Here is a 738,832-nt window from a genome sequence, read left to right on the forward strand (position 1 = left end):
TCGACGGTTACCGTGTCGCGGGACGCGGCCGGACGCTGGTTCGTGTCGATGCTGGTCGAAGACCAGGCCGTCAGGCCGCTCCCGGCCGCGGACACGGCCGTCGGCATCGATGTCGGCCTGGATCATCTGCTGACCCTCTCGAGTGGTGAGAAGATCGCCAATCCCCGGCATGAACGCAAGGACCGTGTCCGGCTGGCGAGAGCGCAGCGTGTCCTTGCCCGTAAGGAGAAGGGCGGCCGGAACCGGGCGAAGGCCCGGCGCAAGGTCGCCAGGGTCCATGCTCGTATCGCCGACCGCAGGCGGGACGCCCTGCACAAGCTGACCACTCGACTCGTGCGTGAGAACCAAACGCTCGTGATCGAGGATCTGACCGTGCGTAACATGGTCCAGAACCACACCCTGGCCCGCGCCATCAGTGATGCCGCGTGGTCGGACTTCCGGAACATGCTGGAGTACAAAGCGAGCTGGTACGGGCGGAACGTGGTCGCGGTCGACCGCTTCTTCCCGTCCTCCAGACTGTGTTCGGACTGTGGCGCTTTGCAGAACAAGATGCCCTTGAACGTCCGTACCTGGACGTGCGACTGCGGCACAACCCATGACCGGGATGTGAACGCGGCGAAGAACTTGCTGGCCGTCGGACTGACGGTGTCGGCCTGTGGAGCCGGTGTAAGACCTCAACGGAGCACTCCGGGCGGGCAGTCGGCGATGAAGCAGGAAACCCTGCGGCGCGAGCCGTAGGAATCCCCCTCGTTCACCGAGGGGGGGAAGTCAAGACCGAACCGTAGACAGCCGCCGCCCGACCGGCCACGGGTTATCGCGGCAGTACCGCGTACGCCTCGATCTCCATCAGGAACTCCGGCCGCACCAGCGACGCCACCTGCACCGCCGACGCGGCGGGCAGCCGGTCCTCCGGTATGTGCGCGGCGCGGGCCGCGCGGATCGCGGGCATGTACGCCATGTCCGTGACGAAGAAGGTCAGTTTGACCACGTCGTCGAACGTCGCCCCGGCGGCGGCCAGGCAGCGGCGCAGGTTCTCGAAGACCTGGCGGGCCTGGGCCGCCGGGTCGCCCTCGCCGACGAGTTTGCCGTCCTCGTCCAGCGCGAGTTGGCCGGAGACCGCGACGAAGCGGCCGGTGCCCATGACGACATGCGTGTACGCGGCGGCGGGGGCGACCCCATCGGGGGCCGTGATCCTGGTCAGTTCGCTCATGCGTCCATCATGGAGCACGGGTTTGACCACGCGGATACGAGGCCCCCGACAGGGGCGGCGGGCGGGCTCAGCCGTGGTGGCCGAGCAACCCGTGCAGCGTCGAACCGGAGGAAGGAACGGGCGCCGCCTTGGTGGGCAACGGCTTGGGATCGGGCCGCCGTTCGCACACCGCGTCGGCATCGCCCTTGCCGCGCGGCACCTTGCCGTTCGCCAGATACGCGGTCAAGTACCGGTCCAGACAGGCGTTTCCGCTGAGTGTGACGCCGTGGTTGCCGCCGCCCCGCTCGACCACCAGACGGGAACCGCGCAGCAGATGATGGACGCGCACACCGCCCTGGTACGGAGTGGCGGCGTCCTCCGTCGCCTGGAACAGCAGCGTCGGCGGCAGCGCGTCGTTCGCCACGTCCACCGGTCGCAGCGGCGCCGTCCGCCAGAAGGCACAGGGCGCGTTGTACCAGGTGTTGCTCCAGGCCATGAACGGCGCCTTCGCGTACACCGCCCAGGTGTCCCCGCGCCACCGCGCCCAGTCGCGCGGCCAGGCGGTGTCCCGGCACTGCACGGCGGTGTAGACGCTGTAGCTGTTGTCGCCCGCGGCGTCGACCTTGCCGACCTTGTCGTACGCCGTGACCAGCGGACCGGGGTCATGACGGTTCACATAGGCGGCGAACGCGACGGCGAGGTTCGGCCAGTAGCCGTTGAAGTAGCCGCCCGGGACGAAGATGTCCTCCAACTCCGCGGCGCCCACCTTCTTCCCGGCCGGGTGCTTCGCCAACGCCCGCCGCATCGCGTACCACTTGGACTCGACCACGGCCGGGTCCGTGCCGAGGTGATACGTCGAGTGGTACTTGGCGACCCAGGCGAGGAACGCCCGGTGGCGGTCGTTGAACGCGTAGTCCTGCTCGATGTTGTCGTCGTACCAGACGCCACCGGGGTCGACGATCGAGTCGAGCACCAGACGGCGTACCCGCTGCGGGAAGAGCTTCGCGTACACCGCGCCCAGGTAGGTGCCGTACGAGTACCCGAAGTAGTTGATCCTCCGGGCGCCGAGCGCCTGCCGGATCGCGTCCATGTCCCGCACGGCGCTCACCGTGTCGATGTACGGCAGCACGCTCGCGTACTTGGCGGCGCACGCCTTGGCGAAGGAGGCGGCGCGGGAGACACCGGCCCGCTCCAGGGCGGGTGTGCTGGGCACCGAGTCCGGGCGGACCGGCTTGGAGCGGCCGGGCGCGCAGGTGAGGGCGGGCTTGCTCTTGCCCACGCCCCGCGGGTCGAAGCCGATGACGTCGTACTGCGCCGCCACCTTCTTGGGCAGGGTCGCGGCGACGAACCCGGCGAGCGTCAGACCGCTGCCACCGGGCCCGCCCGGATTGACCAGCAGCGGCCCCTGATAGGTCTTCGCGGTGTGCGGGACGCGCGACAGCGCCAGGCTGATCTGCCGCCCCCGCGGGTTCGCGTGATCGAGCGGCACCGTGACGGACGCGCACTGGAGCGTCCGATAGCGGGCGGTGCCGCACTTCTTCCAGGTGGGCCGGGCCGCCTTGGCGATGTCCACACCGGGCGCGGCGCTCGCCTCGGCCGGGACGGCGGTGAGCGTCCCCGCCACCACCACGGCGGCAGCGCACAGCGCGGCTGCGCGTTCTCTCATGTAAGGGCTCCCTCGACGGAGGAGGACGGACCGTATATGTCAGGTCCTCGCCGCATCGTCCCGGAAAGTCCGGCGGTATGAACGTGTTCAGGTAGCACTTGACCCGATCGGGTCGCGCGAAGCGCTCGGATGCGCCGCGCGTTCCCTCACAGGAGGGAGAACTGATGTCCCGTCAACGCCTTCACGTACGGCGCGCGTTCTCCGGGGCGGCGGCCGGGGCGGCGCTCGCGCGGATGCCCGTCACGGAGCGTGGCCCGAGGTGTGATGGGATGGCGCCACTCCACCCCACGGACAGAAAGAGGTAGTCATGGCGCAGGTCGAGGCCACGACGGAGCGGACCATCGCGGCGGACGCGGAGACGGTGTTCGACGCGCTCGCCGACTACCTGGACACCCGCCCGAAGCTGTTGACCGAGCAGTTCAGCGAGTACGAGGTGCGCGAGGGCGGCGACGGCGAGGGCACCCTCGTGCACTGGAAGCTCCAGGCCACCAGCAAGCGCGTCCGTGACTGCCTCCTCGAGGTGAGCGAGCCGACCTCCGGCGAACTCGTCGAGCAGGACCGCAACTCCTCCATGGTCACCACCTGGCGGGTCACCCCGGCCGGCGAGGGCCGCTCGCGCGTCGCCGTCACCACCACCTGGAAGGGGGCCGGCGGCATCGGCGGCTTCTTCGAGCGGACCTTCGCCCCCAAGGGTCTCGCCCGCATCTACGACGCGATGCTCGCCAAGCTCGCCACCGAGGTGGAGAAGTAACACCGGTACGGCACGGCCGACGGGGCACGCCACCACAGGCGCCGCCCCCTCTCCCCGCGCGCGACGGGGGCGCGGATCCCGCGATCCGAGCCCCCGGAGCGCAGTGCGTCAGTCATCCGGCTGAATATCACGCTCACCGTTTCGAGTGGTTTTCAGCGCAGTCCGGTCGTCCACCGCAGGGCTCCGACCGGCGGATACCCGGACGAGGCCCGCCCCGAGGCCGACTCATCCCGCTCGAACGCGTCGCGCGGTGCGAGAAATTGGACCGCGCAATCGCGACGAGGGGAGCGGTCCGTGGGCGTGACGACGGTGGTGGACGTGGACGGCGAGCGGGTCATGCCGCCCGCCGTCCCGAGGACGCCCCAGGGGCCCATCGCCACCGAACAGCCGACGGCGCTCGGCCCGCGCCGAGTGCGCCTGGTCTTCTTCGGGCTGATGCTCGCGCTGCTGCTCGCCGCGCTCGACCAGATGATCGTGGCCACCGCGCTCCCGAAGATCGTCGGTGAACTGCACGGTCTGGAGCGGATGTCCTGGGCGATCACCGCCTATCTGCTGACCTCCACCGTGGGCCTGCCGGTCTACGGCAAGTGCGGCGACCTCTTCGGCCGCAAGGGCGTCTTCCAGTTCGCGATCGCCGTCTTCGTCATCGGCTCCGCGCTCGCCGGGCGCGCGCAGAGCATGGACCAGTTGATCGCCTTCCGCGCTCTCCAGGGCGTCGGCGCGGGTGGCCTCATGATCGGCGTACAGGCGATCATCGCGGACATCGTCCCGCCCCGCGAACGCGGTCGCTACATGGGCCTGATCGGCGCCTCCTTCGGCCTCGCCTCCGTGGCCGGGCCCCTCCTCGGCGGCTACTTCACCGACCATCTCTCCTGGCGCTGGTGCTTCTACATCAACGTGCCCTTCGGCCTGATCACCCTCGCCGTCGTCGCCGTCGTGCTGAAGCTGCCGAAGCCCGCCGTGAAGGTCCGCCTCGACGTGCTCGGCACGATCCTGCTGGCCGCCGCCTCAACCTGTCTGGTGCTGCTGACCAGTTGGGGCGGCATCGAGTACGCCTGGGACTCGCGCGTCATCCTGGGGCTGGGCGCGGGCGCGGTCCTCGCGAGCGTCCTCTTCCTGATCGCCGAGGGGTTCGCCGCCGAACCCCTCATCCCGCTACGGCTGTTCAGGGACTCGATCTTCAACGTCACCGCACTGGTGGGGCTCGTCGTCGGCATCGCCCTGTTCGGAGCGGCCAGTTACCTGCCCACCTTCCTCCAGATGGTCGACGGGGCGAGCGCCACCGAGTCCGGGCTGCTGATGCTGCCGATGATGGCCGGGGTCGTCGGCGCCTCGGTCGTCTGCGGCCAACTCGTCAGCACGACCGGCCACTACCGGATCTATCCCGTCCTCGGCAGCGCCGTGTCCGCCGTCGGCATGTGGCTGCTGTCCCGGCTCGACGTGGACACCTCGCGGCTGGAGTACAGCGTCTGGATGGCCGTGCTCGGCACCGGGATCGGCATGGTGATGCCCATTCTGATCCTCGCCGTGCAGAACTCCGCGCGCCCCGCCGACCTCGGCTCGGCGACCAGCGCCAACAACTACTTCCGGCAGATCGGCGGCAGCGTCGGGGCCGCCGTCTTCGGCACCCTGTTCGCGAACCGGCTCTCCGACGCCCTGCGGGACCGGCTGCCCTCCGGCGCCGAACTGCCCGACGCCCAGTCGATCACCCCGCAGTTGGTCCACACACTGCCCCCGGCCCTGCGCGCCGCGTACATCGACGCCTACGCGGACGCCATGCCACGGATCTTCCTCTACCTCGTGCCGGTGCTCGTCCTCGGCCTGCTCATCGCCTTCTTCCTCAAGGAGAAACCACTGGTGTCCCACCACACCTCCGCCGAGTCGCCGCTCACCGTCACCCCCGGCGAGCCGACCCCGCTCACGGCCCAGGTCCCGCACGCGCGCACGCCCTACGCCGCCGGAGTCCCCGTGTGCGGCACGGTCCAGCACCCCGACGGCACCGTCGTCCCGCGCGCCGCCCTCACGCTCATCGACGTGGCGGGACAGCAGATCGGACGGGGCGCGAGCGGCGAGGACGGACGGTACGCGCTGTCCACGCCCGGCTCCGGGGCGTACGTCCTGATCGCCGCGGCCGGTGGCCACCAGCCCCAGGCCGTCTCGGTGACCGTCGGGGAGCGCGCGGTCGAACTGGACGTCGTGCTCGGCGGCGCCGGACGGCTCGCGGGAAGCGTGCTCACGGCCGACGGCACCCCGGTGCGCGATGCCGCCGTCACGCTCACCAACGTGCACGGCGAGGTGGTCGCGAGCACCCGCAGCGGGCGCGAAGGCGGCTATGTCATCGGCGAGTTGGTGGCCGGGGAGTACACCCTCGCGGCCAGCGCGCCCGCGTTCCGCCCGGCCGCGCTGCCCGTCTCCGTACAGGCCTCGCGCGAGACCCGGCAGGACGTCGAACTCGCGGGCGGCGCGGTGCTGCGCGGCACCGTGCGCGCCGGGGACGGGCGGCCCGTCGAGGACGCGCGCGTGACGCTCCTCGACGCCGCGGGCAACGTCGTCGACACGCTCACCACGGGCGCCGACGGGACGTTCCGGTTCGTCGACCTGTCGTCCGGCGAGTACACCGTGATCGCGGCCGGATACCCGCCGGTGGCGACGGTGCTCCAGGTCGCCGGAGGGGGCCGCACGGAACGGGACCTGCAGCTCGGACACGAGGACTGAGGAGGGGAGACCGTCCGCTTCGCCTGAGGGCTGTCCGCAGGGCCACCGGCCAGTGTGCGGCATCGGCGTCCCCCCGTGTGGGGTAATTCGCGTAATGCCACACATCGCGACCTGCCGGGGCCGTACCGTGGTGGTGCGGTACGGATCTTGCGAACGCGGGGAGATAGGGGCCTGGGCCATGGACGATGGCACCATGACGGGCGCGCTCCCCGGTCTCTCGGCCGACGACGGCGCGGCGGAAGGCGCCACGTCCGGGCGTATACCGCTGGCCGTGGTCGTGGTGGACCGCGAGGGCCTGGTCTCCCACTGGAGCCGGGGCGCACGGCAGTTGTTCGGCATCGCCCGGCAGGACGCGGTCGGTCTGCCCGCGACAGACCTGCTGCCCGTCTCCGGCGCCCTGCCCGAGGAGGACGAGGACGGGCCCTACGGGGCGCACGACGGCCTCGGCCCCGGTCTGGAGCCCTCGCTGGAAGGGGAGTTGTCCTATCCGGCCGCGGGTCGCGCCCGCCTCTCGTCGCCGGACGGGACGGACCTCCCGCCGTCCGGGGCGCGGGGCAGGGTCGAAGTGCTGTGGTGGGCCTACCCGTTGGTGGGGCCGGGCCCGGAGCGGCTGCTGGTGCTGGCCGCCGCCGCGGACGCGCCGCACCCCCGGGACGACGGCGCCCCGGTCGAGCGCGTCGCCCCCGGCTTCGCCCGGCACACCGACTTCCCCGGCGCCGATGAACTCGCCCACCGGTTGCCCGAGATCCTGCCCAGCATGAGCGTCGGCGAGAGCGCCCGCATCGTCGCGCAGGTCCTCGAACTGGGCTATCCCGTCCTGGAGTTCAGCCGGAACGACCGGGTGCCGGTCACCCCTGACTGGGGTGTGCCCCGGCGCGTGGAACGCCGGGCGCGCCGGGAGCGGGCGGCGCGCGCCGCGGCGGCGGGCCTGGCGCTGCCGCAGGACACCGAGGACGAGGGCGAGGACCTCGAGTACGCCGCGGTGCGCGAGCGCCTGGAGTTCCTCAACGAGGTCAGCGGCCGGATCGGCACCTCCCTCGATCTGGCGCGGACCGTCATCGAGGTCAGCAGGGCCGTCGTGCCCCGCTTCACCGACGTGGCCGGTACGTATCTGCGCGAACAGGTCCTCGCCGGTGAGGGGTTCCCCGAAGGCGTCCCCGACACGACCACCCTGTGGCACCGCGTCGCCGTCGAGCACACCGACGAACCGGGCCGCTGGGACGATGTCGTACCGGTCGGCGAGGCCATGCCGTTCCCCGCGCACACACCCTTCTTCCAGTGCATGACCAGCGGTGACCCCGTCCTCGTACCGCGCATCAGCGAGGAGATGGGGCACGCGATCGCCGCGCAGTTCGAGAAGCGTGACATCCGGCCGCTCATCAACAACCGCTCCATGCTGGTCGTGCCCTTGAAGGCGCGCGACGTGGTGCTCGGGTTCATGATCCTGCTGCGCCACCCCGAGCGCGTCGAGTTCAACGACATGGACCGGGTCACCGGCGCCGAACTCGCTGCCCGCGCGGGCCTCGTGCTCGACAACGCGCGCATGTACACCTACCAGGAGAACGTCGCGGAGACGCTCCAGGACAGCATGCTGCCGCGGATCGAGCCCCGGATGGCCGGCTGTGAGATCGCCACCCGCTATCTGCCGGGCACCCTGCTCGGCCGGGTCGGCGGCGACTGGTTCGACTCCGTGCGACTGTCCGGCGCCCGTACCGCCCTGGTCGTCGGCGACGTCATGGGGCACGGACTCAACTCCGCAGCGATGATGGGCCAGTTGCGCACGGCCGTACGCACCATGGCGGCCCTCGACCTGCCGCCCGCCCAACTCCTGCGCAGCCTCGACGACTTGGCGCAGCGCCTCGGCGACACCTATCTCGCGACCTGCCTCTACGCCGTCTACGACCCGATCGCGGGCGAACTCCACCTCGCCAACGCGGGCCATATCCCGCCGGTGATCGTGCGCGCCGAGGACGGGCGCAGCGAACTCCTCGATCTGCCCACGGGAGCGCCGATCGGCGTCGGCGGTGTGCCCTTCGAGGCGGTACGCGTGCCCGTCGCGCCCGGTGACCGGCTGGTGATGTGCACCGACGGGCTGGTCGAGATGCGGGGCGAGGACATCGGCGTGGGGCTGGCCACGCTGTGCGAGTCCGCCGCCCACCCCGCGGCCTCCATGGACGACGCCTGCGACACGATCATCCGCGCCCTCAACACCCGTGGTGGCCGCAAGGACGATGTGGCCCTGCTGATGGCCCGGTTGAGCGGCATCGAGCCCGAGGACGTCGCGGTGTGGCGGCTCGCGCCGGACGCCGTCGAGGTGGGCCGGGCCCGTGCGGCGGTACGGGAACAGCTCCACACCTGGGGACTCGGCGCACTCGTCGCCCATGCCGAGCTGCTGGTGAGCGAGTTGGTCACCAACGCCGTGACGCACACCCACAGCCGTCAGATCGAACTGCGCCTGGTGCGCTGCGACACGCTGCTCTGCGAGGTCGAGGACGACGACCAGACCCTGCCCACGCTGCTCGACGCGCGCCCGGACGACGAGTACGGGCGCGGGCTGCGCGTGGTGAGCACGCTGGCCCGCGAGTGGGGGACCAGCCGTACGGGCGGCGGCAAGACGGTGTGGTGCGCGCTGACCCTGCCCCGCGTCGCACCTCGGGGGAGTCGGGCATGAGCGTGACGAGTCAGTACCGGCAGGCCTGGGAGAGCTTCTGGCACGAGGCGCCCGACGAGCCGGGGTCCGTCATCTGGGACGCCGAGCCGAAGCTGACCTCGGCGGTTCATCTCGCCCTGTTCGAGCCGCTGTTGACCGATCCGGGCCTGCCGTTCCTGGACCTGGGGTGCGGGAACGGCACACAGACCCGCTTCCTGGCCGACCGCTTCCCCCGTGTCCTCGGCGCCGACCTGTCCTCGGCGGCCCTGGACCACGCCCGGCGCGCCGACCCCGCGGGCCGGGCCGGATACCGCCTGATGGACGCGGCCGAGCAGAGCGAGGCGGCAGCGCTGCACGCCGAACTCGGCGACGTCAACGTCTATATGCGTGGCGTCCTCCACCAGTGCGAACCGGCTGACCGGCAGCCGCTCGCCGACGGCCTCGCGACCCTGGTGGGGGAGCGCGGCCGGGTCTTCCTCGTCGAACTCGCCGAGGAGGCCGGGCGGATGCTCAAGGAACTGGCGCGGCGCCCGGAGGGCCCACCGGCCAAGCTCGCCCCGGTCTTCCGGCACGGCATCGCCCCCGGCGAGGTGGCGGACGCGGCGGTGCCGGAGTATCTGCGCGCGGCGGGTCTCACGGTCCTGGCGCGGGGTGAACTGCCGCTGGTGCTCACGGAGTACCTGGCCGACGGCACCCGTATCGATCTGCCGTCGAAGTGGATCGTCGCGGGCGCACCCCGCCGTTCTCAGGCCACCACCGCGTGATCATCCGGGGGTACGCTCTGCGGCATGACGAGGCTGGAGCGGCTGCGGGCCGACCATGAACCCGCCCTGTTGGCCTTCGAGCGCGAGAACCGGGAGTACTTCGCACGGTCCGTGCCCGATCGCGGGGACGCGTACTTCGCCGAGTTCGCCTCGCTGCTCCGCGCCCGGCTCGCTGAACAGGACGCGGGCCTGTGCCACTTCCATGTGGTCCTCGACGACCGGGGCGTGTTGATCGGCCGCGTCAACATCGTGGACGTCGTGGCGGGACGCGCTGAACTCGGTTACCGGATCGGCGAGCGCGCCGCCGGACGGGGCGTGGCGACGGCCATGGTGGGGGAGGTCTGCCGGGTCGCCGCCACGGAGTACGGCCTCCTGGAGCTGACAGCGATGGTCGCGCGCGCCAACCCGGCCTCCGCGGCCGTGCTCCTGCGCAACGCGTTCACCGCCGTGGAGGAGACCTCGGTCGGAGGGCAGCCCGGCGTGCGCTACCGGCGTCGGCTCACCGCCCCGGAACCGACGTAGCCTCAGAGCAGTCCGACCGCGGTGTCCACGGCGGTCGCCACGCTGCCCTCGGCGGGGTACAGCAGCGCCCGGCCCGCCACCATTCCCTGCACGGTGGGCAGTTGCAGCGCCGTACGCCACTTCTCGTAGACACCCTGCTGATCCCCGCGGGCCTCGCCGCCGAGGAGCACGGCGGGCAGGGTCGAGGCCTTCAGCGCCTCGGCCATGTCGTCGGGGTCGTCGGTGACGGGCAGCTTGAGCCAGGTGTAGGCGGACGTGCCGCCCAGGCCCGAGGCGATGGCGATGGACCGGGCGACGGCCTCGGCGCTCAGATCGTTGCGCACCCCGCCGTCGACGCGCCGCACTATGAACGGCTCGATGAACAGCGGCAGTCGGCGCGCGGCCATCTCGTTGACGGCCCGCGCCGCCGACTCCAGGGTGCGCAGGGAGCCCGGGTTGTCGTAGTCGATCCGCAGCAGCAGCTTCCCGGCGTCGAAGCGCAGCCGCTCGATGTCCTCGGCGCGCAGACCGGTGAAGCGGTCGTCCAGTTCGAAGGACGCTCCGGCGAGGCCACCGCGGTTCATGGACCCGAGGACGACCTTGCCGTCCAGCATGCCGAGGAGCAGCAGGTCCTCCAGGATGTCGGCGGTGGCGAGGACACCGTCCACGCCGGGCCGGGACAGCGCGACACACAGGCGTTCCAGGAGGTCGGCGCGGTCGGCCATGGCCAGTCGGCGGTCGCCGACGGCGAGCGCGCCGCGCGCGGGATGGTCGGCGGCCACGATCATGAGGCGTCCGCCGGTACCGATCAGCGGGCGGCGGACGCGCCGGGCGGCGGCTTCGGCGATGGCCTGCGGCGTACGGGCGCGCAGGGTGACGAGGTCGCGGATGCTGATGCTCAAGACAGGCTCCGTTCACGGGATGGCAGGGGTCGCCCGCGTGGGAGGGGCCGGGCACCCGGTGCCTGCCGGGGCACGGGACGGGCCGGTCAAGCGCGTGCCAGGAGGGCGGCGATCTCCGACTCGGTCGGCATCGCGGTGGAGCAGGCGAGACGGGAGGCGACGAGCGCGCCCGCCGCGTTGGCGTGCCGCATGATCTGCTCCAACGGCCGCTCGGCGAGCAGCCCGTGGCAGAGCGAGCCGCCGAACGCGTCTCCGGCGCCGAGTCCGTTGACGACGTCCACGGGCAGCGGCGGCACCTCGGCGGTCGTACCGTCGCGGTGCAGGGCGAGCACCCCGTGGGGGCCCTGCTTGACGACCGCGAGGTCCACGCCCGCCGCCAGCAACGCCTCGGCGCAGGCGCGGGGTTCGCGGACGCCGGTGGCGATCTCGCACTCGGCGAGGTTGCCCACGGCCACGGTGGCGTGGCGCAGCGCCTCGGCGTAGTACGCGGGCGCGGTCGCGGGGTCCTGCCAGAACATCGGGCGCCAGTCGAGGTCGAACACGGTGATGCCGGACCTGTCCCGGGCCGCGAGGGCGGCGAGCGTGGCCGAGCGGCTGGGCTCGTCGCTCAGGCCGGTGCCCGTGACCCAGAAGACGCGGGCGGAGCGGATGGCGTGGAGGTCCAACTCCTCGGTGTGGATCTCGAGATCGGGGGCCTTGGGCAGTCGGTAGAAGTACAGCGGGAAGTCGTCCGGCGGGAAGATCTCGCAGAACGTGATCGGGGTCGGGAAGGCGTCCACGGGCGTGACGAACCGGTCGTCCACCCCGAACTCCTTGAGCGCTCCGTGGAGATACACGCCGAAGGGGTCGTTCCCGGTCCGGCTGATCAGCGCGGTGGTCCGGCCGAGGCGCGCGGCGGCCACCGCGACATTGGCGGCCGAGCCGCCGAGGAACTTCCCGAACGACTCGACCTGGGGGAGCGGTACGCCGGTCTGCAAGGGGTAGAGGTCCACTCCGAGGCGTCCCATGGTGATGAGGTCGAACCGTTCGGCGGGCTCAGGCATGCGCGTCGCTCCTCGTGCGGGATACGGGCCGACGGCCGCCCGGAGGACCGGTGTCCGGGCCCGGATGCCTCACAGGTGTAGGCCGCGGGGCGCTTCCCTGTCAAGGGTATGTACTTACATTCGGACCTGGTCGCGCGGTGCGCGTGCACGCGAACGGTGCCCGCGAGGCCGGATCCTCGGGGCACCGTCGTCTGTCTCTTGTGCGGGGCGTGGCCGGTATCGGGCCGTCGCTCACGCGGGGCGGGTGGCGCAGACGGCGTAGGCGACGGTGACACCGCCGGGCGTGCTGATGGCCTGCCAGCCGGTGGTGCTGCTGCCCTGGGTGCCGGGCAGGGGGCGGCTCGACAGGATGTCGGCGAACCCGGCGACTTCGCGGAATCCGCCGCCGACGGCCACATCGCCGGGGTTGCAGTTCGCGACCGACTGCGTGCCCTGAGGCCCGACCACGGTGTACACGCTGGTGATCCCGCCCGCACCCTGCACACCCTGCGACCCCTGGACACCTTGCAGCCCCTGGGGCCCCTGCGGACCCAGCGACCCCTGGACGCCCTGCGGTCCCTGGGGACCCTGCGCGCCCTGCGGTCCCTGGTTGCCCTTGTGGCCATGGTCCTTGTCGTGGCCGCCGCCCCCGCCGGGGAGGCTCACGGCCCCTTTCGGACCGGGCAGTGCCACGGCGCTGTCGGCGCCCGACCGGTGGATCGCGTCGGCGACGGCTGTCGTGCTCGGGACCACGTTGAGTGCTACGGCAACCGCGCCCGCCGACACCAGGGTGGCGGACCTCACGCGTGAACTGCGGATCGTTCTATGGCTCACCAGAGAACCTTTCTCGCGAACTCGGAGTGATCACGGACAGACTCAGTGACCACGGACAGGGCCCATTGTTGACATAGCGTAAGTAAATAGTATGAAACGACTCATTCCCCGCGGGAGGATCACCCGGTCGGTCTCCGGGGTAACGAGCCATCAGCCGCCGCCCGCTTCGTGCGAGACTCGGCGGGCGTGCGGGCACCCATGGCGGCATCCACCGAAGGGACCTCCTGACATGAGCACTGTCCTGGACCGCATTCGGGTCGGCTCGGCCCCGGACTCCTGGGGCGTCTGGTTCGCCGACGACGCGCGACAGGTGCCCTGGGAACGCTTCCTGGACGAGGTCGCCGAGGCCGGCTACTCCTGGATCGAGCTGGGCCCGTACGGCTACCTCCCGACCGATCCGGCGCGGCTCGCCGACGAGGTGGCCCGGCGGAACCTGAAGGTGTCGGCGGGCACGGTCTTCACCGCGCTGCACCGCGGACCGGCGGTGTGGGAGTCCACCTGGGAGCAGGTCGGCCGGGTCGCCTCGCTCGCCCAGGCCATGGGTGCCGGACACCTCGTGGTCATCCCCTCCTTCTGGCGGGACGACAAGACCGCCGAGATCATCGAGCCCCCGGAGCTGACCACCGAGCAGTGGAAGCGGCTCACCCAGGGCATGGAACGGCTCGGGCGGGCCGTCAGGGAGACGTACGGGCTCGACATCGTCGTCCACCCGCACGCCGACACCCATATCGACACCGAGAAGCACGTCGAACGCTTCCTCGACGCGACGGACTCCGACCTGGTCGGCCTCTGTCTGGACACCGGTCACTACGCCTACTGCGGGGGCGACAGCGTCAAGCTCATCGAGACCTACGGCGAGCGCATCGGCTATCTGCACCTCAAGCAGGTCGACCCCGAGATCCTCGCCGACGTCGTCGCGAACGGGGTGCCGTTCGGCCCCGCCGTGCGACGCGGCGTGATGTGCGAGCCCCCGACCGGCGTGCCCGCGCTGGAGCCGGTTCTCGCCGCCGCGCAGGGCCTCGGCGTCGATCTGTTCGCCATCGTCGAGCAGGACATGTACCCCTGCCCGCCGGGCAAGCCGCTGCCGATCGCCGTCCGTACCCGCGCGTTCCTCCGTTCCTGCGGAGCCTGAGCGACTCCTGCGGAGCCTGAGCGACGCGCGGGCCCTCTTGGGTGTTTGCGCAGGTCAGAGGGGGTGTTAACGGAGATGACAACGGTCACCGATGCAGTCTTTGGTGATTCCCCGGTCGATGGGTTTCACTGCCGTTCAGACACCCGACCCAAGGGGGCAGCGGACGATGACGAGCGACCACGCGCATGGGCACGGCCATGAGCATGGGCATGGTGGCCACACCCACGGGGTGTCGGCCGACGCCGACCGTCGCTGGCTGGGGATCGCGCTCGCGCTGATCACGGCGTTCATGGCGGTCGAGGTGTTCGTCGGTGTCGTCGCCGGCTCCCTGGCGTTGATCTCCGACGCCGCGCACATGCTCACCGACGCCGCCGCCATCGTGCTGGCGCTGATCGCGATGCGGCTCGCCGAGCGCCCGGCCGCCGGGGGCTTCACCTACGGGCTCAAGCGCGCGGAGATCCTCTCGGCCCAGGTCAACGGCCTCACCCTGCTCCTGCTCGGCGCCTGGCTGGCCGTCGAGGCCGTGGAGCGCCTCATCTCACCGCCGCAGGTCCAGGGCGGACTGATGCTGGTGACCGCGCTGGTCGGCATCGTCGTCAACGTGGCCGCCGCCGCGTGCATCGCGCGGGCCAACCGCACCTCCCTGAACATCGAGGGCGCCTACCAGCACATCCTGACCGACCTGTTCGCCTTCATCGGCACCGCCGTCGCCGCGCTCATCATCGTCCTGACGGGCTTCCAGCGCGCCGACGCCATCGCCACGCTCGTCGTGGTCGCGCTGATGGTGAAGGCCGCCTACGGACTGCTGCGCGACTCGGGCCGTATCTTCCTGGAGGCCGCGCCCGCCGACCTGGACCCCGAGGCGCTGGGGGACCGGCTCGTCGCCCAGCCGGACATCGTCGAGGTGCACGACCTGCACGTCTGGCAGATCACCTCCGGGCAGGCCGCCCTGTCGGCCCACGTCCTGGTCGAAGCGGACGGCGACTGCCACTCCGTACGCCGCCATCTGGAGCGAGTCCTGCGCGACGACTACGGCATCACCCACACCACCCTCCAGGTCGACCATGTCGGCGAGGACACCGAGGCCGGGGACCTGCTCCAGACCGCCGTCCCGATGGCCGGGCCCGCAGAACACTGCGACGACGCCCACGGCCCCGTCTACCGGCCGACGGACCGCTGACTCCTGACCTCCGGACCCGCTCCCGGCAACGCCTTCAGGGACAGGAAGGCGTTGCCGAGAACAGGGGAACTGATGTCAACTACTCCTGTCGGCGGGCCACCTCGGGCTCTTCGACCCGAGAGGACGGAGCCGCATGAAGATCCTCATCAGCGCCGACATGGAGGGCGCCACCGGAGTCACCTGGCCGGCCGACGTGATGCCCGGGAGACCCGAGTGGGAGCGGTGCCGGACGATGTTCACCTCGGACGTGAACGCCGCCGTGCTCGGGTTCTTCGACGGCGGCGCCGACGAGGTGCTGATCAACGAGGCCCACTCGACCATGCGCAATCTGCTCCTGGAGGACCTGGACGAGCGGGCGCAGATGATCACCGGCCGCCACAAGTCCCTCTCCATGGTCGAGGGCGTGCAGCACGGCGACGTGGACGGCATCGCGTTCGTCGGCTACCACGCGGGCGCCGGTATGGAAGGCGTCCTCGCGCACACCTACCTCGCCAACTCCATCACCGGGGTGTGGGTCAACGACACACGCGCGAGCGAGGGCCTGCTGAATGCGCGAGTCGTCGCCGAGTACGGAGTCCCCGTCGTCCTCGTCACGGGCGACGACGTGGCCTGCGAGGACGCGCTCGGATACGCGCCCGAGGCGCTCAAGGTCGCCGTCAAGGACCATGTCTCCCGGTACGCGGCCGTGTGCCGCACCCCGGCCAGGACCGCCGCCGACATCCGCGCCGCCGCCAAGGAGGCCGCCGCCCTCGCGGTACGTCAAGAGCCCCTGGACGGCGGCCCGTTCACCGTGGCGGTGGAGTTCGACGCCGAGCATCTGGCGATGGCCGCCACCGTGGTGCCGGGTGTGCACCGCGTCGGCGAGCGGAAGGTGGCGTACACGCACGCGACCATGTACGAGGGCATCCGCACCTTCAAGGCGGTCACCACGATCGCCTCGGCCGCGCTGGAGGAGCAGTATGGCTGACCAGCAGGCCCTGGACGAGGTCGTCCGGTTCACCTCCGACCTCATCCGTATCGACACCACCAACCGCGGGGGCGGCGACTGCCGGGAGCGCCCCGCCGCCGAGTACGCCGCCGAGCGACTGGCCGGGGCGGGCCTCGAACCCACGCTGCTCGAACGCACCACCGGGCGGACCAACGTCGTCGCCCGTATCGAGGGCACCGACCCCTCCGCCGACGCGCTGCTCGTCCACGGCCACCTCGACGTGGTGCCCGCGCAGGCCGCGGACTGGAGCGTGCACCCCTTCTCCGGTGAGATCCGCGACGGGGTCGTCTGGGGCCGGGGCGCGATCGACATGAAGAACATGGACGCGATGATCCTCGCGGTCGTCCGGCACTGGGCGCGCGCGGGCCTGCGGCCACGGCGCGACGTCGTCGTCGCGTTCACCGCCGACGAGGAGGCCAGCGCGGAGGACGGTTCCGGCTTCCTCGCCGACCGGCACGCGGACCTCTTCGAGGGCTGCACGGAAGGCGTCAGCGAGTCCGGGGCGTTCACCTTCCACGACGGAGACGGCCGACAGATCTACCCGATCGCGGCGGGTGAGCGCGGCACCGGCTGGCTCAAGCTCACCGCGCACGGCCGGGCCGGACACGGCTCCAAGGTCAACCACGCCAACGCGGTCACCCGGCTTGCCGCGGCCGTCGCCCGGATCGGCGCCCACGAGTGGCCGGTCCGGCTCACCCCGACCGTGCGCGCCGCGCTCACCGAACTCGCCGCGCTGTACGGCCTCGACGCCGACCTCGACGACATCGACGGCCTGCTGCGCAAGCTCGGCCCGGCCGCCGCGCTCGTCCGGCCCGTGGTCCGCAACAGCGCCAACCCGACGATGCTGAGCGCCGGTTACAAGGTCAACGTCATTCCGGGGGAGGCCGTCGCGTATGTCGACGGACGCTATCTGCCCGGCGGCGAGGACGAGTTCACCACGACCCTGGACGAACTCACCGGACCCGACGTGGACTGGGAGTTCGACCATCGCGAGCCGGCTCTCCAGGCTCCCGTCGACTCACCGACGTATGCCAGGATGCGTGCGGCCGTGGAGGAGTTCGCGCCCGAGGGACATGTGGTGCCGTACTGCATGTCCGGCGGCACGGACGCCAAGCAGTTCTCGCGCCTCGGGATCACCGGGTACGGGTTCGCCCCGCTGAAGCTCCCGGAGGGCTTCGACTACCAGGCGCTCTTCCACGGTGTGGACGAACGCGTCCCGGTCGAGGCGCTGCACTTCGGCGTCCGCGTCCTCGACCGCTTTCTGCGCACCGCCTGATGCGCACGACCTGATGCACGACCTGATGCGCACGGCCTGAGAAGAGGAGTGGGGGAGTTGGAGCAGACCCTGGAGTACGGGGCATGGCCTTCGCCGATCGACGCGGCGCTCGCCGCCGCACACGACGGGCAGCCGGAGTGGGTGGGCTTCGTCGGGGACGAGGCCTGGTGGACCGAGCCGCGTCCCACCGAGGGCGGGCGCCGCGCGCTCGTACGACGCGCGGCGGACGGCACACCGCGGCCGGTGCTGCCCGCGCCGTGGAACGTGCGCAGCCGCGTCATGGAGTACGGCGGCCTGCCCTGGGCCGGGGTGATGCGCCCCGAGGGACCGCTCGTGGTGTTCGCGCACTTCACGGACGGGCGGCTGTACGCGTACGAGCCCGACGCGCCCGGCGCCGAGCCGCGCCCGCTCACCCCGCTCTCGTCGGTGGGCGGCGGACTGCGCTGGGTCGACCCGCAGTTGTACCTGGAGCGGGGTGAAGTGTGGTGCGTGCTGGAGGAGTTCACCGGGGACAAGCCCGGTGACGTACGGCGCGTGGCCGTCTCCGTACCGCTGGACGGCTCGGCGGCCGAGGACCGCGCGGCCCTGCGCGAACTGACCGAGGCCCGCCACCGGTTCGTCACCGGACCCCGGCTCTCGCCGGACGGCCGACGTGCCGCCTGGATCGCCTGGGACCACCCCCGCATGCCGTGGGACGGTACCGAGTTGATCGTCGCCGAGGTGGCCGACGACGGGACGTTCCGCGAGCCGCGCACGGTCGCCGGAGGCCCCGACGAGTCCGTCCCCCAGGTCGAATGGGCCCCGGACGGCGGCCTGTTGTACGTCAGTGACCGCACCGGCTGGTGGAACCTCTACCGCGACGGTGTGCCGCTGTGCCCCCGCGAGGAGGAGTTCGGCGGGCCCCTGTGGCGGGTCGGGCAGCGCTGGTTCGCGCCGCTGGAGAACGGGCTGATCGCCGTCGTGCACGGCAAGGGCGCCGGCCGTCTCGGGGTGTTCTGCCCGGACCGCGGCGAGGTCGTCGACACCGCCGGGCCCTGGACCGAGTTCGCGGCCACGCTCGCCGTGCACGGCAGCCGGATCCTCGGTGTCGGCGCCGGCGCGCACAGCGCGTACGAAGTGGTCGAACTCGACTCCCGCACCGGGCGCGCCCGGGTGATCGGCGCCGCGCACCAGGACCCGGTGGACCCCGCGTACTACCCGCAGCCGCGCATCCGTACCTTCACCGGTCCCGAGGGCCGTGAGATCCACGCGCACATCTACCCGCCGCGCCACCCCGACCACACCGCGCCCGAGGGCGAGTTGCCGCCGTACGTGGTGTGGGCCCACGGCGGCCCCACCAGCCGCTCCCCGCTCGTCCTCGACCTGGAGATCGCCTACTTCACCTCGCGCGGCATCGGCGTCGCCGAGGTGAACTACGGGGGCTCGACCGGGTACGGACGGGAGTACCGCAACCGGCTGCGCGAACAGTGGGGCGTGGTCGACGTCGAGGACTGCGCGGCCGCCGCGCTCGCCCTCGCCGACGAGGGCACCGCCGACCGCGACCGGCTCGCCGTCCGCGGCGGCAGCGCGGGCGGCTGGACCACCGCGGCGTCCCTGACGACGACCGACGTCTACGCCTGCGGCACGATCATCTACCCCGTGCTCGACCTGGCCAACTGGGGCGCGGAGGAGACCCACGACTTCGAGTCGCACTATCTGGAGAGCCTCGTCGGACCGCACGCCGAGGTCCCCGAGCGGTACGTCGAACGATCGCCCCTGGAGCAGGCGGACCGCATCACCGCGCCCTTCCTGCTGTTGCAGGGACTCGACGACCCCATCTGCCCGCCCGCCCAGTGCGAGCGGTTCCTGGCCCGGCTCGACGGGCGCGGGGTCCCGCACGCGTACCTCGCCTTCGAGGGCGAGGGGCACGGCTTCCGCCGCGCCGACACGATGGTGCGCGCGCTGGAGGCCGAACTCTCCCTGTACGCCCAGACGTTCGGCCTGAACCCGCCCGGCGTCCCCACGCTGGAGCTGAGCGAGTGAGACCGCTCACCAGGCCGCCCCGGCTCGTGCCCGGCGCCCGTGTGGCCGTCGTCGCGCCCAGTGGGCCCATACCCGAGGAGCGTCTCGCCGCCGGGCTCGACATCCTGCGCGGCTGGGACCTGGACCCCGTCGTGGCGCCGCATGTCCTCGACCCGCACCCCGGCCTGGACTATCTCGCCGGGGAGGACGCCGACCGGGCCGCCGACCTCCAGGCCGCCTGGTGCGACCCGGACGTGTCCGCGGTGCTGTGCGCCCGGGGCGGTTACGGCGTCCAGCGCATGGTGGACCTGCTCGACTGGGACGCGCTGCGGGCCGCCGGGCCGAAGGTGCTGGTCGGCTTCAGCGACATCACCACACTGCACGAGGCGTTTGCGACCCGCCTCGGTCTGGTCACCCTGCACGGGCCGATGGCGGCAGGCGCCGACTTCCTCAAGAGCACACGGGCTCAAGAGCACCTGCGCGCAACGCTGTTCGCGCCGGAGTCGGTACGCACCATCACCTCCTCCAGTGCCATGACGCTCGTGCCCGGCCGCGCCCGGGGTGTCACCCTCGGCGGCTGTCTGAGCCTGCTCGCGTCCGAACTGGGCACCCCGCACGCCCGGTCCGGCGCTCGGGGCGGGCTGTTGATGATCGAGGACGTCGGTGAGGAGCCGTACCGGATCGACCGGCTCCTCACCCAACTCCTGCGGTCCGGATGGCCGACGGGAGTCGCCGGGATCGCGCTGGGCTCCTGGGAGGGATGCGGGCCCTACGAGCGACTGCGTCCCGTCCTCATGGACCGCCTCGACGGTCTGGGCGTACCGGTCGTGGAGGAGTTCGGGTTCGGGCACGCCCAGGACACGCTGACGATCCCGTTCGGTGTCGCGGCCGAACTGGACACGGAGGCAGGCACGTTGACCCTGGAGGTACCGGCGCTGGTGTGAGGGGACCTTGAGCGCTCCTGCCGGGGTCGGATTCGCCCTCGCGTGTGTGCGCTGGCGGAGGGAACTGCGGGCGACGAGGTGAGTGAAGTCCGGGTGTTTCTCGGCCACTTCAAGTGAGTGCCCGGCCGAGGAACTCACGGATGTGCCCGGTGATCTCCTCCCCGTGGCTCTCCAGGGCGAAGTGCCCGGACTCGACGAGATGGACCTCGGCGTCGGGCAGGTCCTGGCGGAAGGCGCGGGCGCCGTCGGGGCCGAAGATCTCGTCGTTCGCTCCCCATACGGCCAGCAGGGGGACATGGGAGTCGCGGAAGTACTGGTGGACGGCCGGGTAGAGGTCCACGTTGGTGGGATAGTCGCGGAAGAGCTTGAGCTGGATCTCGTCGTTGCCGGGACGGTCGAGCAGCGCCTGGTCGTGCACCCAGTTGTCGGGGCTGACCAGGGTGGGGTCGGCTACGCCGTTGAGGTACTGCCAGCGGGTGACCTCGGGGGTCAGCGCGCGGCGCACCGGTGCTTCGGTCTCCGGGCCGGGGGATCGCGCGTAGGCGAACAGGCCGTCCCAGAAGGGCTTGACGAAGCCCTCGGTGTAGGCGTTCCCGTTCTGCGTGACGATGGCCGTGACCCGCCGCGGGTCCTGGAGCGCGAGCCGCCAGCCGATCGGGGCGCCGTAGTCGTGCACGTACAGGGCGCACCGGTCGACCCCCAGACGGGCCAACAGCCCGGCGGTGATCTCCGTGAGGGCGTCGAAGGTGTAGGGGAACGCGTCCAGGCCCGGCATCGCCGACTGGCCGAAGCCGATGTGGTCCGGGGCGATGACCCGGTAGCGGTCCGCGAGGGCAGGGACCAGGTTCCGGAACATGTGCGAGCTGGTCGGGAAGCCGTGCAGCAGGACCACGACGGGCGCCCCCGGGTCACCGGCCTCCCGGTGGAACACGTCCAGGCCGTCAACGGCGACGGTGCGGTGGTGCACGGCGTAGGCCATCACTCGAGCCCCTTCGTTCGGCACGACAGGGAAGCCGTCCGGCGCGACAGGGAAGCCGTCCGGCATGGCAGGGAAGTCGGCCGACACCATCATCGACGAGCACCGCGAGCCGCGCCATCGGCGGGTACGCGGTCGGGGGCGGGCGAAACCGTGTGGACCCACGGTTCGCGGCCGTGATCGACTGAGGGCATGAGTCTGTGCGTGGACGTGTACGTCGTCGGCGAGGACGACCAGATGCGCGTGCTCGATGTCCCGGCGAGCGCGTCCGACCTCGCGGGCTTCGAGAGCTGGCGTACCACCGTGTGGGGCTCCGACGCCGTGCGCGCGCTGGGCGCGAGGTTTCTCCCGGCCCTGGCCACCGGCGAGTTGGTCGCGGTGGCACCGGACGAGGTGGACGAGTTCCTCAGCGAATGCGCGCTGATCCGCCGCAACCTCGAACACGTGACCCCGACCGCGGACGCGACACAGTCACACGCGACGCACGTCCAGCAGATCTCACAACGCCTGAAGAACATCGAGGACGCCGCCGAACGAGCGAAGGCCGTCGCGGGCGGCGTACTGATCTGGTAGCCCGGGTCCGACCGCGGCCTATGCGCTGCGCGGACACAGGCAGCATGGCAGGTCGGCCAGAAGCCTTTCCCCGGTGGGTAGTTGGCGGCATGCTTTCGGGATGGTCGGCGATGTGTCACCCGTGTACGAGGCGCGGTACGGCTGGGATCGTAAGACCAGGTGGGTCGTCGCGGTCAGTGCCTTCTTCACTGTGGTCCTGTTGCTTCCGGGTGTTCCGTTGTTCCTGCGGGTCCTGGGGCTGGCTCTGTTCGGTGGGGGCGGGGCCCTCATGGCGTACACGGCCATGAGTCACAAGGTCGCGTTCCGGGTGGACGGGACGGGTGTGCTTCTCGGCGGGAATGCCGCTCGGTACCGGGCCACCACCGTCCATGTGCCCTGGGGTGACATCACGGGCTTCGTGCTCTGGAGTCAGAGCACGGGTGTCGCCACCCTGCCCTGTGTGGGGCTCATCCGGCGCGAGGGGGCTCCCGCGCTGCCCGGGGACGGTCCGAAGGCCCGTGCTGTCGTGAGGCGACTCGTGTCGGTGCCCGAGGACGTGGCGTTCACCTCGCGGACCGTGTCCGGGTGGCGTCTGGACAAGGAACGGCTGGTCGCGGCCGTCGCCCACTACGCGCCCGGCATCCCCGTACGGGAGCATCCCTCGGCGTGAGGGCGGCTGCTCACCCGTCCGGCCCCCGCCGGTCGGGCGGCGGCCCCGGTGGCCGTCCATGCTGGGCGTATGAGAGCGAGGACCCCCAGCGGTGAAGCACGCCAGGGGCGGTTGCCGTGGGTGACGCCGCGCAGGATCGTCGGGCTGGCGCTGGCCGCGCTCGTGCTGGCCTTCGTCTTCGAGAACACCCAGCAGACCCGGATCCGGCTGCTCGTGGCCATGGTCACCATGCCGCTGTGGCTGGCGCTGCTGGGCACGGGGGTGATCGGGGCGCTGTGCGGGGCGTTGGTGATGAGTCGGCGGGGCTGACCTCGGTTCACGTACGGTGGCCGGGTGCTCGAGACTCATGGATATCTCACCGAGGGGCCCCGCGTGGGCGTCCGTCCCTTCACGTACGAGGACGAAGCCGAGTTCGTCGCGCGGGTGCGGGAGAGCGAGGATCTGCACCGTCCGTGGCTGTTCCCGCCCGCCGACTCCCAGGCCTACGCCGCGTACACCAGGCGGCTCATCGAGGATCCGGCGAAGGTCGGGTTCCTGGTGTGCGAGAAGGACAGCGGTGCCCTCGCCGGGTTCATCAACATCAACAACATCGTGGAGGGCGGCTTCCGTTGCGGGGCCCTCGCCTACGCCGCCTTCGCGCACGCCGTGGGGCGCGGGCTGATGTCCGAGGCGCTCGATCTCGTGATGCGGTACGCCTTCGGGCCGATGGGGCTGCACCGGCTGGAGATCAACGTGCAGCCCGGCAACACCGCCTCGATCGCCCTGGCCCGCCGCGGCGGGTTCCGGCTGGAGGGGTTCTCGCCGGACATGATCTTCATCGACGGTGCGTGGCGGGACCACGAACGGTGGGCCATCACCGCCGAGATGGTCGGGGAGCAAGGGGAGCAAGAGGGGTGAGGGGACGTGGGGGACGTACGCCGGTTTGCCTCCTTTGCGGAATCCTGACGTGGCGGCCCCTGGTCGGCTCGGCACGGGCCCGGTTGCATGGCGATCGTGACGACGATCCGACGTGACGTACTGACCCTGCCCACCGCGGAGTTGGGACCAGACAACCCGCTGCCCCCGCTGCGTCCGCTCGCCGAGACGCACCGCGTCGAGGACCGGGACAAGGACGACCTGCCGGGCGACATGGCCCGGCAGATCGGATACGCGCCTCTGCGCAGCCTGCTGCCCGTCCGCGTCCGGGACGGCTACGGCAGAACGCGTGCGCCGCGTGACATCGACACCCTGGTGATCGAGAACGACCGGCTGCGCGCCACCGTCCTGCCCGGTCTCGGCGGGCGCGTCGCGTCGCTGTTCCACAAGCCGACCGGCCGCGAACTGCTATACCGCAACCCGGTGTTGCAGCCCGCCTGCTTCGCGCTCAACGGCGCCTGGTTCTCCGGCGGCATCGAGTGGAACATCGGCGCCACGGGTCACAGCACCCTCTCCTGCGCGCCCCTGCACGCGGCCCGTGTCACCGCGCCCGACGGGGGAGAGATGCTGCGCCTGTGGGAGTGGGAGCGCCTGCGCGATCTGCCCTTCCAGGTCGACCTCTGGCTTCCGGAGGGCTCCGACTTCCTGTACGTCGGCGTCCGCGTCCGCAATCCGCAGGAGCGGCCCGTGCCCGTGTACTGGTGGTCCAGCATCGCGGTGCCCGAGGAGTGCCGGGTCCTGGCGCCCGCCGAGGAGGCGTACCACTTCGGGTACGAGCGGCGGCTGCGCCGGGTGCCGGTGCCGTCGTACGACGCCGTGGACCACACCTACCCCCTCAACAGCACTTACCCGGCCGACTACTTCTACGACGTACCCGACGGGCGGCGCCGCTGGATCGCCGCGCTCGACCACGACGGCCAGGGGCTGGCGCAGACCTCGACCGATGTGCTGCGCGGGCGGAAGCTGTTCGTGTGGGGCACGGGGGCCGGTGGGCGCCGCTGGCAGGAGTGGCTCACCGAACCGGGCACCGGTGGCTACTGCGAGATCCAGGCCGGGCTCGCCCGCACCCAGTTGGAGCATGTACGGCTGGACGCCGAGAGCGAGATGTCCTGGCTGGAGGCCTACGGGCCGCTGAGCGCCGGACGCGAGGGGGAGTGGGCGACCGTCGTACGCGGGGCCGAGGCGCGGCTCGACTCCGTCCTGCCGCGCGGCGAGGTCGACGCCGCCTACGCGGCGTGGCGGTCGTGCGCCGATACGGAACCCGGCGAGACGCTCGCCGTGGGCTCCGGCTGGGGCGCGCTCGAAGTACTGCGTACCGGGGGCAAGTTGCCGGGCACGCCGTTCGAGGAGTCCACGCTCGGCGAGGCGCAGGAGCCGTGGCTCCGGCTGCTGCGGTCAGGGGCGTTCCCCGAGCCGGGGCGGGTCGTTCCGCCCGGTGAGACGCTCGTCGCGCCGCACTGGCGGGACATGCTGGAGAGCGCCCCCGCCGAGCCGTTGACGGAGTATCACCTGGGTGTCGCCCAGTGGCATGCGGGCGATCGGGCGCAGGCGGTGCGGAGTTGGGAGCGAGGCCTTCAACTGGGCTGTGCGCGTTGGCCGTTGCTGCGCTGCCTGGCCGTGGCGGACCAGGAGGCCGACCACCCCGAACGCGCCGCCGACCGGTACGCGGAGGCCTTCGACGACCTCTGCCGAGGGCGGCACGACGACGGCGAGGAGAGCTGGACGGCCGCCACGGCGGCGCTCGGCCACGAGGCGATCGAGGCGCTGCTCACGACGGGCCGCGCCACGGCCGCGCGCACCGTGTGGCAGCGCCTCGATCCCACGACACGGCACCGCGGCCGATTCCGGCTGCTCGAGGCCCGCCTGCTGCTCGCGGAGGGCGAGCGTGCGGCGGCACGGGCCGTCTTCGACGAGGGCTTCGAGGTAGCGGACCTGAGGGAGGGCGCGGAGACGCTCGCCGACCTGTGGTCCCGCCTCACCGACGACCCACTCCCGGCACACTACGACTTCCGGATGCGCCCGGACCGGGAGGGATGAACCACGCGCGCCGCACAGCGCGGGTCGGCCGGTGCCCGTGAAGCCTCGGTCGCGGTGCGTCGGCGCTGTTCGTTGCCCGTCGCCCCGGCGTCGCTACCCTGTCGGTCCGCGGTCCGCGTACTCGTATACCGAACCGTCCGGGTGCAGTGCGATCAGGTTGCGGCCGGCCGGTGTTGCCATCGGGCCCGCCAGGACGCGGGCGCCCGAGTCGGTCAGGACGCGGTGGGTCTCCTCGACGTCCTTCACCGCGATCGTCGCTGTGACCTTGCGCAGGACCTCGATCTCCGCCTCGGGGCCGCTCATCAGCAGGAAGCAGCCGACCGCGGCGACCGAGACGCCGCCCCGCTCGAAGCGCTCGGCACGGCCGCCCGCCAGTCTCTCGTAGAACGCGACCGAAGCCTCCAGGTCGTCGACGCAGATCCGTAGCGTGGCTCCCAGAATTTCCATACGGGAGAGCCTAGTTGGGGCCCGCCGCGGACGTGATCGTTTCGGCCGGATCCCGGCCCGGCACAGGGTGCCGCGCGAGGCCGCGGGCGCGGTGTTACGGCGACCGCGGCCTGGGTACCCGGCGGCCAGGACACCCGTGCGTCACCTGGCACATCCGGCCCGCGGCGCGGGACATCCGCCGCCCCCGGCGACGGCCGACCGGTACGGAGGAACGCAGATGAAGACCCGTCAGCTCACCGAACTGGCCCAGCAGTTGCGCGTGGACAGTGTCCGCGTCGCCGACGCGGCCGGGTCCGGGCACCCCACGTCCTCGATGTCCGCCGCGGACCTCATGGCCGTCCTGCTGGCCCACCACCTCCGCTACGACTTCGAACGCCCCGCCCACCCCGCGAACGACCGGTTCATCCTGTCCAAGGGGCACGCCTCCCCCCTGCTCTACGCCGCCTACAAGGCCGCCGGGGCGATCAACGAGACCGAGCTGCTCACCTACCGCAAGCTCGGCAGCCGCCTCGAGGGGCACCCCACGCCCCGCCGGCTGCCCTGGGTGGAGACGGCCACCGGATCGCTCGGTCAGGGCCTGCCCGTCGGCGTCGGCGTCGCCCTGGCCGGACAGCGGCTCGACCGCACCGGCTACCGCGTCTGGGTGCTGTGCGGCGACAGCGAACTGGCCGAGGGCTCCGTCTGGGAGGCCGCCGAGCACGCCGGGCACGAGCACCTCGACAACCTGATCGCGATCGTCGACGTCAACCGGCTCGGCCAGCGCGGCCCCACCCGCCACGGCCACGACCTCGACGCGTACGCACGGCGCTTCCGGGCCTTCGACTGGCACACCGTCGAGGTCGACGGACACGACGTGGAGGCCGTCGACCGTGCCTGCGCCGAGGCCGAGGCCACCACCGGAGCGCCTACCGTGATCCTCGCCCGCACCCTCAAGGGCAAGGGCGTCCGCGCCGTCCAGGACCACGAGGGACTGCACGGCAAGCCCCTGCCGGACCCGGCGGAGGCGATCGCGGAGCTCGGCGGCGTACGGGACCTGCGCGTCGAGGTCCGGCCACCGCCCGCCGCCCGCACGCTGCACCCGGTGCACAGCGGCCACCTGGATCTGCCGCGCTACGCGGTCGGTGACGAGGTCCCCACCCGCGACGCCTACGGACAGGCGCTCGCCGCGCTCGGCAGCGCCCGCGGTGACATCGTCGCCCTCGACGGCGAGGTCGGCGACTCCACGCGCGCCGAGTACTTCGGCAAGGAGCACCCCGACCGCTACTTCCAGTGCTACATCGCCGAACAGTTGATGGTCGCCGCCGCCGTCGGCATGGCGACGCGCGGCTGGGTGCCCTACGCCTCGACGTTCGCCGCGTTCCTCACCCGCGCCCATGACTTCGTCCGTATGGCCTCGATCAGCGGCGCCGGTATCAACCTCGTCGGCTCGCACGCCGGATGCGCCATCGGCCAGGACGGCCCGTCCCAGATGGGTCTCGAAGACCTCGCGATGCTGCGCGCGGTGCACGGCTCGACCGTGCTGTACCCGTGCGACGCCAACCAGACCGCCAAGCTCGTGGCCGAGATGGCCGACCAGGACGGCATCCGCTATCTGCGCACCACGCGCGGGAAGACACCGGTCGTCTACGGGCCCACCGAGGAGTTCCCGGTCGGCGGCAGCAAGGTGCTGCGCGCCTCCTTCGAGGACCGGCTGACGATCGTCGCGGCCGGGGTCACCGTCCACGAGGCGCTGGCCGCGGCCGACGCCCTCGCCGACGAGGGCCTGCGGGTGCGGGTCATCGACCTCTACTCGGTCAAGCCCGTCGACCGTGCCACCCTGCGCGAGGCCGCCGCCCGCACCGGCGCCCTCCTCACGGTGGAGGACCACCATGAGGAGGGCGGTCTCGGTGACGCGGTCCTCGACGCCTTCATCGACGGGCGCTCCGTACCCCGCTTGGCACGCCTCGCCGTGCGAACGATGCCGGGCTCCGCGACCCCCGCCGAGCAGGTGCACGCGGCGGGCATCGACGCCGAGGCGATCATGGCCGCCGCACGGCTGCTGGTGGAGCACGCCGTGCTGGTCTGACCGATGGTCCGGCCGAAGGGCGCTGGGGGCGCTGGGGACGCTGAGGACGCGTCACCCGGTCGTCGGCCGTATCATCCCCGCGCTCCGTGGCGGTGGTGATGATGATGCGGGAACAGCTTGTGGCGGAACAGGAAGCCCAGCAGCCAGATCACGATCAGCGCGAGGGCGATCCACCACAGTACTTTCACCACGAATCCGATGGCGAAGAAGACCACGGCCGCCACCAGAATTGCCAGCAGGATCGGAACCATGACATGTACCTCCTGCTCGGCCGGGTTTCCCGAAACGCGCGAGTCAGACGTCCTTCCGGCAAAGGATCTCCGCGTGCAGGACGGAGAACCAGCCGTCCTCCTGCCGCCCCCATTCCCGCCAGGCCTCCGCCACGGCCCGCAACCGCGCGACGCTCGCGTGACCGCCCTCGGTGGCCCGGTCCGCGTACGTGGCTGAGAGCGTACGGTCCGCCCACAGCCCGCTCCACCAGGCCCGCTCCTCGGCGGTGGCGAAGGTCCAGGTGCTGGAGGTGGCTGCGATGTCGCGGATACCGGCCCGCCGCGCCCAGGACACGAGGCGCCGACCCGCGTCCGGCTCACCGCCGTTGGCACGGGCGACCCGCTCGTACAGATCCAGCCAGTCGTCCATGCCCTCGGACGACGGATACCAGGCCATCGCCGCGTAGTCCGCGTCGCGCACGGCGACGAGACCGCCCGGCCTGGTGACCCGGTACATCTCACGCAGCGCCCCCACCGGGTCGCCCACGTGCTGGAGCACTTGGTGGGCGTGGACCACACAGAACGAGTCGTCCGGGTACGGGAGCGCGTGCACGTCGGCGACCGCGAAGTCGACGTTCGTGACGCCGCGCGCGGCGGCCGTGGCGCGGGCCTGGTCCAGGATCGACGGCGCCCGGTCGACCCCGGTCACCCGGCCGTCGGGGACGAGGGCGGCCAGGTCCGCGGTGATGGTGCCCGGACCGCAGCCGATGTCCAGGATCCTCATGTGCGGCTTCAGCGAGCCGAGCAGGTACGCCGCCGAGTTGGCGGCCGTCCGCCACGTGTGCGAGCGCAGTACGGACTCATGGTGGCCGTGCGTGTAGACGGCCGTCTCCTCCGGCATGACCTGCCCCTTCCCGTCGTACGGACCCCCGCGTCAGGACGGGCTGGCCGTACGCCTCACCGTACGCGCCCATGCCGGATGGTGAGACCCCCGTATCGCGATATGGACTGGCGCGTGCTGGACTTGCCTCGTACGGCCCCGGTCCTGCCGCGGGATCGATAATCGTTTGCCGGGACTTCGGGCGCCGTCCAGAATGCGCCTCATGGGACACCTCGAAGCCGCGCACCTCGAGTACCACCTCCCGGACGGCAGGGCGTTGCTCGGCGACGTGTCCTTCCGGGTCGGGGAGGGCGCCGTCGTCGCGCTCGTCGGGCCCAACGGAGCCGGGAAGACAACGCTGTTGCGCATCATCTCCGGTGAACTGAAGCCGCACGGCGGGACGGTCACCACCAGCGGCGGGCTCGGTGTCATGCGGCAGTTCGTGGGGTCGGTGCGGGACGAGACGACCGTACGCGACCTCCTCGTCTCCGTCGCCCCACCGCGCATCCGCGAGGCCGCCCGCGCCGTCGACGCCGCCGAGCACGCCGTCATGACCGTCGACGACGAGGCCGCCCAACTGCGGTACGCGCAGGCCCTCGCCGACTGGGCCGAGGCCCGCGGCTACGAGGCCGAGACCCTGTGGGACATCTGCACCACGGCCGCGTTCGGCGTCCCCTACGAGCGGGCCCAGTGGCGCCACGTGCGCACCCTCTCCGGTGGTGAGCAGAAGCGGCTGGTCCTCGAAGCGCTGCTGCGCGGCCCCGACGAGGTCCTGCTCCTCGACGAGCCCGACAACTACCTTGACGTACCCGGGAAACGCTGGCTGGAGGAGCGGCTCGCGGAGACTCGCAAGACCGTGCTGTTCGTCTCCCACGACCGGGAGCTGCTCGCCCGCGCCGCCGAGCGGATCGTCAGCGTCGAGCCGGGACCGGCCGGCGCCGACGCCTGGGTGCACGGCGGAAGTTTCGCCACGTACCACGAGGCCCGCCGCGAACGGTTCGCGCGGTTCGAGGAACTGCGCCGCCGCTGGGACGAGAAGCACGCCCAGTTGAAGAAGCTCGTCCTGACGCTGCGTCAGGCCGCCGCGAACAGCGACGACATGGCCTCGCGCTACCGCGCCGCGCAGACCCGGCTGCGCAGGTTCGAGGAGGCGGGCCCCCCGCCCGAGCCGCCGCGCGAGCAGGACATCACCATGCGGCTCCAGGGCGGCCGTACGGGAGTCCGGGCGGTCACCTGCGAAGGGCTCGAACTCACCGGTCTGATGCGCCCGTTCGACCTGGAGGTGTTCTACGGCGAACGCGTCGCCGTCCTCGGCTCCAACGGCTCGGGCAAGTCGCACTTCCTGCGCCTCCTGGCCGGTGACGAGGTCGCCCACACCGGGCGGTGGAAGCTCGGCGCGCGCGTCGTTCCCGGTCACTTCGCCCAGACGCATGCCCACCCCGAGCTGGAGGGCCGTACGCTCCTGGACATCCTGTGGAAGGAGCACGCGCAGGACCGCGGCGCCGCCATGTCCCGGCTGCGGCGCTACGAGCTGACCGGCCAGGCCGAGCAGACCTTCGAGCGGCTCTCCGGCGGCCAGCAGGCCCGCTTCCAGATCCTGCTCCTGGAGCTGGAGGGCGTGACCGCGCTGCTGCTCGACGAGCCGACCGACAACCTCGACCTGGAGTCCGCCGAGGCGCTCCAGGAGGGCCTCGACGCCTTCGCCGGTACGGTCCTCGCCGTCACGCACGACCGTTGGTTCGCCCGCTCCTTCGACCGCTACCTCGTCTTCGGCTCCGACGGCCGGGTCCGGGAGTCGACGGAGCCGGTGTGGGACGAGCGGAGGGTGGAGCGCGCCCGGTAGCGCTCGTGGGCCGCCCAGGATGTTCGTACAGTGGAGTGAGCACCGTCGAGCGACGAGCGGGGTACACCATGAGCGGAGTCGACCCGGGGCACCTCAGCGACCAGCAACTCATGAAGGAGCTGGAGACGATCCACCGCACGCGTCACGACACCCTGCTCCACGGTTCCAACGACGCGCTGCGCGCCCACAACGACCGTATGGCGCAACTGGAGGGCGAGTACCTGCGCCGCCACCCGCGCCGCCTGATCGTCGCGAGCCGGACGCGCGACGGGGCGCGGGAGCGGGGGACGGCCGAGGCGTGACCGCCCGGTACGAGCACCGGTACGAGCGGTAGCCGTCACCGGCCGCGCTGTCACTGGCTGTCCGGGCCCGGGAACTCCGCCAGGATCGCCTCGTCGAACGCCTTCAGATCGTCCGGCTTGCGGCTGGTGATCAGCTTGTTGGGACCCTGGTCGAGCCGCACCTGCTCGTCCACCCACGTACCGCCCGCGTTGGTGATGTCCGTGCGCAGACTCGGCCATGACGTCAGGACCCGGCCCCGCACCACGTCCGCCTCGACCAGCGTCCACGGGGCATGGCAGATCGCGGCGACCGGACGGCCCTGCTCGAAGAAGGCGTGAACGAACGAGACGGCCTTCTCGTCCATGCGCAGGAAGTCCGGATTGGCCACGCCGCCCGGCAGGACGAGCCCGTCGAAGGACTCCGCCTCCGCCTGCCCGACGACCGCGTCCACCGGGAAGGTGTCCGCCTTGTCGAGGTGATGGAACGCCCGCACATGCCCCGGCTTCGTCGACACCAGGACCGGTTCGTGGCCGGCGTCGGCCAGCGCGCTCCAGGGGTCGGTGAGTTCGACCTGCTCGACGCCCTCGGGTGCCATCAGGAACGCGATACGCATGTCTGCTCACTGTCCTCTCTGTGCCTGCGTGGCGTGTCTGTGCCTAGGCGTGGCGTGCGACGCCTTCCGCCTGGACGACCGCCTCGGCGAGTTCATGGGCGGTGGCGTAGCGCGTCGAGCGCGGCAGCCGCTTCAGCGGTTCGACCAGGGCGTCCGGTGCGTTCCTGGCGCGCAGCGTGCCGATCAGGTCGTCCCTGCGCGCCGGGAACGCCGTACGCCCGAGGATCCGCGCCATCTCGTAGCGCATGTCGGCCACGGAGTGCGCGCTGTCCGGGGCCATGGGCCCGGCCCAGGCCGCGGGGTCGTCGTCGGCGGTCGGCTCGGGGTCGTGCCACTCCTCGGTCCGCGTCGGGTGGCCGGACCGCAGCAGCTCCTGTAGCTCGTGCTTCATCTCGTCGTCGCGGTGGACACTCAGCCGGTCACTGCCTCGCTGCATGACTCTCTCCAGAACATCGGGGTGGTCCCCAGGTACCCGGTGCGCGCCGTTCGAATCGGTGCGCGCCGTCGTCACCCGCCCGGGGGTGCGGTTACCGCGAATGGTGTCCGGCCGCGCGCGGGCCGTGGCCGCGCGGGCTGTCATGGGCTTTCGAGGGCACGACGTCCGTGCCCCGGAGGAACCGGCCGAAGGAGCCCCTTCATGCACCGCAGTGCCCGCGTCCTGTCCGCCGCCACCGTGGCCGGTGCCGCACTGAGCGCCGTCGCGTCGCCGGCCTTCGCGGAACCCGCCGCCGACATCACCCCGCGCGCGGTGGCACCCGGCGGCACGGTCACCGTCTCGGTGTCCTGTGACGCGATCAGTGGCACCGAACCCGACTCCGTGGAGGCCACCTCCGAGGGCTTCGAGGGAGGCACGGTGCGGTTGAAGCGGGTCGAGGGCGCGCCGACCGGGAGCCAGGGCACGACCCGCGTGGTGTACCGCGGTACGGCCCGTATCCCGCCCTCCGTGCAGGGCCTCGGGGTGAGCCTGGCCCACCGGTACACGGAACTGGGCATCGAGGGCCGGTGCCCGAACGAGCCGGGGGAGTCGGAGAGTCGGTGGTCCGAGTCGCTGGACGTGAGCGGGGAGGGACGGGCGGCGACGCCACAAGGGCAGGGGCAGCCGGGGACGCAGGGGCAGGCAGGGCAGCCAGGGACGCAACGCGGGGGAGGCCCGGCGAATCGGCAGGGGGCGAACCCGGCGGGGCCGTCGGAGGACGGTCGGCAGGGGCAGCAGGGGCAGCAGGGGCAGCAGGGGCAGCAGGGGCAGGGGCAGGAGTCGGTCCAGCCCGAGCAGGGCGTGCAGGACGAGGGCCAGGCCCAGAGCCAAGGCAGCGAGGGACAGGCCCAGAGCCAAGGCGATGGTCAGGCATGGCCGCAGAGTGAAGGGCAAGGGCAGCAGCGTCAGGGCCGTCAGGGCTGGGGGCAGGTCACGCCGCAGGGCGCGGGCCAGGGGTGGCAGCCGGGGCAGGGCCTGGGAGGCAGTCCGGGCCAGGCGTCCGGTCAGGAGCAAGACAGGTCGCGGGGCGATGGCCAGGGCCGGCAGCAGGACGAGGGCCAGGGTCAGGGATGGCAGCAGGCCGAGGGAGGCCAGGGGAGGTCCCAGGGCGACGGCCAGGAGTGGCAACAGGGGAAGGAACAGGGCGGAAGCCAGGGTTGGGGCCAGGGCGGAAGCCAGGGCTGGGGGCAAGGGAAGGAGCAGGGCGGGGGCCAAGGGTGGGGCCAGAACGGCCAGAACGGCCAGAACAAGGAGCAGGGGTGGGGGCAGGGCGGGGATCAGAGCTGGGGGCAGGGCAAGGAGCAAGGCGGGGATCAGGGCCAGGGCAAGGAGCGGGGCGGGAACCAGGGCTGGGGCCAAGGCAAGAAGCACGGCGACGGAAGCCAGGGCTGGGAGCAGGGCGGGAACCAGAGCTGGGGTCAAGGCAAGGAGCACGGTGGCGGGAACCAGGGCTGGGGTCAGGAAGGTCGGCACGGCGCGGCCCAGGGCGGAGAGCAGGGGCGGCAGCACGGCGAGGGCTCGGGCAAGGAGCACGGGAAGCAGGGCGGCGGCCGGGACGAGGGCCGGGGGGAGCACGAGAACGGGCGGTCACCCGCGCGGCACGGGGTGAACGCGGGAGCGGGCGGCGCCTTCCACGAGTCCCGGCCCCTGCTCGCTCTCGGCGGCCTGCTGATCGCGTGCGCGCTCGGCGGCGCGGTGCACCGGGCGTGGCGGCGCGGACCGTCCCGCACCTGCTGATCCCGTGACCCGACAGCGGTGACGGACAGCTTGGAGGCAGGCATGCGGCGGACGGATCCGGAAGGGCACGGCCCCGTCCGCTACGGCCCGCCCCTGCCCGACCACGGACTGCCGGTCCTCCCGGGCCTCGTCGCCGTGCTCACCGCCGCCGCGGAGTACGACGGCGCCGAGCCCGGCGGCGCGCCGGCCCTCCTCGACTCCGCCTGCGGCTACTTCGCCAGACGCGGACTGCCCACCGAACGCGACCGGGCGACCGCGGCCCCCGGTGCCCCCGCCCTGCTGGTCGCGGTCACCGCCGCGCTCGGCGGCGACGTCCTCGTGCCGCGGCCGTGCGCCGCGTGGTGGGCACCCCAGGTCCGGGCGCTCGGCCGAGCCGTGTTCCCCGTGGCCACGCCCGCCGAGTGCGGTGGCGTCCCGGATCCCTGCGCCCTGCTGGAGACCGTCCGCCGGGTCCGCGCGGAAGGCGGCGATCCGCGGCTGCTCGTGCTGTCGGTCGCCGACGACCCCACGGCCACCGTGGCGCCGCCCGAGGTGGTGCACCAGACCGTGGAAGCCGCCGCCGTCGAGGGTCTCCACCTCGTCAGCGACGAGACCTGGCGCGACACCGTGCACCGGCCGCGCGACACCGTGCTGTTCAGCCCTGCCGAGATGCTCCCGGACCGGGTCACCGTCGTCACCGACCTGGCCGGTCCCTTCCTCCCGCCGGGCTGGCCCGCGGCCGTCGCCCGCTTCCCGGCCACCGCCGACGGCGCCCGGCTGCGCGCCCGCGCCCTCGACGTACTGACCGCGCTCGGTGCCCGTATCGCCGCCCCGGTCGCCGCCGCCGCGACCTACGCCCTCGCCGAGCCCGACGACATCACGCGGCGCCTGGCCGCCGACACCGCGCTGCACGCGCGCGTGGCCGCCGCGCTCCACCGCGTCGTCGTCGCCGCGGGCGCCCTCGCCCGGCCCCCGCAGGCGGGGCGCCACCTCTACGCCGACCTCGCGCCGCTGCGCACCGCACTCGACCGGCAGGGCGTCGGCGACGCACAGGAGTTGGAGGACTTCCTCTCCGCCCGGCTCGCCATGCCCGCGCCCGGCGGCCACCGCTTCGGCGACGACCTCGGGGCGCTCCGCGTCCGCCTGACCACCGCACCCCTGCTCGGCGCGACCCCCGAGGAACGAGCCCGCTGCCTCGCCGCGCCCGTGCCCTTGGAACTGCCGCACGTGCACGGTGCGTTGACCCGTCTGGAATCGGTCTTCGACGATCTACGCGACGACGCTCAGCGATGGGAGTCTCCTCGATGACGCAGCAGTCCGAGCCGACCACGAGCACCCTCTCCGTACAACCGGCCGCCACGGAACCGGCGTCCGCCTCCGTACTGACCCGGAACCCCGCGCCGCCGACCTCGTACCCGCCGCTCGCCGAACCCCGTCCGCTCGGTGAACGGCGCCTGTGGCCACGGTCGTTCATGGACCGGCTCACCGCGCCGCTGCCCGGCCTCAAGGCCTTCGCCCGCCTAGCCCGTGAGGGCGCGCTACGGCCCGCGCCCGAACAGCTCAGAGACGTACCGCTGTTGCCCTACGAGCCGGGACCGCTGCCACGGGTCGACGCGCGCTCGATCGCCGTCTCCTGGGCGGGGCACGCGAGTTGGGTGGTGCGCATCGGCGGGCTGAGCGTCCTCACCGACCCGGTCTGGTCCCGCCGTATCCTCGGCACACCGTCCAGGATCACGCCCGTCGGTATCGCCTGGAGCGCCCTGCCCGCCATCGACGCGGTCGTCGTCAGCCACAACCACTACGACCATCTCGACGTCCCGACGCTGCGCCGACTCCCGTACGACACACCGGTGTTCGCCCCGGCGGGCCTCGCCCGCTGGTTCCGGCGGCGGAAGTTCACCCGCGTCACCGAGCTGGACTGGTGGGAGGGCGCCGAACTGGACGGCGTCCGCTTCGACTTCGTGCCCGCCCACCACTGGTCCAAGCGCACCCTGACCGACACCTGTACGACGCTGTGGGGCGGCTGGGTGCTGACGGCGTCCGACGGACAGCGCGTGTACTTCGCCGGGGACACGGGATACGGCCACTGGTTCGAGCGGATCGGCCGCCGCTATCCGGGTATCGATCTGGCGCTCATGCCGATCGGCGCGTACGACCCGCGCTGGTGGCTCAGCGATGTCCACTGCGACCCGGAGGAGGCGGTCCGTGCGGTCGCGGACCTCGGCGCCCGGCGGATGGCCCCCATGCACTGGGGCACGTTCGTCCTGTCGACGGAGCCGGTCCTCGAACCGCTGACGCGGGTACGGGCGGCCTGGGAGCGAGCGGGACTGCCCCGCGAGAACCTGTGGGACCTGCCGGTGGGGGCATCCCGGGTACTGGAGTGACCCCGCACGGGCGCTCCGGCCTCAGGACGCGGCGGGCCCGCGCATCCGGCGCCACACACCAGGCACCGAACTGATCGCCAGCGTCAGCACCACCGCCGCCACCACGCCCTCCCACGGCTTCGGGAACAGGGAGCCGCCGAGGATGCCGATCAGTTGGTAGGTCGCGGCCCAGGCGAGGCAGGCCGGGGCGTCGCCGCGGGCGAAGTCCCGCAGCGGCATCCGGGCCATCAGACAGGCGAGCATCACCGGTATCCGGCCCGCCGGGAGCAGCCGGGAGAGGGTGAGCACCGCCACCCCGTGGTCGTCGAGCTTCTGCTGCGCCTGGGCCAGCCGGTCCTCGGGGGCGCGGTCGCGGATCCGCGCGAGCCACCGGGAGCCGCTCCGCGACCGCATGCCGCGCTGCCCGAGCCAGTACAGCGCGACATCCCCGAGGAACGCCGCGAGCGCCCCGACGACGAAGACCAGCGCGAGCGCGAACGGCGCGGTCTGGTGGAAGGCGACGACGGCCGCGGAGCTGACCAGCGCCCCCGTCGGCACGACGGGCACGAGCGCGCCGACCAGCACGAGCAGGAACAGCGACGGATAGCCGATCGCCTGCTGGGTGGACTCCAAGGGCAGGGTGGTGGTACTCGCGGCGGCGAGGGATATCACGAGGCGGCCTCCGGGCGGACGCTCTCGCCATGGGCCAGGAGATGGACCGCCGCCTGGGGCGCGTGCTCGGCGGCAAGGCGCGCGAACTCATCGCCCGGCGCGTGGAACTCATGGGGGCGCACGGCGTCCATGCCGATCGGCCAGTAGGTGCCGTAGTGCATCGGCACCGCGCTGCGGGGCATCAGCCGGGCCAGCGCCTCGGCCGCCCGCCCCGCGTCCAGATGCCCCTCCCCGAGGTTCGGTCCCCAGCCGCCGACCGGCAGCAGCGCCACGTCGACCGGCCCGACCTCCTCCGCCATGGACGGGTACAGCCCGGTGTCCCCGGCGAAGTACGTGTGCGCCTCGCCCTCGACGACGAAGCCGAGCGCGGGGCAGCGGGGCCGCCCGAACGGCAGCCGACGCCCGTCGTGATGGGCGGGGACGACGCGTACGACCACATCACCGAGCTGGACCCGGTCGCCGGGCGCCACCTCCGTGACGCGCAGCCGGTCGAGCCTGCGCAGCCCCGGCACCTGGGCGGGAGCACCGCGCGGTACCAGCAGCCGGGTGCCCGGGGCGAGCCGGGCCAGCGACGGTACGTGCAGATGGTCGGCGTGCAGATGGGAGACGAGCACCACATCCGCGATCGCGGCCTCGGGCGGCGGCGGAGCACCCCGGCGGCGTCGCAGATGCGCGAGACGGCGCGCGAACAGCGGGTCTGTGAGCACCCGCACCCCGGAGTCCTCGACCGTGCACGTGGCATGGCCCCACCACGTGATCTCCACCGACACGTCGCCGCCTCCTTCCGTCCGTCCGTCTTCCCCCATGCTGTCCGAAGCCTACGGGCAGCGGAACCGGAGCCGTGTGACAAGGTGGAGGGCGGCCCGGGATCCGACCGTGCGGGCCGGGACGTGAGGTGTGGAGTGGGTCACGGGCCCCTGCGACGTGTGCTCAGTGGAGTGTGGCGAAGCATCGCCGTATGGGCCGCGTCGAGTGTCACCCTGCTCGTCCTCGCCGCGTCCCTCCCCGACTTCCGGCTGGAGTCCGCGGGCGGCGACAGCTTCACCCGCGTCGCTCTCACCGCCGCCGCGGGCGCCGGTGTCTTCGGCCTGCTGTCCTCTCTGGTGTGGCCCCTGCTGGTGCGGCTGCTGCTGCTCGTGCCCGCCCTCGTCCTCGGGCTGCTCGTCTTCTTCCTCAACGGCTCCCTGCTGCTGCTCGCCCTGCGCCTGAACCCCTCCGGCCACGGCCAGGCCGCCCTGGAGACCGCGGTGGTCGTCGCCGCCGCGATGTCGGCCGTGGCCTCGGCCACCGGCGGCGCCCTCGCCGTACGGGACGACGACGCGTACCGCAGACGGCTCTCCCGGCTCGCCGACCGGCGGCACGGACGACGACGCGACGGCGGACAGGCCGGGCCCGCCACCCCGGGCGTCGTCTTCGTCCAGCTCGACGGCGTCGGACACGAGGTGCTCCGGACGGCCGTCGACAAGGGGATCATGTCCACCGTCGCCTCCTGGCTCGGCCCCCGCGACGGCCAGGGCCCCACCCACCGCCTCACCCCTTGGCGCACCGACTGGTCCAGCCAGACCGGCGCCAGCCAACTGGGCATCCTGCACGGCTCCAACCACGACATCCCGGCCTTCCGGTGGTACGAGAAGGACCGGCACGAGGTCATGGTCTCCAACCGGCCGACGAGCGCCGCCGAACTCCAGCGCCGTGCCGTCGCACGGACCGGCGACGGCGGGCTCCTCAGCACCGACGGCGCGAGCCGCGGCAATCTGTTCAGCGGCGGCGCCGGTCAACTCGCCCTCGTCCTGTCCGTGTCCGCGAGACGCGGCAAGGAGAACCGGTCCCGCGCCGGGTACTTCGCCTACTTCCGCGACCCCGCCAACGCGGTCCGCACCGCCATGTCCTTCGTCGCCGAGGTCGGCCGCGAGCTGGGCCAGTCGCTCCGCGCGCGCTGCGCGAAGCAGCGGCCCCGGGTCAGCAGGGGCGGCCTGTACCCCCTCGTCCGCGCCTTCGCCACCGTCGTCGAACGGGACGTCGTCGTCGCCGCGGTGATCGGGGACATGCTCGCGGGCCGCACCGCGGTCTACGCCGACCTGGTGGCGTACGACGAGGTGGCCCATCACTCCGGCCCGCACAGCCGCGACGCCGAGAAGGTCCTCCAGAAGCTGGACCGATCGCTCGCGCTGCTCGCCCAGGTCGCCGAGCACGCCCCGCGCCCGTACCGGATCGTCGTCCTGTCCGACCACGGCCAGAGCCCGGGGGAGACCTTCCAGGCGCGGTACGGACTGAGCCTCGGCAACCTGGTCCGGGCGGGCTGCGGTCTGCCCGTGCCCCGCAAGGCGGAGAGCACGCACAGCGGGACCGAGGCGCGGGCGGCGGTACGGGCCGCGCTGCGGCGGCCGGTCGAGGAGGGCGGCGAGAAGCACCGGCCCGCGCGTCGCCGCTCCGAGCCGCTCGTGCTGGCCTCCGGCAACCTCGGTCTCGTCTCCTTCCCGGACGTGCCGCACCGGATGAGCAAGGAGGAGATCGACCGCCGCCATCCCGCGCTGCTGTCCACGATCGCCCACCACCCCGGTATCGGCTTCCTCCTCGTCCGCAGCGAGGAGCACGGCGGGGTGGTGCTGGGGGCGCACGGGGCGGAGGTCCCGGTCGACCGGCTCGTGGACGAGACCGGTCCGCTCACCGGCTTCGGCCCCGGCGCCGCCGACGCCGTGCGCCGCACGCACTCCTTCCCGCACACCGCCGACATCATGGTCAACTCCTGGTACGACCCCGTCGAGGGCGAGGTCCTCGCCTTCGAGGAGCAGATCGGCTCGCACGGCGGACTCGGCGGCGCCCAGGGCCGCCCCTTCCTGCTGTCACCGACGACGCTGTCCGCCCCGGCGCGGGACGGCACCGAACTCGTCGGCGCCGAGCGGGTCCATCACGTCTTCCGCCGCTGGCTGCGCGAGTGCGCCGCACCCGGGACGCCGCTGACCGCGAGCGTGGCCGAGCCGGAGACCGCGCCCGTGGCCCCGGAGAACGAACGCGCCGCCTGACCCCGCCGCCCGAACGCGCCGCACCGTTCACCCGGTGCGCGGCCTCCGTGTGTGATCGGATGTGCCTGACGGAACCCGGCAACGGGCCCAAACCGAAAGGAAGAACCGTGGCAACCACGCGCAGCGCACACACGGTCTGGGAAGGCAATCTGCTCGAGGGCAACGGCGTCGTCACCTTCGACTCCTCCGGCATCGGTGAGCAGCCGGTGTCGTGGCCGTCGCGCGCGGAGAAGGCGAACGGCAAGACCAGCCCCGAGGAACTGATCGCCGCCGCCCACTCGAGCTGCTTCTCCATGGCCCTGGCGCACGGTCTGGCGGGCGCCGGTACCCCGCCCACCAAGCTCACCACCTCGGCCGACGTCACGTTCCAGCCGGGAGAGGGCATCACCGGTATCCATCTCACCGTCGAGGGGACGGTCCCCGGCCTCGACGCCGACGCCTTCAGCGCCGCCGCAGAGGGCGCCAAGCAGAATTGCCCGGTCAGCCAGGCCCTGGCCGGTACGACGATCACGCTCACGGCCAAGCTCACCTGACACCGGTCGCGTTCGAGGTGCCGCGCTCCCTTCGCGGGGGCGCGGCACCGTCGTGTCCGGCTCGCTCAGCGCTTGCGCGCGACCCTGGCGTACACCGGCACGACGCCCTCCGCCGTCGCCGCCAGGTCCTCCTCCTCCGGACGCCACTCGGAGACCGGGAGCACACCGGGCTCCAGCAGTTCCATGCCGTCGAAGAAGCGCGAGAACTCGGCGCGCGAGCGCGGATGCATCGGGGTTCCGCTGCGGCGGAACAGCGTGGCCGCCCGCTCCATGGCGGCCGGGTCCAGGTCCGGGGTGACCTGGGAGAGGACCAGATGACTGCCGGGGGCGAGCGCGTCGACGTACCGCTTCAGCAGCCCGTACACATCGTCGGCCGCGGGGTCCTCGCTCAGGTAGTGGGTGATCGCGATCAGCGACAGCGCCACCGGCTCGGTGAAGTCCAGGGTCTTCGAGGCCAGCGAGAGGATCGCGTCCACGTCGCGGACGTCCGCGTGGACGTAGTCGGTGGCACCCTCGTCGGTCCCCTGCAACAGCGCCTCGGCGTGCCGCAGCACGATCGGGTCGTTGTCGGCGTACACCACGCGCGCCGCGGGGACGATCTCCTGCGCGACCTGGTGGAGATTGGGGGAGGTGGGAATGCCCGTGCCGACGTCGAGGAACTGGCGCACCCCCGCGTGCGCCAGGGCCCGCGTGGCCTTCGGGGATGACGTACTCGGAGATGACGTGCCGTCAGAAGGTGTCGCGGTACTCCCGCAGGATGTCCCGCGTGCGCTGCACGGAGGCCGCCTTCGCGGACATGTGGTCCAACACCTCCAGGTGCATGGCCACTTCGGTGCGCGAGTCGAGATAGAGGGCGCCGGTCAGGTACTCGCTGTAGACCATGTCGGGCAGTTCCGGCTCCGCGAAGCGGAACAGCACGAACGGGGTGTACGTCCCCGGGTGCGGGCCGACGGCGTACTCCGCGACCTGCAAGGTGATCCCGGGGTTCTCGCTGATCTCGAGGAGCCGGTCGAGCTGGTCGCGCATCACCGCGGAGCGGTTGCTGACCGGGCGGCGCAGCACCGTCTCGTCCATGATCACCCAGAGGTGGGGCGAGTTCTCGCGCGCGAGCAGCTTCTGCCGGGCCAGCCGCAGCGCCACATGCCGCTCGATGTCCTGCGGGCGGACCTGCCCGACGGTCCCGGCCTCCAGCACGGCGCGCGCGTAGTCCTCGGTCTGGAGCAGTCCGGGCACGAAGTGGGGCTCGTACGAGCGGATGATGCGGGCGGCGCCCTCCAGGCTCACATGCAGGCTGAACCAGTCGGGCAGGACGTCGTGGTAACGCTGCCACCAGCCGGGCTCGTTGGCCTCTTCGGCGAGCCGGACGAAGGCGGTGACCTCCTCGTCGGGCACGCCGTACGTCGAGAGCAGCACCTGTACGTACGGGATCTTCAGCGAGACTTCGGCCATCTCCATGCGCCGTACGGTCGCCGGGGCGACGCGCAGGACCCGCGCCGCCTCCTCCCGCTTGAGCCCGGCGCTCTCCCGCAGCTCCTGCAGTCGACGCCCGAGGACCACCTGCCCCACTGTGGGCGCAGCCCGCCGCTCGCTCACGCGACGCCTCCCTAGTCGCCGAAGTACGCGAGCAGTGTGCCACGTTCACGCGCTACGCACACGAGGGCGGACGCGTCGTGATCTCTTCGGGGCCGAATCCGCCACCCGCTTGACGTCCTGTCACATATCCGCGGTCTGGAGGTACTTCACCGTCGCCGAGTCCGCGGGGAGGAACGTCTCGATGGCCAGTTCCGCGACGGTCACGTCCATCGGGGTGTTGAAGGTGGAGATGGACGAGATGAAGGACAGGACGTGACCGTCGTGCGCGATGCGCATCGGGAGCGCGAAGTAGGCGACAGGCCCGTCCAGTTCGGCATCCGTACCGTCGGCGTCGGGGACCGGATACGCCGCCACCTCCTCGTACAGCGCGCGCAGCTCGGACGAGCGCTGCAGGGCGATCTGCCGGTCCATCTGTGCCAGCAGGTGGTGGCGCCACTCGCGCAGGTTCAGGATGCGCGGCGCCAGGCCCTGCGGATGCAGCGACAGCCGCATCACGTTCAGGGGCGCGGCGAGCATGTGCTTCGGGACGCCCTCCAGGAACATCATGATGCCCCGGTTCGCCGCCACCACGTTGTACAACGCGTCGACCACCAGCGCCGGATACGGCTCGTAGCCCTTGATCAGCCGTTCCATGGCCGTACGCAGCGTCCCCATCGACGGGTCGGTCAGCGGGGTCTCCGAGTAGTGCGGGGCGTAACCCGCGCTCAGCAGCAGCGCGTTGCGGTCGCGGACCGGCACGTCCAGATGCTCCGCCAGGCGCAGCACCATCTCCTCGCTCGGGCGCGAGCGGCCCGTCTCGATGAAGCTGATGTGCCGTGCCGAGGAGTCGGCGCGCAGGGCCAACTCCAGTTGGCTGAGGCGTCGTTGCTCACGCCAGCGGCGCAACAGCGGGCCGATGGCCGGTTCGGAAGACCCTGGTGACAACGCGATGGCGTCGGACGCGACAATGGTCATGGCACGACCCTAGTCGAGGAGTGGAACTATGGACGACCGGAATGCCCCGCCCTGGGAGGCCGCGGCGGTCTACCGGGCCCGCGTGCGCGGCTGCCTCCTCGGCGGCGCCATCGGTGACGCCCTCGGCTGTCCCGTCGAGTTCCTCTCCCTGGACCGCATCCAGGACCGGCACGGCGCGCGGGGCGTCAGAGGGCTCATACCCGACGCCCAGGGCGTCATCGGCCGGGTCACCGACGACACCCAGATGACCCTCTTCACCGTCGAAGGACTCCACCGGGCCCACGAGCGCGAACGGCACAAGGGCCTGGGAGGCGGCTGGTCCCTGCTGGTCCGGGAGGCGTACGGCCGCTGGCTCGACACGCAGCGCCTGCCCCGCCCGCCCGCGGATGCCGACCACGGCCTGGCCGCGCAGCACTGGCTGTACGCGCGACGCGCGCCCGGCAACGCCTGCCTCTCCGGCCTCGCCCATGACTTCGTGCCGGACCCGGCGACCGAGCTGGGCCCGCCCGGCCCCGTCAACTCCGACTCCAAGGGCTGCGGCGCGGTCATGCGCTCCGCCCCCTTCGGGCTCGCCCGCGCCTCCGCCAAGACAGCCTTCGTCATGGCCGCGCGCTGCGCCCAGACCACCCACGGCCATCCCACCGGCTACTACGCCGCGGGGGCCTTCGCCGCGATCGTCACCCACCTCGTCGAGGGTGACTCCCTGGAAGGGGCCGTGCTGCGCGGCATGCGGCTGCTCGCCCGGTACCCCGGACACGAGGAGACCACGAACGCGCTGCGTCAGGCCCTGGACCTGGCGGCCGAAGGAGCGCCGACCGCGCGGAAGGCCGAGACGCTCGGCGGGGGCTGGATCGGGGAGGAGGCGCTCGCCATCGCCGTGTACTGCGCGCTCGCCGAGCCGGACGTACGCCACGCACTCCTGCTGTCCGTCAACCACTCCGGCGACAGTGACTCCACGGGCGCGATCTGCGGCAACCTCCTCGGCGCCCACCACGGCGACCACCGCCTGCCGCACGACTGGCTGACGCGGGTCGAGGCACGCGCCGAGATCACCGTCCTGGCGGACGACTTCGCCGCGGAGTGCCTACGGCGTTGAGGGCACGGCCGCGCGTACGGGGCCGTGGACGGGCGATATGACAGGGTGGGCGGACCTCCAGGGAAGGGACACATGTCATGGCCGTCGAACCGCTGCCGCAGAAGGAGATCGAGGACCGGCTGGCCCACCTGCCCGGCTGGTCCCTGGACGGCGACCGGCTCGCCCGCTCCTACCGGCTCGGCTCCCACTTCGCCGCCGCCGCGTTGGTCGTCCATATCGCCCAGGTGCAGGACGAACTCGACCACCACGCCGACCTCACCCTCAGCTACCACACGGTCTCCCTCACCGTGAACACCCACAGCGTGGGCGGTGCGGTCACCGAACTCGACTTCCAACTGGCCCGCAGCGTCGAGGAGTTGGCGCCCACGCACGGCGTCCGTGGCTAAACTGCCGCCCATGCTCGACTACGAACGCGAGGCGGACGTCTACGACGCCACCCGCGGGGGCGAGCCCCGCGCCGAGGCGGCGGCCGACGCCCTCCTCGGCCTGCTGCCCGAGGACACCGGACGGCTGCTCGACGTGGCCTGCGGCACGGGCAGCGTGACCCGGCGGCTCGCGGCCGGGCGACCGGGGCTCAGGGTGACGGGCGCGGACCTGGCCGACGCGATGACGCGCTTCTCCGCCGCCCGGCTGCCGGGCGCCGTCGTCCGCGCGGACAGCCGCCGACTGCCCTTCCCGGACGGGGCGTTCGACGCCGTCACCAGCGTGTGGCTGCTGCATCTCATCGACGACCCCGACGGCGTCCGGGCCGTCCTGAGCGAGTGCGCCCGCGTTCTGCGCCCCGGCGGGATGTACCTCACCACGGTCGACAAGGCCGAGGCCCATGACGTGGGCAGTGACATCGACGCCGTCCTCGTCCCCCGCCCCCGCCATCCGGCCTCCGACGCCTCGGAGACGGTCGTGGCGCACGCCGCCGCGTACGGCCTGGTCCCCGCCGGACAGGCCCGCTTCCCCGGCGTCGGCCAGGGGCGCAGCCCCCGCGGCACGGTCGCGGATCTGCGACGCGGCTGGTTCACCACACTGACCCCTGGCTCCCCGCTGGCCGAACAACTCGCCGCGGACCTCGGCGCCCTGCCCGATCAGGACCGGCCGCGCCCGGACCCGGTGTTCACCCTCCAGGCCTTCCGCAAGTGCTGACCGGGGGCGGCGGATATCCGGTGTCGCCGGGAGCCGGGTCACCCCTACTGTTCGGCCCCATGGACGACACCAGCGCACCGCCACGGCTGACCCGCCTCACCTTCCACGGCCCGCTCTCCGAGGAGCGGGCCGACAGAATGATCCGTCGGCTCACCGACCGTCTCGCTCCGGACACCCCGGCCACCGTGCTCGATCTCGGGTGTGGCTGGGGCGAGTTCATGCTCCGTCTGCTCGCGGCGACGCCCGGTTCGACCGGCGTCGGCCTCGATCTCAACAAGGACGACCTCGCCCGCGGGCGCGCGAACGCCGAGGCCCGTGGGCTGGGCGAGCGCGTGCGCTTCGTCCAGGAGTCCGCCGTCGACACCGGTCACGGCCCGGCCGACATCGTGCTCTGCCTCGGCGCCAGCCACGCGCTCAGCGACGCCCAGCCGCCGGAGCACACCGTGGCGGCCCTGCGTGCCCTGCGCCGTCTGGTCGCCCCGGGCGGCCGCGTCCTGCTCGGCGAGGCCTTCTGGCAACGCCCGCCTACGGAGACGGAGGTGGCGGCCATGTGGCCGGACGCGTCCGCCACGGAGTTCAGCGCCCTCGCCGACCTTGTCGACCTCGCCGTCGACGCGGGCTTCCGTCCCGCCTGGACCGAGACCGCGAGCCTCGACGAATGGGAGGCGTTCGAGTCCGCGTACCAGGCGGATGTCGAGGAGTGGCTCGCGGCCCACCCCGACCACCCGCTGGCGAAGGAGACCCGCGACCGCGTGGACGGCCACCGTGGCACGTGGCTCCGGGGCTATCGCGGGGTCATGGGCCTGGCCTACCTGACCCTTGTGCCGGTGAGCTGAGCGGACGGGCGACGAGCGGGGCGGGCCACGAGCGGGCGGGCCACGCCCGGGTTGCCGTTCCGGCAACGGAACTGGCCCGTTCGCCGTCTGCCGGTGCACGCTGGGCGCATCGACAGGAGAGGCTGATCCCATGGCACAGGAACACCAGGACCACCACCACGGCGCACGCGGCCACCGGCATCACCATGACGGCCACGGCAGCACCGACATGGACTGGGCCGTGCTGGGCCCGCTGCTGGAGTCCCAGGCCGAACTGTTCGCGCCCCTGTACCGGCAGGTCATGGCCTGGCTGTCCGAGCAGGCGTCCGCCCCCGGGCTGATCGTCGACACGGGCAGTGGGCCGGGAGTGGTCTCCTGCCTGTTCGCGGAGGCCTTCCCGGGCGCGCGGGTCGTCGCGGCGGACGGCTCCGCGCCGCTCCTCGAACGGGCCCGCGCCCGCGCCACGCGCCTCGGCCTCGCCGACCGGCTCACCACCATCACCGGCGAACTCCCGGACGTACTCGGAGAGTTGGAGCGTCCGGCCGACCTGCTGTGGGCCAGCAACAGCCTGCACCACCTGGGCGACCAGCGCGCCGCCCTGACCGAGTTCGCCACGCACCTCGCTCCCGGCGGCACCCTCGCCCTCCTCGAAGGCGGTCTGCCCGGCCGCTTCCTGCCGCGGGACATCGGCATCGGCCGCCCCGGTCTCCAGGCCCGCCTCGACGCGGTGGAGGCCGACTGGTTCACGCGTATGCGGGAGGAGCTGCCCGGTTCCGTCGCCGAGACCGAGGACTGGCCCGCCCTGCTGACCGCCGCCGGTCTGAAGCCCACCGGCACCCGCAGCTTCCTCCTCGACCTGCCCGCCCCGCTCTCCGCCTCGGCCCGCGCCGACGTCGTCGCCTCGCTCACCCGCACACGCGAAGCACTGGCCGACGACCTCACCGACACGGACCGCGCCACCCTGGACCGCCTCCTCGACCCCGAGGACGAGGCGAGCGTGCATCATCGGCCGGACGTCTTCTTCCTGAAGGCGTACACCGTGCACACGGCCGTACGTACGGCCTGAACTCCCGCCGCTGCGCAGGAGGTTGACTTCGAGTGCTCTCCAAGTGATTGACTCCCCGGCATCTCACCGATCACCAGGGGGCAACCATGACGGACGCTCACGTCACACTCATCACCGGCGGCGGCAGCGGCATCGGCGCCGCGGTGGCCCGGCACCTGCTCGACGCCGGGCATCGCGTCGCCGTCACCGGGCGGAGCGAACGGCGGCTGCGTGACTTCGCGGCCGGACTCGGTGACCCTGAGGACCTGTTGACGATCCCGGGGAACGCCGCCGACTACGAGCAGGTGAAGGAGGCCGTCGAGACCACGGTGCGGCGGTTCGGCCGGCTCGACACCGTCGTCGCCAACGCCGGGTTCGCCACCGACTCCACGGTCGCCGAGGGCGATCCGGCCGGGTGGACCGAGATGGTGCTGACCAACGTCCTCGGTCCGGCGCTGCTCGTCCGGGCCTCCATCGACGCCCTCAAGGAGACGCGCGGCCGGATCGTGCTCGTCGGCAGCGTCGCCGGGTTCGTGCCCACGCCCGGCAATGTCTACGGCGCGACCAAGTGGGCGGTCACCGCGCTCGCCGAGAACACCCGCCGCCAGGTCACCGCATGGGGCGTGGGCGTGACCCTGATCGCCCCCGGCCGAGTGGAGACCCCGTTCTGGGACGAACTGGGCGGCCTGCCGCCGGGCCGCCTGCTGACCGCCGACCAGATCGCCGACTCGATCGTCTGGGCCGTTCGGCAGCCCGAGGGCGTGGACGTCAACACGGTGGTCATCCGCCCGATCGGACAGCCGAACTGAAGCCGAGCCCCGGTCTCACACCACGTCGAACGCGGCCGGGTCGGGGCCGATGCGGCGGTCCTCGTTGAGCGCGCTGATCGCCGCCATGTCCTCCGTGTCCAGCGAGAAGTCGAACACGTCGATGTTCTCCTTGATCCGGGACGGCGTCACGGACTTCGGGATCACGACGGTGCCGAGCTGGAGGTGCCAGCGCAGCACGATCTGGGCCGGGGAACGGCCGTGCTTCTGGGCGATGGCGACGATCGCCGGGACCTCCAGCAGCCCCTTGCCCTGGCCGAGCGGCGACCAGGCCTCGGTGGCGATGCCCTGCGCCGCGTGGAAGTCGCGCGCCGCGTGCTGCTGGAGATGCGGGTGCAGCTCGATCTGGTTGACCGCCGGGATGACGGACGTCGCCTCGATCAGCGTCTCCAGGTGCTGCGGAAGGAAGTTGGAGACACCGATCGCCTTGGCGCGACCGTCCGCGTGGATCTTCTCGAAGGCCTTGTACGTGTCGACGAACGTGCCCCGGGACGGCAGCGGCCAGTGGATCAGATACAGATCCACGTACTCGAGGCCGAGCTTCTCCAGCGACGTGTCGAAGGCGCGCAGCGTGGCGTCGTATCCCTGGTCGCCGTTCCAGAGCTTGGTGGTGATGAAGAGGTCCTCGCGGGGGAGCCCCGAGGCCGCGACCGCCCGGCCGACGCCCTCTTCGTTGCCGTAGATCGCCGCAGTGTCGATGCTGCGGTACCCGGCCTCCAGTGCGGTGGCGACGGCGCTCTGCGCCTCGTCGTCGGGCACCTGCCAGACGCCGAAGCCGAGCTGGGGCATCTCGACGCCGTTGTTCAGGATGATCGGGGGGACCTTGCTGCTCACGAGCTCTTGATCCTTAGGTCGACGGTGGGACGGGTGATACGCGTGGTACTTCCATCGTCAACGATCACGGCCCGACGTGCATTCCTGAACGGCGGATTCCCGCCGGAATCGCGCCGGGAAGCACAGACTGGCCGGAAACGGGCCCCGGAACCCCGGACCCCGGAACCCTGGACCTCGATCTTGTGCCGGACGCGGCTCACGTCGTGTACGTCGTGTACAAGGCCTCCACCTCCGTCGCGTAGGCGTTCTCGATCGCCTTGCGCTTCAGCTTCAGCGACGGGGTGAGCAGGCCCTGCTCCTCCGTGAACCGGTGCGCGAGGACGCGGAACGTGCGGATCGACTCGGCCTTCGAGACCAGGGTGTTCGCGGCGACCACCGCGCGCCGCACCTCCGTCTCCAGGTCGGGGTCGCGCACCAGTTGCTCCGGGGGCAGCCCCGGCTTGCCGCGCATCTGCGACCAGTGCTCCACCGCGTCGGCGTCGAGCGTGATCAGCGCGGCCACATAGGGGCGGTCGTTGCCGACGACGATGCACTGCGCGACCAGCGGATGCTCCCGTACCCGCTCCTCCAGCGGCCCCGGGGACACACTCTTGCCGCCGGAGGTCACCAGGATCTCCTTCTTGCGCCCGGTGATCGTCAGATAGCCGTCCGCGTCGAGCGAGCCCAGATCACCGGTGGCGAGCCAGCCGTCGTGCAGGGCCTCGGCGGTGGCCACGGGGTTGTTGAGATAGCCCTGGAAGACATGGTCGCCGCGCAGCCATACCTCGCCGTCCTCCGCGATGTGCACGGTCGTGCCGGGGATGGCCTGGCCGACCGTGCCGTACCGGGTGCGCTCGGGCGGGTTCGCGGTCGCCGCCGCCGTCGACTCCGTCAGCCCGTACCCCTCGTAGATCTGCACACCCGCGCCCGCGAAGAACAGCCCGAGACGGCGGTCCATCGCCGAGCCGCCCGACATCGCCTGCCGCACCCGGCCGCCCATCGCGGCGCGGAGCTTGGCGTACACGACCTTGTCGAAGAACTGGTGCTGCATGCGCAGCGCCGCCGACGGGCCGGGGCCCGTGCCCCAGGCCTTCGCCTCGAGGGCCTCCGCGTAGGCGACGGCGACCTCGACCGCCTTCTCGAACGGCCCGGAGCGGCCCTCCTTCTCGGCCTTGCGGCGGGCCGCGTCGAAGACCTTCTCGAAGATGTACGGCACCGCGAGGAAGAACGTCGGCCGGAACGCGGCCAGGTCGGGCAGCAGCGCCTCCGCGTTGAGCTGCGGCTGATGGCCGACTCTGACCCCGCCGCGGATCGCCGCGACCTGCACCATCCGCCCGAAGACATGGGCCAGCGGCAGGAACAGCAGGGTGGCCGCCTCGTCGCCCTTCCTGGAGTGGAAGACCGGCTTCCAGCGCTCGATGACCGTGTCGGTCTCGAACATGAAGTTGCCGTGGGAGAACACACAGCCCTTGGGGCGGCCGGTGGTGCCGGAGGTGTAGATGACCGTCGCCGTCGAGTCGGGGGTGACCGCGCGGCGGTGCCGGTGCACCACCTCGTCGTCGATGCGCGTACCCGTCTCGTACAGCTCCTGGAGGGCGCCCGCGTCCAACTGCCACAACCGGCGCAGGTGCGGCAGCCGGTCGATGACCGTGGCGATGGTCATCGCATGGTCCTCGTGCTCCACCATCGCGGCCGTCGCCTGCGCGTCGTGCAGCATCCAGGAGACCTGCTCGGCCGACGAGGTGGGATAGACGGGCACCACCTGGGCGCCGATCGTCCACAGCGCGTAGTCGAAGAGGGTCCACTCGTAGCGCGTACGGCACATGATGGCGACCCGGTCGCCGAACCGTACCCCGTCCGCCAGCAGCCCCTTCGCGAGCGCCAGGACCTCGTCACGGAACTCGGCGGCGGTCACCTCGCGCCAGACCCCCTCCTCGTCCTTGCGGCCGAGGGCGACCCGGTGCGGATCCTCCCGCGCATGGTCGAAGACGGCATCGGCCAGACCGCCCACCGGCGGCGCCGACGTCGACGGAGGGTTGGTGAACTCGCGCAATCCCCGCTCCTAGGGTGATGCTCCGCACAGCGCGGTGAAAGCTACCCCACCGTAGGGCCGGGCGGGAGGGGGTGGAATCCCGTTGGCCGGTCCGTGAACGCACAGGTCAGCGGGGAAATGCGCGCACATGGGAAAGGGGCGGACAGAACTCCTCGGGGTCCCGTACGAGCGGGCCCGCAATCTCCACCGAATCTGTACGGCGCGATTACCGCGGGTCAGGGGCCGCATGCCGGTGCGAGGGCTGGGTTTCGCAACAGGCCCTAATGGCGGTGAAGCCGGTCCCCGCTCGCCAGGATCGCCGCCGCGAGCGCTCGGGCCGCGCCCTGTGCCTGACCCGGGCGGTGGCCATGGGCCAGGACGAAGTCGACCTCGCCCAGCTCGGGCAGGCCCGCGCGCTCCGGGACCCGTACCAGGCCGGGCGGGATCAGGCCCCGGGAGTGGGGCATCACGCCGAGACCCGCGCGGGCCGCGGCGAGCAGGCCGTTGAGGCTCCCGCTGGTGCACACGATGTGCCAGGCGCGGCCCTGTTCCTCCAGGGCCTCCAGGGCACGGGCGCGGGTGATGCCCGGCGGTGGATAGACGATCAGCGGCACCGGGCGGTCGGGGTCGAGCCGCAGCCGCTGCGCGCCGATCCAGACCAGCCGGTCGTGCCAGACCAGTTCGCCGCGCGGGTCCCGCGGGCGCCGCTTGGCCAGCACCAGGTCGAGCCGCCCCTCGGCGAGCCGCTCGTGCAGGATGCCGGACAGCTCGACCGTCAGCTCCAGGTCCACCTCGGGGTGGTCATGGCGGAAGCCCTCCAGGATCTCCGGCAGCCGGGTCAGGACGAAGTCCTCCGACGCGCCGAAGCGCAGTCTGCCGCGCAGCCGGGTCCCGGTGAAGAACGCCGTCGCCTGCTCGTGCACCTGAAGGATCCGCCGGGCGAAGCCGAGCATGGCCTCGCCGTCCTCCGTCAGCTCGACGGAGTGGGTGTCCCGCTGGAAGAGCTGCCGTCCGGTCGCGTCCTCCAGGCGTCGCACATGCTGGCTGACGGTCGACTGGCGCAGCCCGAGCCGCCGGGCGGCCTGCGTGAAGCTGAGCGTCTGGGCCACCGCGAGGAACGTACGCAGGTGGGAGGGGTCGTACATGCCCTCAGGCTATCGAGGTTCGTGATGACAGTCAGAGGGGTGTACGGGATTCCCGATCGCTCACGACGGGAGACGATGAGGGGACATGACGACCCCGAGGATGTGGAGCACAGTGAACCGCCTGCGATGGCCGCGTTGGATGCCCGTGGATCCGTACATCCTCCTGCTGCTCGGGACCGTGGGGCTCGCGGCCCTGCTTCCGGCGCGCGGCACGGCCGCCGACGTGGCCTCCGGTGCCTCCACGGCCGGAATCGCCCTCCTCTTCTTCCTGTACGGAGCCCGGCTCTCCACCCATGAGGCACTGGCCGGGCTCAGGCACTGGAGACTCCATGTCACCGTGCTGGCCTGCACGTTCGTGGCCTTCCCCGTGCTGGGCCTCGCGGCCCGCGGCCTGGTGCCGGTGTTCCTGACGCACGACCTCTACACCGGGCTCCTCTTCCTCACCCTGGTCCCGTCGACCATCCAGTCCTCGATCGCCTTCACCTCGATCGCCCGCGGTAACGTCCCCGCCGCGATCTGCGCCGGCTCCTTCTCCTCCCTCATCGGCATCGTCATCACGCCACTGCTCGCGGCGGTGCTGCTCGGCAACAGCGGCGGCGGGTTCTCCGCGGACTCGCTCGTCAAGATCGTGCTGCAACTGCTGGTGCCGTTCCTGGCGGGGCAGGCGCTGCGGCGGTGGATCGGCGGGTTCATCACCCGGCACCGGAAGATCGTCGGGCTCGTCGACCGCGGCTCGATCCTGATGGTCGTCTACACCGCGTTCAGCGAGGGCATGGTGCAGGGCATCTGGCACCAGGTGAGCCTGCCGCGGCTCGGCGGCCTCGTCGTCACCGAAGCGGCGCTGCTCGCCGCGATGCTCGGCCTGACCTGGTACGGCGCTCGGGCCCTGGGGTTCGACCGGGGGGACCGGATCGCGATCCAGTTCGCCGGGTCGAAGAAGTCCCTCGCCTCCGGACTGCCCATGGCGGGCGTTCTGTTCGGCACGCACACCGCGCTCGCCGTGCTTCCCCTGATGCTCTTCCACCAGATGCAGCTCATGGTCTGCGCGGTGATCGCCAAGCGCCGCTCCCACGACCGGGAGCCGGAAGAGCCCGGCTCAGGGGCACAGCACCACCTTCCCCAGATTGCGCCGTGACGCGATGGCGTCGTGCGCCCTCGCCGCCTCCTCCAGCGCGAACCTCGCATGGACGACGGGCCTGAGCGCGCCCTCGGCGAACAGCTCCCAAAGCCGGTCAGCTCTGGGGAGCCGTGGTCGGCGTCCGCAGGGCGATGCGGTGGTCGCCCGTGTACACGTTCATGGAGCTGCCGCGCAGGAAGCCCACCAGGGTCAGGCCCGTCTCGGCGGCCAGGTCCACCGCCAGGGAGGACGGCGCGGAGACCGCGGCCAGCAGCGGGATGCCCGCCATCACCGCCTTCTGCGCCAGCTCGAAGGAGGCCCGGCCCGAGACCAGCAGGATCGCGCGGGACAGCGGCAACGCGCCGCCGCGCACGGCGCGGCCGACCAGCTTGTCGACCGCGTTGTGCCGGCCCACGTCCTCGCGGATGTCGAGCAGCTCCCCGTCCTCGGTGAACAGGGCCGCCGCGTGCAGACCCCCGGTCCGGTCGAACACCCGCTGGGCCGCGCGCAGCCGGTCGGGAAGGCTCGCGAGCAGCTCCGGCTCCACCCGCAGCGGGGGAGTGTCCGCGATCGGCCACCGCGCCGTCGTGCGGACCGCGTCCAGGCTCGCCTTGCCGCACAGGCCGCAGGAGGACGTGGTGTAGACGTTCCGCTCCAACGTGATGTCCGGGATCACCACTTCGGGCGCGGTCCTCACGTCGACCACGTTGTAGGTGTTGACCCCGTCCGCGGTGGCGCCCGCGCAGTACACGATGTTCCGCACGTCCGAGGCGGCGCCCAGGACGCCCTCGCTCACCAGGAAGCCCGCCGCCAGCGCGAAGTCGTCCCCGGGGGTGCGCATGGTGATCGCGAGCGGCTTGCCGTTCAGCCGGATCTCCAACGGCTCCTCGGCGACCAGTGTGTCCGGGCGCGACGAGACGGCTCCGTCCCTGATGCGGATCACCTTGCGTCGTTCCGTGACTCGTCCCATCGCCCCATTGTCCTGCACCTGTCCCGCACCTGGTGAGACCCCGGCCTCGGCCCGGTCGGCCGCCGTCGGCTGTGCGGGAAGCCGACAACACGTAGGGCCCAATCCTGTCGATGGTCATGCCTTCGTACCCATGAGTCACTGATCAGACTGATGGCGCCGGACACCTGCCAACGAGGGGGACCACCCATGAACGGCTCGCGCATCACCGCCGTCGGCCACTATCAGCCCGCCAAGGTGCTCACCAACGAGGACCTGGCGGGCATCGTCGACACCAGCGACGAGTGGATCACCAGCCGGGTGGGCATCCGCACGCGCCACATCGCCGGGCCCGACGAGCCCGTGGACGAGCTGGCCGCGTACGCCGCCGCCAAGGCGCTCGCCGCGGGTGGGCTCACGCCCCAGGACATCGACCTGGTCATGGTCGCCACCAGCACGGCCGTCGACCGCTCCCCGAACATGGCCGCCCGTGTCGCCGCCCGGCTCGGCATCCCCCAGCCCGCCGCCATGGACATCAACGTCGTCTGCGCCGGGTTCACGCACGCGCTCGCCACCGCCGACCACGCGGTGCGCGCGGGCGCGGTGACGCGGGCGCTCGTCATCGGCGCGGACAAGATGTGCGACATCGTGGACTGGAGCGACCGTACGACGTGCGTGCTGGTCGGGGACGGTGCCGGGGCCGCCGTGGTCGAGGCGTGCCCGCCCGGTGCGGAGCCCGGCATCGGTCCCGTGCTGTGGGGCTCGGTACCGGAGATGGGGCGCGCGGTACGCATCGAGGGCACGCCCTCGCGGTTCGCGCAGGAGGGGCAGAGCGTGTACCGGTGGGCGACGACCCAATTGCCGCCCCTCGCACGCCGGGTCTGCGAGCGGGCCGGGATCACGCCCGAGGACCTCGACGCGGTGGTGCTGCACCAGGCGAACCTGCGGATCATCGAGCCGCTCGCCCAGAAGCTCGGTGCCGTGAACGCGGTCGTCGCCCGCGATGTGATCGAGTCCGGGAACACCTCGGCCGCGAGCATCCCGCTCGCGCTCTCCAAGCTCGTGGAGCGCGGCGACATCTCGTCCGGCGACCGGGTGCTGCTCTTCGGGTTCGGCGGCAACCTGTCGTACGCGGGACAGGTCGTCCGCTGCCCGTAGCCTTCGTCCCGCACAAGACGCCGTAGCCTTCGTCCCGCGCAAGGCGCCGTGCCCATCGTCCCGCGCAACGCGCCACGGTCTTTGTCCTGTGAGAGGCGAAAGCTCGCGGCAATTCGCGCACGACTTCTTCCCACTCCCGGCGACCACTGCTACGTTCCCCTCCAAAGCGCGGCACCGACAGCCGAATTGAGGCGGGGAGGGGTTCGTGAGACGCATGACGGCACGACCCGCGAACGCCCATCAGGCCCGGCTGCTGCGTCTGTTGCGTGACAGCGGCCCCAACTCCCGTGCCCAACTGGGCGACCAGGTCGACCTGTCCCGGTCCAAGCTGGCCGTGGAGGTGGACCGGCTGCTGGAGACGGGGCTGGTCGTGGCCGACGGTCTCGCCGCCTCGCGGGGCGGCCGTCGTTCCCACAACGTCCGGCTGGCCCCTGGCCTGCGCTTCCTCGGCGTCGACATCGGCGCGACCTCGGTCGACGTCGCCGTCACCAACGCCGAACTGGAGGTGCTCGGACACCTCAACCAGCCCATGGACGTGCGCGAGGGGCCCGTCCCGGTCTTCGAGCAAGTCCTCACCATGGCGGCGAAGTTGAAGGCCTCCGGGCTCGCTGAGCACTTCGACGGCGCGGGCATCGGCGTACCGGGTCCGGTCCGCTTCCCCGAAGGCGTACCGGTCGCGCCGCCGATCATGCCGGGCTGGGACGGCTTCCCGGTACGGGAGGCGCTCAGTCAGGAACTCGGCTGCCCGGTCATGGTCGACAACGACGTGAACCTGATGGCCCTGGGCGAGCAGCACGCGGGCGTCGCCCGCACGGTGAGCGACTTCCTCTGCGTCAAGATCGGCACCGGTATCGGCTGCGGCATCGTCGTCGGCGGTGAGGTCCACCGCGGTACGACGGGCAGCGCGGGCGACATCGGGCACATCCAGGCCGTGCCCGAGGGACGCCCGTGCGCCTGCGGCAACCGGGGATGTCTGGAGGCCTACTTCAGCGGGGCGGCCCTCGCCCGCGACGCACAGGAGGCGGCCCAGCAGGGACTCTCGCCGGAACTGGCGAGGCGACGTGGGGCAGACGGCACGCTCAGCGCTGTCGATGTCGCCGCCGCTGCCGCCGCGGGCGACACCACCTCGCTCGCCCTCATCCGGGAGGGCGGCACCCGCACCGGCCAGGTCATCGCAGGCCTGGTCAGCTTCTTCAACCCCGGCCTGGTGGTGATCGGCGGCGGGGTGACCGGCCTCGGCCACACCCTGCTCGCCGCCATCCGCACCCAGGTCTACCGCCAGTCGCTGCCCCTGGCGACCGGCAACCTGCCCATCGTGCTCGGGGAGTTGGGACCCGCCGCCGGAGTCATCGGCGCGGCCCGGCTCATCAGCGACCACCTCTTCTCACCCGCGTGACCGGCTCGCCGCACCACTCACCGGCCCGCCGGTAGCCCCCCAGTACAGCGCCCTGCTCTGCTCTGCCCCGAAATCGCCTGCCCGGCAAGCGGTTTCGCCCTGACACCGGCCGTAACGCCCGCCGAGGGGAACTCACATGGCATCAGAACCACCGCTGCTCACCATGTCCGGCATCACCAAGGCGTTCCCCGGCGTCCGCGCCCTCGACGGCGTCGACCTCGACGTCCACGACGGCGAAGTGCACTGTCTGCTCGGCCAGAACGGGGCCGGGAAGTCCACCCTCATCAAGGTCCTGGCCGGTGCCCACCAGCCCGACACCGGCACGATCCGCTGGCGGGGCGAGCCCGTCACGCTCCGCTCGCCCAGCGCCGCCATGCGCCTCGGCATCGCCACCATCTACCAGGAACTCGACCTGGTGGAACACCTGTCGGTGGCCGAGAACGTCCACCTCGGCCATGAACCGACCACGGCGGGCTTCATCGTCCAGGGCAAGGCGGCGCGCGCGTCGACAGCCCGACTGCTGAAGCGACTCGGCCATCCCGAGATCGACCCGGCCCGCCGTGTCGGTCAACTGTCCGCCGCCCAGCAGCAGATCGTGTCCATGGCACGGGCGCTCTCGCACGACGTACGGCTCATCGTGATGGACGAACCCTCCGCCGCCCTCGACCCGGACGAGGTCGACAACCTCTTCCGTATCGTCGGCGACCTCACCGCCGACGGCGTCGCCGTCGTCTACATCTCCCACCGACTGGAGGAGATCCGCCGCATCGGCGACCGGGTGACCGTCCTCAAGGACGGCCGGGCGGTCGCGGGCGGCCTCCCGGCCAAGGAGACACCGACGCGCGAGGTCGTCGCGCTGATGACGGGGCGCAACGTCGAGTATGTCTTCCCGCCGCGCCCCGCCGAGACTCCCGTAGGCCAACCGGTCCTGGAAGTACGGCGATTGGCACGCAAGGGCGAGTTCGAGCCCCTCGACCTCACGGTCGGCCCCGGCGAGATCGTCGGCCTCGCGGGACTCGTCGGCTCCGGTCGCTCCGAGATCCTGGAGACGATCTACGGAGCGCGCAGACCCACCGCCGGTCAAGTCCTGGTCGACGGCCGCCCGTTGCGTACCGGGAACGTACGCGCGGCGGTGCGTGCCGGGATCGGGCTCGCCCCCGAGGAGCGCAAGGCACAGGCCCTGCTCATGCTGGAGTCCGTCACGCACAACGTGTCGGTCTCCTCCCTGTCCCGCTTCGCGCACGCGGGCTGGATCGACCGGGGCGCCGAACGCGCCGCGGCGCACGCGGCGACCCGCGAACTGTCGCTGCGCCCCGACAACCCGTCCGTACGCGTCCGTACGCTGTCCGGCGGCAATCAGCAGAAGGCGGTCCTGGCCCGCTGGTTGCTGCGCGGCTGCCGGGTGCTGCTGCTCGACGAGCCGACCCGCGGCGTCGACGTCGGCGCGCGCGCCGAGTTGTACGCGGTGGTCCGGCGCCTCGCCGCCGAGGGCGTCGCCGTGCTGCTGGTCTCCAGCGAACTGCCCGAGGTGCTCGGGCTCGCCTACCGCGTCCTGGTGCTGCGCGAAGGCCGGGTCGTCCACGAGGCGCCCGCCCGGGAGTTGGACGAGCGACGCGTGCTCGACCTGGTGATGGCAGACAGCCCCGTGGCGAGCGAAGGGAGCCCGGCGTCATGACACAGCACATGTCCCCGCCCCGCGACGGCACCGGCGAGGCGACACCGACGGGCCAACTCCCCGCCTGGCGCGGTCTGATGACCCACCTCGACGTCCGCACCCTCTCGCTCCTCGGCGTACTCGCCGCGCTGGTCGTCATCGGCGGCGTCACCAAGCCGGACGAGTTCCTCGACACCCGCAACCTCCAACTCGTGCTCACCCAGGCCTCGGTGATCGGTGTGGTCACCGTCGGAATGACCTTCGTCATCACCTCCGGCGGCATCGATCTGTCGGTCGGCGCGATCGTCGCGCTCGCCTCGGTATGGGCGACCACGGTCGCCACCCAGGACTACGGCTTCGCGGGCATCCTCTTCACCGCGGTCGCCGTCGGCGTGGGCTGCGGCCTGGTCAACGGCCTGCTCGTGGCGTACGGCGGCATGGTCCCGTTCATCGCCACGCTCGCCATGCTGGCCTCGGCGCGCGGCCTCGCACTCCAGATCACCGACGGCAGAACCCAGATCGTCACCGTCGACCACGTCCTCAGGCTCGGCGAGCGCGACGCGTATGTGCTCGGCATCCCGCCGCTGGTCATGGTGTTCGCGGTGGTGACGGTCATCGGCTGGCTGGTGCTCAACCGCACCACGTTCGGGCGCCGCACGGTCGCCGTCGGCGGCAACGCGGAGGCGGCCCGGCTCGCCGGCATCGACGTACGCCGCCAGCGGCTCTACCTCTATCTGCTGTCCGGGCTGTGCTGCGGCATCGCCGCCTTCCTGCTGATCATCCTGTCCGGCTCCGGCCAGAACACCAACGGCAACCTCTACGAACTGGACGCCATCGCCGCCGCGATCATCGGCGGGACGCTGCTCAGCGGGGGCCGCGGCACCATCACCGGTTCCGTGCTCGGCGTCCTGATCTTCACCACGATCACCGACATCTTCGCCCTGAACAACCTGCAGAGCGACGTCCAGCAGATCGCCAAGGGCGCGATCATCGTCGCCGCCGTGCTGGTCCAGCGCCGTACCGCGAGCACGACTTGAGGGAAGGGTTCACCATGTCAGAACGGATGTCCTTCACGAGCCGAAGAGGCATGCTCTTCGGGACCGCCGCCGTCTCCGCCGGTGCCTTCCTCACCGGGTGCACGAGCAACGACGACAAGGACGACAAGGGCGTGAAGCCCGCGGGCGACGGCCAGTCGGCCGCCGACAACACGCCCGGCAAGCACGTCACCATCGGCTTCGCCGGACCGCAGGCCGACCACGGCTGGCTCAACGCGATCAACGACAACGCCAAGAGCCGTGCCAAGAAGTACCCGGACATCTCCCTGGAGATCACCGAGGGGTCCAACGACACCGCCGCGCAGATCGGTCAGATCGAGACGCTCATCAACAAGAAGGTCGACGTGCTGGTGATCCTGCCCGCCGACGGCAAGGCACTCACCCAGGTCGGGCTGAAGGCGATGCGCGCGGGCATTCCGGTCGTCAACCTCGACCGGATCTTCAACACCCCTCAGGCGTACCGCTGTTGGATCGGCGGCGACAACTACGGCATGGGTCTCAACGCCGGTCGCTACATCGGCGAGAAGCTCAAGGGGACATCGGACGCCCGCGTCGTCGAGCTGGCCGGGCTCGACAACCTCGAACTGACCAAGCAGCGCACCCAGGGTTTCGACGACGCGCTGAAGAACTACCCGAACATCACGAAGGTGGCCCGCCAGGCCGCCGACTTCACGGTCGAGTCAGGACAGGCCAAGATGGCCCAACTCCTGCAAGCGCAATCGAAGTTCGACGCCCTGTGGAACCACGACGACGACCAGGGCGTGGGCGCGCTGCGCGCCATCGAGCAGGCGGGCCGAAGCGACTTCATGATGGTCGGCGGCGCGGGCGCGCTGGCCGCGTTCCAGGCCATCAAGCAGGACAAGGGCGTCCTGAAGGCGACGGTCCTCTACCCGCCGACCATGGCCGCCTCCGCGATCGACCTCGCCCGCGCCCTCGGCCAGGGCAAGGGCGTCGGCGGTCTCGCCGAGTACGAGATCCCCGCCTCGCTCACGCTCTACTCGGCCGTCGTGGACAAGGACAACGTCGATCAGTACATGTCCACCGGCTTCAAGTGACGACTCTCGCCCCCACCCCCCACGGCGCCATCACGACGAGGACGAGGAGGACCCTCCCATGGGAGAGCCGCAGCGGTCGGAGAGCGCGGAGGCCGCGAAGTCCGGGACGGTGATGTCCGGGACGGCGATGTCCGGGGCCGCGAAGCCCGAGGGCGCCGAGCCGCGCGCCGCCGAAGCCGGGTCCGGGTCACCGGACCGAGCACCGGCCGCGACCACCAGGGGCACCAAGCCGCCCCTGCGCGTCGGCATGGTCGGCTACGCCTTCATGGGCGCCGCACACTCCCAGGGCTGGCGCACCGTCGGCCGCGTCTTCGACCTGCCGCTGCGCCCCGTCCTGACGGCGATCTGCGGCCGGGACGAGACGGCCGTGCGCGCGGCGGCGGACCGGCACGGCTGGGCGACGGCCGAGACCGACTGGCGTGCCCTCATCGCCCGGGACGACATCGACCTTGTCGACATCTGCACACCCGGCGACAGCCACGCCGAGATCGCCCTCGCCGCGCTGGCCGCGGGCAAGCACGTGCTGTGCGAGAAGCCGCTCGCCAACACCGTCGCGGAGGCCGAAGCGATGGCATCGGCCGCCGAAGTCGCCTCCGGGCGAGGCCAGTTGGCGATGGTCGGCTTCAACTACCGTCGGGTGCCCGCCACCGCGCTGGCCCGGCGCATGGTCGCCGAGGGACGGCTCGGCGCCCTGCGGCACGTACGGGTGACGTACCTTCAGGACTGGCTGGTGGACCCGGACTTCCCCCTGACCTGGCGGCTGCGCAGGGAACAGGCCGGATCCGGCGCGCTCGGCGACCTCGGGGCACACATCGTGGACCTCGCCCAGCACCTGGCCGGAGAGCCACTGGCCGGGGTCTCCGCGCTCACCGAGACCTTCGTACGGCACCGCCCGCTGCCCGGCGGCCCCACCAGCGGCCTGTCCGCCGTGACGGCCGACGGCACCGGACAGGTGACGGTGGACGACGCCGCCCTGTTCACCGCCCGCTTCCCCTCCGGCGCCCTCGCCTCGTTCGAGGCCACCCGGTACGCCACCGGACGCAAGAACGCCCTGCGGATCGAACTCAACGGTGAACGCGGCTCGCTGGCCTTCGACCTGGAGCGCCTCAACGAGCTGTCGTACCACGACAGGACCGAGCCGGGCAGCTACGCGGGCTTCCGTCGCATCCTCGTCACCGAACCCGATCACCCCTATCTGGACGCCTGGTGGCCGCCGGGCCATGGCCTCGGGTACGAGCACACCTTCGTCCACCAGGCCCGCGACCTCGTCCGCGCGATCGCCGAGGGCACGAGGCCCGTTCCCTCCTTCGCGGACGGGCTCCAGGTCCAGCGGGTGCTCGCGGCGGTGGAGGAGAGCGCGGGGAAGAACTCCGTCTACACCCCGATAGCGATCTGAGGAGGCCAAGCGAGATGCCGCGCACCTTCACGCTCTTCACCGGCCAGTGGGCCGACCTCCCGCTCGAAGAGGTCTGCCGACTCGCCCGCGACTTCGGCTACGACGGCCTCGAACTCGCCTGCTGGGGCGACCACTTCGAGGTCGACAAGGCCCTCACGGACCCGGCGTACCTCGCCTCTCGGCGGCAACTCCTCGACAAGTACGGCCTCGCGTGCCATGCCGTCTCCAACCACCTGGTGGGGCAGGCCGTCTGCGACGCCATCATCGACGAGCGCCACCGGGCCATCCTGCCCGCGCGTATCTGGGGCGACGGCGAGGCGGAGGGTGTACGCCGACGGGCGGCCACCGAGATCGCCGACACCGCGCGCGCCGCCGCCGCCTTCGGCGTGGACACCGTCATCGGCTTCACGGGCTCCGCCATCTGGCACCTGGTCGCCATGTTCCCGCCCGTGCCCGACGCGATGATCGCCCGCGGATACCAGGACTTCGCCGAGCGCTGGAACCCGGTCCTCGATGTCTTCGACGCCGAGGGGGTGCGCTTCGCCCACGAGGTCCACCCCGGCGAGATCGCGTACGACTACTGGACAACTCAACGTGCACTCAAGGCCGTTGACCACCGTCCCGCCTTCGGTCTGAACTTCGACCCCTCCCATTTCGTATGGCAGGACCTCGACCCGGTCGGCTTCCTGTGGGACTTCCGCGACCGGATCTACCACGTCGACTGCAAGGAGGCCCGCACGCGCCTCGACGGCCGCAACGGCCGCCTCGGCTCCCATCTGCCCTGGGGCGACCCGCGCCGAGGCTGGGACTTCGTGTCCGCCGGGCACGGCGACGTCCCCTGGGAGGACGTCTTCCGGATGCTGCGCTCCATCGACTACCGAGGCCCCGTCTCGGTCGAATGGGAGGACGCCGGAATGGACCGGCTCCAGGGCGCCCCCGAGGCCCTCGACCGCCTCCGGGCCTACGACTTCGAGCCCCCGTCGGCCTCCTTCGACGCGGCGTTCGGCCACTGACCTCTCCACCCCGTCCGGGATGACGGCGCATCCCGGCCTACCGCACCCGCCCCGTACAACAGGCCCCTTCCTGGGAGGCACACGTGCACGGGAACGACCGCACCACCCACACCGGAAGAACCGCCACGCACAGACGGCGCCCCCGACTGCGCAGAACCCTGGCCCTGTTGAGCGGCATCCTGCTCGCGGGCGCCACACTCACCCTCACCACACCCCAGGCCGGCGCGACCGCCGCCGATGCGCATTCGGCGGCGGCCGAGGAGTTCCAACAGGTCATGCTGGCCAAGGGCGCGGCGGAAGTCGGCGAGCCCATGTCGCTCGCCGTCCTCCCGGACCGCTCGGTCCTGCACACCTCACGCGACGGCGTCCTGCGCATCACCGACGCGGCGGGCAACACCCGGCAGGCCGGCGCGCTCAACGTCTACAACCACGACGAAGAGGGCCTCCAAGGCGTCGGCGTGGACCCCGACTTCACCGACAACCGCTTCATCTACCTCTACTACGCACCGCCGTTGGACACCCCGGACGGTGACGCCCCCGAGACCGGAACCGCCGCCGACTTCGCCCCCTTCGACGGCGTGAACCGCCTCTCCCGCTTCGTCCTGAAGACCGACGGCACTCTCGACACGGCCAGCGAGAAGAACATCCTGGAGGTCCAGACCTCGCGCGGTATCTGCTGTCACGTCGGCGGGGACATCGACTTCGACAAGGACGGCAACCTCTATCTGTCGACCGGGGACGACTCCAACCCCTTCCAGTCGGACGGCTTCGCGCCCCTGGACGACCGCGCCGACCGCAACCCCGCCTTCGATTCCCGGCGTTCGGCGGGCAACACCAACGACCTGCGCGGCAAGATCCTGCGCATCAAGGTGAACGCCGACGGCTCGTACTCCATCCCGGACGGCAACCTCTTCCCGCCCGGAACGGACAGGACGCGGCCCGAGATCTACGCGATGGGCTTCCGCAATCCGTTCCGCTTCAGCGTCGACAAGGAGACCGGCATCCTCTACGTCGGTGACTACGGTCCCGACGCGGGCGCCGCCGACCCACAGCGCGGACCCTCCGGACAGGTCGAGTTCGACCGCGTCACCGGCCCCGGCAACTACGGGTGGCCGCTCTGCATCGGCGCCAACGAGCCCTACAGGGAGTACGACTTCGCGACCAAGACGTCCGGCGCCCCCTTCGACTGCGCCGCCCCGAAGAACACCTCGCGCCACAACACCGGCCTGACCGACCTGCCCCCGGCCCACGCCGCCTGGATCCCCTACGACGGCCCGTCCGTACCGGAGTTCGGCGACGGCTCGGAGTCCCCGATGGGCGGCCCGGTCTACCACTACGACGCCACGCTCGACTCACCCGTGAAGTTCCCGCAGAGCTACGACGGCGACTTCTTCGCCGGGGAGTTCGGCCGACGCTGGATCAAGCGGATCGTCAGCGACGGCGACGGAACCGTACAGTCGATCAACCCTGTGCCCTGGACCGGCACCCAGGTGATGGACATGGCGTTCGGGCCCGACGGGGCGCTGTACGTCCTCGACTACGGCACCGGCTGGTTCGGCGGCGACGACAACTCGGGCCTGTACCGCATCGAGAACGTCACCGACGGCCACGCTCCGGTGGCGCGGGCCGCCGCGAACCGCACCTCGGGAACCACACCGCTCAAGGTGTCCTTCTCCTCCGCGGGCACCGGCGACCAGGACGGCGACGCACTCACCTACCACTGGGACTTCGGCGACGGCGCCACCTCCACCGCCACCGACCCGACGCACAAGTACACCAAGAACGGCACCTACACGGCGACCCTGACCGTCAAGGACCCGAAGGGGTACACCGGAAGCGCGAGCGTGCCGATCGTGGTCGGCAACACCGCGCCCAAGGTGACGCTGCAACTCCCGGACGACGGACGGCTGTTCTCCTTCGGGGACGCGGTGCCGTTCAAGGTGAGGGTCAGCGACCCCGAGGACAAGAGGATCGACTGCTCCAAGGTGAAGGTCACCTTCGTCCTCGGCCATGACACCCACGGTCACCCGCTGACCTCCGCCAACGGCTGCTCCGGCACCATCCAGACCAGCGCCGACGGCGGCCATGACGAGAACGCCAACATCTTCGGGGTGTTCGACGCCGAGTACACCGACGGCGGGGGCGGCGGCCAGGCCCCGCTCACCACCCACGACAGTAATGTCACCCAGCCCCGCCACCGCCAGGCAGAGCACTTCGGCGACTCGGCCGGCGTCTCCACGTTCAACAAGGACACCGCGCACGGCGGCAAGACGGTCGGGGACATCCACGACGGCGACTGGATCTCCTTCACCCCCTACATCCTGAGCGACGCCAAGACGTTCACGGCACGCATCTCCTCCGGCGGCGTGGGTGGCACCCTGGAGGTCCGCGCGGGCTCCCCGACAGGCACGCTGCTCGGCCAGGCCACCGTGCCGGTGACCGGCGGCTGGGAGACCTTCCAGGACGTCAGCACGAACCTGTCCAAGGCGCCGAAGGCCACGACCTCGCTCTACCTGGTCTTCAAGGGCGGCTCCGGAGCCCTCTTCGACGTGGACGACTTCACCTTCACCACCGGCTGAGGGGAGGACGCCATGCGGACGACCGGCCGACTGACGACCACCGTCGTGGGAGCCGCGCTGGTACTGGGCTGTGCGGTACAACCGGCGGTGTCCCAGGCCTCGGAAGGGCAAGTCAAGGAAGAGAAGCGGGTGTTGGTCTTCTCCAGGACCGCCGGGTTCCGCCACGACTCGATCCCGGCGGGCATCGAGGCGGTGAGGCGGCTCGGCGAGAAGGGCGGCTTCACGGTCGACGCCACGGAGGACGCGCGGACCTTCACCCCCGGACACCTGAAGCGCTACGACGCGGTGGTGTTCCTGTCGACGACGGGAGATGTGCTCGACTCCGCACAGCAGAAGGCCTTCGAGGGCTACATCCGCGAGGGCGGCGGATATGTGGGCGTGCACGCCGCCGCCGACACCGAGTACGACTGGGAGTTCTACGGCGGTCTCGCCGGGGCCTACTTCGCGTCGCACCCGGAGATCCAACCGGCACGCGTCGACGTGGAGGACCGCGCCCACCCGGCGACCTCGGGGCTCGTGCGGACCTGGGACCGTACGGACGAGTGGTACAACTACCGCTCAGATCCCCGGGATCGGGCCCATGTCCTCGCCTCGCTCGACGAGTCGTCGTACTCGGGCGGCACCATGAACGGCGATCATCCGATCGCCTGGTGCCAGACCTACCAGGGCGGGCGCGCCTTCTACACCGGAGGCGGCCACACCACGGAGTCCTACACCGAACCGGCCTTCCTCCAGCACCTGCTGGGCGGAATCCGCTGGAGCATCGGCGACGCGCAGGCGGACTGCCGCCCGGAGAACGGCTACCGCCCGCTCTTCGACGGCACGGCCGACTCGCTGTCCGACTGGACACAGGCGGGGCCGGGCTCCTTCACCCTGGACGACGACGGCAGCCTGACGTCATCGGGCGGCATGGGCCTGCTCTGGTACGCCGACCGGAGCTTCGGCTCGTACTCGCTGAAGCTGGACTGGAAGATGACCGGTGACGCCAACTCCGGGGTGTTCGTGGGCTTCCCGCCCTCGGACGACCCGTGGTCAGCCGTGGACAACGGCTACGAGATCCAGATCGACGCCACCGACGTGCCCGAGAAGACCACCGGGGCCGTCTACGGCTTCCACTCCGCCGACCTGGCGAAGCGCGACCGCGCGCTGAACCCGCCGGGGGAGTGGAACACGTACGAGATCCGCGTGGAGGGCGAACGCCTCCGCGTCTGGCTCAACGGCGTGCGGATCAACGACTTCACCAACACCGATCCGGCCCGCAGCCTCACCGACGGACACCTCGGCATCCAGAACCACTCGGCCGACGACCAGGTGTCCTTCCGCGACATCCGGATCAAGGAACTGCCCGCGCGGGGCAACTGAGCGACGACGGGCGGGGGACGCCGAACCCCCGCCCGCCGTCTCCCCACCGCACGCCCTGACAAGGAGGCCCGCCCATGCCCCTGCCTGCGCCCCGCCCCCGCACAACGGCACAGCCGCCCCCCGAGCCCGTCCGGCACACCGACCGGGGAGTGCCGAGGGAGCCCCGATGACCCGAAGAACCCCGACGACCCCCGGACTGCGCGCCTGGGCCGAACTCCTGCGCCTCCCCGCCCTGTTCACCGTCCCCGGTGACGCGCTGGCAGGGGCGGCGGCGGTTGCCGCGCGGCCCTCCTCCCGTACCCTGCTCGCCATCGGTGCCTCCCTGTGTCTGTACGAAGCGGGTATGGCCCTCAACGACTGGGCCGACCGTGACGAGGACGCCGCCGAACGCCCCCACCGCCCGCTGCCGTCCGGCCGTATCCGCCCCACCGCGGCGCTCACCGCGGCCTGCGTCGGCACAGCGGCGGGCCTCGCCCTGGCTCACTGCGCGGGTCGCCCCGCGCTCGCCGTCGCGGCACCCCTCGCCGCCACCGTCTGGGCCTACGACCTCGGCCTGAAGCACACCCCGGCCGGCCCGGCCGCGATGGCGACGGCCCGCGGCCTGGACCTGCTTCTCGGCGCCGCGGCCACCACAGGCCGCATCCGCCCGGCACTGCGCCCGGCCACGCTCCTCAGCGGTCACACCCTCGCCGTCACCACCGTCTCCCGTCACGAGACCCTCGGCGGCTCGACGCTCGCCCCGCTGACCGCGTTGGCCGCGACGGGGGCGGTCACCAGCCGCTTGCTCAGCGTTGGAGCGACCACCGCCAGTACCCCGGCCACTCGCACCGCTCGGCCCCGTACCCGACCGACCGCCAAGGACGCCCTGCGCGCAGCCCTCGCCGCCGTCTACGCCACCACCGCGACCCGTGGCTACGCCCATGCCGCGCTCAACCCCTCACCCCCGCTCACCCAACGAGCCGTCGGCGGCGGCATCCGCGCCACGATCCCGCTCCAGGCCGCCCTCTCCGCCCGCTCCGGAACACCGGTGCCCGCACTGCTCACCGCGGCCCTGGCCCCGGTCGCTGCGACCTTCGCGAAGAAGGTGAGCGTCACATGACCTCCTTTCCCACCCCCGAAGACGGCACTCGCCCCGATCACACCCCACCGGACGAACTGCACGCCTCTCTCGACCCTGCCGCCCGCACCTGGCTCGCCGGAGCACTCGACACGGCCGCCACTGGCTCCGGACCCCACGAGCCGCACCCCGCCTGGGAGTTGCACTTCGCCGAGGCCGGACGCCGCTGCGGCCCCGCACACGCCGACGCCGTCCGCGTCCTCATCCTCCGCGCCGCGCGCGCCGACGCCACGGCCCTGACCCGGGTGTACCACCACGGCACCGCCGACGAGCGCCGGGCCGTCCTGCAAGCCCTGCCCCACCTCGTCCCGGGCCCCGACGCCGTCCCCCTGGTCGAGGACGCACTGCGCACCAACGACACCCGGCTGCTGACCGCCGCCGTCGGCCCCTATGCCGCCCGCTACCTGAGCGCCCACGCCTGGCGGCACGCGGTGCTGAAGTGCCTGTTCACCGCCGTCCCCGTCGACAGCGTGGCAGACCTGGCCCGGCGCGCCCGCGGTGACACCGAACTCGCCCGCATGCTCGGCGACTACGCCACCGAACGCACCGCCGCGGACCGTCCCGTACCCGAGGACCTGTACCGCGTACTGGCCCTGACCGAAACGGAACCCGTGTCCGAGTCCGCGTCCGAGTCCGAACCCGCGTCCGCCCGGCACACCCCCGTGGCCGACCTCCCCGGCAAGGAGTCCCGATGCGCATCTTCGACCCCCACATCCATATGACGTCACGCACCACCGACGACTACGAGGCCATGCACGCGGCGGGCGTCCGCGCCGTGGTCGAACCCGCCTTCTGGCTGGGCCAGCCCCGTACCTCTCCCGCCTCCTTCCTCGACTACTTCGACTCCCTGCTCGGCTGGGAGCCGTTCCGCGCCGCCCAGTACGGCATCGCCCACCACTGCACCCTCGCGCTCAACCCCAAGGAGGCCAACGACCCCCGCTGTGTGCCCGTCCTCGACGAACTGCCCCGGTATCTCGTCAAGGACCAGGTCGTGGCCGTCGGCGAGATCGGCTATGACTCGATGACCCCCGCCGAGGACATCGCCCTGGCCACCCAGCTCCAACTCGCCGCGGACCACGCGCTGCCCGTGCTCGTCCACACCCCGCACCGCGACAAGCTCGCGGGCCTGCGCCGCACCCTGGACGTGGTCCAGGAGTCCGCGCTGCCCCCGGAACGCGTCCTGATCGACCACTTGAACGAACCCACCGTGAAGGAGGCCAAGAACAGCGGCTGTTGGCTGGGCTTCTCCGTCTATCCGGACACCAAGATGGACGAGAAGCGCATGGTCGCCATCCTCCGCGCCTACGGGCCGGAGCGCGTCCTGGTGAACTCCGCCGCCGACTGGGGCAGAAGCGACCCGCTCAAGACCCGCCGGGTCGGCGACCTGATGCTCACCGAGGGCTTCACCGAGGACGACGTCGACCGCGTCCTGTGGCGCAACCCCGTCGAGTTCTACGGGCTGAGCGGCCGGCTGAACCCCGCCGTCAGGGTCACGGAAGCGACCCACGAGGGCAACTCCGTCCTGCGCGGCGGGGGGTGAGCGATGCGCTTCCGCCACCCCGACGGCACCACGGTCCACCTCGCCTACTGCACCAACGTCCACCCGGCCGAGACCCTCGACGGCGTCCTCACCCAACTGCGCGACCACTGCGAGCCCGTGCGCCGCCGCCTCGGACGCGACCGCCTCGGTATCGGCCTGTGGCTGGCCAGGGACGCCGCCCACGCCCTCAGCACCGACCCGTCCGCCCTGCGCGGCCTGCGCACCGAACTCGACCACCGGGGCCTCGAGGTCGTCACCCTCAACGGCTTCCCGTACGAAGGCTTCGGCACCGAACAGGTCAAGTACCGCGTCTATCAGCCGGACTGGGCCGACCCGGAACGCCTGCGCCACACCATCGCCCTCGCCCGCATCCTCACGTCCCTGCTCCCCGACGACGTCACCGAGGGCACCATCTCCACCCTGCCGCTCGCCTGGCGCACCCCCGAGGACGAGCGGCGCGCGACAACAGCCCGCACCGCCCTGCGCACCCTCGGCCGACGCCTCGACGCCCTGGCCGAGTTGACCGGCCGGTCCGTCCGTGTCGGCCTGGAGCCGGAACCCGGCTGTTTGATCGAGACCACCGGCGACGCCATCGCCCCGCTGACCTCGATCGCCCATGACCGCATCGGCATCTGCGTCGACACCTGCCACCTCGCCACCTCCTTCGAAGATCCGCACACCGCCCTGGACACACTCGCGCGGGCCCGTGTCCCCCTCGTCAAGACCCAGCTCTCCGCCGCACTGCACGCCGAACACCCCCACCTCCCCGAGACCCGCGAAGCCCTCGCCGCCTTCGACGAACCCCGCTTCCTGCACCAGACCCGCACCGTCACACCGACCGGCCTGCGCGGCACCGACGACCTCGGCGAAGCCCTGCGAGGGGACGTCCTGCCCGACGGGTCTGCCTGGCGCGCCCACTTCCACGTCCCGCTGCACGCGGCCCCCGCCGCGCCCCTCACCTCCACGCTGCCCGTACTGAAGGCCGCACTGACCCGGCTCGTCGGCGGCCCGCACCCGCTCACCCACCACCTCGAAGTCGAGACCTACACCTGGCAGTCCCTCCCGCCCGAGCTGCGGCCCCGCGCCCGAGGCCGCCTCGCCGACGGCATCGCCGCCGAACTCACCCTCGCCCGCGACCTGTTGACCGACCTCGGTCTGAAGGAACTCCCATGAGCGCCCCCCGGACCACTCAAGGCCCCACTCCGCTCCTCGTCCTGGACGTCGTCGGCCTCACCCCCCGCCTGCTCGACCACATGCCCCACCTCAAGGCCCTCGCACAGTCCGGCTCCCGGGCGCCGCTCGGCACCGTGCTGCCCGCCGTCACCTGCGCCGCCCAGTCCACCTTCCTCACCGGCACGATGCCGTCCGAGCACGGCATCGTCGGCAACGGCTGGTACTTCCGGGAACTCGGCGACGTACTCCTGTGGCGGCAGCACAACGGCCTGGTCGCCGGGGACAAGCTGTGGGACGCCGCCCGGCGCTCGCACCCCGGCTACACGGTCGCCAATATCTGCTGGTGGTACGCCATGGGCGCCGACACCGACATCACCGTCACCCCTCGTCCGGTCTACTACTCCGACGGCCGCAAGGAACCCGACTGCTACACCAGGCCCCCGGCCCTGCACGACGAACTCACCCAGAAATTCGGCACGTTCCCGCTGTTCCACTTCTGGGGCCCCGGCGCCGACCTGGTCTCCAGCCAGTGGATCATCGACGCCACCCGCCACATCATGCGGACCAGGAACCCCGACCTGACCCTCTGCTACCTCCCGCACCTCGACTACGACCTTCAGCGCTACGGCCCGGACGACCCGCGCGCCGTGAGAGCGGCCGGCGACCTGGACGCCGCGCTGGCGCCGCTCCTCAGGGACGCCCGCGCCACCGGACGCACGGTCGTCGCGCTGTCCGAGTACGGCATCACCCGCGTGAACCGCCCCGTCGACATCAACCGCGCCCTGCGCCGCGCCGGTCTCCTCGAGGTGCACACGCAGGACGGCATGGAGTACCTCGACCCGATGGCCTCCCGCGCCTTCGCGGTCGCCGACCACCAGATCGCCCATGTCTACGTACGCCGCCCCGAGGACCTCGACGCCACCCGGGCCGCACTCATCGACCTGCCCGGCGTCGAGCAACTCCTCGACGACGAGGGCAAGAAGACCCAGCAACTCGACCATCCACGCTCCGGCGAACTGGTCGCCCTCGCGGAACCGGATGCCTGGTTCACGTACTACTACTGGCTCGACGACGCCCACGCGCCCGACTTCACGCGACTGGTCGAGATCCACCGCAAACCCGGATACGACCCGGTCGAACTCTTCATGGATCCGCTCGACCCCTACGTCAAGGTCAGGGCAGCCACCGCCCTGGCCCGCAAGAAGCTCGGCATGCGCTACCGGATGGCGGTCGTGCCCCTCGACCCGTCACCTATTCGCGGCAGCCATGGCCGCCTGCCGCTGAGCGATGACGACGGTCCGCTCCTCATCTGCTCCACCCCCCGAGCCGTCGGCGACCGTGTCGCGGCCACCGATGTGAAGTCACTCCTGCTCCAACTCGCCGGTCTCACCGATCCGACTGGTCACCAGTGAAGCACTCACCACTGACAACGCCCTTCGACAGCGAGGAGTTCCAGGCATGAGCCGCATCTCCCGGCCCGACCCCGAACTGACCCACCGCCTCAGCAGACGAGGCATGCTCGGGGTGGCCGCGGGCACCACCGCCGCCGCCCTGCTGGGCGCCGTCGCCCCCTCCGCCAGCGCGGCCACCGGGAAGGCGGCGACCCCCGCCCCCGTTCCCGCCGCGGGCGGCGGCCGTCCCGTACTGCCGCCCGGACGGCTCGGCGTCCAGCTCTACAGCCTGCGTGACAAGGTCGCCACGCTCGGCTTCGCCCCTGTCTTCGACGAGCTGGAGAAGTACGGCTACGACGAGATCGAATTCGCCGGCTACACACAGGACGCCGTCGGCCCCATCACCCTCGCCCGGCTCAGGCGCCTGGCGAAGAACCACGGTCTGACCCCGATCGGCAGCCATGTCACCTACTACTCCAGCGACCCGAACGCGTACACCTTCGCCCAGAACCTCACCCGGGTCCTCGACGACGCCGAAGCCCTCGGCCTCAAGCACATCGGCACCGCGTCGAGCCCGTTCCGCTACGGCTCGACGGTGGACGCCTGGAAACGGGCCGCCGAGGAGTTCAACGCCTACGGCGCGGCGGCCAAGGCGCGCGGCATGAAGTTCTACCAGCACAACCACTCCGACGAGTTCTCCTTCGCGAGCGACGACCCCCAGGTCCGCCTCTACGACGTCCTGCTCGCCGAGACCGACCCCGACCTCGTGTACCTGGAGATGGACATCTACTGGGCGTACGCGGGCCAGTTCCGCTTCTCCCGGCGGCCCGACGGCACCCCCGCGCCCTTCGAACCCCTCGACTACGCCCTCGAGCACTCCCACCGCTACCCGCTCTTCCACGTGAAGGACGGGGTGAGCGACCCCTCGAACCAGTACGGCTACCGCATGGTGGACGTCGGCGACGGCGACATCGACTACGAGCGCTTCCTGTCGGCCGTGACCCGCCTCCGCGGCGAGCGCCTGGCCCACCACTGGCAGACCGAACACGACAGCCCGCCGGACCCCTTCACCTTCGCCCGCCGCTCCAGCACGTACCTGCACTCCCTGCGCGAACGCCACTGACCACGATCGGTGACGGCCGAATCCCGACGCCCACGCTCGCCACCGACGCCCTGGCAGCGAAGCCAGAAGACCCCGCTGACGTGAGGCTTCACACGGATCGTAGCCACTCGGTAGCGGTAAGTAGCACCTCGGCCCCTGTCTCGTCCTCACTCATCCCCGCACGGATATGCAGGTGAATGCCACTCCGAAACCTTGGTATTGTTGTCCATGTCGCCGCGGGGAAGCCCCCGAGGCGACAGACACCTAGTCCGGGTGGCGGAATGGCAGACGCGCTAGCTTGAGGTGCTAGTGCCCTTTATCGGGCGTGGGGGTTCAAGTCCCCCCTCGGACACAACGGTTGGCGCTACGAAGACGAGGGCCACGACCTTTACGGTCGTGGCCCTCGTTGCGTTTTCGTAGGTGATTCGATCCCGAGGGCTTCGCGGGGCCGTTCGCAGGTCCGCCCCTCAGGCTACCGTGCTTTGCAAGGTCGACACGCTGACTGACCCTTCTATTTTAAACCAGGGCCCTGCATGGTCTATGTCACTCGATGCCTCATTGCCTTTGGTTCCTATTGGAGGGGCAATGTCCACTTGTGGTGATCTAGACGCTGTCATGGTCACGCCTTTACCATCCCGTGTGCGATCTGTGGAAGATCGTTCACGTTGCGTCAGAGTCTGGGAAGACCCTGTGGGGAAGGTCTGTCATGCCTGTGGGTGGGCGGCTGCGTGCTGTCGGGGTGGTGAGGAGTTCCTTGATGAGCTGTTCAGAGTTTCTTTACTTGATCAAGGGCGTCCCGCTGACGCGGGCCGCCGCGCGCCGGCGGTCGGTGACCGCCGCCCGCTCCTGTCTGCCGCCCCGCTGGCGACGGCCGCCGACCACTCGGCGCGCAGAGCCCGGGAGCGTAGCCGGACCATCAGCCGGAAGCCCCGGCCCCGACCACTCAGCAGCAGTGGTGGCCGGGCACCTGAGAGGCTGCCCGGCGGGCTCGCGCCGTCCCGTACGCCCATGGTTGCTGCCTGGCTGGGGGCCGTGACGATAGAGATAACTGGGCTGATGCCGGTGCGGGGTTGAGTGAGACACACATGGCGGGTGATCGGTCGGCGCGCTCGCCGTCGTGGCTGACTTTCTGTGGCAGAAGCCAGAACTCCCACAGCCATGGGCTCGGCACGCACGTGAGGGCCCGTCCCTGCCGGGGCTGACGAGTGCGGGGGAGCCTCGATCGGCTGCGCCCGGCAGGGACGGGAGTCGGGTAGGTCAGCGCGGTGCGGCGCCTGGGCGAGGAGAGTGGTTCACGTCTGGCGCCAGGTCCGCCAGGGGCGGGTGATGATCTCCCGGTAGGTGTGGTGGGACGGGTTCTTGCCGCAGTGCCGCAGCACCCAGTTCTGCGGTTCGGCGAAGTCCTCACTTGTCGGCGAGGTCTCTCCGTCCACGACGCACTGCATCGCGTACAGGACCGGCTCCGCGTCTGGCTCGCGGTCGGGCTGGAGCGTCCAGGTCTCGTACCGTAGGACCGAGCGAGGGGTCACCGTCCCCACCTCCGGTTGGCCACGGCCACCTTCGCGCTCACTCCTCCGCCGGAGTCGGCGTACGTACGTCCTCGGGCGGCACGTCCCACTCCAGTCCACCGCGCGGTGGGCGAAGCTGCACGTACGGCCCTACATGCCCCATCACCACGCCCACCTTGCTGCTCCGCCGGTCGACCACCAGGGCGCCGGGATCGGGCGAGACGGTGTGGCCGCCGGTATTAGGAATGGGGGACGTCATCATGACCACCCCGGCGAGGCGGCGCACGACCGGGCGTCCAGTCGCAGGGCGGGAACACATGGGGTGGTGCTCATTCGGCGGTGACGCTCCTCGGCAGCGTTGATGCGTGCCCCTGGGCCTGTTGGTGCCGCAGGGTCGGCACCGATCCTCACGCCGGTCACCGGGACGAAGGAACCTCCACCAAAACCCATTTCGGGACGTCCCGCACCCTGTAGAACGTCCCTAGTGCCGTCCTGAGACGAAGGGGGAGACTCGTGCCGAACGAGAGACTACGAGCCGTCATGGCGGCAGGAGGCTGGACGTACGCCACACTCGCTCAACAGGTCGAGGTCGACCCCAAGTCGGTCGAGCGCTGGGTGAACCTCGGGCGTATCCCACGTCGTGCCACCGCCCTCCAGGCGGCCAAAGCCCTGGGAGAAGACGTGCACGCACTCTGGCCGGCGCTCCGCCAGGCCCGCCCCGCCCGCGCCATCAGCCCCGAACTGGTCGCGCTCTACGAGCAGCGGGCCGACCTCCCCGTTTCGACGTTCACCGACCTGATGGCCCAGGCCCGGGAACGGATCGACATCCTCGTCTACGCGGCCGTCTTCCTCCACGAGGCGTACCCGCGGCTGAACGAACTCCTCACCGAACGCGCCGCCGAAGGCTGCACCGTCCGTATCGCGATCGGGGACGCCGACAGCGACTCCGTCCAAGCCCGCGGCCAGGAGGAGCGGTTCGGCCACGGCATCGAATCACGCTGCCGCCTCGCCCTCATGCACTACAGACCCCTCGCCAGCATCCCGGGCGTCGAAGTCCGCACCCACGAAACCACGCTCTACAACTCCCTCTACCGCGTTGACGACCAGCAACTCGTCAACGCTCATGTCTGGGGCGTCAACGCGTACGCCGCTCCCTTGTGGCATCTTCGCCGACACGAGGCAGGCGGCATGTTCGACACCTACGCCGAGAGCTTCGGCGCCGTGTGGACGACAGCAACCCCAGTACGAGAGGAAGGCTGACCGTGGCCCGCACCGAGTACTACGACGACCCGAACGCGCCCAAGCCGAACAGCATGGTCGTCGCCGCATCCGCCGTCGTCACCGACGATCACGGGCGCATCCTCCTCCAGCGCCGCCGCGACAACGACCTATGGGCTCTGCCCGGAGGCGGCATGGACCTTGCCGACTCCCTGCCAGGCACGGCCGTCCGCGAGGTCAAGGAAGAGACCGGCCTTGACGTAGAGATCACCGGCCTGGTCGGCACTTACACCGACCCGAAACACATCATCGCCTACACCGACGGCGAGGTCCGCCGTCAGTTCAACGTCTGCTTCACCGCCCGCATCACCGGCGGCCAACTGGAGATCTCCGATGAGTCCACCGAACTCCGGTTCGTGCCGCCGGAAGAGATCGAGCAGCTGCCGATGCACCACACCCAACGACTCAGGCTCCAGCACTTCCTGGAACAGCGCGAGAAGCCGTACCTGGGCTGAACCGCCTGACGGCAGTAGCGACGGCAACAACCCCGCACAACCACGGACATCCACGCACGTCAACGGACCAGCAAACCGTACTTGACCTGCGAAAGAGCAGGTCGAAGGCTTCGCGTAGCACACGTACTATGTGGTGGCGGGGGCTACGCCGGTTCTGGTTCACAACTGCAATGGTGTCTCTATTTATAGGACGCCGAAAGTTGATGACATGGCGCATGAGTTGGAGCGTGGCCCCAACCCGGCATCGCATCAAGATGGCGATGCTTCGGTCTACCTCGGGGAGAAGAGCGTGGCGAAGGAATACCAGAATCGCGGCTCCTATGCGAATGGGTCAATTCGTTACGACATGCACGAGGACTTCCTAAAGGAATTCTCGGACACCGCGTTCCGATATGACCGTAAGGGGCCTGGAGGTTCCGCGAGAATCGAGTTCGTGATCCCAGTTGGGCGACTTGATCGATTCAACGAGCTCACGGTGCGTAGAGTGTGGGAGCTTGGGAATGGGTGACGGCGTGGTGCGGGTTGACGAAGAGCTGGAAGTGGTCGTGTCTTCGACTACGGCATGGGGGGTCAAGGTGACCACTCGGGATGGAGTGGAAGGGTTTATCGATAACCTTAAAATTCCGTCATGGCTAGCTCGGGAGGAACTGCCAGTGAGCGGAACATCTCTGCTCGTTGTGGTTCTTGACGATGTCCGCAGCCCGTTTAGAGGCAGCTTGCTCGATGAGGACATTGAACTCGCTCGCAACGCGCGCAGGCGAACATAAGTGACTTCGGTTGCAAGTTCCTAGCGCAAACCTGAACCCCCGTCAGATGGGTCCCGACGACGGGGGTTCTGGTCGCTGTGACGGCAGTAGTTGACGGCAACGTCAGCGGACGAGGGCCGGGTAGGGTGGTGGTTCGTCGCCGCCGGAGTGTGTCGTCTTGTCGTTCTCCAGGCTGCCGAGCGCATTGCTGAGAGTGTCGATGGCGTCGCGCTGGAGGCGTAGACGGTGGCGGTGACGCCGATGTGGGCGTGGCCGAGGAGTTCCTTGATCGCGACGAGTTCGACGCCCTGCTCCAGCAGGAGGGTGGCGGTGGAGTGTCTGAGGTCGTGGAAGCGGATGCGGCGGAGGCCGGCCTTGCGGAGGAGCGTGGTGAAGGCGCGGGTGAGGTTGGTCGGGTCGATCGGTCTGCCCTGCGGGTGGTGAACACGTGCCCGTCCTGCTGCCGCGCCGCGCCTGCGCCCTCGCGCTCGTGCTGTTGCTGCTCGTGGTGGAGCTTCAGCGACTGGAGGCAGCGGGTGGGGATGGCGATGCGGCGTTCGGAGGCCCGGGTCTTGGTGGGCAGTTTGGTGAGCCCGCCCGTGCTGGTGCGCTGGAGGGTTCGGCGGATTGCGGCGGTGCCGGCGTCGAGGTCGAGATCTTCCCAGCGCAGGCCGAGGAGTTCGCCCTTGCGGAGTCCGGTGTGGAGGGCGAGTTCGAACAGCGCGTGCAACCGGTGTCCGCGTGTGGCCGCGAGGAACTCGCGGGCTTCCTCGGCGGTGAGGGGTTCGAAGCGGCGGGGCCGGGGTGTGCCGGTGCGGACGTTGCGGGCGACGTTGCGCGGGATCTCCTCCTCGCGGACGGCGTGCTCCAGGGCGGACTTGAGCACGGAGTGGATGTAGGTCAGCGTCAGTGGGGACAGCAGCGTGCGGCAGCAGGCTCCCGTGGTGCAGCAGCGGGGTCTGATCACGCCGGGCGTCGATGCCGCGCGTCGCAGCACTGACAGGCGGAGCTGGGAGATAGCGGTTGACGCAGGCGGTGTAGCGGGTGCGGGTGTTCTCATGCAGGTGGTGGATGGCGAAGGCTTCACGCTGCGGCATCTGGACCGCTATTCGGGGCCTCGAAGTCGGCCGCCGACCGCATCGTCGACCACCTTGGACCCTCGATCGCGCTCCAGCCGCGTAAGCGGTTCCGCAAGGACACCGCACTGATCGTGTACGGCACCTTCTTCCCTGCCCGCGACCACGGCGTTGCCGAGCAGCCGGAGCACCACCGCTGTCGCCAGCCCTACGCAAGTACCGATTCGAGTGTCCGGGCTTGAGAACCTGCCCGACATCGCGAGGGCGAGCAGGGTGGCGAGTTTGCCGCCCCACGATGGTTGGCGGATGAAGACGTCGCCCCGCTCGCAGTCAGAGTCGCCCTTGCGCCACCATGACCGTATCGTTAGTGATCAACTCCCCCCTCGGACACAACGATTGGCGTTACGGAGGCGAGGGCCACGACCTATACGGTCGTGGCCCTCGTTGCGTGTCCGCAGGTGATTTCGATACCGAGGGCTTCGTGGAGCGGTCTTGGTGTGGCGGCGGGTGGCTGTCATGGTCATAGATCACACACGGGAGGGTAAAGCCGTGTGGCACCGATGCCTTCCGGCTGCTGGACTGCACCCGGGGCGCAGGGACTACTGTGGCCCCGCTCCGATCACGGTGCACTTCCTCGTCGACGCCCACGGTCGGCCGCGCGGGTCCTCACGTTCCCACTGCCGCCGCCCTACCGGCCGAGCTTCAGCACCTGCGCGTCCACCACCGAGAGTGGCACCACCGCCTCCTCCAGTTCAGGGGTATCGAAGTGGTTGGTCGTAGTCGTGAGCAGCGACATCAGTTCCGTCCCCTGTCGGACGAACACCACTGATGTCTTGACCCGTTTGTCGCCGTCTCCCCAGGTCGCCGCCCAGGCACGACCGGCGTCGCCCGTTGCCGTCCGGGTCTCGATCGGCTCGACCCGACTGATCTGCGCCCTGCGTGTGTCGGCGCCGAACGGGGTGGCGACGAACCCGCCGGCGCAGGCACGCGCCGACTTCTCGACCGCCTCGTAGGCGTGAATGGCTCCCTCACCGTCGTACGACCCGAGCGTGATGCGCGTCGACATCTCCGCGAAGGTATTGTCGCTCTCCTGCCAGCCATGGGGATCGATCACCCTCACCCCGCGGGCCGCTTCCGATCGCGGGGTACCCGCCGAACCGCCGGCCAACAAGCGCGCGAACGGCTCACACTCTGCTTTCACCACACCCACCAGCGGATCACCGGCCCGTGTGTTGCGCCGGGCGTACTTCGAGCTGAAGTCATAAGACTGGTTCGGGCCGTACCTCTTCGCATCCTGCTCCGTGATCAGCTTCCACTCAAGCTGCCCCTGCCCCAGCGCTCTGACCTCCCGCGTCGCAGTCGCCGAGGGAGACCGCTCTCCTGTCGACCGAGCTGACTCGTTCCCGGCTTCTCCACCGCACCCCGCGACAAGCCCGATCAGCATCACGACTGTCGCCGCCGATGCGGCAGCCTTGCCCCTTCGCATCCCCAACCCACTCACATCTCACGCACAGTTCCGTCACTGGTCGGCGGGAATGTACACCTCCGCATCCATGTCGAGCCAGGGAAGAATTCCGGCAATCCGTATCTGACTCCGTCCAAGTCTGGTGAGCTTGAGCACCTTTGGACGGGTTGTGCGCCGAAGATCGACAATTCGACCACGGCGGACGCCCAGCTCGACGGATGCCAGAGCCTCTCCTCGTAGTCAGAGTCGCCCTTGCGCGACATGGCCGTATCGGCAGCAGTCAACTCCCCCCTCGGACACAACGATTGAAGTCACGGAGCGAGGGCCTCGGTCTTGTGGGTGAGGTCCTCGCTCCGTGGTCCTTGTGTTCCCGGTTGCTGCCTCAGGTTGTTGCTACTCGGCCCGCGTATCTCTGGGTCCAGCCTGTTTCCGTGGTGGTGATCACCATGTCGTAGTAGCCCCGGTCGGTCGGCCAGTTGATGGTCAGGGGCTTGCCGTGGGGCACGGTGTAGTGGTGGGTGCCGCCTGTGTAGTCGTTTGCTGTCAGGGTGTAGCGGATCGGGTGTCTGGTGTCGTTGTGCAGGGTCAGGCGGAGCTTGGCGGTGGGGCCGGGGAGGAGATGCGCGTCGACGCGGGGGAGCGCGGTGTCGGGGGTGAGCTGGCCGGCGAAGGAGCGTAGGAAGCCGTCGGGGCCGTAGACGGAGAAGGCGTACTTTCCGTTGGTCTCGTTCGTGTTCCAGGTGTATTGGCGAGGATGCGCGGCCGAGACGGTGAACGGGGTGTTCGAGAAGTCCAGGTACTTGTCCGGGAAGACCTGGAGGCTCACGGCCTTGCCGGCCGGGCCGCCGGTCAGTGTCATCGACAGGGTCACCATGCCGGTGGCGCGGTTCTCGGTGAGGGTGGCGTGCGGGTGGAAGGAGAGGCCGCGTGGCCTCAGCCCGCCCTCCGGGAGCGTCGGCGGGGTTCCGTCGACCGGGTCGGCGATCTCCACGGGACCCGGCCGGGGGTGGGCGAAGTCGAGCGCGCTGGTCAGGTCACCGGCGATCGAGCGGCGCCAGTCCGTGATGTTCGGGCAGGTGAACGGCTTGCCCAGATGCGCGGCCCAGGTCTCGAGGAACCGGATGACCGACGTGTGGTCGAACACCTCCGAGGCGACATGGCCGCCGCGCGTCCAGGGCGAGACCAGCAGCATCGGCACCCGCGGACCGAAGCCGTACGGGGTGGTGCCGGAGAACTCGCCCGCCGTGCCCGGCTCGGGGCGCGGCGGCAGCACATGGTCGAACTTCCCGTCGTTCTCGTCGTAGGTGATGATCACCAGGGTGTGGTTCCAGATGCGCGGGTTGCTCTGCAACGTCCGGAGCACCTTGTTCATGTAACGCTCGCCGTGCACGGTGTCGAAGTTGGGGTGCTCGCTCCACGCCGCCGGCATGACGACCCATGAGACGTCAGGGAGCGGGTGCTCGGCGCCCGGCGCGCAGGCCGCGATGAAGTCCTTGAGTACCGCGTCGAGGTTCTCCTCGGAATCGTCGTCGGGCATGGTCGCGCCCGCGTAGACGAAGGAGTTGGCCTTCCAGATCTTGCCGGTGCCCGGGGCGAGGTCCGCCTCGCTCGCGATCCGCGGGTCGAACGCCCGGAAGCTGTTCGTCACGTTGCAGCCGTACTCGCCGACGAATCCGCTCTGCAGGCTGCCGCCGACGCCATGGCCGCTGTTGTCCGAGTAGACACGCCAGTTGATGCCCGCCTGCTCCAGTTGCTCGGGCACCGTTCGCCAGGTCCGGGTGTAGTTGTTCTGCCCGGCGTTGGTGGTCTCGCCGTCCGCCGTGCCGGACATCAGGTAGTAGCGGTTCGGGATGGTCGGACCGTGCAGCGAGCAGAAGTTCATGTCGCAGACGGTGTACTGGGACGCGAGCGAGTACATCCAGGGCATGTGGTCCGGTGTGTAGTACCACATGCAGTGGTCGCCCTTGTCCTTCACCCAGGTGTTCCAGCGGCCACCGTTGGCGCTGTAGAAGTTGTGGTTGTCACCCCAGGTGGCGGTCGAGACGGCCGGTGTCACGATGGTGCCTTCGGCGTTCCGCTGCTGGAACACGTCGGTGCCGTCCTGGAACTTCAGTACCTGCTTGTCGTGATGCCCTCGTACGCCCGGCAGTTGGCCGAGGTAGTGGTCGAAGGAGCGGTTCTCCTGCATCAGGACCACCACGTGCTTCAGATCGGACATGTCGCCCTTGAAGCCGTCCGGCAGGACGTCGTCGGCGGCGTGCGCGGTCGTGGTGGCGGCAAGGTCGGCGACGGCGCCGACGGCCAGTGCGCCTAGGGCTCCCGCGGCAGTCTGGAGCGCTCTGCGCCGCGTGACGCGGCGTTCACCGCGAGGACTCTCGGGGGATGTGGATGTGGACGCGGGCTCGGTGAGGGTGGGCTTCATCAGTGGGACCTCCGGGGAGAGAACGCTGAGAAGGGGCGAGGCGCGTCGCGGGGGAGGGCGGGGTCAGGGAGTGGTAACGCGGACACACCGTCAGCCATGGGAGGAACCGTAACTTCCGAGTGGCCGGACCGGGTATCGCCCGTTGCCATGTGGTCGAGGAAACCCTGGTCGAGGAATCCCTGGTCGAGGAATCCCTGGTCGAGGAAATCGTGGTCGAGAAAATCTTGGGTGAAGAACTCGTCAGTGCGGGGCCAAGATGTGACGGCGCTCCTTCCGGGAAGGGAGGAGCGCCGTCGGACCTGCCGATGGTGTGGTGCGTCGGGTCAGATGTCCAACATCCCCGACGTGTCGATGACTTGACGGATCGCCCTGCCCGACGCCAGTTCCTCCATCGCCGAGTTGATGTCGGTCAACGGCAGGGTGGCCGTGTGCATCCGTTCCACCGGCATGAGGCCCGCTCGCCACAGGTCCAGGAACCGGGGGATGTCGCGGCGCGGTACGGCGTCGCCCATGTACGAGCCCAGCAGGGACTTGCCCTCGCCCGCGAACGCCAGCGCCGGGACCTCCAGCACCCGGTCGGGGGCGGGCAGGCCCACCGACACGACCGTGCCGCCCCGGGCCACGGCCGTCAGACACTCGGCCATCACCTTCGGGCTGCCCACCGCCTCGACCGCCAACTCCGCTCCACCGGAGGTGAGTTCACGGATCGCCTCGACCGCCTCGCCGGGGGCGAACGCATGGGTGGCGCCCAGGCGGAGGGCCAACTCGCGCTTCTCCAGCACCGGATCGACCGCGATGACCGGGTACGCCCCCGCCGCGCGGGCACCCAGCACCGCGGACAGGCCCACGCCGCCCAGGCCGTAGACCACCGTGGACTGACCGGGGCGCAGCCCCGCCGTGTTGATGACGGCACCGGCACCGGTCAGGACCGCGCAGCCGAACAACGACGCCACCGTGAACGGGATGTCCTTCGGGATCGGCACCACCGACTCCTGGGCCAGCACCGCGTGTTCGGAGAACGCGGAGACACCGAGCTGATGGTGGACCGGGGCGCCGGAGGCGTCGGTCAGCAGCGACGGGCCGTGCAGCAGCGCCCCTGAACCGTTCGCCGCGGCGGCCCGCGCGCACAGGGCGGGCCGCCCCGCCGCGCAGTCGGCGCAGAAGCCGCAGCTCGGCACGAAGACCAGGGCCACATGGTCACCGGGACGGACCCGGCTCACGCCCGGTCCGGTCTCCCGTACGATGCCCACCGCCTCGTGCCCCAGCGCCATCGGCAGCGGGCGGACCCGGTCGCCGTTGACCACCGACAGGTCCGAGTGGCAGAGCGAGGCGGCGGCGATCCGGACGAGCACCTCGCCCTCGCGCGGGGCGCCCAGCTCCAGCTCCTCCACCTCGACGGGGCGGGTCTCGCCGTAGGGGCGGGCGGTCGAGACGGCGCGCAGCACCACCGCACGGGTCTTCACGCCCGTACCTCGGGACGCGGGGTGCAGCGCAGCACCTCACGGGTCTCCAGCAGCGGGACGACCCTGCCGAGCACGATGTCCTGGAAGTGCGGGGTGGCGCAGTGCGCGGTGAAGTCGGCTTCGGAGACGTACTCCTCGTACAGCACGATCGCCCGCGGGTCCTCGGTGCCCTGGTGGACGCGGTAGGCGAGGTTGCCCGGCTCCTGACGGGACGCGGTGGCCATGGTGTCGAGCAGCGGGAGGACGGTGTGCTCCGCGCCTTCCTTGGTGCGGTAACGGGCGACGACGACGTATGACATGGGGTCTTACTCCTGGGACGGTGCGGGAGGCCTCTTCAGAGCGGCGGGCGGAACCGGCGGGAGCTGGTCCCGGCGCAGATGCCAGAGGCGAGGGTCGGACGTGGCGGCGGCGACGGCCCCGAGGGCCAGCGCCAGCGCCACGTCCGCGGGGCTCTCCACGAAGCCCGCGGCGACCGACGGGGACATCGCGCGCTGTGCCTGCTCGCTCATCCGGGCCACGATCGGGGCGGGCATGATCTCGACCAGGTCCGGCGCCCCGCGGGAGACCGCGTCCGTGGAACGGCGCAGGTTGGACCGGTCGGTGACGAACACCTTCATCATCGTCAGCAGGCCGAGCGGGCGGCCCTTCTCTATCAGCGAGAGCCGGGTACTGACCACGCCCTGCGCGCCCATGTTCTTGATGAACTCCAGCGCGCCCCGGTCCTGGGCCAGTCCGGGGCTGCTGTCCACGTTCACGAACACGGTCTTCCCCGCCCGCGCCAGTGTCGGCACGACCTGGGGCAACTGCCCCACCGTGAGCGACGCGGCGATGCACACCTTGGCCGGTGCGCCCAGGAACTGCCGTAGCGGCTGGGGTCCGACGACCGACGCGATGACCGGGACCTCGGCCAGCGCGGCGACCAGCCGGGCGTCGAGTGCGGCAGTGGAGCGGGACGGGAGAGGACTCATGGCGGGGGCCTACCTGGGGATGAGGGGTCCGTGGCTGCTGAGGTCAGTTCAGCGGAGACGTACCGAAACGGCTGGGAAGGCCCAGCTTGCCAGGGTTGAGGATGCCCGCCGGGTCCAGGGACCGCTTCACCGCGACGAACGTGGCGAAGGCGGCCCCGAGGGATTCCTCCAGGTAGGGGCCGCGCAGCAGACCGCAGCCGTGGTGGTGGCTGAGCGCCGCGGCGTGCTTGACGAGGACGGCGTTGGCCGCGTCCCACACCGCGCGGTACCAGGCGCGGCGCGCCTCGGGCGCCACGTCCCCGCGGAGCGAGAAGTAGACACAGGCGCCGTCGGTGTACGCGTGGGACTGGTGGGCCGAGGCGGCCAGCGTGCCGTCCACCGCCTCGATCGCGGCGACGACCTCCTCGTAGATCACCGGGAGGTCGGCCCAGGACGCGGCCATCTCCAGGGTGTCGGCGACGAAGCCCGGCCCCGGGGTGAAGCCCTCGGCGGACTTGCCGACCAGCATCCGCTCGTCCAGCCAGCGCTCGAAGACGGCCTGGCTGTCCAGCTCGGGGCCGTACTCCGCGCAGACCTCCCTGGCCACCTTGATCGATGCGTCGACGATGGCCGGGTCACCCTCGTCGGCGATGAGCAGGAGGTTGGTCTCCGGGTGGCCGAAGTGGGTGCCCGACTCCAGGGCGTCGTACAGGCGCAGGACGGCCGGGGCGGCACCGCGCTGCATGATCCTGCGGCAGGCGTCCAGGCCCTGCGCGAACGTCGTGAAGCCGTACGCCACGGCGCTCGCGTACTCCGGCAGCGGGTGGACCCGCAGGCGGGCCGAGACGATGACGCCGAGCGTGCCCTCGGAGCCGACGAACAACTGGCGCAGGTCGGGGCCGACCGCGGCGCGCGCGTAGTCGCCGTACGTGGCACGGGTGCCGTCCGCGTGCACGACGTCGACGCCGACGACCATGTCCTCGATCTTGCCGTACCGGGTCGAGAGCTGACCGGCGCCGCGGCAGGCGATCCAGCCACCGACGGTGGAGACGGCGAACGCGGACGGCCAGTGGCCGGTGGTGACGCCGTACTCCTCCTGGAGCTGCTTCTCGAAGAGGTCGCCGAACATGCCGGCCTGGACGTCCACGACGTTCGACTCGGCGTCGAAGCCGGTGATCCGGTTCAGCCCGCAGACGTCCAGGACGACGCCGCCGAAGACGGGCAGCGCGGCGCCGGTGACGTTGGAGCGGCCCGCGGACGGGGTGACCGGGATCCCGGCCTCGTGGCAGATCCGCAGCACGGCCGCGACCTGGTCGGCGTCGGCGGCCTCGACGATCACGGCGTTCGGCGTCGCGGGGCGGCCCTCGGTCTCGCCGATCATCGAACCGGCCCACCAGTCACGGGTCCGGGTGACGACCTCGTCGCGGGAGGTGTGCACCGCGTGCGCGGCCTCGCGCAGCGCCTCGACCACGGACGCGGGGACCTCGACCGGGTCCACCTGGAGCGCGGCCTCGCCGTCGCCGATCGGCGTCCGCTGCGCCCACTTGGCGAAGCTGGGGGCCCCGACGGTGTAGTCGCCCCGGTTGAACGGGTGGGTGATGGTCTGACGGCTGATCATGCTGCTGCCCCTTCGAGGAGTACGGACTTCTCATGACGGACGGCCGCGAGGTACTCGGCGACCGAGCGCTCGACCTCCGCGTCCGTGAGGTTCAGTTCCCGGCCGAGGATCGCGCCGACGGCCGCGGCGGCCTCGGCGGAGGCGTCCCGGGCGAACAGCCGGGCACGCGTGCGGCGGGAGAGGACGTCGTCGACGGACCGGGCCAGTTCGGCGCGGGCCGCGTACACGACCTCCGCCTTCGTGTACGGGAGTCCCGCGACGATCGGCTCGGCCAGCGATGGGTCGTCATGGACGAGGTCGCCGACGAACCGGGCTTCGGTGCCGAAGCGCTCGCCCAGGTGCGCGGCGATGCCGCCGGACGCGGCGACGGCCTCGGAGTCGTAACCGGCGCCGCCGAGGAGCGGGAGGTCGGTGGTGCGGCTCCGGCCCTTGCGGCCGAGGACCGTCATCACCTTGTCGATGACCAGCTCGCCCATGTGCCGGCTCGTGGTGAGCTTCCCGCCCGTCACGGTCACCATGCCGGTGCGGCCGACGGTGATGTGGTGGTCGCGGCGCATGTCGAGGGTGGCGCCCTCCTTGCCACCGACCAGCGGGCGCAGACCGCCGATGGAGCCGACCACGTCGTCCGGGGTGAGCTTCCCCTCGAAGGCGGTGTTGGCGCCCTCCAGCAGGAACTCCATCTCCTGGCGGGTGCAGTGCACGTCGTCCAGGGAGCCCTGGTAGTCCTCGTCGGTGGTGCCCAGGACGACGTTGTTGCCCCAGCGGGTGCAGGTCGCGCGGCGGGCCCGGCCCGGAATCGGCACGGTGACCGTGCAGTTGATGCGCACCTTGTCCCAAGGCACCACGATGTGCACGCCCTTGGCGGGCCGGACCTGCGGTGTGTGACCGTCGTCCGCCTTCGCGTCCAGTTCGTCGGTCCACACCCCGGTGGCGTTGACGACGGCCCGCGCGCGGATGTCGATGCTGTCGCCGTCCGCCAGGACCCGCGCACCGGACACCCGGCCCGCCTGCGTCAACAGCCCTTCCGCCTTGGCCCCGTTGAGGACCGTCGCACCGAGCGCGGCGGCGGTACGGACGATGGTGAGGACGAGGCGCGCGTCATCGGTACGGGCGTCGAAGTACATCAGCCCGCCCTTGAGGTTCTCGGCGCGCAGCGTCGGCGCCTGAGCGAGCACCTCGGGCACCGTGAGCCGCTGGTGGAGCTTGCCGATACGCCACCCGCCGACCAGGTCGTACGTCCACAGCAGACCCTCGAAGCCCTTGGCGAGACGGGCGTCGAAGACACCCTCCTTCTCCAGGATCGGGAAGAGGAACGGCAGCCGGTGCACCAGATGCGGGGCGTTCTTCCGGAAGCGGTGACGCTCCAGCAGCGAGTGCCGGACCAGATTGACGTTGCCCTGCTCGATGTAGCGCAGGCCGCCGTGCACCATCTTCGACGACTTCGACGAGGTGCCGGAGGCGAAGTCGTCCTTCTCGACCAGGGCCGCGCGCAGACCGCGCGAGGCGGCGTCGAGCACGGCGTACGCCCCGGTGATGCCACCACCGATGACGAGGACGTCGTACGTGTCGTCGGCCAGCCGGCGCTTGATGGCGGCCCGGTCGAGCAGCAGCGGCGTCCGGCGGGTCGCCCCGGCGTTGCGCCGCGGTTTCCGGGCGGGCATGGTGATCACAACATCAACTCCTGGTGTTTCGGTTCGGCGGCCCCGTCGGGTGCGGGCCGCCGGTGCGACGACCCGGGGCCGTCAGTGGGGGGTGTGCGGTTCGGGCGTGTCCCGCGGGGGGAGCAGCGCGGGGTCGTTCAGATGGGCGATCAGCACGTCGCGCCAGGCGCCCCGCGAATCGGTGCGCTCGGCCTCCGGGATCGACGGTTCGAAGACGCGGCCCCGCTCCTGCGCCTCGACGACCTCCTCGAGCGAGGACCACAGACCTTGGGCGACCCCGGCCAGATACGCGGTGCCGCGCAGGCTCGCGGTGGCGGAGTCGGCGACCCGTTCCAGCGGCAGGCCGGTCAGATCGGCCTGGATCTGCATCAGCGGGTCGCTGCCGGACACACCACCGCCGACCCGGAGCCGGGTGAACGGTGTGCCCATGGTGTCGGAGACCCCGTCGATCAGATCGCACACCGAGTGCGCGATCCCGTCGAGGGCGGCGCGGGCGAGGTCGGCGCGTGTGGTGGCGAGGGTGAGCCCGGTGAGGGACGCCGTGGCCTCCGGGTGCCAGACCGGCGTACGGATCCCGGCGAACGCCGGGACGAGACAGGGGGTGCGGCCCGGTCGGCGGGGGACCCGGCCCGCTTCCTCACCGAGTTCCTTCGGCGAGGCGAACAGCCCCAGATCGTCGCAGAGCCAGCGCAGCGCGGACCCCACGGTGGAGGCGTACGCCTCCAGGCTGTAGTGGCTGACATCGCCCTGCCGTCGGCCGGGATGGGCGAGTACTCCGGTGATGTCCGGCCGGGGCAGGGCGGGGGTGGTGCCGGTCGCCGCGTCGACGAACGCGCCGGTCCCGTACACGCACATGCCCTGCCCGGCCGCGAGACCGCCGAGCGCGATCAGCGCGGCGTGCTGGTCGCCCATGGAGGCCGCCAGCGGGACGGCGATGCCGAGCGCGGCCGGGTCGGTCGTACCGAAACCGGCGTCGTCGGAACGGAGTTGGGGCAGGAGGTCGAGGGGGAAGCCGAGATGGGCGATCCACGCCTCGTCCCAGGCGTGTCGCTCCAGCAGATAGCCCCCGGTGGACGCGGCGTTGGTCGGAGTGGTGGCGTGCACGGCGCCACCGGTGAGGCGCCAGATCAGCCAGGTGTCGACGGTGCCGAAGAGCAGCCGCCCCGCCCGGTGCGCCTCGGCCACCTCCGGGTGGGCGGTGATCTGCTGGGCGGCCCAGAGGAAGGGGGAGCGGGCGCCGACCGGGCGGCCCTGCCGGGCCAGCAGAACGGCGTCCCACTCCGCCTCGTAGGCGGTGAGTTCGTGCGCGTTGCGCCGGTCCTGCCACACCACCGCGGGCAGCAGCGGTCGCCCGGTGACCCGGTCCCACAGCATCGCCGTGGCCCGCTGGGTCGACAGCGCGACCGAGGTGATCTCGATGCCGTCCTCACGCGCCCGGCCGACGGCCCGGCGCGCCACCTCGAGGGTGGCGCTCCAGATCTCCATCGGGTCCTGCTCGACCGAGAGGTCGTCCGGGTGGCTGACCTTGATCGACCGATAGAACACCTCGTGGGTGGCGCCCGAGTCGAGCACGATCCCGGCCCGGGTGCCCGTGGTGCCTTCGTCGATGGACAGCACACCGCGCCGTGGGGAGGCGCCGGGGAACGTCTGCGTCATGGCAGCCCTTTCAATCGAGCGATCCGAGTGACCCGAGTGACCCGAGCGATCGGGCATCGCGAGCGAAGCGAGTCGTGCGGGGGAGGGAGGGGGAGAGGGGCGGGGCGGGGAACCGGTGTGTGGTGTGCCAGGTCGCGGCGGGCGGGTCAGCGCGCGGTCGCGGAGACCGTGGCCGCGGTGTCGCGGTCCTGCCCGGCCGTCTCGTCGGGCGAGGCGGCCTTCGTCGGGTCCCACTTGATCAGTACGCAGGTGATCAGGCCGAGCAGCGGTACGACGGACAGCACAAGGAAGGTGTCGGCGAGTCCGAGCGAGTCCTTGATCTGCGGAAACACATACAGGCCGGCGACGCTGCCGAAGCTTCCGACCATTCCGGTGACCCCGGTGCCCAGGGCGCGTACGTCACTGCTGTAGGAGAGCGCGGCGATGGACTTGCCGTTGGCGCCGGGGCCCGCCGAGTGGCAGAGGATGAACAGCACCGGCAGTAGGAACGCCACGGCCGTGGGCACCTTCTCGAAGGTCAGCCCCATCGCCACCAGGGCCACGAAGACCCCGGCGAAACCGGCGGCGGAGCTGAGCCGCAGCCCGAGACGGCGGCCGAAGTACGCGGACAGCAGCCCGCCCGCGATACCGAAGGCGTTGAACACCATCGAGCCGACGGTGGCCTTCTCGAAGCTCTCGCCGAAGATCGTCAGGCTGATCAGCGGGAGGTACCAGCCGACCGCGAAGTACTGCATCGACTGCCCGAGCGAGATCACCGAGGAGAGGACCGTACGCGGCAGGTACTCGCCCTTGAACAGGATCCCGGCCTGGCGGAACCCGATCGCGGGTGCCTCGGCCGCGCTGCGGGTCGCCGCGTCGGGCGTACCGGCGACGGCCTTGATGCCGTAGATCCGGTCCAGGTTGGCGACGGACTCGTCCAGTCGGCCCTTGCTGGCCAGCCAGGTCGGGCTCTCCTTGAGCAGCAGCGCCTGGCCCAGCAGCAGCGCGACGGCGACAACCGAGGCCGAGCCGACCGACCAGCGCCAGATGTCGGGGCCGACGTCCAGGTTGAAGAAGACCAGGGCCAGGGCGAGGTTGCTGGTGGTGGCGACGTACCAGACGGCCTGCCACAGGTTGAGCCGGCCGCCGAGCTTCGCGGGCGTGTACTCGGCGAGCAGCGCCATGGCCACCGCGAAGTCGATGCCGTACGCGATACCGACCAGCACCCGGCCGAGCCAGACGACGGTGAAGTCACCGGCGAACGCGGCGAGCAGGGCACCCGCGATCGCGAACACCTTGGCGATGAGCAGCGGGGGAACGCGGCCGATGCGGGTGGCGAGCCAGCCGCCGAGGGGGTTGAAGATGATCGCCAGGGCCGGAGCGGTGGCCGTGAGGATCGAGACCTGGGTGCTGGTCAGCTCCATCTGGGACGTCATCGGCCCCAGACCGGCGCTCAGCGCCGCGTTCGAGTAGGCGTCGAGGAACAGCCCGCCGAACACGAGGAACCAGAGGATCTGGGCCCGGCCGGTGATCTTGCCCAGCCCATCGATGAGCGCAACGACGTCTGCGACGCCTCTGACGCTCGGACGTTGTGCCATGAATCCCGCCTTCGAGGAAGACCTGACGGCGGCATAGGGGGGCACGGAAACAGGCACGACTAAGCCACCGACAGGTGGTCTATGTCTGTGCCTGCCAAAACACTGCGGAAAGCGCCGCAGCACGTGAACTGCTGGAACTGCTGATTACGCGGTTCAGTGAGGTTAAGAACGAGCGACGAGGAACGTCAAGGGTTTCGGCCAGGTTACCGAAACGTGACGGGTGCCCAGCGGCCTCGGCATCACTCACAAGGTCTCCGCCCGGTGAACCGAGCCGGAGCCCGGTGCCGATCACCTGGGGCGCCTCCTTCGTCCCGTCGCGGCGAAGGCGCGTCAGTCGGGCCCTTGGAAGGGACATGGCCGTGGATACCTGCACATGACACTGCGGCACCCGTACGAGAACGGACTGGCCGCCTTCGACCGCCACCCCCACCCGTACAACTCGACCGCACTGGTGCTGTTCCAGGAACTGCTCGGCTTCCTGGCGACGCAGCGGCCCCGGACGGCGGGTGCGATACGCGAGGCGGTGAGCAAGGCCCGTCAAGTGTGATGACCTGGACGGCTCTCGTCGAACGCGTGGCGGACGACCGGTTGTGTGGTTTCCGAGGCCGCTGACAGGTGGTAGACACTGCGGGGCCACAGTTCCTGTCCGCCAACAGGAGGGTTACCCATGTCCGAGACCAGGTCCGACAGCACGCCCGAGAACGGCCGCACGGCGAACCGACGTCAGGTACTCGCGCGCTCCGGTGCCGTGGGGTTGGGCATCGCGTTCAGCGGAGCCCTCTCAGAGCTGTTCGCGGGTACGGCGAGCGCGCTCGGCCGCTCCGGCTACGGACCTCTCGTCCCCGATCCGAACGGCCTGCTCGACCTGCCGAAGGGGTTCCGCTACCAGGTGCTCTCCCGCGAGGGTGACCGACTCCGCTCCGGCGAAGGTACCGTTCCCAGCAACCACGACGGTATGTCGGCCTTCGCGGGCAAGGGCGGCGGCGTGCACCTCGTACGCAACCACGAGAACCGCGTCACGGCACGGTTCGCCGTCCCGACCGTCGAGGGCATCACCTACGACCCCCAAGGCAAGGGCGGGTGCACGGCGTTGACCCTGGACCACCGGGGCACCGTGGTGTCCGAGCGGGTCGCGATCGCCGGTACGGCCGTCAACTGTGCGGGCGGGCCGACGCCTTGGGGTACCTGGCTCACCTGTGAGGAGACCGAGGACAGAGCCGGTACCAACGGCTACACCAAGGACCACGGCTTCGTCTTCGAGGTCGATCCGGTCGACCCCCACCGCACCGGGGCCGTACCCCTCACGGCCATGGGCCGCTTCCAGCACGAAGCGATCGCGATCGACCCCAGGCAGGGCATCGTCTACGAGACCGAGGACGCCTTCGAGAAGCCCTTCGGCCTCTTCTACCGGTTCCTGCCCGACCACCCGCGCGGCGGCGTCGGTTCACTGCGCGCGGGCGGTCGGCTTCAGGCGATGCGCGTGCCCGGCGTACCGGACCTCTCCACCGTCCAGGAGACGGGCGCCTCGTTCGACGGCATCGAATGGGTGGATGTCCCGGACCCGCTCGCCACCCAAACCCCTGTCCGCCTCCAGGACTTCGGGCCGAAGGGCATCACCCACGCCCAGAAGCTGGAGGGTTGCTACTGGGGCGGCACGTGCGTGTACTTCGTGTCGTCCTTCGCGCACAGCGCGGAAGGCTCCGCCGCGGACCACTTCGGGCAGATCTGGCGGTACGACCCCGCGGCACGCCGCCTCACGCTCGTCATCGTCTTCGGCCCGGACACGGAGGTGCAGTTGCCCGGCGAGTCACCGGACAACATCTGCCTCGCCCCCGGTGGCGGCCTCATGGTCTGCGAGGACGGCAACGGCGCGCAGCATGTGTTCGGCGTGAGCCGCCGCGGCGAGGTGTACGCCATGGCCCGCAACCGCCAGAACATCGGCACCCCCGAGGCCCCTGAGTGGGGCGAGTTCGCGGGCGTCACGTTCGCCCCGAACGGACGGACGATGTACGTCAATTGCTACACCCCCGGCACGACGTTCGCGGTGACGGGGCCGTTCCACGGGTAGTCACAGTGTCGGTGTCCGTAGTCGCTCCGTGATCTCGTCCGCCTTGAGTACGAGCGCGAATCCCTTGCGCAGCACGGCCAGTTCGGGTTCCTGACGGGACTCGTCGTCGGTGGCTGTGACGTCCGCGCCGAACACGACGTGGTAGCCGCGCTCGTACGCCTGGCGCGCGGTGGTGCCACAGCAGTAGTTGGTGAGCGTTCCCGTGACGATGACCGTGTCCCGGCCGAGGTTGCGCAGGATCGTGTCCAGCGGGGTGTCGTAGAACGCGCCGTAGGACGGCTTGTGGATCAGCACCTCGTCGGGGCGGTGGCCCATCTCGGCCCAGACGTGGGCGGGTTCGGGTCTGCGCCAGTCGGTGTCGGCGTGCGGCAGGTGGCGCAGGGCGTGCGGGCGGTCGAGGCCGAGGTGGGTGTCGTCGAAGATGGTCCAGATCACCGGGACATCAACGTCCCGGCAGTGGCGGACGAGGCGGCGCAGGCGCGGAGCCATCCGGGTCGCCGCGGGGACCCAGTACGGACTCCAGCCGGGGCGGACGAACTCGTCCTGCATGTCGACGACCAGCAGTGCCGATCGCTCGGGACGGATCTCGAAGGTCGCCTGCCCCTGTTCGTAGGCGGTCCGGGCCCGAGCGGTCACCCATTCCTCGGTGTAGGTCATGACGTGTTCCTCCCCATGGCGCTTCGCGTCGAGGCGCCTGGACGTGAGCTACTGAGGTACCTCGTTTCGAGGTATGTCGGTTCGATGTGCGACGATAGCAGCATGCTGGAGCTGGCGATCCTGGGATTCCTGGCCGAACGGCCGTTGCACGGCTACGAGTTGCGCCGTCGGATCGCGGCGCTGTCCGGGCATGCTCGCCCCGTCAGTGACGGGAGCCTCTATCCGGCGATCAACCGCCTGCTCAAGGCGGGCATGCTGGAGCAGCACGCCGAGTCCGGTACGTCGGCCGCCCGGCGGAACGTGCTGAGCCTGACCGAGGACGGCCGTGGTGAGCTGCATCGGCGGCTGCGGACACCGACGGACCACGACATCAGCGACAGCACCCGGTACTTCACCGTCCTGGCGTTCCTCTCACAGCTCCCGGACATCAGCGCGCAGCACGCGGTCCTGCGTCGGCGGCTGGAGTTCCTGGAGCAGCCGGCCGGGTTCTTCTACGAGGGTGATCAGCCCCTGCGCGCGGAGGACATGGACGATCCGTATCGCCGGGGCATGCTGGTGATGGCCCGTGCCACCAGCCGTGCCGAGCGTGCCTGGCTGCGCGAGACCCTGGCCTGATCTCCTGCCTATAGTGGGCCGCATGAGCCGTTGGACGGATTTGACCGGGAACGCGTCCGGAGAGGACTACGCCGCGCGGTTCGCCGCCCTGGCCCGGAGCGGGAAGGACGTGCACGGGGAGGCGCGGTTCTGCGCGGCTCTCGTGCCGGTCGGGGCGCGGGTGCTGGACGCCGGGTGCGGGACCGGGCGGGTCATGATCCGGCTCGCGGAGCTGGGGTACGACTGCGTCGGGGTGGACCTCGACGCGTCGATGCTCGCGGTGGCGCGGCAGCAGGCTCCCGAACTGCCGTGGTTCCAGGCCGACTTGACCGAGTTCGAGCCCGGTGCGCTCGGTGTCGCGGCGGACTTCGATCTCGTGCTCGCCGCCGGTAACGTCCTCCCGCTGGTCGCTACGGGCACCGAGGCCGCGGTGGTCGGACGTCTGACCGCGGCCCTGCGGCCGGGCGGTCTGCTGGTCGCGGGCTTCGGCCTGGACGCGGCCCATCTGCCCGTGCCGCCGAGCATCACGTTGGCGGAGTACGACGAGTACTGCGCCGCGGCGGGCCTCACGTTCATCGACCGCTTCGCCACATGGGACGCCGATCCGTACGACGGTGGTGGGTATGCCGTGAGCGTCCATCGTCGGTGAACCCGCCCGCCGCGCCGGGCAGACATGCGCGCACCGTGTACGTCTACTGACCCTGCGGAGCCGGTACGAGGCCGTCCGCGACCAAGCCCGTGAGGACCGCTTCGCCGAGGGCCCGGACAGCGGACTGAGGCCGGACCATGACCGTGATCTCCTTGATCAGGCCGTCGCCGTCGAAGTGCAGCAGGTCCATGCCGTGGATCTCCTTACCGGCCACCGTGGCACGGAAGATCAGTACCGCCGAGGGCGCGGACGCGTCGTCGGAGCTGGTCTGTGAGGTACCGGTGTGATCGCCGATGTAGCGGAAGTCCTCGAACGTGCGCAGCAGGACCTGGAAGAGGGCCATCACCATCGGCTTGCCCTCGAAGGGGGTGAACTTCACCGGGCTGTAGAGGCGGATGTCCTCGGTGAACAGCTCGCCCAGCGCCGCGAGGTCACGGCGGTCCACGGCGGCGCGGAATCGGTCGGCAGTCGACATGATCAGCTCCTTGGATGTGAGTCGAACAGTGCGTGCGCCTGTGAGCCCCGGGCCGACGGGCCGGGCCGTCGCGCGACGGCCTCGGCCCGGTCGCCCCGTACGGCCGGGGCCGTCACGGCTTGCGTGCCACCCCGGCGTACCCCGCGCTGATGACGTCCTCCTGCCCCGGCACCGGCTGCGCCAGCTCCGGGTGCCATGCCTCCGAGGCCACCACGCCCGGCTCGACCAGGTCCAGGCCGTCGAAGAACCGGGTGAACTCCGTACGGCTGCGCAGCGCGAGTGTGAGTCCGTTCGCGGAGTACATGTCCATGGCCCGCTTGGCCTCCTCCGGCGGGTGGAAGTCCGCGGTGGTGTGGGAGAGCACCACGTAACTCCCGGGCGCCAGAACGCTCTTGAACCTGTCGACCAGCTCGTACGCCCCGGCCTCGTCGCTGACGAAGTGAAGCAGCGCGATCAGCGACAGGGCGACCGGCCGGTCGAAGTCCAGGGTCTTCCCGGCCTGTTCGAGGATGGCCTGCGGGTCACGGGCATCGGCCTGTACGTAGTCGATGGCACCCTCGGCGCTGCCCCGCAGCAGTGCCTCCGCGTGGGCCAGCACGATCGGGTCGTGGTCGCAGTAGACAACGCGCGTCTCGGGGGCGACCTGTTGGGCGACCTGGTGGAGGTTGGGCTCCGTGGGTATGCCGGTCCCGACATCGAGGAACTGCCGAACCCCCTGCCCCGCGAGCCACTTGGTGGCCCGGTGCATGAACGCGCGGTTGATCTTCGCCATCATCGGGGCGTTCGGCTCGATGGCCATGAGCTGTCGGCCCATCGCCTCGTCCACCGGGTAGTTGTCCTTGCCGCCGAGGAACCAGTCGTACATCCGCGCAGGGTGCGGGCGGCTGGTGTCGATCAACGGGTTGGTGCTGTGGTCCGCTTGGGACATCCGGCCTCCCAGGGCCTGTCACAGTCGACGAGTGGGCGCTCATCCTAGCCTGCGGCCCTTTCGACTTCGCGTTCCCCTCAACAGAGTTGACGGACCGTCAGAAGGTGCGCGCCAGCAGCATGATGCCCATCGCCAGCATGGTGGCCGCGACCAGCGAGTCCAGTACGCGCCAGGCGGCAGGGCGGGCCAGGACGCCGCTGAGGAGTCGGGCCCCGTAGCCGAGGCCGGTGAACCAGGTCAGGCTCGCCAGCATCGCGCCGAGGCCGAAGGCCCAGCGCAGCGAGCCGCGGTCGGCCGCGACCGAGCCGAGCAGCAGCACGGTGTCCAGGTAGACATGCGGGTTGAGCCAGGTCAGGGCCAGGCAGGTGAGGACCGCGGTGCGGACCGAGCCCGCCGAGGTGCCCCGCGTCGTGAGTCCCGCCGCCGCGGCGGGGCGCAGCGCACGGCGGGCGGCCAGGACGCCGTAGCAGGTGAGGAAGCCACCACCGGCCAGACCGACCACCGTCAGTGCGGTGGGCCACGCGGTGACCACGGCGCCGAGCCCGGCCACACCGAGCGCGATCAGCACCGCGTCGGACGCGGCGCAGATGCCGACCACCGCGAGAACAGCGTGCCGACGAGCCCCCTGGCGCAGGACGAACGCGTTCTGTGCGCCGATGGCGACGATGAGGGACAGGGCTGTGCTGAACCCGGCGACGGCCGCCGGGAGGATTCCGCTGTTCATGACATGTGACGCTAAGGACCAGCGAGTCATCAGTACAGCTAAAGTTTCTTAGCTAGCATTAGCAGATGTGATGAACGAGCTGCCCTTCGACCAGGTACGTACGCTGCTCGCCGTCGTCGACGAGGGCACCTTCGACGCCGCTGCCGCCGCCCTGCATGTGACCCCCTCCGCCGTCAGCCAGCGGATCAAGACGCTGGAGCAGCGCACGGGGCGGGTGCTGCTCATGCGGACGAAGCCGGTCCGGCCGACGGAGTCGGGCGAGGTGGTGGTGCGGTTCGCACGCCAACTGGCCGCCCTGGAACGGGACATGCACAGCGAACTGGGCATCGCGGCCGAAGCGGGTCCGGTCCGGGTGCCCATCGCGGTGAACGCGGACTCCCTGGCCACCTGGTTCCTGCCGGCCCTGACCCGTGTGCCGCAGGACCCGCCGATCTGCTTCGATCTCCACCGCGAGGACGAGGCGCACACCGCGGCGCTGCTGCGCGAGGGGCGGGTGATGGCGGCGGTGACGTCGTCGGCGGAGCCCGTGGTCGGCTGCACGGTACGTCCGCTGGGCCGGGCGCGGTATCTGCCGGTGGCGAGTCCGCGGTTCGCCGCGCGCCATCTGTCGGCCGGACCGCTGGAGCGCTGTCTGCCCGACGCGCCGGTGATCGTCTTCGACCGGCGTGACGAGATCCAGGACCGGTTCGTGCGCTCCCTCACCTCTCAGGCGACGGGCGCCGGTCGGCTCCGGCACTACGTCCCCACGTCCGAGGGGTTCTGCGACGCCGTGGCCGCGGGGCTCGGCTGGGGCCTGGTCCCGGAGCCGCAGGCGGCTCCCCTGCTGCGGTCGGGCGCCCTCAGGGAACTGGTGCCGGGGCGGCGGGTGGACGTACCGCTGTACTGGCAGCAGTGGAAGCTGGACGTCCCGGCACTCGCCCTCGTGGCGGAGACGGTTGCCGAGGTGGCGGCCGAGTCCCTGCACGGCCGGGACTGAGCGAGTCACAGCGGCCGCGGGCCCGTCCGCGCCATGGTGGCGTGGACGGGCCCGGTCCGTCGAGGCGGCTGGATCACACCACGCCGCTCTCCCACCACCACGAGCCCGAGCCGTAAGAGGCGTACTGCACACGGCTGTCGACGTGCTGCCACGAGTGCGAGTACGCCTCGAGACCGGAGAAGCCGCAGGTCTCGGCGATCTTGTAGGTCTGAAGGGTGCTGTGTCCCGAGACGACGATGTCCGCGGCGACACCGTAGAGGTGCATGCTGTTGGACGCGCCGCCCGACGCGGCGTTGTGCGCGATGCTGCGGAAGCCGGAGTTGATGGTGATCGCGCTGTTGCCGGCCTTCTTGCGCACGGCCTCCAGCTTGTACATCAGCCGCCGTACGTTCTCCTTGACCGTCGCCGCCCCGACCTTGCCGTTGTTGAAGGCGGCGCCGTCCTTGGAGTAGAACTCGCTGAAATTGAAGTGCGCGGTCGAACCGTCGCTCGCCTCAAGGCTGTTGAGCGCGCTCTGGGTCGCCGGGCCGACGACGCCGTCCGCGCTCAGGCCGTACGCGGACTGGAAGCGCTGGACGGCGGCGGCCGTGGCCGGGCCGAAGGCGCCGTCCCAGGCGACATACGTCTTCTGGGCGCTGCCGGCGGCCCAACCGCCCACGCGGATCTGCAACTCCACCACGTCGGCGCCGGACGCGCCCTGCTGAAGGGTGCGGCTCCAGCCGTAGGCCGAGGCGCTGCCCGCCGTCGCGAGACCGGCCGTCGCCGCCAGGCCGAGCGTGGCCGTGAACCCCGCCGCGCCACGGAACAGGGTGCGGCGGTCGATCCCGCGCGCGAAGTGTCGTGCCGTAGTCATGGAAGTCTCCTCCTCGGGTGATGACGCGCCGAAGGTCAAGCGACCAGGGCCTGCCAGGTGTTGGAGCCGACGATGCCGTCCACGGTGAGGCCGTGTGCGGACTGGAACGAGCGCACGGCGGTGTCGGTCGCGGGTCCGAACGAGCCGTCCACGGTCAACGCGGCACCGTGTGCGTTGAGTTGGCGCTGCACCGCTTGCACGGCGGGTCCCGACGACCCCTGTCGTACGGTGACGACGAGCGCCTGCCAGGTGTCGGGGCCGACCACACCGTCGACGGTGAGGCCGTGCGCCGACTGGAACGAGCGCACCGCGGTGACGGTCGCGGGCCCGAACGAGCCGTCCACGCTCAACGCGGAGCCCTGCGCGTTGAGCAGATACTGCACGGTCTTGACCCGCTCACCGCTCGCCCCCTGCTGCACGGTGGGCCAACCGGCCGTCGGCGGCGGGTTGTAGCCGCCTCCCTTGGCGAAGGCCTGGAGGTCGGTGAGCGTGCCGTTGAAGGTGTCCTGGTCGCCGGGGAAGGTGCCCGAGTCGGCGTACTGCCAGATCGTCTGGGCGGACCAGCCCGCGGGCAGCGTGCCGGGGCCGCTGGCGTAACGGGCGATCCACAGTGGGTTGGTGGCCCCGAAGCCGCTGTTGTTGCCCGTGCACGTCGTCCACCAGTTCGTGGTGGTGTAGATCGTCGGGTAGCGGCCGACCTTGGCGCGCACCTCGTTGCTGAAGTCCCGGATCCAGGACACCATCGCGCTCTGGCTCAGCCCGTAACAGGTGTCCCCGTAGGGGTTGTACTCGATGTCCAGCGCGGGCGGCAGCGTCTTGCCGTCGGCGCTCCAGCCGCCGCCATGGCTGACGAACCAGTCGGCCTGTACGGCACCGCTCGAATTGCCGGGCAGGGCGAAGTGGTAGGCGCCGCGGATCAGTCCGGCGTTGTACGCGCCGTCGTACTGCTGGGAGAAGGAGGGACTCGTGTACGTCGTCCCCTCGGTGGCCTTGACGTAGGCGAAGGCGGCGCCCTTGCTCTTGATGGACGCCCAGTCGACGTTGCCCTGGTAGCCGCTGACGTCGAGGCCCGCGGGGCCGGTGTTGACGGCGGCCGTCGTCGCGGCCGACAGCGAGCGCGGGGTCAGGCGCTGGAGCCCGGATCCGGCATGGTCCTGCTCCGGGTGCGTCATGCGCACCGGGGTGCCCTGCTCGGGGGTGCCATGGTCGGAGGTGTTCGCCGCCGAGGCACTGCCGGGCGCGAGCAGCACGGTGAGGGCGGCGGCCAGAAGTGCGGCGGCACCGGCGAGCGTTCGGCGGGAACCGGTACCTGTGTTACCGGATCTGCGGCGCGTGAGAGTGGCTGCGGGCATGGTGCTCCCAGGTGTGTGGAGGGATACCGCGACGTGCTCGGGCCGAGGCGGCCGTGGCACGTCCTTCGACGGTCGGTGGGGGCGTCGGAGCCGGGTGGGGTGGGGTGTCAGTGGGTCACGCGCGTGTCGTCAACACCGCTGTGGGTGAGGTGAGTTGACGCGCGTAAACGTAAGGGATGGATTGACATGACCGCAACATGCTGGTGGTGGCGAACAGGTGAACCCGGGCCGGAAGGCCCCTCGTGGAGCCTGGTGGTGAGATCGCGCCGCGTGACGGCCGGGGGTGGGTGTCCGGGGTCCGGGTGTTCCCGCGTGCGATCATCGTGGCCGATTCGGCCCGACTGCTGAACTGGGAGAAGTGATGGCGGAGTTCGACGCGGTGGCCTTCGACTGCGACGGTGTGCTCGCCGACACCGACGACGCGTGGGCCGCGGCCGAGCGGGCGCTGGTGGAGAACCACGGCGGCGCGATGACCGAGGAGCTTCGCGACGCCACGCACGGTCTGTCCCTGGCATCCGCGGTCGGTGTACTGGCCAGGGCGATACCCGGCAGCGTGGACCACGAGGCATTGCGGGTCGAACTGCTGGCCGACGCGGCGCGGCGGCTGCGGGAGGCGCCGAAGGCGATCCCCGGCGCGGTCGAGGCGGTGGCGACCGCCGCCCGCCGTGGCCCGGTGGCCGTGGTGTCCAACACCCCCTCGGCCCTGCTGCATCCGCTGCTGGCTGCACTCGGCGTGTGCGAGCATCTCGCGGCCGTGGTCGCGGGCGACGACGTGCCCCGGCCCAAGCCCGCGCCGGACCCCTACCTGAGGGCGGCCGAGTTGCTCGGGGTGGACCCGGTGCGGCTGCTCGTCGTGGAGGATTCCGCGACCGGTGTGTCCGCCGCTCGGGCCGCGGGCGCGTCGGTGATCGCGGTGCGTGCGGAAGGGCGCGGCACGTTGGACGGGCCGCTCGCGACCCTTCCGGACATGTGGGCGGTGGGGCACCGGCTCGCGGACGGTCGCCTACTCCGGTAACCGTCTCATGGAGCATCCTGTGCGACGCGCTCGGCGATCACCAGGTCGAGCAGGCCGGGGAACGCCGCGTCGAACTCCTCGCGGCGCAGGCGGTTGAGGCGGCGTGGGCCCTCGTCGCGTTGCTCGATGATCCCGGCCGCGCGCAGCACCGCGAAGTGATGGCTCCGGGTGGCCTTGGTGACCGGCAGGTCGAAGGTGCCGCACGCCTTCGTCCAGTCCGGCAGTCCGGCCAACTCCCTGACTGGCCGCGCTGGAGACGTCCTGCTTCTCCTTCAACCACCGTGATCTCGACGTCTTCTCGCAGGTGTGGACCGGCGCGAGTCACCGTCACCTTCGGCGACGTGGTCGCGTACGCCGACGACACCCACGCCGTGTTCGCCGGACGCGAGAGTGGGGAGTACGCGGTGAACGGCGGCGAGGCCGTACCGCTGTCCATCCGTACCAGCCGCTACTTCCGCTACGACAACGGCCGTTGGAGCCAGTTCCACCACCACGGCAGCATCGACGACGCGGCGGCTCTGGCGGCGTACCAGGCCGCGATCCGGGGCTGAGAGGTTCCCGCGAGCGGTAGCCTTCCGGACACTGGGCGGTCCGTCCGGAAGGGGCGAGGAACAACGATGCGGTACATCGTCATCGGAGCCGGTGCGGTCGGCGGATCCATCGGCGGGCGGCTGCACGAGAGCGGCCGGGACGTCGTGCTGGTGGCCCGCGGCGCCCACGGCGCGGTCCTGCGCGAGGACGGGCTGCGGTTCACCACCCCGGAAGGCACGCGGCAGGTGCGCGTGCCGGTGGCGGGCGGGCCCGAGGACGTCGAACTGCGCCCCGACGACGTCCTGGTGCTGGCCGTCAAGACGCAACACACGGCCGACGCGCTGACCCGGTGGGCGGGTCGGCCCGTCGCGGGCGGCGGCACGGCGGGTGAGTCACTGCCGCTGGTCTGCGCGCAGAACGGGGTGGAGAACGAGCGGCTGGCACTGCGCCTCTTCCGCCGGGTGTACGGCGTGTGCGTGGTGCTGCCCGCCTCGTTCCTGCGTCCGGGCGCGGTCACCGCGGCCTGCGGCCCGTACACCGGGGTGCTGGTGCTGGGCCGCTACCCGGACGGCACGGACGACACCACCCACCGTATCGCCGCGGACCTGGAGGACTCGGTGTTCCGCGCCCCGGTGGTGCCCGACGTCATGCGGTTCAAGTACGCCAAACTGCTGGGCAACCTGGCCCAGACGGTGGAGGCCCTGTGCGGTCCCGTGACACCCGGGAGCCCCGCGGCCGAGCTGGCCGAACGGGCTCGGGCTGAGGGTACGGCGGTGTTGAAGGCGGCCGGTGTCGACTGCGCGGACACCGCCGAGTTGGCCGCGCTGCGCGAAGGCGCCGTGGAGGTGCGGCCGATGCCGGAGGGCGAGCGCGCGCTGGGATCGACGTGGCAGAGTCTGGCGCGCGGCGCCGGTTCCGTCGAAGTGGACTATCTCAACGGGGAGTTCCTGCTCCTGGGCCGGATGCACGGGGTGCCGACGCCCGTCAACGAGACGCTGCTGAGACTCGCCAACGCCTCGGCGGCGCAAGGGTGGGAGCCCGGCGCCACGGCGGCTGCCGACATCCTCGCGCTGCTGAGGTCCGTCCCGTAATCCCTTGCGGGCGCGGCCCGTTCAGCTCAGGCGGCGTACCGGTTCGCCCGCGAGGAACGCCTGGATGTCCTCCACGGCATGGCCGTAGTACGTCGCGTAGTTGGCCTGTGAGACGTAGCCGAGGTGCGGAGTGGCGAGCAACCGCGGTGCGGTGCGCAGCGGATGGCCGGCGGGGAGCGGCTCGATGTCGAAGACATCGATGCCCGCCCCGGCGAACCGGCCCTCGCGCAGGGCGGCGAGCAGCGCGTCCTGGTCGACCAGGGCCGCGCGCGAGGTGTTGATCAGGTAGGCGGTGGGCTTGAGCAGGGCGAGTTCGGCCGCGCCGAGCAGGCCACGGGTGCGGTCGCCGAGCGCGAGATGGATCGAGACGAAGTCACTGTCGCGCAGCAACTCCTCCTTGGAGGCGGCCAGTTCGACACCGACCTCCTCGGCGCGCTCCTTGCTCAGATGCTGACTCCAGGCGCTCACCCGCATCCCGAAGGCCAGCCCCACCTGCGCCACCCGGCTGCCGATCTTGCCCAGGCCCAGCAGACCGAGTCGGCGGCCGTGCAGATCCGCACCGACGGTGGACTGCCAACGGCCGCCCGCACGCAGCCCGTTGCTCTCGGCCACGAGGTTGCGGGCCAGCCCGAGCAGCAGCGCCCAGGTCAGCTCGACGGGCGGGGTGGAGGAGCTGGCCGTACCGCACACCGTCACCCCGCCCCGCTCCGCCGCCGCGTAGTCGATGACCGAGTTGCGCATACCGGAGGCGACGAGCAACCGCAGTCGGGGCAGGCGGTCCAGCAGCGTGGCCGGGAACGGCACTCGCTCGCGCAGAGTGACGACGATGTCGAAGTCGGCGAGCAGCGAGGCGAGTTCGTCCTCGTCGGTGATGTGTTCGTTGAAGGTGACGACCTCGACGCGGTCCTCCAGCACGCTCCAGTCGGCCGAGCCGAGGGCGGCGTTCTGGAAGTCGTCGAGGACGGCGCAGCGCAGTCGCATGTCGATGGTTCTCCCTGAGTCTGTGCGAGTTCGATCACGGCCGACGAACGCACAGTACTGTCGACGACGGACGGCGGGGCCACCGGGGAGCGGGAGTCGGGCGATCCGGAGCAGCGGGACGCGGCCGGGCGTCCGTAGCCGGAGCGACGAGGAAGAGGAACAGGGGAGCCATGGCAGACGTCAACGAAGCCGCAGCCGCCGTCGAGTGGGCGGGCATCCCGACGACCACTCTCGCCGATGTCCTGGGTCGCGCACAGGTCATGGACATCGGCATCCGTCCGTTGTGGCAGCCGGTTCCCCGCGTCGCCGGGCCCGCGTTCACCGTGCGGTGCCCGCCGGGCGACAACCTCATGCTGCACGCCGCCATCCACCGGGCCGAGCCGGGTACGGTCATCGTCGTGGAGTCCGGCGATCTCGACTACGCGCTGGCCGGGGGCAATGTCTGTGCCGTCGCCCGACGCCGGGGTGTCGTCGCCTTCGTGGCGGACGGGCTGATCCGCGATCTCGCGGAGGTGCGCGCGATGGGCTTCCCCGTCTTCGCTCGCGGGGTCATCCCGATCCCCGGCGGCAAGCAGGCCGTTGAGCCGTTGAACGTCGAAGTGCGGTGCGGTGGGGTGTCGGTGAACGCGGGTGACATCGTGGTGGCCGACGAAGAGGGCGTCGTGGTCGTCCCGTTCGCTCGCCGGGACGAGGTGATGGCCGCGGCCCGCGCCAGACTGGCCAAGGAGGCGGGCGAATCACTCGACGCGTGGGAGAAGACTCATCGCACCCGCATCGACAAGATCCTTCGGGATCAGGGGTTCGAGGGCTGACGCCGAGCGGCAGGGTGCCGCCTCCCTCAGCGTGGAGGCGGCACCCTCAAGAACTCACTCAGACGAGCCAGCCCACGAAGTGGAGGACGCCGGCGAGCAAGTTGGTCAGAACGTTCATTACTGATTCTCCATGTGTGTGCAGTCGCGTGCGTGGGACTACGCACGCTTCACGTGCCGGGCACGTGAGGGACATGCGCGAGGATTCGGTCTGCAGCCCGTTTCCCGCGCACCACAAGAGTCGTTGAACAACAGGGCTCTCCGCAGGCACATGTGTACCGTGCACCCGTTCTGGGGAGTGTCTGCCCGCCTGTTCGAATCTTGGACCGTGACTCCTGGACCTCGGCGCGTGAGGTTCACCGGATGCGGTGGCTCTCCCAGAAGGAGGTCAGGTCCTTGTCGGTCATGGACTGCGCCGTCTTCTTGAAGTCGGCGGTGGTGGAGATGCCGTACCAGTGGTCGGCGGCGTAGCGCTTCATGAGTCGTGCCATGGTGGCGCTGCCGAGCGTGCGTTCCAGGTCGAACAGGGCGCACGGGCCGGACGTGTAGATGAGGTGGTACCAGCCCGGCTGCCGCGACCAGTAGGACATCGAGCTGGTGAGCGCGGCGTCCTCGTCGGGCCAGTCGTCCGGGTCCCAGCAGCCGACGGTGTCCTCGCCGTAGAAGCGGTAGTTGGCGTACTGGGCGAAGCTCTCGTCCAGCCAGGGCGCACCGTACTCGTCGTTGCCGACGATGCCGTACCACCACTGATGGGCCACCTCGTGGACGACGGCGTTGCCCTCCTCGGTGGTGCCGAGCAGCACCAGGCCGGGGTACTCCATCCCGCCGCCGAACCGCGGTGTCATCACCAAGTCGATTTCGCCGTACGGGTAGTCGCCGAACTCCTCGCTGAACCGGTCGACGGCGGCGGCACCTTCCTGGCGGCCCAGGCGCACACCCTCGGCGGGTGTGTCGGGTGACCAGTACGACCTGACCCGCACCCCACGCGGCGTGGTCTCCTCGGCGGTACGGAACGGGCCCGCAGCCCACGCGAAGTCCCGTACGCGGTGCGCGACGCTGTGCGTGCGGGTGCGTCCCGGTGTGCCGGGGCCGCTGCTGGTGCGGCCGGTCGCCGGGACCCGGAGGGTCGACGGGTGGTCGAGCGTGACCCGGAAGTCACCGGCCACGGCGTAGAAGCTCTCGCCGGTCGCCACGTACGGGTCGAGGTGCCAGCCCGCGGCGTCGTGCACGGCCAGGACGGGCAGGGCGTTGCCGAGGAAGCGGAACGCGCCTTCGCTGCCGAAGCGGTCGTCGCGGCCGGGCACGGTGAGGGACACGTCGAAGGAGACGGCCGTGCGCTGACCGCGTCCGAGCGGCGTGGGCAGGGTGATACGCAGCGCGGTGCAGCCCACGTCGAGCGGGCCCGCCGTACCGCCGCGCACGCGGGAGACGGCGACGGGGGAGGGGCTGCCCGACGTGCCGCAGCCGTCCGTGCCGTTGCCCCACAGCCGCAGATACACCTCGCGCAAGGGCTGATCGGAGGCGTTGCGGAACGACACGCGCTCCTGGCCCGTCCAGTGGGTTCCGTCGGCGTCCGCGCGCAACGTCACGTCGTAGCGCGGGAGATCGGGTGTCGCGGCGGCCGTGGACTCCGGGGCGGCCTCGGCGACACCGGTCCCGGCAACGCCGGTTCCGGCCGCGAGGAGCACCGTGGCCAGAGCAACCGGCAAGCCGCGACGGGCAGTTGACAGCCATGTGGGTAAGAACGACATGGCAGCCGATCGTGCCACAGCGCCTCCGGCACGGGCCCCCGTGTACCAGAAGCGAACAGGCTGCTTCCGATTGCCGATTGCCGATTGCCGATTGCCGATTGCCGACTGCCGATCGCCGGTTGTCCTGGCCGCCCGGTCACAGGGGCAGCGTGATCCAGATGCTCTTGCCGCCGCCGTCCGCGTCGCCCCGTAGCACCGCGGTGCCGCCCAGTGACTGGGTCAGCTCGATGACCGTGCCCAGACCGGTGCCCGGGGCCGCGGCGTGTGCCCCGTACAGGGTCGGCTGGTGGGGGTGGCGGTCATGGACGGCGAACGCGAACGTGTCCTTGCTCGCCGCGTAGATGACGGTGACCGTCTCGGACAGCGCGGCGGCGTGCCGCACGCTGTTGGTGACCAGCTCGGACAGGATGAGCAGCGCCGGGTCCACGCTCGGATGCCGAGCGGGGACCCCCCACTCCGTGAGCACCATCTCCGCCGTCTCCCGGGCCAGGCGTACGGCCGAGCCCATGGTGGGGAGCGTCAGGACGTGCCGCAGTGGCAGCCCCGCCGCCTGGGCGGCCATCATCGGATGGCCACCCCGGCGGCGGGTTCGGGTACGGCCCGCAGCAGTCCGGCGCCCTCGAGATACGCGCGGGCCCCCTCGATGGCCTCGGGCGTGGTCGCGTACTCCCGGCCCTCCAGCCGCAGCAGGTCCAGCGCGCCCACCGAGTCCAGCACCTGCCGCTGACCGGGCCGTATGCCCGAGCCCATGACGACGATGCCGCGCCGGTTGAGCTTGTCGACGGCGTCCTTGAGGACCAGGGCGCCGGTGGCGTCGATGGTCGAGACCCGCGACATCCGCAGGATGACGACGCGGACGTCGGCGACCTCCGACAGTTCCAGCAGGAAGCGGTGCGCGGCGGCGAAGAACAGCGGTCCGTCGATGCGGTAGGCGACGATGTGCTGCGCGAGCAGCGCGTGCTCCTCCTCGCTGTGCTCGCCGGGCAGATCGGGGCGGAAGTCGACCTGGTCGAGCCGGGCCTGGGACGCGACCGCGCGCAGCGCCAGCGCCCCGGCGACCACGAGGCCGATGATCACCGCGTAGACCAGGTCCAGCGCGAGGGTCGCGACGGCGGTCAGGACGAGGACGACCGCGTCCGCGCGGGTGGCCTTGGCCATCGCGCGCAGCGAGCCGACCTCGACCATCCGGATCGCGGTCGCGATCAGCACCCCGGCCAGCGCGGCGAGGGGGATCTTCGCGACCAGCGGGGCCATGGCGAACACGATGACCGCGAGGACGGCGGCGTGGACGAGGGCGGCCAGCCGCGAGGAGGCACCGGTGCGCACGTTGACCGCGGTACGGGCTATCGCGCCGGTCGCCGGGACGCCGCCGAACAGCGGGGCGGCGATGTTCGCCAGGCCCTGGCCGAACAGCTCCTTGTCCGGGTCGTGCTTCTGCCCGACGGTCATGCCGTCGGCGACCTGCGCGGACAGCAGCGACTCCAGCGCCGCGAGGGCGGCCACCGCGACGGCCGGGGCGAGCAGCGACGGGAACAGGGAGAGATCGACGAAGCCGAGGGACGGGGCGGGCAGCCCCGAGGGGAGGTCGCCGATCGGCGCGGCGTCGTCGAGGTGGCAGATCTGCGCCACGAGCGTGGCGGCGATCACGGCGATGATCGAGAACGGGATCGTCGGCCGCCACCGCGCGCCCAGCAGCATGATGAGCGCCACCGCCGCGGCGAGCCCGACGGCGGTCCAGTTCGGCGCCTTGGCGAACGCCTCCAGGGCGTGCCACGTCACCACCAGGACCTTGTCGCCCTCCGGCTTGGCCACGCCCAGCGCGTTCGGGACCTGCTGGAGACCGATCACCAGCGCGATGCCGAGCGTGAAGCCCTCGACCACCGAGGCCGGGATGTACGCCATGTAGCGCCCCGCTCTCAGCAGGGCCAGGCCGACCAGCAGGACGCCCGCGATCAGGCCCACCATGAGGACGCCGCCGGCGCCGTGCTGGGCGACGATCGGCACCAGCACCACGGTCATGGCGCCGGTCGGCCCGGAGACCTGGAGGTTCGATCCGCCGAACAGGGCCGCGAGGGCGCCCGCGACCACGGCGGTCGCGAGGCCCGCCTCGGCGCCGAGACCGGAGGAGACGCCGAAGCCGAGCGCGAGCGGAAGCGCGACGATCGCCACGGTCAGACCGGCCAGCAGGTCCCGCTTGGGGTTGCGGCCCATCACCGCCCAGTCGGCGCGGGTGGGCAGCAGGGAACGGACCCGGGCGAGGGCCGGGGACACCAAGGAACTCACCGGTTCGTGACCTCGGCTTCCCGCAGCGAGTCCAGCAGCTCGCTCTGTCCCGCGAGCATCTCGGTCAGGATCCGGCGGGCCGCGCGCATCAGCTCCGCGACGTCGCCGCCGGCGAGCTGGTAGATGACCGTGGAGCCCTCACGGGCGGACGTCACGATCCCCGAGCGGCGCAGCACCGCGAGCTGCTGGGACAGGGCGGCGGGCTCTATCTCGAGCGCGGCGAGCAGGTCACGTACCGCCTTGGGGCCGTCCTGCAACAGCTCCAGCACTCTGATCCGTACCGGGTGCCCCAGCATCCGGAAGAAGTCCGCCTTCGCTTGGTACAGCGGAACCGGCATTGCTTGGTCTCCTCCTCGATGACGACGCTGCCGTGCTTCCTGCGGGATGGGGGGTACGGGGTACAGGGCAGTACGGCGTACGGAGCACCGGTGGCGGGTACGGCAGACCGTCTATCATGTTCCAAATTGCAAAACTTTGCAATTCGTCAAGCCGAGGGGTGGTGGCGTGCTCGAAGCCCGCGCCGCCGCTGCCGCCGAGCGGCGGTGACTCCGGGCGTCGCCGGGGCGCCGTGGATCCCGCCATGCGGAATGCGTGCCACCGGGGACCCGGCGCGAAGGCGCGCGGCCGACCGGACGGCGGACGCCGCGTCGGCTCATGGGTTGCCGGGCATGTCAGAACCGGGGCGCCGCAACGCCCCGACGCTGTCTGTGCAGATCCTGTGCGCCTGCTGTCAAGGGTCCGCGGATGTGATGAATGAATTCCAGGATTTGACCTTCACCAAAGAATCCTTTGGGGTGACCGAAAGGCGCCTTGTTCGCTCAACTCCCGGCGCAGGAAGGTGAGTCGCGTACCTGAGCATCAGGAGTCACAAGCGTTGCCCGACTCGGACGGCCGACCGTCCGGCGCTGACGGGGGAACTGATGCGGTGCACTCGTCCACCGTCGACCGACCGGTCATGTGGACCCGTCGACCGCACCGAACCTGAACACCTCTCCGCCGCCTGCCTCTTGGTGCCTTCGTCCGGTGCCCGCAACAGGGACAGGAGGGGGAAAGCCGATGAGCGCGGTGAGCGCCGCCAGGCCGACGTATCCCGGCGTGTACGTCGAAGAGCTTCCCAGCAGCACCCGCACCATCTCGACCCTGACCACCTCGGTGACGGCCTTCGTGGGCCACACCCGGCGCGGTCCGATCGACGAGCCGGTGCGTGTCACCAGCTTCGCGGAGTTCGAACGCCGCTTCGGCGGCCTCAGCGCGCGCAGTGCCGTCGGCTACGCGGTCCACCAGTTCTTCGGCAACGGCGGCACCACCGCCGTCGTCGTGCGCGTCACCAGGGCGGGCAGCGGACAGGCCGCCCACGTCACCCTCAAGTCCACCGAGGGCCACAGCGACTGCGACGTCCTCGAGGTGCGCGCCAAGGAACCGGGTGTGTGGGGCAACGGCCTGCGCGTGGCCGTCGACCACGGCACACTCTGTCCCGACGACACCTTCGACCTGCGCGTCCTCGACGCCCGGGGCCGGGCCCGGGAGAGCTTCACCGCCCTGTCCATGGACGCGGACAGTGACCGCTACGCACCCGCCGTCGTCGGCGCCGGCTCCCGGCTGATCCGCGTCGAAGCGGTCGGCGAGGGCCGCCCCGACCCGTCCGGCACCGTCTCCAAGCCGTTCGGCCACCACCTGCCGGGCCTCGCCGTCGACCTCACCGTCAAGATCGGCGACGTGGAGCGCGAGTTCACGCTCTACGACCCCTACTGCGACGGCGAAGTACCCTGCTCCGTCGCCGAGTTGGCCCTGCTGCTCGAACGCAAGCTGCGCGCCCTGCCCGACGCCCACGGCCGACACGCCTTCGCGGGCACCGAGGTCACTGCCTTCGGCCGCCGGCTCCGAGTGATCGCCGGATCCACCGACCCCGGGGACATCGTCCGCTTCCTCGGCGAGTGCGCCAACGACCTCGGCCTGGAGGCCTCCGTCAACCCGCCCGTCTTCCCGCTGACCGGCGGCACGGACGGCGAGGCCCCGGGCCCCCGCGACCTGATCGGCTCCGAGGCCGACAAGACCGGTATCCAGGCGCTGCGCCAGGTCGCCGACGTCAACCTCCTCGTCCTGCCCGAACTCGCGGCGTACGAGAAGACCGAGGACGCGCTCACCGTCGTCTCCGCCGCCCAACTCCTGTGCCAGGAACGGCGGATCTTCCTGCTCGTCGACGCCCCCGGCAAGTGGACCGGCGTCGACGCGGCGCGCGCCGGTATCGCCGCCTTCGACGCCGTACGCGGCAACCACGCGGGCCTGTACTTCCCGCATCTGCACCTCACCGACCCGCTCACCGGACGGCTGCGCGCCTTCCCGCCCTCCGGCGCGATCGCGGGCGTCATCGCGCGCACCGACGCCGAGCGCGGCGTATGGAAGGCACCGGCCGGAACCGAGGCACGGCTCGCGGGCGTGCACTCCCTCACCGTCGACCTGACCGACCGCGAGACCGGACTGCTCAACCCGCTCGGCGTCAACTGCCTGCGCAGCCTCCCGCTGACCGGCCCGGTCGTCTGGGGCGCCCGCACCCTGGAAGGCGCCGACGCCCTCGACAGCGAGTGGGCGTACGTCCCCGTACGCCGACTCGCCCTGCACATCGAGGAGAGTCTCCAACGCGGTCTGCAATGGGTGGTGTTCGAGCCCAACGACGAGAACCTGTGGCAGCAGATCCGCCTCGTCGCGTCCTCGTATCTGCACACGCTCTTCCGGCAGGGCGCCTTCAAGGGCAGCACCCCGCGCGAGGCCTACTTCGTCAAGTGCGACAGCGACACCACGACCGACGAGGACATCGCGAACGGCGTCGTGAACGTCCTGGTCGGTATCGCACCGGTCCGCCCCGCGGAGTTCGTGATCGTCAACATCCAGCAGACGTCCGGCCAGTTCAGCCAGTCGGGCCGGTTCGCCCAGTTCGAGCTGTAGTCCCGCGGGAATCTTGGAGAGCTGAAGGAATCCGATGGCAGAGTTCACCGTCAACGCCCATCGTTTCGACCCCTACAAGAACTTCAAGTTCCTTGTCCTGTGGGACGGTCGGACGGTCGCCGGTATCAGCAAGGTCAGTCCGCTCAAGCGCACCACCGAGGTCGTCAAGCACCGGCACGGCGGCGACCCCAGCTCCCCGCGCAAGTCGCCGGGACGCTCCGAGTTCGAGGGCATCACGCTGGAGCGCGGTGTCACCCACGACCCCGAGTTCGACCGCTGGGCCAACAAGGTCTGGCAGGTCGGCGCGGGACTCGGCGCCGAGGTCTCCCTCGCCGACTTCCGCAAGGACATCGTCATCCAGGTCCTCAACGAGGCCGGGCAGGTCGCCGTCTCGCACAAGCTGTACCGGACCTGGCCCAGCGAGTACCAGGTTCTCGGCGAACTCGACGCCAACGCCAACGCGGTGGCCATCCAGTCGCTGAAGCTCGAATGCGAGGGCTGGGAGCGGGACTACGAGGTTCCCGAGCCCGAAGAGCCCTCCTTCCTGAACCCGGCCTGATCCCAACCCGGCCTTGGGCGACGCGAGATGAGGACACCAGGAGAAGGCATGGCGAACACCGGGGCGGCCGAGCTGCTGGCCACCTGGGAGGCGGGGCTCGCCGAGACGCCCGCCGGGCGCGCCCTGCTGCTGCACGGCACGGCACGCCCGGACCTCGACGCCGCGGCGCTGCCCGCGGTACCGCTGGGCGAACGCGAGGCCGACCTGTTCGCCCTGCGCCGCGCCCTGTTCGGGGAGCGGATGCAGGTACGGCTGGACTGCCGAGTGTGCGGCGCGGACATGGAGTTCGAGCTGGACGCGGGTGAGTTCGCCCGCTCCCTCGCCCGACCTGGGCAGTCGGTCGTACGGCTGACAGAGGACGGTTGGGAGGTCACCTTCCGGCTGCCCGCCGCGGCCGACCTCGCGACCGCGGCCCGGTCCGCCGACCCGCGCGCCACGCTGCTCGCCCGCTGTCTCGTCTCGGCGGTCCACGACGGCGCGCCGCACCCTGCCGACGCTCTTCCGGGGCCGGTGCAGCGGCGGATCGCCGAGGCCGTCGAGACCGCCGACCCGGGCGCCGAGGTGACCCTGAACATCAACTGCCCCGAGTGCGACACGGCCACCCGAGCCGACCTCGACATCGCCTCCTACCTGTGGAGCGAACTCGACGCCTGGGCCCGGGACATGCTCCTCGACGTCCATCTGCTCGCCACCGCCTACGGCTGGAGCGAACCGGAGATCCTGGCGCTCAGCCCGCTGCGGCGCCGCTACTACCTGGAGCTGTGTGCGGATGCCTGACTCCCGAGTGCCCGACCCGTCCTCGCGGGCGCCCGCGCCGGAACCCGACTTCCTGGACCGGCTGCTCGCCCGGCACACCGGCACGGCACCGGACACCGCCCGGCCACGGCCGCGGCTGCCCGGCCCGTTCGAACGCGTCGAAGCCGTACGGGCCCGCGCGGCGGAACCGGATGCCGCCGAGGTCGCGGCCGGGCCACCGTCCGCCACCTTCGCGGTCCTGCCCGACCGGGACGGCCCACGGCCCCCGGCCGAGATCCGACGGCACACGGAACACGAACGGACCGTCGTCCACACCGAACATCCCCTCGCGGCACCGGAGTCGGCGCGACCCGCCCCGGCCGCCGCCCTGCCCGAAGCACCGCTGCTGCGCCCCGCCGCGTCCCTCGCGGCCGGGCCGCTCCCGGTGCCCCGGGCCACTCCGCGCGGCACCGGGCGTTCCGGCCCGGACGCCGGCGCGGACCGAGTCGCGGCGTCCGCCTCCACCCCCCTGGGCGCGGACGCCGCTCCCGCCGCCGTCGTGTCCACGGCACCGCACCCCAGCCCCGCGGACACGACGGCGGCCCGCACCGCCGCACGACAGGCCGCCGCACGCCGACCCGGGCGGACGCCCGAGCAGGTGGTGCATGTACAGATCGGCCGCCTGGAAGTGACGAGCCGTCAGAAGCCTTCCCAGGATGGTCAGGTACGGCAGGGCCCGGCCCAGCGGCCGGGCACCACTCTCAGCTTGGCGGAGTACCTGGCCCGGGGGCGCGAGTGAACCACGTCGCGGTGGCAGGGGCACGAGTGGCCGTACGAGCGACACGACAGACAGGGACCGGGGAACTGACGCCATGAGCAACGCACTTGCCATCGCCCATGTGAGCCAGGCCCTCGCCCTGCTGATCGAGTCCCACCTTCAGCCGGAGATCGACATGGCCGTCAAGGTGGAGCCGCGCAAGCCGCCCGCCGAGCCGCCGACGGACCCCACGATCTCCGTCTTCCTCTTCCAGGTCACCCCCAACACCTCGCGGCGCAACGACGATCTGCCGACCCGCGCGGCGGACGGCACGCTGGTACGCCGGGCCGCCGCGGCACTCGACCTGCACTACGTGATCAGCGCGTACGGCGACGAGACCGAACTGGTCGGGCAGCGGCTTCTCGGCTCCGTGGTACGCACGCTGCACGAGATACCGGTCCTGCCGCAGGACGTCATCGAACTCGCGGGCGAGAAGCCCTACTTGGCGGACAGCGATCTCGTGGAAGCGGCGCAGCGGGTGCGGTTCACACCGATGGTGATGGACATCGACGAGACGTCGAAGCTCTGGGGGATGCTCTACCAGACCCCGTACGCCCTGTCCGTCGTCTACCAGGCGTCCCTCGTCTTCATCGACGGTCTGGAGACGCCGGTGGCGGCCAGGCCGGTGGAGCGGCCCGAGGTACGGGTGCTGCCGTTCGGGGCGGAGGGGGCGCCGGAGCGGCCGGGGGCCGATACGGCCGAGGGGGCCACGGAGGCCGCGGCGGAGAAGCCCGGCGCGGAGATCACGGACATCGCGGAGACCACGGACATCGCGGAGACCACGGCGAACTGATCCGGCACGGGCGACACGACGGGGGCAGGTGAGCACATGGGCACGTACGAGGAGAGCGCGACCGACTCCGGCGCCGAGGACATGGCGCTGACCGCCGGGATCCGGCGTGTCCTGGCCCGCGTCGACGCGCACGTGGCCCGTGCGAGGGAAGAGCGCACCACCGGACAGCAGGTCACCGAACAGCAGTTCACAGCCTCCACCCCACCCACCGCCGTCGTGCCCGTACCCGAATCCCCCACCCCGCTGGACGCGTTGGTCACCCTCTTCGGACTCACCTCCTTCGAGCGCGACGTGGTCCTGCTCACCGCGGCCGATGAACTCGACTCGACCACCGCCGCCCGGTGCGCGGCCGCCGCGGGTGATCCGCGACGGACGTACCCCACCTTCTCGCTCGCCCTCGCCGCGCTCGACGCACCGCACTGGAGCGCGCTCACCCCCGTAGCACCGCTGAGACGTTGGCGCGTAGTGGAGTTGGAGGACGAGACCCGGCTGACCGTCTCCCGGCTCCGCCTGGACGAGCGCGTCCTGCACTTCCTGCTCGGCTCGCCCTACCTCGACGCCCGGCTGCACGGCCGCCTGCGCCGCACCACGGCACCGGACGCGCTCCCGTCGTCCTACGACCTGGCGGCGAGCCGTCTGGCCGAGGGCTGGACCGACGAGGGCCGCGGCCCCGACGCGCCGCTGCTGGTCGAGGTGACCGGCGGCGACCCGCGCAGCCGCGCCGAGCTGGCCGCCACCGCTGCCGCCCGCTGCGGACTCGGCCTCTACGCCATGAGCGCGGAGGACGTGCCGACCGACCCCGTCGAACGCGACCGGCTGGCGCGGCTGTGGCAGCGGGAGGCGATCTTGCTGCCCGCCGCCCTGCTGGTGGAGGCCGGGGACCTGGACCGCGACCAGCGCGCGGCGACCGAGGCGTTCCTGAGAGGGGCCGCCGTACCGGTGGTCGTCTCCAGCGAGAACCCGCTGCGCACCGGACGCCCGCACGGCACGCGCGTATCCGTACCGCGCCTGAACGACGAAGAGCAACTGGCCCTGTGGGGCGACGCGTTCAAGAACGTGGCAGACCTGGAGGACAACGAACTACGCACCCTGGTCGCACAGTTCCAGTTCCCACCGCACGTCGTCCGCACGGCCGCCGCGGCGGTGGCTCGGCAACTGCATCGAGAGGACGAGGCGGACATCGCCGAACTCGCGTGGCGCGCGGGGCTGGACGAGGCCCGCCTCGGCATGGACGAACTGGGCCGCCGGATCGAACCGCAGGCGGGCTGGGGCGACTTGGTCCTGCACGAGCGCCAGACGGCCGTACTGCGGGAGATCGTCGCGCACGTACGACAGCGGCCGACGGTCCACCAGGAGTGGGGCTTCGCCGCGACCCTGCGCCGAGGGCTCGGCGTCACCGCTCTGTTCGCGGGCGGATCCGGTACGGGCAAGACGCTGGCCGCCGAGGTCATGGCGAAGGAACTGGGCCTGGACCTGTTCGTCGTGGACCTCTCGCAGGTGGTCAGCAAGTACATCGGTGAGACCGAGAAGAACCTGCGCCAGGTCTTCGACGCGGCCGAACGCGGCGGCGCGCTCCTGCTGTTCGACGAGGCCGACGCGCTGTTCGGCAAGCGCAGCGAGGTCAAGGACAGTCACGACCGGTATGCCAACCTGGAGGTCAGCTATCTGCTGATGCGCATGGAGGCCTACCGGGGCCTCGCCATCCTCACCACCAACATGAAGCAGGCCCTCGACACGGCGTTCCTGCGCCGTATCCGCTTCGTGGTCGACTTCCCCTTCCCGGCGGAGCACGAACGCGCCGAGATATGGCGCCGGGTGCTGCCACCGCAGGCCCCCGTCAAGGACATCGATCCCGATCTGCTGGCCCGGTTGACCGTCGCGGGCGGGTCGATCCGCAACATCGCCCTGTCCGGTGCCTTCCTCGCCGCCGAGGAGGGCGACCGGTTGCAGATGCGGCACATGCTCGCCGCGGCCCGCACCGAGTACCTCAAGTTGGAGCGCTCACTGACACCCGCGGAGGTGCGCGGATGGGTGTGAACAGGCGACAGCCCTCGGCGATCCGCGTCGAGATCGGCGAGTTGGTACTGGACGGCTTCCGGGCGGACCCGGCACGTGTCTCGGCGGCGTTCGAGAGCGAACTGACGCGGCTGGTAAGGCTGCACGGAGTCCCCCTGGCGGCGAACGGCACACTGACCGCCGACGCGCTGACCGGACTCCCACCCCTGCCCCCGGGCTTGTCGGCACGCCGCCTCGGGCAGGAGTTGGCGCGCGCGGTACACGAGGGGCTCAGCGGCCACGGGGAGGTGACCCGATGAGTTCCCGCACCCAGGACGCCGTCGCGGAACAGTCCGCCGACCGACGCCGCCGCAAGCGCAAGGAACGAGCCGCCAAGTCCCGCACCCCGGAACCGAAGAACATCGTCAGCGGCGCGGGGCAGCCTCTCGATCCGGGCGTACGGCGGGAGTTGGAGGAGCGACTCGGCCACGACCTGAGCCGCGTACGCCTGCACACCGGTCGCGACGCGGGGCAGTTGACGGAGCTGCTGGGCGCGGACGCGGTCGCCGTCGGCCAGGACATCCTCTTCCGCGAGGGCACGTTCAAGCCGGGCACGGACGAGGGCCGCCGCCTGCTCGCCCATGAACTGCTGCACACGGTGCAGAACCCGCACGGGCTGGGCGCGTTGCGGGCCGGTCGCGAACCGGGCGCGGTGAGCTTGCCGCAGCAGACGATCGAGCGGGAGGCCGAGGGGGCTGCCCGGAGTCTCGTACGACCCGACCAGGAGCAGTCCGCCCCCGAGGTACGGGAGGGGCAGGCCACACCTGGCTGGCTGCGGTACGCCACGGTCGACGCCGACCGCAACCGCGCGGAGGCGATCGACCCGGCGACCCTGCTCGACCGCCTCGCCAACTCGGTCGTCCGCTCGCTGCGCGGCGACCCGGAGGACCTGTCCCGGCGAACGCGCGGGCAACTCGCCCGACTTCCCGAGGAGTTGCTCGAAGGCGTCCTCGTCCGCCTGGAGAACCGGCTGTCGGCCCCGGAACACGACCGGGTGCTCGACCTCGTGGACGAGATCGAGGCGTACGACGACGGGGCCCAGGACCTCGAACTCAACGCACATGACGCCCCGGAGATCGATCCGGACCTGGCGGAGGAGTTACGCACCGAGCGCGAGAACGCCCTGCGGACGACGGAAGAGCGCCGCGCGGAGGAGGAGCGGCTGGACGCGGCGCCGGGCCCGGAGAAGGAGCGTTCCGACGAGGAGGGCGCGGCCGGGAGCACGCCGCAGAACGGCTGGATGCGGGAGCACGTGAGCACCCCGCAGGGCGGGGGCGCGCCGCACAAGGGGCAGCAGAAGGCGCGGGAGCCGCAGGGGCCCGAGGCCGTACAGAAGGCGGGGGCACCGCGGAAGCAGCCGACTTCCGCCGCTGCCTCCGGTGGGCTGCCGGACAAGGGGCAGCGCGGTGGTGCGAAGGAGGAAGACCGAGGAAGCGGGGATTCCACCGAGCGGCAGGCCACCCCGGTCGCGAGCAAGGAGGAGTCGGCGGCGCGGAACCGTGCGGAGGCTGTCGAAGCGGCTGCGGTCGGCGGCCGGACCGACCGGGTGGACCCGAACGGCCAGGCGCAGCCCAAGGGTTCTCCGGTCGTCACGGGCAAGGACATGCAGTTGCCCGGCGCGCTCAGCGCGCTCGACGGCGTACGCAACCAGGACGTGGAGGGGCTGCGGGAGCAGTCAGCGGACGACCCGTCCGGTTCCGGCAGTGCGGCGGAGGCCGAGGCCGCCGAGGAACCCAGCGCCTGGGACATCGAGTTGCAGCCCGGAGACTTCCTTCCGCAGCAGGACCTCGACCTGTCCTCCGTACCGGCCGCCGAACAGCTGGACCCGTCGTCGGACGCCCAGGTCACCCCCTCCTTCCCCGCGTCACCCACGACCAAGGCGGAGCGCGTCCGCTCGGACAGGGAGGCGGAGGACGCCGAGGAGGCGGAGGCCGAGGAGGACAGCGCACGAGAACCCGTCGAACCCGAGCCGTCGATCGAGACCGAGGGCAGTCAGCGCGGCGCAACCTCCTTGAGCGGTACGGGACTTGTTCAGGCGGCGACTCCGTCCGCCTACGCCACGCGCGACCCCAAGAACGGTGACGATCCGAAGGCCGGACCCGTGACGGCGCAGACCACGGTCCAAGAGGCTTCGGGAGACACCGAGAGCACGTCCGAGGGCGACAGCCGGGAGAAGGAGTCGGCGGCCAAGGAGGAGCGGGGTACCGAGTCCGGCGGAGACAGGGCATCGACCGCTCCGGAGAAGGAGTCTCAACAGGCCACCGGTGGCCGGGCGGCGCAGTCCGATGCCGGGGTACGGGAGCCGACGGACGGTACGGGCGCGGGTGGGACCGGTGGCGTCGGGGCCCTTGCGGGATCAGGTACGACCGGGGCTTCCGGGCCGGCTTCCGCTCCTGGCGCCCTGGTTCCGGCCGAGGTGAGGGAACCGTCTCGGGCACCAGCTCGTACGAACGCGCGTACGACGGGACCCGCCCCGGCGCCGACGTCCGTACCCGTGGCCGCGCGACCCGCCGCGACCGCGCAAGCCGAGTCCGGGGCCACGGACGTACCGGAGACCGCGCCCAAGGCGGCCGCCGCGCAGGGCTCCCCGCGCGACGGCGGAGGGGGAGGCGGTGCGCCTTCCCCCGGACGTGCCAAGAAGAACTCCGCGCCGGTTCCGAACCTCTCCGGTGCCAGCCCCGAAGCGGGCCTGACCACCGCTTCGAAGCTCAAGCCGCACACGGCACTTCAGGCCATGGACGGCGTGGGCGGCGCGGTGGACCGCGCGGTCGGCGACGAGCACAGGACGCTCGCCGCCGCGCCTCCCGCCATGCAGCGCCCGGCGGGCGCCCCGCGGACCCTTCAGGGCAGACCGCGGACGGACGCTCCGGCTCAGTACGCACAGGATCCGGCCCAGCAGTCCCAGGCGCCGGAGGCGAAGGACGCGAAGGTCACCGGCGAGCAGGAGCCCGAAGGCCAGATCGACGCGGAGAAGGCCGAGGAGCCGGGCGGCTGGGACACCTTCAAGATGGCCCTGGGCTTCGGCCTGGGCAAGGTGGCAAGCTGGCTCGGCTTCAAGGTCGACGCACAGGAACTCGCCGCGAAGTTCGCCGGGTTGCCGACGAAGGACGAGGCACTCAAGCAGGCCCAGGCGGGCAACGCTCCGGGCGTACGCATGGGGGAAGCCGCCGACCGGACGGCCGGTGAGCAGGACGGCCATGTCGACGCCAAGGGACAGGAGACCGTCGCGACGGCCCGCGACGACGCATCCCGAAGGATGGGCGAGGACCAGGTCTACCCCGACGCGCCCAAGGAGCGGTTGACCGCGCAGGTGCCGGGGCAGCAGGGCGGTCGGCAGACAGCCGTAGGGGGCGGCGGGCCGACCGGTGCCGTACCTCCGGAGGCCGCTTCCGAGGTCGCCGAACACGACCGCGGACCGCAGTTCCAGGCCGCGTTCTCGGACGGACGCACGAGCATGTCCGAGGGGCGGCGGACCAAGGACCAGGGCTTCCGGAGCGCTCAGGACGAGCACAAGCACAAGGTGGACGCCGAGATCGCGGCGAACACCGAGAAGCAGGCCGGAGAACGCGACAAGGCGATGGCGGAGGTCACCGCACAGCGCGAGGACTGGCGCAAGTCGCAGGACAACGAGCTGAAGACGCTCGGTGACAAGAAGACCGAGCGGCACGACAAGATCCGCAAGGACGTCGACGACGAGGAGACGAAGACAGACGACGACGTCGAGAAGGAGAAGGGGAACAGCGACAAGAAGATCAAGGACGAGAGCGACCGGGCGGAGCGCGATGCCCAGCGGCAGCGCGACGGAGCCGTCCAGGACTCCGGCAACTGGATCACGAAGGCCTTCGACTGGATCAAACAGAAGGTCGTCGAGATCAAGAACGCGATCGTCCGGGTGATCCGGGCGGCGCGAGACGCCGTCACAGGGTTCATCCGCGACTTCAGGACCACGGTCGAACGCTGGATCAACGAGGCCCGCAAGAACATCGTCGACGCGATCAAGAACTTCATCAAGGACCTGATCGAGTTCGCCAAGGCGATGGTCCGGGCGGTGATCGAACTCGCCGACCGGGTCCGGAAGTTGATCACGAGCCTGGTCGCAGCGGCGATCGCCCTCGTCAACCGCCTCGCCCACGCCCTGAAGCAGGCCGTCACCGAGTTGCTGAACGCCATCGGCAAGCTCCTCAGCGGCATCCTCGACGTGCTGAAGAAGATGCTCCAGGCCGCGGTGAAGGCGGTCGTGGACGCGGTGAAGGCGGTCCTGGACTTCGCGTCGAAGCTGCTGAGCGCGTTGGGCGCGTGGATGCTGATCGCCGTCGACTTCCTGACGGACCCGGGCGGTTGGCTGAACGGCGCGAAGAACTCAGCGGTGGACGGCGCGAAACACCATCTGTTCCGCGAGGTGTCCGCGGCGGTCAAGACGTGGTTCCAGGAGAAGATCCAGGAGATCATCGGCGTCCCGAAGGCCATCATCGACCAACTCGTCAAGGGCGGCTTCACCCTCGACAAGATCGTCAAAGAGGCGTGGGACGCGGTCGTTCCGCAACTTCCGCTGATCATCGGCGAGTTGGTCATCACCAAGGTCGTCGCGAAGCTGATCCCGGGTGCGGGCTGGGTCATGGCGGTCATCGACGCCATCCGTACCGCCTGGGGTGCGCTGAGCGCCATCCTGGCCTCCCTGGGCGCTGTCCTCGGCTGGCTCAAGGTGGTCCGCATGGGCGGCGCCGGCCTCCTCTTCGCGAAAGCGGTCGCGGCGGGCGTCGTGGCGCTGCTGGAGGTCCTCTACCAGGCCCTCATGAACGGGATCGGCAAGTACGTCGCCAAGGTCGGCCGACGCCTGAAGGGCGTGGCGGCGAAGCTGGCCGGACGGGGCGGCGGCCGAAAGCCACGGGCCGGGGGCGCCGACGAACCGGGGGGCAGGCCGAAGACGGACAGCCGACGTGACGAGCCGAGCGCGGGGGCGACGCCGAAGGCCCCGGCCAGGCCCCGGCCCGGCACCGACCGGCCGGGCCCGACCCGCCCGGCCTCCGGGCGACCCCCCGCGGGGCCGGGCCGCCCCGGCTCCCGTCGCTCCGAGCCCGACCGCCCGGCCACACCGGCGACCAGCCGTCGCCACCCGGACCCGGCGGAGCGCCCACGGCCGGACCGGGAGACCCCCGTACGACCGAAGGACGACCCCTCGAACCCGAACCGCCCGAGGGAACAGGACCCGGCCAAGCCCAGAACGGACGGGGACGGCTCCGGCAGACCGAAGAACCCCAAGGACGGAGAGGGCTCCGGCAAGCCGAAGGACCACAAGGACGGCGACGGTCACAAGCCGAAGGACGGCAACGAGGACCCCCGCAAGCCGAAGCACGACAGGGACGAGGACGGCAGGCGGCCCAGGGACGGGGGCCGGAAGCCGCGACGGCCCGAAGACGGCAGGCCCGGCCGGAAGCCGAAGGACAGGGACCCGGAGCGGAAGAAGGAGAAGCGGGACCAGCGCAAGAAGGACGAGGACTCGAAGGAATCGAAGGAAGCGCGGCTGCGGAAGATCGTGGCACGCATCCGCCCCCGTATCGACGGCATGTTGCGGCGCGGCACCGGGCGCCCGATCCTGCGCGCGGCCCTGGCGGCGATGCGCGCCTGGTACCGGCTCACCGAACTCAGCGCGGGGGAGACCGAGCGCTTCGGGATCGAGGCGGTACTCAACCCCGAGGAGCAGGTCGCGACCGGCCTGAAGATGGACACCATCGAACTCGCCGACGCCGTCGACGCGATGGTCAACCATGTGCTGAGGTCGGACCACGTGATCGCCGAGTCACAGCGCATCGGCATCGGGGGTCCGCCCCGCGACCCCGACGGCGCTCCCACGGCCGCCCGCACCCGTACCGTTCCCGCGGATGTCGGCATCGCGCCGATGCTGCGTCACACGTTGGACAACCCGCTGCCGCACAAGAGCGACGAGATGCTCCAGGTCGAGGCCGGTGATCCCCAGTACAACTCCCGCCTGTACCTGAAGCATACGGAGAACGGCGGTGGCGGTACGACACTCGCGCCCGAGGGCGTCGACAAGAACTTCACCTACGCTGAGGAGGCCAAGGCGCTCCTGGACGCGGAGCCGAACGGGACCCTCATGGGCGGGCGGATGCTCGAATCCCTGGCCGGAGAACGGGACAAGTGGCAGGGAAGTCAACTCCCCAGCGTCAACACCATGGAACAGGCGGTGTTCACCGCGACTCTCATAGGTCTGATCGAGACAGGGCGCACGCCGTTCGTCATGGTCCCGAACCTGGCCGCGGTCATGGCCTCCGAGGCGGGTGGGCCGCACATCGCGAATCTTCTCCCGGAGCTTCCGCTGTCCGGGCGTGCGGCGATCAACAACAAGGAAGCGATGAAGGGGAAGTTCGGGGAGTTCAGCTATCAGGTGATCGGTGGCCAGGCGGCCGGTCGGCAGACCGAGTGGCTGCTCGCCGCACGCCGGATGTCCGGGCTTCCCACGTACTGGGACGACGTGAGCAGCGGGGCATCGGTATCGGAATCGGTGGGGACGGGCTTCCTGAATCCCCCGAAGCCCAAGGGGAAGAAGCATCTCGCCCCCGAGATCCACACGCTGATGCAGAGGTTCAAGGAAGTCAGCGGTCATATGGTGCAGAACGCCTACGGCATCGGCGGGGACAAGATGAGAGCGGCCAAACCGCTGTGGGAGAGAGTGGCGGAGGAAATCAGGAACAAGACCCCCCTTCAGCCGCCTACCGCGGCGTCGGAAGAGGTTCTTCGTCGTACCGCCGTCAACCTGAAGATCTGGGCGGACGCCAAGGGACTTGTCTACTCTCCCAAGGACCCCAAAGCCAAGGGGAAGTTCCTGGTGGAGATCTATCGGGAACTCGTCGGAATCGTGGGAATGCCGGCGGACAGCGCATTCGAAAGCAAATTGGAACGAGGCTACCATGGCTGAGATCGGCTACACCGAGATTCACCTGCCCCTGCGGAAGTTGCCCGGGTGGGGCTCCGTGGACGCCATCACACGCAGCGCCGACTGGCAGGTCGTGGACTCCAACGCGGAACGCGGCGACGCGAACTACAAGAAGACCGTCACCTGGGGCGTGGCCGCGGAACTCTGGGTGATGTATGTCGAGGACCTCATCACTCAGGTCTCGGTCGTCATCGTGTTCGGTGCGGACCGGGCTGCCGTCGAAACGCTCGCCCATCGGATCTCCGCGCTGCTGACGCCCTATTCACGCCAAGACGTCCTCGCGGCAGCCGATGAGGGCATGTCGAAGGCGGACACGGCGCGCCACCTCGTCCGTCTCGCGCTCTTCGCGCCGAAGGAATTCGACGGCGAGATCTTCGAGATGCTCCGGACGGCCGCTGAAGACCGTGATCCGGAGATCCGCAATGCCGCTGCCTGGGCGACCGTCTACCTCGCGTGGCCGGAATGCGAGGCCCTGTTGCGGCGGCTGGCGGAGAACGACCCGGACGAACGGGTCCGGGCGGGCTCCAAGGTCCTGCTCGAGAGTCTGAAGGACGGTTGACCGTGACCCGCTACCCCGACATCCCCCGACCCGTCCGCTCCGGCCTCGTCGTGGTCGACCCCGACACCGGCACCCCCCAGCGCGTCATCGTCCTCCAGTTCAACCCGGACACCCTGGAGCGCAGCATCGCGCCCCAGTCCGCCGGGGACAGCGGCGACGCCGGAGGGGGTGGAACCGGTGGCGGGGATCGGAACGAGGCGCTCCGGCTCAAGGGCCCCGCCCAGGAGACCTGGAAGTTCACCGCCGAGATCGACGCCACCGACCAGCTCGACGTTGCCGCGCCCGATGGGATACATCCGCAGCTCGCCACCCTGGAGATGCTCGTGCAGCCCACCACCGCGCAGTTACGGGCCGCGAGCCGGTTGACGAAGAAGGGGGCCATCGAGATCAGTCCGATCGAGATGCCGCTCACCCTGTTCACCTGGGGGAGCAAGCGGGTCATGCCCGTACGGCTCACCGAACTCTCCGTCAACGAGTCCGCGTTCGATGTGAACCTCAATCCGATCCGGGCCTCGCTCAGTGTCGGGATGAAGATCCTCACCGTCAGTGATCTGCCCGCCGGGCATCGCGGTGCCGATCTGTACCTGGCGCACCTGGCGCAGAAGGAGCGGCTCGCCGCCGCGGCCCGGGGCGGTGGTCTCGGGGCCCTCGGGCTCGGCGGCGCCGACCTTCTCACCGGCACCGGAAGGGGATGACCCGCACGTCATGGCCGACACCGAGTCCGACGAGAGCGCCCTGGATTCCCTACCGGGCTCCCATCCCTACCCGCGCACGAGCCGGTACCACGACGCCGAGATCGGTGTGCATCGGCGGAGCGACGGCACCGAAGTCCGTTACATCAAACGGCGGTTGCTCCCTCCGCTCGGTGCGGAGACCGAGGCGCACACAGTCGGTGCGGGGGAGCGGGCCGATCTGCTCGCGCAGCGCTACCTCGGCGACCCCGGGCAGTGGTGGCGCATCGCCGACGCCAATCCCCTCCTCGATCCTCGTGAGTTGACGGACGAGGCGGGGCGCGTCATCGGTATCCCGCTCGCCGGAGGGTTCCCGCGAGGAGAGCGGCGTGTCTGAACAGCCCGTGGGGCAGGGGCCCGTCCATGTCCAGCTCCTCATGGGGCCCACGCTCACCCGCCCCGTTCCCGCCGAGGTCGCCGAGGCGTTGCTGTCCGCTCAGATCACCGCCACCGCGGGTGAGCGCAGCGGCTTCCAGTTCGCCTTCGACCTCACCAAGAACGGGTTGATCAACCAACGGCTGCTGCCGGAGGGGTTCTTCGACCCGAAGACCCGCGTCATCCTGACCGTCAGCGTCCGCGGCACCCCCGAGGTGCTGTTCGACGGGCTGATCGTGCGGCAGGAGGTCGGCGCCAGCAACATCCCCGGGCACTCCACCCTCACCGTCACCGGCGAGGATCTGACGTTGCTCATGGACCTGGAGGAGCGCACCGCCCGCTACCCCAATCTGCCGCCGTCCGAGCGCGTCCTCGCCATCCTGCGCCGGTACTCCGCGTACGGCATCCGGCCGGACGTCTACACCGAGAAGGTGGCCCAGCCCCCGCACCAGGACCTCCGCGTCCACTACCAGACGGGGACGGATCTTCAGTACGTCACCGAACTCGCCCGCGCCAACGGCTATACCTTCTACCTCGAACCCGGCCCCGACCCCGGCCGGTCATCGGCCCGTTGGGGGCCCGAGGTCCGGCTCGGGCTCCGTCAGCACGCCCTCGACGTCAACATGGACGCGGCCTCCACCGTCGACCAACTGACCTTCGCGTACGACGGTACGGCGCGGGAGGAGCCGCAGGCGCGCTGGCAGGACCCGGGCACCCGGCAGTCGACCCTGCTGCCCCAGCCGCCGATCAGCCCGCTGCGCCCCGCCCTCGGCAGGCGGCCGACCCCCGCGCTCAAGCGCAAGACCCTTGCCGGTACCGCGAAGCAGCAGCGTGAGCAGGCCGAGGCCGAACTCCTCGCCCGCGCCGCGGTGTCCGCCGACGTCATCTCGGGCTCCGGCTCGCTCGATGTCATCCGGCACGGCTACCTCCTCCAGCCGCGCCGACTCGTCGGCGTGCGCGGGGCGGGACGGGCCTACGACGGTGACTACTTCGTCAAGTCCGTGACCCACAACCTGCGTCCGGGGTCGTTCCAGCAGAACTTCACCCTCTCCCGGGAGGGACTGGAGGCCCGTAGCGACCACGTCCGGCCATGAACCACAGCCCGTGACCCGCGAATCGTGACCCCCGCTCACCCACCGACCAGGAGTACCTCCACCATGGCGGCACCCAGCAATCGTCACCTCGGCAAGTTCCGTGGCCGGGTGGTCAGCAACGACGACCCGTTGCGCCTCGGCCGGATCACGGCCGAGGTCCCGGACGTCCTCGGTGGCGAGCCGTCCACCTGGGCGCTGCCCTGCCTGCCGTTCACCGGGCCGCAGTCGGGGCAGTTCGTGGTGCCGCCGCCCGGTGCGGGCGTGTGGGTGGAGTTCGAGCAGGGGGACCCCAGCTTCCCGGTGTGGACCGGGTGTTGGTACGGCGACGCCGACGAACTGCCGCCCGACGCGCGCCGGGAGCTGCGGGCGGGCGCCGCGAGCAAGCCGGTCGTCGTGCAGACCCCGCAGGCGCACAAGATCGTGCTCAACGACACCGCCGGGGCCGAGCAGGGGATCCTCCTCCAGGCCCAGGACGGCGCGTCCATCCGTATCACCCAGGACGCCGTGGTCATCGCCACCGGGGCGGGCGCCGAGATCGTGCTTCGGGGCGGCGAAGTCACCGTGAACCAAGGCCAGTTGACCGTGAACTCCAAGCGATAGCCGACGGGGGAGAGAAGTTGTCCGGGAGTCTGTTGGAAGCCGGAGCCGTGATCGGCTGCCCGCACGGTGGCCGCGTCGCGCCCGCCACCCCACCCCCCGATGGCGTACGGATCGGGGGAGTCGCCGTGGTCACGAGCGACCACCCCTACGCCGTCACCGGCTGCCCGCACACCGTCGACGGCGTGTCCTCGCCGTGCACCACGGTCCGTTGGACCGCCGCGGACACCGGCGTCACGGTCGACGGCGCGCCCGTCCTGCTCGACACCTCCGCCGCCCAGTGCTTCAGCGCGGCCCTCGTCCCGCAGGGGCCGGCCGTCGTCCAGGCCGCGCAGCGAAAGGTATCCGTCCGATGAGGCCGACGAGTCAACACACCCGTCTGTGCGCCGACATGGCGTTCCCCTTCCACCCCGACCGGCGGGGACGTACCGCCCACGCCCGCCCCGCCGAGCACGTCCACGACCTGATCGAGCAACTGCTGTTCACCAGCCCCGGCGAGCGCGTGATGCGCCCCGACTTCGGCTGCGGGCTGCTCGATCTGGTCTTCGCCCCGAACAGCCCCGAACTGGTCAGCACCCTCGAACTCGCCGTCCAGGCCGCGCTCCAGCGCTGGCTCGGCGACCTGGTCGAGGTGCTGGCCCTCGACATCGAGTGCGGAGACGACGTCGTACGGGTCCGGCTCTCGTACGTCGTCCGCGCCACCGGGGCGGTACGGGAGGAAGTCTTCGAGGGGAGGGCGGCATGAGCGCGGGAACCACCCGGCGGGCCAAGGTACGCGCCGCACGGCTCAACGGAGTTGACGCCGTCGAGGTCAGCGACGACGGGCTGCTGCTCACCGTCACCTTCCTCGGCAAGGCCCCGCACGGCCTCGCCCTCGAGAACGTCCGCGTCGACGGCGGCCGACGCGTCACCGACATCCGCGCGGTCGACGTCAGCGTCGAACGCGAGGAGGACCCCGAACTGGACGACCGGCTCTACGTCACCCTCGACCGGGCCGGTGACACCTCCCGCTACCGGATGTCGCTGGTGGAGTCCGACCCGTACGGACGGCCCGGCAGCACGCCCTACCGAGGCTTCGATCAGCGGTACCACAGCGCGGAGTTCACGTTCCGGCCGGACCGCCCGACCCCCTTCGACCGCGTGGAGGAGACCGAGGAGAGTGCCCTCCTCCCGTCCGCGCCCGTCATCGACTACACGGCCCGCGACTACGACACCATCCGCGGGCTGCTGCTCGACCGGCTCGCGCTGACCACCCCGGACTGGGCAGAGCGCAACCCCGCCGACCTCGGTACGACCCTTGTGGAGCTGCTCGCGTACACGGGCGACCAGATCAGCTACCAGCAGGACGCGGTCGCCACCGAGACCTACCTCGACACCGCGCGCCGCCGCGTCTCCGTACGCCGCCACGTCCGGCTCATCGACCACGCCCTGCACGACGGCTGCAACGCCCGCACCTACGTGACCGTCGAGACCGCCGCCGACCACACCCTGGCGCCGGGCTCCTTCCGCTTCGCCTCGGTCGACATCCGTCACCTCGACCCGCACGACCGGCCGCCGCCCGGCCCGGTCATCGACGAGAACGACCTCGGCGACCTGGACGAACGCGGCTCCGTGGAGGTCTTCGAATCGGTCGTCGTCACCGAGCCGCTCCACCTGCGGGTCGCGCACAACGCGATCCGGCTGTGGACCTGGGGCGGAGAGGTGTGCGCGCTGCCCATGGGGGCCACCGCCGCCACCCTGCGCGACGAGTGGACGGAACCCGAGACCTGCCGGGAGCGCAGGCTCGATCTGAAGCCGGGCGACGTGTTGATCCTGGAGGAGGTCAAGGGCCCGCGCACCGGCACCCCGGGCGACGCCGACCCCCGTCACCGCCAGGCCGTACGCCTCACCTCCGTCACCCCCGGCCTGGACCGCATCGAGGACCAGCCCGTTCTGGAGGTCACCTGGGCCACCGAGGACGCCCTGCGCTTCCCGCTCCGCCTGACCACGCGCGGCGGGCGGAACTGCCTGCCCGTGGAGGACGTGACCCTCGCTCGCGGCAACGCGGTTCTGGTCGACCACGGCCGCTCCGGCCACGACGGGACGGTCACCGTGCCGTCCGTCCCGGCGGTCGTAGCGCCTTGTGGGCCAAGGGAGTTCGGGTGTGACGACCGCCGGGAGGGCAATTCCCCGGCACGGCTCATCACGTCGCTGACGGATCGAGCGGAGAGCGGTCGGGCCCTGTCCCCGGACGATGTGCGCGAACTGTTCGACGTCGTGGGGGAGCGGGCCGTCGTACGCGCCGGGCTCGGCCTGGAGCGGGCCGGACAGCCGCACGAGTGTGTGGTGCCGGGCACCGCGTACGCGCAGACCGCGGCCCTGCGGACCCTGCTCGCCCAGTCCGTGTACCCGAGCATCCGGCCGCGCTTCCGTCCCGTCCTCGGTCGCGCGCCCGTCACCCAGGCCGTGCCGTACCCCGACCCGGCGACCGTCGCCGCCGGACAGGCCGAGCGGATCGCCGCCATCCCCGGTCGGATCCGGCAACGGCTGGTCGACCTGTGGCGCAGCGCCCACGACCGCGACGGGCTCAGCGGGGACGAGATCGGCGAACTCGCCGTGATCTTCGGGCTGAAGGTGCTGGAACGGCTGGAGCTGCGCGGCCGTCCCGTCCGTGCGCTGCGTGAACTGCTGCACCGCAGTGACGAGTTGCTGGCCGTCAAGCTGCGGCGCGTCGAGATCCTCACCGCTCGGGCCCGCGCGGGCACCGTGCTGGACGACCACATCGCCTGGGAGATCACGCACAGTTGGGGCTCCACGTACGCGGACGGGCTCCACCCCGAGGAACCGGCCCTGCGTGGTTCGGCGACCGCCGCACTCGCCCAGGACCCGCGCCGCGCCCTGCCCGCCGTACGCCTCCGCGACGGCGACGCGAGGTGGGAGCCGCGCCGCGATCTGCTCGACAGCGGCCCCCGCGACCGGCACTTCGTCGGCGAACCGGAGGACGACGGACGCCTCGCCCTGCGCTTCGGCGACGGACGGTACGGCGCCGAGCCGACACCGGGAGCACGCCTGGCGGTGCGCTGTCGCCTGGGCGGCGGCATCGCGGGCAACGTCGGTGCGGAAGCCATCAACCACCTTGTCGTCGCGGCCGGTGCCTTCGCGACCGACGCCGTCCTGGCCGAAGACCTGGGCGGGCCGGTTCCGGCGGCCAGAGTCCGCAACCCGCTGCCCGCAACCGGCGGCACCGAGCCCGAACCCCTGGAGCAGGCGCGCCGGTTGGCGCCACTGGACCTGCGTCGCACCCGCCTGCGCGCGGTCACCGCCGAGGACTACGCGGCCCTCGCCTCCGCCCTGCCCGGCGTCCAGCGGGCCGCCGCAGAGATCCGCTGGACCGGCAGCCTCCTGGAGGCCCACGTCGCGATCGACGCGTACGGCGGCGAGACCCCGCCGGAGGGGCTGCTCGACTCGGTGACACAGGCACTGGAGGCGTACCGGCGCATCGGGCACGATCTGGTCGTCGTCCCCGCCCAACTCGTGCCGCTGGACATCGCGTTCACGGTCTGTGCGCGGCCCGGTCATCAGCACGGGCAGATCCTGGCCGACCTGTACCGCGTCCTCGGCAGCGGCCGACTGCCCGGTGGACGGCTCGGCTTCTTCCACCCCGACGCGCTGACCTTCGGCGAACCCGTCCGGCTCAGCCGTCTGGTGGCCGCCGCGGCGGCCGTACCCGGAGTGGAGAGCGTCGAAGTCACCTGCCTGCGACGGCTGTTCGAGCAGGACCGAGGAGAGCGGGAGGACGGCGTGCTGCGGCTCGGCCCGCTGGAGATCGCCACCTGCGCCAACGACCCCGACCGGCCCGAACACGGGCGGCTGGCGATCACTCTGGGAGGCACCCGATGAGCCAGGCCTGCTCCTGCGGCGGCGCGTGCGGCGGCCAGGACGAGCGCCTCGCCCCCGCCCCGCTCCACAACCCGCCCGGCCGCACCGCGCTCGACTACCGCGTCGGTGAGTACGGTTCGTTCCTCGCCGCTCTCCTCGACCGGCTCGCCTCGCCCGCGTACCCGGCTCTCGCGAGCCTGACCGTCCGTACGCCCGACGACCCGGCGATCGGTCTGCTCGACGCCGCCGCCGTCCTCGGTGACCTGCTCACCTTCCACTCCGAGCGGATCGCCGACGAGGCCTACCTCCGCACGGCCGACGAACACCGCTCGCTGGTGCAGCTGGGCCGGCTCGTCGGGCACCGGCCCCGACCCGGAGTGGCGGCCGGTACCCACCTCGCGTACACCCTCGAACGCGACCCGCGTGCCGAGGCGTTGCCCGTACTGATCCCGGGCGGCGCGCGCAGCCACAGCGTGCCCGCCTCCGCCGACGAGCGGTCGCTGACCTTCGAGACCGCGCGGGACCTCACCGCCCGCTGGGACTGGAACGAGCTGACCGTACGGCGCCGCCGCCCCTCCCTCCTCACCCCCGAGGACCTCGACCGCCGCTCCGAACTGTTCGTGGAGGGCACCGCGAACTCACTTCAGACCGGCGACCAGCTCCTTTTCGTCTTCGGTGAACAGGCGGGTGGCGAACGCAAGTTGCTGACCATCGCCGGTGTCCGTGTCGACCGCGAGGACGGGATCACCGCGATCACGCTGCCCAAGTCGGCCCCGCCCACGCTCTCGGAGCTGGTGGACGCGGTACGACGCTGGATCGCCGCCCCTGCCGGGCCCGGTGAGCCGGGGGACGAGCCGCCGACCCCCGAGGTCCCCGATCCGCGCCCGGTGAGCCGCCTGATCGACGACTTCGACGCCCAGGTCCTCGCCCCGTTGCGCGCGGACCTGGACGGCATCACGACACCGGAGAGTCTGGCGGCCCGTCTCGGCGAGCCCATCGCGCGGTTACGCGAGGCCGAGGTGCTGGCCGAGTCGTACGACGATGTGGCGGCGTGGTTCGAGCGGTTGGAAGCGGAGCTCGCGGAACTGACCGAGCGCGCACGGGAATTGGCCCCCGCACAACCGGTGGAGCCCGTCGCCGCACACGAGACCGCTCACCCACATCAGACTGCCCACCCCGACCTTCGCCAGGCCGCCCACCTTGATCCCCGTCGTGCCGCCCTCCATGCCCTGAGCGCCGTCCTCCCCGCCCTGCGCGCCACCGCCCCCACCCCCCGACAAGGGACCCCCGGCACCGACACCGCCCGCCTTCTCACGGCGCTCACCCCGGGCCTCGGCAGTCTCTACCCGGCCTGGCGCGCCGCCGCCGCTCCGGGCACCGGACCCCTCCTGCGCGAGCTGCTCGCGATGCGGGTCACCGCGGCCCCCTTCGGCGCCACTGCCCCGCTCAAGCCCGTCCAGGACGAGCGCGGCCGGGTCATCCGCACCGCCGACTGGCCGCTGACCGGCGCGGTGCTCGCGAGCATGCGCGTGGTCCATGACCCGGCGGGCAAGGTGCCGGTGCGCGCCGAGTTCCAGTACGTCGAGGGGAGCGGCTCCGACCAGCGGGCCGAGAACCTGCCCGTCGCCGAGCAGGTCACGTTCGCTCTGGGGCCCGGCCAGGTCGACCTGTCGGCCGGGGCCGACCGGGGCCGCAAGCCGATACGGCAGGAGGACGGCGTCATCGCCCGCCTCCACAACGGCCTGCCCGAGCGCACCCTGTCCGTCTCCCGTCCGGAGGACGACGGCACGGTACGGATCGCCGTCCACAACGGCGCCACCGAGGAGTTCTCCCTGAAGCCCGGCGACAGCAGGCAGTTCACCCAGGGCGAGTACCAGGTGAGTGCCACGTACACGGTCGGCACCACCGAGCCGAACGTGGAGATCGTCATCGCGAGCGAGCCCGCGCCGCTCAACCGCCGTGTCCTGCGACTGGACAGCGTCCAGGACGGCATCACCGTCGGCAGTCGGGTGGCGATCCAGCGCCCCTCGAAGGGCGGCGCGGTCCCCGGCGACGCCAAGCTCGCCTTCGTCACCACCCAGGTCGCGGCCGTCCGTACGGTGGCGTACTCCAACTACGGCATCACCGGACGCGGTACCGAACTCACCCTCACCGACCCGTGGTTGGACGAGCACGATGTCCTGCTCTCCCATATCCGCGACACCACCGTGCACGCGGCGGGCGAACCACTGCGTCCGGCCGACGAGCCGCTCGGCGAGGACGTGCACGGCAACGAGATCGAACTCGCCGAGCTGTACGACGGGTTGGGGCCGGGCCGTGCGCTCGTCGTCAGCGGCGCGCGGACCGACGTACCCGGCACGATCGGTGTCACGGCCAGTGAGGTGGTCGTGATCGCCTCCGCCGACCCGGTCGTGGACCCGCGACTCCCGGGCGACCATGTCCACACCCGCCTCACCCTCACCACTGACCTGGCCCACCGCTACCACCGGGCAACCGTCCGGGTCCTCGGCAACGTCGTCGAGGCCACCCACGGCGAGAGCCGCGAAGAGGCCATCGGCAGCGGTGACTTCGACCGCGTCCACCAGACCTTCGCACTCTGGCAGACCCCGCTGACCTGGCTCGCCGCCGACAACCCCCTGGGTGCCGTACCGGTGTTGGAGATCCGGGTGGACGGGGTGCTCTGGCACCGGGTCGACAGTCTCGCCGGGCGCGGCCCGACCGAGCGCGTGTACGTCACCGGCACCGCCTCCGACGGCCGGACCACCGTGACCTTCGGCGACGGCGTCCATGGCGCACGGCTGCCCAGCGGCCATGAGAACGTCCGCGCCCGCTACCGCTTCGGCACCGGCCAGGCGGCCGACGTGCCCGCCGACCGGATCACCCAGCCCCTCACCCGCCCGCTGGGCGTCACGGGGGTCACCAACCCGCTGCCCGCGACCGGCGGCGCGGACGCGGACGGGCCCGCGCTCGCCCGCCGCACGATCCCGCTCGCCGTCTCCGCGCTCGACCGGCTGGTCTCCCCGGCCGACTACGAGGACTTCGCCCGCTCCCGCGCCGGTGTCGGTCGGGCCTCGGCTCGCGAACTCTTCGACGGACGACGGCGCTTGCTGCATGTGACCGTCGCCGGTACGGATGACGTACCACTCACCGACGATGCTCTGCGGCCCCTGCGCGGGGCCCTGACCGAGTATGGCGACCCCGTGCTGCCGGTCCGCGTGGACGCACGCGAACTCGTCCTGCTGCTGATCGCCGCCAAGGTGAAGCTCGCCCCCGACCACGCCTGGGAGAGCGTCGAACCCCGGTTTCGGCAGGCCTTGCTGCGCGAACTCGGCTTCGAGGGACGTGAGTTGGGCCAGCCTGCCCGGCTCTCCGACGTCCTCGCCACCGCGCACACCGTGCCCGGAGTCGACTACGTGGACGTCGACGTCTTCACCGGCGTCCCCGCCTCCGCGGGGCCGGACCAACTAGCCGCCCTGCTCGCGGACCCCGGCCTCCCGAGGGCGTCGGTCCCCGCGCGCCCGGCGGCGTACGAGGAGCGGACCCACACGGTCACCGACCCGAACGGCGAGACGCTCACGTCCGTCTGCGCCCGCTACGGCGTCCCCCTCGCCGAACTCCTGCGCCTCAACCCCGACATCACCGACACCCGGCGCCTGCCCAAGGGCCGGACGGTGTTCGTCTTCCGCGGCATCCGCCCGGCTCAACTCGCCCTGCTGTCGGCGCGGGCCACGGACACCCTGATTCTGACGGAGGCCAAGTGATGTCCTCAGACGCCGAGTTGGAGATGTCGGCCGCCCGGCCGTCCCGCGATCCCGACGGGCTCGCCGCTCTGCTGCCCCGCCGGCACCGACTGCGCGACGCCGAGGAGGGCGAACCGCTGCGGGCCCTGCTCGCCGTCATCGCCGAACAGTTGAACCGGGTCCGTGACGGCGTCCAGCAAGGCTACGAGGACCTGTTCGTGGAGACCGCCGTGCCCTGGGTGCTGCCCTACCTCGGCGACCTGGTCGGCTACCGCATGCTGCCCGGCTATGAGCGGGTCCTCACCACCGGTCTGCACCGCGGCGGCCGGGACGCGCTCGCCGAGGCCGTCGCCCCGCGCCGGGATGTGGCGGGCACGGTGGCCAACCGGCGCCGCAAGGGCACCCTGCACCTGCTGGAGGAACTCTCCGAGCAGGTCGCCGACTGGCCCGCGCGCGCCGTCGAGTTGTCCCGCCACGTGGCCCACACCCAGCCGGTCAAGCTGCACGGCACCGGTCGGCGCGGCGAGCGCGGGCGGCTGGTGGACCTGCGGGACGGGGCGGCGCTCGCCCTCGCGGGCGGCCCGTTCGAGGAGACGGCCAGGATGGCCGATGTGCGACGTGCCAACTCCACCAGGACACAAGGCGGTTGGACACCGGCCGGGGTGGGGCTCTTCGTCTGGCGGCTGAAGCCGTACTCCCTGACCTCGTCCCCCGCCTACTGCGTCGACCGCGCCCGCAACCTCTACACCTTCTCCCTCCTGGGCAACGACACCCCGCTGGTCACCCGGCCCGTCCCCGAACCCTCGCCCGCGCACATCGCGGCGGTCGACAACGTGCCCGCGTTCCTCACCCGCCGACTGCTGCGCGACCGGCTCGCCGACTACTACGGCCCCGGCAAGAGCCTGGTCATCCGGCGCGACGGCGAGGACCGGCCCGTACCGCTCGCCGACATCGTCGTAGCCGACCTGTCCGACTGGCGTTACCGGCCGGGGCGCGGACAGGTCGCCCTCGACCCGGAGTCGGGACGCATCGCGTTCGGTGCCCGCTCCGCGCCCCGGCAGGGTGTGTGGGTCGACTACCACTACGCGTTCGGTGCCGACATGGGCGGCGGTGAGTACGCGCGCCCCGACCGCACGCCTCACACAGGCGCCGACGCCGACGTCTACCGGGTTGGCCCCGGACAGCCCCACCGGCGCATCATGGACGCCTACCGGGCCTGGCAGCACCAGCACACCCCGGAGCGCACCGGCATCATCGAGATCACCCACAGCGGCGCCTATCAGGAGCAGTTGGACTTCGACCTCGACCTCGGTGACCGTCTCGAACTGCGCGCCGCCGACGGCGCCCGGCCGGTGATCCGGCTCCTGGACTGGTACAGCAACCGCCCCGACGCCCTCAACATCCGTGCCGTGGACGCGCATTGCGCGTCGCACGAGCGGCCGAGGGTCGTCCTGGACGGACTGCTCGTCGCCGGTCGCGGGATCAACGTCACCGGTCCGATGGGCGCCGTCGTCGTCCGGCACTCCACGCTCGTACCCGGCTGGTCACTGGAGCCAGAGTGCGCGCCGCACTCGCCCGACGAACCCAGCATCGTCCTCGAACGCACCACCGCCTGCCTCCAGATCGAGCACAGCGTCCTCGGCTCCATCGAGGTCATCGGCGACGAGGTCACCGAGGAACCCCTCGACATCCATCTGCGCGACAGTGTCCTGGACGCCACGGGTGACGACCGCGAGGCACTCTCCGCCCCCGACTGCCGTCACGCCCACGCCGTGCTGCGGCTGCACCGTACGACCGTCATCGGCGAAGTACACGCCCATGCCGTGGAGTTGGCGGAGAACTCCGTCTTCACCGGCAGGCTCCACGTGGCCCGGCGCGGCATCGGCTGCCTGCGGTACTGCTTCGTCCCGCCCGGCTCACGCACTCCTCGCCGCCACCGCTGCCTTCCCGACCTCGTCGGCGCCGAACGTGCCGGTCATGTACGACCGTTGTTCGCATCGAAGCGATATGGGACGCCTTGGTACGGTCAGTTGGCCGACCGGTGTGCCGAGGGGATCCGGCGTGGCGCGGACGACGGCGGTGAACTCGGCGCCTTCCACGACCTGTACCGGCCGCAGCGGGAGGACGGCCTCAGGGCGCGGCTCGCGGAGTACACGCCCGCGGGCACGGACGCCGGGATCTTCTTCGTGACGTGAGCAGCGCCGCCGTACGGACCACCCGCAGCCTTCCGAACCAGGGGGACTCCTCTATGCACGCTGATCTCTCGCGCTCCACCTTCCGCCCGGAGCGGCACTACTCCGCGGTCGTCGCCCAGCAGGGCCGGGTCCAACTGGACGCGGACCTCAACGAACAGACCGCGATACAGCTCCACCAGGCCCGTACCCTCGCCGCCGACCTCATCGGACGGCACGGCGGACCCAGCGGCGCCACCGGCTTCCGTATCGAGTACCGGGGCGGCACGCACGACCTCGACACCCTGCGGATCCACGGCGGCCGGTACTACGTCGACGGCATCCTGTGCGACGCGGACCGCCCGGCGCCGGGCACCCCCGTGCCGGACGACGACGCCGAGGAGCCGCCCGTCCCCGAGGCGGACGACTTCTGGGACTACTGGAACCAGCCCGACGGCTTCCGTGACCCGGAGCGGCCCGGCGACCGGCTGCCCTCGCCCGCGCAGTCGCCGTTCGTCGTCTGCCTCACGGTGTGGGAGCGGGCGGTCTGCGCGGCCGAGGACCCGGCGCTGCGCGAGGTCGCTCTTGGCGCCGCGCTGCCCGACACCGCCGTCCGTACCAAGGTGGTCTGGCAGGTGCTGCCGGTGACCCTGTCCGCGCTGGGCGTCGAGGACGCGAAGCCGTCACCGCGGGCCGTCCGTGACGCGTTCGAGGGGTGGGCGCGGGCTGAGTCGGCGCCCACCGCCCATCTGGCCGCCCGCGGTGAGCGGCCCGAACACGCCGACGGCGACCCCTGCTTGGTCCACCCCGACGCCCATTACCGAGGCCCGGAGAACCAGTTGTACCGGGTGGAGGTCCACGCGGACGGCGGGGCGGAGGACGCCACCTTCAAGTGGTCCCGGGAGAACGGCTCGGTGGTGTTCCCGGTCGACGAACTCGACGGTACCTGGGCGCAGTTGGCGAGTCTCGGCCTGGACTCCAAGCTCGATCTGGAGGTCGGCGACCGGGTCGAGTTCACCGACACCGCCCACGCCTCGCGGCTGGAGGCCCAGCCGCTGCTGCGCGTCGAGGAGTTGGACCTGCCCGGCCGCCGGGTCCGGCTGTCCGCCGAGCCGGAGCAGCGCGTCGGACGGCTTCCGCATCTGCACCCGTTGCTGCGCCGCTGGGACCACCACGACGGGCCCCGGCGCCAGGGTCGCACGACGGCGCTGAAGGGCGGCGCGGTGCCCGTTACCGAGGGGGAGTGGATCCCGTTGGAAGACGGTGTCGAGATCTACTTCGCCGAGGGCGGCGCCTACCGGACCGGCGACCACTGGCTGGTCCCCGCCCGTACCGCCACGGGCGGCGTCGAGTGGGCCACCGATGCCGCACGCCGCCCGCTGCTTCAGACCCCCGCGGGCATCGCCCGGCACTTCGCCCCGCTGGCCCTGATCACGGGCGAGGGCGACACCGTCGACCTGCGGTACGCCTTCGGCCCGCTGGCCGCAGAGCTACACCCGGTCGAGCAGGCACCCAAGTCGGCTGCTCCGCGCGGCCGTTCACGGACCAAGGCAGCGGCGAGGACCGCTGAGGAAGGAGACAAGTGATGGCTACGCCGATGAGCGCGTCGAAGCTGCTGGAGGTCCTGCGCGCCGAGGGGCTGACCGTCCACGAGGTACGCGACTGGCGCCACCACAACCGCAACTCCAAGGGAGCCTGGGGGCCCGTGAACGGAGTGATGATCCATCACACCGTCACCTCGGGCACCGACAGCTCCGTGAACCTCTGCTACGACGGCTACTCCGGCCTGCCCGGTCCCCTGTGCCACGGGGTGATCGACAAGCAGGGCCAGGTCCACCTCGTCGGCAACGGCCGCGCCAACCACGCGGGGCTCGGCGACAACGACGTACTGCGGGCGGTCATCAACGAGACGAAGCTGCCGACCGACAACCAGGCCAACGTCGACGGCAACCCGCACTTCTACGGCTTCGAGTGCATCAACCTCGGTGACGGCAAGGACCCTTGGCCGGAAGCGCAGAAGGAGGCCATCGAGAAGGTCTCCGCCGCGATCTGCCGCCACCACGGCTGGACGCAGCGCTCCGTCATCGGACACCTGGAGTGGCAGCCGGGCAAGCAGGACCCGCGCGGCTTCACCATGGACTCGATGCGGCAGCGCATCGCCGACCGGCTGGCCGGGAAGGGCGGCGGCAAGGACCCGGGCACGCCCGCGCCCAAGCCGAAGTACGCGCCGTTCCCCGGCAGTTCCTTCTTCCACGTCGGGCAGAAGTCGCCTCTCGTCACCGCCATGGGCCGCAGGCTCGTCGCCGAGGGCTGCGGCCGCTACACGAAGGGGCCCGGCCCCGAGTGGACCGAGGCCGACCGTACGTCCTACGCCGCCTGGCAGCGCAAGCTCGGCTACTCGGGCAAGGACGCGGACGGCATCCCGGGCAAGAAGAGCTGGGACAAGTTGAAGGTTCCGGCGAGCGGTTGAGAGCGCCGCGCCCCGGTGTCGCTCGCGTACGTGGTCAACTGGCGCCGCCGGGGCGCTCGTTCAGCGGTTCGTCGCCTGCTCGCCCGGGTGGTCGGCGTGACTCGCGTGCGTCTCCAGGCTCACGGCCAGGTGGATGGACGCGTCCACCCACGCGGGGACGGCCGCGACGGCTCCCTCGCGTCGGAGCAACGCGTCCACCTCGCGCAGGCGTTGTGCGGCGGTGTGCAGGCCGATGCGGTGCAGTCGGTCGGCGCTGTCCGTCAGGACGGTGCGGGCGGGGGCGGACAGGCGGCGCAGGCCCTGGTGGGCCGCGTCGGCCAGGGTGGCCAGTGCGGACTCCAGTGCCGCCGTGATCGGATCGGCCGGGCGGGGCGAGGTCGTGGCGAGCGCGGTGGTGCCGTCCCCGGGGGCGAGGTCGGGGACGACCACACCGGAGGAGGTCAGCACGGCCAGCGGCTCCAGTACGACGCGGCCGTGGGCGCGGGTCAGCATGCCGCTGACGCAGCGGACGTCCTCGTCGCCGAGCGCGGCGGCGAGCGCGTCCAGACCGCCCGGACACAGCGGGTTGTACGCGGCCCGGACCAGCACCTCGTTGCCCGCCGGATCGTGGAGCACCGCTTCCAGTACCTGTCCGGCGGGGTCGTAGCCGATCGACCCCACGACGGCGACCGCGACCACCCGTACGGACTCCGCCGCCACGCGCGGGCGGATGAGCTGCGGCGGCCGGTCGCCGATGGCCCGCAGATGCGCCGCCACGTCCCGGACCAGCAGGGTGGCGGGCAGCTCCGTCCAGGCGGAGCCGACCGGGGTGACGCTGGTGGCGGCGATCCGGCCTCGCGAGATGGTGACCGTACGGTCCGCGGCGCGGGACGTGTGCTCGCTCACGACGTTCGCCGTGGCGAGCGCGCGCAGCGGGGAGTTGAGCAGACGGCGCGCGGACAGGTCGTGTCCGGTGAGGTCCTGACCCTCCGTCAACTCCCAGCGCTTGCGCAGGACCAGGGTGACTCCGGCGTCGGCGTGGGCGAAGAAGGTCTCGGCGGTACGGTCCTGGGCGGTGCCGCTGACCCGGCAGCCGAGCGCCACCAGACGGACCCGGCGCAGCGGGGTCGTCGGGGCCTCCTTGGTGCCGAGGACACCGACCGGGTCGCGTTCGGCGGCGCGGTGGCGGGCGTGGAGTTCGGTGAGCAGCAGGGCGAAGCGCGCCGGGTCGTAGTGGGCGCTGCGCGCGGCGTGCGCGTCGACCTGCTCGCGTAGCTCGGCCACCGCCCCGGCGGGCCAGTGCCGGGAGGCGGCGGTCAGCGCCTTGTGGCAGCGACGGAGGGAGGCGGCGAAGACGGGGCCCGCCTGTTGGACGCCGTCCAGGAGGAGGTCGTCGGTGAGGGCGAGGGCGGCGCGCAGCGCGTCGTCGCCGCGGGCGTCGGTGGGCGTGGTGGCTGTGGCTGTGGCGGCGGTTGGGCCGCCGACGGTCACGTATGTGGTCTGCTCGGTGTCTGCCGTATTTCCCGCGTCTGCCGTGCGGAAGGCCCAGACCGCCAGGGCCACGACCTCGCCGCGCAGCGCACCGACCGCGTCGGTGAGGGCGTAGCCCAGCTCGTGGGGGACCGGGAAGCTGACGGTGCAGGTGGGCAGTTCGACCCGGGGGATCGGGTCCTCGGGGTGGGCGCGGTGCAGTCGGGCGGTGTAGCCGCGGTCCAGGACCCGCCGCGCGGCGGTCAGCGCGGGTCGGCCCAGGGACGCGGTGAGCGTCTCGTCGTCGAACTCACCGGGGGACCAGTCGACGAACACGCGCTCGGCGGCGGCCGGTTGGACCGATGCGGGCGGTCCGTCGGGTTCATTGGCGACGGTGGTGGTGCTGGGCCTGCGCTGGTAGGCGAGCACCAGCGCGAGGCGGTGGCGGCACACCCCCGCCGCGCCGCAGGAGCAGTCGGCGGCGTCCAGGCCCACGCCCGCGGGCAGTACGGTCGTGGTGCCGTCGGGGAAGACGCCGTGCACCGCGCCGTCGGCGGCGGTGGTCACCTCCGGGCCGGAGCCCGCCGCGAGGTCCTTCTCGGCGCGCTTGACGAGGCCCCGGTTGGCGAGGGCGGCGAGGGTCTCGGGCGTCAGCGCCCGCAGGTCGGCGCGGGTCATCGGCCCTGCCCCGTCCCGCCGACCTTCTCGGCGACGAACTCGGCGAGATGCCCCGGTGTCATCGCCCCCACATGCGCCCCGGCCCGCGCGAGCCGTCCCGCGAGGTCCCGGTCGTAGACGGGATCGGCCTCCTCGTCCAGCGCGGCCAGACACAGCACGGTGCTCCCTTGCTCGACCAGGCCGCGCACGGTGCGGACCAGGCGATAGGGGTCCCCGCCCTCGTAGAAGTCGGAGATCACGGCGACGACGGCACGCCGGGGGTTCTCGACCAGTCCGGCACCGTAGTCGACGGCGCGCGCGATGTCGGTGCCGCCGCCGAGCTGGACCTTCATCAGCAGGTCCACCGGGTCGGTCACGTCGCTCGTCAGGTCCACGACCTCGGTGTCGAACGCGATGAGGTGGGTCTTCAGACCCGGCAGGTTCCACAGACAGGCGGCGGTCACGGCGGAGTGGATGACCGATCCGACCATGGACCCCGACTGGTCCACCAGCAGCACCAGTTGCCACTGTTCGAGGTGGCGGCGGGTACGGGAGTGGAAGTGCGGTCGCTGGATCAGGATGCGGCGTTCCGCCGGCTGGTAGTGGGAGAGGTTCGCCCGGACGGTGCTCTTGAAGTCGAAGTCGCGGGCCAGGGGCAGTCGGCTGGGGCGCCGGGAGCGGGAGCCGGTGAAGGCCCGGCGGACCTCCGGGCGCAGGCGCTCCAGGAGTTGGTTCACCACCGTCTCGACGATGCGCCGGGCCAGCGCCAGTACGTCGGGGTTCATCAGGTGCTTGGTGCGCAGGACGGCGCGGAGCAGGGTCTGGTTGGGCTCGACACGGGCGAGGACGTCCGGATCGGTGACGATCTCGTGGATCTCGTACCGCTCGACGGCATCGCGCTCCAGCCGCTCCACGGTCTCCTTGGGGAAGAGCCGATGGATGTCGTCGAGCCAGTCCACCGGGGTCAGTTGCGAGGGCCCGGTACCACCCTGACGCGCATCGCCCACCGCCCCACGACGCACCCCACGACGCCGCTGATCCTCGTCACGACCGTACAGCCACTCCAGTGCGACATCACGAGCGAGCGCGGCCCCCTGAAGCGAGCCGGTACAACGCTCGGCAGCGGACCCGAGGATCAACCGCCAGCGCTCCAGGGTGGGGTCGGGGGTGAGGTGCGGGTCGGGGCCCGGCGTCGGGTTCGGGGTAGGGGAGGGGGAGCTCACCGTGGCGTCCTCAGTTCGTGACGGTCGAGGAGGCGGGTCACGTTCTCCTCCAGGGCCCTGGCGCGGGCCAGTAGCAGTGGGTCGGCGGTCGTGCGGAGCAGGGTGCGTGCCGATCCCTGTCTGCCGCGCCGCTCCAGCAGGCGTTCCGCGATGCGCTCCCGTTCGCGGGGCGGGAAGAAGGCGAAGGCCTGTCGGAGCGCGGGCAGACCGGTGAGGAAGTCGTCCTCGGGCAGTACCGAGACGATGCCGTCCACCACGTCGACCAGGGACCCCTCGCCGTGCGCCACCTCGTCCCGGGCCAGTGCGAACAGTCCGGCCAGCCAGTCACCGAGGGTGTCCGAAGGGGCGGAGGCGAGGGCCCGCGCGGTCGCCGCCGGGTCGTCCGGGGCGCCGAGCGCCCAGCGCAGTCCGACGGCGGCACCCCGCAGATCCGCAGGGGCGCGGAGGTCCCGGCCGATACGGGTTGCGGCCTCGGTGGCGGACTGCCGGGTGACCGACAGCAGTTCCGGCGCGTGCAGCAGGGCGTCCCGGGCGGCCACCAGCGCGCGCAGCCGTGCGAAGTCCACCCCGGATCCGCCGTGCACCCCCTCCACCAGCCAGAACACCCGCTCCACCGCACCCGACACCACGGCGCCCAGCAGCCGATCGCGGGCCACGCCGAAGATCCGGTCATGGCGCCACAGGCCCAGCGCCGCCCCCAACACCTCGCCCACCGGCCCCAGTTCCGGCACCTGCCCCACCTGAGCCGCCAGGGTCCCCAGCAACTCCTCGCAGAGCGGGCCCACTCCGCACAGCACCGTGTCGAACAGCAGCCCGGCCAGCGGCCCTGCCTCCGTACCCGCCGCGCGCAGCCGTTCGCCGAGCGCCACCGACGCCGCCTCGTCCAACCGCGCCCCGTACGCACCGGCCTCGATGAGCGCGGCCTCACGACCGCTCACCGGTCCGGGCTCCCAGCGTTCGCTGAACACCGGATCGGCACCGTCGGCCGGGCCCGAGACCCGGGTGACGCCGGGTATGCCCAACACCCTTAGCCGGTGAAGAGTCTGACTGATCGTCAGGTCGTTCGCCGAAGTGAGGTCCAGAGTCACCGGATCGTCGCCCACTCCCAGGCGGGCGAGCAGCTCCGTCACCTCGTGCACCAGCGGTGGCAGCGGTGTATCGGGGTGCAGCAGGCCCTCCGCCGCACCGGAGCACGCGGCGATCATCTCCACCACGACCGGATGGCTGCCCGCGTCGAGCGTGCCGCGCGTGGTCCAGGGCAGTGGACAGTCCAGGTCGTCGCTGATCAACGCACCGGCGAGGCCGTCCAGGACGTCCACCCGGGTCTCGCGGGGATGGCCGCGCAGGAGGGCCAGCCCCTGGGCCAGACCGCGCGCGGCGATCAGGTCGGCCGTGGACACCGGGATCCCGCGGGCCCGCAGTCGCTCGGCGACCGAGCGCAGCAGCCCCTGGGCCGCCGCCCGCGGCCCCGCTTCCCACAGGTGCTGGTAGTAGCCGGGCGAGGGCATACCGGAGCGGTACCCGGCGAAGGCGTCCAACTGCCGGAAGGAGTACGGGACCAGGAAGCTGCCGCCGAGCGCACCCTCGGGTGGCCGCGGCACCGACGGCCAGTCCGACGGGCCCTCCCGGCGCCACAGGGTGCGCAGGGCGGGCTGGTGGAAGCCGCCGGTCACCACCAGCACCGGGCGGCCCCCGGCATGCGCCGCCGCGGCGCGTACCCAGGACGCCATGTACTCCTCGCGCACCCGGTCCCCCGCATCCGCCTCGGCGTCCCCGCGCACCAACGCGAAGTACGCGTCAAGGCGTTCGGCGATTCCACCCGGTCCAGAGGTACCGCCCGGTTCGGTGGCCCCGTCAGGTTCGGTGACCTCGAACAGCCCGTCCCACAGCGCGTCCACCGACTCCACGCCGAAGTGCTCGCACAGCCGCGCCGTCGCCTCCGCGTACCGGGCCTCGGCGTCGGCATAGCGATTGGCGTACCGGTCGGCGCGCTCGGTGAACGCCGGATGCCAGGCCGGCAGGTCGATGAACCGCACCTCGGCACCGTGGGCGCGGCCCTCCCGCACAGCGATCCACTCGGGGGAGTAGTCGCACAGCGGAGCCCACGAGGTGGCGACCCGGCTCTCGTCCCGGTAGTGACTGAACACGGCGATCGGCAGCCGGTGTCCGAGCAGCAGCTCGTCCAGCCGGTCGTTCATGTCCGCCGGTCCCTCCACCAGGACGTACGCGGGCCGCAGCGTCTCGATGGTGCGGGCGACCAGACGGCCGCAGGCGGGCGAGTGGTGACGTACGCCGAGGAGGACGACGGAGTCGGCGGCGGCGGGAGACATCAGTCGGCCAGCAGATGGCGCGCGTCGTGCAGGGCCCGCCACTGGGGTCCCGGTCGGCGCGCCACCTCCTGCTCCAGGAAGCGGCGCAGCCGGGCGAGATCCTCCGGGCTGTCCTTGGCGGCGGTCCCCGCGAGGCTCGCGACCACGTCGGCGGCGTCGCCCGGCTCCCCGCGCAGGAACCAGCCGCGCACCCCCACCGCGTGCGCGACGGACACCGCCTCGGCGGTGCTCATCACGGTGTTCATCCGCTCGCTCTGTCCCTGTCGCTGCCCCGCCGCGCGCAGCTCGCGGAAGGTGCCGACCAGGACCTCCAACACGTCCCGGCGCGGCGCCGGTTCGACCCCGGACTGCCGCAGCAGCGCCGTGGCCTCGACCTCGACCAGGGCAAGCTCGGTGTCGAAGTCGGGGATGGGGAAGACCGTCTCGAAGTTGAAGCGCCGTTTGAGCGCGGCGCTCATCTCGTTGACGCCCCGGTCACGGGTGTTGGCGGTGGCGATGACGTTGAACCCCTGACGGGCGAAGACCATGCCCTGCGGCCCGTCCAGCTCGGGGACGGCGATGACCCGGTCGGACAGCAGGGACAGCAGGCAGTCCTGCACCTCCAGCGGGCAGCGGGTGATCTCCTCGAAGCGCACGATCCGCCCCTCGGCCATCCCGCGCAGCATGGGCGCGGGCACCAGCGAGCGGGTGGAGGGCCCTTCGGAGACCAACAGGGCGTAGTTCCACCCGTACTTGATCTGGTCCTCGGTGGTGGCCGCGCCGCCCTGCACGGTGAGCGCGGAACTGCCGCTGACGGCCGCCGCGATCAGCTCCGACAGCAGCGACTTGGCCGTGCCCGGCTCGCCTACGAGCATCAGGCCGCGATGGGTGGCCAGGGTCACCAGGGCCCGCTCCACCAGAGAGACGTTGCCGACGAACTTGCGGCTGATCCCGGCGCGTTCGTCACCGACGACGAAGCGGCGGGCGGCACGCAGACTGAGCTGCCAGCCCGGCGGCCGGGGGTCCTCGTCCGCCGCGCGCAGGGCGGCGAGTTCGTCGGCGTGACGGACCTCGGCGGGCGGGCGTTGCAGCAGTTCCTCACGGGCACCGGGTTCGGCGACGGCGGGCGCGGTCACTTGGCGGTCACCTCGGTGAGATCGACGAGCAGCTCGGAGGCCATGACCGGATCGAGGTCACCGAGGCGCAGCGCGTACTCGCGGCTCTGCCAGTAGTCGCCCGGCGCGGTGTCGAGCCAGACGGTCTCGAAGGTCTGGTCGGGGAACATGTCGACCGCGCCGACGGCGATGCCTTCGTCCAGCCCGATGACGAGGTAGCGGTTCTCGTCGATCGGCCGGTGGAACCAGCACTCCACGCCCGCGTCCTGCGGTGCGCCGCGCTGCCAGCCGCGCTTGGTGAGGCCGAGCAGCTTGCCGACGGGCACGGTGGCACCCTCGAACCGGGTCAGCCGATGCCCCGCCGCTTCCTCCTCGGTGAGCGTGAACACCGGGCGGCCGAGCTGCGGGAACGGCTGGAGGATCTCGTAGTCGGCGAACAGCTCCGACCAGGCGTCCAGCTCCTGGCCCAAGTGCAGCGCGTGCGCCACGCGGACACTCGCCGTATCGGGGATCTTCAGCTCGTCGTCGTCGACATCGGCGAACGTACGGTCCTCCGCCACCCGGAACGCCGTCACCTCACCGTCCACCTCGCTGAGCCAGACCAGACGGCGGACCAGATGCCACAGCAGCGGATGGGACACGAACAGTTCCCGGAACTCGCCCATGCTCCAAGCGCGCCCGGCCACCATCGCCGCTTCGAGGCGCCGCACCTGGTCGGCGGCGATGGTGCGAACGTCCTTCTTCAGCGCGGCGAACCGCTTGCGCTCGGCCGGTGCCAGCTCCGGGTCGTCCTTGACGCCGGGGGTCGGCAGGGCCTTGCGGCGCTTGCCGGTGTCGTCCAGGACGTAGGGGCGCAGTTGCTCGTCGAAGCCGACGGTGAAGCGGCGGGAGCCGTAGTCGATGACCGTGCTGCCACTCGCGTCGAGACCGAGGTCGGGGACGAGACGGTCGCCCAACTGCTCGCTGGTGAGCCCCAGTTGCTCCGCGACTTCGGCGATCTTCTCCTGGGCGCGGACCTTCAGGGCCTTGAACGGCACCCGCTGGGCTATGCCGTGCAGATGCATCAGCGCCACGTCCGTACCGATCGCCGCGAGGACGTTCAGGCCTTCCACGGCGCGGTGGTGCGCCGCCTCGCCGGGCCAGGCGCGCACCAACGGAGTGAGACGGCGCACGGTCTCGTCGTCACCGAACCGACCGAGGGCGTGCAGCGCCCAACTGTCCTTGGCGGGCATACCGGCGAGCCGCCACTGCTCGAACAGCCCCCAGGCGAACGTGGCGAGGGAGTCACGGGTGCAGTGCGCGGTCAGTACGTCCAGACCGGGGTAGGCCTCGCCGGGCTTGGACAACGCCAGCATGGTGAGCACATGGCGTACCGCGTCGTCGGGCAGCGCACCGCCCTCTTCGAGGAGGATCTGCGGCAGCAGCGCGGGGACCGCCCAGGCGCCGACGGTCGGCATACGGGCCGGAAGGGCGCTCTCCAGCGGGTCGGTGGCCAGCAGCTCCGCGATGATGTCGGACGCCTCCTGCCCGCATCCGGTGGCGGCCCGCAGTACCGCCTCGTCGCCATGGGCGGTCGCCAGGATCCGCAGTGCCCTCTCGGCACCGCGGCGCGCCGTACCGACCGGACCCACCGCATGCGGGACGAGGGCGGGGACGGCCGCCAGGCCGTGCCGCGCCAGCCAGGCACGGGCCGTGGCGTCCATGGACTTCAGACGCGCCAGCCAGTCGCACAACTGCCCGGCGACCCCGGCGTCCACATACGGCAGGAGCAGCGGCCCCAGCGTGGCGGGGTGCCGGGGAGCCGTGCGCAGCAGCAGCGGGAGCGCGTCCACCCCGAACCGCGCCGCCACCGGCTTGAGCGCGTTCTCGCCGTCCCAGCAGTCCTTCGGATCGCAGGCGGCGAGCAGCGGACGTACGACCTCCTCGTCACCGACGACGAACAGCCGGACCTCCCGGATGTCCCTCAGCTTCCCGCCCTGCTGAAGCGACTTGATCTCGTTGGCCCAGCCGTAGCCACTGCGCCACCTGCTGTACCAGGACTCCGCGGTCGCCCAGGCCTCCTGCTCGCCCGGCTTCCAGATCACCTGCGAGGGCACGGTCCCCGGCGCCACATCCGCGACGCGGGCCTTGCGGGACGTGCGCTTCTTCGTCCACGGCGGGCTGACCAGCAGCGCGGGAAGCGCCTCGGCCGGGGCCTCCGGCAGCCGGTCGGCGCGGGAGAGCAACGGCTCGACGAGGGCGGTGAGTTCGGCCGGAAGGCCGGGCAGCGTGGCCGCCGCGAGGTCGGGGCGGGCCAGGACATGCGAGGCCAGCAACCGCTCGGCCGTCGCGGCGTACGGGGCGTCGCCGACCGCCGCCGCGCCCAGCAGCCGCAGGCCGCGGACGGGGTAGCGGCGCATCGCCTCCAGCAGATACGGGCGTACGTGCTTGTCCTCGACGCGGTCCAGCAGGATCCGGAAGGCGTCGTCCGTCGGCAACTCCACCAGGGCGCCGGCCATGGCCTTGACCCGGTCGGAGCCGTAGACGCGGTCGATGGCCTCCTCCAGCAGGGGCGCACAGGCCTTGCCCACGCCCTCGGCGAGCGTGGCGATCAGCGACAGCGTCCAGGTGTTCGCGTGCAGGTCGATCCGGCCGCCGAAACACGCGATCTGGTCCGGGGAGTCGAGCGAACCCAGCAGCATGACGCGGAGCGTGGGGTCGTCCGGGACCGGGTGCGCGCAGACCTCGGCGAGCCAGTCCCGCTCAGCGGGGACCAGACAGGACACGAGGATCCGGCGGCGCACGCTGTCCCGGCATCGCGCCAGCGCGGCGACCGTCTCCCGGTAGGCGTCCTCGTCCGCCACCGACAGCAGGGCACGCATCCGGTCGGCGAACGCGACCGCCCAGTAGTGGTCCACATGGTCACTCTGGGCCAGCGTCCCGAGCCAGGGATCCTCCCGCCGTCCCCCGTACTGCAGGTAGTGGGCCACGGTCTCGAAGTACTCCACCACCGCCCGCGCCGCGAACGCCATGCCGTGGGCGCGGACCCAGGCGTCCACGAAGATGCCGTCGGGAAGCTGATAGTGCATCGTCAGATGCGCCAGGGCAGCCGCGCCCAGCGGATCCGGAGCGCCGTTCAGATGCGCGCGCGTGGCCTCCACGATCCGCGGGTCGCTCTGCGGAGCGGAGAGCATCGCCTCGACCCAGCCCCGCTCCTCCGCCAACCGCCCCGCCACCAGGCCCTCGGCCTCGGCGCTCGGCCCGCTGACGTTCCGCCGGATCCCGCCGCGCCTCGGCTGGACCAACTGCCGCCACGCGGACGGCATCTCGAACGTGTCCTCGTCGGGGAACACCACGCCCTCGGACGCGTCCCGCACCGAGCCGTCACCGGCCGACTCCCAGCGCTCCACAGCCCCTCCTCCGCCGACTCCGTGGCCGGATCGAACCCTTGAAGATCAGTTGGCTGTCACAGTAAACGGGCCCACTGACAACGCCTCCGTGCCGCCGGTCGAGGGGGCATCATGGGTTCCGCATCGACCGGGAGGAGCGGGGGAACGATGGGTGACTTCTTCGAGCGGATCGTCGACCTCGAGGTGACCGCGGAGGAGGCCGGGCCGCTCGCGGAACGGATGGTGGACTGGATGGTCGCCGAGGGTGTGATCACGCGCGAGATGTCCGGTGACGCGATGTACAGCCTGAGCGTGGACGAGGGCCATGTGCCGGGCCCGAACTGGGCGCGCGCCACCGGGAATCCGGCCGACCTGGGCTGGTGGCCGGGCCCCGTGGCCGTCGTCGTCGGGCGGGACTCCCACGTCGGGGGCCAGGGCATGGCCGAGGCGGAGTACGCCGTCTGCCCGCGCTGCGACACCAGGACCGTCGTCATCGACTACCCCGAGAGGTTCGAGGCGGACAGGGCGGTCTGGCAGCCGTTCGGCGACGGCATCACCGCCTGGAAGGAGACGGGCGAGGGCAGCGCCCCCTGTGCCACGTGCGGTGCCTCGGTCCCGGTCACCGAGTGGGAGTGGGACACCAACTTCGCGCTGGGCGCGCTCGCCTTCGACTTCTGGGGCTGGCCGCCGCTCTCCGCCGAGTTCCAGGCGGAGTTCGGCCACCGGTTGGGGCACCGCACGGAGGAACAGATGGGCAAGTTCTGACCGCGCGTCGCTCCACGGCCCGGCTCGCCCGCCCCGATCAGGCCGGTGTCGCGAGGTCCCCCCAGGTGGGATGGAACTCCACGATCCGCGCCTCGGCCGCGCCCGCGAGGACGAACGGGTCGGACGCCACCGCGGCCTCGACCGCCTCGCGTGACCCTTCGGCGATGACCAGGCCCCCGGTGCGTGGTTCCATGCGTCCGGCCAGGCGGACCATTCCTTGTCCGAACAGCCCGGCCGGGTTCGTGTAGTGCTCGTCCTTGAGCTTGTCGATGGTCGCCAGCGGCGCACGGTATGTGAACGTGATGAGGAACATGGACTCATCCAACAGACCCGAAGGCGGGTGTGGCCAAGACCCATGTGCGGCGACCCCATAGGCTGATCCCTATATCCGCATGTGGAGGGCGCCGTGAGCCGTGCCGTGAACCGATTCCCGGAGATAGAGCTCCGGCACCTGCGCTATGCCGCCGCGATCGCCGAGGCGGGCACCGTCACCGGGGCGGCGCGCCGCCTCCATATCGCGCAGCCGAGCCTGAGCCAGCAGCTCGCCGCGCTCGAACGCCGGGTCGGTACGCGGCTGTTCGAGCGCACCGCGCAGGGCATGCGGCTCACCGCGGCCGGCCGTGTCCTGCTCGACAGCTTCGACCGGGCCACCGACGAGCTGCGCGCGGGCCTCGCCCTGGCCCGTGAGCAACCCCTGCCGACCCGCGTGGGGTTGTGCCGCGGCGTGTCCCGGTCCGTACTCGCCCGCGTCGAGGAGCTGGCCACCGCGGGCCGCCCGCTCGACCTCGCCTACGAGCCCGTCGACTCGTACCGGCAGGCCGAGTTGCTGCGCACCGGCCGACTGGACCTCGGTGTGCTGCGTCCTCCGGTCGACGCCGGTGGTCTGACCACGTACGTCCTGAGCGACGAACCACTGGGCATCGTGCTGGACCGACGGCACCCCCTCGCCGAACGCCCCACCCTCGCCTGGGCCGACCTGACCGACCTGCGGCTGCTGTGGTTCTCCCGGAACCGCGCCCCCGGCTACGCCGCCGCCGTGCTCGCGCATCTGCGTACCCACGGCTGGACCCCCTCGATCACCGTGGACGACCACGCCGGCCACACCCTGTTCCGGCACGCCCTGCTCACCCACCCCGACCTGGTCGCCCTGCGCCCCCGTGCGCTGGTCGCGGACGACAGCGATCTGGCGTGGCGGGCCATAGCCCCTGACCCGCCGCACGAAGTCCTGGCCCTGGCCGCCCGTACGGGCACCCTGTGGGAACGCCTGCTCCCGACACCAGCCCAGCCTCACTCCTCCTGAGCCACGAGGACCTCCACCCCCTTGGCGAACCGCGCCGGGTCACCGGCCCAGCTCGCCGGCGCCAAGCAACGGCCGGTGCACGACCCGGCGCGGTTCGCCAAGGTCGTAAGGGACGGGCATCTGGCGGTCCTCACCGGCTGCCCCGAGACCAACGTACGCCGCCTCGTGGCGCTCATCGAGCTGCTCGCGTCGACCCGATCAAGCACCTTGCTCCTCGAACGGTTCCTGTCCCTGGAGCGGGCCGAGACCCCGGACATCGACATCGACTTCGAGAACGTCCGCCGCGAGGAGGTCATCCAGTACGGTACGAGCGCTGGGGTGCCGCAGCCACGCCGCCCAGGTCGCCGACATCATCACGTACCGCCCCCCGGCTCGCCGTCCGCGACTCCGCCCGCGCGCTTCACTGTCCGACCGGCCAGATCGACGAGATGACCCGGCACATCCAGCACCACGAGCCCCCGGGCGAGGACGCCGACATACCCGCCGACGTACGCGAAAGGCCCTAGCCGGGTTGCCCCGCCATCTCGGCGTGCAGTCCGGCGGCATGGTCCTCACCTGCCGTCCGATCGGCGAGGTGATGCCTGTAGTGGACCACCGCCGAGGACCGCAGCGTGCTGCAGGGTGACAAGGAGGACGTGGAGGAGGCGGGCCTCGTCAAGATCGACCTGCTCGGCCGCGGCATGCTTTCCGCCCTGCACATGGCCTGCGACCTGATCGCCGAACACCACGGCGTCCTACGACCTGGCCGAGGAGCTTGCCACCTTGGATCGCGGACCGTCAGTCCCGCCGACACCAGGCTTTGAAGGTCGGTAGTCACCACTGCCTCTTTCTGGGTTTGCCCCGGAAACCCAGAAAGAAGTAGATCCACCAGGCGGGGTTGATGAAGTTGATCCAGTTCCTTCTGTTCTTGAGATGACGTTCCCAGTAGACGTCCTGCTCTTCCACGGAGCCAACAAGCCTGGCCGGGCAGCGGCCAAATGTCGGAACCAGGTCGCGAGTCGTCGACGGAAGCCACATGTGCAGAACGTAGACCATCCATCCGCCATGTGATTTAGAAAGACCTGATGGCCTGACATCAACTCGCGCGCCATTGCAGCAGATAGTCACCCCTTTCGGAGCCAGCTCCACCCGAATGGATCGCAGCGCCTCGAAAATGTTGTCCCCGCTGGCCGCAGCCTCGACTCCATCAGGTGACTCCAGTCGCAGGTGCCAGGGGCCTTCGCCCTCGACCACCATCTTCCATTCGGCTTCCTGGTTGTCCAGTTGGACGTAAACTGGAATATCCTCATTCATTGCCTGTATTCCGGATTCTCGATGATCTCGCCGGTGGGCCTTGCGTAGCGCCATCTTTCCGCGCGGACGATATTACTCGGGTCGATGTTCCGGTAAATCACTTCTCGTTCGGTCGGGAATCCGGTCCCGCGTATCCAGGATCGTATGGCTCCACCCAATGACCGGTTTACGTCGACGCCATATCCGTTCCCGCGGATCTCGTACACCCATGTCCCACGACCTCGGGCCGACTGTGGGAAGTTGCTAGCCTGCATGGCGCTCTTGCTCGTACCTACCCAGTTCGACGGCGTGTCGTGGAGCGCGTACTGGCCGATATCTTCATTGGCCCCCTTCGGGTGGAAGCCGTTCTTGAAAATCTTCTCGGGAAGTCGCGTATCTCCGCGGAACACGCGTCCCGGATTGATCACGGCTCTGCGTCGGACGTTGAAGCTGTCCGCCACGTCTTGCCGACAGGGTGCAAGTCCCTCCGGGTCAGTCGCCGCCAGCGGGTTGTGGACGTAGGTGAGGGGGTTGGGGGCCGGCGAGAGGCCGAGAGGGTCGGGGCTGGTGTATCGGGCGGTGGTGGGGTCATAGTGGCGACGGTAGTTATAGTGGAGGGCAGTTTCCGCGTCGGCATACTGGCCGGGGAACCGAAGCGGGGTGTAGGCCGTGGCGTCGCTGTTCCAGGTGGTGGAGCCCCACAGAGTGGTCTGCGTGTGCCAGGCGATGTCTCCGTGCTCATCGACGAGTTCGGTGGGGGTTCCGACGAGGTCGGTGACGATCGCGTAGAAGCGAGCGTCGACCTCTTCCTGCGGGCAGGACGGCATGAGCTTGCGCTCGAGCTGAGCCAGGGGGCGATAGCCCTCGTGGTCCCAGGTGAGGACGATTCCGGTGGCAGGGTCGTGCTGTTCGGCCAGGACGGAGCCGTCCCAGGAGAAGTAGAGGGACTCGCTGAGGGTTTGGCCGTCGTCTGCCATGCGGTGCTTGGCCGTGCGGCGGCCCAGGGGGTCATAGGTATAGGTCCATACCGTGCCGTCTGGGGTAGTGCAGGATGTCAGGCGGTCTTCCGTATCCCAGGTGTAGCGCCATACATCTGTGGCGCGAGACAGGCGTGCCTTGCGACGGCATGTCATTCGACCTGCGGCGTCGTGTTCGTAGTGGATCTGCCCGGCTGAGCGGAGGCGGGTGCCGACGTAAGTGCGTTCACCGCGCGCCTCGGCGTCGAGTGAGCGGGTCGACCAGTGCGCTTGGGTCTGGTTGCCGGCGCTGTCGTATGCGTAGGTCTCGCTCCAGCCGTCCGCAGTGACCTCAATTGGGCGCCCCACCGGGTCGACGTTGAAGCGCCGTGCTGTACCGGTGAGTTGGTCGGTGATCTGGGCGAGGTGGCCGTCCGCGCGGTAGTCGTAGGAGCGCTGGCGGAGGGTGCCCTGAGCAGTGGTGAGGGCGCGGCTGGTGAGGCGGCCCAGTTGGTCCCAGGCGGAGGCGAGGGTCACGTGGCCGGAGACCGTGCTCAGGGCGCGTTCGCGTTCGCGGCCGATCTCGTCGTGGGTGAAGGCGAGTGTGCGGCCGTGTATGGCCAGTTCGGTGCGGTTTCCTGCCGCGTCGTAGGACAGATGTGTGACAGCACCAGAGGGGGTGGTGCGCGAGACACGCTGCCCCAGGGCGTCATAGGTGTAGCCAGTGGAGCGACCGTCCACCGTCTCGGAGAGTACTTGGCCCAGGAGGTCGTACTCTCGCGTCAGCGTCGAGGACGGGGATGTCGCGGCGGTCAGAAGACCTGCCGCGTCGTACTCGAACCGGGTCGTGGTGCCATTGGTGGTCTTGGCTGTGAGATTGCCGAGTGCGTCGTAGGTATGGGTGATTCTGTCGCCCAGTGGCGTGGTTCGCGCGACCAGTTGGCCGACGGCGTCCAGTTCGTAATGCTGTTCCCTGCCGTCGAAATCAGACTCAGCAACGAGCCGGCCTGCGGCGTCATAGGTGTAGTTCCAGGTCAGGCCCTGAGGGTTGGTGACCTGGGTGACATGCAGTTCGGTGTCATGAGTGAATTCGTAGCGTGCTCCGTCTGGACCAGTGCGGGCGGAGAGCAGGTCGAAGTGGGTGTACTCGAAGCGGGAGACCGCACCGGTAGCGTCGGTGTGGCTGGTGCAGTTTCCTTCGCCGTCGTAGGTCCACGACTCGGTGGCGCCGTCCGGGGAGACGCGGCGAGCCAGGTGGCCTTCGGCAGTCCACTCCTGACAGATCGTTGCTCCGGTGGCGTCGGTGATCGCGGTTGGCCTGCCGAAGGTGTCCCGCTCGTAGCGGGTCTCCGCTCCCAACGGGTCAGTGATCGAGATCGGAAGCCCTGCTGCGTCGCAGTGAATCGTCGTGGTGTTACCCAGTGGGTCGATCACCGCAGTGGGGAGGCCGTTCACGTCGTAGGTGAAACGGGTCCACTGCCCAGCCGGGTCGATGATCGCCGTACGATTGCCGCGCTCGTCACATTCCTGACGCCAGACGGCGCCTGTAGGACCGTGTACCGCTATGGGCAGGCCGAGGCCGTTGTACTCCGTCCGCTCCTCGCGCCCATCCGCTCGCAGGATCGACACGAGGTGCCCGTTCTCGTCGTAGGAGAAGCGGGTGATCTGGCCGAGCGGATCAGTGACGGCAACCAGCCGGTGCTTGTCGTTCCATTCCTGATGTACGGACTGCCCGTGAGGATTCGTCTCGCGTATGAGACGGCTGGCCTCGTTGTGCTCGTAGCGGGTCCGGTTGCCCAGAGAGTCGGTGACCGTGGTGGTTCGCGTCGTGTCGTCGTAGGCGAGGGTGCCGGTGAGAAAGCCGTCGCTGCCTTCCGTGTGGACGACCCTGCCCTGGTCATCGTAGGTGTAGTGGTAGGAAGTGTTGTTGCGGTCGGTCCAGGAAGTGATGCGGCCGACTTCGTCGTAGGTGAAACGCAGCGGAATCCCGGAGGAGTTGGTGACCTCGGCGAGGTGGCCCTCGTCGTTGTAACCGTAGGAGACCAACGGCGTGCCCGTGCTGTCCCAGGGCTGGTCCGGGCCGAGTAGTCGCACAGCGCTGATCCGCGGCAGATCGGGGTGGCAGTCGAGCTTGAGTCGGTAGCCGCCGCTGTGGACGAGCCCAACGGGAGTGCCATCGAACTCGTAGTGGATGGTCATCCGTTGGCCGTTGCGGTCCACAATGGCCTGCAGAGGTAGGTCGACCGCTTCCCCATCCGTCGTGGGGCGCGGTGTGTGGAATACGTATACGAGCCCGGATGCCGGGTCAGTGATGCGCAGCGCGCCCTCAACCTCGGTGTCCCAAGTGAGCGGCAGTCGCTCCCCGGTTTCGGGGAGAACTGGTCCGTCCGTGTCCGGGTTCAGTCTCGGGTAGATCAGGCGGGCGCCATCGGGTGCGGCGTAGACGAAGCCCTCGTCGTCGGCCTGCAGGCGCTGGTCGAGGGTCGAGGCCCACGAAGAGCCGAACCAGCCGCCCCACCGGTAGGAGGAGATGTGGGTGCGTTCCAGGATCAGCGGCAGGGCAGCCGGGAACTCGACATCGGTCTGCGGCAGCAGCATGTCGCCGGTGGCCACGTCGATCGGGTCGAGCTTGACCTTCTTGAGCGCGGTCCTGATGGAGGCAGGTAGCTTCTCCCACTCCGAGGGGCGCAGTTTGAGCCGTGACAGGCCAGAGCCGTCCAGCTTCAATGCTTTGCCAAGCTTGGCGAGTTCGCTGGGCTTGAGCTTACCCAACCCCTTACCCAGGGCCTTGCCCAGGACGCCTGCGCCGACTCCGAAGGCTGCACCGGTGGCCAGCAACTCCGCCAATTTCCCGGGGTCCTTGAAGGCGCCGGGGTCGCGCAGCGCCGCGTCGAAGGCGGAGAACTTCATGCCCTCGCCCGCGAGTTTGCCCGCCTTGGCGATCGTCTTGATCTCTCCGAGGGCTTTCAGTGCTCGCTCCAGGCCGCGGATGGCCTCCATGACGGTGCGGATGACCCGGGCCATGCGGGTCCCGGACTTCTCGATCCGGGCGATCAGCGCGACGACCTTCGCCGCCCGTGCGCCGGCCGCGAGGCTGCCGGCGATTGTGGACAGGCCGCCGGTGAGCACCGACAGGGCCAGGCCCGCGATCTCGAACTCGGCGATCTCCGCGAGGATCACGCCGATCTCACTGAGGAGTTCGTGGGCTTCGTCGGCGAAGTCGTCCAGGGCCTTAGCGCCCGTGCGCAGCGAGTCGGCCATGTCGGTGGCCTGTGCGCGGGCGGTCTTGGCCCGCTTGTGGAGGGCCTTGGCGGCCTTGCCCTCCCACTCCAGGTCCTTGAGTGCCGTCTCGGCATCGCGGGCCGCGGCGTCGAGGCCCTTGGCCAGGGCCCGCCACTGCTTGGCGATCTCGCGGATGCCGTCCGGGTCGACGGCCGGGTCGGTGATGCCGAGGAACTCCAGACCGCTGGCGAGGGTGTCGCCGAAGGCATGGTTGGCCTTGTTGATCCAGTGCAGCGGGTTGAGGTCGCCAACGTCGAGGTCGCCGGGGATGATGTCGAAGTCCATGTACGGCTCAGCCCTTCTTGGCGCGGGCCGCAGCGGTCAGCAGGACGTCCAGCAGGTCGAAGGCGTCGGAGACATCGCCCAGGAACTTGGCCTCGGTCTCCCACTCCTTGTGAAGGTTCTTGGTGAGCCTGGCGATGGTGTCCATGCCGTCCTGGATGTCGTCCTTGGCGCTCATCAGCGAACCCAGCACGCCGAAGGCGGACAGGTCGTGCGAGGCCGCCTTGAAGTCGTGCAGTGGCTTGCGGGTGCGGTCATCCACCTTGCCCAGCGCGGCGGCCGCCTTGTGCAGGGATTCCGCATCCTTCTTCAGGTCCGACATACGTGTCCGCCCCGTGGATGTTGAGATGGTTTTGCGTGTAGTGTCGACCGGTCGACGAGTCCGTAAGCCCTGGTCAGCGGTTGATGGACTGGATCTCCTGGACATTGATGTCCTGGGTGGACTCGAACGTGCCGTTGGGCAGCCTGCCCTTGGCATCGCCGGTGCCCTTCCAGGAGATCTCCCACGTGACGGAGGCCTTCATCTGGTACGGCTCGCCGCCCGTGGCGCGGATGTAGGAGATACCGCACGGCGGATCCTCCTTGGACGCGCCCTTGGTGTACGGGGCGCCGATAGAGCCGTCCTCGTTGACCGGACAGTCACCGGAGGCAGGGAAGGTCTTCGCATCCTCGGTGCCCGGCTCCAGGTGCAGGGCCACCGGCTTCGCGGTCGTCACCGCGTACAGCGGGGTTTCGGGGAGTTCGGCGCGGACCGTGACGTCCTTGAAGACGGCCTTGTCCAGCCAGATCCAGGTGGGCAGGTTCACCGTCGACGTGCCCTGCGGCTTCAGCTCGACCTCGGTGTCCGGGACGCGGATCTTGTCGTAGGCGTAGGCGGCCAGTACCTCGGGGGTGGGGGCGTTCGGGTCGTCGGGGACGGTGCCGGCCTTCTGCCAGAACAAGTTCTTGGAGCAGTCCAGGATTTCGGGGTCGTTCGCCCGGTCCATGCGGGCCACCGCACGCCAGAACATGCCCTTCTTGCCCACGTTGTAGTTCTTGGCCGGGGTATCGGTGAAGGTGGCATCGCCCTTGCCGAACGCGTCGACGAGCAGGTCCTTGCCCCAGCGGCGGCCGAAGTTGACGGAGAACAGGTCGCCCTTCTTCATCTTCTCCGTCGCGTCCTTGAGCTGCTGCGGCGTTGCGAGCGGCTCGTACCAGCAGGCCGGGGGTTTCCAGTTCGGGTCGACAGAGGTCAGCCCGCCGGAGGACGGCTTGGCCGTGCCGCCGCCGGACTGCGTGACGACAATGCGGGTGCGGGTGACCTCGGCCCCCAATTCCGATCCGCTGGCCGTGCCCTGGGCGCTGTCCTCGGCGGGTGGTACAGCCCCCTCTCCCGGGTCCGTTCCCCAGGCGAAGGCGGTCGCCGGGGTCAGCAGAGTGGCCGACAAGGACGCGACGGTCAGTAGCACTGCGGCGCGGGGCTGCTTCCTCACTGACAGGCTCCCCGCTCGGTCTGGACCATCGTGGTCTTCCAGATGCCTTCCTTGGTCTTGCGCAGCTTCGTGCGGTACAGCACGAGGGCGTCATCGGCAGGCGTGGCGGTGACCTTGCCGGTCTTGGTGTCCTTGGTGGATCCCTTGCCCTCGTCCACGCAGTAGAAGAGCGTTCCGGAGCCGTCCGGGCTGATGCGGGGCTGCGGCTTGAAGACCCGGCCCTTGCCGATCAGGACCAGGTTCTTGTCCGTGAATCCCTTGATCCACTCGGTGCCGGTCCGCAGCGCGTCGCTCTCGCTGTAGAAGCTGAAGGCGTCGTGCTGCGGGTCCTTGTTGATGATTGCGGCGTAGGAGGCGCGGAGGCGCTCCTTGCCGTCGTCCAGGATGGCCTGCAGCTTCGGATCGCTGTTCGTCCAGCCGTCGAAGGCGACCTGGAAGGACTTGGGCAGCGCGATCTCCGGCCGCTTGGCCCCGTCCGGCTCCGCCGACGGGCCGGCGGACGCCGAGGCGTCCTTTTCCTGTCCAGCGCCCTTGATCTTGTCGGACGATTCATCGTCACCCCCGGATCCACAGCCGGTCAGCAAGAGCACGGTACTTGCGGCGATCGCGACCGCAACGGGCGGGAAACGGCGGTTCACTTCTGGCTCCAGACGGGACTAACGACGGTGTCTCAGGGTAATGGACAAATACTCAAGGTGCAGATGCTTCCATGCGAACGATCCACCTTGGCTCGTGGGGCGAAGAGTTGGCCGATATCGCACGCCCGAAAGCCCGTAATCTGGATATCGTCTGCTTGATCGGCGCAGCCATCACGGGTGTCACCCACCGTGAGAACGTGCCGAGCTCGCCGTGCTGCGCAAGGAGAACGCCCAGCTCGAGCGCGCGAACGAAGTCCTGCGGACGGCCTCGGCGTTTTTCGCGGCGCAACTCGACCCGACCCGGCCAGGTGACAGGGCTCATCGACGAGCACCCGCACCTGGGAGTCGAGTGCGTCCTGCGGGAAATGCACATCCCCACCTCCACCTACTACCGATGGCGCCAGGCCGCCCTCTCCGGCATCAGCCCACGCCGCACCACCACCTTGCCCCTGACCTGGTGCAACGCGACTTCACCGCGAGCGGGCCGAACTGGCTGTGGGTCACCAACCTCACCCACATCCCCGCCCTGGAGGGACCGCTGTGGCTCTCCGCCATCCGCGATGCCTTCTCCCGCAGAGTGGTGGCCTGGGAAACCTCCGTCCACGCGGACGCCGACCTGGTCCTCACCACGCTCGAGTACGCCCTCGCCAGCCGTGAGGTCGCTCCGGGCGAGCTGATCCATCTGGCCGACCACGGCTGCCAAGCTCGCTCGGTTTGTCCCGCACTTCCCGCAGGAGCATGGCACACCGATGTTCGCCCGTGCCAGGTGAGCGAACAAGCACGCTGAGCGAACGAGCAGGCCTTCGTGTTCAGTTCTCGGCATCTGTTGACATTCCCAACTCCGCCGAGTTTCTTGTGCGTTACGTCACACGACCCCGGTCGGTGGCCATCGGTCTCGGATCAAGGAGCGGAACATGAGGAAACTGGTCAGTGGTGCCCTCATAGGCGTCCTCGCCTTCGGCACCCTCACCGCCTGCGCGGAGGAACCGACGTCCAAGTCCGCCAAGGGGGACGGCACATCCGGCAAGGTCGCCTTCCTGATGCCCGACCTCGCCTCCACCCGCTACGAGCAGTACGACGCGCCGCTGTTCAAGAAGCGTATGGGCGAGCTGTGTTCGTCCTGCGAGGTCATCTACCAGAACGCCGACAGCGATGCCGCCCGGCAGCAACAGCAGGCCAACTCCGCGCTGGCGCAGGGCGCCAAGGTCCTGGTGATCGACCCGGTGGACTCAGCCGCGGCGGCCACCATCGTGCAGACCGCGCAGTCGCAGGGCGCCAAGGTCGTGGCCTACGACCGGCCCATCCCCAAGAAGCCCGTCGACTTCTACGTGTCGTTCGACAACGAGGCGATCGGCAAGTCCATCGCCCAGTCGCTGGTGCGGCACTTGAAGGAGAGCGGCGCCAAGGGCGGTCTGCTGGAGGTCAACGGCTCACCCACCGACGCCGCCGCCGGACTCATCAAGAAGGGCATCCACAGCGGGATCGAGGAAGGCGACTTCAAGCGGCTCGCCGAGTACGACACCCCGGACTGGTCCCCGGAGAAGGCCCAGCAGTGGGTGAGCGGGCAGATCGCGCAGTACCACGGTGACATCGCCGGTGTGGTGGCGGCCAACGACGGTACCGGCGGGGGAGCGATCGCGGCGTTCAAGGCCGCCGGTGTGAAGGTGCCGCCGGTCACCGGCAACGACGCGGAACTCGCGGCGATCCAACGCGTCGTCGCGGGCAGCCAGTACAACACCATCTCCAAGCCGCTCAAGATCGTCGCCGAGGCGGCGGCCGAGGTGGCCCATCAGTTGATGAAGGGCGACAAGCCGAAGGCCACCACCACGCTCTTCGACACCCCCTCGCAGTTGTTCAAGCCGACCGTGGTCACCCAGGAGAACCTCAAGCAGGTCGTCTTCGGCCCCGAGGGAGTGCTGAAGCCCAAGGACGTGTGCACCCGCCCGTACGCCGCCGACTGCCGCCGCCTGGGCATCCAGTGACGATCCCTTCCGACGGAGGTGACAGGGAGGGGCGAACATGAGCGAAGCCACCGCGGTTCCCGGCGCGGCCACGGACACCGTGCTGTCGCTGAGGGGCATCTGCAAGCACTTCGGCGCGGTCGCCGCGCTGACCGACGTAGATCTCGATGTGGCGGCCGGTGAGGTCGTGGCCGTCGTCGGGGACAACGGCGCCGGCAAGTCGACGCTGGTGAAGGTCCTTTCAGGGGTGTACACACCGGACGCCGGAAGCATCGTCCTGCGCGGCGAGCCGGTGTCCCTCGACTCACCGGCCCTGGCCCACGCGCGGGGCATCGCCACGGTCTTCCAGGACCTGGCCCTGTGCGAGAACCTCGACGTCAAGGCGAATCTCTTCCTGGGACAGGAACTTCGGCCCTGGATGCTCGACGACGTCGCCATGGAGAAGCGCTCCTGGCAACTGCTGCGGGAGCTGTCCGCCAAGATCCCCACCCTCGACGTGCCGGTGGCGGCCCTCTCGGGCGGTCAGCGTCAGACGGTCGCGATCGCCCGCTCACTGCTGAGCGACCCGCAGATCGTCCTGCTGGACGAGCCGACGGCCGCGTTGGGTGTCGCGCAGACGGCCGAAGTGCTCAACCTCGTCGAGCGGCTCAAGCACAAGGGGCTCGGCGTGGTGATGATCAGCCACAACATGGAGGACGTACGGGCCGTCGCCGACCGTGTCGCCGTCCTCCGACTGGGCCGGAACAACGGCGTGTTCGACGCCGCGAGCGTCTCCGCCGAGGAGATCGTCGCCGCCATCACCGGCTCGACCGACAACGTGGTGGCGCGCCGCGCCGCCCGCCGTGCGACCTCCCCGCAAGCGGAGAAGGGAGAGCTGTGACATCCCTCGGCACCTCCGTGGCGACGGCCACCGACCTCCAGGACGAGCGCCTCGCCACACCTCAGGGCATCACCGACAACCTTCGGGCCGCGATCCGCCGCGTACGCGACGGTGACCTGGGCTCGCTGCCGGTCATCGGCGGCATCGTGGTGATCTGGACGATCTTCCAGTCACTGAACGCGACCTTCCTCTCCAGCACCAACCTGGTGAACCTGTCCTTCGACATGGTCCCGGTGGGGGTTCTCGCGCTGGGCATCGTCTGTGTGCTGATGGTCGGTCAGATCGACCTGTCCGTAGGGTCGGTGAGCGGTGTCTCGGCCGCGATCACCGCCGTCGTCATGGTCAAGCACGAGCAGCCGATGGCCCTCGCGGTCCTGGCGGCCATAGCCGCCGGCTGTCTGATCGGGTGGGTCTACGGCCAGGTGTTCAACCGCGTCGGCGTCCCCAGCTTCGTCGTCACCCTGGGCGGACTGCTGGCCTTCCTCGGCGTCCAACTGTGGCTGCTGCGCGGCCAGAACGCGATCAACCTCCCCTATGACTCCACGCTGGTGCGCTTCGCCCAACTGTGGTTCGTGCCGCACTGGTTGGCGTACGCGCTGGCGGTGGCGGCGGCCGGTGGGTTCCTGGCGACGGGGTGGGTCCGTGCCCGTACCCGCCGCCGCGCGGAGTTGTCGTCCTCGTCGCTCCAGTGGCTGGTCACGCAGTCACTCCTGCTGCTCGCGGCGCTGCTGTTCGCCGTCTCCTATCTGAACCGGACGCGCGGCGTCGCCTGGATGTTCGTGTTCTTCGTCGCGCTGGTGCTGGTGATGAACTACGTGTTCACGCGCACCAAGTTCGGACGCTCGCTCTGCGCGGTCGGCGGCAACGCCGAGGCCTCCCGACGGGCCGGGATCAACGTACGGGGCGTGTACACCGCGGCGTTCGTCCTGTGTTCCGGCCTGGCCGCGACCGGCGGCATCCTGGCCGCGTCGAGGCTGGCCGCGGCGAACCAGAGCACCGGCACCGGAGACGTCAACCTCAACGCCATCGCCGCGGCGGTGATCGGCGGCACCAGCCTCTTCGGCGGCCGCGGTTCGGCCTTCGCCGCCCTGCTCGGCGTCCTCGTCATCCAGTCGATCTCCAGCGGGCTCACGCTCCTCAACCTCGACTCCTCCTACCGGTTCGTGATCACCGGTGCGGTTCTGCTCATCGCCGTCGGTCTGGACTCAGTGGCCCGCCGCTCCCGGCAGGCCCACGGAAGGGGGTGACAAGGTGACTGCGCTGGCCATCGACGCGGGCACCACCACCATCAAGGTCGTCGGATACGGCGACGACGGGCGGGAGTTGACGCTGAGCCGCCGCCCCACCCAGGTGACCCGCCCCCGGCCGGGATGGGCCGAACAGGACATGAACGAGGTGTGGGCGGCGGTCGTCGCCTGCGTCGCCGAGGTCGTGGCCGCGCTGCCCGCCCCACCCGACATGGTCGCGCTGACCGCCCAGGGTGACGGCGCCTGGCTGGTCGACGACCAGGCCCGTCCCACCGGACCCGCCGCGCTGTGGAACGACGGCCGGGCCACCGCGCACATCGAGCGGTGGGAGCGCACCGGGGTGGCCCAGGAGGCCTTCGGGATCTGTGGCTCCCGGCTGTCCACCGGCATGCCCCACGCCGTACTGGCCTGGCTGCGGGAGCACGACCCCGACCGGGTGGCACGTTCGACTCACCTGCTGACCTGCGGCGGCTGGCTCCATCTGAAGCTGACGGGGGAGCCCGCCGTGGACGAGTCGGACGCGTCGGCGCCGTTCCTGGACATCCGTCAACGCGCGTGGTCCGACCGGCTGTTCGACCTCTACGACATGGAGTGGGCCCGGCGGCTGCTGCCCGAGCTGCGCGACGACGACCACCGGATCACCCCCCTCAGCACGGCGGCGGCCACCGAGACCGGCCTGCCCGCGGGTATCCCGGTGGTGATGGCCCCGTACGACATCTGCGCCACCGCCATCGGCGCCGGAGCGGTGACGAGCGGGCAGGCCTGCTGCATCCTCGGCACCACCCTGGCCACGGAGGTCGTCACCGACACGGTGGTCACCGACGAGCCGGTGGGCATCACCGTGACGCTCGGCGTACCGGGCCGCTATCTGCGGGCCTTCCCCACCATGAGCGGCGGCGACGTCCTGGACTGGGCGACCCGCATGCTCGGACTGGCCTCCGCCGCGGACCTGATGAGCCTGGCGGCGCGGGGCCGCGACGACGCGGCGGGGATACGGTTCGTCCCGTACCTCTCGCCCGCCGGAGAGCGAGCCCCGTTCTTCGACCCCACCGCGCGCGGCTCCCTGTCCGGCCTGTCCCTGGAGGCGAGCCGGGAGGACCTGGCCCGCGCGCTGGTGGAGGGAGTCACCATGACCATCCGCGACTGCCTGACCGCCGCCCCGGGAGCGCCGGACCGACTGGCCCTCTGCGGCGGCGGCACCCGAAGCGACTTCTGGATGCGGCTGATCGCCGACATGACCGGCGTCCCCGTCACGATCCCCGCCGACACCGAGGTCGGCGCGCGCGGCGCCTGGCTGACCGGCCTGGTCGCCACCGGCCGCGAAACCGGCTTCCAGGCCGCGGCGGACCGGTATGTGCGGGTGGCCGCCACCTACGACCCCGACCGGGCGAAGTCCGAGGAGTTCAGCGACCGTTACGCCCACTTCCTGCGGCTGCGGGAGCTGAACCGGCCCGTCTGGACACTCGGCCGCACCCCGGCGGCTCCGGCCACGGGAGCCGGGGCATGACCGCCGCCGGAGGGGACGCCTGGCTGGGGATCGACCTGGGGACCCAAGGGGTCCGCGTGGTCGTCGCCGCGTCCGACGGCCGACTGCTGGGCGAGGGATCGTGCCCGCTCACCAGCCGCCGGGAGGGGGAGCGCCATGAGCAGGACCCCGAGGAGTGGTGGCGCGCGGTGTGCACGGCGATCGGGCAGGCCCGTGCGGCCGGTGCCGATCTGCGCCGGGTCCAGGGGGTGGCCGTCGACGCGACCTCCGGCACGATCACCCTGCTCGACCGGCGCGGGCGGCCCATGACTCCGGGGCTGATGTACGACGACGGTCGCGCGGCGGCGGAGGTGGAACGCGTCAACGCCGCAGGGGAGCGGCAGTGGACGAAGGCCGGTTACCGGCGGATGCAGCGCTCCTGGGCCCTGCCCAAGCTTCGCTGGCTGCTCGACCGGTACCCGCGCGCCGCGCAGGACGGCTGGCGCCTCGCGCACCAGAACGACATCGTCAACCGCAGGCTCGTCGGGCACGACGTCCCCACCGACACGAGCAACGCCCTCAAGACCGGCGCCGACGCCGCCGAGGTGACCTGGCCCGAGCAGGTCCTCGCCGCGCTGGAGATCCCGCGCGCGATCCTGCCCGAACTGGTGCTGCCCGGCACGGTCATCGGGCAGGTCGGCGCCGAGGCAGCCGCCGAGACCGGGCTCACCGAGGGCACCGCCGTCGTCGCCGGGACGACCGACGGCTGCGCGGCACAGCTCGGCTCCGGCGCGACCGCCGTCGGAAGCTGGAACTCGGTCATGGGAACCACCCTCGTCCTCAAGGGAGTTACCAAGGACCTCGTCCACGACCCGCACGGCGTCGTCTACTCCCACCGGTCACCGTCCGGGCACTGGCTGCTCGGAGGCGCCTCCAGCGTCGGAGCGGGCCTGGTGGCACGGGAGTTCGCGGACCGCGACCTGGACCGGCTCACCCGTGAGGCCGCCACGCTGCTGCCCACGGACCTGCTGCGCTACCCCCTGGTCTCGCCGGGCGAGCGCTTCCCCTTCGTCGCCCCGGACGCCCGCGCCTTCCGTACCCGCGAACCCGCCGCGCCCGCCGAGGACTTCGCCGCGCTCCTCCAAGGCGCCGCCTACGTCGAACGGCTCTGCTTCGACTACGTGGACCACCTCGGCGCCCCCACCGACGGCGCGCTCGTCCTCACCGGAGGCGCCACCCGAAACCCCCTGTGGAACCAACTGCGCGCCGACGTACTGCACCGCCCGGTGACCCTGCCCCGCAACGCCCAACCGGCCCTCGGCATGGCCGTGTTGGCCGCCTCGACCCACGAACCGCTGGACAGCGCGGCAGCCGCGATGGTGCGGCTCGACCGGACCCTGGAACCACGGAGCGCCGAGGGGGACCGGCACGAGGAGGGCTACCTCCGGCTGCTCGATCTGCTGGTCCAGCGCGGCTGGCTCCCCGGCGCCGTCGCATCCCACGCACGAGAGAGGAGGTCGCGATGAGCACCCATGTCATCCTCGTCCGCCACGGCGAGACCGTATGGCACGCCGAGAACAGGTACGCGGGCGGCACCGACGTCGCGCTCACCGCGCGCGGCCACGCCCAGGCGGAAGCGCTCGCCGACTGGGCCGAGCAGGCGGAACTTGCCGCCATCTGGGCTTCCCCGCTGACCCGTTCACGCGAGACCGCACAGCCGGGTGCGGCGCGCACCGGGCTGCCGGTACGGGTGGACCGGCGCCTGCGCGAACTCGACTTCGGCGTCGCCGAGGGACTCACCCGCGCCGAGATGCGCCGACGCTTCCCCGACGACCTGGCGGCCTTCCAGCGCGACCCCGTCGCCCACCACTTCCCCGAGGGAGAGAACCCCGTCGACGCCGGGGACCGCTATCTGGCGTTCCTCGCCGACCTCAGGGCACACCACCCCGACGGCCGCGTCCTGGTCGTCGGCCACTCCACGGCGATCCGGCTCGCGCTGTGCCGCCTGCTCGGCCTGCCCCCGCGCGAGTACCGCCGGATCTTCCCGTACCTGGACAACTGCGCCTTGACCGAAGTCGTCCTGCGCGACGGTGTGTCCTCGCTGCTGACGCTGAACCGCCCCGTGACCCCAGGAGCCCTCAAGTGACCACCATTCTCACCGCCGGTGACCACTTCGTCCTCAACTCCCTGCTCACCGACAGCCTTCGGGCCGTCGCCCCCGATGCCACGTTCCGCGAGATCACCCTCCCCTGGCCGGTCGAACCCTTCGGAGCCGTCGCCGAAGTACGCGAGGCGTCGGGTACCGAGGAGCAACTCATCGAGGCCCTCGAGGGAGTTGACATCTGCGTCACCCAGATGGCGCCGCTCACCGAACGGGTCCTGAAGGCCAGCCCCGGCCTTCGCCTGTTCTGCGTCAGCCGCGGCGGCCCGGTCAACGCCAACCTGGAGGCGGCCACCCGGCACGGCGTCGCCGTCTCCTTCGCTCCCGGCCGCAACGCCACCGCCACCGCCGAGCACACGGTCGCGCTCATGATGGCCGCCGCCCGACGTGTCCCGGCCACCCATGCCGACCTCACCGGTGGCACCTGGCGGGGCGACTACTACATGTTCGAGAAGGTCGGACCCGAACTGGCGGGCAGTACCGTCGGCATCGTGGGATACGGCGCCGTAGGGTCCCAAGTGGCCAGGATCCTCCGGGGATTCGGAGCACATGTCCTCGTCTGCGACCCCTTCGTCAGCGCGGACGACGCGGCACCCGCCGAGGTCACCGACCTGGCCGACCTCATGCGGCGCTCCCTGTTCGTCACCGTTCACGCCCGAGCGAGCGCGCAGACCGAGGGCCTGATCTCCCGGCGGATGATCGACCTGATGCCCCCGGGCGGCGTGCTCGTCAACTGCGCCCGAGGGTCCCTGGTGGACTACGACGCCGTGTGCGACGCGCTCGACGCCGAACGGCTCTTCGGCGCCGCCTTCGACGTCTTCCCGCAGGAGCCGATCCCGGCGGGCGCACGGTTGCTGACGACCCGTCATGTCGTGATGACGCCGCATCTGGCCGGTGCCAGCAAGCAGACCGCTCTCAACGCCGCGTCCATCACCGCCTCGGAGGTCGCCCGCTTCCTGGCGGGCACCCCGCTCGCCCACTGCGCGAACCCGGAGGTCCAGGCCTTCGAACGCCGATAGCCGGTCGTTCCGGCCGCGCGCCACGCCCGGCCGGAACGCCCCGGTCACCGCTGCCGGACGAGCTGTTCGACCCGGGCGTGGAGGTGTTCCACGTGGTGCTCCGCCTCCGGCTTCATCAGGACGCTGCGCAGGACACGGGCGCCGTCCGCGTCCGCGGCGACCTTCGGGTGGCGGGCCGTGAACGCCTCGCGGTCGGCCCTGAGGGTGCTCAGGAACACCGGGTCCGGGCCGGTCATCCCGTCGGTGAGGACCCGCGCGGAGACCGCGTCGATGGTGGACAGAGCGGCGGGATCCACCGTCGGGAAGTAGCTGACGATGTCCAACTCCGGCCGCTGGTACAGCTCCAGGACCTCGGACCCGTCGATGAGTTCCGCCCACCGCAGCGCGGCCCGGCGCCCCGCCGCGAGGACGGTGCCGAGACCGTCGGGCGTGGGCGGGAGGAGCTGGAAGGTGAGCCACAGGGCGGCGGCCGAGGCGCCCGCGCGGGAACACTCCAGGCTGATTTCCCCGAGGTGCAGCTCGTCGGAGGTGAAGTAGGTGTAGGGCGAGTCGTGCAGATAGAAGCGCCCCACCTCGGGGTCGCGGAAGAGGACGGCGCCGCACCCGTAGGGCTGGAGGCCGTGCTTGTGGGGGTCCACGACGACCGAGTCGCACAGGGCGATCGCCCGCCACGGCTCGGCCGGCAGCCCCGCGGGGCCGTCGGCGCCCGCGAGCAGCGTGAAGAAGCCGCCGTACGCCGCGTCCACATGGACACGGACGCCGTGGCGCCGCGCGAGCGGGACGGCGTCGTGGATCGGGTCGACGGCCCCGAGCCCGGTCGTCCCGGCGGTCAGGACGACCGTGCCCACCCGTCCGGTGCGCAGCAGGTCCTCCAGGGCGCCGAGGTCGATACGGCCCCGGTCGTCGGTGGGCACGGGATGGCCCTCCACACCGAGGACGCGGCACATCCGGCCATGGGTGTAGTGGGCGTCCTGGCTGTAGGCGATGCCCCGCCCGGGATGAAGCTCCCGGGCGACGAAGAGCGCCTCCAGGTTGGCGATGGTGCCACTGGTGGTCAGATGGCCGAGGTGGGTGTCGTAGCCGAACATCGTGGCCAGCCGCGCGACAACCTCCCGCTCCATCCGGGCCGTTGCCGGACCGCCGTCCAGGGCATGGTTGTTGGGGTTGATCAGCATCGCGGTGAGATAGCCGACCACGGCGGCGGGGTGCGGGGGCTTGAGCATCTGGCCCACGTAAGTGGGGTGGAAGAAGGGGTAGTTGTCCCGCAGTCGGCCGGTGAACTCCTCGAACGCCGCGGCGAAGCGGTCCTCGTCGACATGGAGCGACGGGTGCGGCTCGTAGGGGCCGAAGGTGTCGGCCCACCGCTGTATCGCGTGCGTGGCTCGGCCGAGCCAGTGCTCCAGTTCCACTGCTCTCCCTCTCTCGGCGGGTACGGGTGTGGCGGGTACGGGGTGGGCACACCATAGAACTTCGCTGACTGCTCAGCAATTGATTGCTCAGTAATTGATCAGTCGGTAGGTGATGCGGCAGTAGAATCACCGGGCAGCGCAGGTGATCCGGAGCGCGGGCAGACGCAGGGCGGCGAGAGGACATACGCAGGTGGATGCCGCGAATCCGCGGGCCGATCAGGCCGCCCGCGCCGCCAACAGCCGACTCGTGCGCGACTTCGGGCTGCTGATCAAGGCCGCCACCCGGCTGGAACAGCGCATCGACACCGCCCTGCGGCAGGACTGCGGCATCGGACACACGATGTTCGAGGTTCTCATCCGGCTCTGCCGCGACACGGACGAGCAGGTCTCGCAACGCGCGCTCGCCGACGACCTCACCCTCACCAGCGGTGGCATCACCCGTCTGATCGACCGGATGGAGGAGGCCGGTCTGGTCCACCGCGTGCCGTCCCGCGCGGACCGCAGAAGCGTCCTCGTGGAACCGACCGACCAGGGCCGTGCCGTGTTCCTTCGCGCTGCCGATGTCCACGCGCGCGTCGTCGAGCGGTACTTCGTCACCCCGGTGCCCCACGACGACTACACCCGGCTGACCGGCGCACTGCACGAGATCCACCGGGCCCTGCGCGACGGCACCGACTGACCACGCCGTACCGCTTGCCGCGCGGGGAGCGTAAGAGATCATGGGTGCGGAACGCCGACCGCGACCGTCCGACCCGACCCGCAGCCGTCCGACCCGTCCCACGACAGCCCGTCCCGTCCGAGGAGCCCCGCGCATGACCTACCGCGTCGAGCCGATCACCCGCGAACAGCACCTGGCGTACATCGCCTCCCGGCCGTCCGCGAGCCATATGCAGGTGCCGTCGTGGGGCGGGGTGAAGCCCGACTGGAGGGCGGAGAGCCTCGGATGGTTCGATGCGCAGGGCCAGTTGGTGGGTGCGGGGCTCGTGCTCTACCGGCCGGTGCCCAAGCTCAAGCGGTACCTCGCCTATCTGCCCGAAGGCCCGGTCATCGACTGGTCCGCGCCCGATCTGGAGGAGTGGCTGAGCCCGCTGCTCGACCGTCTCAAGGCACAGGGCGCGTTCTCGGTGAAGATGGGTCCGCCGGTCGTCGTACGGCGCTGGGACGCGGACGCCGTCAAGGTCGCCATCGCCGACCCGGCCGCCCGCCGCCTGCGGGACGTGGAGGCCACCGCGTACGAGCCGCGCGCCTTCGACATCGCCGACCGGCTGCGCCGCCTGGGCTGGCAGCAGGCCGAGGCGGAGGGCGAGGACGGCTTCGCCGCCGGGCAGCCGCGCTACTGCTTCCAAGTGCCGCTCGCCGGGCGCTCGTTGGACGAGGTGCACCGCAATCTCAACCAGCAGTGGCGGCGCAACATCAAGAAGGCGGAGAAGGCCGGCGTCAAGGTCGTACGCGGTGGCCTCGAGGATCTGCCCGCCTTCTACACGCTGTACGTCGAGACCGCCGAGCGCGACCGGTTCATCCCGCGCCCGCTCGCCTACTTCCAGCGGATGTGGCAGGCGCTGGCCGCCGAGGACCCGGACCGGATGCGGCTCTACCTCGCCCACCACGACGGGGAGGTCCTGTCCGCCGCCACCATGCTCATCGTGGGCGAGCACGTCTGGTACTCGTACGGCGCCTCCACCAGCCGCAAGCGCGAGGTGCAGCCGAACAACGCCATCCAGTGGCGGATGCTGTCGGACGCCCATCAACTCGGCGCGTCCGTCTATGACTTGCGGGGGATCACCGACACGCTGGAGGACTCCAACCACCTGTTGGGGCTGCTCCGCTTCAAGGTCGGCACCGGGGGTCAGGCCGTCGAGTACCTCGGTGAGTGGGACTACCCCCTCAACCGCGTCCTGCACAAGGCGCTCGACTTCTACATGGCGCGCCGCTGAGCACGGTGGGGAGCCGTTCCGGTCAGGCGAGGTCCGTCAGATCGTCCGCGTACACCTGCGACAGCGGCTGCGGCCCCACGTACCGCTGGCAGTTGCACTGACCGGCCTCGTAGCGCAGGGGCTTCTTGTTCTCGTCCCAGGCCGTCGGCACCTCGACGCGCTCGTGGCACCGGCCCTGCTTGTCGTGCTTGGCGAGATGGTGCGTACAACCGCACACGGGCTCCGGCGGCTTGTTCGCGGCCTCGACCGCCAGCCGGTCCTGCTTCTCCGCCTCCATCATCTGCATCTTGCGCTCGTGCCGATTGCGCAGCGCGGTGCGGATGTTGTCGGCCGCCCAAGCGAAGCCACCCGTCCAGAAGAGGACGGCGATTACCCAGACCCAGCCCATGATCCCGTTCCTTCCCCCGGTCCCGCCGTGACCAGCATAGAGGGCCCCGCCACCGCCCGGACCCCCGGCACAGCGCCACCGGGGGCGCCCGGGATGCGGCCACCCGGGTGAGATGGAAGCCTGGTAGGGGCCGTGCCGTCACTCGCCCGGCCCATACGTCCGCCCAGGACCAGCACTCACTGTTCGCGATGCCCTTCCCGATCGAGGTGGTACCCGTGGATCTGAGGATGTCGGTGCAAGACCGGGAGGCGTTCCTCGCCGGTCTTCATGTGGGAGTCCTGGGGGTGGACGACCCACGTCACGACGGCGGGCCGTTGCTGGTGCCGCTCTGGTACTCCTACGAGCCCGGCGGGCTGGTGGCGATCGAGACCGGGCGCAAGACGCAGAAGGCCCGTCTCATCCGTGAGGCCGGACGGTTCAGCCTCTGTGTGCAGGACGAGAGGGCACCGTACCGCTATGTGAGCGTGGAGGGTCCGGTGGTGGGCATCGAGGATCCGCTGCCCCCGGCCGAGCGCGAGGCGCTGGCCCACCGGTACCTGGAGGCCGAGAACGCGGCGGCGTATCTGGCGGCCAACCATCAGCAACTGGCCGACGACATCCTCGTACGCATGCGGCCGCAGAGGTGGCGGACGGCCGACTTCTCCGCCTTCGCCGCGGAGTTCGACACCTGAGCCCCGCGCGTGGCGGGTCCACGTGCGGGACGGACGGGATATCCCGATGGTCACTGACATGGTGATGCCTTCGGAGGCGGCCTGGAACGCGGGGACGGTGCCGTATCCGCGTGATCGCTGTCTGCATGAGCTGTTCGACGTCCAGGCGCGGCTCCGGCCGCGCGCGACCGCCTCCCTCCAGCACGGCCGCAGCATCAGCTATGGCGAGCTGAAGGCCCGGTCCGACGCGTTGGCCGCACGCCTGTTCGAATCCGGGGTGCGGCCCGGCGACGGGGTCGGCGTCTGCGGCGGCCGGTCGCTGGAAGCGCTGGTCGCGTTCCTCGGCATCCTCAAGGCCGGTGCGGCGTACGTCCCCCTCGACGACGCCTCACCGCCGGGCCGGCTCCAGGCGATGGCCGAGGACGCCGGGGTGCAGACCGTGGTGACGCTGCCGGGCAGCGTCTGCCGCATCCGGCGCGTACGCACCCGTATCGACCTGGGAGCCGCCCTGCCGACCGCGCCCGTCACGGTCCCGCGGGCCGGGGTGCTCCCCGACGACTGCGCCTACGTGATGTTCACCTCCGGCTCGACCGGCCGTCCCAAGCCCGTGGCGATCCCGCACTGCGGTGTCGTACGGCTGGCCGCCTCCGATCTGGTGTGGCAGCGACCGCGGCCCGGGGAGCGGGTGCTGCACGCGTACGGGCTGTCCTCGGACGCGTCCACGATCGAGATCTGGTCCTCGCTGCTCGCCGGTGCCTGTGTGGTGATCGCGGATCAGGAGGAGCTGCTGTCACCGGCCGCGCTGGAGTCCCGGCTGCTGGCCGAGCGGGTCAGCGTGGCCTATCTGACCACCGGGGTGTTCCACCACATCGGCCGCACCAGGCCGTCGGCCCTGCGCTCGCTGCGGTTCGCCTCGGCCGGTGGTGAGGCCATGGACCCGGAGCTGGCCCGCGCGATCCTGGCGGCCTGCCCGGACACCACTGTGGTCAACTTCTACGGTCCGACCGAGAACAGTGTGGTCTCCACCGCGCATCTGGTGCACGATCTGCCGCCCGAGGCGACGGCGGTGCCGATCGGCCGCCCGCTGGAGAACTCCACGTGCTACGTGGTGCGTACGGACGGCACCCTCGCGGACACCGGCGAGGAGGGCGAACTCCTCGTCGGCGGCGACGGGCTCGCCCTCGGCTATCTCGGCGACCCCGAGCTGACCGCCGAGCGCTTCGTGGACGACCTCTTCGAACCCGGTACGCGGCTGTATCGCACAGGTGATCGAGTGGTGCGCCGTGCGGACGGGGTCCTGGAGTACCGGGCCCGGGTGGACCGCCAGCTCAAGCTGCGCGGCTATCGCATCGAACCCGACGAGATCGAGGCGCGGCTCCGCGCGGACGACACGGTCGGCGAAGCCGTGGTCGAACTTCAGGACGGCAGCCTGATCGGATACGTGACACCCGCGCGGCCCGGTCAGGAGCTGCCCGTGGACCGCATCCGCGACAGCCTCGCCGCCTGGCTGCCGCCCGCCGCGGTCCCCACGCGGCTGGTGGAGGTCGCGCGGTTCCCGGTGACCGCGGCGGGCAAGGTCGACCGCGCCCGGCTGCGCGGTCTGACCGCCACCGAGACGGAGGCGGAGACGGTCACGGTGCCCGAGAACGAGAAGCCCCCGGCACCCGGCCCCGAGGACGTGCTCGCGCAGGTGTGGCAGACCGTGCTGGGCGTGCGTCCGGCCCCCGATGACGGCTTCTTCGACATCGGCGGCGACTCCCTGCTGGCCGCCGAGGTCGTCACCCGCACCCTGACCGCCTTCGACCTCGACGCCCGCTACGGCCGCACCCTGATCCACGGCCTGCTGCGCTCGCCCACCCTGGAGGACTTCACCGCCGCCGTCGCCGCCCTCACCGCCGTCAAGGGCCAACAGCCCGACACGGACGCCGACTTGGGTGCCACCGACTTCCGCGCCGAGGCACGGCTGGGCTTCACCCTGGCCCCGCCCCACGGCCCGGAGCCGGACTGGCGGCATCCGCACGACGTCCTGCTGACCGGTGCGTCCGGGTTCGTCGGCGCCTTCCTCCTGGACCGCCTGCTGCGCCGTACCGACGCGCGCGTGCACTGCCCGGTGCGCAGCCGCGACGACGCGCACGCCCAGCAGAAGGTGATGCGGAACCTGGCCCGCTTCGGCCTCGCCGACGCGGCGACCCCCGACCGCGTCGTGTGCTTCCCCGGAGACCTCGCCGAGCCCGGACTCGGCCTCGATCCGGGCCGCGCCGAGGAACTCGCCGACACCCTCGACCTGGCGATCCACTCGGCCGCGCAGGTCAACTTCCTCTATCCGTACGAGGCGTTGCGCCGCGCCAACGTGGAGGGCACCCGGCAGCTCGTCCGGCTGGCGGCCGGGCGCGGCGTGCCCGTGCACTTCCTCTCCACCATCGCGGTGCTGGCCGGATTCGGCACCGCCGGTGTGCGGCACGTGGACGAGGACCTGCCGCTGGACCACGCCGATCAGCTCACCATGGGCTACGCCGAGAGCAAGTGGGTGGCCGAGGAGGTGCTGCGCGACGCCGCCGAGCAGGGGCTGCCGGTGGCGGTCTACCGGCCGTACGAGATCACCGGCGACCGGCAGTCCGGCGCGTGCAACACGGACACCGCGATCTGCTCGTTGTTCCGGACGATCGCCGAGACCGGGCTGGCCCCCGACATCCCGCTGCCGCTGGACTTCGTACCGGTGGACTTCCTCACCGAAGCGGTGGTGCACATCGCCACCGGGCATCGCACCGACCACCGTACGTACCACCTGACCAACCCCCGCCCGGCGAGCCTGACCGACATGCTCGACCGGATGGACACCCACGGCCACCGCATCGAGCGGCTCCCCTACGAGGAGTGGGTCGGCGAACTCGTCCGTCATGTCGCCCAGCACCCCACGAGCCCCACCGCCCCGTTCGTCTCCCTGTGCGTGGACCGCTGCAAGCAGGCGGACATGTCCGTCAAGGAGATGTACTTCGAGGGCACCTTCCCGACCGTGGGACGGGCCAACGTCGAACGGGACCTGGCCACGACGGGCCTGCACTGCCCGCCGGTCGACGCCGAACTGCTCGACCGCTACCTGGAGTACTTCTACGCCACCGGCTACATAGAGCGCCCGTGACGGATCGCCCGTGCGTGATCGGCACGGCAGCCACGGATCGCCCGTGACCAGCAAGGCGTCCTCGCCTTGCCCGTGCGTGAGGCGAGGCCCCTTCGGAAGGGAGCGAGTATGACCCCACAGCCCCCCGGCGCGTCCGCGTCCGGTCCCGAGGCCGAGGCGGACGTCCTGGACTTCCCGCTCCCGCCGCCCGGCACCATGGGACCGCCCGAGAAGTGCGCCCAGTTGCGCGCGAGTTGCCCCATGGCCCGGGTCAGACTGCCGATGGATGCGACGGCTTGGTACGCCACCCGCTACGAGGACGTACGCGCGCTGCTCGCCGACCCGCGGCTCATCAGGCCGACCATCAACGACTGGCCGCCCCGCCCCGGACAGGCCGTCGACGAGGGGCCACGTCTGATCACCATGGCGGAACTGGAAGGCCCCCGGCACGCCGTGCTGCGCAAGGCCATCGCCTCCGCGTTCAGCTCCGGAGCCGTCCGCGACCATGTGCCGCGCATCCGGGACATCGCCGAGCGGTTGCTGGACGAGTTCGAGGCGGGCGGACCCCCCGGCGACCTGGTGGCCGGGTTCACCGATCCGTTCCCGCTGCTCGTGCTGTGCGACCTGGTGGGCATCCCCGCCGAGGACCGGGAGTGGTTCCTGCCGGTCCTGGACGCGGCGCTCGGCGGCATGGTGACCTCCGAGGAAGGGCAGCGGGTCACGGGCCAACTGCGGTCGTACGTCTCCGACTTGATCGCACAGAAGCGGAAGCGGCCCGGCGACGACGTCCTGACGCGGCTGGTCCACCAGTGCACGGACGGGCCGCTGACCGAGGACGAGGTCATGGCCTTCGGGCTGTCCATGCTCACGGTCGGCTTCGGCATCAGCAGCTTCTTCCTGGCCAACACCGTGCACACCCTGCTCCAACGCCCGGACCGCTGGGCCCGGTTGCGCGACCATCGCGACCTCCTGCCCGGCGCGGTGGAGGAACTCCTGCGCTACATGCCGGTGATGAACGGCACGGTGCTGCTGCTGGCCACCGAGGACATCGAGGCGGGCGGGCGGACCCTGCGCAAGGGCGACGCCGTCATCCCCGTACTGGCCTCCGCCAACCGCGACACGGACGTGTTCGCCGACGCCGCTCACTTCGACCCGGACCGCACGGACAACCCCCACCTCAGCTTCGGCCGGGGCACCCACAACTGCGTCGGCTCCCACCTGGCGCGCGCCGAACTGACCATGGGGCTCGGGATGTTGTTCGACCGCTTCCCCGGTCTGCGCCCGGCGGACGGCCAAGAGCCCGCCTGGGACGACGAATCCGTCACCAAGTCGCCACTGACCCTCCCGGTCAGTTGGTGAACCGGCCCGACGTACCCCGACGTACACAGACCGACGGCCGAGCCGTCCTCCACGGTTGCCCACGACCAGGGGAGGTCCACCCGTGAACACCACACCCGAACCTGTCGTCGAGGACCCCGTCATCGACATGCCTCTCCCGCCGCCGGGCACCATGGGGCCGCCCGAGGAGTACGGCCGACTGCGCGAGGAGTGCCCGCTGGCCCGGGTCCGGCTGCCGATCGGCGCCACCGCCTGGTACGTCACCCGGTACGAGGACGTCAAGGAACTGGTCGCCGACTCCCGGCTGGTCAGGCCGAGCATCACCGACTGGCCGCCCCGCCCCGGCCACGCCCCCGGTGACGAGCCGGGCCTGATCACCATGATGGAACTGGAGGGCCCCGAGCACGCCGCCCTGCGCAGGGCGTTGAGCGAGCCGTTCAGCGTCCGGTCCATCCGGAACCGGCTGCCGCGGATCCGGCGCGCGGCCGACCGGCTGCTCGATCCGTTCGTCAGCGGTGATCAACCCGGCGATCTGGTCGTCCGGTTCATCGAGCCGTTCCCCGTCATGGTGATGTGCGATCTGGTGGGCATCCCCTACGAGGACAGCGAGTACTTCCTGCCCAAGGCGGACGCCGCGCTCGGCGCCATCCTCACGTTGCGGGAGGGCCGCGAGGCCACCGCCCAACTGCGCGAGTACATCGTCGCGTTGCTCGACCGCAAGCGGCGCGAACCCGGCGACGACATGCTCACCCACCTGGTCCGCGCACGCGAACAGGGCGCGGTGGACGAGGAGAGCGCGGTGAGCTTCGGGCTCTCCATGCTGGTCGCCGGCTATCGCACGAGCACGATGTTCCTGGCCGACGCCGTCCTCACCCTGCTGAGCCGACCCGGCGCGTACGCGCACCTGCGCGACCACCGCCAGCTCCTGCCCGGCGCGGTGGAGGAACTCCTGCGCTACATCCCGGTGATGAACGGCGTCGTGGTCCTCCAGGCCGTCGAGGACATCGAGTTGCACGGCCGCACGATCCACGCGGGCGACGCGGTACTGCCCGTCCTGGCCTCGGCCAACCGCGATGGAAACGTGTTCGCCGACGGCGACGGGCTCGACCTGTGCCGCACCGACAACCCCCATCTCACCTTCGGCCGCGGGGCGCACAACTGCATCGGCTCCCATCTGGCACGGGCCCAGATGACCGTCTGCCTGGAGGCGCTCTTCGACCGCCTCCCGGAGCTGCGTCTGGCCGAGGGCCACGACCCCATCTGGGAGGACGAGTCCCCGAGCAAGTCCCCGCTCACGCTGCCCGTCAACTGGTGACCGACTCCCTCCACGCGTCGCGGATATCCTGCGCCGCATGACAACCAACTCACGTGTGACGCTTGACGATTGCGAGGTCGCGACAGCGGCGGCGGAGGCGGGCGCGGCCGTGGTGCGCGCCCTGTACGGCGGACGGCTGACCCGGTTCGACAAGGGCGGCGGGGACTTCGCCACCACCGCCGACGTGGATGCCGAGAAGGCGATCCTCGACGTCCTCCACACCGCCCGCCCCGCTGACGCCGTGCTCGGCGAGGAGGGCGGGCGCCAGGGTGCCGCCGAGGCCGCGCGCGAGTGGCTGGTGGACCCCCTGTGCGGCACGCTGAACTACGCGGTCGGCAACCTGCTGGTGGCGGTCAACGTGGCGTTGCGAGACGGCGCGGCGGCGGTGGCCGACCCGTTCAGCGGCGAGACCTTCTTCACCGACGGCCGGTCGGCCCGCGTACGCCAGGACGGTACCGACACCCCGCTGACCCCCACGTCCGCCACCCACCTCGTGGACGTCAACCTGGACCCGCCGTTCCCGAGCGCCCCCGGCTTCCGGGCCGTGGATCTCCTGGCCCGGCCCGCGTTCGTCGCACGCTTCCGACCCCGGGTGGTGTCGACGACGCTGGCGCTGGCCTGGGTCGCCGCGGGCAAGCGCGCCGCGTACGTCACCGACGGCGGTGACCTGACCGGCAGCGTGCACTTCGCCGCGGGCATCGCCCTGTGCCGGGCCGCCGGTTGCGTGGTCACCGGGATCGACGGCGCCCCGCTCGGCCCGTCGGGCCGCGGCCTCGTCGCAGCCGCGGACCCCGAGACCCATCACATGCTGATGTCGATGATCCGCGGCTGAAGCCGGTGGTGCCGGGACCGGCCGTACGAGTTGCCGAGTCGCCGTCAGACGGGCACTTCGTCGCGCTCGGGTGTCCCGGCCGACGGCTTCTCGGCGTGCGCGAGAGGGAACCGCCGCCAGAACGCGGCCAGCGGGCGCGGCGCCCACCAGGCCCAGCGGCCGAGCAGCCGCATGGTCGCGGGGCGTCGGAGGTGCGGCTCAGGGGTGCGGTTTGGGGGCACGGCGGTGTCAGGGGTGTGGCTCAGGGGCACGGCTCAGGGTGTCTCGGGGTTCGGTCAGGGTGATCACCGATGGGCTACGGCGGCTGTGCGCGGCAGAGTTGATGTCGTCGCCACAGCCCGTCCGCTCCCGTTCGGAGAGTCTCGATGCGCAGCCGCCTCGCCGTCACCACCCTCGCCCTGGCCACCGCTCTCACGGTCGGCGCGGCGTTACCCGCCACCGCCACCGCCACCGCCACCGCCACCGCCACCGCCACCGCCACCGCCACCGCCGCTCCCGCTTCCCACGCTGCGGCTTCCGCGCGTCCCACCGTCCAGGACATCCTCGATCACCTGCCCGACGACGTCGTGGCGGGCGCGCTGATCAGACGGGACGGCGTGGGGGCCGCCGCCGGCCCGGTCACCCCGGACGCCTATCTGCGGATCGGCAGTACCACCAAGGTGTTCACCAACACGGTGGTTCTTCAACTCGTCGCCGAGCACCGGATCGACGTGGACGCGCCGGCCCACCGGTATGTCCCCGGCCTGATGCCCGCGGCTTACGACGCCGTCACCGTACGTCAGCTCATGAACCACACGAGCGGTCTGCCCAAACCCGCCGCGGCTCCCGGCCCGGACGACGGTCCCGGATGGTGGCTCAAGTCCGTGACCCCCGAGGACGCCCTGCGTGACTCGTTCGCCGCGGCTCCTGACACCCCGCCCGCCCCCGGCCACGAGCAGCAGTACAACGGGCTCAACTCCTTGGTGCTCGGCCTGATCGTCGAGCGGGTCACCGGCCACACCTTCACCCATGAACTGGAGCACCGGATCCTCGGGCCGCTGCGTCTGCACCACACCAGCCTGCCCGCCGCCGACGACCCGACGATTCCCTCGCCCCATGCGACGGTCCACGTGGGCGGGGACGATGTGACCGAGCAGAGCCCGTACCCGTGGGCCGAGGGCGGCATGATCTCCACCGCCGCCGACCTGGACCGCTTCCTGACAGCGCTCCTGCGAGGCCGCCTGCTCCCGCCCGCCCAGCAGAAGCTGGTGTTCGACGTGCCCAGGGTCGACAACGCGGAATCCAACACGAACTGCCTTGACGGGAAAGCCTGCTACAGCGTGGGCGGACTCATGCGCCACCGGCTTCCGAACGGCATATACGCATGGGGCAAGACGGGGTCCCGCCCCGGCTGGGACAACGGCTTCTTCGCCACGCGCGACCTCAGGCACCGCGTGGTGTACTCGCTGAACCCGACGGGTGCGGGCTCCGACTTCCCCCACATCAAGGCGATCATCGAGGGCGCGCTCACCGACTGACTGATCACTGGGACTGACCACTGGGACTGACCAATGGGACTGATCACCCGGACTGGTCACTGGGACTGGTCACCGGGACTGATCACCCGGACCGGTCACCGGGCCGACTCCGGGCGGTAGTCGGCCCAGGTGCGTCCCTCACGCCTTGAAGCCGACCGCTCCGACCGCGTGGCCCTGGTCGAGGCCGACCTCCGGGGAGTCGGGTTCCGGGCGCCAGTCGGCGGACCTGACCAGACCCGGCTCCACCAGCCGCAGATCCTGGAAGAAGCTCCCGATGAACTCGGGGGAGCGCAGGTGGTACGAGTTGGCGGACTGCGCGTTGTACGCCGCGATGGCGGTCTTCAGCTTCTCGCTGGTGTCCGTGCCGTCGCTCAGGGCCACGTAACTGCCCTTCGGCAGCGCCTCGATCAGCTCGGCGACGATCCGCTCGGGCTGCTCCTCGTCGGAGACCTGGCCGATGATGCCGAGCAGGATCAGGGCGATGGGCTGGTCGAAGTCCAGCGTGCGGGCCGCCTGTTCGAGGATCTTCTTCGGGTCGCGCACATCGGCGTCGAGGTAGGCGCACTCGCCCTCGGGGGTGCTGCGCAGCAACGCGTCGGCGTGGGCCAGGACGATGGGGTCGTTGTCCACATAGACGACCTTGCTGTCGGGCGCGATGGACTGGGCGACCTCGTGGGTGTTGTTGGCGGTGGGCAGCCCGGTGCCGACGTCGAGGTACTGGCGGATCCCGGCCTCACGCGCCAGGAACCGTACCGATCGCACCAGGAAGCTCCGCTGCTGGCGCGCGATGGCCGCGATCTCGGGGAACGTGTGGAGGATCGCGTCGCCGGTCTCGCTGTCCACGGGGTAGTGGTCCTTCCCGCCGAGCAGGTAGTTCCACACACGTGCCGAGTGAGGGCGATCCGTCTGAAGTCTGCTGTGCCAGTCGCTTCGATCAGTCATGGGTAGAGCATTGCATACAGCAATCAGCCAGTTGATCAACGGCTGTGGCTCAAAACGGTGTTGGGGTCAGCGCTCCTCCGGGTAACGCTCCCGGCCGTTCGGCAGTTCGCCCGACGTCGACTCCTCGAGCAGCGCGGTGTACTTCCGTGGCAGCTCGTCATATCGCTCGTCCGGCCCGTCCCGTCGGCGCTTGTTGCGCTTCAGGACGTACAGGGCGATGGGCCCGGCGATCATCGAGACGACCGGGATCAGCGGCCACCACGGCATGGATCCTCCCCTGGGGAACGCGGCGTTCCGGGGGTGCCGCGGCGCCCCCGTCGCAGAGTATGCCCTGGCGATCCGATCGCCAACGCCTCATGCATCCGTAACCTTTGCCCGGCTCACGCGTTGCCGAACGTTTCGCTCCAACCTCTGGACGAGACACCTCACTCGAATCTAAGTTCCCTCATCGGCAGTGGTCTTGCCCACGATCCGCAGGTCGGACGTGAGCAACACCCTTTTCCAGCCGACCCGTTGCACCACCCCACCCTGGCGATGTGAGAGAGGCAGTGGAGAAGACCGGTGCCCCCGCGCCGCCCGGCGGCGCGCTCCCCGAGCGGCTCGACGCCGCCCCGGCCCCGGGCCGTCCCCGGTTCCTGGTGCTCGGCCTGCTGGCCATCACCGACGGCCGCGAGACGGTCGTGTTACAGCCCTCCCGTCCGGCGTCCCTGCTGGCCGCGCTGCTGCTCCACCCCGGTGCTGTCGTCGCCTCCGACTTCCTCCAGCGCGTGGTCTGGGGCAGCCGGCCCCCGGCGGGCGGCAAGTCCGCGCTGCACACCTGCGTGCTGCGGCTGCGCCGGCTGTTCGCCAAGTACGGCGTCGCCGACCAGGCCATCGAGGCCGTCCCCGGCGGCTATCGGCTCCAGGCCGACGCCGACACCCTCGACCTGCTCCACTTCCGCGCCCTGCTCGCCCAGGCCTACGCCAGTGACGACCCGGAGTCGGCGCTCGCCCTGGCCCGTGCCGCGCTGCGGCTGTGGAAGGAACCCCTGCTCGGCAACGTCCACTCCGACGAGCTGCACCGCGACCAGGTCCCGCGTCTCGCCGAGGAGCGACTCCTCGCCGTGGAGCGGGTCTTCGACGGCGAACTGCGCCTCGGCCGCCACCGCGAGATGATCATGGAGGCCCGGCAGGCCGTCCAGGCCCACCCCGGCCACGAGGGGCTCTCCGCCCTGCTCATCGAGGCGTTGTACCGCTCCGGGCGGCGCGCCGAGGCGCTCACCGAGTATCGCAGGATCCACACCCACCTCGCCGAGGAACTGGGCGTGGAACCCGGACCGGCGCTGCGCGGACTCCAACTCGCCGTCCTGCGCGGCGAACCCCCCGGCGGCCCGCCCGCCGCACCCCTGGCCGGCACCCCGCCCGCAGCGCTCACCGAGGCGCCGCCCGGCCTCGGGCGCGCCTCTCCCAGCGCCCCCGGCGCCCTGGTCCTGCGCTCGCTCGTCGAAGCCGGACTGATCGAGGAAGGGCCGCCCGGCCGCTACCGCGTCCACGACCTGCTGCGCCTCTTCGTCCAGGCGGCCGGATCCACCCTCCCGGCCACCGCCCCGCACGACCCGACGGACCTCCCCCCGTCGGCCCTCGGCTGACCGCCCCGTCCCCGGAGGTTTCGCACCCCATGGCCCACACCCCCACGTCCGACGAGGAGATCGCGCAGTCGCGCCCCCGTATCCGCCGGGACGTCCTCTTCACCCGGACCCCGACCGGCGTGCTCTTCCACAACGCCCACGGCGGGTTCAACGTCGCCACCCAGTCCGCCTACCGCTTCGCCTCGCTGATCGTGCCCCACCTCGACGGCGAGCGCCGCGTCGAGGAACTGTGCGCCGGTCTGGGGGACAAGCAGCGCGACATGGTGGTCAAACTCGTGCGCGCACTCTACGCGCGTGGCTTCGCCAGGGCCGCCGCGCCCAGACCCTCGGCGGACGTGCTGTCGCCGCAGGTCGCCGAGCGTTTCGCCCAACAGATCGATTACCTCGACCACTACGCGGACGACGCGCCCGGCCGGTTCCTGCGCTTCCGCGCGACCTCCGTCGCCGTCCTCGGCGACGACGCCCTGGCCCGCTGGGCCGCGCTCGGTCTGCTCCGCAACGGCTGCGAGGCCGTCGCCGTCACCGAACAGGACGCCGCGCACGCGGTCCTGCGCCGCGAACTGCACGGCGTGGACGGCGGCGAACTCGACGCCGAGGTTGCCGCCCTCGCCGAGGCGGGCTGCGCGCCGCGCCTCACCCGGCTGCCCGCGCCCGCCGCGGGAACGTACGGCTGGGCCGACCTCGACGACTGGGACACGGTCCTGGTCACCGGGGCGGCCGGGCACCGCCAGATGCTGCGGCTGCTCACCGAGGGCGTACCGACCGGCCGACGGCTGCTCGGTGCCTGGACGTTCGGCAACCGCGCCGTCGTCGGCCCGGTGATGACCCCCGGCACCTCCGGCTGCTGGTGCTGCGCCGCCCTGCGGCTCGGCGCGGGCGCGGATGCCGCCGACAGCGCCGACCTGTGGGCCGCCGTCGGCCCCGCCGCACCGCTCGGCGCCCCCGCGCCCGTCCTCGGCGGCCCGCTCGCCGGGATGCTCGGCAACCTCCTCGCCTTCGAGGTCTTCCGCCTGGTCACCGAGGCGCTGCCCGCCGAGACCCGCAACCAGATCGTCGTCCAGGACCTCGACTCCCTCGACGTACTGACCGAACCGCTGCTGCCGCACCCCCGCTGCCCGTACTGCGCCACCGCCACCACCGAAGGGGCCGAAGTCAGCGCGCTCACCGGCGACTTGCTGCGCACCCCGCACGCGGACGACGAACCCGCCGCCCTGCCCGCCGACGGTGCCGCGGACGAGGACGCGGCCAAGGCCGTCCTCGCCACGCTGGCGGAGCGTGACGTCCTCGTCCACGAACGGGCGGGCGTCTTCAGCGAGTTCGCCGACGACGACTGGGAGCAGACCCCGCTCAAGGTCTCCACCGTCCGCCTGGGCATCCAGCCCGGCCGGGTGCGCCGGATATCCGCCGCCGACGTCCACCATGTCGCCGGGGCCCGCCTCACCACCCTCTTCCGCGCCGCCGAGGTCTACGCCGAACACGTCGTCCCGCCCCGCGTGCTCGACGCCGCCGTACTGGAGGCCGCCGCGGGCAAGTGGACCCGTATCGCCCCGGCCCAACTCGCCGTCTCCAGCGGCCTCGACGTGCCCGCCGACCGGATCGCCCACTGGAGCGAGGCCACCTCGCTGCTCGACGGACGCACCGTGCTGGTGCCCACCGGGGCCGTCCGCACGCTCGGCGACTGGAACGACGTCGGCCTGTTCGAGCGGACCTCGGCCGGTACGGGAGCCGCGGGCAGCCCGCGTGCCGCGCTCGCCCGCGCCCTGCGGACCGCGCTCGCCCAGGACGCGCTGCGCGGCGCCGTCCGCCGTACCGCCCCGGTGCACGCCGTCGACCCGGCGTCCCTCACCGACGACCCCGAACTCCTCTTCCTGCTCCGCTCGGCGGAGAACCTCGAGGTCACCGCCGAGGTCCTCGACCTCACCGCCGCGGGCGGCCACACCCTGCCCGTCGCCCTGGCCCGCCTCACCGACCCGGCGACCGGCGCCGTGCGCTGGGCCGTCGGCAGCGGTCTGCGGCTGCGCGAGGCCGTCCTGGAGGCGCTGCGCGACCTCCTCGGCGCCGAGCAACTGCGCCGCGCCGCGGGCCTGCCCGACCTCGGCGACCCGCTGTGGGCCGACCTGGACGCCACCACCCTCGTCGCGGAGGCCTCCGTACCGGCCTCGGAGACTACGGAGACCACCTGGGGCGCCGTACTGGACAGCCTCGCCGCCGCCGGGCGGGACGCGTTCGTGGTGCCGGTGGCCGCCCCCGACCTCGCCGCCGGGCAGGTCCACGCGGTGCGCGCCCTGCTGACCCGCGGGGAGCACCGTGCCCACTGAGACCGTCGCGGCGCCGCGCGCCGAGGCCGGGCCCGCCGACGCCACCGGGCTGTGGGACGCGGTGTGCGCCGACCTCACGGCGGACCTGGCCGACCGCGCCGGGCGCCGTCCGGGTACACCCCGGGCCGTGGTGTACCCGTTCGGCGTACGGGATGAACTCGCCGCCGATCCAAGGGAGTTCTCCCCCGGCACCGTCCCGGTCGGCCTGTACGGTCACCACGTCGTGGTCGGCCCCGTCGCCCCGGACGACGGCACCCCGGGCTGTCCGGGGTGCCTGGCCCGCCGCTGGCAGGCGGTGCGGGCCGGGTTCCTGCGGGACGCCCTGGAGCGCGGCGGCGAACCCCGCGTCAGCGGCACCCCGCCCTGGCGGGCCCCCTTCGCGGTGGACGCCCTCGCCGGGCTCGTCGCGGCGGCGGCCCGGCAGCCGCGCCCCGCCCGCCACCCCTGGGTCTGGCTGCTGGACCTGGAGACCCTGCACATCTCACGGTTCCCGCTGGTGCCCGACGGCGAGTGTCCCTCCTGCGGGACCCGCCCCGACGACACCGCCGACGCCGCCCGGATCACCCTGGAGCCCGCGCCCAAGCACGCCCCGGACAGCTTCCGGCTGCGCCCACCGACCGCCTACGGCCTGGCACTCGAGGCGTTCGCCAACCCGGTCACCGGGATGCTCGGCCCGTCCGTCGCCCCCGATCTGACGTCCGCCTCGACCTCCTCGGCGGTCGGCGCGTTCACCACCCGCTCCGGGAACTACCTGCGGGAGTGCTACTGGGGCGGCCACACCGGCGCCTACGGCAGCAGCGTCCGCGTCGGCCTGCTGGAAGGGCTGGAGCGGTTCGCCGGGATGCGGGCCCGCGCCAAGCGGACCACGGTGACCGCGTCCCTCGTCGAACTCGGTGACACGGCGATCGACCCGCGCACCACCGGCCTGTACTCCGACGCCTTCCACGCCGCCGAGCCGGAGGTGCCCCGCTTCGCCCCCGACCGCCCGGTGGAGTGGGTGTGGGGCTGGTCGCTGCGCGACGCCCGCCCCGTCCTCGTACCGGAAGTGGTGGCGTACTACCACGCCCCCGGCGGCATCCGGCGGCGCTTCGTCCAGGAGAGCTCCAACGGCTGTGCCTCCGGCGGCGCTCTGACCGAGGCCGTCTACCACGGGCTGATGGAGACCATCGAGCGCGACGCCTTCCTGCTGGCCTGGTTCGGCCGCGCCCGGCTGCCCGAGATCGACCCGTCGAGCAGCACGCGGCCCGCGACCCGCGCCATGGTCGACCGGCTGGCGATGTACGGCTACCGGGCCCGGTTCTTCGACACCCGGATCACCTTCCCGGTACCGGTGGTGACGGCCGTCGCCGAACGCGTCGACGGGGGAGAGGGGTTGCTCTGCTTCGGCGCGGGCGCCTCCCTCGACCCCGAGGACGCGCTCGCCGCCGGACTGTGCGAGATCGCGACCGACTCCGTCAACCTCCGTCGCCGCACCGCGCGCGAGGGGCGCCGACTGCGGCGTATGGCCGCGGACTTCGGCGAGGTGCACGTCCTGCACGACCATCCGTTGCTCTACGGGCTGCCGGAGATGGGCCGGTTCACCGACTTCCTGCTGCGCGGCCGGGACGACGACGAGCGGGTACCGCTCGCCTCGCTCGCCACCGGCCCCGGCGCCCTCGGTCCCGCCGCCGACCTGCGCGAGGACGTGGAGGCCTGCGTCGCGGCCGTGAGCGCACAGGGCTTCGATGTGGTGGTGGTCGACCAGACCGCCCCGGAACAGCGGGACCTGGGCCTGTACACCGCCAAGGTCCTGGTGCCCGGACTGATCCCGATCGACTTCGGCACCGCCCGCCAGCGCGGCCCCCTGATGCCCCGTGTCCGCATCGCCCTGCGCGAGGCCGGACTGCGGAAGGACGATCTGACGCCGGACGACCTCAACCCGGCGCCGCATCCCTTCCCTTGACCGACCGCACCACCCCCACCCACCCCGGCGCCCGGCCCCCGGACCGCCGACACCCCACCACAGACCAGCAGAAGAGGGAGTGACCATGGGATACGCCCATGAGTACGCGACCGCGGTGATGCGGCGGGCCAGGATCCCCATGGAACCGGCCGACTTCGTCCCCGACTGGGCCGACCGCCCCCGCAAGGGCAAGTTCTTCCCCGACGCCCCGTCCTTCCCGCTGCCCGACGGCGGCTGCGTGGACGAAGCCACCCTGGACCGGGGCCTGTTCGGGCAGCGCGGCACCGGAGCGTTCACCCTGCCGCTGCTCGGCGCGATGCTCCGCGACTCCTACGGCCTCACCGGCCGCCGCCTCGCCGTGCAGGCCAACAGCGACCTCGGCTCGCTGCCGTTCCACACCCACGCCAACTGGTCCCGCGGCACCTCCTCCGGCGGCGGCCTCTACCCCATCGGCATCCACTGGATCAGCGGCGCGAGCGGCCCCCTCACCCCCGGTGTCTACTACTACGACACCCCCCACCACCGGCTCACCCGGCTGCTGTCGGGCGACGTCACGGGCGAAGTCCGGGACACGCTCGGCGACTTGACGGAGGCCGCCGGTACCGACCAGTTCCTCGTCCTCGGCGTGACGTTCTGGCAGAACGCCTTCAAGTACAACAGCTTCTGCTACCACGCCATCACCATGGACATCGGTGCCCTGCTGGGGACCTGGGGCATGTGGGCCCGCGCCCACGGCCTCCACCTCGGCAACGCCCTGTGGTTCGACGAGCCCCGCCTCGGCCGGCTGCTCGGGCTGGCCCCCGAGGAGGACGGCGTGTTCGCCGTGGTCCCGCTGCGCTGGGACGGCGCCGCCCCGGCCGAGCCCGCCCCGCCGACCCCGGACGCCCGCGTGGACCTCGTACCCCACGAGCGGTCCCGCCGCGTGCTGACCTTCCCGACCCTGCGCCGTATCCACGAGGCCACGGCCGAAGGCGCCGCGGACCGGCCCGCCCCCGGCACCCTGGACGCCGCCCTCGCGGAGCGGGACGCCCCCGCGGGACTCGACCGCCCCGCCGAGCGGATACCGCTGCCCGCGCCCGCGCCGCTGGACACCCCCGTGCGCCGGGCGCTGCGTCAACGCCGCAGCAGCTTCGGCCGGTTCACCGGGCTGCGGCCGCTCGACCCCGCGCTGCTCTCCGCCTCCCTCGCCGCCGCCGTCGCCGCGAGCACCCTGGACAGCGACGGCGAGACCCCCGGCGGCACGCCGATCACCCGGTTCTACGTCTTCGTCAACCACGTCAGCGGCGTGCCCGCCGGTCTCTACGCCTACGACCAGGACACTCGCGAGCTGGCGCTGATGAAGGCCGGGGACTTCGGGGCCTTCCTCCAGGACAACTACTTCCTCGCCAACTACAACCTGGAGCAGGCCGCCGCCGTCCTCGTACCCGTGGCCCCCACCCACGCCGTCCTGGACGCCGTCGGAGACCGCGGCTACCGCCTCGTCAACGCCGTGATCGGCGCCACCGCCCAGGCCGTCTACACCGCAGCCTCCGCCGCCGACATCGCCTGCGGCGTCGCCCTCGGCTTCGACTGCGTCTCCTACGCGGAGGAGATCGGGCTGACCGAACGGGGCGAGATCCCGCTGCTGATCATGATGATCGGCAACGAGCGGCTCCGCCCCGCCGACTACCGCTACGACATCGTCGCCCCGTGACCCGCAGCCCCCGCCCCGGACCGGGTCACCGAAGAGATCGGCGACCCGGCCCCGGGCGGCAGCACTTCCCAGACGAAAGGGGGAGGGCGTGAGCCCGACCGCCACCACCCCGGCCCAGGACACCTCCGCCGTCGGCGGGCCCGCGGCCCTGCACCGCCGCTTCATGCTGCGCGTCGCGGGCCTCCCGGCCGACACCGTGCTCGCCCTGCGCGCCCCCGAGGCCGCCGACTGGGCCGCCCGCACCGCCGCGGAGGAGGAGCGGCTGCGCACCCTCGGCGCCCGGCTCAGCGATCCGCTCTCCGCGGCGGTCGGTGCCACCGACGACACCGTGGCGCGCCGCCGCCTGCTCGCCCTGCGCCGCCAGGTCTTCAACAACCGCCTGCCCGGCGACCTCGACGCGGCCCGCGCCCTCGCCGCCGGGCTCGACGGCACCACCGCGGCCGACCTCGCGGCCTGGCTCGACGCCCGCGTCCGCTTCGAGGAGCTGCGTGCCGAGGGCGACACCGTCCTCACGGGTGCGCTCGCCCGCACCCGTACCGCCCTGCGCCGACTGGCCCAGGACGACCGGCTGCGGCGCGGCCTGCTGCTCGCCTCGCCCACGCTGGAGGAACGCCTCGACGCGTTCGCCGCCGACCCGGCGCCCCGACCGGGCAAGCGGGCCCGCAAGATGGAGCGCTCCCTGCTCTCCTACGTCTACCGCACCGCCTGCAAGACCAGCCCGTTCAGCACGCTCACGGGCGTCGCGGTCGGCGACTTCGACACCACCGAGGACGGCGCCGCCACCCAGGTCGGCGGCGACTGGACGGGCCACCCCCGGCTCAACGTCGTCGCCCTGACCCGCCTCGCCGAACTCGTCGCCGCCGACCCGGAGCGCCGCGCCGACCTCCCGGTGAGCCTCGCCTCCGGCTGGAAGCTCGACCAGGACCGCGTCCGCTATGTCCAACGCGCCGTCACCGCGGGCGACGACAGCGCCCTGGTCAGCTTCGACGCCGCCCAGGACCGCCTGTTCTTCCTCCGCCGACAGGGCACCCTCGACGGCATGCTGGCCCTGCTACGGGACCACGACGGCACCCTCCGCCACGGCGACCTGGCACGCTGGCTCGCGGACACCACCGGCGCCGACGACGAGGAGGCCGGGCACTACCTCACCGCCCTGCGCGACCTCGGCATGCTCCAACTCCCCAGCCTCGCCACGGGCGTTCACGGCGGCGACCCGCTGCGCGCCTTCCAACGGTCCCTGCGCGCCCTCGAACGGCCCTGGGCCGACGCGCTCGCCGCCCGCCTGGACGGACCGGCGGACATGATCGCCCGCTACCCCGAAGCGGACGTCCCCACCCGCCGCGCCCTGCTGCGCGCCCTGCGCACCGACCTCCTCGCGCTCCAGGCCGACCTCGGCGCCGAACGCCCCGCCCTCCCGCAGACGTTGCTCTACGAGGACGTGTCCGCGGGCACCACCACCGCCGACCTCGCCGAGTGGGCCGAGCTGGCCGCCACCCCGCTGCGCTCCCTGGGGCGCATCCTGCCCGCCTTCGACGTCGCCCTGCCCCAACGGCTCACCCTCAAGGGCTTCTTCCTCGCCCGCTTCGGACAAGGCGGCCGCTGTGAAGACCTGTTGAAGCTGGTCCACGACTTCCACGAGGACATCTTCCGGCAGTACCTCCAGTTCAACTCCACCAAGGAGGACTTCCTCCCGGACGGCAGCCACGCCCCCGAGGAGAACTGGCTCGGCATGCCGGAGATCACGGCCGTCGACGCGGCCCGCGCGGCACTCACCGCCCGTATCCGCGACCACTGGACCGAACTCCCGGAGGAAGCCGAGGAGTTCGTCCTCGACGACACCACCGTGGACGAGGTGGCCACCGCCCTCGACACCGCCGCGCCCGCCTTCCAGCCACAGAGCCACTTCCTCCAACTGGCCCGCCGCGACGGCGAATCCCTCGTCGTCCTCAACAACTCCTACGGCGGCCTCTGCTTCCCCTTCACCCGCTTCACCCACTGCTTCGACGGCGAGGACGGGCCGGGCCTGACCGCCGCGCTGCGCGAGCACCTGCGTCAACTGCTGCCGCCCGGCGCGGTCTTCGCGGAGGTCACCGCCGGGGCCGCCACCACCAACCTCAACCTCCACGGCCGCCTCACCGACTACGAGATCGTCTGCCCCGGCGAGCACAGCACCGCCCCCGAAGAGGCCCGCCTCCACCTGGACGACCTCTACGCCGTGCACGACGCCGACACCGACCGGATCGTCCTGCGCTCCCGCCGTCTGGACCGCGAGGTCGTCCCGCTCTACCTCGGCTACCTCGTCCCCATGGTGCTGCCCGAGATCCCGCGCACCCTCCTGCTGTTCTCCCCGACCGCCCGCTCCGTGGTGGATATCTGGCGCGGCGTCCCGGCCGGGCCGGAGCACGAGGGCGTCACCCGCCGCCCCAGGGTCCGCCACCACTCCGTCGTCCTCCAGCGCCGCTCCTGGACGGCCGCCCCCGGCAGCCTCCCGCAGCGCGCCCCCGGCACGTCCGACGCCGACTGGTACCTCACGTGGCATCGCTGGCGCACCCGCCACGGGCTGCCCGCCCGTGTCTTCGCCACCGTCCGCGAGGAGGCCGCCGAGGGGGAGGGCGGCGCCTGGTTCGGCTCCACCAAGCCCCAGTACGTCGACTTCGACAGCCCCCTCTCGCTCACCGCCCTCGAAGGCCTCCTCACCGGCCCGCGGGTCCGCGCCGTCTTCGAGGAGATGCTCCCCGGCGAGAACGACCTCCACGTCACCTCCCCGCGCGGCCGGCACGTCGCCGAACTCGCCCTGGAGATCCTGCCCGGCCCGGCCGACCTGCCCGAAGAGGACACGACCCGATGACAGCACAGCCCGCAACCCCCGCATCCGCCGCTGCCACCGAGGGGACCCCCGGCGACTGGTTCGCCATCCATGTCTTCTACGCGGCCAGCCCCCGCCCGCTGTTCCTGCAATGCGTCAAGCCCCTGGTGGACACCCTCACCGAAGAGGGCCTGCTCGCCGGGTACTTCTTCATCAACTACTGGCTGGAGGGCCCCCATCTGCGGCTGCGCCTCAAGCCCGCGCGGGAGGCGGACACCGCCGTCGTCCGCGCACGCGCCCACGCCGCGCTCGACGCCTTCCTGCGCGAACGCCCCGCGCTCTACGAGGTCAAGGCCGGGTTCCTCGCCGAGCTGTACGAGACCCTGTTCAAGCTGGAGTACAGCGAGGAGCAGCGCGCCGAGTACATCGGCCCCGACGGGCGGATGACGCTGCGGCCCAACAACTCCTTCGAGGACCGCCCTTACGAGCCCGAGTACGGCAAGTACGGCGGCCCCGCCGGGATCGAGCTGGCCGAATGGCACTTCCAGCACTCCAGTGACCTGGTCATCGAGGCCGCGCGGACCATGAACCTCCATCTGCGCACGGTGTCCCTCGGCCTCTCCGCGCAGTTGATGATGGTCATGTCCGGCACGTTCCTCACCGACGACGAGCCACTGCTGACCTTCCTCGACCGCTATCACACGTTCTGGAACCAGGCGTTCAGCGGGACCAACTACACCGCCGACAAGGGCTACGACCGTGCGTACACATCCATGGGCGCCCGCCTGCCCGAGCGCTTCCGGCACATCCGGGACGCGGTGGCGCAGGGCGCGTTCGACCGGCTCCCGGCGTTCCTGCGCGGCTGGGCCGCCCACTGCGCCGAACTCCGCGACCGCGCCACGGACCTGGCCGTACGCGGCGAACTGACCTTCCGCTCCTGGGACGGCACCCGCGACCTGCACCCCACCGACCCCGCACAGGTCCTGCCCATGCTGGCCTCGCCGTATATGCACATGACCAACAACCGGCTCAGCATGACCGTCCGCGACGAGGCGTTCCTCTCGTACGTCCTCGCCCGCGCCCTGCGCGAAGGCGACTCCGCGGCCGATGGCGCCCCAGAGGCCGATGGCGTCCCCGAGGCCGAAGGCGCCCCGGAGGGCGGGAAGTGACCACCGACGCCACCGACGCCTTCCTCGCCGCCCGGCCCCGGGTCCGCCCCGAGATCGTCCTCGGCCCCAGCCTCGTACGCGGCCCGGCCCGCATCCATCTGCTGAAGGACCCGCGCACCGGGCGGCGTATGGAGGTCGGCCCCAAGGAACACTTCCTCATCGCCCGGCTCGACGGCACCCGCAGCCTCGCCGAGATCGGCGAGGAGTACACGGGCGCGTTCGGCACCCGCCTCGGCGACGCCCAGTGGGGACAACTGCTCCGCCTGCTGCACGGCCGCGGCCTGCTCGACGGCAGCCTCGTCCCCAGCGCACCGCCCGCCGCCGAACCCACCGACCGGCGGCCCAACGGCATCCTCGCCGGACGCACCAAGATGGTCGCCGACGCGCCCGCCCTCATGGACCGGCTGCACCAGGTCACCGCGCCCGCCCGGCGGCCCGCCGCCCTGACCGTGCTCACCGTCCTCGCGGTCGCCGTGCTCGTCGCGGTCGTCGTCCAGGCCGACACCCTGTGGCGGCAGACCGAGGAGGCCGCCCGGCAGCCCGTCCTGCTGATGGCCATCGGCTGCGTCCTGTGGTGCGGCCTCGGCCTGCACGAGCTGGCGCACGGCCTGTTCGCGCGCGCCTGGAACGGCCGCGTCACCGAGATCGGGCTGCGCTGGATCTGCGGCGCCACCTATCTCTACTGCCAGGTCGAGGACGTCCAGTTCCTCGGCAGCCGCGCCCGCAAGGTCGCCACCGCCTGCGCCGGGGTGTTCGCCAACCTCCTGTTCCTGGTGCCCTTCTACGCCGTGTGGGCCCTGCTGCCGTCCGGCGCCGAGGCCCGGCCCGCGCTCGGCGCGCTGCTGCTGCTCGGCGTCGTCCTGGCCGTCGCCAATCTGCTGCCGCTGCCGCCTCTCGACGGCTACAAGGCCCTCGGCCACGCCCTCGGCGTCTCCGGTCTCGCCGAAGGCAGCCGTACCTATGTGGCCCTCGCCGCCCGCGCGTTGCTGCGCCGCGGCCCCGGCACCGGCGCCTACCCGACCCGACTGCGCCTGCTGTACGGCGGCTTCGCCCTGCTCACCGTCGTCCAGAGCGCCGCGCTCCTCGTCCTGTGCGGGGCGCTGCTGCGTACCGTCCTGCCGGACGAACTGGCCCTCCTCGCCTGGTGGTTGCCGCCCGGTCTGCTCGCCGCCGTCCTGCTGCTGTGGGCCCTCGGCCTGCTCGGCCGCACCCTGCGCGCCCGCCGCGCCCCACAGCCCTCCGAGGCACCAACGGCCCCTGCCAAGACAGCAGTTGGGCCGGAACCCCGGGCGGCCGTACCCTCCAACCACCCGTCGCGGCACACCGCCGCGGCGGGGGCGGGCACCGGGCGCGCCCCGGACCCGTCGGACCATGCAAGGAAAGGCGAGATGAGCGGACCCGAGAGCGCGACCGAGGCCGCCCGCGGCGGCACCAGCACCGAGAAGGTCGTCACCCTCAGCGGTGTCACCAAGCGGTACGGGGAGGTGACGGCCCTCGACGGTGTCTCCTTCGACGTGAAGCACGGCGAGTTCTTCGGCATCCTCGGCCCCAACGGCGCGGGCAAGACCACCCTGGTGGAGATCGTCGAGGGGATGCGCGAGCCCGACTCCGGGACCGTCACCGTCCTCGGCGCGAGTCCCTGGCCGCGCGACACCGCGCTGCTCGCCCGGATCGGCGTACAGACCCAGGCGTCGGCGTTCTTCGCCCGCCTCACCGCGGGCGAGCATCTGCGCACCGTCGCCTCCCTCTACGGGATGGACCCGGGCACGGCGCGTACCGCGCTGGAACGCGTCGGCCTCACCGAGAAGGAGAACGCCCGGGTCGACAACCTCTCCGGCGGCCAGCGGCAGCGCCTCGCCGTCGCCACCGCCCTGCTCCACGAACCCGAGCTGATCTTCCTGGACGAGCCGACCGCCGCCCTCGACCCCGAGGCCCGGCGCGAACTGTGGGACCTGCTGCGGTCGTTGCGCTCCGAGGGCCGCACCATCATCTGCACCACCCACTACCTCGACGAGGCCGAGGCCCTGTGCGACCGGGTGGCGATCATCTCCGGTGGCCGGCTCATCGCGCTCGACAGCCCCCGCAACCTCATCCGCTCCCTCGCCGCGCCCGCCCGACTGCTGCTGCCCGCCGGGGAGTTGTCGCCGGAGGCCGCCCTCGGTGTGGAGGGCGTGGACCGGGCCACCGTCGAGGGCGACGAACTCGTCCTGGAGACCACGGTCGTCAACCGTGTCCTGCCCGCCCTCGGCGACCTGGTGGACATCGACACGGTCACCGTGCGCACCGCCACCCTCGAGGACGCCTACCTCACGCTGACCGGAACGGAGCACCACCGTTGAGCGCGTACGCCGCACTGACCAGGGCCACTTACGTCGCGAGTGTGCGCGACAAGACGACCCTCTTCTTCACCTTCGCCTTCCCGCTCGCCTTCCTGGTCCTCTTCGGCCTCATCTTCCAGGGCCAGCAGGTCGAGGGCGGGCTGGCCTCCATCAACTACATCGCTCCGGGCGTGCTGTCGTGGGGTGTCGGCAACGCCGCCGTGTTCTCCGTCGCGTTCGCCCTCATGCAGTGGCGCCGTGACGATCTGCTTCGCCTCATCTGGCGTACGCCCACCCCGCTGCGCGTCCTCATCGCCTCCCGCTGGACGGTGGCGCTGTTCGTCGCGTTCGCGCAGACGCTGCTGTTCACCACCGTCGCCCTGCTGCCGTTCTTCGGGCTGCGGCTGAACGGGCCCTGGTGGGCGGGGCTTCCGCTGCTCGTGCTCGGCACCACCGCGTTCCTCGCCATGGGCCTGGTCGTCGGCAGTATCGCCGACACCCCGGAGGCGGTCGCGGCCATCGCCAACCTCGTGATGGTACCGATGGCCTTCCTCTCCGGCTCCTTCTTCCCCGACGACCTCATGCCGAGCTGGCTGCGCACGGCCGCCAAGGTACTGCCGCTGCACTACCTCAACGACGGTCTCACCGACGCCATGGGCGGTCGCGGAGACCTCGGCGACATCGCCGTGGACTGCGCGGGACTCGTCGTCTTCGCCCTGATCTTCGGGCTGATCGCCACCCGGATCTTCCGCTGGAGCAACCGGACATGACGACCCTCACCGCCCCGGCGGCGGCCACCCCGCCCCTCGAGGCCGCCCGCGCCGACCTCCAGGCCCGCCTCGCCGAACGCGCCGCGGCGGCCGGGCTGCCCGCCCCCGCCGTCTCCCGTATCGGCGACGCCAACATCCTCGGCGAGACGCCCGACCAGGCCGTGTACGCGCACCCGGCGACCGTCCATCTCACCGCCCAGGCCGTGCTGTTGGGCCCCTGGGGCGGCGCCCCCGACGCCGAACCGGCCTGCGGCACCTGTCTGGCCATGCGCCGCCAGCGGCTGCGTACCCGTACCGAACGCGACGCGCTGGAAACAGGGTTGGAGACCACCGCCGTCGGCCGCTGGCCCGCGCTGCCGGACCACCTGGTCGACGCCGTCTGGTCCCTGCACCGCCTCATCGCCTCCGGCGCCGCGCGCCACACCCCGAGCGGCGAGGACGCCGCGCTGCCCCAGGTCACCGAACTCGACCTGGAGACCCTGCGGGTGCGCACCTTCCCCCTGGTGCCCGAGCCGACGTGCCCGCACTGCCGCCCCCTTACCGACGAGGCCGTCCAACAAGCCGCTGGGCAAGCCGCGTTGGCGCCCCTGACCGCCCGCCCCAAACCGCACCCGGACGCCTACCGGCTGCGGCGCCCCGCCGACTACCCGCTGCCGGTGAAGGGCCTGGCCAACCCGGTGTGCGGGGTGCTCGGCGGCGGCACCTGGATCGACGTCACCTCACCCACCACCGCGCCCGTCGCGGGCAGCGTCTTCATGCGGGGCTACGCGGGACTGACCGACGTCACCTGGAGCGGCCAGGCCAACTCCTTCGCTCGCAGCCGCGATCTGGCCTTCCTGGAGGGCCTGGAACGCTACGCGGGCACCCACCGCCGCCACCGTGCCCCCGTCCTCACCGCGTCCTTCGACGAGTTGGGCGACCGCGCCCTGGACCCGCGCACCTGCGGCCTCTACGGCCCGCGTACCTACGCCGAGGACCCGATGGTCGAGCCGTTCGACCCGGCCCGCCCGCTGCCGTGGGTCACCGGCTGGTCGCTGCGCGACGAACAGCCGGTACTCGTCCCGGCCCGGCTCGTGTACTACAGCGCGGGCACCCGAGAGGACAACTTCGTCTTCGAGTGCTCCAACGGCTGCGCCACCGGCGGCACGGCCGAAGAGGCCATCCTCTTCGGCCTGTTGGAACTGATCGAACGGGACGCCTTCCTGCTCGGCTGGTACGGCGGTCTGCCCCTGCCCGAGATCGACCTGGAGTCGGTGCGCGACCCGCGGATCCGGGCGATGCTGGCACGGGCCGAACTCCAGGGCTACGACGTCCATGTCTTCGACAACCGGGTGGACCTGCCGCTGCCCGTCGTCACCGGCCTCGCCGTCCGCCGCGACGACGGACCCGGCACCCTGGCGTTCGCCGCGGGCGCGTCCTTCGACCCGGAGACAGCCGTGGAGTCCGCCGTCTCCGAGATCCTCACGTACATCCCGCACCTGCCCCGCCAGGTCGCCGAACGCCCCGCCGAACTCGCCGCCATGGCCGAGGACTTCGACCTGGTCAAGCGACTGCCGGACCACGCCGCGCTGTTCGGCCTGCCCGCCATGCGCGAGCACGCGCACAGCTACCTCGCGCCGCCCCGAGTCGCGTCCCTGCCCGACCTGTTCGCCGGCTGGGACAAGCGTCGCCCCCGCACCGGGGACCTGCTGGACGACCTGCTGCTCCTGCGTGACGTCCTCACCGACGCCGGATGCGACGTCATCGCCGTCGACCAGACCACCCCCGAGCAGCACCGCATGGGACTGCGTACGGTCGCCACGCTCGCCCCCGGCCTGCTGCCGATCGACTTCGGCTGGCTGCGTCAACGGGCCCTGCACATGCCCCGGTTGAGAACCGCACCGCATCGCGCGGGCCTGGTCCCGGCACCGCTGGCGGAGGAGGACCTGCGCCGCGTACCCCACCCCTTCCCCTGACCGGCCGCACACGAAAGGTCCCCGGCGCGCAGCAGCGCACCGGGGACCCTCGCGACCGACGACGGACGTCAGGCGGTGCAGGAGGTGGTGCTGGTGGTGCTGGAGCAGGTGCTGGTGGAGGAGCAGCTCGTGGACGAACCGAGCATGACCTCACTGGCGTCCGAGTAGTCGCTGATCTCGAAGGTCTCCGACTCGAGGTCCAGGATCTCCTGGGCGAGGGAGGCGAGAGTGTTGTCAGCCATGATGACTCCTTGTGGGGAGGGGGACAGTAGCCGGACGGGACGGGACGACCCCGACCGGTAGCGCGCCGAACCACCCTGAGAGATCAGGGCCGTTCGGCACTTCCCTTTGTACGCGCCGTCCCCGTCACCGCCCTTGCCAACCGCTGTCACCACGCTGACACCCACCCCAGGAGCCCGCCCTTGACCACCCAGAGCGAAGCCCCCGTGACCTCCACTCTCCCCGGCCTGGACGCCCTCCTGCCGCCCACCACCGAGCTGTACCTCGACCTCCACCGCCACCCCGAACTCTCCGGCGCCGAACAGCGCACGGCCGCCCGGTTCGCCGACTGGCTGGACGCCGACGGCTTCCGCGTCCTGCGCGGCGTCGGCGGCCACGGCGTCGCCGCCGAACTCCGCAACGGCGAAGGCCCCGCCGTCCTCCTGCGCGCCGAACTCGACGCCCTGCCCGTGGCCGAGGACACCGGCGCCCCCTACGCCAGCACCGTCACCGCCCCCGGACCCGACGGACGGCCCGTCCCGGTGATGCACGCCTGCGGCCACGACGCCCACCTGGCCTGCGCGGCAGCCGCCGCCCGCTGGCTCGCCGCCCGGCGGGACCGCTGGCGCGGCACCCTGCTCGTCGTCGGCCAGCCCGCCGAGGAGACCCTCAGCGGCGCCCGGTCGATGCTGGAGGACGGCCTGTACGACCGGATCACCCCGCCCGACACGGTCCTCGCGCAGCACACCGCCCCCTTCCCCGCCGGGATGGTGGCGCACGCCGACGGGCCGCTGATGGCGGGCAGCGTCACCCTGGAGGCCGTGTTCGAAGGCGACGGCGGCCACGCCGCCACCCCGCATCTGACCGCCGACCCGCTGCTCGCGGCGGCGGGCACCGTGACCCGGCTGCCCGCCGTCGCGGCCCGCGAGGCCGACCCCGCCGAGCGGCTCGTCGTCACCGCGTCCTCGCTCCAGACCGGCGACGCGGGCCACACCGGGAACGTGATCGCCGCCCGCGTCGTGCTCCGCGTCACGGCCCGCGCCTTCACCGAGGCCGCCCTCGACCGTGCCGCCGCCGCGGTCGAGCGCATCGCCCGCGCCGAGGCCGCTGCCGCCGCCCTGCCACCCCGGGTCAGCGTCACGACGCTCACCCGCTCCGGCGTCACCCTGCCCGACCCGGACATCACCGCCACCGTCCGCGCCGCCCACCGGGACCGGTTCGGCGCGGCCCGCGTCACCGGCTGGCCCCCCGCCCCCGCCACCGAGGACTTCCCCCTCCTCACCGGAGCGGGCGCCCACCTCCACGGCCACCCCGGCATCCGAGGCGGCTACTGGATGCTCGGCACCGCGGGCCCCGCCCAGTGGACGGCGGCCCCCGGCACCACAGCGGCCGAGAAGCTCCGCTCCCTCCCCGCCAACCACTCCCCTCGCTACCTCCCCAGCCCCCGCCTCACCCTGACGACGGGAACGGCGGCACTGGCGACGGCGGCGCTGACGTGCCTGGCGGAGGTGGAGAAGTGAGGGGCTCGAGGTCGTCGTCGTTCACGCCCGTCCTGCGGGTGCTCACCGGGCTGCTGGGGGCGGCGGCCTTCGGGGCGGGCGCGGTCGCGGTGTTCGTCAGCCAGAACGGGACCGGCACCGGGGTACTGCTCGCCTTCGGCGGCATCCTGCTCGTGCTCGCGCTGCTCGGCAACCGCATCGAGAGCTTCGAGCTCGGCGGCGCCACGCTACGGCTCCGGGCAGCCGCCGCGGACCGGTTCGCCGAGGCCGAGGAGTCCGAGCGCCGAGGGGACAGCACCACGGCGAGTCGGCTGCGCGCCGAGGCCCAGGCCCTGCTGGACGCCGCGGGCCCCATCGCGGCCGACTACCGTTCCGTACGCGGCTCGATGCGCTCCGGCCGCGAACGCACCCGCGCCATGCAGGAGGTCGTGTCCCGGGCGCGTCATCTCTCGGAGGAGCAGACGTTCGAGCCCGCCGAAGTCCTGCGCTGGCTACGGGAGGGAAGCGACGAGGAGCGCGTCACCGCGCTGGCCATGATGCAGGCGAGCCGTGCGCTACGGAACTTCGAGGCCGTGCTCGACGCCGTCCAGTACCCGCACAGCCCCTTCGAGCAGTACCACGCCATGCTGCTCGCCGGGCAGATGATCGAGGACGTGGACGAGACGGAGCTGCGGCGACTGACCGATGCCATCACGGCCCTGCGGGGGTTCCGCCTCCGCCGCGACACCGACCGATGGCGGCTCGGCGAGGACATCCTCCGCCGCGTGGAGGAACGCATGGGGGCGCAGCGAACACAGTGATCAGCGGAGCAGCGCGCCGGTTCTCGGGAGGCGGCGGACGGCGCGCGCTCCTATCCTGACGACAGGAACCCCAGGCTCCGCTTCAGCGGCGGCCTCACCCCGTTGGAGTCGGCCCATGGCGCGAGCGCGGACGCGGTGGCGCGCGTGGGCCCTGGCCGGGGCGATGGCAGGGGCGCTCGCCCTTCCGGTCGCGAGCGGAACCGCGTTCGGGGGCCAGGGGCCGCCCGTCACCGCACCGTCGCCCACTCCGCACGAGTTCCGTTCCCTCACCCCCGCCGTGACACGTCAACTCGACCGCGCCGTACGGCAGGTGATGCGAGAGGCGCACGTCCCCGGAGTGACCGTGGGGCTCTGGACGCCCGATCAGGGGGAGTACGTACGGTCGTTCGGGGTCGCCGACCGGCACAGCGGCCGGAGGATGTCGCCCGACCTGCGGATGCGTATCGGCAGCGAGACCAAGACGTTCACGGTGACGGCACTGCTGACCCTGGTCGACCAGGGCAAGGTGCGACTGGACGATCCGATCGGGACGTACGTCGACGGGGTCCCGGGCGGTGACACCCTCACCCTGCGCCAACTGGCCGAGATGCGCAGCGGGTTGTTCAACTACACCGACGACGCCGCCTTCCGCCGGGCGTTGGCGTCCGACCCGCAACGGTCGTTCACGCCACACCAGTTGCTCCGCTACTCCTTCACGCATCCCGTGCGGTTCCCGCCAGGACGGGAGTACGCCTACAGCAACACCAACATCGTCCTGCTCGGCCTGGTCGTCGAGAAGGTCAGCGGCCACCGGCTCGGGGACTACCTCCGACGCGCCGTCCTGGCCCCGGCCGGGCTGAGCCACACGCTCTTCCCGGCCGACGCGGCGTTCCCGGCCCCGCACGCGCGGGGTTACACGAACCAGAGCGCGAGCGGGAAGACCGTGGACGCGGCCGACTGGAACCCCTCCTGGGCCTGGGCGGCCGGTGCGATGATCTCCGACCTGCGGGACCTGCGCGTGTGGGCGGCCACCGTGGCCACCGGTGAACTCCCCGACGGCACACGGCTGCTCAGCCCGGCCGCACAGCGGCAACGGCTCACGATGCTCGCGACCCCGGTCGAGGGCGTCGGCTACGGCCTCGGTCTCTTCGACGTCCAGGGCTGGATCGGGCACAACGGTTCACTGCCGGGCTACGAGTCCCTGGCCGTTCATCTCCCGTCGGCGCACGCGACCCTCGTCGTCCTGCTGGACACGGATGTCTCCCGCGACGGCCTCCAGCCCAGCACCCGCTTCGCCGAGGCGATCACCAGGATCGTGACACCGGGACACGTCTTCGACCTGCGGTCACCTCCGCATCCGTAGAGCGGCCTACCCGCTGCTCCCGGAGGCGGTAGCCAACTCTGCTTGCTTGGGCTTCCGTTGGGCGGGCAGCCGCAGGGCGAGGGGTACGCCGAGCAGGCAGCCGCAGGCGAGCACCGCGAGCGTGGGTCCGGACGTCACCTCCGTGAACGTCATCAGTGTTCCGGCGGTGGCCACGCCCACCGTGGGGCCGATGTTCAGCGCGGTCTGCTGGAGTCCGCCCGCCACCCCGGCCGAAGCGACGGGCACCTCCTGCACGACGACCGCGGTCGCTGTCACCATCACCGTGCCGAACCCGGCGCCCACCAGCAGGAATCCGGCCCCCGCCCACACCTCCGGGAACCCTTCCCCGAGCCGGGACAGTACGAGCACGCCCAGCGCGAGGAGCAGCGTGGCCGTCCCCGCGGTGCGGCGCGGACCGTAGCGGCGCATGAGGACCGCCGTCACGGGCGCGCCCAGTACCATCGCCACGGGCGCGGGCAGGGCCAGGAGCGCGGTGTGCAACGGATCGAGGCTCAGCACGTCCTGGAGGACGTAACTGCTGACGAACAGCGTGCCCAGCATGGTCGCCGACACAGCCACCAGCAGCCCGAGCGCGGAACCGATGGCCGGTCGGCCGAGCACGTCGGCGGGCAACAGCGGGCTCCCGGCGCGCCGTTCGTGCCGGACGAACAGGCAGCCGAGCGCCACCGCCCCGAGCAGTGCCACCGTCGGCACGGTCGGCCGACCGGAGTCCGCGACGGCGGTGAGCCCGTACACCAGACACACCAGAGCCGCCGCGAGCAGCGAGGCGCCCGGCAGATCCAGCGACGGGCGCGTGGCCGGGGCGGCGCGCTCCGGTTCGCGTACGACCGCCGCCAGTACGCCCATCACCAGCGCGGGCACGACGTTGAGGAAGAAGACGGACCGCCAGCCGAACGGCGTGACCAACGCCCCGCCCACCAGCGGTCCGGCCGCCGCGGCTATCCCGATCGCGCTGGTGCGCAAGGCGATCGGCATCGCCAGCCGCTCCGGTGGATACGCGGCCCGCAGCATGCCGAGCGTCGCCGGTTGCAGCAGGGCGCCGAACACCCCCTGAAGCACGCGTAATCCGATCACCCAGCCGATACCGGGCGCCACCCCGATCCCGGCGGAGGCGGCACCGAAGCCCACCATTCCCAGCGCGAACACGCGCCGATGGCCGTAGCGGTCGCCGAGCCGCCCCGCGAAGACCAACAGGCTTGCCACCGCGATGAGATAGGCGGTGCTCGTCCACTGCACCTGCGTCAGAGAGGCGTGCAGGTCCCGTCGCAGGGCGGGTTGGGCGACGGCGAGCACCGTGCCGTCCAGGGCGACGAGGACCGCGCCGATCACGCTGCTCGCGAGCGTCAGCCCGCGGTGCGCGGTCACCGGGTCTCCGGGCCGAGATGGGCGTCCAGCGCGGCCCGGAGCAAGGGAGTGAAGTCGGTGGCGTCCGCCATGAGTTGGAGGCTGCCCCAGCTCCACAACTGCGCCAGGCCGTGCAGGTTTGCGAGGAGAGAGCCCGCGGCCAGTCGCGCGTCGGCGTCCGGCCTGGCTCGGCCCACCAGGTCCACGAGCAGGGAGAACAGCGGAAGGCTCGTGTTCCGTAGTCCCAAGTGTCCGCTGGCGAGCAGATCGTGACGGAACATCAGCTCGTGCATGCCGCGATGGGTGAGCGCGAAGTCCAGATAGGCGTGGCTCAGGACCTCGATCTGTTCCCGGGGGCTCGCGGTGCCGTCGCCGACGGCCTCGGTCGCGCGTGCCGCGAGGTCGGTGAAGCCGCGGCGTGCGATGGCCGACAGCAGTTCGAGGTGGGTGGGGAAGTAGCGGCGGGGCGCGCCGTGCGAGACCCCCGCCCGCCGGGCGATCTCCCGCAGCGTCAACGCCTGCACGCCCTCGGCGGCCAGCAGGTCCACACCGACATCGACGAGCCGGGCGCGCAGCCCTGTCTCAGCATCATTCATAGACACTGTCTACCAGTCGTGCGTAGACAGTGTCTACTTCGCAGATGCGCGCCCTGCCGGGCGAGTTGACCGGGAGAAGGACTGAGGGTGTGGGCTCCGGGCCGTCTCGGGGTCGTTCCAGGGCCCAGGTGGGGGCGGTCCCGGATGTCCTCCCGCTCGGGGCGAAGCATGATCGTTGACATGACGACGTACTTCTCCCGACGCGCCTTCACCGGCGCTTGCGCGGTCGGCGCCCTGACACTCTCGGCCGGAACCGCCACCGCGCGAACTGCCGCTGCCGGTACTGCCGCTGCCGGAACCGCTGCCGATGGAACGGCTACCGCAGGAACCACCGCCCGAATGACCGGCACGGGCGCGCTGCCGACGGACCCCGGCGGCTTACAGGCCGCGATCAGCGACCTCTCCCACCCCCAGGCGACCGCCGCTCAGCTTCTGGTGCACGCGCGGGGCGCCCGCTGGTACGGCACCGCGGGCACGGCCGATCCCGCCGAGGGCAGGACCGTGCGGATGACCGACCAGTTCCGTGCGGGCAGTGTGACGAAGGCGTTCGTGGCGACCGTCGTCCTGCAACTCTGGGCGGAGGGCCGGGTGGACCTCGACGCGCCCCTCGCCCACTGCCTCGCCGACCTCGCGCTGCCCGCCGCCTTCGGCCGCATCACGGTCGCGCAGTTGCTCGACCACACCAGTGGCCTGCCCGACCATCAGGGCCTGCCGGACCTGAGCACCCCGGAAGCGGTCCTGAGACATCGCTTCGACCGCTGGACGCCGGCGGCGCTGATCGAAACGGTGGAGCACGCCCCTCTCAAGTTCGAGCCCGGCACCGCGCAGGAGTACCGAGGCATCAACTACGTTCTGCTCGCCCTGCTGGTGGAGAAGCTGACCGGGCGCCGCTACGGAGAGGCGATCGCCTCGCGCGTCCTGCGTCCCCTGGGGCTGACCCGCACGGTGATCCCCGGCGCCGATCCACGCCTGCACGGCTCGCACATACACGGCTGTCTACGGATGACGGACGGCAGCCTGCGCGATGCGACGGTCTACGACCAGTCCGCCTACTGGGGCGAGGGAGAACTGGTCACCACCGCGGCCGACCTCTTCCGCTTCCAGCAGGCCCTGTTCACCGGCGATCTTCTGCCGACGCCCGCGCGGGAGAAGCTCTTCACCCTGCCACCGGCGACGGTGCGCATGCTGGACGGCGGCCCGGCACGCTACAGCATGGGCTTGCAGGCGGCCACGGTGAACGGCACGACGTTCTGGGGCAAGAGCGGCGAGACCTACGGCTACCGCACCCGCATGTTCGCCACCCGCGACCTGTCCACCCGCTTCGTACTCTCGTACACCCCGACCGCGCTGAACGCACCGGAGGACATGGTCGAACGAGTGGTCACGGCCCTCGTCACGGGGTGAAGGAAGGTGGGCCTGCCGCCATGGCGAGCAACGCGAGAGATGCGCGACGGGCGCGGGCGACGCACGCGAGCGGCCCGGCAAGGCGCGGGCCGCTCGCGTGCGGTCGGTGTCACGGGCAAGCGGGGCGGTGAGGCGTCTGACACGCCTGCCGTCGCCTCGTCAGACGCGATGCCCCGTCGACCCGACTGCGGTCGCAGTCAGAGGTCGAACTCGTGCGGCGGCAGGTCGAGGGCGAAGCACGCCTCGCGGACGATCGCCTGCTCGTCCTTGTCGAAGTCGCCGTCCGCGCCGCCGATGACGATGCCGATCTGGATCACGGCGCGCGCCTCGGCGGGCTTCTTCTTCGCCTTGCCGATCTCCTGGAGGACGCTGACCTTGCCGAAGGCGAAGTCGGTGGTCAGCTTGGTCAGATTCTCCTCGAAGCGGCGACGCAGGTCGTCCGCCGGGAAGTTCTGCAACACCTCGTTGGTGGCGATGAGCTGGGCCACGCGCTGACGCTCGGACGCGTCGACCGACCCGTCCGCCGCCGCCACGAGCGCGCACATGGCCATGCTCGCGTCGCGGAACGCACCGCTCTTCAGATCGTTCTTCTTCGCCACGAGTTGGGTCTGCATCGTCGACGCGGATTCCTTGATGCGATCCCAGAGGGCCATGAGAACTCCCTACGTTGTCGAGGCGGGCCCGCCCTGATGAGCGAGCCGTGACCTCGTAGATTTCTACAGCAACGTACAAGGGAACTTCCGGGAGATCGAAGAAGTTCCTGGTACGCGGCTTCCTACGCCTTCTCTTCCTTGGTGGACTCCACCGCGTGGCCGCCGAACTGGTTGCGCAGGGCGGCGATCATCTTCATCTGCGGGGAGTCGTCCTGGCGCGAGGCGAACCGGGCGAACAGCGACGCCGTGATGGCCGGGAGCGGTACCGCGTGCGAGATGGCCGCCTCGACGGTCCAGCGGCCCTCGCCGGAGTCCTGCGCGTAACCGCGCAACCTGTCCAGATGCTCGTCCTGGTCGAGGGCGTCGACCGCAAGGTCCAGCAGCCAGGAGCGGATGACCGTGCCCTGCTGCCAGGAGCGGAAGACCTCGCGGACGTTCTCCACAGAGTCGATCTTCTCCAGCAGCTCCCAGCCCTCGGCGTAGGCCTGCATCATCGCGTACTCGATGCCGTTGTGGACCATCTTCGAGAAGTGCCCGGACCCGACCTTGCCCGCGTGGACATAGCCGTACGGGCCCTCCGGCTTGAGCGCTTCGAAGATCGGCTGGAGCCGGTCGACATGCTCCTTCTCGCCGCCGACCATCAGCGCGTAGCCGTTCTCCAGCCCCCACACACCACCGGAGACACCGGCGTCGACGAAGCCGATCCCTCGCGCGCCCAGCTCCCGCGCGTGCTTCTCGTCGTCCGTCCAGCGGGAGTTGCCGCCGTCCACCACGACGTCACCGGACTGAAGGAGCCCGGCCAGCTCGTCGATCGTGGACTGCGTCGGGGCACCGGCCGGGACCATCACCCAGACCAGGCGCGGCGCTTCGAGCCCTTCGACCAGTTCGGCCAGGCTGCCGACGTCGGAGACGGCGGGGTTGCGGTCGTAGCCGATGACGGTGTGGCCCGCGCGGCGGATCCGCTCGCGCATGTTGCCGCCCATCTTGCCGAGACCGATGAGTCCGATCTGCATATCAGTTCACTTCTCTTCCTCAGCGTGCGATACGCGGCCCACGCCGCGCAGGGCGATGGCGTACATCTCGTCCGCGTCGAGGCGGCGCAGCTCCTCGGCGATGAGTTCGGAGGTGGCGCGCACCTTCAGCGCCATGGTGCGCGAGGGCTGACCCGGAAGAGTGAGTTTGGCCAGCGGGCCCTCGGGGCGGTCGATGACGATGTCGCCCTTGTCGGTGCCCAGCCGCACGGCCGTGACGACCGGCCCGGCGGTGACCACGCGTTCGACGGGAACCCGCAGCCGGGACTCCAGCCAGCGGGCCAGCAGCTCGGCGCTCGGGTTGTCGGCCTCGCTCTCGACGGCCGCCGAGATCACCGCCGTACGGGCCTGGTCGAGCGCCGCGGCCAGCATCGAACGCCAGGGCGTCAGCCGGGTCCAGGCCAGGTCGGTGTCGCCCGGCGCGTACGACGAGGCCCGCGTCTCCAGCACGGCCAGCGGGGCGTCCACGGCGTACAGGTCGGTGATCCGGCGCTGGGCGAGGGCGCCCAGCGGATCCTTGGCCGGGGTGTCCGGCGCGTCCACCGGCCACCAGACGACGACGGGCGCGTCCGGCAGCAGCAGCGGCAGGACCACCGAGTCGGCGTGGTCGGCCACCTCGCCGTACATCCGCAGGACGACCGTCTCGCCCGTGCCCGCGTCGGCGCCCACCCGGACCTCGGCGTCCAGGCGCGGCCGGGTGCGGTCCCGGAGGGTGCGGGTGTGCCGCTTGATGACGACCAGGGTGCGCGAGGGGTGTTCGCGCGAGGCCTCCTCGGCCGCCCTGATCGAGTCGTAGGCGTTCTCCTCGTCGGTCACGATGACCATCGTCAGGACCATGCCCACGGCGGGGGTGCCGAGGTCGCGGCGCCCCTGCACCAACGCCTTGTTGATCTTGCTTGCCGTGGTGTCGGTCAGGTCGATCTTCATGGCCTGCGCCAGCTCCGTCCATCTCGTGCGAGCAACGTGTCGGCTTCCTGGGACGTGGGTCGAGTGTTCCGGTCTGTTCCGGTCGGTGGGTCCAGGATCGCCGGTCGTGCGCCTTCGCGCCGGACTCGGTGAGCGACGCGCCGTAGGCGAAGTCCAACCGTGAACGGCGGCGAGGGATTCCCCGACGGTCACCTCCAAAGTATGACGTTCGCCGGGACGGGCGGGCGCGGGGCGCGGGATGCGGAGAGCGCCAGGCGAGGGCGGAGGCGGGCAAGGCCCCCTGCGCGCGGGTGACATTGCGTACGTGAATTCCCCCCGCGCGCCGCGCCCGTGCTCCGGGACCGCGCGTGTACGTTCCATGCCGGGCTCGCGAAGCGGGCTCCGTGTTCTCAACCAGGGGGAATCACATGCGTGTTCACAAGCTCCGCCGGACGACGGCCGTCGCGGCGCTCGCCCTCGCGGCGGGCCTCACGCTCACCGCCTGCGACAGCAACGACAAGAGCGACGGCGGCCGTACGGACGACGCGGCGCGGTCCACGCCGTCGGCCTCGGCGTCCTCCGACGGCTCCGCCGCGGAACCGGGCAGCGGTGCGACGGACGGAGGGGCCGCCGCGACGGCCGGCCACCAGGGCAACTCCGATGCCAAGGACGGGAGTTCGGGTTCTCGCGCCACCGTGAACACCCGAGCGGCTTGCAGGACCGCGAACCTCACCTTCGCCAAGGGTTCGTCGGTCGATCGGGGCGACTACACCGACATCGCCGTCAAGCTCACCGACTCCGGCTCCGCCACCTGCACCCTGCGCGGCTTCCCAGGGGTGGACCTCGTCGGCAAGGACGGCCGGGTGAGCGCCCGGCGCGACGGCCACAAGCCGGGGACCGTGACCCTCGCACCGGGCCGGAGCGCGAGCTTCGAGCTGCGGGTGCTGCGGAACAGGACCGGTGGCAGCGGTGTGACCTTCACCAGCGCGGTGATCACCCCGCCCGACGAGACGCACGCACACACCCTCCCGCTGAGCGTGAACCTCCCCGTCCAGGAGGACGGCGCCGGTACCGACTCCGTGGTCGTCGGCCCCGTCACCCCGTAACCGCCCCAGCGTCCCCGCCCCGACAAGAACGGGCGTCGAGGCGGATGCGGCGGGAAGGATACAAGCGTGAAGCTGACGATTCTGGGCGGCGGCGGATTCCGGGTGCCGCTCGTGTACGGAGCGCTCCTCGGGGACCGCGCCGAGGGCCGGGTGACCCGTGTCGTCCTGCACGACCTGGACGCCGGGCGGCTGTCCGCCGTGACCCGCGTCCTGGCCGAGCAGGCGGCGGACGTGCCCGACGCGCCCGAGGTGACCGCCACGACCGACCTCGACCAGGCGCTGCGCGGCGCCGACTTCGTCTTCTCCGCGATCCGCGTCGGTGGACTCCAGGGCCGGGCCGACGACGAGCGGGTGGCCCTCGCCGAGGGCGTGCTCGGTCAGGAGACGGTCGGCGCGGGCGGTATCGCGTACGGTCTGCGCACGGTGCCGGTGGCCGTCGACATCGCCCGCCGGGTGGCCCGGCTCGCACCCGACGCCTGGGTCATCAACTTCACCAATCCGGCGGGCCTGGTCACCGAGGCCATGTCCCGCCACCTCGGCGACCGCGTCATCGGCATCTGTGACTCCCCGGTCGGACTCGGCCGCCGTATCGCCCGCGTCCTCGGGGTGCACCCGAACGAGGCGTGGATCGACTACGCCGGGCTCAACCACCTCGGCTGGGTACGCGGCCTGCGGGTGGCCGGGCGCGACCAACTCCCGCGCCTGCTCGCCGACTCGGAGCTGCTCGGCTCCTTCGAGGAGGGCAGGCTCTTCGGCGTCGACTGGCTGCGCTCCCTGGGCGCGATCCCCAACGAGTATCTGCACTACTACTACTTCAACCGGGAAGCCGTGCACGCCTACCAGCAGGCGGAGCAGACTCGCGGCGCCTTCCTGCGCGACCAACAGGCCAGCTTCTACGAGGAGTTGAAGCGATCGGACCGTGACGCGCTGGCGGCGTGGGAACGTACCCGCGCCGAGCGCGAGGCCACCTACATGGCCGAGAACCGGGAGACGGCCGGGGCGGGCGAGCGCGAGGCCGACGACCTCTCCGGCGGCTACGAGAAGGTGGCCCTCGCCCTGATGCGGGCCGTCGCCCGCGACGAGCGCACCACCCTGATCCTCAACGTGCGCAACCGCGGCACGCTGTCCGTGCTGGACCCCGAGGCGGTCGTCGAAGTCCCGTGCGTGGTGGGCGCGGACGGCGCGCACCCGGTCGCCGTCGACCCGCTGCCCGCCCACGCCACCGGCCTGGTGTGCGCGGTCAAGGCGGTCGAACGCGAGGTGCTGGCCGCGGCGGAGTCCGGCTCGCGTACAACGGCCGTGAAAGCGTTCGCACTTCACCCGCTCGTCGACTCCGTCACCGTCGCCCGGCGGCTCGTCGACGGCTACACCGCTGTCCACCCCGGCCTCGGATACCTCACGTAACCCGCCAGGAGGCTCGCTCATGCATGACGAACGCCGCCGGATCGAGGACCGCGTCGCGCGCGTCCACCATCAGCGCGTCAGGCCCGCGGTCTACGCGGCCCGCGTCCCCTGCGCGGTCGAGGCCTGGCAAGTGCCGGGCGAGCCGGTACCGTTCGCGGAGGCCGCCGCCGCCCCGTACGAGCCCTTCGCGCGGGACACCCCGTGGGGGCCGCCCTGGGGCACGACGTGGTTCCGGGTGCGCGGGCAGGTGCCCGCCGCGTGGGCCGGGCGGCGCGTCGAGGCCGTCATCGACCTCGGCTTCGTGGGCGAATGGCCGGGCAACCAGGCGGAGGCCCTCGTCCATCTCGTGGACGGCACCCCCCTGAAGGCGGTCAACCCGCAGAACCAGTACGTGCCGATCGCCCACCCGGCGGCGGGCGGTGAGGAGATCGAGTACCTCGTCGAGGCCGCCGCCAACCCGACCATCCTCGCGGACAACTTCGCGCGCCCGACCTTGCTCGGCGATCCGCTCACGGCGGGCGACGCGCCGCTCTACGTCTTCCGGGGCGCCGACCTCGCGATCCTGGACGAAGAGGTCTGGCATCTCGACCTCGACCTCCAGGTACTGCGCGAACTGATGGTGGAACTGGGCGAACAGGACCCGCGCCGCCACGAGATCCTGCACGCCCTCGACCGGGCGATCGACCTGCTGGACCTGGACGACATCTCCGGCACGGCGGCGGACGTACGCGCCGCGCTCCGCCCGGCCCTGTCCAAGCCCGCGCACGCCAGCGCCCACATGCTCTCCGGCGTCGGCCACGCGCACATCGACTCCGCCTGGCTGTGGCCGATCCGCGAGACCAAGCGCAAGACGTCCCGTACCTTCTCCAACGTCACCGCGCTCGCCGACGAGTACGAGGAGTTCGTCTTCGCCTGCTCCCAGGCCCAGCAGTACGCGTGGGTGCGCGACCACTACCCGCGCGTCTGGGCCCGTATCCAGGACTGCGTGAAGAAGGGGCAGTGGGCGCCGGTCGGCGGTATGTGGGTCGAGGCGGACGGCAACCTGCCCGGTGGCGAGGCGATGGCCCGCCAACTCGTCCACGGCAAACGGTTCTTCCTCGACCACTTCGGGATCGAGACCAAGGGCGTGTGGCTGCCGGACTCCTTCGGCTACACCGCCGCCTACCCGCAACTCGCCAAGCTCGCGGGCAACGAGTGGTTCCTGACCCAGAAGATCTCCTGGAACCAGACCAACACCTTCCCCCACCACACGTTCTGGTGGGAGGGCATCGACGGCACCCGCATCTTCACGCACTTCCCGCCCGTCGACACCTACAACGCCCGCTTCACCGGCGACGAGATGGCCCACGCCGTCCGCAACCACCGCGACAAGGGCCGCGCCACCCGCTCCCTGGCACCCTTCGGCCACGGCGACGGCGGGGGCGGCCCCACCCGCGAGATGCTGGAACGCGCCCGGCGCCTCAAGGACCTGGAGGGCTCCGCGAAGGTCGTCGTGGAACACCCCGACGCGTTCTTCAAGGCGGCCCGCGAGGAGTACCCCGACGCCCCGGTATGGGTCGGCGAGCTGTATCTGGAGCTGCACCGCGCCACCTACACCTCCCAGGCCCGCACCAAGCAGGGCAACCGCCGCTCCGAACACCTGCTCCGCGAGGCCGAGTTGTGGGCCACGACCGCCGCACTGCACGCGCCCGGCTACGCCTACCCGTACGAGCGGCTCGACCGGCTGTGGAAGACGGTCCTGCTGCACCAGTTCCACGACATCCTGCCCGGCTCGTCCATCGCCTGGGTGCACCGCGAGGCGGAGGCCGAACACGCGCGAGTGGCGGGGGAGTTGGCGGAGCTGACGGCCGAGGCCCTCGCCGCGCCGGGCGCGGGCGGCACCCGCGTCTTCAACACGAGCCCGTACGACCGCGCCGAGGTGGTCCGTACGGCCGAGGGCGCGCCCGTGTACGCGGAGGTACCCGCGAGCGGCAGCGCGCCCCTGACCGCCGCCGCGCCCGCGCACCCGGTGACCGTCACCGGCCGCGTCCTCGACAACGGGCTGGTCCGGGTCGAGGTGGCCGAGGACGGCACCCTCGCCTCCGTACGCGATCTGCGCGCCGGAGGCCGCGAAGTCCTCGCGGACCAGGGCAACTTGCTGCGTCTGCACACCGACCTCCCGAACTACTGGGACGCCTGGGACATCGACAAGCACTACCGGAACCGCTACACGGACCTGCGCGACGCGGAGTCGGTCACCGTGGTCGAACAGGACCCGCTGATCGGCGCGATCCGCGTGGTGCGGAGCTTCGGCAAGGCATCGAAGATCACCCAGACGATCACCGTCCGGGCCGGCAGCCCCCGTATCGACTTCGAGACCGACATCGACTGGCACGAGACCGAGAAGATCCTCAAGGCCGGCTTCCCGGTGGACCTCCGCGCGGCCCACTCCTCAGCGGAGATCCAGTTCGGCCATGTCCAGCGGCCCACCCACACCAACACCACCTGGGAGGCGGCCCGTTTCGAGACCTCAGGACACCGCTGGGTGCACATCGGCGAACCCGGCTACGGCGTCGCGCTGATCAACGACTCGACCTACGGCCACGACGTCTCCCGTACGGTCCGCGAGGACGGCGGGACGACGACCACGGTCCGCCTCAGCCTGGTCCGCGCCCCCCGCATCCCGGACCCGGGAGCCGACCAGGGCAGGCACCGCCTCACCTACGCCCTGCTGCCCGGCGTGAGCATCGAGGACGCCGTGGCCGAGGGCTACGCCCTCAACCTGCCGCTGCGGCTCGCGGACGCGGCGGGCGCGCCCGAACCCGTCATCTCCGTCGCGGGGGAGGGCATCACCGTCGAGGCGGTGAAGCTCGCCGACGACACCTCGGGCGATGTCGTGGTCCGCCTGTACGAGTCCCGCGGCGGCCGTGCGACCGGCACCCTGCGCACCGGCTTCCCGCTCGCCCACGCCCAGGTCACCGATCTGTTGGAGCGACCGCTCGACGAGGCGGCCACCGACGGGAACACGGTAGCCGTCGCGCTGCGCCCCTTCCAGATCCTGACGCTCCGGCTGCGACGCGCCACCGCCGACCGGTAGCCGAAGGCGGCAACGGGACGCGGGTCGCTCTTGTTCGCCAGTGGCCCTATGTGTTCTTGTAGTGCCATTCGGTTCTCGAAAGGGGCGACAGTGGAGTCGACGGACGGCCGTGGACAGCTACTCGCCATCAGCGACCTGCACGTCTCATATCCCGAGAACCGTGCGCTCGTCGAGCAGATGAAGCCCGGGTCCGAGGAGGACTGGCTGCTGGTCGCGGGCGATGTGGCGGAGACCGTGGCCGACATCCGCTGGACCCTCGAGGTGCTCGCCGGCCGCTTCCGCAAGGTGATCTGGGCGCCGGGCAACCACGAGTTGTGGACCCACCAGAAGGACACCGTCACGCTGCGCGGGGTCGAGCGGTACGAGCATCTGGTCGCCGTGTGCCGGGAGTTGGGCGTCCACACACCCGAGGACCCCTACCCGGTGTGGGAGGGGCCGGGCGGCCCCGTGGCCGTCGCACCGCTCTTCCTGCTCTACGACTACTCGTTCCTGCCGGAGGGTTGCGCGACCAAGGAAGAGGGGCTGGCCTACGCGCACGGCACCGGCATCGTGTGCACCGACGAGTTCCTGCTGCACCCCGACCCCTACCCCAGCCGCGAGGCCTGGTGCCGGGCCAGGGTCGCCGAGACCGAGCGCAGACTGGCCGAGATCCCCGCCGATCTCCCCACCGTGCTCGTGAACCACTACCCCCTGGACCGGCACCCCACGAACGTCCTGCACTACCCCGAGTTCGCCATGTGGTGCGGCACGCGGCTGACCGCCGACTGGCATCGCCGCTTCCGGGTCGCCTGCATGGTCTACGGTCATCTGCACATCCCGCGGACCACCCATCACGAGGGCGTCCGCTTCGAAGAGGTGTCGGTCGGGTACCCCCGTGAGTGGCGCCCGCGCCCGGGGCCGCCCGGACAACTGCGCCTCATTCTGCCGTCGGAGGTCCCCGCCCGTGATGGAGGAGCTGCTACCGAGGTCGGCCGTGGCCGTGGAGGCCCTCGGTGACGACGCGCTGGGGGAGGGCGTCTCGCTCTTCCCCGAGGAAGAGGCGGTCGTCGCCCGCGCCGTCGAGAAGCGCCGCCGCGAGTTCACCGCCGTACGGGCCTGCGCGCGGCGCGCCATGGAGAAGCTCGGCGTGCCGCCCCAGCCCGTCCTGCCCGGAGAACGCGGCGCGCCGCGGTGGCCGCAGGGGCTGATCGGCAGCATGACGCACTGCGACGGCTACTGCGCCGCCGCGCTGGTCCGCGCCGACGATCTGGCCTCGCTCGGCATCGACGCCGAGCCGCACGACCGGTTGCCGGAGGGGGTCCTGGAGACGGTGTCCCTGCCCGCCGAACAGCTCCGGCTGCGCGACCTGGTGCGCAGTCAACCGGCCGTCCACTGGGACCGGTTGCTGTTCAGCGCCAAGGAGTCCGTCTACAAGGCGTGGTTCCCGCTGACCGGGGAGTGGCTCGACTTCCTGGAGGCGGACATCGAGATCACCCCGGCCGCGACCCCCGACGCGCCCGGCACCTTCCGGGCGCGGCTGCTGGTCCCCGGCCCGGTGGTCGACGGCCGCCGCGTCGAGACCTTCGACGGCCACTGGACCGTGGGACGGGGGATGGTGGCGACAGCCGTGGTCGTGCCCCACTCCTGAGCGACAGGAGAACTCCCCCTCAGCGGCGCGGTGTTCCGTACCAGCGCCAGGTGGTCAGCCGTGGCTGTCCGGGCAGTTCGGCGCGTCCGGTGGCCCACAGCAGGGTGGGCCAGGAAGCGGTGGACCCGGGGGCGTCCGGAAACAGCCGGGCGAGCACGCGGGCGCAGAGGTCGGTGGGCGGGTTCCAGCCGAGCCCGAGCCCCTCCGCCAGGTCGTGCGTGTGGACCAGGGTCTCCACGATGCCCATGGCGGCGAAGCCCTCGGGGTCGGAGACACCGAAGACGTGGTGGGCGCGGGTCTGTCGGGGTGTCGTACGCACCATGGCGACCAGCAGCGCACCGCTCGCCTCCAGCACCTGGAGCAGCCCGCCTGGCCCCGCCTCGCGGTCGGCGTGCAGGGCGTTGGCCGGGCCACCGGGCCGCCGCCTCTCCCACGCGAAGGGTACCTCCCGGTCCAACGGTGGTGCCGCGGGGCCCAGTTGCGCGGCGTAGGAGAAGAGATCGTCGCTGAGATGCTCGACGGTCTCCCAACAACTCCAGTCCAGCGAACCGGCCTTGCCGTCCCACGCGTCCGGGGGTACCTCACGCAGCAGCTCCACGGCGAGGCGCACGGCGAGGCCGACGTCGTCCGCGGTGACCGGCGGCGGGAAGGACCGAATCTCGTCTGATCGCGACATGTGCCAGACCGTACGCTCATCTCCCCTGCCTCAAAGGCAGGTTGAGGAACCCGGAGAAGTGACTACTGTGTCGCTCTGAGCGAGTGCGGCGGATGTGCGCGGGGAGGCGAACGTGAGGACCAGGCGTGAGAAGAGGATGAAGGAACTCAGCGCCGAGGTGCTCAGTCGTCTGTCCCGGGCCGCGCCACGTGACGACGAGGAGATCTTCACGGCGCTGGGCGGCGTCCTCACCGAGTTACGGGACCGTCCCGTCGTCCTGAGACGGTTCGCCTTCCCGCCCGGCACCGCCAGCGGACTGTGGCTGGACCTCGAGGACATGGACATCCTGGCCGTCCGTGACGACGCCGCGAACAGCGAGCACGAACACGTCATCCTGGGCCACGAGATCTGGCACATGTTCGAAGGACACCGCGAAGAAGCCGCGGCGGGAAGCCACGTCGCCGCGCGTACGCCGCTGGCCGCCACGCAGGGAATCGACGGTGTCGTCAGGGAGTTGATGGCCTCCTCGGGCCGCGAGTCCGACGCGCCCGGCACACCGGCACCGCGCGTCGCGGCCCGTACGGGGTTCGACGTCCGGCACGAGGCCGAGGCCGAGATGTTCGGCCTGCGGCTGGGCACCGACCTGCGGGCCTTCCGCAGATCCCGGCAGCGCGCCGACCTCGGTGAAGTGGCCGGGCGGATCGAGGACTCGCTGGGCCGAGGCCTGTGGGGCTGAGTCGTGGACGGTCGGTTCTACTACCTGACGGCCCTCGTCCTGTGGACCGGTCTGGCCGGCAGGATCCCCCGGCTGCTGCGCGGCCGACGCGATCCCGCGCTGATCTCGCTGTGCGCGGTCGTCCTCATGGGCGGGCTCTCCTTCGCGCTCTCCGCCCCCGCCAGCGTCGCCGTGGTCAACCGCCTGGCCGGGGTCCCGAACATCGCCGCCCCGCTCGAGTACACCGTGGTCACGGCCTTCAGCGCCGCCTGTCTGATCCTGGTCATCTGCTGGCGCGGCGGGGACCCGGACCAGGTCCGCAGAGTCGCGGGCAACCTGCTGGCCGCCTACGCGGTCGTGGTCGTCCTGCTGTGGGTCCTCTTCGCGAGGGGTGCCGCACCCGTCGAACGTCGCACGGATCTGGACACCTACTACGCCGCCACGCCCTGGATCCGGGAGATGATCACCCTCTATCTGCTGACCCATCTGACCGCCGCGCTCACCACGACCACCCTGTGCTGGCGCTGGTCGCGCGAGGTGACGGGCTGGACCCGCAAGGGACTTGTCGTCCTCGTCCTCGGCTGGTTGCTCAACGGCGTCTTCAGCGCGGCCAAACTCGTCGCCGTCGTGGGCCGCCTGGCCGGGCGCGGGTGGGACTTCCTCAGCACCGACCTCGCGCCGGGCGTGGCCGCCGGGGCGGCCGCCCTGGTCACCACGGGCTACGCCCTCCCGCTGCTCGGCCCGCGGCTCGACAGCGTCACCGCCTACACCCGCCTCGGCCCGCTGTTCAGACTCCTGGTCGACCCCGCCGACCGGCGGTACTGGGTTCCGCTGTCCTGGCGTTCGATCGGCGACATCGACCTGTGTCTGACCCGGCGGGAGACCGGCATCCGCGACGGCCTCACCCGGCTGGGACCCCGCTTCGACGACCGGGTCCGCGCGCGGGCCTACGACCGGGCGGTCTCCCGCGGGGTGAGCGCGCCGGACGCCGAGGCCATCGGCACCGCCGCCATGGTCGCCGCCGCGCGCGCCGGCACACCAGCGGACCCGCGCCCCATCGGCGCGTACGTCCCCACCGCGCTGGACGGCACGCTCAGCGACCTCGTACGGGTCTCGCGCGCCGTCCGCACCCCCGTGGTCGCCGATGTACTGAGCGACGGGCGAAGGCAGGAGAAGCAACGCGCATGACCTCTTCCTCCCGGGCGACCGACCGCCGGGCCGCAGCGCGCGAGGCCGTCACTTCGTGAAGGCCGACCTGGGGTTCTTCCTCGCCGGTGGATTGCTGCTGCTGGCCTGCCTGCTCAAGCTGCCCGCCCTGCTGCGCTCCCGGGACTGGCTGCTGTCCTCGATCTGCGCCCTGCTGCTGGCGGGCGCCACGGTCCTGTTCGGCTCGGCGCCACGGACGATCATCGTCGTCAACCGGATCACCGGAGTACCCAACTTCTCGGCGCCCCTGGTCTATTGCGGACTCACCGGCTTCGCCGCGGCGTCGGTCGTCCTGGTCCTCAACTGGCGCGGCGGCCCCGACAAGAAGCACACCCGGCGGCTGTCCCAGCGGATCATCGTCCTGTCCCTGCTGGTCTGGGCCCTGATCATCGCCCTGTACATCCTCGGCGACGCGCCCACGGAACGGCGTACCGACTTCGACGTGTACTACGCCAACACGCCCTGCATCCGCGAGATGATCCTGCTCTACCTCCTCGCCCACGGGGCCGCCGCGTTCACCTGCAGCCGGATGTGCTGGCGCTGGTCGCACGATGTGCAGGGCACGATGCGGCTCGGTCTGCGCGCGCTGGCGCTGGGCTATGTCCTGCACTACGTCGGCTACGACGCGGCCAAACTCACGGCGATCGTGGCCTGTTGGACGGGGCACCACTGGGATGTCCTGGTCACCGGGGTCGCCCCGGGCGTGGCGCAGCCCAGCGCGTTCCTCGTCGCCGTCGGCTTCATCCTGCCGCTCGTCGGCCGACGCAGCGAGGACGCCATCCGGTACTGGCAACTGGGGCCCCTCGTCAGGGTGGTCGACGGCGTCCAAGGCGCGCCCGGTCCCGGTCATGTCCCGCTGCCGTGGTGGACTCCTGGGATCCGACTTCGCCTGACGCAGCGTCAGACCTATATCTCGGACCGGATCGTGGCGTGCCGAGGCCACTTCGACCGACGGGTCTGGCACGAGGCCCGCGCCGCCGCGCTCGCGCGGGGAGCGGGCGGGAAGGACGCGGATGTCATCGCCGAGGCCGCGATGATCGCCGCTGCGGTGGAGACCCACGGCAGCACGGGCGACCGGACCCTGATCGGGCACACGGTCATCAGCCGGAAGGTACCGCCCCCCACGACCGGCGATCTGGCACAGCTCTCCCGCGCCCTGCGGACCCCGGTCGTCAAGGACATCCGCCGCCGCCACCGCGCCCGCCCGCAACAGAGCATGCGGGCGGACACCGCCGAACAGCCGGTCCTCGTCAGGTACTTGAAGCGCGGGGAGTAGAAGCCGCGACGGCGCGCGCGTCAGGGGGCGGAGGGCGACCGCAGGTACAGGCCGGACGCCTGATCCACGAGCCGCCGCAGCATCGACAGATGGGTCTCGTCGCCGCCCAGCTTGTCGAGGATGCGGTACGCGTCGTCCCGGAACTCCGCGATGTCGCTCTCGTAGCGGGCGAGGACGGAGGGGGCCAGGAGGAGGTCGGCGAGGGCCGCGCCCGAAGCGGCGGACGTGCGCGCGGCGCTGTGCAGCTCCAGGATCCGCTTCCTGGCCTCGGGCGACGCCTCCCTTACCGCGCACATCAGGAGATACGTCACCGTGCCGTTCAGCAGGTCCTCGTTGCGCCCCGACGTGATGTCCTCCTGGTCGTTGAAGAGCTGCCACAGGATGCCGAAGACATAGCCGAACTCCCGCCACAGATCGGTGCGTTCGTCATCGGCGCCCGCGAGCCGCCCGGCCATGGCCGTGATCATGCCGAAGGGCGCGCCCGACTTCCCCCGGTACGCGGCCACGACCGAGTCCCGGGACATCGTCTCCATGTCCGCGCGTATGTCGTCCAGTTGCCCCTCACCCGCGATGATCGCGCAGTCCAGGATCTCCTCCGCCAGGGCGCCCCGGACCCGTGTCGGGACGTGCGGCGACTCCAGGGCCTTGAGAGGCAGTACATGCCCGGCGACTATCGCCGCCAGCAGCGCCTCGTGCACGCCGAGACCGGACGGTGTGCGCGTGGCGTCTCCGTCGGCCAGGTCGTCGAGATAGCAGGCCGACGCCCACCACAGGACGTGCACGGCGGACAGGGGGAGCGCCGGTGCGGGCGAGCCCGTCTCGGCGCCGTGCACCACCAACGGCAGGACGGACAACGGGTACTTCATCTGCTGATGGCGCAGGAGTTCGCCGACCGCACCGTGCACGGAGGGCGCCGCGGGGCCCAGTCGCGCGAGGGTCGCGGTCACCTCCGTCTCGATGTCCGCGGCGAACGTGCGGTGCAGATCCACGTACGACTTCACGCAACTCTCCTGAACGGTACGGTCGATACAAGGTCGTGCGGGCACTGCGGTCACGCTCACGCCCCGCCACGCACGGCCGCCACGACGGGCGACCCGCGCAACGCCATGGACATCCGCACGAGATCACGCCCGTGAGCGTGCGTGCCGGGGGTGTGCGTGCCCGTGTCCGGGCCGACGGCCCGGCCCTCGGGGTCGGCGGCCCTGGCCCGCACCGCCGCCGTCACCATGGCCGCGTCCGCCTCCGCCCGCGCCTGGACGGGGTCGGAGCCCGCCGCCACGGCGGCGTCGTAGGCGCGTGCGTGCACCCCCGGGTCGAAGTAGGGGTACAGGCTGAGCATGCCGTCGTGGATGTCGGACTCCCGCTGGGTCACCTGGAGTTCGACCGGTGACCACCAGGAGATCCGCACCTCGCGGCCCGCCTGTGCGGACACGGGCCGCAACTCCCGCCACAGCGGGCCGAGCCGCCGGTAGGTGGACCAGGTGGTCCACCTGTCCCCGACCCGGCGGCAGGCCAGCGGAAGACAGAAGCCGACGGCGCTGATCTGCGCCCCGGTGGAGGCCAGCAGGGGCGCCGTGTACGTGCTGAGCCCGTCGAGGTCACCACCGCTCCAACGGGCTATCACGGCCGTGAACTTGGCCGCCAGATAGGCCAGATCGAACAGATAGCCCGCCACGATGATCAGCAGTCCGGTGCGCAGCCAGCCGCGCACCTGGAGCGCCCAGCGCCCACACATGACGTTCATCGCGACGCCCGCGACGGTGAGCGCGAGCAGATACAGCACGATCATCTCGCGCAGATACGGCGTGCGGGCGTAGTACGTGTCGAAGTCGACGCGCCGCTCCACCGGCGCGTCCCCGAGCGCGAACAGCGCGATCAGGGCGACGATCACCAGGCCGTACCCGGTGACGATGCGCCGGGAGAGGCGGCGGGTCACCTCGGGCGGGCCGCCGCGCCAGTTGACGACGAGCACCAGACAGGCCGCGCTGAACGCGCCGAGCAGGCAGTACACCAGCGGCGCGGAGACATTGACGATGCCCGTGACGTCGTTGACCCGCGCGATCGTCGGCGGCGCCGCGAAGAAGAACACCAGCCCGGCCAGCGTCAGCAGCGTGCACACCGACCGCAGCAGCGGGTCCCGCCACGCGCGGACCATCGCCGGTGCCTTGACGACGATCGCCGCCCCCATCGCGGCGGCCGGTATGTAGTAGCTGGACCCGTCCATGCTGTCGGCGCTCGCCCCTCAGCCCCGTGGCCCGCGATACCCCAGCGACGCCTCGATCCGCCCCGCCAGATCGTCCCGCTTCACAGGCCCGCGCAGCGCCGAACCGGCCAGCCACGTACGGCACTTGCTGGCCAGCAGCAGCCCGAAGCTCTCCGCCTCCTTCTCGTCGGAGAGGTCGAAGCGCGTCCGGGCGGCCACCGAGTGGACCGCCGCGCCGAGGTCGGCGGTGTCGCTCAGCAGCCGCGCGGCGACGGCCGCTCCCGCCATGTCCTGGCCGTGGTGCCCGGCGTTCATGTGCCACAGCTCATGGCCGAGGATCACCAACTGGTGGTCGGGCGCGGTGCGTTCCTCGATGACGACGAGGTCCTGATCGGTCATGTCGAGCCAGAGGCCGCTGGCCGTGCCGGGCGGGAAGGCGGTCGTACGGAAGCGGACGGGACGGCCCCGGCGCCTGCTCATGCCGTCGCACAGCGCGGCGTAGAGGTCGGCCGGTTCCGCCGGAGCCGGGAGCGACAGCTCCGACACCAACGCACTACACAGCCGCCGCATGTTCCTTCCGATGCCCACGGTTCTCCCCCGGATCAGGACTCGGGCCGCTTGACGCTCTCCAGAAGCATGTCCAGCCACTCCGCGACCTTGTCGCGGTGCTGGTCGGTGGGCAGTTGGGCCGCCCGCCAGGCGATGCCGCGGACCCCGTGGTCCTGGAGCAGCCGCTCCAGCGGGTCCTCGGGGCCACCGGCCACCTCGTGCTCGGTGAGCTGCTGGAGCAGCTCCTGCTCGGCGCTCTGGAGGGCGTGCGCGAGCGCCTCGGGGTCCTCGGCGGTCAGGAACCCGGCATGGACGCCGAAGAAGCGCTGGATGGCGTCGCAGTGCTCCATGGTGGGGCGCCGGTCGCCGTTGATGAGCGCTCCCACCTGCTGGCGCGACATCCCGGCGCCGTCGGCGATCTCCTGCTGGGTGTGCTTGCGTCCGCTCGGCTTGAGCCGGGTACGGCGCAGCAGATCGAGCCGCTGCAGGAAGCGCTCCTGGAGATCCGGTTCCCCGGCGGGCACCCCGCTCAGCAGCGCCCGCACCACCGGCTCCGGAACGCCGGACTCGACCGACAGACGCGGGACGTCGAAGATCTCCGCGTGCGGTATGCCCAGCCGGTCGGCGAGGGCGGTGACACGGGACACGACGGTCGGCAGCGGACCCGTCGCCGCAGCGCCCGGAACCTCGAAGCCATCCGTCACGGACAGATCTCCCACGTCTCTCTCACAGCGTCGCCCCGGGGGTCGGTGTCGCCCTGGGCATCCGGTGTCGCTCTGATGTCATCCGGAACCACACGGAGACTAGCCGTTCACCCGAACGCGGCTCCAGGATCCGCCACAACTGTGGCGAGATTCAGCCGTCAACAGGCTCTAAATGCCACGATAGTTGACACGACTCGAGCGGGACAGCAGGATCAAGGCGCCGCGTGAAGGCCGCAAAGGCAAGAGGGGTGACCTCCCGATGGCGTATCAGGCAGGAGGGCAGCGGTCCGAGCCGCGACCCCTCCCCGAGAGTGCGGAAGCACAGGCGTATCTGCGGGACTACGCCCTGTTCCTCGAAGCCGTTCCCTTCCCGTCGCTCGTCTTCGACCACCGCTGGGACGTCGTCGTCACCAACACGGCGTTCGAGCTGCTCTTCGGGCAGGTCTCGGCGCATCCGACGGCCATGCCCGGCGACAACTTCCTGCGGTTCGTGCTGTTCCACCCGGACGCGGGCACGATCCTGGGGGAGCACGAGTCGACCTGGGGACTGCCGATGCTGGCGCACTTCGCCGACGCGCTGGAGCGGTACGGGCACGACCACGGCCTCCAGGCCATCCGCCGGGACATCGCCCAGGACCCGATCATGGAGGCCGCCTACCGACAGGGCCTGCCGCACTGGATCCGCGCGGTCGGCCCGCACGCCCTCGAGCACGACGGCGCGGTGCGTCCGCTGCGCCACCCCGATCCGCGCTGGGGCGACGACTGCCGGGTGGTGGGGGAGACCCCCAAGACGCTTCAGGACATGGGCTATTCGCGGCTGACGCTGGTGCTGAGGGAGGCGCGCCGCCCGGCGCCCGCCGCCCGCGCGAGACGCCGCGTGCGGCGTACGGCGGGGCATCTCAGCGTGGTGCCCGTGGCGCAGGAGTAGAGGGCCCCCGAGGGGGCCCCGGATCCGCCGGCGTTCAGGTCGCCGACGGCGCCGGGGCTCGTCCGGCGGGCGGCCCGACTCCCGTGCTCTCACACCGAGTTCACAACGTGAGGCGCAGCGCGATCAGGCGTGCCGCCGACTCCTCGACGCACCGCTCGGCCAGCTCCCTGGCCACGTCGTGCGCCCCCTCCCGCACCGCGCGGACCACCGAACGCTGACGGCTCGTCACCTCCGCGCGACAGGCGTCGTCCTTGAGGACGAGACACAGCAACGCCCCGACCTCGGTCTGGAGCACCACCTGCTCCCGGGTGAGCCGGGCGGACTGCGCGGCGGCGGCCAGTTCCACATGGAAGCGGCCGTACAGCCGACTGCGCGCCGACGCGTCCGCGACCACCGCGAACTCCTCGAGCGTACGGTGTAGTTGCTGAAGGTCGTCCGGTTCCGTGCGCTGCGCCGCGAGCCGGGCGGCGGCGCCCGAGACGGCGGCCCAGTGGTCGCCGAGGTCGCGCAACTCCTCCGTGCCCCAGGCGGCGAGGCGCGCCCTGACCCGCTCCTCGGCCGGATCGGCGGGCAGGGAGACGAAGCTGCCGCCGCCGCGTCCGCGCCGGGTGGTGACCAGGCCCTGCTGCCGCAGTGCCATGAGCGCCTCGCGCAACGTGACAGTGGACACACCGAGTTGGCCCGCCAGCTCGCTCTCGCGGGGCAGTTGCTCCCCGTCGGCGAGCAGCCCGAGTTCGATGGCGTCGCCGAGCCGGCGGGCCACCGTCTCCACGCGCGCCCGGGTGTCCACCGGGGTGAACACGGCTCTGCGGGCCCCACCGCCTCCGTTGTGTTTCACACCCACCACCTTGCTTGTTGGTTCAACCTTTACCTTCAGACGGTCCTCAACTACGTACTGTGGCTTGAGGTTTGAACTATGACTTCATATCTTTTCATTCCAACGTAAGAGTGCACCAGAAAGGTTCCCGTTCATGAAGGGAAGCGCCATCCGGCTGCAAGGGCTGCGGAAGGAGTTCGGTGGCACCACCGCGGTGGCCGGTGTCGACCTGGAGATAGCCGACGGCGAGTTCTTCTCCATGCTCGGCCCGTCCGGCTCCGGCAAGACGACCGTCCTGCGCATGATCGCGGGCTTCGAGAGCCCCAGCTCCGGAACCATCGAGCTGGCCGGTCAGGAGGTCACGGGTCTCGCGCCCTTCGAGCGGGACGTGCACACCGTCTTCCAGGACTACGCCCTCTTCCCGCACATGACGGTCGAGCAGAACGTCGCCTACGGCCTGAAGATCCGCAAGGTGTCCAAGGCCGACCGGCTCTCGCAGGCCCGCAAGGCCCTCGCCGACGTACGCCTCGAAGGCTTCGGCAAGCGGCGCCCGAGCCAGCTCTCCGGCGGCCAGCGACAGCGTGTGGCACTGGCCCGCGCCCTCGTCTGCCGCCCCCGGCTGCTGCTGCTCGACGAGCCGCTCGGCGCCCTCGACCTCAAGCTGCGCGAGCAGATGCAGGTCGAACTCAAGGCGCTCCAGCGCGAAGTGGGCATCACGTTCGTGTTCGTCACCCACGACCAGGAGGAGGCCCTGACGATGAGCGACCGCATCGCCGTCTTCAACCAGGGCCGGATCGAACAGGTCGGCACCCCCGCCGAGATCTACGAGCGGCCCGCCACCTCGTTCGTCGCCTCCTTCGTCGGCACCTCGAACCTGCTCGACGGCGACGCCGCGAAGCGCGTCGTCGGCAGCGCGGGAACGTTCAGCATCAGGCCCGAGAAGATCCGGGTGCTGAAGGAGTCCGCCCTCGCGGACGTGCCGGAGCACTCCACCGCCGTCGGCACCGTCGCCGAAGTGGTCTACCTGGGAGACGCCACCCGTTTCCTCGTGGACCTCGACGACGGCGGACGGCTCACCGCGCTCCAGCAGAACCTGGAGACCTCCTCCGCGGACGTCGCCGCCTTCCGCGGCAACCGGGTGCGCCTGCAGTGGCACCGCGACCACGCCGTCCAGGTCCCCGACGCAAGCTGACCCCCCACGCCAAGTCCCCCTGTTCACCTATGGAGTACCTCGTGCGTCTCACTCGTACCCTCCAGGCCGGCGCCGCTGTCGCGGTCCTGCTTGCGGCCGCCGCCTGCGGCTCGTCCGACTCGGGCGGCTCGTCCGCCGCGCAAGGCGGCCTCAACCCGCCTGATCTGAAGGCCCCGACGAAGCTCGGCAAGACGGAGGGACAGGTCAACCTCATCGCCTGGGCCGGCTACGTCGAGGACGGCTCCAACGACCCCAAGGTCGACTGGGTCAGCGACTTCGAGAAGCAGACCGGCTGCCAGGTCCGTTCCAAGGTCGCGGCCAGCTCGGACGAGATGGTCAAGCTGATGAAGACCGGCGAGTACGACGCGGTCTCCGCCTCCGGTGACGCCTCCCTGCGCCTCATCGCCTCGGGCGACGCGGCCCCGGTCAACACCGACCTCGTCCCCAACTACAAGGACGTCTTCAACGACCTGAAGCTCCAGCCCTGGAACTCGGTCAAGGGCAAGGCGTACGGCATCCCGCACGGCCGCGGCGCCAACCTGCTGATGTACAACTCCCAGAAGGTCAAGCCCGCGCCGACCTCCTGGTCCGCCGTCTTCGACGACGCCGCGAAGTACAAGGGCCACGTCACCGCGTACGACTCCCCGATCTACATCGCCGACGCGGCGCTGTATCTCAAGGCCACCAAGCCCGAGTTGAAGATCAAGGACCCCTACGCGCTCGACCAGAAGCAGTTCGACGCGGCGGTGGACCTGCTGAAGAAGCAGAACCCGAACGTCGGCGAGTACTGGGGCGACTACCTCAAGGAGATCTCCGCCTTCAAGAGCGGCGACTCGGTGATCGGCACGAGCTGGCAGGTCATCGCCAACCTGACCGAGAGCGAGGGTGCCAAGGTCAAGTCCCTGGTTCCCAAGGAGGGTTCGACCGGCTGGTCCGACACCTGGATGGTGTCCGCGAAGTCCAAGCACACCAACTGCGCCTACAAGTGGCTGGACTGGGTCATCTCGCCGAAGGTGAACGCCCAGATCGGCGAGTACTTCGGTGAGGCCCCGGCCAACGCCAAGGCGTGCGCCGAGACCAGCGACAAGAACTTCTGCACCACCTTCCACGCCGGTGACACCGAGTACTGGAAGAAGATCGCCTTCTGGAACACGCCCATCGAGCAGTGCATCGACGGCCGTACCGACGTCAAGTGCGTCCCGTACGCCAAGTGGGTCCAGGCCTGGACCGAGATCAAGGGCTGAGGACTCGACCATGACCGCCACCCAGCCTGCCGCCGGACGGACCCCCGTCCGGCGGCTCGCCGGGCTGCTGCACCGCCACCGGCGGCTGCGGCTGTCCCTCCTGCTGACGGCCCCCCTGCTGTGGCTGGCCGTCCTCTATCTCGGTTCGCTGGCCGTGCTGTTCGTCTCGGCGTTCTGGACGACGAACTCCTTCACCTCCGAGGTGGTGCGGGTCTGGTCGACGGACAACTTCCACGCGCTGCTGACGACCCCCGTCTTCCGCCAGGTGATCCTGCGCAGCGTCGGCGTGGCCCTCGCGGTCACCGTGCTGTGCGCCCTGATCGCCTTCCCGCTCGCGTTCTTCACCGCGCGGGTGGCCCGGCCGCGGTGGCGTCCGCTGCTGGTCGTCGCGATCCTCACCCCGCTGTGGGCGAGTTACCTGGTCAAGGTCTACGCATGGCGGCTGATCCTGTCCCAGGACGGGCTCGCCGACTGGATGCTGAAGCCGTTCGGGCTCGGCGGTCCGGGCTTCGGGCTCCCGGCCACGATCATGACCCTGACCTACCTCTGGCTGCCGTACATGATCCTGCCGATCCACACGGCGCTCGAGCAGCTCCCGGCCAACCTCCTGGACGCGTCCGCCGACCTCGGGGCCCGGCCCGGCCGCACCTTCCGCGCGGTCGTGCTGCCGATGGTCCTCCCGGCCGTCGCCGCCGGCTCGGTCTTCACCTTCTCGCTGAGCCTCGGCGACTACATCACCGTGCAGATCGTCGGCGGCAAGACCCAGTTGATCGGCAACCTGGTCTACTCCAACATCGAACTGAACCTGCCCATGGCCGCCGCGCTGGGGACGGTTCCGGTGGTGGTCATCGTGCTGTATCTGCTGGCGATGCGCCGCACGGGCGCGCTCAGCAGCCTCTAGAAGAGGTCCCTCGTCATGCAACTGTCCCGCTCCACGCGCATCGCGCTGCGCATCGCCGCCGGGATCGGCTTCACGGTCATCTACATCCCGCTCGCGCTCGTCCTGGTCAACTCCTTCAACCCCGACCGCAGCGCGAGCTGGCCGCCGCCCGGGTGGACCTTCCACTGGTGGTCGGCGGCCTGGGAGAACGACGGCGCCCGTCACGCCGTGTGGGTCTCGGTGAAGGCGGGCCTCGGCGCCACGGCGATCGCGCTCGTGCTCGGCACGCTGATCGCTTTCGCGGTGGCCCGGCACCGCTTCTTCGGCCGGAACGCCGTCTCGTTCGTGGTGGTCCTGCCGATCGCGCTGCCCGGCATCGTCACCGGTATCGCGCTCAACTCGGCGTTCAACACGGTCCTGGAACCGCTCGGGGTCGGCCTCGGCCTGTTCACCGTGATCGTCGGCCACGCCACGTTCTGCATCGTCGTCGTGTTCAACAACGTCGTCGCACGGCTGCGCCGCACCTCGGGCACCTACGAGGAGGCGGCGATGGACCTGGGCGCCCACACCTTCCGGGCGTTCGTGGACGTCACCTTCCCGCTGGTGCGCTCGTCGCTGCTCGCGGGCGGCCTGCTCGCGTTCGCGCTCTCCTTCGACGAGATCGTGGTGACGACCTTCACCGCCGGTCCCGGCGTCGAGACCCTGCCGATCTGGATCTTCAACAACATGACCCGCCCCCAGCAGGCCCCGGTCGTGAACGTGGTGGCGGCCGTACTCGTCCTCGCGTCGGTGATCCCGATCTACCTGGCCCAACGCCTGTCCGCGGACACGGCGACGGAGAGCAGGATCTGACCCCGGCTCGGGCCGCCGCGCTCGGAGTGCTCTGCGCGTGGTTCAGAGTGCTCGCACGTGTTCCGAGGGCGGTGGCCCGTAGGGGGCCGAGGGGTGGTGTGCCGGGGCGAGGACTGTTGTGACGGGGTGGCCTTCCGCGACCGGTCGCGACGGTTCGCGGGGTGGGTTCGTGGGTGTCGGGCGGGACAGGGTCACCACCCCCCACGACGCCAGCCCGGCTCCCGCCGTCGCGATCGCCAGGCCCGCCGCCCCGCCCTGGAGGCGTTCGCCCAGCAGGGACAGGCCGATCGCCGCCGCCGCGACGGGGTTGGCGAGGGTCACCACCGCGAGCGGGGCGCCGAGGCCGCCCTGGTACGCCGTCTGCGCCAGCAGCAGGCCGCCCGTCGCGAACACCGCCACCAGCAGCGCCACCACGACGACCTGCGCGCTGAGCACCGGTCCCGAGCGGTCCGTGGCCGCCACGGTGACGGTCTGCGTGAGCGCCGAGGCGACACCGGACGCGACCCCGGAGGCGGTCGCGTGCCGCAGCCCGGGGCGCGTGCGCCGGAAGGACAGCGTGCCGATCAGCATGGCGGTCGTCCCGGCCACCGCCAGCGCCTCCGGCAGACTCAGTACGTCATCGGGCGCCGGACCGGACGCCGTCACCAGCAGCGCGGACAGTCCGACGAGGGTGAGCACCGTCCCCCGCCACTCCACCCGCCCGACCCGCCGTCCCGCCACCCGCGCCCCGAGCGGCACCGCGGCCACGAGCGTGAGCGCGCCGAGCGGCTGGACCAGCGTCAGCGGACCGAACTCCAGGGCCGCGACATGCAACAGCGCGGCGGAGGCGTTCAGTATGACCGACCCCCACCAGGCACCGCTCCGCACCAGCCGCAGCACCCCGGTGCCCCGGTTGCCGCGAGCGAGCCGCTCCTGGGCGACGGCGGCGGCCGCGTACGCGACGGCGGAGATCAGGGACAGGCCGACGGCGAGCAGGGTGGCGCTCATCGCCGCGATCCCAGCAGGCCGGAGGCGTCGCCCGCCGGTACGGCCCGCGGCGCCGGAACGGCGACCGGCTCCGAAGCCGAGTCCGCCGCACCTGGCGACGGCGCCCGCACCACCGCCAGGGCGACCCCGAGCAGCGCGGCCGCCGCGATCGCGTCCAGCCAGTAGTGGTTCGCCGTGCCGACGATCACCACCAGGGTCAGCAGCGGATGCAGCAGCCACAGCGGGCGCCAGCGCGACCGGGTCGCCGCGATCAGCCCGAGCGCGACCATCAGCGCCCAGCCGAAGTGCAGCGAGGGCATGGCGGCGAACTGGTTCGCCATCGAGTCCGTCTCGGGCACGGCCCCGTAGACCGTCGGCCCGTACACCTGCCCGGTGTCCACCAGACCCGCCGTGTCGAGCATCCGCGGCGGCGCGAGCGGGAACGTGAGATGCAGCACCAGCGCGGCCCCCGTGACCAGCGCGAGCACCCGCCGGGCCCACACATAGTGCGCGGGCCGCCGCAGATACAGCCAGATCAGGAAGGCCGCCGTGGCCGGGAAGTGCACCGCCACGTAGTACGTGTTCGCGAAGCGGACGAGCGTCTCGCCGTGCAGCAGCGCGGCCTGCACGGCACCCTCGCCCGGCAGATGGAGGAAGCGCTCCCACTGCCAGACGTGATGCGCGTTGCGCAGGGCCTCGTCGGTATGGCCGTTGGCGAGCCGGCGGCCGAACTTGTAGACGAGGAAGAGTCCTGCCACCAGCAGGAGCTCACGGAGAAGCGGCGGCCGGCGTATCGCGGGCGCCGCTTCTCCCTCAGGCTCGGTGCGGGATGTCATCCCCCGGCCCCTTATGTGTGCGTGCGTGGGGTGGTGCGTGGTGAGCCCAGGACAAGGTCCACTCGACGCGGCTGTGCGGGCCGAGTGGGTCCTGTCCAAGACTCATCGAAACGGGAGTGTACCGATACGCCCCCGTACCGGTACACTCCCGTATCGATACATGCGCGTATCGATACACTGTGCGCAGGTCCACCGGCCGCACCACGACGGCCGGGGATCACGACGGAGGAGCGAGGCCATGACGTCGCAGGCAGCGGACGCACCGGGCACAGGTGTCGCGCCGCGCCGTTCCAAGCTCACGCCCGAGCGTGAGCAGGAGTTCTTCGACGCCGTGATCGAACAGATCCGCGAGTGCGGCTACGACGCCGTCACCATGGAAGGCATCGCTTCCACCACGCGGTGCAGCAAGTCGACGCTGTACCGGCAGTGGCGGACGAAGCCCCAGTTCGTGGCCGCCGCCCTCAGGGCCAACCGCCGCGGGCGGATCTCGGGCGTGGACACCGGCTCGCTCGCCGGGGATCTGCGCGCCGCGGCCCGCGCCGCCGCCGTGTGGTCGGGCCGTGACACCAAGCTGCTCCAGGCCCTCGGCCACGCCATGATGCAGGACAAGGACCTCCAACGGGCGCTGCGCGAAGCCCTCGTCGAGCCCGAGGTCGCCGCGCTCCAGGGCATCCTCCGGCGCGGCGTGGACCGCGGCGAGGTCCCCGCGGGCCACCCGGCGCTGGAGTACGTCCCCGCACAACTGCTCGGCGTCCTGCGCGTCCGCCCCCTGCTGGAGGGCCGGTACGCGGACGAGACGTATCTCATGCGCTTCGTGGAGGCGGTGCTGCTCCCGGAGCTTGGCCTGACCTGAAGACCCAGGCTGCCGTCCGCCGGGATGACCGGACGGCGGCCTGTCGCGCCGCACCGTGGGGACGGGGGCGGCGCCACCCCCCGGCCGGGTGGGGTTCCCCTTGAGCGGAGGGGCGCCCCACCCGGCTGTATCACGACGGGGCCCGGCCCACGCCCCCTCATACGCCCCGTCACCCGTCACGGGCAACAGGTCTCTCGACCTCTCTCCACCGGGCCCCGAGGACGGCTAGGCTCGTTCTCCGTACGTCGTTCGGGCGACCTGGGGAGGGAACGGGATGACGGAGGCACGGCCCGACGCGGTCGCCTCGGCTTCCCTGTGGGAACGTGACGCGGAACTGGCCGCGGTCACCGAGGCGGTGGACGCCCTGCGGGACGACTCCGCCCCGTCGGCGGCGGGCAGCCTGCTGATGTTCATGGGAGAGGCAGGCATCGGCAAGACCGCGCTCCTCACGGAGACGCGCCGCATCGCGGAGAGCCGCGGCTGCGCGGTCTGGTCGGCGCGCGGCGGCGAGACCGTCACCTCGGTCCCCTTCAACGTCGTACGGCAACTGCTCCAGCCCGCGCTCGTCTCCCTGATGCCGGAGGAGGCGCGCGAGTACCTGGGCGACTGGTACGACATCGCGGGCCCCGCCCTCGGGATAACGGAGCCCGGTGAGCGGCAGGCCGACCCGCAGAGCGTGTGCGAGGGCCTGGTCGTGGCCGTGTCACGGCTCGCCAAGCGCTACTGGCCGCTGGTCCTGCTCATCGACGACGCGCACTGGGCCGACCAGGAGACCCTGCGCTGGCTGGCCGCGTTCGTCGAGCGACTCGCCGATCTGCGGGTGCTCGTCGTGGTCGCCCTGCGCCCCGGCGACGCCGCCGACGAGAGCGCCCGTCATCTCGACACGATCACCGCGGCGGCCCTCCGCCCCGCCGACACCCTGCGGGCGTTCACCCCCGACGCGACGGCCGGGCTCACCCGCGCCACGGTCGGCGCGCACGCGGACGACCCGTTCTGCCGCGAGGTGTGGGCCGTCACCGGCGGCAACCCCTACGAGACCGTCGAACTCCTCGCCAAGGTGCAGGACAGCCAACTCCCGCCGGTCGAGGACTCCGCCGCCGAGTTACGGGACCTCAACCGCTCCGCCCGCGGCAACGGCCTCGTCGCCCGTCTGGAGAGCCTCGGTCTCGAAGCCACCCGCTTCGCCTGGGCCGCGGCCATCCTCGGCACCGGCATCACCGTGGACCTCGCCGCCCGCCTCGCCACCATGCGCCACGAGGAGGCGCTCCGCTGCGCCGAACTGCTCACCACGGCCCGCATCCTCACTCCGCCCGCCCCGGCGAACTCCCCACTCGAAGAAGGGGAGTTGGAGTTCGTCCACCCACTGATCGCCAGCGCCGTCTACCGCTCGATCCCCGACGGACTGCGCACCGCGATGCATGGCATCGCCGCACAGGTCGTCACCGACTGCGGGCTCGGCGCCGCCGCGGCCTCCCGTCACCTCCTGGAAGTCCACCCGGAGGACGACGAGGAACTCGTGGAACAGATGCGCGAGGCCGCCCGGGAGCATGTCGCCGTCGGCGCCCCCGAAGCGGCCCGCCGCTGCCTCGAACGGGCCCTGCTGGAACCGCCGTTGCCCGAGGTCCGCCCGTATGTGCTCTACGAACTGGGCTGCGCCACCCTGCTGACCGCGCCCGCCACCACCATCGACTACCTCCAGACGGCCCTCGCCCTGCCGGGCCTGGATCCCGACGCGCGGGTCGACGCCGTCCACCGTCTCTCCCAGGCGCTGCTGCACAACAACCAACTGGAGGAGGCCATCCGCACGGTCGAGGCGGAGGTCGCCCGGCTCGACCCCGGCCCCTCCCGCCTGCGCCTCCAGGCCGTGCACCACATGTGGGAGAGCGTGCACGTGGCGGGCGAACACAGCCCGGACCGTTCCCGGGAGTTGGCCGAACTCGCCGCCACCTGCACCGGACGGGACAACTCCGAGCGCGCGCTGCTCATCCTGCGCGGCTTCGACGCGATGACCCACGGCGAGAACGCCGAAGAGGTCGTGGAAGTGTGCGACCGCGCCCTGGTCAACGGCCGCCTCGCCCCCGGACTCGGCTGGACCGACACCGAGTGGGGCATCGAACTGCTGCTGATGCTGGGCAGTTCGTACGTCTACACGGACCGACTCGACCGCGCCGAGAGCCTGTTCAAGGAAGCCCTGGACGTCTACGACTCGGCGGGCTGGGGCGGCGGCCATCTCGCTCTGGCCCACGCCTACGTCGGCCTCGCCCACCGCCGCCGGGGCCGCCTGCGCTCGGCGGAGACCTCCCTGCGCGCAGCGCTGCGCCTGGCCGAACGCGTCGGCCGGGGCCTGCCGTTGTACTGGTCGGCGACCTGCGGACTCGTCGACACCCTGCTCGCCCGCGGCCATGTCGAGGAGGCCTGGTCGATCGCCGAGCGGTACGGCTTCGCTCCGCCCTACCCCGCCACGATCGTGCTGCCCGACACCCGGAGCGTGCGCGGCCGACTGCTGCTCGCCGTCGGCCGCACCGAGGAGGGCATCACCGAACTGGAGGCCGCCGAGAAGGCGTCCGGCGGGCACGGCCACAACCCGGTACTGGCCCCGTGGGCGGGCGCCCTCGCCCGTGCGCTCGCCGTCACCGACCCCGCCCGCGCCGCCGAACTGGCCGCGCTCACCCGCCGCCAGGCCGAACTGTTCGGCACCGACACGGCGATCGGCGAGGCCCTGCGCGTCGCCGCCTCCCTGGAGACCGGCACCCGCGCCATCTCGCTGTCCGCGCGGGCGGTGCGCTATCTGGAGTCCTCCCCGTGCGCCTACGAACACGCGGCGGCCCTCGTCGAGTACGGGATCGCGGCGCGGTCGGCCGCGGAGCTGGACCGGGGGCTGACGCTGGCGCACGCCTGCGGGGCGGACGGACTGGCCGCTCGGGCCCGCGACGCGCTGGACGAGAACGCCCCGGCCCGGTCACGCTGAGCGCTCCTCAGGCCTGATCCGGTCCGCCCAGCGGACCGCCGCGCAGTACCGTGCTGAGGCAGGAGCGTCAGCAGGGCCGCCGCGCGGTCCTCAGCCGAGAGGAACGACCATGGCGGCCGAGGCCGAACCCGCGGGGATGCGCACCGTCCAGCGGGCGATCGACATCCTGGGACTCTTCGACGAGAACCGCCCCGCGCTGTCCCCGCGCGAGATCGTCGCGGCCTCGGGCCTGCCCAAGACCACCGTGCTGCGCCTGCTCGGCACCCTCCGGCTCAACGGACTGCTCTGGGTGGACGAACACGGCCGCTACCTCGCGGGACCGACCCTGCTGCGCTGGTCCCGGCTCGCCGAACGCGCCTGGCGGCTGCCGCCCGCCGCCCGAGCGGTCCTGCGCGACCTGGCCGCCGAGCACAAGGAGACGGTGCATCTGTACGTGCGCCGCGACATCCACCGCGTCTGCATCGCCCAGGAGGAGGGCCCCCGCGCACTGCGCCAGGTCGTCCGCGTCGGCGACGAACTGCCGCTGTGGGCGGGCGGCGTCGCCAAGGCGCTGCTCCTCGACGCCCCCGAAGCCCTGCTGCGCCGCGTCGCGGAGACCTCGCCGTACGGCCCCGCGCATCTGGACACCCTGCGCGGCTGGATCGAGCAGGCACGGGCCCAGGGCTACGCGACGAGCCACGGTGAGCGCGAGGAAGGGCTGTCGGCCGTGGCCGTACCGGTATGGGGACGCGGCGGAGCGGTGGTGGCGGCTCTGTCCTTCGGCAGACCCAGCACCCGGTTCACCGACGCGCGCGTACGGCGCTTCGCGGACGGGCTGAGCGCGGCGGCGAGAGAACTCGCGCGTGCGGGGCTGCCGTTCGAAGGGTGAGGAACGTGATCCGTTCAGCGCTCCGAACAGGCCGCCCGCGGATCGGCTGCCTAGACTCGCAGAGTCCGCAGCGCTCCAGACGCATACCCGGCAAGGAAGGCGGCGCCCTCGTGGACCGGACCCTCGTCACCCGTCCCTCGCACACCTCCGCCGACTGGTGGGTCACCGCCGACCAGGCGCGCCATGCGGCGCAGGGCGGACTCACGGGCGCCGCGACGGCACCCGACCTGCTCCGCACCCTCGTCGAACTCGACCATGCCCGCCGGGAGTCGACGGTCGCGGTCGGCGCCGCCGTGGAGGCGCTGCTCACGGGCGGCGTCGCCTGGGAGGCGATCGCGGCGGCGCTGGGTCTCGGCTCGGCCGAGGCGGCCCAGGACGCGCTCGCCGCCGCCCGCCGGGACGCGGGCACGGCGCTCGACCGCAGACTGAGCCGCCGCAGGTAGGAGCCGCGCGCCCGGCATCAGCGCGGGGCGCCGAGGATCTCCCCGAGGTCGTAGCGCACCGGCTCCTCCAACTGCGCGTAGGTACAGCTCTCGGGGTCGCGGTCCGGGCGCCAGCGGCGGAAGCGCGCCGTGTGCCGAAAGCGCACCCCGTTCTCCATGTGGTCGTACGCCACCTCCGCCACCCGCTCGGGTCGCAGCGGCACCCAGGACAGGTCCTTCCTCCCCGACCAGCGGCTGGGCGCCCCCGGCAACCGGGCCGTCTCATGGGCCTCACCCTGGGTCCAGGCGGCCCAGGGATGCGCCGAGACATCGGTCAGCAGCAGCGGCTCCAGCTCCCGTACCAGCTCGGCGCGCCGCTTCATCGGGAACGCCGCGGACACCCCCACATGCTGGAGCGTGCCCTCGTCGTCGTAGAGCCCGAGCAGCAGCGAGCCGACGACCGGGCCGCTCTTGTGCCATCGATAGCCCGCGACCACCACGTCCGCCGTGCGCTCGTGTTTCACCTTGAACATCACGCGTTCGCCCGGACGGTAGGCAAGCCCGAGCGGTTTGGCGACGACGCCGTCCAGGCCGGCGCCCTCGTACGTCTCGAACCACCGCTCGGCGACCGCGCGGTCCGTCGTCGCCGGGGCGAGATGGACCGGGGGCGTCACCGCGGCCAGCGCCCGCTCAAGCAGCGCGCGCCGCTCACCGAGCGGACGGTCGAGCAGCGAGGCGTCCGCGAGGGCGAGCAGGTCGAACGCCACGAAGGAGGCGGGGTTGCGCCCTGCGAGCGTCCGCACCCGTGAGTCGGCCGGATGGATCCGCTCCGTCAGCGCGTCGAAGTCGAGGTGCCCCTCCCGCGCGATCACGATCTCGCCGTCCACGACGCACCGCTCGGGCAGCCGCTCCCGCAGCGCCTCCACCAGCTCGGGGAAGTACCTGGTCAGCGGCTTGCCCGTACGGCTGCCCAGCTCGACCTCGGCGCCGTCGCGAAAGACGATCGCGCGGAAGCCGTCCCACTTCGCCTCGTACTGCATGCCCGGCGGGATGCGCGCCACGGCCTTGGCGAGCATCGGCTTCACGCGCGGCATCACCGGCAGGTCCATGTCCCGATTCTGTGGCCGTACGGCACGATCTGCCCGGTGTGCGAGGTGTGTTCGCCCCGCCTACCGTGGCACACATGGGCGACGCGGTGGAGCTGGAGGCGGCGGGCAGAACGGTCCGGCTGACGAGCCCCGACAAGGTCTTCTTCCCGGCCCGCGGCTTCACCAAGCTCGACCTCGCGCGCTACTACCTCGCCGTCGGCCCCGGCATCCTGCGCGCCCTGCGCGACCGGCCCACCACCCTGGAGCGGTTCCCGGACGGAGTGAGCGGCGAGTCCTTCTTCCAGAAGCGGGCGCCCAGGAACAGGCCCGACTGGATCCCCACCGCCCACATCACCTTCCCGAGCGGGCGCAGCGCCGACGAGATGTGCCCCACCGAGATCGCCGCCGTCGTCTGGGCCGCGCAGTACGGCACGCTCACCTTCCACCCCTGGCCGGTACGGCGCGCCGACGTCGACCACCCCGACGAACTCCGTATCGACCTCGACCCGCAGCCCGGCACCGACTACGCGGACGCGGCGCGCGCCGCCCATGAACTGCGCGCCGTTCTGGAGGAGTTCGGGGGACTGCGGGGCTGGCCCAAGACCTCCGGTGGCCGGGGGCTGCATGTCTTCGTGCCCATCGAGCCGCGCTGGACCTTCACCCAGGTGCGCCGCGCCGCGATCGCCGTCGGGCGCGAACTGGAGCGCCGGATGCCCGCGCACGTGACCATCGCCTGGTGGAAGGAGGAGCGGGGCCGGAAGATCTTCGTGGACTACAACCAGACGGCCCGTGACCGCACGGTCGCCTCCGCCTACTCCGTCCGCCCCCGGCCGCACGCCCCGGTCTCCGCGCCCCTGCGCTGGGAGGAGGTCACGGACGCGACACCCGACGACTTCGACCTGGCGACCATGCCCCGCCGGTACGCCGAGCTGGGCGACATCCATGCGGACATGGACGACCACGCCTTCTCGCTGGACCCGCTCCTGGAACTGGCCCGCCGCGACGAGCACGACCACGGCCTGGGCGATCTGCCCTACCCGCCGGAGTACCCCAAGATGCCGGGCGAACCGAAGCGGGTGCAGCCGAGCAGGGCGCGGCGGGGAGAGGGGTCCGGGGGCGCGACACGCCGATAGATGTGCCCGAAATGCAAAGGAATATGACGAAATGAAGATAAAATCACGATCATGCCGCTAGCGCCCTGGCTGTGAGTTCCGGCTGTTCGTCCTGGCGGCTCTCGTCACGGTGAGTTCCGTACAGGATGGGGAGTCCAGCATGGACAGACGCAGCTTCAACCGACGGATGCTGCTGGGCGGTGCCGCCGTCGCGACGTCGATGTCCTTGACCACGGACGCGGTCGGCACCGACAGGGTGGCGAAGAGGGCGCCCGCCGGCGGCAAGGACCGGCACATCACGCTCTACGCGGAGCATGTCGGCCATGGGCAGATGGGATACGGCCTCAAGCGCGGCAAGGCCACCATCCCCGGCCCCCTGATCGAGATCAACGAGGGCGACACGCTGCACATCGAGCTGGTGAACACCCTGGACGCCACCGCGAGCCTGCATGTGCACGGGCTGGACTACGAGTTCACCAGTGACGGGACAGACCTGAGCTGGAGCGGTGTGAAGCCCGGGGGCAGGCGTACGTATGTCTGGCGGACGCACACGCCGGGCCGCCGCAAGGACGGCACCTGGCGCGAGGGCAGCGCGGGCTACTGGCACTACCACGACCATGTCCTCGGTACGGAGCACGGCACGGGCGGCGTCCACAAGGGCCTGTACGGGGGAGTGATCGTGCGCCGCAAGGGCGACATCCTGCCCGACCGGACGCACACGATCGTGTTCAACAACATGAGGATCAACAACTACAAGAGGCATCACGCGCCCGACTTCGAGGCGTTCGTCGGAGAGCGCGTCGAGTTCGTGATGATCACCCATGGCGACCACTACCACACCTTCCATATGCACGGTCACCGCTGGGCGGAGAACCGCACGGGGCTGCTCGCCGGTCCGGACGACCACAGCCGGGTCGTCGACAACAAGATCGTGGGCCCGGGGGACGCCTTCGGCTTCCAGGTGATCGCGGGCGAGGAGGTCGGGGCGGGCGCGTGGATGTACCACTGCCATGTGCAGAAGCACGCCGACATGGGGATGGCCGGGCTGTTCCTGGTGAAGAACCGGAACGGATCGTTGCCCCGGTACCAGGAGCACTCGCACAAGGACGACGAGTCACACGGCCACAAGCACGGCCACGGCCACGGACACGGCCGCCGACACCGGCACCGCCACGTGGACGTGATCGACGAGTCGGACGGCTACGACGAGTTGTACAACTAGCCGCTCTCGCAGCAAGTACTTCCGTAGCCGTTCTCCCCGCGCGCCGCCGTGCGTCGCAGCGCTCCGCCGGGCATCATCGACGGCCGTGAACAAGGCGTCCGGCACACGCCGTTGATCCATCGTTGATCGAATGTTTTTCGCCACCCGGCAAGCTCTGGCCCATGCACACCGAAACGATGACTGTGACCGACATCGCCTGGCAGGAGCAGGCGATGTGTGCGCAGACGGGGGCCGATTTCTTCTTTCCCGAGCCGGGCAGCTCGGTGCGAGAGGCGAAGCGTATCTGCGAGCTGTGCCCGATACGCTCCGCCTGCCTCGAGTACGCGCTCATCCACGACGAACGCTTCGGCGTCTGGGGCGGGCTGTCCGAGAAGGAGCGCCTGCAGCTCCGGCGGACGCGGGGGTAGCACGGTCGGCGCGGCCCCGTCCGGATGCGGGGCGGGGGACGCGGGACGATCCTGGAGATATGTCCGGACGGGCTCCTGTCATCGTTCACCCGCCGTCGGGAACCGGCGGCCGACGGGTGACCGCGCGCGGGGAGAGTCTCGGGCTGGCGTTCTCCGACGAGGACCTGATGGAGTTCCTCGGCCGGGCCGGCCTGCCGGACGCCGAGGATCTGCTCGACGACCCGGCATGGGTGAAGTGGCGGGGCGCGGAAGCCCACCACTACGAGGCCGCATAGGAGACACAGCGACGCGCGGGCCCGTAGGCCACGCGCGCCCTGCGACCGTGATCAGCCACGGCCATGCTCAGCCCACGACGTGCTCACGCCTTGCCGCGTGCCGCCATCCGCGCCTTGCGGGCGGCCAGCTTCTCGTCGAACCGCGCGGCCTCCTCGTCGAGACCGCCCATGAACAGCCCCAGTTCCTCCTGCGCCTTGCGGCCCTCGGGGCCGAGCCCGTCGATCTCCATGACCTTCAGGAAGCGGAGCACCGGCTGGAGCACGTCGTCATGGTGGATCCGCAGGTTGTAGACCTCGCCGACCGCCATCTGCACGGCGGCGCGCTCGAAGCCGGGGATGCCGTGGCCGGGCATCCGGAAGTCCACGACGACGTCCCGGACCGCCTGCATGGTCAGGTCCGGCGCGATCTCGAACGCGGCCTTGAGCAGGTTCCGGTAGAAGACCATGTGCAGGTTCTCGTCCGTCGCGATCCGGGCCAGCATCCGGTCGCAGACCGGGTCGCCGGACTGGTTGCCCGTGTTGCGGTGCGAGATACGGGTGGCCAGCTCCTGGAAGGAGACATAGGCGACCGTACGCAGCATCGAGTGCCGGTTGTCCGACTCGAAGCCCTCGTTCATGTGCGCCATGCGGAACTGTTCCAGCTTGTCCGGGTCGACGGCGCGCGAGGCGAGGAGGTAGTCACGCATGACGATGCCGTGCCGGGCCTCCTCGGCGGTCCACCGGTGCACCCAGGTGCCCCAGGCGCCGTCACGGCCGAAGAGCGCGGCGATCTCGTGGTGGTAGCTGGGGAGGTTGTCCTCCGTCAACAGGTTCACCACGAGCGCCGTCCGGCCGATCTCGGTGACCTTGGACTGCTCCTTCTCCCAGGCCACGCCGTCCTCGAAGAACGCGGGGAAGTTGCGGCCCTCGCCCCAGGGCACGTACTCGTGCGGCATCCAGTCCTTCGCGACCTTCAGATGCCGGTTCAGCTCGGTCTCGACCACTTCCTCCAGGGCGTACAGCAGCCGGGCGTCGGTCCAGTCGGAAGGGCTGCCGAGGTGGGGAGCGTCGATCGTCACGGGAACTCCAGGATGGGGACGGTGAACAGTCCGGCGAGCGGTGCCGGAACCTACGGGGACGTAGGCTACGAGGCCGTAGGTTACGGGACCGTAGGTTAAGCGCGCTATAAAGATCACTGATCAGTGCGTGTCCAGCGGTTTCGTCTCCTTCAGCTCGCCGTCGAGGAGCAGCCAGCGGGTGATGCCGAGCGACTCCAGGAACGGCAGGTCGTGGCTCGCCACGATCAGCGCGCCCTCGTAGGACTCCAGGGCCGTGGTGAGCTGCCGTACGCTCGCCAGGTCGAGGTTGTTGGTCGGCTCGTCCAGCATCAGCAGTTGCGGCGCGGGCTCCGCGAGCATCAGCGCGGCCAGGGCGGCGCGGAAGCGCTCACCGCCCGAGAGGGTCCCGGCCCGCTGGTCGGCCCGGGTGCCGCGGAACAGGAAGCGGGCCAGGCGCGCCCGGATCCGGTTGTTCGTGGCGCCCGGAGCGAACCGGGCCACGTTCTCTGCGACCGTCGACGCGTCGTCCAGCACATCCAGCCGCTGCGGCAGGAAGCGCAGCGGCACATGCGCGCTCACCTCGCCCGCCACCGGCTCCAGTTCACCCGCGATCGTGCGCAACAGGGTCGTCTTGCCCGCGCCGTTGCGTCCGATCAGCGCGATCCGCTCCGGGCCGTGCAGATCGAGGCCGCCCGCGACGCGCGCGCCGTACCTCAACTCCAGGTCCCGCAGCGTCAGTACGGCCCGCTCCGGCGGCACCGCCGTGTACGGCAGATCGACGCGGATCTCGTCGTCGTCCCGTACCGCCTCGACCGCCTCGTCCAGGCGTTCCCTGGCCCCGGTGAGCCTTTCCTCGTGCAGGATGCGGTGCTTGCCCGCGGACTCCTGTGCCGCACGCTTGCGCGCGCCCATGACGGCCTTGGGTTCCCGCTTGTTCTCCCACATCTTCTGCCCGTACCGCTTGCGGCGGGCCAACTTGACCTGGGCGTCGACCAGTTCACGCTTCTGCTTGCGCAGGTCGGCCTCGGCGACGCGCACCATGCGCTCCGCCGCCTCCTGCTCGACGGCCAACGCTGCCTCGTACGCCGAGTAGTTGCCGCCGAACCAGGTCACCTCTCCCGAGCGCAGATCGGCGATCTGGTCGACCAGTTCGAGCAGTTCACGGTCATGGCTGACCACGACCATGACCCCCGGCCAGGCCTCGACCGCCGCGTACAGCCGCCGACGCGCGTACAGGTCGAGGTTGTTGGTGGGCTCGTCGAGCAGCAGGATGTCGGGGCGGCGCAGCAGCAGCGCGGCCAGCCGCAGCAGGACGGTCTCGCCGCCGGAGATCTCACCGATGGTGCGGTCCAACCCGACGTGTTCGAGGCCGAGTTCACCGAGCATCGCCTCGGCGCGCTCCTCCACGTCCCAGTCGTCGCCGATGGTCGTGAAGTGTTCCTCGGCCACGTCGCCCGCCTCGATGGCGTGCAGGGCGGCGCGGGTCTCGGCGATGCCGAGCGCCTCGTCCACGCGCAGCGCGGTGTCGAGCGTGACGTTCTGCGGAAGGTAGCCGACCTCGCCCATGACGCGTACCGCGCCGTCGGACGGGGCGAGTTCACCCGCGAGCAGCTTCAACAGGGTCGACTTGCCCGAGCCGTTGACCCCGACGAGCCCGGTCCTGCCGGAGGCGAAGCCGACCTGGAGGTCGTCGAAGACGGCGGTGCCGTCGGGCCAGGAGAAGGACAGGGAGACACAGGTGAGGGAGGGAATGGATGACATACGGGCCTCGCGGTTGCGTGAAATGGGCGGGGGCAACGCGTGAGAGACACCGCAGGGGCGACGGTCCGTGGACATGGCCGTGAGCAGAGGAAGGGCCCAGCACGGGAGGACGGCTCGGACGCCGAGGTCGCACGCGACACACACAGACGCGGACTGGGTTGTGTGAGCGGTGTCTCAAGACCTCAGTAGAGCAACGTCCTTCTCCTGTCGATGGCAACGGGACCGGTGACGAACACGGTAGGAGCGGGCGTCAGGGGGAGTCAACGCATTAACGGGACGCGTCCGCGCTCGGGTAGGTGCGACGGGGGTCGGTCACGCGTCGCGCATCAGCTCCGCGAGGCCGTGGTCCAGGTTCACCTGGAGATGCTCCAGGCCGACCGGCACTAATTCCGTGGCCCGCTGGAGGAAGCTGCGGACCTCGCTGGAGTGGATGTGGATGACGGCGGTGCCCTCCGGGGCGTGGAACTCCAGGACGGTGCGGTCGTAGCCGTACGGCCGCACCCGGACGTCGCCCTGGCCCTCCGGGCCTTCCAGGCCCGCCGCCAGCAGCGCGCGGGCGAAGGTCCAGCAGACCTCCACGCCCTCCAGGGTGGCCGGGGCCGGGAACGTCATACGGACGGCGAACGGGTCGCGCCGGTCGTAGCGGAGCATGGCCGGAATGCTCGGCATCCGCGGTGCGGCGGCGACGAGGCGGGCCTCCACGGGCTGCTCGATGACGAAGGACAACGCCTTGCTCCCTCGGGACGGCTGTCAGGTATGTGAAGAGACGAGGGAACGAGGCATTCCGTGCCAGACGGGCCGGAGTGACCTAGGTCACGTACGCGACCGTCCGGATGTCTGGACGGCCTTGAACAGGTGGGCTAGCTTCGCCCGCCATGACGAGCATGGGGAAGACGAGACGTACGGGCCGGACGATGGCCGTGGGGCTGTGCGCCGCGGTGCTCGCCGCGCTGGCGGTGGCGCCCGCGCAGGCGCACGGCGACGGCGGCGGCAAGCGGCCGGGGCCGCACTGGCGGCTCACGGACAGCGGTACGGACGCACGGTTCCGGGGTCTGGCCGCGGTCAGCCGGAACACCGCCTGGCTGGCCGGAACGCAGGGCACCGTGCTGCGGACCACCGACGGCGGCGCGCACTGGCGTGATGTCTCTCCGCCGGGCGCCGCGGGCCTGGAGTTCCGCGACATCGAGGCGTTCGACGCCCGGCGCGCCGTCGCCCTGACCATCGGCGAGGGCGAGGACTCCCGGCTGTTCCGCACCGACGACGGGGGTGCGACCTGGACCGAGGCGTTCCGCAACACCGACGGCCGGGCCTTCTACGACTGCCTCGCCTTCTTCGACCACCGCCATGGCCTCGCCATGAGCGACCCCGTCGACGGGCGGTTCCGCCTGCTGTCCACCAGTGACGGCGGGCGCTCCTGGAGCGTCCTGCCCGGCGCCGGGATGCCCGCGGCGCAGGACGGCGAGGCCTGGTTCGCGGCCAGTGGCCAGTGCCTGGTCACCTCCGGGCCGCACGACGTCTGGCTGGCGACGGGCGGCGGCGCGCACGCGCGCGTGCTGCACTCCGCCGACCGCGGACGGACGTGGACCGCGACCGACACCCCGCTCCCGGCGGGCGATCCGGCGCGCGGCGTCTTCGCGCTCGCCTTCCGCGACCGTACGCACGGCATCGCGGTCGGCGGCGACTACCGCGCGGACCAGCCGTCCCCGCGCGCGGCGGCGGTCAGCGGGGACGGCGGTCGCACCTGGGCCCCCGCCGCCGAGCCTCCGCCCGCCTACCGCTCCGGTGTCGCCTGGCTTCCGCACAGCCGCACGGCCGCGCTCGCCGTGGGTCCGACCGGCACCGACCTCACCACGGACGGCGGCCGTACCTGGACCACCGTCGACACCGGCTCGTACGACACCGTGGACTGCGCCCCGGACAGGGGCTGCTGGGCCGCCGGGGAGAAGGGACGGGTGGCGCGGCTCGAACCCTGACGGTGATCCGGCGAAACCCGGGTACTCGGGCATGACCAGCATCCCGAAAGGAAGTGACCGTCATGCCACGCGGCGCCAGCCCCAAGCGGGAGCGTCAGTACGAGCACATCAAGAAGAGCGCGCTCGACCGCGGGGAGCGGAAGGGACGGGCCGAGGAGATCGCGGCGCGGACCGTGAACAAGGAGCGGGCCCGCACCGGCGAGTCGAAGACCGCGAGCCGCACGTCCACCCAGGACATGTCCTCCGGCAGGCGCGGCGGGCAGCGCTCGGGCCACGGCTCCCAGGGGCCCACCTACGACCAGCTCTACCAGGAAGCCAAGAAGCGCGATATCCACGGCCGTTCGGACATGAACAAGAGCGATCTGAGGCGGGCCCTGGGCAAGTGACGGCGGACCGCGGGGTCGTACGCTCGACAGCATCATGACGACCGTACGCATCCCCGCGGGCTGGCCCGCGACCGAAGAAGAGGCCCGCGCCGTGCAGGACGACCTGCGCGGCCGGGTGGTCCTCGACGAACCCGGCCCGCCGCCCGGCACCGGCCATGTGACGGGTGTGGACGTCGCCTACGACGACGAGCACGATGTCGTCGCGGCGGCGGCCGTGGTCCTGGACGCGGCCACGCTCACGGTGGTCGCCGAGGCCACCGCCGTCGGCGAGGTCTCCTTCCCCTACGTCCCCGGGCTGCTCGCCTTCCGTGAGCTGCCCACCGTGCTCGCCGCCCTCGACGCGCTCTCCCTCGATCCGGGGCTGGTCGTCTGCGACGGCTACGGCCTCGCCCACCCGCGCCGCTTCGGGCTCGCGAGCCACCTCGGCGTCCTCACCGGGCTCCCCACGATCGGCGCGGCCAAGAACCCGTTCACCTTCACCTACGACGACCCGGGCACCGCGCGCGGCAGCACGGCCCCCCTGCTCGCGGGCGCGGAAGAGGTCGGCCGGGCGGTGCGCACCCAGACGGGCGTCAAGCCGGTGTTCGTCTCCGTAGGACACCGCGTCGACCTCACCAACGCCTGCGCCCACGTCCTGGCACTGTCCCCGAAGTACCGCATCCCGGAGTCCACCCGCCACGCCGACTCCTTGTGCCGCCGCGCTCTCGCGGAGGCGGTCGGCGGCGCCGGTGTGACCACCGGCCCCGCCACCGGCTGAGCCGGGCTGCTCACCACGGCGCGCCGGGCCGGTTCAGCGCGGCGCGCTGTCGATCCGCAGCTGTCGCGGCGGGACGGTGGCAGGCTCCGGCAGTCGTAGGGGTGTGCGGCCCGGTGTGATGGTGCCGAGCAGTGAGGCGTGTCGGGCGCCGGTGCACGACGGCACCGTCGCGGGCAGGCCCTGCGCGGTCAGGAAGCCCAGGATCGCGAACGCGAGCGCCTCCTTCGCCGTGGAGGGCAGGCCCAGGCTGTCGCTCGGCAGGAGCCGTATGCCGGCCGCCTCCTCGTCGAGCATCCGCATCAGTACGGGGTTGCGGGCGCCGCCGCCGGAGACGACGAGTTCGTCGACGCCGTGGGCGCGGCAGGCGTCCGCGACGGTGACCGCGGTGAGCCGGGTCAACGTGGCCAGTACGTCGTCGGGTTCGAGGACCGGCCGCGCGGCGAGCGCCTCCTTCAGATAGGCGAGGTGGAACAGTTCCTTGCCGGTCGTCTTCGGGGCGGGACGCCGGTAGTACGGCTCCTCCAGCAGCCGGGCCAGCAGCGCGGGGTCGACCCGGCCGCGGGCGGCACCGCGGCCGTCCTCGTCGTAGGCGCGGGCGCCGTGCGTGAAGTGCCGTACGGCCGCGTCGATCAGCGCGTTGGCGGGCCCGGTGTCGAAGGCGACCGGGTCGGCGTCCGGGCTCACCACGGTCACGTTGGCGATGCCGCCCAGGTTGAGGGCCGCGCTCACGCCCGCCCGGCCGCGCAGCAGCAGCGTGTCGACGATGCTCACCAGGGGCGCGCCCTGCCCGCCCGCGGCGACATCGCGGCTGCGCAGGTCGGAGACGACGGGCAGCCCGGTCGCCTCGGCGATCCAGGCGGGCTGCCCGAGCTGGAGCGTCCCGCGGACCGCGCCGCCCTCGACCCAGTGATGGACGGTCTGCCCGTGCGAGACGACCAGGTCGGCGCTGCCGGAGCACAGTTCGCCGACGGCGTGCGTGGCCGCCGCGGCGAAGGCCTGGCCGAGACCGGTGTCCAGGCGGCAGACGGTCTCGACGGTGGTCGCGGAGGGCGGCAGCACCGCTTCCACCAGCCCGCGCAGCTCCTCGGGGTAGGGGAGGCTGAGGGCGCCGAGCGGGCGCAGCACCAGGGTGTCGTGCTCCAGGGTCAGCTCGGCCGCCGCGGCCTCGATGGCGTCGTAGGACGTGCCGGACATCAGGCCGATCACGCGCATGGTGTCTCCCTGGGTGGTTCGAGTGAGGGTCTGCTCAGGCCGCCGGGGTGGTGTCCGAGGCCGTCGCCGCGTCGGTCCGGTCGGGCCCGGTCGGGGCGGCGGGGACCGGCGGCTGGTGGAAGAGGCTCAGCACGCCGCCCACGACGAGGGTGAGGACCACGCCGATCGGCACCAGCCACTGCGCGGCGATGGCGGCGGGCACGGTGGCACCCGCCACCGTGGTGTCGATCTTGACGACGCGCACGATGTACGTCATCACCGCGAGCGTCACCACGAAGGCCACCAGGGAGTCGACCTCATTGGCCCGCTTGACCAGCCGGCCCAGCAGGAACGCGCCGAGCAGAGCCCCGTAGGTGTACCCGGCGATGGCGAGGCCCGTGAGGTAGACGTTGCCGGTGCTGGTACTGAAGGCACAGGCGAAGATCGCCATCAGCACGGCCCACACCAGCGTCATCACCCGCGCGAGCTTCAGCATCGTCTCCTCGGAGGGCGTACGGCGGAGGAAGCTGCGGATCAGGTCCGACACGGTGGAGTTGGACATCGAGTTGAGCGCCGAGGACAGCGAGCCCATGGCCGCGCCCAGGATGCCGGCCACCAGCAGGCCCGAGACGCCCACGGGGAGGCTGTGCAGGATGAAGTGCGGATAGAGGTCGTCCGAGCTCTTCAGCCCGAGGTCGGTGAAGGACCGGCCGTTGTTGTAGGACCACAGCAGGGCGCCGACGAGGGAGAACGCCGCGAACTGCACGGTGATGAAGATGCCCGAGCCGATCATCGCCTTCTGGCTGTCGCGCAGATCGCGGGTGGACAGGATGCGCTGGACGATGAGCTGGTCCGAACCATGGCTGGCCATGGCGAAGACGGCACCGCCGAGGATCGCGGTGGGCAGCGCGAAGGTGCTGGTCAGGACATGGCTGAAGGAGAAGTCGGTGTCGAACACCTGGAAGTGCCCACTGCTCAGCGCGTCACTGAAGCCGCTCGTGCCGACATGGCCGGAGAGCACCGCGATCGCCAGGACCGCGCCGCCGAGGTAGAGCAGCATCTGGATGGCGTCGGTCCAGATGACCGCCTTGATACCGCCGAGGTAGGTGTAGACGACGGTGATGGCGGTGAGCACGACGATGATGGTCCGGTAGCCGGTGTCGACGCCCAGCTCGTCGAGGAGCAGCTTGATCGGGATGGCGGAGGCGAACAGCCGTACGCCCTCGGCAAGGAGCCGGGTGATCACGAACGTGATCGAGGCCAGCCCCTGCAGCCGTAGCCCGAAGCGGTCCCCGAGGTAGGCGTAGGCGCTGACGAACCCGCCCCGCTTGTACAGCGGGATGAGGACGGTCGCGACGACCACACGTCCGATCACATAGCCCAGCGCGAGTTCGACGTTGCCGAACGCCTGACCGCCGTACGCGCCGCCGGGGACGCTGATCACGGTGAGGACGCTGGTCTCCGTGGCCACGACCGAGAAGCACACCGTCCACCAGGGCATCGTGCCCTCGCCGACGAAGTACTCCGTGGCGGACCGCTGCCGCCCGGACATCCGCAGGCCGATCCAGGCGATGGCGACCAGATAGACGATGATCACGACGAGGTCGAGGTGGCGCACGGGCTTGCTCCTGAGGGAAGGGCGGGGGAGAAGGGGGAGTTACGCGGGGTCAGACCCGTTCGCGGTGGCGCAGGCGGGTGACGAACGGTTCGTGCGGGCCGCTGCGGCGCAGGGCCAGCAGCCGCGCCCCGTCGAGCGGATCGCCCAGCGGCGGGCGCAGTTCCAGGACATGTGCGGACGCGGTGAGGGCCGCCGTGAGCGGATCCAGCAGCGGTGCGCCGAGGTGGGTCAGGCCGCCCGTGACGGCCACCGGGACCGGGGCGTCGCCGATCCGGCGGGCGGCGGCGGACACCGCGTCGGCCAGCGCGTCGGCGGCGTCTCGCAGGATGCGCCCGGCCGCCGGGTCCCCGTGGGCCGCGGCCCGTGCGACCGCCGGGGCGAAGGCGGCGGCGGACCGGGCGGGGCTGCCGTCCCGCGACACGGTGGCGGGCAGGCGCTCCAGCGCGCCGTACTGCTCGATCGCTGCGGTGCGCAGCGCGGTCTCGGCGCCCCGGCCGTCGTGGGCGCGCAGCGCCGCGCGCAGTCCCGCGAGGCCGATCCAGGCGCCGCCGCCCTCGTCGCCCAGCCAGGGCCCCCAGCCGTCGACGAACGCGAACGCGCCCTCGGCGGCGGCGACGGTCACCGCGCCGGTCCCGATGGCGAGGACCACCCCCGCCTCCCCGCCCAGCGCCCCGGCGTGCGCGGTCACCGCGTCGCTGGTGACGGCGGCCTCGTCGGTGGGCATCGTGGCCAGCAGCCGCTGGGCCAGCGCGCGGGCGGCGTCCGGTGCGGCGGCGGCCCCGGCGGCCCCCACGCAGACGGTGCGCAACCGCTCGACGGCCGCGTCCTTGAGCGCCGCCTCGGCAGCACTCCGTACCGCCGTCTCCGCCGCGATGACCCCTCCGGACGAGGCCAGGCCCGGCGCTCCCGGCACCTCGTGCACGGACAGGGGCGCGGCGCCGTCCTCGGTCCAGACCGCCGCACGGCACCCGGTCTTGCCAAGATCCACAGCGAGCACAGCAGTCATGGAGACGCTCTCTTCTCGAGGAGGTGGAAGCGGAAGCGGTACATGCGCGTTCGGCGTTCGGACGTGGTGCCGAGTATCAGAAGAGCGAGCGCGGCATGTCAATAAGTAACCACCCAGCTTTGCGTCTCGTTAATTTTTGACGACCCCGCGTCCCCGCTGCCTACACTTCATCCGTCCCGTACGGCTCTGGAGGAGCGCATGGCCCCCACGACGGCATCCCCCGATCCGGCAGAGCCGGTCCGCGAGTCGCCCCCGGTCGACCTGCTGGCGAGCATCCGCGGCGCCCTGCCGCATCTCGCCCCGGCCGAGCAGCGCGTGGCCGAGGCGGTGCTCGCCGACCCCGCGCAGGCCGCCGAGTTCTCCATCAGCGCCCTGGCGGGCCGCGCCCGGACCTCGGTCACCACGGTCATGCGGTTCTGCCGGGCCGTCGGGCTGGCCAACTACCCGCAGTTGCGGCTGGCGTTGGCCGGTGCCGCCGCCCGCGAGGACGCGCTGCGCGGCGACCGGGCCTGGACCAGCGGGGACATCAGCGCCACCGACTCGCTCCAGCAGGTGGTCGAGAAGATCATCTACAGCGAGGCGCGCTCCTTGGAGGAGACCGGCGCCCGGCTCGACGTGGACATGCTGGAGCGAGCGGTCGACGCGGTGGCCGCCGCCCGGCGGATCGACATCTTCGGTGTGGGCGCGAGCGGGGTCGTCGGCCAGGATCTGCATCAGAAGCTGCACCGGATAGGCCGGATGGCGTTCGTCTGGACCGATGTCCACGCCGCGCTCACCGCCTCCGCGCTGCTCGGTCCCGCCGATGTCGCCATCGGGATCTCCCACTCCGGCACCACCAGCGACACCATCGCACCGCTCCAGGCCGCGGCCGGGCGCGGTGCGACGACCATCGCCCTGACGAACTTCGCGCGCTCGCCGATCGCCGAGAGCGCCGACCTGCTGCTGACCACCTACGCCCTCGAGGCCCCCTACCGGGTCGGCGCCACCGCCAGCCGTATCGCCCAACTCGCGCTCGTGGACTGCCTGTTCGTCGCCGTGGCCCAGCGCTCCTACGACGACTCGACCGAGGCGCTCAGCGGGACCTGGGGCGCGATCCACGACAGTGGCACGCGCCGACTGCCCCCGGTGCCGCCGGCCGGCTCCTGACCGCCGGACATCCGAGGCCCCTGACCACTGCCCGCCCCCGCGGCCGTAGCCCGAACCCCGCCGGGGTGATATGAGATGGTTTGACGACCCGCGGCGGGCTAAGCGCTTGCTCGCCGGGGTATTGTCCGCACTGCAACACGTTCTTAACATCACTGATGTCACATCGGTTGTGTCACAGAGCTGGGGGCTTGATGGCAGTGGCAGGGACGCCTGGGCACGGCCCACTCGCGGGTGTGCGTGTCGTCGAGCTGGCGGGCATCGGACCCGGCCCGTTCGCCGGGATGCTGCTGGCCGATCTCGGCGCCGACGTGGTGCGCGTCGACCGGCCGGGCGGTCCGGGGCTCGGGGTCGCCCCCGAGTACGACATCACCAACCGCAACAAGCGCTCGGTGGTGGTCGACCTGAAGTCCGAGGACGGCCCCGCCCGCGTCCTGGACCTGGTCGAACGCGCCGACATCCTCATCGAGGGCTACCGTCCGGGCGTCGCCGAACGCCTCGGCATCGGCCCCGAGGCCTGCCACGCCCGCACCCCCCGCCTCGTCTACGGCCGGATGACCGGCTGGGGCCAGGACGGCCCGCTCGCCCCGCGCGCCGGACACGACATCGCGTACATCGCGCTCACCGGCACGCTCGGCATGATCGGCGACCCCGACGCACCGCCCACCGTCCCCGTGAACCTCCTCGGCGACTACGCGGGCGGCGCGCTCTACCTCGTCGTCGGCGTCCTCGCCGCCCTCCATCACGCGCGCGCGACGGGCGCCGGACAGGTCGTGGACGCGGCCATCGTCGACGGCACCGCCCATCTGACCTCGATGATCTACGGCATGCTCGCCGCCGGGGGCTGGCAGGACCGCCGGGGCGCCAACCTCCTCGACGGCGGCTGCCCCTTCTACGGCACCTACGAGACGGCCGACGGCCGCGCCATGGCTGTGGGCGCCCTGGAACCGCAGTTCTACGCGGAGTTCGTGAAGCTGCTCGGCCTCGACGAGCAGCTCCCGGCCCGCGAGGACATCGCCCGCTGGGGCGAGTTGCGGCAGGCGATCGCGGCCCGCTTCAGAACCCGTACCCGCGACGAGTGGACCCGGCTCTTCGACGGCTCCGACGCGTGCGTGGCCCCGGTCCTCTCGCTCCGCGAGGCCCCGGCCCACCCCCACCTCGCCGCCCGCGGCACCTTCACCGACCATGAGGGCATCACCCAACCGGCGCCCGCGCCCCGCTTCTCGGTCACCCCCACGTCGGTCCGCGGCGGCCCGGCCCGGCCCGGCGCCGCCACCGCGGACGTGGCGCGTGACTGGGACGTCCCCCGACTCCTCCAGGACGACGTCCCCCGACCTCTCCAGGACGGCGACTGAAGATCACCCGCCGTTCCCGCTCGGCCGACCCTCCTCGAAAGGCTTACCAGTGAGCACCGAAGCGTACGTGTACGACGCGATCCGCACCCCGCGCGGGCGCGGCAAGGCCAATGGCGCCCTGCACGGCACCAAGCCCATCGACCTGGTGGTCGGACTCATCCACGAGGTACGGCGCCGGTTCCCCGACCTCGACCCGGCCGCGATCGACGACATCGTCCTCGGGGTCGTGGGCCCGGTCGGCGACCAGGGCTCCGACATCGCCCGGATCGCCGCGATCGCCGCCGGGCTGCCCGACACGGTCGCCGGGGTCCAGGAGAACCGCTTCTGCGCGTCCGGCCTCGAAGCCGTCAACCTGGCCGCGGCGAAGGTCCGTTCGGGCTGGGAGGACCTGGTGCTCGCGGGCGGCGTCGAGTCGATGTCGCGCGTCCCGATGGCCTCGGACGGCGGCGCCTGGTTCGCCGACCCGATGACCAACATGGCCACCAACTTCGTGCCCCAGGGCATCGGCGCCGACCTCATCGCCACCATCGAGGGCTTCACCCGGCGGGACGTGGACGAGTTCGCGGCGCTGTCCCAGGAGCGCGCCGCGACCGCCTGGAAGGAAGGCCGCTTCGAGAAGTCCGTGGTGCCGGTGACGGACCGCAGCGGCCTGGTCGTCCTCGACCACGACGAGCACATGCGCCCCGGCACCACCGCCGACTCGCTGGCCAAGCTCAAGGCGTCGTTCGCGGACATCGGCGACCTGGGCGGCTTCGACGCGGTGGCGCTGCAGAAGTACCACTGGGTCGAGAAGATCGACCACGTCCACCACGCGGGCAACTCCTCCGGCATCGTGGACGGCGCGTCGCTCGTCGCGATCGGTTCCAAGGCGGTCGGCGAGCGGTACGGACTGACCCCGCGCGCCCGGATCGTCTCGGCGGCGGTCTCCGGCTCCGAGCCGACGATCATGCTGACCGGCCCCGCGCCCGCCACCCGCAAGGCGCTCGCCAAGGCGGGCCTGACGATGGACGACATCGACCTGGTCGAGATCAACGAGGCGTTCGCGGCAGTCGTGCTGCGGTTCGTGCGGGAGATGGGGATCTCGCTGGACAAGGTCAACGTCAACGGCGGCGCCATCGCCCTCGGTCACCCGCTCGGCGCGACCGGCGGGATGATCCTCGGCACCCTGGTGGACGAACTGGAGCGCCAGGACAAGCGATACGGGCTGGCCACGCTGTGCGTGGGCGGCGGCATGGGCATCGCCACCATCGTCGAGCGTGTCTGACCTTCCCCGACGGACCTACAGAGCACCCCTGATGACACTCGAGTCCACCACCATCCGCTGGGAACAGGACGACACCGGCATCGTCACCCTCGTCCTCGACGACCCGAACCAGTCCGCGAACACCATGAACCAGGCGTTCAAGGAGTCGATCGCGGCGATCGCCGAGCGCGCCGAGGCCGAGAAGGACTCCATCCGCGGCATCGTCTACACCTCCGCGAAGAAGACCTTCTTCGCCGGCGGCGACCTCAAGGACATGATGAAGGTCGGCCCCGACGAGGCCCAGCAGGTCTTCGAGACCGGTATGGCGATCAAGCACGCGCTGCGCCGTATCGAGACCCTCGGCAAGCCGGTCGTCGCCGCCCTCAACGGCGCGGCCCTGGGCGGCGGTTACGAGATCGCCCTCGCCTCCCACCACCGCGTCGCCCTGGACGCCCCCGGCTCCAAGATCGGCCTGCCCGAGGTCACCCTCGGCCTGCTCCCGGCGGGCGGCGGCGTCACCCGTACCGTCCGGCTGATGGGCATCACCGACGCCCTGCTGAAGGTGCTGCTCCAGGGCACCCAGTACACGCCCCGGCGCGCCCTGGACAACGGCCTGGTCCATGAAGTGACCGCCACCCGCGAGGAGATGCTCGCCAAGGCGCGCGCCTTCATCGACGCCAACCCCGAGTCCCAGCAGCCCTGGGACAAGCCGGGCTACCGCATCCCGGGCGGTACGCCGTCCAACCCGAAGTTCGCCGCCAACCTCCCTGCCTTCCCGGCCAACTTGAGGAAGCAGTTGAACGGCGCCCCCTACCCGGCGCCGCGCAACATCCTCGCGGCGGCCGTCGAGGGCTCCCAGGTCGACTTCGAGACCGCCCAGACCATCGAGGCGCGCTACTTCACCGAGTTGGTCACCGGGCAGACCGCGAAGAACATGATCCAGGCGTTCTTCTTCGACCTCCAGGCCGTCAACTCCGGCGCCAACCGCCCGCAGGGCATCGAGCCCCGCACGGTCCGCAAGGTGGCGGTCCTCGGCGCCGGGATGATGGGCGCGGGCATCGCCTACGCGTGCGCCCGCGCGGGCATCGAGGTCATGCTCAAGGACGTCTCTCCGGAGGCGGCGGCCCAGGGCAAGGCCTACTCCGAGAAGCTGTGCGCCAAGGCGGTCGCCAAGGGGCGTACGACGCGGGAGAAGGCGGACACGCTGCTCGCCCGGATCACCCCCACCGCCGAGGCCACCGACCTCGCGGGCTGTGACGCCGTCATCGAGGCCGTCTTCGAGGACCCGGGGCTCAAGCACAAGGTGTTCCAGCAGATCGAGCACATCGTCGAGCCCGACGCGCTGCTGTGCTCCAACACCTCGACCCTGCCGATCACCGTGCTCGCCGAGGGTGTGGAACGGCAGAGCGACTTCATCGGGCTGCACTTCTTCTCGCCCGTCGACAAGATGCCGCTGGTCGAGATCATCAAGGGCGAGCGGACCGGCGAGGAGGCGCTGGCGCGCGCCTTCGATTTGGTGCGGCAGATCAACAAGACGCCGATCGTGGTCAACGACTCGCGCGGCTTCTTCACCTCCCGCGTCATCGGCCACTTCATCAACGAGGGTGTCGCGATGGTCGGCGAGGGCATCGAGCCCGCCTCCGTCGAGCAGGCGGCGGCGCAGGCGGGCTACCCCGCCAAGGTGCTGTCCCTGATGGACGATCTGACGCTCACCCTGCCCCGCAAGATCCGTAACGAGACGAAGCGGGCGGTCGAGGAGGCGGGCGGCACCTGGGCGTCGCACCCGGCCGAGGCCGTCATCGACCGCATGGTCGACGAGTTCGAGCGCCCCGGCCGCAGCGGTGGCGCCGGGTTCTACGAGTACGGCGAGGACGGCAAGCGCGGCCTGCTGTGGCCGGGCCTGCGCGAGCACTTCACCGAGCCGGGATACGAGATCCCGTTCGAGGACATGCGGGAGCGCATGCTGTTCTCCGAGGCGCTGGACACCGTCCGGCTGCTGGAGGAGGGCGTGCTGACGTCCGTCGCCGACGCCAACATCGGCTCGATCTTCGGCATCGGATTCCCCGGCTGGACCGGCGGCGTCCTTCAGTACATCAACGGGTACGACGGCGGTCTCGCGGGCTTCGTGGCCCGTGCGCGGGAGCTGGCCGAGCGCTACGGCGAGCGGTTCACGCCGCCCGCGCTGCTGGTGGAGAAGGCGGAGCGGGGAGAGCGCTTCACCGACGCGCGCTGACCTCGGGTCGCGTATCGGACCGCGGGTGCCCGTGGAGGCCGTAAGGCTCCGCGGGCACCCGCATGTTCATCGACGGCTCAGCGGTCCTGCGCGGGCCGGGCGAGCCACTCCCGCAGCTCTTCCTTCAGGGAGCGCTGGAAGGTGGTGAGCAGCGCCTGCACCACCAGCGGGTGCATATGCGCGGACAGGGACCGTACGTCCGTGGGGTCGCGCTCGGCCACGGCGTCGCGGAACAGCCGCGAGAGCGCGTGCGCCGCGGCCCGGGAGTGCTCGATCAGGACGGTGCGGGCGGCGAGGACCGTCTCATGGGTGAACGGGACGTCGATCAGCTCGACGCCGAGGCGCAGCAGCCCGGGGTCCATGCGGAAGCGGTCGTCGGCCCGCTCGATGACCCCGAGCGCCGCGAGCCGCTCCAGCTCGTCCTCGTCCAGCGCCCGTCCCGCGCGGCGTTCCAGCTCCTCGCGGGACACCGCCTCCACGGCGTCCGGCGCCCAGGAGGCCACGACGGCCCGCTGGAGCGCGAGGTCGCGCGCGGTCAGGTCCGTGGGAAGCTGCCGCAGATACCGTTCGATCCCGGCCAGCGTCATACCCTGGCGCTGCAATTCGTCGATCAGCTCCAGCCGGGCCAGGTGCCCCGGCCCGTAGTGCCCCACACGCCGCGGCCCGATCACCGGCGGGGGCAGCAGTCCCTTGGCGCTGTAGAAGCGGACGGTGCGGACCGTGACGCCCGCGCGCGCGGCCAGCTCGTCGACGGTGAGCGTCGGCTCCTCGGTCTCGGTCGTCATATGGAGCAGTATCGCTGTCCCACTAATGCTGTGAAACCTCTACGCGCTCAGAACGACTCAGAGCGATCGGTTGGCGTTCATATATCGGGACATTCAGTGAAGATACGGAGAACATGTGAGAAGTCCCGCTATGTGATCTGCGTTATCGCATTCGCAAAGGTTTCTGAGAGAGTGTGGCGCTCGGTCTGTGCCGCCTCAGAGTCGGCCGGGCCGAGGACTTACCGAGCCACAGAGAGAGATCCACGCGTGAGCAAGGACGCCGTGAACACGGCCGTGGCCGCATCCTCCGGGGGTGCGACCCACCAGCCCGCAGACGCGGGCGACGCCGGTTACAGCAAGGACCTCAAGTCCCGCCACATCAACATGATCGCGATCGGCGGGGCGATCGGCACGGGCCTCTTCCTCGGAGCGGGCGGCCGGCTGCACAGCGCGGGCCCCGCCCTGGCGCTGGCCTACCTGGTCTGCGGTGTCTTCGCCTTCTTCGTCGTCCGCGCGCTGGGCGAGCTGGTCCTGTACCGGCCCTCGTCCGGGTCCTTCGTGTCGTACGCGCGTGAGTTCCTCGGCGAGAAGGGCGCCTACGTCGCGGGCTGGATGTACTTCCTCAACTGGTCGACGACCGGCATCGCCGACATCACCGCCATCGCGCTCTACACGCACTACTGGAGCATGTTCACCTCCGTCCCGCAGTGGGTGCTCGCCCTGATCGCGCTCGCGGTCGTCCTGGCCGTGAACCTGATCTCGGTGCGGATCTTCGGCGAGATGGAGTTCTGGTTCGCGATCATCAAGGTCGCCACCCTGGTCGGCTTCATGCTGATCGGCATCTTCCTGCTGGCCACCCAGCACCCGGTGGGCGGCCACACCCCGGGCCTGAGCGTGATCGGCGACAACGGCGGCTTCTTCTCGCACGGGGTCATGCCCGTGGTCATCGTGATGCAGGGCGTGATCTTCGCCTACGCGGCCCTGGAACTGGTCGGCGTCACCGCGGGCGAGACCGCCGAGCCGGAGAAGGTCGTCCCGCGCGCGGTGAACTCGATCATGTGGCGCGTGGGCCTGTTCTACGTCGGCTCCGTGGTCCTGCTCGCGCTGCTGCTGCCCGGCTCGGTCTACTCCGCGGGCGAGAGCCCCTTCGTCACCGTCCTGTCGAAGATCGGCGTATCGGCGGCCGGTGACGTGATGAACCTGGTCGTGCTGACCGCCGCGATGTCGTCGCTGAACTCGGGCCTCTACTCCACCGGCCGCATCCTGCGCTCCATGGCGATGGCGGGGTCGGCGCCGAAGTTCACGGCGCGGATGAACCGCAGCCAGGTCCCCTACGGCGGCATCCTGCTCACCTGCGCGGTGTGCGTGCTCGGCGTCGGCCTGAACTACCTCGTGCCGAGCCAGGCCTTCGAGATCGTGCTGAACGTGGCGTCCCTCGGGATCATCAGCACCTGGGTGATCATCATGATCTGCCACCTGGTCTTCGTCCGCCGCGCCAAGGCGGGCCTGGTCACCCGGCCCTCCTTCCGGCTGCCCGGCAGCCCGGTCACGGAGCTGGTGACCATCGGCTTCCTGCTCGCCGTCCTCGTCCTCATGTGGAACGACCCCGGGATCGGCCGCAAGACGCTGCTGCTCCTGCCCGTGATCGCCGCCCTGCTCGTCGGCGGCTGGTTCGCCCTCGGCCGCCGCCGCGCCCAGACCGAGAACCAGGGCCTGACCCGCATCACGCGATAACGGATCCGGGCCGCCGGCGAGGCGGCCCGGGGTATCCGTCCCGGGCCGCCCGCGCGGCGGTGGAGATCAGTCCGCGTGGATGTTGTTCGTCGCGGCGATCTTCTGCCAGGACTTCGGCGGGGTCGTGGCGGACAGCGCGGCGCGTGCCGTGGGCTTCGACGGCTGGAACAGCCAGGTGTCGAAGAGCGCGGCCAGTGGCTTGCCGGACACGCGCTCCGCGTACGCCCGGAAGTCCGCCACCGAGGCGTTGCCGTACGCGTGCTCCTTCGGCCAGCCCTTCAGCAGCGCGAAGAACGCCTTGTCCCCGACCTCGTCGCGCAGCGCCTGGACGGCGAGCGCGCCCCGGTCGTAGACCGCGATGTCGAACTGGTCGTCCGGGCCCGGATCACCGGGCCTGACCGTCCAGAACGGATCGTCGGCCGGGTGCGAGGCGTACACCTGGTCCGCCAGCTCCCGCGTCGTGCCCTCGCCCTCGTGCTCCGACCACAGCCACTGCGCGTACCGCGCGAAGCCCTCGTTGATCCAGATGTCCTTCCAGCCCTTCAGCGACACGGAGTCGCCGTACCACTGGTGGGCCAGCTCGTGCACGACGACCGAGGGGTTCGCGCCGTTCGCGAACTGCTTCGGGCTGTAGTACACGCGCGTCTGCGTCTCCAGCGCGTACGACGTGGTCGTGTTGGGGACATACCCGCCGACCGAGTCGAACGGGTACCGCCCGAGATAGCCGCTCAGCCAGTCGACGATCTCCCCGGTGCGCTCCAGGCTCGCCCGCGCGGCCCGGTCGTAGGCGCCGAGATCCTTGCTGTACGCGTTGATGATCGGGACGCCGGCCGACGTCTTCCCCGTGGTGATGTCGAACTTGCCCACCGCGAGCGTGGTGAGATACGTCGCCTGCGGCTTGTGCTGCCGCCAGCTCCAGGTGGTCCAGCCCCGCTTCGAACGCGTCGGCAGCAGCGTGCCGTTGGAGATCGCCTGGGTACCGTCCGGCACCTGCACCGACACGTCGTACGTCGCCTTGTCACTCGGGTGGTCGTTGCTCGGGTACCACCACCAGGCCGACTCGGGCTCGTCCGCGGCGATCGCGCCGTCCGGGGTGCGGTGCCAGGTACTGAACCCGTAGGCGCTCTTCGTGGACGGCACCCCGCTGTAGCGGACCACGACGGTGAGCGGCGTGCCCCGGCGCAGCGGGGTGGCCGGGGTGATCTCCAGCTCGTGCTCGCCGGAGGTGGCGAAGGAGGCCTTCGCGCCGTTCACCCGCACCTCGCCGACGTCCAGCAGGAAGTCCAGATCGAAGCGGGACAGATCCTCGGTGGTCCTGGCCCGGATGGTCGCCGTGCCCTCCAACTCGTCCGTCGCGGGCCGGTACTTGAGCTTCAGGTCGTAGTGGGAGACGTCGTATCCGCCGTTGCCGTAGTTCGGGTAGTAGGCGTCGCCGGCGCCCGGAGCCCCGGGCCGGTAGTCGGCCGCGGATGCCGGGATCGCCAGCAGCAGGGAAGCGGCGGCGAGGGCTCCCGGGGCGATGAGTCTGCGGTGCACGAGAACTCCAAGTCGTAGGCGCATGAAGTCTGTTCGGACCTATTCAGTCCCTTGGGCCCCAGCCGTGTCCATGGCGCCGACGGCCGAATGATCGTCATCCGGCCGCCGGAGCAACGAGTTTGACGCGCCCTCAGACAGCTGAGTCCGCCAACTCGGCAGCCTCGCGCGCGCATCCCCACGCCACCGTGACACCGGCGCCACCGTGCCCGTAGTTGTGCACCAACGACCCCCCGCCAGGGAGTACTTCACGCTCCAGCCGTACGGCCTCCCGCACCGGCCGCAGCCCCACCCGGTGTTCGAGGACCCGCGCCCCGGCGATCTCCGGCAGCATCGCCGCGCACCGCGCCATGATCTGCTCGGCCGTACCGGGATCGGGCGTGAGCGACCAGGCGTCGTCCTCGGCGGTGCCGCCCAGGATCAGCCCGCCGGGCTGCGGGAACAGATACGTGCCCGCCTCGGACGTGGGGTCCACCGACGTCAGCCAGGTGGTGATGCCAGGGTTCTCCACCAGGACGAGCTGCCCGCGTACCGGCCGCACCAGCGGATCGGGCACCAGCTCGCGGGCGCTCAGGCCCGTGCAGTTGACGACGACGGACGCCTCGGTGGCCGGTTCCGCCAGATCCGCGACCGTACGCTCCTCGACGCGCCCTCCCGCCCGCAGCAACCGCTCGCGCAGCCACCGCAGATGGGTCGGCATGTCGATGAGCGGAAGCCGCGCCCACAGCCCCGTCCCGGCGTACTCGGCATCCGTCGCCGCGCGAAGTCCCTTGATCCGGGCGGCCCATGGCCCCAGTTCGGCCAGCCGCGTCTCGCCGAGCACACCCGGGACCATACGGACGCCCGTCACCTCGGGCCGCGCCGCCAACTCCTCGTACACGGCCAGGGATTCGAGGGCCCACTCGCCCACGAGGGCCTCGGGCTCGATCCGGTACGGCCACCACAGGGCGCCCGCGACCGCCGAGGTGGTCCGCTCGGCGGGCTCCCGCGTCCACACCCGCACCCGTCGGCCGTTCTCCGCCAGGACGATCGCCGTCGTCAGCCCGATGACCCCGCCGCCGACCACGATCACACCATCGCTTCGCTCACTGTCCACGCCCGGACGCTAGCCCAATGTGCGCTGCCGTGCTCACATCACGCGCAGTGTGGGAATACTCACACCATGTCTGCCGAGTACGCGACCTTCGGCCTGGCACCGGCGATCCGCGCCGGTGGTGTTCTCCCAGGCGGTGACTACCAAGTGCACCGGGATTTCGTGGACTTCGTCGTCGACGGACGTCCGCTGCTGTTCCAGCTCTCCGACCTGGACGCCGTCTCCCCGCTCGCCTCCGACATACCGCCCGCGATCTTCACCGCGCAGGTGCAGAGCCTCCTGCTGGAGGCCGACGCCCCGCTCGAAGGCGGCCGTTACGTCATCTACGGCTGCCCGGAGTGCGAGGACCTGTCCTGCGGCGCGGTCACCGCGGTCATCGAGAAGGACGGCGACGACTTCGTGTGGCGCGACTTCGCCTGGCAGACGCGCGAGCGGGCGGATCTGGAGCTGAACGGCTACCACGGGATCGGCCCGTTCCGCTTCCGTGGCGACGCCTATCGCAGCGCCCTCACGTCCCTGCTCGACCACCCTGCGGCGCCGCGGCACCGGGTGCTGCTGATCGGCTCCCGGGTCGCCGTCCTGGCCCGGCTCGCCGCCGCGCTGCGCACCATCGGCATCGGCGCGGAGATCGCGTACGACGCCACCGACGTGCCCGCCGAGGAGCTGCGCGGGTACGGCGCGGTGGCGTTCGGCAGAGCGATCGGCGAGTCCCAACGGGCCGCCGTGCGGGAGGCGTTCGCCCGCGCGGGTGCCGAGGTCGCCTGGGTCGACGGGCTCGCCCCGATCGTGCCCCTGCTCGTCGCGCAGATCGAGGACGCCCTCGACCGCACCCCCGTGGAGCGCCGCCGCCTCACCGAGCTGACCGCGGTCGGCGACGCGGCGGAACTGGAGGTGACGTCCACCTGCCGCGTCCAGGTCACCGCCTACCGCCAGGACCGACTGCACCGCGTCCATGTCCACGAGGCCTTCGACGACGTCCTGGCAGCGGGCCGCCATCGCATCGCCCTCGATCCCCGGGCGACGAAGGGGGAGTCCTTCGTGGTGGCCCGGACCACCGGGGGCGCGCTGGTGGCGGCCGTGACGCACTGAGCGGCCGCGAGGCGCCGGACCACCGCGGGCCCGGCCCCTCCGCGACGAGGACGACGCGGAGAAGCCGGGCCCACGAACCTCAGCGGCGGCCGTTCTTGGAGTCCAGCAGACCCGCGCGCCGCAGCGCGTCGGCCATCGCGCTGTTGGCGGGCGGGGGCGCCTGACGCGAGCCACCGCCCTGACGGGACCCGCCGCCCTGGCGGCCCTGGCGCTGCTGCGGAGGCCGCCCACCGCGCTGCCGCCGCCCGGCGCCCTCCGGCTTGTCCTGCGCGGCGGCCTCGTCGTCCAGGCGCAGCGTCAGCGAGATCCGCTTGCGCGGAATGTCGACGTCGAGGACCTTCACCTTGACGATGTCGCCCGGCTTCACCACGTCCCGCGGGTCCTTGACGAACGTCCTGGACATCGCGGAGACATGGACGAGACCGTCCTGGTGGACGCCGATGTCCACGAAGGCACCGAAGGCGGCCACGTTCGTGACGACCCCCTCCAGGACCATCCCCGAGGACAGATCGGAGAGCTTCTCGACGCCTTCCTTGAACGTGGCCGTCCTGAACGCGGGCCGCGGGTCACGGCCCGGCTTCTCCAGCTCCTTCAGGATGTCGCTCACGGTCGGCAGACCGAACGTCTCGTCCACGAAGTCGGACGGCTTCAGCGAGCGCAGCGTCGACGTGTTGCCGATGAGCGCGGCCACCTCCGCGCCGGAGGTCTTCACCATGCGCCGGACGACGGGGTACGCCTCCGGGTGCACGCTGGAGGCGTCCAGCGGGTCCGTGCCGCCCCGGATGCGCAGGAAGCCCGCGCACTGCTCGAAGGCCTTGGGGCCGAGCCGCGCCACCTTCTTCAGCTCCGTACGCGAGGCGAACGGGCCGTTGTCGTCACGGTGCTTGACGATGTTCTCCGCGAGCCCGGAGGAGATACCGGAGACCCGGGCGAGCAGCGGGGCCGAGGCCGTGTTGACGTCCACGCCCACGCCGTTCACACAGTCCTCGACCACGGCGTCCAGCGAGCGGGACAGCTTCACCTCGGACAGGTCGTGCTGGTACTGGCCGACACCGATGGACTTCGGGTCGATCTTCACCAGCTCGGCCAGCGGGTCCTGGAGACGGCGGGCGATGGAGACCGCGCCGCGCAACGACACGTCCATGTCCGGCAGTTCCTGCGAGGCGAACGCCGAGGCCGAGTACACCGACGCGCCCGCCTCGGACACCATCACCTTGGTGAGCTTCAACTCCGGGTGCTTGGTGATCAGTTCACCGGCGAGCTTGTCGGTCTCGCGGGACGCCGTGCCGTTGCCGATCGCGACCAGCTCGACCGCGTGCTCCTTGGCCAGGCGCGCCAGCTTGGCGATGGCCTCGTCCCACCTGTTGGCCGGGACATGGGGGTGGATGACATCCGTCGCGACGACCTTGCCGGTCGCGTCCACCACGGCGACCTTCACACCCGTACGGAACCCGGGGTCCAGACCCAGCGTCGCGCGCGTACCGGCCGGGGCGGCGAGCAGCAGGTCGCGCAGGTTCGCCGCGAACACCGCCACCGCCTCGTCCTCGGCGGCCGTGCGCAGCCGGAGGCGCAGATCGATGCCGAGATGCACGAGGATCCGGGTGCGCCAGGCCCAACGGACCGTGTCCGTCAGCCACTTGTCACCGGGCCGCCCACGGTCGGCGATCCCGAAGCGCTGCGCCACGATGCCCTCGTACGACGACGCGGCCGAGGCCGACTCGGCGGGCTGCTCCGGCTCCAGGACGAGATCGAGGACCTCCTCCTTCTCACCGCGCAGCATCGCGAGGATCCGGTGCGAGGGCAGCTCGGTGAAGGGCTCGGCGAAGTCGAAGTAGTCGGCGAACTTGGCGCCCGCCTCCTCCTTGCCCTCCCGCACCTTGGCGGCCAGCCGCCCGCGCACCCACATCCGCTCGCGCAACTCGCCGATCAGGTCCGCGTCCTCGGAGAAGCGCTCGGTGAGGATCGCCCGCGCGCCGTCCAACGCGGCCTGCGCGTCGGCCACTCCCTTGTCGGCGTCGACGAACGCGGCTGCCGCGGCGAGCGGTTCGACACCGGGGTCACCGAGCAGGCCCTCGGCCAGTGGCTCCAGACCCGCCTCGCGCGCGATCTGCGCCTTCGTCCGCCGCTTCGGCTTGAACGGCAGATAGACGTCCTCCAGGCGCGCCTTGGTCTCCGCGCCCCGGATCCGCGCCTCCAACTCCTCGGTGAGCTTGCCCTGCTCGCGCACGGACTCCAGGATCGCCGTCCGCCGCTCCTCCAGTTCGCGCAGATAGCGCAGCCGCTCCTCGAGCGTGCGCAGTTGCGCGTCGTCGAGCATCTCGGTCGCTTCCTTGCGGTAGCGGGCGATGAAGGGCACCGTCGAACCGCCGTCGAGCAGCTCGACCGCGGCCCGCACCTGCCGCTCCCGTACGCCGAGTTCCTCGGCGATCCTGCTTTCGATGGACCCTACGAGGGGTGTGGTCACGTCCCGTACCGCCTTCTCCACTGAGGTTGCGCGGCAATTGTGGCAGGTGGCCCCGACAACGGGCGATCAGGGCGCCGATCGGCCACGTCGCCGCACGCGGATCGGCCACGTCGCTCCGCACCGTCCGGGGCAGCGTGGACACGGGGAGGTATGGCAGGAAACGTGGGATATTCGTCCTTGCGGCCGTCCCCCGGCGGGCCAAGAATCGACGTATGCGTACCCTTCTGGTCGTCCTCTTCGACGGCGTGCAGAGCCTGGACGTCACCGGCCCGGTGGAGGTCTTCGCGGGCGCCGAGACGCGCTGCCCGGGGACGTACCACATCACCACGGCCTCCCTGGACGGCGCTCCCGTCCGCACCTCCAGCGGCCTCACGCTCGTCCCGGACCACGCCCTCGCCGAGGCGCCCGCCGCGCACACCCTGCTCGTCCCGGGCGGCCAGGGCACCCGCGGCCCCGACCCGCGCCTGGTCGACTGGCTGCGCGCGCACGGCCGCCGCCCCGAGCGGCTGGTCTCCGTCTGCACCGGCGCGATTCTCCTCGCCCGCGCGGGCCTGCTCGACGGCCGCCGGGCGACCACGCACTGGGCGTACTGCGAGACGCTCGCCCGGCAGCACCCCGAGATCGACGTCGACCCCGACCCCATCTACGTACGCGACGGCTCCGTCGCCACCTCGGCCGGTGTCACCTCCGGCATCGACCTCGCCCTGGCCCTCGTCGAGGACGACCTGGGCCGTGAGGCCGCGCTGAGCATCGCCCGCCATCTCGTCGTCTTCCTGCGCCGCCCCGGCAACCAGGCCCAGTTCAGCGCACAGCTCGCCGCCCAGACCGCGCAACGCGCGCCCCTGCGCGAGGTCCAGCAGTGGATCACCGAACACCCGGGCGACGACCTCACCGTGGAGTCGCTCGCCGCGCGGGCCAGGCTGTCGCCCCGCCACTTCGCCCGCGCCTTCCAGAACGAGACCGGGACGACCCCCGGCCGCTATGTGGACCGGGTCCGCCTCGAACACGCCCGCCGTCTGCTGGAGGACACCGCCGACGGCGTCGAGGAGATCTCCCGCGCCAGCGGCTACGGCACGCCCGAGTCGATGCGCCGTGCCTTCGTGAAGGCCCTCGGCACGGCCCCGGCGGAGTACCGGCGCCGCTTCCGCCCCGCGGCCGCCACCTGACCCTCGCCCCTCCCACCGAAGGGAACACCATGCAGATCGCCATCGTCCTCTACGACCGCTTCACCGCCCTGGACGCCGTCGGCCCCTACGAGACCCTCGGCCGCCTCCCCGACGCGGAGACCGTCTTCGTCGCCGAGCAGGCCGGACCCGTGCGCACCGACACCGGAGCCCTCGCGCTCACCGCCGACCGGACCCTGGCCGAGGTACCGAGCCCCGACATCGTGGTCGTCCCCGGCGGCCCCGGCCAGACCCCGCAGATGGAGAACCCCGTCCTCCTCGACTGGCTGCGCGCTGCCGACGCCACCAGCACCTGGACGACGTCCGTGTGCACCGGCTCCCTGCTGCTGGCCGCCGCCGGGCTGCTCCAGGGCCGCCGCGCCACCTCGCACTGGCTGGCCCTGGACACCCTGCCCCGGTTCGGCGCCGAACCGACGGGCGAGCGCGTCGTGTTCGACGGCAAGTACGTCACCGCGGCCGGTGTCTCCGCCGGTATCGACATGGGGCTGACCCTGCTCGGCCGGATCGCGGGCGACGAACACGCCCAGGCCGTACAGCTCTTGACCGAGTACGACCCGCAACCGCCCTACGACGCGGGGTCCCCGCTGAAGGCGCCCGCCCACCTCGTGGAGGAGTTCCGCGCCAAGAGCCGCTTCAGTCTGACGTAGTCCAGCTGAACCGCGGCTGCCTGCGCTCCAGGAACGCGGCGACGCCCTCCGCGGCGTCGCCGCTGCCGCGCGCCTGCTCCGCCCAGTACGCGTCCCGGTCCGTGCGCCCGTTCGCGAACTCCTTGGCCGAGGCCTGGGTCAGGAGGGAGCGCGCGCCCAGCAGGCGCGTGAACTCCGCCACCCGCTTGTCGAGTTCGCCCTCGGGCAGCACCTCCTCGACCAGCCCCGTGCGCAGGGCCCGCGGGGCGTCGATCAACTCACCCGAGAACAAGAGGTACTTGGTGGTGCCGGGGCCCACCAGCGAGGTCAACCGCCGCGTGGAGGAAGCCGCGTAGACGATCCCCAGCTTGGCCGGGGTCACCCCGAACAGCGCGCCCTCCTCCGCGAACCGCAGATCGCACGCCGCCGCCAACTGCACGCCGCCGCCCACGCAGTGACCGCGCACGGCCGCCAGTGTCGGCTTCGGGAACGCGGCCAGCGCCTCCTCGGCCCGTACGGCCAGCGTCTGCGCCGCCGTCGGCGACCCGCGCAGCGTGGAGATGTCGGCGCCCGCGCAGAACGTCCCGCCCTCGCCGGTGAGCACCAGCACCCGTATGTCCGGATCGGCGGCCAGCGCGTCGAGCAGGGGTGGCAGGGCCTCCCACATGCCGGCCGTCATGGCGTTCCGCTTGGCCGGGTGGTGGATGACGACGGTCGCGACCCCGTCGGTGACGCTGTGCAGCAACTGCGGCTCCATGGGCCGGATGCTATCCGTACGTCCCAAGGCGTACGGGACGGGGGCGACGGGACCGGGGGACACCAAGCCGTACAACCCGAAGAGTTCCGAAGGCGAAGCAAGGGGAACAGGAACGGTCGTACGAGCGACCATGTCATGCGTCCCCGGTCAGATGTCGTCGATACCTGCCGATTTGTGTTCAGTCATACGGTGCGGAGCAGTGCGTTCCCAACACTCGATGCGTGGTGACAATCGAGCGCAAGGGTGGCGACCGGACGATGGAGAGCCAAGGGGGAGGGTCCGGCCCACGCCCTGACAGCGGCGGGAACGTACCGGGCGACGGCAGACCAGCGGGGCCGCTGCCGTACGAGGGTGTGTGGCGGTTCACCGCCGCGGCCGTGGACGCCTCGGTGCCGCAGGCGCGGCACGCCGTCCGTGATCTGCTCGGCCGGCAGGGCGTGCCCGCCTCGGACGACACTGTGCAGGCGCTGCTGCTGATCGTCTCCGAGCTGGTCACCAACGCCGTCCGGCACGCGGCGCTGCTGTCGCCGATGCTCGCCGTGGAGGTCGCCGTCGGGCCCGAGTGGGTGCGGGTGGCGGTGGAGGACAGCCATCCCTACCGCCCCAGCGCCCTGGAGGCCGACCACGGCCAGACCGGCGGCCGGGGGCTGCTCCTGGTGCGAGAGATCACCAAGGAGTCGGGAGGCGCGTGCCATGTGGAGCATACGGCGAACGGGGGCAAGGTGATCTGGGCCGCCCTGCCGCTGAAACCCGTATGGGCGGGCTGAGTTTGCCGACCCCGTAGCGACCGAGGGGTCCGTCCCGTAGGGACCGGCGGGTCCGTCCGGCCGCGCGGGCTGGACGGACCCCTGGTTCACCAGCCCGCCGACGTACCCGTCAGCTCCCGGACCGCGGGCCGCGCCGCGTCCAGGACGGTCATGAACCACGCCGAGAACGTGTCCTTCGCGTGCCGCTCCGCCAGCTCCTCCGGCGTCACGAAGGCCGTCGAGGCGACCTCCTCCGGGTCGGGGTGCACGGTGGACTGCACCAGTCCCACGAACAGGTGGTTGAACTCCTGCTCCACGAGGCCCGAGTCCGGGTCCGGGTGGTTGTAGCGCACCGTGCCCGCCTCGGCGAGCAGCGAGGGGGAGACCCCCAGCTCCTCGTACGTCCGCCGGGCCGCCGCCGCGAACGGGGCCTCGCCCGGGTAGGGGTGGCCGCAGCAGGTGTTCGACCAGACACTGGGGGAGTGGTACTTGCCCAGCGCCCGCTGCTGCAACAGCAGACGGCCCTGCTCGTCGAAGAGGAACACCGAGAACGCGCGGTGCAGTTGGCCCGGCGCCTGATGGGCGGTGAGCTTCTCCGCGGTGCCGATCGTGGTGCCGTTCTCGTCGACCAGCTCCAGCATGATGGCTTCGGCGTTGCCGTTCGACGCACGGTTCGTCGCAGTGGCAGGTGTGATCGGCATACCCATCCTTCGCATCGGTTGTTCAGCCCCAAGTCTGCCGTACGGATCGTCGGCTATTCGATCTTGCCCTGCGCCTCGGGCGGGGAATCCCGCCGCCGTGTCCCGATCACGGGTCCTTCCGCCGGGCCGGGGTGCCCCTGGTCAGGCGCGACGGGCCTCCGGATGGTGCAGCAGCCAGCCCTGCCAGGCCGACTCCACCATCGTGCGCAGCCCGCGCCGCGCGCGCCAGCCCAGCTCCCGCTCGGCCAGCGCGGACGACGCGACCGCGCGCGGCGCGTCACCGGGCCTGCGCGGCTCGACGAGCGCGGGCGTGGCGTCCCCGGTCACCTCGCCGATGAGCGTGACGAGTTCACGGACCGACACGCCTTCGCCGCGGCCGATGTTCACGGTCAGATCGCCGCTCGCGCCCCCGGCCAGCCGCCGGGCCGCCGCGAGGTGCGCGTCGGCGAGGTCGGCGACATGGATGTAGTCGCGGACACAGGTGCCGTCCGGCGTCGGGTAGTCGGCGCCGAAGATCCGCGGGGCCTCGCCCCGGGTCAGCCGGTCGAAGACCATCGGTACGACGTTGAAGACACCGGTGTCGGCCAGCTCCGGCTCGGCCGCTCCCGCGACGTTGAAGTAGCGCAGGCACACGGTCGCGATGCCGTGCGCCCGGCCCGCCGCCCGTACCAGCCACTCGCCCGCGAGCTTCGTCTCGCCGTACGGGTTCACCGGGGCACAGGGCGTCTGCTCCGTGATGGTGTCCACGTCGGGGTTGCCGTAGACGGCCGCGGACGAGGAGAACAGGAACCGCTCGACACCGGCCCCCGCCACGGCGTCCAGCAGCGTCGCGAGTCCGCCCACGTTCTCCTGGTAGTAGCGCGTCGGCTGGGCCACCGACTCGCCGACCTGCTTGCGCGCGGCGAGGTGGACCACCCCGGTCACCGCGTGTTCCGCGAAGACCCGCTTCAGCAGCTCACCGTCCAGCGTGGAGCCGTGGACGAGCGGTATGCCCGCCGGAAGCCGCGTCCGCGCCCCGGCCGAGAGGTCGTCCAGGACGAGGACGCGTTCACCGTCCGCGGCCATCGCCCGCGCCACGTGTGACCCGATGTATCCGGCCCCGCCGGTGATCAGCCATGTCATGGCCCCCCACCCTATGCCCGCCCGGTGAACAACAGTCGTCGTCCCTGCGTCCCCGTCCTTCGCTGTGACACCTCCCACACGCGAGCGATGTGTGCGCGTAATGCGATGAATAGCCGGATATGGGCGCGCAGTTTGGAGCGTGCCCCTTCGATCCCCGATGATGATCGCGGCGGCGGCCCCGCGGACCACGTCGACATCAGCCCGTGAACGGTCGGTGAATTCCGGCCTCCAGGCATCCGATAGCCTCTGCCGACATGCCGCCCCTGGCCTGTGCCCCGGGTGTCCGCACCACATACAAGACCGGCGCCTCGTGCGTGCCGGGCCTTAAGGGAGTGAGTTCGTCTGTCGACCGCCATCCTCACCGGACAGCCGGTCCCCGGATCGTCGCTCGAGGGCGATCTGCGGTCGCTCGGCTTCGACGTGCGGGTCGCCACCGACGCCGGTGACACCGAGGCACTCCTCGCCGCCGTACCGGCGGACCAGCGGGTCGCGCTCGTCGACGCCCGGTTCGTGGGCCATCCTCACGCGCTGCGCCTCGGCCTCACCGACCCCCGCTTCCCGGCCGCCGCCCTGCCCGGCGCCGTCACCGCCCAGCCCGCGGCCCGCGAGGCGCTCACCCGCGCCCTCGCCCGAGAGCACTCCGCGGTGACCGACCAGGCGTCCGCCACGACCACCACCGTGGTCGGACAGACCGGCACCGACAGCCTCGCCGGACGCGTCAGCGCAGCGCTCGACTCCGACGGCGTCCCGGTCCACCGCCCCGAACTCGGCACCCTGGTCGCCACCGTCCCCGCCGACCCCCAGGCCCGCAACGAGGCCCGGCAGGCGGTCGCCGCCGTCGACGACGAGGCCGTCCGGCTGCGCAGCGCCGTCAAGGCCCGCGACGGCTTCTTCACCACGCACTGCATCAGCCCGTACTCGCGCTACATCGCCCGCTGGTGCGCCCGCCGCGGTCTGACCCCCAACCAGGTCACCACCGCCTCGCTGCTCACCGCCCTGATCGCGGCGGCCAGCGCGGCCACCGGCACCCGCGGCGGCTTCGTGGCCGCGGGCATCCTGCTGATCCTCTCCTTCGTCCTCGACTGCACCGACGGTCAGCTCGCCCGCTACTCGCTCCAGTACTCCACGCTCGGCGCCTGGCTCGACGCCACCTTCGACCGCGCCAAGGAGTACGCCTACTACGCCGGTCTCGCCCTCGGCGCGGCCCGCGGCGGCGACGACGTATGGGCCCTCGCGCTCGGCGCGATGGTCCTGCAGACCTGCCGCCATGTCGTCGACTTCGCCTTCAACGAGGCGAACCACGACGCGACCGCCAACACCAGCCCCACCGCCGCCCTGTCGGGCCGCCTCGACAGCGTCGGCTGGACGGTCTGGGCGCGCCGCATGATCGTCCTGCCGATCGGTGAACGCTGGGCCATGATCGCCGTGCTGACGGCGCTCACCACCCCCCGGATCACGTTCGTCGTGCTGCTCATCGGCTGCGCCTTCGCCGCCACCTACACCACGGCGGGACGCGTCCTGCGCTCCCTCACCCGCCGCGCCACACGCACGGACCGCGCGGCGCGGGCCCTGAAGGACCTGACGGACAGCGGCCCGCTCGCCGAACTGCTCGTCCGCGTCCTGCTCGGCAACCTCCGCGTGACGGCACCTCTCAGCGCCGGCATCGGCGCTGTCCTCGTCACCTTCTCCGCCCTGCTGTGGGGTGCGGGCTGGCAGGTCGTCCTCTGCGCGGCTGCCTACGTCCTGCTGTCGGCCGAAGCGGTCGAACATCCCCTCAAGGGTGCCCTCGACTGGCTGGTCCCGCCGTTCTTCCGCGCCGCCGAGTACGGCACGATCCTGATCCTCGCGGCCAAGGCGGGCGGGAACGGCGTACTGCCGGCGGCATTCGGGCTGGTCGCAGCCGTCGCCTACCATCACTACGACACGGTGTACCGCATCCGCGGAGACGCCGGCGCGCCGCCGTCCTGGCTGGTGCGCAGCATCGGGGGACACGAAGGCCGGACGCTGCTTGTCGCCGTCCTGGCCACGCTGCTCACAGCGGCACTGTTCAAGATCGCGCTCACGGCGCTCGCCGTCTGCGTGGCCCTGCTGGTGCTCGGTGAGAGCATCCGCTTCTGGGTCGCCGCCCACAAGGGTGGCGCACCCGCCGTACACGATGAAGGAGAACCCGCATGATCGGCCTCGTGCTGGCGGCCGGCGCCGGACGGCGCCTGCGCCCCTACACCGACACCCTGCCCAAGGCGCTGGTGCCGGTGGGGCCCGAGGGCGACGAGGAGAGCCTCACGGTCCTCGACCTGACCCTCGGTAACTTCGCCGAGGTGGGCCTGACCGAGGTCGGGATCATCGTCGGCTACCGCAAGGAGGCCGTCTACGAGCGCAGGGAGGCCCTGGAGCAGAAGTACGGCCTCAAGCTGACGCTCATCGACAACGACAAGGCCGAGGAGTGGAACAACGCCTACTCCCTGTGGTGCGGTCGTGACGCCCTCAAGGACGGCGTGATCCTCGCCAACGGCGACACCGTCCACCCGGTCTCCGTCGAGAAGACGCTGCTCGCCGCCCGCGGCGACGGCAAGAAGATCATCCTCGCCCTCGACACGGTGAAGAACCTCGCCGACGAGGAGATGAAGGTCGTCGTGGACCCCGCCAAGGGCGTCCAGAGGATCACCAAGCTGATGGAGCCCTCCGAGGCCACCGGCGAGTACATCGGCGTCACCCTCATCGAGGGCGAGGCCGCCGCGGAGCTGGCCGACGCGCTGAAGGCCACCTTCGAGCGCGACCCCCAGCTCTACTACGAGGACGGCTACCAGGAGCTGGTCAACCGCGGCTTCACCATCGACGTGGCGCCGATCGGCGAGGTGAAGTGGGTCGAGATCGACAACCACGACGACCTCGCCAAGGGCCGGGAGATCGCGTGCCAGTACTGACGAGGCTGATCCCCTCGCCGGTCGTGGTCGACATCCGGCCGAAGGCGCTCGATGATCTGGCGACGATCCTGTCCGACCAGCGCATCGCGCCCTCCGGCCGGCTGGCCTTCGCGATCAGTGGGGGGTCCGGCCGGGTGCTGCGCGAGCGGTTCGCCCCGGCGTTCCCGCGGGCCGACTGGTTCGAGGACGCCGACGGAACCATCGACGGCGCGGTCAAGCTCGCCGACTCCATCAAGAGAGCCGGCCGCTACGACGCGGTCATCGGCCTCGGCGGCGGCAAGGTCATCGACTGCGCCAAGTACGCGGCCGCGCGCGTGGGCCTGCCGCTCGTCGCCGTGGCCACCAACCTCGCCAACGACGGCCTGTGCTCGCCCGTCGCGACGCTCGACAACGACGCGGGCCGGGGCTCCTACGGTGTGCCGAACCCGATCGGCATCGTCATCGACCTCGATGTGATCCGCGCGGCCCCGCCCAAGTTCGTCCGCGCGGGCATCGGCGACGTGATCTGCAAGATCTCCGCCGTCGCCGACTGGGAGCTGTCGCACCGGGAGAACGGCGAGCAGATCGACGGTCTCGCCGCCGCGATGGCCCGGCAGGCCGCCGAGGCGGTCCTGCGCCACCCCGGTGGCGTCAGCGATGACAGGTTCCTGACGACACTGGCCGAGTCCCTGGTGCTGTGCGGCATCTCGATGTCCGTCGCCGGTGACAGCCGTCCGGCCTCGGGCGCCTGCCACGAGATCAGCCACGCCTTCGACCTGACCTTCCCCAAGCGCGCGGCGCTCCACGGCGAGCAGTGCGGCCTCGGTGGCGCGTTCGCGACGTTCCTCAGGGGCGACCGGGAGACCGCAGGCCGGATGGCCGACGTACTGCGCCGCCACGGGCTGCCCGTCCTTCCGGACGACATCGGGTTCTCCGTGGACGAGTTCGTCAAGGTCGTGGAGTTCGCTCCGCAGACCAGGCCCGGCCGCTACACGATCCTCGAACACCTCGACCTGAAGACCAACCAGATCAAGGACGCATACGCCGACTATGTCAAGGCCATCGGTAGCTGAACTCCGCCCCGTCGTTCACCCGGAAGGGGTGAAGGACCGGCGCAGCGGTGAGCACTGGGCGGGACGCCTCTACATGCGGGAGATCTCCCTGCGGGTGGACCGCTATCTGGTGAACACCAGGGTCACGCCCAACCAGTTGACCTACCTGATGACCGTCTGCGGTGTCCTCGCCGCCCCGGCCCTGCTGGTGCCGGGGGTGGCGGGCGCCGTGCTCGGCGTGGTGGCGGTCCAGCTCTATCTGCTCCTCGACTGCGTCGACGGCGAACTCGCCCGCTGGAAGAAGCAGTACTCGCTCGCCGGGGTGTACCTCGACCGGGTGGGTGCCTACCTCACCGACGCGGCGGTCCTGGTCGGCTTCGGCCTGCGCGCCGCCGACCTGTGGGGCACCGGCCGCATCGACTGGCTGTGGGCCTTCCTCGGCACCCTCGCCGCCCTCGGCGCCATCCTCATCAAGGCCGAGACCGACCTCGTGGGCGTCGCCCGGCACCAGGGCGGGCTGCCGCCGGTCAAGGAGGCGGCGTCCGAGCCGCGTTCCTCCGGCATGGCGCTGGCCCGCAAGGCCGCGGCGGCCCTGAAGTTCCACCGGCTGATCCTCGGCATCGAGGCCTCCCTGCTGATCCTGGTCCTCGCGATCGTGGACGAGGCCCGCGGCGACCTGTTCTTCACCCGGCTCGGTGTCGCGGTGATGGCCGGTATCGCGATGCTCCAGACCCTGCTCCACCTCGTGTCCGTCCTCGCCTCCAGCAGGCTGAAGTGAGCGGCCACGCCGGGGGCGCCGCCAAGGTCGGGGCGGTCGTCATCACGATGGGCAACCGCCCGGCCGAACTCCGCGCCCTGCTGGACTCGGTGGCCACCCAGGACGGCGCCCCTGTCGAGGTCGTCGTGGTCGGCAACGGCTCGCCCGTCCCGGACGTCCCCGCGGGCGTCCGCACGGTCGAACTGCCCGAGAACCTCGGCATCCCCGGCGGCCGCAACGTCGGCATCGAGGCCTTCGGCCCCGGCGGCACCGACGTCGACATCCTGCTGTTCCTGGACGACGACGGCCTCCTGGCCCGCCCCGACACCGCGGAGCTGTGCCGTGAGGCCTTCGCCGCCGACCCGGAACTGGGCATCATCAGCTTCCGCATCGCCGACCCCGACACCGGCGAGACCCAGCGGCGCCATGTCCCCAGGCTGCGCGCCTCCGACCCGATGCGCTCCTCCCGGGTGACGACGTTCCTCGGCGGCGCCAACGCCGTCCGTACGAAGGTCTTCGCCGAGGTCGGCGGGTTGCCGGACGAGTTCTTCTACGCCCATGAGGAGACCGACCTGGCCTGGCGGGCGCTGAACGCCGGCTGGCTGATCGACTACCGGTCGGACATGGTGCTGTACCACCCCACGACCGCCCCCTCGCGGCACGCGGTCTACCACCGCATGGTCGCCCGCAACCGCGTCTGGCTGGCCCGCCGCAACCTCCCCCTCCTCCTCGTCCCGGTGTACCTGGGCGTCTGGATGCTGCTGACCCTGCTGCGCCGACCCTCGCGGGCGGCCCTCAAGGCGTGGTTCGGCGGGTTCCGGGAGGGCTGGACGACACGCTGCGGGCCCCGGCGACCCATGAAGTGGCGTACGGTATGGCGGCTGACCCGACTGGGCCGTCCTCCCGTCATCTGACAAGCTCTTTACTCGACAGCACGCGGGCGGGGTCCGGAACCTGGCCCCCGCCCGTTCCGGCAGGCTGCGCAACCCGAAGACGGAAAGTTCTCCAACCTGTGAGTGAGACAACGCATGACGGCGGAGTCGCGGTGAGCACCCGCCCGTCGCCCGATGACGGACTGACACCGACCGAGCTGGCCACCAAGTACGGGCTCGCGGTCAGCGGCGCCCGGCCAGGCCTCGCCGACTATGTCCGCCAACTGTGGGGACGACGTCACTTCATCCTCGCCTTCTCACAGGCGAAGCTCACCGCCCAGTACAGCCAGGCCAAGCTCGGCCAGCTCTGGCAGGTGGCCACCCCGCTGCTGAACACGCTCGTGTACTACCTGATCTTCGGCGTGATCATGAAGGCCGGGCGGGGCATGACGCGCGAGACGTACATCCCGTTCCTGGTGACGGGTGTCTTCGTCTTCACCTTCACGCAGAGCTCGGTGATGGCCGGCGTCCGCGCGATCTCCGGCAACCTCGGTCTGGTGCGGGCGCTGCACTTCCCGCGGGCCTCGCTGCCCATCTCGTTCGCGCTCCAGCAGCTCCAGCAACTGCTCTTCGCGATGATCGTGCTGCTCGCGGTGGCGGTGGGGTTCGGCAGCTACCCGAGCCTGTCCTGGCTGCTGATCGTCCCGATCCTGGCGCTCCAGTTCCTCTTCAACACCGGTCTCGCGATGATCGTGGCGCGGCTCGGCGCCAAGACCCCGGACCTGGCCCAGTTGATGCCGTTCCTGCTGCGGACCTGGATGTACGCGTCCGGCGTCATGTTCTCCATCAACACCATGCTGGCCGGCAAGCCCGAGTGGGTCATGCGCGCGCTCCAGGTGAACCCGGCGGCCGTCTACATGGACCTGATGCGCTTCGCCCTCATCAAGAACTACGGCGCCTCCAACCTCCCGCCGCATGTCTGGGCCATCGCGCTGTTCTGGGCCGTCGTCGTCTTCGTCGGCGGGTTCGTGTACTTCTGGAAGGCTGAGGAGCGGTACGGCCGTGGCTGAGCAGAACACCGGGGCACGGGTCCCCACCGTCATCGCGGACGAGCTGCACATCGTCTACCGCGTCAACGGCGCCAAGACCGGCAAGGGCAGCGCCACCGCCGCCCTGAGCCGCATCCTCAAGCGAGGCTCCGACGACTCGGCGCGCGGGGTGCGCAAGGTGCACGCGGTCAAGGGCGTCTCCTTCGTCGCCTACCGCGGCGAGGCCATCGGCCTGATCGGCTCCAACGGTTCGGGTAAGTCGACGCTGCTGCGCGCCATCGCGGGACTGCTGCCCGCCGAGCGGGGCAGGGTCTACACCGACGGCCAGCCCTCGCTCCTCGGCGTCAACGCGGCCCTGATGAACGATCTGACGGGCGAACGCAACGTCATCCTGGGCGGTCTCGCCATGGGAATGTCCCGGGAGCAGATAAGGGAGCGTTACCAGGACATCGTCGACTTCTCCGGCATCAACGAGAAGGGCGACTTCATCACCCTGCCCATGCGCACCTATTCCTCCGGTATGGCGGCGCGGCTGCGGTTCTCCATCGCGGCGGCCAAGGACCATGACGTCCTCATGATCGACGAGGCCCTGGCCACCGGTGACCGCAAGTTCCAAAAGCGCTCCGAGAACCGCATCAAGGAGTTGCGCAAGGAGGCCGGAACGGTGTTTCTGGTCAGCCACAACAACAAGTCGATCCGTGACACCTGCAACCGCGTCCTGTGGCTGGAACGCGGTGAACTGCGCATGGACGGCCCGACCGAAGAGGTCCTGAAGGAGTACGAGAAGTTCACGGGCAAGTAAGCCCGGGGCCGGGGCCCCGCCGGAACGTTCCGGCGGGGCCCCGCGTTTGCACATAGAGTGCCAACTTCTTTGCAACCAGGGAAGCTTGACACCGATCGGTGTGTTGTTGTGATGTGCAGAACACCCCCGCCTGAGCGGACCGCGTTGTACAACGTAAGCTGTACCGGTCCTGATTCGCGGCAAAGTGGGGCGATAATGCCCTGCACCCTCCCCTGCCGTAGTGCGCGGACAGCCGGGCGGCGTGTCCGAAATAGGGTGTATTGGGTCGTCGGTGTAGAAACGGAGATGTGACGGCAATGGCTACGGAAAGTCTCCGGCTCTGCGAGGCATGTGCCGTCTTTGCGTCGGGTGGCGAGCGGTGACCGAAGCTGGGACGGCGCGCACCGGCGATCCCGAGCGCGACACCCTCGACAAGGCCGCGGAGGAGAACTTCCCCGTGGCGCCGTTCTTCCTGCCCCGCGTCTGGCGTACGGATCTGATGGCCGTCTACGGCTTCGCCCGTCTCGTCGACGACATCGGTGACGGCGACCTCGCCCCCGGCGGTGCCGACGCCCGACTGCTCGGTGTGTCACCGCAGGAGGCCGAGGACCGCCTCGTCCTTCTCGACGCCTTCGAGGCGGATCTGCACCGGGTCTTCGAGTCGACGCCGCGGCATCCCCTGCTGACGCGCCTTCAGGCGACGGTCCAGCGCGTGGGTCTCACCCCGCAGCCGTTCCTCGACCTGATCGCCGCCAACCGTCAGGACCAGCTCGTCCGGCGGTACGAGACCTACGACGACCTGCTCGCCTACTGCGAACTGTCCGCCAACCCGGTCGGACGGCTCGTCCTCGCGGTCACGGGCACCTCCACCCCCGAGCGTGTCCGTCGCTCCGACATGATCTGCACGGCGTTGCAGATCGTGGAGCACCTCCAGGACGTCGCGGAGGACCTCGGCCGTGACCGTATCTATCTGCCCCTCGAGGACATGAAGCGGTTTCATGTCCAGGAGGCGGACCTCGCCACGCACACAGCAGGCGCGTCGGTGCGCGCCCTGGTCGCGTACGAAGCAGAACGCGCCCGCGATCTCCTGAATGAAGGCGCCCCCCTTGTGGGTAGCGTCCACGGCAGGCTGAGGCTGCTGCTTGCGGGCTTCGTGGCGGGAGGAAGGGCGGCGATCGAGGCGATCGTCGCCGCCGAACACGACGTACTTCCCGGCCCCCCCAAGCCCAGCAGGCTCCAGTTGCTGCGCGAGGTGGGCGTGACTCTGCGAGGAGAGGGGTGATCCGGACCGTGGAGTCGGAACAGCACGCGTCCCCGCCAGTACTCGCCGCGTACAGCTACTGCGAGACCGTGACCGGGCAGCAGGCCCGTAACTTCGCCTATGGCATCAGACTTCTGCCGACGCCCAAGCGTCGCGCGATGTCGGCGCTGTACGCGTTCTCCCGACGGGTCGACGACATCGGCGACGGTGTCCTGGCGGCCGACGTCAAGGCGACGCGGCTGGCGGAGACCCGGGCTCTGCTGGCGCGGATCCGCGACGGCGAGGTGGCCGAGGACGACACCGACCCGGTGGCGGTCGCCCTCGCCCATGCCGCCGGGCACTTCCCGATCCCGCTCGGCGGTCTCGACGAGCTGATCGACGGCGTCCTCATGGACGTACGCGGCGCGACCTACGAGACCTGGGACGACCTGAAGGCCTACTGCCGCTGTGTGGCCGGGGCCATCGGACGGCTCTCCCTCGGTGTGTTCGGCACGGAACCGGGCGCGCGCGGCGCCGACCGCGGTCCCGAGTACGCGGACACGCTCGGCCTCGCGCTGCAACTCACCAACATCCTGCGCGACGTCCGCGAGGACGCCGAGGGCGGCCGTGTCTATCTGCCCGCCGACGACCTCGCCAAGTTCGGCTGCTCGGCCGGGTTCCAGGGACCGACGCCGCCGGAGGGCTCCGACTTCGCGGGCCTGGTGCACTTCGAAGTACGCCGAGCCCGCGCCCTGTTCGCCGAGGGCTATCGGCTGCTGCCCCTGCTCGACCGGCGCAGCGGCGCCTGCGTGGCCGCCATGGCCGGCATCTACCGGCGGCTCCTCGACCGCATCGAGCGCGAGCCCGAGGCGGTGCTGCGCGGCCGTGTCTCGCTGCCCGGCCGGGAGAAGGCGTACGTCGCCGTGCGCGGGCTCTCCGGGCTCGACACCCGCCATGTGTCCCGGCGGACCGTCAGGAGGCGTGCCTGATGGACCGTCCGGATCCAGGGGGTCGGATCGGCGAAAAGCGGCAGGCAACCCTCCGGTGCGGCGCGGCGTCCCTGACGGAGACGGCCCGCCGTGCATCGTTCAAGCACCATGGCGGACCGGCAGGGGAGGCAGCACGATGAGCGACGGCACACGGATCGAGGGCACGGCGGCGGACAGCGCCGACCGCCCCGAGACGCCGTCCACCCGCGGGACGTCCGCCGTGGTCGTCGGCGCGGGACTCGCCGGGACCACCGCCGCGCTCGCCCTCGCCGACGCCGGGGTGCGCGTCACCCTGCTGGAAGGGCGCCCGCGCCTTGGCGGTCTCGCCTTCTCCTTCCAGCGCGGAGACCTGACCGTCGACAACGGACAGCACGTCTACCTGCGCTGCTGCACCGCCTACCGCTGGCTCCTCGACCGGATCGACGCGACCGCGCTCGCGCCCGTGCAGGATCGTCTCGACGTGCCCGTTCTCGACGCGGACGCCGCTCCCGGCCGACGGCTCGGCAGACTCCGGCGCGACGCCCTGCCCGTACCCCTGCATCTCGGACGCAGCCTGGCCACCTACCCCCATCTCTCGCTCGCCGAGCGCGCCAAGGTGGGGCGTGCCGCACTGGCGCTGCGCTCGCTCGACCCCGCGGACCCCGCGCTCGACGCGCAGGACTTCGGCAGTTGGCTCGCCGCGCACGGTCAGTCGGCGCGGGCTGTCGAGGCACTGTGGGACCTGGTCGGGGTCGCCACCCTCAACGCGGTGGCCGCCGATGCCTCGCTCGGGCTCGCCGCGATGGTGTTCAAGACGGGTCTGCTGTCCGATCCCGGCGCCGCGGACATCGGCTGGGCCCGTGTCCCGCTGGGTGAACTGCACGACCGGCTGACGCGCAAGGCGCTCGACTCCGCGGGCGTGCGTACCGAGGTCCGTACACGGGTCACCTCCCTCTCCCCTCACGGGAACGGGCGTTGGAGCGTCCAGGTTCCCGGGGAGCGCATCGAGGCCGACGCGGTCGTCCTCGCCGTGCCGCAGCGCGAGGCCCATGACCTGCTGCCCGCCGGCGCCCTCGACGCCCCCGAGCGGCTCCTCGACATCGGCACCGCGCCGATCCTCAACGTCCATGTCGTCTACGACCGCAAGGTCCTGGAGCGGCCGTTCTTCGCCGCCCTCGGCTCCCCGGTGCAGTGGGTCTTCGACCGCACCGCGGCCTCCGGACTGCGCGAGGGCCAGTACCTCGCGCTGTCGCAGTCGGCCGCGCAGGACGACATCGACCAGCCCGTCGCGGCACTGCGCGAGCGCTATCTGCCGGAGCTCCGGCGGCTGTTGCCCGCGACCCGCCGCGCCGAGGTGAAGGACTTCTTCGTGACCCGGGAGCGTACGGCGACGTTCGCTCCCGCCCCCGGCGTCGGGCGGCTGCGGCCCGGCGCCCGTACCAAGGCACCCGGCCTGTATCTGGCCGGAGCGTGGACCGCCACCGGGTGGCCCGCGACCTTGGAGAGTGCGGTCCGCAGCGGCGTCAGTGCGGCGGGTGCCGCACTGAAGGCCCTGGGCCACTCCGGCGCCCGCCTCCCTTTCGAGGAGGCGGCATGAGCGCCGATCCGCACGAGAGAGGCCCCCGCACCCCCGGTAACGCAACAAGAGGAGAGACTGTGCCCACTGTGCCCCCGGCCGAGAAGGCTGCCGACGCGGTGGACGTGTCCGCGCTCCTGGAGCGCGGCCGGACCCTGGCCGCCCCCGTGCTGCGGGCGGCCGTCGAGCGCCTGGCACCGCCCATGGACACCGTCGCCGCCTACCACTTCGGCTGGATCGACGCCGAGGGCCACCCCGCGGAAGGCCATGGCGGCAAGGCCGTGCGCCCCGCGCTGGCGCTGCTGTCCGCCGAGGCCGCGGGCGCGGCCCCCGAGGTGGGCGTACCCGGCGCCGTCGCGGTCGAGTTGGTGCACAACTTCTCCCTGCTGCACGACGACCTGATGGACGGCGACGAACAGCGCCGCCACCGCGACACCGTGTGGAAGGTCCACGGCCCCGCCCAGGCCATCCTGGTCGGTGACGGCCTGTTCGCCCTCGCCAACGAGATCCTGCTGGAACTCGGCACGGTCGAGGCCGGGCGCGCCACCCGCCGACTGACCACCGCCACCCGCGCCCTGATCGACGGTCAGGCACAGGACATCTCCTACGAGCACCGCGACCGCGTCACCGTCGCGGAGTGCCTGGAGATGGAGGGCAACAAGACGGGCGCCCTGCTCGCCTGCGCCTCCTCCATCGGCGCCGTCCTCGGCGGCGCCGACGACCGCACCGCCGACACCCTGGAGCGGTACGGCCACCACCTCGGCCTCGCCTTCCAGGCCGTCGACGACCTCCTGGGCATCTGGGGCGACCCGGACGCCACCGGGAAGCAGACCTGGAGCGATCTGCGGCAGCGCAAGAAGTCCCTGCCGGTCGTGGCCGCGCTCGCGGCGGGTGGTCCGGCCTCCGAGCGGCTCGGTGAGATCCTCGCCGAGGACGCCAAGAGCAGCGACTTCGAGAACTTCTCCGAGGAGGAGTTCGCCGCGCGCGCCGCGCTCATCGAGGAGGCGGGCGGCCGGGAGTGGACCGCCCAGGAAGCACGCCGCCAGCACACCATCGCCATCGAAGCCCTGCACTCGGTCGACATGTCCCCGCAGGTGCGCGCGCAGTTCACGGCGCTCGCCGACTTCGTCGTCGTACGAAAGAGATGATCACTATCGGTCGAATACACCGCGCGTAGTCGCCGACCGGTGCGCAGCCAGGATCGACTTCACTCTCACTCTCGTTGACGCGCACCGGTCGACGGCGGACCCACAGCAGCACGACTCGCACGCGACTCGCAGGACTGCACGAAGGGGAAGCCATGACAGCGACGACCGACGGAAGCACCGGGGCCTTGCCTCCCCGCGCTGCCTCGGCCAGCGACACCGACGAACCGCTCCCGCAGGCGGCCGGGACGGTCGGCACTCGAGACGCCGCCGAGCACGCGCTACGGCGCGCGACGGACTTCCTGCTCGCGCGGCAGGACGCCCAGGGCTGGTGGAAGGGCACCCTCGAGACGAATGTCACGATGGACGCCGAGGACCTGTTGCTCCGTCAGTTCCTCGGCATCCGGGACGAGAAGACCACACAGGCCGCCGCCCTCTTCATCCGCGGCGAGCAGCGCGACGACGGCACCTGGGCCACCTTCTTCGGCGGACCCGGTGAACTGTCCACCACCATCGAGGCGTACGTGGCGCTGCGCCTGGCCGGTGACGCCCCGGACGCGCCCCATATGGCGAAGGCGTCCGCGTGGATCCGCGAGCAGGGCGGCATCGCCGCCTCCCGGGTCTTCACCCGGGTCTGGCTCGCCCTGTTCGGCTGGTGGCGGTGGGAAGATCTGCCCGAAATGCCGCCGGAGCTCATCTACTTCCCCCGGTGGATGCCGCTGAACATCTACGACTTCGGGTGCTGGGCACGGCAGACCATCGTGCCGCTCACCATCGTCTGCGCCGAGCGTCCGGTACGTCCCGCGCCCTTCCCGCTCGACGAGCTGCACACCGACCCGGACCACCCCGTACCCGCCAAACCCCTGGCGCGCGTGGCCAGTTGGGACGGCGTCTTCCAGCGGCTCGACAAGGCGTTGCACCAGTTCCGCAAGGTCGCCCCGCGCCGGCTGCGCAGGGCCGCCATCAACTCCGCCGCCCGCTGGATCATCGAACGCCAGGAGAACGACGGCTGTTGGGGCGGGATCCAGCCGCCCGCGGTGTACTCGATCATCGCCCTGCATCTGCTCGGCTACGACCTCCAGCACCCCGTGATGCGCGAAGGGCTCGCCTCGCTCGACCGGTTCGCTGTGTGGCGCGAGGACGGCGCCCGCATGATCGAGGCCTGCCAGTCCCCGGTCTGGGACACCTGCCTCGCGACCATCGCCCTTGCCGACGCGGGCGTACCGGCCGACCATCCCCAACTGGTCAAGGCCGCCGACTGGATGCTCGGCGAGCAGATCGTCCGGCCCGGTGACTGGTCCGTACGCCGTCCCCAACTCCCGCCCGGAGGCTGGGCGTTCGAGTTCCACAACGACAACTACCCCGATATCGACGACACCGCCGAGGTCGTCCTCGCGCTGCGCCGCGTCCGGCATCCCGACGCCGCGCGCATGGAGCGGGCGATCGGGCGCGGGGTGCGCTGGAACCTCGGCATGCAGTCGAAGAACGGCGCATGGGGCGCCTTCGACGTCGACAACACCAGCGGGTTCCCCAACCGGCTGCCGTTCTGCGACTTCGGCGAGGTCATCGACCCGCCGTCCGCCGACGTCACCGGCCACGTCGTGGAGATGCTCGCGGTCGAGGGCCTGGCCCATGACCCCCGCACCCGCCGCGGCATCGCCTGGCTGCTGGCCGAACAGGAGCCCGACGGCTCGTGGTTCGGGCGCTGGGGCGTCAACTACGTCTACGGCACCGGGTCGGTGGTGCCCGCCCTGATCGCCGCGGGCATCCCCGGCACGCACCCGGCGATCCGCCGTGCCGTCGCCTGGCTGGAGAGCATCCAGAACGACAACGGCGGCTGGGGCGAGGACCTGCGCTCGTACCACAACGCGGGCGAGTGGAGCGGCCGTGGCCGCTCCACCGCCTCGCAGACGGCGTGGGCGCTGCTCGCACTGCTGTCGGCGGGGGAGAGCGAGTCCAAGGCCGTGGAACGCGGCGTCGAGTTCCTCGCCCGGTCCCAGAACGAGGACGGCTCCTGGGACGAGCCGCACTTCACGGGCACCGGGTTCCCCTGGGACTTCTCCATCAACTACCACCTCTACCGGCAGGTCTTCCCGCTCACCGCGCTCGGCCGCTATGTCCACGGCGAGCCGTTCGCCGAGGCCAAGGGGGGCTGATGAGCCAGAAGCCCGGTCCGGCGCCGCTGCTGATCGCCTGCGCGCTCGGCATCGAGCGACTCGCCCTGCGCAGCGGCGACCGGTCGGGTGCGGGCGGGCCCGTCACCGTACTCCGTACGGGGATGGGCCCCCGGTCGGCCGAGCGCTCGGTCACCCGGGCGCTCGCCGACCCGGCCTGGTCCCGGGCCGCCGTCCTCGCCACGGGCTTCTGCGCGGGGCTCGCTCCCGGTATGCACCCCGGTGACCTGGTCGTCGCCGAGGAGACCCGGGACCCGCGCGGCACCATCCCGTGCGTGGGCACGGACCTGCTGGTCAAGGAGCTGGTGCGCACCCTCCCGGGGCGCACCGTCCACACCGGGCCGCTCACCGGCTCGGACCATGTCGTCCGCGGCCAGGAACGCCCGGAACTGCTCGCGACGGGCGCGATCGCGGTCGACATGGAGTCCGCGGCCACGCTCTACAGCGTCGCGCACACCGGCGCGCGCCCGGTTGCGGCCGTCCGAGTGGTCGTGGACGCTCCAGAACATGAACTCGTCCGGATCGGCACCTTGCGCGGTGGAATATCAGCCTTCCGCGTCCTTCGTGCCGTCCTCCCCGCCTTCTTCGAATGGCACCGTTCTTTGCTGCTCCCTCGGAGGTGAGCCAGATGGCCATGCCGCTGCGTCAGTCCATCAAGGTTGCTACGTACCTGTTGGAACAGAAACTCAAGAAGCGTGACAAGTTTGCGTTGCTGGTCGAGTTGGAACCGCTCTTCGCGTGCAACCTGAAGTGCGAGGGCTGCGGCAAGATCCAGCATCCGGCAGGCGTGCTCAAGCAGCGCATGCCCGTCGCGCAGGCGGTGGGGGCGGTGCTCGAATCCGGTGCGCCGATGGTGTCCATCGCCGGTGGCGAGCCCCTGATGCACCCTCAGATCGACGAGATCGTGCGGCAGTTGGTGGCGAAGAAGAAGTTCGTCTTCCTGTGCACCAACGCGCTGTTGATGCGCAAGAAGATGGACAAGTTCAAGCCGTCGCCCTACTTCGCCTGGGCCGTGCACATCGACGGGCTGCGGGAGCGGCACGACGCCTCCGTCGCGAAGGAAGGCACCTTCGACGAGGCGGTGGCGGCCATCAAGGAGGCCAAGCGGCGCGGCTTCCGGGTCACCACCAACTCGACCTTCTTCAACACCGACACCCCGCAGACCATCGTGGAGGTGCTGAACTTCCTCAACGACGACCTCCAGGTCGACGAGATGATGCTCTCGCCCGCCTACGCCTACGAGAAGGCCCCCGACCAGGAGCACTTCCTCGGTGTGCAGCAGACCCGCGAGCTGTTCAAGAAGGCGTTCTCGGGCGGCAATCGCAGGAAGTGGCGGCTCAACCAGAGCCCGCTCTTCCTGGACTTCCTCGAGGGCAAGGTCGACTTCCCGTGCACCGCGTGGGCGATCCCGAGCTACTCGCTCTTCGGCTGGCAGCGGCCCTGCTATCTGATGAGCGACGGGTATGTGCCCACCTACCGCCAACTGCTGGAGGAGACCGACTGGGACAAGTACGGCCGGGGCAAGGACCCGCGCTGCGCCAACTGCATGGCGCACTGCGGATACGAGCCGACCGCCGTCCTCGCCACCATGGGCTCCCTGGCGGAGTCGCTGCGGGCCGCCCGCGAGACCATGACGAGCGGAAAGCAGCGGTGAGGCGATGACCGCGGTTCCCCTGGGGGTTCCCGAGGTTCCCCTCCGGCCACTCGCGCCACGCCGCGGCTCGCGGCAGATCCAGGTCGGCCGGGTGGCGGTCGGGGGCGGGGCCCCGGTGTCGGTGCAGTCGATGACGACGACCCGTACCTCCGACATCGGCGCCACGCTGCAGCAGATCGCCGAACTCACCGCGTCCGGCTGCCAGATCGTCCGCGTCGCCTGCCCCACGCAGGACGACGCGGACGCGCTGGCCACCATCGCCGGGAAGTCGCAGATCCCGGTGATCGCGGACATCCACTTCCAGCCGAAGTACGTGTTCGCGGCGATCGAGGCGGGCTGCGCCGCCGTCCGCGTCAACCCCGGCAACATCAAGCAGTTCGACGACAAGGTGAAGGAGATCGCGCGCGCCGCCAAGGACCACGGCACCCCGATCCGGATCGGGGTGAACGCGGGCTCGCTGGACAAGCGGCTGCTGCGCAAGTACGGCAGGGCGACCCCCGAGGCGCTCGTGGAGTCGGCCCTGTGGGAGGCGTCCCTCTTCGAGGAGCACGGCTTCCGGGACATCAAGATCTCGGTCAAGCACAACGACCCGGTCGTGATGATCGAGGCCTACCGCGGGCTCGCGGAGAGCTGCGACTACCCGCTCCACCTGGGCGTCACCGAGGCGGGGCCCGCCTTCCAGGGCACCATCAAGTCGGCCGTCGCCTTCGGCGCGTTGCTGTCCGAGGGCATCGGCGACACCATCCGGGTCTCGCTCTCCGCGCCGCCCGCCGAGGAGGTCAAGGTCGGCATCCAGATCCTGGAGTCGCTCGGGCTGCGGCAGCGGCGTCTGGAGATCGTCTCGTGCCCGTCGTGCGGGCGCGCCCAGGTCGATGTGTACAAGCTGGCCGAGGAGGTCACCGCGGGCCTGGAGGGCATGGAAGTGCCGCTGCGGGTCGCCGTCATGGGGTGTGTCGTCAACGGGCCCGGCGAGGCGCGGGAGGCCGACCTGGGCGTGGCCTCCGGCAACGGCAAGGGCCAGATCTTCGTCAAGGGCGAGGTCATCAAGACCGTGCCCGAGTCCAAGATCGTGGAGACGCTCATCGAGGAGGCGATGAAGATCGCGGAGCAGATGGAGAAGGACGGAGCCGGGTCCGGAGAACCGGCTGTCACCGTGAGCTGAACGGCACGGATCGAGAGGGGGCCTAGCGTGACGCTGCTGGAGAACATCCGGGGACCACGTGACCTGAAGGCGCTGTCCGAGGCGGAGCTTCGTCAACTGGCCGAGGAGATCAGGGAGTTCCTGATCCAGGCGGTCGCCAGGACCGGCGGCCACCTCGGACCCAATCTGGGCGTGGTGGAACTGTCCATCGCGCTCCACCGGGTCTTCGAGTCACCGGTCGACCGGATCCTGTGGGACACCGGTCACCAGAGCTATGTGCACAAGCTTCTGACAGGACGTCAGGACTTCTCCAAACTGCGCGGCAAGGGCGGCCTGTCCGGCTACCCGTCCCGCGAGGAGTCCGAGCACGACATCATCGAGAACAGCCACGCCTCCACCGCGCTCGGCTGGGCCGACGGCCTCGCCAAGGCCCGCCAGGTGCAAGGGGAGAAGGGTCATGTCGTCGCCGTCATCGGGGACGGCGCGCTGACCGGCGGCATGGCCTGGGAGGCGCTCAACAACATCGCCGCCGCCCGGGACCGTCCGCTCATCGTCGTCGTCAACGACAACGAACGCTCCTACGCGCCGACCATCGGCGGCCTCGCCAACCACCTCGCCACGCTGCGCACCACGGACGGCTACGAGAAGGTCCTGGCCTGGGGCAAGGGCGTGCTCCAGCGCACGCCGGTCGTCGGCTCCACCGTCTACGAGGCCCTGCACGGCGCCAAGAAGGGCTTCAAGGACGCGTTCGCACCGCAGGGCCTGTTCGAGGACCTCGGCCTGAAGTACGTCGGGCCGATCGACGGACACGACGTACGGGCCGTCGAGTCGGCGCTGCGCCGGGCCAAACGCTTCCACGGCCCGGTACTGATCCACTGCCTCACCGAGAAGGGCCGCGGCTGTGAGCCCGCGCTCGCCCACGAGGAGGACCACTTCCACACCGTCGGTGTGCTGGACCCCCGCACCTGCGAACCCGTGGCGTCGTCCGGCGGCCCCTCGTGGACCTCCGTGTTCGGCGACGAGATCGTCCGCATCGGCGAGGAACGCGAGGACGTCGTGGCGATCACGGCGGCCATGCTGCACCCGGTGGGCCTGACCGGGTTCGCCGAGCGGTTCCCCGACCGGGTGTGGGACGTCGGGATCGCCGAACAGCACGCGACGGTCTCCGCGGCCGGTCTCGCGACCGGCGGACTCCACCCCGTCGTCGCCGTCTACGCGACCTTCCTCAACCGCGCCTTCGACCAACTGCTGATGGACGTCGCCCTGCACCGCTGCGGGGTCACCTTCGTGCTGGACCGGGCCGGGGTCACGGGCGCCGACGGAGCGTCGCACAACGGCATGTGGGACATGTCGATCCTCCAGGTGGTGCCCGGACTGCGGATCGCCGCGCCCCGCGACGCCGACCAACTGCGGGCCCAGTTGCGGGAAGCGGTCGCCGTCGACGACGCGCCGACGCTGATCCGGTTCCCGAAGGAGTCGGTGGGCCCGGCGATCCCGGCGGTGGACCGGGTGGGCGGCCTGGACGTGCTGCACCGGGCCGAGCGGCCCGAGGTGCTCCTGGTCGCCGTCGGCGTCATGGCGCCCGTCTGCCTCCAGGCCGCCGAACTGCTGCGGGACCGCGGCATCGGCTGCACGGTCGTCGACCCGCGCTGGGTCAAGCCCGTCGACCCCGCGCTGCCGGGCCTGGCCGCCGCGCACCGGCTCGTCGCGGTCGTCGAGGACAACAGCCGGTCCGCCGGGGTCGGCGCGGCGGTCGCGCTGGCGCTCGGCGACGCCGAAGTCGACGTACCCGTACGGCGGTTCGGGATCCCGGAGCAGTTCCTCGCACACGCCAAGCGCGCCGAGGTGCTGGCCGACATCGGCCTCACCCCCGTCGAGATCGCGGGCCGTATCGGTGCCGCTCTGGCCGCCCGGGACGCGGCCGGGGACGAGCTGTCCAAGGAGAACCAGGAATGACCACCCCTTCCGGGAAGCGGGAGTTCGACCTCGGCGCGCTGCTGGCCGAGCGCGGGGGCGAGCGCTACGAGCTGCACACGAAGTACCTCAACCACCAACTTCCGCGCATGCTCCACACGATCGGCTTCGACAAGGTCTACGAGCGTGCCGAGGGAGCCCACTTCTGGGACGCGGACGGCAACGACTACCTGGACATGCTCGCCGGGTTCGGGGTGATGGGCCTCGGCCGCCATCACCCCGTGGTCCGCAAGGCGTTGCACGACGTCCTGGACGCCCACCTCGCCGACCTCACCCGCTTCGACTGCCAGCCGCTGCCCGGACTGCTCGCCGAGAAGCTGCTGACCCACAGCCCGCATCTGGACCGGGTGTTCTTCGGCAACAGCGGGACGGAGGCGGTCGAGACCGCGCTGAAGTTCGCCCGGTTCGCCACGGGCAGGCCCCGGATCCTGTACTGCGCCCACGCCTTCCACGGGCTGACCACCGGGTCCCTGTCCGTGAACGGCGAGTCCGGCTTCCGCGACGGCTTCGCGCCGCTGCTGCCCGACACGGCGGTGCCGCTCGGCGATCTCGACGCCCTGGCCCGGGAGTTGAGGAAGGGAGACGTGGCGGCCCTCATCGTCGAGCCCATCCAGGGCAAGGGCGTCCACGCGGCCCCGCCCGGCTATCTGACCGCCGCCCAGGAGCTGTTGCGGCGGCACAAGGCGCTGCTGATCGCCGACGAGGTGCAGACCGGTCTCGGCCGCACCGGGGAGTTCTACGCCTACCAGCACGAGAGCGGCGTCGAGCCGGACCTGGTGTGCGTGGCCAAGGCGCTCTCCGGTGGCTATGTGCCGGTCGGCGCCACCCTCGGCAAGGAGTGGATCTTCAAGAAGGTCTACTCGTCCATGGACCGGGTGCTGGTGCACTCCGCGAGCTTCGGATCCAACGCCCAGGCGATGGCGGCCGGGCTCGCGGTCCTGTCCGTCATGGAGGACGAGCGGGTCGTCGCGAACGCCCGCGTGGTCGGTGACCAGCTCATGTCCCGGCTCTCGGCGCTCATCGACAAGTACGAGCTGCTCAGCGACGTACGCGGCCGGGGCCTGATGATCGGCGTCGAGTTCGGCCGGCCCAGCTCGCTGAAGCTGCGCAGCCGCTGGACCATGCTGCAGGCGGCCCGCAAGGGCCTGTTCGCGCAGATGGTCGTCGTCCCGCTGCTGCAACGGCATCGCATCCTCACCCAGGTCTCCGGGGACCATCTGGAGGTGATCAAGCTGATCCCGCCGCTGACCATCGACGAGCAGGACGTCGACCGGTTCGTGGAGGCCTTCACCGCGGTCATGGACGACGCGCACGGCGGCGGGCTGATGTGGGACTTCGGCAAGACGCTGATCAAGCAGGCAGTGGCGAACCGGTAGCCGCGGCGAGGGGTCCTCGAGGGAAGATCCGGCGGTCTTTGCCTGACAGGCAAGAAGTTTGCCTGAAAGGCAAAGCTGCGGCTCAATAGGGGTATGAGCACTTCCGAGACCGGGCCGATCGAGGACCTGCCCGCCGTCGCGCCCCAACTGCGAGCGCTGCGACGTCGTGCCTCCCTCACGCTGGAGGCCGCGGCCCGCGCCGCCGGGCTCTCGCCCGCGCATCTGTCACGGCTGGAGACCGGACAGCGACAGCCTTCGCTGCCGATGCTGCTCGCTCTCGCTCGTATCTACGGTACGACAGTCTCCGAACTGCTCGGCGAGACCGTCCCCGACCGGGACGCGGTCGTCCGCGCCCCCGCCATGGAGCCCACGCACGCGGGCGGCTGGACGTACTGGCAGACCGGCGCACCGGGCCGCGGGATGCAGGCCCTGCGCGTCCGCGTCCCCCACGGCACCCAGGGCGACATCGTGCGCGTCCACCCCGGCGAGGAATGGCTGTACGTCCTCAAGGGGCGGCTGCGCCTGCGCCTCGGTGACAGCGCTCACATCCTCGAGCCCGGCGACAGCGCCCACTTCGACTCGCTCACCCCTCATCGGCTCGCGGCCGTCGATCACGACGGGGCCGAGCTGCTCTTCGTCCACACCCTGCTCCAGAGCCCGAACTCCGCGCTCTGTATCGGCCCCACCCCAGGAGAAATGCCATGACCGAGCAGCCGCAGACCCGCTCCGACCAGAACACGCGGGAGGAGAAGTTCCCCCGCGCCCTGTGGATCCGACTCATCATCTACATCGCCGTCGGTCACCTCTTCGCCGGGTTCATCTGGCTGCTGTTCGAGGTGGGCGCGAAGTAAGGGGCACACAGCACGACCCGCAACGGGAGCGGCTCAGTCCAGCAGCCTCTCGCGCAGCCGCTCCCGCAGCATCGGTGTGACCCCGAGCCCCCGCTCCAGATAGGTGTCGACACCGCCCCACGTCCGCTCCACGGTCTCGAACGCCGCCGTGAGGTACTCGGCGCGTGCGTCGAAGAGCGGGCTGAGCAACTCCATCACCTCGGGGGAGTAGGCCTCGGCCCGCGCGCCGTTGCGGTGCACCTTGTACCGGCGGTGCTTGGCGTTCGACTCCAGATAGTCCGCCACGATCGCCTCGCGCTCGACCCCGAGGGCCAGCAGCGTGACCGCGATCGACAGGCCCGCGCGGTCCTTGCCCGCGGCGCAGTGCATCAGCACCGGCACACTGTCCTCGGCCAGCGCGTGCAGCACCCGCGCGTGCTCGGTCGTGCGCTCCGTGACCATCGTGCGATACGAGGCGATCATGCGGCCCGCGGCCTTGCCGTCCGCGAGCACCGCGCGCAACTGCTCCAGATCGCCGTCGCGGACCATCTTCCAGAACTCGGCGCCGTCGGCCGGATCGCTCAGCGGAAGGTTGACGTTGCGCACCCCCGGCAGCGCGACGTCCGGCCCCTCCAGTCGCTTGTCCGCCGCGTTGCGGAAGTCGAAGATCGTGTGCAGACCGAGGGAGGAGAGGAACGTCGCGTCCTCCTGTGTCGCATGCGCGAGATGACCGCTGCGGAAGAGCACACCCTGGCGCACCCGCCGCCCGTCCACGGTCGGCAGGCCGCCCACGTCTCGGAAGTTGCGCACACCGGCCAGCTCGGGCTCGATCGACGGGACGTGCTGCGTCACAGGGGCTCCTTCCAACCGTCCGTCGACGCTGATCGTCGGCGGGCCGCGCCTTGACGATACGACAAGGTTCATCAGGCAACCATTCCCCTGACGCGGCGACCCACAAGTCGGGCCGCGGCAGTGGTCCCCGACGCGTCCCCCGGTTGTCCCCGGCTTGCCTCCGGGGTTATTCCGTACCAGCCCCACCAATCCGAGTGTTCTATCTCACCAACCGTCAACCCCTTCCTACGGTCGCGTAGCTCACACCCGAAGGTGAATCATGGGGCGACGTGGCAGACGATTCGAAGAATGACTACAGATCAGTGATCGGGTCGTACGTGGCGGTGGGGGACAGCTTCACCGAAGGCGTCGGCGACCCCGGCCCGGACGGACAGTTCGTCGGCTGGGCCGACCGGTTCGCGGTGCTCCTCGCCGACCGGCGGCCCGAGGGCGACTTCGCGTACACAAACCTTGCCGTGCGCGGCAAGCTGCTCGACCAGATCGTCGAGGACCAGCTCCCGAAGGTCCTGGACCTCGCCCCCGACCTGGTGTCCTTCTGCGCGGGCGGCAACGACATCATCCGGCCCGGCACCGACCCCGACGACGTCGCCGAGCGCTTCGAGCGGGCCGTCGCGGGCCTCACGGCCGTCGCGGGCACCGTCATGGTGACCACCGGCTTCGACACCCGTGGCGTGCCCCTGCTCAAGCATCTGCGCGGCAAGGTCGCCACGTACAACGGGCATGTCCGGGCGATCGCCGACCGGTACGGCTGCCCGGTCCTCGACCTGTGGTCGCTGAAGACCGTCCAGGACCGGCGCGCCTGGGACGAGGACCGGCTCCACCTCTCGCCCGAGGGGCACACCCGGGTCGCCCTCAGGGCGGGCCAGGTGCTCGGCATCGAGGTGCCCGCCGACCCGGACCAGCCGTGGCCGCCGCTGCCGCCGCGCGGCACGCTCGAAGTACGGCGCGACGACATCCAGTGGGCACGCGAGTACCTGGCCCCCTGGATCGGGCGCCGACTGCGCGGCGAGTCCTCCGGCGACCGCGTCGAGGCGAAGGGCACCCTGTCTCCGGACGACATCAGGGAGCGGATCGCCCAGGCGGTGTGAGCGCGGGCGCTCGGGGCGGGGCGCGTGCTTGACGGGTGCGGGCACTCTCCCTGGGCGGGTGTGGTTACCTGGCCTCGGCAGGCTGGCCACTCACGCTCGGCCCCGTACTTGGCGGGCGCGGTCAATTGCCCGGCGGGCACGGCCTTTTGCTCGCGGTGTGCCCGCCGGTGGCGTACGCGTTCGTATGTGGGTCGGGCACTACCGGGCGGTGGAGGTTCCTTCCGTCCGCCGGGTGGTGTTCGGTACGTCGCAGGAGTCCTTGAAGCCCTGACTCGTCAGCCCCAGCGCGGAGTTGATGCGTGAGCGCAGGTTCTCCACCGCGACCATCGCGGTCAGCTCGACGAACGCGGGCTCCCCCAGGCGACCGATGAGCCGGGCGGCCAGCTCGTCGTCCACCTCGGGCGGTGTGGCCGTCATCGCCTCGGCGTACTCCAGGACATCCCGTTCCGCCTCCGTGTACACATCACTGTCCCGCCAGCGCGGCACGTCGAGCAGCTTCTGCGGGTCCATGCCCTGCTGCCGCCCCGCCCAGTAGCCGAAGTCCATGCACCAGGAGCAGCCGATCGTCGCGGCGGCCCCCATCTCGGCCAGCACCTTCAGACCCGGGTCGAGCTGGTTCCACTTCCCCACCGCACGCTCGAACTGCAGATAGGACCGCAGCACACGGGGCTGGTGGGCGAGCGCCTTGCCGGGGTCGAGGACCTTGCCGTACGTCCGCCGCGAATACCACTCCATCATGCGGAAGAAGACGGTGCGGCGCGGAGTCAGGGAGACACGGGCCATGGGTGGCACCTCCAGTACGTCGTTCCCGGGCGCTCCTCGTGGGCGCCCGCACCATGACGACGTACCGGCGCCCCCGAATGTGACATCCGGCCCGACGAGGCGAACGCTCCCGCGCTGTCAGAGGGGCCGACCATAATGAACTGCCGGACCGACTCCCACAGATCGACTCTCACAGGAGGTGCCGTGACTGGTTCCCGTTCTCTGACGTCCGGGCTGCGCGCCGTGCAGCCCGCGGCCTTCGGCGCGGACCCGAGCGGAGAGCGGCTGGCACGCATCCGTAGATCACCGAACTTCGCGAACGGCGCCTTCGTGAACCCCGAGGGGACCCGGACCCGTCCGACGGGCGGCTCCGCCCTGGACCTGGCGAAGGCCTTCTTCCGCAAGGAGGACCGCGCCCGCCGCGGCCCGTCCGGCACCATCCCGGTGCACCCGACGACGTACGCCGATCTGGCCAGGCCCCCGGCGAGCGGGCTGCGGCTGACGTGGATGGGGCACTCCGGGGTGCTCGTCGAGATCGACGGGCACCGGGTGCTGATCGACCCGGTCTGGGGCGAGCGCTGCTCCCCGCTGGCGTTCGCGGGCCCCAAGCGGCTGCACCCGGTGCCGCTGCCGCTGGCCGCGCTGGGCCCCGTCGACGCCGTCGTCATCTCCCACGACCACTACGACCACCTCGACCTGCCCACCATCAAGGCGCTGGCCGACACCGACACCGTCTTCGTGATACCGCTCGGCGTCGGTGCCCATCTGGAGTACTGGGGAGTCTCCGCGGACCGCTTGCGCGAGCTGGACTGGCATGAGTCGACGAAGGTCGGCGGCCTCACCCTGACCGCCACACCCGCCCGCCACTTCTGCGGCCGGGGCCTGCGCAACGGACAGCACACGCTGTGGGCGTCGTGGTCCGTGGCCGGTGACGAGCACCGCGTCTACCACAGCGGTGACACCGGCTACTTCAAGGGCTTCCAGGAGATCGGCGCCGAGTACGGCCCGTTCGACGCCACGATGATCCAGATAGGCGCGTACGCGGAGTTCTGGCCGGACATCCATATGACCCCCGAGGAGGGCACGACCGCGCATCTCGACCTCCAACGCGGCCGACCCCACGGCGTGTTGCTGCCCGTCCACTGGGGCACCTTCAGTCTTGCCCCGCATCCCTGGGCGGAGCCGGGGGAGTGGACGCTGGCCGCGGCGGAGGCGGTCGGGCAGGCGGTCGCCTTCCCCATCCCCGGCCAACCGTTCGAGCCCGCCGGGGAGTTGCCCACGCGCCCGTGGTGGCGGGACGTGTCCCTGCCGCTGAAGCGTGAGTGGCCTGTTCCGGAGGTCAGCGCCGAGGTGTCACCCGAGGATCTCGACCTCGTGGGCGAGGGCTGACCGCGGAGGAACCGAGGCGCGTGTCGGACATCCTCGCGGTGGGGGCGCACTCATCGTCCGACAGGCGCCGCCTCCACGCCGCCGCGCACGGCCCGCTCCTCCGCGTCCGCCAGCCAGAAGAAGACCGGCGGCAGGGCGAGTTCGATCACCGTCAGTGCGAGCTGGAACCACTGCGGCCATCCGTGTGTGGCGAGTGAGAGGAGTCGGCCGACGCCGCCCAGGAGGAAGACGGTGGCCAGCCACCGTACCGCCTGAGCCGGGATCGGGCGCTGCCGCGCGGCCCAGAGCCACGCCAGCCCGTAGCCGACGAAGCTTGCCCCCATGAACCGGCCCCAACTGTCGATCGTCGCGCCGGCGGAACCGGCGCCGGGGATCGCCGCGTTGCCGAGTGCCACATGGAACAGGCCGATCGCCACGCACGCCCAGCCCATCACCTGTGCGAGTACGCGCAGAGCCCTGGCCATGGTCCCTCCAAGCAGTCCCGAACGGGGCTTAGTTGACATGTGTCTACTACCTTGGACTTGCTAGTAGACACGTGTCAACTACACTTCGTCCGTGCCTCCCCGCCAGCGACTCACTCCCGCCGACCGCCGCGCCCAACTCCTCACCGTCGGCGCACGGCTCTTCGCCGCACGCCCCTACGCCGACGTGCTGATGGAGGAGGTCGCCGAAGAGGCCGGTGTCTCCCGGGCCCTGCTCTACCGACACTTCCCCAGCAAGCACGCCCTCTTCGCCGCCGTGTACCAGCAGGCGGCGGACCAACTGCTGGCCGGGACGCGGCTCGACCCCGCCGACTCCCTGGTCGAACAGCTCGTCCAGGGCATGGACATCCACCTCGACTACTTCGTCGCGAACCGCAACGCCGTCCTCGCCGCGAACCAGGTCCTCGCGGGCGACCCGGTGATCCAGACGATCATGACGAACGAACTGGACATGCTCCGCGCGCGACTGCTGACCGTCCTGCCCCTCGCGGACGACAGCACCCGCGAGGTCGTGTCCGGCGTCCTGAAGAGCTGGCTGGTCTTCGTCCAGGTCCTCTGCGTCGACTGGCTCACCCACGAGACCTGCACCCGCACCCAACTGCGCGACATCTGCGTCGGCGCGGTACTCGGCGGGCTTCGCCCGCTCATCCCCGAACTCGAGTAGTGCCAGGGGCCGTTGACGTACATCCCGGCAGAGGCCGGTCAGCGAGGTCCCTGAGGGGGTGAGCACCGATTAGGGATGAGGCCCTTGGCTTCGGCAGGATGGGTGCATGACCGAGATCCATACGCCCCGCCTCCTCCTCCGTACCTGGCATGACGACGACCTCGTGCCGATGGCGGACATCCACGCGGACCCACGGGTCATGCGCTGGATCGACGACGGCTCGGTGCGCGACCTGGAGCGCACCGCCGAGGACATCGAGCGGTGGGAGGAGGAGTGGGACGAGGAAGGCTTCGGGCTCTTCGCCGTCGAGTTGCTGGCCTCGGGCGAACTGATCGGCTTCACGGGACTGTCCGTACCCGAGTTCCTGCCGGAGGTGATGCCCGCCGTGGCGATCAGTTGGCGGATCGGCTCGCAGTTCTGGGGCCAGGGGTACGCGTCCGAAGCCGCCCACGCCACACTGGAGTTCGCTCTCCAGGACCGCGGTCTGGACCGCGTCATCAGCATCAACCGGGTGGGTGACAACGCCTCCGAGAACGTCCTCCGCAAGCTCGGCATGACGTTCGAACGGGAGACGACCCACCCGGTGTACGACTACCCACTGCGCGTCCACGCCATCGACCTCACCGAGTTCCAGGCATGAATCGACCGCGCCGCCGCTGCCGCCATGTGTCGGGCGCGCGGCTTCCTAGGACACGCGTATCACCGCGTACGTCTCGCCGTCCTGCGGCGGTCGGGTCCAGGAACGGGTGGTGAACGTGTGCAGCCGCCCGTTCACGATGGCGTGACGTGGCAGAGCCACACCGAACTCCGCGGTCACCGCTTCCAGGAGCCGCCGTTCCGTCTCGGTGTCATCTCCCTGCTCGCCGAAGAACCGGCTCGGGTCCAGCGCCTGCGGTATCTCCCCGCTTCTCCTGATCTCTCCGTTCACGTACGTGAACGCGTACTGCTCGGTACCGTCTTGCGCCACCGAAAGGTGGAAGTACGGATCCCTGTACCACGCCCTCAGGCCGCTCCACACCACCACCGCGCGGGTGCCCGCGCTGGCGGCAGCGGCCGGTGAGACGAGCCGCTCCTCGGGGAACGGGGCGGGGTCGTCGTCGAAGGCGAAGCTCCAACCGGTGCCGGCCCGGCCGACCGCCACGAGAGCCCTGTCGTCGTAGGACGAGAACTCCCGCTGGTTCTGCGGCGGTTCGCGACGCGCGTCCCACAACGTCATGGGTTCGTTCAGCACGATGCCGTCCCCGTCCCCGTCCGCGAGCCGTCCGAGTACGTCCTCCGGCTCGACCCCCTCCAACAGGACGAACCGGTAGGACGTGCGGTTGTTGCCCGGGTCCGGCTCCGCGAGCCACGCCAGACTGTCCGGGTCGAGCGCAGCCGTCGGAGTCGGTGCCTCGCCCGTCTGCCCGCCCCGTGGTGTGGAGAGCAACTCGCGGCCCCGCTCCGGGGTCAGCAGCGGCCCGAGGACCGGGTCGGCCACCCACCCCAGCGGCGCCAAGTGGTCCGGCCCCAGCGGCTCCCACAGGGGCAGAGCGTTCAGCAGCGTCCGCCATGCCCGGTCGCTGTCTCCCCACCGCGCCAACTCCCGCGCCCGCTCGACCGCTTCACCGAACGGTCCGGCCACCGTGTATTGATACGTGCCGTTCCGTGCCGACTCCAGCATCGCGTAAGCCAATGACACCAAGTCGTCGTCCGCACCGCGCAGATGGAACGTCAGCAGGGAGTCGTCCCGGTACGAGTGGGCCGCGTGCTCGGCGACCAGCGGTGGCAGCAGCTCGGGCGCGTACCGCGGGTCTGTCACCAGGCCGTCGAAGTGCACCGCGTGACTCTGTCCGAGCAGGCGGCGTATCTGGTCACCCAGCCCGGTGGCGCGCGGCCTGCCGTACTCCTTGGCCGCGTCCAGCGCCTCTTCGGCCCATTGCCAGCCGCCGCGCAACGCCTTCAGCCTGGCTTCCTCCACCAGGGCGTCCAGCTCTTGCGTCGTGTCGTTGACGAACGTCGGCTCCTCGGCGCTCTTGTCCGACCGCAGGCTGTGGAACTCCCGGTACATGTCCCGCATGAACTCAAGGAAGTTGCCGTACCGCTCCGGTGGCGCGGCCCGCCAGCTCGCCCATGTGTAGACGGCCCACTCGCCGTCCTCGTCCACGTCCTCGGGGTCCATGAGGACGTAGATGGCGTCGGACTCCACGTCGAGCTGTAGCCCGCGCCGCCAGACGTCCACCTCATGCCGCTCCTCGGGTCCGGCGTCCTCGTCCAGGTACTCCTCGAAGATGTCCGCGAGTCCCGACTCGTCGTTGTGCCAGCGCGCGTCCTCGGTTCCCGCCAGCAGCCATACGAACCCGCCCGCGTTCCGCCAGCCGTCGCTGACCTTGAGGAACTCCCGGTACGAGGGCGGCATATGGCGGCCGAGGCGCTTCTCCACGGCGGTGATCCGCTCCTCGGACGCGGGCGGGAACCCGAGCCATCGCGCCCGGCGCGCGGCCTCGTCGTCCTCGCCCTGCGTCTCGCCGTCCGGCAGGGAATCCGCCCACTCCTCGCTCCACTTGACGAGGAAGGGCCGCCAGTCGAATGCCGTGGTGTCCGTCATGCGTCTGATGCTGCCACCCGCCACTGACAACGCTCCGCTGCTCGCACCAGCGCGGCAACCCGCCGCGTGTGCCCCCCTAGGCTGTCCCGCATGAACGACCACTCGCCCTCGGAGTCAGCATGCGGCGTCGAACTGCGCACGCACGAGCCCGCGTTGCGGGTCAGTGCTCGCGCGGTCGTCGTGGACCAGGAGGGCCGTGTCCTTCTCATCCGGCATCGCGATGGCGACCGGGAGTTCCACGTTCTGCCCGGCGGACGTGTAGAGCCCGGTGAGACGGCTGCCGAGGCCGCCTGCCGGGAGGTGAGGGAAGAGACCGGCTTGCGAGTCAGCATCGGCGAACTGCTCTGGGTCCGCGAGTACTTGCCGGAACGGCACCCGGGCCACCCGCACCACCGAACCCGAACGCAGCAACTTCAGTTGTACTTCGCGGCTCAACCAGCCTCAGAGGGCGCGTCGTCGGCAACAGCGCCGGACCGCACACAGTCAGCCGTCGTGTGGCATCCTCTGGCCACCATCGGTGAACTGGTCCTGCTTCCACTGGGGTTGACGGCACCTCTCGTCGGACTCGGCGCCGGACAAGCCGCGACCGGCTCCGTCTACCTAGGGGACCTACCCTGAACGTGAGGTCCGTATGGGACTTGGCGGCATGTGCCGAACGGCGCCCGTCGGACCAGAACCGCCTGGTGAGAAGAGCGTTCGCCGCTCGGAGGGCATGCGATAGGTTGCCCGTCATGACCGAGCTTGGACCCATCGCCTGGCCGCCTGCCCCGATCAGGACCGAACGGCTCGTGCTCCGCGAGTCCGAGGCCCGGGACCGCGCGGCGTTCATCGAGCTGTTCGCATCGCCGGAGGTGGGCACCTACATCGGTGGCCCTCGACCGCGTGCTGAGCTCGACCGCGCGATGCCTGAGGTGCCCGGTCGGCACCCTGGCCGTTTCGTGATCGATCTCGACGGAGCGATGATCGGCATGATCACGCTCGATCGTCGCGACGCAGAGCGTCCGGGCCACGTCCGACCGGGTGCCGGAGAGGCCGAACTCGGTTACATGTTCCTGCCGGAGGCGTGGGGACGCGGGTACGCGGCCGAGGCATGCGCGGCGGCCCTCGACTGGTTCGCCGACGCGTGCCCCGACGAGCCCGTGGTGCTCTGCACCCAAACAGTCAACGACCGCGCGATGCGCCTCGCAACGAAGCTGGGGTTCACCGAGGTGGAGCGGTTCGAAGAGTTCGGCGCCCAACAGTGGTTCGGCGTCCGTACTTGACTTCGCCGACAGGCTGAACCCGCCGTACGGGTGAGAGGGCTCCCGCCAGGGGCCCGGCGTCGGCATGGGCGCAGTGGCACCGCGACCAGATACCTGAGTCGAGATTTGCCGTGTTTGCCGGTAATAGTGGAATTCATAAGCGGAGTTGTCGCCCGTGATTTCCATCCATCCCATTATGCTGTGATTCATGTCACGGTGATCACGTTGAACGATCATGGATTGGCATGTCCACTTCCCGGGACTCCTGTGACACGATGCCAGCGTCCGTCCTCGGGCAAGGCAAAGAGTTCATCCGGTCCATCGATCGTCTGAATCACATGCGGGGGGCGAGAGTGTCGAGAGTGATCGTCGTCGGATATCGAGGCGATCTCGACCGGGCGCTGAGACGTCGCGGTCTGAATCCTTTCTCTGTGGTCCAATCCCTCATGGGTGTGCCGGAGGAATTCGAGGAGGAAGCGGCCCTCAGGTTCGGGGAGTGCGCCATTCGGCTTCCCGGTGGATTCTCCCCACAGGACGATGAATTGACCTACGGTGTCGATCTCCTCGGCGCCGAGGTCAGCGCACTCGGCGCACCGCCGACCCGGATGGGCCATGGTGGAACGCACGACGCGCCGTCCGGTTCCTACGGCCGGAACGGCCAGACGATCGTGTCCGACCCGGACGAATCCGAACTGGACAAGAAGGTTCGTGACGTCGTCCGATTCAATGTGACCAATATGCCCGATGGAGCGCGGAGAGCGGTGTCGCACTCCTAGGAGGCCCGCGCGCCGGTTGTCCGCGGCGCGTTCGTCAAGCGCCCACTCGTCAAGAGCCCCCACACCAGAGTTCACTCAGCACGGTCCACTCGTCAGGGAATGCGTGGCGTACCCCTGCCTACATTTCCCGTTCCTTCGACCGGAGGTCCTCTCTTCATGCCCGAAATACGTCGTGTCGCGACGCTTCCCGACCTGCTCGACAGGGCAGCACTCGACATGTCCCGCGGTGTCACCTTCGTCGGTGGTTCGTTCCTTTCCTACGCGGAATTGCGGGACTCCGCGGTCTGTATTGCGCAGGGGCTCCGCGACCACGGCATTGCCCCGGGCGACCGCGTACTGATTACGGCCACCGACCCCGAGTATTTCTTTCCCGCCTTTTGGGGCTGTGTACTGAGCGGCATCGTGCCGTGCCCGGTCGCACCGGCGGCCGATCCGGCGCGGTGGCGTGACCGGTTGGAGCATCTGCGGACGCTGCTCGGCGACCCGCTGGTGATCGGCTCCAAGGCGGCTGCTCACGAACTGCCCGATGTGGGGCTGCGATCGGTGACCGTCGAGGAGCTGAGCCAAACCCAGGCCGGGGCCCAGCAGTTGCACACACCCGACCCGGACGACCTCGCCCTGCTCATGCTCACCTCGGGATCCACCGGCAAGAGCAAGGCTGTTCGGCTCACCCACGCCAACCTCCTCGCCGCGCAGGCCGGGAAGGCGGGAGCGCTTGGACTCGGGCCCGACGACACCTCGTTGAACTGGATCTCGGCCGACCACATCGCCGCCATCGAGGCTCATCTGCTGCCCATGTTCAACGGAGCGAACCAGGTCATGACGGACCCGGCCACGGTCCTCGCCGACCCCCTGGAGTTCCTCCGACTGATCGCGGCGCATCAGGTCCGGGTGACCTTCACCCCCAACTTCCTGTTCGGCCAACTGAATCAGGCGCTCGACCGACAGCCGCCGACGGCCGGAGAGTGGGACCTGTCGCACGTCCGCCACATCATCTCCGGCGGTGAGGCCACCGTGACCGCCACCGTACAGAACTTCCTGGCGGCGCTCGCCCCGTACGGACTGCGCGGCGACGTGGTCGTGCCCGCCTTCGGAATGACGGAGACCTGCGCGGGCAGTGTGTTCAACCGCGACTTCGCCTCTCGCGACCTGGACCTGGAATTCCCGTCGCTCGGAAGGCCCGTGCAGGGCCTGGAGATCCGTGTCGTCGGGGGAGACGGCACCGTGCTGGCCACCACGAGCCGACCCGGCTGCACCAAGCCGGGCGATGTGCAACTGCGCGGCACGATGGTCACCCGCGGGTACTACGGGAACGAGACGGCCACCGCCGAGGCGTTCACCAAGGACGGCTGGTTCCGTACCGGGGACCTCGGACACCTGGACGCCGACGGCCGGTTGACGCTCGTCGGCCGTACCAAGGACTCCATCATCGTCAACGGCGTCAACTACTACAGCCATGACCTGGAGGCGGCCCTCGACGAACTGGACGGTGTGCGACGCGGGCAGGTCGCCGCGTTCCCGTTCCGGCCCGAAGGCGCCGACTCCGAGCAACTCGTCGTCGCCTTCGTCCCCGCCGATGACGCGACGGACGACACGTCCCTGTACCGGACACTCGTCGCCATCCGCAGCTCCACCATCATGCACTGGGGCTTCAGACCGCATCTCATCCTGCCCGTCACCGAGTCGGCCATCCCCCGCAGCAACCTCAGCAAGATCCTGCGGATGTCGCTGCGCGCCGCCGTCGAGGCCGGTGACCTGGACGCCGCGGTCCGCCGCGCGGACGAGGTGAGTACGCGGTTCCTCGGCGGCTACGTGGCTCCGGAAGGCGACGTCGAGACCACGCTCGCCGAGGTCTACGCCCGCGTACTGAACATCGAGCAAGTACCCGCGACCGCCAGCTTCTTCGACCTGGGCGGCACCTCTCTCGACGTGCTGCGGCTCAAGTTGCTGATCCAGCAGGCGTTCGGCATCGACGGCCTACCGATGGCGACACTGCTCCAGGCACCGACCGTGCGCGCGCTCGCCCGTCGGCTCACCGCCGACCGCGAAGCCGGCGGGGACGCCGCGTACGACCCGCTGGTGCCCCTCCAAGTGACCGGCGACGGAACGCCGTTGTTCTGTGTGCACCCGGGTCTCGGCGAAGTGCTCGTCTTCGTCAACCTCGCCCAGTACTTCACCGGCGAACGGCCGTTCCACGCGCTGCGCGCCCGCGGGTTCGGCAAGGGCGAGACCCACTTCGCGTCGTTCGACGAGATGGTCACCACCTACGTGGCCGCGATCCGGCGGGCCCAGCCCTGCGGGCCGTACGCCGTCGCGGGCTACTCCTACGGCGGCGCCGTGGCGTTCGAGATCGCCAAACGGCTCGAAGCCGACGGCGACGAGGTGAAGTTCGTCGGCATCTTCAATCTGCCGCCGTCCATCTCCGGCCGGATGAACGAGATCACCTTCACCGACGGCGCGATCAACCTCGCCCTGTTCCTGGAGCTGATCGACCCCTCCGACATCCCGGACCTCACCGCGACCCTGCGTCCGCTGCCGGAGGCCGACCAGTTGGCGTATCTCGTCGACCACGCCCCGCAGCGCCGCCTGACCGAACTCGACCTCACTCTCGAGCAGTTCACCGCCTGGGTCCATCTCGCGCAGAGCATGGTCCACCTGGGCCGCACCTACGAACCGTCCGGATCGATCGAGCGGGCCACGGTGTTCTACTGCACCCCGCTGAAGGGCACCAAGCAGGACTGGCTCGACCAACAGCTCCGCCACTGGGACCGGTTCGCGCGCGGCACCAACGCGTACATCGAAGTCGACGGCGAGCACTACACGTTGATGAGCCCGCAGCACGTACAGACCTTCCAAGCGACCCTGCGGCGCGAACTGGCCCGAGCGCTCGACCGATGAACCAGGAGCAGCCGATCATGCACAGCAAGAAGATTCTCGTCACCGGCGGCACCGGCCAGGTCGCGCGGCCCGTCGCCGAGGCGCTCGCCCGCGACAACGAGGTGTGGTGCCTCGGCCGGTTCGGCGACCCGGCCGCCCGCAAGGCGCTGGAGGACGCGGGCGCCCACACTGTCGTCTGGGACATGGCCGACGGCGAACTGGCCTCACTGCCCGGGGACTTCACACACGTCCTGCACTCCGCGGTGCACCGGGGCGACGGCCGTGACTTCGAGGAGACCGCGCGGATCAACACCGCGGGCACCGCCCGGCTGATGACACACTGCGCCGACGCCGAGGGCTTCCTCTACGTGTCGTCGGGCGTGGTCTACCACCGGGCCGAGCCCACCCACCGCTACCGCGAGGGCGACCCGCTCGGCGGAGCGGCGCCCTGGCTGCCCACGTACCCCGTGGCCAAGCTCTCCGCGGAGGGCGTCGTCCGCGGCCTGTCCGAGGCGCTCGGTCTGCCGTCCGTGATCGCCCGGCTCAACATCGCCTACGGCCCGTACGGGCACGGCGGGGTACCCATGATCCTCTTCCGGGAGATGCGCGGCGGACAGTCGGCGGCGGTGCCGCACCACGGGCAGAACTACTGCAACCTCCTGCACACCGACGACATCGTCCGCCAGGTGCCGCTGCTGTGGGGCTCCGCTCGGACCCCCGCCCAGGTCGTGAACTGGGGCGGTGACGAAGAAGTCGGCGTCACCGACCTCATGGAGTACATGTCCGCCCTCACCGGGGTGCCGTTGCGCGTGGAGCGCAGCGACTACAGCCGGGAGACGGCGATCTTCGACCACGAGGTACGACGCGGCCTCATCGGCGACTGCACCATCGGCTGGAAGGCCGGGATCGCCCGCACGCTCGGCGAGCTGTTCGAGGAGTACCGCGAGCGTATCGACGCCCACCAAGGGGCGTTCCAGGCCCAGGAAGGGGAGCGGCATGCGCAGGCCCGCTGACATCGACGCGCTGCGACAGGCACTGTGCGCGGCCCTCGGGTCCCGTGAACCCGTGTGTTCTCTGTCCCAACTGAGGTTGAGTGAGGGGGTGTTCACGGACGACGACGTCCTGCGCCGCCCCACCCTGGTCGCAGGCGCCGCGGGTTACGGCCCGACCAGCCCCGCCCCCACCGCGCAGGACGTCGACGCGCTCGTCCGACGGGCCGAGGAGTCGGAGGCCGCGCAGATCCTCGTGCCCCGTGTGCGCCGCACCGACGACGCCGGGGCCCTTCGCGCGGCCGGCTTCGTCCCGGTCGCGGCCGGTGCCGAGTGCGTGGTACGGCTGAACGGCGACGTGGACGAACTGCTGCGTGGCCGCCTCGGAGCCGAGCGCCTGGACGATGTGCGTCGGCGTAGCCGAGCGCTGCCCCTCACCTGGGAGCGGATCCCGCTCGGCGGACTCGACGAGAAGCCCTGGGCGCGCGAGGCGTTCGTCAACATCCACGGCGACCTCTTCGACGCGGCGGCTCTACGGGCCCTCGAACAGAGCCAGTTGGCCGACCGCGCCGAACTGCTCGTCCGGCGCCGGGGCGAGAGCGTCGTCCAGGCCGGACTCCTCGTGGGCTCCCACAGCGGCCGAGGCCTGTACTGCCTCGCCCTGGCCACCGACCGGGACGATCCCGCCGCCCGCCACGGTCTCCACGTGGTCTCCCTGTACCAGTTGTACGTCGACGCCCACCGCGACGGCCTCGACTGGGTCCACCTCGGGCAGGGTGAGGCCGATCGCCAACGCGCTCTGGGTGCCGACCTCTTCGTCCCGCTCGACCACTGGCTGCGCGCCCCCGGCCTGACAGCCCCCGAACAGGCGTCCACGGCACCGGAAGTGTCCCGGTTCACGGCCCCGCCCGTCACCACGGTCGCCGTCCCCGGCCCGGCCCGCTTCCGGCACCGCCCGCGGTTCGACCTGATCGACCTGTCGAGCAACACCAACCCGTTCCTGGGCCCCGGCGGACGCTATCCCGAACTCGACACGACCGACCTCGCCCGTACCTACCTCACCACCGTGGCCCAACTGCCCGGCCACAAGGGCCTCGACGCCCTGACGGACGACCATCTGCTCTTCTCCAGCGGTGCGGTGGACGCCGTCATGCTGCTCCTGACGGCCCTGACCTCGCCGGGCGACCGGGTGTGCGTGACACCGCCCACCTTCGAGCTGTACGCCCACTTCGCCCAGGTACTGAGCCTGCCCGTCGTGGACGTCCCCCTCGGCGGACAGGACATGAACCGGCTCGACGTGCGGCGGATGCTGGCGGCCGACCCCCGCGTCACGATCCTGTGTGACCCGAACAACCCCGTCGGCACCCGGCTCGACCCCGAACAGGTCCATGAACTCATCGCCCACACAGAGGGGTTGGTGGTGATCGACGAGGCCTATGTCGAGTTCAGTGACAAGCCGTCGTACGCCGGTCTGGTCGCCGAGCACGACAACCTCATCGTGCTGCGCACCCTGTCCAAGGCGTGGGGGCTCGCCGGGGCCCGCTGCGGCATCGCCCTTGCCCAGCCCGGAATCATCGAGGCGATGCGTCGGGTGCAGGTGCCCTTCGGCTTCACCGACGCGTCACAGCGCGCCGTACGGGAACGGCTTGTCGACGTACGCCGTGTGCGCGACAGCATCGGTGACATCCTGGCCGAGCGGGACCGTATGGCCGCCCTGCTGGCCGAACACCCCACGGTGGACCGGGTGTTCCCGACGCAGGCCAACTTCCTGCTGGTCCGGCTGCACAAACACGAACAGGTCATGGACCGGCTGCGCGCCGCGGGCATCATGGTCGCGGACGTCGGACGTCTGATCCCCGACACCTGCCGCATCTCCATCGGCGAGAGGCGCGCGAACGAGTCGCTGCTCGACGCGCTCACCGCCGCCCTGTGAACGCCCTTCTGTGAAACAGGGGTTCTGTGGGCCGACGCCGTAGCGACGACGTCGGCCCACCTGTTCCTCAGTCGGTCTTGTTCGCCTTGCCCGGCGTCTCGATGATCAGGAACGACAGCACTTCTTCACCGATATTCTTCAGATCGTGGAGGCGATACTGTCCTTCGCTGAATTCGAAGTATCGGGTGGTGCCGCGCTCATAGGTGATTTCCCGGCTGGTTCCGTCGCTTTCGTGCTGGCGCGCCTGGCCGGGGGTCAGGGCTATCCAGTAATAGTCGCACTCGTGACGGTGGACGGGAAGTCGCTCGCCGGGGGCGAGGTGGGTCTGCCAGATGCGCAGCTCAGGGGTGTCGTGCAGCAGCGTCTGGCCACACTGGTCGTGGTGCGCGTTCGTGTCGAATTCCTGGTGCAGTGGCGGGCTCCAGCGGTCGAATGCCTGGGCCACGACCTTGTTCACCAGTGAGAGAGCGGCGGCGGAATCAGTACCCATGAACCGAATCCTTTCGGTTTGGTGCGCTAGGCGAATGGGTCGACTCAGGCTACTTGATTCCGCTCACCCGTCACATGCTTTCGCAGGCGCTCACCAGCGAACGGCTGTGAAATCGATCGGTCGGGGCTTCAACAGGGCGGCGCGCTCGGTGAGTTCACGCAGCCGCCGGGACATCTCGTCGGCTGCCAGCCGGTGGCGGTCACCGTGACCGGGCAGGAGCCACTCGAAGCGCACCTGTCCGGCCGTCCTGGCCAGGGAGGCCGCCAACTCCTCGATGGAGTACCACGTGACGCTCGCCGCGACCTCCAGATCACCGGTCGTACGGGACCAGTAGAAGCTGTCGCCGCTGAAGCAGTACCGGTCGTCCGCGAGGTAGAGCACACTGCCCCGAGTGTGGCCGGGCAGCGGATGGGCGGTGACACCCTCGCCGATCTCCACGGGCTCAAGGCCCTTGATCACCTGGTCGGCGTCCGGTGCCGCGTCGAGGTCGCCCTCGTGGATCCACAGCCGGGCGCCGTAGTGGTCCGCGTAGCGGCGGCCGTGGGCGGCGTGGTCGCGATGGGTCAGCAGCACATCCGTGACGGGGCCCGACTCCGCATACCGCTCGGCGAGTTCACGGCTCCAGCGGGGTGTGTCGACCATCATCATGTCACCGGACGGCCGTCGGAGCAGGTACGCGTTGGCGCCCGCGGTACGCCGGGAGTTGTGCCCGCACAGCAGGACGCTGTCGTCCAGGGCCATGGGGAAAGGGTCATCGGTCTGGTCGGGCTGCCCGGGCTCCGGGCGGATGGAGCGGGTGTGGCAGGCGAAGACAGCGGCGTAGAAGCGCTGTTGCTCCTCCGCGTTGCTCGGTAGCCGCCGGATCCGCGACTTGCCGTCGGCCTCGTCGATCAGGTCCGGCGCGTACTGGCGGGCGACATCGCAGTTGGTGCAGCGGTCGTCCACATACCAACCATCCATGGCAGGGCTCCTTCCGAGGGGATACGACCCCGACAGGGCTGTATGTCAGAGATATCCCACTCGTGGGCGGAACCGGTAGACCCCGGGAATCTTGTGTTCCGCGCCGAGGATCGCTCTGCGGCAAGCTCTGCGGCTTGCTCTATGGCTTGCTCTACGGCTTGATCTCGCCGCTTGAGCCACAGCGTCCGTGTCGCGCGGGCGCACGACGTGCTCGCGTGAGCCCTTCATGCGCCCCCGGCGCGGTGGGGAGACTGCCTTGTCGGCCGACGGGCGGCCGAAGTGTCATCCACCACCTTCGTACAACTCCTGTGGAAGGCAGGTCGGTTGCTGTGCTGTTGCGTGTGCCGAGGTCTGTGTCCGAAGCGCAGGAGTGCCTGGCCGAGGGGGCGGTGCCGATCGGTGGGGCGACGCTCGTGTGGGCCACATGGCAGCGGGACGGCTTCCCGGAACTTGCCATGTCGCTACGGGAGTTGCCCGAGGCCAATGTCGTGGGGCGGGAGACCCTGGGCGGCGCGGTGCTGCTGCACCAGGTCGACGGGCGGGTGCCGGACGTACTGCGCCTGGCGGCTTCCTCCATCGGCACCGGTGCCGTGCGGCGGACGGCGACGGTCGGCGGCAACCTCGTCGGGAGCACGCTGCGTTGCCTGCTGCCCCCGGCGCTCGTCCTGGACGCGCGGGCGATCGTGCTCGAACCCGACGGGGTGCATGAGACGGACCTGGCCGAGGTCGTGGCCAAGCGCCCCGTGCTGCTGAGTCTGCGCTGGCGGGAGCCGATCGCCTGTGCGTACCACAAGGCGGCCGGGGAGGTGGGCGGACCACCGCCGCTCGTGGTCACGTCGGCGGTGCACGCGGAGGAGGGCGGCGAGCGTCTGCGGGTCGCCGTCCGCGACGGCTATGACGTGCTCAGCGGCAGCGTCGCGTGTGACCGTGACGCGCACGCGGTTGTGCAGGCCCTGCGTGCAACTGCCCTTAACTATGCGCCGATTGACGCGTGGGAGGTCGTCCACGCGCAGGTCGCCGACCTGTTGCGCGGTCTCGGCGCGGGCTGAGCAGGCGGCCGGCGGCGGAGCAAGCAGGCGGGCGGCTCCGTGCCGTCCTCAGCGGGCGACGACCAGAAGGCCGTCCACCAGAGCGCGAAGACCGTCCGGATAGGTGTCCTCGGCGGTCAACAGCGCCCAACGGTCGGCGACTTGGGCCAGACGGGGTAGCTCGCTCGGGTCGAGATCGCCGAAGACCCGCTCCCGATAGGTCGGACGGTCGTCGTCGGTACGCCGCCGCGTCGCCGTCGTCCGTACGACGATCTCCCCGGCGGTGTAGTACCAGATCGCGCGGTATCCATGAACGGCCTGCCGAGGGGTCAGTCCGCATGCGAGCAGGCCGTCGATGATCTGCTCGACGAACCACAGGGCGGATGTGGACAGCAGATCGTCGGCGGTCAGGACTTCCACGATCCAGGGGCAGTTGGCGAGCGCCTCGTGGATCGCTTCGGTGGCGACGATGACGCGCTCGCGGGGCTCCTCGGGCAGTTCGGGGCGATGCAGCGTCCGGGCGGCGTAGTCGTCCAGCAGCAGGACGAGCAACTCCTCCTTGTTGCGGACGTGATGGTAGAGCGCCATCGGTGTGCTGCCGATCTCCGCGGCCAGCCGTCGCATGGTCAGCCGCTTCACGCCGTCGGTGTCCACGATCCGGCGGGCCGCGGCTACGACCTCCTCACGCGAGATACGAGGTGGTCGGCCAAGGGATTTGCGCGGTGCGGACGGTTGCGGCATGCCCTCATCATCCCCCAGGTGTCGGCAGCGGCGATCTCCGCGAGTAGTTTTCTTACATGTACAGAAACTTACGGGGGCGCCCCGGAGTGGTGCTGGCGGCGGCTGCCGTCGCCCAGTTCGTCGTCGCCCTGGACCTCGCGGTGGTCAACGTCGCACTGCCCGCCATGCGCACCGCGCTGGGATTCGCACCGCTCGATCTGTCCTGGGTCGTGCATGTCTACGCGCTCACGCTCGGCGGATTCCTGCTGCTCGGAGGCCGTGCGTGCGACTTGTACGGTCGGCGCCGGATGTTCGTGCTGGGCCTCGCCGTCTTCGGGCTGTGCTCGCTTGCGGGCGGACTGGCCCAGGCTCCTTGGGAACTGATCGCCGCCCGTGCCGGTCAGGGGGTGGGCGCCGCCGCGGCCACCCCGGCCACGCTGGCGATGATCACCACCACGTTCACCGAGGGCCCCCAGCGGGTGCGCGCGCTCGGCGTGTGGAGCGGGGTGAACGCCGCGGGCGGAGCGCTGGGCGTGCTCGCGGGTGGACTGCTGACCGAGTACGCGGGTTGGCGCTGGGTGATGCTGATCAATCTGCCCATCGTGGCGGTGGCTCTCGCGCTGGTGGTCGTGGGCGTGCCCGTCGAAGCGCGCCCCGCCCGGCGCGAGAGGCTCGACGTGCTCGGCGCGTTCCTCGCGACCGGGGGAGTCGGGCTGCTGGTGTTCGGGGTCGTCCGCACCGACATCAACGGATGGGACTCACCGGCCACGTGGACGCTGCTCGGCGCTGCGACCGTGCTCCTCGCGGCCTTCGTCGTCGCCGAATCCCGGTCGTCCGCACCGCTGTTGCGCCTCGGTCTGCTGCGCAGCCGCTGGGTGGCCGGTGCCAACGTACTCGTCTTCTTCTCCACGGCCGGGCAGTTCGCGGCGTTCTACTTCGTATCCCTGTATATGCAGCAGGTGTTGGGCATGAGCGCCGCGGCGACCGGCGCCGCGTTCCTGCCGTTCTCCGCGAGCCTGATCGTCGGCAGCGTCGTCGCGACCCGCGTCACCGCGGCCCGTACGCCCCGGGCCTGCCTGGTGCCCGGCGCCCTGTTGGCCGCCGCGGGCCTGGCCTGGTTCGCCTTCATCAGTCCCGACGGCGGCTTCCTCACCGATGTGCTCGGCCCCTGCGTCGTCACCGGCACCGGAGTCGGACTCGTCATCGCCCCGATCGTCACCGCCGCGACCACCGGCGTCGCCCCCCGCGAGGCCGGTATGGCCTCCGGACTGATGAACAGCTCCCGCCAACTCGGCGGCTGTATCGGCCTGGCCGCGCTGGCGACGCTCGCGGCGCACCACACCGGCAGGTCCACCGACCCCGCCGCGGTCAACGGCGGCTACGCGCTCGGTCTGGCCGTCGCCGCCGCCCTCTTCGTGACCGCGGCGGTTGTCGCGATCGTCGTACTGCCCCGCAGCCGGGCCGAACCGCCCGCGCCGCGCCCCGATGCCCCTACGGAGAACCGACTGGAAGGAACGCTGTCATGACGACGACCCCCCTCGCACTCAACTCACCCAACTCGCCCGTCTCTCCGGTCGACTTGTTCGCCTCGGCGCTGCACATCCACCCCGACGGCGCGGTCCGAGCCGCCGAACGGCGGATGACCGGCAGCGACTCCGGTGCCTGGCAGATCGCGACGTTCCACGTGGAGACCGACGCCGATGTCCACGCCGACCACTGGGAGATGCACCCGAAGGCGGAGGAGGCCGTGTGCTGCTTGACCGGCGGCGTCCGGTTCTCCTTCCGCCCCGACGAACCCGAAGGCACCGAGGAGACGGTGCGGTTGGGGGCGGGCACCGCCGTGATCGTCCCTCGTGGACGTTGGCATCGCCTGGAACTGGACGCCCCCAGCACCCTGATGTCGATCACCCTGCGCGAGGGCACACGCCTGGAGAGGCGTACCGACGCGCGGTGAGGTGTGCCTCTGGCGGATGCGGGGCCCAAGTACCGTAGCCGGCAAGGGGGAAGAGCCACGGCCGGACTTGGGCCCCGCGATGCCGGGGCATGCCGGAGGCTAACCCACGCGAGTGGGCGTCTCGGCAGCCTCGACCGTCCGGGCCGTACGGTCGGCCTGTCGGCCCGGTGCCCCGGCGTTGACGAAGACACCCGCGACGGCCGCGGCCAGCAGCATGATGCCCGCGGAGATCCAGGTCGCCACGGAGTAGCCGTGCACGGTCGCCTCCGCCAACGCCGCCTTCGCCCGCGGTGTCTGCTCGGCGGGGTTGATGTGGTGGTCGGTCAGCCAGCCCGTGGACACGCTCGCCGCGATCGTGTTGAGCAGCGCGGTGCCGACCGAACCACCCACCTGCTGCATGGTGTTGAGCGTCGCCGAGGCCGCCCCCTGCTCGTGCGGGGCGACGCGGCCGGTGGCCGTGGAGATGGCCGCCATGAAGGTGACGCCCATGCCGAGGCCCATCAGGCTGATGCCTGGCAGGACATGGCCGAGGTAGGTGGCATCGACGTCCATGGAAGCCAGGAAGGCCAGACCACCGGCGGCCATCGTCAGACCGGGCGTGATCAGTACGCGGGCCGGTACCTTGTGCAGCAGCCGTGCCGAGATCTGGGTGGAACCGATGATCATGCAGACGGTCATCGGGAGGTAGGCCACACCGGTCCGCAGCGGTGACCAGTCCTTGATGCCCTGCAAGTAGTAGGTCAGGAACAGGAAGACGCCGAACATCGCGATGGTGACCAGGGCCATCGTCACGTAGGCGCCCGCGCGTTGGCGGTCCTTGACGATGTGGAGGGGGAGCAGCGGTGTCCGGGCGCGGTTCTGCCGCAGCGCGAAGGCCCCGAGGAGCGCCACGCCGCCGAACAGAAGAGTCAGTACCAGGCTGTCCGTCCAGCCGCGGGACTCGGCCTCGCTGAAGCCGTAGACGATGGAGAGGACACCGGCCGTGCCCAACACTGCGCCGAAGATGTCGAGTTGAGCGTCGGTCCGGCGCCCCGGGTCCTTGAGCATCATGGTCGCGCCGACCACCGCGAGGACGGCCACCGGGGCGTTGACGTACAGGCACCAGCGCCAGTCCAGGTACTCGGTGAGGAAGCCGCCGACCAGCATGCCGATGGCGCTGCCCGCCCCGGCGATGGCGCCGAACACGCCGAACGCCTTGCCGCGTTCGCGCGGGTCGGTGAAGGTCGTGGTCATCAAGGACAGCGCGGCGGGAGCCAGCAGCGCGGCGAACGCCCCTTGCAGCGCGCGGGCCGCGAAGAGCATGCCGGGGCCGGTGGCGGCGCCGCCGAGCGCCGAGGCCCCGGCGAAGCCGATCAGACCGATGACGAACGCGCGCTTGCGTCCGAACAGGTCGCCGAGGCGGCCACCGAGCAGCAGCAGACCGCCGAAGGCGAGGGTGTAGGCGGTGATGACCCATTGCCGGTTGCCGTCGGTCATCCCGAGGTCCTGCTGGGCGGACGGCAGGGCGATGTTGACGATGGTCATGTCCAGCACCACGATGAGCTGGGCGAGGGCGATGACCACGAGACCCCACCAGCGGCGGGGATCGGGGGCGGGCGGGGAGTCTCCCGTCCTGCCCGCGGATATACCGGGGCCGGTGAGGCGTTCGGAGCCGTCGAAGTGGTCGGAGCCGTCGAGGCGTTCGGGGCTGTTGTCGGGAAGGGCGGTGTCGGCCATGTGTCGGTCTGCCTTCTGTACGCACATGCTCGGAGTCGGTGACACACACAAGACGGCGCCGCCTCGATCCCTGTGACAGCGCGGCCGTGTGACGTGGGACACCGTGCCGGGGTGTCACAACTCGCTGGGGTGCGGCCGTCTTGTGCGTGGGGCAGTACGCGGAGCGGACAGGCGGGAGCCGGGCATGAGCGAGCCGAGTGAACGACCCACGGGCGCGGCCGAGGGGCGCGCGGACCGCGCCACCGACGTGTTCGTGACCCACCGGAACCTGCTGTTCACCGTCGCCTACGAGATGCTCGGTTCGGCCACCGACGCCGAGGACGTCCTTCAGGAGACCTGGCTGCGCTGGGTGGGCGTCGACCTCGCCGTCGTCCGGGACGAGCGTGCCTACCTGGTACGGATCGTCACTCGACAGGCGCTGGACCGGCTGCGCGCGCTCGGTCGGTGCAGGGAGTCCTACGTCGGGCCGTGGCTGCCCGAGCCGTTGCTCACCGCGCCCGATGTGGCCGACGACGTCGAACTCGCCGAGAGTGTCTCGATGGCGATGCTGCTGGTACTGGAGACCCTGGCACCGACCGAGCGGGCGGTGTTCGTGCTGCGTGAGGTGTTCGACCTGGAGTACGGCGAGATCGCCGAAGCCGTCGCCAAGACCCCCGCCGCCGTACGCCAGATCGCGCACCGGGCGCGGGCGCACGTCGCCGCGCGCCGACCGCGCGGCATCGTCTCCCCGGCCGAGACCCGAGCCGCGCTCGAAGCCTTCCAACGCACCGTCGAGACCGGCGACTTGCAGAGCCTGCTCGACATCCTCGCGCCGGACGTCGTAGCCCTGAGCGACGGTGGCGGTGTCAAACGCGCCATGCTGCGGCCCGTCGTGGGGGTGGACAAGGTGGCTCGGCTGCTGGCTGCCCGCTGGTACCGGCGCGGTGCCGAACGCTCGGTCGAGCTGGTCCAGGTCAACGGCGGCCCGGGGCTGCTCGTTCGACTCGACGGCGAACTGGACGGCGTACTGACGGTGCGGGTCGAGAACGGGTACGTCACCGGGCTCTACCACGTGCGCAATCCGCACAAGCTGTCGCGCGTGGGGCGGGAGACCGCGGTGAGCCGCTGATCGCTTCCGCTCAACTCCGGTCGATTCGCGGGGATATGTGAGCGCATCGGCGGCGGAGTTATCGGTCTGTCGTACGACCCCTCATGCCAGAGCGGGATGCTCACCAGGCGAAGTGGCCAACAACCCACCTAACCCGCCCTATTGGCGACTACTCTCGGTTGTGGTCAGTCGACGCAGGGTCGAGTGGTTCGGCTCTCTCGACCGGCGCCGCGATGGCGCATGCCCGAGTCGTACGGAAGACCTGCGAGTCGTACAGACCTGGGGGAGCACCCACGCACCCGACACGCCCAGTACGAGGACAACGATGTCTCACCTTCGCGCACCGGCCGCACGCGCAGACCGCCAGGAGGGCGGGCGGCACGGACGGCCGGTCGCCCACCCCCTCCCTTCACCGTCCAGGACGCGCATCAGACCCCGACTGCTGCGTCTGGCGATCCTGCCGCCCCTCGCCACGGCCCTCAGCGCGGGCGCCGCCGTGCTGTTCGCCGTCCTCTCCACCGACCTCCGCCCCACCCCCCTGCTATGGACCGTGCTCGCGGGCGCCTGCGCGGTGACCGTGGCGGGCATCGTGACCGCCGCCCTGGCCGCGGGCCGCACCGCCCGGTCCGTGACCGAGGGCCTCGACGCGCTGCGCGGTGCCGCCGCCCGCGACGAGGCCGAACTGCCCGCCCTCGTGGAGTCGTTGCGCCGCGGCGAGGCGCCGCCCGTACGCAAGCCGCGTGCCGAACCCGCCGCGGACGCCGACGAGTTCACCCTGCTCGCCGCGGAACTGGCCCGCGCCCAGGACAGCGCCGTCGCCGCCGTCGTCCAGGCCGCGCGACTCTCCAGCCAGGCGGGCAGCGAACAGAAGCTGGCGGTCTTCGGCACCCTCGCGCGGCGCCTTCAGCCACTCGTGCACCAAGGGATCTCGATCCTCGACGAGTTGGAGCGCGACACCGAGTGCCCCGATCTGCTCAAGGACCTCTTCCGCGTCGACCATGTGGCCACCCGCATCCGGCGCCACGCCGAGAACCTCACCGTGCTCGGCGGCGCCGAGTCACGCCGCCGCTGGAGCAAGCCCGTCCCCATGACCGAGGTGCTGCGCTCCGCGATCGCCGAGATCGACGAGTACGAACGGGTCAAGCTGGTGCCGCCGACCGAAGGCGCCCTGCGCGGGCACGCCGTCGCCGACGTCAGCCATCTGGTCGCCGAACTCGTCGAGAACGCCACGGTGTTCTCCGCGCCGCACACCCAAGTCCTGTTGCGCGCAAGCCTCGTCACCTCGGGGCTCGCAGTCGAGGTCGAGGACCGCGGGCCCGGCATGCCCGCCGACGAACAGAACAGGGTGAACGCCCTGCTGGCGGACCCCGATCAGGTCAACGCCGCCGATCTGCTGGCGGACGGCCACATCGGCCTGTACGTCGTCGCCCGGCTCGCCCAGCGGTACGGCATCCATGTGCAGGTGCGGACCAACATCTACGGCGGGGTCCAGGCGGTGCTCGTCGTACCGCAGAGTCTGCTCGGCGCCGCGGCACCTGCCCTGTCCGAGTCCATGACTCCCGTGGCACCGCAGGGCAGGACGGCCGGGGGCACGGGGTCGCTGGGGGTGCCGGTGACGACCTGCGGTCAGGAGGCGGAGACCACGGGCATCCATCCGGTGCCCCCGCCGCCGGAGGAACACGAGCCGTCCCCGCCGCCGGTCCGCGACACCGAGTGCCCCCAGCGGGACCCCGTCGAGGTCACGCCCGCCGCCCTGGCCGACGCCACCCTCGCCGACGACCTCCTCGGCAAACCCCTCCTGCCCCGACGCCGTGCCCAGGAGTACAGCGCGCCCCGACTCGAGGACGCCCCCGTACCACTCCTCGGCCCGGACCCCGACCGGCCCGGGGCCCCGTACCCGGAGCCGGAACCTGTCACCACGGCGGACCCCCGCCTGGAACCCGCCATCGCCCCCACCCCGTACCCGGAGCCGCCCCGCCTCGGCCTGCCGTCCGGGGCCCCGGCGTACAGGACGGAACCACGCGCCTGGCGCGTACCTCACCACGAGGCCCCGTGACCCGTACGCCTCGTGACCGGAACGCCCGCCTGGAACACCGGGAACACCGGGAACACCAGGAACACCTGGAACACCTGTAACGCCCGTATCACCCGTAACGCTCATGACGTGAAGGAAAGCTGCGGCCGAGCTTAAGAAATCCTCGATGGACCGAGGCGCCCGCCATACGGCAGATTTCAACGAGATCTCACCCCTCTCCCCGGCGCGGGCTCCTTCGGCATGCCTTCGTCCGGGAACTCACAACAGGAGCCGTGGCGTTGAAGGCGCTGGTCAAGCAGAAGGCAGAGCCCGGCCTGTGGCTCATGGACGTTCCGGAACCCGAGATAGGCCCCGGTGACGTACTGATCAAGGTCCTCAGGACCGGGATCTGCGGCACCGATCTGCACATCCGTTCCTGGGACGGCTGGGCGCAGCAGGCCATCCGGACCCCGCTGGTCGCGGGGCACGAGTTCGTCGGCGAGGTCGTCGCCACCGGCAGGGACGTCGTGGACGTCAAGACCGGCGACCGGGTCAGCGGCGAGGGCCATCTGGTGTGCGGGAAGTGCCGCAACTGCCTGGCCGGGCGCCGCCACTTGTGCCGTGCGACGGTCGGCCTGGGCGTCGGCCGTGACGGCGCGTTCGCCGAGTACGTGGCGCTGCCCGCCACCAATGTGTGGGTGCACCGGGTCCCCGTCGACCTCGATGTCGCCGCGATCTTCGACCCGTTCGGCAACGCCGTGCACACCGCCCTGTCCTTCCCGCTGGTCGGCGAGGACGTACTGATCACCGGAGCGGGCCCGATCGGTCTGATGGCCGCCGCGGTGGCCCGGCACGCCGGCGCCCGCAACGTCGTCGTCACCGACGTCAGCGAGGAGCGTCTGGCCCTCGCGCGCAAGATCGGCGTGAGCCTGGCGCTGAACGTCTCCGACGCCACGATCGCCGACGGCCAGCGGGCGCTCGGACTGCGTGAGGGCTTCGACATCGGCCTGGAGATGTCCGGTCGCCCCGAGGCGATGCGCGACATGATCGCGAACATGACGCACGGCGGCCGGATCGCCATGCTCGGGCTGCCGTCCCAGGAGTTCCCCGTCGACTGGGCCCGGATCGTCACCTCCATGATCACGATCAAGGGCATCTACGGCCGCGAGATGTTCGAGACGTGGTATGCGATGTCGGTGCTGCTGGAGGGCGGCCTGGACCTCGCGCCCGTGATCACCGGCCGCTACGACTACCGCGACTTCGAGGCGGCGTTCGAGGACGCGGCCGGCGGCCGGGGCGGCAAGGTCATCCTCGACTGGAGCGCGTGAGCGCCGCCCCACCTCCCTGACTCGTACATCCCTCTAGGAGCCCCCTCATGTTCGACTCCGTGCGCGACGACCTTCGCGCCACCCTCGACGAGATCCGTGCCGCCGGTCTGCACAAGCCCGAGCGTGTGATCGACACCCCGCAGTCCGCGACCGTGAACGTCACCGCCGGGGGCCGTCCGGGCGAGGTGCTCAACTTCTGCGCCAACAACTACCTCGGGCTCGCCGACCACCCCGAGGTGATCGCCGCCGCCCACGAGGCCCTGGACCGCTGGGGCTACGGCATGGCGTCCGTGCGCTTCATCTGCGGTACGCAGGAGGTGCACAAGGAGCTGGAGGCGCGGCTGTCGGCGTTCCTCGGCCAGGAGGACACGATCCTCTACTCCTCCTGCTTCGACGCCAACGGCGGTGTCTTCGAGACCCTCCTCGGCCCCGAGGACGTGGTCATCTCCGACGCCCTCAACCACGCCTCGATCATCGACGGCATCCGCCTGTGCAAGGCCCGCCGCCTCCGCTACGCCAACCGTGATCTCGCGGACCTGGAACAGCAGTTGAAGGAGGCCGCGGGTGCGCGCCGCACGCTGATCGTCACCGACGGCGTGTTCTCCATGGACGGCTACGTCGCCCCGCTGCGCGAGATCTGCGACCTGGCCGACCGCTACGGCGCCATGGTCATGGTCGACGACTCGCACGCGGTCGGCTTCGTCGGCGCCGGTGGGCGCGGCACGCCCGAACTGCACGGGGTCATGGACCGCGTCGACATCATCACGGGCACGCTCGGCAAGGCGCTCGGTGGCGCGTCCGGCGGGTACGTCGCCGCGCGTGCGGAGATCGTCGCCCTGCTGCGGCAGCGCTCGCGTCCGTACCTCTTCTCGAACACTCTCGCCCCGGTGATCGCGGCGGCCTCGCTCAAGGTGCTCGACCTGCTGGAGTCGGCGGGTGACCTGCGCGAGAAGCTGGCCGCGAACACCGCGCTCTTCCGCCGCCGGATGACCGAGGAGGGCTTCGACATCCTGCCCGGCGACCATGCCATCGCCCCGGTCATGATCGGCGACGCGGCGAAGGCGGGCCGCCTGGCGGAGCTGCTGCTGGAGCGCGGCGTGTACGCGGTGGGCTTCTCCTACCCGGTGGTGCCGCAGGGGCAGGCCCGCATCCGCGTCCAGCTCTCCGCCGCGCACTCGACGGAGGACGTGAACCGCGCGGTCGACGCGTTCGTGGCGGCCAGGGGTGAGCTGGAGGCCTGACCGGCCCCTTTGATCAGTCCACCCGGCTGATCAGTCCACCCGGCCGAACCGGGTCGGACGCATTGCGATAATCATTCGCATGATCGAAGCGCGGCGGCTCCACATCCTTCGTGCGGTGGCCGACCATCGCACGGTCACGGCGGCAGCCGCCGCGCTCTATCTGACCCCCTCGGCCGTGTCCCAGCAGCTCACCGCGCTGGAACAGGAGACAGGGCACCGGCTCGTCGACCGCGGTGCCAGAGGGGTACGACTGACCCCGGCCGGGGAGATCCTGCTCGGCCACACCCATGCCGTACTCGCCCAACTGGAGCGCGCGGAGGCGGAGTTGGCCGCGTACAGTGCGGGCTCGGCGGGTACGGTGACGCTCGCGTCGTTCGCCACCGGCATCGGCCTGGTCGTCGGCCCGGCGCTGGCCCGGCTGGCGCGCGGCGCACCCGGCATCCGGGTCCGCGTCCAGGACGCCGAGGGCGACGCGAGCCTGCCCATGGTCCTGGACCGGCAGGTCGACGTCGCGGTCGCCGTCGAGTACCGCGGCGCGCCCGACGCCGACGACCCCCGGCTCACGCACATCCCGCTGTACGCCGAGCCCTTCGACGCGGTGGTCCCGGTCACGCACCGGCTGGCCGACGCGGACGAGGTCCCGCTCGCCGAACTGGCCAAGGACCCGTGGATCGGCCCGTACCCCGGCAACCCCTGTCACGACGTGGTCGTCATGGCCTGCGAGCACGCCGGATTCCAGCTCCGCCTCGAACACTCCTCCGACGACTTCCGCGCCGTGGTCGCGCTCGCCTCAGCCGACGCGGGCGTGGCCCTGGTGCCGCGCTCGGCCCTGCGCGGCATGGACCTCACGGGTGTGGTGGTCCGCCCGGTCGACGGGGTGGCCCCCACCCGCCGGGTCTTCGCGGCCGTACGCCGGGGCGCGGAGGAGCATCCGTTGATCCGCCCCGTGCTGGACGCGTTGACCGAGGCGGCGACGATCGACTGGACGATCGACTGAGAGCGCCGATTGTCAGTGGCGTTGGTTAGTGTGCCGACCATGCCGGACGCCGAAGACGTACGCCGTTTCGCCCTTTCCCTGCCCGACACGACGGAGAAGGTCGCCTGGGGCATGCCCACGTTCAGGGTGGGCGGGAAGATGTTCGCCACCCTGCCCGAGGACGAGACGTCCATAGCGGTGCGCTGCCCCAAGGAGGAGCGGGACGAGCTGGTCCTCGCCGAGCCCGGGAAGTTCTGGATCGCCGGGCACGAGGCACAGTTCGCCTGGATCCGGGTGCGCCTCGCCGCCCTGGAGGACGAGGGCGAGCTGCGTGACATCCTCGCCGACTCCTGGCGCCAGGCAGCCCCGCCCCGCCTCCTCGACCACCACCCCGACCTGGGCCTCCCCACCGCAGGCTGACCCGCGCCCCCAGACGGCACCACCAAACCGGTGCGCGACCAAGGTCCGGAGTGCGGTATTGTTTCCCTGCACGTTCACCCAGGGGAAACCCCAGGTCAGACGGGCAACGGGACGTGGCGCAGCTTGGTAGCGCACTTGACTGGGGGTCAAGGGGTCGCAGGTTCAAATCCTGTCGTCCCGACAGCGATGTCGGATATTTCCGCAGGTCAGGGGCTCTCTTTGGAGGGCCCCTGAGGCGTTGGTGGGGGCGGGCTGGGTGCCGTCTTCCGCTCCCTGTGTCTGCCTGCTGCTCCTGCTGCGGAAACTCTCCGCAGTCTCTCGACGTCGTGCCGTGCTTCGACGTGGTGTCGGGGCTCTGCACGTTCCTCGACACGCTGCGGCTCTATCCCGGCTCGGGCAGGGGCACGCTCGGTTCCCCGCGCGTTGTCAGTAGCGGTCCCGAAGTGGGCGACGTCGACTCGGCAACCTGCCGACTGAAGCGCGGCCCGCGTCCCGCACGGACGAACAGAGGACTGCCGACGGGCCAAGTGCCCTAACAAGCAACAAGCAACAAGCATCGGCAGACGTACGGACATGTCGCGAGTCGAACACGTGGGAATGACAAGAGCCTGTGGGGCGGGGGAAAGAGAGGACCGTCTGGACTTTCACTCGGGGCTACGGCAGGGTGGCCGGGCCCACACGCTTTGAGACGCGGACCACACCTTCGGCTCGTCCGGTCCCCGTCTGATTCAGCCCCTCCGCGCGCAGTAGCTTGTCCGGCTTGTGTTCGGTTCGATACCTCTCCGCAGCCCACTCGTCCCTCCTTCTTGCGACATGGGGAGCCCAGTGAAGATGCACGGAAGACTGATCCACCGCTCCGCACCCTTTGCCATCGCCCTCGTCGCAAGCCTCGCGCTGGTGACCACCGGCTGCGGCACCGGAAGCAACACAACGACCCGGGCGGACGGGGTGAAGCTGGTCAAGGCCGGGACGCTGACCACCTGCACCCATCTGCCGTACCCCCCTTTCCAGTTGGAGAAGGACGGCAAGGCCGTCGGCTTCGACGTCGCCATGATCGACCTGGTCGCCAAGGATCTAGGGGTCAAGCAGCAGATCATCGACAAGTCCTTCGAGACGATCAAGACCGGTGCCGATCTCAACGCCGGTATCTGCGATGTGGCCGCGGCCGGCATGACCATCACCGCCGAGCGCAAGCAGAACATCGACTTCTCCTCTCCCTACTTCCAGGCCGACCAGGCGCTGTTGACCCGCAAGGGGGTGAGCGCCAAGACGCTGGCGGACATCAAGAGCAAGAAGATCAAGATGGGGTCTCAATCAGCGACCACGGGTGAGAGCAAGGCTCGTGACGAGGGTCTGGACCCGACGTCGTTCGAGAGCTCCGACGCTGAGCTCAACGGACTGCGCACGGGGCAGGTCGACGTGATCATCCAGGATTACCCGGTCGTCCAGACCTGGCTCAAGGACCCGGCCGACGCGGCCAAGTTCGAACTCGCCGGTTTCGTCCGCACCGGCGAGCAATACGGCTTCGCTGTCAAGAAGAACGGCAACCCGCAACTGCTGAAGGCCATCAACAAGGCCCTTGCGACGGCCAAGTCCGATGGCACGTACAGGAAACTCTACGAGCGGTGGATCGGTCCCATGCCCGAGGGAGCGGACGCACAGTGAGCGTGACCCGGACTCCGGCCGATGACTCCTCCGCCGTTGCCGCGCCGCCGCGTCGGCGGGTGATGACGCCGCGCCGCCGCCGCAAGATCATCCGAAGTACACAGTACGTGGTGCTCACCGTCGCCCTGGCGCTCGTCGTCGTACTGGCCGACTGGCGGCAACTGAAGCACCAGTTCCTGGATCCGTCCGTGGCTGCCCGGATGTTCCCGGACCTGATCACGGTCGCCCTGACCAACACGGTGGTGTACACACTCGCCGGTTTCGGGGTCGGGCTGGTTCTCGGCCTGGTCGTCGCGCTGATGCGGCTCTCCTCCGTGGCGCCCTACCGGTGGATCGCCGCCACGTACATCGAGATCTTCCGCGGGCTGCCCGCTCTGCTCATCTTCATCTTCATCGGGGTCGGCGTTCCGCTCGCCTTCCCGGGTATGGCCATCCCGGGCGGGACCTACGGTCAAGTCGCCATCGCGCTGGGCCTGGTCGCCGGCGCCTACATGGCCGAGACCATCAGGGCCGGTATCCAGGCCGTTCCCCGTGGCCAGATGGAGGCGGCGCGAACCCTGGGCATGTCGTACGGGCAGGCCATGCGCTCGATCGTCATCCCCCAGGCCTTCAGGATCATCGTGCCTCCTCTCACCAACGAGTTGGTCCTGCTGTTCAAGGACTCCTCGCTCGTACTGTTCCTCGGCGTCTCTCTGGAGACCCGTGAACTCACCAAGTTCGGCCGGGACTTGGCCGGTGAGACCGCCAACACGACACCGATCTTCGTCGCCGGGCTGTGCTACCTGCTCATCACGATTCCACTCGGATACGTCGTACGCCGCCTCGAAGCCCGGCACGCAAAGGCCAGGTGAACCATGACCTCCGTCGGCGGCCATGACGCCCCTACGACGCGAAAAGGCAGAGGCACCGAGATGACCGCGGCCATCGATATCCAGGGACTGCACAAATCGTTCGGCGACCTTCATGTGTTGCGCGGGATCGACTTCACTGTCGCACGGGGTGAGGTGGTCTGTGTCATCGGCCCGTCGGGCTCAGGCAAATCCACATTGCTCCGCTGTGCCAACCTCCTGGAACGGCCTACGGCCGGCCGCGTGGTTCTGGCCGGCACGGATGTCACCGACCCGGACGTGGACATCGACCTCGTACGCCGCCGGATCGGCATGGTGTTCCAGCAGTTCAACCTCTTCGCCCATCTGAGCGTGCTGGAGAACCTCACGATCGCCCAGCGACGCGTGCTGGGCCGGGGCAAGGGGGACTCCGCCCGGGTGGCTCGCCAGAACCTCGCCCGGGTCGGCCTCGCCGACAAGGAGGACAGCTACCCCGCGCAACTCTCCGGCGGACAACAGCAGCGCGTGGCCATCGCACGCGCCCTGTCGATGGGGCCGGAGTTGATGCTCTTCGACGAGCCGACCAGCGCCCTCGATCCCGAACTCGTCGGTGACGTACTGGCCGTGATGCGCTCGCTCGCCGACGAGGGCATGACCATGATGGTCGTCACCCATGAGATGGGCTTCGCCCGTGAGGTCGCTGACCGCGTGGTCTTCATGGACGGTGGGGTCGTGGTCGAGGCAGGACCGCCGAACGAGGTTCTCGTCAACCCCGAGCACGCGCGCACCCGTTCCTTCCTGGCGCGGGTCGTCCACCCCACCGACGTCGAGACATAGGCCGCTGCGTCGACGAAGCCCTCTCGCCCTGTCGGGCATGGCGTCACGTCAACCTGTGGGTGGGTGGCTTGGGTTGATCTCGGCCACGAGCAGCCATGTCATGACCATGCCTAGATCTGATCATGACAAGGCTTCTATATTGCGTGGGTCCGTGACGCCCCTCGTGGCAGGAGGCCCTGCGTTGCAAGGATCGGCATTCGCGCGAAGAGCGCGCCGCGCACTCAAGGCGGCCCTACTCGCCGGCGTACTCGTAGTCACGTCGTTCGGGATGGTCGGCCCGTCCACCGCCCAAGACCGTGACCTCGGCGTAGACGAGATATCACACAGTGCGAACATCAAGCACCTGGCGAACGTCCCGAGGCAGGGTCCGCTTGCCGATGCCACCCACAGCGACCTGGCGTTCTACGGCAACTACGCGATTCAGGGCACCTATGCCGGGTTCACGATCTACAATATCCAGAACCCCACGAAGCCGAAGATCGTCTCCCAGACGGCGTGCAACGGCGGTCAGGGTGACCCCACCGTCTCCGAGGACGGCAAGCTGCTGTTCGTGTCGGTCGACAACCCGCAGTCGGATCCGTCCTGTGCGAGCACGAACTCCAACGCGGCCAACCCGGACGCCTGGGAAGGCATCCGCATCTTCGACATCAGCGACAAGGGGAACCCCGAGTACCTGAAGTCGGTGCGGACCGACTGCGGTTCCCACACGCACACGTACGTTCCCGCTGACGGCGGAGAGACGGCCTACCTCTACATCTCCTCGTACGGCCCGTCCCCGGCGTTCCCGCACTGCCAGCCGCCCCACGACTCGATCTCGATCGTGAAGGTTCCCCTGGACGACCCGGACTCCGCGTCCGTGGTCGCCACGCCCGTGCTCTTCCCTGACGGCGGCGCGGGTGCCACCGCGGGTTGCCACGACATCACCGTCTTCCCCGAGAAGGCTCTGGCCGCCGGTGCCTGCATGGGCGAGGGTGCTCTGATCGACATCTCGGATCCCACCGATCCGTACGTGATCACCAGCGCCACCGACGCGAACTTCGCCTTCTGGCACTCGGCGACGTTCACCAACGACGGGAACCGCGTGGTCTTCACCGATGAACTCGGGGGCGGCAGCGCGCCGACCTGCAACGAGCAGATCGGGCCGAACCGCGGCGCCGACGCCATCTACGACATCAAGGGCGAGGGCGACAACCGCCGGTTGGTGTTCCGCAGCTACTTCAAGATTCCGCGCATGCAGGAGCAGACGGAGAACTGCGTCGCCCACAACGGCTCGCTGATCCCGGCCAAGCACCGCGACATGATGGTGCAGTCCTGGTACCAGGGCGGCGTATCGGTCATCGACTTCACCGACCCCGATCACGCGAAGGAGATCGGCTACTTCGAGCGCGGCCCGCTGTCCAAAGAGACCTTGCAGCTCGGCGGCTCCTGGTCGGCGTACTGGTACAACGGCCGCATCTACTCCAGTGACATCACCAAGGGCCTGGACGTGCTCCAGCTCACCGGAGCGCCGAACAGTGCCAACCGGGTCCGGCTGGACTTCATGAACGCGCAGACCCAGTACAGCTACAAGCCCTGATTCCGCCCATGGCCCCGGCGGGCGGCACGCGTCCGCCGGGGCCGTCCGCCGGGGCCGCACCCACACGTGCAGCAACCCACAAGTTCAGCCCGCCGCGTGGCGAGGCAGAAGGGAACAGGCGCACAGTGAGGTACCGCAGAGTCGCAAGTGTGCTGCTGACAGCCGCCTGCCTGCTCGTCGTCGCAACCGTGTCCGCCGACGCGGCGGTTGGGCAGATGCCTCGGGCCGCAGCGGCTGATCCCGCCTCGACGCCGATGAGTCCACAGGTCGAGTCGAACAACGCCGACGCGGACTTCGTCGCCATGATGATCCCGCATCACCAACAGGCGCTCATCCTGAGCCGGATGGCCCCGTCGAGGTCCAGCGACAGCGATCTGCTTGCGCTCGCCGACCGGATCGACGTCGAGCAGGGCCTCGAGATCTACATGATGCAGTCGTGGCAGGAGTGGAACGGCCTCGAGAAGACGGATCCCCAGCAGGCCTACGAGGAGATGCTTCAGGATCCGATGATGGTCGAGAAGATGGGGATGGCCACCCCCGAGGAACTGGACCAGTTGAGCGCGGCGACCGGCAACGCCTTCGACGTGCAGTACCTGCGGCTGATGATCAAGCACCACAACGGTGCGATCGGCATGCTGACGGAGGTGCTCACCAACGGCACCGACGAGACCATACAGACGTGGGCGACCGACATGCTGGCCACCCAGTACGCCCAGGTCCAGATGATGCAGCGGATGCTGGACGACAAGACGTAGCCCGCCGACGGAAGGGAGCTGGTGACACCGTCCGTACCTGTTCGAAGTCTCAGTCCGAGGAAGCCGGGTCGGTGACGCGGAGCACGAGCTTGGTTCCGCCGGTGAGGCCCCTCGTGGACCGGTCGAAGGCGCCGAGGCCGTCGTCAAGGGGCAGTACCTCCGTGGGCAGGTCGAGTACGCCGTCGCGGAGCCGGCCGGCGAGGACCGCGAGGGTCTCTGCGTCCGGACGGACGTAGAGATCGACCGAAGTGAGTTCGGCACTCGTGGTCGGGGCGCCCGCGGTGATGGAGCACAGCCGTCCACCCGGGCGGACAAGTGCCCCTGCGGTGGCGGCCGTTCCGGGGGCTGCGGCGAGCGCCGCGTCGAAGACGCGCCCGACTTCGCGCGGCCAGTCGGGGCGGTGGTAGTCGATGACGTCTCTCGCGCCCAGGCGGCGCAGCCGGTCAAAGGAGTGGGGGGACGCCGTCGCCGTCACATGGACTCCAGCCGCGACCGCGAGTTGGAGAACGAGGGCCCCGGTCACTCCTGCTCCGTTGGTCACCAGCAGGTGCATGCCGCTGGACAGGTCCAGCCAGTCCAAGGCCTGACAGGCGGTCAGGCCGTTGACGGGGAGAGCCGCCGCCCGCGCCACGTCCAGGCCTTCGGGCAGAGGTGCCGCGTCCGTGGCTCGCAGCAGCACCTGCTCGGCCCAGAAGCCGCTGTGACCGGGCAGCGGAGCACCGTGGGCCAGCACCAGGTCACCCACGGAGAAGGCTGTGACATCCGGCCCCAGGGCGACGACACGACCTGCGCCCTCCACCCCGAGGGCCGCCGGATAGCGCAGGCCCACGTCCCATTCGCCGGAGGCAAGCAGCTGGTCCCAGGGGCCGACCCCGGCGGCCAGGACGTCGAGCAAGATCTCGCCCGGCCCGGGTGATTGGGGCCTGGGCAGCCGTAGCAACTGGACCGGACCGGACATTTCAGCGACCCCGCAGGCCCGCATCCGTGCATCAGTTGGCTCCGACTGCGGCATGACGCCTCCGGGGAAGGTGGACTTCACCCGAGTGTGCACTGCCATGCCCGCGCAGCGTCGGTCGCCACGCGCGTCAGCCGACAACTCCAGCGTGCAGTGACGCCGGCGGCCCGGCGTCTGGTGGGCCACGGCCAGGGCCACCTTGGCGTCGTCGCTTCAGGATGAGGTTCCCCTGTCATGCGGGATGTGCTTGTGCAGGACGCCTGCTGACGCGGCCATGGCCTTCGGGCCCGCGTCAGGCCGCCTGCGGCGAGGCGGTCGCTCATGTCGCTCGTCAAGTCCGCGCCCGATCCGGGAGGTTGGGGCAGCAGTGCCCTCACGGAGCGGCCTGCCACGTCTGCCTGTTCGTGTCGGAGACCACGTGCGAACGCGGCAACCGGTTCCTGGACCGCCGCTTCCTTGTCCCGCTGGCCGGTGACCTGGACCCGGTGCTGACACCGGTCGGCCTGCTGCCGTGAGTCGACCGGCCTTCGAGGCGGCTGCCGGGGCGGCCGTCGCGGCCCTCGGCCTCTCCCGCAGCAAGGACCTCGCCGGGCTGCTCGCCCAGGGACGCTCCAGGGAACGGATCCTGACCGAACTGGCGACACCGGGGGTCGGCGAGAGCGTTGCCCGGTTGTGCGACGCGATGGCGGCGGAGTCGGTGCCGCCCGCCGAGGCGGCTGCCTATGTGCGCGGCTACACCGCCGCCCGGCAGCGGGACCGGCACGCGGTCCGGGTACGCACGGTGTGGAGCGGGCCTTCGACACCGGCCGTGCGGACACATGTCGTGGTCGAGACCCTGGCCGGTGCCGGGGGACTCCTCTCCGGGAAGGAACCCGCCGACGCGTTCGCCTCCGTACCCGGACTCCAACTCTGGTCCTGGGCCCGGGACTCGGCCCGGACGGGGCGCTCGCGTCAGCATGCCAAACTGGCCGTCGCCGACCGTCGCACGCTCTTCCTCGGCAGCGCCAACCTGACCGAGTCCGCCGCCCGTCGCAATATCGAGGCGGGCTTGCTGGTGACCGGAGGGGAAGCACCGCTGCGCGCGGCGGAGCACATCGTGGAGCTGCAACGCCTCGGCATCCTCAGGCGGTTCCGACCCTGAAGGACGGTGCCGGGGCCTTGCCCTCGCAGCCGTGTCGGTCCAGCCCGGGGCGTCTGACCGGATCGTTCCGCATCCGGCCCCGATCGTGTCTGCCGTTCCCGGATCCTCCCAGGTCAGACTGGGGGACATGAAGAGAGCGTTGATCGTGATCGATGTCCAGGAGTCCTTTCGTGCTCGACCGCTGTGGGAGCAGATCAGCAACCCGCAGATCGCTGACCCGGTGAACCGGCTGGTCCGGATCGCGCGGGAAAACGGTGACCTTGTGGTCTGGGTGCTGCACAACGAGCCCGGCAGCAACGACGTGTTCGATCCGGCGCTGGGGCATGTCCGGCTTCTGAAGGAGTTGGAGGAGCCGCTGCCGGGGGAGTCGGTGCTGTACAAGACCTCGCACAACGCGTTCACCACCACCAACCTCCAGCAGCGGTTGACCGAGGCGGGGGTGAGTGAGCTGTGGGTGTGCGGGATCCGTACCGAGCAGTGCGTGGAGACCACGGCCCGGCTCGGCAGCGACCTCGGCTACGACGTCGTGTTCGTGGCCGACGCGACCGCTACCAATCCGATCGGGGAGCTGAGCGCCGAGGCGATCATCGAGCGCACGCAGGCTGTCCTGCGTGACCGCTTCGCCCGGATCGCCACCGTGGCGGAGCTGGCACCATCGGCGGTATGACCCGCGTCGTCTTCGTTCTGCTGCCCGAAGTCCACCTGCTCGACCTGGCCGGACCCGCTCAGGTCTTCGCCGGGGCGGCCGACTTCGGGCAGCCGTACACGCTCGACTACGTGGCCGAGCGGCCGCAGGTTGTGAGCGCCGAGGGTCTTCCCCTCGTGGCCCGGACGGACTGGCCCGTCCTGGGGCGCGACGATCTGATCATGGTGCCGGGGTGGCGGGGCTCCGTCCTGCGGGGCGGACCCGTGCTGCACGCGTCCGCCGTCGAGCGTCTGCGCGCGCACCACGCCGCGGGCGGCACCGTCGCCAGCGTCTGCGCCGGAGCCGACGGGCTGGGCCAGGCCGGTCTGCTCGACGGCCGCCGCTGCACCACACACCACCAGCTCCAGGACGAACTCGCCGTCCGCTACCCCCGGGCCGCGGTCGTACGGGACGTGCTGTTCACCACCGACGACCGGGTCGTGACCTCGGCCGGCATCGCCAGCGGCATCGATCTCGCCCTGCATCTGCTGGCCGCGCGGCACGGCCCGGCCCTCGCCGCCCGAGTGGCGCGCGAGATGGTCGTCTACGCCCGCCGCAACGGCGACGAACCTCAGGCCAGTGCCATGCTCCGGCACCGTAGCCATCTGGACGACACCGTGCACCGGGTGCAGAGCCTGATCGACACCCACTACGCCGAGCCCCTTCCGCTGTCCCGTCTCGCCGCCCACGCGGGTGTCAGCGCCCGTACGCTGACCCGCCTGTTCGCCAAGGCCACGGACGGCCTCACCCCGCTGCGCTACCAGCAGGCCCTGCGACTGGAACGCGCCGAACACCTCATCAGCCATGGCGCGACCGTCGAGTCGGCTGCCCGCGAGGTCGGCTTCGAGGACGCCCGGATGCTCCGCCGCCTCAGGCGCTGACACCGTGTCCGCCCCGGCCGACGGCCCGTTGATCGTTTTGGGGTCGGCGTCGGCTGTTCAGTACGCACCATCCAGGAGTCCGGAACCTTCTGGGAACTCTTCCAGGAACGCGCGTCGAGCCGGGTCGGACTCCGCTTCTGCCATCGCCCCGACCAGACGGGTCAACTCCTGCCGCTGATCACTCGACAGCCTGCTGACCAAGCGGGCGACTCCCTCCAGGACCTTGACGGCCTCGTCCGGATCCATCTGCTCGTCCTCACTGCCGTCGACGAACCACAGGACATCGACCAATGCCTCGGCCAAGGCATGAGTCAGGGACGGGAACGAGGACGTCATGGCGGGCTCCCGGCAGATCAACGGCAGATCAATGAAGTTCGATGGAGGATCGATGGAAGAGTCCGGTCATCCCATCACACAGCACCGACATCACTCTCCACGAGCGGCTTCGGACGGCAGCGACGGCAGGTATCGCGGTGTGCGCCAGGCGTTCAGGCGTTGTTCCACTGCCGTCCCCAGTGACAGCAGTTCGGCGTCTCGGTGGTTGCCTGTCATCAGGAGCAGGCCGACCGGCAACTCGTCTACGGATCCGGCGGGTACGGACAGTGAGGGGTAGCCGGCGACGGCGGCCGGGGTGGAGGACGGGATCACGTCGTTGTCGCCGCGCGCGCAGTCCGTCGTCCAGGCGGGCGGGTTCGTCGGGGAGGCGATGGCGTCCAGGTCGTGGGCGGCCATGGTCTCGTCGATGGACCGCCGGGACAGGTCCTTCAACTCGGCGCGCATGGCCCGGTAGCGCGGGTCCGTGGTCGACGGCGCGGCCAGGGCCTGCTCGAGCAGTTCCTGGCCCGCGAAGCAGGACCGTTCGGCCGGGTGCGTGCGGTTGAACTCGATCAGCTCGGCGAGGTCGCGAGGCCCCTTGCGGGTGGACAGATAGGCGTCGATGTCGCGGTGGAACTCGCTCAGCAGGGCCGGGAACTCGAGTTCCGCGAGCCTGTCCTGGTACGGCGGTGTCACCTCGACGACCTTGGCCCCGGCGGCACGCAGTCGTGCCGCGGTCCGCGTCATCAGGGCGTCCACCTCGGCGCCGAGCGAGGGCAGCCGCCACAGGCCGATCCGCTTGCCGCGCAGACCGTCCGGCCGCGTGACCGCCTCCGTGAGGGCACCGTCGGCGCCTGCGGCGTTGTGACCGCTGAGCACCGAGAGGGTGATCGCGGTGTCGATGACGTTGCGTGCCATGGGGCCGGCCGTGTCCTGCTCGGCGGAGATCGGGACGACGCCGGACTGGCTGACCAGTCCGAGGCTGGGCTTGTGGCCGACGACTCCGTTCATCCCGGCCGGGCACACGACGGAGCCGTCCGTCTCGGTGCCGATCGCCACCTGCGTCAACGACGCGGCCAGCGCGGCGGCCGAACCGGAGGACGATCCGCACGGGTTCCGGTCCAGGACGTACGGGTTGTGTGTCTGGCCTCCCACCGCCGACCAGCCCGAAGTCGGCTTAGCCGCGCGGAAGTTGGCCCATTCGGACATGTTGGCCTTGCCGAGGATCACCGCGCCTGCCGCGCGCAGCCTTGCGACCAGTTCGGCGTCTGTGTCCGGCGGGCTTCCGGCGAGCGCCAGCGACCCGGCCGTGGTCGGCATGTCACGGGTGTTCACGTTGTCCTTCAGCAGGACGGGGATGCCGTCGAGCGGGCCGCGGACCTTGCCGAGGCGATGCCTCGTATCGCTGGCGGCCGCCTGGCGCAGGGCCGTCGGGCTGGTGCGCAGCACCGCGTTGATCTGCGGGTTGATCGCCTTGATCCGCCGCAGGTACGCCCGGGTCAGCTCCGATGAGGTCAGGGACCCGCGCTTCATGCGCGCCTGTAACTCGGGGATCGTCACCGTCTCCAGGTCCACTCCGCGCAGGAGCGTCGACTCGGCGGGGGACGAGGCACCGCCGGTACCGGAGTCGGCGGCCACCGCACGCTGCCCCGGCACACCCGCCGCCAGAAGGGGCGCCACGGCCAGGGCCACGGTCAGTGCCACACAGCTTCTCTTCTTCACGGGGTTCTTCGCAGGGCTCTTCGCAGGGTTCCTCATGAGGCCAGCCCACTCCAGGAGGACCGCCGGACGCAAGGGGCTTCTGCGTCTCCCCCTGTCGCCGGGCGTGTTACCGCACCATGGTGAAGTGGTCCCCACGCACGGTGATTTCGGCGTGCAGCAGGCTTCAGCCGAGTACCGCCGCACGCCTGTCCCTGGTAGATCGACAGGACCTTGCCGACGTGTGCGGTGCTCATCGTGGTCGGGATGGACATACCGGCATCCTTCCCTCCTCACCCGCGCTCCCGCGGCACCTCAGCGTGCCACGTTCTCCGTAGCCGTCAGCAACGACAGTTCCTCGCGGGTCGGCAAGCCCTCCCAGTCGCCGGGGACCGTGCAGGCGAACGCGCCGGTCGCGACCGCCGTGCGCAGGCGGTCCTCCAGTGGCTTCGCGGCGAGGAGTTCGGCCAGGTAGCCCGCGACGAACGCGTCGCCCGCGCCGACCGTGTCCACGGCATCCACCCGGACCGCGGGTACGGCGAGGCGTTCCCCGTCGGCCACGGCCGCGCAGCCCGCGGAACCCAGCTTGACCACGGCCTGCGACGGACCGAGGGCGCACAGCGCGGCGGCCGTCTCCAGCGGGTCGTCGTGCGCGTCGACGAAGAGCTCCGCCTCCTCGGTGCCCGCGAAGACCACGTCGGCGGCCCGGACCAGGTCGGCGAGGCCGTTCGCCGCCTCCGCCGGACTCCACAGCCTGGTACGGAGGTTGACGTCGAAGGAGACCGTCATCCCGCGTTCCCGCGCCGCCCGCACGGCGCTGCGCACCGCGTCCGCGGCGGTCGCGGAGAGCGCCGGGGTGATGCCGGTGACGTGCAGCAGGGCGGCACCGTCGAGCGCGTCGGCGGTCACGTCGGCGGGGGAGAGGCGGGAGCCCGCGCTGCCCGCGCGGTAGTACCAGACGCCCGCGGTGCGCGCGGTGCGCCGCTCCTTGACCATCAGGCCGGTCGGCGCCGAACTGTCCACCGTGGCACGCACGTCGAGGTTCTCGGCCCGCAACTCGCGTACGACCGTACGCCCGAAGGGGTCGTCGCCGACCCGCCCGATCCAGGTGGCCGCCACCCCGAGCCGCCGCAGCCCGATCGCCACGTTGCTCTCCGCGCCGCCCACCGACAGCGACATGCCCGGCACATGGGCCAGGGAGCCCACCCGGTCCGGGGTGAGCAGCGCCATCGTCTCGCCGAGCGTGACGACCCGCGCCGCCGCTTCCGTCCGCTCAGCCACCGGAGACCTCCCGCGCCGCCTCGGACACGTTCCGCACCACCTCGCGGGCGCGCTCGCGCAGTTCGCCGAGGTCGCCGCCCTTGAGCGCGTCGCCCAGCAGCGGGCCGCCCATGGAGACGGCGGGGCAGCCGACGCGGATCCAGTCGCCGCACGTGGCGCGGTCCACACCGCCGGACGGGATCACCGGCAGCGCCGGGAACGGCCCGTGCAGATCCCTCACATAGCCCGGACCGACCGCGGAGGCCGGGAACAGCTTCACCGCGCTCGCTCCCGCCTCCCGACCGGTGTGCAGCTCGGTCGGCGTGAGCCCGCCCGGAACGATCGGTACGCCGCGCGCCACGGCCGCGCGTATCAACTCGGGGTCGGTGTGCGGGGTGACGACATACCGCGCGCCCGCCTCGACCACGGCGTCGAGGTCGGGAACGGACAGCACGGTGCCCGCGCCGACCTCGGCGTCCTCACCGAGGGCCGCGGAGAGTTCGGCGATCGCGGCCACACCTCCGGCGGTGGTGAGCGTGACCTCCATGCTGCGGACGCCCTCTTCGGCGAGTACCTCCGCGGCCGGACGCAGATACCGGGCGTCCGCCGCGCGCAGGACGGCGATCACCCGGGTCTCCAGGAGGGTCGAACTCAGCGGCCGGGGCTCGGTCTTGGGCTCGGTCCGGGACCCGTCGGCTGTGGCGGCCGTACACATGGGCGGCTCCTTCGTGAGGGGAGTGGGAGGGGTGGTCGGGTACGTACGAGAGCACACGCGCGGTTCAGCTACGTACGAGCGCGCACGCGCGGTTCAGCCCGACGTCGGCCGCTTGCGCTGGGCGCGACGGGGCCGGGGCGGGGCGTCCTCCTCGGCGAACAGCTCCGGGTGCTGGGTGCGTACCGTCTCGACGTCCGCGAACACCTGTCGCAGATGCCCGCGCAGCGCCGCGTCCGCGGCCGTCGCGTCGCGGCGCTCCACCGCGTCCACGACGTCGGTGTGCTGCCCGATCAGCAGGGCGAGTTGGTCCTCCAGCGGCAGCGACAGCCGGCGGGCCCGGTCCAGATGGGCCTTGGCGTGCTGCACGAACGACCAGGCCTCGGGGTGGCCCCCGGCGGCCATCAGCCGGGCGTGGAACTCCTCGTCGAGGCGGAAGAAGGTCTCCGGGTCCGCGCGGCGCTCGGCGTCGGTCTGCGCGGCGAGCAGGGCCCGCAGTTCGAGCAGGTCCCGCTCGTCGGTCCGCTCGACGCTGTGCCGCAAGGCGGCCAATTCCAGTGCTTCGCGGACGAATTGGGCGGAGGCGATGTCCCGTTCCCTGATCCGTGAGACGAACGTGCCGAGTTGAGGATAGACGTCGACCAGTCCCTCCTCGGCGAGCAGGATCAGCGACTCGCGCACCGGGGTGCGGCTGACCCCCAGCTCGGCCGCCAGCTCGTTCTCCGACAGCGGTGCTCCGGGCGGCAGTTCGAGCCCTACGATCCGTGCGCGCAGCAGCTCATGGACGAGTTGCCGTGCGTTCCCTCCCCGCGCCCGTGCGGCGTGCAGTCCTGAGGGCGAGGCCATCGTCGTTCCTCCGACACTTGACGATTTCTGACGTACTTGTATGGTAGCCGACGCCACTGGGTCACAGTGGCGCTCGGCGCGGTTCGCGCCACGGCTCCGCTGCGCGGGCCATCTCCGACAGACGGGCCACGTGGCCTTGTTGAGCCTGCAAGGAGGCAGGAAGATGAGCGACACGATTCCCCTCGACGACGCCCCACCGAAGGACCTGCGGCGCACCATCGGCGCCTCGGTGGTCGGCACCATCGCCGAGTACTACGACTTCTTCATCTACGGCACCGCCTCGGCCCTGGCCTTCAACAAGGTCTTCTTCCCCGAGGTCGACCCCACCGTGGGCACCCTGGCCGCGTTCTCGACGTACGCCGTCGGCTTCTTCGCGCGCCCGCTCGGCGGTCTGGTCTGGGGCCACATCGGTGACCGCGTCGGCCGCAAGAAGGCGCTCGTCTTCACGCTGCTCCTCACCGGTCTCGGCACCTTCGTGGTCGGTCTGCTGCCGACGTACGACCAGATCGGCATCTGGGCCGCGGTGATCCTCGTCCTCGTCCGTCTGGTGCAGGGCTTCGGTGTCGGCGGCGAGCAGGGCGGCGCCGTACTGCTGACCGCGGAGAAGTCGCCGCCCGGCAAGCGAGGGTTCCTGGCCAGCTTCGTCCAACTCGGCTCGCCCGCCGCCTACTTGGTCCCGACCGGCCTGTTCGCCCTGCTGACCACGCAGCTCTCCGAGGAGGCGTTCCTCTCCTGGGGCTGGCGCGTCCCCTTCCTGCTCTCCCTCTTCGTGGTCGTCATCGGCCTGTTCGTCCGTCTGAAGATCGACGAGTCGGAGACCTTCGAGGCCGCCAAGGAGACCGAGGCCACGAAGCCCGAGGCCAAGGAGACCGCGCCGCTCAAGGTCCTGACCCGCGACCACAAGCGGGAGTTGTTCGGCGGTCTGTTCACCAAGTTCGTCGAGGCCGCGGTCTTCCCGTTCTACACGGTCTTCCTGGTCGCCTACGGCAAGGAGCACGACGTCGACGGCGGCATGATCCTCAACGCCGTGATGATCGCCATCGCCTGCGAGTTGGTCGCGATACCGCTGATCGGCCGCCTCACCGACAAGGTCGGCCGCCGCCCGGTCTATCTGGCCGCCGCGCTGCTCAACCTCGTCCTGGTCGTCCCCGCCTTCAAGGCGATCGAGTCCGGCGACATGGCCGTGATCGTCGCGCTGCTGATCGCCGGTCTCGCTCTCGGCCACGCCGGTACCTACGCGCCGCAGGCCTCGTACTTCCCCGAACTGTTCCCGGCCCGCGCCCGCTACAGCGGTGTCTCGGTGGTCTGGCAGTTCGGCTCGATGATCGCCTCGGGCCCGTTCACCGTGGTCGCCTCCGCGCTGCTGATCGCCGGTGACGGCTCCTGGACCTGGGTCGCGGTCTACGTCGCGGCGCTGATCCTGGTCTCCGTGGTGGCCCTGTTCTTCATGCCCGAGACCGCGCCCGGCAAGCGGGGCGGTGTCGAGTACGCCGACTGGGGCCCCGCCGCCGTGAAGTCCCGGCCCGCCGCCACCGCCCCGTCCGCCAGCCACTGATCCACCCTGCTTCCGGGAAAGGCTGCTTCCTTGGCCACCATCACCGACGCGAAGGTCATCGTGACCTCGCCGGGCCGCAACTTCGTCACCCTCAAGCTCACCACCTCCGACGGGGTGACCGGCCTCGGCGACGCCACGCTCAACGGCCGCGAACTCGCCGTCGCCTCCTACCTGCGAGACCACCTCGTCCCGCTGCTGATCGGCCGCGACGCCGACCGCATCGAGGACATGTGGCAGTACCTCTACAAGGGTGCCTACTGGCGCCGGGGCCCGGTCACCATGACGGCCGTCTCCGCCGTCGACACCGCGCTGTGGGACATCAAGGGCAAGGTCGCGGGCATGCCCGTGTACGACCTGCTCGGCGGCAAGGCCCGCGAGGGCGCCCTGGTCTACGGCCACGCCAGCGGGGCGACGGTGAGCGAACTCGTCGACGACGTCGCCCGGTTCAAGGACCTCGGCTACCGTGCGATCCGCGCGCAGACCGCGGTGCCCGGGGTGGCCGGCACGTACGGCGTCCGCAAGGGAGCCGTCTACGAACCGGCCGCGGCGGCCCTTCCCGACGAGCAACTGTGGGACACCGAGAAGTACCTGGACTTCGCCCCGCGCTATCTCACCGAGATCCGGGAGAGGTTCGGCTTCGACTTCCACCTCCTGCACGACGTCCACCACCGCCTCACCCCCACCGAGGCCGGGCGCCTCGGCCAACAGCTCGAGGAACTGCGGCTGTTCTGGATGGAGGACCCGTCCCCGGCCGAACTCCAGGAGAACTTCCGGCAGATCAGGCAGGCGACCACCACCCCGATCGCCGTCGGTGAGGTCTTCAACTCCATCTGGGACTGCCAACAGCTCATCACCGAGCGCCTGATCGACTACATCCGCTGCTCCGTCGCCCACGCCGGAGGCATCACCCATCTGCGGCGGATCTTCCACCTCGCCGAGCTGTACCAGGTCCGCACCGGCTCGCACGGCGCCACCGACCTGTCCCCGGTCTCCCTGTCCGCCGCCGTCCATCTCGACGTCACGGTGCCCAACTTCGGCATCCAGGAGTACATGGAGCACGCCCCGGTCACCCACGAGGTGTTCCGGCCCGGCTACGAGCTGCGTGACGGCGCCCTGCACCCCTCCAACGCGCCCGGACTCGGCGTGGAACTCGACGAGGAGGCCGCGGCCCGCTTCCCGTACGACCCCAAGTACCTTCCGGTGGGCCGTCGTTCGGACGGATCGGTGCACGACTGGTGAACAGACTCTCGTACGCGACGCTCGGCTCCCTCCCCGCCGGGAGCCGCCCCCTGGTGGACCCGCGCGCCCTCGGCACGCGGATCGTCCACCTCGGCCTCGGTGCCTTCCACCGCGCCCACCAGGCCGTCCACACCGAGCAGGCCGAGGCGCTGCACGGCGGCGGCTGGGGGATCGCGGGCTTCTCCCAGCGCTCCCGCACCGTCCTCGACACCCTGGCCCCGCAGGACGGGCTCTACTCCCTGACCCTGCGCACCCCGAACGGCCCCCGCACCCGGGTGATCGGCCAACTCACCGAGGTGCGCCACGCCGTGGACGACGCCACCCGGCTGCGGGAACTCCTGGGCTGCCCGGACGTCACCGTGGTGACCACCACGGTGACCGAGAAGGGCTACGGGCGCGCGGCCGACGGCGGCCTGGACACCACCGCCCCGCCGGTCGCGGCCGATCTCGCCGGAAGACCCGAACCGGTCAGCGTGGTCGGACAGTTGGCGCACGGCCTGCGCGCCCGGCGCACCCTCGACGCCCCGCTGTCGGTGGTGTGCTGCGACAACATGGCCGACAACGGGCGGGTCCTGGCGCGGCTGGTCCGCGCGTTCGTGGCGGCCTCCGGCTGGCCGGACGCCGACGCGCTCCTCGACTGGATCACGACCCGCGTCGCCTTCCCGTCCACCGTCGTCGACCGCATCGTCCCGGCTGCGACCGGCGCCGACCGGGACGCGGCGAGCACGGTGCTCGGGGTACGCGACGAAGGCGCCGTGGTGGGCGAGCCGTTCACCCAGTGGGTCCTCCAGGACACGTTCATGGCCGAACGCCCCCGCTGGGAGGACACCGGCGCGCTCTTCGTGCCGGACGTCGCCCCGTACCAGATGATGAAGCTGCGCCTGCTCAACGGCGCGCACACGCTGCTGAGTTGCCTCGGCCTCGCGGACGGTGGGGAGACCGTCGCGGGCGCCATGACCGCCCCGTGGGCCGAGCCGGTGCTGCGCGCCTACGCCGCCGAGGTGGCGGGCACGCTGCCCACCGGGCTCGACGCCGACGCGTACGTGGACGGCCTGGTGGCCCGCTTCGCCAACCCGGCGATGCGCCATCTGCTCCGGCAGATCGCCACCGACGGCTCGCTCAAGGTCACCGAGCGCTGGCTGCCCCCGCTGCGCGAACTCCGCGCGGCCGGTGGCTCCGCGCCGATGCTCACCGGTGCCCTCGCCGCCTGGGCCCGCCACACCCGCGACCAGGACCTGAACGATCCGCAGGCCGACCGGATCCGTGCGGCCTGGACCGGCGCACCCGAAGCGGCGGTGCGCGAACTGCTCACCGTCCTCGGTGCGTCGGACCTCGCCGAGGACACCGGTCTCGTCGCGTCGGTCGGCGAACGGATCGCGGCCCTGGACGCGGGCGGACCCATGGCGCTGCTGTAGCCGCCGGGTGACACCCGGACCGCGAGGGCGGCTACGAGGTCTTCGGCACCTTGTACGCCATCGCGCGCGGATAGTCGTGCCGGGGCAGTCGGACGCGGACCAGGAGCGGTCCGGTGTTGACCGGGTCGGTCGGGTCATTGAGGCGTACCAGCAGATCGTCCAGGTCCGAGGTGTGCGCGACAGTGACCCCGTTCGCGGGGGTCTTCGGGCCCGCGAAGACGGCGGCGAGGTGCTCGTACTGCCATGGGTGGAGGACGTTGTAGAAGTCCGCCCCGTCCGATTCGGCGGCCTGCTCGGCGAAGTAGGACGGGTGCACCAGCATCTGCTCGATGCCGTAGAGGTGTTCGTTGTCCATGACGAACACCACCGACCGCAGTCCGAGCCGGGTGTGGGTGGAGATCTCCTGGCAGGTCTCCTGGAAGGCACCGTCGCCGACGAACACCATCGGGCGGGCGTGTCCGCGCTCGGGGGCGAGCGCGGCGCCGGTGGCCGCGCCGACCGACCAGCCGATGGACAGCCAACTGACCTGCGAGAGGTACTGGCCTGCGGACAGGGAGAGGTGCATCGAGCCGATGAGGGAGAACGCGGCGTCGGAGACCACCGTCCAGTTCTGCTCGGTCTCGTGGCCCAGGAAGTGGTTGATCCGGTCGAACACGCCGTCGTAGGCGAGCGGTTCGGGCTGCCTGGACCGCGAGCCGCTGATCCGGAGCGAGGCGCGGTGGTGCGCCAGGCTGGCCGGGCGGTCGCTCCGGGCTCCGTGGTGGGCGTGGGCCTCGGCGTAGTAGTCGGCGGCCAGCCCCCCGAAGCCGTAGCTCTTCACCAGCGCGTCCTGGAGGGCGGGCAGCAGTTGGCGGAGCTGGACATCGGGGAAGTAGGAAGTGCCCACGCTGACACCGCCGTTCGCCGCCATCACCCAGTCGTCGCCCACGCACTGCTCGCCCTCGAGGTTCTTCGACGTGGACCAGGCGCCGAGGCCGATCCGGCAGGTGGCCCAGTCCTTGAAGATCCGGTGCACATCAGGGTGGCTGGCGTGGCCGTTGTAGACGCCGTGGAACTGCGTCAGGTCCTCGTCCACGACGGCCTTGGCGCCGACGGTGGTGCAGAACGGCACACCGGTGGCCTCCACCAGCTCGGTGAGCTGCTCACCGAGGCGGAACCGGTCGATCTCCTCGCCCGCCCACACGATGGGGCGGGGCCTGCCGTCCGGGCCGGGGTGCTCCTCGATCAGGGTGAGCAGCGCGGTGACGGCGTCGTCCAGCATGCGCTGGTTGCGCGCGCTGAACGGCCGTTCGTGGCACAGGATCGGCCCCTCGGGCTCGGGGCAGGGCTCGTCCCACAGGTCCTCCATGACCTCCAGATAGACGGGCCTGCGCTCGGAGAGGCACGCGGTGAGCGCGGCGTCGATCTGACCGGCGGCGAGGCCGGGGTTGGAGATGACCTGCGCGTCCACGGTGACCTGCCGGTAGGCGTCCAGGTTGCTCTCCGCGCGGGGGCTCATGTGCGAGGTGAGCAGGCCGAGGGCGCGGTAGTTCTGCCACTGCTCGTAGGGCGGGGAGGCGTTGATGGCGACGAGCGGGACCCGCTCGACATAGGCGCCACCGCAGGCGTTCAGCAGGTTGAACGCGCCGACGCTGTACGTGACCGCGGCGGCGCCCACACCGTGGACGCGGGCGTAGGCGTCGGCGGCCTGGCCCGCGCCGCCCTCGGTGGGGGTGCCGACCCACTCGATGTCGCCTTCGGCCCGCAGGGTGGTCAGGAACGGGCCGAGGTGGTTGCCGGGCACACCGAACAGATGGGTGATCCCCAACTCGCCCAACCGCAGCGCGAGATAGCGGGCGACTGTGCAGGCGGGGGTGGCGGAGTTGTCCCGTGGAGTTTCGGTCATGGGTCGTGATCGTAGAGATGGAGAAACGATTTCCTGGTTCGTATGGTTGGTAAATTCCTAAAAAAGCCGGCTGAATTGAGTGAACGGGAATTCGAGGTGCTCGCTCTTCCTTGCGAGACGAGGGGCTTTGAGGCGGCGTGGGGTGCTACCAGTAGGTGCGGGTGATCCTTTCGGGCAGCCGTCCCTGTCGTTCGCCCTCCTGGAAGATCACCGATGCGGCGGTCAGGAATGCGCGACGGATTCCCGGGTCCGGGTGCGGGTTCTCCACATTCCCCACGCTCTTGACGAGGACCATGCCGCCGAGGGGTATTCCCTCCGCCGAGCAGGGGCGGGCGACTGATTCCGCCGGGTCGATCAGGATGTTCCCGGTGGCCCCTTCCGCGGTCTCCCAGGCGTAGACGGACCCCGCTTCGAGGGAGAGTGTCTTCCTGCATGTCAGTGATGCGGTCACGGGCGCGACGATAGTTCGGCCTGCGCCGCCAGGCTGCGCGAGGCAGGTTCTTGCGACCCTCCATGCAGCTTGACGCGTGCATGACTGAAGGCGTCGGAGTATCCCGGATGCGAACATGAGGTATGAGCGTAAAGCGGGACATATGGGAAAGTCGCCGGGCTGTGCGGGCTCGCCACTTGCTGCTCCTGATTCCGCTCGCGCTGATCGCCGCGATCACGATCACGGACATCCTGACCCCGGGCATCCAGCTCGGCCCGCTGCTGGTCGTCGCCCCTGCCCTCACCGCCTCCTTCGCCGGGCCGCTCGGCATCGGGCTGATGGGCGTCCTGGCCGTGACCGGGCAGATCCTCGTGCCCGTCCTCCAGGGCTCCAGGATGACGACGAACTTGCAGGCACAGGCCCTCGGTATCGCGATGATCTCCGGGTTCCTGGTCGCCTTCCGCTATGTCCGCGGTCGGCAGGAGCAGCAGCTCGCACGGACCCGCTCCGTGGCCGTGGCCACGCAGGAGGTCCTGATCCGGCCGCTGCCCCGGCGCTCCGGCCCGTTGCGGATCGCGACCGACTACATCGCCGCCGAGGAGGAGGCCCAGGTCGGCGGCGATCTGTACGCGTCGGTACGCCACGGCGGCGCGACCCGGCTGGTCATCGGCGATGTCCGGGGCAAGGGGCTGAACGCCATCGAGGACACCTCGCTCCTGCTCGGGGCCTTTCACGGCTCCGCCTACCGCAACCTCTCGCTGCTGCGCATGGTGATGCACCTGGGGCACGCCATGTACTGGAAGTGGGCGTGCGACGCTGCCGACGACCCCGTGGCCGCGGAGTCGTTCGTGACCGCGCTGCTGCTGGACATCCCCGATGAGGTCGGCCTGGTGGAGATCGTGAGCTGCGGTCATCCGCCGCCCCTGCTGCTGCGTGCGGGCACCATCCGCCCGCTGGACGCGAGCAGCCCGGGGTGCCCGCTCGGCCTGATGCCCCCCGCCGAGGACCAGTACGTGGTCGACACCTTCGGCTTCGAGCCCGGCGACATCCTGCTGCTGTACACCGACGGAGTCATCGAGGCACGGAACCGCGAAGGCACCTTCTACCCCCTGGCCGAGCGGATCGCGGCATGGGACGGGAACGGCGGCCCGGAGCGCCTCGTCGCGTACGTCCACAAGGATCTGCTCCGCCACACCGACGGATCCATCGGCGACGACGCCGCCCTCATCGCCGTCGAACGCCTTCCGAGCGAGCGGCCACGGCCGCCGGGACGCGATGCCCCGGCGGCCGATGCCGGTGTCACGGGCCGGTGAGCAGCTCCGCCAGTGCCCGAGCCGTGGCGGGGTGCTCGGCCGTCAGCGCGGCGGTGCCGGGCGTCCGGTCGGCCGACGACCACGGGGCGTCGCAGCCCAGGAGATCCGCCAGCGCGTCGCACGTCGCCGGGTGCGCGGGGAGCAGCCGCGCGCCCCGAGGACGCTCCTCGGCCCGCGCCCCCCAGCCGTCCGTGCAGCCCAGGAGATCCGCGACCGCGTCGCAGGTCGCGGGGTGGGCCGGGAGCAGCGCCACACCCTCGGAGGTCCGGACGCCCCGGGCCGGTGCCGTCGGCTGCTCCTGCCGCCACGGCGGCACCCAGGTGTCCAGCGCCGCCAGCCGCGCCGGGAAGATCCGCCCGGCCTCGCGGACGATCAGCGGGGCCAGCTCCGCGGCGTTCGACCGCAGCGTGGTGATCAGGACCGGCAGCCACGGCAGCAGCACGGCGTCCGGAAGCCGCCCGAACGCGTTCGACACGGCCTCCACCACCACGTCCGCCAGGCCCGGCACCGGCTCAAGGGCGTGGACGAAGCCGCTGAGGTACTGCGGGTAGGAGGGCACCACCAGCGGGTTGGCCAGCAGCTCGGCGCAGCGGGTCCGCACCTCCTCCCGCGAGAGGGTGCCGAGCTGCACCCGCGCCGCCCACAGCAGGGCCGTCTTCGCCTGATCCTTCGGATGCGACTGGGCGACGGCCAGTTCGAGCTGGGTCCGGTCGCAGCCCAGCGACAGCGCGAGGCCCTCCATGCTGAACAGGAAGCCCAGCATCGCCGCCACATGACGTACGGAGGCGTCCTCGTCGGCGAACGCCATCGGCAGCAGCGTGCAGTAGTGGGCGTACCCGGCCTTGACGAACGACTCGATCCACGAGGGCAGCACGGGCTCATGGGTGCGGTAGTACGCCAGCAGCCCGCGTATCCGGCGCAGCACCTCGGGCGCCCCGTCGACGGTGCGCTCGGAGGCGAGGACCTCCAGCGCGCGGGCGCCCAGCTCGTCGGCCAGGCGGCGGCCGGTGAGGTGGAGCGTCGCGTCCTCGATCGCCGCCAGTACCTGCGCCGTCGTCGCCTGCGGCCCGTACGCGGTGCGTCGCAGCCGCTGCTCCAGCACCTGCTCCAGACTCACGCCCTCGTAGCCGAGTTCGATGAGCGCCCGCTGATGCGTGCCGAGCGAGAGGTCCCATGACTCCTGGATGGAGCGTTCGCCGAGGCGCCGCTCGCCCATGATGGGCCGTGCGGCACCGGCCGGCATCAGCCTGCGCAGCATCCAGAGCACGTCCGAGCAGGCCCGCAGCTCCGGATGCGACGCCATGTCGAGCAGGGCCCGGCGCACCCCGCGCTGCTGGAGGTTCAGCTCGAGCGGCGCCAGCCGGTCATGGACGTCGCGGGCGAGGGGCGGCAGCGCGTCGTAGCCGACCTGGCCGATCCGGTCCCCGCCCATCATGATCTCGACCAGACGGCGTACGTCGCGCCGCCCGGGGACGGTGTCCTTCTCGATGCACGTGATCGCCGCGTCCTGGAAGTCGTACGGCGTCGGCTTGGCCCGGTCCCGCATTCCGGCGAGCAGGATCGACGTCTCGAACACCGCGATCGCGTCGGCGGTCGAGGCGAGATAGCCGTTGCGGCGCGCGGCGCGGGTGATGTCCACGGACCAGCCGAGCAGTTCGGCCTCGTCCAGGGTGTCGAGGACCGGTGGCCGGCTCAGGAAGCCGGAGAGCTGGTCCGTGGCCGCGGCGGGGACGACGGGAGCGGGCGCCGCGGCCTTCGTGGGCCGCTCCTTCTTCGTCCCGGCCTGCCCTTGCAGGCGGTACGGCTTCACGCGGGTGCGCTTGAGGTTCTTCGCCCACTGCGTCGCGGCGATCGACACCGACCCGGAGGCGAGGCCGAACTGCGCCTCGATCGCCGCGTGGCTCGACGGGATCAGGCCGTACTGCCAACGCGTCGCCGTGCGCGGGGAGATGGCGAAGGTGTCCGTACCGCGGACGCCGAACTCCTCGACGCGGCCGGCCGCGTGGAAGGCGCCGCAGATGTACAGGCAGTCCTCCGGGTCGGCGCCGGTCGCGCGCAGATGCGCGCGCATCCGGGTCCACATGTACCGCTCGCGGTCCTCGTCCACGCGCACCCGGTCCCCGTCGCCCGGGGCGAGCCGCCGGAACAGGCTGCCGATGAGGAACATGACCTGGCGGTAGGTGTCGTGATCGCTGTCACCGAGCGGCACTTCGACGTACTGATGCCACCACTCCGACCAGTGCCGCACCTTGCCGTGGCGCAGCAGATGCTCCTCCAACTCGGCGAAGCGCGGCCGGAGATCACCGATCTCGACGCCGACGGCCTCGCCGTGCAGCGCGGCCTCGGCCGGTTCGGTGGCGGGGCTCGCCGTGTCGTCGGTCGGCTCCTTCGGCTGCTCGTGCCGGGAGTCCCACTGGAAGACATGGTCGGACGAACGGTCCACGAGGACGAGTTCGACGCCGGGCGTGTCCAGTGCGTAGGAGATGGCCTGGTACTCGGCGGAGGCTTCCGTGATCGGTGCGACGACCGACAGCGGGGCCCACTCGGCGGGCAGGCCCTCGATCTCGCTTGCGAACGCCTGTACGGCCACCGGCAGGCGGCAGTTGCGCAGTTCGGTCAGGAGCGGCGCCATGTCCTCGCACAGCTCCAGATAGACGACCTTCGGCTGCTTCTCGTGCAGTCGGCGGGCCATCGCGAGGGCGGAGGCGGGGGAGTGGTGGCAGACGGGGAAGATCTCCAGCCGCTCGCCCAGCGCGCGGTCGACGTCGTCGACCATGCCCAGCAGGATGCCCTCAAGCGCTTCGGGACCGTCGGCGAACCGCGTCGCCGCTTCGTGCAGTTGACCGCGCAGGGCCGCGAACGGGGTCGCGGCCACGCGGCTCTCGGGAACGTCGCTCATGACAGCTTGGCGATCGCGTCACGGCCGCCCTCCAGGAACTCGGGCCAGGAGCCGCCCTCTTCCTTGCCGCGCGGCTCGACGACCCCGTGCAGGTACTTGTTGAGGATGGCCAGGTCCTCGGGCTCGCGGCGGGCGAGGGAACCGACCAGCGAGGAGGCGAGGCCGCGGGCGGTCAGGGTGCGCTCGCCGAAGAAGTTGCTGTGCAGGACGGCGTCTTCGAGCACACCGATCTGCTCGGCGGTGGACAGCGCGGACTCCAGCTTCTCGTCGTCGCTGCCGGCCGCGGCGGCCGAGGCGCGCAGATCGGCGAAGCTCTGGAGAAGGACGTCGAGGAGCGTGGGCGGCACCTCCAGCTCTATCCGATGGCGGCGCAGCAGTTCCTCGGTGCGGAAGCGGACGATCTCGGCTTCGCTCTTCTTGTTCGTCACCACCGGGATGCGGACGAAGTTGAAGCGGCGCTTGAGCGCGGAGGAGAGGTCGTTGACCCCCCGGTCCCGGCTGTTGGCGGTGGCGATGATCGAGAACCCGGGCTTGGCGAAGACGATGTTGTCGCCGCCGCCGTCGCTCTCCAACTCCGGTACGGAGATGTACTTCTCGGAGAGGATCGAGATCAGCGCGTCCTGCACATCGCTGGTGGAGCGGGTCAGCTCCTCGAAGCGGCCGATGGCGCCCGTCTCCATCGCGGTCATGATCGGCGAGGGGATCATGGACTCGCGCGACTGGCCCTTGGCGATGACCATGGACACGTTCCAGGAGTACTTGATGTGGTCCTCGGTGGTACCGGCCGTGCCCTGGACCACCAGGGTGGAGTTGCGGCAGATCGCGGCCGAGAGCAGCTCCGCCAGCCAGCTCTTGCCCGTACCGGGGTCGCCGATCAGCAGCAGGCCGCGGTCGGAGGCGAGGGTGACGATGGAGCGCTCGACGAAGCTCCGGTCGCCGAACCACTTCTGCGCCACCTCGCGGTCGAGGCCGTCGGCGCGCTCGGAGCCGAGGATGAACAGACGGACCATCTTCGGGGACAGCCGCCAGGAGAACGGCTTGGGGCCGTCGTCGATCGACTCCAACCACTCGAGTTCCTCGGCGTACTTGATCTCGGCGGGGGCGCGCAGCAGGTCGGACATGGCACAGGCCTTTCGGAGCGGATCAGGTCAGTGGGGGACAGCGGCGTGCGGGCAGCGGCGGCCGGGCGTCCCCTCGCGGGGGACGGCGGGCGGTCGGGCCGGGGGCCGTCTCAGGTGAGGAACGTCTTGAGTTCGTGGACGAGCTTGTCGATGTGGCCGGAGACCACCGGGGTGCCGAGCGCCTTGAACCGCTCCCGGAACCAGGGGTTGACCTCCTGCCGCCCCGAGCTGGTCACCGAGCCGACGGGGATGAACTTCACCCCGGACCGGTGGACCGCCTCGATGCCCTCGAACAGCGGCTGGGAACGGTCGAATTCATAGAAGTCCGATATCCACACCATGACGGTGTTCTTGGGCTCGGCGATCTTCGGCCGGGCCATGGCCATGGCGACCGGTCCGTCGTTGCCGCCGCCCAGATTCGTCCGCAGCAGGACGTCGAACGGATCGTGCACCCAGGGCGTGAGGTCGATCGCGCGCGTGTCGTACGCGATGAGGTGGACGTCCACCTTGGGCAGCCCGGCGAAGATGGAGGCCAGGATGGTGCAGTTGACCATGGAGTCGACCATCGAGCCGGACTGGTCCACGACGACGATCAGCCGTTGGGGGGTCGTCCGGCGCACGGTGTGCCGGTAGTAGAGGCGGTCGACGTAGAGACGCTCCTCCTCCGGGCTCCAGTTGGTGAGGTTCTTCCAGAGGGTGCGGTCGATGTCGAGGTTGCGGAAGACCCGCTTGGGCGGCACCGAACGGTCCAGCTCACCGACCGTGGCCTTCGCCACCTGCGTCCGCAGCACCTCGGCGACCTGGTCGACGTAACGCCGGATGAGGGACTTGGCGTTGGCGAGCGCGACACCGGAGAGATTGCCCTTGTCGCGCAGCAACTGCTCGATCAGGGACATGCTCGGGGTGAGCCGGGCGGCGAGCGCGGGGTCGGCCAGGACCTCGCGCAGATGCATACGCTGCACCAAGTCGGCCTCGATGGAGCCGAGTTCGGCTCCCAGGCCACCACCGGCCGCTCCGGTGGGCCGCTCGCCCGGCGAGCAGCCGAGCGCGCGCTCCAGCCAGCTCTTGTCGGACTGCCAGCGCGCCAACTGCCCGGCGCTGACCGTTCCGGAGCCGGTGGCGAAGACGTTGAGCAGCAGCTTCGACGCGAGCGCGGCGCGCCGCACCTCGGCGGCGCGGTCGCGTGCGTCGTCCGCCTCGGGCTCCGGGGTCATCAGGCCGTCGAACTCGGCGGCCAGCTCGGGGTGGCGCTGGACGACGGAGTCGACGGACGTGCCCGGGTCGAGCAGCGCGGACGGCAGGCCGATGTCCTCGACCACGGCGAGGCTCGCCGCTTCCAGCGTGCTCTGCTCCTCGTGGTCGAAGAGCCGGGCCAGCAGCCGCCAGTACAGGACCTGGCGGCGGTTGTCGTCGGCGTCCGGCCCGGTCGGTGGCGCGGCGGCGGAACCGGGTCCGCCGCCCAGGGCGTGGTCGGTCATTTCCGCAGCAGCCTTCCCGCGCGTTCCCGCAGGACGGCGACGGCGTCGGTGGCCGCCTTCTCGGCGCGTGCCCCGGCCTTGTCGGTGGTGCCACCGGCCCACGCGCCCGCGTGCACGGCGACGGTCTTCTTCCGTACGGTCGTCTCCACGGCCATCGGCTGGAGGACGAACTCCCCGGCGTCCCAGCGCAGAAGCCCCACGCACGCGCCGGACGCGGCGACCGCCTTCGCGGTGAGCGGGCCCGCGGCCGGCGCGCGGTCGGTGTCGACGGCCAGCCGCTGCCCGGCGAGGTCGAACGCCAGCGTCCCGTCGTCCGCCGACTCGGCCGCGTACCCCTCCAGCAGGACGGGTACGGCGATCCGGGCCGGATGGCGGTCCAGCGGGGCGGTGACGGGATCCGTCGCGGTGGACAGGATCACCCGGGCCGTCGCGAACGGGTCGGCGGCCTCGCCCGCACGGGCCCGCTCGTCGTCCCAGAGAAGGTCGCCCTCGGGGGTCAGGGGCATGGCGTCCAGCTGCATGGAGCGGCCCTCGCCGACGGCGGCGAGCAACGACATCCGCGGGCGGAGCAACTGCCACAGCCCGGCGCCGACGACGGTGTCCGGCTTCGGCGCGGACACCGAGGCCCGGACCAGGCGCGGTGCCGTGCCGTCGGCGGGCTCGAACACCGCGTGGACCTGGGCCTGCACCGCGGTCGCGTGCTCCTGCACATCGACGCCGAGCGGCAGCAGACGGCCGGTCGCGGGGGAGACGGCGTGCGTGCGGGCGGCGCCCGGCAGGGTCAGGAGCAGCGCGCGCGACCACAGATCGGCCCAGCGGCGCTCCGGAACACGCTCCAGGGCCGTTCCCGGGCAGGACGCGGCGAGTTCGGCGGCGAAGCCGTCGAGCAGGGCCGCCTGCCGCCGCAGCAGCGGGTCGGGCAGCATCGCGGAGACCACGGGCGCGGCCCCGGCGATCAGGTCGTGGTCGATCCCGTGCCAGCCGGTCCGCGCGAGATCGCACAGCCATGCGCGAGCGGCGGCCAGTACGTTCGCGGCGTGCTCCTCGCCGTCGGCGGCGGCAGCACTCTCCTCGGCGCGCGGCCGTCCGGTCACCTCCCCGACGCGGGCCGTCAGCGCGTCGTGGACGGAGCCCATGAGGGCGGTGCGCGCGGCGGCGAGCACCACGAAGTGGTCCTCGGAAGCGGCACCGGCCGCGGCCCTCTCCACCGCCTCCGCGACCCGCGCGGCCAGCGGCGTGCCCGCGACGGCGTCGGCGAGCGCCGTCAGACCGGTGACCTGCGCGGGCTGCGGGCGCAGCAGCCCGTCCACCAGGACGCCGTCGAAGGCGTCCACGGCCGCGAGCGCCTCGTCGAGCCCGTCGACAGGGTCGAAGAACAGATCCGTACGCATCAGGCCACCGCCCCCGTCGACGGGAACCAGTGCATCTCGGGCAACGGCGCGGTGACCGGTTCCAGTTCGAGATAGGTCAGATGGCGCAGGAACCGGCTGAAGACCGGGGCGGCGGCCGAACTGCCGCCCGGCGCCGGGCGCGTGGCGGCCATCGACGCGACGAGCCCCGCGCCGTCGAGTTCCCCGTCGCCCGGCTCGGCCTTCAGATACCGGGCGACGCGCTCGGCGCCGTACTGGAGGACGGCCTCGGCGACGAGCGCGCGGATGTGGTTGCAGAAGCCGCCCCGCGCGCCGCCGCAGGGGCGGTTGTTGTTGGTGCTGCACGCGTACGCGTACGTCCCGGCCGCGATCGAGGACACGTACACGCGCCCTGTGTCGGAGCCGCTGGACACCACGCCCTGCAACCGCCCGTCGGCCAGCTCCACGAACGGCACCTTGGCAAGCTTCCGCGGTCGCGCGGGCGGGACGACCCGCACCGTGCTCGACCTCTCCCAGGATGACAACGCATCTCTCCCATGCATGGCAGAACAAGGGGGCGTTCACGCCAGGTCGGCGGAACAGGAACGAACCTAACTCCGCCCACTGACAACGCCCTCCGGCACGGCATGGAAGCGGCCCGAGCGGGCGCCCTGGTTCAGCGCCCGCCCTGCTCAGGCCAGTTCGGGTTGCGGCTGCGGCTGGGGTACCGGCGCGGCCTTCGGGTCCCACGCTCTGGTGGTCCGCACATAGAGGTGGATCACCGAGGCGAGCGCCAGCAGGAGAAGCGGTCCGAACAGCCAGGGGTACGCGGCCATCTGCGTCGGCAGCCAGCGGTAGGCCACCAGAAGCGCGGTGAAGACCGCCGTGCCGTAGGCGACCAGTTGGGTCGCCGACCGGTCCCAGCCGCGCTCGAACGCGCGCAGCCCCGCCTCGATCGTCAGCGTGAACACCACACCGGCCACGAGATCCGCGCCGTAGTGGTAGCCGAACCCGAGCGTCGCGGTGAGCGTGGCGATCAGCCAGCCCGTGCCCGCGAATCGCAGCGCGCGCGGGCCGTTGCGGGAGTGCAGGAAGATCGCGGTGGCCCACGCCGTGTGCAGACTGGGCATGCAGTTGCGCGGGGTGATCTCGTCGAAGGGCATGTGCTGCGGGGTGCCGAGCGAGGGCAGCGTGTTCGGCCACAGATCGGCCAGCGCCCAGTGCCCCCCTTCGGCGCTGAAGGCGTAGACCGGTCCGACCACCGGGAAGATCATGTAGATGGCCGGTCCGAGGAGACCGATGACCAGGAACGTGTGCACCAGGTGGTGGCGCGGGAAGCGGCGCTCGGTCGCGACGTTGCGGAGCTGGTAGAACGCGACGGCGACCGCCGCCGCCGGGAGCTGCGCGTAGACGATGTGGAGGAAGGTGGAGCCGACCACCCCGGTGGCCTCGACGACCCGGCCCACCAGCCACGACGGGTTGCCCAGCGCGTGATCAGCGGTCGCCACGTACTGGTCGAGTACCTGCGGGCGGGTCTTGGACGTGATGAGCAGCCAGGTGTCGCCGATCTTGCGGCCGGTCACCAGCAGCAGGCCGAGCGCGACGCCCTTCAGTATGTGGAGACGTTCCTCACCCGCGCGACGTGTGACGGCGATCACCGCCCAGCCCACGATCACCCACAACGCGCCGTTGCCGAACGGATGGCCTTCGGTCACCTTGATGTCGGCCACCCAGCGCACCAGCAGGAAGACGGCGTCGACACCGAGCGCGGCGAGGAACGAGACGAGCCGCTGCCGCCAGGTGAGCACCACCATCATCAGCGCCATGCTGCCGTACAGCACGAATCCTGATCTGGGGGGAAATATCACCTCACGCACCTGGTTGGCTATCGGCCCTCCCAGGCCGTAGCCGCGCGCGACGATCTCCAGCGCGACAAGGAAGCCCAAGGTGATCACACCGGCCACGGCCCACAGGATGACCCGTGGCTGACGCCAGGCGGCGACGGTAGTACTGCTGTCTCTTCGCGAAGGCACCCGCGACGCTCTAGGTATCAACGTTTGGCCAATGTGTGAGGAGTTATGTGATCAGGTCACTCTTCGTTCCGGATAGCATCGGTTTCCGGTGAAGGACGGGCGTTGGGGACGCTCGTCATGAGTTCGGATCATGCTAACGGAACGTTCCGAGTGGGTTCACTGGTCGCGGGGGGCGTGAACCGGCCGATCAGCGCCAGCGCCCGGTCGATCAGGGCCTGTTGTGAGCCTGGTCGAACGCGGTGCCACCGCCGCCCCGGCTGTGCCGTAGCTCACACCGGCGAAGACGCCAGGCGCTCGAACCCCAACTCCTCAGTACCGTGGGTGTGTTGTGGCCCACACCTGCTACCCGCGGAGGACGTCGTGTCCGGATCCGTCATCCTGGCCGGGGCCCGCACCCCCACCGGTCGTCTGCTCGGGGCCCTGAAGGACTTCTCCGGAGTCCGGCTGGGAGGCATCGCGATCAAGGCGGCCCTCGAACGGGCCGGGGTGGCGCCCGAGCAGGTGGACTACACGATCATGGGGCAGGTGCTCACCGCGGGCGCCGGCCAGATCCCGGCCCGCCAGGCCGCGGTCGCCGCCGGTATCCCCATGAGCGTCCCCGCGCTGACCGTCAACAAGGTGTGCCTCTCCGGGCTCGACGCGATCGCGCTGGCCGACCAGCTCATCCGGGCCGGTGAGTTCGATCTCGTCGTCGCGGGCGGCCAGGAGTCCATGACCCAGGCGCCGCATCTGCTGGGCAAGTCGCGCGCGGGCTTCAAGCACGGTGACGTACCACTCATCGACCACATGCTCCACGACGGCCTGTTCTGCCCGTTCGAGCAGCGGGGCATGGGCGTCTCGACCGAGCAGGACAACAGCCGCTATCCGGGGCTGACCCGCGAGAAGCAGGACGCCTTCGCCGCCGCGTCGCACCGGAAGGCGGCCGAGGCGGCGGCGGCCGGACGCTTCGCCGAGGAACTGGTCCCGGTGACCGTGCCGCGACGCAAGGGCGACCCGATCGTGTGCGACACCGACGAGGGCGTGCGCCCCGACACCACGGTCGAGATCCTCTCGAAGCTGCCTCCCGTGTACCGCGCGGACGGCACCATCACCGCCGGGACCGCGTCGCAGATCTCCGACGGCGCCGCGGCGGTCGTGGTCGCGAGCAGGAACAAGGCCGAGGAACTGGGCCTGCCCTGGATCGCCGAGATCGGCGCACACGGCGTGGTGGCCGGGCCCGACGCGAGCCTGCACGAGCAGCCGTCCAACGCGATCAAGGCGGCGCTCGCCAAGGCCGGGCTGGTCCCCGGCGACCTGGACCTGGTGGAGATCAACGAGGCGTTCGCCGCGGTCGGCATCGTCGCCACCGAGCGGCTGGGCGTCAGCCCGGACATCGTGAACGTCGACGGCGGCGCGCTCGCGCTCGGCCATCCGATCGGTGCCTCCGGGGCCCGGCTCGTCGTGCACCTGGCCTACGAGCTGCGCCGCCGCGGCGGCGGCCTCGGCGCGGCCGGACTGTGCGGCGGCGGAGGCCAGGGCGACGCACTGCTGATCCGGGTACCGGGGGCGGCTGCCTGACGGCGGGCGCGGCCCGGACCGGGTGCGCGGAGGCTGAACGCCGCGGGCCGACCGCGGGCAAGGGAAGTCAGTAGAGGGCGTATGGCCTGCTCTGTTACGGTCCAGTGGCCGGTCGCGGGACTCCGGTGCGACTTCCGGAACCTGCCTCTAAAGCAATGATTCGCAGCTCGTGCCCCCATTCCCCGGCCGGCGTCCACTTCTATGGGGCAGCTCCGTTCTATGGGGCAGCTACGGGGGATGAACCGGATGGATTCGTACGGGGACCTCATCGCGGCCGACGACGTGCTGCTCTTCGTCAACGCGGCGATCACCTCCACCGGTCAACGCGAATTCCACAGCGACGAGGGCGAGCAGCGGCTGTCCTTGGACTTCCTCCACGCGTACATGCTGGGGAACTACCGCGACCTGTACGCCGGGGTCCTCGCGCTGGACATCAACGACCACAACGCCGCCCTCGTCATCCGGCATCTGCTGGAGACCGCCAAGGAAGCCACCGCCGAGCAGCTTCGCAACGAGGGCCGACTGATCGCGTGCCGCCTGGCGACGCTGCCGCCGCAGCGCGTGTACGGGCTGTTCGGTGCCCTGCGCCGGGCCGGGGTGAACAACCGTCGCACCCGCGCGATCATGCGCGACTGGCTGTCCGCCCGCCCGGACCCGGCGTTCGACGCCGTGAAGTACCGCAGCGGCCTCAAGCGAGCCCTTCGCCACGCGCATCTGGCCCCCGCCACCGAGGAGTTGGGGACGTTCGTCTTCGCGCCGCTGACCCGCAGGCACTACGCGACACCCCTCCTGGAGACGTGGCGCCGCGCGCACTACGAACAGGCCGCCCTGTACGAACTGCCCTATACGGCCGCCGAGGGCTTCGCCGCCAAGCACGGCATCCCCCGTGATGTGTTCCTGGAGCGCATCGCACCGCGGATGACCCGTCTGGAGACCTTGCGGCTCCAGGAGTCCGCGCACAAGCGCGGGGCCACAGAGGTACGGGCGGACCTGGCCGGGATGCCGCTGACCCGGTTGGCGACCTATGTGCTCTCGCTGCCGGTCGAGGACCGCCTGCGTCGACGTGCCGAACTGACCCACGCCCTGGAATCGGCCGCCGACCGGGTGGCCGGATCCCACCGGGGGAGTTGGGGCAAGGTCACCGCCGTCCTCGACGACAGCTTCTCCACCTTCGGTTCGGTGCACAAGCGTCGTCGGCCGCTGGCCGTGGCCCTGGCCTGCCACCATCTGCTCGCGGCCCTCGCCGACGACTACACGGGGCTGTGGACGTCAGGCCGGACCGACGCGCTGCTGACCCGTCCGTACGGGCCGACGCCGGTCGGTCGGCGGATCCTCGACGCGCTGGACACCGCGCCGTCCAGGCTGGTGATCGTCTCCGACGGCTGGGACAACGCACCTCCCGGCCTGGCCGCCGAGGTGCTGCGCGTCTGGCGAACCCGGCTCGACCCCGAGCGCCGTACCGGCGTCGTCCATCTCAACCCCGTCTACGACGCGGCCGACTTCGACGTGCGTCGCCTGTCCCCGACGGTGCCCACCGCGGGTATCCGTGACGCCGAGGACCTTCCCGCGCTGGTGGAACTCGCCCAGTTCGCCGAAGGCCGCACCGGCCTGGCCGAGTTGACCACCTACCTGGACACCCGTGCGGCCCGCATGACGAGCGACCACGACCAGGAGCGGGCGCGATGACCACACTGGACCTGACCGGCCTCACCACCCGCCCCGCACAGGTCTGGGGCGCCGTCCGGCTGGTGCCGCTCGTGCGTGACGAACCTGTCGCGGATCTCCGGCTGCGCGCCCGGCTCTACGGTGACGCGGCCGGTCTGGTCCAGGTCGGCCCGCGGCACGGCTATGTCTCCTACATCCCGCACGGATTCGTCGCCACCTGGACCGGCGACGGCACCCCGGCAGCCGCCTACGGCACCCAACTCTCCTCCCCTGACGACGACTCGGCTCCGACCGCCACCATGGGCCTGCGCATCCACCGCAGAATGGCCCGCCGCCAGGCCAGAGACCGACTGCGGTTCCTCCCCATGCATCTGGCCCTGGAGGGCTATCTGGCACTGCACTTCGGCGGCCCCTCGCTCGCCTGGGAGGAGTGGTCGCAGCGCGCGATCCGCCAAGGGCTCTCCCCGCGCGTCGAGGAAGCCTACGTGGGCGCCGAGATACGCGAACTCACCGACGCGCTCCGCGTCTTCGAGATCCACCCCGGCCAATGCGGCGTGCTCGTCTACGTCGCCGACGCGCTCGCGGCCGCGTTCGTCGTCCCGCATCCCGACGACTACCGCGCACTCCACCCGACACTCCTGCACGACCTGTACGGCGAACTGATCCACCACTACGCCCTGTTGATGCCGCCGGTGCAGGACTTCCGGGCGCGCATACCTGACGCGCGCATCCGCTCCCTGGCCCACCTGCGCACGGCGGCCGCCGAACAGGAGGACGCCTGGGCGCGCTTCCACGACACGACCATGCCGACCGGCTTGCTGGAGCACACGTACACCTGGCAGACGGTCTACCGGATGGGACACTTCACGCTCTCCCGCTTCTTGCCGACGTTCCGTCCCAAGCAGGAGAACCACATCGGCGAGGCCATCACCGACGACACGGGCAGGATCGCCTACCTCAAGACGTTCCGCCTGTCGGAGAGCCAGGTCCGCCGCGGTCACCTGCTCAGCGGACTCGCCGCGAACGGCTGGCACTTGGCGGACACGGCGGCCGATCTCGGCATCACCGAGGCCCAGTTGGGGATGCGACTGGAGTCCGCCGGGTTCGGCCACCTTCTCCGCCAGGACGTCCTGGACGGATACCGCAAGCGACGATCCTGATGGAGCGTCAGGCGTTGGGGAAGAGAGGCGCGCCCGCCATCAGACCGCCGTCCAGGGCGAGTGTCTGGCCGGTGATGTAGGAGGCCTTGTCGGAGCCCAGGTACTGTACGGCCGCCGCGATCTCCTCGGGGACGCCCGTACGGCCCATCGGCAGAACGGAGTCGACGGCGTCGCGTACGGCGTCGCTGCCGGTGGCGCGCTCGTACATCTCGGTCCGTGTGTAGCCGGGGGCCACGGCGTTGACACGGATGCCATGTCTGGCGCCCTCCAGAGCCGCGGTCTTGGTGATACCGACGACGGCGTGCTTGCTGCCGACGTACAGGGCGAACCCGGGGTAGCCCACCAGGCCGTAGACAGAGCTGACGTTGATGATGCTGCCGCCGCCGTCCTGCGTCTGCATGGCCCGGAACTCGTGCTTCAGGCTCAGCAGGGTGCCCTTCACGTTGGTGTCGAAGGTGTTCTCGTACGTCTCGTCGGTCACCCCGGTGAGCGGGGCGAGCTTGCCCTCGGTACCGGCGTTGTTGAAGGCGACGTCGAGCCGTCCGAAGTGTTCCACGGCGCGGTCGACCAGATTGCGTACCTCGGCGTCATGGCGCACGTCCGCCTTCACGAACAGAGCCTGCCCGCCCTCGCGTCGGAGTTCCTCGACGAGTGCGTCCCCCTTGTCCTGGTGGCGTCCGCTGACCACCACGTTCGCGCCGTCGCGGGCGTAGGCGAAGGCGGTCGCGCGGCCGATCCCGGTGAGCGCGCCGGTGATGAGGACGACGGGAGCAGACATGGCGTGGTCCTTCGGGTAGGGCTGGCTCGCGGGGGAGGGGGCGTGCTACGACGGCGTCAGTGCGACCGGTTCTCCGCGCTGACCATCCAGGCGTGCTTCTCCAGGCTGTCGATGATCGTGTGCAGCAGGTCGGCCGTGGCGGGATCCTCGCCGTCGACCTGGTCATGGTGGGTGCGTACGGTGTCGACCGCGGCGCGCAGCCGCGCGGTGACGAGGTCGACCACGGTACTCACACTCAGCTCGCCCTCCGGGAACGCGGGGAGCGTGGTGTTCGCCGTCACCGTGTCGGAGCGGCCGTCCGGGCAGGCTCCGAGCGCGCGCATGCGTTCGGCGATGACATCGGCCGACTCCCGGGCGTCATCGACGATCTGGTCGAGTTGAAGATGCAGATCCCGGAAGTTGTGACCGATCACGTTCCAATGCGCCTGTTTCCCCTGGAGATGCAGCTCGACCAGATCCACCACGATCTGCTGCAACGCTCGGGTCAACTGCGGAGAGGCCGCGAACGCGGCGGCACCGTTGTCCGAACGGCGGGAACCCCCAGGGGAAGCGGGCATGGCGTATCTCCTCGCGAAAGCACCGCGCGACAGCCCCGGGACCGGGGCCCCTTCTCGTGGACGACTTCTCGTACGAGACGTCTCGCATGCGACATCTCGTATGCGACGTCTCGTACGTGATCAAGCCTACGGAGGTCCCTCGGCGCCGCCACCGCGCCTGATCCGCTCGGGCGCACCACCCGAACCGTGGCGGCAGCCGTGACAGCCCGTCGCCGCCTCGCGCAACGCGCGCAGGTCCGCGTCCGTGGGGACGTACGGCCCGGCGTCGTAGGTGTCTCCGGGCTTTCGGGCCTCCGGAGCCTCCGAGGCGGGTGGACAGTGTCCACCCGCCTGGTGTCGTGACGAGGCCTCGGTGGCCGGTCGCCTCCGTGGGTCACTTGTGGCCGAAGACGGCCTTGCTCACCTCTGCCGGGTTGTCGAAGGTCTTCTTCCGCAGGTGGGAGAGTTCCTCCGTGATCTCCTTCGAGGCGTGATTGCGCTTGGCGCACTCCACCAGCGCCTCCCGGTCGGTCGGGTAGTCGGTTCCCGACAGGGCCTTCTGCAGATCGACGGGGCTCACGCGTGCCATGTCAACCTCCTGATGTCGTCGAAGGACGTTCACTGCTTCCGACAGTCTCGCGGTACCCCTGGTGACGCCGACTAGTCGCGATGTGCGCGCCTGTTTGTGGGTGTAGGTCCGCTTCGTACGGGTACGCGGCACGGGGAATGCCCAGGTGGCGGGGGCTCTGGCAGCGCGCGCGGTTGGGAGAACACGATGGCCCGGACCCATGAAGAGAAGCCGGACGAAGGTCTCTCCGTTCCGGAGGACACGCAGATGGCCGCCGGTGCCGCACCGCCCGCCGAGTCGGGTCTCTCCGAACTCGGCCCGCGCCAGGAAGCGCCCCGCAGAGGCTGGCGCCCCGGCGCCATGACCCCGTTCTGGCTGGTGATGGTCCTCATGCTGCTTCTGCTGGTGGCCCTGGCCATCTGGAAGGCAGTGACCTGACCTCTCGGAGGTGTGAGCCTAGACCGGGACCGTGTCCTCGGCGGGTCGCCAGTAGACGCCGTCGTCTCGACGCAGGTGCCCCAGGTCGACCAGGTAGCGGCGCAGGGCGACGTGGTCCAGCAGGCCGCCCACGCACCAGGCGCGCAGCTTCTCGTTGACGGCGCGCTCCGGGTAGTCGACGCCCGGCTCGAAGGTCTGCTCGGCGATGTAGCACAGCACGACCTTCTTGCGCGTCCACTGCGCGGGGAGCCGGACCAGCCGCCCTTCGCGGACGAAGGTACGCAACACGGCCTCGACCTCTTCGTCCCCGGAGCCGTGGTCCTGGACCGCCGTGGGCACGGCACGTTCGCGGGCCGACTGCCGGAAGAGGTCGTAGGCGATCGTGAGCCGGGTGTCGTCCGAGGTGATCAACCCCCGGTCGGCCAGGCGCCGCAGCGCGATCGCGGCGTCCTTCAAGGGCGATGCCGCGTCGCGGCGCGGGGCGCACGGCAATTACCGGCGCTCTGTGGTGCCGCGCACCTGTGTGAACCGGCGTCCTTGCGGTACCCGGACCCACAAGGCACACACATCCAATGGCAGACCTCGAGGGCACAGAAGGTGAACCTGATGACATCGCTGCGGTCCCGGTCGTACCTCGAATCCATGGCAGGTCTCTCGGCGGTGGTCACCGGCGGATCGCGCGGCCTCGGTCTGCTGCTCGCCGAGCATCTGCTGATGCGCGGGTGCGCGGTCACGATCGCCGCGCGGAACGAGGAGGAACTGGGCCGTGCGCGGAAGTTCCTCACCCACGCGCGGTCCGGCGCGCGCGTGCACTGTGTGCCCTGCGACGTGACCGACCGCGCGTCGGTCACCTCACTGATGGCCGAAGCCGCAGAGGCCCACGACGGAGTGGATGTGGTGATCGCGAACGCGGGTGTCATCCAGGTCGCACCCCTGGAGTCGCTCGACATCGACGCGTTCCGGTCGACCCTGGACACCATCTACCTGGGCGCCCTGCACACCTCGCTCGAAGCCCTGCCGTGGCTGCGGCGCAGTCCCAGTGGGGGTCGGCTGGCGCTGATCGGCTCCGTCGGCGGGCTGCTCGCCGTACCGCATCTGCTGCCCTACTCCTGCGCCAAGGCCGCCGTCGCCGCCCTCGCCGAAGGCCTGCACGCCGAACTGCGCGGCCAGGGCGTGAGCGTGACGGCCGTCCACCCCGGACTGATGCGGACCGGTTCGCACTTGGCCGCCGAGTTCGGCGGGGACCAGGCTGCGGAGTTCGCGTGGTTCTCGGCCCTCGCCGGCGCTCCCCTGGTGTCGATGGACGCACGCCGCGCCGCCGACCGCATCGTGACGGCCGTGGAGCGGCGGCGGACCCGGATCGTGCTGACTCCCATGGCGAAGGCAGCCGCGCTCGCCCATGGCGTGGCCCCCGCGCTGACGACCCGACTCAGCGCGCTCATGGCCGAGTTGCTGCCTTCCGCGCCGGACCGCACCGAGGGCGGCGGTGGCCTGCACAAGGGCCGCGACATCGCACCGGGTCCGGACGGGACAAGGCATGCGAGGACAGGACGACTGCGCGACTGGTGCGGCGCCCTCAACGACCGAGCGGCCCGCCGCTTGAACCAACGGCCCCACAACGCGCAGGGCGGCCGGTGAGGCGGGCACCTCAGGCATACGTACGGACCCATGCCCGAACTGCCGGACGTCGAAGGGTTCCGCCAGGTTCTCATGAGGTGCGGAAGCAGCCGGTGGGTCACGGACGTCGACGTGCGGGACGCAGGCGTACTCCGCGGTGTCACCGAGAGACGACTGTGCGGCGAACTGACAGGACGGCGTCTCAAGAAGCCCTGGCGCCACGGCAAATGGCTGTTCGCGCCCACCGACGGCGAGGTCACTCTCGTCTGTCACTTCGGCATGACGGGCTCACTGCGCTGCTGTCGCCCGGACGAACCGCTCGACCGGCATGACCGCATCGTGTTCACCCTTGATGACACCCGGCACCTGCGCTACCGGGACCAACGCAAGCTCCAGGGCGTCCAGTTGGCCGACCGGAACGCGCTCGACCGAATCCTGGACCGCCTCGGCCCCGACGCCTTGACCGTGGGCCGAGCGGAGTTCCGGGAGCTGCTGTCGGGGCGACGAGGCGCCGTCAAGGGCGCGTTGATGGACCAGTCCGTGATCGCGGGGCTCGGCAATCTCCTGTGCGACGAGATCCTCTGGCGGGCCCGCGTCGAGCCACACACCCCGGTACGGGACCTCGGCGATGCGGCACTTCGGCGCCTCCACACCGCGATGGGCCGCGTACTCGAGACCTCCATGCGCGCCGCCTGCGTACCACCGCGACGTACCTGGCTCACCGGACGGCGGGACGACAGCGAGCCACGGTGTCCCCGCTGCGACCACCGCCTGCGCGCCGCTCGCGTCGCCGGACGCCGTACTGTCTGGTGCTCTGTGTGCCAGGGCTGACGGGCCGGTCACGACCGCGGGGGGCTCGAATCGGGGGACGAGGTCACCTCGACGCACGCGAAGTGCCCCACCAGCGCGCCACGCCAGACCCGGTGCAGCCCTCTCGTCAGTGGCGGACGTGAGGGAGTACCTCGGTGCGGTAGAAGTCGAAGAAGCCCCGCTGGTCCTCGCCGATCTGACTGACGTACACCGTGTCGAATCCGGCGTCGACGTACGCGGTCAGCGCCTCGATGTGTGCGTCCGGGTCGTCGCCGCAGGGTACGGACTCCTCGACCTGTTCCTGGGTGACCAGCCGGGAGGCCTGCTCGAAGTGGCGGGGCGTGGGCAGGACCTGCGCGAGTTCTCCGGGCAGGTACGCATTGGCCCACAGATGGTGAGCGGTCCGTACGGCCTCGCTCTTGACCGGCCCCCAGCACACCTTCAGCCCGGCGCTGGCCGGCTTGCCGATGCCACCGCCTCGCCGGAAGTGCTTGATCAGATCGGTGTCCGGCATCATCGTGATCAGCCCGTCACCGATCCGCCCCGCCGCCGCGGCGGAGCGCGGCCCGAACGCGGAGACGTCGATCGGCACCGGCGTCTCGGGGCGGGTGTACAACCGGGCGTTCTCGACGGTGTAGTGGGCGCCGCGATGACTGGTCCGCTCACCGGTGAACAACTGCCGGATGATCCGGATCGCCTCCTCGAGCATCTCCAGACGTACGGCGGCCGAGGGCCAGCGGTCGCCGAGGATGTGCTCGTTGAGGGCCTCACCCGTGCCCACCCCCAGCCGGAACCTCCCGTCCAACTGCACCGCGGCGGTGGCAGCCGCCTGTGCGATCACGGCCGGGTGGATACGGACGAGGGGGCAGGTCACAGCCGTCTCCACCGGCAGGGACACGGCCTGTGAGAGAGCGCCGATCACCGACCAGACGAAGGGACTCTGCCCCTGACGGTCGTTCCACGGATGGAAGTGGTCCGAGATCCACAGCGCGGTGAAGCCCGCCTCCTCGGCCATGCGCGCCTGCTCCACGAGCGCATCCGGACCGTGCTCCTCACATGACAGGAAGTACCCGAACTCGGTCATCACGCCTCCCGCAGGACGTCCGCGGCCACCACCCACCGACCTGCCGGGTACCCGAACCACCACCGACCGGAACGTAACTCCCCCGGGGGTGTCAGTGTTCCTGGGCCGTCGGGCGCATCATGATCTCGTTGATCGCCGCGTGTGCGGGCTGCGTGACCATGAAGCTGACCGCGCGGGCGAGGTCCTCGGCGCGGAGCCAGGCCTCCTGCGGCATGTCACGGGCGGAGCTGTAGCCGGAGGCGTCGGTCGTCATCTCCGTCACGGTCATCCCGGGTTCGACCAGCCCCACCCGGACGCCCCGCCCGGTCACCTCCTGGCGCAGGGCCTCGCTGAACGCGCACACCGCGTGCTTCGTCGCCGAGTACACGGCGTTGTTCTTGCGCGCCACGCGGCCCGCCACCGAGCTGACGTTCACCAGGTCGGCGACCTGCCGTGGCCCGTCCGCCGCCGCCCGCAGCAGATGCGGCAACGCCGCCTGGGACATCCGCAGGACGGCGTCGACGTTGAGGTCGAGCATCCGCCGCCAGTTCGCCGGGTCACCCTCCTCGATGGGACCCATGGCCACGTAACCGGCGTTGTTCACCACCACGTCCAACCGAGCGAAGCGATCGACGGCGTCCTCGACAGCCTGACGTGTCTGCCCCACGTCCCCGAGGTCGGCGGTGAGGACGGCACATGAGCCGCCCTGGCCTTGGATCCTCGCGGCCAACTCCTCCAGCCGCTCGGTGCGCCGGGCGACGAGCGCCACCGCCGCGCCCTGCCGCGCCAACTCCCAGGCGGTCGCCGCCCCGATGCCACTGGACGCACCGGTCACCAGTGCCGCGCATCCCGACAACGGCCTTTCGGCAGCGGCCCCCACACCTTCGCCGTTCGGATCCCTCACACTCATGACCGCCCTTCGCGGATCGGGTCGTACTCACCACCGGAAGCTTGCACCACACGGTGCGAGCCCGCCTCTCACCACAGCCGGGATGGCCGAGAACGAGCGGTCACCCGGGGTCCTGGTCCGTGGTCCGGGAGGCACGGTCGGACCGTGCCGCGTCCCGCAGATGTTCGGCGAGCGCCTCGGCGGCCGACGCCGTGCGGTCCTTGACGCCCCAGGCCAGCAGATGGCGGCGGCGGGCCCAGGGCTCCTGGAGTTCGCACACGGCGAGTGGCTGGTCGGGGTCGACGGCACGACGCGGTACGACGGCGAGCCCGACACCGGCGGCAGCGAGCGTGACGAGAACGCCGAGGTCGGCGACCGTGGTGCGGTGACGCGCCACCGGAGCGTGCGGTCCGAGGTGCTTCTCGATCCAGCGGCGCAGCGAGGAGGCGGCGTCGAGCCCGACGAGCGGATGCTCGGCCACCTCGCTGTACATCAGCGAGGTCCGACCGGCGAGGATCCCTCCGGCCTGGCCGATCACGACCAGCGAGTCGTCACCGAGAGGCTCCATGCGCAGACCGCTGTCGTGGGCCTCGTCGTCGAGGACGACCCCGAGGTCCGCCTCGCCGTCGGCGAGCATCCGCACCGTGCGCGGGGTGCGGCTCTCGCGCACGGTGACGTCGGCTTCCGGATGCGCGCGGAGGAACGAGACCAGCGCCCGGGGCACGAGCCGGTGCATCGCGGACCCGCCCGCCAGCAGGGTCAACGGCGCGGTCGGGGACCGGGTGTAGCTCGCGACGGCGCTCTCGAGCCGTGCGGTCCGGTCCAGCACGTCACGTGCGTGGCGCGCCAGCGTCGTCCCCGCCGGAGTGGGCCGCACACCCCGTCGTCCACGGATCAGCAAGGACACGCCCGCGTGGTGCTCCAGCGAACGCACCCTCGCGCTGGCCGAGGGCAGGCTCAGACACATCCGTCGAGCACCGGCCGTGATCGACCCCTCCGTCACGATGTGCAGGAAGAGCCTCAGGTCGTCCAGGTCGTAGCGCACCGCCCCAGCCTAAGGCTCAGCCTTAGGCAGACTGCGCCGATTACGCATTGTGAACCCACCCGTCGCGGGGCGATGCTCGGCAGGTGTTCGAGTTGCTCTACGTTCTGCTGGCCGGTGTCGCCGCGGGAGTGCTGAACGCCATGGGCGGTGGGGGCACGTTCGTGGCGCTTCCCGCCCTTGTGGCGTTCGGCCTGCCGCCGGTGACGGCGAACGCGGTGTCGCGCGTCGCCCTCGTACCGGGTGCCGTGGCCGGCGCCTGGGTCTACCGGGCTCAACTCGCCCCGGTCGGAGCCACGTCGACCAGGGCGCTGACGGCGGTCAGCGTGAGCGGCGGCGCGGTCGGTGCCGTCCTGCTGCTGACGCTGCCCGCCGCGTCGTTCGAGGCCGCGACGCCCTGGCTGCTCGCTCTGGCCACGGTCGTCCTCGCCTTCGGACGCCGCGTCTCCAGGGCGCTCAGCACCGGGCCGGTCATGAGCACCCGGGCCGTCCTGATCGGCCAGTTCCTTCTCTCCGTGTACGGCGGATACTTCGGCGGTGCCGTAGGCATCATGATGCTGGCCCTGTGGAGCATCGGGCTCGGTCTCGACGCCGCGGAGAGCAACCCGATGCGGATCGCCCAGCTCGCGGCCATCTACCTCAGCGCGGCCGCGCTGTTCCTCGTGGCCTCGGACGCGTTGAGCGCTCCTCTCCTCCTCACCGTGACCTTGATCGGGGCGGTGATCGGCGGCTTCGCCGGAGCCCACATGGCCCGGCGTATGCCCGCCGGACTGCTGCGGGGCGTCATCCTCACCACCGCCGTTGTCATGACCGTCCTCTACTTCCTGCGCGGCTGACCGGCGTACGGTTCCGGCCGCGCTGTTCAGGCAGTGGCCGCCGGGGCGTGGTCCAGCATGTCGATGGTGGCGTCGGCCGCCTCGACGACGACCGGGTCGTGGGTGGCGACGACGGTGACGCAGCCGTGTTCGTGTGTGGTGCGGGCGATGAGCCGGACGAGGTCGTCGGCGCGGGTGCGGTCGACGGCGGCGGTCGGTTCGTCGATCAGGAGGAGTTCGGGCTCGACGAGCAGGGCGCGGGCCAGGGCGATGCGCTGTCGTTCGCCGCCGGAGAGCTGGTCGGGGCGGTGGCGCAGCCGGTGGCCGAGCCCGACCTCGGTGAGCAGTTCGCGGGCCCGGCCGCGCAGGGCGCGGGGTCTGTGCCCGGAGAGGGAGGCGGCGGCGAGGAGTTGTTCCTCGGCGGTGAGGCCGGTGAGCAGGTTGCCGCTCTGGAACATGTAGCCGATGCGGGTGCGGCGGGCGTGGGCGCGTCGGCCGTCGCTGAGGGCGGCCAGGTCGGTGTCGTTGAGGAGGACCTGCCCCCGGTCAGGGCGGAGCAGGGCACCGGAGACGGCGAGGACGGTGGACTTGCCGGAGCCCGAGGGGCCGACGAGGGCGGTGAGGGCGCCCTGTCGGAAGGAGGCGGTCAGCCCGTCGAGGGCGGTGGTACGGGTTTCGTCGTGGCCGAGGGTGACGGTGATGTCGTCGAGTCGGAGAGTCATCGTGCTGCTCCCAGCATGGTCATCGGGTCGACGGTGGTGACGCGGCGCAGGGTGAGGGCGGAGCCCGCGAGGCCGACCAGGGCCACGGCGGCCATGGTCGTGGTGAGGGTGGCGGCGGGCAGGCTGAAAGGCACCCGCTCCCCGACGAGGAGTCCGACGGCGGCGGCGAGCGCGGCTCCGACGGCGGTGCCCGCGACGACGACCACGGCGGCCTGGGTGAGGGTGTGGCCGAGGAGCCGCCGCCGGGACGCGCCCATGGCGCGCAGCAGGGCGAGTTCCGGAGTGCGCTGGACGGTCCAGACGGCGAAGAAGGCGCCGACGACCAGCGGGGCGATGAGGAAGAGGAACGTCTGGATGGACGTCATGGTCAGCCGCTCTCCGTCGTAGCCCGGGGCGGCGGCGAAGGCGTCCTGGAGCGGGACGGCCGCGGTGTCGTGGCGGCGGTCGGCGGCGGCGAGCGCCTGCCCACCGAGGCCGGCGGGGACCTTGAGGGCCAGCGCGGTGTACTGGCCGGGGAGGTCGGTGGCCGGGGTGTGCGCGCCGGGTGTGGTGAAGCGGATCCGGCGCCAGGCGTCGGTGGTCACGTAGGCGACCGGGACGTGGCCGTAGGAGGACCGGCCGGTGCTGCCGATGACCTTCAGGCGGATGTCGAGCCGGTCGATGGTCAGGGTGTCGCCGATGCGGACGCCGTCGTTCACGAGCTGGCGGGAGACGACGACGCCGTCGGGGGCGGCCGCGTCCAGGCGGTGGCCCTTCTCGGCGCCGGGGTCGGTGAAGGCTCCGGGCTCGACGCCGAAGGCGGCGAGGTCGACCTCCGCATGGCGGTCGGTGGTGCCACGGGTGATGGCCACGCCGAGCGGTGTGGCCTCGACGTCCTTCTCCTTCGTCCAGCCGGTGACGGTGCGTTGGTCGACGAGGCTCCGGGCGAACTGGTCGGACTTGGTGCCTTCGGCGAAGGCGATGTGTGTGGCGGGCAGTCCGCGCAGGGCGGAGATGGTGTCGTCACCGAGGCCGGTGGTGAATCCGGAGACGATACCGACGAGCGCGGCGACCAGGACGACGACGCAGCCCATCAGCAGGAAGCGGCCTCTGGCCGCCTTGAGTTCCAGCAGGGCGAGGAACACGTGTTTCCCTCCAAAGATAGGGACAAGGCGTCCCCAAAGTAAGGGATGGCGACGCCGCGTCGCTAAGGGGGGTGGGTCTTAGACTGGGCGGATGCCCAAGATCCAGGCCGCTTCGGTCGCAGATCACCGCGCCCAGCAGCGTGCCGCCCTGCTCGACGCGGCGTACGAGCTGCTCGCCGAGGGCGATGCCGCCGAGGTGACGTTCGCGGCGATCGCCCGCCGCACCGGGCTGGCCCGCAACAGCGTCTACAAGTACTTCTCCAACCGCCGCGAGTTGCTGACCGAGGTGGTGCGACAGGCCGCGCCGCGCTGGACCGAGCGCATCCACGCCGCTCTCGCGGCCGCGGGCGACGCCCCCGAGGACCGGATCGCCGCCTATGTCGTGGCGCAGTTGGAGATGGTGCGCGACGGCGAGCACCGCATCGCCCGCGCCGGCGCCGACGCACAGGACGCCGCGGCCCTGCGCGCGGGCGCCGACGCCGCGCACCGCGCCTTGCTCGACCCGCTCGTGGACGCCCTGCGCGACCTCGGCGACGACGCCCCGCTGCGTACGGCCCGGCTGCTGCAAGGGCTGGTGAACGCCGCGACCACGGCCCTGGAGGCGGGCGACGACTACACCGCCGTGACGGACCGCACGGTGCGCCTGGCCGTCGCCGCCCTCGCGGGTCTCACCACGGAGCCGCTCCCCCGAAGAGCCGGGTGAACACCGCTCCTCGACGGGCGAATACCGCCTGCCGGAGCGCCCGTTGGGCTACTAACATCAGCCACCATGCTCACCAACGAAGAGATAGTCGGGCGCGCTCTGGAGCAGATCGAGGCCGGGTACGTGTTCCCCGAGAAGACCGTGGACATCGACGCCGCGATCCGGCGCCGTCTCGAGGCGGGGGAGTACGACGACCTGGACGGGCCCGCCCTCTGCGCGACCGTGACCACCCACCTTCAGCAGGTGTGCCCGGACCGGCATCTGCGGCTGCTCTGGACGGACCAGCCGCAGTCGCTGGAACCGGAGGACAAGGACGGGGGACAGGCCGCGTTCCTCGCGCTGCTCCGGGCCGAACACCAGGGCATCCGCCGCGTCGAGCACCTGGACGGGAACATCGCCCTCATCGACATCCGGCGCATAGCCTCCGCCGACGAGGGCGCCACCGCGATCGGCGCGGCCATGCACCTGGTCGCGAACAGCGCCGCGCTCGTCCTCGACCTGCGCGCCTGCACGGGCGGGGCACCGTCGGGCGCCGCGATGTGGTGCAGCTACTTCTTCCAGGACGACGAGGTACACCTCAACGACATCTACGAGCGCTCCACCGGCGTCACCCGGCAGTACTGGACGACCGCACACCTGCCCGCCCCGCGCTACCCGGACCGCCCCGTCTACGTACTCACCAGCGCGATCACGTTCTCCGGTGGAGAGGACGTGGCCTACACCCTCCAGGCACATGGCCGAGCCGTTCTCGTCGGTGAGACGACCCGTGGCGGCGCACACCCGACGGCCCGCCACGCGGTCACCGAACACATCCTCGTGACCGTGCCGACCGCGCGCACGGTCAACAGCGTCACCGGCACCAACTGGGAAGGCGTCGGAGTGATCCCCGATGTCCCCGTCCCGGCGGACCAGGCACTGGACACGGCGCTCAAGGCCGCGCGCACGCGTCTCGACGCGTAGCCGCGCAGGCCTCGTACGGCGACGGAGACGGCGCCGGTCGCGGAGGGAGCCGCGACCCGCGCCGTCTGCCGTCGTCGCCGGTCAGGCCAAGCCGCCCGACGCCCGCAGGTTCTGCCCGGTGACCCACCGCCCGTCCGGACCGACGAGGAACCCGACGACATCGGCGATGTCGCTCGGCTGCCCGAGCCGACCGAGAGGCGTCATCTGTGCGACCGTCTGGAGCGCTTCCGGGGGATTGGCACCATGCAGCATGTCGGTGTCGGTCGCACCGGGAGAGACGGTGTTGACCGTGATGCCGCGCGGCCCGAGCTCCTGGGCGGCGACCGCGGTCAACTGCTCGAGCGCGCCCTTGCCGGCGGCGTAGGGGCCGACGCCCGCGACGGGCCGCACGGTGTTCACCGAGGAGATGTTGACGATCCGGCCCTCGTCGCGCATCCGCCTGGCCGCGTACCGCAGGGTCAGGAAGACCGACCGGGCGTTGATCGCCATCACCCGGTCGAAGAACGCCACCTCGGTCTCCGCGAGGGGCATCCGGGCATGCGACACCGCGGCGTTGTTCACCAGGATGTCCAGACCGCCGAGTCGGGCCTCGGCCGCTGCCATCAGCTCTTCCGGCCCCTCGGGGTCGGCGAGGTCCAGACGCATGGCTCGCGCCTGGCCTCCGTTCGCTCGTACCTCGCGGACGACTGCTTCCGCGGCTTCCTCGTCGGCGCGGTACGTGAAGACGACGTGCGCGCCGTCGCCGCAGAGGCGTTCCACGATCGCTCGGCCGATGCCGCGGGATCCACCCGTGACCACGGCGGTCTTGCCCTTCAGCACAGTCCATCTCCTTCGCGCAGCGGTCGGTTACCGCGCCGATCGTCGCACGGCAGGTCAGCGCGGGGCGGCGTGATGAGGGGTGCGCGCCGTGATGATCTGGTCGATCAACCCGTAGTCCCGCGCCTGCTCGGCCGTGAGGATCTTGTCCCGCTCGATGTCCCGACTCACCTGCTCCAGCGGGGTGTTGGAGTGCCTGGCGAGCAGTTCCTCCAGCAGCGAGCGGATGCGCTGGATCTCGTTCGCGGCGATCTCCAGGTCGGAGGTCTGCCCGTGACCGGTCTCGCTGTAGGGCTGGTGGATCAGGACGCGGGCGTTCGGCAGAGCCATGCGCTTGCCGGGTGTTCCCGCGGCCAGCAGCACCGCGGCGGCCGAGGCCGCCTGCCCGAGACACACCGTCTGGATGTCCGGCTTGACGTACCGCATGGTGTCGTAGAGCGCGGTGAGCGCGGTGAAGGAGCCGCCGGGGCTGTTGATGTAGAGGGAGATGTCCCGGTCGGGGTCCATCGACTCCAGGCACAGCAGTTGCGCCATGACGTCGTTCGCCGAGGCGTCGTCGATCTGGACGCCGAGGAAGATCACGCGCTCCTCGAAGAGCTTCGCGTACGGGTCGTACTCACGCACACCTTGCGACGTACGCTCCACGAAGCGCGGGACCACATAGCGGGCTTCGGCCGTCGCCCCGGTGAAGTGCCCTGCGATGCCGTCGAGTTGCCGGTCTCGGTGCGTCATGCTCCTGCCCTGCCCGGCATGTCGGCCACCGACAGGATGACCTCGTCGATCAGCCCGTACTCCTTCGCCTCCTGCGCGCTGAACCAGTGGTCCCGGTCGGCGTCGCGCGTCCACTGCTCCACCGTCTGGCCGCTGTGCAGCGCCGAGAGTTCGGTCATCTTCTTCTTGGTGCGCAGCAATTGCTCGGCATGGATCTTGATGTCGGTGGCCGAACCGGCGAGGCCCGCCGACGGCTGGTGGATCAGGATCTCCGCGTTCGGCAGCGCGAACCGCTTCCCCGGTGTGCCGGCGGTCAGCAGGAACTGCCCCATCGACGCGGCCATGCCCATCGCGATGGTGATGACGTCGTTCTTGATGTACCGCATGGTGTCGTAGACCGCCATACCGGCGGAGATCGAGCCACCCGGGCTGTTGATGTAGAGGAAGATGTCCTTGTCCGGGTCCGCGGCGAGCAGGAGCAGTTGGGCGGTGATCCGGTTGGCGATGTCGTCGTCCACGGCCTGACCGAGGAAGACGATGCGTTCGTCGAGAAGCCTGTTGAAGACCTGGTCGCCGAGGCCACCCGCCTGGGGCCCGGAGAGCTGGGGTATCGAGGAGGCACGTGTCATGTGGGGTTCCGTCCCTGCGAGGCTGAGGTACCGGCGCGAGGCTGACGTACCGGCCGAACGATCGTAGGCACGGGGCGAGTTGACAGGCAGCGAATGCGCTGGATATTAGCTTTCAGCTAACCGCCGTCGACGGACACCGTTCGGCAGGCCTTCTTCGCCCGGCCTTCAGTTGATCACCTGGTGCTACTCTGGCGATCTTCAGCAGGCGAACAGTCACCGTGGAGACGGAGCCGGGGGGCGGCGTCGCGAGCGCCGCCGGGTTGGGGGGACGGGACATGCGCGACCTGCGTCCACTACAGGCCCTCGGTCTCTCCGCGACAGCCGAGGCCGCCTATGTCGCGCTGGTGGAGCAAGGGCCGCGAACCTTAGCCGAGTTGACCGACCGGCCGACGCTGGTCGGGCTGCCTCTCGAAGTCCTGCAGCGCGCGGTGACCGAACTCAGCGACATCGGTCTGGTGGCACGCACCGGCGACCGGCTGACCGCGCAGCCGCCGCGCGCGATGGTGGAGGCCGTCGCCGAGCAACGCGCGCGCGAGGCCCGGATCGCTTACGAGAGCGCGATGGTCCTGTCCCGGTTCTGGCTCGACCACACCGCGGGGTCGAGCTATGTCGAGGTCGTCGACACCTCCGGGCACCCCGAGGCCATCCAACTCCGGGTCCACAGCGAGGCGATGGAGCAGGTGCGCGCGCTGTCGATCGGGCCCGTGGGCGGGGGCGAGCGTGAACCGGAGGTCGGCCCCGGAACGCTGGACGCGCTGGACCGGGGGGTCGCCTACCGGGTGGTGTACAGCGCCAACATCCTTCAGGATCCCAAGGCGTTGGAGGTGGCGCACTCCTGCGTCGAACGCGGGGAGCAGGCACGGGTCTTCCCCGATGTCGCGCTGAACGTCCTGGTCTGCGACGACCGCTTCGCCGTGGTGTCCGTCACCGCGCCGGACGGCAGGGGCCATCACAGCGTCGTCGTCCAGCCGTCGGGGCTGCTGGACGGGCTGATCGGCGTCTTCGAGTCGTACTGGCGGATCGCCGCGCCGCTCCCGGCCGGTGAGTCCGTCAAGAGCGAGGCCAGTCCCGAGAGTCGGCAGCTTCTGAGCTACCTCAGTGCCGGGCTGACCGATGAGTCCATCGCCCGTGAGCTGGGGGTGAGTGAGCGGACCGTGGCCCGGCGGATCGCCCGCCTCCAGGAGATGCTCGGCGCCCAGACCCGCTTCCAACTCGGTGTCCAGGCCAGCCGCCGCGGCTGGCTCTGAACCACGGCCCCGAGCGGGCCGGGCGCAGGGCCCGCACATGGAAGCGCGGGGTGGGCCGGTACACGAACTCGTCCCACCCCGCGCGGCTTCAGCGGCTCATCCGCTCAGGCGATCGACACCCGGCGTACGAACCGGAGTTGTCACTGAGCGTCCGGCTTGACCAGGTCGGGGAGCTTGGCCTCGAACATCTCGTCCAGCTTGAGCGACGGCAGGATGTGACCCTGGTTCGGCGCGTCGTTGGCCACGCTCGCACCCCAAGTCGACGACGCGAGACGCTGCTTGGGCGTCCCGTGGTGCCCGGAGTTGGTGAAGCTGCAGTCGCCGACCTCGTAGAACGACTTCTCCGCCTTGAGCAGCCGGGTGGCGTTCAGCGACTCGCCGCGCGCGTGGGTCAGGTAGTACGTCCCGAACGCGTCGGCCATCAGCTCGGTACGGCGGGTCGCCTCCGGGCCGGTCAGGTCGCTCTCGAAGAGGTTGTCCTGGTACTGCACGTGGTGTCCGAACTCGTGGCCCAGGATGCCCTTCGGCGCGACATCGCCGAGACCCACGGAGTCCATGCCCTGGAGGATGCCGTCACCCATGATGATCCGGTCGGAGACGCCCAGCGGCTCCGGGTCACCGGCCTCGCTGTAGGCGAAGGCGTTGAAGGTGAAGATCGGGTTGGCGCCACCCTGGAGCACCGGCTCCGAGTCGACCAGCTCGATGAACATGTCGGCCAGGTCCATGTTCTCCTCGGGCGTCCCGCCGTACAGCACGGAGAGCGTACGGGAGAGCCGCTCGGGGCTGGAGAAGACATCGGCACCGTGCATCGGAACCAGGGAGATACCCGCCGAGTCGATGTCCCAGAACCGCTTGAGGTTCTTCATCTCGGAGTTGAGCTTCTGGGTGTACTCGCCGTGGACACCGAAGGTGTTGGACGACGACTGCGTGCCGAAGATCAGCGCGTCATAGGTCGGGAGGTCGAAGCCACCGAAGAGCTGGAGTATGAGAAGGGTGTACGGGTCCTGGGCGCCGTCCAGGAGCGAGTTGGCATACGTCGACAGATCGGTAGTCTGGCACTGGTAGTCGCCAGGGTTGATCGCGCTGTCGCGGATATCGCTCCACTGCGAGTCACTCAGGCCGTACTGCGCGCGAGCCGTGCTGAGACGGGACTCCCAGTCGGCGGGCAGCTTCGCCAGGATCCGGTCGACCAGCGCCTTGGTCTGCGGAGACAGGGCGGAGGTGTCGATGGACGCCGGAAGTGACTGGCTGGCGACGGTCGCGGTCCCGGCTGCATCGGCGGCGTGAGCAGGAAGGGCCATGCCGAGGGCACAGGTCGCGGCGACTGCCAGGCTCGCCGCCATGGAGAGGGTCTTCTTCACGGGGACTCCTTTCAAGGGTGCCCGGAGAGGGCATCCGTGGGCGCCGCCCAGTCTGTAATCCCGACTGCCCATTGCTGAATGACGGCTTCCTGTCTGAAACCGGCATGTCTGGAACCTGACAACTCGCCAAGTGCCCTGCATACGCGGCTCACTTGTGCCATCGATCTGGTATGACTTCCCGAAGGTCTACGGGGAATCGGGGGATCGACCATGACGAGCCGTGCCGTGGAGGACGGGGCAGCGGTCCTGATCATCGGTGCCGGACCGGCCGGACTGGTCCTGGGCAACCTCCTGCTGGACGCGGGGATCGACTGCCTGGTGGTGGAGCGGCAGAGCCGGGAGCATGTCGAACGGCGGGCGCGCGCCGGGTTCCTGGCCGCCAACACCGTACGGGTGCTGACCGAGAACGGCCTCGCGGACGGACTGCTCACCCGGGGGCAGCGTCATGACGCCTGTGCCTTCCTCACCGAACAGGGCCGGTTCGAGCTGAAGTACGGCACGCTGGGGCGCGGTGAGGTGCATCATGTGTACCCGCAACAGGACCTCGTGACCGACCTCGTCGCCCAATTCCTCGTGCGCGGCGGGGAGTTGTGGTTCGACACCGAGGTGACCGAGGTGACCGGCCTGGACGGCGACCGGCCGTGCGTCACCGCGCGGACCGCCGACGGCAGGGTGCTGCGGCGCAGTGGCCGGTATGTGGCCGGTTGCGACGGCCGGCACGGCGTCAGTCGCCGCGCGATACCCGAGGGTACGTATCGGTACTACCGGCGTGATCACGGTGTCACCTGGCTGGCGTTGCTGGCCGAGGCACCGCCGAGCATGTCCGCCATCGGGTACGCCGTCCATGAGCGGGGCTTCGCCGGGCATATGGCCCGCACGCCCTCCGTCACCCGCTACTACCTCCAACGCCCCAAGGGGACCGACCCGCAGGGCTGGACCGACGAGCGGATCTGGGAGGAGCTGAACCTGCGGATGCGGGTCGACCGGTTCGGTGCGCTGAACGAGGGCCCGATCCTGGAACGCGGCATCGTCGACATGCAGTCCGATGTCCTGGACCCGATCCGGTACGGATCGATGTACCTGGTGGGGGACGCCGCCAGCCTGATCAGCCCCGCGGCGGCCAAGGGCGCCAATCTCGCGGTGATGGAGGCCGAGATCCTCGCGCGGGCCCTCGTCACCGCGCTCGGGAGCCACGACGAGACGCTTCTCGACCGCTACTCGGCAGACTGCCTGCCGCGCATCTGGCGGGCGCAGGAGTTCTCCCACTGGATGATCAACCTGCTGCACGCGCCCTCGGGCGACGACGACGAGGTGGTCTTCCTCAGCGGCCTCCAACTCGCCCGCCTGGAGACCCTGCGCACCTCCCGCGCACACCAGGACTACTTCGCGGAGAACTACGTAGGTGTCTGAGGCCTCTTGACGCGGCAGTCGGCGCACACGCAAGCGGCCTTCGGCTGAACATGTGCTCCGGGGAACGGAGTACGCGTCCAGCGCGAAGGCCGCGTTGCTGAGTCCGCTGTGTCACGCTGCCCGACGGGAAGCATGGGCGAACACGGTCATGCGCCCGGGGCGAGTGCTACAGCATGCCCTCGAAGGGGCCGGTCAGCGGTGGCCGAAGTAGCCGAAGTAGCCGAAGCGGCCATGGCCGCGGTGGTGGCCGTACCCACCGTGGTGACGGCTGTGACCCCAGTCCCAGCGCCGGTGGCCGTAGCCGCCGTGGTGATGGTGCCGGTCGCGGCCCCAGTCGCCGTAGTGACCGCGGTGACCGTCGTGGTCGTAGCCCTCGACCTGACGGCTCTGCGTGTAGCTCCTCCCGCTGTCAGGGCTCGCGGCCATGGCAGGCATGGCCGCCGCGCCGACGAGGGCGCCCGACGCCACACAGGCGGCGATCAGGCGGACCGCCTTACGAGTAACAGACATGAACTGTCCCCTCATGTTCGTGCACGCCCACTCCGGTCGGGGCAGGGCGTGCGGCCGAATTCCCGGCTCGCGCCGAGGCCCCACACTGTGGCCCGCAACCGCGACACAAGGCCGCCAAACGGATGCGCGTTACGAAACACGGATATAGCCGTAACTCTCCCTTGTAGCGGCCAACGACCGGAGGACCGCCTTGGGCCACCGGCCCGCACCCGTCGACCTCTGCCCATGACCACCTGGCTTCAGTAACGAAGGAGCCTGCTCCGTTCGGGTGACCCGCCGAGCCCATCCCACAGCGCCCTTCGGCAGCGGAATACCCGGCGTGCTCGTCATCGGCGTCGTGATCGTCATCACGCCGGGCAGATGATCGTTCTGCAGCACACTCTGAACAGCCCTTATGTGAGGGGGCGTTCACTGCGGGGAGAGGTATGGAGACGGTGCTCGGCACGGTGGAGCGGATCTGGCGGTATCCGATCAAGTCCATGGGCGGTGAACTGCTGGACGAGGTCGCCGTCGACGCCCGGGGGCTCGTGGGCGATCGGCTCTACGCGGTGCGGGACGCCGAGGGCAGGTTCGGCTCGGGCAAGAACACGCGCCGGTTCCGTCGCATGCCGGGGCTGCTGCATCTGCGGTCCCGGTATCCCGGGGGATCGGTCGCGGAACTGCCCGAACTGCTGGATCCGGACGATGTGCCGGTGCCGGATCCCACCGCGTACGTGCGTCGCTATCTGGGCCGGAACGATGTCGAAGTGGCCCGCGAGGGCGAGATCTCGCATCTCGACCAGCTCCCGGTCAGCGTGCTGACCACCGCCACGCTCGACTGGATGCGCGCGGCCGTTCCCGGTGTGCCCGTCGACGAGCGGCGCTTCCGGCCGAATCTGCTGGTGCGCACACCGCCGGGTACACCCGCGTTCGTGGAGGACCAGTGGTTCGGCAGCACCGCCCGCATAGGACAGACCACCCTACGGCTGCGGTTCGAGCGGTCCAGTGAGCGCTGCGTGATGACCAACGAGGCACAGCGGGACCTGCCGCACTCCCCACAGATCCTGCGAACCATCGCGCGGGCGCACGACATGCGACTGGACGCGCTGGCCACGGTCGCGCGGCCGGGGCGGGTACGCATCGGGGACACCATCGCGCTGACCTGACGCTCCCCGCGTACGACCCTCGCGGTTATGGCTCGCGGTTACGGCTCGCGGTCACGGTTTGCGTGCCACGCCGCCGAAGTCGTCCACCTCGGCGGGGAGTTGCTCGGCGGACGGGTCAGGGCGCCAGCGGGACACGGAGACCAGGCCCGGCTCCAGCAGTTCCAACCCGTCGAAGAACCGGGCGAGTTCCGCCGGGCTGCGGTTCACGCGAGGGTTGTCGCTCGCCTCGTTCCACTGCTCGATCATCTCGCGCATCTGCCGGGGGTCGAGCACTTCGGTGTCGTCGCAGAGGACGAGGTAGCTGCCGGAGGGCAGGGCAGCCGTCAGACGGCCGACCAGGTCGTAGACGATGTCGTCGGTGACATGGGCGGTGATGCCCAGCAGTAGCAGAGCGATCGGCTGGTTGAAGTCCAGTGAGGCGGCGGCTTGTTCGAGGATCGCCTCGGGGTCGCGCAGGTCGGCGTCGATGTATTGCGTCGTCCCCTCGGGCGTGCTGGTGAGCAGGGCCTCCGCGTGGGCCAGGACGATCGGGTCGTGGTCGACGTAGACGATCCGGGCCTCGGGGAGCATTCGCTGAGCGACCTCGTGGGTGTTGTTCGCGGTGGGCAAGCCGGTCCCCACGTCCAGGAACTGACGGACACCGGCCTCGCCGACGAGACACTCCACCGCCCGGACCAGGAATGCCCGTTGCGCCAGGGCGATGTCGAGGATCGCCGGATTGGCGCCCGCGATCTGGTCGCCCACCTGGCGGTCGATCTCGTAGCAGTCCTTCCCGCCGAGCCAGTAGTTCCAGATGCGCGCGGAGTGCGGCAGGCTGCCGTTGCTGAGCGGCTTGTCGCTGAGCGGCTGTTCAACAGGCATGAGAATCCCCGGAGTTCAGGCGGTGGTCCGTTCGCCCACAACATAGACCTCCACCGCGACGTCGGTGGGGCGGCTCAGCGGATCTCCGGCAGTTCGTCCAGGGTGCGACCACTGCGTACGGACGCGGGCTCGGTGTTCACCGCGTCACGGCTCGCGTCGGCGGTGACCGGCACCTTCCTGCCCTGGTGCTCGGCGAGGTTCTGATACGTGCCGGTATCCCAGACGTAGGGCGGCATCGATTCGCGTCAGATGGGTACACGGGGTGGACACGACCGTGGCGAACAGGTGACGGCCATGACTACGAAGACCGCCAGGAAGTCGGCGCAGGCCCACATCGTCCGCGCCCTGCTCGACCGGCAGCGGCACACCTACCCTGCCCAGGCGGGCGTCCGGCTGCGCAACACCCCCGCGCCGCTCTACCAGGCACTCGTCCTGGCGATCCTCCTCAGCGCCCGCATCAGGGCCGACACCGCGGTGGCGGCGGCCCGCGCGCTGTTCGACGCCGGACTGCGTGACCCGCGAGCGATGGCGGACGCGAGTTGGCAGGAACGCGTCGACGCGCTGGGCGAGGGCGGCTACCGGCGCTACGACGAGCGCACCTCGACCATGCTCGGCAAGGGCGCCGAACTGCTTCTCGACCGCTACGACGGCGATCTGCGCCGACTGCGCGAGGAACCCGACCCGAGACAGGCCCTGTTGGACATCCCCGGCATCGGCCCCACGGGCGCCGACATCTTCCTGCGCGATGTCCAGGGCATCTGGCCGGAGTTCGCGCCGTACCTGGACGACAAGGCCCTGGACGGCGCCCGACGGCTCGGACTGCCCGCCTCACCCGAGGAGTTGAGCGACCTCGTCGAACGCCGCGAGCTCCCGAGACTGGCGGACGGCCTCGTCCACGCGGCCCTCGACAAGCCCCTGGCCGACGAGGTACGCGCCGCGGCCACGTCGTCGACCTGAGACACCACGGGCACCACTGTCCTGGCTCGTGCTCACCACGGCCACCTCGCGAGGTTTGCGCGCGGCACGGTGGGCACTCGGCCTGGTAAGTCGCCATGTACCGCGTCATGTGCGCGACCGGTTCACGCAGCTCCGTCCACCCCGGGGAGGAGGAGCAGGAGTGAGCACCTATGTCTACGGCATCGCCGCGGCCTCGCACCCCTCGCTTCCCGAGGACATGGGCGGGGTCGGGGATCCGCCGCGACCGGTCAGGATCCTGAAGGCGGGCGATCTGGTGGCGGTCGTCAGCGACGCCCCCGAGGGGCTGCGGCCCAAACGCAGGGATCTGCTCGCCCACCAGCACGTGCTCGGCGAGGCGGGCGCGGGCGGCTCCGTCCTGCCCATGCGGTTCGGCAGCGTGGTCCCCGACGACGCCTCCGTCACCCGGGCGCTCACGGAGCGTGCCGAGCACTACCGGGAGCGGCTCGTGGCGTTGCAGGGCCGAGCCGAGTACAACGTCAAGGCCACCCACGACGAGGAGTCCGTACTGCATCTGGTGCTGGGGCGGAACCCGCAGGCGCGCGCCATGGTGGAGGCCAACCAGCGCGCCGGGGGCGGCACCGACGAGGACCGGATGCGCCTGGGCGAGATGATCGCCGGGGCGATCCAGGACCTCGAGGCGTCGGACGCCGAGGCGCTGCTGCGCGCGCTGGAACCGGCGGCCGAGGCCGTCAGCGTCGGACCCGAGTCCCACGGCTGGCTCACCAACCTCTCCTTCCTGGTGGAGCGCGACTGCGCCGAGGAGTTCCTGGCCGTCGTGGAACAGGCCCGCAAGAACCACCCGCACCTCGCGCTACGGGTCATCGGGCCGCTGCCGCCGTACAGCTTCGTCGAGCCCGACCCCGCCGCCGGGACGACGGCCGGCCGAGATTCGGCACCCGCTCATGACTGCTGAAATCCGGAATGCGAGGATGAAGCGCCATGACAGCAGGGTGGTGTATGCGCGCGATACGGGCCGCGGTGTTCGCGGCCGTCTGCGTGCTGCTCGCCGCCCTGGGCCACGTCCTGATGTCCGGGAGCGACGTCCCCGCGTGGGCGCTCACCGCGGGACTGGCCGGGACCACTGCCGCGGGCTGGTGTCTGGCGGGGCGTGAACGCGGACGGACGATGATCGTGACGGTCGTGTTCGCCGCCCAGGCCGTGCTGCACGAGGCGTTCTCCTACGCACAGTCGGCATCCGGTGGCTCGGCCTCCATGACCATGAGCGGCATGGGGCACATGGGCCTTGGCCACACAGGTGCGGGCCACATGGGCGCGGACCACATGTCCATGAGCCACATGTCCATGAACCACATGGGCATGGGTTCCATGGGTTCCATGGGCGGCATGGACATGGGCTCCATGAACCACCTGCCGCAGACCGGCCTGGGCCACCTCGGCGACCTCCTGAGCGGCGTCGGCTCCTCGCCGTTCGGCATGCTCGCCGCCCACCTGCTCGCCGCGCTGCTGTGCGGCCTCTGGCTGGCGTACGGCGAGCGGGCCGCCTTCCGGATCCTGCGGGCCGTGGCCGGATGGCTGGTGGCCCCGCTGCGGTTGCTGCTCGCGCTGCCCGCCACCCCGGACCGTCCGCGCGTCCACCTCCGGCGCTGCCGCTCGGACCGCGCGCCCCCGCTCCTCCTTCTCGCCCATGCGATCACTTCTCGGGGTCCACCCGTGGGGGCGGCTGTCGTCTGACGACAGCGGGTCTCCCGAGGCTGCCTGCCCATCTGACAGCGCGCGCCTCGGGCCACGGCCGTACCCGGCCGTCTCCCCTTCACCGGACCGTGCCGCCCTCACAGGCCACCGGTCCGGATCACGGTTGACTCGAGAAGGACACCTGGTGACTTCTTCCGCACTGACCACCTCGCGCACCAAAGGTCCCCGAAGCGACACCTCGGCGGCGGTCGATGAATCGATCACCGCATGGGCACTGGCCGCCCGGGGCGGTGACCGGGACGCCGTCGAGCAGTTCGTGGGCGCCCTGCACCGTGACGTCCAGCGCTATGTCGCCCATCTCTGCGGCGACCCCCAGGCGGTGGACGATCTCGCGCAGGACACGTTCCTGCGGGCGCTCGGCAGCCTGCACCGGTTCGAGGGACGCTCCTCGGCGAGGGCCTGGCTGCTGTCCATCGCCCGTCGCGCGGTGATCGACAGCTACCGGTACGCCGCTGCCCGGCCACGTCTGTCGGACGTACCGGACTGGCAGCTCGCCGTCGAGCGGGCCCAGCCCTGCGATCTGCCGGGCTTCGACGACGGCGTGGCCCTGCTGGATCTGCTCGCGTCGCTGCCCGAGGACCGCCGGGAGGCGTTCATCCTCACGCAGTTGCTCGGGCTGCCCTACGCGGAGGTGGCCGAGGCCAGCGACTGCCCGATCGGCACGGTCCGCTCCCGCGTGGCCCGAGCCCGCGCGACCCTGATGGACCTGCTGGGCGAGGCGGACCAGCCCACCGCCCTCGCGGCCTGATCAGGAGAGGGTGCCGGTCACCGGACGACCCCGGTGACCGGCACCCTCCCTTCGGCACCGCCCCGGTCCGCCCGGAAATCCGTTCGAGCAACTCCCGGCGGAACCAGTAGGGTTCGCGCCGTGAGTGATGACAGAAGGACCGAGATCCGACCCGCGGACACCGCGGACGCGGCGGCGATCGCACAGATCCATGTGGACTCGCGCGCGGCGACCATGCCGTATCTGCCCCCGCAGACGCGCGGTCAGGACGAGGTCACCGCGTGGGTGGCGAACATCGTGCTCAAGACGTGCCGCGTCTGGGTGGCGGTGCGTGACGAGGAGATCCTCGGCTATGCCTCCCTCGAGGACGACATGCTCGAGGACCTCTATCTGCGGCCGGACGTCCGCCGCCAGGGCATAGGGACGCGGTTGCTCGACGTGGTCCGGCAGCACAGCCCCGAGGGGTTGTCCCTGTATGTGTTCCAGCAGAACACCGACGCCCGCGCGTTCTACGAGCGTCATGGCTTCACCGTCGTCGACACCGACGACGGCAGCAGGAACATGGAGAACCTGCCCGACATGACCATGCGCTGGACCCCCGACCGCGCACACTGACCGCGTACGCCGAGTTCGCCACGCGTAACGCCCGGCCACCAGGTGGCCGGGCGTTACGCGTACTCGCCGTCGAGAAGCCGTCAGACAGCGGCGCGCTTCGCGTACGCCGTCAACTCCGCGAGGAACTCCTCGCGTACGGCGGGCGCCGCCCAGGAGATCTCGATCGCGTTGCGCTGTAGACGCACCAGATCGGCGTCGGAGAGCGCGGCGGGCTCGCGCAGGGCGGCCAGGTTCTCCGCGACATAGCCCGGGAAGTACGCCGGATCGTCGGAGTTGACCGTCACCTTCACGTCCTGGTCGAGCAGGGCACGGATCTCGGCGGCCTTCATGCCGTCCGTGACCTGCGCGTTGGAGATCGGACACACCGTCAGGCCGAGGCCGCGCGCGCGGATCCGCTCGATCAGGGACGGGTCCTCCAGAGCGTTCACGCCGTGGTCGATACGGTCGACGCCGATCTCCTCGATGACCTGGCGGATGTGCTCCGTCGAGTTCTTCTGGTCGACGTCGCAGTGCATCGTCAGCCGGAACCCCTCGGCGCGCGCCCGAGCGAAGACCTCACGGAACTTCACCGGCGGGTTGCCCGCCTCGTCCGAGTCCAGACCGACACCGATGATCCACTCCTGGTACCCGAGCGCCTGCACCAGCGTGGCCATCGCGAACTCGGCCTGGAAGTCCCGCAGGAAGCACATCACGAGACGGCCCTTGAAGCCGGTGTCGCGCTCGGCGTCGTCGAGGGCGCGGGTCAGGCCGCGGATGACGGTGTCGAAGGCGACGCCCCGCGCGGTGTGCGCCTGCGGGTCGAAGAAGATCTCCGCGTACCGCACGTTCTGGGAGTGCGCCTTGGCCGCGTAGGCCGCCGCGAGGTCGTAGAAGTCCTGCTCGGTACGGAGGACGGACATCCCCTCGTAGTAGACGGAGAGGAAGCCGGGCAGATCGTGGAAGTCGTACGCGGCGCGCAGCGCGGCCTCGTCGGCGTACGGCAGCTCGATGCCGTTGCGCTGGGCCAGCGCGAACTTCAGGCCCGGTTCGAGGGTGCCCTCGATGTGCAGGTGCAGCTCGCACTTGGGCAGTCCGGCGATGAACGCGTCCACGGTGACGGGTGCGGTGGTCATGATGAACTCCTCGGCTGGATGCGTCAGTTGGCGGCGGTCGCGGCGGTGGGGTTCAGGATGTCGACGACGTCCTGGGTGTGGTAGTTGACGACACCCAGGTCGGTGACGGCGTACTCGGGGATGGCGGTGATCTCCAGGAAGATCAAGTAGCCGAAGGCGGAGGGGAGTTCACAGCCGAGCGCGCGGGCGGCGGCCTCCAGGCGGTCCTCCGCGGCGGCCATCTCCTCGGGGACGAGGTCGGCGACGATACCGGCCACCGGCAGCGGCAGGAACTCCTTGATCTCACCGCCGTCCACGACGACTTGACCACCGCCGTGCTCGGCCAGGTGGTTCACGGCGAGGGCCATGTCACCGCGGTCGGCGCCGACACAGACGATGTTGTTGTCGTCGGGGGCGGCCGAAGAGGCGATCGCACCGGAGCGCAGACCGAACCCGTTGATCATCGCGGTGACCGTGCCGCCGCCGTTCTTCCCGTAGCGCTCGGAGACCGTGACGTACAGGGCGTCCTGCGCGAGGTCGGCGCGGACGGTGCCGGCCACGACCGGCAGCGTCATCTCCACACCCTTGCGTACGAACGGCACGGTGCGGTCCATCTCGACCACCAGGGCACGGGCGTCCTCGCCCTCGGCCGCGACACCGATCGAGTCCTCGGTGACCGGGGCGACCTGGAAGGCGGGGGAGAGGGCGGCGGTGCGCTCGGGGGCGCGCGGCGCCTCGACGGTCCGGCCGTCCCGCGCGACCAGTTGGCCGCGCGCGAACACCCGCTCCACCACGAACGATTCGGGGGAGTCGACGATCAGTACGTCCGCGTAGCGGCCCGGCGTGATCGAGCCGACGAGGTGGTCGACGCGGTACATCTCCGCGCAGTTGAGCGTCGCCATCTGGATGGCCTCGACCGGCCGCACGCCCGCCTTGATGGCCATGCGCACCAGCTTGTCGAGGTGGCCCTCGCGCAGGATGTCGGCGACGTGCATGTCGTCCGTGCAGAAGCCGACGCGCCGCGACTGGGCGCCGAACTCGGTGACGGTGCGCACGTTCTCGTTCATGAAGTGTGCCACCGACGACTCACGGATCAGCAGCGACATCCCCGCGCGCAGCTTCTCCAGCGCCTCCTCGGCGCTGTAGCTCTCGTGGTCGAGCCGGACGCCCGCGGCCGAGAGGGCGTTGATGGTGGTCGTCGCGGCCATGGGCGCGCAGCCGAAGATCGGCAGCCGGTTGCGGTGGGCGAGTTCGAGGGCGCGCAGCACCTTCTCGTCGCGGTTGAGGACGAACTCGGCGACGGTCTCCCACACCCCGAAGCAGTCCGCCCAGTCCTGCGTCTCGGCGTGCTCGTCGGGCCCGAAGGAGAAGCCGACCGTCGTCTCGGGCAGCGTGTACGGCGTCTTGAACGGCGCACCCCAGAAGATCTTCATGGGGCTCGCCTCCGCCTCGCGCAGCGCCTCGCGCACCCCCTCCAGGCCGGCCACGACGAGGAACTGGTCGAGCCCGGAGACCACCGAGGTGGTGCCGTGGCGGACGGCGGCGTCGGCGAACATCGTCACCGACAACTTCGAGCATTCCAGGTGCAGATGGCCGTCGATGAGCCCCGGCGTCAGGTACTTGCCGGTCGCGTCGATGATCTCGGTGTCGGGGCCCTCGTACGCGGAGACGTCACCGGTCGCGGCGATCCGGTCGCCCGTGATGGCGACATCGGCCGGGTAGATCTCGCCCGTGCAGACGTTGACGAGCTGTCCGCCCCTGATGACGCGGTCGGCCTTGACGACGCCCTCGGAGGCGTCGATGAGTGCGCGGAGGCTGGGCTGGTTCATGGGGGTGTGGCTCCAGAGGTGGTACGAGCGCAGGTAGCGGGAGGGGAGTACGAGGGAGGCGTGAACGGTCAGGCGGCGGGCGTCAGTTCGGCCTCGGCCCGTACGGTGTGGCGGGCGAGCAGCCAGTATGTGACCCCGGCGACGAGGGCTCCGGCGAACACCGAGAGGTCCAGGCCACCGGCGGCGCGGGACAGCGGGCCCACGAACACGCTGGAGTCGACCCAGAGCACGGCGGCGGCGAGGCCGAGCAGCACCGCGAGCAGACCGGCCGGGCGGACGCCGCCCCGGTGCCAGTAGATGCCCCGGCGGCCGGTCTCGGCCGGGAACAGCGAGGGCACGTCGTAGCGGCCCCGGCGCAGCGCCCAGTCGGTCAGATAGACGGCGGCCCACGGGCCGAGCCACAGCACGATCAGGCTCAGGAAGTTGGACAGCAGGGTGTAGAAGTCGGCGGAGAAGACCGCCCACAGGGTGATGCCGGTGCACAGCGACAGGTCGATGAAGACGACCATCCAGCGCTTGATCGGCAGGCCGACGGCCAGCAGGTTCAGGCCCGAGGAGTACATGTCGGTGGTGTTGACCGCGAGCAGCGAGACGATCGCGAGCAGCAGATACGGCGTGCTGAACCAGCCCGGCAGGATCGCGGGGAGGCCGGAGATCGGGTCGGCGGCGTCGGTGGTCGCGGTGGCGACGGCGGCGCCGAGGATCTGGAGGAGGATGTTGGGCACCATGCCGCCGAGCGCGGCGCAGGCGAACACCTTGCGGGGAGCGGAGCCGGCGGGCAGATAGCGCGAGTAGTCGCTGCCCATGTCGGCCCAGGACAGGCCGCCCGAGGCGGTGACCATGGCGAGGACCAGGGAGATCGTCACGAGCGAGGGGGCCTCGCCATGGGCGCCGAAGTCGGCCTTGGGCGCGACGAGCACCGCCATCACCGCGAACATCGCGGCGAAGACCCAGGCGAAGTACTTCTGCACCTTCATGATCAGGTGGTATCCGGCCAGCGGCAGCAGCATCTGCAACCCCGCCGCGGCGGCGATGACCAGCACCTTCACCGACGTACCGGTGGTGATATGAGCCTGGTCGAGCAGGGCGAGACCGGCGAGCACGATCAGCACCATGCCCCCCGCCTCGAACCCGACGAGCATCACCCAGCTCAGCAGCGCCGGGAGCCGCCCGCCGCGCGGACCGAAGGCGGCGCGCGAGACCGAGTGGGTGGAGGTGCCGGTGCGCGGGCCCTGGAGGCTGGTCAGTCCGGTGATGGCGAAGCCGAGCACGTTACCGGTGACGATCAGCGCGACCGCGTACCAGAAGGACAGGCCGAAGGAGACGACGAGCGCTCCGTAGACGACCGTGAAGACGGTGGTGTTGGTTCCGGCCCAGAGCCCGAGAAGCCGGGTCGGCCCGCCCTGACGCTCCTCGGCGGGCACGGCGTCGATACCGCGCTGCTCGACCGTGAAGACCGAGGCGGTGGAGGGGGCGGAGGTGGCGGGGGCACCGGAGACGGCTGATGTGGCGGACCCGGCGGATGCGTCGGACGGGGTGGATCCGGTGGGCGGGAGGGATCCGTCGGATCTGTTGGATCCGGGCGGGGCGGCGGTGGTGGCCTCGGCCATGGTCGGCAGGCGTCCTTTGCGGACTCGCGTCCCGGCCTGGAGGGACGGGACGGGGATGTACGGGGAGGTCCGGCGGGGGGCCGGAGCAAGAGGCGCACGACGGTGTGCGAGGGGGTGGCAGCCCGCGGGGCATGGCCCCGGGACCTCTCTGACGCGTTGCCTAAACGTTTTGGCAACGGGGTGGACGGTAATGCCTAAACGTTTTGGCAGTCAACCGGTAAGCTCACTGCCATGCCAGATGTCACAGAGCCGACGGGTGGTACGGGGCTCACGGGCGGTACGGGGTCCACGGGCTCCGGCGCGCTTCGGGAAGCGCGCGCCGCCGCGCGTACGCCGGGTGCGCCCAAGGGGGGCGGGCTGCGTGAGGTCGCCCGCCGGGCCGGTGTCTCCGTCACCACGGCCTCGCACGCGCTCAATGGCGTGGGCCGGGTCGGCGCCGAGACCCGAGAGCGGGTCCTCGCCGTCGCCGCCGAGATCGGCTACCGCGCCAACCCCAACGCGCGCGGCCTGCGCGGCGCCCGGACCGGACTGCTCGGTCTGACCCACCGCACCGCCGTCGAGGGCGGCATCACCGACATCGAGTACTTCGTCAAGATCGTGAACGCGGCGACCTGGACGGCGATGGCGCACGACTACTCCCTCGTGCTCGTCCCGCCGTCGCTGGACGGACGCCCCTTCGACTCGCTGCCGCTGGACGGCACGATCGTCATCGACCCGCTCACCGACGACCCGCTGCTGACCCGCCTCTCCCGTACGGGCGTCCCCGTCGTCACCACCGGCCGCGACCTGTCCCGCAAGGACGCCTTCCCCTGGGTCGACAACGAGCTGTCCACCTGCGCCGTCGCCGCGCTCGACCATCTCGCCGCCACCGGGGCCCGTCGTATCGGACTGCTGACCGGCTCGACCGGCCAGTCCTACGACGAGGACGCGGCCCGTGCGTACGTCGACTGGTGCGAGCGCACCGGCCGCCCCGTCCTCATGGACCGCGCCGAGTCGGGAACGGACTCCACGGCCGCCGCGCATCGCCTGCTCACCCGCCCCGACCGGCCCGACGCCGTGTACGTCGTGATGGAGAAGTTCGGCTTCGCCACGCTCGCCGTCTGCCGCGAACTCGGCCTCGCCGTACCGGAGGACGTACAGATCGTGGTCGGCGCCGACGGGGAGTTCGCGCGCAGCGCGCGCCCGGAGCTGACCGCGCTCGACCTGGCGCCGGAGGAGATCGGCCGCCAGGCAGCCGAGTTGCTGATCGACGTGATACGGCACCCGGCGCGGGCCGGTGCCCGGCCCCAACACCGCCTCGTCGCGGCCACGTTGCTGCCGCGCGCCTCCACTCTGCCGGTGGCGGGGGAGGGTTGACGAGGGTTGTGGTAACTGCCGGGCGGCGCGGTGGTGTTCAGCGCCGCCCGGCTTCGAGCACGGTGGTGCTCGGCAGTCTCATCTCGATGGCGTAGTCCTCGAATCCGAGGGAGCGCCAGAAGCCGATGCCTCGTTCGTTGTGGGCGAGGACGTCGAGCGTCACACGCCGCCCCGGCCAGTACTCCTCGCGCAGGGCCGCGATCGCGGCGCGCCCCGTTCCCCGCCTGCGGAAGTCGCGGGCGACGAAGAACTGACGCAGATGGATGCCGCCGTCCTCGTCGGTGCGCCACAGCGCGTAGAACGCGGGGACGTGGTCCACGGTGCCGAGCGCGGCGGTGTAGTCACCCGCGAGCCAGCGGCTCATCCGGTCGGCGAGCTGTCGGCCGCGCATCGGGTTGTCATGCGGCTGGTCCTCGATCAACTGCTCGTTGAGCGCCGCCAGTACCGGTACGTCCTCCGGTCCTGCCACACGGATGCGCACTCCCTGTTCCCCCTGGGGTCGGCCGTCTGTTGTCGATGCGAGGCATAAGGCGTAGGGCATGCGGGGTCGGCCGAACCGGCCGGTTGCCGGGAGAGATGACGATCAGCGTTCGGAAGGACAGGACACACGTGAAGCGCCTGCACGGTCGATAGCTGACGGCCGACCCCGCACCCCCATGCTGATGCATGGTTGTGGTTGTTGCAAGCTATTCGCAATAGAGGCGTAGGCTTCCCCCGAACGATCACCTACTCGAGGGAGAGCTGTGCCCATGGGCAGCTACACGCTTCCTGACCTGCCGTACGACTACTCCGCTCTCGCCCCGGCCATCACGCCGGAGATCCTGGAGCTGCACCACGCCAAGCACCACGCCGCGTATGTGAAGGGCGCCAACGACACCCTGGAGCAGATCGCCGAGGTCCGCGACAAGGACCAGATCACGCCGACGGGTCTCGTGGGACTGGAGAAGACGTTCGCGTTCAACCTGTCCGGGCACGTGCTGCACTCGATCTTCTGGCAGAACCTGTCCCCCGACGGCGGCGACCGCCCCGAGGGCGCGCTGGCCACCGCGATCGACGAACACCTGGGCGGCTTCGAGGCGTTCAAGAAGCAGCTCACCGTGGCGACCACGTCCGTGCAGGGCTCCGGGTGGGGCGTGCTGGCCTGGGAGCCGCTCGGGCGGCGGCTGATCGTGGAGCAGGTCTACGACCACCACGGCAACGTCGGCCAGGGCGCCACGCCGCTGCTGGTCTTCGACGCCTGGGAGCACGCGTACTACCTCCAGTACAAGAACGTGCGCCCCGACTACGTCACCAAGCTGTGGGACCTGGTCAACTGGTCGGATGTCGCGGCCCGTTACACGGCGGCGACCGGCGCCTGACACGACACCGGGCGGAATGCGCGCGCCGGGCCGGGAAGTCCCGTGACTTCCCGGCCCGTTCGGCTGTCGAAGCCTTGCGTGGCCAACTTCTCGATCTTGCCCAGCCGTTGCGGAGCGAGCGATACCATCGCGCTGATTCCGACGCCGAGTTGGGGGCGTGCCGCCCCGGACGGAGCGTCAGCGAGGAGGGGGAGACATGGTGGAGCAGCCGCAGCGGCGAACATCGACGGGGGACGAGGCGGTGGCCTTCGACCCGCAGGCGCGGGCGTGGGTCACGAAGGCGGCGGCCGGGCGGGACGGCTTGGCCCATGTCCCGCACCTGGACGGCGCGTTGAGGGTGGACGAGACCTCGCTCGCCGAGGGCGCCGACGACTTCGGGCACCTTGTGCACCATCTCCCGGCGGCCGTGCTGCGCCCCGAGTCCACCGCGGACGTGGTCGAGATGGTCAGGTTCTGCGACGCGCACGGCATCGAGGTGGCCGCCCGCGGCCAGGGGCACTCGACGTACGGGCAGGCGCAGGTGGCCGGGGGACTGGTCATCGAGACCGGGTCACTGGACCGGATCGGAGCGGTGGAGGCCGGGCACGTCACCGTGGGCGCCGGGGTGTTGTGGAGCACCCTGACGCGCGAGACGCTGCGGCACGGGCTGACGCCGCCCGTCCTCACCGACTACCTGGACCTCTCGGTCGGCGGCACGCTGTCGGTCGGCGGACTCGGCGGCCAGGTCCACCGGTTCGGCGCCCAGGTGGACAACGTGACCGAGCTGGAGGTGGTCACCGGGGCCGGGGAGAAGGCCACCTGCTCGCCCACCCGGCAGCCGGACCTGTTCCGGGCGGTGCTCGCCGGGCTCGGCCAGTGCGCGGTCATCGTCTCGGCGACGCTGCGGCTGGTCACGGCGCCCGAGACCGTACGGCACTTCCTGCTGCCGTACACGGACCTGGAGACGTTCCTCGCCGACCAGCGGCTGCTCGCCGGGGACCCGCGGTTCACGTATGTCGAGGGCATGGTCGCGGCCGACGACGCGGGCGCGTACACGACGTACGTCCTGGAGGCCGCCGCCTACGGGCCGCCCGCCGGACCCGAGCCGGACGACACCGAGCTGCTGCGCGGACTGCGGTACGACCGGTCCGGCCCGGTGGCCGCCGAGACGCTCCCCTATATCGACTTCCTCGACCGGCTGGCCGTGGGCGTGGCCGAACTCCGGCGCGCCGGTCTCTGGTCCTGGGCCCACCCCTGGCTGAACCTGCTGCTGCCCGGTGACCGCGCCGTCGAACTGGCGCGCACCCTGCTGGACGGGTTCGCCGGGCACGACGTCGGCCCCGGCGGCACCGTACTGCTCTATCCGCTGGTCCAGCGCCATCTGCACACCCCGCTGCTGCGGGTCCCCGACGACCCGGTGCCGTATCTGCTGGCCGTCCTGTGGACGCTGGACCCGGCCGACCAGGCGGCGGTGACGGCCCGGACGGCCGCCAACCGCGCCGCGTACGAGACGGTGCGTGCCGTCGGCGGTACGCAGTACCCCGTGGGGACCGTCCCGATGACGCCCGACGACTGGCGCGGCCAGTACGGGAAGGTCTGGGAGGAGTTCGCCGCGGCCAAGCGTCGCTACGACCCGAGCGGCCTGCTGGCCCCGGGCCAGCACGTCTTCACCGGCTGACCGGGCGCGTCCCGCCGGCTGGATTCGTCCTCCGCGTCTGCCATCGTGGCATGATAGTTGAAGATAGAACATCTTCGGGAGGCGTCCACGGTGAGCGAGGCCGAGACGCAGGGCAAGATCGGAACGGAACCGATGGCGCCGCGATACGGCGCGCCGGTGGACGGCGAGGGGCCGACGGGGGCCGCGCGGGTCGACGTACTGACACCGCGCGACGTGCCCCTCGGCGGCCCCCGGGCGATGACCGTGCGGCGGACGCTGCCGCAGCGTGCCCGGACCCTGATCGGCGCGTGGTGCTTCGCCGATCACTACGGTCCCGACGACGTGTCGGTATCCGGTGGCATGGATGTCGCCCCGCATCCGCACACCGGTCTCCAGACGGTGAGCTGGCTGTTCAGCGGGGAGATCGAGCACCGCGACAGCCTGGGCAGCCATGCCTACGTACGACCCGGCGAACTGAACCTCATGACCGGCGGGTACGGCATCAGCCACTCGGAGGTCTCCACCCCGCGCACCACCGTCCTGCACGGCGTCCAGCTCTGGGTGGCGCTGCCGGCCGAACACCGCGCCACCGCACGGGACTTCCAGCACTACGTGCCCGAGCCCGTACGGATCGACGGTGCCGAGATCAGGGTCTTCCTGGGCTCCCTCGCCGGCCACACCTCCCCGGTGAAGACCTTCACCCCGCTGCTGGGCGCCGAGATCGCCCTGCCGCCGCACACCACCCTCACACTCACCGTGAACCCCACCTTCGAACACGGCCTCCTGATCGACCAGGGCGAGGTGAGCCTGGCCGAAACCCCGCTGCGTTTCGCGGAGTTGGGCTACGCCTACCCGGGCACCGGCACACTCACCCTGACGAACACGTCGGACACCACCGCCCGGATGATCCTGCTCGGCGGCCCCCCGTTCGAGGAGGAGATCATCATCTGGTGGAACTTCATCGGCCGCTCCTCAGAAGAGATCGCCCAGGCCCGCCGCGACTGGACGGAAGGCCGCCGCTTCGGCGAGGTGAGGGGCTACAACGGCGCCCCACTGCCCGCCCCCGAACTGCCGAGGGTGCCACTGAAGCCTCGGGGGAACCGACGCTGACGCGTGGCCGGGATCGGAGTGTGCGACGACTCTGCACGTGCCATATCGTGCCCACATGCGCAGGTCCTTGCGGTTGGCAGTCGCACAGAGCACGGTCACGGAAGATCCTACCGACTCGGCGAACTTGCGGGCGAGCGGTGAGCAGATACGCGATCTGATGCGCGAAGCAAGCGCTGTCGGTGCCAGGTTGGTGCAGTTCCCGGAGGGGGCGATCACCTACCCCAGCAAGCATGTGATGTCGTCAGGCCCGCAGGGGGCACTTGCTGCCGCGGACTGGAACCGGGTTGACTGGGATGTCGTACGCACCGAAGCGGAGTCCGTCGCCGACCTGGCCGGACGGCTGGGCCTATGGGTGGCCTTTGGTTCGCCTCATCCACTGACACCCCCGCACCGCCCGCACAACAGCCTCTACGTCATCTCGGACGAAGGACAGCTCGTCTCCCGCTACGACAAGCGATACCTGTCACACACCGAAGCCTCGTACATGTACACCCCCGGCACCGCGCCCCTTGTGTTCGAGATCGACGGCATCCGGCTCGGCGTCGCACTGTGCATCGAGGTCAACTTCCCGGAACTCTTCCACGAATACGAGCAGTTGGGCGTGGACTGCCTTCTGATCTCCGTGATGGTCGACGATGCTGCGCGCGCTGTCGTCGCGCAGGCGTACGCGACCCTCTACAACTGCTGGGTGGGCTACTCCGTACCAGCTCAATTCGGTGCCACCGCTCCCGCCACGATCACCGCGCCTGGCGGGCGACAGCTCGCGAGCTGCCCTTGTGACAGTCGGCCTGGCCTCGCGATCGCCGACATCGACCTGGACACGCAGGATCCCGACATCGTGACAGCCCTTCGCCTTGCGCGGCCACGGCGTCAGCTTGCACGCGAGGGCATGTATGACAGTTACGTCGTTCTGGGGGATCAAAGAAGCGAGAACCGCGCCGAGTTCTGACACAAGGCCGTCGAGCGGTGTCCGCGCGCGAGGGAAGGAACCGATGCTGACCTGCGGTAACGCGGCCGGTGTCACAGGCGTGTGCCGTTGACCTTCAGTGTCACGTCGATGTTGTCGCGTGTGGCGTTGGAGTACGGGCAGATCTGGTGGGCCGTTGTGACCAGTTCGCGTGCTTGATCGTCGGTGATCGAAGGCAGCGAGATACGCAGGTCGACGCCGAGCTTGAAGCGGCCGTCGTTGATGGGGATCAGGGAGACGGACGAGTCGATCTCCGCGTCGTCCGCCTTGAGCTTGCCGCGCTGCCCGACCAGCGCGAGCGTTGTGCCGAAACAGGCGGCGTACCCGATGGCGAAGAGTTGCTCGGGGTTTGTGCCCTCACCGGTCCCGCCCAGTTCCTTGGGCTGCCGCAAGTCCAGATCCAGCCGTCCGTCGTTCGTGCGCCCGTGACCGTTCCTGCCTCCCGCGACGTGTGCCTGGGCTGTGTACAGCGCCTTGCTCATCCTCAACTCCCTTGTTCGGCTACCGCAATTCGAATCTGACACTTCAAAAACAGGAAGTCAATGACTACGGTCGGGTTCGGAGTCCATGCGACGAGTGGAGGGGAGACCCCGGCCCCGCCCCCGGCGGCATTCGGCATCGTCGGCACCGACGACGCGGCCTGGCTGGCCGCGCGCATGCTCCCCCAGCCGCTGCGCACGTTCACCGAGCCCACTCGCCTGAGCGGCGCCGTCGACCGGATTCCCGGAACGGCCGTCTTCTGCGAGCCGCGGACCTACCCGTTCGATCGGTTCGGCGAGGCCGTCGGCTACCGGACGTACGGGCTGGACGGCCCGCACGACGTGATGCTGACCGACCCGGAGCCGCTCACCCGGACGCTCCTGGAGGCCTGTTCACTCAGGAGCACGAAGCGCGAAGCCTAGACTGACGCGGTGGAACAGCGGACGTACAACCAGTACTGCGCGACCGCGCGCACCCTCGATCTCGTCGGCGAGCGCTGGACGCTCCTGCTGATCCGCGAGCTTCTGACCGGGCCCAAGCGGTTCGGTGACCTCCAGGCCAGTCTGCGCGGCCTCGGCACCGGACTGCTGGCTGCCCGCCTGAAACACCTGGAACGCGAGGGGCTCGCGCACAAGACCACGCTCCCGCCGCCCGCCCGGACCCCCGCGTACGCCCTCACCGAGGCCGGTGAGGAACTCGGCCCGGCGATCCTGGAGTTGGCCCGGTGGGGCCTGAAGTGGGCGATGGGTGAACGGCGTGCGACCGAGACGTTCCATCCGGGCTGGGCCGTGCTCGGCCTGCGGGCCTGCTTCGACGCCGAGGCCGCCGCCGGACTGCGCGCGGTGTACGAGTTCCGTATCGACGACGAGTTCTTCCACACCCGGATCGACGACGGGACGATCGAGGCGCTGCACGGACCGGCCCAGCATCCCGACGTGACCGTCACGATCAGCCAGGAGGCGTTCCTCCGCCTGGCGGGCCACGACCTCACGTTCGCCGAGGCGATCGAGAGCGGTGCCGCGTCGGCATCCGGCGACAGCGAGGCCCTGCGCGGCCTGAGGGGCCTGTTCCGGCTGCCGTCCCCGCGCGCCCGGAAGGCGGACCGTCACGGCTGATACTGACGTCCTGGGGACCTTCAGGACGCCGCAGCCTTGAGAAGACCCCGTCCAGGGGATACCTATTGGCGCCGTTCAACGGCCCGAGAGAAGTCACCCTCCGGTGAGGCGATCGGCGGGCGTACTACGCCGACGAGGCGCCACCCCCGCCCTCACCCGCGCCGCAACGTCGACGTCAGCACCCGTAGCGTCAGTACGCCGGAGAGCATCATCAGGCACGAGGCGATCAGGTGGTAGAGGCTGAAGTCCTGGGCCACTCGGGGGCCGCCCGTGACACCGAGGAGGAGTACGCCGGTGATCCCGGTCGCGGCGGCCAGGAACGTCAGCAGGGACAGGTGGACCAGGCCGGTGACGATCCGGCGGTCGCGGTCGTCGGCGAACAGGCGGATACCCACCGAGAGTCGGCCGTGTTCGAGCGCATCGGCCAGCCGGTCCACCCGGTGCGGCAGCCGCCGCAGCATCGGCAGGACCGCGAGGGCCTCGGTGGCGGCGATGGTCCGCAGTGACCGCGGCGAGGGGGCGAGCACGGCCTCGGGGAACGAGGCCGTGGCGAAGGCCCGTGACTCCTCGACGAGGTCGAAGCCCGGGGAGAGTTGGGCGAGGGTGCCCTCCAGCGTCGCCAACGAGCGGAAGACCGCGGCCAGTTCGGACGGCACCGAGATGCCGTAGCGGGCGGCGATCCGGAACAGGTCGGTGAACATCTCGGCGTCGGCGGTCGGACCGGCGCCGAGGTGGCGGGCCGTGAAGCGGCCGACGGCCCGTCGCAGACCGCTCTGGTCGATCTCCTCGGGGGCGTCCGCGATCTCTACCAGGGCGTCCATGAGCGCGTCCGTATCGGCGCCGTCGACGGCCAGCAGCAGGCGTTGCAGCACCGAGCGCAGCCGGGAGTCGAGGCGGCCGACCGAGCCGAGGTCCAGCATGCTGAGCCGGCCGTCGCGGAGCAGGAACAGGTTGCCCGGGTGCGGGTCGGCGTGGAAGACACCGTTCAGCATGATCTGCGACAGCAGGGCGCGCAGCAGTGTGCGGGCCAACTCGGCGCGGTCCAGCCCGTGGGCGTCGATGACGGGCCCGGCCTCGCCGAGGGGCACGCCGTCCAGGTACTCCATGACCAGCACACGGCCGGTGCACCACTGGGGGTGGATCCGCGGTATGACGACGTCGCTCTCCCCGCTCGCGGCGCGCACCGTCTCGTTGTTGCGGGCCTCGACGGTGAAGTCCAGCTCCTCGCGCAGCGCTTCGCCGAACCCCTCGGCGAGCGTCTCGATGCCGAGGGACCTGGCCCAGTCGCTGCGGCGGCGCAGGGTGCGGGCGGTGCGCTGGATGATGTCGAGGTCGCTCTCGACCAGCGAACCGATGCCGGGGCGCCGTACCTTGACGGCCACTTCCTCGCCGGTGTGCAACCGGGCACGGTGCACCTGCGCGATGGACGCGGCGGCCAGCGGTTTGCGGTCGAACTCCGAGAACACCTCGTCGATTGGGGCGCCCCACTCGGCGATCAGCCGCGCCTCGATGTCCGGCCAGTCCACCGGGGTCACCTGGTTCTGGAGCCGGGCCAGTTCGCGGGTGAACTCCGGGGGCAGCAGATCGTGGCGGGTGGAGAGGATCTGTCCGACCTTGACGAAGGTGACCCCCGCTTCCTCCAGGGCCTGCCGCAGTCGCCTGGCGGCATCGGGGACCGACGCGCCGGGACGCGCCGTGGGCTCACGTCGGCTCGTCAGATACGGGGCCAGTCCGTGCCGGAGCGCCACCCGGCTGATCCGGGAGTAACGGCGAAGGCGCCGCCACCACTGCTGGAGCGCCCGGTAGGAGCGCAGCGGCCGGGGCCGTGCGCCGGTCGCGGCGGCGATCTCGCCGACGACGAGCAGGAGCATCGCCACGAGCACGCCGATGCCCACGAACAGCAGGATGAACGCGGGCTGTTGGCCGGGGTCGCGCATCCGGTCGCCGACCGAGAGCCCGGCCGCGGCCACCCCCGCGACACCGCTGAGCAGCAGCCGCGTCCGGCCCGCGCGGACACCGAGCATGCGCCGGGCGGCGACCGGCAGGATCAGCGTCCAGAAGCCGATGAAGAGGGCGGCAACGCCGTAGCTCAGCACCACAACCGGTCACCTCGCGTCAGGGGTCGGGAAGGAAGGCAGTCCGACAGCCCGGCGGTACGGGCGCGTCGAGCGTGCCGAAGTGAGGTGGGCGCCGCAGACGGCCGGTTCCGCGTCACCCGGATCGCCGTCCGCGGCGCGCACCGGCCCGGTCAGCCGGGCTTCGGCGGCGTCCCCAGGGTTTGACGACGGACAGCGCGACGTTGACGACGTACACGGTGAGCGCCACGGTCGGGACGATCACCAGGTTGTAGCGGGTGAACCCCAGATGCATGGCCGCGATCGACCCGGTGGGATGCCGGGCCACCACGTCCCCCGCCTCGTGCAGCCGGGCGGTGAGCTGGAAGACGGACGCAGCGGCGGCGGCGAGGGTGAGCCAGAACTTGACGGTGACCCACTGGAACCGGAACAGGCCCCAGGGCGTGCCGAGTGCCAGCACCAGCCCGGTGAGCAGCGACAACAGGCTGAGGGGGAGGTTCAGCGGATCGCCCAGCAGCGGCATCGTCCGGTAGGCGGTGCGCAGGGTGTCCGCGTCCTCGGTCGCCAGCGCCAGCGCGCCCAGCGCGAGCAGGCACAGCATGAGCGCCAGCCAGCCGACCGAGGTGACGATGTGCAGGACCACCAAGGCCTTGCGCGGGGACGGCCCCAGTCGACCGCTTGAGACGATCATCGAATGTCCTGTCCTCCGGGAGCCGCCGCCATGACCCCTCAACAGTCGCTCGGGCCCCACCGGGACGTCGTCAGCGAGCGGCGGTAACCGCCCTACGGTGTCGGACGTACGAGGGGTCCGGTGCTGGAGGCATCGGCGGGTGAGCCGGTTGAGCGGCCTGCCCGGGGTGCCTATCGTCGGGGCGTGGACACTGATCGTCGGAGCGGGCCGCCGCCCACCGAGCGCGCATCCGCGGCCGACCCCGCGGGCCGGATCACCGGCGCGGTCGCCGTCGACGCCTTCCTGGCGCTGGTGATCGGAGCGGCCGTCGTGGCAAGTCCCTCGCTCGTCACCGGTCAGCGCATGTCCGCGGCCTCCGTTGTGCTCGGGATCGTGATCGCCGCCGCCCTGTTCGTGCGGCGCGGCCGGGCGTTGCCGGTCCTGGCCGTGGTCACCGTGGCCGCGTCGGCCTGCGTGGCGCTGGGCGAGCATCCGGTACCGGCCGCGCTCGCGGTCGGCCTCGCCCTGCTGACGGTCGCCCGACGCACCGAGTGGTGGGCCGCGTTGAGCGCCGGCGCGGTCGCGCTGCTGGTGGTGCTCGTCCCCTGTGTCGTACGCACCGTCGGCAACCCCCGGGCGTACGGCGAGGTATGGGGGATGTCCGCGCTGATCGGAGCGATCCTGCTGTTGCCGGGGACGGTCGCGGTGGCTGTCCGGCTGCGCCGCCGGTCGGTCGAGCGGGCCGGTGCGGAGGAGGTCCGCCGCCGGGTGGCCGAGGAGCGGCTGGGGATCGCCCGCGAGGTGCACGACGTGGTCGGCCACGCGCTGGCGGTGATCAGCATGCAGTCGGGCGTGGCGCTGCACGTGAGCGAGAAGCGACCCGAGCAGATGGTGGCCGCGTTGGAGGCGGTCTCGCAGGTCAGCCGGGAGGCCATGGCCGAACTGGACCGTACCTTCGGGGTGTTCCGCGAGACACCCGACGACTCCGGACACGGGCTGCACCGGCTCGACGAGCTGGTGGCCACGATGGGCCGGGCCGGAGTGGAGGTGACACTGCGGGTGCGCGGCGAACGGGTCGCGCTGCGGCCGGAGGTGGAGCGGGCGGCGTACCGCATCGTCCAGGAGTCGCTGACCAACGTGCTGCACCACGCCGAGGACAACGCCGCCTCCGTGGAGGTGGGCTACGAACCGCAGGCGCTGCTGGTGCGCGTGGCCAACGAGGGGCGTCCGAACGGTGGTTCGTCCCGGCCGCGTGGTCCGCGGCCGCGCTCCGACGGTGGTCACGGCATCCAGGGGATGAAGGACCGCACCGAGGCACTGGGCGGACTGCTGGAGGCCGGACCGCGCGAGGGAGGCGGATTTGTTGTGACCGCCCGACTGCCTCGGGCACACTACGCCCCATGATCCGCGTTCTGGTTGCCGATGATCAAAGCCTGGTACGGATCGGGCTGCGCGTCCTGCTGGAGTCGGAGGACGGCATGGAACTCGCGGGGGAGGCCACCGACGGCCGCTCGGCGCTGGAGATGGTGCGTCGTACCCGGCCCGATGTCGCGCTGCTGGACATCCGTATGCCGCGGGCGGACGGCCTGGAGGTGCTGCGGGCGATCACCTCCGATCCCGTGCTGTCCGCCACGAAGGTCATCATGCTGACCACCTTCGACCTGGACGAGTACGTCTTCGAGGCGCTGCGCGCGGGGGCGAGCGGCTTCCTGGTCAAGGACACCGAACCGCACGACCTGCTGCGGGCGGTACGGGCGGTGGCCGCCGGGGACTCGCTGTTGTCGCCGACGGTGACCCGCAAGCTGATCAACGCCTATGTCTCCCGTCCGGGCGGCGCCCGCAAGCCGCATCCGGGCGTGTCCCAACTCACCGACCGGGAGCGGGAGATCGTGGCGCTGGTGGCGGACGGGCTGTCCAACGAGGAGATCGCCGCACGGCTGTTCATCAGCCCGGCCACCGCCCGCACCCACGTCAGCCGGGCGATGATCAAGCTCCATGCCCGCGACCGGGCCCAACTCGTCGTGTTCGCCTACCAGTCCGGGCTGGTGACCGAGGACTCCGCCTGACACCACAGGAGTTGCCCCGCCGTACGCTCATCCGCGTACGGAGGTGTCGTTCGCCGACGGATGCCGTGCGACCCGTCGACTTCCATGCTGGTTCCGCTCATTGGCCGCCGCGTGCTCGACGCGCGCCGGAGGGCCACGGACTCGGTGCACGCGGAAGGCGACATACGGATGAGTACGCAGAAGACCGGCCTCGGAGCCCCACCGAACGGCGGTGCGACGGCGGTGCGTTCGGGCCTGGGACGGACCCTGTCGGTCGTCATCACTCTGGAAGCGCTCGCGGTGCTCGTCCAGGCGGTCACCGCGGGCTCCTTCCTCAACGGTGACGACGCCATGAAGGACGTGCACGCCACGGGCGCCACCGCGGTGCTGGTGCTGGCACTGATCCAACTGGTGCTGGCCGTCCTGCTGTGGCGGCCGAAGCGCGGCCCCGGCTGGCTGCCCCTGGCCGGTCTGCTGCTGTTGGTGATGACCGTGGCGCAGGCGATGGCCGGCGGCGACCACAACCTGGCGGTCCATGTCCCGCTCGGGATGGCCACGTTCGGTGTCAGCATCGCGCTGGTGGTCTGGGCCTGGGCACCGAGGCGGTCGGTGTGATGGGTCCGTCCCGCCGACAGATACTCGGCTGGGCGGCCTCGGCCGCCGTGCTCGGGCCGCTGGCGACGGCGTGTTCCTCGTCCGGGGGCGGCAGCACACCGAAGCTGCTCAGGAGCAAGCTGACACCCCCGCGGCCGTTCCGCGTACCGCTTCCCGTCCCGCCCGTGAAGAAGCCGGTGCGGACCGATTCCCGCGGTGACCACTACGAAGTGACGGTCCGTCAGGAAGCGATCGAGATCATCCCCGGCCACAGGACACGGGTCTTCGGGTACGACGGGATCTTCCCCGGCCCCACCTTCGAGGCACGCAGCGGGCGGCGGGCGTTCGTCCGGCAGACCAACGCGCTCCAGGTGCCCATCGCGACACATCTGCACGGCGGACACACCCCGGCGGCCAGCGACGGCTACCCGACCGATGTCACCCTGCCCGTCGGCGGTGGCATGAGCCATACCGGCGCGATGCCGGGCATGGCTTCCATGAAGGACCCGCACGCCGTGGTGACCACGGGGGTGCGCACCTACGAGTATCCGCACGACCAGCGCGCGGCGACCTTGTGGTACCACGACCACCGGATGGACTTCTCCGCCCCGCAGGTGTGGCGGGGGCTGGCCGGGATGCACCTGGTACGGGACGACGTCGAGGCCGCCCTGCCGCTGCCCGAGGGCGACCGTGAGGTGCCGCTGCTGATCTGCGACCGGTCGTTCGACGAGGACGGCTCCTTCCTGTACCCGTCGAAGGACGCGACGCTGCTCAAGACCCCCGGCGTGGACGGCGGCCACCGCGGCGGGGTGCTCGGCGATGTGATCCTGGTCAACGGGGCGCCGTGGCCGGTGCTGGACGTCGCCGCGGAGCCCTACCGACTGCGGTTGCTCAACGCCTCCAACGCCAGGGAGTACGGTCTCGCGCTGGAACCGCCGCCACCGGGCGGCAAGGCGTTCCGGCAGATCGGCGGGGACGGTGGGCTGCTGCCCGCGCCGAGGGCGCACGACGTGATCGAGATGGCGCCCGCCGAACGCTTCGACGTGGTCGTCGACTTCTCCCGGTACCGGGTGGGGTCGCTGGTCACCCTGGTGAACCGGAAGGACAGCGGCGGGCCGGGCGCGGTCATGCGCTTCCATGTGGCCAAGCCGGGCCGCGCGCGGACGCGGACCCCGCTGCCGTCCCGGCTGGCCGGTGACTACGAGCGGCTCGCGCCGCCCTCCTCCTCGGCGCGGCGCACGTTCAACTTCACGTCCGGCATGGTGGACGGGCTCATGGGCTGGGTGGTCAACGGCAAGCCGTTCGACCCCGGCCGGGCGGACGCGAGGCCGAAGGCGGGCGTCACCGAGGTCTGGAAGTTCACCAGCGATCTGCGCCACCCGATCCATGTGCACCTGGGCGGGTTCCAGGTCATCTCCCGCGGGGGCGGCGGCCCGGGGGCCTACGACGCCGGGTGGAAGGACACCGTACTGATCAAGGACGGTGAGGCCGTGACCGTCGCCATCCGCTTCGACCACTACCGCGGCCGGTACATGCTCCACTGCCACAACCTGGAGCACGAGGACATGGCGATGATGGCGAACGTGATGGTCGAGTAGGCCCGGTGGTCCGGCGGCCCGGTGTCCGCCGCTCCCGGCCTCGCGCGCTACGCCGTCCCGGCCTTGTCACGGCGTCCCCAGGGCTTGGCGACCGACAGCGTCACATTGGTCAGGTAGATGACCAGCGCGACCGTCGGAGCCACGACGAGGGTGCCCCGCAGCGAACCGAGATGCAGGTCGGACACCGGCCCGGTCGGGTGCTCGTTCACGAGGTGGACGGCTTCGTGCAGCCGGGCCCGCAGTTCGAAGACGGACGCCGCGGCGGCGGCCAGGGTCAGCCAGAACTTGGTGACGACCCAGTAGTAGCGGAACAGCCCCCAGCGGGTGCCCAACGCCAGCCACAGCCCGGTCACCAGGGCGAGCAGGGCGATCGGGATGATCAGCGTGTCACCGAGCATGTTCATGCCGCGGTAGGCGGTGCGTACGGTGGTGCCGTCGTCGGACAGCAAGGCGGTGACCCCCAGGGTCAGCAGGCAGAGCATCAGCCCGAGCCAGCCGACCGAGGAGACGACGTGCACCACGGTGAGGACCGTGCGGGCACGCCGCGACATACGGGGGGCGCCGGGGCCGGACGCTCGATCGGCCCGGAGCGTGGTCTTCGGGACGGCCATGGTGACCCTTTCCGTCGGTGGGTCCGTCCATTGTGGAAGCGCGCCCGCCCGGGGGCGTCAGCTTCCGGTACAACCGCGGGCCCGCAGATCTGCGCAGCCGTCCTACGTCCGTACGCGTACGTGGGCGAGAGGCACCGGGAGCGGATCAGCGCCGTGACAACCGGACGCTGACGCGGAACCCGCGTCCGTCGGGGCGCTCACCCGCCCGCACGGTGCCGCCCACCGCGGCGGCGTGTTCGCTGATCCCGGTCATGTCCTGCGAAGAGGTCCGCTCCAGGGCGTCGCCGTCCCGGTTGTCGGTGATCTCCAGGGCCAACTCGTCGTCGCGGTAGTCCACCGCCACCGTCGCCACGGTGCACGAGGCGTGCCGCAGTACGTGGGCCAGCGCCTGCTGCACGATGCGGAAGGCGGCCAGATCGACGGCGACGGACAGCTCGCCGCGCTCGCCGGTCTCGGTCAGCTCCACATGCAGTCCGCCGGTGCTCATGGTGGAGATCAGCGAGGGCAGGCTGCTCAGTCCGGGCAGCGGTCGGCGCGGCACCTCGTGCTCCGCGCCGTGCTCCAACGTCCGCAGGGTCGCGCGCAGTTCGCCCAAGGTGTCCTTGCTGGTCCGGTTGATGGTCCGCAGGATCTCCAGCGCCCCGCGCGGATCGTCGGCGGTCAGCCGGAGCGCCGCCGCGGACTGGATGTTGATCGCCGCCAGCCCCTGCCCGGCCGTCTCGTGGATCTCCCGCGCGATCCGCAGGCGTTCGGCGTAGGCGGAGCGTCTGACCTGCTCGTCCCGGAACTGGGCCAGGTCCTCGCGGCGCACCCGGAGGACCACGCCGATCAGACAGGGCAGAACGCTCCATCCGATGGCGCCGCCCACCATCACCTGGGGCCTCGCCGGCCCGGCATGGTCCGCGGCGACGACCACCCCGGCGATCAGGACCGCGCAGGCAGCCGCGCACAGGGCGACGGCGCGCCGCCAGCCGTTGTGCCCGGCGACGAAGAACATGGCCGTGCCCACGGCGAGGAAGGGCGGCCCATAGGGGTAGTGCAGCAGCAGCGCGGTGGTCGCGGCGGCCGTGGCCACCGCGAGGGAGGCCGCCGGCCGACGCCGTCGCAGCACCAGCGCGGCGGCGCCCACGCCGACCAGGAGATAGCCGATCTGATCCGCGGCGCGGGCCGGGTGCGCCTGCCAGGACGACGTCCGCCACATCCCCGCGGCTGCCGCGAGACCGACGGCGACGGCGGGCGCCAGATCGCGGGCGACGCGGCGCCGGTCGAGACCACGGGTGATCATCATCCGCCCAGCCTATGAGCCCGCCGCCCGCCTGTGATCCGCTCCCGGACGTATACGTGAGGCTCGGAACTACTCCACGTCGAGCGGCAGGGTGCGCTGGAAGACGACCATGGATCGGCCGGGGCCGTCGTAGTCGTCGACGGTCTTCGCGTCGAAGCCGAGGCGTCGGTGGAAGGCGATCGAGCCGGTGTTCCCGAGTGACGTGATCGCCTTCAGCCGCAGCGCGCCCCGGCGCTGCGCGGCATCGGCGAACGCCGAGTACAGACGGCGTCCGAGCCCCGTGCCGCGGGCGTCGTCCCGAGTGGCGATCAGATGGACGTACCCGGTGCCGGTGGGGGTGACGAACCCGATGAGGTACCCGTGGATCCCGTCCTCGGCTCGGGCGACCAGACAGGTCTCACCGAACTCCTGCACCAGCGCCGTCAGGTGCAGGGACCGGAGGTCGCGTTCTCCCCAGTACCGGTGGTGATCAGCGAGAACCTGATGGAGGTCGGCCGTCCCGGCCGTGGTGATGTGTGTGCGCATGACACGGATCATGGCAGGCGCCTTGTGCGGATCGGTCGGTGAGGTCGGTGAGGTCGGTGAGGTCGCTACGGTCGATGCTGACGAGTTGCGCAATTTCGCAATTCAGCGAAACGCTCCTTACACTTCCGCCGTGAGCGACAACCTTCCCCCCTGCCCCGAGTGCGCCGGCGTCTACACGTACGAGATGGGCGCCCTGCTGGTCTGCCCCGAGTGCGGACACGAGTGGACCCCCGTCTCCGCCGAGACCGAGGCCGGTGACTCCGGTGCGCGTGTCATCAAGGACGCGGTCGGCAACGTCCTCGCCGACGGCGACACCGTGACCGTGGTCAAGGCCCTGAAGGTCAAGGGCAGCCCGAGCGGCATCAAGGCGGGTACCAAGGTCCGCAACATCCGCCTCGTCGAGGACGGCGTCGACGGCCACGACATCGACTGCAAGATCGACGGCTTCGGCGCGATGCAGCTCAAGTCCAGCGTGGTCAAGAAGGCCTGACGTCGGCGGTCGGTGTACTGCTCGGGGGCGGGGCGGCCGGACTCGGTCACCTCGCCCCCGCACGTGGTCCTCAGATGGCCACGGAGTTCAGCGGGATCGGGCGGAACATCTCCGGTTCCTGCTCGGGGAGCAGGGCCGTCGGGCCGTAGATCCAGTCGATGAACGAGTAGTCGTAGATGTCGCGTTCGCGCAGTACGGCGTTGCGCTGCAACCGGAGCAGGCCCTCCAGGTGCCACAACTCGCCCCAGGCGCGGGCGGTCTCGACGACGCGGCGGCAGTGTTCGGGGCGCACCGCCTCGTAGGCGGCGAGCGCCGCGTCCCAGTCGACACCCGAACCGGTCTCGGTACGCCGGGCCCGCTGCGCCGCGACGTGTTCGCCGAGCACCCAGCCGTCCTCGATCGCCATGATCGCGCCCTGCGCCATGTACTGCAGGGGAGGGTGCGCCGCGTCGCCGAGCAGGGCGATCCGGCCGGTCACCCAGGTCGTGATCGGATCGCGGTCGTACATCCGCCACCAGCGGTCGCGCCACATCAGCTTCAGGCCGTCACGGACCGGGGCGCAGGTCTTCTCGAACGCGGTGTCCAGTTCGTCCGGGGTTCCCCAGTCCTCCTTCCCCGCCAGGGCCTTGGGCGACTCGAAGACCGCGACCTGGTTGAACATGTCGCCGCCCCGCAGCGGATACTGCACGAAGTGGCAGCGCGGGCCGACGTACACGACGACGTCCCCACCGTGGATGTCGTTCCCGGCCACCGTCTCGAACGGCACGGCGGCACGGTAGGCGACGTACGCGGAGTTCACCGGCTCGTCCTCGACCAGGAGTTGGCGCGCCACCGAGTGCAACCCGTCGGCGGCGACGACCACTTCGGCCTCGTCCGCGCGGCCGTCGGTGAACGTGACCCGGGCTCCGGTGCCGGTGTTCTCGTACGCGGTGCAGTGCGCGTCGGTCACGAGGTCCACCCCCGCGCGTTCACAGGCGCGGAGCAGGATGCCGTGCAGGTCGCTGCGGTGGATCACCAAGTAGGGGTAGCCGTAACGGGCTTCGAGGTCGCGCAGGTCGAGGCGGGTCAGCTCCTCGGCGTCCACCGCGTCCTTCATGACCATGTTCTGCGGCAGCACACCCAGGGACTTCGCCTCGTCCAGGAGGCCGAAGTGGTCCAGTATCCGGGTGCAGTTGGGGGCGAGCTGAAGGCCCGCGCCGACCTCGCCGAAGGCGGGGGCCTGTTCGTACACCCGGACGCTCAGGCCCTGACGGGTGAGGGCGAGCGCACCGGCGAGGCCGCCGATGCCGCCTCCGACGACGATCGCGTCGACACGAGTGGGGGAGGGGTCGTTCATGGAATCGGTCCTTCTCTTCACAGCCACGCGGGCAGGACGGGCAGGGGGGTGCCGTCGGCCGTGGTCACCCCGGTCGTGGGGCGTCCCGCCAGATAGGCGACGACCTCGGCGCGTGCGCCCACCAGTTCCGGCACCGCACCGGGGCCCCGCCGGGCGCGGATGTCCGCCTCCAGCTCCCGCAGGAAGGTGTCGGGCAGGTCGGCGAAGGTGATCCCGGCGGCGAGATCCACGGCATGGACCAGGACCTCACGGCCGCGCAGATACGGGATCTCGCTCGCCGGTACGGTGCGGCCCTGCGCGGTGACCACCTCGGCCCGCCACGCCTGTTCGGACAGGGCGGCCATCCCGGTGGCGAGCCGCGCCGCCGACGCGGTGAACCAGCGCGTCAGCTCCGCCCCGCCGAGGCGGCTTCCCTTCTCGATGTCCTCCGCACGCTGCTGCGGGGAGGCGTACATGGGGGTCCGCTCGCCGGTGCGTGCCCAGTGGACCAGGTTGCCGAGGGCCTCGGCGTTGGCCGCCAGATGCGCCACGACATGCCCGCGCGTCCAGCCCGGCAGGGCCGAGGGGGCGGCGAAGTCCTCCTCGGAGAGCCGGACGAGCGCCGAGGTACACAGCGCGGTACCCGTGGCGACCCACTCACGTGAGGTGCTGTGCGTGCGTGCCATCACGCGCCCTCGGGGACGACGCGGTTCTCCAGGCGGCCGATGCCCTCGATCTCGGTGACGACGGTCTCGCCGCCCTGGAGGAAGACGGCCGGCTTACGGGCGTGGCCGACGCCGCCGGGGGTGCCCGTCGCGATGATGTCGCCCGGGTTCAGCCGCACCATCGTCGAGACGTAGCGGACCAGCCGGACCGGGTCGAACAGCAGGTCGCCGGTGTTGTCGGACTGCATGACGCGGCCGTCGACCTCGCAGCGGATGGCGAGCGCCGGGCGCGGCCCGGTCTCGTCCGCGGTCACCAGGAACGGGCCGACGGGGGTGCTGGAGTCCCAGTTCTTGCCCTGGAGCCACTCCCGGGTCCGGAACTGCCAGTCGCGGCAGGTGATGTCGTTCAGCACGGTGAAGCCCGCGATCGCGGCGCACGCCTGCTCCTCGTCGGCGCGGCGCACCTGGCGGCCGATGACGACGGCGAGTTCGGCCTCCCAGTCGAACTGCTCCGTCTCCACCGGGCGTCGGATGTCGTCGTGCGCGCCGATCAGCGTGTCCGCGAACTTGGAGAAGAGCGTGGGGTGTTCGGGCAGGTCGCGGCCCATCTCCTGAATGTGGTTGCGGTAGTTGAGGCCGACGCACACGACCTTGCTGGGGCGGGGCACGACCGGCGCGAAGTCGGCCCCGGCGAGCGGGTGGCGCGGGCCGTCGGCCGTCGCGGCGGCGGCGAGACCGCCGGGTGCGGCCAGTACCGCGCCGACATCGGGCAGGCCCAGCTCGACGAGCTGGTCGCCGTCGGCGCGGACGGCGGCGGTGTGCTGGTCATCCAGCCGGATGGTGGCGAGCTTCATCGGTTGTCCTTCGGGTCCTTCTCGGTGTGGCTGCGGAACAGGTCGAGCTTGGTGAGGATCGGGGCGTCGCTGAACTGGAACAGGTCGAGCGCCCCGGAGTCGGAGTCGGACCCGGACGCCTGCGAACGGATCGACAGCGGCTGCCAGGACGGCACGACGAACAGGTCGCCGCGCGTCACCGACCAGGAGCGGTCGCCGACCGTGATCCGGCCGGACCCGTCGAAGACCTGGTAGACCGACGAGCCGGTCTCCCGGTGCGGCGCGGTCTCGGTGCCGGTGGCGATCCGGTGGAACTGGGCCCGGATGGTGGGGAGTACGTCCCCGCCGTGGGTCGGGTTGGTGTAGCGGACGAGGGCGTGGCCGGGCTCGACCGTGCCCGCGTTGCCCGCCGAGTCCGTACGTTCCAGGTCCAGTTGGGCGGCGAGAGCGGCGTCGGTGTCCACCCAGCGGTAGCACAGCAGCGGCGTGCCCTCGCGGTGCCCGAACCCCGATACGGGCGCCAGGCCGGGGTACCCCCACAGCCGCTGTGAGCGCGACAGGCCGGGGGTGGCGTGCTCGGCCTCGCTGAGCGCGTCGCGGCCGAAGTCGAAGAACTGCGCCTCGATGCCGTACTGGAACGGGATGTCGAGCCCGTCGAGCCAGGCCATCGGCTCGCGCGCCGCGTTGTGATGAGCGTGCCAGTGCATACCGGGCTGGGGCAGGAAGTCGCCCCGGCGCATCGGCACCGGATCGCCTTCGACCACGGTCCACACACCCTCGCCCTCGACGACGAAGCGGAACGCGTTCTGGGTGTGGCGGTGCTCGGGGGCGTTCTCGCCCGGCATCAGGTATTGGATCGCGGCCCACAGGGTCGGGGTCGCGTAGGGCCGGCCGCCCAGGCTCGGGTTGGCGAGCGCGATCGCCCGGCGTTCCCCGCCGCGGCCGACCGGCACCAGACGGCCCGCCTGCGCCGCGAGGTCCATCAGCTTGCGCCACTCCCACAGGTGGGGTCGCGCCTTGGACTGCGGGTGCTCCGGCATGAGATCGCCGATCTCGGTCCACAGCGGCACGAGCAACTCCTGCTCGAAGCCTCGGTAGAGGTTCTCCAGCTCGGGCGTGACGGGCGGCTGACCGGGCCGGTCCTCGGCCGTGAGGCTGACCGGCGAGGTGGGGACGCGTGCGTCGGACTTCGCATCAGACATGGGGCGAATATCGGCCCGCCTGACGGAATCAGAACAGAGGATTCTGCTCTGCGGAACAATCGTGTCAGGATCAGGGTATGGCCAAGCCGATGAAGACCCCGCCTCCCTACGCCCCGAGCAGCGTCGACCACGCGCTCCGACTGGCACAGATCCTTCAGGTCGACGGGTCGATCACCGTCTCCGACGCCGCCCGGCGCCTGGACGTCGCCCGCTCCACGGCCCATCGACTGCTGACCGCGCTGGTCTACCGCGACTTCGCGGTGCAGGACGAGGACCGCAGCTACCGGGTGGGCCCCGTCCTCGCGCTCGCCGAGCGCGCCCGGTCCGGCCTCGGCGCGCTCCGCGCGGCAGCCGTCGGACCGATGCGCGCCCTGGTGGACCGGCTCGACGAGTCCGTGAACCTCAGCATCCGCACCGGCCGCACCGTCCGGATCATCGCCTCGGCCGAGTGCGGGCAGGCGCTGCGGGTGGGCAACCGAGAGGGCACGGTCTTCCCGGCCCACCAGGCCACCGGCGGCCTGATCGAACTGGCGGCGCTCCCGGACGAGGAGATCGCCGCGCTGTACGCCGACGACCGACGCACCCCCGAAGCGGACCGGCCGGATCTGGCGGAACTGCGCCGGGAGCTGTGGGCGGTACGACGCAGCGGCATCGCACTCAACCTGGAGCGCACGGAACGGGGCGTGGTGGCGGTGGGGTGCGCGGTCAAGGACCGCACCGGCGCCACGACAGCGGCACTGTCGGTATCGATGCCGAGCGTCCGCTACACCCCCAGAATGCTGAAGCCCCTCACGGCCGCACTGACGAACACGGCGGACGAGATCACGGCGGCGCTCTGAGACGAGGACGGGTGACCTGGCTCGGATCAGCCAAGCGGGCCGTGCCGGGTCACCGGGCTGGAGCGGCTCAGCGAACCCGGATCACCCCACCGGATTCCGCCGAAGCAGCGTGCTGGCGAACCCCGTAGCCGCTGCCCGTACCTGTGTGACGAACCGTTCCGGGCGGAAGCGTCCCGTGGGGCCCGCCACGCTGATCGCGGCGATCGGTCTGCTGTCGAGTCCGAGTACCGGTGCCGCCACGCACTGGAGGCCGACCGTCGACTCCTCCTGTTCCAGCGCGACGCCGGTCTCCCTGATCTCCCGCAACTGGCGGCGCAGCGCGCCCGGCGCGACGATCGTGCGCGGGGTGCGCCGCTCCAGCGGGCCGGTCAGCACCTCCTGCCACAGCGCCTCGTCGGAGTGCGCGAGCAGCGCCTTGCCGATCGCGGTGCAGTGCAGCGGCATGCGCCCCCCGGTGCGCGAGGGCGCCTTGGCCTGGCGGTGGCCACCGATCTTGGCGATGTACACGACGTCGTGCCCCTCGCGCACCCCGAGATGGACCGTTTCGTGCGTGCGCTCGTACAGGTCCTGGAGGAACGGCATCGCCATCTCCAGCAGGCTGAGTTCGGGCGCGGCGAGGATGCCGAGCTCGAAGAGGCCGCGGCTCGGGCGGTAGCCGCCCTCGACACGGTCGAGCAGGCGGTTCGCGACCAGGGCCCCGGACAGCCGGTGCACGGTCGCCTTGTGCAGGCCCGTGCGCCGTACGAGTTCCGCCAGGCCGACGGCCTGATCGTCGGGCCGGAAGGCCCGCAGGATCGCCACCGACTTGCCCAGCACCGTGTCCAGACCGGTTGGTTCCGTCATGCGTCCAGACTACGTGCGCCGTATCGCTGAGCGAGACGAAGTGCTGGTCCGGTGCGCGACCCCGGCCACACAGTGAAGCCGTGACCGAGAACCAAGGGCTCGCCTCCGCGAGCACGTCCGACATCGCCGCCGCTGCCGCGCGGCTCGCCGAGGCGCAGGCCTCCGGTGTGCCCTGCACGCCCGTACGGGACCTGATCGGCCGGAGCGACCTCGCCGCCGCGTACGCCGTACAGGCCGACTCGATCCGGCGGCGCCTCGCCGAGGGCGCCCGGATCACCGGCCGGAAGGTCGGTCTGACCTCCGAGGCGGTGCAGCGCCAACTCGGCGTGGACCAGCCCGACTTCGGCGTCCTCCTCGACGACATGGCCTACGAGGACGGCGGCGCGATCCCGGCCGGGCGGATCCTCCAGCCCCGTATCGAGGCGGAGATCGCGTTCGTGCTCCGCGCCGACCTGGCCGAAGGCCCGCTGGACACCGCGCAGGTGCGGGACGCGATCGCGTACGGCGTCGCGGCGCTCGAGGTCTGCGGCAGCCGCATCGCCGACTGGGACATCAGCCTCGGCGACACCGTGGCCGACAACGCCTCCTCGGGCGCGTACGTGCTCGGTACCCACCGACGCACCCTCGCCGAGACGGAACCGGCCGGCGTCGTGATGTCGATGACCGTGAACGGCACGGAGGTCTCCACCGGAACCGGCGCGGCCTGCCTCGGCGACCCGGTCGAGGCCGTCGCCTGGCTGGCCCGTACGGCCCGCGAGTTCGGCGATCCGCTGCGCGCGGGCCAGGTGGTCCTGTCCGGCGCGCTCGGCCCGATGCGACCGGTCACCCCCGGCGACACCGTCACCGCCACTCTGTCCGGTTTCGGTGCCGTGACGGTCCACTTCAGTGAGGGAGAGGGCGCATGAGCAGGACGAAGGTCGCGATCATCGGCTCCGGCAACATCGGCACGGACCTGATGATCAAGGTGCTGCGCGGCGCGCGACACCTGGAGATGGGCGCCATGGTCGGCATCGACCCGGACTCGGACGGTCTCGCCCGCGCCCGGCGGCTGAAGGTGCCCACCACCCACGAGGGCGTCGACGGCCTGATCGCGATGGACGGCTTCGACGAGATCGACATCGTCTTCGACGCGACCTCCGCCAAGGCCCACGAGGCGAACGCCGCCCGGCTCACCCCGCTCGGGAAGCAGTTGATCGACCTCACCCCGGCCGCGCTCGGCCCCTACGTCGTGCCCGCCGTCAACCTCGACGAACACCTCGGCGCGCCCAACGTGAACATGGTGACCTGCGGCGGCCAGGCCACGATCCCGGTCGTCGCCGCGATCAGCCGCGTCGTGCCCGTGGAGTACGCGGAGATCGTCGCGTCGATCGCCTCGAAGTCGGCGGGCCCCGGCACCCGCGCCAACATCGACGAGTTCACCGAGACCACGGCCGCGGCCATCGAGGCGGTCGGCGGCGCGCGCCGGGGCAAGGCGATCATCATCCTCAACCCCGCCGAGCCGCCGCTCATGATGCGGGACACGGTCTTCTGCCTCGTCACGGCCCCGGACCCGGCGGTCCACGAGGAGATACGGCGCTCCGTCGCGAAGATGGCCGCCGACGTCGCCGCGTACGTGCCCGGATACCGGCTCAAGCAGCAGGTGCAGATCACCGAGATCCCCGAGGGCCGACCGGTCGGCACGCTCCTCGCCGACGGCGGCACCCGGCCCACCCACCAGGTGTCGGTCTTCCTGGAGGTCGAGGGCGCCGCACACTACCTCCCCGCCTACGCCGGGAACCTCGACATCATGACCTCCGCCGCCCTCCAGGTCGCGGAGCGCAGCGCAGCACGGAAGGCAGGCCGCTGATGGGGACCCCGATCTTCGTCCAGGACGTCACACTGCGCGACGGCATGCACGCCGTACGCCATCGGATCACCCCCGAGGACGTCAAACGCATCGTCACCGCCCTCGACGCGGCGGGCGTCGACGCGATCGAGGTCGCCCACGGCGACGGCCTCGCGGGCGGCTCCGTGAACTACGGCCCCGGCTCGCACACCGACTGGGAGTGGATCGAGGCCGCCGCCTCGGTACTGAAGCGCGCCCGCCTCACCACGCTGCTGCTGCCCGGCGTCGGCACCGTGCACGAGCTGAAGCGCGCGTACGACCTCGGGGTCCGCTCGGTCCGCGTCGCCACCCACTGCACGGAGGCCGACATCTCCGCGCAGCACATCGCCGCGGCACGCGAACTCGGCATGGACGTCTCCGGGTTCCTGATGCTCTCCCACATGGCACCGCCCGAGGAACTGGCCCGGCAGGCCCGGCTGATGGAGTCCTACGGCGCGCACTGCGTGTACGTCACGGACTCCGGTGGCCGCCTCACGATGGCCGACGTGGCCGCACGGGTCCGCGCCTACCGGGACGTGCTGGACCCCGGGACCGAGATCGGGATCCACGCCCACGAGAACCTCTCGCTGGCGGTCGCGAACTCCGTCGTCGCCGTCGAGAACGGCGTCCGCCGCGTCGACGCCTCGCTCGCCGGTCACGGCGCCGGGGCGGGCAACTGCCCACTGGAGGCGTTCATCGCGGTCGCGAACCTGTCGGACTTCACCCACGGCTGCGATCTGTTCCGGCTCCAGGACGCCGCCGACGACCTCGTACGCCCCCTCCAGGACCGCCCGGTGCGGGTCGACCGGGAGACCCTCACCCTCGGGTACGCCGGTGTGTACTCCTCGTTCCTCCGGCACGCCGAAGCCGCTTCCGCGCAGTACGGAATCGACGTCCGCGACCTCCTCATGGAGTGCGGCCGGCGCCGTCTGGTGGGCGGTCAGGAGGACATGATCTTCGACGTCGCGCTCACGCTCGTGGCCGAGCGGGCGGAGCGGCCCACGTCCTCGCCGCGGTCATGACCGACGCTCCGCGCGGGGCGCTCAGCGAGGAGCGAGCAGTGCCTCGCCCAGCGCCGCCATAGCTCCGGTCAGCTCCCGCATGTACTCGGGTATCGGCTTGCCGTCCTCCGCCTGGACGGACACGAAGGAGCCGTCGAAGACGGCCATGCCGAAGTGGGAGAGGGCGTTCGCGACCGTGGTCGCCGCGTCCTCGCCCTCGCCGATGAACGACGAGCGGATCACGTGGTGCATATAGGCGCGGCCCTCGTCGCGCACCCTGATCACGGTCCGCAGGGCCTCCGGCGCCTCGGCCGCCTCATGGCTCATCACCAGCACCAGCACCAGCCGCAGGAACTGCTGATGATGACTCAGCACCTCGCCGATGCGCTGGAGATACCAGTCGAGGCGCTCGCGCGGGGTGCCGCCTTCAGGGGCGTCCCGGTGCGCCTCCCGCAGGGCGTCGAAGAATTCGTGCGCGCCCCGCTCCATGACCGCCGCCAGCAGTCCCGCCTTGGAGTCGAAGTGGTAGTAGAACGCGCTCTTCGGGAGGCCCGTCTCCTGGATGAGCGTGGACATCGACGTGCCCGCGTACCCACGGACGGACATCACCCGGGCCGTCGCGTCGAGGATCTCCTGCCGGGACCGCCTGCCGCGACGGTTTTCGGAGCGCGCCTGCCGCGCGGAATTCTGCACAGCCCGAATTTTAGAAGCCCGCCCCGCCGAGCCCGCCCCCGGTGTCCGCCGCGGCCGAAGCGTGAGACGAAGTCGATGACCACTACATCGACCCTTGACACACAGCAGATACGTACTTCAAGAATGTACCGACCGATCGGTCCAATAGTGATCGGTCCATCAATTCATCCCGCAATGTTGCGGATGGACGACGGAGTCATCGCATGACCCAGAGCTACGACGCGGACGTCGCCATCGTCGGGTACGGCCCGACCGGAGTGATCGCCGCTCACACCCTCGCCAGGAACGGCGTCTCGGCCGTGGCCCTCGAACGGGACAAGGACATCTACCCCCGGGCCCGAGCCGTGACCGTCAACGACTGGACGATGCGGATCTTCCAGGACCTCGGCATCGACGAGCGGATCGAGAAGAAGATCGATCCCCAGCGTGCCCTGCGCTGGGTCAAGTACGACGGCACCGAGATCATGCGGATCGAGCACCCGCCGTCGTCGCTGGGCCGTAAGCCGCGCTTCTACAACATCTACCAGCCGATCATGGAGGCCGAGCTCCGCGCGGCCGTCGAGGACGCGTACTCCGACCTGGTCACCGTCCACTACGGTGCCGAGGTCACCGGCATCGAGCAGGACGCCGACGGCGTCACTGTCACCTCGGTCGTCGACGGTGAGACCCGCACCGTCCGGGCTCGGTACGCGATCGGTGCCGACGGCGGCAGCAGCGCCACCCGCGACATGATCGGGTGCAAGCTGGACGGCGACACCCACGATTTCACCTGGGTCGTCATCGACTGCCACGTCAAGCGCTGGTGGCCGGACCGCGACTTCCTGACCTTCTGGTCCGACAAGGAGCGCCCGGTCGTCGACATCGCGCTGTCCGCGGGCAACCACCGGTGGGAGATCCCGCTCAAGCCCGACGAGACCCCGGCGGACTTCCCGACCAGCGCCGAGGTGTGGCCGCTGCTCAAGGCCATCGGTGTCACCGAGGACGACGTCGCGGTCCACCAGCACGCCTTCTACAAGCACCATGTCCGCATGTGCGACACCTGGCGCAACGACCGTGTCTTCCTGGCCGGTGACGCGGCGCACCTGATGCCGCCGTGGGCCGGTGCCGGTATGCAGAGCGGTATGCGCGACGCCCACAACCTGGGCTGGAAGCTGGCCCGGGTGATCAAGGGCGAGCTGTCCGAGAGCTGGCTCGACACCTACGAGGCCGAGCGGCGCCCGAACGTGGCGTTCTTCACCGACGTCGCGGTCGGCCTCGGCCGGGTCATCAAGCAGGAGGCCTCCGAGGAGGAGACGGCCGCGATGAACGCGGTGCCCGAGAACACGGTCACCCCGTACGAGCCGCCGCTCAACCGCCCGCCGGTGCTCGAAGGCGGATGGATCAGGGGCGCGATCGGCGACGCCAGCGTCATCGGCCGCATGATCCCGCAGCCGATCGCCGGTGACACCGTCGGCCGGATGACCCGCCTGGACGACCTCCTCGGCAGCGGCTTCGTGCTGCTCGGCGACGACGTCGACCCCGCGACCGTCCTCACCGCCGAGGAGAAGGCCGGCTGGGACGCGCTGGGCGCTCGCTGCATCGCGGTGCGGCCGAAGACCGCGTACACGCAGGGTTCCGACGAGCTGGTCGACCTCGAAGAGGTCCTGCTGCCCTGGATGCGCCGCTACGGCGCCCGTGTCATCGCCGTGCGCCCGGACAAGTTCGTCGCCGCGGCCGACACCGACGGCCTCGCGGTGCCCACCGCCGCCTGAGACAGCGCACCCCGCCACACCCCCTCCGCGAGAAGAGGAGATGACACATGTCCGGTGTCAAGGAACTCAGCTACGTCGTCTACGAGGCGAGCAGCCTCACCGACTGGGAGCACTTCGGTGTCGACCTGCTCGGCATGCAGTACGGCGAGAAGACCGACAACGGCTTCACGCTGCGCACCGACGAGAAGGCGCACCGCTGGATCGTCACCGAGGGCCCGGCCGACGATCTCGTGGCCAGCGGCTACGAGGTCACGGACGGCGCCGCGCTCGACGCCCTGGTGGAGACGGTGCGCGCGGCCGGGATCGAGGTGACCGAGGGCGACGCCGAGCTGGCCGCGGCGCGCAAGGTGGACCGGATCTTCCTCACCACGGACCCGATGGGCAACCGTGTCGAGCTGGTGACCGGACTGGCCGACGCGCCCACCCCGTTCGCGTCCCCGCACCTGGTCGGCGGCTTCGTGACCGGCGCGGGCGGCGCGGGCCACCAGGTCCTGCTGGCGCACGGTGTCTCCCGCGAGACCTATCTGGCCTTCTACATCGACCTGCTCGGCTTCAAGGTCAGCGACATCATCGTGGAGGAACTCACCCCCGGTGTCTTCGCCGACCTGATCTTCCTGCACTGCAACGGCCGCCATCACACCGTCGCCTTCGGTGACATGCCGTCGCCGAAGAGGACCCACCACTTCATGGTCGAGGTGACCGACATCCACGATGTCGGCGCCGCCTACGACCGGTGCGTGGACGCCAAGCAGCCGCTCGAGATGACGCTCGGCATGCACCCCAACGACCACATGTTCAGCTTCTACGTCTTCAGCCCCTCCGGCTTCAGCATCGAGTACGGCTGGGGCGGGCTGATCATCGACGACGAGACCTGGGAGGTGAAGACGCTCGACCGGCTGAACAGCTGGGGCCACCGTCCCCCGGGCGTCGTCGCCGAACTCCTCGCCGCCGCACCCGACTTCCGGAAAGAGAACGACTGATGCCTCTCGCACCCCAGGACATCGCCCGCACCGTCGAGGCGGGCGGCCGCACCCTGCGCTACTACGAGGCGGGCTCCGGTCACCCTGTGATCCTGCTGCACGGCAGCGGCCCCGGCGCGACGGGCTGGAGCAACTTCGCGGGCAACATCGAGGCGCTCGCCGAGCACTTCCATGTGTACGCCGTCGACATGCCCGGCTGGGGCGAGTCGGACCCCGTGACCATCGACGAGATCGACCACGTCGGGACGGCGCTCCAGTTCCTGGACGCCCTCGGCATCGACAAGGCCGCGTTCGTCGGTAACTCGATGGGCGGCCACACCTCGCTGCGGATCGCCACCGAACACCCCGACCGCATCTCGCATCTGATCACCATGGGCCCGCCCGTCGGCATGAAGCCCACGCTCTTCGGTCCCGGGGGCGGCCCCTCGGAGGGGCTCAAGGTGCTCATCGAGACGTACCACGACGCGAGCCCGGAGAACGTGCGCCGACTCGTCGAGATCATGGTCTACGACAAGGCCCGCTTCGCCACCCCCGAGCTGTGCAAGGCGCGTTCGGACGCCGCGCTCGCCCGCCCGGAGCACCTGCGCAACTACGTGGCGGGCCTGCCGAAGGGCGCGCCGATCCCGAAGTGGGTCGACCACACCCTGCTCGCACAGATCCAGGTGCCCACGCTGCTCATCCACGGCCGCGACGACCGCGTCGTCCCGTTCGAGACCTCGCTGAACCTGCTGGCGAACATCCCGGACAGCCGACTGGTGCTGCTCAACCGGTGCGGTCACTGGGCCATGATCGAGCACGCCGAGGAGTTCAACCGGCTGGTCATCGACTTCGTCGCCAACAACTGACCTGCCTCGAGAGGGAGTTGGACAAGAAGGGCGAAAGGGCCCCTGGCCGGTGGTGACACCGGCCAGGGGCCCCTCGGTGCGTTCGTCCTGGGTCAGCCGTCGTTCTCCGCCGACGGGATGAACGCGCCCGGCACGTCCTTCGGTGCGAAGATCTTGCTCTCGCCCGGGTACGGCTTCTTCCAGCCGTGCGTCTCGTACCAGGTGAAGTGGTTCATCTGCGCGGGGTTCGCGTAGTCGGGCACGGCGTGGGGACCGGTCAGCCGCTGCTGCGACTTCCACTTCTCCCACGTCGTCACGAGGTCCTGCTTGTCCGCCGGGACCTTGGTCGACGGCACGGCCGCCGCCGAGGGGTTCTGCGGCGCCGGGGTGTCCACACCGCAGGACGGCGGGGTCTTCAACCCGTCGGTCAGCGGCGTCCGGTTGGGCAGCACGGTGAACGGGGTGTAGTCCGGCTTCTGCGTGAAGGCGGCGCGCATGGGGCTGGCCGCGCTGTCCTTCTGGTTCATCGGGCGGACCCCGAGGATCTGCTCGATGGTCCGGATCATCGTGATCTGGGAGTAGTAGTGGCTGTCGACGACGCCGTGCTTGGCCCAGGGGCTGATGATCTGGATCGGGGCCCGGTGGCCGTCGACGTGGTCGAGCCCGGCCTGGGAGTCGTCCTCGAGGACGAAGATCGCCGAGTCCTTCCAGTACTTGCTGTGCGAGATCTTGTCCACGATCCTGCCGGTGGCGAGGTCGTTGTCCGCGACCTGGGCGGGCCCGCTCGCCGGGCCACCCGTGTGGTCACTGGAGAGCCAGAACATGTTCAGGTTCGCCGGACCGTTCTGCTCGAAGTCACGCTTCCAGATCTCGTACCGGTAGACGTCCGGGATGCTGGTGTCGAACTTCGGGAAGCCGTGCACCGACACGTCGTTGAGCGACGGGATCGGCGAGGACGAGTTGAGCGGGTAGGCAGTGTCCTGCCCGGTCGCCGCCATGTTCTTGGCGTCGCAGTACAGGTTCTGCCAGCTCGCGCCCGACGGCTTGGTCAGGAACTGCTGGAACTCACCGAAGTTGCGCACCGACTTGCCGGACGCCTGCGCGCCGGTCCACAGGAAGCCGGTCCGCTGGTGGCCGAGGGCGTCGTCCTCGGTGTCGTAACTGCGCTGGTAGGCACCAGCGGAGGACTCGGTGTACTCCGGGTTGTCCGCCTGCATCAGCCAGTTGTGGCCCTCGGCGGAGTTCGTGCCGATGTCGTACGTGTTGTCGTACAGGCCGAACTGCCGCACCAGCGCGTGCTGGTTGGGCGTCACGTTCTCGCCGAACTCCGCCAGCGACGGGTCGCCGTTGCCCTCGGGGACATCACCGAGGACCTGGTCGTAGGTCCGGTTCTCCTTGACGATCATGAAGACGTGCTTGATCGTCGAGGGGTCGCCGATCCGCTCCGGCACGGGCACCGGCTTCTTCTTGCCCTTGCCCTTGGCCAGCTTGACCGAGTCGCCGTTCCAGCCGTTCTGCTTGAACACCTTGGCCGTCTGCGACTTGATGACGCGATCGCTCGGCAGCGTGAACCGCTGAAGGCTCGACGTCGTGTCGTGCGTCCCGTGCCCGGCGGGGTTGTTGGGGCGACGGGCGTCCACCCCACGGGTGTTGGAGACCACGATCTGCTTGCCCACGGTCGCGATCTCCGCGGGGAAGTAGTCCGTCGGGAGCAGACCGACGTAACTGACCGGCTCCTGCGCGGAGGTGTACCGGTAGACGGCGACCGCGTTGGCCCGGCCGAGCGTCACCAGCAGACGGCCGTCGTCCGTGAGGGTCACCGCGTCGGGCTCGTAGCCCACCGACGCCTCGGGCCACGGCTGGGTGGCGATGGTCTGCACGACCTTGTTCTTACGGGTGTCGATGACCGACACGTCGTTGGTGGCCGTGTTGGTGACGAACAGCGCGCCCTTCTTGGCGTACAGGGCAGTCGGGTGCAGACCGACGTCGATGCTGCCGACGGCGGCGTCCGGCTTCGCCAGGTCGATGACGCTGACCGTGCCGGTGGTGGTGGCCGCGGTCACCTGGTCGGCCGGCACCTGGGTGTTGTACGAGTTGATCGTGGGCTCACCGGGCTTGGCCGGACGCCCGCCCTCGTTGCTGACGTAGAGCTTGGATCCGATCATGAGCATGTCACGTGGAGCGTTGCCGACGCTCCAGCTCCGCTGGACGGCACCCGTCACCGCGTCGAGGGCGACCACCCGGTTCTGGCCGTTGACCGCGGAGTACACGGTGGAGCCGTCGGCCGAGAACACCGCCTCACCGACCAGCGCGTGCTTGGGCCCGTCGGCCGCGATCTTGATCGACGTCGGGTCGCTGACGCTGCCGTCCGGGTTCACGGTGAACCGGGTGTACCCGTCGTTCTGCCCCAGCCAGAGCTGCGAACCGTCGGGCGAGTACGTCGGACCTTCCTGCCCCACGTCATTGCCGCTGATGCGCGGCGTGGACGACGCGGAGTTGCCGACGAGCTGCTGAACCTTCCAGCTCTTCAGGTCCATGATGGCCAGCGCCGAACCACCGTCGGTGACCGAGGCCGCGAGATGGGTGCCGTCCGGGCTGACGGACGACGACATGATCTTGCCGTTGTTGATGAGCAGACGTTCGCCGTACGGGGCGATGTACTGGTCGCTGGAGACGACCTGCCCCTGCGCGGTGGTCTGGCCGACCTGGTCGGTGCCGAACTGGTGCGTCTGCGCGATCGCGGTACCGGCGGCGACGAGGGTCCCGGCGGTGATACAGGCCGTCACCAGGGTCCGGCGGCCGACGCGTCGACCGGGAAGGCCGGAGTACTCCTTCCCGACGCGTCTACGACGGCGTGTTACCTGCATGGGTCATCCCTTCGAGGTGGGGAGCAGCTCGACATTGCCGTCGAACTGCCATAGCGGGTTCGGCGCGTCCCCGATCGGGGTCCGCACCAGGAAGTAGCCGTTCACTTCCTTCGGTCCATCGCCATCGGCCATGAACCGCCCGTCCGCGGTGACGTCGAGTTGGTAGATGGCCGTCCCGGGGGCCTCGACGCCGGGCAGATGCCAGGAGACGACACAGCGCCAGTCGTTGCCCGGCCCCCGCGCGTCGGCCGTGACATTGCCCTTGTGGCAGGCCGCCGACGCCCGCACCTGCGCCTCGGTGACGGCGGGACGGTGGAGCTGCTCGGTCTGCATGCGATAGAGGTGGGCGAACGCCGTGGCGACCGAACGCTCCACCTTGTCCTGCTCGATGCCCGACCCCGACGCCCCGCTCGCCGCCGCGACGACGGGGACCGACACGGCCAGCAGCCCGGCGAGCGGCACGACGCCGAGGGTGAGCGCGCGGTGGCCCAGACCGTCGTCGGTCAGATTGGTGAAGTCCCGCCGCAGGAACAGCAGATACGCCAGCGCCGTCGCCACCACCGCCCACACCAGGCTGACCACGATGCCGATCACGAGCGGGCCGAGCTGGGCCGGTTCCGCGAACAGGCCGTTCCAGGCGATGAAGGCGTACCCGGGCAGCGCCAGACGGACGGCCACGGGCAGCGGCAGCATCTGGGCGAGCTGCATCGCGAGCGCGACGAGCGCGGGCAGCAGCAGCCCCATCGGGGACCGTCCCAGCACGACCGAGCCGAGCAGACCGATCGCCGCGAGCGCCAGGGTCGGGCCGAGGACACAGACCCAGGCGAGCAGGACCTTGCCCGCGGCGTCCGAGGCCGACAGCAGATGACCGTCGAGGCCGACCAGCGGCCGATGACCGACCGTCAGCAGCCCGCCGACCGCACTGGAACAGGCCAGCCCGGCCACGAGCACCAGGATGACCGTGAGGCTCGCCAGCGCCTTCGCCACGAAGATCCGCCGCGGCGAGCGGACCGCCACCAGCAGATGACGCCAGGTGCCGAGCCGGTCCTCGGAGGCGAACACATCACCGGCCACCAGCGAGGTCAGCAGCGGCAGCGCCCAGGTGCCCGCGAAGCCGAGGATCACCAGCGGCCCGGCCCACCCCGTGGCGAGCATCCAGCGGCCGAAGAGTGTGTCGACGGGGAGTGTGCTCTGCTGACTCACCCCGGCGACGAACACCGCCGGAGCGATCCAACAGGCCAGGACCAGCAGCCGGATGCGCCACTGCGAGACGACCTTGACCAACTCGAAGCGGTAGCCGCGCCCGACCGGGACGCGGGGGGCACGCACAGCTCTGTCGGCGGTGAGCGTCGCGGTCAACTGCCGTTCTCCTTCTGCTCGGTGAGGGCGAGGAACGCGGCCTCGAGCGGCGACACCACGGGGGCCAGTTCGCGCAACGCGATGCCCGCGCCCACGAGCCGCACGACCAGTTCGTCGAGAGCGGGCACCAGCGCGCGGATGACGAGCAGGTCGGAGTCCTGCCGCACCCCGGCGTCGTCCACGACCCGCACCCCGGCCGTCCCGTCGGCCAGTCGGCGGGCGGCCCGCGGGTCCGACGTCAGCAGCCGGTAGTCCAGTTCACGGTGGTCGGTGGCCAGCTTGCCGAGCGGACCGGAGAAGACGACGCGCCCGGTGGCGATGATGGTGACCTCGGAACACAGCGCTTCGAGGTCGTCCATACGATGGCTCGACAGCACCACGCTGGTGCCTTCCGCGGCCAGCCGGGTGAGCACCCCGTGGACATGCTTCTTGCCCGCCGGGTCAAGGCCGTTGGACGGCTCGTCGAGCACCAGCAGCCGGGGCCGGGTGAGCAACGCCGCGGCCAGTCCCAGCCGTTGGCGCATGCCGAGCGAGAAGCCGCGGGCCCGGTCGTCGGCGACCTCGGTGAGCCCGACCTGGTGCAGAACGTCGTCGACGCCCGACAGCCCCGCGTCCAGGCCGCGCAGAGCGGTCAGCGCGGTGAGGTTCTGCCGCGCGGTGAGCGAGGGGTACAGACCGGGACCGTCCACGAAGCCCGCGACACCGTCGGGGGTGGCGAGCGCCCGCTCGACCGGAGTGCCCAGGACCTCCAGCCGGCCGCTGTCGGCGACGGCCAGTCCCAGCAACAGGCCGAGCAAGGTGGTCTTGCCCGCGCCGTTCGGTCCGACCAGGCCGTGGATCTGGCCCTGCGCCACATCCAGATCGATGCCGTCGAGTGCGACGATGTCACCGAAACACTTGGTGATTCCGCGAGCTCGGATTGCGGGGAACGTGTCCATGGGCCCCTTCCTTCGAATCCTCCAAGGACCCTAGGGGCGTTACACCGCGCCGGGGTAGACCTCGTGGTGAACGCTGCGCCAACAGTGGGTCACCTTCGGTCACGGTGGCGGGAAACCAACGAATCAGGGCCTGTTGCGCCTTGGCCCCGAAACGAAGATCACACCAGGTCAGCGCGGTCTTGGCGAGGCGCGCGAGTCGCGATACGGTCTGTCCGATATCGACGACGGCGAGACGGAAGCCGGTGGGAACCCGGCACGGTCGCGCCACTGTGTGCGGGACACCTTACGTGTCCCGTGAGTCAGACCCGTGGCCGTCGTCCATGAAGCACCGAGATGGGACGCGAACTCCCCAAGGAGGCTCTGCCAATGGCGCAGACCGTCGCTCAGCCGACATCCACCACACCCGCACTCCCCGCCAAGCTGCCGCTGACGGCGATAGCTCCCTGGGCGGCCTTCTTCGGCGTCCTGATGCTGGTCCTGCTGTACTTCGTGGGCGCGGAGCAGGGCGCCACCTCCGTGTTCAGCGGCACGGACGTCCATGAATGGGTGCATGACGCCCGCCACCTCCTCGGCTTCCCCTGCCACTGACGCGAGGAACGCCGCACACCCATGAACTCCACCACTGTAAGAAGCCTGTTGGTGCGGGGCATGCTCGCCGGCCTGGCCGCCGGTGTACTCGCCCTGGTCGTCGCCTACTTGCTCGGCGAACCGTATGTCGACCAGGCGATCGGCTTCGAGGAAGCCCATGCCCATGCCCATGAACACGAGATGGAGGTGGTCTCCCGCTCCGTACAGTCCACCGCGGGCCTCGCCACCGGCGTCCTCGTCTACGGGGTCGCCTTCGGCGGCATCGCCGCCCTCGCCTACTGCTTCGCGCTCGGCAGGGTCGGCCGCCTCACCCCACGGGCGACGGCGCTGCTGCTGTCCGGCTGCGCGCTGCTCGCCGTCTATGTCGTCCCGTTCCTGAAGTACCCGGCCAACCCGCCGTCGGTCGGCGAAGCCGACACCATCGGCAAGCGGACCACCCTGTACTTCCTGATGATGCTGCTCAGTGTCCTGCTCGCGCTCGCCGCCACCATGGCGGGCAAGCGGCTGGCGCCGGGCCTCGGCACCTGGTGGGCCACCGTGGTGGCCGTGACCGGCTTCGTCGTGGCGATCGGGCTGGCGTACGCCTTCCTCCCGGCCGTCAACGAGGTGCCGCAGCACTTCCCGGCCGCCCTGCTCTGGCGGTTCCGGCTCTCGGCGCTGGCCATCCAAGCCGTCCTGTGGACCGGATTCGGCCTGCTCTTCGGTGAGTTGGCGGAGCGCCTGCTCAACCCCCGCGCCGCGGCGGTGCGTTCCCCGCACACCGCCCCCGCCGCGAACTGAACGACGGTGTGACGCACATCCGGCGCCCGCGCGAACTCAGCGCGCGGCGCCGGTGTCCGCCGCCACCGACGGTTCCGCCACCCCTGATTCCCCCCTCACGCGCTGTTTCCGTGAAGTTTGCTCGGGGCCCCTGGACACTTCTCTACCCATCAGTAAGGTCTGACGACGGACGGATGTGGTCGGGCAGGCGGGCGGGACTCTCAAGTCCGCCGTGATCAAGGGGAATTCATGAGCGGAATCAGTCGTCGGCGGTTCGTGTCGGGCGCGTCCGCGGCAGTCGCGGGTGCCGCCCTGTGGCCGTTGCTGACGCCAAGTCGCGCGCTCGCGCGGGACCGGGCGCTGGCGCTCACGGCCGCGCGGGCCGTACGGATCGAGGGGACGACGCTCGAACAGGCCGCGATGGCGACGGGGGACGGGGCGTACAAGCGCCTTGCGGCAGGCCCCGGTTGGCCCCTGGTGGTGCGCGGCGACGTGGCGGGCGCGGCGTCCGGCCGGGACGACCGGCGCACCGGCCTCGCCTCCTTTGTCCAATTCACTGACATGCACCTGACAGACACCGAGTCCCCGGTGCGGTTCGAGTACCTGGCCAGCCTCATCGACAGCGCGCACCGGCCGCAGGAGGCGCTGACCGTGCAGGGCGCCTCCTCGCTCATCGAGCGCGTCAACCGGGTGCGCCAAGGCCCGTACACCGGCATGCCGTTCAGCATGGTGATGACCACGGGCGACAACACCGACAACCACGAGCAGCTCGAACTCGACTGGTACCTGACCGTCATGAGCGGCGGCCGGATCACCCCGAACAGCGGCAGCCTCACCCGCTACGAGGGCGTGCAGAACTCGGGCAGCGCCCAGTACTGGAACCCCGAGTCGTCCCTCCAGGACACCTACAAGGCCAAGGGCCTGCCGCAGATCCCCGGCTTCCTGGCCGGTGCGATCCGCCCCTTCGACGCGCCCGGCCTCAGCGTCCCCTGGTACACCACGGTCGGCAACCACGACGACAGCATCGAGGGCACCCTGCCCGACCTCGGCCTGCTGAACGACCTGTACACCGGTTCCCGCAAGGTGGAGGGCTGCGACTCGGCGACCGCCGCCCAACTCGCGGACGCCCTGCAACACAACCCGGCCCAGGCCGTCACCCTGCTGGCCAAGCTGCTGACCGGCGGCGGCGCGATCCGTACGGTCACACCGGACGAGCGGCGCCGCCCGTTCACACCGACGCAGTTCGCGCAGGCGCACCTGAACCCGGCGTACACCGGCCCCGGCCCCGTCGGTCACGGCTACACCCAGGACTCGGTCAGCAGCGGTCGGCTCTACTACACCTTCGACCTCGCCGACGGAGTCCTCGGCATCAGCCTCGACACCACCAACAGGGCCGGATGGGCCGACGGTTCGATCGGCACGGCGCAACTCAACTGGCTGGAGTCGGTCCTCAAGTCGCACAGCGGCCACTGGTACGACACCAGCGGCAACCGGGTGCGCGGCGGCTCCGACGACCGCCTCGTCGTCCTCTTCAGCCACCACACCAGCGGCACGATGGGCAACCTGCTGCCCGACCCGTACCATCCGTTCGAGGGCCGGCACAGCGGCTCCGAACTCGTCGCCCTGCTCCAGCGCTTCCCGAACGTCGTGGCCTGGGTCAACGGCCACACCCACACCAATCAGATCATCCCGCACGGCCACGCCGTCCCCGAGCGCGCCTTCTGGGAGATCAACACCGCGTCCCACGTGGACTATCCGCACCACGCGCGGATCATCGAGATAGCCGACAACCAGGACGGCACCCTCTCGCTGTTCACCACCCTCATCGAGTCCGCGGCGCCGTACAAGACGGACTTCGGCGACACCTCCGACCCCGGCCTCGCCGCCCTGTACCGCGAACTCGCCTACAACGACCCCTATGCCAACCCCTCCGGGCTCGTCGGGACCGCGGCCGACCACAACACCGAACTCCTGCTGACGAAGCCGACGGCGTAGCGAACGCCGTGGCGGCCGGACACGCACAGGGGCGTCCGGCCGCGCGGTGCGTCAACTCCCGTTCAGGAGGCGGCATCCAGGCTGAGCATGGCCTTCTCGTCCGGAGTACCGGGGGCCGCCTGGTAGACCACCAGCCGCTGGCCCCCGGTGCGCGCCAGGCGCATGACCTCGTAGGTCAGCGTCATCGGCCCGACCCCCGGATGCCGGAAGCGCTTCTGCCCGCCGCCGCGCTCGCAGACGTCGTAGCGCTCCCACAGCCGAGCGAACTCCGGTGACTTCAGCACCAGTTCACCGACCAGCGTGGTCAACTCGGGATCGTCCGGATCGGCGCCCGAGACCGCGCGCAGATGTGCCACCGAGGACGCGACCGTCTCCTCCCACGGCTCGTAGAGCGTGCGGCCGACCGGGTGCAGGAACAGATAGCGCGTGAGGTTGCGCTGCTCCTGCGGCCAGTCCCAGAGCCCGGGAAGCAGCCGCCGGGCGGCCGGATTCCCGGCCAGGACGCGGTTGTAGCGGCTCACCACGTAGGCGGGCAGTGGGCGTACCGACTCCAGCATCCGCAGCACCGAGTCGCGGACGACGTTGTCCGAGCAGGCCTCCAGCTCGGCGACGCGGCCCGAGGCCAGCTCCGCCAACTCGTGCAGGCGCTCGTACCCGTCGCCGCGCAGCCGCAGCGCGCGGCCGAGGGCGTCCAGGACGGCGGGGGAGGGGTTGGTCTCCCGGCCGCGCTCCAGACGGATGTAGTAGTCGACGCTCACCCCGGCCAGCGCCGCCAGCTCCTCCCGGCGAAGTCCCGGAGTACGGCGCAGACCTGCCCCGGCCGGGAGGCCGACCTCCTCCGGGCGGACCTGAGCCCTGCGGGCCTTCAGATACCTGCCTAGCTCGGTGCCCCGCACGTCCGCTGCTGCTGTCATCCGATCATTGTGGCAGGTGCATGGGGAGCGTTGAGGGGGTGTGCCAGGGCCAGGAACGCGGCACCCCGGGTACGGCGCGGTCTACCTGACTGCCGCGCGGAGGCGGAGAGTCGATCTCGCAGCGGGCGGCGCCACCGCCGGGGCCCAGGGGGTGCGAGACACCGGGCCGCGGCCCCGGCGGTGCGACGCCGCCGCTCGATCACCTGCCGGTGATCTTCAACTACCCCACCGCTCCCAGGAGTTCACGATGTCCTCAGTCCTGCGTACCGCGCCCGCCGCTCCCGCTCTCGCTCTCGCTCCCGGACGCGACCTCGAACTCCGGGGACGAGAACCGGACAAGACCCGACCAGCCGCACCGAGGGGAGCGGGCGTCGCCCTGCTCGCCTCGCTGCTCGGGTTCACGGTGATCACCATCGATGTCTCGGCGGTGAACATCGCCCTGCCCGCGATCCGGACCTCCCTCAGCGGCGGAATGACCGGGTTGCAGTGGGTGTTGGACGCGTACACCCTGATGTTCGCGGCCCTGATGCTCTCCGCAGGCGCCTTCGCCGACCGCGCCGGTGCCCGCCGCGCCTACGGCTGGGGCGTCGTCCTGTTCACCCTCGCCTCCCTCGGCTGCGCCCTCGCGCCCGGCATCGGCGCGCTGGTCGCCGCGCGGGTGGCACAGGGCGCCGCCGCCGCGATCGTGATGCCCGCCTCGCTGGCGCTGATCCGGCAGTCCTACGACGACGCCCGGGAGCGGGCCCGTGCCATCGCGCTGTGGACGGTCGGCGGCTCGGTGGCGATGGCCGCGGGCCCCGTGCTGGGCGGTCTGCTCACCGACTCCGCGGGCTGGCGGGCCGTCTTCCTGCTCAACATCCCGGTGGGCGTGGCGATCCTCGGCCTGCTGATCCGGGTGCCGCGCTCCCCGCGCAGGCCCGCCGCGCTGGACGGCGGCGGTCAGCTCACCGCGGTACTGACCCTGGCCGCACTGGCCTTCGCGGTGATCGAGGGCGGCCACCTGGGCTGGACCAGCGCCCCCGTACTGGCCGCGCTGGCCCTTGCGGTCGCCAGCGCCTTCGCCTTCCGTGCGGTAGAGTCCCGCCACCGCCAACCCATGGTCCCGCTGTGTCTTCTGACGAGCCGTCAGATCTCCGTTCCGCTCGCGGCCGGGTTCGCCCTCAACGGCGCCTTCTACGGCGGGATCTTCCTGCTCGGGCTGTACTACCAGCAGGTGCGCGGGATGTCGGCGATCACCGCCGGGCTGATGTTCGTCCCCATGTCGATGGCGGTCACCGCGACCAACCTGGTCTCGCCCCGGCTGGCGGAGCGGATCGGGCGGCGTCCGGTGATCGTCGCCGGACAGGTGATCCTGGTCGCGGCCATGCTGGCCCTGCTCCCGCTGAGCGCCCACACCCCGGTCTGGCTGGTCCTGGTGCTGTTGCTGCCGCTGAGCACGGGCGGGGCGCTGACGGTGCCCGCGCTGACCGCCCTGCTGATGGACGCCGTCCCCGCCCGGCGCGCCGGAACCGCGTCGGGACTCCTCAACTCCCTTCGCCAGACCGGCGGTGCGCTCGCCGTCGCCCTCTTCGGCGGCCTGCTCACCGGCCCCGGCGGCGACTACTCCCTCCCGGGCATGCGCCTCGGACTCCTCGTCGTCGCCGCCCTGCTCCTCGTCACCGCCGCGCTCTCCCACCTCCTGCTGCCCCGCGACTGACCGGTGCCGCGCTGCCCTGGGGGCCTGTCGCGAGAGTCCCTCCCGAGGGACCTTCGCGACAGGCCCTAAGGGCTGTCCGCCCCCGCGCGGGCGAGTGTGGCGGCGGCGCTGTCCAGCAGCATCTCCAGGGCCGTCGGATAGGCGCTGTCGTTCATGCGGGCGACCAGCAGGGGGGCCGTGGCCGCGATGTTCGGGTGAGTCTCGGCCGGGAGCCGGGCGTAGGTCGCGTGCCAGACCGCCTCGTCGGCGACGCGCGCGGCGTGCGGAAGGGCACGGCCGGCCGCGTCCAGCGCGGCGAACGCCAGCGTCTGGTCGATGAACGCGTGGTACACGCGCACCACTTCGCTGTCGGGCAGGCCCGCCGAACGCAGTACACCGAGGATCACCTCGTCGGCGTCGATCTCGTTCGCGCGGCCACTGACCCGGCTCGCGGTGAGCACCGCCGCCTGGGGATGGGCGAGATAGGCGGAGTGGATACGCAGACCCAGATCGCGCAGATCGGCACGCCAGTCCCCGGTGGCCGCCCAGCCCCGCACCGCGCGGCCGATCAGCTCGTCCGCGATGGCGAGCGTGAGGTCGTCGGCGCCCCGGAAGTAGCGGTACAGACTGCTCGGATCGGCGCCGAGCGCCGCGCCCAGACGCCGTACGGTCAGCCCCTCCCGGCCGTGCTGCTGCAGCAGCCGCATCGCGGTCTCGACGATGAGCCGCTCCGAGAGAACCACGCCCCCTTTGGTGGGCTTCCTACGCCTTCGCGCCGCCTCCGGCACCACATTCTTGGGCATAACCCCTCCTCCACCAGCGCATTCCCAGCTTATGCCAACGCCATTGACGTTGGCTGGGCGGGGGACCTTTCATGGGCGCACCAAGGCTCCGGCCTCTGCTGATGACCGGACTCTGCTGATGAAAGGCATCATTGCCATGCGAGTACTGCTTGTGGGCGCGGGCGGCGTAGGAACGGCGATCACCCGGATCGCGGCCCGCCGCTCCTTCTTCGACCACATCGTCGTCGCCGACTACGACCTGTCCAGGGCCGAAGCGGCGGTGGCGGCACTGGGCGAGGGCAGCGCCCGATTCAGCGCCACGCGCATCGACGCCTCCGACCAGGCCGCGGTCACCGCCCTGCTCACCCAGGAGCGCTGCGACGTCCTGCTCAACGCCACCGACCCGCGGTTCGTGATGCCGCTGTTCGAGGCCGCGCTGGAGGCCGGGGCGCACTACATCGACATGGCGATGTCCCTGTCGTACCCGCACCCCGAGCGGCCGTACGAGACGTGCGGTGTCAAGCTCGGCGACGCGCAGTTCGAGCGCGCCGAGGCCTGGGAGCAGGCCGGACGCCTCGCGCTCGTCGGCGTCGGTGTGGAGCCGGGCCTGTCCGACGTCTTCGCCCACTACGCCGCCGAGGAACTCTTCGACGAGATCGAGGAGATCGGCGTCCGCGACGGTGCCAACCTCACGGTCGACGGCTACGACTTCGCGCCCTCCTTCTCCATCTGGACGACCATCGAGGAGTGCCTGAACCCGCCGGTGATCTGGGAGAAGGACCGCGGCTGGTTCACCACGGCGCCCTTCAGCGAGCCCGAGGTCTTCGACTTCCCCGAGGGCATCGGCCCCGTCGAGTGCGTCAACGTCGAGCACGAAGAGGTCCTGCTGATCCCGCGCTGGGTGGACGCCAAGCGCGTCACCTTCAAGTACGGGCTCGGCGACGAGTTCATCGAGACCCTCAAGACCCTGCACAAGCTCGGCCTCGACCGTACGGAGAAGGTGACCGTCGGCGGTACGCAGGTCTCCCCGCGTGACGTCGTCGCCGCCTGCCTGCCCGACCCGGCCACGCTCGGCGACCGTATGCACGGCAAGACGTGCGCCGGTACCTGGGTCAAGGGCACCAAGGACGGGCAGCCGCGCGAGGTGTACCTGTACCACGTCGTCGACAACCAGTGGTCGATGCGTGAGTACGGCTCGCAGGCCGTGGTCTGGCAGACCGCCATCAACCCGGTCATCGCCCTCGAACTGCTGGCCAATGGCACCTGGACCGGCAACGGCATCCTCGGCGCCGAAGCCTTCGACCCCCGCCCCTTCCTGGACCTGCTGACCGAGTACGGCTCCCCCTGGGGCATGCGCGACCAGTAGTCCCCTCGCCGTCGGTCCGGCCCCACCCCGGGGCCGGACCCGGCACCCCCGGCCCCGGCCGACGCGCTCGCGTCAGGCCCCGGCCACCGCAGTACCCCACGCCCCGCCGACCCCCCGATGCAAGGGAGCACATTGAAGAACGACGTTGCGGCGGACGCCCGCCCGCCCGGGGAACTCAAGGCCGACGCCATCGGCTTCGTCGATGCCCTCGTCATCGGCCTGAACTCCACCTCCCCGGCCTACTCCCTCGCCGCGGTCATCGGCCCGGTCGTGGCCCTCGTCGGGGTCTTCGCCCCCGGCATCATGCTGGCCTCCTTCATCCCGATGCTGCTCATCGCATCGGCGTTCCACTACCTCAACAAGGCCGACCAGGACTGCGGCACCACGTTCTCCTGGGTCACCCGGGCCATGGGACCGTGGGCCGGCTGGCTCGGCGGCTGGGCCATCGCGATGACCGGTGTCCTGGTCGTCGGCTCCCTCGCCGACGTCGCCGTGAACTTCGGGCTGCTCGCCATGGGCCTGGACAGCCTGGCCGCCAACGACCTGGTGCGGCAGACCCTGACCGTCGTCCTCATCCTCGCGATGACCGCGGTGTGCGTCATGGGCACCGAGACCTCGGCCAAGGTGCAGAACGTCCTCATCCTCGCCCAGGTCGCCTTCCTCCTCACCTTCGCGGTGGTGGCCCTGTACCGCGTGTACACCGGCACCGCGATGCCCAAGTCGCTCACACCATCGGTCAGTTGGCTGAACCCCTTCGGTGCCGGAGGCGCCGCGCTGACCGGGGGCCTCCTGCTGAGCGTCTTCATCTACTGGGGCTGGGAGTCGGCGGCCAACCTCACCGAGGAGGTCGAGGACTCCGCCAGCGCCCCCGGCAAGGCGGGCATCTGGTCGACGGTCGTCCTCCTGGTGACCTATGTGTCCGTGGCCTTCGCCATCGTGGCCTTCGCCGGGACCACCTTCCTGGCCTCCAACGCCGACGAGGAAGAGGCCATCTTCGCCGTCCTCGCCGAGAAGGTGATGGGCGGCTGGGACTGGGTCGTGCTGCTGGCGGTCTGCACCTCCGCGCTGGCCTCCACCCAGACCACCATCCTCCCCGCCTCCCGCACCCTGCTGTCCATGGCCCGCCGCCATGCGCTGCCCCAGCACTTCGGCAAGGTGCACCACCGCTTCCAGACCCCGCATGTGAGCACCTGGTGGGTCGCCGGGGTGGCCATCGTCTGGTACCTCGGCGTCAACCAGATCAGCGAGAACGCCCTGCTCGACTCGCTGACCGCCCTCTCGCTGCTCATCGCGTTCTACTACGCCCTCACCGGTGTGGCCTGCGCGGTCTACTACCGCCACCGCCTCCTGGAGAGCCTGCGCAACTTCGTCCTCATCGGCGTCGGCCCCTTGGTCGGAGCCGCCATGCTGACCTGGCTGCTCGTGGAGTCGGTCATCGACATGTCCGACCCCGAGAACTCCTACAGCGGGGTCACCTGGTTCTCCCTGGGTCCGCCGCTCGTCATCGGCATCGGCATCACGGCCGCCGGAGTGGTCACCATGCTCGTATGGCGGCTGTTCTCCGCCCGCTACTGGGCGGAACGCCCCAGCGTGGCCGCGCCGGAGACCACGGGTACCACGGACACCCCGGTCATGTCCCCCGAGGCCGCCCCCGTGGAGGCATGAGCCGAACCCCGTACGGAAGAGTCGTCACCGGGCCACCTCGGCCCGGTGACGACGGCTGTGTCAGACCGCCGGGTCCGACTCCTCCTGGGGTTCCTCCGCCGGGAGGCGACGCAGGCGGACGGCGGCCGTCACCGCCATGGCCGCTCCCGCCAGGGCCACCACCAGGAGCAGCGCTCGGTCGGAGACGGCCTTGCCCAGGCGCACGGCGCCGTCCTCCCAGGCCGCCTGGGTGTCGATGTCCAGCAGGGAGGGCAGGGCGGACGTGCCGTCGAAGAGCAGGAACACCACCCCCAGCAGGACGAAGACCAGCCCGCCCACGAGCGAGGTGCTGTGCACCGTCAGCGGGCCCAGCCGCATCGCGCGCCCTCTCAACCAGCGGCGGCGGCCGAGGTCGTAGCGGTCCCACAGCAGCGCCAGGACGAACATGGGCACCGCGAGACCCAGCGCGTACACGGCCAGCAGCAGACCCCCGTGCACAGGGCTGCCGTCCAGCGCCGCGACCGTGAGGATGCCCCCGAGAATGGGTCCGGCGCAGAAGCCCGCCAGGCCATAGACGGTGCCCAGGGCGAACACCGACAGCGCGGATCCGGCCCCACGGCTGCCCGCCGCCTGCTGAAGACGGCGCGATCCGAAGCCCACGCCCAGCATCTGGGCCAGCCCCAGCACGATCATCGTCCAGCCGCCCACGGCCACCAGCAGATCGCGGTGCCCGTAGAAGAGGCGGCTGGCGAAGGAACCGGCCACGCCGAGCGGCACCAGCGTGGTGATCAGGCCCGCGTAGAAGACCGCGGTGCGCAGCGACAGCCGGGTGCGGGTGGTGAAGGAGTAGGCGAAGAACGCGGGCAGCAACAGCGCGCTGCACGGGCTGAGCAGCGCCAGCAGCCCGCCGAGGAAGGCCGTCGCCACGGTGACGCCGCTCACCGCCGGGCTTCCTTCGCGGCCTTGTCGATGGCGTCGGTGAAGGCGTTCAGCGGCTGGGCGCCCAGGATGGGCGTGGTGTTGACGAGGAAGGCGGGGGTGCTGGACACGCCCAGCGTGTAGCCCTCTCCCTGGTCGTGGCCCACCGACGTCTGGGCGGCGTCGGACTCCATGTCGGTGGCGAAGCGGTCGAGGTCACGGACACCCGCCTCACGGGCCATCTCACGCAGCCGCGCGGCGGAGAACTCGCCCTTGTTGTGGGCGTGTTCCTTGGCGTAGGCGACATCGTGGAACTGCCAGAACCGGCCCTGCTGCCCGGCGGCCCAGGAGGCTCGGGCGGCCCGCTCCGACTCGGCTCCGAACACGGGGAAGTTGCGCCATTCGATCCGCAGATCCCCCTTGTCCACGTACGTGCTGACGAGCTGCCGCTCGGTCTCCCGCGCGAACTTCCCGCAGAAGGCGCACTGGAAGTCCGCGTAGGCGATCAGGACGACGGGCGCGTCGGCGCGGCCCATGGCCAGCGGGTCCTTGGCGTCCCGGCGGGCCAGGGCGAGCAGCGACTTCTGCTGCTCGTCGAGGGTGGCTTCGCCGACGGGCGACGAGGCGGCGGCTGCGGGCCGGTCGGGGGAGGCGGAACCCCCCGAACCACCGCCGAGGGCGGCGATCGCGGCGAGCCCGGCCACCACGGCGCCGCTCACGGCGATCAGGGTGAGACGGCGACGGCGGGCACGAAGAGAGGACGGCACGGTACCTCCGGAGTCAGGTGTGCGAGAGCGAGGAGAAGGGGGGAAGAGGGGCGAGCGGTGCGCAGGGGTGCCCCGTAACTCCGCGTGCGGACGCGGGCGTCGGGCATCGCGAACCGGTACGGGACGCGGGACGACCGTGAGCGCGCGCGGGCCTACAGCCGTCGTACGGAGAGTTCCGCGAGGTCGGGTGGGGAGGGCGCCGGACCGCGGTGCCGAACGCGCTCAGGCAGGTGTGCCCGCGCCGACGCCAGGGCGTCGGGCGCTGTCGGCAGAGCGCGGATGAGGGGCACGGCGAAGCGCGACTGCTGTCGCTCCGGCTGTGTCTTCTTCAGACAGGGAGCGGTCGTCGCGGTGACGGGCGCGTCCTGACCGACGCTGCCCAGCGTCGTGTGGCTCGATGCGCGAAGGTCGGCCGCGGCCGAGGAGTGTGCCGCCCGCGCCAGGGCCGGGGAGGCGGAGGTCGCGCAGAGCAGTGCGGCCAGCAGGGTCAGCAGTGCGAGGGCGGCGCCCATGGCACCGTGGCGCTTGCCCTGCATCGCCGTGCCTCCCGTCACTCGCCCCGGACCACCATAGACCAGGTGAGCCGGGGTGCGGCGACGCCAGGGAGGTGCGTGCCGGGGGTGGTAAGTCGGTGTCGTGGACGGCTTGGTGACGGCACGAGGGCCCGCCTGCTACCAGGCGGGCCCTCGCGCGAGAAGGGGCGTGTCAGTCGCCGGTGTTGCTGGCCCAGACCGGCTGCCTGGCGCTGTTGTAGATCACGAGGTTGCCGTCGTCCTGCACGGCGAGATAGGAGCCCTTGTGCCACGTGCCGGAAGCCCACACGGCCTGGCCCGAGGCGTTGTACACGACGAAGTTGCCGTCTTCCTGGAAGACGGCGCAGTTGCCGTGGTTCCAGGCGTTCGGGGCCTGCCAGACCGGGCGGCCGTTCTTGTAGAGCACGAGGTTGCCGTCGGACTGCATCCGCAGAATGGCCCGCCCGTTACCGGACGTCCAGGCCTGGTTCTTACAGATCTGGGCCCGGGGGCGGATGATGGTGTCACTGGTGAGCGCGACCGCGGGGGCAGCGACGGTGGCGGGAGTCGCCCTGGTGACGGCCGCGGAGGCGGGAGCCGCCGTCGCGAGCCAGCCACCCGATGCCACGATGCCGATGGCGGCCAAGACACCGACCCGGCTCTTGAATCCGTTGAGCACGCTTCACTCCTGACGTTGAGACGAAAGAAGCGAGAACCGAAATGGTTTCACTTCGCGTTATCAGCATCAGGGTTGGAAGCCGCTCTGTGCAAGGGAATGCCAGAGACCGCTATATTCGCGATTATCGTTCCTGTGATTCCCTAATCTCCATTCTTCAGATTCCCCTCATTCCCTCAACTCTGATTTCCGTATACCTGTAATACAACATCAACTACACTGACCCCGAACGACCGTTCCTGTCTTGGAGGTTGAAGCGATGCGCCTTGCCGATGGTCCTCACGTGGAATGTGCGATCGAGATCGCCGCTGAGCCGAAACGGGTGTGGGAGTTGGTGTCGGACATCTCCACCTCGGCTCGGCACAGCCCGGAATTGCAGGAGGTGGAGTGGTTGGACGGAGCCGACGCGCCGGTCGTCGGCGCGCGTTTTGCCGGCCGCAACCGCAATGAACACATCGGAGAGTGGCGCACCGTCAGCCGCATCGTGGAGGTGACGCCGCCGCACACCTTCCAGTGGGAGGTGGTCTACGACCGCCCGGAGAGCAGCGAGGCGCTGGCCATCTGGACGTACACGCTGGAGCCGCTCGCGGACTGCGCGGGCACGCGAGTGCAGCACGGCATGCGCTTCGGGCCCGGACGCAGCCCGCTTCAGGAGTTCGTCGAGAAGAACCCGGAGAAGGAGGAGCAGCTCGTCGACGGTCGGCTGGCGCTGCTGCGTGCCGGTATCGAGGCGACGCTGGCCGGGGTGAAGGCCGAGGCGGAGGCGTAGGGCCTGTTGCGAAAGTCCCGCCTGCCTGGCGACGCCCGGCACGGCACCTCGCCGCGTTGTCGGGTCGCCCGCGTACATCCAGTACGCGGGCGACCCTCCGCCTTGCGATGCACCGCACCGGACGCCGCCAGGCCCGCCCTCCGGGCGAACGACGCGACTTTCGCAACAGGCCCTAGCCCAAAAGCTCGGGCCCGCCGTCAGGATCCGGCGGCGGGCCGGTGCGCCGACGCGGCCGTACGGCCGCCCACTTGGCGTCAGGCGAGCCCGGCCATGAGTTCGGCGAAGTCGAGGGCGGCGGTGCGGGATTCGCAGAGCCGGTCCAGCCGGGCCAGCGCCAGCTTGCGGTGGAAGGGGCCCGCCCGGGAGACGTCGCCCGCGTCATGGAGCATCTCGGTCATCCAGCGGGAGAACTCCTGGTAGTTCCAGGTGCGGCGGAGGCAGGCGGCGGAGTAGGCCTTCAACCCGGACTCGTCTCCGTCGGCGAGGAAGTCGCGTACGGCGCGGGCGAACCTCTCGGCGTCGTACAGGGCGAGGTTCATCCCCTTGCCGCCCACCGGGGACACCACATGGGCCGCGTCACCGGCCAGGTACAGCCTGCCGTAGCTCATCGGTTCATGGACGACGCTCCGCAGCGGGAAGACGACCTTCTCCGTGATCGCGCCTGCCACCAGGCCGTCTTCGCCCAGCCGGGTCCGCAGTTGCTCCCACACCCGGTCGTCCGGCCAGTCCTCCACCCGGTCCGTGGGCGGGCACTGGAGATAGAAGCGGCTGGCGACGGGGCCGCGTGCGAAGTGTCCCGCGAAGCCCTGGCGGCTGATCGCCATCAGCGGGTGGGGTGGGGGCGGTGCCTCGGCGAGCACGGTCAGCCAGGAGATGCCGTGGTCGTACGGGTAGGCCGTCAGCTCGCCCTCGGGTACGGAGGCCCGGCTGACCCCGTGGTCGCCGTCGCACCCGGCGACGAAGTCGCACGTGATCTCGTGCGCGGTGCCGTCCGCGGCGCGGTAACGGACCGTCGGACGGGGACCGGTGAGCCCGTCCAGAGCCACCTCGGACGCTTCGAAGCGCAGATCGCCGCCGTCGTCGCGGAACGTCGTGATCAGGTTGGCGACGAGTACCTGCTGGGGGCACAGCAGTGACTGCGGGCCGTCGTCGTCGGTGCCGAACCGCAGCAGGCGCTGCCGACCCTCCACCCGGATCTCCAGGACGTCGTCGGACGGCGCACCGCCGAGGACGCGGGTGTCCAGTCCCCACTCCTGGTACATGCGCACGGCGCGGGTCTCGACGATGCCCGCGCGCTGCCGCCGCTCCGTGTAGGTACGGTCCTGCCGTTCCAGTACGACGCAGGAAATCCCGGCGCGGTGAAGGAAGTTGGCCACGGTCAGCCCGGCCGGTCCCGCCCCCACGACCACGACCCGGGTCGACTCCCGTACCGGCTGCGTCATATCGGCTCCCCCTGCCTGTCCAGCCTGGGACAGCGCACCAAGTTACGCCATCGGCAAGGCAGTTGCCAGGGTGCCGCCGTACGGTCGGCGGCGGGGCGGAACCGGTGAACTGTCACTCGGCGCGACTCGCGGCCCGCCTTCGCCCGGCCACCTGAGGCCGGGCGGAGGCGGCCTTCCGTCAGCGCCGCAGCGTGGCCAGGATGTCGTCGAGGTCGGCCGTGCCGCCGCGGGGGCGGTTGTAGGGGAGCTTGGCCAGCATGCTGCCCATGGCGCAGGTGTTGCTGAGCGCGGAGAAGACCAGACCGGCGCCGATGGCCGCGGAGAACCAGCGGGCACCGGGCAGCGCCAGGTCGACCAGCATGCCCGCGATCACCAGGGAGCCCGCGGCGAGCCGGACCTGGCGGTCCATCGCCCACACGGCACGGGCACCGGCGGGCCGGTCCAGCGGGCGACCGCCCTGGGCCCACGCGGCGGTGCCGCCGACCACGGTGAGCGCGGGGATACCGGCCGCCGCCAACTGCGAGCAGGCGTTCTGGGAACGGGCGCCCGAAGCGCACACCACGGCGAGTTCGCCGCGCTCGGCGGCGGCGCGCAGGTCCGGCAGGGCGCGCTGCACCTGGTCGAGCGGGATGTTGAGGGCGCCGGGTATGTGACCACCGGCGAACTCGCCCGCGGAGCGCACATCGATGAGGGTGAGCCGCCCCAGACGGGGTTCGAGCTGCTCGGCGGTGAGTGAGGCTGCCATGGTGGGGGTGTTCCTTTCGCGAACGGTTCGGGGGTGCGGAGCGCGACGGCTGCCGCGGCGTACGGGCCTTGGGGTACGGGCTCGGGGTGCGGGTCGGCGCGGGCGGTCAGATGACCTGCCCGGCATGCCCCGCGTTGTCGTGGACGGGCAGCCCGGCCGCGGCCCAGGCGCGCATCCCGCCCGAGACGTTGGACACGTCCACGCCGCGGGCGGCGAGGAACTCGGCGGCCTTCTGGGAGCGGTTGCCCGAGCGGCAGATCGCCAGCACCGGACGCCCCTGGGCCGCCGCGGGGAGGTCGGCCCCGGCGGCCACGGCGATCAGCGGCTGCCAGACGGAGCCGGGCGCGTGGCCCGCGGCGTACTCGTCGGTCTCCCGGACGTCGAGCAGCACCGCCTCGCCCGCTCGGGCGCGGTCATGGGCTTCGGTGACGGTGATCTGCGCGGGGCCGGGGGTGTGCGCGAAGAGCGGCATGGCGGTCCTTGAAGGTCTTGAGGGTCTTGGCAGGGAAGGGGCCGGGTCTGCGCGGAGTGAGGCGGAGTGCACGCGCTCCTCGTACACGTCCCTCCGGCGTCCATGTCTCGTGTCCATGTCTCGGGTCCATGTCTCGCCGTCCGCGAATACCTGGGGGGGTATGCTTCGACGCACATCATATACCCCTACCCGTATCCATGGCGGTGGCGCCGACCACGGTCCCGGGTGCTGGTCGGGGTGGTGTGCGGCAGGTCACGGGGGCCTCGGGAAGTAATACCCCCGGGGGTATTGTTCGCAGTGATGCCGCACCCCCTACGGCTGCAAAGGAGACCCCTCGTGTTCTTCGCCCAGTACTACCTCGACTGCCTCTCCCAGGCCTCCTATCTGATCGCCGACGAGACCACCGGCCAGGCCGTGGTGGTCGACCCCCGGCGCGACGTGGACGAGTACGTCACCGACGCCGGCGCGCACGGATTCACGATCGTCGGTGTCATCAACACCCACTTCCACGCCGACTTCCTGGCCGGACACCTGGAGCTGGCGGCCCGCACCGGGGCGTGGATCGGCTACGGGCAGCGCGCCCGGACCGAGTACCCCATCCGCAGGCTCACCGACGGCGAGCGCATCGCGCTGGGCGACGTCACCCTCCAGATCCTCGAGACCCCCGGCCACACCCCCGAGTCGGTCAGCGTCCTGGCGTACGAGCACGCCGACGACACCGTCCCCTACGGGGTGCTCACCGGCGACGCCCTGTTCATCGGCGACGTCGGCCGCCCCGACCTGCTGGCCTCCCTCGGGGTGACCAGTGACGAGCTGGCCCGCATGCTCTACGACAGCGTGCAGCGCAAGCTGATGTCCCTGCCCGACGAGGTCCGCGTCTTCCCCGGTCATGGCGCCGGATCGGCCTGCGGCAAGAACCTCTCCACCGAACGCCAGTCCACCATCGGCACCCAGCGCGCCACCAACTACGCCTGCGCCCCGATGAGCGAGGACGACTTCGTCGCCCTGGTGAGCGGCGGACAGCCCGCCGCCCCCGCCTACTTCGTCCACGACGCCGTCCTGAACCGCAAGAACCACCCCCTGTACGACGCGGCCACCGCGCCTCGGTCGCTGGACTCCGCCGACTTCCTGGCCCGCCGGGCCGCGGGCGCCGTCGTCGTGGACGCCCGTGATCCGCAGGACTTCGCCATGGGGCATCTGGTCGGCTCGGTCAACGTCCCGATCGACGGCCGCTTCGCCGAGCAGGCCGGGTCCGTCCTCGCCGCCGACCACGACCTTCTGCTCGTGGCACCCGGCGGGCGCGAGGAGGAGACCGCCACCCGCCTCGCCCGGATCGGCTTCGACCGCGTCATCGGCTACCTCCGCGACCCCGAGGAGACCTTCGTCGGCGCCCAGGACCAGGTCCGGCCCGCATCGCGGCTCACCGTGGACCAGGTGCGCGAGGCCCTGGCCGGTTCCGCCGCGCCGGTCGTCCTCGACGTGCGCGGCGCGAGCGAGCGCGAGGAGGGCGCGGTCCCCGGCTCGCTGCACATCCCGCTGGCCGAGCTGTCCCGTCGTGCCGAGGAGGTGCCCACCGACCGGCCCGTCGTCGTCCACTGCGCCGGTGGCCACCGCTCCTCCATCGCCGCCAGCCTGCTGCGCCACCACGGCCACCCCGACGTCTCCGACCTGCTCGGCGGCTACGGCGCCTGGCTCGCCGCGGGTGAGCACGTGAGCGCCTGAGGCACGGGGATGCCGGGGCGGCGCGCCGACAGGGCCCGCCGCCCCGGCACCGGCTGTCCACCGGCCGCCACGCACGACCGCACACCCTCGCCGGTCTCGCCGGTTCGATACCGGCGGGGGTATTCACGCAACAGGAGAATCGACATGGCAACCATCGAACTGACCGCGGAGAACTTCGGCGAGGCGGTCGCCGGCAGCGACATCACCCTGGTGGACTTCTGGGCCGCCTGGTGCGGCCCCTGCCGCAGGTTCGGCCCGGTCTTCGAGAGGTTCTCCGAGCGCCACCCGGGCGTCCTCTTCGGCAAGGTCGACACCGAGGCCCAGCCCGCGCTGGCCCAGGCCTTCCGGATCAGCTCCATCCCCGCCGTGGTCGCCATCCGCGACAAGGCCGTCCTCTACGCCAAGCCCGGCCCGTTGTCCGAGCGGGCCCTGGAGGACCTCCTGACCCGGGCCCGCGACCTGACCGACGACGCAGCACGGGCCTGACGGCCGCGGCTACCGTGCCCCGGCCACTGTGGCGGCCAGCCGCGTCGGCGGCATGAACTCGGCCACGTACGTACGGTCCCAGCACGCCCCCGTCTCCCGAAGCTCGCGCCATGTCGTGTAGCGGTAGCGGTACAGCCGGGCCCGCACATAGCGGGGCGGTGTGTCCGCGGGGAACGGGGAGCGGCGCAGCAGCCGCAGCGTGGCGCGGTCGTTCTCCAGCAGGTGTTCGACCAGGCTGCCGAACCAGGGCGCCGCGTACGCCGGGGAGAGCGCCGCGAACCACATCAGCCAGTCGAGCCGCAGATGGTACGGGGCGAACTGGCGCGGCCAGCGGCGCGGATCCCCGGGCTTGCCCTTGAACTCGTACTCCCGCCAGCCGGACTCCTCATGCGGTACGTCGTCCGTCGTGCCCTCGATGACGACCTCGTAGCGCGTCGTGCTGACGCTGCCGAACGCGCCGTAGGTGTTGACGAGGTGCAGCGGGTCGAAGGAGCGGTTCATGATCTGGCGGCGGGAGACCATGTTCCGTACGGGGTGGTAGCTGAGCGCGAGCAGTCCCGCGCCGACCGCCAGGACCACGACCTCGTACCACAGCGGCGGCCCGGCCACCGCCGGGGCGGCGCCGGGGAAGCGGACGGCGGACAGGGCCAGCACGATCGTGATCCAGTTCAGCCAGGAGAAGTTGCCGGACAGGACCAGCCACAACTGCGTCGCGATCATCAGCGCCGCAGCGGCCGTCGCGATCGGCTGAGGGGTGAAGAGCAGGACGGGGACGATCAGTTGAGTGACGTGGTTGGCGGCCACCTCCACCCGGTGCAGGGGCTTCGGCAGATGGTGGAAGAACCAGCTCAGCGGCCCCGGCATCGGCTGTGTCTCATGGTGGTAGTACAGGCACGTCAGCTTGCGCCAGCAAGTGTCCCCGCGCATCTTGATCAGTCCGGCGCCGAACTCGACGCGGAAGAGGATCCAGCGCAGCAGGAACAGGACGACGACCGGCGGGGCGACCGTGCCGTTGCCCAGGAACACGGCCAGGAAGCCGACTTCGAGCAGCAGGGACTCCCAGCCGAACGCGTACCAGGTCTGGCCGACGTTGACGATCGACAGATACAGCGCCCAGGGAACCAGCCAGAGCAGCATCCCCGCCCAGAGCGGCACCAGCGAGTCGACCCCGGCGAGCAACGCCACCGACACCGCGCACCCCGCCCACGACCAGAGCGCGAAGAAGCGGTCCGAGTAGCGGAAGTGGAAGACGCTCGGCGCCGTCCGGAAGGGCATCCGCGCGACGTACCGGGGCACGGGCAGCAGCCCGCGTTCCCCGATCAGCGCGCGGAACTGCGTCACGGCGGTCAGGAACGCGATGAGATACACGGCGGCCAGAGCCCGTTGGAAGACCAGCCGGCTCAGCCAGTAGTCCGGTGCGACGAACCAGTTCACGGTGGATCGCTCCTCTCGCTCCAGTGTGACGCCGTACCCGCTGCCGGGCTTCTTCGGACGTCACTGTGGAGGGGCGGGGCACCGGGTCACGGCACCGCCGCGCGGTCGAGCGCGCATCGGCGCTGGAACGCCACCGCGATCGTCATGAGCACCGCCGGGACCACGGTGAAGCCCAGCAGCAGCGCCACGATCGCGGAGTGCGACTGGACGTGGGAGTGGCGCTCGGTGGTGGAGACGAAGCCACCGAGGGCCAGCGCGGCGGAGTACGCGTAGGGGCCGAGGGCCGTCCCGGTCGCCTCGGTCGCGGTCCACACCCCGGTGTAGGCGCCCGCGCGGGCCGACCCCCGTGCCTCGGCCGCCGCCACCGCGTCCGGGACCATCGAGAAGGCGAGGAGCTGGAGCCCGGCGAAGGCCGCGCCCATGACCACCACCACGGCGATGATCACAGGCACTCCGAGCCGCTCGCCGGGGAGCAGCGCGAGCGACCCCGCGACGAAGGCGCCCTGGGACAGCAGCAGTCCGCGCTGCTTGCCGATCCGCCGGGACGCCCACAGCCAGCCCGGTCCGGCGACCGTCGCCGGGACGAGGAAGCCGCCCATGAGCACGGCGGTCAGCCCGCGGTCGTGCAGGACGTACTCGGTGTAGAAGGGCAGCGCCGCCAGGAACAGATGGGTGGTGGTGCCGGTGAACAGGTACGACAGCAGCAGCGCCCGGAAGTCACGGTCCCGCCAGGCGGTCAGGACGTCGCCGAGCGCGGAGTGGGCGCGCTCGGCGGGGACCTGGAACCCGCAGCGGTCGGTGAGCCTGCGGACCCCGGCCAGGGCGACCAGTTGCGAGCCGACCAGGGCGGCGGCCAGCAGCAGGGCCATCCGCGCGTAGGCGCCATGGCTGCCCGAGGCCACCAGCGCCGGGGCCGCGACCCCCGCGCCGAGCAGCCCCAGCGTCAGGAAGAACATCCGGAAGGTGAAGACGCGCGTGCGTTCGTGGTACCCGATCCGCAGGTCGGACGGGGTCGTCAGATAGGGCACCTGGAAGCAGGCGAACAGCACGTTGCCCGCGGCGCACCAGCAGCCGACCCACAGCGCGGCCGACGCTCCGGTGAGGCCCGCGGGAACCGAGAACATCGCGATCCACGCCACCGCCAGCAGCAGCCCCCAGCGGAGCAGCGCGCGCCGGTGCCGTCGGCGCCGCGCCTGCCGGTCCGACAGCGAACCGAGGAGGGGATGCACCACCACGTCGATGACCTTCGGCACCAGCAGCGTCAGCCCGGCGAGGAACGCGGGGACGCCGAGGGTCCGGGTGAGGAAGTACAGCAGCAGCAGGCCGGGGACGGTGACCCACAGGCCCATCCCGATCGAGCCGGCCGCGTACAGGGTGAGGTCACCGGCCCCCGCGCGGGAGGAGGTCTCGTCCGTGCGACGCGCCGCCTCCGGCGGGGCGCTCATGGCGCCTCCGTGTGGCGTCTGACGACGCCCGCGGCCAGCTCGGCCCCCTGGAACGCGCCGCCCCGCGCGCGACCGGCGAGCGTACGGGCGATGATCCGGTCGGTCACGCGGGGCAGATGGCGGGCCAGGAAGAACTCCACGGCGCCTCGGCGGGTCGTCGGCAGATCGCGGCGCACCCGGCGGCCGAGCGCGGCGCGGAGCACCGTGTCGACCACCCCCTCCAGCGGCTCGTAACTGCTCATCCCCTCCAGCGAGAGCCCCGCCGCGGCGGTCGAGTCATGGATGGGGCTGTGTACCGCCGACGGATACACACACGTGACGGCGACATGCGTACCGATCTCCATACGGAGCGCGTCGGCGTACGCCACCAGCGCCCGCTTGGAGGCCCCGTACGCCGCGGCCAGGGGCAACTGCATGGCCGCCATCCGCGAGGAGACCATGACGACGCGGCCACGGGAGGCGACGAGGGCGGCCACGCACGCGGCGGTCACCCGCCAGGTGCCGAGCAGGTTGATGTCGAGCTGGCGCCGCACCTCGGCGCCCGGCGGCAGCTCGGCCGGGGCGGGCCCGCCGATACCGGCGTTGTTGATGAGCAGATCGAGCCCGCCCAGCCGGTCGATCGCGGCGGCCACCACCGCGGGCACCTCGGCGTCGTCGGTGATGTCACAGGCGAGCACGTCGACCGGGTCGTCGGGGCGCGGGGCCAGGTCCAGGCCGACGACGCGGGCGCCCAGCCCGGTCAGCTCGGCGCAGAGCGCCCGGCCGAACGTGCCGGAGGCGCCGGTCACGAGCACCCGCAGCCCACGGGCGTCGCGGCGCCCGCCGAGCAGGCCGCCCAGGGGGAGGGTCCGTGTGGCGTTCATAGCGTGCTCCCTTCACGGTCGGCCGCGGTGAACGGCCGGGCGCCGCGCCGCAGTCGGGCGCGCCCCGCCTTGATCTCGCCCGGCAGCTCGGCCACGTACTGGTCGAAGTCGATACGCATCCGCGGGCGCCGGTTCCCCCACCGCTCGACCGCGGCGCGCAGCGCCTGGGCGACGGCGCGCCGCTGCTCCTGGGCCGGGGGAAGGGCGTAGGAGCCGCCGAGATGGGCGGCCACCAGCTTCGACTGGGCCTCCATGACGGGCAGCGCCGCACCCGTGGACTGCATCAGGCCCACGAAGGCCAGGCTCGGGTCCTTCAGGTGGAACACCCGCTTGTACAGCGGCAGTTGCTCCGGGTCGTCGCCCAGCCAATGAGGGGACAGGAAGGGGATGGACACGCGGTAGCCGGTGGCCCACACGATGATGTCGACCGGTTCCGAGGTGCCGTCGGTGAAGACGACCCGCTTCCCGTCGAGACGGTCGATGCCGGGCCGCGCGGCCACCTCACCATGGGTGAGCCGGTGCAGGATCGTGTCGCTGATCGTGGGGTGGTTCTGGAACAGACCGCCCGCTGGGGCGGGCAGGCCGTAACTCTGCGGGGTACCGACGGCCAGCCGGAGCATGGTCTCCGCGATGCGCTGGCGCACCCGCCACGGCAGCACCGCGAGCGCGCCGCCGGCCGCGTCCGCCGGGCGGCCGAAGAGGTACTTGGGGATGATATGGACGCCATGGCGGGCCGACAGCAGGACCGGGCCCCGCGCGACGTACGACGCGTCGACGGCGATGTCCATGGCGGAGTTGCCCATACCGACGACGAGCACCCGGCGGTCCCGGAAGTCCTCGGCGGAGCGGTAGTCATGGGCGTGCATCTGAGTGCCGTCGAAGGCTCCGGGGTAGGCGGGCTCAGGCCAACGGGGGTCCCAGTTGTGGCCGTTGGCGACCACGACGGCGTCGTACCGGTCCAGGTCGCCGGACTCGGTGGTCACCGCCCACGTCCGCCCGTCCGCCTCCCGCTCGACGGATGCCACCGAGGTGCCGAACCGGATGTGCGCGGCGAGCCCGAAGTGCGCGCAGTAGTCGGCGAGATAGCCGGCCACCAGATCGGCCGAGGGATAGTCCGGCCACCGCCTCGGCATCGGGAAGTCGGCGAACTCGGTACGACCCTTGCTGGTGTTGAGGTGCAGCGAGGCGTAAGCGGGGGACAGGCCACTGGAGTTGTCGCGTGCCCACAGCCCGCCGGGCCGGTCGCCCTTCTCGTATGTGACGACCTCGACACCCGCGTCCAGCAGGGCCTTGGTGGCGGTGAGACCGGCCGCTCCGGCGCCGATCACGGCGACACGACAGGGAGGGGACATGGCGCTTCTCCTCGGGCAGGGACGGTGCGAAGGAACCGGTGCGCGCGCCGCATCCGTGCGGCGGACACACCTCGCGGGGGACGGCGCGCGGGGCCGCGGAGTGAGGACGCGGGGGCGGCCGTCGTTGTGGCTCCCGCCAACCGTAGGTGCTGATCACGGCCCTGGACATGTCGTACGTCACGGGATTCGACGACGGACTTGTGCTGCGCCACAACGACGGTGAGCATGCGTCGTATGCGGCATGATCACTGGGACAGCGTGGTCGACCTGATCGAACGGGTCGTCGGCGAGGACGACCTGCTGCCGTCCGTGGTCGGCGGAGTACGCACGATGGTGCGGGAGATCGCGGTGCTCCCGCCCGCCGACATCGCCGGGCACACCCGCGCGCTGCTGGCCGCGGCGACCCGCGCGCTGGCGGCCCGGCGCGGCCCGACGGAAGCCGAGCTGTCGTTCGTCGAGGAACTCGGCGTCACCCGCGCCCGGCAGGGCGTGCCCATCGAGGCCGTGCTCGGGGCCATCCATATCGCCGAGCGCGCCATCTGGTCACGGGCCCGGGAGGCCGCCGCCACCAGCGGGATCGAGGCCGGGCTGCTGCTCGACGCGCGGGAACTGTACGACGACTGGTCGGAGGCCGTGCGCTCGCGGCTGATCAAGGCCCACCGTTCCGTCGGCGCCGACCGGCACGCGGGCGCGGGCGGCCGGGACCTGACGATCCTGCGGCGTCTGCTGGAGGGCGGCTCGGCGGCCACGCTCGCCGCCGCCGAGGCCGGGCTGCCCGTCACGGGCGGGCTGTGGGTCCTGGTCGCCCGGCCCGGCGACGCCGGTCTGGAGCACGCGCTGCGCGACCACGCCCCCGCGCTGATCGGGCATGTGGACGGCCTGTTGGTCGGCGTGCTCGCACGGACCCCGCCGACGCGCGCGGCCGGGAGCGGGACGGCCGCCGGGCTCGCGGGACCCGCCGAACCGGAGGAGTTGGGCGCCGTGCGGCGGCTGGCGCTCGCCGCCCTGACGGCCGCCGAGTCGGCCCGCCGGACCGGGGTGGTGCACGTGGCCGATGTCGCCGTACTCGCCGCCGTGGGGGACCGGGCCGACCTGGCGGCGGTCCTGCTGGAACGTCATCGACCCGCCTGGACCGCGCTCGGTGCCAACGCCGAGCCGGTCGCCCTCGCCGTGCGCGCCTGGCTGGAAGCGGGCCGGGACGTGACCTCGGCGGCCGAGCGGCTGTTCGTGCACCCGAACACGGTGCGCAACCGGGTCCAGCGCTTCGCCGAGGTCACCGGCATCGACCCCTTCGACACCTTCGGCGCGATGAACGCCTGGTGGCTGTGTCGCGCCTGGCTGACCTGACGCTGCGTCAAATTCCGCTCCGGCGGGGTCGCTTCAGAAGAGATGAATGGCGAGATGCCCGAGGGGCAGCCCCAACTGCCAGGCGGGGGTCCAGACCTTGGGGCCGTCGTCCTCGTCGACCGGGCCGCCGGGCGCCGCGTCCAGGTCGGCGGCGAGCAACTCGGTCTCCTCCAGCCAGCGCCAGGCCGCGGCGGCCAGCTCCAGATCCGGCGCCGGTCCGCCCGACACCAGGGCGTCGGTGGCCAGTTGAGCCAGGCGTTCGCGTACCCAGTCCTGCCACGGCTGGTCGTACGCCGTCAGCGAGAGCCAGGTCTCCAACTGCGAGACGACCTGGATGCTCGACAGTTCGCCCTCGGTGTCCGACAGGAAGACGGTCAGCGCCAGCGCGTCGCGTCCGGCGCGGAACTCGAAGGACGACGGCGGCATGAGGTCACCGGTCCGCAGGAGTTCGTCCGCGATGTACTCCGCGTACAACCACGCCATGGGGACGGTCAGTTCATCGCCGTCGGAGCCGTTCGTGCTCTCGTGGCCTCTGTGCGGCATCCCTTACTGCCTCCTCCGGTGCGTGCGCGTCGCCCGAACCCGGGCCCCGGTCCCGGAGCGCGGATGAGGCAAGCTGATTGCTCCACCATGGCCCACGGCAAGGCGCTTTGCGAAGGCTTGACCCGGCCTTCGGTTTCACCGCAGGTCGGGCGCGTATCCCGGAAGAACCCGGCGCAGGGCGCGCAACGCATAGTACGCGCGGGACTTCACCGTACCGGGCGGAATCCCCAAGGCCGCAGCGGCCTCCGCCACACTCGCCCCACGGAAGTACACCTGCACCAGAACGTCCCGGTGTTCGGGCGTGAGTGTCTTCACAGCCTCGCGTACGTCGAGCATCGCGGCCGACCGTTCCGCGTGATCGGCGGTCACCCGAGACGTCTCCAGTACGGCGTCCCCGACCTCGGCGGGACGCGCCTGCCGGGCCCGCCGGGCGTCGATGGCGAGCCGCCGCCCGACGGTGAGCAGCCAGGGGCGCACGGAGTCGAAGTCGTGCGCCCGCAGCGCCGCGGGGTTCTGCCACGCCCGTACGAACGTCTCCTGCAGCAGGTCCTCGGCGCGCTGGCGGTCTCCGTCGGAGAGCCTGAGCAGCAGGGCGAAGAGGGGCCGACCGTGCTCGCGCTGCAACTCGGCCAGCTCGTGCTCGGCGGTCGTCCCGGTGGGTGCGGTGATGGTTCCGGCCGTCATGGCCGTTATGCCAACCCGCCGAGCCCCACCGGGACAGGCCACGAACCGTGCTGTGCGCCGGACGGTCGCTGTTCGTCGGTGAACGGTGCGCCGAACGGTTCGGCAAGCGGTCGCCGACGAGCCCGACGCGCAGGCGGGGTTGTGCCACGGACAGCCCCACCCGGCGCTGTCAGCCGCCGGATTCGGGCAGACGGGAATGTGGCGACAGGCCCTAAGGTACGACCGTTACCGGCCAGCGTCCCGCCTTCACCAGACGTACCGCCACCGAACCGATGATCCGGTGCCCCGCCTGCTCGGAGGCCCCCACCACGACGGCGTCCGCCCGTAGTTCGCAGGCGGCCTTGACCAGGCCGCTGTAGGGGTCGCCGCGGAAGGTGTGGAACTCCCAGCGCACGTCGTATATGCCCCTGACCCGCTCCGCGGACTCACGGATGTAGGCGACCAGATCCTCCGCGATCTCGTCGGTCGTCTCGGCGACGGGCACCCCGAACGCCGCCCCCGCCGCCATCATCGGCTGCACATAGACGAGCGCGAGCAGCGCGCCCTGCCGTCGGGCCAGTCCGGCGGCGTAGGCCGCGGCCCGGAGCGAGGGATCGGAGCCGTCCACCCCGACGACGATGACCTTGGGCCCGTCCGTGCCACGCTCGAACTGGTGCGCGTGCTGTTCCATCACGGCTGCCACGCTAGCGGAATCCGCAGCTCCGAGCCCCGTTCACCCCCTGCCTCCTCGCTCGCCCGCACGGGCAGTCGTCTCATCAGGTGGATTTGCTGCACCGCAGCGGTGTTGCGTGAACGCGGCACCGTTCGTCCGCGCGACTGATTAGTCATGACAAACGATCATCTGATTACACGGCGTAGGGCGTTGCTCATCGGAGCGGCAGCCCTGGGCGCCGCCGCGACCACGGGCACGGAGGGGCTGCTCACCGTCGACGACCCGGCGCGATCGGTACGGAGCACCGCCGTCGTCCAGGATCCGCAGGCACGCGCCTCGCTCCGGGCGTCCGCCTTCCGACTGCACCCCCTCACCGGCGGCCCGCCACGGCACCTGCCCGCCCGGACCGCCGTGCGGCACGAGCCGATCCGGAGCATGCCGGGACGCGGCAGAACCATGGTGCTGACCTTCGACGACGGCCCCGACCCCAGGTACACCCCCGGCATCCTGCGCACCCTGCGCGCGTACGGAGTCCGCGCGGTGTTCTTCGTCTGCGGGGAGATGGCCGTCCAACACAAGGACCTGCTACGGGAGATGGCGGACGACGGCCACAGCGTCGGCAACCACACCTGGACGCACCCGCTGCTCACGAGCCTGCCCCGAGCGAGGATCCGCGCCGAGCTGGAGCGCACCAGCGAGGTCATCGAGGACGGCTGCGGTGAGGCGCCGCTGTGGTTCCGTGCGCCGTACGGGGCCTGGAACCGTACCGTCTTCCGGCTCGTCGCCGAGCTGGGTATGGAGCCGATCGCCTGGACCAGGGACACGCGCGACTGGACGGCCCCGGGCACCCGCACCATCGTCCACCGGGTGGAGGAGGGCGCCGCTCCGGGTGTCATCGTGCTCTCCCACGACGCGGGCGGCGACCGCTCGCAGAGCGTCCGGGCCCTGCGCGCCTATCTGCCGTATCTGCTGGACCACGGCTATCAGATCGTTTTGCCCGGACGGCAGTTCACTTGAGCGTGAGCGTGAGTGTGCGTACGAGTGCGGGCGTGCGCCCGCCGTCGCTCCGCTCAGCGCACCTCCGCGAGCCGCGCGAACACCACCACGTTCCCGGCGTAGCCCTCGTGCTCGGAGAACTCCCCTCCGCAGGTGATGACGCGCAGCTCCGGGACGCCCTTGTCGCCGTAGACGCGGGGGCCGGGGAAGTTCTGCTTGTCGACCACGTCGACGCCGTAGATCTTGAACACCGCGGTCTTGCCGTCCGTGCGCCGGACCTCGACGCGTTCGCCCTTCTTCAGCCCGCCGAGCCCGTAGAAGACGGCCGGGCCCTCGGTGTTGTCGACATGCCCGACGATCACGGCCGTGCCCTTCTCGCCGGGTGCGACCGCGCCCGTGAACCAGCCCGCGAGATTGGGGTCACCGAGGGGCGGCGCGCTCACCCAGCCGGACATGTCCAGGCCGACCGGGATGACCGGGGCGTCGACCTGGAGCGTCGGGATACGGACGCGGGCGACCCCGGAGTACGGCAGGGCCGCGGGTGTCCCGGCGGTGTTCGGGCCGCCGGGAGCGTTCGGGGCCGCCGCCGAGGCGGGCTGCGGCGGGCCGACGTCGAACGCTCCCGAACCCGTGCGCACGAGCGACAGCCCCGTCAGCAGCACCAGCGCCAACACACCCCAGGGGACGCGCTTCGCGGGCCGCGCCCCCGCTCCGGCCGACTCGGACGCAGACATGCCCATCCCTTCTCCGTACGGCGGATCTTCCCGATGCCGCGGACCTTCTCGGTACGGCGGACGCCGCGTCCGTCACTTGTCGCCGGTGGTGCGCCTGCGCGTCATGCGCCAGGCGAGACCCAGCGGCGCCGCGATGAGCGCCGCGCCGAGCCCGATCTTCTTCAGGTCGAAGCCGCCGACGCTGCCACCGGCACCCGCTCGTACCCCGTGCTGCTCGTAGCCGGGCCGGTCCCGGGAGTCCCCGCCGCCGCGGTTGTTCCCGCCGCCGTACTGGTTGTCCCCGTATCCGCCGCGGCTGTTGCCGCCGTACCCGTTCCCCCCGTACCCGTTCCCGCCGTAGCCGCCGTCCCCGCGGCCGTTGCCACCGCCGTACGAGTTGTCCCCGCGCCCGTTGCCGCCGTAGCCGCCGTCCCCGCGGTCGTTGCCGCTCCGGTCGGCGATCATGAGCGTCGTGCCGTGGCTTCCGCTGCCGCAGTGGAACGTCATCTCGTAGCGATGCCCCGAACTGCCGTATGTGGCCGTCGAGTTGAGGCCGGTGCGGACGGCGACCGGCTCCATGGCGGCCGTCTGCGTGGAAGCCGAGGACATCCGCGCGTGGTCATGGCAGTCGGGCGCGGACGATGTGACCGGGCCGCCGGACGTGGACGTCGTGAGCGGGGCGACGCTGCCGCTCAGGGCGGCGGCGGATGCGGGTGCGGTGCAGGCCAGGGCGGTCAAGCCCAGCAGTGCGACCGAAGCAGCGCGTATCGCGCGCATGGTGAGCCTCCAGGTCCCCGAGGAGCTTGCCGCGGACCGTTTCCGCTTGCGCCAGAAATGCACCTCGATGACCGAAACGCTAGGAAGGCGGGCGGGCGGACGCGATCGCAGCCGCGCGAATGGGGTATCCGTGTGCGCCGCACAGGGGGCGTCGGGCGCACGGATGGCGGAATGCCCGAGCGAGCGGGAGGCGGCAGGGACGGGCGCGGATGTCACCCGCCCCTGCCGGTCTGTCAGGCCTCAGCCGTGAAGCTGCGGGAACACCGCCAGGAACGGCTCCGCGGAGGCCGGGACGCCCCGGCTGTAGGGCGCGTCGAAGTCCCAGATCAGGAACAGCAGGAACGCGATGAGCGCGGAGAACACCCCGGCGAGGACCAGTTCGCGAGCCGTGCGTCTGATCTGCAGCGCGAACACCATCCCGATGGTGATCACCGCCCCCGCGATCAGTCCGAACCACACCACCGGCGGCATGGTCGAGCCCATCGCGTCGACCCGGGCGGCCCGTGCCGCACCGGCCGCGGTCACCTGGTCGAGAAGCGGCTGGTAGGCCTGGGCCTGGAAGTCCGTCTTCGGCTGGTAGTCGGTGACGTCCTGACGGATCCGCTGGAACAGGTCGCCGCCGCGGTCCGTCACCTCGCCGTGGTCGGCCATGGCCTTCCACTCCGTGCCGACGACCTGCTTGACGTACGCGTCGATGTCGGCGCGGATCCGGTCGCGGGAGTCGGCCGGATAGACCCGGACCCGCTCCGAGACCTCGTGCAGCGCCTGCGCCTCGGCCTGGACGTGGTCCTGGGCCGCGCTGCGGGCCTCCCAGACGCCCGCGATGGCCAGACCCAGCACGATCGCGTAGACCACGCCGATCCACATCGTCATGTACTCGATCACGTCCGGGGTCTCGGACGGATCGTCATGGGCGGAGGCCGTACGGACCCGCACCAGGGCCACCGCGATCACAACGGCGCACGCGGCCGCCATCGCGAGGGCGAGAACAAGCCATTCCGACAAGAGGTTCCTCCAGGGGTCAGCGCGGACGGAGCACGGCGATGGCGAACACCGCGGGCACGACGATGAGCAGGGTGAAGGTGAGCGGGGACGGGCTGTCGTGCCGTGGTGACGCGTGGGAGACCGGGTGGTACCGCGGATAGCGCACCCGCGGTGGCGAGGGGCGCGGGCTCGGCCGGTGCGCGGGCGGCGGGGGCGGCGCGGGGGTCGGCGTGATGGCCGGTTTCGGTACCGGCCGAGGGCGCGGCGCCACGGTGGGCGACGGCGGCGGTACGGGTTTCGGCGTGGGCCTCGGCTTCGGCGGCGGCGCGGGCGTCGGTGGGGGACTCGGCGGCGGGGTCGGCACCGGAGTCGGCGTCGGGGTGGGCAGCGGGCTGGGCGGCGGCGTGGGGCTCGGGGTGTGGCAGGGCGGGAGAGGCCAGTGGTGACCGCCCGCGACCGCCACCGCCGTCGGGCCGTCCGGGCCGGTCGAGGCGTAGGCGCACGCGTCCGCCGACGCCACGCCCGCGGGGGCGCCCACGAAGATCCACGCCAGCGTCATCGGCGTCAACAGCCGTATGAGGAAGGCGGATCGGGTCCGTTCGGATCGATGCACGACGGAGATCATGGGCCCGCGTGAGCCGACGCGCGCCGAAGCCCGTGGGAATTGCCCCGAAGGAGGGGATCGCGGTGGGCGCGGATTGACCGACGTGGCCGTGACCGGGGAGGCGGTGCGCGGGACGCGGTGAGCGGGCGGGTGGCCGAGGTGCGTCGCACAATCGGGGAGGAAAGGGGCGGACCGGTGGAACGCGTCGGGCCGTCCCCGGTGTGTCCGTGCTCTCCGTGCGACCCGGTCGAACCGCCCCAATAGCCGCGATGTCCCATCGAAGACCACCCGCGGTGACCGGGAACGGACGGTCAATTTCCGTTTCTGCTCGCTCTGTTGGCGGACGATCAGTAGCCTCGGCTCGAACACCGGATCGTCCGTACCCGCCGCCTACGCCTTGGAGAGCTACATGGAGCGTCCCGCCTGGGCCCCACGGAGCATCGACGTCTCCGTACCGAGCGTGTCCCGCATGTACGACTTCTACCTGGGCGGATCGCACAACTTCGAGGCCGACCGGGAGGCGGCGCGCACGGCGATGGAGCACATGCCGGGGCTGCCCAAGATCATGCAGGCGAACCGGGCGTTCATGCGCCGCGCGGTGCGCTTCGCCGTCGAGGAGGGCATCACGCAGTTCCTCGACATCGGCTCCGGCATCCCGACCTTCGGCAACGTCCACGAGGTGGCCCGACAGGCGGACCCGGGCGCGCGGGTGGTGTACGTCGACCACGATCCGGTGGCGGTCGCGCACAGCCAGGCCGTCCTCCAGGGCGACGACACCGCGGACATCGTCGCGGGCGATCTCCTGCGGCCCCAGGAGATCCTGGCGAGCCCTCAGGTACGGCGGCTGATCGACTTGAACCGGCCGGTCGCGGTTCTCCTCGTTGCCATACTGCACTTCGTGGAGGACGCGGACGACCCGTACGGTGCGGTGGCCGAACTGCGCGGCGCGCTGGCGCCGGGCAGTCTGCTCGTTCTCACGCATGCCGCGTTCGAGGGAGGCCCGCTCCCGCAGGAGCGGGCCGAGGGCGTCATGGACGTGTACAAGAACATCCGCAATCCGCTGATCATGCGCTCGCGCGACCAGATCGCGCGGTTCTTCGAGGGGTACGACATGGTGGAACCCGGACTGGTGCCGATGCCGGACTGGCGGCCCGACACGCTGACCGGGGACGAGGATCCGTATGCCTTCTCCGGGTTCGCCGGCGTGGGGCGTTCGGCGTGAGTGCCGAGCCGGGGGGACCGGAGGACAGACTGCGCAGGTTCGCGACGATCTGGAGCCGGGCCGTGTTCCCGGCGACCTCGACGTCGCTGACCCGGCCGGAGTTCGAGGAGCAACTGCTGCCCCTGGCGCGGCGGTTGAGCGACGCGTTGCGGGCCAGGGTGTTCGACGCCGCCGTGGCCAGGGAGATCGGGGCCGCGCTGATCGCGGTGCACTGCACGGACCCGGAGGCGCTCAGCCGCACGCTCGACTGCGTCGACGCCTATCTGGTGCTCTACTGCGGTGACCCGGACGCCTCCGCGCAGACCCAGGAGGCGCTCAGGAGCCGTTCCTCGCGGCTCCAGCACGCGATGGCCGCCGGATTCGCCAAGGCGCTCAAGGAGCGCACGCTGGCCGAGCAGGAGTCCATCTCCCAGGCCGCGTTCCACGCCCAGCGCATGGTCGCGCAGGCGCTGCACTCCAGCGAGGCCCGGTTCCGCGCCGTCTTCGAAGGCGCGGCCATAGGGATCGGCATCGCGGACCTCGACGGCAAGATCCTCCAGGTCAACGGCGCGCTGTTGCGGATGTTCGGCGGCTCCGAGCAACTGGTGCGCGGTCGCGTCATCACCGAGTGGACCCATCCCGAGGACGCGCCGCACATCTGGCGCCTGTACGACGAGCTGGTCCGCGGCGAACGCGACCACTACCACGTCGAGAAGGCCTTCTACCGGCCTGACGGAACGGTCCTGTGGACGAACCTCACGGTGTCGCTGCTGCGGGACGCGGACGGCCGCCCGCAGTACCAGCTCGCGCTGATGGAGGACACCACCGAGCGGCGCCTGCTGAACCTGCGGCTGCGCTACGAGGCCACCCACGACGCGCTCACCGGACTGCCCAACCGCACCCTGTTCTTCGAGCGGCTGGAGAAGGCGCTCGCGGCGGGCGAGGGCCAGCGGTTCGGCCTGTGCTACCTCGACCTCGACGGCTTCAAGACCGTCAACGACAGCCTCGGCCACGCGGCCGGTGACCGCCTGCTGGTCGAGGTCGCGGACCGGTTGCAGACCTGTGCGACGGCGCCCGGCGAGATGGTCGCGCGGCTCGGCGGCGACGAGTTCGTGGCGCTGATCACCGGGGCCGACACCGAGCGCGGGGTGGACGAACTCGTCGGCCGCATCATGAACGCGCTGGTCACCCCGATCAGCGTCGACGGACGCGAGTTGACCGTGCGCGGCAGCATCGGTGTCGTGGAGGGGCCGGTCGGGGAGCGCGGCCCCGCGGAGGTGCTGCGCAGCGCCGACATCACGATGTACCGGGCCAAGTCCGCGGGCGGGAACCGCTTCGAGGTCGCCGACCCCGAGGCCGACGCCCGCGCCATCACCCGCCACGGGCTGACCACGGCCCTGCCGATGGCGCTTGACCGGGGCGAGTTCTTCATCGAGTACCAGCCGCTGGTGCACCTCGGCGACGGCACCGTGCACGGCGCCGAGGCGCTGGTGCGCTGGCTGCATCCGCAGCACGGTGTGCTCGGCCCCGACCGCTTCATCCCGCTCGCCGAGCACACCGGACTGATCGTGCCGCTGGGGCGCTGGGTGCTGGAGGAGGCCGTGGGGCAGGCACGCGCGTGGCAGGAGCGGCACGCGCGGACGGGCCCGCTGCGCATCAACGTCAATCTGTCGCCCTGCCAGCTCACCCATCCGGGTCTGGTCTCCGACACCGTCGACATCCTGCAGGACGCCGGTCTCGAACCGGACGCGCTCTGCCTGGAAGTCACGGAGTCGGCGCTCATCGGGGCGGACGACGATCTGCTCAAGCCGCTGCGCCGACTGGCCGAGATGGGGGTGGACATCGCCCTGGACGACTTCGGCACGGGCTACTCGAACCTCGCCAACCTGCGCCGGCTGCCCGTGAGCATCCTCAAGCTGGACCGTTCCTTCACCCAGGGCATGCAGCAGTACCCGGCCGACCCCGTCGACCTCAAGATCGTCGAGGGGATCGTCTCCCTCGCCCACAGCCTGGACCTCGCGGTCACGGTCGAGGGCGTGGAGACCGGTGCCCAGGCCGAGCAGTTGCGGATCCTCGGGTGCGACACGGCCCAGGGCTGGTACTACGCCCGTCCGGGCCCGCCCGACCGCCTGCACGAACTGGCGCTGGCCGACGCGAGGGGCTGAGCCCCACCGCGTACGGGCCGGGGCCCGCGCTCCGTACGCGGACCGTCCCGGCCTCAGCGCTCCAGCAGCATGCGCTGCAACTCCCGCGCCGCCCGCGGCGGTGCCACATCGCTGCGGTGGGCCAGCGCGATGGTGCGGTGCAGTCCGGGCGAGGCCAGCGGGGTCACCCGCAGATTGCGCCCGGAGCGCGTCGCGACCATGCGCGGCACGACGGCGACCCCGAGGCCCGCCCGTACGAAGCCGAGGACCGCGTCCATCTCGCCGCCCTCCACGGCGAAGTCCGGCTCGAAGCCCTCGGCGCGGCACGCGGCCACGGTCAGCTCCCGCAGGTCGTAGCCGTGGCGGAACATCACCAGGCGCTCGCTCTGCAGATCCGCGATACGGACCGTGCGACGGCCGCCGCCGGGCCGCGGGGCCTCCGGCGAGGACACCACCACGAGGTCCTCGCGCAGCAGCTCCACCGTGCTCAGCGCGGGGGAGGCGGTGGGCAGCGGCAGCACGACCAGGGCGAGGTCGAGGGCGCCGCGCGCGAGTTCCCGTACGAGGTCGTGCGAGCCGCCCTCCTCGATCAGCAGCCGGATGCCGGGATAGCGGTCGTGGAAGGCGCGCAGCACATCCGGCAGCAGCCCCGTGCACAGGCTCGGGGTGGCGCCGAGCCGTACCCGGCCGCGGCGCAACTGCACCAGCTCCTGCACCTCGTGCCGGGCCGTGTCCGCGTCGGCGAGGATACGGCGGGCCAGCGGCAGCAGCGCCTCGCCCGCGTCCGTGAGCGTGATGTTGCCGCGCGCCCGCAGGAACAGATCCGCGCCCAGCTCCCGCTCCAGCGCCTTGATCTGCTGCGAGAGCGAGGGCTGGGCGACATGCACCAGGTCGGCGGCCCGGGTGAAGTGCCGGGTCTCGGCGACCGCCACGAAGTACTGAAGCTGTTGGAACTGCATCCTGCAATCATAGGCGCTGGCTATCGAAACAAGCTGGACCATGTCTTGGACCGATGGGGCCCTTCGGCCCTAGCGTGCTGACTCATGGCTCTGGCAACCCGGACGGACCGACGGCCGTCCATGGCCCGCAGCGTGTGGGGCAGCACCGTCGGCAAGAAGACAGTGATGGCGGTCAGCGGCCTGATCATGCTGCTGTACCTCGTCGCCCACATGATCGGGAACCTGAAGATCTACTTCGGGGCGGGCGAGTTCAACCACTACGCCCACTGGCTGCGCACCGTCGGCGAACCGTTCATGCACTACGAGTGGACGCTGTGGCTCATCCGCGTCGTCCTGGTCGTCGCGGTCGTCGCCCACGCGGTCTCCGCGTACCAGCTCAGCCGCCGCGACATCAAGGCGCGCCCCAGCAAGTACGTGCACGCGAAGCCCCGGGCGAGCTACGCCACGCGCACCATGCGCTGGGGCGGGATCATCCTCGGCCTGTTCGTCGTCTGGCACCTGCTCGACCTGACCACCGGCACCGTGCACTCCGGCGGCTTCCAGGAGGGGCACCCCTACCAGAACGTCGTGGACACCTTCTCCACCTGGTACGGCAACGTCATCTACATCGTCGCCATGCTGGCGCTCGGCCTGCACATCCGGCACGGCTTCTGGAGCGCGGCCCAGACCCTCGGGGTCGGCAGCCGCACCCGCGACCGTGCCCTGAAGACCATCGCCAATGTCCTCGCAGCGCTGCTCACGGTCGGCTTCATCGCCGTGCCCGTGGGCGTCATGACCGGAGTGGTGAGCTGATGACTGCGTCCGCCGAATACTCGGACTACGCGACCGGAGAGCCGGTCGCCGACACCAAGGCCCCCGAGGGACCGATCAACGAGCGCTGGGACACCCGCCGCTTCGAGGCCAAGCTGGTCAACCCGGCCAACCGGCGCAAGCACACGGTGATCGTCGTCGGTACCGGCCTCGCCGGTGGCTCCGCCGGCGCCACGCTCGCCGAACAGGGCTACCACGTCGTCCAGTTCTGCTACCAGGACTCCCCACGCCGCGCCCACTCGATCGCCGCGCAGGGCGGCATCAACGCCGCGAAGAACTACCGCAACGACGGCGACTCCATCCACCGCCTCTTCTACGACACCGTCAAGGGCGGTGACTTCCGCGCCCGCGAGTCCAACGTCCACCGTCTCGCCCAGATCTCGGTGGAGATCATCGACCAGTGCGTGGCGCAGGGCGTCCCGTTCGCCCGTGAGTACGGCGGCCTCCTCGACACCCGCTCCTTCGGCGGCGTCCAGGTCTCCCGCACCTTCTACGCCCGCGGCCAGACGGGCCAGCAACTGCTGCTCGGCGCCTACCAGGCGCTGTCGCGGCAGATAGCGGCGGGCAGCATCGAGATGCACCCGCGCACCGAGATGCTCGACCTGATCGTCGTCGACGGCCGGGCCCGCGGCATCGTGGCCCGCGACCTGATCACCGGGCGGATCGACACCTACTTCGCGGACGCGGTCGTCCTCGCCTCCGGCGGCTACGGCAACGTCTTCTATCTGTCGACCAACGCCATGAACTCCAACGCGACGGCCATCTGGCGGGCGCACCGCCGCGGCGCCTACTTCGCCAACCCCTGCTTCACGCAGATCCACCCCACCTGCATCCCGCGCACCGGCGACCACCAGTCCAAGCTCACCCTGATGAGCGAGTCGCTGCGTAACGACGGCCGGATCTGGGTGCCCAAGGCGAAAGGCGACGACCGGCCGCCGAACCAGATCCCCGAGCACGAGCGCGACTACTACCTGGAGCGCATCTACCCGTCCTTCGGCAACCTCGTGCCCCGTGACATCGCCTCCCGCGCCGCGAAGAACGTGTGCGACGAGGGCCGCGGGGTCGGCCCCGGCGGCCAGGGCGTCTATCTGGACTTCGCCGACGCCATCCGGCGCATGGGCCGGGCGAAGGTCGAGGAGAAGTACGGCAACCTCTTCGACATGTACGAGCGGATCACCGCGGAGAACCCGTACGAGGTGCCGATGCGGATCTACCCCGCCGTGCACTACACGATGGGCGGACTGTGGGTCGACTACGACCTCCAGACCACGATCCCCGGCCTGTTCGCGATCGGCGAGGCCAACTTCTCCGACCACGGCGCGAACCGCCTCGGCGCCTCCGCGCTGATGCAGGGCCTGGCCGACGGCTACTTCGTCCTCCCGTCGACGATCAACGACTACCTCGCCCGCAACCCGCACCACGACGAGGTCACGGACGAACACCCCGTCGTCCAGGACCTGTTGGCCGAGACCGAGGACCGGCTCCACACGCTGCTCGCCATCGACGGAGACCGCACCCCCGACTCCTTCCACCGTGAACTCGGCGAACTGATGTGGGAGTTCTGCGGCATGGCGCGCACCGACGCCGGTCTGCGCAAGGCACTTGAGCGGATCCCGCAGATCCGCGAGGAGTTCTGGCGGCGCATCAAGGTCCCCGGTACCGGCGAGGAGTTCAACCAGTCGCTGGAGAAGGCCAACCGCATCGTCGACTACCTCGAACTCGCCGAGCTGATGTGCCTCGACGCGCTGCACCGCGCGGAGTCCTGCGGCGGCCACTTCCGCGAGGAGTCGCAGACGCCCGACGGCGAGGCCGCCCGCCAGGACGACGCGTTCTCCTACGCGGCGGCCTGGGAGTTCACCGGTACCGGCGAGGCCCCCACCCTGCACAAGGAAGACCTGGTCTTCGAGTACGTCCACCCCACTCAGCGGAGCTACGCATGAAGCTCACCCTGCGCGTCTGGCGGCAGCAGAACCCCGCCGCCGAAGGCGCCATGTCCACGTACGAGGTGGACGGGATCTCCTCCGACATGTCCTTCCTGGAGATGCTCGACACCCTCAACGAGGAACTCATCCTCAAGGGCGAGGACCCGGTCGCCTTCGACCACGACTGCCGCGAGGGCATCTGCGGCGCGTGCAGCCTGGTGATCAACGGCGACGCCCACGGCCCCGAGCGCACCACCACCTGCCAACTGCACATGCGGTCCTTCAAGGACGGCGACACCATCGACATCGAGCCCTGGCGCGCCGCGGCCTTCCCGGTCGTCAAGGACCTCGTGGTCGACCGCTCGGCCTTCGACCGCATCATCCAGGCCGGCGGCTACGTCACCGCCCCGACCGGCGCCGCGCCCGAGGCCCACGCCACGCCCGTACCGAAGGCGGACGCGGACTTCGCCTTCGAGCACGCCGAGTGCATCGGCTGCGGTGCCTGCGTGGCGGCCTGCCCGAACGGCGCGGCGATGCTCTTCACCTCGGCGAAGATCAACCACCTCAACGTCCTGCCGCAGGGCGCGCCCGAACGCGAGAGCCGGGTCCTGGACATGGTGGCGCAGATGGACGAGGAGGGCTTCGGCGGCTGCACCCTCACCGGGGAGTGCGCCACCGCCTGCCCGAAGGGCATCCCGCTGGTCTCCATCACCGGCATGAACAAGGAATGGCTGCGCGCGACCCGCAAGTCGGGCCGCCGCTAGGGGGTGTTTCGAAAGTAGCGTCGTCCGCCCGGAGGGCGGGCCCCGCGGCGTCTGGTGCGGTGCATCGCAAGGCGGAGGGTTGCCCGCGTACTGGATGTACGCGGGTAATCCCGACAACGCGGCGAGGTGCCGTGCCAGGCGTCGCGGGGCAGACGGGACTTTCGAAACACGCCCTAGTCACGAGACGGGTCGGCGCCGCTGCCACAGGTGGCGCACGGCCGTAGCACGTTCGCCGACAGGGGGCGGACGGGCGGGACCGGGCGTGGTGCTCGACCTCGGTCCCGCCAAGTACACCTACGGTGGCAACCCGAGAACGCGCGTTCTCCCCACGGAGGTTGCCATGTCACACGCACCGCGCCCGCCCTTCCCCCCGTTCACCCGGGACACCGCCCTGGAGAAGGTGCGGGCGGCGGAGGACGGCTGGAACTCACGCGACCCCGAGAAGGTCGCCCTCGCCTACACGGCCGACTCCCGCTGGCGCAATCGCGCCGAGTTCCTCCATGGCCGCGACGAGATCGTCGCCTTCCTCACCCGCAAGTGGCGGCGCGAGCTGGAGTACCGGCTCATCAAGGAACTCTGGGCCTTCGACGGCGACCGTATCGCCGTGCGCTTCGCCTACGAATGCCATGACGACTCGGGCACCTGGTTCCGCTCCTACGGCAACGAGAACTGGGAGTTCGACGGCGACGGTCTGATGCGCAGGCGCCACGCCTCCATCAACGACCTGCCGATCACGGAGTCGGAGCGCCTGTTCCACTGGCCGCTGGGCCGCAGGCCCGACGATCACCCGGGCCTGAGCGAACTGGGCCTGTGACGGCGCGGGCCGCGGGGGAGCAGCGAGAGCGCGAGGGTCGTAAGAGTGCGGAAGCCGTAAGAGTTCCATCAATGGGGTGAACATCCCCGTAAGGGACCCGTCAACAGAAGTCGAATCCGGCCGGAAACGCGCTTCCCTCGAACCGTTGCTGTCCCATTCGAACTCATCCCAGGAGCTCACGATGGCCGATCTGGCCTTCGTCATCGCCACGGTCGCGGTCTTCGCGCTGGTGGCCCTCGCCGCCAAGGGGGTGGCGAAGCTGTGACCGTCGAGAACATCGTCGGCCTGGTCGTGGCCGTCGCCCTGCTGGGCTATCTCGTCCTCGCCCTCCTCTTCCCGGAGAGGTTCTAGAGCCCGATGAGTCCCGTACTGGCCGGTGTGCTCCAGTTGCTCGCCCTGATCGCGGCACTGAGCCTCGCCTATGTCCCCCTGGGCACCTACATGGCCAAGGTCTACTCCTCCGACCGGCATCTGCGGATCGAGAAGTGGATCTACCGGGGGATCGGCGTCAACCCGAACGTCCGCATGAGCTGGCCCGCCTATCTGCGCGGTGTCCTCGCCTTCTCCGCGGTCGGCGTTCTCCTTCTCTATCTGCTCCAGCGGCTCCAAGGCGTCCTGCCCTTCTCGCTCGGCTTCCGCTCCATCGAACCCGCGCAGGCCTTCAACACCGCCGCCTCCTTCGTGACGAACACCAACTGGCAGTCGTACGCCGGTGAACAGGCCATGGGCCATGTCGTGCAGACCGCCGGTCTCGCCGTGCAGAACTTCGTCTCCGGGGCCGTCGGCATCGCCGTGGCCGTGGCCCTGGTCCGCGGCTTCGCCGCCACGCGCGCCGGGGAACTCGGCAACTTCTGGGCCGACCTGGTCCGCGGCGTCATCCGCATCCTGCTGCCGATCGCGGCCATCGCCGCGATCGTCCTGGTGGCTGCGGGCGCCCTCCAGAACTTCTCCGGCATCCACGCGGTCGGCCAGTTCCTGGGCGGCTCACAGCAGTGGAACGGGGGCGCGGTCGCCTCGCAGGAGGCCATCAAGGAGCTGGCCACCAACGGCGGTGGCGTCTTCAACGCCAACAGCGCGCACCCCTTCGAGAACCCGACGCCCTTCACCAACCTCTTCGAGATCTTCCTGATCCTGGTGATCCCGTTCGCACTGACCCGGACCTTCGGCCTCATGGTCGGCTCGGTCCGGCAGGGCTACGCGATCCTCGCCACCATGGTCACCATCTGGGTCGGCTTCGTCGCTCTGATGATGTGGACCGAGTTCGCCCACCACGAGGGGGCGCTCCGGCTCGCGGGCGGCGCGATGGAGGGCAAGGAGGTCCGCTTCGGCATCGGCGCCTCCTCGATCTTCGCGGTGTCCACCACCCTCACCTCGACGGGAGCGGTCGACTCCTTCCACTCCTCGTACACCGGGTTCGGCGGCGGCATCACCCTGCTCGGCATGATGCTCGGCGAGATCGCGCCCGGCGGCGTCGGCTCCGGTCTCTACGGCATCCTGATCATGGCGATCATCGCGGTGTTCATCGCCGGTCTGATGGTCGGCCGCACCCCCGAGTACCTGGGCAAGAAGATCCGCACCCGGGAGATCAAGCTCGCCGCCGTCTACATCCTGATCACCCCGGCGCTGGTGCTCGTGTGCACCGCGGTCTCCATGGCCCTGCCCTCGGCACGGCACTCGATGCTCAACCACGGCGCGCACGGGTTCTCCGAGATCCTCTACGCCTTCACCTCCGCCTCGAACAACAACGGCTCGGCCTTCGCGGGCCTGAACGCGAACACGGACTGGTTCAACACCATGACCGGGCTCGCCATGCTGTTCGGCCGCTTCCTGCCGATGGTGTTCGTCCTCGCGCTGGCCGGATCGCTGGCCGAGCAGCAGCCGGTACCGGTCACCGCGGGCACCCTGCGCACCGAGAAGCCGCTGTTCACCGGGTTGTTGGTGGGCGCGATCCTGATCATCGTCGGGCTGACCTACTTCCCGGCCCTCGCACTGGGCCCGCTGGCCGAGGGGCTGGCGTCATGACCACCCGTACCAAGAACCCAGAGGTTCCCATGCCCACCGTCACTCCGAGCCGGGCCCCGCACAGCGATGTCCCGAGCGGGCACAGGTTCGCCAAGGGCCGTGTCGGCGCGGGCCTGTTCGAACCCCGCCAACTGGTCAGATCGCTGCCGGACGCGCTGCGCAAGCTCGATCCACGGGTGATGGTCACCTCGCCCGTGATGTTCGTGGTGTGGATCGGCGCGGTGCTGACCACGGTCTTCTCCTTCCGGACCCCGGGCGACTGGTTCGGCTGGGCGATCAGCGCCTGGCTCTGGCTGACCGTCGTCTTCGCCAATCTGGCGGAGGCCGTCGCGGAGGGCCGGGGCAAGGCCCAGGCCGACACCCTGCGCAAGGCCAAGACGGACACCCTGGCCAGGCGGCTGACCGATGACCGCGAGGAGCAGGTCCCCGGCACCGAGCTGCGCATCGGCGACCTGGTCGTCTGCGAGGCCGGTGACATCATCCCGGGCGACGGCGATGTGATCGAGGGCGTCGCGAGCGTCGACGAGTCCGCGATCACCGGCGAGTCGGCGCCCGTCATCCGCGAGTCCGGCGGCGACCGGTCCGCGGTCACCGGCGGTACGAAGGTGCTGTCCGACCGGATCGTCATCAAGATCACGACGAAGCCGGGGGAGACCTTCATCGACCGGATGATCGGCCTGGTCGAGGGCGCGGCCCGGCAGAAGACACCCAACGAGATCGCGCTCAACATCCTGCTGGCGGCGCTGACGATCGTCTTCCTCCTCGCCTGCGCCACGCTGCCGCCGTTCGCCCAGTACGCGGGCACCCGTCTGACGCTGGTCGTCCTGGTGGCCCTGCTCGTCTGTCTCATCCCGACGACGATCGGCGCGCTGCTGTCCGCGATCGGCATCGCCGGAATGGACCGGCTGGTGCAGCGCAACGTCCTCGCCATGTCCGGCCGGGCCGTCGAGGCCGCCGGTGACGTCTCGACCCTGCTGCTCGACAAGACGGGCACCATCACGCTCGGCAACCGGCAGGCGTCCGCGTTCGTGCCGGTGGGTGGTGCGAGCGCCGCCGAGGTCGCCGACGCCGCCCAGTTGTCCTCGCTGGCCGACGAGACCCCCGAGGGCCGCTCCGTGGTCGTCCTCGCCAAGCAGAAGTACGAGCTGCGCGAACGCGACCAGGGCGAGCTGGCCGGGGCCGAGTGGATCGCCTTCACCGCCCAGTCCCGGATGTCCGGCGTCGACGTGGACGGCCGCAGGATCCGCAAGGGCGCGGCCGGTTCGGTCATCGCCTGGGTACGGGAACGCGGCGGCGAGGTGCCGAAGGACGCGGACGCGGTCGCCGACCGGATCTCCCAGCAGGGCGGCACCCCGCTGCTCGTGGCCGTCGAGGACGCGGACGGGGCCCGGGTCCTGGGCGTCATCCACCTCAAGGACGTCGTCAAGGACGGGATGCGCGAACGGTTCACGGAACTGCGCCGCATGGGCATCAAGACCGTCATGATCACCGGCGACAACCCGCTGACCGCCAAGGCCATCGCCGAGGAGGCGGGCGTCGACGACTTCCTCGCCGAGGCCACCCCCGAGGACAAGATGGCGCTGATCCGACGGGAGCAGGCGGGCGGCAAGCTGGTCGCGATGACCGGTGACGGGACCAACGACGCGCCCGCGCTCGCCCAGGCGGACGTCGGGGTCGCGATGAACACCGGTACGTCGGCCGCCAAGGAGGCCGGCAACATGGTCGACCTCGACTCCAACCCGACCAAGCTCATCGAGATCGTGGAGATCGGCAAGCAGTTGCTGATCACCCGTGGCGCGCTGACGACGTTCTCCATCGCCAACGACGTCGCGAAGTACTTCGCGATCATCCCGGCGCTGTTCGCCGTGGTCTATCCGGGCCTGGACCACCTCAACATCATGCGGCTGTCCTCGCCCCACTCCGCCATCCTGTCCGCGGTGATCTTCAACGCGCTGATCATCATCATCCTGGTGCCGCTCGCCCTCAGAGGCGTGCAGTACAAGCCGGTGAGCGCGGACCGGATGCTGCGCCGCAACCTCGCGATCTACGGCCTCGGCGGACTGGTCGCCCCCTTCGTCGGCATCAAGATCATCGATCTGCTCATCTCCCTCCTTCCCGGGCTGCACTGATGCGGAAAGCGTCTGCACCGATGCGGAAAGCGTGCTGAATCGCCATGAACAACTCCCTCAGGAACACCGCCCGGTTGCTCGGCGCGGGCCTGCGCGCCCTGCTCGTCCTGACTCTGGTCACGGGCGTCGTCTACCCGCTGGTCGTCACCGGCGTCGCCCAGGCGTTCTTCCCCGGCAAGGCGAACGGCTCCCAGGTCAGCGCGGACGGCAAGGTCGTCGGCTCGTCGCTGATCGGGCAGTCCTACGACCTGCCGTCGACGAAGAGCGGCCGGCCCCCGGCCCCCGATCCGAAGTGGTTCCAGGGCCGTCCGGCGCACGGCCTCGGCACCAACACGGTCAACACCCAGTACAAGCTGCTCGTGTCCGGGGCCACCAACCTCGCCGCCGACAGCAAGGCGCTGCGCGATCAGGTCGAGGCCGCCAGGAAGGCGGTCGTCGAGGACAACTCCGTGCCGGGCTACAAGGTCGATCCGGCGGACATCCCCGCCGACGCGGTGACCTCCTCCGGCTCGGGCCTGGACCCCGACATCTCCCCGCAGTACGCGCGGATCCAGGTCCACCGGGTCGCCGAGAGGAACGGGCTGCCCGTCGAGCGGGTGGAGAGGCTGGTCGAGGAACACACCCAGGGCCGCACCCTCGGCTTCATGGGCGAACCCCGCGTGAACGTCCTCGCGCTCAACACCGCCCTGCGGGACCTCGTGGCCGGGCACTGACCGCCCGCGCGGCGCACTCCCTCGCCTGCCGTAGTCCGGGACGCGGCCCCGGACCCGGCGGGTGACACTGTTGCCGACCGTCCGCCCAGCCCTGATGAGGTCCCGATGGCGTATGGCCTGGCACGTCGTGAGCTGCGCCCCCGGGTCCCGCTCCGCCCGGGAGAGGGGGAGCGGGACCACCTCACGAGCCTGGAAGGCCTCGCCGCGCTGTCGCTGGACGCGCTCAGCTCGGTGGCGTACGGACCCGAGGCGATCGTGCTGGGCCTCGTCGCCGCCGGGACCGGCGCGCTGACCGCGACCCTGCCCATCACCCTGGTGATCACCTTCCTGCTCGCCGTGCTCGTGGTCTCGTACACGCAGGTGATCGCCGTCCACCCGGACGGCGGCGGCGCGTACGCCGTCTCCAAGAAGGACCTGGGCGCGACGGTCAGCCTGCTCGCCGCGGCCAGCCTCGTCGTCGACTACGTCCTCACCGTCGCCGTCAGCCTCGCCGCGGGCACCGACGCCCTCGCCTCCGCCTTCCCCGCGTTCGCCGACCACAAGCTCGTCGTCTGCCTGATCGGCCTGGCCCTGCTGACGGCCCTGAACCTGCGCGGCGTCACCGACAGCGCCCGCATGCTGATGCTGCCCACCGTGCTGTTCATCGCGTCGATCGGCGGTGTCATCGTCGTCGGCCTGCTCCGCGCGCACCCGGCGGCCGTCGTGGGCACCGCACAGCCCCACCCCGCGCACGAGGCGCTCGGCATCCTGCTGGTCCTCAAGGCGTTCTCCTCCGGCTGCTCGGCCCTGACCGGAGTGGAGGCCATCGCCAACGCCGTACCCACCTTCCGCACCCCACGCGTCCGACGCGCCCAGCGCACCGAGCTGATGCTGGGGGTGATCCTCGCGCTCCTCCTCGTCGGCCTGGCCTTCCTCATCCACCGCGACCATGTGGCCCCCCGCGGACAGGTGACCGTACTGGCCCAGCTCACCGCCGGATCCTTCGGCACCGGACCGGCCTACTACGCCACCAATCTCCTGGTGACCCTGGTCCTGCTCCTCGCCGCGAACACCAGCTTCGGCGGGCTCCCGGTGCTCATGAGCCTGCTCGCCCGGGACAACCGGCTGCCCCATCTGTTCGGGCTGCGCGCCGAACGGCCCGTCTACCGATACGGCGTGGTCGCGCTGGCGCTGCTGGCCGCCCTGCTGCTCATCGCGGTCGACGCGAGCACCCACCGGCTGATCCCGCTCTTCGCGATCGGCGTGTTCATCGGCTTCACGCTCAGTCAGATCGGTCTCGTACGGCACTGGGCCACCGAACGCCCCGCCCACTGGAAGCAACGCGCGCTGATCAACGGCACCGGGGCGCTGCTCACCACCGTGGCCACCGTCATCCTCCTGACCACCAAGTTCCTGCACGGCGCCTGGGTCGTCGTGGTCGCGATCCCGCTGATGATGCTGCTGTTCGCCCGCATCCAGCGCTACTACACGCAGGTGGGGCGGGAGTTGGAGCGGGGCCGCACCCCGGGACCCCCGGCCCTGCGCGAGCGCAGCCTGGTGATCGTGCCGCTCGGTGAGGTCAGCAAGCTCGCCCGGCACGCCGTGAGCGCCGCGCTCGCCTTCGGGGGTGAGGTGGTCGCGGTCGCCGTGCACTCCGACCCCGACCGGGCGCGGGCGCTCCAGGAGGAGTGGCAGCGCTGGAACCCGGGCGTACGCCTGGACATCATCGACAGCCCGCACCGCTCGCTGGTCCAGCCGATCGTGGAGTACGTGGAGCGCGCGGCCGGGGACGGCCGGCAGATCGCCGTGCTCATCCCGGAGGTCGAACCCCGCCATCGGCGCTACGAGATCCTCCAGAACCAGCGGGGCCTGCTGCTGGCCCACATCCTGCGGTCCCGCACGGACGTGGTGGTGTGCATGCTGCCGTACCGCCTGAGCGTGTGAGCGCGGCGATGGCCCGCTCAGGCCTCGGTGGCCCGCCGCCGGGAGGCCTCGATCTCCGCGTGCGCCTGGTCGCGGCCCTCCCAGTGGGAGCCCTCGACCGACTTGCCCGGCTCCAGGTCCTTGTAGACCTCGAAGAAGTGGGTGATCTCCAGCCGGTCGAAGACGGGGACGTCCCCGATGTCCTGCAGGCCCTCGTAGCGCGGGTCGTGCGCGGGGACGCACAGCACCTTCTCGTCCGGGCCCGCCTCGTCCTTCATGACGAACATCCCGACGGCACGGCACCTGATCGCACAGCCGGGGAAGGTGGGGTCGCCGACCAGGACGAGGGCGTCCAGCGGATCACCGTCGCCGCCCAGGGTGTGGTCGATGTAGCCGTAGTCGGCCGGGTACCGGGTGGAGGTGAACAGCATCCGGTCCAGGCGGAGTCGGTGCAGTTCATGGTCCATCTCGTACTTGTTGCGCGAACCCTGGGGGATCTCCACGATGACGTCGAACTCCACGACGGCCTCCTTGCGTTGCCGGTGAGCCGCTCAACGGCCTTGCGCGCACGGCCCGTTCAGCAGCCGGTCCCGCAGCCTGCGCAGCTCGTCCGCGGGGCGGCCGAGGCCGTTCAGCCGCAGCCGCGCGGCCTCGGTCCGCGCGTCGGCGTGCGCGGTGAACGCCAGGTTCATCGCCTGGCGCACCATCCACTGGTCGTACGCGAGCAGCCGCCCCGCGTGCGCGCGAGCCGCGGCGAGATCGGGATACGTCATCGGCAGGCTGTGCAGGCGTCCGCTGAGCCGGTGAAGGGCCACGGTGTGCCGCCCGCACGTCCGCGCGGTCTCCGCGCCCACGGGTCCGGGCTCGCCGCAGGCCGCCACCGCGCGGTCGGCGCCCACCTGGACGGTGACCGCCTCGTCCAACAGGGCGGTCAGGGCCCGGAGCTGGGCCTGGTGCGAGGGACCGGCGAGCGCCGGACGACGGCGACCGAACAGACGGACGAGACGATGTCGCACCTCTCCAGTGTGCCCCCGCCCCCGCATACCGGCAGCCGGACCGGCCCTGGGGCGGTCCGGCTGCCGATGGGACGGTGGAAGGAACTCGGGGACGTCAGGGACAGGGAGGCGGGGCAGTGCCACGGATGAGCCAGAACGAGGCCCGGCGGCGCTTCACCGAGGCCCGGGTCGCACGGCTCGCGACGGTGGACGCCTCGGGGCGCCCCCACCTCGTACCCGTCGTGTTCGCACGGCGCGACGACGACACGATCGTCATGGCCGTCGACCGCAAGCCGAAGCGCTCACCACGGCTGAAACGGCTGGCCAACATCGCCGTCCACCCCGCCGTGTGCCTGCTGGCGGACGTGTACGACGAGGACTGGGCCCGTCTGTGGTGGGCACGGGCCGACGGGCGCGCGCGGACCCTGCCGCCCGACGCGCCCGAGGCGCGCGACCGGACGGTGTACGAGCGGGCGGTCGGCCTGCTGGCGGAGAAGTACCCCCAGTACCGGGACGACCCGCCGGACGGCCCGGTGGTCGAGGTCACCGTCCACCGCTGGAGCGGCTGGCGAGCCGCGTGACCAGCCCGCGAGACGCCTGTCCAGTGGCGGCTAGTAGGTCCCTTCGTCGCGCCGGTACGTCCCCTCGTCGCCGCGCTGGTAGGCCCCCGCCCCCTCGTCACCACGCCGGTACGCCCTGTCGCCACGCCGGAAGCGACGCGGTTCGGTGTCCCGGTCGTGCGAGCCCCGTGCGTCGCGGTGGCGGCGGCGCCGCGCCTTCAGGAGCGTGGCCAGGCCCAACGAGAAGAGCAGACCCAGTGCGAGCCCGGTACAGAGCAGGGCGAGCGAGCTCATGTTGACGTACTGACCGGCGAACGACACCTGGTGCCGGGGGCCGGTCAGGTTGCTGAAGATCAAGACGGCGGCGATAGCGGCCGTGATCAGCATGAGGAGCAGTCCGATGAACCTTCTGAACATCCCAGTCATCTCCCCAGAGATCCTTAGAAGGGATCCTTAGAGCCCTTGTGTATCCATACCGACATATGGGCGATAACAGCACAAGTCGAGAGGCTCGGACGCGGACGGTTCAGTCGCCGTCCTCCAGCCGGAAGCCCACCTTCAGACCGACCTGGAAGTGGTCGATCTCCCCGTTCTCGAGATGGCCCCTGACCTGCGTGACCTCGAACCAGTCCAGGTTGCGCAGGGTCCGCGAGGCGCGGGTGATGCCGTTGCGGATCGCCTGGTCGACGCCGTCCGGCGAGCTGCCGACGATCTCGGTGACCCGGTAGGTGTGGTCGGACATGCCGGCGCTCCTCTTCTCGTGGCGTGCGTCCCGCGCGCCTCGCGCGTCACTCCCCACCGTGCCGTACGGCGTGGCGGACCGCGAGGCAACGCGACCCTTGACCCCCGGCATTGGTCCATACCAAAATCGGGGCACCCCGTACGAGCGCTGTCGCTCCTCCCCCCACGTCGGGCCCCCTCGCCGCTTGCCCGCAAGGCTGAACAGGACCCTCCGTGAGACATCGCCTCCTCGCCCTCGTCTGCGTATCCACGTCCCTCCTCACCGCATGCTCGGTCCTCCCCGACAGCGGACCGGAACGGCGCACGGTCACGGTGTGGCTGATGAAGGACAGCGCCTCGGCGGCGTTCCTCGACCGGTTCACCAAGGACTTCGAGCGGACCCACGACGACCTGCGCCTCGACATCCGCATCCAGCAGTGGACCGGCATCGGCGAGAAGGTCCAGGCGGCGCTCAAGGGGAGCGACGGCGACGGCCCCGATGTCATCGAGGTCGGCAACACCCAGGTCGCGCAGTACGTCGACGGGGGCGGACTGCTCGACCTGACCCTGGAGTCGATGCGCGACTGGGGCAGGGACGACTGGCTCCCCGGACTCGCCCAGCCGGGCAGCTACCGTGGGCACCAGTACGGCATTCCCTGGTACGCCGCCAACCGCGTCGTCATCTACCGCAAGGACCTCTTCGCGCAGGCCGGTATCGCCGAGCCGCCGAAGACGCGCGAGCAGTGGCTCACGGACACGGCGAAGCTCAACACGGCCGGGAACCAAGGGATCTACCTGGCGGGGCAGGACTGGTACACCCTGTCCGGCTTCATCTGGGACGAGGGCGGCGACCTGGCCAAGCAGTCCTCGGCCGGGAGCTGGGAAGGCACCCTGGACACCCCCGCCGCGGCGCGCGCCATGCGGTTCTACCAGCAACTCCACGCGCTGGGCGAGGGACCCGTGGCCGCCGACGAGGAACACCCGCCGCAGTCCGGGGTGTTCGCGAAGGGGCACGTGGCGCAGATCGTGGCCGTGCCCGGACTCGCCCAGGCCATCGTGGACAAGAACCCCGAACTCAAGGACAAGCTGGGGCACTTCCCGGTCCCCGGCAAGACGGCCGACCGGCCCGGTGCCGTCTTCACCGGCGGCTCCGACCTCGTCGTCCCCAAGAACACCGGCGACCGCCGCGCCGCCACCGCCGTCGTCGCCGCGCTCACCAGCGCCACCTGGCAGACCGACCTGGCCCGCACGATGGACTACGTGCCCAACAAGACGACCCTGGCGGAAGCCGTCGCGGGCGAGGAGGGCGCCGCCGCCATGGCCGCGGGCGCGGCGCACGGCCGGGCGACGCCCGCCGCGCCCGCCTGGGCGGCGGTCGAGGCGGACAACCCGATCAAGACCTGGATGACCAAGGTGTTGCGGGGCGCGGACCCGGCGGTCGAGGCGACCAGCGCCTCACGCCGTATCACCCGCACCCTCGGCGAGGGATGAGCACACGGCGCGCGGGCCGTCGTCAGCGCGCCACGCTCAGGGACAACGCGAACCTTCGCTCCTCGTCCGTCCACCAGTGCGTCAAGTCCAGTCTGGCGGCGGTCAGTTCCTGGCGTACGCGCTCCTTGCGGAACTTCGCCGACACCTCCGTGCGCAGGTCCTCGCCCGCCGCGAAGTCGACCGCGAGACCGAGCGCGGGGATCTTCACGGTCTGGGCCGTGCGCGAGCGCAGCCGCATCTCGATCCACTCGTGCTCGGCGTCCCACAGGGCCACATGCGTGAACGCGGCGAGGTCGAAGTCGGCGCCCAACTCGCGGTTGACGACGGCCAGGACGTTCTTGTTGAACGCGGCGGTCACCCCGGCGTCGTCGTCGTACGCGGCCACCAGGACCGACGGGTCCTTCACCAGGTCGGTGCCGAGCAGCAGCGCGTCCCCGGGCTCCAGCAGGGACCGTACGGAGGCGAGGAACGCGGCGCGCTCGGCCGGGACGAGATTGCCGATCGTGCCGCCCAGGAAGGCGACCAGACGGGGGCCGGGCGTGCCCTCCGGCAGGGTGAGGCCGCTGGTGAAGTCCGCGATGAGCGCGTGGATGTCGAGGTCCGGCCGCTCGGCGAGCAGCGCCTGCCCCGCCTGGCGCAGCGCGCTCTCGCTGACGTCGACGGGTACGTAGGAGCGCAGGCCGGTGAGCGCGTCCAGCAGGTGCCGGGTCTTCTCGGAGGAGCCCGAGCCCAGCTCGATCAGGGTCCGTGCGCCGGTCGCGGCGGCGATCTCCCCGGAGCGGGCGAGCAGGATCTCCCGTTCGGCGCGCGTCGGGTAGTACTCGGGCAACTCGGTGATCCGCTCGAACAGTTCACTGCCGTACGCGTCGTAGAACCACTTGGGTGGCAGCGTCTTGAGTACGGGACCGCCCCCGTCGTCTCCGGGGTCGAGGGACTGAGGGAGGGTGAGGCCGTGCAGCACGTCGTCGCGCAGTGCGGCGTCCGTGGCGTCGAGGGGGAGGGTGCGGGTCACGCGGAACGGGCTCACGGGCTTGACTCCTTGGGTGGTGGGGGCGCCATGGCGTCGCGGGGGTCGTGGGGGGAGGTGTCGCCGGGGTCGGCGGCGGGGTCCTTGAGCGGAGTGAGCAGGACATCGGTGCGGCTCGCCGTGAGCAGGGTGTGGTCGGGGACCTCCTGCCAGCACGGGTCGTCGTCGTAGGGCTCGGAGGCCACGACGACGGCGGGCTCCCCGAGTCCGGGGTCGGTGAGATACCAGAGGGTGTCGCCCCAGGCGGTCGCCGTGATCGTCTCGCCGTCGGTGAGCAGCAGCACGAGCCGGGAGTCGGGGGCCGCCGCGGCCACCTCCTGCACCGTGTCGGCCAGCGCCTGCCCTTCCGGGTCCCCGTCGCGCAGCCGGTGCAGCAGCAACGCCCAGACGAACGCCGCGTCACAGCGCGCCTCCAGCGACAGCAGGTCGACCGGGGGCAGCGACCGGGTGAGCGCGGCCATCGAACGGGGCCATCCGGTGACGGCCCCGTTGTGGCTGAACAGCCAGGGGCCCGCGGCGAACGGCGCCGCCGCGGCCTCCCCGTCGGCGCCGCCCACGGTCGCGTCCCGTACGGCGCCCAGGAAGGCACCGGAGCGGACGACACGGGCCAGATCGGCGAAGGACTGGTCGCCCCACAGGGGGCCGGACCGGCGGTAGCGAGCCGGTACCGGGTCCCCCTGCGCATACCAACCGATGCCGAAACCATCGGCGTTGACGGTCCCGTGGAGCTGCTGCCGCGGGGCCCACGCCTGGCGGTAGAGGCTGTGCGGCGGTTCCACGAGGAGCCGCCCCAGCGGCTCCTCGGGTCCCAGGTACGCGAGATGACGGCACATCAGGCGTCCCGTGCCGTGCGGAATCCGGAGAAGATCTGCCGCCGTACCGGATAGTCCCAGTTACGGAACGTGCCCCGGCAGGCCACCGGGTCCACGGCGAACGAACCGCCCCGCAGCACCTTGTACTCCGGTCCGAAGAACACCTCGGAGTACTCCTTGTACGGAAACGCGGTGAACCCGGGGTACGGCAACAGGTCGCTCGATGTCCACTCCCACACGTCACCCATCAACTGCCGTACCCCCAGCGGTGATTCCCCGGCCGGGTAACTTCCTGCGGGCGCGGGGCGCAGATGCCGCTGTCCGAGGTTGGCGTGCTCGGGCGTCGGGTCGGCGTCGCCCCAGGGGTAGCGCCGGGAGCGGCCCGTCTCCGGGTCGTGGCGGGCCGCCTTCTCCCACTCGGCCTCGGTGGGCAGTCGGCGCCCCGCCCAGCGCGCATACGCGTCGGCCTCGTACCAACACACGTGCAGCACCGGCTCGTTCGGCGGTACGACCTCGGTGGCGCCGAACCGCCGCCGCAGCCACTGACCGCCCTCGCGGCGCCAGAACAGCGGCGCCCGGAGGCCGTGCGCGCGGACGTGGTCCCAGCCCTCGGGCGTCCACCAGCGCGCGTCGTCGTAGCCCCCGTCCTCGATGAAGGCCCGGTAGGCGGCGTTCGTGACGGGGGTGGTGTCGATGTGGAAGGCCGGGACCGCGCGCTGGTGCGCGGGGCGTTCGTTGTCCAGTGCCCAGGGCTCGGTGGAGGTGCCCATGGTGAACGGGCCGCCGGGGACGAGGACTTCGGCAGGCCCGGGGTACGCGGGCGCGGGCGCCGGGTCCGGCGCGGTGAGCACCTGCGGCCCCTTGCGGAGCTGATGGGTGATCAACATCGTCTCGTCGTGCTGCTGTTCGTGCTGGGCGATCATGCCGAAGGCGAACCCCGCCTCGGTCAGCCGCCGTCCCTCCAGCGGTGTGCTCTCCAGCACGTCGAGAGCACGGCCGCGCACCTCGGCGGCGTAGCGGCGGGCCTCGTCGGGCGGCAGCAGCGGCAGGGAGGGACGCTCGGCGCGCGGATGCTCGAAGGCGTCGTACAGGCCGTCGATCTCGGGCCGCATCGCCGCCCGCCCCGCGACCGTGCGCAGCAGCCACAGCTCCTCCTGGTTGCCGATGTGCGCGAGGTCCCAGACCAGCGGTGACATCAACGGCGAGTGCTGGGCCACGAGATCGGGTTCGTCGACGCAGGTGGTCAGCAGCGCGGTGCGGTCACGGGCCGTGGTGAGCGCGTCCAGGGCCCGCTCGCGCAGGGCGTCCGGGTCGAACGGCGATGTCTCGTCGGTCATGTGCGGATGTCCTTCCCGTAGACCCTGGGCAGCAGATCGTCGGCGGGGCAGCGGCCCCGGGCCACATAGCGGTCGGTGAACTCCGCGACGGCGCCGAGGACTTCACCCGTGGCGCCGAGCCGGGGCAGCGCCTCGATCGCGGCGGTGAAGCAGAGGGCGGCGACCTCGTGCAGTTCGGGGTCGGTCAGGCCGTCGCGCGCGGCGGCGACCCACAGCGGATTGCCCGGGGGAGGCTGTGAAGCGGCCCGCTCCGCAAGGCGTTTGACGGTCCGGTAGGCGGTCTCGGTGGCCTCGGGGTCGTCGAAGAGCGCGGCCGTCACGGCGAGCGGCACGACCCAGCCGTCGTCGCCCGGCTGGGCGTCGATCATGCGGAGTTCGAGATGGCCGCGGGGCCGGACGGGCGGGAACAGGGTCGTCAGGTGGTAGTCCAGGTCGCCGCGGCCCGGGGGACGGTCGGAACGGGTCCAGGCCCGGAAGGTCATGCCCTCCGGCACTCGCCACGGCCCGCTCTCGGCCCGGACGCACATCACCGGCGCGTCCAGCACATGCCGGGCCCAGGAGCCGCGCGGATCGCCGTTCATACGCGGCGCGCAGGAGCGCCCCGGTTCCATGGCCGCCCACAGGGACTGCCGTGTCGAGCGCCAGCCCGTCGGACGGCCCCGGGCCACGGGGGAGTGGGCGAACGCGGCGACCAGCACCGCGCCCAGATGGTGTGCCAGCCACCAGCGCCGCCCGTACCCGAGCGGTCCCGGCTCCTCGTATCCCGCGTCCAGACAGACCTGGACGGAGGCGGAGGAGCACATCATGCACCGGCCCTCGGGACCGGTGCGGTCGAGGTAGCTCTCCATGGCGTCGTAGCGCGGCTCGCGAAGGTAGCGGCGCGGGGGGTTCCAGGGATCGTGGCCGTAGCCGCTGAGACCGAGCCCCGCCGAGCGGAGCAGGGCGCGGACGGCGTCGAGGTCGGCGGAGACGGACCCCACGCACTCCATCAGGGAGGCGGCCGGAGCGGAACTCAGCTCCAACTGGCCGCCGGGTTCGATCGTGAGCGCCGAACTCAGGGGCAGGGTCCGCAGCGCCGTGTAGGCCGCTTCGAGACGTTCGGACGGGACCGGGAGCCGCGGGTCACGCAGCTCATGGACGAACCACTCCACTTCGACACCGAGTCGGCGGGGTGGTCCGGTCTTGAAACAGATGCCGTGGATCAGCGCCTCCACCTCGGCCTCGGTGACTACGGAGCGGGACTCCGTACTGTCACTCACCGCATCGGACATGTCAGGATCCTCCTGAGATTCCACGATGTCGCCGACCCGCGGTCGGATGCGCCGGGCCGGTGTCGCCCGTCCACCCAAGACCCTCGTACGGAATCCGACAAGGGCGCCCGGTGGTGCGTTCCCAGCGACTCGGCCACTGTCCTCCCGGTCCTGGAACGGCGGTCACCGGACCGGGAAACTCCGTTGCGACGCAGGACCAGCATCGCTCACCATGCGTTCATGAGCACGATGGGGGAGACCGGCGCTACGCCGGGGGAGGTCGCTCGCGGTGGCCTCACGGCGCCCACGGGGGTGGCGCCGTGAGCGCACGCCTGCGGGGGATCGCACAGCAGACGCAGGAGATCGTCGAGGCGGGCGGCTACCGCGGGTCCGACGGGCGTACGGTGCCTCTCGCGGCGGCGGTCGAGGCCGCCCGCGCGGGCACGCGGATGTTCGGACCGGGCCCGGTCCCCGTGCCGCGGATCGGGCCGCGGGCCGCGGTCGTCACGGCCTTCGAGGTCACCGGGGAGAGCAGTCTGGAAGCGGCCCACCGCCTCGTCACCCGATCGAGTGATCCGGTGGCCGTGCTGAACTTCGCCTCCGCGCGCAACCCCGGCGGCGGCTTCCTCAACGGCGCGCAGGCCCAGGAGGAGGCCCTGTGCCGGGCCTCCGCGCTGTACGCGTGCGTCCGTGAGGCGCGGGAGTTCTACGACCACCACCGCGAGCACCGCGACCCGTTCTACACGGACCGTGTCATCCATTCACCCGCCGTCCCCATCTTCCGCGACGACCGCGGGAACCTGCTCGACACGCCGTACGAGGTCGGCTTCCTGACCGCCGCGGCACCGAACGCGGGCGTCGTACGGCAGAAGGCACCGGACCGTGTCACGGAGGTGCCGCGCGCCCTCGCAGCCCGTGCCGAACGCGTCCTGGAGACAGCGGTTGTCTGTGGCTACGGACGGCTGGTACTCGGCGCCTGGGGCTGCGGCGTGTTCCGGAACGACCCGGCGCAGGTGGCCGGGGCGTTCCATGAACTCCTGGTCGGGGGGCGGTTCGAGGGCTGCTTCGAGGAGGTCGTCTTCGCCGTCCTGGACCGCACACGAGGAACGACGACACGCGCCGCGTTCGAACGCGTATTCGCCGAGCTGGGCGCGCCCATACCCGGCTGACCCGGACCGTCCTCAGACCTCAGACCTCAGTTCCAGCCGTACCGCTCCCGCAGCCGCTGCCGTACGAGGTCGAACCGCATCCGGTCCAGGGCGCACGCCTCCCGCCGCATACCGCCGTCGCGCAGACGCAGTACGCGGTCGACGTCCACCCAGGAGTCGCGCCCCGTCCGGTCCCAGGGGCCGCTGCCGATCGGCACGTAGTCCCGCTCGCCGTCATGCCGCTTGCTCGTCAACTGCACGGCGAGCACCGTCCCGGCGGCCTCCCGGGCGACCACGAGCACCGGACGGTCCTTGCCGCGCCCGTCGTTCTCCTCGAACGGCACCCAGGTCCACACGATCTCACCGGGGTCGGGATCGCCGTCGTGCGAGGGGGAGTACTCGGTCCGTACGCGGCCCACGTCCCGCGGGTCGGCCTCGGTGGTCGCGGACGCGCCGTAGCGGCCGGGGATGTCTTCATCGGTAAAGGCAGTCACGCGGCTCCACGGTAGAGCCTCGCCCGCGCAGCGCGAAGACCGGGTCGGCGTGCTGTACGGCGACAGCGACGTCAACCCGGCCCGCGGGCACGGCCGTTGCCGAGGCGACGGCCGGTGCCGATCCGTGCTGTCCGGGTTCGGGGCTACTGGGGCGGGGTGTCGTCCTGCTGCGACCGCATCCGGTCCTGGGCCGTCTGCTCGCCCTGGTCGATCTGATCCGAGTACCTGCCCTGGGTCCTGTCGTCGATGTAGTCACCGCCCTGGTCGATGCCCTTGCTCTCCTGGTCCTCGTGGCCCGAAAGCAGATGCCTGAGCTTGTCCATCACAGACATCATGTCCTCCTTGGTGGATCTGCCCCCTGCCTCCAGAATCGCGGTCTCGTGCCCGGGGTGCATCTGGTGGGGACGACGGCCGGGACAGGAGAGAGGTGGCCGCGCTACTGTCGCCGTAGGCGTCCGCTCAGCCACGGACCTGCTCTGCTACGAGGACCTGCCACTGATGCCGTCGACAGGGAGCCAGGCATGACCACCGCACGGGACCTGTTGATCGTCGCCCTGGACGCCGCTCCCCGCCGTCCCGTGGAACAGGGCGACCTGTCGCTCGCGCTCGCGGGAGCCGAGCTGATCGACCTCATGGACGTCCGGGCCCTCCTCCTGGACGGCGACCTCATCGTGCCGAGCGATCCGCCCGTGACGGACGACCGTCTGCTGGCGGAGGCCGGGTCCTCGCTCGTGCGGCAGCCGCCGTACGAGTCGGTCGAGGACTGGCTGTGGCGCCGGGGCCGCGGCCTGTCCGCCACCTACCTGGCCGGCTTCGAGGAGGAAGGCCTGCTCACCCGGCCGCAACGCCGCTGGCTGCCGTCCTGGACCGGGGAGGCGGCGCTGGCCGACTCGCTCGCCCGGTGCGAGGCGGCGGACCGCTGGGCCGCGCAGGAGCCCGTGCTCGCCACGCTCGCGACAGCCGTCGGGATCCGCGAGACACCGGCCGGCGAACTCCCGGAGGAGACCGGCGCGGCGACGACGACCGTCCTGGCCGCCGTCGACGACGCGGTGACGGAACTGACCGCCGTACGACAGCGGCGCGCCGTGGAGAAGGCGGCCTTCGACAACGTGTGGCGCGGGCCTTGAGAAGTGGGGGCGGTGAGGGCGGTCAGGGCTCCGACCGCCCCCGACGTCACTGACCGCTGCCCTCGCCCTGCGCCTGCTGTGCGGCGACCGCCTTGCGGACCTCGTCCATGTCCAGCTCGCGGGCCTGCCCGATGAGATCGTCCAGCGCGTCCTGCGGCAGCGCGCCCGGCTGCGCGAACACGGCGACCTGATCCCGGACGATCATCAGCGTCGGGATCGACTGGATACCGAAGGCCGCCGCCAGCTCGGGCTGCGCCTCGGTGTCCACCTTGCCGAACACCAGGTCGGGGTTGGCACCCGCGGCCTTCTCGTAGACCGGCGCGAACTGACGGCACGGCCCGCACCAGGACGCCCAGAAATCGATCAGGACGAACTCGTTGTCCTGGACCATCTGGTCGAAGTTCTCCTTGGTGAGCTCCACGGTGCTGCTCATGGTGTGTATCCCTGCTTCCTGGTGTTCGGCTCGCCTCGTCAACGGCACGCCGCGGCCATGTATTCCGCGCGTGTACCCGTGTGGCCACCGCGCACACCACCCACCAGACTGGGCCCATGACGGAAACGGATCCCATCGCTTACGACGTCGTGGTGCTCGGTGCCGGGCCCGTGGGGGAGAACGTCGCGGACCGCACCCGTGCGGCCGGGCTGTCCACCGCGATCGTGGAGAGCGAACTGGTCGGCGGCGAGTGCTCGTACTGGGCCTGCATCCCCAGCAAGGCCCTGCTGCGCCCGGTCATCGCCCGCGCGGACGCCCGCCGTGTCCCGGGCGTCGGCCAGGCGGCGGCGGGCTCCCTCGACGTGCCCGCGGTCCTCGCCCACCGCGACGCCATGGTCTCCGACTGGAAGGACGACGGCCAGGTCGTCTGGCTGGACGGCATCGGCGCCGACCTGTACCGGGGCCAGGGGCGGCTGGCCGGGCCGCGCAGGGTCACGGTGACCGGCCCCGGAGACGAGAACCACGTCCTCACGGCCCGGCACGCGGTGGCCGTGTGCACCGGCAGCGGCGCGCAGTTGCCCGACCTGCCGGGGATCGCCGAGGTCAGGCCCTGGACGAGCCGCGAGGCGACCAGCGCGAAGTACGTCCCCGAGCGGCTGATCATCGTCGGCGGCGGTGTGGTCGCGGCCGAGATGGCCACCGCCTGGCGGGCCCTCGGCTCCCAGGTCACCGTGCTCGTCCGCGGCAAGGGCCTGCTGACCCGCATGGAGCCCTTCGCCGGGGAACTGGTCGCGGAGGCGCTCACCGAGGCCGGTGCGGACGTCCGTACGGGCACCTCCGTCGAGTCGGTCCGGCGCGAGGGGGACACCGTCGTGGTCGTCACGGACACGGGTGACCGGCTGGAGGCCGACGAGATCCTCTTCGCCACCGGCCGGACACCCCGCACCGAGGACATCGGCCTCGACACGGTCGGCCTGGAACCCGGTTCCTGGCTGACGGTCGACGACACCCTGCGGGTGACGGGCAGCGACTGGCTCTACGCGGTCGGCGACGTCAACCACCGCGCGCTCCTCACCCATCAGGGCAAGTACCAGGCGCGGGTCGCGGGCGCGGTCATCGCGGCCCGTGCCGCACAGGTGCCGCTGCTGGAGACGGACGCCTGGGGTGCCCACGCCGCGACCGCCGACCACGCCGCGCTGCCCCAGGTCGTCTTCACCGACCCGGAGGCCGCCTCCGCCGGACTCTCCCTCGCCGAGGCGGAACGGGCGGGCCGCCGGGTCCGCGCGGTGGACGTCGACCTGTCGTCGGTGGCGGGCGCGAGCCTGTACGCCGACGGCTACCGAGGCCGCGCCCGCATGGTCGTCGACCTCGACAGCGAGACCCTGCTGGGCGTCACCTTCGTCGGCCCCGGTGTCGGCGAACTGATCCACTCCGCGTCGGTCGCCGTCGCCGGAGAGGTCCCGATCGGCCGCCTGTGGCACGCGGTGCCCTCGTTCCCGACGATCAGCGAGGTCTGGCTGCGCCTGCTGGAGGCCTACCGGGGCTGACCGGGTACGCGAAGACGGCCCGTGCCCGCCCCATCGGACACGGGCCGCCGCCGCTGGCCTGCCGCGCGGCGGATCACTCCGCCGGAACCTCACCCGCGAGCGCCGAGGCGATCCGCAGATGCGGCCGTGCCTCGTCGCCGCGCCCCTGACGTTCGAGCGTGCGCCCCAGCATCAGCCGGGCGTACCGCTCCACCGGGTCACGCTCCACGATGGTGCGCAACTCGGCCTCGGCGCGCCGGAGTTGAGCCGAGTGGTAGTACGCGCGTGCCAGCAGCAGCCGCGGCCCGGTCTGCTCCGGCACCTCGTCGACCAACCCGTCCAGGACCCGTGCCGCGGCGTAGTAGTCCTTGGCGTCGAAGAACATCCGCGCCCGCTCCCAGCGCTCCGCGGGCGTCCCGTGCTCGTAGTACGTCGTGTCCACTCGAGACCTCCTTCGCCCACGCACAACACCACGGGTTGGTTGAACATTCCACGACTGGTCTTCGGTCCCCAGTGCCGCCCGCTCAGGCGCCCGGCAGCGGACGGACCGTGAGGATCTGCTCGGCATGCCCCAGCGGACCGGCGATGTCGTGCAGCACGGTGCTGGTGACCCCCTGGCCGGTCGGACCGAAGGTGACGGAGGTGTCCAGCCCGGTCCAGCGGCCCTCGGGCCGCCGGTGGAGGTGGATCGTCAGGTCCACGTTGGGGAACATCCAGGCCGTGGGCGGCTGCCGTACGGCGATGCCGTTGGCGGTGTCGACCAGGGAGACGTACGACGCCACCGGGCCGGTCTCCTCCCCGGCGACCAGCCCGAGGGGCGTGGTGACCCAGGCCGTCGCCCGCCCCGGCTGCGGCGGGGTGACCGGGCGGACGTCCACGGAGGCGATGAAGCCGCCGGGCCACAGATCGCGCATCCGCCAGGGATCGAGCCCCTCGGGAGAGGGGAGCCGGCCGTCGGGGCCACCCGCTATGGCCGTGGTGTCCACGGTGGCGAGGCACCAGGCGCGGGCCCGCACCACCGGACGGTCCGCGATACGGACGACGGCTTCGAGGAGTTCGATCGTGCGGCCGGGCCGGACGGTCTCCACCTGGATCTCGCACTCGTCGAGGGCGAGCCGGCCGAGGATGTCGAAGCTGATCCGGGACAGCAGCAGGTCATGATCCGGGCGCGCGGCCAGATGACGCTCGATCGCATGCGTGACGAGACCACCGAGCGGGCTGAAGTGCTGCTCGTCGGTGTCCCAGGCACCACCCGCGTGGGGCGTGGGCTTGTAACGGTGCTCGTCTATGCGTTCGTAGTAGCTCTCGGTGGCCGCGGTGGCAGTGTTCAACGGACGCCTCTCCTCAAACCGCAACGGTCGCTTCTCCCGTGTCGACCACGGGGGTTGGGAGCAGTCTGACGCAGACGGCGGCACGGACGGATGGGGCGTCGATCACACCGGGACCACACGTCGCCCCCCGTACGGCCGGTCGGGCCGTACGGGGGGCGTGGGGGAGGACGACGTCAGAGCTGTGTCGGATCCAGGGCGACGGGGAGCCGCTCCAGCCCCCGGAACGCGGGGAACGGCACCTTGAGCCACTCCGCCTCCTGCGCGGGAGCGACGAGGTCGACCCGAGGGAACTTCTCGAAGAGCGTGGTCAGCGCGATCCGCATTTCCATCCGGGCCAAGGGCGCACCGAGGCAGTAGTGCGGTCCGCTGCCGAAACCGAGATGAGCGCTCTGCAGCCCCTTCCGCTCGACGTCGAACGTGTCCGGCGACTCGAACTTCTCCGGGTCCCGGTTGGCGGAGGACACCGCCACCTGGACGAGACATCCCTTGGGAATGACCGTGTCCCGCATGGGGATGTCCTCGAGCGCGTGCCGGAACGTCGCGTTCTCCACCGACCCCTCGAAGCGAATGACCTCCTCGATCGCATTCGGCAGCAGGTCCGGATCCGCCAGCACCTTCTCCAACTGATCGCGATGGGTCAGCAGATTGAACACCGCGTTGCCGATGAGATACGCGGTCGTCTTGTGCCCGGCGAAGAGCAACACCCAAAGCGTGGAAAGGAGTTCGCCGTCGGTCATGGCGCCTTGTTCGTCCTGCGTACGGATCAGCGCACCGAGCAGGTCATCGGACGCGTTCTCCCGTTTGCGCGCGATGAGTTCGGCGAAGTAGTCCCGCAACGCCCCTTCCGCCACCGCCAGTTTGTCCTTGTCCGCCTTGCTGAACCCCGTACGAGCCACCACGGCGCACCACTTCTGCACGTCCTCCCGCTCGTTCTCGGGAACACCGACCAACTCGCAGATGACGATGAGCGGCAGCGGAAAGGCGAACGACGACAGCAGATCGACGGGTTCCGTCGTGACGCACTTCCCCAGCAGTTCATCGGTGATCTGCTGAATACGCGGACGCAGGGCCTCGATTCGCCGCGGAGTGAACGCGCTGTTGACGATGCGCCGCAACCGCGTGTGCTTGGGCGGGTCCGAGAAGAGCATGTTGTCGTCGAGCGCCACGGACGAGTCACCGAAGATGGTGTGGTAGGCGTCCATGGCCGCGTACATGTCCTTGCTGATCCGCGGGTCCGTCAGCGCGGCCTTCGCGTCGTCGTACCGCGTGATCAGATAGGTGTCCACTCCGTGCGGCGGAGACAGATGACAGACCGGGGCCGACTCGCGCAGACACGCGTACACCGGATAGGGATCGGCGCGATACTCCGCTGAGCCGCGCGATGCCGCCGAGGCCGCCTCCGCTGTCGAGTCCGTGGCGTCCCGTTCGTCGAGCTGAGTCATTCTTCAGCCTTCCTGAATGGCTTCCGCCCCGGCCGCGGGACGGCGGATACATGAGATGCCCTCAGTCACTCCCCGGCCGAATCTTGATCGTAAACGCGGTTCGCCCGATCGCATCCACGCGCACATCACCCGAGCGGCGCCTCGAAGGCCTTGCCCTGTTCGGGTGGTTACTGCGTCCTGCCCCGCGCTGCGTGGCACAAGACCAAGAGTGCGTCATGGAAACCCTCGGCCGCTGCGCCACAGAGATGCTTCCCGCAGAGGAGAACACATGATGAATGATCGCGGCAATGACCACGTGCCCGTCCTGATCGTAGGGGGGTCACTCGTAGGCCTGTCCGCGTCTGTTTTCCTCGGGCGCCTCGGAATTCGGCATCGTGTCGTCGAGCGCCATGCCGCCACCTCGGCGCATCCACGCGGCCGTGGCAACAACATGCGGACGATGGAACTGTTCCGCACCGCCGGGCTCGAGCCGCATATCCGCAAGGCCGCCGCCACGTTGTCGGGGAACCACGGAATTCTCCAGGTGGACACCCTGCACAGCGGGAACCAGCGCTGGCTGTCGGGACGGATCACCGGCCGTGCGCCGGAGGCCGATGTGTGCTCGACGGTGCGCTGCGCGTGCAGCCAGAACGATCTGGAACCGGTGCTGCTCGAAGGTGCCCGCAGCCTCGGCGGAGAGGTGCGCTTCGGCACGGAACTGCTGTCCTTCACCCAGGACGACGACGGCGTGCGGGCCCTCGTGCAGTCCAGGGAATCCGGTGAGACCCGCACGGTGCACGCCGACTACCTGCTGGCCGCCGACGGTCCCCGCAGCCCGGTGCGCCAGCGGCTCGGCATCGAGCACTCGGGACCGGGCGATCTGTTCCACAACATCAGCGTCACCTTCCGCAGCAAGCTGCTGCGCGAGGTGACCGGAGAGCAGCGCTTCGTCGTCTGCTACGTCACCGACCCCGACGGCGAGGGCGTGCTGCTGCCCGTGGACAACGAGGAGCAGTGGGTCTTCCATGTGCCGTGGTTCCCCGAACGCGGCCAGACCGAGGAGTACTTCACCGACACCCGGTGCATCGAGCACATCCGGGCGGCGGTCGGCGTCCGTGACCTGGACGTCGAGATCACCGGACGCGCGCCCTGGCACGCGGCGGACCGCGTGGCCAACAGCTATCAGGACGGCCGCGTGTTCCTCATCGGCGACTCCGCGCACGAGATGCCGCCGACCGGCGCCTTCGGCTCCAACACCGGTATCCAGGACGCGCACAACCTCGCCTGGAAGGTCGCGGCGGTGCTGCGCGGCTGGGCGGACCCGAAGCTCCTGGACAGCTACGGGGTCGAGCGCCGCCCCGTGGCGCAGGCCACCAGCGCGCGGGCGACGGTGCAGGCGGCGCGCGAACAGCACCCCGGCTACACGGTCAGGACCACGTCCACGGAGGTCTCCGACCTCATGACCACGGCGCTGGGCTACCGGTACGTGTCCGACGCGGTCGTCGGCGCGGCGGCGGACGAGCCCATCATCCCGGACCAGTTGAACCTGCGGGCCCGGCCCGGCACCCGCGCACCGCACCTGTGGGTCACGCGCGACGGCGTGACGGTGTCCACCATCGACCTGTACGAGCGCTCCTTCGTGCTGCTCTGCGGAGGCCCGCGGTGGCGGCAGACCGGCCAGGCCGTGGGCGCGCGGCTCAACGTCCCGCTCGACGCGTACCTGGTCGGTGACACCGCGGAGTGCGACCTGCGCACCGGGGACGGCCCGGACTGGCCGTCGGTGTACGGCACGACGCCGCAGGGCGCGGTCCTCGTACGGCCCGACGGATTCGTGGCCTGGCGGTCCGACGCCGAACCGGCGGACGGGGAGAGGGAGTTGACCGACGCCCTGCTCAAGATCCTCGGACGCTGACCGCACCACGACCCGTAAGCACTCGTCAATTCTTCCGGCACCACCCAGGATTGGGGTCTGTCCATGACATCGCTGCGCACGGCCGCGGCTCCGATGGCCGACACGGAGAACGGCCCATCGGCATCAGGCGATGCGCGCACGGCGCGCGTGGACGTACACCACCACTACACCGCGCCGGAGTGGATCGACTGGGCGGAGCGGAAGGACATCATCCGTCGCGAGAGCCTGCCGCCATGGACCCGGTGGGACGCCGGCACGGCTCTCGCGATGATGGACGAGGCGGGCATCAGGACCAGCGTCTTCACCGTCGCCATGCTGGGACGCCTCCAGGAACCGAAGCTGCGCGAGGAGAGCGCGCGCATCGCCCTGGAGGCCGCCAGGGCCCTCGCCGACAGCCACGGCGACCGCTTCGCGTTCTACACCCCCGTCTTCCTGGAGAGCCCCGACCTCTCGCTCTGGTCGCTCACGCACGGAATGGACGAACTCGGCGCGATCGGCGCCAGCGTCCGCACCAGCGTGAAGGGCGTCTATCTCGGGCACCCCTCGCAGGACCGGATCCTCGCGGAACTCAACGAACGCTCGGCCGTGGTCAGTACGCACCCGATGGAGGTCCCCGGCGGGGAGGGCGGACTCGAAGGGGTCCCGCCCTTCCTGTGCGACTTCCTGATGGACACCACCCGCGCGGCCCTCAGCCTCATCGTCAACGGGACCCTGGACCGGTACCCGAACATCACGTTCATCCTGCCGCACGGCGGCGGCTTCCTGCCCTACATCGCGGGCCGGGTCGAGGTGTTCGGCCACCATCTGGAGCCCAAGGTGGAGCCGGCCCAGGTGCGCGACTACCTGCACCGCTTCTACTACGACACGGCCGGACCCATGTCCCCCTCGGCCACCCCGAGTCTGCTGGCCGCGGTGGGTTCCTCCCGGATCCTGTACGGCACCGACTGGCCGCCCACCCCCGCTCATCTGGTCACGGGCGTCACCACCCCGGCGTTCGACAGCGACCCCGCCCTGGACGAGCGGCAGCGCCGCCACATCAACCACGACAACGCGCACCGACTGCTGCCCGCCCTCGCCGCGGCCCGCGCCCGTCACGTTTGAGGCGCGGCCCACGCGTTCCGTTACGTACCGGTCCGGCCACCCGTCGCCGACCGCCGCGCCAGGAGAGGGCCGCAGGCGGTCAGGACGGCGGCCGTGACCAGGACCAGGGGGAGCGTTCCGGCCCACGCGGGCGCGGCCCGGCGCAGTGCCAGGGCAGCCGCCGCGCCCGCGATCAGCGCCCCGAACCGGGCCGGGACCCATCGGTCCGGCTGCGCGGGGGCCCGGCCCACACCCCGCACGATGTAGGTGGCGAGCGTCCCGGTCAGATACGTCGTCGGCGCCGCGGCCCGCCCGGCCGCCACCATCGCCGCCGCCTGCGCGCCCATCGCCAGCGCCGCCCCGCACTGCAACGCGTCCCGGGCCGCCGCCCCCGGCGCCCCGCCCGAGGCCGCCCAGACGCCCGCGCCCACCGCGAGCAGCGCGACCTCACCGGCCAGGCAGAGCAGCACGCGGGGCGGCCAGTACGCGGGGACGCCCTTGCGGCCGTGGGTCACCCAGGCGACCACCGCCGCGCCCGCGCCGAACCCCGCCAGCGCCAGCAGCGCGGCGGTGACGCCCGCGCCGCTGGACCGGCCGATCGCCATGCCCAGCAGGGCCAGATTGCTCGTCATGACACCGGCGAAGACATGGTCGAGGGCGGTGAACGAGATGGCCTCCACCGCGCCGGACGCGGCCACCAGCACCACCACGGCGACGCGCAGCGCCCGCCCGGGTTCGCCGTCCGGTTCCGTACTGCCGTCCGTATGCCCCTGGCGCGCCATCACCGCTCCTTACGACGTCCCGGCTGATCGTAGTCAGCCGGGCGCGGTGCGTGACGCAGGTGCTCGTACGGGGCCTATGGGTTCGCCGCCTGTTACGGGCGGGGCCAGCGGCGACCGGCGATGCGTTCGATGCTGATGTTGAAGCGCTTGAGGTAGCCCGCGAAGGCGGCGATGTCGTCCTCCGGCCAGTCGGCCATGACCTGGTCCAGGCTGTCGACGATGCCCGCGCGCTCCTCCTCCAGCGAGCGTTCGCCCTGGTCGGTGATGCGGAACTTGCGGGCCATGCCGCCGTCCGGGTCCGGGATGCGCTCGACGAGACCGGCGCGCATCGCGGCGGCGGTCTGGCGGTTGAGGGTGGAGGCGTCGAGCCCGAAGGCGTCGCTCAGTTCACCGATCGACATCGGCCCCTGCACGTGTATGCGGCTGAGCAGGATGTAGGCGCTGCGCTCCATGGTGCTGTTCTGGAGACGGCCGCCTCTCTGGTGCAGGAAGCTGTGGCGGCTGAGCAGCATCTGCTCGTACTCGACCTCGTGCGTCGGCCTGTTCATGTGCGGGAGCCTCCTGCTTCGTGCGGCCGTCGCGCTCCGTCTCTCCAGCGTGCGGCACCTTTCATCCTCTCACAGCGGCATGTATGTACCACAACATGTGGTCGATGCATATCGTGTGTACGATGCACATCCTTGTCTCCCTGTTCCCGAAAGACATTCGAGGAGTCCCCCTATGGGCGCCCCCCAGTCAACAGACCGCTCAGGCGGCGTGGTCGCCACCCTGGCGCTCGCCGGTATCACGGCGGCGATCATGCAGACCCTGGTCACGCCGCTGATCGCGAAGCTGCCGCAGATCCTGCACACCACGTCCTCGAACGCGGCCTGGGTGATCACGGTCACCTTGCTGGTGGCGGCGGTCTGCGTCCCGGTGTCCGGGCGCCTCGGCGACCTGGTGGGCAAGCGCCGCATGCTGCTCGTGTGCTGTGTGCCCCTGGTGGCGGGCTCGGTGGTGTGTGCCCTCTCCTCCTCCGTCGTGCCCATGATCGTCGGGCGTGGGCTACAGGGCATGGGCATGGGCATGCTGCCCCTCGGCATCGCCCTCCTGCGGGACGTGGTCCCCGCGGAGAAGCTCAGCTCCTCCATCGCCCTGGTGAGCGCCTCCATGGGCATCGGCGGCGCCCTCGGCCTGCCGATCGCCGCGGCGGTCGCCCAGTACGCGAACTGGCGCGTCCTGTTCTGGGGCTCCGCGGTCCTGGCCGCCCTTGTCTCGGTACTGATCTGGTTCCTGGTCCCGGACGTGCCGGCCGGCGCCAAGGGGCAGCGCTTCGACGTTCTCGGCGCCCTCGGTCTCGGCGTCGGCCTGGTCTGTCTGCTGCTCGCGGTCTCCAACGGGGCCGACTGGGGCTGGGGTTCGGCGACCACGATCGGGCTGTTCGTCGCCGCCGTCGTGGTGCTGCTGGGCTGGGGCCTGTGGGAGGTGCGTACCAAGGAGCCGCTGATCGACCTGCGGACCACGGCCCGCCCCCGGGTGCTGATCACCAACGTGGCGTCGGTCTTCGTCGGCTTCGGGATGTACGCCAGCATGCTGGTGTTGCCGCAGTTGCTCCAGTTCCCCAAGGCCACCGGTTACGGGCTGGGCCAGTCGATGCTGGCGGCCGGTCTGTGGATGGCGCCCGGCGGGCTCATGATGATGGTCGTCTCCCCGCTGGGCGGGATGCTCACGAACGCTCGCGGGCCGAAGTTCACCCTCATCAGCGGTGCCCTGGTCATCGCCGCGGGCTACGGCCTGTCCATGGCGCTCATGGGCTCCGCCTGGGGGCTGATGCTGGTCGGTATCGTCACCAGCAGCGGTGTGGGCCTCGCCTACGGTTCGATGCCCGCGTTGATCATGAGTTCCGTCCCGCTCTCCGAGACCGCCGCCGCCAACGGCTTCAACACGCTGATGCGGTCGCTGGGCACCTCGATCGGCGCCGCCGTCATCGGCGTGATCCTCGCCCAGATGACCACCACCATGGGGGGATACACCTTCGCCTCCGAGAGCGGCTTCCGTACCGCGCTGCTGGTCGGCGGCGTACTCGCCCTCGTCTCCGCGGGCATCGCGGCGCTGATCCCGGCCGCGCGCCCCGCCGGTGCCGAGCAGGCCGTCGCGCCCGAGCGGGCCGGGGCCGAGGCCTGACTGGCCTCCGGTGCGGTGAAGCGCGTACGGCCTCACCGCACCGGAGAGGGTCAGTTCCCTTCGGTCAGGACCGTCACCTCCGAGTCGTAGGCCACGGCCAGTCGCCCGTCGGGTGCCACCGTCAAGGCGTCGACCCCGGAGGTCACCACACTGTCGGCGCCGATCTGTTCACGGGTGGTCAGGTCCCATGTCCGGATCCTGCCGTCGTCGGCACCGGTGAGGGCGACCGTGCGGCCGTCGAGGACGGCGGTCGTGAGCGCGGAGGCCCGGACGTCGTGCACGGCCAAGGGCTCGCCCACGGCCGTACCGGTCGCCAGGTCCCACATCCGCAGGACCGCCCTGTCGCTCACGTCGTAGGTCGTGACGAGGACCGGGCGGCCGTCGAGGACCACGATCGCCACCCCGTCGAGGTACTCGTCGGGGTCGTCTTCGTCGTCCTCCGGTTCGGGGAGTTCCTCGCGCTCGTCGTCCTCGTCCAGCGTCTCCAGGACGGTGAAGCGCGTGCCGACCTGGGTGCCCGTCGCCAGGTCCCAGACCAGGACCACACCGGAGGCGTCCACGGTGACCACGACGGGCCGGTCGTCCAGCCGTGCGAGGACCACGCCCTTGACGCCGTCGACATGGCCCGGCAGCGGCCCGTGCAGCAGTCGACGGGTGGTCAGATCCCAGAAGTGGACCTCTCCGTGCAGGCCGCCGGTGATCAGGACGGGACGGCCGTCGACCTGTGTCGTCGCGAGGGAATCGACTCCGCCGTCGAGCGTCAGCGGTTCGCCCAGGGGGGCTCCGGTGGCCGCGTCCCACAGCCTGACGTCCTCGTTGTAGGCGCCGGTGACCACCGTGAGGCGGCCCTCGATCTCCGCCGTCGTCACGGCCCGCAGGATGTTCCGGTGGCCGACGAGCGGTTCACCGACCGGCTCGCCCGTGGCCAGGTCCCATATGCGGCCGGTGCCGCCCTGGTCGACGCTGACGAGCAGAGCGCGGCCGTCCAGTTCCGTCGTCGTGAGCGAGGCCACGGAGTCGTCATGGCCGGACGGCGGGTCGGACGGGGGCGCGTCGAGGGGCGGTTCCCACACCCGGAGCTTGCCGTCGGCGCAGGCGAGGACGGCGAGGGGCCGCCCCTCGGCCTCGGCGACGGCCACCGCGGAGACATAGCCGACGGGCCCGGTGAAGACGGACCCCAGCTCCTCGCCGGTGGCCAGGTCACGGATCCGGGCCACGCGGACCGAGCCGCCGGTGACCACGAAGGGATGGCCGTCCGACCAGGCCAGGGCCACGCCTTGGGCCCAGTTGACGTCACCCGGGAGCGGCGCGCCCACCGCCTCGTCGGTCGCCAGGTCCCAGACGACGACATCGCCGCCGAAGCCGCCGGCGATCCCGACCGTGCGGCCCTGCACGACCGCCGTCGTCAGACACTCCACCGAGCCGTTCCGGAGGTCGAGCGGCTCCTTGACCTGCTTGCCCTTGGCGAGATCCCAGAACCGTACGAACCCCTTGGCGTCGCCCACGAGCGCCACCGTCCGGCGGCCGACCACCGCCGTCGCCAGCGCCCGTACCGACGCGCCGGAGGTCAGAGGCGCGCCGACCTGCTTGCCCGTGGCCAGGTCCCAGACGCGTACGGTGCCCCGGTCGTCGCCCGTGACGGCCATGGCACGGCCGCGGACCACGGCCGTCGCCACCGCGGTCACCCAGTCCGGGTGGTCGGCCAGGGGCGGGCGGACGGCCTGGCGCGTCGTCATGTCCCAGACGCGTGCGGTCCGGTCGCGGCCTCCGCTGACCAGCAGCGTACGGCCGTCCACCACGGCCACGGCCAGAGAGGTCACCTCGGCCTCGTGCCCCCGCAGGGCCGTACCGCTCTCCTCTCCGGTGAGCAGGTCCCCTACGCGGATCACGCCGTCCGCGCCGCCGGAGACCGCGACCGGACGGCCCTCGACCGTGGTCGTGAGCACGCAGGTCACCGAGCCCTCATGGGCCGCCATGGTGAAGCGGAACCCGCCGAGCTGTGTGCCGGTGGACCACGCGACGCGGCCCCACCGAGGGGCGGGGGCGTCCGGCAGCGGCACCGCGCCGATCCGCGCCGACAGCGCGAGGTCCCCGCGGCGCGCGGCGTCCAGCGCGAGCACCTGGCGGCGTACGGCGGCGGAGGCGGGGGCGTGCACCTCGGCCGAGGTCCGGTACACCTCGGCGACCGGGCCCGGCGCCAGGTCGAGCAGGGGCATGACCGTGGCCGGGTCGGCGGTGACCAGGAACCGCGCGTCGTCGGTCAGCGCGCCGCGCAGGTGAAAGGCGGCCTCGTGGGCCAGGTCCGGGTCCGCTCCCTCGGCGGCGGCGCGCAGTTCGCCGACCGCCCCCTCCGTGTCGCCGGACTCGACGAGCAGCGTGCCGAGCACGAGCCGGGCCCGCTGCACGTGCCGGTGCGCCGGGGCCTCGGCGACGGTACGCAACCGCCGTTCGGCTTCCCGCAGGTCGCCCTCCGCCTGGTACATCCGGGCCACGTCGATCGCCACCGCCGCGGCGAGGTGGGGGTCCGGGTCCGCCTCGGTCAGCGCCTCCAGGCACGCCCTGGCCTCGTCGTACGCGCCGAGTTCGGCGAGCACCTCGCTCAGCGCTATGCGTGCCCGCTCCGCCATCGCGGGGCTGTCGACGCCCATGGCCTCCTCGTACAGCTCGCGGGCCGCGGCGAGGTCACCGGCGCGCTGCGCCAGCACGGCGAGGTCGAACGCGGCGCGCGGGGCGACGGACGCCTGCCCGGACGCGTGCGCCCGGCGCAGCAACGGCAGCGCGCGCTCGTCCTGGCGGGCCTCCACGTACAGATGACCGAGGCCGACGGCGGCGTTCACCGCCACCCGCTCCACGCCGGAGTCGGCGGCCAGGGCGAGATGTTCGGCCGCCCGTTCGAGGTCGCCCGTTCGGGTGTAGATCACGCCGCGGTGGTAGGCGACGTCCGGTTCCGCCTCCGCTCCGACGAGGGCCAGCGCGCGGTCCAGCGCCGCGAGGGCCTCGGCGTAGCGGTCGTTCGCCGTCTCCCACAGGCAGGTGAAGATCTCGGCCCCCGCCACCATGTCGGGCTGCCCGCCGGCCCGCGCGGCCTCGGCCAGCCGCATCGCCTCCTCGATCCGGCCGTCCAGGATCAGGTGGTCCAACCGCTCCGTCAGGCTCGCGTAGGTCATGCCCATCGTCGCCAGCGTGCCCTGGAGCGCGTCGAGGTTCTGCCCGAGGCGCCGCTCCCGTCTCCTGCGCAGCCAGCCTCCGCGTCCGCTCGCGTCGTTCATCGACCGTGTTCCTCCCCGTCGTGCCCTTGACCGGTGGCCACGCAGCGTACGCGCGGCCGTCCCGGTGCACCTGACTCTTCGTCAAGTCGCCAGCCAGGCAAGGATCTTGACACCGGACCGGGGTCGGCGAACACCCCGATACGCGAGCGGTCCGCGCGGACGTGGCGTCCGTCCCGGCGGGCGCGTCCGCGTCATCCGCGCGCCCCGCAAGGGAACACGATCAGGTTTTCATCCGTACTTGTGATAGAGGCCTGACAGCGATGTCTGCGACGATGGATCTTGCTCGTGTGCGGGGCCCTCGGGTACAGGGCCCGCGTGCGCGGGGCGAAGGAGAGCCGACAGCAGGCTGTCGGGGCGCAAGGCGCGGGGCGAACGCGGATCCGCACGGGGGCGTCGCCGACGCACTGGGGAGGGCATGTGGAGAGGTACTACCGCCGTTCGACGGTGCTGTCCGTGCTGCCCTTCGCCATGATGGCCGCGGTCGGCGCGGCCGATGTCGCCGCCGGACCCTCTCTCGGCTTCCTGCCCCTGATGTCCCTCGGCCCGGCCTTCGCCTCACTGGTGGGCGGCTGGCGGCGCACCGCGGGCATCGGCGTGATCGCGCTGCTGCTCTGCGCGGGCCTCGGCTGGTACGAGGAGCTGTCCGACGTCCGGCGCGGCTCCATGACCCTCGCCTCGGTCATCGGCGTCACCGCGGCGGGGCTCGTGGCCGTGTCCATGCGCCAGAAGCGGGAGGCGGAACTCGACAGCGTCCGCTCGATCGCCGAAGCGGCGCAGCGCGTGCTGCTCAAGCCCGTGCCCCGGCTGGCCGGGCAGGTCCGTGCGGCCGTCTCGTACATGTCCGCGGTCGCCGAGGCGCGGATCGGCGGTGACCTCTACGAGGTCGTCGCCACCCCGCACGGCGTACGGGTCATCGTCGGTGACGTCCAGGGCAAAGGGCTGGAAGCCGTGGAGACCGCGGCCGTGGTGCTCGGCGCCTTCCGCGAGGCGGCCCCGGACGAGACGGACCTGGCGGAGGTCGGGCGCAGACTGGAACGCGCCGTCGACCGGCAGTTGGACGGCGAGAAGTTCGTCACCGCCATCCTCGCCGAGGTGAGAGGCGAGGAGGCCACCTTCCTCAACTTCGGCCATCCGGCACCCCTGCTGATCCGCGCCGACACCACCGTCGCCTGGCCCGAACCCCCCAGCTACGCGCTGCCCCTCGGCCTGGGCGCGCACGGGACGGTGCGCCCGGAGCCGTACGGCACGGACTTCCTCCCCGGCGACCAACTGCTCCTGTACACCGACGGGATCACCGAGGCCCGGGACGAGGACGGCCGGTTCTATCCCTTGGAGGACCGGGCCCACCTGCTCAAGGACAACGATGCCGAGTCCGCGCTGGAGACCCTGCGCCAGGACCTGCTGCACCATGTGAACGGCCCGCTCCACGACGACGCCGCCATGCTTCTGCTGCGCCACCGCCCGCACCACTGCGGAACGACCCCGGACGCCGGACTCTAGTAGCGCGTCCCGCGCGCCCGGTCACTCCTTCGGCGTGCCCCGGAGCGCGGGGTCCCGCTCCGTCTTCGATGCTGGCCTGTGGGGAGATGACCGCCGTCCGGGGCGCCCGCCGCGCCGTGGTGCTCCACGGACCTGGCCGCCGGAAGGGGCGGAGTGCGGATGAGGCTTGTCGTCGATCTCAACAGATGCCAGGGATACGCGCAGTGCGTGTTCTTCGCGCCGGACGTCTTCGCCCTGCACGGTGAGGAAGCGCTCGTCTACGACCCACACCCCGACGAGGCGCAGCGGGAGCGACTGGCCCGCGCCGTCGCGGCCTGCCCGGTGCAGGCGATCACGGCCGAGGGGCTGGACGGCACGGGCGAGACGGCCGCCGGGACCGGAGAGGCGGTCCTCCATGGCCGGTGACGACTTCCTGCGATGGCTCAGACGCGAGGGCCGGATCGTGATCGTCGGGGCCTCGCTCGCGGGACTGCGGGCCGCCGAGACCTTGCGCGCCGAGGGGTTCGCCGGTTCCCTCACGCTGATCGGTGACGAGCCGTACGAGCCCTACGACCGGCCGCCGCTGTCCAAGGCGGTGCTCCTCGGCGAGGCGTCCCCGCACCACACCGAGCTGCCCCGGCGCCGGGAGGTCGACGCCACCTGGCGGCTCGGCGTGGCGGCGACCGGCCTGGACACCGCGGCCAAGCGGGTGCGCCTCGCCGACGGCGACGAGGTGGCGTACGACCGGCTGCTCATCGCGACCGGCGTACGGGCGAGACCCTGGCCGAAGGAGTCGGAGGCCCGGCTGGACGGGGTGTTCGTCCTGCGCACCCGCGACGACGCGGCCCGCTTCCGGCGGCGGCTGGACTCCGCGCCGCGCAGGGTGTTCGTCATCGGCGCCGGCTTCACTGGTTCGGAGATCGCCTCCGCCTGCCGGGAGCGGGGCATCGAGGTCACCGTGGCGGAACGCGCGGGCGCGCCGCTGGTGGGGGCCCTCGGCGGGGTGATCGGGGCGGTGGCCGGGGAGTTGCAGCGCGAGCACGGGGTGGATCTGCGCACCGGGGTCATGGTCACCGCCCTGGAAGGCGACGGCGCGGGCCGGGTGCGGGCCGCCCACCTGTCCGACGGCACCAGCGTCGAGACGGACGTCGTGGTCGTCTCGCTCGGCGCGATCCGCAACACCGAGTGGCTGGCCGGATCCGGGCTCGGCGCCGGGCCCCGCGGCATCGCCTGCGACGCGGGCTGCCGTGCCTTCGACTTCCGGGGCATCGTCACCGACGACATCTTCGTCGCCGGTGACGTGGCACGGTCCCCGCACCCGCTGTTCGGCTACCAGTTCCTGTCCCTCGAACACTGGGGCAACGCCGTCACCCAGGCCGAGACCGCCGCGCACAACATGATCAGCGCCAGCTCCGAGCGGCGCCCGCACATCTGGGTGCCCGCGTTCTGGTCGGCGCAGTTCGGGGTGAACATCAAGTCGGTCGGCGTGCCCGGCATGGGCGAGCAGATCATGATCACGCAGGGGTCACTGACCGAGCGGCGGTTCGTCGCGGCGTACGGCTACCAGGGCCGGGTCATCGCCGCGGTGAGCTTCGACAACGCGCGGTGGCTGGAGTTCTACCAGCGGCTGATCGAGACGGCCGCGCCCTTCCCGACGGACTTCGCGACGGTGGACCGCCGCGCCGAGGGCCGGGCACCGATGCCGGCCGACTTCCCCGACCCGTCACTGCCGACGCACGGCCCGACCGTGACCCTCAGCGGCTACTCACCGGCCGACCGGCGCCTCGTCTTCACCCCGTCCCGCCACTGACCGCCGGGTGTCCACGGGGCGCCCGTACCCGTACTTCACAAGCCCTTCCGTCAAGAACCTCTCAGGAACCCGTACTTCAAGGACCCGTACGCGCCACGCCCACAAGGACCCCGCCATGACGCACGCCAACGCCTCGTTGCTGCACCGGATCACCGACTACGCCCATCGCGCCGACCCGTATCCGCTGTACGAGGAGTTGCGCAGGACGCCCGTGCTGCACGAGGAGGAGGGCGGTCCCTACCTCATCAGTTCCTACTGGGACATCGCCGGGCTGCTGCATGACCCGCGGGTCAGCTCCGACGCCGCCAACCTCGCCGCCGCGGGCGCCGACGTCCTCGGCGGGCCGGACGATACGGGGCTGCCGCCGAGCTTCATCCGGCTCGACCCGCCGGAGCACGACCGGTTGCGGCGGATCGCCAACCGCCCCTTCGGCCCGCCGCACAGTCCCCGCCTGCTCGACTCCCTGCGCGACGAACTCGGCGAGATCGTCTCGGGCCTGATCGACGGCTTCGGGGACGCGCGCGAGGTCGACCTGGTCGACCAGTTCGCCTACCCCTTCCCGGTGACCGTGATCTGCCGACTGCTCGGCGTGCCCCGCGAGGACGAGCCGCGCTTCCGCGCCTGGGTCGACCCGATCGTCGCCAACCTGGACCCGGACCCCGAGGCGGACGAGGCCGAGCGGCTGCGCGCCGCGCAGGAGGCCCGCACCCAGTTGGGCATGTACTTGGCGGGGCTGGTCGAGCAGCGGCAGCGGGAACCCCGTGACGACATGCTGTCCGCGTTGGTGACGAGCCATGGCCCGGACGGCCCCATGAGCGTGATGGAAGTGCTCAGCACCGCCGTGCTGTTGCTGATCGCGGGCCATGAGACGACGGTCAACCTGATCACCAACGGCATGCTCACGCTGCTGCGCCATCCCGAGGTCCTGCGCCGGCTGCGCGAGGACCCGGACCTCGTCGTCCGGATCGTGGAGGAACTGCTGCGCTACGAGCCACCGGTGCAGCTCGTGCCGCAGCGCACCTGTGTCGCGGACATCGAGGTCCGCGGGGTCACCATCCCCAAGGGGTCGAGGATCTGGCTGGTTCTCGCCGCGGGCAACCGGGACCCGGAGCGCTTCAAGGACCCCGACCGGTTCGACCCGGACCGCGAGGACATCCAGCACCTCGGCTTCGGCAGCGGCATCCACAGCTGCTTCGGGGCGCCGCTGGCCCGGCTGGAGACCCAGATCGCCCTCACCGCGCTGGCCCGCAGGCTCGACAACCCCCGGCTGCTCGAGGACCCGCCCCCGTACCGGCGGAACGCGGTGCTGCGCGGCCCGCGCCATCTGCGGGTCGGCTTCGACGGGCTGCGCCCGGAGCGTTCGTAGGAGCCGCGTTCGTAGAGCCGTGTTCGTAGGACCGAGAGGGCACCCGCAGATCAGGAGAGAGAGGTGGGAGACATGGGGCAGGACGTCTCAGGGGCTCGTGTGGTGGTGGGCGTCGACGGATCGCCGTCCTCGCACGCCGCGCTGCACTGGGCCGTGCGCTACGCCGGGCTCGTCGGCGCGAGCGTGGACGCGGTGGCCGCGTGGGAGCTGCCGGGGATGTACGGCTGGTCGGCTCCGGCCGTGGACGCCGACTTCGACGAGGAGGCCGCGCGGCAGGAACTGGTCCAGGAGCTGAGGGACGTGCTCGGCGAGCAGGGAGCGGCCTCGGTGAGGGCGCTGCTGGTGCGCGGCCACCCCGCCGATGTGCTCCTGAGAGCGGCGCGGCAGGCCGACCTGATCGTCGTGGGGAGCAGGGGGCGGGGCGGGTTCGCGCGGGCCCTGCTCGGCTCCGTCAGCCAGCAGGTCGCCCAGCACGCCCACTGCCCCGTCGTGATCGTCCGCCCCGAGGCGGCCGGATGAGGACACCCCCCGCCCCTCGCTCTCGCGGAGGAGTCCACGCGTGAAGGTCTCCGAGGTCATGAGCGCTCCGGCGGTCGCCGTCCCGCCCGCCACCTCCCTCGCGGAGGTGGCCCGGCAGATGGACGCGAACGGGGTCGGTTCGGTGCTGGTCGTCGAGGGCGAGTCGCTGCGGGGCATCGTCACCGACCGCGACCTCGCCGTCCGCGGCCTGGCCGGCGGCCTGGACCGGGAGGCCCGGGTGGACGCCCTGATGTCGCGGCGGGTCATCACGGTGAACGTGTCCGACGACGTCCATGTGGCGTACCGGGCCTTCCGCGGCTTGGGGGTGCGTCGGCTGCCGGTCCTCAGCGGGCACCGGGTGGTGGGGATGCTGACCGTGGACGACCTGCTGCTCGACGTCTTCCAGCGGCTGGCAGCCCTGCTCGGTCCCGTCGCCTGGAGCATCCTCGAGGAGCCGCCCGGACCGCCGCCGGCGCAGGGGCCTCCGCATGGAGTCTGAACCGCGCTCACGACAGCCCGACGAGCCCCGCGCCCGCGCCCGAGCCCGGCGCCCGAGGTGCTCCCGCCCGTTCCGAGGGACCATGAGATGAGTAGACCGGTGTCGTACGGCCGAGGAGGCGGTGCGCCGTGATCACGCGAGTGCGGATGCCGCACCGGCATCTCACCCGGCCGCCCGAGTCGGGGCCACCACGGGGCGGCTCCAGGCCGTCGAGGCAGCGGCGGCCACGGTCGGGCTGGCCGTGGTGGACCCTGCCGTTGGTCTGGGTGGCCTTCCTCGCCGTCCTGCTGCTCGTCCGCGCTCCGGCGGGGCCCGCGCCCGCGCATCTGACCTACAGCGACTTCGTCGGCAAGGTCGACGTCGGCCAGGTGAAGACCGTCGACATCAACGACAAGGGAGCCGTCAGCGGCACCCTGAAGAACGGGACGAAGTTCACGACGCAGCTCCCGACGGCGCTCGGCACCGGATCGCTCCAGCAGAAGCTCCAGTCCGAGCACGTACAGATCACCGCGTCCCAGGCCAGGAGCGGCGGCAACCCGCTCGTGTCGTTCGTGGTGGCCTTCCTCCCGCTGCTGCTCCTGTTCGGGTTCTTCTGGTGGATCGGACGCCGGGCCGCGCGCTCGGTGACCGGCGGGCTCAGCGCCATCGGCCGCTCCCGGGCGAAGATCATCGAGGCGGAGCGGCCCACCACCCGGTTCGACGACGTGGCCGGGTACACCGGGGTCAAGCAGGAGATCAGCGAGGTCGTCGACTTCCTGCGCAACCCCGCGCGCTACGCGGCGGCGGGCGCCAAGGGGCCCCGCGGCGTGATCATGGTGGGGCCGCCGGGCACCGGCAAGACGCTCTTCGCGCGTGCCGTCGCCGGGGAGGCCGATGTGCCCTTCCTGTCGGTGACGGGCTCCGCCTTCGTCGAGATGTTCGTCGGTGTGGGCGCCTCCCGCGTGCGGGACCTGTTCGACGACGCCCGCAAGCGCGCGCCGTCCATCATCTTCATCGACGAGATCGACGCCGTGGGTGCCCGTCGCGCGGGCGGCGGGCGGATCGGCGGCAACGACGAACGCGAGCAGACCCTCAACCAGCTCCTGGCCGAGATGGACGGCTTCGACCAGTCCACCGGCATCGTCGTCCTCGCCGCCACCAACCGGCCCGAAGCCCTCGACCCCGCGCTGCTGCGCCCCGGCCGCTTCGACCGCCAGGTCACCGTCCCGCTGCCGAACCAGGCCGAACGCGCCGCCATCCTGCGGGTGCACGCGCGGGGCAAGGTCCTCGCCCCCGACGTCGACCTCGACACCGTCGCACGCGCGACCCCGGGCTTCTCCGGCGCGGACCTCGCCAACCTGGTGAACGAGGGCGCGATCAACGCGGTCCGGGCCGACCGCATCCTGATCGAGCCGCAGGACCTCGACGCCGCGCGCGACCGTGTGCTGCTCGGCCGTCGCGAGGAGTCCAACGCCCTGCTGCCCGAGGAGCGCCACTCGGTCGCCGTCCATGAGTCGGGGCACGCCCTGGTCGCCGCGCTGTGCGAGCACGCCGACCCCGTCGCCAAGGTCAGCGTGCTGCCCTCGGGCGTGTCGCTCGGCGTCACCGAGCAGCTCCCCGAGGCCGAACGCCATCTGTACAGCGAGGCCTATCTGACCGACCTGCTCGCGGTCCGGCTCGGCGGCCGGGCCGCCGAACTGGTGGTCTTCGGCGAGGGGTCCAGCGGCGCCGCCAACGACCTGGCCGGTGCCACCCAGATCGCCACGCGCATGGTCCGGGACTTCGGCCTGTCCGCGGCCCTCGGACCCGTCGGCTATGCGACCGGCGGCCCGCGCTACCTCGGCGACACCGTGGAGGAGCCCCTCAGACAGCCGTACTCGGAGCAGACCCAGCGGATCATCGACCGGGAGGCCGCGCGCCTGCTGCGGGAGGCCGAGCAGCGGGCGACCGGGCTGATACGCGACCACCGCCGGGCCCTGGACCGGCTCGCCGCGCTGCTGGTCAGCCGCGAGACCATCGACGGCTCCGCCGTCCTCGACGTGCTGCGGCAGGAGGGGCAGGACCGGTGCGAGGGCGACGGGAACCTGGGGGAGAGCGCCGCCGACGACATCCGGCCCGTCACGCCGCCTCCCACGCCACGGGCGCGGGTGCCCGGCGAGCGGTACGGACCCGAGCCCGACCCGGCGGTGGACCGCGAGGATCCCGGCACCGACGGAGGCCCGAGCCCCGACGAGACGCCCTGACGCGAGCCGCTCACGCGGTGTGCGGCACGGTGATCACCGTGCAGTCGGCATGGCGCAGCACGCCCTGGCTCACCGAGCCGAGCAGCATGCCGGTGAAGCCGCCGTGGCCGCGGGTGCCCACCACCAGGCCCAGCGACTGAGCGGACGCCTCGGTCAGGATCTCCACGGGATGGCCGCTGACGACCTCTTGCCGCAACTCCACGTTCGGGAACCGCGTACTCGGCCCGGCGACAGTCTCGGACAGCATGCGCTCGCACTCCTGCCGCGCCGCCTGTGTGTCGAGCGCGCCGAGCAGCCGGGGGTGCCACGCGTACAGCGCGTGCAGCCCCGCGCCGTGCGCGGCGGCCTCCTCGATGGCGAAGTCGACGGCCGTGGCGGAACGCTCGCTGCCGTCCACGCCCACGACGAAGTACGGGTTCGACGGGGTGATGGGCTCCTCCGACTCGGGCACGACGACCACCGGGCACTGGGCGTGGGTGATGACGGGCAGGGCCACCGAGGCGGAGCCGAACAGCTCCTTCACCCGGCTGAGGTGCCAGGACCCCAGTACCAGGGCCAGGGCGTCCCGGCTCTGCTCCCGCAGGATCCACACCGGGTTCCCCTCCGCCAGCAGCCCGGACACCTCGATCTGCGGCTGCCGGGTCTCCGCGAAGTCCACCGCCGCCTTGAGGACCCGTTCCCCCTCTTCGTGCAGGGCCTGGTTCCAGGCCTCCCAGGAGGGCGGGATCTCCCAGCGCCGGAACCCGGCGGTCGGTACGCCCTCGGCGTGGACGAGGCGCAGCGGCACCTGGCGGCGTGCCGCCTCGTCGGCCGCCCAGGCCAGTGCCGCGCGGGTGCCGGGGTCGGCGTCGACTCCGGCCACGATCGGGAGGTGATCAGCCGGCAGGGTCATGGTCTCTCCAGCAGGTCGCCCCCCAGCGGTGGCCGACGGAAGGGGCCCGGGGGCCCGTCCCGTCTCTCTCATGAAAGACCCGCGTCGGCCGGGGTGCCAAGGGGGAGTCGTCCCGTCCCCGGGTACCCGCACGTGCGTTCCTGTACGTTCGGAGGGCAAGGGCGCCGGTGGGGAGAGGACGTTCGGGTCCCCGCCATGGGCTGTTCGGCCTCAGTCCGGAGGACGTTCGCGCGACTACAGTGATGGCATGCTTACTGTCAGCGTCGGTCTCGGGGCCGAGAAGAGCGAGGGGGCCCGGAGGCGACGGGAAGGAAGCCTGTGCGTGATGAGGAACCGTGATGTCGCCGACCTGATGACGCCCACCGCCGTGAGCGTACGGCCGGGCACGACGTTCAGGGAGATCGCACGCCTCCTCGACCGCTACGGCATCACCGCCGTGCCGGTGGTCGACGACGAGGACCGGCCGATCGGCGTGGTGTCCGAGGCCGACCTGCTGCGCAAGCAGACCTCGTCGTTCGTGGGGAACACCGCCCAGGACCTGATGACGAGCCCCGCCATGGTCGCGGAGCCGGAGTGGAGCGTGGTCCGCGCGGCCCGTGTGATGGAGCACCGCAGAATCAAGCGGCTGCCCGTGGTGGACGGCGAGGGCCGGCTGATCGGTGTGATCAGCCGCAGCGACCTCGTCCAGCTCTTCCTGCGCCGGGACCGCGCGATCCAGGAGGAGATCATCGAGGACGTCATCGTCCGCACGCTCGGACTCGCCCCCTCCGCGCTGACCGTCGAGGTCAACGACGGCCGGGTCACGCTGAGCGGCAGCGTGGAACGCAAGAGCCTGGTTCCCGTCACGGTACGGCTGTGCGAGGGTGTCGACGGCGTGGTGGACGTCGACGCCCGGCTCACCTACGACCAGGACGACACCGCGGACGACAGCGCGGGCGAGACCGCCGCGCACGGCGGGCCCCCGGCGGCCCGCAACGCGTGACACACGCGGGAAGACCTTCGGACGAACACCCGGCGCGGGGAGGCCCGATGCGTGAGCAGGTCGGCACGGGGCGCCGATGACGCCCGCGATACCGGGTCCCGGCTTCCGGCCCCGTACCGCGCTCGCCATGTCCCCGGACGCCGCTACGGCCGTCCTCGACCCGGAGTCGCTCGCGGCCTTCGGCGCGCTCTGCGACCTCGTACCGCCGCCCGTCCTCGACGACTTCACCACGCCACGGGCGCGGGCCGTCCTCGCCGAGGTCGATCTGCTGGTCACCGGCTGGGGCTGCCCTCCGCTGGACACGGACGTCCTGCGGGCGGCGCCCCGGCTGCGCGCGGTGGTGCACACCGCGGGCAGCGTCCGCGGCCACCTCACCGATGCCTGCTGGGAGTGGGGCATCGAGGTGTCCTCCGCCGCCTCGGCCAACGCCCTGCCGGTCGCCGAGTACGCCCTCGCGATGATCCTGCTCACCGGCAAGCACGTCCTCGAACGCGCCCGCGCCTACCGCGCCACCCGCACCCGCGACGACTGGCTGCGCACCCCCCGCACCGTCGGCAACCACCGCCGCACCGTGGGCATCCTGTCCGCCTCGCTCATCGGCCGCCGCGTCATCGAGCTGCTGCGCCCGTACGACATCGACGTACTCCTCCACGACCCGTACGTCACCGACGCCGACGCCCGTCAACTCGGCGTCACCCGCGTGGAGTTGGCCGAGCTGTTCGCGCGCGGCGACACCGTCAGCGTGCACACCCCGCTGCTGCCCGCCACCCGTGGACTGGTCAGCCGTTCCCTGATCGAGTCCATGCGCCCCGGCGCCGTACTGATCAACACCGCGCGCGGCGCCGTCGTCGACCAGGACGCGCTCGCCGAGGCCGCCGGGGCGGGCCGCGTCCGGGCCGTCCTCGATGTCACCGATCCCGAAGTGCTGCCGCCCGACCATCCGTTGTGGGACAGCGAGCACGTGCTCCTCACCCCGCACCTGGCCGGTTCCCAGGGCAACGAGTGGCGCCGCCTGGCCGACCTCGCCCTGGCCGAGACCGCCCGCTGGGCCTCCGGCGCCGCCTTCCAACACCCTGTGACCCGCGAACGGCTGCCGTTCCAGGCCTAGGGCCCGTTCGCGATCGGGCCGAGTGGCCGCCCGGTGCCCCGCAATTCGGGTGACCCCGCCGCCTGTCTACGAGGGCGGCGACCGGGCCTGGCCGACGATCGCAAGCGGCCGGGCACCTCTGCCCGCATCGTCGTCCGCCGGGAATCCGCGGGGAGCCCTTCGTGCACATCCTGCTCGTGGCCAGCGCGTTCAACAGCCTCACCCAGCGCGTCCATGCCGAACTGCGCGACCGGGGCCACACCGTGGCGGTGGAGTTGGTGCCCCTCCCGGACGGCTCGTGGCTCGAGACCGTACGGCGGCACGCGCCGGACCTCCTCCTCGCGCCGATGCTGACGACGGCCATCCCCCGGGAGGTGTGGTCCGCGTACCCGTGCTTCATCGTCCACCCCGGTCCCGTCGGGGACCGCGGACCGTCCTCGCTGGACTGGGCGGTGCAGGAGGGTGTGGGGCAGTGGGGGGTGACGGTCCTTCAGGCCGAGGAGGAGATGGACGCCGGGGCGGTGTGGGCGTCCGCCGCCTGCGTGGTGCCGCCGGTCGCCAAGAGCGACCTGTACCGCAACGAGATCGCCGACGCGGCGCTCGCGGCCGTCCTGCCGGCCGTGGAGCGCTTCGCCTCCCGGAGCCACACCCCACTCCCGCAGACCGCCGCCCGCACCCGCCCCTACCTCGACCAGCGCGTCCGGCGGATCGACTGGGCCGCCGACTCCACCCGGACCGTCGTCCGCAAGCTGCGCGCGGCGGACTCCCGGCCCGGTGTCCTGGACACGCTGTGCGGCGCCGAGTGGTATCTGCACGGCGGCCACCCCGAGGAGGGACTGCGGGGCACCCCGGGACATCTGCTGGCCACGCGGGCCGGGGCGATCTGCCGGGCGACGCGCGACGGCGCCGTCTGGATCCCCGAACTCCGACGCCGCCGCACCCCCGGACAGCCGCCCGAGGTCAAGCTCCCCGCGGTGTCGGCGCTCGGTGACCGGTTGCCTCCGCTGCCGGAGCTGCCCGCGCCGCTGGAGGCGGCATGGCCCACCTGGACGGACATCCGGTACCGGGAGGAGGGGAGCGTCGGCTTCCTGTCGTTCTCCTTCCCCGGCGGCGCGATGAGCACCGCGCAGTGCCGCCGCCTGCTGGCCGCCTACCGGGAGGCGTGCGCGCGCCCCACCTCGACGCTGGTCCTGGGCGGCGGGCGGGACTTCTTCTCCAACGGCATCCACCTCAACGTCATCGAGGCCGCCGCGGACCCCGCCGCCGAGTCCTGGGCGAACATCAACGCCCTCGACGACCTGGTCGAAGCGGTCCTGAGAACCACCGACCGGCTCGTGATCGCGGCGCTCGCGGGCAACGCCGCGGCAGGCGGGGTGATGCTGGCCCTGGCCGCCGACGAGGTGTGGTGCCGCACCGGCTGCGTACTGAACCCGCACTACCGGCTGATGGGCCTGTACGGCTCGGAGTACTGGACGTACACCCTGCCGCGCCGGGTCGGTGCCGCGACGGCGGGGCGCCTGCTGAGCGAGGCCCTGCCGCTGAGCGCCGTCACCGCCCACCGCATCGGGCTGGTCGACCGCGTGATCGCCTGCGAGCCGCGCGACTTCGCCGCCGAGTCCGGCCGCCTGGCGGCCCGGCTGGCATCGCTGCCGGGCACCCGGTCACGGATCGCCGTGAAGAAGGAGCGGCTCGACCTCCAGGAGAGCGAGGAGCCCCTGGCCGCCTTCCGGGAGCGGGAGCTGGCCAGGATGCACCGGACCTTCTTCGACCCCGAGGCCCCGTACCACGTACTGCGCCGCGCCTTCGTCCGCAAGGAGAGACCGTCCCGCACGCCCCCGCATCTCGCGCCCGCGTCGCCCGCGCGCACGGCGCAGCCGCACCCGGCCACGCTCCGCGTCACTGGAACGGACCCCGATGGCGTCTCGTCGCGGCCGGATGACTGATAGCAAGAAGACTGATGGTCGAATTGCCGTTCATATCCCTTACCTCCCTGAGGAGGCGGTCCCATGACAGCGGCCACCCCGCAAGCGGCCAAGGCGAAGGGCGCCCACGGCCAGAGCGGCGACGAGACGCCCACGATCCATATCCTCTGGATCAACGCCGGGTTGAGCTGCGACGGCGACTCGGTGGCGCTGACCGCCGCGATGCAGCCGAGCATCGAACAGATCGCGCTCGGTGTCCTGCCGGGGCTGCCCAAGGTCGCCGTCCACTGGCCCCTGATCGACTTCGAATGCGGCCCGGTCGAGGGCGCGGACACGTTCATCGAGTGGTTCTTCAAGGGGGAGCGCGGCGAGATCGACCCGTTCGTGCTGGTCATCGAGGGGTCCGTACCCAACGAGCAGATCAAGCGCGAGGGCTACTGGTGCGGGTTCGGGGACAACCCCGAGACGGGGCAGCCGATCACGACCAGCGAGTGGATCGACCGGCTCGCGGACAAGGCGACGGCGGTCGTCTGCGCCGGTACCTGTGCCACGTACGGCGGTATCCACGCCATGGAGGGCAACCCGACCGGCGCGATGGGCGTGCCCGACTACCTCGGCTGGGACTGGCGCTCGAAGGCGGGCATCCCCATCGTCTGCGTCCCGGGCTGCCCGATCCAGCCCGACAACTTCGCCGAGACGCTCACCTACCTCCTCTACCAGGTGGCCGGTTCCGCCCCGATGATCCCGCTGGACGACAAGCTGCGCCCGACCTGGCTGTTCGGGGCCACGGTGCACGAGGGCTGCGACCGCGCGGGCCACTACGAGCAGGGCGTGTTCGCCGAGCGGTACGACGACCCCACCTGTCTGGTCCGGCTCGGCTGCTGGGGCCCGGTCGTCAAGTGCAATGTGCCCAAGCGGGGTTGGATGAACGGCATCGGCGGCTGCCCGAACGTCGGGGGCATCTGCATCGCCTGCACCATGCCCGGCTTCCCGGACAAGTTCATGCCCTTCATGGACCAGCCGCCCGGCGCCACGCTGTCCACGAACGCGAGCGGCGCCTACGGCGTGCTCATCCGCAAGCTGCGGGCCATCACGCTCGACACGGTGGACAAGGAGCCCAAGTGGCGCCACACCGGACGCAAGCTCACCACCGGCTACCGGCGCCCTTGGTGACACCGCCGCACCCCCCGACCCGTCCCCACCCTCCCGGACATCCCGCGCGCAGAAGGGCACGAGACACACGATGACAGCCACGACGAAGGCAGCCCGCGACGGCAGCGGTCTGATGGAGATGTCCTGGGACCCGATCACCCGGATCGTGGGCAGCCTCGGCATCCACACGAAGATCGACTTCAAGCAGAAGCGGGTCGCGGAGTGCTACAGCACCTCCTCCGTCTTCCGCGGCTACAGCGTCTTCATGCGCGGCAAGGACCCCCGCGACGCCCACTTCATCACCAGCCGTATCTGCGGTATCTGCGGTGACAACCACGCCACCTGCTCGGTGTACGCGCAGAACATGGCCTACGGGGTGAAGCCCCCGCACCTGGGTGAGTGGATCATCAACCTCGGCGAGGCCGCGGAGTACATGTTCGACCACAACATCTTCCAGGAGAACCTGGTCGGGGTCGACTACTGCGAGAAGATGGTCAAGGAGACCAACCCCGGCGTCCTCGAACTGGCCGAGCGCACCGAGGCCCCGCACGCCGCGGAGCACGGCTACCGCACCATCGCCGACATCATGCGCTCCTTGAACCCCCTCGAAGGCGAGTTCTACCGCGAGGCGTTGCAGGTGAGCCGCTACACCCGGGAGATGTTCTGCCTCATGGAGGGCCGCCATGTGCACCCCTCCACGCTCTACGCGGGCGGCGTCGGCACCGTCGCCTCCGTACAGCTCTTCACGGACTACCTCAGCCGGCTGATGCGGTACGTGGAGTTCATGAAGCGCGTGGTCCCCCTGCACGACGACCTGTTCGACTTCTTCTACGAGGCGCTGCCGGGATACGAGGAGGTCGGCCGACGCCGGGTGCTGCTCGGCTGCTGGGGAGCGCTCAACGACCCGGAGCACTGCGACTTCACCTACGCCAACATGACCGACTGGGGACGGAAGATGTACGTCACCCCCGGCATCGTCGTGGACGGCGAACTCATCACCACCGATCTCACCGAGATCAACCTCGGTATCCGTATCCTGCTGGGCAGTTCGTACTACCAGGACTGGCAGGGCAAGGAGCAGTTCGTCACCCATGACCCGCTCGGCAACCGGGTCGACCCGCGCCACCCCTGGAACCAGCACACCATCCCGGCGCCGCAGAAGCGGAACTTCGACGACAAGTACAGCTGGGTGATGTCGCCGCGCTGGTTCGACGGCAAGGACCATCTCGCCCTGGACACCGGCGGCGGCCCCCTCGCCCGGCTGTGGAGCACGGCGCTGGCCGGGCTGGTCGACACCGGCTATGTGAAGTCCACCGGCCACAGCGTGGTCATCAACCTGCCCCGCACGATGTCGAAGCCGGAGACCACCTTCGAGTGGAAGATCCCGCGCTGGAGCAACGCGCTGGAACGCAACCGCGCCCGTACCTACTTCCAGGCCTACACCGCCGCCCTCGCCCTGTACTTCGCGGAGCAGGGACTGCACGAGGTACGGTCCGGGCGCACCCAGACCTGGGAGAAGTTCGAGGTCCCCGACGAGAGCATCGGTGTCGGATTCACCGAGGCCGTACGCGGCGTCCTCTCCCACCACATGGTGATCCGCGACGGGAAGATCGCCAACTACCACCCGTACCCGCCGACCCCGTGGAACGCCAGCGCCAGGGACAGCTTCGGCACCCCCGGCCCGTACGAGGACGCCGTCCAGAACACGCCGATCTTCGAGGAGAACTCCCCGGAGAACTTCAAGGGCATCGACATCATGCGTGCCGTCCGCAGCTTCGACCCCTGTCTGCCCTGCGGTGTCCATATGTACGTCGGCGGCGGCAGGACCGTACAGACGATGCACGTTCCCACGGGCCTGAGCGGACTGGCCGGATGAGCGGGGCGAGTTCCGGGAGAAGTGCGGTGGACGCGGCGCGGACCGGGCGGCGCGTCGAGGAGATCCTCGACCGGCTGGCCGCCGGCGGCGATCCGGCCGCCACCGCGGCGGCGGAGGACCTGGTACGGGCCCTCATGGAGTTCTACGGCGCGGGCCTCGCCCGGATCCTCGACCTGCTGCCCAAGGGCGCCCCCGTGACCGGCCTGCTCGGCGACGACCTCGTGGCGAGCCTGCTCGTCCTGCACGACCTTCACCCCGAGGACCGCGAGACCCGTGTCGCCCGCGCGCTCGCCACCGTACGCGGCCACGACCTCGAGGTCGTGGCCTTCGACGAGACGACCGGGACCCTGCGACTGCGGACGGCCGCGGGCGGGGGCTGCGGCTGCGGCGGCGAGGCGGCGGTCCGGGAGGCCGCGGAGGAGGCCCTGGCCTGCTTCGCGCCGGAGGTCACGGTGGTCGAGGTGGAAGCAGGGGAGCGCGAACCCGTCCTGCTCCAGATCGGCACCCGCGCGGCGCCGACGAGGACGTCATGAGCGCTCCTCCCGCACCGTCACCCGCCGCCGGACTGCGCAGGTTCCTGGCCGAACGCCCGCCGCAGCCCGAGCGGTGTGGGCTGTGCGCGGCGGCGGTGGACGAGGCGCGGCACCGGCATCTCGTGGACACCGACCAGCGCCGCCTCGTCTGCGCCTGTCCGCCCTGCTTCCTGCTGATGGACCGGCCGGGCGCCACGGACGGCCGCTTCCGCGCCGTGCCGGACCGCTACCTCACCGACCCGGGCCACCGCCTCGACGACCGGGCCTGGGAAGCACTACAGATCCCGGTCGGCGTCGTCTTCTTCTTCCGCAACCCCGCGCTCGACCGACTGGTGGCCCTCTATCCGAGCCCCGCCGGAGCCACCGAGAGCGAACTCGAACCGGAGGCCTGGAGCACGGCCCTCGGCGACAGCCGCCTCGTCGGCCTTCTCGAACCCGACGTGGAAGCCCTGCTGTTGCACCGCGATCCCGGCGGACGCGTCACCTGCCACCTCGTGCCGATCGACATCTGCTACGAACTGGTCGGCCGGATGCGCCTGTTGTGGCAGGGCTTCGACGGCGGCGCGGAGGCCCGAGCCGCCCTGGACGCGTTCTTCGCCCGGGTCGAGGAGCGCGCGCGACCCGTGGCCGAGGAGGCCGGACCATGACGGAACTGACCTTCTCCTGCACGGGAGTTCGCGCCGACCGGTACGCCGCCGGACCCACCCTCGTGTTCCGGCTGCGCGTCACCACACCCGACGACACCCCCGTCCACGCCCTCGCGCTGCGCTGCCAGATCCGTATCGAGCCCGCCCGGCGCGGCTACGGGACGGCCGAGAGCGACGGCCTCGTGGACCTGTTCGGCGACCGCTCCCGCTGGGGCAGCACTCTGAAGCCGCTGGAGTTCACCCAAGTCCCGCTCATGGTGCAGGGCTTCACCGGCCAGACCGAGACCGACCTCGTGGTGCCCTGCACCTACGACCTGGACATCGCCGCCTCCCGCTATCTCGCCGCCCTCGAAGGCGGCGAGGTCCCGCTGCGGATGCTCTTCTCCGGTACGGCGTTCACCGGAGCGGGCGGCTTCCATGTCGAACCCGTCCCCTGGGACCGGGAGGCGCTCTTCGGGATGCCGGTCGCGATCTGGCGGGAGATGATCGAGCAGCACTTCCCCGGGTGCGGCTGGATCCGGCTGCCCCGCGCCACCATGGACGCCCTGCTCGCCTTCCGCTCGCGGCGGGCGCTGCCCTCCTGGGAGGCGACCGTACGGGCCCTGCTCGACGAGGCGGATCCCCCGGACCCGCCGAGCCCTCGCCTCGGCCACACCCTCATCGGAAGGACCACGCCGTGAGCGTGACCGCGTTCGCCCCCGAGACGGAGGCACGCTTCGCCCGCGCGCGGCAGGTGGCCGACGCCGTCCTCTTCGAGGGCTATGTGCTCTACCCCTACCGGGCCTCGTCCGCCAAGAACCGGCTGCGCTGGCAGTTCGGCGTGCTCGTACCGCCCGCCTGGGGCGCCGAGCGCGACGAGAACGACTTCCAGCACACCGAGTGCCTGCTGGAGCCCCGCGCGGGCACCACCCTCGCGGTCGAACTGCGCTTCCTGCGTGCCCGCCGCAGAACGGTCCAACAGGCGCGGCCCGGCGGCGGGTTCGAGACCGTGGCCGAACTCCGGCTGCCCGACCGGGTGTTGGTCCCCTGGGACGAGGGCTGCGAGGAGCGCGTCGAGGCCGTTGTGACCATGGACGCGCTCCTGGACGGCGACGGGGTCACGATCCCCTTCACCCGCGCCGCCGGGGAGGAGAGCGAACCCGTACGGGACGAGAACGGCTTCCCGGTCGGGCGAGTGCTGCGCCGGTACGAGCAACTCGACGGCGCGCTGCGGCTGTCGGCCCGCGAACTCGACGGCCCCTACCGGGTCGTGCGGCTGAGCGCGGTGGTCGAGAACACCAGCACCTGGACGCCCGCTCAGGACGAGGCCGCGGGCCGGGACGCGGCACTGCCGCGCTCCCTCGTGGCGAGCCATCTGCTGATGGGGCTGAGCACCGGGTCGTTCCTGTCGATGACGGATCCCCCCGAGTGGGCCAAGGCCGCCGTCGCCGCCTGCCGCAACCTGCACACCTGGCCCGTACTGGCCGGTGCGGTCGGTCAGGCGGATCTGATGCTGTCCTCGCCGATCATCCTGGAGGACCACCCCGCCATCGCCCCCGAGAGCCCGGGTGCCCTGTACGACGCCACCGAGATCGACGAGATCCTCGCGCTGCGCACGGCCGCCCTCACCGACGAGGAGAAGCGGGAGGCGCGGGGCACCGACGAGCGGGCCGCCGCCGCCGTCGCCCTGGCGGAGTCGATGCCCCCGGAGGTCCTGGAGCGCCTGCACGGGGCGGTGCGCGGCCTGCGCGAGGTGACCGGACCCGCGCCCGACGCGCCCCTGCCCGACGGGCACGGACTCCCGCCCGCGGACACCCCGTGGTGGGACCCGGCGAGCGACGCGGGTTTCGACCCGGCACATGACCGGGCCGTCGTGGACGGCCGAACCGTCGCCGCCGGAAGCCGAGTTCGGCTCGACCCCGGCCTGCGCCACACCGACGCCCAGGACTTCTTCCTGTGCGGGCGCACCGCGAAGGTCGAGGCCGTGCTGCACGACGTGGACGGAACGGTGCATCTGGCGGTGACGCTGGACGACGACCCGGGCGCCGACATCCGCCGCGAGCAGGGCCGCTTCCTCTACTTCCAGCCCGACGAAGTCACCCTCCTGGAGGACGACGCATGAGCCCACCCGCGAGCGGCGGCGTCCTCGTCGCCGGGATCGGCAACATCTTCCTCGGCGACGACGGCTTCGGCGTGGAGACCGCGCACGCCCTGGCCACGCGCCCGCGACCCGACCGGGTCGAGGTCGTGGACATCGGGGTACGAGGAGTGCACCTGGCGTACCAACTCCTCGACGGCTACGACACGTTGATCCTGGTGGACGCCACCGTACGGGGCGAGGAACCCGGCACCCTCTATGTGCTCGAACCCGACACCGCCGGGACCGGGACCCCGGGCGCCCCGCTCGACGGCCACCGGATGACCCCCGACGCCGTCCTCGCCCTGCTGGGCACGCTCTGCGCGCAGACCGGGGGAGAGCCACCGCGGCGCACGCTCGTCGTGGGGTGCGAACCGGCCTCGCTGGACGAGGGCATCGGCCTCAGCCCACAGGTGTCCGCCGCCGTACCCGAGGCCGTCCGACTGATCGAGGAGATGCTGTGGAGCGACGAACCCCCCGGACCCGAGCCGACCTCTGTGGTTCCCGGAACCGCGACATGAGGAACCGCGACATGAGGACCCGTGACATGCGGACCCGTGACCTGACGAGCCGCGCGGACTTCCGTGGCCCCCGGGTCCGCGACGTGCGGGTGGTGCGGCGAGGCACCCTGTCGAGGAACATCCTCGGCGGTCTGGCGGCCGGTGCCGTGGCCGCCGTCGTCGCGCAGGTCATGCCCGACATCCTGCGCTATCTGCGGATCCGCAGGATGTGACGTTCCGCGGGCGGGCGACGGTGCCGTGCCGTTGCGACGAACGGCGGACGCGGCCGGACGGCGACGGCGCGCCGGTCCCTCGGCCCCCGGCGCCTCCCCTCTAATGGTCGTCGGCGGCTGCGTACCCACGCCCCGCCCCAGACGTCTCGCCAAGACGGAGACCGATGCACGAGATGTCCATCGCACTGGCCGTGGTCGGCCAGGTGGAAGAAGCCGCCGAACGAGCAGGGGACGTCACCGCGGTGCGCTCGGTACGGCTCCAGGTGGGCGAACTGGCCGGTGTCGTCCCCGACGCCCTGTCCTTCTGCTTCGAACTCGCCTGCGCCGGAACGGTGTTGGCGGGCGCCGAGCTGGTCACCGAACCGGTGCCGGGCCGGGCCCGCTGCGCCCCGTGCGCCCACGAATGGCTCGTCGGCATGCCGCCCCTGCTGAGCTGCCCGCGCTGCGGCGCGGGCACCACCGACCTGCTGGCGGGCCGTGAACTACAGATCGTCAGCGTGCACTGGGAGGACGGCCCGGCGCACGCGGCCACCCGCGAACCGATCCCCGAGGAGCGCTGAACCATGTGCCGAGTGGTCGACCTCCAGCAGGCCGTACTCGCCAAGAACGAGCAGAGCGCGTACACCCTGCGCGCGGAACTGGCGGCTCGCGGCACCGCGGTCGTCAATCTGCTCTCCAGTCCCGGCAGCGGCAAGACCGCCCTGCTGGAACGCGAACTCGTCCTCGCCCGCGAGCGATCCGTGCCGGTCGCCGCGCTGACCGCCGACCTCGCCACGGAGAACGACGCGACGCGGCTGGCGCGTTCGGGCGTCCCGGTCAAGCAGGTCCTCACCGACGGGCTGTGCCATCTGGAGGCCGACATGCTCGGCCGCCATCTGGACGGCTGGCCGCCCGGCGCCGCCCGGCTGCTGTTCGTGGAGAACGTCGGCAACCTCGTCTGCCCGGCCTCGTACGACCTCGGGGAGACCCTGCGTGTCGTCCTCGCCTCCGTGACGGAGGGCGAGGACAAGCCGCTGAAGTACCCCACCGCCTTCGGGCTCGCCCATCTGGTCGTGGTCACGAAGACCGACATCGCCGAGGCCGTCGCCTTCGACGAGGCGGCGTTCCGCGCGCACGTCGAGCAGGTCAACCCCGGCGTGGAGGTGGTGCTGACCTCGGCCCGCGCGGGCGTCGGTGTCGGCGCCCTGCTGGACCGGGCGCTGGCCGCCGCGGACGGCGCCCCCGTGCACACCCCGGTCATGGCCCGACGGCCGCACCGGCACACCCATGACCACGCGGACGGCACCGGCGCCATGGCCCCGTCCGGCTCGTGAGCGGACCGCCACCCCCGAGGGCCGTCGCCGCTCCGGCACCCCTGCGCCGCAAGGTCAGCGTCCACGGTGTGGTGCAGGGGGTCGGCTTCCGGCCGTATCTGCACTCCCTCGCCACCACCCTGGGCCTGAGCGGACATGTGACGAACACCCCCGAAGGCGTCCTCGCGGAGGTCGAGGGCGACCCCGAGGCGGTCGCCCGGTTCTGCGACCGGATCGCGCGCGACGCGCCACCGCTGGCCCGGGTGGAGGACGTGCGGTACGAGGAGATGCCCGCCATCGGCGACACCGCGTTCACCATCCTCGCCTCCCGCACGGGCGGCCCGGCCGGGACGCTGATCCCGCCGGACACCGCCACCTGCGCCGCGTGCCTGAGCGAACTGGCCGACCCCGCCGACCGGCGCCACCGCCACCCCTTCGTCAACTGCACCCACTGCGGCCCGCGGTTCACGATTGTCACCGGTCTGCCCTATGACCGGCCGCACACCACCATGGCGGGCTTCCCGATGTGTCCCGACTGCGCCCGCGAGTACGCCGATCCGGCCGACCGCCGCTTCCACGCGCAGCCGGTCGCCTGCCCGGCCTGCGGCCCTCGGCTCCGACTGCTCATGCGCCCACCGGACGGCGACGGCCCGCCGCGACCGGTCGCCACCGCGGATCCGGTCGCCGAGGCCCGCGCGCTGCTGGCGGGCGGAGCGATCGTGGCCGTCAAGGGGCTCGGCGGCTATCACCTGGCGTGCGACGCCACCGACCCCGCCGCTGTCGCGCTGTTGCGACGCAGGAAGGGACGGGGGGACAAGCCGTTCGCCGTCATGGCCCGCGGCGTCGACGACATCGAGCACCTGGTCCGGCTCGGCCCGGCGGAACGGAGTCTCCTCACGGGCGGCACCCGGCCCATCGTGCTGCTGCGCCGCCGCACCGCGCCGGGAGCCCCGCGGCCCGCCGAGGCCGTCGCCCCCGGCAGCCCCGACCTCGGCGTCATGCTGCCCTACACGCCCCTGCACCATCTCCTCCTCGGTCTCCCCGATGACGCCGAAGGCCCCCGGCTGCTCGTCATGACCAGTGGCAACGTCTCCGGCGAGCCGCTCGTCACCGACGACGAGGAGGCCCTGTCGCGGCTCGCGCACCTGGCCGACGCCTGGCTCACGCACGACCGGCCGATCCATGTGCCGTGCGACGACTCGGTGGTGCGCGTGTGCGACGGCGAGCCGCTCATCGTGCGCCGCGCCCGTGGCTACGCGCCCCTGCCGGTGACGCTTCCGGTGCTGGTGCGGGCGGCCCTCGCGGTCGGCGGCGACCTCAAGAACGTCCTCTGTCTCGGCGAGGGCCGCCGGGCCTGGCTGTCCGCCCACATCGGTGACATGGACGACCTCGCCACTCAGCGGGCCTTCGAGCGTGCCGCGGCCCACCTGGAGTCGATCACCCCGGTGCGGCCGGACATGCTGGTGGCCGACCGGCATCCGGGCTATCGCTCCGCCCGGTGGGCCGTGCGCAACGCGGCAGACCGGCCCGTCGTCCGGGTCCAGCATCATCACGCCCATGTCACCGCCGCGATGGCGGAGAACGGACTTGACGGCAGCCGTCCGGTGATCGGCGTCGCCTTCGACGGCACGGGCTACGGGGACGACGGAGCGGTGTGGGGCGGGGAGGTCCTGCTCGCGGACTACGACGGCTTCACCCGGTTCGGGCATCTCGCGTATGTGCCGCTGCCCGGCGGCGACGCCGCGGTGCACCGGCCCTACCGCATGGCGCTCGCACACCTGTGGGCGGCCGGGCTCGACCGGTCGGACCGGCTCGCCTGTACGGCCGCCTGCCCGCCCGACGAACTCCGCGTATTGGAACGGCAGTTGACGCGGAACCTGAACTGCGTGCCCACCTCCAGCATGGGGCGGCTCTTCGACGCCGTGTCCTCGCTCGCGGGCGTGTGCCAGCGCGCCGGGTACGAGGCCCAGGCCGCCGTCGAGCTGGAGGCCGCCGCGCTGCGGGCACCGGCCGACGACACCACGTCCTACGCCTTCGCCCTGCGGCCCGCGCGGCCGGGCGGCGGGCCGGTCCAGGCGGACCCCGCACCGGTGCTCGCGGCCGTCGTCGAGGACCTGCGCGCGGGCATGGGACCGGCCTTGATCGCCGCCCGCTTCCACCGGGCCGTCACCGGCCTCGTCCACCGCCTCTGCGTCCTGGCACGCGAGCGGCACGGCCTCGACACCGTCGCCCTGACCGGCGGCGTCTTCCTCAACTCCCTGCTCTCCTCGGCCTGTTCACAGGTGCTCGGCGCGGACGGCTTCACCGTGCTGCGCCACCACCTGGTGCCGCCGGGCGACGGCGGTCTGGCGCTCGGCCAGCTCATGGTGGCCGCGCGGGCCGAGGAGAGCGGCGAACGTCCCTGACCGACCCCACCCCCACAGCGAGGAGAGGCCCATGTGCCTGGCGGTACCCGGCAGAGTGCTTCAGATCGAGGAACGTGACGGCACCCGGATGGCCACCGTCGACTTCGGCGGTGTGGTCAAGGAGGTGTGCCTGGAGTACCTGCCCGACCTGAAGGTGGGTGAGTACGCCATCGTCCACGTCGGCTTCGCGCTCCAGCGCCTGGACGAGGAGTCGGCGCGGCAGACGCTCGAACTCTTCGAGAACCTCGGCCTGTTGCAGGAGGAGTTCGGCGACCCCTGGGAACTGGCCGCCGAGACCGGGGGAGGGCTCCCGCCCGCGGCCGAGGAGGTACGCAAGTGAAGTACATCGACGAGTTCCAGGACCCGGAGCTGGCGCGTCGGCTCCTGGACGACATCCATGCCACGGTGACCCGGCCCTGGGCCCTGATGGAGGTCTGCGGTGGCCAGACGCACAGCATCATTCGTCATGGCATCGATCAACTGCTGCCGAAGGAGGTGGAGTTGATCCACGGGCCCGGTTGTCCCGTGTGTGTGACCCCGTTGGAGGTCATCGACAAGGCGCTGGAGATCGCCTCCCGCCCGGAGGTGATCTTCTGCTCCTTCGGTGACATGCTCCGGGTGCCCGGCACGGGACGGGACCTGTTCCAGGTGCGCGGGGCGGGCGGTGACGTACGCGTGGTCTACTCGCCGCTGGACGCGCTGCGGCTCGCGCGGCAACACCCCGACCGGCAGGTGGTGTTCTTCGGTATCGGCTTCGAAACCACCGCGCCGCCCAACGCCATGACGGTGTATCAGGCCCGCAAGCTCGGCATCGAGAACTTCAGTCTGCTGGTCTCCCATGTGCGGGTGCCGCCCGCCATCGAGGCGATCATGCGCTCGCCGGACTGCCGGGTCCAGGGCTTCCTGGCGGCCGGGCATGTGTGCAGTGTGATGGGCGTGGGGGAGTACCCCGAACTGGCCGAGCGCTTCGGTGTCCCGATCGTGGTGACCGGGTTCGAGCCCCTCGACATCCTCGAAGGCGTACGCCGGACCGTGGCGCAACTGGAGCGCGGTGAGCACACCGTCGACAACGCCTACCCCCGTGCCGTACGGCCCGAGGGCAACGCGGCGGCCAAGGCCATGCTGGAGGACGTCTTCGAGGTCACCGACCGCGCCTGGCGCGGGATCGGGGTGATCCCGGACAGCGGCTGGCGGCTGTCCGCCAAGTACCGTGCGTACGACGCCGAGTACCGCTTCCGGGTCGAGGGCATCAAGACCCGTGAACCGGCCGAGTGCCGCAGCGGCGAGGTGCTTCAGGGGCTGCTCAAGCCGCATGAGTGCGAGGCGTTCGGCACCCTCTGCACACCCCGCACCCCGCTCGGGGCCACCATGGTCTCCAGCGAGGGCGCCTGCGCCGCGTACTACCTCTACCGGCGCCTCGAGACCACCCCGACGCCCCGGGAGGCGAGCCCCGTTGTCTGAGACCACCGATCTGACCGCCGCTGCCCCGGACCCGGCGGCGTGGACCTGTCCGGCTCCGCTGAGCGAGCGGTCCCGTGTCGTCATGGGGCATGGCGGGGGCGGGATGCTGTCGGCGGAACTCGTGCGGGACGTCTTCGCGCCCGCGTACGGGGGCGCCGCGCTCGAGCAGGCGGGCGACGCCGCTCAACTCTCGCTCGGGGGCGTCCGGTTGGCCTTCTCCACCGACTCCTTCGTGGTACGGCCGCTGTTCTTCCCCGGGGGCAGCATCGGCGATCTCGCCGTCAACGGCACCGTCAACGACCTTGCCATGAGCGGCGCGAGGGCCGCGTATCTCTCCTGCGGGTTCATCCTCGAGGAGGGCGTCGAACTGGAGACGGTGGCGCGCGTCGCCGAGGCGCTCGGCGCCGCCGCGCGGGCGGCCGGTGTCGAGGTGGCGACCGGGGACACCAAGGTGGTGGAGGCCGGACACGGCGACGGTGTCTACGTCAACACGGCGGGAATCGGCCTGATTCCGGCCGGTGTCGACCTGCGACCGCAGCGGGTCGTCCCCGGTGACGTCGTCATCGTCAGCGGCGCCATCGGTGTGCACGGTGTGGCGATCATGAGCGTCCGGGAGGGGCTGGAGTTCGGCGTGGAGATCGAGAGCGACTGCGCGGCCCTCGGCGGGCTGGTCGACACCATGCTCGCGGTCACCCCGGAGCTGCATGTGCTGCGCGATCCCACGCGGGGCGGTCTGGCCGCCGCGCTGAACGAGATCGCCGCCGCCTCCGGCACCGGGGTCGTCATCAGGGAACGCGAGGTCCCGGTCCCGCCGGCCGTCGCCAACGCCTGTGCGGTGCTGGGCCTGGACCCCATGTACGTGGCCAACGAAGGCAAGTTGGTGGCGTTCGTCCCGCGCGAGCACGCCGACGCCGTCCTGGACGCGATGCGGACACACCCCCTCGGAACGGGGGCCCGGATCATCGGCGAGGTGGTGGCGGACCACCCGGGCATGGTGGTGGCCCGCACCGGCCTGGGGGGCACCCGGGTGGTCGACCTGCCGGTGGGGGAGCAACTCCCGCGCATCTGCTGAGAGTGGGGATCCCGCCAAAGAGACAGGAAGTGCCGGGAACGGACCTGCCGTCAGGGAGACTCCGAGTGGCGGCCGTCAGCTTTGGGTACGCCTTATCACGTTGTGACGGCACCGCCTATGATCTTGGTCGCATGTTGCTGGCGGGTTCATGCCATGTCAGGTATCTGCCACACATGGCCCTCTTGTCGAGGACATGCCCCTGGTGCATTAGTTGTCGGCGGTGGATGAAACCCCATCCACTGTCGACCGAGAACCAGCGCACGGGTCGGCCCCAGCTCGGTAAGCATGGGAGTCACACATTGCGCAGCACATCGAGTCATTCCAGACCAGTCGCGCGGAGAACCTCCGCGCGGCTGGCTGCGTTCACCGCGGCGGCCGTGGCCGTTCTGGGCTTCCCCATAACCCAGGCGGCCGGTGCCGCGGCAGCCTCACAGGGCACTGCCGCCGCCGCGTCGCGCCCCGGGGTGGAACAGGTCTGCACGTCGCCCCAGAAGGGCGAGTTCAGTTGTATGGCCCTGCGTCGCACCGACGTCAAGGGCGCCAAGGGCGTACAGCCGCACGCGGACACGCCGAGCGGCTTCGGACCCGCTGACCTCCAGGGCGCGTACAACCTGCCGGCGAACGGCGGCGCGGGCCAGACGGTGGCCATCGTCGACGCCTATGACGACCCGTCCGCCGAGGCGGACCTCGCCGTCTACCGCCAGCAGTACGGGCTGCCCGCCTGCACCACCGACAACGGTTGCTTCAAGAAGATCGACCAGCGCGGTGGCACCGACTACCCGAGTCCGGACGCCGGTTGGGCGGGCGAGATCTCGCTCGACCTCGACATGGTCTCCGCCGCCGCGCCCAACGCCAACATCCTGCTGGTCGAGGCCGACAGCGCCAGCTTCGAGGACATCGGCGCGGCCGTCGACCAGGCCGTCGCGCAGGGCGCCAAGTACGTCTCCAACTCCTACGGCACCGGCTACGACTCCTCGCCGGGCAGTGGTGAGGACCCGTCCGAGACCACGGACCTGGACGCCCACTACAACCACCCGGGCGTGGCCATGGTCGCCTCCTCCGGTGACAGCGACTACGGCGTCTCCTACCCGGCCGCCTCGCAGTACGTGACCTCCGTCGGCGGCACCGCCCTGAAGCGGGACACCAGCACCAGCCGCGGCTGGTCGGAGTCGGTGTGGCACAACAGCTACGGCGGCCCCGGTTCGGGCTGCTCGGCGTACGAGCCCAAGCCGTCCTTCCAGACCGACACGGGCTGTGACAAGCGCACCGTCGCCGATGTCGCCGCGGTCGCCGACCCGGTCACCGGTGTCTCGGTCTACCAGACCTACGGCGGCTCCGGCTGGGCCGTGTACGGCGGTACCAGCGCCTCGTCGCCGATCATCGCGGGCACGTACGCCGCGGCCGGCACCCCGGCCGAGGGCAGCTACCCGAACTCGTACCCGTACAAGAGCGCGTCCGCGCTCAACGACGTGACGCAGGGCAGCAACGGCAGTTGCAGCCCGTCGTATCTGTGCACCGCGGGCGCGGGCTACGACGGCCCGACCGGGCTGGGTACGCCCAACGGTCTGGCCGCCTTCCGCGTCGGCGCGCACGGCGAGGTCTCCGGCGCCGTCACCGACAGCGCGGGCAAGGCGCTCGCCGGTGCCTCCGTCGTGGCCGGTACCTACCGCGCGACCACCGACGCCCAGGGCCACTACAGCCTGACGGTGCCGCCCGGCACGTACGACATGGCCGCGTCCTTCTACGGATACAAGCCCAAGAAGGCTCCCGGCGTCGTCGTCGGCAACGACACCACGGTCACGACGAACTTCGCGCTGGACTCGGTGCCCCGGAAGAACGTCAGCGGCAAGGTGACCGACGGCTCCGGCCACGGCTGGCCGCTCTACGCGAAGATCACCGTCGATGACGTGCCCGGTGCCCCGATCTTCACCGACCCGTACACGGGCGCGTACAGCGTCGACCTCCCGCAGGGCGACGAGTACACCATGCGCGTCACCTCCGTGTACCCCGGCTACAAGACCGTCACCAAGCAGGTGACCGTGGACGACGCGGCGCAGACCGTGAACATCGCGGCCACCGCTGACCCCCAGGCGGCCACGGCGCCCGGTTACGAGGTCAAGCTCTCCGGCCCGACCGAGCACTTCGACTCCACCACCGACGCCCCCGCGGGCTGGAGCGTGGTGAACGCCGACGGCACCACCGGCGGCTGGGAGTTCGGCGACCCCGGTAACCGCGGCAACAAGACCGGCGGCTCCGGCGGCTTCGCCATGGCCGACAGCGACCACTACGGCAGCGGCAAGAAGCAGGACAGCACGCTGCTCTCCCCGGTCTTCGACCTGAGCGGCAACACCAGCCCCGAACTGTCCTTCGACACCGACTACAAGAGCTTCAGCAGCCAGACCGGCGACATCGACGTCACCACCGACGGCGGTGCCACCTGGACCAACGTCTGGAACCGCACCACCACCCTGACCGGCCCCGCCCATGTCGAGGTCCCGCTGACCGACTACGCCGGCAAGTCCGGTGTGCAGTTGCGGTTCCACTTCAAGGGCAGCTACGGCTACTGGTGGGAGCTCGACAACGTCTTCGTGGGCAAGCGGACCTATGAGCCCGTCAACGGTGGTCTGGTCGCCGGTACCGTGAAGGACGCCAACACCGACGGCGCGCTCGTCGGCGCCACGGTCGTCAACACGGACGCCTCCGGGGAGAAGGCCACCACCGCGGCCACCCCGGACAACCCGTCGCTGGGCGGCAGCTTCTTCTGGATGTTCTCCAGCAAGACGGGCAAGCACGACTTCACCGCGTCCAAGTCGCACTACGGCGACCAGACGAAGTCGGTGAACGTGGCCGCGGACAGCACCACGCAGGCCGCCTTCAGCCTGAAGGCCGGCAAGCTGGAGGTCACCCCGGGCTCCGTCGAGAAGACGCTCGGCTGGGGCAAGCAGGGCACCCAGAAGCTGACCGTGAAGAACACCGGCGGCGCGCCCGCCACGCTCACCCTGGGCGAGCAGTCCGGTGGCTTCGTCATGCAGTCCAAGGACAGCGGTGCGCCGCTCAACCTGGTGAAGGGCACCTACTCCCCGCTGGCCCTCGGCAAGGGCAAGAAGTCCGAGGCCAAGCCGGCGGCGAACGCGGCCGGTGACGCCTGGCAGCCGGTGGCCAACCTGCCCGCCACGATCCAGGACAACGCGGTGGCCGTCTACGACGGCAAGGTCTACTCCGCCTTCGGGTTCGACGGCAGCGCGGACGTCAAGGACCTGTACGCCTACGACCCCGACAGCGGGGCCTGGACCAAGCTGGCCTCCGCGGCCGACACCCGCGAGGGCAGCCCGGCCCACGGCTTCATCAACGGCAAGCTCTACGTGTCCGGCGGCTGGGGCGCCAGCGGTGACCCCGACGCCAAGACGGAGGTCTACGACCCGGCCACGAACACCTGGTCCACCGCCGCGTCCTCGCCCAAGCCGTACGCGGGCGCGGGCAGCGCGGTGCTCGGCGGCAAGCTGTACGTCGTCGGCGGCTGCACCAGCAGCTGTGGCACCACGGACGCCACGGTCTACGACCCGGCCTCCGACAGTTGGTCGGCCATCGCCTCCTACCCGGAGCCGATCTCCTGGCAGTCCTGCGGTGGCATCGACGGCAAGCTCTACTGCGCCGGTGGCAACAGCGGCACCGCCTCGACCAAGCACTCCTACGTCTACGACCCGGGGACGGACGCCTGGTCGCCCGTCGCCGACCTGCCCGTCGACCTGTGGGGCTCGGCGTACAGCGTGGGCAACGGCATGCTCCTGGTCTCCAGCGGTGTGACCGACGACAGCGCCGCCATCACCAACCAGGGCTACGCCTTCGACCCGGGCGCCGGAAGCTGGACCGCCCTGCCGAACGCCAACACCAGCGTCTACCGCACGGGTGGCGGCAGCGGCTTCTACAAGGTCGGTGGCAACCCCGGTGGCAGCTTCACGCCGCCGATCTCCGCCGTCGAGGTGCTGCCCGGCTATGAGCAGGGTGGCGACTCCTCGGACGTCACCTGGCTCTCCGCGAGCCAGGAGTCGGTGACGGTCCAGCCCGGCGCGAGCGCGACGGTCACCGTCACGCTGGATGCCTCGGTTCCCGAGATCACCCAGCCCGGTGCCTACACCGCCGCGTTGACCGCCAAGACCGACACCCCGTACGCGAACGACAACATCAAGGTCACCATGCACGTCAACCCGCCGGCCACCTGGGGCAAGTACACCGGGACCGTGCTGGGTGCCGACGGCAAGGGTGGCACCGCGCCGCTCGCCGGGGCGACGGTCCAGATCGACAGTTGGGCCACCAGCTACACGCTGCGGACCGCCAAGGACGGCACCTTCGCCCTCTGGCTGGACACCCGCAACAACCCGCTCACCGTGATCGTGGCCAAGGACGGCTACCAGCCGACCGTCACCACGGTGAAGATCAAGAAGGGAGTGGCGGTCACCGGCGACTTCACGCTGAAGAAGGCGTAGTGACCCCGTTCCACTGAACACAGCGCGGGCCGGTCTCTCGGGACCGGCCCGCGTCGTACGCCGGTGCTACGGGGGCGTGCGGCGCAGGGCCTGGACGACCGCCCAGACGACCGAGACGAGCGGCACGGCGACGATGGCGCCGATCACGCCCGAGACGATGCTGCCCGCGATCACGGAGACACCGACCACGAGGGGGTGCAGCCGGACCGCCCAGCTCATCACGACGGGATGCAGGACATGGCCCTCGATCTCGCCGATCACGATGATCAGCAGCAGCACCGCCCCCGCCGTGAGGAGCCCGCGCCCGGCGAGGGCGACGATGGTGGCCACGCCGAGGGCGATGGGCGAGCCGATGAGCGGGATGAACGTGGCGAAGAACTCCAGCAGGGTGAGCGGGAGGGCGAGCGGCACCCGCAGGATGAGCAGGCCGATACCCACGAGGACGGCGTTGAACGCGGCCACGATGATGATGCCGCGGGTGTACCCGGCGAACGTCCGCCAGGCCGCGTACCCCGCCCGGTCCCACACCGGCCGTGCGTCCTTGGGCAGTTGGTCGCGCGCCCAGCGCCACAGCCGTTCGCCCGAGTGCAGGAAGAAGACGGACGCGAAGAGCGCCAGCGCGACACCCGTGACCACTTCGACGATCCGGCCGAGACCGCTGACCGCACTGCTGAGCAGGTTGGAGCGGTGGGTCGACAGGTAGTGGACGATCTGCTGCTGGAATTCGGAGAGTCTGCCGCGGCTGAGCCGGAACGGCGGGCGTTCCAGCCAGCGTTCGATCTGCCGGATGCCGCCGCGGAACTCCTGGGACAGGGTGGCCCACTCGCCGGCCACCGCCTCGGCCACGAGGGCGAGCAGTCCGAGCAGCAGCAACAGGCTGCCGATCAGCGCGACGGCCACGGCGAGGGGACGGGGTGTCCAGCGGCTCAGCAGATCGGTGGGCGGGCGCAGCACCGAGGCGATGATGAGCGCGAGGAACAGGGCCGCCGCGATGAGCTGGAAGCGGCCGAGGATGGTGAAGACGCCGTAGACGACGACGCCGACGAGGATCAGGCGCCAGGCGTAGGCGGCGGCGACGCGCAGCCAGGGGACCACCGTGTGTCCGGCCGCGCCGGAGGCGGGAGCGCGCCGGGGGCGGCGCGGAGAGGGGGACGGCCGGGCGCCGCGCGCCGGGCGCCGCCGCCTCGGTCCGGTGGCCGGACCTGCCGCATCCGCCACCGCACCTCCAGCGTCCGGACCGTCGGTCGTCTCCACAGCGCTGTCACCGCAGCACAGAGCGTCGTCTTCTCAGCACAGTAGGGGCAAACCGGACAAGGGGCGCGACGAACGGGCACCGGGAGGAACCCGGTGGCCACCTGGGGTGAGGGGTGAGCGGGCGGTCCAAGTGAGCGCGGGTCTTCGGTCGCGCGCGGCACCCAGTATCGTGAGGGGCTGAGAAGGTGCCGTCGATCCGCACCTTGACTGCGTGAAGTCGGTCGGAGGACAGCGATGAGCGGGGAAGGGCGCGTGCCGTCGGAGCAGCACCTGCCCAAGTTGCGGCTGGATGAGCTGCTCGACGAGTTGCAGGCCCGTATCGACGCGGCGCGGGGCACCCAGGACCGGGTCCACAACCTCCTGGAGGCCGTGCTGTCGGTCGGCCGGGAGCTGGATCTGCCGCAGGTGCTGCGGAGCATCGTCGAGGCGGCTGTGGTGCTCGTGGACGCGGAGTACGGCGCGCTGGGTGTCATCGGCGACGACCACATGCTCTCGGAGTTCCTCACCGTCGGCGTCAGCGAGGACGAGCGCACACGGATCGGGGAACTGCCCTGCGGGCACGGCATCCTCGGGGAGCTGATCCGGCATCCGGAGCCGCTGCGGCTCGCCGAACTCTCTGAGCATCCCGCCTCGTACGGCTTCCCGGCCGACCATCCGCCGATGCGCTCCTTCCTCGGCGTGCCCATCCGGGTGCGCGACCAGGTCTTCGGGAACCTCTACCTCACCGAGAAGCGCAGCGCCGCGGAGTTCGACGCCGAGGACGAGTCGGTGCTCTCCACGCTCGCGGTGGCGGCCGGTGTCGCCATCGAGAACGCCCGGCTCTACGAGGAGGCGCGGCTGCGTGAGCGCTGGCTGAGGGCGAGTTCCCAGGTCACCAGCGCCCTGTTGTCGGGAGCGCCGAGCACGGGCGTGCTGGAGATGATCGTGGAGCGGGCGCAGGAGATCGCGTCCGCCGACGTCGGGATGATCGCCGAGCGGGTGCCCGGCGAGGACGTCCTCCAGCCGCTGCTCGCGGTCGGCCTCGGGGCGGAGCGCCGCCGCGGCTTCGTGATGTCCGGGCAGGACGGTTTCGTGGAAGCCGTCCTGAGCACCTCGGAGCCGGTGATCAGCGCCGACATCCGTCAGGACCCCCGGATCGACCCGGGCTCCGCGCTGTGGACCGGGCTCGGCCCGGTGGTCGGGGTGCCGCTGGGCGCGGGCGGCAAGTCCATCGGGGTGCTGCTGCTCGGGCGCGCGGAGAGCCGTACGCCGTTCACGGACGCCGACTCGGGCCCGTTGCTCGGGTTCGCCGGGCAGGCCGCGCTGGCGCTGGAGCTGGCCGAGCGGCGCCGGGACGCCGAGCAGATCGCGCTCCTGCAGGACCGTGACCGTATCGCCCGCGATCTGCACGACCTCGCGATCCAGCGGCTGTTCGCGGCCGGTATGACCTTGCAGAGCACACAGCGGTTCGTCGACCACCCCGAGGCCGTGGAGCGGCTGTCGCGGACGGTCGACGACCTCGACGAGACCATCAAGATCATCCGGTCCACCATCTTCGGGCTCCGCGCGCACGGCGGCGGCGCCAAGGAGGAGGCCGGGCTGCGGATGCGGGTGTCCCGGGCGGTGACGGCGTCGGCCGGTTCGCTGGGCTTCAGCCCCGCGCTGCGCATCGAGGGGCTGGTGGACACCGATGTCCCCGGCGATGTGGCCGACCATGTGGTCGCCGTGCTCGGCGAGGCGCTGAGCAACGCGGCCCGGCACTCCGGCGCCCATGCGGTGGACGTCCATCTGCTGTGCGCGGACGGGGAGTTGAGGCTCACGGTGGCCGACGACGGCTGTGGGGTGCCGGAGAACGTCTCGCGCAGCGGGCTGCGGAACCTTCAGGAGCGGGCCGTCGGCCTCGGCGGTACGTTCACGCTGGGCGCGCGCCGCGGGGGGAGTGGGACGCAGTTGGTGTGGTGTGTGCCGGTGGCGTCGGTGGACGACTGACGGCACGATGACCCCGGCCGGTGCCCGCTTCCTGCGCGGCGCGACGCGGTGACGGGGGCCCCTCCGGGCCGTACCCGAGGCGGAGCACCATCTGGGCGTGACCGGCTCCGCACGAGCCGGGCCTGAGGCGAGCGCCCGGGTCGGGCCGGTCCAGAGCCTGGTGCAGCAGCGAGGTCCGCAGGCCGTGGGCCGTGGCCACCAGCAGGACCCGTTGCAACGCCTGCCCGGCCCGCAGCCAGTCGATCCGCCCGTCGTCCGCGGTGGTCACCACGGCGAGCAGGGGCCGGGCCGGTACCGCGGCCGGATACCGGTGGGCGGGTCGTTGGGGGAGGCGGTCCCGGCAGCCACGCGGCGCGAGCGGCTCCGGAGCGGATACGCGGCTCCGCGCCGCCGGGTCGGAGTCCGTCGGGACGTGGTGGTCCGCCTCCGCGGCCAGCTCCAGCAGGCGCTCGGTCTCCTTGGGCGTGGGGCGGCTCAGCAGCGCTCCCTCGGCGCGGGCGGCGGCGGCGAGTTCGCCGAGCACGGCACGGGGCAGGGGGCGGCCGGAGAACGGGAAGCGGCTGCTGTGCCTGCGCCACAGGGCGTCGTACAGGCCGGGGGCCGGGACGTCCCCGTCGCCGCCGACGATCCGTACGGTGGCCAGCAGGTCGGGTTCCTCGGGACGGGGCAGCAGCCGCGTGACCGGCTCCCAGCCGAAGTGCGCCACCGCCACCCGGAGGTTGAGCACCGCGCAGCCCGCCGCGAGGTGCGGGGCGCGCCCCGCCGGGTCGGACGGGCGCGGCCCGCCGTCCGGAACGGCGCGTATCTCCAGCGTCACGGTGTCCGGGTCGAGCCGGAAGCGCCAGGGCCGGGTGGGGTGGATGCTGGGCGCGGCGACCGCGGCCGAGACCAGGGTCTCCAGGGTGGCGACGTCCAGACGCGCCGAGTTCATCGGGACTCCTCCCCGCCCCGTGCAGAGTGTCCGCGAGGCTGGTCGATGACCACTCCAGCGTCGCGTCGGGGGAGGGACGCGAGCAGGGGCCGAGTGGCCTCTCGCGGACCCTGATGACCCTAAGAGGGCTGGGTCACCCGGACGTCACCCGGAGACCGGCGGTTCGAGCTGGGAGGCGAGGACCGCGGCCTGTACCCGGCGCTGGACACCGAGCTTGGCGAGCAGGCGGGAGATGTGGTTCTTGACGGTCTTCTCCGACAGGTAGAGCTTCTTGCCGATCTCCCGGTTGGTGAGCCCGTCCCCGATCAGCGCCAGGATGTCCCGCTCGCGCGGGGACAGGCTGGCCAGTTCGGGCGCCATCGCAGGCTGCTCGGTGGTGTCCGCGCGCAGCGAGCGCATCAGCCGGGCGGTCGTCGCGGGGTCGAGCATCGACTGCCCGGAGGCGACCGTGCGCACGGCCGAGAGCAGGTCGGAGCCCCTGATCTGCTTGAGCACGTACCCCGAGGCACCGGCCATGATCGCGTCGAGGAGCGCGTCCTCGTCGTCGAACGACGTCAGCATCAGACAGGCCAGCTCCGGCATCCGGCTGCGCAGCTCACGGCAGACGGTGATGCCGTCGCCGTCCGGGAGGCGGACGTCGAGGACGGCCACGTGCGGGCGCACCGCCGGGCCGCGGGCGAGGGCGTGCTCGACCGTGTCGGCGTCGCCCACCACCTGGATGTCGGGCTCGGCGTCGAGCAGATCGGCCAGGCCACGTCGTACGACCTCATGGTCGTCCAGCAGGAACACCCGAATCGGGTTCTGCTCGCTGAAGGTGCGTGCCTCGGCCATGAGGACCTCTCGTTTCCGGTGGAGAGCGGACTGCGGACCGCCCATGCCGCGATCATCACCTGCCGAGGACCGGAGGCACTAGGGCCGACCGGCCCCAACGGTACCTCGGTGCTTCCTCGCAGGTGCTCCCACCTGGGGCTGGTCCCGGCTACGCCGTCCCGGCCGCCTCGTCCGCGAGGTCGAACTCCACGTCCACGACGCCCTCCACGGCGCGCGCCAGCCGCGCGACCACGGGCACCAGCGAGGTGTCCTCGAGGTGGCCGCCGAGGGTCACGACGCCGTCCTCCACAGCGACGCTCACGGCCGAGAGCGGCGCGGGGCAGTAGGACCCCAGCACCCGCCGGACCTCCTCCGCGATCTCCTCGTCGCCGCGCAGGAACACCTTCAGCAGATCGCCCCGGCTGACGATGCCCTCCAGCATGCCCACGTCGTCCACGACGGGCAGCCGCTTGACCCGGGCGCGTGCCATGGTCCGTGCCGCCTGCGCGAGCGTCGCGTCCGCGCGGACGGTGACCGCCGGGGCGGTCATCAGATCGCCCGCCGTCACCGCGTCGGCCTTGGCGAGCGGGGTGTGGCCGTGCAGCCGGGCGAAGGGGCTGCTCTCGCTGCTCGCTCCGGAGTCGTCCGTCCCGGATCCGGCCGTCCCGGACTCGACCAGGTCGGGCTCGCCGTCGCGGACCCCCTCCTTGGGCAGCAGGTCGGCCTCCGACACGACACCGACGACGCGGCCCTCGCCCTCCAGGACGGGCAGGGCGCTGGCCTTCCAGTCCTGCATCATCCGCACGATCTCCTTGAAGGACGCGCCGCGCCCGATGGCGGCGACCGTGTGGGTCATGACGTCGCTGACGATGAGCGGACCGCCGTGCATGACATCTCCTCGCCGTACCTCACGTACGGATCGCGTACGAATCGACCGGCTGCGTCAGCGCCCGCTGCCGTACGGGGCGTAGAGGTCCAGCAGCCGGGTCCGGGCCGAGTTCAGGCGGTGGGCGACGATACCGCCCACCCACTGGGCGACCGCGAGGCCGAGGACGGGGTCGTCGTCGCACATCGAGCGGATCGCCGCCCCGTCGAACTCGTACGCCCGTACCGGCGTCGTCGCCTCGGCGCCCATGTGCCAGGCGTGCGGGGCGAACAGCCAGGACCAGCCGACGAGTTCATCGCGGCCGAGCGTCTCGATGACGGCGGCGCGACGACCGGGCACATGCATGTCGAGGTCGACCGTGCCGGTGCGGATGATCCAGAAGCGGTCCGCGCGCCCTCCTTCCTCGAACAGCCGCGCTCCCTGCGGGAAGGACACTTCACGGGCGGTGTGCATCAGCCGCTCGCGGTGCTCGGCGGGCAGCGCGCGCAGCATGCTGGTCGTCGTCGGAGCGTTCATCACTACCTCCTGATGCATCGGGACCCGACCTCTTCAGCGTGTCCCCGCGCCCCGGCACGGGCCATGGGCCACCCGGCCCCTCCTGATGAGTCTGTGCGGCCCTGCACACGGAGCCGTACCGTGAAGGAGGCTCGACCACGGAAGAGCCTGCACACAGGAGGTGCGCCGCATGGTCCGGTACGTCACCGCGGGGGTCGACGAGTCCGACGAGAGTCTCGCCGCCGCCCACTTCGCCGCCAGGGAAGCCGTACGCCGGGGCAGCACGCTGCGTCTCGTGCACGCCTGGCTGCCGCAGCCGAGCCCCGCCCTGGAGGTGGAGCCCACCTGGCGCGCGCTCGCGGAGCAGACCCTCGAACGGGCGGTCCGCAGTGTCCGTGCCGCGCGTCCCGAGCTGCCGCTGGAGGAGGTGCTGACGGGCGACGCCGCGGTCACCGCCCTGCTCGCGGCGGCCGAGGACTCGGAGGTCCTCGTCCTCGGCTCCCGCGGGCTCGGCCCCCTCACGGGGTTCGTGGTCGGCTCGGTGTCCCAGCGCGTCGTCGCCCGGTCCCCGCGCCCGGTGGTGCTCGTCCGCGCCGGGGAGACCCTCGTCGACGAACACCTGCCCGCCCCGGACGGCATCTCCCCCCACGAGATCCCCGAGATCCCGTACCTCGACGTCGTCCTCGGCCTGGACGTCGGGCAGCCCGCCGACGAACCGATCGGGTTCGCCTTCGACGCCGCCCGGCGGCGCGGCACCGTGCTGCGCGTGATCCACGCCCACCGCACGCCGGCCCACGTGGCCATCGGCCGTACGGGCCCGGCGCCCGAACCGGAACCGCTCGCCGAGCAGGAGCACTCCCTCGTCGCGATGCTGCGCCCCTGGCGCGAGAAGTTCCCGGACGTCCCGGTGACCGAGACCGTCATCGAAGGGCGGCCCGCCGTGGAACTCGTCCACGCCTCCGCCCGCGCCAGCCTCGTCGTCGTGGGGCGCCGGACGGGGGAGGTGCACCTCGGTGCGCACGTCGGTTCCGTCGTGCACGCCCTGCTGCACCACGCCGAGTGCCCGGTCGCCGTCGTCCCGCACGCCTGACCGGCGGCGGGGCGGCCTCAGCGGTTCGGGGTCAGGGGGTCATTCCCCCGGGGGCGGGCAGAGCCGGACGCCGGTGACCAGGTCCGGGCGGATCCGGAACGTGTGGTCCATGGTCCCGTCCACCCAGGGGCTCAACACCGAACGGAAGTAGGACAGTTCGTCCGGATCGGTCACCGGGAGCGCGTAGCCGGTGACCACGACGCTCCAGCCGAGGTGGGTGACCGGGTCGATCGAGTCGGCCTCGTAGGCCACCACGACACCCCGGCCGTCCGTCTCCCGGGCCCGGGAGGTCAGGGCCGCGCCCTCGTGCGTACGGATGACCAGCTCGCCGTCGTGCAGGACGTGGTTGACGGGACGGATCGTCGGCAGCGCGTGCCGGGTGAAGACGAGCCTGCCGAGGGACACCTCCCCCAACAGCCGCAGCGCCTCCGCGGCGTCGATGCGGACGCTGTGACGGGGCTTCACGGCGGCGTGGTCGGGGTTCTCGGTGTGCATGGCAGTCTTCCGTCGGGGCCTTGCCTCAGTAGGTCTCGCGGTCGGGGCGGCTGCCTCGCGCGACGGGCGGAGCGGCCTCCATGGAACGGCGTGTGACCCTGCTCCGGTAGGGCCGAACGGCCCTAAGGCCAGGGACGCACGGACCGTTCCGCAGGTGACGGGGGCGCAGAAAGATCGTGTCCAGGACCGGCTCCTCGTGCGGCCGTCCCCTCCGCACCCGGCCGACGCCCGTGCCCGCCGGGGCACGGGGACGGCGGCGCCCGGCGGCCACCGGCATCCCGGAGGGTCTGTTCCGAGTCGCCGCCCTCCGGACGAACGGCGGGCGCCTCGGAACAGGCCCCCCGTGAAGTCGACGCGCTCGCTGTCCGCCGTCCCCGCCCGTTCCTCTGGAGGACTGAAACCATGCGCATCGTCGTCGCTCTCGGCGGCAACGCCCTGCTGCACCGGGGCGAGCGCCCCGACGCGGAGGTGCAGCGGTCGAACATCGACCGGGTGTCCACCGCCCTCGCGGCACTGGCTCGTGATCACGAGATCGTCATCACCCACGGCAACGGCCCGCAGATCGGTCTGCTGGCCGTCGAGAGCGCCGCCGACCCCACGCTGCGCGCCCCCTATCCGCTGGACCTGCTCGGCGCGCAGACCGAGGGCCTCATCGGGTCCCTGCTGGTCCGCACCCTGCACAACGCGCTGCCGCAGCGCCGGGTCGCCGCGCTCGTCACCCACACCGTCGTACGGGCGGACGATCCCGCCTTCCGCCGGCCGTCGAAGTTCGTCGGCCAGGTGTACTCCCCGGAACTCGCCCGGTCGCTCGCGCGTCGGCACGGCTGGCACATCGCCCGTGACACCACGGGCTGGCGGCGCGTCGTCGCCTCGCCCGCGCCCGAACTGGTCCTGGAGACCGAGACCATCCGTGACCTGCTCACCGCGGGCACGCTGGTCGTCTGCGCCGGAGGCGGCGGTGTGCCCGTCGTCGCCGACCCCGTCACCGGGGCGCTGAGCGGTGCGCAGGCCGTCATCGACAAGGACCTCACCGCGGCGCTGCTCGCCGAGGACCTGAGGGCCGACTTCCTGCTCATCCTCACCGACGTCCCCTACGTCTACGAGGGCTACCGCACCCCGGACCAGCGGCCCGTCATCGACATCACCCCCACCGAACTGCGCGGCGGCCGGTTCCCGGACGGTTCGATGGGCCCCAAGACGCAGGCGGCGGCGCAGTTCGTCGAGCGCACCGGGGGCCTCGCCGCGATCGGCGCCCTCGACGCGGCGTACGACATCGTCCACGGCAGATCGGGCACGCTCGTACGGCCCGAACTGCCGGTCGGCTGAGCAACTGCCGGTCGGCTGTACGTCGGAAGGCCGACGTACGCCCCGTATGGCAGGCTCGGACACCTGCCGTGCCCGATGAGCACCGTCGACGACTTGTGGAGTCACCATGGCCAAGGCCGAACACCACCGCGGCACCGCACTGACCGACGAGGAACTGCGCACCCTGGACGCCCACTGGCGGGCCGCGAACTACCTGGCCGCCGGGCAGATCTACCTGCTGTCCAACCCCCTGCTGACCGAGCCGCTGCGGCCCGAGCACATCAAGCCGCGACTGCTGGGCCACTGGGGCACCTCACCCGGGCTCAACCTCGTGTACACCCACCTCAACCGGGTCATCAGGACGCGCGGCCTCGACGCGCTGTGCGTCTGGGGCCCCGGACACGGCGGGCCCTCCGTGCTCGCCAACTCCTGGCTGGAGGGCAGCTACAGCGAGACGTATCCGGACATCACCCGCGACGCGCAGGGGATGGCCGGACTGTTCCGGCAGTTCTCGTTCCCCGGCGGCGTCCCGAGCCATGTCGCGCCGGAGGTCCCGGGCTCCATCCACGAGGGCGGTGAACTCGGCTACTCCCTCGCCCATGCCTACGGCGCCGCCCTCGACAACCCCGATCTGGTGGTCGCCTGTGTGATCGGCGACGGCGAGGCGGAGACCGGACCGCTGGCCGCCTCCTGGCACTCGAACAAGCTCCTCGACCCGGTCCACGACGGCGCGGTCCTGCCGATCCTCCACCTCAACGGATACAAGATCGCCAACCCGACCGTGCTCGCCCGCCTCCCCGAGCCCGAACTCGACGCGCTGCTGCGGGGATACGGCCATGTGCCCCTCCATGTCACCGGCGACGACCCCGCCCAGGTCCACCGCGCCATGGCGGAAGCCCTCGACACCGCGCTGGACCGCATCGCCCTGCTGCAACGCACCGCGCGCGAAGGGGAGATGAAGGGCCGCGCGCCCTGGCCGATGATCGTGCTGCGCACCCCGAAGGGCTGGACCGGACCGGCGGAGGTGGACGGCAAGCCGGTCGAGGGCACCTGGCGCGCGCATCAGGTGCCGCTGCCGGGGGTCCGCGAGAACCCCGAGCATCTACGGCAGTTGGAGGCGTGGCTGCGCTCGTACCGGCCCGAGGAACTCTTCGACGCCGAGGGCCGCCCCCGCCCCGAGGTCCTGGCCTGCGTCCCCGCGGGCGCCAAGCGGCTGGGCGCCACCCCGCACGCCAACGGCGGCCTGCTCGTCCGCGATCTGCCCGTCCCGTCCCTGGACACCTGCGCGGTGCCCGTCGACAAGCCCGGCGCCACCCTGCACGAGCCCACCCGAGTCCTCGGCGACCTCCTCGAACAGATCATGCGGGACACCGCGGTCCGGCGGGACTTCCGGCTCGTCGGTCCGGACGAGACCGCCTCCAACCGGCTCCAGGCCGTCTTCGACGCCAGCGGCAAGGCCTGGCAGGCAGAGACCCTGCCGGTCGACGAACACCTGGACCGGCACGGCCGGGTGATGGAGATCCTCTCCGAACACCTCTGCCAGGGCTGGCTGGAGGGCTATCTGCTCACCGGCCGCCACGGGCTGTTCTCCTGCTACGAGGCGTTCGTCCACATCGTCGACTCGATGGTGAACCAGCACATCAAGTGGCTGAAGACATCGAGGGAGTTGACGTGGCGCGCCCCGATCGCCTCCCTCAACTACCTGCTGACGTCGCATGTGTGGCGCCAGGACCACAACGGCTTCTCCCACCAGGACCCGGGCTTCGTCGACCACGTCCTCAACAAGAGCCCCGAGGTCGTCCGCGTCTACCTGCCGCCGGACGCCAACACGCTGCTGTCCGTGGCCGATCACGCCCTGCGCAGCCGGGACTACGTCAATGTGATCGTGGCCGGGAAGCAGCCCTGTTTCGACTGGCTCTCGATGGACCAGGCCCGCGTGCACTGCGCGCGCGGCGCCGGGATCTGGGAGTGGGCCGGCAGCGAGAACGGCGGCGAGCCGGACGTGGTGCTGGCCTGCGCGGGTGACGTACCGACCCAAGAGGTGCTCGCCGCCGCGCAGTTGCTGCGCCGCCACCTCCCCTCCCTCGCGGTCCGCGTGGTCAACGTGGTCGACATGACGCGCCTGCTGCCGCGCGAGGAACACCCGCACGGCATGACGGACTTCGAGTACGACGGCCTCTTCACCACCGACAAGCCGGTCATCTTCGCGTACCACGGCTACCCGTGGCTGATCCACCGCCTCGCCTACCGCCGCACCGGTCACGAACATCTGCATGTGCGCGGCTACAAGGAGTCCGGCACCACCACCACGCCGTTCGACATGGTGGTCCGCAACGACCTCGACCGCTACCGGCTGGTGATGGACGTCGTCGACCGCGTACCCGGCCTGGCCGTGCGCGCCGCGGACGTACGCCAGCGGATGGTCGACGCCCGCACCCGCCACCACGCGTGGATCCGCGAGCACGGGACGGACATGCCGGAGGTGGCGGACTGGTCCTGGGACGCGTGACGCACCCCTTCAAGTCCCGCACCTCTTCAAGTCCCTTACACCTTGAGGGCGTTCACACCTTGAGGCTGAACCACGTCGTCTTCCCGCCGTCCGTGGGCCGTACGCCCCAGTCGTCGGCCAGCGCGCGGACGAGGAGCAGGCCACGCCCCGACTCCTCGTCCTCGGCCGCGAGGCGCGGCTCGGGCAGATGGGGGCTGTGGTCGCTGACCTCGACGGTGAGATCGGTGTCGGTACGGCACACGTGCAGACCGATCGGGCCCTGCGCGTGCCGCACCGCGTTGGTGAGGATCTCGGAGAGCAGCAGCCGGGTGTCGTCCCGCACGGCCGCGCACCCCCAGGCGTCGAGCGTCCGGTCGAGGAAGGCACGGCCCGCCGGTACGGACTCCGCCGCCGCGGGCAGTTCCGCGCCGGCCGTGGCCAGCGGGGCGGCGGGCAACTGCGTCAGCAGGAGCGTGACGTCGTCGTGGCCGTCGGCGTCGGGCAGCATGGTCGCGAGGACATGGTCGGCCACCGCCTCCAGATCGGGGGTCGCGGTGGCGAGCCGGTCGAGGGTGGTGACGAGCTGGCTCACCTGGTCCTCTATGTCGCTGCCCGGGGTCTCGACCAGACCGTCCGTGTAGAGCACGAGGGTGGCGCCCGGCGCGATCGTGGCGCGGCGCTGCTCGTAGATGACACCGCCGACGCCGAGGGGCGCGTTCACGGGAGCGGGGAGCGTGCGGGCGCCCTCGCCGGGGACGGCGACGAGCACGGGCAGGTGCCCGGCGGAGCAGATCGTCACCTCTCCCGCGTCGGCCGCGATGATCAGATAGCAGCAGGTCACCAACTGGTCCGGGACCTCGAGATCGGCGACGACGGTGTCCAGGGCCTGCATCAACTGACGTGGCTGCAACCCCGTCTTGGCCAACGCGTGCGAGGCGGACCGGAGTTGGCCCATGACGGCCGCCGCCTCCAGCCCGCGGCCCATCACATCGCCGATCAGGACGCCGACTCGCCCCGCGCCCAGCGGGATCAGATCGAACCAGTCGCCGCCCACCCCGGCACCCTGGGTCGCGGGCAGATAGCGGCTGGCGGTGGCGAGGCCGGGGATGGCTGGCGGTGTGCCCATGAGGCTGCGTTGCAGTGTGAGAGCTATGTGCCGCTGCTGCTCGTACAGCTCCGTCAGCTCCGCCTCGGCGCGCTTGCGGTCGCTGATGTCCCGGACGATCGCGCACGCTCCGACGACCTCGCCGTCCGGAGCGCGGGTCGGCCACAGGGTCACATCGACGTCCAGCATTTCACCGGAACGAGTGACGCGCAGTGTCTCGAAGTGCTCGACCTTCTCCCCCTGGCGCAGCCGCTCGAGGAGCGCGGTGATCTCGTCCCCCCGGTCGGGCGGCGCCAGGATCGACACATGGCGCCCCAGGGCTTCCTCCGCCGTGAACTCGTACAGCCGCTGGGCCGCCGCGTTCCAGTACGTGATGCGGCCGTCGAGGGTCTTGGCGAGGATCGCGTCCTGCGAGGACTCGACCAGCGCGGCCAGCTCGTTGATCCGCTCCTCGGCCGCCTTGCGTTCGCTGACGTCGCGTACGGCGGCGGAGACGAGGAGGCCGTCGGAGGTCTCCAGGGGGCTGAGGCTGATCTCGACGGGGAACTCGGTGCCGTCCTTGCGTAACCCGTACAGGTCGAGTCCGGCGCCCATGGGCCGTACCTGCTGGTTGCGGGCGTACGCGCCCCGGTGGGCGGTGTGGTGGGCGCGGAAGCGGCCGGGGACGAGGAGTTCGACGGGGTGGCCGAGGAGTTCGTCGCGCCGGTAGCCGAAGAGCGCTTCCGTCTGGGCGTTGACGAGCCGGATCGTGCCGGTGTCGTCGACGATGACCATGGCGTCGGGCGCCGCCTCCAGCAGCCCGCGAAACCTTTCCTCAGCGGCGCCCGGACCGCCCACGCCGATCGGGGCACCACACCGGCACCTCTGCTGTCCCACCACGTGGGTGGGACAGGGCACTGTCTCGGCCACGTCGCTCACTTCCCCTCCCGCCCCCCGGCTCACCGACAAGACGCGCCATCTCAGCGCAACCGAGGTGCCCGCGCAAGGGGAACGTCGGTTTGATACCCCACATCGCCCGAACCTGTCCGCCCACGGCGAGCGGGGCGATCACTCCGGTTCCGTCTCAGCCTTGCGTGCGGCCGGCCGCGGTCAGCCAGGTCACGATCCGGCCGATGTCGTCGCGGGTGACGATGCCGATCAGCCGCCCTTCCGCGTCGAGGACGAGCGCCCTGCGGTCCGTGCTCGCGTCCAGGCGCGGCAGCAGGTCCATGACCATGTCGTCGGGGCCGGTCGTCTCCACCTCGGACAGCGGGCGCATCACGTCACCGATCGTGGTCGTCGCGCGCACCTGCGGGGGCACGCGGTTGATCAGCTCGACGGTCACCAGCCCCGCCACCCGGCCGTCGGCCGACTCCACCGGGAACGCGGGGTGCCGGTAGCGGCCGTACGGGGCCTCGGCCAGGAACTGGGCGACGGTCACCGCGGCCGGGAGAGTGACCGGGGAGTGCGTCATGACCCGGCTGACGGGGATGCCGTGCAGGACGCCCCGCAGCTCCGCCTGACGGGCCTCGGCGGTCGCGGCGGCGATGAGGAACCAGCCCACCAGAGCCGCCCACAGCCCCGAGAGACTGCCGCCGAGGAGCACGGCCGCGAGCCCGGCGGCCACCATCAACCAGCCCAGCGCCCGCCCCGCGGCCGAGGCGCCACGGGTCGCCCGCAGCCGGTCTCCGCTGCGATGCCACAGGAACGAGCGCAGGATCCGTCCGCCGTCGAGCGGAGCCGCGGGCAGCGCGTTGAAGACCGCCAGCAGGATGTTGATCGCGGCGAGCCAGGCCACGGCCTCCACCACCAGACCCGGCACGCGCAGGGCGTCCAGGCCCACCGCGAGACCGGTGAACACCCCGCCCAGGAGCAGACTGGTGAGCGGCCCCACCGCGGCGATCCGCAGCTCCGCGCCCGGCGAAGGCGCCTCGTTGCGCAGCCGGGCGGCACCGCCCAGCATCCACAGCGTGATGCCGTCGACCTGCACGTCGTTGCGGCGCGCGACGATCGCGTGCGCGAGTTCATGGGCGAGCAGCGAGGCGAGGAACACCAGCGAGGTCAGCACGGCCAGCGCCCAGTAGGCCGCGGTCGACTGCCCGGGGTGGGCCAGCGGGAAGCGCCCGCGCGCCAGCCCGAGGGCGATGAGCACGACGATGACCAGCACGCTCCAGTGCACACCCACGCGCACACCGGCGATCCGCCCGAGGGACACCGTCTCGTTCACCGCACGCCCCGCCTTCCGCCTTCCGGTGCCGCGCCGACAGAGCCGTACCTCGTGGTCCCGCGCGTGCGGGCGCGCCGGTACGGCGACACGCGCCCCGCTCTCCCATTGCACCGCGCCCCGGTGCCGCCCGCCCGTCGTTCGCCCGGCGGGCAGGCGTACCGGCCCTGGACCCCGTCCGGCCGGGTGATGGGGGCCGACCGGCCCAAGCGCGCCACCGGGTGCTCGGACAAGCTGGACCGTGCAGGGCAATCCCGGCGTCGCGCCGAAGGCCCGGCCCCACCGGCGTTCGGCGGCGCTCCGTAGCGAAGCCCGAGGAATTCGGGGCCCACGGGGAGAGGAAGGGGAGACCGTCATGAAGGGCTATGTCTTCCACGGCCCCGGACAGTCCGCCTGGCAGGACGTGCCCGACGCCACGATCGAGGAACCCACCGACGCGATCGTGCGCGTCGACGTCGTCACCCTCTGCGGTACGGACCTGCACATCCTCAAGGGCGACGTGCCCGACGTGCCCCCCGGCACCGTCCTCGGGCACGAGGCGGTCGGCGAGATCGTCGAGACCGGCCGGGAGGTGCACGGCGTCCGGCCGGGCGACCGCGTCCTGGTCTCCTGCATCACCGCCTGCGGCCGCTGCTCCCCCTGCCGGGAGCGGGCGTACAGCCAGTGCCGCGGCGGCGGGGGCTGGACCCTCGGCCATCTCATCGACGGCACCCAGGCCGAGTACGTCCGTGTCCCCTTCGCCGACCTCTCCGTCCACCCGCTGCCCGGCGCGCTGGAGGCCAAGGACGCCGTGCTGCTCGCCGACATCTTCCCCACCGCCTTCGAGGTCGGGGTGCTGGGCGGGCGGGTGCGGCCCGGGGACTTCGTCGTCGTGGTGGGGGCGGGCCCCGTCGGGCTCGCGGCCATCGCCACGGCCCGGTTGCTCTCCCCGCGGCACATCCTCGCCGTGGACCTGGCCACGCCCCGGCTGGAGGCCGCCAGACAGCTCGGCGCCGACGCCGTGGCCGACGCCCGCGAGGCCCCCGAGGACCTGGTCCGCGACCTCACCGACGGGCTCGGCGCGGACGTGGCCATCGAGGCGGTCGGCGCACCCGAGAGCTTCGAGCTGTGTACGTGCCTGGTGCGCCCCGGCGGGCATCTGGCCAACGTCGGGGTGCACGGCAAGCCGGTCACCCTCCATCTGGAGTCCCTGTGGAGCAGGAACCTGACGCTCACCACCGGGCTGGTCGACACCTCCTCCACCCCCACGCTGCTGCGGATGGCGGCCGCCGGCCGACTGCCCACCGCCTCGCTGGTCACCCACACCTTCCCGCTGGACCGGCTGGAGGAGGCGTACGACGTCTTCGCCCATGCCGCCGAGACCGGCGCGCTCAAGGTGGTCCTGGGCGGCGAGCAGCACGAACTCGTCGCGGTTCAGCCCGCGTAACCGACGGAAGACGGACTGGCACATGTACCCGAACGACGGATTCCGCGAACTCGAACGCGCCGAGTGCCTGCGCCTGTTGGCGAAGGTCCCCGTCGGCCGTATCGTCCACACGCGCCAGGCCCTGCCCGCGGTCGTGCCGCTGAACTTCCGTCTGGACGACGACGGTTCGGTGGTGGTGCGCATCTCGGCGCGCTCGGAGCTGGTGCGCGCGATCGACGGTTCGGTGGTCGCCTTCGAGGCCGACGAGATCGATGTGAGCGCGCAGTCCGGCTGGAGCGTGGTCGTCACGGGCGCCGCCGAGGTGGTGACCGACCCGGCCGCGTGCGCGCGACTGGCCCGGACCGGCCCGCAGTCCTGGGCGCCCTCGCCGCAGGAGGTCTTCGTACGCATCCGGCCCGAGTTGGTGACGGGTCGTCAACTCGTGGGCGGGCGAACCCTGTACGGGGTGGATCTGCCCTCCTGAGCCGCGCGCGAGCACCGAAGGAGGTCAGCGCCGTCCCAGGTTGAAGTCGGGAGGGAACCTGCTCAGTACCCAGATGGTGATGAGGTCCAGGGCCATCACGCTGATCGACCACAGCGGATAGTGCGGGATGAACATGAACTGGGTGATCAGGCTCACCGCCGCCGCGGCCACACCGGCACCCCGGCCCCATGCCTTGCCGGTCAGGACGCCGAGCCCCGCGACGATCAGCGCGACACCGACCACGAGATGGATCCAGCCCCAGGCCGTCAGGTCGAAGCGGTACTCGTACGGGGGTGTCCCGCCGTACAGGGTGTCGCGTGCGACGGCGGAGACGCCCTGGAGGAGGCTGAGCACACCGCTCAACTCCAGCATGAACCCGGCGAACCGGTACACCCCGTGCACCCGACCGGGGTCGGCGGGCGCCGGGCCCGGTCGCGCTCTGCCTGGCGTCTCTGTCATGCCGCCACCTTCCTGAACCGTGCGGCCCTCGCCGCACACCACTGTGTCGGCCGCGCTGCGCCGACAGACACAGGCGCGGATCCAGCCTCGCCCGGCTCTCCGCGTGCCGCGACCTCACGAACCCGTCCGGGTGACGCGGCGGCAGAACGGCCCGTCGGCTCAGTAGCGTTGGGCCTTGACGAGGCGGGGCGTCAGCGGCGGTTCGGCGGGCTGGCGGGTGAACGCGACGGGCTGCGCCTTGTGGCCGGGCGCGAGGTTCTCCGCACCGACGTACTGCGTCTCCAGCACCCGGCCGTCCGCGTTCTCGAAGTCGATCTGCACGGCGTAACTGGCCTTGTGGTGGGTCTTGTTCATGATGGTGACCAGCACCGCGAGCACGCCCCCGGTCTGGGACTTGGGCAGGCCCTTCATACTGACGTCGGCGTGCGCGTTCCCCCCGCCGTGCACATGCGAGAGTTCCTTCTTGGCGGCCGCGGCGGCGTGGGCCGACTGGGCGGACACCGACGCCTCGAACTCCGATGCGCGGGCCTCGGCGGAAGAGGCCCTCGCCTTCGCGGAGGAGATCGCGGCGGACGCGGAGGAGGCCAGCGCGGACGGCACTTCCCCGCTGAACGATGCCGTGTTCGGGGGAGTGGGCCGCTCGGTGGGCGAAGGGGCTTGACCGCCATGGGCGCACCCGGTCAGCGCAACGGCCGCAAGAGCGCAGACCACAGCGGCCGACAGCGGAGCGCGAGGGCGCGGTGGGGGAGTGCGGACCGAGGAACGGCAGGGCATGGGCTCTTCCTTCGGGCAGGGGCACGTTCGAGACCAATCGTCGGTGCTGTGCCGCCACCCCGCGACTCGACCGCCGTCACCCTCGTGAGGTGGTCCGCGCGGTCCTCAACAGGAGGGCGCGCGGCCGTCGTACGCCCGGCCCAGGGCCGATCGGCCGCACATCGGGACCTGCGGGCCCTGCTGTCCCGGCCCCCGGAACAGCACAGTGAGGGTGTCATCGAAGGAGGCCCACTCATGTCCCCTGCCGTCGCCGTCGGTCTGGACGGTTCGCCCGAGAGCCTCGCCGCGGTCGACTGGGCCGCTCGTGAAGCGCTGCTCAGCCGAGCGGAGTTGAGGATCGTGCACGCCGGGGACCAACCCCCGTACGACCACGAGTCGGTCCCTCGGCCCGCGCACCTGCTGCTCGACGTCCGGGCCTCGCTGATGGACCGTCACCCCGGTCTCCCGGTCGCCGTCCACCAGGTCCCCGGACCGGCCGCCGCGGCCCTGTCGGCCGTCGCGGACGAGGCCCGGCTGATGGTGCTCGGCACACGCGGGCCGGGCCGGGCGGCCGGGCTGCTGCTCGGTTCCGTGGCCCGCGCCGTGGTGGCCCGCGCCCAGCGCCCTGTCGTCCTCGTACGCGCCGGATTCGCCGCCACGGACGAGGACATGGCCGATCCTTCCGCCGCCGCGGCCCCGCACGACGACGTCGTCGTCGGGCTCGACCTCCGCGATCCGCACGACGCGGTCCTCGGGTTCGCGTTCGACGCGGCCTCCCGCCGGGCCGTGCCCCTGCGCGTCGTCCAGGGCCGCAGACACCCGGCGGACCGTGTCACCGTCACCGCCCTGCGGGCCTGGCGGGAGAAGTTCCCCGACGTCGAGGTCATCGAACAGTGTGTGATCGGCACGGCGGGCTCGCATCTGGCGGACGCCTCCCATGACGCCTCACTGGTCGTCGTGGGCCGCAGAAGGCGCCCGGCGCCGGTCGGCCCGCACATCGGCCCCGTGACGCACGCGGTACTGCGCCACGCGGTGGCGCCGGTCGTGGTGGTCCCGCACGAGTGACCTGCGACCCCGGGGGCAGCGGGGCTACGCTTGCCGGACGCCGCCTGTTCGAACGAGAGCCGGTCGGAACGCGGGGCGGGGCCACTCGGCCCAAGCTCCCGCCCGGTCGGTGCCCCCACGCTGGCTTCCCGAGAGCACCTGATCCCCCACCGCCCCGTCCCCCACCGCACCTGTCCCCCTCTGAGCCCCACCGGAGGACACACCATGCACCGCACCCCCCACCTCGTCAGCGATGTCATGACCAGTGAGGTCGTCGCGCTCCGCCGCACCGCGACGTTCAAGGACATCGTCAGGGCCATGCGGCAGTGGAAGGTCAGCGCCGTGCCCGTCCTGGAGGAGGACGACCGGGTCGTCGGGGTCGTCTCCGAGGCCGACCTGCTCCGCAAGCAGGAGTTCCGCGACGTCGAGGACGCGGACCTGCCCCGGACCCGGGTCCGCTCGACCGAGCGCCTCACCGCCGAGTATCTGGAGCGGCTCGCCCACCTCGCCAAGGCCGACGCCGTGACCGCCGGGGAGTTGATGAGCGCGCCGGCCGTCACCGTCCGTGCCGACGCGACCGTGGCCCAGGCCGCCCGCACCATGGCCCGCGCCAAGGTCAAGCGGCTGCCCGTGGTCGGCGACGACGACGCGCTGCTGGGCATCGTCAGCCGCGTCGACCTGCTCAAGGTGTTCCTGCGGGACGACGAGGACATCGCCGAGGAGATCCGGTACGACATCGTCGCCTCCCTCGTCCCCGCCCCGCTGGAGCCGGTCCGGGTGGAGGTGCGCGACGGCATCGTGAAGCTCACCGGCCGGGTCCGGGACACCTCCCTCGTGCCCGTCGTCACCCGCCTGGTGCGAGGCGTCGAGGGCGTGGTGGACGTGGACTGCGCGCTCATGGGCCCGCCCCGCCGCCCGGACCTCGATCCCGACCTGGCAGAAAGGTGACGGCCGATGCGGATGACACCTCGCAGGACGGGTGCGATATGGCTGTGGCGGTGGCGGGCCAATCCGCTCAGGCGCCGCAGTGACCGTGTGGAGGGCTGGATCGTCCTCACCACCTGGCTCGTCGCTCTCCTGACCGGGGTGCTCGGCGGCCTCGCGACGACGGTGGCGGTGGAACACGGGCTCGCCGCGCGCCGCGCCGGGACGCACCGGGTGACGGCCGTACTCACCCAGGACGCGGCGACCGGCGCGCAGGCGGAGGCCGTCTACACCGACGGCGGTGCGTGGGCGAAGGTGCGCTGGAAGGCCCCGGACGGCTCCCCGCGCACGGCCGTGACCCGGGTCGACCCCGACCTGACGGCGGGTGCCCCGGTCACCCTGTGGACGGACCGCTCCGGCGAGATGGTGCCCCGCCCGGCCACCGCGGAGCAGACGCGGACCGAGGCGAGGCTGGTCGGCGCGCTGGTCGGGCTCAGCGCCGCGGGCGGCGTGCTGGTCTGCGGGCGGCTGGTCCGCGCGCGCCTGGAACGGCAGCGCATGGCGGACTGGGACCACGAGTGGGAGCTGGTCGAGCCGAGGTGGCGCCGGACGCCCGGCTGACACCCAGCGGTTCACCCCTCGCCGGTCGGCGAGATATGGCAGTCCACGTCCACCACGCCCTCCACGCCCCGTACGAGGCGGATGGTCACCGGGATCAGGGCGGCCTCCCGGATCGTGCCGGTGAGGGTGACGACGCCCTCGGTGACGATGATGTGGACGGGTTCCACGGGCGCGGGGAAGAGGACGTCCACGATGTCGCGCCGCACCTCGTCGGCGATCTCCTTGTCCGGCCGCAGGAACACCTTGAGCAGATCCGCGCGGCTGACGACGCCCTCCAGCATGTCCTGGTCGTTGACCACCGGAAGCCGTTTCACCTTGCGCTGGGCCATGATGCGGGCGGCCTGGGCGAGGGTGCTGTGGGCGTGGACGGTGATCGCGGGTGAGGACATCAGGTCCCCCGCCGTGAGCGCCCCGGCCTTCGCCAGGTCCGACATACGCCGAAGCTGGGTGTGCCGGTCCGGGTCGCTGTCGCGGAACTCCTCCTTGGGCAGCAGATCGGCCTCGGAGACGACACCGACCACCCGGCCCTCGCCCTCCAGTACGGGAAGGGCGCTGACCTGCCACTGCTCCATCAGCCGGACGACGTCCTTGAACAGGGCGTCACGGCCGACGGCGACCGCGGTACGCGTCATCACGTCGCTCACGAGGTGCGGGGTGCCGGGCACGGTCTCCTCCACGGGGGTCGAGGGCGTACGACGGGACGACGACCGGCAGGGGCCGGTGCCGGGGCGCGGTCAGGCCGTGTCGCCGCTGCCGTAAGGGGCGTACAGGTCGAGCAGCCGGGTACGGGCCGCCTGGAGCCGGTGCGCCACCACGGCCCCCACCCACAGGGCGATCGCCCGGCCGAACTCCGGGGCCTCTGCACACAAGTCCCGTACGGCCACCGCGTCGAACTCGTACGCCCGCACCGGACTCGTGGCCTCGGCGCCGAGTTGCCACACATAGGGCTTGAAGTGCCAGGACCAGCCGACCAGTTCGTCACGCCCGAGGGTGTCGATGACGGCGGCCCGGCGGCCGGGCACATGCAGATCAAGGGCCACGGTCCCGGTCCGTACGATCCAGAACCGGTCGGCACGCCGCCCCTCCTCGAACACCCGGCTGCCCGCCTCGAAGGAGACCTCGCGGGCGATGCTCATCAGCCGCTCGCGGTGCTCGGCCGGGAGAGCCGCGGTCATGGTCGTGACAGACGCCATCGCTCGTGTCCCTTCGTACGAGGACGCGGTGTCGAGCCCGCGTCGCCGCACGGCGGGAAGGGCCCCATCCGCTTCTCGCGGATCCCGATTGCGCGGTGCGCGGCTGTCGGCCGCTTCCCCGCGCCAGTTCCGGGTCCTTCCCGTCACCTCCAGCACACCACGCGAACGCCCGAACCACCAGCCGATCCACCCCCACGCTCCCGCGGGGCACCGCTCGCCCCGCATGGGCCGAAGGTCCCCGCCGGGGGCCGAACCGCCCCTCCTGCCACCCCGCCACGGATGCGACCGTGAAGACGGATCGCGACCCTGAAGACGTGTCCGATGACTCCGCAGCCCTGCGAAAGGCGGTGGACGGCATGGAGCTGCCCCTGGTCGTGGGCGTCGACGGATCGGGCTTCGGCCTCACGGCGGTCGACTGGGCGGTGGACGAGGCGGCCCGGCACGGTCTCCCGCTCCGGCTGGTGCACGCCTCCCTGTGGGAACGCTACGAAGGCGAACGCTACGAAGGCGCCACCGCGTCGAGCGACCCGCGACCCGCCGCCACCGAGAAGGACATGGCGGAGGAGATCGTCGCCTCCGCCGCGGCACGCGCCCGCCGCCGCGACCCCGCCGTCCGGCTCAGCACGGACATCCTCCCCGAGGAAGCGGTGACCGCCCTCCTCCACGAAGGCAGCCGCGCCTTCGCCCTGGTGACCGGCACCCGGGGCCGCAGCGAACTGACCGGGCTGCTCCTCGGCTCGGTCAGCCTGGCCGTGGCCGCGCGCGCCCACTGCCCGGTGATCGTCGTCCGTGGCGACCGGACGGGCCTGGCCGGTGACCACAACCGGATCCTGCTGGGCGCCGGGGAGCCCGACACCGGCGGCGCGGCGGTGCGCTTCGCCTTCCGCGAGGCCGAGGTGCGCAAGTGCGTCCTCGACGTCGTACGGGCCTGGCGCCGCCCCGCCTACGAGAGCACCGATCTCGCCGTGTCCGCGGCGGAGGCGGCGCACCGGCACGAGCAGGAGGCGGCCGACCACCTCGACGCCCTGCTCCGGCAGGCGATGACGGACCACCCCACGGTCCGGGTGCGCCCCGCCACGGCCGAAGGGTCCACCCGTACCGTCCTGGTGAAGCGCTCGGCCGCCGCCGACCTCGTCGTCATCGGATCCCGGCCGGGCCACAGCCACCTCGGCATCCAGCTCGGCCGAGTGGGCCACACGCTGCTGCACCACGCGCGGTGCCCGGTCGCGGTCGTACCCCAAGGGGAGTGACCATGGTGCGGCGGGCGCCGGAGCCGTCGCGGGCGGCCCCGGAGAACTGCTCATGGGAGGAACGCCTCGGTGACGGTCTGGACCTGGCAGTACGAGGGCTACAACCCCCTGGACGAACGCGTGCGGGAGTCCTTGTGCGTGCTGGGCAACGGCTATCTGGCCACCCGCGGGGCGCTGCCCGAGTGCACCGCCGACGACGTGCACCACCCGGGCACCTATGTGGCCGGGTGCTACAACCGCCTCACCTCACGCGTGGCCGGACGCCAGGTGGAGAACGAGGACATGGTCAACCTCCCGAACTGGCTTCCGCTCCGCTTCCGCCTCGCCGGACAGGAGTGGCTCACCCCGGACACCGGGACCGTGCTCGACCACCGGCAGGTGCTGCATCTGTCCTCGGGGCTGCTGGAGCGCCGGACGCGCTACGGACTCGGCGGGGGCCGGGCGCTGTCCGTACGCCAACTGCGCATCGTGCACATGGCCGACCCGCATCTCGCGGCCCTGCGCACCGAGTTCACGGCCGAGGGCTTCGACGGCGTCCTGGAGGTCGAGGCCGCCCTCGACGGGGGAGTGGCCAACACCGGCGTGGCCCGCTACCGGGACCTGGCGGGCCGCCATCTGGTCCACGTCCACAGCGGCACCGCGGCCCCGGACACGGTGTGGCTGCGCTGCCGCACCCGTACCTCCGACATCCGGATCGGCCTGGCCTCCCGGCTGACCGCCGACGCGCCCGTCACCAGCGAGCACCCGCACCCGCGCGCCGTCCAGCGGGTGAGCCTCGACCTGGCCGCGGGCCGGACCGCCACCGTCGACAAGACCGTCGCCCTGCACACCTCCCGCGACCCCGCGATCAGCGACCCGCTGTGCGCCGCGCTCGACCGGGTCGCCGAGGCGCCCGGCTTCGACGCGCTCCTGGTGCCCCACCGCACCGCCTGGGACCAGCTCTGGCGCCGCACCGGCCTGGACATCCCCGGGGAGGCGGGCCGCATCCTGCGGCTGCACCTCTTCCATGTGCTCCAGACCCTCTCACCGCACACCGCCGACCTCGACGTGGGCGTACCCGCCAGAGGACTGCACGGCGAGGCCTACCGCGGGCATGTCTTCTGGGACGAACTGTTCGTGCTGCCCTTCCTCAACCTGCACTTCCCCGAGGTCTCCCGCGCCCTGCTCCACTACCGCCACCGGCGCCTGGAACGCGCCCGTGCCGCGGCACGCGCGATCGGCCGACGCGGGGCGCTCTACCCCTGGCAGAGCGGCAGCGACGGCCGCGAGGAGACCCAGGAACTGCATCTCAACCCCCGCTCCGGACGCTGGCTGCCCGACAACTCCCGCCTCCAGCGGCACGTCGGCTCGGCCGTGGCGTACAACGTGTGGCAGTACAGCGAGGCCAGCGGCGACGCCGAGTTCCTGCACACCAAGGGGGCCGAGATGCTCCTGCAGATCGCCCGCTTCTGGGCGGACTCGGCGACCTGGGACGAGAACCTCGCCCGGCACCGCATCCGGGGCGTGCTCGGCCCCGACGAGTACCACGACGCCTACCCCGGCGCGCGCGAGCCCGGACTGGACGACAACACGTACACCAACGTGACCGCCGCCTGGGTGCTCACCCGCACTCTGGACGTACTGCGCACCCTCCCCGAGCCCCGGCGGCGCGAACTCGTCGAACGCACCGAGCTGGACGAGGGCGAACTCGAACGGTGGGAGGAGGTCTCCCGCACGCTCCACGTCCCCTTCCACGACGGGGTCATCAGCCAGTTCGACGGCTACGGCGACCTCGCCGAGCTGGACTGGGACGGCTACCGCGAACGCTACGGCGACATCCGGCGCCTGGACCGGATCCTGGAGGCGGAGGGCGACACCGTCAACCGCTACCAGGCGTCCAAGCAGGCCGACGTCCTGATGCTGGGCTATCTCTTCCCGCCGGACGAACTCCGGTTCCTCTTCGACCGGTTGGGGCACCGACTGGACGCCGACACCTGGCGGCGCACCGTCGACTACTACCTGTCCCGCACCAGCCACGGGTCCACGCTCAGCGGCCTCGTCCACAGCTGGGTCCTGGCCCGCGCCCGGCGCACGGGCGCCTGGGAGTTCTTCCAGGAGGCGCTGCGCGGTGACATCGCCGACCTCCAGGGCGGCACCACCGGAGAGGGCATCCACCTCGGCGCGATGGCCGGCACCCTCGACCTCGTCCAGCGCGGACTGACCGGCCTGGAGACCCGCGACGGGGCGCTCCGGCTCGACCCCGCGCCGCTGCCGGAACTGTCGTCGTACGGGTTCGCCATCCGCTACCAGGGGCACTGGGGCGTACGGCTGACGCTGGAGCACGGCTCGCTCCAGATCGCGGTGCCGTCCTCCGACCGTTCGCCCATCGACATCCGGGTGGCGGACCGCGCGGTGCCGCTGGAGCCGGGGGAGACGTGTCTGCTGCTGCTCCGGGACTGAGGGCCTGAGGGGTGCGGAGAGGGGCCGGACGGTCCCCGGCGAGGACTCGTCAGCCCATGCCCTCCGCGGGCCCCGGCGCCATGCTGGGAGGGGAACGAAGAGCACGGGAGGTGGCCGTGGAAGCCATGCTGTCGCCCGTCGTCGCCGGTGTCGACGGATCCGTCGAGAGCCTGTCCGCCGCCGAGTGGGCGGCGCGCGAGGCGCTGCGCCGAGGCCGCCCGCTGCTCTTGGTGCACGCCTTCCGCCGCCATCCCCGGCAGCAGGCGGACGCGTCCGAGAACGGTGCCCCGCCGCGCGACGTCCTGCGCTCGGCGGCCGAACACCTCCGCCGCGCCTGCCCCGGCGTCCGCGTGGCGGACGAGCCGGTCGAGGGCCCGGCCCCCGAGGCGCTGCTGCGGGCCGCCGAGAAGGCCGAGCTGCTGGTGGTGGGCTCACGCGGGCTCAGCGGCATCAAGGGGCTGCTGGTGGGCTCGGTCGCCCTCGCCGTGGTGGCCGACGCGACCCGGCCCGTCGTCCTCGTACGCGCGGGGGAGCAGCCCGAGAACGAACCGGGCGAACCGGACGACGCGGGCCCGCCCTCCGGCTCCCCGGACGTCGTCCTCGGCGTCGATGTCGCGGACCCGTGCGACGAGGTCATCGAGTTCGCCTTCGAGGCCGCCCGGCTCCGCGAGGCCCGGCTGCGGGCCCTGTACGCCTGGCACACGCCGTCCCCGTTCGGCCTCGGCAGCGGTGACATCGGCCTGGTGAGCGGCGCCGAGCGGGCGGCGGAGTGGCTGCGCTTCCTGTCCGCCGTGCTCCAGCCCTGGCGGGAGAAGTACCCGCGCGTGGAGGTCCTGGAGTCGGTGCTCGCGGACAAGCCGTCCACGGCGCTCGTACGGGCCGCGTCGTCGGCGAGCCTGCTGGTCGTGGGCCGCCGACGACGGCTGGCCGCGCGGGCCAATGGCTCGCACACCGGCCCCATCACCCACGCGGTGATCCGCCGCGCCGGCTGCCCGGTGGCCGTCGTCCCCCACGCGTGAGCCGCCGCGAGGTCAGGGTGTGGCGGGACCCGCCATCTCCACGATGTCGTCGGAGGCGACGTCATGCAGCCGGATGGCCAGGTCCTCCAGCGCGCGGCTGACGGCGAGTTCGTCCCCGATCTCGGGGATCGGCCGGTCGACCGGATTGCGCCGCGCCTCACCTCTGCCGGTGACGGTCGACGTGTCGCGCGTACTCAGCACGGCGCGCGCGTGGGTGTCGTCGCCCTCCTCGGTGATGTAGATCTGCACGGTCCAGTTCTTGGCTTCCATCGTGATCACTTCCGTGCGCCGCAGGAGCCGTTTCCTGTCTCTCAGCGTGCACCCGTCCCCGGGGCCGGACCAGCCGGGCCACCGCTCGGGGAAGTGACTCAGGGCGTCACTCGAACCGTGACGTGTCCCCGGCCCCCCTGCGGACGATCTCGGCCTCGCCGCCGGAGAAGTCGATGACCGTCGTCGGTTCGGTGCCGCAGTCGCCCGAGTCGATCACGGCGTCCACGAGGTGGTCGAGCCGCTCCTTGATCTCCCAGCCCTGTGTCATCGGCTCCTCCTCACCCGGCAGGAGCAACGTGCTGGACAGCAGCGGTTCGCCGAGTTCGGCGAGCAGCGCCTGCGCCACGACGTGGTCGGGGATACGGACGCCGACCGTCTTCTTCTTCGGGTGCAGCAGCTTGCGCGGCACCTCGCGGGTCGCGGGGAGGATGAACGTGTAGCTGCCGGGGGTCGACGCCTTGATCGCGCGGAACACGTCGTTGTCGAAGTACACGAACTGGCCGAGCTGGGCGAAGTCCCGGCACACCAGCGTGAAGTGATGGCGGTCGTCGAGATCGCGGATGGCACGGATGCGTTCCATGCCGTCGCGGCTGCCGAGGCGGCAGCCCAGCGCGAAGCAGGAGTCCGTCGGATAGACCACGAGCGCGCCGTCCCGGATGCTCTGGGCGACGTGGCCGATCGTGCGCGGCTGGGGGTTGTCGGGGTGAACGTCGAAGTACTTCGCCATCCGCCGAGTGTCGATCACGGAAGACCGCACTGTCCACGCGACGGGGCCCGGAGCACGCGTACGGGGCAGCGGGGCGCGGCGGTTGCCGGGGCGGCTAGGCGTGCGCCGTGGCCGGCTCCGGGTGCCCGGTCAGCGCCTCCCACCGGTCGCTCGCGAGGGCGACCGCCGCGGGCGGCAGGACGCGCGGGAGGGCGCGTGCGTCGCACAGGCTGGGTACGGGCAGCACCGGGACGAGCGGGGCGTGGTCGGCGACGCGGGCCCGTTGCGAGAACCAGATGATCTTGCCGCCGGTGCCGGCGGCGCAGCAGCCCCAGCCGTTGCTGAGCGCCGCGATCTGCGTCAGACAGCCCTTCGGCGCGGAGTGCGGCCGGATGTCCGGCTCGCTGTCCTGGATCGCGGTGATGAGGTGCTGACCGTTCCACCACATCTCGAGCGTGGTGTTCTTGTCCTCCGCGTGTTCGTCGATCGTGCGCAGCAACGCTTCGGCGCACTGGCAGACGGGCTCGGCGAGCGTCTCGATGTCCCAGTAGCGGAGGTGGGCGGCGAGGATCCGCCTGACCTGCCCGATACGCTCCGGACTCACCTCTACGTCGAGGTGGTAGTAGCAGGGTGCTGCGTTCTTCATCGTCGTTGGCTCCTCACCGGCAAGCTCTCGCTTCTCAATCGCCCTTCCGGGCCTCTCGTCGCCCTTCTCGGCCGAGCCCATGTACGAAGCGTGAGCGGTCAGCGCTTCTGAGTCAGTACCAGGGTGCGAGTGCTACTCCATTCGTGCAACACGAGCCGCATACGCCGCATTTGGTTCACATCTGAACAGGACGCTGCGTGTCGCTGCGTGCACCATGAGTGAAGGTTCGCGCGTGTCGTCACGGATCGACCCCCGGTCCGTGCACGGCCTTCCCCTGCCTTCCGCCGTGGCCCCGCGAACCGTCCGGGACGGGCTCGGACCGAGTGAGTGGCAAGCGAGTGGGAGGTGACCGGCGTGACCCTGATCGGACGCATCCCGATCCTGGACGTCCGCCCCGCCGTCGACGGGGGCAGGCGCCCGGCGAAGGCGGTCGAGGGGGAGACCTTCGAGGTCACCGCGACGGTCTTCGGCGAGGGTCAGGAGATCGGCGCCAATGTCGTCCTGCTGGACCCGCGGGGACGCCCCGGCCCCTGGACGCCGATGCGTGAACTGGAGCCCGGCACGGACCGCTTCGGCGCCGAGGTGACACCGGGGTCGGTCGGCAGTTGGACGTACTGGGTGGAGGCGTGGAGCGACCCGGTCACCACCTGGCGGCAGCACGCCCGCGTCAAGATCCCCGCGCGGATCGAGGTCGCACTCGTCCTGGAGGAGGGCGCGGACCTGTACGAGCGGGCCGCGGCGGGGGTGCCGGACGGGCCGCGAAGAGACGTCGTACGGGCGGCCGTCCGCGCCCTGCGTGACGAGACCCGGCCGCCGCTCGCCCGGCTCGCCGCCGCGCTGTCCGCGGAGGTGGGGGAGGTGCTGTCCCGGTATCCCCTGCGGGAGTCGGTCTCGTCGTCGGACGCGCTGCCGCTGCTGGTGGAGCGGGAGCGGGCACTGGTCGGGGCCTGGTACGAGTTCTTCCCGCGGTCGGAGGGAACGCCGGAGCGGCCGCACGGGACGTTCCGGTCGGCGGCGCGGCGGCTGCCGGCGATCGCGGAGATGGGCTTCGACGTGGTGTATCTGCCGCCGGTGCATCCGATCGGGGTGTCGTTCCGCAAGGGGCGGAACAACGCGTTGGTGGCGGAGGCGGGGGATGTGGGCGTGCCGTGGGCGGTGGGTTCGTCGGAGGGCGGACATGACGCCGTGCACCCGGAGTTGGGGTCGCTCGAGGACTTCGACCACTTCGTGGAGCGGGCGCGGAGCGCGGGGCTGGACGTGGCGCTGGACTTCGCGTTGCAGTGTTCGCCGGACCACCCCTGGGTGTTGAAGCATCCGGACTGGTTCCGGCAACGGGCGGACGGGTCGGTGGCGTTCGCGGAGAATCCGCCGAAGAAGTACCAGGACATCTATCCGGTGTTCTTCGACGCGGACATGGACGGGCTGGTGGCGGAGACGCTGCGGGTGCTGCGGTTCTGGATGGAGCGGGGGGTACGGATCTTCCGGGTGGACAATCCGCATACGAAACCGGTGGTGTTCTGGGAGCGGGTGCTGGGGGAGATCGGCCGGACCGATCCGGACGTGGTGTTCCTGGCGGAGGCGTTCACGCGTCCGGCGATGCTGCGCACGCTGGCGCAGATCGGGTTCCAGCAGTCGTACACCTACTTCACCTGGCGGAACACGAAGCGGGAACTCACCGAGTACATGCGGGAGTTGACGGGGGAGACGGCGGCGTACCTGCGCCCCAACTTCTTCGTGAACACCCCCGACATCCTGCCCGCCTACCTCCAGGACGGGGGCCGGGCGGCGTTCGAGGTGCGGGCGGTGCTGGCGGCGACGCTGTCGCCGTCGTGGGGGATGTACTCGGGGTACGAGCTGTGCGAGAACGAGGCGTCGGAGCCGGGCGGTGAGGAGTACGCGGACTCGGAGAAGTACCAACTGCGGCCCCGGGACTGGGAATCCGCCGAGCGCGAGGGCCGCAGCATCGCCCCGCTGATCGCGCGGCTGAACGCGATCCGCCGGGAGCATCCGGCCCTGCGCCGACTGCGGAACCTGCATTTCCATGACGCGGACAACGACGCCGTGATCGTCTACTCGAAGCGCTCGGGTGGGGATGTGGTGGTGGTCGTGGTGAACCTGGACCCCCACCACACCCAGGAGGCGACGCTCTCGTTGGACATGCCGCGGCTGGGCCTGGACTGGAACGACTGCGTGCCGGTGCGCGACGAACTCACGGGCGCCGTCCACCAGTGGGGCCGGTCCGCGTATGTGCGTCTGTGTCCGGGCAGCGGCCCGGCGCATGTGCTGACGGTCGTCCAACGGCCGTCCGCGCCCACGTCCTTGTCGTCACCGTCGATCGGAGGGTCACCCACACGATGATCGTCAACGAGCCCGTCCCGGACACCTTCGAGGACACTCCCGCCGCCGACCGTGACCCGCAGTGGTTCAGACGGGCCGTCTTCTACGAGGTCCTGGTCCGTTCCTTCCACGACAGCAACGGCGACGGCGTCGGCGACCTCAAAGGGCTGACCGACAAGCTGGACTACCTGCAATGGCTCGGTGTGGACTGCCTGTGGCTGCCCCCGTTCTTCACCTCGCCCCTGCGCGACGGCGGTTACGACGTCGCCGACCACACCGCCGTCCTGCCCGAGTTCGGGGATCTCGCGGACTTCGTGGAGTTCGTGGACTCCACGCACGCCCGCGGTATGCGCGTGATCATCGACTTCGTCATGAACCACACCAGCGATCAGCACCCCTGGTTCACGGCCTCCCGCAGCGACCCCGACGGCCCCTACGGCGACTACTACGTCTGGGCGGACGACGACAAGCAGTACTCCGACGCGCGGATCATCTTCGTCGACACCGAGGCGTCCAACTGGACCTTCGACCCGGTGCGCCAGCAGTACTACTGGCACCGCTTCTTCTCCCACCAGCCCGACCTGAACTACGAGAACCCGGCCGTGCAGGAGGAGATCCTCGCCGCCCTCAGGTTCTGGCTCGACCTCGGTATCGACGGCTTCCGGCTGGACGCCGTCCCCTACCTCTACCAGCAGGAGGGCACCAACTGCGAGAACCTCCCCGCCACCCATGAGTTCCTGAAGCGCGTACGCAAGGAGATCGACGCCCACTACCCCGACACGGTCCTGCTGGCCGAGGCCAACCAGTGGCCCGAGGACGTCGTCGACTACTTCGGTGACTATCCGAGCGGCGGCGACGAATGCCATATGGCGTTCCACTTCCCCGTCATGCCCCGCATCTTCATGGCCGTACGCCGCGAATCGCGCTACCCCGTCTCCGAGATCCTCGCCAAGACCCCCGCCATTCCCACGAATTGCCAGTGGGGCATCTTCCTGCGCAACCACGACGAACTCACCCTGGAGATGGTCACCGACGAAGAACGCGACTACATGTGGGCCGAGTACGCCAAGGACCCCCGCATGCGCGCGAACATCGGGATCCGCCGCCGGCTGGCTCCGCTGCTGGACAACGACCGCAACCAGATCGAGCTGTTCACCGCGCTGCTGCTGTCCCTGCCCGGCTCCCCGATCCTCTACTACGGCGACGAGATCGGTATGGGCGACAACATCTGGCTCGGCGACCGCGACGCGGTACGCACCCCGATGCAGTGGACCCCCGACCGCAACGCGGGCTTCTCCTCCTGCGATCCCGGCCGTCTGTACCTTCCCACGATCATGGATCCGGTCCACGGTTACCAGGTGACCAACGTGGAAGCGTCGATGTCCTCCCCGTCCTCCCTGCTGCACTGGACCCGCCGACTGATCCAGATCCGCAAGCAGAACCCGGCGTTCGGGCTCGGCTCGTACACGGAACTGCCCTCCTCCAACCCGGCCGTCCTCGCCTTCGTCCGCGAACACGGCGACGACGTGGTGCTGTGCGTCCACAACTTCTCCCGGTTCGCCCAGCCGACCGAACTGGACCTCGGCCGCTTCACCGGCCTGCACCCCGTCGAACTCATCGGCCAGGTCCGCTTCCCCGCCATCGGTGAACTCCCCTATCTCCTCACCCTCGCAGGCCACGGCTTCTACTGGTTCCGCCTTCGCACACACGTCCCCAAGGCCACCAAGGTGAACTTGTTCGTGGGCGGTTGACCCATCGCCGCTGATCCGTCGGCCGCCACGGAAAGGACGCGACGCCATGCCGACGACCGAGACCGCAACGCTCCGCCAGGACAGCAGCATCAGCGCACTGCTGCTGCCCTGGCTCCCCGGTGTGCTGCGCGCATGGCTGCCGCGGCAGCGCTGGTTCGCCGGCAAGGGCCGCCCCGTCACGGATGTGGCGCTGCTGTCGGTGACCGAACTCGCCCAGGGCTGCCTGCACATACTGATACGCGCCGACTACGCCGAGCAGCCGGGGGGCCGCGCTCCGGACACCGACCCGGCGCACGACTGCTACCAACTCCTCCTCGGCATAGGGAAGTCGGTGCCCTCCCGGCTCTCCCTCGCCGTCCTCGGACGCGTGAGCGAGGGGCCGTTGACCGGACTCCTGGTGTACGACGCCCTTCAGGATCCACGCCTGGCGTCCCTGCTGCTGGAGCGGTTGCGCACCCCGGGCACCGTGGGCGCGCTGCGCTTCGAACGCGACCGGAGGACGACGATCCCCGCCGGACTCGCTCCGCGCCTCATCGAGGCCGAGCAGTCCAACTCCTCGCTGGTGTACGGAGACAGCTACATCCTGAAGGTCTTCCGCCGGATACGCCCCGGCATCAACCCCGACCTGGAGGTGCCCTGGGCCCTGGCCCGGCAGGACTGCACCCGCGTCCTCGCCCCGGTGGCCTGGTTCCGCACCTCCAACCCGTGGGCCGCGACGCTCGGTGTGCTCCAGCCCTTCCTGCGCGGCGCCGCCGACGGATGGACCCAGGCGCTCGACGCGCTCGCGTCCGGGCGGGAGTTCACCGCAGAGGCGTACGAGATGGGGCAGGCCACCGCCGAGGTGCATCTCGCGCTCGCCGCCGCGTTCCCCGTCGCGTCACAGAGCGCCGCCGAGAACGGGCTGCTCGCCGCCGCCATGGCCGAGCGCCTGCGCGACGCCATCCACGCGGTGCCCGAACTGCTGCCGTACGCGGCGGGGTTGCGCTCCGCCTTCACCGAGTCGGCCGCGCTCGACGCACCCCGACCCGCACAGCGCATCCACGGCGATCTGCATCTGGGCCAGGTGCTGCGCGCCGAACGGCAGTGGCACGTCATCGACTTCGAGGGCGAACCGGCCCGCCCGCTGCCCGAACGGCGGCGCGTCCAGTCCCCGGTCCGCGACGTCGCGGGCATGCTCCGCTCCTTCGACTACGCGGCCCACGCGCACAAGCCATGGCGCCCCGAGTGGGCCCTGCGGTGCCGCGAGGCGTACTGCGCGGGCTACGCCGTACAAGCGGGCTGGGATCCGCGGGCGGAAGCCGCGTTGCTGCGCGCGTACGAGACGGACCGCGCCGTGTACGAGGTCCTGTACGAAGCCCGCCACCGCCCCGACTGGCTGCCCGTGCCGATGGCGGCGATCGCACGCCTCGCCGAACGCCCCGGCCTGAGGAGACCGACACCGTGACTGCTCCCACTGCTACCCAACCACCTCTCGCCTCCGCACAGTTGGGCGAGAGCACGGCACCGGCACCCGCGCCTCCCGCGGACCGCGAGCGACTGCTGGCGGGCAGCCACCACGACCCCCATGCGGTACTGGGCGCGCACCTCGTCCCGGGCGGTGTGGCCTTCCGCGTCCTGCGCCCCTGCGCCCTCTCGGTGACGGTCGTCATGGACGACGCCTGGTCCGAACTGCACGACGACGGCGACGGCTTCTTCTCCGTGCTGCTGCCGCTGCGGGACATACCCGCGTACCGGCTGCTGGTGGCGTACGAGGGCACCGTGCTGGAGACCGAGGACCCCTACCGCTTCCTGCCCGCGCTCGGCGAACTGGACCTGCATCTGATCGGCGAGGGCCGCCACGAGGAACTGTGGCGGGCGCTCGGCGCCCACCCGATGACACACCAGGGCGTACGCGGCACCCGCTTCACCGTCTGGGCCCCGAACGCACAAGGGGTAAGGATCTGCGGGGACTTCTGCCACTGGGACGGCACGGGCTGTCCGATGCGGTCGCTCGGGTCGAGCGGGGTGTGGGAGCTGTTCGTGCCCGGCATAGAGGACGGCGAACTGTACAAGTTCGACATCGCCTGCCCCGACGGTACGCACACCGTCCGCGCGGACCCCATGGCCCGTCGCACCGAAGTCCCCCCGGCCACCGCGTCGATCGTGACGACCTCGTCGTACACCTGGGGCGACGGCGACTGGATGGCGACGCGCGGCGATCTGCCCGTGCACGAGGCCCCGTTCTCCGTCTACGAGGTCCACCTCCCCTCCTGGCGTCCAGGCCTGACGTACCGTCAACTAGCCGACGAACTCCCGGCGTACGTGCGCGACCTCGGCTTCACGCACGTGGAGTTGATGCCGGTGGCCGAGCACCCCTTCGGCGGCTCCTGGGGCTACCAGATCACCGGGTTCTACGCCCCCACCGCCCGCCTGGGCACCCCCGACGACTTCAGACACCTCATCGACCGGCTCCACCAGAGCGGTATCGGTGTCCTCATGGACTGGGTCCCGGCTCACTTCCCGCGCGACGAGTGGGCCCTGGCCCGGTTCGACGGCCGCCCCCTGTACGAACACCCCGACCCCCGGCGCGCCGCCCACCCCGACTGGGGCACCCTCGAGTTCGACTACGGCCGACGCGAAGTGCGCAACTTCCTGATCGCCAACGCCCTGTACTGGTGCGAGGAGTTCCATATCGACGGCCTGCGCGTGGACGCCGTCGCCTCCATGCTCTACCTCGACTACTCCCGCGCGAGCGGCGAGTGGACCCCCAACCCGCACGGCGGCAACGAGAACCTCGACGCCGTCGCCTTCCTGCGAGAGCTGAACGCCACCGTCTACCGCCGTCACCCCGACATCGTCACCCTCGCTGAGGAGTCCACCGCGTGGAACGGCGTCACCCGCCCCGCCCACCAACAAGGCCTCGGCTTCGGCCTGAAATGGAACATGGGCTGGATGCACGACACCCTCGTCTACATCTCCAAGGACCCCGTACACCGCAGACACCACCACGACGAGCTGACCTTCTCCATGGTGTACGCCTACAGCGAGAACTACCTCCTGCCCCTCTCCCACGACGAGGTCGTCCACGGCAAACAGTCACTGGTCGCCAAGATGCCCGGCGACTGGTGGCAGCAACGCGCCACCCTGCGCGCCTACCTCGCCTACATGTGGGCCCACCCCGGCAAGCAACTCCTGTTCATGGGGCAGGAGTTCGCCCAGCCCACCGAGTGGTCCGAAGCCCATGGCCCCGACTGGCACCTCCTCGACCCCGCCCACGGAGCCGAACCCGACCACCGCGGCGTCCGCGACCTCGTCCGCACCCTCAACACCCACTACCGCGCCCGGCCCGCCCTGTGGCAACGCGACACCCACCCCACCGGCTTCCGCTGGGTGGCGGTCGACGCGGCGGACGACAACGTCCTCGCCTTCCTCCGCCTCGACGCACAGGGCACACCGCTGCTGGCCGTCTCGAACTTCTCCCCGGTCGTCCGCCACGACTACCGCCTCGACGTCCCCACCGCCGTCCCCGCCTGGCACGAACTCCTCAACACCGACGCCGCGCCCTACGGCGGCAGCGACCTCCGCAACCCCGGCCCCCTGACGCCGGACGACCGGCAGGGGCACACCCTCCGACTCACCCTCCCGCCCCTCGCCACCCTCTGGCTGTGCCCCGCCCGCCCGTCACTCCACGATGCCGCGGGACTGCCGTAAGTCACGCACGCGAGGAAGCTGTTTCGTGCCGTGAATGCCGGGAATGGGCTCTTCAGTGCTTCGGACAGGAGGCACGTCCGTGGGAGCTGGCCCCACCAGAGCCCGGGTGTGTCCTGTGTGTCCGGTGGTGCGCGCTCCCATGGTGACGGTCCAGTCAACCTGCTGAGGGGCAGCACATGCGCACCACGGCAAGAGCGAAGCAACACCCGCACGACGACGCCCCCGACACCACGGAGGCCTTCGCACGGCTCTGTGGCCTGTGCGAGGGCGCGGAGCGGCAGGCCCTGCGCGACGAGATCGTCCGGTCATGGCTCCCCATGGCCGAGCGCATCGCCCGGCGCTACCGGGGCCGGGGCGAGGCGGTCGAGGATCTGTGCCAGGTCGCGGCCCTGGGGCTCGTCAAGGCGGTCGACCGCTACGAGCCGTCGCGAGGGTACGCCTTCGAGAGCTATGCCATCCCCACCATCACCGGTGAGATCAAGCGGCACTTCCGTGACCACATGTGGGTCCTGCATGTGCCCCGCCGCGTCCAGGACCTGCGGAACCGCGTGCGTACGGCAGCCAAGGAGATCGCGCACGCGACCCCGGGGCACAGCCCCACCGTCGCCGAGATCGCCGAGCACACACAGCTCAGCGAGGACGACGTCCGCGTCGGCCTGGAGGCCATGGACAGCTTCACCGCGCTGTCCCTGGACGCCGAAGTGGCGGGAAGCGACGACGGATACGCGCTCGGTGACGCGCTGGGCGAGTCCGACTCCGGCTACGACCTGATCGTCGACCGCGAGGCCGTCAAGCCCTGTCTGCGCTCCCTGCCCGAGCGCGAGCGCACCATCCTCTATCTGCGCTACTTCCGCGGTATGACCCAGAGCCGTATAGCCAGTCGGCTCGGCATCTCGCAGATGCATGTGTCGCGGTTGCTCAGCGGGTGTTGCGCGCGGATGCGTGAGGAGGCGCTCACCGACTTCGGCTGAGCGCGTACAGGGAGTAGTAGCGGTACGGGGAACAGAGGGGGGCACGCATGCGGCCGTCCAGGCCGGTCTTCAGCCGGACGGCCGTCTGCGGTGGGCTCACTGCCGAACCCTCCCGGGAACGGTTGGGCCAGTGCGCCGTCGCCTTCCGGAGTATCCGCGTGAGGGCATTTGAAACGCTGTCAGCGGGGAGGAGGGTGGTCCGGAAGCCTGGTCGGGCCGTACCGGTCGAGCGTGTCCTCCAGGATGACGCGGAGGTCGTACGGCAGATCACCCCGGTGCCCCCAGACGAGCATCATCTCCGCCACGTTGCGCAGCTTGATGTTCGCGCGCTGTGAGACCTCCCGGAGCACCTCCCACCCCTGGTCCGGGGTCACATGCCCGAGCGCCATGACCATGCCGATCGCCTGGTCCACGACCGCGTGCGAGGTGATCGCCTCCTTGAGCTGGGCGACCTCCTCCTCCAACTGGAAGATCCGCTCCGCCTCCCGGCCGGTGAGGTCGGGCTCGGACCCACCGCTCCCCGGACGGGCATTCGCGGTCATCGTCCCTCCGGGGTGATCGGGATGCAGGGGTATCCGGATATGGCGTGGTGGTCGGCGAGGGCCGGGCTTCGCCTCCATCGTCACCACTCGCGCAGGGGAGTGCGAGCCGAGAGAGGACGTGCGGGACGTACCCGCTGTGCCCCGGAAGGGTCACCAGGACGAGCGCGCGCCCTTGCCCAGCCGGTGCAATGGACGCGTGACCGCGCCCCCGGACGACTGCCTGGCCCGGAACGAGTGGCTCTGCGGCGCGTATCTGCGCACCCGACGCCACATCGTCCTCGACGCGGTGGTGCAGCATCTTCAGCTCACCACCGCCTCCGTGCTGATCGGCCTCGTGCTCGCCGTCCCGCTGGCCGTGCTGGCGCGCCGCTGGGGCTGGGCCGCCGGTCCCGTCCTCGCATCCACCACGGTCCTCTACACGATCCCGTCCCTGGCGATGTTCTCGCTGCTCCTGCCCCTGTACGGGCTGTCGGCCACCCTGGTCGTCGCCGGTCTCGTGCTCTACTCGCTCACCCTGCTCGTCAGGAACATCCTCGCCGGGCTGCGCGCCGTCCCCGAGGAGACCCGACAGGCCGCGCGGGGCATGGGATACGGGCCGATCCGGCTGCTGCTCACCGTGGAACTGCCGCTCGCGCTGCCCGCCGCCATGGCCGGACTGCGTATCGCCACCGTCTCGGCGATCTCCCTGGTCACGGTCGGGGCGATCGTCGGCTTCGGCGGGCTCGGGAACCTGATCTACGCCGGTATGAACACGTACTTCAAGGCACAAGTACTGACGGCGTCCGTGCTGTGCGTGGTGATCGCGGTGGCGGCCGACCTCCTGCTGCTCGGCGTGCAGCGGCTGATCACGCCCTGGACGAGGGCCGTGCGCGGATGACGACTCTGGTCGACGCCTGGGCCTGGCTCGGCGACCCCGCGCACTGGGCGGGGGACGACGGCATCCGGCACCGGCTGCTGCAACATCTCGCCCTCACCGCCGTCTGCCTGGCGCTGAGCTGTGCGATCGCGCTGCCGGTCGCCCTCGTCCTCGGCCATCTCGGCAAGGGCGGCGCGCTCGCCGTCAACCTCTCCAACGCGGGCCGGGCCGTGCCCACCTTCGCCGTGCTGGTGCTTCTGCTGCTCACGCCCCTCGGCCGGTGGGGCGAGGGCCCGACCGTCGTCGCCCTCGTCCTGTTCGCCGTGCCACCGCTGCTGACCAACGCGTACGTGGGCATGCGTGAGGTCGACCGGGGTGTGGTGCGGGCGGCACGGGGGATGGGGATGACCGGTCGGCAGACGCTGTGGCGCGTCGAGCTGCCCCTCTCGCTTCCGATGATCCTCAACGGGGTGCGGATCGCCGCCGTCCAACTCGTCGCGACCGCCACCATCGCCGCGCTGGCGGGCGGCGGCGGACTGGGCCGGATCATCACCGCGGGCTTCAACCTGGCCAGTACGCCCCAAGTCGTCGCCGGAGCCGTGCTCGTGGCCGGGTTCGCACTGGTCGTCGAGGGGATCTTCGAGACCGTGGAACGTCTGGCACCCCATCGGCGACGGGGGCTGTGATGCGACGGTACGCGGCGGTCGTCGCCCTGTTCCTGCTCGCCGGTTGCACCACCGGACCCTCCCTGGAGACCCGTGGCAAGGTCACCGCGCCACCCCACGACAGCGGCCGACTGACCGTGGGATCGGCAGGGTTCACCGAGAGCGACCTGCTCGCCCAGATGTACGCGCTGCTGTTGCGCCAGGCCGGATACCGGACGTCCGTGCTGACCGTCGCCAATCGCGAACTGTACGAACCGGCCCTGGAATCAGGGCAGATCGATGTCGTCGCCGAGTACGCGGCCACCTTCGCGGACTGGCTCGCGGCCAAGCGCGACGGCCCCGATGCCGCGACCGTCGGCTCCCCCGACCTCGCCGCCACCATGAAGGCCCTGCGGAAGCTGGCCGCGCCCCGCGGGCTCACCGTGCTCGACCCCGGCAGGGCGGAGGACCGCAACGCCTTCGCCGTGACAGGGGAGTTCGCCCGTCGACACCACGTGCGAACCCTGAGCGACCTCGGCAGGTCCGGCCTTCGGGTACGGCTGGCGGCGGGCGACGAATGTGTCCGACGGCCGTCCTGCGCACCGGGGTTGAGGAAGACCTACGGCATCCGCATCACGGGGGTGGACCCCAAGGGCGTCGGCACCACCCAGGCCAAGCGGGCCGTCCAGAGCGGACGGGACCAGATGCTGCTCACCACCACGACGGACGCCACCCTGGACGAGTTCGGCCTCGTCCCGCTCGCCGACGACAAGCACCTCCAGAACGCTGACTACGTCGTCCCGGTCGTCAACCGCTCCCGCGCGGGCAGTGCACGCGTCGCCCGGACGCTCGACGCCCTCAACACCACCCTCCGCACAGGGGACTTGGCGTCGATGAACCAGCAGGTCGACAGTTGGCGACGACTGCCGGAGGACGTGGCCCGCGCCTATCTGAAGGACAAGGGTCTGCTGAAGTGAGAACGTCGGAAGTGAGAACGCCAGAAGTGAAAACGCCGGCCCCATTCCGGTGAGCCGGCGTTTCCCGGTGGTGGACGGCGCTGTCACCACTCGTCGTAGTAGTCGTAGTCGTCGTCGTAGTGATGGCCGTGGCCGCGGTCGAAGTCATGGACCACCCGGAAGCTGCCCACGACACCGTCCTCGCCGAACAGCCCGTCGTACGAGCCCTTGTGGACCCGGTTGGCCGCTACGCCGAAGGTCTCGCCGTGGGGGCCGACCGTGGCGACCGGGCCGCCGTTGTCGCACGTGAAGCCGCGGAAGACCTCCACGGTCTTCTTGCTGTCGTTGAAGACGCTGAAGCTGGTGGACCCCAGCCCGCTGACCGCGGTGATACAGCCGTCCACATGGGCGGAGTAACTCCGCTCGTTGAAGTAGATCCTCTCCCTCCTGTGCCGATGACGGCGACCCTCGTCGTCGTGGCCGTCATGTCTGTCACGGCCTTCATGGCCGCGCCCTTCGTCTCCGCCGCGGCCTCCATGGCCTCCGCGGTCGCCGCCCTCTCCGCCGCGGCCACCCTCACCGCGACCTCGATCGCCTCCTTCACCGCCGCGGCCTCCTCGGCCACCTCCTTCCTCTCTCTTGCCGCCCATGCTCTCGACGCCGGGGTGGGCAGGAGCGGCCTTCTGGGCGGGCGGAGCGGCCGGCAGAGCGGGAGGAGCGGCCGGCTGGGCGTGCGGCGCGGCCTGGTGGGCAGGCGGGGCAGCCGGATGGACGGGCGGCGCGGCCTGGGCGGGTCTGTCGTTCTCGCTCGTCGCGTAGGTGATGCCGGTGGTGGTCAGGACCGCAGCGCCTATGACGGCAGCGGCCACAAGCTTGTGCCTGGGCATATCACTTCTCTCTGTCTCAGAGACGCCGGCCGAGCAGCCGATCTGCGACGAACGTACTTAAGGCCCTATGTGCTGTCATATCGGGTATGGCCACGGTGTGATGCCGAGGGACCGGACGGGTGCAAACACACCACCGCTCGCATGACACGGCCCCGATACCGCCCCGATACCGGCCCCGGTGAGGCCGCCTCAGCTCACGCCTTCGCCACCGAGTCGAACGGCACCTGCCGCCGCGCGACGCCCCGCGCGTCCGCGTCGACCGAACGGCGCAGCGCCTCGTGCAGCGTCGCCGGGGTCAGCACGCCGAGGAAGTGCGCCCCGTCCAGGACCGCCACCCAGCCCGCGTCCTGCTGGAGCATCAGCCCGAACGCCTGCCTGAGCGGCGCGCCCACCGGCACCCACGCGTCCATCCGGCGGGCGTGGTCACGCACCGAGCCTCCCGCGCCGAGCGCGTCGATGCCGACCCAGCCGTGCAGATCCCCCTCGGCGTCCAGCACCACCGCCCAGCGTGCCTCCTGGGCGCGCAGTCGGGCCGCGGCCCGGTCGGCGGGTTCGTCGAGCCGTGCGAGCGGGGGCTGTTCCAGGTCGCCCGGCTCGATGGCGGTCACCGACAACCGCTTCAGCCCGCGGTCCGCCCCCACGAACTCGGCGACGTACGACGTGGCGGGGGCGCCCAGCACCGCACCGGGCGTGTCGAACTGCTCGACGCGGCCCGGCCCGTACACCGCGATCCGGTCACCGAGCCGTACCGCCTCCTCGATGTCATGGGTGACCAGCAACACCGTCTTGCGGACGGCCGCCCGCATCCGCAGGAACTCGTCCTGCAACTGCTCGCGCACCACCGGGTCGACGGCCCCGAACGGTTCGTCCATCAGCAGGACCGGCGGATCGGCGGCCAACGCCCGTGCCACACCGACGCGTTGGCGCTGCCCGCCCGACAACTGGTCGGGGTAGCGCGGCCCGTACGTCGTCGGATCGAGGCCCATCAGATCGAGCAGCTCGGCGGCCCGCGCCCGTGCCCGTGTCCTCTTCCAGCCGAGCAGGAGCGGCACGGTCGCCGTGTTGTCGAGGACGGTGCGGTGCGGGAACAGGCCCACCTGCTGGATCACATAGCCGATCCGGCGCCGCAGCCGCACCGGATCGACGGTCGCGACATCCTCGCCGTCCACGAACACCCGGCCCGACGTCGGTTCGACGAGCCGGTTGACCATCATCATCGTGGTCGTCTTGCCGCAGCCGGACGGCCCGACCAGCGTGACCAGTTCACCCTCGGCGACCTCGAAGGACAGCTCGTCCACGGCCGTCGTGCCGTCCGGATACCGCTTGGTGACCCGCTCGAACCGGATCACGCCGGCCTCGCGGGACCGCTACGCCATGACATCGGGCTCTTCCCGACCGCTCACCAGCACCACTTCGAGGGTGCGTGGTCCATGCACCCCCTCGACCCGGTCCAGTTCGATGTCGCTGGTCGCCGAAGGCCCGGAGATCCAGGTCAACGGGCGTGCCGGGGCGAGGCGTTCCAGGGCGCGGGGCACGGAGGAGACGACCTGGCCGGGAACGCGTACGACACAGATGTGGTGGTCCGGGATCAGGGTGATACGGCGGCGGCCCTGATCGGGGCCGCCGTCCAGCACGAGGGTGCCGGTCTCGGCGACGGCCACCGCGCAGCCGGTGACCACACTGTCCACGTGATCCAGGTCGTACGGGGTGTCCTCGGCCCGGTCCGGCACCTGCTCCGCGGCGCTCTCCGCGAGCCAGCCCGGATCCAGGCCCGTCGGTACGACCACGGTGCGCGCGCCCCGCTCGGCGAGCAACTCGGCGAGCTTCGCCGCCAGTTCGCCTTCGGTGCAGCGGTGCACGAGCGCCCGGTAGTCCGCCAGGTTCTCCGCGAGCAGCGTCACCGTCTCCTCGGCCGTGCGCTCGCCGTGCTCCCGCAGGTACTCCCGGCGCACGGCCCGCTCGTACGGAGGTTCGTCGTCCGGTACGTCCGCCAGTGCCCGTCGCACTCGGCCCAGGATCACATCCCTGCTGCTCACTTGGGGTCCTCTCCGCCGTGGCAGCGCTGCCACCAGTCCCTGAACGGCTCCGCGGGCAGCGTCGGCAGGTCCCGGCTCGCGCTCCACGCCCGGCCCGGTCCCGGCAGGGTCCGCGGATGGAAGCGGCGCGAGCGCGACGCCAGCCGCTGGCCCGTACGCAGCACCCCCGGGTGCCCGAAGGCCCACTGTGCCGCCCGCATCGCCGCCCGCTCGGCGGCATGGCCCTTCGCGGGCTTCAGGACGACCTTGTTGCCCGCCCGGGTCACCGGCCCGCCCTGCACGACCCGCTCCCGCAGATGCACCAGCACCTCGGGGATGTCGATGGCCACCGGGCACACCTCATAGCAGGCGCCGCACAGCGACGACGCGTACGGCAAGGAGGCGTCGATCTCGCTCTGCGTGCCCCGCAGTTGGGGGGTGAGGATGGCGCCGATGGGGCCGGGGTAGACGGAGCCGTAGGCGTGGCCGCCCGCCCGCTCGTACACGGGGCAGACGTTGAGACACGCCGAGCAGCGGATGCAGCGCAGCGCCTGGCGGCCGACCTGGTCGGCGAGCGCGTCGGTGCGGCCGTTGTCCAGCAGCACCAGATGGAAGACGCTCGGCCCGTCCCCGTCCGTGACGCCGGTCCAGGTCGAGGTGTACGGGTTCATGCGCTCGGCGGTCGAGGAGCGGGGGAGTGTCTGCAGGAACACCTCCAGGTCCCGCCAGGTCGGCACGATCTTCTCGATGCCGACGACCGAGATCAGTGTCTCCGGGAGGGTGAGGCACATCCGTCCGTTGCCCTCCGACTCGACCACCACCAGCGTGCCCGACTCGGCGACCATGAAGTTGGCGCCGGAGATCCCGACCTTCGCGCGCAGGAACTTCTCCCGCAGATGCAGCCGGGACGCCTCGGCGAGTTCGGCGGGCGAGTCGGACAGCCCCTGCGGGGCCGCACGGCCCCAACGACCCATCTCGGAGCGGAAGATGTCCCGGATCTCGCCGCGGTTGCGATGGATCGCGGGGACCAGGATGTGCGAGGGGCGGTCCTTGCCCAACTGCACGATCAGCTCGGCGAGATCGGTCTCGTACGCCCGGATGCCCTCCGCCTCCAGCGCCTCGTTGAGCCCGATCTCCTGGGTGGCCATCGACTTGACCTTGACGACCTCCGACTCACCGGTGCCCCGCACGAGTTCGACGACGATCCGGTTCGCCTCGTCCGCGTCGGCGGCCCAGTGGACCGTGCCGCCCGCCGCCGTCACCGACTCCTCCAACTGCTCGAGATAACGGTCGAGATGACGGAGCGTATGGTCCTTGATCCGCCGCCCCGCCTCCCGCAGCTCGGCCCAGTCGGACACCTCGGCGACCGCCGTGGCGCGCTTGGCGCGGATGGTGTGGGTGGCGTGGCGCAGATTGCCGCGCAGGGTCTGGTTGCCGACCGCCTCGTGCGCGGCCTTCGGGAACGCCGGCATCCCGACGAACATCCCGCTCATGCGATCCGTCCCTTCAGCTTCACCCGGGCGACGATGTTCACCGCGGCGGCTCCTGCTCCGTGCTCGCCAGGATCTCCGCGATGTGCACCGGCCGCATCCCGACGCGCAGCCGCGTCATCGTCCCGCCGAGGTGCATCAGACACGAGTTGTCGGCCGCGCACAGCACCTCGGCGCCCGTGGACTCGGCGTTGCGCACCTTGTCCGTCCCCATGGCCGCCGAGACGTCCGGGTTCTTCACGGCGAACGTGCCACCGAAGCCGCAGCACTCGTCGGCCCCCGGCAACTCGACCAGCTCCAGTCCCCGCACGGCCTCCAGCAGCCGCCGGGGCCGGTCCCCGAGCCCCAGGCTGCGCAGCCCGTGACAGGTGGGGTGATAGGTCACCCGGTGCGGGTAGTACGCCCCGACGTCCGTCGCGCCGAGCACGTCCACCAGGAACTCGGTCAGCTCATAGGTCTTCGGGATCACCGGCGCCAACCGGGTCGCGAGGGTGTCACCGCGCCCCTCGGCCCGTGCCCGCGCGCCCAGCCGCGGATACAGCTCCCGCACCATCGCCCCGCAGGAGCCGGAGGGCGTCACGATCGCGTCGTACTCCCGGAAGACCTCGGCGTACCGCAGGGCCAGCGGCTCGGCCTCGTGCCGATAGCCCGTGTTGTAGTGGGCCTGCCCGCAACAGGTCTGCCCCGGCGGGAAGTCGACCTCGACGCCCAGCCTGGTCAGCAGCCTCACCACCGCGCGCCCCGTGTCCGGATAGAGCGTGTCGTTGACGCAGGTCAGGAACAGAGCGACACGCATCGCGGCTCCTCGTGGGCTCGTGGTCGGTCATCAGGTGCGGTTCGGGTACGGGCATCAGATTCAGGCGCGGGCATCAGGTGAGTGCAGGGTTGACTACTGCTCTGTGGGGGGCGTGCGTAAAACCGGTTTCGCTCGATCGTGTGATCATCATCTTTCGGCGGGGTGTCCACAAGGGGCCGGACCGGGGCCTCCCCGGCCGCGGACGCCGCACCACCATGTGCTGAACTGGGACGCGACCCGCCGTCCGCCCGTCCCGGGAGCCCAGTTGAGCCACACCTACCGCCAGCCCGGAGTCGTCCTCACCGACCGCCGCTTCACCGTGCCCCTCGACCACGACGACCCCACCGGGGAAACGATCGAGCTGTACGCGCGCGAGGTCGTCGCGGGCGACAAGGCGGACGACGACCTGCCCTGGCTGCTCTACCTCCAGGGCGGGCCCGGATTCGGCGCGCACCGCTTCGTCGGCAAGCAGGCCTGGCTCGGCCGCGCCCTTCAGGAGTACCGGGTCCTCCTGCTCGACCAGCGCGGCACCGGCGCCTCCACCCCCGCCAACCGGCAGACGCTCCCGCTGCGCGGCGGCCCCCGCGCCCAGGCCGACTATCTGACGCACTTCCGCGCGGACTCCATCGTCCGCGACTGCGAGGCCGTCCGCCCCCGGCTCACCGGCGGCGCCCCCTGGACCGTCCTCGGCCAGAGCTTCGGCGGGTTCTGCGCCGTCAACTACCTCTCCACCGCCCCCGAGGGCCTGCACACCGCCCTGATCACCGGTGGCCTGCCCTCCCTCGACGCGCACGCGGACGACGTCTACCGCGCCGCGTACCCGCGCATCGAGCGCAAGGTGGCCGCCCACTACGCCCGCTACCCGCAGGACGTCGAACGCGCGCGCCGTATCGCCGAGTACGTGCTCCAGCACGAGCCCGTGCTCGCCAACGGCTACAAGCTCACCGTCGAGGCGTTCCAGTCCCTCGGTATCCTCCTCGGCAGCGGCGACGGCAGCCACCGCCTCCACTTCCTGCTCGAGGACGCCTTCGTCCGCACCCCGCAGGGCCTCGCGCTCTCCGACGCGTTCCAGGAGCAGGTGCAGACCCAGCTCTCGTACGCGGCCAATCCGCTGTACGCGCTCGTCCACGAGCCGATCTACGGCCAGGACGACCGCCCCACCGCCTGGTCGGCGGAGCGCGTACGCGCGGAGTTCCCGCAGTTCGACGCGGCGAAGACGCTGGCCGGTGACGGGCCCGTGCTGTTCACGGGTGAGACGGTGCACCCCTGGATGTTCGACACCGACCCGGCGCTGCGCCCGCTGCGCGAGACCGCGGACCTGCTCGCCGAACGCACCGACTGGACACCGCTGTACGACCGCACCCGGCTCGCCGCCAACGAGGTACCGGTGGCCGCGGCGGTCTACCACGACGACATGTACGTCGACACGGCCCATGCCCTCGAGACCGCCCGCGCGATCCGCGGCCTGCGCACCTGGGTCACGGACGAGTTCGAGCACGACGGGGTCCGCGCGGGCGGCCCGCGCGTCCTGGACCGGCTGCTGGCGTTGGCCCGCGACGAGGTCTGACACGCGAAGTGGGGCCGGACGGCGGGGCGTTAGGGTGATGTCATGCACACCGCCCCCGCCGACCGGCCCGAACTGCGCGCCGACTGCGGCCGTTGCTTCGCCCTGTGCTGCGTCGCGCTGCCCTTCGCCGCCTCCGCGGACTTCGCGATCGACAAGGCCGCGGGCACGCCCTGCCGCAACCTCCGGGACGACTTCCGGTGCGGTGTGCACACCGAGTTGCGCCCGCGCGGCTTCTCCGGCTGCACGGTCTTCGACTGCTTCGGCGCCGGACAGCAGGTCTCCCAGGTCACCTTCGGCGGACAGGACTGGCGCTCGGGCGACCGGGAGCACGCCCGGCGCATGTTCGACGTCTTCCCCGTGATGCGCGGGCTCCATGAACTGCTCTGGTATCTGACCGAGGCGCTCACCCTGCCCGCCGCCCGCCCGGTCCACGCCGACCTGCGCCGTATGCGGGAGAAGACCGAGGGGCTGACGCTGCGCACCCCAGACGAACTGCGCGCGCTGGACGTGGACGCGCATCGCCAGGAGGTCAATGTGCTGCTGCTGCGCACCAGCGAGCTGGTACGGGCCTCGGTCGGGCGGCGGACGAAGGACCGGCGGGGCGCCGACCTCATCGGCGCCCGGCTCAAGAGGGCCGATCTGCGCGGTGCCAGTCTGCTCGGCGCCTGCCTCATAGCCGCCGACCTCACGGGCGCCGATCTGCGCCACGCGGATCTGACAGGCGCCGACCTGCGCGACGCGAACCTCACCGACGCCGATCTGACGGACGCCGTCTTCGTGACCCAGCCCCAGATCAACGCGGCCCGCGGCACCGCGGGCACCCGACTCCCGGCCACCGTCACCCGCCCCGGCCACTGGACGGCGTAGCTCTGTCGTCGTCAGGTACGGCGCCTCCGGCCCGGGAGCAGCCTCCGCAGCCGGGCGAGCAGAGAGCGCCGCGCGTGCTCCCCCAGCCGGCTCAGCCGCGGAACCTGCTCGCGGTGCCGCTGCCCGCCGCGGTCCAGCTCCTCGAGCAGCCGCCGTGAGCGGTGCTCGATGTCCATCTCGTCCAGGATGCGGTTGACCTCGGCCAGGAGGGCGCCGTGGAACTGCCACTGGCGCACATCCCGCTGGACCTCCGCCAACAGCAGCTCGGCCAGCGTGTCGCGGGTCGCGCACGCCGTGGCCAGCTCCTCGGCGAGCCGGGCCTCCGCGGACTCGGCGCTGCGGCTGACATCGGTGGTGACGAGCACGGCGAAGCTCACCACCGCGTCACCGATCTCGGAGAGCAGCCGCTCCAGCGTGGTCCCGACCCGCGGCGAGAGCAGCGGCTCGGCGCCGCGTTCCTTGGCCAGATCGGCAAGGCTCCGGGCGATGACCCGCAGCACCACCGTGACGATCTCCAGCGTGTCGAGCCCGGTCCGCAGCATGATCCGGTACAGCAGCCCTTCGCGGACCCGGGGGTTGAGCTTCAGACTGTCCTCGGCCTGCCGCAGCGCCGCGTCCACCACGATGATGTCGTGGTCGAGCCGACGCGCCTCGTACAGCCGTGCCGTCGCCTCCGACACGGGCGTGCGCCCCGCGGCCTGCTCCCCGATGCGCAGGGTCAGTTGCCGCACCTGGCGCGCCAGCCCCTCGATGGACGCGCCCGCGGCGCTCACCCACACCGGGGGCGCGAAGAACAGATTGGTACCGAGGCCGACCACCGCGCCGATCAGCGTCTCCAGGACCCGCGCCCAGGCCGTGCTGCCCACCTGGGTCACCCCGAGGACCAGCATGGCGCTGATCGCCACCTCGGGCACGAACTCACTGACCCGTACGAGATGCCCGACGGCCAGCGAGGCCAGGATGATCAGGGCCAGGCTCCACCAGGTCAGACCCACCAGGATGCTGAAGCCGATGGCGATGACGACACCGGCCACCACGGAGTTCACCCGGCGCACGCTCGTGGTGATCGTGGAGTAGAGCGTCACCTGGACCACGAGCAGGGCGGTCAGGGGAGCGGTGAGCGGCGCCCGCTCGGGACTGAGATGCAGCGCGATGACATACGCGAGAGTCGCGGCCGCGGTCGAGCGGACCGCCTGGACCACCTCGGGCTCCTGGCCCCACTTCCCGATCCTGGCGGCCGTCCGCGCCCAGCCCTCACGTAGGTCTCGCATCCCTAGGGCCATTCCCTTCCGGGCGGGCATCGAGCGTAGGCCGGAGGGATGGACCCGGACGCGACGCCGAGGAGCGGGGCCCGGGGGCACGGGGGCAGACCCCCGTGCCGGACCTCGGGGCTTCCCCCGTGCCACAGGCAGGAGAGCAGGATGGTCCCACCGTCCGCCGTACGCGAGTCTCGGATCATGCAACGGCACCGAACCGTACTCGTATCGGCCCTGCTCATCAGCCTGGCGACCGTGGCGGCGGGCGCGCCCCCGGTCGCGGCGGCGACCCCGGCGCGCGCGACCGCGGACGCCTCCGACGGACCGGTCGTGAGCGCCATCGAACGAGGCGCCCACCCCCTGCGCACCGTCGAACCGGGCGGCGACACCGCCGATCTGCGCCCCCTGGACCGCATGATCGGTGACGCCCGCGTCGTCGGCCTGGGCGAGGCCACCCACAGCTCCCATGACTTCTTCGCCCTCAAGGCCCGCGTCTTCCGCCATCTGGTCGAGACCAAGGGCTTCCGCACCTTCGCCCTGGAGGCCCCCTGGAGCACGGGGCTGCGCCTCGACGACTACGTCCTGCACGGCAAGGGCGACCCGCGACAGATCATGCGGGAGGAGTTCCAGCGGAACTACCTGTGGTGGAACAACACCGACTACCTCGCGCTCGTCGAATGGATGCGCGCCTACAACCTCCGGCACCCCGACGACCCGGTCCGGTTCATGGGCGACGACCTCGCCTGGGCGGGCCCCGAACTCTATGACGCGGTCACCGACTATGTGGGCCGCACCCACCCCGAACTGAGCGCCCGCTTCGACGAGCTGTACCGGGGCCTGCGGCCCACCGTCGCGACCGGGACGTATCTCGACCAGTACATGGCCAAGCCCTTCGCGGAACGCGAGGAGATGGCCGACCGCACGGCCGAGGCGCTGCGGCTGCTGAAGCGGCAGTCGCCGGGCGCCGACCGGGAGGCGTACGCGTGGGCCGTACAGACCGCGACGGCCCTCGACCAGACCGCCCGGCAGTACGCCTTCGACTTCGACACGCCCGCCGGGATCGCCGGGGCCATGCGCTACCGGGACTCGGCGATGGCGGCCAACGTGGTGTGGTGGCAGCGGCACACCGGCTCCAAGGTGCTGCTGTCCGCGCATGACGCCCACGTCGGGTACCAGCCGTCCCGGCCCGAGAGCTACCCGAAGATGCAGGGCGCCTTCCTGCGGGACAGCCTCGGCTCCGGCTATGTCAGCGTGGGGACGACCTTCGACCGGGGGTCCTTCAACGCCACCGGTCCGGACGGTGCCATCCACCGCTGGACGCTGGGGCCGGCCGGGCCGGCCACCAACGAGGCGACCCTTGACCGGGTCCGGTACCGCGACTACGTCGTCGACCTGCGTACGGTCGGCTCACCCGCCCGCGAGTGGCTGGCACAGCCCCGGCCGACGCGCGCCATCGGCACCGATTACCCGGACGGCTCGGACGACATGGCGCTCGTCGGCCAGTACGACGTCCTCGTCCATCTGCATCGCGTGGCGGCGGCCCGGCTGCGGGACCAGTAGCCGCGGGACCGGCGACCGCGGGGCTGTGCCCCGGGCGTCAGGTGTACAGCTTGTCGAGGAAGGCGGACAGATTGCCCATCATGCGGGCGATCTGTTCGTCCATGGTGAGGCTCTCCTCGAAACGGCCGCCGGCCTCGGGCTTCTTCTTCCCTCGTATGTAGAGGGGGCAGGCTAGGTCCGTGCACATGTAGATGCCGACGGAGTTGCCGTCGCGCCCGGCCGCCCCCGCCTTGCGGGCCGTCATCAGGGAGACGCCGCTGCCCGGGTGGGTGGTCAGACAGAGCGAGCACAGGCTGCGGTGCAGGAAGCCGCGCTGCGAGGCCGGGAAGCGCAGGGTGACGCCGACGAGTTGGTCCGAGCGCTCGGTGACGAGATAGCTGCGGTCGGGCGCGCCGGGATCGCGCCAGCCGAGGAAGTCCAGGTCGTCCCAGGGGTGTTCGTCGAGATCGCGAGGGATCGACAGGCGTTTCGCCTCGCCCTTCGAGCAGTTGATGAAGGAGGTACGGATGTCCTGCTCGGACAGCGGTCTCATGACAAGTCCTTGGTGGAGAGCCGAGGCGGAGCCCGGGTCGAAGACGGAACCTGGAGGAGTTAGAACCTAGAAGGGCTAGCTATCTGGCTAACGTACTCGGCTCCGCCGGGGCAGTGCCAATGGATTTATACCGGCCAGTTCTGGCCGGTATGGGGCAGGTCCGGGCCAGGTCCAGGTCAGGTCCGGGCGTCCGACTCAGGCGGACCAGGGGACGCGGCAGATGTGAGGTGCCATGCCCTCCGGGCACAGTGAACGGAGCACCGCCTTGCGGACGGCCCGCCAGGTCTTCAAGGAACACTCCAAGTCGACGCGCAGTTCCACCGGTTCACGCGTACCGCTGCTCTGGCCGGGATGTTCCACGGCCCACTGCTCGGTCAGGTGGTCGTACGCGTCGGCCGTCGTCAACTCGCCTCCGCAAAGGGTGACGTGGACCGACTTCCGGACGACGCGGGCGCTGCGCGAGCCCACCGCCTCCGCCACGAGCCCGCTGACCCACGCCAGCCCCTGCTCGTCCGCGTACAGGCCGAACCTCAGGGTGCATGTCCGCATGGCGCCAACTCCTCGTGGTCTACCGCGTGATCAGCCGCTCTCGCGGTGTTCGCATCGTAGCTTCGGGGGTTGTCAGACCCTCGCTCTAAGGTGGCGGTCATGGAGATCACAAACGCACCGCAGGTAAGGCTCGAGCCCTGGGCGGAGGGCGACTTCTGGCTGCTGCGCAGGACCAACAGCCCCGAGATGACCGAGCACGTGGGCGGTCCGGAGACGGAGGAGCAGCTCGCCTCACGGCACCAGCGCTACCTCACGCCGGAGGCCGGGCAGATGTACCGGGTCACGCTGGCCGACACCGGTGAGACGGTCGGGTCCATCGGGTTCTGGGAGCGTGTCTGGCAGGGCGCGACGGTGTGGGAGACCGGGTGGGGGGTGCTGCCCGAGTTCCAGGGGCGGGGCCTTGCCGTGCAGGCGGCCCGTGCCGTGACGGAGGAGGCGCGTGCGGCCCGTACGCACCGCTATCTGCACGCCTACCCGAGCACGGACCACCCCGCCTCGAACGCGGTCTGCCGCAAGGCGGGCTTCCAGTTGCTCGGGCCGGTGCGGTTCGAGTACCCGAAGGGGCACTGGATGGAGTCCAACGACTGGCGGACGGACCTGGAGCCGGGCCAGGACTGAACGGCACACCGCGCGAGCGCGGCCGACGGGGAGCTACGCGCCCTCCGTCGGCCGTTCCGCGAGTGCCTCCACCTCCGCCTCCAGCTCGCTGCGCACGCGGTCGTGCGCCTTCGCGTACGCGGTGATCTCGGCCTGGACATCGCGGTCGAGATCCCGCCAGGCGCGGAACGCGGTCTCGTACGTGTCCGTCTGCTGCCTGGTCCACGGGGTGGTGGCGGGCGGGCCGTATGTCTCGCGAAGCTCGGCGGCTTTCGTGTACGCCTCACTCGCCGCGCGCTGCATCTCCACGAGTTCGTCCAAGGTCGTCGCCACGGCCGGGATACTAGGCGGGCGCGCGCGGGCCCGGTTCCGCGACCCGCGCGACAGCGGCGGAGATCGACCGGTCGGCCCTGAGGCACGCTCGCACCGGGCTCGCCGTCGATTTCGATGACGCAATGGCGCGCTCGCGCCTTCGGGAATCTCCTCGAACGCCTCAACTCCACTATTTCCGCCTGGAGTTGCTTCACTTCTTCCGCGTTCGGCGGTGGTGAGCCGGTGATGATTCAGGGTGTGCGCAATTGTCTCGCTCACTCCGGCCGACCATGGCGCTCGGAGGGCCCCTGTACAGCGCTTCCTTGTCCGGGGCCGGAAGCCGACGCGACACGCCGACCCCGTTGTTAGACCATATTAGTGAATTGTTAGCGTGAATACGCCATGCGAGGCACACCTCTCCCTCCACGGCCAAGCTCGACACAACAAGCGAGCCGAATTCAGACGAAGGAGCGAGCCCAAAGTGAAGGCTGCACGCTACTACGACCGCGGTGACATTCGTATCGAAGACATCCCGGAGCCCACTGTCGAACCGGGCACGGTCGCCATCGACGTCGCGTTCTGCGGAATCTGCGGCACCGACCTGCATGAGTACCTCGACGGACCGATCTTCGTCCCGCCGGCCGGCCACCCGCACCCGGTCTCGGGCGAGTCCGCCCCTGTGACGCTCGGCCACGAGATGTCCGGTGTCGTGTACGCGGTGGGCGAGGGCGTCGAGGACCTGAAGCCGGGCGACCGCGTCGTCGTCGAGCCGTACATCCTGCGCCCCGACGTCGACACCAGCGAGAACAACCCGACCTACCACATCTCGACCGACATGAACTTCATCGGGCTGGCCGGCCGCGGCGGCGGGCTCTCGGAGAAGATCGTCGTCGAGCGCCGGTGGGTCCACCCGGTCGGGGACGTCCCCCTGGACCAGGCGGCCCTCATCGAGCCGCTGTCGGTGGCCTACCACGCGTTCCAGCGCTCGGGCGCGAAGGCGGGCGACTTCGCCCTCGTCGGCGGCGCCGGCCCCATCGGCCTGCTCACCTGCGCCGTGCTCAAGGCCATGGGCGTCGAGGTCGCGGTCAGCGAGCTCAGCTCGCTGCGTCGGCAGAAGGCCCTGGACACGAAGGTCGCCGACCACGTCATCGACCCCGCCGTGACCGATGTCGTCGAGGAGGTCAAGCGCCTCACCGGCGGCAAGGGCGCGGACGTCGCGTTCGAGGCCACGTCCGTCAACGTCGTCCTGGACACGCTGTTCGACGCCATCAAGCCGGGCGGTGTCATCACCGTCATCTCCATCTGGGGCAAGCCCGCGTCGATCGACATGCAGAAGCTCGTCCTCAAGGAGGTCGACCTGCGCGGCACGATCGCCTACGTCAACTCCCACCCGCAGACGATCAAGCTGGTGCAGGAGGGGCGCGTCGACCTGGCGCCGTTCATCACCAAGACGATCGCGCTGAACGACCTCGTCACCGAGGGCTTCGAGACCCTGATCCACCACAACGAGACGGCCGTCAAGATCCTGGTGGACCCCCGCCTCTGACACCCTCCCGGCGCACACGCCGGCACAGGGCGACTCCGAAGGCCGGGGACCCCACCCCCGATGAGCCGAAGACACCCGCACGGGCCCTTGAAGGGCCCGTGCTGCGCTCGCGGGCCCCGTGGTCCTGGCGAACAATGAGGGGCACGCCGTGGCCTGCCCACCGGGCGCCAGGGTCCCGGCGCTCGGGCCGACCCGCGAGCCCGGCCCGAGCCCGCCGAGGAGGCCCCATGTCCCTGGCAGACCGGCTGCGCCGCTGGCCCGTACGGCGCCAGTTCACCGGAGACGACCGCACCGGACGGGGCGCCGCGGTGACGTCCTCGCGCACAGAGCGGCTGCGACCGCGTACGGACACCGCCGAACGAGTGGTGTCCTCCGTCTGTCCCTACTGCGCGGTCGGCTGCGCCCAGCAGGTGTACGTCAAGGACGAGAAGGTCGTCCAGATCGAGGGCGACCCGCGCTCACCGGTCAGCCGCGGCCGACTGTGCCCCAAGGGCTCCGCGACCCTCCAGCTCACCACCGGCCCGGCCCGCCGCCACCAGGTCCTCTACCGCCGCCCCCACGGCACGGACTGGGAGCCCCTCGACCTGGAGACGGCGATGGACATGGTCGCCGACCGGGTGATCCGCACCCGCCGCGAGACCTGGGAGTGGGAGCGCGACGGCAGGCGCACCGCCCGCACGATGGGCATCGCCAGCCTCGGCGGCGCGACCCTCGACAACGAGGAGAACTACCTCATCAAGAAGCTGCTGACCGGCCTCGGCGTGGTCCAGGTGGAGAACCAGGCCAGGGTCTGCCACAGCTCCACGGTCGCCGGTCTCGGCACCTCCTTCGGGCGCGGCGGCGCCACCACCTTCATGCAGGACCTCCAGCACTCCGACTGCATCGTCATCCAGGGCTCCAACTACGCCGAGTGCCATCCGGTGGGGTTCCAGTGGGTGATGGAGGCCAAGGCGCGCGGCGCCCGCGTCATCCATGTCGACCCGCGCTACACCCGTACGAGCGCGCTCGCCGACCTGCACGTCCCCATCCGCGCGGGCTCGGACATCGCCTTCCTCGGCGGGATCATCAACCATGTCCTCACCGAGGAGAAGGACTTCCGCGAGTACGTCCTCACCTACACCAACGCGGCCACGTTGGTGAGCGAGGACTTCCGGGACACCGAGGATCTCGACGGTGTCTTCTCCGGGCTCAACGAGGAGAAGCGGCACTACGATCCGCACAGTTGGCAGTACGAGGGCGTCGAGGTCCAGCAGCCGACCGGCGGCCTCGACGCGCAGTACGAGGAGCGCGCGCACCATATGGGCGGCCCCGAGTCCCACGGCTCCGGCGGCGCGCCCACCGGACAGCACGCGCCGACCGACCCGACACTCCAACACCCGCGCTGCGTCTACCAGATCCTCAAACGGCACTACGCCCGCTACACCCCCGAGATGGTCGAGGAGATCTGCGGGGTGCCGCGCGAGACCTTCCTGCGCGTGTGCTCCGACCTGACCGCCAACTCGGGCCGGGAGCGCACGAGTTCGTTCGTGTACGCGGTCGGCTGGACCCAGCATACGACCGGCGCCCAGTTCATCCGCGCGGCGAGCGTGCTGCAACTGCTGCTCGGCAACATCGGCCGCCCCGGCGGCGGCATCCAGGCGCTGCGCGGCCACGCCTCCATCCAGGGCTCCAGCGACATCCCGACGCTCTTCAACCTCCTGCCCGGATACCTCCCGATGCCGCACGCGCACACCCATATGAGCCTGGCCGACCTGGTCGCGGTGAGCAGCACCGAGAAGGGCTTCTGGGCACACATGCGGGCGTACTTCGTCAGCCTGCTGAAGGCCTACTACGGCGACGCGGCCACCGCCGAGAACGACTTCTGCTTCGACCACCTGCCGCGGCTGACCGGCTCCCACTCCACGTACGACACGGTGCTGGCCCAGCTCGACGGTGTATGCAAGGGCTACTTCCTGATGGGTGAGAACCCGGCCGTGGGTTCGGCCAACACCCGCCTCCAGCGCCTCGGTATGGCCCGGTTGGACTGGCTGGTGGTGCGCGACTTCTCGCTGATCGAGTCCGCGACCTGGTGGCAGGACGGTCCGGAGATCGAGAGCGGCGAACTGCGCACCGAGGACATCGGCACCGAAGTGTTCTTCTTCCCGGCCGCCGCGCACACCGAGAAGTCCGGCTCGTTCACCAACACCAACCGCTGGGTGCAGTGGCACTACCAGGCCGTCGAACCCGAGGGCGACGCCCGCAGCGACCTGTGGTTCATGTACCACCTCGGCCGCCGCATCAAGGAGCAGCTGTCCGGCTCCACCGACCCGATGGACCGGCCGGTCCTCGACCTGACCTGGGACTACCCGGTCAGCGGGCCGCTTCGAGAACCCGTCGCGGACGCCGTCCTCGCGGAGATCAACGGGCATGGTCCGGACGGCGAACCGCTCAGCGCCTACACCGAGTTGAAGGACGACGGCTCCACGGACTGCGGCTGCTGGATCTACTGCGGGATCTACGCCGACGGCGTCAACCAGGCCGCCCGCAAGAAGCCGCACACCGAACAGGACTGGGTGGCCGCCGAGTGGGCCTGGGCCTGGCCCGCCAACCGCCGCATCCTCTACAACCGTGCCTCCGCGGCCCCCGACGGCACGCCCTGGAGCGAACGCAAGAAGTACCTGTGGTGGGACCCGGACGAGGGGAGGTGGACCGGCTACGACGTCCCCGACTTCGTACCGGACCGCGCCCCGGACCATGTACCCGCTCCGGACGCGACCGGGCCCGACGCGCTGCGCGGCGACGACCCGTTCATCATGCAGGCCGACGGCAAGGGCTGGCTCTTCACGCCCGCGGGCCTGGAGGACGGCCCGCTGCCCACGCACTACGAGCCCCAGGACTCGCCGTTCCCCAACGCCCTCTATCCGTCCACCCCGCGCAGCCCCGTCCGGCATCTGATGCCTCACGAGGGCAACCGCTACCACCCGAGCGGCGACGAGGCGGGCGCCGAGGTGTTCCCGTACGTGGTCACCACGCACCGGCTGACCGAGCACTTCACGGCGGGCGGGATGAGCCGCTGGTCGGAGTATCTGTCCGAACTCCAGCCGGAGTTCTTCTGCGAGGTCTCGCCCGCGCTCGCCCGGGAACGCGGCCTGGAGCACGGGGGTTGGGCCACGATCGTCACGGCACGGGGCGCGGTCGAGGCGCGGGTGCTGGTGACCGAACGGATCCGCCCCCTGCGGGTGCGGGGCCGTACGGTCCATCAGATCGGACTGCCCTTCCACTGGGGCCCCAACGGCCTGTCCACCGGGGACGCGGCCAACGAACTCGTCGCCATGGCCCTCGATCCCAATGTCCACATCCAGGAGGACAAGGCGCTCACCGCCGACATCCGGCCCGGCCGCCGGCCCCGCGGCCCGGACCTGCCGCGCCTGGTCGCCGACTACCGCAGACGGGCCGGAATCACCGAGACGACCGGGACGGAGACCAGGACATGAGCGAGGAACGCGTCGGCTTCTTCACCGACACCTCCGTCTGCATCGGCTGCAAGGCGTGCGAGGTGGCCTGCAAGGAGTGGAACGCGCTCCCCGAGGACGGGCTCTCCCTGACCGGCATGTCGTACGACAACACGCAGGCGCTCGGCGCGTCCACGTGGCGGCACGTCGCCTTCATCGAGCAACTCCCGCCGGGGGACGGGCAGTCGGCGGCCGAAGGTGACGGCGACGGCGACGGTCGGATGCGCTGGCTGATGTCCTCCGACGTGTGCAAGCACTGCACCCACGCCGCCTGTCTCGACGTCTGCCCGACGGGCTCGCTGTTCCGTACCGAGTTCGGCACCGTGGTCGTCCAGGAGGACATCTGCAACGGCTGCGGCTACTGCGTGCCCGCCTGCCCGTACGGCGTCATCGAGCAACGCCCCGACGACGGACGGGCGTTCAAGTGCACCATGTGCTACGACCGGCTCGGTACGGGCCTGGAGCCCGCCTGCGCGAAGGCGTGCCCCACGGAGTCCATCCAGTTCGGCCCGCTGGACGAACTGCGGGAGCGGGCCGCGCTGCGCGTCGACCAGTTGCACGAGGCCGGGGTCGCCGACGCCCGGTTGTACGGCCATGACGCGGACAACGGGGTCGGCGGTGACGGCGCGTTCTTCCTGCTCCTCGACGAACCCGAGGTGTACGGCCTGCCCCCGGACCCCGTCGTCACCACCCGCGACCTGCCGACGATGTGGCGCCACGCGGGCGCCGCGGCCCTCTCCGTACTGGGCGGCCTCGCCCTGTCGTTCGTGATGGCGGGAAGGGGCGCGAAGGCCGGACGCGGCGCGGTGGCCGGTTGGGGTGTGACGGTGGGACGGGGCGCCATGGCCGGATGGGGCGTGACGGCGGGCCGGGGCGCGATGGTGGGAAGAGGCGCGACGGTCGGCCGGGGCGCGATGGTGGGCCGGGCCGCGATGGCGGGAAGGAGGCGGCGATGACCCGCACCGAGAGCGGCCCGGCCCCGAAGGGCGGGCGGCGGGGAGACCGCCTCATGGTCCCGCGCGCCGACTTCGACTCCTACTACGGGCGGCCCGTCATCAAGGCGCCGTCCTGGGGAGCCGTGGACATCGCCGGGTACTTCTTCCTCGGCGGGCTCGCCGGAGCCGGTTCGACGCTCGCGGCGGGCGCCCACCTCACCGGCCGCCCCCGTACGGCGGCGGCGATGAAGGTGTCCTCCCTCGCCGCCGTCTCCCTGTCCGCCGTGGCACTCATCCACGACCTGGGCAGGCCGGCCCGCTTCGCGAACATGCTCAGGGTCCTCAAGCCGACCTCGCCGATGAGCGTCGGGTCCTGGCTGCTGTCCGGCTACGGCCCGGCGGCGGGCGTGGCCGCGGCGAGCGCCGTGACCGGGCGGCTGCCGCGCACGGGCGCCCTGGCCACCGGAGCGGCGGCGCTGCTCGGCCCGGCCGTCGCCTCGTACACGGGCGTCCTCGCGGCGGACACGGCCGTACCCGCCTGGCACGGCGCGCACCGTGAACTGCCCCATCTCTTCGTGGCATCCGCGACGGCCGCCGCCGCGGGCATGGCCCTGGCCGTCGGCCCGACGCGGGAGAACGGCCCCGCCCGGTACGCGGCCGGGCTGGCCGCGCTTGCGGACCTGGCGAGCGCCACGGCCGCCGAGCGGAGTCTCGGCCTGGTCGCGGAGACCTGGCGGCAGGGGCGCGCGGGCTCCCTGCTGCGGGCGGCCCGGGTCCTGACCGTCTCCGGTGCCGTGGGCGCCGCGGTCCTCGGCGGGCGGCGGCCCACCGCGTTCGCCTCCGGCCTGGCCCTGCTCGCCGGTTCGGCCTGCACCCGCTTCGGGGTCTTCGCGGCCGGGATCGCCTCGGCGAAGGACCCGCGGTACACCGTGCTGCCGCAGCGGGAGAGGGCTGCGGCGCGGGCGGACACCGGCCCCGGCGGGTGATGACGTCCGAGGTAATCGACCGCCGCCCCGGCGTGCGACAGGATGGAGACATCCCAAGCAGCCGATGGCGAGAGGACCTTCCCATGCCGTACTTCGAGAGCCCCACCGATGGCACCCGCCTCCACTTCGTCGACTACGGTCCGGCCGACGGTCCCGTCATGGTCTTCGTGAACAGCTCGTACTTCTCCACCGAGATGTGGGAGTACCAGATGCTGCCCCTCGCCGCCGAGGGATACCGCTGCGTCGGGCTCGACCGGCGTGGCCACGGTCGCTCCGACGACGTGTGGGGCGGCTTCGACCTGGACACCCTCGCCGATGACGTGCAGGGCCTGATCGACCACCTGGACCTGCGGGACCTCACCTTCGTCGGGCACTCGGTCGGCACCGCCGAGGTCGTACGGTGTCTGACCCGGCACGGCTCCGCGCGGGTGGCCCGCGTCGTCCTGGTCGGCGGCATGGTGCCCGGTGTCGTGCGCTCGGAGCGGAACCCGGACGGATGGGCCCCGGAGGCCGCCGAGGCGGGCAACGCCGCCTTCCAGCACGACCGCGCGGCCTTCTTCTCCGACGGCGCCCGTGACTTCTTCGCCCTGGACCGGCCCGGCAACGAGCTGTCGGACGCCTATGTGCAGTACATGGTCCGGCTCTGCCACGCCGCCACCGCACGCGCCGGTACCGCGCTCGGCCACGTCATCGCCGCCCTCGACGTCAGCGAGGAACTCACCGCGATCGACCTGCCCGTCCTCGTCGTCCACGGCACCCATGACACCTCCGCGCCCCTCGAACTGACCGGCAGCCGCAGCGCCGCGCTCCTGCCGAACAGCCTGCTGAAGGTGTACGAGAACGGCGGCCACGGCCTCTTCGCCACCCACGCCGAGCAACTCAACGCCGATCTGCGGAAGTTCATGGCCGAGGCATGAGGCGACGGGGACCGGCCGGAGGCGTGCCGCGCCGCTGTCGTCCGCGAACGGCACGCACCCCGCCCCACCGTCAGGGGCAGCGGCCCGGCGTCCTCCAGGGAGTCTCGCTCGGGCGCTGTCACCCGGCCGGGCGAACCCGGTGGGCGGGGTATCGGGCCCTTCCTCGCGGCCGGACCGGCCCACCTGAGCGCTCCGTCCGGCCGCTGTGTCACCCCGAAGCGCCATACGCTCGATACATGACCGAAAGCGCGAGCCCCCATATCTCTCACCCCCGGGTCATGGTGCTGGGGGTACAGCCCGCCGAGCCGCCCTTCCGGATCGTGGAGATCGACGGCGAGATGGTCGCCAAGGCGCGGTCACTGGCCGAGGTCCTGGCGGTCGCGGCGGAGTGCGGCATCACGATCCACGACGCCGACGACCCGGACGTGGTCCGCTGGGTGGGCGGCGACAGCCTGACCTGGGAGCCGCACTCCCACTAGACGCCTGCCTGCCGGACGCCTACCTGCCGGTCGGCTCCAGGACGAAGACGGGGATCTCGCGATCGGTCTTCTTCTGGTAGTCGGCGTAGGGCGGGAAGGCGGCCACCGCCCGCTCCCACCACACCGCCTTCTCCTCGCCCGTGACCTCGCGGGCGGTCATCTCCTGGGGCGCGGGTCCGTCCTGCAACGCCACGGTGGGGTGCTTGGTGATGTTGTAGTACCAGACGGGGTGCTTGGGCGCTCCGCCCTGCGAGGCCACCACGGCGTAGCTGCCCTCGTGCTCGACGCGCATCAGCGGCGTCTTGCGGATCTTGCCGCTCTTCGCGCCCAGAGTGGTCAGGATGATCACCGGGAGCCCCGTGTCCCGGAGCGTCGTCCCCTTGGTGCCGCCGGAGCCCTCGTACAGCTCGACCTGGTCGCGTACCCATTTCTCCGGACTGGGTTCGTACTCGCCCTCAAGAGCCATGACATCCGTCCCATCGTCGTGTACGGCTGTTGTCGCGTCCGTCCCGCCGCGGCCCCCGTAACTCCGGGTGCGAGACCACGCGTTCCAGGATTCAACACCAGCCGTCCCGCGTTTCATCCCGCCCCGCACCCGGCGCGCACGGTCCGCGTGCGCCGCCTCGCGCGCCGGGCCGGGACCGGCCAGTGCCCTCCGCGTCCGCGCACCGTTTCCGGCCACTCGGGCGGGGTGGCATCCGGGTGACGTCCGCACGAGAGGCGCATGCGCGGGCAAGCGAATTACCATGGTCGGGCCGGGTGCGCGGGACGCGTCCCGGGTGTGTGCTGTCGGCGTGAACCCCTCTGCCGACAAGATGTTTCGGCCATAGACGGCATCCGGTGGATCCGGCTGGACGTCGGGTGGCCCTGTAGGTGCCTCAGGCATCTAATGGTGATCGGCAAGAGCGAATCTTCGCGAGCGAGGTCATCCATGACGAAACCCGCCCCCACCGTGTCAGAACCCGTCGCGTTCCCCCAGGACCGGACCTGCCCCTACCACCCGCCCACCGCCTACGACCCCCTGCGCGAGGGGCGGCCCCTGACCCGGGTCACCCTGTACGACGGACGCGACGTCTGGGTGGTCACCGGGCTCACCCAGGCCCGTGCGCTGCTGGCCGACCCGCGGCTGTCCTCCGACCGGACCCACCCCCACTTCCCGATGATCACCGAGCGCTTCGCCGCCATCCGGGAGCGTGACCGCAGGGTCGCCCTCGTCGGCCGGGACGACCCCGAGCACCACAGCGAACGCCGCATGCTGGTCCCGAGCTTCACCCTCAAGCGCGCCACCGCCCTGCGCCCGCAGATCCAGGAGACCGTCGACCGGCTCCTCGACGCCATGGAGGCCGCGGGCCCGCCCACCGAACTGGTCAGCGCCTTCGCGCTGCCCGTGCCGTCGATGGTGATCTGCTCGCTGCTCGGCGTGCCCTACGCCGACCACGAGTTCTTCGAGGAACAGTCCCGTCGGCTGCTGCGCGGCCCGACCGCGGCCGACACCCAGGACGCCCGCGACCGCCTCGAGGCCTACTTCGGCGACCTGATCGAACGCAAGCGCGCGGAGCCGGGGGAGGGCCTGCTCGACGAGCTGATCCAGGAGCAGTTGCACGACGGGGCGCTGGACCGGGACGAGCTGATCTCCCTCGCCGTGATCCTGCTGGTCGCCGGGCACGAGACGACGGCCAACATGATCTCGCTGGGCACCTTCACTCTGCTCAGGCACCCCGAGCAGCTCGCCGAACTGCGTACCGACCCGAGCCTGATGTCCGCCGCGGTCGAGGAGCTGCTGCGCTTCCTGTCCATCGCCGACGGGCTGGTGCGGGTCGCCACCGAGGACATCGAGATCGCGGGGACGACGATCCGGGCCGGGGAGGGCGTCCTGTTCTCCACGTCCGTCATCAACCGCGACACCGCCGTCTTCCCCGAGCCGGACACCCTGGACTGGCACCGTTCGGCCCGCCACCACGTCGCCTTCGGGTTCGGCGTCCACCAGTGCCTCGGCCAGAACCTGGCACGGACCGAGCTGGAGATCGCGCTGCGCTCCCTCTTCGCACGGCTGCCGGGTCTGCGGTTGGCCGCCCCGGCGGACGAGATCCCCTTCAAACCGGGCGACACGATCCAGGGGATGCTGGAACTCCCCGTGACCTGGTAAGAGGCTGCGACCATGACTCGCGACATCACCATCACCATCGACAAGGACGTCTGCGTCGGAGCGGGCCAGTGCGCCCTCACCGCACCGGGCGTCTTCACCCAGGACGACGACGGCTTCAGCGAAGTGCTGCCCGGCAAGGAGAACGGCGGCGGCGACCCGCTGCTGCGGGAGGCCGTGCGCGCCTGCCCGGTCAGCGCCATCTCGCTCTCCGGAGAAGGAGAATGACGGCGGCCCGGTGACAGGACGGATGCCCGGCGGCGCGCTGGTCCGACCAGCGCGCTGCCGGGCTCTGTGTTCCGGGCGCGGGGCCGCTTCAGGGATCGTGCAGGCCGCTTCAGGGATCGTTCAGGAGGGTGCGCTCGTGACCGAACACGCCACGCAACCCTTCCTGTACGTCGTCGTGTGTGCCGCGGGCGTCGCGCGGGACGTCGGCGAGCTGATCGACCGCACTGGAGCGGAACTGGGAGGTCGGTGTCATCGCCACCCCGCTCGCCCTCCGCTTCTTCGACACCGACCGGGTCGAGGAGCGGACAGGCCATCCGATCCGGTCCGCCTGGCGCGCCCCGGACGACCCGCGACCGTTCCCCGACCCCGACGCGGTCGTCGTGGCCCCGGCCACCTTCAACACCGTCAACAAGTGGGCCGCGGGCATCGCCGACACTCTCGCGCTGGGCATCCTGTGCGAGGCGTACGGGCTCGGCGTCCCGATCGCCGTCCTGCCCTGTGTGAGCGAGGCGCTGGCGGCCCACCCCGCCTACCGGGCGAGCATCGACCGGCTGACCGGCATGGGCGTCCGGTTCGGCGACCCGCGCTCCGGAGAGGCGGGCGAGCGCCCGGAGTTCGACTGGGTGCGCGTCCTGGACCTGGTCACGTCACCCTGACCCGCCGCCCGCCCTGGTCTTCGCCGAGCCCAACGCGCGGACGACACGGGCCAGATCGGCGGGTGCGGCAGCGAGGCGGACCGGCGTGCCCGCGTCGTCCAGCTCGGCGATGTGCCAGCTTCCGGGGACGGTCTTGGCATCACCGCCCCGTACCCGCCGTACGCGTTTCACGGTGAGCCGCTCCACCGGTATCCGCTTCGCCGCGTACCGGCCAGGACCGGAGTGAGGGCTGACCGCGAGGGGACCGCCACCGAGCACGATATGGGTGCCGAAGCCGAGCGGGCTGTAGTCGGTGTGCTCCAGGAAGCGAGCAACCAGGAACACCTCCTCGTTCTCGTCCTCCTGCCCTGCGAACTCCTCGACCGCTCCGGCCACTTCGGGTGTACGGATCCGGGTGGCGCGCCAGGCGCAGCCGAACAGGGCCACGGTGACCAGCGAGCCCGCGGTGGCCCAAGTGATCGTGGTGGGAGAGGAGAACAGGGTCGTGGGGTGGAGGTAGCAGAGCGGCAGCAGCCACAGCGCCGTACCGGCGAGCGCGCCCGCGAACGGGAGAGCCGACGGGAGGACCTCGTCATCGGGCAGCCGTCGCCCGCGCGTGCGCAACTGCACCACCAGGGCTCCTGGATAGCCCGCGACAAGAGCGAACACGGCGGCGACAACGGCGACTTCCCCGCCGCCGACGACGTTGTCCCGCCACACGTGCCGCTCTCCGGCGACCTTCATCACGCTGCCGCGCCAGAAGGTCAGTTCGACGCGCTCGCCGGCCTCGAAGTCCCGGGCGGCGTCGTAGGAGACCTCCAGCCGCTCCATGGGGCGGTTGCCGGTGAAGTACAGATAGTTGCGCTTCCTGGGCGCGTCGGCGTCGGTCCGGGCGATCACGGCGGGCACAGCGGTCAGGCATTCGTCGCGTTCCCCGGCGGGCGTCTCGGCGGTGCACGGGACGGCAGCCTCCCACGCCCGCGCGTACGACGTGGCGTCCGGTACGTACGACACGGCGATGCCCGCGCACACGAGCAGCAGGGCGCACAGGCCCAGTGGCCCGGCCGGGCCGCGCCCGGCGGTGCGGTAGGAGACGACGGGAAGGTGGTCCGACTCAGGCGTTCCGAAGCGGCGGTGCAGCGCGCGGAGTGCGTCCAACTCGGCGTCGAAGTCCGGGTCGTAGGACATCCGGCTGACCGGCAGGGGCAGCCGGTGACCGTCGCGCCGCACCAGGACGACGCACCGCACGTCCTCGACCCGGCTGTTGTTCGCGTAGCTCACACGGACGCACAGGTCGGCGACGTCGCTCCAGGGCACGCTCCGGCGGCGCAGCCACGTCCGGGAGCGCAGGCCGTACGCGTCGGCGGTCACCCGGCGGGTGACGTTCCTGAGCGCGACGACGCCGATCAGCGTCGGCAGCAGGCCGATGCCCGACCACAGGTCCAGCACACCCCGGTAGGCCACGCTCAGCACGGCCGCGCTCGCCCCGGCCGCGCCGAGCCCCACCAGGAACCACAGAGCGCGTATGTGCCGGGGACGATACGTCACTTCACCCGCGTCGGTCATGTACGGAATCCTGTCACCGGTCGGGCCGCGGGTGCCTGTGCGGAGTACGGCAGTGCCCGGCGGGGCCATGCTGCCGAGCTGCGGCAACGAGGAAGCGACCGTGCGCCGGACGGCGCTGTCGAAAGTTTCGAGAGGGTCGCCAACGGGCTTGTGAACAAGGCTTCCTGACGAGGCGTCAGATCGCTCCCGCACTCTTGGGCGGTGCGGTGCTCTGCCGTACCACCAGATGCGTCGCGAGTTCGATGCGCAGGGCCGTCCTGCCGGGGTCGTGGGGGCGCAGCAGCATCCGGGCCGCCTCCTCGGCCATCTGCCGCAGCGGCTGGTGGACCGTGGTCAGTCCGGGGCTCGACCACTGGGCGAGCGGGACGTCGTCGTACCCGATGACCGACAGGTCCCCCGGCACGCTCAGACCCTTCACCCGCGCAGCTTCCAGCACGCCGAGAGCCTGGAGGTCGCTCCCGGCGAAGATGGCGGTCGGCCGGTCCGGGCGCTCCAGCAGCTCCATGGCGTGGGTGAAGCCGCCCTGAACATGGAAGTCGCCGAAGCGCACGAGGTCCGGGTCGACCTCCAGACCGGCCATCGCCAGGGCCGAGCGGTAGCCGTCGAGGCGGGCGAGCGAGCACATCATGTCCTCCGGGCCCGTGATGATGGCGATGCGCTCGTGGTGGTGGTCGGTGAGATGACGCGTGGCCGCGAGGCCGCCGGCCCAGTTCGCGGAGCCCACGGAGGGCACGTCCGGATCCGGGTCGCCGGCCGGGTCGACGATGACGAACGGGATGGCCCGCGACCGCAGTTGCTTCTTCACCTTGTCCGGGAGGGCGGAGAAGACCAGGACCACGCCGAGCGGGCGGCGGCGTAGCACCCCCTCGATCCAGTCGGCTGCGGGAGCGTGCCGGGTGCCGCTCTCGGTGAGGACCACGCTCGCCCTGTTCTCCTTCGCGACGTTCTCCACACCGCGGATGAGCTCCATCGCCCAGACGCTGTCCAGTTCGTGGAAGACCAGCTCGATGAGCGGGGACTGGGGCGCTCCCTGGGCCCGGCGGCGATAGCCGTGGGTGTCGAGGAGTTCTTCGACTCTGCCGCGGGTCGCCTCGGAGACATCGGAGCGTCCGTTGAGGACTTTCGAAACCGTCGACAGGGACACGCCGGCCTGCTCGGCTATGGCGGCCAGGGTCACCCGGCCCTCGACTTCGTCGTTTCCACGCATGTCCGAAGGATAGGTCACGAGCCGCCGGTAACGGTTTGGTCGCGCGTCTGCACGCCCGTTGACCCCGTGGAGTGCCGCCCCTACTGTCCGACAGCAGCGACTTTCGGCAGTGGTGTCGAAAATTTCGAAAGGTATGCGATGAAGATACGCGCGCGGTTGCCCCGTCTGCTCGCCGGTGGCGTGACGCTCGGCCTGACGCTGAGCCTTTCGGCCTGTGGGGGCGGAAGCGGCGGGTCCTCGAACGACGGGAAGATCCATGTGCTCGTCTACGGGGACACCAACAACAAGGTCGAGAAGCAGATCGTCGCGACCTTCAACAAGACGTCGGACGTCAAGGCCGTCCTCGACACCATCCCCGGCGCCGACTACCAGCAGAAGCTCCAGACGATCATCAGCACGCCGCAGGCCCCGGACATCTTCTTCAACTGGGGTGGCGGCAGCATCAAGCCGTTCATCAAGGCCGATCTGCTGATGCCGCTCGACGACTTCATCAAGAAGGACCCGGGCCTGAAGTCCAACTTCCTGCCGTCGGTGCTCAACAGCGCGGCCGTCGACGGCAAGTCGTACGGCATCCCGATGCGCGGCACCCAGCCGGTCCTGCTGTTCCACAACAAGAAGGTGCTGAACGACGCGGGAGTGCAGCAGCCGCCCCAGACCTGGGACGAACTGATCGACGCGGTCAAGAAGCTGAAGGCCAAGAAGGTCACCCCGATCGCCCTCGGCGCCGGTGACCAGTGGCCGACGCTGATGTGGTTCGAGTACCTCTACGACCGGGTCGCGGGCCCCGAGCTGTTCCAGAAGGCCCTCGGTGGTGACAAGAGCGCCTGGGAGAGCCCGGAGAGCAAGAAGGCGCTGGGCATGATCAAGCAGCTCGTCGACGCGGGCGCCTTCGGCACCAACTTCGACTCCGTGAAGTACACGAACGGCGCCTCGCCCGCGCTGGTGGCCCGTGGGAAGGCCGGGTTCGAGCTGATGGGGTCGTGGTACTACTCCCAACAGCAGAACGATGACAAGGACTTCGCCGCCAAGAGCCTCGGCTACACCGCCTTCCCGACCGTCCAGGGCGGCAAGGGTGACCCGACCGACGTCGTCGGCAACACCAACAACTTCTACTCGGTGCTGAAGAAGACGAAGCACCCCGAGGCCGTCGCCAAGTTCCTGAAGCTCATGTACTCCGACGAGTTCGTCAAGGCGCAGATGGCCCTCGGCAACCTGCCGACCACCACCAACACCGAGAAGTTCCTGGACGGTTCGACCAACCCCGCCTACTCGCACTTCCAGTACGACCTGGTGAAGAAGGCCCCCTCGTTCCAGCTCTCCTGGGACCAGGCCTACCCGCCCGCCGCCATGACGCCCATCTACCAGGCCGTGCAGCAGTTCTTCAACGGCCAGACGGATGCGGACGGGTTCATCAAGGCCATGCAGGCCCTCCCCACCGAATGACCCCTGATGACCACACAGTTGACAAGTGATCAGCCCGCCGCCGGGTCCCGTGGGACGGCCCGGCGGGGGCCGGGCGGCTCCTCCGCCGCCCAGGTCGGGCGCCCCGGCTTCGTCTGGGCGCTCCCCGCCACGCTCTTCTTCGCACTCTTCGCCATCGTCCCGCTGATCATGGTGGCCGTGCTGTCCTGTATGAGCTGGAACGGCCTCGGCTCTCCGGAGTTCGTCGGGCTGGACAACTGGTCCCGGATCCTCGACGACCCGGTGATGATCAAGAGCATCTGGCTGACCCTGCTGGTCACCGCGCTCGGCGTGGCCATCCAGACCCCGCTGAGCATCCTGCTGGGCGTCTGGGCCGCGGGACACCAGCGCAACCGCGCCGTGCTGTCGGTGATCTACTTCATCCCGCTGCTGCTGTCCGCCACCGCCGTGTCGGTGCTGTGGCGGTCGCTGCTCGACCCGAACTTCGGCATCCCGGCCCAGGCCACCTGGCTGTTCGGCGACGGCAACCTGTTCGGCAAGCAGGCCACCGCGATCGGCGTGCTGGCGTTCGTGAGCACCTGGCAGTACACCCCGTTCCACACCCTGATCTACCAGGGCGCCGCCCGCGCCATCCCCCAAGTGCTGTACCAGGCGGCCGAGATCGACGGAGCGGGGCGCTACCGCCAGTTCTTCCACATCACCCTGCCGCAACTGCGCAACTCGGTCATCACCTCGATGATCCTGATGATCGTCGGCGGGCTCACGACGTTCGAGACCGTCCTCATCCTGACCCAGGGCGGACCGGGGACGGACACCACGATCAGCGCGTACTACATGTACCAAAAGGCCTTCAAGGGCTTCGACTTCGGTGCCGGTGCCGCCATCGCCCTGGTCCTGGTCGTCGCGGCGACGGTCATCTCGCTGATCGTCGTCCGCGTGTCCGGCTACGACAAGATGCGCAGCTCCATGGAGGGTCTGTCATGAGGCGACGCCCCAACTACCTCGCCGGTGTGGGCTCGTTGGTCTGGCTCTTCCTCATCGGCCTGCCGCTGTACGTGATGCTCGTGGCGACGGTGCAGTCACAGTCCGACTACTCCCGCAACGGTCCGCTGTCCTTGCCGCACAGCGTCACGTTCGACAACTTCACGGAAGCCTTCGACGCGGGCTTCGGTCAGTACTTCCTCAACACACTGATCGTCACCGCGTGCGTGGTCGGTGTGGTGCTGCTGCTCGTTCCGCCGCTGGCCTACGCGATCGTCCGCAGCCGCTCGCGGGTCACCTCGCAGCTCTTCCGGCTGTTCCTGCTGGGACTCGCCATTCCGGCGCAGGCCGTGATCGTCCCGATGTTCTATCTGATCAGCAAGGCCGGTCTGTACGACAACCTCCTCGGGGTCATCCTGCCGACCGCCGCCTTCTGTCTGCCGATGTCGGCGCTGATCCTCAGCGGCGCGATGCGGGACATCTCCCCGGAGCTGTTCGAGGCCATGGCCATGGACGGCGCCACGCCCCGGAGGATGTTCTTCCAACTGGTGCTCCCGCTCTCGCGGGGCGGACTGTCCACGATCGTGGTGTTCTCCGCGCTCCAGGCCTGGAACGGCTTCCTGTTCCCCCTGGTCCTGACCCAGTCGGAGTCCAGCAAGCTGATCACCCTGGGCCTCTACAACTTCCAAACCGCACATGGCATGAACGTCCCCGGACTGCTGGCAGCCGTGGTGTTGTCCATGGTGCCCGTCCTGCTCGTCTACCTGTTCGCCCGTCGCGCCCTGGTTCAGGGGCTCATGGGCGTCGGAGGAAAGTGACCGCCAACGTGGCAGTTGAGACCACCCCCGAAACCCCCGTCTGGAACGACCCCCACGAGGACACGGACACCCGGGTGTCCGCCCTGATCGAGGCCATGACCCTCGAGGAGAAGATCGGCCAGCTCTACGGTGTCTGGGTCGGCGCGTCCGACGACGGGGGCGAAGTGGCCCCCCACCAGCACGACATGGAGGAGGCCGTCGATCTCGACGCCCTTCTGCCGACCGGCCTCGGCCAGTTGACCCGACCCTTCGGCACCGCCCCCGTCGACCCCGCGCTCGGCGCGCTCTCCCTGCTGCGCACCCAGGCACGCATCGCCTCCGCGAACCGCTTCGGCATCCCGGCGGTCGCCCACGAGGAGTGCCTGGCCGGCTTCGCGGCCTGGAAGGCCACCGCCTACCCCGTCCCGCTGTCCTGGGGCGCCACCTTCGACCCCGGCCTGATCCGCCGCATGGCCGCCGCCATCGGCCACGACATGCGCTCGGTCGGTGTGCACCAGGGCCTCGCCCCGGTCCTCGACGTGGTCCGCGACGCCCGCTGGGGCCGGGTCGAGGAGACCATCGGCGAGGACCCCTACCTCGTCGGCAGCATCGCCACCGCCTACGTCCAGGGACTCCAGTCCGCGGGCGTCGGCGCCACGCTCAAGCACTTCGTCGGCTACGCGGCCTCACGCGCCGGGCGCAACCTCGCCCCCGTGAGCGCGGGCCCCCGCGAGCGCGCCGACATCCTGCTCCCGCCCTTCGAGATGGCCGTGCGCGAGGGCGGCGCCCGCTCCGTCATGAGCGCCTACAACGACGTCGACGGCATCCCGGCGGCGGCCGACGAGGAGCTGCTGACCGGTCTGCTGCGCGACACCTGGGGCTTCGACGGCACCGTCGTGGCCGACTACTTCGGCATCGCGTTCCTGCACACCCTGCACGGCGTCGCGGGCGACTGGGCCGACGCCGCGAAGGCCGCGCTCAGCGCCGGAGTCGACGTCGAGCTGCCCAACGTCAAGGCGTTCGGCGCCCCGCTCGTCGAGGCCGTCACCACCGGCCGGGTACCGGAAGCCCTCATCGACCGCGCCCTGCGCCGGGTGCTCGCCGACAAGGCCCGCCTCGGTCTGCTGGACGCCGACTGGAGCCCCGTCCCGCCCGCGCTCGCCGACGCCGACCTGGACGACCCGGACGCGCTGCGCGGCACCGTGGACCTCGACACCCCGCGGAACCGGGACCTGGCCCGCGAGATCGCCGAGCAGGCGGTGGTCCTGCTCTCCAACGACGGCACACTGCCGCTCGCGCGCCCGCGCCGTATCGCGCTGGTCGGCCCCAACGCCGAGGCGCCCACGGCCGTCCTCGGCTGCTACTCCTTCCCCCTGCACGTCGGGGTCCACCACCCGCGGGTCCCGCTCGGCGTCGACCTGCCCACCCTGCGCGACGCCGTGGCACGCGAGTTCCCCGACGCCGAGATCACCGTGGCGCGCGGGACCGGCGTCGACGACGGCGACACCTCCGGCATCGAGGACGCCGTCCGCGCGGCCGGTGACGCCGATGTCGTCCTCGCGGTCCTGGGCGACCGCGCGGGACTGTTCGGACGCGGCACCAGCGGCGAGGGCTGCGACGCCGGCTCGCTGACACTGCCCGGAGCCCAGCAGCACCTGCTCGACGCGCTCCTGGACGCGGGCACCCCGGTGGTGACCGTGCTGCTCGCCGGACGGCCGTACGCGCTCGGGCGCGCCGTGGACGGGGCCGCCGCGATCGTGCAGTCCTTCTTCCCGGGCGTCGAGGGGACCCCGGCGCTCGCGGGGGTGCTCAGCGGCCGGACCAACCCCTCCGGGCGGCTTCCCGTCAGCGTGCCGCGCGGCCCGGACGCCCAGCCCGCCACGTATCTCGGCGCCCGGCTCGCCCAGGCCAGTGAGGTGTCCACCGTCGACCCGACCCCGGCGTTCGGCTTCGGGCACGGGCTGTCGTACACCTCCTTCGCGTGGAGCGACCTCGTCGTCGAGGAGGCGGAGACGGGCACGGACGGCGCGTTCCACCTGGCGTTCACCGTGCGCAACACGGGGGAGCGGCAGGGCAGTGAGGTCGTGCAGCTCTATCTGCACGACCCGGTCGCCTCGGTCGTGCAGCCGGTGCAGCGCCTCATCGGCTACACGCGGGTGCCGCTGGCCCCCGGCGAGGCGCGGCGGGTGCGGGTGACGGTGCCCGCCGACCTCGCGTCCTTCACCGGCCGCGACGGGCGGCGCGTGGTCGAACCGGGCACGCTGGAACTGCGCGTGGCCGCCTCCAGCGCCGCACCCCGGCTGACCGCGACGGTCACCCTGACCGGCCCCGAGCGGCAGGTGGACCACACCCGGCGACTCCACGCCGACTTCGCCCAGGAACCCCACGCGGCCGAGTGAGACCGGCTGAGACCCGGGTGAGACCCGAGTGAGCCAACGATGGCCCGGACCGGCCCGACCGGTCCGGGCCATCGCCGTACGCCGACGGTCCCCCGACCGCCCTCCCCAGACTTGACAACCCCCCACTCAAGTTTTATTCAGGCTAGTAAGGCAGTCAGCCACCGACCCCCACCCCAAAGCCACCAAGCCCCACCCCACAGCCCACGTGGGCGTCCCGCCGGGCCGTGTCCGGCATCGCGGACGACGAGGAGGGAGAAGCCCCCATGGCACGTCCGGTCGGAATCGACCTCGGCACCACGAACTCGGTGGTCTCGGTCCTGGAAGGCGGCGAACCCACCGTCATCACCAACACCGAAGGCGCCCGCACCACACCGTCGGTCGTGGCCTTCGCCAAGAGCGGCGAGGTGCTCGTAGGTGAGGTCGCCAAGCGGCAGGCGGTGACCAACGTCGACCGCACCGCGCGCTCCGTCAAGCGGCACATGGGCGACGCGTCCTGGCGGTTCCCGGACACCGGCGACATCGACGGCAAGACGTACACCGCGCAGGAGATCTCCGCGCGCGTGCTCCAGAAGCTGAAGCGGGACGCCGAGGCCTATCTGGGCGAGGACGTCACCGACGCGGTCATCACCGTGCCCGCGTACTTCGACGACGCCCAGCGGCAGTCCACCAAGGAGGCCGGGGAGATCGCCGGACTGAACGTCCTGCGCATCATCAACGAGCCGACGGCCGCCGCCCTCGCCTACGGGCTCGACCGCGGCGAGGAGCAGACCGTCCTCGTCTTCGACCTCGGCGGCGGCACCTTCGACGTCTCCCTGCTGGACATCGGTGAGGGCGTCATCGAGGTGAAGGCCACCAACGGCGACACCCACCTCGGCGGCGACGACTGGGACCAGCGCGTCGTCGACCATCTGGTCAAGCAGTTCAAGAACGCCTACGGCATCGACCTGTCCAAGGACAAGATGGCGGTGCAGCGGCTGCGCGAGGCCGCCGAGAAGGCCAAGATCGAGCTGTCCTCCGCCACCGAGACCACCATCAACCTGCCCTACATCACGGCCTCCGCCGAGGGCCCGCTGCATCTGGACGAGAAGCTGACGCGCGCCCAGTTCCAGCAGTTGACGGCCGACCTGCTCGAGCGCTGCAAGGAGCCGTTCCACCAGGCCATCAAGGACGCCGGGATCAAGCTGTCCGGCATCGACCACGTGATCCTCGTCGGCGGCTCGACCCGGATGCCCGCGGTGACCGACCTGGTCCGCGAGCTGACCGGCAAGGAGGCCAACAAGGGCGTCAACCCGGACGAGGTCGTGGCCGTCGGTGCCTCGCTCCAGGCCGGTGTCCTCAAGGGTGAGGTCAAGGACGTCCTGCTCCTCGACGTGACCCCGCTGTCCCTCGGTATCGAGACCAAGGGCGGCATCATGACCAAGCTGATCGAGCGCAACACCACGATCCCGACGAGGCGGTCCGAGACGTTCACCACGGCCGAGGACAACCAGCCGTCCGTGCAGATCCAGGTCTTCCAAGGGGAACGCGAGATCGCGGCGTACAACAAGAAGCTCGGGATGTTCGAGCTGACCGGTCTGCCGCCCGCCCCGCGCGGTGTCCCGCAGATCGAGGTGTCCTTCGACATCGACGCCAACGGCATCATGCACGTCACGGCGAAGGACCTCGGCACGGGCAAGGAACAGAAGATGACCGTCACCGGCGGCTCCGCGCTGCCGAAGAACGACATCGACCGCATGGTCCGCGAGGCCGAGGCGCACGCCGAGGAGGACCGCAAGCGGCGCGAGGCCGCCGAGACGCGCAACCAGGCCGAACAGCTCGTCTACCAGACCGAGAAGCTCATCAGGGACAACGAGGACAAGGTCCCGGCCGACGCGAAGAGCGAGACGGAGAGCGCGCTGGCCGAGCTGAAGGAGAAGCTCAAGGGCGACGACACGGCGGAGATCCGTACGGCCACCGAGAAGGCAGCCGCGGCGGCCCAGAAGATCGGCAGCGCCATGTACGAGCGGGCGCGCGCCGAGAGCACCCCGACAGCGGAGCAGGCCGCCCCGACCGAAGGCGGCGGCGGCCAGGACGAGGACGATGTCGTCGACGCCGAGGTCGTGGACGACGACGACACACCACGGGCGGGCTGACCATGGACCGGAGCCGGCCGCAGAGCGCGGAGTTGCGTCGTCTGCTCGACGAGCGCACCGCTGACCTGCAGCGGGTGAAGGCCGAGTACGACAACTACCGCAAGCAGGTACGGCGCGACCGTATGGCGGTGCGCGAGATCGCCGCGGAGAACGTCCTGCGCGCGCTGCTGCCCGTGCTGGACGCGGTCGAGGCGGCCCGCCGCCAGGGCGACATGCCTCCCGGCCTGAAGGCCCTCGCGGACGTCCTGGAGACCCAACTGGGCTCCGTGGGGCTGCGGACCTTCGGCCAGGAGGGCGAGCCCTTCGACCCGCACCGGCACGAGGCCGTCACCCATGTCGTCGCCCCGCACGCCGACCGTCCGCTCTGCACCGAGATCCTCAGCCACGGATACCAGGTGGGGGAGCGGCTGTTGCGGCCCGCGCGCGTCACGGTCACCGGCCCGGCACCGCCCCCCGCCGCCGTGTCGGCCACGGACGGCCCCACGTCGACGGACGGGCCCACGTCGACGGACGGGCCCACCCTGGTGGACGGCTCTACGTCGACGGGTGGGCTGACGCCGTTGGCGGAGTGATGTCAGTTGATGTCAGTGATGTCGTCGTCGACCAGCACGGCCGCCCCGTCGAAACGCCCCGCCTTCAGGTCGGCCAGGGCGCGCTGCGCCTGGGACAGCGGATAGGGGTGCGTCGTCGCCCGTACGCCGTAGCGCGCCGCGAGGTCCAGGAACTCCTGGCCGTTCTCGCGCGTGTTCGAGGTGACGCTGCGCAGCTCCTTCTCGTAGAACAGCTCGCTCTCGTAGCGCAGCACCGGGACGTCGCTGAGATGGATGCCCGCGACCGCCAGCACACCGCCCCGGTCCAGTGCCCGCAGCGCCACCGGTACGAGATCACCGACCGGCGCGAACAGGATCGCCCCGTCCAGCGGCTCCGGCGGCGCGTCGTAGGCGCCGCCCGCCGACGCGCACCCGAGGGCCAGCGCGAGCCGCTGCGCAGCCGCGTCACGCGTGAGGACATGCACGGTGGCGCCCTGCGCCAGCGCGACCTGCGCGCACAGATGGGCGCTGCCGCCGAACCCGTACAGCCCGAGGCGCCCGCCCGGCGGCAGCGATGTCCGCAGCAGCGCGCGGTAACCGATGATGCCCGCGCACAGCAGGGGCGCGAGCGCCACGTCGTCCACGTCCGCGGGCAGCCGGTAGGCGAAGGCGGCCGGGACGGTCGTGTACTGCGCGTACCCGCCGTCCGCGTCCCAGCCGGTGTACTCGGAGCCGGGGCACAGGTTCTCCGCCCCGCGGAGGCAGTACCGGCACGTGCCGTCCGTACGGCGCAGCCACGCGCCGCCCACGCGCTCGCCGACCACCCAGTCACGCACGGCCGCTCCCACCCCGGCCACCACGCCCACGATCTCGTGTCCGGGCGTCACTCCGGGCCGCCGCACCGGCAGGTCGCCCTCGGTGACATGCAGATCGGTACGGCACACGCCGCACGCCCGTACCCGTACCAGCAGTTCGTCGGGGCCCGGCACCGGGTCCGGCCGCTCCACGAACCGCAGCGGCTCCCGCTCGACGGGACCCGGCCGGTCCAGCACCCATGCGCGCATCACCCGCTCCGTTCCGTCCGGGACCGAGACCTCGTACCAGTGTCGGACAGGACCGCCGCTCGGCGCGCGACGCGGCACGGCCGTGGCTAGCGTGAGGAGCGAAGAGCCCCGACCGGCGAGTCCGGCGAGACGGAGAGGGTCGAACGCCATGGCGGTACCACCCGAGGGAATGCCCTGCTGGGTCGACGCGATGTTCACCGACGTCGAGGGGGCCAAGAAGTTCTACGGGCATGTCCTCGGCTGGACGTTCGGCGAGGCCTCGTCCCAGTACGGCAACTACACACAGGCGTACGCCGACGGCAAGGCGGTCGCCGCCGTCGTCCCGCCCATGCCCGGCCAGGAGGGCCAGTCCGCCTGGTGCCTGTACCTCGCCACCGCCGACGCCGTCGCGGCGGCGCGGACGATCGAGGAGCACGGCGGCGACGTGCTGATGGAGCCGATGCAGGTCGGCGACTTCGGCACCCTGGCGCTGGCCCGCGACCCCGGCGGAACCGTCTTCGGCGTGTGGCAGGCGCACGCCCACGAGGGCTTCGAGGCGCGGGCCGTGCCCGGAGCGTACTGCTGGGCCGAGGTGTTCACCCGCGAGCCCGAGAAGGCGGACGCGTTCTTCCCGGCCGTCTTCCCGTACCGCGTCAAGCGGATCCTGGACCAGTCGATCGACTTCCGTCTCTACGAACTCGGCGGGAACCCGGTGCTCGGGCGGATGAGGATGACGGACGACTTCCCGCCCGAGGTGCCCTCGTACATCAACGTGTACTTCAGCGTCGCCGACTGCGACGCGGCCGTCGAACAGGCGGTCGCGCACGGCGGTGTCCTGAGGTACGGGCCGATGACCAGCCCGTTCGGCCGGTTCGCCGCGCTGAGCGATCCGCAGGGCGCCGCCTTCTCGGTCATCGACATCACGACCGCCCGGGGCGAGACGCCGAAGGCCGTCGACGTGCCCTGAGCGGGCCCGACCACGAATTCGGGCGGTGGCCAGGGGCGTGGCATGATCGTGGCATGCCTGAACGTGTTGTGGCCGCCTGCGACGGGGCGTCGAAGGGAAACCCGGGACCCGCCGGATGGGCCTGGGTCGTCGCCGACGACGCGGAGATCCCCAGCCGCTGGGAGGCCGGTCCGCTGGGCCGGACGACCAACAACGTCGCCGAACTCACCGCCCTGGAACGCCTGTTGACGGCGGTCGACCCGGATGTCCCGCTGGAGATCCGGATGGACTCCCAGTACGCGATGAAGGCCGTGACGACCTGGCTGCCCGGCTGGAAGCGCAAGGGCTGGAAGACCGCCTCCGGCAAGCCCGTCGCCAACCAGGAACTGGTCGCGCGGATCGACGGTCTGCTCGACGGCCGCCAGGTCGAGTTCCGCTACGTCCCGGCCCACCAGGTCGACGGCGACCGCCTCAACGACTTCGCGGACCGCGCCGCCAGCCAGGCGGCCACGGTCCAGGAAGCGGCGGGCAGTGCGTACGGCTCCCCGGAGCCGCTGCCCTCGTCGCAACCTGCGGTCCCGGCCGCCCGCCGTGCCGCGGCCCCCGCCAAGCGCGCCTCCGGCCGCACGATCAAGGCGAAGTTCCCGGGCCGCTGCGTCTGCGGACGGTCGTACGCGGCGGGCGAGTCGATCGCCAAGAACACCCAGGGCTGGGGTCACCCGGAGTGCCGCACGGCCGCCGACTGACTCCCGGCGGGCAGGGGGCAGGTCAGGGCACGCGGGCCACGCCCACGTAGATGGAGGACTCCTCCGCCCGCGGGACAGGCGCGTCCGTGTCCTGATGCCAGGCGGGGGCGGTCACCAGACCGGGGTCCACGAGGTCGAGCCCGGCGAAGAAGCGCAGGACCTCCGCGTGGCTGCGCAGCGCCAGCCTGATCCCGCCCTTGCCGTAGTCCCCGGTCGCCCGGCCCGCGAGTTCCGGGTGGAAGTCGCCGGTGCCGTGGGTCAGGACGAGATGGCTGCCGGACGGCAGGGCGTCGACCAGGGTGCGGACGACCCCGTCGGCGTCCTCGTCGTCGGGGATGAAGTGCAGCAGTGCGACGAGGGACAGGGCGAGCGGCCTGTCGAAGTCGAGGAACGCGCGCGCGTGCGCGAGGACCTCCGCGGGGCGGCGGACATCCGCCTGGATGTAGTCCGTGGCCCCCTCCGGTGTACTGACCAGCAGCGCCTCCGCGTGACGCAGCACGATGGGGTCGTTGTCGGTGTAGGCGACCCGGCACCGAGGGTTCACGCCCTGCACGATCTGGTGGAGGTTCGGCTCGGTGGGGATACCGGTGCCGATGTCCAGGAACTGGTCGATGCCGCGCCGGGCCAGCCAGCGCATCGCGCGGTGCATGAAGGCACGGTTCAGTCGCGCGTCCCGGAAGGCGTCCTGCGGTAACCGGGCCGCCATCTCCTCGTCGACCGCGTAGTGGTCCTTGCCGCCCAGCAGACAGTCGTAGATGCGCGCCGGATGGGGCTTGCCGGTGTCGACGCGAACGTCGGGGGTGCGCTGTGTCATGTGGTGCTCCTGTGCCGATGGTGGTGTGCAGGGGCAAGCAAAGCGGTCGTCCGCGGGCGGCACAAGGGGGAAACACGACCAAGTCTTTGCCTTGGATCTCCCGGATCCAGAAGGTGAATGACCATTCACCTGGGTAGGGTGAATTGTCATTCACCCGCGATTCACACCTGCCTCTGGAGCGCCGATGGCCCCGATACCTGTACCGCCGGACCGATCCACCACCCCCGACGAGCCGGTCGACCGGCCAGGGGTGCGGGAGCGGGCGGCGGTCCCGGTACTGGCCTTCGGCGGCATCCTCATGGCCGTCATGCAGACGGTGGTCGTCCCGCTGCTGCCCGACCTGCCCCGGCTGACCGGCGCCTCGGCGGGCGCCGTCTCCTGGATGGTGACCGCCACACTGCTGTCCGGCGCCGTGCTCACCCCGGTGCTCGGGCGCGCGGGTGACATGTACGGCAAGCGGCGGGTGCTGCTGGCCGCGCTCGGGCTGATGACGCTGGGCTCGGTGCTCTGCGCCCTCTCGTCCGACATCGGCGTGCTCATCACGGCGCGTGCCTTGCAGGGCGCGGCCGCCGCGGTCGTCCCGCTCTCGATCAGCATCCTGCGGGACGAACTGCCGCCCGAGCGCACCGGATCCGCGGTCGCGCTCATGAGTTCCACCGTCGGCATCGGGGCGGCGCTCGGCCTGCCCCTGGCCGCGCTGGTGATCCAGTACGCGACCTGGCACACCATGTTCTGGGTGACCAGCGGCCTCGGTGCCGTCGGCCTGCTGCTCGCCTGGTGGGCGGTCCGCGAGTCCCCCGTGCGCGCCCCCGGCCGCTTCGACGTCCTCGGCGCGCTGGGCCTGGCCGCCGGTCTGGTCAGCCTGCTGCTGGCCGTGTCACAGGGCGGCCAGTGGGGGTGGGGGAGCCCCCGCATCCTGGGCCTGTTCGTGGCCTGCGTCCTGATCCTGACCCTGTGGTCCGTGCAGCAGTTGCGCTCCGAGCGGCCCCTGGTCGATCTGCGCCTGGCCGCCCGCCCGCGCGTCGCGCTGCCCCACATCGCCGCCCTGCTCGTCGGCTTCGGCTTCTACGCCAACTCCCTGGTGACGGCCCAGCTCGTCCAGGCGCCCAAGGCCACCGGGTACGGGCTCGGCCTGTCCATCGTGGGCAGCGGACTGTGCCTGCTGCCCGGCGGTCTGACCATGCTGCTGTTCTCGCCGCTCTCGGCCCGTATCTCCGCGTCCCGCGGCCCGCGCGTCACCCTCGCCCTGGGGGCCGCCGTGCTCGCCCTCGGCTATGCCGTCCGGATCGCCGACAGCCGCGACCTGTGGATGGTCGTCGTGGGCGCGTCGATCGTGGCGACGGGCACCACCCTCGCCTACTCGGCGCTGCCCACGCTGATCCTGGGCGCGGTACCGGCCGGGCAGACCGCGTCCGCGAACGGCGTCAACGTCCTGATGCGCACGATCGGTCAAGCCGTCTGCAGCGCCGCCGTCGCCGCGGTCCTGGTCCACCACACGAGTCCCGTCGGGGGCATCCCCGTGCCCACGCTCCACGGCTATCTGCTGACGTTCGCGATGGCGGGTACGGTCGCCGTGGTGGCCTGTGCCGCCGCCCTGACCATCCCCAAGGACCGTGCCTCGGCCGGCACCCGCCGCGCCAGTGTCCGTACGGAAGCCGCGCGCGACGAGGCGCTGGAAGGAGCGTGACCCCATGACCACCCCGTCCGTCACCGCCCCCGCGGGCCCCGCCGCGGAGCCGGACCGCTCGACCGGAGCGAGACCGGGGCCCGGGGCCGCCGAGGCGCCCCGCGGCCCCGCCCGCCGTGACGCCGAGGCGACCAAGGCCGCGATCCTGCGGGCCGTGCGTCACCTCCACGCCCGGCACGCGCAGGCGGACATCACGCTGAAGGCGGTCGCCGAGCGGGCCGGGGTCAGCGCGCCCCTGATCCTGAAGTACTTCGGCAACAAGGACGCGCTCTTCGCCCAGGTCATGTCCTTCGAGGAGGACGCCGTGGCGCTGCTGGACGCACCGCTCGCGGACCTCGGCCGTCATATGGTCCGCCATGTTCTGGTGAGCCAGACCGAGCAGGGCGCCGACCCCGTCCTGCGTATCGTGTTCGCGCCCCTGCACCGTGAGCGGGGCGAGACGCTGCGCACCAACTTCCGCGCCCAGGTAGCCGATCGCCTCGCCGCCCGGCTGGGCGGCCCGGACGCGGGCCTGCGCGCGGAACTGGCGGTGAGCGCCCTGCTGGGCCTGAGCGTGATGTTCGGCATCGTGCGCGGCCCTCAGGTGCGCGCCGCCGACATCGAGGACATCGTCGAGCGCTACGGTCCGCTCGTACAGGCCCAACTGACGTCCTGAGCCAGGCCGTTCACCGGGTAGTGAGGGCCCTTCGCGGTCAGTTCTCCTTCTGCGGGGTCAACTCGCTGGGCCGGACGACCACGAACCCCTCACCCTCCAGCTTGAGTTGGACGGCCTCGCCCGAACCACCGCGCAGCATCGAGCCGATGGACTGCGACCGGCTCAACGAGGTGTGCAGCGCGGCCGTCCAGCCCACCACCGCGTCGGTGTCGACGTACACGGGCTGCTGGGGCGAGACGGGGATGACCAGGGGCGAACCCTCACAGATCAGCCCCAGTTCGCCCTGCCCGCTGAAGACGCTGTTGAACAGTCCGCCGCCGGTCATCCCGGCGCCCTTCACCGTGCGGATCTGGTACGACAGGGAGGCGTCGAAGCACAGGACGTTGCGGCCGTTGACGGTGAACTCGTCACCCGGCTCGATCTCCACGATGAAGCAGTTCTGCGCCTCGTGCGCGAACCAGGCCTCGCCCTGCCCGCGCACGGTCATGAGCGGCAGCCCCTCACCCGTGACCGCCCGCTTGAACATCCCGCCCACGCCCTGGCCCTTGCGCTCGAACTGGAGGCTGCCGCGGTAGGCGACCATCGCCCCCTGCCGCGCGAGCATCTCGCCGTTCACGACATAGCGGATGGACTTCGCGTTCTCTATCGACATACCCGGCGTCGTGGCCGGCTGGACCATGTGGTCGCTGGAAAACAGGTACCCCTTCATAGGGGCATCCTGCTCCCGGGGGGTCGCCCGCGCCAAGATCACCGATGTACGGATACGGCAACAACGCGGCCCGCGTGCCGCGTCGGTGGGGACGCGCGAGGGCCGCCGCGCCGGGGTGGCGCGGCGGCCCTTGTCCATGCGGACGGGTTCAGCCCTTGATCTCGCTCCAGGCCTGTACCCAGTCGGAATACGGCACGCACTTGACGTTCGTCCGCCCGTCGAGGCACTGCTCGATCGGCGTCGTCCAGAACGCGATGTCCTTCCAGTAACTCTCGTCCATGGCGTGGAAGGTGTCACAGAAGGTCGGGTCGCTGGTCTCGTCGCAGGACTTGATGTTGGCCGGAGCCTCACCGAAGTACTCGGCGATCTGCGCGTTGACCTTCGGCGAGATGACCCAGTTCATCCACTTGTAGGCGCAGTTGGGGTGCTTCGCCTTGGCGGCGATCATCCACGTGTCGGACCAGCCGGTCGCGCCCTCCTGGGGAAGCACGGCCTTCACCTTGGCGCCCTCGCTGGCGGCGAGGTTGGCGATGACCTGCCACGTGGTGCCGATCACGGAGTCACCGCTCTTGAAGGCCGAGACCTCCTTGAGGTAGTCACCCCAGTACTCACCGACGTTCGGACGCTGCTTCTTGAGCAGGTCCACGGCCGCGTCGAACTGCTGCTGGTCGAGCGCGTACGGGTTGCGGATGTGCAGCCCCGGCTTCGTCTCGCTCAGATACAGCGCCGCGTCCGCGATGTAGATCGGGGAGTCGTACGCCGTGACATGCCCCTTGTGCTTCGAGGCGTCGTCGAAGACCGCGGACCACGAGGTCGGGGCGGGCGAGACCTCCTGCGTGTTGTACATGAGCAGGTTGGCGCCACGACCGTGCGGAATGCCGTACATGGTGCCGTTGTAGGAGTTCCAGTCCTGCTTCTTCAGACCGAAGAACACGTCCTTGTAGTTGGGCACCAGGTCCGTGTTCACCGGCGCCGCCTCACCGGAGGCGATGAGCCGGAGGGAGGCGTCACCCGACGCCGAGGCGGCGTCGTAGGCACCGGTCTTCATCAGCTTGACCATCTCGTCCGAGCTGGCCGCCACCTTGGAGTTGACCCGGCAACCCGTCTGCTTCTCGAACGGGGTGACCCAGTCGACCTTCGGGTCCGTGGAGCCGTCCTCCACATAGCCCGCCCAGTTGATCAGGTTGACCTGTCCTTCGGGCGTGCCGAGCTTCGACTGCGCCTTCAGGTCCGGGGGGTTGAAGCTGCTGGACGAGCTGGAGTCGCTCGAGTCCGCGAATAACCCGCAGCCGCTCATGAGCAGAAGGGAGCAGACGGCGGCTGTCGCTCTGAACGACTTGGTGAACAACGATCTGCTGAACAAGGAAATCTCCACGACGGGGGGAGTGGGGGACGGTGCGGGGGGTGACGGTGGGGGAACGGGGGGAGTTGGGGACGGGGGCTGCGAGGACGGTGCTGCGACGGGGGCGGGGGACGGGCAGGCCACCACGCGGACGACGGGCGCGGAGCTGGTCCGCGAACGGCACCCGGTGGCGGGATGGTGCGGTGACCAGGGCAACTCCGGACGCCGTGGATCGCAGTGGCGTACTCGGACGATGCTCCAGGCCGGCGGGCAGGCCAAACAGCCCGCCCAGAAGTCCGCCTGGGTGACAGGGTGCTGTCTCCGGCGGACGGCGTGGCCAACACCTTACGGAGCGTCGCTATTTGGATCAACTTTGAGCAGGCCCTGGCCAGTTGACCTGGGGGCAACGTGCGACGCGGTAAAGAGGCCGTATACGGTCGCCGTCATGTCCGACTCCCCGCGGCAGCCCGGCTTCCTGCCCTGTCTCACCCCCCACCCCGCCCCGACGGCCCCCGACATGGCCGTGAGGGAGGGGAGCGGCCACCTCGCGGGCGCGGGAACGGCGACGCTCGACCCGGTCACCGAAGCCACCGTCGCGGCCCAGGTGCGTTCCACCCTGGAGGCCGTCTTCGACGCCGTCGCCCGCACCCGGGCCGATGTCGCCGCCCTGCTCGCGCGGGTCGCCGCCCAGGGCCGCCGCCCGGCGACCGCCGACCTCGCCGCGCTGCGTCCCGGGCTCCATCTCCACCTGGCCCGGCAGGAGTTGGTCTCCGGCGTCGGCTTCGTCGCGGCACCGGGACTGCTCGGTGACGTACCGGCCTGGCTGGAGTGGTGGCAGACCAGCTCCGGTGGTGGCGTACGGCCGCTGCTGCCCGACCTCGACCCGCGGCAGTCCGCCTACTCCGACTACACGCACTGGGACTGGTTCACCCTGCCCCGCGACACCGGCCACCGCGCGGTCGCGGGCCCGTACGTCGACTACCTGTGCTCGGAGGAGTACAGCCTCACCCTGTCCGCGCCGGTCCACATCGAGGGCCGGTTCGCCGGGGTCACCGCGGCGGACGTGTACCTGCGGCACTTCGAGGCCGCCGTGATGCCGCTGCTCCGCGCGCTGCCGGAACCGGCCCATCTGGTCAACGCCCGTGGCCGGGTGGCCGCGTCCGCCGACCCGGCCCATCTGGTCGGCTCGCTCACCAAGGGCCCCGACTTCGGCGCGCGGCTCGCCGCGGGCCGCCCCGGCCGCCATGGCCGACTGCGCCTGGTCCCGTGCGACGGCATCCCCCTGGTCCTCGTCATGACAGAGCACTGAACCGAGCCGCCCCGACAGCCAGGTTCAACTTCCCCCAAGGGGTAATTTCCCCCAAATGGGGTTATTTTCATGACATGAATACGGCGAGCTTTGAACTACTGGCTGTCTCCAGTCAGCAGCTAAGCGTGTTCGCCGCCTTCATCGGCGGCATGTTCGTCTCGGCTGCGCTGATCTGGGCCGTGCGGCTCGGAATGTCCATACGGGACCGGGAGTTGCCCCCGCCCGATCCGGAGGAGCAGCCCCATCTGCCCGCGACCGGACCGGTCCATGAGACGCAGGAGGTCAGGGAGCCCGACGAAGTGCCCCACGCGACACAGGAGAGCGAGCGGCTCATGCCGTACGAACTCCACCACGCGCCCAGCAGGCGGGGCGAGCACCAGGAGCGCAAGCGCTGGCACCCGGGCTCCAGCGGCTCCTTCGGCAGCGGCGGACCGGGGCACGTCTGACCGTGAGCGGGTGGGCGAGCCGATGGCCGCGCTCACGGCAGATCGGCCGCGGCGTCCTCCGGTGCCAGATCCGGACGCAGCCGCAGCCATGACGGGTGCCTGAGCCGACCGGACCGGGTGCGCGAGACATAGCGGACCTCGCCCACCAGCCTGGGCAGCACCCAGTGGACCTCCGGCATGCGCGGCTCGGGGTCGAAGGGGCAGGTGTGCGACTCCATGGCCAGCAGCAGTCGGCCGAGTTCGGCGCGCTCGTCCTCGCTCCAGCCCGTCCCCACACGGCCGACGTACCGCAGTCGCCCCGCCTCCCGCTGCCCCACCAGCAGCGCTCCGGGCAGCCCCGACAGCCGTCCGCGCCCCGGAAGCCAGCCACCGACGATCACGTCCACGGTCTGCGCGTTACGGATCTTGATCCAGGAGCGGGAGCGCACCCCCGCCTCGTACACCGAGTCGACCTTCTTGCACACCAGCCCCTCCAGGCCGTTGTCCCGCGTCGCCTGGAGCGCCTGCGCGCCATGCCCGACCAGGGCGCCCGGCGTCGACCAGTAGGGCCCCGTCAGCGCGAGCCCCTCCAGGGTCTGCCGTCTGCGCAGATACGGGAGCGCGGTGAGGCGGTGCCGCAGGAACATCACGTCGAACAGCACGAGGTGTACGGGGGTCTGCGTCGCCCGGCGAGCCGCCAGCGCGGGGGACTGGGCGAGCCCCATGCGGGACTGCAACCGCTGGAAGTCGCCCCGGCCCCGCTCGTCGAGCGCCACCACCTCCCCGTCCAGGATCGCGGGCACCGCGCCGAGGGCCCCGCCCAGGGCGTGCAGCTCGGGATAGGCGTTCGTGATGACCTCGCCCGAGCGGGCGCGCAGCTCCACGGTGCCGTCGCCGGGCAGATAGACCACCACGCGCTGGCCGTCCTGCTTCGTCTCGTACGCCCACCGCTCGTCCTGCCCGGCGGGCGGCAGCGCGCCGGGGGTCGCGAGCATGGGGGCGATCAGCGGCAGTCTCACGGGTCGGTTCTCCGCTCGGACACGTTCAGGACTGGTTCAGGACAGGTTCATGGCAGGTTCAGCGCAGGCGATGTGATGTGTGCCACGTGCATCATCTGCGTCCTCCCATGCCCGGAAGGATCGTGGCTGCGCACGGCTTGATCAATGATCAAGCAAGGCAAAACTCTGTTCACGGAACGTTCTGCGTATTTGACACTTTGTCGCGCGCACGGATAGGAATCAGACGCGAAGCGGAGGTGGAGTGTGCGCGAGCCCCATGTGATCGGTGACTGGCAGGAATGCGCGGACGCGCATGCCGGTCTGCGTGTCCGCGTGCACGGCCTGGAAAGGGTGGAGCCGCCGCACGGGCGCGACGACGCCGCGGAGGGGTTGATCTATTTCCGCTTCCGGGTGACGGTGGAAAACCGCATGGTGAACGCCGTGGGCATCCATCTCGAAGACGGTCAGGTTGATGTCCGCACGGGTTCCGACGGCGAGAGCGCATTTCTCGACTGGCGCAACTCGCAATTCATCGAGGGCTTCGATCTCTATCCGCTGCGCCGCGCCACGGCGGTGCTGTACGCCGCCGCCCCGGAATCATGTCTGCACCTCATCGATATTCAGGTGCAGGTGAAGGCGGACGACGATTGGGCCGAGCGGTATCTGTGGTCCGGCGACATGACCGCGACCTACGGCCTGCCCGGCACGGGCGGCGCCCGAGCCGACGGAGTGGCCGAGCACCTGGCCGGACAGATCGGCGTCTTCCTGCGCGAGCAGACGGAACGCGGACGCGGCTGAGCGCCCGTCCTTCTCCCGTACTTCCTGCTCAGCGCCCCGGATCTTCCGGCCCTGGCTTCGTGTCGCCGGACACGGGGGCGTCGCCGCCCGGTGCGCGGAGCAGCTTGGCGTTGTCGCGTATGCGCTCCAGGGGCTTGGTGAGGTTGCGGAAGGAGAAGCCCTCCCGCTTGCGCGGCTCGCGGCGCGTGGCCGGCTGGGCCCCGGACTCCCGGTAGTCCGCCAGCGCCTGATGGGCCAGCTCGGCCGCCTCCTTGTACAGATCGCGCGACTTCGTCATGGCCTCAAGCGCCTCCTCGTAGGCGGCGACCTGACCGCGGGCCTGGGCCAGCTCCTCCTCCAGCGTCGTCAGATGCCACTGCTCGCGCAGCTCGGCCAGCGCCTCCTCGGCCCCCTCGGGCAGCGGGCGGGGCGACTCGGCGTAGCGCCGCACGGTGTCGATGAGCTCCGTGGGCCGCGAACCGTCGAGGAACACCGAGCGTACGGAGAAGGCGTCGTCCCCGACACCGGGGTCGGCGGGCGCCGCCGGGAGCACGACGGCGCCACCGCGCGGCACCCGCGCCCCCAGGTCGTACAGCGCCCAGTTGACCACCTGGAACTGGTCGGGAGCGGCGCGGTGCTCCACTATGCGATGGCGCAGGCTCGGCGGCAGCAGCGGGGCCAGCGGGCGGCGCCCCAGCTCATCGGTGGTCATCGCCTCATGCACGATCACATGCACGCTCCACGACCGGCGCGCGCAGTCCCGCAGCAGCCGCCGCAGCGCCCGGTCGTCCGTGGGCAGCGGGTTGATCTCTCGGAAGCGGAGCCCGGGGAGCGTGTCGTGGTCCCAGGGCACCTCGGCGTCCTCGGGCCAGAACACGGTGGCGGGCGAGAGCCAGTCGACGTCCCAGCGCCGGTCCGCCTCCGCCACGAGCGCCCACTCCTGCGCGCCGCTCCTGTCCTCGTAGGCGCCGAGGTTCAGCCGCGCCCGTACGACGATGTCGTCGGCGACCAGCCAGCGGGCCTCGAAGGCGCGCCCGGTGTGCTCGCCCGGCCCCTCGAACTCGAGATGATCCTGGATGACCTCGCTGCTCTTCAGCTCGCGCAGGCGCTGTCGGACCGCGTCCTCGGCACCCGTGCCGAGGTGGCGCCCACGCGCCAGCCACACGGTGTCGGGAGCCGTCGGGTGGGCAGGGGAGGACTTGGTCATGGAGGCACTCTGGGGGACGGGGACGAGGTCGCCCTCCCAGTATGGTCCGAGCACGTCAAAGGACGGTAAACGAGGTCTCCCCGGGGCCCGGTGGCTCGGGATCCGAACGCCCAGGGTGTCAGTCCGCAGAGTGTCAGCTTCGCTCAGGGTGCCAGCTTGTCGAACGCCGCCTGTCCTTCGGCCGCGAGCTTGCGCTTGGCCCACGCCAGGGTGCTGGGCGTGATGTCCTTGCCCGAGGCGAGGACCAGATCCTCCGGCGAGGCCTCCGACGGGGCCGCGTGCAGGAGGTCGTCCGGCGTGGCACGGTCGTCGGACAGACGACGGGACGCTTCGTCAGGCTGTGACGTCGACATGATGTCTCCTCCGCGAGTCGATCCGCAGTCTCCCCCTCACCTTTCAACGAGTCGCAGCCGCCCGCATCCGGAAGCGAGGCGGCCCCCGCGGACGTGTGCGACACAAGGCCGCGCCGAGCCACCGGGCGCGGTCATGACGTCACCGGTGGTGTGGGGTGGCGCAGGCTGTCCTCGGGGGAGGGCTCGGGGGCCTGCGTGGCCGCCACCACGTGGCTCAGCTTCAGGACGCCGCCTACGACCAGGGCCACGCCCAGCGCCTCCGGGAGCAGCCACCACCCGGTGCGGATGTGCTCCTCGAACAGCATCACGCCCAGGACCAGGCTCACCGTGGCGTCGCCGACGGTCAGTGCGGGCTGGGACGCGGTCAGGGGGCCCGCCTGGAGGGCGTTCTCCAGGAGCAGGACGGCGCTGACACCGGTCAGCGCGAACCCGTAGGTCTGCCAGGACGTGAGGAAGGCCCGCAGCCCGTGGTCGGCGAACGTACCCGTGGCGGACTTCAGCAGCGCGGCGGTGAGGGCGTTGCCGACCGCCGCGGCCGACCCCAGCACGGCGGCGCGGAACAGCGGCGGGCGTCCGGGGCGGGTCAGGACGACCGCCGCGACCATGGCACCCAGGCACCCCACCAGAACCGGGAACCACCGCACCATGGACGCCTGGTCCTCCGCCCCGGAGGGCGCGGCGGAGCCCAGCACCAGGGCGAGCCCGGTGACCACCGCGACGATCGCCCACCAGCCGGAGCCCGGCAACCGGCGGCGCATCAGCCGCGCGGCGATGAGCAGGGCGAAGGGCAGTTCCAGGACGAACAGCGGCTGCACCAGCGCCATGGGCCCGTTCACCAGGGCGAGCGCCTGGAACAGCGCGGCGCCGACGACCCCGCCGACACCGATCAGCCAGACGGGGCGGTGGGCCAGGGCGAGCAGCATCCGCAGGCCGCCACCGCGCGCGAGCGTGGAGGCCGCCTTGCGTTGGAACGCGGTACCCATCGCGTTGCTCGCGGCCCCCGTGACGGCGAACAGCGCGGCAAGCTCGATCACCACTCCAGGATGCCCCGTGACGGCGACCACGGCGCCCCGACCGGGACGCGTCAATACACCGTGAGTGTGCCGATGCGGGCACGAGGTTGACGGCTGCGGTCCCCGCCCCTGCGGCGCGAGCACGCCTTCGCGCAGGTCCGGTCACCAGCGGGCGGTACCCGCCCACACGACAGGCGGGCTTCTCCCGGCGACGAGTGCTCCCGTACGGGACGGCGGCGGGTCTATGGTGAGCGGCATGTCCGGCCCCGAGCTGATCCGTATCGTCTCCCGAGACTCCCCCATGGCCCTCGCCCAGGTGGAGCGCGTACGCGGTGAACTGGCCGCACGCCACCCGCACATCCGTACCGAGGTCGTCCCCGTGAAGACGACCGGCGACCGCTGGATGGGCAGCCTCTCCCAGGTGGAGGGCAAGGGCGCGTTCACCAAGGAGGTCGACGCCGCGCTGCTGGCGGGTGACGCGGATCTGGCCGTGCACTGCCTCAAGGACGTGCCCGCCGACCGGCCGCTCCCCGTCGGTACGGTGTTCGCCGCCGTCCTGCGGCGCGACGACCTGCGCGACGCCCTGGTCCACCCCGGCGGGCTCACCCTCGACGAACTCCCGCCCGGTACCCGGATCGGCACGTCCTCGGTCCGGCGCACCGCCCAGCTCGCCGCCAGTCACCCGCATCTGACGTGCGTGCCGATGCGCGGCAACGCCAACCGGCGCCTGGACAAGCTCGCGGCCGGTGAGGCGGACGCTCTGCTGCTGGCCCGGTCCGGGCTGGAACGCATCGGCCGTACGGACGTCATCAGCGAGGTGCTGTCCCTGGAGACGATGATGCCGCCGATCGGCGCGGGCATCCTCGCGTTGCAGTGCCGTCAGGACGACACGGCGGTCATCGACAGCGTCAGCGACCTCGGGCACCCCGGCACCCACCGCGAGGCCGCCGCCGAGCGCATGCTGCTCCATGTCCTCCAGGGCCACTGCAACTCGCCCATCGCCGGGTATGCCCGCGCCGAACGCCAGAGCGACCTGTCCCTGCGGGCGGCCGTGTTCACCCCCGACGGCAAGACCATGCTCAACGCCCACGAGTGGGCGGGCCCGCTGGACGCCGAGACGCTGGGCACGTCGGTCGCCGTCGCGCTGCTGCGCCAGGGTGCCCGCGCCCTGATCGACTCCATCGCGCACTGACGCGCCTGGCGTCCCGCAGCGCTCAGTTCTCCCGCTCCCCGGCCGCGGGCTCGGGCTCCTGAGGGGAACGGTCGGCATGGAGGACCAGCCCGTGCTGGCGGCCTGCCTGGGTGCTCGGGACACGCCGGAGCGCGACGAGCGCGGCGTCGTCGTCGAGGCGGCCACCGGTGTGGGCGAGAAGGTCGCGCCGGATGTGGTGGACGAGCGCCGCGGGGGCGGCCTCGGTCCACTGCGCGACGCGTTCGGCGAGGGGGTAGAAGCGGCCGTCGGCGTCGCGGGCCTCGATGACCCCGTCGGTGTAGAGCAGGAGGGTCTCGCCGGGGTGGAAGGAGAACACGTCCAGGTCGTAGCTCTCCGGGCCCGTCGCCCCGATCCCCATCGGAGGAGCGGGGCGCAGCTCCGGAACGGTGACCACATGACCAGGGCTGAGCAGCAGCGGCGGCGGATGCCCGCAACTGGTCACGCGGGTGAGCGGAGCCGCGTACGGGATCTCCACCAGCAAGGCGGTGGCGAAGCGTTCACCGATCTCCTCGGGCGGCTCGAAGTCGTCCAGATAGCGGCTGACGCTCTTCTCCAGGGCGGCGGCCAGTTCCGGCAGGGAGCCGTGCCGGTAGCCGATCTCGCGGAACGCGCCGAGCAACAGGGCGGCCTCACCGACGGCGGAGAGGCCCTTGCCGCGTACGTCGCCGATCATCACGCGCACCTCGCCGTCGGTACGCGTGGTCGCGTAAAGGTCGCCGCCGATCTGCGCCTCGTCCTCGGCGGCCATGTACAGGCTGGCGATCTTGAGGGGACCGATCTGTTCGGGCAGTGGCCACAGCAGCACCCGCTGCGCGGCCTCGGCCACCGAGCGGACCTGGGCCAGTTGCGCGTGGTAGCGGTCCCGGACGGCGCAGTAGAGGACGATCAGCGCGGAGAGCACGGTGAGGGTGATGATCTGCACGATGTGGTTCGTGGTGTACAGCCCGCCGTGTGCTTCGGCGACCACGAACTGTCCCCCCACGGCCAGCGCCCCGACGAGCGCGGTCAGCCGCGGGCCCGCGAACGACGGCGTGAGGGCGGGCGCGATGATCAGAGTGGGGCCCAGATGCACATCGGCGGGGGAGTGGATGTCCACGATCGTCGTCGCCACGATGAGCGCGAGGGGGAGCAGCAGCAGGGCGTGGCTCCGCTGCCATGGCTCCCGCATATCGGCGAGACTGTGCCGCAAACCCATGCCTTCCACCCTGCCTCGCCCCCGGTCGAGCGGCCACCGTGTACGTCCGGTGTCCGCGTGCGCCGTGTGCGTCAGCGGTGGTCGAAGCCGCCCTGTCCCGTGCCATGACCTCGCGCCGGGACGGCTCCCTCGTACACCTGCCGTTCGTCCGTCCCGCCCTGCCGCGCCGCGGGCATGAGCGGCCATCGTGCCCGCCCTCTGGAGTGCCGCTCACGGCGCTCGCGTACCGGCCAGAACAGTACGTACGCGGTGGAGACGAGCACGAAGCCCAGCCGCAGCAGGCCGCGCGTCGAGTCGTCGGGGACGACGAAGACACTGCCGTACAGGGTGAGCAGCCCGATCCAGCTCCACCACGGGACCAGGCGCTGCTGCCCGATCACGTCCCACAGCAGGGTGCCCAGCAGGACCGAGGCCGTGTAGTACGTGTAGACGCTGGGGTCCAGGAGGATGCGCGCGTTGGCCCCGAGCAGGACGACCGCCGCCAGCCGTCCGCGCCACACGGCCAGGCAGCCGAGTGTCAGTCCCAGCGCCGCCTGTGCGGGACGGTCCCAGGAGGGGGTCCGGGGGTCCCCGACGCCGAGCCAGCGCAGCGCGGACGCGGGTTGGTTGGGGATGGTGAACTGGGTCGCGGCGAACGAGTGCGGAGCGCCGACGAAGAACGGCAGCCAGGCGAGCGCGACCAGCCCCGCGCACCACAGGCCCGCGCGTGGCCACTGGTGTCTCGGCAGTGCGAGGAGCAGCGGCAGGAAGGCCAGCGCGGTCGGCTTGGAGTCCACCGCCAGGGCCAGGAACACACCGGTCGAGGCCGCGTTGCCGAGGGTGAGGGAGCGTACGGCCAGGGCCGTGAAGAAGAGGGCCAGGACGTCGTCGAGATGCCCGAAGCGGACCGCCACCTCGATCCACATGGGGATGAAGGCGAGGCCCGCGATCAGCACACGTCGGCGCAGCCGTTGGTGGTTGGTCCCGGTGCCCAGGAAGTACGAGGCGGCGCTGCGCCCGGCCAGGACCAGGATCACCGGCCCGAGCGCGGACATCAGCGCGGCGGCCAGCACCTGCCCGACGGCCTCGGGGAAGGGGTTGAACAGCCCCGCGACCAGGAAGCTGATGGGTCCCATCTGGAGTTCGGGGTGGTGGGCGTAGAGATTGAGTCCGCCGTCGTCGCGGCCGGAGGCGCCCGCGTAGATCAGCTCGCCGCCGGTGCGCAGATAGTGCCAGGAGAACCCACCGTGTGGCTCGACCACGATGAACCAGAGCACTGTCCAGGCGGCGAGCAGCACCAGGTGCATCCGATGACTGATGGCCGGCACACGTCTTCCTTTCGGCTTTCGCGCCCGCGGCTCCTCCGCGGATGCCATGGCCCCTCTCCATGAGATGACCTAACGGGAGGGAAGGTTCTCTCACCGCCGCGATCGGGCGGACAGGGCCAGGGCATCGCGTGGGAGCACCATCGTCAACTCGGCGCACATGCCGGTCAGTTGGCGGGCTGTGCCACCTCCGCCTCCGGTGCCTTCCGCGGTGCCGTGTCGGGGGAGGTGTAGAAGACCGAGGTGCCCTGCTTGCTGCGCTGGGCCTGGTTCTTGGCGACGAGGCCCTCCAGCGTGGTCCGGACGACCGTGGTCTTGACGCCGCGGTCGGGGTGAGCCTGGCCGAGCGCGGTGGCGACCTCCGCCGCCGAGCGGGGTTCGCTCTGTTCGGTGAGATGACGGCGGACGAGTTCGACGAGGGTGGGCTGTGCGGGCGTCGACGTGGCGGCCTTGCGCGCGGGCTTCGTGGCGGTGGCCTTGCGCGCGGGCTTGTCCGTGGCCTTCGTGGTGGTCTTCTTGGTGGCCTTCCGTTCCCGGGTCCGCTTGTCCGTACCCGACGCGGTGGCGTCCTTCTTCCGGGGAGCGGGCACCACGGCGTCGGTGGGCTCGGCGGGAGCCGGCGCGATACCGAGTGCCTTCTGCATGGTCACCAGCAGGGCGTGGTCCTGCTGGAGAGCGGTCAGTTGCTGTTGCAGGGAGCCGATCTCCGCGCTGATACGTTCCTGCTCCTTGACGTTGCGTTCGAGGTCGCTCGACACCTGGGCGGTGTACTGCGATGTCAGCTCGGTGGCGACAGTCCCGGTCTCGGACATGGTGTGGGCCTTCCTTGGTCGTGTGGCCGTGGTGATGGGTGTCCGTCGTTATGGGTGTGTGGAGTGCCGGGCTCATGTGCGTGCCCGACCCGCGCGCGCGTGACGTTCCCCGTCTATGACGCACCACGCAACAGGCCCTAGAGATAGTACGGACGAGTGCACTCTCCTGTGCCGCTCGAGTGATGTCCTTTGCCCAAGCGGAACTTCCCTGCGCAAGCGCGTCCTGATGCCTCATGACTCACGGTCGGCCCAACCGGGACTGACGCGATGTCAGCCACCATTACTCCAAACGTAGTGTTCCTCATATTTTCCGTATGTCTGACATGACAGAGATTGCGCGCGTATGTACGTTCAATCTCGCATCGGCTCACAGCCGACGTGTCTGAGACAGGAGAAGTGACATGGCAACGCGTTCCACCGCTGTTACTGCCGCGCTTGCGGCCGGTGCGGCCCTCGTGGCCACCGGTATCACCTACGCTTCCGCGGCTTCCGAGCCGGCCAATACGGCTCCGATCGCCCAGCAGGCCGCTCCCATCCCCGCTCCCGCCGCAGCCCCCGCCCCCGAGGCCGCCCTCGAGGGCAGCGGTGGCAACAACGGTCGGGGCGACAACGGCCGGGACAACGGCCGGGGCGACGACGACAACGACCGTGGTTACGAAGGCAAGGGCAACGAAGGAGGCCACGGAGGCGGAGGTGGAGGCCGGGAGCACGAGCACAAGCGCTTCCACATCGGCCGTATCCACATCAACGAGCGGGACTACCCGGCGATCCCGGACGGCTGCATCACCGTGGTCAGCGGGCTCGGCTCCAAGAGCCTCAACGTCCGCAACGACAGCCACCGCACCGTCGAGGTCTTCAGTGGTGCCACCTGCGACAACGGTGCCCCCATCGCTGTCGTCGGCCCCTGGAGCCAGTCGGACGGGCTGTTCCCGCGTCACGTCAGAGGTGGCGTGAAGGTCAAGCACGGTGTGGTGGGCAGCTTCCGCGTGATCAAGCGCCACCACCACGGCGACAAGGGCGACGACTTCGACAGGGACTGATCCCGTCACCCTTGTGAGTGAGGAGAACGAGGACCCCGGCCCGCCGGAATCGGGCCGGGGTCCTCGCCGTGCGTCCTGCGAAGGGACGCACGGCGCCCACGCTAAGGGCTGTCCCGTAATCCCTGGTGGATCAGCGCGCGGCGTCAGATGCGGTGCATCGCAAGGCGGAGGAGCGTCCGCATACTGGATGTATGCGGGCGTTCCGACAACGCGGCGAGGTGCCGTAGCTGTCGTCGCGCGCCCGCCAGGGATTACGGGACAGCCCTTAGACCCCTGCCGGACACTCCAGGGCCAAGGGCGCGGGGAGGATGCCTCGGCCGAGGAGTACGCGGAGCCGATTCGTGCCATGACCTGAGCGCCGGTCAGGACCGGTTGCCCGGAACGTTTCCGGGACCTTCCGTTCCGTCATGCCGTCCGGGGCTTCTGAGGTGCGGATGACGAGGACTTGGTGGTCCACCGGCATACAGAACCTCATGAAGATTGCCGGGAACCGGCAATGCGCCGAGGCCCGCGGGCCGGGCAGCATAGTGCGCGGGGAGCACGGCGGATGGTTCCGGTGCCGGACACCGGCAGGAGCCCGACACCGGAACCGGGGAGCCCGGCCGTGCGTCGTCCTGGATATGCGTGAGGTAGAGGGGGCCATGACATGCGGACGTTCCTGGAGGCCGCCACAGGTTTGCCCGCACTGCTGTTCACCGCCGCCCTGGTCGTGATCGCGTGCTTCTGGCTGCTGGTCGCGGTGGGGGCCACGACCTCGGACAGCTTCGACGCGGACGCGGACCTCAAGGCCTGGGGTCTTGGCGGGGTGCCGGTGATGGTCGCGCTCACCCTGGTGACGGTGTTCGCCTGGTTCCTCGCCGTCGGCGCGGCCGTGCTGCTGGCCGCCTGTGCGCTGCCGGGCACGGTCACCGGAGTACTGCGCCTGCTGGCACCGCCCGGCGCGCTGCTCCTGGCCTGGCTGCCGACCCGGCTGCTCGTACGGTCACTGCATCGCCTCTTCCCTGACGAACCGTCCCGGCCCGCCGCGGGAACCGGCGGCGACGGTACTTGTTCACCGAATGTTCCTGCCGGGACCGGCGGACCCGTTCGATACTTCTCGTACTCCACGGCCCAACGGCCGCTGCGGGCACGCGATCGCGTCGCCTGAGCCACCGCCTCGGGGATCCCGGATCCCACCCGCTTCACGCTCCGTCATCTCTCTACGCCTCAAGGACCTATGTCATGGAAGCCATCGGCGTACTCGCCGCCGTCTGTCTGCTTGCCGTCCTCGTCGTGCTGCTCGTCTTCTCCCGCTTGTTCCGCAAGGTGGAGCAGGGCAAGGCGCTGATCGTCTCCAAGACGCGGAAGGTCGATGTGACCTTCACCGGTCAGGTCGTGCTGCCGGTGCTCCACAAGGCCGAGGTGATGGACATCTCGGTGAAGGCCATCGAGATCACGCGCACCGGACGCGACGGGCTGATCTGCCGCGACAACATCCGCGCGGACATACGGATCTCGTTCTTCGTCCGGGTCAACAAGACCGTTGAAGACGTCATCAAGGTCGCCCAGGCCGTGGGTACGGCACGGGCCAGCGACAAGGAAACCCTTCAGGAGCTGTTCCACGCGAAGTTCTCCGAGGCGCTGAAGACCGTCGGCAAGCAACTGGACTTCACCGACCTGTACACCAAGCGCGAGGAGCTGCGGTACCGGATCATCGAGGTCATCGGTGTCGACCTCAACGGCTACCACCTCGAGGACGCGGCGATCGACTACCTGGAGCAGACGCCGCTGAAGCAGCTCGACCCGGCCAACGTCCTGGACGCGCAGGGCATCCGCAAGATCACCGAACTGACGGCCACCGAGCACGTGCGCACCAACGAGGCCCAGCGCACCGAGGAGAAGGAGATCGCCCGGCAGAACGTCGACGCCCGCGAGGCCATCCTGGAGCTGGAACGCCGTCAGACCGACGCCGAGATCAAGCAGCGGCGCGAGATCGAGACCGTCCGGGCGCGGGAGGAGGCCGAGACCGCGCGGGTCGTGGAGGAGGAGCGGCTGCGCGCGCAGAGCGCCTTCCTGCGCACCGAGGAACAGCTCGGTGTCCAGCGGGAGAACCAGGCCCGTGAGGTCGCCGTCGCCGCGAAGAACCGCGAGCGGGTCATCGCCGTCGAGAACGAGCGCATCGAGAAGGACCGGCTGCTCGAGGTCATCGCGCGTGACCGGGAGACGCAACTGACGCGGATCTCCGCCGAGAAGGAGGTCGAGGCGGAGAAGCGCGAGATCGCCGAGGTCATCCGCGAGCGGGTCGCGGTGGACCGTACGGTCGCCGAGCAGGAGGAGTCCATCAAGAAGCTGCGCGCCGTGGAGGAGGCGGAGCGCGAGCGCCAGGCCGTGATCATCGCCGCGGAGGCCGAGGCGCAGGAGAACCTGGTCAAGGGCATCAAGGCCGCCGAGGCCGCCGAGCAGGCCGCCACCCACCGCGCGGCCGAGGAACTCACCCTGGCCGAGGCCCGGTTGAAGTCCGCCGACCTCGAAGCCAAGGCCAAGCTGCGGCTGGCCGAGGGCCTTCAGGCGGAGGCGGCGGCCGAGGGGCTCGCGGCCGCGCAGGTCCGCGACAAGGAGGCCGAGGTCATCGAGAAGGCGGGCCGCGCCGAGGCCGTGGCCACCGAGGCCCGGATGCGCGCCGAGGCGGAAGGCTCGCAGGCCAAGGCGCTGGCCGAGGCGCTGGCCATCGGTGAGAAGCTCAAGGCCGAGGCGGCCGGACTCACCGAGAAGGCCGCGGCGATGGCCGCGCTCGACGAGGCGTCGCGCGGGCACGAGGAGTACCGGCTGCGGCTGGAGGCCGAGAAGGAGATCCGGCTCGCCGGTCTCGACGTCCAGCGGCAGGTCGCCGAGGCGCAGGCCACGGTGCTCGCCACCGGTCTGGAGAACGCCGACATCGACATCGTCGGCGGGGAGTCCGTCTTCTTCGACCGGCTCATGTCCTCGATCGCGCTCGGCAAGGGTGTCGACGCCGTCGTCGAGCACTCCGACACCGCGCGCAAGCTCGCCGGGCCGTGGCTGGACGGCACGTCGTCCTTCACCGACGACCTCACCCGGATCCTCGGCTCGGTCTCCTCGGCCGACCTCCAGCACCTGACCGTGTCCGCCCTGCTCATGAAGCTCATGAAGACGGGCGGTACGAACACCGGGCAGCTTCAGCAACTGCTGGAGAAGGCAGGCGAGTTGGGACTCGCGGACACTTCGCTCGCAGCGCTGAACGGCAGCGCGAAGAGCTGACCGGTCGACGGTCCGGAGCTGCCACACGGGGGGCAGCTCCGGACCGTCACTCCTGACTTCCTGAGAGGGATCCCATGACAACCGGCCAGGACACCGGTACCCGCGAGGCCCACGACATGCTCGACACCGGCACCTACGAGGTGTTGCGCGACCGCCTCGCCGCGCAGGCCGCCGAACTGGCGCGCCGCGTCCAGGCGCTCGACGCCCGCCGCACCGAGGAGTTCGGCTCGACGCGTCTCGAACTCGCCGGCACCGAGCGGCTGCGCACCGAACACCCGGGCGTGCCCGGCGACATCGCGGCCGTCGGTGACACCCTCCTGTTCGGGTACAACACCTCGTCCGGTGTGACAGCCGAGAAGGCCGTGGACGACGTCTTCGCCCTGCACGACCGCGAGTTGAACCGGCTGCCCGCGAGCGCCGTACCCGGCCTGCTGGACGACCCCGCCTTCGTACGGGAGTTCACGGCCCTGCACCGCTACTACCGGCAGGCCCGCCTCCTTCGGCTGCGCCGCCTCGACGGCAAGCTGCTCGCCGTCTTCCAGACCGGCGCGAAGGCCGAGGACATCCGCGTCCTGCGCTGGGCACTGACCGACGACGGACAGGCGTCCTTCCTCGACGCGCGCGGGGACCGCGACCATGTCTTCCCGCCGCCCTACGACTTCACCTGGACCGAGGCGACCCGCGAGGAACACGTACTGGGCCGCCACCCGCATGTCGCCGTCCAGGGCGAGGTGTTCGTCACCACGGTCGGCGGCGCGCTGACCGTCAAGGTGGAGGACGACACCGAGACGGGGGAGGGGATCTACGCCGAGCCCGTCGACGAACCGCTCCAGTCGCTCGCCGACGCGGACATCGCCCATGCGCGCGTGGGCGCCCTCATCCTGCTGCGCGTCCGCCCCTACAAGGAGGACGCCCACCGGTACCTGGTGTTCAACACCCTCACCCGGTCCGTGGTCCGCCTCGACGGCATCGGACAGGCCTGCCGACGGCTGCCCGAGGACCAGGGAATCGTCTTCGCGGGCGGCTACTGCCTGTCCACCGGCACCTGCAAGACCTACGAACTCGACACGGCGGACCTGGAGTTCCAGCGCGAGGTGCGCTCACCCAACGGTGAGGACGTCCTCTTCGCGTTCCGCGCGCGGGCGGGCGGCAACAGCCTGCTCCTGCCCTACAACGTGATCCGCAAGGAGATCGACGCCCCGCTGTCCTGCCACGGCTGGTCCCTGTTCGACGACGGCACACTCACCGTGCTGCGCGTCGAGAGCGACGAACCCGCCCGGGTCCACCCCGTCCAACTGTGGACCTCCCCCTACGTCTCCGACACCTACGCCGCCACCGCCCCCACCGGCAGCGGACCGCTCGCCCGCGTCGGCAACGCCGACCTCGTCCGCGGTATCGCCGACTGCCTGTCCATCACCCGCGCCGTCGCCGAGACCACCCCGACGACCGAGGTGTACAAGGCCCTGGCCGCCGCGTGTGTCCGCGCCGCCGACACTCACCACTGGCTCGGCGAGGACGAACTCGGCGACCTGCGGAGTCCGTTGGACGACGTCCACGCCACTGCCCGGCAGGTACTGGCCGAGTTCGAGACCGTACAGACGCTGACCCGGCAGGCCGCCGACGCCCTCGAAGAAGCCGCGGGCGCCGTCGCCGCAGTGGTACGCCGACTGCGCGGCGAGGCCCCGCGCGACGCCGCCGCCTGGGTGAACGGGCTGACCGAACTGCGCCATGCGCAGGGCCACTTGCTGACGATCAGGGAGATGCGGTACGCGGACACCGCGCGCATCGACGAACTGGCCGCCGGTATCGAGACGGACCTCGCCGCCTTCGGGCAGCGCGCCGTCACCTTCCTCGCCCGCCCGGACGCCTTCACCCGTCACCACGAGGACATCGAACGGCTCGTCACCGACGCCGAGTCGATCGCCACCGTCGCCGAGGCGGCGCCCCTCGTGGCCCGCCTGGACCAACTCGCCGACGGGCTCGACACGGTGACCGAGGTGGTCGCCGGTCTCACCATCGGCGACGCCACCGTCCGCACCTCCATCCTGGAACGCATCGCCGAGGTGATGGGCGGCGTCAACCGCGCCCGCGCCACCCTCGACGCCCGCCGCCGCGACCTCATGGAGAACGAGGGACGCGCCGAGTTCGCCGCCGAGTTCGCCCTGCTGGGCCAGGCCGTCACGGGCGCGCTGGCCGCGTCCGACACCCCCGAGGCCTGCGACGAACACCTCGCGCGTGTCCTCGTACGGGTGGAGGATCTGGAGTCCCGCTTCGCGGAGTTCGGCGACTTCCTCGGCACGCTCGCCGACAAGCGCGGCGAGGTCTACGAGGCCTTCACCGCCCGCAAGCAGGGTCTCGCCGACGCCCGCGCCCGCCGCGCGGAACAGCTCGCGGCCTCCGCCACCCGGGTGTTGGAGACCATCGCCCGCCGCTGCGCCACGCTCGCCGACACCGACGCGGTCAACACCTACTTCGCCTCCGACCCCATGGTCGCCAAAGTCCGCACCACCGCGGACGAGTTGCACGCGCTCGGCGACAGCGTGCGGGCCGAGGAGCTGGCGGGCCGCCTCAAGGCCGCGCGCCAGGAGGCCGCCCGCGCCCTGCGCGACCGCACCGACCTGTACGCCGACGGCGGCCGGACCGTCCGCTTCGGCAGCCACCGCTTCGCCGTCAACACCCAGCCCCTCGACCTCACTCTGGTCCCGCACGGCGACGGCCTCGCTTTCGCCCTGACCGGCACCGACTACCGCTCACCCGTCACCGACCCGGACGCCGCGGACGACCGTCTCCGGGACCGCCAACTGCCCTCCGAGTCACCGGAGGTGTACCGCGCCGAGCACCTCGCCGCCCGACTCCTCGACGCCCACGGCCCGGCGGCCCTCGCCCAGGCAGACGACCTGCCCGCCCTCGTACGCAAGGCGGCGGAAGAGGCGTACGACGAAGGCTACGAACGCGGTATCCATGACCACGACGCCACCGTCATCCTCGGCGCGCTGCTCTCCCTGTACGAAGCGGCCGGGCCGTTGCGCCACGAGCCCGCCGCCCGCGCCGCCGCCCACCTGTTCTGGGCGCACGGCACCACGGCCGAGGAGCGCCAGCACTGGACACGGCGCGCGGTGTCCCTCGCCCGCGCCGAGCGGACCTTCGGCCCGACGGCAGCCCTGGCCGACCTGCGGGCCGAACTCGCCGACACGATCAGCACTTGGGCCGGGGAGCACGGGAGCGCGGGCGCGGCAGCCGCCTACCTCTTCGAGGAGCTGACGAGCGGCCCCGACGGCTTCGTCCTCAGCGCCGCCACGCACACCCTGCTCGACAAGTTCCGCCACACCGTGGGGGTTTCGGCCTACGACGAGGACCTCGCCGCGCTCGGTGACCTCGCCGCACGGCGTCAACTGGCCGAGGCCTGGCTGTCCTCGTACGCCTCCGCCACCGGCACGGAACTCACCGCCGGGGACCTGGACGAGGCGGTGGCCGCCGAGCTGTGCCCCGACCTGACCCGCTACGAGTCGGACGCGCCGCTGACGGCCACCGCCGAGGGACTGCTCGGCACCCACCCGCGCATCACCAGCCGTCAACTGCCGGTGAGAATCGACGAGTTCCTTGCCCGGACGGCGGCGTTCAGGGAGCGGGACGTGCCCGCGTTCCGCGCCTTCCAGCGCCGCCGCGCCGAGCTGGTGACCGCCGAACGCTCCCGGCTGCGGCTGGACGACCACCGCCCGCGCACCATGCCCGCGTTCGTCCGCAACCGCCTCATCGACGAGGTGTATCTGCCGCTGATCGGCGACAACCTCGCCAAACAGCTCGGCACCGCGGGCGATTCACGGCGCACCGACACCGGCGGCCTGCTGCTGCTCATCTCCCCGCCGGGCTACGGCAAGACGACCCTCATGGAGTACGTCGCCGACCGCCTCGGCCTCATGCTCGTCAAGGTCAGCGGTCCGGCGCTGGGCCACGCCGTCACCTCGCTCGACCCGGCCGACGCCCCGAACGCCACCGCCCGCCAGGAGATCGAGAAGATCAACTTCGCGCTGGCGGCCGGGAACAACACCCTGCTGTATCTGGACGACATCCAGCACACCTCGCCCGAGCTGCTCCAGAAGTTCATCCCGCTGTGCGACACCACCCGCCGCGTCGAGGGCGTGTGGGACGGCGAGCCGCGCACCTTCGACCTGCGGGGCAAGCGGTTCGCGGTCTGTATGGCGGGCAACCCCTACACCGAGTCCGGCAGCCGCTTCAGGGTGCCCGACATGCTCGCCAACCGCGCCGACGTCTGGAACCTCGGTGATGTCCTGAGCGGCAAGGAGGACGTCTTCGCGCTCAGCTTCCTGGAGAACGCGCTCACCGCGAACCCGGTGCTCGCCCCTCTCGCGGGCCGCGACCGCGCGGACCTGGATCTGCTCGTCCGGCTGGCCGCCGGGGACCCCGCGGCCGGGGTCGACCGGCTCGTCCACCCGTACGCCCCCGCGGAGTTGGAGCAGATCCTCGCCGTCCTGCGGCATCTGCTCGCGCTGCGCGAGACCGTCCTGGCGGTCAACAGCGCGTACATCGCCTCGGCCGCCCAGGCCGACGCGTCCCGCGCGGAGCCGCCGTTCCAGTTGCAGGGTTCGTACCGCAACATGAACAAGATCGCTCAGCGGGTGCAGCCGGTCATGAACGACGCGGAACGCGCGGCCGTCATCGAGGACCACTACCGGGCGGAGGCCCAGACCCTCACCTCCTCGGCCGAGGCCAACCTCCTGAAGCTGGCCGAGCTACGGGGCGCGCTCACCGCCGAGGAGGCCGTGCGCTGGGCCGAGGTGAAGGCCGGGTACGTCCGCTCCCAGTCCCTCGGCGGGCCGGAGAGCGACCCGCTCACGCGGGCCGTCGCGGCGCTCGGTCTGCTCGCGGACCGTGTCGCGGCCGTCGAGTCGGCCATCAGGAACGCGGCCGACCCGCGTCACCTGCTCAGCAACCCCGACCGATGAGGTCAGTGCTTCTCGCCCAGCCACTCCGCGAGGACGGCGGCCTGGCTGTGGTCCACGTCCTTCGTGGCGGTGAGGAGCGTGAGCCTGTTTCTGGACGCCAGTTCGCGCAGATGTCCGGCCGCCTCGCGGTGGCCGGCATCGCGCAGCTCCGCGAGGTAGCGGCGGCGGAACTCGGTGAACCGGGACGGCTCATGGCCGTACCAGTGGCGCAGCTCGGTGGAGGGCGCCACGTCCCGTAGCCACTCGTCCAGATGCGCGTCCTCCTTGCGCATTCCCCGTGGCCAGACCCGGTCGACCAGCACACGCTTGCCGTCCTTCGGTGAGGTCTCCTCGTACACCCTGCGACAAGCGACCTGAGTGGACATGACACGGCCCTCCGCATCGATCGGCCGCCCCGCCGGGGAGCCGGTGGACGACCGGCCCCGCGGCGAAGCGGGCACCTTCCTATGGCCGAGTACCCCCATCTGAACGGTGCGCGAGCAGCAGCGCCGAGTCCGCGTGGAGCGTGATCCGTACCGGGGTGAAGGCGGTCGCGTCCACCGGGGACTCCCCGGTGCCGGGGCTGCGGGCATAGCGGGGATGGGCGCCGCCGCTGAGCTGCCAGCGGATGCGGTGACCGGCGGCGAAGCGGTGGGCGGTGCGGCTCATGGGCACCGTGACCCGCGTGGGCTCCTGGCCCGGCGTCCGGAGCGGGGTCAGCCCGTCGCAGATGTTGACCGAGCGGCCTTGCGCGTCCACGTCGCACAGGCGGGCGAAGACATGCGCGTGGCCGGTGTCCGTGGCGACGCTGAGCCGCGCGGAGACCGGGCCCAGGAGGTCCACGGGCTCGGTCAGCGGGGCGCTGGTGAACGTCAGCACGTCGTCCCGGGCCTCCAGCGCCCTGTTGTCCCGAGCACCGGCGGTGCCGGAGAGCAGGGGCCCACCGACGGACGGCGTCGGGTCGGCCGGGTCGTAGCGGAACGACGCCACGGGGCCGGAGTCCGTGGGGCCGTGCCGGGTGAGGTGGCCGTCCTGGGTCGGCCACCACGCGGTGGTGGCCGGTGCCGACGGCCAGTCGTCGAGGTCCCGCCAGCCGTCGCCTCTGTGCACACGTACGCGCGTGGGGCGCAGACCGGAGGGGTCGTCGCACAGGTGCGCGCGCAGCCAGGCGAGGCTCTCGGCGAACACCTCGGGCCATCCCTTCTGCAGCGCGGAGGTGTGGGTCCAGGGGCCGACGAGCAGGGCGGTCTCGCATCCGGCCCGCCGCAGGCGTGCGTACTGCTCGAAGCTCTGGTCGACCAGCGCGTCGTGCCACCCGGTGAGCAGAGCGGTCGGCACCGCCAGCCGCTCCGCGACCGCCGCCGACGACGCGCCGCTCCAGTACGGGTCCGCGGCGTCCGGGTGTGTCATCACTTCGTCCAGCCAGGGCACTTCCCCGAGCGCGGGCACGTACGCACGGCGCAGCGGCCTTGCGGTGGTGATGTGCCGCAGACGGCGTCGCAGGCGCAGGGACGCCTTCAGGAAGGCCGCCATCCCCTGATGCTGGTAGGTGATGCCCACGCCGTCGGCGAGTGCGGTCTCCAGGCGGAGCACTCCGTGTTCGTAGAAGAGGGCGTAGGGATCGTGCAGCCCCACCTGCATCACCATGGCCTTCAACTCGGGCGGCGGATCCAGGGCGAGGCCCCACTGCACATAGCCCAGGTAGCTGGCGCCGACGGTGCCGAGCCGTCCGTCGAACCAGGGCCGCTCACGCAGCCAACGCACCGTGGCCTGCCCGTCGGCGGCCTCGTTGCGCCACAGATCGAACGCACCGCCCGAGCCGCCCGTGCCGCGGCAGCTCTGGAGGACCACGTGGAAGCCCTGTTCGGCGAAGAGCAGGCCGTACATGGGGGACCACGGGAAGCCCCGGCCGTAGGGCGAGCGCACCAGCAGGGTGGGGAAGTCGCCCTCGGCGCGCGGGAAGTAGTGGTCCGTGAGCAACAGGCTGCCGTCGTCGGCCGGTACGACCAGGCCCGGCTCCCAGCCGACGTTGTACCGCCTGTCCGGGAGCCCGCGCCAGGTCGCCCGCATCATCCGCGCGGACAGCGGCGGCTTCCCGGACGGCGGTGCCCAGGCGGACCTCGGCGCAGGAGCGTGCGTGGGTGAAGACATCGTTCCCCTCCTCAATTCACGTACGATGTACGAGAATACGGGATGGTTGGATGGCGGATGCAAGGGCTTCCGTGAGCAAGGAAGGAGCCGAGGCCATGTCCGGGGACCGAGGGGCCGGGGCCACAGGCGTCGACCCTCAGCAGCTCTGGCTGACGTCCGATCAGCCCCGCAGGGGACGTCGGCCCGCCTACGACCGCGCGACGATCACGGCGGCGGCCGTCGCCCTCGCCGACGCGGAGGGGCTCGACGCGGTCACCATGCGGAAGGTCGCCGCCCAGGTCGGCGCCGGTGTCATGTCGCTCTACAGCTACGCCCCCGACAAGGAGGCACTGCTGGAGCTGATGGTCGACCACGTCAGCGGCGAACTGCCGACCACGCTCCCCTCCACCGGCGACTGGCGCGCCGACCTCAAGGCCGTCGCCCGCCTCCAGCGCGCCCTGATGCTGTGCCACCCCTGGCTGCCCGCCGCCCTGACCACGCGCCGCACCCCCGGACCCCACACCCTGGCGTTCCTGGAACACGCGCTCGCGGCCCTGCGGCCCACCGGACTCGACGGTGCCGCGAAGCTGGAGATCTTCGCCCAGCTCACCGCGTTCGTGGCCGGGCATGTCTCCTACGAGATCGCCCAGGCCACGGTGTCACGCTCGCCCGACCGCGCCGCAGCCGAGGCCCGCTACCTCGCGGCCGCGGCGGCGGACGGCGAGCACCCCGAACTCGCCGAAGCCCTGGCGGCCCCCGGACGTCCCCTCGGCCCCGAGGACACCTTCACCCGGTTCCTCAACCGCCTGATCGACGGCCTCGACAGCGACTGAGCACGAGGATCGCCGCGTCGTGGCGTGCCCTAGGGCTTGGGCCGTCGGCCGGGTGCCCGGGGTACGGGCTTGATCACCCGGGACGCGGCGGGCACCTCCGCGGCGTCGAAGACGTGGTCGCCGTACAGGTCCTGGAGCCAGTTGGCCTGGTAGATGGTGTCGAGATAGCGCTCGCCGAGGTCCGGGGCGATGGCCACCGCGGTCAGGCCCCGGGTGTCATGCCGGGTCAGCCAGTCCATCGCCCCGCTGACCACCGTCCCCGTGGACCCGCCGAACAGGAACCCGCGCCGGGCCAGCCGGTGGCAGGCGCGGATCGTGTCCGCCTCCTCGACCCATATCACCTCGTCCACGAAGGACTCGTCGAGCAGCGGTGGACGCATGCTCATGCCCAGGCCCGGGATCATCCGGCGGCCGGGCTTGCCGCCGAAGGCCACCGAACCCACGCTGTCCACCGCGATGATCTGCACCGGCCGGTGCCGCTCCCGGAAGTAGCGCGCGCAGCCCATCAGGGTGCCGGTGGTGCCCGCGCCGATGAACAGCACGTCCAGGCGCGGGAACTCGCGCGCGATCTCCGGTGCCGTCTTGCGGTAGTGCGCCCGCCAGTTGCCCGGGTTGGTGTACTGGCTGAGCCACACATATCGCTCGTCGGAGGCGCACAGCCCCCGGACGTAGTCGATCCGCGCGCCGAGGAAGCCGCCGTTGGCGTCCAGGTCGGAGAGGATGTGCACCTCGCTGCCCAGCGCCTCCATCAGCAGCCGCGTCGACAGATTGCACCGGGAGTCCGTCACGCACAGGAACCGGTAGCCCTTGCTCGCGGCGATCATGCTGAGCGCCACGCCGAGGTTGCCGGACGAGGACTCGACCAGGATCGAATCCGGCTTCAGGACCCCGTCCCGCTCGGCGGTCTCCACCATCTCGGCCGCCGCTTTCAACTTGATGGAGCCGGCGAAATTGAAGCCCTCGCATTTCAAGTAGAGGGAGCGTCCGAAGATCGACTGGAGGTCGACGAAGAGCCGGCCTTCGTTGAAGGCATGAGGGGCGGAAATGACGGGCACGATGGCCTCCTGACAACAGGATCGAACGGCACGGGCGTTCAGCCGTACCGGCGCAGTTCGTGGAAGAAGTCGTCGATGAGGTGGAGGCGTCCGGTTCGGGCCAGTTCGTCGTAGACGTACTTGCCGACGGCGAGGTCGAGGACCCCGAGCCCGAAGGGCGAGAAGATCACGGGCCGGTCGGTGGGCGGGGTGACCCGGCCGGTCAGGACGTCGTCGAGGGTGCCGTCCAGGAAGTCGCGGTTGCCGGTGAGTTGCTCGGCCAGGTGGGGAGAGGTGTCGGCCTTCAGACAGTGCTCGACGTCGTCGACGAAGTTGGCCGAGGCGAGCAGGATACGGGGGTCGAGGTCGCGCAGGGACACATGCAGGACCAGCGGGTGGTGGTCGAACCAGGACGGGTCGGTGACATGAGGCGCGCCCGCGACGGTGGCGAAGACCACCAGGTCGCTGGAGCGGATCAGTTCCTCCGCGCTGTCGTGGACGGTGATGCGCGCGTCCTCGGCCACCGCACCGGACTCCCGTAGGTAGCCGCAGAATCCGGCGCTGCTGTCGGTGGACAGGTCGTGGACGCCGATGGTGTCGAACGTCCAGCCGGTGCCCGCCAGGAAGGTGTGGATGTAGCGGGCGATCAGGCCCGTGCCGATGAAGCCGATCCGGGTGGGGCGCGGACGGCCCCGGCTGAGCCGGTCGGCCGCCAGCGCGGCGGAGGCCGCCGTCCTGGTGGCGCTGATGATGGAACTCTCCAGGCAGGCGAAGGGGTAGCCCGTGTCGTGGTCGTTGAGGATGAGCACGGCGGACGCCCGCGGCAGACCGGCCGACACATTGTCCGGGAAGCTGGAGATCCACTTCAGGCCGTCCACGCGGATCGGCCCGCCGATGGAGGCCGGGAGCGCGATGATGCGGTCGGCGGGACGGTCCGGGAAGCGCAGGAAGTACGACGGTGGGTTGACCGAGTCCCCGGCGCCGTGCAACCGGTAGATGGCCTCGACCAGATCCACGATCTCCCGCTCGTGCCCGCTCAGCGCCTGCTGCACCTGCGTGCCGGAGACCAGCGCGAAGGACGGCGGGCCGGACGGGGACGTCCCGGGCTGCGGGGCGAGTGACGGCTGTGCTGTCATCGGGGGTTCACCTCCACGGTGGCGGAGTGATCGGCGAGCCGTCGGGGTTCGGCCATGGCGACCAGGACCTGGCGCTCTCCGCTGTAGGGCTCTCTGCTGTGCGCGGTGCGGATGTTGTCGACGAGCATCAGGTCGCCGGGCCGCCAGGGCTCGCGCTGGGTGTGCTCCTCGTAGGTGGCGTTCAACTGCTGGACGATGTCCTCGCTGATCGGGGTGCCGTCCCCGAAGCGGGTGTTGAACGGCAGCCCGTCCTCGCCGTAGACGTCCACCAGGTACTCGCGCACCTCCGGGGCCAGGGTCCACTCGTTGAGGAAGGCGATCTGGTTGAACCAGCAGCGCCGGCCGGTGACCGGGTGGCGTACGACGGCGCCGCGGCGCTGGCGCGTGTGCAGGGAACCGTCGTTCTGCCACGTGAAGTCGATGGCATGGGAGCGGCAGTACTGCTCGATGGCGGCCCGGTCCTCGGTGCCGAACGACTCCGTCAGGGACGCCCCGATCTCGTCGTTGTAGCTGCGCGTGAGCAGCCAGCCCTCGCGCTCGAACCGCTCGGTGAGCGCCGTCGGCAGCGCCTGGAGCATCTGTTCCGCGTCGGCGACCCCGGTCGCCCCGCCCTCGTCGGCCGCGGTCAGACACGCGAACAGCATCAGACCGGGGACCTCGAGGGCGTAGCTCAGTTCATGGTGCATGCACATCGGCTGGTTGGTCGGCCAGGTGGAGGAGGAGTACAGCCCGGGGCCGTAGGACTCCCGGGGCGCGAACGCCTCCCGCTCCGCCATCAGCTCACCCGCGAGGCCCGCGAAGACGGCACCGACCTGATCCGGCTCCCGCAGTCCCAGACCACGGACGAGCACCGCGCCGTGTTCGGTGACCCGGGCACGCAGGGCCTCGCGATGCCGGGCCGCCCACGTAGGCACATCGCCGGGGGAGTCGACCTGGAGCATCGCGGGTTTGCCCGGCTGCAGCGCCACTTCGAGAAGTGAGGCCGGGGAGGAGAGGGACATCTCGGATTCCTTTCGATCGCCACTCAGGAGGCTCGATGAGGCCCAAGGATCAGGAGGACGCCATCAGTTCGGCGGGGCCCAGGACGGCCTTCGCCGCCTCGGCGGGACGGGTGCGCAGGAAGTAGTGGCCGCCGTCGGGGATCTCGTGCAGTTCCACGTGTTCGGCCAGCAGCAGCCAGTCGCGGTATCGGGTGCGGAACGGGGCGGTGCTCGGGTCATCGGCGGCGATGACCACGGTCACCGGCGCGGACAGCTTCACCGCCGGAGGGCGGTCCAGGGCGTCGGCGAAGTAGCGGTGCGCGGACACACAGTCATGGCGGTACGCGGCGCCGATGTGCTCGGCGTGCCGCGCGTTCAACTCGCCGAGTTCGGTGTACCCGCTGTCCGCGCCGAGCCGCGCGGCGATCTCGGCGTTGCTCTGTTCCGCCAGCTCGGTGACGGCCGCGCGCCGGTCGTCCGCGGTGCCGGGCAGTTGCGCGCCGAGGAACACCCTGAGGACCTCCACCCCGCGGTCCCGCAGCATCCGCGCCGTCTCCACGGCGAGTGCGGTGCCCGAGGAGTGGCCCCACAGCATGACCTTGGTCAGACCGCGCGCGGTGATCTCGGCGGTGACCTGTTCCGCCACGCGCGTCGGCGGCGCGAACGGCTCGTGGTGGGCGGCCAGATCATGACCGGGCAGATCGACCGCGTACACCGCGGGGCCGCCCTCGGCCAGGGCCGCGGCCATCGGCATGAAGTTCACCGCGTTGCCACCGGCGTACGGGAAGCAGACCAGGGCACCTCGCGCCGTACCGCCCGGCTCCGAGAGGGGCTGGAGCAGCTCCGGGCGCTCCTGGGGGGTGCCGTCGAGGAGCGCGGCGAGGTCGGCGAGCACGGGGTGGCGCGTGATGTCCTTGAGGGACACCGCGCGGTCCAGGGCGATGGTGAGCTTCACCGCCGACAGCGAGGTGCCGCCGGAGTCGAAGAAGTGGTCCTGACGGCCGATCCGGTGCGCGGGGATGCCCAGCACCTCGGCCCAGACGGCCGCCAGCTTCCGCTCGGCCGGGGTCTGCGGGGCGCGGTCCCGCGCATCGGCGCCCTCGGCGTCCGCGGTTTGTGCGGCCTGCTCGGCCAGCGCGGTCAGGGCCTTCCGGTCGATCTTGCCGTTGGCGGTCAGCGGCAGGCTGTCGCGCCAGTGGAACGCCGAGGGGACCATATAGACCGGCAGCGCGGCGCCCAGCGCCCGGCGCAACTCCTCCGCGGACAGGGACTGTCCGGTGTAGAACGCGATCAAGTGCGTGCTCCGGTCGGGCCGTTCGGTGACCACCACCGCGCCGTCGCGCACCCCCGGCACCCGCAGCAGGGTGTTCTCGATCTCGCCGATCTCGATCCGGAAGCCGCGGATCTTCACCTGGTTGTCGCGACGGCCGAGGAACTCCAGCTTGCCGCCCGGATGCCAGCGCCCCCAGTCACCGCCCAGATAGAGCCGCTCACCGGGCCGGTACGGATCCTCCCGGTAGGCCTCTCGGGTCCGCTCCGGATCGTTGACGTACCCCCGCCCGACACACACCCCGGAGAACGCGATCAACCCCGGCGCGCCCAGTGGCACCAGCGCCATCCGCTCGTCGACGACGTAGACACGGACGTTGTTGACCGCGTGCCCGAGCAGGACGCGCCTGCCCTCCGGGACCTCGTCCATGATCTCGTGGTTGGTGTCGTCCGATGTCTCCGTCAGACCGTAGGCGTTGATCAGCCGGATGCCCGGCCGACAGGTGAACCAGCGCTGGACCAGCTCCCACTTCAACGCCTCACCGGTCACCGACACACATCTCAGGTCCGGCAGCGCGCGGGGGTACTGCTCCAGGTACGAGACCACCACCTCCAGATAGGAGGGCACCACCTGCATGACACTCACATGGCCCCGGGCGATGGTATCGACGAACCGCTCCACATCGACGATCGCCTCCTGGCCGACCAGGAGCGTCCGTCCGCCCACCAACAGCGCGGACAGCAACTGCCACAGCGAGATGTCGAAGCACTGCGGGGCCGTCTGCGCCACCACCTGCCCCTGATCGATCCCCAGGTCGTCGATCTTGGCGTAGAGGTGGTTGAGCATGCCCGCGTGCTCGCACATGGCCCCCTTCGGCGCACCGGTGGAGCCGGAGGTGAAGTAGATATAGGCCAGTTGACCGGCCGTGACCTCCACCCCTACGTCGCCGTCGTCCTGCTGTTCCGCGTAGGCCTCCCCGACCAGCAGCCTCTCGACCCCGGGCAGGGAGGTCAGGGCCTGGTCGAGGCTGTCCGTACTGCCGGACTCGGTCAGCACCAGACGGCACTCGGCGCGTGACAACGTTGCCTCGACGCGGCCGGCCGGGAAGTGCGGTTCGATCGGCAGATACACACCCCCGGCCTTGAACACCGCCAACACGGCGGCGAGCCAGTCGAGATCGCGTTCGGTGACCACACCCACCACGTCCTCGCGGCCCAGGCCCCGCGCCAGCAGCGCCCGCGCCAGCCGGTTCGCGCGCGCGTTCAGCTCTCCGTACGTCCACGCGCGGTCGCCGTGGACCGCGGCCACGGCCTCCGGATGTGCACGCACCCGCTGCTCGAAGAGTTCATGCACCCGCGCCTTCGGCAGCGTCCGGCTCGGCCCGGCCAGCCCGTCGAGCTGGTACTCCCGCTCATCGGGCGACAGCAGGCTCCGCTGTGCGTGGTCGGCGTCGGGGTCGGCGGCGATCAGCCCCAGTGCCGTGAGGTGGTAGCCGCCGATACGGGCCGCGGACTCGGCGTCCAGCGCCTCGGTGCGGTACCGCAGCCGCACCGCCAGCTTCCCGCCGCGGTCGCACCAGTCCACCCTGAGCACCGCGTCCTCGGCCAACTCGCCCTCGGTTCCCGCCGGGTCGTACACGACCTCGGGCGAGGCTCCCGCGACGCCCGACTCCCGCCGCAACTCGGCCACCGGGAAGTCACGATGGGCCAGCACCTCCGCCTCGACGCGGTGCGCGTGGCGCACCAGATCGCGCCAGGAACCGGGGACTACGGTCAGCCGACAGGGCAGCGGATCTCCCGCCGCTCCGGCCGCGTATCCCGTCACCACCTGCTGCTCACCCGACAGCGCGGACAGCACCTTGGCGTGCGCGGCCAGGAGCACCGCGCTCGGCGGCACCCCGGACTCCGACGCCAGCGTGCGGACCGTCGTCAGGACGTCGCCGGGCACCACTGCCTCGTACTCGGCCGTACCTGCCGTGGGCTTGCGGACCCAGCGGGGGACCGTGGTGACACCACCGGCGGCCAGCACACCGCTCCAGAACTCCCGGTCCGCCTGTACGTGCGCTCCCATCGAATGGCCTTCCTCAACTCGCCGTCGCCGCGGCGCCGTCTGCCGTAGCGCTTCCGGTTCCGGTCGCTGTCGCCGAGCCGATGCCGGGGGGCTGATCGGAGTCGGCCGGCATCTCCACGGCGGGGTTTCCTCCCCACCGTGCGTCCGGCGGGACTTCCTCGCCCTTCATCAGGAAGGAGTCGGGAGCCAGCACGGCGCCGTCCCCGATCGTCACGCCGTAGTGCACATGGGCGGCGACCCCGAGCGTGCAGCCCGAACCGAGCGTGGTGTGGTCGGACTTGAAGGTGCCGTCCTCCTGTGAATGACACTGGATCTTGCTGCCGACGTTGAGAGTGCAGTCGTCCCCGACAGTGCTGAGCGTCCGCTCCGTCATATAGACGCCGTCGTCGAAGACCCTGCGGCCGATGCGCACACCCATCAGCCGCCAGACCACGTTCTTGAACGGAGTCCCGTTGAACACGTTGAGGTATTTGTCAGGCACCTTCCACAGACGCTCGTGCCACCAGAAGTACGGGTCGTAGATGGAGCACAACTGGGGGCTCAGCCGGCGGAAGGAGGTGATGGTGCGTTCCACCAGGACGAAGTACAGGGTGGTGAATCCGAGGGAGAAGGCCAGATAGAAGCCGATCACCAAGTACCCGAGCACACCGTAGAGTTCCACGGAGGCCAGACCGAATCCCGTGAGGATGAAGGTGTGCAGCCAGCGCAGGAGCAGATGGAGGCTCATCGAGCGGGCGTTGTAACGGTTCTTCGCGGAGAGATGGCGGTGGAGTTCGTCGCCTGTCCTGAGATGGTCGAACCGGGAGTCACGCTCCACGGACCGGGGAATCTCGAAGCTGGGCGAGCCGAGCAGTCCGACACCTTCGCGGATCTCACCGTCGAGCGGAACCATGACCTTCGTCGCGAGCAGACAGTTCTCGCCCGTCCTGGCCCCCGCGGGGAAGGCGATGTTGTTGCCGAGGAAGTTGTGCGCGCCGATCGACGCACGCGTGACCCGGAAGGAGGTGTTGGAGTATTCGGCGTTGAGGATGGACAACCCGTCGGCCACCATCGTGCCGCTGCCGACCGATGCCAGGAACGGCGTCTCCTGCTGCACTTCCGTGCCGAAGTTCGATCCTGTCTGCTCGACTTTGGACAGGTCGTAACCGATGCCGCGCAGATAGTGGACGATATAGGAGCTGTCACCGAAGAACCAGGTGAAGAACTTCAGGTTCGTGAGGCCGACGATCGCCCGGTGCGCCGCGTAGTGGACGCTGTAGAGCGGATAGACCCGGTCGGGCTTGACCAGCAGACTCAGCAGCCGCGGCACCACGCACATCGCGGCCAGTCCCGCGAAGAAGAAGCCGAAGAACGCCAGGAAGGACAGGGTCAGGGCGTCGACGAGGAACTCGGTCGACAGGATCCTGACCGAGTCGGGGTTCAGCCGGTCACCGAGCGCCGGGACCAGGGAGAACAGCATGTACGAACCGCCGATGAACAGCGGGATGTACAGGACGAAGAGCTGACACAGGCTGCTGAGGGCGAAGCGCACCCGGCGCGCGGTGCCGCAGGGGGCCGGGGCGACCCGCATATGGTCGATGTCCGTGGGCTGTGCCGGGGACCCGTGGTGGCGCTCGCCGTCCGGGATCGTCTGGCCGCGGTACAGGGCGGACGCGTGGCCGAGTTGAGCCTTGTCGCCCATCGACGTGTCGATGTCGAGCACGGTCTTCTCGCCGATGAACACATCCCGGCCGAGGGTGACCCGGCCGGTCTGGATCTTCCCGGCGTGCGCCCGGTAGCAGAGGAAGAACGAGTCCTTGCGGATCACCGCGCCGGAGCCGATCGTGAGCAGATCCGTACAGACCGGGACGCTGCGGGAGAGGATCGTGACCCCCTTGCCGATCCGCGCGCCGAGCGCCCGCAGATACAGCACGTACAGCGGGTTGCCGACGAGCAGGATCATGGGGTTGGCGTGGAGCAGCACCTTGATGATCCAGAACCGCAGATACGTCAGCCCCCAGACCGGGAACTCACGGGGTTTCCAGCGGCCGATGAGGATCCATTTGGCCGCGATCGGAAACAGGCACACCACGAGGAATCCGGTGCCGCCGAACACGATCGACCGCAGGTAGATGTGGAACGCGTCCGGGCCGTCGGAGACCCAGTCGTACCCTTCGGCGGTGACCAGACCGGTGACGAACGAATACGCCAGGAAGGCCAGCAACTGGAGGACTCCGCACAGGATGTAGTTCCGTGTGCTCGACCGGGGGCGCGGGGGCGGCGATGCCGCCGTGGACGTCGCCGGATCCGCGGAGGGCGACGGCGGGTTGATGGGCACGGCGTCCGCGAGGGCCGCGGCCAGACCTCGGATCGTGGGCTGCCGGTAGATGTCCTTCATGGACACGGACGGCAGATCCGGCCGCTTTCTCACCCGCGCGCAGAACTGCGCCATGACAAGGGAATTGGCCCCGAGATCCTCGAAGAAGTGGCTGTCGACAGATACCTGTTCGACGCTGACCAGGTCGGCCAGTACTTCGGCCAGTTTCCTTTCGGTGTCCGCGGTCGCTGCATTGCCGGCCGTCTCGGATGGGCCCGAACCAGTGATCAAGACCTCGGCAGGCTTATCCATCGCTGCAAGCTCCTTGAGGATGTTTGATGACCATCGGCGAAAGGTGACCGGTCCGGTGCCCTCGCGTCGGTCATGGCCGATCCGGATGGTCCGGAAGCCACGAGGTCGCGTTGTATCAGCGGATCGTCAAGCGGTTCGTTTGCAGATTCTGTCGAACATCATCTGGTTGTCACTCGTAATCGATCACGATGGCACGACCGTAACGCTCTGGGGGGTGCTCTTCCCTGATTCCGTGGGCCGTTGGGGTGAATAACTACACCCATGTGGGGGAGTTCGCCTTTCGGCGGGGCACCTCGCGTGCCGCTTCGCCATCTCACCAAGGAAACCCTCGAGCTCATCGAGGAGACCCATCGAGGAGCCCCTCGACCGCCTCCGTGGTGGGGCCCGGTCGGCGTGGTGGGGCCACCATGGAACCAGAACCCCGAGGACGAGGTTCCCGTGGTGAGCCGCGAGGAGCGGTGCCCGCGGTCAGGAAGGAAGGCTGATGGTCATGCTGTGGGCATCATGGACGACGACGGGGGTGTTCACCGGACCGGGCGGAGCCCGCACCGAAGAGGCCGGGACCGTGACGGGCGACCTGACCGTGCACACCACCTGGGACGGCCGGCAGATCGATGTGGCGGTCCAGTACAGCGGCGCCTCCCAGTGGTACACCCTCACCGGCAGCCCGGTGCCGTGCCCGTCGGAGCGGGACAGCCGGGAGCTGCACCAGGAGGTGGTGGAGGCGGTGCGGGCCGGCGGTGGAGCCATGGTTCCGCATCACCACGGGTAGCGGCTCGTACGGGTACACACGGAGACGCCATGCGGAGCAGCGGCCATCGCGGGGTTCCGCACACCGCGGACCTGCGGGTGGAGGCATGGGCCCCGACCCGCGAGGAGTGCCTGGCGCAGGCGGTACGGGCCGTCTGCGAGTCGTTCCTGGATCTGACCGGGGCGGTCGGGGTCCGGGACACGGACGTCGTGGTGCGAGGAGAGCGGGACGAGGACGTGCTCGTGGCGTTGCTGGAGGAGATCCTCTACCGGCTGGACACCGCGGGGGAGATCCCGGTCGAGGTGACACCGGTCGCGGTCGCGGACGGTGTGCGCGTCGGCCTGCGGATGGCCGACGTCGCCGCGCTCCCGTTGACGGGAGCCGTACCGAAGGCGGTCACGCTGCACCGGCTCGACTTCCGCCCGGGGCCCGAGGGCTGGACCTGCGCGGTGACTCTCGATGTCTGAGCACTGCCGCCCGCGCCGCCCCGGTGCGGCTGCCGACCGATGCCCCGCGCCCTACGATGGACGCCACGGGGCAGGTGCGCGTGGAGCCGCCGAGCCACCGTCTCTTCCACACAGGGGCGAGCACAGCAGGAGCGAGAAGCCCGCTCCCGCCCAGGGGCCGTATTCCGCGAACCGCCCGGATCCCACGGGCGCACCGGAAGGGGAAGACTCATGTCCGCCACACACCCGTCGGACTTCAACCACACCGTCCACACCGCGAACGTGTGGCTGAAGGCGGTGGCCGAGAGTATGGGGACCGAGGACCGCCATCTCGCCCACCGGGTCCTGCGGACCTGGCTGCACACGCTCAGGGACCGGCTCACCGTCGATGTGGCCGCCCACTTCGCCGCCCAGTTGCCCGAGGTGATGCGCGGCGCCTACTACGACGGCTGGAACCCCAGCGTCGTCCCGATCAAGTACGACCGCGACGGCTATGTGAACCGCTTCTCGCAGGAAGCCAGGGTCGCCGTCGAGGACGTCCCCGAGATCGCCGCGGCGGTCACCACCGCCGTCCATGACCGGGTCTCTCCCGGACAACTGGAGGCCGCGCTGGAACAGGTCCCGCACGGCATCCGGAACCTCCTTCTCCAACCGGCCTCCTGAGCGGTCCGACGGCCGAAGGACCGCTGGGAAGCGCGCGACCCGGGACGGCGGCCCATCGACGGGTGGTGACGGGTATGGACGACATCACGCTGGTGCGGGAGGGCCCGTTCCGGTTCCGGATCGAGCCGCAGGACCGGATGCGGGTGCCCGGCGTGGTCTTCGCGACCGAGGATCTGCTGCCGCAGGCCGTCGGGGACAAGGCGCTGGAGCAGGTGGTCAATGTGGCGACCCTGCCCGGCATCGTGCGCGCCTCGTACGCCATGCCGGATGTGCACTGGGGGTACGGCTTCCCGATCGGAGGGGTCGCCGCCACCGACGTCGACGCCGGGGGAGTGGTCTCGCCCGGCGGGGTCGGCTTCGACATCTCCTGCGGGGTACGGCTGCTCGCCGCGGGCATCGACCGTACGTCCCTGGCGCCCCGGATGCGGGCGCTGATGGATCTCCTCGGCGACACCATCCCGCGCGGCACGGGGCGCGGCGGGCTGTGGAAGCTGTCCGGCCGGGCGCAGATGGAGAGGCTGCTGGTCGAGGGGGCCGGGTACGCGGTCGAGTGCGGCCATGGTGTGGCCCGCGACCTGGAGCGCTGCGAGGACCGCGGGGCACTGGAAGGGGCCGACCCGTCGCATGTCGGGCAGCGGGCGGTGGAACGGGGGTTGCAGCAGGTGGGCAGCCTGGGGTCCGGCAACCACTTCCTGGAAGTACAGGCCGTCGAGCAGGTGTACGACGCCGAGACCGCCGCCGTCTTCGGGCTGCGCGCCGGGCAGGTGTGCGTCATGATCCACTGCGGGTCGCGCGGGCTGGGACACCAGGTGTGCACCGATCACGTCCGCGTCATGGACCAGTCGCTGCGCTCGTTCGGCATCCAGCTCCCGGACCGGCAACTCGCGTGCGCGCCCGTCGTCTCCTCACCGGGCCGCGGGTATCTCGGGGCGATGGCAGCCGCCGCCAACTACGGCCGCGCCAACCGGCAACTGCTCGCCGAGGCCGCGCGCCACGCCTTCGCCGTCGCCGCCGAGGTGGGGCTGGACCTGGTCTACGACGTCTCGCACAACACCGCCAAGATCGAGACCCATGACGTGGACGGCGTACCGCGCCGGTTGTGCGTCCACCGCAAGGGAGCCACCCTGGCGCTGCCGCCCGGCCACCCGGCCCTTCCGGAGGGCCTCGTCGAGTCCGGGCATCCCGTGCTGGTGCCCGGCACGATGGGCACCGCCTCGTACGTGATGGTCGGCGCCGACGGCAACGACGCCTTCTGCTCCTCCGCCCACGGCGCGGGACGCGTGTGGAGCCGTCACGAGGCGCTGCGCCAGGTCCGCGGCGAGCAGTTGCGCGGCGAGCTGGAGTCGCGGGGCATCTCCGTGCGGCCGTCGTCCTGGCGCGGACTCGCCGAAGAGGCCCCGGAGGCCTACAAGGACGTCGACGCGGTCGCCCGCGCCACCGAGGGCGCGGGCCTGGCCCGGCTGGTGGCCCGTCTGGTGCCGCTCGGAGTGGTCAAGGGGTAGCGACCGTGGGGGACCGGGGCCGTCACCGGCTCCCCCACGGTCGGGCTCAGGCCCTGCCGTTGTAGTAGGTGATGTCCCAGTGCGAACCCTCGCGCGCGTAGATGTTGCCCGCGGGTGACTTGTACTGCCGCGCCCGGTCGCCGTGCCGCTGGCCGATGTAGTGGAACTTGGTCACGAACCGGTCCACGCACGGCGTCGGCCGGACATCGACCTTGTAGCCGTTCCAGTGGCTGTACGTGCCGCCCGCGTGCCCGCGTTCCGTGCCGCCGGTGATGGTCACCGCGCAGTGGCTCGCCCTCTTGAAGGCGATCACACCCGCCACCGTGGTCCTGTTGATCTGCTCGAAGGACGTGCACCTCGTGTTGTTCCGGTTGCTGCATCCGCCGGAGGAGGTCCAGGTGACGCCCGCCTTCCGCAGCTCCCGGGCGGCGGCCGACTGGGAGTACTTCGCGGGCGCGGCGAGGGCGGCGGGCGCCGTGGCCGCCAGCAGTCCGCCGGTCACCAGCGCGGTGGAGACGGCGAGCCCGGCCCGGTGAGCGATGCGACGGTTCATGTGCGCAAGGTCCCTTCAAGAACGCCAAGTTGTGACTACGCCACGAACACTGCCCACACGGGTACTCCCGGCGAACTGCCCCCACGGGGGCGCGCGGGGGCATCCGGCGCACCCTGCCGTCCCTCGCGCGCGTGCGTCACACCACCCCATGGGCTACCGGTGCGGCCGTTCAGCGCACCAGCGGTGGTGGGCCCCGCCGCCCGCGTTCATGGTGGAGCACGCGGCGGATCGCGTGAAGCGGTGATCCCAGCGGTCAGAGACGGGGTGCGAGCGTGACGGCGATGACGACGGCCAGGAGGACCACCGTGGTACTCGACGAGATCGAGCTGCTGAAGGCCAAGGAAGAGGAACTGGAGGAGATCTTCCGTACCAGCCCGCCCGGTGAGATCCCCAAGGGCCCGATGGAGGGCACGGCCGTCCTCCCGTGGGCGGGGAGTGTCGGAGCCCGGCTGCTCGCCGTGTTCGTCGGACTGAACCTGTGGCGCGGCAAGCTCTTCAGCCCGGACGGCCATCTGAGCAACCGGCTCACACCGCTGGACCTGCTCGCCGTCGTCGGCACGGTCACGGTGGGGCCGAGCCAACTGGACGGACAGGACTGCATCGTCGTCGACTACTCCCGAACATCCCTTCTGGCGCAGGGAGTTCGGGACGAGATCCGGCAGGCCACACCGGATCTGTATCTGGGGCTGGTGTGGCTGTTCGGCCACAAGGTCGGCTGGTTCACGCTGCGGGTGCCGGGCGGCGGGAACGCGCAGTAGCTCCTACGGAGTGTCGTTCCACTCGTAGGGTCCGCCGCCGCGCCACTCGATCAGTTCGGGGTCGTCGACGGCCGTGTCCGTGGTGGGCAGCCCGGCGCGATGCAGGAAGTCCATCACGTCGAACAGGCTGTACGCCATGCCCATGCGCTCGCCGTGGATCGTGACCCGTCGACCACCGTCCGGCGACAGCGGCAGTACGACCACAGGTGGACGGCGCCCTCTCATACGACTACCATGCGCCGACCTCGGGCGGCCCGCAGCTCGGGCGGGGCGCGGACGGCCCATGGTTGCCGCCCCGGAGGGACGGCGGGAGACTGCCGGTATACGGCGAGGGGCGTACCGCCGGTCCTCAGCTTCTGACCAGCTTCCGACCGGGCCCGTGTGTGAGGAGGTCAGGACATGCTCCGGATCACCGTCGACATCGACGCCACCGCCTCGTCCGCCCTCCGTACGGTCGACGACGTCGTGTCCGGCCGTCTCACCTCCGGCGGCTGGCCGGTCGGGCACGGTCACATCCCCGACACCCTGGACGAGGGCCAGCCGCTGGACGCCCTGGTGCTGATGCCCGAACCCGCCCTGCCCGGCGCCACTGTCCCGGCGCTCCCGCTGGCCGTCCTGCACCTGGCCGCCCCGCAGCCGCTCCCGGTGGCTCCGGTGTTGCTGTGCGTGGCCGAGGACCCGCGCGTCGGCGGCTCGGCGGACACCGACGACCCGGCGCACCGGCCCGCCGCCCTGGACGCCTGGGCCGCCGTCCTGACCCGCTTGCGGCCACGGACCCCCTACGAGGTCACCGACTGCGGCACCCGCAGCGAGGCGGAGCACCTGCTGGCCGACGCCCATCACGCCTATGAGCGGCTGACCGGATGCCTGGACTGGACACCGCCGTCCGTACCGAGGCGGATCACGTCGTCGTGGTGAGTTCGACGAGGTGCCGTGCCGTGCCCGCCGGGTCGATGATCTGGTGGAGATGCTCGCCGGGCAGATGCGCCACGCGCCAGCCGCGCTCGCGCGCCTCGGCGGCCTGCTCCTCGTAGGGCGGGCCGAACAGCAGGTAGGAGCAGGGGTGGTCGGCCCAGTCGGCGGGGACCGGGATGCGCTGCTCGTAGTAGGACAGCGGCAGCGTGGGCTGCTCCTCGACGACCGTCTTCCGCATCACCGGGTCGGAGAACATGGGGGCGATGTCCGCCTCGTCCCACCAGTCGGTCCAGCGCGGCAGGACGCCGTGCACGGCCATCGGGCGGAGGAAGTCCAGCAGTTCGGGCGGGGCCACCGGGGTCTCGCCCTCGCGGGCGGGCAGCGCGGCGTCGACGAAGACCGAGGCGGCCACCGGGTGGTCGAGGCCCGCGCGGATCGCCGGGAGGAACAGGCCCGCGTTGCTGTGGGCGACCAGGACGACCGGGGTGTCGGCCGGGACCTGGCGCAGGTCGGCGCGGACGGCGTCGACGGCGCGGGGCCAGAACGGCGGCGCACCCGCGCCCACGTGCAGCAGCGACGGCACCCGTACCCGGTACCCCGCCGACGTCAGGTGGTCGGCCACGGGGGCCCAGGTCGAGGGGCCTACAGACGGGCTGTGCACGAGAACGAAGATCGGTTGCATGGCTCGATCCTGTCGCCTCTCCCGTACGACCGCGAGAGGCTCTGCCGGCAGCAGAACGCCTCACTTCGAACGAGCGTGCGTGTCATCACCCCAGGGTGGACGTCCTACAAGGGAGCCGCCTCGAGGCGATAGCCCGCCACCAACTCGGGGACGATGCGCACCACATGCGCCATCTCGGCGTTGACCCACGGGACCAGCAGACGCCGGTAGTGGGCCACGTCGTCGGGGGCGGTCACCCGGGACGCGACCCCGGTGACCACGACGCTCCAGCCGGTGCGGGTGACCGGGTCGATCCGGTCGGCCTCGTAGGCCACGACCTCGGAGGCCAAAGAGTGCCCGAGCAGGGTGGAGCCGGTGTGGGTGCGGATCACGATGGTGCCGTCGTCCCCCACCACGTGGTTGACCGGACGGATCGCGGGCAGCGCCTGTTCGGTGAAGGCCACCCGGCCCATCTCGACCGTGCCGAGCAGCCGCAGCGCCTCGTCCCGGCTCACCTCCACCATGTGGTGCGCCGCGGCGGCCCGTTCGGCACGCACAGGGTTCACGACGCCTCCTCCGCGGCCATGCGCCGCGCACCCGTGGGCCAGAACACGTCCACGGCGATGCCGCTGCTGCGCGCGTAGGCCACCAGATGCGCCGTCGCGTCCCTGCCGTTGGACGGGGAGCCGTCCCACACCGCCAGCAGCCCCTCGCAGGCGCGGAGCACACTCTCGTCCGCGCCCACACAGGCGCCGCGGTCGGCCGGGTCGTACTCCAGCAGCCGTACCTGCTCGGAGAGCACCAGGAGTTCACCGGCGGCCTTGAGGTCGGCCTCCTTCAGCACCGTGGGCAGCCCCTTCTTGGCGGGCAGCACGGTCACCAGCGGCAGGCCCGCGGCGCGGGCCGCCCGGCCGAAGACGAGCGGCAGTCCCCGACCGGCACGGACCAGTCCGGCCCGTCCCGCGCGTGCGAAGTCGGACAGCCGACGGCGCAGCTCCTCCTCCAGCATCGCCAGGGTGGGCGCGGTGAGATCGGGGTGACCCACGAGAGCGATCACTTACGGCAGTCCTTCCTCCGCTGCCTTCGCGCCGAACCTGTTCCGGCACGGTGGCACGGGGGGTGGGCCATGGGAATGGCCACCCCCGGGAACACCTGATCCTTCCCCCCTCGAAGGACGGCGGTCCACCGGCCGACAGGGGTGCACACAGGGCCGGTCGGCCCCTTGTGGCAGAGGATCTTGCCGTGCCCCGCTCGGCTACGCCCGCTCGGCGGGGAGTTCGAACCGTACGAGGACCACCTTGCCGCTGCGGTCGACGGCCGGTTCCACGCTGACCTCGCCGTGGTACTCGGCGGCCAGTTCCGTGACCATCCGCAGCCCGGCCCCCATGCCCTCCTCGCTGAGATCAGGCAGCCGGGGCTCGGCGTCCGCCACACCGACGACCAAGTGCCCGCCCGAGGCCGTCAGTCCGACATCCATCACCGGTGAGCGGTCCGCGTGCCGCAGGACGTTCGCCACCAGCTCGCTGACCACCAGCAGCACCGCGTCCGCGAACGCCGACCCCGGTGCGACCCCGGCGGCGGGCAACTGCGCGGCCACGGCTTCCCGGGCCCGTCCGACCGCTCGCGGGCCCAACTCCACGGAGGCGACATGGCGTCGGACAGGCGGCGGCAGGGGCGCGGGGGCCGCGGTCCGCCGTTCCCGCCGCCAGGGCAGCCGGAACCTGCCCGCGCCTCTCAAGACGCCGTCTCCCCCGAGCGGAGTTCCGCCAGCAGATCCTGGCGTCCGGCCAGCAGGACGGCGAGGATCCGGCGGGCGGCGGCGAGCAACTGCGCCACATCGCCTCCGGCCAGTTCGTACACGACCGTCGAGCCCGTGCGCGTCGCGGTCACGATGCCGGAGCGGCGCAGCACGGCCAACTGCTGGGAGAGGTTGGACGGTTCGACCTCTATGGCCGCGAGCAGATCCCGTACCGGCTTCGGGCCGTCCTGGAGCAGCTCCAGGACCCGGATGCGCACCGGGTGCCCCAGCATGCGGAAGAACTCCGCCTTCGCCTCGTACAGCGGAACCGGAACCGGCACCCGGATCACTCCTCTTGCCTGTCGGTGTCAGTCACGCGGATCCCGTGCCGCCGGGCCAGGCGCACGGCGTCCTCCAACTCGTCCTGGGCGACGGCCTCGGCGAAGACGTCGTCGGCCGCCCGCGCCGCCGCGAGGGCCGTCCGCGCCTGCCGTATCCGCTGGAGCATCGCCTCGGCGAACTCGGATTCGCGCATCCGGGCCTCCTCCCGAACGGCCCATGTGCACGGCGGTTGGTGAATTGAAGAACTCTTCACAACGAAGAACTCTTCCAGACTATGCGACCTCGCCGGGCGCAGGAAGGCGTGGACGGTCGTGGCCCGGTTCAGTCGGAGGACTTCTTCTCGCCCAGGTGCTCGACGAAGTCCTGGGCCTTCTCCACCCCGGTGTCGATCTTGTCGCTGTACTTGTGGTCGGTCTTGTCGTCGATGAACTCGCCGACCTTCGTCAGTCCCTGGCTGATGGTCTCGCCATGGCTCTCGGCGAGTTCCTCGGCCTTGTCCTTGAGGTTCTTCAGCGCGTCGAACATCGGGGGTGTCCTCCTTCGGCGATGCGGTCTGCGCACCGGGTTCCGGACCATGATCCCATGCGCGTGCGGTGGGTATTCCGCCCGTGCGGGAGGCGGGATAGGGTCGCCTTGCGCGCGATCGTGTACGGAGGTGCCGAGATGGAGAGCAGCCCGCGAGCACGCCGGGGCCGGCCGCCGGGCAGTGGAGCCGTCGAAGGCGAACTGACGCGCCGTCAGAAGGACATCGTCCGGTTCATCACCGACACGGTCGAGCGGCAGGGCTACCCGCCTTCGATGCGCGAGATAGGGCGGGCCGTGCACCTGGCGAGCACCTCGTCGGTCGCGCATCAGTTGATGGTCCTCGAACGCAAGGGGATCCTCTACCGCGACCCCAACCGGCCGCGCGCCTACCAGGTACGGCCGTCCTGGGCCCCCGAGTTGGACGCGAAGGCCGTGCCGCCGGTGGAGGTGCCCCTGGTCGGGCGGATCGCCGCCGGGGCGCCCCTGCTGGCCGAGGAGATGGTGGAGGACGTCTATCCGCTGCCCCGCCAACTGTGCGGCGAGGGCGATCTGTTCGCCCTGACCGTGTCCGGTGACAGCATGATCGACGCGGCCATCTGCGACGGCGACATCGTCACCGTCCGCCGACAGGACAGCGCCGACCACGGCGATATCGTCGCCGCGCTCCTCGGTGACGAGGCCACCGTCAAGCAACTGCGCCGCCAGGACGGGCAGGTGTGGCTCATGCCCCGCAACCCGGCCTACGAGCCGATCCGCGGCGACCGGGCGCGGATCCTCGGCAAGGTCGTGGGCGTGCTGCGGATGCTGTGAGCCGTGGTGTCCGGGCCCGTTCACCGCGCCAGAGCGTGCCCTTCGTCCCGCCAGAGCGCGTGGAAGTGGTGGACCGGCCCGTGTCCCTGTCCGACATGCAGGGTGTCGGCGGCGCGCAGGGCCCCCGTGAGGTAGTCCTTGGCCTCCCGGACGGCCGTGAGCCAGTCCGAACTGCGGGGCCGTAGCGCCGCGATCGCCGAGGACAGGGTGCAACCGGTGCCATGGGTATGACGTGTCGGGATCCGCGGCACCGCGATCTCGACCGGGCCTTCGCCCGCGCTGTAGACGTCCACACAGGTGCCGCCGTCCAGATGGCCGCCCTTCAGCAGTACGCGCCGGGCCCCGAGCCGGTGCAACCGCCGTACCTGATCGCGCATTTCCGCGACGCCGGTGGCCGACCGGTCGCCCAACAGGTCCGCCGCCTCGGGCAGGTTCGGCGTGATCAGATCGGCGCGGGGCAGCAGGACCTCACGCAGCGCGGCCACCGCGTCCGCTGCCAGCAACCGGTCGCCGCTCGTGGCCACCATGACCGGGTCGAGCACCACATACGGAGGGGAGAACCGGTCCAGCGCCTCGGCGACGGCATGGATGACCGACGCCTCGCCCAGCATGCCGATCTTCACCGCGTCCGCGGGGACGTCGGTCAGCAGCGTCTCCAACTGCGCGTGGACGAACGCCGCGGGCACCTCGAGTATCTCGCGTACACCCGTGGTGGTCTGGGCGACCAACCCGGTGATCACGGCCATGCCGTAGCCACCGAGGGCCGAGAACGTCTTCAGATCGCCCTGGATTCCCGCGCCACCGCTGGGATCGGTGCCGGCGATCGACAGCACCTTGGGAACAGCAGTCAACGACGACGTCCCTTCGCTAGTCCGAACTAGATCAGGTTCAACGGGTGTGATCTCAGCCCGGTGTTCGGGCACCCCGCGTCGCGGACCACGGTAACAGAGCGGTGCGGAGGGGCGATCGGCGGTTCTGTGCGTAACCTGTGCGCTGCCGGGCGCGTTGAGTCGGGTCGAACTCGGGTCGAGCTCGGGTCAGACGAAAGAAGGTGACGTCGTATGTCCTTCGGAGAGTTCGGGCCGTCCCGTCGCGCGTTCCTGGCGACCGCGGCGCTGCTGCCCCTGGCGGGCTGCGGCGCGGAGGAACGCTCGGCGCCCACGTCGCCTCCGACGCAGGGACGCGGCCCCTCCCGTTCCCCCGCCCCCACGGTGGACGCTTCGTGGTGCGCGGAGCTCGAACGCGAGCACGGTGCGCGGCTCGGCGTCTACGCGCTGGCGACCGGCAGCGGTGCCACCATGGCCTACCGCGCCGACGAACGCTTCGCGTTCTGCTCCACCTTCAAGACGTTCGCCGCGGCGGCGGTCCTGCACCGTAACCCGCTCGCCCACCTGGACCACCACGTCACCTACACCGAGGCCGACGTCAACTCCATCTCGCCGATCACCAAGGACCACACCGCGACCGGCATGACCATCAGGCAACTGTGCGACGCCGCCCTCCGCTACAGCGACGGCACGGCCGCGAACCTGCTGATGCGCGACCTCGGGGGCCCGGCGAAGCTGACCGCCTATCTGCGCGAACTCGGCGATCCCCACAGCAGGATGGACGACTACGAGCCCGAGCTGAACCGGCACGGCATCGAGGACCCGCGCGACACCACCACCCCCCGGGCGATCGCCACCGACCACCAGAAGCTGCTGCTCGGCGACGCGCTGAGCGCGGACAAGCGCGCCCTGCTCAAGGACTGGCTCGAACGCAACGAAGGCCCCCGGCGCATCCGGGCCGGGCTGCCCCGAGGGTGGAAGGTCGCCAACAAGACCGGTACCGGTGACTACGGCAGGGCCAATGACGTCGCCCTCGTATGGCCGACCGGCAGCGCCCCGCTCGTACTGGCCCTCATGTCCGACCGGCCCGGCTACCACACACCGCCCCGTGAGTCCCTGATCACGGAAGCCACCCGCCGGATCGTCGCCGACCTCACCTGAGCCGAGGGCCCCCGGGCCCGCCGTCGCCGAAGGGCAGAACGTGGCAACCCGGCGTAACGTCCGTAGCGCCGGAAGTTCGACCTCCTGACGCCGCGGGTCCCCTTCGCACGCCCCGCGCCCCGCCCGAGGAGCACGTCATGGGTATCTTCAGCCGCAAGAAGCACCAGGCCCCGCCCGCCACGGCCGATACGGCGGCCATGACCGGCCAGGCCACCACCGACCTGGCGGCCCTGACGGGCGAGTACATGCTCGACCCGGCGCACACCTCCATCGGCTTCGTGGCGCGCCACGCCATGGTCACCAATGTGAAGGGCGGCTTCCACGAGTTCACCGGCACGCTCCGGCTGGACGGTACGGACCCGTCGAAGTCCAGCGCGTTCGTCGAGGTGAACGTGGCGAGTGTCGACACGGGTCAGCCGGACCGGGACAACCACCTGCGCAGCTCGGACTTCTTCCGGGCCGAGGAGTACCCGACGATGACGTTCCGCTCCACCCGGGCGGAGGACCTGGGCGGCGGGCTCTACCGCATGACCGGTGAGCTGTCGATCCTCGGCATCACCAAGCCCCTCACGCTCGACCTGGAGTTCAACGGCGCGGCCAAGGACCCGTTCGGCAACGAACGCGTCGGCTTCGAGGGCACGGCGCAGATCCTGCGCTCGGAGTGGGGCCTGACCTGGAACACGGCGCTGGAGACGGGCGGAGTACTGGTCGCGGACAAGATCAAGCTGGTCTTCGACATCTCGGCGATCAGGCAGCGCTGACACGTGTGGTCGGTCGGCGCTGATGACCCGCGTTATCAGCGCCGCGGTTCCCGCAGCACCGTGTCCACCAGGTCCATCGCCAGGTCACGGTTGTTCTGGACGGGCAGGTCGTAGTCGGTGAACCAGTCGTCCGTGGCCTCCGGGTGCGGTCCCGTGACGCCCACCCGGCCCGCCCCGAACGGCGTCACCAGCGCGGCGGGCAGCCCGTTCGGATAGGTGGCGAGGACCTCCGGGTCCGCGTTCCTGTCGAGGACGAAGTACGGCCCGTCCTGGAAGAACACCGTGCGGGGGCGGCCCCGCCACGCCACCTCGACCAGGGTGTTGCCGTCGTGGTGGATCGTGCATCCCGGTGCGGAGATGTACTGGTCGGTGTCGCCCGGCAGCAGGTCGAACCCGGGGGTCGCCCCGGCCAGATAGGCGCCCAGGCAGAAGCCCAGATACCGGCCGCCGCCCTGGACGAAGTCACGGATCGCGTCGCGCTGCCGCCGCAGCTTGCGGTAGGCGGGGGAGAGCGTGCCGCCGCCCGGCTGGGCGTACACGAGGGCGCGCGAGAGCGTCTCCGCCGTCAGCGGCAGCTCCTCGCGCGGGCCGGTGAAGCGGACGTCCAGGTTCCAGGGCCCGGCGGCGAGCAGTTCCGCGACCGCCTCGGGGCAACCGGGCGACGAGGCCCGGCCCCGGTACACGAGGGCGAGCGGGCGGCCCTGCTCGCCGGGCGTCCCGGCATCCGGCACCCGGTGCTCACCGTCCCGCCGTCGCCAGGGGAATCTCATGACCCCGCCTCCGTCATCGCCGCGCACCGCGTCCCGTCGTCGACGGCCCGCTCGGCCACTCCCTCGGCGGGGAGCCCGCGCCAACTGGTCCCGGGTGTCAGGCGTTCGCCCTTCATGACCAGGGACAGCGCCCCGAGCCGGACGTCCTCGCCCACCACCGCGTCGTACAGCACGATCGCGCGGGTGCCGATGCTCGTCCTGGCCTGGACGGTCACGGTCGACATCTTCATGACCCGGTCCTCGAACAGATGTGTCTGCAACGAGACGTTCATCCCGACCGCCGCGTCATCACCCACCTCCACCAGGTCGAACTCGGTGAGGAAGGTGGTCCCGATCCACGTACGCCGACCGATGCGGGCGCCGAAGAGGCGGAGCACCGGGGGCAGGAACGGTGTCCCCACCAGCGTACCGACCCCGGCCGGGACCGCGGCGGCCTCGAACAGACCGGTGACGAACTCCGTACGGCGTACGAACAGGCTCCACAGCGGCTCGACGCGCGGCCGGTACGTCCCGACGACGACGCGCTTGACCGCCGCGCAGCACAGGATGACCGCGGCCGCCGCGCCCATGGCGAGGAGCGGTGAGACGATAACCGCCGTCGCCAGTCCCGTACGGGAGGTGAGGCCGGACAGCGTCAGGAGATACAGGTAGGCGCTCGCGGCCAGGAGCGAGGCGGGCATGGTGGCGCGGAAGAACTCGATGCCCAGGCGGCACAGGACCGCCTTGCGGGTCGGCCGGAACGTCAGCTCCTCCGGGTAGGAGCCGCTGCTCTGGCGCACCGGCAGCCGCAGCGCGGGCGAGCCCAGCCAGGTGGTGCCGTCGGCGGCGCCGTCCGGCGGCGGGACCGTGCCCACGCCGACCAGCGAGCCCGCTCCCAGCGCCGTTCCCGCCGGTACGAGCGAGGCATTGCCGACGAAGGCGCGGCTGCCGACCTCGGTGGGCCCGAACGCCATCCGGTCGCCCCCGAAGGCGGCGGCGCCGACGCTCGCCATGTCCGCGACGAAGCTGCCGTCTTGGAGGGTGAGCAGGTCCGGATCGATGTACGCGGTGGTGGAGACCTCCGCGCCCCGGCCGACGCGCGCGCCGAGCAGCCGCAGCCACGGCACGGTGTAGAGGGTGGCGTAGAGCGGGTTGGTGAACGTGAGGCTGTACTCCAGCAGCTTGTCCGCGATCCACTTGCGCACGCCGAGCGAGGACCGCGCCGGATGGATGCCGGTGGGCACGCGCGGCAGGATCACGCGCTTGCCGACGGCGACCACGAGGCACACCGTGACCACGGACAGCGGGCCGGACAGCGCGGACGCGACCAGCCCCGCGCCCGTGCCCCAGCGCAGCCACGCGAACCAGAACAGCGCGATGCCCGGCGCGATCATCATCAGCGCGGCCGACTCCAGGAAGGCCAGACCGAGCAGCGCACCGGCGAGCTGACGGGGCCGCCAGCGGTCGGGGGCGCCGGATCTGCCCAGCATGCGCTCGACAGTGGGGGACAGGGACTCGACAGCGCGCGCGGGCGACCCGGCCCGGCGTGCTCCGGCGGGCACCGCCTCGCCCTGGCCGATGACGGACTGCTCGCCGAGGCCCGAGCGGTGCCCCATGCGCGCGCCCGGTTCGAGCACCGCGTTGGCGCCGACGTACGCCCGCTCGCCGATGCTGATCGGGGCGACCGTCACCCATCCGTCCTCGACGTGCCAGGAGCGCAGGGAGGCGCCGTAGCCGACCGCGGTGTCGCTGCCGACGCTCAGCAGGGTCGGCAGGGAGACGAGGCTGGTGGCGATCGTGGTGCGGGCTCCGACGCGCGCGCCGAGCAGCCGCAGATAGGCCCCCATCAGCGGGGAGCCGCTGAGCACCCGTAGCGGGCTGACACCGACCAGCAGGAGGTTCAGCAGCCACAGCCGCAGATAGGTCGGGCCCCACAGGGGGTAGCGGCCGGGACGTATGCCCGCCGCGAGAGGGCGCGCGAGGGCGAGGGGGGCGATCCAGCGTACGACGAGGTAGGCGGCCAGCAGCGCGACCATGGGCTGCACCACCGTCCAGCCCTGGACCGTGCCGTGATGGACGGCGTACGACACGGACACCGGCAGGGTCAGCACGAACAGCAGGACGTAGACCGCCCCGGCCTGCGCGAGTCCGGTCAGCGCGATCCGGCGGCTGCCGTGGCGGATCGGGGCGGGGCGGGGCGGCCCGGCCGCGGGAGCCGGGGCCGACGTGGCGCCCGGCCGCGCCGCGAACGCGCGCACCGTCGGGTGTTCGTACAGGTCACGCAGGGTGGCGCCGCTCTCGCCCGGCTCGCCGCGCAGCAGGGATACGACGCGGGCCGCGAGCAGGGAGTGTCCGCCGAGGTCGGTGAAGAAGTCCGCCTCGGCCGACAGGGTGTGCGCGGGGATGCCGAGCACCTGGGCCCAGACGTCCCGCACGCGTGTCTCCCGCTCGCCCCGCGCGGGCACCACGTGACCGGTGCCCACGAGCCTGCGTCCGGTCGGCGCGGGCAGCCGCTTGCGGTCGACCTTGCCGCTCGGCATGGCCGGGAGGCGGTCGAGGACGTCGAGGAACGACGGCACCATGTAGGCCGGAAGGGTGCGGCGCAGGCGCTCGTGCAGGCGGGCGGCGAGGGTTTCGTCAGAGGAACTGTCCAGGCTCTGGGAGTCCGTCGCGCGGACCACGTAGGCGGCGAGGACCTTGCCGTTCTCGCTCGCGCCGTCCGCGGACCGTGAGGCGCCCGTGTCCGGTGTCGCGACGAGCGCGGTGACCGCCTCGGCCACGCCGGGCTCCTCCAGCAGAACGTTGTCGATCTCACCGAGCGCGACCCGGTAGCCGCGGATCTTCACCTCGGCATCGGCCCGGCCCAGATACTCGATCTCCCCGCCGTCAGCGATCCGGCCGAGATCCCCGGTGCGGTAGAGCCGGCCGCCCCGAGGCGCCAGCGGGTGCTCGATGAAGCGGTCGGCGGTCAGATCCGGCCGTCCCACATAGCCGCGCGCGAGGCCGGGACCGCCGAGGCAGATCTCGCCCACCGCGCCGTCGGGCACGGCCCGGCACTGTTCGTCCAGCAGGACCGCCGAGTAGGTCGGCAGTGGGCGCCCGATGGTCACGGGCCGGTCCGGACGCAGCTCCTGCCAGGTCGCGGTGACCGTGGCCTCGGTCGGCCCGTAGGTGTTGAGGATGCGGCGGCCCGGCCTGCTCCACCGCTCGACCAGCGGCTCCGGGCAGGCCTCGCCGCCCACGACGATGCTGCGGATGCGCGACAGCTCGCGCGGGATCGTCGCCAGCAGCGTCGGCACGCAGTACAGCAGCGTGATGTCGGTGTCCTCCAGGAAGTCGGCGAGTTCGGCGCCGAGCCGCCCGGGGCCGGCCGGTCCCGCGACGAGCGTGGCGCCCACGGACCAGGTCGGCCAGATCTCCTCGATCGAGAAGTCGAACGCGATGGTCATGCCCTGGTACACCCGGTCGTGCGGACGGACGTCGTAGACAGGCGTCACCACCCGCAGGAAGTTGCAGATGCTCGACTGCGCGATCTCCACGCCCTTGGGCTTGCCGCTCGATCCCGAGGTGTACGTGATGTACGCGAGGGGGTCGGACGCGGCCGACGGCGCGAGGGAGGGGCGGGTCGTGGGGAGGGCGGCCAGTTCACCGGCCCATGCGTCGACCTCGATCACCCGGCAGGCCCGGGAGGCCTCCGCCCGCCGTATCCCCGGCGCGAGAGCGGAGGTCGTCAGCAGCACGGCCACCTCGGCGTCGCCCAGGATGTAGGACACACGGTCCGGCGGAGACGTCGGGTCGATCGGCACATACGTCGCCCCGGCCTTGCAGGCACCCAGCAGCGACGCGTACATGTCCACGGAGCGCGGGAGCAGCAGCGCCACCCGCGTGCCCGAGGTGATGCCCAGGCCGCGCAGGTGATGGGCGATCCGGTTGGCCTGTGCCTCCAGATCGGCGTACGTCAGATGCCGCTGTTCGCAGACGAGCGCCACGGCGGACGGGGTGCGGTCACAGGTGGATTCGAAGAACTCGTGCAGTCGGCAGGCCGTGTCCGTCGCCGGGGTGGTCCTTGTGGGGTCCTCGGACGGAATGACGGGCCGGGCCGCGGTATGGGAGGCCATGGGCTCCCTTTCGTCGCTTCTCGGTTCGTGAAGGCTTGTCGTTCCCCCGTCACGCCCCAGCCTGTGCGGCACCCGCTGAGAGGACGCTGAGAGGGTCTGACCGGAAGCGGGTGTGCTGAGGTGACATGGCTGTACATGGTGGGATAACGATAAAATCCGCACTATGAACGCACGGCTGGCTCTGCTCAGTGCGGTGGCTCCCGGTGTGCCGGAAAGTGAGGTGTTCCGGCTGGCGCTGGAGCATGTCGTGGGCGAGTTGGACGCCCTGGGCGCCACGATCCATCTGCGCGGCCCGACGGCCGCGCTGCGCCTGGTCTCGTCGGTCGGCCTGCCGTCCGCCCTCACCCAGTCCTGGGAGACCATCGACCAGGAGAGCCCGAGGGTTCCGGCGCGCGCCCTGCACCATGACGACGGTCTGTGGGCGCCGCTCATGTCCACCGACGCCCAGGGGCCCTGGGCGTCGACGGAGGACATCGCCTGGCCGGGCACCGGACTGGTCGCCCTGCCGCTGTCCGGCGGGGGCCGCAACATCGCCGTGCTCACCGTGCTGACGGGCGAGGGAGGCGAACCCACGCCCCGGCAGTGGGACTTCCTGCGCGCCGTGGTCGCCTGGATCGAGGAACGCATGGCCCAGGCGCCGCCACCGGCCGGACCCTCCCGGACCGGGCACAACGGCGAGCGCCTGTGGCAGGCCCTCCAGGAGGTCAAGGTCGGATCGTGGGACTGGAACATCGAGACCGACGAACTGATCCTGGACCAGGCGGCGTTGGAGCTGTACATCATCAACCCGGCCGAGTTCAACGGGAAGATGGAAGGCTGGATGCGGGACATGCACCCCGACGATCTGGCCCCCACGTTCGCGGCGGCGCAGCGCGCGATCCGCGACCACTCCCCGTACGAGATCGAGTACCGGGTACGGCGCGCGGACGGCACGTACCGCTGGTTGCAGACCCGCGCCCGGGTGATCTACGACAGCAAGGGCCGACCCCGCCATATGCGGGGCGTGGTGTGGGAGAGCAAGGAGGGGTCCGCCCGCGACGCGCTCGGCCGGGCCCTGCGGTACATGAGCGACGGCTTCCTGGCGGTGGACGACGACTGGCGGATCACCTTCGCCAACCTCGAGGCGGAACACACCCTGGACTGCTCCGAGAAGGAGTTGCTCGGACGCCTGCTGTGGGACGTGCCCTCCCTGCGAAGGATCCCGGACCTGGAGAGCCACTGCCGCCAGGCCGCCGCCATGGAGCGGACCTCCGGCTTCGATCTGCGTATGCCGGACACGGGGCGCTGCTACCACCTGCGGCTGGTCCCGGGCGCCGACGGCCGCACCCTCTACCTCACCGACGTCACGGACCGGCGGCGCATGGAGGAGGAGCGCGAGGCGGCCGAGCGCGCGGCATCCGAACGGGCCGCGCACATCACGGAGTTGACCACGGCGCTCGCCAAGGCGACGACCTCGCGCGACGTGGTGGACGCGGTCGCCTGGCGCGTGCTGCCGCCCTTCGACGCCACCGGTCTGCTGGTGCAGGCCGTCGAGGGAGACCGGTTGCGCAACGTCGGAGCCTTCGGCTACCCGGAGGAATTCCTCGAAGCGGTCGACGGCCATGTGCGCCGACCGAACGAGCCGCCCTGGAGCACGATCCTGTCCGGCACGCCCCTGTTCGTGTCGTCGGTGCACGAGATGACCGCGTACGGCCCCGAACTCTCCCATCTGGCCGCGTTGGCGAAGAAGCAGGCCTGGGCGTTCCTGCCGCTGACCGCGTCCGGCCGTACGTTCGGGGTGAACGTCCTCAGCTTCGACCGTCCCCGCCGCCTCACCGACGAGGAACGCACCCTGCTGAACACGATCACCGCCCTCGTCGCCCAGGCGCTGGAACGAGCCCGGCTCTACGACGCCGAGCACACCCGGTCCCGTGAACTCCAGCGCAGCCTGCTGCCCCGGGACCTGCCCGACGACCCGGCGTGCACGGCCGCCGCACGCTATCTCCCCGCCGGGCAGGGCATGGACGTGGGCGGCGACTGGTACGACATCATCCCGCTCTCCGGCGGACAGGTCGCCCTCGTCGTCGGCGACGTCATGGGCCACGGACTGCCCGAGGCGGCCACCATGGGCCGCCTGCGCACCGCCGTCCACACCCTGGCCGACCTCGAACTGCCCCCCGACGAAATCATGGGACACCTCAACGACATCGTCGGCGGCATGGGCGAGGAGTCGTACGTCACCTGCCTGTACGCGCTCTACGACTCCACCACCCAGGTCTGCTCCATCGCCCGCGCGGGGCATCCGCCGCCCGCCCTGGTCCACCCCGACGGCACCGTGCACTTCCCGCAGTTGGGCTCCGACCCGCCGCTGGGCGCCGCGAACCCGCCCTTCGAGACAGTGGACTTGAAGGTCCCCGAGGGCAGCCTGCTCGTGCTCTACACCGACGGGCTGGTCGAGTCGGCGAACCGGGACGTCGACCAGGGCATGGCGGATCTGGCCCAAGTCCTGCGCACCGCCCACGAGGAGGGTCTCGACGCCGACCTGGAGCGCCTGTGCGACGCCGTGGAGGCCGAACTGATCCCCGCCGACAGCCAGGCGGCCGACGACGCGGCGTTCCTCATCGCCCGGCTGCACGCGCTGGACGACGAGCGGATGGCCTCCTGGCCGCTCCCCAAGGACCCGAAGGCGGCCAGTCAGGCCCGCCAGCATGTACGGGAGCAACTCTCCGCCTGGGGCCTGGAGAACCTGACACCCACCACCGAACTCCTCGCCAGCGAACTGGTCGGCAACGTCGTACGTCACGCCAAGGGGCCGGTCCGGCTGCGCCTGCTGCGCGCGGGCGAACTGATCTGCGAGGTCTTCGACGGCAGCCTGACGATGCCGCGTATCCGCCGCGCCACCGAGAACGACGAGGGCGGCCGGGGCCTGCAACTCGTCACGGCGCTCTCCCAGCGGTGGGGCGCGCGCTACACCTCGACGGGGAAGTGCATCTGGACCGAACAGCCCCTGCTCGGCCCGGACGGTCAGGGCGGGCCGCCCGACGGGCTGGACCCGCTGCTGCTCCTCAACACCGAGGAGTTCCAGGAGGACCTGGACGAACTGTCCCTGGACGGCCGGGACCTGGAACAACACTGACCCGGACCGCGCGGCGACCGGCGCGGGCCGAACTGCCGCGAGCCACCCGGCGGTTATCGGCCTCTCTCGCGCCGTTCCCGCGCCCGATTGGTGAATGGACGCGTCACTCGGTGCGATATTAGGTATTTACCCTGCGGTAGAGTTCCTTATCGAGCGCTTACCCCCACTGGGCGTGAGACTGCTCGTCATCGGGGCAGCGGCCGGTGTCTCCGGTCCGACATGAGGGGGGCGTGACATGGGGCGGATCATCCACGTGCGCGTGATCAACGCCGCCCGTGACAGCGTTCCTGATACCGACAGCGCGGTCTGAGCACCCGCCTCTCGCGCTGACGTGAGCCGCCGCCGCGGCCACTCCGACCGGCCCCTACGGACGGGCCGTTCGCTCACCCCACGCCCGCACCGGTCACTTCGCGCACCGCCCCGCCGGACGACAGCGCGCGGCCGACCGGCCCCGGAGGCGACCCCGCGTACACGCGACGGCACGGCACCCCCTTCCGGTGCTCCGCCCCGCCGCCAGGCCCCGCCAGGCACAGACGCCGCCACCGCACCGATCCCACGGAGGTCAGACGCCCGTGCACAACACCACCGCGCTGCTCATCGAACTCGGGGCCACCATCCTCGCGTTGGGACTGTTGGGCCGTCTCGCCGGCCGGGTGGGCCTGTCACCCATACCCCTGTATCTGCTCGCGGGACTCGCCTTCGGACGCGGCGGTATCCTGCCGCTGCAGGCCAGCGAGGAGTTCGTGGCCACCGGCGCCGAGATCGGAGTCGTCCTTCTGCTGCTCATGCTCGGCCTCGAATACAGCGCCTCCGACCTCGTCACCAACCTCAAGACCCAATACCCCTCCGGCCTGGTCGACTTGGTCCTCAACGCCACACCCGGAGCCCTCGCGGCGCTGATCCTCGGCTGGGGACCGGTGGCCGCCGTCGCCCTGGCCGGAGTCACCTGGATCTCCTCCTCCGGCGTGATCGCCAAGGTGCTCGGTGACCTCAGGCGGCTCGGCAACCGCGAGACCCCGGCCGTCCTCGGCGTGCTGGTCCTGGAGGACCTGGCCATGGCCGTCTATCTGCCGATCCTCACCGCCCTGCTCGCCGGGGTCAGCCCGGCCGGGGGTGCCCTCACCCTGCTCGTCGCGCTCGGCACCGTAGGCGTCGTCCTGTACGTGGCCCTGCGCCACGGCCGCCTGGTGAGCCGCGCCGTCTCCTCCGAACTGCCCGAGATGCTTCTCCTGGTCGTGCTCGGCCTGACCCTGCTCGTCGCCGGACTCGCGCAGGAGGTCCAGGTCTCGGCCGCCGTGGGCGCGTTCCTGGTCGGCATCGCCCTGTCCGGCGAGGTCGCCGAGGGCGCCGGTAACCTCCTCACCCCGCTGCGCGACCTCTTCGCCGCCGTCTTCTTCGTCTTCTTCGGCCTGAGCACCGACCCGGCGGCCATCCCGCCCGTGCTGCTCCCCGCGCTCGCCCTGGCCGTCGTCACCGCGCTGACCAAGGTCGCCACCGGGTACTGGGCGGCGGGCCGCGCCGGGGTCTCGGTCAAGGGCCGCTGGCGGGCCGGTGGAACCTTGGTCGCGCGCGGTGAGTTCTCCATCGTCATCGCCGGGCTCGCCGTCGGTGTGGAGCCGCGGATCGGCCCGCTGGCCACCGCGTACGTCCTGATCCTGGTCATCCTCGGACCGCTCGCCGCCCGCTGGACCGAGCCCCTCGCCCGCCGGATCGGCCGCCGCCCCGCCCCCGAGTCCCGCGACGAGATTGCCGCCGCCCGCGACGCCGAGGCGGCCCATGCTCACGGCTGACAGGGCAGGAGTAGGGTGCGAGGCCGTCGAACAGGCCCGAACGCGTCCACCCGGACGGCCGTATGTGATACGGCCCTGTATGACGCGGCCCCATGTGCGGTGGCCGCATGTGCGGCGGCCCCATGTGCGGCGGTCCCATGTGCGGGGGCCCCATGTGATGCGGCTCTATGTGAACGCGCGCGGAGCGAGGTCCGCGCCGAAGGGGGAGACAGGATGGTCCAGAACGCTGCCGAGGTGTTCCTCGAAGGCTTCGAGCAGATCCTGGCCGACGCCGCGCCCACCGGCCGGCGCCTGACACGCGACGAGATCGAGTCCCGGCGCGCCCTCGGCGCCCGCGCGGCCGAGGCCGGACACGGCTGGCGCGGCCTGGTACGCGCGCATCTCACCGCGGGCCGCGAAGCCTGGCCCGCGGCGGCCGACCCGGACAGCGTCCTGTCCGTCATCGCCCAGGCGGTGGACGCCTTCGCCGACGGATACGAGCACGCGCAGCGCCTCGTCGTCCGCAAGGAGGAGGCGGCCCGGCGCGAGTTCATCGACGACCTGCTGCACGGGCGCGGGGAGCCGGGCCATCTCGCGGCCCGCTCCGAGCGGTTCGGGCTGCGCCTGTCCCGCGCGCACGCGGTCGCGGTGGCCGAGGGACCGGAGAAGTACGACGAGACCGACCCCGTGCCCCGGCAGGTCGTGAGCGAACTCTTCGCACGCTTCGAGAACCGCCGCATCCTGTTCACCACGAAGGAGGGGCGGATGCTGTGCATCGCCCCCGGCGACCAGGACGACGTCCTCACCCACTTCGCCAAGCTCGTCTACGCCTGCACCACGGGCACCAGCCAGGTCGCCATCGGCCGGTCCCGGCCGGGTGTGATCGGCATCGGGCACAGCTACGAAGAGGCCCTCAACGCCCTGGACGTCGCCCAGCGCATGGGCTTCGACGACCCCGTGCTGCGCGCCGCCGACCTGCTGGTCTTTCCCGTCCTGGCCAGGGACCGGCAAGCGCTGGTGGACCTGGTCGGCAACACCCTGGGGTCGCTGGCGCAGGCACGGGGCGGGGCGCGGCCCCTGCTCGAGACCCTCTCCGTGTACTTCGACACCGGGTGCGTGGCCGCCGAGACCGCCCGGCGGCTGTCGCTCAGCGTGCGCGCCCTGACCTACCGGCTGGCGCGTATCCACTCGATGACCGACTACGACCCCACCGATCCCGCCCACCGCTACACCTTGCAGACCGCGGTGATAGGCGCCCGGCTGCTCGACTGGCCGACCAGGCCCTTGTGATCGGGGAGGAGACCGGTCGGCTCCTGTGCGGCCGGGATCCTGGTGGGAACATCGCTGTCGGGTCTGTACATGGCAACTGTCGCGATCATCCGCGCCCCCCGCGCCGGTGTCGGGCAGCCATCGGAAGGAATCATCTGCATGATCGAGTGGGTGTCCCTCGGCGACGGGGTCAGGCCCGTCCCTGAGCCCGTCGCCACCCCGCTGGTATGGATCGCGGCCTTCAGCGGCGCTCTCGTACTGGTGGTGTCGCTCAACACCGTCGTGGGCCCGGACCGCCCCGGCCTCGCCCTGGTCGGGCTGTCCCTGATGGCCGTCGTGCTGAGCCTGTGCGCACGCTTCACCGCCGCCCCCGGCACGGCCGTCCTGTGCTGGCTGTTCCTCAACGGCTTCGCCATCCCGCCCGCCGGCACCCTCACCTGGGCCGGGGACCGTGACACGTACTGGCTGGCCTGCCTGTTCGGCGCCGCGCTCGTGGGGACGGCGGCGGCCCGCCTGGCCCATGCCAGAGCCGCCTATCGCCGTCTCACCGCCGGAGGCGGCGCCGGAACGGAAGACTGGCCGTACGACGGCTGACCGGCCTGTGATCGCTGACCGCCGCCTGTGATGCAGGAGCGCTACGACTCCGTGCTCTCGGAGGGATAGCGGAACGCGCCGGTCTGGAAGGTGCGCCCGAGGTGATGGCCCGGGTGGGGGATCGGGGTGCGACGGATGGCGATGAGCGCCACGTCGTCGTCCAGCCGCCCGTCGGTGTGCGCGATCAGATCGCGCTGGAGATGGTGCAGCAGCGCCTCGGGGTGGTGGCCGGACCACTGGGCGGCGCGCTCCGCCAGCGGATAGAAGGTGCCGTGCCGGTCGCGCGCCTCGATGATCCCGTCGGTGTAGAGCAGCAGGGTGTCGCCGGGGCCGAAGGGCAGCACATCGAGAGCGTGCTGGTCGGGATCGGTCAGGCCGATGCCGAGCGGCGGCGCGGGATGCAGGCTGGGCATGGTCACGGTGTGGTACGGGCCGAGCAGCATGGGCGCCAGGTGGCCGCAACTGGTCATCCGGATGACGGGTTCGTCGTCGGGGAACTCCAGCAGGAGAGCGGTCACGAAGCGCTCGCCCACCTCGCCCTCGTGCTCGGGCTCGAAGTCCGTGAGATAGCGGGCGATGCTGTGCTCCAGCGCGGCGGCGAGCTGCGGCAGCGAGGCGTGCTGATGAGCCGCCTCACGGAACGCGCCGAGCAGCAGGGCGGCCTCCCCGAGGGCGGGCAGGCCCTTGCCGCGTACGTCGCCGATCATCACCCGCGCCCCGCTGTCCGTACGCGCGGCGGCGTACAGGTCGCCGCCGATCTCGGCCTCCTCCTCGGCCGCCTGGTAGAGACAGGCGAGCTGCAACGGGCCGAGCTGGGTGGGCAACGGCCACAGCAGGACGTGCTGGGCCGCCTCGGCGACCGTCCGTACCTGCGCGAGCTGGCGCCGCTGCCGGTCACGGACCACGCAGAAGAACACGACCACGCCCGACAGGATCGCCAGAGCGGCCATCGGGGCCAGGATGTTACGGGACAGCAGCAGATCGTGTCTCCACCCGGTGAGCGCCTGGCCCGCCACGGCCAGCGCCCCGATGAAGGCGGTCACCCGGGGCCCTTCGAACCACGCCGTGATCGCGGGCGCGATCGCCAGCAGCGGGCTGAGGACGATGTCGCGCGGGGTCACGACGTCGGCGAACGTGATCAGCACGATGAGAGCGATGGGTATCAGCAGCAGCACGTGACCCGACAGCCACGGCTGCCAGACCCGTGCGACATGTTGTCGTCTGGCGCCCATGCCTTCCACAGTGCCCTGCCGCGGAACACCGTGCGACCGCTGTCGCCGTGGGTGAGGACGCGCGTACGAGTCGTCGTACGAGTTGTCGTCTCACCGCTCCCGCGCGGGGCGTTGGACGAGATGGCCATGGGCCCGGAGAACGGCGTAGCCGACACCGATACCGAGGGCCACCGGCCACTCGATCACGCTTGCGACTGTCAGGACGCCGAGACCTGTGTACAGCGGCAGGCCGCCCTTGACGGGCAGGAGGCGCCGGGCGGTGGCCACAGGCGTCGTCGCGACGGTGATCGCCCGGGTGGCGGCCTCACCGAGCGTCGGCACGGTGAGGGTGATCGTGCGGCCGCCGGGCTTCGGCTCCGGCGACGCCGCGACCGGCTGCGTGTCCGAGGACCGCGGTGCGCGCTTGTCCTTCGCGACCGGCTGCGTACCGGACCGGGGTGTGCGGGATGTGCGCGTCGCCTTCGTGGCCGGGCGGGACGTCCTGGTCTTCGGCGTGGTCGGGCGGTTGCCGGGGGTCTTCGGCGTGGTCACGGTTCACATCCGTTCGTGGGTCCGGGACATCGGCCCCCCGCTGAGTGCAAGCTACCCGCGCGCTCAGGGGCCTGCGAGCCGGGAAGCCGTTCGGATCAGCAGCGCGGGCGGGGGACTTCGGGGCGGGTCATGATGACCGGAAACAGGACGAGAGACCGAGGGACCGGCCTGCTCGGGAGGTGGCGCGCGGATGTCGTTGCTGTCAGGGGTGCCCTCGCAGCTACCCGCGGCGCTCGCCGGAGGGCTGGCGGGCGCGATGACCGCCGCCGTGCGCGGCGCCGCCGACACGGCCGCCGTCCTGCTCGGCCTGGAGCGCCGGGACGTGTGGTCCCGACCCGGACGCTGCCACATCGAGGTGCGCGGCGTACGGGGACCCAGCGGCGCGTCGGTGGGCCGGATCGTGGAACGCGCGCTCGAGGACCACCCCGGCGTGCTGTGGGCCCGGCTGAACGCCCCCGCCGAGCGTGTCGTCGTGGAACTGGCCTCGCCGCCCCCGCCGCAGCGGGACCTCATCCGGATCGTCGCCCGAGCCGAGGCCGCGGGGGCCGCCATGACCGACGGTCCGGGCGCACCCCACGGCGGGCACCCCGAACCGCACCACCCGGCCGAGGGGCGGCACCGGCGACCGGCGCTTCCGGTCCTCATGGCGGACCTCGCGGGCCTGGCGCTCACGGCGGCCACCCGGGTGTCCCCGTGGACGCCCCTGCCGGGCGAGGCGGGGGCGCTGGCCACGGCAGTCCAGTACCACCCCCGGCTGCGCCGCGCGACGACGCACAGGCTCATCGGAGCGGAGCGTTCGGAAGCGCTGGTCCCCGTACTCAACGCGCTCCTCCAGGGCATGGCCACGCGCGGCGGAGGCCTCGTCCTCGACACCGTCCAGCGCCTGGCCCAGTGGCGGGAGGCCGACGCCGCCCTCGACGCGTGGGCGCGGGCCGAGCCGCACCTCGTGCCGGGCCCGGACCACGCGCACGCCGAACCCATCGTCCGGGAACGGCCCAAGGCCCGCGAGGACCTGACGGCGTGCTACGCCGAACGGGCCATGGCCACCGGGGCCACCGTCGGCGCCCTGACCCTGCCCTACGCCGGATCGCGGCGCGCGCTGTCGGTGGCGCTGGCCGGCATGCCGAAGGCACCGGAGGCCGGGCGCGAGGGCTTCGCCACCAGCCTCGGCCGCTTCCTCGCACTGCGCGGCGTCGTGGCCATGGACCGCGGTGTACTGCGCCGCCTGGGCCAGCTCGACACCGTGCTCCTGGACGTGGACGCGCTGCGCAGCGGCCGGTACGAACTGACCGACCTGGCCCTGCTCGACGGCGTTGAACTCGAACAGGTGGCCGACCCTCTCTTCGCCCTGTTCGACCCGGCCGCGCCCGCACAGGTCCACCACGACGACGCGGGCTGGTCGCTCGGCCCGCTGGAGGACCTGGAGGTCACCGGCCGCGCCGGGCGACAGGACGCGGAACGGCTGCGGGACGACGGCAGCGAACTGGTCCTCGGCCTCGCCTTCGAGCGCCGCCTGATGGCCGTCGCGGGAGCGGCGATGCAGACGCTGCCGGGCGCGCAGGCCCTGGCCGCCGCCGCCCGCCGTTCCGGCATCCGCGTGGTGCTCGCCGCCGACCAGCCCTGCCCGGAACTCGGCTTCGTCGACGCGATGGTGCCCGCCGACGGCCACCTCGTCGCCTCCGTACGCGCGTTGCAGGCGGACGGCGCGACCGTACTGCTGGTCTCGGGCAACCGGCGCGCGCTGGGCGCCTCCGACTGCGGCATCGGGGTCCACCCGGCGGGCGAACCGCCCGCCTGGGGCGCCCACTTGCTGGTCGGCACCGACCTGGACGCGGTCGCGCTGCTCCTCGCGGGCGTCGGCGTCGCCCGCCAGGTCGACCGGGACTGCGCCGTCCTGGCCGCGAGCGGCGGCGGCATCGGCGCCGTCGCCGCGCTGCGCGCACGCCCCGCCGACGCGTGCGCGCGCGGCCAGACGGCGTCCACCACCGCCGGAGGGATCGCCTTCGGCCTGGGCGTCTGGCGCGCCCGCCAACTGTGCGCACGCCCCCTCACCCCCTCCGCCGAGGCCGTGCCCTGGCACCTGATGCCGCCCTCCAGGGTCATGGACCGGTTGCGTACGAGCGGCGCCGGGCTCAGCGCCGAGGAGGCCGCGGCACGCGCCAAGGACCCCACCGGGACCGGGACGCCCCGTACCGGCGTGCTCTCCGCGTTCCTCGAGGAACTGGCCAACCCGCTCACCCCGGTCCTCGCCGGAGGCGCGGCCCTGGCCGCCGTTGTGGGATCACGGGCGGACGCCGCGCTGGTCGCCTCGATCACGGCCACGTCGGCACTGGTCGGCGGGGTGCAGCGGGTCCGGACCGAACGGGCCCTCGCCGAACTGACCGCCCGCTCCGCGGTCGGCGCACGCGTACGACGCGGAGGCGGCGAACGCCTCGTCACCGCCGAGGAACTGGTCCCCGGGGACATCGTGCTGCTACGCCCCGAGGACGTGGTCCCCGCCGACTGCCGACTGCTGGAGGCCCACGGTCTGGAGGTCGACGAGTCGTCACTGACCGGCGAGTCCCTGCCCGTGGCCAAGGACCCGGCGCCGGTGGTCGCCTCGCAGCTCACTGGACGGCACTCGATGCTCTACGAGGGCACCACCGTCTCCGCCGGGGAGGCGGTCGCCGTGGTCGTCGCCACCGGAGCGGCCACCGAGGCCGGCCGCACCATGGCCACCGCGCGGGAGTCGGCACCGGTGACCGGCGTCGAGGCGCGCCTGTCGGCGCTGACCAAGGCCAGCCTGCCGGTGGCGACGGTGTCCGCCGCGGCGGTGGCGGTCGCCGGACTGCTCCACGGGCGCCCGCTCGCCGACTCCCTGGTGTCCGCGGTGAACCTGGCCGTCGCGTCGGTGCCCGAAGGACTGCCGTTCCTCGTCAACGCCGCCCAGTTGGCCTCCGCGCGCCGACTCGCCGAGCGGGGCGCGCTGGTACGCAACCCGCGCACGATCGAGGCACTGGGCCGCGCCGACGTCCTGTGCTTCGACAAGACCGGCACCCTCACCGAGGGCGATCTCCAGCTCTCCGCCGTCAGCGACGGCGAGCGGACCCTGCCCGTCGACCGGATCGGCCTACGGCACAAGGCGGTTCTGGCCGCCGCGCTCCGGGCCACACCGGCCGCCCGGCAGTCCGAGCCGATGGCCCACCGGACCGACCGGGCCGTGGACCTGGCGGCCCGCCGGGCACGCGTCTCGGTCACCCGCGGCGCACCCCGCTGGCGGCGCACCGGCTCCCTGCCCTTCGACCCGTCCCGCGCCTACCACGCCACGGCGGGGCGCACCGCGGGCGGCGCCACCCTGCTCAGCATCAAGGGCGCCCCCGAAGTCGTCCTGGCCCGCTGCCGCCGCAGACGCCTGAACGGCACGGAACGCGCCCTCGACGCCGCCGCGCGCACAGCGCTCACCGCGGCCACCGAGGAACTCGCGGGTGCCGGACGCCGCGTCCTCGCCGTGGCCGAACGGACCGTACGGCCGGGCGCGGAACTCACCGACGACAGCGTGCGCGACCTGGTCTTCATCGGCTTCGTCATCCTGGCCGACCCGGTGCGCCCCGGCGCGGCACCGGCCATCGCCCGGCTGCGCGCGGCCGGGGTGCACACGGTCCTGGTCACCGGCGACCACGCCGCCACCGCCGAGGCCATCGCGGCCTCGGTCACCGGCGACCTGGAGCAGACCGTGTGCACGGGGCCGGAGTTGGACGCGCTCGAGGACGACGCGCTCGACGGACTGCTGCCCAAGGTGGATGTGATCGCCCGCTGCGCCCCCCACCACAAGGTCCGTATCGTGCAGGCCTACCAGCGGCTCGGCCGGGTCGTGGCGATGACCGGCGACGGCGCCAACGACGCGCCCGCCATCCGCCTCGCGGACGTCGGCATCGCCCTGGGGCGGCGCGGCACCCCCGCGGCCACGGCCGCCGCCGACCTGGTCATCGGGGACGACCGCCTGGACACGATCGTCACCGCGCTGGCCGAGGGCCGGGCGATGTGGACCTCCGTGCGGACCGCGCTGGCCATCCTGATCGGCGGCAACCTCGGCGAGGTCGGCTTCAGCGTGCTCGCCTCCGCGTCGGCGGGCAGTTCACCGCTGAACGCCCGCCAGATCATGCTCGTCAACCTGCTGACCGACCTCGCTCCCGCGCTCTCCATCGCCGTCCGCACCCCGGCCGAGAACACCGGGGAGCAGCTCCTCCAGGAAGGCCCTCATCACGCGCTGGGCATCGCCCTCACCCAGGAGATGCTGCAACGCGGTCTCACCACGGCCCTCGGCGCGGGGCTCGCCTGGGCCGGTGCGCGCCGCACCGGTACCCGACGCCGCGCGGGCACCGTGGCGTTGGCCGCCGTGGTCGGCACACAGCTCGCGCAGACGCTCACCAGCGGCGGCGCCGACCGGCACGTGCTCGTGGCCACCCTCGGCTCGGCCGCCGTGCTCGTCGGCGTCATCCAGACCCCGGGCGTCAGCCAGTTCTTCGGATCCACCCCGCTGGGCCCCGTCGGCTGGGGCATCACCCTGACCGCCATCACCACCGCGACGCTCCTCCACGGGAAGCTGAAGCCACTGGCGTGCCGCCTCGCCGACACGGACTGGATGACCGCCGCCTCCCGGAAGGTCGAGGGGAACCGGAAGACCGAGGGGACGGGGCCGTCCGCACCGTCGCTCACGACGGCCCCGGCCGCCTGGCTGAACGCGGCACTGACCCGCCTCGGCCTGCTCGCACCGGGACCCGGCACCGTCACCGAGTGAACGTCACCGTCACCGCGACTGAACGGGGCCGTCACCAACTGAACGGCGCCCGCCCGGAGTACGGACGGACGCCGCCGACAGCCGCTGTGTCAGCAGTGGTTGGGCACGTTCCCCCTGTCGTTGCCCTTCAGGTAGATGGCGCTGACGTAGCCGACGCCACCGGAGTTGAGCTGGAGGCGGACCCAGTTGCGGTTGCTGATGCCACCGTCGGTGACGAGGTCGCCCTCGAGCCAACACACCCCGGTGTAGCTCTGGTTGGGATTGACGTAGCTGACGGACCGCTCACCGACCGCGGGACCCGCGTGCACATTGGCGTGCTTCCAGGCCACCACCATGGTGGACGCCAGGGCGGGCGTGGCGGCGAGCATACCCGCGCCGACCAGGGCTGCGCTCGCCCCGCTCAGAGCGAGGGCGCGCTTCGTCTTCGTGCCGAACATCTGATTCTCCCGTTGGTGTTCCGGCCCCGGCGGACCGGGGCGTGACGCGTCATACGGGAACGGAGTGATGCGCGGTGCCTCCCCCGCCCCGTGATCCGACGCGCTCCACGCTCTCGGATCCCGTGCCCCGGCTCAATCGCCGATCGGAACGAGTGCGCGGCGCCGTGTTCGGGGCGCGTGTTCGATCGCCAGGGGGTGCGCCGCGCACACCTTCCGGCGCCCGCCACCGTGGAAGGTCAGGCCGTGCGGTCGAAGAGGGGCAAGTAGCCGCGGGAGTGGCCGAGGGCCGTGGGGTGGTAGGACTCGACGGGAGCCAGCAGGTTGATGCTGCGCATCCAGGGGCTCGTGGAGCAGATCTCGTGTCCGCGGAAGGCGGCCCGGACATCGGTGAAGGTGAACCCGTGGTCGGCGGCGCGCTTCGCGATCACGGTGTTGAGGTGGTCGACGGCGTTGTTCACGGCCGACCGGGAGGTCTCCGCGAGACCCGCCGCGCACCTGCCGTTGAGCTGGTACAGATGCGGATAGCCCATGACCACGACATGGGCGACGGGCGCCTTCCGCCTGATGCCCGTGTAGAGACGGTCCAGGTCGCGCGGCAGCGTCTTGTCCATGTACCTGCGCGCCCCCGCGACGGAGGTCAGACACGCGCTGGTGCCCCGCAGCACACAGTTCTTCATGACACTGGCGAAGCCCGAGTCACTGCCGCCCGCGGTGACGCTCACCAGGCCCGTACTTCTGTTGAGCGGGCCGAGCTGGCGGCCGAGGACATCGGTCGTGTGGGCGCCGTTGCAGGCGGTGAAGCTGAAGGACGAGCGTGCGTGGGCGGCGGCCCACAGCGCGGGATAGGCCTGGTCGCTGCGCAGGCAGTCGCCGCTGGAGCCGAGGTAGCGACCGGCTCCGACACCGGCGGAGTAGGAGTCGCCGAGGGCCACATAGCCCCGGGCCGCCGCCGTGTGCGGGGCTGCCTGTGCGGGCGTGGCGCCGGTGAGGGCGCAGGCGGCGGTGAGAAGGAGGGAAGACACACCGGCCGCGATTCGGGACTGTCTCATACCTCTGCCTTAGCACGGCCCGTTCACAGCGGCGGTCAGGTCCGTCACGCTGTGTCGATCCGTGTTGAGCGAGGCCGAGGGCTGTGCTGCCGGGCGGCGCCCCGCACCGGACGGGGGGAGGGGTACGGGGCCGGGCGGCGCGGTGGTGGGCGGTCCTACGGGCCGATGTCACCCGAAGGGGTGTCACCCGACCGGCGGTGTCCGGGCCGTCACCCGACCGGTGGACCCGGCCGAGTCGCTGGGCGTCGGCTCGGCCGAGTCACCGGGCGGAGGCCGAGGACACGGCGGTCCGGGCCGCGTGCTCCACCACCGAGATGCCGTCCTTCATCGACGTGTTGCCGTCGGAGAGAACGGCGACGAGGTAGCGGTGTCCCTCGACGGTGACCTGTCCGACGCTGTTGATGTCCCACAGCCCGGTGGTGCTGCGCTGCAACCAGCCGTTCTTCAGCGCCCAATCGGATCCGGACCCGGCCGCCGAGACACCCCACGCCTGGTCGTCGGCGACATGGGCCATCAGCGTCCGGATGTAGGCGCGGGAGGTCTCGTTCAGCGCGGTACCGTCCTTGGCGTCCTTCGCGTCCGAGGCCGGGCCGGCGTCGAACAGCACGCGCAGCAGCCGTATCTGGTCACTCGCCGTCGTCTGGGTGAGCCCCCACAGGGGGCCGGGGCCGCCCTTCGTCGCGGTCAGGCCCAGCCGCTTGTTGGCCGCTTCCAGGCCCGGCGCCAGACCGATCTGCCGCCACAGGGCGCTCGTCGAGTCGTTGTCGCTGTGCTCGATCATGGCCTTCGCGTACTCCTCTTCCTGAGGAGTCAGGGACCGCCCCTCGTCCTGGGCCTGGAGCAGCACCGCCGCGAGGATGTCGACCTTGATGATGCTCGCGGTGTCGTACGGGGTGTCGGTCCCGTAGACCGTGGGCTCGGGATGTGCGCCGTCCAGGCTGAGCACCGCAGCCGTCACACGTGCCTCGGGCTTCTTCTCCATCGGTCCGGCGGCTCCCTCATGGGTGTCGTTGTGCGACGACGACGTGGCGGCGCGGGCGGGTTCCGCGGTGATCGCGTCGAGCGAGAGGAACGTCGTCACGGACGCGAGGATCACACCGGCGCAGGCGACAGCGCGCTTGCCCCGGCGCCCGTCCGTCGAGTGCGGACGTGACAGGGAGAAGAGACGGTACGGCATGAAGGCAGGCCTCAACAGTTCTTGAGGGGAAGGGGGCATGCGCCTACGAACGTAGACAAAACACCCCAGGTGGCGCGGTGATCGGTGTCACTGCGGGCTGATTTCGCGCGCGAATGTGGTGAGGGTCATGGGCGGGGATGTGGCCGCCGTCACGCTCGCGGCCCTCGAACGTCGAACCCGGAACCCTGAACCTCGCTGGCGATGCGATCAGTCTTCGTACGTAAGTGATCAGAGAACGCGCATCTGTCGTCGCTTCGAGGCTCTCTCGATCAATCCCGAAGCAAGCCGGTTACCGGTTGCGCACAGTCCGTAAGGTCCAGGGCACCGGCCCGGCGGGAGACGCCCGGGTCAGGAGTGACCAGGAGGAGACACCGGTATGGCCAATGTGGAGATCTCTCTCAAGGAGATGATGACCTCGATCGAGGGCTCCCTGGGAGCGGCCCTCGTGGACTACACCAGCGGTATGGCGCTGGGCACCCTGGGCGGCGGCAAGGACCTCGACCTGACCGTCGCCTCGGCGGGCAACACGGACGTGATCCGCGCCAAGGCCCGCACCATGGAACACCTCGGCCTCAAGGGCGAGATCGAGGACATACTCATCACGCTCGGCAGCCAGTACCACCTCATCCGCCCGCTCACGGGCCGAGGCGGCAACGGGCTGTTCCTCTACCTCGTGCTCGACCGGGAACGCTCGAACCTCGCGATGGCCCGCCATCAACTCAAGCGCATCGAGGCCGACCTCGAGGTCTGAGCAGCCGTTCCGTCGTGCCTCCGCACACCCACGAATTGAAGACTTCTTCATCTGGACACATCCAGATCAGAGCAATCTCACGGGTGTGCGGGGCCGGAGCCGCGAGGATCGGTCCGCAGGACAGCCCGCGGCGGCACACACCGGGCCGCCGTGCCCAGCACACCACCCGTCACGCGGCAGGGAGCGAGCCACTCACCATGCAGGTCCCCCTCTACCAGGCCAAGGCCGAGTTCTTCCGGATGCTCGGACACCCGGTCCGTATCCGCGTCCTGGAGCTGTTGCAGAGTGGTCCCGTCCCCGTACGCGACCTGCTCGCCGAGATCGGGATCGAACCGTCCAGCCTCTCGCAGCAGTTGGCCGTCCTGCGCCGCTCGGGGATCGTGGTGTCCATACGGGAGGGCGCGACCGTCAGTTACGCGCTCGCCGGCGGCGACGTCGCCGAACTCCTGCGCGCGGCCCGCCGCATCCTGACCGAACTGATCGCGGGCCAGAGCGAGTTGCTGGCCGAACTGCGCCAGGCCGACCTCAAACCGGCCCTGTCCCCGGACACCACGAGCCGACCCTCGTAAGGCGCGCAGCCACACCTGGTGTCGTACGCAGCCCCACCCGGTGTCGTACCGGGCACAGCTTGATTGCGACACGGGCTCTGCGCCGCACCGGCCTCGCGCCGGGCCGCACCATGACGACCCATGGACAGAGACCGCTACGTCGACTTCCTGCGCGCCTTCGCGATCACCCTCGTGGTGCTCGGCCACTGGCTGATCACCGGCCTGGTCCACGGAGCCGACGGCGAGATCACGGCACCGGAGCTGCTGGCGGTCGTCCCCTGGACCCAGTGGCTGACCCTGGCGTTCCAGATCATGCCCCTGTTCTTCCTCGCCGGAGGCCACGCGGCGGGAGGCTCCTGGTCGCGTGCCCGTACGGCCGGTGCCACGGCCACGGGCTGGGTGCGACAGCGGGCCGCGCGGCTGCTGCTTCCCACGCTCGCCTACTGCGGTCCGGCACTGCTCGCCGTCGGCATCTGCACGGCGGTCGGCGTGGACCCGTACACCCTCGCGCTGGTGGGGTGGGCGTTGGCGATGCAGTTCTGGTTTCTCCCGGTGTACTTGATCCTCACTGCTCTGACACCCGCGCTGCACCGGGCGCACCGCCGCTGGGGACACCGCGTACCCGTGGCCATGGGCGCGGTCGCCCTGGCGGCCGACGTCCTGGCGGTGGCCGCGCACGCGCCGTACGTCGGCCTGCTCAACTACGTGCTCGTATGGGGAGTCGCCTATCAGTCGGGCTTCTGCTGGCGGGACGGTCTGCCGACCGGGCGACGACGGTGGCTGATGCCCGCCGCGATGACCGTGGGCGGCGGATCGGCCTTCGCGGCACTGGTCGCCCTCGGGCCGTTCCCGGTCAGCCTGATCCTGGTGACCGGGCAGGTCCCGAGCAACACCAACCCGCCGTCGGCGGCGATGCTCGCCTGGACCGTGGCCCAGGTGGGCCTGTGCCTTCTGGTCGCCCCATGGGCGCGGCGGTTGACGGACCGCGAACGCGTATGGCGGGTGGTGCGCCCGGTGGGTGGCGCCAGCATGACCCTGTACCTGTGGCACATGCTGCCGGTGCTGATCGTCGCCGCCGCGTTCTATCTGACCGGACTCGCCCCCGAGCCCGCGTACGCCTCCTCCGCCTGGTGGGCCCTGCGTGTGCCGTGGTGGGTGGTGCTCGGCATCGTCATGACCGGTGTCGTGGTCGCGCTCGGACCGCTGGAGCGCGCGCTGTCGTTGCTGTACGAGTGGGCTCGCCCGCACACCGACCCGCGCCGTTCCTGGCGGCTGTGGCTCGGCCTGGCCGCGACCGCCGCCGCCCTGACCCGATTCGCCGTACAGGGCTTGGCTCATGACGGCCGCTTCCCCACGCTGCCCGCACTGGGCCTGTTCCTCGGCGCGCTGCTTGTACTGCTCCCCGAGCGGACGGCACCGCGCGGGGACACATCCTCTCCCGGTCCCGTCGAGCCGGGGGCGACGGGGCCGCGCCCTGGCGTGGCACGGCCCCGTGGCGTGCCGGTCAGCGAATCCGAGCGAGGGTGTGGCGTTCCCCGAACACCCCTGCCATGAGCCGGTCCAGCGTGCGTCTTCCCCGCGCGGTCGTCGCGGCGTCAGGGTGCGCGGGACCCCGGACCAGGCAGCGCACCGCGTCGAGGGCCGCGAGGCCGCTCAGCGCGTAGTGCTCCTCGGGCACCAACTCGCGGCCGTAGCCCCGGAAGCACGCCGCTGCCAACTCGGGCCGATCCGCCCAGATCCCGCAGCTCATCGGGACGAAGTCGGCTACCACTGTGGCGAATCGGGCCCGTTCGAAGCCGATCCAGCAGGCCTGGGCCGAAGCCGGGGACCACAGGAGGTTCCGGGGCCGGGCGGCGCCGTGGACGAACGCGAGCGGCAGCGGCGGAAGACAGCGCAGCCGCTCGGTGAGATCGCGAACGAGCCTTCGCTCGGCCGGTGTCAGCCGTCCGTCGGCCTGCCGTAGGTGTTCCTCGGCTTCGTCGGCCGCAGCCCGCAACGATCGCTCGGCCTCGGCGCGGCGAGGTCCGGACAGATCACCGGCCGCGTGCAACCGGGCCAGCAGAGCGCCGCCTTGCCAGTGGGCGCGGACTTCCTCCGCGGGGGTCAGCGTCAGCCGTCCGAGCGGGCGGCCCGGGACGGCGGTCAGCAGCAGGGCCAGATGCTCGGCGCTCGAAGCGCGCAACTGCGGTGCGTGACCGGATCCGAGCGCCGGAACCGCGTGGCGCAGGGCGAAGGTCTCCCGCTCGTAACTCAGCGGCCGGGAAGCGACCTTCAGACAGAACCGGACGCCGTCGGGGCGGCGAAGAGCCCAGACGCGGGAGTCCTCGCGGGCGGGTGCGGGGTGTGCTGTGACGGACACCGGCGTACGGAGTTCGTTGCGAACCCAGTCGAGCAGGGCCGGTGCGGGCAGGGTCGAGTCGGTCATGCCCCCCACCTCGATGACGGTCGTGACGCGGAGGCGAACAGGGCGCGGCGAGCGTCGACCACGTGCCGGAACGCGGCCGGAGCGGCGAGCCGAGCAGGAGGGTTCTCGAACGCGGGCCGAGGGGCGGTGAGGGCGAGCACGGTCTTCATGGGATCTCCTCGGTGAGGGAAGCGGGTTGAGGACGACCCTCCTGCACACCACTGACAATCGGCGGGGGAGGGGAGCGTGATCCGGACAGCCCGAGCGGGCGTCACGGCGGCGGGGCGACCGGTGCGAGAGCGCCTCTGACCTGGGCCGGAGTTCGCAGAAAGGATTCTTGAACTGCTGGCCGAAGCCCCGTGGTTGAGCGGTGGCCGAGATGGCTTGAACTGAGCCATTCCATGGTCAGGAGGCGGTGAACGGGCGGGGCGCGGGCCATGCGAAACTGCGCGCATGCATCTCGGCCGAGCCCTTCACCTCCCCCTGCCGGCAGTCCTGGTCACCGCGGTTGCCCTGTCCCTGACCGGCTGCGACAAGAGTGGGGCCGGGGGCGACCGGGCGCACTACGTGACCGACGCCGACGGCATCTCCACGGTCCGCAAGGCCGATCGGCAAGCGGCCGGAGCCATGAAGGGCGAGACCCTCGACGGGAAGCGACTCGACGTCGCCGAACTCCGGGGCAAGGTCGTCGTGATGAACGTATGGGGCTCGTGGTGCGTCCCGTGCCGTGCCGAGATCCCGAACTTCGTGAAGGTCGCCAAGGAGGTCAAGGGCAAGGGCGTGGAGTTCGTCGGCATCAACACGCGCGAGGCGAGCCGCACCCAGGCCGTCGCCTTCGAGAAGGACTTCCACGTGGACTACCCGAGCCTGTACGACCCCACCGGGAAGCTGGTCCTCGCCGGATTCCCCAAGGGGACCCTGAACCCGCAGACACTGCCCTCCACGATCGTGCTCGACCAGGACGGGAAGATCGCGGCCCGCTCGTTGCAGGGGCTGTCCGAGGAACGTCTGCGCAAGATGATCGACGCGGTGCTCGCGGACAACGCGGACAAGTAGGCGCCTGGTGCGCGCCATTTCCCGGTGCGCGACCGAACGCCGGTAGCCGTCCCGTCGACGGGACGCCAAGCGGTGGCGAGTGCCGGGTCCGCGGCATACGGTGAACGAGGAGACGCCCCGCGGGGCCTCCTGGCAGTACGTCGTATCCCCCCGTCGTAGGGGGCCGTACTCCTCGTCGTACCGTGCCCGTCCGCCACGGCCGGAAGGGGTGCCTCGCATGTGCGCACACGCCCAGGAGCCGGTACCGCAGCCGGTGCTGTCCCCGCTGACGCGCGCGGCGATCTTCCTCGTCGTGACCGTCGACCAGGGTGGCGAACCGGTCGTACGGCAGCTCCTGGCGGACCTCAACGGGCTCCAGCGGGCCGTGGGCTTCCGCGCGACGCCCGAGGGGAGGCTGAGCGCCGTCGTGGGCATCGGCTCGGAGGTATGGGACCGGCTCTTCGCCGGGCCCCGCCCCGCCGACCTGCATCCCTTCCGCGAGCTGGCCGGAGACCGGCACCGGGCGGTCTCGACACCCGGCGATCTGCTCTTCCACATCCGCGCGGCGCGCCCCGACCTCTGCTTTGCCCTGGGCGGCGAGATCATGGACCGGCTCCGAGGCGCCGTCACCGTCCGCGACGAGGTGCACGGGTTCACCTACTTCGACATGCGTGACCTGCTCGGATTCGTGGACGGCACCGAGAACCCGACGGGGCCCGCGGCGAGCGCGGCGGTGTTGATCGGTGACGAGGACGCCGAGTTCAGCGGAGGCAGCTATGTGATCGTGCAGAAGTACCTGCACGATCTCGAGGCGTGGAACGCCCTTCCCGTCGAGGCGCAGGAGAGGGCGATCGGACGCAGGAAGCTGTCCGACGTCGAACTCGACGACGACGTCAAGCCGGCCGACTCCCACGTGGCACTGACCACGATCGAGGACCCGGACGGGACGAAGCACGAGATCCTGCGCGACAACATGCCCTTCGGCACCATCGGGCAGGGCGAGTTCGGTACGTACTTCATCGGCCATGCCCGCACCCCGGCCGTCACGGAACGCATGCTGGAGCGCATGTTCCTGGGCGCTCCGCCCGCCTCCCACGACCGGATCCTGGACTTCTCCACCCCCGTGACGGGCTCGCTGTTCTACGCGCCCACCAGCGACTTCCTCGACGACCTCCCCGACGAGGCGAGTGGCGAGAGCGAGGAGAGCGGGGAGAGCGAGGAGGACGAGGACAGGGCGGCACCGGCCCGGCTCACGGCCGCGGACGGCTCCCTGGGCATCGGCGACCTGAGGAAGTGACAGAAGGCGAGCACCCGCGATGGACAACCTGCACCGGGAACTTGCACCCGTCTCCGCCGCCGCCTGGGCCGACCTGGAGGACGAGGCACGGCGTACGTTCACGCGGCACGTCGCATCGTGGACATGCCCGCGACGGGCGGACTCGATCTGGCCGGGGTGGGCAGCGGGCACCTTCAGGGCGTGGAGGTACCGGCCGACGGGGTCGAGGGTCGGCTGCGCCGGTTCCAGCCGCTGGTCGAACTGCGGGTGCCGTTCACCGTCGACCGGCAGCAGGTGGACGACGTCGCTCGCGGCGCGAAGGACGCGGACTGGCGGCCGGTCAAGGACGCCGCCCGGAAGCTCGCCATCGCCGAGGACCGCGCGGTCTTCGAGGGGTACGCCGCCGCGCACATCGTCGGTCTGCGGGAGAGTTCGTCCAACCCGGCGCTGACCCTGCCGACCGAGGTGAGCGCCTACCCGGACGCCGTCAGCAAGGCCTTGACCGTGCTGCGGCTCGCCGGTGTCGGCGGCCCGTACGCCCTGGCGTTGAGCGCCGAGGCGTACACCGCCGTCAGTGAGACGTCCGACTACGGCTACCCGATCATCAATCACATCGCGCGCGTGCTCGACGGTGACATCGTCTGGGCACCTGCCATAGACGGCGCCTTCCTGCTGTCACGGCGGGGCGGCGACTTCGCGCTGCACCTCGGCCAGGACGTGTCCATCGGATACCTGTCGCACGACGAGCACAGCATCCGGCTGTACTTCCAGGAGACGCTGACCTTCCTCGTGCACACCAGCGAGGCCGTCGTGCCCCTGGAGATGGAACCGCCGTGGTCCGCCGAGCAGTTGGAACCGTTGGAGGCGGAGACATGAAGGTCGGCATCGTAGGGGTGGGCGCCGTCGGATCGGCCACCGCCCTGTCCTTGGTCGAACGCGGGGGATCCTGCCGGGAGATCGTGCTGATCGACCGCGACACCGCCCGCGCCGACGGCGTCGCCGCCGACCTGCGTTACGCCACCCCGCTGTCCCTCACGGTCGACGTACGCGTCGCGGTCGCCCCGCGGGCGGTGCTCATGGTGGTCACCGATCCACCGGACCCGTTGGCCGACCTCACCCGCCAACTCGTCGGACAAGACCGGGTGTTCTCGACCGGCACCCTGATCGACGCGGTCGACTTGCTGAGCCGGAACGGCCGACCGCTGGACGAGATACGCGCGGAGATCGAGAAGGACATCCGCTACGCCAACATCACGATCATCGAAGGCACCGGCGCGAGTCAGTACGGCATCGGCGCCGTCTCCGCCCGGCTGGTCGAGGCGGTCCTGCGCGACGAACGCGCGGTGCTGCCCGTCGCCGCCCACTCCTCCAACCACCAGGTCACACTGTCGCTGGTCAGCGTCCTCGGAGCGGGCGGGGTCCGACAGATGCACCTCCCCGCCATGACACCCGAGGAACACCAGGCGCTGGACGAGAGCGTCCGGGTCCTCCGCGAGGCCACCGAACGCGCACTCACTGCCGGTACAGCCTGAGAGGCGGCTCTACGCCCGACGGGCCTCCTTCACCTCCCGGTCGACGGCCCAGGCGTCGGCGACCGGCCCGATGTGGCCGAGCTTGTCGGGGTTGATCACCGCGCGAACGGTCTGGATCCGCCCGTCGAGCATGTCGAGGGCCATCGTGTGAAGCACCTTGCCGTCCCGGTCGCGGAAGACCGCTCCGGGCTGGCCGTTGACCTCGTGCGGCTCGAATGTCACCCGGATCTGACGCATCAACGGGAAGACCGTGCCCAGCAGTCGGGCCACGTTCTCCGCACCCACGACGGGCTTGGCCCACTGCGGCGCCTTCCCTCCGCCGTCCCCGACCAACTGCACATCGGCGGCAAGCAGTTCCCGTAGCGCGGCCGTGTCGCCGTCCTTCAGCGCGTCGAAGAACCGCGTCGCAAGCTCCTGCCGTCGCTGCCGGTCCGCCGTGAACCGCGGGCGGCCGTCCCGCATGTGCTGCCGCGCCCGTACCAGCAACTGCCGGCACGCCGACTCCGAGCGCCCCACCGCCGTGGCCACCTCGTCGAACCCGAAGGCGAACACCTCGCGCAGGACGAACACGGCCCGCTCCAGTGGGCTGAGCCGCTCCAACAGCAGCAGTGCCGCCATCGACACCGAGTCGGCCAACTCCACAGCCCGTGCCGGATCTTGATACGGATCGCTCAGCAGTGGCTCGGGGAACCACGGGCCCACGTACTCCTCGCGCCGTGCCCGCGCGGAACGCAGTACGTCGATCGCGATCCGTGTCACCGTGGCGGACAGGAACGACTTGGCCGACGTGGGCCGGGTCGAGGAGCCGTCGAAGCGCAACCATGTCTCCTGCACCGCGTCCTCGGCCTCGCCCACACTGCCCAGGATGCGATAGGCGATCGAGAACAGCAGCGGTCGCAGCTCCTCGAACTCCTCGACCTTGCTCACGCGGAATCCCTTCCCCCTAGTCGATGCCGATGCCGATGCCGATGCCGGTGGCGGTCAGTGGAACTGTCCGGCCACGTACGAGCCCGCCGGCTGCTGGGTGATGATGTTCAGCCGGTTCACCGCGTTCATGAAGGAGACCATCATCACCAGGGCGGTGAGCTGCTCCTCGTCGTAGTGCTTGGCGGCGTTCGCCCACACCTCGTCACTGACCCCGGTGGCCGCGTCCGCGACCCGGGTCCCCTCCTCGGCCAGCGCCAGCGCGGCCCGCTCGGCATCGGTGAAGACCGTGGCCTCCCGCCAGGCCGCGACCAGGTTCAGCCGAACCGAGGTCTCCCCGGCAGCGGCGGCGTCCTTGGTGTGCATGTCGATGCAGAAGGCACAGCCGTTGATCTGACTCACGCGCAGCGCCACCAACTCCTGCGTCGCGGCCGGGAGCGGCAGTTCCTTGATGGTGTTGCCCGTCGTCATGAAGTGCTTGAGGACCTTGCCGGTGGCAGGGTCGGCGAAGTAGTTCAGTCGCGCGTCCATGATGTGCTCCTCCGTGGTCGTCCGTGGCTACACCCCTGAGACGAGATAGCTCGGCCGCCTGTGACATGACGCGATGTGACGTGCCTCTCACGGCTACCCGCGCCGGTCGTCGTCCATCGCGAGGAGTTCACACCCGCGCCGTCCGGACACCGAGCGTATTTCTGCTCCAGTAGCTTTCGGCGCGTCCAGTAGCTTGCCGATGCCGCCTGGAACAAGCCGCTGCCGCGCAGCACAGCGACCGGAGAGATACGTATGCCCCGAGAGGCGAAGTACCTTGCCATAGCCGACAAGTTGTACGCGCGGATCCTCGCCGGAGAGTGGGAGGTCGGGCAGCGTCTGCCGTCCAGGGCGCGGCTCGCGCAGGAGTACGGGGTCGGGCGCAACGTCACGCAGAAGGCCGTGGACCATCTGATCCTCAAGGGCCTCCTCGAAGGACGCGCGGGCTCGGGAACCTACGTCCGCATGCCGCGTGAACGTGTGCGCATGGTCCGCTCGCGGCACCCCGAACGCCGGGGCGGGCCCCTGTGCCTCGGCGGTATGCGGGAACGGGGCAGAGCGGGCTCCTGGGATGCGCACAGCCAGGCGCGCGTCCCCGCCCCGCCGGCCATCGCTGAGCGGCTCGCCATCAGCCCCGGAGACCTCTGCGTCCACACACACTACGAGTTCCTCGCCGACGGACAGCCCGTCCAACTCTCCCGATCCTGGGAGCCGATGGCCATCACGGACGGAACACCGATCGTCCTGCCCGAGGCGGGTCCCCTCGCGGGCAAGGGGGTGGTCGAGCGTATGCGTGCCATCGGCGTGCGGATCGACACCGTGGTCGAACTGCCGCGCCCGGCCCGTGCCACCCGGGAACAGGCGAACCTCCTGGGGATCAGCGCCGGGGACCTGGTGCTCCAGATCGAACGGACCATCTACGACACGGGCGGGCGACCGGTGGAGACCGCCGACATCGTCATTCCCGATGTCCGCCGGGAAGTCGCCTACGAGTTCGCGGTCGACCAGCCGTAGCCGGTGACGCCGGAACAGCGACACATCGGCCGGTACAGCGACACTTCACGACTGACAGTAGGGATCGCGCATGTCCACACCCTCCCGCTTCGGGCTCCTCCGCGATCCGGACTTCGGGCGCTTGTTCACCGCCACCGCCCTCGGCCAACTCGGCGACCGGGTACTCTTCTTGGCGTTTCCCCTGGTGGCGATCCTGGCCTTACGTGCCGACGAACTCCAGGTCGGACTGCTGACGGCGATGACCACGGCGGGCTCGCTGCTGGTCGGTCTACCGGCGGGCGCGTGGGTCGACCGCATGCGGAAGCGCTCGGTGATGATCAGTACGGATCTCGCCAGGGCACTGGTCCTGTTGACGATTCCGGCGGCCTGGTCGCTGGGCCTTCTGACGATCTGGTGGCTCTGTGCCGTGGCACTGGTCCATGGGGTGCTGACCGTCTTCTTCGACGTCGCGTACGTCAGCTATCTGCCGCACTTGGTGGGACGCCACCATCTGGTCGAAGGCAACTCGAAGCTCTCCGCGGTACGTTCGGTGACCAGTATCGGCGGGCCGACGGTGGCGGGCCCGCTGGTCGGGTGGGTCGGGGCGCCCGCGACGCTGGTGGTGAGTTCGCTAGGGATGGCTGTCTCGGGCCTGCTCGCGATCAGTATCCGTAAGCCCGAGGCGAAGCCGCAGCGCGGTGAGCGTCCTGACTTGCGTCGGGACATCAAGGAAGGACTGAGGTTCGTCCTCGGGCATCCCGTCCTGCGCGCGACCATCCTGGGGGATGCGATATTCAACCTCTTCCTGATCCTGTATCAGGCCATGCTGCTGGTCTTCCTGGAGAGGGAGATCGGCCTCGGCTCCTTCGGGATCGGGCTCGTTCTGTCGGGAATGGGGTGCGGCGCCCTGCTGGGTGCGCTGGTGGCGGTCAGGGTCTCCCGTCGGTTCGGACAGGGCCGGGTCATCTGGCTTGCCCCACTGGTCACTTGTCCACTGACGGCCTTGATGCCGTTGGCGCGACCCGGTTGGAGTGTGTACGTCGCGGCGGTCGGACTCGCGGCGCTGTCCGCGGGTGGAGTTGTCCGCGTGGTGGCTCAGTCGAGCTTCCAACAGGCCCTCACCCCCGATGGGTTCCTGGGCCGGATGAGTGCGACAGCCCGATTCGTGTCCTGGGGCGGCCTTCCGTTGGGCGGAGTGCTCGGGGGAGTCGCGGGTTCGGTGTGCGGAGCGACGGTCACCCTGTGGGTCGGCGCGGTCGGGATGACGCTGAGCTTCCTCCCGAACTTCCTTTCCCCGTTGCGTACTTCGCGTACATGCCCCACAAGCGCACCGTCGTAGACGCTCGCAAGGCCCACGGCTTCTCCGCGACGGCCGCGCGGACGCTGGGCAATTCCGTGGCCAGTGACAGCTCCGCGCGGCCGTGCAGTCAGGACCTCTTCGCCCCGCGGCGTCGTACGAGGACGACCGCGCCCGTGCCCACCGCCACCGCCGCGATCGCCGTCGCTGCGATCGGGAGGGCCGACGAGGACCCGGTGGAGGCCAGGCTGCCGCCGAGCGGTCCGTTGTCGTTACCGGTGCCCGCGGGCGGCGTCACATCCGCCGTGCCGCCCGTGGGGGAGGGTGAGTCGGACGCGGTGGGGGAGGAGGACGGCGTGGGGGCGCCCGGTGTCGGGGACGCGGAGGCGCCCGTCGCGCTGAGGACGATGTCCGCCTTGTCGTTCGCCTCGTTGGTGTCGAACGGCCGGGCGTCGCCCCCGAGTCGGACCGAGCCCTTGGCGTCCGTGACGGCCTTGTCGATCCTGAGCTGGAAGGTGTACGTGTCGCCCGCGCCCTCGTTCACGAAGGACTGGCTGGTGCCGCAGTCGTAGCCGCCCGCCTTGGCGGGGGTGCAGAAGCCGTCCACCTTCGTGGCGGTCGTGCCCTCGGGAAGCGTGATGAGGACATGGGTCACCGACGTTCCCAGAGGCCGCAGGACCCAGGCCGGGCCGTCGTTGCGGTAGGAGACGCGCAGGTCGACCTTGTCGCCCACCTTGCCCGTCACGCGGCTGCCCGTCACCCCGAAGTCCGCCGTGTTCGTCGCGGTGACGGACACGTTGACGGCGTCCTCGTCGTACGCGTCGGCAGGCGGCGAGTCGGCGGGCCGCTCGACCAGCTCCACGGCGGGCGCGGTACCCCGCACCGGATCGGAGGCGCCTTCGGGAACCTCGTCGTCCTTGGAGACGGTCACGCGCACGTCGTCGTAGAGCGCCCGGTCGAGCGCCTTGAGGGTGAGCTGCCTGCCGGGCGCGTAGACCGTGCCGGGCTTCACGGACTGAGTGAACGCGCACGAGGCGAGCGAGCGGCTCGGGGCCTCGTCGAAGGCGGGGATCTCGTAGCGCAGGCAGTTGGACGGCAGCTCCGTGTGGCTGAGCCCACGGGTGACCGAGTACGTCAGCCACACCCGGTCGAGCGGCGCGCTGCCCTTGTTCATGAAGGTGACCGGCAGTTCGAGGCTGCTGCCGGGCTTGGCTCCGTCGATCGCCGCGATCGGGCCCAGGGCGAGTCCGGAGTCGGAGGAGCCGTCGGCGACGGCGGGGACGGTGCACAGGGCCAGCAGGGCAAGAGCGCCGAGCGTTCCGGCGGCTGCGCTGCGGGCGGGTAAGGCGTGTACGGCGGGTATACGGGTGGCGGCTGTACGGTCGGCGGTCATCGGCATCCAGGTGTCTTCGGGTCACCCCCGCCTCACCGTGCGTGAGGCGGCGGCAACGGGACGGCGTATCGGACGGCGTATCGGGACGGCGTACGGACAGGGAACTGCGCTCTCCCCGTGTGCGACGCGCCGAGTCGTGGAACGGTTGTGCCGCCTGGGACGGCCTTCACCGCTTCCTCGCTTCCTTCGAAGCTCCTCCCGGTATGTGGACCCGAACCCGGCCGTACTGGACGATTCCCGGCCCGGAGCCCGCCGCGGCGCAATCTTTGCGGTATCCGGCCGGTTCACGCAGGACGAAATCGGACGATTTGGAGAGACATCGGGCCATGCCGGACCATGGGATCCGTCCCGGTGGTCCGGGGCACCAGCAGGCAGAGAGGCGCACCACCCCATGCACCACACCGGAACCGCCCGGCCATCGGCTCCGGCCTCGCGGGAGAACCCCGCGGCCTCCCCCGCCACCGAGGAATCCGGCAGACACGCCCGCCGCTTCGGCCTGCCCGTCGCCACCGCGCTGGTCATGGGCAACATCATCGGCGGCGGCATCTTCCTGCTCCCCGCCTCCGTCGCCCCGTACGGCACGGTAAGCCTGCTCTCCTTCGGTCTGCTGACCGTCGGCGCCATCGCCCTCGCCCTGGTCTTCGGGCGGCTCGCCCAGCGCGACCCGCGCACCGGCGGACCCTACGTCTACGCCCGCGGCGCCTTCGGTGACTTCGCGGGCTTCCTCGCCGCCTGGGCGTACTGGATCACCACCTGGGTCTCCAACGCGGCGCTCGCCGTCGCGGCCGTCGGCTACCTCGACGTGCTGATCCCGGTGAACCACCACCGCTGGACCGCCTGCCTCGCGGCCCTCACCCTGCAATGGCTCCCGGCCCTCGCGAACTTCGCGGGCACCCGCTACGTGGGCGCCGTGCAGCTCGTCTCCACCGTCCTGAAGTTCGTACCGCTCCTGCTCGTCGCGATCGGCGGACTGTTCTTCTTCGACCCGGACAACCTCGGACCCTTCCGGGCGAGCGGCGGCAGCACCATCGGCGCGGTCTCCGCCTCCGCCGCGCTCCTGCTCTTCTCCTACCTCGGGGTCGAGTCCGCCTCCGTCAGCGCGGGCGAGGTGAAGAACCCCCGGCGCAACGTGGGGCGCGCCACGGTCATCGGCACCGCGGGCGCGGCGCTCGTCTATCTGCTGGGCACGCTGTCCGTCTTCGGCTCGGTCGCGCACGACCGGCTCGTGACCTCCACCGCGCCCTTCTCGGACGCCGTGAACGCCATGTTCGGCGGCACCTGGGGCGGCTGGGCCGTCGCGCTCGCCGCGCTCGTGTCGATGGTCGGCTGCCTGAACGGCTGGACGCTGCTGAGCGCCCAGACCCCGTACGCCGCGGCCCAGGACGGCCTCTTCCCCAAGGCCTTCGCCCGCCGCAGGCGCGGCGTTCCGACCGTCGGCGTGGCCGTCACTGTCGTCCTCGCCTCGCTGCTCACCGTCTACAACTACACATCGGGCTCGGCCAAGGTCTTCGAGATGCTGGTCCTGGTCACCACGTTCACGGCGACGGTGCCGTATCTGCTGGCCACGGCCGCACAGATCTTCCACCTCGTCTCGGGGCGGCGCGAGCGGGTCGACCGGGCACGGCTGGCGCGGGACGCCACGGTCACGGCGGTCGCGGCCGGCTTCTCGATCTGGCTCGTCGCGGGCGCCGGGTACGCGGCGGTGTACCAGGGCGTGCTGTTCCTGTTCGTGGGCGTCATCGTCTACGCGGTCATGGCGGCCCGGAGGCAGAGTCAGCCGGACCACGCTGACGTGAACAACGCTGACGTGACGGAGTGACGGCGGACTACTCGGCAGGCACGCCCTCGCGCACCGCCCGTGCGGCGCCGTTCGGGTCGTAGCCCTCGGGGACGCCTTCGATCAAGATGATGTCGCCGTCGATGTGCCGCGAGCGCAGCGGCGCGATCTCCTGATACGCGGGGGAGTCCCACCAGGCCCGAGCCTCCGCGATCCCCGGGAAGCCGATCATGACGAGATGGCCGGGCCAGCTCCCCTCCTTCACCTCGTGCTGTGTCGCGTGCACGAGGAACCGGCCGCCGTACGGCTCGAAGGTGCCGGTGATGCGCTCCATGTACTCGGCGATCTCCGGGTGCGGGGCGGCTTCCTGGAGGTGGGCTATGACGTAGGCGGCCATGGTGTCCCTCTCTGTCCTTCTCGTCCTTCTGAGCGGCCTGGTCGGCCGATCTCCCTATGCCGGTGATCGTGACATAGAGGCGCGGACGGAGTCGATGACCAGAGGGGTAATGGCTGACCGGAGACGTATCCGGCTCTTCCGCCTCACTTCCCTCGCTTGCCCGCAGTGGCGTCGGCGGCCCCGGTCAGATGGGCGAGGGCCTCCTCCCAGGTGCCGACGTGTACGGGCAGGTGGTGCAGGGAGGCCGCCAGGGTGTGGACGGCGTCGGTGGCGGCGGGGCGGGCGATCCAGTTGACGAGGGACGCGAGGAGCCGGGGTCGCGTGGGCGGGCCGCCGGACTCGGGTGTCTGGGTCAGTACGGCGGTGACGGCCGGGCCCGGTTGTCCGGGGCGGTCCGGGTCGGGCAGATGGAGGGTGGGGGTGTCGGAGGCGGGCCGCAGCACGGTGTACGGCTCGGGGCGCAGCCGCCAGCCGGTCCGCTCCAACTGCCGGGAGCGCTTGACGAGGTCGGACATCCAGGTACGGGGGAAGAGCACGGCGTGCTCGTCGTCGCGTACGGCGGCCCCGCACAGCAGGGGGATCTCGCCCGGCTCCACGGACCCGTAGTGGGCGTAGCCGGTGAGGACGGCGTCGAGGGCCTGGCGCAGATCGGCGGCGGTGCGGGCCCGGGTGAGGAGTTCGCCGCCGCGGAAGAGGAGGTAGAACGTGTCGGGGCGTTCGACGGTGAGGGTGACGGGCGTATAGCCGTCCTCACGGACGCCTCCGGTGACGTCCTCGACGATCCGGCGTGCCTCGTGGCCGCGTACCGCGATGCCCAGACGGGTGCCATGGGCGCCATGGGCGTCACGGGTGCCATAGGTACCGCTGACGCGGGCGGTGAGGACCGCGTCGACGGGCTGGGCCGCGATCTTCACCGAGCAACTCGTGGGCGCTTCCACGGTGGTGGCCCGGGGGTCGGCGCCGCTGAGCGTGATCAGGGCGTGGCTGACCTCGGCGAAGCCCGTGAGGATAGTGGCCGGTCGGCCGGGGGCCAGGAGTACGGCCGTGGGAGTGCCACGGGGCGCGGCTTCCCGGCCGAGTCGGGTCAGGCTCTGGTGGGTCGATTCGGCCAGGGGACGGCCGAGTCGACGGGTGCCGTCGGCGTCCACGAGGAGCACGGAGGCGTCCAGCCCGGCCAGACAGCGGGAGTTGGCCGCGAGGTCCGCGGTGAGCTGCGTGCAGAAGCCGCAGGCGTCGGACATCGCCACCACGAGCACCGGGTGCCGTACGAGCGTGGCGCACTCGGCTGCCCGCACCGCCAAGTCGTCATGTCCGACAAGGGGGTTGGGGGTGCCGTCCGACGCGACGAGACCGGCGGAGCGCCACTGGGTGAAGCAGTGGGCATGCTGATCGCGGTGTTCGGCGACGGGTGGTCGGCCCTGAAGCCAACCAAGGGCGGTCGGGCTGAGATAGGCCGCAGTGGGACTACTGGTGTCCAGCAGGACCGCACTGCTGCCCAGCTCCGCCACGACCACCCCTGGCATCAGCATCGGCTACGGCTGCTGGCAGAAGCCGCTGAAGCCGTTGGTGGACACACACACGAGGCCGGGGCAGCAGCCGACGGACCCGGTGCAGCCTTCACCCTGGACCCGACAGGCGGTCGGGGCCGTGAAGGTGTCGGTGAAGATCTCTTCGATTTCGGCGACTGTTTCGGCGTCTGGTGTAAGAGAGCGTGTCTCTTCCATGTAAGTGACCATAAATCCAGCATGAGGGGACACTCTGCGCGGTGTCCAGAGGGGCGTAACTCACAGGTGTGGCGCCGGAGATGGGTGTGCGAATCCGTGGTCCCGTAGTGGTGAGAGCCGGGACCGGTGGGTCAGGAGGTGCCCGTGTTCTGGTACGCGCGGGCCTGGGCGCGGAAGAGCGTCGCGTAGGCGCCGCCCGTGCGCAGCAGGTCCTCGTGGCTGCCCTGCTCGACGACGCGGCCCGTCTCCAGGACGTAGATGCGGTCGGCGTGCCGGACGCTGCGCAGGCGGTGGGAGATCAGCACCACCGTGCGGCCGGTGAACAGGCGCCGCAGATGGGTGAAGAGCTGGTCCTCGGCGTGGGCGTCGAGGGCCGCGGTGGGCTCGTCGAGGATGACGAGGGGCGCGTCGCGGTAGAACGCGCGGGCCAGGGCCAGGCGTTGCCACTGTCCGCCGGACAGGTCGGCGCCGCCGGTGAACTCCTTGCCCAGAGGGGTGTGCAGGCTGTCCGGGAGTTCCTTCAGGAAGTCCAACGCCCCGGCCTGCCGGGCCGCTTCCTGTACGCGTTCGAGATCGTCGGGGGTGTGGGGGCGGCCGAAGGCGATGTTGTCGAGCGCCGGGAGCTTGTAGCGGGTGAAGTCCTGGAAGACCACGGCGGTTCGCTCGCGGTGGGCGGTCAGGTCGGTCACCGGGGCCCCGTCGCACAGCAAGTGGCCGCTGTCGGGCGGGTAGAGCCCGGCCAGGAGGTGGGCGAGCGTCGTCTTGCCCGAGCCGTTCACTCCCACCAGGGCGACCACGTGGCCCGGTCGGAGGTCGAGGCTGACCTCGTGCACGGCCGGGACGTCGGCTCCGGGGTAGGTGAAGGTCAGCCGTTCGGCACGCAGGGCGACCGGTTCGCAAGGTAGTTGACCGTATGTCAACTCTCGCCTCTGACGCGGGACCTGGACGGCGACGGACGTCGGCGCGATGAACGTCTCCAAGTCGGTGAGCCGGAGCAGGTTCTCGCCGATGCCGCCGAGCATGCCCGCGAAGGTGTTGAGGCGTACCGAGAGCAGCCACACCCCCGCGACGGCCGCTCCGGCGGTGGACAGGGGCAGCAGGTCGCTGGTGGCGAGCCACCACAGGCTGCCCACCAGTACGCAGATGACCACACCGCCGGTGGCCTGGGCGACCATCCGGTGCCGGGCGTGTGTCCTCATCAGCGCCTCGGTGGCGCGGACTTCGTGGGCGTACTGCTCCTGCCACCGCCCGGTCAGGACCTCTCCGAGGTCCAGGGCCCGGATCTCCTTGGCCTCGTCCCGGCCGGTGAGGAGACGTTCGAGGTACTCGCGCAGCCGCCGGTTCTCCGACAGGCCGTGGTGCATGTCGTGGTGGGCGCTGCGTTCGTTGCCCGCCGCCCTGATCGCGGGGACGGCGCTGAGCAGCACGAGCGGGAGCAGCCACCAGGCCATGAGGACGAACGCGCCGCCCACCGCGAGCACGGTCAGGGCGGCCTGGAAGGCGGTGACGAGAAGGATCACGGCCAGGGCGGGCTGGCGGCGCGAGGCGAACACCGCCCGCTGGAGCCGGTCGTGGAAGTCCGGCTCCTCGAAGCGGGGCAACTCGGCCGCCACCGCGGCCTCCAGGACCATGCCCGCGACCAGCCGGTCCACCTTCACGGTCAGCACCGCCATGCGCGCCGTCCCGGACAGCCGCAGGGCGCCGACCGCGGCGCCCACCACCAGCGCGGCGATCACGGCGGGCACCAGCACGGGCGACCGCCCCGCCGCCGCGGGACCGCGGGCCAGTACCGCCCCGAACACCTGCTGCGTCAGCACCAGCGCCCCGGCCATGACCAGCGCCGAGAGGACCTGCACCACGATCACATGGACCAGGGCCCGCCGATCGGCGAGCCAGGCGAGACGGACGGCGAAGACCGCGGAGTGCAACAGATCGCGCTTACGCCGTTCAGCCATCATCGGCCACCTTTCCAGCCCCGCCGTCCAAACCATGGGCGGCTTTGGTACCAACGGGTGCATATCACCATCACTGCCCCGAACGGCCACGCCACAGTCGGCAACTGACCTTGGACCACTGTGTCGTCGCGGGAGGGCGCCCTCCCCCGTAAGACGGAATACGTCATCCTGCGCGCTGATGTGCGGTTACCCCGGTGCCGAACACGGTGACCGGGCATGCCGCTCGCGTGGACGGGGCGGTGGTCTGCTTCGATGAGAGGTCGCCGTTGTCACCATGTACGAGGAGCAGGTTCTGAACACGTCCGTTGCGGAGGCCTTGTCGGTCGGTCTCCTGGTGGTGGTCCTGGCCTGTGCGGTGATGCGGCCGTGGGGGTGGCCGGAGGCGGTGGTCGCCGTCCCGGCCGCCGGGCTGGTGATCGTCACCGGGGCGATCTCGCTGGGCCATGCCCGCGAGGAGGCGGTCCGGCTGGGGCCGGTGATCGGCTTCCTCGCGGCCGTCCTCGTCCTGGCCCAGCTCTGCGACGACGAGGGGCTGTTCACCGCTTGTGGGGCCTGGATGGCCCGCGCCGCGGCGGCGCGGCCGCACCGGCTGTTGGTGTACGTCTTCGCCATCGCGTCGGTGACCACCGCCGTACTGAGCCTCGACGCCACGATCGTGCTGCTCACTCCGGTCGTCTTCGCCACCGCCGCCCGGATCGGCGCCCGCCCCAGGCCTCATGTGTACGCCTGCACCCATCTGTCGAACACCGCCTCACTGCTGCTGCCGGTCTCGAACCTGACCAACCTGCTGGCCTTCGCCGCCAGTGGACTGAGCTTCACCCGCTTCGCCGCGCTGATGGCGCTGCCCTGGCTGGTGGCGATCGGCGCCGAATACCTCGTCTTCCGGCGGTTCTTCGCCACCGACCTCGACGCGGGCGCCCAGGCTCCGGCGCCCGCCGAGTCCCCCGAGGTGCCGGTGTTCGCGCTGGCCACGGTGGCGTGCACGCTGGCCGGGTTCGTCCTGACCTCCGCCTTCGGCGTCAACCCCGCCTGGGCGGCAGCGGCGGGCGCGGCCGTGCTCGCCGCCCGCGCCCTGACCCAGCGCCGCACCACGCCCACCCGTATCGTGCGCGCGGCGGCCCTGCCGTTCCTCGCCTTCGTCCTGGCGCTGGGCGTCGTGGTGCGCGCGGTGGTCGACAACGGCCTCGCGGCCGGGCTCGGGCATCTGATCCCGGGCGGCACCGCCCTGCCCGCTCTGCTGGCGCTCGCCGTGCTGGCCGCCGTGCTGGCCAACCTCATCAACAACCTGCCCGCCGTCCTGGTCCTGCTCCCGCTGACCGCCCCGGCGGGGCCCGGCCCGGTGCTCGCCGTCCTGCTCGGGGTGAACATCGGCCCCAACCTCACCTACGCGGGATCGCTGGCCACCCTGCTGTGGCGGCGGATCGTCCGCGCGCACGAGGCGGAGGTGAACCTGGGCGAGTTCACCCGCCTCGGCCTGCTCGCCGTGCCTGTCACCCTGGTGGCCGCGGTGGTGGCACTGTGGGGGGCGCTGACCGTCTGGGGAGGTTGATCAGCCATGTCCGTCATCGCCTGGATCGTCGAGGGCACCTGGCCGGCCTGCGTCGACGCCGCCCGTGTCTGGGCGCCCGAAGGCGCCGAGATCGCGCTGCTGCATGTCACCGGCCCCGAAGCGCCGGGTGTGGCGCACGGCGCCTACGCCGGGCTGCTCGGCCGCGCGAGCCCCGAGCGTGACCCCGGTACCCGTCTTGAACACCTGGCCGACGCCTCCGCCGAGCACCTGCTGGCCGCCGCGGCGGAGCGACTGGACCGCCCGTGCACCCGGATGAAGCGCACCGGCCGCGTCGAACACGAAGTGGTGGACGCCGCGGTGGACGCCGATCTGCTGATCCTCGCCCGCGACGGCGACCGCGGCCATCTCGGACCGCACAGCCTGGGACCGGCCAGCCGCTTCATCGTCGACCACGCACCCTGCCCGGTGCTCCTCGTCTGGCCCGAACCGGCGCCCAGCGTGAGTACCATTCCCCCACCCCCTCCTCACCACCGCTAGCCCATCATCGCCGCCACACCGCACGTCGTCGGACTCCGTGTCGGAGAGGAAGCCGGTGCCCGTCATGCCCCAACAGACCGTCCGCCACCCCCTGTTCGCCCGCTACTACGCCAACGTGGTGGGGCCCGGCCTGGAGAAGGCGGGCATCACGCGATACCGCAGACGGCTGCTGACCGGACTCTCCGGCCAGGTCCTGGAGATCGGCGCGGGCAACGGACTCAACTTCCCGCACTACCCGCCCGAGGTACGACAGGTCCTGGCCGTCGAACCGGAGCCGCGGCTGCGGGGCCTCGCGCGACAGGCGGCCCGTACGGCTCCCGTCGAGGTACAGGTCGTCGACGGCCGCGCCGAGCAACTCCCCGTCCCCGGCGCCTCGTTCGACATCGCCGTGGCCTGTCTCACCCTGTGCTCCGTGGCCGACCAGCGGGCGGCGCTCGCCGAGATCCGCCGCGTCCTGCGGCCCGGCGGCCGACTGCGCTTCTTCGAGCACGTCCGAGCGGACACACCAGGGATGCGCCGCGTCCAGCGCGCGGTCGACGCGACCCTCTGGCCGCTGCTGGCCGGTGGCTGCCGCACCGGCCGCGACACCCGAACCGCCATCGCCGCGGCCGGATTCACCCTCACTCAGGTGGAGACGTTCGCCTTCCCCGAGACCCGCATCCCGCTCCCGGCCGCCACCCACATCCTCGGCACCGCCGAGCTTCCCCAGGAGCCAGAGTCCTTCAGCGCGGCGCCGGGTCCGTCTGCTTGAGTACGGCGGCAGTGGAGACCCCGCGACGGCGGTCTTGACCTCTCGATGCGATCGGAGCAGTCTCGCTGCGACCGGCCGGACCGATCCCCCCACCGGTCGCTCGCGCACGTCCCGTCCGACCGCCCGCGACCGCAAGGAGCCGTATGATCGCCGCCTCGTACCGTCGCCCCCGACTCCTGCTCCTCCTCGCCGCGTTGCTGCTCACCCTGTCGTCCGCCCCGTCGGCGCTCGCCGCCACGGTGTCATCGGGCGGGCATCCGGTCGGGCAGACGGCCGGACGTGGCTCATCGGCTCGGGGCGCCGAGGTCGTCGGGGTCACGCGGGTCGCCGAGCGGCAGGTCGACCTGTCGGTGCGGTCGGCGGCCCTGGGCGGGCGCACGGTGAAGGTCCGCCTGCTCACCCCCGACGGCTGGAACCCGGCAGACCGGCGTCAACACTGGCCCACCCTCTGGCTGTTGCACGGCTGCTGCGGTGACTACACATCATGGACCAGCCGGACGGACGTGGCCCGGACGGACAGTCTGCGCGATGTACTCGTGGTCATGCCGGAGGCGGGCTGGAACGGCTGGTACAGCGACTGGTGGAACTACGGCCAGGGCGGCGACCCCGCGTGGGAGACCTTCCACACCGAGGAGTTGCGCCACCTCCTCGAACACGACTGGGGAGCGAGCAGCGACCGTGTCGTGGCCAGCCTGTCCATGGGTGGTCAGGGCGCCCTGCTGTACGCCGCCCGGCATCCGGGGATGTTCAAGGCCGCCGCCGCGTACTCCGGTTCCGTGCACCCGCTGCTGAACGACGAGTCGGTGGACCGGATCATGGGGTACTTCGCCGGGCAGGGCGACGACCCGCGCCGGGTCTGGGGCGACCCGGTCGCCCAGCGCGACATCTGGGCCGCGCACGACCCCTTCCACCTGGCCAAGCGGCTCAAGTCGATCCCGGTGTACCTGTCGTGCGGTGACGGCACCACCGGTCCGTTCGACGCGCCGGGCACCACGAGCGACCTGGAAGCGGACTTCAACCGGCAGAACCAGGCCCTCGCGGGAGAACTCGCACGCGTCGGGGCGAAGCACGTCACCACGAACTTCTACGGTTCCGGAACCCACGCATGGCCTTACTGGGAGCGCGAGTTGCACGCGTCGCTGCCGACGCTGCTGCGGGCGCTCGGAGTTCCGGCCTGATCCGATCCGCCCCTCAGGAGAGCAGATCGATCCGCTCTCCCACGCCGCGTTGTCCGGCGCGTCGATAGGCGAGCCAGGCCAGGGCGAGATCCTGCCAGGGAAGCCCGACGGGGGCGTAGACGGTCCGTGCTGTGGCGTCGGCGCTGCCAGGGTGCTCGTCGAGAAGCAGCTCGCCCAGGGTGGCCTCGGCGGCCGTGGCCGGAAGCCCGGCGGATGCCAACGCTCCCATGGAACCGACGAGTTCGCGGTCGTCGACCACGACGAAGGCGGCTGCGAGCAGGTCCGTGGCGAGTTCCCGCTTGCCGGGCTCGTCGGCGCCCAGCGAGGTCAGGTGCTGCCCCTGCCGGGTGTCCGCGAGGTGCAGCAACGGTGTGCGTGACCACGTCGCCAGCAGGAGGACGTCAGCGGCCGAGGCGACAGCCGCGGGAGAACCGACGGCGCGTCCGCCGTGGCGGGCGACGAAGGCGGCGGACCGGGCCGGATCGGTGTCGTGGACGACGAGTTCGCGAAAGGTCCGCATGCCACGCAGCCCGCGGACCATGAGTTCGGCCTGCGCGCCCGCGCCGATCACGCCGAGTACCGCGTCCCCGCCCGGGTCGGGCCTCGCGACGACATGGGTGCCCAGGGCCGCCGCGAGCCCCGTGCGCCAAGCGGTGATGGTCGCGGAGTCCAGCAGGGCGAGGAGTTCCCCGTCGTCACCGCTGTGGAGGCAGATCACGCCGCGCAGCGCGGGCCGGGCCGCGGGGAACTTGGCGTTCACCTTCACCGTGTACGCGTTGACGCCGGGCAGCAGTCCGGGGATCAACGCGGTGGCTGTGCCGGGGAACGGCAGGTCGGTCCGTATCCGCTGTCCCGTCGCCGACCAGGGGCCGGCGCTGCGGAAGCCTTCTGCCAGGGCAGCGGTGCAGGACGCGGGGTCGAGGACCGCCTCCAGATCGCCGCGGGTCAGGATTCGGGTCATGCGCCCATGCTCCCAGTCCGCCTTCCCGCGGGTGGAGTCGACGTCACCGAGAGGGCGGTGACCGTCAACGCGCGCTGGGCTCGGCGCCGTTCGACGCGTCCGGGTACGAGATGGCGCCCTGGGCGACGGCGCACAGGGTCTCGACGCCGTCGCCGTCGACAGTGGTCAGTTCGCAGCGGCAGACCGCGCGCGTGCGGCCGGCGCGGATCACGCGGGCCTGGGCGCGCAGGAGTTCGCCAGTGGCCGGGCGCAGGTAGTCGATGGTGAATCCGGCGGTGAGGGGGTTGCTCCCGGTCGCCGTACCGGCGGCGAAGGTCAGTGCGTTGTCCGCGGCGTAGCTGAGGACGCCGCCGTGGACGTATCCGTACTGCTGGCGCAGCTCCTCGCGGATGTCCAGCTCCAGCGTCGCCTCGCCGTCACCGAAGGACACCAGTCGGGCACCCAGCAGCACGCTGAAGGGCTGGGCGGCCAAGACCTTTCGGGCGAAGACCAGGTCCGGGGCGTCGTTCACGTTCCAGCCTCACTTCTGTATCAGACATCACTTCATCACGTGATCAGTGAAGTGTGGATGCTGCCAGGCCGTACGTCGTGTGGCAACAGGAAGCAGTGACGGACACGTCAATTGGCCGACTGGGAGACGATCTTGGAGACTGGGCGGGAACGCGCCGGATGGGTCAGCAGGGGGAGAACGCCGTGAAGGAAGTCATGGACCGCGCACCGTTCGAGGAAGAGCACCGCGCGGCGGTCGCCGCCATCGAACTGCTGCGACAACTCGCGGTGGAGCAAGGCGGCGTCGAACCGCCGCTGCCCCGCGACGACAAGGCCGTGGGATTCCTCGGACGTACCCATCGCTCCCATTGGCCCCGCCGGACCGGCTGTCCCGAGTGGCTGATCGAGGCATGGCGACGCTGCGACTACCCGGTCGACGACCCGCGCGCGCCGCGCCGCACCGCTCCCGCCGATCGTGACCGGCTGCTGCGACAGCTCCGCGACGAGATAGGAACGCTGGTTCCTCGCTGGTCACTGAATCTCGTGATGGGCGAGGAACTGTCGGCCGCCTACCTCGACGGGACGCTCACCCCGGCGGAGATCCTGGCCGTGTACCCGGCACGGTGGACGATGCCCGTCCGCGAGAGGTGCGAACACGGGTGTCTTCGCCGCGCCTTCGAACGCGCGCTGTGGGCCCACCTCAAGGCCTCACTCGGCGCGGACACCGATGCCTGGCTGCGGCTGCTCACGGTGGTCGACCAGATCTGCGCGCCCGACGCCGACGGCCCACTGGCCCTCCTCGACTGGCCGGATCTGGTGAAGCGATCCCAGGACGTCGACTCGGCTGACCCCGAACGCTTCGTACCCGCCAAGGATCTGACGGCCAAGAAGGTGTGGGACGTACTCTTCAGGGCGCAATGGTGGTGGCCGGCGGGCGAAGTGCTACGACGCTGCGACGCCGACACGCTCGACGTCCTCATACCGGTGCTGCCCGCCGGTACCCGCCTGGCGCTCGCCCAATACACCGTGGCCATGCGGCACGGCACACCACGCGGAGTCCTGGAACATCTGCTGCGCAGCGATGACCGAGAGGCTCTGCGGGCCGTGGCCGAGGGCATCGACCTCACTCCGCGAACCGCCTTGCGCCTGCTCACGGTCGGCGACCCGGACATCCATATCGCCGTGCTGGGCGCGCACTTCTGCATTTACCCCGAGGAACATGTCGCGGCTGTCACCGACCCCGCGGTGCCGCTCGCACCGTTCGTCGACCGCATTTCGTGGAGCGCCCTGCCCGACTGCCTCCACGCCATCGAACCCGAACTCATCGAGGCCGCGTTCGCGAGCAGCCACCAGCCGAAGTTCAAGATGCCGGAACAGTTGACCGGCTGTCTGAACCTGCTCAGGCAGGGTGGTCCGGCACGGCTCTCGGCCTTGCTCGCCACCGGCCGGGTGTCGCCCGGCGTGGTGCGTATCTGCCAGAAGGCACTGGCCGCGCCCGACCCGCTGACGGCTCTGGAGGCCCGAGTGGAGCGGGAGTTGACGACACCCAAGCTCGTGTCACGGCTCCGTCGCGTGGGTTCGAGAGTCAGTCGCACCGACCGGCTGATGCGGATCTTCTCCCGGCCAGACTGGGACCTCCTGGAGGCCGAACACGCCCGCGAACCGTTCGACCACTGGCCGCAGATGATCAACCGCAAGGCCACCCCGCCGGACGTCGCCGCGCGGCACGCCGACGCGATCAACGTGGACTTCCGCAGCCATCGCCCGTACGGCGACCACCCCGAGGTGGCCCGGGGCCTCCTGCGCTCCGGACTGGGCTACGGCGCCCACATGGACCGGGCGACCCGGCGACTCGAAGACCTGCTGACCGCCGAGATGATCAGCGCCGACGACCTCATCCAGGTCGCGGGGGTCGGCCCCTGCGTCCTGCGCTACCTCGGTGAGGCGCGCCACCGGCCGGACGCGCCGCCCCAGGTCGCGGAGGCGGTCGACAAGCTCGCGGAACTCGTCCGAACGTGGTTGCCGGTGACGGACGACGCGGCCTGGCAGCGGCTGTACACCCGACTCGCGGGGCTCGACCCGAGCGGCCCAGAGCGCGGCACGATCCATGACCTCCTGACGACCGTGTGACCGGTCGGCCCCGCCCCGCGCCGACCTCTCGGCCGACCGAGGCGGACGCCGGGCGCGGGCGGGGCACTCACCGCCCGCGCAGCAGATCCGACATCACGGCAGGCGGCAGCGACGGATTGGCGGCTGCCGCCTCGACCACCTCCCGGTCGCCGTCAGCGAGGAGTTCCACGATGACGGGAGGCGGAAGCGCCGGGTGACCGGCCGCGACGGGCCTCGCCCGCTCGTCCGCCAGACAGGCGACCAGCGCCGAGGCCGTCGCACGGTGGTGCCGGGCGATCTCACGGAACGCCCTCGTCGCCGACGGCTCGTGCCGGGCCAGGTCGTCCAGCAGGGCCGGGGGCGCGTCCGGATTGGCCGCCACCCTGGCAAGCACCCGCACACCGTGTCGGTCGACCAGGGCGCGCAACCGCGCTGCGGACAGGCCCGGGTGCGAGGCGATGGACTTCGCCACCTTCGCGTCGCGGTCATGGGCCAGCAACTCCCGTACGTCGGACGGCAGATCACGACGCTGGGCCACGAGCATCCGTGCGGCCGGGTTCGCCGAGCGGGCCAGCGCCTCGACCTCGGTGGGGGAGGCGGAGGCGATCCTGGGCACCAGCACGGTGCCGATCTTGGTGGTGGTCGCGAGACGGGTGAGCACGTCGAGCGGTATGTGAGGGTTGAGCGCGAGGCCGCGTCGCACATCGGAGGAACGGTCCCCGGCCAACTCGCGGATCAGGGCCTCGTCGATCGCGGGGTTCTCGGCAACGTCGGCGCGGACACCGGGCACGGGGTCCGCGGCCAGTTGTCCGTAGACCTCCGGGGGCAGGTCGGGGCGGGCGGCGAGGGCCCAGCGCAGCAACGTGGAAGGGTGGTCCGCGAAGCCGACGACGGCTTCGACGGGCGTCGCCGGGTTCCGCAGCGCCGCGTGTCGGATCGCGTGCACGGTGGACTCATGGGAGCCGTCGCAGGAGGCACCCGGCGGCAGATCGCAGTCGAGCCGCGGGCAGTGTGGATCGTGCGCGAACGGAGTCTCCTCGCGGTCGCAGACGAGGCAGCGCCGCGCGGGAGGAAGCCCTTCGCCGGTGAGCAGGGCCGCCAGCACGGCCGGGGGCGTGGCCTCATTGACCGCCACCGCGCGGCGGACCTCAGTGTGCGGATGTTCCGCGAGCCCGCCCGCCACGTCCGGTGCGGCCCACAGCGCGAGTTCCGCGACCACCCGTACGTCTGTGTCCGCGGCGAGCGTCTGCACCACGTCGGGCGGGAGACCAGGGCAGGCGGCCAGCTTCTCGCGGTGCTCGACGACAGGATCCGCCGCGAGCAGGCGCACCCACTCCGGGTCACCGGCACCTTCGTCCAACAGCGCGAGCGCGGCGTGCGGTTGAGCCGTCGGATCGATGTCGAGGGCGGTCAGCCGTCCCTCGCGGGCAAGCCGCGCGGCGCACTCCCCGGCACGCGAGGCCAACGCGACCGCCTGCTCATGGCTGAGGTCCGCGCGATCGGCCAGCCGGTCGGCGATGTCGACGTCGGTGTCGGCGACCGCGATCAGACGGTCGACCAGTTCGGAGGGGAGAGCCGCGTTGGCGGCGAGCCCGAGAAGGACATGGTTCACACGGGCATCCTGCCTGGACGATGACCGGGACGCTCAAGGGTTTCGACGCGCCGTTGAACGAATGTGCGGTTCTCACCGTAGCCGCAGGGCAGGGCCTGCCCTCATAGAGTGCAGCCGGTCCGGGGCGCCGGACCCGGTGACATCGTGGCGACGGAAGGGAGCGAGGCCGTGATCCTGGTGACGGGAGCTACGGGAACCATCGGACGTGAGGTGGTCCGGGCCCTCCGCCAGGAGCGGGACGTGCGCATCCTCGCCCGGGCCCCCGCGCGCGTGACCGGGGCCTCGCCGCGCGCCGAGATCGTGACAGGCGACTACGCGGACGGGGCCTCCCTCGCCCACGCGCTCACCGGGGTGCGCCGCGCGTTCCTGGTCACCAACCGCATCGGCGACGACGACGAGCGGTTCGTCCGGGCCGCACGGGCGGCCGGGGTACGACACGTGGTGAAGCTGTCCGCCGCGGCCGTGAACGACACGGGCGCACAGGACCTCATCACCCGATGGCAGCGCGCCACCGAGCACCTGCTGCGCGACTCCGGCCTGGAGTGGACACTGCTGCGCCCGCGCTCCTTCATGTCCAACTCCCTCGCGTGGGCGGCCTCGGTGCGCGAAGCGCGCGTGGTGCGCGCGCTCAACGGCACGTCACGCAACGCGTGCGTCGACCCGCGGGACGTGGCACAGGTGGCCGTGCGCGCGCTGACCCAGGAGGGGCACTCCGGCCGCGCGTACACCTTGACCGGACCCGAGGCCCTCTCACCTGTCGATCAAACACAGGAACTCGGGCGGCAGTTGGGGATCGAGTTGGCCTTCGAGGAACTCGCGCCCGACGCCGCCCGCGCGCTCCTCGGCAGAAGGTACCCACCGGCTGTCGTCGAAGCGTTGCTGGAGAGCGCGCGGCGTCAGGAGCGGAACGCCAAGTCCGGCGTCGAACCAACGGTGTTCGAGGTCACCGGCAGACCCGCCAGGTCGTACGCCGACTGGGTCACGGACCACCTGTCAGCCTTTACCGCTGCTCCTGCCGCACAGTCAGCAGCGCCGCCACCTCCGCACCACTCGACGCGTTGATCGTGGACTGCGGCCGTGCCGGGGCATGGCGCAGGAACACTCCGGCATGGGTACCGCCGAACACGAGGGGCGCCAGGACGAGTTCGCGTTCGGTGGCCGACGGTGTTCCCGGGAGCCGGACCGTGGCGGGGCGTTGGCGGGCCTGGAGGATGTAGCGCTCGTCGGCGTCGGCGAGCCGGGTCTCCAGGAGAGTGCGCCAGTCCCGCTCGTTCAGGGCGGCCCCGAACGCGACGTTCTTGCCGCCGTAGGCGGAGGCGGGCTTGCAGATCAGCCGGTCGCGGTCGGTGAGCGCGCGGTCGAGAGTGTCGGGGCGCAGCCGGACGGTCGTCGGTACGCAACGGGTGACCAGGGCGCGTTCCTCGGCAGTCAACAGGCCGGTGAACTCGGGGTCGTGGAGCAGCGCCAGGTTGCCCTTGTTGTCGTACAGGGCGGCGGCGGGGGACCCGATGAAGTCCACCACGCCCGCGCTGTCGAGTTCCATGAGGCGGCGGGTCAGGGCGGGCGGTACGAACGCCTTCGTCTCGTGCCAGGTGTACGCGGTGAAGACGGCGTCGATCGGTTCACCCTCGAACGTGATGCCTGTGTCGTCGAGTTGCAGGTCAGCGACGAGGCCGCAGTGGACGTGGTGGCCGGCGGAGCGCAGCATGTCCACGAAGAAGCGGCGCCCGCCGTCGAGGTCCGCCGGGTCGGCCGTGGCCTCGAACACGCGCAAGGGTCCCGCGCCATGGGCCCGGACGAGCCCGGCGAAGACCTCCAGCCAGATCTTCGCCGTGTCCGGTGCGTCGAGGGTCAGTCCGCGTTCCGCGAGGAAGGCGGCGTAGGCCGACTCGCGGGTGGCGGCGGTGTACGGGGCGAGGGTGCTGAGGCCGCCCAGCGAGGTGGCCACGTTCAGTTCGACCAGCTTCAGGCCGTCGTCGGTCAGCACCAGATCCGGGCGCATGAAGGCGGTGGCGACCCGCCGCAGCCGAGGCCGACGGAGCGCGTCGGTCATGAGCGCCGCGTCCTCGGCGGGTACGCCAAGGTAGGCGGCCCATGCTTCGAGGTCGTCGCCGAAGACCCTGCGGGGGAAGCCGGAGATCAGCTCGGCCAGGCGCAGTCCGGCCGTCGCGGTCTCCGCCGCGGCCTCGGCGGTGAACACCTGGGGCGGGTAGGCCGATTGCCAGTCGGGCCGCTGGAGCGCCTTGCCGAACCGCTCCCGGTCAGGCCCGGCCTCCGGTCCTCGCGCGAAGTCCTCCCATGCCGCAACGGCCCGCGCGTCCAGCCAGGACCGGACGTTCACGACAGCTTCCCGGCGGTACGCAGGGCCGCCAGCACGGTGTCGACGGCCTCGGAGGAGCGGTCCTCGCCGGTGGCGAGCTGGTGGTAGCTCAGCCCGCCGGGATTGACCATGTTGACCTCGATGACGTACGGGTACGCCATGTCGATGCCGGAGTAGAAGACCCCGAGGTCCATCAGCCGCTTGCCCAGCGCGCGCACGAACCGGTCCTCCTCCTCGGTCAGTTCGAGCTTCTCGAAGCGCGCGCCGAGGGTGGCGTTGGAGCGGTTGTCGTGCTCGGGGTGGAAGCGCAGGAAGCCGGAGACCGGCTCGCCACCGGCGATGATCACGCGCTTCTCGTTCTCGCGGACGTTCGGGATGTACTCCTGGACGGCGGCGTGCCGCTTGGCCATGCCGATGATGTCGCGGCCGTAACGCCCGTACCGCGAGGCCGCGTTGCCGGTGGCCGTCCCCAGCAGCGCCGAGCGGTTGCGGTCGTACTTGTTGACGACGAAGACATCGGCGCCGCAGCCGTCGTTGGTCGGCTTGACGACCCAGGAGCGGTCGGGGTCGGACTCGACCAGGTTGTTCAGGAAGTCGAAGTCGTTGGTCACGTACGACGTCGGCAGATGCTCGCCGGGCACGATGGCGACCAGGTTGGTCTTGGTGTTGAGGAAGAACAGGGCGGAGGCGTCGTTGACGAACGGCACCCGCTGGTTGAGCAGCCACAGCAGCAGGAAGGAGTCGTTGCCCGCCTCCGGGTGCGTGCCCGCGAGCACCCACACGAGGTCGAACTCCTCGGCGGAGGCGGCGGTCTCGCTCAACGAAGGGAAGTCGCCGCCGGAGGTGAACTCGTCGGTGACCTGCATACGGTCGCAGACGACGACGGAGTCGTGCACACCGAGGGTGTCGATGTCACCGATGTGTACCTCGTGGCCCTCGCGGTAGAGGGCGCTGGGGATGATCGAGTGGTTGTCGAGTGCGAACGAGGAGGCCTCGGAGACGAGGACGAGGATCTTGTACGACACGATGGGCACCTAACGGTTCGAGGGGAACGGGCTGCGGGCGGTCAGGCGGTCAGGCGGTCAGGCGGTCAGGCGGTCGCGGTGAGGGTGCGCACCGCGCGGGCGAGGTTGGTCTCCAGCTCGTCGCGGGTGCTGCCGGTGGCGACGACGAAGCCGTGCCGGTCGCCCGACTGGCGGACCTCCGGCGGCCGTTGGCCGGGCTCGACGGTGATGGCCACCTCGGCGACACCGGGCAGCGAGGCGACCAGTTCGGTACTGATGCCCGGCATCGGGACCGTACGGTCGAAGGTGACGAAGCGAATGCCGGCCACTCGCCGCTGGGTGGCGGCCGGGGGCATGGGCAGGCCGAGGACGGTGGCCATCGTCTGCGCGAACACGTCCTCGTCGAGGGCGAGGCACAGCAGGTCGCTGATCCGGTCGCCGCCGGGGCGGCCGTGCGACTCGATGAGGCGGGGGCCGTCCGCGGTGAGCATGATCTCGGTGTGCGAGGGCCCGTAGCGGTAGCCGACCGCGTCCAGCATCCCGGTGACGAGGTCGCGGATCGCCGCCTCGGCCGCGGCGCCGAGTCGCACCGGCATCGTGTGTCCGGTCTCCACGAAGTGGGGCGCGCCGGTGGTCGTCTTCTCCGTGAGCGCCAGGATGCGGTGTCCGCCGGGCGTGCTGAGCGCCTCCACGCTGTACTCGGCGCCGGACAGGAACTCCTCGACGATGTGCGGGGTGTTGAAGCGCAGGGCGGCGAGGTAGCGCTCGGTCTCCTCCCGGTCGGCCAGGTGGCGCACGCCCGAACTGCCGGTGCCGTCCACGGGTTTGACCACGCAGGGGTACCCGATCCGCTCGATGGCGGCGGGCAGCTCGTCCTCGGCCGTGCAGGTGAGGTGGGTGACCGGGGCCCCGGCCCGGTCGCCGACCACGGCCCGCAGCCGTGCCTTGTCCTTGAAGGCGGCCAGCGCGTCGGGCGGGTTGCCGGGCCAGCCGAGGCGGTCGTTGACCACAGCGGACGCCGTGGCGCCCACCTCTCCGAAGCCGAAGCAGCTTACGGGGGAGGGCAGTTCGAGGGCGCGCAACTGCGCCACGAGTGCGTCGAGGTCCCTCGTCCAGGGGGTGCGCAGGACGGGTTCGGGGGCGTTGTCGGGCAGGGGAGCCTCGGGGTCCGAGACGACGATGATGGACAGGCCGAGCTTCTGGGCGGCGGTGACGACCAGGTCGCGGGGGTTGAGGAGGACGGCGGTGGGCTGGATGTCAGGCATGCTGCGGGTGCACCTTCGGTAGGAGGAAACAGGTGGCTGCGGCGACGAGGGAGAACACGACGAGCACCAGCCACAGGCCCGTGTCACCGTGCAGCGTCTGCAGCAGATAGCCGCCCAGGCTGGAGCCGAGGAGGCTGCCGACCGCTCCGGCGGCGCTCATCGTGCCGAGGGCGAGTCCGGTGCGTCGGGCGGAACTGACCTTCACGGCCTGCTCGTCCAGGCTGGGCGCGATCAGCATCTCGGCGACGGTGACCGGCAGGACGAACGCGAACAGCGAGGACCATCCGGCCAGCGGGATGAACACCGCGTAGGCGCAGGCGAAGGCGACGAAGCCGACGGCGAGCAGGGTACGGGTGGTGGCCTTGCCGAACACATGGTGCAGCAGCGTGTACTGGAGCAGGACGCACAGCACACCGTTGAGTGTGAAGACCACCGAACTCGCGCCGGTGCTGCCGGTCAACTCCTTGGCGGTGATGGGCATCAGCACATTGAGCTGGCTGTAGATCGCCCAGAACGCGACGCCGAGCAGACACAGCGGCACCCAACGCCAGCGCGCCCACTGCGGTGTCGCGGCGGCGGGCGGCGCGTCCTTCGCCGCCGCCGTCGTCGAAGTCGGTTGATCGGAGCGGTCGTTCGCCGCCGGGCGCAGGGTCAGCCGGAGGCCGAGGAGCAGATGGGAGAGCACACAGGCGGCGAGGATGTAGGAGAAGCCGAGGGGATAGACGGCCGCGCCGAGCGCCGGTCCGGCGACCACGCCGACGTTCACGAAGGTCGAGCGCAGCGCGAGCATCTCGCGCGGCTCCACACTGTCCTCCCGCACCAGCAGCGTCTTGATGGTCAGGCCCAGCAGGGAGCCGCCCACGCCGATGGCCGCGATACCGGAGACGAGCGGGACCAGTCTGCCGCCGTCCCCGAGCGCGAGCAGCAGATACCCGACGATCCGCAGCGCGAAGCCGCTGATGAGCACCGCGCGCGGGCCCAGCCGGTCCACGATCAGCCCGCACACCAGGGAGAAGCCCTGGCTGCAGAACGCGAGCAGCCCCACGAGGAAGCCCACCCGCCCGGCGGGCAGGCCCTCGGCGGTGAAGTGAATGGCCAGCAGCGGCAGGAACATGAACGTCGTGAGCCCGGTGACGAGCACGGCCAGCAGCAGCGCGCGCCCGTCCGACGACGTCCGGCGCCAGGTCTTCATGACGTGGGGACTTCTTCCAGGTGCTCCATGAGCCAGGTCTCCGCCTGGAGCAGCCGCTGCTCGACCTCGGCGAGATCACGGCCGCCGACGATGACGAAGCACAGGAACGAGGTGCTGTTCTGCGCCACCGCGCCCGGCGCGAGCTTGTCGTTGACCTCGTAGTGCCGCACCCACGGGAACGGTGGCCGCTGCGGGGCGCGTACGGGGCGGCCCTGCGGCAGGATCGAGAGGGAGCCGTGCACCTGGGCGGGCGCGGCGGCCGGCGGCGGATCGACCGGCAGCCCGCAGGACTGGCGCAGCCAACTGCCGTGCAGATCCACGCCGTAGGTGAGGCGCGTGAGCGCGGGGATACGGTCGCCGCCGACCCGGGAGGCGATCTCGCACAGCACCAGTTCGTCGTCGGGGGTGTGGAACACCTCCAGGTGGTACGCGCTGACCTCGGGGGCGTCGAACGCCTCCAGCACGCGGTCGAAGAACTCCTCCAGGCGCCGTGCGAACGGGTCCTCGGGGTGGAGTTGGATCGAGCCGTTGTTCTGCCCGGAGAAGACCCCGAGGCAACTGCGCACATAGCGCGAGGAGGCCACGAATCGGTACCCCGGCGCCAGTACGGCGTCCACGTGGTACATCGGCCCCTCGACGAACTCCTCGACCATGAGGTCCTCGCGCCAGTGGCGGCGGCTGAACTCCAGCAGGTCCTCCGCGCCGCGCAGCACGGAGATGTCACGGGAGCCGCCCTGCTTCACCGGCTTGACCACGACCGGGTAGGCGTGGGCCGCGATGAAGTCGGTGAGGTCGACGATCGTCTCCAGCCGGGCGAACTCGGCCGTGGGCACGGTGCGTCGGGCGACCTCCTTCATCACGGCCTTGTCGCGGAAGGACAGCGCGCTGCCCGAGGACTGGCCGGGGATCTTCAGGTCCTCGCGGATCCGGGCGGCCCGTTCCAGGTCGTACTCGTTGTCCGTGATGAGATGAGTCAACGGCTGCTCCTCGGCGAGCTGCCTGATCCGCAGTTCCGGGTAGGGGACGAACTCGCAGTCGGGCACGTACTCGTAGTGGGCGAAGCTCTCCGTGTTCGCCAGCTCGTGGTGGCTGAACACATGGAGGCGGCCCGTGAGTTCGGGCAGCATGGCGGCGTAGTCGCTCTTCGGGCCGTAGTTGATGACAGCGACGTTGGTCATGGAGTTGGCCTCACAGTGGGATACCGGGCTGATGTCCGGTGGGGGAGTGCGGGTCGTCCGGGGCCGGGCGGATGCCGGTCGCGCGAGTACGGGCTCAGGCCCGCAGCGGGTAGACCGGCAGGTCGTCCTGGACGTCGTACGAGCGCCGGGTCCAGTCCATGGCGCACCAGGGGCCGGTCATGTCGGCGAGGTCCGTGATGATCCGGGGGCGGTAGTCGGGGTCGTGCTCGACGGGGCCGTCGGGCGGGAAGACCCGGTCGACATAGCGGTGTCCGGGGTCGGCGGCCAGGAACACGATGGGCCCTCCGGTGGGCTCGTTCGCGCGGACATGCCTGGCGACCTGCCAGCCCGCCCCCGCCGAGAGACCCGCGAAGACCCCTGTGGTGGACAGCAGGTTGCGGCAACCGGCCGCGGAGACATCGAAGTTGATCCAGTGAACGTCGTCGTAGGCGCGGTAGTCGATGTTGCCGAACCGGATACCGCTGCCGATACCGGCGATGATGAACCCGTCGAGCGGGATGGCCTCCGAACCGAAGGAGCGGCTGCCGAAGGGCTGGATGCCGATCACCCGGGCGTCACAGCCGGACTGGCGCAGATAGCGGGCCATCGCACTGGTGGAGGCGCCCGTCCCCACCCCGCCGACGAGCGTGAGGTCCTCCGAACCCAGCTCCTTGACCACGGAGTTGGCGACACTCTCGTAGCCGATGTAGTGCACGTCGTCGTGGTACTGCTGCATCCAGTACGCGTCCGGGTTGTCCTTCAGATAGGCGTGGACCAGCCGGACCCGGGTCTCCTGGTCGTGCTGGAGCCCGTCGTCACCCGAGGGCGGGACCTGGGTGTAGGTCGCCCCGAGGTACTTCAACTGGGTCCTGATGGCCGCGTCGACCGCGATGGACGCGAAGATGTGGCACTTCAGGCCCAGTTCACGGCAGACCAGCGCGAGCGCGTGGCCGTAGATACCGCTGGAGCTGTCCACCAGGGTCTGGCCCCGGCGGATGACGCCGCGGTCCAGGAGATCCCTGACCGCCGCCCGGACCGAGGTCACCTTCATGACCTCGAAGCGGACCACGTAGATGTTGTTGCCCAGGTCTATGAGATCCGGTTCCGACAGCTTCTCCGCGAATGAGGTGTACACCGCTTCCCTTTCCCTCGTGGCACAGCCGGTCGTCGACAGCCGAAACGTAGGAAGAGGCGGTACCGGGGCATTCCCGATCCGTTCCCGGAGCCCGTCGGGAAGGATTCCGGAAGGCGATGCGGAGGATTCCGTCCATGACGAGACTTCAACTGCGCGCGATATCCGACCAGTTCGATCCGCCCCGCCTCGAACAGCGCGTCTGCGACGCGGTCCTGGAACAGGCGGAACAGCACCCGGACCGCCCCGCCGTGATCTGCGGCGACGACACACTCTCGTACGGCGAACTCGTGGCGTCCGCCTCGGCGTTGGCCCATACGGTCAGCAGAGACGGCCCCCATGCCGGACCCCGCCGGATCGGGATCCTGTCGCATCGCACGCTCGCCACGGTCACCCAGGCACTGGGCGTCTGGCTGTCCGGCCGGTCCTTCGTCTTCCTCGACCCCACGGCACCCGAGGCCACCGCCCGGCACATCAGGTCCTCCTCCGGGGTCTCGGCCGTGCTCGATCCGCTGACCGGACGGCAGCGGGCGTACCCGCGGGAGAGCGCCGATCCCGTACCCGTGCCGGACGACGAGGCGTATGTGCTCTTCACCTCGGGCACCAGCGGCCGAGCCAAGGGCGTGTCCGTCTCCCAGGAGAACCTGGCCGTCTCCAACGCCGCGCGCCTCGCCGTCTACGAGGGCTTCGGCACCCCCGTCTTCCTGCTGCTCTCGCCGTTCCACTTCGACTCGTCGGTGGCCGGTGTCTGGGGCACCCTCGCGGCCGGCGGCACGCTGGTCGTGGCCGGGGAGGAGGAGCGGCGCGCCCCGGAGGCACTGGTCGGACTCGTCGCCCGGCACAAGGTGACGCACACCCTGACGGTGCCGAGCTTCTACGCCGAACTCCTGCACACCGTACGGGAGAACGAGCGCCTGGCCCGCGACCTGGCCGCGCTGCGGCTGGTGGTGTGCGCGGGCGAGTCGCTGTCCCGGAGCGTCATCGACCAGCACTTCGCGCTGCTGCCCGCGGTCAGCCTCGGCAACGAGTACGGGCCCACCGAGTGCACCGTCTGGTCCACCTACCGCGTCTACGACAAGCCCGCCGAGCCCAGCATCGGCCGAGCGGTCCCGGGCACGACCGTCCACCTCCTGGACCAGCGGCTGCGCGAGGTCCCGCAGGGCGCGGTCGGCCAGATCGCCGTCTCCGGCCGCAGCGTCACCCAGGGGTACGTCGGCAACGAGCGGGAGACCAGGACCAAGTTCGTCGACATGGCGACCGGGACCGGGCGGACCGTACGCGTCTATCTCACCGGCGACCTCGGCCGCTGGTCGGAGCGGGGCGAACTGGAGTTCGTGGGACGGCTCGACAACGAGGTCAAGATCCGCGGCGTACGCGTGCATTTGGAGACGATCGAGGAGGCGCTGACCGCCCACCCCGGCATCGACTCCGCCGCCGTCGCCCACGACCCCGACACCTCGACCTGCTACGCCTTCGTCGTCAAGGAGGCGGGCACGGCGGCCGACGCGCAGGTCGACGCGGCAGCGGTGCGCCGGTTCGTGACCGAGACACTCGGCGGCGCCGTCGTCCCCGACCAGATCCTGTTCACCGACTCCCTGCCCCGCTCCGCGCACGACAAGATCGACCGGGCGGCCCTGCTGGCGACGGCGCGCACCGCGACCGCCGAGGCGGCCCCCGCCACCGCCGTCGGCGCGGACGGCGCCCTCGCCCAGCGCGTCGCACAGGCCTGGGAGCAGATCCTCGGCGTCCCGGTGCGCGAGGGCGAGTCGGGCACCTTCTTCGACCTCGGCGGCAACTCCCTGACCATCCTCAAGCTCACCCGCGCCCTCGGGAAGATCGCCGGACGGCCCGTCGGGGTCAAGCAGGTCTACCGCTGCGGCACGATCCCCCAGCAGGTCGACCTGCTGACGCGGTCATGAGGCGGCCCCCGGCCGCACCGGCCACCGCCATCAGGGCACTTGACCCCGCGCAGAGCACGGATCCCGAGGACCCGCGCCCGGCCGTACTGTGCTTCCCGCACGCCGGCGGCTGCGCCTCGTTCTTCCGGCCCTGGCAGCCCCTGCTGCCCACGGCCCGGGTCCACGCCGTGCAGTACCCGGGGCGGGAGGACCGCGTCCTGGACGAGTCACCGGCCGACCTGCGCGCACTCGCCGAGGCCGTGGCCGAGGAGATCCTCATGAGCGGCGAGCGGTACTCCGTGCTGTTCGGGCACAGCATGGGGGCGTACGTCGCCTTCGAGGTCGCCTCCTGTCTGCGCGACGCCGGAGCCGAGGCGTCCGCGCTGGTCGTCTCGTCGGCCGCCGCGCCCGCGCTGCGGCCACCGGTCCCGTACGAGGACACCGCGGACGTCCTGCGCTACCTCGAACGCTACGAGCCGCTGAGCCCGCAGATCCGGCAGGACGAGGAGCTGCTGGAGCTGATCCTCGACTACATCAAGGAAGACCTCCGTCTCGTCGCCCACTACCACGAGCACGTCGGCAAGCGGATCGACGCGCGGCTGGTGGCCGTCGTCGGCGAGGACGACATCCCGGAGATCCGCGCCCGGTTCCGGCCGTGGGGGCAGCACACGGACGGCGTGTTCGTCCCGGTGGTGACGCCGGGCGGGCACTTCTACCTGCGTGAGCGCCCGCCCGTCGGACTGATCGCCGCCGAACTCGCCCGGCACACGCGGTACACGCATCCGGTCGGCCACCGTTCCTGGGAGAAGGCATCGTGAGCGACACCTGCCACACCACTGTTCCCCACACCCCCCACAGCAGCGACACCCGCCACAGCAGCGACACCCGCCACAGCAACGACCCCCGTCACGGCATCGACGACATCGCCCGGCTCCTCGACGGCGAGACCTACCGGCACGGCAATCCGTTCGCGCTCTGGCGCTGGATGCGGGAGAACGCGCCCGTGGTGCGGCACGAGCCCGGCGTCTTCCCCGGCTTCTGGTCGCTCACCCGGTTCGACGAGGTGAAGCGGGTACTGCGGGACGCCGAGACCTTCAGCTCGTCCTCCGGCATCCTGCTGCGCCCGCTGGCCCAGGGCGAGGACCCCGGCAGCAACCGCACCCTGGCCCTGTCCGACGCACCACGCCACCAGGCGCTGCGCGGCGCGGTCGCGGGCTGGTTCGCGCCGAGGAACCTGCGGCGGCTGTCGGACTTCCTGGACTCGGCGGCGCAGGCGGCCGTGCGGTCGGCCGTCGAGGCCGGGCGGATCGACTTCGTCGGTGATGTCGCCGCGAAGCTGCCCCTCGAAGTCGTCTGCTCGTTCCTGGGCATTCCCGACGAGGACCGGCCGTTCCTCGTGGAGTGGTCGACGGACGCGTTCTGCGCCGGCACGGCCGAGGAGCGCAGCATCGCCCACCTCCAGATCCTCGACTACTTCGGTGAGTTGGTCGAGCGCCGCCGCGAGCGACCGGGCGAGGACCTGGTCAGTGTGCTGGCCACCCTGACGTACCAGGGTGAACTCCTGCCCGTGGACGAGGTGGTCCTCAACTGCGACAACCTCCTGGTCGGCGGGACCGAGAACGTACGGCTCGCCATGTCCGGCGGCATGCTCGCCCTGCTGCGGAATCCGGACCAACTGGCGCTGCTGCGCGGTGACTTCGACAACCTGGCGGGCACCGCGATCGACGAGATCCTCCGGTGGACGTCGAGCGCCACGCACATCATGCGCCGGGCGACCAGGGACGTGGAACTGGGCGGGCGGCTGATCCGCAAGGGCGAACTGGTCGTGTGCTGGCTGACCTCCGTGGACCGCGACCCGGCGCACTTCACCGACCCCGATGTCTTCGACATCCGTCGCGGCCCGAACCGCCATCTCGCGCTGGGCGCGGGCCCGCACTACTGCGTGGGCAGGCAGTTGGCGAAGCTGGAGATCCGGGCCGTCCTACGGGAGTTCCTCGCCCAGGTCGACGAAGTGACCCTCGACGGCGAACCCGAGTACCTGGACTCCATCGTGGTCAACGGCCTGCGCTCCCTCCCGCTGCGGCTCACCCCCGCGGGCCCGGTACCCGTCCGGGAATCGATCGGGAACGGGCCCGAGGACCATCCGTGCTGTCGAAGCCGATCAGGGTCAACAGCCCTCAGTACGAAGGTGGAACCATGACGCTCAGCAAGCTCGCCTCGGTCGTCGGAACGGTCGGCCTGGCGGTCGCCGTGGGGTTCGGTGCCGCCGCGCCGACGCACCTGGCGCGTCCGGCACACCCCTCGGCCGCCGAGCGGACCCTGGCCAACGGGACCGGCCCCGCGATCCACGTCCCCTGACCGGGACCGGCCCGTGCGGAACCCGTCAGACCATCAGCGACGCGTTCATCGGCACCCCCATCTCCTTGAAGAGGTCGTAGGCCCGCTGCCGGTGGACCCCGGACTGCCGGAAGTCGCCCATGCCTTCCAGCACTTCGGCCATCTCGTTCAGGGCGCGGGCGATCTCCATGCGGTAGTCGACAGCGACCGCGTGGCCGTGCGCGCTCGTGTGCAGGGCCAGCGCCTTCGGGTAGTCACCGCGCCTGCGGTGGAAGCGGCCGAGGACGTTCTCCACGGTGGCGTTGCGCGTCGCCGTGCCCTTGGACCGGATCATCCGAAGGGACTCGGCCGCGTACTCCGTCGCCCGCTCCACCGCGCCGACCCCCTCACTCGCCTCGGCGGCGAGTGCCAGGGTGAGGGCGAGGTTCTCCGGCATACGGGACTCGTCGCCCAACTCCAGTGCCCGCTCCAGGGGAACGAGCGCCGCCGCGGGCTGCCCCATGCCGAGCCGGGCCGTCGCCAGGTCGGTCAGAGCGATGATCTCCTCGCCGCGCGCCTCGGAGCCCTGGCACAGCAGCGCGGCGCGTTCGGCCGCCGCCGCCGCGTCCTCGTACCGCCCGAACCAGGCGTACACGGTGCTCAGATTGCACCACGCGTAGGACCGCTGGCGGCCGTCGGGCAGCTCCTCGTGCAGGGCGACGGCCTGCTCCAAGTAGCGCTCCGCCGCGCCGAGATGGCCGAGGCAACTGTGCAGCAGCCCCAGTTGGTCGAGACAGATCGACTCAGGCCCTCGCTCACCGTGGCGCCGCGCCAGCTCAAGTGCCTCGGAAGCGGCGGCGATCCCCTCCCGGAACCGGCCGAGCTTCCACAGCACGGCCGACAGGTTCGTCAGACTCAGACACAGCGTGCGCGGCTCGCCCAGCCTGCGGGCCGCGGCGACCGCGACGCCCGCGGCGTGGAGGTACTCCGCGAGGTAACTGCGCGAGTTCAGATGGAAGATGAGGTTGCGGGCGAGATGGACGGCATGGTGGTGGAAGCCCTCCCGCTCCGCGCGCTCGACCGCGCCGAGCAGCATGACGTGCTCCCGGTCGAAGAACTCCTCCGCCCGGACCGCGTCCCCCAGCCGGGGTAACTGGAACGTCGTCGCCGCGGTACCGGAGCGGTCACCGATCCGGGCCCGCCCCGGATACAGCGTGCGGCAGGCGGTCTCCGTCACCGCCAGGCAGTAGTCGAGCAGCCGCCCGAACGCCGCCCGCTCCTCCCGCCGTTGCCGCCCGAGCAACCGGCGGGCGAAGCTGCGTACCAGGTCGTGGAACGCGTACCGGCCGATCTCGTACTGCTCGACCAGATGCATGTCCAGCAGGTGTTCCAGCAGGTCCTCGGCCTCGCGCGGCCCGACACCGAGCAGTGCCGCCGCCGCGAGCGCGTCGGTCTCCGCCCCGGGATGCAGCCCCAACAGCCGGAAGGCGTCCTGCTGTTCGTCGTCCAACGCCTGGTACGACAGACGCAGCGTCGCCTCCACGCTGTGGTCCCCGGACGTCAACTCGTCCAGCCGCCGGGCCTCGTCGCCCAGCCGCTCGACCAGATACCGCACGGTCCAGCGCGGCCGACTGCACAGCCGGGCGGTGGCGACGCGCAGGGCCAGCGGCAGCCGACCGCACAGCGCGCTCAACTCCGTTACGGCCCGCGGCTCGGCCGCCGCGCGCTCCGCGCCGAGCGCCGCGCTGATCAGCTCCAGGCTGTCCGACGGCGACATCGTCCCGAGCGACAGCCAGTCGGCGCCGTCCAGCCCGGCCAGATGGTTCCGGCTCGCCACCAGGACCAGACAGCCCGCCGACGCCGGGATCAGCGGCCGGACCTGCGCGGCGTCCAGGGCGTTGTCCAGGACGAGCAGCAGTCGGCGCCCGGCCAGCGTGGCGCGCCACAACTCGACCCGCCCGTCGGTGTCGTCGGGGATCCGCTCGCTCGGTACGCCCAGGGTGCGCAGCAGCGCGCCGAGGACGGCGGCCGGGCTGCGGGGCCGCTCGCCGGGGGTGAAGCCGCGCAGATCGGCGTAGAGCCGCCCGTCCGGGTAGCGGTCGGCGAGGCGGTGCGCGGCGCGGACGGCCAGGGCGGTCTTGCCGCTGCCGCCCATGCCGTCGATCGCCACGATCCGTACGGCGTCGCCCTCGGGCGGCTCGGCCAGCTCCAGCAGGCGGCGCAACTCGCGCTCCCGGCCCGCGAAGTCGGTCAGATCGTGCGGCAGCGTGCACGGCGCGGTCACACTCTGCGAAGCGGTTGTCGACGGCTGCTCCGCAGGCGCGGGCTCCCTCTGCTCCCGTATCGCCGGTGCCACCGCGGCCAGTTCGGGACTGTCGCGCAGAATCCCCTCGTACAGCCGGGTCAGTTGGGGACTGGGATCGATGCCCAGCTCCTCGACCAGGAGGTCCCGTACCGTGCGGAACTCCTCCAGGGCCTCGGCCTGCCGCCCCGAGCGGTACAGCGCGACCATCAGATGGCCGCGCAGGGTCTCCCACAGCGGGTGCTCCGCGATGAGCTGCCGCAGATCACCGAGCAACTCGCCCGACTCCCCGAGCGCCAGCCGGAGTTCGACCAGTTGCTCCACCGCCGCCAGCCGTCGCTCCTCCAGCACGGCGGAGGCGGCGGCGATCACCGAACCGCCGCTGCCGCCCAGGACCGGGCCGCGCCACAGCGCGAGCGCGGCCCGCAGCAGATCCGCCGCCTCGGCCGTACGACCGCTCTCCTGCGCCTCGCGCGCCTGCCGCAGCCGTAGCGAGAACCGACTGAGGTCGAGGTTCTCGGGGTCCACGGCCAGGCGGTATCCCGGCCCCTCGGTGACGAGCAGGGAACCGCCGTCGGGGATGCGCTGGCGCAGATCGGCGATGGCCTTGCGCACTTGGTGCTCGGCCGTGCGCGGCGGGCTGTCGTCCCAGGCCGCGTCCACGAGCCGGGAGACCGGCACCATGCGCCCCGGCTCCAGCAGCAGCGTGGTGAGGACACGGGTGGGCACGGGCCCGCCCAGCTTCAGCCAGATGTCGCCGACCGTGACCTCCAAGGAGCCCAAGACGGCGAAGCGAACATCCCCACTCACGCGATCCCCCATCGTCACTGCCTCGCCCGAGGTCCTGCGCACCGCCACGCGGCTCATCGCAGCGTAGGGGCGCGGTCCGCGGTCGCATGCAAAATGCGCGCACGCTCGCGAACGCAACTGCGCCCCGGACGAGTTGCGGGCGACCGTGCCCCTGACGGTTTGCGAGTGACGGCGCCCATGCGGCCCGCGGATGCGCGAACCGGACAAGGGACGTGCGCGTTCATGACAACATACCAGCAGCCCGGTTTTCTAACATGATGGTGTCCTTCACCCGCCCCGCCCCGTGCACCGGGCCCAAGGAACGCCGGAGGTCTGTCCCATGACCCTCTTCCCCGCAACCGGCACCCCCCAGCGCCAGACCGGCGTCGGCACCGACTTCTGGACCGTGCTGGCACGGATCGGGCAGATGGTGGGCGGTGACCGGGTGAGCCTGCCGGTCGAGGAGATGACCCACGTCCCGATCACCCCGCTCGGCCCCAACACCGGCCGCTACCGCTCGCGCGCCGTGCGCGCCGTCGTCCGGCCCCGCACCGCCGACGACGTACGCGGCATCGTCGAACTCTTCGCCGACAGCGGCATCGCCGCCTCCCTGCACGCCTACGGAACCGGCGCCAACTGGGGCCTCGGCTCCCGCGAACCCGCCCGCGACGGCGCGGTCGTCCTCGACCTGTCCGGCCTCGACCGCATCCGGGACATCGACGTCGCCCAGGGCTGGGCCGTCCTCGAACCGGGCGTCACCCAGGCCCGGCTCGCCACGCTCCTCGAAGGCACCGGGCGGATGCTGAACCTCACCGCGTCCTCCGCCCACACCAGCGTCGTGGGCAACGCCCTGGACCGCGGCGTGGGACTGCGCCATCAGCGGGTGGACGACCTGATGGGCCTCGAAGTGGCCCTGCCGGACGGCACGTCGGTCCGGGTGGGCTGGTGGCCCGAGCCCGACCGCCCCACCCCCGTCTACGCCCATGGACTCGGCCCGTCGCTGGTGCAGCTCTTCGTCCAGTCCAACCTCGGCGTGGTGACGGCCGCGACCGTCCGGCTGCTGCCCCGGCCGGAGGCGCTGCGCGTGGTCCGGCTGAACTTCACGCCCGACCGCACGGAGGCGGCGACCGCCGCGGTACGCCGCTGGGTCGCCCAGGGGCTGACCAGCGGCGTCGTGAAGATCTACAACGAGGCCGCCGCCCGCGCCTACGGCAGCCCGCCCGGCCGGTGTCTGGTCCATGTGTGCGTCGACGGCACCCTCGAGGCGGTCGAGGCGCTGACCGGCGTCGTCACCGCCGAGGCCACCCGCTCCGGCCTGTTCACCGAGGTGTCCGACACCGACGCGACCGACCTGGACACACCCCACCACGACATCGCCGTACAGGTCGAGCGCGCCTACGCCGGTGACCCGGATCCCACGGACGCCCTGTTCGAGACCAAGACCGGCCACCCGGCCGGGGCGCTGGACAAGGAAGGCGGCATCCTCCTCTTCCTTCCCCTCGTGCCCTTCACCGGGCCCGCGCTCGCCCGGGTCGGCGAACTGCTCGAACAGGTCCTCGCCGAGACCGGGATCCGCTGCGGGGCCACACTCAACGCACTGAACGCGGACGTCGTCGACTGCGTCGTCACGATGCGGTTCGCCCGCGAGGACGAACACGCCACCGCGAACGCCCACCGGGCCCTGGACCGGCTCTACACCCTCTTCACGGCCGAGGGGTTCATCCCCTACCGCCTCGACGTCGAGCACACCGGGGCCGGCCGACTGACCGCCGGAACCGGCGAACGGGCCCTCGCCCAGCGCCTGAAGGACCTCCTTGACCCGCAGCAGGTCATCGCCCCGGGACGCTACGCATGAGCGCGCCGCGCCCGACAGGGGCCACCGACACGGCTGTTGACCTGACCGACCTGACCGCCGAGGAGATCCTCGCGCGAGCCCGCGCCGTCGCCCCGCGCCTGCGCGAACGCGCCGAAGACATCGAAGAGAACCGGCAGTTGCCCGCCGACGTGGTGGAACTGCTGCGCGGGACCGGCGTGTTCCGAATGGCCGTGCCCAAGGCGTTCGGCGGGCCCGAACTCGACGCCGTGCAGCAGACGGAGGCCATCGAGGCCCTCGCCGCCGGTGACGCCTCCGCCGCCTGGTGCGCCATGATCGGTATGGACACCGCGATCTACGCCGGTTACCTCGCCGAGGACACCGCCCGACGACTGCTCGCCGACCCCGACGCCGTCACCGCCGGAGCCATCATGCCGATGGGACGCGCCGAGCGGGTGCCCGGCGGCTACCGGGTCACCGGGCAATGGCACTTCGGCAGCGGCATCACCCACTGCACCTGGGTCGTCGGCGGCGTCCTGGTCACCCGCGACGGCGCACCCGAACCGGGCCCGCCCGGCACCCCCGGCAACTGGCGGGTCGTCATCGCGCCCGTGGCCGACTTCGAACTCCAGGACACCTGGTACGCCACGGGGCTGGCCGGTTCGGGCAGCCGCGACTACCGGACGCAGAACCTGTACGTGCCCGAGGAGTTCACCTTCAGCTTCGCCGACCCACGGGTCACCGGAGCCGCGGCAGCCCCCGACGCGGTCCTGCGGAACATGCCGGGCGTACCGCTGGGCGTGGCGCGCGCCGCCCTGGACCATGTACGGCACGTGGCCACGACCCGCATCGACCGTGCCACCGGCACGCCGTGGACCGAGGACTACCGGGTGCAGACCGTCATCGCCCAGGCCGAGATGGACCTGGCCGCCGCCCGCTACGCCGTCTACGGCAGTCTGCGCGAGCAGTGGGACCGCCTGGAGGCGGGGCGTGAGCTGAGCCCCGACCAGCGGGTGGCGACCGTGCTGGCCCGGGTCAACGCCTTCCGTACGGCCCGCTCGGTGGTGGCCGCGCTGTTCGACCTCGTGGCCACGGCCGCCGTCTACCGGCCGTCGGTCCTCGACCGTCAACTGCGCGATCTGAACGCCATGTGCCAGCACGTCATAGCCCAGGACCAGGTCGTGCAGTCCGCCGGAGCCCATCTCCTGGGCGGCGCCCCGCGCAACACCTACAGCCTCGGCCTCGTACCGGGCCCCCGCCCCGGCCGGCCGGAGGCCCGGGTCCGGCGGGACGGGTACGAGAGGCCCTGAGTGGAGCGTCGTGTCGAGGAACGGGTTACGGGGCCGCGGCGGCGACCGGTGTGTCCTGCCGCCGCCCGGCCAGGTAGGAGCGGTACCAGGACCCGCTCAGGGCGAAGTCCTCGGCGAAGCTCCGGCCGGGAGTCTGCCCCATCAACCCCCACAGCCGGGAGGTGTCGTACCAGTGGTCGACCGTGAGCAGAGACAACTGCCGCTGCCAGTGCGGATCCTCGCACGCACCGGGCCAGGAGCGCGCCTGCTCCTGCGCTATCTCGCCGGAGGGCAGTGGCAGGCCCACCGCACGGGCCGCCGCCGCGAACAGGTCGTGTCCGCTGACCGGTTCGGGGCGTCCGGCGTGCAACACCTCACCGCGCGGCAGCAGTCGCGTCAACGCCAGGCGGGCGATCACCCAGGCCAGGTCGTCGGCGCCGATGACCGACATCAGCGCCCTGCCGCCGTCCACCCAGTGTGGCAGGACCTTCATGAACCGCACCATCGAGGGCACCACCCACTGGTCACCGGCCCCGTAGACCAGATGGGGGCGCAGCACCAGACCGCCCGCGGCCAGCACCTGTTCCTCGCCGGCGAGTCGGCTGACGCTCGTCGGCGAGACCGGGCCGACGGTCAACTGGCCCTCCGGGGTGCCCAGATGACGGCCGTCCTGGTAGACGGCCGTGGTACCCAGCTTGATGATCCGGGAGACACCGGCCCGCTCCGTCTCCGCGAGCAGCGCCCGCGTACCGGTGTCGTTGACCGCGCGGCACTGCTCCGTACTGCCGCCGATCCGCGAGGCCAGATGCACCACGGTGTCGACGCCGTCGCACAGGCCGCGCAGGGAGGCGAGGTCGCACAACGTGCCGCAGCGCACGTCCACTTGACCCGTGCCGGGCAGGCGCGGCGGGGTGCGGTGGACCAGCAGGCGGATCTCCGGCGCGCTGGGATGCGGGTGCATGGAGGCGAGGAGGGCAGCCACCCGGGCACCGATGAACCCGGTGCCACCCGTGATCAGAATGCGTTGTCCTGCCATGTTCTCGTCCCTTTCAGCCGCGTGCGGATGTGGACGGGGAGGAAGTGGATCAGGCCAAGTGTTTGCCGAAGCGATAGTGGAAGGCCTTCCTCCGATAGCGTGAGATCATGACGCAACAGGGCCTTCTTGCAGGCAAATCTGCCTTTGTCACCGGTGCGAGCAGTGGCATCGGGGCCGCCGCCGCACGGGTGTTCTGTCGCGAAGGTGCCGCCGTCATGCTGGTGTCGCGCCGCGAGGACCGACTGGCCTGTCTGACCGCGGAGTTGCGGGACCGGGGATACGACGTCGACTACGTGACCGCCGATGTCGCGCGCAGCGGCGAGGTGGCGGCGGCCGTGGAGCGGACGCTCAGCCGATTCGGCGGGCTGGATGTCGCCTTCAACAACGCGGGCGTCGGAGCGACGCGCACGCCGCTGCATGTCACACCCGACGAGCTGTACGACACGATCATGGACACGAACGTGCGCGGGGTGTGGAACTGCATGCGCCATCAGATCCGCGTGATGCTCGCGCACGGAGGTGCGATCGTGAACACCAGCAGCACCGCGGGGCTGGTGGCCACCCCGGTCGCCGCCCCCTACGTCGCCTCCAAGCACGCCGTCCTCGGGCTGACCAAGGCCGCGGCCGTCGAGTACGCGGCGCAGGGCATCCGTATCAATGCGATCGCGCCCGGTTCCACGCACAGCGAGATGATCGACACCTGGCTCCAGGAGGAGCCCGGCGCCCGGGAGTTGCTGCTGAACGCGGCCCCGCTGCCGCATATCGCGGACCCCGAGGAGGTCGCCGAGGCGGCGGCCTGGCTGTGCAGCGACCGGGCCTCGTTCGTGGTCGGGGCCACCATGCCGGTCGACGGCGGCTGGACGGTGCGTTGACCGTGCCGTACTCACCGACCGGCCAAGCCGCCCTGCAGACAAAGACGTTGACTCCGGGACGGGTGAACGCGAGGGGAGGGCACGGCGCATGACAGTGACGGGCGTTCGGCCGGGAGGCGGCGGACACGGGCCGGGGCACGTGTCTCCGCGCGTGGACCGCGAGGTCGGCCGTACGTCCTCCTCCTCTCCGGGGTCTGCCACGAGGGGCGGTGTATATGCCCGTTCGGTGCCGTACCGTGCCGCGGCACGACGGGATTCGGCCGAAGGCCTGCGGGAAGCGACGGCGGAAGCGGAGAACGCCGTTCACACACCGGGCGGGTCCTGCCGGGAAGAGCGGCGGACACGGACGGCGGGCTGTGCCGCAGGCCTCGGATCACGAAGGAACGTCCCGCTGAGCGTCGCACGACGGACGGTCGGGCGGGTGAACGCGAGGCATCGCGCGGTGGTGGGGCACCGGAGGCGTGGGGTGCGTTCACATCGGCCGTCGGCGGACGGCTCGCGTGGGGGAGAGGGAGGAGCGGCTGCGCCGGGCGTCCTCCCGGGTTGTACGCGCGGCGTGCGCCGCGGGCCCTGCGGGCCGGGTGCCCTAGCGGGCGACGGACTGCTCGAAGCGGATGGTGAACGCGAGCTGTCCGTCCTGATGGCCCGTCACCTCGACGCGGGCCGTGCCGTCGTCGGCGATGCCGGGGTGGGCCTCGATCCGGCACGGTGTGCCGAGTTCGACGTAGCGGCCGAAGTTCATCTCGGAGGCCTGCGGGCTGAACCGCCCGGTCGCCGTGGAGAGATGGGCGGCCTGCTGGGCGGCCTCGACGAGAACCATCGCCGGTACATGGTCGTTGGGCCGGTCGAAGAAGAGTTCATTGGACAGATCGGCGCGCAACTGCCAGGTGTCCGGGGCGTCTTCGGGGGTGAGGACCACATCGCAGGTCCGGCCCCGGTGTACGGCCTCCGGGTCCACCGGGGTGGGCAGCACGGCGTGCGGTGCGAGAGAAGAGGTGGTCGGCACCTGCCCGCGTATACGCGTATACGCGGCGGGCGACGTGACGTTGAACCGGATGGAGCCGCTGCCGACGGTGCGGTCCTCCGACTTCAGGACCATCTCCATCGTGGCGCTCGCCGGTACGCTCGCCCGCCGTCGCACCTCGGTGACCTCCACCTCCAGGGTCAGCGACGTGGGGTCGGCGGAGCGGGCCGGGAGCCAGTCCGGCTCGAGCCGGTGGCACAGCTCCCACATCACGAACTGGTGCCCCTGGGGCACTCCGAGTCCGGCGTGCGAGACGAGGAGCGTGGCCTGACGGATCGTCTCCAGGACGAGCGAGGCGGTGTAGCGGCCGTCCGGTGTGAGGTACAGGGCGTGCTCGCGCGGCCAGCGTGCGGAGACGCTGAAGCGTGTGTCGCTGTGCTGCGTCAGGCGCGTGGGCAGGACATCGCGCAGATGGGCCCGGTGTACCAGCGTCCTGTCGACGGGCAGAGCCGGATCGGCCGGCGTACTCCCCGTCGTGACGTCGGGGAGCGCGGTGTGGAGCGTTCCGCGGTGGGCTTTCCGGACTGCCGTAGCCGTAGCACTCAAGGTCATTGCCGCTTCTTTCTAGGTGAAGGTGCATGACTGTGACGAGGTGCACGAGGCGCGGAGTATGGCTGATTGGCTCCGCGCTCGGTAAGGTACAGGCATGCGGGTTTGTTTTTCAATGGGAGAGATGAACCGGCGTCAGGCAAGGTCGCCGTCCCCAGGACGGCCGGGCACAGAGAGGGGGCCGCGTGGCACGACAAGAGCGTGCGCTCAGGACCAGGAAAGCGATCTTGGAAGCGGCCGGAGAGGTCTTCGCCGAGCGCGGTTATGCGGGGGCCACGATCTTCGACGTCTACAGCAGGTGCGGGGTCACGAAGGGAGCCTTCTACTTCCACTTCCCCTCGAAGGTGGCGCTCGCTCAGGCGGTACTGGACGAGCAGGTGAGCGGTCAGATCGGCTATCTGGAGATGCCACCGGCCGACCATCCGGTCAAGCTCCAGGACGCCCTCGACGTCGGGTTGTTGGTGTCCCACCGGCTCACCTTCGACCGGATGCTGCAGGGCAGTATCCGGCTCGCGGTGGACCAGGTGCACGAGATCGACCGCCGCGTTCCCTATCAGGCGTGGTTCGACGTACACGTCCAGATCCTCACCGAGGCCGAGCGCCGGGGGGAGTTGCTGCCGGACGTGGACGTGGCCGACGCCGCGCAGATGATCGTCGGCGCGTTCAGCGGAGTGCAGTTGCTCTCGGAGGTGATGAGCGACCGCAGTGATCTGGAGGAGCGGATCGCCGTCCTCTACCGCTCCCTCGCTAGGTCGATCGCGACCCCCGAGACGCTGACGAAGCTCGACATCTCCGCCGACCGCGGCAAGCAGCTCATGGCCAGGGTCGAGCGGGACAAGCAGGAGGAGCGGTCCGCCTAGTGGACGAGTCCGCCGCGGGGTCGGGGGCCCGGCGGCGGACTCGGCGCATGTCCTCCTCGGGGCTTGGAGGTTCGAGGACTCGAGAGTTCGGGGGCTCGGTTCGAGGGCTTGGAAGTTCGAGGGCTCGATAGAATACAGGCAGGCTGGTATGTTCTCTGGTCCAGGGAGTACAGGAAGTACGTGACCGGAGAGGGGAGCCGTGTCATGCAGTTTCAGCAGTTACGTGCATTCCGTGAGGTGGCGGCGGAACTGAGCGTCACGCGGGCCGCGAAGAACCTGCACTACGCCCAGTCGACCGTCACGGCCCAGATCAAGAACCTCGAAGAATCCGTCGGCACCGAGCTGTTCGACCGCAGCCGCCGCCAACTCTCCCTCACCGAAGCGGGGTTGGCGCTGCTGCCGCACGCGGAACGCATCATCGAGATCGCCGAGACCGCCCGGCGCGAGGTGCGCGCCGTACAGCAGGGCTCTGCTCACCACGGCCGCTGCGGCCGTCGCATCACCCGACAGGCCGCGCGCTGACGCCCTGTCGGGCCCCTTGAACCCCTGGAGCGCGCCGAGTTCCGCGCTCCAGCTCATCACCCCTGCCGCTCGGCGGCCGGTCTCTCGGAGCCGGCCGCCTTCTTGCTGCCTCGAAGCGGCGCGGGACCTCCGCGTCGGTGTGAAGTCGTCCGGGAATCGTCGAGGAATCGTCCGGGAAAGAAACCGGTGCGCGTGATTCCGTCAAAGCCGGTGCGCTGCGCGGCAAGTGAGTCGGCGGATCGCTTCCTACAGTCACTCGCATCGAACGATTCCGTTCCGTCCGCCGCGTGTTCGCACGTCCCGTGCGCCCGGCCGCGCGGTCGGTGATTCTCGAGCCGTCCGTCCATCGATTGGTGACTGACACATGCCCCCAGGAATCTCGATCGGCGTCATAGGCGGCGGCGCGGCTGCCGTCTGCCTGATCGACGCACTGGCCCGCAGCGAGATCGAACCGGGCAGCCTCACCGTCTTCGAACCTTCCCGGAGCCTCTGGCGCGGCAGGGCCTACCAGGAGGACGACGCCACCGTACGCGTGAACGCGACCCCCGACGACATGACCGTACGCGCGGGCGACCCGGGCCACTTCGCACGCTGGGTGGCCGACCACGACCGCGCCACCGGCACCGTCCAGGGCCTCGACCACGTCTCGGGCGCCCGCTTCGCGCCGCGCCCGCTCTACGGCGCGTACCTGGCGGAGTCCGCGAACACCGCCGTGGCCGGGCTGCGACGCGACGGGTGGCGGGTCGACATCGTCCCGGAGGCCGTCACCGAGGCTGTCAGAGAGCCCCACCGGGTACGGCTCGGCACCGGCCACGGACCGGCGCGCGCACACGACTACGCGGTGCTGTGCGTCGGCGGTGACGCCCCCCGGGACGTCTACGGGCTGTCCGGCGCCCCCGGCTTCGTAGGCGACCCCTACCCGCTCGCCCGCTCCCTGCGCCGCGTCGGCGCCGACGACCATGTGGCGGTGATCGGCAGCGGACTGACCGCCGTCGACATCGTGCTCTCCCTCGCCGCCCGCGGCCACCGCGGCCCCATCAGCCTGCTGTCGCGACGCGGCGTGCTACCGGGCGTACGACAGCGGCCCGTTCACTTCCACCTGCGGCATCTGACACCCGAGCGGGTGCGTCACGAGGCGTCCGTAAGGCGGGAGTTGAGCCTTGAGGACGTCGCCGCGCTGCTGCGGGCGGAGTTCCGCGACGCGGGAGCCGACCTCGGCGCCGTGGCCCGCGAGATCGACCGGGTCGACGTGGAGGACCCGGTGGACCGACTGCGCCGCCAGCTCGGCGAGGTGAACTCCCCGCATCCGGGGCTGCGGATCCTCCAGCGCGCCGTACCCGAGACCGGCCCCGACCTGTGGCCCGTACTGCGCGAACGGGACAAGCTCCATGTCCTGCGCGCCCATTACCGCGTCGTCATGAGCCTGTGCTGCCCGATGCCGCCCAGCAGCGCCACGGTGCTGCTCGACCTCGTCGAGGCAGGGCAGTTGACGATGCGCTCCGGGCTGCTCGACATCGTGCCCGCCGAGCGGGGCGGCTTCGATGTCCTCACCGCCGACGGAACCGCGTTCCGCGCCACGAAGGTGATCAATGCCGTCAACGCCTCCGAGGGGCGCGTCCCGACCGGCGCCCGGCCTCTGGTGACTTCGCTGGTCCGCGCGCGGGCCGCCGACCACCACCCGTACGGCGGGCTGCACTTGGCCCGCGCGACCAGCCGCCTCACCCACGACGGACGGCCCGACCCGCGCCTGTACGGGCTGGGCAACATCGCCGCCGGTGCCCTGTTCTTCACCTTCGGCATCCCCTCGCTGGTCGACCGGAGCCAGGACATCGTCACCGCGATCCGCGACCACCGCGCCACCGCGCCCGTACTCCACGACGAGACCGTACTGACCCCGGCCTGACCGGCAGGGCACAGCACGGCACCAGGAAGGAGACGTCACCCCGATGACCACGATCATCACGGAACCCAGTGCGACACCCGGCACCGTCATCGAGCCCCACGCGATACCCGGCCCCCTAACCGAGCCCCGCCCGCCCCATCTGGCCGACACCGCGACCGGATTGCCCATCCCCGCCGAACCGCACTTCGCCACGCACGAGGAGTCCCGTCGCCACCGCAAACAGCGACTGGCCGCCGCCGTACGGCTGTTCGGCAAGTACGGCTTCGGGGAAGGGATCTCCGGGCACATCTCCGTGCGCGACCCCGAACACGAGGACCGCTTCTGGACCAACCCCTTCGGCGTCTCCTTCAAGCAGGTCCGCGTCGCCGACCTGATCTGCGTGGACAGCACCGGCCGGGTGGTCAGCGGCCACCACCCCGTCAACCCCAGCGCGTTCGTCATCCACTCCCAGATCCACGCGCTGCACCCGCGCGCCGTCGCAGCCGCCCACGGCCACACCCCCCACTCCCGCGCCCTCGGCGCCCTCGGCCGCCTGCTGGATCCCATCGACCAGGAGTCCGCCGCCTTCTACGGCCGCCAGGTGCTCTACGGGGACTACGAGGGCCCCTCCGTCTCCCTCGACCAGGGCCGCGACATCGCACACCACCTCGGTGACAACCGGGCCGTCCTGCTGCGCCACCACGGGCTGATCACCGTAGGAGGCTCCCTGGACGAGGCGGTGCACTGGTTCCTGACCTACGACAGTTGCGCCCAGGTGCAGTTGCTGGCCCAGGCCGCCGGTACCCCGCAGACCCTCAGCCACGGGCAGGCGCTCGCCGCCCGCGAAGGCTTCGGTGACGAGCAACTGGGCCATTTCAGCTTCCAGTTGCTCTGGGACGAGATCGTCGCCGAACAGCCCGACCTGCTCCAGGAGTAGCCGGCCCGCACGCCCCGACCCGGCCGCTCACCCACTCCACCCCGGCCACTCACTGCACCTCGACCCGGCCACTCACTCCCACCCCGACAAGGAGGCGCATGTCCACCCTGCGATGGCTCACCGCCGGCGAGTCGCACGGACCGGCCCTGACCGCCGTGCTCGAAGGCCTGCCCGCCGGTGTGCACACGTCCACCGGCGACATCGCCGACGCCCTCGCCCGCCGCCGCCTGGGGCACGGCCGGGGCGCCCGGATGAAGTTCGAACGCGACGAGGTCACCTTCGCCGGGGGAGTGCGCCACGGCCGCACCCTCGGCAGCCCGGTCGCCGTCCGTATCGCCAACACCGAATGGCCCAAGTGGCAGACGGTGATGGCCGGTGACCCCGTACCCGCCGAGGTCCTCGCCGGTCAGGCCCGCAACGCGCCCCTGACCCGCCCCCGCCCCGGCCACGCCGACCTGGCCGGGATGCAGAAGTACGGATTCGACGACGCGCGGCCGGTACTGGAGCGGGCCAGCGCGCGGGAGACCGCCGCCCGGGTCGCCCTCGGCCACCTCGCCGCGTCCTTCCTCCACCAGGCCTACGGCATCAGGCTCGTCAGCCATGTCGTCGCCCTGGGCGGACAGCGCTCTCCCGGTACCGAGCTGCCCGGACCCGACGACACCGCACGGCTCGACGCCGACCCGGTGCGCTGCTTCGATCCCGGGGCATCGGCCGCCATGGTCGCCGCGATCGACCGCGCGCACCGCGCCGGGGACACCCTCGGCGGGGTCGTGGAGGTCCTGGTGCACGGGCTGCCACCGGGCCTCGGCTCCCATGTGCACTGGGACCGCCGCCTGGACGCCCGTCTGGCCGGTGCGCTCATGGGCGTCCAGGCCATCAAGGGCGTCGAGTTCGGCGACGGCTTCGCCCTCGCCGACGTACCCGGTTCCCTGGCGCACGACGAGATCCTGCCCGGCGCGGACGGGCTGCGCCGCGCCACCGGCCGCTCCGGCGGAGTGGAGGGCGGCATCTCGACGGGCGAGGTGCTCCGGGTGCGCGCGGCGATGAAGCCGATCGCCACCGTGCCCCGCGCGCTGGCCACCGTGGACGTGGCCAGCGGCGAGAGCACCGTCGCCCACCACCAGCGCTCCGACGTGTGCGCGGTACCGGCCGCGGCCGTCGTCGCCCAGGCCGTCACCGCGCTGGTCGTCGCGGACGCGGCGCTGGAGAAGTTCGGCGGGGACAGCGTCACCGAGACCACCCGCAACCACCGCAGCTATCTGACCCATCTGGCCGTCAAATGAGGTGTTCCATGACCCTTTCGTCCTCCACCAGCCGCCCGGTGTCCGCGCCCGCCGCCCCGCAGGAGACCGGCACCGCGCCGTATCCCGTGATCGTCGGCCACGGCCTCGACGCCCACATCGACCGCCTGCTGGGCGAGCACGCGGTGAAGGTGGCGCTGGTCCACCCGCCCGCCCTGGCGGCAGCCGCCCGCCACGTCACCGGTGAACTCGAACGGCACGGCCGTCAAGTGGTACCGCTGCCGGTGCCCGTCGGCGAGCACGCCAAGGACGCCGGAGTCCTCGTCTATCTGTGGACCTGTCTGGCCCAGGCGGGGCTGACCCGCTCCGATGCCGTCGTCGCCCTCGGCGGCGGCGCCACCGCCGACCTCGCGGGCCTCCTCGCGGCCACCTGGCAGGGCGGCATCCGCCTCGTCCTGGCACCCTCCACCCTGCTCGGCATGGTCGGCGCCGCCGACGGTGGCCGCGGCGCCCTGAACATCCCCCAGGGCAAGAACCTGGTCAGCGCCCACCACGAACCGGCCGGTGTCGTGTGCGACCTCGACCTGCTGCGTACGGTGCCGCACGCCGACCACGTCGGCGGCCTGGCCGAAGTCGTCAAGACCGCGCTGCTCACCGACCCCGCCCTCCTGGACCTGATCGAGGCGGACCCGGCGGCGGCCACCGACCCGGCGAGCGATCTGACCGCCCACCTCGTCGAGCGGTCCATACACCTCAGAGCCACCCTCACCCACGGCACACGGGGGTTCCTCGACTACGGCCACACCCTGGGCCATGCCCTCGAGCACACCCAGGGCTACCGGATCCGGCACAGCCACGCCGTGTCCATCGGCATGGTGTACGCCGCCGAACTCGCCCACCAGGCCGGGCGGTTGGCCGACCATCACGTGGCACGCCACCGCGACGTGCTGCGGGCGCTCGGACTGCCGACCACCCATCCGCGACACGCCTGGGAGCGGCTGAACGCCTCACTGACCACGGACGGCGACACCCGCGCCCGACGGCTGAGCTTCGTCGTCCTGGACGCGCCGGGCCACCCGGGACTCCTGGAGAACCCCGCCGCCGAGCTGCTGCACGCCGCGTACCTTCAGGTGGCTTCGTGAACACCGCCACCGCCACCGCTACGGCCACCGTCGCGCCGGAAGCGCGCCCCACCGCCCCCGTCCCGGTCTTCATGGACGGAGGCGGACCGGACGGGGCGGAGGGCGAAGCGGTCGACGCACTCGTCCAGCGCGTCCTCGCACCGCTGCCGAGGCGGGACCAGCGGCGCGGCGGCGAGTCGTACATCCGGGGCCTGCTCGCGGCGACCGGCCGTACGAGCATGCGCGCCGTCGCCGCGCGGACCGGGATACCGGCCGACGTACAGCGACTGAACCACCTGGTGAGTGAGTCGACTTGGCCGTGGCGCCCCCTGCGCGACGCCCTGGCCGAGCACATGCTCGCACTCGCGCCCCCCGCGGCCTGGGTGGTGCACACCGCGACCACCCCGCGCACCGGCCGTACCGGGGTCGGGACCGACTACTTCGCCGACCCGCGCACCGGACGGCCCCTCAACGCCCAGCGCGCGGTGGGGCTTTGGGCCGCCACGGCGCGGGGCGGATACCCCGTCGACTGGCATCTGCGGCTCACCACCCGCTGGCTCGACGACCTTCGGCTGCGCCGCCAGGCGGGCATCCCCGAGGACGCCGTCGTCGTGGACGAGGCGGAGGCCGGGCTCGCGCTGCTCCTCACCGCCGCACGTGCCACCGGCCCGGCGCAACCGCCGGTTCTGCTGGACGCCCGGCAGGCCGGGGCCGGCCGGGTCGCCGGGCGGCTCGCCGCGGCGGGCATCCCCTACCTGTTGCGTATCAGCGCCTCCCAACTGCTGGCCCCGCTCGGCCCCGACGGCCGAACCGTCGGAACCCTGGCCACGGCCCGGCAGTTGGCGGCCGGTCGGCCCGCGGGCCGCTGGAGCCGCGTACCCGCCCCCGGTCCGACAGGCGTACGGGAGGTGGCCCGGCTGGCCTGCCGGGCGGCCGACGCGCCTCCCGGCCCGCGGCAGCGCCAGGTCCTGCTGGCACAGAAGGACCCCAACTCCCGCCAGGACGCGGCCTACTGGCTCACCGACCTCGTCGACACCCCGGTGGCGGCGCTGGTCCGGCTGGCGGCCACGCCCGCCCGCGTGGCGCGCGATGTGACCCGTACGGGGCGGCGGGTGGGTCTGTACGACTTCGAGGGGCCCACCTTCGCGGGCTGGCACCGGCACATCACACTCGCCTCCGCCGCCCACGCCGCCGCCCTTCTCGGGCGCGGCCGGTCCGCGGCCGAGCCTCGATCGCTGATCCATGTCGTATGAGCCGTACGAGGCGTGGGCTCGTCCGAGGAGTGCGCCCATGACGGCGCCTTCGGGCGTGACCGCGGGAGGGTGTGAGCCATGAGGCGAGTTCCCCGGTCGGTCACCGGAGGCTGGACCACCTGGCTGTGCGCCGGGACGGCCACCGGCTCGCGCGCGTGGACGACACCACCGTCCCCGTGCCGCAGGACGTCCCGGCCCGTCAACGGGGCTGCCCTGTGCGGCAGATGGAGCGGACCGTCGCCCGGACGTCCACCGAGGACCTCCCGGCGCTGCACCGGACGCTGACGGCGACCGGTGCGGCGCCGGGCGCTTGCCTGTGCGCATGCGTCGTGGCGGGGCTTGCCTGTGCGGATGCGTCGTAGCGGGGCACATGCGTCGTGGCGGGCGCGGACCGTCGCGAGGTTCGCGCCCCCTCCGATCCGTCCGTCCCATCGAAGTTTCCGATACAAGAGTCATACCGGCACGCGGGTATGTTTTCATGGTGTGAGGTGAGGGAGAGCCCGCTCGACGGTCGCTTCGTCCCCACGCATGAACGGAGGTCACCGCAGTGCCACGCCTCGATGAACGCAAGCTCGCCGGAACGCTGCTCGTGGACACGCCCGCACCTTCCGGCCGCGGGGGAGTGCAGACCGTCAGGGAACACGACGAGCCGCTCCACGGAATCACCACGACCCATCAGTTCGGCGGGGTCCGGGTGACCCTGGTCAGCGGCGGACCCGGTGAACTGGTCCGCCCGGCACGGCTGATCGACGCGCGTACGGCGGGCTGCCTGCGCCTGCTGAGGCCGTTGACCGGCGAGGTCTGGGCCTTCCAGGACGGCCGCCACGGCACCGTACGCGCCCCGCAACTCATCTGCTACGACAGCACCCGCCCGTACCGGGTGATCATGCCCGAGGACTTCCGGCTGGTGGATGTCACGGTGCCCCACCGGCTGGTCGGCCTCACCACCACCGAGGCCGACCGCATGACGGCGAGGCCCTGGACGGGCACCGAGGGCCTGGCCGCCCTGCTGTCCTCCCTGCTGGAGGGGATCGGCCGACACGGCACCGAGGTCGAGACCGCGGTGGACCTCCTCGGCGGCAGCGTCGCCGGGCTCACCGCGGCCCTGTTCGCCGAGCGCATGCGCGAAGTCGCCGAGGACGCACAGATCGCCCGGCAGGCGCTGATGCTCCAGATCCAGGCCTACGTCCGCCAGCGGCTCCCGGAACCCGGACTCAGCCCGGTGACCATCGCCCGCGAGCACAACGTCTCGCTGCGCTATCTCCAGAAGGTCTTCCAGGAGTACGGCAGCAGCCCGGCCCGGTGGATCCGCGACGAACGGCTGGCCCGCTGCCGCGCCGAACTCGCCGACCCGTCCCTCGACCACCTGCCCGTCGCACTCATCGGGGAGCGCTCGGGACTCTACGGGGCCTCCCACTTCAGCCGGCTCTTCCGCGACCGATACGGCACCACACCCAGCGAATACCGCAGGGAACGGGGGTAGTTCATGACCGGCACCGATCTCGGCAGGGGCACCGCGGCGACGACGACCCGCACGCTCGATCCCGCGGATCCCGTTCCCGCCCCTGGCGGCCACCACAGCCCACCACGCGACGAGCGGGACAGGAAGGAACACACCGCCATGAACGCAACGGCACCGGTCGGCGCGCTGCGGATCGGGGTGCTCGGACCGCTCGAGGTCCACGCCCAGGGAGAGGACCGCACCCCCACCGCACCCATGGCGCGGCGCGCCCTGGCGCTGCTGCTGCTCAACGCCAACCGCCTGGCCTCCACATCGACGCTCATCGAGGAACTGTGGGAGGCCGACCCGCCGCGCCTGGCCCGCAAGACGGTGCAGACGTACGTCTACCAGATACGCAAGGCGCTCAGATGCCCCGCCGACCCCCACGAGCGGGTGCACACCGCACCCGGCGGCTACCGGATCGACCTGCGGCCGGGGGAGCTGGACCTGTGGGAGTTCGAGCACGCGGTCGTCCGGGCGCGCACCGCCCTGAGCGAGGGCGACCCGCCCACCGCGGCCTCGCTGCTGCGCGACGCGCTCGCGCTGTGGCGGGGCGAGCCGTTCGCCGGTCTCGAGGCCGGGCCGATGCTCGCGGCGCAGATCGCGCAGATCGCCGAGGCCCGGCTCAACGCCCTTGAGCTGCGGATCACGGCGGACCTGCAACTGGGCCGACACCGCGACGTGGTGGGGGAGTTGCTCCAGCTCACCGCCGACCATCCACTCAACGAGGAGTTCGCCGCCCACCTGATGCTCGCCGCCCATCACTCCGGGCAACGGGCCACGGCCCTGGAGGCGTTCACCCGGCTGCGCCGCCGACTCGTCGACGAACTGGGCATCGAGCCGTCCGAGCGGCTGCAGAAGCTCCAACAGGACGTGCTCAACGAGGCGCTGCCGCAGATCGCCCCGGACGAGACGATGGTCCACACGGCCCCGGTGCCCCCGGAGCACCCGCTCGGAGCAGCGCCCGCGACCGCCGTCGCCCCACGCCAACTCCCGCTGGACATCCCGGACTTCACCGGCCGCGTCGCCGAGACCGCACGGCTTGCCGCGCTCATGGCGCCGACCGGTACGGAGTCGGACGACAGCCCGCGGCGGATCAGCGCACCCGGACCCCGTGTGCTGGTGGTCCTGGGCCCGGCCGGAGTGGGCAAGACCGCGCTCGCCGTGCACACCGCGCACCAACTGGCCGCACACTTCCCGGACGGAACGCTCTACACCCGCCTGCACGACGCCCAGGACCACCCCCGCCAGGCCGCGGCGGCCTTGGGCACCCTGCTGCGGGGCCTCGGCCTGGACACGGGACGGCTGCCCGAGGACACCGACGAACTCTCCGGGATGTTCCGTGCCGCCAGCTCCGGTCGCTCGCTGCTGGTCATGCTGGACGACGCCGCGAGCACCGACCAGGTGCTGCCGCTGCTGCCCGCCGACGGCCACAGCATCGCCCTGGTGACCTCCCGCGTCCGCCTGCCCGGCCTGCCCGGCGCCCGCACCCTGTCGCTCGACCCGCTCTCACCCGCCGACGCCACCGAGTTCTTCACGCGGCTGGCCGGTCAGGAACGCCTCGCGGGCGACCGTGATCTGCTGACGCGGGTGACCGGGCTGATGGGCAACTTCCCCCTGACCCTGCGCACGGTGGGCGAGAAGTTCGCGGCACGCCCGATGTGGACACTGCCGGACCTGGCCCGCGGACTGACCAACGACGGCCATCTGGCAGCGGAGTTGCACGACGAGGCCTGCGACGTCCTCGCACGAGCGTCCGGCGCGGTCGCCCGACTGCCCCAGTCCCTGCACCGCTCCCTGTCCGCCCTGGCCTCGGCCGGCCCCGACACCTTCGACATCGCCAAGGCCCGGCAACTGCTGGGCGGGGACATGTGGTCAGTACAGTCCGTACTGGGTCAACTCCTCGATCATCACGTCGTGTTGACGGCAAGTCACACGACAAGCGCCGCCACCCCTGACTACCGCATACCGGAACTGATCCGTCTGGTCTTCCCCTCGCCCGACGACGCCGAACTCCACGCCGCGCCCACGAAGGACACCACCCACCGCGTGCGCCGATCCACGGCGAGCGTTCTGACCGCGGCGGGCTAGGAACGAGAGATCCGCGGTCGTGCGCGTCGACGTGCACGACCGCGGAACCCTTGACCCGCTGGACGAGCTGCTCGCCCTGGCGACTCCGCATGCGCGCGTAGCCCAAGTCGCGTTCCTCGCAGCGCCGTTGCCGATGCCTGACCTGGCGTGCCCTCCGCGCCCCTCTCTGCCGACGGCCGGACCGATCACCCGAACCCCACCCCTGACCTGCGTGTTTTCCACGCCTTGGTCGGTCCTTGGTCGGCCGCACGGAAGCTGCTGACACCACCGGACGGCGTGGAGTCGTCGCCCGGCCGAGCAAGTGAGGTGAACGGGATGCAGACCAAGGCGCACACGCGTATACGCGATCACGAGGTGCCCTGCCCCGCACCGGAGACGGCACGGGAGACGGTCCAGGAGGGGATCCTGGAGGAGCTGGCCTCGGTGCTCTTCACCTCTCTGCCGCGCAGCGACCAGCGACGCAAGGGCGTTGAGTACGTCCAGGGGCTGCTCGAAGCCGAGGGACGCAAGTCCATCCGTAACATCTCCTCGCTGTTCGGAGGCGAGGCGGCCGAGCAGAGCCTGCATCACTTCATCAGCGGCTCCACCTGGGACTGGGAGCCGGTCCGCCGCGCCCTGGCCCGCCACCTCGAGAAGCTCTCCCCGGCCCGCGCGTACGTCCTGCGGCCGATGGTGATCCCCAAGGCGGGCGACAACTCCGTAGGCGTGGACCGTCACTTCTTCCGGAGCCGCGGCCAGGTGATGAACGCCCAGCAGGCCGTGGGTGTTTGGGCGGCTTCCGACGAGCACAGCACGCCCGTAAACTGGCGCCTGCACCTGCCCGAGACCTGGCTGGAGGACGAGACCCGCCGTCGGCAGGCCGCGATTCCCGAGACCCTGCGACCTGAGACCCTCGACCAGGCGGGCGTAGCGGCCTACCTCGACATCACCCGGGACTGGGGCCTTCCGGTGCGCCCGGTGGTCATGGACGCCCGCGAGGCCGATGTCACCGACACCGTACGCAGGTTGCGGACCGCCGGTGCTCCGATGCTGCTGCGCGTCGCCGCCGACCTGCGGCTGTCCGCCGTGGACCTGGGCATGCCGTACACCGGGGGCGGCATGGAGATGACGGCACGTCAACTCATGCTTGTGGCCCGCCCGTTGTGTCAGCCGGTCATCGTGCGGTACCCCGGCTCGACCGCCGACGCCGTGTACACCGGGCTGACCGCGACCGTTCAGGTTCGCCTGTCCCAGCACCCCGTACGGCGGCCCGCCCGGTCCCGTGACCTGCGGCTGCTCGGCGTCGGCGAGAACGGCGGGCGCTGGCCGGCCGAGCTGTGGCTCACGGACATCGCCGACCTGCACCCCGCGCACCTGCTCCGTCTGACCCGGCTCACCCGCCGCGTCGACCGGGACTTCACTCGGATCGCCGACCGGGTCGGCATCAGGGACTTCTCCGGCCGCTCCTACAGCGGCTGGCACCGTCACGTCACCCTCGCCTCGGCCGCACACGCCATCGCGATGCTCTCCGGCACGGCCAGGTCCGTGAGGGAGGTCGCCAGGGCCTCCTGAGCGCCGGGGCGGCGCAGTGTAAGGCCCCGACAGGCGACTGTCAGCCACAGTACGGGCCGTTGCGTCAGCTATGGTGCCGATCCGGCCACCAAGCTGACGGATTGCTTTGGCTTGTTTTGGTGACCACGGAACTCCAGGCACACGATCGGCGGACCAGGCCGTCCACGTGTGCGAGGAGTTCGCATGACCAGCCAGCCGCAGGCGGACAGGCGCGGCGCGCCCGCCGTCACAAGGGCCGCGCCCCGCCTCCGCAGCGCGTCCGGTTCCCGGGTCGTGGTGCGTACCTCCGGCGGGCTGGTGGCCGGTTCACGCACCGCCGCCGTGGCCGTCACCGCGCTCCGAGGCGTCCCGCACGCTTCCGTCGCACCGCGTTGCCCTGTGCCACGCTCACTCCTACATCTACGCGCGTGCCCGCGCCCTCGGATGCCCAGGCGCGGTGTCCGCCCGCCCGCGCGCTTCAGTGACGTCTCCTTCCACGGCCCGGCAGTTCACCCGCCGGGTGTTCCCCGCCCCAGTGGGCGCCCCATGCGAGGTGACCTCGCCGTTCTGGTTCGGAACCCGCCAACTGCCGTGGTTCGTCGGCGGCTTCGGCGACAGCAGCATCGAACGGATGCTGCCCCACGCCTTCATTGATGCCCTGACCGCTTGAGTCACGGCATTTCGCCAGGGGCGGGTTCGCCACTGCCGAGGTCGTCACCATCCCCAAGTTCTCCCAGTTCCCTTGCTGTTGACGAGGTGGGCTGGGCGCCGCGCCCGTGACGCCGCTGTCGAGGGCGCATGACCGCACCACCCGGCTCCGCGACCCTGATTCCACTTGTCACCGCCCCTGCGACTACACCTGTCACTACACACTTCACCTGTCACTACGACACTGCACCGTCTCTGCACCGGTCACCACTCCATCTGTCCACACACAGCGGCCCACGCCGCGTCGTCGTCGCTTCTTCGTCTGGAGACATCCATGGAGAACCTGCTACTCGACATCGACATCGACCCCACGACAGCCGCCCAGCAGCCGGACTGGGAAGACCAGGCCCAGTTACGGCGCATCCGCTCGGACCTCTCGGCTCGGCCCGCGTTGGTGCGTGCCGAGGACGTGTGCCTGCTGCGGCGTCAACTGGCGCAGGTGGCGGCCGGAGAGGCCCTGGTGGTGCAGGCCGGGGACTGCGCGGAGGACCCCGCCGAGTGCACCCCCGGGGACGTGGCCCGCAAGACCGCCGTACTGGACCTGCTGGCCGGATCGCTTCGGCTCATCACCGGGAAGCCGGTGATCCGGGTGGGCCGTATCGCCGGGCAGTTCGGCAAGCCGCGCTCTCGCCCCACCGAGCAGATCGATGGCTGTGAACTACCGGTCTACCGGGGCCACATGGTCAACGACCCTCACCCCTCCCCGGACAGCCGCCGCCCGGACCCCCTACGCCTGGTCACCGGTTACATGGCGGCCGACGACATCATGCGTCACCTCGGCTGGCACCGGACCTCGCCGGACGGACACATCGACCCGGCGGTATGGACCAGCCACGAGGCGTTGTTGCTCGACTACGAGGTCCCGCTGCTGCGGCAAGCGGAGGACGGGCTGCTGCTGTCCTCGACGCACTGGCCGTGGATCGGGGAGCGCACCCGGCAGCCCGACGGCGCACATGTCGCGCTGCTGGCCGGTGTGGTCAACCCGGTGGCCTGCAAGGTGGGCCCCACTACCACCGCCGAGGACCTGCTGGAGCTGTGCCGCCGACTGGACCCGCGGCGGGAACCGGGGCGGCTCACCCTCATCGCGCGCATGGGCGCCGACAAGGTGGCCGATGCCTTGCCCCCGCTGGTGGAAGCGGTTCGCGACGCCGGGCACCCCGCCGTCTGGCTCACCGACCCGCTGCACGCCAACACCGTGACGACGCCTGGTGGGTTCAAGACCCGTTACGTGGAGTCCGCCGAACGCGAGGTCGCGGCCTTCCACCACGCGGTCGTACAGCACGGTGGTGTGGCCGGCGGCCTGCATCTGGAGACCACGCCGGACTCGGTCATGGAGTGTGTCCCCGACGCGCGCATGGCCGACCTGGTCGGCGACTCCTACCAGAGCTTCTGCGACCCCCGACTCAACGTCAGCCAGGCCGTCTCGGTGGTGTCCGCCTGGCATCAGTGACCCCCGAAGCACAGCGCACGTCCCTGTCCGTATGACATGTGGCATGTGAAGGAGAGGCACGAATGGAGAACGGACTGGAGAAGAAGTTGGCCCTGGTGACCGGCGCGGCCGGTGGCATCGGCGCCGCCGTGGCCCGCGTCCTGGGGGAGCGGGGTATTGCGGTGGCGGCGGTCGACCGCGACGCCGCCCAGCTCGAGGAGGTGGTGGCCAAACTCGGCGTCGACGACCTGCCGGTGGTGGGGTTCGCGGCGGATGTGTCGGACAGTGCGGCGGTGGAGGCGCTGGTCGGTGAGGTGGAGCGGTGTCTGGGTCCGATCGATTACCTGGTCAATGCGGCTGGTGTGCTGCGGTTGGGGGAGGTGAGCAGTTTCAGTGATGACGACTGGAACAGTACGTTCGCGGTGAACACCACGGGTGTGTTCCATCTGTCGCGTGCTGTGGTGGGGCGTATGGTGCCGCGGCGGTGTGGTGCGGTGGTGACGGTGGCGTCCAATGCTGCCGCGACGCCGCGTTCGGGGATGGCGGCGTACGCGGCGTCGAAGGCGGCGGCGGAGATGTTCACCAAGAGTCTGGGGCTTGAGGTGGCCCGGCACGGGATCCGCTGCAACATCGTCGCCCCTGGTTCCACGGACACGCCGATGCTCAGCTCGATGTGGCACGACGAGTCCGGCCCGCGTGCCACTCTCACCGGCAACCTCGACGCGTTCCGTGTCGGTATCCCGCTGGGCAAACTCGCCCAGCCGACCGACGTGGCCAACGCGGTCGCCTTCCTCCTCTCCGACCAGGCCTCACACATCACCCTCCACACCCTGACCGTCGACGGCGGCGCCGCACTCGGCGCGTAGGAGAAGCCCCGAACGTAACGTCGACCGCCCGGCGGCCGGCCCCGGTGACAACCAACCGGAGCCGGCCGCCATCTGACGTACTCCCCGAAGACCTGACGGGTTCGGCAACTGGGCTTTGCCGCCTGGCCGAGCGCCTTGGAACATCGCAGCGATGGGTCTGGCGCTGTTGCGTTGCCAGTGTCTGTGAGTTCCGGAGAGGGGTGTTGGTTGTGGTGAAGGTTCTGGCGGATGGGTTGGTGGAGGACTATCTGGCGCGGATCGGTGCGGTGCGGCCGGGGTGTGCGGATGTGGCGGGGTTGCGGCATGTGATGGAGCGTCATCTGTTGTCGGTGCCGTTCGAGAATCTGGGCTATCACCTGGATGAGGAGATCTTCATGGATGAGCGTGTCCTGGAGAAGATCGTGTATGGGAATCGGGGTGGTGGTTGTTTTGAGGTGAATCCGGCGTTGTCGTTCTTGCTGACGGCGTTGGGGTATGAGGTGGAGATTCTGCCGGGGTGGGTGCATCGTCCTGGTGGGTTGTTGGGTCCGTTCCAGGGGCATCTGGCGTTGCGGGTGAGGGCGGGGGGTGAGGACTGGCTGGTGGATGTGGGTTTCGGGCGTAACAGTCGTTTCCCGTTGCGTCTGGCGTCGCGTGAGGTGCAGGTGGATCCGCATGGTGAGTATCAGTTGCGTGATGTGGGTGAGGGGGTGGTGGATGTGTATCTGGGTGGTAAGCCGTTGTACCGGGTGGCGGACCGTCCGGTGCGGGTCGAGGATTTCGCTCCGACGCTGTGGTGGTACCGCACTTCGCCTGACTCCTCGTTCCTGCAGGGCTTGTTCTGCTCGGTGCGCACGGCTGACGGGCTGGTCACGTTGAAGGGCAACAAGCAGGTGAGCATGGTTGCGGGTGAGGAGCGTTCGCGGCGGGTGCTGGAGAGTGAGGCGGAGGCGTTCGCGGCGTACAAGGAGTATTTCGGTATCAGTCTGGAGCGGTTGCCCCGGGAGCCTGCGGGGGGCGTCACTGCGGGCGTGCGGACGGAATGACACTGATGAGTAAGAACACGAACACAGACTTCGATGTTCTGGTGGTCGGTGCCGGGCCGACCGGGCTGCTGACCGCGGTTGAGCTGCTGCGGCGCGGGGTTCGGGTGCGGGTCATCGACCGTGCCGAAGCCCCGTCCACCACGCCTAAAGCACTGTCCGTATGGCCTCGGGCCCTGGACATTCTGGAGGATGCGGGGCTCGCCGAAGGTGTGCGGCGTGAGTCCGTCCACATCAGTCGGCTGAGTTACTTCTCCGAGCGTGCTCCCCTGGCTTCCTTTGCGTTGGATGAGGACACTGCGTGTCGGGTGTTGCCGCAGCATGTGACTGAGCGGCTGCTGGCCGAGCGTCTTGCTGAGCTGGGTGGCAAGGTGGAGCGTGAGGTGCGCCTCCTGGCTCTGGAGGGTGTGGACTTCTCCGGGAATCTCGAGGCCAGTGATGGTGTCACGGCTGTCGTTGAGCATGGTGATGGTCGTGTGGAGCGTGTGCGGGCGCCGTTTGTGGTGGGTGCTGATGGTGCGGGCAGTGCGGTGCGCGGGCAGCTCGGTATCGGTTTCCAGGGCAGTACGTATGAGATGGCGTTCGCGTTGGTTGATGCGCGGATCGAGGGTGAACTGCCTGGGGATGAGTGTTTGTTCTATCAGGCGCCGAGTGGGGCGTTGGTGGTGGTGCCGATGCCTGGGGGTGTGTACCGGTTCTTGTCGGTGATGCCTCAGGGCCGGCATGAGGTGTCGCTGGAGATGATGCGGGAGATTTTGGAGGACCGCGGTCCGCGTGGGGTGCGGTTGACGGAGGCGGTGTGGCAGGCCGTGTTCCGTGTTCATGCGCGTCGTGCTACTGATTTCCGGGTGGGGCGGGTGTTCCTTGCCGGGGATGCCGCGCATGTCCATAGTCCGGCGGGTGGTCAGGGGATGAACAACGGTCTGCAGGACGCCCAGAACCTGGGCTGGAAACTCGCCGCCGTCATCCAAGGCACCTCCCCTGCCTCGCTGTTGGAGAGTTACGGGGTGGAGCGTTCGGAGGCGACCCGGCAGATCCTGCGGGATACGGACCTGCAGACCAGGGCGTGGGTGGCGGACAGCCGGGCCAAGGTCCGTGCCCGCGATATGACCTTCAAACTCCTCGACCGCACCGGCATCGTCTCCCGCTTCTATACCCCCGTCATGGCCGGACGCCGCCTCGCCTATCCGCCTGTGCGTGACACCCAGCGGCCCTCCGGGCTGTCGGGTTGCAAACTCCGCGGCCGGGTTCCTGGAGGCCTGAAGGACGGTGCGGTGTTCCCGCGGCGTCACGCCCTGGCGCACGGCATCAGCGGTCCGGGAACGGATCCGGGTGCGTGGACGCTGGTGTTGGCGTCGTCGTCGCAGGCCTGGCGGGCGGAGGCCGGTCATGTCGCGGCCCGGTATCAGGAGTTGCTGCGAACGGTCGTGCTGCGGCGGCGTGAAGCCGCTGTTGCGGCGGGCTGCCGCAGTGGTGGGTTCTGGCTGGTCCGGCCGGACGGGCACGTTGCCGCGCACGGTCACGAGGGTGATCTCAGCCACCTGGAAGCCGAGCTGAAAGCGGTTCTGAACAGCCAGGACAGTGTGGGTCGGCGGGGAGTTGACGGATAACTGGGTGGGCTCTTCTGGTGGACATCGTTGATGCGTAATGTCCAGGTCATGAAGCTGAGAGAGGGCGTGGAATGGGCGGTGCACTGTTGCATCATCCTGTCCTGGGTCCCTGAGGGCAGGGCGGTGCCGGTGGCGAAGCTGGCCGAGTTCCACGGTTTGCCCCCGGCTTACCTGAACAAGCAGATGAACGCGCTGGCACGGGCCGGGATCGTCTCCTCCCATCCTGGTCCTCGTGGTGGGTTCCGTCTGAGCCGGGTTCCTGAGGAGATCAGTCTGATGGACGTGGCCGTCGCTATCGACGGCCAGGCGCAGGCGTTCTTGTGCACGGGCATCCGTCATCAGGGTGTTGCGGGCCGGATCACCGGTCCCGAGGCCCGCCGTATTCCGTGCACGGTCGCGCAGGCGTTCTCCACCGCGGAACTGGCCTGGCGCCACCGCCTGGCAGGACAGACCATCGCCGACCTCGCCGAAACCGTACGCCAGACCAACCCCACAGCCCCCGACCACATACACCACTGGTTCAACCACAACTAACCCCAACCAGCAAGGCCCCCAGAACCAGCAGCACAACCGCTCCACCGCACAAGGGCTCAAACCGCTCAACGGCTCGTCCCGTAATCGCCGGGCCATGTCTCCGGCAGTTGGCGCGTTTAGCGCGTCGTTTCCGACCCCGTAGTGAAAGGCACAGTCATGCCGTCTTCGGCCACAAGCGCTGTCCAGGCGCAGCGCCGGCGTCCTGGACTTCTCCTGGCGTT

652 protein-coding genes, 2 tRNA genes, 9 pseudogenes and 2 riboswitches are annotated in these 738,832 nt (G+C 71.1%); of the genes and pseudogenes, 395 read left to right on the forward strand and 268 right to left on the reverse strand.

Going from position 1 to position 738,832, the window contains the following annotated elements; translation table 11 throughout:
* A partial coding sequence (locus tag ACZ60T_RS10685; protein ID WP_469665578.1) for an RNA-guided endonuclease TnpB family protein occupies positions 1-738 on the forward strand: 738 nt, incomplete at its 5' end.
* A gap of 73 nt (positions 739-811) precedes the next feature.
* On the opposite strand, the gene ACZ60T_RS10690 is transcribed toward ACZ60T_RS10685, so the two are convergent.
* Together ACZ60T_RS10690 and ACZ60T_RS10695 are read right to left on the reverse strand one after the other, a co-directional pair.
* A complete protein-coding gene (locus tag ACZ60T_RS10690; RefSeq protein WP_469665579.1) occupies positions 812-1,210 on the reverse strand; it encodes a RidA family protein in 399 nt (132 codons plus the stop codon).
* Between the two features lie 67 nt (positions 1,211-1,277).
* Positions 1,278-2,855: an alpha/beta hydrolase gene (locus ACZ60T_RS10695; protein WP_469665580.1), complete on the reverse strand. Its 1,578-nt coding sequence runs from the start codon at positions 2,853-2,855 to the stop codon at positions 1,278-1,280.
* A gap of 307 nt (positions 2,856-3,162) precedes the next feature.
* Here ACZ60T_RS10695 and ACZ60T_RS10700 point away from each other — a divergent pair, with 307 nt between their 5' ends.
* From ACZ60T_RS10700 to ACZ60T_RS10720, 5 genes are all read left to right on the forward strand, one after another.
* On the forward strand, positions 3,163-3,606 hold the full coding sequence (locus tag ACZ60T_RS10700) for an SRPBCC family protein (RefSeq protein ID WP_469665581.1): 444 nt from the start codon (positions 3,163-3,165) through the stop codon (positions 3,604-3,606).
* Between the two features lie 336 nt (positions 3,607-3,942).
* Positions 3,943-6,321 carry an MFS transporter gene (locus tag ACZ60T_RS10705; protein WP_469666065.1) on the forward strand — a complete coding sequence of 793 codons (2,379 nt, stop codon included), beginning with the start codon at positions 3,943-3,945 and terminating at the stop codon, positions 6,319-6,321.
* Between the two features lie 178 nt (positions 6,322-6,499).
* On the forward strand, positions 6,500-8,992 hold the full coding sequence (locus tag ACZ60T_RS10710) for a SpoIIE family protein phosphatase (protein ID WP_469665582.1): 2,493 nt from the start codon (positions 6,500-6,502) through the stop codon (positions 8,990-8,992).
* A complete protein-coding gene (locus ACZ60T_RS10715; protein WP_469665583.1) occupies positions 8,989-9,735 on the forward strand; it encodes a class I SAM-dependent methyltransferase in 747 nt (248 codons plus the stop codon). Before ACZ60T_RS10710 ends, ACZ60T_RS10715 begins: the two co-directional genes overlap by 4 nt.
* Positions 9,736-9,759: 24 nt before the next feature.
* A complete protein-coding gene (locus ACZ60T_RS10720) occupies positions 9,760-10,257 on the forward strand; it encodes a GNAT family N-acetyltransferase (protein WP_469665584.1) in 498 nt (165 codons plus the stop codon).
* A 2-nt stretch (positions 10,258-10,259) separates the two neighbouring features.
* Here the strand turns inward: ACZ60T_RS10720 and ACZ60T_RS10725 are convergent, their stop codons facing one another.
* The 3 genes from ACZ60T_RS10725 to ACZ60T_RS10735 form a co-directional block, all read right to left on the reverse strand.
* Positions 10,260-11,138, reverse strand: coding sequence for a Cgl0159 family (beta/alpha)8-fold protein (locus ACZ60T_RS10725; RefSeq protein WP_469665585.1), 879 nt, complete (start codon positions 11,136-11,138; stop codon positions 10,260-10,262).
* Positions 11,139-11,224: 86 nt separating this feature from the next.
* Positions 11,225-12,181 carry a 5-dehydro-2-deoxygluconokinase gene (iolC, locus tag ACZ60T_RS10730; protein WP_469665586.1) on the reverse strand — a complete coding sequence of 319 codons (957 nt, stop codon included), beginning with the start codon at positions 12,179-12,181 and terminating at the stop codon, positions 11,225-11,227.
* A gap of 231 nt (positions 12,182-12,412) precedes the next feature.
* A complete protein-coding gene (locus ACZ60T_RS10735) occupies positions 12,413-12,994 on the reverse strand; it encodes a hypothetical protein (RefSeq protein ID WP_469665587.1) in 582 nt (193 codons plus the stop codon).
* A gap of 229 nt (positions 12,995-13,223) precedes the next feature.
* On the opposite strand from ACZ60T_RS10735, the gene ACZ60T_RS10740 reads away from it, so the two are divergent.
* From ACZ60T_RS10740 to ACZ60T_RS10765, 6 genes are all read left to right on the forward strand, one after another.
* Entirely contained in the window at positions 13,224-14,126 is a 903-nt protein-coding gene (locus tag ACZ60T_RS10740) for a sugar phosphate isomerase/epimerase family protein (protein WP_469665588.1), read from the forward strand.
* Between the two features lie 166 nt (positions 14,127-14,292).
* A complete protein-coding gene (locus tag ACZ60T_RS10745) occupies positions 14,293-15,306 on the forward strand; it encodes a cation diffusion facilitator family transporter (protein WP_469665589.1) in 1,014 nt (337 codons plus the stop codon).
* A 133-nt stretch (positions 15,307-15,439) separates the two neighbouring features.
* Complete coding sequence (locus tag ACZ60T_RS10750) at positions 15,440-16,273, forward strand: M55 family metallopeptidase (RefSeq protein WP_469665590.1); 834 nt, start codon at positions 15,440-15,442, stop codon at positions 16,271-16,273.
* The gene (locus tag ACZ60T_RS10755) at positions 16,266-17,570 is read left to right on the forward strand and encodes a M20/M25/M40 family metallo-hydrolase (protein WP_469665591.1); all 1,305 of its coding nucleotides are present in this window, start codon (positions 16,266-16,268) and stop codon (positions 17,568-17,570) included. Before ACZ60T_RS10750 ends, ACZ60T_RS10755 begins: the two co-directional genes overlap by 8 nt.
* A gap of 48 nt (positions 17,571-17,618) precedes the next feature.
* Entirely contained in the window at positions 17,619-19,592 is a 1,974-nt protein-coding gene (locus ACZ60T_RS10760; protein ID WP_469665592.1) for a dipeptidyl-peptidase 5, read from the forward strand.
* Positions 19,589-20,515, forward strand: a complete 927-nt coding sequence (locus ACZ60T_RS10765; RefSeq protein WP_469665593.1) for a S66 peptidase family protein — start codon at positions 19,589-19,591, stop codon at positions 20,513-20,515. The genes ACZ60T_RS10760 and ACZ60T_RS10765 overlap by 4 nt, the downstream gene beginning before the upstream one ends.
* A gap of 109 nt (positions 20,516-20,624) precedes the next feature.
* On the opposite strand, the gene ACZ60T_RS10770 is transcribed toward ACZ60T_RS10765, so the two are convergent.
* A complete protein-coding gene (locus ACZ60T_RS10770; protein ID WP_469665594.1) occupies positions 20,625-21,494 on the reverse strand; it encodes an alpha/beta fold hydrolase in 870 nt (289 codons plus the stop codon).
* 189 nt (positions 21,495-21,683) lie between these two features.
* Between ACZ60T_RS10770 and ACZ60T_RS10775 the strand changes: the two genes are divergently transcribed.
* The 5 genes from ACZ60T_RS10775 to ACZ60T_RS10795 all read left to right on the forward strand — a co-directional run bounded on the left by ACZ60T_RS10775 (position 21,684) and on the right by ACZ60T_RS10795 (position 25,665).
* Entirely contained in the window at positions 21,684-22,064 is a 381-nt protein-coding gene (locus ACZ60T_RS10775; RefSeq protein WP_469665595.1) for a hypothetical protein, read from the forward strand.
* A gap of 100 nt (positions 22,065-22,164) precedes the next feature.
* A complete protein-coding gene (locus tag ACZ60T_RS10780; protein WP_469665596.1) occupies positions 22,165-22,713 on the forward strand; it encodes a hypothetical protein in 549 nt (182 codons plus the stop codon).
* A 69-nt stretch (positions 22,714-22,782) separates the two neighbouring features.
* Positions 22,783-23,022, forward strand: coding sequence for a LapA family protein (locus tag ACZ60T_RS10785; protein ID WP_365627563.1), 240 nt, complete (start codon positions 22,783-22,785; stop codon positions 23,020-23,022).
* 24 nt (positions 23,023-23,046) lie between these two features.
* Entirely contained in the window at positions 23,047-23,610 is a 564-nt protein-coding gene (locus ACZ60T_RS10790) for a GNAT family N-acetyltransferase (RefSeq protein ID WP_365627566.1), read from the forward strand.
* A gap of 87 nt (positions 23,611-23,697) precedes the next feature.
* Complete coding sequence (locus tag ACZ60T_RS10795; protein ID WP_469665597.1) at positions 23,698-25,665, forward strand: DUF5107 domain-containing protein; 1,968 nt, start codon at positions 23,698-23,700, stop codon at positions 25,663-25,665.
* 93 nt (positions 25,666-25,758) lie between these two features.
* Here ACZ60T_RS10795 and ACZ60T_RS10800 read toward each other — a convergent pair whose 3' ends face one another.
* Positions 25,759-26,112 (reverse strand): VOC family protein, encoded by a 354-nt coding sequence (locus ACZ60T_RS10800; RefSeq protein WP_365627572.1) that lies wholly within the window; start codon positions 26,110-26,112, stop codon positions 25,759-25,761.
* Between the two features lie 217 nt (positions 26,113-26,329).
* Here ACZ60T_RS10800 and ACZ60T_RS10805 point away from each other — a divergent pair, with 217 nt between their 5' ends.
* A complete protein-coding gene (locus ACZ60T_RS10805; protein ID WP_469665598.1) occupies positions 26,330-28,177 on the forward strand; it encodes a transketolase in 1,848 nt (615 codons plus the stop codon).
* A gap of 71 nt (positions 28,178-28,248) precedes the next feature.
* On the opposite strand, the gene ACZ60T_RS10810 is transcribed toward ACZ60T_RS10805, so the two are convergent.
* Together ACZ60T_RS10810 and ACZ60T_RS10815 are read right to left on the reverse strand one after the other, a co-directional pair.
* A complete protein-coding gene (locus ACZ60T_RS10810) occupies positions 28,249-28,428 on the reverse strand; it encodes a hydrophobic protein (RefSeq protein ID WP_365627578.1) in 180 nt (59 codons plus the stop codon).
* A gap of 43 nt (positions 28,429-28,471) precedes the next feature.
* Positions 28,472-29,287, reverse strand: coding sequence for a class I SAM-dependent methyltransferase (locus ACZ60T_RS10815; RefSeq protein WP_469665599.1), 816 nt, complete (start codon positions 29,285-29,287; stop codon positions 28,472-28,474).
* 202 nt (positions 29,288-29,489) lie between these two features.
* Between ACZ60T_RS10815 and ACZ60T_RS10820 the strand changes: the two genes are divergently transcribed.
* Both ACZ60T_RS10820 and ACZ60T_RS10825 read left to right on the forward strand, forming a co-directional pair.
* Positions 29,490-31,109: an ABC-F family ATP-binding cassette domain-containing protein gene (locus tag ACZ60T_RS10820; protein WP_469665600.1), complete on the forward strand. Its 1,620-nt coding sequence runs from the start codon at positions 29,490-29,492 to the stop codon at positions 31,107-31,109.
* A 68-nt stretch (positions 31,110-31,177) separates the two neighbouring features.
* A complete protein-coding gene (locus tag ACZ60T_RS10825; protein ID WP_365627588.1) occupies positions 31,178-31,411 on the forward strand; it encodes a DUF6158 family protein in 234 nt (77 codons plus the stop codon).
* Positions 31,412-31,461: 50 nt separating this feature from the next.
* On the opposite strand, the gene ACZ60T_RS10830 is transcribed toward ACZ60T_RS10825, so the two are convergent.
* Complete coding sequence (locus ACZ60T_RS10830) at positions 31,462-32,004, reverse strand: type 1 glutamine amidotransferase domain-containing protein (protein ID WP_469665601.1); 543 nt, start codon at positions 32,002-32,004, stop codon at positions 31,462-31,464.
* Between the two features lie 43 nt (positions 32,005-32,047).
* Entirely contained in the window at positions 32,048-32,440 is a 393-nt protein-coding gene (locus ACZ60T_RS10835) for a DUF2795 domain-containing protein (RefSeq protein ID WP_365627594.1), read from the reverse strand.
* 201 nt (positions 32,441-32,641) lie between these two features.
* Here ACZ60T_RS10835 and ACZ60T_RS10840 point away from each other — a divergent pair, with 201 nt between their 5' ends.
* The 3 genes from ACZ60T_RS10840 to ACZ60T_RS10850 are packed head-to-tail and all read left to right on the forward strand — an operon-like array spanning position 32,642 to position 36,579.
* Complete coding sequence (locus ACZ60T_RS10840) at positions 32,642-34,216, forward strand: hypothetical protein (protein ID WP_469665602.1); 1,575 nt, start codon at positions 32,642-32,644, stop codon at positions 34,214-34,216.
* Between the two features lie 42 nt (positions 34,217-34,258).
* A complete protein-coding gene (locus ACZ60T_RS10845) occupies positions 34,259-35,503 on the forward strand; it encodes an aminotransferase class I/II-fold pyridoxal phosphate-dependent enzyme (RefSeq protein ID WP_469665603.1) in 1,245 nt (414 codons plus the stop codon).
* Positions 35,500-36,579: an MBL fold metallo-hydrolase gene (locus ACZ60T_RS10850; RefSeq protein WP_469665604.1), complete on the forward strand. Its 1,080-nt coding sequence runs from the start codon at positions 35,500-35,502 to the stop codon at positions 36,577-36,579. Before ACZ60T_RS10845 ends, ACZ60T_RS10850 begins: the two co-directional genes overlap by 4 nt.
* Before the next feature lie 21 nt (positions 36,580-36,600).
* On the opposite strand, the gene ACZ60T_RS10855 is transcribed toward ACZ60T_RS10850, so the two are convergent.
* A complete protein-coding gene (locus tag ACZ60T_RS10855) occupies positions 36,601-37,230 on the reverse strand; it encodes a DedA family protein (protein ID WP_469665605.1) in 630 nt (209 codons plus the stop codon).
* A complete protein-coding gene (locus ACZ60T_RS10860) occupies positions 37,227-38,000 on the reverse strand; it encodes an MBL fold metallo-hydrolase (RefSeq protein WP_365627606.1) in 774 nt (257 codons plus the stop codon). The genes ACZ60T_RS10855 and ACZ60T_RS10860 overlap by 4 nt, the downstream gene beginning before the upstream one ends.
* Positions 38,001-38,168: 168 nt before the next feature.
* On the opposite strand from ACZ60T_RS10860, the gene ACZ60T_RS10865 reads away from it, so the two are divergent.
* Together ACZ60T_RS10865 and ACZ60T_RS10870 are read left to right on the forward strand one after the other, a co-directional pair.
* A complete protein-coding gene (locus ACZ60T_RS10865) occupies positions 38,169-40,253 on the forward strand; it encodes an alkaline phosphatase family protein (RefSeq protein ID WP_469665606.1) in 2,085 nt (694 codons plus the stop codon).
* Positions 40,254-40,360: 107 nt separating this feature from the next.
* Complete coding sequence (locus tag ACZ60T_RS10870; RefSeq protein ID WP_365627612.1) at positions 40,361-40,786, forward strand: OsmC family protein; 426 nt, start codon at positions 40,361-40,363, stop codon at positions 40,784-40,786.
* Between the two features lie 65 nt (positions 40,787-40,851).
* Here the strand turns inward: ACZ60T_RS10870 and ACZ60T_RS10875 are convergent.
* The 3 genes and pseudogenes from ACZ60T_RS10875 to ACZ60T_RS10885 form a co-directional block, all read right to left on the reverse strand.
* Positions 40,852-41,484: pseudogene (locus ACZ60T_RS10875) on the reverse strand (SAM-dependent methyltransferase); the annotation flags it as partial.
* Positions 41,485-41,515: 31 nt separating this feature from the next.
* Positions 41,516-42,379: a helix-turn-helix domain-containing protein gene (locus tag ACZ60T_RS10880; RefSeq protein WP_365627615.1), complete on the reverse strand. Its 864-nt coding sequence runs from the start codon at positions 42,377-42,379 to the stop codon at positions 41,516-41,518.
* Between the two features lie 120 nt (positions 42,380-42,499).
* The gene (locus ACZ60T_RS10885; RefSeq protein ID WP_469665607.1) at positions 42,500-43,333 is read right to left on the reverse strand and encodes a helix-turn-helix domain-containing protein; all 834 of its coding nucleotides are present in this window, start codon (positions 43,331-43,333) and stop codon (positions 42,500-42,502) included.
* A gap of 28 nt (positions 43,334-43,361) precedes the next feature.
* Between ACZ60T_RS10885 and ACZ60T_RS10890 the strand changes: the two genes are divergently transcribed.
* From ACZ60T_RS10890 to ACZ60T_RS10915, 6 genes are all read left to right on the forward strand, one after another.
* On the forward strand, positions 43,362-44,429 hold the full coding sequence (locus ACZ60T_RS10890) for an ADP-ribosylglycohydrolase family protein (protein ID WP_469665608.1): 1,068 nt from the start codon (positions 43,362-43,364) through the stop codon (positions 44,427-44,429).
* 77 nt (positions 44,430-44,506) lie between these two features.
* Positions 44,507-44,815 carry a 4a-hydroxytetrahydrobiopterin dehydratase gene (locus ACZ60T_RS10895; RefSeq protein ID WP_469665609.1) on the forward strand — a complete coding sequence of 103 codons (309 nt, stop codon included), beginning with the start codon at positions 44,507-44,509 and terminating at the stop codon, positions 44,813-44,815.
* A gap of 10 nt (positions 44,816-44,825) precedes the next feature.
* A complete protein-coding gene (locus ACZ60T_RS10900; RefSeq protein WP_469665610.1) occupies positions 44,826-45,566 on the forward strand; it encodes a class I SAM-dependent methyltransferase in 741 nt (246 codons plus the stop codon).
* Positions 45,567-45,625: 59 nt separating this feature from the next.
* The gene (locus tag ACZ60T_RS10905; RefSeq protein WP_469665611.1) at positions 45,626-46,402 is read left to right on the forward strand and encodes a class I SAM-dependent methyltransferase; all 777 of its coding nucleotides are present in this window, start codon (positions 45,626-45,628) and stop codon (positions 46,400-46,402) included.
* Between the two features lie 130 nt (positions 46,403-46,532).
* Positions 46,533-47,447, forward strand: a complete 915-nt coding sequence (locus tag ACZ60T_RS10910) for a class I SAM-dependent methyltransferase (RefSeq protein WP_469665612.1) — start codon at positions 46,533-46,535, stop codon at positions 47,445-47,447.
* 86 nt (positions 47,448-47,533) lie between these two features.
* Positions 47,534-48,235: an SDR family oxidoreductase gene (locus ACZ60T_RS10915; RefSeq protein WP_365627636.1), complete on the forward strand. Its 702-nt coding sequence runs from the start codon at positions 47,534-47,536 to the stop codon at positions 48,233-48,235.
* 15 nt (positions 48,236-48,250) lie between these two features.
* Here ACZ60T_RS10915 and ACZ60T_RS10920 read toward each other — a convergent pair whose 3' ends face one another.
* From ACZ60T_RS10920 to ACZ60T_RS10930, 3 genes are all read right to left on the reverse strand, one after another.
* Positions 48,251-49,087: an aldo/keto reductase gene (locus ACZ60T_RS10920; protein WP_365627639.1), complete on the reverse strand. Its 837-nt coding sequence runs from the start codon at positions 49,085-49,087 to the stop codon at positions 48,251-48,253.
* A gap of 196 nt (positions 49,088-49,283) precedes the next feature.
* Positions 49,284-51,119 (reverse strand): AMP-dependent synthetase/ligase, encoded by a 1,836-nt coding sequence (locus tag ACZ60T_RS10925; RefSeq protein ID WP_469665613.1) that lies wholly within the window; start codon positions 51,117-51,119, stop codon positions 49,284-49,286.
* Positions 51,120-51,379: 260 nt separating this feature from the next.
* The gene (locus ACZ60T_RS10930) at positions 51,380-52,243 is read right to left on the reverse strand and encodes a LysR substrate-binding domain-containing protein (protein WP_365627645.1); all 864 of its coding nucleotides are present in this window, start codon (positions 52,241-52,243) and stop codon (positions 51,380-51,382) included.
* Positions 52,244-52,355: 112 nt separating this feature from the next.
* On the opposite strand from ACZ60T_RS10930, the gene ACZ60T_RS10935 reads away from it, so the two are divergent.
* On the forward strand, positions 52,356-53,378 hold the full coding sequence (locus ACZ60T_RS10935) for a bile acid:sodium symporter family protein (RefSeq protein WP_365628339.1): 1,023 nt from the start codon (positions 52,356-52,358) through the stop codon (positions 53,376-53,378).
* Here ACZ60T_RS10935 and ACZ60T_RS10940 read toward each other — a convergent pair.
* Together ACZ60T_RS10940 and fdhD are read right to left on the reverse strand one after the other, a co-directional pair.
* The gene (locus tag ACZ60T_RS10940; RefSeq protein WP_469666066.1) at positions 53,340-53,462 is read right to left on the reverse strand and encodes a zinc-binding dehydrogenase; all 123 of its coding nucleotides are present in this window, start codon (positions 53,460-53,462) and stop codon (positions 53,340-53,342) included. The genes ACZ60T_RS10935 and ACZ60T_RS10940 overlap by 39 nt on opposite strands.
* A 13-nt stretch (positions 53,463-53,475) precedes the next feature.
* On the reverse strand, positions 53,476-54,330 hold the full coding sequence (fdhD, locus tag ACZ60T_RS10945; protein ID WP_469665614.1) for a formate dehydrogenase accessory sulfurtransferase FdhD: 855 nt from the start codon (positions 54,328-54,330) through the stop codon (positions 53,476-53,478).
* A gap of 186 nt (positions 54,331-54,516) precedes the next feature.
* On the opposite strand from fdhD, the gene ACZ60T_RS10950 reads away from it, so the two are divergent.
* The 16 genes from ACZ60T_RS10950 to ACZ60T_RS11025 all read left to right on the forward strand — a co-directional run bounded on the left by ACZ60T_RS10950 (position 54,517) and on the right by ACZ60T_RS11025 (position 73,649).
* Positions 54,517-55,464 (forward strand): beta-ketoacyl-ACP synthase III, encoded by a 948-nt coding sequence (locus tag ACZ60T_RS10950; RefSeq protein WP_469665615.1) that lies wholly within the window; start codon positions 54,517-54,519, stop codon positions 55,462-55,464.
* 214 nt (positions 55,465-55,678) lie between these two features.
* Entirely contained in the window at positions 55,679-56,860 is a 1,182-nt protein-coding gene (locus tag ACZ60T_RS10955; RefSeq protein ID WP_469665616.1) for an ROK family transcriptional regulator, read from the forward strand.
* 136 nt (positions 56,861-56,996) lie between these two features.
* The gene (locus ACZ60T_RS10960) at positions 56,997-58,535 is read left to right on the forward strand and encodes a sugar ABC transporter ATP-binding protein (protein ID WP_469665617.1); all 1,539 of its coding nucleotides are present in this window, start codon (positions 56,997-56,999) and stop codon (positions 58,533-58,535) included.
* Positions 58,532-59,551 carry an ABC transporter permease gene (locus tag ACZ60T_RS10965; protein ID WP_469665618.1) on the forward strand — a complete coding sequence of 340 codons (1,020 nt, stop codon included), beginning with the start codon at positions 58,532-58,534 and terminating at the stop codon, positions 59,549-59,551. The genes ACZ60T_RS10960 and ACZ60T_RS10965 overlap by 4 nt, the downstream gene beginning before the upstream one ends.
* Before the next feature lie 14 nt (positions 59,552-59,565).
* Positions 59,566-60,624, forward strand: coding sequence for a substrate-binding domain-containing protein (locus tag ACZ60T_RS10970; protein ID WP_469665619.1), 1,059 nt, complete (start codon positions 59,566-59,568; stop codon positions 60,622-60,624).
* A 247-nt stretch (positions 60,625-60,871) separates the two neighbouring features.
* Entirely contained in the window at positions 60,872-62,020 is a 1,149-nt protein-coding gene (locus ACZ60T_RS10975) for a Gfo/Idh/MocA family protein (protein ID WP_469666067.1), read from the forward strand.
* A 14-nt stretch (positions 62,021-62,034) separates the two neighbouring features.
* Positions 62,035-63,033 (forward strand): sugar phosphate isomerase/epimerase family protein, encoded by a 999-nt coding sequence (locus ACZ60T_RS10980; protein ID WP_469665620.1) that lies wholly within the window; start codon positions 62,035-62,037, stop codon positions 63,031-63,033.
* Positions 63,034-63,116: 83 nt separating this feature from the next.
* Positions 63,117-65,612, forward strand: a complete 2,496-nt coding sequence (locus ACZ60T_RS10985; RefSeq protein WP_469665621.1) for a PQQ-dependent sugar dehydrogenase — start codon at positions 63,117-63,119, stop codon at positions 65,610-65,612.
* A gap of 12 nt (positions 65,613-65,624) precedes the next feature.
* The gene (locus ACZ60T_RS10990; RefSeq protein ID WP_469665622.1) at positions 65,625-66,974 is read left to right on the forward strand and encodes a ThuA domain-containing protein; all 1,350 of its coding nucleotides are present in this window, start codon (positions 65,625-65,627) and stop codon (positions 66,972-66,974) included.
* A 166-nt stretch (positions 66,975-67,140) separates the two neighbouring features.
* Positions 67,141-68,073, forward strand: coding sequence for an SCO3242 family prenyltransferase (locus tag ACZ60T_RS10995; protein WP_469665623.1), 933 nt, complete (start codon positions 67,141-67,143; stop codon positions 68,071-68,073).
* Complete coding sequence (locus ACZ60T_RS11000) at positions 68,070-68,813, forward strand: EboA domain-containing protein (protein WP_469665624.1); 744 nt, start codon at positions 68,070-68,072, stop codon at positions 68,811-68,813. Before ACZ60T_RS10995 ends, ACZ60T_RS11000 begins: the two co-directional genes overlap by 4 nt.
* Positions 68,783-69,631, forward strand: a complete 849-nt coding sequence (locus ACZ60T_RS11005) for a TatD family hydrolase (RefSeq protein ID WP_469665625.1) — start codon at positions 68,783-68,785, stop codon at positions 69,629-69,631. The genes ACZ60T_RS11000 and ACZ60T_RS11005 overlap by 31 nt, the downstream gene beginning before the upstream one ends.
* A gap of 3 nt (positions 69,632-69,634) precedes the next feature.
* The gene (gene eboE, locus ACZ60T_RS11010) at positions 69,635-70,804 is read left to right on the forward strand and encodes a metabolite traffic protein EboE (protein WP_469665626.1); all 1,170 of its coding nucleotides are present in this window, start codon (positions 69,635-69,637) and stop codon (positions 70,802-70,804) included.
* The gene (locus ACZ60T_RS11015) at positions 70,801-72,216 is read left to right on the forward strand and encodes a nucleotide pyrophosphatase/phosphodiesterase family protein (RefSeq protein ID WP_469665627.1); all 1,416 of its coding nucleotides are present in this window, start codon (positions 70,801-70,803) and stop codon (positions 72,214-72,216) included. Before eboE ends, ACZ60T_RS11015 begins: the two co-directional genes overlap by 4 nt.
* A 46-nt stretch (positions 72,217-72,262) precedes the next feature.
* A complete protein-coding gene (locus ACZ60T_RS11020; protein WP_469665628.1) occupies positions 72,263-73,318 on the forward strand; it encodes a sugar phosphate isomerase/epimerase family protein in 1,056 nt (351 codons plus the stop codon).
* A 246-nt stretch (positions 73,319-73,564) separates the two neighbouring features.
* A tRNA-Leu gene (locus ACZ60T_RS11025) sits at positions 73,565-73,649 on the forward strand.
* Between the two features lie 940 nt (positions 73,650-74,589).
* On the opposite strand, the gene ACZ60T_RS11030 is transcribed toward ACZ60T_RS11025, so the two are convergent.
* Positions 74,590-74,835, reverse strand: coding sequence for a DUF7848 domain-containing protein (locus ACZ60T_RS11030; protein WP_469665629.1), 246 nt, complete (start codon positions 74,833-74,835; stop codon positions 74,590-74,592).
* Positions 74,823-75,073, reverse strand: a pseudogene (locus ACZ60T_RS11035) (hypothetical protein). The gene ACZ60T_RS11030 and the pseudogene ACZ60T_RS11035 overlap by 13 nt, the downstream one beginning before the upstream one ends.
* Before the next feature lie 272 nt (positions 75,074-75,345).
* Here ACZ60T_RS11035 and ACZ60T_RS11040 point away from each other — a divergent pair.
* Both ACZ60T_RS11040 and ACZ60T_RS11045 read left to right on the forward strand, forming a co-directional pair.
* Positions 75,346-76,065 carry an XRE family transcriptional regulator gene (locus ACZ60T_RS11040; protein ID WP_469666068.1) on the forward strand — a complete coding sequence of 240 codons (720 nt, stop codon included), beginning with the start codon at positions 75,346-75,348 and terminating at the stop codon, positions 76,063-76,065.
* Between the two features lie 2 nt (positions 76,066-76,067).
* Entirely contained in the window at positions 76,068-76,538 is a 471-nt protein-coding gene (locus ACZ60T_RS11045; RefSeq protein WP_469665630.1) for an NUDIX domain-containing protein, read from the forward strand.
* 869 nt (positions 76,539-77,407) lie between these two features.
* Here ACZ60T_RS11045 and ACZ60T_RS11050 read toward each other — a convergent pair.
* Positions 77,408-78,273: pseudogene (locus ACZ60T_RS11050) on the reverse strand (tyrosine-type recombinase/integrase); the annotation flags it as partial.
* An 83-nt stretch (positions 78,274-78,356) separates the two neighbouring features.
* On the opposite strand from ACZ60T_RS11050, the pseudogene ACZ60T_RS11055 reads away from it, so the two are divergent.
* Positions 78,357-78,557 (forward strand): annotated as a pseudogene (locus ACZ60T_RS11055) (IS5/IS1182 family transposase); the annotation flags it as partial.
* A gap of 491 nt (positions 78,558-79,048) precedes the next feature.
* Here the strand turns inward: ACZ60T_RS11055 and ACZ60T_RS11060 are convergent.
* From ACZ60T_RS11060 to ACZ60T_RS11100, 9 genes are all read right to left on the reverse strand, one after another.
* On the reverse strand, positions 79,049-79,804 hold the full coding sequence (locus ACZ60T_RS11060; RefSeq protein ID WP_469665631.1) for a hypothetical protein: 756 nt from the start codon (positions 79,802-79,804) through the stop codon (positions 79,049-79,051).
* Positions 79,805-80,207: 403 nt separating this feature from the next.
* Positions 80,208-82,247: an alkaline phosphatase family protein gene (locus ACZ60T_RS11065; protein ID WP_469665632.1), complete on the reverse strand. Its 2,040-nt coding sequence runs from the start codon at positions 82,245-82,247 to the stop codon at positions 80,208-80,210.
* A gap of 323 nt (positions 82,248-82,570) precedes the next feature.
* Positions 82,571-83,710 carry a zinc-binding dehydrogenase gene (locus ACZ60T_RS11070; protein ID WP_469665633.1) on the reverse strand — a complete coding sequence of 380 codons (1,140 nt, stop codon included), beginning with the start codon at positions 83,708-83,710 and terminating at the stop codon, positions 82,571-82,573.
* On the reverse strand, positions 83,707-84,009 hold the full coding sequence (locus ACZ60T_RS11075) for a putative quinol monooxygenase (protein ID WP_365627722.1): 303 nt from the start codon (positions 84,007-84,009) through the stop codon (positions 83,707-83,709). The genes ACZ60T_RS11070 and ACZ60T_RS11075 overlap by 4 nt, the downstream gene beginning before the upstream one ends.
* A gap of 6 nt (positions 84,010-84,015) precedes the next feature.
* Positions 84,016-84,678 (reverse strand): glycerol-3-phosphate responsive antiterminator, encoded by a 663-nt coding sequence (locus ACZ60T_RS11080; protein WP_365627725.1) that lies wholly within the window; start codon positions 84,676-84,678, stop codon positions 84,016-84,018.
* 43 nt (positions 84,679-84,721) lie between these two features.
* Positions 84,722-86,275 carry an FAD-binding oxidoreductase gene (locus ACZ60T_RS11085; RefSeq protein ID WP_469665634.1) on the reverse strand — a complete coding sequence of 518 codons (1,554 nt, stop codon included), beginning with the start codon at positions 86,273-86,275 and terminating at the stop codon, positions 84,722-84,724.
* Entirely contained in the window at positions 86,272-87,945 is a 1,674-nt protein-coding gene (locus ACZ60T_RS11090; protein ID WP_469665635.1) for a glycerol-3-phosphate dehydrogenase/oxidase, read from the reverse strand. The genes ACZ60T_RS11085 and ACZ60T_RS11090 overlap by 4 nt, the downstream gene beginning before the upstream one ends.
* A 72-nt stretch (positions 87,946-88,017) precedes the next feature.
* Complete coding sequence (locus ACZ60T_RS11095; RefSeq protein WP_469665636.1) at positions 88,018-89,592, reverse strand: FGGY family carbohydrate kinase; 1,575 nt, start codon at positions 89,590-89,592, stop codon at positions 88,018-88,020.
* A 146-nt stretch (positions 89,593-89,738) separates the two neighbouring features.
* The gene (locus ACZ60T_RS11100; protein ID WP_469665637.1) at positions 89,739-91,169 is read right to left on the reverse strand and encodes an MFS transporter; all 1,431 of its coding nucleotides are present in this window, start codon (positions 91,167-91,169) and stop codon (positions 89,739-89,741) included.
* Between the two features lie 373 nt (positions 91,170-91,542).
* Between ACZ60T_RS11100 and ACZ60T_RS11105 the strand changes: the two genes are divergently transcribed.
* Together ACZ60T_RS11105 and ACZ60T_RS11110 are read left to right on the forward strand one after the other, a co-directional pair.
* Positions 91,543-91,716, forward strand: a complete 174-nt coding sequence (locus ACZ60T_RS11105) for a hypothetical protein (protein WP_469665638.1) — start codon at positions 91,543-91,545, stop codon at positions 91,714-91,716.
* A gap of 120 nt (positions 91,717-91,836) precedes the next feature.
* Positions 91,837-93,237 (forward strand): alkaline phosphatase PhoX, encoded by a 1,401-nt coding sequence (locus ACZ60T_RS11110; protein WP_469665639.1) that lies wholly within the window; start codon positions 91,837-91,839, stop codon positions 93,235-93,237.
* On the opposite strand, the gene ACZ60T_RS11115 is transcribed toward ACZ60T_RS11110, so the two are convergent.
* The gene (locus ACZ60T_RS11115) at positions 93,238-93,894 is read right to left on the reverse strand and encodes a cysteine hydrolase family protein (protein WP_469665640.1); all 657 of its coding nucleotides are present in this window, start codon (positions 93,892-93,894) and stop codon (positions 93,238-93,240) included.
* A 102-nt stretch (positions 93,895-93,996) separates the two neighbouring features.
* On the opposite strand from ACZ60T_RS11115, the gene ACZ60T_RS11120 reads away from it, so the two are divergent.
* Complete coding sequence (locus ACZ60T_RS11120; RefSeq protein WP_469665641.1) at positions 93,997-94,509, forward strand: PadR family transcriptional regulator; 513 nt, start codon at positions 93,997-93,999, stop codon at positions 94,507-94,509.
* 22 nt (positions 94,510-94,531) lie between these two features.
* Positions 94,532-95,137 carry a class I SAM-dependent methyltransferase gene (locus ACZ60T_RS11125; protein WP_469665642.1) on the forward strand — a complete coding sequence of 202 codons (606 nt, stop codon included), beginning with the start codon at positions 94,532-94,534 and terminating at the stop codon, positions 95,135-95,137.
* 43 nt (positions 95,138-95,180) lie between these two features.
* On the opposite strand, the gene ACZ60T_RS11130 is transcribed toward ACZ60T_RS11125, so the two are convergent.
* The 3 genes from ACZ60T_RS11130 to ACZ60T_RS11140 all read right to left on the reverse strand — a co-directional run bounded on the left by ACZ60T_RS11130 (position 95,181) and on the right by ACZ60T_RS11140 (position 97,264).
* Positions 95,181-95,612, reverse strand: coding sequence for a nuclear transport factor 2 family protein (locus tag ACZ60T_RS11130; RefSeq protein ID WP_469665643.1), 432 nt, complete (start codon positions 95,610-95,612; stop codon positions 95,181-95,183).
* A gap of 112 nt (positions 95,613-95,724) precedes the next feature.
* Positions 95,725-96,540 carry an SAM-dependent methyltransferase gene (locus ACZ60T_RS11135; protein ID WP_365627759.1) on the reverse strand — a complete coding sequence of 272 codons (816 nt, stop codon included), beginning with the start codon at positions 96,538-96,540 and terminating at the stop codon, positions 95,725-95,727.
* 97 nt (positions 96,541-96,637) lie between these two features.
* On the reverse strand, positions 96,638-97,264 hold the full coding sequence (locus tag ACZ60T_RS11140) for a LysE/ArgO family amino acid transporter (protein ID WP_469665644.1): 627 nt from the start codon (positions 97,262-97,264) through the stop codon (positions 96,638-96,640).
* A 70-nt stretch (positions 97,265-97,334) separates the two neighbouring features.
* Here ACZ60T_RS11140 and ACZ60T_RS11145 point away from each other — a divergent pair, with 70 nt between their 5' ends.
* Complete coding sequence (locus ACZ60T_RS11145; RefSeq protein ID WP_469665645.1) at positions 97,335-98,240, forward strand: LysR family transcriptional regulator ArgP; 906 nt, start codon at positions 97,335-97,337, stop codon at positions 98,238-98,240.
* Between the two features lie 73 nt (positions 98,241-98,313).
* Here ACZ60T_RS11145 and ACZ60T_RS11150 read toward each other — a convergent pair whose 3' ends face one another.
* Entirely contained in the window at positions 98,314-99,093 is a 780-nt protein-coding gene (locus ACZ60T_RS11150; protein ID WP_365627768.1) for a D-Ala-D-Ala carboxypeptidase family metallohydrolase, read from the reverse strand.
* 35 nt (positions 99,094-99,128) lie between these two features.
* Complete coding sequence (locus tag ACZ60T_RS11155) at positions 99,129-100,445, reverse strand: GH25 family lysozyme (RefSeq protein ID WP_469665646.1); 1,317 nt, start codon at positions 100,443-100,445, stop codon at positions 99,129-99,131.
* Between the two features lie 361 nt (positions 100,446-100,806).
* Between ACZ60T_RS11155 and ACZ60T_RS11160 the strand changes: the two genes are divergently transcribed.
* Positions 100,807-101,460, forward strand: coding sequence for an HAD family hydrolase (locus ACZ60T_RS11160; RefSeq protein WP_469665647.1), 654 nt, complete (start codon positions 100,807-100,809; stop codon positions 101,458-101,460).
* Between the two features lie 5 nt (positions 101,461-101,465).
* On the opposite strand, the pseudogene ACZ60T_RS11165 reads toward ACZ60T_RS11160, so the two are convergent.
* Positions 101,466-101,702: pseudogene (locus ACZ60T_RS11165) on the reverse strand (transcriptional regulator); the annotation flags it as partial.
* A gap of 99 nt (positions 101,703-101,801) precedes the next feature.
* On the opposite strand from ACZ60T_RS11165, the gene ACZ60T_RS11170 reads away from it, so the two are divergent.
* Positions 101,802-102,011, forward strand: a complete 210-nt coding sequence (locus tag ACZ60T_RS11170) for a hypothetical protein (protein ID WP_469665648.1) — start codon at positions 101,802-101,804, stop codon at positions 102,009-102,011.
* A 66-nt stretch (positions 102,012-102,077) separates the two neighbouring features.
* Entirely contained in the window at positions 102,078-103,082 is a 1,005-nt protein-coding gene (locus ACZ60T_RS11175; RefSeq protein WP_469665649.1) for a ketopantoate reductase family protein, read from the forward strand.
* Between the two features lie 21 nt (positions 103,083-103,103).
* Here ACZ60T_RS11175 and ACZ60T_RS11180 read toward each other — a convergent pair whose 3' ends face one another.
* Positions 103,104-104,063, reverse strand: coding sequence for a D-2-hydroxyacid dehydrogenase family protein (locus tag ACZ60T_RS11180; protein ID WP_469665650.1), 960 nt, complete (start codon positions 104,061-104,063; stop codon positions 103,104-103,106).
* A gap of 170 nt (positions 104,064-104,233) precedes the next feature.
* Between ACZ60T_RS11180 and ACZ60T_RS11185 the strand changes: the two genes are divergently transcribed.
* Positions 104,234-104,875: an RraA family protein gene (locus ACZ60T_RS11185; RefSeq protein ID WP_469665651.1), complete on the forward strand. Its 642-nt coding sequence runs from the start codon at positions 104,234-104,236 to the stop codon at positions 104,873-104,875.
* Positions 104,876-105,228: 353 nt separating this feature from the next.
* On the opposite strand, the gene ACZ60T_RS11190 is transcribed toward ACZ60T_RS11185, so the two are convergent.
* From ACZ60T_RS11190 to ACZ60T_RS11205, 4 genes are all read right to left on the reverse strand, one after another.
* The gene (locus ACZ60T_RS11190) at positions 105,229-106,623 is read right to left on the reverse strand and encodes a M1 family metallopeptidase (protein WP_469665652.1); all 1,395 of its coding nucleotides are present in this window, start codon (positions 106,621-106,623) and stop codon (positions 105,229-105,231) included.
* A gap of 136 nt (positions 106,624-106,759) precedes the next feature.
* Complete coding sequence (locus ACZ60T_RS11195; RefSeq protein WP_365628346.1) at positions 106,760-107,185, reverse strand: ATP-binding protein; 426 nt, start codon at positions 107,183-107,185, stop codon at positions 106,760-106,762.
* Positions 107,185-108,834, reverse strand: a complete 1,650-nt coding sequence (locus ACZ60T_RS11200) for a SulP family inorganic anion transporter (RefSeq protein WP_469666069.1) — start codon at positions 108,832-108,834, stop codon at positions 107,185-107,187. The genes ACZ60T_RS11195 and ACZ60T_RS11200 overlap by 1 nt, the downstream gene beginning before the upstream one ends.
* Before the next feature lie 68 nt (positions 108,835-108,902).
* Positions 108,903-109,244 (reverse strand): ArsR/SmtB family transcription factor, encoded by a 342-nt coding sequence (locus ACZ60T_RS11205; protein WP_365627792.1) that lies wholly within the window; start codon positions 109,242-109,244, stop codon positions 108,903-108,905.
* Positions 109,245-109,962: 718 nt separating this feature from the next.
* Between ACZ60T_RS11205 and ACZ60T_RS11210 the strand changes: the two genes are divergently transcribed.
* The 20 genes from ACZ60T_RS11210 (at position 109,963) to ACZ60T_RS11305 (ending at position 139,355) form a co-directional block, all read left to right on the forward strand.
* Positions 109,963-111,849 (forward strand): phage tail sheath C-terminal domain-containing protein, encoded by a 1,887-nt coding sequence (locus ACZ60T_RS11210; protein ID WP_469665653.1) that lies wholly within the window; start codon positions 109,963-109,965, stop codon positions 111,847-111,849.
* A gap of 34 nt (positions 111,850-111,883) precedes the next feature.
* Entirely contained in the window at positions 111,884-112,408 is a 525-nt protein-coding gene (locus ACZ60T_RS11215; protein ID WP_252425889.1) for a phage tail protein, read from the forward strand.
* Positions 112,409-112,456: 48 nt separating this feature from the next.
* Positions 112,457-113,185, forward strand: a complete 729-nt coding sequence (locus tag ACZ60T_RS11220; protein WP_469665654.1) for a T4 family baseplate hub assembly chaperone — start codon at positions 112,457-112,459, stop codon at positions 113,183-113,185.
* Positions 113,178-113,942 carry a hypothetical protein gene (locus ACZ60T_RS11225; RefSeq protein ID WP_469665655.1) on the forward strand — a complete coding sequence of 255 codons (765 nt, stop codon included), beginning with the start codon at positions 113,178-113,180 and terminating at the stop codon, positions 113,940-113,942. Before ACZ60T_RS11220 ends, ACZ60T_RS11225 begins: the two co-directional genes overlap by 8 nt.
* A 73-nt stretch (positions 113,943-114,015) precedes the next feature.
* Complete coding sequence (locus ACZ60T_RS11230) at positions 114,016-114,753, forward strand: Pvc16 family protein (RefSeq protein ID WP_469665656.1); 738 nt, start codon at positions 114,016-114,018, stop codon at positions 114,751-114,753.
* A 36-nt stretch (positions 114,754-114,789) separates the two neighbouring features.
* Complete coding sequence (locus ACZ60T_RS11235; protein ID WP_469665657.1) at positions 114,790-116,790, forward strand: ATP-binding protein; 2,001 nt, start codon at positions 114,790-114,792, stop codon at positions 116,788-116,790.
* A complete protein-coding gene (locus ACZ60T_RS11240) occupies positions 116,781-117,068 on the forward strand; it encodes a hypothetical protein (RefSeq protein WP_469665658.1) in 288 nt (95 codons plus the stop codon). The genes ACZ60T_RS11235 and ACZ60T_RS11240 overlap by 10 nt, the downstream gene beginning before the upstream one ends.
* On the forward strand, positions 117,065-123,742 hold the full coding sequence (locus ACZ60T_RS11245; RefSeq protein ID WP_469665659.1) for an eCIS core domain-containing protein: 6,678 nt from the start codon (positions 117,065-117,067) through the stop codon (positions 123,740-123,742). The genes ACZ60T_RS11240 and ACZ60T_RS11245 overlap by 4 nt, the downstream gene beginning before the upstream one ends.
* Positions 123,735-124,319, forward strand: a complete 585-nt coding sequence (locus ACZ60T_RS11250; RefSeq protein ID WP_469665660.1) for a HEAT repeat domain-containing protein — start codon at positions 123,735-123,737, stop codon at positions 124,317-124,319. The genes ACZ60T_RS11245 and ACZ60T_RS11250 overlap by 8 nt, the downstream gene beginning before the upstream one ends.
* 2 nt (positions 124,320-124,321) lie before the next feature.
* A complete protein-coding gene (locus tag ACZ60T_RS11255; RefSeq protein ID WP_469665661.1) occupies positions 124,322-125,014 on the forward strand; it encodes a hypothetical protein in 693 nt (230 codons plus the stop codon).
* A gap of 10 nt (positions 125,015-125,024) precedes the next feature.
* The gene (locus ACZ60T_RS11260; protein ID WP_469665662.1) at positions 125,025-125,387 is read left to right on the forward strand and encodes a hypothetical protein; all 363 of its coding nucleotides are present in this window, start codon (positions 125,025-125,027) and stop codon (positions 125,385-125,387) included.
* A complete protein-coding gene (locus tag ACZ60T_RS11265; RefSeq protein ID WP_469665663.1) occupies positions 125,380-126,519 on the forward strand; it encodes a hypothetical protein in 1,140 nt (379 codons plus the stop codon). Before ACZ60T_RS11260 ends, ACZ60T_RS11265 begins: the two co-directional genes overlap by 8 nt.
* A gap of 63 nt (positions 126,520-126,582) precedes the next feature.
* Positions 126,583-127,119, forward strand: a complete 537-nt coding sequence (locus ACZ60T_RS11270; RefSeq protein WP_469665664.1) for a phage baseplate assembly protein V — start codon at positions 126,583-126,585, stop codon at positions 127,117-127,119.
* A 17-nt stretch (positions 127,120-127,136) separates the two neighbouring features.
* Positions 127,137-127,472, forward strand: a complete 336-nt coding sequence (locus ACZ60T_RS11275; protein WP_469665665.1) for a hypothetical protein — start codon at positions 127,137-127,139, stop codon at positions 127,470-127,472.
* Complete coding sequence (locus ACZ60T_RS11280) at positions 127,469-127,861, forward strand: GPW/gp25 family protein (protein WP_469665666.1); 393 nt, start codon at positions 127,469-127,471, stop codon at positions 127,859-127,861. The genes ACZ60T_RS11275 and ACZ60T_RS11280 overlap by 4 nt, the downstream gene beginning before the upstream one ends.
* The gene (locus ACZ60T_RS11285) at positions 127,858-130,995 is read left to right on the forward strand and encodes a putative baseplate assembly protein (RefSeq protein WP_469665667.1); all 3,138 of its coding nucleotides are present in this window, start codon (positions 127,858-127,860) and stop codon (positions 130,993-130,995) included. Before ACZ60T_RS11280 ends, ACZ60T_RS11285 begins: the two co-directional genes overlap by 4 nt.
* Positions 130,992-134,735 (forward strand): putative baseplate assembly protein, encoded by a 3,744-nt coding sequence (locus ACZ60T_RS11290; protein ID WP_469665668.1) that lies wholly within the window; start codon positions 130,992-130,994, stop codon positions 134,733-134,735. Before ACZ60T_RS11285 ends, ACZ60T_RS11290 begins: the two co-directional genes overlap by 4 nt.
* Positions 134,735-136,909, forward strand: a complete 2,175-nt coding sequence (locus tag ACZ60T_RS11295) for a hypothetical protein (protein WP_469665669.1) — start codon at positions 134,735-134,737, stop codon at positions 136,907-136,909. Before ACZ60T_RS11290 ends, ACZ60T_RS11295 begins: the two co-directional genes overlap by 1 nt.
* 53 nt (positions 136,910-136,962) lie before the next feature.
* Positions 136,963-138,471 (forward strand): DUF6519 domain-containing protein, encoded by a 1,509-nt coding sequence (locus ACZ60T_RS11300; protein WP_469665670.1) that lies wholly within the window; start codon positions 136,963-136,965, stop codon positions 138,469-138,471.
* Positions 138,471-139,355 (forward strand): peptidoglycan-binding protein, encoded by an 885-nt coding sequence (locus tag ACZ60T_RS11305; RefSeq protein WP_365627851.1) that lies wholly within the window; start codon positions 138,471-138,473, stop codon positions 139,353-139,355. Before ACZ60T_RS11300 ends, ACZ60T_RS11305 begins: the two co-directional genes overlap by 1 nt.
* Positions 139,356-139,415: 60 nt before the next feature.
* Here ACZ60T_RS11305 and ACZ60T_RS11310 read toward each other — a convergent pair whose 3' ends face one another.
* From ACZ60T_RS11310 to ACZ60T_RS11330, 5 genes are read right to left on the reverse strand one after another with little or no spacing between them, the layout of a single operon-like run.
* Entirely contained in the window at positions 139,416-141,482 is a 2,067-nt protein-coding gene (locus tag ACZ60T_RS11310; RefSeq protein ID WP_469665671.1) for a hypothetical protein, read from the reverse strand.
* Positions 141,479-142,684 carry a VWA domain-containing protein gene (locus ACZ60T_RS11315; protein WP_469665672.1) on the reverse strand — a complete coding sequence of 402 codons (1,206 nt, stop codon included), beginning with the start codon at positions 142,682-142,684 and terminating at the stop codon, positions 141,479-141,481. Before ACZ60T_RS11315 ends, ACZ60T_RS11310 begins: the two co-directional genes overlap by 4 nt.
* Entirely contained in the window at positions 142,681-145,014 is a 2,334-nt protein-coding gene (locus ACZ60T_RS11320; RefSeq protein WP_469665673.1) for a DUF5682 family protein, read from the reverse strand. Before ACZ60T_RS11320 ends, ACZ60T_RS11315 begins: the two co-directional genes overlap by 4 nt.
* Positions 145,014-146,129, reverse strand: a complete 1,116-nt coding sequence (locus tag ACZ60T_RS11325) for an AAA family ATPase (protein ID WP_469665674.1) — start codon at positions 146,127-146,129, stop codon at positions 145,014-145,016. Before ACZ60T_RS11325 ends, ACZ60T_RS11320 begins: the two co-directional genes overlap by 1 nt.
* Positions 146,126-149,497, reverse strand: a complete 3,372-nt coding sequence (locus ACZ60T_RS11330; protein ID WP_469665675.1) for a DUF4132 domain-containing protein — start codon at positions 149,495-149,497, stop codon at positions 146,126-146,128. The genes ACZ60T_RS11325 and ACZ60T_RS11330 overlap by 4 nt, the downstream gene beginning before the upstream one ends.
* Positions 149,498-149,644: 147 nt before the next feature.
* Here ACZ60T_RS11330 and ACZ60T_RS11335 point away from each other — a divergent pair, with 147 nt between their 5' ends.
* A complete protein-coding gene (locus tag ACZ60T_RS11335; protein ID WP_469665676.1) occupies positions 149,645-150,241 on the forward strand; it encodes a hypothetical protein in 597 nt (198 codons plus the stop codon).
* A 37-nt stretch (positions 150,242-150,278) separates the two neighbouring features.
* Here the strand turns inward: ACZ60T_RS11335 and ACZ60T_RS11340 are convergent, their stop codons facing one another.
* Positions 150,279-150,554, reverse strand: a complete 276-nt coding sequence (locus ACZ60T_RS11340; RefSeq protein WP_469665677.1) for a YciI family protein — start codon at positions 150,552-150,554, stop codon at positions 150,279-150,281.
* 93 nt (positions 150,555-150,647) lie between these two features.
* On the opposite strand from ACZ60T_RS11340, the gene ACZ60T_RS11345 reads away from it, so the two are divergent.
* The 3 genes from ACZ60T_RS11345 to ACZ60T_RS11355 all read left to right on the forward strand — a co-directional run bounded on the left by ACZ60T_RS11345 (position 150,648) and on the right by ACZ60T_RS11355 (position 152,344).
* Positions 150,648-151,541, forward strand: coding sequence for a LysR family transcriptional regulator (locus ACZ60T_RS11345; RefSeq protein ID WP_469665678.1), 894 nt, complete (start codon positions 150,648-150,650; stop codon positions 151,539-151,541).
* A gap of 21 nt (positions 151,542-151,562) precedes the next feature.
* Positions 151,563-151,973 carry a hypothetical protein gene (locus ACZ60T_RS11350; protein ID WP_469665679.1) on the forward strand — a complete coding sequence of 137 codons (411 nt, stop codon included), beginning with the start codon at positions 151,563-151,565 and terminating at the stop codon, positions 151,971-151,973.
* A gap of 179 nt (positions 151,974-152,152) precedes the next feature.
* Complete coding sequence (locus ACZ60T_RS11355; RefSeq protein WP_469665680.1) at positions 152,153-152,344, forward strand: hypothetical protein; 192 nt, start codon at positions 152,153-152,155, stop codon at positions 152,342-152,344.
* Positions 152,345-152,354: 10 nt separating this feature from the next.
* On the opposite strand, the gene ACZ60T_RS11360 is transcribed toward ACZ60T_RS11355, so the two are convergent.
* From ACZ60T_RS11360 to ACZ60T_RS11380, 5 genes are all read right to left on the reverse strand, one after another.
* Complete coding sequence (locus ACZ60T_RS11360; protein ID WP_469665681.1) at positions 152,355-152,834, reverse strand: hypothetical protein; 480 nt, start codon at positions 152,832-152,834, stop codon at positions 152,355-152,357.
* Positions 152,831-157,336, reverse strand: coding sequence for a DUF6531 domain-containing protein (locus tag ACZ60T_RS11365; protein ID WP_469665682.1), 4,506 nt, complete (start codon positions 157,334-157,336; stop codon positions 152,831-152,833). The genes ACZ60T_RS11360 and ACZ60T_RS11365 overlap by 4 nt, the downstream gene beginning before the upstream one ends.
* 7 nt (positions 157,337-157,343) lie before the next feature.
* Positions 157,344-157,655, reverse strand: coding sequence for a hypothetical protein (locus tag ACZ60T_RS11370; RefSeq protein WP_469665683.1), 312 nt, complete (start codon positions 157,653-157,655; stop codon positions 157,344-157,346).
* 73 nt (positions 157,656-157,728) lie between these two features.
* On the reverse strand, positions 157,729-158,805 hold the full coding sequence (locus ACZ60T_RS11375; protein ID WP_469665684.1) for a hypothetical protein: 1,077 nt from the start codon (positions 158,803-158,805) through the stop codon (positions 157,729-157,731).
* A complete protein-coding gene (locus ACZ60T_RS11380) occupies positions 158,802-159,443 on the reverse strand; it encodes a hypothetical protein (protein ID WP_469665685.1) in 642 nt (213 codons plus the stop codon). The genes ACZ60T_RS11375 and ACZ60T_RS11380 overlap by 4 nt, the downstream gene beginning before the upstream one ends.
* 457 nt (positions 159,444-159,900) lie before the next feature.
* Between ACZ60T_RS11380 and ACZ60T_RS11385 the strand changes: the two genes are divergently transcribed.
* The 8 genes and pseudogenes from ACZ60T_RS11385 (at position 159,901) to ACZ60T_RS11420 (ending at position 168,176) form a co-directional block, all read left to right on the forward strand.
* Complete coding sequence (locus ACZ60T_RS11385) at positions 159,901-160,230, forward strand: DDE-type integrase/transposase/recombinase (protein WP_469665686.1); 330 nt, start codon at positions 159,901-159,903, stop codon at positions 160,228-160,230.
* Positions 160,231-160,357: 127 nt separating this feature from the next.
* Positions 160,358-161,425, forward strand: a complete 1,068-nt coding sequence (locus ACZ60T_RS11390; RefSeq protein WP_469665687.1) for an ABC transporter substrate-binding protein — start codon at positions 160,358-160,360, stop codon at positions 161,423-161,425.
* Between the two features lie 115 nt (positions 161,426-161,540).
* Positions 161,541-162,284: pseudogene (locus ACZ60T_RS11395) on the forward strand (ATP-binding cassette domain-containing protein); the annotation flags it as partial.
* On the forward strand, positions 162,281-163,531 hold the full coding sequence (locus ACZ60T_RS11400) for a sugar ABC transporter permease (RefSeq protein ID WP_365627885.1): 1,251 nt from the start codon (positions 162,281-162,283) through the stop codon (positions 163,529-163,531). The pseudogene ACZ60T_RS11395 and the gene ACZ60T_RS11400, both read left to right, overlap by 4 nt.
* A 4-nt stretch (positions 163,532-163,535) precedes the next feature.
* Positions 163,536-165,038 (forward strand): FGGY family carbohydrate kinase, encoded by a 1,503-nt coding sequence (locus ACZ60T_RS11405; protein WP_469665688.1) that lies wholly within the window; start codon positions 163,536-163,538, stop codon positions 165,036-165,038.
* Positions 165,035-166,522: an FGGY-family carbohydrate kinase gene (locus tag ACZ60T_RS11410; protein WP_469665689.1), complete on the forward strand. Its 1,488-nt coding sequence runs from the start codon at positions 165,035-165,037 to the stop codon at positions 166,520-166,522. Before ACZ60T_RS11405 ends, ACZ60T_RS11410 begins: the two co-directional genes overlap by 4 nt.
* Positions 166,519-167,142: a histidine phosphatase family protein gene (locus ACZ60T_RS11415; RefSeq protein WP_469665690.1), complete on the forward strand. Its 624-nt coding sequence runs from the start codon at positions 166,519-166,521 to the stop codon at positions 167,140-167,142. The genes ACZ60T_RS11410 and ACZ60T_RS11415 overlap by 4 nt, the downstream gene beginning before the upstream one ends.
* Positions 167,139-168,176, forward strand: coding sequence for a 2-hydroxyacid dehydrogenase (locus tag ACZ60T_RS11420; RefSeq protein ID WP_469665691.1), 1,038 nt, complete (start codon positions 167,139-167,141; stop codon positions 168,174-168,176). The genes ACZ60T_RS11415 and ACZ60T_RS11420 overlap by 4 nt, the downstream gene beginning before the upstream one ends.
* Before the next feature lie 44 nt (positions 168,177-168,220).
* Here the strand turns inward: ACZ60T_RS11420 and ACZ60T_RS11425 are convergent, their stop codons facing one another.
* Complete coding sequence (locus tag ACZ60T_RS11425; RefSeq protein WP_469665692.1) at positions 168,221-169,585, reverse strand: pyridoxal phosphate-dependent decarboxylase family protein; 1,365 nt, start codon at positions 169,583-169,585, stop codon at positions 168,221-168,223.
* Positions 169,586-169,775: 190 nt separating this feature from the next.
* On the opposite strand from ACZ60T_RS11425, the gene ACZ60T_RS11430 reads away from it, so the two are divergent.
* Positions 169,776-170,264 (forward strand): MarR family winged helix-turn-helix transcriptional regulator, encoded by a 489-nt coding sequence (locus ACZ60T_RS11430; protein ID WP_365627904.1) that lies wholly within the window; start codon positions 169,776-169,778, stop codon positions 170,262-170,264.
* 133 nt (positions 170,265-170,397) lie between these two features.
* Entirely contained in the window at positions 170,398-171,519 is a 1,122-nt protein-coding gene (locus ACZ60T_RS11435; RefSeq protein WP_469665693.1) for a lipid II:glycine glycyltransferase FemX, read from the forward strand.
* A 22-nt stretch (positions 171,520-171,541) separates the two neighbouring features.
* Here ACZ60T_RS11435 and ACZ60T_RS11440 read toward each other — a convergent pair whose 3' ends face one another.
* Positions 171,542-171,907: a hypothetical protein gene (locus ACZ60T_RS11440; RefSeq protein ID WP_365627910.1), complete on the reverse strand. Its 366-nt coding sequence runs from the start codon at positions 171,905-171,907 to the stop codon at positions 171,542-171,544.
* Positions 171,908-172,134: 227 nt separating this feature from the next.
* Here ACZ60T_RS11440 and ACZ60T_RS11445 point away from each other — a divergent pair, with 227 nt between their 5' ends.
* From ACZ60T_RS11445 to ACZ60T_RS11465, 5 genes are all read left to right on the forward strand, one after another.
* Complete coding sequence (locus tag ACZ60T_RS11445) at positions 172,135-172,578, forward strand: pyridoxamine 5'-phosphate oxidase family protein (RefSeq protein ID WP_365627914.1); 444 nt, start codon at positions 172,135-172,137, stop codon at positions 172,576-172,578.
* A gap of 58 nt (positions 172,579-172,636) precedes the next feature.
* Positions 172,637-175,696: an amino acid adenylation domain-containing protein gene (locus tag ACZ60T_RS11450; protein WP_469665694.1), complete on the forward strand. Its 3,060-nt coding sequence runs from the start codon at positions 172,637-172,639 to the stop codon at positions 175,694-175,696.
* Positions 175,697-175,804: 108 nt separating this feature from the next.
* Positions 175,805-177,034, forward strand: coding sequence for a cytochrome P450 (locus ACZ60T_RS11455; protein ID WP_469665695.1), 1,230 nt, complete (start codon positions 175,805-175,807; stop codon positions 177,032-177,034).
* A gap of 82 nt (positions 177,035-177,116) precedes the next feature.
* The gene (locus ACZ60T_RS11460; RefSeq protein WP_469665696.1) at positions 177,117-178,328 is read left to right on the forward strand and encodes a cytochrome P450; all 1,212 of its coding nucleotides are present in this window, start codon (positions 177,117-177,119) and stop codon (positions 178,326-178,328) included.
* A gap of 37 nt (positions 178,329-178,365) precedes the next feature.
* Entirely contained in the window at positions 178,366-179,160 is a 795-nt protein-coding gene (locus ACZ60T_RS11465; RefSeq protein ID WP_469665697.1) for an inositol monophosphatase family protein, read from the forward strand.
* Between the two features lie 44 nt (positions 179,161-179,204).
* Here ACZ60T_RS11465 and ACZ60T_RS11470 read toward each other — a convergent pair whose 3' ends face one another.
* Complete coding sequence (locus tag ACZ60T_RS11470) at positions 179,205-179,411, reverse strand: hypothetical protein (protein WP_469665698.1); 207 nt, start codon at positions 179,409-179,411, stop codon at positions 179,205-179,207.
* A 114-nt stretch (positions 179,412-179,525) separates the two neighbouring features.
* On the opposite strand from ACZ60T_RS11470, the gene ACZ60T_RS11475 reads away from it, so the two are divergent.
* A complete protein-coding gene (locus tag ACZ60T_RS11475; RefSeq protein WP_469665699.1) occupies positions 179,526-180,677 on the forward strand; it encodes a serine hydrolase domain-containing protein in 1,152 nt (383 codons plus the stop codon).
* Positions 180,678-180,815: 138 nt separating this feature from the next.
* On the opposite strand, the gene ACZ60T_RS11480 is transcribed toward ACZ60T_RS11475, so the two are convergent.
* Together ACZ60T_RS11480 and ACZ60T_RS11485 are read right to left on the reverse strand one after the other, a co-directional pair.
* Positions 180,816-181,619 (reverse strand): SAM-dependent methyltransferase, encoded by an 804-nt coding sequence (locus tag ACZ60T_RS11480; RefSeq protein ID WP_365627935.1) that lies wholly within the window; start codon positions 181,617-181,619, stop codon positions 180,816-180,818.
* 66 nt (positions 181,620-181,685) lie between these two features.
* The gene (locus ACZ60T_RS11485) at positions 181,686-181,886 is read right to left on the reverse strand and encodes a hypothetical protein (protein ID WP_469665700.1); all 201 of its coding nucleotides are present in this window, start codon (positions 181,884-181,886) and stop codon (positions 181,686-181,688) included.
* 269 nt (positions 181,887-182,155) lie between these two features.
* On the opposite strand from ACZ60T_RS11485, the gene ACZ60T_RS11490 reads away from it, so the two are divergent.
* From ACZ60T_RS11490 to ACZ60T_RS11530, 9 genes are all read left to right on the forward strand, one after another.
* Positions 182,156-183,247, forward strand: a complete 1,092-nt coding sequence (locus ACZ60T_RS11490; RefSeq protein ID WP_365627941.1) for an AfsR/SARP family transcriptional regulator — start codon at positions 182,156-182,158, stop codon at positions 183,245-183,247.
* A 29-nt stretch (positions 183,248-183,276) separates the two neighbouring features.
* Positions 183,277-185,565 (forward strand): TOMM precursor leader peptide-binding protein, encoded by a 2,289-nt coding sequence (locus ACZ60T_RS11495; RefSeq protein ID WP_469665701.1) that lies wholly within the window; start codon positions 183,277-183,279, stop codon positions 185,563-185,565.
* Positions 185,555-187,507, forward strand: coding sequence for a TOMM precursor leader peptide-binding protein (locus ACZ60T_RS11500; RefSeq protein WP_469665702.1), 1,953 nt, complete (start codon positions 185,555-185,557; stop codon positions 187,505-187,507). The genes ACZ60T_RS11495 and ACZ60T_RS11500 overlap by 11 nt, the downstream gene beginning before the upstream one ends.
* 85 nt (positions 187,508-187,592) lie before the next feature.
* Positions 187,593-189,200, forward strand: coding sequence for a nitroreductase family protein (locus ACZ60T_RS11505; RefSeq protein WP_469665703.1), 1,608 nt, complete (start codon positions 187,593-187,595; stop codon positions 189,198-189,200).
* 88 nt (positions 189,201-189,288) lie between these two features.
* Positions 189,289-192,048 (forward strand): lantibiotic dehydratase, encoded by a 2,760-nt coding sequence (locus ACZ60T_RS11510; protein WP_469665704.1) that lies wholly within the window; start codon positions 189,289-189,291, stop codon positions 192,046-192,048.
* The gene (locus ACZ60T_RS11515) at positions 192,045-193,175 is read left to right on the forward strand and encodes a lantibiotic dehydratase C-terminal domain-containing protein (protein WP_469665705.1); all 1,131 of its coding nucleotides are present in this window, start codon (positions 192,045-192,047) and stop codon (positions 193,173-193,175) included. Before ACZ60T_RS11510 ends, ACZ60T_RS11515 begins: the two co-directional genes overlap by 4 nt.
* On the forward strand, positions 193,172-195,514 hold the full coding sequence (locus ACZ60T_RS11520; RefSeq protein WP_469665706.1) for an ATP-binding cassette domain-containing protein: 2,343 nt from the start codon (positions 193,172-193,174) through the stop codon (positions 195,512-195,514). The genes ACZ60T_RS11515 and ACZ60T_RS11520 overlap by 4 nt, the downstream gene beginning before the upstream one ends.
* Positions 195,511-196,263: an ABC transporter permease gene (locus ACZ60T_RS11525; protein ID WP_365627961.1), complete on the forward strand. Its 753-nt coding sequence runs from the start codon at positions 195,511-195,513 to the stop codon at positions 196,261-196,263. Before ACZ60T_RS11520 ends, ACZ60T_RS11525 begins: the two co-directional genes overlap by 4 nt.
* Positions 196,260-198,218: a TOMM precursor leader peptide-binding protein gene (locus ACZ60T_RS11530; RefSeq protein ID WP_469665707.1), complete on the forward strand. Its 1,959-nt coding sequence runs from the start codon at positions 196,260-196,262 to the stop codon at positions 198,216-198,218. Before ACZ60T_RS11525 ends, ACZ60T_RS11530 begins: the two co-directional genes overlap by 4 nt.
* A gap of 68 nt (positions 198,219-198,286) precedes the next feature.
* Here the strand turns inward: ACZ60T_RS11530 and ACZ60T_RS11535 are convergent, their stop codons facing one another.
* On the reverse strand, positions 198,287-198,460 hold the full coding sequence (locus ACZ60T_RS11535; RefSeq protein ID WP_365627967.1) for a thiazolylpeptide-type bacteriocin: 174 nt from the start codon (positions 198,458-198,460) through the stop codon (positions 198,287-198,289).
* Positions 198,461-198,640: 180 nt separating this feature from the next.
* On the opposite strand from ACZ60T_RS11535, the gene ACZ60T_RS11540 reads away from it, so the two are divergent.
* From ACZ60T_RS11540 to ACZ60T_RS11550, 3 genes are all read left to right on the forward strand, one after another.
* A complete protein-coding gene (locus ACZ60T_RS11540; RefSeq protein ID WP_469665708.1) occupies positions 198,641-199,957 on the forward strand; it encodes an amidohydrolase in 1,317 nt (438 codons plus the stop codon).
* The gene (locus tag ACZ60T_RS11545) at positions 199,954-200,736 is read left to right on the forward strand and encodes a hypothetical protein (protein WP_469665709.1); all 783 of its coding nucleotides are present in this window, start codon (positions 199,954-199,956) and stop codon (positions 200,734-200,736) included. The genes ACZ60T_RS11540 and ACZ60T_RS11545 overlap by 4 nt, the downstream gene beginning before the upstream one ends.
* Positions 200,737-200,851: 115 nt before the next feature.
* Positions 200,852-202,078 carry a serine hydrolase domain-containing protein gene (locus ACZ60T_RS11550; RefSeq protein WP_469665710.1) on the forward strand — a complete coding sequence of 409 codons (1,227 nt, stop codon included), beginning with the start codon at positions 200,852-200,854 and terminating at the stop codon, positions 202,076-202,078.
* Positions 202,079-202,084: 6 nt separating this feature from the next.
* Here the strand turns inward: ACZ60T_RS11550 and ACZ60T_RS11555 are convergent, their stop codons facing one another.
* Complete coding sequence (locus ACZ60T_RS11555; RefSeq protein ID WP_469665711.1) at positions 202,085-203,464, reverse strand: MFS transporter; 1,380 nt, start codon at positions 203,462-203,464, stop codon at positions 202,085-202,087.
* Positions 203,461-204,039 (reverse strand): TetR/AcrR family transcriptional regulator, encoded by a 579-nt coding sequence (locus tag ACZ60T_RS11560; protein WP_469665712.1) that lies wholly within the window; start codon positions 204,037-204,039, stop codon positions 203,461-203,463. Before ACZ60T_RS11560 ends, ACZ60T_RS11555 begins: the two co-directional genes overlap by 4 nt.
* 339 nt (positions 204,040-204,378) lie before the next feature.
* Between ACZ60T_RS11560 and ACZ60T_RS11565 the strand changes: the two genes are divergently transcribed.
* Positions 204,379-205,443 (forward strand): serine hydrolase domain-containing protein, encoded by a 1,065-nt coding sequence (locus tag ACZ60T_RS11565; protein WP_469665713.1) that lies wholly within the window; start codon positions 204,379-204,381, stop codon positions 205,441-205,443.
* Between the two features lie 197 nt (positions 205,444-205,640).
* Here ACZ60T_RS11565 and ACZ60T_RS11570 read toward each other — a convergent pair whose 3' ends face one another.
* From ACZ60T_RS11570 to opcA, 3 genes are all read right to left on the reverse strand, one after another.
* Positions 205,641-206,096, reverse strand: a complete 456-nt coding sequence (locus tag ACZ60T_RS11570) for a tellurite resistance TerB family protein (RefSeq protein WP_365628033.1) — start codon at positions 206,094-206,096, stop codon at positions 205,641-205,643.
* Between the two features lie 122 nt (positions 206,097-206,218).
* A complete protein-coding gene (gene gnd / locus ACZ60T_RS11575) occupies positions 206,219-207,109 on the reverse strand; it encodes a phosphogluconate dehydrogenase (NAD(+)-dependent, decarboxylating) (RefSeq protein WP_469665714.1) in 891 nt (296 codons plus the stop codon).
* A 6-nt stretch (positions 207,110-207,115) separates the two neighbouring features.
* Positions 207,116-208,054, reverse strand: coding sequence for a glucose-6-phosphate dehydrogenase assembly protein OpcA (opcA, locus tag ACZ60T_RS11580; RefSeq protein WP_469665715.1), 939 nt, complete (start codon positions 208,052-208,054; stop codon positions 207,116-207,118).
* Between the two features lie 407 nt (positions 208,055-208,461).
* Here opcA and ACZ60T_RS11585 point away from each other — a divergent pair, with 407 nt between their 5' ends.
* From ACZ60T_RS11585 to ACZ60T_RS11605, 5 genes are all read left to right on the forward strand, one after another.
* Positions 208,462-209,139 carry a DUF4232 domain-containing protein gene (locus ACZ60T_RS11585; RefSeq protein WP_469665716.1) on the forward strand — a complete coding sequence of 226 codons (678 nt, stop codon included), beginning with the start codon at positions 208,462-208,464 and terminating at the stop codon, positions 209,137-209,139.
* A 66-nt stretch (positions 209,140-209,205) separates the two neighbouring features.
* Positions 209,206-210,543 (forward strand): 6-phospho-beta-glucosidase, encoded by a 1,338-nt coding sequence (locus tag ACZ60T_RS11590; protein WP_469665717.1) that lies wholly within the window; start codon positions 209,206-209,208, stop codon positions 210,541-210,543.
* A 19-nt stretch (positions 210,544-210,562) separates the two neighbouring features.
* Positions 210,563-213,619, forward strand: a complete 3,057-nt coding sequence (locus ACZ60T_RS11595) for an alpha-mannosidase (RefSeq protein WP_469665718.1) — start codon at positions 210,563-210,565, stop codon at positions 213,617-213,619.
* 90 nt (positions 213,620-213,709) lie between these two features.
* Positions 213,710-214,615: a metallophosphoesterase family protein gene (locus ACZ60T_RS11600; RefSeq protein ID WP_469665719.1), complete on the forward strand. Its 906-nt coding sequence runs from the start codon at positions 213,710-213,712 to the stop codon at positions 214,613-214,615.
* Entirely contained in the window at positions 214,563-215,246 is a 684-nt protein-coding gene (locus ACZ60T_RS11605; RefSeq protein ID WP_469665720.1) for a 4'-phosphopantetheinyl transferase family protein, read from the forward strand. The genes ACZ60T_RS11600 and ACZ60T_RS11605 overlap by 53 nt, the downstream gene beginning before the upstream one ends.
* Positions 215,247-215,265: 19 nt before the next feature.
* Here the strand turns inward: ACZ60T_RS11605 and ACZ60T_RS11610 are convergent, their stop codons facing one another.
* Complete coding sequence (locus ACZ60T_RS11610; RefSeq protein ID WP_469665721.1) at positions 215,266-215,922, reverse strand: maleylpyruvate isomerase N-terminal domain-containing protein; 657 nt, start codon at positions 215,920-215,922, stop codon at positions 215,266-215,268.
* A 112-nt stretch (positions 215,923-216,034) separates the two neighbouring features.
* On the opposite strand from ACZ60T_RS11610, the gene ACZ60T_RS11615 reads away from it, so the two are divergent.
* From ACZ60T_RS11615 to ACZ60T_RS11625, 3 genes are read left to right on the forward strand one after another with little or no spacing between them, the layout of a single operon-like run.
* Entirely contained in the window at positions 216,035-216,637 is a 603-nt protein-coding gene (locus ACZ60T_RS11615) for a toxin-antitoxin system, toxin component (RefSeq protein ID WP_469665722.1), read from the forward strand.
* 3 nt (positions 216,638-216,640) lie between these two features.
* Positions 216,641-217,804: an MAB_1171c family putative transporter gene (locus ACZ60T_RS11620; protein ID WP_469665723.1), complete on the forward strand. Its 1,164-nt coding sequence runs from the start codon at positions 216,641-216,643 to the stop codon at positions 217,802-217,804.
* A gap of 55 nt (positions 217,805-217,859) precedes the next feature.
* Positions 217,860-219,098: a DUF6545 domain-containing protein gene (locus ACZ60T_RS11625; protein ID WP_469665724.1), complete on the forward strand. Its 1,239-nt coding sequence runs from the start codon at positions 217,860-217,862 to the stop codon at positions 219,096-219,098.
* 20 nt (positions 219,099-219,118) lie between these two features.
* Here ACZ60T_RS11625 and ACZ60T_RS11630 read toward each other — a convergent pair whose 3' ends face one another.
* Genes ACZ60T_RS11630 through ACZ60T_RS11645 form a run of 4 tightly spaced genes read right to left on the reverse strand, consistent with a single transcriptional unit; the run spans position 219,119 to position 222,554 of the window.
* Positions 219,119-220,099 (reverse strand): polyprenyl synthetase family protein, encoded by a 981-nt coding sequence (locus ACZ60T_RS11630; RefSeq protein WP_469665725.1) that lies wholly within the window; start codon positions 220,097-220,099, stop codon positions 219,119-219,121.
* Positions 220,100-220,155: 56 nt separating this feature from the next.
* Positions 220,156-221,322 carry an MAB_1171c family putative transporter gene (locus tag ACZ60T_RS11635; RefSeq protein ID WP_469665726.1) on the reverse strand — a complete coding sequence of 389 codons (1,167 nt, stop codon included), beginning with the start codon at positions 221,320-221,322 and terminating at the stop codon, positions 220,156-220,158.
* A gap of 18 nt (positions 221,323-221,340) precedes the next feature.
* A complete protein-coding gene (locus tag ACZ60T_RS11640; RefSeq protein ID WP_469665727.1) occupies positions 221,341-221,871 on the reverse strand; it encodes a M48 family metalloprotease in 531 nt (176 codons plus the stop codon).
* 32 nt (positions 221,872-221,903) lie between these two features.
* Positions 221,904-222,554, reverse strand: a complete 651-nt coding sequence (locus ACZ60T_RS11645; RefSeq protein ID WP_469665728.1) for a helix-turn-helix domain-containing protein — start codon at positions 222,552-222,554, stop codon at positions 221,904-221,906.
* A gap of 259 nt (positions 222,555-222,813) precedes the next feature.
* Between ACZ60T_RS11645 and ACZ60T_RS11650 the strand changes: the two genes are divergently transcribed.
* The gene (locus ACZ60T_RS11650) at positions 222,814-223,482 is read left to right on the forward strand and encodes an MmyB family transcriptional regulator (RefSeq protein ID WP_365628077.1); all 669 of its coding nucleotides are present in this window, start codon (positions 222,814-222,816) and stop codon (positions 223,480-223,482) included.
* A 100-nt stretch (positions 223,483-223,582) separates the two neighbouring features.
* On the opposite strand, the gene ACZ60T_RS11655 is transcribed toward ACZ60T_RS11650, so the two are convergent.
* Positions 223,583-224,320 carry a FadR/GntR family transcriptional regulator gene (locus ACZ60T_RS11655; protein WP_469665729.1) on the reverse strand — a complete coding sequence of 246 codons (738 nt, stop codon included), beginning with the start codon at positions 224,318-224,320 and terminating at the stop codon, positions 223,583-223,585.
* Positions 224,321-224,453: 133 nt separating this feature from the next.
* Between ACZ60T_RS11655 and ACZ60T_RS11660 the strand changes: the two genes are divergently transcribed.
* Genes ACZ60T_RS11660 through ACZ60T_RS11675 form a run of 4 tightly spaced genes read left to right on the forward strand, consistent with a single transcriptional unit; the run spans position 224,454 to position 228,467 of the window.
* A complete protein-coding gene (locus ACZ60T_RS11660; RefSeq protein WP_365628082.1) occupies positions 224,454-225,491 on the forward strand; it encodes an ABC transporter ATP-binding protein in 1,038 nt (345 codons plus the stop codon).
* A gap of 41 nt (positions 225,492-225,532) precedes the next feature.
* Positions 225,533-226,735 (forward strand): ABC transporter substrate-binding protein, encoded by a 1,203-nt coding sequence (locus tag ACZ60T_RS11665; RefSeq protein WP_469665730.1) that lies wholly within the window; start codon positions 225,533-225,535, stop codon positions 226,733-226,735.
* A gap of 10 nt (positions 226,736-226,745) precedes the next feature.
* Positions 226,746-227,636 (forward strand): ABC transporter permease, encoded by an 891-nt coding sequence (locus ACZ60T_RS11670; RefSeq protein WP_365628087.1) that lies wholly within the window; start codon positions 226,746-226,748, stop codon positions 227,634-227,636.
* Positions 227,637-227,651: 15 nt separating this feature from the next.
* Entirely contained in the window at positions 227,652-228,467 is an 816-nt protein-coding gene (locus ACZ60T_RS11675) for an ABC transporter permease (protein WP_365628091.1), read from the forward strand.
* 42 nt (positions 228,468-228,509) lie between these two features.
* Here the strand turns inward: ACZ60T_RS11675 and ACZ60T_RS11680 are convergent, their stop codons facing one another.
* Together ACZ60T_RS11680 and ACZ60T_RS11685 are read right to left on the reverse strand one after the other, a co-directional pair.
* The gene (locus ACZ60T_RS11680) at positions 228,510-229,454 is read right to left on the reverse strand and encodes a DMT family protein (protein ID WP_469665731.1); all 945 of its coding nucleotides are present in this window, start codon (positions 229,452-229,454) and stop codon (positions 228,510-228,512) included.
* Positions 229,451-230,269, reverse strand: a complete 819-nt coding sequence (locus ACZ60T_RS11685; protein WP_469665732.1) for a phosphatase PAP2 family protein — start codon at positions 230,267-230,269, stop codon at positions 229,451-229,453. The genes ACZ60T_RS11680 and ACZ60T_RS11685 overlap by 4 nt, the downstream gene beginning before the upstream one ends.
* A gap of 238 nt (positions 230,270-230,507) precedes the next feature.
* On the opposite strand from ACZ60T_RS11685, the gene ACZ60T_RS11690 reads away from it, so the two are divergent.
* From ACZ60T_RS11690 to ACZ60T_RS11705, 4 genes are all read left to right on the forward strand, one after another.
* Complete coding sequence (locus ACZ60T_RS11690; protein ID WP_469665733.1) at positions 230,508-231,122, forward strand: TetR/AcrR family transcriptional regulator; 615 nt, start codon at positions 230,508-230,510, stop codon at positions 231,120-231,122.
* A gap of 274 nt (positions 231,123-231,396) precedes the next feature.
* Positions 231,397-234,090, forward strand: a complete 2,694-nt coding sequence (locus ACZ60T_RS11695; RefSeq protein WP_469665734.1) for an ATP-binding protein — start codon at positions 231,397-231,399, stop codon at positions 234,088-234,090.
* Positions 234,091-234,199: 109 nt separating this feature from the next.
* Positions 234,200-234,958 (forward strand): IclR family transcriptional regulator, encoded by a 759-nt coding sequence (locus tag ACZ60T_RS11700; protein WP_469665735.1) that lies wholly within the window; start codon positions 234,200-234,202, stop codon positions 234,956-234,958.
* Between the two features lie 110 nt (positions 234,959-235,068).
* Entirely contained in the window at positions 235,069-235,401 is a 333-nt protein-coding gene (locus tag ACZ60T_RS11705; protein ID WP_469665736.1) for a hypothetical protein, read from the forward strand.
* Between the two features lie 17 nt (positions 235,402-235,418).
* On the opposite strand, the gene ACZ60T_RS11710 is transcribed toward ACZ60T_RS11705, so the two are convergent.
* Positions 235,419-236,489 carry an ATP-dependent DNA ligase gene (locus tag ACZ60T_RS11710; protein WP_469665737.1) on the reverse strand — a complete coding sequence of 357 codons (1,071 nt, stop codon included), beginning with the start codon at positions 236,487-236,489 and terminating at the stop codon, positions 235,419-235,421.
* 74 nt (positions 236,490-236,563) lie between these two features.
* Between ACZ60T_RS11710 and ligD (ACZ60T_RS11715) the strand changes: the two genes are divergently transcribed.
* From ligD (ACZ60T_RS11715) to ACZ60T_RS11730, 4 genes are all read left to right on the forward strand, one after another.
* The gene (ligD, locus tag ACZ60T_RS11715) at positions 236,564-237,601 is read left to right on the forward strand and encodes a non-homologous end-joining DNA ligase (RefSeq protein WP_469665738.1); all 1,038 of its coding nucleotides are present in this window, start codon (positions 236,564-236,566) and stop codon (positions 237,599-237,601) included.
* Positions 237,602-237,740: 139 nt separating this feature from the next.
* Positions 237,741-238,802, forward strand: a complete 1,062-nt coding sequence (locus tag ACZ60T_RS11720) for a multicopper oxidase domain-containing protein (protein ID WP_469665739.1) — start codon at positions 237,741-237,743, stop codon at positions 238,800-238,802.
* A gap of 161 nt (positions 238,803-238,963) precedes the next feature.
* Positions 238,964-239,209, forward strand: coding sequence for a WhiB family transcriptional regulator (locus ACZ60T_RS11725; RefSeq protein ID WP_365628122.1), 246 nt, complete (start codon positions 238,964-238,966; stop codon positions 239,207-239,209).
* A 59-nt stretch (positions 239,210-239,268) separates the two neighbouring features.
* Entirely contained in the window at positions 239,269-239,484 is a 216-nt protein-coding gene (locus ACZ60T_RS11730) for a hypothetical protein (protein ID WP_252424879.1), read from the forward strand.
* An 83-nt stretch (positions 239,485-239,567) separates the two neighbouring features.
* On the opposite strand, the gene ACZ60T_RS11735 is transcribed toward ACZ60T_RS11730, so the two are convergent.
* The 3 genes from ACZ60T_RS11735 to ssgD form a co-directional block, all read right to left on the reverse strand.
* Positions 239,568-240,542 carry an acyl-ACP desaturase gene (locus ACZ60T_RS11735; RefSeq protein ID WP_365628125.1) on the reverse strand — a complete coding sequence of 325 codons (975 nt, stop codon included), beginning with the start codon at positions 240,540-240,542 and terminating at the stop codon, positions 239,568-239,570.
* A gap of 120 nt (positions 240,543-240,662) precedes the next feature.
* Positions 240,663-242,282, reverse strand: coding sequence for an ABC-F family ATP-binding cassette domain-containing protein (locus tag ACZ60T_RS11740; protein ID WP_469665740.1), 1,620 nt, complete (start codon positions 242,280-242,282; stop codon positions 240,663-240,665).
* Positions 242,283-242,594: 312 nt separating this feature from the next.
* Complete coding sequence (ssgD, locus tag ACZ60T_RS11745; protein WP_365628133.1) at positions 242,595-243,008, reverse strand: spore wall synthesis regulator SsgD; 414 nt, start codon at positions 243,006-243,008, stop codon at positions 242,595-242,597.
* A gap of 188 nt (positions 243,009-243,196) precedes the next feature.
* On the opposite strand from ssgD, the gene ACZ60T_RS11750 reads away from it, so the two are divergent.
* The 3 genes from ACZ60T_RS11750 to ACZ60T_RS11760 all read left to right on the forward strand — a co-directional run bounded on the left by ACZ60T_RS11750 (position 243,197) and on the right by ACZ60T_RS11760 (position 245,398).
* Positions 243,197-244,255: a WD40/YVTN/BNR-like repeat-containing protein gene (locus ACZ60T_RS11750; protein ID WP_469666070.1), complete on the forward strand. Its 1,059-nt coding sequence runs from the start codon at positions 243,197-243,199 to the stop codon at positions 244,253-244,255.
* A gap of 62 nt (positions 244,256-244,317) precedes the next feature.
* Positions 244,318-244,641 (forward strand): plasmid stabilization protein, encoded by a 324-nt coding sequence (locus tag ACZ60T_RS11755; RefSeq protein WP_469665741.1) that lies wholly within the window; start codon positions 244,318-244,320, stop codon positions 244,639-244,641.
* Positions 244,642-244,675: 34 nt separating this feature from the next.
* Positions 244,676-245,398 (forward strand): endonuclease V, encoded by a 723-nt coding sequence (locus ACZ60T_RS11760; protein WP_469665742.1) that lies wholly within the window; start codon positions 244,676-244,678, stop codon positions 245,396-245,398.
* A gap of 33 nt (positions 245,399-245,431) precedes the next feature.
* Here ACZ60T_RS11760 and ACZ60T_RS11765 read toward each other — a convergent pair.
* From ACZ60T_RS11765 to ACZ60T_RS11775, 3 genes and pseudogenes are all read right to left on the reverse strand, one after another.
* A pseudogene (locus tag ACZ60T_RS11765) lies at positions 245,432-246,616 on the reverse strand (anhydro-N-acetylmuramic acid kinase); the annotation flags it as partial.
* Between the two features lie 28 nt (positions 246,617-246,644).
* The gene (locus tag ACZ60T_RS11770) at positions 246,645-248,207 is read right to left on the reverse strand and encodes a sodium:solute symporter (protein WP_365628143.1); all 1,563 of its coding nucleotides are present in this window, start codon (positions 248,205-248,207) and stop codon (positions 246,645-246,647) included.
* A 49-nt stretch (positions 248,208-248,256) separates the two neighbouring features.
* Complete coding sequence (locus ACZ60T_RS11775; RefSeq protein ID WP_469665743.1) at positions 248,257-249,213, reverse strand: N-acetylglucosamine kinase; 957 nt, start codon at positions 249,211-249,213, stop codon at positions 248,257-248,259.
* Between the two features lie 198 nt (positions 249,214-249,411).
* On the opposite strand from ACZ60T_RS11775, the gene ACZ60T_RS11780 reads away from it, so the two are divergent.
* The 4 genes from ACZ60T_RS11780 (at position 249,412) to ACZ60T_RS11795 (ending at position 255,187) form a co-directional block, all read left to right on the forward strand.
* Positions 249,412-250,359, forward strand: coding sequence for a MurR/RpiR family transcriptional regulator (locus tag ACZ60T_RS11780; protein WP_365628149.1), 948 nt, complete (start codon positions 249,412-249,414; stop codon positions 250,357-250,359).
* A 191-nt stretch (positions 250,360-250,550) separates the two neighbouring features.
* Positions 250,551-251,711, forward strand: coding sequence for a CaiB/BaiF CoA transferase family protein (locus tag ACZ60T_RS11785; RefSeq protein ID WP_469665744.1), 1,161 nt, complete (start codon positions 250,551-250,553; stop codon positions 251,709-251,711).
* Positions 251,712-251,760: 49 nt separating this feature from the next.
* Positions 251,761-252,975 carry an acetyl-CoA C-acetyltransferase gene (locus tag ACZ60T_RS11790; RefSeq protein WP_469665745.1) on the forward strand — a complete coding sequence of 405 codons (1,215 nt, stop codon included), beginning with the start codon at positions 251,761-251,763 and terminating at the stop codon, positions 252,973-252,975.
* A 31-nt stretch (positions 252,976-253,006) separates the two neighbouring features.
* The gene (locus tag ACZ60T_RS11795; RefSeq protein WP_469665746.1) at positions 253,007-255,187 is read left to right on the forward strand and encodes a 3-hydroxyacyl-CoA dehydrogenase NAD-binding domain-containing protein; all 2,181 of its coding nucleotides are present in this window, start codon (positions 253,007-253,009) and stop codon (positions 255,185-255,187) included.
* A gap of 77 nt (positions 255,188-255,264) precedes the next feature.
* Here ACZ60T_RS11795 and ACZ60T_RS11800 read toward each other — a convergent pair whose 3' ends face one another.
* On the reverse strand, positions 255,265-255,972 hold the full coding sequence (locus tag ACZ60T_RS11800; protein WP_365628161.1) for a MerR family transcriptional regulator: 708 nt from the start codon (positions 255,970-255,972) through the stop codon (positions 255,265-255,267).
* 246 nt (positions 255,973-256,218) lie between these two features.
* Between ACZ60T_RS11800 and ACZ60T_RS11805 the strand changes: the two genes are divergently transcribed.
* Positions 256,219-257,685, forward strand: a complete 1,467-nt coding sequence (locus ACZ60T_RS11805) for an amino acid permease (RefSeq protein WP_469665747.1) — start codon at positions 256,219-256,221, stop codon at positions 257,683-257,685.
* A gap of 66 nt (positions 257,686-257,751) precedes the next feature.
* On the opposite strand, the gene ACZ60T_RS11810 is transcribed toward ACZ60T_RS11805, so the two are convergent.
* Positions 257,752-259,221, reverse strand: a complete 1,470-nt coding sequence (locus tag ACZ60T_RS11810; protein ID WP_469665748.1) for a M1 family metallopeptidase — start codon at positions 259,219-259,221, stop codon at positions 257,752-257,754.
* Positions 259,222-259,351: 130 nt separating this feature from the next.
* A complete protein-coding gene (locus tag ACZ60T_RS11815; protein ID WP_469665749.1) occupies positions 259,352-260,314 on the reverse strand; it encodes an FAD-dependent oxidoreductase in 963 nt (320 codons plus the stop codon).
* 66 nt (positions 260,315-260,380) lie between these two features.
* On the opposite strand from ACZ60T_RS11815, the gene ACZ60T_RS11820 reads away from it, so the two are divergent.
* On the forward strand, positions 260,381-261,400 hold the full coding sequence (locus tag ACZ60T_RS11820; protein WP_469665750.1) for an oxidoreductase: 1,020 nt from the start codon (positions 260,381-260,383) through the stop codon (positions 261,398-261,400).
* Between the two features lie 79 nt (positions 261,401-261,479).
* Here the strand turns inward: ACZ60T_RS11820 and ACZ60T_RS11825 are convergent, their stop codons facing one another.
* The gene (locus ACZ60T_RS11825; protein WP_365628176.1) at positions 261,480-263,864 is read right to left on the reverse strand and encodes a Tex family protein; all 2,385 of its coding nucleotides are present in this window, start codon (positions 263,862-263,864) and stop codon (positions 261,480-261,482) included.
* Between the two features lie 212 nt (positions 263,865-264,076).
* On the opposite strand from ACZ60T_RS11825, the gene ACZ60T_RS11830 reads away from it, so the two are divergent.
* The gene (locus ACZ60T_RS11830) at positions 264,077-265,030 is read left to right on the forward strand and encodes a GlxA family transcriptional regulator (protein ID WP_469665751.1); all 954 of its coding nucleotides are present in this window, start codon (positions 264,077-264,079) and stop codon (positions 265,028-265,030) included.
* A 29-nt stretch (positions 265,031-265,059) separates the two neighbouring features.
* On the forward strand, positions 265,060-265,695 hold the full coding sequence (locus ACZ60T_RS11835; protein ID WP_365628182.1) for a DJ-1/PfpI family protein: 636 nt from the start codon (positions 265,060-265,062) through the stop codon (positions 265,693-265,695).
* On the opposite strand, the gene ACZ60T_RS11840 is transcribed toward ACZ60T_RS11835, so the two are convergent.
* Positions 265,682-266,431 carry an enoyl-CoA hydratase/isomerase family protein gene (locus ACZ60T_RS11840; RefSeq protein WP_469665752.1) on the reverse strand — a complete coding sequence of 250 codons (750 nt, stop codon included), beginning with the start codon at positions 266,429-266,431 and terminating at the stop codon, positions 265,682-265,684. The genes ACZ60T_RS11835 and ACZ60T_RS11840 overlap by 14 nt on opposite strands.
* Before the next feature lie 257 nt (positions 266,432-266,688).
* Between ACZ60T_RS11840 and ACZ60T_RS11845 the strand changes: the two genes are divergently transcribed.
* Complete coding sequence (locus tag ACZ60T_RS11845) at positions 266,689-267,198, forward strand: ATP-binding protein (RefSeq protein WP_365628361.1); 510 nt, start codon at positions 266,689-266,691, stop codon at positions 267,196-267,198.
* 86 nt (positions 267,199-267,284) lie between these two features.
* On the opposite strand, the gene idi is transcribed toward ACZ60T_RS11845, so the two are convergent.
* Entirely contained in the window at positions 267,285-267,878 is a 594-nt protein-coding gene (gene idi / locus ACZ60T_RS11850) for an isopentenyl-diphosphate Delta-isomerase (protein WP_469665753.1), read from the reverse strand.
* A 141-nt stretch (positions 267,879-268,019) separates the two neighbouring features.
* Positions 268,020-269,000 carry a UDP-glucose 4-epimerase GalE gene (gene galE, locus ACZ60T_RS11855; RefSeq protein WP_469665754.1) on the reverse strand — a complete coding sequence of 327 codons (981 nt, stop codon included), beginning with the start codon at positions 268,998-269,000 and terminating at the stop codon, positions 268,020-268,022.
* Between the two features lie 342 nt (positions 269,001-269,342).
* Between galE and ACZ60T_RS11860 the strand changes: the two genes are divergently transcribed.
* From ACZ60T_RS11860 to ACZ60T_RS11955, 20 genes are all read left to right on the forward strand, one after another.
* Positions 269,343-271,175 carry a DUF5941 domain-containing protein gene (locus tag ACZ60T_RS11860; RefSeq protein ID WP_469666071.1) on the forward strand — a complete coding sequence of 611 codons (1,833 nt, stop codon included), beginning with the start codon at positions 269,343-269,345 and terminating at the stop codon, positions 271,173-271,175.
* The gene (locus tag ACZ60T_RS11865; protein ID WP_469665755.1) at positions 271,172-271,924 is read left to right on the forward strand and encodes a phosphocholine cytidylyltransferase family protein; all 753 of its coding nucleotides are present in this window, start codon (positions 271,172-271,174) and stop codon (positions 271,922-271,924) included. Before ACZ60T_RS11860 ends, ACZ60T_RS11865 begins: the two co-directional genes overlap by 4 nt.
* Positions 271,912-272,976 carry an iron-containing alcohol dehydrogenase family protein gene (locus ACZ60T_RS11870; protein ID WP_365628197.1) on the forward strand — a complete coding sequence of 355 codons (1,065 nt, stop codon included), beginning with the start codon at positions 271,912-271,914 and terminating at the stop codon, positions 272,974-272,976. Before ACZ60T_RS11865 ends, ACZ60T_RS11870 begins: the two co-directional genes overlap by 13 nt.
* On the forward strand, positions 272,954-273,733 hold the full coding sequence (locus ACZ60T_RS11875; protein ID WP_365628200.1) for a CDP-alcohol phosphatidyltransferase family protein: 780 nt from the start codon (positions 272,954-272,956) through the stop codon (positions 273,731-273,733). Before ACZ60T_RS11870 ends, ACZ60T_RS11875 begins: the two co-directional genes overlap by 23 nt.
* Before the next feature lie 47 nt (positions 273,734-273,780).
* Positions 273,781-274,626, forward strand: coding sequence for a glycosyltransferase family 2 protein (locus ACZ60T_RS11880; protein ID WP_469666072.1), 846 nt, complete (start codon positions 273,781-273,783; stop codon positions 274,624-274,626).
* Between the two features lie 98 nt (positions 274,627-274,724).
* Positions 274,725-275,654 (forward strand): ABC transporter permease, encoded by a 930-nt coding sequence (locus ACZ60T_RS11885; protein ID WP_469665756.1) that lies wholly within the window; start codon positions 274,725-274,727, stop codon positions 275,652-275,654.
* Complete coding sequence (locus ACZ60T_RS11890) at positions 275,647-276,435, forward strand: ABC transporter ATP-binding protein (RefSeq protein ID WP_365628209.1); 789 nt, start codon at positions 275,647-275,649, stop codon at positions 276,433-276,435. The genes ACZ60T_RS11885 and ACZ60T_RS11890 overlap by 8 nt, the downstream gene beginning before the upstream one ends.
* Before the next feature lie 358 nt (positions 276,436-276,793).
* A complete protein-coding gene (gene hpnC, locus ACZ60T_RS11895; protein ID WP_469665757.1) occupies positions 276,794-277,696 on the forward strand; it encodes a squalene synthase HpnC in 903 nt (300 codons plus the stop codon).
* On the forward strand, positions 277,693-278,643 hold the full coding sequence (gene hpnD / locus ACZ60T_RS11900) for a presqualene diphosphate synthase HpnD (protein WP_365628215.1): 951 nt from the start codon (positions 277,693-277,695) through the stop codon (positions 278,641-278,643). Before hpnC ends, hpnD begins: the two co-directional genes overlap by 4 nt.
* A complete protein-coding gene (locus tag ACZ60T_RS11905; protein WP_365628218.1) occupies positions 278,643-278,783 on the forward strand; it encodes a DUF6380 family protein in 141 nt (46 codons plus the stop codon). The genes hpnD and ACZ60T_RS11905 overlap by 1 nt, the downstream gene beginning before the upstream one ends.
* Entirely contained in the window at positions 278,780-280,219 is a 1,440-nt protein-coding gene (hpnE, locus tag ACZ60T_RS11910; RefSeq protein ID WP_469665758.1) for a hydroxysqualene dehydroxylase HpnE, read from the forward strand. The genes ACZ60T_RS11905 and hpnE overlap by 4 nt, the downstream gene beginning before the upstream one ends.
* Positions 280,216-281,346 carry a polyprenyl synthetase family protein gene (locus ACZ60T_RS11915; RefSeq protein ID WP_365628224.1) on the forward strand — a complete coding sequence of 377 codons (1,131 nt, stop codon included), beginning with the start codon at positions 280,216-280,218 and terminating at the stop codon, positions 281,344-281,346. Before hpnE ends, ACZ60T_RS11915 begins: the two co-directional genes overlap by 4 nt.
* 152 nt (positions 281,347-281,498) lie before the next feature.
* Entirely contained in the window at positions 281,499-283,499 is a 2,001-nt protein-coding gene (gene shc, locus ACZ60T_RS11920; protein WP_469665759.1) for a squalene--hopene cyclase, read from the forward strand.
* Positions 283,499-284,140 (forward strand): phosphorylase family protein, encoded by a 642-nt coding sequence (locus ACZ60T_RS11925; RefSeq protein ID WP_469665760.1) that lies wholly within the window; start codon positions 283,499-283,501, stop codon positions 284,138-284,140. The genes shc and ACZ60T_RS11925 overlap by 1 nt, the downstream gene beginning before the upstream one ends.
* 5 nt (positions 284,141-284,145) lie before the next feature.
* Complete coding sequence (gene hpnH, locus ACZ60T_RS11930) at positions 284,146-285,171, forward strand: adenosyl-hopene transferase HpnH (RefSeq protein ID WP_365628233.1); 1,026 nt, start codon at positions 284,146-284,148, stop codon at positions 285,169-285,171.
* 4 nt (positions 285,172-285,175) lie between these two features.
* Entirely contained in the window at positions 285,176-286,333 is a 1,158-nt protein-coding gene (ispG, locus tag ACZ60T_RS11935) for a flavodoxin-dependent (E)-4-hydroxy-3-methylbut-2-enyl-diphosphate synthase (protein ID WP_469665761.1), read from the forward strand.
* A 27-nt stretch (positions 286,334-286,360) separates the two neighbouring features.
* The gene (gene dxs / locus ACZ60T_RS11940) at positions 286,361-288,268 is read left to right on the forward strand and encodes a 1-deoxy-D-xylulose-5-phosphate synthase (protein ID WP_469665762.1); all 1,908 of its coding nucleotides are present in this window, start codon (positions 286,361-286,363) and stop codon (positions 288,266-288,268) included.
* The gene (locus ACZ60T_RS11945) at positions 288,265-289,662 is read left to right on the forward strand and encodes an aspartate aminotransferase family protein (protein WP_469665763.1); all 1,398 of its coding nucleotides are present in this window, start codon (positions 288,265-288,267) and stop codon (positions 289,660-289,662) included. Before dxs ends, ACZ60T_RS11945 begins: the two co-directional genes overlap by 4 nt.
* 93 nt (positions 289,663-289,755) lie before the next feature.
* A complete protein-coding gene (locus ACZ60T_RS11950; RefSeq protein ID WP_252424920.1) occupies positions 289,756-290,367 on the forward strand; it encodes a helix-turn-helix domain-containing protein in 612 nt (203 codons plus the stop codon).
* A complete protein-coding gene (locus tag ACZ60T_RS11955; RefSeq protein ID WP_252424921.1) occupies positions 290,364-290,513 on the forward strand; it encodes a DUF6126 family protein in 150 nt (49 codons plus the stop codon). The genes ACZ60T_RS11950 and ACZ60T_RS11955 overlap by 4 nt, the downstream gene beginning before the upstream one ends.
* 33 nt (positions 290,514-290,546) lie before the next feature.
* Here ACZ60T_RS11955 and ACZ60T_RS11960 read toward each other — a convergent pair whose 3' ends face one another.
* The gene (locus ACZ60T_RS11960; protein WP_365628247.1) at positions 290,547-291,344 is read right to left on the reverse strand and encodes a tyrosine-protein phosphatase; all 798 of its coding nucleotides are present in this window, start codon (positions 291,342-291,344) and stop codon (positions 290,547-290,549) included.
* Positions 291,345-291,646: 302 nt separating this feature from the next.
* Between ACZ60T_RS11960 and ACZ60T_RS11965 the strand changes: the two genes are divergently transcribed.
* The gene (locus ACZ60T_RS11965) at positions 291,647-292,432 is read left to right on the forward strand and encodes an SGNH/GDSL hydrolase family protein (RefSeq protein WP_365628367.1); all 786 of its coding nucleotides are present in this window, start codon (positions 291,647-291,649) and stop codon (positions 292,430-292,432) included.
* A gap of 198 nt (positions 292,433-292,630) precedes the next feature.
* Here ACZ60T_RS11965 and ACZ60T_RS11970 read toward each other — a convergent pair whose 3' ends face one another.
* Entirely contained in the window at positions 292,631-293,215 is a 585-nt protein-coding gene (locus ACZ60T_RS11970; protein WP_469665764.1) for a carboxymuconolactone decarboxylase family protein, read from the reverse strand.
* Between the two features lie 183 nt (positions 293,216-293,398).
* On the opposite strand from ACZ60T_RS11970, the gene ACZ60T_RS11975 reads away from it, so the two are divergent.
* The gene (locus tag ACZ60T_RS11975) at positions 293,399-294,583 is read left to right on the forward strand and encodes an MBL fold metallo-hydrolase (RefSeq protein ID WP_469665765.1); all 1,185 of its coding nucleotides are present in this window, start codon (positions 293,399-293,401) and stop codon (positions 294,581-294,583) included.
* Between the two features lie 50 nt (positions 294,584-294,633).
* Here the strand turns inward: ACZ60T_RS11975 and ACZ60T_RS11980 are convergent, their stop codons facing one another.
* Complete coding sequence (locus tag ACZ60T_RS11980; protein ID WP_469665766.1) at positions 294,634-295,047, reverse strand: DUF4345 domain-containing protein; 414 nt, start codon at positions 295,045-295,047, stop codon at positions 294,634-294,636.
* Between the two features lie 91 nt (positions 295,048-295,138).
* Here ACZ60T_RS11980 and ACZ60T_RS11985 point away from each other — a divergent pair, with 91 nt between their 5' ends.
* Entirely contained in the window at positions 295,139-295,729 is a 591-nt protein-coding gene (locus ACZ60T_RS11985) for a TetR/AcrR family transcriptional regulator (protein WP_469665767.1), read from the forward strand.
* Between the two features lie 106 nt (positions 295,730-295,835).
* The gene (locus tag ACZ60T_RS11990; protein ID WP_365628263.1) at positions 295,836-296,369 is read left to right on the forward strand and encodes a GNAT family N-acetyltransferase; all 534 of its coding nucleotides are present in this window, start codon (positions 295,836-295,838) and stop codon (positions 296,367-296,369) included.
* Positions 296,370-296,414: 45 nt separating this feature from the next.
* Here ACZ60T_RS11990 and ACZ60T_RS11995 read toward each other — a convergent pair whose 3' ends face one another.
* Entirely contained in the window at positions 296,415-298,313 is a 1,899-nt protein-coding gene (locus tag ACZ60T_RS11995; protein WP_469665768.1) for an SMI1/KNR4 family protein, read from the reverse strand.
* A 90-nt stretch (positions 298,314-298,403) separates the two neighbouring features.
* On the opposite strand from ACZ60T_RS11995, the gene ACZ60T_RS12000 reads away from it, so the two are divergent.
* The 6 genes from ACZ60T_RS12000 to ACZ60T_RS12025 all read left to right on the forward strand — a co-directional run bounded on the left by ACZ60T_RS12000 (position 298,404) and on the right by ACZ60T_RS12025 (position 306,129).
* Complete coding sequence (locus ACZ60T_RS12000) at positions 298,404-298,931, forward strand: NUDIX domain-containing protein (protein ID WP_469665769.1); 528 nt, start codon at positions 298,404-298,406, stop codon at positions 298,929-298,931.
* A gap of 113 nt (positions 298,932-299,044) precedes the next feature.
* A complete protein-coding gene (locus ACZ60T_RS12005; RefSeq protein ID WP_469666074.1) occupies positions 299,045-299,575 on the forward strand; it encodes a GNAT family N-acetyltransferase in 531 nt (176 codons plus the stop codon).
* Between the two features lie 341 nt (positions 299,576-299,916).
* Entirely contained in the window at positions 299,917-300,330 is a 414-nt protein-coding gene (locus tag ACZ60T_RS12010) for a hypothetical protein (protein WP_469665770.1), read from the forward strand.
* 156 nt (positions 300,331-300,486) lie between these two features.
* On the forward strand, positions 300,487-303,228 hold the full coding sequence (locus ACZ60T_RS12015) for an alpha/beta fold hydrolase (RefSeq protein WP_469665771.1): 2,742 nt from the start codon (positions 300,487-300,489) through the stop codon (positions 303,226-303,228).
* 17 nt (positions 303,229-303,245) lie between these two features.
* Positions 303,246-304,220, forward strand: a complete 975-nt coding sequence (locus ACZ60T_RS12020; RefSeq protein ID WP_469665772.1) for an NAD-dependent epimerase/dehydratase family protein — start codon at positions 303,246-303,248, stop codon at positions 304,218-304,220.
* Positions 304,204-306,129 carry a pyridoxal phosphate-dependent aminotransferase gene (locus tag ACZ60T_RS12025; RefSeq protein ID WP_469665773.1) on the forward strand — a complete coding sequence of 642 codons (1,926 nt, stop codon included), beginning with the start codon at positions 304,204-304,206 and terminating at the stop codon, positions 306,127-306,129. The genes ACZ60T_RS12020 and ACZ60T_RS12025 overlap by 17 nt, the downstream gene beginning before the upstream one ends.
* Before the next feature lie 67 nt (positions 306,130-306,196).
* Here the strand turns inward: ACZ60T_RS12025 and ACZ60T_RS12030 are convergent, their stop codons facing one another.
* The gene (locus ACZ60T_RS12030) at positions 306,197-306,619 is read right to left on the reverse strand and encodes a cupin domain-containing protein (protein ID WP_469665774.1); all 423 of its coding nucleotides are present in this window, start codon (positions 306,617-306,619) and stop codon (positions 306,197-306,199) included.
* Between the two features lie 90 nt (positions 306,620-306,709).
* Positions 306,710-307,579: an MBL fold metallo-hydrolase gene (locus ACZ60T_RS12035; protein WP_469665775.1), complete on the reverse strand. Its 870-nt coding sequence runs from the start codon at positions 307,577-307,579 to the stop codon at positions 306,710-306,712.
* A 329-nt stretch (positions 307,580-307,908) separates the two neighbouring features.
* Between ACZ60T_RS12035 and ACZ60T_RS12040 the strand changes: the two genes are divergently transcribed.
* Positions 307,909-308,628 carry an FAD binding domain-containing protein gene (locus tag ACZ60T_RS12040; RefSeq protein WP_469665776.1) on the forward strand — a complete coding sequence of 240 codons (720 nt, stop codon included), beginning with the start codon at positions 307,909-307,911 and terminating at the stop codon, positions 308,626-308,628.
* Positions 308,629-308,676: 48 nt separating this feature from the next.
* Here ACZ60T_RS12040 and ACZ60T_RS12045 read toward each other — a convergent pair whose 3' ends face one another.
* Positions 308,677-309,348, reverse strand: coding sequence for a TetR/AcrR family transcriptional regulator (locus ACZ60T_RS12045; RefSeq protein WP_469665777.1), 672 nt, complete (start codon positions 309,346-309,348; stop codon positions 308,677-308,679).
* Between the two features lie 56 nt (positions 309,349-309,404).
* On the opposite strand from ACZ60T_RS12045, the gene ACZ60T_RS12050 reads away from it, so the two are divergent.
* Entirely contained in the window at positions 309,405-310,853 is a 1,449-nt protein-coding gene (locus ACZ60T_RS12050; RefSeq protein ID WP_469665778.1) for an MFS transporter, read from the forward strand.
* Entirely contained in the window at positions 310,850-311,281 is a 432-nt protein-coding gene (locus ACZ60T_RS12055; RefSeq protein ID WP_469665779.1) for a cupin, read from the forward strand. Before ACZ60T_RS12050 ends, ACZ60T_RS12055 begins: the two co-directional genes overlap by 4 nt.
* A gap of 99 nt (positions 311,282-311,380) precedes the next feature.
* Here the strand turns inward: ACZ60T_RS12055 and ACZ60T_RS12060 are convergent, their stop codons facing one another.
* Complete coding sequence (locus ACZ60T_RS12060; RefSeq protein WP_469665780.1) at positions 311,381-312,997, reverse strand: MFS transporter; 1,617 nt, start codon at positions 312,995-312,997, stop codon at positions 311,381-311,383.
* A gap of 184 nt (positions 312,998-313,181) precedes the next feature.
* Here ACZ60T_RS12060 and ACZ60T_RS12065 point away from each other — a divergent pair, with 184 nt between their 5' ends.
* The 12 genes from ACZ60T_RS12065 (at position 313,182) to ACZ60T_RS12120 (ending at position 325,723) form a co-directional block, all read left to right on the forward strand.
* Positions 313,182-314,105 carry an RNA polymerase sigma-70 factor gene (locus ACZ60T_RS12065; protein WP_469665781.1) on the forward strand — a complete coding sequence of 308 codons (924 nt, stop codon included), beginning with the start codon at positions 313,182-313,184 and terminating at the stop codon, positions 314,103-314,105.
* Between the two features lie 304 nt (positions 314,106-314,409).
* A complete protein-coding gene (locus ACZ60T_RS12070; RefSeq protein ID WP_469665782.1) occupies positions 314,410-316,140 on the forward strand; it encodes an ATP-binding protein in 1,731 nt (576 codons plus the stop codon).
* 257 nt (positions 316,141-316,397) lie between these two features.
* Entirely contained in the window at positions 316,398-317,426 is a 1,029-nt protein-coding gene (gene tdh / locus ACZ60T_RS12075; protein ID WP_365628370.1) for an L-threonine 3-dehydrogenase, read from the forward strand.
* A gap of 47 nt (positions 317,427-317,473) precedes the next feature.
* Positions 317,474-318,667: a glycine C-acetyltransferase gene (locus ACZ60T_RS12080; protein WP_365628314.1), complete on the forward strand. Its 1,194-nt coding sequence runs from the start codon at positions 317,474-317,476 to the stop codon at positions 318,665-318,667.
* A gap of 79 nt (positions 318,668-318,746) precedes the next feature.
* A complete protein-coding gene (locus tag ACZ60T_RS12085) occupies positions 318,747-319,664 on the forward strand; it encodes a LysR family transcriptional regulator (RefSeq protein ID WP_365628317.1) in 918 nt (305 codons plus the stop codon).
* 39 nt (positions 319,665-319,703) lie between these two features.
* On the forward strand, positions 319,704-320,063 hold the full coding sequence (locus tag ACZ60T_RS12090) for an MmcQ/YjbR family DNA-binding protein (protein WP_365628373.1): 360 nt from the start codon (positions 319,704-319,706) through the stop codon (positions 320,061-320,063).
* Positions 320,064-320,170: 107 nt separating this feature from the next.
* A tRNA-Pro gene (locus ACZ60T_RS12095) sits at positions 320,171-320,244 on the forward strand.
* A 650-nt stretch (positions 320,245-320,894) separates the two neighbouring features.
* Positions 320,895-321,728 carry an ABC transporter substrate-binding protein gene (locus tag ACZ60T_RS12100; RefSeq protein ID WP_469665783.1) on the forward strand — a complete coding sequence of 278 codons (834 nt, stop codon included), beginning with the start codon at positions 320,895-320,897 and terminating at the stop codon, positions 321,726-321,728.
* A 62-nt stretch (positions 321,729-321,790) separates the two neighbouring features.
* Complete coding sequence (locus ACZ60T_RS12105) at positions 321,791-322,579, forward strand: amino acid ABC transporter permease (RefSeq protein ID WP_469666075.1); 789 nt, start codon at positions 321,791-321,793, stop codon at positions 322,577-322,579.
* A 60-nt stretch (positions 322,580-322,639) separates the two neighbouring features.
* Positions 322,640-323,392: an amino acid ABC transporter ATP-binding protein gene (locus ACZ60T_RS12110; RefSeq protein WP_365626257.1), complete on the forward strand. Its 753-nt coding sequence runs from the start codon at positions 322,640-322,642 to the stop codon at positions 323,390-323,392.
* A gap of 268 nt (positions 323,393-323,660) precedes the next feature.
* On the forward strand, positions 323,661-324,968 hold the full coding sequence (locus ACZ60T_RS12115; protein ID WP_469665784.1) for an LVIVD repeat-containing protein: 1,308 nt from the start codon (positions 323,661-323,663) through the stop codon (positions 324,966-324,968).
* Positions 324,969-325,117: 149 nt separating this feature from the next.
* Positions 325,118-325,723: a DUF305 domain-containing protein gene (locus ACZ60T_RS12120; protein ID WP_469665785.1), complete on the forward strand. Its 606-nt coding sequence runs from the start codon at positions 325,118-325,120 to the stop codon at positions 325,721-325,723.
* A gap of 49 nt (positions 325,724-325,772) precedes the next feature.
* On the opposite strand, the gene ACZ60T_RS12125 is transcribed toward ACZ60T_RS12120, so the two are convergent.
* The gene (locus tag ACZ60T_RS12125; RefSeq protein ID WP_469665786.1) at positions 325,773-326,780 is read right to left on the reverse strand and encodes an NADP-dependent oxidoreductase; all 1,008 of its coding nucleotides are present in this window, start codon (positions 326,778-326,780) and stop codon (positions 325,773-325,775) included.
* A gap of 409 nt (positions 326,781-327,189) precedes the next feature.
* Here ACZ60T_RS12125 and ACZ60T_RS12130 point away from each other — a divergent pair, with 409 nt between their 5' ends.
* The 3 genes from ACZ60T_RS12130 (at position 327,190) to ACZ60T_RS12140 (ending at position 329,385) form a co-directional block, all read left to right on the forward strand.
* Complete coding sequence (locus ACZ60T_RS12130; RefSeq protein WP_469665787.1) at positions 327,190-327,819, forward strand: phospholipase D-like domain-containing protein; 630 nt, start codon at positions 327,190-327,192, stop codon at positions 327,817-327,819.
* A gap of 127 nt (positions 327,820-327,946) precedes the next feature.
* Positions 327,947-328,486 (forward strand): cysteine hydrolase family protein, encoded by a 540-nt coding sequence (locus tag ACZ60T_RS12135; RefSeq protein ID WP_469665788.1) that lies wholly within the window; start codon positions 327,947-327,949, stop codon positions 328,484-328,486.
* Positions 328,483-329,385, forward strand: a complete 903-nt coding sequence (locus ACZ60T_RS12140) for a GlxA family transcriptional regulator (protein WP_469665789.1) — start codon at positions 328,483-328,485, stop codon at positions 329,383-329,385. Before ACZ60T_RS12135 ends, ACZ60T_RS12140 begins: the two co-directional genes overlap by 4 nt.
* A gap of 57 nt (positions 329,386-329,442) precedes the next feature.
* Here ACZ60T_RS12140 and ACZ60T_RS12145 read toward each other — a convergent pair whose 3' ends face one another.
* The 5 genes from ACZ60T_RS12145 to ACZ60T_RS12165 form a co-directional block, all read right to left on the reverse strand.
* Entirely contained in the window at positions 329,443-329,721 is a 279-nt protein-coding gene (locus ACZ60T_RS12145; protein WP_469665790.1) for a hypothetical protein, read from the reverse strand.
* Positions 329,722-329,811: 90 nt separating this feature from the next.
* Entirely contained in the window at positions 329,812-331,458 is a 1,647-nt protein-coding gene (locus tag ACZ60T_RS12150; protein ID WP_469665791.1) for an amidase, read from the reverse strand.
* 255 nt (positions 331,459-331,713) lie between these two features.
* Positions 331,714-332,679 carry a sugar kinase gene (locus ACZ60T_RS12155; protein WP_469665792.1) on the reverse strand — a complete coding sequence of 322 codons (966 nt, stop codon included), beginning with the start codon at positions 332,677-332,679 and terminating at the stop codon, positions 331,714-331,716.
* On the reverse strand, positions 332,672-333,373 hold the full coding sequence (locus ACZ60T_RS12160) for a bifunctional 4-hydroxy-2-oxoglutarate aldolase/2-dehydro-3-deoxy-phosphogluconate aldolase (RefSeq protein WP_469665793.1): 702 nt from the start codon (positions 333,371-333,373) through the stop codon (positions 332,672-332,674). Before ACZ60T_RS12160 ends, ACZ60T_RS12155 begins: the two co-directional genes overlap by 8 nt.
* Before the next feature lie 93 nt (positions 333,374-333,466).
* Positions 333,467-334,216, reverse strand: a complete 750-nt coding sequence (locus ACZ60T_RS12165) for a GntR family transcriptional regulator (protein ID WP_469665794.1) — start codon at positions 334,214-334,216, stop codon at positions 333,467-333,469.
* A gap of 163 nt (positions 334,217-334,379) precedes the next feature.
* Here ACZ60T_RS12165 and ACZ60T_RS12170 point away from each other — a divergent pair, with 163 nt between their 5' ends.
* The 3 genes from ACZ60T_RS12170 to ACZ60T_RS12180 are packed head-to-tail and all read left to right on the forward strand — an operon-like array spanning position 334,380 to position 338,425.
* A complete protein-coding gene (locus ACZ60T_RS12170) occupies positions 334,380-335,771 on the forward strand; it encodes an MFS transporter (RefSeq protein ID WP_469665795.1) in 1,392 nt (463 codons plus the stop codon).
* A gap of 30 nt (positions 335,772-335,801) precedes the next feature.
* Positions 335,802-337,010 carry a D-mannonate dehydratase ManD gene (manD, locus tag ACZ60T_RS12175; RefSeq protein ID WP_469665796.1) on the forward strand — a complete coding sequence of 403 codons (1,209 nt, stop codon included), beginning with the start codon at positions 335,802-335,804 and terminating at the stop codon, positions 337,008-337,010.
* The gene (locus ACZ60T_RS12180; RefSeq protein WP_469665797.1) at positions 337,007-338,425 is read left to right on the forward strand and encodes a mannitol dehydrogenase family protein; all 1,419 of its coding nucleotides are present in this window, start codon (positions 337,007-337,009) and stop codon (positions 338,423-338,425) included. Before manD ends, ACZ60T_RS12180 begins: the two co-directional genes overlap by 4 nt.
* 31 nt (positions 338,426-338,456) lie before the next feature.
* Here the strand turns inward: ACZ60T_RS12180 and ACZ60T_RS12185 are convergent, their stop codons facing one another.
* Positions 338,457-340,310 (reverse strand): thiamine pyrophosphate-binding protein, encoded by a 1,854-nt coding sequence (locus tag ACZ60T_RS12185; protein ID WP_469665798.1) that lies wholly within the window; start codon positions 340,308-340,310, stop codon positions 338,457-338,459.
* 145 nt (positions 340,311-340,455) lie between these two features.
* Positions 340,456-340,761: a hypothetical protein gene (locus tag ACZ60T_RS12190; RefSeq protein WP_469665799.1), complete on the reverse strand. Its 306-nt coding sequence runs from the start codon at positions 340,759-340,761 to the stop codon at positions 340,456-340,458.
* Between the two features lie 176 nt (positions 340,762-340,937).
* Between ACZ60T_RS12190 and ACZ60T_RS12195 the strand changes: the two genes are divergently transcribed.
* Positions 340,938-342,053, forward strand: coding sequence for a PP2C family protein-serine/threonine phosphatase (locus ACZ60T_RS12195; RefSeq protein ID WP_469665800.1), 1,116 nt, complete (start codon positions 340,938-340,940; stop codon positions 342,051-342,053).
* Here ACZ60T_RS12195 and ACZ60T_RS12200 read toward each other — a convergent pair.
* The 6 genes from ACZ60T_RS12200 to ACZ60T_RS12225 form a co-directional block, all read right to left on the reverse strand.
* Positions 342,040-344,952 (reverse strand): DUF5682 family protein, encoded by a 2,913-nt coding sequence (locus ACZ60T_RS12200; protein WP_469665801.1) that lies wholly within the window; start codon positions 344,950-344,952, stop codon positions 342,040-342,042. The two genes, ACZ60T_RS12195 and ACZ60T_RS12200, sit on opposite strands and share 14 nt — an antisense overlap.
* Positions 344,949-346,073 (reverse strand): ATP-binding protein, encoded by a 1,125-nt coding sequence (locus ACZ60T_RS12205; protein ID WP_365626317.1) that lies wholly within the window; start codon positions 346,071-346,073, stop codon positions 344,949-344,951. The genes ACZ60T_RS12200 and ACZ60T_RS12205 overlap by 4 nt, the downstream gene beginning before the upstream one ends.
* Before the next feature lie 110 nt (positions 346,074-346,183).
* Positions 346,184-347,551, reverse strand: coding sequence for a VWA domain-containing protein (locus tag ACZ60T_RS12210; RefSeq protein WP_469665802.1), 1,368 nt, complete (start codon positions 347,549-347,551; stop codon positions 346,184-346,186).
* Positions 347,548-348,972, reverse strand: a complete 1,425-nt coding sequence (locus tag ACZ60T_RS12215; protein WP_469666076.1) for a hypothetical protein — start codon at positions 348,970-348,972, stop codon at positions 347,548-347,550. The genes ACZ60T_RS12210 and ACZ60T_RS12215 overlap by 4 nt, the downstream gene beginning before the upstream one ends.
* Positions 348,942-349,463 (reverse strand): hypothetical protein, encoded by a 522-nt coding sequence (locus ACZ60T_RS12220; protein ID WP_469665803.1) that lies wholly within the window; start codon positions 349,461-349,463, stop codon positions 348,942-348,944. The genes ACZ60T_RS12215 and ACZ60T_RS12220 overlap by 31 nt, the downstream gene beginning before the upstream one ends.
* A 129-nt stretch (positions 349,464-349,592) precedes the next feature.
* The gene (locus ACZ60T_RS12225; RefSeq protein WP_469666077.1) at positions 349,593-350,876 is read right to left on the reverse strand and encodes a phosphatase PAP2 family protein; all 1,284 of its coding nucleotides are present in this window, start codon (positions 350,874-350,876) and stop codon (positions 349,593-349,595) included.
* Between the two features lie 417 nt (positions 350,877-351,293).
* Here ACZ60T_RS12225 and ACZ60T_RS12230 point away from each other — a divergent pair, with 417 nt between their 5' ends.
* The 3 genes from ACZ60T_RS12230 to ACZ60T_RS12240 all read left to right on the forward strand — a co-directional run bounded on the left by ACZ60T_RS12230 (position 351,294) and on the right by ACZ60T_RS12240 (position 355,315).
* Complete coding sequence (locus ACZ60T_RS12230; RefSeq protein WP_469665804.1) at positions 351,294-352,490, forward strand: acetyl-CoA C-acetyltransferase; 1,197 nt, start codon at positions 351,294-351,296, stop codon at positions 352,488-352,490.
* A 246-nt stretch (positions 352,491-352,736) separates the two neighbouring features.
* Positions 352,737-354,176 carry a hypothetical protein gene (locus ACZ60T_RS12235; protein ID WP_469665805.1) on the forward strand — a complete coding sequence of 480 codons (1,440 nt, stop codon included), beginning with the start codon at positions 352,737-352,739 and terminating at the stop codon, positions 354,174-354,176.
* A complete protein-coding gene (locus ACZ60T_RS12240) occupies positions 354,173-355,315 on the forward strand; it encodes an ARPP-2 domain-containing protein (RefSeq protein ID WP_469665806.1) in 1,143 nt (380 codons plus the stop codon). Before ACZ60T_RS12235 ends, ACZ60T_RS12240 begins: the two co-directional genes overlap by 4 nt.
* Positions 355,316-355,322: 7 nt before the next feature.
* On the opposite strand, the gene ACZ60T_RS12245 is transcribed toward ACZ60T_RS12240, so the two are convergent.
* The 3 genes from ACZ60T_RS12245 to ACZ60T_RS12255 all read right to left on the reverse strand — a co-directional run bounded on the left by ACZ60T_RS12245 (position 355,323) and on the right by ACZ60T_RS12255 (position 357,218).
* The gene (locus tag ACZ60T_RS12245) at positions 355,323-356,093 is read right to left on the reverse strand and encodes an SDR family NAD(P)-dependent oxidoreductase (RefSeq protein WP_365626332.1); all 771 of its coding nucleotides are present in this window, start codon (positions 356,091-356,093) and stop codon (positions 355,323-355,325) included.
* 56 nt (positions 356,094-356,149) lie between these two features.
* A complete protein-coding gene (locus ACZ60T_RS12250; protein ID WP_469665807.1) occupies positions 356,150-356,650 on the reverse strand; it encodes a Dps family protein in 501 nt (166 codons plus the stop codon).
* Between the two features lie 373 nt (positions 356,651-357,023).
* Entirely contained in the window at positions 357,024-357,218 is a 195-nt protein-coding gene (locus ACZ60T_RS12255; RefSeq protein ID WP_252426923.1) for a DUF2795 domain-containing protein, read from the reverse strand.
* Positions 357,219-357,404: 186 nt separating this feature from the next.
* On the opposite strand from ACZ60T_RS12255, the gene ACZ60T_RS12260 reads away from it, so the two are divergent.
* Entirely contained in the window at positions 357,405-357,635 is a 231-nt protein-coding gene (locus ACZ60T_RS12260) for a DUF6480 family protein (RefSeq protein WP_365626339.1), read from the forward strand.
* A gap of 18 nt (positions 357,636-357,653) precedes the next feature.
* Here the strand turns inward: ACZ60T_RS12260 and ACZ60T_RS12265 are convergent, their stop codons facing one another.
* Entirely contained in the window at positions 357,654-358,091 is a 438-nt protein-coding gene (locus ACZ60T_RS12265; protein WP_469665808.1) for a DUF2087 domain-containing protein, read from the reverse strand.
* A gap of 150 nt (positions 358,092-358,241) precedes the next feature.
* On the opposite strand from ACZ60T_RS12265, the gene ACZ60T_RS12270 reads away from it, so the two are divergent.
* On the forward strand, positions 358,242-359,273 hold the full coding sequence (locus ACZ60T_RS12270) for an SDR family NAD(P)-dependent oxidoreductase (RefSeq protein ID WP_469665809.1): 1,032 nt from the start codon (positions 358,242-358,244) through the stop codon (positions 359,271-359,273).
* A 30-nt stretch (positions 359,274-359,303) separates the two neighbouring features.
* Entirely contained in the window at positions 359,304-360,083 is a 780-nt protein-coding gene (locus ACZ60T_RS12275; protein ID WP_469665810.1) for an Fpg/Nei family DNA glycosylase, read from the forward strand.
* A gap of 106 nt (positions 360,084-360,189) precedes the next feature.
* On the opposite strand, the gene ACZ60T_RS12280 is transcribed toward ACZ60T_RS12275, so the two are convergent.
* The 3 genes from ACZ60T_RS12280 to ACZ60T_RS12290 form a co-directional block, all read right to left on the reverse strand.
* Positions 360,190-361,146, reverse strand: coding sequence for a TIGR03557 family F420-dependent LLM class oxidoreductase (locus ACZ60T_RS12280; protein ID WP_469665811.1), 957 nt, complete (start codon positions 361,144-361,146; stop codon positions 360,190-360,192).
* Between the two features lie 91 nt (positions 361,147-361,237).
* A complete protein-coding gene (locus tag ACZ60T_RS12285) occupies positions 361,238-361,960 on the reverse strand; it encodes an SDR family oxidoreductase (protein WP_469665812.1) in 723 nt (240 codons plus the stop codon).
* 175 nt (positions 361,961-362,135) lie between these two features.
* Positions 362,136-363,059, reverse strand: coding sequence for a LysR family transcriptional regulator (locus ACZ60T_RS12290; protein ID WP_469665813.1), 924 nt, complete (start codon positions 363,057-363,059; stop codon positions 362,136-362,138).
* A gap of 83 nt (positions 363,060-363,142) precedes the next feature.
* Between ACZ60T_RS12290 and ACZ60T_RS12295 the strand changes: the two genes are divergently transcribed.
* Positions 363,143-363,892 carry a sulfite exporter TauE/SafE family protein gene (locus ACZ60T_RS12295; protein WP_469665814.1) on the forward strand — a complete coding sequence of 250 codons (750 nt, stop codon included), beginning with the start codon at positions 363,143-363,145 and terminating at the stop codon, positions 363,890-363,892.
* Between the two features lie 26 nt (positions 363,893-363,918).
* Here ACZ60T_RS12295 and ACZ60T_RS12300 read toward each other — a convergent pair whose 3' ends face one another.
* Both ACZ60T_RS12300 and ACZ60T_RS12305 read right to left on the reverse strand, forming a co-directional pair.
* Complete coding sequence (locus ACZ60T_RS12300; protein WP_469665815.1) at positions 363,919-364,593, reverse strand: ABC transporter ATP-binding protein; 675 nt, start codon at positions 364,591-364,593, stop codon at positions 363,919-363,921.
* Complete coding sequence (locus ACZ60T_RS12305; RefSeq protein ID WP_365626366.1) at positions 364,590-365,717, reverse strand: ABC transporter permease; 1,128 nt, start codon at positions 365,715-365,717, stop codon at positions 364,590-364,592. The genes ACZ60T_RS12300 and ACZ60T_RS12305 overlap by 4 nt, the downstream gene beginning before the upstream one ends.
* Before the next feature lie 91 nt (positions 365,718-365,808).
* On the opposite strand from ACZ60T_RS12305, the gene ACZ60T_RS12310 reads away from it, so the two are divergent.
* Positions 365,809-366,420 carry a TetR/AcrR family transcriptional regulator gene (locus ACZ60T_RS12310; protein WP_365626370.1) on the forward strand — a complete coding sequence of 204 codons (612 nt, stop codon included), beginning with the start codon at positions 365,809-365,811 and terminating at the stop codon, positions 366,418-366,420.
* 66 nt (positions 366,421-366,486) lie between these two features.
* Complete coding sequence (locus ACZ60T_RS12315) at positions 366,487-367,380, forward strand: S41 family peptidase (RefSeq protein ID WP_469665816.1); 894 nt, start codon at positions 366,487-366,489, stop codon at positions 367,378-367,380.
* 81 nt (positions 367,381-367,461) lie between these two features.
* Here ACZ60T_RS12315 and ACZ60T_RS12320 read toward each other — a convergent pair whose 3' ends face one another.
* The 3 genes from ACZ60T_RS12320 to ACZ60T_RS12330 are packed head-to-tail and all read right to left on the reverse strand — an operon-like array spanning position 367,462 to position 369,536.
* Positions 367,462-368,199 (reverse strand): SDR family NAD(P)-dependent oxidoreductase, encoded by a 738-nt coding sequence (locus ACZ60T_RS12320; protein WP_469665817.1) that lies wholly within the window; start codon positions 368,197-368,199, stop codon positions 367,462-367,464.
* Positions 368,200-368,253: 54 nt separating this feature from the next.
* On the reverse strand, positions 368,254-368,928 hold the full coding sequence (locus tag ACZ60T_RS12325; protein WP_469665818.1) for an ATP-dependent Clp protease proteolytic subunit: 675 nt from the start codon (positions 368,926-368,928) through the stop codon (positions 368,254-368,256).
* Positions 368,925-369,536, reverse strand: a complete 612-nt coding sequence (locus ACZ60T_RS12330; RefSeq protein ID WP_365626383.1) for an ATP-dependent Clp protease proteolytic subunit — start codon at positions 369,534-369,536, stop codon at positions 368,925-368,927. Before ACZ60T_RS12330 ends, ACZ60T_RS12325 begins: the two co-directional genes overlap by 4 nt.
* Positions 369,537-369,811: 275 nt before the next feature.
* On the opposite strand from ACZ60T_RS12330, the gene ACZ60T_RS12335 reads away from it, so the two are divergent.
* Complete coding sequence (locus ACZ60T_RS12335) at positions 369,812-370,783, forward strand: helix-turn-helix transcriptional regulator (protein ID WP_469665819.1); 972 nt, start codon at positions 369,812-369,814, stop codon at positions 370,781-370,783.
* A 140-nt stretch (positions 370,784-370,923) separates the two neighbouring features.
* On the opposite strand, the gene ACZ60T_RS12340 is transcribed toward ACZ60T_RS12335, so the two are convergent.
* Complete coding sequence (locus ACZ60T_RS12340; RefSeq protein ID WP_469665820.1) at positions 370,924-372,144, reverse strand: hypothetical protein; 1,221 nt, start codon at positions 372,142-372,144, stop codon at positions 370,924-370,926.
* 210 nt (positions 372,145-372,354) lie between these two features.
* Between ACZ60T_RS12340 and ACZ60T_RS12345 the strand changes: the two genes are divergently transcribed.
* A complete protein-coding gene (locus ACZ60T_RS12345) occupies positions 372,355-373,554 on the forward strand; it encodes a 4-hydroxybenzoate 3-monooxygenase (RefSeq protein WP_469665821.1) in 1,200 nt (399 codons plus the stop codon).
* Positions 373,555-373,746: 192 nt separating this feature from the next.
* Here the strand turns inward: ACZ60T_RS12345 and ACZ60T_RS12350 are convergent, their stop codons facing one another.
* Positions 373,747-374,064, reverse strand: a complete 318-nt coding sequence (locus ACZ60T_RS12350) for a hypothetical protein (protein WP_365626395.1) — start codon at positions 374,062-374,064, stop codon at positions 373,747-373,749.
* Between the two features lie 425 nt (positions 374,065-374,489).
* On the opposite strand from ACZ60T_RS12350, the gene ACZ60T_RS12355 reads away from it, so the two are divergent.
* Complete coding sequence (locus tag ACZ60T_RS12355) at positions 374,490-375,209, forward strand: MOSC domain-containing protein (RefSeq protein WP_469665822.1); 720 nt, start codon at positions 374,490-374,492, stop codon at positions 375,207-375,209.
* Between the two features lie 51 nt (positions 375,210-375,260).
* Here ACZ60T_RS12355 and ACZ60T_RS12360 read toward each other — a convergent pair whose 3' ends face one another.
* Positions 375,261-376,070 (reverse strand): SAM-dependent methyltransferase, encoded by an 810-nt coding sequence (locus ACZ60T_RS12360; RefSeq protein WP_469665823.1) that lies wholly within the window; start codon positions 376,068-376,070, stop codon positions 375,261-375,263.
* Positions 376,071-376,144: 74 nt separating this feature from the next.
* A complete protein-coding gene (locus ACZ60T_RS12365) occupies positions 376,145-376,306 on the reverse strand; it encodes a hypothetical protein (protein WP_469665824.1) in 162 nt (53 codons plus the stop codon).
* Positions 376,307-376,364: 58 nt separating this feature from the next.
* On the opposite strand from ACZ60T_RS12365, the gene ACZ60T_RS12370 reads away from it, so the two are divergent.
* The 5 genes from ACZ60T_RS12370 to ACZ60T_RS12390 all read left to right on the forward strand — a co-directional run bounded on the left by ACZ60T_RS12370 (position 376,365) and on the right by ACZ60T_RS12390 (position 380,103).
* Positions 376,365-377,027: an HhH-GDP family DNA glycosylase gene (locus tag ACZ60T_RS12370; protein WP_365626405.1), complete on the forward strand. Its 663-nt coding sequence runs from the start codon at positions 376,365-376,367 to the stop codon at positions 377,025-377,027.
* 160 nt (positions 377,028-377,187) lie between these two features.
* Positions 377,188-377,961, forward strand: coding sequence for a GvpL/GvpF family gas vesicle protein (locus tag ACZ60T_RS12375; protein ID WP_365626408.1), 774 nt, complete (start codon positions 377,188-377,190; stop codon positions 377,959-377,961).
* Positions 377,962-377,987: 26 nt separating this feature from the next.
* Positions 377,988-378,740, forward strand: a complete 753-nt coding sequence (locus ACZ60T_RS12380; protein WP_469665825.1) for a hypothetical protein — start codon at positions 377,988-377,990, stop codon at positions 378,738-378,740.
* Between the two features lie 145 nt (positions 378,741-378,885).
* Entirely contained in the window at positions 378,886-379,509 is a 624-nt protein-coding gene (locus ACZ60T_RS12385; RefSeq protein WP_469665826.1) for a sigma-70 family RNA polymerase sigma factor, read from the forward strand.
* 120 nt (positions 379,510-379,629) lie between these two features.
* On the forward strand, positions 379,630-380,103 hold the full coding sequence (locus ACZ60T_RS12390) for a GNAT family N-acetyltransferase (RefSeq protein WP_469665827.1): 474 nt from the start codon (positions 379,630-379,632) through the stop codon (positions 380,101-380,103).
* Between the two features lie 80 nt (positions 380,104-380,183).
* Here the strand turns inward: ACZ60T_RS12390 and add are convergent, their stop codons facing one another.
* The 3 genes from add to ACZ60T_RS12405 form a co-directional block, all read right to left on the reverse strand.
* Entirely contained in the window at positions 380,184-381,215 is a 1,032-nt protein-coding gene (gene add / locus ACZ60T_RS12395) for an adenosine deaminase (protein WP_365626417.1), read from the reverse strand.
* A 23-nt stretch (positions 381,216-381,238) separates the two neighbouring features.
* Positions 381,239-383,023, reverse strand: a complete 1,785-nt coding sequence (locus ACZ60T_RS12400; RefSeq protein ID WP_469665828.1) for an adenine deaminase C-terminal domain-containing protein — start codon at positions 383,021-383,023, stop codon at positions 381,239-381,241.
* A gap of 68 nt (positions 383,024-383,091) precedes the next feature.
* Complete coding sequence (locus ACZ60T_RS12405; protein WP_469665829.1) at positions 383,092-384,633, reverse strand: purine-cytosine permease family protein; 1,542 nt, start codon at positions 384,631-384,633, stop codon at positions 383,092-383,094.
* A 231-nt stretch (positions 384,634-384,864) separates the two neighbouring features.
* On the opposite strand from ACZ60T_RS12405, the gene ACZ60T_RS12410 reads away from it, so the two are divergent.
* Positions 384,865-385,989 carry a LacI family DNA-binding transcriptional regulator gene (locus tag ACZ60T_RS12410; protein ID WP_469665830.1) on the forward strand — a complete coding sequence of 375 codons (1,125 nt, stop codon included), beginning with the start codon at positions 384,865-384,867 and terminating at the stop codon, positions 385,987-385,989.
* A 37-nt stretch (positions 385,990-386,026) separates the two neighbouring features.
* Here ACZ60T_RS12410 and ACZ60T_RS12415 read toward each other — a convergent pair whose 3' ends face one another.
* Positions 386,027-386,458 carry a GNAT family N-acetyltransferase gene (locus tag ACZ60T_RS12415; RefSeq protein WP_365626433.1) on the reverse strand — a complete coding sequence of 144 codons (432 nt, stop codon included), beginning with the start codon at positions 386,456-386,458 and terminating at the stop codon, positions 386,027-386,029.
* Positions 386,459-386,738: 280 nt separating this feature from the next.
* Here ACZ60T_RS12415 and ACZ60T_RS12420 point away from each other — a divergent pair, with 280 nt between their 5' ends.
* From ACZ60T_RS12420 to ACZ60T_RS12435, 4 genes are all read left to right on the forward strand, one after another.
* Positions 386,739-387,347: a superoxide dismutase gene (locus ACZ60T_RS12420; RefSeq protein ID WP_469665831.1), complete on the forward strand. Its 609-nt coding sequence runs from the start codon at positions 386,739-386,741 to the stop codon at positions 387,345-387,347.
* A gap of 196 nt (positions 387,348-387,543) precedes the next feature.
* Positions 387,544-389,004: an FAD-binding protein gene (locus ACZ60T_RS12425; protein WP_469665832.1), complete on the forward strand. Its 1,461-nt coding sequence runs from the start codon at positions 387,544-387,546 to the stop codon at positions 389,002-389,004.
* A 132-nt stretch (positions 389,005-389,136) separates the two neighbouring features.
* Entirely contained in the window at positions 389,137-390,093 is a 957-nt protein-coding gene (locus tag ACZ60T_RS12430; RefSeq protein WP_469666078.1) for a pirin family protein, read from the forward strand.
* A 55-nt stretch (positions 390,094-390,148) separates the two neighbouring features.
* Complete coding sequence (locus ACZ60T_RS12435; RefSeq protein ID WP_469665833.1) at positions 390,149-391,042, forward strand: carbon-nitrogen hydrolase family protein; 894 nt, start codon at positions 390,149-390,151, stop codon at positions 391,040-391,042.
* A gap of 71 nt (positions 391,043-391,113) precedes the next feature.
* On the opposite strand, the gene ACZ60T_RS12440 is transcribed toward ACZ60T_RS12435, so the two are convergent.
* A complete protein-coding gene (locus ACZ60T_RS12440) occupies positions 391,114-391,542 on the reverse strand; it encodes an organic hydroperoxide resistance protein (RefSeq protein WP_469665834.1) in 429 nt (142 codons plus the stop codon).
* Between the two features lie 60 nt (positions 391,543-391,602).
* Between ACZ60T_RS12440 and ACZ60T_RS12445 the strand changes: the two genes are divergently transcribed.
* Both ACZ60T_RS12445 and ACZ60T_RS12450 read left to right on the forward strand, forming a co-directional pair.
* On the forward strand, positions 391,603-391,962 hold the full coding sequence (locus tag ACZ60T_RS12445) for a hypothetical protein (protein ID WP_469665835.1): 360 nt from the start codon (positions 391,603-391,605) through the stop codon (positions 391,960-391,962).
* A gap of 9 nt (positions 391,963-391,971) precedes the next feature.
* The gene (locus ACZ60T_RS12450) at positions 391,972-392,655 is read left to right on the forward strand and encodes a winged helix-turn-helix transcriptional regulator (protein WP_469665836.1); all 684 of its coding nucleotides are present in this window, start codon (positions 391,972-391,974) and stop codon (positions 392,653-392,655) included.
* A gap of 152 nt (positions 392,656-392,807) precedes the next feature.
* Here ACZ60T_RS12450 and ACZ60T_RS12455 read toward each other — a convergent pair whose 3' ends face one another.
* Together ACZ60T_RS12455 and ACZ60T_RS12460 are read right to left on the reverse strand one after the other, a co-directional pair.
* On the reverse strand, positions 392,808-394,751 hold the full coding sequence (locus ACZ60T_RS12455; protein WP_469665837.1) for an ABC1 kinase family protein: 1,944 nt from the start codon (positions 394,749-394,751) through the stop codon (positions 392,808-392,810).
* A 115-nt stretch (positions 394,752-394,866) separates the two neighbouring features.
* Positions 394,867-395,421, reverse strand: coding sequence for a DUF2269 domain-containing protein (locus ACZ60T_RS12460; protein ID WP_469665838.1), 555 nt, complete (start codon positions 395,419-395,421; stop codon positions 394,867-394,869).
* A 183-nt stretch (positions 395,422-395,604) separates the two neighbouring features.
* Between ACZ60T_RS12460 and ACZ60T_RS12465 the strand changes: the two genes are divergently transcribed.
* The 4 genes from ACZ60T_RS12465 to ACZ60T_RS12480 all read left to right on the forward strand — a co-directional run bounded on the left by ACZ60T_RS12465 (position 395,605) and on the right by ACZ60T_RS12480 (position 399,637).
* Positions 395,605-396,804 (forward strand): sensor histidine kinase, encoded by a 1,200-nt coding sequence (locus ACZ60T_RS12465; RefSeq protein ID WP_469665839.1) that lies wholly within the window; start codon positions 395,605-395,607, stop codon positions 396,802-396,804.
* The gene (locus tag ACZ60T_RS12470; protein WP_365626471.1) at positions 396,801-397,466 is read left to right on the forward strand and encodes a response regulator transcription factor; all 666 of its coding nucleotides are present in this window, start codon (positions 396,801-396,803) and stop codon (positions 397,464-397,466) included. The genes ACZ60T_RS12465 and ACZ60T_RS12470 overlap by 4 nt, the downstream gene beginning before the upstream one ends.
* A gap of 168 nt (positions 397,467-397,634) precedes the next feature.
* A complete protein-coding gene (locus ACZ60T_RS12475; protein WP_469665840.1) occupies positions 397,635-398,060 on the forward strand; it encodes a hypothetical protein in 426 nt (141 codons plus the stop codon).
* The gene (locus ACZ60T_RS12480) at positions 398,060-399,637 is read left to right on the forward strand and encodes a multicopper oxidase family protein (protein ID WP_469666080.1); all 1,578 of its coding nucleotides are present in this window, start codon (positions 398,060-398,062) and stop codon (positions 399,635-399,637) included. Before ACZ60T_RS12475 ends, ACZ60T_RS12480 begins: the two co-directional genes overlap by 1 nt.
* Before the next feature lie 47 nt (positions 399,638-399,684).
* Here the strand turns inward: ACZ60T_RS12480 and ACZ60T_RS12485 are convergent, their stop codons facing one another.
* The 3 genes from ACZ60T_RS12485 to ACZ60T_RS12495 form a co-directional block, all read right to left on the reverse strand.
* Entirely contained in the window at positions 399,685-400,248 is a 564-nt protein-coding gene (locus tag ACZ60T_RS12485; RefSeq protein WP_469665841.1) for a DUF2269 domain-containing protein, read from the reverse strand.
* Between the two features lie 145 nt (positions 400,249-400,393).
* Positions 400,394-401,536 carry a sensor histidine kinase gene (locus ACZ60T_RS12490; RefSeq protein ID WP_469665842.1) on the reverse strand — a complete coding sequence of 381 codons (1,143 nt, stop codon included), beginning with the start codon at positions 401,534-401,536 and terminating at the stop codon, positions 400,394-400,396.
* 66 nt (positions 401,537-401,602) lie between these two features.
* Positions 401,603-402,058: a GNAT family N-acetyltransferase gene (locus tag ACZ60T_RS12495; protein WP_469665843.1), complete on the reverse strand. Its 456-nt coding sequence runs from the start codon at positions 402,056-402,058 to the stop codon at positions 401,603-401,605.
* Positions 402,059-402,188: 130 nt separating this feature from the next.
* Here ACZ60T_RS12495 and ACZ60T_RS12500 point away from each other — a divergent pair, with 130 nt between their 5' ends.
* Complete coding sequence (locus tag ACZ60T_RS12500) at positions 402,189-402,548, forward strand: zinc ribbon domain-containing protein YjdM (RefSeq protein ID WP_469665844.1); 360 nt, start codon at positions 402,189-402,191, stop codon at positions 402,546-402,548.
* Between the two features lie 70 nt (positions 402,549-402,618).
* Here ACZ60T_RS12500 and ACZ60T_RS12505 read toward each other — a convergent pair whose 3' ends face one another.
* From ACZ60T_RS12505 to ACZ60T_RS12520, 4 genes are read right to left on the reverse strand one after another with little or no spacing between them, the layout of a single operon-like run.
* Positions 402,619-403,884: an FAD-dependent monooxygenase gene (locus ACZ60T_RS12505; RefSeq protein WP_365626492.1), complete on the reverse strand. Its 1,266-nt coding sequence runs from the start codon at positions 403,882-403,884 to the stop codon at positions 402,619-402,621.
* Positions 403,885-403,901: 17 nt separating this feature from the next.
* The gene (locus tag ACZ60T_RS12510; protein ID WP_365626496.1) at positions 403,902-404,549 is read right to left on the reverse strand and encodes a maleylpyruvate isomerase family mycothiol-dependent enzyme; all 648 of its coding nucleotides are present in this window, start codon (positions 404,547-404,549) and stop codon (positions 403,902-403,904) included.
* Positions 404,549-405,382 (reverse strand): fumarylacetoacetate hydrolase family protein, encoded by an 834-nt coding sequence (locus ACZ60T_RS12515; RefSeq protein WP_469665845.1) that lies wholly within the window; start codon positions 405,380-405,382, stop codon positions 404,549-404,551. Before ACZ60T_RS12515 ends, ACZ60T_RS12510 begins: the two co-directional genes overlap by 1 nt.
* Positions 405,379-406,563 (reverse strand): cupin domain-containing protein, encoded by a 1,185-nt coding sequence (locus ACZ60T_RS12520; protein WP_469665846.1) that lies wholly within the window; start codon positions 406,561-406,563, stop codon positions 405,379-405,381. The genes ACZ60T_RS12515 and ACZ60T_RS12520 overlap by 4 nt, the downstream gene beginning before the upstream one ends.
* 77 nt (positions 406,564-406,640) lie before the next feature.
* Between ACZ60T_RS12520 and ACZ60T_RS12525 the strand changes: the two genes are divergently transcribed.
* A complete protein-coding gene (locus tag ACZ60T_RS12525) occupies positions 406,641-407,402 on the forward strand; it encodes an IclR family transcriptional regulator (protein WP_365626506.1) in 762 nt (253 codons plus the stop codon).
* A gap of 81 nt (positions 407,403-407,483) precedes the next feature.
* On the opposite strand, the gene ACZ60T_RS12530 is transcribed toward ACZ60T_RS12525, so the two are convergent.
* A complete protein-coding gene (locus ACZ60T_RS12530; protein WP_365626511.1) occupies positions 407,484-408,245 on the reverse strand; it encodes an IclR family transcriptional regulator in 762 nt (253 codons plus the stop codon).
* Between the two features lie 80 nt (positions 408,246-408,325).
* Here ACZ60T_RS12530 and ACZ60T_RS12535 point away from each other — a divergent pair, with 80 nt between their 5' ends.
* From ACZ60T_RS12535 to dmpG, 3 genes are read left to right on the forward strand one after another with little or no spacing between them, the layout of a single operon-like run.
* Positions 408,326-409,150 (forward strand): 2-keto-4-pentenoate hydratase, encoded by an 825-nt coding sequence (locus ACZ60T_RS12535; protein ID WP_469665847.1) that lies wholly within the window; start codon positions 408,326-408,328, stop codon positions 409,148-409,150.
* A complete protein-coding gene (locus ACZ60T_RS12540; RefSeq protein WP_469665848.1) occupies positions 409,147-410,091 on the forward strand; it encodes an acetaldehyde dehydrogenase (acetylating) in 945 nt (314 codons plus the stop codon). Before ACZ60T_RS12535 ends, ACZ60T_RS12540 begins: the two co-directional genes overlap by 4 nt.
* Entirely contained in the window at positions 410,091-411,131 is a 1,041-nt protein-coding gene (dmpG, locus tag ACZ60T_RS12545; protein ID WP_365626521.1) for a 4-hydroxy-2-oxovalerate aldolase, read from the forward strand. The genes ACZ60T_RS12540 and dmpG overlap by 1 nt, the downstream gene beginning before the upstream one ends.
* Positions 411,132-411,152: 21 nt before the next feature.
* Here dmpG and ACZ60T_RS12550 read toward each other — a convergent pair whose 3' ends face one another.
* The gene (locus ACZ60T_RS12550) at positions 411,153-411,803 is read right to left on the reverse strand and encodes a TetR/AcrR family transcriptional regulator (protein WP_469665849.1); all 651 of its coding nucleotides are present in this window, start codon (positions 411,801-411,803) and stop codon (positions 411,153-411,155) included.
* Positions 411,804-412,006: 203 nt separating this feature from the next.
* On the opposite strand from ACZ60T_RS12550, the gene ACZ60T_RS12555 reads away from it, so the two are divergent.
* From ACZ60T_RS12555 to ACZ60T_RS12565, 3 genes are read left to right on the forward strand one after another with little or no spacing between them, the layout of a single operon-like run.
* On the forward strand, positions 412,007-413,554 hold the full coding sequence (locus tag ACZ60T_RS12555) for a bifunctional 3-(3-hydroxy-phenyl)propionate/3-hydroxycinnamic acid hydroxylase (RefSeq protein ID WP_365626527.1): 1,548 nt from the start codon (positions 412,007-412,009) through the stop codon (positions 413,552-413,554).
* A 47-nt stretch (positions 413,555-413,601) separates the two neighbouring features.
* The gene (locus ACZ60T_RS12560; RefSeq protein ID WP_365626530.1) at positions 413,602-414,534 is read left to right on the forward strand and encodes a VOC family protein; all 933 of its coding nucleotides are present in this window, start codon (positions 413,602-413,604) and stop codon (positions 414,532-414,534) included.
* Positions 414,534-415,379, forward strand: a complete 846-nt coding sequence (locus ACZ60T_RS12565; protein ID WP_469665850.1) for an alpha/beta fold hydrolase — start codon at positions 414,534-414,536, stop codon at positions 415,377-415,379. Before ACZ60T_RS12560 ends, ACZ60T_RS12565 begins: the two co-directional genes overlap by 1 nt.
* Before the next feature lie 92 nt (positions 415,380-415,471).
* Here ACZ60T_RS12565 and ACZ60T_RS12570 read toward each other — a convergent pair whose 3' ends face one another.
* From ACZ60T_RS12570 to ACZ60T_RS12580, 3 genes are read right to left on the reverse strand one after another with little or no spacing between them, the layout of a single operon-like run.
* Positions 415,472-418,225: a bifunctional YncE family protein/alkaline phosphatase family protein gene (locus ACZ60T_RS12570; RefSeq protein WP_469665851.1), complete on the reverse strand. Its 2,754-nt coding sequence runs from the start codon at positions 418,223-418,225 to the stop codon at positions 415,472-415,474.
* 3 nt (positions 418,226-418,228) lie between these two features.
* Positions 418,229-419,584 carry an ABC transporter permease gene (locus ACZ60T_RS12575; protein ID WP_469665852.1) on the reverse strand — a complete coding sequence of 452 codons (1,356 nt, stop codon included), beginning with the start codon at positions 419,582-419,584 and terminating at the stop codon, positions 418,229-418,231.
* Positions 419,581-420,522 (reverse strand): ABC transporter ATP-binding protein, encoded by a 942-nt coding sequence (locus ACZ60T_RS12580; protein ID WP_469665853.1) that lies wholly within the window; start codon positions 420,520-420,522, stop codon positions 419,581-419,583. The genes ACZ60T_RS12575 and ACZ60T_RS12580 overlap by 4 nt, the downstream gene beginning before the upstream one ends.
* 208 nt (positions 420,523-420,730) lie before the next feature.
* Positions 420,731-420,852: riboswitch (cobalamin riboswitch) on the forward strand.
* 36 nt (positions 420,853-420,888) lie between these two features.
* On the opposite strand from ACZ60T_RS12580, the gene ACZ60T_RS12585 reads away from it, so the two are divergent.
* The 3 genes from ACZ60T_RS12585 to ACZ60T_RS12595 all read left to right on the forward strand — a co-directional run bounded on the left by ACZ60T_RS12585 (position 420,889) and on the right by ACZ60T_RS12595 (position 423,864).
* Complete coding sequence (locus tag ACZ60T_RS12585) at positions 420,889-421,110, forward strand: CbtB domain-containing protein (RefSeq protein ID WP_365626547.1); 222 nt, start codon at positions 420,889-420,891, stop codon at positions 421,108-421,110.
* A 21-nt stretch (positions 421,111-421,131) separates the two neighbouring features.
* Complete coding sequence (locus ACZ60T_RS12590; RefSeq protein ID WP_365626550.1) at positions 421,132-421,890, forward strand: CbtA family protein; 759 nt, start codon at positions 421,132-421,134, stop codon at positions 421,888-421,890.
* Positions 421,891-422,118: 228 nt separating this feature from the next.
* A complete protein-coding gene (locus tag ACZ60T_RS12595) occupies positions 422,119-423,864 on the forward strand; it encodes a TIGR03767 family metallophosphoesterase (RefSeq protein WP_469665854.1) in 1,746 nt (581 codons plus the stop codon).
* 62 nt (positions 423,865-423,926) lie between these two features.
* Here the strand turns inward: ACZ60T_RS12595 and ACZ60T_RS12600 are convergent, their stop codons facing one another.
* On the reverse strand, positions 423,927-424,778 hold the full coding sequence (locus ACZ60T_RS12600) for a helix-turn-helix domain-containing protein (protein WP_365626556.1): 852 nt from the start codon (positions 424,776-424,778) through the stop codon (positions 423,927-423,929).
* Positions 424,779-425,025: 247 nt separating this feature from the next.
* On the opposite strand from ACZ60T_RS12600, the gene ACZ60T_RS12605 reads away from it, so the two are divergent.
* Positions 425,026-426,474 carry an MFS transporter gene (locus ACZ60T_RS12605; RefSeq protein WP_469665855.1) on the forward strand — a complete coding sequence of 483 codons (1,449 nt, stop codon included), beginning with the start codon at positions 425,026-425,028 and terminating at the stop codon, positions 426,472-426,474.
* Positions 426,475-426,539: 65 nt separating this feature from the next.
* On the opposite strand, the gene ACZ60T_RS12610 is transcribed toward ACZ60T_RS12605, so the two are convergent.
* Positions 426,540-427,256: a TetR/AcrR family transcriptional regulator gene (locus tag ACZ60T_RS12610; protein ID WP_365626563.1), complete on the reverse strand. Its 717-nt coding sequence runs from the start codon at positions 427,254-427,256 to the stop codon at positions 426,540-426,542.
* Between the two features lie 136 nt (positions 427,257-427,392).
* Here ACZ60T_RS12610 and ACZ60T_RS12615 point away from each other — a divergent pair, with 136 nt between their 5' ends.
* Together ACZ60T_RS12615 and ACZ60T_RS12620 are read left to right on the forward strand one after the other, a co-directional pair.
* Positions 427,393-428,601: a saccharopine dehydrogenase family protein gene (locus ACZ60T_RS12615; protein ID WP_469665856.1), complete on the forward strand. Its 1,209-nt coding sequence runs from the start codon at positions 427,393-427,395 to the stop codon at positions 428,599-428,601.
* 132 nt (positions 428,602-428,733) lie between these two features.
* Positions 428,734-430,266: an APC family permease gene (locus ACZ60T_RS12620; RefSeq protein ID WP_365626569.1), complete on the forward strand. Its 1,533-nt coding sequence runs from the start codon at positions 428,734-428,736 to the stop codon at positions 430,264-430,266.
* A 60-nt stretch (positions 430,267-430,326) separates the two neighbouring features.
* On the opposite strand, the gene ACZ60T_RS12625 is transcribed toward ACZ60T_RS12620, so the two are convergent.
* The 4 genes from ACZ60T_RS12625 to ACZ60T_RS12640 form a co-directional block, all read right to left on the reverse strand.
* A complete protein-coding gene (locus ACZ60T_RS12625; protein WP_365626573.1) occupies positions 430,327-431,187 on the reverse strand; it encodes a cytochrome c biogenesis CcdA family protein in 861 nt (286 codons plus the stop codon).
* The gene (locus tag ACZ60T_RS12630) at positions 431,184-431,882 is read right to left on the reverse strand and encodes a DsbA family protein (RefSeq protein ID WP_469665857.1); all 699 of its coding nucleotides are present in this window, start codon (positions 431,880-431,882) and stop codon (positions 431,184-431,186) included. Before ACZ60T_RS12630 ends, ACZ60T_RS12625 begins: the two co-directional genes overlap by 4 nt.
* Positions 431,883-432,082: 200 nt before the next feature.
* Positions 432,083-432,484 (reverse strand): hypothetical protein, encoded by a 402-nt coding sequence (locus tag ACZ60T_RS12635; protein WP_469665858.1) that lies wholly within the window; start codon positions 432,482-432,484, stop codon positions 432,083-432,085.
* A 151-nt stretch (positions 432,485-432,635) separates the two neighbouring features.
* The gene (locus ACZ60T_RS12640) at positions 432,636-433,121 is read right to left on the reverse strand and encodes a hypothetical protein (RefSeq protein ID WP_469665859.1); all 486 of its coding nucleotides are present in this window, start codon (positions 433,119-433,121) and stop codon (positions 432,636-432,638) included.
* A 280-nt stretch (positions 433,122-433,401) separates the two neighbouring features.
* Here ACZ60T_RS12640 and ACZ60T_RS12645 point away from each other — a divergent pair, with 280 nt between their 5' ends.
* Entirely contained in the window at positions 433,402-433,887 is a 486-nt protein-coding gene (locus tag ACZ60T_RS12645; RefSeq protein WP_469665860.1) for an SRPBCC family protein, read from the forward strand.
* A 254-nt stretch (positions 433,888-434,141) separates the two neighbouring features.
* Here ACZ60T_RS12645 and ACZ60T_RS12650 read toward each other — a convergent pair whose 3' ends face one another.
* The 3 genes from ACZ60T_RS12650 to ACZ60T_RS12660 form a co-directional block, all read right to left on the reverse strand.
* A complete protein-coding gene (locus tag ACZ60T_RS12650; RefSeq protein ID WP_469665861.1) occupies positions 434,142-435,329 on the reverse strand; it encodes a 4-hydroxybenzoate 3-monooxygenase in 1,188 nt (395 codons plus the stop codon).
* Between the two features lie 178 nt (positions 435,330-435,507).
* Positions 435,508-436,074 (reverse strand): rhodanese-like domain-containing protein, encoded by a 567-nt coding sequence (locus tag ACZ60T_RS12655; RefSeq protein ID WP_469665862.1) that lies wholly within the window; start codon positions 436,072-436,074, stop codon positions 435,508-435,510.
* Positions 436,075-436,180: 106 nt separating this feature from the next.
* Positions 436,181-436,546, reverse strand: coding sequence for a rhodanese-like domain-containing protein (locus ACZ60T_RS12660; RefSeq protein ID WP_469665863.1), 366 nt, complete (start codon positions 436,544-436,546; stop codon positions 436,181-436,183).
* A gap of 336 nt (positions 436,547-436,882) precedes the next feature.
* Between ACZ60T_RS12660 and ACZ60T_RS12665 the strand changes: the two genes are divergently transcribed.
* Both ACZ60T_RS12665 and ACZ60T_RS12670 read left to right on the forward strand, forming a co-directional pair.
* On the forward strand, positions 436,883-438,268 hold the full coding sequence (locus ACZ60T_RS12665; RefSeq protein ID WP_469665864.1) for an MBL fold metallo-hydrolase: 1,386 nt from the start codon (positions 436,883-436,885) through the stop codon (positions 438,266-438,268).
* A 144-nt stretch (positions 438,269-438,412) separates the two neighbouring features.
* The gene (locus tag ACZ60T_RS12670; RefSeq protein WP_365626597.1) at positions 438,413-438,754 is read left to right on the forward strand and encodes a thioredoxin family protein; all 342 of its coding nucleotides are present in this window, start codon (positions 438,413-438,415) and stop codon (positions 438,752-438,754) included.
* 9 nt (positions 438,755-438,763) lie between these two features.
* Here ACZ60T_RS12670 and ACZ60T_RS12675 read toward each other — a convergent pair whose 3' ends face one another.
* From ACZ60T_RS12675 to ACZ60T_RS12690, 4 genes are all read right to left on the reverse strand, one after another.
* A complete protein-coding gene (locus tag ACZ60T_RS12675; RefSeq protein ID WP_469665865.1) occupies positions 438,764-440,188 on the reverse strand; it encodes a lipase maturation factor family protein in 1,425 nt (474 codons plus the stop codon).
* Between the two features lie 86 nt (positions 440,189-440,274).
* Complete coding sequence (locus tag ACZ60T_RS12680; RefSeq protein ID WP_469665866.1) at positions 440,275-441,633, reverse strand: MFS transporter; 1,359 nt, start codon at positions 441,631-441,633, stop codon at positions 440,275-440,277.
* Positions 441,630-442,496 (reverse strand): SDR family NAD(P)-dependent oxidoreductase, encoded by an 867-nt coding sequence (locus ACZ60T_RS12685; RefSeq protein WP_469665867.1) that lies wholly within the window; start codon positions 442,494-442,496, stop codon positions 441,630-441,632. Before ACZ60T_RS12685 ends, ACZ60T_RS12680 begins: the two co-directional genes overlap by 4 nt.
* Positions 442,493-443,848, reverse strand: coding sequence for a flavin-containing monooxygenase (locus ACZ60T_RS12690; RefSeq protein ID WP_469665868.1), 1,356 nt, complete (start codon positions 443,846-443,848; stop codon positions 442,493-442,495). Before ACZ60T_RS12690 ends, ACZ60T_RS12685 begins: the two co-directional genes overlap by 4 nt.
* 234 nt (positions 443,849-444,082) lie before the next feature.
* On the opposite strand from ACZ60T_RS12690, the gene ACZ60T_RS12695 reads away from it, so the two are divergent.
* Positions 444,083-445,195 carry a helix-turn-helix domain-containing protein gene (locus ACZ60T_RS12695; RefSeq protein ID WP_469665869.1) on the forward strand — a complete coding sequence of 371 codons (1,113 nt, stop codon included), beginning with the start codon at positions 444,083-444,085 and terminating at the stop codon, positions 445,193-445,195.
* 33 nt (positions 445,196-445,228) lie between these two features.
* Here the strand turns inward: ACZ60T_RS12695 and ACZ60T_RS12700 are convergent, their stop codons facing one another.
* The 3 genes from ACZ60T_RS12700 to ACZ60T_RS12710 all read right to left on the reverse strand — a co-directional run bounded on the left by ACZ60T_RS12700 (position 445,229) and on the right by ACZ60T_RS12710 (position 447,095).
* Entirely contained in the window at positions 445,229-445,738 is a 510-nt protein-coding gene (locus ACZ60T_RS12700) for a hypothetical protein (RefSeq protein ID WP_365626615.1), read from the reverse strand.
* 135 nt (positions 445,739-445,873) lie between these two features.
* On the reverse strand, positions 445,874-446,422 hold the full coding sequence (locus ACZ60T_RS12705) for a sigma-70 family RNA polymerase sigma factor (RefSeq protein ID WP_252428928.1): 549 nt from the start codon (positions 446,420-446,422) through the stop codon (positions 445,874-445,876).
* A gap of 211 nt (positions 446,423-446,633) precedes the next feature.
* Positions 446,634-447,095 (reverse strand): universal stress protein, encoded by a 462-nt coding sequence (locus ACZ60T_RS12710; RefSeq protein WP_252428932.1) that lies wholly within the window; start codon positions 447,093-447,095, stop codon positions 446,634-446,636.
* 153 nt (positions 447,096-447,248) lie between these two features.
* Between ACZ60T_RS12710 and ACZ60T_RS12715 the strand changes: the two genes are divergently transcribed.
* Positions 447,249-448,091: a polysaccharide deacetylase family protein gene (locus tag ACZ60T_RS12715; RefSeq protein WP_469665870.1), complete on the forward strand. Its 843-nt coding sequence runs from the start codon at positions 447,249-447,251 to the stop codon at positions 448,089-448,091.
* 53 nt (positions 448,092-448,144) lie between these two features.
* On the opposite strand, the gene ACZ60T_RS12720 is transcribed toward ACZ60T_RS12715, so the two are convergent.
* From ACZ60T_RS12720 to ACZ60T_RS12735, 4 genes are all read right to left on the reverse strand, one after another.
* A complete protein-coding gene (locus ACZ60T_RS12720; protein ID WP_365626623.1) occupies positions 448,145-448,804 on the reverse strand; it encodes a class F sortase in 660 nt (219 codons plus the stop codon).
* Between the two features lie 72 nt (positions 448,805-448,876).
* Positions 448,877-449,560 (reverse strand): hypothetical protein, encoded by a 684-nt coding sequence (locus tag ACZ60T_RS12725; RefSeq protein ID WP_469665871.1) that lies wholly within the window; start codon positions 449,558-449,560, stop codon positions 448,877-448,879.
* A 240-nt stretch (positions 449,561-449,800) separates the two neighbouring features.
* Positions 449,801-450,565, reverse strand: a complete 765-nt coding sequence (locus tag ACZ60T_RS12730) for a bestrophin-like domain (RefSeq protein ID WP_365626629.1) — start codon at positions 450,563-450,565, stop codon at positions 449,801-449,803.
* Positions 450,566-450,581: 16 nt separating this feature from the next.
* Complete coding sequence (locus ACZ60T_RS12735; RefSeq protein WP_469665872.1) at positions 450,582-450,710, reverse strand: hypothetical protein; 129 nt, start codon at positions 450,708-450,710, stop codon at positions 450,582-450,584.
* A 67-nt stretch (positions 450,711-450,777) separates the two neighbouring features.
* Between ACZ60T_RS12735 and ACZ60T_RS12740 the strand changes: the two genes are divergently transcribed.
* The 3 genes from ACZ60T_RS12740 (at position 450,778) to ACZ60T_RS12750 (ending at position 454,514) form a co-directional block, all read left to right on the forward strand.
* Entirely contained in the window at positions 450,778-450,990 is a 213-nt protein-coding gene (locus ACZ60T_RS12740; protein WP_469665873.1) for a hypothetical protein, read from the forward strand.
* Between the two features lie 567 nt (positions 450,991-451,557).
* Positions 451,558-452,370, forward strand: coding sequence for an SAM-dependent methyltransferase (locus ACZ60T_RS12745; RefSeq protein ID WP_365626638.1), 813 nt, complete (start codon positions 451,558-451,560; stop codon positions 452,368-452,370).
* Positions 452,367-454,514, forward strand: coding sequence for a putative bifunctional diguanylate cyclase/phosphodiesterase (locus ACZ60T_RS12750; protein WP_469665874.1), 2,148 nt, complete (start codon positions 452,367-452,369; stop codon positions 454,512-454,514). Before ACZ60T_RS12745 ends, ACZ60T_RS12750 begins: the two co-directional genes overlap by 4 nt.
* A 53-nt stretch (positions 454,515-454,567) precedes the next feature.
* Here ACZ60T_RS12750 and ACZ60T_RS12755 read toward each other — a convergent pair whose 3' ends face one another.
* Positions 454,568-455,452 carry a LysR family transcriptional regulator gene (locus ACZ60T_RS12755; RefSeq protein WP_365626644.1) on the reverse strand — a complete coding sequence of 295 codons (885 nt, stop codon included), beginning with the start codon at positions 455,450-455,452 and terminating at the stop codon, positions 454,568-454,570.
* A gap of 120 nt (positions 455,453-455,572) precedes the next feature.
* On the opposite strand from ACZ60T_RS12755, the gene ACZ60T_RS12760 reads away from it, so the two are divergent.
* From ACZ60T_RS12760 to ACZ60T_RS12800, 9 genes are all read left to right on the forward strand, one after another.
* The gene (locus ACZ60T_RS12760; protein WP_365627379.1) at positions 455,573-456,244 is read left to right on the forward strand and encodes a succinate dehydrogenase; all 672 of its coding nucleotides are present in this window, start codon (positions 455,573-455,575) and stop codon (positions 456,242-456,244) included.
* Positions 456,244-458,202 carry a fumarate reductase/succinate dehydrogenase flavoprotein subunit gene (locus ACZ60T_RS12765; RefSeq protein WP_469665875.1) on the forward strand — a complete coding sequence of 653 codons (1,959 nt, stop codon included), beginning with the start codon at positions 456,244-456,246 and terminating at the stop codon, positions 458,200-458,202. The genes ACZ60T_RS12760 and ACZ60T_RS12765 overlap by 1 nt, the downstream gene beginning before the upstream one ends.
* Entirely contained in the window at positions 458,199-458,948 is a 750-nt protein-coding gene (locus tag ACZ60T_RS12770) for a succinate dehydrogenase/fumarate reductase iron-sulfur subunit (RefSeq protein ID WP_469665876.1), read from the forward strand. Before ACZ60T_RS12765 ends, ACZ60T_RS12770 begins: the two co-directional genes overlap by 4 nt.
* A gap of 340 nt (positions 458,949-459,288) precedes the next feature.
* Positions 459,289-459,762, forward strand: coding sequence for a nuclear transport factor 2 family protein (locus tag ACZ60T_RS12775; protein ID WP_469665877.1), 474 nt, complete (start codon positions 459,289-459,291; stop codon positions 459,760-459,762).
* A gap of 261 nt (positions 459,763-460,023) precedes the next feature.
* The gene (gene kdpF / locus ACZ60T_RS12780; RefSeq protein ID WP_252425606.1) at positions 460,024-460,113 is read left to right on the forward strand and encodes a K(+)-transporting ATPase subunit F; all 90 of its coding nucleotides are present in this window, start codon (positions 460,024-460,026) and stop codon (positions 460,111-460,113) included.
* Positions 460,114-460,119: 6 nt separating this feature from the next.
* The gene (kdpA, locus tag ACZ60T_RS12785; protein ID WP_469665878.1) at positions 460,120-461,784 is read left to right on the forward strand and encodes a potassium-transporting ATPase subunit KdpA; all 1,665 of its coding nucleotides are present in this window, start codon (positions 460,120-460,122) and stop codon (positions 461,782-461,784) included.
* Positions 461,781-463,913: a potassium-transporting ATPase subunit KdpB gene (kdpB, locus tag ACZ60T_RS12790; RefSeq protein WP_469665879.1), complete on the forward strand. Its 2,133-nt coding sequence runs from the start codon at positions 461,781-461,783 to the stop codon at positions 463,911-463,913. The genes kdpA and kdpB overlap by 4 nt, the downstream gene beginning before the upstream one ends.
* A gap of 44 nt (positions 463,914-463,957) precedes the next feature.
* Positions 463,958-464,626, forward strand: a complete 669-nt coding sequence (locus ACZ60T_RS12795) for a potassium-transporting ATPase subunit C (RefSeq protein WP_469665880.1) — start codon at positions 463,958-463,960, stop codon at positions 464,624-464,626.
* A gap of 105 nt (positions 464,627-464,731) precedes the next feature.
* A complete protein-coding gene (locus ACZ60T_RS12800; RefSeq protein ID WP_469665881.1) occupies positions 464,732-466,549 on the forward strand; it encodes an APC family permease in 1,818 nt (605 codons plus the stop codon).
* Positions 466,550-466,566: 17 nt separating this feature from the next.
* Here the strand turns inward: ACZ60T_RS12800 and ACZ60T_RS12805 are convergent, their stop codons facing one another.
* Together ACZ60T_RS12805 and ACZ60T_RS12810 are read right to left on the reverse strand one after the other, a co-directional pair.
* Entirely contained in the window at positions 466,567-467,049 is a 483-nt protein-coding gene (locus tag ACZ60T_RS12805; protein ID WP_365626672.1) for an inorganic diphosphatase, read from the reverse strand.
* 30 nt (positions 467,050-467,079) lie between these two features.
* Complete coding sequence (locus ACZ60T_RS12810) at positions 467,080-467,544, reverse strand: hypothetical protein (protein ID WP_469665882.1); 465 nt, start codon at positions 467,542-467,544, stop codon at positions 467,080-467,082.
* Positions 467,545-467,660: 116 nt separating this feature from the next.
* Between ACZ60T_RS12810 and ACZ60T_RS12815 the strand changes: the two genes are divergently transcribed.
* Entirely contained in the window at positions 467,661-468,104 is a 444-nt protein-coding gene (locus ACZ60T_RS12815; protein WP_469665883.1) for a TIGR03668 family PPOX class F420-dependent oxidoreductase, read from the forward strand.
* A gap of 30 nt (positions 468,105-468,134) precedes the next feature.
* On the opposite strand, the gene ACZ60T_RS12820 is transcribed toward ACZ60T_RS12815, so the two are convergent.
* Positions 468,135-468,509 (reverse strand): hypothetical protein, encoded by a 375-nt coding sequence (locus ACZ60T_RS12820; RefSeq protein WP_365626681.1) that lies wholly within the window; start codon positions 468,507-468,509, stop codon positions 468,135-468,137.
* 100 nt (positions 468,510-468,609) lie between these two features.
* A complete protein-coding gene (locus ACZ60T_RS12825; RefSeq protein WP_365626684.1) occupies positions 468,610-468,825 on the reverse strand; it encodes a dodecin in 216 nt (71 codons plus the stop codon).
* Positions 468,826-469,037: 212 nt separating this feature from the next.
* On the opposite strand from ACZ60T_RS12825, the gene ACZ60T_RS12830 reads away from it, so the two are divergent.
* Positions 469,038-470,294, forward strand: a complete 1,257-nt coding sequence (locus ACZ60T_RS12830; RefSeq protein WP_469665884.1) for an extracellular solute-binding protein — start codon at positions 469,038-469,040, stop codon at positions 470,292-470,294.
* A gap of 22 nt (positions 470,295-470,316) precedes the next feature.
* On the opposite strand, the gene egtD is transcribed toward ACZ60T_RS12830, so the two are convergent.
* From egtD to egtA, 4 genes are read right to left on the reverse strand one after another with little or no spacing between them, the layout of a single operon-like run.
* On the reverse strand, positions 470,317-471,321 hold the full coding sequence (gene egtD, locus ACZ60T_RS12835; protein WP_469665885.1) for an L-histidine N(alpha)-methyltransferase: 1,005 nt from the start codon (positions 471,319-471,321) through the stop codon (positions 470,317-470,319).
* Positions 471,318-472,154: an ergothioneine biosynthesis protein EgtC gene (egtC, locus tag ACZ60T_RS12840; protein WP_469665886.1), complete on the reverse strand. Its 837-nt coding sequence runs from the start codon at positions 472,152-472,154 to the stop codon at positions 471,318-471,320. Before egtC ends, egtD begins: the two co-directional genes overlap by 4 nt.
* Positions 472,154-473,470 (reverse strand): ergothioneine biosynthesis protein EgtB, encoded by a 1,317-nt coding sequence (egtB, locus tag ACZ60T_RS12845; RefSeq protein ID WP_469665887.1) that lies wholly within the window; start codon positions 473,468-473,470, stop codon positions 472,154-472,156. Before egtB ends, egtC begins: the two co-directional genes overlap by 1 nt.
* Complete coding sequence (egtA, locus tag ACZ60T_RS12850; RefSeq protein WP_469665888.1) at positions 473,467-474,741, reverse strand: ergothioneine biosynthesis glutamate--cysteine ligase EgtA; 1,275 nt, start codon at positions 474,739-474,741, stop codon at positions 473,467-473,469. The genes egtB and egtA overlap by 4 nt, the downstream gene beginning before the upstream one ends.
* A gap of 299 nt (positions 474,742-475,040) precedes the next feature.
* Here egtA and ACZ60T_RS12855 point away from each other — a divergent pair, with 299 nt between their 5' ends.
* Complete coding sequence (locus tag ACZ60T_RS12855) at positions 475,041-475,889, forward strand: TIGR02452 family protein (RefSeq protein WP_469665889.1); 849 nt, start codon at positions 475,041-475,043, stop codon at positions 475,887-475,889.
* 26 nt (positions 475,890-475,915) lie between these two features.
* Here the strand turns inward: ACZ60T_RS12855 and ACZ60T_RS12860 are convergent, their stop codons facing one another.
* Both ACZ60T_RS12860 and ACZ60T_RS12865 read right to left on the reverse strand, forming a co-directional pair.
* On the reverse strand, positions 475,916-476,362 hold the full coding sequence (locus ACZ60T_RS12860) for a type II toxin-antitoxin system PemK/MazF family toxin (protein WP_365626706.1): 447 nt from the start codon (positions 476,360-476,362) through the stop codon (positions 475,916-475,918).
* 143 nt (positions 476,363-476,505) lie between these two features.
* A complete protein-coding gene (locus tag ACZ60T_RS12865) occupies positions 476,506-476,697 on the reverse strand; it encodes an antitoxin (RefSeq protein WP_365626709.1) in 192 nt (63 codons plus the stop codon).
* Between the two features lie 186 nt (positions 476,698-476,883).
* Here ACZ60T_RS12865 and ACZ60T_RS12870 point away from each other — a divergent pair, with 186 nt between their 5' ends.
* Positions 476,884-477,489: a GOLPH3/VPS74 family protein gene (locus ACZ60T_RS12870; RefSeq protein ID WP_469665890.1), complete on the forward strand. Its 606-nt coding sequence runs from the start codon at positions 476,884-476,886 to the stop codon at positions 477,487-477,489.
* 46 nt (positions 477,490-477,535) lie between these two features.
* Here ACZ60T_RS12870 and trxA read toward each other — a convergent pair whose 3' ends face one another.
* Positions 477,536-477,922 carry a thioredoxin gene (gene trxA, locus ACZ60T_RS12875; RefSeq protein ID WP_365626716.1) on the reverse strand — a complete coding sequence of 129 codons (387 nt, stop codon included), beginning with the start codon at positions 477,920-477,922 and terminating at the stop codon, positions 477,536-477,538.
* Between the two features lie 116 nt (positions 477,923-478,038).
* On the opposite strand from trxA, the gene ACZ60T_RS12880 reads away from it, so the two are divergent.
* The gene (locus ACZ60T_RS12880) at positions 478,039-479,469 is read left to right on the forward strand and encodes a dihydrolipoyl dehydrogenase family protein (RefSeq protein ID WP_469665891.1); all 1,431 of its coding nucleotides are present in this window, start codon (positions 478,039-478,041) and stop codon (positions 479,467-479,469) included.
* A 73-nt stretch (positions 479,470-479,542) separates the two neighbouring features.
* Here ACZ60T_RS12880 and ACZ60T_RS12885 read toward each other — a convergent pair whose 3' ends face one another.
* From ACZ60T_RS12885 to ACZ60T_RS12895, 3 genes are all read right to left on the reverse strand, one after another.
* A complete protein-coding gene (locus tag ACZ60T_RS12885; protein WP_365626722.1) occupies positions 479,543-479,890 on the reverse strand; it encodes a tetratricopeptide repeat protein in 348 nt (115 codons plus the stop codon).
* An 82-nt stretch (positions 479,891-479,972) separates the two neighbouring features.
* A complete protein-coding gene (locus ACZ60T_RS12890) occupies positions 479,973-480,779 on the reverse strand; it encodes a thioesterase family protein (RefSeq protein ID WP_469665892.1) in 807 nt (268 codons plus the stop codon).
* 173 nt (positions 480,780-480,952) lie between these two features.
* Positions 480,953-482,221, reverse strand: a complete 1,269-nt coding sequence (locus ACZ60T_RS12895; RefSeq protein ID WP_469665893.1) for a cytochrome P450 family protein — start codon at positions 482,219-482,221, stop codon at positions 480,953-480,955.
* Between the two features lie 271 nt (positions 482,222-482,492).
* Here ACZ60T_RS12895 and ACZ60T_RS12900 point away from each other — a divergent pair, with 271 nt between their 5' ends.
* Both ACZ60T_RS12900 and ACZ60T_RS12905 read left to right on the forward strand, forming a co-directional pair.
* Positions 482,493-484,112, forward strand: a complete 1,620-nt coding sequence (locus ACZ60T_RS12900) for an FAD-dependent oxidoreductase (RefSeq protein ID WP_469666081.1) — start codon at positions 482,493-482,495, stop codon at positions 484,110-484,112.
* A gap of 63 nt (positions 484,113-484,175) precedes the next feature.
* Entirely contained in the window at positions 484,176-485,213 is a 1,038-nt protein-coding gene (locus ACZ60T_RS12905) for an amidohydrolase family protein (RefSeq protein WP_469665894.1), read from the forward strand.
* A 20-nt stretch (positions 485,214-485,233) separates the two neighbouring features.
* On the opposite strand, the gene ACZ60T_RS12910 is transcribed toward ACZ60T_RS12905, so the two are convergent.
* Positions 485,234-485,974 (reverse strand): DUF1275 family protein, encoded by a 741-nt coding sequence (locus ACZ60T_RS12910; RefSeq protein WP_469665895.1) that lies wholly within the window; start codon positions 485,972-485,974, stop codon positions 485,234-485,236.
* Positions 485,975-486,066: 92 nt separating this feature from the next.
* Positions 486,067-486,522 (reverse strand): MarR family winged helix-turn-helix transcriptional regulator, encoded by a 456-nt coding sequence (locus ACZ60T_RS12915; RefSeq protein ID WP_365626737.1) that lies wholly within the window; start codon positions 486,520-486,522, stop codon positions 486,067-486,069.
* Positions 486,523-486,694: 172 nt separating this feature from the next.
* On the opposite strand from ACZ60T_RS12915, the gene ACZ60T_RS12920 reads away from it, so the two are divergent.
* Positions 486,695-488,137 (forward strand): MFS transporter, encoded by a 1,443-nt coding sequence (locus tag ACZ60T_RS12920; RefSeq protein ID WP_365626740.1) that lies wholly within the window; start codon positions 486,695-486,697, stop codon positions 488,135-488,137.
* A 50-nt stretch (positions 488,138-488,187) separates the two neighbouring features.
* Here the strand turns inward: ACZ60T_RS12920 and ACZ60T_RS12925 are convergent, their stop codons facing one another.
* A complete protein-coding gene (locus ACZ60T_RS12925) occupies positions 488,188-491,406 on the reverse strand; it encodes a tetratricopeptide repeat protein (RefSeq protein WP_469665896.1) in 3,219 nt (1,072 codons plus the stop codon).
* Positions 491,407-491,874: 468 nt separating this feature from the next.
* Between ACZ60T_RS12925 and ACZ60T_RS12930 the strand changes: the two genes are divergently transcribed.
* The 7 genes from ACZ60T_RS12930 (at position 491,875) to ftsH (ending at position 499,301) form a co-directional block, all read left to right on the forward strand.
* The gene (locus ACZ60T_RS12930) at positions 491,875-492,906 is read left to right on the forward strand and encodes a PP2C family protein-serine/threonine phosphatase (protein WP_469666082.1); all 1,032 of its coding nucleotides are present in this window, start codon (positions 491,875-491,877) and stop codon (positions 492,904-492,906) included.
* Between the two features lie 159 nt (positions 492,907-493,065).
* Positions 493,066-493,311: a ferredoxin gene (locus ACZ60T_RS12935; protein ID WP_365626746.1), complete on the forward strand. Its 246-nt coding sequence runs from the start codon at positions 493,066-493,068 to the stop codon at positions 493,309-493,311.
* On the forward strand, positions 493,301-494,695 hold the full coding sequence (locus ACZ60T_RS12940; RefSeq protein ID WP_469665897.1) for an NAD(P)/FAD-dependent oxidoreductase: 1,395 nt from the start codon (positions 493,301-493,303) through the stop codon (positions 494,693-494,695). Before ACZ60T_RS12935 ends, ACZ60T_RS12940 begins: the two co-directional genes overlap by 11 nt.
* Positions 494,696-494,810: 115 nt before the next feature.
* Positions 494,811-496,061 carry a cytochrome P450 gene (locus tag ACZ60T_RS12945; protein ID WP_469665898.1) on the forward strand — a complete coding sequence of 417 codons (1,251 nt, stop codon included), beginning with the start codon at positions 494,811-494,813 and terminating at the stop codon, positions 496,059-496,061.
* 72 nt (positions 496,062-496,133) lie between these two features.
* Positions 496,134-496,580, forward strand: coding sequence for a universal stress protein (locus ACZ60T_RS12950; RefSeq protein ID WP_469665899.1), 447 nt, complete (start codon positions 496,134-496,136; stop codon positions 496,578-496,580).
* A 40-nt stretch (positions 496,581-496,620) separates the two neighbouring features.
* Entirely contained in the window at positions 496,621-497,079 is a 459-nt protein-coding gene (locus ACZ60T_RS12955) for a CBS domain-containing protein (RefSeq protein WP_469665900.1), read from the forward strand.
* Between the two features lie 128 nt (positions 497,080-497,207).
* Positions 497,208-499,301, forward strand: coding sequence for an ATP-dependent zinc metalloprotease FtsH (gene ftsH, locus ACZ60T_RS12960; RefSeq protein ID WP_469665901.1), 2,094 nt, complete (start codon positions 497,208-497,210; stop codon positions 499,299-499,301).
* Between the two features lie 10 nt (positions 499,302-499,311).
* Here ftsH and ACZ60T_RS12965 read toward each other — a convergent pair whose 3' ends face one another.
* Complete coding sequence (locus ACZ60T_RS12965; RefSeq protein ID WP_365626768.1) at positions 499,312-500,193, reverse strand: universal stress protein; 882 nt, start codon at positions 500,191-500,193, stop codon at positions 499,312-499,314.
* A 325-nt stretch (positions 500,194-500,518) separates the two neighbouring features.
* Here ACZ60T_RS12965 and ACZ60T_RS12970 point away from each other — a divergent pair, with 325 nt between their 5' ends.
* The 18 genes from ACZ60T_RS12970 (at position 500,519) to ACZ60T_RS13055 (ending at position 521,955) form a co-directional block, all read left to right on the forward strand.
* Positions 500,519-501,175, forward strand: coding sequence for a CBS domain-containing protein (locus tag ACZ60T_RS12970; RefSeq protein WP_365627389.1), 657 nt, complete (start codon positions 500,519-500,521; stop codon positions 501,173-501,175).
* Positions 501,176-501,251: 76 nt separating this feature from the next.
* Positions 501,252-502,283 carry a hydroxyacid dehydrogenase gene (locus ACZ60T_RS12975; protein WP_469665902.1) on the forward strand — a complete coding sequence of 344 codons (1,032 nt, stop codon included), beginning with the start codon at positions 501,252-501,254 and terminating at the stop codon, positions 502,281-502,283.
* A gap of 161 nt (positions 502,284-502,444) precedes the next feature.
* Positions 502,445-504,205, forward strand: a complete 1,761-nt coding sequence (locus ACZ60T_RS12980) for an enoyl-CoA hydratase-related protein (RefSeq protein ID WP_469665903.1) — start codon at positions 502,445-502,447, stop codon at positions 504,203-504,205.
* Between the two features lie 63 nt (positions 504,206-504,268).
* Complete coding sequence (locus tag ACZ60T_RS12985) at positions 504,269-505,357, forward strand: NADH-quinone oxidoreductase subunit B family protein (RefSeq protein WP_365626777.1); 1,089 nt, start codon at positions 504,269-504,271, stop codon at positions 505,355-505,357.
* Between the two features lie 70 nt (positions 505,358-505,427).
* Complete coding sequence (locus ACZ60T_RS12990; protein WP_469665904.1) at positions 505,428-507,212, forward strand: nickel-dependent hydrogenase large subunit; 1,785 nt, start codon at positions 505,428-505,430, stop codon at positions 507,210-507,212.
* Entirely contained in the window at positions 507,209-507,745 is a 537-nt protein-coding gene (locus ACZ60T_RS12995) for a hypothetical protein (protein WP_469665905.1), read from the forward strand. The genes ACZ60T_RS12990 and ACZ60T_RS12995 overlap by 4 nt, the downstream gene beginning before the upstream one ends.
* Positions 507,742-508,392, forward strand: coding sequence for a DUF5947 family protein (locus tag ACZ60T_RS13000; RefSeq protein WP_469665906.1), 651 nt, complete (start codon positions 507,742-507,744; stop codon positions 508,390-508,392). The genes ACZ60T_RS12995 and ACZ60T_RS13000 overlap by 4 nt, the downstream gene beginning before the upstream one ends.
* Positions 508,389-509,072: a DUF6084 family protein gene (locus ACZ60T_RS13005; protein ID WP_365626790.1), complete on the forward strand. Its 684-nt coding sequence runs from the start codon at positions 508,389-508,391 to the stop codon at positions 509,070-509,072. The genes ACZ60T_RS13000 and ACZ60T_RS13005 overlap by 4 nt, the downstream gene beginning before the upstream one ends.
* Positions 509,069-510,493: a hypothetical protein gene (locus tag ACZ60T_RS13010; protein WP_469665907.1), complete on the forward strand. Its 1,425-nt coding sequence runs from the start codon at positions 509,069-509,071 to the stop codon at positions 510,491-510,493. Before ACZ60T_RS13005 ends, ACZ60T_RS13010 begins: the two co-directional genes overlap by 4 nt.
* Positions 510,490-511,029: a hydrogenase maturation protease gene (locus tag ACZ60T_RS13015; RefSeq protein WP_469665908.1), complete on the forward strand. Its 540-nt coding sequence runs from the start codon at positions 510,490-510,492 to the stop codon at positions 511,027-511,029. The genes ACZ60T_RS13010 and ACZ60T_RS13015 overlap by 4 nt, the downstream gene beginning before the upstream one ends.
* 11 nt (positions 511,030-511,040) lie before the next feature.
* Entirely contained in the window at positions 511,041-511,241 is a 201-nt protein-coding gene (locus tag ACZ60T_RS13020) for a DUF6893 family small protein (protein WP_469665909.1), read from the forward strand.
* A gap of 164 nt (positions 511,242-511,405) precedes the next feature.
* Positions 511,406-511,801, forward strand: coding sequence for a hydrogenase maturation nickel metallochaperone HypA/HybF (locus tag ACZ60T_RS13025; RefSeq protein ID WP_365626802.1), 396 nt, complete (start codon positions 511,406-511,408; stop codon positions 511,799-511,801).
* A gap of 3 nt (positions 511,802-511,804) precedes the next feature.
* Positions 511,805-512,554 (forward strand): hydrogenase nickel incorporation protein HypB, encoded by a 750-nt coding sequence (hypB, locus tag ACZ60T_RS13030; RefSeq protein ID WP_365626805.1) that lies wholly within the window; start codon positions 511,805-511,807, stop codon positions 512,552-512,554.
* Positions 512,551-514,938, forward strand: coding sequence for a carbamoyltransferase HypF (gene hypF / locus ACZ60T_RS13035; RefSeq protein WP_469665910.1), 2,388 nt, complete (start codon positions 512,551-512,553; stop codon positions 514,936-514,938). Before hypB ends, hypF begins: the two co-directional genes overlap by 4 nt.
* Positions 514,939-514,969: 31 nt before the next feature.
* Positions 514,970-515,278 (forward strand): HypC/HybG/HupF family hydrogenase formation chaperone, encoded by a 309-nt coding sequence (locus ACZ60T_RS13040; RefSeq protein WP_365626811.1) that lies wholly within the window; start codon positions 514,970-514,972, stop codon positions 515,276-515,278.
* Positions 515,275-516,399: a hydrogenase formation protein HypD gene (hypD, locus tag ACZ60T_RS13045; RefSeq protein WP_469665911.1), complete on the forward strand. Its 1,125-nt coding sequence runs from the start codon at positions 515,275-515,277 to the stop codon at positions 516,397-516,399. Before ACZ60T_RS13040 ends, hypD begins: the two co-directional genes overlap by 4 nt.
* Positions 516,392-517,471 (forward strand): hydrogenase expression/formation protein HypE, encoded by a 1,080-nt coding sequence (hypE, locus tag ACZ60T_RS13050; protein WP_469665912.1) that lies wholly within the window; start codon positions 516,392-516,394, stop codon positions 517,469-517,471. Before hypD ends, hypE begins: the two co-directional genes overlap by 8 nt.
* A gap of 377 nt (positions 517,472-517,848) precedes the next feature.
* Positions 517,849-521,955 (forward strand): carboxypeptidase regulatory-like domain-containing protein, encoded by a 4,107-nt coding sequence (locus ACZ60T_RS13055; RefSeq protein WP_469665913.1) that lies wholly within the window; start codon positions 517,849-517,851, stop codon positions 521,953-521,955.
* Between the two features lie 66 nt (positions 521,956-522,021).
* On the opposite strand, the gene ACZ60T_RS13060 is transcribed toward ACZ60T_RS13055, so the two are convergent.
* On the reverse strand, positions 522,022-523,173 hold the full coding sequence (locus ACZ60T_RS13060; protein WP_469665914.1) for an AI-2E family transporter: 1,152 nt from the start codon (positions 523,171-523,173) through the stop codon (positions 522,022-522,024).
* A 270-nt stretch (positions 523,174-523,443) separates the two neighbouring features.
* Here ACZ60T_RS13060 and ACZ60T_RS13065 point away from each other — a divergent pair, with 270 nt between their 5' ends.
* Positions 523,444-525,177 (forward strand): sensor histidine kinase, encoded by a 1,734-nt coding sequence (locus ACZ60T_RS13065; RefSeq protein ID WP_469665915.1) that lies wholly within the window; start codon positions 523,444-523,446, stop codon positions 525,175-525,177.
* Here ACZ60T_RS13065 and ACZ60T_RS13070 read toward each other — a convergent pair.
* From ACZ60T_RS13070 to ACZ60T_RS13085, 4 genes are all read right to left on the reverse strand, one after another.
* Positions 525,101-526,108 carry a hypothetical protein gene (locus tag ACZ60T_RS13070; RefSeq protein ID WP_469665916.1) on the reverse strand — a complete coding sequence of 336 codons (1,008 nt, stop codon included), beginning with the start codon at positions 526,106-526,108 and terminating at the stop codon, positions 525,101-525,103. The two genes, ACZ60T_RS13065 and ACZ60T_RS13070, sit on opposite strands and share 77 nt — an antisense overlap.
* Before the next feature lie 144 nt (positions 526,109-526,252).
* Complete coding sequence (locus ACZ60T_RS13075) at positions 526,253-526,939, reverse strand: response regulator transcription factor (RefSeq protein ID WP_365626826.1); 687 nt, start codon at positions 526,937-526,939, stop codon at positions 526,253-526,255.
* A gap of 148 nt (positions 526,940-527,087) precedes the next feature.
* Positions 527,088-527,807: a CBS domain-containing protein gene (locus ACZ60T_RS13080; protein ID WP_469665917.1), complete on the reverse strand. Its 720-nt coding sequence runs from the start codon at positions 527,805-527,807 to the stop codon at positions 527,088-527,090.
* 54 nt (positions 527,808-527,861) lie between these two features.
* Positions 527,862-528,320, reverse strand: coding sequence for a cyclic nucleotide-binding domain-containing protein (locus ACZ60T_RS13085; protein WP_365626832.1), 459 nt, complete (start codon positions 528,318-528,320; stop codon positions 527,862-527,864).
* A gap of 169 nt (positions 528,321-528,489) precedes the next feature.
* On the opposite strand from ACZ60T_RS13085, the gene ACZ60T_RS13090 reads away from it, so the two are divergent.
* On the forward strand, positions 528,490-529,389 hold the full coding sequence (locus tag ACZ60T_RS13090; protein ID WP_469665918.1) for a universal stress protein: 900 nt from the start codon (positions 528,490-528,492) through the stop codon (positions 529,387-529,389).
* 39 nt (positions 529,390-529,428) lie between these two features.
* Here ACZ60T_RS13090 and ACZ60T_RS13095 read toward each other — a convergent pair whose 3' ends face one another.
* Entirely contained in the window at positions 529,429-529,884 is a 456-nt protein-coding gene (locus ACZ60T_RS13095; RefSeq protein ID WP_365626838.1) for a pyridoxamine 5'-phosphate oxidase family protein, read from the reverse strand.
* 402 nt (positions 529,885-530,286) lie between these two features.
* Between ACZ60T_RS13095 and ACZ60T_RS13100 the strand changes: the two genes are divergently transcribed.
* Positions 530,287-531,210, forward strand: coding sequence for a carbamate kinase (locus ACZ60T_RS13100; protein ID WP_365626841.1), 924 nt, complete (start codon positions 530,287-530,289; stop codon positions 531,208-531,210).
* Between the two features lie 106 nt (positions 531,211-531,316).
* Positions 531,317-533,698, forward strand: a complete 2,382-nt coding sequence (locus ACZ60T_RS13105) for a phosphoketolase family protein (RefSeq protein ID WP_469665919.1) — start codon at positions 531,317-531,319, stop codon at positions 533,696-533,698.
* 52 nt (positions 533,699-533,750) lie between these two features.
* Here the strand turns inward: ACZ60T_RS13105 and ACZ60T_RS13110 are convergent, their stop codons facing one another.
* Positions 533,751-535,619: a PAS domain S-box protein gene (locus ACZ60T_RS13110; protein ID WP_469665920.1), complete on the reverse strand. Its 1,869-nt coding sequence runs from the start codon at positions 535,617-535,619 to the stop codon at positions 533,751-533,753.
* 226 nt (positions 535,620-535,845) lie between these two features.
* The gene (locus ACZ60T_RS13115) at positions 535,846-536,988 is read right to left on the reverse strand and encodes a site-2 protease family protein (protein WP_469665921.1); all 1,143 of its coding nucleotides are present in this window, start codon (positions 536,986-536,988) and stop codon (positions 535,846-535,848) included.
* Between the two features lie 352 nt (positions 536,989-537,340).
* Between ACZ60T_RS13115 and ACZ60T_RS13120 the strand changes: the two genes are divergently transcribed.
* Together ACZ60T_RS13120 and ACZ60T_RS13125 are read left to right on the forward strand one after the other, a co-directional pair.
* A complete protein-coding gene (locus ACZ60T_RS13120; RefSeq protein ID WP_469665922.1) occupies positions 537,341-538,411 on the forward strand; it encodes an alcohol dehydrogenase catalytic domain-containing protein in 1,071 nt (356 codons plus the stop codon).
* 22 nt (positions 538,412-538,433) lie between these two features.
* Entirely contained in the window at positions 538,434-538,874 is a 441-nt protein-coding gene (locus tag ACZ60T_RS13125) for a pyridoxamine 5'-phosphate oxidase family protein (RefSeq protein WP_365626856.1), read from the forward strand.
* A gap of 24 nt (positions 538,875-538,898) precedes the next feature.
* Here the strand turns inward: ACZ60T_RS13125 and ACZ60T_RS13130 are convergent, their stop codons facing one another.
* Both ACZ60T_RS13130 and ACZ60T_RS13135 read right to left on the reverse strand, forming a co-directional pair.
* The gene (locus ACZ60T_RS13130) at positions 538,899-539,333 is read right to left on the reverse strand and encodes a DUF7144 family membrane protein (protein ID WP_365626858.1); all 435 of its coding nucleotides are present in this window, start codon (positions 539,331-539,333) and stop codon (positions 538,899-538,901) included.
* Between the two features lie 159 nt (positions 539,334-539,492).
* Positions 539,493-539,933: a hypothetical protein gene (locus ACZ60T_RS13135; protein ID WP_365626861.1), complete on the reverse strand. Its 441-nt coding sequence runs from the start codon at positions 539,931-539,933 to the stop codon at positions 539,493-539,495.
* Positions 539,934-540,341: 408 nt separating this feature from the next.
* On the opposite strand from ACZ60T_RS13135, the gene ACZ60T_RS13140 reads away from it, so the two are divergent.
* From ACZ60T_RS13140 to ACZ60T_RS13150, 3 genes are all read left to right on the forward strand, one after another.
* Positions 540,342-541,151: a universal stress protein gene (locus tag ACZ60T_RS13140; RefSeq protein WP_469665923.1), complete on the forward strand. Its 810-nt coding sequence runs from the start codon at positions 540,342-540,344 to the stop codon at positions 541,149-541,151.
* 204 nt (positions 541,152-541,355) lie between these two features.
* A complete protein-coding gene (locus ACZ60T_RS13145) occupies positions 541,356-542,078 on the forward strand; it encodes a CBS domain-containing protein (RefSeq protein ID WP_365626867.1) in 723 nt (240 codons plus the stop codon).
* Between the two features lie 6 nt (positions 542,079-542,084).
* Positions 542,085-542,675, forward strand: a complete 591-nt coding sequence (locus ACZ60T_RS13150) for an Rv1733c family protein (RefSeq protein ID WP_365626870.1) — start codon at positions 542,085-542,087, stop codon at positions 542,673-542,675.
* A gap of 11 nt (positions 542,676-542,686) precedes the next feature.
* Here the strand turns inward: ACZ60T_RS13150 and ACZ60T_RS13155 are convergent, their stop codons facing one another.
* Both ACZ60T_RS13155 and ACZ60T_RS13160 read right to left on the reverse strand, forming a co-directional pair.
* Complete coding sequence (locus ACZ60T_RS13155; RefSeq protein ID WP_469666083.1) at positions 542,687-543,307, reverse strand: CBS domain-containing protein; 621 nt, start codon at positions 543,305-543,307, stop codon at positions 542,687-542,689.
* Between the two features lie 102 nt (positions 543,308-543,409).
* Positions 543,410-543,868 carry a Crp/Fnr family transcriptional regulator gene (locus ACZ60T_RS13160; protein ID WP_365626876.1) on the reverse strand — a complete coding sequence of 153 codons (459 nt, stop codon included), beginning with the start codon at positions 543,866-543,868 and terminating at the stop codon, positions 543,410-543,412.
* A gap of 356 nt (positions 543,869-544,224) precedes the next feature.
* Between ACZ60T_RS13160 and ACZ60T_RS13165 the strand changes: the two genes are divergently transcribed.
* The 3 genes from ACZ60T_RS13165 to ACZ60T_RS13175 all read left to right on the forward strand — a co-directional run bounded on the left by ACZ60T_RS13165 (position 544,225) and on the right by ACZ60T_RS13175 (position 548,576).
* Complete coding sequence (locus ACZ60T_RS13165) at positions 544,225-545,118, forward strand: universal stress protein (RefSeq protein WP_469666084.1); 894 nt, start codon at positions 544,225-544,227, stop codon at positions 545,116-545,118.
* A 69-nt stretch (positions 545,119-545,187) separates the two neighbouring features.
* Complete coding sequence (locus ACZ60T_RS13170) at positions 545,188-547,557, forward strand: glycoside hydrolase family 65 protein (RefSeq protein ID WP_469665924.1); 2,370 nt, start codon at positions 545,188-545,190, stop codon at positions 547,555-547,557.
* A 125-nt stretch (positions 547,558-547,682) separates the two neighbouring features.
* Complete coding sequence (locus ACZ60T_RS13175; RefSeq protein WP_469666085.1) at positions 547,683-548,576, forward strand: universal stress protein; 894 nt, start codon at positions 547,683-547,685, stop codon at positions 548,574-548,576.
* Between the two features lie 12 nt (positions 548,577-548,588).
* On the opposite strand, the gene ACZ60T_RS13180 is transcribed toward ACZ60T_RS13175, so the two are convergent.
* The 3 genes from ACZ60T_RS13180 to ACZ60T_RS13190 form a co-directional block, all read right to left on the reverse strand.
* On the reverse strand, positions 548,589-548,846 hold the full coding sequence (locus ACZ60T_RS13180) for a DUF1876 domain-containing protein (protein WP_365626882.1): 258 nt from the start codon (positions 548,844-548,846) through the stop codon (positions 548,589-548,591).
* Positions 548,847-548,952: 106 nt separating this feature from the next.
* Complete coding sequence (locus tag ACZ60T_RS13185; RefSeq protein ID WP_252425516.1) at positions 548,953-549,573, reverse strand: L-threonylcarbamoyladenylate synthase; 621 nt, start codon at positions 549,571-549,573, stop codon at positions 548,953-548,955.
* 94 nt (positions 549,574-549,667) lie between these two features.
* Positions 549,668-550,198: a pep a2 gene (locus ACZ60T_RS13190; protein WP_365626886.1), complete on the reverse strand. Its 531-nt coding sequence runs from the start codon at positions 550,196-550,198 to the stop codon at positions 549,668-549,670.
* A 354-nt stretch (positions 550,199-550,552) separates the two neighbouring features.
* Here ACZ60T_RS13190 and ACZ60T_RS13195 point away from each other — a divergent pair, with 354 nt between their 5' ends.
* The 5 genes from ACZ60T_RS13195 (at position 550,553) to ACZ60T_RS13215 (ending at position 558,947) form a co-directional block, all read left to right on the forward strand.
* Positions 550,553-552,556 (forward strand): alpha-1,4-glucan--maltose-1-phosphate maltosyltransferase, encoded by a 2,004-nt coding sequence (locus ACZ60T_RS13195; protein WP_469665925.1) that lies wholly within the window; start codon positions 550,553-550,555, stop codon positions 552,554-552,556.
* Positions 552,553-554,286, forward strand: coding sequence for a maltose alpha-D-glucosyltransferase (gene treS, locus ACZ60T_RS13200; RefSeq protein ID WP_469665926.1), 1,734 nt, complete (start codon positions 552,553-552,555; stop codon positions 554,284-554,286). The genes ACZ60T_RS13195 and treS overlap by 4 nt, the downstream gene beginning before the upstream one ends.
* 46 nt (positions 554,287-554,332) lie before the next feature.
* A complete protein-coding gene (locus tag ACZ60T_RS13205; RefSeq protein WP_469665927.1) occupies positions 554,333-555,730 on the forward strand; it encodes a maltokinase N-terminal cap-like domain-containing protein in 1,398 nt (465 codons plus the stop codon).
* Positions 555,727-557,976, forward strand: coding sequence for a 1,4-alpha-glucan branching protein GlgB (gene glgB / locus ACZ60T_RS13210; protein ID WP_469665928.1), 2,250 nt, complete (start codon positions 555,727-555,729; stop codon positions 557,974-557,976). Before ACZ60T_RS13205 ends, glgB begins: the two co-directional genes overlap by 4 nt.
* Positions 557,977-558,152: 176 nt before the next feature.
* Entirely contained in the window at positions 558,153-558,947 is a 795-nt protein-coding gene (locus tag ACZ60T_RS13215) for an RNA polymerase sigma factor SigF (RefSeq protein ID WP_365626902.1), read from the forward strand.
* A 179-nt stretch (positions 558,948-559,126) separates the two neighbouring features.
* On the opposite strand, the gene ACZ60T_RS13220 is transcribed toward ACZ60T_RS13215, so the two are convergent.
* On the reverse strand, positions 559,127-559,489 hold the full coding sequence (locus tag ACZ60T_RS13220; RefSeq protein ID WP_469665929.1) for an ANTAR domain-containing protein: 363 nt from the start codon (positions 559,487-559,489) through the stop codon (positions 559,127-559,129).
* Between the two features lie 196 nt (positions 559,490-559,685).
* Between ACZ60T_RS13220 and ACZ60T_RS13225 the strand changes: the two genes are divergently transcribed.
* From ACZ60T_RS13225 to ACZ60T_RS13235, 3 genes are read left to right on the forward strand one after another with little or no spacing between them, the layout of a single operon-like run.
* The gene (locus ACZ60T_RS13225) at positions 559,686-560,366 is read left to right on the forward strand and encodes an ABC transporter permease (RefSeq protein ID WP_469665930.1); all 681 of its coding nucleotides are present in this window, start codon (positions 559,686-559,688) and stop codon (positions 560,364-560,366) included.
* Positions 560,363-561,031: an ABC transporter permease gene (locus tag ACZ60T_RS13230; protein ID WP_469665931.1), complete on the forward strand. Its 669-nt coding sequence runs from the start codon at positions 560,363-560,365 to the stop codon at positions 561,029-561,031. Before ACZ60T_RS13225 ends, ACZ60T_RS13230 begins: the two co-directional genes overlap by 4 nt.
* A complete protein-coding gene (locus ACZ60T_RS13235; protein ID WP_469665932.1) occupies positions 561,031-561,966 on the forward strand; it encodes an ABC transporter substrate-binding protein in 936 nt (311 codons plus the stop codon). Before ACZ60T_RS13230 ends, ACZ60T_RS13235 begins: the two co-directional genes overlap by 1 nt.
* Positions 561,967-562,049: 83 nt before the next feature.
* On the opposite strand, the gene ACZ60T_RS13240 is transcribed toward ACZ60T_RS13235, so the two are convergent.
* The 5 genes from ACZ60T_RS13240 to ACZ60T_RS13260 all read right to left on the reverse strand — a co-directional run bounded on the left by ACZ60T_RS13240 (position 562,050) and on the right by ACZ60T_RS13260 (position 567,133).
* Positions 562,050-562,349, reverse strand: coding sequence for a hypothetical protein (locus ACZ60T_RS13240; protein WP_365626917.1), 300 nt, complete (start codon positions 562,347-562,349; stop codon positions 562,050-562,052).
* A 677-nt stretch (positions 562,350-563,026) separates the two neighbouring features.
* A complete protein-coding gene (locus ACZ60T_RS13245; protein WP_469665933.1) occupies positions 563,027-564,181 on the reverse strand; it encodes an ABC transporter ATP-binding protein in 1,155 nt (384 codons plus the stop codon).
* An 18-nt stretch (positions 564,182-564,199) separates the two neighbouring features.
* On the reverse strand, positions 564,200-564,868 hold the full coding sequence (locus tag ACZ60T_RS13250) for a LutC/YkgG family protein (protein ID WP_469665934.1): 669 nt from the start codon (positions 564,866-564,868) through the stop codon (positions 564,200-564,202).
* On the reverse strand, positions 564,865-566,340 hold the full coding sequence (locus tag ACZ60T_RS13255; protein WP_365626926.1) for a lactate utilization protein B: 1,476 nt from the start codon (positions 566,338-566,340) through the stop codon (positions 564,865-564,867). The genes ACZ60T_RS13250 and ACZ60T_RS13255 overlap by 4 nt, the downstream gene beginning before the upstream one ends.
* Positions 566,341-566,377: 37 nt before the next feature.
* A complete protein-coding gene (locus ACZ60T_RS13260) occupies positions 566,378-567,133 on the reverse strand; it encodes a (Fe-S)-binding protein (RefSeq protein WP_469665935.1) in 756 nt (251 codons plus the stop codon).
* 265 nt (positions 567,134-567,398) lie between these two features.
* Between ACZ60T_RS13260 and ACZ60T_RS13265 the strand changes: the two genes are divergently transcribed.
* Together ACZ60T_RS13265 and ACZ60T_RS13270 are read left to right on the forward strand one after the other, a co-directional pair.
* Complete coding sequence (locus ACZ60T_RS13265) at positions 567,399-568,700, forward strand: alpha/beta fold hydrolase (protein WP_469665936.1); 1,302 nt, start codon at positions 567,399-567,401, stop codon at positions 568,698-568,700.
* A 42-nt stretch (positions 568,701-568,742) separates the two neighbouring features.
* Positions 568,743-569,567: a pentapeptide repeat-containing protein gene (locus ACZ60T_RS13270; RefSeq protein WP_469665937.1), complete on the forward strand. Its 825-nt coding sequence runs from the start codon at positions 568,743-568,745 to the stop codon at positions 569,565-569,567.
* An 11-nt stretch (positions 569,568-569,578) separates the two neighbouring features.
* Here the strand turns inward: ACZ60T_RS13270 and ACZ60T_RS13275 are convergent, their stop codons facing one another.
* On the reverse strand, positions 569,579-570,838 hold the full coding sequence (locus tag ACZ60T_RS13275; protein WP_469665938.1) for an FUSC family protein: 1,260 nt from the start codon (positions 570,836-570,838) through the stop codon (positions 569,579-569,581).
* Positions 570,839-571,024: 186 nt separating this feature from the next.
* Between ACZ60T_RS13275 and ACZ60T_RS13280 the strand changes: the two genes are divergently transcribed.
* Positions 571,025-572,383: an erythromycin esterase family protein gene (locus ACZ60T_RS13280; RefSeq protein ID WP_469665939.1), complete on the forward strand. Its 1,359-nt coding sequence runs from the start codon at positions 571,025-571,027 to the stop codon at positions 572,381-572,383.
* 37 nt (positions 572,384-572,420) lie between these two features.
* Here ACZ60T_RS13280 and ACZ60T_RS13285 read toward each other — a convergent pair whose 3' ends face one another.
* Both ACZ60T_RS13285 and ACZ60T_RS13290 read right to left on the reverse strand, forming a co-directional pair.
* Positions 572,421-572,915, reverse strand: coding sequence for an FBP domain-containing protein (locus ACZ60T_RS13285; protein WP_469665940.1), 495 nt, complete (start codon positions 572,913-572,915; stop codon positions 572,421-572,423).
* 195 nt (positions 572,916-573,110) lie between these two features.
* A complete protein-coding gene (locus ACZ60T_RS13290; protein ID WP_469665941.1) occupies positions 573,111-573,464 on the reverse strand; it encodes a hypothetical protein in 354 nt (117 codons plus the stop codon).
* 99 nt (positions 573,465-573,563) lie between these two features.
* On the opposite strand from ACZ60T_RS13290, the gene ACZ60T_RS13295 reads away from it, so the two are divergent.
* A complete protein-coding gene (locus ACZ60T_RS13295; RefSeq protein ID WP_469665942.1) occupies positions 573,564-574,082 on the forward strand; it encodes a GNAT family N-acetyltransferase in 519 nt (172 codons plus the stop codon).
* A 33-nt stretch (positions 574,083-574,115) separates the two neighbouring features.
* On the opposite strand, the gene ACZ60T_RS13300 is transcribed toward ACZ60T_RS13295, so the two are convergent.
* Positions 574,116-574,394, reverse strand: coding sequence for a hypothetical protein (locus ACZ60T_RS13300; RefSeq protein ID WP_365626950.1), 279 nt, complete (start codon positions 574,392-574,394; stop codon positions 574,116-574,118).
* A gap of 460 nt (positions 574,395-574,854) precedes the next feature.
* On the opposite strand from ACZ60T_RS13300, the gene ACZ60T_RS13305 reads away from it, so the two are divergent.
* The 6 genes from ACZ60T_RS13305 to ACZ60T_RS13330 all read left to right on the forward strand — a co-directional run bounded on the left by ACZ60T_RS13305 (position 574,855) and on the right by ACZ60T_RS13330 (position 582,727).
* Positions 574,855-575,919 (forward strand): 2,3-butanediol dehydrogenase, encoded by a 1,065-nt coding sequence (locus ACZ60T_RS13305; protein WP_365626953.1) that lies wholly within the window; start codon positions 574,855-574,857, stop codon positions 575,917-575,919.
* Positions 575,920-576,146: 227 nt separating this feature from the next.
* Positions 576,147-579,392 (forward strand): formate dehydrogenase, encoded by a 3,246-nt coding sequence (gene fdh / locus ACZ60T_RS13310; protein WP_469665943.1) that lies wholly within the window; start codon positions 576,147-576,149, stop codon positions 579,390-579,392.
* A complete protein-coding gene (locus tag ACZ60T_RS13315) occupies positions 579,389-580,366 on the forward strand; it encodes a 4Fe-4S dicluster domain-containing protein (protein WP_469665944.1) in 978 nt (325 codons plus the stop codon). Before fdh ends, ACZ60T_RS13315 begins: the two co-directional genes overlap by 4 nt.
* Positions 580,363-581,331 (forward strand): NrfD/PsrC family molybdoenzyme membrane anchor subunit, encoded by a 969-nt coding sequence (gene nrfD, locus ACZ60T_RS13320; RefSeq protein ID WP_469665945.1) that lies wholly within the window; start codon positions 580,363-580,365, stop codon positions 581,329-581,331. The genes ACZ60T_RS13315 and nrfD overlap by 4 nt, the downstream gene beginning before the upstream one ends.
* Before the next feature lie 83 nt (positions 581,332-581,414).
* Positions 581,415-582,248, forward strand: a complete 834-nt coding sequence (locus tag ACZ60T_RS13325) for an alpha/beta fold hydrolase (RefSeq protein ID WP_469665946.1) — start codon at positions 581,415-581,417, stop codon at positions 582,246-582,248.
* Between the two features lie 236 nt (positions 582,249-582,484).
* Positions 582,485-582,727 carry a hypothetical protein gene (locus ACZ60T_RS13330; RefSeq protein WP_365626969.1) on the forward strand — a complete coding sequence of 81 codons (243 nt, stop codon included), beginning with the start codon at positions 582,485-582,487 and terminating at the stop codon, positions 582,725-582,727.
* A gap of 19 nt (positions 582,728-582,746) precedes the next feature.
* Here ACZ60T_RS13330 and ACZ60T_RS13335 read toward each other — a convergent pair whose 3' ends face one another.
* Entirely contained in the window at positions 582,747-583,193 is a 447-nt protein-coding gene (locus tag ACZ60T_RS13335) for a nitroreductase family deazaflavin-dependent oxidoreductase (protein WP_365626972.1), read from the reverse strand.
* 465 nt (positions 583,194-583,658) lie between these two features.
* On the opposite strand from ACZ60T_RS13335, the gene ACZ60T_RS13340 reads away from it, so the two are divergent.
* From ACZ60T_RS13340 to ACZ60T_RS13350, 3 genes and pseudogenes are all read left to right on the forward strand, one after another.
* Complete coding sequence (locus ACZ60T_RS13340; RefSeq protein ID WP_469665948.1) at positions 583,659-584,873, forward strand: cytochrome P450; 1,215 nt, start codon at positions 583,659-583,661, stop codon at positions 584,871-584,873.
* Between the two features lie 12 nt (positions 584,874-584,885).
* Positions 584,886-585,098: a ferredoxin gene (locus ACZ60T_RS13345; protein ID WP_469665949.1), complete on the forward strand. Its 213-nt coding sequence runs from the start codon at positions 584,886-584,888 to the stop codon at positions 585,096-585,098.
* Between the two features lie 136 nt (positions 585,099-585,234).
* Positions 585,235-585,754, forward strand: a pseudogene (locus ACZ60T_RS13350) (flavoprotein).
* On the opposite strand, the gene ACZ60T_RS13355 reads toward ACZ60T_RS13350, so the two are convergent.
* Entirely contained in the window at positions 585,746-587,299 is a 1,554-nt protein-coding gene (locus tag ACZ60T_RS13355) for a PH domain-containing protein (protein ID WP_469665951.1), read from the reverse strand. The pseudogene ACZ60T_RS13350 and the gene ACZ60T_RS13355 sit on opposite strands and share 9 nt — an antisense overlap.
* A 175-nt stretch (positions 587,300-587,474) precedes the next feature.
* On the reverse strand, positions 587,475-588,506 hold the full coding sequence (locus ACZ60T_RS13360; protein ID WP_469665952.1) for a LacI family DNA-binding transcriptional regulator: 1,032 nt from the start codon (positions 588,504-588,506) through the stop codon (positions 587,475-587,477).
* Positions 588,507-588,644: 138 nt separating this feature from the next.
* Between ACZ60T_RS13360 and ACZ60T_RS13365 the strand changes: the two genes are divergently transcribed.
* From ACZ60T_RS13365 to grpE, 6 genes are all read left to right on the forward strand, one after another.
* Positions 588,645-589,949: an ABC transporter substrate-binding protein gene (locus ACZ60T_RS13365; protein ID WP_365626987.1), complete on the forward strand. Its 1,305-nt coding sequence runs from the start codon at positions 588,645-588,647 to the stop codon at positions 589,947-589,949.
* A 6-nt stretch (positions 589,950-589,955) separates the two neighbouring features.
* Positions 589,956-590,912, forward strand: a complete 957-nt coding sequence (locus ACZ60T_RS13370; RefSeq protein WP_469665953.1) for a carbohydrate ABC transporter permease — start codon at positions 589,956-589,958, stop codon at positions 590,910-590,912.
* Complete coding sequence (locus ACZ60T_RS13375; RefSeq protein WP_469665954.1) at positions 590,909-591,727, forward strand: carbohydrate ABC transporter permease; 819 nt, start codon at positions 590,909-590,911, stop codon at positions 591,725-591,727. The genes ACZ60T_RS13370 and ACZ60T_RS13375 overlap by 4 nt, the downstream gene beginning before the upstream one ends.
* Positions 591,724-594,105 (forward strand): beta-xylosidase/alpha-l-arabinosidase, encoded by a 2,382-nt coding sequence (locus ACZ60T_RS13380; protein WP_469665956.1) that lies wholly within the window; start codon positions 591,724-591,726, stop codon positions 594,103-594,105. Before ACZ60T_RS13375 ends, ACZ60T_RS13380 begins: the two co-directional genes overlap by 4 nt.
* A 263-nt stretch (positions 594,106-594,368) precedes the next feature.
* The gene (gene dnaK / locus ACZ60T_RS13385; RefSeq protein WP_365627000.1) at positions 594,369-596,237 is read left to right on the forward strand and encodes a molecular chaperone DnaK; all 1,869 of its coding nucleotides are present in this window, start codon (positions 594,369-594,371) and stop codon (positions 596,235-596,237) included.
* 2 nt (positions 596,238-596,239) lie between these two features.
* Entirely contained in the window at positions 596,240-596,809 is a 570-nt protein-coding gene (gene grpE / locus ACZ60T_RS13390) for a nucleotide exchange factor GrpE (RefSeq protein WP_469665957.1), read from the forward strand.
* Between the two features lie 2 nt (positions 596,810-596,811).
* Here grpE and ACZ60T_RS13395 read toward each other — a convergent pair whose 3' ends face one another.
* On the reverse strand, positions 596,812-597,831 hold the full coding sequence (locus tag ACZ60T_RS13395) for a zinc-binding alcohol dehydrogenase family protein (RefSeq protein ID WP_469665958.1): 1,020 nt from the start codon (positions 597,829-597,831) through the stop codon (positions 596,812-596,814).
* 148 nt (positions 597,832-597,979) lie between these two features.
* On the opposite strand from ACZ60T_RS13395, the gene ACZ60T_RS13400 reads away from it, so the two are divergent.
* Complete coding sequence (locus ACZ60T_RS13400) at positions 597,980-598,777, forward strand: VOC family protein (RefSeq protein ID WP_365627009.1); 798 nt, start codon at positions 597,980-597,982, stop codon at positions 598,775-598,777.
* Between the two features lie 53 nt (positions 598,778-598,830).
* Positions 598,831-599,502 carry a ribonuclease H family protein gene (locus ACZ60T_RS13405; RefSeq protein WP_469665959.1) on the forward strand — a complete coding sequence of 224 codons (672 nt, stop codon included), beginning with the start codon at positions 598,831-598,833 and terminating at the stop codon, positions 599,500-599,502.
* 22 nt (positions 599,503-599,524) lie between these two features.
* On the opposite strand, the gene ACZ60T_RS13410 is transcribed toward ACZ60T_RS13405, so the two are convergent.
* Complete coding sequence (locus ACZ60T_RS13410) at positions 599,525-600,316, reverse strand: SAM-dependent methyltransferase (protein WP_469665961.1); 792 nt, start codon at positions 600,314-600,316, stop codon at positions 599,525-599,527.
* A gap of 184 nt (positions 600,317-600,500) precedes the next feature.
* Here ACZ60T_RS13410 and ACZ60T_RS13415 point away from each other — a divergent pair, with 184 nt between their 5' ends.
* Both ACZ60T_RS13415 and ACZ60T_RS13420 read left to right on the forward strand, forming a co-directional pair.
* The gene (locus ACZ60T_RS13415; protein ID WP_365627018.1) at positions 600,501-602,003 is read left to right on the forward strand and encodes an MFS transporter; all 1,503 of its coding nucleotides are present in this window, start codon (positions 600,501-600,503) and stop codon (positions 602,001-602,003) included.
* A 4-nt stretch (positions 602,004-602,007) separates the two neighbouring features.
* Positions 602,008-602,658 (forward strand): TetR/AcrR family transcriptional regulator, encoded by a 651-nt coding sequence (locus ACZ60T_RS13420; protein ID WP_469665963.1) that lies wholly within the window; start codon positions 602,008-602,010, stop codon positions 602,656-602,658.
* Between the two features lie 37 nt (positions 602,659-602,695).
* Here ACZ60T_RS13420 and ACZ60T_RS13425 read toward each other — a convergent pair whose 3' ends face one another.
* On the reverse strand, positions 602,696-603,367 hold the full coding sequence (locus ACZ60T_RS13425) for an AIM24 family protein (RefSeq protein ID WP_365627024.1): 672 nt from the start codon (positions 603,365-603,367) through the stop codon (positions 602,696-602,698).
* Between the two features lie 148 nt (positions 603,368-603,515).
* On the reverse strand, positions 603,516-604,664 hold the full coding sequence (locus tag ACZ60T_RS13430) for an ABC transporter substrate-binding protein (RefSeq protein ID WP_365627413.1): 1,149 nt from the start codon (positions 604,662-604,664) through the stop codon (positions 603,516-603,518).
* Between the two features lie 562 nt (positions 604,665-605,226).
* Between ACZ60T_RS13430 and ACZ60T_RS13435 the strand changes: the two genes are divergently transcribed.
* Complete coding sequence (locus ACZ60T_RS13435; protein ID WP_469666086.1) at positions 605,227-606,018, forward strand: cache domain-containing protein; 792 nt, start codon at positions 605,227-605,229, stop codon at positions 606,016-606,018.
* Positions 606,019-606,092: 74 nt separating this feature from the next.
* Entirely contained in the window at positions 606,093-606,464 is a 372-nt protein-coding gene (locus ACZ60T_RS13440; RefSeq protein ID WP_365627027.1) for a DUF6479 family protein, read from the forward strand.
* A gap of 32 nt (positions 606,465-606,496) precedes the next feature.
* Here the strand turns inward: ACZ60T_RS13440 and ligD (ACZ60T_RS13445) are convergent, their stop codons facing one another.
* Positions 606,497-607,462 carry a non-homologous end-joining DNA ligase gene (ligD, locus tag ACZ60T_RS13445; protein ID WP_469665964.1) on the reverse strand — a complete coding sequence of 322 codons (966 nt, stop codon included), beginning with the start codon at positions 607,460-607,462 and terminating at the stop codon, positions 606,497-606,499.
* Positions 607,463-607,705: 243 nt separating this feature from the next.
* Between ligD (ACZ60T_RS13445) and ACZ60T_RS13450 the strand changes: the two genes are divergently transcribed.
* Positions 607,706-608,239 (forward strand): hypothetical protein, encoded by a 534-nt coding sequence (locus ACZ60T_RS13450; RefSeq protein WP_469665965.1) that lies wholly within the window; start codon positions 607,706-607,708, stop codon positions 608,237-608,239.
* Positions 608,240-608,267: 28 nt separating this feature from the next.
* Here the strand turns inward: ACZ60T_RS13450 and ACZ60T_RS13455 are convergent, their stop codons facing one another.
* The 3 genes from ACZ60T_RS13455 to ACZ60T_RS13465 form a co-directional block, all read right to left on the reverse strand.
* Positions 608,268-609,425, reverse strand: a complete 1,158-nt coding sequence (locus ACZ60T_RS13455) for a hypothetical protein (RefSeq protein ID WP_469665967.1) — start codon at positions 609,423-609,425, stop codon at positions 608,268-608,270.
* Positions 609,426-609,568: 143 nt separating this feature from the next.
* Positions 609,569-609,778 (reverse strand): hypothetical protein, encoded by a 210-nt coding sequence (locus tag ACZ60T_RS13460; protein WP_252426806.1) that lies wholly within the window; start codon positions 609,776-609,778, stop codon positions 609,569-609,571.
* Positions 609,779-609,909: 131 nt separating this feature from the next.
* On the reverse strand, positions 609,910-610,812 hold the full coding sequence (locus ACZ60T_RS13465) for a DMT family transporter (RefSeq protein ID WP_469665968.1): 903 nt from the start codon (positions 610,810-610,812) through the stop codon (positions 609,910-609,912).
* A gap of 235 nt (positions 610,813-611,047) precedes the next feature.
* Here ACZ60T_RS13465 and hemC point away from each other — a divergent pair, with 235 nt between their 5' ends.
* A complete protein-coding gene (gene hemC / locus ACZ60T_RS13470; protein ID WP_365627044.1) occupies positions 611,048-611,983 on the forward strand; it encodes a hydroxymethylbilane synthase in 936 nt (311 codons plus the stop codon).
* A gap of 22 nt (positions 611,984-612,005) precedes the next feature.
* Here hemC and ACZ60T_RS13475 read toward each other — a convergent pair whose 3' ends face one another.
* The 3 genes from ACZ60T_RS13475 to ACZ60T_RS13485 all read right to left on the reverse strand — a co-directional run bounded on the left by ACZ60T_RS13475 (position 612,006) and on the right by ACZ60T_RS13485 (position 615,315).
* Complete coding sequence (locus tag ACZ60T_RS13475) at positions 612,006-613,199, reverse strand: PP2C family protein-serine/threonine phosphatase (RefSeq protein WP_469665969.1); 1,194 nt, start codon at positions 613,197-613,199, stop codon at positions 612,006-612,008.
* A gap of 71 nt (positions 613,200-613,270) precedes the next feature.
* On the reverse strand, positions 613,271-614,485 hold the full coding sequence (locus tag ACZ60T_RS13480; RefSeq protein ID WP_469666087.1) for a hypothetical protein: 1,215 nt from the start codon (positions 614,483-614,485) through the stop codon (positions 613,271-613,273).
* Positions 614,486-614,670: 185 nt separating this feature from the next.
* Entirely contained in the window at positions 614,671-615,315 is a 645-nt protein-coding gene (locus ACZ60T_RS13485; protein ID WP_469665970.1) for a hypothetical protein, read from the reverse strand.
* A gap of 401 nt (positions 615,316-615,716) precedes the next feature.
* Between ACZ60T_RS13485 and ACZ60T_RS13490 the strand changes: the two genes are divergently transcribed.
* From ACZ60T_RS13490 to ACZ60T_RS13505, 4 genes are all read left to right on the forward strand, one after another.
* Positions 615,717-616,355, forward strand: coding sequence for a hypothetical protein (locus ACZ60T_RS13490; RefSeq protein WP_365627053.1), 639 nt, complete (start codon positions 615,717-615,719; stop codon positions 616,353-616,355).
* Positions 616,356-617,001: 646 nt separating this feature from the next.
* A complete protein-coding gene (locus ACZ60T_RS13495; protein ID WP_469665971.1) occupies positions 617,002-617,502 on the forward strand; it encodes a hypothetical protein in 501 nt (166 codons plus the stop codon).
* A 74-nt stretch (positions 617,503-617,576) separates the two neighbouring features.
* Positions 617,577-619,610 carry a flotillin family protein gene (locus ACZ60T_RS13500; RefSeq protein WP_365627058.1) on the forward strand — a complete coding sequence of 678 codons (2,034 nt, stop codon included), beginning with the start codon at positions 617,577-617,579 and terminating at the stop codon, positions 619,608-619,610.
* 74 nt (positions 619,611-619,684) lie between these two features.
* Positions 619,685-624,574 carry a DNA repair ATPase gene (locus ACZ60T_RS13505; RefSeq protein ID WP_469665972.1) on the forward strand — a complete coding sequence of 1,630 codons (4,890 nt, stop codon included), beginning with the start codon at positions 619,685-619,687 and terminating at the stop codon, positions 624,572-624,574.
* A 2-nt stretch (positions 624,575-624,576) separates the two neighbouring features.
* On the opposite strand, the gene ACZ60T_RS13510 is transcribed toward ACZ60T_RS13505, so the two are convergent.
* Together ACZ60T_RS13510 and ACZ60T_RS13515 are read right to left on the reverse strand one after the other, a co-directional pair.
* Positions 624,577-624,939, reverse strand: a complete 363-nt coding sequence (locus tag ACZ60T_RS13510) for a DUF488 domain-containing protein (RefSeq protein ID WP_469665973.1) — start codon at positions 624,937-624,939, stop codon at positions 624,577-624,579.
* 79 nt (positions 624,940-625,018) lie between these two features.
* Complete coding sequence (locus ACZ60T_RS13515; RefSeq protein ID WP_469665974.1) at positions 625,019-626,704, reverse strand: CocE/NonD family hydrolase; 1,686 nt, start codon at positions 626,702-626,704, stop codon at positions 625,019-625,021.
* A gap of 95 nt (positions 626,705-626,799) precedes the next feature.
* Here ACZ60T_RS13515 and ACZ60T_RS13520 point away from each other — a divergent pair, with 95 nt between their 5' ends.
* Positions 626,800-627,516: a TetR/AcrR family transcriptional regulator gene (locus ACZ60T_RS13520; RefSeq protein ID WP_469665975.1), complete on the forward strand. Its 717-nt coding sequence runs from the start codon at positions 626,800-626,802 to the stop codon at positions 627,514-627,516.
* Positions 627,517-627,545: 29 nt separating this feature from the next.
* Here ACZ60T_RS13520 and sbnA read toward each other — a convergent pair whose 3' ends face one another.
* Genes sbnA through ACZ60T_RS13545 form a run of 5 tightly spaced genes read right to left on the reverse strand, consistent with a single transcriptional unit; the run spans position 627,546 to position 636,614 of the window.
* On the reverse strand, positions 627,546-628,571 hold the full coding sequence (gene sbnA, locus ACZ60T_RS13525) for a 2,3-diaminopropionate biosynthesis protein SbnA (protein ID WP_252426793.1): 1,026 nt from the start codon (positions 628,569-628,571) through the stop codon (positions 627,546-627,548).
* A gap of 38 nt (positions 628,572-628,609) precedes the next feature.
* Positions 628,610-629,686 carry a 2,3-diaminopropionate biosynthesis protein SbnB gene (gene sbnB / locus ACZ60T_RS13530; RefSeq protein ID WP_365627075.1) on the reverse strand — a complete coding sequence of 359 codons (1,077 nt, stop codon included), beginning with the start codon at positions 629,684-629,686 and terminating at the stop codon, positions 628,610-628,612.
* The gene (locus tag ACZ60T_RS13535) at positions 629,683-630,687 is read right to left on the reverse strand and encodes a TauD/TfdA family dioxygenase (protein ID WP_469665976.1); all 1,005 of its coding nucleotides are present in this window, start codon (positions 630,685-630,687) and stop codon (positions 629,683-629,685) included. Before ACZ60T_RS13535 ends, sbnB begins: the two co-directional genes overlap by 4 nt.
* A 49-nt stretch (positions 630,688-630,736) precedes the next feature.
* Positions 630,737-634,006, reverse strand: a complete 3,270-nt coding sequence (locus ACZ60T_RS13540; RefSeq protein WP_469665977.1) for a non-ribosomal peptide synthetase — start codon at positions 634,004-634,006, stop codon at positions 630,737-630,739.
* Between the two features lie 13 nt (positions 634,007-634,019).
* On the reverse strand, positions 634,020-636,614 hold the full coding sequence (locus ACZ60T_RS13545; protein ID WP_469665978.1) for a Pls/PosA family non-ribosomal peptide synthetase: 2,595 nt from the start codon (positions 636,612-636,614) through the stop codon (positions 634,020-634,022).
* Positions 636,615-637,104: 490 nt separating this feature from the next.
* Between ACZ60T_RS13545 and ACZ60T_RS13550 the strand changes: the two genes are divergently transcribed.
* From ACZ60T_RS13550 to ACZ60T_RS13565, 4 genes are all read left to right on the forward strand, one after another.
* Positions 637,105-637,386: a hypothetical protein gene (locus ACZ60T_RS13550; protein ID WP_365627087.1), complete on the forward strand. Its 282-nt coding sequence runs from the start codon at positions 637,105-637,107 to the stop codon at positions 637,384-637,386.
* Positions 637,387-637,415: 29 nt separating this feature from the next.
* Positions 637,416-637,832 carry an archease gene (locus ACZ60T_RS13555; RefSeq protein ID WP_365627090.1) on the forward strand — a complete coding sequence of 139 codons (417 nt, stop codon included), beginning with the start codon at positions 637,416-637,418 and terminating at the stop codon, positions 637,830-637,832.
* 210 nt (positions 637,833-638,042) lie between these two features.
* Entirely contained in the window at positions 638,043-638,474 is a 432-nt protein-coding gene (locus ACZ60T_RS13560) for a DUF2267 domain-containing protein (protein ID WP_365627094.1), read from the forward strand.
* Between the two features lie 74 nt (positions 638,475-638,548).
* Entirely contained in the window at positions 638,549-639,976 is a 1,428-nt protein-coding gene (locus ACZ60T_RS13565; RefSeq protein ID WP_469665980.1) for an RtcB family protein, read from the forward strand.
* 46 nt (positions 639,977-640,022) lie between these two features.
* On the opposite strand, the gene ACZ60T_RS13570 is transcribed toward ACZ60T_RS13565, so the two are convergent.
* Complete coding sequence (locus ACZ60T_RS13570) at positions 640,023-640,529, reverse strand: hypothetical protein (protein ID WP_469665981.1); 507 nt, start codon at positions 640,527-640,529, stop codon at positions 640,023-640,025.
* Between the two features lie 281 nt (positions 640,530-640,810).
* Between ACZ60T_RS13570 and ACZ60T_RS13575 the strand changes: the two genes are divergently transcribed.
* The gene (locus tag ACZ60T_RS13575) at positions 640,811-641,287 is read left to right on the forward strand and encodes a hypothetical protein (RefSeq protein ID WP_365627104.1); all 477 of its coding nucleotides are present in this window, start codon (positions 640,811-640,813) and stop codon (positions 641,285-641,287) included.
* Between the two features lie 3 nt (positions 641,288-641,290).
* On the opposite strand, the gene ACZ60T_RS13580 is transcribed toward ACZ60T_RS13575, so the two are convergent.
* A complete protein-coding gene (locus ACZ60T_RS13580; RefSeq protein ID WP_365627107.1) occupies positions 641,291-641,512 on the reverse strand; it encodes a hypothetical protein in 222 nt (73 codons plus the stop codon).
* A 174-nt stretch (positions 641,513-641,686) separates the two neighbouring features.
* Between ACZ60T_RS13580 and ACZ60T_RS13585 the strand changes: the two genes are divergently transcribed.
* Positions 641,687-642,205, forward strand: coding sequence for an inorganic diphosphatase (locus tag ACZ60T_RS13585; protein WP_469665983.1), 519 nt, complete (start codon positions 641,687-641,689; stop codon positions 642,203-642,205).
* Here ACZ60T_RS13585 and ACZ60T_RS13590 read toward each other — a convergent pair.
* From ACZ60T_RS13590 to ACZ60T_RS13620, 7 genes are all read right to left on the reverse strand, one after another.
* Positions 642,189-642,884, reverse strand: coding sequence for an alpha/beta fold hydrolase (locus tag ACZ60T_RS13590; RefSeq protein WP_469665984.1), 696 nt, complete (start codon positions 642,882-642,884; stop codon positions 642,189-642,191). The two genes, ACZ60T_RS13585 and ACZ60T_RS13590, sit on opposite strands and share 17 nt — an antisense overlap.
* A gap of 104 nt (positions 642,885-642,988) precedes the next feature.
* Complete coding sequence (locus ACZ60T_RS13595; protein ID WP_469665985.1) at positions 642,989-643,429, reverse strand: pyridoxamine 5'-phosphate oxidase family protein; 441 nt, start codon at positions 643,427-643,429, stop codon at positions 642,989-642,991.
* Positions 643,426-643,920: a hypothetical protein gene (locus ACZ60T_RS13600; protein ID WP_365627120.1), complete on the reverse strand. Its 495-nt coding sequence runs from the start codon at positions 643,918-643,920 to the stop codon at positions 643,426-643,428. Before ACZ60T_RS13600 ends, ACZ60T_RS13595 begins: the two co-directional genes overlap by 4 nt.
* A gap of 198 nt (positions 643,921-644,118) precedes the next feature.
* Positions 644,119-644,601 carry an ATP-binding protein gene (locus ACZ60T_RS13605; protein ID WP_469665986.1) on the reverse strand — a complete coding sequence of 161 codons (483 nt, stop codon included), beginning with the start codon at positions 644,599-644,601 and terminating at the stop codon, positions 644,119-644,121.
* Entirely contained in the window at positions 644,598-644,942 is a 345-nt protein-coding gene (locus ACZ60T_RS13610) for an ArsR/SmtB family transcription factor (protein ID WP_365627126.1), read from the reverse strand. Before ACZ60T_RS13610 ends, ACZ60T_RS13605 begins: the two co-directional genes overlap by 4 nt.
* Before the next feature lie 5 nt (positions 644,943-644,947).
* On the reverse strand, positions 644,948-645,136 hold the full coding sequence (locus ACZ60T_RS13615; protein ID WP_469665987.1) for a hypothetical protein: 189 nt from the start codon (positions 645,134-645,136) through the stop codon (positions 644,948-644,950).
* Between the two features lie 128 nt (positions 645,137-645,264).
* Positions 645,265-645,468 (reverse strand): antitoxin, encoded by a 204-nt coding sequence (locus tag ACZ60T_RS13620; RefSeq protein WP_365627132.1) that lies wholly within the window; start codon positions 645,466-645,468, stop codon positions 645,265-645,267.
* A gap of 138 nt (positions 645,469-645,606) precedes the next feature.
* Here ACZ60T_RS13620 and lexA point away from each other — a divergent pair, with 138 nt between their 5' ends.
* Positions 645,607-646,278, forward strand: coding sequence for a transcriptional repressor LexA (gene lexA / locus ACZ60T_RS13625; protein ID WP_365627135.1), 672 nt, complete (start codon positions 645,607-645,609; stop codon positions 646,276-646,278).
* 20 nt (positions 646,279-646,298) lie between these two features.
* On the opposite strand, the gene thiD is transcribed toward lexA, so the two are convergent.
* Positions 646,299-647,129 (reverse strand): bifunctional hydroxymethylpyrimidine kinase/phosphomethylpyrimidine kinase, encoded by an 831-nt coding sequence (gene thiD, locus ACZ60T_RS13630; RefSeq protein ID WP_469665988.1) that lies wholly within the window; start codon positions 647,127-647,129, stop codon positions 646,299-646,301.
* A riboswitch (TPP riboswitch) is annotated at positions 647,121-647,215 on the reverse strand. It overlaps the preceding gene by 9 nt.
* Before the next feature lie 124 nt (positions 647,216-647,339).
* Between thiD and bla the strand changes: the two genes are divergently transcribed.
* Together bla and ACZ60T_RS13640 are read left to right on the forward strand one after the other, a co-directional pair.
* Complete coding sequence (bla, locus tag ACZ60T_RS13635) at positions 647,340-648,266, forward strand: class A beta-lactamase (protein WP_469665989.1); 927 nt, start codon at positions 647,340-647,342, stop codon at positions 648,264-648,266.
* A 137-nt stretch (positions 648,267-648,403) separates the two neighbouring features.
* Positions 648,404-649,027 carry a YceI family protein gene (locus ACZ60T_RS13640; protein WP_469665991.1) on the forward strand — a complete coding sequence of 208 codons (624 nt, stop codon included), beginning with the start codon at positions 648,404-648,406 and terminating at the stop codon, positions 649,025-649,027.
* Positions 649,028-649,062: 35 nt separating this feature from the next.
* Here ACZ60T_RS13640 and ACZ60T_RS13645 read toward each other — a convergent pair whose 3' ends face one another.
* Positions 649,063-649,797, reverse strand: coding sequence for a BPL-N domain-containing protein (locus tag ACZ60T_RS13645; protein ID WP_469665993.1), 735 nt, complete (start codon positions 649,795-649,797; stop codon positions 649,063-649,065).
* Positions 649,794-653,894: a Pls/PosA family non-ribosomal peptide synthetase gene (locus ACZ60T_RS13650; RefSeq protein WP_469665995.1), complete on the reverse strand. Its 4,101-nt coding sequence runs from the start codon at positions 653,892-653,894 to the stop codon at positions 649,794-649,796. Before ACZ60T_RS13650 ends, ACZ60T_RS13645 begins: the two co-directional genes overlap by 4 nt.
* A 163-nt stretch (positions 653,895-654,057) precedes the next feature.
* Between ACZ60T_RS13650 and ACZ60T_RS13655 the strand changes: the two genes are divergently transcribed.
* The 4 genes from ACZ60T_RS13655 (at position 654,058) to ACZ60T_RS13670 (ending at position 660,641) form a co-directional block, all read left to right on the forward strand.
* Positions 654,058-657,009 carry a SpoIIE family protein phosphatase gene (locus tag ACZ60T_RS13655; RefSeq protein ID WP_469665996.1) on the forward strand — a complete coding sequence of 984 codons (2,952 nt, stop codon included), beginning with the start codon at positions 654,058-654,060 and terminating at the stop codon, positions 657,007-657,009.
* 572 nt (positions 657,010-657,581) lie between these two features.
* Entirely contained in the window at positions 657,582-658,799 is a 1,218-nt protein-coding gene (locus ACZ60T_RS13660) for a cation:proton antiporter (RefSeq protein ID WP_469665997.1), read from the forward strand.
* A gap of 213 nt (positions 658,800-659,012) precedes the next feature.
* Complete coding sequence (locus ACZ60T_RS13665; protein WP_469665998.1) at positions 659,013-660,068, forward strand: PucR family transcriptional regulator; 1,056 nt, start codon at positions 659,013-659,015, stop codon at positions 660,066-660,068.
* A 138-nt stretch (positions 660,069-660,206) separates the two neighbouring features.
* Entirely contained in the window at positions 660,207-660,641 is a 435-nt protein-coding gene (locus ACZ60T_RS13670; protein ID WP_469665999.1) for a hypothetical protein, read from the forward strand.
* Positions 660,642-660,682: 41 nt separating this feature from the next.
* On the opposite strand, the gene ACZ60T_RS13675 is transcribed toward ACZ60T_RS13670, so the two are convergent.
* Both ACZ60T_RS13675 and ACZ60T_RS13680 read right to left on the reverse strand, forming a co-directional pair.
* A complete protein-coding gene (locus ACZ60T_RS13675) occupies positions 660,683-661,873 on the reverse strand; it encodes a PP2C family protein-serine/threonine phosphatase (protein WP_469666000.1) in 1,191 nt (396 codons plus the stop codon).
* 90 nt (positions 661,874-661,963) lie between these two features.
* Complete coding sequence (locus tag ACZ60T_RS13680; RefSeq protein WP_469666002.1) at positions 661,964-662,404, reverse strand: hypothetical protein; 441 nt, start codon at positions 662,402-662,404, stop codon at positions 661,964-661,966.
* A 190-nt stretch (positions 662,405-662,594) separates the two neighbouring features.
* On the opposite strand from ACZ60T_RS13680, the gene ACZ60T_RS13685 reads away from it, so the two are divergent.
* Positions 662,595-667,181: a cation-translocating P-type ATPase gene (locus ACZ60T_RS13685; RefSeq protein WP_469666004.1), complete on the forward strand. Its 4,587-nt coding sequence runs from the start codon at positions 662,595-662,597 to the stop codon at positions 667,179-667,181.
* An 89-nt stretch (positions 667,182-667,270) separates the two neighbouring features.
* Here ACZ60T_RS13685 and ACZ60T_RS13690 read toward each other — a convergent pair whose 3' ends face one another.
* From ACZ60T_RS13690 to ACZ60T_RS13700, 3 genes are all read right to left on the reverse strand, one after another.
* Positions 667,271-667,618: an SH3 domain-containing protein gene (locus ACZ60T_RS13690; protein ID WP_365627182.1), complete on the reverse strand. Its 348-nt coding sequence runs from the start codon at positions 667,616-667,618 to the stop codon at positions 667,271-667,273.
* 236 nt (positions 667,619-667,854) lie between these two features.
* Positions 667,855-668,667, reverse strand: coding sequence for an SGNH/GDSL hydrolase family protein (locus tag ACZ60T_RS13695; RefSeq protein ID WP_365627185.1), 813 nt, complete (start codon positions 668,665-668,667; stop codon positions 667,855-667,857).
* Positions 668,668-668,926: 259 nt separating this feature from the next.
* Complete coding sequence (locus ACZ60T_RS13700; RefSeq protein WP_469666006.1) at positions 668,927-669,844, reverse strand: serine hydrolase; 918 nt, start codon at positions 669,842-669,844, stop codon at positions 668,927-668,929.
* Positions 669,845-670,220: 376 nt separating this feature from the next.
* Here ACZ60T_RS13700 and ACZ60T_RS13705 point away from each other — a divergent pair, with 376 nt between their 5' ends.
* The 3 genes from ACZ60T_RS13705 to ACZ60T_RS13715 all read left to right on the forward strand — a co-directional run bounded on the left by ACZ60T_RS13705 (position 670,221) and on the right by ACZ60T_RS13715 (position 672,697).
* Positions 670,221-670,595 (forward strand): roadblock/LC7 domain-containing protein, encoded by a 375-nt coding sequence (locus ACZ60T_RS13705; RefSeq protein ID WP_365627193.1) that lies wholly within the window; start codon positions 670,221-670,223, stop codon positions 670,593-670,595.
* Positions 670,596-670,792: 197 nt separating this feature from the next.
* Positions 670,793-671,164 carry an ArsR/SmtB family transcription factor gene (locus ACZ60T_RS13710; RefSeq protein WP_365627196.1) on the forward strand — a complete coding sequence of 124 codons (372 nt, stop codon included), beginning with the start codon at positions 670,793-670,795 and terminating at the stop codon, positions 671,162-671,164.
* 120 nt (positions 671,165-671,284) lie between these two features.
* Complete coding sequence (locus tag ACZ60T_RS13715) at positions 671,285-672,697, forward strand: acyltransferase family protein (protein ID WP_469666007.1); 1,413 nt, start codon at positions 671,285-671,287, stop codon at positions 672,695-672,697.
* On the opposite strand, the gene ACZ60T_RS13720 is transcribed toward ACZ60T_RS13715, so the two are convergent.
* On the reverse strand, positions 672,648-673,568 hold the full coding sequence (locus ACZ60T_RS13720; RefSeq protein WP_469666009.1) for a phosphotransferase: 921 nt from the start codon (positions 673,566-673,568) through the stop codon (positions 672,648-672,650). The two genes, ACZ60T_RS13715 and ACZ60T_RS13720, sit on opposite strands and share 50 nt — an antisense overlap.
* Before the next feature lie 432 nt (positions 673,569-674,000).
* On the opposite strand from ACZ60T_RS13720, the gene ACZ60T_RS13725 reads away from it, so the two are divergent.
* The 4 genes and pseudogenes from ACZ60T_RS13725 (at position 674,001) to ACZ60T_RS13740 (ending at position 677,390) form a co-directional block, all read left to right on the forward strand.
* Entirely contained in the window at positions 674,001-674,603 is a 603-nt protein-coding gene (locus tag ACZ60T_RS13725; RefSeq protein WP_469666010.1) for a TlpA family protein disulfide reductase, read from the forward strand.
* A 217-nt stretch (positions 674,604-674,820) separates the two neighbouring features.
* Positions 674,821-675,879: a Dyp-type peroxidase gene (locus ACZ60T_RS13730; protein WP_469666011.1), complete on the forward strand. Its 1,059-nt coding sequence runs from the start codon at positions 674,821-674,823 to the stop codon at positions 675,877-675,879.
* Positions 675,880-675,898: 19 nt separating this feature from the next.
* Positions 675,899-676,734, forward strand: a pseudogene (locus tag ACZ60T_RS13735) (family 1 encapsulin nanocompartment shell protein).
* Entirely contained in the window at positions 676,731-677,390 is a 660-nt protein-coding gene (locus ACZ60T_RS13740; RefSeq protein WP_469666012.1) for a lactate/malate family dehydrogenase, read from the forward strand. Before ACZ60T_RS13735 ends, ACZ60T_RS13740 begins: the two are co-directional and overlap by 4 nt.
* 9 nt (positions 677,391-677,399) lie before the next feature.
* On the opposite strand, the gene ACZ60T_RS13745 is transcribed toward ACZ60T_RS13740, so the two are convergent.
* Both ACZ60T_RS13745 and ACZ60T_RS13750 read right to left on the reverse strand, forming a co-directional pair.
* Positions 677,400-678,317, reverse strand: coding sequence for an RNA polymerase sigma-70 factor (locus ACZ60T_RS13745; RefSeq protein WP_469666013.1), 918 nt, complete (start codon positions 678,315-678,317; stop codon positions 677,400-677,402).
* A gap of 54 nt (positions 678,318-678,371) precedes the next feature.
* Positions 678,372-678,845 (reverse strand): carboxymuconolactone decarboxylase family protein, encoded by a 474-nt coding sequence (locus ACZ60T_RS13750; RefSeq protein WP_469666014.1) that lies wholly within the window; start codon positions 678,843-678,845, stop codon positions 678,372-678,374.
* A 252-nt stretch (positions 678,846-679,097) separates the two neighbouring features.
* Between ACZ60T_RS13750 and ACZ60T_RS13755 the strand changes: the two genes are divergently transcribed.
* Both ACZ60T_RS13755 and ACZ60T_RS13760 read left to right on the forward strand, forming a co-directional pair.
* Positions 679,098-679,856 carry a GntR family transcriptional regulator gene (locus tag ACZ60T_RS13755; protein WP_469666015.1) on the forward strand — a complete coding sequence of 253 codons (759 nt, stop codon included), beginning with the start codon at positions 679,098-679,100 and terminating at the stop codon, positions 679,854-679,856.
* A 70-nt stretch (positions 679,857-679,926) separates the two neighbouring features.
* Entirely contained in the window at positions 679,927-681,174 is a 1,248-nt protein-coding gene (locus ACZ60T_RS13760) for an MFS transporter (protein WP_469666017.1), read from the forward strand.
* A gap of 88 nt (positions 681,175-681,262) precedes the next feature.
* Here ACZ60T_RS13760 and ACZ60T_RS13765 read toward each other — a convergent pair whose 3' ends face one another.
* Positions 681,263-682,525, reverse strand: coding sequence for a hypothetical protein (locus ACZ60T_RS13765; RefSeq protein WP_469666018.1), 1,263 nt, complete (start codon positions 682,523-682,525; stop codon positions 681,263-681,265).
* Between the two features lie 391 nt (positions 682,526-682,916).
* On the opposite strand from ACZ60T_RS13765, the gene ACZ60T_RS13770 reads away from it, so the two are divergent.
* Positions 682,917-684,344, forward strand: a complete 1,428-nt coding sequence (locus tag ACZ60T_RS13770) for an amino acid permease (protein WP_469666019.1) — start codon at positions 682,917-682,919, stop codon at positions 684,342-684,344.
* 7 nt (positions 684,345-684,351) lie between these two features.
* On the opposite strand, the gene ACZ60T_RS13775 is transcribed toward ACZ60T_RS13770, so the two are convergent.
* The 4 genes from ACZ60T_RS13775 to ACZ60T_RS13790 all read right to left on the reverse strand — a co-directional run bounded on the left by ACZ60T_RS13775 (position 684,352) and on the right by ACZ60T_RS13790 (position 688,378).
* Complete coding sequence (locus ACZ60T_RS13775) at positions 684,352-684,699, reverse strand: DUF1330 domain-containing protein (RefSeq protein WP_469666020.1); 348 nt, start codon at positions 684,697-684,699, stop codon at positions 684,352-684,354.
* A gap of 143 nt (positions 684,700-684,842) precedes the next feature.
* Positions 684,843-686,228 carry a thioredoxin domain-containing protein gene (locus ACZ60T_RS13780; protein WP_469666021.1) on the reverse strand — a complete coding sequence of 462 codons (1,386 nt, stop codon included), beginning with the start codon at positions 686,226-686,228 and terminating at the stop codon, positions 684,843-684,845.
* Positions 686,229-686,231: 3 nt separating this feature from the next.
* The gene (locus ACZ60T_RS13785) at positions 686,232-686,423 is read right to left on the reverse strand and encodes a hypothetical protein (RefSeq protein WP_252426749.1); all 192 of its coding nucleotides are present in this window, start codon (positions 686,421-686,423) and stop codon (positions 686,232-686,234) included.
* Between the two features lie 131 nt (positions 686,424-686,554).
* Positions 686,555-688,378 carry an ABC transporter ATP-binding protein gene (locus ACZ60T_RS13790; RefSeq protein WP_469666022.1) on the reverse strand — a complete coding sequence of 608 codons (1,824 nt, stop codon included), beginning with the start codon at positions 688,376-688,378 and terminating at the stop codon, positions 686,555-686,557.
* A gap of 274 nt (positions 688,379-688,652) precedes the next feature.
* Here ACZ60T_RS13790 and ACZ60T_RS13795 point away from each other — a divergent pair, with 274 nt between their 5' ends.
* From ACZ60T_RS13795 to ACZ60T_RS13810, 4 genes are all read left to right on the forward strand, one after another.
* On the forward strand, positions 688,653-689,927 hold the full coding sequence (locus tag ACZ60T_RS13795) for an SLC13 family permease (RefSeq protein ID WP_469666023.1): 1,275 nt from the start codon (positions 688,653-688,655) through the stop codon (positions 689,925-689,927).
* 6 nt (positions 689,928-689,933) lie between these two features.
* Positions 689,934-690,425: a universal stress protein gene (locus tag ACZ60T_RS13800; RefSeq protein WP_469666024.1), complete on the forward strand. Its 492-nt coding sequence runs from the start codon at positions 689,934-689,936 to the stop codon at positions 690,423-690,425.
* Between the two features lie 64 nt (positions 690,426-690,489).
* Positions 690,490-691,176: a class I SAM-dependent methyltransferase gene (locus tag ACZ60T_RS13805; protein ID WP_469666025.1), complete on the forward strand. Its 687-nt coding sequence runs from the start codon at positions 690,490-690,492 to the stop codon at positions 691,174-691,176.
* A 143-nt stretch (positions 691,177-691,319) separates the two neighbouring features.
* Positions 691,320-692,354, forward strand: a complete 1,035-nt coding sequence (locus ACZ60T_RS13810) for an alpha/beta hydrolase (RefSeq protein ID WP_469666026.1) — start codon at positions 691,320-691,322, stop codon at positions 692,352-692,354.
* A 13-nt stretch (positions 692,355-692,367) separates the two neighbouring features.
* Here the strand turns inward: ACZ60T_RS13810 and ACZ60T_RS13815 are convergent, their stop codons facing one another.
* Complete coding sequence (locus tag ACZ60T_RS13815) at positions 692,368-693,315, reverse strand: ornithine cyclodeaminase family protein (protein ID WP_469666027.1); 948 nt, start codon at positions 693,313-693,315, stop codon at positions 692,368-692,370.
* 64 nt (positions 693,316-693,379) lie between these two features.
* Positions 693,380-693,826: a PaaI family thioesterase gene (locus ACZ60T_RS13820; protein ID WP_469666029.1), complete on the reverse strand. Its 447-nt coding sequence runs from the start codon at positions 693,824-693,826 to the stop codon at positions 693,380-693,382.
* A 194-nt stretch (positions 693,827-694,020) separates the two neighbouring features.
* Here ACZ60T_RS13820 and ACZ60T_RS13825 point away from each other — a divergent pair, with 194 nt between their 5' ends.
* Positions 694,021-695,934: a hypothetical protein gene (locus ACZ60T_RS13825; RefSeq protein WP_469666030.1), complete on the forward strand. Its 1,914-nt coding sequence runs from the start codon at positions 694,021-694,023 to the stop codon at positions 695,932-695,934.
* A 67-nt stretch (positions 695,935-696,001) separates the two neighbouring features.
* On the opposite strand, the gene ACZ60T_RS13830 is transcribed toward ACZ60T_RS13825, so the two are convergent.
* A complete protein-coding gene (locus tag ACZ60T_RS13830; RefSeq protein ID WP_469666031.1) occupies positions 696,002-697,525 on the reverse strand; it encodes a hypothetical protein in 1,524 nt (507 codons plus the stop codon).
* A 168-nt stretch (positions 697,526-697,693) separates the two neighbouring features.
* On the opposite strand from ACZ60T_RS13830, the gene ACZ60T_RS13835 reads away from it, so the two are divergent.
* Complete coding sequence (locus ACZ60T_RS13835; protein WP_469666088.1) at positions 697,694-698,587, forward strand: NAD(P)H-binding protein; 894 nt, start codon at positions 697,694-697,696, stop codon at positions 698,585-698,587.
* Here the strand turns inward: ACZ60T_RS13835 and ACZ60T_RS13840 are convergent.
* From ACZ60T_RS13840 to ACZ60T_RS13865, 6 genes are all read right to left on the reverse strand, one after another.
* Entirely contained in the window at positions 698,526-699,866 is a 1,341-nt protein-coding gene (locus ACZ60T_RS13840; RefSeq protein WP_469666032.1) for an ATP-grasp domain-containing protein, read from the reverse strand. The genes ACZ60T_RS13835 and ACZ60T_RS13840 overlap by 62 nt on opposite strands.
* Positions 699,863-700,870: an ATP-grasp domain-containing protein gene (locus ACZ60T_RS13845; RefSeq protein ID WP_365627270.1), complete on the reverse strand. Its 1,008-nt coding sequence runs from the start codon at positions 700,868-700,870 to the stop codon at positions 699,863-699,865. The genes ACZ60T_RS13840 and ACZ60T_RS13845 overlap by 4 nt, the downstream gene beginning before the upstream one ends.
* Positions 700,871-700,935: 65 nt before the next feature.
* The gene (locus ACZ60T_RS13850; RefSeq protein ID WP_469666033.1) at positions 700,936-702,114 is read right to left on the reverse strand and encodes an ATP-grasp domain-containing protein; all 1,179 of its coding nucleotides are present in this window, start codon (positions 702,112-702,114) and stop codon (positions 700,936-700,938) included.
* Positions 702,107-703,306 (reverse strand): MFS transporter, encoded by a 1,200-nt coding sequence (locus ACZ60T_RS13855; RefSeq protein ID WP_469666034.1) that lies wholly within the window; start codon positions 703,304-703,306, stop codon positions 702,107-702,109. The genes ACZ60T_RS13850 and ACZ60T_RS13855 overlap by 8 nt, the downstream gene beginning before the upstream one ends.
* Positions 703,303-704,484, reverse strand: a complete 1,182-nt coding sequence (locus ACZ60T_RS13860) for an ATP-grasp domain-containing protein (RefSeq protein ID WP_469666035.1) — start codon at positions 704,482-704,484, stop codon at positions 703,303-703,305. Before ACZ60T_RS13860 ends, ACZ60T_RS13855 begins: the two co-directional genes overlap by 4 nt.
* 94 nt (positions 704,485-704,578) lie before the next feature.
* A complete protein-coding gene (locus tag ACZ60T_RS13865; RefSeq protein ID WP_469666037.1) occupies positions 704,579-705,619 on the reverse strand; it encodes a pyridoxal-phosphate dependent enzyme in 1,041 nt (346 codons plus the stop codon).
* Between the two features lie 134 nt (positions 705,620-705,753).
* Here ACZ60T_RS13865 and ACZ60T_RS13870 point away from each other — a divergent pair, with 134 nt between their 5' ends.
* The 4 genes from ACZ60T_RS13870 to ACZ60T_RS13885 are packed head-to-tail and all read left to right on the forward strand — an operon-like array spanning position 705,754 to position 709,872.
* Positions 705,754-707,535 (forward strand): non-ribosomal peptide synthetase, encoded by a 1,782-nt coding sequence (locus ACZ60T_RS13870; protein WP_469666039.1) that lies wholly within the window; start codon positions 705,754-705,756, stop codon positions 707,533-707,535.
* Positions 707,532-708,332 carry a thioesterase II family protein gene (locus ACZ60T_RS13875; protein WP_469666040.1) on the forward strand — a complete coding sequence of 267 codons (801 nt, stop codon included), beginning with the start codon at positions 707,532-707,534 and terminating at the stop codon, positions 708,330-708,332. Before ACZ60T_RS13870 ends, ACZ60T_RS13875 begins: the two co-directional genes overlap by 4 nt.
* Entirely contained in the window at positions 708,329-709,714 is a 1,386-nt protein-coding gene (locus ACZ60T_RS13880) for a cytochrome P450 (protein ID WP_469666041.1), read from the forward strand. Before ACZ60T_RS13875 ends, ACZ60T_RS13880 begins: the two co-directional genes overlap by 4 nt.
* On the forward strand, positions 709,711-709,872 hold the full coding sequence (locus tag ACZ60T_RS13885; RefSeq protein WP_469666042.1) for a hypothetical protein: 162 nt from the start codon (positions 709,711-709,713) through the stop codon (positions 709,870-709,872). The genes ACZ60T_RS13880 and ACZ60T_RS13885 overlap by 4 nt, the downstream gene beginning before the upstream one ends.
* Positions 709,873-709,897: 25 nt before the next feature.
* Here the strand turns inward: ACZ60T_RS13885 and ACZ60T_RS13890 are convergent, their stop codons facing one another.
* The gene (locus ACZ60T_RS13890; RefSeq protein ID WP_469666043.1) at positions 709,898-712,942 is read right to left on the reverse strand and encodes an AfsR/SARP family transcriptional regulator; all 3,045 of its coding nucleotides are present in this window, start codon (positions 712,940-712,942) and stop codon (positions 709,898-709,900) included.
* A 319-nt stretch (positions 712,943-713,261) separates the two neighbouring features.
* On the opposite strand from ACZ60T_RS13890, the gene ACZ60T_RS13895 reads away from it, so the two are divergent.
* The gene (locus ACZ60T_RS13895) at positions 713,262-714,776 is read left to right on the forward strand and encodes an FAD-binding oxidoreductase (RefSeq protein WP_469666045.1); all 1,515 of its coding nucleotides are present in this window, start codon (positions 713,262-713,264) and stop codon (positions 714,774-714,776) included.
* Complete coding sequence (locus tag ACZ60T_RS13900) at positions 714,773-716,044, forward strand: acyl-CoA dehydrogenase family protein (RefSeq protein ID WP_469666046.1); 1,272 nt, start codon at positions 714,773-714,775, stop codon at positions 716,042-716,044. Before ACZ60T_RS13895 ends, ACZ60T_RS13900 begins: the two co-directional genes overlap by 4 nt.
* A gap of 25 nt (positions 716,045-716,069) precedes the next feature.
* Here the strand turns inward: ACZ60T_RS13900 and ACZ60T_RS13905 are convergent, their stop codons facing one another.
* On the reverse strand, positions 716,070-717,059 hold the full coding sequence (locus ACZ60T_RS13905; protein WP_469666047.1) for an NAD-dependent epimerase/dehydratase family protein: 990 nt from the start codon (positions 717,057-717,059) through the stop codon (positions 716,070-716,072).
* Positions 717,060-717,166: 107 nt separating this feature from the next.
* Here ACZ60T_RS13905 and ACZ60T_RS13910 point away from each other — a divergent pair, with 107 nt between their 5' ends.
* Positions 717,167-717,931 (forward strand): glucose 1-dehydrogenase, encoded by a 765-nt coding sequence (locus tag ACZ60T_RS13910; RefSeq protein ID WP_365627310.1) that lies wholly within the window; start codon positions 717,167-717,169, stop codon positions 717,929-717,931.
* 586 nt (positions 717,932-718,517) lie between these two features.
* Here the strand turns inward: ACZ60T_RS13910 and ACZ60T_RS13915 are convergent.
* Positions 718,518-719,507, reverse strand: coding sequence for a ScbA/BarX family gamma-butyrolactone biosynthesis protein (locus ACZ60T_RS13915; RefSeq protein ID WP_469666048.1), 990 nt, complete (start codon positions 719,505-719,507; stop codon positions 718,518-718,520).
* Positions 719,508-719,689: 182 nt separating this feature from the next.
* Between ACZ60T_RS13915 and ACZ60T_RS13920 the strand changes: the two genes are divergently transcribed.
* The 16 genes from ACZ60T_RS13920 to ACZ60T_RS13995 all read left to right on the forward strand — a co-directional run bounded on the left by ACZ60T_RS13920 (position 719,690) and on the right by ACZ60T_RS13995 (position 738,611).
* Positions 719,690-720,364, forward strand: a complete 675-nt coding sequence (locus ACZ60T_RS13920; protein WP_469666050.1) for a ScbR family autoregulator-binding transcription factor — start codon at positions 719,690-719,692, stop codon at positions 720,362-720,364.
* Between the two features lie 204 nt (positions 720,365-720,568).
* On the forward strand, positions 720,569-720,886 hold the full coding sequence (locus ACZ60T_RS13925; RefSeq protein WP_365627320.1) for a LysR family transcriptional regulator: 318 nt from the start codon (positions 720,569-720,571) through the stop codon (positions 720,884-720,886).
* Positions 720,887-721,250: 364 nt separating this feature from the next.
* Positions 721,251-722,789, forward strand: a complete 1,539-nt coding sequence (locus ACZ60T_RS13930; protein ID WP_469666051.1) for an FAD/NAD(P)-binding protein — start codon at positions 721,251-721,253, stop codon at positions 722,787-722,789.
* Between the two features lie 43 nt (positions 722,790-722,832).
* Positions 722,833-723,705 carry a class II aldolase/adducin family protein gene (locus ACZ60T_RS13935; protein ID WP_469666052.1) on the forward strand — a complete coding sequence of 291 codons (873 nt, stop codon included), beginning with the start codon at positions 722,833-722,835 and terminating at the stop codon, positions 723,703-723,705.
* A 98-nt stretch (positions 723,706-723,803) separates the two neighbouring features.
* The gene (gene aroC / locus ACZ60T_RS13940; protein WP_469666053.1) at positions 723,804-724,988 is read left to right on the forward strand and encodes a chorismate synthase; all 1,185 of its coding nucleotides are present in this window, start codon (positions 723,804-723,806) and stop codon (positions 724,986-724,988) included.
* Between the two features lie 8 nt (positions 724,989-724,996).
* Entirely contained in the window at positions 724,997-726,088 is a 1,092-nt protein-coding gene (locus tag ACZ60T_RS13945; RefSeq protein ID WP_469666054.1) for a 3-dehydroquinate synthase family protein, read from the forward strand.
* Complete coding sequence (locus tag ACZ60T_RS13950) at positions 726,085-727,320, forward strand: IS701 family transposase (protein WP_469666055.1); 1,236 nt, start codon at positions 726,085-726,087, stop codon at positions 727,318-727,320. The genes ACZ60T_RS13945 and ACZ60T_RS13950 overlap by 4 nt, the downstream gene beginning before the upstream one ends.
* 71 nt (positions 727,321-727,391) lie before the next feature.
* Complete coding sequence (locus ACZ60T_RS13955) at positions 727,392-727,682, forward strand: hypothetical protein (protein WP_469666056.1); 291 nt, start codon at positions 727,392-727,394, stop codon at positions 727,680-727,682.
* Positions 727,683-727,867: 185 nt separating this feature from the next.
* Positions 727,868-728,803: a helix-turn-helix domain-containing protein gene (locus ACZ60T_RS13960; protein WP_365627338.1), complete on the forward strand. Its 936-nt coding sequence runs from the start codon at positions 727,868-727,870 to the stop codon at positions 728,801-728,803.
* A 3-nt stretch (positions 728,804-728,806) separates the two neighbouring features.
* Positions 728,807-730,912 carry an AfsR/SARP family transcriptional regulator gene (locus ACZ60T_RS13965; protein WP_469666058.1) on the forward strand — a complete coding sequence of 702 codons (2,106 nt, stop codon included), beginning with the start codon at positions 728,807-728,809 and terminating at the stop codon, positions 730,910-730,912.
* A gap of 315 nt (positions 730,913-731,227) precedes the next feature.
* On the forward strand, positions 731,228-732,463 hold the full coding sequence (locus ACZ60T_RS13970) for an IS701 family transposase (RefSeq protein WP_469666059.1): 1,236 nt from the start codon (positions 731,228-731,230) through the stop codon (positions 732,461-732,463).
* Between the two features lie 961 nt (positions 732,464-733,424).
* Positions 733,425-734,600: a 3-deoxy-7-phosphoheptulonate synthase gene (locus ACZ60T_RS13975; protein WP_469666060.1), complete on the forward strand. Its 1,176-nt coding sequence runs from the start codon at positions 733,425-733,427 to the stop codon at positions 734,598-734,600.
* 74 nt (positions 734,601-734,674) lie between these two features.
* A complete protein-coding gene (locus ACZ60T_RS13980; protein ID WP_469666090.1) occupies positions 734,675-735,445 on the forward strand; it encodes a 2,3-dihydro-2,3-dihydroxybenzoate dehydrogenase in 771 nt (256 codons plus the stop codon).
* Between the two features lie 209 nt (positions 735,446-735,654).
* Positions 735,655-736,470, forward strand: a complete 816-nt coding sequence (locus tag ACZ60T_RS13985; RefSeq protein WP_469666061.1) for an arylamine N-acetyltransferase family protein — start codon at positions 735,655-735,657, stop codon at positions 736,468-736,470.
* 5 nt (positions 736,471-736,475) lie between these two features.
* Complete coding sequence (locus ACZ60T_RS13990; RefSeq protein WP_469666062.1) at positions 736,476-738,077, forward strand: FAD-dependent oxidoreductase; 1,602 nt, start codon at positions 736,476-736,478, stop codon at positions 738,075-738,077.
* Between the two features lie 48 nt (positions 738,078-738,125).
* A complete protein-coding gene (locus tag ACZ60T_RS13995) occupies positions 738,126-738,611 on the forward strand; it encodes an RrF2 family transcriptional regulator (protein ID WP_469666064.1) in 486 nt (161 codons plus the stop codon).
* Positions 738,612-738,832: the final 221 nt, after the last annotated feature.

Source organism: Streptomyces sp. NPDC104371 (assembly GCF_055583785.1).

Coding starts and splice junctions, on each gene's coding strand:
- ACZ60T_RS12400 (WP_469665828.1), bottom strand. CDS start 383,023: ATGAACCAGCCCAGCCTCCGCGCACTCATCGACGCCTCCGAGGGCGTC.
- ACZ60T_RS11700 (WP_469665735.1), top strand. CDS start 234,200: ATGGCGGCCGAGGCCGAACCCGCGGGGATGCGCACCGTCCAGCGGGCG.
- ACZ60T_RS13970 (WP_469666059.1), top strand. CDS start 731,228: ATGCAGACCAAGGCGCACACGCGTATACGCGATCACGAGGTGCCCTGC.
- ACZ60T_RS13945 (WP_469666054.1), top strand. CDS start 724,997: ATGACCCTTTCGTCCTCCACCAGCCGCCCGGTGTCCGCGCCCGCCGCC.
- ACZ60T_RS11775 (WP_469665743.1), bottom strand. CDS start 249,213: ATGACTGCTGTGCTCGCTGTGGATCTTGGCAAGACCGGGTGCCGTGCG.
- ACZ60T_RS12240 (WP_469665806.1), top strand. CDS start 354,173: ATGACCACACTGGACCTGACCGGCCTCACCACCCGCCCCGCACAGGTC.
- ACZ60T_RS12965 (WP_365626768.1), bottom strand. CDS start 500,193: ATGACCCTGCCGGCTGATCACCTCCCGATCGTGGCCGGAGTCGACGCC.
- ispG (WP_469665761.1), top strand. CDS start 285,176: ATGACCGCGGTTCCCCTGGGGGTTCCCGAGGTTCCCCTCCGGCCACTC.
- ACZ60T_RS13005 (WP_365626790.1), top strand. CDS start 508,389: ATGACGGAACTGACCTTCTCCTGCACGGGAGTTCGCGCCGACCGGTAC.
- ACZ60T_RS12950 (WP_469665899.1), top strand. CDS start 496,134: ATGGGGCAGGACGTCTCAGGGGCTCGTGTGGTGGTGGGCGTCGACGGA.
- ACZ60T_RS11040 (WP_469666068.1), top strand. CDS start 75,346: ATGGCGGCAGGAGGCTGGACGTACGCCACACTCGCTCAACAGGTCGAG.
- ACZ60T_RS13315 (WP_469665944.1), top strand. CDS start 579,389: ATGAGCGAGGAACGCGTCGGCTTCTTCACCGACACCTCCGTCTGCATC.
- ACZ60T_RS11755 (WP_469665741.1), top strand. CDS start 244,318: ATGCCACGCGGCGCCAGCCCCAAGCGGGAGCGTCAGTACGAGCACATC.
- ACZ60T_RS13360 (WP_469665952.1), bottom strand. CDS start 588,506: ATGCGTGGAAACGACGAAGTCGAGGGCCGGGTGACCCTGGCCGCCATA.
- ACZ60T_RS12210 (WP_469665802.1), bottom strand. CDS start 347,551: ATGACCGACCACGCCCTGGGCGGCGGACCCGGTTCCGCCGCCGCGCCA.
- ACZ60T_RS11005 (WP_469665625.1), top strand. CDS start 68,783: ATGCGCATCTTCGACCCCCACATCCATATGACGTCACGCACCACCGAC.
- ACZ60T_RS13805 (WP_469666025.1), top strand. CDS start 690,490: ATGCCCCAACAGACCGTCCGCCACCCCCTGTTCGCCCGCTACTACGCC.
- ACZ60T_RS11915 (WP_365628224.1), top strand. CDS start 280,216: ATGAGCGCCGATCCGCACGAGAGAGGCCCCCGCACCCCCGGTAACGCA.
- eboE (WP_469665626.1), top strand. CDS start 69,635: ATGCGCTTCCGCCACCCCGACGGCACCACGGTCCACCTCGCCTACTGC.
- ACZ60T_RS10960 (WP_469665617.1), top strand. CDS start 56,997: ATGGCATCAGAACCACCGCTGCTCACCATGTCCGGCATCACCAAGGCG.
- ACZ60T_RS13995 (WP_469666064.1), top strand. CDS start 738,126: ATGAAGCTGAGAGAGGGCGTGGAATGGGCGGTGCACTGTTGCATCATC.
- ACZ60T_RS13335 (WP_365626972.1), bottom strand. CDS start 583,193: ATGGCTCTTGAGGGCGAGTACGAACCCAGTCCGGAGAAATGGGTACGC.
- ACZ60T_RS12360 (WP_469665823.1), bottom strand. CDS start 376,070: ATGCCTGTTGAACAGCCGCTCAGCGACAAGCCGCTCAGCAACGGCAGC.
- ACZ60T_RS11845 (WP_365628361.1), top strand. CDS start 266,689: ATGGAGAGCCAAGGGGGAGGGTCCGGCCCACGCCCTGACAGCGGCGGG.
- ACZ60T_RS13130 (WP_365626858.1), bottom strand. CDS start 539,333: ATGACAGAGACGCCAGGCAGAGCGCGACCGGGCCCGGCGCCCGCCGAC.
- ACZ60T_RS10710 (WP_469665582.1), top strand. CDS start 6,500: ATGGACGATGGCACCATGACGGGCGCGCTCCCCGGTCTCTCGGCCGAC.
- ACZ60T_RS13395 (WP_469665958.1), bottom strand. CDS start 597,831: ATGCGCGCATGGGTGCTGGACCGGCCGGGTCCCGTCGAGCGGGAGCCG.
- ACZ60T_RS12560 (WP_365626530.1), top strand. CDS start 413,602: ATGTCCGGTGTCAAGGAACTCAGCTACGTCGTCTACGAGGCGAGCAGC.
- ACZ60T_RS13435 (WP_469666086.1), top strand. CDS start 605,227: ATGGCCGTGAGGGAGGGGAGCGGCCACCTCGCGGGCGCGGGAACGGCG.
- ACZ60T_RS12275 (WP_469665810.1), top strand. CDS start 359,304: ATGCCCGAACTGCCGGACGTCGAAGGGTTCCGCCAGGTTCTCATGAGG.
- ACZ60T_RS12985 (WP_365626777.1), top strand. CDS start 504,269: ATGACAGCGGCCACCCCGCAAGCGGCCAAGGCGAAGGGCGCCCACGGC.
- ACZ60T_RS11180 (WP_469665650.1), bottom strand. CDS start 104,063: ATGCGACTGCGCTGCGCCGTCCTCGACGACTTCCAGAACGCCGCCCTC.
- ACZ60T_RS10840 (WP_469665602.1), top strand. CDS start 32,642: ATGCACCGCAGTGCCCGCGTCCTGTCCGCCGCCACCGTGGCCGGTGCC.
- ACZ60T_RS13665 (WP_469665998.1), top strand. CDS start 659,013: ATGGTCCAGAACGCTGCCGAGGTGTTCCTCGAAGGCTTCGAGCAGATC.
- ACZ60T_RS12055 (WP_469665779.1), top strand. CDS start 310,850: ATGACGACGACCCCCCTCGCACTCAACTCACCCAACTCGCCCGTCTCT.
- ACZ60T_RS11095 (WP_469665636.1), bottom strand. CDS start 89,592: ATGACGCAGACGTTCCCCGGCGCCTCCCCACGGCGCGGTGTGCTGTCC.
- ACZ60T_RS10770 (WP_469665594.1), bottom strand. CDS start 21,494: ATGGCCTACGCCGTGCACCACCGCACCGTCGCCGTTGACGGCCTGGAC.
- ACZ60T_RS10820 (WP_469665600.1), top strand. CDS start 29,490: ATGGGACACCTCGAAGCCGCGCACCTCGAGTACCACCTCCCGGACGGC.
- ACZ60T_RS13705 (WP_365627193.1), top strand. CDS start 670,221: ATGGCCAATGTGGAGATCTCTCTCAAGGAGATGATGACCTCGATCGAG.
- ACZ60T_RS12410 (WP_469665830.1), top strand. CDS start 384,865: ATGCCAGATGTCACAGAGCCGACGGGTGGTACGGGGCTCACGGGCGGT.
- ACZ60T_RS13695 (WP_365627185.1), bottom strand. CDS start 668,667: ATGAGACAGTCCCGAATCGCGGCCGGTGTGTCTTCCCTCCTTCTCACC.
- ACZ60T_RS13255 (WP_365626926.1), bottom strand. CDS start 566,340: ATGAGCGGGATGTTCGTCGGGATGCCGGCGTTCCCGAAGGCCGCGCAC.
- ACZ60T_RS11245 (WP_469665659.1), top strand. CDS start 117,065: ATGAGTTCCCGCACCCAGGACGCCGTCGCGGAACAGTCCGCCGACCGA.
- ACZ60T_RS12865 (WP_365626709.1), bottom strand. CDS start 476,697: ATGATGTCTGTGATGGACAAGCTCAGGCATCTGCTTTCGGGCCACGAG.
- ACZ60T_RS13645 (WP_469665993.1), bottom strand. CDS start 649,797: ATGAGATTCCCCTGGCGACGGCGGGACGGTGAGCACCGGGTGCCGGAT.
- ACZ60T_RS11000 (WP_469665624.1), top strand. CDS start 68,070: ATGACCTCCTTTCCCACCCCCGAAGACGGCACTCGCCCCGATCACACC.
- ACZ60T_RS11955 (WP_252424921.1), top strand. CDS start 290,364: ATGACCGAGCAGCCGCAGACCCGCTCCGACCAGAACACGCGGGAGGAG.
- fdh (WP_469665943.1), top strand. CDS start 576,147: ATGTCCCTGGCAGACCGGCTGCGCCGCTGGCCCGTACGGCGCCAGTTC.
- ACZ60T_RS13750 (WP_469666014.1), bottom strand. CDS start 678,845: ATGGACGCGCGACTGAACTACTTCGCCGACCCTGCCACCGGCAAGGTC.
- ACZ60T_RS12515 (WP_469665845.1), bottom strand. CDS start 405,382: ATGAAGCTCGCCACCATCCGGCTGGATGACCAGCACACCGCCGCCGTC.
- ACZ60T_RS11760 (WP_469665742.1), top strand. CDS start 244,676: ATGACGACCGTACGCATCCCCGCGGGCTGGCCCGCGACCGAAGAAGAG.
- ACZ60T_RS11260 (WP_469665662.1), top strand. CDS start 125,025: ATGGCCGACACCGAGTCCGACGAGAGCGCCCTGGATTCCCTACCGGGC.
- ACZ60T_RS12685 (WP_469665867.1), bottom strand. CDS start 442,496: ATGAACGCCACACGGACCCTCCCCCTGGGCGGCCTGCTCGGCGGGCGC.
- ACZ60T_RS13585 (WP_469665983.1), top strand. CDS start 641,687: ATGCTCCGGATCACCGTCGACATCGACGCCACCGCCTCGTCCGCCCTC.
- ACZ60T_RS12930 (WP_469666082.1), top strand. CDS start 491,875: ATGATGGCCGCGGTCGGCGCGGCCGATGTCGCCGCCGGACCCTCTCTC.
- ACZ60T_RS13500 (WP_365627058.1), top strand. CDS start 617,577: ATGGAAGCCATCGGCGTACTCGCCGCCGTCTGTCTGCTTGCCGTCCTC.
- ACZ60T_RS13140 (WP_469665923.1), top strand. CDS start 540,342: ATGTCCCCTGCCGTCGCCGTCGGTCTGGACGGTTCGCCCGAGAGCCTC.
- ACZ60T_RS13420 (WP_469665963.1), top strand. CDS start 602,008: ATGACCACCCCGTCCGTCACCGCCCCCGCGGGCCCCGCCGCGGAGCCG.
- ACZ60T_RS11485 (WP_469665700.1), bottom strand. CDS start 181,886: ATGCCGTGGTGGCCGCTGATCCCGGTCGTCTCGATGATCGCCGGGCCC.
- lexA (WP_365627135.1), top strand. CDS start 645,607: ATGGAGAGCAGCCCGCGAGCACGCCGGGGCCGGCCGCCGGGCAGTGGA.
- ACZ60T_RS10995 (WP_469665623.1), top strand. CDS start 67,141: ATGACCCGAAGAACCCCGACGACCCCCGGACTGCGCGCCTGGGCCGAA.
- ACZ60T_RS12510 (WP_365626496.1), bottom strand. CDS start 404,549: ATGGCACGCACGCACAGCACCTCACGTGAGTGGGTCGCCACGGGTACC.
- ACZ60T_RS13975 (WP_469666060.1), top strand. CDS start 733,425: ATGGAGAACCTGCTACTCGACATCGACATCGACCCCACGACAGCCGCC.
- ACZ60T_RS11235 (WP_469665657.1), top strand. CDS start 114,790: ATGGGCACGTACGAGGAGAGCGCGACCGACTCCGGCGCCGAGGACATG.
- ACZ60T_RS12105 (WP_469666075.1), top strand. CDS start 321,791: ATGACGCCGCGCCGCCGCCGCAAGATCATCCGAAGTACACAGTACGTG.
- ACZ60T_RS13230 (WP_469665931.1), top strand. CDS start 560,363: ATGACGACTCTGGTCGACGCCTGGGCCTGGCTCGGCGACCCCGCGCAC.
- ACZ60T_RS13725 (WP_469666010.1), top strand. CDS start 674,001: ATGCATCTCGGCCGAGCCCTTCACCTCCCCCTGCCGGCAGTCCTGGTC.
- ACZ60T_RS13455 (WP_469665967.1), bottom strand. CDS start 609,425: ATGACCAAGTCCTCCCCTGCCCACCCGACGGCTCCCGACACCGTGTGG.
- ACZ60T_RS11595 (WP_469665718.1), top strand. CDS start 210,563: ATGCATGACGAACGCCGCCGGATCGAGGACCGCGTCGCGCGCGTCCAC.
- ACZ60T_RS10705 (WP_469666065.1), top strand. CDS start 3,943: ATGCCGCCCGCCGTCCCGAGGACGCCCCAGGGGCCCATCGCCACCGAA.
- ACZ60T_RS11695 (WP_469665734.1), top strand. CDS start 231,397: ATGACGGAGGCACGGCCCGACGCGGTCGCCTCGGCTTCCCTGTGGGAA.
- ACZ60T_RS13785 (WP_252426749.1), bottom strand. CDS start 686,423: ATGGAAGAGACACGCTCTCTTACACCAGACGCCGAAACAGTCGCCGAA.
- ACZ60T_RS12270 (WP_469665809.1), top strand. CDS start 358,242: ATGACATCGCTGCGGTCCCGGTCGTACCTCGAATCCATGGCAGGTCTC.
- ACZ60T_RS12585 (WP_365626547.1), top strand. CDS start 420,889: ATGGCGCAGACCGTCGCTCAGCCGACATCCACCACACCCGCACTCCCC.
- ACZ60T_RS13510 (WP_469665973.1), bottom strand. CDS start 624,939: ATGTCCACTCAGGTCGCTTGTCGCAGGGTGTACGAGGAGACCTCACCG.
- aroC (WP_469666053.1), top strand. CDS start 723,804: ATGTCCACCCTGCGATGGCTCACCGCCGGCGAGTCGCACGGACCGGCC.
- ACZ60T_RS13490 (WP_365627053.1), top strand. CDS start 615,717: ATGGCAACGCGTTCCACCGCTGTTACTGCCGCGCTTGCGGCCGGTGCG.
- ACZ60T_RS13325 (WP_469665946.1), top strand. CDS start 581,415: ATGCCGTACTTCGAGAGCCCCACCGATGGCACCCGCCTCCACTTCGTC.
- ACZ60T_RS10775 (WP_469665595.1), top strand. CDS start 21,684: ATGAGTCTGTGCGTGGACGTGTACGTCGTCGGCGAGGACGACCAGATG.
- ACZ60T_RS11925 (WP_469665760.1), top strand. CDS start 283,499: ATGAGCCAGAAGCCCGGTCCGGCGCCGCTGCTGATCGCCTGCGCGCTC.
- ACZ60T_RS12725 (WP_469665871.1), bottom strand. CDS start 449,560: ATGCGCGCGATACGCGCTGCTTCGGTCGCACTGCTGGGCTTGACCGCC.
- ACZ60T_RS11725 (WP_365628122.1), top strand. CDS start 238,964: ATGCACACCGAAACGATGACTGTGACCGACATCGCCTGGCAGGAGCAG.
- ACZ60T_RS11660 (WP_365628082.1), top strand. CDS start 224,454: ATGAAGGGAAGCGCCATCCGGCTGCAAGGGCTGCGGAAGGAGTTCGGT.
- ACZ60T_RS13075 (WP_365626826.1), bottom strand. CDS start 526,939: ATGGCCGAGGCACGCACCTTCAGCGAGCAGAACCCGATTCGGGTGTTC.
- ACZ60T_RS11365 (WP_469665682.1), bottom strand. CDS start 157,336: ATGGACTTCGACATCATCCCCGGCGACCTCGACGTTGGCGACCTCAAC.
- ACZ60T_RS12255 (WP_252426923.1), bottom strand. CDS start 357,218: ATGGCACGCGTGAGCCCCGTCGATCTGCAGAAGGCCCTGTCGGGAACC.
- ACZ60T_RS13850 (WP_469666033.1), bottom strand. CDS start 702,114: ATGCCTGACATCCAGCCCACCGCCGTCCTCCTCAACCCCCGCGACCTG.
- ACZ60T_RS12900 (WP_469666081.1), top strand. CDS start 482,493: ATGAATGATCGCGGCAATGACCACGTGCCCGTCCTGATCGTAGGGGGG.
- ACZ60T_RS12690 (WP_469665868.1), bottom strand. CDS start 443,848: ATGTCCCCTCCCTGTCGTGTCGCCGTGATCGGCGCCGGAGCGGCCGGT.
- ACZ60T_RS12100 (WP_469665783.1), top strand. CDS start 320,895: ATGCACGGAAGACTGATCCACCGCTCCGCACCCTTTGCCATCGCCCTC.
- ACZ60T_RS11835 (WP_365628182.1), top strand. CDS start 265,060: ATGCAGATCGCCATCGTCCTCTACGACCGCTTCACCGCCCTGGACGCC.
- ACZ60T_RS10745 (WP_469665589.1), top strand. CDS start 14,293: ATGACGAGCGACCACGCGCATGGGCACGGCCATGAGCATGGGCATGGT.
- ACZ60T_RS11800 (WP_365628161.1), bottom strand. CDS start 255,972: ATGACGACCGAGACCGAGGAGCCGACGCTCACCGTCGACGAGCTGGCC.
- ACZ60T_RS11145 (WP_469665645.1), top strand. CDS start 97,335: ATGAACGAGCTGCCCTTCGACCAGGTACGTACGCTGCTCGCCGTCGTC.
- ACZ60T_RS13650 (WP_469665995.1), bottom strand. CDS start 653,894: ATGGCCTCCCATACCGCGGCCCGGCCCGTCATTCCGTCCGAGGACCCC.
- ACZ60T_RS11130 (WP_469665643.1), bottom strand. CDS start 95,612: ATGTCGACTGCCGACCGATTCCGCGCCGCCGTGGACCGCCGTGACCTC.
- ACZ60T_RS13575 (WP_365627104.1), top strand. CDS start 640,811: ATGACGACGGCCAGGAGGACCACCGTGGTACTCGACGAGATCGAGCTG.
- ACZ60T_RS12165 (WP_469665794.1), bottom strand. CDS start 334,216: ATGGCCTCGCCCTCAGGACTGCACGCCGCACGGGCGCGGGGAGGGAAC.
- ACZ60T_RS13370 (WP_469665953.1), top strand. CDS start 589,956: ATGACCACACAGTTGACAAGTGATCAGCCCGCCGCCGGGTCCCGTGGG.
- ACZ60T_RS12335 (WP_469665819.1), top strand. CDS start 369,812: ATGCGCGACCTGCGTCCACTACAGGCCCTCGGTCTCTCCGCGACAGCC.
- ACZ60T_RS13125 (WP_365626856.1), top strand. CDS start 538,434: ATGTACCCGAACGACGGATTCCGCGAACTCGAACGCGCCGAGTGCCTG.
- ACZ60T_RS11015 (WP_469665627.1), top strand. CDS start 70,801: ATGAGCGCCCCCCGGACCACTCAAGGCCCCACTCCGCTCCTCGTCCTG.
- ACZ60T_RS11190 (WP_469665652.1), bottom strand. CDS start 106,623: ATGTCGTTCTTACCCACATGGCTGTCAACTGCCCGTCGCGGCTTGCCG.
- ACZ60T_RS12380 (WP_469665825.1), top strand. CDS start 377,988: ATGACAGCAGGGTGGTGTATGCGCGCGATACGGGCCGCGGTGTTCGCG.
- ACZ60T_RS11880 (WP_469666072.1), top strand. CDS start 273,781: ATGGGCAACCGCCCGGCCGAACTCCGCGCCCTGCTGGACTCGGTGGCC.
- ACZ60T_RS11820 (WP_469665750.1), top strand. CDS start 260,381: ATGTCTGCCGAGTACGCGACCTTCGGCCTGGCACCGGCGATCCGCGCC.
- ACZ60T_RS11110 (WP_469665639.1), top strand. CDS start 91,837: ATGTCCGAGACCAGGTCCGACAGCACGCCCGAGAACGGCCGCACGGCG.
- ACZ60T_RS13885 (WP_469666042.1), top strand. CDS start 709,711: ATGACGCTCAGCAAGCTCGCCTCGGTCGTCGGAACGGTCGGCCTGGCG.
- ACZ60T_RS11125 (WP_469665642.1), top strand. CDS start 94,532: ATGAGCCGTTGGACGGATTTGACCGGGAACGCGTCCGGAGAGGACTAC.
- ACZ60T_RS11240 (WP_469665658.1), top strand. CDS start 116,781: ATGGGTGTGAACAGGCGACAGCCCTCGGCGATCCGCGTCGAGATCGGC.
- ACZ60T_RS12330 (WP_365626383.1), bottom strand. CDS start 369,536: ATGACACGTGCCTCCTCGATACCCCAGCTCTCCGGGCCCCAGGCGGGT.
- ACZ60T_RS13270 (WP_469665937.1), top strand. CDS start 568,743: ATGCACACCGCCCCCGCCGACCGGCCCGAACTGCGCGCCGACTGCGGC.
- ACZ60T_RS12445 (WP_469665835.1), top strand. CDS start 391,603: ATGACTACGGTCGGGTTCGGAGTCCATGCGACGAGTGGAGGGGAGACC.
- ACZ60T_RS13535 (WP_469665976.1), bottom strand. CDS start 630,687: ATGTCCCTCTCCTCCCCGGCCTCACTTCTCGAAGTGGCGCTGCAGCCG.
- ACZ60T_RS10930 (WP_365627645.1), bottom strand. CDS start 52,243: ATGTACGACCCCTCCCACCTGCGTACGTTCCTCGCGGTGGCCCAGACG.
- ACZ60T_RS11305 (WP_365627851.1), top strand. CDS start 138,471: ATGGCTACGCCGATGAGCGCGTCGAAGCTGCTGGAGGTCCTGCGCGCC.
- ACZ60T_RS13760 (WP_469666017.1), top strand. CDS start 679,927: ATGTCCACACCCTCCCGCTTCGGGCTCCTCCGCGATCCGGACTTCGGG.
- ACZ60T_RS12795 (WP_469665880.1), top strand. CDS start 463,958: ATGAACAACTCCCTCAGGAACACCGCCCGGTTGCTCGGCGCGGGCCTG.
- ACZ60T_RS11970 (WP_469665764.1), bottom strand. CDS start 293,215: ATGGCCCGTGTCTCCCTGACTCCGCGCCGCACCGTCTTCTTCCGCATG.
- kdpB (WP_469665879.1), top strand. CDS start 461,781: ATGACCACCCGTACCAAGAACCCAGAGGTTCCCATGCCCACCGTCACT.
- ACZ60T_RS13755 (WP_469666015.1), top strand. CDS start 679,098: ATGCCCCGAGAGGCGAAGTACCTTGCCATAGCCGACAAGTTGTACGCG.
- ACZ60T_RS12370 (WP_365626405.1), top strand. CDS start 376,365: ATGACTACGAAGACCGCCAGGAAGTCGGCGCAGGCCCACATCGTCCGC.
- ACZ60T_RS12220 (WP_469665803.1), bottom strand. CDS start 349,463: ATGCATGGGAGAGATGCGTTGTCATCCTGGGAGAGGTCGAGCACGGTG.
- hypB (WP_365626805.1), top strand. CDS start 511,805: ATGTGCCGAGTGGTCGACCTCCAGCAGGCCGTACTCGCCAAGAACGAG.
- ACZ60T_RS10905 (WP_469665611.1), top strand. CDS start 45,626: ATGGACGACACCAGCGCACCGCCACGGCTGACCCGCCTCACCTTCCAC.
- ACZ60T_RS11210 (WP_469665653.1), top strand. CDS start 109,963: ATGAGCGCGGTGAGCGCCGCCAGGCCGACGTATCCCGGCGTGTACGTC.
- ACZ60T_RS12615 (WP_469665856.1), top strand. CDS start 427,393: ATGCGAGTACTGCTTGTGGGCGCGGGCGGCGTAGGAACGGCGATCACC.
- ACZ60T_RS11230 (WP_469665656.1), top strand. CDS start 114,016: ATGAGCAACGCACTTGCCATCGCCCATGTGAGCCAGGCCCTCGCCCTG.
- ACZ60T_RS12605 (WP_469665855.1), top strand. CDS start 425,026: ATGTCCTCAGTCCTGCGTACCGCGCCCGCCGCTCCCGCTCTCGCTCTC.
- ACZ60T_RS13090 (WP_469665918.1), top strand. CDS start 528,490: ATGGTCCGGTACGTCACCGCGGGGGTCGACGAGTCCGACGAGAGTCTC.
- ACZ60T_RS13730 (WP_469666011.1), top strand. CDS start 674,821: ATGTGCGCACACGCCCAGGAGCCGGTACCGCAGCCGGTGCTGTCCCCG.
- ACZ60T_RS11750 (WP_469666070.1), top strand. CDS start 243,197: ATGGCCGTGGGGCTGTGCGCCGCGGTGCTCGCCGCGCTGGCGGTGGCG.
- ACZ60T_RS13160 (WP_365626876.1), bottom strand. CDS start 543,868: ATGGCGTCTGTCACGACCATGACCGCGGCTCTCCCGGCCGAGCACCGC.
- hpnH (WP_365628233.1), top strand. CDS start 284,146: ATGGCCATGCCGCTGCGTCAGTCCATCAAGGTTGCTACGTACCTGTTG.
- ACZ60T_RS12205 (WP_365626317.1), bottom strand. CDS start 346,073: ATGTCCGACCTGCTGCGCGCCCCCGCCGAGATCAAGTACGCCGAGGAA.
- ACZ60T_RS13460 (WP_252426806.1), bottom strand. CDS start 609,778: ATGTCGACGTCACAGCCTGACGAAGCGTCCCGTCGTCTGTCCGACGAC.
- ACZ60T_RS11560 (WP_469665712.1), bottom strand. CDS start 204,039: ATGAATGATGCTGAGACAGGGCTGCGCGCCCGGCTCGTCGATGTCGGT.
- ACZ60T_RS13825 (WP_469666030.1), top strand. CDS start 694,021: ATGGACCGCGCACCGTTCGAGGAAGAGCACCGCGCGGCGGTCGCCGCC.
- ACZ60T_RS12150 (WP_469665791.1), bottom strand. CDS start 331,458: ATGAGGAACCCTGCGAAGAGCCCTGCGAAGAACCCCGTGAAGAAGAGA.
- ACZ60T_RS13795 (WP_469666023.1), top strand. CDS start 688,653: ATGTACGAGGAGCAGGTTCTGAACACGTCCGTTGCGGAGGCCTTGTCG.
- ACZ60T_RS11300 (WP_469665670.1), top strand. CDS start 136,963: ATGCACGCTGATCTCTCGCGCTCCACCTTCCGCCCGGAGCGGCACTAC.
- ACZ60T_RS11285 (WP_469665667.1), top strand. CDS start 127,858: ATGAGCGCGGGAACCACCCGGCGGGCCAAGGTACGCGCCGCACGGCTC.
- ACZ60T_RS13810 (WP_469666026.1), top strand. CDS start 691,320: ATGATCGCCGCCTCGTACCGTCGCCCCCGACTCCTGCTCCTCCTCGCC.
- ACZ60T_RS13295 (WP_469665942.1), top strand. CDS start 573,564: ATGGAGATCACAAACGCACCGCAGGTAAGGCTCGAGCCCTGGGCGGAG.
- ACZ60T_RS13365 (WP_365626987.1), top strand. CDS start 588,645: ATGAAGATACGCGCGCGGTTGCCCCGTCTGCTCGCCGGTGGCGTGACG.
- ACZ60T_RS13260 (WP_469665935.1), bottom strand. CDS start 567,133: ATGCGTGTCGCTCTGTTCCTGACCTGCGTCAACGACACGCTCTATCCG.
- ACZ60T_RS13165 (WP_469666084.1), top strand. CDS start 544,225: ATGGAGCTGCCCCTGGTCGTGGGCGTCGACGGATCGGGCTTCGGCCTC.
- ACZ60T_RS12245 (WP_365626332.1), bottom strand. CDS start 356,093: ATGTCTGCTCCCGTCGTCCTCATCACCGGCGCGCTCACCGGGATCGGC.
- ACZ60T_RS12920 (WP_365626740.1), top strand. CDS start 486,695: ATGGGCGCCCCCCAGTCAACAGACCGCTCAGGCGGCGTGGTCGCCACC.
- ACZ60T_RS10690 (WP_469665579.1), bottom strand. CDS start 1,210: ATGAGCGAACTGACCAGGATCACGGCCCCCGATGGGGTCGCCCCCGCC.
- ACZ60T_RS11105 (WP_469665638.1), top strand. CDS start 91,543: ATGACACTGCGGCACCCGTACGAGAACGGACTGGCCGCCTTCGACCGC.
- ACZ60T_RS11505 (WP_469665703.1), top strand. CDS start 187,593: ATGGGATACGCCCATGAGTACGCGACCGCGGTGATGCGGCGGGCCAGG.
- ACZ60T_RS12655 (WP_469665862.1), bottom strand. CDS start 436,074: ATGGCAGCCTCACTCACCGCCGAGCAGCTCGAACCCCGTCTGGGGCGG.
- ACZ60T_RS13670 (WP_469665999.1), top strand. CDS start 660,207: ATGATCGAGTGGGTGTCCCTCGGCGACGGGGTCAGGCCCGTCCCTGAG.
- bla (WP_469665989.1), top strand. CDS start 647,340: ATGTCCTTCGGAGAGTTCGGGCCGTCCCGTCGCGCGTTCCTGGCGACC.
- ACZ60T_RS11100 (WP_469665637.1), bottom strand. CDS start 91,169: ATGGCACAACGTCCGAGCGTCAGAGGCGTCGCAGACGTCGTTGCGCTC.
- ACZ60T_RS12145 (WP_469665790.1), bottom strand. CDS start 329,721: ATGACGTCCTCGTTCCCGTCCCTGACTCATGCCTTGGCCGAGGCATTG.
- ACZ60T_RS11135 (WP_365627759.1), bottom strand. CDS start 96,540: ATGTCCCAAGCGGACCACAGCACCAACCCGTTGATCGACACCAGCCGC.
- opcA (WP_469665715.1), bottom strand. CDS start 208,054: ATGAAGATCGACCTGACCGACACCACGGCAAGCAAGATCAACAAGGCG.
- ACZ60T_RS12485 (WP_469665841.1), bottom strand. CDS start 400,248: ATGGCCGTCCCGAAGACCACGCTCCGGGCCGATCGAGCGTCCGGCCCC.
- ACZ60T_RS13375 (WP_469665954.1), top strand. CDS start 590,909: ATGAGGCGACGCCCCAACTACCTCGCCGGTGTGGGCTCGTTGGTCTGG.
- ACZ60T_RS13550 (WP_365627087.1), top strand. CDS start 637,105: ATGCTGTGGGCATCATGGACGACGACGGGGGTGTTCACCGGACCGGGC.
- dnaK (WP_365627000.1), top strand. CDS start 594,369: ATGGCACGTCCGGTCGGAATCGACCTCGGCACCACGAACTCGGTGGTC.
- ACZ60T_RS11150 (WP_365627768.1), bottom strand. CDS start 99,093: ATGACTACGGCACGACACTTCGCGCGCGGGATCGACCGCCGCACCCTG.
- ACZ60T_RS12350 (WP_365626395.1), bottom strand. CDS start 374,064: ATGTCTGTTACTCGTAAGGCGGTCCGCCTGATCGCCGCCTGTGTGGCG.
- ACZ60T_RS11945 (WP_469665763.1), top strand. CDS start 288,265: ATGACCACCCCTTCCGGGAAGCGGGAGTTCGACCTCGGCGCGCTGCTG.
- ACZ60T_RS10915 (WP_365627636.1), top strand. CDS start 47,534: ATGACGGACGCTCACGTCACACTCATCACCGGCGGCGGCAGCGGCATC.
- ACZ60T_RS12910 (WP_469665895.1), bottom strand. CDS start 485,974: ATGGCGCGCCAGGGGCATACGGACGGCAGTACGGAACCGGACGGCGAA.
- ACZ60T_RS10810 (WP_365627578.1), bottom strand. CDS start 28,428: ATGGTTCCGATCCTGCTGGCAATTCTGGTGGCGGCCGTGGTCTTCTTC.
- ACZ60T_RS10800 (WP_365627572.1), bottom strand. CDS start 26,112: ATGGAAATTCTGGGAGCCACGCTACGGATCTGCGTCGACGACCTGGAG.
- ACZ60T_RS13675 (WP_469666000.1), bottom strand. CDS start 661,873: ATGGGCGCCAGACGACAACATGTCGCACGGGTCTGGCAGCCGTGGCTG.
- ACZ60T_RS11950 (WP_252424920.1), top strand. CDS start 289,756: ATGAGCACTTCCGAGACCGGGCCGATCGAGGACCTGCCCGCCGTCGCG.
- ACZ60T_RS11830 (WP_469665751.1), top strand. CDS start 264,077: ATGCGTACCCTTCTGGTCGTCCTCTTCGACGGCGTGCAGAGCCTGGAC.
- ACZ60T_RS11445 (WP_365627914.1), top strand. CDS start 172,135: ATGTCGGTGCAAGACCGGGAGGCGTTCCTCGCCGGTCTTCATGTGGGA.
- ACZ60T_RS12880 (WP_469665891.1), top strand. CDS start 478,039: ATGACGGAAACGGATCCCATCGCTTACGACGTCGTGGTGCTCGGTGCC.
- ACZ60T_RS13155 (WP_469666083.1), bottom strand. CDS start 543,307: ATGACGCGTACCGCGGTCGCCGTCGGCCGTGACGCCCTGTTCAAGGAC.
- ACZ60T_RS13040 (WP_365626811.1), top strand. CDS start 514,970: ATGTGCCTGGCGGTACCCGGCAGAGTGCTTCAGATCGAGGAACGTGAC.
- ACZ60T_RS11565 (WP_469665713.1), top strand. CDS start 204,379: ATGACCGGCACGGGCGCGCTGCCGACGGACCCCGGCGGCTTACAGGCC.
- ACZ60T_RS11710 (WP_469665737.1), bottom strand. CDS start 236,489: ATGGACCTGCCGGTGATGCCGCGCGTGAAGCCGATGCTCGCCAAGGCC.
- ACZ60T_RS12680 (WP_469665866.1), bottom strand. CDS start 441,633: ATGAGCGCCCCGCCGGAGGCGGCGCGTCGCACGGACGAGACCTCCTCC.
- ACZ60T_RS13685 (WP_469666004.1), top strand. CDS start 662,595: ATGTCGTTGCTGTCAGGGGTGCCCTCGCAGCTACCCGCGGCGCTCGCC.
- ACZ60T_RS12420 (WP_469665831.1), top strand. CDS start 386,739: ATGGGCAGCTACACGCTTCCTGACCTGCCGTACGACTACTCCGCTCTC.
- ACZ60T_RS13875 (WP_469666040.1), top strand. CDS start 707,532: ATGAGGCGGCCCCCGGCCGCACCGGCCACCGCCATCAGGGCACTTGAC.
- ACZ60T_RS13540 (WP_469665977.1), bottom strand. CDS start 634,006: ATGGGAGCGCACGTACAGGCGGACCGGGAGTTCTGGAGCGGTGTGCTG.
- ACZ60T_RS10785 (WP_365627563.1), top strand. CDS start 22,783: ATGAGAGCGAGGACCCCCAGCGGTGAAGCACGCCAGGGGCGGTTGCCG.
- ACZ60T_RS11670 (WP_365628087.1), top strand. CDS start 226,746: ATGACCGCCACCCAGCCTGCCGCCGGACGGACCCCCGTCCGGCGGCTC.
- ACZ60T_RS13570 (WP_469665981.1), bottom strand. CDS start 640,529: ATGAACCGTCGCATCGCTCACCGGGCCGGGCTCGCCGTCTCCACCGCG.
- ACZ60T_RS12435 (WP_469665833.1), top strand. CDS start 390,149: ATGCGCAGGTCCTTGCGGTTGGCAGTCGCACAGAGCACGGTCACGGAA.
- ACZ60T_RS13915 (WP_469666048.1), bottom strand. CDS start 719,507: ATGACCTTGAGTGCTACGGCTACGGCAGTCCGGAAAGCCCACCGCGGA.
- ACZ60T_RS12495 (WP_469665843.1), bottom strand. CDS start 402,058: ATGCGCACACACATCACCACGGCCGGGACGGCCGACCTCCATCAGGTT.
- kdpA (WP_469665878.1), top strand. CDS start 460,120: ATGAGTCCCGTACTGGCCGGTGTGCTCCAGTTGCTCGCCCTGATCGCG.
- ACZ60T_RS12520 (WP_469665846.1), bottom strand. CDS start 406,563: ATGTCTGATGCGAAGTCCGACGCACGCGTCCCCACCTCGCCGGTCAGC.
- ACZ60T_RS11995 (WP_469665768.1), bottom strand. CDS start 298,313: ATGACGGACACCACGGCATTCGACTGGCGGCCCTTCCTCGTCAAGTGG.
- ACZ60T_RS10750 (WP_469665590.1), top strand. CDS start 15,440: ATGAAGATCCTCATCAGCGCCGACATGGAGGGCGCCACCGGAGTCACC.
- ACZ60T_RS12580 (WP_469665853.1), bottom strand. CDS start 420,522: ATGGACACGTTCCCCGCAATCCGAGCTCGCGGAATCACCAAGTGTTTC.
- ACZ60T_RS11065 (WP_469665632.1), bottom strand. CDS start 82,247: ATGAAGCCCACCCTCACCGAGCCCGCGTCCACATCCACATCCCCCGAG.
- ACZ60T_RS10980 (WP_469665620.1), top strand. CDS start 62,035: ATGCCGCGCACCTTCACGCTCTTCACCGGCCAGTGGGCCGACCTCCCG.
- ACZ60T_RS11650 (WP_365628077.1), top strand. CDS start 222,814: ATGGCGTATCAGGCAGGAGGGCAGCGGTCCGAGCCGCGACCCCTCCCC.
- ACZ60T_RS13930 (WP_469666051.1), top strand. CDS start 721,251: ATGCCCCCAGGAATCTCGATCGGCGTCATAGGCGGCGGCGCGGCTGCC.
- ACZ60T_RS11290 (WP_469665668.1), top strand. CDS start 130,992: ATGAGCCAGGCCTGCTCCTGCGGCGGCGCGTGCGGCGGCCAGGACGAG.
- ACZ60T_RS13180 (WP_365626882.1), bottom strand. CDS start 548,846: ATGGAAGCCAAGAACTGGACCGTGCAGATCTACATCACCGAGGAGGGC.
- iolC (WP_469665586.1), bottom strand. CDS start 12,181: ATGCCTGAGCCCGCCGAACGGTTCGACCTCATCACCATGGGACGCCTC.
- grpE (WP_469665957.1), top strand. CDS start 596,240: ATGGACCGGAGCCGGCCGCAGAGCGCGGAGTTGCGTCGTCTGCTCGAC.
- ACZ60T_RS13485 (WP_469665970.1), bottom strand. CDS start 615,315: ATGTCCGAGACCGGGACTGTCGCCACCGAGCTGACATCGCAGTACACC.
- ACZ60T_RS13710 (WP_365627196.1), top strand. CDS start 670,793: ATGCAGGTCCCCCTCTACCAGGCCAAGGCCGAGTTCTTCCGGATGCTC.
- ACZ60T_RS11865 (WP_469665755.1), top strand. CDS start 271,172: ATGATCGGCCTCGTGCTGGCGGCCGGCGCCGGACGGCGCCTGCGCCCC.
- ACZ60T_RS13765 (WP_469666018.1), bottom strand. CDS start 682,525: ATGACCGCCGACCGTACAGCCGCCACCCGTATACCCGCCGTACACGCC.
- ACZ60T_RS13290 (WP_469665941.1), bottom strand. CDS start 573,464: ATGCGGACATGCACCCTGAGGTTCGGCCTGTACGCGGACGAGCAGGGG.
- ACZ60T_RS13690 (WP_365627182.1), bottom strand. CDS start 667,618: ATGTTCGGCACGAAGACGAAGCGCGCCCTCGCTCTGAGCGGGGCGAGC.
- ACZ60T_RS11225 (WP_469665655.1), top strand. CDS start 113,178: ATGCCTGACTCCCGAGTGCCCGACCCGTCCTCGCGGGCGCCCGCGCCG.
- ACZ60T_RS11340 (WP_469665677.1), bottom strand. CDS start 150,554: ATGTTCCTCATCACGTTCACATACCGTGCGCCGCTGGCGACCATCGAC.
- ACZ60T_RS11450 (WP_469665694.1), top strand. CDS start 172,637: ATGGTGATGCCTTCGGAGGCGGCCTGGAACGCGGGGACGGTGCCGTAT.
- ACZ60T_RS11675 (WP_365628091.1), top strand. CDS start 227,652: ATGCAACTGTCCCGCTCCACGCGCATCGCGCTGCGCATCGCCGCCGGG.
- ACZ60T_RS13355 (WP_469665951.1), bottom strand. CDS start 587,299: ATGACCGACGCGGGTGAAGTGACGTATCGTCCCCGGCACATACGCGCT.
- ACZ60T_RS12990 (WP_469665904.1), top strand. CDS start 505,428: ATGACAGCCACGACGAAGGCAGCCCGCGACGGCAGCGGTCTGATGGAG.
- ACZ60T_RS13715 (WP_469666007.1), top strand. CDS start 671,285: ATGGACAGAGACCGCTACGTCGACTTCCTGCGCGCCTTCGCGATCACC.
- trxA (WP_365626716.1), bottom strand. CDS start 477,922: ATGAGCAGCACCGTGGAGCTCACCAAGGAGAACTTCGACCAGATGGTC.
- ACZ60T_RS13070 (WP_469665916.1), bottom strand. CDS start 526,108: ATGAACTCGGCGCGTCTGGACGTCGCCACCCTGGAGACCCTGGTCTCG.
- ACZ60T_RS13815 (WP_469666027.1), bottom strand. CDS start 693,315: ATGACCCGAATCCTGACCCGCGGCGATCTGGAGGCGGTCCTCGACCCC.
- ACZ60T_RS13340 (WP_469665948.1), top strand. CDS start 583,659: ATGACGAAACCCGCCCCCACCGTGTCAGAACCCGTCGCGTTCCCCCAG.
- ACZ60T_RS11465 (WP_469665697.1), top strand. CDS start 178,366: ATGACAACCAACTCACGTGTGACGCTTGACGATTGCGAGGTCGCGACA.
- ACZ60T_RS12280 (WP_469665811.1), bottom strand. CDS start 361,146: ATGACCGAGTTCGGGTACTTCCTGTCATGTGAGGAGCACGGTCCGGAT.
- ACZ60T_RS12020 (WP_469665772.1), top strand. CDS start 303,246: ATGCACAGCAAGAAGATTCTCGTCACCGGCGGCACCGGCCAGGTCGCG.
- ACZ60T_RS11185 (WP_469665651.1), top strand. CDS start 104,234: ATGGCAGACGTCAACGAAGCCGCAGCCGCCGTCGAGTGGGCGGGCATC.
- ACZ60T_RS12315 (WP_469665816.1), top strand. CDS start 366,487: ATGCTCACCAACGAAGAGATAGTCGGGCGCGCTCTGGAGCAGATCGAG.
- ACZ60T_RS12770 (WP_469665876.1), top strand. CDS start 458,199: ATGAAGCTCACCCTGCGCGTCTGGCGGCAGCAGAACCCCGCCGCCGAA.
- ACZ60T_RS13505 (WP_469665972.1), top strand. CDS start 619,685: ATGACAACCGGCCAGGACACCGGTACCCGCGAGGCCCACGACATGCTC.
- ACZ60T_RS13910 (WP_365627310.1), top strand. CDS start 717,167: ATGACGCAACAGGGCCTTCTTGCAGGCAAATCTGCCTTTGTCACCGGT.
- ACZ60T_RS11720 (WP_469665739.1), top strand. CDS start 237,741: ATGGACAGACGCAGCTTCAACCGACGGATGCTGCTGGGCGGTGCCGCC.
- ACZ60T_RS12160 (WP_469665793.1), bottom strand. CDS start 333,373: ATGTGTACGGCCGCCACAGCCGACGGGTCCCGGACCGAGCCCAAGACC.
- ACZ60T_RS13000 (WP_469665906.1), top strand. CDS start 507,742: ATGAGCGCTCCTCCCGCACCGTCACCCGCCGCCGGACTGCGCAGGTTC.
- ACZ60T_RS13700 (WP_469666006.1), bottom strand. CDS start 669,844: ATGCCGTACCGTCTCTTCTCCCTGTCACGTCCGCACTCGACGGACGGG.
- ACZ60T_RS10970 (WP_469665619.1), top strand. CDS start 59,566: ATGTCAGAACGGATGTCCTTCACGAGCCGAAGAGGCATGCTCTTCGGG.
- ACZ60T_RS12540 (WP_469665848.1), top strand. CDS start 409,147: ATGAGCAGGACGAAGGTCGCGATCATCGGCTCCGGCAACATCGGCACG.
- ACZ60T_RS11335 (WP_469665676.1), top strand. CDS start 149,645: ATGGGTGACTTCTTCGAGCGGATCGTCGACCTCGAGGTGACCGCGGAG.
- ACZ60T_RS12765 (WP_469665875.1), top strand. CDS start 456,244: ATGACTGCGTCCGCCGAATACTCGGACTACGCGACCGGAGAGCCGGTC.
- ACZ60T_RS12115 (WP_469665784.1), top strand. CDS start 323,661: ATGGTCGGCCCGTCCACCGCCCAAGACCGTGACCTCGGCGTAGACGAG.
- ACZ60T_RS12595 (WP_469665854.1), top strand. CDS start 422,119: ATGAGCGGAATCAGTCGTCGGCGGTTCGTGTCGGGCGCGTCCGCGGCA.
- ACZ60T_RS12425 (WP_469665832.1), top strand. CDS start 387,544: ATGGTGGAGCAGCCGCAGCGGCGAACATCGACGGGGGACGAGGCGGTG.
- ACZ60T_RS13740 (WP_469666012.1), top strand. CDS start 676,731: ATGAAGGTCGGCATCGTAGGGGTGGGCGCCGTCGGATCGGCCACCGCC.
- ACZ60T_RS13015 (WP_469665908.1), top strand. CDS start 510,490: ATGAGCCCACCCGCGAGCGGCGGCGTCCTCGTCGCCGGGATCGGCAAC.
- ACZ60T_RS10955 (WP_469665616.1), top strand. CDS start 55,679: ATGACGGCACGACCCGCGAACGCCCATCAGGCCCGGCTGCTGCGTCTG.
- ACZ60T_RS10715 (WP_469665583.1), top strand. CDS start 8,989: ATGAGCGTGACGAGTCAGTACCGGCAGGCCTGGGAGAGCTTCTGGCAC.
- ACZ60T_RS13590 (WP_469665984.1), bottom strand. CDS start 642,884: ATGCAACCGATCTTCGTTCTCGTGCACAGCCCGTCTGTAGGCCCCTCG.
- add (WP_365626417.1), bottom strand. CDS start 381,215: ATGACCACCGCACCCGTCACCGTGGACGCGTTCATCGCCGGACTGCCC.
- ACZ60T_RS13855 (WP_469666034.1), bottom strand. CDS start 703,306: ATGAAGACCTGGCGCCGGACGTCGTCGGACGGGCGCGCGCTGCTGCTG.
- ACZ60T_RS11410 (WP_469665689.1), top strand. CDS start 165,035: ATGACCGCCGCCGGAGGGGACGCCTGGCTGGGGATCGACCTGGGGACC.
- ACZ60T_RS12600 (WP_365626556.1), bottom strand. CDS start 424,778: ATGACAGCAGCAGCGGACGTGCGGGGCACCGAGCTAGGCAGGTATCTG.
- ACZ60T_RS13565 (WP_469665980.1), top strand. CDS start 638,549: ATGGACGACATCACGCTGGTGCGGGAGGGCCCGTTCCGGTTCCGGATC.
- ACZ60T_RS11610 (WP_469665721.1), bottom strand. CDS start 215,922: ATGTCGCGATCAGACGAGATTCGGTCCTTCCCGCCGCCGGTCACCGCG.
- ACZ60T_RS11205 (WP_365627792.1), bottom strand. CDS start 109,244: ATGCCGGTTCCGCTGTACCAAGCGAAGGCGGACTTCTTCCGGATGCTG.
- ACZ60T_RS13105 (WP_469665919.1), top strand. CDS start 531,317: ATGGCCAAGGCCGAACACCACCGCGGCACCGCACTGACCGACGAGGAA.
- ACZ60T_RS13285 (WP_469665940.1), bottom strand. CDS start 572,915: ATGAGACCGCTGTCCGAGCAGGACATCCGTACCTCCTTCATCAACTGC.
- ACZ60T_RS12870 (WP_469665890.1), top strand. CDS start 476,884: ATGACCACCGCACGGGACCTGTTGATCGTCGCCCTGGACGCCGCTCCC.
- ACZ60T_RS13085 (WP_365626832.1), bottom strand. CDS start 528,320: ATGAACGCTCCGACGACGACCAGCATGCTGCGCGCGCTGCCCGCCGAG.
- ACZ60T_RS12755 (WP_365626644.1), bottom strand. CDS start 455,452: ATGCAGTTCCAACAGCTTCAGTACTTCGTGGCGGTCGCCGAGACCCGG.
- ACZ60T_RS13185 (WP_252425516.1), bottom strand. CDS start 549,573: ATGGCGAAGTACTTCGACGTTCACCCCGACAACCCCCAGCCGCGCACG.
- ACZ60T_RS12200 (WP_469665801.1), bottom strand. CDS start 344,952: ATGAGCGACGTTCCCGAGAGCCGCGTGGCCGCGACCCCGTTCGCGGCC.
- ACZ60T_RS13405 (WP_469665959.1), top strand. CDS start 598,831: ATGCCTGAACGTGTTGTGGCCGCCTGCGACGGGGCGTCGAAGGGAAAC.
- ACZ60T_RS10990 (WP_469665622.1), top strand. CDS start 65,625: ATGCGGACGACCGGCCGACTGACGACCACCGTCGTGGGAGCCGCGCTG.
- ACZ60T_RS13145 (WP_365626867.1), top strand. CDS start 541,356: ATGCACCGCACCCCCCACCTCGTCAGCGATGTCATGACCAGTGAGGTC.
- ACZ60T_RS10845 (WP_469665603.1), top strand. CDS start 34,259: ATGCGGCGGACGGATCCGGAAGGGCACGGCCCCGTCCGCTACGGCCCG.
- ACZ60T_RS11310 (WP_469665671.1), bottom strand. CDS start 141,482: ATGACCCGCGCCGACCTGCGGGCGCTGACGCCCGAGACCCTCGCCGCC.
- ACZ60T_RS13495 (WP_469665971.1), top strand. CDS start 617,002: ATGCGGACGTTCCTGGAGGCCGCCACAGGTTTGCCCGCACTGCTGTTC.
- ACZ60T_RS11795 (WP_469665746.1), top strand. CDS start 253,007: ATGACACTCGAGTCCACCACCATCCGCTGGGAACAGGACGACACCGGC.
- ACZ60T_RS11120 (WP_469665641.1), top strand. CDS start 93,997: ATGCTGGAGCTGGCGATCCTGGGATTCCTGGCCGAACGGCCGTTGCAC.
- ACZ60T_RS11415 (WP_469665690.1), top strand. CDS start 166,519: ATGAGCACCCATGTCATCCTCGTCCGCCACGGCGAGACCGTATGGCAC.
- ACZ60T_RS12590 (WP_365626550.1), top strand. CDS start 421,132: ATGAACTCCACCACTGTAAGAAGCCTGTTGGTGCGGGGCATGCTCGCC.
- ACZ60T_RS11440 (WP_365627910.1), bottom strand. CDS start 171,907: ATGGGCTGGGTCTGGGTAATCGCCGTCCTCTTCTGGACGGGTGGCTTC.
- ACZ60T_RS12505 (WP_365626492.1), bottom strand. CDS start 403,884: ATGAACGACCCCTCCCCCACTCGTGTCGACGCGATCGTCGTCGGAGGC.
- ACZ60T_RS13770 (WP_469666019.1), top strand. CDS start 682,917: ATGCACCACACCGGAACCGCCCGGCCATCGGCTCCGGCCTCGCGGGAG.
- ACZ60T_RS12470 (WP_365626471.1), top strand. CDS start 396,801: ATGATCCGCGTTCTGGTTGCCGATGATCAAAGCCTGGTACGGATCGGG.
- ACZ60T_RS12705 (WP_252428928.1), bottom strand. CDS start 446,422: ATGACGGCCGGAACCATCACCGCACCCACCGGGACGACCGCCGAGCAC.
- ACZ60T_RS12460 (WP_469665838.1), bottom strand. CDS start 395,421: ATGATCGTCTCAAGCGGTCGACTGGGGCCGTCCCCGCGCAAGGCCTTG.
- ACZ60T_RS13555 (WP_365627090.1), top strand. CDS start 637,416: ATGCGGAGCAGCGGCCATCGCGGGGTTCCGCACACCGCGGACCTGCGG.
- ACZ60T_RS10885 (WP_469665607.1), bottom strand. CDS start 43,333: ATGACCATTGTCGCGTCCGACGCCATCGCGTTGTCACCAGGGTCTTCC.
- egtC (WP_469665886.1), bottom strand. CDS start 472,154: ATGTGCCGTCATCTCGCGTACCTGGGACCCGAGGAGCCGCTGGGGCGG.
- ACZ60T_RS11140 (WP_469665644.1), bottom strand. CDS start 97,264: ATGAACAGCGGAATCCTCCCGGCGGCCGTCGCCGGGTTCAGCACAGCC.
- ACZ60T_RS11370 (WP_469665683.1), bottom strand. CDS start 157,655: ATGTCGGACCTGAAGAAGGATGCGGAATCCCTGCACAAGGCGGCCGCC.
- ACZ60T_RS13080 (WP_469665917.1), bottom strand. CDS start 527,807: ATGCACGGCGGTCCGCTCATCGTCAGCGACGTCATGACCCACACGGTC.
- ACZ60T_RS10830 (WP_469665601.1), bottom strand. CDS start 32,004: ATGCGTATCGCGTTCCTGATGGCACCCGAGGGCGTCGAGCAGGTCGAA.
- egtA (WP_469665888.1), bottom strand. CDS start 474,741: ATGTCCGATGCGGTGAGTGACAGTACGGAGTCCCGCTCCGTAGTCACC.
- ACZ60T_RS12035 (WP_469665775.1), bottom strand. CDS start 307,579: ATGGATGGTTGGTATGTGGACGACCGCTGCACCAACTGCGATGTCGCC.
- ACZ60T_RS12825 (WP_365626684.1), bottom strand. CDS start 468,825: ATGTCCGACCACACCTACCGGGTCACCGAGATCGTCGGCAGCTCGCCG.
- ACZ60T_RS13870 (WP_469666039.1), top strand. CDS start 705,754: ATGACGAGACTTCAACTGCGCGCGATATCCGACCAGTTCGATCCGCCC.
- ACZ60T_RS12070 (WP_469665782.1), top strand. CDS start 314,410: ATGTCTCACCTTCGCGCACCGGCCGCACGCGCAGACCGCCAGGAGGGC.
- ACZ60T_RS13580 (WP_365627107.1), bottom strand. CDS start 641,512: ATGAGAGGGCGCCGTCCACCTGTGGTCGTACTGCCGCTGTCGCCGGAC.
- ACZ60T_RS10780 (WP_469665596.1), top strand. CDS start 22,165: ATGGTCGGCGATGTGTCACCCGTGTACGAGGCGCGGTACGGCTGGGAT.
- ACZ60T_RS11475 (WP_469665699.1), top strand. CDS start 179,526: ATGCGCAGCCGCCTCGCCGTCACCACCCTCGCCCTGGCCACCGCTCTC.
- ACZ60T_RS12745 (WP_365626638.1), top strand. CDS start 451,558: ATGGAGCGTCCCGCCTGGGCCCCACGGAGCATCGACGTCTCCGTACCG.
- ACZ60T_RS11270 (WP_469665664.1), top strand. CDS start 126,583: ATGGCGGCACCCAGCAATCGTCACCTCGGCAAGTTCCGTGGCCGGGTG.
- egtB (WP_469665887.1), bottom strand. CDS start 473,470: ATGACCGACGAGACATCGCCGTTCGACCCGGACGCCCTGCGCGAGCGG.
- ACZ60T_RS11155 (WP_469665646.1), bottom strand. CDS start 100,445: ATGCCCGCAGCCACTCTCACGCGCCGCAGATCCGGTAACACAGGTACC.
- hpnE (WP_469665758.1), top strand. CDS start 278,780: ATGAGCGACGGCACACGGATCGAGGGCACGGCGGCGGACAGCGCCGAC.
- ACZ60T_RS11570 (WP_365628033.1), bottom strand. CDS start 206,096: ATGGCCCTCTGGGATCGCATCAAGGAATCCGCGTCGACGATGCAGACC.
- ACZ60T_RS11480 (WP_365627935.1), bottom strand. CDS start 181,619: ATGACTGATCGAAGCGACTGGCACAGCAGACTTCAGACGGATCGCCCT.
- ACZ60T_RS12940 (WP_469665897.1), top strand. CDS start 493,301: ATGGCCGGTGACGACTTCCTGCGATGGCTCAGACGCGAGGGCCGGATC.
- ACZ60T_RS12895 (WP_469665893.1), bottom strand. CDS start 482,221: ATGACTCAGCTCGACGAACGGGACGCCACGGACTCGACAGCGGAGGCG.
- ACZ60T_RS12005 (WP_469666074.1), top strand. CDS start 299,045: ATGACCGAGCTTGGACCCATCGCCTGGCCGCCTGCCCCGATCAGGACC.
- ACZ60T_RS11320 (WP_469665673.1), bottom strand. CDS start 145,014: ATGTCTCCCGCCGCCGCCGACTCCGTCGTCCTCCTCGGCGTACGTCAC.
- treS (WP_469665926.1), top strand. CDS start 552,553: ATGATCGTCAACGAGCCCGTCCCGGACACCTTCGAGGACACTCCCGCC.
- ACZ60T_RS12140 (WP_469665789.1), top strand. CDS start 328,483: ATGACCCGCGTCGTCTTCGTTCTGCTGCCCGAAGTCCACCTGCTCGAC.
- ACZ60T_RS11020 (WP_469665628.1), top strand. CDS start 72,263: ATGAGCCGCATCTCCCGGCCCGACCCCGAACTGACCCACCGCCTCAGC.
- ACZ60T_RS11390 (WP_469665687.1), top strand. CDS start 160,358: ATGAGGAAACTGGTCAGTGGTGCCCTCATAGGCGTCCTCGCCTTCGGC.
- nrfD (WP_469665945.1), top strand. CDS start 580,363: ATGACCCGCACCGAGAGCGGCCCGGCCCCGAAGGGCGGGCGGCGGGGA.
- ACZ60T_RS13280 (WP_469665939.1), top strand. CDS start 571,025: ATGCAACGGCACCGAACCGTACTCGTATCGGCCCTGCTCATCAGCCTG.
- ACZ60T_RS11780 (WP_365628149.1), top strand. CDS start 249,412: ATGGCCCCCACGACGGCATCCCCCGATCCGGCAGAGCCGGTCCGCGAG.
- ACZ60T_RS11250 (WP_469665660.1), top strand. CDS start 123,735: ATGGCTGAGATCGGCTACACCGAGATTCACCTGCCCCTGCGGAAGTTG.
- ACZ60T_RS12570 (WP_469665851.1), bottom strand. CDS start 418,225: ATGCAGGTAACACGCCGTCGTAGACGCGTCGGGAAGGAGTACTCCGGC.
- ACZ60T_RS11515 (WP_469665705.1), top strand. CDS start 192,045: ATGACAGCACAGCCCGCAACCCCCGCATCCGCCGCTGCCACCGAGGGG.
- ACZ60T_RS13655 (WP_469665996.1), top strand. CDS start 654,058: ATGAACGCACGGCTGGCTCTGCTCAGTGCGGTGGCTCCCGGTGTGCCG.
- ACZ60T_RS13640 (WP_469665991.1), top strand. CDS start 648,404: ATGGGTATCTTCAGCCGCAAGAAGCACCAGGCCCCGCCCGCCACGGCC.
- ACZ60T_RS12915 (WP_365626737.1), bottom strand. CDS start 486,522: ATGAACAGGCCGACGCACGAGGTCGAGTACGAGCAGATGCTGCTCAGC.
- ACZ60T_RS12925 (WP_469665896.1), bottom strand. CDS start 491,406: ATGAACGACGCGAGCGGACGCGGAGGCTGGCTGCGCAGGAGACGGGAG.
- ACZ60T_RS12125 (WP_469665786.1), bottom strand. CDS start 326,780: ATGGCAGTGCACACTCGGGTGAAGTCCACCTTCCCCGGAGGCGTCATG.
- ACZ60T_RS13235 (WP_469665932.1), top strand. CDS start 561,031: ATGCGACGGTACGCGGCGGTCGTCGCCCTGTTCCTGCTCGCCGGTTGC.
- ACZ60T_RS12260 (WP_365626339.1), top strand. CDS start 357,405: ATGGCCCGGACCCATGAAGAGAAGCCGGACGAAGGTCTCTCCGTTCCG.
- ACZ60T_RS13415 (WP_365627018.1), top strand. CDS start 600,501: ATGGCCCCGATACCTGTACCGCCGGACCGATCCACCACCCCCGACGAG.
- ACZ60T_RS12760 (WP_365627379.1), top strand. CDS start 455,573: ATGGCCCGCAGCGTGTGGGGCAGCACCGTCGGCAAGAAGACAGTGATG.
- ACZ60T_RS10755 (WP_469665591.1), top strand. CDS start 16,266: ATGGCTGACCAGCAGGCCCTGGACGAGGTCGTCCGGTTCACCTCCGAC.
- ACZ60T_RS12670 (WP_365626597.1), top strand. CDS start 438,413: ATGGCAACCATCGAACTGACCGCGGAGAACTTCGGCGAGGCGGTCGCC.
- ACZ60T_RS12440 (WP_469665834.1), bottom strand. CDS start 391,542: ATGAGCAAGGCGCTGTACACAGCCCAGGCACACGTCGCGGGAGGCAGG.
- ACZ60T_RS11085 (WP_469665634.1), bottom strand. CDS start 86,275: ATGATCAGCCGTCAGACCATCACCCACCCGTTCAACCGGGGCGACTAC.
- ACZ60T_RS10805 (WP_469665598.1), top strand. CDS start 26,330: ATGAAGACCCGTCAGCTCACCGAACTGGCCCAGCAGTTGCGCGTGGAC.
- ACZ60T_RS12555 (WP_365626527.1), top strand. CDS start 412,007: ATGACCCAGAGCTACGACGCGGACGTCGCCATCGTCGGGTACGGCCCG.
- ACZ60T_RS12355 (WP_469665822.1), top strand. CDS start 374,490: ATGGAGACGGTGCTCGGCACGGTGGAGCGGATCTGGCGGTATCCGATC.
- ACZ60T_RS12170 (WP_469665795.1), top strand. CDS start 334,380: ATGAGCGACACGATTCCCCTCGACGACGCCCCACCGAAGGACCTGCGG.
- ACZ60T_RS12235 (WP_469665805.1), top strand. CDS start 352,737: ATGGATTCGTACGGGGACCTCATCGCGGCCGACGACGTGCTGCTCTTC.
- ACZ60T_RS11295 (WP_469665669.1), top strand. CDS start 134,735: ATGTCCTCAGACGCCGAGTTGGAGATGTCGGCCGCCCGGCCGTCCCGC.
- ACZ60T_RS13430 (WP_365627413.1), bottom strand. CDS start 604,664: ATGAGCGGCTGCGGGTTATTCGCGGACTCGAGCGACTCCAGCTCGTCC.
- ACZ60T_RS11060 (WP_469665631.1), bottom strand. CDS start 79,804: ATGCTGATCGGGCTTGTCGCGGGGTGCGGTGGAGAAGCCGGGAACGAG.
- ACZ60T_RS12995 (WP_469665905.1), top strand. CDS start 507,209: ATGAGCGGGGCGAGTTCCGGGAGAAGTGCGGTGGACGCGGCGCGGACC.
- ACZ60T_RS11175 (WP_469665649.1), top strand. CDS start 102,078: ATGCGGTACATCGTCATCGGAGCCGGTGCGGTCGGCGGATCCATCGGC.
- ACZ60T_RS10890 (WP_469665608.1), top strand. CDS start 43,362: ATGGACGACCGGAATGCCCCGCCCTGGGAGGCCGCGGCGGTCTACCGG.
- ACZ60T_RS11075 (WP_365627722.1), bottom strand. CDS start 84,009: ATGTCATACGTCGTCGTCGCCCGTTACCGCACCAAGGAAGGCGCGGAG.
- ACZ60T_RS13065 (WP_469665915.1), top strand. CDS start 523,444: ATGAGCGGGGAAGGGCGCGTGCCGTCGGAGCAGCACCTGCCCAAGTTG.
- ACZ60T_RS11200 (WP_469666069.1), bottom strand. CDS start 108,834: ATGGGCCGCAACCCCAAGCGGGACCTGCTGGCCGGTCTGACCGTGGCG.
- gnd (WP_469665714.1), bottom strand. CDS start 207,109: ATGCAGATCGGACTCATCGGTCTCGGCAAGATGGGCGGCAACATGCGC.
- ACZ60T_RS11215 (WP_252425889.1), top strand. CDS start 111,884: ATGGCAGAGTTCACCGTCAACGCCCATCGTTTCGACCCCTACAAGAAC.
- ACZ60T_RS13440 (WP_365627027.1), top strand. CDS start 606,093: ATGAATACGGCGAGCTTTGAACTACTGGCTGTCTCCAGTCAGCAGCTA.
- ACZ60T_RS12185 (WP_469665798.1), bottom strand. CDS start 340,310: ATGACCGAAACTCCACGGGACAACTCCGCCACCCCCGCCTGCACAGTC.
- ACZ60T_RS12970 (WP_365627389.1), top strand. CDS start 500,519: ATGAGGAACCGTGATGTCGCCGACCTGATGACGCCCACCGCCGTGAGC.
- ACZ60T_RS12060 (WP_469665780.1), bottom strand. CDS start 312,997: ATGGCCGACACCGCCCTTCCCGACAACAGCCCCGAACGCCTCGACGGC.
- ACZ60T_RS12945 (WP_469665898.1), top strand. CDS start 494,811: ATGACGCACGCCAACGCCTCGTTGCTGCACCGGATCACCGACTACGCC.
- ACZ60T_RS13515 (WP_469665974.1), bottom strand. CDS start 626,704: ATGTCTTCACCCACGCACGCTCCTGCGCCGAGGTCCGCCTGGGCACCG.
- ACZ60T_RS11740 (WP_469665740.1), bottom strand. CDS start 242,282: ATGTCATCCATTCCCTCCCTCACCTGTGTCTCCCTGTCCTTCTCCTGG.
- ACZ60T_RS13900 (WP_469666046.1), top strand. CDS start 714,773: ATGAGCGCGCCGCGCCCGACAGGGGCCACCGACACGGCTGTTGACCTG.
- ACZ60T_RS13905 (WP_469666047.1), bottom strand. CDS start 717,059: ATGGCAGGACAACGCATTCTGATCACGGGTGGCACCGGGTTCATCGGT.
- ACZ60T_RS12740 (WP_469665873.1), top strand. CDS start 450,778: ATGGCCGGTTTCGGTACCGGCCGAGGGCGCGGCGCCACGGTGGGCGAC.
- ACZ60T_RS13800 (WP_469666024.1), top strand. CDS start 689,934: ATGTCCGTCATCGCCTGGATCGTCGAGGGCACCTGGCCGGCCTGCGTC.
- ACZ60T_RS11080 (WP_365627725.1), bottom strand. CDS start 84,678: ATGAGTCCTCTCCCGTCCCGCTCCACTGCCGCACTCGACGCCCGGCTG.
- ACZ60T_RS13100 (WP_365626841.1), top strand. CDS start 530,287: ATGCGCATCGTCGTCGCTCTCGGCGGCAACGCCCTGCTGCACCGGGGC.
- ACZ60T_RS12135 (WP_469665788.1), top strand. CDS start 327,947: ATGAAGAGAGCGTTGATCGTGATCGATGTCCAGGAGTCCTTTCGTGCT.
- ACZ60T_RS10975 (WP_469666067.1), top strand. CDS start 60,872: ATGGTCGGCTACGCCTTCATGGGCGCCGCACACTCCCAGGGCTGGCGC.
- ACZ60T_RS12365 (WP_469665824.1), bottom strand. CDS start 376,306: ATGCCGCCCTACGTCTGGGATACCGGCACGTATCAGAACCTCGCCGAG.
- ACZ60T_RS13330 (WP_365626969.1), top strand. CDS start 582,485: ATGACCGAAAGCGCGAGCCCCCATATCTCTCACCCCCGGGTCATGGTG.
- ACZ60T_RS13780 (WP_469666021.1), bottom strand. CDS start 686,228: ATGCTGATGCCAGGGGTGGTCGTGGCGGAGCTGGGCAGCAGTGCGGTC.
- ACZ60T_RS11530 (WP_469665707.1), top strand. CDS start 196,260: ATGACGACCCTCACCGCCCCGGCGGCGGCCACCCCGCCCCTCGAGGCC.
- ACZ60T_RS11360 (WP_469665681.1), bottom strand. CDS start 152,834: ATGAATGAGGATATTCCAGTTTACGTCCAACTGGACAACCAGGAAGCC.
- ACZ60T_RS12650 (WP_469665861.1), bottom strand. CDS start 435,329: ATGACGCAGCCGGTACGGGAGTCGACCCGGGTCGTGGTCGTGGGGGCG.
- ACZ60T_RS13925 (WP_365627320.1), top strand. CDS start 720,569: ATGCAGTTTCAGCAGTTACGTGCATTCCGTGAGGTGGCGGCGGAACTG.
- ACZ60T_RS12610 (WP_365626563.1), bottom strand. CDS start 427,256: ATGCCCAAGAATGTGGTGCCGGAGGCGGCGCGAAGGCGTAGGAAGCCC.
- ACZ60T_RS11875 (WP_365628200.1), top strand. CDS start 272,954: ATGTCAAGGCCATCGGTAGCTGAACTCCGCCCCGTCGTTCACCCGGAA.
- ACZ60T_RS11220 (WP_469665654.1), top strand. CDS start 112,457: ATGGCGAACACCGGGGCGGCCGAGCTGCTGGCCACCTGGGAGGCGGGG.
- ACZ60T_RS12695 (WP_469665869.1), top strand. CDS start 444,083: ATGCGGCATGATCACTGGGACAGCGTGGTCGACCTGATCGAACGGGTC.
- ACZ60T_RS12975 (WP_469665902.1), top strand. CDS start 501,252: ATGACGCCCGCGATACCGGGTCCCGGCTTCCGGCCCCGTACCGCGCTC.
- ACZ60T_RS12300 (WP_469665815.1), bottom strand. CDS start 364,593: ATGACTCTCCGACTCGACGACATCACCGTCACCCTCGGCCACGACGAA.
- ACZ60T_RS10700 (WP_469665581.1), top strand. CDS start 3,163: ATGGCGCAGGTCGAGGCCACGACGGAGCGGACCATCGCGGCGGACGCG.
- dmpG (WP_365626521.1), top strand. CDS start 410,091: ATGGGGACCCCGATCTTCGTCCAGGACGTCACACTGCGCGACGGCATG.
- ACZ60T_RS10850 (WP_469665604.1), top strand. CDS start 35,500: ATGACGCAGCAGTCCGAGCCGACCACGAGCACCCTCTCCGTACAACCG.
- ACZ60T_RS10720 (WP_469665584.1), top strand. CDS start 9,760: ATGACGAGGCTGGAGCGGCTGCGGGCCGACCATGAACCCGCCCTGTTG.
- ACZ60T_RS12775 (WP_469665877.1), top strand. CDS start 459,289: ATGTCACACGCACCGCGCCCGCCCTTCCCCCCGTTCACCCGGGACACC.
- ACZ60T_RS10695 (WP_469665580.1), bottom strand. CDS start 2,855: ATGAGAGAACGCGCAGCCGCGCTGTGCGCTGCCGCCGTGGTGGTGGCG.
- ACZ60T_RS13990 (WP_469666062.1), top strand. CDS start 736,476: ATGAGTAAGAACACGAACACAGACTTCGATGTTCTGGTGGTCGGTGCC.
- ACZ60T_RS13175 (WP_469666085.1), top strand. CDS start 547,683: ATGCTGTCGCCCGTCGTCGCCGGTGTCGACGGATCCGTCGAGAGCCTG.
- ACZ60T_RS13400 (WP_365627009.1), top strand. CDS start 597,980: ATGGCGGTACCACCCGAGGGAATGCCCTGCTGGGTCGACGCGATGTTC.
- ACZ60T_RS11635 (WP_469665726.1), bottom strand. CDS start 221,322: ATGGACGGGTCCAGCTACTACATACCGGCCGCCGCGATGGGGGCGGCG.
- ACZ60T_RS13190 (WP_365626886.1), bottom strand. CDS start 550,198: ATGAAGAACGCAGCACCCTGCTACTACCACCTCGACGTAGAGGTGAGT.
- ACZ60T_RS13965 (WP_469666058.1), top strand. CDS start 728,807: ATGACCGGCACCGATCTCGGCAGGGGCACCGCGGCGACGACGACCCGC.
- ACZ60T_RS10740 (WP_469665588.1), top strand. CDS start 13,224: ATGAGCACTGTCCTGGACCGCATTCGGGTCGGCTCGGCCCCGGACTCC.
- ACZ60T_RS13095 (WP_365626838.1), bottom strand. CDS start 529,884: ATGCACACCGAGAACCCCGACCACGCCGCCGTGAAGCCCCGTCACAGC.
- ACZ60T_RS11495 (WP_469665701.1), top strand. CDS start 183,277: ATGGCCCACACCCCCACGTCCGACGAGGAGATCGCGCAGTCGCGCCCC.
- ACZ60T_RS10795 (WP_469665597.1), top strand. CDS start 23,698: ATGGCGATCGTGACGACGATCCGACGTGACGTACTGACCCTGCCCACC.
- ACZ60T_RS12475 (WP_469665840.1), top strand. CDS start 397,635: ATGAGTACGCAGAAGACCGGCCTCGGAGCCCCACCGAACGGCGGTGCG.
- galE (WP_469665754.1), bottom strand. CDS start 269,000: ATGACATGGCTGATCACCGGCGGGGCCGGATACATCGGGTCACACGTG.
- ACZ60T_RS13615 (WP_469665987.1), bottom strand. CDS start 645,136: ATGCGCGAATCCGAGTTCGCCGAGGCGATGCTCCAGCGGATACGGCAG.
- ACZ60T_RS12660 (WP_469665863.1), bottom strand. CDS start 436,546: ATGCCGCTCTTCGCGCACACCCCCGGCCCCGCGCAGATCACCGTCACC.
- ACZ60T_RS10895 (WP_469665609.1), top strand. CDS start 44,507: ATGGCCGTCGAACCGCTGCCGCAGAAGGAGATCGAGGACCGGCTGGCC.
- ACZ60T_RS13720 (WP_469666009.1), bottom strand. CDS start 673,568: ATGACCGACTCGACCCTGCCCGCACCGGCCCTGCTCGACTGGGTTCGC.
- ACZ60T_RS13475 (WP_469665969.1), bottom strand. CDS start 613,199: ATGGGTTTGCGGCACAGTCTCGCCGATATGCGGGAGCCATGGCAGCGG.
- ACZ60T_RS11905 (WP_365628218.1), top strand. CDS start 278,643: ATGGACCGTCCGGATCCAGGGGGTCGGATCGGCGAAAAGCGGCAGGCA.
- ACZ60T_RS13025 (WP_365626802.1), top strand. CDS start 511,406: ATGCACGAGATGTCCATCGCACTGGCCGTGGTCGGCCAGGTGGAAGAA.
- ACZ60T_RS13425 (WP_365627024.1), bottom strand. CDS start 603,367: ATGAAGGGGTACCTGTTTTCCAGCGACCACATGGTCCAGCCGGCCACG.
- ACZ60T_RS13520 (WP_469665975.1), top strand. CDS start 626,800: ATGTCCGGGGACCGAGGGGCCGGGGCCACAGGCGTCGACCCTCAGCAG.
- ACZ60T_RS12000 (WP_469665769.1), top strand. CDS start 298,404: ATGAACGACCACTCGCCCTCGGAGTCAGCATGCGGCGTCGAACTGCGC.
- ACZ60T_RS12720 (WP_365626623.1), bottom strand. CDS start 448,804: ATGTCTGCGTCCGAGTCGGCCGGAGCGGGGGCGCGGCCCGCGAAGCGC.
- ACZ60T_RS11280 (WP_469665666.1), top strand. CDS start 127,469: ATGAGGCCGACGAGTCAACACACCCGTCTGTGCGCCGACATGGCGTTC.
- ACZ60T_RS12530 (WP_365626511.1), bottom strand. CDS start 408,245: ATGACGGAACCAACCGGTCTGGACACGGTGCTGGGCAAGTCGGTGGCG.
- ACZ60T_RS13895 (WP_469666045.1), top strand. CDS start 713,262: ATGACCCTCTTCCCCGCAACCGGCACCCCCCAGCGCCAGACCGGCGTC.
- ACZ60T_RS11550 (WP_469665710.1), top strand. CDS start 200,852: ATGGCGCGAGCGCGGACGCGGTGGCGCGCGTGGGCCCTGGCCGGGGCG.
- ACZ60T_RS11690 (WP_469665733.1), top strand. CDS start 230,508: ATGACGTCGCAGGCAGCGGACGCACCGGGCACAGGTGTCGCGCCGCGC.
- ACZ60T_RS13775 (WP_469666020.1), bottom strand. CDS start 684,699: ATGGCCGCCTACGTCATAGCCCACCTCCAGGAAGCCGCCCCGCACCCG.
- ACZ60T_RS13150 (WP_365626870.1), top strand. CDS start 542,085: ATGCGGATGACACCTCGCAGGACGGGTGCGATATGGCTGTGGCGGTGG.
- ACZ60T_RS10815 (WP_469665599.1), bottom strand. CDS start 29,287: ATGCCGGAGGAGACGGCCGTCTACACGCACGGCCACCATGAGTCCGTA.
- ACZ60T_RS13480 (WP_469666087.1), bottom strand. CDS start 614,485: ATGCACCTGGTGCTGCTCGCCGCCTGGACAGTGCTCTGGTTCATCGTG.
- ACZ60T_RS13220 (WP_469665929.1), bottom strand. CDS start 559,489: ATGACCGCGAATGCCCGTCCGGGGAGCGGTGGGTCCGAGCCCGACCTC.
- ACZ60T_RS12310 (WP_365626370.1), top strand. CDS start 365,809: ATGCCCAAGATCCAGGCCGCTTCGGTCGCAGATCACCGCGCCCAGCAG.
- ACZ60T_RS12905 (WP_469665894.1), top strand. CDS start 484,176: ATGACATCGCTGCGCACGGCCGCGGCTCCGATGGCCGACACGGAGAAC.
- ACZ60T_RS13790 (WP_469666022.1), bottom strand. CDS start 688,378: ATGGCTGAACGGCGTAAGCGCGATCTGTTGCACTCCGCGGTCTTCGCC.
- ACZ60T_RS13860 (WP_469666035.1), bottom strand. CDS start 704,484: ATGACCAACGTCGCTGTCATCAACTACGGCCCGAAGAGCGACTACGCC.
- ACZ60T_RS10900 (WP_469665610.1), top strand. CDS start 44,826: ATGCTCGACTACGAACGCGAGGCGGACGTCTACGACGCCACCCGCGGG.
- ACZ60T_RS12345 (WP_469665821.1), top strand. CDS start 372,355: ATGACGAGCCGTGCCGTGGAGGACGGGGCAGCGGTCCTGATCATCGGT.
- ACZ60T_RS12935 (WP_365626746.1), top strand. CDS start 493,066: ATGAGGCTTGTCGTCGATCTCAACAGATGCCAGGGATACGCGCAGTGC.
- ACZ60T_RS10965 (WP_469665618.1), top strand. CDS start 58,532: ATGACACAGCACATGTCCCCGCCCCGCGACGGCACCGGCGAGGCGACA.
- ACZ60T_RS13020 (WP_469665909.1), top strand. CDS start 511,041: ATGAGGACCCGTGACATGCGGACCCGTGACCTGACGAGCCGCGCGGAC.
- ACZ60T_RS13935 (WP_469666052.1), top strand. CDS start 722,833: ATGACCACGATCATCACGGAACCCAGTGCGACACCCGGCACCGTCATC.
- ACZ60T_RS13620 (WP_365627132.1), bottom strand. CDS start 645,468: ATGTTCGACGCGCTGAAGAACCTCAAGGACAAGGCCGAGGAACTCGCC.
- ACZ60T_RS12800 (WP_469665881.1), top strand. CDS start 464,732: ATGGCGTATGGCCTGGCACGTCGTGAGCTGCGCCCCCGGGTCCCGCTC.
- hemC (WP_365627044.1), top strand. CDS start 611,048: ATGTCCGGCCCCGAGCTGATCCGTATCGTCTCCCGAGACTCCCCCATG.
- idi (WP_469665753.1), bottom strand. CDS start 267,878: ATGCCGATCACACCTGCCACTGCGACGAACCGTGCGTCGAACGGCAAC.
- ACZ60T_RS12080 (WP_365628314.1), top strand. CDS start 317,474: ATGTTCGACTCCGTGCGCGACGACCTTCGCGCCACCCTCGACGAGATC.
- ACZ60T_RS13120 (WP_469665922.1), top strand. CDS start 537,341: ATGAAGGGCTATGTCTTCCACGGCCCCGGACAGTCCGCCTGGCAGGAC.
- ACZ60T_RS11640 (WP_469665727.1), bottom strand. CDS start 221,871: ATGCGGCGGCTGTGTAGTGCGTTGGTGTCGGAGCTGTCGCTCCCGGCT.
- ACZ60T_RS11840 (WP_469665752.1), bottom strand. CDS start 266,431: ATGGAGCCGCAGTTGCTGCACAGCGTCACCGACGGGGTCGCGACCGTC.
- ACZ60T_RS12715 (WP_469665870.1), top strand. CDS start 447,249: ATGACAAACGATCATCTGATTACACGGCGTAGGGCGTTGCTCATCGGA.
- ACZ60T_RS12430 (WP_469666078.1), top strand. CDS start 389,137: ATGGCGCCGCGATACGGCGCGCCGGTGGACGGCGAGGGGCCGACGGGG.
- ACZ60T_RS11980 (WP_469665766.1), bottom strand. CDS start 295,047: ATGGCCAGGGCTCTGCGCGTACTCGCACAGGTGATGGGCTGGGCGTGC.
- ACZ60T_RS11455 (WP_469665695.1), top strand. CDS start 175,805: ATGACCCCACAGCCCCCCGGCGCGTCCGCGTCCGGTCCCGAGGCCGAG.
- ACZ60T_RS10835 (WP_365627594.1), bottom strand. CDS start 32,440: ATGCAGCGAGGCAGTGACCGGCTGAGTGTCCACCGCGACGACGAGATG.
- ACZ60T_RS12325 (WP_469665818.1), bottom strand. CDS start 368,928: ATGACGCACCGAGACCGGCAACTCGACGGCATCGCAGGGCACTTCACC.
- ACZ60T_RS12085 (WP_365628317.1), top strand. CDS start 318,747: ATGATCGAAGCGCGGCGGCTCCACATCCTTCGTGCGGTGGCCGACCAT.
- ACZ60T_RS12050 (WP_469665778.1), top strand. CDS start 309,405: ATGTACAGAAACTTACGGGGGCGCCCCGGAGTGGTGCTGGCGGCGGCT.
- ACZ60T_RS13205 (WP_469665927.1), top strand. CDS start 554,333: ATGCCGACGACCGAGACCGCAACGCTCCGCCAGGACAGCAGCATCAGC.
- ACZ60T_RS12030 (WP_469665774.1), bottom strand. CDS start 306,619: ATGGGTACTGATTCCGCCGCCGCTCTCTCACTGGTGAACAAGGTCGTG.
- ACZ60T_RS12820 (WP_365626681.1), bottom strand. CDS start 468,509: ATGACTGGGATGTTCAGAAGGTTCATCGGACTGCTCCTCATGCTGATC.
- ACZ60T_RS11685 (WP_469665732.1), bottom strand. CDS start 230,269: ATGACATCCCGCACCGAGCCTGAGGGAGAAGCGGCGCCCGCGATACGC.
- ACZ60T_RS12700 (WP_365626615.1), bottom strand. CDS start 445,738: ATGCCGCACAGAGGCCACGAGAGCACGAACGGCTCCGACGGCGATGAA.
- shc (WP_469665759.1), top strand. CDS start 281,499: ATGACAGCGACGACCGACGGAAGCACCGGGGCCTTGCCTCCCCGCGCT.
- ACZ60T_RS12525 (WP_365626506.1), top strand. CDS start 406,641: ATGGCCAAGCCGATGAAGACCCCGCCTCCCTACGCCCCGAGCAGCGTC.
- ACZ60T_RS12490 (WP_469665842.1), bottom strand. CDS start 401,536: ATGATGATCACCCGTGGTCTCGACCGGCGCCGCGTCGCCCGCGATCTG.
- ACZ60T_RS13345 (WP_469665949.1), top strand. CDS start 584,886: ATGACTCGCGACATCACCATCACCATCGACAAGGACGTCTGCGTCGGA.
- ACZ60T_RS12565 (WP_469665850.1), top strand. CDS start 414,534: ATGCCTCTCGCACCCCAGGACATCGCCCGCACCGTCGAGGCGGGCGGC.
- ACZ60T_RS11535 (WP_365627967.1), bottom strand. CDS start 198,460: ATGGCTGACAACACTCTCGCCTCCCTCGCCCAGGAGATCCTGGACCTC.
- ACZ60T_RS12065 (WP_469665781.1), top strand. CDS start 313,182: ATGAGCGAGCCGAGTGAACGACCCACGGGCGCGGCCGAGGGGCGCGCG.
- fdhD (WP_469665614.1), bottom strand. CDS start 54,330: ATGGGACGAGTCACGGAACGACGCAAGGTGATCCGCATCAGGGACGGA.
- ACZ60T_RS12015 (WP_469665771.1), top strand. CDS start 300,487: ATGCCCGAAATACGTCGTGTCGCGACGCTTCCCGACCTGCTCGACAGG.
- ACZ60T_RS13410 (WP_469665961.1), bottom strand. CDS start 600,316: ATGACACAGCGCACCCCCGACGTTCGCGTCGACACCGGCAAGCCCCAT.
- ACZ60T_RS11730 (WP_252424879.1), top strand. CDS start 239,269: ATGTCCGGACGGGCTCCTGTCATCGTTCACCCGCCGTCGGGAACCGGC.
- ACZ60T_RS12405 (WP_469665829.1), bottom strand. CDS start 384,633: ATGGCCGAGGCCACCACCGCCGCCCCGCCCGGATCCAACAGATCCGAC.
- ACZ60T_RS12250 (WP_469665807.1), bottom strand. CDS start 356,650: ATGCCCGCTTCCCCTGGGGGTTCCCGCCGTTCGGACAACGGTGCCGCC.
- ACZ60T_RS11435 (WP_469665693.1), top strand. CDS start 170,398: ATGACCTACCGCGTCGAGCCGATCACCCGCGAACAGCACCTGGCGTAC.
- ACZ60T_RS11990 (WP_365628263.1), top strand. CDS start 295,836: ATGACCGAGATCCATACGCCCCGCCTCCTCCTCCGTACCTGGCATGAC.
- ACZ60T_RS12110 (WP_365626257.1), top strand. CDS start 322,640: ATGACCGCGGCCATCGATATCCAGGGACTGCACAAATCGTTCGGCGAC.
- ACZ60T_RS12090 (WP_365628373.1), top strand. CDS start 319,704: ATGCCGGACGCCGAAGACGTACGCCGTTTCGCCCTTTCCCTGCCCGAC.
- ACZ60T_RS13275 (WP_469665938.1), bottom strand. CDS start 570,838: ATGCGAGACCTACGTGAGGGCTGGGCGCGGACGGCCGCCAGGATCGGG.
- sbnB (WP_365627075.1), bottom strand. CDS start 629,686: ATGACAGCACAGCCGTCACTCGCCCCGCAGCCCGGGACGTCCCCGTCC.
- ACZ60T_RS11680 (WP_469665731.1), bottom strand. CDS start 229,454: ATGAGCGCCACCCTGCTCGCCGTCGGCCTGTCCCTGATCTCCGCCGTC.
- ACZ60T_RS10825 (WP_365627588.1), top strand. CDS start 31,178: ATGAGCGGAGTCGACCCGGGGCACCTCAGCGACCAGCAACTCATGAAG.
- ACZ60T_RS10950 (WP_469665615.1), top strand. CDS start 54,517: ATGAACGGCTCGCGCATCACCGCCGTCGGCCACTATCAGCCCGCCAAG.
- ACZ60T_RS13545 (WP_469665978.1), bottom strand. CDS start 636,614: ATGGATAAGCCTGCCGAGGTCTTGATCACTGGTTCGGGCCCATCCGAG.
- ACZ60T_RS11195 (WP_365628346.1), bottom strand. CDS start 107,185: ATGGCCGCCCAGGCGGCGGGGCTGCCACTGCGGCACGTCCTGACGCTC.
- ACZ60T_RS11115 (WP_469665640.1), bottom strand. CDS start 93,894: ATGACCTACACCGAGGAATGGGTGACCGCTCGGGCCCGGACCGCCTAC.
- ACZ60T_RS11785 (WP_469665744.1), top strand. CDS start 250,551: ATGGCAGTGGCAGGGACGCCTGGGCACGGCCCACTCGCGGGTGTGCGT.
- ligD (WP_469665738.1), top strand. CDS start 236,564: ATGGGCGACGCGGTGGAGCTGGAGGCGGCGGGCAGAACGGTCCGGCTG.
- ACZ60T_RS12025 (WP_469665773.1), top strand. CDS start 304,204: ATGCGCAGGCCCGCTGACATCGACGCGCTGCGACAGGCACTGTGCGCG.
- ACZ60T_RS11585 (WP_469665716.1), top strand. CDS start 208,462: ATGCGTGTTCACAAGCTCCGCCGGACGACGGCCGTCGCGGCGCTCGCC.
- ACZ60T_RS11160 (WP_469665647.1), top strand. CDS start 100,807: ATGGCGGAGTTCGACGCGGTGGCCTTCGACTGCGACGGTGTGCTCGCC.
- ACZ60T_RS12480 (WP_469666080.1), top strand. CDS start 398,060: ATGGGTCCGTCCCGCCGACAGATACTCGGCTGGGCGGCCTCGGCCGCC.
- ACZ60T_RS13215 (WP_365626902.1), top strand. CDS start 558,153: ATGCGCACCACGGCAAGAGCGAAGCAACACCCGCACGACGACGCCCCC.
- ACZ60T_RS10910 (WP_469665612.1), top strand. CDS start 46,533: ATGGCACAGGAACACCAGGACCACCACCACGGCGCACGCGGCCACCGG.
- ACZ60T_RS12045 (WP_469665777.1), bottom strand. CDS start 309,348: ATGCCGCAACCGTCCGCACCGCGCAAATCCCTTGGCCGACCACCTCGT.
- ACZ60T_RS13560 (WP_365627094.1), top strand. CDS start 638,043: ATGTCCGCCACACACCCGTCGGACTTCAACCACACCGTCCACACCGCG.